Origin of the sequence: Thermaerobacter composti, assembly GCF_033582035.1 — a bacterium.
Classification (GTDB): domain Bacteria; phylum Bacillota; class Sulfobacillia; order Thermaerobacterales; family Thermaerobacteraceae; genus Thermaerobacter; species Thermaerobacter composti.
Genome location: NZ_CP132508.1, coordinates 1,038,087 through 1,960,832, shown reverse-complemented (window position 1 = coordinate 1,960,832; position 922,746 = coordinate 1,038,087). Strand labels below are relative to the sequence as shown.

At 74.6% G+C, this 922,746-nt stretch carries 762 protein-coding genes, 3 tRNA genes, 1 other RNA gene, 10 pseudogenes, 1 CRISPR repeat array and 4 riboswitches (2 of these 781 running past the window's edge); of the genes and pseudogenes, 428 read left to right on the top strand and 348 right to left on the bottom strand.

The genetic code is table 11. The annotated features are described in order from the left end of the window. The 3 genes from Q5761_RS07930 to Q5761_RS07920 form a co-directional block, all read left to right on the top strand. A protein-coding gene (locus tag Q5761_RS07930) for a helix-turn-helix transcriptional regulator (protein WP_318750160.1) crosses the window boundary here: on the top strand, positions 1 to 859 show its 3' portion. 203 nt of this gene lie to the left of the window's left edge; 859 of the gene's 1,062 nt are visible here — the last part of the coding sequence; the start codon falls outside the window, past its left edge; it ends in the stop codon at positions 857 to 859. Positions 860 to 1,108: 249 nt separating this feature from the next. Further along, positions 1,109 to 2,272 carry a CRISPR-associated endoribonuclease Cas6 gene (gene cas6 / locus Q5761_RS07925; protein ID WP_318750159.1) on the top strand — a complete coding sequence of 388 codons (1,164 nt, stop codon included), beginning with the start codon at positions 1,109 to 1,111 and terminating at the stop codon, positions 2,270 to 2,272. A gap of 81 nt (positions 2,273 to 2,353) precedes the next feature. Then, positions 2,354 to 2,650 carry a CRISPR-associated endonuclease Cas3'' gene (locus Q5761_RS07920; protein ID WP_318750158.1) on the top strand — a complete coding sequence of 99 codons (297 nt, stop codon included), beginning with the start codon at positions 2,354 to 2,356 and terminating at the stop codon, positions 2,648 to 2,650. Between the two features lie 192 nt (positions 2,651 to 2,842). Here Q5761_RS07920 and Q5761_RS07915 read toward each other — a convergent pair. Next, positions 2,843 to 2,974, bottom strand: a pseudogene (locus Q5761_RS07915) (transposase); the annotation flags it as partial. On the opposite strand from Q5761_RS07915, the pseudogene Q5761_RS07910 reads away from it, so the two are divergent. The 11 genes and pseudogenes from Q5761_RS07910 to Q5761_RS07860 all read left to right on the top strand — a co-directional run. Beyond that, positions 2,972 to 3,211 (top strand): annotated as a pseudogene (locus Q5761_RS07910) (transposase); the annotation flags it as partial. The pseudogenes Q5761_RS07915 and Q5761_RS07910 sit on opposite strands and share 3 nt — an antisense overlap. A gap of 174 nt (positions 3,212 to 3,385) precedes the next feature. After that, a complete protein-coding gene (cas10d, locus tag Q5761_RS07905; RefSeq protein ID WP_318750157.1) occupies positions 3,386 to 6,475 on the top strand; it encodes a type I-D CRISPR-associated protein Cas10d/Csc3 in 3,090 nt (1,029 codons plus the stop codon). 25 nt (positions 6,476 to 6,500) lie between these two features. Beyond that, the gene (gene cas7d / locus Q5761_RS07900; protein ID WP_318750156.1) at positions 6,501 to 7,571 is read left to right on the top strand and encodes a type I-D CRISPR-associated protein Cas7/Csc2; all 1,071 of its coding nucleotides are present in this window, start codon (positions 6,501 to 6,503) and stop codon (positions 7,569 to 7,571) included. A gap of 3 nt (positions 7,572 to 7,574) precedes the next feature. Then, positions 7,575 to 8,330 (top strand): type I-D CRISPR-associated protein Cas5/Csc1, encoded by a 756-nt coding sequence (gene cas5d / locus Q5761_RS07895; RefSeq protein ID WP_318750155.1) that lies wholly within the window; start codon positions 7,575 to 7,577, stop codon positions 8,328 to 8,330. Between the two features lie 10 nt (positions 8,331 to 8,340). Beyond that, a complete protein-coding gene (cas3, locus tag Q5761_RS07890) occupies positions 8,341 to 10,461 on the top strand; it encodes a type I-D CRISPR-associated helicase Cas3' (RefSeq protein WP_318750154.1) in 2,121 nt (706 codons plus the stop codon). Positions 10,462 to 10,473: 12 nt separating this feature from the next. Continuing rightward, positions 10,474 to 11,526: a CRISPR system precrRNA processing endoribonuclease RAMP protein Cas6 gene (cas6, locus tag Q5761_RS07885; RefSeq protein WP_318750153.1), complete on the top strand. Its 1,053-nt coding sequence runs from the start codon at positions 10,474 to 10,476 to the stop codon at positions 11,524 to 11,526. Then, complete coding sequence (gene cas4 / locus Q5761_RS07880; protein WP_318750152.1) at positions 11,486 to 12,160, top strand: CRISPR-associated protein Cas4; 675 nt, start codon at positions 11,486 to 11,488, stop codon at positions 12,158 to 12,160. The genes cas6 (Q5761_RS07885) and cas4 overlap by 41 nt, the downstream gene beginning before the upstream one ends. Continuing rightward, a complete protein-coding gene (gene cas1d / locus Q5761_RS07875; RefSeq protein WP_318750151.1) occupies positions 12,142 to 13,209 on the top strand; it encodes a type I-D CRISPR-associated endonuclease Cas1d in 1,068 nt (355 codons plus the stop codon). The genes cas4 and cas1d overlap by 19 nt, the downstream gene beginning before the upstream one ends. A gap of 15 nt (positions 13,210 to 13,224) precedes the next feature. Further along, a complete protein-coding gene (gene cas2, locus Q5761_RS07870) occupies positions 13,225 to 13,521 on the top strand; it encodes a CRISPR-associated endonuclease Cas2 (RefSeq protein WP_318750150.1) in 297 nt (98 codons plus the stop codon). A gap of 374 nt (positions 13,522 to 13,895) precedes the next feature. Then, positions 13,896 to 15,780: direct repeats of the CRISPR family, unit length 37 nt; unit sequence GTTGAAGAGCAAGGAATGCCGAGTGAGGCATTGAAAC. 482 nt (positions 15,781 to 16,262) lie between these two features. Further along, the gene (locus tag Q5761_RS07865; RefSeq protein ID WP_318750149.1) at positions 16,263 to 17,666 is read left to right on the top strand and encodes an IS1182 family transposase; all 1,404 of its coding nucleotides are present in this window, start codon (positions 16,263 to 16,265) and stop codon (positions 17,664 to 17,666) included. A 588-nt stretch (positions 17,667 to 18,254) separates the two neighbouring features. Continuing rightward, positions 18,255 to 19,808, top strand: a complete 1,554-nt coding sequence (locus Q5761_RS07860) for a VWA domain-containing protein (RefSeq protein WP_318750148.1) — start codon at positions 18,255 to 18,257, stop codon at positions 19,806 to 19,808. A 287-nt stretch (positions 19,809 to 20,095) separates the two neighbouring features. Here Q5761_RS07860 and Q5761_RS07855 read toward each other — a convergent pair whose 3' ends face one another. From Q5761_RS07855 to Q5761_RS07830, 6 genes are all read right to left on the bottom strand, one after another. Then, entirely contained in the window at positions 20,096 to 22,621 is a 2,526-nt protein-coding gene (locus Q5761_RS07855) for a beta-galactosidase (protein WP_318750147.1), read from the bottom strand. Between the two features lie 152 nt (positions 22,622 to 22,773). After that, on the bottom strand, positions 22,774 to 23,859 hold the full coding sequence (locus tag Q5761_RS07850; RefSeq protein WP_318750146.1) for a glycoside hydrolase family 130 protein: 1,086 nt from the start codon (positions 23,857 to 23,859) through the stop codon (positions 22,774 to 22,776). Between the two features lie 34 nt (positions 23,860 to 23,893). After that, positions 23,894 to 24,730: a carbohydrate ABC transporter permease gene (locus Q5761_RS07845; RefSeq protein ID WP_318750145.1), complete on the bottom strand. Its 837-nt coding sequence runs from the start codon at positions 24,728 to 24,730 to the stop codon at positions 23,894 to 23,896. Further along, a complete protein-coding gene (locus Q5761_RS07840; RefSeq protein WP_318750144.1) occupies positions 24,717 to 25,619 on the bottom strand; it encodes a sugar ABC transporter permease in 903 nt (300 codons plus the stop codon). The genes Q5761_RS07845 and Q5761_RS07840 overlap by 14 nt, the downstream gene beginning before the upstream one ends. Next, a complete protein-coding gene (locus tag Q5761_RS07835; RefSeq protein WP_318750143.1) occupies positions 25,616 to 26,959 on the bottom strand; it encodes an extracellular solute-binding protein in 1,344 nt (447 codons plus the stop codon). The genes Q5761_RS07840 and Q5761_RS07835 overlap by 4 nt, the downstream gene beginning before the upstream one ends. A gap of 178 nt (positions 26,960 to 27,137) precedes the next feature. Then, the gene (locus tag Q5761_RS07830) at positions 27,138 to 28,394 is read right to left on the bottom strand and encodes an ROK family transcriptional regulator (RefSeq protein WP_318750142.1); all 1,257 of its coding nucleotides are present in this window, start codon (positions 28,392 to 28,394) and stop codon (positions 27,138 to 27,140) included. 222 nt (positions 28,395 to 28,616) lie between these two features. Here Q5761_RS07830 and Q5761_RS07825 point away from each other — a divergent pair, with 222 nt between their 5' ends. The 3 genes from Q5761_RS07825 (at position 28,617) to Q5761_RS07815 (ending at position 32,565) form a co-directional block, all read left to right on the top strand. Beyond that, a complete protein-coding gene (locus Q5761_RS07825) occupies positions 28,617 to 29,501 on the top strand; it encodes a MoxR family ATPase (RefSeq protein WP_318750141.1) in 885 nt (294 codons plus the stop codon). A gap of 104 nt (positions 29,502 to 29,605) precedes the next feature. After that, on the top strand, positions 29,606 to 31,105 hold the full coding sequence (locus tag Q5761_RS07820) for an XdhC family protein (RefSeq protein WP_318750140.1): 1,500 nt from the start codon (positions 29,606 to 29,608) through the stop codon (positions 31,103 to 31,105). Beyond that, positions 31,102 to 32,565 (top strand): pseudouridine-5'-phosphate glycosidase, encoded by a 1,464-nt coding sequence (locus Q5761_RS07815; protein WP_318750139.1) that lies wholly within the window; start codon positions 31,102 to 31,104, stop codon positions 32,563 to 32,565. Before Q5761_RS07820 ends, Q5761_RS07815 begins: the two co-directional genes overlap by 4 nt. Positions 32,566 to 32,643: 78 nt before the next feature. On the opposite strand, the gene Q5761_RS07810 is transcribed toward Q5761_RS07815, so the two are convergent. The 8 genes from Q5761_RS07810 to Q5761_RS07775 all read right to left on the bottom strand — a co-directional run bounded on the left by Q5761_RS07810 (position 32,644) and on the right by Q5761_RS07775 (position 41,366). Then, positions 32,644 to 33,231 (bottom strand): hypothetical protein, encoded by a 588-nt coding sequence (locus tag Q5761_RS07810; protein WP_318750138.1) that lies wholly within the window; start codon positions 33,229 to 33,231, stop codon positions 32,644 to 32,646. A 25-nt stretch (positions 33,232 to 33,256) separates the two neighbouring features. Beyond that, positions 33,257 to 34,426 carry a DUF6114 domain-containing protein gene (locus Q5761_RS07805; protein ID WP_318750137.1) on the bottom strand — a complete coding sequence of 390 codons (1,170 nt, stop codon included), beginning with the start codon at positions 34,424 to 34,426 and terminating at the stop codon, positions 33,257 to 33,259. A gap of 336 nt (positions 34,427 to 34,762) precedes the next feature. Then, positions 34,763 to 36,568: an ABC1 kinase family protein gene (locus tag Q5761_RS07800; protein WP_318750136.1), complete on the bottom strand. Its 1,806-nt coding sequence runs from the start codon at positions 36,566 to 36,568 to the stop codon at positions 34,763 to 34,765. Positions 36,569 to 36,724: 156 nt separating this feature from the next. Next, on the bottom strand, positions 36,725 to 37,570 hold the full coding sequence (locus Q5761_RS07795) for a hypothetical protein (protein WP_318750135.1): 846 nt from the start codon (positions 37,568 to 37,570) through the stop codon (positions 36,725 to 36,727). Between the two features lie 249 nt (positions 37,571 to 37,819). Further along, positions 37,820 to 38,590 (bottom strand): DUF6114 domain-containing protein, encoded by a 771-nt coding sequence (locus Q5761_RS07790; protein ID WP_318750134.1) that lies wholly within the window; start codon positions 38,588 to 38,590, stop codon positions 37,820 to 37,822. Between the two features lie 315 nt (positions 38,591 to 38,905). Continuing rightward, positions 38,906 to 39,496, bottom strand: a complete 591-nt coding sequence (locus Q5761_RS07785) for a DUF6230 family protein (protein ID WP_318750133.1) — start codon at positions 39,494 to 39,496, stop codon at positions 38,906 to 38,908. A gap of 587 nt (positions 39,497 to 40,083) precedes the next feature. Then, entirely contained in the window at positions 40,084 to 40,644 is a 561-nt protein-coding gene (locus Q5761_RS07780; protein ID WP_318751632.1) for a PH domain-containing protein, read from the bottom strand. Beyond that, a complete protein-coding gene (locus Q5761_RS07775; protein ID WP_318750132.1) occupies positions 40,644 to 41,366 on the bottom strand; it encodes a nucleotidyltransferase family protein in 723 nt (240 codons plus the stop codon). The genes Q5761_RS07780 and Q5761_RS07775 overlap by 1 nt, the downstream gene beginning before the upstream one ends. Positions 41,367 to 41,491: 125 nt before the next feature. Here Q5761_RS07775 and Q5761_RS07770 point away from each other — a divergent pair, with 125 nt between their 5' ends. The 7 genes from Q5761_RS07770 (at position 41,492) to tnpB (Q5761_RS07740) (ending at position 49,864) form a co-directional block, all read left to right on the top strand. Then, positions 41,492 to 42,166, top strand: a complete 675-nt coding sequence (locus Q5761_RS07770; RefSeq protein ID WP_318750131.1) for a TetR/AcrR family transcriptional regulator — start codon at positions 41,492 to 41,494, stop codon at positions 42,164 to 42,166. Positions 42,167 to 42,341: 175 nt separating this feature from the next. Continuing rightward, positions 42,342 to 42,770, top strand: coding sequence for an SCP2 sterol-binding domain-containing protein (locus Q5761_RS07765; protein ID WP_318750130.1), 429 nt, complete (start codon positions 42,342 to 42,344; stop codon positions 42,768 to 42,770). Between the two features lie 283 nt (positions 42,771 to 43,053). Continuing rightward, positions 43,054 to 44,100 carry an alcohol dehydrogenase family protein gene (locus tag Q5761_RS07760; RefSeq protein ID WP_318750129.1) on the top strand — a complete coding sequence of 349 codons (1,047 nt, stop codon included), beginning with the start codon at positions 43,054 to 43,056 and terminating at the stop codon, positions 44,098 to 44,100. Between the two features lie 233 nt (positions 44,101 to 44,333). Next, the gene (locus Q5761_RS07755) at positions 44,334 to 45,461 is read left to right on the top strand and encodes a R2-like ligand-binding oxidase (protein WP_318750128.1); all 1,128 of its coding nucleotides are present in this window, start codon (positions 44,334 to 44,336) and stop codon (positions 45,459 to 45,461) included. Beyond that, positions 45,458 to 47,236: an aldehyde dehydrogenase family protein gene (locus Q5761_RS07750; protein ID WP_318750127.1), complete on the top strand. Its 1,779-nt coding sequence runs from the start codon at positions 45,458 to 45,460 to the stop codon at positions 47,234 to 47,236. Before Q5761_RS07755 ends, Q5761_RS07750 begins: the two co-directional genes overlap by 4 nt. A 139-nt stretch (positions 47,237 to 47,375) precedes the next feature. Next, positions 47,376 to 48,239, top strand: a complete 864-nt coding sequence (locus Q5761_RS07745) for a YhfC family glutamic-type intramembrane protease (protein WP_318750126.1) — start codon at positions 47,376 to 47,378, stop codon at positions 48,237 to 48,239. Positions 48,240 to 48,595: 356 nt separating this feature from the next. After that, positions 48,596 to 49,864, top strand: a complete 1,269-nt coding sequence (gene tnpB, locus Q5761_RS07740; RefSeq protein ID WP_318750125.1) for an IS607 family element RNA-guided endonuclease TnpB — start codon at positions 48,596 to 48,598, stop codon at positions 49,862 to 49,864. Here tnpB (Q5761_RS07740) and Q5761_RS07735 read toward each other — a convergent pair. Further along, entirely contained in the window at positions 49,851 to 51,533 is a 1,683-nt protein-coding gene (locus Q5761_RS07735) for a hypothetical protein (RefSeq protein ID WP_318751631.1), read from the bottom strand. The genes tnpB (Q5761_RS07740) and Q5761_RS07735 overlap by 14 nt on opposite strands. A gap of 350 nt (positions 51,534 to 51,883) precedes the next feature. Between Q5761_RS07735 and Q5761_RS07730 the strand changes: the two genes are divergently transcribed. Then, the gene (locus Q5761_RS07730; protein WP_318750124.1) at positions 51,884 to 52,567 is read left to right on the top strand and encodes a Crp/Fnr family transcriptional regulator; all 684 of its coding nucleotides are present in this window, start codon (positions 51,884 to 51,886) and stop codon (positions 52,565 to 52,567) included. 70 nt (positions 52,568 to 52,637) lie between these two features. Here Q5761_RS07730 and nirK read toward each other — a convergent pair whose 3' ends face one another. The 4 genes from nirK to Q5761_RS07710 all read right to left on the bottom strand — a co-directional run bounded on the left by nirK (position 52,638) and on the right by Q5761_RS07710 (position 57,030). Continuing rightward, positions 52,638 to 53,771 carry a copper-containing nitrite reductase gene (gene nirK / locus Q5761_RS07725; RefSeq protein WP_318750123.1) on the bottom strand — a complete coding sequence of 378 codons (1,134 nt, stop codon included), beginning with the start codon at positions 53,769 to 53,771 and terminating at the stop codon, positions 52,638 to 52,640. 536 nt (positions 53,772 to 54,307) lie between these two features. Further along, the gene (locus Q5761_RS07720; protein ID WP_243123391.1) at positions 54,308 to 54,574 is read right to left on the bottom strand and encodes an indolepyruvate ferredoxin oxidoreductase subunit alpha; all 267 of its coding nucleotides are present in this window, start codon (positions 54,572 to 54,574) and stop codon (positions 54,308 to 54,310) included. A gap of 124 nt (positions 54,575 to 54,698) precedes the next feature. Further along, a complete protein-coding gene (gene tnpB, locus Q5761_RS07715; RefSeq protein WP_318750122.1) occupies positions 54,699 to 55,967 on the bottom strand; it encodes an IS607 family element RNA-guided endonuclease TnpB in 1,269 nt (422 codons plus the stop codon). Between the two features lie 157 nt (positions 55,968 to 56,124). Further along, a complete protein-coding gene (locus Q5761_RS07710) occupies positions 56,125 to 57,030 on the bottom strand; it encodes a DUF2249 domain-containing protein (protein ID WP_318750121.1) in 906 nt (301 codons plus the stop codon). 260 nt (positions 57,031 to 57,290) lie between these two features. Between Q5761_RS07710 and Q5761_RS07705 the strand changes: the two genes are divergently transcribed. Both Q5761_RS07705 and Q5761_RS07700 read left to right on the top strand, forming a co-directional pair. After that, on the top strand, positions 57,291 to 57,773 hold the full coding sequence (locus tag Q5761_RS07705; RefSeq protein ID WP_318750120.1) for a CopD family protein: 483 nt from the start codon (positions 57,291 to 57,293) through the stop codon (positions 57,771 to 57,773). Between the two features lie 238 nt (positions 57,774 to 58,011). Beyond that, entirely contained in the window at positions 58,012 to 59,091 is a 1,080-nt protein-coding gene (locus tag Q5761_RS07700; protein WP_318750119.1) for a copper oxidase, read from the top strand. 324 nt (positions 59,092 to 59,415) lie between these two features. Here the strand turns inward: Q5761_RS07700 and Q5761_RS07695 are convergent, their stop codons facing one another. Together Q5761_RS07695 and Q5761_RS07690 are read right to left on the bottom strand one after the other, a co-directional pair. Next, complete coding sequence (locus tag Q5761_RS07695; protein ID WP_318750118.1) at positions 59,416 to 60,528, bottom strand: Mrp/NBP35 family ATP-binding protein; 1,113 nt, start codon at positions 60,526 to 60,528, stop codon at positions 59,416 to 59,418. Between the two features lie 228 nt (positions 60,529 to 60,756). Next, positions 60,757 to 61,278, bottom strand: a complete 522-nt coding sequence (locus Q5761_RS07690; protein ID WP_318750117.1) for a hypothetical protein — start codon at positions 61,276 to 61,278, stop codon at positions 60,757 to 60,759. Between the two features lie 299 nt (positions 61,279 to 61,577). Here Q5761_RS07690 and Q5761_RS07685 point away from each other — a divergent pair, with 299 nt between their 5' ends. Then, the gene (locus Q5761_RS07685) at positions 61,578 to 63,188 is read left to right on the top strand and encodes an IS200/IS605 family accessory protein TnpB-related protein (protein WP_318750116.1); all 1,611 of its coding nucleotides are present in this window, start codon (positions 61,578 to 61,580) and stop codon (positions 63,186 to 63,188) included. Positions 63,189 to 63,529: 341 nt separating this feature from the next. Here Q5761_RS07685 and Q5761_RS07680 read toward each other — a convergent pair whose 3' ends face one another. Together Q5761_RS07680 and Q5761_RS07675 are read right to left on the bottom strand one after the other, a co-directional pair. Continuing rightward, positions 63,530 to 64,084 carry a TQO small subunit DoxD gene (locus tag Q5761_RS07680; RefSeq protein ID WP_318750115.1) on the bottom strand — a complete coding sequence of 185 codons (555 nt, stop codon included), beginning with the start codon at positions 64,082 to 64,084 and terminating at the stop codon, positions 63,530 to 63,532. 345 nt (positions 64,085 to 64,429) lie between these two features. Further along, positions 64,430 to 65,734 carry a sulfurtransferase TusA family protein gene (locus Q5761_RS07675; RefSeq protein ID WP_318750114.1) on the bottom strand — a complete coding sequence of 435 codons (1,305 nt, stop codon included), beginning with the start codon at positions 65,732 to 65,734 and terminating at the stop codon, positions 64,430 to 64,432. Positions 65,735 to 66,025: 291 nt separating this feature from the next. On the opposite strand from Q5761_RS07675, the gene Q5761_RS07670 reads away from it, so the two are divergent. Then, positions 66,026 to 66,826, top strand: coding sequence for a DUF2249 domain-containing protein (locus Q5761_RS07670; RefSeq protein WP_135225694.1), 801 nt, complete (start codon positions 66,026 to 66,028; stop codon positions 66,824 to 66,826). A 186-nt stretch (positions 66,827 to 67,012) separates the two neighbouring features. Here the strand turns inward: Q5761_RS07670 and Q5761_RS07665 are convergent, their stop codons facing one another. Both Q5761_RS07665 and Q5761_RS07660 read right to left on the bottom strand, forming a co-directional pair. Continuing rightward, positions 67,013 to 67,330 carry a metal-sulfur cluster assembly factor gene (locus Q5761_RS07665; RefSeq protein WP_135225693.1) on the bottom strand — a complete coding sequence of 106 codons (318 nt, stop codon included), beginning with the start codon at positions 67,328 to 67,330 and terminating at the stop codon, positions 67,013 to 67,015. After that, the gene (locus Q5761_RS07660; protein WP_318750113.1) at positions 67,285 to 68,952 is read right to left on the bottom strand and encodes a hypothetical protein; all 1,668 of its coding nucleotides are present in this window, start codon (positions 68,950 to 68,952) and stop codon (positions 67,285 to 67,287) included. The genes Q5761_RS07665 and Q5761_RS07660 overlap by 46 nt, the downstream gene beginning before the upstream one ends. 644 nt (positions 68,953 to 69,596) lie before the next feature. Here Q5761_RS07660 and Q5761_RS07655 point away from each other — a divergent pair. The 3 genes from Q5761_RS07655 to Q5761_RS07645 all read left to right on the top strand — a co-directional run bounded on the left by Q5761_RS07655 (position 69,597) and on the right by Q5761_RS07645 (position 71,876). Next, entirely contained in the window at positions 69,597 to 69,974 is a 378-nt protein-coding gene (locus Q5761_RS07655; protein ID WP_135225692.1) for a PH domain-containing protein, read from the top strand. A 99-nt stretch (positions 69,975 to 70,073) separates the two neighbouring features. Then, a complete protein-coding gene (locus Q5761_RS07650; RefSeq protein WP_318750112.1) occupies positions 70,074 to 71,477 on the top strand; it encodes a transposase in 1,404 nt (467 codons plus the stop codon). A gap of 63 nt (positions 71,478 to 71,540) precedes the next feature. Beyond that, positions 71,541 to 71,876 carry an RDD family protein gene (locus Q5761_RS07645; protein WP_318751630.1) on the top strand — a complete coding sequence of 112 codons (336 nt, stop codon included), beginning with the start codon at positions 71,541 to 71,543 and terminating at the stop codon, positions 71,874 to 71,876. Here the strand turns inward: Q5761_RS07645 and Q5761_RS07640 are convergent, their stop codons facing one another. Together Q5761_RS07640 and Q5761_RS07635 are read right to left on the bottom strand one after the other, a co-directional pair. Then, on the bottom strand, positions 71,877 to 72,119 hold the full coding sequence (locus Q5761_RS07640) for a hypothetical protein (protein ID WP_318750111.1): 243 nt from the start codon (positions 72,117 to 72,119) through the stop codon (positions 71,877 to 71,879). 480 nt (positions 72,120 to 72,599) lie between these two features. Next, positions 72,600 to 73,829, bottom strand: a pseudogene (locus Q5761_RS07635) (IS256 family transposase). A gap of 215 nt (positions 73,830 to 74,044) precedes the next feature. Between Q5761_RS07635 and Q5761_RS07630 the strand changes: the two are divergent. From Q5761_RS07630 to Q5761_RS07565, 15 genes are all read left to right on the top strand, one after another. After that, entirely contained in the window at positions 74,045 to 74,806 is a 762-nt protein-coding gene (locus Q5761_RS07630) for a DeoR/GlpR family DNA-binding transcription regulator (RefSeq protein ID WP_318750110.1), read from the top strand. A 19-nt stretch (positions 74,807 to 74,825) separates the two neighbouring features. Further along, complete coding sequence (locus Q5761_RS07625; RefSeq protein WP_318750109.1) at positions 74,826 to 75,962, top strand: ABC transporter ATP-binding protein; 1,137 nt, start codon at positions 74,826 to 74,828, stop codon at positions 75,960 to 75,962. A 347-nt stretch (positions 75,963 to 76,309) separates the two neighbouring features. Further along, positions 76,310 to 77,224 (top strand): class II fructose-bisphosphate aldolase, encoded by a 915-nt coding sequence (locus Q5761_RS07620; protein WP_318750108.1) that lies wholly within the window; start codon positions 76,310 to 76,312, stop codon positions 77,222 to 77,224. Continuing rightward, positions 77,205 to 78,275, top strand: a complete 1,071-nt coding sequence (locus Q5761_RS07615) for a bifunctional phosphoglucose/phosphomannose isomerase (RefSeq protein ID WP_318750107.1) — start codon at positions 77,205 to 77,207, stop codon at positions 78,273 to 78,275. Before Q5761_RS07620 ends, Q5761_RS07615 begins: the two co-directional genes overlap by 20 nt. Positions 78,276 to 78,282: 7 nt before the next feature. Then, entirely contained in the window at positions 78,283 to 79,305 is a 1,023-nt protein-coding gene (gene pfkB, locus Q5761_RS12410; RefSeq protein ID WP_413084496.1) for a 1-phosphofructokinase, read from the top strand. Then, positions 79,244 to 80,212: an ROK family protein gene (locus Q5761_RS07610; protein WP_318750106.1), complete on the top strand. Its 969-nt coding sequence runs from the start codon at positions 79,244 to 79,246 to the stop codon at positions 80,210 to 80,212. Before pfkB ends, Q5761_RS07610 begins: the two co-directional genes overlap by 62 nt. A 92-nt stretch (positions 80,213 to 80,304) precedes the next feature. After that, entirely contained in the window at positions 80,305 to 81,579 is a 1,275-nt protein-coding gene (locus Q5761_RS07605; RefSeq protein ID WP_318750105.1) for a sugar ABC transporter substrate-binding protein, read from the top strand. An 87-nt stretch (positions 81,580 to 81,666) separates the two neighbouring features. Continuing rightward, positions 81,667 to 82,587 (top strand): sugar ABC transporter permease, encoded by a 921-nt coding sequence (locus tag Q5761_RS07600; RefSeq protein WP_318750104.1) that lies wholly within the window; start codon positions 81,667 to 81,669, stop codon positions 82,585 to 82,587. Continuing rightward, positions 82,587 to 83,417, top strand: coding sequence for a carbohydrate ABC transporter permease (locus Q5761_RS07595; protein ID WP_318750103.1), 831 nt, complete (start codon positions 82,587 to 82,589; stop codon positions 83,415 to 83,417). Before Q5761_RS07600 ends, Q5761_RS07595 begins: the two co-directional genes overlap by 1 nt. Further along, on the top strand, positions 83,414 to 85,057 hold the full coding sequence (locus tag Q5761_RS07590) for a glycosyl hydrolase 53 family protein (RefSeq protein WP_318750102.1): 1,644 nt from the start codon (positions 83,414 to 83,416) through the stop codon (positions 85,055 to 85,057). Before Q5761_RS07595 ends, Q5761_RS07590 begins: the two co-directional genes overlap by 4 nt. Positions 85,058 to 85,079: 22 nt before the next feature. Next, a complete protein-coding gene (locus Q5761_RS07585) occupies positions 85,080 to 87,128 on the top strand; it encodes a beta-galactosidase (RefSeq protein ID WP_318750101.1) in 2,049 nt (682 codons plus the stop codon). Between the two features lie 432 nt (positions 87,129 to 87,560). Beyond that, on the top strand, positions 87,561 to 87,809 hold the full coding sequence (locus Q5761_RS07580; protein ID WP_318750100.1) for a hypothetical protein: 249 nt from the start codon (positions 87,561 to 87,563) through the stop codon (positions 87,807 to 87,809). Positions 87,810 to 87,934: 125 nt separating this feature from the next. Continuing rightward, positions 87,935 to 89,167 (top strand): IS256 family transposase, encoded by a 1,233-nt coding sequence (locus tag Q5761_RS07575; RefSeq protein ID WP_318750099.1) that lies wholly within the window; start codon positions 87,935 to 87,937, stop codon positions 89,165 to 89,167. Positions 89,168 to 89,398: 231 nt separating this feature from the next. Then, positions 89,399 to 90,565, top strand: coding sequence for an IS110 family transposase (locus Q5761_RS07570; RefSeq protein WP_318750098.1), 1,167 nt, complete (start codon positions 89,399 to 89,401; stop codon positions 90,563 to 90,565). A gap of 81 nt (positions 90,566 to 90,646) precedes the next feature. Next, positions 90,647 to 91,006, top strand: coding sequence for a hypothetical protein (locus Q5761_RS07565; RefSeq protein WP_318750097.1), 360 nt, complete (start codon positions 90,647 to 90,649; stop codon positions 91,004 to 91,006). Positions 91,007 to 91,062: 56 nt separating this feature from the next. Here Q5761_RS07565 and Q5761_RS07560 read toward each other — a convergent pair whose 3' ends face one another. Then, on the bottom strand, positions 91,063 to 92,367 hold the full coding sequence (locus Q5761_RS07560; RefSeq protein ID WP_318750096.1) for an IS110 family transposase: 1,305 nt from the start codon (positions 92,365 to 92,367) through the stop codon (positions 91,063 to 91,065). Between the two features lie 157 nt (positions 92,368 to 92,524). Here Q5761_RS07560 and Q5761_RS07555 point away from each other — a divergent pair, with 157 nt between their 5' ends. The 4 genes from Q5761_RS07555 (at position 92,525) to Q5761_RS07540 (ending at position 97,207) form a co-directional block, all read left to right on the top strand. Next, entirely contained in the window at positions 92,525 to 93,016 is a 492-nt protein-coding gene (locus Q5761_RS07555; RefSeq protein WP_413084495.1) for a (2Fe-2S)-binding protein, read from the top strand. 3 nt (positions 93,017 to 93,019) lie between these two features. After that, entirely contained in the window at positions 93,020 to 95,365 is a 2,346-nt protein-coding gene (locus tag Q5761_RS07550) for an aerobic carbon-monoxide dehydrogenase large subunit (protein ID WP_318750095.1), read from the top strand. A gap of 104 nt (positions 95,366 to 95,469) precedes the next feature. Continuing rightward, positions 95,470 to 95,997: a carbon monoxide dehydrogenase subunit G gene (locus Q5761_RS07545; RefSeq protein WP_318750094.1), complete on the top strand. Its 528-nt coding sequence runs from the start codon at positions 95,470 to 95,472 to the stop codon at positions 95,995 to 95,997. Beyond that, positions 95,969 to 97,207, top strand: a complete 1,239-nt coding sequence (locus Q5761_RS07540) for an XdhC family protein (protein ID WP_318750093.1) — start codon at positions 95,969 to 95,971, stop codon at positions 97,205 to 97,207. Before Q5761_RS07545 ends, Q5761_RS07540 begins: the two co-directional genes overlap by 29 nt. Before the next feature lie 102 nt (positions 97,208 to 97,309). Here the strand turns inward: Q5761_RS07540 and Q5761_RS07535 are convergent, their stop codons facing one another. Genes Q5761_RS07535 through Q5761_RS07525 form a run of 3 tightly spaced genes read right to left on the bottom strand, consistent with a single transcriptional unit; the run spans position 97,310 to position 101,178 of the window. Continuing rightward, positions 97,310 to 97,741: a DUF2267 domain-containing protein gene (locus Q5761_RS07535; RefSeq protein ID WP_006903632.1), complete on the bottom strand. Its 432-nt coding sequence runs from the start codon at positions 97,739 to 97,741 to the stop codon at positions 97,310 to 97,312. A gap of 25 nt (positions 97,742 to 97,766) precedes the next feature. After that, the gene (locus Q5761_RS07530; protein ID WP_318750092.1) at positions 97,767 to 99,281 is read right to left on the bottom strand and encodes a 2-oxoacid:ferredoxin oxidoreductase subunit beta; all 1,515 of its coding nucleotides are present in this window, start codon (positions 99,279 to 99,281) and stop codon (positions 97,767 to 97,769) included. After that, a complete protein-coding gene (locus Q5761_RS07525; RefSeq protein WP_318750091.1) occupies positions 99,274 to 101,178 on the bottom strand; it encodes a 2-oxoacid:acceptor oxidoreductase subunit alpha in 1,905 nt (634 codons plus the stop codon). The genes Q5761_RS07530 and Q5761_RS07525 overlap by 8 nt, the downstream gene beginning before the upstream one ends. 391 nt (positions 101,179 to 101,569) lie before the next feature. Here Q5761_RS07525 and Q5761_RS07520 point away from each other — a divergent pair, with 391 nt between their 5' ends. From Q5761_RS07520 to Q5761_RS07510, 3 genes are all read left to right on the top strand, one after another. Next, on the top strand, positions 101,570 to 102,847 hold the full coding sequence (locus tag Q5761_RS07520) for an MFS transporter (RefSeq protein ID WP_318750090.1): 1,278 nt from the start codon (positions 101,570 to 101,572) through the stop codon (positions 102,845 to 102,847). A 400-nt stretch (positions 102,848 to 103,247) separates the two neighbouring features. Beyond that, the gene (locus Q5761_RS07515) at positions 103,248 to 104,048 is read left to right on the top strand and encodes an enoyl-CoA hydratase/isomerase family protein (RefSeq protein ID WP_318750089.1); all 801 of its coding nucleotides are present in this window, start codon (positions 103,248 to 103,250) and stop codon (positions 104,046 to 104,048) included. Positions 104,049 to 104,269: 221 nt separating this feature from the next. Beyond that, on the top strand, positions 104,270 to 105,646 hold the full coding sequence (locus Q5761_RS07510) for a uracil-xanthine permease family protein (protein WP_318750088.1): 1,377 nt from the start codon (positions 104,270 to 104,272) through the stop codon (positions 105,644 to 105,646). A 6-nt stretch (positions 105,647 to 105,652) separates the two neighbouring features. On the opposite strand, the gene Q5761_RS07505 is transcribed toward Q5761_RS07510, so the two are convergent. The 12 genes from Q5761_RS07505 to Q5761_RS07450 form a co-directional block, all read right to left on the bottom strand. Continuing rightward, positions 105,653 to 106,627, bottom strand: coding sequence for a dipeptide ABC transporter ATP-binding protein (locus Q5761_RS07505; RefSeq protein WP_318751629.1), 975 nt, complete (start codon positions 106,625 to 106,627; stop codon positions 105,653 to 105,655). 104 nt (positions 106,628 to 106,731) lie between these two features. Continuing rightward, a complete protein-coding gene (locus Q5761_RS07500; protein ID WP_318750087.1) occupies positions 106,732 to 107,856 on the bottom strand; it encodes an ABC transporter ATP-binding protein in 1,125 nt (374 codons plus the stop codon). A gap of 181 nt (positions 107,857 to 108,037) precedes the next feature. Then, complete coding sequence (locus tag Q5761_RS07495; protein WP_318750086.1) at positions 108,038 to 109,819, bottom strand: gamma-glutamyltransferase family protein; 1,782 nt, start codon at positions 109,817 to 109,819, stop codon at positions 108,038 to 108,040. A gap of 140 nt (positions 109,820 to 109,959) precedes the next feature. Continuing rightward, entirely contained in the window at positions 109,960 to 110,493 is a 534-nt protein-coding gene (locus tag Q5761_RS07490) for a chromate transporter (protein ID WP_243123384.1), read from the bottom strand. Between the two features lie 262 nt (positions 110,494 to 110,755). Beyond that, the gene (locus Q5761_RS07485) at positions 110,756 to 111,682 is read right to left on the bottom strand and encodes an ABC transporter permease (RefSeq protein ID WP_318750085.1); all 927 of its coding nucleotides are present in this window, start codon (positions 111,680 to 111,682) and stop codon (positions 110,756 to 110,758) included. After that, a complete protein-coding gene (locus Q5761_RS07480; RefSeq protein ID WP_318750084.1) occupies positions 111,679 to 112,638 on the bottom strand; it encodes an ABC transporter permease in 960 nt (319 codons plus the stop codon). The genes Q5761_RS07485 and Q5761_RS07480 overlap by 4 nt, the downstream gene beginning before the upstream one ends. A 349-nt stretch (positions 112,639 to 112,987) precedes the next feature. Then, positions 112,988 to 114,679: an ABC transporter substrate-binding protein gene (locus tag Q5761_RS07475; protein WP_318750083.1), complete on the bottom strand. Its 1,692-nt coding sequence runs from the start codon at positions 114,677 to 114,679 to the stop codon at positions 112,988 to 112,990. Next, positions 114,676 to 115,566, bottom strand: a complete 891-nt coding sequence (locus Q5761_RS07470; RefSeq protein ID WP_318750082.1) for an IclR family transcriptional regulator — start codon at positions 115,564 to 115,566, stop codon at positions 114,676 to 114,678. Before Q5761_RS07470 ends, Q5761_RS07475 begins: the two co-directional genes overlap by 4 nt. A 495-nt stretch (positions 115,567 to 116,061) precedes the next feature. Continuing rightward, positions 116,062 to 117,045: an NAD(P)H-quinone oxidoreductase gene (locus Q5761_RS07465; RefSeq protein ID WP_135225682.1), complete on the bottom strand. Its 984-nt coding sequence runs from the start codon at positions 117,043 to 117,045 to the stop codon at positions 116,062 to 116,064. Further along, positions 117,042 to 117,539 carry a hydroxyphenylacetyl-CoA thioesterase PaaI gene (gene paaI / locus Q5761_RS07460; protein WP_318750081.1) on the bottom strand — a complete coding sequence of 166 codons (498 nt, stop codon included), beginning with the start codon at positions 117,537 to 117,539 and terminating at the stop codon, positions 117,042 to 117,044. Before paaI ends, Q5761_RS07465 begins: the two co-directional genes overlap by 4 nt. A 188-nt stretch (positions 117,540 to 117,727) precedes the next feature. Continuing rightward, positions 117,728 to 119,053: a phenylacetate--CoA ligase gene (locus Q5761_RS07455; protein WP_318750080.1), complete on the bottom strand. Its 1,326-nt coding sequence runs from the start codon at positions 119,051 to 119,053 to the stop codon at positions 117,728 to 117,730. Positions 119,054 to 119,408: 355 nt separating this feature from the next. Continuing rightward, positions 119,409 to 120,161, bottom strand: a complete 753-nt coding sequence (locus Q5761_RS07450) for a molybdenum cofactor guanylyltransferase (protein WP_318750079.1) — start codon at positions 120,159 to 120,161, stop codon at positions 119,409 to 119,411. A 600-nt stretch (positions 120,162 to 120,761) separates the two neighbouring features. On the opposite strand from Q5761_RS07450, the gene fdhD reads away from it, so the two are divergent. From fdhD to trpA, 12 genes and pseudogenes are all read left to right on the top strand, one after another. Further along, positions 120,762 to 121,658 carry a formate dehydrogenase accessory sulfurtransferase FdhD gene (fdhD, locus tag Q5761_RS07445; protein ID WP_318750078.1) on the top strand — a complete coding sequence of 299 codons (897 nt, stop codon included), beginning with the start codon at positions 120,762 to 120,764 and terminating at the stop codon, positions 121,656 to 121,658. 75 nt (positions 121,659 to 121,733) lie between these two features. Beyond that, the gene (locus Q5761_RS07440; RefSeq protein WP_318750077.1) at positions 121,734 to 124,166 is read left to right on the top strand and encodes a molybdopterin-guanine dinucleotide biosynthesis protein MobB; all 2,433 of its coding nucleotides are present in this window, start codon (positions 121,734 to 121,736) and stop codon (positions 124,164 to 124,166) included. 105 nt (positions 124,167 to 124,271) lie between these two features. Next, on the top strand, positions 124,272 to 126,623 hold the full coding sequence (locus tag Q5761_RS07435) for an FdhF/YdeP family oxidoreductase (RefSeq protein WP_318750076.1): 2,352 nt from the start codon (positions 124,272 to 124,274) through the stop codon (positions 126,621 to 126,623). A gap of 337 nt (positions 126,624 to 126,960) precedes the next feature. Beyond that, a complete protein-coding gene (locus tag Q5761_RS07430; RefSeq protein ID WP_318750075.1) occupies positions 126,961 to 128,223 on the top strand; it encodes an OFA family MFS transporter in 1,263 nt (420 codons plus the stop codon). Between the two features lie 644 nt (positions 128,224 to 128,867). After that, on the top strand, positions 128,868 to 130,460 hold the full coding sequence (locus tag Q5761_RS07425) for a trypsin-like peptidase domain-containing protein (protein ID WP_318750074.1): 1,593 nt from the start codon (positions 128,868 to 128,870) through the stop codon (positions 130,458 to 130,460). Between the two features lie 943 nt (positions 130,461 to 131,403). Next, positions 131,404 to 133,122: an anthranilate synthase component I family protein gene (locus Q5761_RS07420; RefSeq protein WP_318750073.1), complete on the top strand. Its 1,719-nt coding sequence runs from the start codon at positions 131,404 to 131,406 to the stop codon at positions 133,120 to 133,122. Then, a pseudogene (locus Q5761_RS12405) lies at positions 133,119 to 133,688 on the top strand (anthranilate synthase component II); the annotation flags it as partial. The gene Q5761_RS07420 and the pseudogene Q5761_RS12405, both read left to right, overlap by 4 nt. 258 nt (positions 133,689 to 133,946) lie before the next feature. Then, positions 133,947 to 134,987 carry an anthranilate phosphoribosyltransferase gene (gene trpD / locus Q5761_RS12400; protein ID WP_413084593.1) on the top strand — a complete coding sequence of 347 codons (1,041 nt, stop codon included), beginning with the start codon at positions 133,947 to 133,949 and terminating at the stop codon, positions 134,985 to 134,987. After that, positions 134,984 to 135,907, top strand: coding sequence for an indole-3-glycerol-phosphate synthase (locus tag Q5761_RS07410; protein ID WP_318750071.1), 924 nt, complete (start codon positions 134,984 to 134,986; stop codon positions 135,905 to 135,907). Before trpD ends, Q5761_RS07410 begins: the two co-directional genes overlap by 4 nt. Continuing rightward, on the top strand, positions 135,904 to 136,761 hold the full coding sequence (locus Q5761_RS07405; RefSeq protein ID WP_318750070.1) for a phosphoribosylanthranilate isomerase: 858 nt from the start codon (positions 135,904 to 135,906) through the stop codon (positions 136,759 to 136,761). The genes Q5761_RS07410 and Q5761_RS07405 overlap by 4 nt, the downstream gene beginning before the upstream one ends. Positions 136,762 to 137,102: 341 nt before the next feature. Further along, a complete protein-coding gene (gene trpB, locus Q5761_RS07400) occupies positions 137,103 to 138,464 on the top strand; it encodes a tryptophan synthase subunit beta (protein WP_318750069.1) in 1,362 nt (453 codons plus the stop codon). Positions 138,465 to 138,568: 104 nt separating this feature from the next. After that, complete coding sequence (trpA, locus tag Q5761_RS07395; RefSeq protein WP_318750068.1) at positions 138,569 to 139,546, top strand: tryptophan synthase subunit alpha; 978 nt, start codon at positions 138,569 to 138,571, stop codon at positions 139,544 to 139,546. Between the two features lie 76 nt (positions 139,547 to 139,622). On the opposite strand, the gene Q5761_RS07390 is transcribed toward trpA, so the two are convergent. The 4 genes from Q5761_RS07390 to Q5761_RS07375 form a co-directional block, all read right to left on the bottom strand. Next, a complete protein-coding gene (locus Q5761_RS07390; RefSeq protein WP_318750067.1) occupies positions 139,623 to 139,988 on the bottom strand; it encodes a hypothetical protein in 366 nt (121 codons plus the stop codon). Between the two features lie 98 nt (positions 139,989 to 140,086). Beyond that, on the bottom strand, positions 140,087 to 141,298 hold the full coding sequence (locus Q5761_RS07385) for a DUF4097 family beta strand repeat-containing protein (RefSeq protein WP_318750066.1): 1,212 nt from the start codon (positions 141,296 to 141,298) through the stop codon (positions 140,087 to 140,089). Further along, the gene (locus Q5761_RS07380) at positions 141,295 to 141,786 is read right to left on the bottom strand and encodes a DUF2089 domain-containing protein (RefSeq protein WP_318750065.1); all 492 of its coding nucleotides are present in this window, start codon (positions 141,784 to 141,786) and stop codon (positions 141,295 to 141,297) included. Before Q5761_RS07380 ends, Q5761_RS07385 begins: the two co-directional genes overlap by 4 nt. Further along, the gene (locus Q5761_RS07375; RefSeq protein ID WP_318751628.1) at positions 141,783 to 143,273 is read right to left on the bottom strand and encodes an MFS transporter; all 1,491 of its coding nucleotides are present in this window, start codon (positions 143,271 to 143,273) and stop codon (positions 141,783 to 141,785) included. The genes Q5761_RS07380 and Q5761_RS07375 overlap by 4 nt, the downstream gene beginning before the upstream one ends. A 317-nt stretch (positions 143,274 to 143,590) precedes the next feature. Between Q5761_RS07375 and Q5761_RS07370 the strand changes: the two genes are divergently transcribed. After that, positions 143,591 to 144,547 carry a TIGR01777 family oxidoreductase gene (locus Q5761_RS07370; RefSeq protein WP_318750064.1) on the top strand — a complete coding sequence of 319 codons (957 nt, stop codon included), beginning with the start codon at positions 143,591 to 143,593 and terminating at the stop codon, positions 144,545 to 144,547. A gap of 71 nt (positions 144,548 to 144,618) precedes the next feature. Here the strand turns inward: Q5761_RS07370 and Q5761_RS07365 are convergent, their stop codons facing one another. The 4 genes and pseudogenes from Q5761_RS07365 to proC all read right to left on the bottom strand — a co-directional run bounded on the left by Q5761_RS07365 (position 144,619) and on the right by proC (position 148,580). Continuing rightward, a complete protein-coding gene (locus tag Q5761_RS07365) occupies positions 144,619 to 145,980 on the bottom strand; it encodes a class I SAM-dependent rRNA methyltransferase (protein ID WP_318750063.1) in 1,362 nt (453 codons plus the stop codon). Between the two features lie 343 nt (positions 145,981 to 146,323). Then, positions 146,324 to 146,800, bottom strand: a pseudogene (locus Q5761_RS07360) (PaaI family thioesterase); the annotation flags it as partial. Further along, positions 146,797 to 147,117: a 4a-hydroxytetrahydrobiopterin dehydratase gene (locus tag Q5761_RS07355; protein WP_318750062.1), complete on the bottom strand. Its 321-nt coding sequence runs from the start codon at positions 147,115 to 147,117 to the stop codon at positions 146,797 to 146,799. The gene Q5761_RS07355 and the pseudogene Q5761_RS07360, both read right to left, overlap by 4 nt. Positions 147,118 to 147,707: 590 nt before the next feature. Beyond that, complete coding sequence (gene proC / locus Q5761_RS07350) at positions 147,708 to 148,580, bottom strand: pyrroline-5-carboxylate reductase (protein WP_135225667.1); 873 nt, start codon at positions 148,578 to 148,580, stop codon at positions 147,708 to 147,710. Between the two features lie 824 nt (positions 148,581 to 149,404). Here proC and Q5761_RS07345 point away from each other — a divergent pair. From Q5761_RS07345 to erpA, 8 genes are all read left to right on the top strand, one after another. Further along, positions 149,405 to 150,514, top strand: a complete 1,110-nt coding sequence (locus tag Q5761_RS07345) for an amino acid ABC transporter substrate-binding protein (RefSeq protein WP_243123372.1) — start codon at positions 149,405 to 149,407, stop codon at positions 150,512 to 150,514. A 149-nt stretch (positions 150,515 to 150,663) separates the two neighbouring features. Beyond that, positions 150,664 to 151,842, top strand: a complete 1,179-nt coding sequence (locus tag Q5761_RS07340) for an amino acid ABC transporter permease (RefSeq protein WP_135225665.1) — start codon at positions 150,664 to 150,666, stop codon at positions 151,840 to 151,842. Then, complete coding sequence (locus tag Q5761_RS07335) at positions 151,843 to 152,949, top strand: amino acid ABC transporter permease (RefSeq protein ID WP_318750061.1); 1,107 nt, start codon at positions 151,843 to 151,845, stop codon at positions 152,947 to 152,949. Positions 152,950 to 153,296: 347 nt separating this feature from the next. Beyond that, complete coding sequence (locus Q5761_RS07330) at positions 153,297 to 154,025, top strand: amino acid ABC transporter ATP-binding protein (protein ID WP_318751627.1); 729 nt, start codon at positions 153,297 to 153,299, stop codon at positions 154,023 to 154,025. 297 nt (positions 154,026 to 154,322) lie between these two features. Next, entirely contained in the window at positions 154,323 to 155,537 is a 1,215-nt protein-coding gene (locus Q5761_RS07325) for an NAD(P)/FAD-dependent oxidoreductase (RefSeq protein ID WP_318750060.1), read from the top strand. Between the two features lie 408 nt (positions 155,538 to 155,945). Further along, positions 155,946 to 157,739 carry a 2-oxoacid:acceptor oxidoreductase subunit alpha gene (locus Q5761_RS07320; protein ID WP_318750059.1) on the top strand — a complete coding sequence of 598 codons (1,794 nt, stop codon included), beginning with the start codon at positions 155,946 to 155,948 and terminating at the stop codon, positions 157,737 to 157,739. Then, positions 157,732 to 158,592 carry a 2-oxoacid:ferredoxin oxidoreductase subunit beta gene (locus Q5761_RS07315; RefSeq protein ID WP_135225662.1) on the top strand — a complete coding sequence of 287 codons (861 nt, stop codon included), beginning with the start codon at positions 157,732 to 157,734 and terminating at the stop codon, positions 158,590 to 158,592. Before Q5761_RS07320 ends, Q5761_RS07315 begins: the two co-directional genes overlap by 8 nt. Positions 158,593 to 158,706: 114 nt before the next feature. Further along, on the top strand, positions 158,707 to 159,081 hold the full coding sequence (gene erpA, locus Q5761_RS07310) for an iron-sulfur cluster insertion protein ErpA (RefSeq protein WP_318750058.1): 375 nt from the start codon (positions 158,707 to 158,709) through the stop codon (positions 159,079 to 159,081). A 239-nt stretch (positions 159,082 to 159,320) separates the two neighbouring features. On the opposite strand, the gene cimA is transcribed toward erpA, so the two are convergent. The 3 genes from cimA to Q5761_RS07295 all read right to left on the bottom strand — a co-directional run bounded on the left by cimA (position 159,321) and on the right by Q5761_RS07295 (position 163,311). Beyond that, positions 159,321 to 161,465, bottom strand: a complete 2,145-nt coding sequence (gene cimA, locus Q5761_RS07305; RefSeq protein ID WP_318750057.1) for a citramalate synthase — start codon at positions 161,463 to 161,465, stop codon at positions 159,321 to 159,323. 830 nt (positions 161,466 to 162,295) lie between these two features. Next, complete coding sequence (locus Q5761_RS07300) at positions 162,296 to 162,754, bottom strand: DUF4395 domain-containing protein (protein ID WP_318750056.1); 459 nt, start codon at positions 162,752 to 162,754, stop codon at positions 162,296 to 162,298. Positions 162,755 to 162,945: 191 nt separating this feature from the next. Further along, on the bottom strand, positions 162,946 to 163,311 hold the full coding sequence (locus tag Q5761_RS07295; RefSeq protein WP_318750055.1) for an antibiotic biosynthesis monooxygenase: 366 nt from the start codon (positions 163,309 to 163,311) through the stop codon (positions 162,946 to 162,948). A gap of 436 nt (positions 163,312 to 163,747) precedes the next feature. On the opposite strand from Q5761_RS07295, the gene purE reads away from it, so the two are divergent. From purE to Q5761_RS07205, 18 genes are all read left to right on the top strand, one after another. Then, complete coding sequence (gene purE / locus Q5761_RS07290) at positions 163,748 to 164,647, top strand: 5-(carboxyamino)imidazole ribonucleotide mutase (RefSeq protein ID WP_318750054.1); 900 nt, start codon at positions 163,748 to 163,750, stop codon at positions 164,645 to 164,647. Next, positions 164,644 to 166,089, top strand: a complete 1,446-nt coding sequence (gene purB, locus Q5761_RS07285) for an adenylosuccinate lyase (protein ID WP_318750053.1) — start codon at positions 164,644 to 164,646, stop codon at positions 166,087 to 166,089. Before purE ends, purB begins: the two co-directional genes overlap by 4 nt. A gap of 190 nt (positions 166,090 to 166,279) precedes the next feature. Next, the gene (gene purC / locus Q5761_RS07280) at positions 166,280 to 167,014 is read left to right on the top strand and encodes a phosphoribosylaminoimidazolesuccinocarboxamide synthase (protein ID WP_318750052.1); all 735 of its coding nucleotides are present in this window, start codon (positions 166,280 to 166,282) and stop codon (positions 167,012 to 167,014) included. Then, entirely contained in the window at positions 167,011 to 167,595 is a 585-nt protein-coding gene (purS, locus tag Q5761_RS07275) for a phosphoribosylformylglycinamidine synthase subunit PurS (RefSeq protein ID WP_318750051.1), read from the top strand. Before purC ends, purS begins: the two co-directional genes overlap by 4 nt. A gap of 12 nt (positions 167,596 to 167,607) precedes the next feature. Beyond that, positions 167,608 to 168,696, top strand: a complete 1,089-nt coding sequence (purQ, locus tag Q5761_RS07270) for a phosphoribosylformylglycinamidine synthase I (RefSeq protein ID WP_318750050.1) — start codon at positions 167,608 to 167,610, stop codon at positions 168,694 to 168,696. Next, positions 168,686 to 171,421 (top strand): AIR synthase-related protein, encoded by a 2,736-nt coding sequence (locus Q5761_RS07265; protein WP_318750049.1) that lies wholly within the window; start codon positions 168,686 to 168,688, stop codon positions 171,419 to 171,421. The genes purQ and Q5761_RS07265 overlap by 11 nt, the downstream gene beginning before the upstream one ends. Beyond that, positions 171,319 to 172,815, top strand: coding sequence for an amidophosphoribosyltransferase (gene purF / locus Q5761_RS07260; RefSeq protein WP_318751626.1), 1,497 nt, complete (start codon positions 171,319 to 171,321; stop codon positions 172,813 to 172,815). The genes Q5761_RS07265 and purF overlap by 103 nt, the downstream gene beginning before the upstream one ends. Continuing rightward, positions 172,812 to 173,891 carry a phosphoribosylformylglycinamidine cyclo-ligase gene (purM, locus tag Q5761_RS07255; RefSeq protein ID WP_318750048.1) on the top strand — a complete coding sequence of 360 codons (1,080 nt, stop codon included), beginning with the start codon at positions 172,812 to 172,814 and terminating at the stop codon, positions 173,889 to 173,891. Before purF ends, purM begins: the two co-directional genes overlap by 4 nt. Positions 173,892 to 173,896: 5 nt before the next feature. Next, positions 173,897 to 174,784, top strand: coding sequence for a phosphoribosylglycinamide formyltransferase (purN, locus tag Q5761_RS07250; protein ID WP_318750047.1), 888 nt, complete (start codon positions 173,897 to 173,899; stop codon positions 174,782 to 174,784). After that, complete coding sequence (locus Q5761_RS07245; protein WP_318750046.1) at positions 174,781 to 176,715, top strand: bifunctional phosphoribosylaminoimidazolecarboxamide formyltransferase/IMP cyclohydrolase; 1,935 nt, start codon at positions 174,781 to 174,783, stop codon at positions 176,713 to 176,715. Before purN ends, Q5761_RS07245 begins: the two co-directional genes overlap by 4 nt. A gap of 222 nt (positions 176,716 to 176,937) precedes the next feature. Next, complete coding sequence (gene purD, locus Q5761_RS07240) at positions 176,938 to 178,236, top strand: phosphoribosylamine--glycine ligase (RefSeq protein WP_318750045.1); 1,299 nt, start codon at positions 176,938 to 176,940, stop codon at positions 178,234 to 178,236. 765 nt (positions 178,237 to 179,001) lie between these two features. Next, the gene (gene ribD, locus Q5761_RS07235) at positions 179,002 to 180,366 is read left to right on the top strand and encodes a bifunctional diaminohydroxyphosphoribosylaminopyrimidine deaminase/5-amino-6-(5-phosphoribosylamino)uracil reductase RibD (RefSeq protein WP_318750044.1); all 1,365 of its coding nucleotides are present in this window, start codon (positions 179,002 to 179,004) and stop codon (positions 180,364 to 180,366) included. A gap of 76 nt (positions 180,367 to 180,442) precedes the next feature. After that, positions 180,443 to 182,701 (top strand): 3,4-dihydroxy-2-butanone-4-phosphate synthase, encoded by a 2,259-nt coding sequence (gene ribB / locus Q5761_RS07230; RefSeq protein ID WP_318750043.1) that lies wholly within the window; start codon positions 180,443 to 180,445, stop codon positions 182,699 to 182,701. Then, positions 182,677 to 183,153, top strand: coding sequence for a 6,7-dimethyl-8-ribityllumazine synthase (gene ribH, locus Q5761_RS07225; RefSeq protein ID WP_318750042.1), 477 nt, complete (start codon positions 182,677 to 182,679; stop codon positions 183,151 to 183,153). Before ribB ends, ribH begins: the two co-directional genes overlap by 25 nt. Positions 183,154 to 183,488: 335 nt before the next feature. After that, positions 183,489 to 185,048 (top strand): spore germination protein, encoded by a 1,560-nt coding sequence (locus tag Q5761_RS07220; RefSeq protein ID WP_318750041.1) that lies wholly within the window; start codon positions 183,489 to 183,491, stop codon positions 185,046 to 185,048. Positions 185,049 to 185,157: 109 nt separating this feature from the next. Further along, positions 185,158 to 186,330: a GerAB/ArcD/ProY family transporter gene (locus Q5761_RS07215; protein WP_318750040.1), complete on the top strand. Its 1,173-nt coding sequence runs from the start codon at positions 185,158 to 185,160 to the stop codon at positions 186,328 to 186,330. Between the two features lie 5 nt (positions 186,331 to 186,335). Continuing rightward, on the top strand, positions 186,336 to 187,607 hold the full coding sequence (locus Q5761_RS07210; RefSeq protein WP_318750039.1) for a Ger(x)C family spore germination protein: 1,272 nt from the start codon (positions 186,336 to 186,338) through the stop codon (positions 187,605 to 187,607). Positions 187,608 to 187,766: 159 nt separating this feature from the next. Beyond that, the gene (locus Q5761_RS07205; RefSeq protein WP_318750038.1) at positions 187,767 to 188,006 is read left to right on the top strand and encodes a hypothetical protein; all 240 of its coding nucleotides are present in this window, start codon (positions 187,767 to 187,769) and stop codon (positions 188,004 to 188,006) included. A gap of 313 nt (positions 188,007 to 188,319) precedes the next feature. On the opposite strand, the gene Q5761_RS07200 is transcribed toward Q5761_RS07205, so the two are convergent. Next, on the bottom strand, positions 188,320 to 188,949 hold the full coding sequence (locus Q5761_RS07200; RefSeq protein WP_135225644.1) for a TetR/AcrR family transcriptional regulator: 630 nt from the start codon (positions 188,947 to 188,949) through the stop codon (positions 188,320 to 188,322). 242 nt (positions 188,950 to 189,191) lie between these two features. Here Q5761_RS07200 and Q5761_RS07195 point away from each other — a divergent pair, with 242 nt between their 5' ends. The 10 genes and pseudogenes from Q5761_RS07195 (at position 189,192) to Q5761_RS07155 (ending at position 199,605) form a co-directional block, all read left to right on the top strand. Further along, on the top strand, positions 189,192 to 190,037 hold the full coding sequence (locus Q5761_RS07195) for a polysaccharide deacetylase family protein (RefSeq protein ID WP_135225643.1): 846 nt from the start codon (positions 189,192 to 189,194) through the stop codon (positions 190,035 to 190,037). A 459-nt stretch (positions 190,038 to 190,496) separates the two neighbouring features. Next, positions 190,497 to 191,093: a hypothetical protein gene (locus Q5761_RS07190; protein WP_318750037.1), complete on the top strand. Its 597-nt coding sequence runs from the start codon at positions 190,497 to 190,499 to the stop codon at positions 191,091 to 191,093. A 356-nt stretch (positions 191,094 to 191,449) separates the two neighbouring features. After that, positions 191,450 to 191,875 carry a hypothetical protein gene (locus Q5761_RS07185; RefSeq protein ID WP_318750036.1) on the top strand — a complete coding sequence of 142 codons (426 nt, stop codon included), beginning with the start codon at positions 191,450 to 191,452 and terminating at the stop codon, positions 191,873 to 191,875. An 87-nt stretch (positions 191,876 to 191,962) separates the two neighbouring features. After that, a pseudogene (tnpA, locus tag Q5761_RS12395) lies at positions 191,963 to 192,453 on the top strand (IS200/IS605 family transposase). A 260-nt stretch (positions 192,454 to 192,713) separates the two neighbouring features. Next, on the top strand, positions 192,714 to 195,545 hold the full coding sequence (locus Q5761_RS07180; protein WP_318750035.1) for an FtsX-like permease family protein: 2,832 nt from the start codon (positions 192,714 to 192,716) through the stop codon (positions 195,543 to 195,545). Positions 195,546 to 195,664: 119 nt separating this feature from the next. Continuing rightward, positions 195,665 to 196,405: an ABC transporter ATP-binding protein gene (locus Q5761_RS07175; RefSeq protein ID WP_318750034.1), complete on the top strand. Its 741-nt coding sequence runs from the start codon at positions 195,665 to 195,667 to the stop codon at positions 196,403 to 196,405. Between the two features lie 180 nt (positions 196,406 to 196,585). After that, positions 196,586 to 197,668, top strand: a complete 1,083-nt coding sequence (gene moaA / locus Q5761_RS07170; protein ID WP_318750033.1) for a GTP 3',8-cyclase MoaA — start codon at positions 196,586 to 196,588, stop codon at positions 197,666 to 197,668. 48 nt (positions 197,669 to 197,716) lie between these two features. Beyond that, a complete protein-coding gene (locus tag Q5761_RS07165) occupies positions 197,717 to 198,295 on the top strand; it encodes an HD domain-containing protein (RefSeq protein WP_318750032.1) in 579 nt (192 codons plus the stop codon). Between the two features lie 151 nt (positions 198,296 to 198,446). Then, the gene (locus tag Q5761_RS07160) at positions 198,447 to 199,301 is read left to right on the top strand and encodes a cobalamin-binding protein (protein WP_318750031.1); all 855 of its coding nucleotides are present in this window, start codon (positions 198,447 to 198,449) and stop codon (positions 199,299 to 199,301) included. Then, positions 199,261 to 199,605, top strand: coding sequence for a hypothetical protein (locus tag Q5761_RS07155; protein WP_135225636.1), 345 nt, complete (start codon positions 199,261 to 199,263; stop codon positions 199,603 to 199,605). Before Q5761_RS07160 ends, Q5761_RS07155 begins: the two co-directional genes overlap by 41 nt. A 37-nt stretch (positions 199,606 to 199,642) precedes the next feature. Here Q5761_RS07155 and Q5761_RS07150 read toward each other — a convergent pair whose 3' ends face one another. Further along, complete coding sequence (locus tag Q5761_RS07150) at positions 199,643 to 201,607, bottom strand: hypothetical protein (protein ID WP_318750030.1); 1,965 nt, start codon at positions 201,605 to 201,607, stop codon at positions 199,643 to 199,645. 253 nt (positions 201,608 to 201,860) lie between these two features. On the opposite strand from Q5761_RS07150, the gene Q5761_RS07145 reads away from it, so the two are divergent. The 5 genes from Q5761_RS07145 to Q5761_RS07125 all read left to right on the top strand — a co-directional run bounded on the left by Q5761_RS07145 (position 201,861) and on the right by Q5761_RS07125 (position 208,381). After that, positions 201,861 to 202,661: an enoyl-CoA hydratase-related protein gene (locus Q5761_RS07145; RefSeq protein WP_318750029.1), complete on the top strand. Its 801-nt coding sequence runs from the start codon at positions 201,861 to 201,863 to the stop codon at positions 202,659 to 202,661. Between the two features lie 376 nt (positions 202,662 to 203,037). Next, positions 203,038 to 203,730, top strand: a complete 693-nt coding sequence (locus Q5761_RS07140; RefSeq protein WP_318750028.1) for a (2Fe-2S)-binding protein — start codon at positions 203,038 to 203,040, stop codon at positions 203,728 to 203,730. Next, a complete protein-coding gene (locus Q5761_RS07135; RefSeq protein ID WP_318750027.1) occupies positions 203,714 to 206,263 on the top strand; it encodes a xanthine dehydrogenase family protein molybdopterin-binding subunit in 2,550 nt (849 codons plus the stop codon). The genes Q5761_RS07140 and Q5761_RS07135 overlap by 17 nt, the downstream gene beginning before the upstream one ends. After that, positions 206,260 to 207,408 (top strand): FAD binding domain-containing protein, encoded by a 1,149-nt coding sequence (locus tag Q5761_RS07130; protein WP_243123356.1) that lies wholly within the window; start codon positions 206,260 to 206,262, stop codon positions 207,406 to 207,408. The genes Q5761_RS07135 and Q5761_RS07130 overlap by 4 nt, the downstream gene beginning before the upstream one ends. A gap of 58 nt (positions 207,409 to 207,466) precedes the next feature. After that, positions 207,467 to 208,381 carry an SDR family NAD(P)-dependent oxidoreductase gene (locus Q5761_RS07125; protein WP_135225632.1) on the top strand — a complete coding sequence of 305 codons (915 nt, stop codon included), beginning with the start codon at positions 207,467 to 207,469 and terminating at the stop codon, positions 208,379 to 208,381. On the opposite strand, the gene Q5761_RS07120 is transcribed toward Q5761_RS07125, so the two are convergent. Next, complete coding sequence (locus Q5761_RS07120; protein ID WP_318750026.1) at positions 208,303 to 210,381, bottom strand: glycerophosphodiester phosphodiesterase family protein; 2,079 nt, start codon at positions 210,379 to 210,381, stop codon at positions 208,303 to 208,305. The two genes, Q5761_RS07125 and Q5761_RS07120, sit on opposite strands and share 79 nt — an antisense overlap. A 292-nt stretch (positions 210,382 to 210,673) precedes the next feature. Between Q5761_RS07120 and Q5761_RS07115 the strand changes: the two genes are divergently transcribed. From Q5761_RS07115 to aceB, 6 genes are all read left to right on the top strand, one after another. Next, entirely contained in the window at positions 210,674 to 212,206 is a 1,533-nt protein-coding gene (locus tag Q5761_RS07115) for an FAD-binding oxidoreductase (RefSeq protein ID WP_243123353.1), read from the top strand. Continuing rightward, positions 212,203 to 213,507, top strand: coding sequence for an FAD-binding oxidoreductase (locus Q5761_RS07110; protein ID WP_318750025.1), 1,305 nt, complete (start codon positions 212,203 to 212,205; stop codon positions 213,505 to 213,507). Before Q5761_RS07115 ends, Q5761_RS07110 begins: the two co-directional genes overlap by 4 nt. Positions 213,508 to 213,585: 78 nt before the next feature. After that, on the top strand, positions 213,586 to 215,061 hold the full coding sequence (locus Q5761_RS07105; RefSeq protein ID WP_318750024.1) for a (Fe-S)-binding protein: 1,476 nt from the start codon (positions 213,586 to 213,588) through the stop codon (positions 215,059 to 215,061). A 181-nt stretch (positions 215,062 to 215,242) separates the two neighbouring features. Next, positions 215,243 to 216,655: an FAD-binding oxidoreductase gene (locus tag Q5761_RS07100; RefSeq protein ID WP_318750023.1), complete on the top strand. Its 1,413-nt coding sequence runs from the start codon at positions 215,243 to 215,245 to the stop codon at positions 216,653 to 216,655. 404 nt (positions 216,656 to 217,059) lie between these two features. Continuing rightward, positions 217,060 to 218,532: an Nramp family divalent metal transporter gene (locus tag Q5761_RS07095; RefSeq protein ID WP_135225628.1), complete on the top strand. Its 1,473-nt coding sequence runs from the start codon at positions 217,060 to 217,062 to the stop codon at positions 218,530 to 218,532. Positions 218,533 to 219,082: 550 nt separating this feature from the next. Then, positions 219,083 to 220,678 (top strand): malate synthase A, encoded by a 1,596-nt coding sequence (gene aceB, locus Q5761_RS07090; protein ID WP_318750022.1) that lies wholly within the window; start codon positions 219,083 to 219,085, stop codon positions 220,676 to 220,678. A gap of 173 nt (positions 220,679 to 220,851) precedes the next feature. Here aceB and Q5761_RS07085 read toward each other — a convergent pair whose 3' ends face one another. Next, complete coding sequence (locus Q5761_RS07085; RefSeq protein ID WP_318750021.1) at positions 220,852 to 221,781, bottom strand: thioredoxin; 930 nt, start codon at positions 221,779 to 221,781, stop codon at positions 220,852 to 220,854. Between the two features lie 148 nt (positions 221,782 to 221,929). On the opposite strand from Q5761_RS07085, the gene Q5761_RS07080 reads away from it, so the two are divergent. The 8 genes from Q5761_RS07080 to Q5761_RS07045 all read left to right on the top strand — a co-directional run bounded on the left by Q5761_RS07080 (position 221,930) and on the right by Q5761_RS07045 (position 229,241). Then, positions 221,930 to 222,370 carry a hypothetical protein gene (locus Q5761_RS07080; RefSeq protein ID WP_318750020.1) on the top strand — a complete coding sequence of 147 codons (441 nt, stop codon included), beginning with the start codon at positions 221,930 to 221,932 and terminating at the stop codon, positions 222,368 to 222,370. A gap of 161 nt (positions 222,371 to 222,531) precedes the next feature. Further along, positions 222,532 to 222,996, top strand: a complete 465-nt coding sequence (locus tag Q5761_RS07075; protein ID WP_318750019.1) for a CopD family protein — start codon at positions 222,532 to 222,534, stop codon at positions 222,994 to 222,996. A 541-nt stretch (positions 222,997 to 223,537) separates the two neighbouring features. Then, a complete protein-coding gene (gene folE / locus Q5761_RS07070; RefSeq protein ID WP_318750018.1) occupies positions 223,538 to 224,128 on the top strand; it encodes a GTP cyclohydrolase I FolE in 591 nt (196 codons plus the stop codon). 86 nt (positions 224,129 to 224,214) lie between these two features. Next, a complete protein-coding gene (locus Q5761_RS07065) occupies positions 224,215 to 226,023 on the top strand; it encodes a PLP-dependent aspartate aminotransferase family protein (RefSeq protein ID WP_318750017.1) in 1,809 nt (602 codons plus the stop codon). Between the two features lie 130 nt (positions 226,024 to 226,153). Further along, positions 226,154 to 226,759: a 30S ribosomal protein S4 gene (gene rpsD / locus Q5761_RS07060; RefSeq protein WP_135225622.1), complete on the top strand. Its 606-nt coding sequence runs from the start codon at positions 226,154 to 226,156 to the stop codon at positions 226,757 to 226,759. A 79-nt stretch (positions 226,760 to 226,838) separates the two neighbouring features. After that, positions 226,839 to 227,051 carry an acetyl-CoA carboxylase biotin carboxyl carrier protein subunit gene (locus Q5761_RS07055; RefSeq protein ID WP_135225621.1) on the top strand — a complete coding sequence of 71 codons (213 nt, stop codon included), beginning with the start codon at positions 226,839 to 226,841 and terminating at the stop codon, positions 227,049 to 227,051. Between the two features lie 58 nt (positions 227,052 to 227,109). Then, positions 227,110 to 228,651, top strand: a complete 1,542-nt coding sequence (locus Q5761_RS07050; RefSeq protein WP_318750016.1) for an acyl-CoA carboxylase subunit beta — start codon at positions 227,110 to 227,112, stop codon at positions 228,649 to 228,651. A gap of 194 nt (positions 228,652 to 228,845) precedes the next feature. After that, on the top strand, positions 228,846 to 229,241 hold the full coding sequence (locus Q5761_RS07045) for a response regulator (protein WP_318750015.1): 396 nt from the start codon (positions 228,846 to 228,848) through the stop codon (positions 229,239 to 229,241). A gap of 521 nt (positions 229,242 to 229,762) precedes the next feature. Here Q5761_RS07045 and Q5761_RS07040 read toward each other — a convergent pair. After that, positions 229,763 to 230,260, bottom strand: coding sequence for an SH3 domain-containing protein (locus Q5761_RS07040; RefSeq protein WP_318750014.1), 498 nt, complete (start codon positions 230,258 to 230,260; stop codon positions 229,763 to 229,765). A gap of 590 nt (positions 230,261 to 230,850) precedes the next feature. Here Q5761_RS07040 and Q5761_RS07035 point away from each other — a divergent pair. Continuing rightward, entirely contained in the window at positions 230,851 to 231,708 is an 858-nt protein-coding gene (locus Q5761_RS07035) for a LacI family DNA-binding transcriptional regulator (protein ID WP_135225617.1), read from the top strand. Positions 231,709 to 231,797: 89 nt separating this feature from the next. Here the strand turns inward: Q5761_RS07035 and Q5761_RS07030 are convergent, their stop codons facing one another. Next, a complete protein-coding gene (locus Q5761_RS07030) occupies positions 231,798 to 232,061 on the bottom strand; it encodes a DUF3243 domain-containing protein (RefSeq protein ID WP_135225616.1) in 264 nt (87 codons plus the stop codon). 162 nt (positions 232,062 to 232,223) lie between these two features. On the opposite strand from Q5761_RS07030, the gene yfmH reads away from it, so the two are divergent. From yfmH to Q5761_RS07000, 6 genes are all read left to right on the top strand, one after another. Beyond that, on the top strand, positions 232,224 to 233,522 hold the full coding sequence (yfmH, locus tag Q5761_RS07025; protein WP_318750013.1) for an EF-P 5-aminopentanol modification-associated protein YfmH: 1,299 nt from the start codon (positions 232,224 to 232,226) through the stop codon (positions 233,520 to 233,522). Continuing rightward, entirely contained in the window at positions 233,522 to 234,895 is a 1,374-nt protein-coding gene (gene yfmF, locus Q5761_RS07020) for an EF-P 5-aminopentanol modification-associated protein YfmF (RefSeq protein ID WP_318750012.1), read from the top strand. Before yfmH ends, yfmF begins: the two co-directional genes overlap by 1 nt. Positions 234,896 to 235,396: 501 nt before the next feature. Next, positions 235,397 to 235,864, top strand: coding sequence for a hypothetical protein (locus Q5761_RS07015; protein ID WP_318750011.1), 468 nt, complete (start codon positions 235,397 to 235,399; stop codon positions 235,862 to 235,864). A 394-nt stretch (positions 235,865 to 236,258) separates the two neighbouring features. After that, positions 236,259 to 236,645, top strand: a complete 387-nt coding sequence (locus Q5761_RS07010) for a twin-arginine translocase TatA/TatE family subunit (RefSeq protein ID WP_318750010.1) — start codon at positions 236,259 to 236,261, stop codon at positions 236,643 to 236,645. Positions 236,646 to 236,648: 3 nt separating this feature from the next. Beyond that, a complete protein-coding gene (tatC, locus tag Q5761_RS07005) occupies positions 236,649 to 237,446 on the top strand; it encodes a twin-arginine translocase subunit TatC (RefSeq protein WP_318750009.1) in 798 nt (265 codons plus the stop codon). Positions 237,447 to 237,533: 87 nt separating this feature from the next. After that, on the top strand, positions 237,534 to 237,989 hold the full coding sequence (locus Q5761_RS07000; RefSeq protein WP_318750008.1) for a hypothetical protein: 456 nt from the start codon (positions 237,534 to 237,536) through the stop codon (positions 237,987 to 237,989). A 64-nt stretch (positions 237,990 to 238,053) separates the two neighbouring features. Here the strand turns inward: Q5761_RS07000 and Q5761_RS06995 are convergent, their stop codons facing one another. Genes Q5761_RS06995 through Q5761_RS06985 form a run of 3 tightly spaced genes read right to left on the bottom strand, consistent with a single transcriptional unit; the run spans position 238,054 to position 240,969 of the window. Further along, on the bottom strand, positions 238,054 to 238,764 hold the full coding sequence (locus Q5761_RS06995) for a hypothetical protein (RefSeq protein ID WP_135225611.1): 711 nt from the start codon (positions 238,762 to 238,764) through the stop codon (positions 238,054 to 238,056). A gap of 54 nt (positions 238,765 to 238,818) precedes the next feature. Continuing rightward, the gene (locus Q5761_RS06990; RefSeq protein WP_318750007.1) at positions 238,819 to 240,315 is read right to left on the bottom strand and encodes a M20/M25/M40 family metallo-hydrolase; all 1,497 of its coding nucleotides are present in this window, start codon (positions 240,313 to 240,315) and stop codon (positions 238,819 to 238,821) included. 9 nt (positions 240,316 to 240,324) lie between these two features. After that, on the bottom strand, positions 240,325 to 240,969 hold the full coding sequence (locus tag Q5761_RS06985; RefSeq protein ID WP_243123345.1) for an NUDIX hydrolase: 645 nt from the start codon (positions 240,967 to 240,969) through the stop codon (positions 240,325 to 240,327). A gap of 420 nt (positions 240,970 to 241,389) precedes the next feature. Here Q5761_RS06985 and Q5761_RS06980 point away from each other — a divergent pair, with 420 nt between their 5' ends. The 5 genes from Q5761_RS06980 (at position 241,390) to yjjX (ending at position 246,012) form a co-directional block, all read left to right on the top strand. Further along, a complete protein-coding gene (locus tag Q5761_RS06980; RefSeq protein ID WP_318750006.1) occupies positions 241,390 to 242,175 on the top strand; it encodes an AzlC family ABC transporter permease in 786 nt (261 codons plus the stop codon). Next, complete coding sequence (locus Q5761_RS06975; RefSeq protein ID WP_318750005.1) at positions 242,142 to 242,465, top strand: AzlD domain-containing protein; 324 nt, start codon at positions 242,142 to 242,144, stop codon at positions 242,463 to 242,465. The genes Q5761_RS06980 and Q5761_RS06975 overlap by 34 nt, the downstream gene beginning before the upstream one ends. Positions 242,466 to 242,992: 527 nt before the next feature. Next, on the top strand, positions 242,993 to 244,102 hold the full coding sequence (locus Q5761_RS06970) for a HAMP domain-containing sensor histidine kinase (protein ID WP_318750004.1): 1,110 nt from the start codon (positions 242,993 to 242,995) through the stop codon (positions 244,100 to 244,102). Next, the gene (locus Q5761_RS06965; protein WP_318750003.1) at positions 244,095 to 245,048 is read left to right on the top strand and encodes a response regulator transcription factor; all 954 of its coding nucleotides are present in this window, start codon (positions 244,095 to 244,097) and stop codon (positions 245,046 to 245,048) included. Before Q5761_RS06970 ends, Q5761_RS06965 begins: the two co-directional genes overlap by 8 nt. Positions 245,049 to 245,379: 331 nt before the next feature. Beyond that, positions 245,380 to 246,012, top strand: a complete 633-nt coding sequence (gene yjjX / locus Q5761_RS06960; RefSeq protein ID WP_318750002.1) for an inosine/xanthosine triphosphatase — start codon at positions 245,380 to 245,382, stop codon at positions 246,010 to 246,012. Positions 246,013 to 246,373: 361 nt separating this feature from the next. Here yjjX and Q5761_RS06955 read toward each other — a convergent pair whose 3' ends face one another. From Q5761_RS06955 to Q5761_RS06945, 3 genes are all read right to left on the bottom strand, one after another. Further along, positions 246,374 to 246,949, bottom strand: a complete 576-nt coding sequence (locus Q5761_RS06955; RefSeq protein WP_318750001.1) for a DinB family protein — start codon at positions 246,947 to 246,949, stop codon at positions 246,374 to 246,376. A gap of 977 nt (positions 246,950 to 247,926) precedes the next feature. Next, entirely contained in the window at positions 247,927 to 248,805 is an 879-nt protein-coding gene (locus Q5761_RS06950; protein ID WP_318750000.1) for a 2-oxoacid:ferredoxin oxidoreductase subunit beta, read from the bottom strand. A 3-nt stretch (positions 248,806 to 248,808) separates the two neighbouring features. Beyond that, complete coding sequence (locus Q5761_RS06945; RefSeq protein WP_135225604.1) at positions 248,809 to 250,584, bottom strand: 2-oxoacid:acceptor oxidoreductase subunit alpha; 1,776 nt, start codon at positions 250,582 to 250,584, stop codon at positions 248,809 to 248,811. Positions 250,585 to 251,006: 422 nt separating this feature from the next. Here Q5761_RS06945 and Q5761_RS06940 point away from each other — a divergent pair, with 422 nt between their 5' ends. Further along, positions 251,007 to 251,267, top strand: a complete 261-nt coding sequence (locus Q5761_RS06940) for an alpha/beta-type small acid-soluble spore protein (RefSeq protein WP_135225603.1) — start codon at positions 251,007 to 251,009, stop codon at positions 251,265 to 251,267. Positions 251,268 to 251,341: 74 nt separating this feature from the next. Here Q5761_RS06940 and Q5761_RS06935 read toward each other — a convergent pair whose 3' ends face one another. The 4 genes from Q5761_RS06935 to bshA all read right to left on the bottom strand — a co-directional run bounded on the left by Q5761_RS06935 (position 251,342) and on the right by bshA (position 256,077). Then, positions 251,342 to 251,776, bottom strand: a complete 435-nt coding sequence (locus tag Q5761_RS06935; protein ID WP_135225602.1) for a methylglyoxal synthase — start codon at positions 251,774 to 251,776, stop codon at positions 251,342 to 251,344. Positions 251,777 to 252,318: 542 nt separating this feature from the next. Continuing rightward, positions 252,319 to 253,884: an oligosaccharide flippase family protein gene (locus Q5761_RS06930; RefSeq protein WP_318749999.1), complete on the bottom strand. Its 1,566-nt coding sequence runs from the start codon at positions 253,882 to 253,884 to the stop codon at positions 252,319 to 252,321. 248 nt (positions 253,885 to 254,132) lie between these two features. Next, complete coding sequence (locus Q5761_RS06925) at positions 254,133 to 254,495, bottom strand: S1 RNA-binding domain-containing protein (protein ID WP_135225600.1); 363 nt, start codon at positions 254,493 to 254,495, stop codon at positions 254,133 to 254,135. 31 nt (positions 254,496 to 254,526) lie between these two features. After that, complete coding sequence (gene bshA / locus Q5761_RS06920) at positions 254,527 to 256,077, bottom strand: N-acetyl-alpha-D-glucosaminyl L-malate synthase BshA (protein ID WP_318749998.1); 1,551 nt, start codon at positions 256,075 to 256,077, stop codon at positions 254,527 to 254,529. Between the two features lie 289 nt (positions 256,078 to 256,366). On the opposite strand from bshA, the gene Q5761_RS06915 reads away from it, so the two are divergent. The 7 genes from Q5761_RS06915 to Q5761_RS06885 all read left to right on the top strand — a co-directional run bounded on the left by Q5761_RS06915 (position 256,367) and on the right by Q5761_RS06885 (position 264,725). Continuing rightward, positions 256,367 to 257,716, top strand: a complete 1,350-nt coding sequence (locus Q5761_RS06915) for an ArgE/DapE family deacylase (protein WP_318749997.1) — start codon at positions 256,367 to 256,369, stop codon at positions 257,714 to 257,716. A 289-nt stretch (positions 257,717 to 258,005) separates the two neighbouring features. Next, positions 258,006 to 258,749 (top strand): diphthine--ammonia ligase, encoded by a 744-nt coding sequence (locus tag Q5761_RS06910; RefSeq protein ID WP_318749996.1) that lies wholly within the window; start codon positions 258,006 to 258,008, stop codon positions 258,747 to 258,749. 153 nt (positions 258,750 to 258,902) lie between these two features. Then, complete coding sequence (locus tag Q5761_RS06905) at positions 258,903 to 260,855, top strand: AarF/ABC1/UbiB kinase family protein (protein ID WP_318749995.1); 1,953 nt, start codon at positions 258,903 to 258,905, stop codon at positions 260,853 to 260,855. Positions 260,856 to 260,900: 45 nt separating this feature from the next. After that, entirely contained in the window at positions 260,901 to 261,152 is a 252-nt protein-coding gene (locus tag Q5761_RS06900) for a DUF1232 domain-containing protein (protein WP_135225597.1), read from the top strand. Positions 261,153 to 261,656: 504 nt separating this feature from the next. Continuing rightward, the gene (locus tag Q5761_RS06895; protein ID WP_135225596.1) at positions 261,657 to 262,238 is read left to right on the top strand and encodes a sulfite oxidase-like oxidoreductase; all 582 of its coding nucleotides are present in this window, start codon (positions 261,657 to 261,659) and stop codon (positions 262,236 to 262,238) included. Between the two features lie 224 nt (positions 262,239 to 262,462). Continuing rightward, on the top strand, positions 262,463 to 263,236 hold the full coding sequence (locus tag Q5761_RS06890) for a response regulator transcription factor (RefSeq protein WP_135225595.1): 774 nt from the start codon (positions 262,463 to 262,465) through the stop codon (positions 263,234 to 263,236). Between the two features lie 4 nt (positions 263,237 to 263,240). Beyond that, on the top strand, positions 263,241 to 264,725 hold the full coding sequence (locus Q5761_RS06885) for a HAMP domain-containing sensor histidine kinase (RefSeq protein WP_318749994.1): 1,485 nt from the start codon (positions 263,241 to 263,243) through the stop codon (positions 264,723 to 264,725). On the opposite strand, the gene Q5761_RS06880 is transcribed toward Q5761_RS06885, so the two are convergent. Together Q5761_RS06880 and Q5761_RS06875 are read right to left on the bottom strand one after the other, a co-directional pair. Continuing rightward, positions 264,709 to 265,041 (bottom strand): sulfurtransferase TusA family protein, encoded by a 333-nt coding sequence (locus Q5761_RS06880; RefSeq protein ID WP_135225593.1) that lies wholly within the window; start codon positions 265,039 to 265,041, stop codon positions 264,709 to 264,711. The genes Q5761_RS06885 and Q5761_RS06880 overlap by 17 nt on opposite strands. A 149-nt stretch (positions 265,042 to 265,190) precedes the next feature. Next, positions 265,191 to 266,372 carry a YeeE/YedE family protein gene (locus Q5761_RS06875; RefSeq protein WP_318749993.1) on the bottom strand — a complete coding sequence of 394 codons (1,182 nt, stop codon included), beginning with the start codon at positions 266,370 to 266,372 and terminating at the stop codon, positions 265,191 to 265,193. 429 nt (positions 266,373 to 266,801) lie between these two features. On the opposite strand from Q5761_RS06875, the gene Q5761_RS06870 reads away from it, so the two are divergent. The 3 genes from Q5761_RS06870 (at position 266,802) to Q5761_RS06860 (ending at position 270,842) form a co-directional block, all read left to right on the top strand. After that, on the top strand, positions 266,802 to 268,454 hold the full coding sequence (locus Q5761_RS06870; RefSeq protein ID WP_318749992.1) for a hypothetical protein: 1,653 nt from the start codon (positions 266,802 to 266,804) through the stop codon (positions 268,452 to 268,454). A gap of 155 nt (positions 268,455 to 268,609) precedes the next feature. Beyond that, on the top strand, positions 268,610 to 269,584 hold the full coding sequence (locus Q5761_RS06865; RefSeq protein WP_318749991.1) for a fumarylacetoacetate hydrolase family protein: 975 nt from the start codon (positions 268,610 to 268,612) through the stop codon (positions 269,582 to 269,584). 280 nt (positions 269,585 to 269,864) lie between these two features. After that, a complete protein-coding gene (locus Q5761_RS06860) occupies positions 269,865 to 270,842 on the top strand; it encodes a ketopantoate reductase family protein (protein WP_318749990.1) in 978 nt (325 codons plus the stop codon). Between the two features lie 146 nt (positions 270,843 to 270,988). Here Q5761_RS06860 and Q5761_RS06855 read toward each other — a convergent pair whose 3' ends face one another. From Q5761_RS06855 to Q5761_RS06845, 3 genes are all read right to left on the bottom strand, one after another. Continuing rightward, a complete protein-coding gene (locus Q5761_RS06855; RefSeq protein WP_318749989.1) occupies positions 270,989 to 272,944 on the bottom strand; it encodes an adenine deaminase C-terminal domain-containing protein in 1,956 nt (651 codons plus the stop codon). Between the two features lie 375 nt (positions 272,945 to 273,319). Next, positions 273,320 to 274,405, bottom strand: a complete 1,086-nt coding sequence (locus Q5761_RS06850) for an HAD hydrolase family protein (RefSeq protein ID WP_318749988.1) — start codon at positions 274,403 to 274,405, stop codon at positions 273,320 to 273,322. A 44-nt stretch (positions 274,406 to 274,449) separates the two neighbouring features. Next, positions 274,450 to 274,689 (bottom strand): aspartyl-phosphate phosphatase Spo0E family protein, encoded by a 240-nt coding sequence (locus tag Q5761_RS06845; RefSeq protein WP_167758914.1) that lies wholly within the window; start codon positions 274,687 to 274,689, stop codon positions 274,450 to 274,452. A gap of 727 nt (positions 274,690 to 275,416) precedes the next feature. Here Q5761_RS06845 and Q5761_RS06840 point away from each other — a divergent pair. The 10 genes from Q5761_RS06840 (at position 275,417) to Q5761_RS06795 (ending at position 288,907) form a co-directional block, all read left to right on the top strand. Beyond that, positions 275,417 to 275,887, top strand: a complete 471-nt coding sequence (locus Q5761_RS06840; RefSeq protein WP_318749987.1) for a pyruvoyl-dependent arginine decarboxylase — start codon at positions 275,417 to 275,419, stop codon at positions 275,885 to 275,887. A gap of 620 nt (positions 275,888 to 276,507) precedes the next feature. Next, positions 276,508 to 277,248: an N-acetylmuramoyl-L-alanine amidase gene (locus Q5761_RS06835; RefSeq protein WP_318749986.1), complete on the top strand. Its 741-nt coding sequence runs from the start codon at positions 276,508 to 276,510 to the stop codon at positions 277,246 to 277,248. Positions 277,249 to 277,631: 383 nt separating this feature from the next. Next, positions 277,632 to 278,333: a hypothetical protein gene (locus tag Q5761_RS06830; protein ID WP_318749985.1), complete on the top strand. Its 702-nt coding sequence runs from the start codon at positions 277,632 to 277,634 to the stop codon at positions 278,331 to 278,333. Then, positions 278,318 to 279,235 carry a coenzyme F420-0:L-glutamate ligase gene (locus tag Q5761_RS06825; RefSeq protein WP_318749984.1) on the top strand — a complete coding sequence of 306 codons (918 nt, stop codon included), beginning with the start codon at positions 278,318 to 278,320 and terminating at the stop codon, positions 279,233 to 279,235. Before Q5761_RS06830 ends, Q5761_RS06825 begins: the two co-directional genes overlap by 16 nt. Before the next feature lie 300 nt (positions 279,236 to 279,535). Continuing rightward, positions 279,536 to 281,188 carry a long-chain fatty acid--CoA ligase gene (locus Q5761_RS06820; protein ID WP_318749983.1) on the top strand — a complete coding sequence of 551 codons (1,653 nt, stop codon included), beginning with the start codon at positions 279,536 to 279,538 and terminating at the stop codon, positions 281,186 to 281,188. 386 nt (positions 281,189 to 281,574) lie between these two features. Continuing rightward, positions 281,575 to 283,224 carry a thiamine pyrophosphate-binding protein gene (locus Q5761_RS06815; RefSeq protein WP_413084488.1) on the top strand — a complete coding sequence of 550 codons (1,650 nt, stop codon included), beginning with the start codon at positions 281,575 to 281,577 and terminating at the stop codon, positions 283,222 to 283,224. A gap of 100 nt (positions 283,225 to 283,324) precedes the next feature. Beyond that, positions 283,325 to 284,101: an SDR family oxidoreductase gene (locus tag Q5761_RS06810; RefSeq protein ID WP_318749981.1), complete on the top strand. Its 777-nt coding sequence runs from the start codon at positions 283,325 to 283,327 to the stop codon at positions 284,099 to 284,101. A gap of 345 nt (positions 284,102 to 284,446) precedes the next feature. Continuing rightward, positions 284,447 to 284,566, top strand: a riboswitch (TPP riboswitch). A gap of 147 nt (positions 284,567 to 284,713) precedes the next feature. Continuing rightward, complete coding sequence (locus Q5761_RS06805; RefSeq protein WP_135225581.1) at positions 284,714 to 285,310, top strand: ECF transporter S component; 597 nt, start codon at positions 284,714 to 284,716, stop codon at positions 285,308 to 285,310. Between the two features lie 16 nt (positions 285,311 to 285,326). Further along, positions 285,327 to 288,128 carry an ATP-binding cassette domain-containing protein gene (locus Q5761_RS06800; RefSeq protein WP_318749980.1) on the top strand — a complete coding sequence of 934 codons (2,802 nt, stop codon included), beginning with the start codon at positions 285,327 to 285,329 and terminating at the stop codon, positions 288,126 to 288,128. A 110-nt stretch (positions 288,129 to 288,238) separates the two neighbouring features. Next, positions 288,239 to 288,907, top strand: coding sequence for a TenA family protein (locus tag Q5761_RS06795; protein WP_318749979.1), 669 nt, complete (start codon positions 288,239 to 288,241; stop codon positions 288,905 to 288,907). Between the two features lie 2 nt (positions 288,908 to 288,909). On the opposite strand, the gene Q5761_RS06790 is transcribed toward Q5761_RS06795, so the two are convergent. Then, complete coding sequence (locus tag Q5761_RS06790) at positions 288,910 to 289,989, bottom strand: metallophosphoesterase (RefSeq protein WP_318749978.1); 1,080 nt, start codon at positions 289,987 to 289,989, stop codon at positions 288,910 to 288,912. After that, positions 289,986 to 290,567: an MGMT family protein gene (locus tag Q5761_RS06785; protein ID WP_318749977.1), complete on the bottom strand. Its 582-nt coding sequence runs from the start codon at positions 290,565 to 290,567 to the stop codon at positions 289,986 to 289,988. Before Q5761_RS06785 ends, Q5761_RS06790 begins: the two co-directional genes overlap by 4 nt. A 242-nt stretch (positions 290,568 to 290,809) precedes the next feature. Between Q5761_RS06785 and Q5761_RS06780 the strand changes: the two genes are divergently transcribed. Then, positions 290,810 to 291,148: a hypothetical protein gene (locus Q5761_RS06780; RefSeq protein ID WP_318749976.1), complete on the top strand. Its 339-nt coding sequence runs from the start codon at positions 290,810 to 290,812 to the stop codon at positions 291,146 to 291,148. 126 nt (positions 291,149 to 291,274) lie between these two features. On the opposite strand, the gene Q5761_RS06775 is transcribed toward Q5761_RS06780, so the two are convergent. From Q5761_RS06775 to Q5761_RS06740, 8 genes are all read right to left on the bottom strand, one after another. Then, entirely contained in the window at positions 291,275 to 291,958 is a 684-nt protein-coding gene (locus tag Q5761_RS06775) for a TIGR00725 family protein (protein WP_318749975.1), read from the bottom strand. 460 nt (positions 291,959 to 292,418) lie between these two features. Beyond that, complete coding sequence (locus Q5761_RS06770) at positions 292,419 to 294,710, bottom strand: ABC transporter ATP-binding protein (RefSeq protein ID WP_318749974.1); 2,292 nt, start codon at positions 294,708 to 294,710, stop codon at positions 292,419 to 292,421. 340 nt (positions 294,711 to 295,050) lie between these two features. Further along, positions 295,051 to 296,811, bottom strand: a complete 1,761-nt coding sequence (locus Q5761_RS06765) for an ABC transporter ATP-binding protein (protein ID WP_318749973.1) — start codon at positions 296,809 to 296,811, stop codon at positions 295,051 to 295,053. A 461-nt stretch (positions 296,812 to 297,272) separates the two neighbouring features. Further along, positions 297,273 to 298,184, bottom strand: a complete 912-nt coding sequence (locus Q5761_RS06760; RefSeq protein ID WP_135225574.1) for an ABC transporter permease — start codon at positions 298,182 to 298,184, stop codon at positions 297,273 to 297,275. Further along, positions 298,171 to 299,373 carry an ABC transporter permease gene (locus tag Q5761_RS06755; protein ID WP_135225573.1) on the bottom strand — a complete coding sequence of 401 codons (1,203 nt, stop codon included), beginning with the start codon at positions 299,371 to 299,373 and terminating at the stop codon, positions 298,171 to 298,173. The genes Q5761_RS06760 and Q5761_RS06755 overlap by 14 nt, the downstream gene beginning before the upstream one ends. Further along, the gene (locus tag Q5761_RS06750; protein ID WP_135225572.1) at positions 299,370 to 300,899 is read right to left on the bottom strand and encodes an ABC transporter ATP-binding protein; all 1,530 of its coding nucleotides are present in this window, start codon (positions 300,897 to 300,899) and stop codon (positions 299,370 to 299,372) included. Before Q5761_RS06750 ends, Q5761_RS06755 begins: the two co-directional genes overlap by 4 nt. A 112-nt stretch (positions 300,900 to 301,011) precedes the next feature. Further along, a complete protein-coding gene (locus tag Q5761_RS06745; protein ID WP_318749972.1) occupies positions 301,012 to 302,088 on the bottom strand; it encodes a BMP family ABC transporter substrate-binding protein in 1,077 nt (358 codons plus the stop codon). A 355-nt stretch (positions 302,089 to 302,443) separates the two neighbouring features. Next, on the bottom strand, positions 302,444 to 303,118 hold the full coding sequence (locus Q5761_RS06740; protein WP_318749971.1) for a DNA-3-methyladenine glycosylase: 675 nt from the start codon (positions 303,116 to 303,118) through the stop codon (positions 302,444 to 302,446). A 307-nt stretch (positions 303,119 to 303,425) separates the two neighbouring features. Here Q5761_RS06740 and Q5761_RS06735 point away from each other — a divergent pair, with 307 nt between their 5' ends. Beyond that, entirely contained in the window at positions 303,426 to 304,637 is a 1,212-nt protein-coding gene (locus Q5761_RS06735) for an NADH-quinone oxidoreductase subunit D (protein ID WP_318749970.1), read from the top strand. A 433-nt stretch (positions 304,638 to 305,070) separates the two neighbouring features. Here the strand turns inward: Q5761_RS06735 and tnpB (Q5761_RS06730) are convergent, their stop codons facing one another. Beyond that, the gene (gene tnpB, locus Q5761_RS06730) at positions 305,071 to 306,339 is read right to left on the bottom strand and encodes an IS607 family element RNA-guided endonuclease TnpB (RefSeq protein ID WP_318749969.1); all 1,269 of its coding nucleotides are present in this window, start codon (positions 306,337 to 306,339) and stop codon (positions 305,071 to 305,073) included. Positions 306,340 to 306,641: 302 nt separating this feature from the next. Between tnpB (Q5761_RS06730) and Q5761_RS06725 the strand changes: the two genes are divergently transcribed. The 3 genes from Q5761_RS06725 (at position 306,642) to Q5761_RS06715 (ending at position 311,981) form a co-directional block, all read left to right on the top strand. Beyond that, positions 306,642 to 307,301: a helix-turn-helix domain-containing protein gene (locus tag Q5761_RS06725; RefSeq protein WP_318749968.1), complete on the top strand. Its 660-nt coding sequence runs from the start codon at positions 306,642 to 306,644 to the stop codon at positions 307,299 to 307,301. Beyond that, positions 307,298 to 308,749, top strand: a complete 1,452-nt coding sequence (locus Q5761_RS06720) for an efflux RND transporter periplasmic adaptor subunit (protein ID WP_135225567.1) — start codon at positions 307,298 to 307,300, stop codon at positions 308,747 to 308,749. The genes Q5761_RS06725 and Q5761_RS06720 overlap by 4 nt, the downstream gene beginning before the upstream one ends. Before the next feature lie 106 nt (positions 308,750 to 308,855). Further along, positions 308,856 to 311,981 carry an efflux RND transporter permease subunit gene (locus tag Q5761_RS06715; protein WP_318749967.1) on the top strand — a complete coding sequence of 1,042 codons (3,126 nt, stop codon included), beginning with the start codon at positions 308,856 to 308,858 and terminating at the stop codon, positions 311,979 to 311,981. Between the two features lie 254 nt (positions 311,982 to 312,235). On the opposite strand, the gene Q5761_RS06710 is transcribed toward Q5761_RS06715, so the two are convergent. Further along, positions 312,236 to 313,024, bottom strand: coding sequence for an enoyl-ACP reductase (locus Q5761_RS06710; protein ID WP_135225565.1), 789 nt, complete (start codon positions 313,022 to 313,024; stop codon positions 312,236 to 312,238). Between the two features lie 225 nt (positions 313,025 to 313,249). Next, on the bottom strand, positions 313,250 to 314,554 hold the full coding sequence (locus Q5761_RS06705) for a M24 family metallopeptidase (protein ID WP_318749966.1): 1,305 nt from the start codon (positions 314,552 to 314,554) through the stop codon (positions 313,250 to 313,252). A gap of 220 nt (positions 314,555 to 314,774) precedes the next feature. Between Q5761_RS06705 and Q5761_RS06700 the strand changes: the two genes are divergently transcribed. The 4 genes from Q5761_RS06700 (at position 314,775) to Q5761_RS06685 (ending at position 319,859) form a co-directional block, all read left to right on the top strand. Then, entirely contained in the window at positions 314,775 to 315,818 is a 1,044-nt protein-coding gene (locus tag Q5761_RS06700; protein WP_318749965.1) for an NADH:flavin oxidoreductase/NADH oxidase, read from the top strand. A gap of 245 nt (positions 315,819 to 316,063) precedes the next feature. After that, positions 316,064 to 316,212: riboswitch (cobalamin riboswitch) on the top strand. Between the two features lie 238 nt (positions 316,213 to 316,450). Next, positions 316,451 to 317,524, top strand: a complete 1,074-nt coding sequence (locus Q5761_RS06695; protein WP_135225562.1) for an ABC transporter substrate-binding protein — start codon at positions 316,451 to 316,453, stop codon at positions 317,522 to 317,524. Positions 317,525 to 317,640: 116 nt separating this feature from the next. Continuing rightward, the gene (locus Q5761_RS06690; protein WP_318749964.1) at positions 317,641 to 318,876 is read left to right on the top strand and encodes a FecCD family ABC transporter permease; all 1,236 of its coding nucleotides are present in this window, start codon (positions 317,641 to 317,643) and stop codon (positions 318,874 to 318,876) included. Positions 318,877 to 319,004: 128 nt separating this feature from the next. After that, the gene (locus Q5761_RS06685; protein WP_318749963.1) at positions 319,005 to 319,859 is read left to right on the top strand and encodes an ABC transporter ATP-binding protein; all 855 of its coding nucleotides are present in this window, start codon (positions 319,005 to 319,007) and stop codon (positions 319,857 to 319,859) included. A 179-nt stretch (positions 319,860 to 320,038) separates the two neighbouring features. Here the strand turns inward: Q5761_RS06685 and Q5761_RS06680 are convergent, their stop codons facing one another. The 5 genes from Q5761_RS06680 to Q5761_RS06660 all read right to left on the bottom strand — a co-directional run bounded on the left by Q5761_RS06680 (position 320,039) and on the right by Q5761_RS06660 (position 327,953). Next, positions 320,039 to 321,163, bottom strand: a complete 1,125-nt coding sequence (locus Q5761_RS06680) for a citrate synthase (RefSeq protein WP_318749962.1) — start codon at positions 321,161 to 321,163, stop codon at positions 320,039 to 320,041. A gap of 192 nt (positions 321,164 to 321,355) precedes the next feature. Continuing rightward, the gene (locus Q5761_RS06675; protein WP_243123327.1) at positions 321,356 to 322,642 is read right to left on the bottom strand and encodes an MFS transporter; all 1,287 of its coding nucleotides are present in this window, start codon (positions 322,640 to 322,642) and stop codon (positions 321,356 to 321,358) included. 698 nt (positions 322,643 to 323,340) lie between these two features. Beyond that, positions 323,341 to 324,423, bottom strand: a complete 1,083-nt coding sequence (locus Q5761_RS06670; protein ID WP_243123874.1) for a Ger(x)C family spore germination protein — start codon at positions 324,421 to 324,423, stop codon at positions 323,341 to 323,343. A gap of 263 nt (positions 324,424 to 324,686) precedes the next feature. Then, positions 324,687 to 325,874, bottom strand: coding sequence for a GerAB/ArcD/ProY family transporter (locus Q5761_RS06665; protein WP_243123326.1), 1,188 nt, complete (start codon positions 325,872 to 325,874; stop codon positions 324,687 to 324,689). Positions 325,875 to 326,012: 138 nt separating this feature from the next. Further along, positions 326,013 to 327,953 carry a spore germination protein gene (locus Q5761_RS06660; protein ID WP_243123324.1) on the bottom strand — a complete coding sequence of 647 codons (1,941 nt, stop codon included), beginning with the start codon at positions 327,951 to 327,953 and terminating at the stop codon, positions 326,013 to 326,015. A 671-nt stretch (positions 327,954 to 328,624) separates the two neighbouring features. On the opposite strand from Q5761_RS06660, the gene Q5761_RS06655 reads away from it, so the two are divergent. Further along, a complete protein-coding gene (locus Q5761_RS06655; RefSeq protein ID WP_135225557.1) occupies positions 328,625 to 329,593 on the top strand; it encodes a patatin-like phospholipase family protein in 969 nt (322 codons plus the stop codon). 190 nt (positions 329,594 to 329,783) lie between these two features. On the opposite strand, the gene Q5761_RS06650 is transcribed toward Q5761_RS06655, so the two are convergent. After that, positions 329,784 to 331,460, bottom strand: coding sequence for an acyl-CoA synthetase (locus Q5761_RS06650; RefSeq protein ID WP_243123323.1), 1,677 nt, complete (start codon positions 331,458 to 331,460; stop codon positions 329,784 to 329,786). A 426-nt stretch (positions 331,461 to 331,886) separates the two neighbouring features. On the opposite strand from Q5761_RS06650, the gene Q5761_RS06645 reads away from it, so the two are divergent. Together Q5761_RS06645 and Q5761_RS06640 are read left to right on the top strand one after the other, a co-directional pair. Beyond that, on the top strand, positions 331,887 to 333,221 hold the full coding sequence (locus Q5761_RS06645; RefSeq protein WP_135225556.1) for a Glu/Leu/Phe/Val family dehydrogenase: 1,335 nt from the start codon (positions 331,887 to 331,889) through the stop codon (positions 333,219 to 333,221). 77 nt (positions 333,222 to 333,298) lie between these two features. Then, a complete protein-coding gene (locus Q5761_RS06640; RefSeq protein WP_135225555.1) occupies positions 333,299 to 334,207 on the top strand; it encodes a MurR/RpiR family transcriptional regulator in 909 nt (302 codons plus the stop codon). Here Q5761_RS06640 and sfsA read toward each other — a convergent pair. From sfsA to Q5761_RS06625, 3 genes are all read right to left on the bottom strand, one after another. After that, positions 334,135 to 335,073 (bottom strand): DNA/RNA nuclease SfsA, encoded by a 939-nt coding sequence (sfsA, locus tag Q5761_RS06635; protein WP_243123321.1) that lies wholly within the window; start codon positions 335,071 to 335,073, stop codon positions 334,135 to 334,137. The genes Q5761_RS06640 and sfsA overlap by 73 nt on opposite strands. Further along, complete coding sequence (locus Q5761_RS06630; protein WP_135225554.1) at positions 335,070 to 336,245, bottom strand: biotin--[acetyl-CoA-carboxylase] ligase; 1,176 nt, start codon at positions 336,243 to 336,245, stop codon at positions 335,070 to 335,072. The genes sfsA and Q5761_RS06630 overlap by 4 nt, the downstream gene beginning before the upstream one ends. Positions 336,246 to 336,546: 301 nt before the next feature. Further along, positions 336,547 to 336,996, bottom strand: a complete 450-nt coding sequence (locus Q5761_RS06625; RefSeq protein ID WP_318749961.1) for a cupredoxin domain-containing protein — start codon at positions 336,994 to 336,996, stop codon at positions 336,547 to 336,549. A 372-nt stretch (positions 336,997 to 337,368) separates the two neighbouring features. Here Q5761_RS06625 and Q5761_RS06620 point away from each other — a divergent pair, with 372 nt between their 5' ends. Beyond that, the gene (locus Q5761_RS06620) at positions 337,369 to 338,292 is read left to right on the top strand and encodes a YgjP-like metallopeptidase domain-containing protein (RefSeq protein WP_318749960.1); all 924 of its coding nucleotides are present in this window, start codon (positions 337,369 to 337,371) and stop codon (positions 338,290 to 338,292) included. Between the two features lie 308 nt (positions 338,293 to 338,600). On the opposite strand, the gene Q5761_RS06615 is transcribed toward Q5761_RS06620, so the two are convergent. Further along, on the bottom strand, positions 338,601 to 339,611 hold the full coding sequence (locus tag Q5761_RS06615; protein ID WP_318749959.1) for a DUF1648 domain-containing protein: 1,011 nt from the start codon (positions 339,609 to 339,611) through the stop codon (positions 338,601 to 338,603). 288 nt (positions 339,612 to 339,899) lie between these two features. Between Q5761_RS06615 and Q5761_RS06610 the strand changes: the two genes are divergently transcribed. From Q5761_RS06610 to Q5761_RS06570, 9 genes are all read left to right on the top strand, one after another. Beyond that, the gene (locus Q5761_RS06610; protein WP_135225550.1) at positions 339,900 to 340,811 is read left to right on the top strand and encodes an ABC transporter ATP-binding protein; all 912 of its coding nucleotides are present in this window, start codon (positions 339,900 to 339,902) and stop codon (positions 340,809 to 340,811) included. After that, positions 340,808 to 343,216 carry a hypothetical protein gene (locus Q5761_RS06605; protein WP_135225549.1) on the top strand — a complete coding sequence of 803 codons (2,409 nt, stop codon included), beginning with the start codon at positions 340,808 to 340,810 and terminating at the stop codon, positions 343,214 to 343,216. The genes Q5761_RS06610 and Q5761_RS06605 overlap by 4 nt, the downstream gene beginning before the upstream one ends. After that, a complete protein-coding gene (locus tag Q5761_RS06600; RefSeq protein WP_167758913.1) occupies positions 343,213 to 343,932 on the top strand; it encodes a hypothetical protein in 720 nt (239 codons plus the stop codon). Before Q5761_RS06605 ends, Q5761_RS06600 begins: the two co-directional genes overlap by 4 nt. Next, complete coding sequence (locus Q5761_RS06595; protein ID WP_167758912.1) at positions 343,929 to 344,618, top strand: RNA polymerase sigma factor; 690 nt, start codon at positions 343,929 to 343,931, stop codon at positions 344,616 to 344,618. Before Q5761_RS06600 ends, Q5761_RS06595 begins: the two co-directional genes overlap by 4 nt. After that, complete coding sequence (locus Q5761_RS06590) at positions 344,615 to 345,544, top strand: hypothetical protein (RefSeq protein WP_135225547.1); 930 nt, start codon at positions 344,615 to 344,617, stop codon at positions 345,542 to 345,544. The genes Q5761_RS06595 and Q5761_RS06590 overlap by 4 nt, the downstream gene beginning before the upstream one ends. 93 nt (positions 345,545 to 345,637) lie before the next feature. Then, complete coding sequence (locus Q5761_RS06585) at positions 345,638 to 346,585, top strand: ABC transporter ATP-binding protein (protein WP_167758911.1); 948 nt, start codon at positions 345,638 to 345,640, stop codon at positions 346,583 to 346,585. 39 nt (positions 346,586 to 346,624) lie between these two features. Next, positions 346,625 to 346,743, top strand: a riboswitch (SAM riboswitch). Positions 346,744 to 346,837: 94 nt separating this feature from the next. Next, entirely contained in the window at positions 346,838 to 348,034 is a 1,197-nt protein-coding gene (gene metX, locus Q5761_RS06580) for a homoserine O-acetyltransferase MetX (RefSeq protein WP_135225545.1), read from the top strand. After that, positions 348,031 to 349,140, top strand: a complete 1,110-nt coding sequence (locus tag Q5761_RS06575; RefSeq protein ID WP_135225544.1) for a homoserine dehydrogenase — start codon at positions 348,031 to 348,033, stop codon at positions 349,138 to 349,140. Before metX ends, Q5761_RS06575 begins: the two co-directional genes overlap by 4 nt. Positions 349,141 to 349,245: 105 nt before the next feature. Then, positions 349,246 to 349,692 carry a hypothetical protein gene (locus Q5761_RS06570; protein ID WP_135225543.1) on the top strand — a complete coding sequence of 149 codons (447 nt, stop codon included), beginning with the start codon at positions 349,246 to 349,248 and terminating at the stop codon, positions 349,690 to 349,692. A gap of 636 nt (positions 349,693 to 350,328) precedes the next feature. On the opposite strand, the gene Q5761_RS06565 is transcribed toward Q5761_RS06570, so the two are convergent. Further along, positions 350,329 to 351,168: a hypothetical protein gene (locus Q5761_RS06565; RefSeq protein ID WP_135225542.1), complete on the bottom strand. Its 840-nt coding sequence runs from the start codon at positions 351,166 to 351,168 to the stop codon at positions 350,329 to 350,331. Between the two features lie 827 nt (positions 351,169 to 351,995). Here Q5761_RS06565 and Q5761_RS06560 point away from each other — a divergent pair. From Q5761_RS06560 to Q5761_RS06545, 4 genes are all read left to right on the top strand, one after another. Further along, positions 351,996 to 353,399 (top strand): D-alanyl-D-alanine carboxypeptidase family protein, encoded by a 1,404-nt coding sequence (locus Q5761_RS06560; protein ID WP_318749958.1) that lies wholly within the window; start codon positions 351,996 to 351,998, stop codon positions 353,397 to 353,399. Positions 353,400 to 353,797: 398 nt separating this feature from the next. Continuing rightward, complete coding sequence (locus Q5761_RS06555) at positions 353,798 to 354,145, top strand: alpha/beta-type small acid-soluble spore protein (RefSeq protein ID WP_135225541.1); 348 nt, start codon at positions 353,798 to 353,800, stop codon at positions 354,143 to 354,145. Between the two features lie 139 nt (positions 354,146 to 354,284). Continuing rightward, the gene (gene queG, locus Q5761_RS06550) at positions 354,285 to 355,799 is read left to right on the top strand and encodes a tRNA epoxyqueuosine(34) reductase QueG (RefSeq protein WP_318749957.1); all 1,515 of its coding nucleotides are present in this window, start codon (positions 354,285 to 354,287) and stop codon (positions 355,797 to 355,799) included. 433 nt (positions 355,800 to 356,232) lie between these two features. Continuing rightward, on the top strand, positions 356,233 to 356,775 hold the full coding sequence (locus Q5761_RS06545) for a hypothetical protein (RefSeq protein WP_243123319.1): 543 nt from the start codon (positions 356,233 to 356,235) through the stop codon (positions 356,773 to 356,775). A 652-nt stretch (positions 356,776 to 357,427) separates the two neighbouring features. Here Q5761_RS06545 and thiI read toward each other — a convergent pair. Further along, a complete protein-coding gene (thiI, locus tag Q5761_RS06540; RefSeq protein WP_318749956.1) occupies positions 357,428 to 358,771 on the bottom strand; it encodes a tRNA uracil 4-sulfurtransferase ThiI in 1,344 nt (447 codons plus the stop codon). Positions 358,772 to 359,072: 301 nt separating this feature from the next. Next, on the bottom strand, positions 359,073 to 360,272 hold the full coding sequence (locus Q5761_RS06535; RefSeq protein WP_135225539.1) for a cysteine desulfurase family protein: 1,200 nt from the start codon (positions 360,270 to 360,272) through the stop codon (positions 359,073 to 359,075). Positions 360,273 to 360,756: 484 nt separating this feature from the next. On the opposite strand from Q5761_RS06535, the gene Q5761_RS06530 reads away from it, so the two are divergent. From Q5761_RS06530 to Q5761_RS06400, 27 genes are all read left to right on the top strand, one after another. Next, entirely contained in the window at positions 360,757 to 362,481 is a 1,725-nt protein-coding gene (locus tag Q5761_RS06530; RefSeq protein WP_135225538.1) for an ABC transporter ATP-binding protein, read from the top strand. Next, complete coding sequence (locus Q5761_RS06525; protein ID WP_167758910.1) at positions 362,478 to 363,335, top strand: energy-coupling factor transporter transmembrane component T family protein; 858 nt, start codon at positions 362,478 to 362,480, stop codon at positions 363,333 to 363,335. The genes Q5761_RS06530 and Q5761_RS06525 overlap by 4 nt, the downstream gene beginning before the upstream one ends. 16 nt (positions 363,336 to 363,351) lie before the next feature. Further along, a complete protein-coding gene (locus Q5761_RS06520; protein WP_135225537.1) occupies positions 363,352 to 364,173 on the top strand; it encodes a QueT transporter family protein in 822 nt (273 codons plus the stop codon). Between the two features lie 175 nt (positions 364,174 to 364,348). Beyond that, entirely contained in the window at positions 364,349 to 364,939 is a 591-nt protein-coding gene (locus tag Q5761_RS06515) for a hypothetical protein (protein ID WP_135225536.1), read from the top strand. 40 nt (positions 364,940 to 364,979) lie between these two features. Beyond that, complete coding sequence (locus Q5761_RS06510) at positions 364,980 to 365,504, top strand: IreB family regulatory phosphoprotein (protein ID WP_318749955.1); 525 nt, start codon at positions 364,980 to 364,982, stop codon at positions 365,502 to 365,504. Between the two features lie 558 nt (positions 365,505 to 366,062). Further along, positions 366,063 to 366,623, top strand: coding sequence for a stage V sporulation T C-terminal domain-containing protein (locus Q5761_RS06505; RefSeq protein ID WP_135225534.1), 561 nt, complete (start codon positions 366,063 to 366,065; stop codon positions 366,621 to 366,623). A 486-nt stretch (positions 366,624 to 367,109) separates the two neighbouring features. Then, positions 367,110 to 368,486, top strand: a complete 1,377-nt coding sequence (locus Q5761_RS06500) for a PKD domain-containing protein (protein WP_318749954.1) — start codon at positions 367,110 to 367,112, stop codon at positions 368,484 to 368,486. Between the two features lie 196 nt (positions 368,487 to 368,682). Then, complete coding sequence (locus Q5761_RS06495) at positions 368,683 to 369,087, top strand: cytochrome c maturation protein CcmE (RefSeq protein WP_318749953.1); 405 nt, start codon at positions 368,683 to 368,685, stop codon at positions 369,085 to 369,087. 62 nt (positions 369,088 to 369,149) lie between these two features. Further along, positions 369,150 to 370,349, top strand: coding sequence for a hypothetical protein (locus Q5761_RS06490; RefSeq protein WP_318749952.1), 1,200 nt, complete (start codon positions 369,150 to 369,152; stop codon positions 370,347 to 370,349). Next, positions 370,346 to 372,148, top strand: a complete 1,803-nt coding sequence (gene ccmA, locus Q5761_RS06485) for a heme ABC exporter ATP-binding protein CcmA (RefSeq protein WP_318749951.1) — start codon at positions 370,346 to 370,348, stop codon at positions 372,146 to 372,148. Before Q5761_RS06490 ends, ccmA begins: the two co-directional genes overlap by 4 nt. 10 nt (positions 372,149 to 372,158) lie before the next feature. Continuing rightward, the gene (locus Q5761_RS06480; RefSeq protein WP_318749950.1) at positions 372,159 to 372,836 is read left to right on the top strand and encodes a cytochrome c biogenesis protein; all 678 of its coding nucleotides are present in this window, start codon (positions 372,159 to 372,161) and stop codon (positions 372,834 to 372,836) included. Positions 372,837 to 372,838: 2 nt separating this feature from the next. Then, the gene (locus Q5761_RS06475; RefSeq protein WP_135225529.1) at positions 372,839 to 373,033 is read left to right on the top strand and encodes a CcmD family protein; all 195 of its coding nucleotides are present in this window, start codon (positions 372,839 to 372,841) and stop codon (positions 373,031 to 373,033) included. A 54-nt stretch (positions 373,034 to 373,087) separates the two neighbouring features. Beyond that, a complete protein-coding gene (gene mdh / locus Q5761_RS06470; protein WP_135225528.1) occupies positions 373,088 to 374,017 on the top strand; it encodes a malate dehydrogenase in 930 nt (309 codons plus the stop codon). Between the two features lie 230 nt (positions 374,018 to 374,247). Then, the gene (locus Q5761_RS06465) at positions 374,248 to 375,507 is read left to right on the top strand and encodes an NADP-dependent malic enzyme (RefSeq protein ID WP_318751625.1); all 1,260 of its coding nucleotides are present in this window, start codon (positions 374,248 to 374,250) and stop codon (positions 375,505 to 375,507) included. A gap of 11 nt (positions 375,508 to 375,518) precedes the next feature. Continuing rightward, the gene (gene sucC, locus Q5761_RS06460) at positions 375,519 to 376,640 is read left to right on the top strand and encodes an ADP-forming succinate--CoA ligase subunit beta (RefSeq protein ID WP_135225527.1); all 1,122 of its coding nucleotides are present in this window, start codon (positions 375,519 to 375,521) and stop codon (positions 376,638 to 376,640) included. Next, positions 376,641 to 377,507, top strand: coding sequence for a succinate--CoA ligase subunit alpha (gene sucD / locus Q5761_RS06455; RefSeq protein ID WP_135225526.1), 867 nt, complete (start codon positions 376,641 to 376,643; stop codon positions 377,505 to 377,507). A gap of 93 nt (positions 377,508 to 377,600) precedes the next feature. Then, complete coding sequence (locus tag Q5761_RS06450; protein WP_318749949.1) at positions 377,601 to 378,365, top strand: class I SAM-dependent methyltransferase; 765 nt, start codon at positions 377,601 to 377,603, stop codon at positions 378,363 to 378,365. Between the two features lie 7 nt (positions 378,366 to 378,372). Beyond that, entirely contained in the window at positions 378,373 to 379,878 is a 1,506-nt protein-coding gene (gene hemA / locus Q5761_RS06445) for a glutamyl-tRNA reductase (RefSeq protein ID WP_318749948.1), read from the top strand. Positions 379,879 to 379,947: 69 nt separating this feature from the next. Next, positions 379,948 to 380,799, top strand: coding sequence for an inner membrane protein YpjD (locus tag Q5761_RS06440; protein ID WP_318749947.1), 852 nt, complete (start codon positions 379,948 to 379,950; stop codon positions 380,797 to 380,799). A 15-nt stretch (positions 380,800 to 380,814) separates the two neighbouring features. After that, positions 380,815 to 381,861, top strand: a complete 1,047-nt coding sequence (hemC, locus tag Q5761_RS06435) for a hydroxymethylbilane synthase (RefSeq protein WP_318749946.1) — start codon at positions 380,815 to 380,817, stop codon at positions 381,859 to 381,861. Positions 381,862 to 381,971: 110 nt separating this feature from the next. After that, positions 381,972 to 383,339 (top strand): uroporphyrinogen-III synthase, encoded by a 1,368-nt coding sequence (locus Q5761_RS06430; RefSeq protein ID WP_318749945.1) that lies wholly within the window; start codon positions 381,972 to 381,974, stop codon positions 383,337 to 383,339. 28 nt (positions 383,340 to 383,367) lie between these two features. Then, the gene (gene hemB / locus Q5761_RS06425; protein WP_318749944.1) at positions 383,368 to 384,342 is read left to right on the top strand and encodes a porphobilinogen synthase; all 975 of its coding nucleotides are present in this window, start codon (positions 383,368 to 383,370) and stop codon (positions 384,340 to 384,342) included. An 82-nt stretch (positions 384,343 to 384,424) separates the two neighbouring features. Then, positions 384,425 to 386,158: a methylmalonyl-CoA mutase family protein gene (locus Q5761_RS06420; RefSeq protein WP_318749943.1), complete on the top strand. Its 1,734-nt coding sequence runs from the start codon at positions 384,425 to 384,427 to the stop codon at positions 386,156 to 386,158. 83 nt (positions 386,159 to 386,241) lie between these two features. Further along, positions 386,242 to 386,691 carry a cobalamin B12-binding domain-containing protein gene (locus Q5761_RS06415; protein ID WP_135225519.1) on the top strand — a complete coding sequence of 150 codons (450 nt, stop codon included), beginning with the start codon at positions 386,242 to 386,244 and terminating at the stop codon, positions 386,689 to 386,691. Beyond that, positions 386,691 to 387,722 (top strand): methylmalonyl Co-A mutase-associated GTPase MeaB, encoded by a 1,032-nt coding sequence (meaB, locus tag Q5761_RS06410; protein WP_318751624.1) that lies wholly within the window; start codon positions 386,691 to 386,693, stop codon positions 387,720 to 387,722. The genes Q5761_RS06415 and meaB overlap by 1 nt, the downstream gene beginning before the upstream one ends. Positions 387,723 to 387,811: 89 nt before the next feature. Next, positions 387,812 to 389,002, top strand: a complete 1,191-nt coding sequence (locus tag Q5761_RS06405) for an acyl-CoA dehydrogenase (RefSeq protein WP_318749942.1) — start codon at positions 387,812 to 387,814, stop codon at positions 389,000 to 389,002. Between the two features lie 53 nt (positions 389,003 to 389,055). Next, the gene (locus Q5761_RS06400) at positions 389,056 to 389,721 is read left to right on the top strand and encodes a TetR family transcriptional regulator (RefSeq protein WP_318749941.1); all 666 of its coding nucleotides are present in this window, start codon (positions 389,056 to 389,058) and stop codon (positions 389,719 to 389,721) included. A 126-nt stretch (positions 389,722 to 389,847) separates the two neighbouring features. Here Q5761_RS06400 and Q5761_RS06395 read toward each other — a convergent pair whose 3' ends face one another. Beyond that, on the bottom strand, positions 389,848 to 390,534 hold the full coding sequence (locus Q5761_RS06395) for a helix-turn-helix transcriptional regulator (protein WP_318749940.1): 687 nt from the start codon (positions 390,532 to 390,534) through the stop codon (positions 389,848 to 389,850). A gap of 107 nt (positions 390,535 to 390,641) precedes the next feature. Here Q5761_RS06395 and Q5761_RS06390 point away from each other — a divergent pair, with 107 nt between their 5' ends. Continuing rightward, positions 390,642 to 391,463, top strand: coding sequence for an NUDIX hydrolase (locus Q5761_RS06390; RefSeq protein ID WP_318749939.1), 822 nt, complete (start codon positions 390,642 to 390,644; stop codon positions 391,461 to 391,463). Between the two features lie 254 nt (positions 391,464 to 391,717). Here Q5761_RS06390 and Q5761_RS06385 read toward each other — a convergent pair. Then, positions 391,718 to 391,795, bottom strand: a tRNA-Pro gene (locus tag Q5761_RS06385). 280 nt (positions 391,796 to 392,075) lie between these two features. Between Q5761_RS06385 and selB the strand changes: the two genes are divergently transcribed. Both selB and Q5761_RS06375 read left to right on the top strand, forming a co-directional pair. Continuing rightward, complete coding sequence (selB, locus tag Q5761_RS06380; protein ID WP_318749938.1) at positions 392,076 to 394,193, top strand: selenocysteine-specific translation elongation factor; 2,118 nt, start codon at positions 392,076 to 392,078, stop codon at positions 394,191 to 394,193. Between the two features lie 188 nt (positions 394,194 to 394,381). Further along, the gene (locus Q5761_RS06375) at positions 394,382 to 395,656 is read left to right on the top strand and encodes an MFS transporter (RefSeq protein WP_318749937.1); all 1,275 of its coding nucleotides are present in this window, start codon (positions 394,382 to 394,384) and stop codon (positions 395,654 to 395,656) included. 7 nt (positions 395,657 to 395,663) lie between these two features. Here the strand turns inward: Q5761_RS06375 and Q5761_RS06370 are convergent, their stop codons facing one another. Continuing rightward, the gene (locus Q5761_RS06370) at positions 395,664 to 396,104 is read right to left on the bottom strand and encodes a hypothetical protein (RefSeq protein ID WP_318749936.1); all 441 of its coding nucleotides are present in this window, start codon (positions 396,102 to 396,104) and stop codon (positions 395,664 to 395,666) included. 429 nt (positions 396,105 to 396,533) lie between these two features. Between Q5761_RS06370 and secD the strand changes: the two genes are divergently transcribed. The 22 genes and pseudogenes from secD to Q5761_RS06260 all read left to right on the top strand — a co-directional run bounded on the left by secD (position 396,534) and on the right by Q5761_RS06260 (position 425,599). Next, positions 396,534 to 397,781 carry a protein translocase subunit SecD gene (secD, locus tag Q5761_RS06365; RefSeq protein ID WP_318749935.1) on the top strand — a complete coding sequence of 416 codons (1,248 nt, stop codon included), beginning with the start codon at positions 396,534 to 396,536 and terminating at the stop codon, positions 397,779 to 397,781. Further along, positions 397,778 to 398,665: a protein translocase subunit SecF gene (gene secF, locus Q5761_RS06360; RefSeq protein WP_135225511.1), complete on the top strand. Its 888-nt coding sequence runs from the start codon at positions 397,778 to 397,780 to the stop codon at positions 398,663 to 398,665. The genes secD and secF overlap by 4 nt, the downstream gene beginning before the upstream one ends. Positions 398,666 to 399,008: 343 nt before the next feature. After that, positions 399,009 to 401,117, top strand: a complete 2,109-nt coding sequence (locus tag Q5761_RS06355) for an AAA family ATPase (RefSeq protein ID WP_318749934.1) — start codon at positions 399,009 to 399,011, stop codon at positions 401,115 to 401,117. Beyond that, positions 401,114 to 403,312: a VWA domain-containing protein gene (locus tag Q5761_RS06350; protein WP_318749933.1), complete on the top strand. Its 2,199-nt coding sequence runs from the start codon at positions 401,114 to 401,116 to the stop codon at positions 403,310 to 403,312. The genes Q5761_RS06355 and Q5761_RS06350 overlap by 4 nt, the downstream gene beginning before the upstream one ends. A gap of 197 nt (positions 403,313 to 403,509) precedes the next feature. Then, positions 403,510 to 405,789: a single-stranded-DNA-specific exonuclease RecJ gene (gene recJ, locus Q5761_RS06345; protein WP_135225509.1), complete on the top strand. Its 2,280-nt coding sequence runs from the start codon at positions 403,510 to 403,512 to the stop codon at positions 405,787 to 405,789. 52 nt (positions 405,790 to 405,841) lie between these two features. Next, the gene (locus tag Q5761_RS06340; RefSeq protein WP_318749932.1) at positions 405,842 to 408,049 is read left to right on the top strand and encodes a RelA/SpoT family protein; all 2,208 of its coding nucleotides are present in this window, start codon (positions 405,842 to 405,844) and stop codon (positions 408,047 to 408,049) included. A gap of 312 nt (positions 408,050 to 408,361) precedes the next feature. After that, complete coding sequence (gene dtd / locus Q5761_RS06335; protein ID WP_135225507.1) at positions 408,362 to 408,817, top strand: D-aminoacyl-tRNA deacylase; 456 nt, start codon at positions 408,362 to 408,364, stop codon at positions 408,815 to 408,817. A 320-nt stretch (positions 408,818 to 409,137) separates the two neighbouring features. Next, positions 409,138 to 410,556 carry a histidine--tRNA ligase gene (hisS, locus tag Q5761_RS06330; RefSeq protein WP_318749931.1) on the top strand — a complete coding sequence of 473 codons (1,419 nt, stop codon included), beginning with the start codon at positions 409,138 to 409,140 and terminating at the stop codon, positions 410,554 to 410,556. Between the two features lie 5 nt (positions 410,557 to 410,561). Continuing rightward, positions 410,562 to 412,400 carry an aspartate--tRNA ligase gene (gene aspS, locus Q5761_RS06325; RefSeq protein WP_318749930.1) on the top strand — a complete coding sequence of 613 codons (1,839 nt, stop codon included), beginning with the start codon at positions 410,562 to 410,564 and terminating at the stop codon, positions 412,398 to 412,400. 94 nt (positions 412,401 to 412,494) lie between these two features. Then, positions 412,495 to 412,682, top strand: a non-coding RNA gene (gene ssrS / locus Q5761_RS06320) — 6S RNA. A gap of 324 nt (positions 412,683 to 413,006) precedes the next feature. Beyond that, positions 413,007 to 413,336 carry a thioredoxin gene (trxA, locus tag Q5761_RS06315; RefSeq protein ID WP_135225504.1) on the top strand — a complete coding sequence of 110 codons (330 nt, stop codon included), beginning with the start codon at positions 413,007 to 413,009 and terminating at the stop codon, positions 413,334 to 413,336. Between the two features lie 473 nt (positions 413,337 to 413,809). Beyond that, complete coding sequence (locus Q5761_RS06310) at positions 413,810 to 414,850, top strand: GntG family PLP-dependent aldolase (RefSeq protein WP_318749929.1); 1,041 nt, start codon at positions 413,810 to 413,812, stop codon at positions 414,848 to 414,850. Between the two features lie 31 nt (positions 414,851 to 414,881). Then, a pseudogene (locus Q5761_RS06305) lies at positions 414,882 to 416,243 on the top strand (AAA family ATPase); the annotation flags it as partial. A 495-nt stretch (positions 416,244 to 416,738) separates the two neighbouring features. After that, the gene (locus Q5761_RS06300; RefSeq protein WP_318749928.1) at positions 416,739 to 417,377 is read left to right on the top strand and encodes a thymidine kinase; all 639 of its coding nucleotides are present in this window, start codon (positions 416,739 to 416,741) and stop codon (positions 417,375 to 417,377) included. A gap of 484 nt (positions 417,378 to 417,861) precedes the next feature. Continuing rightward, positions 417,862 to 418,602: a deoxyribose-phosphate aldolase gene (deoC, locus tag Q5761_RS06295; protein WP_318749927.1), complete on the top strand. Its 741-nt coding sequence runs from the start codon at positions 417,862 to 417,864 to the stop codon at positions 418,600 to 418,602. A gap of 185 nt (positions 418,603 to 418,787) precedes the next feature. Then, entirely contained in the window at positions 418,788 to 420,563 is a 1,776-nt protein-coding gene (locus Q5761_RS06290) for a pyrimidine-nucleoside phosphorylase (RefSeq protein WP_318749926.1), read from the top strand. Positions 420,564 to 420,768: 205 nt separating this feature from the next. Next, entirely contained in the window at positions 420,769 to 421,194 is a 426-nt protein-coding gene (locus Q5761_RS06285) for an RrF2 family transcriptional regulator (RefSeq protein WP_135225500.1), read from the top strand. A gap of 78 nt (positions 421,195 to 421,272) precedes the next feature. Continuing rightward, positions 421,273 to 422,442 (top strand): cysteine desulfurase family protein, encoded by a 1,170-nt coding sequence (locus tag Q5761_RS06280; protein ID WP_318749925.1) that lies wholly within the window; start codon positions 421,273 to 421,275, stop codon positions 422,440 to 422,442. A gap of 147 nt (positions 422,443 to 422,589) precedes the next feature. Further along, positions 422,590 to 423,801 carry a tRNA 2-thiouridine(34) synthase MnmA gene (gene mnmA / locus Q5761_RS06275; protein WP_243123309.1) on the top strand — a complete coding sequence of 404 codons (1,212 nt, stop codon included), beginning with the start codon at positions 422,590 to 422,592 and terminating at the stop codon, positions 423,799 to 423,801. Between the two features lie 65 nt (positions 423,802 to 423,866). Continuing rightward, positions 423,867 to 424,058, top strand: a complete 192-nt coding sequence (locus tag Q5761_RS06270) for a hypothetical protein (protein WP_135225498.1) — start codon at positions 423,867 to 423,869, stop codon at positions 424,056 to 424,058. A 4-nt stretch (positions 424,059 to 424,062) separates the two neighbouring features. Then, positions 424,063 to 424,275 (top strand): hypothetical protein, encoded by a 213-nt coding sequence (locus Q5761_RS06265; RefSeq protein ID WP_318749924.1) that lies wholly within the window; start codon positions 424,063 to 424,065, stop codon positions 424,273 to 424,275. Continuing rightward, complete coding sequence (locus tag Q5761_RS06260) at positions 424,265 to 425,599, top strand: AI-2E family transporter (protein ID WP_318749923.1); 1,335 nt, start codon at positions 424,265 to 424,267, stop codon at positions 425,597 to 425,599. Before Q5761_RS06265 ends, Q5761_RS06260 begins: the two co-directional genes overlap by 11 nt. Positions 425,600 to 425,610: 11 nt before the next feature. Here the strand turns inward: Q5761_RS06260 and Q5761_RS06255 are convergent, their stop codons facing one another. Continuing rightward, on the bottom strand, positions 425,611 to 426,096 hold the full coding sequence (locus Q5761_RS06255) for a thioesterase family protein (protein ID WP_243123307.1): 486 nt from the start codon (positions 426,094 to 426,096) through the stop codon (positions 425,611 to 425,613). A 225-nt stretch (positions 426,097 to 426,321) separates the two neighbouring features. On the opposite strand from Q5761_RS06255, the gene Q5761_RS06250 reads away from it, so the two are divergent. From Q5761_RS06250 to Q5761_RS06240, 3 genes are all read left to right on the top strand, one after another. After that, complete coding sequence (locus Q5761_RS06250) at positions 426,322 to 427,752, top strand: ISLre2 family transposase (RefSeq protein ID WP_318749922.1); 1,431 nt, start codon at positions 426,322 to 426,324, stop codon at positions 427,750 to 427,752. Between the two features lie 656 nt (positions 427,753 to 428,408). After that, positions 428,409 to 431,108 carry an alanine--tRNA ligase gene (gene alaS / locus Q5761_RS06245; protein ID WP_318749921.1) on the top strand — a complete coding sequence of 900 codons (2,700 nt, stop codon included), beginning with the start codon at positions 428,409 to 428,411 and terminating at the stop codon, positions 431,106 to 431,108. A gap of 149 nt (positions 431,109 to 431,257) precedes the next feature. Beyond that, positions 431,258 to 431,548: an IreB family regulatory phosphoprotein gene (locus Q5761_RS06240; protein ID WP_135226087.1), complete on the top strand. Its 291-nt coding sequence runs from the start codon at positions 431,258 to 431,260 to the stop codon at positions 431,546 to 431,548. Positions 431,549 to 431,821: 273 nt separating this feature from the next. Here the strand turns inward: Q5761_RS06240 and Q5761_RS06235 are convergent, their stop codons facing one another. Next, complete coding sequence (locus Q5761_RS06235) at positions 431,822 to 432,130, bottom strand: hypothetical protein (protein ID WP_135225496.1); 309 nt, start codon at positions 432,128 to 432,130, stop codon at positions 431,822 to 431,824. A gap of 117 nt (positions 432,131 to 432,247) precedes the next feature. On the opposite strand from Q5761_RS06235, the gene Q5761_RS06230 reads away from it, so the two are divergent. From Q5761_RS06230 to Q5761_RS06200, 7 genes are all read left to right on the top strand, one after another. Further along, a complete protein-coding gene (locus Q5761_RS06230; protein WP_135225495.1) occupies positions 432,248 to 432,943 on the top strand; it encodes a rhomboid family intramembrane serine protease in 696 nt (231 codons plus the stop codon). A 187-nt stretch (positions 432,944 to 433,130) separates the two neighbouring features. Continuing rightward, positions 433,131 to 434,126: a Holliday junction resolvase RuvX gene (ruvX, locus tag Q5761_RS06225; RefSeq protein ID WP_135225494.1), complete on the top strand. Its 996-nt coding sequence runs from the start codon at positions 433,131 to 433,133 to the stop codon at positions 434,124 to 434,126. A 78-nt stretch (positions 434,127 to 434,204) separates the two neighbouring features. Further along, positions 434,205 to 435,284 carry an endolytic transglycosylase MltG gene (gene mltG / locus Q5761_RS06220; RefSeq protein WP_318749920.1) on the top strand — a complete coding sequence of 360 codons (1,080 nt, stop codon included), beginning with the start codon at positions 434,205 to 434,207 and terminating at the stop codon, positions 435,282 to 435,284. Between the two features lie 333 nt (positions 435,285 to 435,617). Further along, positions 435,618 to 436,370 carry an RNA polymerase sporulation sigma factor SigK gene (gene sigK / locus Q5761_RS06215; RefSeq protein ID WP_135225492.1) on the top strand — a complete coding sequence of 251 codons (753 nt, stop codon included), beginning with the start codon at positions 435,618 to 435,620 and terminating at the stop codon, positions 436,368 to 436,370. Between the two features lie 203 nt (positions 436,371 to 436,573). Next, positions 436,574 to 437,092: a YqeG family HAD IIIA-type phosphatase gene (locus Q5761_RS06210; RefSeq protein ID WP_135225491.1), complete on the top strand. Its 519-nt coding sequence runs from the start codon at positions 436,574 to 436,576 to the stop codon at positions 437,090 to 437,092. Positions 437,093 to 437,585: 493 nt separating this feature from the next. Next, positions 437,586 to 438,845, top strand: coding sequence for a sensor histidine kinase (locus tag Q5761_RS06205; protein ID WP_318749919.1), 1,260 nt, complete (start codon positions 437,586 to 437,588; stop codon positions 438,843 to 438,845). Then, on the top strand, positions 438,820 to 439,476 hold the full coding sequence (locus Q5761_RS06200) for a response regulator (RefSeq protein ID WP_135225490.1): 657 nt from the start codon (positions 438,820 to 438,822) through the stop codon (positions 439,474 to 439,476). Before Q5761_RS06205 ends, Q5761_RS06200 begins: the two co-directional genes overlap by 26 nt. A 754-nt stretch (positions 439,477 to 440,230) precedes the next feature. On the opposite strand, the gene Q5761_RS06195 is transcribed toward Q5761_RS06200, so the two are convergent. Further along, positions 440,231 to 441,742, bottom strand: a complete 1,512-nt coding sequence (locus Q5761_RS06195; RefSeq protein ID WP_318751623.1) for an S-layer homology domain-containing protein — start codon at positions 441,740 to 441,742, stop codon at positions 440,231 to 440,233. A gap of 496 nt (positions 441,743 to 442,238) precedes the next feature. On the opposite strand from Q5761_RS06195, the gene cpaB reads away from it, so the two are divergent. The 6 genes from cpaB to Q5761_RS12390 all read left to right on the top strand — a co-directional run bounded on the left by cpaB (position 442,239) and on the right by Q5761_RS12390 (position 448,049). Further along, a complete protein-coding gene (gene cpaB, locus Q5761_RS06190) occupies positions 442,239 to 443,159 on the top strand; it encodes a Flp pilus assembly protein CpaB (RefSeq protein ID WP_318749918.1) in 921 nt (306 codons plus the stop codon). Continuing rightward, positions 443,156 to 444,544: a hypothetical protein gene (locus tag Q5761_RS06185; protein WP_318749917.1), complete on the top strand. Its 1,389-nt coding sequence runs from the start codon at positions 443,156 to 443,158 to the stop codon at positions 444,542 to 444,544. The genes cpaB and Q5761_RS06185 overlap by 4 nt, the downstream gene beginning before the upstream one ends. Continuing rightward, positions 444,534 to 445,805, top strand: a complete 1,272-nt coding sequence (locus tag Q5761_RS06180) for a CpaF family protein (RefSeq protein ID WP_318749916.1) — start codon at positions 444,534 to 444,536, stop codon at positions 445,803 to 445,805. Before Q5761_RS06185 ends, Q5761_RS06180 begins: the two co-directional genes overlap by 11 nt. A 232-nt stretch (positions 445,806 to 446,037) precedes the next feature. After that, on the top strand, positions 446,038 to 446,592 hold the full coding sequence (locus tag Q5761_RS06175) for a hypothetical protein (RefSeq protein WP_318749915.1): 555 nt from the start codon (positions 446,038 to 446,040) through the stop codon (positions 446,590 to 446,592). Next, positions 446,589 to 447,494 (top strand): type II secretion system F family protein, encoded by a 906-nt coding sequence (locus tag Q5761_RS06170; RefSeq protein WP_318749914.1) that lies wholly within the window; start codon positions 446,589 to 446,591, stop codon positions 447,492 to 447,494. The genes Q5761_RS06175 and Q5761_RS06170 overlap by 4 nt, the downstream gene beginning before the upstream one ends. A gap of 6 nt (positions 447,495 to 447,500) precedes the next feature. Continuing rightward, positions 447,501 to 448,049 carry an AbrB/MazE/SpoVT family DNA-binding domain-containing protein gene (locus Q5761_RS12390; RefSeq protein WP_413084483.1) on the top strand — a complete coding sequence of 183 codons (549 nt, stop codon included), beginning with the start codon at positions 447,501 to 447,503 and terminating at the stop codon, positions 448,047 to 448,049. Here the strand turns inward: Q5761_RS12390 and Q5761_RS06165 are convergent. From Q5761_RS06165 to Q5761_RS06150, 4 genes are all read right to left on the bottom strand, one after another. Then, positions 448,015 to 449,538: a recombinase family protein gene (locus Q5761_RS06165; protein WP_318751622.1), complete on the bottom strand. Its 1,524-nt coding sequence runs from the start codon at positions 449,536 to 449,538 to the stop codon at positions 448,015 to 448,017. The two genes, Q5761_RS12390 and Q5761_RS06165, sit on opposite strands and share 35 nt — an antisense overlap. Before the next feature lie 159 nt (positions 449,539 to 449,697). Further along, the gene (locus tag Q5761_RS06160; protein ID WP_318749913.1) at positions 449,698 to 450,453 is read right to left on the bottom strand and encodes a DUF3800 domain-containing protein; all 756 of its coding nucleotides are present in this window, start codon (positions 450,451 to 450,453) and stop codon (positions 449,698 to 449,700) included. A gap of 43 nt (positions 450,454 to 450,496) precedes the next feature. Next, complete coding sequence (locus tag Q5761_RS06155; RefSeq protein WP_318749912.1) at positions 450,497 to 450,928, bottom strand: DUF2511 domain-containing protein; 432 nt, start codon at positions 450,926 to 450,928, stop codon at positions 450,497 to 450,499. Positions 450,929 to 450,932: 4 nt separating this feature from the next. Beyond that, positions 450,933 to 451,841, bottom strand: a complete 909-nt coding sequence (locus tag Q5761_RS06150) for an XRE family transcriptional regulator (RefSeq protein WP_318749911.1) — start codon at positions 451,839 to 451,841, stop codon at positions 450,933 to 450,935. Between the two features lie 139 nt (positions 451,842 to 451,980). On the opposite strand from Q5761_RS06150, the gene Q5761_RS06145 reads away from it, so the two are divergent. The 47 genes from Q5761_RS06145 (at position 451,981) to Q5761_RS05915 (ending at position 487,299) form a co-directional block, all read left to right on the top strand. Next, entirely contained in the window at positions 451,981 to 452,217 is a 237-nt protein-coding gene (locus Q5761_RS06145) for a helix-turn-helix transcriptional regulator (RefSeq protein ID WP_318749910.1), read from the top strand. A 95-nt stretch (positions 452,218 to 452,312) separates the two neighbouring features. Beyond that, positions 452,313 to 452,552, top strand: coding sequence for a helix-turn-helix domain-containing protein (locus Q5761_RS06140; protein ID WP_318749909.1), 240 nt, complete (start codon positions 452,313 to 452,315; stop codon positions 452,550 to 452,552). A gap of 14 nt (positions 452,553 to 452,566) precedes the next feature. Next, positions 452,567 to 452,728 carry a hypothetical protein gene (locus tag Q5761_RS06135; protein ID WP_318749908.1) on the top strand — a complete coding sequence of 54 codons (162 nt, stop codon included), beginning with the start codon at positions 452,567 to 452,569 and terminating at the stop codon, positions 452,726 to 452,728. Between the two features lie 11 nt (positions 452,729 to 452,739). Further along, on the top strand, positions 452,740 to 452,910 hold the full coding sequence (locus Q5761_RS06130) for a hypothetical protein (RefSeq protein WP_318749907.1): 171 nt from the start codon (positions 452,740 to 452,742) through the stop codon (positions 452,908 to 452,910). Further along, positions 452,907 to 453,206 carry a hypothetical protein gene (locus Q5761_RS06125; RefSeq protein ID WP_318749906.1) on the top strand — a complete coding sequence of 100 codons (300 nt, stop codon included), beginning with the start codon at positions 452,907 to 452,909 and terminating at the stop codon, positions 453,204 to 453,206. Before Q5761_RS06130 ends, Q5761_RS06125 begins: the two co-directional genes overlap by 4 nt. 189 nt (positions 453,207 to 453,395) lie before the next feature. Next, positions 453,396 to 454,955: an AAA family ATPase gene (locus tag Q5761_RS06120; protein ID WP_318749905.1), complete on the top strand. Its 1,560-nt coding sequence runs from the start codon at positions 453,396 to 453,398 to the stop codon at positions 454,953 to 454,955. Further along, entirely contained in the window at positions 454,948 to 455,985 is a 1,038-nt protein-coding gene (gene bet / locus Q5761_RS06115) for a phage recombination protein Bet (protein WP_318749904.1), read from the top strand. The genes Q5761_RS06120 and bet overlap by 8 nt, the downstream gene beginning before the upstream one ends. Next, positions 455,982 to 456,182, top strand: coding sequence for a hypothetical protein (locus Q5761_RS06110; protein WP_318749903.1), 201 nt, complete (start codon positions 455,982 to 455,984; stop codon positions 456,180 to 456,182). The genes bet and Q5761_RS06110 overlap by 4 nt, the downstream gene beginning before the upstream one ends. Beyond that, positions 456,172 to 457,782: a DEAD/DEAH box helicase gene (locus tag Q5761_RS06105; RefSeq protein ID WP_318749902.1), complete on the top strand. Its 1,611-nt coding sequence runs from the start codon at positions 456,172 to 456,174 to the stop codon at positions 457,780 to 457,782. Before Q5761_RS06110 ends, Q5761_RS06105 begins: the two co-directional genes overlap by 11 nt. After that, on the top strand, positions 457,779 to 458,933 hold the full coding sequence (locus tag Q5761_RS06100) for a bifunctional DNA primase/polymerase (protein ID WP_318749901.1): 1,155 nt from the start codon (positions 457,779 to 457,781) through the stop codon (positions 458,931 to 458,933). Before Q5761_RS06105 ends, Q5761_RS06100 begins: the two co-directional genes overlap by 4 nt. After that, positions 458,933 to 460,573 (top strand): hypothetical protein, encoded by a 1,641-nt coding sequence (locus Q5761_RS06095; protein WP_318751574.1) that lies wholly within the window; start codon positions 458,933 to 458,935, stop codon positions 460,571 to 460,573. The genes Q5761_RS06100 and Q5761_RS06095 overlap by 1 nt, the downstream gene beginning before the upstream one ends. Position 460,574: 1 nt before the next feature. Next, on the top strand, positions 460,575 to 460,916 hold the full coding sequence (locus tag Q5761_RS06090; RefSeq protein WP_318751573.1) for a hypothetical protein: 342 nt from the start codon (positions 460,575 to 460,577) through the stop codon (positions 460,914 to 460,916). Positions 460,917 to 461,427: 511 nt separating this feature from the next. After that, positions 461,428 to 462,000: a hypothetical protein gene (locus tag Q5761_RS06085; RefSeq protein WP_318751572.1), complete on the top strand. Its 573-nt coding sequence runs from the start codon at positions 461,428 to 461,430 to the stop codon at positions 461,998 to 462,000. Continuing rightward, positions 461,997 to 462,137, top strand: a complete 141-nt coding sequence (locus Q5761_RS06080) for a hypothetical protein (protein WP_318751571.1) — start codon at positions 461,997 to 461,999, stop codon at positions 462,135 to 462,137. The genes Q5761_RS06085 and Q5761_RS06080 overlap by 4 nt, the downstream gene beginning before the upstream one ends. Positions 462,138 to 462,186: 49 nt before the next feature. Further along, on the top strand, positions 462,187 to 462,492 hold the full coding sequence (locus tag Q5761_RS06075) for an AbrB/MazE/SpoVT family DNA-binding domain-containing protein (RefSeq protein ID WP_318751570.1): 306 nt from the start codon (positions 462,187 to 462,189) through the stop codon (positions 462,490 to 462,492). 106 nt (positions 462,493 to 462,598) lie between these two features. Next, positions 462,599 to 462,955, top strand: a complete 357-nt coding sequence (locus Q5761_RS06070; RefSeq protein ID WP_318751569.1) for a hypothetical protein — start codon at positions 462,599 to 462,601, stop codon at positions 462,953 to 462,955. A 37-nt stretch (positions 462,956 to 462,992) separates the two neighbouring features. Beyond that, positions 462,993 to 463,481, top strand: a complete 489-nt coding sequence (locus Q5761_RS06065) for a hypothetical protein (protein WP_318751568.1) — start codon at positions 462,993 to 462,995, stop codon at positions 463,479 to 463,481. Continuing rightward, the gene (locus Q5761_RS06060) at positions 463,478 to 463,867 is read left to right on the top strand and encodes a single-stranded DNA-binding protein (protein WP_318751567.1); all 390 of its coding nucleotides are present in this window, start codon (positions 463,478 to 463,480) and stop codon (positions 463,865 to 463,867) included. Before Q5761_RS06065 ends, Q5761_RS06060 begins: the two co-directional genes overlap by 4 nt. Positions 463,868 to 463,899: 32 nt before the next feature. Further along, positions 463,900 to 464,121: a hypothetical protein gene (locus tag Q5761_RS06055; RefSeq protein ID WP_318751566.1), complete on the top strand. Its 222-nt coding sequence runs from the start codon at positions 463,900 to 463,902 to the stop codon at positions 464,119 to 464,121. After that, positions 464,105 to 464,296, top strand: a complete 192-nt coding sequence (locus Q5761_RS06050; protein ID WP_318751565.1) for a DUF2292 domain-containing protein — start codon at positions 464,105 to 464,107, stop codon at positions 464,294 to 464,296. The genes Q5761_RS06055 and Q5761_RS06050 overlap by 17 nt, the downstream gene beginning before the upstream one ends. Before the next feature lie 88 nt (positions 464,297 to 464,384). Beyond that, on the top strand, positions 464,385 to 464,852 hold the full coding sequence (locus Q5761_RS06045) for a sigma factor-like helix-turn-helix DNA-binding protein (RefSeq protein ID WP_318751564.1): 468 nt from the start codon (positions 464,385 to 464,387) through the stop codon (positions 464,850 to 464,852). Between the two features lie 644 nt (positions 464,853 to 465,496). After that, positions 465,497 to 465,988: a hypothetical protein gene (locus tag Q5761_RS06040; RefSeq protein WP_318751563.1), complete on the top strand. Its 492-nt coding sequence runs from the start codon at positions 465,497 to 465,499 to the stop codon at positions 465,986 to 465,988. After that, positions 465,969 to 467,306 (top strand): terminase large subunit domain-containing protein, encoded by a 1,338-nt coding sequence (locus Q5761_RS06035; RefSeq protein WP_318751562.1) that lies wholly within the window; start codon positions 465,969 to 465,971, stop codon positions 467,304 to 467,306. Before Q5761_RS06040 ends, Q5761_RS06035 begins: the two co-directional genes overlap by 20 nt. Next, positions 467,303 to 468,787 (top strand): phage portal protein, encoded by a 1,485-nt coding sequence (locus Q5761_RS06030; RefSeq protein WP_318751561.1) that lies wholly within the window; start codon positions 467,303 to 467,305, stop codon positions 468,785 to 468,787. The genes Q5761_RS06035 and Q5761_RS06030 overlap by 4 nt, the downstream gene beginning before the upstream one ends. A gap of 3 nt (positions 468,788 to 468,790) precedes the next feature. After that, positions 468,791 to 470,323, top strand: a complete 1,533-nt coding sequence (locus tag Q5761_RS06025) for a hypothetical protein (RefSeq protein ID WP_318751560.1) — start codon at positions 468,791 to 468,793, stop codon at positions 470,321 to 470,323. Beyond that, the gene (locus Q5761_RS06020; protein WP_318751559.1) at positions 470,293 to 470,628 is read left to right on the top strand and encodes a hypothetical protein; all 336 of its coding nucleotides are present in this window, start codon (positions 470,293 to 470,295) and stop codon (positions 470,626 to 470,628) included. Before Q5761_RS06025 ends, Q5761_RS06020 begins: the two co-directional genes overlap by 31 nt. 82 nt (positions 470,629 to 470,710) lie before the next feature. Then, on the top strand, positions 470,711 to 470,944 hold the full coding sequence (locus Q5761_RS06015; protein WP_318751558.1) for a hypothetical protein: 234 nt from the start codon (positions 470,711 to 470,713) through the stop codon (positions 470,942 to 470,944). Beyond that, on the top strand, positions 470,941 to 471,129 hold the full coding sequence (locus Q5761_RS06010) for a hypothetical protein (protein ID WP_318751557.1): 189 nt from the start codon (positions 470,941 to 470,943) through the stop codon (positions 471,127 to 471,129). Before Q5761_RS06015 ends, Q5761_RS06010 begins: the two co-directional genes overlap by 4 nt. A gap of 54 nt (positions 471,130 to 471,183) precedes the next feature. Beyond that, positions 471,184 to 472,722 carry a transcriptional regulator gene (locus Q5761_RS06005; RefSeq protein ID WP_318751556.1) on the top strand — a complete coding sequence of 513 codons (1,539 nt, stop codon included), beginning with the start codon at positions 471,184 to 471,186 and terminating at the stop codon, positions 472,720 to 472,722. Positions 472,723 to 472,739: 17 nt separating this feature from the next. After that, positions 472,740 to 473,087, top strand: a complete 348-nt coding sequence (locus tag Q5761_RS06000) for a DUF2190 family protein (RefSeq protein ID WP_318751555.1) — start codon at positions 472,740 to 472,742, stop codon at positions 473,085 to 473,087. A gap of 15 nt (positions 473,088 to 473,102) precedes the next feature. Then, entirely contained in the window at positions 473,103 to 474,152 is a 1,050-nt protein-coding gene (locus Q5761_RS05995) for a hypothetical protein (RefSeq protein WP_318751554.1), read from the top strand. A 285-nt stretch (positions 474,153 to 474,437) separates the two neighbouring features. After that, positions 474,438 to 474,806 (top strand): hypothetical protein, encoded by a 369-nt coding sequence (locus Q5761_RS05990; RefSeq protein WP_318751553.1) that lies wholly within the window; start codon positions 474,438 to 474,440, stop codon positions 474,804 to 474,806. Continuing rightward, a complete protein-coding gene (locus tag Q5761_RS05985) occupies positions 474,803 to 475,168 on the top strand; it encodes a hypothetical protein (protein ID WP_318751552.1) in 366 nt (121 codons plus the stop codon). Before Q5761_RS05990 ends, Q5761_RS05985 begins: the two co-directional genes overlap by 4 nt. Then, a complete protein-coding gene (locus Q5761_RS05980) occupies positions 475,168 to 475,506 on the top strand; it encodes a hypothetical protein (protein WP_318751551.1) in 339 nt (112 codons plus the stop codon). Before Q5761_RS05985 ends, Q5761_RS05980 begins: the two co-directional genes overlap by 1 nt. Before the next feature lie 62 nt (positions 475,507 to 475,568). Continuing rightward, the gene (locus tag Q5761_RS05975) at positions 475,569 to 475,973 is read left to right on the top strand and encodes a hypothetical protein (protein ID WP_318751550.1); all 405 of its coding nucleotides are present in this window, start codon (positions 475,569 to 475,571) and stop codon (positions 475,971 to 475,973) included. A gap of 6 nt (positions 475,974 to 475,979) precedes the next feature. Further along, complete coding sequence (locus tag Q5761_RS05970; RefSeq protein ID WP_318751549.1) at positions 475,980 to 476,585, top strand: hypothetical protein; 606 nt, start codon at positions 475,980 to 475,982, stop codon at positions 476,583 to 476,585. Between the two features lie 11 nt (positions 476,586 to 476,596). Beyond that, on the top strand, positions 476,597 to 477,004 hold the full coding sequence (locus Q5761_RS05965) for a hypothetical protein (RefSeq protein ID WP_318751548.1): 408 nt from the start codon (positions 476,597 to 476,599) through the stop codon (positions 477,002 to 477,004). Continuing rightward, the gene (locus Q5761_RS05960; RefSeq protein ID WP_318751547.1) at positions 476,991 to 477,191 is read left to right on the top strand and encodes a hypothetical protein; all 201 of its coding nucleotides are present in this window, start codon (positions 476,991 to 476,993) and stop codon (positions 477,189 to 477,191) included. The genes Q5761_RS05965 and Q5761_RS05960 overlap by 14 nt, the downstream gene beginning before the upstream one ends. Positions 477,192 to 477,206: 15 nt before the next feature. Then, positions 477,207 to 479,753 carry a phage tail tape measure protein gene (locus Q5761_RS05955; protein ID WP_318751546.1) on the top strand — a complete coding sequence of 849 codons (2,547 nt, stop codon included), beginning with the start codon at positions 477,207 to 477,209 and terminating at the stop codon, positions 479,751 to 479,753. Further along, complete coding sequence (locus tag Q5761_RS05950; protein WP_318751545.1) at positions 479,741 to 481,210, top strand: distal tail protein Dit; 1,470 nt, start codon at positions 479,741 to 479,743, stop codon at positions 481,208 to 481,210. Before Q5761_RS05955 ends, Q5761_RS05950 begins: the two co-directional genes overlap by 13 nt. Next, the gene (locus Q5761_RS05945) at positions 481,210 to 482,823 is read left to right on the top strand and encodes a phage tail spike protein (RefSeq protein WP_318751544.1); all 1,614 of its coding nucleotides are present in this window, start codon (positions 481,210 to 481,212) and stop codon (positions 482,821 to 482,823) included. The genes Q5761_RS05950 and Q5761_RS05945 overlap by 1 nt, the downstream gene beginning before the upstream one ends. Before the next feature lie 13 nt (positions 482,824 to 482,836). Further along, positions 482,837 to 483,031, top strand: a complete 195-nt coding sequence (locus tag Q5761_RS05940) for a hypothetical protein (RefSeq protein WP_318751543.1) — start codon at positions 482,837 to 482,839, stop codon at positions 483,029 to 483,031. Further along, positions 483,015 to 483,842 (top strand): hypothetical protein, encoded by an 828-nt coding sequence (locus Q5761_RS05935; protein WP_318751542.1) that lies wholly within the window; start codon positions 483,015 to 483,017, stop codon positions 483,840 to 483,842. The genes Q5761_RS05940 and Q5761_RS05935 overlap by 17 nt, the downstream gene beginning before the upstream one ends. A gap of 15 nt (positions 483,843 to 483,857) precedes the next feature. Then, a complete protein-coding gene (locus tag Q5761_RS05930; RefSeq protein ID WP_318751541.1) occupies positions 483,858 to 485,744 on the top strand; it encodes a hypothetical protein in 1,887 nt (628 codons plus the stop codon). 14 nt (positions 485,745 to 485,758) lie between these two features. Beyond that, a complete protein-coding gene (locus Q5761_RS05925; RefSeq protein WP_318751540.1) occupies positions 485,759 to 486,031 on the top strand; it encodes a hypothetical protein in 273 nt (90 codons plus the stop codon). A gap of 145 nt (positions 486,032 to 486,176) precedes the next feature. Further along, positions 486,177 to 486,617, top strand: a complete 441-nt coding sequence (locus Q5761_RS05920) for a phage holin family protein (protein WP_318751539.1) — start codon at positions 486,177 to 486,179, stop codon at positions 486,615 to 486,617. Next, on the top strand, positions 486,610 to 487,299 hold the full coding sequence (locus tag Q5761_RS05915; RefSeq protein ID WP_318751538.1) for an N-acetylmuramoyl-L-alanine amidase: 690 nt from the start codon (positions 486,610 to 486,612) through the stop codon (positions 487,297 to 487,299). Before Q5761_RS05920 ends, Q5761_RS05915 begins: the two co-directional genes overlap by 8 nt. Before the next feature lie 999 nt (positions 487,300 to 488,298). Here Q5761_RS05915 and Q5761_RS05910 read toward each other — a convergent pair. Continuing rightward, on the bottom strand, positions 488,299 to 488,934 hold the full coding sequence (locus tag Q5761_RS05910) for an SHOCT domain-containing protein (protein WP_318751537.1): 636 nt from the start codon (positions 488,932 to 488,934) through the stop codon (positions 488,299 to 488,301). A gap of 533 nt (positions 488,935 to 489,467) precedes the next feature. Between Q5761_RS05910 and Q5761_RS05905 the strand changes: the two genes are divergently transcribed. The 6 genes from Q5761_RS05905 to Q5761_RS05880 all read left to right on the top strand — a co-directional run bounded on the left by Q5761_RS05905 (position 489,468) and on the right by Q5761_RS05880 (position 495,685). Further along, positions 489,468 to 489,797, top strand: coding sequence for an S-layer homology domain-containing protein (locus Q5761_RS05905; protein WP_318751536.1), 330 nt, complete (start codon positions 489,468 to 489,470; stop codon positions 489,795 to 489,797). Between the two features lie 187 nt (positions 489,798 to 489,984). Next, positions 489,985 to 490,470, top strand: coding sequence for a MerR family transcriptional regulator (locus tag Q5761_RS05900; protein WP_318751535.1), 486 nt, complete (start codon positions 489,985 to 489,987; stop codon positions 490,468 to 490,470). Between the two features lie 685 nt (positions 490,471 to 491,155). After that, positions 491,156 to 491,539: a TadE/TadG family type IV pilus assembly protein gene (locus tag Q5761_RS05895; protein ID WP_243123301.1), complete on the top strand. Its 384-nt coding sequence runs from the start codon at positions 491,156 to 491,158 to the stop codon at positions 491,537 to 491,539. A gap of 233 nt (positions 491,540 to 491,772) precedes the next feature. Further along, positions 491,773 to 492,318, top strand: a complete 546-nt coding sequence (locus Q5761_RS05890; protein WP_318751534.1) for a pilus assembly protein TadG-related protein — start codon at positions 491,773 to 491,775, stop codon at positions 492,316 to 492,318. A gap of 898 nt (positions 492,319 to 493,216) precedes the next feature. Beyond that, positions 493,217 to 493,621, top strand: a complete 405-nt coding sequence (locus Q5761_RS05885) for a hypothetical protein (protein ID WP_243123299.1) — start codon at positions 493,217 to 493,219, stop codon at positions 493,619 to 493,621. Positions 493,622 to 494,476: 855 nt separating this feature from the next. Next, positions 494,477 to 495,685: a glycosyltransferase family 4 protein gene (locus Q5761_RS05880; protein WP_318751533.1), complete on the top strand. Its 1,209-nt coding sequence runs from the start codon at positions 494,477 to 494,479 to the stop codon at positions 495,683 to 495,685. A 7-nt stretch (positions 495,686 to 495,692) separates the two neighbouring features. On the opposite strand, the gene Q5761_RS05875 is transcribed toward Q5761_RS05880, so the two are convergent. Then, positions 495,693 to 496,262 carry a hypothetical protein gene (locus Q5761_RS05875; protein ID WP_318751532.1) on the bottom strand — a complete coding sequence of 190 codons (570 nt, stop codon included), beginning with the start codon at positions 496,260 to 496,262 and terminating at the stop codon, positions 495,693 to 495,695. 54 nt (positions 496,263 to 496,316) lie between these two features. Between Q5761_RS05875 and Q5761_RS05870 the strand changes: the two genes are divergently transcribed. The 88 genes and pseudogenes from Q5761_RS05870 (at position 496,317) to Q5761_RS05435 (ending at position 586,057) form a co-directional block, all read left to right on the top strand. Beyond that, entirely contained in the window at positions 496,317 to 496,811 is a 495-nt protein-coding gene (locus Q5761_RS05870) for an NUDIX domain-containing protein (RefSeq protein WP_135225483.1), read from the top strand. Between the two features lie 141 nt (positions 496,812 to 496,952). Continuing rightward, positions 496,953 to 498,068, top strand: coding sequence for a glycine cleavage system aminomethyltransferase GcvT (gcvT, locus tag Q5761_RS05865; RefSeq protein WP_318751531.1), 1,116 nt, complete (start codon positions 496,953 to 496,955; stop codon positions 498,066 to 498,068). A gap of 4 nt (positions 498,069 to 498,072) precedes the next feature. Beyond that, the gene (gene gcvH / locus Q5761_RS05860) at positions 498,073 to 498,456 is read left to right on the top strand and encodes a glycine cleavage system protein GcvH (RefSeq protein WP_135225481.1); all 384 of its coding nucleotides are present in this window, start codon (positions 498,073 to 498,075) and stop codon (positions 498,454 to 498,456) included. Positions 498,457 to 498,628: 172 nt separating this feature from the next. Next, positions 498,629 to 499,981, top strand: a complete 1,353-nt coding sequence (gene gcvPA, locus Q5761_RS05855; protein WP_318751621.1) for an aminomethyl-transferring glycine dehydrogenase subunit GcvPA — start codon at positions 498,629 to 498,631, stop codon at positions 499,979 to 499,981. After that, positions 499,978 to 501,759, top strand: a complete 1,782-nt coding sequence (gcvPB, locus tag Q5761_RS05850) for an aminomethyl-transferring glycine dehydrogenase subunit GcvPB (RefSeq protein ID WP_318751530.1) — start codon at positions 499,978 to 499,980, stop codon at positions 501,757 to 501,759. The genes gcvPA and gcvPB overlap by 4 nt, the downstream gene beginning before the upstream one ends. Positions 501,760 to 501,765: 6 nt before the next feature. Then, positions 501,766 to 502,392, top strand: coding sequence for an adenine phosphoribosyltransferase (locus Q5761_RS05845; protein ID WP_318751529.1), 627 nt, complete (start codon positions 501,766 to 501,768; stop codon positions 502,390 to 502,392). Positions 502,393 to 502,535: 143 nt separating this feature from the next. Further along, entirely contained in the window at positions 502,536 to 503,654 is a 1,119-nt protein-coding gene (locus Q5761_RS05840) for a M24 family metallopeptidase (RefSeq protein ID WP_135225479.1), read from the top strand. A 29-nt stretch (positions 503,655 to 503,683) separates the two neighbouring features. Beyond that, positions 503,684 to 504,244: an elongation factor P gene (gene efp, locus Q5761_RS05835; RefSeq protein WP_318751528.1), complete on the top strand. Its 561-nt coding sequence runs from the start codon at positions 503,684 to 503,686 to the stop codon at positions 504,242 to 504,244. Between the two features lie 234 nt (positions 504,245 to 504,478). Further along, on the top strand, positions 504,479 to 505,234 hold the full coding sequence (locus Q5761_RS05830; protein WP_135225477.1) for a CD1247 N-terminal domain-containing protein: 756 nt from the start codon (positions 504,479 to 504,481) through the stop codon (positions 505,232 to 505,234). Between the two features lie 245 nt (positions 505,235 to 505,479). Next, positions 505,480 to 506,625 (top strand): AAA family ATPase, encoded by a 1,146-nt coding sequence (locus tag Q5761_RS05825; RefSeq protein ID WP_318751527.1) that lies wholly within the window; start codon positions 505,480 to 505,482, stop codon positions 506,623 to 506,625. A 92-nt stretch (positions 506,626 to 506,717) separates the two neighbouring features. Further along, positions 506,718 to 507,233 (top strand): stage III sporulation protein AB, encoded by a 516-nt coding sequence (locus Q5761_RS05820; protein WP_135225476.1) that lies wholly within the window; start codon positions 506,718 to 506,720, stop codon positions 507,231 to 507,233. Between the two features lie 51 nt (positions 507,234 to 507,284). Next, positions 507,285 to 507,485, top strand: coding sequence for a stage III sporulation protein AC (gene spoIIIAC, locus Q5761_RS05815; protein ID WP_135225475.1), 201 nt, complete (start codon positions 507,285 to 507,287; stop codon positions 507,483 to 507,485). Between the two features lie 5 nt (positions 507,486 to 507,490). After that, positions 507,491 to 507,883, top strand: coding sequence for a stage III sporulation protein AD (gene spoIIIAD, locus Q5761_RS05810; RefSeq protein WP_135225474.1), 393 nt, complete (start codon positions 507,491 to 507,493; stop codon positions 507,881 to 507,883). Positions 507,884 to 508,031: 148 nt separating this feature from the next. Continuing rightward, complete coding sequence (spoIIIAE, locus tag Q5761_RS05805) at positions 508,032 to 509,444, top strand: stage III sporulation protein AE (RefSeq protein ID WP_318751526.1); 1,413 nt, start codon at positions 508,032 to 508,034, stop codon at positions 509,442 to 509,444. 10 nt (positions 509,445 to 509,454) lie between these two features. After that, positions 509,455 to 510,357 carry a stage III sporulation protein AF gene (locus Q5761_RS05800; RefSeq protein ID WP_318751525.1) on the top strand — a complete coding sequence of 301 codons (903 nt, stop codon included), beginning with the start codon at positions 509,455 to 509,457 and terminating at the stop codon, positions 510,355 to 510,357. Then, complete coding sequence (locus tag Q5761_RS05795; protein ID WP_318751524.1) at positions 510,338 to 510,973, top strand: stage III sporulation protein AG; 636 nt, start codon at positions 510,338 to 510,340, stop codon at positions 510,971 to 510,973. Before Q5761_RS05800 ends, Q5761_RS05795 begins: the two co-directional genes overlap by 20 nt. A gap of 67 nt (positions 510,974 to 511,040) precedes the next feature. Beyond that, positions 511,041 to 511,664 (top strand): SpoIIIAH-like family protein, encoded by a 624-nt coding sequence (locus tag Q5761_RS05790; RefSeq protein ID WP_135225472.1) that lies wholly within the window; start codon positions 511,041 to 511,043, stop codon positions 511,662 to 511,664. 110 nt (positions 511,665 to 511,774) lie between these two features. Next, the gene (locus tag Q5761_RS05785; RefSeq protein ID WP_135225471.1) at positions 511,775 to 512,182 is read left to right on the top strand and encodes an Asp23/Gls24 family envelope stress response protein; all 408 of its coding nucleotides are present in this window, start codon (positions 511,775 to 511,777) and stop codon (positions 512,180 to 512,182) included. A gap of 172 nt (positions 512,183 to 512,354) precedes the next feature. Next, on the top strand, positions 512,355 to 512,906 hold the full coding sequence (gene amaP / locus Q5761_RS05780; RefSeq protein WP_318751523.1) for an alkaline shock response membrane anchor protein AmaP: 552 nt from the start codon (positions 512,355 to 512,357) through the stop codon (positions 512,904 to 512,906). Between the two features lie 18 nt (positions 512,907 to 512,924). Next, positions 512,925 to 513,152: a DUF2273 domain-containing protein gene (locus Q5761_RS05775; RefSeq protein WP_318751522.1), complete on the top strand. Its 228-nt coding sequence runs from the start codon at positions 512,925 to 512,927 to the stop codon at positions 513,150 to 513,152. 212 nt (positions 513,153 to 513,364) lie between these two features. Then, positions 513,365 to 513,901, top strand: coding sequence for a transcription antitermination factor NusB (gene nusB / locus Q5761_RS05770; RefSeq protein ID WP_318751521.1), 537 nt, complete (start codon positions 513,365 to 513,367; stop codon positions 513,899 to 513,901). Between the two features lie 172 nt (positions 513,902 to 514,073). Next, complete coding sequence (gene folD / locus Q5761_RS05765) at positions 514,074 to 514,982, top strand: bifunctional methylenetetrahydrofolate dehydrogenase/methenyltetrahydrofolate cyclohydrolase FolD (protein WP_135226077.1); 909 nt, start codon at positions 514,074 to 514,076, stop codon at positions 514,980 to 514,982. Next, positions 514,979 to 516,316, top strand: coding sequence for an exodeoxyribonuclease VII large subunit (gene xseA / locus Q5761_RS05760; protein WP_318751520.1), 1,338 nt, complete (start codon positions 514,979 to 514,981; stop codon positions 516,314 to 516,316). The genes folD and xseA overlap by 4 nt, the downstream gene beginning before the upstream one ends. After that, a complete protein-coding gene (xseB, locus tag Q5761_RS05755) occupies positions 516,316 to 516,849 on the top strand; it encodes an exodeoxyribonuclease VII small subunit (protein WP_318751519.1) in 534 nt (177 codons plus the stop codon). Before xseA ends, xseB begins: the two co-directional genes overlap by 1 nt. Continuing rightward, the gene (locus tag Q5761_RS05750) at positions 516,846 to 517,769 is read left to right on the top strand and encodes a polyprenyl synthetase family protein (RefSeq protein ID WP_135225466.1); all 924 of its coding nucleotides are present in this window, start codon (positions 516,846 to 516,848) and stop codon (positions 517,767 to 517,769) included. The genes xseB and Q5761_RS05750 overlap by 4 nt, the downstream gene beginning before the upstream one ends. 1,043 nt (positions 517,770 to 518,812) lie before the next feature. Then, a complete protein-coding gene (locus Q5761_RS05745; protein WP_135225465.1) occupies positions 518,813 to 519,472 on the top strand; it encodes a hypothetical protein in 660 nt (219 codons plus the stop codon). A gap of 27 nt (positions 519,473 to 519,499) precedes the next feature. Then, positions 519,500 to 520,342: a TlyA family RNA methyltransferase gene (locus tag Q5761_RS05740; protein WP_243123293.1), complete on the top strand. Its 843-nt coding sequence runs from the start codon at positions 519,500 to 519,502 to the stop codon at positions 520,340 to 520,342. 168 nt (positions 520,343 to 520,510) lie between these two features. Next, on the top strand, positions 520,511 to 521,407 hold the full coding sequence (locus Q5761_RS05735) for a dihydrodipicolinate synthase family protein (protein ID WP_135225463.1): 897 nt from the start codon (positions 520,511 to 520,513) through the stop codon (positions 521,405 to 521,407). Between the two features lie 87 nt (positions 521,408 to 521,494). Then, positions 521,495 to 523,015, top strand: a complete 1,521-nt coding sequence (locus tag Q5761_RS05730) for a M20 family metallopeptidase (protein ID WP_318751518.1) — start codon at positions 521,495 to 521,497, stop codon at positions 523,013 to 523,015. Between the two features lie 401 nt (positions 523,016 to 523,416). After that, positions 523,417 to 524,349, top strand: a complete 933-nt coding sequence (locus tag Q5761_RS05725) for an NAD(+)/NADH kinase (protein ID WP_135225462.1) — start codon at positions 523,417 to 523,419, stop codon at positions 524,347 to 524,349. Continuing rightward, positions 524,346 to 524,792: an arginine repressor gene (argR, locus tag Q5761_RS05720; RefSeq protein WP_135225461.1), complete on the top strand. Its 447-nt coding sequence runs from the start codon at positions 524,346 to 524,348 to the stop codon at positions 524,790 to 524,792. The genes Q5761_RS05725 and argR overlap by 4 nt, the downstream gene beginning before the upstream one ends. Before the next feature lie 42 nt (positions 524,793 to 524,834). Then, entirely contained in the window at positions 524,835 to 526,565 is a 1,731-nt protein-coding gene (recN, locus tag Q5761_RS05715) for a DNA repair protein RecN (RefSeq protein ID WP_318751517.1), read from the top strand. A gap of 58 nt (positions 526,566 to 526,623) precedes the next feature. Further along, positions 526,624 to 528,258, top strand: a pseudogene (gene spoIVB / locus Q5761_RS05710) (SpoIVB peptidase); the annotation flags it as partial. A gap of 312 nt (positions 528,259 to 528,570) precedes the next feature. Beyond that, on the top strand, positions 528,571 to 529,383 hold the full coding sequence (spo0A, locus tag Q5761_RS05705; RefSeq protein ID WP_318751620.1) for a sporulation transcription factor Spo0A: 813 nt from the start codon (positions 528,571 to 528,573) through the stop codon (positions 529,381 to 529,383). Positions 529,384 to 529,698: 315 nt separating this feature from the next. Beyond that, positions 529,699 to 530,820, top strand: a complete 1,122-nt coding sequence (steA, locus tag Q5761_RS05700) for a putative cytokinetic ring protein SteA (protein WP_318751516.1) — start codon at positions 529,699 to 529,701, stop codon at positions 530,818 to 530,820. Between the two features lie 219 nt (positions 530,821 to 531,039). Then, entirely contained in the window at positions 531,040 to 531,912 is an 873-nt protein-coding gene (locus Q5761_RS05695) for a copper transporter (protein WP_318751515.1), read from the top strand. 128 nt (positions 531,913 to 532,040) lie between these two features. Next, positions 532,041 to 532,736: a glycosyltransferase family 2 protein gene (locus Q5761_RS05690; protein ID WP_318751514.1), complete on the top strand. Its 696-nt coding sequence runs from the start codon at positions 532,041 to 532,043 to the stop codon at positions 532,734 to 532,736. After that, complete coding sequence (locus Q5761_RS05685) at positions 532,733 to 533,761, top strand: hypothetical protein (protein WP_318751513.1); 1,029 nt, start codon at positions 532,733 to 532,735, stop codon at positions 533,759 to 533,761. Before Q5761_RS05690 ends, Q5761_RS05685 begins: the two co-directional genes overlap by 4 nt. A gap of 226 nt (positions 533,762 to 533,987) precedes the next feature. Then, a complete protein-coding gene (locus Q5761_RS05680) occupies positions 533,988 to 535,094 on the top strand; it encodes a Glu/Leu/Phe/Val dehydrogenase dimerization domain-containing protein (RefSeq protein WP_318751619.1) in 1,107 nt (368 codons plus the stop codon). 33 nt (positions 535,095 to 535,127) lie between these two features. After that, complete coding sequence (locus tag Q5761_RS05675; protein ID WP_318751512.1) at positions 535,128 to 536,201, top strand: Glu/Leu/Phe/Val dehydrogenase dimerization domain-containing protein; 1,074 nt, start codon at positions 535,128 to 535,130, stop codon at positions 536,199 to 536,201. A 152-nt stretch (positions 536,202 to 536,353) separates the two neighbouring features. Continuing rightward, on the top strand, positions 536,354 to 537,418 hold the full coding sequence (locus Q5761_RS05670) for a hypothetical protein (RefSeq protein ID WP_318751511.1): 1,065 nt from the start codon (positions 536,354 to 536,356) through the stop codon (positions 537,416 to 537,418). Between the two features lie 75 nt (positions 537,419 to 537,493). Next, on the top strand, positions 537,494 to 538,552 hold the full coding sequence (locus Q5761_RS05665) for a DUF3866 family protein (protein WP_318751510.1): 1,059 nt from the start codon (positions 537,494 to 537,496) through the stop codon (positions 538,550 to 538,552). A 560-nt stretch (positions 538,553 to 539,112) separates the two neighbouring features. Further along, a complete protein-coding gene (locus Q5761_RS05660) occupies positions 539,113 to 539,730 on the top strand; it encodes an NUDIX hydrolase (RefSeq protein WP_135225454.1) in 618 nt (205 codons plus the stop codon). A gap of 73 nt (positions 539,731 to 539,803) precedes the next feature. Continuing rightward, positions 539,804 to 540,484, top strand: coding sequence for a stage II sporulation protein M (locus Q5761_RS05655; RefSeq protein WP_318751509.1), 681 nt, complete (start codon positions 539,804 to 539,806; stop codon positions 540,482 to 540,484). A 68-nt stretch (positions 540,485 to 540,552) separates the two neighbouring features. Beyond that, positions 540,553 to 541,938: an alanine dehydrogenase gene (ald, locus tag Q5761_RS05650; RefSeq protein WP_371413465.1), complete on the top strand. Its 1,386-nt coding sequence runs from the start codon at positions 540,553 to 540,555 to the stop codon at positions 541,936 to 541,938. Positions 541,939 to 542,232: 294 nt separating this feature from the next. Further along, positions 542,233 to 543,240: a site-specific tyrosine recombinase XerD gene (gene xerD / locus Q5761_RS05645; protein WP_318751508.1), complete on the top strand. Its 1,008-nt coding sequence runs from the start codon at positions 542,233 to 542,235 to the stop codon at positions 543,238 to 543,240. A 1-nt stretch (position 543,241) separates the two neighbouring features. Beyond that, the gene (selA, locus tag Q5761_RS05640) at positions 543,242 to 544,738 is read left to right on the top strand and encodes an L-seryl-tRNA(Sec) selenium transferase (RefSeq protein ID WP_318751507.1); all 1,497 of its coding nucleotides are present in this window, start codon (positions 543,242 to 543,244) and stop codon (positions 544,736 to 544,738) included. A gap of 177 nt (positions 544,739 to 544,915) precedes the next feature. After that, positions 544,916 to 546,208: a D-alanyl-D-alanine carboxypeptidase family protein gene (locus Q5761_RS05635; RefSeq protein WP_135225450.1), complete on the top strand. Its 1,293-nt coding sequence runs from the start codon at positions 544,916 to 544,918 to the stop codon at positions 546,206 to 546,208. A 104-nt stretch (positions 546,209 to 546,312) separates the two neighbouring features. After that, positions 546,313 to 546,666, top strand: a complete 354-nt coding sequence (locus Q5761_RS05630; protein WP_135225449.1) for an anti-sigma factor antagonist — start codon at positions 546,313 to 546,315, stop codon at positions 546,664 to 546,666. A 101-nt stretch (positions 546,667 to 546,767) separates the two neighbouring features. Next, entirely contained in the window at positions 546,768 to 547,346 is a 579-nt protein-coding gene (gene spoIIAB, locus Q5761_RS05625) for an anti-sigma F factor (RefSeq protein WP_318751506.1), read from the top strand. A gap of 13 nt (positions 547,347 to 547,359) precedes the next feature. Continuing rightward, positions 547,360 to 548,163, top strand: coding sequence for a sigma-70 family RNA polymerase sigma factor (locus Q5761_RS05620; RefSeq protein ID WP_318751505.1), 804 nt, complete (start codon positions 547,360 to 547,362; stop codon positions 548,161 to 548,163). A gap of 114 nt (positions 548,164 to 548,277) precedes the next feature. Next, entirely contained in the window at positions 548,278 to 548,505 is a 228-nt protein-coding gene (locus Q5761_RS05615) for a dodecin family protein (RefSeq protein ID WP_413084584.1), read from the top strand. 30 nt (positions 548,506 to 548,535) lie between these two features. Next, positions 548,536 to 549,012 (top strand): SpoVA/SpoVAEb family sporulation membrane protein, encoded by a 477-nt coding sequence (locus tag Q5761_RS05610; RefSeq protein ID WP_135225445.1) that lies wholly within the window; start codon positions 548,536 to 548,538, stop codon positions 549,010 to 549,012. A 208-nt stretch (positions 549,013 to 549,220) separates the two neighbouring features. Beyond that, positions 549,221 to 550,567: a stage V sporulation protein AE gene (locus tag Q5761_RS05605; protein ID WP_318751504.1), complete on the top strand. Its 1,347-nt coding sequence runs from the start codon at positions 549,221 to 549,223 to the stop codon at positions 550,565 to 550,567. Further along, positions 550,564 to 550,917 carry a SpoVA/SpoVAEb family sporulation membrane protein gene (locus tag Q5761_RS05600; RefSeq protein WP_135225443.1) on the top strand — a complete coding sequence of 118 codons (354 nt, stop codon included), beginning with the start codon at positions 550,564 to 550,566 and terminating at the stop codon, positions 550,915 to 550,917. The genes Q5761_RS05605 and Q5761_RS05600 overlap by 4 nt, the downstream gene beginning before the upstream one ends. Positions 550,918 to 550,977: 60 nt before the next feature. Then, complete coding sequence (locus Q5761_RS05595; RefSeq protein ID WP_318751503.1) at positions 550,978 to 552,561, top strand: spore germination protein; 1,584 nt, start codon at positions 550,978 to 550,980, stop codon at positions 552,559 to 552,561. Between the two features lie 200 nt (positions 552,562 to 552,761). Next, positions 552,762 to 553,382, top strand: a complete 621-nt coding sequence (locus tag Q5761_RS05590) for a site-2 protease family protein (RefSeq protein WP_318751502.1) — start codon at positions 552,762 to 552,764, stop codon at positions 553,380 to 553,382. A 40-nt stretch (positions 553,383 to 553,422) separates the two neighbouring features. Next, positions 553,423 to 554,277, top strand: a complete 855-nt coding sequence (locus Q5761_RS05585) for a segregation and condensation protein A (protein WP_318751501.1) — start codon at positions 553,423 to 553,425, stop codon at positions 554,275 to 554,277. Positions 554,278 to 554,279: 2 nt separating this feature from the next. Further along, positions 554,280 to 554,876, top strand: coding sequence for an SMC-Scp complex subunit ScpB (gene scpB, locus Q5761_RS05580; protein WP_243123869.1), 597 nt, complete (start codon positions 554,280 to 554,282; stop codon positions 554,874 to 554,876). 99 nt (positions 554,877 to 554,975) lie between these two features. Next, on the top strand, positions 554,976 to 556,103 hold the full coding sequence (locus tag Q5761_RS05575) for an IS110 family transposase (protein ID WP_318750604.1): 1,128 nt from the start codon (positions 554,976 to 554,978) through the stop codon (positions 556,101 to 556,103). A 289-nt stretch (positions 556,104 to 556,392) separates the two neighbouring features. Then, positions 556,393 to 557,079 (top strand): hypothetical protein, encoded by a 687-nt coding sequence (locus Q5761_RS05570; protein ID WP_318751500.1) that lies wholly within the window; start codon positions 556,393 to 556,395, stop codon positions 557,077 to 557,079. 109 nt (positions 557,080 to 557,188) lie between these two features. After that, complete coding sequence (gene ytfJ / locus Q5761_RS05565; protein WP_318751499.1) at positions 557,189 to 557,809, top strand: GerW family sporulation protein; 621 nt, start codon at positions 557,189 to 557,191, stop codon at positions 557,807 to 557,809. Between the two features lie 119 nt (positions 557,810 to 557,928). After that, a complete protein-coding gene (locus tag Q5761_RS05560) occupies positions 557,929 to 559,008 on the top strand; it encodes a Ku protein (RefSeq protein WP_318751498.1) in 1,080 nt (359 codons plus the stop codon). Between the two features lie 85 nt (positions 559,009 to 559,093). After that, the gene (gene ligD / locus Q5761_RS05555) at positions 559,094 to 560,254 is read left to right on the top strand and encodes a non-homologous end-joining DNA ligase (protein WP_318751497.1); all 1,161 of its coding nucleotides are present in this window, start codon (positions 559,094 to 559,096) and stop codon (positions 560,252 to 560,254) included. Positions 560,255 to 560,427: 173 nt separating this feature from the next. Then, positions 560,428 to 561,375: a non-homologous end-joining DNA ligase gene (gene ligD, locus Q5761_RS05550; RefSeq protein WP_318751496.1), complete on the top strand. Its 948-nt coding sequence runs from the start codon at positions 560,428 to 560,430 to the stop codon at positions 561,373 to 561,375. Between the two features lie 70 nt (positions 561,376 to 561,445). After that, entirely contained in the window at positions 561,446 to 563,020 is a 1,575-nt protein-coding gene (locus Q5761_RS05545; RefSeq protein ID WP_318751495.1) for a DEAD/DEAH box helicase, read from the top strand. 414 nt (positions 563,021 to 563,434) lie between these two features. After that, on the top strand, positions 563,435 to 564,172 hold the full coding sequence (locus Q5761_RS05540; RefSeq protein WP_318751494.1) for a nucleoside recognition domain-containing protein: 738 nt from the start codon (positions 563,435 to 563,437) through the stop codon (positions 564,170 to 564,172). A 33-nt stretch (positions 564,173 to 564,205) separates the two neighbouring features. Continuing rightward, on the top strand, positions 564,206 to 564,742 hold the full coding sequence (locus tag Q5761_RS05535) for a spore maturation protein (protein WP_318751493.1): 537 nt from the start codon (positions 564,206 to 564,208) through the stop codon (positions 564,740 to 564,742). Between the two features lie 521 nt (positions 564,743 to 565,263). Beyond that, positions 565,264 to 565,725: a RidA family protein gene (locus Q5761_RS05530; RefSeq protein ID WP_318751492.1), complete on the top strand. Its 462-nt coding sequence runs from the start codon at positions 565,264 to 565,266 to the stop codon at positions 565,723 to 565,725. A 3-nt stretch (positions 565,726 to 565,728) separates the two neighbouring features. Continuing rightward, the gene (locus tag Q5761_RS05525; protein ID WP_135225429.1) at positions 565,729 to 566,547 is read left to right on the top strand and encodes a pseudouridine synthase; all 819 of its coding nucleotides are present in this window, start codon (positions 565,729 to 565,731) and stop codon (positions 566,545 to 566,547) included. Next, positions 566,531 to 567,598 (top strand): nicotinate phosphoribosyltransferase, encoded by a 1,068-nt coding sequence (locus Q5761_RS05520; protein WP_318751491.1) that lies wholly within the window; start codon positions 566,531 to 566,533, stop codon positions 567,596 to 567,598. Before Q5761_RS05525 ends, Q5761_RS05520 begins: the two co-directional genes overlap by 17 nt. A 174-nt stretch (positions 567,599 to 567,772) precedes the next feature. Then, a complete protein-coding gene (locus tag Q5761_RS05515; protein WP_318751490.1) occupies positions 567,773 to 569,203 on the top strand; it encodes an ISLre2 family transposase in 1,431 nt (476 codons plus the stop codon). 447 nt (positions 569,204 to 569,650) lie between these two features. Further along, entirely contained in the window at positions 569,651 to 570,553 is a 903-nt protein-coding gene (locus Q5761_RS05510; protein WP_318751489.1) for an electron transfer flavoprotein subunit beta/FixA family protein, read from the top strand. Positions 570,554 to 570,581: 28 nt separating this feature from the next. Then, a complete protein-coding gene (locus tag Q5761_RS05505) occupies positions 570,582 to 571,808 on the top strand; it encodes an electron transfer flavoprotein subunit alpha/FixB family protein (protein ID WP_318751488.1) in 1,227 nt (408 codons plus the stop codon). A gap of 13 nt (positions 571,809 to 571,821) precedes the next feature. Next, positions 571,822 to 573,120 (top strand): FAD-dependent oxidoreductase, encoded by a 1,299-nt coding sequence (locus Q5761_RS05500; protein ID WP_135225425.1) that lies wholly within the window; start codon positions 571,822 to 571,824, stop codon positions 573,118 to 573,120. A 92-nt stretch (positions 573,121 to 573,212) separates the two neighbouring features. Then, positions 573,213 to 573,494: a ferredoxin family protein gene (locus Q5761_RS05495; RefSeq protein WP_243123868.1), complete on the top strand. Its 282-nt coding sequence runs from the start codon at positions 573,213 to 573,215 to the stop codon at positions 573,492 to 573,494. Positions 573,495 to 573,541: 47 nt separating this feature from the next. Continuing rightward, positions 573,542 to 574,408 (top strand): hypothetical protein, encoded by an 867-nt coding sequence (locus Q5761_RS05490; protein ID WP_318751487.1) that lies wholly within the window; start codon positions 573,542 to 573,544, stop codon positions 574,406 to 574,408. Then, positions 574,405 to 574,767, top strand: coding sequence for a gamma-glutamylcyclotransferase family protein (locus Q5761_RS05485; RefSeq protein WP_318751486.1), 363 nt, complete (start codon positions 574,405 to 574,407; stop codon positions 574,765 to 574,767). The genes Q5761_RS05490 and Q5761_RS05485 overlap by 4 nt, the downstream gene beginning before the upstream one ends. A 214-nt stretch (positions 574,768 to 574,981) precedes the next feature. Beyond that, positions 574,982 to 575,764 (top strand): hypothetical protein, encoded by a 783-nt coding sequence (locus tag Q5761_RS05480; protein ID WP_318751485.1) that lies wholly within the window; start codon positions 574,982 to 574,984, stop codon positions 575,762 to 575,764. Between the two features lie 385 nt (positions 575,765 to 576,149). After that, entirely contained in the window at positions 576,150 to 576,818 is a 669-nt protein-coding gene (gene cmk / locus Q5761_RS05475) for a (d)CMP kinase (protein WP_318751484.1), read from the top strand. After that, positions 576,819 to 577,430, top strand: a complete 612-nt coding sequence (locus tag Q5761_RS05470; RefSeq protein ID WP_318751483.1) for a lysophospholipid acyltransferase family protein — start codon at positions 576,819 to 576,821, stop codon at positions 577,428 to 577,430. A 27-nt stretch (positions 577,431 to 577,457) separates the two neighbouring features. Then, complete coding sequence (gene rpsA, locus Q5761_RS05465) at positions 577,458 to 579,164, top strand: 30S ribosomal protein S1 (protein ID WP_318751482.1); 1,707 nt, start codon at positions 577,458 to 577,460, stop codon at positions 579,162 to 579,164. A 519-nt stretch (positions 579,165 to 579,683) separates the two neighbouring features. Next, positions 579,684 to 580,388, top strand: a complete 705-nt coding sequence (locus Q5761_RS05460; protein WP_318751481.1) for a hypothetical protein — start codon at positions 579,684 to 579,686, stop codon at positions 580,386 to 580,388. A 55-nt stretch (positions 580,389 to 580,443) separates the two neighbouring features. Then, the gene (gene der / locus Q5761_RS05455; protein WP_135225415.1) at positions 580,444 to 581,817 is read left to right on the top strand and encodes a ribosome biogenesis GTPase Der; all 1,374 of its coding nucleotides are present in this window, start codon (positions 580,444 to 580,446) and stop codon (positions 581,815 to 581,817) included. Between the two features lie 210 nt (positions 581,818 to 582,027). Beyond that, the gene (gene plsY / locus Q5761_RS05450; protein WP_318751480.1) at positions 582,028 to 582,648 is read left to right on the top strand and encodes a glycerol-3-phosphate 1-O-acyltransferase PlsY; all 621 of its coding nucleotides are present in this window, start codon (positions 582,028 to 582,030) and stop codon (positions 582,646 to 582,648) included. A gap of 3 nt (positions 582,649 to 582,651) precedes the next feature. Continuing rightward, positions 582,652 to 583,968 carry a ketopantoate reductase family protein gene (locus Q5761_RS05445; protein ID WP_318751479.1) on the top strand — a complete coding sequence of 439 codons (1,317 nt, stop codon included), beginning with the start codon at positions 582,652 to 582,654 and terminating at the stop codon, positions 583,966 to 583,968. Between the two features lie 230 nt (positions 583,969 to 584,198). Continuing rightward, on the top strand, positions 584,199 to 585,677 hold the full coding sequence (spoIVA, locus tag Q5761_RS05440; protein ID WP_135225413.1) for a stage IV sporulation protein A: 1,479 nt from the start codon (positions 584,199 to 584,201) through the stop codon (positions 585,675 to 585,677). A gap of 116 nt (positions 585,678 to 585,793) precedes the next feature. Beyond that, positions 585,794 to 586,057, top strand: a complete 264-nt coding sequence (locus tag Q5761_RS05435; RefSeq protein WP_135225412.1) for a hypothetical protein — start codon at positions 585,794 to 585,796, stop codon at positions 586,055 to 586,057. Between the two features lie 501 nt (positions 586,058 to 586,558). On the opposite strand, the gene Q5761_RS05430 is transcribed toward Q5761_RS05435, so the two are convergent. From Q5761_RS05430 to Q5761_RS05420, 3 genes are all read right to left on the bottom strand, one after another. Next, positions 586,559 to 587,020: a Mov34/MPN/PAD-1 family protein gene (locus Q5761_RS05430; RefSeq protein ID WP_135225411.1), complete on the bottom strand. Its 462-nt coding sequence runs from the start codon at positions 587,018 to 587,020 to the stop codon at positions 586,559 to 586,561. After that, positions 587,017 to 588,711, bottom strand: coding sequence for a molybdopterin-synthase adenylyltransferase MoeB (gene moeB / locus Q5761_RS05425; protein WP_318751478.1), 1,695 nt, complete (start codon positions 588,709 to 588,711; stop codon positions 587,017 to 587,019). Before moeB ends, Q5761_RS05430 begins: the two co-directional genes overlap by 4 nt. A 181-nt stretch (positions 588,712 to 588,892) precedes the next feature. Next, positions 588,893 to 588,967 (bottom strand) — tRNA-Pro (locus Q5761_RS05420). Between the two features lie 194 nt (positions 588,968 to 589,161). Here Q5761_RS05420 and Q5761_RS05415 point away from each other — a divergent pair. The 8 genes and pseudogenes from Q5761_RS05415 to Q5761_RS05380 all read left to right on the top strand — a co-directional run bounded on the left by Q5761_RS05415 (position 589,162) and on the right by Q5761_RS05380 (position 598,579). After that, positions 589,162 to 590,385, top strand: a complete 1,224-nt coding sequence (locus tag Q5761_RS05415; protein WP_318751477.1) for a glycosyltransferase — start codon at positions 589,162 to 589,164, stop codon at positions 590,383 to 590,385. 41 nt (positions 590,386 to 590,426) lie between these two features. Then, positions 590,427 to 593,003, top strand: a complete 2,577-nt coding sequence (locus tag Q5761_RS05410; RefSeq protein ID WP_318751476.1) for a hypothetical protein — start codon at positions 590,427 to 590,429, stop codon at positions 593,001 to 593,003. Positions 593,004 to 593,148: 145 nt separating this feature from the next. After that, complete coding sequence (gene speD / locus Q5761_RS05405) at positions 593,149 to 593,553, top strand: adenosylmethionine decarboxylase (protein WP_135225407.1); 405 nt, start codon at positions 593,149 to 593,151, stop codon at positions 593,551 to 593,553. Positions 593,554 to 593,708: 155 nt separating this feature from the next. Then, the gene (ndk, locus tag Q5761_RS05400; RefSeq protein ID WP_318751475.1) at positions 593,709 to 594,164 is read left to right on the top strand and encodes a nucleoside-diphosphate kinase; all 456 of its coding nucleotides are present in this window, start codon (positions 593,709 to 593,711) and stop codon (positions 594,162 to 594,164) included. Positions 594,165 to 594,335: 171 nt separating this feature from the next. After that, positions 594,336 to 594,659: pseudogene (locus Q5761_RS05395) on the top strand (MarR family winged helix-turn-helix transcriptional regulator); the annotation flags it as partial. 243 nt (positions 594,660 to 594,902) lie between these two features. Next, positions 594,903 to 595,727, top strand: a complete 825-nt coding sequence (gene mtnP / locus Q5761_RS05390) for an S-methyl-5'-thioadenosine phosphorylase (protein WP_318751617.1) — start codon at positions 594,903 to 594,905, stop codon at positions 595,725 to 595,727. Then, positions 595,724 to 597,001: an adenosylhomocysteinase gene (locus Q5761_RS05385; protein ID WP_318751474.1), complete on the top strand. Its 1,278-nt coding sequence runs from the start codon at positions 595,724 to 595,726 to the stop codon at positions 596,999 to 597,001. Before mtnP ends, Q5761_RS05385 begins: the two co-directional genes overlap by 4 nt. 240 nt (positions 597,002 to 597,241) lie before the next feature. Further along, positions 597,242 to 598,579 carry an amidohydrolase gene (locus Q5761_RS05380; RefSeq protein ID WP_318751473.1) on the top strand — a complete coding sequence of 446 codons (1,338 nt, stop codon included), beginning with the start codon at positions 597,242 to 597,244 and terminating at the stop codon, positions 598,577 to 598,579. Here Q5761_RS05380 and Q5761_RS05375 read toward each other — a convergent pair. Next, positions 598,576 to 599,541, bottom strand: coding sequence for a D-2-hydroxyacid dehydrogenase (locus tag Q5761_RS05375; protein ID WP_135225402.1), 966 nt, complete (start codon positions 599,539 to 599,541; stop codon positions 598,576 to 598,578). The genes Q5761_RS05380 and Q5761_RS05375 overlap by 4 nt on opposite strands. Before the next feature lie 215 nt (positions 599,542 to 599,756). Here Q5761_RS05375 and Q5761_RS05370 point away from each other — a divergent pair, with 215 nt between their 5' ends. From Q5761_RS05370 to Q5761_RS05350, 5 genes are all read left to right on the top strand, one after another. Then, positions 599,757 to 600,455 carry a histidine phosphatase family protein gene (locus Q5761_RS05370; protein ID WP_318751472.1) on the top strand — a complete coding sequence of 233 codons (699 nt, stop codon included), beginning with the start codon at positions 599,757 to 599,759 and terminating at the stop codon, positions 600,453 to 600,455. 225 nt (positions 600,456 to 600,680) lie between these two features. Further along, positions 600,681 to 601,493, top strand: coding sequence for a 5'/3'-nucleotidase SurE (gene surE / locus Q5761_RS05365; RefSeq protein ID WP_318751471.1), 813 nt, complete (start codon positions 600,681 to 600,683; stop codon positions 601,491 to 601,493). A gap of 718 nt (positions 601,494 to 602,211) precedes the next feature. After that, entirely contained in the window at positions 602,212 to 602,616 is a 405-nt protein-coding gene (locus Q5761_RS05360; RefSeq protein WP_318751470.1) for a TIGR04086 family membrane protein, read from the top strand. A gap of 23 nt (positions 602,617 to 602,639) precedes the next feature. Further along, the gene (locus tag Q5761_RS05355) at positions 602,640 to 604,019 is read left to right on the top strand and encodes a polysaccharide deacetylase family protein (RefSeq protein ID WP_318751469.1); all 1,380 of its coding nucleotides are present in this window, start codon (positions 602,640 to 602,642) and stop codon (positions 604,017 to 604,019) included. 165 nt (positions 604,020 to 604,184) lie between these two features. After that, on the top strand, positions 604,185 to 605,684 hold the full coding sequence (locus Q5761_RS05350) for an aldehyde dehydrogenase family protein (RefSeq protein ID WP_318751468.1): 1,500 nt from the start codon (positions 604,185 to 604,187) through the stop codon (positions 605,682 to 605,684). Between the two features lie 227 nt (positions 605,685 to 605,911). Here Q5761_RS05350 and Q5761_RS05345 read toward each other — a convergent pair whose 3' ends face one another. Together Q5761_RS05345 and Q5761_RS05340 are read right to left on the bottom strand one after the other, a co-directional pair. After that, positions 605,912 to 606,715 carry a metallophosphoesterase family protein gene (locus tag Q5761_RS05345; RefSeq protein WP_318751467.1) on the bottom strand — a complete coding sequence of 268 codons (804 nt, stop codon included), beginning with the start codon at positions 606,713 to 606,715 and terminating at the stop codon, positions 605,912 to 605,914. A 98-nt stretch (positions 606,716 to 606,813) separates the two neighbouring features. Continuing rightward, positions 606,814 to 608,250, bottom strand: a complete 1,437-nt coding sequence (locus Q5761_RS05340; protein WP_318751466.1) for an MFS transporter — start codon at positions 608,248 to 608,250, stop codon at positions 606,814 to 606,816. Positions 608,251 to 608,514: 264 nt separating this feature from the next. On the opposite strand from Q5761_RS05340, the gene Q5761_RS05335 reads away from it, so the two are divergent. Together Q5761_RS05335 and Q5761_RS05330 are read left to right on the top strand one after the other, a co-directional pair. Beyond that, positions 608,515 to 609,480 (top strand): zinc-dependent alcohol dehydrogenase family protein, encoded by a 966-nt coding sequence (locus tag Q5761_RS05335; RefSeq protein ID WP_207669859.1) that lies wholly within the window; start codon positions 608,515 to 608,517, stop codon positions 609,478 to 609,480. Positions 609,481 to 609,769: 289 nt separating this feature from the next. Next, on the top strand, positions 609,770 to 610,579 hold the full coding sequence (locus tag Q5761_RS05330) for an enoyl-CoA hydratase/isomerase family protein (protein ID WP_135225394.1): 810 nt from the start codon (positions 609,770 to 609,772) through the stop codon (positions 610,577 to 610,579). A 363-nt stretch (positions 610,580 to 610,942) separates the two neighbouring features. Here the strand turns inward: Q5761_RS05330 and Q5761_RS05325 are convergent, their stop codons facing one another. After that, the gene (locus Q5761_RS05325; RefSeq protein ID WP_318751465.1) at positions 610,943 to 611,590 is read right to left on the bottom strand and encodes a LysM peptidoglycan-binding domain-containing protein; all 648 of its coding nucleotides are present in this window, start codon (positions 611,588 to 611,590) and stop codon (positions 610,943 to 610,945) included. 463 nt (positions 611,591 to 612,053) lie between these two features. Between Q5761_RS05325 and lexA the strand changes: the two genes are divergently transcribed. Then, positions 612,054 to 612,668, top strand: a complete 615-nt coding sequence (lexA, locus tag Q5761_RS05320; protein ID WP_413084582.1) for a transcriptional repressor LexA — start codon at positions 612,054 to 612,056, stop codon at positions 612,666 to 612,668. Positions 612,669 to 612,927: 259 nt separating this feature from the next. Here lexA and Q5761_RS05315 read toward each other — a convergent pair whose 3' ends face one another. After that, on the bottom strand, positions 612,928 to 613,479 hold the full coding sequence (locus Q5761_RS05315) for a DUF456 domain-containing protein (protein WP_243123288.1): 552 nt from the start codon (positions 613,477 to 613,479) through the stop codon (positions 612,928 to 612,930). Between the two features lie 130 nt (positions 613,480 to 613,609). Further along, positions 613,610 to 615,076, bottom strand: a complete 1,467-nt coding sequence (hflX, locus tag Q5761_RS05310; protein ID WP_318751463.1) for a GTPase HflX — start codon at positions 615,074 to 615,076, stop codon at positions 613,610 to 613,612. Between the two features lie 361 nt (positions 615,077 to 615,437). Here hflX and Q5761_RS05305 point away from each other — a divergent pair, with 361 nt between their 5' ends. From Q5761_RS05305 to Q5761_RS05290, 4 genes are all read left to right on the top strand, one after another. Then, the gene (locus Q5761_RS05305) at positions 615,438 to 616,490 is read left to right on the top strand and encodes an AAA family ATPase (protein ID WP_318751462.1); all 1,053 of its coding nucleotides are present in this window, start codon (positions 615,438 to 615,440) and stop codon (positions 616,488 to 616,490) included. Next, complete coding sequence (locus tag Q5761_RS05300; protein WP_318751461.1) at positions 616,487 to 617,092, top strand: GTPase domain-containing protein; 606 nt, start codon at positions 616,487 to 616,489, stop codon at positions 617,090 to 617,092. The genes Q5761_RS05305 and Q5761_RS05300 overlap by 4 nt, the downstream gene beginning before the upstream one ends. A gap of 276 nt (positions 617,093 to 617,368) precedes the next feature. Next, positions 617,369 to 618,214 carry a hypothetical protein gene (locus Q5761_RS05295; RefSeq protein ID WP_318751460.1) on the top strand — a complete coding sequence of 282 codons (846 nt, stop codon included), beginning with the start codon at positions 617,369 to 617,371 and terminating at the stop codon, positions 618,212 to 618,214. Between the two features lie 4 nt (positions 618,215 to 618,218). After that, complete coding sequence (locus Q5761_RS05290) at positions 618,219 to 618,620, top strand: hypothetical protein (RefSeq protein ID WP_318751459.1); 402 nt, start codon at positions 618,219 to 618,221, stop codon at positions 618,618 to 618,620. Positions 618,621 to 619,004: 384 nt separating this feature from the next. Here Q5761_RS05290 and miaA read toward each other — a convergent pair whose 3' ends face one another. The 4 genes from miaA to miaB all read right to left on the bottom strand — a co-directional run bounded on the left by miaA (position 619,005) and on the right by miaB (position 626,943). After that, positions 619,005 to 619,958: a tRNA (adenosine(37)-N6)-dimethylallyltransferase MiaA gene (gene miaA / locus Q5761_RS05285; RefSeq protein ID WP_318751458.1), complete on the bottom strand. Its 954-nt coding sequence runs from the start codon at positions 619,956 to 619,958 to the stop codon at positions 619,005 to 619,007. 6 nt (positions 619,959 to 619,964) lie between these two features. Next, the gene (mutL, locus tag Q5761_RS05280; RefSeq protein WP_318751457.1) at positions 619,965 to 622,139 is read right to left on the bottom strand and encodes a DNA mismatch repair endonuclease MutL; all 2,175 of its coding nucleotides are present in this window, start codon (positions 622,137 to 622,139) and stop codon (positions 619,965 to 619,967) included. Further along, a complete protein-coding gene (mutS, locus tag Q5761_RS05275; protein WP_413084579.1) occupies positions 622,084 to 625,326 on the bottom strand; it encodes a DNA mismatch repair protein MutS in 3,243 nt (1,080 codons plus the stop codon). The genes mutL and mutS overlap by 56 nt, the downstream gene beginning before the upstream one ends. Before the next feature lie 63 nt (positions 625,327 to 625,389). Beyond that, positions 625,390 to 626,943 carry a tRNA (N6-isopentenyl adenosine(37)-C2)-methylthiotransferase MiaB gene (gene miaB, locus Q5761_RS05270; RefSeq protein ID WP_135225385.1) on the bottom strand — a complete coding sequence of 518 codons (1,554 nt, stop codon included), beginning with the start codon at positions 626,941 to 626,943 and terminating at the stop codon, positions 625,390 to 625,392. Positions 626,944 to 627,127: 184 nt separating this feature from the next. On the opposite strand from miaB, the gene Q5761_RS05265 reads away from it, so the two are divergent. Continuing rightward, on the top strand, positions 627,128 to 627,994 hold the full coding sequence (locus tag Q5761_RS05265; RefSeq protein ID WP_318751456.1) for a hypothetical protein: 867 nt from the start codon (positions 627,128 to 627,130) through the stop codon (positions 627,992 to 627,994). Here Q5761_RS05265 and Q5761_RS05260 read toward each other — a convergent pair. The 15 genes from Q5761_RS05260 to bshC all read right to left on the bottom strand — a co-directional run bounded on the left by Q5761_RS05260 (position 627,927) and on the right by bshC (position 645,917). After that, the gene (locus Q5761_RS05260; protein ID WP_135225384.1) at positions 627,927 to 628,256 is read right to left on the bottom strand and encodes a hypothetical protein; all 330 of its coding nucleotides are present in this window, start codon (positions 628,254 to 628,256) and stop codon (positions 627,927 to 627,929) included. The genes Q5761_RS05265 and Q5761_RS05260 overlap by 68 nt on opposite strands. Before the next feature lie 147 nt (positions 628,257 to 628,403). Then, positions 628,404 to 629,342 carry a PHP domain-containing protein gene (locus Q5761_RS05255; protein WP_318751455.1) on the bottom strand — a complete coding sequence of 313 codons (939 nt, stop codon included), beginning with the start codon at positions 629,340 to 629,342 and terminating at the stop codon, positions 628,404 to 628,406. Continuing rightward, a complete protein-coding gene (locus Q5761_RS05250; protein ID WP_318751454.1) occupies positions 629,339 to 631,027 on the bottom strand; it encodes a leucyl aminopeptidase in 1,689 nt (562 codons plus the stop codon). Before Q5761_RS05250 ends, Q5761_RS05255 begins: the two co-directional genes overlap by 4 nt. Before the next feature lie 180 nt (positions 631,028 to 631,207). Continuing rightward, positions 631,208 to 632,227: a dipeptidase gene (locus Q5761_RS05245; RefSeq protein WP_135225382.1), complete on the bottom strand. Its 1,020-nt coding sequence runs from the start codon at positions 632,225 to 632,227 to the stop codon at positions 631,208 to 631,210. A gap of 36 nt (positions 632,228 to 632,263) precedes the next feature. Further along, positions 632,264 to 633,052, bottom strand: coding sequence for a TIGR00282 family metallophosphoesterase (locus tag Q5761_RS05240; RefSeq protein ID WP_318751453.1), 789 nt, complete (start codon positions 633,050 to 633,052; stop codon positions 632,264 to 632,266). A gap of 135 nt (positions 633,053 to 633,187) precedes the next feature. After that, positions 633,188 to 634,735, bottom strand: coding sequence for a ribonuclease Y (gene rny, locus Q5761_RS05235; RefSeq protein WP_318751452.1), 1,548 nt, complete (start codon positions 634,733 to 634,735; stop codon positions 633,188 to 633,190). 270 nt (positions 634,736 to 635,005) lie between these two features. Then, positions 635,006 to 635,746, bottom strand: a complete 741-nt coding sequence (locus Q5761_RS05230) for a regulatory protein RecX (RefSeq protein ID WP_318751451.1) — start codon at positions 635,744 to 635,746, stop codon at positions 635,006 to 635,008. 13 nt (positions 635,747 to 635,759) lie between these two features. Then, positions 635,760 to 636,782, bottom strand: coding sequence for a recombinase RecA (recA, locus tag Q5761_RS05225; protein ID WP_167758902.1), 1,023 nt, complete (start codon positions 636,780 to 636,782; stop codon positions 635,760 to 635,762). 178 nt (positions 636,783 to 636,960) lie between these two features. Continuing rightward, a complete protein-coding gene (gene thpR / locus Q5761_RS05220) occupies positions 636,961 to 637,578 on the bottom strand; it encodes an RNA 2',3'-cyclic phosphodiesterase (RefSeq protein ID WP_318751450.1) in 618 nt (205 codons plus the stop codon). A gap of 78 nt (positions 637,579 to 637,656) precedes the next feature. After that, entirely contained in the window at positions 637,657 to 639,138 is a 1,482-nt protein-coding gene (locus tag Q5761_RS05215; protein ID WP_135225376.1) for a metallophosphoesterase family protein, read from the bottom strand. A gap of 379 nt (positions 639,139 to 639,517) precedes the next feature. Further along, a complete protein-coding gene (locus Q5761_RS05210; RefSeq protein WP_318751449.1) occupies positions 639,518 to 640,999 on the bottom strand; it encodes a competence/damage-inducible protein A in 1,482 nt (493 codons plus the stop codon). A gap of 27 nt (positions 641,000 to 641,026) precedes the next feature. Next, a complete protein-coding gene (locus Q5761_RS05205; RefSeq protein WP_318751448.1) occupies positions 641,027 to 642,688 on the bottom strand; it encodes an AAA family ATPase in 1,662 nt (553 codons plus the stop codon). After that, positions 642,685 to 643,221, bottom strand: a complete 537-nt coding sequence (locus Q5761_RS05200; RefSeq protein ID WP_318751447.1) for a hypothetical protein — start codon at positions 643,219 to 643,221, stop codon at positions 642,685 to 642,687. Before Q5761_RS05200 ends, Q5761_RS05205 begins: the two co-directional genes overlap by 4 nt. A 273-nt stretch (positions 643,222 to 643,494) precedes the next feature. Continuing rightward, entirely contained in the window at positions 643,495 to 644,202 is a 708-nt protein-coding gene (locus Q5761_RS05195) for an IMPACT family protein (RefSeq protein ID WP_318751446.1), read from the bottom strand. Beyond that, positions 644,199 to 645,917 carry a bacillithiol biosynthesis cysteine-adding enzyme BshC gene (gene bshC / locus Q5761_RS05190; protein WP_318751445.1) on the bottom strand — a complete coding sequence of 573 codons (1,719 nt, stop codon included), beginning with the start codon at positions 645,915 to 645,917 and terminating at the stop codon, positions 644,199 to 644,201. Before bshC ends, Q5761_RS05195 begins: the two co-directional genes overlap by 4 nt. A gap of 529 nt (positions 645,918 to 646,446) precedes the next feature. Here bshC and Q5761_RS05185 point away from each other — a divergent pair. Then, complete coding sequence (locus Q5761_RS05185) at positions 646,447 to 648,825, top strand: DEAD/DEAH box helicase (RefSeq protein ID WP_318751444.1); 2,379 nt, start codon at positions 646,447 to 646,449, stop codon at positions 648,823 to 648,825. Continuing rightward, positions 648,822 to 650,666, top strand: a complete 1,845-nt coding sequence (locus Q5761_RS05180) for a ribonuclease H-like domain-containing protein (RefSeq protein ID WP_318751443.1) — start codon at positions 648,822 to 648,824, stop codon at positions 650,664 to 650,666. The genes Q5761_RS05185 and Q5761_RS05180 overlap by 4 nt, the downstream gene beginning before the upstream one ends. Before the next feature lie 130 nt (positions 650,667 to 650,796). Here the strand turns inward: Q5761_RS05180 and Q5761_RS05175 are convergent, their stop codons facing one another. The 9 genes from Q5761_RS05175 to Q5761_RS05135 form a co-directional block, all read right to left on the bottom strand. After that, on the bottom strand, positions 650,797 to 651,684 hold the full coding sequence (locus Q5761_RS05175) for a polysaccharide deacetylase family protein (RefSeq protein WP_318751442.1): 888 nt from the start codon (positions 651,682 to 651,684) through the stop codon (positions 650,797 to 650,799). A gap of 97 nt (positions 651,685 to 651,781) precedes the next feature. Next, a complete protein-coding gene (locus Q5761_RS05170) occupies positions 651,782 to 653,293 on the bottom strand; it encodes a D-alanyl-D-alanine carboxypeptidase family protein (protein WP_318751615.1) in 1,512 nt (503 codons plus the stop codon). A 230-nt stretch (positions 653,294 to 653,523) separates the two neighbouring features. Continuing rightward, the gene (locus Q5761_RS05165; protein WP_318751441.1) at positions 653,524 to 654,657 is read right to left on the bottom strand and encodes a helix-turn-helix domain-containing protein; all 1,134 of its coding nucleotides are present in this window, start codon (positions 654,655 to 654,657) and stop codon (positions 653,524 to 653,526) included. 214 nt (positions 654,658 to 654,871) lie between these two features. Then, positions 654,872 to 656,164, bottom strand: coding sequence for an asparagine--tRNA ligase (gene asnS / locus Q5761_RS05160; RefSeq protein WP_318751440.1), 1,293 nt, complete (start codon positions 656,162 to 656,164; stop codon positions 654,872 to 654,874). A gap of 74 nt (positions 656,165 to 656,238) precedes the next feature. After that, on the bottom strand, positions 656,239 to 657,528 hold the full coding sequence (locus Q5761_RS05155) for a D-alanyl-D-alanine carboxypeptidase family protein (RefSeq protein WP_318751439.1): 1,290 nt from the start codon (positions 657,526 to 657,528) through the stop codon (positions 656,239 to 656,241). Positions 657,529 to 657,555: 27 nt separating this feature from the next. Then, the gene (locus Q5761_RS05150) at positions 657,556 to 658,506 is read right to left on the bottom strand and encodes a hydroxymethylglutaryl-CoA lyase (protein WP_318751438.1); all 951 of its coding nucleotides are present in this window, start codon (positions 658,504 to 658,506) and stop codon (positions 657,556 to 657,558) included. A 208-nt stretch (positions 658,507 to 658,714) separates the two neighbouring features. Next, positions 658,715 to 659,854, bottom strand: coding sequence for an acyl-CoA dehydrogenase family protein (locus Q5761_RS05145; RefSeq protein ID WP_135226062.1), 1,140 nt, complete (start codon positions 659,852 to 659,854; stop codon positions 658,715 to 658,717). A 180-nt stretch (positions 659,855 to 660,034) separates the two neighbouring features. Then, positions 660,035 to 661,444: a glycosyl hydrolase family 18 protein gene (locus Q5761_RS05140; RefSeq protein ID WP_318751437.1), complete on the bottom strand. Its 1,410-nt coding sequence runs from the start codon at positions 661,442 to 661,444 to the stop codon at positions 660,035 to 660,037. 254 nt (positions 661,445 to 661,698) lie between these two features. Then, complete coding sequence (locus tag Q5761_RS05135; RefSeq protein ID WP_318751614.1) at positions 661,699 to 662,541, bottom strand: SDH family Clp fold serine proteinase; 843 nt, start codon at positions 662,539 to 662,541, stop codon at positions 661,699 to 661,701. A 217-nt stretch (positions 662,542 to 662,758) separates the two neighbouring features. Here Q5761_RS05135 and Q5761_RS05130 point away from each other — a divergent pair, with 217 nt between their 5' ends. Both Q5761_RS05130 and Q5761_RS05125 read left to right on the top strand, forming a co-directional pair. After that, positions 662,759 to 663,592, top strand: coding sequence for a phosphosulfolactate synthase (locus Q5761_RS05130; protein WP_318751436.1), 834 nt, complete (start codon positions 662,759 to 662,761; stop codon positions 663,590 to 663,592). Positions 663,593 to 663,597: 5 nt separating this feature from the next. Further along, positions 663,598 to 664,782, top strand: a complete 1,185-nt coding sequence (locus Q5761_RS05125; RefSeq protein ID WP_318751435.1) for a hydroxyacid dehydrogenase — start codon at positions 663,598 to 663,600, stop codon at positions 664,780 to 664,782. 375 nt (positions 664,783 to 665,157) lie between these two features. Here Q5761_RS05125 and Q5761_RS05120 read toward each other — a convergent pair whose 3' ends face one another. From Q5761_RS05120 to Q5761_RS04740, 77 genes and pseudogenes are all read right to left on the bottom strand, one after another. Beyond that, positions 665,158 to 666,381 carry a glycosyl hydrolase family 18 protein gene (locus Q5761_RS05120; protein ID WP_318751434.1) on the bottom strand — a complete coding sequence of 408 codons (1,224 nt, stop codon included), beginning with the start codon at positions 666,379 to 666,381 and terminating at the stop codon, positions 665,158 to 665,160. A 180-nt stretch (positions 666,382 to 666,561) separates the two neighbouring features. Continuing rightward, positions 666,562 to 669,402, bottom strand: coding sequence for an FtsK/SpoIIIE family DNA translocase (locus Q5761_RS05115; RefSeq protein ID WP_318751433.1), 2,841 nt, complete (start codon positions 669,400 to 669,402; stop codon positions 666,562 to 666,564). 380 nt (positions 669,403 to 669,782) lie between these two features. Next, positions 669,783 to 670,637, bottom strand: a complete 855-nt coding sequence (locus Q5761_RS05110) for an undecaprenyl-diphosphate phosphatase (RefSeq protein WP_318751432.1) — start codon at positions 670,635 to 670,637, stop codon at positions 669,783 to 669,785. 56 nt (positions 670,638 to 670,693) lie between these two features. Continuing rightward, positions 670,694 to 670,915: a YlzJ-like family protein gene (locus Q5761_RS05105; RefSeq protein ID WP_135225358.1), complete on the bottom strand. Its 222-nt coding sequence runs from the start codon at positions 670,913 to 670,915 to the stop codon at positions 670,694 to 670,696. A 259-nt stretch (positions 670,916 to 671,174) separates the two neighbouring features. Further along, complete coding sequence (locus Q5761_RS12385; protein WP_413084576.1) at positions 671,175 to 672,275, bottom strand: ClpP family protease; 1,101 nt, start codon at positions 672,273 to 672,275, stop codon at positions 671,175 to 671,177. 152 nt (positions 672,276 to 672,427) lie between these two features. Continuing rightward, entirely contained in the window at positions 672,428 to 674,068 is a 1,641-nt protein-coding gene (locus Q5761_RS05095; RefSeq protein WP_135226060.1) for a ribonuclease J, read from the bottom strand. Positions 674,069 to 674,451: 383 nt separating this feature from the next. After that, on the bottom strand, positions 674,452 to 675,720 hold the full coding sequence (tnpB, locus tag Q5761_RS05090) for an IS607 family element RNA-guided endonuclease TnpB (protein WP_318751431.1): 1,269 nt from the start codon (positions 675,718 to 675,720) through the stop codon (positions 674,452 to 674,454). A gap of 317 nt (positions 675,721 to 676,037) precedes the next feature. Beyond that, positions 676,038 to 676,928, bottom strand: a complete 891-nt coding sequence (dapA, locus tag Q5761_RS05085; RefSeq protein ID WP_318751430.1) for a 4-hydroxy-tetrahydrodipicolinate synthase — start codon at positions 676,926 to 676,928, stop codon at positions 676,038 to 676,040. Between the two features lie 111 nt (positions 676,929 to 677,039). After that, positions 677,040 to 678,383, bottom strand: a complete 1,344-nt coding sequence (dapG, locus tag Q5761_RS05080) for an aspartate kinase (protein ID WP_318751429.1) — start codon at positions 678,381 to 678,383, stop codon at positions 677,040 to 677,042. Between the two features lie 196 nt (positions 678,384 to 678,579). Further along, positions 678,580 to 679,596, bottom strand: coding sequence for an aspartate-semialdehyde dehydrogenase (locus tag Q5761_RS05075; RefSeq protein ID WP_318751428.1), 1,017 nt, complete (start codon positions 679,594 to 679,596; stop codon positions 678,580 to 678,582). 27 nt (positions 679,597 to 679,623) lie between these two features. Continuing rightward, a complete protein-coding gene (locus Q5761_RS05070; protein WP_135225353.1) occupies positions 679,624 to 680,205 on the bottom strand; it encodes a dipicolinate synthase subunit B in 582 nt (193 codons plus the stop codon). Positions 680,206 to 680,515: 310 nt separating this feature from the next. Then, positions 680,516 to 681,508 carry an NAD(P)-dependent oxidoreductase gene (locus Q5761_RS05065; protein ID WP_318751427.1) on the bottom strand — a complete coding sequence of 331 codons (993 nt, stop codon included), beginning with the start codon at positions 681,506 to 681,508 and terminating at the stop codon, positions 680,516 to 680,518. Positions 681,509 to 681,513: 5 nt separating this feature from the next. After that, positions 681,514 to 682,305 carry a 4-hydroxy-tetrahydrodipicolinate reductase gene (gene dapB, locus Q5761_RS05060; protein ID WP_318751426.1) on the bottom strand — a complete coding sequence of 264 codons (792 nt, stop codon included), beginning with the start codon at positions 682,303 to 682,305 and terminating at the stop codon, positions 681,514 to 681,516. 239 nt (positions 682,306 to 682,544) lie between these two features. Then, positions 682,545 to 683,039 (bottom strand): DUF1269 domain-containing protein, encoded by a 495-nt coding sequence (locus Q5761_RS05055; protein ID WP_318751425.1) that lies wholly within the window; start codon positions 683,037 to 683,039, stop codon positions 682,545 to 682,547. A gap of 66 nt (positions 683,040 to 683,105) precedes the next feature. Further along, positions 683,106 to 683,390: a YlmC/YmxH family sporulation protein gene (locus tag Q5761_RS05050; protein ID WP_318751424.1), complete on the bottom strand. Its 285-nt coding sequence runs from the start codon at positions 683,388 to 683,390 to the stop codon at positions 683,106 to 683,108. 242 nt (positions 683,391 to 683,632) lie between these two features. Beyond that, on the bottom strand, positions 683,633 to 684,265 hold the full coding sequence (gene dut, locus Q5761_RS05045; protein ID WP_318751423.1) for a dUTP diphosphatase: 633 nt from the start codon (positions 684,263 to 684,265) through the stop codon (positions 683,633 to 683,635). Then, positions 684,262 to 685,554: a pitrilysin family protein gene (locus Q5761_RS05040; protein ID WP_318751422.1), complete on the bottom strand. Its 1,293-nt coding sequence runs from the start codon at positions 685,552 to 685,554 to the stop codon at positions 684,262 to 684,264. Before Q5761_RS05040 ends, dut begins: the two co-directional genes overlap by 4 nt. A gap of 155 nt (positions 685,555 to 685,709) precedes the next feature. Continuing rightward, the gene (locus Q5761_RS05035) at positions 685,710 to 687,959 is read right to left on the bottom strand and encodes a polyribonucleotide nucleotidyltransferase (RefSeq protein WP_318751421.1); all 2,250 of its coding nucleotides are present in this window, start codon (positions 687,957 to 687,959) and stop codon (positions 685,710 to 685,712) included. A gap of 69 nt (positions 687,960 to 688,028) precedes the next feature. Next, a complete protein-coding gene (gene rpsO / locus Q5761_RS05030; protein WP_135225347.1) occupies positions 688,029 to 688,298 on the bottom strand; it encodes a 30S ribosomal protein S15 in 270 nt (89 codons plus the stop codon). 346 nt (positions 688,299 to 688,644) lie between these two features. Then, complete coding sequence (locus Q5761_RS05025) at positions 688,645 to 689,613, bottom strand: bifunctional riboflavin kinase/FAD synthetase (RefSeq protein WP_318751420.1); 969 nt, start codon at positions 689,611 to 689,613, stop codon at positions 688,645 to 688,647. 10 nt (positions 689,614 to 689,623) lie between these two features. Continuing rightward, a complete protein-coding gene (truB, locus tag Q5761_RS05020; RefSeq protein WP_318751419.1) occupies positions 689,624 to 690,697 on the bottom strand; it encodes a tRNA pseudouridine(55) synthase TruB in 1,074 nt (357 codons plus the stop codon). Then, positions 690,694 to 691,992 carry a bifunctional oligoribonuclease/PAP phosphatase NrnA gene (locus Q5761_RS05015; RefSeq protein WP_318751418.1) on the bottom strand — a complete coding sequence of 433 codons (1,299 nt, stop codon included), beginning with the start codon at positions 691,990 to 691,992 and terminating at the stop codon, positions 690,694 to 690,696. The genes truB and Q5761_RS05015 overlap by 4 nt, the downstream gene beginning before the upstream one ends. Further along, a complete protein-coding gene (gene rbfA, locus Q5761_RS05010; RefSeq protein WP_243123280.1) occupies positions 691,982 to 692,500 on the bottom strand; it encodes a 30S ribosome-binding factor RbfA in 519 nt (172 codons plus the stop codon). Before rbfA ends, Q5761_RS05015 begins: the two co-directional genes overlap by 11 nt. A 313-nt stretch (positions 692,501 to 692,813) precedes the next feature. Continuing rightward, complete coding sequence (locus Q5761_RS05005; protein ID WP_318751417.1) at positions 692,814 to 693,101, bottom strand: DUF503 domain-containing protein; 288 nt, start codon at positions 693,099 to 693,101, stop codon at positions 692,814 to 692,816. A gap of 490 nt (positions 693,102 to 693,591) precedes the next feature. Next, a complete protein-coding gene (gene infB, locus Q5761_RS05000) occupies positions 693,592 to 695,562 on the bottom strand; it encodes a translation initiation factor IF-2 (protein WP_318751613.1) in 1,971 nt (656 codons plus the stop codon). A gap of 1,104 nt (positions 695,563 to 696,666) precedes the next feature. Further along, positions 696,667 to 696,711, bottom strand: a pseudogene (locus tag Q5761_RS04995) (hypothetical protein); the annotation flags it as partial. Between the two features lie 19 nt (positions 696,712 to 696,730). Continuing rightward, positions 696,731 to 697,108 (bottom strand): L7Ae/L30e/S12e/Gadd45 family ribosomal protein, encoded by a 378-nt coding sequence (locus tag Q5761_RS04990; RefSeq protein ID WP_318751416.1) that lies wholly within the window; start codon positions 697,106 to 697,108, stop codon positions 696,731 to 696,733. Next, positions 697,092 to 697,382 (bottom strand): RNase P modulator RnpM, encoded by a 291-nt coding sequence (gene rnpM / locus Q5761_RS04985; RefSeq protein WP_135225343.1) that lies wholly within the window; start codon positions 697,380 to 697,382, stop codon positions 697,092 to 697,094. Before rnpM ends, Q5761_RS04990 begins: the two co-directional genes overlap by 17 nt. A gap of 6 nt (positions 697,383 to 697,388) precedes the next feature. After that, positions 697,389 to 698,852 carry a transcription termination factor NusA gene (gene nusA / locus Q5761_RS04980; RefSeq protein ID WP_318751415.1) on the bottom strand — a complete coding sequence of 488 codons (1,464 nt, stop codon included), beginning with the start codon at positions 698,850 to 698,852 and terminating at the stop codon, positions 697,389 to 697,391. A gap of 269 nt (positions 698,853 to 699,121) precedes the next feature. Continuing rightward, entirely contained in the window at positions 699,122 to 699,583 is a 462-nt protein-coding gene (rimP, locus tag Q5761_RS04975) for a ribosome maturation factor RimP (RefSeq protein WP_135225341.1), read from the bottom strand. 439 nt (positions 699,584 to 700,022) lie between these two features. Next, positions 700,023 to 701,294 carry an MgtC/SapB family protein gene (locus Q5761_RS04970; RefSeq protein WP_318751414.1) on the bottom strand — a complete coding sequence of 424 codons (1,272 nt, stop codon included), beginning with the start codon at positions 701,292 to 701,294 and terminating at the stop codon, positions 700,023 to 700,025. A gap of 177 nt (positions 701,295 to 701,471) precedes the next feature. Then, the gene (locus Q5761_RS04965; protein WP_318751413.1) at positions 701,472 to 703,232 is read right to left on the bottom strand and encodes a proline--tRNA ligase; all 1,761 of its coding nucleotides are present in this window, start codon (positions 703,230 to 703,232) and stop codon (positions 701,472 to 701,474) included. A gap of 603 nt (positions 703,233 to 703,835) precedes the next feature. Next, positions 703,836 to 705,095 (bottom strand): flavodoxin-dependent (E)-4-hydroxy-3-methylbut-2-enyl-diphosphate synthase, encoded by a 1,260-nt coding sequence (gene ispG / locus Q5761_RS04960; RefSeq protein ID WP_318751412.1) that lies wholly within the window; start codon positions 705,093 to 705,095, stop codon positions 703,836 to 703,838. Positions 705,096 to 705,296: 201 nt separating this feature from the next. Next, on the bottom strand, positions 705,297 to 706,334 hold the full coding sequence (gene rseP, locus Q5761_RS04955; protein ID WP_318751411.1) for an RIP metalloprotease RseP: 1,038 nt from the start codon (positions 706,332 to 706,334) through the stop codon (positions 705,297 to 705,299). 468 nt (positions 706,335 to 706,802) lie between these two features. Next, complete coding sequence (locus tag Q5761_RS04950; protein WP_318751410.1) at positions 706,803 to 708,014, bottom strand: 1-deoxy-D-xylulose-5-phosphate reductoisomerase; 1,212 nt, start codon at positions 708,012 to 708,014, stop codon at positions 706,803 to 706,805. A 679-nt stretch (positions 708,015 to 708,693) separates the two neighbouring features. Further along, positions 708,694 to 709,602 (bottom strand): phosphatidate cytidylyltransferase, encoded by a 909-nt coding sequence (locus Q5761_RS04945; RefSeq protein ID WP_318751409.1) that lies wholly within the window; start codon positions 709,600 to 709,602, stop codon positions 708,694 to 708,696. Then, positions 709,596 to 710,756, bottom strand: a complete 1,161-nt coding sequence (locus Q5761_RS04940; protein WP_318751408.1) for an isoprenyl transferase — start codon at positions 710,754 to 710,756, stop codon at positions 709,596 to 709,598. The genes Q5761_RS04945 and Q5761_RS04940 overlap by 7 nt, the downstream gene beginning before the upstream one ends. A 121-nt stretch (positions 710,757 to 710,877) precedes the next feature. Continuing rightward, positions 710,878 to 711,444: a PASTA domain-containing protein gene (locus Q5761_RS04935; RefSeq protein WP_318751407.1), complete on the bottom strand. Its 567-nt coding sequence runs from the start codon at positions 711,442 to 711,444 to the stop codon at positions 710,878 to 710,880. Continuing rightward, positions 711,441 to 711,995: a ribosome recycling factor gene (frr, locus tag Q5761_RS04930; RefSeq protein WP_318751406.1), complete on the bottom strand. Its 555-nt coding sequence runs from the start codon at positions 711,993 to 711,995 to the stop codon at positions 711,441 to 711,443. Before frr ends, Q5761_RS04935 begins: the two co-directional genes overlap by 4 nt. Further along, entirely contained in the window at positions 711,992 to 712,714 is a 723-nt protein-coding gene (pyrH, locus tag Q5761_RS04925) for a UMP kinase (RefSeq protein WP_135225331.1), read from the bottom strand. Before pyrH ends, frr begins: the two co-directional genes overlap by 4 nt. A 303-nt stretch (positions 712,715 to 713,017) precedes the next feature. After that, positions 713,018 to 713,614 carry a translation elongation factor Ts gene (gene tsf, locus Q5761_RS04920; RefSeq protein ID WP_135225330.1) on the bottom strand — a complete coding sequence of 199 codons (597 nt, stop codon included), beginning with the start codon at positions 713,612 to 713,614 and terminating at the stop codon, positions 713,018 to 713,020. A 116-nt stretch (positions 713,615 to 713,730) separates the two neighbouring features. Next, positions 713,731 to 714,432, bottom strand: coding sequence for a 30S ribosomal protein S2 (gene rpsB / locus Q5761_RS04915; RefSeq protein ID WP_135225329.1), 702 nt, complete (start codon positions 714,430 to 714,432; stop codon positions 713,731 to 713,733). Positions 714,433 to 714,724: 292 nt separating this feature from the next. Then, positions 714,725 to 715,390 (bottom strand): hypothetical protein, encoded by a 666-nt coding sequence (locus Q5761_RS04910; protein WP_318751405.1) that lies wholly within the window; start codon positions 715,388 to 715,390, stop codon positions 714,725 to 714,727. 285 nt (positions 715,391 to 715,675) lie between these two features. Then, a complete protein-coding gene (locus tag Q5761_RS04905) occupies positions 715,676 to 716,173 on the bottom strand; it encodes a hypothetical protein (RefSeq protein ID WP_318751404.1) in 498 nt (165 codons plus the stop codon). Beyond that, entirely contained in the window at positions 716,170 to 716,955 is a 786-nt protein-coding gene (locus Q5761_RS04900; protein ID WP_135225326.1) for a FliA/WhiG family RNA polymerase sigma factor, read from the bottom strand. Before Q5761_RS04900 ends, Q5761_RS04905 begins: the two co-directional genes overlap by 4 nt. A 72-nt stretch (positions 716,956 to 717,027) precedes the next feature. Next, positions 717,028 to 717,690, bottom strand: coding sequence for a flagellar brake protein (locus Q5761_RS04895; RefSeq protein WP_135225325.1), 663 nt, complete (start codon positions 717,688 to 717,690; stop codon positions 717,028 to 717,030). 45 nt (positions 717,691 to 717,735) lie between these two features. Further along, a complete protein-coding gene (locus Q5761_RS04890; RefSeq protein ID WP_318751403.1) occupies positions 717,736 to 718,590 on the bottom strand; it encodes a P-loop NTPase in 855 nt (284 codons plus the stop codon). Next, complete coding sequence (locus Q5761_RS04885; RefSeq protein WP_318751402.1) at positions 718,562 to 719,875, bottom strand: hypothetical protein; 1,314 nt, start codon at positions 719,873 to 719,875, stop codon at positions 718,562 to 718,564. Before Q5761_RS04885 ends, Q5761_RS04890 begins: the two co-directional genes overlap by 29 nt. Then, a complete protein-coding gene (gene flhA, locus Q5761_RS04880) occupies positions 719,872 to 721,959 on the bottom strand; it encodes a flagellar biosynthesis protein FlhA (protein WP_318751401.1) in 2,088 nt (695 codons plus the stop codon). Before flhA ends, Q5761_RS04885 begins: the two co-directional genes overlap by 4 nt. A gap of 1 nt (position 721,960) precedes the next feature. After that, on the bottom strand, positions 721,961 to 723,241 hold the full coding sequence (locus Q5761_RS04875; protein ID WP_318751400.1) for an EscU/YscU/HrcU family type III secretion system export apparatus switch protein: 1,281 nt from the start codon (positions 723,239 to 723,241) through the stop codon (positions 721,961 to 721,963). A 107-nt stretch (positions 723,242 to 723,348) separates the two neighbouring features. After that, positions 723,349 to 724,146, bottom strand: coding sequence for a flagellar biosynthetic protein FliR (gene fliR, locus Q5761_RS04870; RefSeq protein WP_318751399.1), 798 nt, complete (start codon positions 724,144 to 724,146; stop codon positions 723,349 to 723,351). A gap of 172 nt (positions 724,147 to 724,318) precedes the next feature. Beyond that, positions 724,319 to 724,588, bottom strand: a complete 270-nt coding sequence (fliQ, locus tag Q5761_RS04865; RefSeq protein ID WP_135225321.1) for a flagellar biosynthesis protein FliQ — start codon at positions 724,586 to 724,588, stop codon at positions 724,319 to 724,321. Between the two features lie 58 nt (positions 724,589 to 724,646). Next, the gene (fliP, locus tag Q5761_RS04860) at positions 724,647 to 725,330 is read right to left on the bottom strand and encodes a flagellar type III secretion system pore protein FliP (RefSeq protein WP_135225320.1); all 684 of its coding nucleotides are present in this window, start codon (positions 725,328 to 725,330) and stop codon (positions 724,647 to 724,649) included. Then, entirely contained in the window at positions 725,327 to 725,587 is a 261-nt protein-coding gene (locus Q5761_RS04855; RefSeq protein WP_167758901.1) for a FliO/MopB family protein, read from the bottom strand. The genes fliP and Q5761_RS04855 overlap by 4 nt, the downstream gene beginning before the upstream one ends. Beyond that, positions 725,520 to 726,077 (bottom strand): response regulator, encoded by a 558-nt coding sequence (locus Q5761_RS04850; protein ID WP_318751398.1) that lies wholly within the window; start codon positions 726,075 to 726,077, stop codon positions 725,520 to 725,522. The genes Q5761_RS04855 and Q5761_RS04850 overlap by 68 nt, the downstream gene beginning before the upstream one ends. Positions 726,078 to 726,126: 49 nt before the next feature. Next, a complete protein-coding gene (gene fliN / locus Q5761_RS04845; protein WP_318751397.1) occupies positions 726,127 to 727,074 on the bottom strand; it encodes a flagellar motor switch protein FliN in 948 nt (315 codons plus the stop codon). Beyond that, complete coding sequence (gene fliM, locus Q5761_RS04840) at positions 727,031 to 728,002, bottom strand: flagellar motor switch protein FliM (protein ID WP_135225318.1); 972 nt, start codon at positions 728,000 to 728,002, stop codon at positions 727,031 to 727,033. The genes fliN and fliM overlap by 44 nt, the downstream gene beginning before the upstream one ends. A 20-nt stretch (positions 728,003 to 728,022) precedes the next feature. Continuing rightward, entirely contained in the window at positions 728,023 to 728,577 is a 555-nt protein-coding gene (gene fliL, locus Q5761_RS04835) for a flagellar basal body-associated FliL family protein (RefSeq protein WP_318751396.1), read from the bottom strand. Beyond that, positions 728,574 to 728,960, bottom strand: coding sequence for a flagellar FlbD family protein (locus Q5761_RS04830; RefSeq protein ID WP_318751395.1), 387 nt, complete (start codon positions 728,958 to 728,960; stop codon positions 728,574 to 728,576). The genes fliL and Q5761_RS04830 overlap by 4 nt, the downstream gene beginning before the upstream one ends. A 471-nt stretch (positions 728,961 to 729,431) precedes the next feature. Next, positions 729,432 to 730,301: a flagellar hook-basal body complex protein gene (locus Q5761_RS04825; RefSeq protein ID WP_318751394.1), complete on the bottom strand. Its 870-nt coding sequence runs from the start codon at positions 730,299 to 730,301 to the stop codon at positions 729,432 to 729,434. After that, positions 730,298 to 730,798 (bottom strand): flagellar hook capping FlgD N-terminal domain-containing protein, encoded by a 501-nt coding sequence (locus Q5761_RS04820; protein ID WP_318751393.1) that lies wholly within the window; start codon positions 730,796 to 730,798, stop codon positions 730,298 to 730,300. The genes Q5761_RS04825 and Q5761_RS04820 overlap by 4 nt, the downstream gene beginning before the upstream one ends. An 84-nt stretch (positions 730,799 to 730,882) precedes the next feature. Further along, a complete protein-coding gene (locus tag Q5761_RS04815) occupies positions 730,883 to 731,365 on the bottom strand; it encodes a flagellar hook-length control protein FliK (protein ID WP_318751392.1) in 483 nt (160 codons plus the stop codon). A 1,450-nt stretch (positions 731,366 to 732,815) separates the two neighbouring features. Beyond that, positions 732,816 to 733,280 carry a flagellar protein FliJ gene (locus tag Q5761_RS04810; RefSeq protein WP_318751391.1) on the bottom strand — a complete coding sequence of 155 codons (465 nt, stop codon included), beginning with the start codon at positions 733,278 to 733,280 and terminating at the stop codon, positions 732,816 to 732,818. Between the two features lie 125 nt (positions 733,281 to 733,405). Continuing rightward, the gene (locus tag Q5761_RS04805; RefSeq protein WP_413084592.1) at positions 733,406 to 734,764 is read right to left on the bottom strand and encodes a FliI/YscN family ATPase; all 1,359 of its coding nucleotides are present in this window, start codon (positions 734,762 to 734,764) and stop codon (positions 733,406 to 733,408) included. A gap of 224 nt (positions 734,765 to 734,988) precedes the next feature. Then, positions 734,989 to 736,272, bottom strand: coding sequence for a FliH/SctL family protein (locus Q5761_RS04800; RefSeq protein WP_318751390.1), 1,284 nt, complete (start codon positions 736,270 to 736,272; stop codon positions 734,989 to 734,991). Further along, entirely contained in the window at positions 736,256 to 737,251 is a 996-nt protein-coding gene (gene fliG / locus Q5761_RS04795) for a flagellar motor switch protein FliG (protein WP_318751611.1), read from the bottom strand. The genes Q5761_RS04800 and fliG overlap by 17 nt, the downstream gene beginning before the upstream one ends. 425 nt (positions 737,252 to 737,676) lie before the next feature. Then, positions 737,677 to 739,299, bottom strand: a complete 1,623-nt coding sequence (fliF, locus tag Q5761_RS04790) for a flagellar basal-body MS-ring/collar protein FliF (RefSeq protein WP_318751389.1) — start codon at positions 739,297 to 739,299, stop codon at positions 737,677 to 737,679. 170 nt (positions 739,300 to 739,469) lie between these two features. Continuing rightward, the gene (fliE, locus tag Q5761_RS04785) at positions 739,470 to 739,814 is read right to left on the bottom strand and encodes a flagellar hook-basal body complex protein FliE (RefSeq protein ID WP_318751388.1); all 345 of its coding nucleotides are present in this window, start codon (positions 739,812 to 739,814) and stop codon (positions 739,470 to 739,472) included. 39 nt (positions 739,815 to 739,853) lie between these two features. After that, positions 739,854 to 740,369: a flagellar basal body rod protein FlgC gene (gene flgC, locus Q5761_RS04780; protein WP_318751387.1), complete on the bottom strand. Its 516-nt coding sequence runs from the start codon at positions 740,367 to 740,369 to the stop codon at positions 739,854 to 739,856. Positions 740,370 to 740,373: 4 nt separating this feature from the next. Then, entirely contained in the window at positions 740,374 to 740,820 is a 447-nt protein-coding gene (gene flgB / locus Q5761_RS04775; protein WP_318751386.1) for a flagellar basal body rod protein FlgB, read from the bottom strand. A gap of 204 nt (positions 740,821 to 741,024) precedes the next feature. Further along, a riboswitch (cyclic di-GMP riboswitch) is annotated at positions 741,025 to 741,117 on the bottom strand. Positions 741,118 to 741,392: 275 nt separating this feature from the next. Then, positions 741,393 to 742,832, bottom strand: coding sequence for an ATP-dependent protease ATPase subunit HslU (hslU, locus tag Q5761_RS04770; RefSeq protein ID WP_318751385.1), 1,440 nt, complete (start codon positions 742,830 to 742,832; stop codon positions 741,393 to 741,395). A gap of 233 nt (positions 742,833 to 743,065) precedes the next feature. Further along, positions 743,066 to 743,614 carry an ATP-dependent protease subunit HslV gene (gene hslV, locus Q5761_RS04765; RefSeq protein WP_318751384.1) on the bottom strand — a complete coding sequence of 183 codons (549 nt, stop codon included), beginning with the start codon at positions 743,612 to 743,614 and terminating at the stop codon, positions 743,066 to 743,068. A 59-nt stretch (positions 743,615 to 743,673) separates the two neighbouring features. Further along, positions 743,674 to 744,681 carry a tyrosine recombinase gene (locus Q5761_RS04760; RefSeq protein ID WP_318751383.1) on the bottom strand — a complete coding sequence of 336 codons (1,008 nt, stop codon included), beginning with the start codon at positions 744,679 to 744,681 and terminating at the stop codon, positions 743,674 to 743,676. A gap of 4 nt (positions 744,682 to 744,685) precedes the next feature. Further along, on the bottom strand, positions 744,686 to 746,152 hold the full coding sequence (gene trmFO / locus Q5761_RS04755) for an FADH(2)-oxidizing methylenetetrahydrofolate--tRNA-(uracil(54)-C(5))-methyltransferase TrmFO (protein WP_318751382.1): 1,467 nt from the start codon (positions 746,150 to 746,152) through the stop codon (positions 744,686 to 744,688). Between the two features lie 2 nt (positions 746,153 to 746,154). Next, positions 746,155 to 748,293, bottom strand: a complete 2,139-nt coding sequence (gene topA, locus Q5761_RS04750; protein ID WP_413084591.1) for a type I DNA topoisomerase — start codon at positions 748,291 to 748,293, stop codon at positions 746,155 to 746,157. An 80-nt stretch (positions 748,294 to 748,373) separates the two neighbouring features. After that, positions 748,374 to 749,318 carry a DNA-processing protein DprA gene (dprA, locus tag Q5761_RS04745; protein WP_318751381.1) on the bottom strand — a complete coding sequence of 315 codons (945 nt, stop codon included), beginning with the start codon at positions 749,316 to 749,318 and terminating at the stop codon, positions 748,374 to 748,376. Between the two features lie 13 nt (positions 749,319 to 749,331). Next, positions 749,332 to 750,966, bottom strand: a complete 1,635-nt coding sequence (locus Q5761_RS04740; protein ID WP_318751380.1) for an ABC transporter substrate-binding protein — start codon at positions 750,964 to 750,966, stop codon at positions 749,332 to 749,334. Positions 750,967 to 751,733: 767 nt separating this feature from the next. Here Q5761_RS04740 and Q5761_RS04735 point away from each other — a divergent pair. Next, on the top strand, positions 751,734 to 753,305 hold the full coding sequence (locus tag Q5761_RS04735; RefSeq protein ID WP_318751379.1) for a YifB family Mg chelatase-like AAA ATPase: 1,572 nt from the start codon (positions 751,734 to 751,736) through the stop codon (positions 753,303 to 753,305). 274 nt (positions 753,306 to 753,579) lie between these two features. Here Q5761_RS04735 and Q5761_RS04730 read toward each other — a convergent pair whose 3' ends face one another. The 25 genes from Q5761_RS04730 to Q5761_RS04610 all read right to left on the bottom strand — a co-directional run bounded on the left by Q5761_RS04730 (position 753,580) and on the right by Q5761_RS04610 (position 776,326). Continuing rightward, a complete protein-coding gene (locus tag Q5761_RS04730; protein WP_318751378.1) occupies positions 753,580 to 754,002 on the bottom strand; it encodes a YraN family protein in 423 nt (140 codons plus the stop codon). Continuing rightward, positions 753,999 to 754,964 (bottom strand): ribonuclease HII, encoded by a 966-nt coding sequence (locus Q5761_RS04725; RefSeq protein ID WP_318751377.1) that lies wholly within the window; start codon positions 754,962 to 754,964, stop codon positions 753,999 to 754,001. The genes Q5761_RS04730 and Q5761_RS04725 overlap by 4 nt, the downstream gene beginning before the upstream one ends. Positions 754,965 to 755,198: 234 nt before the next feature. Beyond that, on the bottom strand, positions 755,199 to 756,182 hold the full coding sequence (locus Q5761_RS04720; protein ID WP_318751376.1) for a GTPase: 984 nt from the start codon (positions 756,180 to 756,182) through the stop codon (positions 755,199 to 755,201). A 25-nt stretch (positions 756,183 to 756,207) separates the two neighbouring features. Then, positions 756,208 to 756,738, bottom strand: a complete 531-nt coding sequence (gene lepB, locus Q5761_RS04715) for a signal peptidase I (RefSeq protein ID WP_135225301.1) — start codon at positions 756,736 to 756,738, stop codon at positions 756,208 to 756,210. A 155-nt stretch (positions 756,739 to 756,893) separates the two neighbouring features. After that, entirely contained in the window at positions 756,894 to 757,235 is a 342-nt protein-coding gene (gene rplS, locus Q5761_RS04710; RefSeq protein ID WP_135225300.1) for a 50S ribosomal protein L19, read from the bottom strand. Between the two features lie 217 nt (positions 757,236 to 757,452). Then, positions 757,453 to 758,235, bottom strand: a complete 783-nt coding sequence (gene trmD / locus Q5761_RS04705) for a tRNA (guanosine(37)-N1)-methyltransferase TrmD (protein ID WP_135225299.1) — start codon at positions 758,233 to 758,235, stop codon at positions 757,453 to 757,455. A 10-nt stretch (positions 758,236 to 758,245) separates the two neighbouring features. Then, complete coding sequence (rimM, locus tag Q5761_RS04700; protein ID WP_318751375.1) at positions 758,246 to 758,749, bottom strand: ribosome maturation factor RimM; 504 nt, start codon at positions 758,747 to 758,749, stop codon at positions 758,246 to 758,248. Next, positions 758,746 to 759,003: a KH domain-containing protein gene (locus Q5761_RS04695; protein WP_135225297.1), complete on the bottom strand. Its 258-nt coding sequence runs from the start codon at positions 759,001 to 759,003 to the stop codon at positions 758,746 to 758,748. Before Q5761_RS04695 ends, rimM begins: the two co-directional genes overlap by 4 nt. A gap of 101 nt (positions 759,004 to 759,104) precedes the next feature. Continuing rightward, positions 759,105 to 759,377, bottom strand: coding sequence for a 30S ribosomal protein S16 (gene rpsP, locus Q5761_RS04690; protein WP_135225296.1), 273 nt, complete (start codon positions 759,375 to 759,377; stop codon positions 759,105 to 759,107). A 139-nt stretch (positions 759,378 to 759,516) separates the two neighbouring features. Continuing rightward, entirely contained in the window at positions 759,517 to 760,854 is a 1,338-nt protein-coding gene (gene ffh, locus Q5761_RS04685) for a signal recognition particle protein (protein ID WP_318751374.1), read from the bottom strand. A 2-nt stretch (positions 760,855 to 760,856) separates the two neighbouring features. Continuing rightward, entirely contained in the window at positions 760,857 to 761,492 is a 636-nt protein-coding gene (locus tag Q5761_RS04680; RefSeq protein WP_318751373.1) for a YlxM family DNA-binding protein, read from the bottom strand. A 171-nt stretch (positions 761,493 to 761,663) separates the two neighbouring features. After that, on the bottom strand, positions 761,664 to 762,599 hold the full coding sequence (gene ftsY / locus Q5761_RS04675; protein ID WP_318751372.1) for a signal recognition particle-docking protein FtsY: 936 nt from the start codon (positions 762,597 to 762,599) through the stop codon (positions 761,664 to 761,666). A gap of 109 nt (positions 762,600 to 762,708) precedes the next feature. Then, positions 762,709 to 766,266, bottom strand: coding sequence for a chromosome segregation protein SMC (gene smc / locus Q5761_RS04670; RefSeq protein WP_318751371.1), 3,558 nt, complete (start codon positions 766,264 to 766,266; stop codon positions 762,709 to 762,711). Positions 766,267 to 766,385: 119 nt separating this feature from the next. Beyond that, a complete protein-coding gene (locus tag Q5761_RS04665; RefSeq protein ID WP_167758969.1) occupies positions 766,386 to 766,646 on the bottom strand; it encodes a stage V sporulation protein S in 261 nt (86 codons plus the stop codon). A 214-nt stretch (positions 766,647 to 766,860) separates the two neighbouring features. Beyond that, entirely contained in the window at positions 766,861 to 767,880 is a 1,020-nt protein-coding gene (rnc, locus tag Q5761_RS04660; RefSeq protein WP_318751370.1) for a ribonuclease III, read from the bottom strand. Further along, the gene (gene fabF, locus Q5761_RS04655) at positions 767,870 to 769,132 is read right to left on the bottom strand and encodes a beta-ketoacyl-ACP synthase II (RefSeq protein WP_318751369.1); all 1,263 of its coding nucleotides are present in this window, start codon (positions 769,130 to 769,132) and stop codon (positions 767,870 to 767,872) included. Before fabF ends, rnc begins: the two co-directional genes overlap by 11 nt. Before the next feature lie 84 nt (positions 769,133 to 769,216). Next, positions 769,217 to 769,456: an acyl carrier protein gene (acpP, locus tag Q5761_RS04650; protein ID WP_135225288.1), complete on the bottom strand. Its 240-nt coding sequence runs from the start codon at positions 769,454 to 769,456 to the stop codon at positions 769,217 to 769,219. A gap of 87 nt (positions 769,457 to 769,543) precedes the next feature. Beyond that, positions 769,544 to 770,293: a 3-oxoacyl-[acyl-carrier-protein] reductase gene (gene fabG / locus Q5761_RS04645; RefSeq protein ID WP_135225287.1), complete on the bottom strand. Its 750-nt coding sequence runs from the start codon at positions 770,291 to 770,293 to the stop codon at positions 769,544 to 769,546. Further along, on the bottom strand, positions 770,290 to 771,243 hold the full coding sequence (gene fabD, locus Q5761_RS04640) for an ACP S-malonyltransferase (RefSeq protein ID WP_318751368.1): 954 nt from the start codon (positions 771,241 to 771,243) through the stop codon (positions 770,290 to 770,292). Before fabD ends, fabG begins: the two co-directional genes overlap by 4 nt. Next, the gene (locus tag Q5761_RS04635; protein WP_318751367.1) at positions 771,240 to 772,505 is read right to left on the bottom strand and encodes a beta-ketoacyl-ACP synthase III; all 1,266 of its coding nucleotides are present in this window, start codon (positions 772,503 to 772,505) and stop codon (positions 771,240 to 771,242) included. Before Q5761_RS04635 ends, fabD begins: the two co-directional genes overlap by 4 nt. Next, positions 772,480 to 773,523: a phosphate acyltransferase PlsX gene (gene plsX, locus Q5761_RS04630; protein WP_318751366.1), complete on the bottom strand. Its 1,044-nt coding sequence runs from the start codon at positions 773,521 to 773,523 to the stop codon at positions 772,480 to 772,482. The genes Q5761_RS04635 and plsX overlap by 26 nt, the downstream gene beginning before the upstream one ends. Further along, on the bottom strand, positions 773,520 to 774,698 hold the full coding sequence (gene fapR / locus Q5761_RS04625) for a transcription factor FapR (RefSeq protein WP_318751365.1): 1,179 nt from the start codon (positions 774,696 to 774,698) through the stop codon (positions 773,520 to 773,522). Before fapR ends, plsX begins: the two co-directional genes overlap by 4 nt. Before the next feature lie 18 nt (positions 774,699 to 774,716). Then, positions 774,717 to 774,896 carry a 50S ribosomal protein L32 gene (gene rpmF, locus Q5761_RS04620; protein WP_135225284.1) on the bottom strand — a complete coding sequence of 60 codons (180 nt, stop codon included), beginning with the start codon at positions 774,894 to 774,896 and terminating at the stop codon, positions 774,717 to 774,719. Beyond that, positions 774,877 to 775,461 (bottom strand): YceD family protein, encoded by a 585-nt coding sequence (locus tag Q5761_RS04615; RefSeq protein WP_318751364.1) that lies wholly within the window; start codon positions 775,459 to 775,461, stop codon positions 774,877 to 774,879. The genes rpmF and Q5761_RS04615 overlap by 20 nt, the downstream gene beginning before the upstream one ends. A 154-nt stretch (positions 775,462 to 775,615) precedes the next feature. Beyond that, positions 775,616 to 776,326 carry a S16 family serine protease gene (locus tag Q5761_RS04610; RefSeq protein WP_243123268.1) on the bottom strand — a complete coding sequence of 237 codons (711 nt, stop codon included), beginning with the start codon at positions 776,324 to 776,326 and terminating at the stop codon, positions 775,616 to 775,618. 625 nt (positions 776,327 to 776,951) lie between these two features. Here Q5761_RS04610 and Q5761_RS04605 point away from each other — a divergent pair. Next, complete coding sequence (locus Q5761_RS04605; RefSeq protein WP_135225282.1) at positions 776,952 to 778,163, top strand: nucleoside recognition domain-containing protein; 1,212 nt, start codon at positions 776,952 to 776,954, stop codon at positions 778,161 to 778,163. A gap of 98 nt (positions 778,164 to 778,261) precedes the next feature. On the opposite strand, the gene Q5761_RS04600 is transcribed toward Q5761_RS04605, so the two are convergent. The 5 genes from Q5761_RS04600 to Q5761_RS04580 all read right to left on the bottom strand — a co-directional run bounded on the left by Q5761_RS04600 (position 778,262) and on the right by Q5761_RS04580 (position 782,325). Next, positions 778,262 to 778,861, bottom strand: a complete 600-nt coding sequence (locus Q5761_RS04600; RefSeq protein WP_318751363.1) for a hypothetical protein — start codon at positions 778,859 to 778,861, stop codon at positions 778,262 to 778,264. Further along, complete coding sequence (coaD, locus tag Q5761_RS04595) at positions 778,858 to 779,349, bottom strand: pantetheine-phosphate adenylyltransferase (RefSeq protein ID WP_318751362.1); 492 nt, start codon at positions 779,347 to 779,349, stop codon at positions 778,858 to 778,860. The genes Q5761_RS04600 and coaD overlap by 4 nt, the downstream gene beginning before the upstream one ends. Beyond that, positions 779,346 to 779,927, bottom strand: a complete 582-nt coding sequence (gene rsmD, locus Q5761_RS04590) for a 16S rRNA (guanine(966)-N(2))-methyltransferase RsmD (protein WP_135225279.1) — start codon at positions 779,925 to 779,927, stop codon at positions 779,346 to 779,348. The genes coaD and rsmD overlap by 4 nt, the downstream gene beginning before the upstream one ends. 251 nt (positions 779,928 to 780,178) lie before the next feature. Then, entirely contained in the window at positions 780,179 to 780,811 is a 633-nt protein-coding gene (locus Q5761_RS04585) for a spore coat protein (protein ID WP_135225278.1), read from the bottom strand. 101 nt (positions 780,812 to 780,912) lie between these two features. Then, positions 780,913 to 782,325 (bottom strand): MFS transporter, encoded by a 1,413-nt coding sequence (locus tag Q5761_RS04580; RefSeq protein ID WP_318751361.1) that lies wholly within the window; start codon positions 782,323 to 782,325, stop codon positions 780,913 to 780,915. Between the two features lie 751 nt (positions 782,326 to 783,076). Between Q5761_RS04580 and gpr the strand changes: the two genes are divergently transcribed. Both gpr and Q5761_RS04570 read left to right on the top strand, forming a co-directional pair. After that, entirely contained in the window at positions 783,077 to 784,324 is a 1,248-nt protein-coding gene (gene gpr / locus Q5761_RS04575; protein WP_243123265.1) for a GPR endopeptidase, read from the top strand. Between the two features lie 350 nt (positions 784,325 to 784,674). Continuing rightward, positions 784,675 to 786,018, top strand: coding sequence for an MFS transporter (locus Q5761_RS04570; RefSeq protein WP_318751360.1), 1,344 nt, complete (start codon positions 784,675 to 784,677; stop codon positions 786,016 to 786,018). Positions 786,019 to 786,302: 284 nt separating this feature from the next. Here Q5761_RS04570 and recG read toward each other — a convergent pair whose 3' ends face one another. Both recG and Q5761_RS04560 read right to left on the bottom strand, forming a co-directional pair. Further along, positions 786,303 to 788,984 (bottom strand): ATP-dependent DNA helicase RecG, encoded by a 2,682-nt coding sequence (gene recG, locus Q5761_RS04565; protein ID WP_318751359.1) that lies wholly within the window; start codon positions 788,982 to 788,984, stop codon positions 786,303 to 786,305. Between the two features lie 164 nt (positions 788,985 to 789,148). Then, the gene (locus Q5761_RS04560) at positions 789,149 to 789,679 is read right to left on the bottom strand and encodes an Asp23/Gls24 family envelope stress response protein (protein WP_318751358.1); all 531 of its coding nucleotides are present in this window, start codon (positions 789,677 to 789,679) and stop codon (positions 789,149 to 789,151) included. A 629-nt stretch (positions 789,680 to 790,308) separates the two neighbouring features. Here Q5761_RS04560 and rpmB point away from each other — a divergent pair. Next, positions 790,309 to 790,500 carry a 50S ribosomal protein L28 gene (gene rpmB / locus Q5761_RS04555; protein ID WP_135225274.1) on the top strand — a complete coding sequence of 64 codons (192 nt, stop codon included), beginning with the start codon at positions 790,309 to 790,311 and terminating at the stop codon, positions 790,498 to 790,500. 394 nt (positions 790,501 to 790,894) lie between these two features. Here the strand turns inward: rpmB and hslO are convergent, their stop codons facing one another. The 20 genes from hslO to Q5761_RS04455 all read right to left on the bottom strand — a co-directional run bounded on the left by hslO (position 790,895) and on the right by Q5761_RS04455 (position 817,624). Continuing rightward, positions 790,895 to 791,929 (bottom strand): Hsp33 family molecular chaperone HslO, encoded by a 1,035-nt coding sequence (gene hslO, locus Q5761_RS04550; protein ID WP_413084567.1) that lies wholly within the window; start codon positions 791,927 to 791,929, stop codon positions 790,895 to 790,897. A gap of 790 nt (positions 791,930 to 792,719) precedes the next feature. Then, positions 792,720 to 793,499, bottom strand: a complete 780-nt coding sequence (rpe, locus tag Q5761_RS04545) for a ribulose-phosphate 3-epimerase (protein ID WP_318751357.1) — start codon at positions 793,497 to 793,499, stop codon at positions 792,720 to 792,722. A 262-nt stretch (positions 793,500 to 793,761) separates the two neighbouring features. After that, positions 793,762 to 794,673 (bottom strand): ribosome small subunit-dependent GTPase A, encoded by a 912-nt coding sequence (gene rsgA / locus Q5761_RS04540; protein ID WP_135225273.1) that lies wholly within the window; start codon positions 794,671 to 794,673, stop codon positions 793,762 to 793,764. A gap of 98 nt (positions 794,674 to 794,771) precedes the next feature. Next, complete coding sequence (locus tag Q5761_RS04535; protein ID WP_318751356.1) at positions 794,772 to 797,504, bottom strand: protein kinase domain-containing protein; 2,733 nt, start codon at positions 797,502 to 797,504, stop codon at positions 794,772 to 794,774. Next, complete coding sequence (locus tag Q5761_RS04530) at positions 797,501 to 798,235, bottom strand: Stp1/IreP family PP2C-type Ser/Thr phosphatase (protein WP_318751355.1); 735 nt, start codon at positions 798,233 to 798,235, stop codon at positions 797,501 to 797,503. The genes Q5761_RS04535 and Q5761_RS04530 overlap by 4 nt, the downstream gene beginning before the upstream one ends. A 311-nt stretch (positions 798,236 to 798,546) precedes the next feature. Further along, the gene (gene rlmN, locus Q5761_RS04525; protein WP_318751354.1) at positions 798,547 to 799,752 is read right to left on the bottom strand and encodes a 23S rRNA (adenine(2503)-C(2))-methyltransferase RlmN; all 1,206 of its coding nucleotides are present in this window, start codon (positions 799,750 to 799,752) and stop codon (positions 798,547 to 798,549) included. 218 nt (positions 799,753 to 799,970) lie between these two features. After that, complete coding sequence (rsmB, locus tag Q5761_RS04520) at positions 799,971 to 801,362, bottom strand: 16S rRNA (cytosine(967)-C(5))-methyltransferase RsmB (protein ID WP_318751353.1); 1,392 nt, start codon at positions 801,360 to 801,362, stop codon at positions 799,971 to 799,973. Between the two features lie 421 nt (positions 801,363 to 801,783). Further along, entirely contained in the window at positions 801,784 to 802,467 is a 684-nt protein-coding gene (locus Q5761_RS04515) for a zinc metallopeptidase (RefSeq protein WP_318751608.1), read from the bottom strand. A gap of 304 nt (positions 802,468 to 802,771) precedes the next feature. Continuing rightward, the gene (gene fmt / locus Q5761_RS04510; protein ID WP_318751352.1) at positions 802,772 to 804,412 is read right to left on the bottom strand and encodes a methionyl-tRNA formyltransferase; all 1,641 of its coding nucleotides are present in this window, start codon (positions 804,410 to 804,412) and stop codon (positions 802,772 to 802,774) included. A 71-nt stretch (positions 804,413 to 804,483) separates the two neighbouring features. Beyond that, a complete protein-coding gene (gene priA / locus Q5761_RS04505) occupies positions 804,484 to 806,943 on the bottom strand; it encodes a primosomal protein N' (protein WP_318751351.1) in 2,460 nt (819 codons plus the stop codon). Beyond that, complete coding sequence (gene coaBC, locus Q5761_RS04500) at positions 806,940 to 808,343, bottom strand: bifunctional phosphopantothenoylcysteine decarboxylase/phosphopantothenate--cysteine ligase CoaBC (RefSeq protein WP_135225266.1); 1,404 nt, start codon at positions 808,341 to 808,343, stop codon at positions 806,940 to 806,942. The genes priA and coaBC overlap by 4 nt, the downstream gene beginning before the upstream one ends. A 1-nt stretch (position 808,344) precedes the next feature. Beyond that, positions 808,345 to 808,575 carry a DNA-directed RNA polymerase subunit omega gene (gene rpoZ / locus Q5761_RS04495; protein WP_135225265.1) on the bottom strand — a complete coding sequence of 77 codons (231 nt, stop codon included), beginning with the start codon at positions 808,573 to 808,575 and terminating at the stop codon, positions 808,345 to 808,347. A 259-nt stretch (positions 808,576 to 808,834) separates the two neighbouring features. Further along, on the bottom strand, positions 808,835 to 809,512 hold the full coding sequence (gene gmk / locus Q5761_RS04490; protein ID WP_135225264.1) for a guanylate kinase: 678 nt from the start codon (positions 809,510 to 809,512) through the stop codon (positions 808,835 to 808,837). An 8-nt stretch (positions 809,513 to 809,520) separates the two neighbouring features. After that, a complete protein-coding gene (gene remA / locus Q5761_RS04485) occupies positions 809,521 to 809,775 on the bottom strand; it encodes an extracellular matrix/biofilm regulator RemA (RefSeq protein WP_013495332.1) in 255 nt (84 codons plus the stop codon). A gap of 269 nt (positions 809,776 to 810,044) precedes the next feature. Next, positions 810,045 to 810,926 (bottom strand): YicC/YloC family endoribonuclease, encoded by an 882-nt coding sequence (locus tag Q5761_RS04480; protein ID WP_243123261.1) that lies wholly within the window; start codon positions 810,924 to 810,926, stop codon positions 810,045 to 810,047. Positions 810,927 to 811,000: 74 nt separating this feature from the next. After that, on the bottom strand, positions 811,001 to 811,765 hold the full coding sequence (locus tag Q5761_RS04475) for a DUF402 domain-containing protein (RefSeq protein WP_318751350.1): 765 nt from the start codon (positions 811,763 to 811,765) through the stop codon (positions 811,001 to 811,003). Between the two features lie 104 nt (positions 811,766 to 811,869). After that, the gene (locus Q5761_RS04470) at positions 811,870 to 813,039 is read right to left on the bottom strand and encodes an LL-diaminopimelate aminotransferase (RefSeq protein WP_135225261.1); all 1,170 of its coding nucleotides are present in this window, start codon (positions 813,037 to 813,039) and stop codon (positions 811,870 to 811,872) included. A 124-nt stretch (positions 813,040 to 813,163) separates the two neighbouring features. Continuing rightward, positions 813,164 to 814,030, bottom strand: coding sequence for a diaminopimelate epimerase (gene dapF / locus Q5761_RS04465; protein WP_167758964.1), 867 nt, complete (start codon positions 814,028 to 814,030; stop codon positions 813,164 to 813,166). Between the two features lie 574 nt (positions 814,031 to 814,604). Beyond that, positions 814,605 to 814,778, bottom strand: a complete 174-nt coding sequence (locus Q5761_RS04460) for a hypothetical protein (RefSeq protein ID WP_318751349.1) — start codon at positions 814,776 to 814,778, stop codon at positions 814,605 to 814,607. Between the two features lie 17 nt (positions 814,779 to 814,795). Further along, on the bottom strand, positions 814,796 to 817,624 hold the full coding sequence (locus Q5761_RS04455) for a cation-translocating P-type ATPase (protein WP_318751348.1): 2,829 nt from the start codon (positions 817,622 to 817,624) through the stop codon (positions 814,796 to 814,798). Positions 817,625 to 818,510: 886 nt separating this feature from the next. On the opposite strand from Q5761_RS04455, the gene Q5761_RS04450 reads away from it, so the two are divergent. Further along, positions 818,511 to 819,029, top strand: a complete 519-nt coding sequence (locus Q5761_RS04450) for a hypothetical protein (RefSeq protein ID WP_243123260.1) — start codon at positions 818,511 to 818,513, stop codon at positions 819,027 to 819,029. A 284-nt stretch (positions 819,030 to 819,313) separates the two neighbouring features. Here Q5761_RS04450 and Q5761_RS04445 read toward each other — a convergent pair whose 3' ends face one another. From Q5761_RS04445 to Q5761_RS04435, 3 genes are all read right to left on the bottom strand, one after another. Further along, complete coding sequence (locus Q5761_RS04445) at positions 819,314 to 820,999, bottom strand: methionine synthase (RefSeq protein ID WP_318751347.1); 1,686 nt, start codon at positions 820,997 to 820,999, stop codon at positions 819,314 to 819,316. A gap of 124 nt (positions 821,000 to 821,123) precedes the next feature. Next, a complete protein-coding gene (locus tag Q5761_RS04440) occupies positions 821,124 to 822,230 on the bottom strand; it encodes an NAD/NADP octopine/nopaline dehydrogenase family protein (protein WP_318751346.1) in 1,107 nt (368 codons plus the stop codon). A gap of 773 nt (positions 822,231 to 823,003) precedes the next feature. Then, positions 823,004 to 823,393 (bottom strand): hypothetical protein, encoded by a 390-nt coding sequence (locus Q5761_RS04435; protein WP_318751345.1) that lies wholly within the window; start codon positions 823,391 to 823,393, stop codon positions 823,004 to 823,006. Between the two features lie 1,603 nt (positions 823,394 to 824,996). Between Q5761_RS04435 and Q5761_RS04430 the strand changes: the two genes are divergently transcribed. Together Q5761_RS04430 and Q5761_RS04425 are read left to right on the top strand one after the other, a co-directional pair. Further along, positions 824,997 to 826,349 (top strand): hypothetical protein, encoded by a 1,353-nt coding sequence (locus tag Q5761_RS04430; protein WP_207669856.1) that lies wholly within the window; start codon positions 824,997 to 824,999, stop codon positions 826,347 to 826,349. Between the two features lie 299 nt (positions 826,350 to 826,648). Continuing rightward, complete coding sequence (locus Q5761_RS04425; protein ID WP_318751344.1) at positions 826,649 to 829,492, top strand: GNAT family N-acetyltransferase; 2,844 nt, start codon at positions 826,649 to 826,651, stop codon at positions 829,490 to 829,492. Between the two features lie 102 nt (positions 829,493 to 829,594). On the opposite strand, the gene Q5761_RS04420 is transcribed toward Q5761_RS04425, so the two are convergent. The 4 genes from Q5761_RS04420 to Q5761_RS04405 form a co-directional block, all read right to left on the bottom strand. Next, complete coding sequence (locus Q5761_RS04420) at positions 829,595 to 830,662, bottom strand: MBL fold metallo-hydrolase (RefSeq protein ID WP_318751343.1); 1,068 nt, start codon at positions 830,660 to 830,662, stop codon at positions 829,595 to 829,597. Positions 830,663 to 831,221: 559 nt separating this feature from the next. Then, positions 831,222 to 833,042 (bottom strand): acyl-CoA dehydrogenase family protein, encoded by a 1,821-nt coding sequence (locus Q5761_RS04415; RefSeq protein WP_318751342.1) that lies wholly within the window; start codon positions 833,040 to 833,042, stop codon positions 831,222 to 831,224. 412 nt (positions 833,043 to 833,454) lie between these two features. After that, positions 833,455 to 834,633 carry an acetyl-CoA C-acyltransferase gene (locus tag Q5761_RS04410; RefSeq protein ID WP_318751341.1) on the bottom strand — a complete coding sequence of 393 codons (1,179 nt, stop codon included), beginning with the start codon at positions 834,631 to 834,633 and terminating at the stop codon, positions 833,455 to 833,457. Positions 834,634 to 834,661: 28 nt separating this feature from the next. Continuing rightward, positions 834,662 to 837,064, bottom strand: a complete 2,403-nt coding sequence (locus tag Q5761_RS04405; RefSeq protein WP_318751340.1) for a 3-hydroxyacyl-CoA dehydrogenase/enoyl-CoA hydratase family protein — start codon at positions 837,062 to 837,064, stop codon at positions 834,662 to 834,664. Between the two features lie 638 nt (positions 837,065 to 837,702). On the opposite strand from Q5761_RS04405, the gene Q5761_RS04400 reads away from it, so the two are divergent. From Q5761_RS04400 to Q5761_RS04390, 3 genes are all read left to right on the top strand, one after another. Next, positions 837,703 to 838,998 (top strand): LacI family DNA-binding transcriptional regulator, encoded by a 1,296-nt coding sequence (locus Q5761_RS04400; protein WP_318751339.1) that lies wholly within the window; start codon positions 837,703 to 837,705, stop codon positions 838,996 to 838,998. Positions 838,999 to 839,377: 379 nt separating this feature from the next. After that, positions 839,378 to 841,504 carry an NFACT family protein gene (locus Q5761_RS04395; protein ID WP_318751338.1) on the top strand — a complete coding sequence of 709 codons (2,127 nt, stop codon included), beginning with the start codon at positions 839,378 to 839,380 and terminating at the stop codon, positions 841,502 to 841,504. Positions 841,505 to 841,642: 138 nt separating this feature from the next. After that, positions 841,643 to 842,953: a glycerate kinase gene (locus tag Q5761_RS04390; RefSeq protein ID WP_318751337.1), complete on the top strand. Its 1,311-nt coding sequence runs from the start codon at positions 841,643 to 841,645 to the stop codon at positions 842,951 to 842,953. Between the two features lie 19 nt (positions 842,954 to 842,972). Here the strand turns inward: Q5761_RS04390 and pyrR are convergent, their stop codons facing one another. From pyrR to tyrS, 53 genes are all read right to left on the bottom strand, one after another. Further along, a complete protein-coding gene (pyrR, locus tag Q5761_RS04385; protein WP_135225244.1) occupies positions 842,973 to 843,524 on the bottom strand; it encodes a bifunctional pyr operon transcriptional regulator/uracil phosphoribosyltransferase PyrR in 552 nt (183 codons plus the stop codon). A gap of 164 nt (positions 843,525 to 843,688) precedes the next feature. Further along, the gene (locus Q5761_RS04380; RefSeq protein ID WP_318751336.1) at positions 843,689 to 844,654 is read right to left on the bottom strand and encodes an RluA family pseudouridine synthase; all 966 of its coding nucleotides are present in this window, start codon (positions 844,652 to 844,654) and stop codon (positions 843,689 to 843,691) included. Between the two features lie 67 nt (positions 844,655 to 844,721). Next, positions 844,722 to 845,222: a signal peptidase II gene (lspA, locus tag Q5761_RS04375; RefSeq protein ID WP_318751335.1), complete on the bottom strand. Its 501-nt coding sequence runs from the start codon at positions 845,220 to 845,222 to the stop codon at positions 844,722 to 844,724. 260 nt (positions 845,223 to 845,482) lie between these two features. After that, positions 845,483 to 846,265: a TraR/DksA C4-type zinc finger protein gene (locus Q5761_RS04370; RefSeq protein WP_135225241.1), complete on the bottom strand. Its 783-nt coding sequence runs from the start codon at positions 846,263 to 846,265 to the stop codon at positions 845,483 to 845,485. Between the two features lie 218 nt (positions 846,266 to 846,483). Continuing rightward, on the bottom strand, positions 846,484 to 846,840 hold the full coding sequence (locus Q5761_RS04365; protein WP_243123257.1) for a DUF5665 domain-containing protein: 357 nt from the start codon (positions 846,838 to 846,840) through the stop codon (positions 846,484 to 846,486). A gap of 677 nt (positions 846,841 to 847,517) precedes the next feature. After that, positions 847,518 to 848,630, bottom strand: a complete 1,113-nt coding sequence (gene fbp, locus Q5761_RS04360; protein WP_318751334.1) for a fructose-1,6-bisphosphate aldolase/phosphatase — start codon at positions 848,628 to 848,630, stop codon at positions 847,518 to 847,520. A gap of 608 nt (positions 848,631 to 849,238) precedes the next feature. Beyond that, entirely contained in the window at positions 849,239 to 850,948 is a 1,710-nt protein-coding gene (locus tag Q5761_RS04355) for an amidohydrolase (protein ID WP_318751333.1), read from the bottom strand. A gap of 44 nt (positions 850,949 to 850,992) precedes the next feature. Next, the gene (locus tag Q5761_RS04350; RefSeq protein ID WP_318751332.1) at positions 850,993 to 851,874 is read right to left on the bottom strand and encodes an aspartate/glutamate racemase family protein; all 882 of its coding nucleotides are present in this window, start codon (positions 851,872 to 851,874) and stop codon (positions 850,993 to 850,995) included. 1,051 nt (positions 851,875 to 852,925) lie between these two features. Continuing rightward, the gene (ileS, locus tag Q5761_RS04345) at positions 852,926 to 855,904 is read right to left on the bottom strand and encodes an isoleucine--tRNA ligase (RefSeq protein WP_318751331.1); all 2,979 of its coding nucleotides are present in this window, start codon (positions 855,902 to 855,904) and stop codon (positions 852,926 to 852,928) included. Positions 855,905 to 856,475: 571 nt separating this feature from the next. After that, positions 856,476 to 857,936 carry an ISLre2 family transposase gene (locus Q5761_RS04340; RefSeq protein WP_135224670.1) on the bottom strand — a complete coding sequence of 487 codons (1,461 nt, stop codon included), beginning with the start codon at positions 857,934 to 857,936 and terminating at the stop codon, positions 856,476 to 856,478. Positions 857,937 to 858,083: 147 nt separating this feature from the next. Then, the gene (locus tag Q5761_RS04335) at positions 858,084 to 858,797 is read right to left on the bottom strand and encodes a DivIVA domain-containing protein (RefSeq protein ID WP_318751330.1); all 714 of its coding nucleotides are present in this window, start codon (positions 858,795 to 858,797) and stop codon (positions 858,084 to 858,086) included. 84 nt (positions 858,798 to 858,881) lie between these two features. Beyond that, positions 858,882 to 859,172 (bottom strand): YggT family protein, encoded by a 291-nt coding sequence (locus Q5761_RS04330; protein WP_318751329.1) that lies wholly within the window; start codon positions 859,170 to 859,172, stop codon positions 858,882 to 858,884. Positions 859,173 to 859,275: 103 nt separating this feature from the next. Then, positions 859,276 to 859,731 carry a cell division protein SepF gene (locus Q5761_RS04325; protein WP_318751328.1) on the bottom strand — a complete coding sequence of 152 codons (456 nt, stop codon included), beginning with the start codon at positions 859,729 to 859,731 and terminating at the stop codon, positions 859,276 to 859,278. A gap of 12 nt (positions 859,732 to 859,743) precedes the next feature. Continuing rightward, the gene (locus Q5761_RS04320; RefSeq protein WP_318751327.1) at positions 859,744 to 860,436 is read right to left on the bottom strand and encodes a YggS family pyridoxal phosphate-dependent enzyme; all 693 of its coding nucleotides are present in this window, start codon (positions 860,434 to 860,436) and stop codon (positions 859,744 to 859,746) included. A 550-nt stretch (positions 860,437 to 860,986) separates the two neighbouring features. Then, positions 860,987 to 861,901, bottom strand: coding sequence for a polyphenol oxidase family protein (locus Q5761_RS04315; RefSeq protein WP_243123254.1), 915 nt, complete (start codon positions 861,899 to 861,901; stop codon positions 860,987 to 860,989). Positions 861,902 to 861,982: 81 nt separating this feature from the next. Next, positions 861,983 to 862,279 carry a YlmC/YmxH family sporulation protein gene (locus Q5761_RS04310; protein WP_135225234.1) on the bottom strand — a complete coding sequence of 99 codons (297 nt, stop codon included), beginning with the start codon at positions 862,277 to 862,279 and terminating at the stop codon, positions 861,983 to 861,985. Between the two features lie 394 nt (positions 862,280 to 862,673). After that, positions 862,674 to 863,576 carry a stage II sporulation protein R gene (locus Q5761_RS04305; RefSeq protein WP_167758895.1) on the bottom strand — a complete coding sequence of 301 codons (903 nt, stop codon included), beginning with the start codon at positions 863,574 to 863,576 and terminating at the stop codon, positions 862,674 to 862,676. Between the two features lie 115 nt (positions 863,577 to 863,691). Continuing rightward, on the bottom strand, positions 863,692 to 864,462 hold the full coding sequence (gene sigG, locus Q5761_RS04300; protein WP_207669958.1) for an RNA polymerase sporulation sigma factor SigG: 771 nt from the start codon (positions 864,460 to 864,462) through the stop codon (positions 863,692 to 863,694). Positions 864,463 to 864,814: 352 nt separating this feature from the next. Next, entirely contained in the window at positions 864,815 to 865,153 is a 339-nt protein-coding gene (locus tag Q5761_RS04295; RefSeq protein ID WP_135225231.1) for a hypothetical protein, read from the bottom strand. Between the two features lie 114 nt (positions 865,154 to 865,267). Continuing rightward, positions 865,268 to 866,002 carry an RNA polymerase sporulation sigma factor SigE gene (sigE, locus tag Q5761_RS04290; protein WP_135225230.1) on the bottom strand — a complete coding sequence of 245 codons (735 nt, stop codon included), beginning with the start codon at positions 866,000 to 866,002 and terminating at the stop codon, positions 865,268 to 865,270. A gap of 29 nt (positions 866,003 to 866,031) precedes the next feature. Next, positions 866,032 to 867,396: a sigma-E processing peptidase SpoIIGA gene (locus Q5761_RS04285; protein ID WP_318751326.1), complete on the bottom strand. Its 1,365-nt coding sequence runs from the start codon at positions 867,394 to 867,396 to the stop codon at positions 866,032 to 866,034. Between the two features lie 233 nt (positions 867,397 to 867,629). After that, positions 867,630 to 868,691 carry a cell division protein FtsZ gene (gene ftsZ, locus Q5761_RS04280; RefSeq protein ID WP_135225229.1) on the bottom strand — a complete coding sequence of 354 codons (1,062 nt, stop codon included), beginning with the start codon at positions 868,689 to 868,691 and terminating at the stop codon, positions 867,630 to 867,632. 358 nt (positions 868,692 to 869,049) lie between these two features. After that, a complete protein-coding gene (locus tag Q5761_RS04275; RefSeq protein ID WP_318751325.1) occupies positions 869,050 to 869,964 on the bottom strand; it encodes a cell division protein FtsQ/DivIB in 915 nt (304 codons plus the stop codon). 229 nt (positions 869,965 to 870,193) lie between these two features. Next, positions 870,194 to 871,183, bottom strand: a complete 990-nt coding sequence (gene murB, locus Q5761_RS04270) for a UDP-N-acetylmuramate dehydrogenase (protein ID WP_318751324.1) — start codon at positions 871,181 to 871,183, stop codon at positions 870,194 to 870,196. Between the two features lie 191 nt (positions 871,184 to 871,374). Further along, the gene (gene murG, locus Q5761_RS04265; RefSeq protein ID WP_318751323.1) at positions 871,375 to 872,514 is read right to left on the bottom strand and encodes an undecaprenyldiphospho-muramoylpentapeptide beta-N-acetylglucosaminyltransferase; all 1,140 of its coding nucleotides are present in this window, start codon (positions 872,512 to 872,514) and stop codon (positions 871,375 to 871,377) included. Between the two features lie 41 nt (positions 872,515 to 872,555). Beyond that, entirely contained in the window at positions 872,556 to 873,749 is a 1,194-nt protein-coding gene (gene ftsW / locus Q5761_RS04260; RefSeq protein WP_413084565.1) for a putative lipid II flippase FtsW, read from the bottom strand. Continuing rightward, positions 873,746 to 874,741, bottom strand: coding sequence for a phospho-N-acetylmuramoyl-pentapeptide-transferase (mraY, locus tag Q5761_RS04255; RefSeq protein ID WP_318751322.1), 996 nt, complete (start codon positions 874,739 to 874,741; stop codon positions 873,746 to 873,748). The genes ftsW and mraY overlap by 4 nt, the downstream gene beginning before the upstream one ends. A 181-nt stretch (positions 874,742 to 874,922) precedes the next feature. Further along, positions 874,923 to 876,347 carry a UDP-N-acetylmuramoyl-tripeptide--D-alanyl-D-alanine ligase gene (locus Q5761_RS04250; RefSeq protein WP_318751321.1) on the bottom strand — a complete coding sequence of 475 codons (1,425 nt, stop codon included), beginning with the start codon at positions 876,345 to 876,347 and terminating at the stop codon, positions 874,923 to 874,925. 18 nt (positions 876,348 to 876,365) lie between these two features. Continuing rightward, complete coding sequence (locus Q5761_RS04245) at positions 876,366 to 877,967, bottom strand: UDP-N-acetylmuramoyl-L-alanyl-D-glutamate--2,6-diaminopimelate ligase (RefSeq protein ID WP_318751320.1); 1,602 nt, start codon at positions 877,965 to 877,967, stop codon at positions 876,366 to 876,368. Between the two features lie 246 nt (positions 877,968 to 878,213). Continuing rightward, on the bottom strand, positions 878,214 to 880,334 hold the full coding sequence (locus Q5761_RS04240) for a penicillin-binding transpeptidase domain-containing protein (protein WP_318751319.1): 2,121 nt from the start codon (positions 880,332 to 880,334) through the stop codon (positions 878,214 to 878,216). Between the two features lie 202 nt (positions 880,335 to 880,536). Next, positions 880,537 to 880,995, bottom strand: coding sequence for a hypothetical protein (locus tag Q5761_RS04235; protein WP_135225225.1), 459 nt, complete (start codon positions 880,993 to 880,995; stop codon positions 880,537 to 880,539). Between the two features lie 410 nt (positions 880,996 to 881,405). Next, positions 881,406 to 882,653, bottom strand: a complete 1,248-nt coding sequence (gene rsmH, locus Q5761_RS04230; protein ID WP_318751318.1) for a 16S rRNA (cytosine(1402)-N(4))-methyltransferase RsmH — start codon at positions 882,651 to 882,653, stop codon at positions 881,406 to 881,408. A 112-nt stretch (positions 882,654 to 882,765) separates the two neighbouring features. Continuing rightward, positions 882,766 to 883,197, bottom strand: coding sequence for a division/cell wall cluster transcriptional repressor MraZ (mraZ, locus tag Q5761_RS04225; protein WP_135225224.1), 432 nt, complete (start codon positions 883,195 to 883,197; stop codon positions 882,766 to 882,768). Positions 883,198 to 883,797: 600 nt separating this feature from the next. Beyond that, a tRNA-Ala gene (locus tag Q5761_RS04220) sits at positions 883,798 to 883,870 on the bottom strand. Between the two features lie 199 nt (positions 883,871 to 884,069). After that, entirely contained in the window at positions 884,070 to 884,834 is a 765-nt protein-coding gene (locus Q5761_RS04215) for a 5-formyltetrahydrofolate cyclo-ligase (protein ID WP_318751317.1), read from the bottom strand. A gap of 372 nt (positions 884,835 to 885,206) precedes the next feature. After that, entirely contained in the window at positions 885,207 to 886,094 is an 888-nt protein-coding gene (locus Q5761_RS04210) for an acetyl-CoA carboxylase biotin carboxyl carrier protein subunit (protein WP_318751316.1), read from the bottom strand. Positions 886,095 to 886,112: 18 nt separating this feature from the next. Further along, the gene (locus Q5761_RS04205; RefSeq protein ID WP_318751315.1) at positions 886,113 to 886,478 is read right to left on the bottom strand and encodes a hypothetical protein; all 366 of its coding nucleotides are present in this window, start codon (positions 886,476 to 886,478) and stop codon (positions 886,113 to 886,115) included. 224 nt (positions 886,479 to 886,702) lie between these two features. Beyond that, positions 886,703 to 888,247 (bottom strand): acyl-CoA carboxylase subunit beta, encoded by a 1,545-nt coding sequence (locus Q5761_RS04200; protein ID WP_318751606.1) that lies wholly within the window; start codon positions 888,245 to 888,247, stop codon positions 886,703 to 886,705. Between the two features lie 609 nt (positions 888,248 to 888,856). Further along, a complete protein-coding gene (locus tag Q5761_RS04195; RefSeq protein ID WP_413084564.1) occupies positions 888,857 to 890,521 on the bottom strand; it encodes a Glu/Leu/Phe/Val family dehydrogenase in 1,665 nt (554 codons plus the stop codon). A gap of 433 nt (positions 890,522 to 890,954) precedes the next feature. Next, positions 890,955 to 891,236: a preprotein translocase subunit YajC gene (gene yajC, locus Q5761_RS04190; protein WP_135225220.1), complete on the bottom strand. Its 282-nt coding sequence runs from the start codon at positions 891,234 to 891,236 to the stop codon at positions 890,955 to 890,957. 193 nt (positions 891,237 to 891,429) lie between these two features. Next, positions 891,430 to 892,605, bottom strand: a complete 1,176-nt coding sequence (tgt, locus tag Q5761_RS04185; RefSeq protein WP_318751314.1) for a tRNA guanosine(34) transglycosylase Tgt — start codon at positions 892,603 to 892,605, stop codon at positions 891,430 to 891,432. A gap of 283 nt (positions 892,606 to 892,888) precedes the next feature. Then, entirely contained in the window at positions 892,889 to 893,953 is a 1,065-nt protein-coding gene (queA, locus tag Q5761_RS04180) for a tRNA preQ1(34) S-adenosylmethionine ribosyltransferase-isomerase QueA (RefSeq protein WP_135225218.1), read from the bottom strand. A gap of 255 nt (positions 893,954 to 894,208) precedes the next feature. Further along, positions 894,209 to 895,930: an anti-sigma factor domain-containing protein gene (locus tag Q5761_RS04175; RefSeq protein ID WP_318751313.1), complete on the bottom strand. Its 1,722-nt coding sequence runs from the start codon at positions 895,928 to 895,930 to the stop codon at positions 894,209 to 894,211. A gap of 115 nt (positions 895,931 to 896,045) precedes the next feature. After that, positions 896,046 to 896,768: an RNA polymerase sigma factor SigI gene (sigI, locus tag Q5761_RS04170; protein ID WP_135225216.1), complete on the bottom strand. Its 723-nt coding sequence runs from the start codon at positions 896,766 to 896,768 to the stop codon at positions 896,046 to 896,048. Between the two features lie 362 nt (positions 896,769 to 897,130). Next, entirely contained in the window at positions 897,131 to 897,346 is a 216-nt protein-coding gene (locus tag Q5761_RS04165; RefSeq protein ID WP_167758892.1) for a DUF2905 domain-containing protein, read from the bottom strand. A 104-nt stretch (positions 897,347 to 897,450) separates the two neighbouring features. Next, positions 897,451 to 898,542, bottom strand: coding sequence for a Holliday junction branch migration DNA helicase RuvB (ruvB, locus tag Q5761_RS04160; protein WP_318751312.1), 1,092 nt, complete (start codon positions 898,540 to 898,542; stop codon positions 897,451 to 897,453). Next, on the bottom strand, positions 898,539 to 899,207 hold the full coding sequence (gene ruvA / locus Q5761_RS04155) for a Holliday junction branch migration protein RuvA (RefSeq protein ID WP_318751311.1): 669 nt from the start codon (positions 899,205 to 899,207) through the stop codon (positions 898,539 to 898,541). Before ruvA ends, ruvB begins: the two co-directional genes overlap by 4 nt. Beyond that, positions 899,204 to 899,830, bottom strand: a complete 627-nt coding sequence (gene ruvC / locus Q5761_RS04150; protein WP_135225212.1) for a crossover junction endodeoxyribonuclease RuvC — start codon at positions 899,828 to 899,830, stop codon at positions 899,204 to 899,206. Before ruvC ends, ruvA begins: the two co-directional genes overlap by 4 nt. A 355-nt stretch (positions 899,831 to 900,185) precedes the next feature. After that, positions 900,186 to 900,767 (bottom strand): hypothetical protein, encoded by a 582-nt coding sequence (locus tag Q5761_RS04145; protein WP_135225211.1) that lies wholly within the window; start codon positions 900,765 to 900,767, stop codon positions 900,186 to 900,188. Positions 900,768 to 900,934: 167 nt separating this feature from the next. Continuing rightward, positions 900,935 to 901,681, bottom strand: a complete 747-nt coding sequence (locus Q5761_RS04140; RefSeq protein WP_135225210.1) for a YebC/PmpR family DNA-binding transcriptional regulator — start codon at positions 901,679 to 901,681, stop codon at positions 900,935 to 900,937. Positions 901,682 to 902,009: 328 nt separating this feature from the next. Then, the gene (gene cysK / locus Q5761_RS04135; RefSeq protein WP_135225209.1) at positions 902,010 to 902,978 is read right to left on the bottom strand and encodes a cysteine synthase A; all 969 of its coding nucleotides are present in this window, start codon (positions 902,976 to 902,978) and stop codon (positions 902,010 to 902,012) included. Positions 902,979 to 903,170: 192 nt separating this feature from the next. After that, on the bottom strand, positions 903,171 to 903,875 hold the full coding sequence (yunB, locus tag Q5761_RS04130; RefSeq protein WP_318751310.1) for a sporulation protein YunB: 705 nt from the start codon (positions 903,873 to 903,875) through the stop codon (positions 903,171 to 903,173). 58 nt (positions 903,876 to 903,933) lie between these two features. After that, complete coding sequence (gene tyrS / locus Q5761_RS04125) at positions 903,934 to 905,172, bottom strand: tyrosine--tRNA ligase (RefSeq protein ID WP_318751309.1); 1,239 nt, start codon at positions 905,170 to 905,172, stop codon at positions 903,934 to 903,936. A 465-nt stretch (positions 905,173 to 905,637) separates the two neighbouring features. On the opposite strand from tyrS, the gene Q5761_RS04120 reads away from it, so the two are divergent. Further along, positions 905,638 to 908,910, top strand: coding sequence for a PBP1A family penicillin-binding protein (locus tag Q5761_RS04120; RefSeq protein ID WP_318751308.1), 3,273 nt, complete (start codon positions 905,638 to 905,640; stop codon positions 908,908 to 908,910). A gap of 321 nt (positions 908,911 to 909,231) precedes the next feature. On the opposite strand, the gene Q5761_RS04115 is transcribed toward Q5761_RS04120, so the two are convergent. The 5 genes from Q5761_RS04115 to pheS form a co-directional block, all read right to left on the bottom strand. Further along, positions 909,232 to 911,952, bottom strand: a complete 2,721-nt coding sequence (locus Q5761_RS04115; RefSeq protein ID WP_318751307.1) for an endonuclease MutS2 — start codon at positions 911,950 to 911,952, stop codon at positions 909,232 to 909,234. Positions 911,953 to 912,233: 281 nt separating this feature from the next. Beyond that, positions 912,234 to 914,315: a PHP domain-containing protein gene (locus Q5761_RS04110; protein ID WP_318751306.1), complete on the bottom strand. Its 2,082-nt coding sequence runs from the start codon at positions 914,313 to 914,315 to the stop codon at positions 912,234 to 912,236. After that, positions 914,312 to 914,767: a cell division protein ZapA gene (locus Q5761_RS04105; RefSeq protein ID WP_243123247.1), complete on the bottom strand. Its 456-nt coding sequence runs from the start codon at positions 914,765 to 914,767 to the stop codon at positions 914,312 to 914,314. The genes Q5761_RS04110 and Q5761_RS04105 overlap by 4 nt, the downstream gene beginning before the upstream one ends. Before the next feature lie 251 nt (positions 914,768 to 915,018). Next, entirely contained in the window at positions 915,019 to 917,574 is a 2,556-nt protein-coding gene (gene pheT, locus Q5761_RS04100; RefSeq protein ID WP_318751305.1) for a phenylalanine--tRNA ligase subunit beta, read from the bottom strand. 212 nt (positions 917,575 to 917,786) lie between these two features. Beyond that, the gene (gene pheS, locus Q5761_RS04095; RefSeq protein WP_318751304.1) at positions 917,787 to 918,827 is read right to left on the bottom strand and encodes a phenylalanine--tRNA ligase subunit alpha; all 1,041 of its coding nucleotides are present in this window, start codon (positions 918,825 to 918,827) and stop codon (positions 917,787 to 917,789) included. Positions 918,828 to 920,276: 1,449 nt separating this feature from the next. Here pheS and Q5761_RS04090 point away from each other — a divergent pair. Then, positions 920,277 to 920,552, top strand: a complete 276-nt coding sequence (locus Q5761_RS04090) for a zf-TFIIB domain-containing protein (RefSeq protein WP_135225202.1) — start codon at positions 920,277 to 920,279, stop codon at positions 920,550 to 920,552. 135 nt (positions 920,553 to 920,687) lie between these two features. On the opposite strand, the gene Q5761_RS04085 is transcribed toward Q5761_RS04090, so the two are convergent. The 3 genes from Q5761_RS04085 to Q5761_RS04075 form a co-directional block, all read right to left on the bottom strand. Then, a complete protein-coding gene (locus Q5761_RS04085) occupies positions 920,688 to 921,539 on the bottom strand; it encodes an RNA methyltransferase (protein WP_318751303.1) in 852 nt (283 codons plus the stop codon). A gap of 104 nt (positions 921,540 to 921,643) precedes the next feature. Next, on the bottom strand, positions 921,644 to 922,303 hold the full coding sequence (locus Q5761_RS04080; RefSeq protein WP_318751302.1) for a potassium channel family protein: 660 nt from the start codon (positions 922,301 to 922,303) through the stop codon (positions 921,644 to 921,646). Positions 922,304 to 922,533: 230 nt separating this feature from the next. After that, positions 922,534 to 922,746, bottom strand: the 3' portion of a protein-coding gene (locus tag Q5761_RS04075) for a TrkH family potassium uptake protein (protein WP_318751301.1). Its footprint extends 1,212 nt past the window's final position; the window shows 213 of its 1,425 coding nt (coding positions 1,213-1,425); the start codon falls outside the window, past its right edge; the stop codon is at positions 922,534 to 922,536.

The following is a 922,746-nucleotide window of genomic DNA, read 5'->3' as shown; positions in this document are numbered from 1 at the left end:
GTGGACGCCGACCTTCGCCGCGCGGGACATGCGCCTCGGCGCCGGCGAGGCGTTGGCCCTGGTGCTGGGGCTGCAAGCGCTGGAGTCGGTGCGCGCCCACGGGCTCGAGGAGCCGTTTCAGGCCCTCCTCGAGAAGCTTCCCCACCTCCTGCCCGAGCAGGTGACCGTCGATCTGGCCTCCCTGACGAGCCAGGTGTCCTTCTTCTTCGAGCCCGCCCGCGGGGATCCCCGCGCGGTCGGCCGGCGCCTGAACCGCCTGCGGGAGGCCATCTGGGCCCGCCGCGTGGTCCGACTGCGCTACTACACCGCCTCCCGCGACCAGGAGACGGTGCGCCTGGTCGAGCCCTACCACCTGCGCTACTACGACGGGGCGTGGTACGTGGCGGGCTACTGCCGGTGGCGGCGCGCCGTCCGGACCTTTGCGGTGGACCGCATCCGCGAGCTCGAGGTCCTCGAGGAGACCTTCCCTCCCCCGACCCCCGACCGCTTCTCCCCCGAGACGTACTTCGGCGAGGCGTGGCGGCTGCAGCGGGGTGCCGAGCGGCAGCAGGTGGTGGTGCGGTTCCGACCCGAGCAGGCCCGCTACATGCGGGGCCGCATCTGGCATCCCAGCCAGGAGTCCCGGGACGAGCCGGACGGGTCGCTGGTCCTCTCCTTCCGCGTCCTGGGGACCGACGAGATCATGCGCTGGCTGCTCCAGTTCGGCGCGAGCGCCCAGGTGCTCGCGCCGCCCTCGCTGCGGGAGGCCATCGCCGCCGAAGCCGAGGCGATGCTGGCCCAGTACCGGCGTGTCCATGCCGACCGCCGGGAGCCGCAGACGGAGGCCCATGGCGGACGCAGCCTGGACGCGGGTCGGTGACGGCCCCCCTGCAAGGTATTCGCACGATGACGTCCTCTGACAGGGTCCGGACGCTACGATGGAAGTGCCTGCGCCCCGGCGGACAGGGTCCGGGCTCTCCGGTGGAAGGGCCTGCGCCCCCGACGGCATCTGCGGCGGGCGTCGTCCCGCGGTTCCCGGGGTTACGGCGACTCAAGAGGGAGCGCCTGGCTCGAAACGGGGCCTGACGAAACGAATCCTGGACGATCCCCACGGGGGAGGGGGTCCCGCATGCGAGTGGTCTTCGATTTGCGGCCCGTGGCGGGGCAGCTGGTCCTGCCGCTGCACTACAACAGCATCCTGCAGGGCCTGGTCTACCACCTGCTGGCGGGCACGGAGGTGGCCGCGTTCCTCCACGACCAGGGCTTCACCCGTGGGGCCCGCCGCTACAAACTGTTCACCTTCTCCCGGTTGGAGGGGGCGTACGCCATCGAACGCACCCATCCGCATGAGGGTGGGACGAACCCGGCGTCGGCCGGTTCCTCCACGACCGCCAACCCCACGAACAAGGTCATCCGGTTCACGGGCCGGGTGCGCCTGACCTTGAGCTCGCCCTACGTGCCCGTGATCCACGCCGCGGCATCCCGGGCCCTGCAGCGCGGGGCGCTTCGCCTCGGCACCCAGGAGGTCGAGGTCGCGGCGGTGCACTGCGAGGAGCTGCCGCCCGTCACCCCGCCGCTGACCCTGCGGGCGCGGACGCCGATCACGGTGTACAGCACCGTCCACCGTCCCGACGGGAGTCGCTTCACCTACTTCTTCGAACCGCGCAGCGGCGAGTTCGAGCGGCTCGTGGCCGAGAACCTGGTCCGCAAGTGGGAGGCCTTCACCGGTCGGGCCTACGAGGGGGCGGGGGTGCAGATCCGCTGGCGCGGCCGGGCCCGCGGCCACGTGACCCGCTTTCGCCACGGGGTGATCAAGGGCTTCACCGGCCGGTTCCTCATCGACGGCGACCCCGCGCTCATCGCGCTGGGGCTCGAGGCGGGCTTCGGGTCGAAGAACGCGCAAGGCTTTGGCCTGTGCGATCCGGTCGTCACGCCGCAGGATGGACGCGGCGGCGGTTCGGCTCGGGCTGGGGAGCCGGGGAATGGGGCGGCCGCAGCTGCCGACCCGGACCATGGACCGGCCGAGGGCGGGGCGGCTCCACACGCCGCGGTCTCCGGTGGCCGCACAGCGGGGGAGGTGGAATCGGCGCGGCAGAGCCGGCAGGTGCCTGTGGACGCCACAGTCTCCAGTGACGGCGCAGCGCTGGAGGTGGAGCGGTGTGCTGATCGAGAACCTGGTTCGCCTGGGTCGACCCTTGCTGGCGCAGGCTCAGGAGGCACGTCAGACGCTGCTGGACATCACGGACGTGATGAGCCCCCAGGCGGTGGGGTTACCTCGGTGATCCGGGTGTAGGTTCATCAATAGTTCTGAGCAGCTCTGACCAGATGCGAGATTCACAGCGAACCACGGGGTACCGGCTGGGGGCGGTGGTCGATGGGGGCAACGTTGGATTTTTATGCCCATTCTCCTGGCCCTTCGGGTCGCTGGCATCCGCTTGTGGAGCATCTGGTGGCCGTCGCAGAGATGGCTCGTTCCTTTGCCGATGCCTTCGGAATGGGCGATGTGGCGTACCTCGTGGGGTTGCTGCACGACCTGGGGAAGTTCAACCCCGAGTTCCAACGGTATCTCCGAGGCGTCCAAGCGGGGAGGCCTGCTTCGCCCGTGCCCCATGCCGTCTGGGGAGCCTGCCTGCTCTATGGTCTAGTAACCCGTGTGAATAAAGCTGCATAAACCAGGCTGTTGGCGGTAGTTTGGACGAAAATGTCGAAATCCTCGAACGCCATGAACGCGAAGAAGTTTCGCGAGTTGCTCCAGCTGGCGCACCAAAGGGGGCGCGTCGGCGGCCTGATTCGTCGGGTCAGCCGCCACGATGACGTGGGTTTCCGCGTCCACGGTCACCCGCCTGCTGGGCCACGCAGACCACTGGACAAACAGCCGGGCCAGGGCCTCATGATGCCGGCGCCGGAAGTTCGCGAGCGTCCAGTGGTCGGGCTGCTGGTTCGCAGAAAGCACCCGGAAGCCCACGTCTTCATATACGGCTTGCTCCAGGCGCTGCAGCGCAACCTGCGCACAGTCCAAGGGTGCAAACGTTACAAACTGCGGCAGTGTTCCGTGGGACCCGCCATCGGACACATCAAAGAGGCGATGGGACTTCGGCAGTTCTTGCTCCGCGGGCTTTCGAAGGATCGCTTCGCGTGGCTCTTCACCTCGGCAGCCTTCAACCTCCTGAAGCTTTGGCGCCACGGGAAGCAAGCGATGGACCGCCGAGGGGAAGCCATGGCGACCTGCTGAAGCGAGGGGGGTTCTCCCCTCCGGCATGAGGCCCACACTGCGTCTTATCAAGGAGCAACAGCCGCGAGGGAGCCCGACATCGACGGCGATTACTAACACGCTATTCATTTCGAACCTGACAGCAGGTGTCAGGTCGGAGGTCTAGGCTCGGACCGAGAGGGGGCGTAGGCCTGGATGACGAGGGTCGCCGAGACCCTGCCGGATTACTTGGGTCAGGTCCTGCCCGCGATGTACCGCCGGGGCTACCACCTCCGCCTCGCGAAGGGAGGGCCCGACTACGCCCACCTGCCCGAGCAGTCCCTCCTCGTCCACGTGCTCAACGGCGTCTTCGGCCTCCTCCGCCTACTGGGCTGGCTAGAGCAGGCAGGAATCGCAATCCCGGGTCTGGACGAGGCGACGCTGCGGCGGGTGCTGGCGCTGTACACCATCCACGACGTGCACAAGCTGGGAGACCTCGAGCGCCTGGGTACCTCCGAGTTCAGCATCCCGCTGACCCGGCTCGCCGAGGAGTGGGAGGCGCTGGGGCTCGGCTCCTTCGCCGGGCCCGTCGACGAGCACTTGTTGCGGGCCGCCAACGTGAGCAAGCTCAGCCGCCACCAGGGCGACCTCCTGCTTGCCGGCCCCGGCGCAGGGCGGCAATGGCTGCTGGTCCGCATCGCCGATGCGATGGCCTCGTGCATCGATCCCAGGGAGGCGGCCTCTTCTCTCGGCGGGTACCTCAAAGCCCTGTCGCCGGAGGTCGCAACGGGGTGGCGGCTGTACTGGCACGAGCTGCGGGACGTGCGGGGGGTGCTCACCAACCTGATCCACGCGGCCGTGGCGGAGGAGGCGCGAGGCCTGGGCCTCTACCCCCTGCTCTTCTTCCCCACGGGGACCCTGTACGTGGGGCCCAAGGAGCAGCGCGACATCGCACGGACTCCGTTCGTGGAGTTCGTGGACTCGCTAGCGGAGCGGCTTTTGCGCCACGTGACGCCGCCTGAGGACAAGCAGAAGTCGGCCGCCGCAGAAGGGCTGCGTCGGGAGAAGTACGACTTCCAGCCCTACGTCTACGCCTTCGCGCGGGTAGAGGTGCTCTTGGAGATCGTGCTCGAGGAGACGCAGAGAACGAAGCCCGACCCGAAGGCGGTGCATGAGGACATCGAGAAGATCGGCAGGAAGAAGAGCGCACCCAAGGGATGGACCAGCGGGTTCGAGGGGCGCTTCCGGGTCTCCCGCGCGGAGTCGCGGGGCTTCAACGAGCGCTGGTCCCTCGCGCGCCGGTACCTGCTCTACCTGGACGCCATCCTCAAGGCGCTCGCGCCGGGCCTCGACCGCGTCGGCTGGTACGAGGAGACCTTCGATCTGCCGGCCGACGTGTCCTCGGCCCTGCGCGAGGACCTCCAGCTCTTCGAGAGCGGTGGCGTGGGCAAGCACGTGATCGTCCCGGCCTACCACTTCCTCAAGGGGAGCGCGTTCACCGCGCGGCCGGCCGAAGCCACGGACGTGCCGGAGGTGCTGCAGCGCCTGCACGAACGGGTCCTGGCCCGCCTCCCGCACGGGGAGCTGGAGGCCGGCCGCAGGGCGGTGGTGGAGCAGCTGGGCTTTGCCCCCGACCTGCGGGAGTACCTCGGCGAGCACCTCGTCCTCTCCTGGGTGCCGGAGGCCCGCTCTGCCAGCGATCCTATGCAGCACTATGCCGCACCCAAACGTAAGGGCCATAGCAGGCGTCTGTGTTCTCTTTGCAACCGAGTCAGCGAGCACGTGCAGCCGCTGCGTACCGACGTGCTCGGGGACTTCGGGCAGGTCTTCTCTAACCGGGTTCTACCCGCCCAGAGGGCACCGGAGGAGCCGCGGCCCTGGTGCCCGGTGTGCCACCTGGAGTTCATGCTGCGGCGGCTGGCGGGGCTCTCCCTCCCGGCCGGAGCCGACTACAGGGTCTCCTACCGCATCTACCTCTACTTGCTGCCCACGTACTCGTTCACGCCGGAGCACGCCGCGGTGCTGGGCCGGCTGCTGCGTCCGCTCCAGCAGGTCACCTCGCTGCCGGTGCGCGACTACGGCGAGGCCTCCCCGGGGCTGCCCCGGCTCTGGCTGGAGCGGAGAGCGCTCGACCCGGACTGGATGGACACGGTGGTGCAGGTTCTCGAGCGGGAGGCGGACCGCATCGCCCGGGGTGGGCCCTTCGGGGACCGGCTGCTGACCACCGGAGTGTTCACCCAGTCCAACTATCTCCTCGTTCCGTGGGAGCGGTCCGTCCGCCAGGGGGAGCGGGACGACGCGCGCATCCCCACCCGGACCGAGGCATGGGCCAAGGCCACCTTCGCGGCTGCGGTGATCGCGGCCCTCACGGGCAGCCGAGTATATGTCACCGAGCGCCCCTTCCTGCCGCTGTCCGATCCCGAGGCCCTCAAGCCCATTGTCACGCTCGACTCGCCGCCGCCGGCGGTGGCCAAGCTGCTGGGCAACGAGCAGGACCCGAAGCTCAGGTCCCAGGTCGAGAGCATCAGTCTCTTCGGCCGCGAGGGCGGCGGCCGCTCGGGCCTGGAGCGTGCCCTGGACCTGTGCGCGGCGCTCTGGCAGGTGACCTGCGACGTCCGGAGGGCCGGCGGCCCGCCGACCAAGGACAAGCACGTGGCCGAGCGGCTGGGCGCGCTGGTCGCCGAGCCGCTGGCCGGCGCCCGCTTCTACAAGGAGTACGCGAGGCTGAACGACGGCGCATCGCCGCCCCCGCCCCTGGCGAGGGCCTGCGAGGTGTTGCTGGATCACCTGGGAGGTGAGGCGATGGATCTGGTGTCCCGCATCGCCGAGAAGACGCTGGAGATCCGCCTGCCCTACCGCGAGTTCGGCCGGGGGAAGGTACACAACTACGAGCTCGTCTTTCGCGAGGCCATCCGCGCCATCCGGGAGGAGTTCGTCAAAATCCCGGAATTGCGGCGCCTGGCTCTGAGCGGCGGGGAGCCTCCGGCGGAGAGCCTGGCGGAGTTGAAGTGGCGTGCCGCAGGAAGGCTTTACAAAGCGATGGAGCGGCGCTGGGACACGAGGTACCGCGGCATCATCAGGCCGTGGGGAGGGGATCTGAACGCAAAGGTCTGGGAGCTCATCGAGCTGATCATCGATGAGGTCTACTTGCGTCAAGCAGAAGGTTCTTTCAGTCGCTTCACGCAACTCGAGAATGGCCTTGCGGATGGGGTGTACTATTACATCGATCGAGTCCTCCCCCAGAAGTGGGAGGAGTATACCCGGCTCAGGGCTGAACGCCAGGCACAAGCCGAGGTCGAGGCATAACTCTGCTCTAGGGGGTGGCAGAGCGATGAGCCTGTCCGGCATCGAGGCGTTGGAGGAGTATGCGGGCTTCTTCGCGCCCCAGATCCCGCGCGCACCCGAGGGCCGCTTCGCCAGCATCGTCCTGCTGCGGGAGACCAAGTCCTACGCCATCTTCACCACGGAGGGCGGCGAGCAGCAGGACACCGAGCGCACCCGCGCAGGCCTGCGCCGAAGCGAGCCGGCCGACCGCCTGGTGATGTTCAAGCGCAAGCAGGTGGCACCCGAGCGGCGCACCGGCAAGGCGCTCATGCGACAATACGGGGTGTTCCCCCACGCCTTTGTCAGGAAAGGGGGGGAGCTGATGGACGTGATCTACGGTGCCGAGGCGGTGGATGAAGCTCAGCGTACGAAGACGGTAAGCAAAGATGATGTAGTGGCGGACTGCTACCTCACAGAGGGCCTTTGCACCCATTGTCCCGACTGCCTCATTTACGGCTATGCGGCGGTGGAGGGAGAGGGTTCGCGCAAGTCCCGCGTGCTCACCGACTCGTGCTTCAGCGTGCGGCCGTACCCGTTGATCCAGAAGGGCATCAAGTTCAACGTGATCGACGAGCAGGAGCAGACCTCCGGTACGATCACGGAATTCGACCACACCATGCCCGAGATCTTCCTTCCGGCAATTGTGACCACCGTAGACTTGACCCTCGACGAGTTCGTCTACGTCATCTCCAACATCCTTCACACGACGAGGTATGGCAAGGAAGCATCTAGGCAGGGGTTCGTGAGGAATCATATCATGGCCATCGCCTTCTCCGACGTAGAGCTCTTCGCGAACCTTGAGCTCACTCAGGCATTCTACGACGCGTTTGTGGACGAGGGCATGGACCTGGCTACGCATCCCCTCTCGCGGCAGGATTTCGAGCGCCACCTACCCGCCGTGATCGAGCAGCTCAGCTCCGGGATTGCGGGACGCCTGCATTGGGTGACGGGCGAGAGGTTGGCGCAGATCCTGGACGAGGTCCGCGGCCTCGGCCGCGACGGGGAGCGTTTCGCCGCGTTCCTCAAGGGGCTCAACACCAGGTCCAGCGAGTTCGCCCTGGGCAAGGGTGCGGAGTGAGGCATGCAGGTCTTCCGGGCAGTGCTGGAGCTGCTGGACTACGTCTTCTTCGCCACGGTCGAGCGCGGCAAGGTGTACGAGACCGGCCGCTTCATCCACAACTACGCGCTGGCCTATGCCCTGCGCCTCGCGCGCTCGCCCTACGGATGCCTTGAGCAACGGCCAGACTACCCGCGAGAGCTCGCGGAGCTCAACGCGCGGGGCCTCTACCTCACGCCCGCCCATCCCATCCGGACGTCGTACCGCCTCAGCCAGTGGAACACCGTCCGCGAGGCGTACGGGTTCGGGAAGAAGCCCCAGTCCCTCGGCTACCCCGACTGGGGGTTCGCGCGCGTGCTCGCGCCGGGCAGCTCGTTCGAGTTCTACGTCCTCGCGGCCCGGCCGGACGCGTGGGCGGGACTGCCCTCTCTGCGGGCGCTGGGAGGGAGCGGGGTGGTCTACGTCCGCCTGGGCAAGTTCCTGGGCAAGGCGAGGGTGCGCTTTAGCCTGGCAGAGGAGGTGATGCAGCGGCGGGGCCCGTACACGGCTACGGTGCTGCGGGACCGGGCCGCGGCGGGCGAGGCCGCTTCAGGTCTGCTCCTCAACTGGCGCGACCTACCGGCGGAGCCCGTGTCGTGCACCATCTACCCCGCCACGCTGCCCACGAAGCTCATCGCCGATCCCCAGTTCCTCGACGGCGACCACTACGTGGCGCGGTTCGAGGGGCTGCAGGTGGTGCTGCCCGCTGGCATGCGCTTCCTCGCCCGTACGGGGACGTGAGCATCGCAGGGTGGTGAGCGGTCCAGTGGTGGAGGTCTCGATCCCCCCTGTCGCGTACGCGCAGGTCGAGGTGGACGATTGGCTCCCGGGCCTGAAGCCCTACGCGCACCAGTGGGAGGCCGACCGCCACGCCGTGGCCGCGCTGGAGGAGCGGACGTCGCTCTGCATCTTCCTCGTGACGCCCACCGGCAGCGGGAAGACCCTGGCGGCGTACGCGCCGAGCATCCGCCTGGGCGAGCCGGCCATCGGGATCTATCCCACCAACGAGCTGCTGGCCGACCAGGCGCGCGCCCTCGAACCCCACTACCGGCGGCAAGGGTCCCGGCCCGTCCTGCGCGTGGACAGCGATGCCCTGGAGCGGTGGCAGGTGGAGCTCGAGCTGGAGCGCCACGGCGAGACGCTGGAGACGCTACTCCACTGGGGCGGGGTGGTGCTCACCAATCCGGACATCCTCTTTCAGGTGGCGTTCGGCTTGTACCCGGGCCCGCGCCCCCTCGCCCAACGCCTGTGGAGCGTGCTCGGCGGGTACCGGCTGTTCCTCTTCGACGAGTTCCACCTCTACTCGGTCAAGCAGCGGGCCGAGGTCGCCTTCCTGGTGGGCGCCCTCCACGCGATCAAGCCGGACCTGGGGCGCGTGGTAGTGTTCGCTTCGGCCACGCCGGACCCCGACATCATGGCCATGCTGCGGGACCGGCTGGGCCTCCCGGTGCGGCTCATCGAGGCGGTGCCGGCGGAGGGGCCCCACGCCCGCTGCGCCGGCCAGGCGGTCACCCTCAGGGTGATGCCGGCGGAGCTCGAGCGTTGGCAGGTGCTGGACCAGCTCGAGGAGGCCCTGGACCAGCTGCGCGCCTTCCGCGCCCGCTACCCGGAGGCCCGCTTCCTCTTCATCCTCGACTCGGTGGCGGCAGCGGTGGCGGTAGCCCAGCGCCTGCGCAGCGAGCTCGGGCCCGACGAGGTGGGCGAGGCGCACGGGCTCAGCAGCCAGGCGATGCGGGCCGAGGCGCTGCTCCGGCGCGCCACGGTGGGCACGTCGACCATCGAGGTGGGCGTCGACTTCAAGGACGCCTTCGAGAAGGACTGCCTGGTCTTCGAGGCGCGGACGGCCAGCAGCTTCCTCCAGCGCCTGGGCCGCATCGGCCGCCACGAGAAGGGGAGGCCCATCCCCAACCTGGCCATCGCCCTCGTGCCCGGCTACGTCTACGAGTACCTCGCGGCCAAGCTGCCCCCCGGCGTCGAACTCGGCCGCGAGCCGCTGCGCGACCTGATCGAGGAGGCCTACCGCCGGCCGGAGGAGTTCGGGGGGTACCTCGGCCGGTACGGCTCGGTCCCCATGGCCGAGGCGATGCAGCTGGTGAGGAGCATGTTCCAGCCGGACGACCTGCCGCGCATCGAGGGCCGGCTGGGCGACGTGATCCGGGCGGTGACGGGGGATTCGCCGGGGAAGGCCATGTGCAAGCGCCGGCGGCTCGCCGAGGCAGGGGTGCTCGCCCCCCTGCTGACCTTCCGGGGAGCGGGGTTGGAGGCCGCGATCCTTGATGTGCGGGGAGAGGACCCGGGCTGCCCGGCCAAGCGCTACGACCTCATCTTCCTGTTGCGGCGCGGCGTCTTCGAGGAGCTGGACGAGCGCGCCTACCAAGCCGAGCTCGACCGGCTGGCGAGGGAGCACCCCGAGTGGGCCGCAGAGCTGGCCAGGGAGCGGCGCTTCGGCCGCCTGGTCCAGGCACGCGAGGACGACCTCCTGGGCGTGTGGGGCTACTTCCGGTTGACGGGGCTGCTCGCCGAGCCGCGGCGGGTCTGGTTCGAGATCCCCGAGGAGGAGCTGGCGGGCAAGAGGGGACAGGTGACCGTCCTCGAGGCGCTCGAGGTCCACACGGAGCCGGCCGTGCCCCTGCGGCTGCTCAACCGGACGCTGCGCCGCAAGCGGGTGGTCGCCTGGGTGATGGACGTGCACCCCGCGAGCGTCCGCCTCGGACGGGCCCTCCCGCCGCTCTTCGCGGTGTACGAGCTGCGGCCCCTCCGCCCTGGCGGAGGCGCGTACTCCCAGCCCTGGTGCATCGCGTTCAACCAGAACGCGTTCTTCCTGGACAGCCTCGCGTGGCGCCCGGGGCGCGGCGACGCGGTGATCGTCTAGGGGGTGACGTATGTGTCGGCGTGGGATCCGCTCGCGGCACGCGCCGCAAGCCCGCGGGAGGTGAGCTACCTGTACTCGTGCGTGGTGTTCCTCACCGCGGACGGGCCCGCGGTCTTGCCTGCCACGCAGGGGCACCATGCCCACGCTGCCTTCCTGGACATGGTGCGGGGGGTCGACCCCGGGCTGGCGGCGTGGCTCCACGACGCCCGCGGTCGCAAGCCCTTCACCATCGGCCCCCTGCGCGGACTGCCCCAACCACGGCGGGGGGAGATCCAAGTGCCGGCCGGCTGGACCTGCTGGCTGCGCTTCACCTTCCTGGCCCAGCCCGTGTTCGAGAGCTTCCGCTCCGCGCTCCTGCGCGGATCGGTGCAGCCGCGCCTGCGGCTCGGGAGCGGATCGTTCATGATCAGCGAGGTGCGCTACGGCCCGGGCAGCCATCGCTGGGCCGGGTGGACCACGGCGGAGGCGCTGGCGGCCCGCATGGGCCTGCCTGGCGCGCCGCCCGCACCGGCGCCCGCGGCGTCAGAGGAGCACGACCGGGAAGCGGCGGCCGACGACGCACCGGTCACCTTCTCCTTCGAGCTGGCCTCTCCCACCGCGTGGAGCCTCGGAGGAGAGCGAGGGAGGCGGGTCGAAGTCTTGCCGGCGCCGGCGCTTTTCTTCGGGAGCCTCGTCGCGTCCTGGAACGCCTGGTTCGGAGAGCGGCTCGGCCGCATCGACCCCACCCTACGCGAGTACGTGGCGCAGGCGGTCGTGGTCAGCCGCATGGAGCTGGCGACGCGCATGTACCGCTACCAGGAACACCTTCAGGTGGGTACGGTGGGTCGCATCACCTACCGGCTGCTCGACTCCCCGCGCGCGCCGGAGGCGAGGATCCTCGACGTCCTGGCCGACCTGGCCTTCTACTCGGGCGTCGGCTACCGCACCACGATGGGGATGGGCCAGGTCCGGCGGCTGGCCGATGAGGAAGGGATGCGCCGCGGCGAGGGGCACGGCGCGGGCGATCGGCAGGAGGTCGCGGGCGATGCCTCCCACGGAGCAGGGTGCCACGATGAACCCGCGTGACGGTACCGACTACCTTCCCATATCCATGCTCAACCAGTGGGCCTACTGCCCGCGCAGGTTCTACTACATGTACGTCCTGGGCGAGATGGAGCACAACGCGCCGGTGCTCGAGGGCATGCTGCAACACGAACGCGTCCATGCCGGCGGGGTGGAGAGCGAGGGTGAGGCGCGCGTGCACCGCAGGGTATACGTCTGGTCCGATCGCCTGAGGATCGCCGGCTTCGCCGACCTGGTCGAGGTGCGGGGCGGCGTGCTCCTGCCCGTGGAGTACAAGCACGGCCGCATGGGACGCTGGCTGAACGACCACATCCAGCTCTGCGCCCAGGCCATGTGCCTGGAGGAGCGCACGGGCCGGCCGGTGCCGCGCGGCGCCGTGTTCTACTGGGGATCTCGCCGACGCCAGGTGGTGGAGCTGGACGCCAAGCTACGCGCCCGCACCGAGGCGGCGATCGTCCAGGCGAGGGCGCTCGCCGAGTCAGGCGCGCTGCCGCCTCCGCTCACGCACCGGGCGAAGTGCCGCGACTGCAGCCTCGAGCCCGTCTGCCTGCCGCGCGAGGTGCGCCGGCTGCGCGAGGAGGCGGCGGGTCACGGCGGCGCGGGGGGAAGCTGTGAGCCATGGCGACGCTCTACGTAACGGAGCCGCGCTCGCTCGTGCGCAAGGACGGCGACACGCTGATCGTCGACGTGCCGGCCGACCGCCAGCGCGGGACCGAGAGGCGGTCCGTGCGCGTGCCGCTGATCAAGGTGGACCAGGTGGTCATCCACGGGGACAGCACGGTGACGGGGGCGGCGCTGGCCGCTCTGCTGGAGCAGAGGGCGGAGATCTGCTTCCTTAGCGCGGACGGGCGCTTCCGGGGTCGGCTGTCGCCGGAGTTCTCAAAGAACAGCGTCGTCCGCCTGGAGCAGTACCGCGCCCATGACGCCCCGGAGCGGGCGTTCCCTTTGGCGCGCTCCTTTGTATACGGGAAGCTGGCCAACATGCGGACCCTGCTGCTGCGCGCGAACCGGAAGCGTGAGGACGACAATGTGGCGGCAGCCGCAGCCACGTTGAAGGAGCTCATGGATCGGGTGGCCGCCCTGGAGCGGGACCCGTCTGCCGCCCCGCCGGACCCCTCGGCGCCCCAGGCCGGGACGGTGGAGGGGACCCTAATGGGCCTGGAGGGCGCCGGCACCGCGGCGTACTTCGGTGCGTTCGGCCGCCTGCTGGCGGGGGGCTGGAGCTTCGAGCGGCGCACGAAGAGGCCCCCGACGGACCCGGTGAACGCCCTGCTCAGCTACGGTTATGTGCTCCTCATGCACCAGGTGGCCGCGGCCGTCCAGCTGGTGGGCCTCGACCCCTATGTGGGGTACCTCCACGGTGCGGAGTACGGGAAACCAGCCCTGGCCTTCGACCTCATGGAAGAGTTTCGGCCGATCATTGTGGATTCGGTGGTGCTCACTGTGCTGAACAATGGCATGCTACAGCCCGACGACTTCAGCGAAGAGTTCGGAGCCTACAGGCTGACCGATAAGGGCCGCAGGATCTTCCTGCAGAAATTCGAAGAGCGGCTAGACACAGAGGTGCAGCATCCCATCTTCCGGTACAAGGCGACCTACCGGCGGTGCCTGGAGCTGCAGGCACGGCTCTTGGCCAAGGCCCTCACGGGCGACATCCCGCAGTACCGGCCCTTCCTGGTCCGGTGAGGAGAGGGGATCCACATGGCGGGCGGCAGGCCACCGGAGAGCTTCTACGTGATCGCGTACGACATCCCGGACGACCGGAGGCGCACCCGTATCCACAAGATCCTGCGCGGATTCGGCCGCTGGACCCAGTACAGCGTCTTCGAGTGTCACCTCACGGACAAGCAGCTGGTCCTGTTGAGGGCGCGCCTCCTCAGCCAGATCAAACCGGACGAGGACAGCCTCCGCATCTACCCTCTCTGTGCGTCCTGCCTGGGCAAGGTGGAGACGATCGGCTCCCCCAAGCCGGAGCCGGAGCGGATCTACCTCGCGTAGCGGTGGGGTGCGCCGAGTCCTCGTGATGCTCGGGCCGTCCCCATCGTTGGTCTTGTGGGGTGCACCGGCGAGCCCGGTCCGCGAGCGGCGAAGCGGTCCCCATTCTGCCGGAAGGCGCTCGCGGCACGGGCCGGGAGCTGGAACCCTTGCGGGAGAAGGCTCTTGCGGTGCAAGAGGCCGTGGCCGTCGCGCCAGAGCCCCTGCAGGGATGACCGGGGACCCCTGCGGGGAGCGCGGTGCTCGCGGTCTGGTCTGGGGTGGGGGAAGGGGATCGTGAGGCTCCGGATCGGATCGGCTAACGTGGGGCGCGTGACCGGCTGGCAGCGCAGGGTTTCGAGGCTGAGTGGGGAATACGTACCCAGCGGGCGCGAGCGGTTGAAGAGCAAGGAATGCCGAGTGAGGCATTGAAACTTGTACCGCCACTCGCCCGTCAGCGGGTCCCGCTCCAGTTGAAGAGCAAGGAATGCCGAGTGAGGCATTGAAACCCGACGATGGGGCGGCGTAAGTTCTGGCAGTTTCGCGTTGAAGAGCAAGGAATGCCGAGTGAGGCATTGAAACCTCCAGGTACTGCGCCAGGTCGTCGGCCTGCTCCGGGGTTGAAGAGCAAGGAATGCCGAGTGAGGCATTGAAACAAGTTATCGAGGACAGTCTCAGGCGCTACCTACCAGGTTGAAGAGCAAGGAATGCCGAGTGAGGCATTGAAACGGTAGAGGAGGAGCATCCGGCGAGGCCGGTCTAACCGGTTGAAGAGCAAGGAATGCCGAGTGAGGCATTGAAACCCGCGATGGCGATCCGGATCAAAAACGACCCCAAGGGTTGAAGAGCAAGGAATGCCGAGTGAGGCATTGAAACGGTAGAGGAGGAGCATCCGGCGAGGCCGGTCTAACCGGTTGAAGAGCAAGGAATGCCGAGTGAGGCATTGAAACCTCGTAGTAGACCACCCACCGCTCCGGCCGCTCTGCCAGTTGAAGAGCAAGGAATGCCGAGTGAGGCATTGAAACCGTAGATGTCTTCGCCCGTCCGGCCGCTCCCGCTCCGCGTTGAAGAGCAAGGAATGCCGAGTGAGGCATTGAAACGGGTACACGGCGGGAATGGTGGCCGTCAACTGGACGGGTTGAAGAGCAAGGAATGCCGAGTGAGGCATTGAAACTACCGGTGGGTCAAGGAGGGCCGATTGCCGTCTGTCCGTTGAAGAGCAAGGAATGCCGAGTGAGGCATTGAAACCGCCGTGTCGTGGACGACGATCCACTTGGGCGTTCGCGTTGAAGAGCAAGGAATGCCGAGTGAGGCATTGAAACTGGCCGGAGCCGGACCCTAACCGGCCCGTGATCGACCTGGTTGAAGAGCAAGGAATGCCGAGTGAGGCATTGAAACTACCGATTTCCCTGGTTGGCGCATGCGCGACGATCACGTTGAAGAGCAAGGAATGCCGAGTGAGGCATTGAAACGGAAAGATGGCGCGGCGGCGATTCCTTAACCTGCTACGTTGAAGAGCAAGGAATGCCGAGTGAGGCATTGAAACCCGCCAGACGAGCCCGAGTGACAAGCAGGCGATCACGTTGAAGAGCAAGGAATGCCGAGTGAGGCATTGAAACCAGATCTACGGTCGCCTGCTGGCCGAGCTTGTACTGGTTGAAGAGCAAGGAATGCCGAGTGAGGCATTGAAACATCGTAGTCCGTTTGGGTCAAGCCCAACGGGTCAATGCCGTTGAAGAGCAAGGAATGCCGAGTGAGGCATTGAAACCACGCCATACAGCCGGCCCACGGCCTTGTCGCCGAGGTTGAAGAGCAAGGAATGCCGAGTGAGGCATTGAAACGATTTCAGCGATCAACTCATCTTCAGCACAGTCGGAGGTTGAAGAGCAAGGAATGCCGAGTGAGGCATTGAAACTTGTGGTTGGTTCGCGACCACCACTCCACGAGCCGCCGAGTTGAAGAGCAAGGAATGCCGAGTGAGGCATTGAAACCTTTGACGGCGAAACGATCCTGGTGAAGTAGGGGGGAGTTGAAGAGCAAGGAATGCCGAGTGAGGCATTGAAACCAGCCACGTCGCCACCGTCTGGATGCCCGGTTCGAATTGAAGAGCAAGGAATGCCGAGTGAGGCATTGAAACCTCGAGGGGGATGTAGCGCCCCTCGGGGCTGGTCTTGTTGAAGAGCAAGGAATGCCGAGTGAGGCATTGAAACTTGCCCATGCCCATCTCGTCCGCCAGAATCCCCCGCGTTGAAGAGCAAGGAATGCCGAGTGAGGCATTGAAACGATGTGCGTGCTCATCGAAAAGTTGTCGGCATGATCGAAGTACAAGCCCCCAGTGGGCGGAAGGACAAGCTCAGCCGCCAGGGGAAGGTTCTTCCCAGACTCGTAGGCGGCCATTTGGCGGGGCGCAGGCAGGAGGGACGGCCGGCGGTGGTGTGGGCTTCGAGCTCGTAAAGTTGTCTGGGCGGCCCCCTCCTGCGAACCGCCTACATGGGCGCGGCTTCGGCCGACAGCCTGGACAGGTGAGTGCGCTGCGATCGCCGTCTGCGCCCCAAGAGCCCGGGAGAGGGGGAGCCACGCCGTGCCACGGTATTTCGGGCTGGACCTTCACAAACGGTACGTCCACGGCTGCGAATGGCAGGTGGACGCGCAAAAGGGAAGGCATTTGAGCCTGTTTCACGAACCCAGGTATTTCCGCAGGATTGCCCTCACGTGGGTTTAGGTGAAGCCATGGATTGGAATTCTCCGTCGCCCGAGGTGTCCCTATGGCCTACAACTTCCGCCCGGTGAACCGCGACCAACTGTACCTGCTCCCACCGAGCCTTCGCGACGGGCTGCCCGAGGACCACCTGGCCTGGTTCCTGATCGACGCCGTCGAGCCGATGGACCTGCGGGCGTTTCGGAGCAAGTACCGCGCCGACGGATGGGGCGGGGAGAGCTACGACCCCGCCATGATGGTGACGCTCCTGCTGTACGCCTACTGCGTCGGCGAGCGGTCCAGCCGGCGGATCGAGCGACTGTGCCTCGAGGACGTGGCCTTCCGGGTGATCACCGCCAACCAGAAGCCGGATCCCGTGACCATCGCCCGCTTCCGCCAGCGCCACGAGCGGGAACTGGCCGAGCTGTTCACGCAGGTGCTGCGGCTGTGCCGCGAGGCGGGGCTGGGGAAGGTCGGCGTGGTGGCACTGGACGGGACGAAAGTCAAGGCCAACGCCTCGCTGGCGGCCAACCGAACCTACGATGCGATTCGCCAGGAAGTGGAGAAGATGCTCCGGGAGGCGGAGGCCACGGACCGGGAAGAAGATGCGCGGTACGGCCCCGGGCGCCGTGGGGATGAGTTGCCGGAGGAACTGCGCTCCCGCCAGAGCCGGCTGGAGCGGCTGAAGGCGTGCAAGCGGCGGCTGGAGGACGAGGCGGCCCGGGAAGCCGCCCGGCAGCAGGCCCGCATCGACGAACGGAAGGCCCAGGAGCAGGCGACCGGCAAGAAGCGGCGGGGGCGGAAGCCGAAGGCGCCGGATCCCTCGGTGGATCCGGCGGCGAAGGCGAACGTCACGGACCCGGACAGCCGGATCATGAAGACCCGGCAGGGCTTTGTGCAAGGGTACAACGCCCAGGCGGTGGTGACCGAAGACCCGCTCATCGTGGCCGCGGCGGTGACGCAGGACGCCAACGACGTGGGCCAACTGCACCCGATGCTCCAGCAGGCGCAAGCCAACCTGCGGGCCGCGGGCGTGGACAAGCCCATCCGCGCCGTGGTGGCCGACGCGGGGTCCTGGAGCGAGGCGAACGTGAAGCAGGCACCGGCGGATGGGCCGGAACTGTTCCTGGCGACGAGTAAAGAGTGGAAGCAGCGCCAAGCCTGGAAGGATGCACCCCCTCCGCGAGGCCGCATCCCCAAGGGGCTGAGCCTGCGGGAGCGGATGGAACGCAAGCTGCGGACCCGGCGAGGGCAGGCGATCTACGCCAAGCGGAGCCAGACCGTGGAGCCCGTGTTCGGGCAGATCAAGACCGTGCGAGGCGCCGACCGGTTCCTCCGTCGGGGTCTGGCGGCGTGTGACAGCGAGTGGAAGCTGCTCTGCCTGACCCATAACTTGCTGAAGCTCTGGCGGAGGGTCAGGGAGCGATCCGCCACCTTGCCCTTTGAATGTACGGTGGCGGGCTTGGCGTAGAAGGGTAACGACCGGGCCGCCGGCCTACCCCGTCCTGACCGTCAGCCCACGGGACATGGCCGAATCGACCCGGTACGTTCCCCCAGTTCTGATCTCGTCAGGATCAGTGAAACAGGCTCCACACCCGGCCGAAAGGCCGGGTGAGGATTGAAACTCCTGGCTCGTGTGTGACAAATGCGGGTACAGAATCGTCACACCCGGCCGAAAGGCCGGGTGGGGATTGAAACTTGCCGCCCGTGGCCACCTCCACGTGGACCGTTTTTGGTCCCGTGCGCGAATTCTTGCACCTGGCGACAGGCTTGGTGCCGCCGGCTGACGGTAGATTGCCAGCATCCCGGCCTCGCCTTGCCCTGGCCCGGGCGCTGTGTGAGGATTGAAACGGGCGGGCTCGTGGTTGTGGTGCGGAGGCGGTGCCAAGGCTCCGGCACCGCCCGAGGGGCACCGCCGATCGTGAGGAGGGCAGGGCCATCGTACCAGGGGGTCGTGCCGCACCCGCGGCCCCCATCACAGGGTGCATCCGCAAAACGATGTAACGCCGCCGGTGCTCATGCGATGTACCCACGGTCCCTATCAGAGGCGCAGCACGGCATGGACACGCCAAACGGCCAAGACACGCCGACGAAGAACCTGCGCGACCACGTGATCCTCCTGGTCCGGCGCCTGCGGGCCATGGGGCTCCCCACCAGCCCGGCCGACGCCGTGAACGCGCTGGCAGCTCTGGAGCACGTGGACCTGGGCGACCCGGCCGAGGTGCGATCGGCCTTGCGCCTCGTCCTGGCCCGGCGGCCTGAAGACCTCCCTGTGCTGGAGCGGGAGCTGGATGCCTTCTTCTGGGGGGATCCGGTGCGCCAGCGGCTTCCCGGTTGGCTGGCCCGTCGGCGGCCTGCCGCGACGTCCGCCACCTCCGACCCCGTGGGGGACCGCCATCATGGGGATCCCGCGGACGACTCCCATCCTCCCGACCGCGACCCGCTGTCGGAGGCGGCGTCGGCGTCCTCGCGATCGTCTCCCGGGCATCCCGACGCCCGTTCCGACTCCCGTTCCGCGGCGGAGGCGGGCGACGAACCGGCCGGTGGGGACCCGGCGGGGCATCCGGACGATGGGACGGGACCGACGGCCGAGGCCGCCGGCTCCCGTGCCACCGACGGCGATCCCGACCACCCCCGCGCACCTGGTGCCGACAGCGTGCAGGATCTGGGCTTGCACCTGATCCTGGCGGTGCTGCCCGCGGCCGCGTCGGCGGGGGCCGGCACCGGCGTCGAGGCCGACGGTTCCTCCCACGGCAGCCGCGCCTGGCAGGCCCGGGCAGGGGGGAGCCCCGGCGGTTACAGCCCCCTCGCGGTGCTCACCCGGCGGGACGTGCAGCTGCTACACGACGAAGACCGCCGCCTGGTGATGGCGGCCGCCTCCCAACTGGGGCGGTGGCTCGCCACGCGGCCGTCGCGCCGGTTCGTCCGGGCACGGAAGGGCGCCATCGACGGCCGGCGGGCCCTGCGCGAGGCCGCGCGCAAGGCGGGCGACCTCTTCCAGTGGCCGCGCCGGCGGCGGCGTGCGGGCCGGCTGCGCCTCGTGGCCGTGCTGGACGTCTCGGGGTCCATGGACGTCTACAGCCAGCTCTTCCTGCACTTCCTCCACGGCCTGCAGCAGCAGGGGGGGCGGGTCGAGACCTTCGCCGTGGGGACGCGACTCACCCGCCTGACCACGGTCCTGCGCACGCCGCGACCCGAGGCGGCCATGGCGCGGGCGGCGGCCGTCACCGCGGACTGGTCGGGTGGAACGCGGCTGGGGGAGGGTTTGTGGAGGCTGGCGGATCGATATGGCCATCTCCTCGACCGGGACACCGTGCTGCTGGTGATCAGCGACGGGCTGGATCGGGGCGATCTCGGCCTGCTGGACCGGGCATTGCGAGCCTGCCGGCGGCGGGTGCGGGCCCTGATCTGGCTGAACCCGCTGGCGGGCGATCCCCGCTACGAGCCCCTCGCGCGCGGCATGCAGGTTGCGCTCCCGTATGTCGACGTGCTGGCGCCGGCCCACAGCCTCGAAAGCCTCGTGCAGCTATCCCAGGAGCTGCGGCGGCAGGCGTGGGCCGTGCACCGGCTTCGTCGGACGAACCGGCCCCGCGCCCGCCGCCTTCCCTCTTGAAAGGGCCCTCCTGAAAGGGAAGGCTCAAAGGGAAGGTTCCCGGTCTTTCACGGTGCCGCAGCAGCCCGGGCCCGGCCCCTCGCGGCACCGCCGTCCCCCAGGCCGGTTCTCTATCCGTGCCCCGTGCCCCCACGCCGCGGTACGGGAACCCGACGGCGCGGCCGCGGGACGTACCCGGTCCCCACCCGACGGCACGGCAGCCTGCCAGCCCACCCGGAGGATCGTACGGCCCCGAAGGATCGCACGGCGTCGCCGCCGCCCACGCCTCACAACGGCACCCCATCGCCTCACGAACGGGACGGGGCAGCCGCGGCGAGGGCGTCCCCAGCGATGCGGAACCCCCGCCACCCCCCGGGCTCCAGCCGCCAGGGCGGGGTCTGCCAGCGCGGTCGTCCGCGTTCCCGTGGACCCGTCGGGCGGCACGCCAGGACGCTACCGGTCTCGACGTCGATGAGCTCCGCCGGTCCTCGGCCCGACAAGGTCACGGTCACCGGTTCGGGGCGGTGATTGACCACCACCAGGTATCGGGCCGCCGGCGCCGCGGATGGATCCGGCACCGCCGAGGACGCCACCTGTCCTCCAGGGGATGGGATGATGCCCGGCGCCAGCGGGCCGGCCGGATTGGACTCGCCGACCTGGTGCCCACCGTCGACGGCGCCGGGGACCAGTACCCCCGTCTCCACGTCGGGATGGTCCGCCTCCCACTCCGGGACGATGCCGGCCAGCCCAGCGGCCAAGCGGTAGACCTGCTCGGGCCCCAGGGGACCGGTCCCGGGCCGCGAACGGGGGGAGCTCCGTCCCTCGGCATCTTTCACGCTCCCCCACGCCCCCCCGCCTTGCTGGAGGGACGTGGGGCCGCTCCCCACCTCGCCGCCTTCGCCCTGGGGCACGGCTGTGACCCCCGACGCCGATGCCGGCGCCACCCCAGCCGCCGGGGAGGCGATCGGCCAGGCGGCCGTCGTCGATCGTGCCGGCGCCGACGCCGATGCCCGCGGTACCCCGGCGGGGGAGGCCGATGCCGCCTGGCCCCCTGCCGCGGCGTCGGCCGGGCGCCCGGTCTCGGAGCCCGTTCCGCGGCCGGCGCCATATGCCCCCGGCATGCATGCCAGGATCCACTCCAGCGGATCGGTGACCAGCACCGCCCACCCCCGACCGTAGCGGTGGACGAACACGGCCGGTTCGTCCGAACTCGCCGGTTCGTCCCACGTCACGAGGTCGCGGTCGGCATCGCCGTCGCCGCCGGGGCGGACCGGTCGAATCCACCCCATCACGCGGGCGCCGGTGGGCGATGCCAGCAGCCGCTTGCGGGGAGCGGAACGCGCGGGCGGGACGAGCCGGGCCACGGGCCGGGCATCCCCGGCCCGTGGATCCGGCTCGAGGAGGGCGTCGGGATCGCAGGCCGCCGGGTGTAGGAGCAGCTCCCACGGCCCGGGTCCGTGGACCGCCTCCCGCGGATGGGCGTCGAGCACCGTGATCCCGAAGACGTCGTCCATGCCGGGCAAGGCAGCCCCATCGTAGGAGAGGTAGAGGGTGCCGCCGGCCTCCACCCAGCGGCGCAACCGGTTCCACGTCCGGTTGGAGAGACTGTTGCGCCGGGGTACGCAGGGCAGGATCAAGAGCCGGTAGGGGGTCCAGTCGTCGTCGGGACGAACCAGCGCCACCGGTAGGCCGGCCCGGCGGGCGAGGACGAAGGCGTTGAACAGCACGGCGAAGTTGCGTTCCGGCGTGATGTCGGGATCGGCGTTGTCGTAGTAGCGCTCGGGCAGCAGGATCGCCGCCGGGCGGGGAGCGGGCGTCAGATCGTCCGGCAGTCGCCGCAGCAACCGGGCGAAGCGGCCGAAGGCTTCCCCCGCGGGCTTGGGGCGCCCCTGGGCGTCCAGGATTCCGAAGGCCACCTCGTACGGCGTGCTGTCGTAAGGAAGCTCCTCCGCGCAGGCGAAGTCGAGGCCACACCAGGCCAGGGCGCCCAGGCTGCCGTGGAGGAGAAGGCTCGCCAGCACCGCGCTGACGTAGCGGCCGTGGAGCGTGGGCGACATCATCAGGGTCGTGCTGCCGAACTCCTCCGCCAGGGCGGGACGACGGGCCATGGCCGCCACGAGCCGGTCGCCGAAGGGGACCAGGAGGTTGGGCCGCACCGTGCCCGCGGGGTCCGGACACCAGGGGGAGTAGATGGGGTAGAGGTGCATGCACACGAAGTCGGCGGCCTCCGCGATGTCCTCCGGGCGGAGGCCGCAGTCGTCCGCCAGGGAGGTGACGTGGATGCCCAGGGTGACCGGGACGTGGGGCGTGTGCGCCTTGAGCTCGCGGTACAGGAGCCGGCACCACAGCCACCCGGCGTCCGGGGATGGGGGCCGCACGAAGATGTCCGGCTCGTTGGCCAGGTCCCACGCCCGCAGGGCCGGATGGTCGCCGATGGCCTCGGCCACCGCCTGGATCAGGCGGACCTGGGCCCGCAGCATGCCGGGATCCGTGTAGGGGCACCGACCCTGGCGCCAGGGAACGTCCCAGTTCTCGCCGCTCATGTGGCCGGTGAAGAAGGTGGGGATGACGCCCAGGCCGACGGCGTGGGCCAGGTCGCAGAACTGCCGCAGCCGTTCCAGGGCGACGGGATCGACGCGATCCTCCTCGGGCTGGAAGTGGGACCAGCGCAGGAAGAACCGGACCACCTGGCATCCCGTGTCCGCCAGGGCCCGCAGCTCGCGGTGCACGGCGTCGGCATCCCACCGCGCCCACATCGCCACGCCCTGGCGACTCGGCCAGTAGTTGACGCCCAGCAAGAAACGGCGGCCCAGGGGCTGACGCGAACCCTCCATGGCGTTCACCTCGACGGCCCACGGCTCCTCGGCCTCGGGCCTCGGGGGGATCCCACGGCTGCGGGGCCATCCCCCGTCCGCGGCCACCCCCGAAGCCCGGGGCCTGGCCTTCTTCGATCGACGGACGGCTGGGTCGCGGGACGACCCCGACCCTAGGTTGCGGGGGTGTAGGTGGCCACGCCGATGCGGGAGTCGGCCATGCCGTAGTACATGAACCAGGTGCCCCGGTGATGGACGAGGCCCTCCACGAACACCACGTGGTCCACCTGGCCGCGGATCTCGGCTTCCGTCTCGGGTTCCAGGAACGGCCGCTCCGAGCGCCACAGCAGCTTGCGCGGGTCCCGCAGGTCGAACAGGGCCTGGCCCGCGGCGTAGCGCACGTAGCCCGACCCGGCGGGACCGCCGTACGCCGGGGGTTCGGCGGCCGGGTCCCGGTCTCGGGCGGCACCGGCGCCGCCACCGGCGGCGGTGGAAGCCTGGAGCCCTCCGGCGCCACCGTCCCGGCGGACCAGGTGGGCCTCGGCCAGGCGGTGGGCGGCGTTGTAGATCAGCAGGATGCCCCGGTCCGTGACCAGCGGCGCCGGGCCGGGTTCGACCAGCAGGGTGTCGAAGTTCCCCGCCTCAGGCCGGACCCGGAGGACGGGCTCCGGTTCCGGCTCCCAGTGGAAGCCGTCCCGGGAGGTGGCGATCCAGATGGAGGTGTCGCCGAAGTACATGACGTAGCGGTCGCCGATCTTCTCCGGGCAGATGGCACCGGACTTGGACCACACCCGGCCGGTGTCGCCCTGCCAATCGGGGAACAAAACGCCGTGTTTCTCCCAGTGGATCAGGTCGGTGGAGGTGGCCAGGCACAGGCGCGCGGTGACCCCGTCGAAGGCGGTGTAGGTCAGGAAATACCGCCCCTCGATGCAGGTCAGCCTGGGGTCCTCGCAGCCCCCGGGGAGCTCGTAGGGCTCCGTCGGCTCCAGCACCGGATCGGGGTAGCGCTCGAAGTGGATGCCGTCGTCGCTGACGGCCAGGCCGATGCGGGACGTCCCGTTCCACTGGCCGGGGCCCGTGTGGTCTTCGGCCCGGTAGAGCAGATAGACCCGCCCGTCCTTCACCACCGCGGCCGGGTTGAAGACGTCCTTGGCCTCCCAGGTGGAGCCCCGCGGGGCCAGGATCGGGTTGCCCGGGTGCTTGGTGAAGGGGCCCAGGAGGTATGCGGTCGCCTGTCGCGGATCGGGCAGCCGAAGCACGCGGTCCAACCCCTTTCAAGCCCTTTCGCCAGGTTCAACGGAAGATGTAGGATACGCCGACCAGGAAGCGCCGGCTGAACACCAGGAATAGCACCACGATGGGCAACGTCAACAGCGCCGCGGCCGCGTAGAGGGGGCCGGGATAGGTCCCATACGGACCCTGCATGCTGGCCAACAAGACGTTCAGCGTCATCAGGTGCTCGTCCCGGACCGCCAGGAGGTCCCACAGCAGTTCGGCCCAGCGTTCCGTGAACACGAACAGGCCGAGGATGGTGGTCAGGCCACCGGTCAGGGGCGCGGCGATGCGCCACAGGATGGTCCACTCGCTGGCCCCGTCGGCGCGGGCCGCATCCAGCAGTTCCTCCGGAACCCGCATGAAGAAGTTGGTGTACATGAAGATGACCCACAGGTGGATGGCCTTCGGCAGGATCATCGCCAGGTACGTGTTGTACAGCCCGAGCGCGCGGATGATCAGGAAGGTGGGTACCAGGAGCAGGATGCCCGGGTAGAACATGTGAAACAGGAGGAAGTTGTACACGACTCGCGCGCCGCGGAAGCGGATCTTGGAGAGGGCGTAGCCGACCATCATCCCGCAGAGGAGACTGGTGGCGGTATCGGCCAGCGACACGACGATGCTGTTCAAGAAGGCGCGCAGCCACGGCCGCGGCAGGGACGCCTCGCCACCCTGCAGGAGCCACACGTAGGAGCGCAACGTCAACTCGGAGGGGATCCACCGGCGTTCCACCTGGTCCCATGGTGCCAGCGACTGCAGGAGGAGGTACGCATAGGGGAACACCGCCACCACCAGGGCCAGGGTGGCCGCGGCGTAGAGCAAGACCAGGGACAGCGCCCTGCGCCTAGGCCGGGTCATAGCGATTCCCCCACCTTTGCAGTGCCAACCGGACCAGCCCAATGGTCGCGAAGGTGGCGAGGGCCGAGAGGACGGCGACCGCGGAGGCGAACCCGGCGCGGAAGCTGGTGAACGCCTGATTGTAGATCTCCAGGTGCCACGTGTGGGTGGCGAGATCCGGCCCGCCCTTGGTCAGGATGTAGGGCTCCGTGAACACGCCGAAGGTGAGGGCGATGGCCAGGATGAGGACGGAGCTGACTGCGGGGTAGAGCATGGGCAGGGTGACGAAGCGGAATCGCTTCCACCCCGTCGCCCCGTCCAGCGCGGCGGCGTCGTACAGGTCGCGGGAGATGCCCCGGAGCCCCGCCAGCAGGATCAATCCGAAGTACCCGGAGAACTTCCAGGCGATCAGCAGGGCGATGATGACCAACGCCAGGATCGGGTCCTGAAGCCACGCGATGTCCAGATCCAGCCGCTGGCGCAGGGCGGCGTTGACCGGGCTGTTGTAGGCGACGATCCCCCGCACGACGAGGGCGACGGCCACGCCGCTGGCCAGGTACGGAAGGAAGTAGCCGACGGAGAAGAAGGCGGAGCCGCGCGGCATGCGATCGAGCAGGAGCGCAAGCCCCAGGGACCAGGCCAGCGCCACCGGGACGAACACCGCCATGAGGCGGTAGGTGTTGACGAAGGCGGCGTGCACCTGGGGGCTCTGGACCGCCTTGATGAAGTTCTCCAGGCCCACCCACTGCTTCACGGGGCTGATCAGGTTCCAGTCCGTCCACGCCAGCAACAGGGACCAGACCATCGGGAACAGGAAGAAGGTCGCGACGTAGGCGAGGTACGGGGCGACGAAGAGCCAGCCCCGTACCTCGCGGTGACGGCGGACCGATCCTCCACCAGCCCGGCTCACCGGATCGCCTCCTCGATGGCCCGTCTCAGGTCCTGCCACGCCTGCTCGGGGTTCTTCTGCCCCTGCACGACCGGCGCCAGCGCCTGCTCGCCGATGAGGCGGTGGAGTTCCTCGAAGTTGGGGTGCGCCATCGGCGGGACCGCCGTCGGCACGGCCTTGGCGTAGGCCTCCAGTCCGGGCGTCCGGGCGATGACGTCCTTGAAGGCGGGGTTCTCCGCCAGATCACCCCGGGCCGGCGGCATGTTGGTCGGTTCGAACCACTTCACGTCGTTCTCCGGGTTGCTGAAGACCCAGCGGATGAACTCCCACGCGGCCTGCTGCTCGGCCTCGCTGGCATGCCGGTAGATGACGACCCCCTTGGCGTCGGCGAAGGTCTTCGTGGCGGCACCGGCGGGCATCCCGTCGGGGACGGGCGGCGGCGTGAAGACCACCTGTTCACCCACCTTCAGGTCGGGATACTTCTCCTTCCAGTACGGCAGCGTCCAGGGGCCAATGGGTGCCCACACGGCGACCCCCGTCTCAAACGGGTCGGTGACGTCCCGGGTCAGGATGGCGTCCCGCTTGGCCAGCTCGCCGTAGAACCGCAGCACCTCCACGAAGGCCCGTTCGTCCGCCGCCAGCTGGTTGCCCTCGAGGAACGGCTTCCCGTCGCTGGCTGCGTAGTAGAGGGTGAAGGTGTCGAACCACCGTTCCCACCAGGCCTGGGGCTCGATCAGCACCTTGCGCGCCAGCAGGAACCTGTCCCCGTCGGTGGACCGCAGCTTCTCCGCCAGCTCCAGGATCTCGCCATACGTGCGCGGCGGTTCCTGGTAGCCGAGCTCCCTCAGGATGTCCATGCGCCAGCCGTACAGCATGGCGTTGCTGTAGATCGGCAGGATGTAGATGTGGCCATCGGCGAAGCGCCACCCCTCGATCAGGCCGTCCATCTTGCGCTGCTGGACGAGCTCCTCGAAGCCCGGGAGGGTGTCAAGGGGCACGATGGCGTCGTTGCTGGCGAGCTGCGCCCCGAATCCCGAGAAGACGTTCTCCGAGGCCGTGAGCTTCGTGCCGCTGGAGAGCGCCGTGAGGATCCCGGCTTCCGAGCTCGGGCTCTCGGGGATGGGAGCCACCTCGATCTTGACGTCGGGGTGTTCCGCCATGTATGCGTCGGCCATCTCCCGCCAGAACTTCTCCTGGGTGGGATTCGGCGCCGTCCAGAAGGTGATGGACACCTGTTGCGCGGCGTCTCCGGACGAGGTGCCGCCCGGTGCCGCTCCTTCCGGCTGGCTCGAGCACCCCGCGATCAGCAGGGCGAGCAGCACCACCAGGACCCGCAACGACCGGACGCGTACGCGGTGCACTTGCTCCACCTCCAGCCCGACAAGGCTTGTCCTCCAGGGAGGAACCTTCCGACGACGACGGTGCCAGACGACGTCCCCGCACGACGCCGGCACGCCCATGGCGCCGGGGTGCGCCCCGCGGACGGCTGCCGGGGTCCGGGGCGACCGCGCCCCTTGTGCCGCGATGGGGCGGGTGGACCTACGGATGGCTGCCCGGCTCCATCGCGGGCGGCTCGTCGGCTCCTGGGGCGAAGGACGCCGTGAACGGGGATTGGAACAGCCCCTGCAAGGCCAGCAGGGCGGCACCCCGAGCCACGTTCGCGCGGCCGAGCCGCGTCGTGGTGACCATCACCTCCCCCGTGCCGAAACGCCGACGCCGCAGTTCCCGCTGGGCGGCCGCGAGGAAGGACGGGCTTTGGACCGAACGGCCGCCCAGCACGATCACCTCGGGATGGAGCAGGTTGGCCAGGAGGGCGAGGCCTGCGCCGAGGGCGCGCCCGCCTCGATCCAGCACCGCGCGCGCCCGCGGGTCGCCGGCGGCCTCGGCGGCCACCAGGGCCGCGAAATCCTGCGCCGGCGCGGTGTCGTCTCCGCTGCGGCCCACCAGCCCCCGGTACCGGGCGACCATGGCATCCGTGGAGGCGATGGCCTCCACGCACCCCCGGCGGCCGCACGGGCAGCGGGGGCCCGATCGCTGCACGGGGCAGTGCCCCAGCTCGCCGGCACCTCCCGCGCCGCGGTAGAGCTGGCGCTGGAGCACGAGCCCTGCCCCGACCCCGGCATCGGCCAGGACGTACACCATGTTCCGGACGTGGGAGTGGCCGAGGACGAACTCGGCCAGGGCGCCGGCGTTGGCGTCGTTCTCGATCCAGACCGGGACCCGGAACCGTCGCTGCAGGAGTTGGCGCAGGGGGACGTACGACCACCCCCGGAAGTTGGGCGGCTGGATCACGGTGCCGGCGGCGGGATCCAGGGGCCCCGGGACGCCGACGCCGATCCCCGTCAGGCGGCGCGCGTCGATCCCGGCCTCGTCGAGGAGGGCGCCGGCCATGGCGGCCAGGTGGGCCACGTCTTCCTCGGCCGTCTCGCCGCGCGGCCGCTCGCTCTGGGCGCGCAGCTGCCCCTGCAGGTCGCTGAGGACCACGCGGATCTGGTCGCGACCCAGTTCCGCGCCGAGGACGAAGCCAGCCTCCGCGCGCAGACGCAGCTCCGTCGCGTGACGACCGCCCGTGGCCTGCTTCTTCCCCTCCACCACCAGTCCGTCGTGGATCAGCTGATCGACGAGGCGCGAGACCGTGGGGAGGGCGAGGCCCGCCTGCCGGGCCAGCTCGGACCGGGACATCGGCCGCTCCCGCAGCAGGGAGAGGATCAACGTCCGGTTGTGGAGGCGCAGCAGCTGCGGCCGCCCCGAGGGAGCTGGTGGGATCTGGCTCGGCGCGGACTTGCGCCGCCCCATGGTGGACCGACGCCCTCCCCCAGATCCTTAGTTACAGTTAATAAGTTATGGACGGGGCCCCGTTCTCCTGCTGGCCGGGGGATGCCAACGGGAATCGGGCCCCACGGGGGGAATCGGGTGCCCGGTGGCGAATGGCCTTCCGAGGGATCGCGGGCCGGCGCGGGACCACCCGGACCGAGGTGGCGCCGCGGCGCCGGCCGAAGGGCAGGAGGGGACGCGGGGGTGCACGAGGCCGTCCGAGACATCCTCACCAAGCTGGAAGAACGCGGCTACATCGCCGACCGCCCCATCGCCACGGCGATCCACCTGGCGATCCGCCTGGAGAAGCCCCTGCTCATCGAGGGCCACGCGGGCGTCGGCAAGACGGAGATCGCCCGGGTGATGGCCGACGTGCTGGGGACCGACCTGATCCGCCTGCAGTGCTACGAGGGGCTGGACGCGGCGGCGGCCCTGTACGAGTGGAACTACCCGCGGCAGCTCCTGCGCATCCGCATGCAGGAGGGCGACCGGCGGGACGTGGCCGAGCGGGAGGCGGAGATCTTCTCGCCGGAGTTCCTGCTGAAGCGGCCGCTGCTGGACGCCATCACCCGGGAGGACCGGGCGCCGGTGCTGCTCATCGACGAGGTGGACCGGGCCGACGAGGAGTTCGAAGCCTTCCTCCTTGAGGTCCTGGCGGACTTCCAGGTGACCATCCCGGAGCTGGGGACCATCCGGGCCCGCCACCGTCCGTTCGTCGTGCTGACGTCGAACCGGGTGCGGGAGCTCTCCGAGGCCCTGCGCCGCCGTTGTCTCTACCTCTGGATCGGCTATCCGGACTTCGCCAAGGAGACCCGCATCGTCGAGGCGCGGCTGCCCGGCATCAACCGGCGCCTCGCCGAACAGGTGGTCCGGTTCGTCCAGGCGTTGCGCACCATGGGCCTGAACAAGCCACCCGGTGTGGCGGAGACCCTGGACTGGGCCCGGGCCCTGGTGGCCCTGCACCGGGACGAGCTGGACGAGGAGACGGTGCAGGCGACCCTGGGGTGCGTCATCAAAGACGTGGAGGACGTCGAGCGCCTGGGCGGAGGGGAGCTGGAGCGGGTCCTGGCCGCGGTCCGCCGCGGCTGACGCGAGGATGGGAGCGGGGCCGCCGGGACGTTCGGCACGGCGAGGGCGGATCGCGGCGGCCCGCGACCGACGCCGGTGCGACGCGGAGCCGGGAGGGGGAAGCCATGGATGCGGTGACGGCCGCCATCGCCGCCGCCCTGGCCCAGCGCCGCGGGGGCGCGGTGGCCACCATCACGCGGACGCGGGGATCCACCTACCGGCGGGAGGGCGCCCGCATGTTCATCCCGGACGGGGGCGATCCGGTGGGCAGCCTGAGCGGCGGGTGCCTGGAGGGCGACGTGGTCGCCGTGGCGAGGGAGGTCATGGCCATCGGTCGCCCGCGCCGGGTGGCGTACGACATGACGGCCGACGACGACGCCCTGTGGGGGCTGGGGCTGGGCTGCAACGGGGCGGTCGAGGTGCTGATCGAGCCCCTGCAGCCCTGGCACGGGCAGCTGGTGGCCTGGCGGGCGGCGGGGGAGCGGTTGGCGGCGGTGATCCCGCTCCCGCCCCTCGAACCGCGGGACCCGGTGGGGGCGGCGGCGCCGCTGGGGGCGACGGAGCCCGGAACCCCTGGTGGGACGGCCGTCCCGGCCGGGGGTGGGGCGAACGCGTCCTGTGCGACGACGCCGCCGGGACCGGGCGGCGGATCGACCGTCGAGAGGCCGGCCGCTCCCGCCCGCCAACCCGCGGGCCGTGGGAGCGGCGAGGAGGCCCTCTCCCGCCAGCCGCCTCGTGACCCCACCGACGACCAGCCCGCCGGCGGACCCGTCACCAGGCCCACCAGCGAGCCGGCCGAAAGCGATGCGGCGAGGGCCCTCGCGGCGGAGGGCGGCGACGCCGACAGGGCCCGCGCGGAGGAGGGGGCGGCCCGGTCGGGCGCCCCGCTCGCCGGCGGCCCACCCCATCGGACGGCGCTGCCGCCCCGGGCGCTGGTGGTCCGGGACGGCTGCGTCGAGGGCTCCCTGGGCTCTGCCGAGCTCGATGACCTGGTGGTCCGCACGGCGCGGGAGTGGCTGGCGCGAGGGCGGACGGGGACGCTCTCCGTCGGCGGCGCCGGCGACTTCTTCATCGAAGCCGTGCTGCCGCCGCCCGTGCTGCTGATCTGCGGCGCGGGCCACGACGCCGTCCCGGTGGTCGAGGCGGCGGCCCCCCTCGGCTACGAGGTGGTGGTGGTCGACAGCCGGCCGGCCTTCGCGCGGCCGGATCGCTTCCCCCGGGCCCGGAGGGTGGTCCGCACGCACCCCGAGGATCTCCGGCGCCACGTCCACCTGGACGATCGCACCTTCGTCGTCATCATGACCCACAACTTCCTGCAGGACGCCGGCTTCCTCCAGGCGGTCCTGGGCAGCCCGGTGCGCTACATTGGTCTTCTGGGCCCGCGGCGGCGGGCGGAGCGCCTGCTGGCCGAGCTGCGCCAGCGCGGGGTGGTGCCCACGCCGGAGCAGCTGGACCGGATCCACGCGCCCGTGGGCCTCGACATCGGGGGGGAGACGCCGGAGGAGATCGCCTGCAGCCTGCTGGCCGAGGTGCAGGCGGTCCGCTACGGCCGGTCGGCCGGGTTCCTCCGCGACCGGCCGGGCCCGATCCACCCCCGGCCTGAGGAGGAGCGCACGCGAGGATGACGACCCCCCACTTCGAGCTGGGCGACGAGGTGCGCGACGCCCTCCGCCGGGACCGCCCGGTGGTGGCCTTGGAGTCCACCCTCGTCGCCCACGGGATGCCGTACCCGGCCAACCTGGAGACGGCGCTGGAGGTCGAGGACGCGATCCGCCGGGCGGGGGCGGTGCCGGCCACGGTGGCGGTGCTGGACGGGCGCCTGCGGGTGGGCCTGAGCCCCGCGGAACTCGAGCGGGTGGCCCGCAGCCCCGACCTGCCGAAGGCCACGATCCGCGATCTGCCGGTCCTCTGCGCCCTGGGGCGCAGCGCCGCCACCACGGTGGCGTCCACCGCCCAGGTGGCGGCGTGGGTGGGGATCGACGTCTTCGTGACCGGCGGCATCGGCGGCGTCCATCGCGGCTGGCAGGAGACCCTGGACGTCTCCGCCGACCTGCCGACCCTGGCCCGCCTCTCGCTGGTGGTGGTCTCCGCCGGCGCCAAGACGGTGCTGGACGTCGCCGCGACCCTGGAGTACCTGGAGACCCACGGCGTCACGGTCCTGGGGTACGGGACCGACGAGTTCCCTGGCTTCTACCTGCGCTCCACCGGCCTGCCGGTGGACGCCCGCATCGACTCGCCGGCGGAGGCGGCGGCCGTCCTGCGGGCTCGGCGCGCCCTGGGACTGCCCGGCGCCGTGCTGGTGGCGAACCCCATCCCGCCCGGCGACGCCCTGGACGACCGGGAGTTCGCCCGGTGGCTCGCCCAGGCCGAGGCCGACCGCGCCGCCCAGGGGATCAAGGGGAAGGCCGTGACGCCGTACCTCCTGGAGCGCCTCCATGCCCTGAGCGGCGGGCGGACGGTGGCGGCCAACCGTGCCCTGGTGCTCAACAACGCCCGCCTGGGAGCGGCCATCGCCCGCAGCCTGGCGGGTCTCTCGCCCGAGCCCGAAGACGAGGGTGGAGAGGACGGCCGCGGCCGCCGTGGCCGCGGCCCTCGGGCCGGAGCGATCCCGGGGCGGGCGCCGGAGGGCGCGGCGCGACCGGCGGCCGCCGGGGTTGGTTCCCGGGACGAACCGGCCCTCCGCCGGGCCCGGGGCGCAGCGGCCGCGGGACGGATCCAGGACGAGGGGCACCCCGGCCGGACCCGGGTCGGAGCAGCCCGCGGCGCGGCGCGCGACGAAGGCGGCGCCGACGGGGCAGAGGACGGAGCCGATGCCGGGAGGGCGCAGGACGGAGGGGGCACCGGCGGGGCCGGGCGCGGCGCGGCCGGGGACCCAGGGGAGTCGTCCGCCCGCGTGCCGGCCACCGACGGCTCGGCGCGTTCCCCGCAGACCGCCCCACCCGGCGCGGTGCGGGCGTGGGCCGGCGCGGGGGCGGTGGCTGCGTTCGTCCGCCGGTGGTGGGCGTTGGGGCAGGGGTCCGGTCGCGGCCCGGCGATGGGGGCGCCGGCGACCCCCGGGGGCGCGCCCCCCGCTCGCAGCCGTTGAGCGCTCTCCAGCCTGCCGTCGCCCCTCCCGGCGCCAGGGTGCCGCACCGTCCCCGCCGGGCCCCTGGGCGCCGCCCCCTCACGGGGCGGCGCCCAGGCGCTCGACGGCCCGGCGAAGGCGGGCCACCTCCTGCTCCAGGCGCTCCAGCCGCTCGAGCACCGCGGGATCGGTCGCGGCGGGGGCCGCCCGGGCCGCGTCCCGGCGTTCCCGCTGCCGCTCGGCCCGCCACCGCTGCACCCGTTCGTAGAGCAGCAGCAGGGAAGGGTCGCCGACCACGGCGTCGATGAAGGCGTCGGCGAAGGTCTCGCGGTACCCGGGGATGCCGTGGTCCTTGCCGTAGAGCAGGTGCTTCTCCACCAGCTTCGGGATCTGGGGGTTGTTGGGGCCGCCGCTCTGCCGGAAGAAGGCCTGGATGCGCTCCTCCATGGTCATGGGGCGGCCGTGGGTCGCCGACGGGGCGTCCGGCGACGGCTCTGACGGCTCTCCCTCGCCTCCGACCGGTCCCGGCGACGGGGAGCCGCTGGATCCCCGTCCCTCCGCCTCGGGCGCAGCGGGGACGGGGCGACGGGCGGCGCCCGTCGGGCGTTCTGTGGCGGGGTCCGCTCCCGCGGGCGCCCCATCCGTCCGCTCCCCGGCGGGGCGCGCCCTGCGTCGGAAGAGCGCCATCAGATCACCTCCTCCCACCCCTGGTTCATTGGAACCAGCGGCGCCAGTCGGCCCCTTCGTCGTCGGGGTCTGGATCGCTGCGGGTCGGCGGGTCCCAGAGCGCCTCGAGCGCCGCGGGGCCCGCGGACGGCTCGGCCGGCGACGGCGGCGCAGCCGGCGCCGGAGCCTCCGATCCGGCGCCCGCCGCCGAGGCCCCGGCGCCCACAGCCGAGGCCGTGGCGCCCGAGGAGCCGGGAGGGGTCGGGCCGTCCGCGGCAGGGGGCGATGTCGGCCGAACGGCGGGGTCAGAGACCCGGCCGCCGTTGGTCGGGCCCGACCCGGGGCCGCCGGGAGAGCCGGATCCCGGCCCGCCGGAGGCAAGGTCGGGCCCGGAGGCGTCCGGGGCGGGGCCGGACCCGGGGCTGCCCGAGGCAGGGCCCGACCCAGCGCTGCCCGACGCAGGGGCGGGGCCGGACCGGGGACCGCCTAGGGCGGGCCTGGATCCGGAACCGCTGGAGACGGTGCCGGATGCCGGGCCGTCCGGGGTCGAACCGGCTGACGCCGGGCCGCCCTGGGCGGGCGCCGGCGAGGCGGGAGCGGGTGCGAGGCCGCCCGGGGCGGGCGCCGGCGAGGCGGGAGCGGATGCCGGGTCACCCGGGGCGGGCGCCGGCGAGGCGGGAGCGGGTGCCGGGTCACCCAGGGCGGCCGCGGCCGGCGTGGGAGCGGATCCCGGGTCACCCGGGGCGGGCGCGGCCGGGGCCGTCGCCGCCTTCGGCTGCCAGGCCACCATCAGCGAGCCGCCCAGGATGCCCAGCAGGGTGCCGACGAAGAGGCCGCCGAGGGCGCCGAAGATCGAGACGATGGAGAACAGGATGACCAGGATGCCCAGGTAGGTGGAGGCGGAGGGGAGCAGGTAGCCCGCGACGGCCGTGGCGATGACGAGTCCGGAGAACAGATAGCCCAAGAAGATCAGCGTGTCGGGCAGGAACGCGAAGGGGAACAGGTGGAGCGGCATCCAGAGGATCGCCAGGCCGGCCAACAGGCTCAGGGTGGCTCCCCAGAAGGGGCGCTGGTTCTTCCACGCGCGGAATCCGCGGGACGGCGCGACGGCAAGCGCCTCCGCCGGGGAGCCGGTGGCCGCGCCTGGAGGGCTTCCCGCCAGCGCCGTTCGGGCCCCGCGGGCGGCGGGTGCCGCCGCCGTGACGCCCCCCGCCACGGCACCGCCTGGTGCGGCGCCCACAGATTCCAGGCCTGCGTGCTCGCCCCGCAGGGACCGGGGCCCGCTACCGGATGGTGCGGCACCGGCCCATGCCGGTCCGGCGTGCTCGCCTTCGAGGAACTCGGGCCCCGCACCGAAGGGCGCAGCGCCGTAGCGACCCGCCCCCTCGGGAGCGTCCGCCCGCCCATGCTCGGCGGGGCCCCCCGCCCCGCACCGCTCCACGGGACCCAGCGCCCTCCCGCGTGCCGCGGGACCCTCCGTCCTGGCACGGACGGCCGACGCCGTGGGTCGGCCGGCCTTGCCCTGTGGGGACATGGGCGTCACCCCTCTCGCTCAGGCCTTGTTCGACCGCAGGATCCGCCAGACGGTGTAGACCCCGACCCCCAGCGAGCCCCACAGCGCCACCGTCGTGACCGCAGCGAGGCCCGGGATGCGGTCCCAGGTGCCGCCGCCCAGGGCCGCCAGGAGGGCGGCGCCCAGGAAGAAGGTGCCGGCCAGCAGACCGAGGGTGGCGCGGTTGACCATGCGATCGAGGGCCCTCTGGGCCGGATCGCTCAGCCGCGCCTCCACGGGCACCTTGAAGTCGTTCCACGCCGCCCGCTCCAGGATCTTGTTCAGCCGCCGCGGCAGCGTGGCCACCAGCTCCGAGGCCTCGGCGATCCAGGCGGCGTTGGCCCGGTAGTTGAAGCGGCGGGCGAGGAGGCGCCGCAGGATCTGGACGTCGGCCGACTCCACGACCGTGTGGTAGCTGATCTCCGGGCAGAGCCAGCGGGCCGTCCCCTCCGCCGCGGACCAGCCCTTGGCCCAGAGGGAGAGGCCGGTGGGGATGCGACAGTGGTTGTCCATGGCGATGCGGATCTCTTCCACCAGCAGATGGCCCCAGTTGTGGGGCCCCGCCTGTTCCGTGTCGACGTAGCGGATGTAGAGCGAGCGCAGTTGGTCCTTGAGCCGGCCCACGTCGGTGTAGGGGGTGGGCTCGAAGACGTCCAGCATCACCTCGGCGGCGTCTTCCGCCTGATTGAGGCGGATGTGCAGGAGGTGCCGGAAGATCGCCTCGGTGTGGAGGGCGTCCATGCGCCCGACCATGCCCCAGTCGATGACGTAGACCTTCTTGCTGTGGCGGCAGACCATCAGGTTCGACCCGTGGGGGTCGGCATGGTAGCGACCGTTGAGGAACTCCTTGATGTAGAGGTGGGCCAGGTCGATCATGCGCTCGAAGCGCTCTTCGAAGGTGAAGAAGTCCACCGGGAAGTCCTTGATGTTCCAGCCGTCCACGTACTCGGTGACGAGCACCCGCCGCGTGGCCAGGTAGACCTCCGGCACCGCCAGGGTGCCGAACTCCTCCACCAGCTCGCGGCCTTCCCGGGTGTTGCGGGCTTCGATGCGCATGTCCAGCTCGCTCTGCACGCTGCTGTAGTAGTCGCGGATCAGGCCGGGGAGGTCGGACGAGGCGGCGACCGCCGGTGGGAGCAGCCGCTGCAGGCGCCGCGCCAGCCTGGCGATGTTGGCGATGTCCGTCTGGAACAGCTTGTCGACCAGCGGCCGGATCACCTTGACGGCGCAGCGGCGCCCGTCGCGAAGCTGCGCCCGGTAGACCTGGGCCAGGGAGGCCGAGCCGATGGGTTCGGGGTCGATCCAGGCGAAGGTCTGCAGCCCGTCGGGCAGCTCCTCGTCGAGGACGACGGCCAGGTACGGGAAGGGCATGGGCGGCACCCGGTCGAGCAGCTGCGCCAGCTCCGCGGTGATGGGGTCGGGCAGGAGCTCCTGCCGGGTCACCAGCACCTGTCCCAGTTTGATGAAGGTCGGGCCGAGCTCCTGGAAGGCCAGGCGCAGGCGGCGACCGATCTGGCGCAGGCGTCGGTCGGGGTCGCGGCGGGGATGGCGGCCGTGGGTGGCGTCGCCGGCCGATGGCGTGACGGCGCGCCGATCCTGCACCAGGTGCAGCAGGCCGTGGCGCGCCAGGGTCCGGATCACCGCCCGCAAGCGCCGGCGCGGCGTGATGCGGGCCTCCAGGGCGGCCAGCTCCCCTCGGATGCGCCGTTTCTCCTCCTCCCACCGCGGCGAGGACCACCAGGGCGCCGACAGGTCGAGCCGCCGGCCCGCCTGGGCGGGCGCCTCCCGCGGGGGTTGGGTGGCCATGACCATGGAACCCCCCCTAGCTGCCGGAACGGCCGCGTGGCCAACGCGGCCTACGCAGCGCCCCATTGGCAGAGGTTCTTCGCGGTTACGAAGGCGTTTACGACACTTGGACCCGGCACGTGCCGCCCGGGGCTCGGCCAGCTCTACCGCGGGTCGCTACTCGACTTCCGTTGAGAGGTGACCCTCCCCCACGGTGAGAACCAAGTTGGGAATGACGATCTTGTCGAAGCGGACTTGCATCTTGTGGGCGTTGACTTTCATGGTATCGGCTTCGAGGTTGACGAGACCGAGCAGGCCGGCGAGACGAATCAACAGATCGTTCTCGGGTTCGGTAGTCCAATAATCGGTGAGGGTGATGGGGACGATGCCAAGTGCCTTCGCTTTCAGTCGCTTGGCATAGAGTTCGGAAACGCGCACCTCCATCCAGCCCTCGACGCGCGCCGTATCCTCGGCGCCCTTGGCGGTTTCGATGCGGAGGTGAAACGGCATGCCGTCGTCAGTGGTGAGGTTCTTAAACAGGTTTAGGCCCCGCAATTCGACGTCGCGTAGCCGAATGCGGGCCTGGGGTGCCCGCTCCAGCTCTGCGGTGTCATCGAACTCTTTGTCAACGAAGAGGTTCGAGCCGGAAAGGTGACTCACCTCGATGACGAACCCCCCGACCGCGGGTTCCGACGGGAACGGTCCCGACGTCCTTTGCACGATGCCCCTGCCTTGGAAGTCCTCCTCCGCACCACTTCGTTCATCGATGTCCCGCGGCTTCTCGCCGGGACTCTCTGGCGTTCCGGGGGCTCCGCCGGGTTCGCCCGAAGGTGGGGGCGTTTCCGCCTCCGGATCGGCCGACTCACCTGGCTCACGGCCTGGGTCGGTGCTCGGATCACCGCCCCTCCCACTGCCGGACTCAGCGGTGCCAGGGGGAGGCTGGTCGCCGGTCGCCGGTGGAGCGGGCTGGTCGCCGGGACCCTCATCCGTTGTGCCTTCGTCGTCGGCGGGTGCGTCCGGCATGGTGGCGCCACTGGTGGAACCAGGCCCTTCTCCTCCAGGCTGCGTTACGGCGGGAGGTGCCGCAGGGTCGGAACCTCCAGGTTGCGAACTCCCTGCGTGGAGGCTCATGCTGGACAACACGGCCAACAAGCCGATCGCGATCAGAGAGGCCGCCAGCCACCTGCGAAGCATTCGCCGGAGGAGAGTGCGTGGGCCCGATGATGGCCGAAGATGGCGACGAACCAAAGGCTTCACCCCTTCTCGGCGGGTTCATCCGCTGGCCTCGTGGGACTGTTCTTCGGCGACGGGGGATTCGGCCGGTTCCTCGTCGTTGCCGAGAGCCGTCACCACACTGGTTGTCTCCTGTCCTCGGGGTATAGGCCGTGCGACGCCCAGGCCATGGGGCTGTCCCTCCCAGGAGGCGAACATCGCGCCGGCGAGGATACCAAGCAGGCCACCGACGAGCAGGCCACCGGTCGCACCAATAAAGGACAGGATGGATAGCCCGACCATGATGAGACCGGTGACCAAGGCGGATTTGGGGTAGATCACCGGCAGGCTGGCGGCAACCAGGATGGCGATGCCAATTACCGTGCCGGCCCAGAGGAGCCCACTTCCTGGAAGAAACAGCATGGGCGCCACCTGGACTCCAAACCACAGGACCAGGCCGCCGCTAATGAAGCCGAGCAGGCTGCCTAGAACGGGGCGGTACGGCTGGCGGCTGAGCGCGGCACCGGGGATGAGGCTGGCCGTCACCGCGAGAAGGGCTGGGAGCACCCAGTGCAGGCCCTCGCCCCACGGCGAGGTCGCACCGCCAACCCCTCGTGCGAGGAAGTGGCCCGCGACGGACCCGGCTGTACTGCATGCCAGGACGACCGCCAGTTCGCCGTGGTAACGGGTATACCACCCCGCACCCACCAGCCGGGCCTGAAACCAGGCGGCAAGCCCGCACCAGAGACCGCTCCACAGCAACCCGAGGGTGGCGGCCAGGGCTGGGGAGAGGTCGGTGCGAAGATGGTCAGCGAGAAACAGGCCAGGCACCAAGCAGGCCACAGCCAGAATGGCCGTGTCCCGCCGTCGAGGCGCCCCCTCTGGATGGGTCAACACATAGAGGAGTGCACCACCGCCTACGCCCCCGGCAACCAAGCCCCAGCTGAAGTCCCCCACAGGGCGTCGAAAGAGGAAGAGAGTGAATCCCATCCCTAGAACGGCACCACAAAGGGCACATTCCATGGCGGTTAAGATCCTCCGCCCCATGACGCTCCCCCTACCCCCCAAACCGAAGGAAGGCGTTGGTCATGGCGGCCGGTCGGGGCCGCCATGACCAACAGCCTTATCGACGGTTGGACTGGGTGGTCAGAAGTCGCCCCCCAGTTCCTGGTCGCCGTTGAAGAACCGGATCTTTAGCTTCATCCCAGGTAATGTAATGGAGTTCGTGGTGAGCAGATGGGTGTTGATGGCTGGCTGAACCAAGGTCATGGAGTCGGCGGATAGACCGATTTTCTTGAACACGTCACTGGAGAACGTCTCATCGATTTTCATGTTGTCGAATTCGGCCTGAGCAGCCTGCATCCCCGAAATGTTCATCGTCACACCATGCCCTACCACTCTGCCACTGGCTAAGATTTCGACCTTTGCCCGCAAGCTACCGATATTGAGGTCTTTAGAAAGATTGAGACCGTCGATTCGAACCTCATTGAGCTGGACGGCGCCCTGGGGCCAAAATTGCTGTTCGGACGTATCGCCGAGGGCCGGCGTCAACTTAAACACGTCGCCCTCGATGCGCTCTGCAGCGACGACGAAGCCACCGATGCCCGCGAGCGGGAACGCCGCAAAGATCGTTCCCGTAGCGAACAGTGTGGCAAGTACAACCGCCAAGGCGAGGTAGCCGGCGGCCGCGACCCCCAAGAACCGCTTCCTGTTCATCCACGCTGCAGTGGCAGTCATGGGACGCTCCCCCCTAATTCCGGGACACGCCGAAGTGCCCCACGCCTTTTTCTGAGTCGGCCGGAGGTTCGTTAGCGCTCCAATGGGGCTCTTTCAGCCAAGGATTGGGCGTGTGCTGTTTCTCCCGCTTTCACCTCCTTGAGGACGCCAGTGGCTGCACCCCCTTTCGCGGCGTCCAGGAGTCCGTTTCAAATGTGGAATAAGCCCTCGTTCAAGCACGGAACTCAGGGTCCAGTGGTGGCCGATATAGAGAAGACGGCGGACCCCACGGCGTCCCCATTGGGGGCGCTCACCATGGCCATCGCACCACCCTGGGACCGGAAGGGTACGGTACCGCGGTGCAAGATGGGAGAAGCACTGCAGTGACCACTGAGGGTGGCTGTGGCTCATTACTTAATAAACGTTTATTTATTGGGCTGCGCGTAACATTCGACGCCTTCCCACTTCATCCTTCCAGCACCTCGAAATTTTTTTGGGCTCCTAAGCCGGGGTGTGACACGGCTGGCGGATGATCATCTGGCCACCATGGGTGGTTGCCTTAGGGCTGGCGGCGGATGTGCGGCCGGTATCGTTTGGACTCGCGATCGTTACCTCCGCCGGTAGCGGCGAACCTCCTTGAGAACCCAACGCGGAGCATCTAGAGGGATACCATGCTCGTCCAACACCGCGAGCGCAGCCACCGGGTCGTGCGGGGTGATGATCATGGTCCCTCGCTCGGTGTGGAGGCGGATGGCAGGTCCCCGGTCCGTACTTCCCAAGAGCAACTGGCGTCCTAATCCGCTCAGGTAGACCCAACCGACCACGTATCCTGGCATGAAGGTTGCGACGAGCCGCAGTCCACCGCTCAGTTCCAGGTATTCCGCTTTCTGGACGGCTGTGTAAGGAAGTGACCGACGCCCGATCAGCGTTTGGACGACGAAACGGTCCGGACCAGCTAGGTACACCAACCGTGCACGAGCCAGGTAGTTGACGAACACAAGGAGCGGCGCACACGCGAAGAGCCAAGGGAAGTCGGTACCCCAGGCAGCGATTCCGAAGACCACAAGGAGTACGGCGGTCCACAAGCCCTCGTCCCGGGCAGGAGCCGGGGCAAGGGGCGTCCAGCCGGAGCCGGCCGTGTAGCCTGGCGAATAGGAGGGGGGTGGCATCACCGGCGCTCCCCCGAGGCTTGGTGGTGTTCCCCCGACTGCAGTCGCCTAGTAATTATGTAGTAATCTTCCCACGTGTCAATGTCCGTGATTACCTCCGGGCCCGGTGCCGGCCAGAACAGCATTCGCTCTCGATGGTGGTCTAGCAGGGGTTTGATGCCGTCGGTGACCGGGAAGGCCAAGGCTTCGGACAGCAGTGGCCGGCTGAGAAGCACCGGATGGCCTGGCTTGCCGTTCCACACGGGTCGTGCGCCGACCGGCACTGACGGAGCAGACTCCATTCCGGCTGCTCGGCACGCGACAGCGTTACGTGCTGCCTCCCGAAATGCCTCTACAAGGGCCGTCATCACGTTGGCTGAGACGAAGGGCTGGTCGCCGAGGACAACCAGGGTCACCTCGAGCGAGGGTTCGGTCTGCAAGAGTGCCCTGAGTCCCAGTCGGATGGAAACGCCCTGGCCACGCTCGGGCCAGGGGTTCACTACGGGATGCACCACCGGGTCAGGGTGACGAGGGATGCCTGCCGCGGCCACCGCCGGGTGCAGGACAACCACGATCGGCCCCAACCGTGCCTCCCGGGCGGATTGGATGCTCCACTCAACCAGAGGGCGATTGCCCAGGGGCAACAATTGTTTGAGCCGGCCCATGCGTGTAGCCTGTCCAGCCGCCAAGACGATGACCCCGGCGGGACCAGTTGCCACGGTTATCTTCACCTCTTCATGCATAACTTTTCGCGGGTGACCGAAAGGAAGTCGTCGTCTCATGGCGAAGAATGCAGAAAGCAACCTACTAAACGTTTAGTAAGAGCGCCAGGCTAGGATCTTCAACCCCAGTGAATGGGGGGACGACGTTGGCCCACAGCAAGATTCTGTCCCCGCAGCGGGAGACCATCCTTCAGCACGCGGCAAGCTTGTTCGCACGGCAGGGCTATCCCGCCACGACCATGCGGGATCTGGCCGCCGCCTTGGGAGTCACCCCTGCGGCCCTTTACTACCACTTTAACAACAAAGACCAGCTCCTGTTGGAAGTCATGTTGCACGGTATCCAGATGGTACACCGGCGGGTCGAGGCAGCCATGGCAGAGGGCGGCCCGGCCTTGGCTGAACGGATTTGGCTGGGGTTGCGTGCCCACCTGCTTGCGTGTTTGGAGAATCAGGACTTCGTTTCCGTGATCCTCCAGGAAAACCGCTACTTGAGTCCGGAGGCAGCAGCCCGGGTCGCCAAGGCGCAGGAAGACTACGAGAGGCTCTGGGATCGTACCTTGGAAGAGGGAGCCGCCGCCGGGTTGTTCCAGCCCGGGGTGGACTTACGGCTTTTGCGTCTCTTTGGCTTTGGTGCCATGAATTGGGTGACCGTCTGGTACCGTCGCGGGGGTCCATTGTCACCCGAGGCCATTGCCGACGCGTTCTTGCTCTACATGGCGAAGGGGGTGTTAAAACCGGAGGTCGCTCACATCCTGGTGAGCCAGGTCGCGGCAAAGGCTGGTTGTGCTGCGTGGAAAGGCTCCCTAGGCGAAAAGCGATGACGAGAAGCACGTTACCGTGCGCCTGATCAACGGCTGGCAATTGCCGGACGGCTGCGGGCCCATCCATTACCGTCCGAGCCACTTCCGCCGGGGAACCGGACGCACCAAGGCGCGATACGCTGTGGCGGATGGCAATAAGCGTCCACGTCTAGGACGACCGGAGGGGATCATGCGGATGGCATTCCAGGCCTTCACCGAGGAGTGGGCCAAGGCCTACAAGGAGCGCATCAACGCCAACGCCAACTATCGCGAGGCCTCCCGCACCTGGGAGTGGCCGCTGGCCTTCGTCCTCGAGGCCGATCCGTCCCTGGGCATCGAGGAGGAGCGGGCCATCATCCTCGACCTGTACAAGGGCGAGTGCCGCGATGCCCGGGTGGGGACGAAGGCGGACCTGGAGAACGTGCCCTACATCATCAGCGCCGACGCCTACACCTGGAAGCAGGTGATGGACGGCGAGCTGGATCCGCTGGCGGCCATGATGCGCGGCAAGCTCAAGATCCTCAAGGGCGACATGGGGGTGCTCTCGGGGTACGTCATCGCCGCCAAGGAGCTGGTCAACTCCGCCCAGCAGGTGGAGACGGAGTTCCCCGAGGGGGTGGCCTGAGGCCGCGGGATGCGGCGGTCCGTCGGCACCACGCGGCCGCCGGTGCCTGCGGCCGTCGGGCACCACGTGGCCGCCGGGCACGACGCGGCCGTCGGCACCATGCGGCCGTCGGGCACGACGCGGTCGTGCGGCCGGATCCGCCGGCGCGGTGCGGGCGGCATCCCGTCGGGTGGCGACGGGGTGCGGTCCAGCGGCCGGCGGCCGCGACGGGGGGCGGGCGCGAGATCGCGGCCGCGGCCCGGCGGGGCAGGAGGAGTTGCGGCCGAGCGAGGAGGGGCCTGAGATGAAGGCGGTCACGTACCGCGGCGTGGGCCAGGTGGCCCTCGAGGAGGTACCCGAGCCCGCGATCCAGCAGCCCGACGACGCCATCGTCAAGGTCACCCGCTGCGCCATCTGCGGCTCGGACCTGCACATCTACCACGGGCACATCCCCGGCATGGTGCCCGGTTTCGTCTGCGGCCACGAGTTCACCGGCGTGCTGGTGGAGGCCGGCCCCGCCGTCCGGGCCTTCCGGGCCGGCGACCGGGTGGTGGGGACCTTCCACACCGCCTGTGGCCACTGCGCCATGTGCCGCAAGGGCGCCTACAACCAGTGCCGGGAGTACGGCGTCTTCGGCTACGGCGTGGCCTTCGGCAACCTGGCCGGCTCCCAGGCCGAGTTCGTCCGGGTGCCCCACGCCGACGTCAACCTGCGGCCGATCCCCGAGGAACTGGGCGACGAACAGGCCCTGTTCTGCGGCGACATCCTGACGACGGCCTACGGCGCCGTCCGCAACGCCCACCTCCAGCCGGGCGAGACGGTGGCCGTCATCGGCTGCGGGCCCGTCGGCCTGATGGCCGTCCAGAGCGCCTTCGCCCAGGGAGCCGCACGGGTGCTGGCCATCGACCTCCTGCGGGACCGGGCGGAGCTGGCCGAGCGGCTGGGGGCCGTGCCCGTCGTGGCCAGCGAGACGAACCCCGTGGCCCAGGTCAACAAGCTGACGGGGGGTCTCGGGGCCGACGTGGTCATCGAGGCGGTGGGCGGGCCGAAGACCGTCGCCCTGGCCTTCGAGCTGGTGCGGGGCGGTGGGCGGATCGTCGCCGTGGGCGTCACCACCGTCGAGAGCTTCGCCTTCCCCCTGGCCACCAGCTTGACCCGGGACATCGCCTTCCGCATCGGCCTGGCCAACATCCACCGCGACATCGACGCCACCCTGGCCCTGGTGGCCGGCGGCCGGATCGACCCGGAGGTCATCATCAGCCACCGGCTGCCCCTGACCGAGGCGGTGGAGGGGTACCGCATGTTCGACAGCCGGGAGGCCACCAAGGTGGTGCTGATCCCCGACGCCTGAGGGGAGCGCCCGGTCCCGGGGCGGGCCGGGTGGCAGGCTGACCCGGATGGGCTCCAGGAGACGACCGAGGGCGGGTCCTCGATGCCGGTGCCGCGACAGGGCGCCGGGCGGTTCGGCGACCCGCGGCCTGCGACGGCTCTTCCGAGCCTTCGGGGGGTCCCTGGGGGTGGACCCTCGCCGGCGATCCGTCGGCCGGATCGCGGCGAGAACGACACGAGCGGGAGGGGATGCCCATGTCCGGTGCGGCGACGTCCGGAGCGGCGGGCGGGCGCCCGGGGACGGTGGAGGCGCGCCACGACGCCTTCGTCACCACCAGCGGCCGGGGCCTGAACCACGACCTGCCGCCCATGCGGCTCTACCACAAGGCGAAGCGGTTCGGCACCTGGGACCCGCGGTCCATCGACCTCAGCCAGGACAAGGAGGACTGGAAGCTCCTCAACGACGCCCAGAAAGACGCGCTGCTGCGCCTGGTCGCCCTGTTCGCCGCCGGGGAGGAGTCGGTCACCCTCGACCTGCTGCCCCTGATCATGGTCATCGCCCGCGAGGGCCGGCTGGAGGAGGAGATGTTTCTGACCACCTTCCTCTGGGAGGAGGCGAAGCACACCGAGTTCATGCGCCGGTTCCTTGACGAGGTGGCGGGGGTCGCGGGGGCGGACCTGCACCACTACCACACGCCGAGCTATCGCAAGATCTTCTACGAGGAGCTGCCCCGGGCGATGCACCGCCTGCTGGACGACCCGTCGCCGGCGGCCCAGGCGGAGGCGTCGGTGACCTACAACCTGATCGTCGAGGGCGTGCTGGCCGAGACGGGCTACTACGCCTTCTACCGGACCCTGCAGCGCCAGGGCGTCATGCCCGGGTTCATCCAGGGCATCCGCAACTTCCAGCGGGACGAATCCCGGCACCTGGCCTACGGCGTCTTCCTGCTGCAGCGGCTGGTGGCGGCGGACGACGCCATCTGGCACGTCATCGACCGCCGGCTCAACCACCTCTTGCCCTACGCCCTGGGCGTGACCCACGAGATCTACGCGGCCTACGGTGACCAGCACCCCTTCGAGGTGGACCAGAAGGAGTTCATCGACTACGCCATCAAGCAGTTCAGCCTGCGGGCCCGGCGGATCGAGCAGGCCCGGGGCAAGTCCCTGGCCGAGGTCTACCGACTGGCCGCCGACCAGGTGGAGGAGGCGACCCGCGATCCGGACGGACCCGGCGCGGCCGCCGGCGATCCGGCGGGGGGCCCGCCGGCCGCCACGGGGAGCCCCGCGGGGCCGGCGGCGACCACGGGAAGCGGCCCAGGACGAGCCGAGGCGCGGGCCCAAGGGGGCCCGGCTGCGGGCGGCGGAGGAGGGTCCGGCGCATGAGCTCTCGGGAGCGCGGGGGGCCGGTGCCGCCGGCGGGCGGCACCGGCCCCGAAGGCGCGGCGGCGTCGGCGAGGGGTGCGTCCGGGGGCGCTGCGGCCGGCGAGGTCGCGGCCAGGGGCCCCGGCACCGGGGGCGCTGCCGCCAGGACGTTCCGAGCGCACGCGGGGGTCCAGGCGGAGCCCGCACCCGCGTCCCCGGCCGCGGGTGCAGCCGCCGCCGACCCGCGGGCCGTACCGGGGGAGGCCGGCACCGCCGGGGCCGGCGGGCCGGGTTCGTCCCGGTCGCAGACCCTGGAGCTTCCCTTCGTGGCTCCAGCCCTGCGGCAGTGGCTGAGCTCGCCCAAGCCGCTCTTCATCGGCGGGCGGTGGCAGGAGCCCCGCTCGGGCCGCTACCTGACGGTGACCGACCCCGCGACGGGCGAGCCGCTGGCCGAGGTGGCCGAGGCGGGGGAGGAGGACGTGGACCTGGCCGTCCAGGCGGCCCGGCGGGCGCTGGAAGGCAGCTGGGGCAAGCTGCCCCCGGCGGAGCGCGGGCGGCTCCTCTGGAAGCTGGCCGACCTTGTGGAGGAGAACGCCCAGGAGTTCGCCCAGTTGGAGTCCCTCAACACCGGCAAGCCGGTCACGGAGACCACCATGGCCGACGTGCCCCTGGCCGTCGAGCACTTCCGCTACTTCGCCGGCTGGGCCACCAAGTGGACGGGGGAGACGCTGCCCGTGTCCTTCCCCGGCGAGTACCTGGCCTACACGCGACGGGAGCCGGTGGGGGTGGTGGGGGCCATCGTGCCCTGGAACTTCCCCCTGCTGATCGCCTCCTGGAAGCTGGCGCCGGCTCTGGCCGCGGGGAACACGGTGGTGCTCAAGCCCAGCGAGCTGACGCCCCTGACGGCCCTGCGGCTGGCGGAGCTGGTGCGCCAGGCCGGCTTCCCCCCGGGGACGGTCAACGTCCTGCCGGGCTACGGCGAGCCGGCCGGCCGGGCGCTGGTGGAGCATCCGGGGGTCGACAAGATCTCCTTCACCGGCTCACCGGCCGTCGGCCGCAAGATCATGACGGCGGCGGCCCGGGACTTCAAGCGGGTCACCCTGGAGCTGGGCGGCAAGTCCCCTAACATCGTCTTCCCGGACGCGGATCTGGACAGCGCCGTGGCCGGAGCGATGATGGGCATCTTCTTCAACCAGGGCGAGGTGTGCTGCGCCGGCTCTCGCCTGTTCGTCCACAAGGAGCACTTCGATCGGGTGGTCGGGGCCATCGCTGAGCGGGCGGGCCGCCTGCGCCAGGGGCCGGGCATCGACCCCATGACCCAGATGGGGCCCCTGATCAGCCGCACCCACATGGAGCGGGTGCTGGGCTACATCGAAAGGGGCCGCGCCGAGGGGGCGGAGCTTCTGGTGGGTGGCGAGCCGAACCCCGAGGCGGGGCCGGGCTATTTCGTCAAACCCACGGTGTTCCTGGGCCGGGACGACATGACCATCGCCCGGGAGGAGATCTTCGGGCCGGTCCTGACGGTGCTGCCCTTCGAGAGCCTGGACGAGGTGGTGCGCCGGGCCAACGACACGCCCTACGGGCTGGCGGCGGGGATCTGGACGCGGGACGTGGCCAAGGCTATCAAGGTGGCCCACCGCCTCAAGGCGGGGACGGTGTGGATCAACGGCTACAACCTGCTGGACGCCACCAGCCCCTGGGGCGGGTTCAAGCAGAGCGGCATCGGGCGGGAGATGGGGCGGTACGCCCTGGAGCACTACACCGAGGTGAAGAGCGTCTGGGTCAACCTGGGTTGACGGGTCGGGACCGCGGTTCGACGGGGTCGACCGGGGTGGAAGCGGTCCCGGCGGCTCGGGATGGGGTCGCGGAGGCTCCGCAGCCTCCGCCGCGTCGCGGAGGGATGGAGGTCCAAGGCGGTCCACGGGGGGTACCGCGGTGGACGATCGGCTGCGCGCGATCGCGCTGATGTACGGGCTGGCGGGGGCGGGGGCCATCCTGCTCCCCGCCGTCGTGTTCTGGCTGGGCCATCGCCGCTGGGGGTGGCGCGCCCGGGTGGCGCTGATCGGGGCTGCCACCTTCCTGGTCTTTCAAGGCCTGCTGCGCTTGCCGTGGCTGCCGGCCTTCAACGCCTGGGCCACGGCGCGATGGGGCGTGGCGGCCACGGCGCTGCTCGCCTCGCTGACGGCCGCCCTGTGGGAGGAGACGGGGCGGTACGTGGCCTACCGGCTGGTGGTGCGGCGGCCGCGGGCCGCCGATGCCGTGGCCATGGGCCTCGGCCACGGCGGCTTCGAGTCCGCGGTCCTGGTCGGGCTCAGCCTGCTGGCGACGGCGATCGCCCTGTGGCTGTTGCCGTGGGCCGAGGGCATGGGCGGCCCGGCCGGTGGGGACCGGCCTGGGGCGCCCTTCGGGTTGCCTCCCGAGGCGGCGGCCGGACTCCGCCAGGCCCGGGAGGCCGTCCTGGCGGGCGGGTTCGCGGCGCCCGCGCTGGCCTTCGTGGAACGGGTGGCGGCCCTGGCACTGCACGTGGGGCTCAGCGTGCTGGTGGCGGCCGCGTGGGTGCGCGGCCGGGCCATCCTGTGGGCGGCGGCGGTGGGCGTCCACTTCGCCGTCAATGCGGGCGCCGTGACGCTGGCCCAGTCCGGCCACGGCCTGCTGGCGGAGGGGGTGGCGCTGGTCCTGGCGGCGGGGTTCCTGTGGCGCGCCCTGCGCTGGGCCCCGGTATTGGATGCCGCGGTCGTCGGGGTAGAAGGTGCGTCCGTCGGGGTAGCAGGTGCCCACGGGCGAGCCGGGGGTGGGTGAGGGGCGGCGCCCGGGCGTCCGGATCGAAGGGAGGGCGGGAAGGCCGGGTGGGAGGCGAGAAGGCCGGGTGGGAGGCCGGAAGGCCGGGGGGAGGCGGGAAGGTCGGGTGGGGTCCCGACGGACCGCTCGAGCCGTGAAGCCGTGTCCGGACGGCCGTTCGATCGTCGCACGTCGCGGTCGGCTCAAGGCCGCTCGGCCTGCCGGTGGCCTGCGGGGTTGATAACAGCTAGTGCGTTTCCTATCGTTTCTCGTCCAATGTCATCAAATCTTCGCATCTCCTTCCCTCCTCGGCCGGCTCGTTGTCTGAGAACAGATGTTCTGGTACGATGTCCTTGGATGATCTTGGGGGCTTCCCCATGCGTGTGTTGCAGGCGTACCGCTTCGCCCTGGACCCCACACCCCGCCAGGAACGGGCGCTGGCCTCCCACGTGGGCGCCCGCCGCTTCGCCTTCAACTGGGGCCTCGCCCTGGTGAAGGAGCGCCTGGAAGCCCGCGCCCGGGGCGAGGATGTGGAGGTGCCCTGGACCCTCCCCGCCTTGCGGCGGGAGTGGAACCGGCAAAAGCACCGCGTCGCGCCCTGGTGGCGGGAGAACTCGAAGGAGGCCTATTCCTCCGGTCTGGACGGACTCGCCCGGGCCCTGCAGAACTGGTCGAAGAGCCGCCAGGGTGAACGCAAGGGCCGCCGGGTTGGATTCCCGCGTTTTCGGAAGAAGGGCCGAGGGCGGGAATCGGTGCGGTTCACCACCGGCGCGATCCGGGTGGACGACCAAAGCCACGTGGTCCTGCCCCGGATCGGGCGGGTGAAGACCCACGAGCCGACCACGGCCCTGCTCCGGCGCATCGAAGCGGGAACGGCCCGCATCCTGTCCGCCACGGTCGCCCGGGAAGGGGGCCGATGGTTCGTCAGCTTCACCTGCGAGGTGGAGCGGCAACCGGGCCGCCCCCGGTTCCCCGGGCGGGTGGTGGGCGTGGATGCGGGGGTGAAGCACCTGGCGGTCCTTTCGACGGGCGAGAAGTGGCCGAACCCTCGGTCCCTTGAAAAAGTCCTCCGAAAGATCACCCGGTCCAGCCGCGCCCTGGCCCGCCGGCAGAAGGGCAGCCGGGGGTGGCAAAAGGCCCGCCGCCGGCTGGCCCGGCTCCATGCGCGAGCCCGAAACCTCCGCCAGGATGCCCTTCACAAGCTGACCCACCACCTGGCGAGCACCTACGGTGTGGTGGTCGTCGAACAGCTGCACGTGGCGGGCATGCTGAAGAACCGGCGGCTGGCCCGGGTGCTGGCGGATGCGGCCCTGGCGGAAATCCGCCGCCAGCTCAGCTACAAGTGCCCCTGGCACGGGGCGGTCCTGGTCGAAGCGCCGCCCTTCTATCCCAGCAGCAAGCGTTGCTCGCGGTGCGGTGCGGTCAAGCCGTCGCTGCCGCTTTCGCAGCGCGTTTTCCGCTGTGAGGAATGCGGCTTCGTGCTTGACCGGGACGAAAACGCGGCCCGGAATCTCGCGGCCCTGGTGGCCGCCGTCGCCGGGAGTGGCCCGGAGACGAAAAACGCCCGTGGACGGGATGGAAGACCTGCCGCAAGGCAGGCGATCCCGGAGGAAGCGGGAAGCCGGCGCCGGCTCATCGCTGGGTAAGACCGGCACCGCCGATCCGCAAGGATCGGCTGCCTGAAAACAGATGACGATGTTTCAGGTAACGGATCCGCCAGCTCCTCCACAGCGTCACCACCAGCAGGACGACCGCCAGGGCACCGGCGGCGCCCGCCACGGCCATCGCCCCGGTGCTCCAGGCGGGTGCCCGCCCGTCCACCGTCTGGATCAGGCCCGGAGCCACCCGCAAGACGGCGGCCAGACCAGCCAGGGCGACGGCCGCCGCCACCAGGCCGGGGTCGCGCAGCCGCCCCCCGCCGAAGCCGGGCAGCATGGTGGGGGCCACCGCCATGATGAGCAGGGTCATGAAGCCGGCTCCGACGGCGTGCAGGGCGGCGTCGGCGGGCGGGGTCGCGGGGGTCAGGGGGATGCCGAGGCCGTCGAGTCCGCGGACGACGAGGACGGCGGCCGCCACCACCGCCCAGACGTAGGCCAAGAGGGCTGCCACCGCCGTCGGATCGCGCCACACCCGGTACCGACCCTTGTCTCCGGGGAACGAGAGCCGCCGCTCGAAGATCCGTACCGCGCCGGTGCCCAGAAGCAGGGCCGTTCCCCAGGCGAGGTCGGCCAGCGCCCCCCACGCGGGCGGCGCCCCTCGGCCGCCGACCAGCGCCATGGCGCCCGGGACGGCGTCGAGCACCGATGCCGCCCCGAAGGCTCCCGCCGCGGCACCCAGGAGCGGCACGCGAGCCGCTTGGACGCGGAAGAACAGGCCGAAGAGGCGGGCCGACATGGCCACCGAGGTGGCGCCGATGAAGCCGAACAAGGCCAGGCGCACCGCCGCGGCATCGACGGGAGCGGGCAGGGTGGCGGCCACGGCAGCACCGACGGCGGCACCCGGCATGCCGCCCCTCCCCGCGGCGACGGACCCATCCGGGACGGCCCCTCCCGCGTGACGGACGCCGGACCCCAGTCCGAAGCCGATGCCGGCCGGGGTCACGGTGGACAGCGCCGCCCCCGCCCACAGGGCCAGCGCCGCCAGGAGGCTGGCCGCGGCGACGGCGAACAGCGGGACCACCTGCCCGAAGGCCTTCTTCTGCCCGAGGGGGGGACCGGCTGCGAGACTGCGGGCCAGCAGGGTCAGCAGGCCGGCCGCTGCCACGAGCTCCAGGACCGCCCCGGCCGCCAGGATGCCCAGGCCCCCGGGCGCCGCGGCCGGCACCAGCGCGGCCAGCGCCTGTCCGCCGACGCGCATCCCCAGGCCGGCGGCCAGCGCGCCGAACCAGAGGGGCACCCGGTCGGGCTGCACCAGGGCACTCCCTCTCAGCCGCGGCAGGAACTGCAAGGCCACGCCAAGGATCAGGGCGCCGCCCCAGCCGACCAGCTGCGCGTGGCCGTGGGCTTGGGCCAGGGCGGGGTAGGCATGGACCCATGACCAGCCCCGCCACGCGGCGGCGGCCATCAGGCCGCCCAGGAGGAAGCCGGGCACCAACGCCGCGGCCACGGCCAGATCGAAGAACGGTCGCCACGGCCAGCGGCGGTCTGCCCGCGCGCGGGCCGCGGCGCCCTCCGTCGGTGCGGTTGGCCGGGGGCCGGGAGACCGTCGGCCGCCGGCGGCCGGCGTCCCGTCGGGTCGTTCGGCGCCGCGCCGGCCTGCAGCGGCTTGCTTTGCCTCCTCCCGCGATAGGGTGCTCCCCTCCGACTCCCGCGGCATCGTGCTCACCTCTGACGTCCTCGCCTCGCACCCTTGTGTCGCATCCATTGTGCCGCATCGGTCCTGGCTTGCAGTAGCCACGGTCACAGACCCCGTCCACGGGCGTCCCGGTCCGTCGGGGCGGCTCGACCCGGCTTCCCCGACGGACCCCCATCGCACCCGCCGGCCGAGGGCGTGGCCGGCGGTTCCAGCCGGTCCCCGCGGTGGCGATGCCATGACGGGTCAGCCGAACGTCGCGGTCCCCCTCGGCGTGCCCGGGTCTGTCGGTCGGTTCCTGCAGGGCGGATGGGGGAGGAACGCGGCTGCGGGGAGAAAACTCAGGGGACGGGAGGCTCCTCGGGAGGATCGCCATGGATCGTGTCGGTGCGCCGGCCGGCGGCGGCGCTTTCCGGTCCCGTGAGGCCGTGGTCACGGCCCTCCAGCGCATCCACCCCTTCGATCGGGTTCCAGCCGAGCTGGTCGCCAAGGTGGCGGAACACCTGCGCTGGCGCGCGTGCCGCAGCGGGGAGGTGCTGTTTCGCGAGGGGGAACCGGTGCAGGCCGTGTTCCTCCTCCGCAGCGGCCGTGTCAAGATCGTCACCGTAGACGACGACGGCCGCGAGTACATCATGCACCTCCTGGGACCTGGCGATCTCTTCCCCGCCGTCGGGCTGTTCACCGGCGGAGGCTATCCGGCCACGGCCGAGGTGATCCAGGACGGCGTCGTCGGGGTGGTCACCCGGGAGGCCATCCTTGGCCTGGTCCGCGAGCACGGCGACCTGGCCATGGCCCTCTTGGTGGCCCAGGAAGAGCGCATCCGCTACCTGCAGGACCGCATCCGCAGCCTGGTGTGGCGCGACCTGCGCACCCGCGTGCTGGAGGTGCTGGTCAAGCACATGGGCGACCAGCTGACCCATCAGGAGATCGCCGCGCTGGTGGGGGCCGCCCGCGAGAGCGTGAGCCGGGTGATCAGCGAGTTCAAGCGCCAGGGACTGATCACCAAGGACCCCAGCGGCCGCTGGCGGGTGCGCTCGCGGGACCGGGACGGGGGCTGAACGGCGCCGCCTGGGATCCGGCAGCACAAGCCGTCGAATCCCAGGTGGCGATTCGACCGAGGGCGATGCCTCAGTGGGTGTCCGGGCTGGTCGCCGGGGCGTCGAAGACCTCCGGGTTGGGATCGCCCTCCACCACGATCTGGGCCAGGGCGCCCTTGTCGATGGACCGGCTGATGGAGTGGTCCACCAGGGTGTAGGTGCCCGGGACGTCGACGGTGAACTCGACCCAGGCCGCGCCGCCCGCGGGGATCAGCGTGGTCTGCACGTTGTGCACCGCTTCCGTGGCGCCCTGGTCGTGGACGGCGTCGAAGACCTCGCCGATCACGTGGAAGCTGGAGATCAGGTTCGGGCCGCCGTTGCCGACGAAGATCCGGATCCGGTCGCCCACCTTGGCCTTCAGCGCCCGCTCCCCCGTCCAGTAGGCGCTGGCGCCGTTGAAGACCACGTAGTTGGGCTCCTCGTCCAGCAGGGCCTCATAGTCGTATCCGGCATGGCCCTTCTCGCCGTGCTTCAGGTCGGTGTAGATCTCGCCCTGGACGATGTAGAACTCCTTGTCGACGGGCGGCAGGCCACCTTCGGGCTCCACCAGGATCAGGCCGTACATCCCGTTGGCGATGTGGGTCGGGATGTGGGGCGACGCGCAGTGGTAGATGTACAGGCCCGGGTTGAGCGCCTTCCAGGTGAAGACCTTTTCCTCACCCGGCTTGACCTGGGTCGCCACCGCACCACCGCCCGGCCCGTTCACGGCGTGCAGGTCGATGGAGTGGATCTGGCCGCTTTGGGGCGAGTTCTTCAGGTGCAGCTCCACCGTGTCGCCGACCCGCACCCGCAGCATGGGCCCGGGCACCTGGCCGTTGAAGGTCCAGTAGGTGTAGGTGGTGCCGTCGGCCAGCTGGCCGTCCAGTTCCACCGCCTCCAGGTCGATGCGCACCGTCTTGGGCGGCCGCTTGCCGACCGGTTCCGGTACCGCCGTCGGATCGGCGGCCACCACCTTGGCATCGGCGCGAGCCGGTTCGACCTGCTGGGCCTGCTCCGTACCCGAACCGGACGAACCCGCCTGCCCCTGGTTGCTGTCGCCGGCGGTGCTGCTGCCGCAGGCCGTCACCGCCACCATGCTGAGAGCCAGAAGCAGCGCCAGCAATCCGCGCCTACGCCGCCTGCTCTGTGCCGGGAGGCCCTGGGGGCCGCTCACTGGACCTGCCATGGGAGGTCCCTCCCCTTTCGGAGGTCGCGCACCGCTCCGCCCCGCCGGAATCCGCACGCGGGTGGGCCGGGTCGCGTCGAGTCCGGAGCGCGGTGCGGTGCTCACTTCCGATGCTGGGGGAGGATCCTGAGTTTCGGCTGAGGCGGTCCTGACCGCACCCTGAGGATTCGTCGGCGCGGTGACTGCATCGGCCACCAGGGGCAGAAGGGGGTCGGGCCCGCCGCGCGGCGGCACCCAGCAGGCGCCGCGTCGAAAGCCGGGATTGCCAGCGGGGTCGCCGTGCCGTTCGTGGCCCTTTGACGACGCGCGGAGAACGCGCGCGGTCGCCCGGCGTCACGCCGGGCGACCGCGCGGGCCCACGCTCTACCGCCCGCCCGTCCCGCCAGAGGGCCACCACCGACCCGCAGGTACGCAGGACTGGGACGCAGGCGGGCCCTGCAGCCTCGATCCCGCTCGATCCCGTCGGGGGATGGCCCCCCAGGGACCGCCACGGGCCTTCACGGCCGACGGGTCGGCGGTGGGTCACGGGCGGTGGCTCACTGTTCGAAGAACCGCCGGTTCTTCTCGATGTAGTCCTTCCACTGCTCCGGCACCTCGTCCTCGTCGTAGATGGCCTCCACCGGGCACACGGCCGCGCAGGCGCTGCAGCCGATGCACTCGTCGGGGTTGATGTAGCACTGGTCTTCGCCCTCGTAGATGCAGTCGACGGGGCAGACCTCCATGCAAGACTTGTCCTTGACCCCGATGCAGGGTTCGCAGATCACGTAGATCACGATACTCACCTCCACCTCGATGATAGCCATGCCCTCGACCGCCGTCGGTGACGGACGTCACCGCCCCAGGTTCGGGCCGACTCGCGGACCCGTTACCTGAAACATCGTCATCTGTTTTCAGGCAGCCGATCCTTGCGGATCGGCGGTGCCGGTCTTACCCGGCCATGCGCCGGTGCCGGCTTCCCGCTTCCTGCGGGACCGCCTGCCTTGCGGCAGGTCTTCCATCCCGTCCACGGGCGTTTTTCGTCTCCGGGCCACTCCCGGCGACGGCGGCCACCAGGGCCGCGAGATTCCGCGCCGCGTTGTCGTCCCGGTCGAGCACGAGCCCGCATTCCTCGCAGCGGAAGATGCGCTGCGAAAGCGGGAGCGATGTTTTCACCGCGCCGCACCGGGAGCACCGCTTGCTGCTCGGGTAAAAGGGCGGTGCTTCGACCAGAACCGCCCCGTGCCAGGGGCACTTGTAGCGGAGCTGGCGGCGGATCGCCGCCAGGGCGGCATCGGCCAGCACCCGGGCGAGCCGCCGGTTCTTCAGCATGCCCGCCACGTGCAGCTGTTCGACGACCACCACGCCGTAGGTGCTCGCGAGGTGGTGCGTCAGCTTGTGAAGGGCATCCTGGCGGAGGTTTCGGGCTCGCGCATAGAGCCGGGCCAGCCGGCGGCGGGCCTGTTGCCACCCCCGGCTGCCCTTCTGGCGCCGGGCCAGGGCGCGATTCCACCGGGCGATCTTTCGGAGCGCCTTTTCAAGGGACCGGGGGTTCGGCCACTTCTCGCCCGTCGAAAGGACCGCCAGGTGCTGGACGCCCGCATCGACGCCGACGACTTTCCAGGGGAACCGGGGGCGGCCCGGTTGCCGCTCCACCTCGCAGGTGAAGCTGACGAACCATCGGCCCCCTTCCCGTGACACCGTGGCGGACAGGATGCGGGCCGTTCCCGCTTCGATGCGCCGGAGCAGGGCCGTAGTCCGCTCGTGGGTCTTCACCCGCCCGATCCGGGGCAGCACGACGTGGCTTTGGTCGTCCACCCGGATCGCGCCGGTGGTGAACCGCAGCGACTCCCGCCCCCGGCCCTTCTTCCGGAACCGGGGGAACCCCACCCGGTGGCCCTTGCGTTCACCCTGGCGGCTCTTGGACCAGTTCTGAAGGGCCCGGGCCAACCCGTCCAGCCCGGAGGCGTAGGCTTCCTTCGAGTTCGCCCGCCACCAGGGGGCGACGACGTGCTTTTGCCGGTTCCACTCCCGCCGCAAGGCGGCGAGGGTCCATGGCACTTCCACGTCTTCACCCCGGGCGCGGGCTTCCAGGCGCTCCTTCACCAGGGCGAGGCCCCAGTTGAAGGCGAAGCGGCGGGCGCCCACGTGGGAGGCCAGCGCCCGCTGCTGGCGGGGTGTGGGGTCCAGGGCGAAGCGGTACGCCTGCAACACACGCACGGGCAAGCCCCCCAAAATCATCCAAGGACAGCATACCAGAACATATGTTCCATGTTAAAGGGCGACCGAGGAACAGAGGGGAGGGAATGCGAAGATTTGATGACGTTGGGCGAGAAATGATAAGCAGCGCGTTAGCTGTTCTCAGCCCTCTCGGGCCCTAGGGGAGTCCACCAGGCCCTCCGGCACCTGGGGCGTCAGGCTGGCCGCCGCTTGCGACCTTGCCGATACGAACCCGCCAGGCCGCGGGACCGCGCTCCAGGTATTCCCATTCAAACCGCCCGGCGTGCTCCGCCGCGAACTGGTAGTAGAGCGGCTTCGGATCGTGGTCGTTGACCAGGATGAAGGCCTGGCCGGGTTCCAGGGCGTGGAACGTTGCGAAGATCACCGGGTGGCGCTGGGCCGGTGGGTAGCCGCGCACGTCGAGCTCGGGCGCCCCTTCCGGCGGATCCGTGGGCTTGGGCAAGTCCGTAGACGTCGTGCCGGCTCGCCCGACCCTCCCTACCGGTTCGCCCGACTCCGTCCCGTCCGTCCGTGCGGCCGGGTCCTGCCCCACCCTCTCCGGGTCGAGGGTTTGAGGGCAGCCGCCGTCAGCGGTGGCGCCGGGGGCCGCCAGGCGTCCCTCCATCCCTTGGAGGAGCCCCGCCAGGTCGACGGCCGGTTCTTCCAGGAGCATGGGCAAGAGCACGTCGTTCTCCTTGGCGACGTGACCCTTGAAGAGGGCGGCCAACGCCGCGGCCGCGGCCACGGCCTCGAGGGCATCGCGCGCGCCTTCGAGCCGCTCTAGGGCGGCGCGGATGGCGCCGTGCTCAGCGGTCAGGGCGGCCACCAGCGCCCGCCCCGCCGGTCGGCCCGTGGCCGCCACGTACAACGTCGCCTCCTCGGCAGCCGCGTGGCGCAGCACCTCCTCCCGGGCGTAGCGCGCCAGTTCGGCCAGGGCGGGGCGATACGGCTCGCCGTGGCGCACGGCGGCCATCAGTGCCTCCTGGCGCTGGTCCACGGCGAGCATCATGGCCTCGTGGTGGGCGCGGATGCGCGCAGCCGCGTCCGGATCCCGTGGGACCATGGGGCTCCCCCTCCTTCGACGGTGGCAACCGGCGCTTTGGGGCCAGCGTACGCTGGCCGGGCAGACGGGGCTGTGATGGCCGTCACAGCTGGGCCGGGGCGGCGTGGTACGGTAGCGTGGGTGAACAGCGTCGGGGCGGGGCTGGTCGGGCGCCGCACGCCAGGGCGGGCCGTGCGACCGCGCCCCGCCGTCCATCCGGGACCGAGACGTGCTGGGCACCAGAGCCGATGCGCTTCGTGCAGGGGGAGGGCGAACCGGGCATGCGGGGCTATGAGCTCGTGGTCTTCGTCCACGTCCTCGCGGCCATGGTCTGGGTCGGCGGCATCCTGTTCCTCAGCCTGGTGGTGGTGCCGGCGTCGCGCCGATACCCGGCCGACGTACGCGCCCGGCTCTTCGCCGACGTGGGGCGCCGCTTCCGCGTGGTGGGGTGGACCGCCCTGGCCATCCTGGCCGTCACGGGCGCCGTGCAGATGGCGGCTCGGGGAGCCACCCTGGCCAACGTGATGGACGGCAGCTTCTTTCAGACGCCATGGGGTCGGATCCTGGGCGCCAAGCTCCTCGCCGTGTCCCTGATGATGCTGCTCACCGCCATGCACGACTTCGTCGCCGGGCCGGCGGCTGAGCGGGCGGCCCGCGCCGGCGGCGATCCCGAGCGACTGCGCCGCAGGGCGGGCCGCCTGGCTCGGGTGACGGCCATTCTGGCCCTGATCGTCGTGTTCTTGGCGGTACAGCTCGTGCGGTAGTCCCCGAGCAGGGGGCCGCGACGCCTTGCGGCCACGGCCGACTGGCGGCCATGGCTCACGCCAGCACCCCGGGGCGGTGCCTTTGGCCGTCGCATCCGCTCGCCAGCGTCGATCCGCTGCCTCGGCACCCCCGGGACGCGGCTCCTCCGGCGTAGCCGCTTTCTCAGCTAGCCCTCAGGTTTCGCTCAACCGTCGCTCAGCTTGCTCTGCGACCATGGCACCGGGAGGTCGGTGCGCCATGACGCGGGGCAAGACGGACCGGAAGCGCAAGGCATGGTGGCTCCTGGCCGGGGCGGTGGTGGTCGGCCTGGTGGTCTGGGCGGTCGCCCCGCAGGTGGGCGCCCTCGGATCCGGCCAGGCGCCGGCCGCCCCGGCGAGGGGCGGTGCGTCGGCCGGAAGCGGGGACGCCGCGGGCACGGGGCAGACCGCGGCCGGCCACGGCTCCGGGAGCACGGCCGCGCCGGCGGACTACACGATCTACCCGGCGGGGACGGGCTCCGAGGGCCAGCAGCCACTGCCCGAGGGGCAGCAGTTGGCCAAGTACCGGGTGGAGGACGGCGTCAAGGTCTTCGAGCTGACGGCGCTGCCGGTCAAGTGGTCGGTGGGCGACAAGGAGTACGAGGGCTGGACCTTCAACGGGACGGTGCCCGGTCCCCAGATCCGAGTGAAGGAGGGCGACCGGGTCCGGATCATCGTGAAGAACCAGCTGCCCGAGCCCACGGTGGTCCATTGGCATGGGTTGGCGGTCCCCAACAAGATGGACGGCGTGCCCATGGTGACCCAGGACCCCATCCCGCCCGGCGGCCGGTTCGTCTACGAATTCGTGGCCAAGCCGGCGGGGACCCACATGTACCACACCCACTTCAACACGATGAAGCAGAAGGGCTTGGGCCTGTACGGGACGTTCATCGTCGAGCCCAAGGGGCCCGAACCCTGGAAGTACGACAAGGAATACAGCCTGATGATCGGCGACGGTCAGCTGGGGTACGTCATCAACGGCAAGTCCTTCCCCCACACGCCGGTCATCAAACTCAAGCTGGGTGAGACGGCGCGCTTCCGCCTCATGAACATCGGCGAGTTGGTGCACCCGATGCACCTGCACGGGGCCGACTTCACCATCATCGCCAAGGACGGCCAGCCGCTGCCCCAGCCGATCAAGGCGAACACCCTGGACATGATGCCCGGCGACACCTACGACGTGCTGGTGAACTTCGACCGTCCCGGAACGTGGGTCTGGCACTGCCACATCATCTCCCACGTCGAGGACTCGCACGGCAACATGCTGGGCCTGATCCAGGTGCTGCAGGTGGAGGAGTAGGGCGGTTCGGACGGGACTCTGAAGCTTGCCTCATGGCCTTCTGGCGAACCGCGGCGCCGGCCTGGATGGCCGGCGCCGTCGAAGTTCCGCGGCGTCAGCCTGGTCAATCCACAAACCGGTCAATCCACAAACCGGCGGAGGAACTGCGTCGGCGCTTCCACCGCACAGGCATTTGCCCGCAGGTCGGTCGCCCGACGAGAGGGCAACCCGGTACAGCACGGGCCGGGGGTGGTGGCCCCGGCCCGCGCGCGAGGTTGAACGGGAGCAGGGTCCTCCGTCCGACCCGAGCCGCCCACGCCCGCGGCCCGAGCCGTCGACGAGCCGTCAGCGGGAACGCCCGGCGGGACGCGCCGCGTCCTGCCGGTTCAACCCCAGTCGTGCGGCCACCGTTGCGGCCAGTTCCTCGTACGCGCGCCCCGCGGCCGATGCGGGCGGGAACAGGCCGTCGGTGCGAAGGCCCGGCGGCGGGGGTTCCATGGGGATGCGCGCCAGCACCTGCGTGCCCAGCGCCGCCGCCACGGCGTCGCCGCCTCCCCGGCCCAGCAGGTACTCGCGCCGCCCGCAGCCGCTGCACTCCCGGTACGCCATGTTCTCCACCACGCCCATCACCCGGTGGCCCATCTTCACGGCCATGGAGCCCGCGCGCTCGGCCACGCGGGCGGCGAAGGGGTCGGGGGTGGTGACGATGAGCACGTCCATGGGCGGGAACTGCTGCTGCACGTCCAGGGCCATGTCGCCCGTGCCCGGGGGCAGGTCCAGGACCACCACGTCGGGATGGTGCCACGCGGTGTCGAACAGGAACTGGCGCAGGGCCTTCCCCAGCATGGGCCCGCGCCACACCACCGGGCTGTTGTTCTGGACGAAGAAGTCCATGGACATCACGTCGACGCCGTGGCCGTGGCCGGGAATGACCTTGCGATTGTCGTCCAGGGCGGGCGACCGTTCCAGGCCGATCAAGGCGGGGACGCTGAAGCCGTAGATGTCGCAGTCCAGGATGGCCACCCGCAGGCCGCGCCGGGCCAGGGCCACCGCCAGGTTGACGCTGACGCTGGACTTGCCGACGCCGCCCTTGCCGCTGGCCACGGCCACGAAGCGGGCGCCCTGCAGGCCCTCGGGCAGCGTCCGGGTCGGGGCGTCGCCACCCCCAGGGGCGGGCGCGGCACCGGGCACCGTCACCCCCCGGGCGCGGGGGCGCGGCCGCGGGACGATGCGCACCGACGCGACCCCCGGCATCGCCAGCACCGCTTGCCGCAAGCGCTCCTGGGCGTCGGCCGGCGGCGAGCCGCCGTCCCAGTTCTCATCGATCAGGATCGCTACGTGGGCCCGCTCGCCGTGCATCTCGATGAGCACGTCCTGGATGCGGCCGTCCGCTAGGGGGTGGCTGCCGTCGTCCAGCCGCACCCGGACCAGCTGCTGCAACACGTCGCGCTTGTTCATGGGCCAGGTTCCTCCTGTTCGCAGGCCATGGGCCCGTCTGGTTCCAGCGTAGCGCCAGGGACGGGTGCGGTCGGTGATGGGGGTCACAGGGGAAGCTGGTCGAGCCGGTGAGGGCTAGCGGGCAAACCGCTCCTCCGGGGAGGGTGGAGACGCGAACGGTATCGGCGATTGCATCTTGCTGCTGACGACCCTTGGACGCCGGCGCCCCTTTGGGGCGGTACCGGCACGTCACAGCGAGGCGTCGTACGTGGTATTTTGCCTCATCAATTGCTCAAGGGGGAAGAACCGGCCACCCCAGTAGATGCCGCCCCGGAGGGCGGTGATCACCAGCGCCCGCGCCAAACCGTAGACCAGCACCACGGACCCGACGGGCAGGACGAGAAGACCGCGCCACAAGGGGGGCGGGTTTGCCAGCAGGTAGCCGGCCGCGATGGCGATGATCGCGGCGGCCGCCGTCCAGCGGATCCACCCGTCGCCGAAGAACAGCGCCGTCCATGGGAACAGGGTCGCCAGAGCCACGGCAGCCAGCCCGACCACCGCGATGTCCCAGCGGTAGTCCATCCCTGCAAGCGTGTTCTTCTCCATGCCGCGGAGCGCCTCTCCGAGCGTCTGGTACCAGGCGACGCGGATCCGTTCCCCGCCGACGAGCAGCTCCTGGGCGTAGCCGTGGCGTTTCACTTGCCGGCCCAGCTGCCGGTCGTCGTCCGGACGGAGCGCGATGGCACGATGGGTGCCGATGGCCTCGTACACCGCGCGCCGGATCAGGTTGAACGCACCGACGCCGACCCCGTGCCTGCATCTCGGGTCCCGGACCCGATGGGGTCTTTCCGAGGCGACGAACAGCAGGGTGAAGAGCCCCGGTCCGGTCCTCGGACCGGTCGTCCACGAGCACGATTTCGAGGTCGGGGTTCGTAGCTGCTTACCATTCCATCGTCATCTGTTATCAGCCGGAGGCGAACCTTTCGCATAACGGTTCCCCCCACTTCCGACCCGTCCCCCCTATTTGGCTTGCAGACGGAACATACGTTTGGTATCCTGGGAAAAGGAGGATGATCGGGCCGATGCAGGCGACCTTCCAGACGAAGATCCATGACCGGTCGGTTTACCCGGCCCTGGACGCCCTCGCCGCCCTGTACGGTCGCCTGCTGCGCCGGTTGTTCGTCGATCTCTACGTGCGGAAGCGTCCCCTTGTCGAATGCAAGCGGGAGTCCATTGCCCGCGACGGCATCACAGCCCGCTACTTCAACGCTCTGGCCACCGACCTGAAGGCCAAGGTGAAGGCGGCGGAGGAAGCCCATCGGCACCATCTGGCGCACCTGCGCGGGCAGATCCAATCCACCGAACGCGCCATCGCCAAGCTCCAGAAGCAGGCGAAAGCCTTGGCCTCGGGCAAGGGGCGCTGGGCGACCCTTTCGCCCCAAGAGCGGGCGGCGCGCCGGCGTCGGGTCCGGTTTCGGCTGCACCAGAAGAAGCGGCGGCTGGCGATGCTGCGCGCCCGCCTGGCAGCGGCAAAAGCCCGGACGGGATCGCCGCCGATTTGCTTTGGCTCGCGGCGTTTGTTCCACCGGCAGTTCCACCTGGAGGCGAATGGGTTCGCTTCCCACGACGCATGGCGCAAGGCATGGCGCGATGCCCGCAGCCAAAGCTTCTTCTGCCTCGGCTCCAAAGACGAGAGGAGCGGCAACCAGACGTGTTCGCTCTTGGGCGACCGCTTACGCCTTCGGTTGCCCAACGCCCTGGCCGGCCGCTTCGGGCGGCATGTTTGGCTGCAGGGCGTCCGTTTCCCCTATGGGCAGGATGTCATCCTGGCGGCCCTCGCGTCCGGGCAAGCGATTTCCTACCGCTTTGTCCGGAAGAACGGCGCCTGGTACGTCTTCGCCACCACCGAACGGCCCGCGGCCCCGATCACGACATCGCGGAGGGCGGGCGCCCTTGGTGCCGATCTGAATCCCGACCGGCTGGCCGTGGCGGAGGTCGACCGCTTCGGCAACCCGGTGGCGGCGCGCGACATCCGACTTCCGCTCCAAGGCAAGCGCCGGGAGCAGGTGAAGGCCATCCTGGGCGATGCGGTGGCGGACCTGGTGGCATGGGCCAAGGGCGCCGGCAAGCCCATCGTGGTGGAGCACCTGGACTTCCGGGAGAAGAAGACCCGTCTTCGAGAAGAGGACAAGCGATACGCCCGCAAGTTGTCCGCGTTTGCTTACGGCAAATTTTCCGCCCTGCTCATGGCCCGGGCCGCCCGGGAAGGCGTGGAGGTGCTCCGCGTCAACCCGGCCTTCACCAGCGTGATCGGCAAGGTCAAGTTCATGGCCCGGTACGGGCTGTCGCCCCACGCGGCCGCGGCGGTGGCGATCGCCCGCCGGGGCCTGGGTTTGGGCGAGCGCTTGCGCTCCGGAACCGCCCGCCCTCTACCCGCGAGGAATCGAGGGCGGCACGTCTGGAGCGATTGGCGGCGCATCGCCCCGTCGGTGCGCGGCCAGCGGGCGCACCAGCTCTATCAGCGGTCCTCCGAGGACGCCCCAGGTCGGGGGGAACCCCGATCCACCCGGGCACCGGCGGCCTCAAGGCCGCACGGCCCCGGGTGCGATGGTCTGGCTTGGGGTCCGGGGTGCGATCCCCCGGCGCGAATCGTCGGGAGCACCGTTCGCCCGGCGTCATAGGCGGATGCAATAAATGCCTATGTTTTGAGGAACGGTAGTCCTGCGCCATGAGGGAGCGAACGGCCGGTTCCAGATGGGCTTCCTCGTTGTGGGCCGGCACGACGATGGACACCCGTGGCCAGTGCGGGCGATGGCCGATGGGTGCGTCGCCCAGGCGCCGGATTCTCAGACGGGCGCCCAAGGCTTCGATGCACAGTGCCGCGCTCAACGTGCACGCGGCCAGGAGGAGCGCGACGAACAGCAATCTGACCAGCCTCCGCTCCCCCCGCCGGCAACCGCAGGGCAAGGGTCCCCGTGGGGCCACGGGCGCCGCGGTCGTCGACGCGGCGTGGTGGCCGCTCCTAGCGCCGGAAGGCGCGCCCCGGCTGCCACGGCGTCCCGAGAAGGGGGAGCAGCCACCGATCCAGACCGATCCATCCCGCCACCCGCCAGGCCAGTACCAGGGCGGTGGCGATGGCGAACATCACCGGGTTGCTGCTGGACGTGCCGGCCAGCATGAAGCTGAAGTTCATGAAGCTCCCGAAGAAGGCCGCAATCCCCGTGAGCATGCCGGCCAGCAGGGCGATGCCCACCAGCAGCTCCCCGTAGGCGACCAACTTGGCCCACGAGGCGGCGTTGGGCAAGACCACGTCGCGGAGGAAGCGGGCGTACCAGCCCGTCACCTCGGGGTGGGGACCCCCGGCGCGCTGCAGGGCACCCTGGATGAAACCCTGCAGGGCCGCGCCGGCCTGGGGACCTGTCCAGGCGGGATCACCCAGCTTGCCCAGGGCGGCCTGCAACCACTGCCACCCCAGCCACAGGCGGGGAACGAGCCACACCCAGCCCGCCCGGGGATGGGCCAACAGCCAGCGCACGGGCGCAGGCTCATGGATCTCGGGGAAAACGTCGCGTGCCATCGTCACCCTCCTGTCGGCGCGGCCGCCAGCATTACTGTGCACCCCAGCCCCCCGCCCTACGCTGGCTGGGCGTGCACTTCCGGAATGGGGCCGAGCCGACCCCGGGGCGCGGAAGCCCGCGCCCCCCACAGGAAGCCGGAGGCCGTCGAATCTAACCTAATCCACTGTGGGTGGCAAGGTGTTCCATGGCTTCATCATGCGGCACGGGGGGCACGGAGGCAACAGGGTAGCAGGCGGGCGCCCGGTTGGAGGCCGGCACGAGGCGGCAAGGCGGCGCCGCCCACCGGGGGGTCGGCGGGCGGCTGCTCGATCCATCAAACCCGCTTGCGGGACCCGGCACGGCGGTTACGCGCCGCGCTGGATGAGGAACCGGAAATACCGCCAGGGCCACATCCGGCGCCGCTCCCGGAACAGCAGCCGGTGCCCGTGGACCTCCAGCCACGCCGGAAGCTCCCACCACGAGATGGGATCGGAACTCAAAAGCTCCAGCACCTCGCCCGGCGCCATGGCCGCCAGGGCTTCTTCTACGTGGACGAACCCGGCGCACCCGGTGCCGCGCCGGTCCAGGCGCCGGACCGGGGCAGCCGCTACCGCGCCCTCCACGGTGGCCCCGGTGAGGCGTCCCGGATGATCGCGCCCGGGCGCTGGCTGGCCGCCCGGTGCCGTGCCGGCTGCCGGACCGGCCAGTTCCTCCAGGTCGCACATCCCCTTGATCGGCGAGCAGGCGCGCCAGAGCGGGCAGGTGATGAAGATGACGAACAGGACCGCCACCAGCCCCAGCTTGACCAGCGCCAGCTGGCCCACCCCGCTCCCCGTCCAGGCCAGCGGGTTCCAGCCGGCATAGGCGGCCGCCTGGGCGAAGCCGCTGACTAGCAGCAGCGGCAGGAAGATCCGAACCCGCTTGCGGAAGCGTTCCAGCTGGGTGGCCGAGGCGGCCACGGTGGCGAAGGCCAGTTCATCCCGGGCAGCAGGCACGGCGACGAAGATGTTCCACACGGCACCACCAAGCCAGAGGCCGAAGGCCCCCAGGTGGAGCACGCGCAAGGTCCAGGCCGGCCAGTAGGCCCCGAAGGTGAGGGCGGCATCCAGCACCGCCATGGTGATCAGCAGGGCGATGGCGGCAACCAACACCGCCAGGGCCTGGCGCCGGGCCTCCAGCGCTTCCCGATCAGGCCGGCTGAGCAGGGCCAGGGTGGCAGCCACCAGGGTGCCGTGCAGGGCAATCACCAGCAACCACAACCCAAGCCAGCCGCGGGTCGCAGCCACGGGACCCATCCAGGCCGCCCAGGCGCCCCCACCCATCAGGGCTGCGACGAGCGCGCCGGCTGCCAGGGGCCGGTAGTGCCGGGCCTGGGCGACGGCCAACCGCGCCACGGCCGCGGGCTGGGTGTCGCGGGGCACGACGAACCGGGACCACCACATGGTGCCACCGGCCAGAATTCCGAGGCCCACCAAACCCGACCAGCGGGGTAGGACCAACCACAGCGGCACGCCCTGCATCCGCAGGGTCAGGTAGACGCCGATCAGGGAGGCCAGGCCGATGACCGTGAGCGCCACCCGTGGCAACAGATAGCGGTTGACGTAGCGCCCCAGCAAAGCATCGTCCGTCTCCCCGGCGACGGGACCCGGGGACGCGGCAGGGCTTGCCATCCTGGCCTGGTGCGGCGGGACACCGTTGCCGGCGCCAGCCGGGGAACGTGCCGGCGCGGGAGCGGCGCCGCGGACCAGGACCGGGGAATCTGCGGCCTGCGTCGGAACCGGCATCGCTCGTCACCTCCGGGTTCCCTCCGCCTTTACGCTGCCCCAGCGGGAGCGGGCCGGGCTGTGACGGGGGTCACCGGACGCGGCAGGTGACGGGGGGCCGGGGAGGTGATGACCGTCACAGCCGGCGGGCCGTCCGGTCGGGCACCATCGCGATGAGGAGACGAGGAGGTGGGGGGCATGTTCTTCCGCAAGGGAAAGGGTGCCGGCCGGGGGCCCGCCGGCGAAGCCGCAGGACCGGCCGCCGGTGGCTTGCCGGCGGCCGGCGGGAGGCCCGAAACGGGCTTGCGGCTGCCGCCGGCCCCGGCAGAACCGGCCCTGACCCTGGACAACCGCGGGTTGCAGCCGCCGGAGCCCATGGTGCGGATCCTGTCGGCCCTGGACCAGCTTCAGCCGGGCCAGGTCCTGCAGGCCCACAACGACCGCAAGCCCATGTTCCTCCTGCCCCACTTGGACGAGCGCGGCTTTGCGTACGCCATGGCCGAACAGGACGACGGCACGGTGATCATCCGCATCTGGCGCTCCGAAGCGGCGCCTGCGCCGGACGGCGACGGCCTGGCGCCTGTGCCTGCTGAACCCGCCAGAGGAGCCCCGGCGACGGGTAGCCTATCCGCCGGCTCCGGCTCGGACGGAGGGCCTGTGGGGGGACGGGCGCAGCGGCCGCAACAGCAGGCAGGGGCGGCAGCGCAGGACGGGGAGCAGGTGAGTGTCCCCGGCAACCCGAGCGGGCAAGAAGCCGTGCAGGAAGCGGTGGAGCCCCTGGTCATGGACGTCCGGCCCTATTTCGCGCGGCGGCAGGAGCCGTTCCGGGACATCATGGCCAATGTGGCCCGCCTCAAGCCGGGCCAGCCCTTCGTGTTGATTGTGGGATTCGAGCCGGTGCCCCTGTATTGGGTCATGAAGCGAAAGGGCTTTCAGCACCGCGCCGAACGGGGGCCCGACGGCGCCTGGCGCGTCACTTTCTGGCGCCCCGAGCGTTAGGGGAACGACCGCAGCCTACCGACCAGAGGCGCATCTTGCCGTCGGACCGGTAGCAGCGCAACGGGCCGGGTCCTGGAATGGGAGCCCGGCCCGTTGGGCTCTTCCAGCGGCCGCGTGCAGGCGGGCGAACCGGGATGCAGGCTCCGGCGGCGCCATACGGGGTTGCCGGGGAAGGCAGGCGGCCGGTCAGCCTTCGATCAGCCCGAAGAAGCGCTTGGCACGGTCGCTCATCAGGTCGGGTGTCCAGGGCGGCGACCAGACCACCTGGACCTCCACGTCCTTCACCCCGGGAACCGCCAGCGCCCGTTCCCGCGTGCCTTCCTGCAGGTAGTTCGTCGCCGGACAGCCGGGTGTCGTCATGGTCATCACGATGTGGACCTTGCCGTCGTCGACGGTGATGCCGTAGATCAGCCCCAGGTCGACGATGTTGAACCCCAGTTCGGGGTCGATGACGTCCATCAACGCTTCCCGGATGTCATCCTCGGTGACCACGGGTTCGGCCACGCCGTCCACCTCCCTCCCGCCGGCCGGCTTGCGCCGGCCCGTTTCCCCACGGGTTGCCCAGGGAAGCCCTCGCCGGCGGCGGTTCGCGGGTCAGGTCGCGGGATCGTGCCCGCCGTACTCGCGCCGGTACGCCCCCTTTCCCCCAGCCAGGGCGGAGGAACCGGTGCCCCGTGGGGCCTGGGCTCGGCCCGCCGGGCGCGCCACAGCTCCAGCGCGATGGCCAGCGTGCTGGCCAGGGTGAGAGCGGTCATGGCCCGCCACAGGTCGTCCCAGCCGGCGAGTATCGCAACCGTCGCCACCGCCACCGCTGCGAAGTAGAGCCGGAACCAGGGCTGCGCCCGGCGCTCGTTCACCAGATCCTGGACGCGGACGGCCGGTCCCCGGCCGAGGCGCGGCCCGAACTTTTCGAGCCAGGTGAGAAAGGGCACGATCTTGTACAGCTGGGTCAGGCCAAGACCGGAAAGCCAGCCAAAGAGCAGCAGGTAGGCCAGCGCCGGTGTGACCGCAGCCAACCGGCCGGTCAGGGCGCCCGCGGCCAGCATCCCCATGGCCACGGCCAGCGCGCCGAAGGCCCAGGGAGCGCAGCGGGCGTTGAGTTCCAGCACCTTCCGCCGCCGCTGCCGGTAGAGGCGGCGCATGTCGCAGAGGTAGATCACCACCCCCACGCCGGCCGCGACCCATCCGGCGGTGGCCAGGCCGGAGAGCACCTGCGCCAGACCGGCCAGTCCTTCACCAGCGGCCCCGGTCCCTGCGGCCGTCCCGCCCGCCGTTCCCGCCAGCAGCAGGTGAGCCAGGCCGCCCAGCCAGGCCAGCAGCAGGCCTGTGGCGCTGAGGCGCAGGACCCAGCGGCCGGCGGGGCCGCGATCTTCCGGCGCCAGGGTGAACATGCTCAGCAGCTTGTAGGCGACGCCCATGGCTGTCAGGGTGAACCAGCCGCCGATGCCCGCAACCATGTGCAGGGGCAGGCCGCGCCCCAGCAGCCGGGCCACCAGGGGTGCGCCGAGGTGCCGGACCACGCCCTGGGGATGGGCCAGGATCCATGCCAGGAGTACGCCCAGGCCACCGGTCAGCAGCAGAAAGATCAGACCCACAGCGACAAAGCGTGCCGGCAGCACCAGCGGTCGGGCGCGCCAGAGGCCGATGGCCAGATTCACCGTGGCCACGGCGAAGCCGGTCAGCACCAGCGTGCCGCCCAGGGGCAGGGCGACGGCCAGCGGGCCGCCGCTCCCCGCCGGGGCGACGGCTTGCTGGGCCCCCACTGGCGGCGGGACCGTTCCGCTCACGCCGGTGCCGACCCCGGCCAGCGGGCCGCCGAACAGGGAAAGAAAGCCCACCACCATGCCCGCCAGACCCGATACCACGAGGCCCAGCGCCCAGGCCGCCGCCGTGTCGCTGGCCAGCGACCGCCCGGTGATGACGGGAACGAATTGCTGCAGGGCGCCAAGAATGAGCAGGCTGAGCCAGCCGATGGTCAGCAGGTGGACGGTGGCTAGCGTGGCCGGCGCGCTCAGGCCTGCGACGGGATAAGCCCAGCCCAGGGCTAGTACCACCTGAGCTGTCGCGAAGCAGGTCAGGGCGGCGGCGAAGTAGGGGAGGGTCCAGCGGGAGACGCGCACGCCCATGGGAATTGCCTCCCTTTCCTGTCTGGTGCGCCGGGTGCGGCTGTGGCGGCCCGGCGGCGCCAGGTCCGTCCCGGTTCGGATGTCGCCTTTAGACTAGGAGATCGCTCGGGGCCGGTGCCGTGATGGCCGTCACAAGAGGACATGCTGCCGAAGGGTGCCTCGACCGGGCCATTCCGAGCCCTGCCGGGGCGAGGTCCGGTGGGCCTTGGCTGCGGGGTATGGCGGCGGCGCGGGCGGCGCGCCGGGCGGTCAGCCGCCGTGCGGGTCCTCCTCGTCCGGGGCGTCCTCCAGGGGACCCCAGCGCAGGGCATCGAGCTCTTCCACTACGCCGTTCTCCCAGCGGACGACAGGCGGGGTTGGTGCGGACCGCCAGCACCAGACCGCGGAGAGGCAGCTCGGGGTGGGAAACGACCTGACCGGGCCGGATTCGCATGGGCACTCCTTCCCGGGGCGGGGCATGGCCGGTGGCGAGGGCAGACCCGTCCGGTGATGCGGGCATCTTGCCGGTCAAGCCCCGGCCCCTTGCCGTATACGCTTAATGTATAAGAAACGAACCCGGCTGTGCGGGACCGAGTCCGCAGCCGGTGCCGGCGGCGGGGCTGACGGGGCGCGGCCCGGGGCACGCCGTGGGGAGGGAGCCGCCCGTGAGCTGGATCGGCCGCATGATGGGCCACGCCGGGGAAGCCGACCTGGACCGGGTCCAGCAGGAATACCGCATCCTGCTGGCGGAGGGAGAGCGGATCGAGGCCGCGTACCAGGTGATCCGCGACCTCTTCATCTTCACCAACAAGCGCCTCATCCTGGTCGACAAGCAGGGACTGACCGGCAAGAAGGTGGAGTACCTGTCCATCCCGTACCGCAGCATCAACCGGTTCGCCGTCGAGACGGCGGGCCACCTGGATCTGGAGGCCGAGCTGAAGATCTGGCTGGCGGGTAGCCGGGAGCCGCTGGTCAAGACCTTCCACCGCGACCTGGACATCTACTACGTGCAGCGGCTCCTGGCGACCTACGTCCTTCGGTGAAGAGCCTGTTTCACGAACCCAGGTATTTCCACAGGATTGCACCCACGTGGGTTTAAGTGAGGCCATTGGTTCGCATTCGCCATCGCCCGAGGTGTCCCTATGGCCTACAACTTTCGCCCGGTGAACCGTGACCAACTGTACCTGCTCCCACCGAGCCTTCGCGACGGGCTGCCCGAGGACCACCTGGCCTGGTTTCTAATCGACGCCGTCGAGCAGATGGACCTGCGGGCGTTTCGGAGCAAGTACCGCGCCGACGGATGGGGCGGGGAGAGCGACGACCCCACCATGATGGTGACGCTCCTGCTGTACGCCTACTGCGTCGGCGAGCGGTCCAGCCGGCGGATCGAGCGGCTGTGCCTCGAGGACGTGGCCTTCCGGGTGATCACCGCCAACCAGAAGCCGGATCACGTGACCATTGCCCGCTTCCGCCAGCGCCACGAGCGGGAACTGGCCGAGCTGTTCACGCAGGTGCTGCGGCTGTGCCGCGAGGCGGGGCTGGGGAAGGTCGGCGTGGTGGCACTGGACGGGACGAAAGTCAAGGCCAACGCCTCGCTGGCGGCCAACCGAACCTACGATGCGATTCGCCAGGAAGTGGAGAAGATGCTCCGGGAGGCGGAGGCCACGGACCGGGAAGAAGATGAGCGGTACGGCTCCGGGCGTCGTGGGGACGCGTTGCCGGAGGAGCTGCGCCACCGTGCGAGCCGGCTGGAGCGGCTGAAGGCATGCAAGCGGCGGCTGGAGGACGAGGCGGCCCGGGAAGCCGCCCGGCAGCAGGCCCGCATCGAGGAGCGGAAGGCGCAGGAGCAGGCGACCGGCAAGAAGCGGCGGGGGCGCAAGCCGAAGGCGCCGGATCCCTCGGTGGATCCGGCGGCGAAGGCGAACGTCACGGACCCGGACAGCCGGATCATGAAGACCCGGCAGGGCTTTGTGCAAGGGTACAACGCCCAGGCGGTGGTGAGCGAAGACCAGCTCATCGTGGCCGCGGCGGTGACGCAGGACGCCAACGACGTCGGCCAACTGCACCCGATGCTCCAACAAGCGCAAGCCAACCTCCAGGCAGCAGGCGTGGACAAACCCATCCGGGCCGTGGTGGCCGACGCAGGGTACTGGAGCGAGGCGAACGTGAAGCAGGCGCCGGTCGAGGGGCCGGAACTTTTCCTGGCGACGAGCAAGGAGTGGAAGCAGCGCCAAGCCTGGAAGGATGCACCCCCTCCGCGAGGCCGCATCCCCAAGGGGCTGAGCCTGCGGGAGCGGATGGAACGCAAGCTGCGGACCCGGCGAGGACAGGCGATCTACGCCAAGCGCAGCCAGACCGTGGAGCCCGTGTTCGGGCAGATCAAGGCCGTGCGAGGCGCCGACCGGTTCCTCCGTCGGGGTCTGGCGGCGTGTGACAGCGAGTGGAAGCTGCTCTGCCTGACCCATAACTTGCTGAAGCTCTGGCGGAAGGTAACGAAGGGGTCCGCATCCTCACCCTTTGGTTGGATGGCGGCCGCGTTGGCGTAGAAGGGTAACGACCGGGCCGCCGGCCTACCCCGTCCTGACCGTCAGCCCACGGGACATGGCCGAATCGACCCGGTACGTTCCCCCAGTTCTGATCTCGTCAGGATCAGTGAAACAGGCTCTTTAGAGTCGTCATTATCGCAGGCCACGCTTGGGAAGCGAGCGCTCGGACTGCGTGTGACGGACGAGAAGGGCCAGTGCATTGGTTTTGGTCGTGCCACAGTTCGTCATTTCGGGCGTTTTCTCAACGCGTTCAGCTTCGGCATCGGCTATCTCAGCATCGCCTTCGAACCTCGGAAGCAGGGCTTCCATGACATGGTTGCCCGCACCGTTGTGTTGCGCACTGCGCCCGCGGCGCCGGCGACCACGCCCATCCCTGCTGGTTCCACGCCAACACTGTGATCACGCCTCGGAGGAGGGATTGCTGTGCCGGACACACAGGACCACGTGCCTCCCGCCATCCAACAGGTGGGGGGCCTTCATCTCGCCCTTGAAGTCCTCGATCAGGCGAGCCTTCTGCTCTTGCTCCAGCGGGTACCCCTGCAACTTCCATCCCGCCGGGGCGATCTGCGGGACCGCCTCTGGGAACGTGCGGTCCGCTCGCACCGCCTGTTGACCCGTCTCATCGCGGAGATCACCCGGCACTGGACCCGATCGCCGGGCCGGCCCGATCCGGCCACGGTCGTCGCAATGGTGCAACGCCGTCCCAAGCAAGGTCTTGCCCTGGGTCTTATGTGGGCCATGGGTCATGACCTTGACGATCCTGCCTGGGAAAGGGTTTGGGCAAAGTGGCTCAAGGACACGGCAGCGTGGCGCCAGCAAATGGCCCGGTACCCGCGATTCAATGCATCTGTGGAGGCGATGGAGCTTGCCGAGGAGCTGGTCCGCGAGGCCGAAGCCCGGGCCGAACGGGCCGAAGCCGAACGGGACCGGCTGCGCCAGGTCCTGCGGAGCATCGCCGAGGCGTGCCGGCAAATGGTGCGGGAATTCCGGGCGGAGCTTGATGCACTGCAGGCTGCAAACGATCAATTGGCTGGCTATAAACCGCTCGAGGGTTGCCGGATCTTGCTTTGGCCGTGTCCCGGCAAGTGGTGGAAAAGCGGCTCCCCCTCGGGTTCCATGGGCTTACCTCGCTGCAACGGCCAAGGCGCTCACCGAGTCACTCCCCAACGCGTCACCGCCCTTGAGCTTCGCCATCGACGCCTGGCTAAAGTACCGCCGCTGCACCAGCCACTTGTCCTGCTGCTCCTCCAGCAGCGCACCCAGCAGGCGCAGCACCGCCGCCACGTTCGGGAAGATGCCCACCACGTCGCACCGCCGCGCCAGCTCGCGGTTCAGCCGCTCCAGGACGTTCGTCGAGTGGATCCCCCGCCAGTGCTCCGGCGGGAAGTCCATGTAGGCCAAAACCTCCTCCGCTGCCTCCCGCAGCAGGCTCGCCACCTGGGGGAACCGCCGCTCCAAGTTTGCCGCCACCTGCTCCAGCTGCTGCCGAGCCGAGGCACGGTCCGGCTGGGCGAAGATGGTCCGTACCAGCGCTGCCACCATGGACTGGGCGTGCTTGGGCACCCGCGCCAGCAGGTTCCGCATGAAGTGCACCCGGCACCGCTGCCACGTGGCGCCTGCCAGCACCTCACCGATGGCTCGCGTGAGGCCCTCGTGGGCGTCCGAGATCACCAGCCGCACGCCCTTCAGCCCCCGGGCCACCAGGCGACGTAGGAAGTCCAGCCAGAACTCGTACGTCTCGGCCGCGCCCACGTCGAACCCCAGGACCTCCCGTTCCCCTGTCTCCCGCACACCCACGGCGATCACGGCCGCCATGTTCACCACCCGTCCGTCTTGCCGCACCTTCACCGCCTTGGCGTCCAGCCACACGTAGGGGTACTCGCCTTCCAGCGGCCGGTTCCGAAAGCGCTCCATGTGCTCGTCCAGCTCGGCGCAGATGCGGGAGACCTCGCTCTTGCTCAAGCCCCCGACGCCCAGCGCCTGGACCAGCTCGTCCAACTTGCGCGTGCTCACCCGTGCACGTAGGCCTCCTGCACCACGGCCAGCAAGGCCCGCTCCGCGCGCCGCCGCGGCTTCAAGAGGCTGGGGAAGTAGCTGCCGCGGCGTAACTTCGGGATCTGCAGCTCGATGGTGCCCACGCGCGTGTCCCAGCGCCGGGGGCGGTACCCGTTTCGGTACGTAATTGCGCGACGGGGTGCGCTCGTAGCGCTGGGCGCCGATGAGTTCGCTGACCTCGACCTCCATCAGCTGCTGGGCGAGCCAGCGCAGGCCCTCCCGCAGGGCGTCGACCTCGGGCTCGCCCTGGTACTGGCGCAGCAGTTCGAGAAGTGCCATCCTGAAGTCAGCGGTCACCGGTGGTCCGACCTCCCTTCGTGCTCGGGTTTGTCCAACCCGAAGGGAAGCCGCCGGTGACCGCTGCTGTCAACGGCCACCAGCCACGCCTAAACCCTAGCCGGAAAGTCCACCGCTACCCGGGACTTTAACCATGAATTTCGTCCTCGTACACGTTCGGCAGGAGGAGTTTTGATTTCGAAACCGAATACTAGCTCTTGGCAGGAGTGGTCGTAGTGTCGCGAAACGAGCGCGAACAGGCTATCCTCCAGCACTTGGGCACGTCACGGTATGCAACCGTGGCCGAATTGAGCGCTGTCCTGGGAGTTTCGGAAGTGACCGTTCGCCGTTACCTGGACAGGCTCGAAAACGAAGGCCTGGTTACGCGTACGCACGGAGGAGCCCTGCTTACCAGCAGCCTCATGGAGGAGCCTGAGATTGCTGCTAAGGAGGCGCTACAGGCTGAGGAGAAGCGGCGGATTGCCGAGGCAGCGGCCAGCATGATTGGAGATGGAGACGCTATTGCTCTTAACGCTGGCACAACCACCGCAGCGATTGCGCGGTTACTCCGTAACCGTAACGGTCTAACAGTAGTGACCAACTCGATGTCGGTGGTGAATGCGCTGGCTACATGCCCAGGAATCCGGCTCGTGGTTACTGGGGGACAACTCCGAGAACGATCCCTGGCTCTCGTGGGTCCCCTCGCGGTGCGGAGCCTGGAAGGGGTATACGTCAATAAAGTGTTTCTCGGGGTAAACGGTTTGTCCCTAAAATATGGCCTTACTACGCCAAACATGGACGAGGCCACAGTAAATCAAGCAATGTTACAGTCAGCACGGATGGCTATAGTGGTCGCAGATCATACGAAATTCGGGAAGGTTACTTTCTCCCGTATTGCAACTGTCCAGGACATAGATGTTGTCATCACAGATGACAAAGCGCCAGCTAAGGATGTGGAGCGTCTGCGATCCATGGGTAAGGAGGTAATTGTGGTATGAGACAGAGGAGGGGCCATCCGTGGCACGGGTCGAGTTGCGAGGGGTGACCAAGCGTTTCGGCCACACCGTCGCAGTGGACAACATCTCGCTGACCATCGAAGACGGCGAGTTTCTGGTGCTGGTGGGACCCTCGGGCTGCGGCAAGTCCACGCTCCTGCGGCTGATCGCGGGACTCGAGGACGTGACGGAGGGCGAGATCTACATCGATGACCGGCCCGTCAACGACGTCCCGCCCAAGGACCGGGACGTGGCCATGGTCTTCCAGAACTACGCCCTGTACCCCCACATGACCGTGTACGACAACATGGCCTTCGGCCTGCGCATGCGCAAGTTCCCGCGGGACGAGATCGATCGCCGCGTGCGCCAGGCGGCCGAAACCCTGGGACTGACCCACCTGCTAAAGCGGCGGCCCGCCCAGCTTTCCGGCGGCCAGCGCCAGCGTGTGGCCCTGGGCCGCGCCATCGTCCGCGACCCCAAGGTGTTCCTGATGGACGAACCCCTCTCCAACCTGGACGCCCAGCTGCGGGTGCAGATGCGCACCGAGCTCGCCCGCCTGCACCAGCGCCTCGGCACCACCACCATCTACGTCACCCACGACCAGGTGGAGGCCATGACCCTGGGCGACCGCATCGTCGTCATGCGGGACGGCAAGCTACAGCAGGTGGCCACGCCGCACCAGCTCTACGCCGAGCCGGCCAACGTCTTCGTCGCCACCTTCATCGGCTCGCCGCCCATGAACCTGGTGCGCGGGACGCTGCGGCGCGACGGGGAGGACATCTGGTTCGAGACCGACGAGGCCATCCGCTGCCCGATCCGCGGCGCGCTGGCCGAGTACGCGGCCGCCCACCTCGACGGCCAGGCGGGCCGGCCGGTGATCCTGGGCGTGCGGCCCGAGCATGTCATCACCGATCCCGAGCGCGTGCGTGACCTGCCGGAGGGGCGCCTGGAGGCAACGGTCGAGGTGGTGGAACCGCTGGGCGCCGAGACCTACCTGTACGTGAGCGCGGGTCCCCACAACCTGACCGTGCGCACCGACCCGCGGATGCAGGTGCGCGCCGGCGACCGGCTGCCCCTGGCGCTGGACGGCGGTCACCTGCACCTGTTCGACGCGGAGACCGAGCAGGCCATCCGGGCGCCGCCGGCCGTAACGGTGTGAGAACTGAGGCGACGTCGTAGGTTACGTGAACCCACGTGCTGCTCGCGGTTACGTCCACCTCTTTCCACATGTTCTGTTGCGCTATTAACCGGTGTTGAGCATGTATCTGATGTACTGGCGCAAGGGTTCTAGCCGTCGACCGATGAGCCTAGAATCGACCCAAGGACACGTGGGTCAACCTTTACTCCCTGAGGCAACATTGAGAATAGGTTGGGCGTCATGCCAAGTGCTGCTGGGGGCGGCGATCATCGAATTGCTCGGCACTAGTGCTTATAGCTTTCCAATTCAACTTCGTGGAAATCCGGTCGGTAAGAAATCCGACTATGTGGGTCGGGAGGAATTAATTCATGCCATTGGTCACGACGACATCTCTGTTGGCCGCAGCCTGCGAAGGGAAATACGCAGTGTTAGGGTGCAATGTCTACAACTTAGAGACAATACGAGCTGTAATTGAAGCGGCAGAAGAGGCTAATGCTCCAGTTATCTTGCAAACAACACCGGCGACAGTGCGGATCGCAGGAGCAGAAGAATTGGCCGCCGTTGTTAGGGAGTCAGCAACCAAGTCGCGAGTGCCCGTCGCACTACACCTGGATCATGGGAAAGATGAAGCAACCATATTGCAGTGTTTGCGTGCAGGCTATACGTCGGTGATGTACGATGGTTCGAGGTTGACCTTCGAGGAAAATATAGCGCGTACGAGACGTATTGTGGAGCTTGCTCATGCAGTCGGCGTGCCAGTGGAAGGGGAACTTGGACCAATTGGCGGCCGGGAGGAAGGGGGGATCGATGTACATCCCATTTATACCGATCCGGACGAAGCAGCTCGCTTTGTTAAGATAACCGGCGTTGATTCTTTGGCTGTGGCAATTGGTACGGTTCATGGACTCTACCAGGGTGAACCGCATCTAGATTTCGATCGACTCCGCCGTATTTACGAGCGGGTATCCGTGCCTCTCGTGCTTCACGGGGCGTCGGGCCTATCCGAGGCGTTAGTGCGACGAGCCGTGGCGAACGGCATCCGCAAGGTGAATGTGGGAACTGAGGTGAAGTTGCGGGCAGCTGAGGCGATTCGTAAGGTACTGGTTGACTCCAATGAGGTCGACCCACGCCGCTTCATGGAGGCAGCGAAGGAGGCCATCAAGGCTGTGGTCGCCGAGAAATTGGCTTGGTGTGGTTCGGTTAACCGCGCACCGGAGATGTGGCGATACCTCCACGAAGCGGATGGTTCGGAGGTGACGAAGCGTGCGGGTTCCGCTCGATGATGTATCCACATTGAAGCAGCTAGATGGATCTCGCGCGCTAGAAACGACTCGAGCGTATGCTTCCCAGTTCGCTGAAGGGTGGGCCCTCGGGCAGCGCTTTGTGCCGCCGCCGTTGCGGCGTCCGTTGCACGAGGTGGTGGTGCTTGCCACCGGTGGAGGCTCGGCGGCTAGCGTGCGCCTCCTCGAAGCCTATCTATGGGATGCATTGCCTGTACCACTCACACTAGTACAGGGTTACCGACTTCCTGCATACGTGGACGATGGATCACTGGTCATTGCTGTGTCTCACTCGGGTAATACAGAAGAAATTTTGACGACTTTTCGGGAGTCGAGGCGGCGTGGAGCGATGGTGGTGGCTGTTACAGCCGGCGGAAGGCTGAAGACGGAAGCTGAAGAAGCGGGGATACCTGTTTGTGTTATTCCTGGCGGCTTGATGCCGCGCATTGCTGTGGGGTATCTATTCTTCCCTCTCCTCGCCCTGCTGACCTATTGGGGACTAATTGATGATCGTTCGAACGAGGTCGAAGAAACAATTGCCTTGGTGCAGGAACTCGCGGAGCGGTATGCGCTGGAGGTGCCAACGCATCGCAATGAGGCTAAACAGATCGCGCTGGAACTAGAAGGGCGCATTCCGCTCATCTATGGATCAGATCCATTAACTGGTGCGGTGGCTTTGCGCTGGAAGAATCAATTGGCTGAGAATAGCAAGGTCATGGCCTTTGCCAATGTCATTCCGCACCTGCACCATGATGAAGCAGTGGGATGGGATGGGCCGAGTCACCTCCTACGGCAGTTTCATGTCACCATCCTCCGCGATGTGGAAGATGACTTGAGGACCACGCGTCGCCAGGAGATCTCCGCACAGATGCTACGCGACCGTGTTGGGGTAGTCCGCGTGGTCGAGAGCCAGGGACAAAGTCGGCTGGCGCGTCTATTTTCCCTGGTGTGTCTTGGCGACTGGGTGTCCCTTTACGCAGCGCTTCGCCAGGGTCTAGACCCAACACCTGTAGCGATCATTGACCTCCTCAAAGACAAGATGATACAGGAGTGACCGACTGGTGATTCTCACGGTTACCCTCAACCCCGCAATTGACAAGACATATACTTTACCAGGTTTTAAGCAGGGCAGTGTCTGGCGAGCGCAAGAGGTTCGTGCTCTTCCAGGCGGAAAGGGCCTCAATGTGACCCGGGTGTTGCGTACTATGGGTGTTCGCGTTCGGGCCACTGGTTTTTTGGCAGGTCACAATGGCCGTTGGGTTCAGTCAGCGCTGGAGGAGATGGAGATTGCTTCAGACTTCGTCTGGGTTGATGGAGAGACACGGCTGTGCCTAACCATCGTTGATCCTGACAATCGAATGATTACAGAGTTGCGCGAGTCGGGACCTACACTGAACGAGCATTACTTAGAGAAATTTCGTGCACACTTGGCGTCACTTCTCGATCAGTCCAAAGTTGTCGTCTTCTCTGGCAGTTTGCCACCAGGGCTACCGCTGGAAACGTACCGTGTCCTGGTAGACGACGTCAGGCGTGCGGGTAAGCGGACTGTGCTCGACACCAGTGGAGAGGCTTTTGCAACAGCGCTATGCGCACATCCCGACATTGTCAAGCCAAACCGTGCCGAGTTGGAAGCCTGGTGGGGGCGACCATGTAGTAGTGTGGCGGATGCATTAGGGGCAGCGCAGGAACTTCAACGGAAAACAGGTGGGTGGGCCGTGGTTTCACTGGGCGAGGATGGCGCTGTGCTTTGCTCCTCTCGTGGCGTGTGGCACGCTCCGGCACTGACCGTTAAGGCCGTTAATACCGTTGGGTGTGGAGACGCTATGGTTGCAGGTCTCGCAATGGCCTTAGTGGAGGATCGGGACGAAGAGGCAGCCTTGTGCTTGGCCACAGCCTTGGCAGCGTCCAACGCTGAGCACCCAGAAGGCGGTATCGTAGATCCCGCCGATGTAGAAGAATGGGCTAAGAAGGTAAGAGTGGCTTTCGTGGGTGGCAGGTCTGCCGGAGAAAGGGAAATGGACCATGGAACCACTGGTGATGGGGATCGATATTGGAGGAACCAATGTCGTGTTAGCAGCAGCTGATGCGAAGCGACATGTTGTGGCTGAACGGGTCATTCCGACGCGGGCAGTAGACGGACCCGACGGTGTTCTTGACCGAATCGCGCGAGAAGTCGAACGCCTCCTGACGGAGTTGCCTGGTCGATCTAGGTTGGCTGGCATCGGAGTAGGTGTGCCGGGACTGGTTTCAAGTACGCAAGGTCTATCGCGGATATCCCCAAACTTGGGTTGGCGCGACGTGAATGTTGCCGAGTACTTTCACCGGCGGTTTGGCGTTCCGACCTGGATTGATAACGACGTCCGTGTTGCAACATTGGGCGAGCACGTCTTTGGAGCTGGACGGGGATTGCGGAACTTCATCTGCGTCACTCTGGGCACGGGGGTCGGTGCAGGTATCGTCCTAGACGGCCAGCTCTATGTCGGTGTGACGGAGAGTGCCGGTGAAATTGGCCATCTCACCGTGGAGAAGGAGGGGTTGCCGTGTGGGTGCGGCAATCGGGGGTGTTTAGAGCAGTACGCATCCGGGCGAGCCATTGCTCGCCGCGCACAAGAGCGACTGCGTGAAGGTGTACGCTCTTCTCTTTGGACTCTGGTTGACGGTGCTGTTGATCGCGTGACGGCCAAGCACGTGGCGGCTGCGTTTGCCCAAGGTGACGATCTTGCCCGGGAAGTCCTAACAGAGGCTGCTGAGTACTTAGCTATCGGGTTGGCCGGAGCTATTCACTTGTTCAATCCCGAACGCATTATCGTCGGAGGAGGTGTGTCGCTCGCAGGTGAACCGTTTCTCGAGCTGGTGCGCCAGGCGGTAGGACGCCGCGTGTGGGAGGTTCCGCTAAGCGCGGTCTCCATTGTACGGGCAGAACTGGGGGATCGTTCCGGCGTCATGGGAGCGGCCGCCCTAGCGCTACGACGGTTGTCCGGTGCAGTGTGACCAAGGGCCGGCTTGGGAAGCGCCCGTGATCACGATTGGCGCGGTTTGTAACGAAGATGATGGCCTCAATTTCCCTAAAGGAGGGGAGACAGATGACAAGGCCCGCTATTTTGGTCCTTGCCGCGCTATGTATCTGTGCCCTGTTGATGACGGCGTGCGGGTCGGGTTCGGGGAACAACGGTACCACGGAAGCGATAACCATCAGGGTAGCTGCTTGGAACGACGCCGCGGACGCCCTCAAAGCAGCGGTCCCTGAGTTTAACAAGAAGTATCCAAACATCAAGGTAAATATCGAGTACGTAGATCCGGGCTATACAAAGATTATGCCGACATTGGCCTCAGGATCCAATGCACCGGACATCGTGCAGATACAAGAGCGAGATTTTCCGGCATTTCTTAAAAAGTTCCCGGGAGCGTTCGTCGACATCACCGACAGGATCCAGAACATCAAATCCGATTTCATTCCGTCAACCTGGGAGTCAGTGACTAAAGACGATAGGGTTTTCGGAGTGCCGTGGGACATCGGCCCTGTGGCCCTCTACTACCGCAAGGACATGTTTCAAGCAGCCGGCATTGATCCCGACTCTATCAACACATGGGACGACTTCATCGCCGCTGGCCGAAAACTGAAGGAGAAATTCCCGGATGTGGCGATGTGGGGCTACGGGGATAACGACTTTGACCCATTCGAGATGTTGTTTAGTCAGCTCGGCGGGAGTTACGTCACTTCAGATGGAAAAATCAATTTGCACTCCAAGGAAGCACAGGAAGCCCTAGCCATGCTTAAAAAGATGAAAGATGCTGGTATCTTGATGAACTTCAAGGACTGGAATGGTCAAATCACGGCTCTCAACAACAACAAGATGGCCACAGTCGTGTATCCGGTCTGGTATGCAGGAACCCTAATGCATGCGGTCAAGGATCAGTCGGGCAAGTGGGGAATCAGGCCGATGCCGGCATTCACAGAAGGCGGCAACCGTGCGGCAAACCTGGGCGGCTCCGTGCTTGCAATTACAAAGCAAAGCCGAAATGCGGACGCCGCATGGAAATTTATAGAGTACTGCCTTGCCACCATCGAAGGTCAAACCGTGATGCTTGAGTACGGCTTGTTCCCCGCTTATACACCGATATACGAGACTGATGCCTTCAAGAAGAACTTTGACTACTTCGGTATGCCAATCTATCCATTCTTTGCGGAGCTGGCAAAGAAGGTTCCTCCGATGAACCACGGGCCCATTATGCTGGATGCGACAAAGCCGCTGAAGGATATGCAGCAGGCAGTCCTGAACGGGACCGACCCTGCAGAAGCGACAAAGACGGCAGCACTGGCCATTTCCAGGGCTACCGGATTGCCGTTGAGTAACTAGACGCAGACACCCCGCGTGGCACGGTGGCGGACAGCGCGTTGTCCGCCACCGTGCCGACAACCTGGGGCACGGGGCAGGTGTATAGCCGTGGCTAAGTCGGTCCTCTACGTTCATCCGAAACCAACGAGAGCGTTGTTCCAACGCTCGCGTTTAGCCAAGCAGGCCGCTCCGTACCTGTTTTTATCACCGTTTGTTGTCATCTTCGCGATATTCCTGATCTACCCGATTGTTAAGTCGTTGTATTTGTCGTTCACCTCTGCCGAAGGCAGTGTCTCCAACTGGGTAGGTATAAGCAACTATCGAAACTTGTTGATGGACTACGCATTTTGGCAATCTCTATTGAACACGGCCATCATTCTTGGGGTCCAGGTGCCTGTGATGCTCTTTCTGGGATTGCTTTTGGCCGTGGCGCTTAATGCGAAATTCATCAAAGGTCTACCTTTCTTCCGACTTGCAGTGTTTCTTCCTGTGCTAATCGATGCAGTAACATACTCGATAGTATTCTCCTACATGTTTAACAAACAATATGGAATCTTAAATTACATCTTGGGTCTCGTTGGCATTTCGGGCATCGACTGGTTGCACTCGCCACTGTGGGCGCGCATCGCCATCATCATAGCCCTCACCTGGCGCTGGACCGGCTACAACGCCATCATACTTTTAGCCGGATTACAGTCCATCCCGGACAGCATCAACGAGGCGGCGGAGATGGACGGCGCGGGCCGGGTGGCTCGGTTCTTTCGCATAACCGTCCCTATGATCAAACCGATTCTTCTGTTCTGCGCCGTCGTGTCGACTATAGGTACCTTGCAATTGTTCACGGAGCCATATCTTTTGACCCATGGGGGTCCGGCAAACGCGACAATGACGCCTGTCATGTACATCTATCAATTCGCTTTTCAAAGTTTTCAGTTCGGCCATGCCTCGGCTGCCGCATATGTCTTGACGACCATTGTGGCCGTACTCAGTTATCTGCAGATCCGGATATCGAGGGCGGGGGAGTGGTGATGAGTCACACCAGCCTCAGCATTAAGATTGTCACCTATCTATGTTTGGTAGCATCGTCGCTTGTGTCGGTCTACCCGTTTTACTGGATGTTCATTGCTACCACACTGGACGATACTCAGATTTTCCGCGTGCCACCGCTACTAATGCCTGGTAGCCATTTTCTTGAAAATTTACGGGGGCTGGAGGCGAGTGGACCGTTTTGGAGGGTTTTGTGGAACACGTGTTTCATTGCGCTGGTGTTCGCTATTGTAACCGTCTATTTGTCGGCGATGGCGGGCTATGCGTTCGCCAAGTTTGAATTTGCGGGAAAGAACCTATTGTTCTCTATGGTTCTGTTGACGATGATGATCCCATTTCAGGTTACGCTGATACCTCTGTTTGAGATGATGACCGGCTTAGGATGGGTCAACCAACCCCAGGCGGTGATCCTGCCAGCGTTGGCCAACGCGTTTGGCGTATTTTTCATGCGTCAAAACATGTTGAACGTGCCAACTGAATTGGTTGAGGCCGCACGTATCGACGGGTGCGGGGAGGTAGGCATCTTTCATCGCATCATCCTTCCCACTGTGTACCCGCAACTGGCCGCGCTGGCCATTCTGAGTTTCGTGCAGCAATGGGGCAACTTCCTCTGGCCGTTGGTCATCCTGCAAGATCCGTCGAGTACTACGCTGCCGGTATTCCTGTCACTGCTGGTCGCGCCAGGGCAGGTGGTTGACTACGGGGAGGTGTTGACCGGGGCAGCCATCGGCATCCTGCCGATCCTCATTCTCTTTCTGATCTTCCAGAAATACTTCATCTCTGGAATTTATGGGGGGGCTGTGAAAGGATGAGGATAAAGTGTGGAGAGAGGGATCGATGGGTGGGCGTATGGGCGAGGGCAGGGCTGATCTTTACACTGTTGGTGTTCATCGGCTTGGGATTGGTCATCGGACCAACTTCGGCCTGGGCTGGTCGGGCATTGCATAAGCGTGGTGGCAACCCTGATCCGCACCCAAGAACCAGGCAGCTACTCGTCAACTTGGCGCTGAGCAGTTTTGTGTCGGCGTCGTCGTCGAGTCCTAACCAACCCGCGGTAAATGCCACGGATGGGGACGCAGCAACCTCTTGGTCACCGGGGCAAAACCGTGGCGAATTGATTGTCGACTTGCACCGCCCGCGTCACCTTGGAGGGATCGGCCTGACGTTGGGCAAGAACAGCGACGCGACCGTCTCCGTGGCGGTAGCGGACCGACCGGGTCATTGGCAGGTGGTGCCATCCCTACAGAAGCGTTCGCTCCCAGCGGGGCAGCCTGTGGCTTTTCCGCTCCCGAAGAACTTGGCGAACGCTCGATACGTGCGGCTGACGGTGATCGGATCTGACGGGAAAGTGCCGACGGTCGCAGAATTTCGCCTGTTCGGAGTCGATCGGCACACTCGGTCGATGGCGTTGGGAGCGGATCTCTCCTTCGAGCTAGAGGAAGAGCGGGTAGGCAATAAGTTCACTGATCTCGATGGTCAGGTTCTTCCCCCTCATCAGATCATGCGCCGCCACGGAGCCAACTATGCCCGCCTGCGTCTCTGGGTTGATCCACCTGGGGGCTACAACAACCTCGCCAGTGACTTGGCGATGGCGAAGGGCATCAAGGCTGCGGGTATGAAATTGCTATTGAACATTCACTACTCTGATTTCTGGGCGGACCCAGGTAAGCAGATTATCCCTCGTGCTTGGCAGGGGCAGGACCTTACTACCTTGGAACGGACAGTGGAGAACTATACCCGCCAGGTCATTGCCGCTTTTGCAGCGCAAGGTACACCGGTCGACATGGTGCAAATAGGGAATGAGATCACCAACGGCATCCTCTGGCCTTTGGGAAAGGTGGAGGGAAACCAGGGCTGGGACTCGTTCGTCGCTCTCCTGAAAGCGGGGATCCGAGGAGCAATTAAAGGGAGCCCACCGAACCATCGCCCGCGCATAATGTTGCATATTGACCAGGGTGGAAACAACAAGGTTTGCCGCAATTTCTTTGACCACATCATAGCGGAGGATGTTCCCTTTGACATCATCGGGCTTTCGTACTATCCGTTCTGGCATGGGTCGTTGAGCGACCTACGGCAGAACGTGAACGACCTGGCCACACGCTACGGCAAAGACATAATAATTGTAGAGACTCAGTACCCGTGGACGCTGGAAAACGGCGACGACACGCCCAACTTCGTTTGGACGGAGAGCCAATTGCCCGCTGGATACCCAGCGTCGCCCAGAGGACAAATCTCGTTTGTCAATGACCTGCTATCGATTCTGGCCCAAGTTCCAGGTGATCGCGGAGCCGGCATATTCTATTGGGAACCGGAGTGGATTCCGGGAGTTGGTTGGGAACCGGGAGCGGGGACGCCCAACGACAACCTGACGCTGTTTGATTTCCGCGGACGTGCCCTGCCGTCGATCAAGATCTATGGCAATCCGGTTGAGACCCTGCAGGTGAATGAATGATACAGAAAGGATGAGGGGATCGATGGAATGGAAGTACAAGGTGCCGCACATCCTATTCGGCGGAGATTACAATCCAGAACAGTGGTCCGAGGAAGTGTGGAAGGAAGATGTCCGCCTGATGAAACAGGCCGGGGTCAACATTGTCACCCTTGGTGTCTTTAGTTGGGCCTTACTGCAGCCGGGGCCGGATCGCTACGATTTCAATTGGATGGATCGGATTATCGATCTGCTGTGGAAACACGGTATCTATGTGAACCTGGCGACGCCAACGGCCTCTCCACCGGCCTGGATGGCCGTTCGGTATCCCGAGATGTTGCCGATGGACGAGAACGGCGTGCGGTATTCGCACGGATCGCGCCAACACTACTGCCCAAACAGCCGCGTCTACCGTGAGTACAGCGAACGTCTGGTACGGCGTCTCGCCGAACATTACAAGGACCACCCGGCACTAGCTATGTGGCACGTTCACAACGAGTACGGCTGCCACATCTCGCGCTGCTTCTGTCCGAATTGCGAAGCAGCCTTTCGAAAGTGGTTGCGACAGCGATACGGCCATATTGACGTGCTGAACGAGCGGTGGGGAACCGCATTCTGGGGCCAAACTTACTATGACTGGGACGAAATTCCCCTTCCACGCAATACACCGACGTATGCGAATCCCGCGCTACAGCTGGATTATGCGAGGTTCATGTCGGACAGCCTGCTCGCTTGCTACCTCGCGGAACGTCGGATCCTCAAACAAATCACGCCGGATGTGCCGGTGACGACTAATCTGATGGGCTTTTTCAAGCCGCTTGATTACTTCGCATGGGCAGAGCACATGGATTTGGTATCGTGGGACAGCTATCCCGAGCCGACCGCGGGTGTGCCTATACTGGCGGCGATGTCACACGATTTAATGCGCAGCCTAAAGAAAGGGCAACCCTTTATACTGATGGAACAAACGCCAAGTCAGGTTAATTGGCGGCCGCAGAACCCGCTGAAGCGGCCCGGCATCATGCGGCTGTGGAGCTACCAGACTCTGGCGCACGGAAGCGATGGCATCCTCTTCTTCCAGTGGCGGGCCTCACGAGCGGGTGCAGAAAAGTTCCACGGCGCAATGGTACCGCACGCGGGGGAAAAGACAAGGGTATACCGGGAAGTTGCACAGCTCGGTGCGGAATTGAAGCGGTTAGACGAAGTGTTAGGTAGCCGCATCATTGCAGAGGTAGCAATTGCCTTCGACTGGAGCAACTGGTGGGCGTTGGAGCTGGACTCCAAGCCCAGCCGGGACATCCGCTACCTAGATGAACTGCTCCGGTACTACCGGCCCCTCTTCGAGCGTAACATCGCCGTCGACTTCGTACCGCCTACGGCGGATTTGTCACGCTACAAACTGGTGCTGGCGCCCTCGCTGTATATGTTGACGGAAGATGCGGCGGCCAATCTGGCAGCGTTTGTGCGACGTGGAGGCTACCTGCTGACCACCTTCTTCTCGGGCATTGTCGACGAAAACGATCGCGTCTATCTCGGCGGCTATCCTGCGTTGTTGAAGGACGTACTGGGCATTTGGGTAGAGGAGTTCGATCCGTTTCTCCCCGGTCAAAGAGTGACGTGCCGGCGGACCGTGGTATCCCCGAAGCAATCAGCGATAGTACCAGAGCGGTTCACCGCCGACCTATGGGCCGACATCATCCACCTCGAGGGTGCGCAGGTCCTGGCCGAATTCGCGGAAGACTTTTATGCCGGTTACCCTGCCATAACCGTGCACCGATACGGTCGAGGACAAGCAGTGTACGTAGGAACACGGCCAGAGGACCCTGTCATCGCCGGTCTTCTGAAAGCCTTAACTGAAACCGCAGGTGTGAAGCCTGTACTCGAGGTTCCCTCCGGCGTCGAGGCGACCTGTCGGCGCACGCAAGCCGGGCGGTCCTACTGGTTCCTGCTCAACCATACCGAACAGACGCAGCGGATTTCTCTACCTAGAGCGCATGGGGTATATCGAAACTTGTTGACCAACGAGGTGGTGACTGACGAATTGGTTCTGGCGCCGCGCGACGTGGCCGTTCTGCGAACGGAAACAGCGGAGTGAACAGCGAGTGACCGAAACAGCGGCCGTTGCCCGGTCGATGGTGTGGCAGTCGGGAAATTCCCGGAATCTCGAGCACGAGCATCGAGATGAGGTGTTTGAGGAGGATCGATCACGAAAACAGACGGTCAGCGAACAGCGGAATGCGAACTGGGTCATGTGGTGAACCCACTGGCGTGTCCGCCCATTCGCAAGACCGTAACACTTCCCCCGCGGCCGAGGTGGAACGAAGCCCCCGGCCGCCTATTCTTGGTGGTGCCACGGCCCGAGTTTGACACTTCGAAGACACATGTCTTGACCGAAACCGCGCCACGGCGCGGTTTTTTGACGCTTCAGGCGCGGCACACACGGGAATCCTGTAGGCACACGAATTGCGATCCAATGCAGGATCACTAGGAATAGACGTCGTAATACGTAGGGATGTATATCCGTACCGTGCAGCGCAAAAATCGAGATGGCTCCATCGTCCGCTACGTCCAACTGGCCCACAACTTCCGGCATCCCCAAACGGGCCGGCCGCAAGCCAAGGTGCTGTGGTCCTTCGGCCGCGAAGAGGAAGTGGACCGCCAACAGCTCCAGCGGCTGATCCGCAGCATCGAACGCTTCCTCTCCCCCGAAGAGGCCCTCCAGCGCCAGGCGCAGGAGGGCGATGTCCCGCTGCGGTTTGTCGAGAGCCGGCGCTAGAGTCCCAGGTGGTAGTGTAAAAGTTCGGGGCCGGACCGGCCGGCCCTGGTGACCCTTGACAAAAGAGGTCACCGGTGGCTCCCCTTCGGGTTGGACAAGACCGCTTGAAGGGAGGGCAGCCACCGGTGACCGCTGACTTCAAGATGGCACTTCTCGAGCTTTTGCGCAAACACCAAGGCGAGCCCGAAGCCGATGCCTTGCGCGAAGGACTTCGCTGGCTGGCCCAAAAGCTCATGGAGCTTGAGGTGAGCGAGCTTGTGGGCGCCGAACGGTACGAGCGCACCGAAACGCGCAAGACCTACCGGAACGGGTATCGGGTCCGCCCCTGGGAGACCCGCCTCGGCTCCATCGAGCTGAAAATTCCCAAGCTCCGCAAGGGGTCCTACTTCCCCAGCCTGCTGGAGCGTCGCCGGCGCGCCGAGAAGGCCCTGGTGGCCGTCATTCAAGAGGCCTACGTCCACGGGGTGAGCACCCGGAAGGTCGACGAGCTGGTGCGGGCCCTGGGGCTGGATGGGGTCAGCAAGAGCGAGGTCTCTCGGCTCTGTGCCGAACTGGACGAGCGGATGGAGCGCTTTCGCAACCGCCCGTTGGAAGGCGAATACCCCTACCTCTGGCTCGACGCCAAGGCCATCAAGGTCCGCCAGGACGGCCGGGTGGTGAACATGGCCGCCGTAGTGGCCGTTGGGGTGAAGGCGAGCGGCGAGCGAGAGGTGCTGGGCTTCGACGTGGGGGCGGCGGAGACGTACGCGTTCTGGCAGGCCTTTCTGCGGAGCCTGGTGGCGCGGGGGCTGCGGAGCGTGCGGCTCGCCATCTCCGACGCCCACGAGGGCCTGAAGCGGGCCATTGCCGAGGTGCTGACGGGGGCGAGCTGGCAACGGTGCCGGGTCCACTTCATGCGCAACCTCCTGGCCCGGGTCCCCAAGCACGCCCAGCCGGCGGTGGCCGCCCAGGTCCGCAGCATCTTCGCCCAGCCGGACGCGGTCACGGCTCGGCAGCGGCTCCAGCAGGTGGCCGACGAGCTTGGCTCCCGGTACCCTCAGGTGGCGGCCTTCTTGCGGGATGCCGAGGACGACGTGTTGGCCTACATGGCCTTCCCGGCGGAACACTGGCGACGGATCCACTCGACCAATGTCCTGGAACGCCTGAACCGGGAACTGGCGCGACGGTGTGATGTCGTGGGGATCTTCCCGAACGTGGCTGCCGCGTTGCGACTCCTGGGCACCGTCCTCGAAGAGCAGCACGACGAGTGGATCGCCTCCCGAAAGGACTTCAGTCCCGAATCGATGGCGAAGCTTGCGCCAACGCCGGACCCGTCTGCGGAAAGGGACAACCTGGAGGAGATGGTGCAGGGTTCCTGACATCAACCAACTCGAAGCGGAGGCGGTCGCGGAGCGCAGAGCAGAGGGCGCGCCGTGTCCCGTCATGGGCTTGGAGCCCGACCTTCTTGTCTGGTCGGCCCCCTCTGCGCATCGCCCGCATGGGCACCGTGAGGCGTCCGGTCAGCCCGGAGAAGTGAATGCATGCGTACGCGGTCGAAGGAAAAACCGCCGTCTGCGCTCCGAGAATCACCCGGGCGGGAGGGGGTTCCCATGCCGCGCTACATCGGGCTTGATGTGCACAAGCGCTACGTGCACGCCTGCGAGTTCCGGCCCGATCGGCCCGAAGGGCAGCAAGAAAGGCATTTCCGGTTCCCCAACACGCCCGAGGCGTGGACGGCCTTGGTGGTCGAACTGGACCGCGAAGCGGTCGTCGCCCTCGAGGTCACCGGAAATGCCTTTGAGATCTACGATACCCTGGCGCCCCACGCTGGTAAAGTCCTGGTGGCCAACGCCGTGGAGCTGAAGCGCCTGGGTTCAGGGCGGCACACAGACCGCGTGGACGCCGCGCGGCTGGCGAAGATGGCGGCGCTGGGCATCGTACCTACCGTATGGGTTCCGCCCCAGCCCCTGCGGCAGGTGCGCCGGCTGCTGAAGACACGGGAACGACTGGACAGCCAGCGCCGGGCCCTGCTCAACCAGGCGCGGGCTGCCTTGAGCCGCCACGGGATCGCTGTCCCCCGGGGTGCCGACCCCGCGGTCCTCCTGGAGCGTATGGAGGGCGTACCGCTGCCGCCGGGCGAACGGCTGGCGGTGCAGGTCACGCTGGAGGCCGCACAGGTGCTGGAGGCGCAGGTGGAGGTGCTCACGGCGGAGATCGCCCGGCAGGTCGCGGAGGTGCCCGAGGTCCGGCTGCTGCTGACCGTCACGGGCGTGGGGCTGTTGACGGCGGCCACCGTCTGGGCCAAGTTGGGCGATCCCGGGCGGTTTCGTGGTCCCAAGCAGGTGGCGCGGTACGCGGGGCTCGACCCCTCGGTCGACCAATCGGGGGAACGGGACCGGCGAGGGCGCATCAGCCGCCACGGGGATCGGCTGCTGCGGCGGGCGCTTGTGGAGGCGGCTTGGAGCGTGGCCCGGCATGACCAGGGGGAGCTGGGCCGGTTCTACCGCCGCCTCGCAGCGAAGAAAGGGACCAAGAAGGCCCTTGTGGCGCTGGCACGCAAGCTCTTGATCGTGGCGTGGCGGATGCTGCAGACGGGCGAGCCGTACCGGGCGCAAAAGCCGGCCACAGTGCAACGCAAGCTGGTTGGCCTGCAGCGACTCGTGCGCCATCGACCTGCCGATGGGGAGGTGATCCGCCGGGCGATGCTTCGTAGCTGGGCTGAGGCAGGTCAGAGCACAGCCTTGCGCTCAGGAGAGAAGCTGCAGCGAGCTTCCTGAGTAGGGGTTCCGCCCGGCGAGGGCTTGACGTCCATCAGAAGTGACGGGACGTGATCGAGCCGGCCGTTGGGCGGCGGCTGGGTGCTGGACCGGCTGTGGCACGAGTTGGGCATCGCCCAGGCCATCCAGGAGGCGGTGGCCGACCGGCGCGTGCGCCTGCCGGTGGAACGCGCCCTCTTCGCCATGGTGGCCAACCGGGCGCTGGCACCGGCGAGCAAGCTGGCGACCTGGGAGTGGTTGCAGAAGGAGGTGGTCCTGCCGGGCACCGAAGGGGTGGAACTCCATCACCTCTACCGGGCTATGGACCTGCTGGTGGCGGCCGGCGAGGCGTTGCAGAAGGCCATCTACTGGAGCGTGGCGGACATCCTGCAACTGGAGGTCGACCTGCTGTTCCTTGGCGCTCTCTGTCAAGATCCGGCTCCTGTGGCGCTTGCAGCGTAGCCCAGCATCCCGTAGACTGGACCGGCCGGGGACCGGTAAGGCTTTGCCACGTTGCCTCAGGCAGCGCTGCCACCGGTTTCCGGCGCTACGTTTTGCTGGTTTTGCTGGTGCCGTCTCGCGATGGAGGCCTCGACCCGCGTTCGATCGTAGGGGATCTGATCGCGGAGCATGACGTAGATGATGTCCGACATCCGCCGTGCCACCCGTTTGATGGCCTCGATCTTCGACAGTCCACGTCGGCGGCAGCGCTCGTAATAGGCTTTGGCCAAAGGGTCGTGGCGCACTGCCGCAAAAGCTGTCAGCCACAGGGCGCGCTTGAGCCGGTGATTGCACGCACGACGAGCGCGGTGCTGCTCGCGACCGCCACTCTTGTGGGCCGCGGGGGCGGTGCCGTTGTACTTGGCGAAGGCGTGTCGGTTGCGAAAGCGGCGGATGTCCCCCACCTCACCCAGGATGGTGGCTGCCACAATCTCGCCGACGCCGGGTAGGGTCTCAAGCTGCTGGCCGGTGGCCGGGAGGAGTTGTTCCCGCAGCAGGCGGCGGAGCCGGAGCGTCCGCTCGTGGATCAGGAGCAGTTCCTGGCACAGCTGGCGAATCAGCTCGGCCTTCAATTCCAGCACGAGGGTGCAGGGCCGGCTCTGGAGCTCTGCGGTGGCGGTCAGGATTTGGGCGGCCCGCTGCTGGAGTTGCTCACGACGCCGGTGGCGTCGCACCGGTCCTGTTTTGCCGCCTGCCAACTCCTCGAGCACCTCGGCCAGCGCTTCGGGAGTGAACCCGCGCAGCATCTGCGGCACGGGGAAGCGGGCAAAGAACCGGAGCGCCCACGGCCGTCCGAGCTTGCCGAAGAACGTCTCGTAGGCGGGCAGATAGGTGTCGGACAACTGCCGGTGGAGCCGGTTGAGCGCTCGGGTCCGCTGCCGCGCCAAATCCTGCAACATACGGGCCGTTTCCCGGATGGATGTCGCCAAACGACTTGCTTCCGTGGCGTCGGGCAGGGTGTCGCCCCGGCGGAGCACCACGGCCGCGATCGCCCGCGCATCCACACGGTCATCCTTATCCTGGCCGTAGAAATCCTTCTGGCGATGCGTCCATAGGGGGTTGACAACCCGCACCGTCCGCCCACGCGCCTGCAAAGCTTCCACCAGAGCCTGGCCGTACCGGCGGTGATCCTCGACGCCGTAGACGATCCGGGCACGGTACTGACGGGCCAAGTGCGTGACCTTGTCATCAAGGCGCGCAAACGCCGACGGTTCGTTGGGAATGGCTTCGTCCAGCACCACCCGGTCTGGGTACAACACGGCCACGGCATGATGGGTCCGTTTCGCGGGGTCAATCCCCACCGCGAGGATCCGCTGTGCCACGGGCGTTCCCCTCCGCAAGAACTCGTGGTGCCCGGCCGGTGCGCTCAGGTATCAGCGTTGGGCGCAGCGCTCTCTCGTCACCAGCCGGGACGGTCGGGGAGGGTGGCCCGCACACAAAAGCCTTCACCCCAACGGGTGGGCACGACACGCACGAGCCTTGCCCTCCCCGCCGTTCCCTACGGCCGGGAAGAATTGGACTCCTTCTACCGGCCCACGCCATCTTGTCATACCTGACACGACCAGTTGCGGCGCGTGTACCGTGATCCTGGACGGGCGGCCCGTCAAGTCGTGCACGGTGTTCGCCGTGCAGGTGGACGGCAGCGAGATCATGACGGTGGAGGGCCTGGCCCAGGACGGCCAGCTCCACCCGCTGCAGAAGGGCTTCTGGGATCAGCACGGGCTCCAGTGCGGCTACTGCACGCCGGGCATGCTGATGACCGCCTACGCCCTGCTGCAGCGCAATCCGAACCCGACGGAGGAAGAGATCCGGTTCGCCATCTCCGGCAACCTGTGCCGGTGCACCGGGTACCAGAACATCGTCAAGGCCGTCCAGCAGGCCGCGGCGGAGCTCCGGGGGGAGACCCCGGCCGCTGCAGCTGGCGAGGACGTGGCTGTCGCCGCGGAGCCGCAGGCGCGAGGGGGGAACTGACCGATGGCGGTTGCCGAGCGCGTTCTTGGCCAGCCCGTAAAGCGGAAGGAGGACCCGCGCTTCATCCAGGGCGCCGGCCGCTATCTGGACGACATCGTGCTCCCGCGCATGCTCTACATGGCGATCGTGCGCAGCCCCTACGCCCACGCGCGGGTCAAGGCGGTCCCCAAGGAAGCGGCGCTGTCCGTTCCCGGGGTCGTCGCCGTGATCACCGGGGAGGACCTGGAGAAGGCCGGCCTGGCCTGGATGCCCACGCTGGCCGGCGACAAGCAGATGGTCCTGGCAGTGGGCAAGGTGCTCTTCCAGGGCCAGGAGGTGGCGGCCGTGGTCGCCGAGACCCGCGAGGCGGCCTTCGACGGCGCCCACGCCCTGGCGCAGGTGGTGGAATACGAGCCGCTGCCGGTGGTGGTCGACCCGTTCAAGGCCCTGGAGCCCGACGCGCCCATCCTGCGGGAGGACCGGGAGCAGAAGACCAACCATATCTGGCACTGGGAGGTCGGCGACCGCGACCGCACGGAACGCGCCTTCGCCGAGGCGGAGGTGGTGGTGCGGCAGGAGGTCTCCTACCCGCGTGTGCACCCCGCGCCGCTGGAGCCTTGCGGCTGCATCGCCGACTACAACAAGGCCACGGAGCGGCTGACCTTCTACGTCACCTCCCAGGCGCCCCATGCCCATCGCACGCTGCTGGCGCTGGTCTCCGGGTTGCCCGAGCACAAGATCCGGGTGATCTCGCCGGACGTGGGCGGCGGCTTTGGGAACAAGGTGCCGGTGTACTCCGGATACGTCTGCGCGGTGGTGGGCTCGTTGCAGCTGGGCCGGCCGGTCAAGTGGGTGGAGACGCGGACGGAGAACCTCCAGAGCACCCACTTCGCCCGCGACTTCCACATGACGTGCGAGATCGCCGCCGACCGCGACGGCAGGGTGAAGGCGCTGCGGGTCAAGACCATCGCCGACCACGGCGCCTTCGACGCCGCGGCCAACCCGTCCAAGTTCCCAGCCGGTCTCTTCAGCATCGTGACCGGGTCCTACGACTTCCCGACTGCCTTCGTCGAGGTGGACGCGGTCTACACCAACAAGGCGCCCGGCGGTGTCGCCTACCGCTGCTCCTTCCGGGTGACCGAGGCTTCGTACCTGATCGAGCGGACCATGGATGTCCTGGCCGACGAGCTGGGGATGGACCCGGTGGAGCTGCGCCTGAAGAACTTCATCCCGCCGGAGAAGTTCCCATACCCGTCGCCGCTGGGGTGGACCTATGACAGCGGCAACTACGCCGAGACGCTCAAGAAGGCGATGGACATCATCGGGTACTGGGATCTCCGCAAGGAGCAGGAAGAGAAGCGGAAGCGCGGCGAGCTGATGGGCATCGGCGTATCCACCTTTACGGAGATCGTCGGTGCCGGGCCGGCCCATACCTTCGACATCGCCGGCATCAAGATGTTCGACTCCTGTGAGATCCGCGTGCACCCCACGGGCAAGGTGCTGGTGCGGACCGGCGTGCGGCACCAGGGCCAGGGCCACGAGACCACCTTCGCCCAGATCGTCGCGGACGAACTGGGGATTCCCGTGGACGACGTCCTGGTGGAAGAAGGCGACACCGATACGGCACCTTACGGCCTGGGCACCTACGCGAGCCGCAGCACGCCGACGGCCGGCGCTGCCACGGCCATGGCGGCACGCCGCGTGCGGGACAAGGCACGGAAGATCGCCGCCCACGTGCTGGAGGCGTCCGAGGAGGACGTGGTCTGGGAGAACGGCCGCTTCCACGTGGCCGGCGCGCCCGGGCGGTCGGTGACCTTCCAGGAGGTGGCCTTCGCCGCTTACACCAACCCGCCCGAGGGACTGGAACCCGGCCTCGAGGCCGTCTACTACTACAACCCGCCCAACCTGACGTTCCCGAACGGCGCGTACATCTGTGTCGTGGACATCGACAAGGGCACCGGGCAGGTCAAGGTGCGCCGCTTCGTGGCGGTCGATGACTGTGGCACGGTCATCAACCCGATGGTGGTGGAAGGGCAGGTCCACGGCGGGCTGACCGAGGGCTTCGGCATCGCGTTCATGCAGGAGATCGTCTACGACGAGAACGGCAACAACCTGTCGAGCGATTTCTCCACCTACCTGCTGCCCACGGCCATGGAGACCCCCAAGTGGGAGACGGACCGCACGGTGACGCCGTCGCCCCACCATCCCATCGGCGCCAAGGGCGTTGGCGAGTCGCCCAACGTCGGCTCTCCGGCCGCCTTCGTCAACGCGGTGGTAGACGCCCTCTCCCACCTGGGCGTGCGCCACATCGACATGCCCATCACGCCGTGGAAGATCTGGAAGATCCTGCGCGAGCACGGGATCGAGTGAGGCGGGTTCGCGGAGGGCCGCCGGCAGGCCGGCCGGCGGCCCTCCGGGGCGGGCCCGTGTCCCGCCCCGCAGCCACATCATCCGTAGAGGGGGAAGAGACGGCATTGCACCTGCACTACGACGGTGAACTGACCATCGAGGCCCCGCAGGAGAAGGTCTGGGCGTTCATCAACAATCCCGGCCAGGTCGGTCACTGCCTGCCCGATCTGCAGGAACTGAACGTCAAAGATGACCGTCACTTCGATGCCGTGGTGCGCATCGGGGTCGGCCCCGTGCGCGGCCGGTTCAAGATGGAGGTGGAGCTGCAGCCGGAAGAGGCGCCACGCCGCGGCGGCCTGCGGCTCCGGGGGAGCGGTATGGGGAGCGGGCTCCAGTTGACCGCACGCATCGAGCTCGAACCCGCGGGGGAGGGCGCGACCCGCTTTCGCTGGGGAGCGGACGCGGATGTCAGCGGGCCGCTGGCCACGGTGGGCGGCCGGCTGCTGGACAACCAGGCCCGCAAGATCACCGAGCAGCTCTTCGCCACGATTCGGGCCAACCTGGAGGATCAGGCGGGTTCCGCCTCAACCGGCACGGGTGGCGCTGGCGGGGGGGCTGAATCCGGTGGAAGTGGGAACGGCGGGGCGACCTGACGCAGTTCTGGCCCGGGCGGCGGCGTTGCGGGCCCGGGGCTATTCCTTCGCCCTGGCTACGGTGATCCGGCGACGTCCCCCCGTTTCGTCCAGAGCGGGGGACAAGGCGCTGATCACCGCGGACGGTCGTATCGAGGGCTGGATCGGGGGCAGCTGCTCCGAGTCCATCGTCCGGCGGCAGGCGCTGGCGGCGCTGGCCGACGGGCAGCCGCGCCTCATCCAGATCCGTGTCGACGTACCGGCCGATGCCGCCACCGCCGAGGAGAGCGACGAGGGGCAGGAACCCGGAGCGGCCGGCGGGGAGGGGGACGCCCGGGTCGTCACCGTCGCCATGACCTGCCCCAGCGGCGGCGAGGTGGACGTATACATCGAGCCCTTCGTTCGGCCGCCCCAACTGATCGCGTGCGGCGATACGCCCCTCGCCTACGCTCTGGTGCAGATGGCCGCCATGGTGGGCTTCGAGCCCGTGCTGGTGTACGGCCGGGAGGCGCCGCCGGAAGCTGCCGTGCCCGGCGGGCGGGCCATCTCCGTGGATGCCCTGGAGGACTTCGAGCCGGTGCCGGAAGCGTACGCCGTCGTGGCGACGATGGGGCACTTCGACGAGGAGTGCCTGCAGCGCTGGCTCGCGGCCGGCGTTCCCTACGTGGCGCTGGTGGCCAGCCGCAAGCGGGCGGCGGCCGTCAAGGAGGTGCTGGCCGGGGCGGGCGTGCCGGCCGCCGATCTGGAGCGGGTCCGCAATCCGGCCGGCCTGGACCTGGGGGCCGTCACCCAGGAGGAAATCGCCGTCTCCATCCTGGCCGACATCATCCGGCAGCGGCGGGCCCGCTTGCGGGCCCACGCGGGGATGGTCGTCGGCGATGAGGTCGCTGCCAGACTCGGGGCCGAAGGTGCCGGTACGGCAGCGGGCGCCGCGGAGAGAGCCGCCGAGCAACCCGCGGCTTCCACGACCCACACGGCCTCCCGGCCCGTCTCGACCGGCGCTGCAACGCAGGTGGCTGCTGCAGCATCCGGGTCAAGGGCGGCGTCAGACGGGGCGGCAAAGGAGGCCGAACTTCCCGCCGTCGCTCGCGATCCGGTGTGCGGCATGGAGGTCGTGCCCGGGGAAACCCGCCACGTGGCCGAATACGAGGGGCGGCAGTATTACTTCTGTTGCCCCCATTGCAAGGCCACCTTCCTCAAGGATCCGGAGCGCTACGTCGAAAGCGCCTGATGGCAACCGCACGTGACGGCACAATCGCCCAACCGCCACGCCGGGACCTGTCGGCCGCCAAGGCCGACAGGTCCCGGCATTCTTGTTTGACTGGCAGGCCGCTCAGGCGCTGTCCCACCAGTCCCGGATCTCAGGAGGGAGGGCGGCTCGCACGGCCTGCTGGGTGCCCGCATCGAGCCGCTCCTTGAGGGTGGCGAAGACCGCCTGCATCCGGGTGGCGGCGTCGTCGTCCATGTACGCGGCCACCAGATCCAGGCCGCCCACCGTCTGGTCGTAGCCGTACTCGGTGTCCATGTGGTTGACCAGCGGCCCTACGAAGACCTGGCGGTCGATCAGCGGGTCCGGCCGGTCCGGTGCCCGTGCCAGTTCGGCCGCCAGCTCGGCCGGCAGGGCGGCCGCCAGGGCGCCCGCGGCTTGCCGCCCCAGCACTTGGGCCATGCTCTGCAGGGTCATGCGGGTGGCGGCCGCCGCCTCCTCAGACGATCCCATCCGCCCGCGCCGCTGTACCGCCTGGTAGATCTCCCGCGCATCCACGCCAAGGACGCCTCCTCCGAAGAACTCAGAAGAACTCGGCCTTGAGCCGCTCCAGCCCCTCCTCGCCCAGCTCGTCCAGCGGGCGTTCCACGATGGGTGGGTCTACGGGGAGCCCGGGCACCCGCTCCTCGTAGGGCTCCGACTTGTCGTTGCGCCAGAGGATGCCGATGGGGATGCGGTCGCCCCACTCGTTGCACTTCGCCCAGGCCGCCTCGGGGTCCGTGGGGTCGTGCCCCTCCTCCTCCACGGAATAGGCCCGCTCGGCGTACCAGTCGTAGGTGTTGAGCTTGTTGAAGGTCACGCAGGGCTGGAGCACGTCGATCAGGGCGTAGCCGCGGTGCCGGATGGCGGCGGCGATGATGTCCGCCAGCTGGTTGGGCTGGCCGGCGAACCCCCGGGCGATGAAGCTCGCCCCGGCGGCGAAGGCGACCCGCGTCGGCAGCACGGGGTCCTCGGGCGCGCCGGTGGGCGAGGTGGTGGTCTTGAAGCCGCGCTCGCTGGTGGGCGAGTACTGCCCCTTGGTCAGGGCGTAGATCTGGTTGTTCTCAATGATGTCCGTCAGGTTGATGTTCCGGCGCATGGCGTGCAGCCAGTGGTTGCCCCCGATGCCGTACCCGTCGCCGTCGCCGTGGACCACGATGACGTGCAGCCTGGGGTTGGCCAGCTTGATGCCCGTGGCCACCGCCAGGGGCCGGCCGTGGATGGTCATGAAGCCGTTGGCGTGGATGTAGTCGGGCAGCTTGCTGCCGCAGCCGATGCCGGAGACGATCATCACCTCGTGGGGCCAGATCTCGAGGTCCACCAGCGCCTTCTTCAGGGCGGTGAGGATGCCGAAGTCGCCGCAGCCCGGGCACCAGGTGGGCCGGTGGTCGCTGGCGTAGGCCTTGACAGTGAGCCGCTCCGCCCGGTCGGCCACGGCCGCGCGGGCGCCCGTGCGGGCTCCCCCCGCGGCAGCCCGCGCCCCGCCCAACCCGGTGCCGGTGCCCCCCGCCTCGCCGCCACGGAACGCGGCGGGCGGGACCTGGGCCGCCGGCCCGTCGCCCTCCCTCCCCTCTCCGGACGAACCGGCCCGCGCGAGGCCGTCGCCCCCGGCCCCGTCCTGGGCCGGCCGGCCGCCGAAGGCCGCGGCCGCACCGGATCCCGGGTGGGCGGCGTCCGCGCGCCCTGCGTCGGCCCGGCCCGGGCCGCCGGCCTCGGCACCGTCCGCCCCCATGGGCGGAGCCTCCCCCTCGCGGCCGGCTCCGCGGTCCGGGTCGACCCGCTGCGCCCTGCCCCAGCCGCCGCCGTGGGGCGAGGCCGGCCGCTTGACCGCCCCGTGGAACTCGTTGGCGGCCCCGGTGGCCGCGTTCGTCCCACCGGGCTTCCCAGGCCGGGCAGCGGGGCTTGTGCCGGCGGCCTCCCCAGCGCCGGGGGCTGCGCCGGTGACGCCCGTCCCCTCGGCGTGGGGGCCTGTGGGCTGGCCACCCTGTCCGGCCGAGACGGCCGGGGGCACGCCGGGGGCCATCCCGTGGCCCGTGCCCCGTTCCTGGTCTTCAGGCATGGACCGGCACCTCCCCTTCGATCTGGGTCAGGATCTCCTGGGGCGCGATGGGGCGTCCGTCGAACTTGTTCACCGTGGCGTGGACCTCGAACCCCGTCATCATGCGCAGCAGCCGGGCGAACTGGCTGGTGTAGTTCTGCTCAACGGCCACGGCCCGGCGGATCTTGGGCAGCTCGGCCAGGGTCCGCTCCACCGGGAAGGGCCAGAGGTCGGTGAAGTGCAGCAGGTTCAGGCGACCCCCCTCGCCCTTGTCCCGGTTGAACAGGTCCACCGCCTCCCGGCACGGCCCGTAGGTGGAGCCCCAGCAGATCAGCGTCAGGTCCGCGTCCTCGGGGCCGTACCAGGTGGGGCCGCGCATCTCCGCCTGGGCCGTGTCCAGCTTGCGCATGCGCTTCTCCATCTGCTGGCGGCGGTTGCGGATCTCCTCGCTGATGTGGCCTTCCTCGTCGTGCTCGTCGGTGGTGATGGCGTAGACCGCCTTGGGGTGGCCGGGGATGGCCCGCGGCGAGATGCCGTCGTCGGTGTCCTTGTAGCGCAGGTACGGGCCGTCCAGGCGGTCCAGCTGCTCGTGGGTCCAGGTGGTGGCGCGGTCGTGGCGGACGTCGTCCCACCGGAAGGCGTCGGGGTCCACCGACCGCAGGTGGCTCGACAAGAATTGATCGAGCAGCACGATCACCGGCGTCTGGTAGTGCTCGGCGAAGTTGAACGCCCGCACCGCCGTCTCGAAGCACTGGTCGACCGTTCCTGGCGCGAGCACGATGCGGGGGAACTCGCCCTGGGAGGCGTGGATGGCGAACAGCAGGTCGCCCTGCTCGGTCCGGGTGGGTAGCCCGGTCGAGGGACCGCCGCGCTGGGAGACCACCAGCACCACCGGCACCTCCACCATGCCCGCCATGCCCAGCGCCTCGACCATCAGGGAGAAGCCGCCGCCGGAGGTGGCGATCATGCTGCGGGCGCCGGCGTGGCCGGCGCCGATGGCCATGCAGATGGCGGCGATCTCGTCCTCGGCGTGCTTGGTGACGATGCCGAGTTCGTCCGCGTGGGCCACCATCCACTCGAACAGGCTGGTGCCGGGGGTCATGGGGTAGGCAGCGACGAACCGGCAGCCGGCCGCCACGGCGCCCAGGGCGAAGGCGTGGTTGCCGTGCAGCACCATGCGGCGCGGCCGGCCTCCCGGGTCGGGCAGGGTGTAGGGAAAGTCGCCCGCCGCGTCCCGGGCCAGCTTCCAGCCTTCCCGCACCACCTTGAGGTTGGCTTCCACCACCCGGTCGCCCTTGCTGGCGAAGTTCTCCTTGATGACCGATTCCAGGTACTCGATGTTGTAGTTCATCAGCCCTGCGGCGGCGCCCAGGGCGGCGGTGTTCATCATCACCTTGCTGCCGTGCTTTTTGGCGACCTCGGCCAGCGGCAGCGGCAGCGGCCGGACGTGGTGGCGGCGCAGCGCCTCGGCGTCCACGTGGCGGAAGCCCTCGTCGTAGATCACCGCCGCGTCGGGGGCCAGGTTGTCCAGGTGGATCTTGATGGTCTCCTCCGTCAGGGCGATGAGCACGTGGACGGGGTCGGCGTGGGAGTACAGCGGCCGGTCGGCGACGCGGATCTGGTAGAAGTTGTGGCCGCCGCGGATGCGCGAGCGGTAGTCCGTGATGCTGAAGACGTGCAGGCCGCTGCGGGCCAGCGCCTTGGTGAAGCCGGCCCCGCTGGACTCCACGCCCTGCCCGGCGTCGCCGCCGATGGTGAGGCTGAGGTCCAGCGCCCCCGGCACGGGGCGGTCCCCGCCGGGTGCGCCGCCCACGGCCGTGGCCAGGGCGGACGCCGGGGCACCGTCGTCCGCGGTTCCGCGCACCCCGCCATGGCGCGACGATCCCAGGGCTCGGGACCGGGCGTGGTCGGTGGACATGGGCAACCCTCCCCAATGCGTGGCATTGGTCAGGATGCCGAAACGGAGGGGGATTATACCCCGGCGCCCGCCGTGGCGCCGGCCGCGGCGTCGGCGGTGGCTCCACGACGTGCCGGTCGCGCCGCCGGTCCATCGCCTCCACGATCACCGCCTGCGCCCGGCTGTCGGCGGTGGCTCCACGACGTCCCGCTCGCGCCGCCGGGGCCGGGACCCCCGGCGACGGGACGGCGGCGGGCCGCCCGCCCGTTGGTCGGCGGGCCCCTTTGCACTACCATGGGGCTTGTGGCCACGGGCGGGGCCTGCGGCGCCCGGCGCTCCGCGCCGGGTGGGGGTGCCACCCGACGGGAAGCGGGCTGGCGCCGCCGTGGATCCGCGGGGAGAGGCGATGCGCATGCCGGGTGCCTTCTGGGCGTTGGCCGCCGGCCGGTTCGTCAGCGCGCTGGGCGACGGCTTCTTCTTTCCGTTCATCGCGATGTTCCTCCAGCAGGTGCACCGGCTGCCGCCGGAGCAGGTGGGCGTCATCATAAGCACCGCCGGGGTGGGCTCGCTGCTGGCGCGGCTCCCGGCGGGCTGGCTGACGGACCGGCTGGGGTTCAAGCCCGTAGTGGTCGGCGGGCTCGCGGGCGCCGGGTTGGCGGTGGTGGCGGCGGGGTGGGCGCCGAGCCCGTGGGCCTTCGCGCTCTGCTACGCGGCGATGAGCGCGATGGTGTGGGGGTCCTTCCCCGCCCTGCTGCACGGCGCGGCGCTGCTCGTGCCGCCCCGGCGGCGGGAAGAGGCCTACAGCATCTTGAACCTCTTGTCCAACGCCGCCATCGCCGTCGGGCCCGTGCTGGGCACCTACGTGGTGGACCGTGACATCCGGCTGATCTTCCTGCTGGACGGCGTCTCGTTCCTGGTGTTCGCGGCCGTGGTGGCGCGGTGGGTGCCGGCCCGGCGGGAAGGGGGGGCGGTCACGGCGGCACGGTCATCGGGTTCCGGGACGAACGCGGCCCCCCGCGGCGCCCCGCGCCCGACGGTGGGCCGCGGGGGGTGGGGCCGGCGGGCGCTGCGCTCGGTGGCGGGCTTCTTCCCGCCCCTGGGGTACCGGGCCTTCTGGCAGCTGGCGGTGGGCGCCCTGGCCATGAACCTGATCTACAGCCAGATGAGCTCCAGCCTGCCGCTGGACCTGCACCGGCGCTTCGGCGAGGTGCCCTGGTACGGCTGGCTGTGGACGCTGAACGGGGCGATGATCGCGACGCTGCAGTACCCGGTGACCCGCTGGGCGCAGCGGTACGACGCGCGGCCGCGCCGGGTGGCGGCAGCCCTGCTCTACGCGACGGCCGCCCTGATCATCCTGGGGGCGCGGCCCGTGGCGCCGTTCTTCTTCGCCTTCGTCGCCCTGACCGCCGGCGAGATCCTGTTCACCCCGCTGCTGCAGGCGAGCGTGGCCGCCATGGCACCGGCGGGGCAGGGGGGACGCTACCAGGCGGCCGCCAGCCTGCTGTTCGGCTTGGGTTGGACGCTGGGGCCGGCCGTGGGCGGGGCGCTCCTGGGCGCGGGCGGGCCGCGGCTGCTGTGGCCGACGATGGCCGCCCTCGGCCTGGCGGCCGCCGCGGTGTTCGGCCTGGGGGCGCTGGGCGCGGGGGGCCGCGCCCAGCGCCCCCAGGGCCAGGCGGTGGGGGCCGGCTGACGGGCCGGGGCGCCGCCCGCGGGCCGGGCCCGGCCCAAGGCCCGCGCGGGTCGCCCGGCGCCGGACGGCGCCGCGGCGACCCGCGGCGCCGGGCGGACCCGCGGCGCCAGGCGGACCCGCGGCGCCAGGCGGACCCGCGGCGCCGGGGCCGAAGGGGCGCTTCCCGCTCCCGCCCCGGCGGCGCCGCCGGGGCGGGAGCGGGAAGCGGCGAAGGACCGCCTGCCTCCGGCGGGGAATCCATCCCGGGAATCGACGGGGCACGCCCGTCCCGAGGCCGGAGGGACGTCCTGCCGCCGGGGCATCCGCCCCTGACGCCGGGGGAATCCATCCCGCGACCGGGGGCATCCGCCCCGTGACGCCGGCGGGGAGTCCCCCGCGGGGCCGGGGAGGGGGTGGGGCGATGGGCCATCTGCGGGTCGACGAGGACGGCGCCGTGGTGACCGTCACCATCGACCGTCCCGAACAGCACAACGCCATCGACTTCGCCACGTGGCGGGAGCTGGGGTCCATCCTGGACGACCTGGCCCACGAGGCCCGGCACTACGACGGCCTGCGGGTGGTGATCCTGCGGGGTGAGGGCGGGCGCGCCTTCTCGGCGGGATCGGACCTCAAGGAGTTCGCGACCATGACCATCGACGAGGTCCGGCGCTGCTTCCTCACCATGGAGCAGACCATCAGCAAGGTGGAGCACCTGCCGTATCCCGTCATCGCCGCCATCGGCGGCTACGCCCTGGGGTCCGCCTTCGAGCTGGCCTGCGCCTGCGACCTACAGGTGGCGTCGGAGCGCGCCCGGTTGGGGATGCCGGTGGCACGGCTGGGGATCATGCTCAGTCCGGAGTTCACCAAGCGGCTGGTGGCCCTCATGGGCCCCAACCAGGCCAAGGACCTGCTCTTCACCGGCCGGCTGCTGGGCGCCGCCGAGGCGCGGGCGCTGGGGTTGGTGACCCACGTGGTGCCCCACGACGAGGTCGACCCCTTCGCCCGGCGGCTGGCCGAGACCATCGCCGCGCTGTCGCCCTCGTCCATCCGGGCGGCCAAGCGGTCGGTGCTGCGCTCCCAGCCGGCGCCGCCGCCCGACCCGGCAGGCGAGCCGGTCCCGTACTACATCGACGAGGACGACTTCCGCGAGGGCGTCCGGGCCTTCCTCGAGAAGCGGCCCCCGCGCTTCCGGCGCCCGGCGCCGCCGCGAGCCGGCGACTGACGCCGGCCCTGCGGTGGAGGAAGACGCGGCGGCGGAGGAGGAAGGGGACGGGCCATCGCGAATGGCGCGGAGGGTGTGCGTCCGCAGGGGAGCAGGGCGGCGGGGCCGTCCGCGGGCCGCGTTCCCGGCGCCCGTGGCGCCGGGAACGCGGCCGGGCAGGGGACGCCCCGGCGCCGAAGGCCAGGGGCGGACCGGCAGCGACGACCGGGAGAATCGACCGGGTGACGCCAAGGGGGCTTGCCGTGGTGCAGGCGAATCGAGGCCGGGTGATGGGATACCTCCCCCAGGATCGTCCACCCCTGGGGGCCCTGGTGAGCCTCGGCTTCCAGCACGTCCTGACCATGTTCCCCGCTACCGTCCTGGTGGCCATCTTGACGGGGTTCGACGTCGGGGTGACGCTCTTCGCCTCGGGGCTGGCCACCATCGTGGCGGTGCTCGGTTCGCGGGGGCGCATCCCCCTGTACTACGGGGGCAGCTTCGCCTACATCGCGCCCGTCAAGACGGTGGCCGACGCCAGCTGGGGCGGCCTGCAGGTCGCCCAGGTGGGCGTGGTGGCCACCGGTGTGGTCAACGGGATCGTGGGCTGGCTGATCCAGCGGGCTGGCAAGGCGCGGCTCGACCGGATCCTGCCGCCCGCGGTCACGGGCGCCGTGGCCGTCGTCATCGGCATCGCCCTGGCCAAGACGGCCATGGACATGGCCTCCAAGCACTGGGGCATCGCGCTGGCCACCCTGGTGCTCACCATCCTGTTCTCCGTCTACCTCCAGGGACGCGGCCTGTGGGGCATGCTGCCGGTGCTGCTCGGGGCCGCCTGCGGGTATGCCCTGGCGGCGGCCATGGGCTACGTGGACCTCACCCCCGTCCGCGAGGCGCCCTGGTTCGCGGTGCCGCGGTTCCAGCTGCCGGCTTTCACCGCCCCCGGCGCGTGGCAGGCCGTGTTGGCCATCGCCCCCGTCGCCATCGCCACGATCCCCGAGAGCACGGCCCACCTCTACCAGATCAGCCTCTACGTGGACCGCCTGGCCGAGGAGATGCAGCGGCCGCCGCTTCGCATCAAGGAACTGATCGGCCTCAACCTGGTCCTCGACGGCCTGGCCGACGTGGTCCACGGGCTGCTGGGCGCCTCCTCGGGGACGAACTACGGCGAGAACAACAGCCTGATGGCCATCACGCGGAACTACTCGACGGCGGTGCTGGTGGCGGCCGGGGTCATCGCCATGGCCCTCGGCTTCTTCAGCAAGCTGGCCGCCCTGGTGGCCACCATCCCCGAGTTCGTCACCGGGGGGCTGGCCATCTACCTCTTCGGTGTCATCGGCATGCAGGGCATCGCGCTGATGATGGCCGAGCGGGTGAACCTGTTCGACCCGCGGCAGCTGGCCATCGGCGCGGTGATCCTGGTGATCGGGATCGGCGGCAACGCCTTCGAGGGCGGCAACATCCCCGTCGGGGGCGTGCGCCTCCCTGCCATCGCCACCGCCGCCGTGGCCGGCATCCTGCTGAATCTGCTGTTCCTCGCCCTCGACGGCCGGCGTGCCGGCGGGCGCGGGCCGGCCGGCGCCTCCTCCCGCCCCGCGCCCGCCTCCGCCGGCGACGACTGACTGCCGTCAGCTGGCCTGCCCCATCGCCTCCTCGGCGAAGTGGCACGCCACCCAGTGGCCGGGTCGGATGGGCCGCCAGGCCGGTTCCTCCCGTCGACACCGGTCCTGCGCCAGGGGGCAGCGGGTGTGGAAGCGGCAGCCGCTGGGCGGCCGGGCGGGGCTGGGGACGTCGCCCCGCAACACGATGCGCTCCCGCCGCCGCTCCGGATCGGGTTCCGGGATGGCCGACAGCAGCGCCTGCGTGTAGGGATGGGCGGGCCGGGCGTAGAGCTCGTCGGCGTCGGCCAGCTCCACCAGCCGCCCCAGGTACATGACGCCGACCCGGTCGCTGACGTGCCGCACCACGTTGAGGTCGTGGGCGATGAAGAGATAGGTCAGCCCGTACTCGCGCTGCAGCTCCATCAGGAGATTCAGGATCTGCGACTGGATGGACACGTCCAGGGCGCTGACCGGCTCGTCACAGACCACCAGCCGCGGGCGCAGGGCCAGGGCGCGGGCGATGCTCAGCCGCTGGCGCTGGCCGCCCGAGAACTCGTGGGGCAGCCGGCGGGCGTCCTGGGCCGTCAGGCCGACCCGTTCCAGCAGTTCGGCGACCCGGCGCTCCCGCTCCCGGCGGGGCACCCCGTGGACCACCAGCGGCTCCGCGACGATCTGGCCCGCCGTCATCCGCGGGTCCAGGGAGCCGAAGGGGTCCTGGAAGATGATCTGCATCTCCCGCCGCAACCGCCGCAGGACCCGGGCCGGGAGGCGGGTGATGTCCTGGCCGCGGTAGCGGACCCGGCCTCCGGTCGGCTCCACCAGGCGCAGGATGGTGCGCCCGGTGGTGGTCTTGCCGCAGCCGCTCTCGCCCACCAGCCCCAGCGTCTCGCCCTCGTACAGGTCGAAGGAGACGCCGTCCACGGCGCGGATGAACCCCTCGACCCGCCCGAAGACCCCGCGGCGGATGGGGTAGTACTTCTTCAGGTCGCGCACCTCGAGCAGCGGCGTCGACGAGCCCGACGCCCCCGCGGCCGCCGCCGCGGCCGGGGGTGGGGAGCCGCCGGGGTGGGCGGCCCGTCGCGCGGCCCCCAGGGCTGGGGCACGGGTCACGGCGCGGTCACCTCCTGGACCGACGGCGCGTGCAGCCAGCAGCGGGCGCCGTGGTCGGGCTCCAGCTGGACCCAGGGCGCCGGCTGGCTACGGCACACCGGCATGGCCTCGGGACACCGGGGGGCGAAGGGGCAGCCCGGCGGCCGCCGGGAGGGGTGGGGGACCGCCCCCTCGATGGCCGGCAGCGGCGCCTTGCGCGGCGTGTCCCGCCGGGGGATGGAGCGGAGCAGGCCCGCGGTGTAGGGGTGGCGCGGCCTCTTGAAGACTGCGCCCACGGGCCCCTCCTCCACCACCTCGCCGGCGTACATCACCACCACCCGGTCCGCCATCTCCGCCACCACCCCCAGGTCGTGGGTGATGAACAGGATGCTGGTCCCCAGCCGGTCGCGCAGCGCCCGCAAGAGGTCGAGGATCTGGGCCTGGATGGTCACGTCCAGCGCCGTCGTGGGCTCATCGGCGATCAAGAGGCGCGGCCGGCAGGCGACGGCCATGGCGATCATCACCCGCTGCCGCAGACCCCCCGAGAGTTCGTGGGGGAACTGGTCCATGCGCCGTTCGGGGTCGGCGATGCCCACCTGGCGGAAGGCCTCGAGGGCCAGGGCCCGGGCCTCGCGCCGGCTGCAGCGGCGGTGCACCCGGATGGCCTCGGCCACCTGCTCGCCGCAGGTGTAGACGGGGTTCAGGCTGCTCATCGGCTCCTGGAAGACCATGGCGATCCGGTTGCCCCGGATGCGCCGCATCGCTCGCTCGCCGGCCTGGGCCAGGTCCATGCCCTCGAACCGGATCCGCCCCCGACGGATCCGCGCCTGGGGTTCGGGAAGCAGGCGCATGATGGACAGGGCGGTGACGCTCTTGCCGCAGCCGCTCTCGCCGACCAGCGCCACCGTCTCGCCTTCCCGGATCTGGAAGGTGGCGCCGCGGACGGCGTCGAAGGGCCCGTCTTCGGTCTCGAAGCGGACCCAGAGGTCCTCGACGGCCAGCACCGGCGCCGGGGCACCGGCGCCGGGCGCCTCCGGCGCCGACCGCCCGGGAGCCCGGGCGGGAGCGTCGCGGCCGTGCGGAGCCGGTCCGCCGGGTTCGTCCCGCTCCGGCGCCAAGGTTTGGCCAGGCCGTTCCGTCACGCCGTCGCACCTCCTCCTCGTGGACCGGGGTCGCGCCCCCGGGTCTTGGGCCGGGGGCGCACCGTCCGCGTCTCCGCGGCCGGGTCGCGCCCTCCGCGTGGGGGCGCACCCGGCGCACCCTTCGAGTCTCGGAACGGGTCGCACCCTCCGGACGGAATTGCGGGTCACCGGAACCCGCGGTTCACAGCCCCAGGGCGACGCCGCCGTCCCGGGGGTCCGCCGCACCCTCGTAGACGCCGCGATCCAGCACGCGGATCAGCATGGCGGATCCCCCGGCCGCCCAGGGGCCGACGCCCCGCAGCACATGGCCCCGCCGCAGCAGCTCGGCGGCCGTCTCGGCCGGGAAGCGCGACTCCAGGCGCAGCTCGAGGGGCGCCTTGAGGCTGATGGGGTCGGTGCCGGGGAAGCTGGTCCAGCGCGGCGCCGCCACGGCGCGATAGGCGTCCATGCCGAAGTCCAGCACGTTGACCAGCACCTGCAGGTTCCACTGGGGCTGGCCGTCGCCGCCGGGCGTGTTGCCCACCAGCACCAGCTCACCGTCGCCCAGCCCGTCGCTGCCGGCGCCGCCATCGCCGGCCCGGGCGCCGGCGGAGGGGGTCGCGGGACCACCGCCCGCGGTTAGCGCGTCCGCCGCTCGGGATCCCGCCGTGGCCGGCGCCGGCGCCGGCGTGCCGTCGGCATCCGCCGCGGCCGGCGCCCGCGTGACCAGGTAGGTGTTCAGCGTGTGCATGGTGCGCTTGCCCGGCGCCAGGCCGTTGGGGTGCTCCTCGCTCAGGACGAACCCGCGCCCCGCGCGGTTGTTCAGCAGGATGCCGGTCCCCCGCGCCATGACGCCCGCCCCCCAGAGGGCGGAGATGCTGTGGATGAACGAGACCGCATTGCCCTCGGCGTCGACGACGACGAAGGAGGTGGTGTCGCCGTCCACCTCGCCGGCCGCGGGGGCGTTGTTGGCCCGCTCCAGGTCCAGATCCCGCCGGCGGCGGGCGGCGTACGCCTTGCTGAGCAAGCGGTCCACCGGCGCCTTGACGAAGCGCGGATCGCCCAGGTAGGCGTTGCGGTCCGCGAAGGCCAGCTTCTTGATCTCCACCAGCAGGTGGACCACGTCGGGATCGGTGGGCGACTTGCCGGCCAGGTCGAAGCCCTCCAGCAGGTTCAACATCTCCAGCAGGATCAGACCCTGGGACGGCGGCGCCGTCTCGAACACGCGATAGCCGCGGTAGGTGGTGACCAGCGGCCGGTAGACCTCGACCTCGAATGTGGCCATGTCCTCGGCCGTCAAGAGCCCGCCGGCGGCCCGGGAGGCGTCGCCGATGGCCCGGGCCAGCTCCCCCTTGTAGAAGGTCTCGGCGCCCCCGGCGAGGACCCGTTCGAAGCTGCGGGCCAGGTCGGGATTGCGCAAGATGGTGCCCGGTCGGGGCCGGGGGCCCGCCGCCAGGTAGACGGCTGCCGCCTCGGGATCCCGGGCCAACTTGTCCGCGCCGGCGGCGATGTTGGCCGCCAGGCGGGCATCGATGGGGAAGCCCTCCCGGGCGTAGCGGATGGCCGGCGCCCAGAGCTCCTCCAGGGGCCTGGAGCCGAAGCGGGCGTGCATCTCCAGGTAGACGCCGACGGCGCCGGGGACGGCGACGGACCACCAGCCCTCGAAGGGCATCTCCGTGTGGCCCGCTGCCCGGTATCGCTCCACGGTGGCGGCCATCGGCGCGGGGCCGCTGCCGTTGAAGGCCGTCACCGTCCGGGTGCGGGCGTCGTAGACCAGGGCGAAGGCGTCGCCCCCCAGGCCGCACATCTCGGGCATGGTGACGCTCGTCACCGCGGCCACGGCCAGCGCGGCGTCGACGGCATTGCCGCCGCGGGCGAGCACCGCCAGGCCCGCCGCGGTGGCCAGGGGCTGGCCCGTGGCCACCAGCCCGTTGCGGGCCCAGACGGGGCGTCCGGGATCCGACGTCAGCGCGGGATCGATCATGGCGCTCACCTCACGATGCGTGTTTCGACGGTGGGATCCGGGGAGGGGCCGGGGGGCACGGTGGCTCCGTCCCGCACCGCCACCCCGGGCGCCTCCTCCGTGCACCGCCGTCCCCGACGGTGCCCCAGCGGCAACCGGCGCTAGATCCGGAGCACCGCGCCGGTCACCAGGGCCAGCGCCACCACCAGCGCCGGGTTGACTCCCGCGAAGAGCAGCACGGCGCTGACGGCCCCGATGATCCAGGTGGCGGCGCCGGGGAAGGAGCGGGTGCCCAGATCCCACGCCACCTGGAGCATCAGCGCCACCGCCACGGGCTTGACGGCGTTGAGGGCCCCGGCCACCGCCGGCGAGTGCCGGTAGGCCTGGAACAGGCCCACCAGGGCGATCATGGCGATGGCGGTGGGCGCCACCGCGGCGGTGGTGGCCACCAGCAGGCCGAGGAGACCCGCGACCTTGAACCCGATGAAGGCGGCCAGCTTAGTGGCGATGGGCCCGGGCAGGGCGTTGCCCAAGGCCAGCGTCTCGGCGAAGCCGGGTTCGTCCATCCAGTGATACCGGTCGACCACCTGTTCCTTGATGAAGGGCACGACGCCGGGACCGCCGCCGAACCCCAGGAGGCCGCTCTGCCCGAAGGCCACGGCCAGCTGCCACAAGCGCTCCCACGACACCGGCACCCTCGTCCCTCCTTCCGAGCAGGACCGCCCCCCGGACGGACCCGGGCCGCGGGCGGACCTGGCATGCCCTCGGGCGGGCGGCCGCCGCCCCCCTCCGACGCCGGTTCCGGCCGTGCACGGCGACCCCGGCCCCCGGCGTGCGGGCGGCGCCCGCGGCCCGGCCGGCGGCCGCCGGCCGTCCCCACGCCGTGGCCCCGGCCGCCCTCGTGGGGCGCTGCGTCGGGGACGCCCGGCCGGCCCTGCCCCTGGCGCGGGCGGGGCGTCACGTGCGCAGGCGAGGGTCGAACAGGTCCCGCAGCCCGTCCCCCAGCAGGTTGAAGGCCAGCACGGTGACGAAGATGGCCAGTCCCGGCCAGTACGCCATCCACGGCGCGACGGCGAGATACCCCTGGGCGGTCCGCAGATCGTAGCCCCAGCTCGGGTTGGGCGGCTGGGTGCCCAGCCCGAGATAGCTCAGGCTGGCCTCGCTGATCACCGCCGACGCCAGGCTCAGCGTCGCCTGGACCAGCACGGGGCTCAGGATGTTGGGCAGGATGTGCCGTCCGATCTGCCAGAGGTGGCCGGCGCCCGCCGCCCGCCCCGCTTCGACGTATTCCAGCTCCCGCACCGCCAGCACCTGCCCCCGCACCAGGCGGATGAAGGTGGGGGCGAGGCTGATGCCGATGGCGATCATCGCGTTGCCGAAGCTCGGTCCCAGCACGGCGGCGATGGCCAGGGCCAGCACCAGCGAGGGAAAGGCCATCAGGGCGTCGGTCAGCCGCATGATGACCCACTCGTCCCAGAACCCGCGGAAGTAGCCCGCCACCAGGCCGATGGGCAGGCCGATGGCCAGGGCCAGCCCGACGGAGATCAGCCCGGCCAACAGCGAGACCCGCGCCCCGTAGATCAGGCGCGAGAGGATGTCCCGGCCCAGCTCGTCGGTCCCCAGCGGGTGGGCGACCGACGGGGGCTGCAGGACGGCGCCGTAGTCGGGCTCCTCGGGATCGTAGGGCGCCAGCACCGGCGCCAGGAGCGCCACCAGCCCGAGCAGCACCACGACCGCGGCCCCCAGGGTCGCCAGCCGGTGGCGGACGAACCGGCGCACCGTGCGGCGCCACCCCGGAGCGGGCGAGGTCCCGGCGGCGGGAGCGATCCCCTGGCCGCCGGGGTCGGGGACGGGGGTCGGCACCGGCTCCGGTTGCAGGCTCATGCCCGGCTCCCTCCCGTCACCTTGATGCGCGGATCCAGCCACGCGTAGAGGATGTCGACCACCAGGTTCACCGCCACCACCAGGCACGCCGCGACCAGGACCGCGCCCTTCAGCGTGATCAGGTCGCGGCTGAAGATGCTGTCGACGATCAGCCGCCCGAACCCCGGGATGACGAAGATCTGCTCGGTGATCACCAGTCCGCCCAGCAGGCCGGCCAGCTGCAGCCCGCTGACGGTCAGCACGGGGACCAGCGCGTTGCGGGCGGCATGGCGGACGATCACGCCCCAGCCGCCGAGGCCCTTGGCCCGGGCGGTGCGCACGTAGTCCAGCCGCAGCACCTCCAGCAGGCTGGACCGCATCATGCGCATCAGCACCGCCGACTCCCGCAGGCCCGTGACGACGATCGGCAGGATCATCGTCTTGAGGTTCTGCACCGGGTCGACGGTCAACGGCACGTAACCCGACGCGGGCAGCCAGTTCAATCGGACGGCGAAGAACAGGATGAGCATGAGCCCGAGCCAGAACTGGGGCACGGACAGGCCCGCCAGGGCGAGGACCGTGCCCGCGTGGTCGGCCACGGTGCCGCGGCGCGTGGCGGCCAGGATGCCCGCGGGGATGGCGACCAGGGCGGCCACCAGCATGGCGCCGACGGCCAGCTCCACCGTGGCCGGCAGCCGCTGGGCGATCAGCGTGGCCACGGGCGTGCCGTCCACCAGCGATCGGCCGAGGTCGCCCCGCAGTACGCCGGCCAGCCACGTCAGGTACTGGACGTGCAGCGGCCGATCGAGACCGTGGGCCCGGTTGAAGGCGGCCACGGCCTCGGGCGACGCCTCGGGGCCCAGGATGGCGCGCCCCGGGTTGCCCGGCACCACGTGGATCAGGATGAACACCAGCAGCGTGACCAGGATCAGCACGGGGATGCTGAGCAGCAGGCGGCGGACCACGAACTGCAGCAAGGGCTCACCTCCCCGCCGCCGGGCAGGGGCGGGAGGCCGTCCTCCCGCCCCCACCGGCCCGCGCGGTGCAGGGCGCCGGACCCCTTGGGGCCGGGGGGTCCGCCGCGGCTGCGGGCGGTCCCTCGCCGCCGCGGGCGGCCCCTTCGCCGCCGGCGACGATGCGGCGCTGCGGCGGGCATCCGGCGTCAGAGCCGGCGCTCCCGTCAACCGCCGCGCCGGCACCACCGCCATCGCCACCGCCGGCCCCACCACCGGCCCCGCCGCCGGCCTCACCGCCGGCCCCGCCGCCGGTCTCACCGCCGGCACCGGCGGCCCGGCGGGTCCGGTCGGTCCCCGCACCCCGCAGGCGTCACGGCGCCTTGGTCAGGTTCTCCGTGCGGATGATGCCGTCGGGGTAGTTCACGAACCCCTGCACCTTGGCGGAGTACGCCTTCACGTTCTTCGGGTAGTAGAGGTAGATGTAGGGCGCGTCGCGGTGGACCTGCTCCATGACCTGGCGGTAGAGCTCGACCCGCTGGTCCATGTCCAGGACCTGCCGCGCCCGATCCAGCAGCCGGTCCACCTCCGGGTTGCTGTAGCGGGAGTCATTCTGGCTGCCGTCGGTGTACAGCCACGGGTAGATGTTGCCGTCGGGATCCGGCCGGCCGCTCCAGCCCAGGGCGGCCGCCTGGAAGTTGCCGTTGTCGGTGTCGTCCAGCAGGCTGCCGAACTCCACCTGCTGGATCTCCATCTCGATGCCGGCGTCGGCCAGCATGTCCTTGATGACCTGGGCCACCTGCTGGGTGACGGGGCCGGTGGCCGTCTTCAGGGTGAAGCGGAACCCGTCGGGGTGGCCGCCCTGTTCCAGCGCCTTCTTCACCGCGTCCAGGTCGCGCTGGGGCGGCTCGCCGGACGCGGCCGCGGCCGGGCTGGACGGCGGGAAGGGGCCGTAGCCGGGATCCGCCGTCTCCTGGAACACCACCCGCACCAGGGTCGCCCGGTCGATGGCCAGGTCCACCGCCCGGCGCAGGTGGGGGTTGTCGAAGGGGGCCTGCTGGGTGTTGAGGTAGATGCCCTGGAACCCCAGGCCGGGTCCGATGTCGACCTTGAGGTTGGGGTTGGACCGCAGGTCGGCGAGGGCCTGGGCGGGCACGGTGTCGATGAGGTCCAGCTGGCCCGCCTTGAGGTTCACCACCTTGACGTTGTCGTCGGTGACGACCTTCCAGACGATCTTGTCGGCCTTGGGCAGGCCCTCCTTCCAGTAGTTCGGATTCTTCACCAGGACGATCTGGTCGCCCTTGATCCGGCTCTCGAACATGAAGGGGCCCGAACCCACCGGGTGCTGGGCGAACTGGTCGCCCTTCTCCTGGATCGCCTTGGGCGACGCGATCATGCCCGCCCGGTCCGTCAGGGTGTACAGCAGCGGGCTGTAGGGCTGCTTCAGCACGATGCGCACCGTGTAGTCGTCCACCTTCTCCACCCGCTCCACGGCGGAGAGCTCGCTGTAGCGGGCGGAGTCGGGATCGAGGTAGCGCTTGAGGTTGAAGACCACCGCGTCGGCGTCCACCGGCGTCCCGTCGTGGAAGGTGACGCCCTGCCGCAGCTTGATGGTGTACACCTTGCCGTCGTCCGAGATCTCCGGCAGCGACTCGGCGAGCTCGGGCACCACCTGGAGGTTCTCGTCGAGATCGTAGAGCTTGTCGAAGATGCTGTTCTGGACGTAGCGGTCCACCAGCGCGCTGGACATCGCCGGATCCAGGTTCGGCGGATCGGCGTTGATGCCGATGGTGATGGTGCCGCCGCCGGCCGCGCCCGTTCCTCCGGACGAACCGGCCGGTTGCGGGCCGCTGCCGCCGTCGCCGGTGGCGCCGCTGCCGCAGCCCGTCAGGAGCAGCAGGGCCGCCGCCACCAGGGCCAACCAGCGCCGGCCCCGGCCGGGCCGGCTGGGATCGCGGTGGGTGGCGACGAGGGTCCCGCGGCCCCTTTGCCCTCCCGCGGGGAGCCGCGGTGCCCGCGGTCCCATGGTCTCGGGTCCCTCCCTCCACGCCGTGGTCCGACTCATGGCGCCGTGACCTCCTCTCCCTCCTGGTGATCCACCTCGATGGCGGGGGCGGCGTCCCGGGGTTCGGTCTCCTTCGGCCGCGTCGGCGCAGCGGGCGGCCAGGGGGCGGGCCACGCGCCCCGCCACCCCAGGAGGCGGCTGAGTTCCCGGGCCGCCGCCTGCACCGCCGCCACCATCGCCCCCACCGGGCGCCGGCCCAGGCGCTGCCGCGGCCCGACGATGCTGACGGCGCCGATCACCTGGCCCAGCCCGTCGAAGACCGCGGCGCCGAAGGCCTGGATGTCCACCTCCACCTCCGAGTCGCTCTCCGCGTAGCCGCGCCGGCGGATCTGCTCGAGGTTGGCCAGGAGCTGGTCGCGGTCGGTGATGGTGCGCGGGCCGCGGCGCACGAAGTACGGCGACCGCAGGTAGGCGTCGATCTCCTCCGCCGGCATGTGGGCCAGGATCGGCTTGTTGGACGCCCCCGAGTGCAGGGAGGCGAACCGCCCGACCTCGGCCGCCATCCGCACCGGGTGGGGGCTGTCCACCTTGGCGGCGCAGACGCTGCGCCAGCCGGCCCGCAACATCAGCACCGACGTCTCGCCGCTGGCGTCCGTCATCCGCTGCAGCAGCGGCATCGCCAACCGGGCCACGTCGAGCCCCTGTTCGGCGATGCGCCCGGCGACCAGGAAGGCTGGCCCCAACCGATACCGCCGGGTGACGGGATCCTGCAACAGGTACCCGTGTTCCTGGAAGGTGGCCAGGATCTTCGACACCGTCCCCTTGGGGAGGCCGGTGGCCGCCGCCAGCTCGCCCACGCCCCACTCGGGGGCCGAGGCGGAGAACTGCTGGAGCAACCGCAGCGCCCGCCCCAGGGACTGGATGGTCGTGCGTCCCGCCGCCCTCACCTCCCATCGGGCTCCGTCCGGCGCTCGAACCGGCCGGGACCGGTGGCCGGCCGGGACCGGCTCCCGGCTCGCCGCTTCGGGACGCCCCCTGACCGACCCGGCATCCGGCCCGGCATCCGGCGCCTCCGGGCATCCCGCGGCGCGCCGGCTGCCGCCCGGCCACCCCGCCATGCCGCCGCCAGCACGGTGCCGCAGCCGGCCCGCCGCCGGGGTCCCCCCGGCCCGCACGGCCGCGGGGCCGGGGAGTCGTCGCCGCATGGCCGGCCCGCAGTTTCCTTATGCGAAACACCGTTTCTCTCCCGGGAGATTGACATCGCCTATTCGCGGCCTTCGCCAGGATTCCTGCCTGCTCGTCCGGATTTGGACACGAAAGAGAGGGCCCCCGGCGGGAACCGTCACGGGCTCGGATCCGCCGGGGGCTCCACCGATCCGCGAGCCATGGGGCCGATGGATGGCCGGGGTGGCCTGGCGTCGCGATGCCCCGTGCCCCGTCGCTCAATCGACCCGCAGCACGATCTTGCCGATGTTGAGGTTGCGCTCCATGTACCGGTGGGCCTCCCGCACCTGATCCCAGGGGAAGACCCGGTCGATCACCGGGCGGATCGCCCCGCGGGCCAGCTTGGGCAGCACCCGCACGGCGAATTCCCGGGTGAGCTGGACCTTGTACTCCAGGCTGCGGGAGCGCAGGGTGGTGCCCGTCACCTGCAGCCGTTTGCCCATCAGCCGTCGCAGGTCGAAACGGTCCACCACCCCGCCGCCCATGGTGGCGATCAGGACCAGCCGGCCGTCGGTCGCCAGGCACTCCAGGTTCTGCTCCCAGTAGGGCGCCCCGACGAAGTCGAGGATCAGGTCGACCCCGCGCTCGCCGACGGCCTCCCGCAGGGCGGGGGCGAAGGGGCCCAGCTTGTAGTTCAGCGCCACCTCCGCGCCCAGCTGGCGGCAGGCCTCGAGCTTCGCCTCGCTGCCGGCCGTCACCGCCACCCGGGCGCCCGCATCGCGGGCCAGCTGGATGGCGGCGGTGCCGACGCCGCTGGCGCCCGCGTGGATCAGCACCCACTCGCCCGCCCGCAGGCGCCCGATCCAGAAGAGGGTCTGGTAGGCAGTCAAGAAGGCCTCGGGGATGGCCGCGGCCTCCTCGAAGCTCAGGTTGGGGGGAACGGGCAGGGCCATGGCGGCCGGTACGGTGACGTACTGGGCGTAGCCGCCGCCGGGCAGCAGGGCGAAGACCCGATCCCCGACGCGCCACCCCTCGCATCCCTCGCCCAGCGCCGCCACCTCGCCCGCCGCCTCCAGGCCGAGCAGGGGGCTGGCGCCGGGCGGCGGGGGATAGAGCCCCCGCCGCTGCAGGATGTCGGCCCGATTGAGGGCCGTGGCCCGCACCCGGACCAGCAGCTCCCCCGGACCCGGGGCGGGGGTCGGCACCTCGCCGAGCACCAGGTTCTCCGCACCCCCCGGTTGCCGAACCAGCACGGCCTTCATCGTTGCGCCTCCCCGTCATCGCGCGAAGGTCCTGGGCGAGCCGCACCCGCTGGGCCGGCGTCGGCGCCAAGGGGGCCGGCGCCGGGGCCAAGCCGCGGTGGCGATCCGCCCCCGGGCTCTTCGCGAAAGACCCGGCCGTGCCCTGCGGCCACCAGGCGGCCGTCGGGATGGCGCCGCACCGCCAACCGGTACAGGGCCGTACGCCGTCCGCGATCCTCCTCCCACGCCTCGGCCACCAGCCGCTCGCCCGGCCGCGCGGGCGCCACGTAGTGCAGGCCCACGTGGAGGGCCACGGCCGGCACGCCGTGGCTGTTGGAGGCGGCGGCGTGGGCCGCATCGGCCAGCGTGAAGACCGCCCCGCCGTGCCCCACGCCGTGGAAGTTCGCCATGTCCGGACGAACCGTCATGGACAGCCGGGCATAGCCGGGCGCCAGGGCCTCGAGGTGGATGCCCAGCAGCCGGCAGAAGGGGTCGGCCGCGATCCGCTCCCGCACGGCCGCGGGGACCGCGGGCTCCCGCGTCTCCGCCGGGCCCGGCGCCCCCGTCCCCGCGCCGACCGGGCGGGGCTGGTGGGGTCCCGGCGCGTCGGGGGGCGCCTGACCCCCCGCGCGGGCCGGCCGCGGTGGCGGCTCCGGCGGCGGCCCGGGTGCCGAACCGTGGGGCCCACGACGGGGATCCGCGGTCACGGGCTCACCTGGCGGCGGTCGACCACCCGCACGGCCTTCCCCTCGCTGCGGGGAATGGAGCCGGGCGCCACCAGCCGCACGTCCACCTGGAGGCCCAGGGCCCCGCCGAGCACGTCGGCCACTCGCGCCTCCAGCCGGCGGGCGACCTCGGCCCCGGGGTCGAACCCGCCCCACGCGCCGGTCACCGCGGGCGCCGGCTCCACCCAGACCTCGATCCGGTCCAGCGCCCGGCCGCGGTCCACCACCAGCTGGTAGTGGGGCGCCAGCTCGGGGATCTTGAGCAGCTGGTACTCCACCTCCGAGGGGAAGACGTTGACGCCCCGCACCACCAGCATGTCGTCGACCCGCCCCTTGATGCGGCTCATGCGCACCAGGGTGCGCCCGCACCGGCACGGTTCGGGGTACAGGGCGGCGATGTCGCCGGTGCGGTAGCGGATCACGGGGAAGGCCTCCTTGGTGAGGGAGGTGAACACCAGTTCGCCGTACTGGCCGGGCGGCAGCGGCTCGCCGGTCTGGGGATCCACCACCTCGGGCAGGAAGTGGTCCTCGTTGATGTGCAGTCCGTCCTTCGCCTCGCGGCACTCGTTGGCGACGCCCGGCCCGATCACCTCGCTGAGCCCGTAGATGTCCACCGCGTCGATGCCCAGGCGCGCCTCCAGCTGCTGCCGCATCGACTCGGACCACGGCTCCGCCCCGAGGATCCCGTAGCGCAGGCTGGTGGACCGCGGGTCGATGCCGTGTTCGTCCATGGCATCGGCCAGGTTCAGGAGGTAGGAGGGGGTACAGGCGATGCCGTCGGGGCGCAGGTCCTGGATCAGCAGGATCTGCCGGGCCGTGTGGCCGCCGGAGGCCGGCACCACGGTGGCCCCGACCCGCTCGGCGCCGGCGTGCAGGCCGAGCCCGCCGGTGAAGAGCCCGTAGCCGTAGGCGTTGTGCAGGACGTGGCCCGGCTCGCCGCCCGCCATGCAGAAGCAGCCGGCCACGCACTCCGCCCACACCTCCAGGTCGTGGCGGGTGTAGCCGACCACCGTCGGCTTGCCGCGGGTCCCCGAGGAGGCGTGGATGCGGACCACGCGCTGGAGGGGCTCGGCGAACAGGCCGAAGGGATAGTGGTCCCGCAGGTCCTGCTTGGTCATGAAGGGGAGCCGGGCCAGGTCCTCCAGGTGGCGGAGGTCGTCGGGCGCGAGGCCCCGGTCCTCCATGCGCCGGCGGAAGAGGGGGACCCGGTGGTACGCCCGCTCCACGGTGGCGCGCAGGCGCTCCAGCTGCAGGCGCCGCAAGGTGTCCCGGGACGCCGTCTCCACATCCCGGTCCCAGATCATGGCGATCCCTCCCGTGACGCGGCCGCCCCCGCCGCGCGGGCTCGCGCGGCGGGCGGCGTATCCCCCGTCGGGGAATGTTCCGCGCGCCAAGCGGTCGAACCTCCCGGCGTGACAGCAGGCGTCCACCGCCTCGCGGGACGGGAGGTCGACGGGGACACGTCGCCGGGAGAGGCGGTCGAGGGGGCGCGCGGGCTGCGGCTCGGGCGGTCGGCGGGGACGCGCCACAGCGCGGTGCGGTCGAGGGGGGCGCGGGGGCTGTGCGTGGGCGGTCCGAGGGGATCTGCCGCCGGACGGGGAGGTCAAGGGGGCGCTCGGCGCCGCCTGCGGCGAAGGGAGCGGGCTCGGCCCGTCCCCGCTACCCTCCGGGGGAACCCGCGGGCCCGGGGGAGTCCGGGGGGAGCTGGCCGCGGCGCCAGGCCGCCCAGTCGGCGGGCGTGTTGAGGTTGACCAGGCAGCGGAGATCGGGGTCGATGGTGCGCAGCTCGGCTTCGTCCACCCACGCCACGCGCACCCCCGGAGCCGCCAGCAGGGCCCGGAGCGGGGGACGACCCTGCTCCAGCAGCGCCTCCGCCACGGGCGCCAGGCGGCGGGCGTAGACGGCCAGCAGGGGCTCCGGCCGGCCCCGGCGCAGGGGGACCACGGCGTCCACCGGGGTGCCCCGCCGCTCCGCCTCCAGCGCCCGCTGGACCAGGAAGCGGGCCACGGCCGGCGTCAGACCGGGCATGTCGCACGCGACCACCAGGCCGTAGGCATGGCGCATGGCCTCCAGCCCCGCATGGAGCCCCGCCAGGGGTCCGCGGCCGGGGAGACGGTCGAGCACCACGGGCAAGCCCAGGTGACGGTAGCGCCCCGGGGGCCGGTCGACCACCAGCACCTCGGCGCACGTGGTGGCGAGGGTGCGGGTCACGTGGAGCAGGAGGGGCCCTCTGGCCGTCGGCAGCAGCGCCTTGTCCCGCCCCATGCGCCGGCTCTCCCCGCCGGCGAGGACGAGGCCGGTGACGGGCAGGGCCCGGGCCGGCTGGGGCGCATCGCCCTCGGCGTCGGGCTGCGGTTCGGGTCGGGTGGCGGGCGGTTTCGCTCGGGAGGCCGGCACGGCGGCTCCCCCCATGCAGCGCAGGGCCTCCTGACGGCCATCGCCGCAGCCGGCGGCGGGCTGCGGGGGCGGGTCCGGCGGGGGACGAACAGCCTGCAGCCCTTGATTCGCCGCGGGCGTCTCGGCCTCCTGCGGGCTGCGCGGCGGCGGCGTCCGGAGGCTGCGGGGCGACCGCGGCATCCGCGGACGGTGCCCTGGGCCGTGGCGGCCCGTTCGTCCCGCGCCGGCGCTTGGCCAACCGAGGGGTTCCCCCGCGGCGTTCCGCAGCAGGGAGCGGGTGCGGCCGGCTACGGGCCAGGTCGCTCCGCGCGGCATCCGCCGGCTCGCGGAGGAACGGGACGCGGACGGATCCCCGCTTCCCCTTGGTGGGAATGGTTCGGCTTGGTAAACTTGTGGTGAGGGCGCCGTTCGCATCACCCCCGGTGAGGCCCCGGAGAGGGACCGCCGCCGCGACGGGACCCGGGAGCGGAGATCGCCGCCCCTCGGAGCGGAGATCCGCCCGGCCATCGGTGACGGGCGGCGGGGCGGCGGAGACGGCGGGCCGACGCGGGTGGCGGGTCCGGCTGCAGCGGGGCCGCCGGGGTGGCATTGGCGTGGCTGGGGGAGGGGAGTGGGGTGCAGGCGGTGCGGACCAGCACCGTCCGCCGGCGGGTGCAGCGCTGGCAGCAGGGCCGCGCCCGCTGGGCCGACGACGTGCTGGTGACGGAAGAGCCGCTGGAGATCCGCTTGCGGCCCGCGGGACGGGACGAACCGGTCCGCGTGGCCGTCACCATGCGCACGCCGGGCCACGACTTCGAACTGGCCGGCGGGTTCCTCTTCACCGAAGGCCTTCTCGACGACCCCCATCAGATCGCGGCCATCAGCTACTGCACCGACCCCGACGTCGACGGCGAGCAACAGTACAACATCGTCAACGTGTGGCTGCGGCCAGGCGTCCAGGTGGAACCTCGGACCCTGCAGCGCAACTTCTACACCACCTCGAGCTGCGGGGTGTGCGGCAAGGCGTCGCTGGAGGCGATCCACAGCCGGGGCGCGTGTGCCCTCCCCCAGCCGACGGGGCCGGTGCTGCGGCCGGAGGTCATCGCCTCACTGGGGGAGACCCTGCGGCGTCAGCAGGCGCTGTTCGACCGCACCGGCGGCCTGCACGCCGCGGCCCTGTTCGACCTGGAGGGACGCCTGCTGGCGCTGCGGGAGGACGTGGGCCGCCACAACGCCACCGACAAGCTGATCGGCCACTTCTTCCTGCAGGGCCGGACCCCGCTGACGGACACGATCCTCATGGTCAGCGGGCGGGCCAGCTTCGAGATCGTGCAGAAGGCGGTGGTGGCCGGCATCCCCGTGGTGGTGGCCGTCTCGGCCCCGTCCAGCCTGGCCTGCGACGCCGCCCGGGAGTTCGGCCTGACCCTGATCGGCTTCGCCCGCGGGGATCGCTTCAACGTCTACACCGGGGCCACACGGGTGGGCGACCCGGCGGCGGCCGCGGCGGCCGGGACGTCGGGATCGGGCGGGTAGCGGGCCAGCGCCTCGGGGACGGGGTTCGACACAACGATCGTCACGGGCGGCGGCGGGAAGGCGGGGTCACGGGCCATGGTCTCGCTGGAACAGGCCTTCGCCACGCTGATCCAGGCGGCGGGCCCCCTGGGCACCGAACGGGTGCCGGTGGTCCGGGCGGCCGGTCGGGTGGCGGCCGTCGACGTGACGGCCCCGGGGCCCGTGCCCGCGGCGCCGCGCGTCATGATGGACGGCTACGCCTGCCGGGCCGCGGACCTCGCGGGGGCGGGACCCGGCCGGCCCGTGCGCCTGCGCCTGACGGGGCGGCGCTGGGCGGGATCGGCACGGGAGGCGGCCGATGCCGCCGCTGCGGGCGGGACGGGAGGGGTCGGGCCGCGGGAGGCCTGGCAGGTCAGCACGGGGGCCCTGCTGCCGCCCGGGGCCGACGTGGTGGTCCCCACGGAACGGGCCCGGCGGGTCCGGGACGCCGCCGGGGAGTGGGTGGAGGTGGCGGTCCCCCTGCCCGCCGGGCGACACGTGGCGCCGCCGGGGGAAGACGTCCTGGCCGGCCAGCGGCTGGTGGCGGCGGGGGACCGGATCACCCCGCGGCGGGCGGGCCTGCTGGCGGCCGCCGGGATCGGCTGGGTGACCGTCTGGCGCCGTCCCCGCGTGCTCCTGCTCGCCACCGGGGACGAGCTGGTCCCCGCCGGCCGCGGATCGCCCGGGACGGACCCCGCGGCCGTCCCCAACAGCAACGCCCTGACGCTGGCCGCCGCCATCGCCTCCCTCGGGCTCGAGGTCGAGACGGGCGGCATCGTGCCGGACGAACCGGCCGCGCTGGCCGCGGCCCTGCGCCGGGCCGCGGCCAGCGGCGCCGACGTGGTGATCACCACCGGTGGCGTCTCGGTGGGGCCGCGGGACCGGGTGGCGCGCACGTGGCTCGACCTGGGCGCCCGCCGCCTGCTGGGGCGCATCGACGTCAAGCCGGGCGGCCCCTTCTTCGCGGGGCGGCTCGGCCCCGTGTGGGTGCTGGGCCTGCCCGGGAGCCCCGCCTCGTGCCTCGCCGCCTTCGAGGTCCTGGTGCGCCCCTTCCTCCTGCGGCTGGCGGGGCAGCGGACCATCGTGCGCCCGGCGGTCCGGGCCCGGCTGGCGGCGCCGTGGCCCAAGGCCGGGGACCGGCCGCGGCTGGTCTGGGCCCGTCTCGACCGCGCCGGGGGCGCCGTCGAACCCCTGGTCCCCTCCATGGGTCGCCTGGAGGCCGTGGCGGGCAGCGACGCGCTGCTGTACCACCCGGGCCGTGGCGCTGCGCCGCGGCCCGGCGAGGCGGTCTGGGCCCTCGACCTGGAGGCCTCCGAGGACCGGGCGTGGCCCGACTGGTTCGCCCCACCCGCGGTCCCGGCCGGGTGGGCACGCGAGGGCGCCGCGGTGCCGGGCTCCCGGGCCATGGGCGGGGGCGGGCCGGACCGACCCGGTGGGGACGGGGAACCGGACCCGGGGGAGGCGGCGAGGTCGCAACCGGGCGGGACCGCCGGGCCCGGGACAGCCGGGCCCGGGGAGGAAAGGTTGGGGCAGCCGGGCGCCGGCGCGCAGCCGGGTCCCGCTGACGCCGGGCGGCCGCCTGCTCCCAGGACCGGCGCCCCGCGGCCCGGCCCGCCCGTCGTGGCGGTGACGGGCCGCTCGGGCAGCGGCAAGACCCAGGCCGCGGCCGGGCTCATCGCCCAGCTGGCCCGGCAGGGGGTGCGGGTGCTGGCCGTCAAGCATGCCGCCCACGGCTTCGACCTCGACCGGCGGGGCAGCGACAGCCAGCGCCTGGCCGAGGCGGGGGCGGTGGCGGTGGCCCTGATCGGCCCCGAGGAGTCGGCCCTGCGGCTCTTGCGGCCGGCGGGCGACGCCGACGGCGGATGGGGTCCGGACCCTGCCGGGCCCGTGCCGGCCCGGGTGAGGCCGGCGGGGGCCGGGCCGCTCCCACCGGCCAGCACCGGCACCGCACGGGACGGCGGCACCGCGGGGGGCGACGGCGAGGCCGCGGAGGGGATGGCGCACCCCCGTGCCAGCGCAGCCCGACCGCCGGCGTCCGGGCTGAACCCGGCGGTGCCTGCCCCCGGCTGTCCGCACCCGGGCGACGCCGGGGCCTCGCAGCCCGACGCTCCCGGCAGCGGGGCCGGGACGGGCGGCATCGCCTGGACGGGCTGGGTGGATCGGCTCGTCGACGCCTGCCAGCACCTCCTGGGGGCCCGGCCCGACCTGGTCCTGGTGGAGGGTGGGGCGGGGGCCGGCTGGCCGGAGGTCGTGGTGGGCGAGGCCAAGGTGCCGCCGCGCGCAGAGGTGGTCGCCCGACTGCGCCCGGGCTTCGGTCCCCGGGAGCTGGAGGCGGCGGCCGCCGCCCTGGCGCGCTGGCTCGCGGCCGGGTCCGGAGGAGGGGGTGGGTCGCGGGGGGCCGAGCCGTTCCGCGAGGGGCCAAGGGGCGGCTGCGGCGAGGGGGGCGCGGACCGGGCGCCGCGGCCGACGGCCCCGGCGCCCAAGCCGTGACGGACGGAGGGACAGCAGGCGTCCAAAGGCCCTCCGGCGGCCGACGCGGCCGCCGGAGGGCCGGAGCCGGAGGCGCGGAAGAGGCGCGGAAAGGGAGGGAGCGGCATGGCCGCCGAACTGCAGCGGTCGACCGATGGGGCCTCGGGTCCGGCCGCCGGGCCCGGTGGGGGCGCGGCGCCGCGGCGGCGCCGGTTCGACCCGCGGCACTGGGCGGGGCTGCGACCGTACGGTCTGGGCGAGCAGCGGCCCAACCACTACAAGGAGATCCTGAAGACCATCTGGGAGAACCGCGACCAGCTGGGCTACGCCTGGCGCATCCTGCGGGACGGCTGCTGCGACGGCTGCTCGCTGGGCACCACGGGGATGCGCGACTGGACCATCGACGGCATCCACCTGTGCACCATCCGCCTGAAGATGCTGCGGCTCAACACCATGCCGGCGGTGGACCCGCGGATCCTGGAAGACCCGGGTGCCCTGCGCCGCGAGACCAGCCGCGAGCTGCGGGAGCTGGGCCGGCTGCCCTATCCCATGGTCTGGCGCAAGGGCGAGCCGGGCTACCGCCGGGTCTCGTGGGACGAGGTCCTGGACCTGGTGGCGGAGCGCATCCGGGCGACGGTGGCCCGCGATCCCGATCGCCTGTTCTTCTACATGACCTCGCGGGGCATGCCCAACGAGGCCTATTTCGCCTTCCAGAAGGTGGCACGGTTCCTGGGCACCAACAACATCGACAACGCCGCCCGCATCTGCCACGCGCCCAGCACCTCGGCCCTGGCCAAGACCATCGGCTACGGCGCCACCACGGTGTCATACAAGGACTGGATCGGCTGCGACCTGATCGTGTTGGTCGGGACGAACCTGGCCAACAACCAGCCCGTGACGACCAAGTACCTCTACGAGGCGAAGAAGGCCGGCACGCGAGTGGCCGTGGTCAACCCGTACAGGGAGGAGGGCCTGGAGCGCTACTGGGTCCCGTCCAGCGTGGAGAGCGCCCTCTTCGGCACCCGGATCATGGACGAGTTCTTCCAGATCAACCAGGGCGGCGACGTGGCCTTCTTCAACGGGGCGCTGAAGCACCTGATCGAGACGGACCGCCTCGATCACGCCTTCATCCGGGAGCACACCGCGGGCTTCGCGGAGCTGGCCGCCTTCCTGCGCGAGCTGTCGTGGGAGGAACTGGAGCGATCGGCCGGCGCGCCGGCGGCGGCGATGCGGCGGTTCGCCGAGCTCTACGCCTCCGCCCGCACCTCCATCACCGTCTGGAGCATGGGGGTGACCCAGCACCGGCACGGCACCCACAACGTGTTCGCCATCTCGAACCTCGCCCTGGCGCTGGGGCGCATCGGCAAGCCCCACTGCGGTCTGATGCCCATCCGCGGCCACTCGGGCGTCCAGGGCGGCGCGGAGATGGGGGCCGTGCCCAACACCTACGGCATGGGACGGCCGGTGGGCGATCCGGCGACGATGGCGGCGATGAAGGCCATCTGGGGCTTCGAGGTGCCGGCGAAGCCCGGCCTGACGGCGACCGCCGCCATCGACGCCATGTACCGCGGCGAGATCGACGTGCTGTACTCCGCCGGCGGCAACTTCCTCGAGACGCTGCCCGACCCGGCCTACGTGCGGGCGGCCCTGGAGCGGGTGCCGGTCAAGATCTTCCAGGACATCGTGATCAACCCGATGATGCTGCTCGAGCCCGGGGAGCTCAACGTGATCCTGCCCGCGGCGACGCGCTACGAGACGCCGGGCGGCGTCACCCAGACCTCCACCGAGCGGCGGGTGATCTTCAGCCCGGAGATCCCCGGCCGGCGCATCGGCGAGGCGCGGCCCGAGTGGGAGATCCCCGTGCGCATCGCCGAGCGGGTGGACCCCGAGCGGGCGCACCTGATCCGCTACGAGAACACCCACCAGATCCGGGAGGACATCGCCCGGACCGTCCCGCTGTACGACGGCATCCAGCACCTCAGGCGGAAGGGCGACCAGTTCCAGTGGGGCGGGCCGCTGCTCTGTGCGGGGAACCGCTTCAACACGCCCGACGGCAAGGCCCACTTCGTGGTGGCGCAACTGCCCGAGCAGGACGTGCCGGAGGGCAAGTTCCGCGTCGGCACGCGGCGGGGCAAGCAGTTCAACAGCATGGTGTGGGACGACGTCGACCCCCTGACCGGGGCGCGCCGGGACGACGTCTTCATCGCGCGGGAGGACGCCGAGCGCCTGGGGCTCAAGGACGGCGACCCGGTGCTGCTGCGCTCCGACCACGGCGAGTACCGGGGGCGGGTGCGGATCAGCCGCATCCGGCCGGGGAACCTGCAGGTCCACTGGCCGGAGGGGAACGTGCTGATCCCGACGGGGGTGTGCGACCCCTACTGCGGCGAGCCCGACTACAACGCCATCTGCGAGCTCATCCCGCTGCGGGAGCCGGCGACCGTGGCCGAGCCGGCCCACGGCGCGCCGGCGGCCCCGTGACGGGCCGCCGGCGCGCCGCGGCGGCCGGGGGCCCGGCGCCGCGGGTCCGGTGCAGGGCGGTGCGATTCCGTGGCCTCTCCCGCACCACGTCGGTCGCCATCGGCTGGAGGGCCCGGGGCCGGCTGCGGTTTCGGGGCGGGGTGGCGTTGGTCTCGCGACCGGGCGCGTCAACCCGGGGCCCCGCCGCGGGGCCAGCGGGGACCCGGTGGCGGTGGGCGCAGGCTCGGCACCTGCGGCCGTGGCGCCCGTGCCGGTGGACGGGGCCCGGCGCAGCGGGTCCCGGGGCGGGTGGGGACGCGGCCTTCGTCCCATGGGGGACGGGAGGGAGGGGTGTGCCATGGCGACGGCGGCGGACGAACGGGTGCCCAACCGCTGGGTCATGGTGGTGGCCGCCATCCTGATGCAGCTCTGCCTGGGCGCCGTATACGGATGGAGCGTCTACGTCCGACCGTTGATGGAGGCCTTCGGGTGGACCCGGTCCCAGGTGACCCTGGCCTTCACCCTGTCCATCGCCTTCCTCGGCGTGGGGACCATCATCGGCGGCCTGCTGATGGACCGGCGCGGGCCGCGGCTGGTGGCCACCGTGGCGGGCGTCGTCTACGGGTTGGGCTACACCCTGACGGGCACCGCCGACAGCCTGGGGGAGCTGTACCTCTGGTACGGGGTGGTCGGCGGCCTGGGCATGGGGATGGGCTACATCGTGCCGGTGGCGACCCTGGTCAAGTGGTTCCCCGACCTGCGCGGCTTGATCACCGGACTGGCGGTGGCCGGGTACGGCGCGGGGGCCCTGGTCATGAGCCCCTACGCCGCGGCGAGCCTCGAGACGCGGGGCATCGCCCCGACCTTCTTCACCCTGGGCCTGGTGTACCTGGTGGTCGTGGTGGCGGCCGCCCAGTTCTTCCGCAACCCGCCCGAGGGATGGGCGCCGCCGGGCTGGCAGCCCTCGGCGCGGCAGCAGGCCGCCCGGGCGTCCCGCGACTTCACGGTGCAGGAGGCGCTGCGCACCTGGCAGTTCTGGGTGCTGTTCGTCATCCTCTTCCTCAACGTCTCGGCCGGCATCATGATCATCTCCCAGGCGTCCCCCATGGGGCAGGAGCTCGTCGGCATGACGGAGACGCAGGCGGCGGCCGTCGTGGTCGGGACGATCTCGATCTTCAACGCCCTGGGCCGGATGTTCTGGGCGGCGCTCTCGGACTACATCGGTCGGCGGGCCGTGTTCCTCACCATGTTCGCGCTGCAGGCGGCGCTGTTCGCGCTCCTGCCCTCCCTCGAGACGCCCTGGCTCTTCGTCGCCGCCACCGCGCTGATCGCCCTCTGCTACGGCGGCGGCTTCGGCACGATGCCGTCCTGGAGCGCCGACTACTTCGGCCCGCGGTACGCGGGCAGCATCTACGGCATCATGCTGCTCGCGTGGGGTCTCGGCGCCATCCCGAGTCCGCTGATGATCGCCCGGGTGCGGGAGGTGACGGGTACCTACACCACCGCCCTGTACGTGATCGCCGTCACGATGCTGGTGGCGCTGCTGCTGCCGCTGGTGGCGCGACCGCCCGCCGCGGCGCGACGGGCGGCGGCGGGGACGGCGGCCGCGTCGGGGGACTGACGCCCGCGCCGCCCACGCCGCCCGCGCCGGGGGTCCGTGCGAGCGGGGGCGGCCCGGCCGTGCCGGGCCGCCCCCGCCGTCTGTCGCGCGGATCCCGGGCGGTGTCCCCGGGCGCCGTGGACCGACGGCCGTCCGCCTGGCTTCCGCCCGGCAGACGCCAGGGGTCGACGGCACGAGTTTACAGAACGTTTACAGGATCGCGACGCCTTCGTCACAGGCAACGAACCCCGCGGGGTTACAATGGACCCGGTACGGGACACGGCGCGAGGGCGTGGATGCCGACGCCGACGGCCGGGACCGCCGCGTCCCGGCCCCAGGGCGCCGGGCGCGGGGAGCGGCCGCGACGGCGGCCGGCGACTTCGCCCCGCCCGCGCCCCCACCGCGGATCGCCGACGCGAGGCGGATGGTGGAAGGGGTCGAAGGCCATGGGCAAGGACGACCGCATCGATGCGTCCGGTGGCGCCGGACCCTGCGCGGGCACTGAACCCTCCGCAGGCTCGGAGCCTTCCGCTGGCCTCGGGCCCTCGGCACGCCCTGGGCCCTCCGGGGACCCGCCCGGCGGACCCGCGGGGAGGGAGGGCCGATGGGATCGGGTCGCCCCGCGCCCGCGCCCGGCGTCCGACGGTCCGGACGGCGGGTGGGTGGTGTTCGAGCCCGCGCCCGGCAGCGGGCGCGGGCTCGCCCCAGTTGACGACCTCCATGACGATCCCGCGCCGGTCCCCGGCGGCGACGCCATCGGCGGGGGCGTCGTCCGCGCGGCCTCCGCGCAGGCGGCCCACGCCCCCGCAGGCCGCCGGGACGGCGGCCCGCTGCGGATGGCGGCCGCCGAGGGTCCCGCGGGAAGGGGGACCCCGTGGGCTCCACCGGCTTCACCGCCGGGCGCCGATCCGGCGGGGCCCACCGGCGCCGCCGGCGCCGGTCACCACGGCGGGGCTGCCGGTGGCGGCCCGGGGGGCGACGGACCGGGCGGGTACGGGCAGGACGGCGGCTACGGGGCCGCGTCCCCGGGCGGGCCCGCCGGCCCCGCGGGGCGGCATGCGTGGTGGTCGCGGCTGGCCACGGCCCTCTTGGGAGGGCTGCTGGGTGGCGGACTGGTCCTCTATGCGGTGACGGCGGGCCCCTTGGCGCTGGCGCCGGACCGCGGCGTGGGGACCGGCGGCTCGCCGACGGGGACGGGGAGGGAGGCCGCAGAGGCGCCGCCCAGCGCCTCGCCGCCCATCGCGGCCGGCGGCACCGTGGTCGACTTCTCCGCGGTCTACGAGCGGGTCGCCCCCTCCGTCGTCCGCGTGGTGCGCACGGCCCGGGGCATCAACCCCTGGCTCGGCATCGTGGAGGAGGAGAGCTCGGGGTCGGGGGTCGTGATCGACGAGCAGGGCCACGTGGTCACGAACTTCCACGTGGTGGAAGGTGCCTCCCAGCTCCTCGTCGTCCTCGACGACGGCACCCAGGTCGAGGCGCGCCTGGTGGCCCAGGACCCCAGCCACGACCTGGCGCTGTTGCAGGCGGACCTTCCCCCCGACCGGGTGCGACCAGCGCGGCTGGGCGACTCCGACGCCCTCAAGGTGGGCGAGCCGGTCATGGCGGTGGGCTACCCCTTCGGGCTGCCGAAGACGGCGACGACGGGCGTCATCAGCGGGCTGCACCGCAATTACCTGGAGGCGCCCAACGGCCGCATCATCCGCGAGGTGATCCAGACCGACGCGCCCATCAACCCCGGCAACTCCGGGGGAGCGCTGGTCAACGCCCGCGGCGAGGTGATCGGCATCAACACGGCGATCCTGTCGACCTCGCCGTCGCCCGGCTCCATCGGCATCGGCTTCGCGGTGCCGATCAACATCCTGAAGCGCGAGATGGACCTGTTCCTGGCCGGCGGGACGGTGCAGCACCCCTGGCTCGGCATCGGCGGCCTGGCCGTCGACCCCGACAGCCATCGCCAGCGCGGCCTGGCGGTCGACCACGGCGTGCAGGTGGTGGAGGTGGTGCCCGGCGGGCCGGCCGACCGGGCGGGGCTGCAGCCGGCGCGGTACGTTCGGGTGAACGGCGCGCTGGTCCCCATGGGCGGCGACGTCATCGTCGCCGTCGACGGACAGCCGGTGCGGGACGTCCCGGAACTGGTGGGATACCTCGACCAGAAGCGGGTGGGCGATCGGGTCACCCTCCACATCAACCGCGACGGCCGGGACCTGCAGGTGCCGGTGGTGTTGGGGGCGTTCCCCGACGAGCGGCGCGGTCCGTGAAGCCGGTGCACGGCAGGGCCGGGGAAGCGGCGCGATCCGCCGCCCGCCTGGTGGTCGCGGCCGGACCAGCGTTCGCCGCTCTGCCGTCATGCCCCGGGCAGGCGGTGCGAACTGCGGCCCCCTCGGCGGCCGCCGCGGGAGCAGCGTCCGCCGCGCCGGCGTCATGGCCGCGCCGGCGTCATGGCTCGGTGCGGCGGGCGATCCGCCGCCCGCTTCGCGGCGGCGGCCTAGGGTGCGGTTCGGTGGGCTCGCTGGTCGAAGCCCCGCCCCGCGAGCCCCCGGCCCCGCGAGCCCCCGCCCCGTTGACAGCGGTCGTATGCCGGCTTAGAATCCGTGGCAACAGCCCAACGCGGGAAAGGCGATGCGCGGGACGAGTAGGCGTGTACCGGCGGCCAGCGAGCCGGCGGCCCGGTTCGTCCGGGAGGGTGCGAGGCCGGTCCGCCAGAGGGCACGCTGAATGGACCCGCAAGCCGCAGGCCGAACGCCGTCCTCCGTCCGTCCCCCGGCCAGGGGGCACCAAGAGGGCTCCCACCCCGCGGGGGAGCCGACGGGGATCCCCGGTCCCGGGTTCAGCGGCGCGGATCCCGGGTCCAGCCGGGTCGAGGGAATCCCCAACCGATCGGGCGGGGTCGCGGGGCGCCCGGAGGGGACGGTGCGACGGCCAGTAGGCCCTGCCGGAGCCCCCACCGTGATCCGGGGGAGGGTATCGGCCTTGCGCCCGTACCCGAACGAGTGAGGCCCACCGGCCTAAGTCGGGTGGCACCGCGGAAGTCCCCCCTTTCGCCCCGAAGGCGAAGGGGTTTTTTGTTTGCGGCGGTGGGCCTAATTGGGGTGGCACCGCGGAACGGCGCCTTCCGTCCCCGGACGGAAGGCGCCGTGCGCTTCTTGCGGACGGTCCCACCCCGCCGCTGGCGGTGACGGAAGCCGAAGGGAGGCGGTCGCCATGCAGGGCGTCCTCGGTGCCATGGTCGTCGAGCTGGCCCTGGACCAGGAGACCCCCGTGACCCTGTTCCGGCGGCTGGCCGGCGACGGCCCCGGCTTCATCCTGGAGAGCCTCGGTGGCGGCGAGCGCTCCGGGCGGTTCTCCTACGTGGGGGCGATGCTGCTCCGGGAGCTGATCTGCACCGGAGCGGGCTCGGCCGTCTACCACCGGGACGAACCCGGCTCGGCGGTGGTGGACGTGGTGCCGGGCCCCGCCGACCCGTTCGCCGCCCTGCGCCGGTTCGTCCCCCGCCGGTCGCTGCGGGTGGGGCCCCGGTTCGCGGGCGGAGCGGTGGGGTACGTGGCCTACGATGCCGTGCGCTTCCTCGAGCGCCTGCCGGGTCGCCCGCCGGCGGAGCCGCTGTTGCCCGTGGCTCGGTTCATGGAGTGCGCCCTGCTGGCCGCCCTGGACCATCGGACCCACCGGCTGCGGCTGATCGCGCCGCTGCTGCCCGCGGCAGGCGATCCCCGCCGGGCCGCATCGCGCCGGCTGGAGGTCGCCCTGCAACGGCTCGCCGAGCCCCTGCCGCCGCGGTCGCCCCTGCTGCTGGGGGAGACCGGCGGCGGGGCCGGGGCCGGCGGCGGGTTCGGCCCTCGGCTGGCGGTGCGCAGCAACGTGGACCGGGACGCCTTCCTGGCCGCCGTCCGCCAGGCCCAGGCGTACATCCGCGCCGGCGACGTCTTCCAGGTGGTGCTGTCCCGGCGCCTGGAGTTCCCCTGGCCGGGCGGCCCGGGCGCTCCGTCGGACCTCGACCTCTACCGCGCCCTGCGGGTGGTCTCGCCGTCCCCCTACATGTTCTTCCTGCGGTTCGACCGGGAGACCACGCTGCTCGGGGCCTCCCCCGAGCTGCTGGTCCGGGTCGAGGGGCGGCGCGCCCTGACGCGGCCGCTGGCCGGGACCCGCCGCCGGGGGGCCACCGAGGCCGAGGATCGCGAGCTCGAGCGGGAGCTGGTGGCGGACCCGAAGGAGCGGGCGGAACACACCATGCTGGTCGACCTCGGCCGCAACGACCTGGGGCGGGTGTGCCGGCCGGGCACCGTGCGGGTGGAGCGCCTGATGTACGTCGAGCGCTACTCCCACGTGATGCACATGGCCTCGGACGTCACCGGCGAGCTGGCGGAGGGCCGCGACGCGGTGGATGCCCTGGCCGCCTGCTTCCCGGCCGGGACCCTGACCGGCGCGCCCAAGGTGCGGGCGATGGAGATCATCGACGAGCTGGAGCCCGTGGCGCGGGGACCGTACGGCGGCGCCGTGGGCTACCTGGGCTACGACGGCGACCTGGACATGTGCATCGCCATCCGCACCCTGGTCCTGCACCGCGGGCGGGGCCTGTTGCAGGTGGGCGCAGGCGTGGTGGCCGGCTCCCGGCCCGAGGCGGAGTGGGCGGAGACCGAGGCCAAGGCGCGGGCCGGCCTGCGCGCCCTGGAGGTGGCGCTGACGGGCCTGGCCGCCGCGCCGGCCGTCAGCGCGGGCGCGGCCGGCGGGGCCGGCGCCGAGGCCATCGCCCCGGATCCCGGCGCGACGCCGGGCGATGCCTGGGCGGCCCAGGTGGTGGAGCCGGGGGCGGGGACGCTCGAGGGACGCGCAAGCCGGGCGCCGGAGCCGGGCGGGGCCGCGCCCACGGCCGCGGCGGGTCCGACCCGGGCAGGGGCTTCCGGCGAGGGGGGGCGGACGGCGTGAAGGGACCCGGCGAGGGCCTGCGCGTGCTGGTGATCGACAACTACGACTCCTTCACCTACAACCTCGTCCAGCTCCTGGCCGAGCTGGGTGCGGAGGTCGAGGTCTTCCGCAACGACGCCATCGACGCCACCGGGGTCGAGGACCGCGATCCCGACGCCGTGGTGCTGTCCCCGGGCCCCTGCACCCCCGCGGAGGCGGGCTGCTCGGTGGAGGTCGTGCGGCGGCTGGACCCGGGACGGCCCCTGCTGGGCGTCTGCCTGGGCCACCAGGCCATCGCCGCCGCCCTGGGGGCCCGGGTGGTGCGGGGGCCCGAGCCCGTGCACGGCATGGCCTGGACGGTCTACCACGACGGGACGGGGGTGTTGGCCGGCCTCCCCTCGCCGCTGGAGGCGGGCCGGTACCACTCCCTGGTGGTGGAACGGGCCTCCCTGCCGCCCGAGCTCGAGATCTGCGCCTGGACCGAGGACGGGCTGGTCATGGGGATCCGCCACCGAAAGCGCCCGCTCTTCGGGCTGCAGTTCCACCCCGAGTCGGTGCTCACGCCCCTGGGGCGGCCCATCCTGGCGAGGTTCCTCAGCCTGGCCCGGGCGGTGCGGCTTGAGCGGCCGCGCCGCCGCGGAGGGCCGGGCACGCCGCCACGAGCCAAGGAGGGGATGCCCATGGAGACCATGCCATCGGTCGGCGAGGCCACGGGGCCGGGGTCGACGCCGCCGGGTCCCCCGGGCGGACCGCTGCCGGGTTCCGCAGGCGGACCGCCGCCGGCCTCCCCGGGCGGCCAGGCCCGGTCGGCTGCACCCGCGCCGTCGGCGCCCGCCCGCAACGCCTTGCAGGCGGCGCTGGCCAAGGTCCTCGCCGGGCGCGACCTGACCGCGGCCGAGGCCGAGGCCGCCATGGACGTCATCATGTCCGGTGCGGCGACGCCCGCCCAGGTGGCCGGCTACCTGGTCGCGTTGCGCATGAAGGGGGAGACCCCGGCGGAGATCGCCGGGTCGGCCCGCGCCATGCGGCGGCATGCCACGCCCGTCCGCACCCGCCGCCAGGGGGTCATGGACACCTGCGGCACCGGCGGGGACGGCCGGCACACCTTCAACATCTCCACGGTGGCCGCCGTCGTCGTCGCGGCGGCGGGCGTGCCCGTCGCCAAGCACGGCAACCGCTCCGTCTCCAGCCGCTGCGGCAGCGCCGACGTGCTGGAGGCCCTGGGGGTGCGGCTCGACCTCGATGCCGCGGCCCTGGGACGGTGCCTGGACGAGGTGGGCATCGCCTTCCTCTTCGCGCCGCGCCTGCACGGGGCCATGCGCCACGCCGCCGGGCCGCGGCGGGAGCTGGGGGTGCGGACCATCTTCAACCTGCTCGGTCCCCTGACGAACCCGGCCGGCGCCCGCTACCAGCTGCTCGGGGTCTACGCCGCGGAACTGGTGGAGCCGGTGGCGCGGGTGCTGGTGGACCTCGGCGTGGAGCGGGCCCTGGTGGTCCACGGGGCCCCCGGCCTGGACGAGATGTCCGTCTGCGGCCCGACGGTGGTGGCCCGGGTGGAAGGCGGCTCGGTGACCCTGGGACGGGTCGAGCCGGCCGACGCCGGCCTGCCGGTCTACCCGCTGGAGGCCATCGCCGGCGGGGACCCCGCGCACAACGCCGCCATCGCCCGCCAGGTCCTGGAGGGACGGCCCGGCGCCTACCGGGATGCGGTGTTGCTCAACGCCGCCGGGGCGCTGCTGGCGGCCGGCCGGGTGGCGGACCTGCGGGAGGGGGTGGCGGTGGCGGCCCGCACCATCGACAGCGGGGCGGCCCTGGCCAAGCTGCAGGCATGGGTGCGGCGGACGCAGGAGCTGGCGCCGGAGGCGGCGGGGGAGGTGGCAGGATGACCGGGCGGGCCCACGGGTCGCTGCGGACGGGAGCCGCCGGCGCGGCCGGAGCGGCGGCGGGAGGCGCCGGACGGATCGCCGCGGGTGCCCACGGGGCGGGCCGGCTGGCGGCCATCGTCGCCAGCGTGCAGCGGCGCCTGGCCGAGCGCCAGGCCCGCCGGCCGGAGGCGGCGCTGGAGCGGGCCGTGGAGCAGGTCCTGGCCCGCGAGCCGCGGCGCAGCCTGACGGCGGTGTTGCAGGGCGGACGCCGCCGGCCCACGCCGCCGGTCATCGCCGAGATCAAGCGGGCCTCCCCCGCCGCCGGGCGGCTGGCCCCCGCCGGCGGGGGCCGGTTCGACCCGGTGCGCCAGGCGCGGGCCTACGTGGCCGGCGGCGCGGTGGCCCTGAGCGTCGTGACCGAGCCCGACCACTTCCACGGCGACGCGGCGGACCTGGGCCGGGTGCGGCCGCTGGGGCGGCCGGTGCTGCAGAAGGACTTCGTCCTCAGCCGATACCAGCTCCTGGAGGCCGTGTTGGCGGGGGCGGACGCGGTGCTGCTGATCGCCCGCATCGTGCCGCGGCGGGAGCTGGGGCGGCTGGTGCGGTCGGCCGAGGAGCTGGGCCTCGACCCGCTGGTGGAGGTCAACGACCGCCGGGACGTGGAGGCGGCCCTGGCCGCCGGGGCGCGGCTGATCGGCGTGAACCACCGCGACCTGGACACCTTCGCCATCGATCCCGGCCGGTTCGCCGCCCTGGCGCCCCTCCTGCCCCCGGAGGTGGTGCGGGTGGCGGCCAGCGGCATCGGCACCCCGCAGCGGGCCATGGAGCTCCATGCCCTCGGCGCCGATGCGGTCCTGGTCGGGGAGGCGCTGATGCGCAGCGGCGACCCCGCCCGCTGGTTGCGCGAACTGACGGCGGCCGGAGGGGGTGCGGCGCGGTGACGCCGCTGGGAGAGGGCACGCCCGGCCGCCCCGCGGACGCGGGCCCCGTGTGGATCAAGATCTGCGGCATCCGCGACGCCGAGGCCGCGTTCGCGGCGGTCGAGGCGGGTGCCGATGCCCTCGGCTTCGTCTTCGCGCCGAGTCCCCGGCGGATCGACCCCGACGGCGCGGCGCGGATCGTCGCGGCGGTGCGCGGCAGGGTGGCGAGGGGAGACGGGGATGGGGGCGCGCGGGCTCCGGCGAGCGTGGGCGTGTTCGTCGACGCGCCGGTGACCGAGATGGTGGCCGTCGCGCGCCACGTCGGCCTCACCCACATCCAGCTGCACGGGGATGAGCCGGAGTCGGTGGTGGCGGCCTTGCAGGAACGGGGGTTTGGCGTCATCCGGGCCGTGCCCGTCCCGCGGCCAGGGGTCGCGGACCATGGCACCGCCGCGCCGCTTCCGGCCCTCGCCCTGACCACCCGCGCCGACCGGGTCCTGGTGGACGCCGCCGCGCCCGGCCGCCGCGGCGGGACGGGACGGCTCGCCGACTGGGCGGCGGCGGCGCGCCTCGCCCGCCGCCGTCCGGTGATCCTGGCCGGGGGCCTCGATCCGGGCAACGTCGCCGAGGCGATCCGCGTCGTACGGCCCTGGGGGGTCGACGTCTCCAGCGGCGTCGAGCGGGCCCGGGGCGTCAAGGATCCCGAGCGGATCGCCCGCTTCGTCGCGGCGGCGCGGGCGGCGGCGCCCCGGACGGGGGGAGGCGTCGCGGCGGGATCGGGGGCATCCCGGGACGGATCGCTTGCCGGCGGGGTCGGGGCGGGTCCGCGGGCGCGAGGCGGGGATGCCTGCGTCCCCCCGCCCGCGGGCGGGTGAGCGCGTGGGGGCCCCGCGGGACGTCGCTCCGCGGGGTGCGGCGGGAGGCAGGCGAGGTCGGCGAACCGCGAGCCGCGGTACCTCCGGCGCATCGACCAGCGCATCGACCGGCGCATCGACCCATTGGCCCGGCGCACCTGGCGTGTCGCTGGCGCGTCCCCGGGCCGAGGAACCGGATGCCGCGGGATGCCAGGCGCATCGACGGGGGCGCGCCGGGGCCCGGGCGGTGGACGGGGCCCGCGGCGCCAAGCGACGGGATCCGGCGGCGGGCCGGACGCGCGCCGCGGCGGCCGGCGGGGCGTTGACGCCGCGGCGGTCCGACAGGGAGCGAGGGAGAGGCCATGGCGAGGCAAGACGTGGAGACGCGGGGGCGGTCGCCGGTGGGCCAGGCGGCGAGGACGGTCCCCGGCGGCCCGGGAGCGCAGGGGGGCGATGCGCCCACTGGCGCCGCCGTCCCCGACGCGCGGGGCTACTTCGGCCCCTTCGGGGGCCGGTTCGTCCCGGAGACGGTGATCCCGGCCCTCGAGGAGCTGGCGCAGGCCTACGAGGAGGCGATGGCCGATCCCGCCTTCCGCGCGGAGCTGGACGGGTATTTGCGCGAGTTCTGCGGCCGGCCCACCCCCCTCTACCGGGCGGATCGGCTGGCGGCGGCCTGCGGCAACCCGCACGTCCGCGTCTACCTCAAGCGGGAGGACCTCAACCACACCGGCGCCCACAAGATCAACAACGCCCTGGGCCAGGCGCTGCTGGCCCGGCGCATGGGCAAGCGGCGGGTGATCGCCGAGACGGGGGCCGGGCAGCACGGCGTGGCCACGGCCACCGCGGCGGCGGTGCTGGGCCTGGAGTGCGAGGTCTTCATGGGCGCGGAGGACATGCGGCGGCAACGGCTCAACGTCTACCGCATGGAGCTCCTCGGCGCCCGGGTGCGGGCGGTGACGGCCGGGACCGGCACGCTGAAGGACGCCACCAACGAGGCGATCCGCCACTGGGTGACCCACGTGCGCACGACCCATTACATCATCGGCTCGGTGGTGGGTCCCCACCCCTACCCGCGCATGGTCCGGGACTTCCAGGCGGTGATCGGCCGGGAGGCGCGGGCCCAGGTCCTGGAGCGGGAGGGCCGCCTGCCCGACGTGCTGGTGGCGTGCGTGGGCGGGGGCAGCAACGCCATGGGCCTGTTCCATCCCTTCGTGGACGATGCGACGGTGGCCATGATCGGCGTCGAGGCGGCGGGCGAGGGCCTGAGCAGCGAGCGCCACGCCGCCTCGCTGACGGCGGGCCGTCCGGGCATCCTGCACGGCGCCCTGAGCTACCTCCTGCAGGACGAGGACGGGCAGGTGCAGCCGGCCCACTCGGTCTCCGCCGGTCTCGACTATCCCGGCGTGGGGCCCGAGCACGCCTACCTCAAGACGACCGGCCGGGCGCGGTACGAGGCGGTGACGGACGAGGAGGCGCTGGCGGCCTTCGAGCTGCTATGCCGGACCGAGGGGATCGTCCCGGCCCTGGAGAGCGCCCACGCCATCGCCTACCTGCGGCGGCTGCTGCCCGAGCTGCCGGCCGGCAGCGTGGTGGTGGTGTGCCTGTCGGGGCGAGGCGACAAGGACGTGGCCGAGGTGGCGCGGCTGCGGGGCCGCGCGGCCGACCCCGAGCCCGCGGGGCCCCCGGCGCCCACGGCGCCTACGGGAAGGGAGGAAGGCCGGTGAACCCAGCAAATCCCTGGCCCCCCACAGCCGTCGGAGCATCCGGGAGAGCCGCCGCCGGCGCCCCCGCCGGGGTGGGGGGCGCCAGCCCCGGAGCACCAAGGTCCTTGCGCCCCGAGGCCCCTGCCGGAGCAGCCACCCCCGCGGCAGGGGACGCCGACGCGGTCGCCGGCGGCGCCGGGGCAGCCGGTACGGCGCCTGCCTCCTCCGCGTCCACCGGTGCCGGGGTGGCCGAGCCCAACAACCGCCTCGACCATGCCCTGGCCCGGGCCCGGGCCGAGGGCCGGGCCGCCCTGATCGTGTACGTCACCGCGGGGCACCCGGACCTTCACGCCACGCGCCGGCTGGTCCCCGCCCTGTTCGAGGCCGGCGCCGACGTGGTCGAGCTGGGCATGCCCTTTTCCGATCCCCTGGCCGACGGCCCCACCATCCAGCGGTCGACCCAGCATGCCCTGGCGCAGGGGGTCCGGCTCCCGGACGTCCTGGACCTGGTGCGGGGCCTGCGGACGGACGGCGTGGCAGGTGCCGTGGTGTTGTTGAGCTATGCCAATCCCTTGCTGGCCCGCGGCCTGCTGGACGAACCGGCCCCCCTGGCGACGGCGGGCTTCGACGGCGTCATCGTCCCCGACCTGCCGCTGGTGGAACGAGGGCCGGTGGAGGCGGCGTTTCGGGCGGCCGGCCTGCACCTGATCCCCATGGTGGCCCCGACCAGCTCGCCCCAGCACGTGCGCCGGGCCGTCGCAGGCCGCGGTGGGTTCGTCTACTGCGTCTCGGTGACAGGCGTCACCGGTGCGCGGAAGGACCTGCCCGCGGAGCTCCCCAGGTGGCTGGACCGCGTCCGGGCGGCGGGGCAGCGGCCGGTGGTCGTCGGCTTCGGCGTCTCGGGACCGGACCAGGTCCGGGCGCTGGCCGCCCACGCCGACGGGGTCATCGTGGGATCGGCGCTGGTGGAGCGCATCGAGGAGGCGGCGCGGATCACCGATGCGGACGCACCCGACGGGGACCACCGCACCCGCGCCGTGGTGGACGCGGCGACCGCCTTCATCGCAACCCTGCGGCGGGCCGTCGCCGGCGACCGCGCCTGAGCCGGGTGGCGCCGCGCCGGCGGGCCGGCGCCGCGTCCGCGGCCGGTGACCCGGCGGCGGGTGCTCCGGATCGCGGTCAACCCTGGCCGTCCCCCTCCGGCTCGATGACCGCCGTCTCCCAGGCCTCCGGGTCTTCGATCAGCGCCTGGGCCACCCGGTGGAGGACGTGGCCCAGCTCCGTCCAGCGGTCGGCGGCGTTCTTCCCCAAGGGAAAGATGGAGGCGTTGCCCTCGCGGTCCCAGCTCACCAGCACCGACGCCGTGTCGCCCCCGGGGACCGCCGGCAGGGCGTAGCCGGCGCCCCGCAAGAGCGACAGCACGATGCCGAACCAGAGGGTGGCGCTGACGGGCCGCAGGGTCCCCTGGGTGGGGGTGCGGGCGGCACCGGGGACGTACCCGTAGTGCCAGGTGGTGCTCGCCGGGTCGAACATCAGCACGTGCACGGGACGCACCTCCCGGCGCCCCACCGTCGCCGGTGGGCGCGCGTGGGCTCGGCCCCCCGTTGGGGCGCCGGTTCCAACGTGCCCACGGGCTTCCAGGGCTATGCATGGGGAGGGGAGCCATGGTCGGCGGGGCCTCCGGCGTCCCGGGGGGACTCCGGACGGTCCGGCGGCGCTTCGGGGCCCCCGGCCCCCGGGCCTTGCCCCGGGGCCGGCGCTCCGCCGGACGATTCCAGGACCCGGAGCCAGTGGTCGGCCTCTTGCACCGTCAACTCGCCGCGGGCCAGGGCCTCCAGCACCTGGCGCGGGTGGCGATAGGGTGCGGCCATGCTCCCGGCGGGTCGTCCCGTGCCGGCGTCTTCGCCCTGGGGGGCACCGGGCCCACCGTCCCCCTCCCCGCGGCTCTCCCCGGCCGGCCCCCCGCCGCCTTCGACAGCCCGCTCCGAACCTCCCGGGGTGGCCGCGGGGGACGGGTGCTGGGCAACGGAGCCCTGCCCCCAGGGCTGGGCGCCGTAACCCACCACGCGGATGGTGCCCGCTCCCGTGGTGACCTCGATGGCCCCGTCCCCGGGGCCCAGGGCGTCGACGACCCGCTGGCCCAGCCCTCCCCGCCGCCCCACGTGGATGCCGCCGGGCAGGTGGATCGTCCCGGCGCCGGTCTGCAGCTCCACGCGCCCGCCGCGCACGCCGGTCAGGTCGAGGATCACGTCGCCGAACCCGGACCGGGCCTGGACGCGGGCGGACCCCTGGTTGCGGGGCCGGAGGTCGACGGACCCGGCGCCGGTGCTCACCTCGGCCTGCACCGCGATCTCCGCGTCCAGGTGCACGTCGCCTGCGCCGGTGCGGATACGTAGCCGGTCCAGGCGTCCACCGCGGACCGTCACCTCGCCGGCCCCGGTCTGCACGTCCAACTCCCCTCGCTGAGCCATGAGCGTGACGTCCCCGGCTCCCGTGCGGATGCGCCAGCGGCCGCGACAGCCCGAAGCCCGCAGGTCGCCGGCCCGCAGGTGGAGATCGGCCTCCACGTCCAGATCCCGCAGGTCCAGATCCCCCGTGCAGCGCACCACCAGCACCTCGACGGCGGGGGGCAGGGTCAGGGTCAACGTCTCGGCGGGTCCGATCCAGCCGGCCCAGCGGCGGGGGTGGGGGGTCCGCAGGACCAGGCCGTCGCCCTCGCGCCGGGCCACGAGGGTGGCCGGCCCGTCCCAGGCCAGGGGGTGACCGGGACGGACCCGAACCGCCAGCCGCCCGCCGTGGATCTCCACCCGGCGGATGCCCTCCACCGGCCAGGAGCCGGTCGTCTGCGCCATCATCGCGGTTCCTCCCCCCCGTCCGGGCGGCCGGGGACGGGTCCCGCCCCCCGGGGCGAGGGACCGGCCTCCCCGGAAGCCACCCGGCTCAAGAGCACCAGCGCCTCGTCGACCGTCAGCTCGCCCCGGCGCACCCGCTCCAAGATGGCTTGCCGCGTTCCTCCGCGCGGGGAGGCGCCGTCGGACGAACCGGCCCCGCCCTCGCCGCCGGACGCCGCGGCGGGGCCGCCGAGGACGGCGATGACCTCGTCGAGCTTCTTGCGCACCGTCGGGTACGACACGCCCAGCAGCCGTTCCATCTCCCGCAGGTTGCCGGCCGCCCGCAGGAACAGCAGGGCGAAGCGCCGCTGCTCCGGGTCCAGCCGATCGAACGGGCTCAGGCGGTAGCGGGAGCGGATCTGGGTCTCGCAGGCCGGGCAGGCCACCTCCCGGACCTCCAGGTCGTGGCCGCAATGGGGACAGCGGGCGGGCACCTCGAAGGGGGGCGTCACCCCAGGCTCACCTCCCCGGTGGCTTGCGGCGCCGTACCCCGGCCTCCAGAACCGGTGCGGTCCAGCAGGGTGCGCATCGCGGGCGCCCGCCACCAGGCGGCGGCCAGGGCGAGCACTGTCAGGGCGGTCGTCGCCGCGAAGACGGCGGGGACGGGCACGCGATCGGCCAGGATGCCGCCGGCCATCTGCCCCACGGGCTGCAGGATCATGGCGACGGTATACAGCAGGCCGAACACCCGCCCGCGCAGCTCCGGGGCCACGGCCTCCTGCAGCATGGTCGTCGCGGCCACGTTGACCAGGGCGTTGGTCACGCCGAAGATCCAGCCGGCGACGAGGCTGACGCCCAGCCAGCGACAGGAGCCGATGACGGTACCCAGGACCGCCTGCAGGACGGCCAGCTGCACCCACGCCCGGGACCGCCGTGGCACCCGGCCGGCTCCCGCCAGCACCCCGCCGGTCACGGCGCCGACGGCGAAGGACGCCTCGAGCCAGCCCAGCGCCTCCGGCCCCCCGCGGAGCACCCTCTGCACGACCACGGGGATCAGGACGAAGGACGCGCTGAAGGCCAGGTTGAGCACCGAGACCAGGATGAAGAAGGGCCCGAGGTCGGGCCGCCCGAAGACGGCCGTCCATCCCTCCCGGAACTGGGCGGCGAAGGTGCGGCCGCCGGCGGGGCCGCCGCCGGTCGCCCCGGCCGGGCTCGCCTTGGTGGAGGGGGCCTTCCAGGCGAGGGCGCCCGCCGCCACGATGGCCCCGGCGGAGACGACGTAGGAGACGGCGTCCACCAGGGCGGCCCAGCCCGGATGCCGGCTGGCCAGGACGCCGCCCACGGCGGGGCCGGCGATCCGCCCGATGCTCTCGCCCGTGGCCACCAGGCCGTTGGCCGCCGCCAGCTGCGACGCCGGCACCAGTTCCGGCCAGATGGCGCTGCTCAGGGGCATGAACAGCGCCAACCCCGCCGCATCCAGGGCCAGCAGGGCGAGTACCGTCGGGATCGTCGCCCGGCCGGTGAAGAGCAGGACGGCCAGGGCGGCCATCACCAGCCCGCGGCCGATCTCCAGCGCCAGGAAGAACCGGCCCCGATGCCAGCGGTCGACGAGGACGCCGGCCGGCAGCCCCACCACGGCCATGACCAGGGTGACCACCGCATTGGCGCCGGCCATCCACCGGGCGGAGCCGGAGCTCTCCAGGATCCACCACTGGATGGCCATCATGCTGGCCATGCCCCCGGCCACGGACACGATCCGGGCCAGCCAGAGGACGACGAAGGGCCGATGGCGCCAGAGGGAGGGGGCGGCCGGGCCTGGGCCTGCCGGGCCTTGGGGGCGCGGAGGGCTCGGCGGGGGCGGCGGGGTCGGTGCGGGCGGTGGGGTCGGTGGGGGCGGCGTCGCCGGGACCTCCCCGCATGGCGCCCCCGCATGGGGAGGGCGCTCGTAGCGGGTCGGCGTGGCAACGGCGGGCGCGTCCGCCGGTGCGGGCGCGCCCATACGCGCGTGCGTGGGGGTGTCGGTCACAGGGCTTCCTCCTCGCGGGCATGGGCTTACGCGACAATCGTGAACTCTATATTTAATGATGTCAAGATACAAATTAGAAATCTTAATTATCGCCGTGGAATGGTGACGGGACTGGGCGATTCCGCGGGTGGTTCGGCCTCACGCGCACGACGCAGGGGGCCAGGGCAGGGGCTTTTGGCCCCGCGGCGAACCCCCAGCACGAACCGCCGACGAACCACCCATGACGGGGCGTCGCCGACGGCGGCCCCGCGGGCGGTGGCGGGGGGACGGGTTCGAGGAGGGGACGAAGGGTGCGGGTGGTGATCGCGGGCGGGACGGGCCTGATCGGGTCGGCCCTGGCCCGTCGGCTCCAGCGGGAAGGACGCGAGGTGATCGTGCTGACCCGGTCGGCGGCGGCCTCGGGGGTCGCCGGGGGTGGCGGGGCCGGGGTGGGCGACGGCCGGTTGCGGCACGTCGCCTGGACGGCGGCCCCGGTGGGCCCCGGCGAGCCCCGGCCGCCCTGGTGGGAGGCCGTCGCCGGCGCCGCGGCCGTGGTCAACCTGGCGGGTGCGTCCATCGCCGCCGGGCGGTGGACCCCGCGCCAGAAGCAGCGGATCCGCGAGAGCCGCCTGCAGGCCACCCGCGCCCTGGTGCAGGCCATCGAGGCCGCGGAGCCCCGGCCGGCGGTGCTGGTCAGCGGATCGGCGGTGGGCTACTACGGGCCCCGGGGCGACGAGGTGGTCGACGAGGCGACCCCGGCCGGGGACGACTTCTTGAGCCGCGTCTGCGTCGCCTGGGAGGCCGAGGCCCGCAAGGCCGCGGTCGCCGGCGTACGGGTGGCCCTGGTGCGCACGGGGCTGGTGCTGGCGCGGGAGGGTGGCGCCCTGCCGCGGCTGGTCCTCCCCTTCCGGCTGGGCGCCGGCGGGCCGCTGGGCAGCGGCCGGCAGTGGATGCCCTGGATCCACCTGGACGACCTGGTGGCCCTGCTGGTCTTCCTCATCGAGCGGCCGGGCCTGGAGGGCCCCTTCAACGGCACGGCCCCCAACCCCGTGAGGAACCGGGACTTCGCCCGCAGCCTCGGCCGGGTGCTGGGCCGGCCGTCCTGGTTGCCAGCGCCGGCCTTCGCCCTGCGCCTGGCACTGGGCGAGATGGCCGATGCCCTGCTCCTCAGCGGCCAGCGGGCGGTGCCGCGGCGCGCCCAGCAGGCGGGCTTCCGCTTCCGGTTCCCCGAGGTCGAACCGGCCCTGCGCGACCTTCTCGCCCGCTAGGCGCACCCGGGTCGCCCGCTAGGCGCCCCGGGCCGGTCCGGGATCCGCGGCGCCAAGGCCGGCGGACGGCCTCACCAGACCTCGAGCACGTAGCACTTGAGGTAGTCGCTCTCGCCGGCTCCCAGCAACACCGGGTGGTCCGGTGCGGCTCCCCGCCGCTCGAGGATCCGCACCCGGCGCCCCACGTCCCGCGCCGCATCGAGCAGCATCGCTTCGAACAGGTCGCGGGTCATGGGGTAGGAGCACGAGCAGGTCACCAGGATGCCCCCGGGCGGCAGCATCTTCATGGCCCGCAGGTTGATCTCCTTGTACCCGCGGTAGGCACCCGGCAGGGCCTGGCGGTTCTTGGCGAAGGCCGGCGGGTCGAGGACGACCACGTCGTAGCGATCGCCGTCGGCCGCCCGCGCCCGCAGGAAGTCGAAGGCGTTGGCGTGGTGGAAGGACACCGGGGCCTCGGGGTCGGCCGCGGCGAAGGGGGCGTCGCCCGGTCCGCGTCCAGCCCGGGTGGCGTCGGCCCCACCGCCCTCGCCGGACCCGGGGGACGCAGCCGCCGCCCCCCGGTCCCGCAGCATCCGGCGCACCCGTTCCACGTTGGTGCGGGCCAGGGCCAGGGCCCCCTCGTGGGCGTCCACCGCCACCACCTCCCGCGCCCCGTAGGCCAGGGCATGGCACGCGAAGGCGCCCGTGTGACAGAAGACGTCCAGCACCCGGGCGCCCGCCGCGTACCGCCGCAGGGCGGCCCGGTTGTCCCGCTGGTCGAGGAAGTGCCCGGTCTTGTGGCCCTCGGCCACGTCGACCACCAGGGGCAGGCCGTTCTCGCGGATCGTCACCCGCGGGTCGAAGCGACCGTGGAGGAAGCCGGTCTTCTGGGGCAGGCCCTCCAGCTCCCGCACCGGCACGTCGTTGCGCTCGTAGATCCCGCGGGGGGCCTCCAGCTCGGCCAGGAGGTCGACGAGCACCGGCTGCCACCGATCGATCCCCAGCGCCAGCGTCTGCACCACCAGCACGTCGGCGAACCGGTCGACGATCAGCCCGGGCAGGAGATCCGCCTCGGCGAAGACCAGCCGGAAGCTGTCGGTGTCGGGGTGCGCGGCCTCGAGGCGACGGCGCAGGGCGAGGGCCCGCTCCAGCCGTCCCCGGAAGAAGGCCCGGTCGATGGGTTCGTCGGGGTCCGTCGTCAGCAAGCGCACGAAGATCATCGAGCGCGGGTTGATGTAACCCTTGCCGACGAACCGGCCCCTGGCGTCGACCACCCGGACCACGTCGCCGGGGTCGTACGCGTCGTCGCTGACCGTGTAGACGTCGGTGCGGTAGACCCAGAGGCGGCCTCGCCGCAGGGGCGCCTCGCGCCCCGGCTTGAGCCGCACCTCGGTGCGACGTTCCCGCGGGAGATCCGGTGCCGCGGGTGGGGTGGTACGGGTCGACGACGACAAGGGCAACCCCTCCGTGGGGCGCGACCGGTGGCGCGCCGGCTGCCGCCACCGGTCTCACCGCCTCATGGGTTCGTCGGATGGGGCCCGACGTCGGGGGACGCGGGCGGGACGGCGGCGCGGGTCGGGCCGCGGGGGCCGGGTCCCCTCGGCTCGCCGCCGGGACCGCCGCCGGCCCTGCGCGCGGGCGGCTGGGCGTGCCGGGTGGCCGGTTCGTCCCCAGGCCGCCGCTGCAGGGCGTAGCTGCCCTGGGCCGTGGCCACCATGCGCCCGCGCTCGTCCCAGAGTCAGCCTGGGCGAAGGCGATGCGGCCACCGAGGCGCAGCACCCGCCCCTCGGCGCGGACGCTGCCGGTGGCCGGTTCGAGGAAGCGGATCGAGAGCTCGATGGTGCCGCCGATGCGGTCACCGCGCGGCAACGCCGACAGGATGGCGTTGCTCATGGCGCCGTCCACCAGCGTGGCCAGGGCGCCCCCGTGGACGTTGCCGAACCGGTTGCCCACCTCGGGCCGGGCGGGCAGCACGAGCACGGCGCGACCCTCCGCGGCGGCCACCACCCGGATGCCCACGTGCCGGCGGAAGGGGATGGCGTCGTCGGGGTGTTCGGCGGCCGGCGCCGTCGGCCCGGCGGCGGCCGGCACCGTCGGCCCGGCGGCGACCGGCGCCGTCGGCCCGGCCACGTCCTCCCGTGGGGACGCCGGGGCGGCCCGCCGCGCCGGTGCCCCTGCCGACCCGGGCGTCCCCTCGGCGGCGATGGAGGGGGGCGCCCCATTCCCGCCCCCGGCGCCCGGGGCCGCGTCCCGACGGTCCCGCCAGGCCCTCATGGGGCGGACGCCGCCTCCCCGGCCCCCCGCCAGCGGGCGGTGTGCCGGTCGATGGCCGCCGCCAGCTCGAAGTCCCGGTCCGTCAGCCCGCCGGCGCTGTGGGTGGTCAGGGTCAGGGTGACCTGACGATAGCGGATGTCCACGTCGGGGTGGTGGTTCATCCCCTCCGCCAGGGCGGCCACCGCGTTGACGAAGAAGACGGCATCGCGGAAGGTCGCCAGCCGGTAGGTGCGCCGGATCGCGTCGCCGGTGCGCTCCCATCCCGGCAGCGCCGCCAGCCGCTGTCGGATCGCCGCTTCGTCCAGCCGCTGGACCATCCTCCTGCCTCCTCGCCGGGTCCCGTCTCCTTCTCCCCCGAGGGGACCGTCCCCTCATCCGCCGTGGCGGCGACGGGTGGGCCGGCGCCGGCCGGCCCGCCCTCCCTCCAGACCGCGGCCCCGCTCCCCCAGGCCTACAGGGGTGCGACCCGCCTCCGTTCCACCGCGAACGGGCGGACTCCACCGCGGAGCGGACGGGCTCCACCGCGGAGCGGGCGGGCTCCACCGCGGATCGTGTGGGCCCCACAGCGGATTGGGCGGGCGGTCACCCCCATGTCCAGCCGACGCGGGGAGACCGCCTCGCTTCTCCCGGGGGAGGGCGGCCCCGCCACGTCCGACCGCCGGGGGTGCGATGGGCCTGGAGCCCTCGCGGACCGCCCCTCGCGCTCCCCCTCATGGTACACCAAGGTGGCCCCCGGTGGCGGCCCCACACCGCCCTCCACCAAGGGACCCGGCTGGCGGCCCGCCGGAGCCTGGCGACGGGGGGCGCCCGCCGGCAGGGGCCGCCGTGGGGGAGGGGGTGACGGGGCGGGAGCAGGGGGCAGGGGCCTCCGTGCCCCGGGGTCGCGCGCCGTCCAGCCGACGGGAGGTTAGCTCCCCATGGCGGCGGCGCGCGCCCTCGCGTGGTCGGGACCGTCGTCGGCGACCAGGGCGGCCAGCTCCGCCGAGCGGGCGGCGGCGCGGTTCACCGCGCGGCGGACCGCCGCGGGCATGGCCATCTCCTCCAGGACGGCGATGGCCGCCGCGGTGGTCCCGTTGGGCGAGGTCACCTGGCGGCGCAGCTCGGCGGGCGAGAGGCCGGTGTGCCGCAACATGCTCCCGGCCCCGACCACCGTCCCCACCGCCAGGTCCCGGGCGACCCCGTCGGGCAGGCCCAGGTCGCGGGCGGCCTCCAGCATGGCCTCGACCAGCAGGTACACATAGGCCGGTCCGCTGCCGCTGAGAGCGGTCACGGCGTCGAAGGCCTCCTCCCCGACCTCCACCGTGGTGCCCACCTGGTCGAACAGCCACCGCACCCGGTCGAAGGCGGCGGGGCTGCAGGTGGGGGCGGCGCAAAGGGCGGTGACCGCCTGCCGCAACCGGCTGGCGGTGTTGGGCATGGCCCGCACCAGGTGGGGCTGGCCGGGCAGGCGCCGCGCCATGGCCTCCAGCCGGATGCCCGCGGCCACCGAGACCACGGCGACCTCGGCCCCCAGATGGGGTGCCACCTGCTCCAGCGCTGTGGCCATGTCGACCGGCTTGACGGCCATCACCACGACCTGCGCCCCCTGGAGGACCGCCGCCTTGTCCCGGGCCGTCCGCACGCCGTAGCGGTCGGCCAGCTCGGCCAGGCGCTGGTCGTTGCGCCGGTTGGTCACCGCGATGGCCTGGGGCGCCAGCCCCGCCTCGATCCACCCGGCGATCAGGCACTCGGCCATCTTGCCCGCTCCGATCAGCGCCACGGTCGTATCGGACTGGGCCACCGATCGCCACCTCCTCGCAGCGAAACCCGTCCCTGGGGCCGATCCGGCGCAGGGAAGGAAAAACCCCCGCCGGGCAAGGGCGGGGGTACCGCGGTACCACCTTGCTTCACCGGATCGCAGCGGGCAGCGGGCCAGGGCGTGCGGGCCGCCCCGCCGCGACCGGTCTCGAGGGACGCGCCCCTGGGCGCGTCCCCTTGCCCGCGTAACGGGCGGGCGCCGGTGCGGTTCGGGCCGTGCGCACCGGGGTCGGCGGGCGTCGGGTTAGACGCCCCACCGCCGAACTCGCTGCGGCCGTTGCCGCACGGCTCGGGGGTGGGTCGGGGCGGGGACCGGGCCGGCCCTCCCAGCCGCCGGGGCCGGCTCTCTGCACCGGACCGGGGCCGCCCCTGGGCCCCCTCATCGCCGTCGTCGATGGGCTGTTTTCGCTTATTTATACACGGCGGCCGCCTCCCATACAAGACCGGATCCGTGGCCGCGACCCCCGCGCAACCGGATCCGTGGCCACGACCCCGGCCGGAGACGGCGGGATCCGAGACCCCGCGCGGCACGACCGGGACCGCCCGCGCGGCGCGACCCGGACCGCCGTCGTGGCACGGCCGGGACCGCCCGGGTGCACGACGGGGGGATCCGCGAGGGGGACCGCCCGGGCGCACGACGGGGGATCCGCGACCGCGACCGCCCCGGCGCACGACGGGGACGCCCCGCGGACGGCAGGGTTCGCCGATTCGCTGGCGAAACGCTAGAGTCGTCGCCGAATCCCGGCGATGGCGGGCCGCGGCGTGACCCCCGGCCCGCGGATTCCGCGACGTCCCAGCTCTCTGGGGGTGGTCTTTTTGTCGTTTCGACGCGTGCGGCGGTTCGCGGCGGCGCTGGTGGCCACCGTGGCGGTGGTGGCCACGGCGTGTTCCAGCGGCGGCTCGCAACCGGCCGGTTCCTCCGGAGCGGGTGGAGCCGGGGGCGGTGGCGAGGGCTCGCAGGCCGGCCAGAGCCGGCTGCAGGTGGTCTTGCAGCGGGGCAAGCTGATCTGCGGCGTCAACGGGCAGCTGCCCGGTTTCAGCTACCTCGACCCGAGCGGGAAGATGACCGGCTTCGACGCCGACTTCTGCCGGGCCATCGCGGCCGCGCTGTTCGACGACCCCGAGGCCGTCGAGTTCCGGCCCCTGAGCGCCCAGGAGCGGTTCACCGCCGTCCAGTCCGGCGAGGTGGACGTCCTGATGCGGAACACCACCTGGACCCTGGGGCGCGACACCGTCAACGGCATGGAGTTCGCCCCGACCACCTTCTACGACGGGGGCGGCATCATGGTCCGCAAGGACCGCAACGTCAAGGACCTCAAGGACCTGGACGGCGCCACCATCTGCGTCCTGAGCGGGACCACCAACGAGATGGTGCTGACCGATCGGATGCGGGCGCTGGGCGCCAGCTTCACGCCGAAGACCTTCGAGGACGTCGACCAGCTCTACGCGACCTACGAATCCGGCGGCTGCGACGCCGTCACCAGCGACAAGTCGCAGCTGGCCGGCCGGCGGGCGACCCTGTCGAACCCCGACGAGCACGTGATCCTCGACGAGACGCTGTCCAAGGAACCCCTGGGGCCGGCCGTCAAGAACAACGACTCGGCGTGGTTCGACGTGGTCAAGTGGGTGGTCTTCGCCACGATCCAGGCGGAGGAGTTCGGCATCACCTCCCAGAACGTCGACGAGTTCAAGAACAGCGACAACCCCGACATCCGCCGCTTCCTCGGGGTGGAGGGCGAGCTCGGCAAGGGGCTCGGCCTCAGCAACGACTTCGCCTACCGCGTGATCAAGCACGTGGGCAACTACGGGGAGATCTACGACCGCAACCTGGGTCCGAACACGCCGTTCAAGCTGGAGCGCGGGCTCAACGAACTCTGGACCAACGGCGGCCTGCTGTACGCGCCGCCCTTCCGGTGATCCCGGCCGCCGGCGCCTGACGAGGGCACGGACGCGGCGCCGCGCGGTCCCCGAGGGTCGCGCCATCCCCGAGGGTCCCGGAGGGCCGGATGTCCTGGGCGGCGGGGGAACCGGGCGGTTCCCCCGCCGCATCCGAAGGAGGGGGGTCCATGGCGACGAGGCCCACCCGACCGGTGCGGGCCGGGGTGGGCGACATCCGCCGGCGACGGCTGCTGATCCAGGCTGCGGTGGTGGCGGCCGTCGTCGTGGTGGGGGCCTACCTGGCCGGCAACGTCCAGCGGAATCTCCAGCAGCTGGGCATCACCCCGGGATTCGACTTCCTCCGGCATCCCGCCTCCTTCGCCATCGGCGAGACGTCCATCCCGTACCAGGCCTCGGACCCGTACGGGCGGGCCTTCCTGGCCGGCCTGGTCAACACCCTGCGCGTCTCGGTGCTGGGGGTGGTGCTGGCCACCGTCCTGGGGGTGACGGCCGGCCTGGCCCGCCTGTCCGCCAATGGGCTGGTGCGCCTGATGGCAGGCCTTTACGTGGAGGTCGTCCGCAACACCCCGCTGTTGCTCCAGCTCTTCTTCTGGTACGGGGCCATCGTCTACACCCTGCCGCCGGCGGCGCAGGCCGTGGCCCTGCCGGGCCCGGTGTTCCTGATGAACCGCGGGGTGGTGGTGCCCGCACCGCGACCCGGGCCCGGCTTCGGCGCCGCCCTGGCCCTGGTGGCGGCCGGCCTCATCGCAGCGGCGGTGGCGTACCGCACCCTGCTGCGGCGGCGGGTGGAGGAGGGCCGGGAGACCCGGCCGGGCCTGGTGGCGGTGGCGCTGGTGGCGGCCTCGCTGCTGGCCGCCGTCGTCCTGGCCCCCGGCCAGCCCGTGGTCCTGGACCGGCCGCAGCTGGCGCGGTTCAACTTCCAGGGCGGCCTGGTGCTCTCGGCGGAGTTCTGCGCCTTGCTGCTGGCCCTGGTCATCTACACCGGGGCCTTCATCGCCGAGGTGGTGCGGGGCGGCGTCCTGGCGGTGCCGCGGGGACAGTGGGAGGCGGCCCGGGCCCTGGGCCTGCCGCCCCTGCTGGTGCAGCGGCTGGTGGTCTTCCCCCAGGCGCTGCGCATCATCATTCCGCCCCTGACGAGCCAGTACCTCAACCTGATCAAGAACTCGAGCCTGGCCATGGCCGTCGCCTTCCCCGACCTGCTCAACGTCAGCAGCACCATCGTCAACCAGACCGGCCGCACCCTGGAGGTCCTGCTGATGGTGGGGGCCACGTACCTGGCCTTCAGCCTGCTGACGTCGCTGCTGATGAACCTGTACAACCGCTCGCTGCGGCGGGGGGTGGCGTGAATGGACGAACCGGCGCTGCGCGCGGCCTCCGTGGAGGCCATGCCGGCCGCCGGCGAGGCCGCGCCCCTGGCGTCCCCGCCGTCCCAGGCGCCGTGGCCGCGGCGGCTGGCCGCGTGGATCCGCGCCAACCTGCTGGCCACCTGGTACCACGGCGTGTTGACGGCGGCGTCCCTGGCGATCCTCATCGCCGCCGCGCGGGCCGTGGTGGCGTGGGCCGTCGGCCGCGCCCAGTGGGCCGTGGTCCGGGACAACCTGCTGCTGCTCCTGGTGGGCGCCTATCCCCGCGAACAGCTGTGGCGGGTGGGGGTGGCCCTCGGGGTGTTGGCGCTGCTGGTCGTGCTCAGCGGCCTCGCCTGGGTGGGCCCGACGCGCTGGCGGCGCTGGCAGATGGGGGTGGTGGGGGCGTGGGTGGTCCTGGTGCCGGCCGCCGTGGCCCTGGTCCTGTCCGTGCCGCGCACGGGTGGCGCGGGCACGGGCTACGGCCTGGTGCTCACCCTGGTGCTGGCCGTCGCCGGCATCACGCTGTCCTTCCCCCTGGGCGTGGCGCTGGCCCTGGGTCGGGTGAGCTCGCTGCCGGTGATCCGCGTCCTCGCCATCGCCTACATCGAGCTGGTGCGCGGCACGCCGCTGATGGTCGTCCTGTTCTTCTCCATGACCGCCCTGCCCCTCTTCCTGCCGCCCTCGGTGCGGCCGGACCTGGTCACGCGGGCGGCGGCGGGGCTCGTGCTCTTCACCGCCGCCTACGTGGCCGAGGCCGTGCGGGGGGGCCTGCAAGGGGTGCCGCGGGGCCAGATCGAGGCCGCCCAGGCGCTGGGATTGACCGGCTCGCAGGCGATGTTCCTCGTCGTCCTGCCCCAGGCGCTGCGGGCGGTGATCCCCGCCCTGGTCGGCCAGTTCATCAGCCTCTTCAAGGACACGTCGCTGGTGGCGGTCTGGGGCCTCTTGGAGTTCGTCGGGGTGGCCCAGAGCGTGCTCTCGAACCCGGCCTACCTGGGCCGCCACGTGGAGGTGTACGCCTTCGTGGCGGCGGTGTACTGGGTCTTCTGCTACGGCATGTCCCTGGCCAGCCGGCGCCTGGAGCGACGGCTGGGCCTGGGCGAGCGGTGACGGAGGGCCGCCGGACCGCCGGACGGACCCGGTGCGGACGAACCGGCCCCAGCGGGATGCCGTGTTCGTCCACCCGGTCGGGGTCCCGCCGCCCCCCAAGGGCTGGGGGGCCGCGGCGACGGAGCACCGCGGGGCTCGGACGGGTCGACGGTGGATCCGGTGGCCGGGGCGGCGGTGGGGGCGGGGCGGAGGGCGGGCACGGCGGGCATCGGGGAACGGAGGTGCGACCGTTGGCAAGGACCGGGATGACAGGGGCGGGGTCGGCGACCCCCGGATCCGACGGGCCGCGCGGGCGCGAGCCGACGGGTCCCGGCCCGGGGACCGGGGCCGCCGTGGCCGCGCCGCCCATGGTCATCTGCGAGGACGTGCACAAGTGGTTCGGTTCCGTCCACGTGCTCAAGGGCATCAGCCTCCAGGTGCGCCAGGGCGAAGTGGTGGTGATCATGGGTCCCTCGGGCTCGGGCAAGTCGACCTTCATCCGCACCATCAACGCCCTCGAGCCCATCCAGCGCGGCCGCATCGTGGTCGACGGCATCGAGCTCGGCCCCGACCCGCGTCGCATCGAGGCCGTGCGGCGGGAGGTGGGGATGGTCTTCCAACAGTTCAACCTGTTCCCCCACCTGACGGCGCTGCAGAACGTCACCCTGGGGCCCGTGTGGGTCCGCCGCTGGCCGCGGCGCCGGGCGGAGGAGCTGGCCCTGGAGCTCCTGGCCCGGGTGGGCCTCGCCGAGCACGCCCACAAGTACCCCGCCCAGCTCTCGGGCGGCCAGCAGCAGCGGGTGGCCATCGCCCGCGCCCTGGCGATGCAGCCCAAGGTGATGCTCTTCGACGAGCCCACCTCGGCGCTGGACCCGGAGATGATCAAGGAGGTCCTCGACGTGATGCGCGAGCTGGCCGCCTCGGGCATGACGATGCTGGTGGTGACCCACGAGGTGGGCTTCGCCCGGGAGGTGGCGGACCGCATCGTCTTCCTGGACGAGGGCATGGTGCTCGAGGAGGCGCCGCCCGACCGCTTCTTCCGCGAGCCGGTCCACGAGCGGGCACGGCGGTTCCTCTCGCAGATCCTGCATCCCTGAGGGCGGCCGGGACCGCGCCGGCCGGACCGCCTTCCTGCCGGCGACGACGGCACGGCCGGGTGGCCGGACGGGCGGCGGACCCCGCTCGGGCGGTGTGCCCCGCCGGTGGTCTGTCGCCGGGGGCGGCGACGGACCGGGCCAGGAGGGGGCGGACCGGGCCGGGGCTGACCGCGCCGGTCGGCATCTTGGGACGGGCGGCTGGTTGCGCCCCCCACCGCGGACCAACATAATGGATGTGGCATTCGCCCGCGGCGGGCCGCCCCGGGCGGGCGCCGGGGGCGGCGAGGAGGAGCGTCGATGGCCGACTCGAAGCGCTACGTCATCGTGGGCAACGGCGTGGCGGGCACCACGGCCGCCGAGACGTTGCGGAGGCTGGATCCCCACGGCCGGGTCACCCTCCTGGCGGCGGAGCCCTACCCGCTCTACAACCGGGTCTCCCTGCCCCACTACCTCAAGGGCACCGTCTCCGAGGACAAGGTCTTCATGCGCTCCGTCGAGCAGCATGCCCAGCGGGGCATCGACCTGCGGCTCGCGACGCGGGTCGTCGCCGTCCACCCCGACGAGCGCGTGGTGGTGACGGACTCCGGCGAGGAGCTCCCGTACGACAGGCTGCTGGTGGCCACCGGCGGCCGCCCCCGGCACCTGCCGGCGCCGGGCGCCGACACCCCCGGCGTCTACTACTTCCAGACCCTCGACGACACGCGGGCCATGGTGGAGCGGCTGGCCACGGCCCGGCGGGCCGTGGTGGTCGGGGGGAGCTTCATCGCCTACGAGCTGGCGGAGGGCTTCCGGCGACGGGGCCTGGAGGTGGTGTGGCTGATCCGCGGGCCGCGGTGGCTGCGCCGCATCCTGGACGAGGACGGCGGCCGGTTGGTCGACCGGCTGGCCCGCGAGCACGGGGTGGAGATCCTCTACGGCGAGGAGGTCGCCGCGGTCCACGCCGCCCACGGCACCGTCAAGGCGGTCACCACCACCGGCGGGCAGACCATCGAGGCCGACATGGTGGGCTGCGGCCTGGGCCTGGACTACCATACGGAGCTTTTGGCGGGCACCGCCGTGGAGATCCAGGGCGGGGTGGTGACCGACGAGTACCTGCAGACCAACGTCCCCGACATCTTCGCCGCCGGCGACGTGGCCCGCTTCTTCGACGTGTTCATCGGCCGGCACAACCAGATGGGCACGTGGAACAACGCCATGATGCACGGGCGGGTGGCGGCGGCCAACATGGCGGGCGCCCGGCGCCCCTACCGCGAGGTGCCCGTCTACTCCAGCGGCCTGTTCGACTCGAAGATCACGGCCATCGGCGCGACGCCGGAGAACCACCCGGAGGTGGAGGCCGTCTCCCACGTGGACTGGGAGAGCCGCCAGTACCAGCGCCTGTTCTTCCTCGAGGGGCGCCTGGTGGGCGCCGTGCTCATCGGCGACCTGCGCGCCCGGAAGAAGATCGTGGAGATGATCACCCAGGGGGCGACGGTGGACGACCCCAACCGCTTGATCCTGTCCTTGACCTGACGCGCCTGATATCGGCCGCACCCGCCGGGCGGTGGACGAACCGGCCCGGCACGGAGGAGCCCGCGAGGCGCGGGACGAACCGGCCAGGCGATGGCGAGGCGATGGCGGGGCCCGGTGCGAACCGGGCCCCGCGTCTTCGTGCAAGGCGGGTGCCCCCGATCCTGCACCGCGTGCCGCCCCCTGCAAGTCCCATGCCCGCCGCCTTGCGACCGGGACCGGGCGGGAGGGGCTGCCGGGCGCGGGTGCCTCCCGCCCGGCCGGTTCGTCCTGGGGGAGGGGGTGGCGCCAGCGGACGGTTTGGGGTGGTGAACGGCATCGAAACGTCGGCGAACTGCCTGCCGGCGGCAGGAGCCGATGGCGTCATCGCCAACTGCTGTATACTGACGGTAGGGAAAAGGGGTGAGGGCCGTGGCCAAGGAGCTGCAGCGTCCTGCAACGGGCGCTCCCAAGACCTTGATGGGCGAGTTCAACTGGAAGGTGGGCGGCCAGCAGGGCGAGGGCATCGACAGCACGGGCGAGATCGTGTCCCAGACGCTGAATCGGCTGGGGTACTACGTCTACCAGTACCGGCACTTCATGTCGCTGATCAAGGGCGGCCACACCAACTACAAGGTGCGGGCCGCCGACCACCTGATCCGCCATCACGGCGACGAGCTGCACATCCTCATCGCCTTCGACCAGAAGACCATCGACCACAACCTGCACGAGCTGGTGCGGGACGGCGTCATCGTCTACGACGACGCCTTCAAGGCCCGGGTCCCCGCCGAGCGGCAGGTGCGGGTCTACGGCGTGCCGCTGACGAGGATCGCCCGCGAGCTCGGCAACCCGATCATGAAGAACATGGTCGCCGTGGGCGTGACGGCGGCGCTGGTGGGCCTGCCGGTGGAGGAGTTCCGGCCGACCATCGAGGCCCGCTTCGGGGCCAAGGGCGACCAGGTGGTGGAGCTCAACATGGAGGCGCTGCGCCGCGGCTTCGAGTACGGCGCCCGGGAGATCGGCCAGGTGGCCACCCTGCCCCGGCGGCCCGAGGTGCGGCGGCGCCTGTTCATCTCCGGCAACGAGGCCTTGGCCTTCGGCGCCCTGGCGGCCGGCTGCCGGTTCCTGGCGGCCTACCCGATCACGCCGGCCACGGAGATCATGTACTGGTTCCTCAAGAACTTCCCCAAGTACGGCGGCGTGGTGGTCCAGGCCGAGGACGAGATCGCCGCGGTGAACATGGCCATCGGCGCCAACTACGCCGGCGTGCGGGCCATGACCTCGACCTCGGGCCCGGGCATCTCCCTGATGCAGGAGGCCGTGGGCCTGGCGGGCATGTCCGAGACGCCGCTGGTGGTGGTGGACGTGATGCGGGGCGGCCCGTCCACCGGCCTGCCGACGAAGACAGAACAGAGCGACCTCAACGAGCTCATCTTCGGCACCCATGGCGAGATCCCGCGCATCGTCCTCACCCCGGCGACGGTGGAGGATTGCTTCTACATGGCGGTGGAGGCCTTCAACCTGGCGGAGCGCTACCAGTGCCCCGTGTACCTGGTGAGCGACCTCTCCCTCGGCATGTCGCGCCAGTCCATCGACGGGCTGGACTACAGCCGGGTGCGCATCGACCGCGGCGCGCTCATCAGCCAGGAGGAGCTCGACGCCATGGAGCGGGGCGCCTACAAGCGGTACCTGGTGACCGAGTCGGGCATCTCGCCCCGCAGCCTGCCCGGCATGCGCAACGGCCGCTTCGTCGCCCTGGGCAACGAGCACGACGAGGCGGGCACCGAGGAGATCGAGGACACCTCCACCCGCGAGATCCAGATGAAGAAGCGCATGCGCAAGCTGGACGGCCTGGATCTCAGCGACTACGTGGACTACTACGGGGACGAACCGGCCGACCGGGTCGACCTCCTGGTGGTGGGCTGGGGCTCCACCATCGGCCGCATCCAGGAGGCCGTCGCGCGCCTGGAGGCCGACGGCTACAAGGTCGGCCACCTGCACCTGCGGGCGCTCTATCCGTTCCCCAAGGAGAAGGTCCGGCGCTACCTGGCGCCCGCGCCCAGGGTGCTGGTGGTGGAGAACAACTACACCGGCCAGCTGGCGGGCTATCTGCAGCGGGAAGTGGGCTTCCACGAGAAGCTCCACGGCTGCCGCAAGTTCAACGGCGACCCGTTCCTGGCCAGCGAGATCTACTCCCGGGCACGCGAGGTGTTGCTCCATGGCTAAGGTGGCGGACTTCAAGGCGGCTCGGCCCACGTGGTGCCCGGGCTGCGGCGACTTCGGCGTCCTCAACGCCCTGACGCGGGCGGTCGCCGACCTGGGGCTCGAGCCGGAGGAGGTCGTGGTGGTCTCGGGCATCGGCTGCTCGGGCAAGATCTCCCAGTACTTCGGCAGCTACGGCTTCCACGGGATCCACGGGCGGGCGCTGCCCATCGCCCAAGGCGTCAAGCTAGCCAATCGCGAGCTGACGGTGATCGCCGCGGGCGGCGACGGCGACGGCTACGGCATCGGCCTCAGCCACGTGATCCACGCCATCCGACGCAACGTGGACCTGACCTACATCGTCATGGACAACCACATCTACGGGCTGACCACGGGCCAGCTGGCGCCGACCAGCGACAAGGGCATGAAGACCAAGACGTCGCCCTACGGCTCGGTGGAGGAGCCCGTGCGGCCGCTGGAGCTGGCCCTGGGCCAGGGTTGCGGCTTCGTCGCCCAGGCCTTCTCCGGCGAGATCCACCACATGGCCGAGGTCTTCAAGAAGGCCATCCAGCACAAGGGCTTCTCCCTGGTCAACGTGTTCAGCCCGTGCGTGACCTTCAACAAGCTGAACACCTACGACTACTTCAAGGAGCGCCTCGTCAACCTGGACGAGGACCCGGACTACGACCGGCACGACCGGCAGGCGGCGCTGCGCAAGGTGATGGAGACCGGCGGCATGGTGATCGGCGTGATCTACGAGGCCGACAAGCCCACCTACGAGGAGCAACTGCCCGGCTTCCCCGAGGAGGGCCTGGCGCGTCGGCCGCTGGAGCTGCAGCCGGACGACTACGAGGCGCTGGAGGCCCAGTTCGTCTGAGGCCCCGGGTTTCGTGGCCGCCGGCGAGCGGCGGGCCGGAGCTGTGCTATGCTGGAAGGGAAGGCGGGGCGGGGCCGGCAACCGGCCCCGCCCCGCCGCCCGGGAGGTGACACCGTGATCACGCTGACGCCGGAAGCGGCCAGCAAGGTCAAGGAGCTCCTGGCCGAGCGCCAGCGGGACGACCTGGCCCTGCGGGTGTTCGTCCAGCCCGGCGGGTGCAGCGGCTTCAGCTACGGCCTGGCCTTCGACTCGCAGCGCAACGACGACGACCAGGTGATCGAGCAGGACGGCATCCGCGTGGTGGTCGACGCGATGAGCGCCCGCTTCCTCAAGGGCGCCCGCATCGACTACGTGGAGTCCCTGTCGGGCTCGGGGTTCACGATCCACAACCCCAACGCCGTCCAGACCTGTGGGTGCGGCCAGTCCTTCCGCACCCGGGACGAGGCCGGCCAGCCCCGCTCCTGCGACGAGACGGGCGCCGCGGTCTGACGCGGCGCCCGCCTCGTCCTGGCGGGAGGGCGGCCGGCGGCGGCCTGCCGCGGCGGAGCGCGGCGCCCGGGCGCGGGGGTGGTGTCGGCGTCACAGCCCCTCCGTGGGGCCGCCCAGCGGCGACCAGCGGCGTCCCGCCGGCCTGGGCCGCGAGCGTCGGCGTCACAGCCCCTCCGTGGGGCCGCCCAGCGGGGCTCGCCGTCGGCTGCACGCCCGTCGGGGCGGCTCGCCCGTCGCCGTTACGCCGGCCGCCCCGCCGCGCCCGGGGTCGGGCCGCTCGCCCGCCCCGGCGAACCGGCGGCGTCGGACCCGTAGCTTTCAGCGGCCGTAGGGCGCGGGTCAGCAAGGTGCGAGGGCCCGGCGCCCGATGCCGTAGGCGACGCGACGTGCAGACCGGCGGGCGGCGCACCTTCTAGAGCGTTGGGCGGTGCGCCGCCCCGATCGGCGGGCTGCGGCGCGTCCGAACCCTCGCGACCGACGGCCGGTGCGGGATCCGGACCGGCGGGCGGTGCGTCGTCGAGATTGGTGGACTGGGTGGCATCCGGGCCCGCCGATGGCGCGCCGTCGGGACCGACGGGCGATGCGGCGTGCGGATCCAGGGCCGGTGCGGCGTCGGGAGCGGCAGGCGGCGCCGCGGCCGCATGCAACCCCAGCAGGTAGCAGCACAGGCCGTCGGCCAGGGCCTGGCACGACGCCTCGACGATGTTGGTCGAGACGCCGACGGTGCCCCACCGCGCCTGCCCGTCGGTGCACTCCACCAGCACCCGCACCCGGGCGCCGGTGCCGGCGTCGCCCTCGAGCACCCGCACCTTGTAGTCCACCAGCCGGACCCGCCCCAGGTTCGGGTAGGCCTCGCCCAGCGCCTTGCGCAGGGCGGCGTCCAGGGCGTTGACCGGGCCGTTGCCCTCCGCCGCGGTGTGGATGACCCGGCCCCCGACCCGGACCTTGACGGTCGCCTCCGCCCGCGAGCCGACGCCGGATTCGTGGGCGGCGGTCACGCGGTAGGCTTCGACGACGAAGGGGATCCCGGCCGCGACACCTGCCGTCGCCGCCTGCCGGCGGTCCCGGGTGTCGCGCCCGGGGGGCGCGGCGGGGTCCGCACCCGACCCCTTCCCCGGTGCGCCGGGGCGGTCGGGCGGTGCTCCCCCGTCGGCATCCGGCCCGGAGCCGGGAGGGACGATCCCTTCGGCGGCGCCGGGGCGTCCGACGGCCTGCCGCGCCTCCGGCACCCCCTGGCGCGCCTCCCAGGCCAGCAGGGCCAGGGTGCCCTCCGCCCCTTCGAACTGGTACCCCTGGTTCTCGAGCTCCTTGATCCGTTCCAGCAGACGGGCGAGAGCCGGTTCGTCCAGGTCGGAGCCCAGCACGTAGCGGAGGTTGGCGCGGCCGCTCAGCTCGGAGACCAGGACCCGGCGCCCGTTGCCCACCCGCGCGGGCTCCACGTGCTCGTAGAGGGCCGGTTCCTTGAGGAGGGCGGAGACGTGGATGCCCGCCTTGTGGGTGAAGGCGTTGGCGCCCACGTAGGGTGCCTCCTCGCGATGGGGCAGGTTGGCCACCTCGCTGACGAACCGGCTCAGGGCCGTGAGGCCGGCCAGGGCGCCGGGCGGCAGGCAGCGGCGGCCCATCTTGAGCTCCAGGTTGGCGGCGACGGTGAGCAGGTTGGCGTTGCCGCAGCGCTCGCCGTAGCCGTTGACGGTGCCCTGGACCATCCGGCACCCCGCCGCCACGGCGGCCAGGGAGTTGGCTACGGCGAGGCCGGCGTCGTCGTGGCAGTGGATGCCCAGGGGCGCGCGCACACCGGCGGCCGCGGCCCGCACCGCCCGGGCGATGGCCTCGGGCAGGCTGCCGCCGTTGGTGTCGCACAGCACCAGCCAGTCGGCGCCGGCGGCGTCGGCCGCCGCGAGGACCGCCAGCGCGTAGTCCGGGTTGGCGGCGAAGCCGTCGAAGAAGTGCTCGGCGTCGAAGATCACCTCGCGGCCGTGCTCCTTGAGGAACGCCACCGTCTCCCGGACCATGGCCAGGTTCTCCGCGAGGGTGGTGCCCAGGGCGACGGTGACGTGCCGGTCCCAGGCCTTGCCGACCACGCAGACCGCCGGCGTGGCCGCGTCCAGGGCGGCGGTCAGGGCCGGGTCGTCCTGGACGCGCCGGCCGGGGCGACGGGTGCTGGTGAAGGCGACGAGCCGGGCCCGTTCCAGGGGCTGGTCCTGCAGGGCCCGGAAGAAGGCGGCATCCTTGGGGTTCGACCCGGGCCAGCCGCCCTCCACGTAGGGGATGCCGAAGGCGTCCAGCCTGCGCGCCAGCCGCACCTTGTCGGCCAGGGTCAGGTGGATCCCCGCGCGCTGGGTGCCGTCGCGCAGGGTCGTGTCATAGAGGATGACGTCGCCCATGGGGCTCACCTCCGGGGGGTCGGAAATGGAAAAGCCCCCGTCCCGAGGGACGGGGGCTTCGTCGCCTTCCGCGGTACCACCCTCATTGACCCTCGCCGCCGTGCCTGCGACCCCGGGCTGGGAAGGGTGCCGGCGCGACGGGATGGTCCCCTCGCCGGGCACGGCTCGCCGCCCGGGCCCTCGGCCGGCGGCCCTAGCCGCCGCGAAGCCGAGAAGCCGACCCCGCGAACCCGTCCGGACGAACCGGCGAGGCCGGCGGCCGGTCGGGCCGGCCCCCGGTTCCGGGGTCCGACGGTCGACGAGCGATGCCCTGTCTCGCTAACGGGAGAACCCGGCCGCGTCTACTGGGGCACGGCCCGGCCGCCGGCGACGGCCCGACCCGGGAAGCGTCGAAGCGTGCGGAGCCTCCCCGGCGGCCGGGCCGGGTCGCGGGGCCTACGTGCCCGTTCGGGCGGCGGCGGGCCGGGGGGACGCCGGCCATGCGGCCATCCCTGCCCGACCGGGGAGGGGATCTTCCCGCGGCACCGCCGGACGGGACTCGCAGCGCCAGGTCCCGCTCTCTGGCCGGCCGGTGGCCGGGTACTCGTCCTCCCCGACGCCGTTGGTCCAGATGGGGGCCGTGGGTGGCCCGTGTCAGGTGGCAAGGCGCCTCTCGGGCGCCGGGTCGGCGGCTTCGACTCCGCCGCGGTTTGCCGACTACTATGGGCGGTTTCGGCTCCGCTGTCAAGTCCTGCCCGATCGGGCGAGTCACCATCGTGTGGCCCGGGTCACGCTCGCCGGTTGGCCCGGGTCACGCTCGGCGGGGTGGCCCGGGCCACGGTCGGCGTCCCTCACGCCACCGGCGTCGAGCCGGGCCGGCGGATCCACCCGCGTCGGACCAGCTGGTAGTAGATCGTGCAGCCCAGGCAGAAGCCCCGGGTGGCGATGAAGGCCACCGCCGCCACGGCCAGCAGCGCGCCCCATCCCACCACGGCGCCCCACCGGGGCCACACGGGATCCAGCAGGTACAGGCCGGCGGCGCCGATGGCGAAGAAGAGGGCGGCCAGGCTCTGGTTGAACCGCTGCACGTGCGGGTCCTCCCGCTCGGCGTCCGCCAGCCGGCGGGCCACCAGGGGCCGGGCCAGGCGGAACACCAGGTGGGCGCGTGGTCCGAACAGCAGCGGCAGCAGCAGGACCGCCAGGCCGATCAGGGCGCCGGCGCGGAACTGGAAGGCGAAGCTGAGCACGGCCGTCAGGATGATGAAGGCCTGGTTCGCGCGGACCAGCGGCACCGGGATGCCGTCGCCCACGGGCGATCCCTCCTCGGGGGCGGGCCGAGGGCGGCACGGCGGCCTGGGATTCCCATCGGCCCGTTGTCCCGTTGTCCTGAAATCCCCATCGGTTTACTTGCTATTTGCCTCATCCCGATTATGGGGGCGCCCCGGGCGACGGTCAACGGCCAACGGCGGCCGGGCTCGGAGGCGGGCTGCCGGCCGCGGCCTCAGGCCTGGCGCAGCACCTCGTACATCACCAGCTCGCTGCGCGCACCGGCGGAGGCCGACGGGTCGCGGTGGGCGTGCTGGAAGTGGGGGCTGCGCCGCCACGCCTCGAAGGCCTCGCGGGACGCCCACCGGGTGACCACCAGGTACTCGGCCCGGCGGGGTTCCCCGGTCGGCCCGGCGTCGGGCGCCGCGGCGGTCGGATCGGCCTGCCCGGGGTGGCCGGCGGGCGCAGCGGGCTGCCGCCGCCAGAACTCGAAGCCCAGGCAGCCGGGCACATCCTTCATGGCAGGGGCGCGCGCGAAGGCCTCCTCGAGGCGTCGCTCGCTCCCGGGCTCCGGCCAGATGCGGTTGATCACGACGAGCATGAGCGTGCCTCCCTCCGCGATCCCTTCCGGGCGGGCCGCCGTCGGCGGCCTGCCCTCGGCGGACCCGGGGCCCTGGGCGGGCCCTCGGCCCAGGGGCCGCCAATCCCAGGGTTCCTCTTCCGATGGCCCGCTCCTCCCCGGCGGGCGGGGTGGGAAGGTGAATCCGAACATTCTTCGCGAATCCTGGGGATTGACATTCGATACTGGTGCCGATGAAATCGTAAGTGACAAGAAAACGTGTTGTAGAGGACGAACGTTTTTCGCGTCCCCCGCGACGCGACCCTGCGGCGGCGATCCCCGGCCGCCGGCATCGGCGGGCCCGAGGTCCCGCGCCCGGCGGGCGGGGGGAGGGGGACCCGATCGCCAACAGGTCGCCGCGCGGTCGCCACGAGATCGCCACGAGATCGGCACGAGATCGCCACGAGGAGGGACGGCCGTGGCAGCCGAAGCGACGCCGAACCCACCGACCCAGGACGCCGAGTCCGGCGGCCGCATCCCCCGGGTCGGCATCCTCATGGGCAGCGACTCCGACCTCCCCATCCTCCGCCAGGCCTTCGAGGTGCTGAACGACCTGGGCATCCCCTTCGAAGCCACCGTGGCCTCCGCCCACCGCACGCCCGACCGGGTCGCCCGCTACGCCGCCTCGGCGGCCGACCGGGGCCTGGAGGTGCTGATCGCCGCCGCGGGCAGCGCCGCCCACCTGGCGGGCGTGGTGGCCGCCCACACGCTGCTGCCGGTCATCGGCGTGCCGCTGCAGGGCGGGGCGGCGGGGGGGCTCGATGCCCTGTTGGCGACCGCCCAGATGCCGCGCGGCGTGCCCGTCGCCACCGTGGCCCTGGACGGTGCGGCCAACGCCGCCCTGCTGGCCGCCCGCATCCTGGCGCTCAAGGATCCCGGCCTGCGGGAGCGGCTGGCGGCCTACCGCCGGCGGATGCAGGCGCGGGTCGCGGAGGCCGATCGGCGGCTCCAGGCGGAGCTGGCCCAGATCCCGGCGGCCGTGACGCCGCCCGGCGATCCCGCCGCCTGGCAGGCCGACGGTGTGCCGACCGCGGCACCGCCCGCGGACGCCGCCCCGACCGCGGCCGGCATCGGGACGGTCCACGCCGCGCACCCGGCCGGGGCGGCCGCTGACCGGCCGGCATCGCCCGGGGGCGTGGCCGGTTCGTCCGCCGCAGGGGCCCGCGGGCCGGGTCGCGGTGCCGCTCCAGGGGCAGCCGGCGCGACCGGGCGGCACGGTGAGGCGCCCGTCGCGTCCGGGCGGGCGGGGGAGGCAGCGGTCGCGACCGGGCAGGAGGGCGAGGCGCCCGCCGCGACCGGGCGGGCGGTGGCCCCATGATCGAGCGCTACACGCGGCCCGCCATGGGCCGCCTGTGGACCCTGGAGCACAAGTACGCCACCTGGCTCGAGGTCGAGCTCCTGGCCCTGGAGGCGTGGGAGGAGCTCGGCACCGTGCCCCGGGGAACCGCCGCCCGCATCCGCCAGCGGGCCCGCATCGACGTGGAGCGCATCCTGGCCATCGAGCGCCGGGTCCACCACGACGTCATCGCCTTCACCACCGCCATCGCCGAGCAGGTGGGCGACGACGCCCGCTGGGTCCACTACGGGCTGACCTCCTCCGACGTGGTGGACACCGCCCTGGCGGTCAACCTGGTCCAGGCCGTCGACCTGCTGCTCGCCGAGGTGCGCACCCTGCGGGAGGTCGTGGGGGAGCAGGCCCGCCGCCACAAGGACACGGTGATGGTCGGTCGCACCCACGGCGTCCACGCCGAGCCCATCACCTTCGGCGTCAAGCTGGCCCTCTGGTACGCCGAGCTGGGCCGCGGCCTGGAGCGGCTGGCCCGGGCGCGGCGGGCCGTGGCGGTGGGCAAGGTCTCCGGCGCCGTCGGCACCTTCGCCCACGTGGACCCGCGGGTGGAGGCCTACGTCTGCCGCCGGCTCGGCCTCGAGCCGGAGACGGTCTCCAGCCAGATCGTCGCCCGCGACCGGCACGCCGAGCTGCTGGCCGCCCTGGCGATCCTGGCCGGCACCTACGACAAGATGGCCATAGAGATCCGCCACCTCCAGCGGACCGAGGTGCGCGAGGTGGAAGAACCCTTCCGCGCCGGCCAGAAGGGCTCGTCGGCGATGCCCCACAAGCGCAACCCCGAGAAGTGCGAGCGCATCTCCGGCCTGGCCCGGGTGATCCGCGGCTACCTGGTCAGCGCCCTGGAGAACCAGGCCCTCTGGCACGAACGGGACATCTCCCACTCCTCCGTGGAGCGCATCGTCCTGCCCGACGCCCTGATCCTGGCCGACTACATGACCGCGCTGCTGACCGAGATCGTCCGGGACCTCCACGTCTACCCCGCGGCCATGGCCGCCAATCTGGAGCGGACGGGCGGCCTGATCTTCTCGCAGCGGGTGCTCCTGGCGCTGGTCGAACGCGGCCTGCGCCGCGAGGAGGCCTACGCCCTGGTCCAGGAGCTGGCCATGCGCGGCTGGCAGGGGGAGCGGCCCTTCCGCCAGCTGGTGGCGGAGGACCCGCGGGTGCGGGCGGTGCTGTCCCCGTCGGAGATCGAGGCCCTGTTCGATCCCAAGCCGTACCTGCGCCACGTGGACTTCATCTTCCGCCGGGCGGGACTCTTGCCGGACGGGGGCGGCGGGGCCGCCCCGCGACCCGGCGGCGCCGGGGCGACCGGCGGCGCGGCCACGGGCCCGGGCGGGGAGGCGGCCGCCGGCGACGGTCCCGGCCAGGGGCCGGCGGGCGGCGACGGCGGGGGTGCCACGGGCGACGGGTGATGCCGGTTCGACCGCCCGGTCGCGCCCCGGGCCGGACCGCTGCCCCGGCCGGCCCGGCCGCGTCGGCCCACGCCGCCCGCCCACGTCGCCCGGTGGCGTGCGCCGGCGACCGAGGACGCGGTCCAGCGGATGCCGCGGCATCGGATGCAGCGGCCGGCTGCGGCCGGCCGCCCACAGGGAGGGGAGCACCATGGCGTTGCCGCAGGCGCAGATCCCCCCGCGGGGCGAGCGCCTCTACGAGGGCAAGGCGAAGGTCGTCTACGCCACCGCGGACCCGGGTCTGGTGCGCATCTACTTCAAGGACGACGCCACCGCCTTCGACGGCCGCAAGCGCGGCACCATCGGCGAGAAGGGGCGCCTCAACGCCCGCATCGCCGCCCACCTGTTCCGGGTGGTGGAGGCGGGCGGCGTCCCCACCCACCTGGTGGCGGTGGCCGGGGAGCAGGAGCTGCTGGCCCGGCGGGTCGCGATCATTCCCCTCGAGGTGGTGGTGCGCAACGTCGTCGCCGGCAGCCTGGCCCGCCGCCTGGGGCTCGCCCCGGGGCAGGTCCTGGAGGAGCCGGTCCTCGAGCTCTACTACAAGCGGGACGATCTGGGCGACCCCTTGATCAACCGCGCCCACGTGCGCCTGCTGGGGATCGCCACCGCGGAGGAGCTGGACCGGATCGAGGCACTGGCCCTGGCCGTGAACCGCATCCTGCGGCCCTACCTGGCCGAGCGCGACCTGATCCTGGTCGACTTCAAGCTGGAGTTCGGGCGCAGCGGCGACGACATCCTGCTGGCCGACGAGATCTCGCCCGACACCTGCCGGCTCTGGGACCGGTCGACGGGCGAACCCCTGGACAAGGACCGCTTCCGCCACGACCTGGGCGGCGTCGCGGACGCCTACGCCGAAGTGTGGCGGCGCCTGGAGGCGAGGGGATGAGCGGGTCTGGAGCCCGGGCGCGGACCCGGCTGGCGGCGAGGGCGGAGGGGGTCCCGGTGGAGCCGGGGCGGCCGGGGAGGGGGATCCCGCCCGCCGGCGCCGCCCGAGGCGGCGAGGCGGGCGCCGGTGCGGGGGAGGCCACGCGGGGGGACGGCGCCACATCGCCCACTGGCCCCGGCCGGTTCTTCCGCGCGGTGGTGGAGGTGGACCTGCGCCCCGGCTCCCTGGACGCCCAGGGGGAGGCGGTGCGGTCGGCGCTCTGGGCCATGGGCTTCGGCGAAGTGGCCGCAGTGCGCGTGGGCAAGCGGATCGAGCTCGACCTGACGGCGCCCACGGCCGCAGCGGCGGAGGCCCGGGTGCGGACGATGGCGGAGCGGCTGCTGGCGAACCCCGTGCTGGAGGTCTTCCGGGTGCGGGTGGAACCGGCCACCGCTCGACCCGCGGCGACGCCCGGGCCGGCCGGCGCGGCGGGGGCGGCGGGGCCGACGCCCGGCCCCGTCCCGGCGGCGCCGGCTGCGCCGGGCAGGGGGCGCGGGCGGGCCGGCCCGCGGCGGCGGGCGAGGGGTGCAGCCGGCGGGTGAGGGGGATCCTGCGTGCGCCTGGCGGTGGTGCGGTTCCCGGGCTCCAACTGTGAGGTCGACGTGGCCACCGTGCTGGCCCGGGACCTGGGCCGGCGGGTGGAGATCGTGGACCATCGCCGGCGGGACCTGCGGGCCTTCGCCGGGGTGGTGCTGCCCGGGGGCTTCGCCTTCGGCGACTACCTGCGGCCCGGGGCCCTGGCCGCCCGCACGCCCGTGATGGAGGCAGTGCGGGCCTTCGCCGCGGCCGGCGGGCCGGTGCTCGGCATCTGCAACGGATTCCAGATCCTGTGCGAGGCCGGCCTGCTGCCGGGCGCCCTGCGGCCCAACCGGCAGCTCCGGTTCCAGTGCCGGCCGGTGTGGGTGCGCATCGAGGGGCCCTCGGCCCTGACGGCGGGGCTCCCTCCCGGCCGGGTCGTCCGCCTGGAGATCGCCCACGGCGAGGGGGCCTACGTCGGGGAGGAACCGGACGGCCGGCTGGTGCCGGGCCGCGGTGCGCGGGTGATCCTGCGCTACGTTGACGGCGCGGGACGGCCGGTCCCCGCGGCCAACCCCAACGGCTCGGTGGCCAACATAGCGGGCATCTGCAACGCGACGGGCAACGTGGTCGGCCTCATGCCCCATCCCGAGCGGCGGCCGGCGGAGGCGCCGGGCGGCGCGGCGGGGAGGCCGGCCCGAACCCGTCGCGCCGGCGGCGGACCCGCGGAGGGGGACGGACCGGCCTCGCGTTCCGCGGTGGCGGGGAGCGGCGCCTGCGACGGGCTCGCGCTCCTCGCCGCCTGGGCCGAACAGGCCGAGGTCTGGTGGACCCTCCGGCGGTCGGCTCGGGCCGCGGAGCCCCGGCGGTCGGGTCGGGCGGCGGGGGCCCGGTGCTCGGGTCGGGTGGAGGGGCTCCAGTGGTCGGGTCGGGAGGCGGGGGGCCGGCGGTCGGATCGGGCGGCAGGGGGTCGCGCCCCGGCCCGCCCCCAAGGGCGATCCGCGCCGACCGGGGCGGCGCCCCGGGTTCCGTCGGGACCGCCGCTGCCGCCGCGGGCGCTGGACGGCCCCGGGGGCGACGGGAGGGGTCGGGGGCGGCGGGAAGGGGGTGGAGACCGTGGGCGCTAGGACCGAGGGACGCCCCGGCCCCCGCGATCCCGATCCCCTGGATCGCTGCGATGCCCTGGCGATGGAGGGCGCCGTCGGCCGTCCCTGGGAGGCGGTGGGGCTGACCGCGGCCGAGTACCGGCGGGCCTGCGCCTTGCTGGGACGGCAGCCGAACCCGGTGGAGCTCGGGCTGATCGGCGTCCTCTGGTCGGAACACTGCGCCTACAAGCACTCCAGGCCGCTCCTCGGCCGCCTGCCCACCCGCGGTCCCCAGGTGCTGCTGGGGCCCGGCGAGAACGCGGGCGCCGTCGGCCTGGGCGACGGCACGGCGGTGGTCTTCCGCATCGAGTCCCACAACCACCCGTCCTTCGTCGAGCCCTTCCAGGGGGCCGCCACCGGGGTGGGGGGCATCCTGCGGGACGTGCTGGCCGCCGGGGCCCGGCCGGTGGCGCTGATGGACTTCCTCTGCTTCGCCGACCCCGCGGACGACGCCGCGCGGCGGCTGATCCGGGGGGTGGTGGCGGGCATCGCCGCCTACGGCAACTGCACCGGCGTGCCCGTGGTCGGGGGCCGGCTGCTCTTCGAGCCGGGGTACCGGACGAACCCGCTGGTCAACGTCCTCTGCGTGGGCGTCGCCCCCGCCCACCGGCTGCTGCGGGGCGTGGCGGCCGGACCCGGGGCGCGGCTCGTGTTGATCGGCCCCCCGACCGGCCGCGACGGCGTCCATGGGGCGACCTTCGCCTCGGCGGGCCTGGGCGGGGACGGGGACGACCGCCGTCCCGCGGTGCAGGTGGGCGATCCCCTGGCCGGCAAGGTGCTGATCGAGGCGTGCCTGGCGATGGTCGAAGCCGGGCTGGTGGCGGCCCTGCAGGATTTGGGCGCCGGCGGCCTCGGTGCGGCGGCGGCCGAGCTGGCGGCCCGGGCGGGGTGCGGCGCGACCCTCACCCTGGACCGGGTGCCCCTCCGGGAGCCGGACCTGCCCGCCGACGTGATCCTGCTGGCCGAATCCCAGGAGCGCATGCTGGCGGTGGTCGAACCGGCCCGCGTGGCCCGGGTCCGCCGCATCGCCCGCCGGTGGGGCTTGCCGGCGGTGACGGTCGGCCGGCTGGAGGGGCATGGGCGCCTGCGGGTCCGGCACCGGGGCCGGCGGGTGGCCGACGTCCCCGTCGACCTGTTGACCCGGCGCGCCCCGGTGTACGGGCCGCGGGAGGTGATGGCGACGCCGGGCGGGTCCGCCGGAGCGGCGGAGAGGGCCGACGGCCCGGCGGCGGGCGCCGTCGCCCCGGTCGCCGCCGATGGCGAGGCCTCCCCCGGGGCCACCGCGGCCCGGGGCCTCTCCCCCGCTGGCCATCGCCCGTTGCCGGCGGTCGGCCGAGGGTTGCCGGGGGACCCTGGCGGCTCGCCGGTGAACCATCGGCGCGGGCCCTTCGGGTCCCGGCCCGGGTCCCCGGCGTCGCCGGAGGACCGGCCGCGGGAGGGGCCGCCCACCCGGCTGGAAGGGGAAGGCTCCGCCCCGATCCCCGACCTGGCGGACGCCGCGGCGCTCGGCGCCGCCCTGCGGCGGTTGCTGGCCTCTCCGGCCGTCGCCGCCAAGGGCTGGGTGTACACCCAGTTCGACCACCTGGTCGGCGGCCGCACCCGGCTCCGACCGGGGGCCGGCCCGGCGGCGGTGCTGGAGGTCCCCGGCAGCGACCGGTTGCTGGCGGTGGCCATGGCGGGGACGGGACGGCAGGCGGCCGTCGACCCCTACCGGGGCGCGGCCCTGGCGGTGGCCGAGGCGGCCCTGCGGGTGAGCTGCGTCGGTGGGCGGCCCCTGGGGCTGACCAACGGCCTCAACCTGGGCGATCCCCGGCGGCCCGCGGTCTACGGCCAGCTGGCCGGCCTGATCGACGGCCTGGCGGCCGCGTGCCGGGCCCTCGACCTGCCGGTCACCGGCGGCAACGTCAGCCTGTACAACGAGACGGCGGGTCGGGACATCGACCCGACGGTGGCGGTGGGGGTGGTGGGGGCGATCCCGCCGCCGGGCCGCTGGGCCTGCGGCTTCTTCCCCGAGCCCGGCCTGGCCGTGGCCCTGCTGGGCTCGCTGGCCGGTCACCTGGCCGGCAGCGAATACCACAAGCGGTGTCACGGCCGGGTCGAGGGTCCGCTGCCCGAGGTCCCCTGGAGGCTCCAGCGCCGGCTCCAGCAGCTGCTGCAGGAGGCGGTGGCCCAGGGGTGGGTGGTGGCGGCGCGGCCCGTCGGGCGAGGGGGCCTGCTGGTCGCCCTGGCGAAGATGGCGTTCCCCGGCGGCCCGATCCCCCCAGGGGGCGACGGCGGCGCCACGGCCCTGGGCGTCGCGGTCACCCTCCCCGATCGGGATGGGGAGCCCGCCGCCGGTCGGTGGGATGCGGTGTTCTTCGGCGAGGGCCCGGCCCGCGCCCTGGCGGCCGTGGATCCGGCAGCCCTGGAGGCGCTGGCGCGCCGGGCGGCGGAGCTCGGCGTCCCGTGCCGGCTGCTGGGCACGGTGACCGGGCCGGGAGGGCGGCTCACGGTGCGGGCGGGCGGCCGCACCTGGCTGGACGACCCCGTGGCGGAGCTCTGGACGGTGTGGGAGGGGGCGCTGCCATGCCTTCTGGACGAACCGGCCCGCGGGAGGCATGCGGCATCATCGGCATCTGGGGCCATCCCGAGGCGGTGGCCTGGACCGTCCGGGGGCTCCATGCCCTGCAGCACCGCGGGCAGGAGAGCGCCGGCGTCGCCGCCCTGACCCCGGACGGGCGCCTCGTGGTCCGGAAGGCGGCGGGCCTGGTGGGGACGGTCTTCCCCGATCCCCGGCATCACCCCTGGTGCCCGCCGGGCGCGGCGGCCGCCATCGGGCACGTGCGCTACGCCACCGCCGGCGACCCCGGGCCCGGGAACGCCCAGCCCCTGGTCTTCCCCGGGGTGGCGGCGGGCGGTCTCGATGCCTTCGCCCTGGCCCACAACGGCCAGCTGGCCGGCGGCGTCCGCTGGCGCCAGGTGCTGGCTCGGCGCGGCGTGACCCTGGCGACCACCGCCGACAGCGAGATCATCGGCCACGTGGCCGCGCGGCTGGCCGGGCTCGGCCGCGCGGGGGGGCCCGCCCGCCCGGGGACGCCCGCGGGGGAGGCGACCGGCGCCGACCAGGGCCCGCCCCTCCCACCCCTGGCCCTGCTCCGCGCCCTGGCGGCGGTGCGGGGCGCCTTCGCCGTGGTCGTCCTTACGCCCCGGGGGCTGCTGGCGGCGCGGGATCCCTGGGGCATCCGCCCCCTGGTGCTGGGACGGGTCGGCGACGCCTGGGCCGTGGCGTCGGAGAGCTGCGCCCTGGAGACGGCGGGCGGCCGGGTCGAGGGCGAGGTGCCGCCGGGGCAGTGGATCTGGATCACCGACGGGCGCGACCTCGCGCGGGGCCCCCTGCCCGGGCGGGCCGCCCGCGGCGGCGCGCGCGAGGCCTTCTGCCTGTTCGAGTACATCTACTTCGCCCGGCCCGACAGCCGCTTCGGCGGGCGCAGCGTCTACGCCGTCCGCAAGGAGCTGGGGCGGCGCCTCGCCCTGCTGCATCCCGCCCCCGCCGACGTGGTGGTCGGGGTGCCGGACTCGAGCCTGCCCGCCGCGGCCGGCTACGCCGAGGCGGCCGGCCTGCCCCACGAGCTCGGGCTGGTGAAGAACCGGTACGCGGGCCGGACCTTCATCCGTCCCGACGCGCGGTCCCGGGAGGAGGCGGTGCGGCTGAAGCTGCGACCCGTGCCCGACGTCGTGGCGGGCCGCCGGGTGGTGCTGGTGGACGATTCCCTGGTGCGGGGCACCACCGCCCGCTGGCTCGTGGCCGCCCTGCGGGAGGCGGGGGCCCGGGAGGTCCACCTACGCATCACGGCCCCGCCCTACCGCTTCCCGTGTCACTTCGGCGTCGACACCAACACGCCCGGGGAACTCCTGGCCGCCGGCCGGTCGCCGGAGGCGGTGGGCCGGGCCCTCGGCGCCGACTCCCTGGCGTTCCTCTCGCTGGAGCAGGTGGTGGCCGCCACGGGGCGGCCCGCGGCCAACCTCTGCCTCGGCTGCTTCACCGGCGCCTATCCGCTGGACCCGGGCGGCAAGGACCGACGCCGGCCGGTGGCCAGGGGATCCGGGAGGGGTGCACCGTGACGGACCGGCACGCCGGGCAGGGGAGGGACGCCCTGACCTACCGGGGCGCCGGCGTGGACCTGGACGCGGCGGAGGCCGTCGTCGGCCGCATCGCCCGCGAGGCAGCCCGGGCCCGCCGGGCCGAGGTGGTGGGCGGCCTGGGCGGCTTCGCCGGGTTCTTCCGGTGGGAGGGGCAGGTCCTGCTGGCGGCGACCTGCGACGGCGTCGGCACCAAGCTGGCGGTGGCCCTGGAGTGCGACGCCCTGGAGGCCATCGGCCGCGACCTGGTGGCGATGAACGTCAACGACCTGCTGGTCCACGGGGCGGAGCCCCTCTTCTTCCTCGACTACGTGGCCGTGGAGCGGCTCGACGCGGAACGGGTGGCGAGGGTGGTGCGGGGCATGGCCGACGCGTGCCGCGAGGTCGGTTGTGCCCTGCTGGGCGGCGAGACGGCGGCGATGCCGGGGCTGCTTCCGCCGGGCGGCATGGAGCTGGCGGGCTTCGCCGTCGGATGGGTGGCCGCGGACCGCCTCGTCGACGGGCGCAGGGTCCAGCCGGGCGACGCGATCCTGGGGCTGCCCGCCTCGGGTCCCCACAGCAACGGGTTCTCCCTGATCCGGCAGGTGGTGGCGGCCGCCGGCGCCCGCTGGGACGACCCGCTGCCCGGGACGGGCCGCACCCTGGCCGAGGCGGCGCTGGTGCCGACCCGGATCTACGCCGCCGCGGTCCGGCGGCTGCTGGCGGAGTTCGACGTGCGCGCCATGGCCCACATCACGGGTGGCGGGCTGCCGGGCAACGTGCCGCGCACGCTGCCGGAGGGGTGCCGGGCCGTCATCCACTGGGGGCGCTGGGCGGTCCCGCCCCTCTTCCGGTGGATCCAGCGCCGCGGCCCCGTGGCCTGGGGCGAGATGGCGCGGGTGTTCAACCTGGGCATCGGGTTCACGGTGGTGGTGCCCCAGGCCCAGGCGCCGGCGGCGGCCCGCGCGGCGGCCGCGGTGCTGGGCGAGGAGGTGCCCGTGATCGGGCGGATCGCGGCCGGGCCGCGGGGCGTCACCTTCGATCCGCCACCGGGCGCGGATCCGGTCGCCGGGGGATGAGGGGCTTGGCGCCTGCCGACGCGTGCCGGATCGTCGTGCTGGCCTCGGGCGCCGGGACGAACCTGCAGGCGCTGCTGGACGCCGAGCGGCGGGGGCGCCTGGGCGGCCGCATCGTGGCGGTCCTGTCGGATCGTCCCGGGGCGGGGGCGCTGGACCGGGCCCGGGCGGCGGGCAAGCCGGCGGTGCTGATCCGGCCCGACGGCGGGATGGCGGCCGCGGACCGGGCCGGTTCGTCCGGAAGGGGAGCGCCGATCCAGGCCCAGGCCGGCGGCCGGGTCCGGCCCGGCGGCCCGCGGGCGCCCGGCGAGACCGGGGGGCGGACCGACGCCCGCGGCGGTGGCACCGGGGGGCGGCGGGACGGCGGCCCATCCGGCGCCGTCGGGGACCGGTCGGCCTGGGACCGGGCGATCCTCGCCGAGCTGGGGCGCTGGCGCCCGGATCTGGTGGTGCTGGCGGGATTCATGCGCATCCTGGGGCCGGCCGTCGTCGCGGCGTACCGGAACCGCATCCTCAACGTCCACCCCTCGCTGCTGCCGGCCTTCCCGGGCAAGGACGCCCCGCAGCAGGCCCTGGCGCACGGGGTCAAGGTCACGGGGTGCACCGTCCACTTCGTGGACGAGGGGGTGGACACCGGGCCCATCCTGCTCCAAGCCCCCGTGCCCGTGCTGGAGGGCGACGACGCCGCGACCCTGCACCGCCGCATCCAGGCGGTGGAGCACCGCCTCTACCCGGCGGCCGTGCGGCTGGTCGCCACGGGACGGGTCCGGGTCGAGGGACGGCGGGTGCGGCTCCTGGGGCCCGCGGGGCGGCCGTGGCGGGAGGCCGGGGCGCAGGGGCCGGATGGCCGTGGAAGGCCACCTTGGAAGGCCGGCGATGGAGGTCGATGGCGTTGATCCGAGGGACGCGCACCACGGAAGGGGCCCATCGGGGCGTGGCGGCCGGGACGGCCGAGACGGGGGACCGGCCCGGCCCCGCCGCCGGGGCCCCGGGGGCCAGGGCGGCTGCGGCGCGCCGGCCCCGGGCCCTGCTCAGCGTCGCCGACAAGACGGGCATCGTCGCGTTCGCCCGGGTGCTGCACGAACGGGGATGGGATCTGGTCTCCACGGGGGGCACGGCCCGGGCGCTGGCGGCGGCCGGCCTGCCGGTGATCCCCGTGGCGCAGGTGACGGGGTTCCCCGAGCTGCTGGACGGCCGGGTCAAGACCCTGCACCCGGCCATCCACGCGGGCATCCTGGCCCGGCGCCACCGCCCGGACGACATGGCCGCCCTCGAGGACCACGGGATCGTCCCCGTCGACCTGGTGGCGGTCAACCTGTACCCCTTCGCCGAAGCCGCCGCCACCGGGGCGGCCGGCGAGGCGCTGCGGGAACAGATCGACATCGGCGGGCCGGCCCTGATCCGGGCGGCGGCGAAGAACTGGCCCGACGTCGTCGTGCTGGTGGATCCCGCCGACTACCCCCGGGTGGCGGAAGCCCTCGGGCGGGCGGACGGCGTGCCCAGCGCCCTGCGGCGGGTGCTGGCGGTGAAGGCGTTCCGCCACACCGCCTTCTACGACGCCTTGATCGCGACCGTCCTGGCCGGCGAGGGCGAGGCCCGGGACGAGGCGGGGTGGCCCGACCCGCTGGTCCTGCCCTTGCGGCTCGAGGCCGTGCTGCGGTACGGGGAGAACCCTCACCAGCGCGCGGCGCTCTACCGGCTGGCGGTCCCGGAGCCGGCCGCCGTCGACGCCCCGGCCGGCTCCGACGACGGTGCCCGCGCGGACGGGGCGCCCGCGGAGGGCCAAGCGGCGCCCGACCCGTCCGGTGCCGGCCCCGGCGGTGCGCCCGCGGAGGAGCAGGCGCCGGCCGGCGCCGTCTCCGGGGCGGGTCACGTGCGACCGCCCGCGGCCCTGCGGGCGGCTCCCGCCGGCGCCCCGCCCGGGCGGACCGCCGACCACCGGCCGCCGGCGGCCGGGTTCGTCCAGCACCAGGGCAAGCCGATGTCGTACAACAACTGGCTCGACGCCCTGGCGGCCTGGCGGGCGGTGCAGGAGTTCGATCGGCCGGCGGCGGTGGCGGTCAAGCACGCCACCCCCTGCGGCGTCGGCGCCGCGCCGACCCCCGCGGAGGCCTTCCGGCGGGCGCGGGATGCCGATCCGGAGTCGATCTTCGGCGGGATCGTCGCCTTCAACCGGCCCCTGGATACCGCGACGGCCGAGGTGCTGGCCGAGGTCTTCCTCGAGGTGGTGGTGGCGCCGGCCGTCCCCTCCGAGGCGCTGGCGATCCTGGCGCGGCGCAGGAACCTGCGGGTGCTGGCGGCGGACGGAGGCGGGGTGCCGGTCGGGACGCCGTCGGGGTCGGGGGTGGCGGCGTGGGAGGTGCGCGGCGGCGGTCCCCTCTGGCTGATCCAGGAGGCGGACCCCCCGATCCCGCGGGACGTCCGCGCCACGTGGCGGCCGGTGACCCGGGCGGTGCCCACCGCCGCCCAATGGGAGGCCCTGGACTTCGCCTGGCGGGCCGTCAAGGCGTGCCGGTCCAACGCCATCGTGGTGGCGGCCGCCCACCCGGAGGGCGGCTGGCAGACCCTGGGCATCGGCGCCGGCCAGACCAGCCGCGTCCGGGCGGTGGAACAGGCGCTGGCGCAGGCGGGCACGGGGGCGAGGGGGGCGGTGCTGGCCTCCGACGGCTTCTTCCCCTTCCCCGATGCGGTGGAGCGGGCGGCGGCCGCCGGGATCGCCGCCATCGTCCAGCCGGGCGGCTCGGTGCGGGACCGCGAGGTGATCGCCGCCGCCGACGCCGCGGGCATCGCCATGGTGTTCACCGGCCGGCGCCACTTCCGGCACTGAGGCCGCCCCTTCCGGCACGGAGGCGGCCGCCGCCGGCCCCGGGCCCGCCGGCCCGGGGCCGGCGTGGGGCCGGCGCTGGAAGAGGCACCCCGGCACCGGCAGCCGGGCCCGGCGCGGGAAGGGCCACCCCTGGCACCGGCAGCCGGGCCCGGCGCGGCAGGAGCGAGCATCGCGGCACCGGCGGCCCAGGCGGTGCCGGAATGAGAATTGGGGGGCGTTGCGATGCGCGTCGCCATCGTCGGCAGCGGTGGGCGGGAGCACGCCCTGGCCCGGGCGCTGCTCCGCAGCCCCCGGGTCCAGCGCGTGCTGGCGCTCCCGGGCAGCGACGGCATGGCCGCGTCGGGGGTCGAATGCCTAGGCGGCGATCCGCTGGACCTGGACGACGCGGTGCGCCGGCTGGCTGCCCGGAGGGTGGACCTGGTGGTGGTGGGCCCCGAGGCCCCGCTGGTGGCCGGGCTCGCCGACCGGCTGGAGGCGGCGGGCATCGCCGTCTTCGGACCGCGGCAGGCGGCCGCCCGCATCGAGGGCAGCAAGGCCTTCGCCAAGGCCTTCATGGCCCGGCACGGCATCCCCACCGCGGCCGGGCGCGTCTTCGACGACCCGGCGGAGGCCGAGGACTTCCTGCGGCGCAACCCCGGACCGTGGGTGGTCAAGGCCGACGGGCTGGCGGCGGGCAAGGGTGTGTTCGTCTGCGCCGACGCGGCGGCGGCGCGGGCCGCCGTCCACCGCCTGATGCGCCAGGGCGCCCTGGGGACGGCCGGTCGGCGGGTGGTCATCGAGGAGCGGCTGGAGGGCCGGGAGGTCTCGGTGCTGGCGATCACCGACGGCGAACGGGTGCACCCGCTGGCGCCGGCCCGGGACTACAAGCGCCTCGCGGACGGCGATCGCGGACCCAACACGGGCGGCATGGGCGCCTTCTCGCCGGTGCCCGACGTGACGTCGGAGCTTCTGGACCAGATCCGCCGGCGCATCCTCGAGCCCGCGGTGGCGGGCCTGGCGGCGGAGGGCCGTCCCTTCCGCGGCGTGCTGTACGCCGGGCTGATGCTGACCGCCGCGGGGCCCCAGGTGCTGGAGTTCAACTGCCGCTGGGGCGATCCCGAGGCTCAGGTGCTGATCCCGCGGCTGGCCACGGACCTGGCCGCCCTGTGCTGGGAGGTGGCGACGGGCCGCCTGCCCGCCGCGGCCCCCACGTGGTGGCCCGACGCGGCGGTGTGCGTCGTGCTGGCGGCCCCGGGATACCCGGACGAACCGGCCCGCGGCCTGCCCATCACCGGCCTCGAGGAGGCGGCGGCGCTGCCGGGGGTGTGGATCGACCACGCGGGAACGCGGCGGGAGGGGGGCCGCTGGGTGACGGCCGGCGGCCGCGTGGTCGGCGTCACGGCCCGCGGGCCCACCCTGGCGGAGGCGCGCCGCCGGGCCTACGAGGCGGTGGCCCGCATCGACTTCCCGGGTCGCCAGTTCCGCCGCGACATCACCCTCGACGTGCCGGGCCCGGACGGGCCGACCGCCGCGAGGGGCTAGACGCCGGCATCCGCCGGCTCGCCGGCAGCGGCCGGCGTCTCGGGAGGGACCGCGCCGCGAAGGGCCCGCCGGTCGAGGCCGGGCTCCGGCTGCCGGGCTGGGCCGGCTCGGGCCGCCGGGCTTCACCGGCTCCCGCCATCCCGCCATCGCGATCGAGGACGGGGGGCGGGGTCGGCAGGAGTTCGGCGGTCGGCCGCGAACAGCATTGAAGCAGACGTTTGTGAACGGCGTCACAATCCCAGAGGTCGTTGGCCAGTCCGTGTCTCCTTCGGGGCAGGGTGAGGTGACCGGGGACCGGCATGCGGTCGGTTCCCCGGGGCACCAATTCCCGACCGGCGGTGATGCGTGGCGCCCGTGGCGCCACGACGAGCCCGCGAGCCGCCGGGCGGCGCGGTCGACGCCGCCCGGGGCAGGAGCCGGTGCGATCCCGGCGCCGACGGTATAGTCCGGACGGGAGAAGGAGGCAGGGGCCGCGGCTGTCCGCGTCGCTCGGCCAGTCGAGGACCCGCCTGCGTCCCGCCCCGGTGGTGCCCGGGGCGGTTTCCGTCTTGGTGGTGCCGCGGGGTTTCTTCCGTCTTGGTGGTGCCCGGGCGGTTCTCGGCGTCGCCGGGTGCCGGCATGCGCGCGTGTCCAAGGAGGGGCCGCCGCCCGGCGGCGGGCGCCCCGCGCCCGGCGGCGGGCGTCCCGGCAGCACCCTCCCTCCCCGTCTCCCCACCCTTGCCCCGCCCGGTGCATGCCGCATCCGCTGCGAGGGAGTTGAGGTCCATGGATGTGCCCCTTGCCGCCGCCGCCGGCGGGAACGGCGAGCCGCCGGCGGACGGCGGGACGGCCGGCGTGCCGGCCGGCGCGGCGGCCCGCCCGCAGGCCTGGACGCCCGCCGACCGGGCGTTCATGCGGCGGGCGCTGGAGCTGGCGGCCCGAGCCCGCGGCCGGACCCATCCGAACCCGATGGTCGGGGCCGTGGTCGTCCGCGAGGGGACGGTGGTCGGCGAGGGCTTCCACCGGCGGGCGGGTGCGCCCCACGCCGAGGTGGAGGCGCTGCGCATGGCCGGGCCCCAGGCGCGGGGGGCCACCCTCTACGTGACCTTGGAGCCGTGCTGCCACCACGGCCGCACCCCGCCGTGCACCGACGCCCTCATCGCGGCCGGCCTGCGCCGGGTGGTGGTGGCCATGCCCGACCCGGACCCGCGGGTCGCCGGCAAGGGCATAGCGGTCCTGGCCGCCGCCGGCATCGACGTGGCCGTGGGCTTGGAAGAGGCCGCGGCCCGGCGGCTGAACGAGGCGTACATCGTCCACCGCCGGCTGGGTCGACCGATGGTCACCGCCAAGTATGCGATGACGCTGGACGGGCGGATCGCCACCGTCCGCGGCGACAGCCGCTGGGTGAGCGGGGCCCGGGCCCGCCGGTGGGTCCACCGCCTGCGGGACCGCGTCGACGCCATCCTGGTCGGCGTGGGCACGGTCCTCGCCGACGACCCGCAGCTCACCGTCCGGCTGCATCCGGGCGGCCGCGACCCGATCCGCATCGTCCTCGACAGCCATGCCCGCACGCCCCCCACCGCCCGGGTGGTCCAGGTGGTCCGCCGCTCGCCGGCTCCGACCTGGGTGGCCGTCACCCCGGCCGCCCCGGCCCAGCGGGTCCGGCGCCTCGAAGTCGCCGGCGCCCGCATCCTGACCATCCCCGCCGGCCCCGACGGCCGCGTGTCCCTGCCCCACCTGCTACGAACGCTGGCCGCCGAGGGCATCGTCCACCTGCTGGTCGAGGGCGGCGCCACGGTTCACGGTGCCTTCTTCGGCGCGGAGCTGGTGGACCGCGTGGTGGCCCTGGTGGCACCCAAGCTGGTCGGCGGCGAGGCCGCCCCCGGGCCTATCGGCGGGCAGGGCGTGGACCGGATGGACGAGGCGCCGGTCCTGACGCGGGTGTCCGCCCGCCGGCTGGGGCGAGATTGGCTGGTCGGCGGTTACCTCAACGACCCCGTGACCCTGGAGGACCGCGCCGCGCCCGGACCGGGAGCGGCGCCGCCGGGCTCCGCCGTCCACCCCGCGCCGGCGGGACCGGCGCGAGGCCCCGGGGTCCCTGCGCCGGCCGGGGGCCCGGCGGGCCCGGCCGGAGGCGGCCGCCCACGCTGAGGGGCGTGGCGGGGTGCGGGCCGGATCCGACGGATGGACGCCCGGTGCGGGTCGAGACCCGGAGGAGGTGGACCGGATGTTCACGGGCATCGTCGCCGGGACCGGTCGGTGCGTCGCGGTGCGCAGGGTCGACGGCGGCGTCGAGCTCGAGGTCGAGGCGCCGTTTCTCGACGGCGCCCGCCCGGGGGACAGCGTGGCGGTCAATGGGGTGTGCCTCACGGTGACGGCGGCCGACGGCGGGCGGCTCACCTTTACGGCGGTGTCCGAAACCCTGCGGCGGACGACCCTGGGCGATCTGCGGGCGGGCGACGTGGTCAACCTCGAACCCGCCCTGCGCTGGGGAGAGCCGGTGGGCGGCCATCTGGTCCACGGCCACGTCGACGGGACGGGCACGGTGCGCGCCGTCGCCCGGCACGGTGGCGAGGTGCGGATGGCGGTGGAGGCGCCGGAGGCGCTGGTGCCCTTTCTCGCGCCCAAGGGCTCGGTGGCGGTGGACGGGGTCAGCCTGACCGTCGTCTCCGTCGAGGGGAACCGGTTCACCGTCGCCCTGATCCCCCACACCCTGGAGCGCACCACCCTGGGGCGGCGGCGGGTGGGGGACCGAGTGAACCTTGAGGTCGACGGCCTGGCCCGTTATCTCATGCGGTGGCATGCGGTGAGCGCCGGCGCCGGCGGCGCCGGCCCGCGGGGGCGCGGGACCGGGGGCGCGGAGGACGACGCGGCGCCGGACGGCCACGGGGCGGCCGGCCCCGGCCCGTGCTCGAGCGCGACGCCCGACGGCGCGGGCGCCGGCGATCCCGTGGCCCGGGTGGAGGCGGCCCTGACGGCGCTGCGGGCGGGCGGCATGGCGGTGGTGCTCGACGACGCCGACCGGGAGGGCGAGGGCGACCTGGTGGTGGCCGCCCAGCACGCCACCCCGGCCCACGTCAACTTCATGCTGCAGTGGGGGCGGGGGCTGATCTGCGCCGCCATGGCGGAGGCACGCTGCCAGGCCCTGGATCTCCCCCTGATGGTAAATCCGCCCGGCGATCCCATGGGGACGCCCTTCACCGTCTCGGTCGACGCGCGGCAGGGCGTCACCACCGGCATCTCCGCCGCCGACCGGGCGCGGACGCTGCGGGTCCTGGCCGATCCGGCCAGCCGACCGGGGGACCTGGTCCGTCCGGGTCACGTGTTCCCCTTGCGGGCGCGGCCGTGGGGCGTCCTCCAGCGGCGCGGCCACACCGAGGCCGCCGTCGACCTGATGCGGTTGGCCGGACTCGAGCCCGTGGCGGCGATCTGCGAGATCCTGGGGCCCGACGGCGAGGCGGCCAGGCCGGACGCCATCGTCGCGTGGGCTGCCTACCACGGCTTGCCGTGGGTGCGGGTGTCCGACGTGCTCGCCTACCGCGTGCGGCGGGAGCGCCTGGTGCGGCCGGTGGCCGCCACCCGCCTGCCCACCCCGTACGGCCCGTTCCGGCTGCTGGCCTTCGAGTACGGCCCCAGCGGCGCCGTCCACCTCGCCCTGACCCTCGGGTGGGAGGGCCCGATCCCGTCCCAGGACCCGGAGGGCGCCGGGGGTCTCCCTGCGCCGGACGGGCGCTCCGGGGCCATGACCCCGGGCGGCGCACCGGCGCCATCGGATCCGGCGCCGCGCCCTGCCGGCACCGACCCGGCGCCCGTCCTGGTCCGGTTGCACAGCCAGTGCCTCACCGGTGACGTCTTCGGGTCGCTGCGCTGCGACTGCGGCGACCAGCTGCAGGCGGCGTTGGCGGCCATCGCCCGCGAGGGCCGGGGCGTGCTGGTGTACCTCCAACAGGAGGGACGGGGCGTGGGCCTGGTGGCCAAGCTTCAGGCCTACCAGCTGCAAGACGGGGGCCTGGACACGGTGGAGGCCAACCAGGCCCTGGGCCTGCCCGTCGATGCGCGGGACTACGCCGCGGCGGCTCAGATCCTCCGCGCCCTGGGCGTCGAGGCCGTCCGCCTGCTGACCAACAACCCGGACAAGCTGGCGCAGCTGGAACGCTACGGCATCCGGGTGGTGGAGCGGGTGCCGCTGCCGCCGGTGTGGCGTCGGGAGAACCGCCGCTACCTGCTGGCGAAGCGCCGCCGGTTGGGGCACTGGATCGGCGGACCGGACGAACCGGCCGGGGAACCCGGGCCGGAGGACCCCGAGCAGCGCCTGTTCCCGGCCGCACCGGGGGCCCCCTTCGAGGAGGCGGCGCCGACCGTCCAGGTCGACCTGCACGCCGGCACCGGCGCGGGTGCCCCGGACGCGGCCGGGGTGGCGCGGGCCGCGGAAGGCGCTGCGGAGAGCGGAGGGGAGGAGCCATGGCGGTCTACGAGGGAAGGCTGAACCCTGGCGGGATCCGTCTGGCGCTGGTGGTGGCACGGTACAACCGCCCCATCACGGAGGCCCTTCTGACGGGCGCCCAGGAGGCGCTGCGCCGCCACGGCGTGCCGGCCGAGGCCGTGGACGTGGTCTGGGTGCCCGGCTCCTTCGAGCTGCCGGTGACGGCCCGCCGCCTGGCGGCGACCCGGCGCTACCACGCGATCGTCGCCCTGGGGGCGGTGCTCAAGGGGGAGACGGCCCACTTCGAATACGTGGCCGGTGCCGCGGCCCAGGGGTTGATGCAGGCGGGCCTCGCCACCGGCGTGCCGGTGATCTTCGGGGTGCTCACCTGCGAGACCCTGGAGCAGGCCCTCGACCGCACGGGGTTGCGGGCGGGCGACCGGGGGGCCGAGGCGGCGCTGGCCGCCCTGGAGATGGCCAACCTGTTCCGCGAGCTGCCCGAGGGGCCCGCATGAGGCCTGGCCTGGCGTGCCGTGCCCTGCTCGTGGCCGACCGGGCGCCCGGGGTTCCGGGCCGGGCGCGAGCCGTCCCGGACCGGGCACCCGTGGACGGCCGGGGGTGATGCGGTCCACCTGGGAGGTTGGCACCCGATCCGGACCCGATCCCCCGTCCCGCCGCGGTGCCGGGGACGCGCGATGGCGCGGACCGGCGAAGCGCGGACCGGCTGCGGCCTCAGGGCGGAGGCGTCGGACCCCGGCAACCCCGAGCGTCGCTCCCTGGCGGGCTGGGCCGGAATGGGGCCGCTGCCACCGGCGCATGCTGATGGCATGCCGGGGGGTGGCGGTGTCCGGTGACCGAGGCGCGCCGGCGGGCCCAGGTGGCCCAGCAGGTTCAGGAACTGGAGCGGCTCTCCTCCGCTCTGGCGGAGCGGCTCGGGGACCTGGTCCAGGAGCTGCGATCGTCCGCCCGGGCCGGCATGACCGGGGGCTTCACCGGTTCGGTGGCCGTGGACGTGGAGCGGCTGCGGGCGGCCCTCTACCACACGGCCGACCTGAACGTGCGGTTCTTCCGGCGGCGGGGGCGGCAGGTGGCCGCGCTGCTCTTCCTGGAGCCCCTGGTGGACACCCAGCGGCTCAAGGGCCTGGTGGAAGACCTGGACCAGTACCTGCGCCAGGGGCCGCGCAAGGTGGCGCCCGACCCCACCTGGTGGCGCTTCAGCGACGAGGCCGAGGCCCTGCCCGGGCTCGACGAGACGGTGACCCGCCTGCTGACGGGGCACGCCGTGCTCTGCCTGGAGGGCTTCGCCCAGGTGTGGGTCTTCGAGGTGCGGCTGTTCCGCCAGCGGGCCGTGGAGGAGCCGGCCGCCGAGCGGTTGGTCCGCGGACCGCGGGACGGGTTCGTCGAGAACACGGAGGTCAACGTCGGCCTGGTGCGGCAGCGGCTGGTCACGCCCAAGCTGGTGGTGCGCGTCTACCGCCTCGGGGACGTGGCGCGAACCCGGGTGAGCTTGCTCTATTTGGAGGGCATCGCCCCGGTGCCGCTGATCGCCGAGGTGGAACGCCGGCTGGCCCGGGTGCGCAGCGACTCGTTGCTGGACACCGGCCAGCTCGAGCAGTGGCTGGAAGACCGCCCCCACTCCCCGTTCCCCCAGCTCATGGAGACCGAGCGCCCGGATCGGGTGGTGGCCAACCTCCTGGCGGGCCGCTTCGCCCTCTTCGTCGACGGCAGCCCCTTCGCCCTGGTCGGTCCCGCGCTGTTCAACCAGCTGTACCAGTCGCCGGAGGACTACTACCAGCGCTGGCTGATCTCCACCCTGATCCGCCTGATCCGCCTGCTGGCCATGGCGCTGGCGCTGCTGATGCCGGCGCTGTACATCGCCTTCGTGTCCTTCCACCCCGAGATGATCCCCACGCCCCTGGCGGTGCTGCTGGCCGCCATGCGGGGCGGCGTGCCCTTCCCCGCCATCGGCGAGGCGCTGCTCCTGGAGACGGCGGTGGAGATCCTGCGCGAGGCGAGCATCCGGTTGCCCGGCCCCATCGGGCCCGCCATCAGCATCGTCGGCGGCCTGATCATCGGCGAGATGACCGTCTCCGCCGGTCTCGTCAGCCCGGCCATGGTCATCGTCGTCGCCGTCACCACCATCGGCTCCTTCGCCGCGCCCACCTACAGCGCTGCCATCGCCCTGCGCATCCTGCGGTACCCGCTGATGCTGGCGGCCTCGGTGTTCGGGCTCTACGGCGTGGTCATCGGGCTGCTCCTGATCGTGGTCCACCTGGCGGATCTGGAGTCCTTCGGCATCCCCTACCTGTATCCGTACACCCCGCCGCGGTCGCTGCGGGAGCTGCGGGACACGCTGATCCGGGCGCCCCTGCCCGCGGTCCAGCGCGGCGAGGGGGCGACGCGGCCGTAGCGGGTCCGGCCGGGGGCCGGTTCGTCCGGGGCGGGAGGCGGCCGGGGGTGGCCCGGCCGAAGGGCGCACGGCGCCCCGGCGGGCCGGCGGAGGACGAGGGGAGGCGGCGATGCGCACGGATCAGGCCGTCACCGTACGCGGCGCCTTGACGGTGGTGGTCAACATCGTCATCGGCGTCGGCATCCTGACGCTCCCTCGCGAGGTGGCCGCCAAGGCGGGTCCCAACAGCGTCCTCGCCACGCTGCTGGGCGCCGTGCCCGTGGCCGTGGCGCTGGCCGCCCTCAACGCCCTGGCGCCGTGGATGCGGCGGCAGCGCCTGGAGCGTGGCCTCGAGGGGCTCATCGGGCGCGGCGCGACGCGCGTGCTGCTGGGCGGCTACTTCGTCTTCTACCTCGCGTTCGCGGCGGTGATCGCCCGGGCCTTCGCCGAGGTGGTCAACGCCAACGTGCTGCGCAATACCCCGGTGGAGGCCATCCTGCTGCCCATGCTGCTGGCCGCGGTGTACCTGGTCCATCACCGCACCGTCACCATCATGCGGGCCATCGAGCTGACCTTCCCCGTGCTCCTGGTGACCCTGGTGGTGCTGGCCCTGGCCACCATGGGGCGCGCCAACGTGATCTACGTCCGCCCCCAGCTGGGGCTGGGGCTGGGATCGGTGCTGGGAGGCATGGCCGACTCGCTCTTCGCCTACTCGGGGTACGGCATCTACCTGTTCCTCCTGCCGGAGCTGGAAGACCGGCCGCGCCGCCGCCTGCCCTGGCTGGCGGCGGGTACGGTGGGGCTGATCTACAGCATGGTGGTCTTCTCCGCGGTGGCCACCTTCGGCACCGTGGAGGTCCAGCGGATCACCTGGCCGACCATCGAACTGGTGAAGGTCACCCAGATCCCGGGGCGGGTGCTGGAGCGCCTCGAGTCGGCGTTCCTGGCGGTCTGGGTGACGGCGGTTTTCACCACCGTCGGGCCCGGCCTGTTCGCCGCGGCCAAGGCGCTCCAGGCACTCCTGGGGCTCGAGGAGCACCGCGCGCTGGCGCCCATGGCCCTGCCCGTCCTCTACGTGGTGGCGCTGCTGCCGCCCAACTTCGCCGCCGTGGCCCAGGTGCTGATGGTCCTCGGTTGGGCCAGCCTGGTCCTGGAGATCGCCGCGCCCCTGGTGTTGTGGACGGTGGCCGCCTTGCGCGGGTGGCGCCACCGATCCGCGCCGGCACCACGAACCCGGCCCGCCGTCCCGAACCTCCGCGGCGCCGCCCCCGTCCGGCCGGGTCCCGGCGGCCGCGGGGTGTGAAGGCCGTGGCCCGCCGACGGCCCCGGGGGCGGGCCGACGCGCCGCCCCGCCAGCCGGTACCGGTGGCGGCCCGGCGGACCGCGCCGGGTCCGGGCGGGCCTGGCGGGGGGAGGATCGTCGGTCGGCTGGCCGCCGCGTGGCTCGTCGCCGTCGCCCTGCTGGTGGGGGGCTGCTGGGACGCGCGGGATGTCGAGGATCGGGCCATCGTGCTCGGCGTCGGGCTCGATCGGGCGCCGGGCGGCCGCATCCTGCTCAGCCTCGAGGTGACCGTGCCCGGCGGCACCGCCGCCCGCCCCGGGATCAGCGGCAACCAACCCGGTCAGCGCGGGCCGGCGGCGGGGGAGACCAAGGTGGTGCTGACCGGCACCGGCGACACCGTCCACGAGGCCCTGGCCGCCATGCGCGACGGGGCCCGCTTCGACATCTTCCTGGGTCACGTGCGGGTGGTGCTGGTGGGGGAGGACCTGGCCCGTCAGGGTGTGCTCCAGCACCTGGAGATGTTGGTGCAGAACCCGGAGATCCGCCGGCTGATCCCGCTGGCGGTGGTGGAGGGGCGGGCCCACGACGTCCTCACGATGACCATGGCCCAGGACAGCACGGCCGCCTTCTACCTCAGCCAGATGATCGACGACCTGGTTCGCACCGGCCGCGCCCCCAACGTCGACCTCTCCCGGTTCCTCACCGACGTCTCCGAGCCGGGGATCGATCCCGTGGTGTCCGTGCTGGGGCGCGGGCGCGGCACGGAGGCCGGCATCGCGTTGCAGGGCCTCGGCGTGTTCCAGGACGACCGGATGCGGGCCGTGCTGCGGCCGCCCGACGCGTGGTACCTGATGTGGGCCATGGGCAGCCCGCGGCGCACGACGCTGTTCGTACCCATCCGCGAGGCGGTGGCCGGCGGCCTGATCCTGGACATCTTCCACGTGGACTCGCGCCTGCGCATCGCCGGGCCGGCAGGGGCCCGGCAGGCGACGTTGCGACTCCTCATCGAGGGTCGGGTGGCCGAGCACCGGGCCGGCGGGGTCGATCTCAGCGACCCGGCCACCATGCACCGCATCCAGACCCGGACCCAGCGGGACCTAGGCAGGCGGGTCGACGCGGTGGTCCGGCAGGCGCGCCGCCTGCGCGCCGACCCCCTCGGCGTCGGGCGCGCGCTGCGGGTGGCCGAGCCGTCCCTGTGGCGACGCCCGGAGCCCGTGCTCCGGCAGGCCGCGGAGGCGCTCCCGCTACGGGTCGAGGTGGTGGTCCGGGTCCGGCGGACGGGGCTGACCATCCGGTAGGCGGGCCGCCGAGGATAGCCGCCGGCCCGTGGGGACGAGCGGGACCAGCACCCCGCGGACCCCGGACCGGGCGCCGAGCCCCGGATCGGGTGACGCCCGGGGCGCTTCCGGCCTGGATGCTGGCCGCAGCGCCCCGGGTCGGCAGGAAGGGGTGGACCGGTGACGCCGTGGATGGCGACGATGGCGCTGGTGGCGGAGGTCGCCGAGCCGGTGACGGCCGCCATCTTCCTGGTCTGCGGCCTGTTCCTCCTGGAGGTGGAGGCCCGGTCCCCGGCGCTGGACCCGGGCTGCCGCCGCCTGGCCCGCGGGGTGGGATGGGCCTACGTGGGGGTGGCGGCGATCATCGCCGCGTTGCTGCTGCTGGGGATCGTGCCGTGGGGCGTCGCCCGCTCCGGGTAGGCGTCCGTCGCTGGGGGACGCCGCGGCGGCGCCCGTCAAGGGGCCGCCCCGGCGAGGGTCGGGGCGCCGGGCGGCCCCGCTCCACCGCCCGCCGGCGCCGCGTCGATCCGCAGAGCGGCCAGGGGGCGATGGACCCGCTCCCGGACGACCGTGAGGCCTTGACCCGAAGGCCGGTGCCGGCGCGGGGCGCCGGCACCGGCTCGCACGGCCGCGGGCCCGCCGGCTTACGGGCCCCGACCCTGCGCCTCCCAGGGCGCGGGCCCGGCGGCTTGAGGGTGCCGACCCGGCGCCTCGCGGGGCGCCGACCCGGCGGTCAGCGCGGCGGCGGCCAGGCCGCCCCCAGGCCGCGGAGGCAGAAGGCGACCAGGGGTTCGACGGCCTCCTCGAGCCGGGCCGGGACCTCCGCCTGCAGCCAGCTGATCACCACCTCGTACAGCGCCCCGATCAGCGCGCGGGCGCTCAGGTCCGCCCGCTGGGGGGGCAGCAGCCCCTCGGCGATGGCCTCGGCGATGTCCTCGGCCACCAGGTCCCACAGCTCCCGATGGATGCGGGCCAGCAGCTCGTCGAAGAGGGGGTGGGCCCCCGGCGCCCGGACCAGCGCGATGTGGGCCAGGTTGCGGTGGGCGCCGAACACCTGCAGGGCGGCGCGGATCGAGGCCGCCAGCTTGTCCAGCTTGGTGCGCTTGCCCGCCCGGGCCGCCACCACCTCCGCCAGGACGCGGCCGTAGAGCCGCTCGATCAGGGCGGCGCACGACTGCTCCTTGTTGGCGAAGTACAGGTAGAAGGTGCCCGTGGCGACCCCGGCTCGCTCGACGATGTCCTTGACGGTGGTCTGGTGGTAGCCGCGGGTGGCGAACTCCTCCGCGGCCGCCGTCAGCAGCTGCTCGTAGCGTTCCTGCAGGCGGGGGTCGTCGCGCCCCGCCAGCGGCGGTTGCCTCCCCATCGCCTCGCTCCCCGGCCAGCCGTCCTGCTCCCGCCCATTCCGTCGCACGGCTGCGGTGGCGCCATCCGCGCCGGTCCCGCCCGCGGCACCGGCGACGACCCCGACGCGATCGGCGCGGAGGCGGTTGGGCCGCAACGCGTTCATTCTAGCATGGCCCGGCGTGGCGGCACATAGGCATGAAGGGACGCCTCCCGGGGTGCCGCGACCGCCCCGGGAGCGAAGGCCCCGGAGGGGGAACCGCCGTGTATCGGGATGAACGCCGCTGGTTCGCCGGCGGCCTCCTGACCGGCCTGTTCGTCCTGATCCTGGCGCTTCGGGTGGCGGCTCCCACCCCCGCCGACGAGATGGTCTCCCCCGCGGGCCCCGCGCCGCTGGTGCCGCGCTTCGCCGTCACCGACCCGCGGGCGCCGGCCAAGAAGAAGCTGCCCATCTACAGCGTCGAGACCGACCGCAAGCGCATCGCCATCTCCTTCGACGCCACCTGGGGGGCCGACAAGACGCCGAAGCTGCTGGAGATCCTGCGCCGGCACCACGTCAAGACCACCTTCTTCCTGGTCAGCATGTGGATCCGCAAGTACCCCGAGGAGACCCGCATGATCGCCCGGGAGGGGCACGAGATCGGGCTGCACTCCGCGACCCATCCCGACTTCCGCACCCTCTCCGACGCCGAGATCCGGCGCGAGCTGGAGGACAACCTGCGCGCCGTGCGCGAGACCACGGGCTTCGAGGCCCGGCTGTTCCGTCCGCCCTTCGGCGCCTACGACGACCGGGTGATCACCGTGGTCGAGGCCATGGGGCTCATCCCCGTCCAGTGGGACGTGGACTCCCTCGACTGGATGGACGTCACGCCGCAGCAGATCGTCCACCGCGTGACGCGGCTGGTGCGGCCCGGATCCATCGTGCTCTTCCACAACAACGCGGAGTCGACGCCCGCCGCCCTGCCGGAGATCTTGCGCCGGCTGCAGGCCGAGGGGTACGAGATCGTCCCCGTCTCGCAGCTCCTGCACAAGGGGCCCTACTACATCGATCACACCGGGCGCCAGATCCCCACCGGCCCGCCGCGTCTGGCTCCTCGCCCCGGGCGATAGGGCTCCCCTCCCTCAGTGCTGCGGCGGGAGGCGTCCCCCGACGGCTGCCGAATGTGAAGAGTTACGAAATCTTGAATCCGAAGCGGCTCCGTCGAGACGACCCTTGGAGGGCCGAACCCGCGAAGCGGCCGGGGTTCTGGTATTCGAGGGAAGGGGGTGAATCGGGTAAGCCTGTTCGCGCGTCTCGGCTCGCTACTTGTGGGCGACGCCGTAGTGCCCAGCTACCCCATCTGTAGCAGCGTCCGACTGTGTGACCGTTGGTGTGACTCGTTGACACGGTATGGCTGCGTCCGGTACTGCATAGCCGTACTGGCGAGGTCTGCTGCGAAAAATGTGGTTATGGCTGTCTGTCGCGCTGCTAACCTCCTCGGAAGAAACGGAAAGCGGGGGCGGGGTTGATGGTCGTTCCCCGCCCTCGGTCTTTACACCATGGTCGGGCTGCTGTACGGGGCCGGGGCCATGGAGGCCTGGCGAACAGCGGCATGGGTGTGGCTGGTCCCGGTGGGGTTGGGGGCGCTAGCGGGGTTCCTCAGCGCCGTGGTGGAGCTGCGGTCCTGGGGCTGGCAGGCGCTGGCGGGGGTCGAGGCCCGGCAGGTGCTGTGGGGTGGGCGGGCCCTCCGCTGGACCTCGCTCGCCGTGGCCCTCGCGGCGTTCGGGACCATTCTGGTCCTGACCGTACCGAGAGCTTTTGCAGAGTGGAGACACCGCGCCGCCGCGGGCGCACTCACCGCGGATACCGCTCAACCTGAAGGGAAGGTCGTGCAGGACATCATCGCCCGGCTGGAGGCGCAGGCGGAAGCCGCATCGGAAGGAGATCTCGCAGGTTTTCTGGATACCGTCGATCCCGATGCGCCGGCGTACCGAATGGTCAAACGACACTGGTTCGAGGACTTGCAACTCTGGAAGCAGGCGCACCCACGGAGCCGGGTGAACATGGAGCCGCAGGACGTGACGTTGCTCGGGGAGCGCTCTGCGCTTGTCACGGTGCGTGTTAGGTGGTGGACCCCGAGGAACCGGGGGCCTCACAGGTTTATTTGGTCGGCACGGTCTGGGTGAAGCGGGACGACCGCTGGTATGAGCACGGGCTCAACCTGGAGGCCCTTGAGCATGCCGGAGTGGTGGTCTGGCACCACGAGCGGATCCCGCAGGAATCTGCCCAAGAGGCCGCGAGGGCTGCGGGGCGGGTCGCGACAAGGCTGAAACGGGAACTACAGCCGACCCCATCTCCTCCGCTGGTTCTGGAATGGCACGCGACACCGGACCACCTGCACCGGTTGCTAGGCCCTAACCTGGGAACCAAACGCGGCATCCCACCGTGGGTGGAGTATGGCGAGCCGTTGCGGGTCGCGGGAAACCACATTCCCTCAGAGGAGCTTCTGGCCTACCTACTGGGCCAGAAGGCTGCGATGGACATGAGCCACAACCACGCCTCCGAGTGGTTGCGGGAGGGAGTAGGGCGGTACGTGGCGGACCGGCTCACCGGCCGGGACCTGGCAGCTCTCGTTTCGAGCCTGCGGGAGGCGGGCGGACCGCTGCCGCTGCCCGATCTGCCCCGCTATCAGAACGGCCTAGACCTGCCGCCCGAGCAATGGAACCGGGTGGCGGACACGGCGGCGCTGCTGGTGGCCTACTTGGAAGAGGAGCAGGGGCGGGGGACGCTGGCCCGGGTGCTTGAGGCTCTGGCGCGGCAGCCGGCGGACCCGCGCATGACCGGCCCGGCGACCTTTGACGAGCGCAGCAGGGCCACCATCGAGGCCATCGAAGAGGTGACGGGGAAGTCTTGGGCTGAACTTGACCAAGCGTTCCACAGTTGGCTCTACCGTGACAAAGGTCACTAGGTATCACGCGTGAAGTCTGTCGTTTTTTGTCGAAAAGTTCTTGTCACCTTGTGGCAGGATTTCCCGTATTCGTGGTGAAGAGTTTTTCTGCCAAAGCTGAGGGCGCAAAACCGATGGAGATTCAAATCGAACCGCAATGTAGCGTATTCCTGCCAAAATCATGTCGTGTGGTGCCCGACGTACCGTTGGCGGGTTCTGGTTGATGGAGTCGATGATCGCCTGAAAGCCATCCTCCGCGAAGTGGCCGTGAACGACAGGATGACATTACCGCGATGGAAGTCATGCCAGATCATGTTAACCTCCCTGCCGAAGTGGATCCTCAGTTCGGAATTCATCGGCTGGTGCGGCTCATGAAGGAGCGGTCGTCGCGCATTTACCGATGGACGCGGTGGAAGGGAAGTCCAACCATGCCGGCATCCGTTGGCGGGACGGGGCGGTCGAGGGGAAGGGACTTGTCCTCCCCGCCATCATTGATCTGCGCGATCCCGGCGTGGCCCATGCCCTCGGTTGCCGGCTGCAGTTCGTCCGGCTGGTGCGCCGCAAGTTCGCCAACGGCGACCGGTTTTATGTCCAGTTGATCTGTGAGGGCCTTCCGTATGCCCCAACAGCGGATTGGCGAGGGAGTGGTTGGGCCGGATATGGGCCCGTCCACCGTCGCGGTGGTGGGCGAAGACGACGCCCTTCTCGAGCCGTTCTGCGAGGGCGTGGTGCGCCAACACCATGCGATCCGGCGGCATCAGCGGAAGATCGACCGTGCTGGGGCGCCGCGTTGGCAAGGTGGGGGTTGGGCGCGCCCCCACCTTTGCCCATTGATTGGTTAACGGTGATCGGGGGTTGAATGATGGCCTGGCGATTCTGGAGCGGGCGGCGGGACCGGCTGGCGCTGGCGATGATCGGGGCGCTGGTGTTGGGGGTGGGCCTCTCGGTCATCGCCCTGTTGTCCGGTTCCGTGATGGGGACCGTGGTCGAGGTGTACTCCGAGTCGGCCCGCGCTCCTTATGACATCCTGGTGTACGCGCCCCGAGCGAACGGTGAACCGCTGCCGGACCTCCTGCCCCCCAATGACCTCTTGAACCTCACACCGGGCATCGGTCCCGAACAGGTCGAAGCGATCCGGCACATTCCGGGCGTCGCGCTGGCGGCGCCCCTGGCGGTGGTGGGATTCATCGAGCTGGGGCCGGGCAAGTTCTTCCCCCGGTATGATCCGGAGGGGCCGGTATCGCCACCGCGCCGGTGGCCGCCGGGGGTCTACCGGGTGACGGAAACGGTCCGTTCCGACCGGGCTGGATTGAATGAGTCCTTTTCCCGGACGACGTGGGTGGCGGCGAGCGACAACGGCGTGCTGCCGGTGGGGGCTCCAGACGGGATCAGCGACTACTACGCCGCTGGGATTCCGCCGGATTGGGATTCGCTCCAGCCAGCGTACGCCGTGGCGCCCGCACCGGTCTTGCTGGTAGGGGTCGATCCCGGGGCGGAAGCGGCGTTGCTCGGCATGGACCAGGCGATCACGGAAGGTCGCTATTTTGCTCCTTCGGATGCGGTCCGCAGCGAAGACCGCCTGGCCATTCCGATCGAGGAAGTGAAGGAGACGAACCTGCGATTCGACGATCCGAATCTCCTGCAAGAGCTGGCCCAGTTGCGCAAGGTGCGGGTCGGTCAAGATTTCTACATCCCGGTTCTCGTCAATACCCGGGCCTTGGATGGCGTCCGGGCCGAATTCGTGGTCGAACGGATGGGCCCCGAGGGGCGACCGGTCGACGTCGCCTTCCGGGTGGTCCATGAGGGGCTCGACATCATCCGCGCGAGTCTGGGGGCGGGTTGGCAGGACGACGACATGACCTACTGGCGAGAGGGGTATGTCCGGTGGCGCGGTCTACTGGGCCGGACAACCTTGCTGCCCTACGACGATACCGTCAGCCCCTTTCCCTCCCGCTGGCCCCGGGCGGTCCGTCTGCGGAGCCTGGACGCCACACCATTAAGCGAGGCGTGGGATTCCTCAAGGATTGTCAACGCTTACTATGAACGGAACTATTTTTCCCTGCGGCAAGCCCGATTCATTGAGGTCGATCCCCGCATCACGGACACCCGCAAAGCCTCCTTCGGGCGCGTCTACCGCTCCTTTCAACTCCCGCACCGGTCGGCCGCAGCCATCTTCCCAGAGGTCGTCGGCTACTTCGACCCCCAGCGGCTGGCGGTCAGCAAAGACGCAAAGGGCCGGCCGCTGGAGACCTACCGCCCGGCCGAGGCGACCCTGGTGCTCGATCCCCAGGGGCGGCCGGTCAATCCCCCACAGACGGTCCAGGGCGGGCTCACCCCCACCGACTTTCTGACCTCCCCGCCGGTGTTTGTCACCACCCTGGAGGCGGCCCTGAAGATCGAGGGCGAGGACGCCATCAACGCCGTGCGGGTCAAGATCGAGGGCAGCGAGCAGATCTCCCCCGAGACCATCGCCCGGGCGCGGGACATCGCGCGGACGATCGAGGAGCAGACGGGCCTGGTGGCCCGGGTCACCATGGGAGCGGCCCCGGCCCGGGTGCTAATCGAGGTGCCGGAGTCCAACGGTCACCCGGCCCTGGGCTGGGTGGAAGACGTGTGGCTCGACCTGTCGGGTGCGGTGACGGCGGTGGAGCAGGCGGAGTTTGGCCACGGGGCCTTCGTGGTGGTGGCGCTGGTGGTGGGGTTGCTGTATGCGGTCGCCACGGCCCTGACGGGGGTCACCGCCCGGCGGCGGGAGCTGGGGGTGGCGGCAGCGGTGGGTTGGCCGGGGCGGGCGCTTGGGCGGCTGGCGGTGGGAGAACAGGCGCTGCTCGGTGGCGCGGTGGGGCTGATGGCGGCGCTGGCGGCGGCGATGGGGGGGCTGCCCGCGGGCGCGGTGGGCTTGATCCTGCTGGCGGGGCCGGTGCTGTACCTGCCGGCCATGGTGGCGGCGGGGTGGGCGGTGCGGGATGTGGCGCCCGGGGAGGCGTTGCGGTGGGGGGACGTGGCGCCGGGGCGGCGGGTGCTGCCGGGCAGTGGGATCGTGCCGCTGGCGGTGGCGAGCCTGTTCGGGCGGCCGGGGCGGACGCTCTTGACGGGGCTCGCCGTGGCCCTGCCGACGGGCCTGATCCTGCTCTTGAGTCACATCGCCCTGCACCTGCGGGGGGTGCTGTACACGACCATCACGGGCGAATACGCGGCGCTGAAGGTCGGGCCGATCCAGTACGCCATCGGGGTGGTGGCGCTGGCGGTGGCGGCGGTGACGGCCTTTGATCTGATCCGCCAGAACGCCATCGACCACCGGGCGGAGCGGGCGCTGCTGCACGCGCTGGGGTGGCCGCGGGGGTGGATCGGGCGGCTGATGGTGGCGGAGGGAGCGCTGCTGGGGCTTTTGGCGGGCGTGGCAGGCGACCTGCTGGGGATGGGCGTGGTCGGGCTATTGTATGGGACCGGCGGCCTGCAAGCCTGGCGGACGGCGCTGTGGGTGTGGCTGGTGCCGGTGGGGCTCGGGGCGCTGACGGGGTGGCTCAGTGCCCTGGTGGAACTGCGATCGTGGGGCTGGCAGGCGCTGGCGGGGGTGGAGGCCGGACAGGTGCTGCCGGACGGGCGGTGGTGGCGGTGGGCGTTTTGGGCCGGCGTGCTGGCGCTTCTGGGAGCCGCCGTGGCGCTGATCGCAGCAGGCGGCATCCGGTGATGCGGTGCGCACCGCGCGGCGTCGCCGGCAACCTCGCGACGGGAATCCGGGTCCGGGGACGGCGCAGGACCGGCTCCTCGCGACCGGTCGGAATCGGAATGGGGAAAGGAGCCGTCGATGTGAACGACCGAACGGGCTTGGCACCTGGGGTGGGCCGCGACGGGAACCCGCAGGGGCCCGCAGGCGAAAAGGCGCTGGTGGTGGAGGGGCTCACCAAGTCCTACCGCATCGGTGACACCCAGGTCGACGTCCTCAAGGGGGTGGACCTGGTCCTCGAGCGGGGGGAGAAGGTGGCCCTGGTGGGCCATTCCGGGTCGGGCAAGTCCACGCTCCTCTCCATCATCGCCGGGCTGCAGCCACCCGACGAGGGGCGGGTGAGCGCCGCCGGCGTCGACGTGACCGCGACGCGGCCTGCCGATCTGGCACGGTTCCGGTTCCAGCACGTCGGGTTCGTGTTCCAGCAATACCACCTGATCCCGACCCTGACCGCGCTCGAGAACGTCATGCTGCCCTGCGTGCCCTGGAAGGTGGACTACGATCCCCGGGAACGGGCCCGGGAGCTGCTCGAGCTGGTCGGGTTGGGCCACCGCTTGAACCACCTGCCCGCCCAACTCTCCGGCGGGGAACAGCAGCGGGTCTGCATCGCCCGGGCCCTGATCAACCACCCCACGCTGCTGTTGGCCGACGAGCCGACCGGGAACCTGGACGAGGATTCCGAACGCGACGTGATGCGCCTCATCCACGACCTGGCGGATCGCTTCGGCATGACCGTCCTGTTCGTCACTCATGACCTCGGCCTGGCCAGGGCCTTCCAGCGGGTGGTCCGCCTGAAGGGAGGGGTTGTCGTCCCGGAGGCGTGAACGCCCCCTCCGGTGGGACGCGACCGGTGCAGGTCGGACGGATCTTGGGTGGACGCGGAGCCGGCGGGAGCCGGTTGACAGGAACCGCCCCCATGGTCTCCGAATGGAAGGGACGGAGCGGTCGGGGGCCGGATCCCTCACCGGACGAACCCGGCCCCGTACCCGCCTGGGGGTGAGCCCATGACACTGGGGGGGCCTGAACCGGCCGCCGCGGCGGTGCGGACGGTGGTCAGCCGGGCGACGGACCCGGCGCCGCCGGGGATGCCCACCACCGGCCCGCTGGTCGACCGGTTCGGCCGGGTGGTGCGGAAGCTGCGCATCTCGCTGACGGACCGGTGCAACTTCCGCTGCGTGTACTGCATGCCGGAGGGCGACATCCCCTGGATCCCGAGCGAGGAGATCCTGACCTTCGACGAGATCCAGCGGGTCGTGCGCCTCTGCGCCGCCATGGGGGTGGAGAAGATCCGCCTGACGGGCGGCGAGCCGTTGCTGCGGCCCGGCGTCGAGGAGCTGGTCGCCCGCCTGGTGCGGATCCCGGGGATCCGGTCCGTCAGCATGACGACCAACGGGTTCCTCCTGCCCCAGAAGGCGGCGGCGCTCAAGGCGGCGGGCCTGAGCGGCATCAACATCAGCCTGGACTCCCTGGACCGGGACCGGTTTCGCCAGCTCACGCGGCGGGACGAGCTCGATCGCGTCCTGGAGGGCATCGCCGCGGCCGCCGCCGCGGGCCTCGAGCCGATCAAGATCAACGCGGTGGTGATGCGCGGGATCAACGACGGCGAGGTGGAGACCTTCCTGCGCTGGGCCCGGGAACAGCCCGTGGAGCTCACCGTGCGGTTCATCGAGTTCATGCCCCTGGACGGTTCCAACGTGTGGACCCGGGAGCTGGTCTACACCGCCGCCGAGATCCTCGAACAGGCGCAGCGCATCGCACCCGTGGAGCCGGTGAACAACGACCCCGCCGACCCCGCCCGCCTCTACCGCTTCGCCGACGGGCGGGGCACCTTCGGCATCATCGCCTCGGTGACCCAGCCCTTCTGCGCCAGTTGCGACCGCATCCGCCTGACGGCCGACGGCAAGATCCGCAACTGCCTGTTCGCCGTCGAGGAGTTCGACCTGCGCGAGCTGCTGCGCGGCGGGGCCGACGACGCGACCCTGGCGGCGGCCATCCGCCGGGCCGTCTGGGTCAAGTGGCGCGGGCATCTGATCGATCAGAAGGGGTTCGTCAAGCCCCCGCGGGCGATGTACGCCATCGGCGGCTAGCCCCCAACCCTCCTTCGCGCTATGCTGGTTGGCAATGGAGGGATGGCGATGGCCGAGTCGACGCAGCAGACCTTCGATCGGCAGGCTGCCTGGGAGCTCTTGACCGAGTACACCAAGTCCCCCCACCTGATCAAACACGCCCTGGGGGTGGAGGCGGCCATGCGCTACTACGCCCGCCTCTACGGCGAAGACGAGGAGAAGTGGGGCATCACCGGCCTGCTCCACGACCTGGACTACGACCGATACCCGTCCCTCGAGGACCACCCCTTCCGCGGTGCCGAGATCCTGCGCGAGCGGGGCTGGCCCGAGGAGATCATCCGGGCGATCCTGTCCCACGGCGACCACACCGGCGTGCCGCGCCAGACGCGCATGGAGAAGGCGCTGTACGCCGTGGACGAGCTGGTGGGCTTCGTCATCGCCTGCGCCCTGGTGCGCCCCAACGGGCTGGCCGACCTGACGGTCAAGTCGGTGAAGAAGAAGTTCAAGGACAAGGCCTTCGCCCGCGGTGTGAACCGCGAGGACGTGATCCGCGGCGCCGAGGACCTCGGCGTGCCGCTGGATCAGCACATCGCCAACGTCATCGAGGCGCTGCGGGGCATCGCCCCCCAGCTGGAGCTGGCCGGATGAGGGGAGCCGGCCCGCGGCCGGGCGGCGCCACGGCCGGCGCGGGCGGCGGGACGGAGGGGCTGGGGCGGTTCGGCGGTGCCGGCATGGGCGGGGAGCCCGAGGCGCCGGCCCGCAGCGCCAGCGGCCGGCCGACGGCGGGGGAGGGGTGCGCATGCGCATCGTGTCGCTGGCGCCGAGCAACACCGAGATCGCCTTCGCCCTGGGCCTCGGTCCCCAGGTGGTGGGGGTCGACGACCACTCCGACTACCCGCCCGAGGTGGCGCAGCTGCCGCGGGTCGGTCCCGACCTGACCATCGACGTGGACCGGGTGGCGGCCCTGAAGCCCGATCTGGTCCTCGCCTCCCTGAGCGTCCCCGGCATGGAGCGGAACGTCGAGGCCCTGCGCCGCCGCGGCCTCCCCCACCTGGTGTTGGATCCCCGGCGATGGCCGGAGGTCCTGGCCTCGATCCAGGCGGTGGCCGACGCGACCGGCTGCGGCCCGCGGGGCCGGCGCCTGGTGCGCCAGCTGGAGGAACGGGCCGCGGCCGTCCGCCGCCGCATGGCGGCCCTGGTCGCTCGCCGCGGGCGCCCGTGGCGGCTGTTCCTGGAGTGGTGGCCGCGGCCGCTGATCACGCCGGGTCGGCACAGCTGGTTCACCGACATGGCCGCGATGGTGGGCGGGGAGAATATCTTCGCCGACCTCGACCGCACCAGCGGGGTCGTCGACCCCGGCGCGGTGTTGGAGCGGGAGCCCGACGCGATCCTGCTCTGCTGGTGCGGGACCCTGCAAGGGCACATGGATCCCCGGCGGGTGGCGGCGCGCGCCGGGTGGGAGCGACTCGGGGCCGTGCGGCAGGGGCGGGTGGTGCCGCTGCCCGAGGCCCTGTTCGGCCGGCCCGGCCCGCGGCTGGTGGAGGGGCTCGAGCGGCTGGCCGCCATCCTGACCGGGTTCTTCCGCGCGGAGGTCGGGGAAGGAGCGGCAGACCATGGAACCGCAGGAAGTGCAGCTCTCCCATCCGGCCCGTGACCCGGCATCGGCGACGGTGGTCGCGGAGGTGCGGCGGGTCGCGCCCGACGTGTCCGCGCTGGGGGATCGCCTGCGCTTCACCGGCGACCTGGTGGCGCGGATCGAACCCTTCACCCGGCCCGGGCGGGTGGAGATCTACCACTGCCCCGAGGGCTGGCTCTTGTACTGCTACGACTCCGCCAAGGACAACTGGGCATGCGCCGGGCCGACCCTGGAGCAGATGATCGGCCGGCTGGAGGAAGAGAGCCTGGCCCACCTGGTGCGGGCGGGCCTCGAGCGGAGCGGGCACCTGGCGCCGCGGTGAGCGGAGCGGATCGCCGGCAGCCAGGGGTCGCCGGCCGTCATGCCTTGGCGTTGCGGTCCCCGCGGCCGCTCCTGCGCCGCCGGCCCAGGAGGACCGCCGCTGCCACCGCCGCCACCGGCGCGAAGATCAGCACGACCTCCACCAGCAGCCGTGCCATCTCCACGAGACCGATCCAGAGTACGCCCTGGCGAGCCATGATCACCGGGATCAGGGCCAGGAGCGCGAAGTACGCGAGGCCGGCGTAGCGGAAGATGGCGTTGGCACGCCGCCGGGCCTGCTCCCGGAGCGCGTCGTCCGGTTCGTCGCCCTCGGCGCCGCGCCGGCCTCCTGGGCCGTCGGCGGGCGAGCGGCCGCCCGTGCCCGTCGACCCCTGCCGGGTCCCGCCGGCGGCGTCGACGCCGCCGGCGGGCGAGTCGGCGTTGGCCCCGTGAGTGGGGCCGTGTTCGATCCCGTCGGCTCCGAAGGCGGCGGACGGCGGATCGTCGGGGCCGCCGCCCGGCCCGCTGCCCGGCGTCCCCCGAGTCCCGGCGGCCGCCAGCGCAGCCTCCAGTTCGTGCGGGGTCAGCCGCCACACCGCGGCCGGTTCCTCCAACAGGCCCCGGGCGGTCAGGGCGCGGCCGGCCCCCAGCACCGCCCGGCGCCACCAGGAGCGCAGGACCAGCATGTGGTAGCCCATCTCCGCGGCCGCCCGGCCGGTGGCCTCGGCCAGCCGGTGCGTCGCCGCCACGCGCCCGCGGTCCAGGGGGCGGCGCTCCAGGTGGCGGGCGATGGCCGCCTCGAGGGCCTGCTGGCGCCTGCGGGCGTTGATCTCGTCGGCGATGGGGCTGAGGCGGCGGTCGTGGAAGAACCGGGCCAGCAGGGCCAGCACCGGCTCGGGGTCCTCGGCCCAGGTCGGCGCCGCCAGCTCGGCGGCCGGCCAGGCCACGTAGCCGTAACGCTCGAGGAACTGGTGCCAGAGCGCGAAGAAGGGCGCAGGGTGCGCGACCTGCGTCGGGGACGCGGCGGCCGAGCGGTCGAGCCCTGGCCGGACCCCGGCGGCGAGGCGGGAGAGGCGCGGATGATAGGGTGGCTCCGTGAAGACGGCGGTCACCGCCGCGTCTTCCCGCCCGCGGGCGGCCAGGTGCCAGAGGCGCTGGGGGATCTCGGCGACCACCCCCGGCACGGGGACCAGGTCGGCGGCCCGCGGCGACCCCGGCAGGCGGAAGGCGTCAAGCAACGCCTCCAGCTGCCAGAAACTCAAGGTGGCCAACGCTTCCAGCCGCAGCATGCGGTCGAGGTGGGTCAGCCAGATCTCCCGGCAGCGTTCCAGCACCCGCCGCCACTCCCGGGCGGTCGCGGGATCGCTGGGGTCCTGGCGCTCGAGGGGGATCACCCGCAGCCGCAGCTCGCCGGCGTCGGCCAGCAGGGTGCGGGGGCCGGCCTCATCCCACCAGCGCACCAGCGTTGCCGCCTGGCGGCCCGCCGTCCAGCCGTGGCGGGCGGCCCGCCAGGTCAAGACCCCCGGTGCACGGCCCACCGGGTGCGGGCGGCCGAGCAGCCGGCCGTGTTCGTCCACGGCTAGGTCGACACCGTCGCTGGGCAGGGAGAGGTCCCGGCTGATGCGGGCGGTGAGCGGGGGCAACGTCTCCTGCCACAGGGCGGCGGAGTAGGGCGTCAGGGGCCGCGGCGACAGACCCTCCTCGGTGCGCCAGGGGCTCGACTGGCCGGCTGCGGGCTCGAGCCAGGTGCGGGGGAGGAAGGTCCACGGTGCCCGCGGGCCCGTCCCCGGTGGCATCGTCGGGCGACGGGCGGCGCCGGCTGCGGCGGTCCCGGTGGACGGCGTGCCCGGGGCACCCGCGCCGTCGTCGGTCGAACCGGCCCGCGTCCCGACCTCCCCGAAGAGGGCCTCGAGGAAGGGGGCCCCACCGGGCGCGGCGCCATCGGACGTCGCCTCCGGCGGGAGGCCGGCGGCGCCCGGTGCGGGGTTTGCTGGTGCGTTGCGCTCGCGCTTGCCGGTGCTCACGGGTCGTTCCTCCCCGCATGGGTGGGACGGGGCGCGCCTTGGCCGCGACCCCCGGCGGCCCGCGCCGAGGGACGCCGGCCGACCGGGCGCGCCGGACGCCGCTGGAGGGCGTGGGAGCCCCGGCGTAAGGCGCCTTGCTCATGATAGCAGAACGGGCGCCGGCGAGCCGCGGTCCGTTCCGCCGAGGGGCGACGGAGGCGTACGCAGGGAACCGGTTCTTCCCAGGCGAATGAAGGGGCGGAGGTGAGCCGCCTTGACCGCGACGGGGGATGGGCGGAGCCGCAGCGACGGATACCTGCTGGTCGAGACCGACGGGCCGGTCGGAATCGTCCGGCTCAACCGGCCCAAGGTGCTGAACGCCCTGTGCCGGGCGCTGATCGAGGAGCTGGCCGACGCCCTGAGCGCCTTCGACCGCGATCCCGCCATCCGCTGCATGGTGCTGACGGGCAACGAGCGCGCCTTCGCCGCCGGCGCCGACATCGCCGAGATGGCGGACAAGGGCCTGGCGGAGGTGACGGGCGACGACCTGCTGGGGACCTGGCAGCGCCTCTGGCGCATCCGCAAGCCCGTCATCGCCGCGGTCCAGGGCTACTGCCTCGGCGGTGGGTTCGAGCTGGCCATGGGCTGCGACCTGATCGTGGCGGGGGAGTCGGCCCAGTTCGGCCAGCCGGAGATCAAGATCGGCGTGATGCCGGGCGCCGGGGGTACCCAGCGGCTGACGCGGGTGGCGGGCAAGTACAAGGCGATGGAGGCCATCCTCACGGGACGCATGATCCCGGCCCGGGAGGCGGAGGCCTGGGGTCTGGTGACCAAGGTGGTGCCCGACGAGCAGTGCCTTCCCGAGGCCCTGCGCCTGGCCCACGCCATCGCCGGGATGCCGCCCCTGGCCGTGCAGATGGCCAAGGCGGCCGTGCTGCAGGCCTACGAGACGCCGCTGGGCGCCGGGCTGGAGTTCGAGCGGCGGCTGTTCTACAGCCTCTTCGCGACGGAGGACCAGAAGGAGGGCATGCAGGCCTTCCTGGAGAAGCGCGCCCCCCAGTGGAAGGGGCGGTAGCCGGCGGCGCAGGGGCGGTAGGCGGCGGCCCGGTCCGCGGGGCGGGCCGAGGCCGCCCCGCGGACCGGGCCGGGCATCCTCTGGCGGACGCCGAGGTGGCGGCGCTGCGGGCGATTGATGCCGATTGCGTCCGCGCCCGAGACGCCGGGGCAGGCCCGCGGGGAAAAGGCGCGCGTCGCGGCGGCGCGCCGCGGGGCGGCGGGCCGGCAGGCGGCCTGGGGCAGGGGGCGAGGGCCCGGCCCGCGATGGGCCGCCTGCCCCAGGCGTCGCGGCGGGCGGGCCGCCCCGCCGCAGGGTCGCGAGCCGCCGAGCGGGGCCGGGACCGACGGCCGGCCCGCGGGATGGGACGGCGGCGATGGGGAGGCGATGGCCTACGTTGCGCGACGAGGAGCGACGGATCGACGGCCGGCCCGACGGACCGGGGGCGGAAGGCGGGGGACCGCGGCGGGCGGGCGGCCGCAGCCCCCAGGGCGCCGTTCCGGGGCTGCCGGCGACGGCCTTCCACCCGTCGGTGGCGGTCCGGCTCGAGGTCAACGGCGAGACCTGGGTGGGCGAGGTGCCCGCCACGGAGACCCTGGCCACGTTCCTCCGGGACCGCCTGGGGCTGACCGGGACCAAGATCGGCTGCGAGGAGGGCAACTGCGGCGCCTGCAGCGTGATCCTCGACGGAGCGCTGGTCTACAGCTGTCTCGTGCTGGCGGCGGCCTGCGACGGCGGGCGGGTCGAGACGGTGGAGGGACTGGCGCGGGAGGACCGGCTCCACCCCGTGCAGGAGGCGTTCGTCGCCGAGGACGCCCTGCAGTGCGGCTTCTGCACGCCGGGTCAGATCATGGCGGTCAAGGCGCTGCTGGACCGGGAGCCCCGGCCGACCCCCGAGCAGGTGCAGGCGGCCCTGGCGGGCAACCTTTGCCGCTGCGGCGCCTACCCGCGCATCGTCAAGGCGGCCCTCCGGGCGGCGGCGACGATGGCGGGTGGGGCGGAGACGGCGGCGAGCCGCCGCGGGGACGACGGCTCCGCGGACGGCGCCACCGACGGGGAAGGGGGGACGCGGGGTGCCCCGGCTCGTTAAGACCCGGTTCGAGTTCGAGGGCCGGGTCCAGGAGCGGTACGTCGTGGTGGAAGACGATCCCGCCGGCCCCCTGCCCGATGGGGCCGCGCTGCGCTACGTCGGCCGGCCCCAGACCCGGGTCGACGCCTGGGAGAAGGTGACGGGACGGGCGCGCTACACCCACGACGTGCGCCTGCCCGGCATGGTCCACGCGGTGATCGTGCGCAGCCCCTACCCCCACGCCCGCATCCGCGCCATCCGCACGGAGCGCGCCCTGGCCATCCCCGGGGTGCTGGCGGTGCTGACCCACGAGAACTGCCCGCCCATCCCCTGGGGCCGGGAGGGCGACCGCGTCCTCAACCCGGTGGTGCGGTACCACGGCGACGAGGTGGCGGTGGTGGCGGCGCGGGACCTGGCCACGGCCCGCGCCGCGGCGGCGGCCCTCGAGGTGGAGTACGATCCGCTGCCCTTCGTGGTCGACCTGGAGGAGGCGATGAAGCCCGACGCGCCGCCGGTTCGTCCGCAGGGCAACGTGCGCTGGGACCGCGCGGCTCGCTACAGCCGCGGCGACGTGGAGGCCGGCCTGCGCCAGGCGGCGGTGGTGGTCGAGGGCACCTTCCGCACCCCGGTGCAGCTGCACAACTGCATGGAGACCCATGGCAGCGTGGTGGACTGGCAGCCCGACAAGGTGACCATCTACGACTCGACCCAGCACATCTTCGGGGTGCGGGACCGGTTCGCCCAGCTGTTCGGCCTGCCCGTCCACCGGGTGCGGGTGGTCAAGGAGCACATGGGCGGCGGGTTCGGCAGCAAGAACGGCTTGCACAAGTACACGGTGCTGGCCGGCATCCTCAGCCGCCAGCTGGGCCGGCCGGTGCGGTGCGTGCTGGACCGCGAGGAGGAGAACCTGGCGGCGGGCAACCGCCACAGCACCCTGCAGCGCCTCAAGCTGGGCGCCACCGCCGACGGCCGGCTGGTGGCCATCGACCTGGAGGCCTACGCGGCGGTGGGGGCGATGGGCAGCCCGGGGGCCATCGGCGGCCCGGCCCGGCAGCTGTATGCCTGCCCCAACGTGCGCACCGTGGAGGTGCCCGTCCACACCAACACGGGACCGGCGTCGGCCTTCCGCGCCCCCGGGTACGTGGAGGGCACCGTGGCCCTGGAGGTGCTGATGGACGAGCTGGCCCGGCGCCTCGACCTGGATCCCATCGAGCTGCGCCTGCGGAACCACACCGACGTCGACCCCACCAGCGGTCGGCCCTACTCCTCCAAGGGGCTGCGGAAGGCGTACGCCCTGGGCGCGGCCATGGCGGGATGGGAGGCGAAGCGGCGCCGGCCGCCGCTGGGTCCCTCGGCGGCGGAGGGGACCGGGGCGGACGAACCGGCCCCGGGGCCGGGGCGTGGCGGCGCCGGCGCGGCCGCGGCGGGCAGGGCGCTCGCCGCGCCGGACCGGGGCGAGCGGGCCGACGGGTTCGCAGGGGGCGGCCCCGCGACGCCGGCGGCGGCTTCGGTCCGCGCGGGAGCCCGCCGGCCGAAGCTGCGCGGCATCGGCATGGCCAGCCAGATCTGGGGCGGCGCCGGCGGGCCGCCGGCCCAGGCGGAGGTGCGCATCCACCCCGACGGCACGGTCACCGTGGTGACGGCCAGCCAGGACATCGGCACCGGCACCCGCACGGTGCTGGCGCAGATCGCCGCCGAGGAGCTGGGCGTGCCCATCGAGCGGGTGCGGGTGCTCCTGGGCGACACCGACGGCGGGCCCTACGCGCCCATCAGTGCCGGCAGCATGACGGTGCCGTCCGTGGGCCCGGCGGTGCGCTCCGCGGCCGCCGACGCGGCGCGGCAGGTCGTGGAGCTGGCGGCGGGGCTGCTGGAGGCCGACCCCCGCGACCTGGAGCTGGTTCCTCCGGGACGGGTGCAGGTCCGGGGCGCCCCGGACCGCGGCGTCGACCTGGCGGAGCTCGGCAAGACCCTGGGGCAGTACGTGATCACCGGCCGGGGGAGCCGCGGTCCCAACCCCGACGAGTACGCCATCCACACCTTTGGCGCCCAGTTCGCCGAGATCGAGGTGGACCCCGCCACCGGCGAGGTGCGGGTCCTGGACCTGTGGGCGGTCCACGACATCGGGCGGGTGGTCAACCCCCTGACGGCCACGGCCCAGATGGAGGGCGGCATGATCCAGGGCCTGGGCTTCGCCCTGTTCGAGGAGCGGGTCGTCGACCCCGTCAGCGGCCGGGTGCTCAACGCGAACCTGGAGAACTACCGGGTGCCCACCGTGGCCGACGTCCCGCGGCTGCACGTGGCCTTCACCGACGACCCCGACCCCCACGGCAACAACCTGGGCGTCAAGGGGGCGGGCGAGCCGCCCATCATCCCCACGGCGGCGGCCATCGCCAACGCCTTCTACCACGCGACGGGCATCCCCGTACGGGAGCTGCCCCTGACCCGGGCGCGGGTGCTGGAGCTGCTCCGGCGGCACGGCATCGGGCCCGACGGGCGCCGGCGACCCCGACGCCCGGCGGACGGCGGCGCGGCTGGAGGAGGTGAGGGCCGGTGAGGGCGGAACGGGGCTCGGAGCGGGGGACGGCCACGGAGGCGGACCGGATGGCGGCTGCCGAGCACGGCGTCCCGCCGGATCCGTCGGGGACGGCCGCCGGCGCCCCGGCCTACGCGCGGGCGCGAACCCTGGAGGAGGCCCTGGCCGTCCTCGCCGGGGGTCCGGCGGCGACGGGGGACCCGCGGCCCGTGGTGCTGGCGGGCGGCACCGACCTCCTGACCCTGTGGCGACGGCATCGGCGCCAGCCGTCGCGCCTGCTGGACATCGGGCGCCTCGACGCCCTCCAGGGCATGGGGCCGGACGCCGAAGGCGGGTGGCGCATCGGCGCCCTGGTCACCCTCTCGGAGCTGGCGCGCGCCGGCGCCCTGCCGCCCGCGTACCAGGCGCTGGCGGAAGCCGCGGCGGCCTCGGCGACGCCGGCCCTGCGCAACCGGGCGACCTTGGGCGGCAACCTCGAGCAGCGGGTGCGCTGCTGGCACTACCGCAGCGGGTTGCCGTGCCGCTTCGCCGGCGACGACCACTGCAGCTGCGCGGCGCCCGAGGCGGCGGCGCCCTTCCAGGCCATCTTCGGCCACGGCCCGGGGGAGCCCGGGGAGGGCTGCGGGGCCGTCCATCCCTCGGATCCCGCCGTCGCCCTGACGGCGCTGGGGGCGGAGGTAGAGCTGGCCCGGTGGGAAGCGGGGCGCATCACGCGGCGCCGCGTGCCGGTGGACGCCTACTTCACCGGCCGGCCGACGGCCGGGGCGCCGGGTCTGACCGTCCGCCGGCCCGACGAGTTGGTGACGGCCGTGGTCCTGCCACCGCTTGCCGAGCCCTCCGCCAGCACGTACCGCAAGGTCATGGATCGGCGGGTGTGGCAGTTCGCGCTGGTCAGCCTCGCGGCCTGGGTCCGTTGGGCGCCGGGTCCCGTGGTGGGGGCGGTGCGGCTGGCGCTGGGCGGCGTCGCCCTGAAGCCCTGGCGCCTCGAGGCCGTCGAGGCGTGGCTGCGGGGGCGCGCCCTCGACGGGGCGACGGCCTGGGAGGCCGGGGAGCGGGCCGTGGAAGGGGCCCGGCCGCTGGCCGGAAGCGGGTTCAAGGTGGAGCTGGTGCGGTCGCTGGTGGCCGACACGCTCCAGGACCTGGCGGACCGCGCCGCCACCACCTAGGGACCTCGGATGGACCCGGGGCGCGGGGCCCGCCGGTGCGGCACGGGAGGGATGGGGGGTGCCCACGGTCCTGATCACCGGCGCCAGCAGCGGCATCGGCCGGGCCACCGCCCTGGCCCTGGCCCAGCGGGGCTGGCGGGTCCTGGCGGGCGTGCGCCGGGAGGCCGACGGCCGCGCCCTGCGGCAGGCCGCCGGGCCGGCGGTCGAACCGGTCCTGCTGGACGTGACGAACCCGGCCCACGTGCGGGCCGCGGCCGAGGCGGTGGATCGATGGACGGGGGCGGCCGGGCTGCAGGGGCTGGTGAACAACGCCGGCATCGCCGCCGCCGGGCCGGTGGAGCTCGTCCCCGAGGCGGTGTGGCGCCACCAGCTGGAGGTCAACGTGGTGGGCGTGGTGGCCGTCACGCGGGCGCTGCTGCCGGCCCTGCGCCGCGGGCGGGGGCGCCTCGTGCTCATGGGCTCCGTCGCCGGCCTGGTCGCCCTGCCCTTCATGGGTCCCTACGCGGCCTCCAAGTTCGCCCTGGAGGCCTTGGCCGACGCGCTGCGCATCGAGCTGGCCCCCTGGCGCATCCAGGTGTGCCTCATCGAGCCGGCGGCGGTGGCCACGCCCATCTGGGCCCGCTCGGTGGAGGTCGCCCGGCGCTCCCTGCTCCCGCCGCCACCGGATGCGGCCCCCGTCTACCAGGCCGCGGTGGCGGCCATGACCCGGGTCGCCGAGCGCAACGCCCGGCGGGGTCTGGCGCCCGAGGTGGTGGCCGAGGCCGTGGTCCACGCCCTCACGGCGCGGCGGCCGCGGTCCCGCTACCTGGTGGCGCCGCCGGGCCACGCCCGGCAGATCCGCCTCCTGCGCTGGCTGCCCACGGGCCTGCGGGATCGGCTGGTGGGGGCCACGGTTCAGCGGCTGCTTGCGCGGTCGCGGACGGCGCCGACCGGCGCGAAGGCGGTGGAGCCCACGGAGCCTGGATCCGGGTGAAGCCCCGGCCGCGGCCGGCGCCCCCCGGCGGGCGCACGGCCGGCGTCCGCGGCCCCGCCCGCGCCCGGGGGCCCGAACAGGTGGGACCGCACCGCCAGGGCCAGGTCCGGCCGGTCCGTCACGATCCCGTCGGCCCCGGCGAGGAAGAGCTGCTCCATCTTGCGGGGGTCGTTGACCGTCCAGGCGTGGACCTCCAGCCCGCGGTTGTGGGCGAGACGGACGAGTCCCGCCGCGAAGACCTTGAGGGGGCCGTGGTACTCGGGCACCTGCAACGCCACCCCCGGCGGCCGCAGGAAGGGCGTCAGGCCGAGCCGCTGCGCCACCACGAACCGCAGCGCCTCCCCGCTGGCGAGGCTGGTGGGCACCTCGGGCGCCACCGCGCGGAAGTGGCGCAGGGTGCGGTCGTGGAAGGAGGCCACCATCACGCGCCGGGTGGCGCCGTGCTCCCGGAGCGTGCGGGCCACGTCCTCGGCCAGCCGGGGATCGTCGTCCTTGAGCTCGATCAGCAGCCGCTGGCGGGGCAGCGCCGCGAGGACCTCCTCCAGGGTGGGGATCCTCAGCCCCCGGCCGCGGTAGGGGTAGGTGCGGCCGCCGTCGGGCGTCCAGCGGTACCCGGCATCCAGGGCCTTCACCTGCTCCAGCGTCATGGCGTGGACGTCGCCGGAGCCGTCGGTGGTCCGGTCGACGGTCTCGTCGTGGAGCACCACCAGGGCGCCGTCGGCGATGCGGTGGACGTCCAGCTCCACCCAGTCCGCGCCCAGCGCCGCGGCGTACCGGAAGCTGGCCAGCGTGTTCTCGGGGCGCCGATCCCCGCCCCGGTGGGCGATGACCAGCGGCAGCGGCCGGTCGGGGGACGGCCCGGCCATCGGGCCGAACGCCTCCCGGGGCACCGGCGGCCGGGCGAGGACGCTGCCCACCACCGCGGCGGCCAGCAATCCGAGGGCGAGCCGCCCCAGCCGCTGAGCCGGTCGCCCGCCGGCCGGCCCGCCGCCGCGCATCGGGCGGCCCGACGCGCCGAGGAGCCCGACCGGATCGGCGCCCTCCGACCCGGCCGGCCCGGCGCCGGTGGGAGCATCGCCCGGCCCCGCCGCCGGGCTCCCTGCGGCCGCGGTCCGCGCCGACGGGCCCGCCAGCCCCAGGCGGTGGAAACACCAGGGCGCCCCGGCGGTCACCCAGAGGCCCAGCAAGGCGTAGCCGGGGAGTTCCGGCAGCCCGTTGGGGATCAGCGCCCCGTGGAGGGCATAGAGGGCGGCGAAGCCGGCCATGCCCACCACCCACCGGGCGATGGCCACCCGCGCCGGCGCCGGGGTGCGCAGGGGGAAGGCCGCGAAGGCGTCGAGGTCGCCGGCCAGGAACCCCATGAGGAAGCCCAGGGTCTGGTAGGCGACGGACTCGCCGCAGAGCGGCAGGAGCAGCAGGGGGACCACCACGGTCGCCACCCGCTTGCGGCGGCGCGGCCAGGCCCCGCCCAGGCCGCGCCGGAACCCCCAGCGGAAGGCGGCCATCACGGCCGCCCCGATGGCCAGTCCGCCCAGGGTGTCCCCCAGGTAGTGGACGCCCAGATAGGGCCGCGAGAAGGCGATCAGGGCGATCAGCACCGGCGCCAGCGCGCGCCACCAGCGGGCGCGGTACTCGAGCCACAGGTAGCCGAACAACGTCATGGCGCCCTGGGCGTGGCCGGAGGGGAAGCCCGGGCTCGTCTCCCGCACCAGCACGCGCACCCCGTCGAAGAGGGCCGAGGGCCGCGGCAGGTTGGCCAGCTCCTTGAGGAACCCGTTGAGCCACATCGACGCGAGGAAGAGGAAGGCCAGCTGGTGGCCGCGCCGCCGGTCCAGGCACCAGTACACGAAGGGCAGGACCAGCATGTAGAAGTACTCGCTGCCCAGGTACGTGAAAAGCTGGGCCACCGCATCGAGGCCGGGCGTCGCCACCTGCTGGAGCACCCGGATGCCGTCGCCGTCGAACACGGCACCGCCCCCGTTCCGCCGCGGCCAGGCCACGGCACCGCCTCCGTCTCCCGCGCCGGTGCCGGATCGCCGTCGCTGATTTCGCGGCCCCACGACCCCGTTCCTACCGGCGCCGCAGGGCCGCGTTCGTCCGCCAGGGCTGTTGCCCGGACCGCCCTGGGGCCACCGACCGGCCGCCGCGCGGCGCGGCGGCACCAGCCGAGCGCCGCGGCGGCACCAGGAACTCGGTCGATCACAAGGAATAAGAATCCCTAAAGCGAGACGCCACCGATTGCGAATCCCCCCAAAGGCGGACGGCGAGACGACGAACCCCGGAGCGGGGGCGATGGCCATGGAGGCGGGGCGGACGGCGGCCTTCCTCGCCGCACTGCGGCGACTCTACCCGCCGGGGGCGATGCATACGGACCCGGCCCAGCTGGCGGCCTACGAGTGCGACGGGTTGACGGTCTTCCGGGCCCGGCCGCTGGCGGTGGTGCTGCCCACGTCCCGGGAGCAGGTGGCGGCGACGGTGCGGCTGTGCCGGGAGCACGGCGTGCCCTTCGTCGCCCGGGGCAGCGGCACCAGCCTCTCCGGAGCCGCGGTGCCCGTACCCGGCGGGATCGTCATCGCCCTGAACCGCATGAACCGCATCCTGCACCTGGATCCTGACCAGCGGCTGGCGGTGGTCGAACCTGGCGTGGTGAACCTGCAGATCAGCAAGGCGGCCGCCCCCTACGGGCTCTACTACGCGCCCGACCCCTCGAGCCAGGTGATCTGCACCATCGGGGGCAACGTGTCGTTCAACTCCGGTGGCGCCCACTGCCTGAAGTACGGGATGACCGCGAACCACGTGCTCGGCATGAAGGTCGTGCTGGCCACGGGCGAGACGGTGGAGGTGGGCGGTGCGAGCCTCGACGTGGCGGGCCCGGACCTGCCGGGGCTCTTCACGGGCGCCGAGGGCCAGTTCGGGGTGGTGGTCGAGGTGACCGTCCGGCTGCTGCCCCGCCCGGAGGCGGTGCGGACCGTGCTGGCGGCCTACCAGCGCCTGGAGCAGGCGGGGGACGCCGTCAGCGCGGTGGTGGCCGCGGGGCTCCTGCCGGCGGCCATGGAGATCATGGATCGCCTGGCCATCGAGGCCGCCGAGGCCGCCGTCGGCGCCGGCTACCCGCGGGACGCGGGCGCGGTGTTGATCGTCGAGCTCGACGGGCCGCGGGACGAGGTGGAGGCCGACCTCCGGCGCCTGATGGCGGTCATCGAGGGCTCGGGGCCCCAGGCGGTCCGCCTCGCCCGGGACGAGGCCGAGCGCATGCGCCTGTGGAAGGGGCGCAAGAGCGCCTTCTCCGCCGTCGGCCACATCAGCCTCGGCTACCTGGTCCAGGACGGCGTGGTGCCCCGGACCCGGCTGGGGGAGGCCCTGGCCCGCATCCAGGCGCTGGCGGCGCGGCACGGCCTGCGGGTGGCCAACGTCTTCCACGCCGGCGACGGCAACCTCCACCCGCTGATCCTCCTGGACGACCGCTCGCCGGAGACGGTGGAGCGGGCGGAGGAGCTGGCCGCCGCCATCATCGAGGCCTGCATCGAGCTGGGGGGATCCATCACCGGCGAGCACGGCGTGGGGCTGGAGAAGCGCCGCTTCCTCCCGCGGCTGTTCGATCCCGTGACCCTGGACCTGATGCGTCGCATCCGCCGCGCCTTCGATCCCGACGAGCTGGCGAACCCGGGGAAGGTCTTCCCGGACGAACCGGCGCCGGCACGGGGCACTGCTGCCGGCCCGGCGCCGCGCGACGAGGCGTCCCGGGGACCGGCGGAGGGCGGCCGCGGGGCCGGGCCGGGCGATCCGGTGGCGGCGGCCGGCGGGCGCAGGGGGGAGCGACGGTGACCGCCGCCGGGCGGCCCGACGGGGGGCCGGAGCGGGCGGCCGTCGTCCGGCCCGCCTCCCTCGAGGAGCTGGCCCGCCTGGTGCGCGAGGCCCGCCGGGTGCTGCCCCGGGGTGGCGGCACCAAGGTGCGGTCCTGGGAGGCGGCGCCGGCGCCGCCGGCCGGCGGGGGGCGGGACGCCGCGAACCCCTGGGCCGCGGATGACGTCCTGGTCCTGGACACCACCGGCCTGGCGGGGGTGGTGGAGTACGACCCGGCGGAGTTCACGGTGACGGTCCGCGCCGGGACGCCCGTCGCCGCCCTGGAGGCCCTGCTGGCCGAGCACGGGCAATACCTGCCCTTCGACCCGCTGTTGGTCGACGCCGGCGCCACCGTGGGCGGCACCGTGGCCATGGGGGTCTCGGGGGCCTGCCGGCTGCGGTACGGTGGCGTCCGCGACTTCGTGCTGGGGGTCACCTGCGTCGACGGCGAGGGGCGGGTGGTGCGCGCGGGGGGACGGGTGGTGAAGAACGCCGCCGGGTACGACCTGCCCAAGTTCCTCTGCGGCAGCATGGGTCGGTTCGCCGTGCTGGCCGAGCTGACTTTCAAGGTCTTCCCCCGCCCCGAGGAGTTCCTCACCGTGGTCCTGGCCTGTCCCGACGTCGCCGAGGCCGCCACCGCCCTGCGGGCCCTCTACCGCTCGCCGCTGGAGCCCCACGCCCTCGAGGTCGCGGCGCCCGGCGTCCTCGACGGGCTCCTCCCGGCGGAGGTCGCCCCCGCGGCGCCCACCGAGCCGGCGGGGTCGGCCTACCTGCTCCTGGTCCGGATCGGCGGTCCCGCGACCATCCTCCGCGGCTGGGCCGATCGGGTGATCGAATGCGTGCGCGAGGCCACCGGTCGCCCCCCGGCGGCCGAGGTGCTGGCGGGTGCAGCGGAGCGCCGGCTCTGGACCGCCCTGCGGGAGCTGGCGTGGGCGGGGAGGCGGGATGCGGGCCGGGCGGACGGGGGCCCCCTGCTGCGGCTCTACAGCCGGCCGGCCCTGATGCCCGAGCTGGACGCGCTGCTCGACCGCCACGGCGCCCGGCGCCTGCACAGCCAGGCGGCCACGGCGGCGTGGGTCCTCTTCCCGGACGAACCGGCCTGGGAGGCGTTGCTGCCGGCCCTGCGAGCGGCGGCGGTGCCGGCCCTGCTCTGGGCGGGCAGCGGCCCGTGGCCCGGCGGGTACCTGGTGCCGCCCGCCGGCACCGCGGTGGCTCAGGCCCTCAAGCGGGTCTTCGATCCCCACGGCCGCCTGCCGCCCCTTCCGTGGGAGGAGGGCGTCTGAGCCCCGCGCCGGTGGGCCCGATCCCCGACGCGGCCGCGACGGCACGGCGACGACGGGAACGGGGGAGGGGGCTGACCCGTGCAGCACCAGATCCCGGTGGACCGCCTGGGGCCCGCCGGCCCCGCCATGGCCGCGGCGGTCGATGCCTGCGTCCACTGCGGCTTCTGCCTGAGCGCCTGCCCCACGTACCTGCTGCTGGGCGAGGAGATGGACTCGCCCCGCGGGCGCATCTACCTGATGAAGGAGGCGCTGGAGGGGCGCATCCCCGTGGGCGGCAGCGTGGCCGCCCACGTGGACCGCTGTCTGGGCTGCCTCGCCTGCGTCTCTGCGTGCCCCTCCGGGGTCCGCTACGGCGAGCTGCTGACCCCCTTCCGGGCCCTGCGCGAGGCGCAGGCCCCCCGGCCGCGGACGGAGCGGTGGCTGCGGTTCGCCCTGCTGGCCACGCTGACCGATCCCCGGAGGTTCCGCCGCGCGGTGCGGCTGGCGGCGGCCGTCGGGCCCCGTCTCCGGGGCGCCCTGGGGCGGCTGGCGGCCGAGCCCCGGGGGTCCGCGGCCGCCGTCGCCGGTGACTCGCCGACGGCCGGCGCCGCCGATGGGACGGCCGCCGCCGGGGGTGCGGGCGGCGAAGCGGCGGGCTCGCCAGTCGCCCCCGGATCGGTCGATCGCGCGGCGGGGTTCGCCCCGGCGGTGGCCGCCGCGGGAGCGGCCGAGGCTTCCAGCCCGCTCCGGCGGCTGTTGCGGCAGCTGGTGGCGTTGCTGGAGCTGGCGCCACCCCGGGTGCCTCCGCCCGACCCGCTGCCCCGCGTCATCCCCGCCCGCGGCCGTCGCCGGGCCCGCGTCGCCCTGCTCGTCGGGTGCGTCCAGCAGGTCCTGGCGCCGCGGATCAACCGCGCCACCGCCCAGGTGCTGGCGGCCAACGGCGTCGAGGTGGTGGTGCCGCCGGTCCAGGGCTGCTGCGGGGCCCTGCCCCTGCACGCCGGCGACCTGGAGCGGGCGCGGCGCCTGGCCGCCCGCAACCTCCGCGCCTTTCCCGCGGACGTGGACGCCGTGGTGGTCAACGCCGCCGGCTGCGGTTCGGCGATGCGGGAGTACGGCCACCTCTTCGCCGGGCACCCGGCGGAGGAGCGCGCGCGGGCCCTGGCCGCCCGGGTGCGGGACGTGGCCGAGTTCCTGGACGAACTGGGCCCCCGCGCACCGGGGCCGCTGCCGGCACCCCGCCGCGTCGCCTACCACGACGCCTGCCACCTGGCCCACGGCCAGGGGGTTCGGGAGGCGCCCCGGCGGCTGCTGGCCGCCATCCCGAACCTGGAGCTGGTGGAGCTGGACGAGCCCGACCTCTGCTGCGGATCGGCGGGCACCTACAACCTGGAGCATCCCGACCTGGCCCGGCGGCTGCAGGCGCGCAAGGTGGCCAGCATCCGCCGCAGCGGCGCCCAGGCGGTGGCCACGGGCAACATCGGCTGCCTGGTGCAGATCCGGCAGGGGCTGGAACGGGAGGGCCTGTCGCTGCCCGTCGTCCACACGGTGGAGGTCTTGGCCGAGGCCTACGGCTGAGGCGGCCGGCGGGTCCCGCGGATCCAGGGACGCCGGGCCTCACCAGGGCGCCCCGCGGCGACTCCGGGGGCGACGGCGCCGGGTGGGGAGCGGCTCGCCGGCGTACCGTCGCCATGCGGGCGCTGCGCAAGGATCGGTCCAGGCCGGAAGGGCCGGGCCGTCGATGGAGGGAGGGAGGGGGGTGCCGGCACCGTCGCTGAACCGGCCGACGCCGACGCAACTCGACGAGCTGCGATCGCTGCTGGGCGACCCCCGCAAGGTGGGCACCGGGCAGGCGGTGCGCGAGCACCACAGCCACGACTTCAGCTACCACCGGCCTCGCCTGCCCGATGCGGTGGTCTACCCCGAGTCGACCGACGACGTGCGGGCGGTCCTGGAATGGGCGGCGCGGCACCGGGTGCCCGTGGTGCCCTTCGGCGTGGGCAGCAGCCTCGAGGGGCACACGGTGCCCCTGGCGGGCGGGATCAGCCTCGACATGACCCGCATGGACGCCATCCTCGAGGTCCGCCCCGAGGACTTCCTGGTGCGGGTGCAGCCGGGCGTGACGCGCTCGCGGCTCAACCAGCGTCTGGCCCGCGAGGGCCTGTTCTTCCCGGTCGATCCCGGCGCCGACGCCACCATCGGCGGCATGATCGCCAACAACGCCAGCGGCACCAACGCCGTGCGCTACGGCGCCATGAAGCACCAGGTGCTGGGGCTCGAGGTGGTCCTCGCCGGGGGCCGGGTGATCCGCACGGGCAGCCGCGCGGTGAAGTCGTCGGCCGGGTACAACCTGACCGCGCTCTTCGTCGGGTCCGAGGGCACGCTGGGGGTGGTGACCGAGGCCATCCTGCGCATCTACCCGTTGCCCGAGTTCGTCCTGGCCGCCCGGGCCAGCTTCCCCAGCGTGGAGGCGGCGGCGCGGGTGGCGGTGGCCCTGATCCGCGCCGGCGTGCCCGTCGCCCGCGTGGAGCTGGTCGATGCCCCGACGATCCGGGCGGTCAACGCGTACAAGGGCACGCGGTATCCCGAGCGGCCCACCCTGTTCCTCGAGTTCGCCGGGACCGAGGCCGCGGTGCGCGAGGAGGTGGCCCTGGCCCAGGAGCTGGCCGCCCTGGAAGAGGGCGTGGACTTCGCCTTCGAGACCGAGCCGGCCGCCCGGGAGCGGCTGTGGGAGGCGCGGCACCAGGCGGCGCTGGCCATCGCCGCCGCGGCTCCCGGTCGCCGCATGATGGCCACGGACGTCTGCGTGCCCCTCTCCCAGCTGCCGGCGGCCGTCGCCTTCGCCCGCCGGGTGGCGGAGGAACACGGCCTCGAGGCCGCCATCCTGGGGCACGTGGGCGACGGCAACTACCACGTGACCTTCATGGTCGACCCCGACGATCCGGCCGAGGTCCGGCGGGCCGAGGCGGTCAACGAGCGCATCGTCCGCGATGCCCTGGCCCGGGGCGGCACCTGCACCGGCGAGCACGGCGTCGGCATGGGCAAGGTCAAGTACCTGGAAGCGGAGCACGGGGCGGAGGCGGTGGAGCTGATGCGCGCCCTCAAGGCGGTGCTGGATCCCCTGGGGATCCTCAATCCGGGGAAGGTGGTGGGGACGCCGGTCCCGTCATAAGGGTGATGGGGGCGGGTCAGATCGTCGGGCGAGGGAGGGGCGAGCCGCCGGGGGCGGGTTCGCCCCCGAAGGAGGGGAGGGGGGATGGCGCGCCGGGGCGGCGGCGCGGGGGGCGTCGCGTCGGACCGGGGCGGGATCCGACGCGGAGGGCGGAGGAGTCGGCCCGCCGGGCGCCCGCCGCAGGGTGCGGCGAGGAGCCCGGCGCGGGCGGGATGGACGCCCCGGCCCGCCGGTCGCAGGGGGGTGGACCGGTGGTCGGGGGCGGTGGCATGCGCACCGGGTTGGCGGATCGCTGGCGGGGCCGGGACGCCCGCCCCCGCTGGCGGTGGGTGCCCGGGGCATGCGGAGCGGCGACTGGAGGGTTGCCGGCGGGGGTGGACGCTCCGCGACGGGAGGGGTGAACCGTGGCGAAGGCCGTGCGCACCGTGCCCATGGGGTTCGGCCCGGCCATGGAGGTGGGCGAGCTTCCAGCGCCGCCTCCCTTCACCCTGCGCAACTTCCTCGGGATGGTCGGCGTCAGCGCCATCCTGATCAGCATCTCCATCGGCAGCGGCGAGTGGCTGCTGGGGCCGCGGACGGTGATCCAGTACGGCCCGGCCCTGCTGTGGATCGTCACCGTGGCCACCGTGCTGCAGACGATCTTCAACCTGGAGTGCCAGCGCTACACCCTGGCCACCGGCGAGTCGGTCATCCCCGGCCTGATGCGCCTGTGGCCCGGCCGGTGGTTCTGGGGACCGGTCTGGGCGCTGATCTGCATCCTCTCGGTGTCCCCGGGGTGGGCCGCCTCGTCGGCCACGGCGCTGGCCGCCCTGCACCTGGGGCGCCTGCCCGCGGACGCCGATCGCGGGCTGGTCCTGGTCTACGGCATCCTGGCGATGCTGCTGGTCATGCTGGTGGTCGCCTTCGGGACGCGGGTCGAGCGGACCCTGACGCGGGTCTCGACCTTCGCCGTGGTCTTCATCTTCGCCAGCCTGATCGTCCTCGACCTCTGGCTCGTGCCCTGGGAGTGGTGGGGCCGCGTCGCCGCCGGGTTCTTCCAGTTCGGGTTCCTGCCCTCGGGCGAGGGCGGCCGCGTGGACTGGGCCCTGATCGGCGGGTTCGCCGGCTACGCGGCCACCGGCGGCGTGCTCAACATGGCGGCCTCCAACTGGATGCGCGACCGCGGCTGGGGCATGGGCGGCCAGGTGGGGTACATCCCCGCCCTGATCGGCGGCCGCAAGGTGCAGGTCTCGACCACCGGGAAGATCTTCGACCTGACCGCCGAGAGCCTGGCGCGGTTCCGCGAATGGCTCCGGTACAGCCGGTGGGAGCAGTGGACGCTGTACCTCGGCGGTTGCCTGCTGGGCATGTACCTGTGCGTGCTGCTGGCCGTGGGCCTGATCGCGCCGGGGACGCCGTTGAAGGGCACCTACGACGTGGCGGCCATCCAGGCCGAGGCGGTCTCCCGCTTCCTGGGCGGTCTCGGCTGGGTCTGGGTGCTGCTCATCGGCTTCTGGGTCCTGTGGGGGACCCAGCTCAGCGCCACCGACGCCGTGGTGCGGCACCTCACCGACCTGGTCTGGTCGCTGGGATTGGGGCGCTGGACGCGGGACGACATCCGCGTGGTCTACTACCTCATCATGGCCGTGGTCACGGTCTGGCTGGCCTTCTTGTTCGCCTACAACCCCCTGACCCTGGTGCTGCTGGTGGCCAACATGGCCGGCGTGGCCTTCGTGGTCGGGGGGCTGACGCTGCTGTGGCTCAACACCCGGATCCTGCCGCCGGAGCTGCGGCCGGGATGGCTCGCGCGCCTGGGCCTGGTGGCGCTCTCGCTCTTCTATGCCTTCTTCGTCTACCAGACGGCGCAGCAGGTCCTGGGCCAGCTGTGGCGGGCGTGACGTCGGCACCGAGCCGGTGCGGGCCCGACCGACGCCCGGCAGGGGCACCGGGGGAGGGGGCTTTACGTCAGTAGCGCTTCAGGGCCCACCGCGGCATCGGCCGCGGCGGAAGAACCGGCCAGGGGGCCCGGCGACGCCGATCGCCGGGCCCTCGCCGCGGGCGGCGGGACGGGGCGCAGGGCTGGGGGCCCCGACGCCAGGGGCGCGGAGGGACCGGCCGCAGCGGCCTTGTCGGGACGGGTTCCGCTCACGGCGCCGGCGAGGTCGTCCACCCCCCGAGACCGGCGGCTGGCCGCCTCCGGCAGGGACGGCGGGACGGGCGGCGAAGGCCGAGGGCGGGGCGGCCGCGGGGGATCGCCGTGCGCAACGCGCGCCGGGCGGCGGGCGACGGTGGCCGGCGGCGCCTGGCGGCGCCCGGCCCCAGGGGCGGCGGCCCCGTCGCCCCGTGGGCCCGGCGGGCTCGGCGTGCACCAGGGGGATGCGCTGCGGGGGACGGCTGCGGCCGGTGGAGAGGTGACCGGCGGCGGCCCAGCGACGGGGAGGGATGGGCATGGCGGCCCTGGACGGCATCGAGGTGCGGGGACCGCTGCGGGAACGGTACGACCAGGTCCTGACGCCGGAGGCGCTGGCCTTCGTGGCCCGCCTGCACCGGGAGTTCAACCCGGTGCGCGAGCGGCTGCTCCAGCGGCGGGCCGAGCGGCAGCAGGAGCTGGCGGCGGGGGCCCGCCCGGACTTCCTGGCCTCCACCCGTGCCATCCGGGAGGGGGATTGGCGCGTGGCCCCGGTCCCGCGGGACCTGCAGGACCGTCGCGTGGAGATCACCGGCCCCGTGGACCGGAAGATGATGATCAACGCGCTGAACTCCGGGGCGCGGGTGTTCATGGCCGACTTCGAGGACGCCAACACCCCCACGTGGGACAACTGCATCCAGGGCCAGATCAACCTGATCGACGCGGTGGCGGGCACCATCGAGTACACCAGCCCGGACGGCCGCCACTATCGCCTCGGGGAGCGGGTGGCCACCCTGGTGGTGCGGCCGCGGGGCTGGCACCTGGTGGAGAAGCACGTGCTGGTGGACGGCGAGCCCGTGTCGGCGAGCCTCTTCGACTTCGGCCTCTACTTCTTCCACAACGCCCACCGTCTGCTGGAGAAGGGCTCCGGGCCGTACTTCTACCTCCCGAAGCTGGAGAGCCACCTGGAGGCGCGGCTCTGGAACGACGTGTTCAACCTGGCCCAGGACGCGCTGGGCATCCCGCGGGGCTCCATCAAGGCCACGGTGCTGGTGGAGACGATCCTGGCCGCCTTCGAGATGGACGAGATCCTCTACGAGCTGCGGGACCACGCCGCGGGGCTCAACGCCGGGCGCTGGGACTACATCTTCAGCGTGATCAAGAAGTTCCGGCACGATCCCGCTTTCCTCTTGCCGGACCGCGCCCAGGTGACGATGACCGTGCCCTTCATGCGGGCCTACACCGAGCTGCTGGTCAAGACCTGCCACAGGCGGGGGGCCCATGCCATCGGCGGCATGGCCGCGTTCATCCCCAGCCGGAAGGATCCGAAGGTCAACGAGGTGGCGCTGGCCAAGGTGCGGGAGGACAAGGTCCGCGAGGCGGGGGACGGCTTCGACGGTACCTGGGTGGCCCACCCCGACCTGGTGCCCGTGGCGATGGAGGTCTTCGACGGCGTCCTGGGCGAGCGGCCCAACCAGGTGGACCGCCAGCGGGACGACGTCCAGGTCACGGCCCGCGACCTGCTGGACGTGCGGGTGCCCGGCGGGCGCATCACCGAGGCCGGCTTGCGCAACAACGTCAGCGTCGGCATCCAGTACCTGGCCTCGTGGCTGCGGGGCAACGGGGCCGCCGCCATCTTCAACCTGATGGAGGACGCCGCCACGGCCGAGATCGCCCGCGCCCAGGTCTGGCAGTGGACGTATCACGGTGCCCGCTTGGACGGGGGGCCCACGGTGACCGCCGACCTGGTCCGGCGGATCGCCGACGAGGAGATGGAGGCCATCCGGCAGGCGGTGGGCGACGACTTCTTCCGCACCGGCCGCTTCGACGAGGCCCGGGAGCTGTTCGAGCTGGTGGCCCTCAGCCGGGACTTCATCGAGTTCCTGACGATCCCGGCCTACGAGCGCATCGACTGAGCCGCCGTGGGGCGTGGGCTGGGGGATGCGGCGGTGCACGCCAAGGGGCGGGCCGGGGTGCGAGGCGGCCGGGAGGAACGCGGCGGGGCGGGGGCGAGGATCGGCGGATCCTCGCCCCCGCCCCGCCGTCGCCTGCGCCGGGTCGTCGCCGCCGGGCGGCGACGACCCGGCGCCTACGAGGACCGGTCCTCGTCGGCCGGCGGCTCGCCGCCGCCCTGGGCAGCCTCGGGCGCCGCTCCAGTCCCCTGGCCTGCGCCCTCGGCCTTCGCGCCCGGGGCGGCCGCCTGCCGGCGCTCCGGGGCCGCGGCCGCACCCTCGGTGGACGTGGCCTTCGGGGCGGTGGAGGGGGGCGCCGCGGGCCGGTCCGTGGACCCGCCTGCGGCGGCGGTGCCGGCGCTGGCCGCCTGCCGCTGGGCCCGCTCGGCCTTGAGCCGCGCCGCCTTCTCCAGCGCCGCTTGCACGCGGGCGTCCTTCGCGGCCCCACCGGCCGCGGCGGCCTTCGCCCCCGCCCCCGGGCCGCCACCGGGCGCCTCCGGCCGCGCGCCCGCCCCGTCGCCCGAAGCCGCTCGCTGCTTGGCCCGCTCCGCCTTCAGCCGTGCCGCCTTCTCCAGGGCGGCCTTGACCTTGGCGTCCCGGTCGTCGGCCGCCCCGGCGCCGCCGGGGGCGTCGGATTCGTCCGTGGGTACCGAGGTCTTGACGTCTTCGACGAACTTGGCCAGGAAGACGTCCAGCTGGCGGCGGACGTTGTCGGTGATCAGGTCGGGATGGGAGTTGACGATCAGCGGCTTCATCGTCGTGATCAGCTTGCCGTTGCGGAAGAGGGCCACGCCCGGCACGTGGGCGAGGTCATAGGTCTGGTTGATGGCACGGCGCCGGTGGTACTCGTCGATCAGGTCCCGGTACTCGTCGACGTTGATCCGGACCAGCTTGACGTCGGGGTGCCGCTGGGCCTGCTCCACCAGCGCCTGCGTGAAGAACCGGGTATCCTTGCCCGGTCGCCAGAGCTCCACGAGGACCTGGCCCCTGTGCTGCAGGACCTCCTGCTCGAACCGGTCGCGGGGGACCTCCTGGGGCCGCGGGAGGGTCGGCGTCGCTGTGGCCATCGCCCTGCACGCTCCTTCGTCGTGGACGATCGACACGGTTGCCAGGAAACATTGTACTACAGGGTAGGCGGGTCACGCCGGCCGGGGCCGCCGGCGGGTGCCGTCGGGCACCGCCGGCGGCCCCGGCCGCGGGGGGAGGTGGCGATCCGTGCGCGTGACCATCACCCCGGCCGCCGCGGCCTACGCCGCCCGCGAACTGAAGCGGCGGCCGGAGCTCGACCGCACCCTGACCGTGGAGGCGTTCCTGGTCGCCGGTTGCTGCTCGCCCAACCTGCCTCCGGAGGTGCGCCTGGGCCCGCCGCCCGAGGGCGGGTTTCGCGCGGTGACGGTGCCCCTGGCCGGCCCCGCCGTCGCCGCTGCGGACGGGGCGGCGACGGCGCCGGCAACGGACGCACAGCCCGACATGGCCACGGTGGAGGTCTACCTCGACCCCCTGGTGGAGGACTTCGTGCGCGACTGGTACGGCGAGGCGGACCGTGAGCAGGCGGAACGCGCCGTCCTGTGCATCGACCTGGTGCGGTACGGCGACCGCGAGGAGCTGACCGTCCGCCCTTGGCCGCCACGGCCTGGCACCGCACCGGCGTCATGACCGGCGCGCCCGGGCGGGCGGCCGCGCCGCCCGCCCGGGCGCGCCCGGTGAGCCCTCGGCTCGGCGGAACGGGCGGTTCTGCGGTGCAGCCCGGGGCTGCGCGGCATGGGACGTTCTTCCCCCTGGCGGCCCCACGTAGGGTACGCAGGGGGTGTGCCGCCGTGGCGCGGACCTGGTGGGTCTGGGTCCACGACCTGGGAGCCGTCCTCTGGCTGGGCAGCGTGTTCTACCAGCTCCTGGTGGTGGTACCCGTGCTGGCCGGCCAGCCGCCCCTCTTGCGGCGCCGGCTGTGGCTGCAGCTGATCGGGCGCTTCCACGGCCTGGCCGCCCTGGCGGCCGTCGCCGTGGTCGTCACCGGCATCGCGCGGCTCCTGGCCTTGCCCTGGCCGCTGGCACGACTCCCCGCCACCCTCTACGGGCGCCTGCTGCTGGCCAAGATGGCGGGCGCCGCCGGCATGCTGCTCACCGGCGGCGCCATCGCCTTCGGGGTGACGGCGATGCTCCGCGACCCGCGGGGCATGGACCGCTTCCCGGCGGCCGCCCGCTGGCTGGTGGGGCTGTTGATGCTGGAGGCGGCGCTGGGCACCCTGGTGCTGTGGTGCGTCGCCCGCATCCACGGCGGGTGAGCCGGGCCGAGGGGGCCGGCCGCCCTGCCGGGAGCCGCGCCCAGCCTGGCCGCCCTGCGGGAGCCGCGGCCGCCTGGCCGCTCTGCCGGGAGCCGCGCCCAGCCTGGCCACCCTGCCGGTAGCCGCGCCAGCCCGGCCGCCCCCGCCGGGAGACGCGCCAGCCTGGCCGCCCCCGCCGGCAGTGGCGCCCAGCCCGGCCGCGGCCGCGTCCGCCCCGGCCGAGTCCCGCGGGATCCGCCGGGCGAGCCGCGTGCCGCACCGCCTCCGGCCTCCAGGACCCGGACCGTGGCGGCCTTCCACCCGCAGCGCATCCCCGTCCCGTACCCATCGGCGCGACCGGGGGCCGGTTGGCGAGCCCCCCTTCGGCTACAATGGGGGCGTACCGCGCGGCCGCCCGGACGAGCCGGCTGGACGACCCCGCCGGGCAAGCCGGACGGGCCGCTGGACGCGGGCCACCGGCCGGACCCGCGGAGCCTGCCGGCTTCCGCCGCGGGCGGCCCGGCGCCGCCGGCCGGTGATCCTACCGGAAAGGAGACGCCCCATGCCGCGACGCGCCGAGGAGTTCGACCTGGAACGGATCCAGCGGGCCGTTCTCGAGATCCTGGAGGCGGTGGGGGAGGACCCCACCCGCGAGGGTCTGGTGGACACCCCCCGGCGGGTGGCGGAGGCCTACCAAGAGCTCTTCAGCGGCCTGGGCCGCGACCCCGCCGACGAGCTCACCGTGTTCTTCGAGACGGACCACGACGAGGTGGTGCTGGTCAAGGACATCCCCTTCTACTCGATGTGCGAGCACCACCTCCTGCCCTTCCACGGACGGGCCCACGTTGCCTACCTGCCGCGCAACGGCCGCATCACGGGGCTCAGCAAGCTGGCCCGCGCCGTGGAGGTCGCCTCGCGCCGACCCCAGCTCCAGGAGCGCCTGACCTGCCAGATCGCCGACGCCATCGAGGCGCGGCTGAACCCCCGGGGCGTGGTGGTGGTGATCGAGGCGGAGCACCTCTGCATGACCATGCGCGGAATCCAGAAGCCCGGGTCCTATGCGGTGACCTCGGCGGTGCGGGGCCTGTTTCGCGAGAACGTGGCCAGCCGGCACGAGGTGTTCGCCCTCATCCGCAGCGACCTGCGGCCCTAGCCGCCGTCGCGGGCCCAGGCCGGCCTGCGGCAGGAGTCCGCCGCCCCATGGGGAACCGCATTGGTCGACCAGGAGGAGGGATCCCCGTGACCGACCGCCGTGACCCCTTCCGCGAGTACTCCATCGAGACCCTGGCGGTGCACGCGGGCCAGGCGCCCGACCCCGCCACCGGCTCGCGGGCGGTGCCGCTCTACCAGACCACCTCGTTCGTGTTCCAGGACACCGACCACGCCGCCCAGCTCTTCAACCTGGACGAACCCGGCAACATCTACACGCGCATCAGCAACCCGACCACCGAGGTCTTCGAGAAGCGCATGGCCTATCTCGAGGGCGGCGTGGCGGCCGTGGCCACCGCCAGCGGCCAGGCGGCGACGACGCTGGCCATCACCAACATCACCCGGGCGGGCGAGGAGGTGGTGGCCTCCTCGAGCCTCTACGGCGGCACCTACCAGCTGTTCGCCAACACCTTCAAGGACCTCGGGATCACGGTGCGCTTCGTCGACCCGTCGGACCCGGAGAACTTTCGCCGGGCCATCAACGAGCGCACCCGCTGCATCTACGCCGAGATCATCGGCAACCCGAAGCTGGACGTGCTGGACGTGGAGGCGGTGGCGCGCATCGCCCACGAGCACGGCATCCCGCTGATCGTCGACAACACCTTCGCGACGCCCTACCTGTGCCGGCCCTTCGAGTGGGGGGCCGACATCGTGGTCCACTCGGCCACCAAGTGGATCGGCGGCCACGGCACCTCCATCGGCGGCGTGGTGGTGGACTCCGGCCGCTTCGACTGGGGCAACGGCAAGTTCCCGCGGCTGGTGGAACCGGATCCGGGCTACCACGGCATCTCCTACTGGAACGACTTCGGCACCCTGGCCTACGTCACCAAGCTGCGCGTGCACATGATGCGCGACGTGGGCGCCTGCCTGAGCCCCTTCAACGCCTGGCTCTTCCTGCAGGGGCTGGAGACGCTGCACGTGCGCATGGACCGCCACTGCGAGAACGCGCTGGCCCTGGCGCTGTGGCTCAAGGAGCACCCCGCGGTGGAGTGGGTGGCCTACCCCGGCCTGCCCGACCACCCGTCCCATCACCTGGCCCAGAAGTACCTGCGCCCGGGACGCTTCGGCGCGATGATCGTCTTCGGCGTCAAGGGGGGTCTGGAGGCCGGGCGCAAGGTGATCGACAACGTGGCGCTGTGGTCGCACCTGGCCAACGTGGGCGACACCAAGTCGCTGATCATCCACCCGGCCTCGACCACCCACCAGCAGCTGACGCCGGAGCAGCGCCGGGCGGCGGGCGTGTCCGACGACATGATCCGGCTGTCGGTGGGCATCGAGGGGCTCGCCGACCTCCAGGCCGACCTGGACCGCGCCCTGCGGCTGGCGGCCGGCCTGCCGTCGGCGGACGGGGCCGTCGCCGACGGCGTGGCCGTGCCCCGCCTCAACGACGAGGCGGTGATCCGGGAGGTGGTCGGTCGCTCGCAGGTGGACGAACCCGGCGGCCCGCGGCCGCGGGTGGTGGCCGTGGTCGGCCTGTCGTCCGATCCGGGGCGGCCCAGCTACCGCGTGGCCCGGAAGCTGCAGCGCATGGGCTACAAGGTGGTGCCCGTCAACCCGCGGGCCACGGAGATCCTGGGGGAGCGGGCCTATCCGGACCTGGCGTCGGTGCCCGGGCCGGTGGACGTGGTGGTGGTGTTCCGGGCGCCGGAGCACGCGCCGGCGGTGGCGCGGGAGGCCGTCGCCCGCGGCGCGCGGGTCCTCTGGCTGCAGGAGGGCGTGGTCAGCCCCGAGGCGGCGCGCATCGCGGCCGAGGGCGGCCTGGCGGTGGTGATGAACCGCTGCATCTACAAGGAGGCCCAGCGCTGGCGGGGCCACGTGGCCACCTTCCGCGGCGCGTGAGAGGCCGCCGCGGGTCGGGATGGCGAGCGGCGCCCGCCGCGGCGGCCGGGTTCGTCCCGGTGCCTCTTCCCTCGCCGGGGCGATGGGTTAAAATAGCGCTTGGCTGCTGGCATCTCGGGAGGTCGGTTGGATGGCACGTTACACGGGCCCGAAGCACGCCATGTGCCGGCGCGTGGGCCGACCGCTCTGCGGGTCGCCCAAGTGCCCCGCGCTGAAGCGGCCCTACCCGCCCGGCCAGCACGGGCCGGGCCGGCGGCAGAAGCTCAGCGAGTACGGCCGCCGCTTGCTGGAGAAGCAGAAGCTTCGCTTCATGTACGGGGTGCTGGAGCGCCAGTTCCGGCGCTACTTCGAGCGCGCCCAGCGGGCCAAGGGGAACACCGGGGAGCGGCTCCTGCAGCTCCTGGAGACGCGGTTGGACAACCTGGTCTACCGCATGGGCTTCGCGCCCACCATCTGGTCCGCGCGGCAGCTGGTGGTCCACGGGCACATCCAGGTGAACGGGCGGAAGGTCGATCGCCCGTCGTACCAGGTCCGGCCGGGCGACGTGATCGCCGTGCGGGAGAAGAGCCGGCGCATCCCGCTGATCCAGGAGAGCCTGGAGAACGCCCAGCGGGCGCCGGACTACGTCAGCGTGGAGCCCGAGAAGTTCCAGGGCACGCTGCTCCGGGTCCCCAGCCGCGAGGAGATCCCCGTCGACGTCGAGGAGTCGCTGATCGTCGAGTTCTACTCGCGCTGAGCGGGGCGAGGCCGGTGCCGAGGCACCGGCCCTTTGTCTTTTTGACGCCGGGTTCGACGCCGTGCGGGAGGGAGCGACGGTGCAGATCCAGGCGGAGATGGCCGGGATCGTCCAGGAGGTGCTGGTCCGCGAGGGGCAGGCGGTGGAGGCCGGTCAGGACGTGGTGATCCTGGAGTCGATGAAGATGCAGATCCCCGTGACGAGCCCGGCGGGCGGGACCGTGCGGAGCGTGCGGGTGAAGCCCGGGGACTTCGTCAACCAGGGGGACGTGCTGATCGAGCTCGAGACCTGACGGCCGCGCCGCGGGAGGGGCGGGGGAGCCGGCCCGGCAAGTCGCGGGAGGGGAGTCCATGAGCCGTGGGACCGGGGATCTGGACCGGCAGCTCCTGGAGCGCCTGGAGGCCGTCCGGCGGGGCGGGCCGGAGCGCTACCACCAGCGGAACCGGGAGCAGGGCAAGCTGTTCGCCCGGGTGCGGCTCGAGCGGCTGCTGGACCCGGGCAGCTTCGTCGAAGACGGCACCCTGGCCAACGCGTTGGCGGAGGAGCTGCCCGCCGACGGCGTGATCACGGGCCTGGGGCGCATCGGCGGTCGGCCGGTGGCCGTCATGGCCAACGACTCCACGGTCAAGGCGGGCTCGTGGGGCGCCCGCACGGTGGAGAAGATCCTGCGCATCCAGGAACAGGCCCTGCGCCGGCGCATCCCGATGCTGTACCTGGTGGACAGCGCCGGGGCGCGGATCACCGACCAGGTGGAGATGTTCCCTGGGCGCCGGGGCGCGGGGCGCATCTTCTACAACCAGGTGCGCATGTCGGGCGTGGTGCCCCAGGTGTGCCTGCTCTTCGGCCCGTCGGCGGCGGGCGGCGCGTACATCCCGGCCTTCTGCGACGTGGTCATCATGGTCGAGGGCAACGCCAGCATGTACCTGGGCTCGCCGCGCATGGCGGAGATGGTGATCGGCGAGCGGGTCACGCTGGAGGAGATGGGCGGCGCGCGGATGCACTGCACCGTCTCCGGCTGCGGCGACGTGCTGGTGGCCAGCGAGGACGAGGCCATCGCCGCGGCGCGCACCTACCTCTCGTACTTCCCCAGCCACTGGGAGGAGCGGCCGCCCCGCGGGGAGCCGCGACCGCCGGCCCCCGGGCCGGCGGTGGAGGAGATCGTCCCCGCCGACGCCAACGTCCCCTTCGACATGTACCGCTTGATCGAGCGGCTGGTGGACGAAGGCTCCTTCTTCGAGATCAAGCGCCTCTTCGCCCCGGAGATCATCACCGGCCTGGCCCGCATCGAGGGCCGGGTCGTCGGCGTGGTGGCGAACCAGCCGCGGGTGCGGGGCGGGGTGCTGTTCGTCGACTCGGCGGACAAGGCGGCGCGGTTCATCTGGCTGTGCAACGCCTTCAACATCCCGCTGCTGTTCCTGGCCGACGTCCCGGGGTTCATGATCGGCTCGGCGGTGGAGCGCCAGGGCATCATCCGCCATGGCGCCAAGATGATCGCCGCCGTGGCCGAGGCCGAGGTGCCGAAGATCTCCGTGATCGTGCGCAAGGCGTACGGCGCCGGCCTCTACGCCATGGCCGGGCCGGCCTTCGAGCCCGACGCCTGCCTGGCGCTGCCCACGGCGCAGATCGCCGTGATGGGACCCGAGGCGGCGGTCAACGCCGTCTACTACAACCACATCGCCAGGCTGGAAGGCGAGGAGCGCCGGCGCTTCGTCGAGGAGAAGCGGCGGGAGTACGCGCGGGACATCGACATCTACCGCATGGCGTCGGACCTGGTGGTCGACGAGGTGGTCCCCGCCGGTCGGCTGCGGGAGGAACTGGCCCGGCGCTTCGCCCTCTACGAGAACCGCCGCCGGGAGTGGCCGGCCCGGCACTGTCCCGTCCACCCGGTCTGACGCGTCGGCGGCGCGCCCGGCCGGGGTGTCGAAACCTGTCTTTCGCTCGACATCGGCAGGAATCGCCAGCAGGCGACGGTATCCCAAGAGTGTATGGACGAAGCCGTTCCCGGCCCGAGGAGCGGAGGTGGACGGGCCCGGCGGCAGGCCGTGACCGTCATTCCCACGGTGGGCCGGGTGGGGAGGGTGAGGGGGTGCCATCGGAGCGAAAGTCGGTCGGGCGCCGCGTCCTGGTCGCGGACGACGTGGCCGCGGTGCGAGCCTTCCTGCAGCTGGCCCTGACGGAGCAGGGCTACGAGGTGGTCCTGGCCGCCGACGGCGGGACCGCGTTGCAGCTGGCGCGGGAGATGCGGCCCGATGTGATCCTGCTGGACTGGGTCATGCCGCGGATGAACGGCGCCCAGGTGCTGCGGGCCCTGCGGCGCGATCCGCAGCTGCGGCAGGTGCCCGTCATCCTGATGACGGGGAGCGTGGGCGTGGACGAGATCACCTCGGAGTTCGGGGTGCGCTGGGTTTTGGAGAAGCCCTTCGGCATCGACGACCTGTTCGTGACCCTGGAGGATGCCCTGGCCGCCGCCGAGCCGGCCTGAGCCGGGGCTCGCCCCGGGGCCATGGCGCCCGGGGCGGCACAGGGCCCACCGCGGGGGCGGTGGCGGGCGGACGGCCCGCCACCGCCCCCGCCGCCTTTCGGGCGGTCCCCGCGTCCCGGCGCCTCCGCTGATGCGGTCGAAGGACCGGTCGCCCCGCCCCCGCCGCCGTACGGGCCGTCCCGGCCCCTCCCCCGGGGCCGGGGCCGAGGCGAGGGGGGTCGTGGGTCCTGCCGCCGGAAAGGGGATCGCGGCCTCCTGGCGAGGCCGCGGGCCATGGGCTGCGGCGGGATGCGGTTCGCCGTGGGGGGCCGGGTCGTGGGCCGGTCGGGTCAGGCGACGGTCCCGAGGCGACGGGCGGGGAGGACGCCCTGCAGGGTCGGGCCGGGTTCGTCCGACGGGGCGGGTGGGGCGACCGCGCCCGGCACCGCGGCCGGTGGCGGCGGGGCACGGGCCTCTGACCCCTCGAGCTCGCCCGGGCGCGGCGGCGCGCCCGGATCGGGCGGCCGCCCGCACCGGTGGCGTCAGCGCTGCAGGTAGCGGGCGTCGACCCAGCCCTCATAGGTGCGCCCGTTGGCCTGGTAGCGCACCCGGGCCCACCCGTTCTGCTCTTCCAGCACCTGGACGGTGCTCCCCTGGGCCAGGGTGCCGATCCGGGTGGAGTCCTGGGTCGGCTCGGCGCGCACGTTGAGGTACTGGGTGGTGACCGTCGCCGTCTGGCCGGCGCTGGCCTGGGGCTCGGCCGGTTCCTCCGTCTGGCCCTGGCTGTCCTGCGGCTCGCCGGTGGCCGGCTGCTGGTCGCCGGCGGCCTGGTCGTCCCAGCCGGCCGCCAGCTGGCCGTCTCCCGCCAGGGCGGCGGAGATCTCGGCCTGCTGGGCCTCCAGCTGGGTCATGCGGACCATCAGGTCGTCGACGGCGGTCATCGTCTGCTGGACGTTGTTGAGCCAGCCCCCCACGCTGTAGGCCATGAAGGCCACCACCAGGACGGCGACCACGACCCAGAGGCGATTGAGTCGCTCCATACCCGCACCCTCCTCTCGTGGTACCAGGAATATGGGGGGCTGTCAGCGATTATTCCGCCCGTCCAGGGTTGCGGTCGGGTCGTTGTCCCCTGCGTGCGCCGTGGGCTAACCTGGGGCTGATGGCGTGGACGTCCGCCGGCGCGGGCCAGGACGCTGCGGGCGTGAAGGCGAAGCCGCGGACCGGGGCCGTCCGGCGCCGCCCGGCGGAGCCTGGAGGGACGCCGCGGCGCGAGGGTTGCCTCGGTCCGGGGGCTATGGGGCGAGGGGCGGGATGGCCGCCGACAGGGGCCGGGCAGCCCCTGGGCCGGTCGGTGGGGAACGGTGCGGCCAGCCCGGCGCGCAGACCCGTCCGGCGTGAGGGTCAGCCCCGGCGGGCGCACGAGCCCGGACCGCATGCCCGTCCGCATGCGGTCCGGCCTGGCGTGCGGTCCAGCCCCGGCGGGCGCACGCACCCGGCCCGCGTGCCCGTCCGGCATGCGGTCCGGCCCGGCTTGCGGACGAGCCCGGCGTGCGGAGGAGGCCGGCGTGCGGGCTACGGCCTGTCCCGCCCGGACGGTGGCGCGGCGAGGGGAGCGAGGGAGGGTTGCGCGGTGCGGAGCGCAGCGGCCGCCGCCGGGACGGCGGTCCATCTGGTCACGCCGTGCCTTGCGGGCGAGGAGGAGGGGTTGCCGGAGGCGCTGGTCGCCGCCCTGGCACGGCAGGGGTGGCGCGTCGCCGTCTGGCCCGTGGCGGATGACGCGGCCCAGCAGCTGGCTTGTCTTCGCGCTTTGCCGATGGACGAGCCGGTGCTCCTGGTGCCGGCCCGGGACGCCGGCCCCGACCTGGCGGCCGCGGTCGCCCAGCGCGTGGCCGTGGCGGCGGGCCGCCCGCTTCCCGGGAGTCGTCTGGACACCTGGCTGGTGGAGAACTACCGGGCGGGCTATCTGGCCGGCAAGCACCTGGTCAACCTCCGGCACCAGGAGGTGGCCTACCTGGGCCCGGCGGGCGCCTCGCCAGCCGCGGCCGAGCGGCTCCGGGGGTTCCGGCAGGCTCTGCGCCACAACGGGCGGGAGCTGCCAGCCCAGCGGGTCGCGGAGGTGCTGCCCGACGCGGACGCCGTGGCCGCCGCCTTGCGCCGGTGGTGGTCGGACGAACCCGCCCCCACCGCTCTCTTCGCCGCCTCGCCGCAGCTGGCGGCCTGGGCGCTGGCGGCGCTGGAGGAGATGGGTCGGCGGGTGCCGGACGACGTCGCCCTGGTCGGCTACGGCGATGGACCCCTGGCCCGAGCCCTGCGGCCGCGGCTGACGGCCGTGGTCCCGCCGCTGGACGAACTGGCCCGCCAGGCGGCCGCAACGCTGGCGGAACGAGCGCGATCCGCCCAGCGGGCCGGCGAGAGGCGGGCCGAGCCGGTGCGCTTGGCCCCGCGGCTGATCATCCGGCAGTCCTGCGGGATGCGGGCTGCCGGCTGACGGCGGACCCGGGGCCGTGGCACGGCAAGATGCGATGGGCCCGAGCGGCGCCCGGGCCACGCCGCGGCCGGCGCGCCGGCGGCCGGCCCTCAGCCGCTGACCCGGGGCTGGCGCTCGACCAGCTTGACCAGCGAGCTGGCGATGGCCTCCTGCTCCTGGGCGTTGGCGACCTGCCACATCTCCTTCAGGAGACGCTGCTCCGGCGTCCGCGGCGCCACCTCCTGGGCCAGCCAGTCGCCGATCTGTTGCGCGCGCGCCTTGATGTCCTGTTGGGACATGCCGGCCTGCTTGGCCGCCTGGATGCGCTGGGCGAGCTCCTGGGTGAACTGCTGGAACTGGTCGGTCACCGGCATGGAGACCCCTCCTTTGGTCTGGTCGGCTGCCGTCGCGGGGGCGGTGGTCGCCTCCCGCCGGCGCGGGCCGCGATGCGGGTCGTCCTCGGCCGGGCGTAGTATCCACGGCCGCAGGCGGCGGTATTCTGAACCTCGGAGACGCCGAAGGGGGGCGGAACGGCGGTGAACGTGGTGGAGCGACAGGTCCCCGGCCTCGACGAGCGGCTGTTCGAGGCGCGGGTCGCCCCGGGCGCGGAGGTGGTGGTGATCCGCAAGCCCGGCTTCCGCAAGAAGTATGCCACCTACGCCACCCGCTACGGCAGCATCGACCGCGTGCTGCGGGATCCGGCCACCGGGCGGGAGGTCGAGGTGCCGCCCGGCGCGGCCCACTTCCTGGAGCACAAGCTGTTCGACAAGCCCGAGGGCAGCGTGTTGGAGCGGTTCGCCCAGCTGGGCGCCAGCATGAACGCCTACACCGGCCCCTTCTACACGGTGTACCTCTTCTCCGTCGTGGAGCCCTTCGAGGCATGCCTGGAGCTGCTGCTGGACTACGTCCAGGACCCGCGCTTCACGCCGGAGAGCGTGGCCAAGGAGCAGGGGATCATCGGTCAGGAGATCGCCACGGCCCGCGACCACCCGCTCATCCGGCTCCACTACGACTTCCTGGAGGCGATGTACCGCCGCCACCCCGTCCGCGACTGGATCCTGGGCTCGCCCGAGTCCATCGCCACCCTGACGCCCGAGCTCTTGGAGGCCATCCATCGGGCCGCCTACCATCCCGCCAACATGACCGTCTGCGTCGTCGGCGACGTGGACCCCCAGGGGGTCGTGGCCATGGTCGCCGAGGACCTCGGGCGGCGAGGCATCCCGCCGCGACCGCGACCGGAGCGGCGCCTGCCGGCGGAGGGCCCGGACCTGGCGCGCCCGCAGACGGCGCGGCGGATGGGCGTCTCGCGCCCTTACGTCCAGTGGGGGATCAAATTCGGTCCCTTCCCGCCCGACGAGGGCGGCCTGCGGGCGGCGGTCCTCGGCGACCTGGTGGCCGAGGCGCTGTTCGGGCGGCTGACGCCGTGGTACGAGGAGCAGTACCGGCGCCAGGTGATCACCGACCGGTACTGGTACGGCCTGTCCGTGGTCCCCGGCGCCGCCCACTGGGAGGTGGGCGGGGAGACCGCCGACCCGGATGCCTTCGCCAACGCCTGCGAGGCGCGCTTGGGCGAGGCCTTGAGCCACGGCATCGACCCGGATCTCTTCGAGGCGGTCCGGCGCAAGGCCATGGGCGAGTTCCTGGCGCTGCTGGACTCGCCGGAGGAACTGGCCCACGGCTTCCTGGCGGATCGCTTCCTGGGGTGGGACCTCTACCGGCGCCTCACCATCCTCGACGAACTGGACGCCGACGCCGCCACCCGCTGGCTGCGGGAGCACGCCGACCCCCGGCGGACGGTGCGGGCGGCGGTGCTGCCCCAGGAGGAGGTGGCCTGATGGGCGCGTCCCAGGGACGGACCGCCGGCTTCACCCGGCACGAGCTCCCCGGCCTGCGCGTGCACGTGCGCCCCGATCCGCGCTTCAAGCGGGTCACGGCGGTGCTGGCGTGGCAGATGCCCCTGGCTGCCGAGACCGCCAGCCCCTTCGCCCTGCTGCCCCGGCTGCTGCGCCGCGGGACCCGGCGCCATCCCGACCTGCCGTCGCTGGAACGGGCGCTGGCCGACCTGTACGGAGCCCATCTGGGCGTCGGCGTCGAGAAGATGGGCGACCGGCACCTGGCCACCCTGACGTTGACGTGGCCGGCGGGCCGGTTCGTCCCGGGAGCCGCGGGGCCCGGCGAGGCCCTGGCCCGCCGCGCCCTCGGGCTGTTGCTGGAGGTCTTCGCGGAGCCGTACCTGGAGGGAGAGGGCTTCCCCGCCCAGCGGGTGGAGGAGGAGCGCACGGCGCAGATCCAGCGTATCCGCGCCCTGGTCAACGACAAGGCGTCCTACGCCCTCCGCCACTGCGTGGAGCACCTGTGTGCGGGCGAGCCGTACGGCATCAGCGAACTGGGCGATCCCGACCGCCTGGCGACCCTGGACGGCGAGGACCTGGTGCGGCTCCATCGGCGGGTGCGGGCGGTGGCGCCCCTGGACCTGTTGGTCACCGGTCCGGTAGAGCCCGGGGCCGTCGTCGAGGCCGTGGCGGAGGCCTGGGCGGCCCGGGGCGGCGGGCCCCGCGAGGTGCTGGAGCTGCCGCCGCCGGTGATCCGGGGGCCGCGACCCGAGCCGCGCCGCGTGGAGGAGACCCTGCCCATGGAGCAGGGGTGGCTGGTGCTGGGGTTGCGCGCGCCCATCGGCTTCGACCACCCGCTGCGGCCGGCGCTGGAGATGTACAACGGCATCCTGGGCGGGTTCGTCCACTCGAAGCTGTTCATGAACGTGCGGGAACGGGCCAGCCTGGCCTACTCCGCCTGGTCGCGGCTGGTGCGGGGCAAGGGGCTCATCCTGGCCATGGCCGGCATCGACCCCCGGCGGCGAGCCGACGCCGAGGCCATCATGCTGCGGCAGATCGACGACATGGCGGCGGGACGGATCGACGACCGGGAGCTGGAGGCCACCCGTCGCTCCCTGGTCAACGGCCTGCGCTCCGACCAGGACCAGCCGGCGGCCGTGATCCGCACCGCCCTGGAGTCGTTGGTCTACGGCCACGACGAGGACCCCGAGGCGGCCATCGCCAGGCTGCACGAGGTCGGGCGGGACGAGGTCCGGCAGGTGGCGCAGCAGGTGGGCCTCGATACCGTGTACTTCCTACACGGCGGGACCCCGGCGGCCGACGGCGGCGCCGGGCGCGGGGGGGACCGGGCCGCCGGTGGCGACGGCGGACGCTGAGCCGGGATGCGGATCTCCGCCGGTGGCGATGCCGGACGATGAGCCGGGACCCGGGGTCTCCGGTGGCGATGGCGGACGGTGAGCCGGGGGACCGGGCTCCCGGTGGCGACGCCGGACGGTGAGCTGCGACCCGGGCCGGCGGCGAGCCGCCATCCCAGGGGTGGCGGGCGGAGCCTTCGCAGCGGGCTGCGGAAGACGCCGTCGTGGGACGGCACGGCGGTGGGCCGCCCCGGCGGACGAACCGGCCCTAGCCCGGCGGGTCGACGCGCCCGGCCGACCTCGGGGGCGGGTGCGCGCGACCCCGGCGGTCCGGGGATGGTCTCCGGGCCGGCACGCCGAGAGGGCGGACGGCCGGTGGCCTTCCGCGAGCGCACGCCCGCATCGCCGGCACCAGGCGATGCAGGGATCCGGAGGGCGGGTGCAGGGCGGTGCCAGCGACCCGGTTCACGGGGGTGGGGCGGTGCGAACGATCCGGCTCACCGGCGCAGGGAGGTGCGACGGGTGGTGATCGACGCGCAGGGTCAGCACCCGGCCCGCCGGGACCCGGGTCGGGGTGGGGGCGTGCCGGATCGGGCAGGGTCCGGCGCCGCGCCGGCCGACGCCCCGGAGGGCCCGCCGGCTACGCCCGGGTCGCGGCGGTCGGGCGCCGGCACCCGTTGGCTGCGGTGGTTGGCGCCGGTGGGGGCCGCGGGGGCGCTGGCGATCCTGACGACGGCCGTCGTGGCCCTGGCGCCCGGTCCCTTCCGGCGGGAGACCCTGGGCCGGGCGCTGGCCGTCGAGGTGATCGCCGTGCTCCTGGCGGCGCTCAACTACTCCGGCTTCCTGTGGGGCCGTCGGACCTTCTTCGAGCTGGTCACCGCCCAGCCCCAGCCCCCGCCCGAGGAGCTGGCCCGGCGCGACGTCCTCTTCGTGCAGCTGATCCTGGGCGGGGCGACGCTGTTCGCCCTCTGGCTCTGGCTGGGCGGATGAGCGGGCCCTGCGGCCCATGCGCGGGGGCCGACACCCCGGCGTGCGAGCCCTGCGATGCAGCGATACAATAGCGGCGAAGCCGGCGGGGGAGCGGCGAACGCGGCGAAGCCGGCCGGGAAGGGGCGAAGCCGGTGGGGAAGCCGGATCGCGGTGCGGCCACACCGCGCGGCACGGCGGGGCACGGCGCAAGGCCGGGCGCGGCGGGCCGCGGCCCGCGATGCCCTCAGGTCCCGGGGTCGGGCGCTGCGGCCGTCGCGACGGCGCGGCCCCAGCCGGGCGCCACGGCGGGGACAGGGGGCCGGGATGCGGGTCGCGGCACCGGCGGACGAGGCGGCGCCCCGTCCGCCGGCGGGCGCCCTTCCCGCCGGGGGCGGACGCGAGGAGGTGCCGTCCATTGGGTTCGGTCGGTCTGCCGGAGATCCTGTTGATCGCAGCGGTGGCCCTGGTCATCTTCGGGCCGGCGCGGTTGCCCGAGGTGGGGCGGGCGGTGGGGCGGGCCATGCGCGAGTTTCGGTCGGCCATGCGCGGCATCGACGAGGACGAACCGGCGGCAACGGGGGGGCCGTCGGCCCGTGGGCGGGGGGTGCGGCGGGACGACCCGGCCCTTGACCTGCAAGACGGTGCCGGGGAGCGCGATGCGGCTGGGGGGAGCGCAGCGACGCCCCGGGGCGGCGAGGTGGCAGGGGCCGGTGCTGCGGCCGCGCAGGGCGGGAACGCGGGGGCGTCCGGCGTCGCGCCCGCGGAGGATCGGGGGGAGCGGCGGCAGGGGTCGGCCGGTTGAAGCATGGGCCACCGACCTGGGGAGGCGGAGACCGGGGGCGGCGGCGTCTGGCCGTCCCTGGTCGGCCACCTGAGCGAGCTCCGGTTGCGCCTCATCTACTCCGCCCTGGCGATCGCCGGCGGGACGGCCATCGGGTTCGTCTACGCCCGCCCGGTGCTGGGGTGGTTGATCGAGCGCGGGCCCGACGTGCGGCTGGTGGCGCTGGCACCGGCGGAGGCGTTCCTGGTGACCCTGCGCATCGCCGTCCTCCTGGGCGTGGGGCTGGCGTCCCCGGTGGTGATCTACCAGGCGCTGCGCTTCGTGTGGCCGGGGCTCACCGAGACGGAGCGGCGCTACGTCCGCTGGTACGCGCTGCCGGCCCTGGTCCTGTTCGCGGCGGGCATCGCCTTCGGCCTGCTGGTGGCGGTGCCGCTGGCCCTGGACTTTCTCCTGGGGTTCAACGCCGGGCCGATCCAGCGCACCGTGTCGGTGCAGGCCTACGTGGACTTCGTCACCGGGCTGGTCTGGTCCTTCGGGTTCCTCTTCGAGCTGCCGGTGGCGGTGGCGCTGCTGACCGAGATCGGGCTCTTGACGCCTCCCTTCATGGTGCACCTGCGCAGGTACGCGCTGCTGGCCGCCCTGGTGATCGCCGCGTTCCTCACCCCCACCACCGATCTGGTGACCCAGCTGCTCTTCGCGGTGCCGCTGATCGTCCTCTACGAGGCCGGCTACGGCCTCTGCTGGCTGCTCCACCGGCGCCGCGCCCGCGCATCGGCGGAGCGGGCCGGCCAGGCAAGCCCCCGGGCCGAGGGGGATCCGTGACGACGCCGGGGCCATCATCGGCGCCGGCGTGGGGCACGGTCGCGGCTAGCGTCGTGCACCGTCGCGGCAAAGGAGGCAGGAGGACCTGTGGACGGACGGACCGAGGACCAGGGCCCAAGGCCCCCGCGCGACGGCGGGGTCGACCGGCCGCGGGCGCGGGAGGGCGGGTCCGCGGAGGGAGCCCCTCAGGACCCTGCGGCCCACGACCGAGGTGGCGACGGCGGGCGCCGGCCGGAACGGGAGCCGGCGGCGGCCGGGACTCGCATCGCCGACGCCGGCGCGCTCATGGACCTCTACTACGAGGTCTCCATGGAGGGCGTCGATCTGCGGCGGTTCCTCGACCGGCTCGACGCCGGCGAGTGGGGCCCGGTGGATCCCGAGGTGGTGGTGGAGTTCCTCCGGGAGCTGCAGGCCGTGATCTTGAGCAACATCGAGGTCAAGGCCACGGAGGGACCCCACTACGCCGAGCGCCGGGACGAGGTGATCGCCGAGACCCAGCGCGAGTTCGAGGAGCTGATCGGCCGGTATCTCGACCGGACCTGAGGCCGCCGGCCGACCACGGCCCGAAGGGCGGGGCCCCGGGCGGGCGGGGTCGGCGCCGCGCGTGTCAGCGCCCGAGCCGCAGCTCGCCGACCCCGCGGGTGTCACCCGGTCCCAGGGGCGGAAGCCACGTCACGGTGCCGAAGCGCGCCAGTTCGTCCGGCTCGAGCCGGCCGTCCCGGGCCGCCCGCTGGTATTCCGCCCGGGTGAGGGTCACCGCCGCCACCATCTGCTCGCCGGCGCGGGTGGTGGGGTAGGTGGCGCCAACCGACACCGCCTGCCACTTGCGGTACTCCGGCCGCGCGAAGACCACGTCCGCGATGCGACGGCAGTCTTCGAGGATGCCGGCCTTCAGCGCCGCCTTGGTGGGAGCCCGGTTGGCGCGCAGGGTCACCAGCAGGGTGGTGCTGGCCGCCTGGGAACCGCGGTGGTCCTCCGGACCCTGCTGGACGAAGACCTTGCGGTTCTCCCCCCGGTTGGAGGGAGTCACCGCGGCCTGCAGGTCGGCACTGAGCACCGGCCCCGCGTCCCAGCGCGGCTTGGTGAACACCGCGGCGCCGCCCGCGGCGTTGGGCTCCCACCCGATCCACACCGCCAGCGACAGGATGGCCAGGGAGAGGGCTGCCACCAGCCACCCGGCGCCGCGGCTGCGCAGGCGGAACAGGCTGCTGCGGCCGGTGACGATGGCCGTCACCCCCGCCACCATCCCCGCCAGGGCGACCAGCCCCAGGATCCCGAGCACCACGTAGGGAACCGGTTCGAGGAGGAACCGCGTCACCGGGAAGGCCTCCTCCCGGGCGGCCTTCGGCCGCGGCCGCCCGTGGGCTCGGCCCTATTGTTCCCCCGGCCGTCCCCGTCCCACGCGGGGCGGCGACGCCGCCTCGCGCCCATCGGGGCCGCCGGGCGGCGAGGGGGCGCCCGGATCTGGCGACGGTTGGCGCGCGTCGGGGTTGGGGAACGGCGACGGGCTGGCCGCGTCGCTCGCCGGCGGCTCGCGCCCGCGGGCGTCGCCGGGCACCGGGGTGTCCGGGCGGCGGGGGCGCGGACCCGTGGGCCGGTGGGCGGCGGGGCGGCCGGGTCCCACGACGCCGTGGATGGCCTCCACCCAGCGGACGGTGGCCAGCAGGGCCAGCAGGGCGAGGCGCAGGCCCCGGTCGAGCCCCGCCCGGTCGATGTACTCGTCCACGGTGTGGGCCCCGTCGCCGTGCCGGACGCCGAAGGTGACGGCCGGGATCCCCCGGCTCAGGGGGAGGTTGGCGTCGGTGCTGGCCGGCAGGTCGTGGGCCGGCACGCCGCTGGCGCGCATGGCCGCCCGCACCAGCTCCACCAGCGGGTGGTCCGCGGGGAGGGCCCCTTGCGGGCGGTCGCCGATCACCTCCACCGTGAGCGCCGTCCCCTCGTCCTCGGCGGCGGCCTGGAGGGCGTGGCGGATCGCCCGCTCCAGTTCCGCCAGCGCCCCGCCGTCCTCGGAGCGCAGGTCCAGCTCCAGGCGGCAGGTGGCGGCGATGGCGTTGACCGACGTCCCGCCCTCGATGCGCCCTGCGTTCCAGGTGGTGCGCGGCGCCGCCGGCACCGGCAGGTCGGCCAGCCGAGCCAAGGCCCGGCCGGCGGCGACGATGGCGCTGGGCTGCCCGAAGTCCTTCCAGCTGTGGCCACCCGGGCCGGTGAAGGTCACCCGCAGACGCCGGCTGCCCACCCCGCGGTAGCACAGCATGCCCAGCCCGCCGTCCAGCACCAGCATGGCCGCCGGCGGGACGGCGCAGCCGTCCAGGAAGGCCCGCATCCCGCGGAGGTTGCCGAGGCCCTCCTCGCCGGTGTTGAAGAGCCACACCACCGGCACCCGGGGCGCCCACCCCGCCGTGCCCAGTGCCTCGGCCAGGAGCAGGAGGCACGCCACGGACGTCGAGTTGTCGCCGATGCCGGGGGCGTAGAGGCGGCGTCCCTGACGGCGGACGGTCAGCGGCGTGCCCGCGGGGAAGACCGTGTCCAGGTGGGCGGAGATGACCACCGGTGGCGGGGCGCCGAGCGCGGGCGCCGGCGCGGGAGGCGGCCAGGGGGCCCACACGTTGCCCGCCGGGTCCCGGTGCACGGCCAGGCCCAGCGCCTCGAGGCGCTGCGCCACGTAGCGGGCCCGCGGCTCCTCGCCGAAGGGGGGCGCCGGCACCTGGGTCACGGTGACGATCTCCTCGACATAGCGGTCCAGGTGGCGGCGCAGGAAGCGCCACGCCTCCCGCCACACGGCGTCGCGCAGCACCGCCCGCACCAGCTCGGCGGGTGCGGGGAGGGAGGGCGCGGTGGCGCGGTTCGATGGCGGCGAGGAGGGGGACACCGGCAGCCATCACGCTCCCGGGGGGTCGGCGAGGCAGCCACTCTGGGCCAGGGCCGCCAGGGTCGCGTCGGTGAGGGCCACCCGGTAGCGGAAGAGGCCGCGGCCGGTGGCCAACATGCGCTGGCGGATGGGGCCCGCCAGTTCCTCCACGGTGACGAAGCGCGCCTCGGCGATCTCCCGGCGGTCCTGGGGATCCAGTCGCGTCGAGGCGGTGCGGGCCACGAAGACGTGGCTGACCCAGTCTTCCCACTGCTCGCCGCACGTGAAGCGAGCGCGGACGCGCAGGAGGTAGCACGTCGGTTCGATGTCCAGCCCGGTCTCCTCCCACGCCTCGCGGCGCAGGCCGTCGAGCAACGGCTCGCCCGGGCGTGCGCCGCCGCTGGGCGCCCGGTAGACGCCTGGGGGGAAGGACGGCTTGCGGATGGCGGCCACGCGTCCCGCGGGATCGAAGGCGAAGAAGGTCAGATCGTGATGCCGGCCGCGCCGCGTGCTGGATCGCACCAGCGCCAGCTCCTCCGGCCCCACCTCGCCCTGCCATGCCATGGTACGGGGGCGGCCGAGACGGGCCTCCACGGCGGCCAGTTCCTCCGCGGGGAAGTCGGGGCACTCCACCATCGCCGCTCCCCTCTCCCGGGACGCCCATGGCGCGTCCATGCGGGCTCCGCTTGCGGCTTCGCTTCCAGTATAGCATCCATCACCCGGTGACTCCGTCGCGAGGCGGCCGAGGCTCGCCCGGGGCGTCGCCATGGGACCGTCCCTGCCGACGGCACCGGACTTCGGGGTCGGGACACGGCGGCGAGGCGCTGCTTCGCGGCCCCCGCCCCGGCGAGGGGCGGTGGACGAACCGGCCCGCCCGGGCGGGTGGTGGGCACGGGTCCGGCTGCGGCCCGCATCGCCACCCGGGGAGCCGATGGACCCGGGCACCTCCGGCGGGGCGGCATCGGCCGGGCCCGCCGGGCCGGTGTCGCAGCCTGGTGGGGCCGGTGTCGCAGCCTAGCGGGAGGAAGGGCCGGACGGGCGTGGTATCCCTATCCCATGCGTAGCGAACTTGGGCGAGTGGAGCGTCGAGCCGCCATGGAGCGGGGGGCGGAGCGGAGCGAGGGACGACCGGGGGCGTGGAGCGCCCTGCGCCGGCCGGCATGGGCTGAGGCCGAGGCGACGCGCGCCTTTGCCCGGGGTCTCTGGGCGGGCCTCCCCATCGTGGCCGGCTATCTCCCCATCGGCCTTGCCTTCGGCGTGGTGGCGGTGCAGGCAGGCCTGACGCCGGCCGAGGCGCTGGCCATGTCGCTGGTGGTCTTCGCCGGGTCTGCGCAATTCGCCGCCGCGGGCATGGTGGCGGCGGGGGCGGCCCCTGCGGCCCTGGTGGCCACCACCTTCTTGATCAACCTGCGGCACGTGCTGTTCGGCGCCGCCCTGGCCCCGCGCCTGGGTGAGCGACGCTGGGGGCGGCTGGCCGTGGCGGCCTTCGGTCTCACCGACGAGGTGTTCGCCGTCGCCCAGGCCACGCTGGACCGGGTCCCGCGGCCCTGGCCTTACCTGATGGGCCTCGAGGTGGCGGCATACGGTTCCTGGTGTGCGGCGTCGTGGCTGGGCGCGGCGATCGGCGGCGCCCTGGAGGGGCTGGGCGCCTGGGGACTCGACTATGCGCTCCCAGCCATGTTCCTGGCCCTGATCGCGCTCCAGCTGGGTGACCGAGCCGGGCGCGGCCTGGTGGTGGCCGCGGTGGCGGCCGGCGTGTCCCTGGCCGTGGGCGCCCTGGGCTGGACCCACTGGCGCGTCCTGGCGGCGGCGCTGGTCGGCAGTGCGGTGGGGGTGGGGATGGAACGGTGCGCGAGTCGCTGCTCGGGGCCTTCCTCCTGATGGGGCTCGTCACGTACCTGCCGCGGTGCCTGCCGCTGCTCGGGCTCAGCCGGGTCCGGCTCCCGCGCGCCGTCGAAGGCGCCCTGCGCTACGTGGGGATCGCGGTCATGGCGGCGCTGGTCGCCCCGGACCTGGCCAGCACCTGGGGTCAGCCGCCGGCGGGCCTCGGGCCGCGGCTGGCGGCCGCCCTGCCTGCGGCGGTGGTGGCCCTGGCGACCCGCAGCATGGCGCTGACGGTGGTGGTGGGCGTCGTGACCTATGCGGCCCTGCTGCGGGGCGTCGGCGGGTGACGGCCGGGAGACCGCCCGGGCGCTGGGCGGCCGGCGGGCAGGGGGCGGGAGGCTTCGCGGCTCCGGCGCCGTCGAGGCCGTCGGGCACCCCGCCGGCGGCGGGGGCGGTGCGCGCCCGGTTCGGTGGTCGTCAGCCGCTGGTGGTGTCGGGGGCGCTTCAGGGAGCGGCCCGTACCGGGCGTTGCCGTGACGACGGCCCGTACCGGCCTTTGCCTTGAAGGACCGCGCGGCCGGCCGTATGCTGGCGGTGGCGGGATCTGCGTCGGACGTGGGGCCGCGGTCCGGCAGGATCGGATCGGCCGCGGCTCGCCGGCCCGGAGCCCGGTGCGACGGAGGGGCCGGGGCGGCGAGGGAGGCCGGAGGCCGGCGCCACCGCGCGCCGTCGCGCCATCGGTTGGGGACCGGGGGCGACCGGGGGGGCATCCGATGCCGGCCGGCGACCGGACGGGGGGCACCCGGCCCCGGGCCCGATGGACGGAGGGTGCGCCGGCGCGTATCATGGCCCCGCCATGGGCGAGGCTGCGCGGATGCGCTGGATCTATGCCATCCACAACCGGCTGAACATCTTTCAGAAGGTGCTCATCGCCAACGCGGTGTTGCTGGTGGTCACGGGCGTGGGCGCCGCGGCCCTGGCCGTCCACGTTCGCCAGCTCCCGCTGGTCCAACGATGGCTCCAGGACCAGGCCTTGACGGTGGTGATCATGGTCTTCCTGGCCGTCGGGCTGGCGGTGAGCCTGGGCATCAACTGGGTCATCCTGCGGGTGGCCTTCCTCCCCCTGTTCCGCCTGCGCGAGATCATGGACGACGTCCGCGCCGGCCAGTTCCACGCTCGGGCGCCGGCCATCGTCGGCGACCCCGACGTGGCGGCCATGGGCGCGATCTTCAACGAGATGCTGGACCGGCTGGACGACTACCGCCGGGCGACGGCGTCCCAGGTGTTGCGCGCCCTGGAGGACGAGCGCAAGCGCATCGCCCGCGAGCTGCACGACCAGACCAGCCAAGTGCTGACCTCGCTGCTGATCCACCTGGACCTGCTTCGGGAGCGGCTGGGGGATCAGGCGCCCGAGGACGTCACCCGCAAGCTGGAGTTCATCCGCCGGTTGACCAGCGACACCCTGGAGGAGATCCGCCGGCTGACCTTCGACCTCCGGCCGACCATCCTCGACGACCTCGGCCTGGTGCCGGCGGTCCGTTGGTACGTGCAGAACGTGCTGGAACCGGCGGGCATCGACGTCGAGCTGGTGGCCGACGGCTTCGACGGTCGGCTGCGGGACGAGATCGAGACCGCCCTCTTCCGCATCATCCAGGAGGCGCTGACCAACATCCTCAAGCACTCCCGCGCCACCCGGGCCCAGGTGCTGCTGCGCCGGGAGCCCGGCGGCGTCTCCGCCGAGGTCCGCGACAACGGCGTCGGGTTCAACCCGCGGCAGGTGGTCCCCGGCGTGGGCCCCGACCCCGGGCGGGGTCTGGGCCTCTTCGGCATGCGGGAGCGGGCCGCCCTGGTGGGAGGCCGCATGGAGCTGCACTCTCGGCCCGGCCAGGGGACGCGGCTGCGGGTGTGGATCCCACTGGACGGCGCCACGGAGGCGACGGAAGAGGGCACCAGCAGGGAGGAGGCGGCCATGGGTCATGCCTGAGATCAACGGGAGCGGGCGCGGGGGGCTCCGCGGGGACGTTGACATGTCGCGGACGAACGCGGCGGCGCCGCGGACGCCGGGGGCCGCCGCCGCACTGGCGGCGTCGGCTGGCGCGGCGGCCGGTCCCGGTGGGCGCCCGAGGTCGCCGGGCGATGGCGCCGGCGCTGCGGACCGTCCGCGGACACAGGTCGCCCAGGCCGCGGCGGGGGGTGCCGCCGGCCCCGCCTCCGGGGGGACGTCACCCGCCGCGGGAGGGAGCGGGGGCGAGGGAGGCGGGCCGCGCCCCATCCGGGTGCTGGTCGCCGACGACCACGCCATCCTGCGGGACGGCATCCGCACCCTGCTCGAGGCCCAGCCGGACATCGCGGTGGTCGGCGAGGCCGCCGACGGCCGGGAGGCGGTGGAGCTCGCTCGCCGCCTCCGGCCGGACGTGGTGCTGCTGGACATCGGCATGCCGGGCATGAACGGCATCGAGGCGACCCGGGCCATCCTCAAGGAGCGACCGGAGACCCGCGTCCTGATCCTCTCCATGCACGACAACGAGGAGTACATCTTCCCGATCCTGGAGGCGGGCGCGGCGGGTTACGTGCTCAAGCGCTCGGCGGCGACGGAGCTGGTCTCGGCGCTGCGGGCGGTGGTGCAGGGGCACACCATCCTCCACCCCGACGTCGCCGCCAAGGTGGTCAGCGGCGCCGGCCGCCGACCGAAGGAGGCTCCCACCGGCCGACCGCGCCGCGTCGACGGCCTGACCGAACGGGAGACCGAGGTGCTGACGCTCATCGCCCAGGGACTGACGAACCAGGAGATCGCCGACCGGCTCTTCATCAGCATCAAGACCGTCCAGGCCCACCGCTCCAACATCATGGAGAAGCTGGACCTGCATGACGCGGTGGAGCTGACCAAGTACGCCATCCGCCACGGGTTGATCTCCCTGGATGACGACTGACCCGGTGCGGCGGGGGGCCGTGAAGGACGCCGGGGGTCGGAGGGCGCCTGGGGGCGGCCGATGGTCGGCTGCGGTGGGCGGGCGTGCGGCAGCGGGACCCTCCGGCAGCGGGACCCTCCGGACCGCCTCGAGGCCGACGGGGAACGCGCGGCCACCATCCGCCATGCGCCAGGGGCCCGGTGCGGCGGGGTCCGGCACCCCAAGCGACGCCGGCGCGGCCAGGGCGGGCGGGACCCGCGCCATGGTGGCTCCGGTCCGGGCCGCCGCCAGCGCCCCAGGGGATGCCCGCGCACCCAGGGCCGGAGCAGCCCAAGCGTGGGAGGGATCGCCCTTGGACGAACCGGCCGCACCGCGCCGGGTGGTGGTGGGGTCGACGAACCCCACCAAGGTGGAGGCCGTGCGGCGGATCGTGCAGGCGGCGTGGCCGGGGACGCAGGTCGTCGCCCGCGCGGTGCCCAGCGGGGTCGCGGCCCAGCCCGTGGGCGCCGCCGAGACCGAGGCCGGGGCGCGGCAGCGGGCGCGCAACGCCCTGGCGGCCGAGCCCGACGCCGACCTGGCCATCGGCCTGGAGGGCGGGGTGGACCGGGAGGGCTACCTGCTCAGCGCCGGCTGCGCCCGCGACCGGAACGGCCACGAGAGCGTGGCGTGGAGCTTGCGCATGCCGTTGCCGCCGCCGGTGGTCCGGGGTGTCCTGGCGGGGGAGGAGCTGGGGCCGCTGCTGGAGCGGCTCAGCGGACAGCCCGGCATCGGCCGCGGCCCGGGCGCCGTGGGGCTGTTCACCCGCGGGCTGATCGACCGCACCCAGCTGTGGGCGATGGCCGTGGCCGGTGCCCTGGCCCCCTGGTTGACCCCGCAATGGGCCTGGTTCGCCGGCGGGGCGGGGCCCGCCGGCGAACCCCGCCCCGGCGGGCCGCAAGCGCACCGGGCAGCGCGCGGCGACCCTGGGGAGCCGCGGGCCCAGTAGGGCCGCGCCGCCGGGTTGCGCGGCGCGATGCCCGTCGCGACGCCGGACGTCCGGGGAGAGGCGGGCGGCGTAAGGCTGCCGGGCCGGAACCCGTGCCGGCCCGGGGCACACCAGGGGATGGGGCCTGGCGCGCAGCGCTGGCGCGCTCCGGGTCGGCGGAGCGCGGTGCCGTGGCACGCCGCCCATTCCCGGCGGGGAGCATGCTGGGGAAGGCGAGAACCGGCGCGCGCACCCCGGGGCCCTGGGGGTGCCCGCTGTGTGCTGCGCATCGTCGAGGGCCGGGGCGGCGACCGTGGCGCGCACCCCGGGGGCCTGGGGCCGCACCCCGGGGGCCTGGGGCGGCGACCGCCCTGGGCCATGCCTACCGCGCGGGACGATCCCGCTGCCCTGGGCCGGCCTCGGCCCAGGGCCGTGCGATGCGCTCCAGCTGGCGGGCGTGGACGTTCTCGTGCAGGCCCACGAAGTGGACCCACTGGGCGGCGTTGAAGGGCCAGCCGTAGAGGGGGTGGGGTTCGATCACCCGCTCCACGTCATACCGGGGGAGGTCCCGGAGGATCGCCTCCAGCCGCTGCCTGGAGGCGGCCAGCTCCTCCGCCACCTCCTGCTCGTCCCAGCGTCCGCGGGGCTCGGCCCAGACGGGGGCGGTGTAGGTCTTGCCCTCGGCGTCGAGCATGACCGGCCGGGCGTCGACCCACCGGATGGGCAGGCCGCGGCTCATGCGCCCCTCGCGGCGCGCCCGCTCCAGCATCCGCTCCAGGAGATCGCCGCAGAAGCGCTCCGTCAGCACGAGGTGCTCCAGGTTGTCCAGCACCGACCAGCGATCGGGAGCCGGCCGCCACCTCCAGAGCTCCCGCGGCACCCTGTCGGCCAGCCCGAGGACCTTGCGTCGCGCGTGGTCGAGGTAGCTCTGGAGGTCGTCCAGGGTGTGGACCGGCATGGCCGGCACCTCCCTCGCCCGGGCCGCGGCGGCCGCGCCCCGGGCGAGCCACGGTTCGCGTCGGCGCGCGGCGCGCGTGCTGCGCCCCGATGCGGTTCGACGGGGCGCCCCTCGTCCCTGCGGTCCGCTCGTATTGTACCCGACGGACGGGCGCCATGCCTCCGGGCGGCGGCGAACCGCGAGGGCGGCGCCGCGAGGCGTCGGAGGGCCGACGTGGACGGCCGGTCAACCCCGGGGACGGCCCGCCGGCCGCGGTGGGCGGCCTCGTCGAGCGATGCCGGCGGGCGGCCGCGGTCGGCGCCTCGTCGGCCCCGTGGACGGCCCGTGGAGAGGTGCCAGACGGCGGCCGCCCACATGGGCGGGGGTCCCGGTCGCCGCGGCGACCGGGACCCCCGCGCGGCCGACGCGGCGACGGTCGCCCCGCGGGGCGACCGTCGCCGCGGGGTGCTCACCGCCTGTCGCAGCCCCTGTTGGTACCGACCCGTCCGTCCCGGTGCCGGGCGCCTCGTCGCCGTCTCCGGGGCGCGGCCAAGTGGACGGGCCCGTCCCGTGGGCTTGCTCGACGCCGCAGACGTCCCCGCCGACCTGGCCGTGTCCCGCGGGCCCGGTCGACGTCCCGGACGTCGCGGCCGACCTGGCCGTGCCCCTCCCGTGGGCTTCGGCGACGGCCCGGGCCTTCGGGCGTGCTGGCCCTCCCGGACCGCCGGCCGTCCGGGTCCTGGGCCGCGCGCGCCCGGAGCCCTTCGTGGAGGCCCCGGGCCCTCGCGGCCGTCCCGGCCGCGGTTCGTGCCCCGCGCTCCGTCCCCTCCCCGGCGCTTCGGGACCCTGCGCGTCGCGGGCCGCGCGTCACCGCCGTCCCGCGCGCTCCGCAGCCGTCCGACCGCTGGACCGCCGCTGGACAGGCGTCGTCAACGCCCCGGACCCGCCGCCGCGCTCCGTGGCCAGATCGCGCGGGACCGCCGCCGGCCGGGCCGCGCTCACGCGAACTCCTTCAGGATCGCCCGCCAGTGCTCCGGCTCGTACTCCAGCCGAGCGTGGACCAGCGGCTCCTCGGCGTAGCCCGGCAACAGATCCTGGTAGGTGGGCTGGCTGTCGTCGATGTAGATGCGCCCGATCACCAGCTCGTCGTACTTGCGCACCGTGTCCACGGCCAGGTCGTAGTTGCGCGGGTCGTAGTCCGGGTCCTCGTCCAGGTTGACCAGGTTCTCCTTGTAGAAGTCGTAGGTGTTCACCTTGTTGTAGGTGACGCACGGGCTGATGCAGTTCACCAGCGAGAAGCCCTTGTGCTGGATGGCCTCGGCGATGATCTCCGCCATGTGGTCCGGGTAGGACGAGAAGGCCTGGGCCAGGTAGGTGACCCCCGCCGCCAGCGCCAGCTGCAGCGGCTTGACGGGGCGATCGGCGGTCCCCGCCGGGGACGAGGTGGTCTTGAACCCCTGGGCGCTGGTGGGCGAGAACTGCCCCTTGGTCAGCCCGTAGATGTGGTTGTCCATCACGATGTAGGTGATGTCGATGTTCCGGCGCACCGCGTGGATGAAGTGGTTCAGCCCGATGCCGTAGCCGTCGCCGTCGCCGCCGGCTGCGATCACCGTCAGGTTGCGGTTGGCCAGCTTGATGCCCATGGCCACGGGCATGGTGCGCCCGTGGACCGTGTGGACGCTGTAGGAGCGGAAGTAGTCGCCGATCTTGCCCGAGCAGCCGATGCCCGCCACCAGGACCACGTTCTCCGGCGCCAGGTTCAGCTTTGCGGCGGCTTCCTGCAGGGCGCGCAGCACGCCGAAGTCGCCGCAGCCGGGGCACCACCACGGTGCCGCGTTGGTCCGGTAGTCCTTGGGCGTACGGACGACCGTCGCCATCGCTCATCCGACCTCCTTGGCCGCGGTGGCCAGGGGCGAGACCGCCTCCAGGACCGGCTCGACGATCTCACCCGGGAGGAAGAGGGTGCCGTCGTACTTGTTGATGGTCCGCAGCCGCGCCTTGTCCGCGCTGTCCACGTGCTGGCGGATCAGCGCCGCCAGCTGGCCGAGGGCGTTGTTCTCCGCCACGAAGACGTGCTTCGCGCGGCCGAGCAGGTCCGCCACCGCCGCCACGGGGAACGGCGCCAGCAGGCGGATGTGGGCGTGACCGACCGACAGCCCCTGCGCGCCCAGCGCCTCCCGCGCCTCGCGCAGGGCTCCGTAGCTGGCGCCCCAGCCCACCAGCAGCACGTCGGGGTGCTCGGGCCCTTCGTAGCGCACGGTCTCGATCCCGTTCACCGCGGCGAACTTGCGCAGGCGCTTCTGCATCATCCGCACCCGATTGCCGCGGTCTTCCGTGATGTGGCCGGTCTCGTCGTGTTCCAGGCCCGTCGCCAGGTGCAGGCCTCCGGGCATGCCGGGCAGCGACCGGGGCGAGATGCCGGTCTCGGTGAACCGGTAGCGCTTGAAGTCGCCGCCGTCCCAGTTGAGGTCGTCGGGCACGGCGATCTCGCCGCGATCGATGCGCACCCGGCTGAAGTCGATGTCGTCGACCGTCTGCTTGCTCAACCCCAGCGCCAGGTCCATGGCCAGGACCACCGGCGTCTGGTAGCGATCCGCCAGGTTGAACGCGTCGACGGCGGCGTAGAAGCAGTCCTCGATGGTCACCGGCGCCAGCACGATCCGCGGCAGGTCGCCGTGGGAGCCCATCACCATCTCGAACAGGTCCGACTGCTCGTGCTTGGTGGGCATGCCCGTGCTCGGACCTGCGCGCTGGACGTTGACGATGACGCACGGCGCCTCGATCATGCCGGCGTAGCCGATGGCCTCCTGCATCAGGGAGAAGCCCGGCCCCGACGTGGAGGTCATGGCGCGCACGCCGGCGTAGCCCGCGCCGATCACCGTGCTGATGGCCGCGATCTCGTCCTCCGCCTGGACGACGACACCGCCGTACTGGGGCAGCTTCTTCACCATCCAGTGCATGATCTCGGAGGCGGGGGTGATCGGGTAGGCCGCCACCAGACGGCAGCCTGCCACCAGGGCGCCGAAGGCCGCCGCCTCGTCGCCGGTCATGAGGTACCGCCGCCGGCCGTCGGCCGGACCCAGGCGCAGGCGGTCGCCCGTCTCGCCCAGCGCGGCCAGGGCCGCCTCGTAGCCGCGGCGCAACGCGGCCTTGTTGGCCTCGACCAGCTTGCCGCCCTTTCCGGCGAAGCGCTCGTCGACGACGGGCTCGATGTCCTCGACGGCAAGGCCGAGGAGCGCCGCCGAGACGCCGACGCCGACCATGTTCTTCATGATGGGGTTCCCTAGCTCGCGGGCCAGCTCGAGCATCGGGACCTCCACCAGACGGACGTCCCGGACGCCCGGCGGCAGCTTGCCGCGGCCGCCCTTGCCGTTAAAGACGACGACGCCTCCCCGGGCCATCTCACCGGCGAGGCGATTGATGGTATCCTGGTCGAAGGCGACGAGGACGTCGATCTGGGGGGCGATGCCGTAGACCGGCCGCTGCGCGATGCGAACGCGATAGTTGGTGTGACCGCCTTTGATCCGGGACCCGAAGGTCCGATAACCGAAGATATGATAGCCGAGGCGGTTCAGCGCCGACGCCAGGATCTCGCCCGTCGTGTCGATGCCCTCGCCCTGCTGGCCGCCTACCACCCAGGTGAGCTCATTGCTCACGGACGCTGCCTCCTTAGCGGGATTCGGCGGAAGCCGCCCTTCGCGCTTCGTCGCAAAGGTATTGTACTATAGCCCCTTGGCAACCGCCCATGCAACTTTGCAGGGCAGCGCAACGATTCCTGCAGGTTTTCCACACCCTTCCAACCATCGCGGAGCGAAGGCTTCGCCGCACCCGCGGCCTCGCGCCTCGCCTGCACGCCCGCCTGCATGCCTGCATGTCCCAGGGCGGCCGTCGCGCGCCGGCGGCGTCGCCGGTTCGTCCTCGTCGCTGCGCGCGGTGGGGCCCGTCACGAAGTGGGCGGGGGGACCGGATGCCGGCGCAGGACCCTGAGCTTGGCAGCATGAAGGCGGTGGGGCGTCCTCATGCTATGACTGCCTCGGGCAACGACGGCCCTCTAGGAAGCCGCGAAGGAGGTGCGACGATGGCCCAGGGTCAGCAGCGGAACCGCGCCCTGTTCCGCGGTGCGGAGCCGGCGCTGGACCGCTTCAAGTATGAGGTGGCGCAGGAGCTCGGCATTCAGGTTCCCCAGGACGGCTACTGGGGTGACATGCCCACCCGTCTGACGGGCGCCGTGGGCGGTCACATGGTGCGGCGGATGATCGCGCTGGCCGAGCAACAGCTGGCGCAGCAGGGCACCCTGCCGCCGGTGAGCCAGCAGATCCCCGGCCAGCAGACCCGGTAACGGGGAACCTGACGGCGACCGGCGCCGGCCGCAGGTCGTGACCGCACGGCCTGGGCCCGACGGCCGGACTCGACTCAGGACACCCCGAGGCGGGGGCTTCGGTCCCCGCCTCCTTGCCGTTGTTCGTCGGCACGGGCCGCGCTCATCCGCGCGAGGTGAGCCATGACCGCCTCGGCCGTGCCCAGGTTCGTCGCGATGGGCAGGTTGTGGACGTCGCAGAGGCGGAGCAGCGCGGAGACGTCGGGCTCGTGGGGATGGGCCGTCAGGGGGTCGCGCAGGAAGAAGACCACGTCGATGCGGCCGGCGGCGATCTCGCTCCCGATCTGCTGGTCGCCGCCCAGGGGCCCCGACAGGAAGCAGTGGACCGGCAGGCCCGTGGCCTCGGCGACCATGCGCCCCGTGGTTCCTGTGGCCACCAGCTCGTGCTGGGCCAGGACGTCCCGATAGCGGCGGACGAACTCCAGCAGCTCCGGCTTCTTCTTGTCGTGGGCGATCAGCGCCACGCGCACGCCCTTCACCCCCGGTAGCGGTGTTGGCGGTCCCCACCACCTGGAACCACCGCCGTTAAGTTCGCCATCGGTCGACCGGATCCATGCCCTGCGGCAGGGCCGGGGGTGCACGTCCGGATCCTCACGAGCCCCGAGGGCCCGGCGTGGCGTGAGGGCGACCTCGGCGTCCCCGTGGCGGTGAAGATGGCCTCGCGCACCCTGGTGCACGGGGGCCCCTTGTCACGTGGGGGAGCGATCCCTTCGCGCCCCGCAAGGCGATGCGCTCCGCGGCCGCACCCGGCCGGTGGCGAGGCCCGCCGCCCCCCGCCCCCCGTCCGGCCCCTCAGGACACCGTCGGGTCCCGGGGCCTCCCAGTCGCGCGCGACGGGGTTCCGCGGAGCGCGTCCCGGTCGCCCCGCGCGCGTCCTGGTTACGCGGAGCCCGTCCCGGTCGCCCGGCGCGCGACCTGGTGCCGCGCAGCGCCTCCCGGTCGCCCGGCGCGCGTCCGCGTCACCCAGGCGGGCGACGCCCCCCGGGCCCAGGCGGTCGGCGTCCCTCCGGGGTCACGCCCGCACGGGGGGCCGCCCCGGTCGGGCGGGGGCCGCAGCGACCCAGGCGATGGCCGCCACCGCCAGGGCAGCCGCCGTCCAGGTGAGGAGGCGGCCGGGCAGCGCCGCGCCCAGCAGCGGACCGACGCCGTCGAGGATGCCCAGGGCGGCCACGCCGGCGCAGGCGGGGAGCACGATCCAACCGACCAGGTCCGGCCGCGTCCCCGTGCGCCACAGGGCACAGGCCAGGTTGCCGCATCCCGCCACGGCCACGTCGGCCACCAGGGACAGGCACACCACCCGTACCGCCGCCTCGGGGTCCATCGCCGGCCGGATGCCCCCCGCGATCACCGCCACGCGCACGGCCGCCGAGGTCAGGTCGACCAGCATGGGCTCCAGCGGCCGGCCGAGGCCGCGCATCACCGCCGCCGCCACCTGGTCGGTGTAGAGTAGCAGCGCCGCCGGTGCCACCCAGTGGATCAGGTGGCCGGCGCCGGGGTAGTCGCCGCCCACGGCCCCTGGGAAGAGCAGGGCCGCCAGGGTCGCGCCCTCCCGGTGGAAGAGCACGGCAGCCAGCACCCCGAGGTGCAGCGCCACGGCCACCGCGCGCCGCACCTGCTGGCGCAGGCGCGCGGGATCGGTCTCCGCCTGGGCGACGGCGGGGACGATGGCGGCGGCCAGGGCGCCGCTGAAGACGGTGGGGAGCAGCAGCAGGGGCGCGGCCAGGCTCCCCAGCTCGCCGTAGACCGCCAGCGCCTGGTCGAGGGTGAGGCCCACCTGGACCAGCCGGGTGGGCACCAGGGTCGCCTCCACCAGCCGTCCCGCCGAGAGGAGGATGCGTTCCACGGTGGCAGGGGCTGCGAGACCCAGCACCTCTCCTAGGCGCGGGGGCCCGTCGGCGGCCGGTCCTCGCGGGGTCGCGGAGGCGGCCGCGTCGGGAGCCGTCGGGCGCGGGCGGGTGGCCGGGGCGCGCACCGCCTGGTGGGCGAGGGCGGTGGCGAGGAAGCCCACCGCCTCCCCGGCCACCAGGAGGCCGACCAGGAACCCCAGGGGTGACCAGGGGAGGACGAACCCGGGGCGGACCGCCAGGAAGAGGGCGCCGACCCGCACCAGCTGCTCCACCAGCTGGGCCACCACGATCCATGCGGCGCGGCCGTCGCCCAGGAACTGGCCGCGCAGCACCGCCGAGGCCGCGGCCAGGGCGACGGCCGGCAGGAAGAGCGCCAGGGGGACGGCCCGGCGCGCCTCGTCCCAGCCGGGGCCGGGCGGCGTCCAGCCGGTCCCGAGCAGCACCAGGGCCGGCACGGCCACGCCGAGCACCGCCAGCGTCGCCGTGCGGGCGATGACCCGCGGCAGCAGCGGGTGGCCCGCGCTGCGCGCGGTGACCCGGGCCACCGCGTCGGGCAGCCCTGCGACCACGGGGGTCAGGAGGGAGAAGTAGAGGGACATGGCCAACTGGAAGAGGCCCAGCCGGGCGGGATCCAGGAGGCGCGCAAGCAGCAGGCGGTAGAGGAGCCCCAGCGAGCGGTTGGCCAGGTTGCCGGCCGTCAGCCAGAGGGTGGAGCCCAGGATGCCGCCCATGCCGATCCCGTCCCCTCTTCACGCCACCATGGCTATGCGGCGGGGGACGGGCTCAAAACCCGGCGAACCCATCGGACCGCGGGGGCCCGGCCCGCCGGGCCCGGCCGGTCGCGGGACGGGGACGGGGGCGGCCACCGCATACGCCGCTGCCGCGCTGGAGCCGTCGGCGCGCCTCCGCGCAGCGACGTGGGGCGTGAAAACAAAGGGGCCGCCGGCGCCATGGCCGGTGGCCCGGGGTGCGGGTGGGCCTACCAGCGCTCCAGGCGGGCATCCCGGAGCTTCTTCTCGGACTGCTTGAGGAAGTCCGCCAACTTCCGCTCGAAGTCGCGATTGTCGCGCCGCGGCCGGCGCCCGCCGTCGGGGGGTGCCGGCTGGGTCGCCTTGATGGACAGGGCGATCTTGTTGTTGGCCTCGTCGATGCGCAGGATCTTCACCTTCACCGTGTCGCCCACCGACAGGTGGTCGCTGACGTTCTCGACCCACCCGTGGGCGACCTCCGAGATGTGGACCAGGCCGGTCCGCCCATCGGGCAGCTTGACGAAGGCACCGAATCCGGTGATCCCGTCCACCGTGCCCTCGACGATGTCGCCGACCGTGTATGCTTCCGCCATGCCACGCCTCCTAGCTACCAGGATGGTGCTATTATCTCACATCGCGGCCCGGAACAGAAGGGGTGTCCGTCCCTGCGGCGACCCTCCCCGGCGAGGGGGCGCCGTCCCCCGGGGAAGGGGCGGTGCCCCCCGGCCCCGGGGTGGCGTTCGCGGGCGCGGTGGCGAGCAGGCGGCGATAGAGCGCCTCGTACCGCGGGACGATGGCCTCCGCCGCGAACCGGCGCCGGGCCGTCTCGGCGGCCGCCCGGGCGAAGGCGGCGTGCCGGTCGGGATCCCGCAGCAGCTCGAGGGCGCAGCGCGCCATGCCTTCCACGTCGCCCGGCGGCAGCAGATAGCCGGTCCTGCCGTGTTCGACCACCTCGGGCAGCCCGCCGGTGCGGGCGGCGACGACGGGCACGCCGCAGGCCATGGCCTCAAGGGCCGCGAGGCCGAAGGCCTCCTGCCGCGACGGCAGCAGGAACAGGTCGGCGGCCGCCAGCAGCCGCGCCACGTCGGCGTGTTCGCCCAGGAAGCGCACGCGGTCGGCGATGCCCAGCTGGCGCGCCATGTGGGCGCAGCGGTCGACGTCGGGACCGTGGCCCACCAGCAGGAGCCGCGCCGGCACCTCCCGGCAGACCCGGGCGAAGACCGCGATCACCGTGGGGGCGTCCTTGGCCGGGCGGAAGTTGGACACGTGGACCAGGACCCGTTCGCCCGGCTCGGCCAGGCCGCGACGCAGGGCCGGGTCGTCCCGGTGGAGGGGCGGGTGGAAGACCGCGGGATCCACGAAGTTGGGGATCACCTCCAGCGGCCGCTCCACCCGGAAGGCGGCCAGCGTCGCCTCCCGCAGGTGGTGGGAGACCACCGTCACCGCGTCGGACCGGTTGATGCTGAACTCGACGATGCGCTGGAAGGAGGGGTGGGTGCCCAGCAGCGTGATGTCCGTGCCGTGCAGCGTCGTCACCACCCGCAGGGGGCGGCCGGGGCCCAGCATGGCCCGCGCCAGGTACGCGGCGGTGGCGTGGGGGATCGCGTAGTGGACGTGGAGCAGGTCCAACCCCCACGTCTCGGCCACGGCGGCCATCTGGTTCGCCAGGGCCAGGTCGTAGGGCGGGTAGGTGAAGAGCGGGTACGACGGCACCTCCACCGGGTGGAAGTGGATCCCGGGCCGCGTCAGGTCCAGGCGGAAGGGTACGTCGTGGCTGATGAAGTGCACCTGGTGGCCGCGGGCGGCCAGCTGGTGGCCGAGTTCGGTGGCCACCACGCCGCTGCCCCCCGAGGAGGGGTAGCAGCTGATGCCGATCCGCAGGGGACGGCGGTCGGCCGCGACCCCTGCCGGGCCGTGGGCCGGGGCGGGCCCCGCCCCTGGGCCGGGTTCTTCCGGACGAACCGGCCCGGCCGCGTCCCCCGCCGGGTCGACCGGCGCGACTCCAGGCGGGCAGGCGGCGGCGGACGTCCCGCGCCCGGGGCCGAAGGGCTGGCGGACGTCGAGCACGGCGTCCGCGAGAGCGTTATCGTGGATGGCGAGGTGATCGGGGATGGCGGGCGCCGCCAGCCCCTCGTCCCAGGCTGGCAGCCCGCGGCGGGCCGGCGCGGTGCGCACGGGCGTCCTCCTCTCCGTGGGACCGGGCCCCGCGGGCGGGGGCCACCGCCGCCCCGGCGCGGGGGCGGCCCGGGATGCGCCTCCGGGTCCCGCGATCCGCGGTCCCCATTGTAGCAGTCTCCGCGGCGCAGCAGGCGCCGCTGCCCATGTCCCCGAACGGCGAGCCGCAGCGCGGTCGCCACCGGTAGCAGCCTCCGCTGCGCAGCACCGCCGCTGCAGCCGTCTCCCGCAGCCCGCCGCGGCCCGCGTCCCGGCGGCTGCGGAGCCGTGGAACGGAGAGGTGAGGTCCATGCCGACCAGCGGGTTCCCGCCGGCCAGGGGCATCCCGCCGGCGGTGCCCCAGCCCTGCGGCGAGGGCACCGGCGGCGCAGGGCCCACGGAGGTAGCCGGCGACGGGCCGACCGCAGGATCGGGGAGACCCCCGGCGGCCGGCGGTGGGCCAACCGACGGCCTGGCCGCCCTGGTCCCGCGACTGGCCGCGGCCCTTCCCCGGGAGGCGGTGGTCGACCTGGCCCGCGACCTGATCCGCGCCGTCACGGTCAACCCGCCGGGCCGCGAGGCCCGGGCGGCCGCCGTGGCGATCCCGTGGCTGGAGCGCCACGGCTTCGCGGTGACCACCTACGAACCGCGGCCGGGTCGGGTCAACGTGATCGCCCGCCGCCCCGGTGCGGAGCCGGGACCGACCCTGCTGTGGTGCGGGCACCTGGACGTGGTGGCGGCCGGCGACCCCAGCGCCTGGCCCCACCCGCCCTTCGCGGCGGTCCTCGACGGCGGGCGCCTCTACGGCCGCGGGGCGGTGGACATGAAGGGACCGGTCGCCGCGGCCCTGGGCGCCGCCGCTGCCCTGGCCCGACTGGGTGGCCCGCGGCGGGGCACCCTGGTCCTGGCGTTGGTCGCCGACGAGGAGGCCATGGGTCGCCACGGGGCGGGCTGGCTCGCCCGCCGTGGCCTGCTGCGGGCGGACGGGGCCATCGTGGGCGAGCCGACCCGCCTGCACCTGGTCCGGGCCCAGCGGGGCGCGGCGTGGATCCACCTGCGACTCCGGGGGCGGCCGGCCCACGCGGCGACGCCGCACCTGGGCGCCAGCGCCGTGGCCGCGGCCGCCCGCCTGGTGCTGGCCCTCGAGGAGCACGTGGGGGACGTCTTCCACCCGCTCCTGGGGCCGCCCACTGCCGTCGTCGGGCGCATCCGCGGCGGCGACAGCCCGAACCGGGTGCCGGAGCGGTGTGACCTGGTGGTCGACCGGCGGGCGGTGCCGGGCGAGACGGAGGAGGGGGTGCGCCGGGAGGTGGAGGCGCTGATCGGCGAGGTGCTGCGGCGGCATCCGGGCGTGACCGCCACCATCACCCGCTGGCGCTGGGCGGAGCCCGCGGAGACGCCGGAGGACGCCGCCGTGGTCCAGGTGGTGCGGGCGGCGGTTCGCGCGGTGACGGGTCAGGACCCCCCGGAGGCCGGCACGGTGGCGGTGACCGACATGCGCTACCTGGTGCGCGCGGGCATTCCCACGGTGATCTTCGGTCCGGGCCGCCCGGACCTGGCCCACGCCCCGGGCGAGTTCATCCCGGTGGAGGAGCTGGCCGAGGGCGCCCTCCTCTACGCCGTCGCCTTTGCGGGGTGGCTGGGCGTCGCCGGGGCGTAGCCCACCGCGCCTCCCGGGTGCCCCAGGCGAGGACGCCCCATCCCCCGACGGACCGGGCCCTGCCCGATGGGAGGGCCGGCCCTCGCGCACCGTGCCTGCCGGGTCGCCGGGACGAAGGGAGGTGGGCCGAATGGACCACGCGGAGGTGGGCCGAGGGGACCAGGCCGCGCCCTCTGCGGTCGCGGAGGAACGAGGAGGCCGGCGTGGGCAGGCCGCCGCTCCCCGGCAGCGCTGGGATGCCGGGAGGGGGCCTGCGACCGGGCAGGAAGGCGGTGGGCGTCCAGGCGGGATGGCCCATGGGCGCGGGCCGGGCCGCCATCCGCAAGGGGCGGGCGCTGCGCCGGCCGACCCGGCGGGGCGCCGCCGCGTTCCTCCCGTGGCCCTGAGCTGGAGCGGGGGCAAGGACTCCACCCTGGCCCTGGCCCGCCTGGCGGCCGACCCGCGGGTGCGGGTGGCGGGGCTGCTGGCCACCTTCAACGAGACCAACGGCCGCATCAGCATGCACGGCGTGCGCCGGGAGCTGATCGCGGCCCAGGCCCGTTCCCTGGGCCTCCCCCTGTGGGAGGTGCCGCTGCCCCAGCCCTGCTCCAACGCCGAGTACGAGCGCCGCATGGCGCGGACGCTGGCGGAGCTGGCGCGCCGCGGCATCGGTGCGGTGGCCTTCGGGGACCTCTACCTGGCGGACGTCCGTGCCTATCGGGAGCAGCAGATGGCCCGGGCCGGCCTCCGCCCGCTCTTCCCCCTGTGGGGGGAGGATCCCGCGGCCCTGGCCCTGGGGGCGGTGGCGGCGGGCCTGCGCGCCGTGGTGGTCTGCGTCGACCCGCGCCACCTGGGGCCGGAGTGGCTGGGGCGGGAGTACGACCGCCAGTTCCTCGCCGACCTGCCCCGTGGGGTCGACCCGTGCGGCGAACGGGGCGAGTTCCACACCTTCGTCTACGACGGCCCCGGCTTCGGCCGGCCCGTCGCCTTCCGCCGGGGCCGGCGGGTGTGGCGCGACGGCTTCTGGTACCTGGACCTGGTCCCGGCGGGCTGAGGCCCGCCGGAGGCCGGCGCCGTCGGCTCCCGGACCGCCCGGCCGTTTACAATGGTCCCGGGGTGACAGCCTCACCCAGAGGTGCAGGCTCTCCCATGGGCGCGGGCGCGGAGCGCCGCGCGGAGCGCCGCGCGGGGGGAAGGGGGGATCGGCGTGGCGGCCACGGGCCGTTATCACCGTTACCAGCGGTTGCGTCACCTGCGGCGATACCGCGAGATCGCCACCGTCCTGGCGCGCCACGGCCTGACGGCGCTGGTGGAACAGGCGGGCCTGCCGCGCCTCGGCCGGCCGCGACCGTGGGGATGGCTCAGCCGACGTCGTCCCGGGCCGAGCGGCGCCCCTCCCCTGGAGATGCCCGCCCACCCGACGCGGGACGCCGCCGCTGGCGGGCGGGACCCTGCAGGGGCTGCCCAGGCGCTGGGTTCCGCCGCGGGTGAGGGGCCCGCGGCCGGCGGCCCGGTCGAGAGCGGCGCCGCCGGGGCAGCGGGTGGCCCGGGCGGCCGGTCGTCGCAGCTGGCGGCAGCGCCGTCCCCGCCCCCCGGTGGGCCGCCTCCCGGCCCTCGGGCCGGTCCCGCTGCCTGGGATCGGGAGCGCAACCTGGGCCTCCATCTGCGGCGGGCGCTGGAGGAGCTCGGGCCCACCTTCGTCAAGCTCGGCCAGGTGCTCAGCACCCGCCCCGACCTCGTGCCGCCGGACGTGTTGCGGGAGCTGGAGCGGTTGCAGGACCGGGTGCCGCCGTTCCCCTACGAGGAGGCGGCGGCCCAGATCGAGCGGGAGCTGGGCCGGCCGATCCACCAGCTCTTCGCCCGGTTCGAGCCGCGCCCGCTGGCGGCCGCGTCCATCGGCCAGGTCCACGCGGCCCAGCTGCCCGACGGCCGCCCGGTGGTGGTGAAGGTTCAGCGGCCCGGGATCCGCCGCACCATCGAGGCGGACCTGGCGCTGCTCATGGACCTGGCGGACCTGGCCGAGCGTTACAGCCCCTGGGCGGCGTTCTACCCGTTCCGCGACATCGCCGCCGAGCTGGCGGCGAGCCTGCGGGCGGAGCTGGACTTCGTGGGCGAGGGCCGCAATGCCCAGCGCCTGGCCCGGGCCCTGGCGGGCCGGCCCGACGTGCGCATCCCCGCGGTGATCTGGGAGTACACCACGCCCCGGGTGCTGACCCTGGAGCGCCTCGAGGGGACCAAGCTGCTGGAGCTGGACGCCTTGTCGCCCGACGCGGCCCGTCGCGTGGCGCGGACCGTGGTGGACGCCGTGCTCGACCCCCTCTTCCGGACCGGCTTCTTCCACGCCGACCCGCACCCCGGGAACATCCTCTTGCTACCTGGCGGTCGCATCGGGCTCGTCGACTTCGGCGTCGCCGGTCAGCTGGACCGCACCACCCGGCGCCAGCTGGCGGCGGCGGTGGTGGCCCTGTGGCGCAGGGACGCGGGGGCGCTGCTGGCGGCCGTCGAGGGGGTGGCGACCATCCCGCCCGACGCCGACCGGCGTCGGCTGCGCCGGGATCTGGAGCTGTTGCTGGACCGGTACCTGGACGTACCGGTGGGCCAGCTGGACCTGGCCGAGCTGCTGCCGGTGTTCTTCGACCTCTTGCGGCGGCACCGCGTGCGCGTGCCCGCCGATCTCGCCCTGGTGGGCAAGACCCTGCTGTCCCTGCAAGGGGTCGTGCGGGCCATCGATCCTGCGCTGTCGGTCCTCGATCTCGCGCGCCCCCTGGGTCGACGCCTCCTGCGCCAGTATCTCTCGCCCGCGGAGGTGGGCCGGCGCTGGCTGGACCGGTGGGAGGAACGGGCCGAGCCCCTGCTGGACCTGCCCGTCCAGCTCCACGCCCTGCTGGCCGCAGCCCGGGCGGGCCGCCCCGTCTTCAAGGTCGAGGTGGTGGAACGCGCGGAGCTGCACCAGGGCCTGAGCCGGCTCGTTAACCGGCTGGCCTTCAGCGTGCTCCTGCTTTCCTTTACGATTCTGATGGCGGCGCTGGTGGTGGCGGGGGCGCTGCTGGGTCGGAGCGAACCCGTCCTGCGGTTCCCCTTCCTGGAGGTGGGCGTCGGGCTCCTGGCCCTCGCCACGGCGGCGCTGCTGTGGGCCATCGTACGGTCCGGGCGCCTGTGAGGGTCCCAGGGGCGCAGGGGCCCGGGCCGAAAGGGGCTTGCGGCCGTGGCGAGGGCATGGAGGCGGCGCCCGCGACCCGGGTGGCGGGACTGGCTTGAGGTCATCCGGTTCCTGCGGGATCCCCGGGCGGGGACGGGACCGCGGCTGGTGGCGTTGCTGGCGGCCCTGTACCTGCTGTGGCCGGCGGATCTGCTGCCGGGGCTGCCACCGCTGTCCTGGCTGGACGACGCCGCCGCGGTCTGGATCGCCTACCAGGTCCTCCGGCACCAGCTGCAGAGGGCGCGGCGCCGCGACTAGGCCGCCGCCGGTTCGTCCGGCAGGCGGCGGGGGACGTGGCGGAAGGGCCCGCCGCGGCGACCGACGCCTTGGATGCCGGTGGCGTTCCCGGCCCGGAGCGGCCGATCGTTCCCGGACTGGAGCGGCCGATCGCCGCGTCGGATGCGACGGGCGCCGGCCCTGCCGCGATCCCCCCGGCCGCGGGTGCGGGTGGGTGCGGACGGCCCGGCCCGGGCGGGCCGGGGGAGACTAACCAGCGGGCGCAGGGCTCCCGCGGACCCGAAGGGGTCCGTCCCGCCGAACCATGCGGCCGTACGAGGCAGCCGCCCGAGGCCCGGGACCCGCAGGGGACCATGCCGCCCGACCCCGGCGGTGCGCCGAGGCAGCGCCCCGGGACGGGGTCCGGCGCGGGAGGGGACCCGGCCGGCGTCCACCGGGCGGCAGGGCACGGCCACCATCGCCAGGTGTCGGGGCCGTGCGTCCCAGGGGGTTTCAGGGGCCGGGGCGGTCGAGGAGGTGGTGAGCATGGCGGAGGCCTCGCTGCGCCAACGGATCCCGCCGGGCCAGGTGGTGACCGAAAAGTTCCCCGTGCTGCACACGGGGGTCGTGCCCCGCTACCGCGACGACCTGAGCGACTGGAGCTTCCGCGTCTTCGGCGAGGTGGAGCGGCCGCTGACGCTGACATGGGAGGCGTTTCGCCGACTGCCGACGCGGGAGGTGGTGGTGGACATCCACTGCGTAACCCGCTGGAGCAAGCTGGGGACGCGGTGGCGCGGCGTCCCGGCGGCCCGGGTGCTCGAGGAGGCCGGCGTTCGCCCGGAGGCCCGGTTCGTCCTGGTGCACGCCGATCCCGACTACACCACCAACATCCCGCTGGACGACCTGTATCGCGACGACGTGCTCCTGGCCTTCGAGTACGAAGGGAAGCCCCTCACACCCGAGCACGGCTACCCCGTGCGGCTCCTGGTCCCGCACCGCTACTTCTGGAAGAGCGCCAAGTGGGTGCGCGGCTTCGAGCTTTTGCGGGAAGACCGGCCCGGCTACTGGGAGGTCCGCGGCTACCACGACGAGGCCGATCCGTGGAAGGAGCAGCGCTATCGGCTCTGACCGGCCGGTGTGCCGGGATGAACCCGGCCCCGCGTCCGCGGGGCGCGGCGGGCGCGCGACGCTCCCCGTCGCCGGCGCCGGGTGCGGGGGATCCCATCGGCCTCGCGGGAGCGGCTGCCCCGGCCCTTCCGCTCGCCCCGCCGCGGGCCGGGGCGCATCGGGCGGCGGGCGGCGCCGCGGAGGGGGTGGGGCGGCGCCCGCGAGCCGGGAGAGGGGGCGCGGGGGTGGCGGCGGAGCGCATCCTGGTGGTCGACGACGAGCCGGGCATTCGGGAGATCTGCCGGCTCTACCTGGAACGCGAAGGGTTCGCCGTGCGGGAGGCGGCCAGCCTGGCGGGCGCCCGCGCCGCCTTGCGCAGCGAGGCCCCGGCGCTGGTGGTGCTCGACCTGATGCTCCCCGACGGCGACGGCCTCGACCTCTGCCGCGAGCTGGTGGAACAGGGCGTGCCCGTCGTGTGCTTGACCGCCCGGGCCGAGGAGACCGACCGCGTGCTGGGCCTGGAGCTGGGCGCCGACGACTACGTGACGAAGCCCTTCAGCCCGCGGGAGCTGGTGGCCCGGGTGCGGGCGGTGCTCCGCCGCGCCGCCCGGGGACCGCGGTCGCCGGTGCCGGCGGTGGTCCGCTTCGGCCCGTGCGCCGTCGACCTGGCGGCGCGGCGGGTGCGGGTCGACGGTCGCGAGGTGCCCCTCACCCCCAAGGAGTTCGACCTCCTCGCCCTCCTGGTCACCCATCCCCACCGCGTGTTCACCCGCCAGCAGCTCCTCGAGCGGGTCTGGGACTTCGCCTACGCCGGCGACACGCGTACCGTCGACGTCCACGTCCAGCGGCTGCGCCGGAAGATCGAGCCCGATCCCCAGCGGCCGCGCTACCTGAAGACGGTGTGGAGCGTCGGCTACCGGTTCGACCCCGAGGGGGAGGCGGGTGCGCCCGGTCCAGGACGCCCCGGTGAGGCGACAGGGCCGGGATCGCCCAGGGCGGGGACGAGGCCCGGGAGGTGAGGCGGTGCGGCTGGCCTGGCGGCTGGGGGTGATCTACGCCGCCATCCTCGCGGTGGTGGCACTGCTGCTCCTGGTGGGCGCGCCGAGGGTGGCCGAGCAGGCCATGGTCCACGCCCTCGGTCCGGTGCTGCTGCGGCAGGCCCGCAGCGTGGTGGCCCTCCTGGACGTGCAGGCCTTCCCCGGCCGCCCGGCCACCTACCTGGCCGACCTGGCCGCCGTCCGCCTCTCGCGCCTGTACGTGGACGGGGAGGTCCTGGTGGTCGACCCGGCCGGCGAGATCCGGTGGAACTCCGCCACCTTGACGGGCGATCTCCGCGGGTGGCGGCTGGCCCCCGAGGTGATCTCGGGCATCCGCGTGCCGGGCTACGGCGTGCGGGAGGTCCTCGCCAACGTGCCGGCCGTGGTCGCCGTGGCGCCGATCCCGACCCCGGGCGGGGAGGGCACCCTCGGAGCCGTGGTGGTCTTCCGCCCCCTGCGGGAACTGGTGGGGGTCCGCCGCCAGCTGGGCACCTGGATCGTGCTGGGGACCGGGGTGGCGGTGGCCGTGGCCCTGGCGGCGGGATGGGCCGTGGGATACCGGCTGGTGCGCCGGCTCGCGGCCATCCAGGAGGCCGCGGCGGCGCTGGCCGCGGGCAACCTCTCCCGACGCCTGGAGGTCGCCGGCCGTGACGAGGTCGCCGGTCTGGCGGCCGGATTCAACCACATGGCCGAGCGCATCGAGGCCCTGGTCGAGGAGCTGCGCCGGTCCCAGGCCCTCCGGCGCGCCATGCTGGCGACCATCTCCCACGAGCTGCGCACCCCGGTGACCGTGATCCGCGGGCTGGGCGAGGCGTTGCGCGACGGGGTGGTCGCGCCCGGGCCCGACGCGGCGCGCCACGCCGGCCAGATCGTGGCCGAGGCCGAGCGCCTGGGCCGGCTGATCGACGACCTGTTCCAGCTGGCGCAGATCGAGACGGGCCAGCTCGACCTGCGGCTGGCGCGCTTCGCGGTCGGCCCGTGGCTCCAGGAGCGGGAGACCGCCCTGGCGGCGCTGGTGCGGGAGCGCGGCGCCCGCTGGACGGCCCGCATCGACCCCTCCCTCGCGGGCGTGGGGCTGGAGGCCGACCCCCACCGCCTGGCCCAGGTGCTGGGCAACCTGGTGGACAACGCCGCCCGCCACGCCGGTCCGGGCGGCCACGTGACCCTGACGGCCACGGCCGTCCCCGAGGGCGTGCGGGTCGAGGTGGCCGACGACGGCCCCGGCATCGACCCCGCCGACGTGCCGCGGGTGTTCGAGCCCTTCTACCGGGGCCGCGAGGCGGCCCGCAGCCGGGGAGCGGGCCTCGGACTCAGCATCGTCCGCGCCCTGGTGGAGGCCCACGGCGGACGGGTCGGCGTTGCCTCGGCGCCGGGCAGGGGTGCGCGCTTCTGGTTCGTCCTGCCTCGGGCGGGCGGCCCCGCCGTCCCGGCGGCCGGGGCACCGGGCCGCGCTGTCAACGGCGGCGGATGAGGATGCGGTACAGCCCCGGCTCCTTCTCCTCGATCCGCAAGACCTCGCCGAGGCCGGAGCGCTCGACGGCGGCGGGCACGGTGTGGGTGGAGATGGTGTGATCCGTCAGCTCGGCCAGCACCTGGCCCGGGGTCATGGCGGCCAGCGCCTCGAGGGCCGCGTCCACCGGGTAGGGGCAGATCTCGCCCGTGACGTCGATCTCGCGGTCCACCGCGATGGGGGCGTCCCCACCCACCCGGTCGACCAGGTTGGCGCCGCTGAGGGCCGCCAGGCGCTGGCGAGCCTGCTCCAGATTGGGGCGCTTGAACAGGGCCATGGTCGGTCATCCTCCTCTCCGTTCCGCCTCGCATCCGGAGCATCCGGAAGCGCTCGGGTCGCTGGGAGACCGCCAGCGGCGGGCGGCGACGCGCGCCGGGCAGGCCGCCGGCCGGCGCCTGCCTTCGTCGGACGAACCCGGCCGCCGGCTCACGACACCGCCGAGGGCGAGGCCGTCGCGGCGCCTTCGGCGGGCGTGGACGCCGGTTCGACCCCGCACGACCGCACCGCCGCGGCCTGCCGCAGGTGGGCCACCTTCCACGCGGCGTAGATGCCGGCCGCGATGCCCACCGTGGCCAGCAGGCTGTGCAGGGACAGGGCGGGCAGGCCGCTCAGGAGGTTGCCGACGTTGCACCCCGGCGTCAGGCGCGAGGCGAACGCCAGCAGGAAGCCGCCCGCCAGCGCGTTGGGAAGCCGGCGCAGCCGGGGCCGGCGCCAGCGGAAGGTGCCGTTGAGTCGCGCCGAGAGGGCGGCACCGGCGATGATGCCGACGATCAGCAGCTCCTCGGGCCCCGGCACCAGCCCGGGGTAGTCGCGGAACAGGTTGGCCACATAGGGGTTGGCGGCGACGCGGGCCGGGTCGTCCAGCGCCCCCCAGGCCACCGCCACGAGCCGGGTCTCCGGGCCGGTGATCCCCCAAATGGTCCAGAGGCTGAACTGCAGGGTGGACACGAGGCCCAGCAAGAGCCCCACCGCCCGGGTGTCCCAGGACCGCAGCCGCAGCAGCGCCGCCGGACCCTGCCGGAAGAACGCGGCCGTCCCCGCCACGGCGCGGCCGATGGACGCCGGACCCGCCACCACCGCGATGGCCGCCAGCAGCACCGCCACCGCCAGCGCCGCGGTGATCAGCGGCGGCCACGGCAGCAGGCGATAGAGGGTCACCGGTCCGGTGATGGCGAGCGGCTCGAAGAAGTGCGGCGCGAGCACGTCGGGGAAGAGGCGCAGGAAGGCGTAGTAGCCCGCCCCCATGCCCGCCAGGGTCAGCCAGAACTGGCCGTATCCCATGCCCGCCCGATACAGCGTCCCCGAGGCACACCCCCCCGCGATGTACATGGCGACGCCGAACAGGAAGCCGCCCAGCAGACTGTTCCAACCGACGGGCGGCACCCAGAGCCGGTCGGGCGTCGCCCATCCCGCGGTCATCGCCAGGCCCCACCCGAGGGTGGTGACGACCACGGCCACGAGGATGCCCTGCAGGACGCGGGTGTGGCGGAAGGCGTACAGATCGCGGAACGCCGAGGTGAAGCAGAAGTCGCCGCGCTGCAGCAGAAAGCCGTAGACCACGCCGAAGGCGGCACCCAGGGCCAGCAGAGTCGACCAGCCGAGCTGCATGGTTGCGCCTCCCCGTTGCCGATTCAACCGCGATTGTACCCGTGAGGCCACGTGGGGTCAACGAAGCCGATAGACAAAGTAAGCATTCGGGGCCGGCGGGGCCGGCAGGGCCGGCGACGGGGACCGCCGGCGGGGCCGGATCCGCCGCGGCGGGATCCCCCCGGCGGAAGACGATCGCCTCGCCCTCGGGACCTCGAGCGGGCCTCCCCGAGCGGGGCCCCCCATATTCGGGTGTGGGACCCCCAAACCTGGCGCGGATCGATCCGAAGATCTGGCTGGACGGGAACGGGGGCGCTGGACGGGAACGGGGGCGGGGCCTGCATGGCCCCCTTGGACGGCCAGCGCAGGTGGGCCCCTCGTCGGAGGCCGCCGCGGCGAGGGGCCCCGGTCCGCCCGTTCCCGGAGCAGACCGTGGCAGGAGGTGATGATGTGCCACGATGGCACGGTGTGAGGCCGGCCTGCCGGTGGCTGGCCACGCTCCTGCTCGGCGCCGTGATCGCCTCGGCCGCGGTGCCGGGGGTCGCCCTGGCGAGTACGGCGGAGCCGGGTGGGAACGGCGGTGAACCGGCGTGGGTGGTCGCCGTCGGGCACTACGTCCGAACGGCGGTGGAACGGGTGCGGCTCTGGGCGAGCCGCGACCCGGCGACCGAGGCCGCCCTGGCCGCGGGGTTCGCCGCCGCACGGGCGGAGGCGATGGCGGGCTTGGGGCCGGACTCGGCGTGGTTCCAGCGCCTGGCGGACGAGGTCGTCGCCTACCTGCGGCTGGCCCAGGCGAAACTGGTGGAGGCCGCGGCCAACGGGGCCGACACGGCCCGCGCGGTCCAGGCCCTCGAGGCGGCGGTCGCCCGCGTCGCTCAGCTGCCCGAGCGCGTCGGCGCGGCCGCGGGCGAGTCGCCCAGCGGGACGGACGCGACCCCGCCCGCTGCCGCAGGGCCGGAAGCGGACGGCACGGCGGGGTGGGCCGCGGCCGGCGCGGGGACCGGGACCGCGGCGGCCCCGGGGGCGGTCTCCCCCGTGAGCGATCGGGCCGACGGCCAGCCGGCCCCGGCCGAGGGGGACGAAGGGGCCGTGGACGCCGGCGCGGCCGCCCCCGAGGACGGCGCCGTGTCTGCGGGCGGGGCCGAGGGGGATCGCTCCGGGAGCGCCTTGGACGAGGCGCTGGAGGCGGCGGCCGAGGCCCAGCTGGTGGCGGGCTCCGTGGCGATGATGGAGCCCGAGGCGATCGCCGCCCTGCGGGAGCAGGGTTACGGCTACGGCCAGATCGCCCTGCTCTATGCCGTCGCCCAGGCCGTGCGGCTGGCGAAGGGCGAGGCGCTGACGGCCATGGACGTCGCCACCCAGCTGGCCGCCCTTGACGCGGACGGCGCCGCCGCGCCGGAGCCGGACCCGTCGGCCTCCCTGCCGGCCGCCGAGGGTGCGGCCCCGCTGCCGGACAGCGGCGCGGCGCCGGGAACGGGCGGCGAAGCGAGCCAAGGTGCGGGGGACGGGTCGGTCGCCGGCACGGCAGGGATGACGGCGGCCGGCGGCGCGGCCACCGCGATCGCCGCGGACACCGGCGAGGAGGAGGGGACGACGGCTCGCCTCGAGGCCTTCGGCCGTCGGTTGAACCAGCTCCTGGCCCTGTACGGCATCGAGCGCCGGGACCTCAAGCCCGGCCGGTGGATCGCCGCGGCCCATCGCGGCCAACCCGAGGACGACGGATCCGACCCGGCCGGATCGGACGCCACGCCGGACGCGGTGGCGCCGCGGGCCGACGAACCGGCCGGCGGCTCCGCGACGCCCGCGCAGCCCGCGGCCGCCGGCACCCCGAGCCGGGGCGCCGCGGTGAACTACGGGACGGCATCGCGGAAGGCGCCCGCCGGGGACGCCGGAGCGGCTGCCCCGGCCCCCCGGACCTCCGGGGCCGGGCGGGACGACCACGCGTCGCCGCGGCTGGCCCCCGACGACGGGGACCGACGGCCGGAACGGCCGACGCCGGGCGTGCGGGGCACGGCCCACGGCAAGGACCGGGCGGGCGAAGCCCGCGGGCAGGGGCGCGGCGCTCGGGCGGCCGCCGGCGCCACCGGACGGCCGCAGCGGTAGCGCTTCCGGCCAGCGGGCGAACCGGCCCAAGCGGCGAGGCGGGGTGCTCTCGGCGCGGGCACCCCGCCTCGCCGCTTGCAGGATCGTCGCCGGCCGCCGGGAATTCCCTAGCGTCACCTGCTGCGCCGATGCGACGCCGACGGGAGGGATGCCGGTTGCGGTTCGTCCGGTTCGAACGAGCGGGTCGGATCGCCCTGGGTCTGGCCGATGTGGATGAGCGCGGCCGTCTGCGGCGGGTGCTGGACCTGGCCGCCGCCCGGGCCCGGTGGGGCGGGCCGGAGGTCCCCGCCGACATGGTCGCCTGGATCGCCCTGGGCGAGCAGGCGGTGGCGGCCGCCCGGGAGTGGTGGCAGCGGGCCCAGGCGGCGGGGGACGATGCGGCTTTGCCGGGCGGCGAGGGCGCCGACGGCCGCGAGCCGGCCGCCCGCCCGCTCTGGCACCCGGCGGAGGCGGTGCGCCTGCTGGCCCCCATCGCCCGGCCGCCCAAGGACGTCATGGCCATCGGGCTGAACTACCGCGACCACGTCTTCGAGATCAGCGGTCGCGACATCCCGAGGTACCCGGTGGTCTTCAGCAAGGCGGCGTCGTCCATCGCGGGTCCCGGCGACCCGATCTACACCCACCCCGGCGTGACGGAGGCGGTCGACTACGAGGGCGAGCTGGCGGTGGTCATCGGGCGGCGGGGTCGCGCCATCCCCCCCGAGCGGGCACGGGAACACGTCTTCGGGTACATGGTGCTGAACGACGTGACGGCCCGCGACCTCCAGCGCCGCACGAGCCAGTGGCACCTGGGCAAGAGCCTCGACACCTTCTGCCCCACCGGCCCGTACCTGGTGCACCGGGACGCCGTGGGCTGGCCCGTCGAGCTGGACGTGCGGACCTGGGTGAACGGTGAGCTCCGCCAGGAGGCCAACACGCGCCAGCTGATCTTCGACATCCCCGCGCTGATCGCCACGTTGTCGGCGGGCATCACCTTGGAGCCCGGGGATATCATCGCCACCGGGACCCCTGGCGGCGTCGGCATGGGCTTCGACCCGCCGCGCCTCCTCCGGCCCGGCGACGTGGTGGAGATCGAGATCACCAGCCTGGGACGGCTGCGCAATCCGGTGGTCGACCGGCTGCCTGCGTGATCGGACGGCGCCGGCCGGGTCGGGGACCGCGGCCCCGCCGGGGGAGGGGCCGTCGCCCGCGGCGGTCGTCAGGGCGGTCGTCCCCCGGTCGGCGGGCGGGACCCGTATCCCGTGCGAATGGCGATGGTGCCGAAGCGGCGGCCGTCCCGACGGTCGGCGGGCCAGTCCGACGCCGTCCCGGGGTCCGGCCGGTCGCCACGGAGGGGAGGGCCGACGCCGTCCCGGGTGCGGCCGGTCGCCACGGCGGGGAGGGCCATGCTCCGCGTATGGGGGTGAGATCGTGCGCATCGCCGTGATCGGCGCCGGTGGCGTCGGCGGCTACTTCGGCGCCTTGCTGGCGCGAGCCGCCGAGTGGGCGGAACCCGGGTCCGCGCTGCACGAGGCGCGGGTGGGGTTCCTCGCCCGGGGACGCCACCTGCGGGTCATGCGCCGCGACGGACTGACGGTGGAGAGCGTCCACGGCCGGTTCAGCATCCGCCCCGTGGCCAGCGACCGGGGGGTGCGGCTGGCGGAGGAACTGGCCGTGGCGCCCGGTCAGGGCGCCGACCTCGTGCTGCTGGCGGTCAAGGCCTACAGCCTGGAGGGCGCGCTGGACGAGATGGAGCCCCTGGTCGGGGCCGACACGGCGATCCTGCCGCTGATGAACGGCGTGGACCACCTGGAGGTGCTGGAGCGCCGCTTCGGTCGCGAGCGGGTGTTGGGCGGCCTGTGCCACATCGAGACGGCCCTGGTGGAGCCGGGCCGGATCCGGCAGACCAGCCCGCGGCGGGACATCACCTTCGGGGAGCTGGACGGCCGCGTCACCCCCCGGGTCGAGCGCATCGCCGCCGCCTTCGCCGCCGCCGGCATCCCGCACCGCATCTCCACCCAGATCGTCGCCGACATGTGGATGAAGCTGATCTTCATCTCGGCCATGGGGGGCATGACGGCCGTCGCCAACCGGCCGCTGGGCGCGGTGCTGGGCGATCCCGACGGACGCCAGGTCTACGAGCGGATGGTCCGGGAGGCGGTGGCGGTGGCGCGGGCAGCCGGGGTCGACCTGCCGGCGGACGCCTTCGAACAGGTCATGGCGACCACGATGGGGATGGACCCCGCGATGACCTCGTCGATGCAGCGGGACCTGGCCGCGCGGCGACCCGTGGAGGTCGACGCCCTGTGCGGGACCGTGGTGCGCTACGGGCAGCGCCACGGCGTGGACACGCCCTGCCAGCAGGCGGTCACGGCGGCCATCCGTCTGCGGGCCGGCGCGGACGCGTGAGGGGCCGCCCGGTCGCCGCGGCTGCGCCCCTCGCGGACCGCGAGCCGCGCGACGCCCCTCGCGGCCCGCGGGGCGAGGCGCTGCGCCGGCGGGTGCGAGCCACCCGGCCCGGCCAGCCGGCGTGAGGTCGCGCCGGGAGGGTCGCCTCACACGGATCCTGGCGGGGTCGCCGCCGTCACGGCCGGTGCCAGGAGGCGGTGGCCCTTGACGTCCCAGAGGCCGGCGGGCGTCAACCGAGGTCCCGGCAGGTGATCGGCGGAGAGGAAGAGCAGGCTGTAGATGGCGTCGTGGTAGGGGTAGCCGCGCTCGCGCAGGAGGGCCTCGAGCTCGCGGCAGCGGCGGGCCAGCTGGGGCATGTCGAGGTCGGAGAGGAACCCGCCCAGCGGCAAGGGGAGGTGGAAGAGCACCCGCGTCCCCTCCACGAGGACGATGCCGCCGCCGGCGGCGCCGGCCGCAGCCCGCACCATGGCCTCCGGGCGGCGGCCGAGGACCAGCATCCCCCCGGCCATGGTGTAGGTGGAGGCTAGCCCTTCGATCCCGCTCCCGAACCCCGCCACCAGGGCGCGGGTCACCCGCCCGCCGGTGGGCGCGAAGAGCAGGGCGGCGAGCAGGTCGTCCTCCGCTCGCAGCACCGGCATCCCCTCGGCGTCGACCTCGACCTCGCGCGTCTCCCACCGCGTGATCACGGCGTCGACCAGGCGGATCACGGGCAGGGGCACGCGCCGCCCGCGGTGGCCCGCGCCCGCGAACCGCAACGCCTCCCGCACCGCCTCGGCGCCGACGGCGACGCGGCGGGCGCCCAGGCCCAGCGCGTCCCAGTCCAGGGGGGCCGGTTCGTCCACCAAGCGCCCCTCTTGGGCCACCGGCCGTCCGTCGATCCACACCGCCAGGGGGACGGGGTCCTCCGGATGCTGGAGCACGTTGACGTCCGCCAGGCGGCCGGGGGCGATGGCGCCCAGGTATCGGTCCAGGCCGAGGTACGTGGCGGGGTTGATCGTCGCCATGCGGTAGGCCTGATCCGGCTCCAGCCCCGCCTCCATGGCGACCCGCAGGGCCAGGTCGAGGAAGCCCCGTTCCACCATGGCCGGGGTGGGACCGTCGGTGGTCAGCGCCAGGCGATGGCCGTAGCCCTGGGCGAAGGCCTCCCGCGCCGCGGCGATCAGGGCGGGCAGATCGGGTCGCAGCGAGCTGTGGCGCAGGATGGCGAAGAGCCCGAGGCGCACGCGGGCGAGCACCTCGTCGGCGCGGATGCTCTCGTGGCAGTCGCCCACCCCGGCGGCGGCCAGGGCGGCCAGGGTGCGGTGGGACGCCCCGGGGGCGTGACCGTCGACGGCCAGGCCGCACTGGAGGCCGGCGGCGAGCACGGCGGGGAGGGGCGCCTCCCGGCGCAGGGTGTCCGCCCACCGGGTCCACTCGAAGATCTCCACGATCCGGGGATGCTGCAGGAGGGCGATGCCCTCGGCGGCCGTCATGCCGTACGCGGCGGCGAAGTCCGGGTCCTCCAGGTCGGAGCGGGCCGGCCCACCTGGCGCCGGGGTGACGGACTGGGGCGCCACCCGCAGTCCCCAGAGGTCGCGGACCGGCGCGACGAGCCCGGCGTCCAGGACGGCGGGGAACCGCCGGCCCAGCATCTGCCCGAGCAGCAGCGTATCGCTGACCAGCGTGGTGGTCCCGCGCGGGGCGATGGCGGCCCCCAGGGCCCGCGGCGAGTACAGCTGGAAGGGGTGGGCGTGGATCTCCAGGTAGCCGGGCACCAGGTAGCGACCGCGGCAGTCGACCACCCGGGTGTCGGGGCCGACGGTCGGCCGATCCGGACCCACGTAGGCGATGCGGGCTCCCGCCACCCACACCTCGGCCGGTTCCCACCGGCCGGTGTAGACGTTGAGCACCGTACCGCCCCGAAACCACACGTCGGGCGGTCGCCGGCCCATCGCCACGCGCACCGCCAGCTCCCGGGCAGCGGCCGTCTCGTGCCGCCAATCCCGGGCCCCCGCGGCCCGGGCGGCGGACGCGAGGCACGCCCGCCCCGGCCCCGCCTCGGTCACGACATCGCCGGCGGGGGATGGGGCGGAGCTGCGGGATCCACGGTCGGGGATGCGCACGCCGCGGCCTCCTTTCCTGCCGCGAGGGGGCGGCCCGTGCCGGCACGGGCCGCCCCCTCGCAGCCCTAGTCCCGGCGCCCTGCCGGCGTCGTGCCTGGCCGCCCCGGTCCCGGCGCCCTGCCGGCGCCGGGCCTGACCGACTCCTGTCGGCCGGGTCGCCAGGCGGCCGGGGGCCGGGCTGCAGGGCAGCGGACGAGCGGCCGCGGACCGCTGCGCCGTCACCGATCCATGTCGAACCCGACGGGCAGCGGTTCCGCTCGGGGGACGAGCCGCACCGGGCCGGGCAGCCGCGGGCTGGGCCGGACGACCGGCGCGCCTCCGGGCCGGCGCGGTCCCGGCGCAGCCCGCAGCTGCCCCCGCGACCGCACCCTCGCCTCACCGGGCCTGCCGCCGGCTCACCACCGCCTCGAGGAAGCGGGCCACGCCGTCGTCGGCGTGATGGCCGATGATCAGTCGGGCCGCCGCCCGGACCTCCGGCTGCGCGTTGGCCATCGCCACGCCGAGCCCCGCCCACCGGATCATGCCCAGGTCGTTCTCCCCGTCGCCGATGGCGATCACCGCCTCCCGCGGCACGCCCAGCACGCGGCAAAGGTCCGCCAGGGCGGCCTCCTTGGTGGCGTCCGGGCGGACGATCTCCAGGAGGCCGGGCAGGGTGGCGACGCAGCAGGCGTCCAGGTCCGCGAGGCCCCGTTCCACCGCCGGCCGCACCCGCGCCGCCCGCTGGGCGTCCGTGGCCAGCACCACCTTGTAGACCGGCCGACCCCGCGGCCCCCCGGCGGGGGTGGCGGGATCCGCCGCCCCCGCCGCCCCCGCCGCAAGCCCTGCCGGCCCGTGGCGCGGATCCGCCGGCGGTTGGGCCGGAGCCGCGGGTCCCCCGGCTGGATCGGACACCGGGCCGGGTTCGTCCGCCGTGAGGCCGTCGGAGGCCACGGGCGTGAGGCCGTCGGGATCGACGGGGATGGGGGTCTCGTTGAGGTGGGCCAGGCGGTCGCGCCAGGCGCTGGGGCGGTCGGTGACGATGCCGTCGGCACCGTAGAGGAACGGGATGAGGTCCAGCTCCCGCGCCAACCGCAGCACGCGCTGGACCGCCGCCGGATCCAGCGGGCGTTCCCGCAGGGGGCGGCCGGCCGTGGGCCATGCGGTCAGGGCTCCACCGCAGACGATGACCGGACGGCTCAGCCCGGCGCGGAGCCACACCCCCATGGCGGCCGGCAGGGCGCGACCCGTGACGATGACCGGGTGGAGGCCCGCGCGCTCGGCAGCGGCCAGCGCCCGCAGCCCCTGCGGGCTGACCCGGCCATCGGGACCCGCGGCCGTCCCGTCCAGGTCGACGGCCACCAGCCGAAAGGCCTCCCAGTCGATGCGGTCCAGGGCCGCGGGGCCGGGGGCAGCGTCCCCGCGGTCCGGGAGGTCGGGTCGTTCCCGTCTCGCTTCCGCCCGGGGGATGTCGTGGTGGTCCATGTCCTGGATTTTATCACGAGGCATCACGAGGCGGTGGCGAGGCATCACGAGGCGGTGGTCGCGGGGCCGGGGTGCGGCGCCTCGCCGCCGCGGTGGGCCCGGTACCAGCCGACGATCAGGGCATCCAGCCGCCGGCTGAGATCCAGCACCGCGGGATCGCTGCAGCCGTGGCGGCGGGCCATGCGGTAGAGCATCCGGCGCAGACGTTCGATCTCCACCTGGGCGGCCCGGTGCGCGACCGGGTCGACGTCGACGGACCGGCGGGCAGGTTGCGGGGACGGCATGACCGTCCACCTCCGGTGGGAAGCGGCAGGATCCATCCGGGCGGACCCGGTCCCTCCCCCGGACGACGGGTCGCCCCGCCCTCCCCTCGGGGCGACCCGGGTCCGGGGGGCCGACCGGTGGTGCAGGCCGCTGATGGGCTGTCCCTTCTTGGGAGATCGTGTCGCTCCTTGTTGACAAGCTGTGGGCAAGTGTCGATTCCTGGGGATAACAGCGGGGTCCATTGGGGATAAGCCCGCTCTTCCTGGGGATGAGCCGGCCGCCGGTTGTGGACGAACCGGCTTGGCGACCCCGCGATCCCCCCGCGGAGCCGCCACGTCGCCACGGAGCCGCGAAGCCACCACGGCGGGACCTCCCACCCGTCCGGTGCCCCGGGCGGCCGTGCACCCCCCGGGCGACCCGGCCATAGCATGGGCCGAGAGATGCCCTGGTCTCGCACCGGGTCGTCGGCCTACGCGGCCCGCGCGGCCGCTGCGCCGGAGGAGGGCCGCGGCCGGGAAGGCGACGGGCGGCGGTCCCCGCCGGGTCGGCCACGGTTGGGGCCCACCTGCCCGGGGGCTCCGTGGCGTCCGCGGCCGCCTGGGGGCTGGCGCCCGACGCCGGCGTCGGGATCGGGCCGGAAGGATCCCGGGCCCCGGGCCCCGGGTCCCGGCACCGCGGGGCGGACGCCGGCGGGGGCGGGGGCCGCGACGGTGCCCGGTGCGGCGGATGAACGGCCGGGAGGTGCCCATGGTGTTGCCCATTCCCAACCGGTTCGCCCTGGTGACGGGCCGGGCCGAGGGCGAGACCCCGCTGACGGCCTTCGATGCGGCGCTGCTGGATGCCGGGGTGGCCAACGTCAACCTGGTCAAGGTCTCCAGCATCCTCCCGCCGGGTGCCCAGCCGCTGGAGCGGCTGGCGCTACCCCCCGGGGCGCTGGTGCCCATCGCCTACGGTCGGCTGGTGTCCGCCGAGCCCGGCACGCGCATCGCCGCGGCCGTCGCCGTGGGACGGGACGAACCCGGCCGCTTCGGCATGATCATGGAGCACACCGCATATGCCAGTGCCAGCGAGGTGAAAGCCACCATCCGCCGCATGGTGGAGGAGAGCTTCGCCGTTCGTGGGGGGCGCCCGCGGGAGATCCTGGTGCGCTCCGTGGAGCACGTGGTCGCGCGGTGCGGGTGCGTCTTCGCCGGTTGCGTCCTCTGGTACGGGGCCTAGGCGTCGCCCGGCCGGCGGGGCCCCGGGGGCGGGACCTACCGCCCCCGGGGCCCCCGCCGGGGACGCCGGCACCGCCTCTCACGGCACGGCCACCGCCGAGCCCGGCCGCCGGCGGCTCGGCCGGCCCGGCGCGATCGACCCGGGTGCCCGCGGCCGGCGGGACAGGCCGGAGGGCCGCGGCGACCGCCGAGCGGGGCCGGCGCCGGGGAGGATCGGCCGGGGACGGCGCGCCGGCGGGGGCCGGCCGGCGGCGGGCGCCAGCCGCCCGGAGCGCCCCGGGCCGAGGGCCGCCGCCGGCCGCCGTAAGCCGTCCGCCGCGGGCAGGGCCACGCCCAGGCCGACGGCCACCGCCATCGCCCACAGGCCGGCCGACGGGAGGCCGGCCCGGCGATGCCGGTTCACCCGCGCATCGCCCGCCGCCCCGGGCCCGGGCTCCCGGGGGCGCACGCCCCCGCTGGGAGGAGGCAGCCTTGCACCGCGGCGACCTTGGCGGGGTACGGCGCGTCGGGGCGCCGCCCGCCTGGAGCGCCCAGGCGGGCGGCGCCCCATGGCGCACCGGGCTGGGCTGCCCGGCATGGGGAAGTCTGCTCTCCCGCCGCCGGGAGGGCCCGGACCGGGGGGTGCGAGCGGGGCCGGCGCCCGGGGCGGGCGTGGGCGCCCCACGGCGCTCGGGCCGGGGTGGCCGCCCGTGGGCCCCGGGGCTCGTCCTCGCCCTCCTCGCCCTGTTGGCCCTCGCCCGGGTGGCGGGGATGGCCGCCTCGCCCGCGCGGGGTCCCCTGGCCGGCACCCTGATCGTGGTCGACCCCGGCCACGGTGGCGTCGACCGCGGCGCCTGCCACCTGCCGTCCAACACCGTCGAGAGCGAGATCACCCTGGCCTTCTCCTTCCTGCTGCGCGACCTGTTGCGCGAGCAGGGGGCGCGGGTGCTGCTCACCCGGACCCGCGACGAGGACCTCGACCTCGATCCCCGCATCGAGATCGCCAACGCCAACCGGGCCGACTACTTCCTCAGCATCCACGTCAACTGGTTCCCCGATCCCTCCTGCTTCGGCGCCCAGACCTTCTACTTCCCCGGTCGGGAGGAGAGCCGGCGGCTGGCCCTCCTCGTCCAGGACGAGCTCAAGAAGGTCGATCCGGCCAACTTCCGGGAGATCCAGACCGGGCGGTACCGGGTGCTGCGGCTGACCCGCATGCCCGGCGTGCTGGTGGAGCTCGGCTTCGTCGACAGCCCCCACGACCGCGCCTTCCTCCACGACCCCGAGCGGCGCCGCCAGCTGGCGGAGGCCATCGTCCGCGGCGTCATCCGCCATCGACGGGGCGAGGTGGGCCCCGAGCCCGCGCCGGATCTCCGCGACCGGTAGGGGACCGCGACCCGCCGGGGTGCCGGCCCGGCGGGTCGGCCCGCCCCGGCACGCGCGGCCGGTGCGGGGCGCCGGCGGCGGGGCACCCCCGGGGGCCGCTTCCCGCGGGACCCCGCCCCGCCGCCGTTCGGCGCGGGTGACGGCCCCGGACACCCTCACCGCCCCCGCGGGTCCGTCCCGGACCCTGGGGGGAGGGGTGCCCCGGCCGGGGCCCTCCCGTCGTGCCGCGGGCCTGCGGCTCGGGCGCCGGTGCCGGCGTGACGGCCCCCGGCCCCGGCGCATATGGTGCGGATGCGCCGCGCCGGGGCAACGGTCCCGCCACTCGAGGGCGCCCGTCCCGCCGGGACGGTGGATCGCCGAGCGCGGCGCAGGGAGGGAGCCCCTTGCGCTGGCTGGCATGGGTCCTGGCCGGCCTGGCTGCGGCCCCGGCGGGCCTCGCGGCCTACCTGCGGCGGCAGGGGGACGCCGACGTGCGCTGCGAGGCAGGGGCCGTGGAGGTCCTGGGCATCCAGCGGCGACCCGGCTGCTGGCTGGTCCGCTTCCGCCTGCCCATGGTGAACCGCGGGCGGCAGAAGGGCATGCTCTACGAGATCCTGATCCGGCCGGAGTTCCTGGGCCGCTGGGCGGCCCCGCTGCGGTGGTCCGTCGCCCTCTTCTGGCCGGGCGTGCAGGAGACGGGGTACTGGAGTGCCGCCCTGCTCGAGCCCGCCCAGCTGGTCCCCCTGGAGGTGGAGCTGGCGGCCTTCGGGCCCGACGACGTCATCGACCGGCTGTCCCAGCTGGAGGAGCTCGGCCTGGTGGTCCGCCACGGGTGCATCGGGCGCACGCCCCTGCGGTGGGTGCTGACCGAGGTGCGCCTGCCCCTGGCCGCGGCCCGTCCCGGCCAGGCCGCGGCCGCGGGCCTGCGGCGCAGGCCGACGGCCGGTGGGCGGGCGTTGGCCGCCCGCCCACCGGCCGGCATCGTCACCGGGCGATCCGCGACCGCCGGCCCGATCGCCGCCGCCGGCGGCCGCGCCGCGGGCCCGCCCCGCCCGGCGGCGGCCCGCGGTGGCGAGGGGAGGGGTCGACCGTGGCCCCGGGTTTGAGGGTCCGGCGCCGTCTGGCGCCCGCTGCCGCCCGCAGGCCGGGTTCGTCCCCCTCGGCCGGCCGGGGCGCAGGGGCCGGCGCCGGCGACCGGCCCCGCTTCGCGGTCGAGGTGATCCGCACCGAGATCATCACCCCCGCCCACGACCTCGCCGAGGTGGTGACCCGCTACACCCGGGGCCGGCTGCAGCCCGGCGACGTGGTGGCGGTCTCGACCAAGATCGTGTCCATCACCCAGGGCCGCCTGGTGCGGCCGGAGCAGCTGCGCCCGGGGATCCTGGCCCGCCTGGTGTCGCGGTTCATCGACCAGGAGGGGAGCTGTTCGTCGCCCCACTCCCTCCAGGCGGTGATCGAGCACACCGGGCGGTGGCGGGTGGGCCTGGCCTTCCTGGTCGGCGGGATCAGCCGGGTCCTGTTGCGCCGCAGCGGCGACTTCTATCGCATCGCGGGGTACTACGCCCGGGTCATCGACGACGTCATGGGCACGCTGCCGCCCTTCGACAAGCACATCGTCCTGCCGCCGGCCGACCCCGACGGGGTCGCCCACCGTCTCGCGCGGGCGCTGGGCCCCGGGATCGGCGTCTGCATCGTGGACGCCAACGACCTCGGCCGGGCGGAGGTGGTGGGGGCGAGCCCGGGGGTCGACCGCCAGGCGGTGGTCGAGGTGATGCGCGCCAACCCCTGGGGCAACACGGACCAGCAGGCGCCGCTGGCCATCCTGCGCCCCCGGCCGGACGAACCCGGCCGTGCGGACGAGGGCCGTCCCGCGGACGAACCCCCCTCGGCGGGCGAACCGCCGCCCGCCGATGGACGCGGCCCTGCGGGCGAACCCCGCCCCGAGGGCGAGACCGACCGGGCGGACGAACCCCGCACGGCGGGAGCCAGGCCGTCGCCGCGTCCGTAGTGCGCCCGTCGCGGGGTCGGACGCTCGCCGGGGCCCTGGGGCCGCCGTCCGCGGCTGCGGCGTGCCCGCGGCGGCCCTCGGCTGCGGGGGCCGAGGGGGCACCACGGGGCGGCGCCGGCCGGCGCGGTCCAGGGGCCTCTACGCGACCGCCCTCGGCCCCGGGGCCGGGGGCCGGTTCGTCCGACGGGCACGAGGCCGCGGAGGAACCCGCCTCACCGAGACAGGGTTCCACCCGGCTGCGGCGAATCTCGCCATGGAGCCTTCCGGGTGGGGCGTCGCACCGCGAGAGGGGGAGCGAACATGGCGGAACGGCCGTGGCTCAAGCACTACCCGGCCAACGTGCCGGCCCATCTCGACTACCCCGAGGTACCGCTTCACGAGCTCGTGGCCCAGCGGGCGCGGGAGCACCCCGACCTCCCCGCCCTGCGGTACTACATGGTGCGCATGACCTATGGGGAGCTGTGGGCGCGGGTCAACCGGTGCGCCGCGGCCCTGGCGGCCCTGGGGGTGGCCAAGGGGGATCGGGTGGCGCTCATGCTGCCCAACTGCCCCCAGTACGTGATCGCCTACTACGCCACCCTGCGCCTCGGCGCCATCGTCGCCCAGGTGAACCCGCTCTACACGCCGCGGGAGCTGACCCATCTGATCGGGGACAGCGGCGCGAAGGTCCTGATCGTGGCGGATGCCGTGTACCCGACGGTCCAGGCCGCCCTGGGGGACCTGCGGCTGGAGCACATCCTGGTGGCGCGGCTGCTGGGCAACGTGCAGCCGGGGCCGGAGGCCAAGTCCTTCGAAGACCTGCTGGCCGGCGCCGCCGGCGAGCCGCCGGCGGTGGCCATCGACCCCTGGGACGACGTGGCCGTCCTGCAGTACACCGGCGGCACCACCGGCCGCTCCAAGGGCGCCATGCTGACCCACTTCAACCTGGTGGCCAACGTGGTCCAGACCCAGCACTGGTTCCCGGCCGAGGAGCGGATGAAGGTCGGTGAGGGCCGCATCCTGACGATCCTGCCCCTCTTCCACTCCTACGGCATGACGGTGTGCATGAACTACGGCCTCGCCTCGGGGTACGAGCTCATCCTGGTGCCGCGCTTCGAGCTGTCCGAGGTCATGGAGATCATCCGGGCGACCCGGCCCCACTTCTTCCCCGGCGTGCCCACGATGTACGTGGCGGTCAACAACTACCCCAACGCCGAGGAGTACGGGGTCGGCTCCATCGAGTTCTGCAACTCCGGGGGCGCGGCGATGCCGCTGGAGGTCATGAACGCCTTCGAGCGGCGGTTCGGTGCCCGGGTCGTCGAGGGGTACGGGTTGTCCGAGGCATCGCCGGTCACCCACTCCAACCCGGTCCGCGGCCTGCGCAAGCCGGGGAGCATCGGCATCCCCTACCCGGATACCGACGCCGAGATCGTCGACGTGGAGACGGGCACCCGGGTGCTGGGGCCGGGGGAGGTGGGCGAGCTGCGGATTCGCGGCCCCCAGGTGATGAAGGGCTACTGGAACCGGCCCGAGGAGACGGCGGAGACCCTGCGGGACGGGTGGCTCTACACCGGCGACATCGCCAAGATGGACGAGGACGGGTACTTCTACATCGTCGATCGCAAGAAGGACATGATCATCGCCTCGGGGTACAACGTCTACCCGCGCGAGGTGGAGGAGGTGCTCTACGAGCACCCGGCCGTGGCCGAGTGCTGCGTGGCCGGTGTCCCCGATCCCTACCGCGGCGAGACGGTGAAGGCGTACATCGTCCCCAGGCCGGGCCGCTCCGTCACCGCCGACGAGATCATCGCCTTCTGCCGCGAGCGGCTGGCGGCCTACAAGGTGCCCAAGCTCGTCGAGTTCCGCAGGGAGCTGCCCAAGACGGCGGTGGGCAAGGTTCTGCGACGGGTGCTGGTGGAGGAGGAGAAGGCCCGCCTGGCCTCCGGCGGCGGCCCATCGGAGGCGAGGGCCTAGCGAGGCACGGGGATCCGCGCCAGGGCGACCACGGCGCCGGCAGCGGCGGCGTCAGGCGCCGGCGGCTGTCGACGGCGGCTGTCGACGGCGGCCGGCGGCAGGAGCGAGGTCGCCCGGGGCGGGCCGAGACCGCCACCCGCTCTAGCCGCAGGGCGACGCCGCCTGAGGCCATGACGGGTCGGCATGATCGGCCGCCGCGTCGACCGACCGGTTGGTCGCCGCGGGATGCGCGGGTGCCGGCCGCACCAGGGTGCGCGGTTTCGGTCGCACCGGGATGGCGGGTCCGCCCGCGGGCCCCGGTCCGCCGCATCGATGCCGGGCCCTTGCGATGCCGGCAGCGGGCCACGAGGCTTGCGATGCCGGCATCGGACCACGATGTCGGGGGGATGGCCGTGGCCCACGTGCATGCCGGGCGCGTCGTCGCCCGGGCCCTGGCCCGGGAGGGCGTCCGGGCTCTGTTCACCCTCTGCGGTGGCCACATCATGCCCATCTACGACGGCTGCCTGGACGAAGGCATCCGGGTGGTCGACGTCCGCCACGAGCAGGCGGCGGTCTACGCCGCCGACGCCTACGCCCGCATCACGCGCCGACCCGGCGTCGCCGCCGTCACCGCCGGTCCCGGGGTGATGAACGCCGTCACCGCCATCGCCAACGCCCACCGCGCCCAGTCGCCGGTGGTGATCCTCGGGGGCCAGGGGCCCCTCGAGCACGCGGGCCGCGGCAGCCTCCAGGAGATGGACCACCTGGGGGTGGTGCGGCCCATCACCAAGTGGGCGGTGCAGGTCCAGGATCCCAAGCGGCTGCCGGAGGTCCTCAACCTGGCGTTCCGGCGCAGCCTCCACGGCGTCCCCGGCCCCGTGTACGTGGAGATCCCGCTGGACGTGATCTTCGCCCAGGTGGACCTGGACGCCGTGCGTTTCCCCGCCCCGGTCCCCGACCGCCCGCGCCTGCCAGCCGACGCCGGGGAGGTGGAGCGGGCGGCGGCCCTGCTGCGCCGTGCCCGGCGACCGGTGGCGCTGGTGGGCAGCCAGGTCCACTGGTCCCCCGATCCCCGGGCGGTGGCGCGGTTCGCGGAGTCGGGTCAGGTCCCGGTGTTCACCAACGGCATGGCCCGCGGCGTGCTGGGACCGGGGGATGCGGGGTTCTTCCAGCTCTGCCGCAAGGAGGCCCTGGCCGACGCCGATGTGGTCCTGGTGGCGGGGACGCCCCTGGACTTCCGTGTCGACTACGGCAGGGCGATCCACGGCGAGGCCCGGTTGATCCAGATCGACCTCGATCCCGGCGAGCTCGGCCGCAATCGGGACGTGGAGGTCGGCCTGGTCGGCGATGCGGGCACGGTGTTGGATCAGCTGCTGGAAGCCGGCCTCGATCCGGAGGAACCGGCCGAGCGCCGACGGTGGCTGGACCGCCTGCGCGAGGCGGAGGAGCGGAGGGCCGCCCGGATGCGGCCCGGGCTGACCAGCGACGCGGTCCCGGTCGACCCCCTGCGGCTGTGCGCCGAGATCGACGCCGCCCTGCCGCCGGGGGCCACGGTGATCGGCGACGGCGGCGACTTCGTCGGCACGGCGGCCAAGGTGGTGCGGCCGCGGCGATACCCCGCCGGCTGGCTGGACCCCGGCCCGCTGGGGACCTTGGGGGTCGGGATGGGCTTCGCCCTGGCGGCCCGGGTCCTGCGGCCCGACGAGCCGGTGGTGGTCCTGCTGGGCGACGGCGCCGCCGGCCTGGATCTGCTCGAGTACGAGGCGGCGGTGCGGCAGGACCTGCCCTTCGTCGCCGTGGTGGGCAACGACGCCGCGTGGACCCAGATCCGCCGACTGCAGGTCCAGCTCTTCGGCGCCGACCGGGCCGTGGCCACCGCCCTGAGCTACGCCCGCTACGACCAGGTGGTGGCCGCCCTCGGCGGCCACGGCGAGTGGGTCGAGCGGCCGGACGACGTCCGCCCGGCCCTGGAACGGGCCCTGGCCGCGGGCAAGCCGGCCCTGGTCAACGTGAAGATGGGGGCCTCGGACTTCCGGGCTGGGGCCATCGCGGTGTGAGGTGCCGCTGCGGGCCGGCCGCCGGACGCGGACCGGCCGCCGGCGAACCGGCCCGCGGTCGACGGGGCCGGGCCGGCGCTCGCAACGGGGAGGTCCACCCATGGGCGTGCTCGACCGTTTCCGCCTCGACGGCAAGGTGGCGCTGGTGACGGGGGGCAGCCGCGGCCTGGGCCTGCAGATCGCCCAGGGGCTGGGGGAGGCGGGCGCCGCCGTCGCCATCACCGCCCGCAAGGAAGAGGGCCTGCGCGAGGCGGAGGAGCGGCTGCGCGGCCAGGGCATCCGCTGCCTGGCCGTGCGCTGCGACGTCACGGACTACGAGCAGGTGGTCGCGGCGGTCCGCCGGGTGGTGGACGCCTTCGGCGGTCTGGACATCCTGGTCAACAACGCCGGCGCCACCTGGGGCGCCCCCCTCTTCGACATCCCCCTGGAGGCCTGGGACAAGGTGATCCGCACCAACCTGCACGGCACCTTCTACATGAGCCGCGAGGCCGCGCGGGTGATGATCCAGCAGGGCCGCGGTGGCCGGATCATCAACGTCGCCTCCATCGCGGGGCTGCGGGGCAGCGATCCCCGGGTGATGCAGACCCTGCCCTACAACACGGCGAAGGCCGGCGTCATCAACTTCACCCGCGACCTGGCGGCCAAGCTGGCGGAGCACGGGATCACGGTGAACTGCATCGCCCCGGGGTTCTTCCCGACGAAGATGACCCGGGGCATCCTGGCCCAGTACGGGTCGGTGATCGAGCAGTCCGTGCCGCTCCGGCGCCTGGGTGGCGAGCGGGACCTGCAGGGAGCGGCGCTGCTCTTCGCCTCCGAAGCGGGGTTGTACATCACCGGGCAGGTGCTGGCCGTCGATGGCGGGATGACCGCGGTCTGAGGCCTGCCGGTGGTGCGTCGACGCCGGGCCCTTGCGGTCCCCGGCCGGGGTGGGGGGCGTCGCGTGGGGTGCGTCGGGTGCGGTGGGAACCAGCGGCACCAGGGGCTTGAGGGGTGGCGGCGGCCGCGGGCGGGGCTGCTGGGGTCCCATCGCGTGGCGCGAACCCCTCGGCCAGAACGCGGGCTGCGGGGGGCGGCCGCGGGCGGGGCCGGCGGCGCGGGCGTGGCGCGGGGCCACCCGCCGGCAGCGGGACCGCCCGGCGGGCTCCAGGTCAAGCCGTGCGGGCGCCCGGCGTTGACGGCGGTGGACCGCGCGGCCTATGATCGAGGTGACAATCCAACGGGATGTCGGTACCGGGGGTGCCCGCTACGGGCTGAGAAGCGCGGCAGCCGCAGGCTGCAGGGGCGCTACCCTTCGGACTCGATCCGGGTAATACCGGCGTGAGGAAGGTACCGCATGGCCGCCTGGACGGCATGACGAGCACCACCTCCTGCCGGAGGTGGTTTTTCGTTCCTCGGCGTCCTCCGGCGACCCACGGCGCCTTGCCGCCCTGCCGCCGGCCGTCCCGCGAGCCCCCGGTCCCGCACCGCTACGGCGAAGGGGGCGTTGCGCATGGCCGGTTCGTCCCGCCGATTGCAGTTCCGCGAGATCGTCATGTTGGCCTTCGTGGCCGCGGCCTGTTCCGTCCTGTACATCAACGCCTGGGCGCTGTGGGACGTGGCCCGGGCGGTCCATCCGGTGGTGGCGGAGCTCACCTACGGCGTCTGGTTCATCGCCAGCACGGTGGCGGCCTACATCATCCAGAAGCCCGGCGTCGCCTTCTGGGCGGAGCTCCTGGCCGCGGCCGGGGAACTGGCGCTGGGCAGCCCCGACGTGCTGTGGGTGCTGCTCTACGGCGGATTGCAGGGACTCGGCGCGGAGGTGGCCCTGGCCGCGTTCCGCTATCGCCGGTTCGACCTGCCCGCCCTGGCGCTGGCCGGCGCCCTGGCGGCGGTGGGCAGCCTGCCCCTCGACGCCCTGACGGGCTACTTCACCGGGATGCGCGCCGGAACCCTGGTGGCCGCTGCGGCGGTGCGGCTCCTGAGCGGCGCCGTGGTCGCCGGCCTGCTGGGCAAGGTGCTGGTCGACGGCTTGGTGCGGACCGGGGCCCTGAATGCCTATGCGGTGGTGCGCGGCCGGCAGGATCAGGGCCCCGGCGTGGCCGGATGAGGCGAGGTGCCAGCCGATGCCGTGGGACGATGCGGCGCGCTCGACCGCATGCGGGGTCGGCCCATCCCGCGCCACGGCCGCGGTGGAGCCGTCCTCGTCCGCCGGCCGGCGGCCCGCCGGCCGGGTAGGCGGGGAGGGCGCGGCAGGGGTCGACCCGGCGGGGGTGGCCCCGGCGGCGTCCTGCCGTGGGCTGAGCGTCCGCTACCCCGATCGACGGGAGCCGGCCCTGCGGGACGTGACGCTGGCCATCCCGGCGGGGCAGCGCGTGTTGCTGCTGGGGCCCAGCGGCTCGGGGAAGAGCACCCTGGCCCTGGCGCTGGGCGGCCTCATCCCGTCGGTGATCGAGGCCCGGGTCACGGGCGAGCTGCACCCGGCGCGGCGGGCGGGCGTGCTGTTCCAGGACCCCGAGGCCCAGTTCTGCATGTTCACCGTGGATGAAGAGGTCGCCTTCGGCCTCGAGAACCGCTGCGTGCCGCCCGCCGAGATGCCGGCGCGGGTGGCGCAGGCCCTCGCGGCGGCGGGGCTGGACCTTCCCTTCGGTCACCCCATCCAGGCCCTCTCCGGGGGCCAGAAGCAGCGGTTGGCCCTGGCGGCGGTGCTGGTCCTGGAGCCGGACCTCCTCGTGCTGGACGAGCCCACCGCGCAGCTGGACCCTGCGGGCCGGGCCCTGGTGCTGGAGACCCTCCAGCGGCTCCCGCGCCGGCACACGGTCCTCGTGATCGAGCACGACCTGGACGGCGTGGTGGACTGGGTCGACCGCGTCGTCCTCCTGGCCCCGGGCGGACGTCTGCTGGCCGACGGCGAGCCCGCGGTGGTCTTCCGGCGACATCGGGCGGAGATCGAGGCCTACGGCATCTGGCGGCCGCGCAGCTGGGGGCCCTTCTGGCGGCCGGTGGTCACGGGGGCCACGGGCTGGCGCGAGGCGCCGCCGGCCCGGGGCGACGGCGCCCGGGTCCCCCCGCCGTCGGCGGACCGGTCCACCGCCCGGGGGACGGGGACGCCGGCGCCCACCGCCGGGGAGGGGGTGCGGCGGGCGGAGGAGCGGCCCCGGGCGGCGGCGGAAAAGGGCACGGAGACGGTGGCAGAGGGGCGAGCGGGGGCGGCGGGCGCGGCGTGGGCGCCGGGGCGGGGCGCTCCCCTGGTTCGCTTCGAGGCCGCGGCTGCCGCCCACGGCCGTCGGGTGGTCTGGCAGGACGTCAGTCTCACCATCGCCGCCGGCGAGTGGGTTGTCGTGCTGGGGGCCAACGGAGCGGGCAAGTCCACCTTCCTCCAGGTGGCGGCGGGGCTCCATCCGCCCGCCAGGGGACGGGTGGTCCACGCGCCAGAGCTCACGGGTGGCCGCGGCGAGGCCGCGCGGGTGGGGTTCGTCTTCCAGAACCCCGAGCACCAGTTCGTCACCGAGTCGGTCTACGAGGAGGTGGCCCTGGCTGGCCGGCTGGCGGGCCTGCCCGAGGCGGAGCTGCGCAACCGGGTGGAGGCGCTGCTGGCGCGGTTCGAGTTGGCGGACCTGGCCCGGGCGCACCCCTACACCCTCTCCCAGGGGCAGAAGCGGCGGCTCAGCGTGGCCAGTATGCTGGTGGTGCCGCGACCCGTCCTCTTCCTGGACGAGCCCACCTTCGGCCAGGATGCCCGGACGGCGGCGGCCCTGGTGGAGGAACTGGTGCGGCTCCACCGGCAGGGGACGACGCTGGTCATGGCCACCCACGACCTGGAGCTGGCGGGGGCGGTGGCGACGCGGCTGCTGGTCTTCGGCAACGGCCGTCTCCTCTACGACGGGCCGCCCGCGCCCCTGCTGGACGACCCGGCCCGCCTGGCGGCGGTCGGCCTCGTGGCGCCTGCCCCCCAGGGACGCGCCCTGCCGGCTTCGGCGGCGAATCCGGCGGCGGACGGCATCGCGGTCGCCGGCGCGCCCCCGCTGCGGGCTGCGCCGTCTGGGGGGCGAGCGAGGCCGGCGGGGTCCGCGGGAGCGGACGGCGGGGCGAAGGGGAGGTCCGCGGTCGCGGTCGGGCAGGGAGGACCCCAGGGCATCGCCCGCGGAAGCCCTGCACCCGCGCCCACCCGGCGGGAGGACCGCACCCCCTGGGTCGGCCGGGTCCACCCGGTGTGGAAGCTGGGCGCCCACCTGGTCCTGGCGGGGGTGGTGCTCGCCACCGACGACCCGGCGACGCTGGCCGCCCTGCTGGCGGTCCCCGTGGTCCTCGGACTTTTGGGCGGGGGCATCGGGGTCCGCCAGTGGCTGGTCGCCATGGCGCCCTTCGCGGTGGTCGCCGCCACGCGCGTGTGGACGCTGGGCGCCTTCGGGGAGGGCCAGCGCGTGGTGGCCCAGGTGCTGTGGTACCGTTTCACGGCCGAGGGGCTGCACCACGGGCTGGTGGTGGGACTCCGCCTGCTGGGGGTCGGAGCGCTGGGGGTGTTGTACGTCCGGACCACCGGCCTGGCGGATTTGGTGCTGGGCCTCGTGCAGCAGGGCGGGCTCAGCCCCCGCTGGGCCTACGGGCTCCTGGCCGCCCTGCGCTTCGTCCCCCTCTTCCAGGACGAACTGGCCCGGGTGCGGAAGGCTTACCGCGTCCGCGGGCTCGCCGGCCGGGGGCTGCGGGGTCGGCTGGAGGCCACCTACCGGTACAGCCTGGCGCTCCTGGTCCATGCGGTGCGGGCGGCGGAGGCGGTGGCCGTGGCGCTCCAGGCCCGCGGCTTCGACGGGAGCCGAAGGCGCACGTTCTATCGGACGCTGACGGCCGGCTGGCGGGAAGCCGGGTATGCCGGCCTCCTGCTGGGCCTGGCCGCCGTCGTGCTGCTCGCGTCGGCGCACCTGCGCTAGCGTCGCGGGACCGGTCCGGCGGTCGGACCGGCAGCCGGTCCGGCGGTCGGGCGGCCGTGGAGCCCGCAGGCGGGCAACTCCGCCGAGGAAGGCGACGGGAGGGATCCGCGATGCATCCGGGGACGGCCCATCCCCCGGCGTCGGGGGACGGCGGCGGGACGGGGTTGGCCGCGCAGCTCTGGCGGCAGAACCTGGACGTGGCGCGACGGTGCCTCGAGCACCCCTTCGTCCAGGGCCTGGGACGGGGCGACCTACCCCGGGACCGCTTCGCCTGGTACGTCGGGCAGGACGCCAACTTCCTCGAGGCCTTCGCCCGCGCCTACGCCCTCGCCCTGGCCAAGGCGCCTGACCTGGAGACCATGACGGCCCTGCGCGACCTCCTGGAGGGGGTGCTGGACGAGCTCCGCCTGCACCAGGGTTACGCCGCGCGATGGGGGGTCGACCTGCGGCCGGCCCCGGCCCTGGCCACGCGGGCGTACACCGGCTTCGTCCTGGACGTGGCGTGGTCGCGGCCGCTGGGGGCCATCGCCGCGGCCATGACCCCGTGCATGCGCCTGTACGCCTACCTGGGGCGCTCGCTGGCCGATCGGGTGGCACCCGACAATCCGTATCGCGAGTGGGTGACCACCTACGGGAGCCCTGCCTTCGAAGGGCTGGCCCGGCGCCTGGAGGCCCTGCTGGACCGCTGGCACCCCGGCGTCGAGGACGTGGCCGCCCTGTATCGGACGGCCATGGAGCTCGAGTTCGCCTTCTTCGATGCGGCCTGGCGGGCGGCCTGACGTCAGGCCAGTTCGACCAGCACCACCTCGGGGCGGCACAGCAGGCGCACCCACGGCTTCGGCGTCCCCAGGCCGGTGGCGATGTACCACCAGGTGCCCCCGATGTCGAACCAGCCGCGGTCGTAGCGGGGCAGCCAACCCTGGCCGGGGATCCACAGGGCGCCGACGAGGGGCAGCCGGACCTGCCCCCCGTGGGTGTGTCCCGCCAGCACCAGGCGCACGCGGCGGGCCGCCGCCTCTTGGCGGAGCCGGGCGGCAGGGGCGTGGGCCAGCACCACGGCCGGCAGGTCACGGGGCGCGCCGGCCAGGGCCCGGTCCAGCCGATCCCGGCCCGTGTGGGGGTCGTCGACCCCGGCGAGGAAGACGGCCACGGCACCGCTGCGGAGCACCACCCCGCGGTTGACCAGCACCCGGATGCCCGCCGCCTCCAGCTCGCGTCGCAGCGCGGGCCAGCCGTAGAGGTGGTCGTGGTTGCCGGGCACCAGGTACACCGGCCAGCGCCGGGCGAGGGTGGCCAGGAGGTCGACGCCGCGCCGGGCCGGGAGGTGGGGGCCCTCGGCGAGGTCGCCGGTGACGACCACGGCATCGGGATCCCAGGCGGCGACCTGGTCGAGCAGCGCTCCCTCGTCGACGCGATAGAGGGGCGCGTGCAGGTCCGTCAGGTGGACCAGCCGGAGGCCGCGGCGGACGGGGCGGCCTCCGCGCGCCGCGGGCAGCGGCCGCGGCGGCCCGCCCGCCAGCGGCAGCCGAAACGCCCGGCGTCGCAGCCAGACCGGTTCCACCAACAGGGCCCAGCCCAGAACCAGCATCGCGACGCCTGCCAGGAACGCGACCGGCGGTGCAAGGGTCGGGTCGGCGGCCGGCGACCCGGCGCCGGCCGCCGCGGGCGATGGCGCCCCGCCCGGCAGCGACGTCGCCGCCACGGTCGCCAGGCCCAGGGCGGCGACGGCCGTCCCCGGGCGCCGGGCTGCCCCGCGGACGCCCAGGCGCCGCCCGCTCCCGCGGCGGCCTGCGGTGGGCGCCTGGCTGCCGGCGGGCGGCCCCCCGCCGGTCCGGGGACGCCGGGCCGCGGGACCCCTCACGCCGCCCCGTCCCTCCCCGGCGCCCCCGGGGAGGGACGGGGCGGCCAGGCCCCTTCGAGGCGCAGGAGCCGCTCCTTGATCGCCGGACCGCCACCGGAGTACTGGCCGAGGCGGCCGTCGGCACGCACTACCCGGTGGCAGGGGATCAGGAGGGCGACGGGGTTGGCCGCTACGGCGTTGCCCACGGCGCGGGCGGCCCCCGGTCGCCCGAGGGCCCGGGCGATGGCGGCGTAGGTGCGCACCTGACCGCGCGGGATGCGGCGGACCTGGTCCAGCACCGCCCGGGCGAAGGGGCTGAGGCCGGCGGCCTCCAGGTCGACGGGGACCTGGACGTCGGCGCCGGCGAACCATGCGTCCAGCAGCGCCTGGAACGCCGCCCGCCGCGTATCGTCGCGGCGTGGCGCCTCCGCCCCGTCCCCGTCCGGTCCGGGGGAGCTCGGCGCCCGTCGCCCCGGTCGGGCGCCGGTCAACGGGGCCTCCCCGTCCAGCCGCTCGAGCCCGCAGACGCCCCGCGGGGTCCAGGTGATGCGCACCGGGCCGACGGGCGTGTCGACCACCGTGAAGTGCCGGGTCGCCATCGGGTGGCAGCTCCCTCCTCGACCCATCCCGACGCAGACCTCCTCGCGTCGCGGTGCCAGCCTCCGTCACCTCGCCCTTGGCCTCGCCTGGCGGGCCGCCGACCCCGGCCGCCCGTCCCCCCACGGTCACCCCGGGGATGCCGTCGCGGCGGGGTGGCGCAGCAGGAGAGCGCCTCCAGGGGACGAACCCCTCGCCAGGTGCGGCCCGGGGGCCGCCACGCGCGGCCGGGGAGGTGCGCTCGATGTTCGACACCATCCTGCACCGCCTGTTCGGCTGGGGCAGCATCCTGGAGGCGTCGTCCCTGCGGGACGACGAGCCCTTCTTCCGCGCCCAGTACTATGCGGTCTACCGGTTCCTCCACCGCAACGACATGACCATCGTCGAGGACCGGGACCGCAACTGCTTCCTCTGGGAGGGCGGACCGGAGCTCCGCCGGATCGGGATGGAGGAACTCGGCCGCTTGCTGCAGGCCGGGGCCATCCTGCCGATGTCCGAGCCGCAGCCGCTCCCCGGCCTGTACGCCCACCTGCGTCCGATCTACAACCCGATGCGGCGGAGCTTCGAGTTCCGGCGGCGTTGAGCGTCCCCCACCGGGACCCCACTGCGACGCGCCGGCGGCTGCGTCGCAGCTGCGGGACGGTGCCCTCCGGCACGCCGGGACGGCCCCGTCCTCCGCCGCCTCGGCGGCGCCACCGCGGCGCCGCCGTCAGGCCGGCGTCACCACATCGCCGGCGCCGCCGCCCGCCTCGCCGAGCCCCCGCCAGCGGGCCGGCCCCGGGAAGTGGCGCTGGCGAAACTGGCGGGCCAGGGCCACCGCCCGGCCGGCCGCCTGCTCGGGGGTGGTGGCGAACTCGATGGCCACGGTGCGTCGCCCGTCCAGGTACCGCCCCTCCACCAGGACCTGGCGGATCCGATCGGACCAGCCGCCGCTGCCGGCCAGGATTACCACCGGCCGCCCGTTGAGGTAGGCCGCCGACAGCTCCCCCAGGGTCCCGTTGCCGCCTCCCATCATGACCACGCTGTCGGCGGCGTGGATCAGCACCATGCTGCGCCATTCCATCCCGAGGCCCGTGGTCAGCGGCACGTGAAGCCAGGCGTTGCTCTCGCGGGGGTCGTCCCCGGGCAGGATGCCCACGGTGAGGCCGCCGGCCTCCCACGCGCCCTGGCAGACCGCGGCCATGACGCCGTCGCGGCCCCCGGTGAGCACGACGGCGCCCTGCCGGGCCAGGGCGGCACCCACCGCCCGCGCGGCGTCCCGCAGGCTGGGTGGGATGGCCCCGGAGTCCCCGATGACCGCCACCCGCAGGGGCGGGCCGTCCAGGGGTGCGGGGGCAGCCGGCCGCACCGCCGTCGCGATGGGATCGTGGTTCTGCCGGTAGTCGCCGCGCACGGCCATCCCTCCCTGCTGGGACAGGGTGTGCCGGATTGCGTCCGGCGGTGCCGGGCGTCGCCGTCCCGGCCGGCGGCCGGGGGCGGTTCGCGGATCCCCATCGGCTTTGCCGCGCTCGATCTCGGCCTGGGTCGCCCGGCGGCCGTCCACCCGGTTCGCGGATCGCCATAGGCTTTGCCACGGGCTGCGTGCCCTCCTGCCTTGCCGGCAGGGCGTCCGCATGGGGCGGCTGTTCCCCCGATCCCGCCGGCGCCCCGGACGGCGGGGCCGTCGCCCGTCCCACCCATCCCGCCGGCAGGCTGCCGCTGGCCGCTGGACCTCGTTCGTCCGGGGTTCCCGGACGGTGGCACGGTTCCCGCCGTCCTCGGCGGCGTCCTCGCGCCGGCCGACCCGGCCTTGGCGGGAACGGCGTCCCGCCGACGGACGGGGGAGGCCACGGACAGCATGTCGGGATGCGTCCTCAGGCGTCGGGACTGCCGCCCGCCGCCCGACGGCCCGCGGGGCGGCGGACCGCCTCGCCGCGCCCGTCGCCGGCCGTGCCCCCGGTGGCCGGAAGGCCCTCGTGCTCCCCATGCTGGAGCAGCCAGAGCCGGTGGTACAGCCCGCCCCGGGCCAGCAGCTCCTGGTGGGTGCCCACCTCGCGGATGCGACCGCGGTGGAGCACGATGATGCGGTCGGCGTGCTGGATCGTCGACAACCGGTGGGCGACGATCAGCGTGGTGCGCCCGCGGGTCAGCTGCCGCAGGGCCTCCTGGATCAGCTGCTCCGTCTCCGTGTCGATGCTGGCCGTCGCCTCGTCCAGCACCAGGATGGCGGGATCGTAGGCGAGGGCGCGGGCGAAGGCCAGCAGCTGCCGCTGGCCCGCCGACAAGGTGGCGCCGCGCTCCGTCACGGGCTCGTCGTACCCGCGCGGCAGCTTGCGGATGAACTCGTCGGCGCGGGTCAGGCGGGCGGCCCGTTCCACGTCCGCGTCGGAGATGGTGGGGTTCCACAGCCGGATGTTGTCGCGGATGGTGCCCGTGAAGAGGAACACGTCCTGCTGCACCACCGCGATGTGCCGCCGCAGCTCCTCCTGGGGCCACTCCCGCACGTCGATGCCGTCCACCCGGACCGCCCCGCGCTGGACGTCGTAGAACCGCACCAGGAGGTTCAGGATCGAGGTCTTGCCGGCGCCGGTGTGGCCCACGAAGGCCACCGTCTCGCCGGGTTCGACCCGGAAGGAGACGTCCCGCAGCACCCACTCCTCGTCGCGGTAGGCGAACCAGACGCCATCGAACTCCACGGCCCCCTGCACCCGCGCCGGGACCCGCGGTCGCGGCGGATCGACCACCGCGGGCGGGGTGTCCAGCACGCCGAAGATGCGCTCGGCCGATGCCATGGCGGATTGCAGGATGTTGAACTTCTCCGCCAGCTCCGTGATCGGCCGGAAGAACCGCTGGACGTACTGGATGAACGCCACCAGGACGCCCAGGGGCAGCTCCCGTCCCAGCACCTGGGCGCCGCCGTAAGCCATGACCAGCGCCAGGGCCAGGGACGAGAGGAAGTCGATCACCGGCCGGAAGACGGCGAAGACCGTGACGTGGCGCAGGCTCGCCTGGAGATAGGCATGGTTGATCGCCTCGAACTCGGCGAACTGCTCGCGCTCGCGCCGGAACACCTGGATGATGCGCATGCCGGCGATGTTCTCGGAGAGGAAGGCGTTGATGCGGGCCAGCCGCACCCGCATCTGCCGGTAGGCGGCGCGGGCCTGGGTGCGGAAGACCGCGGCGGCCAGCGCCACCAGCGGCAGCACGGCGAAGGCCACCAGGGCCAGCCGGGCGTTGTACGCCAGCATGATGCCGGCGATCCCCACCAGGACGAACAGGTCCCGGAAGAGGTTGACCACCACGCTGGTGTACATCTCGTTCAGGGTCTCGACGTCGTTGGTCACCCGGGTGACCAGCCGGCCCACGGGGTGGCGGTCGAAGAAGGCCAGGGACATGCGCTGCAGGTGGCCGAACACCTCGGCGCGGATGTGGGCGACGATGCGCTGGGCCGTGCGCTGCAGCAGGTACCCCTGGGCGTAGGCCAGCCCGAAGGCGGCGGCCGCCAGGGCCAGGTACAGCCCCGCCAGGCGCACCACCGCGGCCCGTTCCGGCTGGCGGAGCTCGTGCAGCTCCGCCCGGCTGAGGAGGCGGGCCGGCAGGAGGCGCGCCGCGCCGCCCTCGGCGGCGCCGGGCGTCGAGACGGTGCCGTCGGGCGCGCCCGCACCGCCAGATGGCGCGGGATCCGCCGTCCGGGGGACCACCAGCACCGTGGCGCCGTGGCGGCTTGACACCCGCAGCTGGCTCGCCGGGGCGGTGACCGGTTCGTCCCCCACCAGGACCAGGTAGTGCTGGCCGTCGGCGGCCGCCAGGACCTGGTAGCGGGCCGCCGCCCGCTGCGCGGGCGGCAGGAAGTCGGCGGGCAGCCGGTCTTCCCGCAGGAAGAACCGGCCCTCGAAGGCCACCGCCTCCCGGCGCAGCCGGGCGGGAAGGCGCTCCATCGCCGCCGGGCTCAGGGCGATCCGGGGGCGGTCGGCCGCCCGCAGGTGGTGGTCGATGGCGGTCCGGATGAGCAACGGACCCGCCAGATCCGCCGCCGTCACCAGCAGCAGCATGAGGATGCTGAGCAGGATCCACCCCAGGTGGGGACGGGCATAGCCCAACAGGCGCCGCATCAGGCGGCCGTCGTAGAGCTTGCCGAGGTGCTCCTCCTCGCGGTATTCGTCCATGGGCCTCGATGGTTCCCCTTCCCTGATGCCTGCGGACCGAGGGTCCGTTCCGCCCAGGCGGGCCCCGGTCCGCGGTCCCGGCCGGCCCCGCCGCGGTCCCCGGGCCTGGTGGGTCCCCCGGCGACCCGCGGTCCTGCCGGCTCCCCCTGGGATTCGCGGTCCGTGCGGCCCTCGCCGCGATCCGTCGCGGCGGGCCGCGCCCCGGCGGCCGGCGAGCCGGTCACGACCGGCAGGCCATCCCGGCCGGCGGCCGTGCGATCCTGCCGGCGCCGACGGCCGCCCCGCACCGCGGGCCGGCCCCTAGGGCTGCGGCGCGGGGCGGAGGATGCGGCCACCGGGCCTATTCGGCGGCGATCTGCTCCTCCAGCCGCTGGCGCCGGTAGAGGCGGTAGTACTCTCCGCGCCGCGCCAGCAGCTCCTCGTGGGTTCCCCGTTCGACGACGCGGCCGCCGTCGAGGACCAGGATCTCGTCGGCGTGCTGGACGGTGGAGACCCGGTGGGAGATCAGGATCGTGGTGCGCCGGGCCATGATCTCCCGCAGGCGTGCGAGGATGCGCGCCTCCGTCTGGCTGTCGACCGCCGAGAGGCAGTCGTCGAGGATCAGGATCGGCGGATCCTTGAGCAGGGCCCGGGCGATCCCGATGCGCTGACGCTGGCCGCCGGAGAGGGTGACGCCCCGCTCGCCGACGGGCGTGTCGAAGCCCTTCGGGAACCGGCGGATGTCCTCCTCGACCTGGGCATCCCGGGCGGCGGCCACGACGGCCTCCCGGCTCCAGTCGCCGGGGGCGAAGGCGATGTTCTCGGCGATGGTCTTGGAGAAGAGGAAGTGGTCCTGGGGCACGTAGCCGATGTCGCGCCGCAGCACCGCCAGGGGGATCTCTCGCACGTCGACGCCGTCGATGAACACCGTGCCCGCCGGCGGGTCGTACACCCGCACCAGCAGGTTGGCCAGGGTGCTCTTGCCCGACCCGGTGCGACCGATCAGGGCCAGCGTCCGGCCCGGCTCCACCGTCACCGTCAGATCCTCCAGGGCCGGCGGCAGGTCCGGTCGGTAACGGAAGGTGAGGTTTCGCACCTCGATCCGCCCCCGCAGGCGGCGGACCGGGGCGGGCCTCGGCGGATCGGTGATCTCCGGCCTCTCGGCGAGGATGGCGTCGATCCGCTCCATGGACGCGGCCCCGCGCTCCAGCAGGTTCACCACCCATCCGATGGCCAGCATCGGCCACACCAGCATGCCGAGGTAGCTGACGAAGGCGACGAAGTCGCCCAAGCTGATCACGCCGTCGAGGACCAGCGAACCGCCGTACCCGAGGACGATGACGAACCCCAGGGCGGTGAGGAACTCGATCAGCGGGTCGAAGGCGGCATCCACGCGATGGAGGTGCAGGTTGGCCTCCAGGTAGCGCCGGTTGACGCGGGCGAACGCCTGCTCCTCCGCCTGCGTCCGGGAGAACGCCTTGACCACCCGGATCCCGGAGAGGTTCTCCTGGACGCGGTCGGTCAGGTCGCTGAAGATGTCCTGCACGCGCCGGAAGCGGGCGTGGATCGCGCGGCCGAGCCCCCAGGAGGAGAGGGCCAGGAGGGGCAGCGGCAGGAGCCCCAGCAGGGTGAGCCGCCAGTCGATGGTCAGCAGCATCACCGCCAGGGTGCCGGTGCTCATCAGCAGCGAATCGGCCAGCATCAGCACGCCGGGCCCCAGCGCCATGCGCACCGCCTGCAGGTCGTTGGTGGCGTGGGCCATCAGATCGCCCGTCTTGTGGTGGTTGAAGTAGTTGGCCGACAGCGTCAGCAGGTGGCCGAACAGCCGCGCCCGCATCGCCTGCTCGATGCGCCAGGAGGTGCCGAAGACGTAGATCCGCCAGAGGTACCGGAAGATGCCCACCCCGACGGCGAGGCCGACCACCAGGGCGGCGTGACGCACCGCGCCGGGCAGGTCGAGGGCGCCGCGGTCGAGGGCGTCGGTGAAGGCGCCCACCAGGCGCGGGATGGCCAGCTGGAGCGCATCGGTGGCCATCAGCGCGCCGATGCCCAGGGCGTACCGGTGCCAGTAGGGGCGGATCAGGCGGATCAGGAAGGCCGTGCGCTTGCCCAAGGGGTCCATCCTTTCCGGTTGCCCCGTCTCCCGAGGGGTGCGCCACGGGCCCTGCCGGCGAAGCCGGCCGGTCCGGCGGCGCCCGCCAACGCCGGCCGAGCGCCCGAACGCCGGCGGCAAAGACTAAGTATAGCACAGCAGGGCCTCCGGCCCCGGGGGCGTCTCGCCGGAGGGGGCGCGGTCTGCCCCCGGGGCGGTCCTCGCGCTGGAGCCGGCTCGATCCGCGCCGCGGCCCGGCGGCCGGGGGACCCGGCGGCGCCACACCGCGGCGACCCCCGGATCCGGCCGCGCCCGCGCGAAACCCTATGGGTGAGCGGCCGGGACCGGCGGGGCCGATGCGCCCGGTCTCCCGGCTGCGATGGTCCACCCCCCAGGGTACTCCCCCTGTCTCGCGCGGAGGGGACCGCCACCGGCGGTCCCCTCCGCGCGTGGGCGGGGCGGGCCCGAGGCGCCAGGCATCGTCGCACCGCTCAGTCGTCGTCGCGGCTGTAGTGGGTCCCCACCGCCGCCGGCGGCGTGGAGCGGCGCACGACCCCGGCCAGCACCAGCAGCGTGACCACGTACGGCACCATCTCGAGGAACTGGTAGGGGATCGCCACGTTGGCCTGGATCGACAGCGCCTCCGCGGCGCCGAACAGGAGGGAGGCCAGGGCGGCGCCCGCGGGCGTCCAGTTGCCGAAGATCATCGCCGCCAGCGCCACGTAGCCCCGGCCCTGGGTCATGCCCTCCACGTAGACGTGGTTCAGCTCCACCACCAGGTACGATCCCGCCAGGCCCGCCATCATGCCGCTGAGGATCACGCCCGCCATCCGCAGGGACTCCACGTTGACCCCCAGGGTGTCGGCCGCCAGCGGGTTCTCGCCGCAGGCGCGCAGCCGCAGCCCGAAGGGCGTGCGCTGCTGGACGTACCAGGCCCCGAGGACCAGGAGGAAGCCGACGACCACCAGCGGCGAGACCTGGCCCAGGTAGGGGACCTGCAGCGGCGGCAGGCCCTCGACCCGCCCCGACGTGGTGGCGGTGCCGAAGGCCTGGTAGCTGCCGATGCGGACCAGGCCGGCGGCCAGCAGGTTGACGGCCACCCCGCTGACGATGTGGTCCACGCGGAAGCGCACCGCCGCCAGGGCATGCACCAGCGCCAACAGGCCCCCGGCCGCGATCCCCGCGGCGATGCCGGCCGCCGGACCCCACGCGGTGCCGGCCCAGGCCGAGGCGAAGGCGCCGCCGAGCATCATGCCCTCGAGCCCGATGTTGACGACCCCGCCCAGCTCGGTGAAGGTGGCGCCCACGCTGGTGATCAGGACGGGGAGGCTGAGGCGCAGGGTGCCGGCCAGGAGGGTCAGCAGGCCGGCCAGCAGGGCGGCGGTCCCGTCAGGCGCCGGCATGGTCTCCCCCCTCCCCCAGCGCCGGCGGCGCCGCCGACCGGGGCGGTGCCGGTTCGTCCGGATCCACCGCCTCCCGACGGCCCGGGGCACCGGCCAGGGTGCGGGCCCGCTCCCAGCGACGCAGCCAGCGTCCCCACGCGGCGGCGACGACGAGCATCGTCAGGATGATCGTGCCCTCCATCACCGTGACCACCTCCCGCGGCACCCCCGCCAGCGCCTGGACGCCGAGGCCGCCCCGCTGCAGGAAGGCGAAGAGGAAGGACGCCAGGATGACGCCGGCGGGGTGGTTGGCGCCGACCAGGGCCACGGCGATGCCGGTGAAGCCGTAGCCGCGGGGGAAGTCGATGTCCAGGTATCCGAAGTACCCGAGGAGGTCGGACAGCCCGATCAACCCGGCCAGGGCGCCGCTCAGGAGGAACGCCCTGCGCAGGGTGGCCTCCACCGGGATGCCGGCGGCCCGGGCGGCCTCGGGGTTGAGCCCCACCGCGCGGATCTCGAAGCCGAGGGGCGTGCGCCACAGCAGCAGGTACAAGCCGCCCGCCACCGCCAGGGCGACGGGGAAGAACCAGTCCAGCGCCACGGAGGGACGCAGGTGGATCCCCAGGGCCTCGGCCAGCCCGTGGATGCGCGGGATCCGGGCGCCGGGTGCGATCTCGGGCATGCGCACCCGCGGCGTGCTGCCGCCCTGGACGGGATCTCGGAAGACGTCGCCGATGAGCCACAGGAGCAGCGAGGCGGCGACGAAGTTCAGCATGATGGTGCTGATCACCTCGTGGACGCCCCGCCGCACGCGGAGCTCGGCGGGCAGCCACGCCCACAGGACGCCGCCCGCCATGCCCGCCAGGACCGTCAGGGGCAGGTGGACCGCCGGCGGCAGGCCGGCCAGGTACACCCCGGTGAGCGACGCCGTGAAGGCCCCCATCAGGTACTGGCCCTCGACGCCGATGTTGAACAGGCCGGCGCGGAAGCTGGTGGCCACGGCCAGGCCGGCGAAGATCAGGGGGGTCATGCGCGAGAGCACCCCCGCGAGGCTGTCCGCGCTCGCCAGGTTGTAGCGCAGCATGACCGTCAGGGCCTCCAGCGGGTCGCCGCCCGTGACTCGGACGACCACGGCCCCGATCAGCCCCGCCACGGCCACCGCCACCGCGGGCACCGCGACGGACAGCGAGGCCCGGACCCAGGGGTTCACGCCGTCTCACCCCCCGCCAGCATCAGGCGCCCGAGCCGCTCGGGGGTCACCTCGTCCCGCGGGACATCGCCCACCAGGCGCCCCCGGACCAGCACGCCGATGCGGTCGGCCAACGCCAGGATCTCCTCCAGGTCCGCGGAGATCAGCAGGATGCCCAGGCCTCGGGCCCGGGCGGCCAGGAGCTGACCCCAGACGAACTCGATGGCGCCCACGTCCAGGCCGCGGGTGGGCTGGGCGGCCACGACCAGCCGGGGTCCGCGCTCCAGCTCCCGGGCGAGCACCAGCTTCTGCTGGTTGCCACCGGAGAGGGCCGCGACGGGGACATCCAGGGAGGGCGTCCGCACGTCGTACGCGGCGACCAGGCGGGCGACCTGGGCCCGGATGGCCGCGGGCCGATACAGCGGGCCGCGCCGCCAGCGGGGATCGCGATGGCTGCCCAGCAGGGCGTTCTCCCACAGGGTCATGGGCAGCACCAGGGCCTGCCGCTGACGGTCCTCGGGGATCACCGCCAGTCCGGCCGCGCGCCGTCGCGCCACGCTCCAGCCGGCCGCGTCGTGGCCGAAGAGCCGGAGCCGGCCGCCGTCCACAGGGCGCAGACCCGCCACCACCTGCACCAGCTCGGCCTGGCCGTTGCCCTCGACGCCGGCGACGGCGTAGATCTCGCCCGCGCGGACCGTCAGGCTCACCCCGTCGAGTACGGCCCGCCCGCCCTCGCGGCAGGTGACCCCCTCCAGGGCCAGCGGCGGCGCCGGTTCGTCCTGCCGGGCCGGCTCGGGCCGCTGGACGCGGAACAGCACCGGCCGGCCGACCATCATCTCGGCCAGCTGCGCCTTGGTGGCGGCGCGGGCCTCCACGGTGCCGACCACGCGGCCGCGCCGCAGCACCGTGATGCGGTCGGCGATGGCCAGCACCTCATCCAGCTTGTGGCTGATGAAGAGGACGGTCGCGCCCTGCTGGCGCAGCGCCCGCAGGTGGCGGAAGAGCTCCTCCACCTCCTGGGGCGCCAGCACCGCCGTCGGCTCGTCCAGGATCAGCAGGCGGGCGCCGCGGTAGAGCACCTTGAGGATCTCCACCCGCTGCTGCTGGCCGACGGAGAGGTCGGCCACCCGCGCGTCGGGGTCGACGTCGAGCCGGTAGCGCCGGGCCAGGGCCTCCACCCGGGCGCGGGCGGTCGCCAGGTCGAGCCGGGCCCGGCCCCCGGGCTCGCTGCCCAGCACCACGTTCTCGGTCACGGTGAAGCGGGGGATGAGCATGAAGTGCTGGTGGACCATGCCGATGCCCAGCTGGGCGGCGTGCCGCGGGCCGCGCAGGCGGACCGGGCGGCCCTCCAGCCGGATCTCGCCGGCGTCGGGCGAATGGAGGCCGGCCAGGATCTTCATCAGCGTGGACTTGCCGGCGCCGTTCTCGCCGACGATGGCGTGGATCTCGCCGCGGCGCACGGCGAAGCTGATGTCGTCGTTGGCCACCAGGCCGGGGAATCGCTTGGTGATGTGGCGCACTTCCACCATCCACTCGGCGTCCGCCACCCCTGCACCTCCCCGCGCTGCCCTTGCCGTGGGTCGCCGGGCACGGGCAGGGGACGGCCGTCGCGCCGTCCCCTGCCCGTGCCTGCGCCCGTTGCCCCGCCCGGGTCCGGGCTCAGACGTCGCCGGGTCGCTCGGGCACCTGGATCTGTCCTTCCAGGATCTTCTGCTTGATCTCGTCCAGCTGGGCGGTGATGTCCTCGATCATCGGCCGGTTCTTGTCGTTGAGGGCGTAGCCCACGCCGCCCTCCTTGAGCCCGTACTGGCGCAGCCCCGGCTGGAAGTCGCCCTCGACGACGGAGCGGATCACGTCGAGGACGGCGACGTCGACACGCTTGACCATCGACGTCAAGATCACGTCGGCGTAGTCCGGCGCCGTCAGCGACTGGTCGGCGTCGACGCCGATGGCCAGCTTGCCCTCCTGCTTGACGGCCTCGAACACGCCCTTGCCCGTGGCGCCCGCCGCGTGGTAGATCACGTCGGCGCCCTGCCGGATCTGGGCCAGGGCCAGCTCGCGCCCCTTGGTCGGGTTGCTGAAGGCCTCGCCGGTGGTGCCGGCGTAGTCGACCAGCACCTGCACGTCGGGATTGACGTACTTCGCCCCCGCCCGGTAGCCGGCCTCGAAGCGCTCGATCAGCGCGCTCTTCATCCCGCCGACGAAGCCGATCTTGCTCGTCCGCGTCTTCAACGCCGCCGCCGCCCCGACGAGGAACGAGCCCTCGGCCTCCTTGAAGGTCAGGCAGGCCACGTTGTCCAGGGGCTCCTCGGGGCAGGAGTCGACGATGGCGAACTTCACGTCGGGGTACTCCTTGGCGACGGTGGTGATGGGATCGGTGAAGAGCAGCCCCACGCCGATCACCAGGTCGTAGCCCTGGTGGGCGAAGGTCCGCAGCAGGTCCTCCCGGTTCTGGCCGCCGGCGTCGGGTTCGGCGTCCTGGACCTCGACGCGGTCGCCGAACTCCTCCTTGGCCTGCTCGAGGCCCGCGTAGGCCATGTCGTTGAAGGATTGGTCGCCCCGGCCGCCGACGTCGTAGACGAGCCCCACGCGGATCCGGGGCTGCTCCGCTTCCCCGGTGCCCTGTTCGCCCTGCGACGGGCCGTCGCCGCCTCCGCCGCCGCACGCGGCGAGCACCAGCGCTCCGGCCAGCAGCAAGGCGAGCCCTGCGGTCCGACCCTGCGGTCGTCTGCGCATGCCCAAACCCCCTACGCAACCTTGGCTGTGCCCTGGGCGGACGTGCCGCGGCCGGGGTTCGTCGAACCAGGGCCTGACCGCCGGGGTTCGTCGAACCAGGGCCCGACCACGGCCCCCGCGCCGACTGGCCATCGCACCCCGCCTGCCGGCCGCCCGACCCGAGGCGCAGACCATGGACAGGTTCCGCGCCGGCGGACCGACTCCTGCCGGCGCCCCGGCCTGCGGCCCCAGAACATCCTGGACGCGACGGCGGCTGGTCGCCATGGGGAGCGATGGGGGCGGCGGGAGCGGGGGATGCGCCGCGGCCCGGGCCGCGGCGGGCCCTCCCGGGTCGTGAGGAGCGGGGGCCGACCGGCTACGGTCGCGACACGTGGGGGTTGCCCTCGATCCAGAACCGCCAGGGTACGCGCCTCCACTCGCCGGCGTAGTCGATGTTGATCCGCGGGCCCCGGGCGACGGTCCCGACGGGGAAGGGCGGGTTGGGCCGGTGCAGCCGCAGGGGGGATGCGGGGTCGAAGAGGGGGAGCCCGTACTGGGCGCGGGTGATCCCCAGCGCCTGGCAGAGCCGGCCGGGGCCGCCCGTCAGGACCCGCGGGGGTAGGCGGCGGGGGTCGCCGGCCTGGCGGCGCCGACGGGCCATCAGCGCCAGGCCCCGGCGGGGCTCCAGCGCGCGCACCAGGACCGCGTGGGGCTGACCGGGCTCGGCGGCGACGACGTTGAAGCAGAAGTGCATGCCGTAGATCGAGAAGACGTAGGCGTGGCCCCCTGGCCCGAACATCACCTCGGTGCGGGCGGTGCGTCGTCCACCGTAGGAGTGGGCGCCCTTGTCCTCCGGCCCCGCGTACGCCTCCACCTCGACGATGATGCCGCTGGCCAACCCCTGGGGCGTCTCGTGGACCAGCTCGAGGCCGAGGAGCGCGGGGGCCAGCTCCGGGGCCGGTCGGCGGAAGAACGCGGCCTCGACCACCGGCCCCAGGGGGACGGCGGCCAGGGGGTCGGCGGCGTCGGCGGTCGGGACGTCGGCGGTCACGGGCGCACCCTCCCCGAGCCGGGGACCCGGCGTTGCGGGTCCCGGGGGACTTGCGGGTCCTGGGGTCTTGCGGGCCCGGGGGGTCGGGGGAGCCCCCAGCCGCCCGGGTCCCGCCCCACGGGCACCAGTCTAGCGCATCCAGCCCGCGGCGGGCCGGACCGCCCGGCCGCCGCCCTGCGCCGCCCGGCATGGCCGCCAGGCGGCCGGGAAAGGCTAACGGCCGGACCCGGCCCGATGCCAGGGCGCCATGGCGGGGGGCGGGGGGGGGCCCCCCGGCCCTCGCCTGCCAGGGAGGGAGGCCACCGCGATGCCGCAGGGCAGACCAGGGGGCTCCGGCAGCACCATCCTCGCCCGCGACCCCGCGTACACCGCGGCCCTGCCCGATCCGCGGGGCGACGCCAGCCTCGAGCTCCGCTACCTGGACGACGAGGGCCGCCACATGGTCCTCAGCATGGGACCCCAGCACCCCAGCACCCACGGCGTCCTGCGGGTGGTGCTGACGCTGGAGGGGGAGACCGTCGTCCACGCCGAGCCCGACATCGGCTTCATGCACCGCAACTGGGAGAAGCAGGCCGAGTACCGGACGTACGCGATGAACGTCCCCTTCGCCGATCGCAACGACTACCTGGCGCCGTTCCACAATGAGCAGCTGATCTGCGAGGCCATCGAGCGGCTGGTGGGCGTCGAGGTGCCCGAGCGGGCGCGGTGGCTGCGGCTCGCCCTGTGCGAGATGGAACGCATCGCCAGCCACGTCCTCTGGATCGGCACCATGGGCCTGGATCTCGGCGCGGTCACCCCCTTCCTCTACGCGTGGCGCGACCGGGAGATGTACTACATGCTGGTCCAGCAGCTCTCGGGCGGCCGGCTCTTCCCCCAGTTCATGCGCATCGGGGGGCTGCGCAACGACGTCCCCGACGGCTGGGTGGAGGCCGCCCTCCGGTGGCTGGACCACATGGAGCGCCAGGCGTGGCCGGAGTACGTCGACCTGCTCTTCGCCAACGAGTTCTACGTGCGCCGCACCCGGGGCGTGGGCGTCATCACCCCGCAGCAGGCCGTGGCCTGGCAGGCCAGCGGGCCCGTCCTGCGCGGCTGTGGCGTCGCCCGCGACCTGCGCACCCAGGACCGCGGCGTCCCCTACGACGAGCTGGGCTTCCGCCCCGTGGTGGCCGAGGGCGGGGACGTCTACGCGCGCAACCAGGTGCGGGTCGAGGAGGTGCGGGCCAGCATCCGCCTGGCCCGGGAGGCGCTGCACCGGCTGCCGGACGGGCCCGTCATCGCCAAGCTCCCGCGGGCCCTGCGCCCGGTGGGCGAGGTCTACCACGAGGTCGAGTCGCCGCGCGGCATCATCGGCCTCTACCTGGCGGCCAGCGGCGACGTGATGCCCTACCGCGCCCACTGGCGATCGCCCTGCTTCGTGCACCTGCAATTGCTGCCGTTGATGGCGCGCGGCCACCTGGTGGCGGACATGACGGCCATCATCGGCAGCCTCGACATCGTCCTGTGCGAGGTCGACCGCTAGCGCGCCCCCGCCCTCGGCACGCGGCCCGAGCCCGCCGCCCGGCCCCGCACCGGGCCTCGCGCCGGGTCCTGGGCCGCCGCGGGCCCGCGCCCCTGGGCCCCGGGGGCCGGGGAGGGTCGGGCCTTGGCGCTCTCGGTGGGTCGGGGGCCTGAGGCTCCGGTCGAGCGGGTCGCCAGCCCTGCTCCAGCGGCCCCGGCGCGAAGAGGCCACAGCGGGGCCTTCCCCCGCAAGGTCCGGCGGGCCGGCTCGAGGCCCGTCGCCCTCGGCCCGCCAGCCTCCCGTCCCCGCCTCCCCGGGGACGGACGAACCGGCCTCCGGGGCAGGCCCTCCGGGGGCAGCCGGCGCCGGCGGTCATCGACTCGACCCAGGCCGTTACCTGAAACATCGTCATCTGTTTCAGGCAGCCGATCCTTGCGGATCGGCGGTGCCGGTCTTACCCAGCGATGCGCCGGTGCCGGCTTCCCGCTTCCTCCGGGACCGCCTGCCTTGCGGCAGGTCTTCCATCCCGTCCACGGGCGTTTTTCGTCTCCGGGCCACTCCCGGCGACGGCGGCCGCCAGGGCCGCGAGATTCCGGGCCGCGTTTTCGTCCCGGTCGAGCACGAAGCCGCATTCCTCGCAGCGGAAGATGCGCTCCGAAAGCGGCAGCGACAGCTTGACCGCACCGCACAGCGAGCAACGCTTGCTGCTGGGATAGAACAGCGGCGCTTCGACCAGGACCGCCCCGTACCAGGGGCACTTGTAGCGGAGCTGGCGGCGGATCTCCGCCAGGGCCGCATCGGCCAGCACCCGGGCGAGCCGCCGGTTCTTCAACATACCCGCCATGTGCAGCTGTTCGACGACCACCACACCGTAGGTGCTCGCCAGGTGGTGGGTCAGCTTGTGAAGGGCATCCTGGCGGAGGTTCCGGACCCGCGCATGGAGCCGGGCCAGCCGGCGGCGGGCCTTGTGCCACCCCCGGCTGCCCCTCTGACGCCGGGCCAGGGCGCGGCTGGACCGGGCGATCTTCCGGAGCACTTTTTCAAGGGACCGGGGGTTCGGCCACTTCTCACCCGTCGAAAGGACCGCCAGGTGCTTCACCCCCGCGTCCACGCCCACCACCCGCCCGGGGAACCGGGGGCGGCCCGGTTGCCGCTCCACCTCGCAGGTGAAGCTGACGAACCACCGGCCCCCCTCCTGGGCGACCGTGGCGGACAGGATGCGGGCCGTTCCCGCTTCGATGCGCCAGCGCAGGGCCGTAGTCGGCTCGTGGGTCTTCACCCGCCCGATCCGGGGCAGCACGACGTGGCTCTTGTCGTCCACCCGGATCGCGCCGGTGGTGAACCGCACCGACTCCCGGCCCCGGCCCTTTTTCCGGAACCGGGGGAACCCCACCCGGCGGCCCTTGCGTTCGCCCTGGCGGCTCTTCGACCAGTTCTGCAGGGCCCGGGCGAGTCCGTCCAGACCGGAGGAGTAGGCTTCCTTCGAGTTCTCCCGCCACCAGGGGGCGACGAGGTGCTTTTGCCGGTTCCACTCCCGCCGCAAGGCGGCGAGGGTCCATGGCACTTCCACGTCTTCACCCCGGGCGCGGGCTTCCAGGCGCTCCTTCACCAGCGCCAGACCCCAGTTGAAGGCGAAGCGGCGGGCGCCCACGTGGGAGGCCAACGCCCGTTCCTGGCGGGGTGTGGGGTCTAGGGCGAAGCGGTACGCCTGCAACACACGCATGGGGAAGCCCCCAAGATCATCCAAGGACATCGTACCAGAACATCTGTTCTCAGACAACGAGCCGGCCGAGGAGGGAAGGGGATGCGAAGATTTGATGATATTGGACGAGAAAGATAAGAAACGCACTAGCTGTTCTCAACCCTCGCCTGACCCACCGCCCACCGCCTGGCGGCCGGCGTCCCCCCCTTGACGGCGGGGCGGCGGATCCGTACGCTGGGTCCGTCGAGATGACCCGGGTCAGATCATGACCGCGGTCATTCCCGGGAGAAGCACCGCCGATCCCCGCGGGGGAGGGGATCCCGTTGAGCCTGCGCCAGCACCAGCGGGAGGCCGTGCGCCAGGCCCTGCTGCGGGAGGGCATGCGGCTGCTGGCCGCCCAGGGCTTCGCCGCCACCACGGTGGACCAGATCGCCAGCGCCGCCGGGGTCGCCAAGGGGACCTTCTACAACTACTTCGCCACCAAGGAGGACCTGGCCCTGGCCGCCCTCCCGCCGCGCCTGGAGGCCCTGCGTCGCGAGCTGGCCGGGGCGGAGGGGCTCCCCCTGCGCGCCGCGCTCCACCGCCTGCTCACCCGCCTGGCGGAGTGGACGCAACAGATCCACCCCGACGTGATCTGGCTGTGGTGCATCGAGAACCTGCGGCGGGGCGGGGCCGAGCGGGCCTCCCAGCTGCTCCACCGCCTGGTGACCGACCTCTGCGCCCGCGGCCAGCGGCGGGGCGAGATCACGGACCGGCGGCCGGCGGAGGAGGTGGCGCTGGACATCGAGGGGATCGTGCTGGCGCGGCTGGCCGCCTGGTACCACAGCGGGGCGCCGCCGGGCCTGCTGCCACGGCTCCTGGCGGCCGTCGACACCTACCTGGCCGGGGCGAGGGCCGGCGACCCGGCGGGCGATGCCGAGCGGACGGGCGCCGGCGCCTCGCGCCGGACGGAGGCCATGGGAAAGGAGACCGGAGGGCGATGACCGCGCACCACGCGTCCCCAACCCTGCGCCGTCGGGGGAACCTGGCGGCGGCCCTGGTGATCGCCGCCCTGGTGCTGGGCGCCTGCGGGACCCGGGCGGGGAACGGCGCGGCCGGCACGGGCGGATCCGAACCGCCCGCGGCGGTGCCCGTGGAGGTGGCCGAGGCCGTCCCCGGGACCCTGGCCCAGCCGGTGGAGCTGCCCGGCCGGGTGCGGGCCCGGGCCGAGGTGCCGGTCCGGCCCCAGGTGGCGGGGCCGATCACCGCCGTCCACGTCGAGGTGGGCCAACGGGTGCGCAAGGGCCAGGTGTTGGTGGAGCTCGACGCCGCCGCGGCCGAGGCCCAGGTGCGCCAGGCCGAGGCGGCCCTGGCCGCCGCCCGGGCCGCCGTCCGCCAGGCGGAGCAAGGCGCGGAGGGGCAGCGACTGCAGGCCGACGCCGAATACCGCCAGGCGCAGCTCGCCCACCAGGGCGCGGCCGCCCAGCTGGACGGGGCGCGGCAGGCGCTGGCGGCGTTGGAGCGGCAGTGGCAGGCCCTGGGCTGTGACGGCGCCGGCGGGGCCGCCCCGGGGACACCCACGGCGCCCCCGGCCGGCGCAGCGGCCGCGGGCGGCGCGCCGGCCGGCGCACCCGGCGCGGCCGGGCCCCACGGCGCCGCGACGGGGTGCGGCCAGCTGGCCGCATCCCTGGCCGAGGCGCGGGCGGCGGTGCGGCAAGCCGAGTTCGACCTGGAGGCGGCCAAGGTCCGCCTCGACGCGGCCCGTCGCGCCCGCGAGCTGGCGCGCCGCGGCGATCCCGCCGCCGCGGCCCGGGCGCAGGTCGACCAGGCGGAGGCCGCCCTGGCCCTGGCCCGCCAGCAGCTGGAGCGGACCCGGGTCACGGCGCCCGTCGACGGCGTGGTGGCGGCGGTGGCGGCGGAGGTGGGCACCCTCGCCTCCCCCCAGGCCCCGGAGCCGCTGGTGATCCTGGTGGACCCCGGCCCGGTGCAGGTGGCGGCCGAGCTGCCGGTCGGCCTCTACGACGCGGTGGACGACGGCGCCAGGGTCGAGGTGGTCGTGGGCCAGCAGACCTGGCCGGGCCGGGTGCGCAGCAAGACGCGGGTCCCCGACGCCCGCACCGGCGCCTACACCCTGACCGTCGACCTGGAACCGGCCAGCGGCGCCCGGTGGCCCGCCCCCGGGCAGCCCGCCACCGTGCGGCTGTCCATGGAGGGCGGCACCCGCGGCCTGCTGATCCCCGTCGACGCGCTGCAGGAGGGGGACGAACCCGGCCGCGGCACGGTCTTCGTCGTCGAGGGGGGTCGCGCCGAGCGGCGCGAGGTGCGGTACGGGACCGTCACCGCCGAACGGGCCCTGATCCTGGAGGGGCTGCAGCCCGGGGAGCGGGTGATCACCCGCGGCGCCGACGGCCTCGCCGGCGGCGAGCGGGTGCGGGTGGTGCCGCCCTCGTGAGCCGGCCGGCCGACGCCGGCGACGTCGTCGCCGGCGTCGGCCGGCGCCCGCCCCAGGCGCCGGATGCCCGCGGCGCCGCCAAGCCGCGACGAAAGGACGGTCGCCTTTGAGCATCGCACGCTTCTCCGTGCACCGGCCGGTGTTCGTCTCGGTCCTGGTCATCGCCCTGGTCCTGCTGGGCGCCTTCCTGCTGCCGGCCATGCCCGTCGACCTGTTGCCCCAGTTCGAGCTGCCGGTGGTGGTGGTCGCCACCTCGTACCCGGGCGCGGCCCCGGCCGAGCTGGAGGCGCGGGTGGTGGAGCCCCTGGAGCAGGCGGTCAGCACCGTCAACGGGGTCAAGGGCGTGCGATCCATCGCCCAGCCCGGATCCGCCCTGGTGATCCTGGAACTGGACTGGGGCGTCGACCTGGACTTCACGGTCCTCGAGGTGCAGAAGCGGATCGACGCCGTTCGCGGCGTGCTGCCGGAGGACGCCGACAGCCCCCGCGTCCTGACGCTGGATCCGGCCGCCGCCCCCGTGGTCACCGTGGGCGTCACCGGCGACCTGCCCGCCGGCCAGCTGCAGGCGCTGGCGGAAGACCGCATCGCCCCCGCCCTGGAGCAGGTGGACGGGGTGGCCTCGGTGGCCGTGGTCGGCGTCCGCCAGCGGGAGGTCCGGGTGCGGTTGGATCCCGCCCGGCTCGAGGCCTACGGGCTCAACCCCGCCCTGGTGGCGCGCGCCCTGGGGGGCGGTGCCGCGCTGGTGACGGCGGGCGCCGTCGACCGCGGCCGCGCGGAGCTGGCGGTGCGCCTCGACGCGCAGTACACCAGCGCCCGCGACGTGGCCGCGGCCGTGATCCCGACGCCCGGCGGGGCCGCGGTGCGGCTGGCCGACGTCGCCCAGGTCGAGGAGGCCCTGGCCGATCCGACGCAGCTGGCCTACCTGGATGGCAAGCCGGTGGTGCAGCTCCAGGTCCTCAAGGCCACCGACGGCAACACCCTGGCGGTCTCCCGCGGGGTGGAGCGGGCGCTGGAGCGGCTGGCCCCGCAGCTGCCGCCCGGCGTGGAGCTGCGCCCCATCCTCGACCAGGGGGACTTCATCGAGGAGTCGGTGCGCACCGTCGCCGAGCACGGGCTGCTGGGCGCCGTCATCGCCGTGACCGTGCTCTACCTGTTCCTGGGCAACGGCCGGACCACCTTGGTGGTCGGCCTGATGCTGCCCGTGTCGGTGATCGGCTCCTTCGCCATGCTGGCCGCCGCCGGCCAGACGCTGAACATCGTCTCCCTCGGCGGCCTGCTGATCGGCATCGGGTCGCTGGTGGACTTCGCCATCGTCGTCATCGAGAGCATCCACCGCTATCGCCTCCGCGGCACGCCGCCCGCCGTGGGGGCCGAGCAGGGGACGGCCGAGGTAGCCGCAGCGGTCACAGCGTCCGCCATCGCCCAGGGAGCGGTGTTCTTCCCCATGTTGTTGATCGGCGGCCTGGCGGCCGAGCTGTTCACGCCCCTGGCGCTGGCCGTGATCTTCTCTCATGCCGCCGCCCTCTTCGGGGCCGTGACCTTCGTGCCGATGCTGGCTGCCCGGGTGCTGGGGGCCCACTACGAGCCCGTGGGCTTCCTGCGCGGCTTCCACCGGGCCATCGAACGGATGGAGGCGGCCTACCGCCGGCTGCTGGCGGCCAGCTTGCGCCGCCGCGGCCTGGTCATGGCGGTGGCCCTGGCGGCGTTCGCGGCGAGCCTGGTCGGGGCGCCGCAGCTCGGCTCGGAGTTCCTCCCCCAGGCGGACAGCGGCGAGATCCAGGTCGCCGTCCGCACCCCGCCGGGGACGCGCCTGGAGGAGACGGCCGCGGTCGCGCGGCGGGTCGAGGAGCGGTTGCTGGCCGTGCCGGAGGTCGACCGGGTGGTGACCACCGTCGGCGCCACCGGTGGCGCCTTCAGCACCGCGGCGGCCGCAGGCAACGAGGCGACGGTGGTGGCGGTGCTGGTGCCCGTCGAGCAGCGGGATCGCTCGGTGTTCGACGTGCTGAGGGCGGTGCGGGCGGACCTCGACGCGATCCCCGGCGCCGAGATCCAGGCCACGGTGCAGTCGTCGGTCATGGGCGCCGGCTTGAGCCAGCTGGAGATCCAGATCGCGGGCGACGACCCCGACGTCCTGGCCCGGGTCGCCGACCAGGTGGTGGAAAGGGTCCGCCGGGTGCCCGGCGTGGCCGGCGCCGAGAGCAGCCTGCGGGAGACCCGACCCGAGGTGGTGATCCGCCCCGACCGCGACGCCCTGGCACGGGCCGGGCTCTCCGTCCAGGAGGTGGAGGTGGCGCTGCGCGCGGCGCTGGGGGGCATGACGGTGGCCCGGGTGCGCACGGGGCAAGACCAGTGGGACGTGCGCCTGATGCTGGCCGACGAGGCGCAGGCGCGCTACGGCTCCCTGGAGCACCTGCCGCTGCGCTCGGCGACGGGGCAGGTGGTGCGCCTGGGCGACGTGGCCGCGGTGACCGAGGAACGGGCGCCCCTGGCCATCACCCGGCAGGACGGTCGCCGCCAGGTGACGGTGGCGGTCCACCTGGACGGGAGCCGACCGCTGGGGGTGGTCTCCGCGGACCTCCGGCGCGAGCTGGCCACCATGGACTGGCCGGGGGGCATGACGTGGGAGGTCGCCGGCGAGGCCGAGCAGATGGCCGAGACCTTCCGCTCGCTGGGGCTCTCCATCGTGCTCGCGGTGCTCCTGGTCTACCTGATCATGGCGGCCCAGTTCGAGTCCTTCTTCCACCCGCTGGTGATCCTGTTCTGCCTGCCGCCCACGGTGGTGGGCGCCGTGGCCGGCCTGGCGGTGCACCGGCTCCCCATCGGCGTCACCGCGCTGCTGGGCTTCTTGATGCTGGTGGGCGTGGTGATGAACAACGCCATCGTCCTGGTGGACTACACCAACGTGTTGCGGCGACGCGGCCTCGCCCGGGACGCCGCCCTGCTGGAGGCGGGCCCCGTGCGCCTGCGGCCGATCCTGATGACCATGCTGACCACCAACCTGGGGCTGGTGCCCTTCGCCTACCTGCCCGGGGCCTCGTCGGAGCTGCTGCGGCCGCTGGCGGTGGTGGTGATCTACGGGCTCTTGCTCTCCACCCTGGTCACCCTGGTGCTGGTGCCGGTGGCCTACAGCCTGCTGGACGACGGCTTGCGCCGGCTGGGCCGGTTCGTCCGGCGCGGGCGGCCACGGGAGGCTGCGGCACCGGGGACCGGCCTGGCCCAGGCGGGGCGATAGGGGCGCCGGGAGCCGGCAGCGGCGGCGACAACCGGCACGGGCCAGCCAAGCCGGCCACCCACGTCGTCGCGGCCCCGGCCTCGGCCCGGGGTCGCCCGAACGCCGGCGGCCGGTGGAGCTGGGCCCACCGGCCGCCAAGGGACGGGCTGCGGCGCCGACGGGCCCCGGCGCGCCGAGCTCCCGCCCGGGCGTCGGCGGGCGCCGTCCCGCCGCCCCTGCCCGTCCGTCCCGCCTCACGCGCCCGTCCGTCCCCCTCACACGCCCATCACGTTGTACCCCGCGTCGACGAACAGCACCTCGCCGGTGATGCTGGCCGCCAGGTCGCTGGCCAGGAACAGCGCGGCGTGGGCGACGTCCTCCTGGGTGACGTTGCGCCGCAGGGCCGAGCGTTCCGCGTGGGTCTTGATGAAGTCCGTCAGGTTGCGCACGCCGCGGGCGGCCAGGGTGTTGATGGGGCCGGCGGAGATGGCGTTGACCCGGATGCCGGCCGGACCCAGGTCCGCCGCCAGGTAGCGGACGCACGCCTCCAGCGCCGCCTTGGCGACGCCCATCACGTTGTAGTTGGGCACCGCCTTCTGGGCGCCGTAGTAGGTCATGGTCAGGATGGAGCCGCCCTCCTTCATCAGCGGCCGCGCCGCCCGGGCCAGCGCCACCAGCGAGTAGGCGCTCACGTCGAGGGCGATGCGGAAGTCCTCGCGCGTGGTCTCCACGAAGGGGTTCTCCAGGGCCTGCTTGGGAGCGTAGGCCAAGCTGTGGACCAGCACGTCCAGCCGGTCCCAGTGCCGGGCCACGGTGGCGAAGGCCGCGTCGATCTGCGGGTCGAACGCGACGTCGCACTCCAGGAGCAGGGGCGGGCGCCGGAGCTCGGGAACCAGCTTCTGGACCCGCTCGCCCAGCCGCTGGTCCTGGTAGGCGATGGCCAGCTCCGCCCCCGCCGCATCCAGGGCGCGGGCGATGGCCCAGGCGATGCTGTGCTTGTTGGCCACCCCGAAGACCAGGGCCCGCTTGCCTTCCAGGAGGCCGGCGGGAACCGTCGTCGCCACGGAATCGTCACCCTTTCCCGTCGCTGTGGAAGCCCAGCCGATGGCGTTCCCGTCGCGGCGGCGGCCAAGGTCGAACCGACGGTCCAAGGGCCGGCCGAACCGACCACCGTCGCCGCCGGGGGCTCGCCGAACCCCGCGGGCGGACCCCCTCGGGCTGGGGGCGCTCGGGCGCTCGGCGGCGGCAGGCGCTGGGTGCGCGGCCGGCCGGGCGGCCGTCGGTCCCCTTCACGAGCCGGCGGCCGCCGCCCCCGGCGATCCGCCCGCGCGGGGGCGTCGCGGCGTCCGCGTCAGGATGCGGGGCCCCGCGGCCTCGACCACCACCATCTCCTCGATGCTGTAGCCGTCCAGCCCTGGCACGCGCAGGGCCGGCTCGATGCAGAGGACCATCCCCGCCTCCAGGCGATCGTCCACCCCGGGCATCAGCAGCGGCTCCTCCACAGTCTCGAGGCCGATGCCGTGGCCGAGCAGCGGCGCCAGGTGGCCGGCGAGCCCGAAGGACGCGGCCGCCTCTTCCGCCGCCGCCAGCAGGGCCGCCACCGGGGTGCCGGGCCGGCACCGCGCGAGGACCGCCTCCAGGCAGGCCGCGGTGGCGGCGGCCAGCCGCTCCAGCTCGGGATGAACCGGCTCGAGCAGCGCGGTGCGCAGCACGTCGAACTGGTAGCCCTGGCAGGCGCCGATGATGTCGAAGGCGACCGCCTCGCCCGGCTGTACCCGCCGGTCCGTGGCCTGGGGCCAGCGGAAGCTCAGCAGGGACCAGGCGCCGGCGTGCACCCGGAAGTAGCGTACGAAGTCGGCGCCGGCGGCCAGCGCGGCCGCGGTCCCCGCGGCGCCCAGCTGCTGCTCCGAGAGGCCGGGGCGCAGGACCTCGAGGGCCGCGGCCAGCCCCACATCGGCCACCGCCGCGGCCCGGGCGAGCAGCTCCTGTTCCTCCGGGTCCTTGACGCGGCGCGCCCGGCGAACCAGTGCGTCGGCGGGGACCCACTCCACGCCCGGCAGGGCCTGGGCGGCCGCCCGGAAGGCGGCCCAGGACCACAGGTCCGTCCCCGCGACGCCGATGCGGCCTGCGGTGAGCCCCAGGCGCTGGATCCACGTGCGGAGGGCCGTGGGATGGGCGGGGGTGAGATCGACCCGGTCTGCCACCACCGTCTCGGGACGGGCCGCGTCGGCGATGAGGACCACCGGGCCGCGGCGCGGCACCAGCAGGAGCGACTGCCCCCAGCCCTCGTACCCCGGGACCGCCGCCGCCGTGGGGGCGGGGGCGTGGTGGCCGCAGAGGAAGGCCACGTCCCCGCCGCGTTCGTAGAAGGCACGGCCCACCGCCAGCACCGCATCGAGGCCCGCGGCCGCGGCGGCGGCCCGCAGCGCGTCCTGCCGCCGTCGGTAGGTGGCCTCGGGCAGGACCGGCCGGTCGATCCCGGGGCCCCGGGCCCCGCGGGGCAGGTAGGGCGCCGGGGCGGCGGGCGCCGGACCGGCGGCGTCGCCCGAGGGAGGTTCCGGGGCGGTTCCCGGTTCGTCCGACACCGGCGACACCTCGCTTCCGTCCCCCTACTTTGGCCGTCGGCCGCGGATTCCCTCCCGGGCCCCTTCCGGCCACCGCGCCGGGCCGGTGACGGCGGCCGCACCGCCGGCGGCCGCCGGCCCCCGGTGCCGCCGGCGCGCAGCCTCGGGGCCCCGGTGGAGCCGCCCCGAACGCCGGGGGTTGAGGCCGACCCGCGGCGGGCCGATAATGGCCCCGTCGAGGTGAGGAGCCATGGCGGGCTTGTTCGATCCCATCACCTTCCGCGGGCTGACCCTGCGCAACCGCATCGTCATGTCCCCGATGTGCCAGTACAGCGCCGGCACCGACGCCCGGGCCAACGACTGGCACTTCGTGCACTACGGGACCCGGGCGGTCGGCGGCGTCGGGCTGATCGTGGTCGAGGCCACGGCCGTCGAGGGCCGCGGGCGCATCAGCGAGGCCGATCTCGGCCTCTACCGCGACGACCACGTCGAACCCCTCCGGCGGATCGTCGACTTCTGCCACGCCCAGGGGGTGCCCGTCGGCATCCAGCTCGCCCATGCCGGCCGCAAGGCGTGGTCCCCGAACAAGGGGGTGGGGCCGGAGCCGGCGGTGGCGCCGTCGGCGATCCCCTTCGCCCCGGACTGGCCCGTGCCGCGCGCCCTGGGGATCGAGGAGATCCCGGCCATCGTCGACGCCTTCGCGGCGGCCGCCCGCCGGGCGCTGCAGGCCGGGTTCGACCTCATCGAGATCCACGCCGCCCACGGCTACCTCTTGAACCAGTTCCTCTCCCCGCTGAGCAACCGGCGGACCGACGGGTACGGGGGCGACCTCCGCGGCCGCATGCGCCTGCTGCTGGAGGTGGTCGAGGCGGTGCGGGCGGTCTGGCCCTCCGACCGGCCCCTCTGGGTGCGGCTCTCGGCCGTGGACTGGGCGCCCGGGGGCGTCACCCTGGACGACACCGTCGCCGTTGCGTCCGCCCTCAAGGAGCGGGGCGTCGACCTGGTGGACTGCAGCTCCGGTGGGGTGGTGCCGCCTCCCGAACCCATCCCCCAGGGGCCCGGCTACCAGGCCGCCTTCGCGGCCGAGGTGCGCCGCCGGGTGGGCATCGCCACCGGGGCCGTCGGGCTGATCACCGAGCCCGCCCAGGCGGACCACGTGATCCGCTCGGGCCAGGCCGACGTCGTCCTGCTGGCGCGCCAGTTGCTGAGGGAGCCCTACTGGCCGCTGCGGGCGGCGCGGGAGCTCGGGGCCGAGATCGCCTGGCCCCGCCAGTACCTGCGGGCGCGCCGGTAGCCGACGCCCGCGTTGGGCCGAGCCGGGGGCGCCCGCGGCCGCGGCCACGCCGGGGCGCGGGTGGGCCCCCGCCCGTCCCGCGTCCGGAAGGGCGCGTCACCGCCGCCCATCCGCGGCGACCGGCCGCTACCTCGTGCCCCCGCGATGGGGTAGAATGGGTGCGGACAACCGAATCCCGTGGCGGTCCAGGTGCCCCGTCCCGCGGCGGCCCAGGGTGCGGCGCGACGCGGCCGCGGGCGAGGGAGAATAGGGAAGTCCGGTGCGAATCCGGCGCGGTCCCGCCACTGTGACCGGGGAGCCGGCGCCCCTCGTGCGCCACTGCGGCCCGCTGCCCCAGCGGGCAGGGCTGCGGGAAGGCCGGGCGCCCGGCGGTGATCCGGGAGCCAGGAGACCTGCCTGGACCGAGTACGTACGCCTTCGGCGGAAAGGAGGTACGTACCGGGTGCGCCCACGTGCGGGGACGTCGCCCCGGCCTGCTCTGACGCCAAGGCCGGGGCTTTTCGTTTGAGCAGGGAGCCGTTGGCGGAGGGATCCGTCCGCCCGCCGCCGAGGGGCGCGGGCGACCCGGGTGCGGCCGGGTCGGCGCCCCGGGCGGGTGCCGACGGAGACGGGGACGAGGGGAGAGGGACCGGATGATGGCACGGTTCGTACGAGGGCTCTGGGCGGGACGAACGCGGCGAGGCGGCGGGCCGCGACGCGGTGGGGCCCTGGTGGCGCTGCTCCTGCTGGTCGCCCTGCTGGTGACCGCCTGCGGCGGTGGCGGCGGGGCGACGCCGGACGGCGCAGGGGCCGGCGGCTCCGGGGCCGGTTCGTCCCCGGCCGCTGCCGGCGAGGGGCAGGCGTCGACGGAGCAGGCGCCGCGGACGAGCTACCCCTACACCCTCACCGACGACGCCGGGCGGCAGGTGACCCTGGAGCGGCGGCCCGAGCGCATCGTCTCGCTGGCGCCGAGCAACACCGAGATCCTCTTCGCCATCGGCGCCGGGGACCGGGTGGTGGGGGTCGACTCCTTCAGCGACTACCCCGCGGAGGTCCAGGAGCTGCCCAAGGTCGGGGGCCTGACGGACACCAACTACGAGCAGATCGTGGCCCTGGAGCCGGACCTGGCCCTGACCATCGGCGGGACCGAGGAGCAGGTCGCGAAGCTGGAGGAGCTCGACATCCCGGTGGTGGTCATCCAGCCGGCCACCCTGGACGACGTGCTGGACCGCATCCTGCGCATCGGCGAGCTGGTGGACGCCCAGGCGGGCGCGCGCCGGGTGGTGGAGGACATGCGGTCCCGCATCGAGGCGGTGCGCCAGCGCGTGGCGGACATCCCGGAGGACCAGCGGGTGCGCGTGTTCTACGAGGTCTGGAACGACCCGCTGATGACCGTGGGGCCGGGCGGGTTCATCCACGACGTCATCGTGGCCGCCGGCGGCATCAACGTCGCCAAGGGGACCGGTCAGCCCTGGCCCCAGATCAGCCTTGAGGAGGTCGTGCGGCAGGACCCCCGGGTCATCGTGGTGCCGGCCTCGCTCAAGACCTCCTACGAGGAGCTCAAGGCCAAGCGCCGCCGCGGGTGGGAGGGCATCACCGCGGTCGAGCAGGGCCGCGTGTACGCCATCGACGACGCGGTGATCAGCCGGCCGGGGCCGCGCCTGGTCGAGGGGCTGGAGCAGCTGGCTCGCTGGTTCTACCCCGACCGCTTCCAGGGAGGCGAGTGACGGCCGAGGACGCGCCAGGGGGGTGCCGGCCGCGCCGGTGGGGTCCGGTGGGGGCGGGGGGCATGCGGCTTCAGGGGAGAAGGCAGCGGCCCCTGGGCCGGGCCGCACGATCGGCGATGCCGCAGGGCGGGGCGAGGGCCGAGGCCGACGGGACGGGTCCTGGACGAGGGCCGGGAGGGCCGGGTCCGGCCCGCCTGCCGGGCGCGGGGCGCCCTCCCGGCCGGGGGGCCGGCGTCTTCGCCGGCCTGGCCCTGGCCTTGGTGGTCTCGCTGCTGCTGGCGACGGGGCTCGGGGCCGTCGCGGTGCCGCCGGCCGAGGTGGTGCGCGTGCTGCTGGACGCGGCGGCCCGCGCCCTCGCGGGGGACGCGGGCGGGGAGGTGGCCCCGGCGGCACGGATCCTGGTGGACATCCGGCTGCCGCGGGTGCTCCTGGCGGCCCTTGTCGGGGCGTCCCTGGCCGCCGCGGGCAGCGCCTTCCAAACCCTCTTCCGCAATCCCATGGCGGACCCCTACGTGCTGGGCGTCTCCAGCGGCGGCGCGCTGGGCGCGGCCCTCGCCTACCTGGTGCTCCTCGGGCTGTCCACCGGCGCGGCGGGCGCGGCGGAGGGGCCGCCCGGCGGCGCGGCCGGGCCGGCGGCCGGAGGGCTCGGCGGCGTGGCGGGCGCGCTGGTGCGGATCATCGGCTTCGGGCTGGTCCCCGCCGGCGCCTTCGTCGGCGCCCTGGGTGCGGTGGTGGCGGTCAGCCGCCTGGCCCGGGTCGGCGGCCGCCTGGCCGTCGGCACCCTGCTGCTGGCCGGGGTGGCGGTGGCGTCGCTGCTGGGCGCGCTGGTGTCCTTGCTGGTCTTCCTCAGCGGCGAGCGATTGCGACCCATCGTGTTCTGGCTGCTGGGCAGCCTGTCGGGCGCGGGCTGGCGGGACGTGGAGGCCCTGGCCGTGGCGGCGGCGCTGGGCCTCGGGATCCTGGCCAGCCAGGTGCGGGCGCTCAACGCCCTCTGGCTCGGCGAGGAACCCGCCCACCACCTGGGGGTCGACGTGGAGGCGGTGAAGCGGCGCCTGCTGGTGGCCGGTTCGCTGCTGGCCGCCACGGCGGTCAGCGTCAGCGGCGTCATCGGCTTCGTGGGGCTGATCGTCCCCCATGCGGTGCGGCTGATGGTGGGCGCCGACCACCGGCGGCTGTTGCCCGGCGCCGTCCTGGCCGGGGCGACGGTGATGATCCTGTGCGACACCGTGGCGCGGCTGGCCCTGGCGCCGGCCGAGCTGCCGGTGGGCGTCGTGACGGCCCTGGCCGGGGCGCCCTGGTTCCTCTGGCTGCTGCGGCGCCATGCCGCGGGACGGGACGTGGGACTGGGATGAGGGAGGGTCGCGTCCGGGCCGCGGTGAGGGGGCGCGGGGCGGGGCTCGCGGCGACCTGCGCTCCGCCGGACGGGCCGGGACGGCGGGCCGGTGCCGGCGACGGTCCCCGAGGGTGGGGAGGTGGGCGGATGGGATTCGCCCTGGAGGTGCGGGGCGTGCGCGTCGGCTACGCGGCGACCCCGGTGCTGGACGGGGTGACCCTGGAGGTCGGTGCCGGGGAGTGGTTGGCGGTGGCCGGCCCCAACGGGTCGGGCAAGACCACGCTGCTGCGCACCCTCTCGGGCTACCTCCGCCCCCAGGCGGGGTGGGTGCGCCTGGAGGGCACGGACCTGGCGGCGTGGCGGCCGACCGCCCGGGCGCGACGGCTGGCCGTGGCCGGCGTGGAGTCGGGGCCGGGGTCCGGGCTCACCGTGGCGGAGTACGTGGCGCTGGGGCGGACGCCGCACCTGGAGGGGCTCTGGGGCTGGGAGGGACCCCGGGACCGCGAGGCGGTGGCCCGCGCGCTGGCCTGGGTCGGACTCGCCGACCAGGCCCATCGGCCCCTGGACGTGCTGAGCGCCGGCCAGCGGCAGAAGGCGCTCCTGGCCCGCGCGCTGGCCCAGGAGCCGGCGGTGCTGCTGCTGGACGAGCCGACCAACCACCTGGATCTGCGCCACCAGGTGGAGATCATGGACCTCTTGGATGGCCTTCGCCGCCGCCTGGGCCTGACGCTGGTCGCCGTCCTCCACGACCTCAACCTGGCCGCCCTCTACTGCCAGCGCCTGGTACTCATGGAGGCCGGCCGGGTGGTGGCGGCGGGGCCGCCGGCCCAGGTGATGCGGCCCGACGTGCTCGGCCGGGTCTACGGTTGCCCGGTGCTGGTGGTGCCCCATCCGCGCCTCGGCGTGCCCCAGGTGGCGCTGCTCCCGGGCGGGTCGTCGGGGCCGGGAGCCGGCTCGTCCCCTGCGGAGCGGGCGGACGAACCGGCGGCGGCCGGCGCCTGAGGGACGACGCGCCCGCGGGAAACGCGGCGGCGGATGCGGGCGGCCTGGCGGCCGCCCGCATCCGCCGCAGTGGATCGTCCCCCGCCGCGATCCGCCGCCCTGCCGCCCCCCGCGGCCTCCCGTGCGGTGCGGGGAGGCGCGCCCCGCGGGGAGGGCGGCCGGTCGCCCGGGCCCGCGGCTCAGCGCCGTTCCAGCGGGACCCAGGGCCGATGGGTGGGGCCCGTGTACTCGGCGCGCGGTCGGATCAGCCGGTTGTTGGCGTACTGCTCGAGGACGTGGGCCGTCCACCCGGAGATCCGGCTGACGGCGAAGATCGGCGTGTACAGCTCGAAGGGGATCCCCATCACGTAGTAGGTGGAGGCGCTGTAGAAGTCCACGTTGGGATGGAGCCCCTTCTCCGCCGCCACCGCCCGCTCCACCGCCTGGGAGATCTCGAACCAGCGCAGCTCCCCGGCCGCCTCCGCCACCTTGCGCGAGAGCCGGCGCAGGATGGTGGCCCGCGGGTCCTCGGTCTTGTAGACCCGGTGCCCGAAGCCCATGATGCGGCGCCGCTGGGCCAGGGCCTGCTTCACCCACGCCTCGGCCCGCTCGGGCGAGCCGATCTCCAGCAGGGTGCGCATGACCTGCTCGTTGGCTCCCCCGTGGAGGGGACCCTTGAGGGCGCCCAAGGCGGCGGTGATGGCCGAGTACATGTCGGACAGGGTGGCTGCCACCACCCGGGCCGCGAAGGTCGAGGCGTTGAGCTCGTGGTCGGCGTGGAGCACCAGGGCGACGTTCATGACCTCCGCGTGCAGCGGGCTGGGTTCCTCCCCCCGCAACATGTAGAGGAAGTTGGCCGCCAGGGACAGGTCGCGCCGGGGTGCCACCGGCTCCTTGCCCTGGCGCACCCGCTCGATGGCGGCCACCAGGGTGGGGAACTGGGCCACCAGGCGCGTCGCCCGGCGCAGGTTGGCCTCGCGGGACTGGTCGTCCTGCTCGGGATCCAGCGTGCCGAGGAACGAGACCGCGGTGCGCAGGGCCGCCATCGGGTGGGTGGCCGGCGGGATGTGCCGGATCAGCTCCAGCACCTGGCCGGGCAGCGCCTGCTGCGAGCGCAACTGCTGGACGAAGGCGTCCAGCTCCGCCCGGTTCGGCAGCCGGCCGTGCCACAGCAGGTACACCACCTCTTCGAAGGTGGCGTGCTCCGCCAGGTCGCGGACGTCGTAGCCGCGGTAGAGGAGGCGGCCCTCCTTGCCGTCGATGAAGCAGATCTCCGACGTGCCCGCCACCACGTCTTCCAAGCCGGCGGGGTTCGGTTGGGTCATGCCACATCCCCTTCCTGCCGCGAAGTCGGACATCGGTTTCCGGCGGCGCCGCGTGGGGACACCGGACCGGGCCGTCCGCCCGCCGTCCCGCGGACGCGGCGGTGACGATGGTCCCGTCCGCCCGGCCCCGTCGGGCCAATTTCGGTTTTGCGGGGCGGCAGTCCTCCCCTGCCTAGTCTCCCGCCCGCCCCCTCAGTCTCCCGCGCGGTGGACGGGCGGTCGCGCCCCGCGGCCCTCCAGGGGGCCGCCGCCGGCGAGGTCCTCGTCGGCGCCGGACGGAGAGGCCGCGCCGGCCAGCCGGTCGGCGTCGTCCAGCCCGTGGCGCCAGCGCAGGGAGAGGAGGGCGGCCGCCAGGAGCAGGACCCCGGCGGCGTGGAACGCGGGACCCAGGCCGACCCAATCCGCCACCGGCCCGAAGAGCAGCGGGCTCGTCAGCTCCGCCAGCCGGTTGCCCGTCAGACGCACCCCCATGGCCAGGCCGCGCTCCGCGGTGGGGACGGAGTTGGCCGCCGCCAGCATGCTGAGGGGCATCGTCAGCCCGGTGGCGATCCCCAGCAGGGCGGCGGCCACGGTCAGCGACGCCACGTCGCGCAGGAGCGGTGTGACGCCGAGGGCCGCCGCCCCGGCGACCATGGCCAGGAACAGCACGCGGAAGCGACCGCCCGCCCACGCGACCAGGGGCCGCATGTAGGCGCGGACGGCCAGGGCCGTGACCGCGCGCACCGCCAGCAGCATCCCCAGGGTGGACGTGCTGAACCCCAAGACCTGGGTGACGTACACCGCGTAGAACGACTGGTTGACGCCCAGGGAGAAGATCAACGAGAAGGCGGCCAGGATGGCCAGCCGCATCTCGGGCAGGGCCAGCAGCTCGCGGGCCCGGCCCGCCTGGGTGCGCAGGTCCATGGGGGCCGCGGCCGCCGGCGGCGCGTACACGCGCCGCGCCAGCAGGACGCCGGCCAGGCAGAGCGCCGCCGCCACGGCGAAGGTGGCCCGGAAGCCGACCCGATCCGCCAGCAGTCCGCCCCCCAGGGGACCGACCAGCTGGCCGGCGGAGGTGGCGGTGGTGAACCAGGCCAGCTGCTGCTCGCGCTCCCGGGGCTCGCCCAGGCTGGTGACCAGGGTCTGGGTGCAGACCACCAGGAGCATCTGGGACATGCCCGCCACCAGGGCGGCTGCTACCAGCCAGGGCAGCGCGGGACTGGCCGCGGCCACCAGGAGCCCTGCCGCCAGGCCGGCCGCTCCCGCCACCAGCAAGGGCCGCTCGCCCCAGCGACCCACCAGGCCGCCCACCGGCATGGAGAGGAACAGGGGCACGAGGGCATACGTCCCGGCCACCACCCCGAGCCCCGTGGCGCCGGCTCCCAGTTCTCGGGCGGCGAACACCGAGAACAGCGGCCGCGACATGGTGACCACGGCGAAGGTCAGGGCGGCCAGGACGTTGACCCGCCAGAGGGTGTCGCGCAGCTGCCGGCGGGTCAAGGGGGGCCGCCCCTCCCAGGACCCGGGCCGCCGCGCTGGGAGACCGGCACGGCCCGAGGCCCGCGCCGGCGCCACCGGCGGTGCGCCCCCGCTGGCTCCTTCGGCGGCGTCCGGCTGCGCCGCCCCGACGCCGGCCTCCCCGCGGTGGGTTGTCCACGACCCGCGCCGCTCCATGGCGATCGCGCTCCTCCGGTGTCGACCTCACCCGGTCCGAGGGCTGCGTGCGTACCCGACGGGCGCGGCGCGCCGCCGACCCGCCCGACGGCCAGCGCACCGGCGGGTCGACCTGCCGAGGACGCCGACGGGCGCGGCGGGCCGCCGACTGCCTCCGACCCCTCACCGCCCGCGCCCGGCGCCAGTCGAGCCTGACCCCGATGTCGCCGCACCGTCTGGCCGACGCCGCCACGCCCGACCACGGCGACGGCGACGTCCCACCGGGGCGGTCCGCGGGCGGCCACCGATCCTTCGGGGAACGAACCAATTCCGATACCGGCATAGCACATCGGCCCCGCCCGGGAAAGGTGGGCGGAGGCGGCAGGTGCGATGCAGGGGCACGGCGGGCCGACCCGGGCGTCCGGCTGCCCGGGCGTCCGGCTGACCCGTGGGGTGCCCGAGGTCCGACCGAGCCGGGCAAAGAGGTCCGACCGAGCCGGGCAAAGAGGTCCGACCGAGCCGGGCCAATCGGGGGGCTTCAGTGGTCAGTGGAACGCGCCGCCCCGGCTGATGTTGACCCGGACTTGGACGTCCACCTCGGCGCGGGGCCACTGGCTGTGCCAGGGCTGCCGGGCGAAGGCATCCGGGTGGGCGATCCGCCACCGCTCCCCGAAGCCCCACGGGTCGGCGCCCAGGCGCTGCAGCCGGTCGATCAGCCGCCGGACGGACCGGGTCAGGGCCGTGGTGGCGTGACGCTCGAAGAGGCGGTGATGGGGGCCCGAGAAGCCGTGGGCCTCCATCAGGATGGCGTTCACCTCGACGTCGAAGCGGAAGCGGGGGGAGCCGTCCGCCGCCGGCGAGAGGGGCACGATGTCGGCGCAGACGCCCAGCGGACGGAGGCTGATGCTGCGGCCCCGCCCCATGGGGACTTGCCAGGCGGTGTTGCGGGCGTCGCGGGTCAGCGCCAGCAGGCGCGTCTCCTCGGCGCTCAGGACGCCCACCATGCGCTGGCCGCGGAAGACGGCGGCCCGGGCCACGCGCATCTGGCCCTCGGGGCCCCCCTCCACCAGCGGCACCACCGCGTCCCGCCCCGGGTTGAGGGTCGTCACCCACAGCCGCCAGTAGGGCAGCCCCAGCACCCCTGCGGGTTTGCTGCGGGCACGCAACACGTCGTCCAGGTAGAACTCGGGGAAGGTCTGCTGCGGCGGCTTGATGGTCATCACCCGCTTGGGATCGCCCCGGCCGACCACGAACCACGCCGCGCGGGGGATGTCGGTGTCGTTCATGAGGAACTCCAGCAGGGGGCCGATGCCCCGGCGGGCCAGCCGGTCGCTGACGCCGACCACCATGAGCTGCCCCAGGAACAGATCCCGGCTGGTGACGTCGCGCAGCGCCGCCAGGGTCTCCGTCGCCGTGTGCCCGCGGGTCTCCAGGACCACGTAGGCCGGCTCCTCCGGTTGGGGTCCGATGGCGGTGCCGCCCGAGGGCACCAGGGCGCGGGGATCGGGGACGGTGGCCAGCATCCGCCAGCCGCCGCCGGGTGCCAGGTCGAAGACCAGGCCGAGCACCACGGTCCGCCGGTCGATCTCCTCCAGGTCCCAGCAACCCGCGAGGAGGAACGCGGCCAGCAGGAGCAGGGCCGCCGCCCGCCGGCGCGCCGCCCGCCGGCCACGGACCCGGCCCGCCAGGCCGTCGGGGTCGACCTCCGCCCGGCAAGGCGTCGGCGGCGGGGCCGCCCCCGCACGGGCCGCGGCCCCGCCCCGCCCGCCAGGCCGCCTGGGCCCGGGCCTCAGCAGCAGGCCTCCCCCGGGGCGGTCCCAGGCCGGCGCCCTGCGGCCACCGGACCTCCAAGGGGCTCCCTGAGATGGCCGGCCACCCCCGGGATGGGGCCTCATGGCGGCGCCACCCCCAGGCGCCGCAGGCGGGCCACCGCCCACAGCAGCAAGGGGTAGGCCGCCGCGGCGTACAGGCCGCCGTAGACCACGACGCGCCGCAGGGCGTCCATCTGGGACTGGTCCTGGGGCCAGAGGCCCACGGCCAGCGCGCCCACGGCCAGGGCCGGCAGGAGGTAGGGCATCGCCCGGGGACCCAGACCCAGCCACACCGGCAGCCCGATGTAGTCGGTGACGAAGTACACGGCGCTGGAGACGAACAGCACGACCTGGTAGACCACCAGGCCGGGCAGGCCGAGTTCCTCGAGCAGCGCCAGCGGCACCTGGACGATGCGCAAGGCCTCCAGCGTCGGCCACCCCATCAGCGCCACCGCCCGGGGGCTGAACGTGGCCAGGGTCGCGGCGGTGACCGCCACCTTGAAGGCCGCCACCCCGAGGTAGACGCCCACCACGGTGCGCACCTGGCGCCGGGGATCGCGCACCGTCGCCAGCTGGACCGTCAGGTGCTTGATTGGGATGAAGGGCGCGAACCCCGCGGTGGGGGCGGCGGCGAGGACGGTCGCCGGCACCGGCCACAGCGGCAGGAGGTGCAGGGGATCCACATTGCGCAGAGACAAGAGGAACATGGTCCCGGCTGCGGCCAACACCGGCACCAGGAGCATCTGCGCCAGCCGGTTCAACGCCAGCGGCCCCAGGCCCACCACCAGCACGATCCCCGCCACCACCAGGGTCGCGATGGCCCACGACGGCGTCCGCGGGAGGAGGTAGGTCTGCACCACGTCGACGAACTGGCGCAGGAAGTAGCCGAGGAAGAGGAGGCTGTACGACAGCAAGGCACCGTTGGCTGCGAAGGCTACCGGGCGCGGGAGGATCGCACCTGCGTACTGGTAGACCGTCTGGCCCGGAAACCGTGCGGCCAGGTCGAGGATCGCGAGGACGACGACCAAGCCCAATAGGGCACCGAGGACTTGTGCAAGCCACCCGAAGCGATCGGCGGCTCGGGCGAGCCACATCGGGCCATCCAGGAGGGAGAACTGGAACAGGGTGAAGAATAGGAGGGCGGCCAGGCCGCGCGAGGACATCCACATGCCGTGGTGCTTGGCCGACGGCCGGGCACGGCGCGGGGCGCCGGCTCGGACCGGCGGCCGGATGGGCTGCCCATCCCGCTCGCGTTGCCTGCGCGGCACCAGTCGAGCACACCTCCTCTGCGATCCTCCACCCCTGGGACCAGGAAAGGGTGTCAAACGGGTCTTGCGGTACGGGACCTACGGGAGCACCGTCAGCCGCCTGCCCTGCCTGCCGCGAGGCCGCGCCCCCGCATGGGGTCAGGGACGCTGGGAGGCGTCCTTCTCCCAGTGCGGCGGGCGCAGGGCCGCACTGAGGAGCCGACGTGGCCGTAAGGGACCGAAGGGCGTGGTGTACGGTGCGCCAGCCGATTCGGCGGCGGCCAGGTGTGCCGCGATCAGCAGGAGACCGGCCATCAGCCCCGTCAGGCCAAAGGTGGAGCTGAGGCCGATCAAGACGAACTTCAGGATGCGCCACGTCAACCCCAGGAAGTAGTTGGGGATGGCAAAGGACGCGATCCCCGTGCCTGCCGTCACCACGATGACGATCCCGGAGACGAACCCGGCCTGGGCGGCGGCGGTGCCCAGCACGACGCCGCCTGCGATGCCCACCGTCTGCCCGACCGCCGCGGGCAGGCGGAGGCCGCCCTCGCGGAACAGCTCGAAGAGCAGCTCCATCACCACCAGCTCGACCGCGGCGGGCATCGGTGCCCCTTGGCGGATCCCGGCGGTGGCCAGGGCCAGCTTCGTGGGGACGAGTTCGGGGTGGAACCCCACCAATGCGATGTAAAGCCCCGGGAAGGCCAGCGAGATGAATAGGCCCACCACCCGTAGCAAGCGGACGGCGGAGCCCTGCCAGAAGTTGACGTAATATTCGTCTGGGCTTTGATACAGCTCGTTCAGAGAGGTGGGGAGGAACAGGCCGAAGGGGCTGCGATCGACCAGGACCACGACGCGGCCCTCCAGCAGCGCCGCGGCCACCTTGTCGGTGCGCTCGGTGGCCTGTACCAACGGGAAGATCGACCCTTTCCGCCCCGTGAGGTACTCCTCGATGGTGCCGCTCTCGATGACGGCGTCGGCGTCGATGCTCTGCAGGCGCTCCCACACCTCGTCCACCAGGGCCTGGGGCGCCACGTCCTCGATGTAGACCATGGCCACCGGTGTGCGGGTCCGGCGGCCCAGCTTGAGCTTCCGCACCCGCAGGGAGGGGTCGCGGATCCAGCGGCGGATCAGGGCCAGGTTGTCCGACAGGGTCTCCACCAGGCCCTCCCGCGGCCCGCGGATGGTGCGCTCGGACTCGGGCTCGTCGGGCTGACGCTTGGGCCAGCCCTCGGCGCCGAAGGTCAGGATGTCCGGGACGCCCGCCACCACCAGGGCCGCCTTGCCCTCCACCACGGCCTGGGCCGCGCGGCGGTAGGAGCGGGTGCGGCGCACCTCGGTGGCGATGGTGATGGACTGGCGCAGCTCCCGGGCCAGCCGGGCCGCCGGGGTCGGCGGCCCGGCTGGCCCGCGGGCCGCCCCGGCCGCGCCGCCACGGGGGCGCCCGGGCCGGCGGGCCGGGGGACGCCATCCCGGCGCCCGCGATGCCGACGGCTCGGCCGCCGCGGGGTCGGCAGCCCCCGCAGGGGGCCGGGCGGCCGCCCCGCGGACGGCGGCCAGGCGCTGCAGGGGTTCCAGCACGGCCTCGCTGACGAACTTGGGGTCGACGACGCCGTCGGCGTAGACCACCAGCCCCGCCAACGGCCCGAAGCGGAACGGCCGGTAAATGATGTCATCGCTGGGACCGATGTAGTAGGCGAGCTGTCGACGGGCATGGCGCAGGTCGTCGCGGGTGGCGGCACGGGGATGCCGCGTGGCCCCGGGCGCCCCCCGGGCATGGTCCAGCAGCGCGTCGATGGCGGCCAGGGTGCGGCGGGTGTGGCGCCGCAGCAGCTTGAGGGCGCGAGGGGACGCCGGGTCGGACCGGGTCGGGGGCGCGTCCCGCCGCGGCGCGGCGGCCGGGTCCGGCGGTCGCGTCATGTTGGCCACGGCCCACCAGCCCGCCGGGCCGTCGAACCGGATCTCCCCGGCGGTGGCAGGGAAGGGGCGCCGTCGCCCGGACCCCTCGCCGGTTCCGCCGCGACGGGCGCGGGCCGCGGACGAGGACCCCTCGCCCGGGTCGCGGCGGCCGAGCCGCGTGCGCAACGCCGACCAGAGCCCCAACGCGGTCACCTCCTGGCCGTGGGTTAGCTTTTCCGGCCCGTGGGCCGTTCACCCGGCCCGCGGGCCGGCGGGCCGGGTTCGCCCCCCGGCCGGCGGGCATGGGCCGACCGGCGGAGGCGCGATCCCTGCGGTGCCGTGCACCGGCGGGGGCGGTGCCGGCAGCGGGGATCCCGGCGGCGGTGGCGTGGACCAGCGGGGAGCGGTCCGGACGGCGGCCTGCACCGGCAGGGGCGATCCCGGCGGCCGGCTGGACCGGCGGGGGCGGTCCCTGCGGCGGCGCGCACCGGCGGGAGCGCGGTCCCGGTGGCGGCCTGCCCCATCGGGGGTGATCCCGGCGGCGTGCACCGCGGGTGGCGGGCGTCCGCGGCGGCCTGCACCTGCGGGGGCGATCCTGGCGGCGGCCTGCATCGGTGGAGGCGGGGTCCGTCGGCGGCCCGGGACTGGACTGCGCGCGTGCCCCCGGCGGCCTGGGGCTGGACTGCACGAGCGCGCCCGCGGTGGCCCGAGGCTGGACGGCGCGAGCGCTCCTGCGGTGGCCTGCACCGGTGGGGTCACCGGCTCGGCCGGCTCCGGCATAGGGTGGCCCAGGGGTCCCGCCCCCCGTCGCGGTGCCGCGGTCGCGACGGCGGCGGGACGGGTGGGAGCGCAGCGCGACGCGAGGGGGGTTGCCCGTGAATGCCGATGCCGTCCTCTCCGGGGGCGGGGTGCGGGTCATCGCCCTGGTGGGGGCGTTGGAGGTGGCCGAGGAGCGCGGCTATCGCTGGGTCAACCTGGGCGGGACCTCCGCCGGCGCCATCGTCGCCGCCCTGCGGGCTGCGGGCTACACGCCGGCGGAGATGCGCCAGCTGATGGAGACCGTCGACTTCCGCCGGTTCCGCGACCGGGACGCCCTGGACCGCATCCCGCTGGCCGGCGGCCTGCTGAGCCTGCTCTTGGAGAACGGGATCTACGAGGGCAAGGCGCTGGAGGCGTGGCTGGAGGACCTGCTGGCGCGCAAGGGGGTCCGGGTCTTCCGCGACCTGGAGCTGCCGCCCGCCCTGGCCGGCGAGGACCCGCGCTTCCGCTACCGCCTCCAGGTGGTGGCGGCGGACGTCACCCGCCGGCGCATGGTGGTGCTGCCGCGGGACCTCCCCGCGTACGGGCTCGAGCCCGGCGACTTCCCCGTGGCCCGGGCCGTGCGCATGAGCGCGGCGCTGCCCTACTTCTACGAGCCGGTCCCGCTGGTCTACCCGACGCCGACGGGACCGGCGACCAGCCTGCTGGTGGACGGCGGGCTGGTGGCCAACTTCCCGGTGTGGCTGTTCGACGTGGAGGGCGTGCCGCCCTGGCCGACCTTCGGCTTTCGCCTCGCCGACCCGGTCGACCAGGCCGTGCCCTTCGACGGACCCCTCGGCTACCTGGTGGCGCTGATCAGCACCGCCCTGGAGGCCCGGGAGGAGCTGGCCAACGCCCACACGGCCGCCCGCACCATCGCGGTCCCCACCCTGGGGGTGCGGACCACCGACTTCGAGCTGGACCTGACCACGCGGCGCCGGCTCTACGAGGCCGGCCGGGAGGCGGCCACCCGGTTCTTCCGGCGGTGGGACTTCGGGCGGTACAAGCAGGCGTTCCGGGGCCAGGCCGGGCCGCTGGCCGTCTGAGGGGGACGCCGATGGGCCGAGGCCGGGGGCCGGTTCGTCCGGACGAACCGGCCCCCGGCCCGGGACACGGCATCGGGCGAAGGGCCGCGGCGGCGGGCGCCCACGACCCGCCGCCGCGGCCCCCGGCGACAGCGGTCCCCACGCGGCGTCCTGCCCGGGGAGGGGCGCACAGGGGAGCGGGCCGGCCGCCCTAGCCCTGCGCGCCGGGCTCGTCCGCGGGCTGGCCCGCCCTCGCAGGGCCGCCGGCCGCCGCCTGCGCCTTGCGCCGGCGCTCCCGCTCCCGGAGTTCGACCCGGCGGATCTTGCCGGAGATGGTCTTGGGCAGGTCGGGCACGAACTCGATCTCGCGCGGGTACTTGTAGGGGGCGGTGGCCCGCTTGACGTGCTCCTGCAGCTCGACGGCCAGGGCGTCGCTGGGCTCGTAGCCGGGCGCCAGGACGACGAAGGCCTTGACGATGCTGCCCCGCACGGGATCGGGGCTGGCCACCACGGCCGCCTCGGCCACCGCGGGGTGCTCGACCAGGGCGCTCTCCACCTCGAAGGGGCCGATGCGGTAGCCGGCGCTGATGATCACGTCGTCGGCCCGGCCCACGAACCAGAAGTAGCCGTCCTCGTCGACGATGCCGCGGTCGCCGGTGATGTACCACGGCCCCACGCGCCGCGCCGCGGTGCCCTCGGGGTCCTTCCAGTACTCGCGGAAGAGGCCCACCGGGCGCTCGGGCTCCACCCGGATGGCGATGTCGCCCTCCCGCCCCGGCGGCAGCACCCGACCCTGCTCGTCGACGATGGCCACCTCGGCGTGGGGGGCCGGCGTGCCCATGGAACCCGGCTTGACCGGCAGGCCGGGCCAGTTGGCGACCATGCAGACCGTCTCCGTCTGGCCGTACCCGTCGCGGATGGTGACGCCCGTCGCCTCCCGCCAGGTGTGGATGACCTCGGGGTTCAGGGGTTCGCCGGCGGAGACGCACGAACGCAGGCTCGAGAGGTCGTACCGGTCCAGGGGCTCCAGCACCAGGAGCCGGTAGACGGTGGGCGGCGCGCAGAGGCTGGTGGGCCGGTGCCGCTGGATCAGGGCCAGGGTGCGCTGCGGGTCGAACTTCCCCGGCTTGCGGTCCACCATCACCGCGGCCCCCGCCACCCACGGGCCGCACAGGCTGGACCAGGCCGCCTTGGCCCAACCGGTGTCGGATACGTTCCAGTGCAGATCCCCGGGCTTGAGGTCGCACCACAGCTCGCCCGTCACGCGATGGCCGAGGGGGTAGCTGTGGTCGTGCAGCACCATCTTCGGATACCCGGTCGTGCCCGAGGTGAAGTAGATCAACATGGGATCGTCGGCCCGGGTGACCTCGCCCTCGTCGGCCGGCGCGGCGGCCACCGCCTCCTCGTAGCCGATCCAGCCCGGCCGCGTCCCGCCCACCACGATGCCCACCCGCAGGGACGGGCACTGGTCGCGGACCGCGTCGACGCGGGCGGCCCCCTCGGCGTCGGTGATCACCGCCACCGCCTCGGTACGCTGGATGCGGTAGAGCAGGTCGCGGGCGGTCAGCAGGGTGGTGCCCGGCGCGGGGATGGCGCCCAGGCGGATGAGCCCCAGCATGACCTCCCACCACGCCACCTCCCGGCCGAGCACGACCACCACCCGGTCCCCCCGGCCCACGCCCAGGGACCGTAACAGGCCCGCCACCCGGCGCGAGCGCTGGGCGAAGTGGCGGAAGGTGAAGGGGTGACCGGTGCCGTCGTCGTCGACCCAGAGCATGGCGCGGCGGTCGGCGTCCTGGGCCCAGCGGTCCACGGTGTCGCGGGCGAAGTTGTACCGCTCGGGCACCTCGATGCGCAGGCTCCCCATGGCCGCATCCCCCTCGCGCATGGATTCCGCTCCCTGGTTCGGCGGCCCGGACGCGATCTCCTGGCCGCCGCCGGCGGGCTCGCGGGAGATCGATCCGCCGTCGTGACGGCGATCCTGCAACGACGTATAATGCTGGACGGAAGACTTGCTCCACGTTGCTGCCCGTACGAACCGGTCTGCAGGCCACCGGCATACCGGTGGTGTCGAGGGCAGCGGTTCCCACCACGGCTTGGGCGGGTGGCGGGCCGCAACGGGGGCGCTTCCCGTCGACCGGAGGGCGGCGGGGATGGCGACGGGGTGCGGCGGTGGTCGGGCGCCAGCTGGCTTCGCCCGGGTAGGGCCGGGCGAGGGCGGTCGACGCCGACGGGACCCGTCGCGCAGGCCCGGGCTCCCCGCCGGCGCCCTGGCCGGTCGAGGCCCGACGCCCGCGAGGGGGAACGACGCGCCATGCCGGAGGCGAACCACTCGCCCCTTCGGGCTGCCCAGCGCCAGCTGGCCGCCGTCGTCGACCGGCTGGGACTGGGTCCCGACGTCTACGAGCTGCTCAAGGAGCCGGCCCGCGTGATCGAGGTCTCCATCCCGGTGCGGATGGACAACGGCCGGCTCAAGCTGTTCAAGGGCTACCGCGCCCAGCATTGCGACGTCCTGGGTCCCACCAAGGGAGGCATCCGCTTCCACCCCCGCGTCGACCTGGACGAGATCAAGGCGCTGGCCATCTGGATGACCTGCAAGTGTGCGCTCCTCGGTCTGCCCTATGGCGGTGCCAAGGGGGGCGTGGTCTGCGACCCCCGGGAGCTGTCCCGCCGCGAGCTGGAGGAACTCAGCCGCGGCTACATCCGGGCGCTGGCCGGGTTCATCGGGCCGGACCGCGACATCCCGGCGCCGGACGTCAACACGTCCGACCAGGTCATGGGCTGGATGCTGGACGAGTTCTCCCGCCTCACCGGCCATCCGAACCCGGCGGTGATCACCGGCAAGCCCGTGGTGCTGGGCGGCTCCCGCGGGCGCGGGGAGGCCACGGGCCGGGGCGTGGTCATCGTCATCCGCGAGGCTGCGCGCGTCCTGGGGCTGGACATGCACCGCATGACCGCCGCCATCCAGGGGTTCGGCAAGGTGGGCAGCTGGGTGGCCCGCCACCTGCACCGCGCCGGCACGCGCGTGGTGGCGGTGGTGGACGCCTATGGCGGCGTGTACAACCCCGACGGGCTCGACGTCGAGGCCCTGTTCGCCTACGGACGCCAGAACGGCACGGTGCGCGGCTTCCCGGGCGGCCAGCCCATCGACAACGAGGCCCTCTTCCGCCTGCCGGTGGACGTGCTGGTCCCCGCGGCCCTGGAGAACGTGATCACCGAGGAGAACGCGCCCCACATCCGGGCCCGCATCGTGGCGGAGGGCGCCAACGGCCCCACCACCCCGGAAGCCGACGAGATCCTCTACCGGCGCGGCGTGTTCGTCCTGCCCGACATCCTGGCCAACGCCGGCGGCGTGACGGTCTCGTACTTCGAATGGGTCCAGAACCTGATGCAGTACTACTGGTCGGAGGAACAGGTGGTCCGCCAGCTGGAGCGGCTGATGGTGGGCGCGTTCAAGGCGGTGTACCGCTGCCACGTGGAGGAGTCGGTGCCGATGCGGCTGGCCGCCTACATGGTGGCCGTCGACCGGTTGGCCGAGGCGATGATCGCCCGCGGCTGGGTTCCCGCCACCGACTACCACCACGTGCCGCAGCCGGAGCCGGCGGAGGCCGCCGTCGACGTCTTCGGCGAGCCGGCGGCGTCGGTGTAAGGTCGGGGGAGGGGACGGACGGGAATCGGGCGGGGCCGGCCCGCTCCGGGCCGGCCCCGCCGCGTTGGGAGGCGGTCATGGCAAGCTTTGCCGAACGGCTGCGCAAGCAGGCTGGCCGGTTGAGCCGAGCCCAGCGCCAGCTGGCCGAGTTCATCCTGCAGAACGAGCCCCGGGCGGCCTTCATGACGGCGGCGCGGCTGGGGGCGGCCGTGGGCGTCAGCGAGTCCACGGTGGTGCGGTTCGCCATCGCCCTGGGCTACAGTGGCTACCCCGAGCTGCAGCGGGACCTGCAGGAGGAGCTGCGGGCCCGCCTCTCGGCCGCCGATCGCCTCGTGCTGGCGGAGGAACGCGGCGAACGGGCCGAGACCATCCTCGACACCGTGTTGCGCACCGACATGGAGAACATCCGGGCGGCCCTGGCCTCCCTGCCGCGGGACCGCTTCGGCGAGGCGGTGACCGCGCTGCAGGGGGCCCGGACGATCTACGTGGTCGGCCACCGCAGCGCCGCCGCCCTGGCCCACTACCTGGGCTACTACCTGCAGCTGATGCTGCGCAACGCCCGCACCCTCACCCAGGCGGGCACGGTGCTGGAGGAGCTGATGGCCGTCGGACCCGAGGACGTGGTGGTGGGCATCACCTTCCCGCGGTACGCCCGGGCGACGGCCGACGCCTTCCGCCTGGCGGCCCGGCGGGGTGCCCGCACCATCCTGATCACCGACAGCGTGGTCTCGCCGCTGGTGGAAGACGCCCGCATCGTCCTCCCCGCGCGGTCGGAGTCGCCGTCCTTCGCCGACTCGCTGGTGGCGCCCCTGAGCCTGATCAACGCCCTGATCACGGCGGTGGCCCTGGCCCAGCCCGACCGGGTCCGGGCGGCCTTGCGGGAACTCGAGGACATCTGGGACCGTCAGGGCACCTATCTCAAGGAGGAACGCCGCTCCGACCGCATCGCCGCACCGGGCGACGCCGAGGGCGAGGGGTCGCCCTGAACGACCGGCGCGGTGAGCACCGGGATGGCGTCGAGCACCGCGATGGCCGCCGGGGTCACGCGGCAGCGGTAGGCGTAGGCCTCGACGCCGGCCGCCCGGGCCCGGGCCAGGGCGGCGGCGAAGGCCGGATCGGCCGTGGAGTGGGGGGCGAGGCGCACCGCGTCGTCCCGCTGGACGAACCAGACCACCGCCGCCCGCCAGCCCTGGCGGACGGCGGCCGCCATCGCGTCGAGGTGCCGGCTGCCGCGGGCGGTGGGTGCGTCGGGGAAGAGGGCGGTGCCGCCCTCCACCAGGTTGCAGGACTTGGTCTCCACCAGGCAGGGCGGGGCGGGCGGGTCCGCGTCCTCGAGGCGGAAGTCCAGGCGGCCGCGGCCCCAGGGGACCTCCGCCTGCCAACGGCGGTAGGCGGCGAAGGGCGGCAGGGCGCGGGCGCGCAGGGCCGCGAGGAAGAGCCGGTTCGGCATGCGGGCGTCCACGGAGACCCAGCGGCCGCGGTAGGCGACGAGGAGGAGCTCGCCGGCCGTGCGCCGGTGCGGGTCGCCGGCCGCCAGCCGGGCGAGGCCGCGGGTGCCCGGTGCGAGCAGTTCGGCCATGCGGCCCGAATTGGGCAGGTGCAGGCGCAGCGGCCGGTCCCGGTCCGCGCCGTCGCGGCCCCCCACCGCCTCGGAGGCGGCCGGCGCGCCGGTCCCGCCGGCCGGCGGGACCGGCGCGGGAGCGCGGTCGGGCACCTCCGCCTCCGGCAGGGCGGCGACGGCGAAGCGGTTCAGCCGGCCGAGGACGATCACCGGCACCAGCGGCTGGGGCCAGGCCACCGTCACCGGCGCCGGGGGCGACGATGCCGACACCCCCGGCTGCCCGCCGGTCACGGCGCCCCGTCCCCCCGCGGCGCACCCGGCGAGGTCGCGGTGCTGCCGCCCGCGCCCTCCGCGGGCCGCACGCCCGCGGCCTCCGCCGGCCGCACGCCCGCCTCCGCGGGCCGCGCGCCCGCCTCCACGGGCCGCACGCCTGCGGCCTCCGCGGGCCGCAGGCGCTGGACGTCCCCCGCCAGCACCCGCCGACGCCGGCCGTCGGCCTGCTCGACCACCAGGGCGCCGTCGGCGGCGACGTCCAGGGCGATGCCCACCACCTCGCCGGTCGGCAGCGTGACGCGGACGGGCTCGCCGAGCCAGGCGGCCCGGGCGCGCCAGGCGGCCAGCACGGGCTCGGCCCCCTCCTGGTGCAGCTGCCCGTACCGCGCTTCGAGGCGCTCGAGGATGGCCTCGGCCAGGTCGTTGCGGCTGACGGGTCGCGGCGCCTCCCGGGCGAGCCACGTGAGACGGCCCTCCAGCTCGGCGGGCACGGGCTCCCCCTCGACGTCCAGGTTGACGCCGATGCCCGCCACCACGTACTCCGCCCCGTCGGGGTGGGCGACGCTCTCCAGCAGGATGCCCGCGACCTTGCGGTTGTCGATCAGCACGTCGTTGGGCCACTTCAGGGCCACCGGGCGCTCCGCCTGGCCTTCCACGGCCTCGGCGACGGCAGCGGCCGCGGCGAGGGTGAGCAGGGACAGTCGCTCCGGGGGCAGGGTCGGCCGCAGGATCACCGACATCCACAGCCCGCCCAGCGGGCTCCACCACCACCGGCGCAACCGGCCGCGCCCGGCCCGCTGGCGCCCGGCCAGGACCACCGTGCCCTCCGCGGCGCCCGCCTCCGCCAGGCGGCGGGCCACGTCGTTGGTCGACCCGACCTCCTCCAGCCAGTGGACGGTGTGCCCGAGGCGGCAGCCCAGGCGCCGGGCCTCCAGCAGCTCCGGGACGAACCGGTGGGCCGTCATCCGCGACGCGGCCTGGGGATCGAGGGTGTAGCCCCGATGGGGCCGGGCGGCGATGGGCCAACCCAGCCGGCGCAGGGCCTCGATGTGCTTCCAGAGCGCGGTGCGGGTCACCCCCAGGGATTCCGCCAGGGCCGCGCCGGAGACGGGCCGGCCGCCGGCGGCCAGCAGGGCGGCCAGGACGCGGGTGCGGGCCCGGGCCTGGGACAGGGGCTCGGCAGCGTGCATGGGCGTTCCTCCCGGGAACACCATACCACGCTGCGGCGTCGCCTGGCTCGTCCCCGCCGCCTGCGCAAGGGGCCGGCCATGGCGACGCTCCGCGCAGCCCCGCCCCCTCCGGCGCGCCCGCGGGTCCTCGCCGCGGGGCCCGGCCGCTGCGGGACGACCATCCCCGGGCCTCCTTCGGACCTCGCTCCCCGCCCGGCCCGCCACGTACCGCTTCCCGGGTCGCAGCACCGCCGCGTCGGCGGCCTCCCGCGGCCGGGTCCGCCGGCCCGGCGAGGCGCCGGCCGGCCCGGGGCGCCCGTTCTCACCGCGTCCCCTCGACGGGGTGCACCACCAGCACGCCGCGCATCCCCTTCTCGTAGTGGCCGGGCATGTGGCAGGCGAGCTCGAACCGGCCTGGACGGTCGGCGTTGAAGATCAGGCGCACGCGGGTGCCGGGCCGCAGCCCCGCCACCTCGAGGCCGTAGCCCGCGATCTCCAGCTCGTGCTCCTCCCGACCGGCGTTGATGAGGGTCAGGCGCAAGCGCGTGCCCTGCCGGGCCTCGATGACCGCCGGCTCGTAGGCGTATTCGGTCAGGCGGATGACGCGATCGGCCACGGGTCGGCCGGACATCGCGGCGACGCCCGCCACGGCTCCTCGCTCCCCCCGCTCCGCAGGGCGGGCGCGCAGTCCCAGGGCGCCGGCCAGCAGGGCGGCCGAGACCAGCAGGGCGAGGACCGAGCGGGCGGCCGCACCGGGGGACCCCTCGGACACGGTGGCACCTCCCGGGGACGGACGGCGGGCGGCTCCACGACCGTCGACCGCGATTTCCCCGGCGCTCCCCGCCCGCCCCATCCCGCGACCAATGTATGCCACCGCCGTCCCGTCCCATGCGCCGGGTCCGGGGGCGTCGGCTCCCGCGAGCCGACGCCCCCGGACCCGCGTCGTTCGTCCGCACCGGCGGCTGCGGCGTCCTCCCGGGCCCGCGGGCCCCCCGGGCAGCCGGTTGTCCACAAGGAGGGGAGAGGCAGGGCGCGAACCAGGGGACCGAGGCGATGGCCGACGGCGCCGCCGCCTGCCCGGGCGGGGTGCCCGCGGGCCGGGTGGGGCGCCCCGCCCGGCCCGGGCAAGGGGGCGATCCAGGGGATGGAGGCTTCCCAGCGGGACCGACGGTGCGGTGGCAGGCCCCGGCGGGAGGGCGACGGGCCGCCGGGGGAGGGCGACGGGCTGCGGCGGCAGGGGGTCGACCCGCTCCCGCCCTACACGGTGCGGGTCAGTGCCCGGGCCCGACGGGTGCGCCTGGTGATGTCCCCCGCCGAGGGCCTGGTGGTCGTGGTGCCGCGAGGCTTTGCCCTGCCGCGGATCCCCCAGGTGGTGGCCGAGCATGCGGCCTGGATCCGGCGGGCGCGGCGTCGGCTCGAGCAGCAGGCGCGGCGCGCCGGGGCCCTGCCCGACACGGCCCTCGACGCGGACGACGGCCTGCCGCGCTGGCTGCTGCTGCGAGCCCTGGGCGAGGCTTGGGCGGTGGGCGTGGACGCCGCCCGCGGACGGCCGGCCGCGACGGACGGGCTCGCCGACGCCCGGTCGGTGCCGGCCGGCCTGACGCTGGCCGGCCAGGTCTGGATCCCGGCACCCCTGGTGCGCCGGGGGCCGGTGGGGTGGGCCCCGTTCCTGCGGCGCTGGCTGGCCGGTCGGGCGCGGGCGGGCCTCCTGCCCTGGCTGGAGCGGCTGGCGCGGGAACGCGGGTTCCGGCTGGCCGGTTCGTCCGTCGGATGTCCCAAGACCCGGTGGGGGAGCTGCTCGGCCGCGGGCCACGTGCGGCTCAGCCTCAAGCTGCTGTTCCTGCCGCCGGAGCTGGTGGAGCACGTGCTGATCCACGAACTCTGCCACACGGTGCACCTCCACCACGGACCGGCCTTCTGGCGGCTGGTCCACCGCCACGACCCCCGGGCCGCCGAGCACCGGCGCCGACTGCGCGGCGCGTGGAGCTACGTGCCCGGGTGGCTGCGGCCCGCCCGGTCCATCGGGCCCTCGGCGGCCGACCGGGGAATGGGGCGACCTCTCCCCTAGGCGTGGCCGCGGCCGCGGGACGGGCGCGCCGGCAGGGCGCCGCCCTGCGCCATGGGCCGGCCCGGGGGAGGCGGTGGATCGATCCGCCGCGCAGCACCAGGGCATGGATCCGTCCGAGGGCACCCAGCGGTGGCTCAGCCGGCGGGCGCCCCGTCTCCCTGGGGGACGTGCGCGGGGAACGGGATGACCCGGCGAGGGGATGCGTCCCGGTGCTGGACCCGTCGTCGGAATGGCGGCCGGCCGCCGCTTCAGGCAAGCCTCGCGGGGGCAGCTGGTGGCGTGCACTCCAGCCTCCGCGGGCCGGGATGTCACTGCCTCTGGACCCGCTTGGTCACGGCGTAGGAGACGGCCGCCGAGACGGCTACGACCGCCGCCACGATGACGATGAGGGCCACCAGCGGGTTCCAGCCGGCCACTCCCATGGCTGCGAGCAGCACCCCGCCGGCCACCCACACCAGGGAGCTCAACCGGTGCGTCTCCGCCCACACCCGCCTGTCGGAGAGCGTCCTCGACGTGCGGATCCCGATCCACGGGTTCGGCGGAACGAAGGGCATGGTAAGGCCCACCAGCACCATCATCGTGCCGACGGCCAGGGCGGTGGATCGGTCGGGTGCCCATCCCCACTCCTGCACGATCCAGATGGGAGCCCACGAGGCCAGCGCCAGCAGGGCCAGGAGCACCAAGCTCCAGAACAGGGTCTGGCGTCCTCGACGGGGCTGGCCTACCGCCGGGGATCGACGCCCGGCGGTCCCCGAAGTTCCGCCCTTGCCCCCGGTGCCCTGCCCGTAGCCGGGTTCCGGACCCGACAGGCCGTAGGCCAGACCGACCGCCAGCATGAAGGGCGGCAAGATCAACGCGACTGGCAGGAGCCAATCGGCCAGCCTCGCTTGGCGTCCAAGGCCGATGAGCACCGTCTCCAGCGCGAGGAAGCCGAGGAGTACGACCACGAAGGCCTTCATACCCCGCAACATGCCGCGTATCGACGTGGCCACGCGCTGCGCATTGGTTTCCGTGATCTCCCCAGGCCAGTTGATGGTTCCGCGGGGTACCAGGAGGATGAGCAGCGTCATCCCGACCCAGATGGCCAGCTGGACGCCCACCAGGAGGAACAGCGAGCGACGCGGGCCGTAGGCGTCGGGTTCGCCGCCGAGGCCGAAGTGGGTGGGGATCTGGTCGGGTAGGTGGGACCACGCCACCAGAACAACGGCCCAGGTGGCCGCCATCGCCAGAAAGGCTAACCCCTCCAGCAACCACTCCCACGGGCCCGGGGGCTTCCTGAAGGCCTCCTTGAGGAGTTGGGCTTGGGACTTTGGGTCCACGGGACCGATCCCCTCCCATGGGGGTTCCCTCACCCAGCGTCCGGCTTCGTGCGACGGGTTCCGTGAAAGCCAGCGAACCCCATGGACAACGTAACATGGGCAATCCAACAGCGAAATCGTAGATCACGCCGCGTCGTCCCCCCCATTCCCGGTCGGACGCGCCGTTCTCCCACCGCGGTGCCGACCCCCGGGGCCCTGCCCCCTTGTCTCGTTTGAACCGATGGGTGCCCCGTCTCGTCCTTGGAACGGTCCGATGATTCGGCAGGTGCGGCGGAGGGAGGTGCGTCCATGGCCGGTGAGCCAGGGACTGGAGGCGTCGTGGTCGAGGCGAGAGGGCTGGCGAAACGCTTCGGCCGGGTCACCGCGCTGGAGAAGGTGGACCTCACCATCGGGCCGGGGATCTTCGGCCTGCTGGGACCCAACGGGGCCGGGAAGACCACCCTGCTGCGCATCCTGGCCACGGTGCTCGATCCCAGCGAGGGCACCCTCGCCATCGCCGGTCACCGCCTGCCCCGTGGAAAGGAGGCCGTACGCCGGCTCCTGGGGTACGTCCCCCAGGAGTTCGCCGTCTATCGCCGGTTGACGGGACGGGAGTTCCTGGACTACGTGGCCCTCTTGCGCGGCCTCGAGGATCCTGCGGTGCGGCGGCGGCGCGTCCAGGAGGTGCTGGAACGGGTCAACCTGCTGGACGCGGCCCACCGCCTCTGCGGCACCTATTCCGGCGGCATGCGCCGGCGCCTGGCCGTCGCCCAGGCGTTGCTGGCCGACCCTCCCTTCCTCGTGGTGGACGAACCGACGGCCGGCCTCGATCCGGAGGAACACCTGCGGTTCCTGGACCTGCTGGCGGAGCTCGGCCGGACCCGGACCATCGTGTTCTCCACCCACGTGGTGGCCGACGTGGCCGCCACCTGCAGCCGGCTGGCGGTGCTGAGGGAGGGCCGGCTCCTGTTTGCCGGCTCCGCCGCGGAGCTGGTGTCCCGGGTGCGGGGCCGCGTATGGGAAGTCCGGGCGTCGGAGACGGAGCTGCAGCGGCTTCCGGGCGAGATGGCGGTGGTCAAGGTCCGGCCCGCGGGCGCAGGCGTGGCCGCCCGGGTGGTGGCCGGACAGAATCCCGGCGGCCTTGGCGTTCCCGCCGAACCGACGCTGGAGGACGCCTACGTGGGGCTGGTGTCCGGTGTCTTGGCGGAGGGTGAGGGATGAGGGGATCCGCAGCGGCGCCGACGATCCATCCGGGCGGCCGACGCTGGCGCCGCTTCCTGGCTCTGGCGGGGAAGGAGCTCTGCCTCTGGTTGCGCAGCGGCGGCTTCTGGCTGGCGCTGGCCGCCATGCATCTCTGGGGGTTGCCCTTGAGAGCGCCCGTCCCGCCGATCCTGACCAGCCAGGACGTGTCCTGGCAACTGCTGAGGGACGGCCTGTCCTTTGGCGGCCTCATCGTCCTCTTCGCCTCCGCGGCGGCCATGGGGCGTGACCGGGGATCCCAGGATAGGGAGTGGGTGGACAGTCTGCCCGTCTCCAACGCGGAGTGGGTGACGGCCCGTTGGCTGGGTGGCCTTCTCGCCTGGGGTCTGGCCGGCCTGGAGCTCTTCGTGGTGGCGACGCTCTTCCAGGCGGCGCAGGGAGACGCCCCGGTGCAGGCCGCGATATTGGCCACCTTTTACGGGGGCCACTTCCTGCCGGGCGTCAGCCTGCTCCACACCCTCGGTACCCTGCTGGGCGCCTTGCCCCTGTCCTCCCTGCTGACCTATGGACTCGTGCCCGTTCTGTGGGCGTTGACGGCCATGCCCACATCGCCGGTGACGTCGTACCTGCCGGCCGCGGCGGCGGCCCTGCCGGCGGGCGTACCCCCGCGAGGGATCTTCCTGCAGCCGTCGGCGGTCAGCGGGCTCTATCCCTACGAGCCGCTGAACTTCTGGCGCCGCTTCGTCCAGTTGGATCTCGCCGTGCTGGGGCTCGTGCTGGCCGCCCTGACCTACCACCCGCGCCGGGAGGCGGGGACTGCCGGCTTGCCGCGCCGCCGGTGGATGCTGGCCGGAGCCGCGGGTCTGCTTCTCCTGGCTGCGGGCCTCGCGGGCCGCGCGTATCTGGACTGGCAACAGGTGATCGGGCCAGGCTTCCGGAACGTGCCGCAGCCCGCCCAGGCTCAGGCAGCCGGGGGTCAACAGGGAGCGCCCGCCGCGGACCGTGCCCCCGTGGTGGCGGAGCACCTCACGCTCCAGGTCCAGCTGGAGGAGGACCGCTCCCGCTACCGGGCGCAGGCCGACGTGCTCGTCCGCAATGTTGGCGCGGCACCGCTCCGGTCCATCCCGGTCCACCTCGGACCGACCTGCGTCGTGGAAGGAGCGGCGCCCAGGGCCACGTCCCCGGATCCGGTTCGCCCCCTGGCCGGCAGCCGAACGGAGCTCATCCCGCCGGCTCCCCTGGCCCCGGGCGAGACCTTCGGCGGCCGGGTCCGCTACACCTGTCACTACCGGCCGGACCGCCCATGGCGGCTCACCCCAGGCGGCCCGCCGGTCCTGGAGCACCTCTACTACCCGGATCTCGCCGCTCCGCCCGACGGCACCCGGTGGGACGTGACGGTCACCATGCCTGCCGGCTTCACGGTGATCGGCAACGTGCCGTCCGTCGCGGAGGCGGTGGCTCCCGGCGGGCGCCGGAAGGTGCAGCTGGCAGGTCGGGCAGGGGAATTGCGGATCTTCGGGGCGACCTATGTCCGCAGGAAGCACGGCTCCTTCCAAGGTTACGCCCACCCGTACCACGTCCGCGCGCTGGACCCGCTGCTGGAGGCGGTCGCCCAGCGCGTCGACCACCATCGCCGTTGGCTCGGTCCCCCGCGGTGGCACCCCGATCTCACACCCCGGCCGGTGGTGGTGGAGGTGCCCGAGCCCTTCGTGGTGCCCGGTGTGCTGGTCGTCCGGGAGCACGAGCTGTTGTCGTTCGCGTCGGCGGATCGGGGGACGGACGATCCTGGCCGCCAGCGGCTGGCCGACGCCCTAGCCTTGGCCCTTAGGTGGGGAGGCGACGGCCAGCTGGGTGCCGCCCCGCTGGCGGAATCGGTCCGGGTGGTCTCGGGTCCAGGCGGCCGTACGCGGGTGGTCTTCACGTCGGTGGAGCTGGGGACGGTCCAGTTCCTCAACGTCCGGTATCACATGGTCCAGGCTCGAGACCCCCGTGCCATCCGGGCCAAGGCGTTGGCCTTGGTGCAGGAGGCGGCGGAGGGGACGCCGCGGTCCGGGCCGTTCCCCGATGTGCGAGACCGCGTGCGGCAGGGTCTGGACGTGGTGGATCCGGTGGCTGCGACCGTGTTCCTCACCCTGGACGAGGTCGCCGCCCGCGTGGGCGAAGACGCGGCGCGCCGGATCGTGGGGGCGGTCCATCGCCACTTCGTCGAGGCCGGTCTGGCCGCCCTGCGGACGGTGCGGGAGCCCGCCGGGCCCGAGGCCGATCCGGGACCTGCGCTGGCGAATGCGTTGCAGAGCCGGATCGAGCGCTTCCTGCAGGCCGTGGAGGCGTTGCCGGGGGCCGAGGCCATCACCGCCAAGGCACGGGAACGCTTGAGCCGGAGCGTCGCACCCGGTCGGCTCCATGGGGAGGAGGAGCGGCGGTGATCGGTTCGCGAAGTCCTTCGCGGCCCTACCGCCGCCGCTGGTTCTACGAACTGCGGGTGGCCGTGGACCGGGATGTGCCGGTGCTCGTCGTCCTGAGCTGGGCCACCTGGACGGCGGTCCTCGCCTGGCGGGAGCGCAACGGGCCGTTGACGGCCCCTTTCGTCCTGGGTGGGATGGAACTCGTTCTCCCGCTGCTGGGCGCCGCCATCACGGCGACGGTGACCGGCCGCGACTGGGAGGAGGGCACCATCCCGTGGCGGCTCTCGCTGCCCGGGGGCGCCACGCGGCTGCTGCTCGTGCGCACGATCACGGCCGGTGTCGTCTGGCTGGTGGCGGTGGGGGCCTGGGCGGCAACGGCCGCCGCGACTTGGCACCCGGCCCACCCGGCGGCGGTCGCGCCGGCGGGGATTCGCTGGCAAGCGTCGGACGTGCTGGTGCTGCTGGTGCCACCGGCCCTGTGGCTGGCCGCGCTGAGCCTGGCGGGGACGTTGCTGGGACGGGCGAGCCTATGGGGGATCATGGCGGCCAGCGCCTTCTGGCTTGCCGACCTGGCCTCCAGCGGCACGCTGGTCGACCCGCTGAGCGTCCTGTACCTGCGTGCGGGACCGCTGGCGCTGGACTACGCGGCCAACCGCCGATGGCTGGTCGGGGGTGCCGTGGCGGTGGCGGTCCTTACCTCGCTGGGCTTCCGCAGAGAGGAGCGCTGGCTGCGGTGACGCGAGAAGCGCAGCCCACGGACGGGGAGCTCTGGCGGCAACTGCAGGAAGGGAGCCAAAGCTCGCTGGAGGCGCTGGTCCGCCGCTATCACGGGCCGCTCTGGGCCTACGCCTGGCGGTGCACCCGGGACTACCACGCCGCCCAGGACCTGGTGCAGGAGACCTTCGTGACGCTCCTGGAGAAGGGGCATACGGTGCAGCAGCCCGGTGCGCTGAAGCAGTGGCTCTTCCGCGTGCTGACCCGGCGCATCCTCGATTGGCAAAAGGCCGCCTGCCGGCGGGAGGTGGCGGGGGGCGACACCGGCATCCCGTCGGCCGAGTCCGAGGCGCCGCGGGGACGGGTCATCTCCCTCGCCGAGGTCCTGGAGGGCAAGGAACAGCGCCAGCGGGTCTGGGTGGCACTCCAAGAGCTGCCGCCCGCCCAGCGCGCCGTGATCGTCCTGCGCTTCTACCATGACCTGTCGCTGCCGGAGATCGCGGACATCCTGGGTACGCCGGTGGGCACCGTCAAGTCGCGGCTGCACTACGGCCTGCGGGCCCTGCACGCCCGGCTGCAGGGAGCCGCCCCGGCCGGCCGGCCCGATCGACCCCACCGGAGGCCGTCGGAGACGGGCGGGCGAGGCCGAGCGGCGGGAGATGGCCGGCGCTCCCGGACCGGTTGGCGCGAGGGGGTCGGGCCGCGATGAGCGACCGGCTGCGGGATCGGACCGTCGATGGCGAGCAGATCCGGCGCCTGCGGGACGCCATCGTCGCAGAGCTGGGCGACGTCCCCGGGGGGTTGTCCCCGGAGCAGCTGGAGACCGTGCTGGCCTGGCTGGCGCAGGACGCGGTCCCCCATCCCACGCCGGCCATGACGGAGCGGCTGCTGGACAGCCTTCGCCCCGTCCTGGCCCACGGGGACCGCCCGCGCTTCCGCCGGCGCCTGGTGGCCACCGGTGGCTCGGGCATGCCCGGCGCGATGGGCCTCTTGGCCGTCCTGCGCCCGCAGGTCACGTTGCTGGGGCGGTCCTTCTGGCTCGGCTCGGCCGCCCTCGCGGCCACCTTGCTGCTGGTGGCCGCGGCGCGCCAGTCCGTGCCGTTCTTCCTCTGGGTGGCACCCCTGCTGGCCGTGGGCGGGGTGGCGGTGGCGTTCCGGGGGTCGGGCACCGGCCTGGGGGAGGCGGAACGGGCCTGTCCCGTGGATCCGCTGGCCTTGGCGTTGGGCCGGTTCGTCCTGGTGACCCTCTACGACGCGATCCTCCTGGCGCTGGCGACCCTGGCGTTGCACCTGGGGGGACCGGCCGCTGCCGGTGGCGTCCACATCGCGGCCCTGCTGTTGGCCTGGCTGGCCCCGTTCCTGTTCCTGGGCACGGTGGCCTTCGTCCTGTCCCTGCGCTGGGGCGGGGTGACCGGCCCGGCGGCGGCCATGACCCTCTGGGCCGCGATGGTCTGGCGGCAGCTGGCGCCGCCGGGCGCGGGGAGCGGGCTGGTGTGGGCCCTGGCGGCGCCGCCGGGAACGGGCGCCTGGTGGCAGGGCAAGGTCCTGCTGCTGGCCGTCACGGCGGTCGTCTGGGCGTTCCTTTGGGTGCGGACGGGGGCGCGTCCTGCCACCACCCCCGCGCCAAGGGACTGACGGTGTCCACTCCCGCCCAACCGGGCTGAAGGATCGCCATCGCCGACGGAAAGGCATCGGGGCTGGTGGCCCCCGACCCGGGAGCTGGGTGGCGTGTACCTGGAAGCGATCCGGCTGGAGAAGCGCTACGGATGGCGGCCGGTGCTGCGGAACGTCAGCCTGGGCGCAGGCCCCGGCATCCTGGCCGTGGTGGGGCCCAACGGCGCGGGCAAGACCACCCTGCTGCGCGTCCTCGCGGGCGTCCTTCCGCCCTCCCGCGGCTGCGTGCGCTGGCAGGGGCGGGAGATCGCGGACGACCCTGCTGCCTACCGGTGGCAGATGGGGTACAAGCCCCAGGACCTGAGCGTGTATCCCGGCCAGACGGTGGCGGCGGCCCTGCGCTACCTCGCCCGGCTCAAGGGGATCCCGGACGCCCTGGTGGACGAGCGGGTCACCGAAGTGGCCGAGGAGTGGGGTCTGGCCTCCGTCGCCTCCCGTCCGCTGGCGACCCTCTCCCGCGGCTGGCGCCAGCGCTTCTTCCTGGCCCAGGCGCTGCTCGCCGACCCCGACATCCTGATCCTGGACGAACCGGCGGTGGCCCTCGACGAATGCGGCCGCCAGCAGCTGTTTCGCCGCCTCCGCCTGCTGGCGCGGGAGCGGGTCGTGATCGTGGGCGGGCACGGGTTGCGGGAGCTGACGGAGGTCGCCGACCGCGTGCTGGTCTTGAAGCGGGGCACCGTGCGGTTCCTGGGGACGCCGAGTCAACTGGCGGCCTGGGCGGCGGGCTGGGTCTGGGAGCTCTGCCTGCCCCCCGGCGATCCCGCCCTCGAGCGGTTGCGCCGCCGGTTCGTCGTGACCGGCCGGCGGGACGAACCGGCCCGGGCCGGCCAGGGTCGCCTGCAGGTGTTGCGGCTCCTGGCCCGGCGACGTCCCCATCCCGCGGCGGCACCGGTGGAGCCGGGGCCGGTGGAGGGGTACCTCCGCTGCATTGCGGACGAACCGGATCGGCCCGGGGTGCCGAGGAGGCTCCAGGTGATTGACCCGCCCGGGCGCCCGTGGTAGCATCACTTTCAACAGTCATGACAACCGAGCGCGTCTGCTCTCTTATCCAGAGTGGCGGAGGGACTGGCCCAATGAAGCCCGGCAACCGCCGGCCGTGCCTTGGCGGCCGGTAAGGTGCCAATTCCTGCAGGATCCGCACGGGTCCTGAGAGATGAGAGGGCGCCGGAGATCCTTTCGGCCCTTCCCTCTCGGGAGGGGTATTTGTTATCCGGAACCCCTTCAGGGAGCGGGCGCGGGAGGGAGGGGGACGCGGTGATTCCCTGTCGCGGCCGATTGGAGGTGGGTCCGCTGCCGCTGGAACAGGGCGGCAGCCTGCCCCGGGTCGAGCTGGCCTTCGAGACCTGGGGCCGGTGGGATCCCCAGCGGAAGAACGCCATCCTCGTCTGTCACGCCCTCACCGGGGACGCCCACGTCGCCGCCCACGACCCGCAGGATCGACCGGGGTGGTGGGAGGCGGCCGTGGGACCCGGACGCCCCATCGACACCCGTCGCTGGTTCGTCCTCTGCAGCAACGTCCTCGGCAGCTGCTACGGCTCGACGGGCCCGAGCAGCCCGGTGGACCCGAAGGTGCCGGAGGCGCGCTGGGGCGGTCGCTTCCCGACCGTCACGGTGCGGGACATGGTCCACGCCCAGCGCCGGCTGCTGGATGCCCTGGGCATCGATCGCCTGGCCCTGGTGGTCGGCGGTTCGCTGGGGGGCATGCAGGCCCTGGAGTGGGCGGTTTCGTACCCGGACCGGGTCGACGCCGTGGCCGTGCTGGCGGCACCGCCCGCCTCGTCGCCCCACGCCATCGCCTGGAACGAGGCGCAGCGCCAGGCGATCTTCGCCGATCCCGCGTGGCAGGGCGGCGACTACCCGCCCGAGCGGCCGCCCCGGCGCGGGCTGGCCCTGGCCCGGATGATCGCCATGGCCACCTATCGGGGCCGGGACGAGTGGGCGGCCCGCTTCGGCCGCGACGCGGTGCCGCCGGACGACGACCCGGTGGCGGCGCGGATCGGCCTCTACGCCACCGCGCCCCGCAACGAGGCGGAGCGCTTCCGCTTCCAGATCGAGAGCTACCTGCACTACCAGGGGGAGAAGCTGGTGCGCCGGTTCGACGCCGCCAGCTACGTGACGTTGACCCGGGCCATGGACCTGCACGACGTGGGCCGCGACCGCGGGGGGCTGGACCAGGCCGTGGCCCGCGTGCGGGGACGCGTCTACGTGCTCAGCATCGCCTCGGACCTGCTGTACCCGGTGGAGGAGCAGCGCCGGCTGGTGCGCGCGCTGCGGCGGGCCGGCAAGGACGTCACCTGGCACGTGTGGCGGGCGCCCTGGGGCCACGACAGCTTCCTGGTGGACGCCGCGGGCGTCGCCCAGCGGGTCATGGACTGGTTGGACGAACCCGGCCAGGACGCCGCCGGTCTCGAAGAGGGGGCGGCCGTGGCCGTGGGGGAGGGGCGCCCGTGAAGGGACCGACGGTGGCCCTGCTGGGGCTGGGGACGGTCGGGAGCGCCGTGGCGCGGCGGCTGCTCAGCCCACCCCCGTGGCTGGTGGCGCGCCTCGGCGGCGTGCCGCGGCTGAAGTGGGTGCTGGTCCGCCACCCGGAGAAGCCGCGAGCGATCCGGGTCGACCGCTCCCTGCTGACCACCGATCCCGAGCGGGTGCTGCGCGATCCCGAGGTGGACGTGGTCATCGAGCTGATCGGCGGGGTCGAGCCGGCCCGCCGGTACGTGAGCCGCGCCCTGGAGGCCGGCCGCCCGGTGATCACGGCCAACAAGGCGCTGCTGGCCGAATCCCTGGCGGAGCTGGCCGCCCTGGCCCGGCGCCGAGGGGTGGAGCTGGCCTTCGAGGGCGCCGTGGCCGGGGGCGTGCCCATCATCCGCCCGCTGCTGCGGTGCCTGGCGGCCAACCGCGTACGGCGCCTGCGGGCGGTGCTCAACGGGACCTGCAACTACGTGCTGACCCGGGTGGCGCAGGGGGCCACCCTGGAGGCGGCGGTGCGGGCGGCCCAGGAGGCGGGCTATGCCGAGGCGGACCCGAGCGACGACCTGTCCGGCCGCGACGCGGCCCGCAAGCTGGCGATCCTGGCGATGCTGGTGACGGGCGAAGCCGTGGACTGGAACCGCGTCCGCCGCACCGGCCTGGACGATCCGGCCTTCCGGCGGGCCCTGGAGGCGACGGCGTCCGGCGCCCAGAGTCGGTCCCGTTGGCGGTTGGTCGCCACCGCCGACTGGCGGGGAGCGGTGCCGAGCCTCACCGTCCAACCGGAGCTGCTGCCCCCCGACGACCCGCTGCTGCAGGCCGCCGGGGTCGAGAACATGATCCTGATCGAAGCGGATCCCGTGGGCACGGTCCGATTCGCCGGCCCGGGGGCCGGCGGCGACGCCACCGCCAGCGCCGTGCTGGCCGACCTCATCGCCGTCTGGCGGGGCGACCGCCTACCCTTGCCCGACCTGAATCGGGGCGCGCTGGACCGCGTGGGGATCGCGGCCGCGCCCGAGGGGCCGCCGGTAGCGGCTGCGGCGGGCGAGGGGCACGGCGCGGTGGCAGGATCCCGCGGCGGCAGCGGTTAAACTGAAGGTGACGGACGGGTGCGGGACGGGTGGCGCCGGTCGGGCGGCGGGGCGGCCGGCGCGGTGCCGTCCGCGATCCGCCGGGTTGCGCCAGGGGGGAGCGCCATGGGCCCCAGGCATCTCGCCCAGTGCTATCGGTGCCGTCGCACCTTCGAGGCCGAGCACCGGGGGGCCCGGTACTGCCCGGAGTGCGAGCGGGAGCAGCGGCGCCGCTTTCGGGTGCTGCCGGGCGGCCGCGATCCTCGATACGGCCGGCTGGTGATCGAGCCGCGACCTGCGAGCCGGGGCACGGCCGGGAGGCGGTCGACGCGGGGTCCCGTCTGGCTGCGGGCCGGTGGGCGGCGCGGCGCATGGCCGTGGGGCGGGCGGTGGGGCCGCGACTGGCGCTGGCGGCGCTGGCACCAGCCGCTGCGGCTGCTGGCCGTGGTCGCCGCCGCCAGCGCCGCCCGCGTCGTCTGGGATCAGATGGCCGCCGGCCCGGCGCCCGTGGAGTGGCTGGTCTACCTGGTGGGCGCGGCATGGATCTGGAACCGCCGTGACGAGGCCGCCTGACGATAGCCCCGGCCGCCGGGGGCTGCAGCCGCGTCGGGGCGAGCGCCGCGCATCCGGGGGCAGGCGGGCGGGTCGTGCATCGGCGGGTCGGTGGGTGGGCTCGGCGGGTCCGTGCTCCCGGGCCCATCCCGCCGATGGGTGGCGGTCGGTTCGCCGCCGCCGCGGGGGCGGGGCGCTGTGGGGGGAGGAGGGGCGCCATGGCGGACCCGGACGCCGCCGGCGGCGGGTCCCGGTTCCTCGGTGACCTCCTGGTGTGGGCGAAGGCGGCTTGGCAGCACCCAACCGGCTTGGCAGTGCCCGACCGGCTTTCCAGCGCCCAACCGGCCTTGGCAGCGCCTAACCAGCGGCGGGCGCGATGGTGGTTGAGGCGGCCCCGGGGGCGGCCGTGCATCGCCTTGCCCGAGGCTGGTGCGGCCAAGGGGCGGGCTAGGCCTTGCCGGGGGAGGGGCCTTGACGGGGGCGGGCGCCGCCGCGGGTCGGTCGAGGCCTTATCCTAGGCCTTGTCGGGGGATGGGCGCCGCCCATGGCCGATCGGGGCGTGGCCCGGGATCGGGGCCTTGCCTGGGATCGGTATGCTGCAGTGGAGGGGCGGGCTGGACCTTGCCCGGGAGCAGCCTGGCACGGCCGAGGGGCCGGTTAGCGCCCGGCGGATCCCCCGCCGCCCTCGGCGCCGGGGCGCGCCGGGCGTCGGCGCTGGACCGGGTGGGGGCGGCCGTCGCCGGAGCCCCGGGGGCCGCCGCCGGAGCCGGGTTCCACCTCGACCGTCAATCCCACCTGGCGCAGCTTCTCCGCCAGCTCGCGCCGCGTTCCGCGCAGGCGGATGCGCTGGGGCGCCAGGGCGCGCAACAGGCCGACGGCCAGGTCCTCCCGCTCCAGCTGGACGCGGGGATCCAGGTGGCCCTGCAGGAACTCGCGGTACAGGGGCGGGCCGTCGGGCTCGCGGATCACCAGCCGCGCACCGACGCCCTCGACCCACAGCTCCCGCGGCCCTTCGCCCGGGCGCAGGGCGCCCAGGTATTGACGCAACGCCCGCTCCAGCCACAGCTGTTGCAGGCCCGTCCGCGCCAGTTCGGCCACCAACGCGCGCAGGAACCGCTCCCCCCGGAAGCGCAGCCAGCCCAGGATGCTGAGCCGGCGGTGTTGCACCAGTTCGGGCAACAGCAGGGCCGCCGTGCCGCGGGCCAGGGGCGGCTGCTCCAGCAGGGGCAGGCTCTGCCGCCACACCGTCAGGCGATCGTCCGGGTCGACGGTGCCGTAGCGCGCGTCCAGGTGCTCCAGGAGCATCTCCGGGAGCAACACCGTGTGGAGGAACCGGGACGCCGCCTGGGCCGCCGGATGGGGCACGAAGTCCGTCAGGAACACCCAGCGCTGGCGGGAACGGAACACCGTGTAGACCAGACGCTCCTGATCCAGCACGCGTTGGAACTCCGTGGGATGGGTCTCGACCGAGATGGCCAGCTGTCCCTGCCCGCCCATGGGGCCAACCTCCCGCGACGGGACCCGGACCCCTGGCGGCGTCATGGGGTCCGAGGCCGCGGCCCGAACCCCGCCGGCGTGGGGGATCCGGGGTCGGCGCCCGGACCCGTGGCAGGCGGGACGGGATCCGGGCCGGTTATCCCTTAGTCTATGCGGGCCGGCCCGTCGCTTCCTGCCAGCCCCTGGCGAAGCCGGACGAATCGCTAGCCGCCGGGTCCCGTGGCTGCCACCCGGGCGTCCGGCCCGGGAGCCCGCCCCGGGAGCCCGCCCGCGCCGGAGGACCGGCGTTGCCCGAGCCCCCGCCATCGGTCCCTCTCCTCGCGCCGCTGCCTCGGGGTACCTCGAGCGCCCCCACGGGATCTCGAGCACGCCATCGCCCCGCGGCGGGCGGGGGCGCGCGCTGCGCCGGCGGGTCCGGCGCGCCGGCGCTCGCCACGTCGATGGTGCCGTTGCGCAGCAGGAACCCGCGGCCCGTCCGCCCAACCATCCCGCGGATGGGCCGCCCCATGGGGCGCCCGGTGCCGGGTTCGCCGAAGCGTGTCGAAGGATGCGCCGGAGCGCGGCGAAGGGTGGGCCGGATCACGACGGCTCGCCGGGCAGCGGATGGGCGCGATTCGCCGAAGGAGGTGTCGTGGGAGGTGCCGGGTCGAAGCCACCGGCGCCGGCGGATCCCGATCGGGGGGAGGGCCGGGATCCGCCCGCGCCGGTCGTCGGGTGCGGGCAGGGGCGGGCGCCGCGCGACCTGGACGGGTTCCGGTCGCAGCCGCGGCGCAGGACGGGAGGGGGACCCCGGGAAGGGACCGTGGCGGCTGGGGGTGTGGGCCCTGGTGGTCGCGCTGGCGCTGGCGCCCTTGGTCGCGGCGTTGCCGGGGGGTACCCCGGTGGCGCAGGGGGCTGGGGCGCCGGGCCGCGGTCAAGCTGGGGCCGCGGCGGCGGCCGCGGCGACGGTCCAGGGGACCGAAGCGGGCGGCTCGACCGGCCGTGCGGAGACGGCGGCGGCGCCATCGTCCGCCGTCCCCGCGCCCCCGCCCCAGGACGCGCGGGCGGCGATCCTGGTCGACGGGGCGACGGGACAGGTTCTCTACGCGCGGAACGCCGACGTGGCGATGCCCATGGCCAGCACGACGAAGATCATGACCGCGCTGCTGGCCATCGAGCGGGGCGACCTCGAGCAGGAGATCGTCACGGGGGAGCGCGCCTTCGGGGTCGAGGGCTCGAGCCTGTACCTGGCCCTGGGGGAGCGCCGCACGCTGGAGGAGCTGCTCTACGGGCTGATGCTGCGTTCGGCCAACGACGCCGCCGTCGCCATCGCCGAGGGCCTGGCGGGGTCGGTGGAGACGTTCGTCGGGTGGATGAACCAGCGGGCGTGGGATCTGGGGCTTCGGCACACCCGCTTCGCCGACCCCCACGGCCTGTCCAGCCGTGATCACTACACGTCGGCCCGGGATCTGGCCACCCTGGCCCGCGTGGCCATGGCCAACCCCACCTTCCGCCGGATCGTCGGCACCCGCGAGTACCGCATGCCCTGGCCGGAGAAGCGGGCCGAGCGCGTGCTGCAGAACCACAATCGCTTCCTCTGGCGCTACGAGGGCGCCACCGGGGTCAAGAACGGCTACACCCGCGCAGCCCGCGGCGCCCTGGTGGCCTCGGCGCGGCGGGACGGCGTCGAGCTGATCGGCGTGCTCCTGGGCGCCCACCCGACCGGCATGTACCGCGACATGGCCCGCCTGATGGACTGGGGCTTCGCCCACTTCGAGCCGCTCCAGCTGGTCCGGGGTGGGGAGACGGTGGGCAGCGTCCCGGTGGACGGCGGCCGGCGGGACCGGGTGCCCGTGGTGGCTGCCTACGGATCGCGGTGGCTGGTGCCGCGGGACGAACCGGCTCCGGCGGTGGAGCGTGCGGTGCAGCTCGCGGAGCCCCTGCGAGCGCCGCTGGCGGCGGGGACGCGGGTGGGCACGCTAGTGGTGCGGGTGGACGATCAGGTGGTGGACCGCATCCCACTGCTCAGCGGCGCCTCCGTCGCCGCCGCTCCCGCCTGGGCGGCGGCGCGGCACGCGCTGGCGGGGTGGGCGGAACCGGCGCTCCTGGCCGTGGCGGCGGTGCTGGGGCTCTTGGTCGGCGTGCGCTGGCGCCGGCACGTGATGGCGCGACGTCGCTGGCGCCGGCGGGTGGCCGCCTTCGACCCGATGATGTGGTATGCCTTCCGTCCCCGCGACCCAGGGGCGGACTAGAAGGGCTGGCGGAGGCCGGGCGCGCACGGCGCGCGACGCGAACCGGCGCTGCGCCGCGGCGAAGGACGGGCTGCGGACGGGCCGGGCGGTGGTCTCCCCGCGCGACGGCGAGCCGGGCGGGGCGAGGGTGGGGCCGGGTGAGTCGAGGCGGGGAGAGGGTGGCACCGCGGCGCGCGTCGCGGGGAGAGGGCGCCGCCACCGCGCGCGACGGCAGCGAACGGGCGCGAGGGGACGACGAGTAGGGGCGGCCGGCCCGAGGGGAGTGGGGGGGCGGCGACGCCCAGGCCGGCCGCCCCGCCCAACGGCACCAGATATCGCGGGCATCGCCGCGCCGAGGGCTCCCAAACTAGGGATGGCCCGTCTTTCGCGGCCGAAACCGATGCCGAGGTGGTGCCCGCATGGCCAGACGACGTGGCGCCGGCCGCCTGGTGGTCCCCGGGGCCGAGCCCGGTCTGGACCGCTTGAAGTTGGAGGTCGCCCAGGAGCTCGGGCTGGTGCCGGCGGGGGCGATCTCGCCCCGCGCCTACGACGAGGCCCTGGACCGGCAGAAGTGGGAGGTGGCCGAGGAGCTCGGCCTGGCCGACCGCATCCGCCGGGTGGGCTGGGGCGAGATGACGACCCGGGATTGTGGCGCCATCGGCGGCCGCCTGGGCGGCCGCTTGGGCGGCCAGATGGTCCGCCGGATGATCGCCCTGGCCGAGCAGCAGCTGGCGGGCGACCTCCCCACGGCCGGTCCCCGCTGGTAGGTCGGCACCCCAGTCGGTAGGCGGTACAATGGGAGAAAGACGGGGTCGGGGCGGCGACCCGGGTGGGTGGCCGCCCTTTTGTGCGCGACGGCTGGGGCGATCATGGACTTGCGATGGTCGTGGGGGGGGCCGGTGCACCGTGGCGGACGCGCAGGCCACCGCCCAGTCGAGGGCGGCGCTGAAGACGGCCCTGCTGGCGGAGGCTCGGCGCCTCGGCTTCGTGGCGGCGGGCGTCGCCGCCGCCGCGCCCCTGCTCGACCTCGAGGCCCTGTTGCGCTGGCGGCAGGAACGGGGCATGGCCACTCCCTGGGAAGACCCCGACCCCGCGCGCCGCGCCGATCCAGCCACGTTGCTCCCCGGGGCGCGCTCGGTGGTGGCGGTCGCCATGGCGTACGACCCGCCCGGCCGCCGGACGGCGTCACGTCCCGCGTCCGCCCAGGATCGTGCGGCCGGTGGCGGGGATCGTGCGGCCGGTGGCGGGACGGGACGCCGCCGCGACGGGCGGGCCGCGGGGGGATCACGGGATGGCGGGGACGGCGGTCCGCCCTTGCGCGGGTACGTGGCGGCGGCCGGCCGGACCCGCTCGTACCAGCACGTCATGCGTCAGCGGCTGGAGGCGCTGGGGCGCTGGCTCGAGGCCCGGGTCCCGGGGTGCCGCTGGGCGGTGCAGGTCGACACCGGACCCGTGGTCGACCGAGCCTGGGCGGAGCGGGCCGGCCTGGGCTGGGTGGGGAAGAACGCCTGCCTGATCGTGCCCGGCCGGGGTTCCTGGGTGTTCCTCGGCGAGTTGGTGACGGACGTCGCCTTGCCCCCCGATCAGCCCGTGGCCGACGCCTGTGGGGACTGCGACCTGTGCCTGCGGGCGTGCCCGACCCAGGCCTTCATCGGGCCGCGCCAGCTGGATCCGCGGCGGTGCGTCTCGTTCCTCAGCCAGAAACCGGGCATGCTGGCACCGGACGAACGGGCCGCCCTGGGCCAGAGCCTCTACGGTTGCGACGCCTGCCAGGTGGTCTGCCCCTACAATCGGTCTGCAGGCCCCGGTCACCCGGCGCTGCGGCCCGACGACACGGCACCGGCGGGAGGCGCGGGGAACGGGACGACCTCGGTCCCGGCCGCGCCGGTGCCGTCCGGCGCGCCGACCCAGGCGCGGACGGGAGGCGCCGGTGGTGGGCGGGCGCCGACAGCGGAGGCGGCCGCAGGCCCCGAGCTCGACGCCTCCCGTCGTGCCGGGGACCCGGCCCCGGACGATGGGCCGCCCGATGCGACGGGCCGGCCCGACCTGGTGGCGCTGCTGCGGATGGGGCGGGCGGAGTTCCGCCGGCGCTACCGCTCGCTGACCGGGGCGTGGCGCGGTCGCAAGACGTGGCAGCGGAATGCGCTGGTCGCCCTCGGGAATCGGGGACCGGCGGCCCGTTCGGCCGTGCCGGCCCTGGTCAGGGTGCTGCGGGACGATCCCCGGCCGGACCTGCGGGCCCTGGCGGCGTGGGCCCTGGGCCGGATCGGCGGCGAGTGCGCGCAGCGGGCACTGGCCGAGGCGCGAGCGCGCGAGGACGACCCCGCGGTGCGGGCGGCCATCGCCGATGCCCTGCGCCCGGCCCCGGGCGCAGGACGTGGTGGCGGCCGTGCCGAAGCCTATGGAGCGCAGGCCTTTTGACCGGAACCGGGCCGAGGGCATGCCCGGGTGGCCCCTGGGCCCCGGCGCGGGCGACGGGACGACCCGAGGGGCGACGCCCGCGGCGGCCGCCTCCACCGGCGGTTTTGGGGGCAGACCCCTCGGTCACCCTGCGCGCGGCCGGGCAGCCGCCGGGTCGGTCCCGCCGGCGGCGGGGCGGCCGCTGACGGCCTCCGCCCGGTGATGCCGGCCGGGGCTCGAAGGGAGCCCGGCCGGTCGAAAGAGGGGCGTCATGGCCGGGGGCGTCGTCGCCGGGGACCGCGGGGGCTGCGGGACCCGCGACGTCCGGGGCCCGGCGTCCGGCGCGGTGCCCGACGGGGCCGGCATGGATGCGGCGGATACCCGGGGGCATTGCCGGAACAGGTTATTTCCGACAGGGCACGGCCCGGGCGAGAGGGCCCGTGGGAAGGTGGTGATGACGGCCGTGCGGGTGTTCGTCAACAACCATCCGGTGGACGTCTATCCCGGCGCCAGCGTGCGCCATGCACTGCTCCGCTATTCTGAGACCGTCTACCAGGACGCGGTGGCCGGCAAGCTGGTGGTCACCGATCGGCATGGGAACCGGCTGGGCCTCGGGGGCGCCCTGGAAGAGGGGCTGCGGCTGACGGTGGAGGGTCCCGGCGGGTACCGCCCGGGGCCGGCCCGACCCGCCGCCACCCAGGAGGTGGCCGGGGGGCAGGTCGACGGGCGGCCGCCGGCGGCGTCCACCAACGGCCTGGTGCTCACGGAGGCCCGGCCCGGCGGCCGGGCCCCGGCCGGGGGCCCGGCCGCCGGGCCGGCGGGCGCCGCGGAGGCGGCGGCTGCCGCCAACGGGGTGCATCCCGCCGGCCGCGGCGACGGCCGGCGCCGTCGCCGCGGCCGGCGGCGGGGCCGGCGCGGCCGCCCGCGAGCCCACCCGGAGGTCGGCAAGGGCGGCCGCGCCACCGAGGCCGGCGGCTCGGCGAACGGCACGGGCTAGAAAGCCCGTCGCAGGAGGATGCCGCGAGGCGCGGGCCGATCCCCAGGCGCCGCTGTCGAGTCCCGAGGCGCCAAGGGCGGCAGGGACGGCGTGGCCACATCGTAGGGCCAGGCGTAGGGCGGGCGGGCCGGGGTCCAGCCGACCCCGGCCCGCCCGCCCTTCCCGCCCACCCAAGGTTCCGCCCGCCCTTCCCGCCTACGGTTCCGCCCGAACCCTGACCCTGACGCTGGCTCCCGCCGCCCTGGCCCTTGCCCCTGATCCTGTCCCAACCCCGACCCGCGTCTCGTCCGGCGTCCTGCCCTTGCCCCCGGTCCTGCCCCCACCCTGACCTTCTTCTCCTCCGTCGCCCTGTCCTGGCCCCCCTGCGCCCGCACCTGGTTGGTCCTGGCCGCGCCTTGTCCCTGGCGTGGCGCGTCCCTGTCCCTGCCCCTGCACGCTCCCCGCTGGTCGGGCCCAGTCCCCGCCCGAGATGGGCCCGCGGCGCGGGGGAAGGGGGTGGGCGGCGATGGCGCCGGTTCGGCCGAACCTGGATCCGTTCCCCGTCCGCGATCCCGCCCCGGATCCCTCGCTGCCCCCGTCCCGGTCCCTGCCCCGGCCCTGGGCTGCCCTGGCCCTGACTTGGCCAGCCCCAGACCCGTCCCAGCCCCCCCTGCTAGGCCAAGGCCCCGGCGGCCGGTTCGACCACCAGCCGCTCGCTGCGCTCCAACGCCTCCGCCAGAAGCGGCTCCCAGTCACGCACGGCCTCCGCGGCCTCCGCCTGCTCGGGACGGGGCCGCGTGGCCGGATGGGCCGGGACGAACAGCGTGCAGCAGTCCTCGTAGGGCAGGATCGAGATCTCGTACGTGCCGATGGCCCGCGCGCGGTCGACGATCTCCGCCTTGTCCATGCCGATCAGCGGGCGCAGGACCGGCAACGTGGTCACCGCCGCGATGGTGCGGATGCTCTCCAGGGTCTGGCTGGCCACCTGACCCAGGCTCTCGCCCGTCACCAGCGCCAGAGCCCGCTCGCGGGCGGCGATGCGCTCGGCGATGCGGAACATCATGCGGCGCATCAGGGTGATGGTCAACTCGGGCGGGCACTCCAGCTGGATGGCCCGCTGCACCTCGGTGAAGTGGACGACCCAGAGCGGCAGCGGGCCGCCCCACCGCGCCAGCACCCGGGTCACGTCGACCACCTTCTCCCGCGCCCGCTCGCTGGTGAACGGGGGGCTGTGGAAGTGGACGGGGATGACGGACAGGCCGCGCTTCATCGCCATCCAGACCGCCACCGGGCTGTCGATCCCGCCGGACAGGAGGGCGCACGCCCGACCCGTCACGCCCACCGGCAGACCCCCCGGGCCGGGGACCGACCGGGCGTAGACGTAGGCCCCATCGTGGCGGACCTCGACGTGGACGGTGATCTGGGGCCGCTGGACGTCCACCCGGAGCTCGGGGTGGGCAGCCAACAGGCGGCTCCCCAGTTCGCGGTTGATCTCGATGGACGTCAGGGGGAACCGCTTGTTGGACCGTCGCGCCTCGACCTTGAAGGTCACGGGGGCGTGGGCCGCTGCGGGGCCTCCCCCGGTGGCGGGGGCCGGGGCACCGCCCGCCGTCATGGACGCGGAGAGCGCGGCGGTGCCGCCTTCCCGATCGCCCGCGGCAAGCCCCGGTGGGCCTGCGGGACCGGGCGGGGTGCCGGCCCGCGTCGCGTCCGCCAGGGCGTCCTCCAGCACCCGTCGGGCGACTTCGCCGATGGCCTCCAGGTCCAGAGGCGCGCGCTCCGCCGGCGAGACGGCGACGACGCCGAACACCCGCTGCAGCGCCTCGAGCAGGGGCGCGGGATCGAGGTCGGCCGGCGGTTCGACCCAGACCCGTCCCGGCGTGCGGTAGACCGTTACCTCGGGCCACGGCGCCAGGGCGCGCCGGATCTGGCGCACCAGGGCCTGCTCGAACCGGGGCCGGTTGCGGCCCTTGAGACCGATCTCGCCGTACCGGATCAAAAGCACGCGCTGGTTCAAGGTCCGCCTCCTCACGGATTCGTCGTCTGCCCCCCCGGTCGCCCCGCCTCTCCGGGCGGCGAACCGGACCGGCGGCGCGCCCGCCGCGACGGCGCACCGGACGGCCCAGGCCGTCCCCGCCGCCCCCTCGCCGGCGGGCCGGACCCGGCAGGCGCAGCCCCGCGTGCAGCCGGCCCCGGGCCTGGCCCCGCGGCCCCGCCCGCTGCGGTCCCCGGCGGCGCCTTCCCCGGTCGCCTCCCGGCCGCCGAAGGACGGGGCCGGTGCCCCAGCACGCCGCGGGCCCCGGGGGCGTCGGGGACCGTCAGCGCCGGCCGCGGACGGCGGCCACGGCCCGGACCTCCGCCGCCGCCTCCTTCAGGGCGGCGACGAACCGTTCCACGTCCTCCTCCGTGGTCTCGCGGCTGAGGCTGATGCGCAGGGCGGAGTCCAGCCGCTCGGGGGGGAGTCCCAGCGCCTGCAGGACGTGACTGGGGGCCGTGCGCCGGGACGTGCACGCCGAGCCCGTCGAGACGTACACCCCCCGCTGCGCCAGGGCGTGGACCAGCACCTCGCCCCGTGCCCCCACCACGGAGAGGTTGACGATGTGGGGCGCGCCCTCGTCCGGATCGGGACCGTTGACGTACACGTCGGGGATCTCGGCCTGCACCCGCTGGACCAGCCGCAGCTTGAGCGCGTGCATCCGGCGGCTCAGCTCCGGCTGTTCGGCGAGGATCAGCCGCGCCGCCACGCCGAATCCCGCGATGCCGGGGACGTTGTGGGTCCCGGGGCGCAGGCCGCCCTCCTGCTCGCCGCCCACCAGCAGGGGCTGGATGCGGACGCCGCGCCGCACGTAGAGGGCACCCGTGCCCTTGGGACCATGGATCTTGTGGGCGCTGACGGTGACGAGGTCCACACCCCATGCCCTGGGCTTCACGGGCAGCTTGCCGAAGGCCTGGACCGCGTCGACGTGGACCAGCACGTCGGGCCGTCGGGCCCGCACCGCCCGGACGATGTCGGCGACGGGCTGGATCGACCCGATCTCGTTGTTGACCAGCATGATGCTGACCAGGACGGTGTCGTCGGCGACCGCCGCGGCGACCCGTTCCGGGTCCACGCGGCCCTGCCGGTCCACGGGCACGATGGTGACGCGATGGCCTTCCGCCTCCAGCCGGCGCGCCGTGCTCAGGATCGACGAGTGCTCGATGGCCGTGGTCACCAGGTGCCGCCCGCGGCGGGCGTAGGCGGCCAGGACGCCCCGCAGCGCCCAGTTGTTGGCCTCGGTGCCGCCGGAGGTGAAGTAGAGGTCGTCGGCGGGCACCTCCAGGGCCGCTGCCAGCACGGAGCGGGCCTCCTTGACCAGCCGCTCCGCCTCGAGGCCGGCGGTGTGGATCGACGCGGGGTTGCCGAACCGCTCCTGGAGGGCGGTGACGACGGCGTCGACCACCTCGGGCCGCGCCCGGGTGGTGGCGGCGTTGTCCAGGTACACGGGCCGACGGGCGTCCCCTTCGGTTGCGGTGGCCATGGGAACCCTCCTTGCCGCCAGGGCGGCACGACCTGGGCGCCCCCTGCCAGCAGTTGTATTATATCGACCCGCCTCCCGTGGGCCACGCCGCGCTCCTCGGGACGAACCGGCCGACCCGCCGGGGTCGGCCGGCCTCGACACCCGGCCGGGGTCCCCGGGCGGGGCGGGCCGGCCCCGTCGCGGCCTTCGGGGCCGCCGTTGACGGCGCGCAGGCCCCGCGCTATGCTCGGGTCCAAATCCACACTAACACGATCAAATTGGACACATTTCGCGGATGGGACGGCATCTCGCACTTGTGGAACGCAGGATCGAATATTATTTTGACAATTGTCTCAAAAAGTTCGGCATTTCTCCCGTTGACTCCCTTCACGGGAGGGTATTCATTCATAGATGGGGGCGATCGAGGGGCCGGCATCGCCGACCTCCCGGCGTCCCCAGGGATCCGCCGGACGACGCGGACGGCCGGACGGGGGCGGTCATCCGAATGGCGGCAGCCACCGCTCAGCTGCGGGGTGTGACGTTCACCTATCGGGGCCAGAGCCGGCCGGCGCTGGTCGACGTCGACCTCGGGTTGCGTCCCGGTGAGTTCACCGTCGTCCTCGGTGCCAGCGGCGCCGGCAAGTCCACCCTCTGCTACTGCCTCAACGGCCTGGTGCCCCACTTCTTCCGTGGCGAGATGCGCGGGGAGGTGCGGATCGACGGCGTCTCCACCCGTCGCCGGCGGGTCTGCGAGTGGGCGGAAGACGTCGGCTTCGTCTTCCAGGACTTCGAAGGACAGCTGTTCGCAACGAGTGTGGCCCTGGAAGTCGCCTTCGGACCCGAGAGCTTCTGCGTGCCGGCCGCGGAGCTCCGCCGGCGGGTGGCGGAAGCCCTGGAGGCGGTCGGGCTGGCCGGCTACGAGGACCGGGAGCCGGCGAGCCTGTCCGGCGGGCAGAAGCAGCGACTCGCCGTCGCGGCCGCCCTCGCCCTGCAGCCGCGGCTGCTGGTGATGGACGAACCCATCACGGACCTGGACCCGGTGGGCAAGCAGGAGGTGCTGGCCGTGGCGCGGCGCCTGCGGGCGGGCGACGTGACGGTGCTGGTGGCCGAACACGAGGTGGAGCAGGCGCTCACCGCCGATCGCGTCGTCGTGCTGCAGGAGGGGCGCGTGGTGGCCGACGGACCGCCCGACCAGGTGCTCACCCGGGCCGCGTGGCTCGAGGGGATGGGGGTGCAACCGCCGGGCGCCGCCGTCCTGCTGGAACGGCTCGGGCTGCGCCCCGAGCTGGACGAACGGGCCGCGGTGGAGGCGCTCACCGCGGCAGGCTGGTGCGTGGAGCCGGAGGCCCTGGAGCGTCTCCGGCAGCGGGACGCGGAGCGCGCCAGCCGCTACGGTCCCGTCATCCTCGAGGTGCGCGATCTCGAGCATCGCTACCCGGGCGGCCGCACGGCCCTGCGCGGCGTGAACCTCACCGTGCGGGCGGGGGAGTTCGTGGCCGTCGTCGGCCCCAATGGCAGCGGCAAGACCACCCTGGTCAAGCACCTGGCCGGTCTGTTGCGACCGACGGCCGGCGAGGTGCGGGTGGCCGGTTCGTCCGTCGCGCAGCGCAGCCTGCGGGAGCTCTCGCGCACGGTCGGCTACGTGTTCCAGAACCCCGATCACCAGCTCTTCGCGGAGACGGTCTTCGACGAGGTGGCCTTCGGGCTGCGCAACCAGGGACTGTCCGAGCGCGAGGTGCGGACGCGCGTGGCCGAGGCCCTGGCGGCCGTCGGGCTCGAGGGCCGCGAGGGCGACGACCCCTTCCGCATGACCCGCGGCGAGCGCCAGCGGGTGGCGGTGGCCTCGGTGTTGGCCCTGCGCCCGCCCGTCTTGATCCTGGACGAACCGACCACCGGCCTGGATCACCTGGAGCGGGAGCGGATGATGGACCTGGTCCAGCGCCTCAACGACGCCGGGCACACGGTGATCATGGTCACCCACGCCATGGACGTGGTGGCCCGCTACGCGCACCGCACGGTGGTGGTCCAGGACGGGCGCATCCTCCTGGACGGCCCGACCCGCGCGGTCCTCGCCCGGGAGGCGGAGCTGGGCCGCGCCGACCTGCGGCCCCCCCAGCTGGTGCGGATGGCCAACCGATTGGGCGTCCCCCTGCTGACGGTGGACGAGTGGATGCTCGCCCTGCGCCCGCGCGGCCCGCGGCCGGCCGCCCAGGAGGTGGGCAACCGGTGAGCCCGTACCTGTACGTGCCCGGCGACAGCCTGCTGCACCGGCTCGACCCGCGGACGAAGCTGCTGGCGCTGGTGGCCGTGTTGCTCGTGGCCGTGGCCGCGGCCAGCCCGGGTGTGCTGGCGGGCCTGCTCGTCCTGCTGCTGGGGCTCGCCGTGGCCTCGCGGACGGGGCCCGCCCTGCGGCGCGTGCGCTTCCTGGCCGTCACCGTGCTGCTCTTCCCGCCGGTCCTCTGGTCCCTCGTCGGCGTCGGCCGCGCGGACGGGTGGGGGGCCGGCGCGGGTGAGGCCGGGCTCTTCGGGTTGGCCGCCGGCCTCCGGCTCTGCAGCATGGTGATCGCGTCCGCCCTCTTCCTGGCGACGACCCGCAACGAGGAGCTGGTCGCCGGCCTGCTCCGTTGGGGTCTGCCGTACCCCTTCGCCTTCGCGCTGTCGGCGGCCCTGCGCCTGGTCCCCACCTTCGTGGCCTCCGCCGTGGCGGTCGCCGAGGCGCAGCGGGCCCGCGGCCACGACCTGGACGCCGGCAACCCGCTGCAGCGGATGCGCAAGCACCTCCCGCTGGTCGTGCCCTGCTGGCGGGTTCGCTGCGGTCGACCAACCAGCTCGCCATGGCCTTGGAGGCCCGCGGCTTCGGGGCGCGGCCGCGGCGCACCCAGTACCTGGAGCTGCGCTACCGCCCGGCCGACTGGGTCGGCACCGTCCTCTCGCTGGTGGCGATCCTGGCGGCGCTCTATGGGCTCGTCGGGGGCGGCAGTCCGCTGGACTGAGGGGCGCCCCCAAGACCGAGAGGGGCCGGGAACCGGCGGCGACCCAGCGGCCCAGCCCGTTCCCCGGCCGGAAGGAGGGCGATGGCGGTGAGGGAACTGGTCACCATGTGGCGGCACTCGCGGATGATCGCCTTGACGGCGCGGCGCTCTCCGCCGGCCTCTACGCGGCCGTGCTCATCCCCTTCAAGCCCTTCCCGCTGATCCCCGGCATCACCGAGATCCGGGTGGCCCAGGTGTTGCCGCCCGTCCTCTCGCTGCTCTTCGGCCCCGCGGCGGCGTGGGGGACCGCCGTGGGCAACCTGATCGGGGACATGGTGGGCGGCACCTTCGGTCCCGGCAGTCTGTTCGGGTTCGTCGGCAACTTCTTCCTCGGACTCATCCCGTGGGCCCTCTGGGGCTGGCTCGGCCCCCTCAGCAGCCGGGAAGAGCCCACCATGCGCAATCCCCGGCAGGTGGTGGAGTTCATCGTGCTGACCCTGATCAGCGCCATCGCCTGCGCCACGGTCATCGCCTGGGGCCTGGAGGTCCTCCGCCTCCTGCCCTTCGCGGTCCTGGGGAACGTGATCACCCTCAACAACTTCCTCTTCCCGGCGGTGCTGGGCCCGGTGCTGCTGCGCTTCCTCTACGAGCGCGTCAAGCGGTGGGGGCTGCTCTGGACGGACGTCCTGCCGGAGGAGGACCTGTCCCGGGGGCGGGGCTTCCTCGGGGCCGCGCTCGCCGTCGTCGGCGCGCTGGGCGCCTTCGTCGTGGGGAATGCCGTCTCCCTCGGCGTGCTGGACGTGCCGGCCTTTGGCGCCGGCGCCGCCAGCGCGGGGGACCCGCGGCTCGTCGGCAACCCCCTGCTGCTGTGGGGCTGCGCGCCCTTCCTCGTGCTGCTGGCGCTGCTCCCCCTCGCCGGGAGGCCCTGGCGGCCCCCGGCGGGCCGTTGACGCGCGGGTCCCGGGAGGGCACGGGGTCCACGGCCCGCGGCGCGGCCTGCCGCTTCCAGGCCTAGCTGCCCCCATCCGCGCTGATCTATTATAGTTGGTTGATGGAGCCCGGGGCGGGGCGCCGCCCGGGGCTTCGTGCCTTGGGGAGTCGCCAACTCGGGAAGGGGCACCGCCGATGTTGCGCTACGAGGATTTGTGCGACGTGCTGTTCGACGCGGCGGAGGCGGCCGGTCTCGAGATCCGGCGCGTCGAGCATCACGTGGAGACGCAGACCATGGACCGCCACTGCCTTTTCGTGTGCGTCCCCGAAGGGGACGAGCCGCCGCACCGGGTCCGGGCGGAGATCAGCTTCACCTGGGACTCGGTGCTGACGGCGGAGACGGTCTACGGGGGCAGTTGCGGGCTGTATCATGCAGAGGAGGACGACTGCACCCACAAGGAGACGGAGCCGGACCTGACGGTCGACGTCGAGATCCGCTACGTGTTCGACGTGCCGTCGGCCGAGCAGGTCCCGCCGCTGGCCAACTCGATCAAGCAGATCCTGTTCGAGAACATCGAGCACGACAACATCCCGGAGGTCAAGTTCGTCATCTCCGTGCTGCCCGACGGCCGGGTGGCGGTGCACGAGGCGTACGCCGTCTACGTGTGGCAGGTCGACTGCAGCGACGAACCCGACGTGGAGCCGATGTTCGCGGAGGTCCACAAGATCATGGACGCGCTGATCGCCTCCGGGTACTTCCCCAAGTCGGGCGAGATGCTGCTCTGACCCTCGGGGACGCGGAGGAACCGGCGGGAGGCGTGCCGTGATGAAGCGCGACGAGGGCGGCTGCCAGGCCGCCCCGGGCCGGGGCGACGGGTCCGGTCGACCGGCCGCCGACGGTGCCGGCGGCGCTCCGGGCGCCGGCGGGCAAGGGCCCGGTCGCGGGGGTGAGGGCGCCGACCAGCACGCGGCGGCGCGTGAGCCGTGGGGCCCGGGGTCGACGGCGCGGAGCCCGTTGGAGACGCGGCCGCCGGGGCACCGGTCGCGCGACCTGGACGCCGCCCATCCGCCGACGCCGGTGGAGGGGACCCGGCAGCTGCCGGTCCTGCCCCTGGCCGCCGCGGCGGAGCTGGACGCGGAGGAGCGGCGGATCCTCGAGGCGATCCTGGCCGCGCTTCGCGAACGGGGCTACGACCCGGCGCGCCAGTTGGCCCACTTCCTGGTGACGGGCGAGCCGGCCTACATCACCGCCCATCGCGGGGCGCGGGTCCTGGCCCAGCGGCTCGACCGCATCCGCGTGGTCGAGGCGCTGGTCCGAGCCTACCTGGGGCCCGCCGCGGCCGTCGACTGAGGGGCAGCCGGCGGCCACCGGGCCGCCCACGGCGGCCCGCGGCGCGCGGGCGGACCGCCGCCCGTGCCAGCAGTTTCCGGTTTGGCGTCCGACCCGCCGGGACAACGTATGGACGGCGAGGGTCACGGGTTCCCATCCCAACGGGTGCCGAGGCGCTCGTGACCCCGCCCAGGGGAGGCGGCTCCGCCGCCTCCTCTGCATTTGGTGCACCGCCTACCATCCCTGGTGGCTCGAATAGGCGCCGCGCGCGCCACTGCATACTAACGGCACCGGTGCCGGCTCCCCTTCGCGGGTGCCCGGACCGCCGTTCGCGCAGGGCACCGGTCCCGGCCGGTCGCCGGGTTCCTGGGACGTCGCGCGCCGCCGCAGGATGCACCGCCGGTGTGCGCTGCCGCCGGATGGGCCGCCGGCGGGACGCCGGCGCGACGGGCGGGTGCGGACCGGCTGGCGCGACCATGGTGGAACTGCCACGGTTGCACGGGATGCGCCGCGGACGCGCAACGCGGACCGGGCCCCCGGCCGGGGTCGTCCACACCACGGGGCAGAAGAGGTGACGTCATGAAGGCCACTGGGGTGGTGCGGCGCATCGACGACCTGGGGCGGATCGTCATCCCCATCGAGATCCGCCGCAGCATGAACATCCGCGATGGGGACCCCCTGGAGATCTTCGTCGACAAGGGCGGCGAGGTCATCCTCAAGAAGTACTCGGCCATCGCCGATCTCGAGGACATGGTCCGCGGCATCGCCGAATCCCTGGCCGAGGCCTCGGGTCTGATCGCCATGGTGACTGACCGCGACCAGGTGGTGACCGTGGCCGGCGCCCCGCCCAAGGAGTTCGTGGGCAAGCCCATCGGATCGGTGGTCTACCAGGCCATGGATCAGCGGCAGATCCTGCACTTCACCGCCGACCGGCACCGGCACCCGGGCCCCTTGGTGGGCGCCGACGACGACAAGCCCTGTCCCTTCGCCAGCGAGGTCATCGCCCCCATCGTGGTGGGCGGCGACCCCGTGGGGACGGTGATCATCGCCTCGCGGGAGGCGGGGCGGGACACCGGCACCCTGGAGCTCAAGCTGGCGGAGACGGCGGCCGGGTTCGTCGCCCGCCATCTCGAGGAGTGAACGACCTCTCGCCATCCCCTCCGGACCGCGATCCCCTCGCCCCTCCCCCGCCGGCGGTGAGGGGATCGCCGCTCCCGCAAGGCGCCTGCGACCTGTTCTCAACCCCTGCCTGCGCAGCCCCAAGCGATGCCCGCGACTCGCCGGAGGGAGCGCCGGCGATCCCGGCGAGCACCCCCCGGCGGCTTCGGCGGCGCCGGGCCTCCGGCGAGGACCCCGAGGACGGCCCTCCGGGATCGATCTATAGACTGGATATTCCATTTCATGGATTGTATCTGGTATGATTTGGGTCGACCGATGCGGGACGGGTGCCGCGGGGGTGGGCCGACCCCCAGGGCCACCCCTCCCGCGGGAGCCGACCCGGGGGTGGTGGGGATGCGCACCGCGGGCGCGGACCCCGCGCGAGGCGTTGCCAGGCTCCGCGTCCTGGCCATGATCGCCGGCCTCGCCGGCCTCCTCGACCTCGGCGGTCCGCGGGCAGGGCCGACCATGTCCGCGGTGGTCGCGGCCGGCGCGGTCCCGGCCCTGGCTGCCGGGGGCACCGGGGAGCGCACCGCCGTCGACGCGACCGCCGCGGGGTTCGCGGTGCCGGCTGGACAGCGGACGGCGGTGTCGACGACCGGTCGTTGGCGCCTGGAGATCGGGACGGTTGGGGGAGAGCCGCCGGCGGCCGCCTGGGCCGCCGGCCGCGACGCCGCCGGCAACTGGTACCGGCTGCCCGGGCGCCGGGAGGGTTCGCTGTGGGTCTTCACCGTTCCGGCCGATCCGCCGTTGACGGAGGTGCGCTTCGGCGGCGAGGGAGGCGATGCCGGACCCATCGGCCAACCGGACGAACCCGCCGCGGGGCGGCCTGCCGGCGAGGCCGGTGGCGACACCACCGCCTCCAACCCGGGGGCCCTGACGTGGCGCGTCGTGTGGGAAGACGGCGACGCAGCGGGGCCACCGGCCGGCGGGGTCCCCGTAGGCCGCGGGCTCCCGCCACCGCCCAACTGGGTGCCGGGCGCGGACCCGTTGGGGGACGAGCCGGGGGCGGCGCTCGGAGGGTTGCTGCAGCCACCCGACGCGGTGGAGCGTCCGCGGTGGAGCCCGCCCGCGCCGGACGGCGCGGGGCGCGGCGGGCGGGGGGGCGGGAACGCCGCACGCTCGCGGCGCGAGCCGCCGCCGCTGCCCTCGGCGACCCACGGGGTCGTCCAGTTGCCCCCGGGGATCCCGGCCATCGAGGTGACGTTGCCGACCCGTCGCACCACCCACTGGCAGCCCCTCGAGCGCGGGCACGTCCTCTGGCGGTGGGACTTCGGCGACGGGACGCAGTGGGTCGACCCGAACCCGAACCACGCCATCGTCCAGCAACCCCATCGCTTCCCCGGCGCCGGGAGCTACGCGGTGGAGGCCATCTCCTACGACGGGACGGGGCGTCCCCTGATCCGCTACCGTTGGCACGTGACGGTGCCACCCGCCGACGCCGCCGCCCGGGCCGTGGGGGCGGCGATCCCCGGCCTGGCCGACGACGCGGTCCTGGCCGCCGCCCAGGAGCTGGCGCGGTGGCGGCTCTTCCCGGCGGCCGCTCCCGAGGCGCCGCGGGTCCAGCTGGCGCTGGAGGGTCCCCGCCGCTGGGTGGTCGGGCGGCCGGCGACCTATCGTCTCCGCGCCGAGATCCAGAACCCGCCCTTCACGGAACGGGTGGAGGTGGACTACGATCCGGGGCCCGTCTTCTCCGTGCGCTGGCGGCGACCGGGCACCTTCGCCGTGGACGGCGCCGTCCGGGTCCGGGTCCACTACCGGATCCACGGCCGGGCCCTGGCCCTGAGCCATGTCTACCGCGTGACCGAGACCGTCCAGGTCCACGCCCTGCACCTGGAGGAATGAGGGCGCCGGGGACGGTCGTGAACGGGTACGGGGCGCCGAGACCGCGTCCGACACGGCCCCAGCTGGCCGCAAGGCTGCGCTCCCGGGACGCCCGGACCAAGCCGGCGGCTCGGGTGACCGACCGGTTGTTTCGCAGACGGCGGCTGGGGCTATAATCGGGTGGCCGTGGCAAGACCTGTCGAGGGCGGTGACGGCGGTGTCCGCGCGCGTGAAGGTGGGGCTGGCCGTGCTGGTGGTCCTGGCCGGCATCGCCTACCTCTCGCTAATGGGCTTTCAGAGCGCGAAGACGTACTACCTGTCCGTCGATCAAGCCCTGGGGCGCGCCGACCAGCTGGAGGGGCGGTTCGTCCGGGTGCACGGCCGGGTCGCACCCGGTACGGTGGCCTGGTCCGTCCACGACGTCACCCTGGCCTTCGCGATGGCCGGCGACTCGGGCCGTCCGCTCCCCGTGGTCTACAAGGGCGTCAAGCCGGATCTCCTGCAGGACGGCGTCGACGTGGTGGTCGAGGGACGCCTCGAGGGGGACACGCTGGTGGCCGATCGCGTCATGGTGATGTGCCCGTCCAAGTACGAGGCGGCGCGTGCCGAGGCGGCCCGATGACCGGCGGGATCGGGGTTCGCCCTGCTCCCCCCTGGGGCCGCGGGGCACCGGGCGGGCGGGGGATGGGACGGCGCAGCCGGCCGCGGGACGCCGCCGGCCGCCGGTGGCAGCGGGCGCTGGCGGCGGTGGTCCTCGGCGCGTGCATCCTGGCGGGGTCGCCGGCCCCCGCCGGGGCCCAGGGGTCGGACGGCGGGGCGGCGCCATGGGAGCGGATCACCCTGGTGCTGCGGCCCGACCCGGAGGGGCGGGGGATGGCCGTCTTGTTCCTCGCCCGGTGGCGCGGAGGCGCGGAGGGCGGCCATGCGGCGGGCGGCAGCGGCGGAGGTCCCACCGCCGGCACGGGCTCCGGGACGTCGTCCCGCCCGTCGGCGCCACCGACCGCGCCGGGACCGCGCATCCTGCCGGCAATCGCTGGAGGCCAGCCCGCGGAGCCGTTGCCGGAGGGCCTCCGGTGGGAGGACGGCCGCCTCGTCGATCCGGCGCCGTCCCGCCGCGAGGGAGCGCGGGACTATGCCTACGTCCTCTTGGCGGACCCGGAGGGCACCCCGGGCCACCTGGAGCTGGTGTTGCCTGCGCCCGTCGAGCGGCTGGTGGTCCTGACGGTGGCGGATCAGCTGGAGGTCCGGGGTGAGGGCATGCGCCCGGCGGGCACCGTGGCGGGGGATGCGGTGGGCCTGCCCGGCATGGACCTGGCGGCCTTCGCCGCCGGGCCGCTCCCCGCGGGGGGCTACCGGCTGACCCTTGCCCCCCCGGGCGCGGCGGCGCCAGGGGGCGGCGGGCCTCCCGGCCTTCGCCCGGCGCCCGGTCCCGGCCGGCAGGTTGCCCCTTGGGCGCTAGGGTTCGGGGCCGTGCTGCTGGCCGCCGGGGGGGTCGCCGCGGTCCGTTGGATGCGGAGCCCCGGCCGGTGGGAGCGCCGGCGCCGGGCCCTGATCCAGGCCATCGTGGAGCTGGACCGTGCCCATGCCCAGGGCGAGATCCCGACCGGTGCGTACGAGGCGGAGCGGCGCCGGCTGGTGGCGGCGGCGGTGGTCGCCACCCGGCGCTGGTGGGCGGCATCGGGACGGGGCGCGGCGGACCGTTCGGCCGCGGAAGGGGGCGGCCCCCGCGCGGACCGGTGGACGGAGGTGCGGCGCCCGGCGGAGGGTCGGGCGTCGGCCGCGGCCCATGGCGCCGGCGGCGGCCGCTCCGCCGGGGGGCCGACCGCCGTCCTCGACCGCCGGGACGATGCGCGAGGGGACGCACGGGAGGTGACCCCGGGGTGAGGTCGCCGTCGCCTGCGGCCCAGCTGGCGGCCCGGGGGCGGCGGGTCGGTCGGGCGGGCGGGCGCCTCGGCGAGCCGGCTCGAGCTCTGGTGCCCGCCGGGAGCGCCGCGGAGGGGGCTTCCCGTGGCGGTGCCCTGGAGCTGCGGGGACTCGCGCGGCGGTTCGGGGAGCAGGTGGTCTTCCGCGACGTGAGCTGGCGGGTGGGCCCCGGCGAGATCGGCGTGGTGATGGGGCCGAACGGCTCCGGCAAGACCACCCTCCTCCGGGTGGTGGCCGGTCTGCTCCTGCCCGACGGCGGGGAGGTGTGGGTGGCCGGACGCGCCGCATCCCCGTCGGCCCCGGCGGGGCGGCACCTGATCGGGTACGTGGGGCACCGCCCCCTGAGCCATCCCGACCTGTCGGCCCTGGAGAACCTGGTCTTCTTCGGACGGCTGTACGGCATCGAGGCCGCCGCCGCCCGGCGGCGGGCGGCGGCCCTGCTGGAGCGGCTGGGGCTCGACGCGGTCGCCCATCGGCCGGCGGGGTGGCTCTCCCGGGGGCTGGCCCAGCGCCTGGAGGTGGCCCGGTGCCTGATGCACCGGCCGATCCTCTGGTTGTGGGACGAGCCCTTCACCGGCCTGGACGCCGGCGCGGCCCGCCTCTTGGAGGGGTTGCTGCAGGAGCACCGCGCGTCGGGCGGGACCGCCGTGGTCGTCCTCCACGACGTGGACCGCGCCGCCCGCCTGGCCGATCGGGTCTTGCTGCTGGGCGGCGGCCGCGGCCGAGCGGCCGCGGCGACGTCGGTGGACTGGTCGGCGCTGGAGGGGTGGCTGGAGGCAGGGGGGGCGTCGGCGGACGTCGGCCCGGAAGGGGGCTCGAGGGCGGGCGGTGCCGCCGAAGGGCCGCCACCCTGCCGCCGGGCGCGCGGCCAGGCCGACGAGATCGGGGGAAGGGCGGCGGCCGCGGGTGCGGAGGTCGACGAGCCGGTCGCCGCGGGGGACCCCGCCGCCCCAGAGGCGGGGGGTAGGGGGGCGGCGCGGGCGGCCCGGCGCCCGGGTGGACCGGTCCCTCCCGCCGGGTCGCGGGCGGATCCGGCCCCCGCGGAAGGGCCAGGGCCCGTCCCGGGGGTCCCGTGGCCTTCGGTGCGAGCCGCGTGGGGCGCCGTGGCGGCCCTGATGGGCCGCGACTGGCGCCAGGAGTGGCGGCGCCGGGAGGGCCTGCTCGGGCTGGCGACCTTCGTCCTGCTGGTGGGCCTGTCCCTGGCCTTCGCCCTCGATCCCAACCGCAACCGGCTGTCGCCCCTCATGGGGGGCCTGTTGTGGGTGGCCTTCTACTTCGCCGCGGTGCTGCTGTTCGGCCGCAGCTTCGCCCAGGAGGCCGACCGCGGCACGCTGGAGGGGTTGCTGCTGGCGCCGGTGGACCGCAGCCTGCTCTACCTGGCCCGGGTCGCCTCCCAGGGGGCGCAGCTGCTGCTCTTGGAGCTGGCGCTGGTGCCCGTCGTCCTCGCCTGGCTGGGGTACCAGGGGGCGCCCCACTGGGCCGGGTTCGTCCTGGCCATGGGGCTGGGGACGGCGGGCTTGGCGGCCGTCGGCACGCTCCTGGGTGCGTTGACCGCCTCGGTGCGGGGGCGCGAGGCGCTGCTGCCGGTGCTGCTCTTCCCCCTGACCGCCCCGGTGCTCCTGGGGGCGGTCCAGGCGGCCGGGGCGGCCCTGGCGGGGTCTCCCGAACAGGCGGCCCTTTGGTTTCGAGGGCTGGCGGTGTATGATACCATGTTCCTGGTCGCCGGCGCCCTGCTGTTCGACTATGTGGTAGCCCGCTAGGAGGCGAGCCATGTCACGCCGGGCGGCAGGCTTCCTGCTGATCACCTACGCGGCCCTGGTCGGGGCGCTGTACATGGCCCTTCGCTACGCACCCCCCGAACGGGTGATGGGCAACGTCCACCGCATCTTCTACTTCCACGTGGCGACGGCATGGGTGGGCTTCCTGGCCTTCGCCCTCGTCTTCGTCGCCTCCCTCGCGTACCTGAGGCGGCCCCAGGCGCGGTGGGACCGGCTGGCCGCGGCGGCCGCCGAGCTGGGGGTGCTCTTCACCACCATCACCCTGGTGATGGGTTCGCTGTGGGCCCGGGCGGTGTGGGGCGTGTGGTGGACCTGGGACCCCAAGCTGACCACCACGCTGATCCTCTGGTTCCTGTACGTGGGCTACCTGCTGATCCGGGCGGCGGTGGACGAACCGGCGAGCCGGGGCCGGTACGCGGCGGTGCTGGGGATCGCGGGCTTCCTCAACGTGCCCATCGTGTACATGTCGTCGGTGTGGTGGACCTCCATCCACCCCGTCCTGCGCCAGGGCGGGGATATGCGCCTCGACCCCGCCATGCGCCTGGCGCTGCAGTCCGCCGTCCTCGCCTTCACCCTGCTGTTCTTCCTCCTGTTGAGCCAGCGGGTGCGCATCGGCCGCTTGGCCGAGGAGATCCACCGGCGGGCGCGGGCCCAGACCGAGGAGGGCTAGGCGTGCCACCGATCACCCCCGAACTCGACCAACGGCTGCTGATCTATTTGTTTTGGGCCTACACGGCGGCCCTGGCGCTGCTCTTCGCCTACGTGGGGCGCCTCATGCGCAAGGTGGGGGAGCTGGAGCGGGAGCTGGGCCGCCAGCGCGCCGCCGGCCGCGGGCCGGGTCCGCGCCCGCCGGGCGTCGGCTCGTGACGGGTGGGACCACCGGCCCACCGGCGAAGTCCATCGACGGAGGGGGAGGCTAGGTTGAGGCGACCCAAGGTCAGCATCATCGGGGCGGGCAACACCGGTGCCGCCCTGGCCCACTGGCTGGCCACCAAGCAGGTGGCCGACATCGTCCTGGTCGATGTGGTCGAGGGCATGCCGCAGGGCAAGGCGCTGGACCTGATGCAGGCGGCCCCGGTGGAGGGCTTCGACACGATCCTGACCGGCTCCAACGACTACGCCGACATCGCCGGGTCCGCGGTGGTGGTCATCACCGCCGGCGCCGCCCGCAAGCCCGGCATGAGCCGCGACGACCTGGTCAACGTCAACACCGGCATCGTCCGCGACATCGCCGCCCAGGTGGCCCGCTACGCGCCCGATGCCTACCTGATCGTGTTGACGAACCCGCTGGACGTCATGTGCTACGTGGCCTACAAGGTCACCGGCTTCCCCAAGCATCGCGTGATGGGCCAGTCCGGCATCCTGGACTCCGCCCGCTTCCGCACCTTCATCGCCCTGGAGCTGGGCGTCTCCTTCGAGGACGTCCACGCCCTGGTGCTGGGCGGCCACGGCGACTCCATGGTGCCGCTGCCGCGCTACACCCACGTCGGCGGCATCCCGATCACGCAGCTGCTGCCGCCGGAGAAGATCGACGAGCTGGTCCGGCGGACCCGGGACGGCGGGGCCGAGATCGTCCGCCTGCTGAAGACGGGCTCGGCCTTCTTCGCCCCGGGGGCGGCGATGGCGGAGATGGTCGAGGCGATCCTGCGCGACCGGAAGCGGGTGCTGCCGGTCTCGGCCTATCTCGAGGGAGAATATGGCGAGTCGGGCATCTTCATGGGCGTGCCCGTGGTGCTCGGCGGCCAGGGCATCGAACGGATCCTGGAGATCGAGCTCACCGACGAGGAGCGGGCGGCCTTCGCCCGTTCGGCGGCGGACGTCCGCGAGACCTTGGCCAAGCTGGACCTCTGAGGGAGGAGGCGTGCCCCCGCCCCGGCCCGCCGGGCGCGACCCGGCGGGCCGGGGCGGGGCGGTGGAGGAGGCGATGCCACGCGGTGGCCGGAGCGGGTGAGCATCACGACGAGACCCGCGGCGTGCCGCAGGCTGGCGCATCCGGCGACCGCGGCGAGGGGCCGGCCGGCGTCGGCGCCGGGCGGTGGGCCGGTGCCGACCCCGCGGACGAGGCGGCGCGGGACGACGCCCTGCGCGCCGAGGCCGTCGCCCTGCACCGGCGGGCCCGCGGCAAGATCGAGATCGCCAGCAAGGTGCCCCTGCGGGACAGCCGCGACCTGAGCCTGGCCTACACCCCCGGCGTGGCCGAGCCGTGCCGGCTGATCGCCGCCGACCCCGACGAGGCCTTCGAGCTCACCGCCCGCGGCAACCTGGTGGCCGTGGTGTCCGACGGCTCCGCCGTCCTGGGCCTCGGCGACATCGGTCCGGCGGCCGCCCTGCCCGTGATGGAGGGCAAGGCGATCCTCTTCAAGCTGTACGCGGCCGTCGACGCGGTGCCGCTGTGCATCGAGGCCCGCGAGGTGGGCCGGATCGTCGAGGTGGTCCGCGCCCTGGCGCCGAGCTTCGGCGGCATCAACCTGGAGGACATCGCCGCCCCCCGCTGCTTCGAGGTGGAGGCGCGGCTGCGGGCCGAGCTGGACATCCCGGTGTTCCACGACGACCAGCACGGGACGGCCATCGTCACCGCGGCGGCGCTGATCAACGCCCTGCGGGTGGTGGGCAAGGAGCTGGACCGCGTGCGCATCGTGGTCAACGGGGCGGGCGCCGCGGGCATCGCCACCAGCCAGTTGCTGCTGGATCTGGGCGCCCGCGACCTGGTGCTGTGCGACAGCCGCGGCGCCCTCTACCCCGGCCGGCCCTACGGGATGAACCCGTACAAGCAGCGGATCGCGGAGCGCAGCAACCCCGCCGGCCGCAAGGGGCAGCTGGCCGACGTGATGGAGGGGGCCGACGTGTTCATCGGCCTCTCCCGGGCCGGGGCGGTCACGCCCAGCATGGTGCGCAGCATGGCGCCTGACGCCATCGTCATGGCGATGGCCAACCCGACGCCGGAGATCTTCCCCGACGCGGCGGCGGCCGCGGGGGCGCGGGTGGTCTGCACGGGGCGCTCGGACTTCCCCAACCAGATCAACAACGTGCTGGCCTTCCCCGGCGTGTTCCGCGGCGCCCTGGACGTGCGGGCCCGGGAGGTCAACAAGGCGATGAAGCTGGCGGCGGCGCGGGCCATCGCCGATCTGGTCGAACCGGACCGGCTCGCGCCGGACTACATCATCCCCGCGGCCGGCGACCCCCGGGTGGCCCCGGCGGTGGCCGCCGCGGTGGCCGCGGCGGCCACCGCCAGCGGCGTGGCCCGGCGCCCCCGGGATCCCGCCGAGGTGGGGCGCGCGACGGCCCGCCGGGTCGAGGCGGTGCGCGCCCGCCTGGCCGGTTCGTCCAATACCGCCCAGTGAGGTGAGCGTCGTTGAAGTTCTTCGAGTACATGGCCAAGGAGGTCTTCCGGGCGCGGGGCATCCCCACGCCGCGGGGCCGGGTGGCGGCCTCCCCCGACGAGGCGGCCGCGGTGGCCGCGGAGATCGGCGGGCCGGTGGCCGTCAAGTCGCAGGTCCTGGCCGGAGGGCGCGGCAAGGCCGGCGGCATCCGGTTCGCCGACACGCCCGCCGCGGCCCGCGAGGTGGCGGCCGGGCTGCTCGGCCAGGAGGTGCGGGGCCACCGCGTCGAGCGGGTGCTGGTCGAGGAGAAGCTGTCCATCGACCGCGAGCTGTACCTGGGCATCGCCGTGGACACCGGCCGCAAGGCACCGCTGGTCATCGCGTCGCTGCACGGCGGCGTGAACATCGAGGAGGTCCCGGAGAAGGACATCGTCAAGCGGCCCGTGGACATCACCCTGGGGGTGTACCCCTACTTCGCCCGCGGCATCGCCCGGCGGCTCGGGCTCGAGGGTGCCGTCGCCCGCCAGTTCGTCGAGATCCTGACGCGGCTGTACGGGATCTTCCGCGACTACGACGCCGAGCTGGTAGAGATCAACCCCCTGGTGATCGCCGGCGACCGGCTGATCGCCGCCGACGGCCGGCTCAACGTCGACGACGACGCCCGGTTCCGCCACCCGGACCTGCCCGAGGTCAGCGAGGCCACGGAGCTGGAGCGGCGGGTGCGGGAGATCGGGCTCTCCTACGTGGAGCTGGACGGTGACATCGCCGTCATGGCCAACGGCGCCGGCATCACCATGGCGACCATCGACGTGCTGGCCGAGTACGGCGGGCGGGCGATGAACTTCCTCGACGCCGGCGGCGGCGCGGCGGTGGAGCCCATGGCCAAGGCCATGGCGGTGCTGGTGTCCACGAGGCCCAAGGTCATCTTCGTCAACATCTTCGGCGGCATCACGCGCTGCGACGACGTGGCCAACGCCATCGTCACCGTCAAGGAGCAGCAGGGCATCCCGGTGCCGCTGGTGGTGCGGCTGGTGGGCACCAACGAGGACAAGGGCGTGGCGATCCTCCGGGAGCACGGCATCGAGGCCTTCCGGGACATGGGCGAGGCCGCCCGCAAGGCGGTCGAGCTGGCCCGGCGGGGAGGGGAGCGGTAGATGGCGATCCTGATCGACGAGCGCACCCGGGTGGTGGTGCAGGGCATCACCGGCCACCAGGGCAGCTTCCACACCGGCCAGATGCTGGACTACGGCACCCGCGTGGTGGCGGGCGTCTCGCCGGGCAAGGAGGGCCAGGAGGTCCGGGGCGTGCCCGTGTACGACACGGTGGAGGCGGCGGTGGAGAAGCACGGGGCCACCGCCTCGGTGGTCTTCGTGCCCGCGCCCTTCGCCAAGGACGCGGTCCTGGAGGCGCTGGACGCCGGGATCAAGCTGGTGGTGGTGATCACCGAGCACGTGCCGCTGCACGACGCCATGGAGATCATGGCGCGGGCCCGGCTCAAGGGCGCCACGGTGGTCGGCCCCAACACCTTCGGGGTGATCTCGCCCGGCAAGTCCAAGATCGGGATCATGCCCAATGCCATCTACACTCCCGGCCGGGTGGGCATCGTCGCCCGCAGTGGTACCCTTTCCTACGAGATCGCCGCCTCCCTCTCCCACGCCGGGTTCGGTCAGTCCACCGTGGTCGGCATGGGCGGCGACCGGGTGGTGGGGCTCTCCTTCATCGACGTGCTGAAGCTGTTCGAGCAGGACAAGGAGACGGAGGCGGTGGTCCTGGTGGGCGAGATCGGCGGCACCGCGGAGGAGGAGGCCGCCGAGTACATCAAGGGCATGTCCAAGCCCGTGGTCGCCTACCTGGCCGGCAAGCACGCACCGCCCGGCAAGCGCATGGGGCACGCGGGGGCCATCATCGAGCGGGGCCGGGGGACCTACCAGAGCAAGGTCGAGGCCCTGGAGGCGGCGGGGGCCCGGGTCGCCGCGCTGCCCTGGCAGGTGGCCGACCTGGTGCGCGAGGTCCTGCGCTAGCGCGGCCCCATGAGACGGGCCCGGGCCGAGCCGGCGCGGGAGGGTGCCGGTCGTCCCGGCGCGGGACGCACCACCCAGGAGGAAGGGACCGCCATGGGGGCTTTCGGCGCCGCCCCGGGACCAGGGACGGAGAAGGCCGCCTACATCCGCCAGCTCTTCGACACCATCGCGCCCGGCTACGACCGGATGAACCGGCTCATGACCCTGGGCCAGTGGCGGTACTGGAAGTGGCGGCTGGCCCGGCGCCTGGAGGAGCTGCCCCTGGAGGGGGCCCGGGTGCTGGACGTGGCCTGCGGCACCGGGGAGATCACCGCCCTCTTGGCGCGCCGGGTGGGGCCGTCGGGGCACGTGACCGGGCTGGACTTCTCGCCGGGCATGCTGGCCGTCGCCCGTCGCCGCCTGGAGGAGGCGGGCCTCGCGGCTCGGGTCCGGCTGGTGCAGGGCGACGCCCTGGCCATGCCCTTCCCGGACGGTGGCTTCGACCTGGTGACCATGGGGTTCGCGCTGCGCAACGTGGCCGACCTGGACCGCGCCCTGGCGGAGATGGTCCGGGTCGCGCGGCCGGGGGGACGGGTGCTGCTGCTCGAGCTCTCCCACAGCCCGTGGCCCTGGGTGCGGGTGCCCTTCCGCTGGTACTTCGAGCGGGTGGTGCCGGCCATGGGGCGATGGGCGGCCCGCCGCTGGCGGGGGCCGGGACCGGCCCCCTACGCGTGGCTGCCCCAGTCGGTGCGGGGCTTCCCGGGGGCGGAGGAGCTCGCCGCCCGCATGGCGGCGGCGGGCCTGGAGGGCGTGCGGTTCTGGCGGATGTCGGCAGGCATCGTCTGCCTCCACGAGGGGCGGCGGCCCGCGGGGACGTGAGGGTCCGATGGGCGTGATTCTCGTCGGGATGAACCACCGCACGGCCCCGGTCGCCGTGCGGGAACGGCTGGCGGTCGACGCGGAGGCGGCCACGGCCGCGCTGCGGGAGCTGGTGGCCCGCCCGGCCGTGGACGAGGTGGTGCTCCTCTCCACCTGCAACCGGGTGGAGGTCTACGCCGCGGCGGAGCACCACGGCCAGGGGATCCGCCAGGTGCAGGAGACCCTGGCCCGCTGGGCGGGCATGGAGCGCGAGCAGCTGGAGGCCTACCTCTACCTGCGGGAAGACGCGGCCGCCGCCCGCCACCTGTTCCGCGTCGCGGCGGGCCTGGACTCCATGGTGCTCGGGGAGAGCCAGATCCTGGGTCAGGTGCGGGACGCCTACCACGCGGCCGCGTCCGCCGGCACCTGTGGCAAGGTGCTGCACGGCCTGTTCCAGCAGGCCCTGGCGGCGGGCAAGCGGGCGCGCACGGAGACGGCCATCGGTCAGCACGCGGTGTCCGTCAGCTACGTCGCCGTCGAGCTGGCCCGCAAGGTGTTCGGCAAGCTGGAGGGGCGGGCCGTCCTGCTGGTGGGTGCGGGGGAGACGGCGGAGCTGGCCGCCCGCAGCCTGGCGGAGGACGGCGGCTGCCGGCTGGTGGTGGCGAACCGGACCGTGGAGCGCGGTCGGCAGCTGGCCGCGGCCTATGGAGGACGGGCGCTGCCCTTGGAGCGGCTGGCCGAGGCCCTGGTCGAGTGCGACGTGGTGATCGCCTCCACCGGATCCGCCCGCCCGCTGATCACCGCCGCCATGGTGCGGGAGGCCATGCGGCGCCGGCGGGGTCGCCCCCTCCTGCTGGTGGACATCGCCGTGCCGCGGGACGTCGAGGCGGCGGCCGGACGCTTGGACGGCGTCTTCCTCTACGACATCGACGACCTGGAGGCGGTGGTGGAGGCGAACCTCCGGCTGCGGCGGGAGGAGGCGAGCCGGGTCGAGGCGATGCTGGACGAAGAGGTGCGCCAGTTCGAGGGGTGGCTGCAGAGCTTGAACGTGGTTCCGCTGATCCGCTCGCTGCGGGAGAAGGCCGAGGCCATGCGCCGCCAGGAGCTGGAACGGGCGCTGCGCAAGCTGCCCCATCTCTCCGAGCGCGACCGCCAGGTGATCGACGGCCTCACCCGGCTGATCGTCAACAAGCTGCTCAACGATCCGATGGTGCGCCTGAAGGAGGCGGTGGCGGGCGGCCGCGGCCCGGTGTACCTGGAGGAGGCCTTCACCGAGCTGTTCGCCCTGGACGAACCGGCGCCCCGCGGCCGCCGCGGGGCGGGCACCCACGCCCCCGCCGCCGGCGACGGCCAAGCCCCGCCGCGGGCCGGCGGGGAGGCGGACGCCGCGGGGGACGCACCGGATGGGCCCCTGCCGGCGGATGGCCCCCACCGGATGGCCCCGGCGGGCGGCGAGGCCCCGGATCCCCGGTGGCCGCGGTCGGGCGCCCGCGCGGCCGCCGGCGGCGCGGACGCGCGGATCGGACGGCCGTGATCCGGCGGGGGCTGGTCCGCGACGGGCGGCAGGTGAGAGCCGGTGCAGGGCTGGCTGGGATGGGCATACGTGGCCGTGACCCTCGGCTACCTGGCCGCCGCAGGCGGGTACGCCTGGGCGCTGGGCAGCCTGGCGCGGGATGCCGCGGCGCGCTGGCTGGCCCGCGTCACGTGGGCGGTGCACACCGGCCTCCTGGCCGTCGCGGTGGCGACCGGCCACGTCCCCTTCCTGAGCCCGCAGGGGTCGGTGTTCTTCCTCGGCTGGGGATGGGTGCTCAATGGGCTCGTGCTGGAGTCCCTGCTGGGGCTGCGGGCCCTGGGGGCCTTCATGCTGCCGCCCGTGGTGGCGTTGCTCGTGCTGGTGGCGGCCGTCGGCGGGCCGGGGAGGGCCGGCGCGGTGGCGGCGGCCGATGAAGGCCTGCCCGCGGCGTCGGCGGCGGCCGTCGCCGGGGTCGGGGGTGGGGACCCCTTCGGCGCACCCTGGATCTGGCTCCACGCCATCATCGCCCTCTTGAGCTATTGCGCCTTCGGCCTCGCCTCGGCGCTGGCGGCCATGTACCTCCTCCAGGAGCGCCAGCTGCGGAGCAAGGTCTTCAGCCGCCTCTACCGCCACCTCCCCGCCCTGGAGGAGATGGACCGCGCCTGCTGGTGGCTGATCGGCAGCGGCTTCGCCCTGCTCACCCTGGCGCTGGCCAGCGGGACCCTCTCGGCCGGGCAGCTGTGGGACGACCGCTGGGCCAGCGACGGCAAGGTGATCGCCAGCCTGGCCGCCTGGCTGTTCTACGGTCTGCTCCTGACCCTGCGCGCCGTGGCGGGGTGGCGGGGGCGCCGACTGGCGTACCTTTCGCTGGTCGGCTTCGCCGTCATCCTCTTCAACTACCTGGTGGTGGGGCCGCACTGGTCGACCCGCCACGTCTTCTGAGGGGGAGGGATGAGCGTGGCCGCCAGGGTGGTGCGCATCGGCACCCGCTCCAGCGCGCTGGCCCGGCTCCAGGCGGAGCGGGTGGCGCAGCGCCTCCGCCGGCACCACCCCCACCTGGCGGTGGAGCTGGTCCCCATCACCACCCAGGGGGATCGGGACCGGGCACGGCCCCTCTACGCCCTCGAGACGGCGGGCGCCTTCGTCAAGGAGCTGGAGCAGGCCCTGCGCGACGGGCGCATCGACTTGGCCGTCCACAGCGCCAAGGACGTGCCCACGCGCCTGCCCGAGGGGCTGGAGCTGGCCGCCTTCCCGGAGCGCGAGGACCCCGGCGATGCCCTGGTGCTGCCGGCCGCGGCCGACCCGTCCCGGGCGGCCGCGCCGGCGACCGAGCCGGGACCGGACGGCGGCGTGACGGCGAAGGGGGAGGGGGGGCCGATCGGGCCGCTGGATCGCCTTCCGCCGGGTGCCCGGGTGGGGACCAGCAGCCTGCGCCGTCAGGCGTGGCTCCGCGCCCGACGGCCCGACCTGGCGGTCGAACCGGCCCGCGGGAACCTGGACACGCGGTTGCGACGCCTGGACGGGGGCGCGTGGGACGCCTTGCTGGTGGCCGCCGCCGGGCTGCGACGCCTGGGCCTGGGCCATCGGATCAGCGCACCCGTCCCGCCGTCGGTGCTCCTGCCGGCGCCGGGCCAGGGGGCGCTGGCCGTCGAGATCCGCCGGGACGACGCGGCGACCCGTCGGCTGGTGGCGGTGCTCGACCGCCCTGAGGTGGCGCTGGCGGTGCGGGCGGAGCGGGCCTTCCTGGCCGAGCTGGGCGGCACCTGCCGGGTGCCGCTGGGGGCCTGGGGGCGGGTCGAGGGATCCCGCCTGCGCCTGCGGGGCATGGTGGCCGGACGGGACGGGTCGCCCTGGCTGGAGGACGAGGTGGTGGGCCCGGCGCAGGACCCCGAGGCCGTCGGCCGGGCGCTGGCCGAGCGGCTGGTGGCCCAGGGGGCGCGGACCGTGCTGGCGGCGGCGGGTGGGGGCGAGGCCGCCGGGGACGGCGACGGCCGGCGACCCTGAGCGGTCGGTCGGGGCGGGGCGGGCGGTGCGCCGCCATGCCGGCATCGGCCGGCCGAGGCGCGGCAGAGCCGGGCGGGGCCGGCGAGGGCCGGGACCGGGGAGGTGGGCGCATGCCGGGCGACCAGGGCGCGGAGACCCCTTGGGGACGCGGTGCTGCGGACGGCGGCCACCGGGGTGCGGCCGGCGCCGCCGAAGGGGTCGCCGCGCCCGGCCGGGCCGCCGTCGGCGAGCTCTGGGGCCTGCCCGGATGGGTCTACGTGGTGGAGGCGGGGCCCGGCGACCCCGGCCTGCTCACCGTCCGCGGCAGCGAGCTGCTCCGAGCCGCCGAGGTCGTGGTGGCGGATGCCGGCCTGGAGGCGGCGCTCCAGCGGTGGGCTTCGCCCACCGCCGCCCTCTGGCTCGTCACGCCGCCAGCGGGAGCGGAGGCGGCGCCGGGACGACCTCCCTGGGCCGGCCGGCTGCCGGTGGCCGGCCGGCTCGAGCCGGATCGCGTCGCGGGGCGCCTGGCCCGCTGGGCGCGGGCCGGACTGCGGGTCGTCCGGCTGGTCCGCGGTCGGTCGTGCCGGGACGAGGGGACGGCCCTGGCCGCGGCAGGGGTCGGCGTGATCCCGGTACCGGGGGTGCCGACGGGCGGCGGGTCCGCGGACGGACGCCAGCCGGCGCCGCCGCTGGCGGGATGGCGCGTCGCGGTCACCCGGGCGGCCGAGCAGGCCGGCGATCTGGCGGAGCTCGTCGGCCGCCTGGGCGGCGAGGCGCTGGAGCTCCCACTGATCGCCGTGGAGCCGGCCCCCGGCGAGGCGGAGCTCGACGCGGAGCTGGACGACCCCGGCGGCAGCTGGTGGGTCTTCACCAGCCAGAACGGCGTGGCCGCCCTGGCCCGGCGGTTGCGGGCGCGGGGGGGCGACGCGCGGGCGCTGGCCGGTGCCCGGGTCGCCGTGGTCGGCGAGGCGACGCGGGGTGCCCTGGAGGGGGCGGTGGGGATTCGGGCCGACCTGGTCCCGTCCGCGTTCACCGGTGCCCGTCTCTGGAAGGAACTGGCCCGTCGCGTCCAGCCCGGCCAGCGGGTGGTGTGGCCGCGGGGTGACCGGGCCGCGGTGGCGGCGGCCCGCCCGGTGGTGGAGGCCGGGGCCGTGCTGCGCGCGCCGGTGGTCTACCGCACGGTGCTGCGACGGCAGGAGGCGGCGGCCCTGCTGGAGCTCGTGCGCGCCGGGCGCGTCGACGCGGTCACCCTGGCCAGCCCCTCGGCCTGCGAGGCCCTGGCGGAGGCGGCGGGGCCCGAAGGGCTCGGCCGGTTCTTCCCGCATCGGGAACCGGCGGGACCCGGCGGCCGGCGCCCGCTGGTGGTCTGCATCGGTCCCCGCACCGCCCAGCGGGCGGCGGCCCTCGGCCTGCCCGTCGACCGGGTGCCGTCCCGGTTCACCGCGGAAGGATTGGTCGCGGCCCTTCTCGAAGGACTAGAGGCTGGCGGGGGTTCGTAGGCCCCCGTCGCGCTCGAGGTGAAAAGCCATGGCCTTTCCGGTGCATCGCCCGCGGCGGCTGCGGTCGAGCCCGGCGGTGCGCAGCCTGGTGCGGGAGACGGATCTGACCGTCGACCGCCTGATCTACCCGCTGTTCGTGGTCCCGGGCCGGGACGTGGTGGAGCCGGTGCCGTCCATGCCCGGGGTCGAGCACCGGTCCGTCGACCGCGCGGTGGAGCGGGCCCGGGAGGTCTTCGCGCTGGGGATCCGCGCCGTGCTGCTCTTCGGTCTGCCGCGGGCGAAGGACGAACGCGGCAGCGAGGCGGCGGCGCCGGACGGCGCCGTGCAGCAGGCCGTCCGGGCGATCAAGGACGCGCTGCCGGACCTGCTGGTCATCACCGACGTGTGCCTGTGCGCCTACACCAGCCACGGGCACTGCGGCATCCTCACCGCCGATGGTCGCATCGACAACGATGCGACCCTGGAGCAGCTCGCCCAGGTGGCCCTCTCCCATGCCCGCGCCGGCGCCGACTGGGTCGCCCCGTCGGACATGATGGACGGCCGGGTGGGGGCGATCCGTCGGGCGCTGGACGAGGACGGCTTCCAGGAGACGGCGATCCTGTCCTATGCCGTCAAGTACGCGTCCGCCTTCTACGGCCCGTTCCGGGAGGCGGCCCACTCCGCCCCCGCCTTCGGCGACCGGCGCACCCACCAGATGGACCCCGCCAACGTGCGCGAGGCCCTGCGGGAGGTGGCCCTGGACCTGGAGGAGGGGGCCGACCTGGTGATGGTCAAGCCGGCCCTGGCCTACCTGGACGTGATCCGCGCCGTCCGCGACCGGTTCCCGGTGCCGGTGGTGGCGTACAATGTCAGTGGCGAGTACAGCCTGGTCAAGGCGGCCGCGCGGCAGGGCTGGGTGGACGAGCAGGCGGTGGTGCTGGAGGCGTTGACGGCCATGCGGCGGGCGGGGGCGGACGCCATCATCACCTACCACGCGCCGGAGGTGGCGCGCTGGCTGGGTTGAGCGAAGGCCGGCGGCCGACCGCGGTTGGGGGCGCGGAGAGGGGCGCGGGTCGGTGTTCGCCGAGGGAGAGGGGTGAACCGGGATGGCAGACCGGATCGTCACGGGGGCGGAGGCGGCCTCCGACCGTCCCCGCGCGGCGGGCGGCCAGGGCGCCGCGGGCCGCACCGGGGGCACGGCCGAAGGGCCGGGCCCCGCGGGGGCGGCCGGCGCGGGCGGGACGGGTCGGGAGCGGCGCCCGCGGTTCGAGACGCTCTCGGGGATCGCGGTCAAGCGTTGCTACGGCCCGGAGGACGTGCCCGCCATCGACGACGAGCGACGGCTGGGTCGTCCCGGCCAGTGGCCCTACACCCGCGGCATCCACGAGACCATGTACCGGGGCCGGCTGTGGACCATGCGCCAGTTCGCCGGCTTCGGGACGGCCGAGCAGACCAACCAGCGGTTCAAGTACCTCCTCAAGGAGGGCCAGACGGGCCTCAGCGTCGCCTTCGACTTCCCCACGCTGCTGGGCTACGACTCGGACCACCCCATGTCCGACGGCGAGGTCGGCAAGCTCGGCGTGGCCATCGACACCCTGGCCGACATGGAGATCCTGTTCGACGGGATCCCGCTGGACCAGGTGTCCACCTCCATGACCATCAACGGACCGGCGGCGATGATCTTCGCCATGTACCTGGCCGCCGCGGAGAAGCAGGGCGTGCCCTTCGACCGGCTGCGGGGCACGATCCAGAACGACATCCTCAAGGAGTACATCGCGCAGAACACGTACATCTTCCCGCCGCGCCCGTCGATGCGCATCATCACCGACATCTTCGCCTTCTGCGCCGACCACGTGCCCCAGTGGAACACGGTGAGCATCTCCGGCTACCACATCCGGGAGGCCGGCGCCACGGCGGTCCAGGAGCTGGCGTTCACCCTGGCCAACGGGTTCGAGTACGTGCGGGCCGGCATCGAGGCGGGGCTCGACGTGGATCGCTTCGCGCCGCGGCTCTCCTTCTTCTTCAACGTCCACAACGACTTCTTCGAGGAGATCGCCAAGCTGCGGGCGGCGCGGCGCATCTGGGCCGTCGAGATGCGAGAGCGCTTCGGGGCCAAGGACCCGCGCTCGTGGAAGATGCGCTTCCACTGCCAGACGGCGGGGTGCACGCTGACGGCCCAGCAGCCGGAGATCAACATCGTCCGGGTGACGCTGCAGGCGCTGGCGGCGGTGCTGGGCGGGACCCAGTCGCTGCACACCAACTCCTTCGACGAGGCGCTGGCCCTGCCGACGGAGAAGGCGGTGCGCATCGCCCTGCGCACCCAGCAGATCATCGCCGAGGAGAGCGGGGTGACCCACACCGTCGACCCGCTGGGCGGCTCCTACTACGTGGAGTGGCTGACCGACGAGATGGAGCGCCGGGCGCGCGAGTACTTCCGGCGCATCGACGAGCTGGGCGGCGTGATCCCCGCCATCGAGGCCGGGTTCTTCCACAGGGAGATCGCCGACGCCTCCTACCGGTACCAGCGGCAGGTGGAGGCGGGCGAGATCACGGTGGTGGGCGTCAACAAGTACGTCCTGGCGGAGGAGGAGCAGCCGGAGATCCTGCGGGTCCCCGACGAGGTCCAGGAGCACCAGGTCCAGCGGCTGCGGGACATCCGCCGCACCCGGGACAACCGGCGGGTCAGCCAGGCCCTGCGCGACCTCAAGGCGGCGGCGCGCAGCGGCGAGAACCTGATGCCGCGCCTGCTGGAGTGCGCCCGCGCCTATGCCACCCTGGGCGAGATGTGCGACACGCTGCGGGAGGTCTTCGGGGAGTACCGCGATCGGGCGATCTTCTAGCCCGAGGGGGGCGGTCCGTCCGCGGCGCGGGGCGGCGCCGAGGCCGGCTCGGGTCGTGATCGCAGGAGCGAGGCGGAGACGCCATGGAGACGCAACCGGTGACCACCGGCGAGGTGCCGGCGAGCCAGCGGATCCGCGTGCTGGTGGCCAAGCCGGGCATGGACCGGCATGACCGCGGCGCCAAGGTCATCGCCCGGGCGTATCGCGACGCCGGCATGGAGGTGATCTACACGGGCCTCCACCAGTCGCCGGCCCAGATCGCCCGGGCGGCCCTGGAGGAAGACGTGGACGTGGTGGCGCTGAGCATCCTCTCGGGCGCCCACAATACCGTGATCCCCCGCGTGTGCCAGGCGCTGCGGGAGGTGGGCCTGGACGACGTGGTCGTGCTGGTGGGCGGCGTGATCCCGCCGGAGGACGTCCCCGGGCTGCTCGCGGCCGGCGTCACGCGGGTCTTCGGGCCGGGCTCGAGCACCGAGGAGATCGTCGCCTACACGCGCGAGCAGGTGCGCAAGCGCCGGGGGGACCGGGCGTGATGCGCGCGTCCGGCCCCGAGGAACTGGCCCGCGGCGTGTTGGCGGGGGATCGCAGGGCGCTGGCCCGCGCCATCACGTGGGTGGAGAACCGCCGGCCGGGGGCGAGCGAGCTCCTGCGCCGCATCTACCCCGAGACCGGCCGCGCCCACGTGGTCGGGCTGACCGGGGCGCCGGGCGTCGGCAAGAGCACCCTGGCGGCTGCCCTGGCCCGCCACCTGCGCAGCGCGGGGCAGCGGGTGGGCCTCGTCGCCGTCGACCCGTCCAGCCCCTTCACCGGCGGCGCCCTCCTGGGCGACCGCATCCGCTTCAGCCAGGGGGCGGTGGACGACGGCGTCTTCTTCCGCAGCCTGGCCTCCCGCGGCCAGGTGGGCGGCCTCGCCCGGGCCACGGGGGACGTGATCCACCTATTGGACGCCGCCGGCATGGACGTGGTGCTGGTGGAGACGGTGGGGGCCGGCCAGTCCGAGGTGGCGATCATGCGGCACGCCCACACCGTGGTGGTGGTGCTGGCCCCGGGGCTGGGCGACGACGTCCAGGCGGCCAAGGCCGGGATCCTGGAGGTCGCCGACGTCCTGGTGGTCAACAAGGCCGACCAGCCGGGGGCGAGCCGCACGGTGCAGGAGCTGCGGCAGATGCTGGAGCTGGGGGCGCCGCGGGATCCCGGCTGGCGGCCGCCGGTCGTGGAGACGGTGGCCGCCGACGGGCGGGGCGTGGCGGCGCTGGCGGATGCCGTCGCCCGCCACCGGCAGCACCTGACGGAGAGCCCGGCGGGCGCGCAGCGGGATCGCTGGCGGGCCGAGGAGGCGCTGCGCCAGGAACTGCTGGCCCTGGTCGCCGAGCGGCTCCACGGCACGGCGGCGTGGGCGGCGGCCGCCGACGCCGTGGCCGGCCGCCGGGTGACGCCGGCCGAGGCCGCCGCACGCCTGCTGGATGCCTTGCGGGACGAGCGCGGCCCGAGGGACGGGCACCCGGCGGAGGGTGGTGGCGGCCGGGCCGCCGTCGAGGCGCGCGGCGGGGCGGCGGGCGGCTGACGGACCGCGGGGACGGCCGAGCCGACGCCGCCGCGTGGTGGCGATGGGCGTCGCGGGCGATGCGAGCCTGGCGTCGAGGAGGGCGGGCGATGGCGACACCTCCGTGGCTGCTGGATCCGACCTACGAGGAGATCCGCCGCGCGGTGCGCGAGTTCGCCCAGCGCGAGCTGGCGCCGCGGGCGGCCGCCTACGACGCGTCCGGCGAGTTCCCGTGGGAGAACGTCCGCCGGCTGGCGGAGCACGGCTACCTGGGGATGATGATCCCCGAGGAGTACGGCGGCGGGGGCATGGACACGCTGGCCCACGCCATCTGCCTGGAAGAGGTGGCCCGGGCGTGTGCCGCCACGGCCGTGGTCATGGACGTGCACAACAGCCTGGTCGGCGAGCTGATCAACCGCTGGGCCAGCGCGGCGATGAAGGCCCGTTGGCTCCCGGTCCTGGCCCGGGGGGACCGGCTGGGGGCCTTCTGCCTGACGGAGCCCGACGCCGGCTCCGACGCCGCCGCCTTGAAGACCACGGCCGTCCGCGACGGCGACCACTACGTGCTCCACGGACGCAAGACCTTCATCTCCAACGGCGGCGTGGCGGAGATCTACGTGGTGTTCGCGGTGACCGACCCGGCCGCCGGCTCCCGCGGCATCAGCGCCTTCCTGGTGGAGAAGGGCACCCCCGGCCTCTCCTTCGGGAAGCCGTTCAAGAAGATGGGCATCCGCGCCTCCGCCACCACCGACGTGATCCTCGAGGGGGTGAGGGTGCCCGCCGAGAACCTGATCGGCCAGGAGGGGCAGGGGTACAAGATCGCCCTGGCCACCCTGGACAACGGCCGGGTCGGCATCGGCGCCCAGGCCGTGGGCATCGCCCAGGCCGCCCTCGACCGCGCCGTGGCCTATGCTAGCCAGCGCAAGCAATTCGGCCGGCCCATCGCCAGCTTCCAGGGCATCCAGTTCAAGCTGGCCGACATGGCCACGGCGATCGAGGCCGCGCGCCTCTTGGTCTACCGGGCGGCCGTGCTCTACGACCAGAGCGTGCGCACCGGCCGGCGCGCCAGCAAGGAGATCGCCATGGCGAAGCTGTTCGCCTCGGAGGTGGCCATGCGGGTCACCACCGAGGCGGTCCAGATCCACGGCGGCTACGGCTACCTGCAGGACTTCGAGGTCGAGCGCCTGATGCGGGACGCCAAGATCACCCAGATCTACGAGGGGACGTCCGAGGTGCAGCGCATGGTGATCGCCCGCGCCCTGCTGGCCGAAGCCGGCCAGGCGGTGGAAGCGGCGGTATGAGGGGCGGGGCCTCGGAGGCGTCCACCCGGGGCGGGCGGGGACGGCCTGGTCCCATGGCTGCACCGACGGTGAACCCGGGTCACCGGCGCGGTGCCGTCCGTACGCCGGTGGCCGCCCGGATCCGCGAGGCCGCGGCGGAGCTCTTCGCCCGCCAGGGGTTTCGCGGCACCGGCCTGCGCCAGGTGGCGGCGGCCGCCGGGGTGGCCGTGGGGACCGTCTATGCCCATTACCGGGACAAGGCGGCGTTGTTGCGCTCGGTGGCGGAAGAACAGGCCGCCGTCATCGGCCGTCGGCTGGCGCCCGTCCACCTGACGCCCGGGCGCCCGGCGGCGGAGCGGTGGGCGGCCTTTCGCGACGTGCTGCGCGATGCGCTCCCCTGGCTCGCCTGCGAGGCGGAGGCCGGCGCGGCCGTGGCGCGCGGAGCGGGCCAGCGGGGGGAAGACCGGCAGGGTCCCGTCACGGCCGCCCTTCACCAGGGACTGGCGCGCCTCCTGGTGGAAGGGGCCCGTCGCGGCGAGGTGGAGCTGCCGCACCTGCGGCCGGACGCGGGCCGGCCGGCGCTGCCGGGGGCAGCGGTGGAGGCGGCGGCGGGTGACGCCGCGGCGGCCGTGCTGGCGGCCGCCTTGGGCCTGTGGGAACGCGGTCGCGCGGACGATCTCGACTGGCTGTGGTGGGGCCTCGCCGCCCGCAGCCCGCGGCAGCACGAGGGGACGCGGTGACGCGGCCGGCGGAGCTCCCCGGGCTGCGATCCGCAGCGGTGGCGTCCCGCGGGATCCGCAGGCGCGGGGTAGCCGCCGTTCGGCGGGCGCCGCCGGCCCGAGTCGCCCCTGCGACCTGCGGGCGGATCAGAGGCCCCGGGTCATCCCGGTGAGGACCTGGTGCAGCACCCAGTAGTCGGTCGGGGTGAAGGGACGGCGCCCATGCCAGGTGATGGCGGCCAGCGATCGGATGTCCGCCTCGGAGACCTCGGGATGCTCCTGCCAGAAGACCCGCAGCGCCCAGGGCAGGGTCTCGGGATCGAGGGCGCCGGGGCCCGGGGTCGGCTGGGACCCGGCGGGCTGGGGACGGGGCGTCGCGGCGCGTGCAGGCTGCGGCTGGCGGTAGGTGGCGGACGTCCCGCGGACGACGCCGGCAGAACCCGGGGGCTCGGCGGACGCAGCGGCGAGGGCGATGGCGTCCTCCGGCGGCGGCTGGGGGCTGGCTCCGCCGCTCCCCGGTGTCGGGCGATTGGCGCCGCCCTCGGCGGCGGGCGCGGCGGGTACGGTTGGCGCGGGGCCTGACGGAGCAGAGGCCACGGCGGCGGCAGGCGCCGGGGGCGCCGCCGGCCCGACGGCCGCCGGTCCGACCAGATCGGCCAGTCCGACGCCAAGGGCTGCCGCGACGCGGAGGACCACGTCCACCGAGGGCTTCCGGGCGGGGTCGTTCTCCAGCTGGGAGAGGTAGGCCTTCGACACCCCCGAGCGGCGTGCCAGGTCGCGCAGGCTGATGCCCCGCTGCCGGCGCAGCTCCCGGATCCGCTTGCCAACCTCCACCGGGCTCACCTCGGCGGTTGCCAGCCGGCAGGCTCGTCTAACATTATACCATGAGGTCCATCCATCCTTTGGATCGCCAACCAGCCGCGGGTAGGAGGGGATCGACGATGATCGAGCGCCATGCCGCCGGCGGCGTGGTGTACCGGCGCGCCGGGACCCCGGCCTGGCCGATCGCCGCGGGATCGGCGGCCTCGGACCCGGACGCGGCCTCCAGAGGGGACGAACCCGGCGGATCCGGCCCCGCCGTCGAGGTCTTGATGATCCTGGACGCCTACGGGCACTGGGCGCTGCCCAAGGGCGGCATCGAGCCAGGGGAGACGCCGGAGGCCGCAGCCCTGCGCGAGATCCGGGAGGAGACGGGGATCGTCGGCGCCATCGAGGCGCCGCTCCCCTCGGTGCGGTACCGGTTCCGCGACGGCGAGGAGGAGGTGGAGAAGACCGTCCACTACTTCCTCGTCCGCGCGCTGAACGGGGGATTGCGGGTCCAGCGCGAGGAGCTGCGGGACGCGGCGTGGCTGTCGCTAGACGAGGCGATCCGGCGCTGCACCTACGAGAACCTGGTGCCGACGCTGGAGGCGGCGCGGCAGGCCATCGCGGCGCAGCGGACCGCCGCCGAGGGGGCACGGGACGCCGCTGCGGCCCAGGAGGGCGCCGCGTCGGGCGCGGCGGAGGCCGCGCCGGACCGGGCGACGGGCGAGCCGACCGGCGGCTCGGGGGCGGCCGGGGATGATGCGGCGGAAGGCGACGGTGCCGATGCGCCGGCCCCGGCACCGGCGGTCGCCGCCGATGCGGCCGCGCCGGGCGGCAGGGAAGGCCGGGCAGCCGACGCTTCGCCGGCGGACGACCGGTCGCCCGCGGACCCCGGGGGGAGCAGCGGGCAGGCGACGGCGGAGACCGATGCCTCCACCGCCCCGGCCCCTCCGCGCTGAGGAGCCGCGCAGCGACGACCGCCGCGCCACCGGCGGGGGCGGCGCCGGCCGGCCGGCTCGGCGAACGGCCGCTGGCGCCGCGGCGGGGCGCAACCCCCCAGGACGGGACGGCCCGACCGGCACCGCGCGATGCGGTGCCGGTCGGGCCGTCCCGTCGTCACCCAATTCTGCGACTTGCGACATCAACGGCCTCGCGGGGGTCGGACCCGCGAGGCCCTGCGGCGGTGCCGGTGGGACGCGTCCACCGGCGCACGTGGTCGGGCCGGCCGGATTTGAACCGGCGACCTCCACGTCCCGAACGTGGCGCGCTAACCAAGCTGCGCTACGGCCCGCAGCGATGGCGAACCAACACCGTCTTGACGCCCCGGCGCGCACGGCTGGGACGATCGCGGCCCCCGCCGCCGGGACGCCGCCGGCCGCGACGCCCCGCGGCCCCGCCGGCGGAGCGGGAGGCAGCCCCGCAGCGGCCGACGGTCGAGGCGCGCGAACCGCAACTGGCATTATAGTGGCGGGGATGCGCCCTGTCAACGAAACGGGGTGGGCCGTCCGGGCACGGGCGTGCCATGCGCAGGGGCGCGCCATGGGGCAGGAGGCGACGGAGGCGATGGTGCGATGAACGGGCCGAGCGACAGCGCGTCCCCCGGCGCGGGGAAGGGCGGCGGGATGACCGCGCCCCGGTCTGGTGCCGCCGCCGGGGAGGCCGGCACTACGGCGGCCTCCGCGCCCGCGGGTCCGCCGCCCCTGGTGATCGGCACCGCGGGCCACGTGGACCACGGCAAGACCACCCTGGTCCGCGCCCTGACCGGCGTCGACACCGACCGCCTGCAGGAGGAGAAGCGGCGCGGCATCTCCATCGACCTGGGCTTCGCGCCCTTCCGCCTGCCCAGCGGCCGCCCGGCCGCCATCGTCGACGTCCCCGGCCACGAGCGGTTCGTCCACAACATGGCCGCCGGCGTCCACGGGATGGACCTGGTGCTGCTGGTGGTCGCGGCGGACGAGGGCGTGATGCCGCAGACCGTCGAGCACCTGGACATCCTGCAGCTGCTGGGCGTCCGGCACGGCCTGGTGGTGCTGACCAAGGTGGATCTGGTGGACGACCCGGCATGGCTCGACCTCGTGGAGGAGGACGTGCGGGCCCACCTCCGGGACACCCTCCTCGCCGAGGCGCCGGTGGTCCGGGTGGCGCCGCCGACGGGCCAGGGCCTCGATCGGCTGCTGACGGCCCTGGAGGACGCGGCGCGACGGGTGCCGGGCCGGGATGCCGACGGCCTCCTGCGGCTGCCCATCGATCGCGCCTTCACCCTCCCCGGCTTCGGTCCCGTGGTCACCGGGACCCTGGTGGCAGGGAGGGTGCGGGTCGGCGACCGGGTCGAGGTGCAGCCCGGAGGGATGACCGCGCGCATCCGGCACCTCCAGGTCCACGGTCGCGAGGTGGAGGAGGCCGTGGCCGGTCAGCGGGTGGCGGCCAACCTGGTCGGCGTGGACCATCAGGCGCTGCACCGCGGGCAGGTCCTGGTTCGTCCCGGCACCCTGGAGGCCACCCGGTGGCTGGCGGTACGCCTCCAGTGGCTGCCCCGCGCGCCCTGGCCCCTGCGCCACCAGGAGCGGGTGCGGGTCCATGCCGGCGCCGCCGAGGTGCTGGGCCGCGTGCGCCTCTTGGAGCCGGTGCGTCCCTGGCAGCCGGGCGAGGCGGGCTGGGCGCTGATCCGCCTGGAGGAACCCCTGGTCGTCGCGCCCGGCGACCGGTTCGTCGTGCGCACCTACTCGCCGGCCCGCACCGCCGGGGGCGGCGTCGTGGCCGACGTGGGCCGGGTCTGGTCGCGGCGCCACGCGCCGGGCCGGTGGCTGGCCGCCTTCCTCGCCGACGACCCGGCCGACGGCTTGACGGCCCGCCTGGAGCGGGCCGGGCTGCCGCGCCCCGCCACCGCCCTGGCCCGGGAGCTGGGTCAGCCCATGCGGCGCATCGAGCAGGCCCTCGCCCGCGCCGAGGCGGCGGGGCGCGTCCGCTCCTTGCCCGGCGGCCACTGGGTGGCCGCGCCCGCGGCCGAGGCCCTGGCCCGGCAGGCGCGCGCCACCCTGGAGCGTCACCACCAGGAACGCCCGCTGGAGGCCGGCATGAGCCGCGACGCCCTGCTGCATGCCCTCTGGCGTGCAGCCCGGGGCGCCGCGGATGCGCGGACTGGCGACCGGCCCGTGCCGGAGGCCGAGGCGAGGGCGGGGCTGCAGGCGCTCTTGGAGACGTGGATCGCCGCCGGCGTGCTGGCCGCCGACGACGACCGGCTGCGGCTGCCCGATTGGGAACCCGGCGGGACGGCCGCCGACCGCCAGCACCTCGAGCGGCTCGCCGCCGTCTATCGGCAGGGCGGGCTGGCTCCGCCGGCCAGCGCCGAGGAGGCCGCGGCGACGGCCGGCGTCCCCGTCGCCGACGCGCTGGGGCTGCTGAGCATCCTGGAGCGGCAGGGTCGGGTGGTGCGCGTGGACACCGGCTTGTGGTTCACGCCCGAGGCGCTGGTCGACGCCTGGCGGCGCCTGGTGGCGCTGGAGCGGCAGGTCGGGCCCTTCACCGTCGCCCAGGCGCGGGACGCGCTGGGCGTGACGCGCAAGTGGGCGCTGCCCCTCCTGGAGTACTTCGACCGCCGCCGCTGGACGCGGCGCGAGGGCGACCTGCGACGGGTGGTCGGCGGCCCTGACGATGAGCCCGGAGATGAAGATGCGACCCGATCCAGGTAGGAAGTCCCTGGGTCGACATCGAATGGCAACGGTGCCGCCGACCCAGAGGAACCGAGTGCCAGGACCCGCGCGGAGAGACGGGCGGCGGCCCTTCGGCGGAGGAAGGAGCGTCGGCCTTGGGTCGTGGAGGGGAGGCGCCCCGTGGCCGCGCGCCGCGCGGCGACGCCGGCGAGCCCGCTGCGAACGCTGTGAAGTCCTACGGGTTCTTCGAGCTGCTGCAGCGGTTCGAAGCCTACCGGCGGTACTGGTTGGCGATGGCGGTGTCCTGGGCGGGCGACCGGCTCAACGCCGTCGCGCTGGCCACCCTGGTGCTGGACCGCTTCCCCCAGCAGCCCATGGCCATCGGCCTCGTCCTGATGGCCCAGCACCTGCCCCAGGCGGTGCTGGGGCTTTTGGCCGGCGCGCTGGCCGATCGCTGGCCGCGGCGCACGGTGATGGTGGTCAGCGACCTGGTCCGCGCCGTGGCCGTGCTGCTGGTGCCGTGGGCGACGGAGCTCTGGCAGGTGTACCTGGCGGCCCTCGTGGTGGGTACCGCCAGCACCTTCTTCTTCCCGGCGTGGCGCAGCACGCTGCCGGCGGTGGTGAGCCGCGATGCCCTGCTGGAGGCCAACGCCTACCACTCGGCGACCCGCTCCTTCATCGACATCCTGGCCCCGGTGGGCGCCACCGCGCTGATCGCCGCCGGGCGCGCCCTGCATCCGGTGCTGTACATGGCGCCGGCCTTCTGGCTGGACGCGCTCTCCTACCTGGTCTCGGCCTGGCAGCTGGCCCACCTGCCCCTGGACGAGGCTGCCCTGGGAGGCCTGCGGCCCGCGACCCGCGGCCTGGCCGGGGTGGGCAGGGACGTGCTGGCCGGCCTTCGCTACCACCGGCAGAACCGCACGGTGTGGGCCCTCCTCCTGCTGATGGGCAGCTTCGCGTGGGGCGCCAACGGCGCCAACGCCCTGTTGCAGAAGGCCGTCCCCATGCTGCTGGGGGTGCCGCCCGAGCGGTGGGGCGTGCTGTTGGCCGCCATGGGCGTCGGCATGATCGCGGGGAACGCCGTCGTCGCCCGCCGGGGCAAGGTCTGGCCCCGCCACGTCGTCATCGGCGTGGGGTACCTGGGTGCCTGGCTGGCCCTGGTGATCCTCGCCGGGACGCGGGACTTCACCGTCGCGTTGGCGACCTACGTGCTGATGGGCGTCAGCAATGCCGCCTTCCTCGCCCCCCAGGTGGCCTGGGTCCAGGAGGCCACCGATCCCGCCTACCTCGGGCGCGTGGAGGCGACCCGCAATGCGGTGATCTACGTCGGGATGACGGTCAGCCCCTTGCTGGCGGGGTGGCTGGAGCAGGCCCTGGGGTCCCTCCCGGGCGCCATGGGAGCGATCTCGGTGCTGTTCCTGGTCCCCGCCGTGCTGTCCTTCACCCATCCCGCCCTGCGCCGGCCGGCGTCCGCGGCGGCGCGGGCGACGACCGGCGCCTGATGGGTGCCTACACCCGTCCGCCGTGGCGGCGCACGATGGCGGCTGCCCGCTGCCGACTCTGGCCGTCGGCCAGCGGCACCACCATCAGGTACGGCATGGCGCCGACCAGTTCGTCGTCGGCGAGCCCGCTGACGGTGGGGTCCATGGCCGCCAGCGCGCGGCGGTCGCGATCCATGGCGCCGGTCAGGGTCTTGGGCATCGGTTGGTCCGTCAGGTCGCCGCGTTCTTCCCGCACCGGTTCCAGCCGGTCGATCTGCACGTCCCGGTAGCCGGCGGCCTTCAGGGCCTCCGCGGCCCGCTGGGCGCCGTCCACGTCCCGAAAGGTGGCGAACAGGGCCGGTTGCTGGAACGAAGGCTGGCGCCCGGCGGGGGCGGCCGGCGCGGACGACGCCCGGCGGGCCGGCCCGGGGGACGGTCCGCGTCCCTCCCGATCCTCCTGCGGTGGCATGGGTGGTCCACCTCCTCGCCCCGACGATCTCTCCCCGGACGGCCGCCGCGGCGGGTCGGCGCCCGGGCCTGGAGGGCGGTTCCCGCGCCGCGGCCGTTGTCCGTCCTCAGTGTGTCCCCTGACGGCGCCGGCCTCGCACCGGCCCGGACGGCCGGAGGGCGGGTGCGCCCTCCCGGAGCCACCGCTGCAGTCGGCCAGGGGCCTCGCACCGGCCCAGACGGCCGGCGGGAGGGTGCGCCGCGGCCTCCCCCCACGGCCCACGGCCCGGTGGTATAATCGCCTTCGGGTTCCGCGCCCCAGGGTGCGGGGACGGTCGCACCGTCAACGGCGGACGGCGGGACGCGGCCACCGGTGGGTGCCGGCCGGGGCCGCTCTTTTTTGAGCCCTTGTGGCGGACGGGAACCGTCGAGGAGGAGGAGGGGCGGCGGCATGCGCGGGCGCCGCAGGACGCGGGCGGTGCTGACCCTGATCCTCAGCCTGGCGCTTTTGGGGGGCATCGCCGCCTGGACGCTCTTGGACTTTCGGCTGCAGGACCGCATCAACCGCGGCCTCGACCTGGCCGGAGGGGTGCGGGTGGTCCTCCAGGGGGTGGACAAGCCCGGCAACCCGGTGACGCGGGAGAAGATCGACGACGCGGTGGAGATCATCCGCAACCGTGTAGACGCCCTGGGCGTGGCCGAGCCGGTGATCCAGCGGCAGGGCGAGGACCGCATCGTGGTCGAGCTGGCCGGCGTGGACGATCCGCAGGAGGCCATCGAGACCATCGGGCGCACGGCGCGCCTGGAGTTCCGCGGCCCCGACGGCAGCGTGGTGGTGACCGGCGACCAGCTGGTGGCCGGGGGCATTCAGGTGGCGGCCGACCAGGCTGGTCGCCCCGTGGTCCAGCTGCAGTTCAACGCCGAGGGGACCGAAACGTTCGCCGAGGCGACGCGAAAGTTCTTCGGCCAGCCCATCTTCATCGTGCTGGACGAGCAGGTGATCTCGGCGCCCGAGGTTCATGCCGTGATCACCAACGGCCGGGCGGAGATCACCGGCATCCCCACCTTCGAGGAGGCCCAGCGCCTGGCCGTGGCCCTGCGCTACGGCGCCCTGCCGGTGGACCTGCAGATCGTCGAGAACCGCACCGTCTCGGCGACGCTGGGGGCCGATTCGCTGGCGCGCAGCGTCCAGGCGCTGGTGGTCGGCGCCGCTGCGGTGGCCGGCTTCATGGTGGTCGTCTACCGGATCCCGGGGTTCTGGGCCGTGGTGGCCCTGGGCGTCTACCTCTTGCTGACCGCCGCGGCCCTCTACGGTCTCGACGCCACGCTGACCCTGCCCGGCATCGCCGGGTTCGTCATGTCGGTCGGCATGGCGGTGGACGCCAACGTGCTGATCTACGAGCGCATCAAGGACGAGCTCAGGGCGGGCAAGACCATCCGGGCGGCCCTGGAGGCGGGGTTCCGTAACGCCTTCTCCGCGATCCTGGACTCCAACCTGACCACCCTGATCGCGGCCGCCGTGCTCTACGGCCTGGGCACCGGCCCGGTGCGAGGCTTCGCCGTCACCCTGGCCGTCGGCGTGGTCGCCAGCATGTTCACCGCCATCACCCTGACCCGGTTCTTCCTGCGGAACCTGCTGGACGCGGAGCTCTTCCGGCAGCCCAGCCGGCTGTTCGGCGTGCGGGGTGGGGCGCGGTGAAGGGGTTCTCGTTCGTCCGCACCCGGGGCGTGGCCTTCGCCCTCAGCCTGCTCCTGCTGGCGGCGGGCATGATCGCCTGGGCCGTGCGCGGCCTCAACTACAACGTGGAGTTCACCGGCGGCGCCGCCTGGACCCTGCGCTTCGAGCGGACCGTGACCGCGGGCGCGGTGCGGTCCGTCCTGGCGGAGCAGGGCGTGGAGGACGCCGTCGTCCAGCTCAGCGAGGGCGACCGGGTGGCGCTGCTGCGCACGCCCGCCGTGGACCAGGCCACCCAGCAGCGGGTCCTCCGCGCCCTGGAGGAGCGGCTCGGCCCGGTCCGGCTCGAGCAGTTCGACAGCATCAGCCCCGCCATCGGCCGGGAGATCCGCGAGAGGGGCATCCTGGCCCTGGCCCTGGCCACGGTGGGGATGGTCGTCTACATGACGATCCGGTTCGAGTTCTGGTTCGCCGTGGCGGCCATCCTGGCCATGCTGCACGACGTCTTCATGGTGGTCGGCCTGTTCGCCCTGCTGCAGTGGCAGGTGGACTCGTCCTTCATCGCGGCGCTGCTGACCGTGTTCGGCTACTCCATCAACGACACCGTGGTGGTGTTCGACCGCATCCGCGAGAACCTGCGCCTGCGCCGCAAGGAGCCCCTGGACCAGCTGGTGGACCGCTCCATCCGGCAGGTGCTGCGTCGCTCGCTGCTGACCGGCACCACGACCCTGCTCGCCCTGGCGGCGGTCTTCGCCTTCGGCGGCGAGACGATCCGCGCCTTCGCCGGCGCGCTGTTCTTCGGCATCCTCTTCGGGACCTACTCCTCGATCTTCGTCGCCAGCCCCCTCTGGTACGTGCTGCGCCAGCGGGCCGCCCGGCGGCGCGCGGCGGCGCGGGCGGTGGACTGAAGGAGCACCCCCATCCCACGGGGACGGAAGAACCCGGCTGCCACCGGGCCCTGGGCCCGGTGGTTTTTTTGCGAGGGGGGCGGCCAGACTAACCTGCGCCGCCGGTTCTCCGGGCGGGCTCGCTCGCGGGGCCTCCGGCGACGGGGATCCGGACGGAGGATGCGGGTCCGCGGCGGGATGGCGGCCCGGGGCGGGGCCCCGCCGCGATGCGCGCCGGGGCCCGCGGCGCCCGGCCCGGGACGCTCCGGCGGGCCATGGGATGGCGACCGCCGGGCGGGCTCGCGGCGCGGCGGCCGGGCGGACCGGCCCCGGGGGCGGTCAATCCGGGCGGGGGTGGGGCCGCATGCAGGAGTACGGGTCGCTGATCCGGCACGAGGGGAACCGCCAGCTCTTCGAGGCCGTGGAGATGTCCATCATCGCCCAGCTCTGGGGCGAGCCGCTGCACCTGCATGCCGAGGGGGTGCGGGGGACCGGCAAGACCACCATCCTCCGCGCCGCGCGCCGCATCCTGCCGCGCATCCAGCGGATCCGCGGTTGCCCGTACAACTGCGATCCGCGCGCCCCCCACTGCCCCCTGCACGCCCACTGGGACCCCGAGCGGATCGCCGCCCACGGCACCGAGTGGATCCCGATGCCCTTCCGCGAGATCTCGCCGTCGGCCAAGGTGGGCACCGTCATCGGCAGCCTGGACCTGGCCCGGTTGACCGACGGCCAGCGGCCCGAGGCGGCGCTGCTGCCGGGCACCCTGGCCCAGGCGCACCGCGGCATCGTGCTGGTGGACGAGATCAACCGCCTGGCCGACGTGGCCCCGGAGCTGGCGGACTGCCTGCTGGACGTGATGGGCACCAAGCCCGGGCGGCTGCAGATCGAGGAGACGGGCCTGCCCCCGGTGGAGATCCCCGTGCGGGTGGCGGTGTGGGCGGCCTCCAACCCCGACGAGGAGCCGGGGCCGCTGGAGGAGATCCGCCGCCAGCTGTCGGACCGCTTCGACCTGGTGCTGGACGTGCGCCGCCCGGGCGAACCGTGGCTGGTCAAGCGCATCCTCCTCCTCGGCGAAGCCCGGGCCCGGGCGGCGGCGGAGGCCGCGGTCCCGCTGCCGGCCCCCGCCGCCGACGGGCCGTCGGCCGGGGCTGCCAGCGGATGCCCGACGGGGGCGCCGCCGCCCGGGCCCGGGGGCGCGCGCCCGGGGGACCAGCGGTCGCCCGGCGCCGGTCTCGCGCGACCGGCGGGCGTGACGGCGACCGCCGCCGCCTTGGGCGACGGCGGCGACCCCGCGGGGGGGCCGGCGGTCGCGGAGGCCGCCGGGGCAGGAGCGGGCGACGACCGGCCGGCGGGGCGGGCCGGGGCGACGGGCGCTGCGCCGGCACCGGGGGGTGACGGGCGGACGGACCGCGTGGCGGCCGCGGATGCCCGAGCCCTGCCGGGACCGCATGGTCGACCGGGAGGCGTGCCGGCCGAGGACGCCGGGCCGGCGGACGGGCGCGGGGGCCCGCTCGAGAAGCCGCCGGCCACGGAGACGGGGTCCGGGGACGGGGCCGACAGGTGGGACCGGCGCTGGTGGGAGGCGGCCCGGCGGCGGCCTCAGTTCCCGGAGCCCCTGCTGGAGCTGCTGGCCGAGGTCTACGTCCAGTTCCGCCTGGAGAGCCTGCGCGCCCTGGAGGCGTGGCGCCACGCGGCCGCCCTCTACGCCGCCCGCGCGGGCCGGCGCCGGGTGCGGCGGGAGGATCTCCTGGAGGTGGCGCCCGCCGTCCTCCGCCACCGCGTGGAGGCCGGGGCGCTGGGGGAGGTCTTGGAGTTCCTGAGCCGCGACAGCAGCGGCGGGGCCGGCGCCCCGGGCGCCGACGATGCGGTCGGGGCGCCGGCCACCGGCGAGCCGGCGACCTGGCCCACCGGGGCCGCCGGATGGGGTGCCGTCCCCGGCGGCGGGGCCGTGACGTCGGCCGGGGCGGCCGGCGTTCCGGGTCCAGGCCATGCCGCGGCGCAGCCTGCGGCACGGTCCGCGGCGGGCCGCTCCGGGGAGCCGGCGGGCCCGGATGGGGGGACGGCCGGGGTGTGGGGCCGGCTGCGGGACATGCTGGTCCGGGCCGCCCGGCCGGCGGCCGGCGGCCCGGGCCGCGCCACCCCGGGGTGCACCGGCTCGGCCGCGGGTCCCGCCGGCGGCGGGACCCGCGGCGAGGGCTCGGCCCCCCCGGGGCCCGTGGGCCCCGGGGGGGCCGGTTCCGCCCTGGTCGGCCCGGGCCCGGCCGGCACCGCCTCGCCCGCCACGGCCGAGGCCGGCGCGGGCCCGTGGCGGCCGGGCGCCGACGGCACCCCCATGGGCACGGACCCGCTCCGGTCGGGCGCCGGGACCGCGCGTCCCGGCGCCCGGCCGGGGACCACCCCGCCCCGCCGCGCCCGGCCGCTGCTCGAGCTGACGCGGGACCGGGCCCTCCGGTCCTGGGGCCCCCAGTGACCCCGGGGATCGCGGGCATCGAACGCCTCACCGAGCGGCTGGGCCGGCAGGCCGACCTGACCGCGCGCCTCCTCGAGTCGCTGGCCCGGGGCGCGGCGGGCATCGGCGAGGCCGCCGTCGCCAGCACCTGCGTGCACCTGCTGGTGGTGGGCCGCCCGGGCGTCGTCCAGGTGCTGCGGGATGCCGACGCGGGCCGGGTCTTCTACGGGCGGTCCCGCCCCGGCCAGGTGCTCCACGTGGACGTCTTCCACGCCGACGGCGAGGTGGACCACCGCCTGGTGGCGCGCAACCTGGCCCGCGCCGCCCGGATCTTCGCCCGCGATGCCGGCGCCCACCGCGTGGCGGGCCTGCCGGTGGAACGCATCCCCGATCTCGTCGACCTGCAGACGGGCACCGGCGGCGGCCGCGCCTCCGGCTCCCTGATCTACGGCCGGCGGCTCTCCCTGCGCCTGGCCCACCGCAACCACGTCCACCTGGCCATCGGCCTCCCCCGCGCCCTGTGGGGCTTTGCGATCTACGCCGTGGCCGCCGCCGAGGAGGCGGTCCTCGCCGCCGGCCTGGAGCTGCGCCGCGTCGAGACGGTGGAGGTGGTGGCCGGGCGAGGCGGTGCCCCCCTGGACCTCAGCGACTACGAGACCGCCTCGGACTCGCTGCTAAGGGAGGACGGGCGGCCGGGTGCCACCCCGGGCGGCCGGCCCGGTGCGGCCGGGGGCGAGCCCGGTACCGCCGGTCGCCCCGGGCCTGCCGGGGGCGGCGCCGACGGCCATGCCCCCGGCTCCGGGGAGCTGGGGCGGGGCCCGATGGGACGGGGGGTCGACCCCGACGCCGCCGGGCTGGAGATCGATGCGCGGCAGGGGATCGCAAGCCGCCTGGGCCTTGGCCGCCGGCGCTCGGGGCCGGTGCTGCCCCCGCCCCATCCCGTGGATCCCGTGGGGGAGGGCTTCGGGGTCCGCAGCGGGGAGGTGTCGCGGCCGGCGCCCCGCCGGGGCGGCCACGCCGAACCCGAGGGCCCCGCGCCCGCTGCCGCACCCGCTGCCGGTTCGTCCGCTGGGGACCCCGAGGGGGCGGCCGACGCCGACGGGATGGGCGACCTGCCGGCCGCGGGCGCAGGGGAGGCCGTCCGGCACCAGCTGCTGGCCCGCTCGCTGGGGTGGCTGCGCGAGACGGGCATCGACCTGGCGGCGGCGCTGCTGGAGCGCCTGGAGCGAGGCGCGGCATGGCGCGACCTGCAGCTGCCCGGCGCCAGCTACGAGGAGCTGCGCCGCTGGCTGAACCAACTCCGAGAGGCGGGGTTGGTGGAGCAGGAGGGGGAGCAGTACCGGTTGACCGCCCGGGGCCGGCAGCTGCTGGGCCTGCTCCTGGACGAGCCGGCCGCCGTGCGCACCGCCTTGCGGCGGCTGTTGCGCGTCCGTCCGACGCGACCGGATGCGCGGCCGGGCCACGGCCGGGTGACGGTCTACGACGACGAGCGCGGCCGCCACGTCCGGCGCCGCGCGGTGCGCCCCTGGCAACCGGGTGCCGGGGGCGACGGGCTGGCCGTGGCCGAGTCCGTGCTGGCCGCCCTGGTGCGGGGCGGGCTCCCGCTGCGGCTCCAGGCCTGCGATCTGCGCCTCCACCGCCGCGTGCGCCGGCATCCCGTGGACGTGGGCCTGGTGCTGGATGCCAGCGCCAGCATGGCGGGCAGCCGCATCCGGGCGGCCAAGGACCTGGCGCACCAGCTCCTGGTCACCACCCGCGACCGGGTGGCGGTGATCACCTTCCAGGAGCGCATGGTCCAGGTCCAGGTCCCGCTGACCCGCAACACCGTCCGCGTCGAGCGGGGACTCGGCCAGATCCAGCCCTACGGGTTGACCCCCCTGGCCCAGGGTCTGGAGGTGGCCGCCAGCTACCTGCGCCAGGTCCGGGCCCGCAACCCGCTGTTGGTGCTGATCACCGACGGCATCCCGACGGTGCCCTACCGGACCGCCAACCCGCTGGAGGACGCCGTCCAGGTCGCGCGCCAGCTGGGGCAGGGGCGGTTCGGTCGCATTGCCTTCACCTGCATCGGCCTGCAGCCCAACGAGCGGTATCTCCGGGAACTGGTCGGGGCGGCGGGCGGTCGGCTGTACGTGGTGGACGAGCTGGAGCGCGACACCCTGGTCTCCATCGTCCACCGCGAGCGGGCCCAGCGCAAGGAGCGCGTCCGCGGCGTCTAGCAGTGGCGACCAGCGCTGCCGCGACGCAGGAAACCCCCTCCCCCTGTCGAAGGCCTCCACCCTGTGGAGGCGATGGACGTGTCGGGACCCCACGAATCGGCACCCGGTGCGCACGGCCGGGTGCCGTCTCGCGCCGGACCCCGGGGCCTGGGGGACGGGATCCGGTGGCGGCAGGGCAGGCGGGGGGGATCCGTGGGATGAGGCCGCCGCTCCTGGGCCGGCGGTGGCGGGTGCGCCCGGCGTCGGCGCAGGCGGCGGCCCGGCTGGCCCAGGCCCTGGGCATCACGCCCCTCACGGCGCGGGTTCTGGCCGCCCGGGGCTTCGCCGACGCGTCCCAGGCCCGGCAGCTGCTCCAGGGCGGCCCGCCGCTGCGGGACCCCTTCCGGCTGCCGGACATGGAGGCGGCGGTGGATCGCATCCGCCGCGCCCTGGCCCGCGGCGAGGGCATCCTCGTCGTCGGCGACTACGACGCCGACGGCGTCGCGGCGGCCGCCTTGCTGTACCGCGGCCTGCGACGCCTCGAGCCGGCGGCCCGGGTCGAGGTCTACATCCCCGACCGGCTGCGGGAGGGCTATGGCGTGCCCGGCGGCGCCCTGGACGTCGCGGACGCCGTCGGTGCCACGCTGCTGATCACCGTGGACAACGGCATCGCCGCCCACGGTCCCCTGGCGGAGGCGCGGCGCCGGGGCATCGACACCATCGTCACCGATCACCACCAGGTGCAGGGCGACCTGCCGCCGGCGCTGGCGGTGGTCAACCCCCATCGTCCGGACAGCGAGTATCCCTGGCGGGGCCTGTGTGGCACAGGCGTGGTGTTCAAGCTGCTCCAGGCGCTGGTGGGGGACGAACCGGCCCCGTCCGAATGGTGGCAGCTGGCCGCCGTGGCCACGGTGGCCGACGTGGTGCCCCTCCAGGACGAGAACCGCACCCTGGTCCAGCGGGGACTGGAGGAACTGGCCGCCAGCCCCCTGCCCGGCCTGGCGGCGCTGGCCGAGGCGGCGGGGCTCTCCGACACCCGCCTGGACGCCCACGGCGTGGCCTTCATCCTGGCGCCGCGGCTCAACGCCGCCGGTCGCATGGGATCGGCGTCCCAGGCCTTCGAGCTGCTGGCCACCGACTCGAGGACCCGCGCCCGCGCCCTGGCGCTAGCCGTCGAGCAGCTGAACCGGCTGCGCCGCCAGCAGGAGGAGCTGGCCCTCGGCCAGGCCCTGGCCCGGCTGGAGCGGGGGGAGGGGCTGATCGGCGGCGAGGTCATCGCCCTGGCCGACCCCCGCTGGCACCAGGGCGTCCTGGGCATCGTGGCGTCGCGGCTGGTGGACGTCTTCCACCGGCCTGCGCTGGTGGGTCGCCGCGAGGGGGATCGCATCACCGGTTCGGGCCGCAGCATCGCCGGGTTCCACCTGTTCCGGGCGCTCGAGGCGTGCGCCGAGCTCTTCGACCGGTTCGGCGGCCACGCCCAGGCGGCCGGCTTCACCCTGCCCGCGGCGCGATGGGGCGATCTCGGCCAGCGACTGGCGGCGGAGGCCCGCGCCCACCTGGCGCCGGAGGACCGGGTGCCGCTGCTGGAGGTGGACGCCGTGGCGCGCCCGGACGAGGTGACCGTGGCCGCCGTCCGCGAGCTGGAGCGATTGGCCCCCTTCGGCGAGGGCCATCCCGAGCCGGTGATCGCCCTGGTGGACCTCGGACCCGTGGCGGCGCGCCCCGTGGGCGAGGAGGGCGAGCACCTGCGCCTGGAGTGGGCAGGCGGATCCGCGGTGGCCTTCGGACTCGGTGCCCTGGCCGAGCGCGTCCGGCGGGTGGGGCGGGTGGAGGTGGCCGTCCGCCCGCGGGTCGGCACCTTCCGCGGGGAGGAACGGGTCGACCTACACGTCGCCGATGTGCGGCCGGCCGCGGCCCAGCGCGCGGCCTGGCTGGCCGCGGAGGTGGAGCGCCGCCGCCGTTGGACGGCGGAGCTCTACCCGGATCGCGGGATGCTGACCCGCGTGTACGCGGCGCTGGAGCGGGTGGCGGCGACAGGCGGCGGTGCGGCGGGGGGCCGTGGGAGGGGGCCGGTGGGCGGGCCCGTGGTCCCCGGCGACCTGGCGGCCGTGGTGGATGCCCTGGCCCGCCACCTGCCGGGGTGGCCCCGGCATACGGTGCGCGCGGCGGTGGAGATCCTGCGCGAGGCGGGCGTGCTGACGCCCGTGGACGCCAGCGAGCGGGCCTGGGCGCTGGCCCCGCGGGGCCGGCGCGCCTTCGACCTCAACCACAGCCCGCGCTACCGCACAGGGATGGCCCGCCGCCGCCTGCTGGACGGGGTGGCGGCGGCCCTGGCGGCGGGCCGCTGGGCCGAGGCGGAGCGCGGGCTGGCCCATCCCCTGGCCTTGCCCCTGCCGCCGAGCTACAATGAAGTGATAAGACGCCGCAGCGGAGACGCCGGCGCCGGGACCCGGCCCGGCCCCGCGGGGGGCACCGCCGCCGGCACGGCCGGCGGCTGAGAGGCGGGCCCCCGACGGCAACGAGCGCACGCGGGAAGGGGGTGTCTGGCCCGTGGCGGTGGAGCTGCAGCCATCCATCACGCCCGATGCCCTGTTGGAGCGGGCGGGGCGCTACCTGGGCGCGGAGGAGCTGGAGTGGCTGCGCCGCGCCTTCGAGTTCAGCAAGGCGGCCCATCACGGCCAGAAGCGCGCCTCGGGTCAGGACTTCATCGAGCACCCCCTGGCCGTGGCGCTGATCCTGGCCGATCTGGAGCTCGACGCCGCCACCCTGGTGGCCGCCCTGCTCCACGACACGGTGGAGGACACGCCCGTGACCCTGGAGCAGGTGGAGCGGGAGTTCGGGCCGGAGGTGGCGCTGCTGGTCGACGGGGTGACCAAGCTCAACCGGATCGAGTGGCGCACCCGCCTGGAGGAACAGGCGGAGAACCTGCGCAAGATGTTCCTCGCCATGGCGCGGGACATCCGCGTCGTGCTGATCAAGCTCGCCGACCGGCTGCACAACATGCGGACGCTGTCGGTGGTGCCGCGGGAGAAGCAGATCGCCAAGTCCCGCGAGACCCTGGAGATCTTCGCGCCGCTGGCCCACCGGCTGGGGATGTCCCAGATCCAGTGCGAGCTGGAGGACCTGGCGCTGCGCTATCTGGAGCCCGAGCGCTACCGGGAGCTGGCGGAGCGCATCCCGCGCAAGCGGGCCGAGCGCGAGGCGCTGGCCCAGGTGATCATCGCCACCTTGAAGGCGCGCCTGGCCGAGGCCGGCATCCGGGCGGACATCCAGGGAAGGGCGAAGCACTTCTACAGCATCTACCGCAAGATGTACGAGCAGGGCAAGGACCTGTCCCAGATCTACGACCTCATCGCCGTGCGGGTCATCGTCGACACGGTGAAGGACTGCTACGGGGCCCTGGGCGTGGTCCACACCATCTGGCGGCCGCTGCCCGGCCGCTTCAAGGACTACATCGCCACGCCGAAGTCCAACATGTACCAGTCCCTGCACACCACGGTCATCGGCCCCCAGGGCGAGCCCTTCGAGATCCAGATCCGCACGTGGGACATGCACCGCACCGCCGAGTACGGCATCGCCGCCCACTGGCGGTACAAGGAGCGGGGCCGCACCGACAAGGACTTCGACGCCAAGCTGGCCTGGCTGCGCCAGATCCTGGAGTGGCAGAACGACCTGGGCGACGCCCGGGAGTTCATGGAGTCGCTAAAGATCGACGTCTTCTCCGACGAGGTCTTCGTCTTCACGCCCAAGGGGGACGTGATCGACCTGCCGGCGGGTTCGACGCCGGTGGACTTCGCCTATCGCATCCACACCGAGATCGGCCATCACTGCGTGGGCGCCAAGGTCAACGGCCGCATCGTGCCCCTGGACTATCGGCTGAAGAACGGCGACATCGTCGAGATCCTGACGAACAAGCAATCCGGCGGCCCCTCCGCCGACTGGCTGCAGTTCGTCCGCACCTCCACGGCCCGCAGCCGCATCCGCCAGTGGCTCAAGAAGCAGCGGCGGGACGAGAACCTGGAGCGCGGGCGCCTCATGCTGGAGCACGAGCTCAGGGCCCACGGCCTGCCCGTGCGGGAGGTCTGGCGTAAGGACTGGCTGGACGAGGTGGCCGGCCGGTACAACCTGCCCGACGGCGAGGAGCTGTTGGTCGCCATCGGCTACGGCGGCGTGGCGGCCGGCCAGGTGGCGGGCCGGTTGCGGGAGCTCTACCGGCGGCAGCAGGCCCGCGACGCGGCGGAGGGCGGGGCGGCGCCGCCGGATCCGGCGGCGGAGGACGCGGACCGACGCGGTGGCACGCCCGCGGCCCGGGCCGGCGTGCGGGTGGACGGCCTCGACCACGTCCTGGTCCGGTTCTCCCGCTGCTGCAATCCCGTGCCCGGGGACCCCATCGTCGGATACGTGACCCGAGGGCGAGGGGTCTCGATCCACCGGGCCGATTGCACTATGCTCAAGGCGAGCCCGGAGGCCGACCGGCGGCTGATCGACGTCAGCTGGGACCAGGTGGCCGGGCAGGCGTTCCCGGTGGCGGTCGAGATCTCCTGCTACGACCGGGTCGGCCTGCTCTCGGACATCACCGCGGTGGTGGCCGACACCCGCCGCAACATCCTGGCCGCCCGGACGCGCACCCACAAGGACGGGACCGCCACCATCGACCTGGTGGTGGAGGTCCAGAACCTGGAGCAGTTCGACCAGCTGCGGCGCCAGCTGGAACGGGTCCGGGACGTGATCCGGGTGGAGCGGGTGGCCAGCCGGTAGCCCTGCGCGTCCCGTCCGGCCGGGGTCGCCGCCGGCGGATGGCCGGGGGCGGGACGGCGGGCGGATCGGGCAGCAGGGCGCCGGGCCGCCGTGCCGGGCGGTGGCGGCCCGGGCCGGGGGCGCGGATCGGTCGGCGGTAGGGGCGGCGGGAGCCGCGGGCCGCGCCGGTCGCCCTCCGGCGCAAGGCGAGGGCCGGGCGATGCCGCGACGCGAGCCGCCCGAGGCGGGCGGGCCCGCGGGGCGGCACGGCCGCGGCCGGCGGGGCGGCGGGGACGGCGAGGGAAGGCATCCGGTGCGGGACGGAGGTCGGGCATGCGGGCCGTGATCCAGCGGGTGGCCCGGGCGTCGGTGCGCACCGCCGGGCAAGCCCCTCGCACCATCGGTCGAGGGGTTGTTGTTTTGCTCGGGGTGGAGCGGGGCGACGGGCCGGCGGACGTGGAGTGGATGGCGGAGAAGATCGCCCACCTGCGGATCTTCCCCGGGGAGGGCGATGCCGCCGGGCGGCACTTCGAGCGCTCGGTCCGCGAGGTGGCGGGCGCGGTGCTGCTGATCTCCCAGTTCACCCTGCTGGGCGACTGTCGCCGGGGCCGGCGGCCCTCCTTCACCGCCGCGGCGCCGCCTGCGGAGGCCGAGCCGCTCTACGAGGCGGTGGCGGCGGCCCTGGCCGCGCGGGGGCTGGCCGTCCAGACGGGCTGGTTCGGGGCGGACATGCAGGTGGAACTGGTCAACGACGGGCCCGTCACCCTCTGGCTGGACAGTCGGGGCTAGGCCGGGGCGGGGCGCCCCCTGCCGCGGGCCGGCAGGACGCTTCGGCGCTTCCGCCCGCGGGGTGGACGGCAGCCGGCGCCCCGGGCGTGGCCCGGGCGCGGGGCGCGGACGGCACCCCGGGCAGGCCCCGGGGCGGTGGCGGGAGCGGCGGCGCCGCCGGACCGCGCCGGTTCGTCCGCCGGTCGCCGGATCGCCGCGGTGCCGACCGCCCGGCTCCGCGCGGGGCGCCGGGGGCGTGCCGGCGCCGGCTCGCCGACGACCCCGCCGGTTCCGGCTGCCAGGTGACCCGGGACAAGCCGTCGAGGTGGGGAGGGAAGGCCTTGGAGCGCGTCCAGCGTCCCCGCGGGACGTACGACGTCACCCCCCTGGAGGCGCCGCGCTGGCAGGCCCTCGAGGCCCGGATCCGCGACGTGGCGCGGCGGTTCGGCTTCGGGGAGCTGCGGACGCCGGTCCTGGAGGCGCGGGAGCTCTTCCAGCGCACCGTGGGGGAGACCACGGACATCGTTCAGAAGGAGATGTACGTGCTGACGCCGCCGGGCAGCGATCGGCAGCTGGTGCTGCGGCCCGAGGGGACGGCGGCCGCCGTGCGCGCGTACCTGGAGAACGGGCTCCACAACGGTCCCCAACCGGTGAAGCTCTACTACATCCAGCCGATGTTCCGCCACGAGCGGCCCCAGGCGGGGCGGTACCGCCAGCACGTCCAGTTCGGGGTGGAGGTCTTCGGTGCCGGCGAGGCGACGGCCGACGCGGAGATCATCGCGCTGGCCGTGACCCTCTTCGCCGAGCTCGGCCTGGAGGGGCTGGCGGTGCACCTCAATAGCATCGGTTGCCCCGTCTGTCGCCCCCGCTACCGGCAGGCGCTGCTGGAGTACTATCGCCCGCGGGCGGCGCGACTGTGCGCCGACTGCCGCGCCCGGCTGGAGTCCAACCCCCTGCGGCTGCTGGACTGCAAGGTGCCGGAGGACCAGCCCCACAAGGCGGGCGCGCCGCGGACGGTGGACTACCTGTGCGAGGCCTGCCGGGCCCACTTCGAGGCGCTCCAGGGTGCGCTGGACGCCCTGGGCATCGCATACCGACTGGACCCCGGCCTGGTGCGGGGGCTGGACTACTACACCCGCACCGTCTTCGAGATCCGCTACGGCGGCCTGGGGGCCCAGGACACCGTCTGCGGCGGCGGTCGCTACGACGGCTTGATCGAGCTCCTGGGGGGACCGCCGACGCCGGGGGTGGGATTCGGCATGGGCCTCGAGCGCCTGCTGCTCACGCTGGAGGCGGTGGGGCGTCTGCCGGGGACGCCGCCGGCGCTGGACGCCTACGTGGCCGTGACGGGGGCCGTGCCGCGGACCCGGGCGCTGCGCCTGGTGCAGGACCTGCGGCGCGCGGGTCTGGGCGTCGACATGGATCACGTGGGGCGGAGCCTCAAGGCCCAGCTGCGGGCGGCGGGGCGGCTGGGGGCGCGCCACGTGGTGATCCTGGGGGATGCGGAGTGGGCCGCGGGCCAGGCCATGGTCCGGCACATGGCCAGCGGGACCCAGCGGCAGGTCGCCCTGGCGGAGCTGGCCGGATTCCTGCAGGCGGCGTCGGGGGCAGGCGGCGCGGAGGCCGCGGCTGCGTCCCCGGTCGCCTCCCGGGGGTCGTCCGGCCGCGGGGCGACGGGGGACGCCCCGCCGGCGGCCGCCGGCCGCCGGGATGCGGCCGCGGGGACCGGCAGCGGCGCGGCGGAGGTGGAGGGGGAATGAGCGGCATGGCGGAGGCAACCCGGGCCGGAGGGGCTCCGGCGCCGAGCCTGCGCCCGTGGCGCCAGGGCGCCACGGGGCGTGACCTGGGCTGCGGCGAGGTCCGGCCCGAGCACGTGGGCCGCACCCTGGCGGTGGCGGGGTGGGTCCACCGGGTGCGGGACCTGGGCGGCATGAAGTTCGTCGAGATCCGGGACCGCACCGGTCGGCTCCAGCTGGTGATCAATCGGGCCGAGGCGCCCGAGGCGGTGGTGCGCGCCGCCGAGGCGCTGCGCGCCGAGTTCGTCGTCGCCGCGCGCGGTCCCGTGCGCCGACGGGCGCCGGAGGCGGTGAACCCGCGTCTGGCCACGGGGGAGGTCGAACTGGTGCCGGAAGAGCTCCGGATCCTGGCCCCGAGCAAGACGCCCCCCTTCGCGCTGGACGCGGCCGGCGACGTGGACGAGACCCTGCGCCTGCGCTATCGCTACCTGGACCTGCGCCGACCGGAGATGTTCCACAACCTCTGGGTCCGCCACCGGGCCTACCAGGTGGTGCGGCGGTACTTCGACCGGCTGGGCTTCCTCGAGGTGGAGACGCCGATGCTCACCCGCAGCACGCCCGAGGGGGCCCGGGACTACCTGGTGCCCAGCCGGCTGTACCCCGGCCGCTTCTACGCCCTGCCCCAGTCCCCCCAGCTCTTCAAGCAGCTCTTGATGGTGGGCGGGATCGAGCGCTACTTCCAGATCGTGCGCTGCTTCCGCGACGAGGACCTGCGGGCCGACCGGCAGCCGGAGTTCACCCAGATCGACGTGGAGATGAGCTTCGTCGACGTGGACGACGTGCTGGCCGTGGCGGAGGGCATGATGGCCGAGCTGTGGCGGGAGCTGCTGGGTGTGGACGTGCCGCTGCCCCTGCCGCGGCTGTCCTACGCGGAGGCCATGGACCGGTACGGCACGGACAAGCCCGACCTGCGCTACGAACCCGCCATTGCCGACGTCAGCGACGTCTTTGCCGAAACCGGGTTCCGCGCCTTTCGGGCGGTCCTCGACGCCGGCGGCGCGGTGCGGGCCCTGCGGGCACCGGGCGGTGCGACGCTGTCGCGGCGGGAGCTGGACGGGCTGGACGAGGCCGCCCGGGCGGCCGGGGCCGCGGGGGTGGCGTGGGTCGCGGTGCCCCAGGCCGATCCCGCCAGCTGGCGCGGGCCGGTGGTGAAGTTCTTCACGTCGGAGGAGCGGACGGCCCTGGCCGAGCGGCTGGGCGTCCGGGCGGGCGACCTGCTGCTGCTGTGCGCCGATCAGCCGGAGCGCGCGTCGGTGGCGCTAGGCAGGCTGCGCCTCGACCTGGCCGAGCGCCTCGGCTGGCCCCGGCGCCGACCGTGGGCGATGGCGTGGGTGGTCGACTTCCCGCTGCTGGAGTGGGACGAGGACGAGGGACGCTACGTGGCGCGCCACCATCCCTTCACCGCGCCCCGGGACGACGACCTGGACCGTCTGGAGACGGACCCGGCGGCGGTGCGGGCCAAGGCCTACGACCTGGTGGTCAACGGCGTCGAGGTCGGCGGCGGCAGCATCCGCATCCACCGGCGGGACGTCCAGGAACGGGTGTTCCGTGCCATCGCCCTGCCGCCGGAGAAGGCCCGCGAGCGGTTCGGCTTCCTCCTGGAGGCCTTCGAGTACGGCCCGCCTCCCCACGGCGGCATCGCCTTCGGTTTCGACCGCCTGATCATGCTGGCGGTCGGCACGTCCAACATCCGCGACGTGATCGCCTTTCCCAAGACGGCGCGCGCCGTCGACCCGCTGACGGGCGCCCCGGCCGAGGTCGACCCCGGGCAGCTGGCAGAGCTGCATCTGCGGGTCCAGGCGCGGTAACGCCGGCGCGTCCCGGTGGAAACCCCCGGTCGGGCGGCGTTGAAGGCCGCCGCCGGGCCATGCTAGGATGGAGTCGGTCCGAGCGGAGCCGCATGGCACCCTGCGGTGCGCGTGGCGTGCCGAAGGTCTTGATCCAACACCGAGAGCAAGGGAGCCCGGCTCTCCGCGGCCTGCGTCCATGCCCCCACGGTCAGGGGACGGGCAAGACGGTCGTGGGAGGGCACCCACCTGTGGGGGAAGGGGTTCAAAGACTCTCGCCGCCACGGCACACGCGGGTGTCGTGTTTTTGTTTGCCCGGAGGGTTCCCCGGCCGGCTCGGGGGTCGGTGGCTTGTTGGGCGGCCGGCCGGGGGTGGTTTATGATGGAGGCGTACCCCGCGGTTGGGGACGCGCCGGGCCCCGCCGGATGGGGCGGACCGGGCCCCGGGCCGCGGGACGGTGGGCCGCGGGGCGCGGCGAGCCGGGTCCCTGGCCCGGCCCGGCGCCGCCGAGGGCCCGCCTGCGGGGGCGACGTCCCCGCGCGGCCGGACGGACCTGGCCGGCCGGTGGCGGGGGTGCCGCCAAGCCGGCGTGCCCCAGCCGAACCGAGGACAAGGGAGGCGTGGCCATGGCAGCGGGAGTCGTGGAGCTCACCGCCGACCGCTTCGATGCCGAGGTGCTGCAGTCGGACAAGCCGGTGCTGGTGGACTTCTGGGCCCCGTGGTGCGGTCCGTGCCGGATGATCGCGCCCATCGTCGAGGAGATCGCCCAGGAGTACGCCGACCGGCTGAAGGTGACCAAGCTGAACGTGGACGATCACGGCGCCATCGCGGGCCGCTACGGGGTGATGTCCATCCCGACCCTGATCGTCTTCAAGGGCGGGGAGCCCGTGGTCCGCATCGTCGGCTTCCGGCCCAAGGAGGAGCTGGAGCAGGAGATCCGGAAGGCCATCGGCTGAGGCGAGGGGAGGGGGCGGGGCTGCGGCCGGTGGGCCGCAGCCCCGCCCCCTCTAGGGATGCGGCGTTGCATCCGTGGGGGCCGCGGAGGAGGGAGCGCCCGTGGGACCGGAGGAGGTCGGGGCGGTCGGGGCGCCGCCGGCGGGCGGAGGCCGCAAGGCGGCCGCGGGCGACCCCGCGCCGGAGGGGGGTGCGGGCGGGAGGGCAGCCCACGGCAGCCGCGCCCGCGCCCCGGGGGGGCTCGGCGGGGCGGCTGCTGGCGCCGACCGCCACCCCGCCGCCGCGCCCGTCCCGGCCTGCCCCGCCTGCGGTGCGGACCTCCGGCGGCGGCCGTGGGGGTGGATCTGTCCCCGCTGCGGCTTTCACCCGACGTGAGGGGACGACTGTTGACCGCCCGGGAGGCGGTCCCGATCCATCGCCCCGGTTCGATCGAGGGGGCGCAGGAGCAGCGGACGGCGAGGAGGCGACGCGCTCCGTGGCGGAGGTCATCGACTTTCGCAGCGACACCGTGACCCAGCCCACGCCCGCCATGCGCCGCGCCATGGCCGCGGCGGAGGTCGGCGACGACGTCTACGGCGAGGATCCCACGGTGCGGCGGCTCGAGGAGGTGGCCGCCGAGCGGCTGGGCAAGGAGGCGGGCCTGTTCTTCCCCAGCGGGACCATGGCCAACCAGGCGGCGGTGCTCGCCCACACGCGGCGGGGCGACGAGGTCCTGCTGGAGGAGGAGTCCCACATCTACTACTACGAGGTGGGGGGCGTCGCCCTCTGGGCCGCGTGTCAGGTGCGGCCGCTGCCCTCGCGGCGCGGGGTGCTGGACCCCGCGGTGGTGGAGGCGGCGATCCGACCCGCCAACATCCACTTCCCCCCGCCGCGGCTGCTGTGCCTGGAGAACACCCACAACCGGTGGGGCGGCACGGTGATGACCGCCGAGCAGACGGCCGCGCTGGCGGAGGTGGCCCACCGGCACGGCCTCAAGGTCCACCTGGACGGGGCTCGCATCTTCAATGCCGCGGTGGCCCTGGGCGTCCCGGCCGACCGCCTGGCCGCGCCGGCCGACTCGGTGATGTTCAGCCTCTCCAAGGGGCTGGGCTGCCCGGTGGGTTCGCTGCTGGTCGGGGACCGGGACTTCATCGCCGAGGCCCGGCGCTATCGCAAGGCCCTGGGCGGCGGCATGCGCCAGGCCGGGATCCTGGCGGCGGCCGGCCTGGTGGCGCTGGACGAGATGATCGACCGGCTCGCCGACGACCACGCCCTGGCCCGCCGCCTGGCCGAGGGGCTGGCGAACCTGCCCGGCGTGCACGTGGACCTGGAGGCGGTGCAGACCAACATCGTGATGGCCGACGTCGCGGCCACCGGACGGACGGCCTACGAGCTGGCGGGAGCCCTGGCCGCGGCCGGGGTCAAGGTGAACGCCGTCGACGCCCGGCGCCTGCGCTGGGTGACCCACAAGGACGTGGGACCGGCGGATGCGGACCGGGCGCTGGCGATCTTCCACCGCATCCTGACCGAGGGCTGAGCGGGCCCGGAAGAGGGGGAGCCCGACCACCTTGGCGCGCAGGAAGCATCCCGGCGGATCGGCGCACCCGGAGACCCCACGCGACGACCTGTTCACCCGCGCGGCGGAGGAGCGGGCCCGCCGCCAGGCGCCCCTGGCGGAGCGCATGCGTCCGCGCACCCTGGACGAGTTCGTCGGCCAGGAGCACCTGGTGGGTCCGGGACGCCTGCTGCGGCGCGCCATCGAGGCCGACCGCCTGGGCTCCATCATCCTGTGGGGACCGCCGGGATCGGGCAAGACCACCCTGGCGCGGATCATCGCCCGCACCACCCGCGCCCACTTCGAGCCGCTCAACGCCGTGACGGCGGGTGTGGCCGACCTGCGCCGGGTGATCGAGGAGGCCCGGGAGCGCCAGGCCGTGGAGGGTCGGTCCACGGTCCTGTTCGTGGACGAGGTGCACCGCTGGAACCGCGCCCAGCAGGACGCCCTGCTGCCCCACCTGGAGAGCGGTCTGGTGTCCCTGATCGGCGCCACCACGGAGAACCCGTACTTCGCCTGCGTGCCGCCCCTGGTCTCGCGGGCGCGGATCTTCCGCCTCGAGCCCCTCTCCGACGACGACGTCCGGCGGCTGCTGCGGCGGGCCCTGGAGGACCGGGAGCGCGGCCTCGGCATGTACCGCGTCGAGGTGGAACCCGCCGCCCTGGAGCACCTGGTGCGGGTGGCGGGCGGCGACGCCCGGACGGCCCTGAACGCCCTGGAGCTGGCCGTGCTGACCACCCCGCCCGATGCCGACGGCGTCCGCCGCATCACCCTGTCCGTGGCCGAGGAGTCCATCCAGCGGCGCGCCCTGGCCTACGACCCCACCGGCGACGAGCACTACGACCACATGTCCGCCTTGATCAAGAGCATCCGCGGCTCGGACCCCGACGCCGCCGTCTACTGGCTGGCGCGGATGCTCTACGCCGGCGAGGACCCGCGCACCATCGTCCGCCGGCTGCTGGTCCACGCGGCGGAGGACGTGGGGCTGGCCGACCCGCGGGCGCTGCAGGTGGCGGCGGCGGCTGCCACCGCCGTCGAGCAGGTCGGCATGCCCGAGGCCCGCATCCCCCTGGCGGAGGCCGTGCTCTACTTGGCCACCGCGCCCAAGAGCAACGCCGTGATCAAGGCCATCGACGCCGCCTGGAAGGCGGTGGAGGAGCAGGCGATCCGCGGGGTGCCCCGCCACCTGCGGGATGCCCACTACCGGGGGGCGCGGACCCTGGGTCACGGGCAGGGCTACCGGTATCCCCACGACTATCCCGGCCACTTCGTGCGCCAGCAGTACCTCCCCGACGAGCTCCTGGGGGCCCGCTTCTACGAGCCCAGCGACCAGGGCTACGAGGGACGGCTGGCCGCCGTGATCGAGGCGCGCCGGGGACCGACCGGCCGGTTCCCCGCAGCGCGCGATCCAGCCCGCGGGGGACGTACGGCCGCGCCGGAGGAACCCGGCCCCGCCGACGGCCCGTCGGCGGCCGTCGCACCCCCGTCCGGGGACCGCCGCCGGGACCGCGGGCCCAGCCGGGGGGCGGGTGCCGGCGACCCGGAGGCGCCGTCCGCGGCCGGCGGCGCGGAGACGTCCTCCCGGGGTGGCGACGCAAGGCCGTCCGGGACCGGCGAGGCGGTGGCGTTCGGGGCTGCCGGGGCCGAGGTGCCCGGAACCGGCGGGGCGGAGGCGGCCGGCGACCGCGACGCCGCGGCGCCGCCCGCCACCGGCGCCGCGGGAACCCTGCCCGCGGCCCGCGACGCAGGAACCGCGGCGGCGGCTCGGGACGCAGGAACGGCGTCGGCGGCTCGCGAAGAGTAGGCCCGAGCCTCCGCGCCGCCCGCCGCGCGCCGGCGCGGCGGGCGGCGCGGGGCAGCGGAGGACGCCATGGCTGGTTACCTCGAAGTGATCACCGGCGGCATGTTCTCCGGCAAGACGGAGGAGCTCCTGCGCCGGGTGCGGCGGGCCCGCATCGCCCGGCGGCGGGTGCTGCTCTGCAAGCCGGATCTCGACCACCGCTACCGGCGGGACGCCGTGGCCTCCCACGACGGTCGCGACCTGGAGGCGTACGTGGTGCCCGCGCACCGGCCGGAAGAGGTGCTGAGACTGGCCCGGGCCGCGGCGGTCGACGTGGTCGCCATCGACGAGGCCCAGTTCTTCGCGCCAGGGATCGTCCCGACCGTGCTGGAGCTGGTGGAAGCGGGGTTGCGGGTCATCGTCTCCGGCCTGGACATGGACTTCGCCCGCCGCCCCTTCGGCCCCATGCCCGAGCTGATGGCCCTGGCCGACGAGGTGGTCAAGCTCAAGGCCATCTGCGTGGTCTGCGGCGAACCGGCCACCTTCACCCAGCGGCTGATCGGCGGCCGGCCCGCCGCCCCTGACGACCCGGTGATCCTGATCGGCGGGAAGGAGACGTACGAGCCCCGCTGCCGCCGCCATCACCAGCTGGCGCCGGTCCAGGGGTCGACCGGTCATTCCGTCGACCCGGATCCGACCTCGGGGCGTCCGTCGCCGGCCAAGGCGTGAGGCGCGGCCCGGGCCGGCCCGTCGCGGCAGGGGGCGCCAAGCCGGTCCTGGGGTGCCGCAGGCCGGGGGGCCGGGGCTCCGGCCGCGCGGGGCTGGTGCAAGCGGCGCCACGTCGCCGCGGTCGAGCCGCCGGCGCTCTTGGGGGCTCCAGCGGGCGCTCTCGGAGACTCCATCAGGGCGGGGCCAGCGTCCGCCGCGCCGGCCCGACCGGTGCGGCGACCTCCGCTCCGGGCCCAAGCGGAGGGCGGGGGTGCCCGAGCCGCGGGGACGCCCGTGGGGACGCCCTCGCTGGGTCCCGCGCTGGGGGACGAACCGGGGAGGCCAGCCGGGGCGCGATCCGCCCGGCGATGGCGCCTGGCGCGACGCGGGGTCGCTGGGCGTCCGTGGCGAATCGGCGGGCCGCCGCGACCCCGCGGCGGTGCCCGTCGCAGCCCCGGCCGCCGGCGCGCCCGCTCGCCCAAGGACCCAAGGAGGGAGACCGCCGATGACCGGTGCTTCCCGGAACCCTTCGCCCGTGCCGGACCCTGCGCCCGTCCCCGCCCGCCCCGCCCCGAGCCGGCGGCAGCTGGCGGCGATCATCGACCACACGCTGCTGAAGCCGGAGGCGACCCCCGAGCAGATCGAGCGGCTCTGTCGCGAGGCGGTGGAACACGGCTTCGCCGCCGTCTGCGTCAACCCGGTCTACGTGCCCCTGGCCGCGGAGCTCCTGGCGGACGCGGACCCCGTGGTCTGCACGGTGATCGACTTCCCCCTGGGCGCCGGCGCCGCGGCGGACAAGGCGCGCCAGGCCGAGGCGGCCCTGGCCGCGGGGGCGCGCGAGCTCGACGTGGTCCAGCCCATCGGCCTGCTCAAGGCGGGCCGCCACCGCGAGGTGGTCGACCACCTGCACGGGGTGGTGGCCGCAGCGCGGACAGCCGGCGCGCTGGTCAAGGTGATCCTCGAGACGGGGCTCCTCACCCCGGAGGAGATCGACCTCGCCTGCCGGCTGGCGGTGGAGGCCGGGGCCCAGTTCGTCAAGACCGCCACGGGCTTCGGGCCCGGCGGCGCCACCGAGGAGGCGGTGCGCCGCATGCGGGCGGCCGTGGGGCCCGACGTGGGCGTCAAGGCGGCGGGCGGCATCCGCGACTACGCCACCGCCTGCCGCATGGTGGCGGCGGGGGCCAACCGCATCGGGGCCAGCGCCAGCCTGGCCATCCTGGCCGGGGCGCCGGACGAACCGGCCTGAGCCCCGCCGCAGCCAGGCGGCGGCGGTGGGCCGTGGGGCTGCCGGCGCCGCCGTCGGCCGTGGGGTTGCCGCCGGGCGGCGGCCGCCGGGGAGGGGCGACCGCGGCGGGCGCCATGGGGCGGACCGGCGCGGCCGGTGCCCGGCGGCCGGCCCGCGGGGCCCCGGACGGCGAGGAGGCGGACCGCGTGCGGGCGTACGACCTGATCCAGAAGAAGCGGGACGGCGGCGTCCTGACCCGCGAGGAGATCGAGTGGTGGGTCGAGGGCGTCGCCCGGCGCACCATCCCCGACGAGCAGGTGGCGGCCTGGGCCATGGCCGTGTTCTTCCGCGGCATGGACGCCCGCGAGACGGCGGACCTCACCCGGGCCATGGCCTTCTCGGGCGAGACGGTGGACCTGCGCGACATCCCGGGCATCAAGGTCGACAAGCACAGCACCGGCGGCGTGGGCGACACGACCACCCTGGTGGTGGCGCCCCTGGTGGCGGCCGCCGGCGTCCCCGTCGCCAAGCTCTCCGGTCGCGGCCTCGGGCACACCGGGGGAACCCTGGACAAGCTGGAGTCCTTCCCCGGGTTCCGCGTCGAGCTGGGCCGCGACGAGTTCATCCGCCAGGTGCGATCCATCGGGATCGCCGTCGCCGGCCAGACCGCGGACCTGGTCCCTGCGGACAAGCGCCTCTACGCCCTGCGGGACGTCACGGCCACCGTGGACAGCATCCCGCTGATCGCCGCCAGCATCATGTCGAAGAAGATCGCCGGCGGCGCGGACGCCATCGTCCTCGACGTCAAGGTCGGCTCGGGCGCCCTGATGCGGACCCTGGACCGGGCGCTGGAGCTGGCCCATCTCATGGTCCGGATCGGCCGCCAGCTGGGGCGGCGGGTGGTGGCGCTGGTGACGGACATGAACCAGCCCCTGGGGCGCGCCGTGGGCAACGCCCTCGAGGTGCGGGAGGCCATCGCCACCCTCCAGGGCCGTGGTCCCGCCGCGCTGACCGAGCTGTGCCTCACCCTGGGCGGGTACATGGTGTGGCTGGGGGGCAAGGCGCCCGATCCCGACGCCGGCCGCCGGCTGGTGGCCCAGCGCCTCGAGGCCGGGGACGGGCTGGCCATGTTGCGGCGACTGGTCGCCGCCCAGGGCGGCGACCCCCGCGCCGTCGACGACCCGGAACGCCTGCCGCGGGCGCGTCACCGGGAGGCCTTCGCGGCGCCGCGGGCGGGCTACCTGACGGCCATGGACGCCGCGGCGGTGGGCGCCGCGGCCATGGTGCTGGGCGCTGGCCGGGCCCGCAAGGACGATCCCATCGACCCGGCGGTGGGGTTGGTGATGTGCAAGCGCCTGGGCGACCGGGTGGAGGCGGGGGAGCCGCTCGTGGAGCTGCACGTCAACGACCGGGCGCGGCTGCCGGCGGCGCTGGAACGGCTGCAGGCCGCCTTCACCCTGGCGGACGAACCGGCGTCGCCGCCGCCGCTGATCCACGCCGTGGTCGGCGTGGAGGGCACGGGCGCGGCGGGATCGGTGACCGGCGCGGCGAGCACCGCTTCCGTGGCGCCCGCCGCCACCCCAGCCGGACCGGCTCCGCTCCCGGCGGGCTGGGGGCATCTGGTGGAGTTGGCGCGGGCCGCGCGGGAGACGGCCCTCGCGCCCTTCTCCCGGTACCGGGTGGGGGCGGCGCTGGAGGCCGCCGACGGCCGGGTCTTCACCGGCGGGAACGTCGAGAGCGCCAGCTTCGGGCTCACCATGTGCGCCGAGCGGGTGGCGCTGTTCAAGGCCCTCTCCGAGGGCCAGCGCCGCTTCACGCGGCTCGTGGTGGCCGCCGACGGGCCGGAGCGGCCCTTCCCGTGCGGCGCGTGCCGCCAGCTCCTCTTCGAGTACGCCCCGGCGCTGGAGGTGTGGGTGGACGGCGAACCCGCGCCGCTCCCCATCACGGCGCTGCTGCCGCACGGGTTCCGCCTGGAGCGGTGAAGGCGTCGTCCGCGCCGCGGGCCCGGGGGCGGCCGCCGGGTACTGGCGGCCGTTGCTTTGACACCGTGCGGGCGCCGTGCTAGCATGGCGTCGGAATTCCCAGTAGGCCAGTGGGAATTGGAACGCCCGGCCGGACGAACCGGCCGGGCTCGTCCTGTCCCTGATGGCGGTCGCCGCCGACGGCGGCGTTCGGTGAGGGTGGGCCATGCAACTGTCGACACGGGGTCGCTACGGCGTGCGCGCGATGTACGAACTGGCGCGCCGGTACGGCCAGGGTCCCGTCCCCCTGCGCGAGGTGGCCGAGGCGCAGCAGCTGCCGGAGAACTACCTCGAACAGCTGATGGCGCCCCTGCGCAAGGGCGGCCTGGTCCAGAGCGTGCGCGGCGCGCAGGGGGGCTACGTGCTGGCCCGGGAGCCGCAGAAGATCACGGTGGCGGACGTCGTCCGCCTGCTGGACGGGCCCATCGGCCCGGAGACGGACCGCGAGGCCACGGGCAGCCCGTCGGTGGCCGACCCGGTCTGGGAGGCGGTGCGGGAGGCCATCACCCGGGTGCTGGAGGGCACGACCCTGGAGGATCTGGTGCGCCAGGCGGAGGAGCGCAGCCGTGGTGGATACATGTTCTACATCTGATGATCGGCTGAGCGGCATCGGAACGGCTGATCGGCGTCGGATCGGCGGGAACCCGACGGCGGGAAGGAGGTGGTGGCGATGGCGGGACGCGTCTACCTGGACCACGCGGCGACCACCCCGCTGCGGCCCGAGGTCCGGCAGCGCATGGTCGAGGTGCTGGGCGAGGCGTGGGGCAACCCCTCCAGCCTCCACGCCGAGGGGCGCGCCGCGCGCGCCGTGGTCGACCAGGCCCGCGTCCAGGTGGCCGAGCTCTTGGGCTGCCGACCGCGGGAGGTGGTCTTCACCTCGGGCGGGACCGAGGCCGACAACCTGGCCCTGAAGGGCGTCGCCCTGGCCCACCGGGACCGCGGGCGCCACATCGTCACCACCGCCGTGGAGCACCCCGCGGTGCTCGAGGCGTGCGCCGCCCTGGAACGGCAAGGCTTCGAGGTGACCCGCGTGCCGGTCGACGGCGACGGCCGCGTCGACCCTGAGCGGGTGCTGGCGGCGCTGCGGCCCGACACCATCCTGGTCTCGGTGATGCTGGTCAACAACGAGGTGGGCACGATCCAGCCGGTCGCCGAGATCGCGGCCGCGGCGCGGGCGCGCGGCGTGCTGGTCCACACCGACGCGGTGCAGGCGGCAGGCGTGCTGCTCCTGGACGTCGAGGCGCTGGGCGTCGACCTGCTGAGCCTGTCGGCCCACAAGATCGGCGGGCCCAAGGGGGCGGGGGCCCTGTACGTTCGCGCGGGGACGCAGCTGTTGCCCCTCCTGGACGGCGGCGGTCAGGAGCGCCGCCTGCGGTCGGGGACGGAGAACACGGCGGCCATCGCGGGCTTCGGCGTGGCGGCCGAGCTGGCCGCCAGGGAGTGCAGGGATCGGGCCGCGCGCCTGGCGCGCCTGCAGCGGCGTCTGGAGGAGGGCATCCGGGCCCGCATCCCCGACGCCCGCATCCACGGGGCGGGCGCACCGCGGGCGCCCCACATCACCAACGTGGGCCTGCCGGGCGTGACGGCGGACACCGTGTTGATCCAGCTGGACCTGGAGGGCATCGCCGCGTCCAGCGGCTCGGCCTGCAGCGCGGGGACGCCCGAGCCGTCCCACGTGCTCCAGGCCATGGGTCTCGCCGCGGACGAAGCCTTCGGAGCGGTTCGCTTCTCCCTCGGCGACGGCAACTCCGAGGCGGACGTCGACCGGGTGCTGGAGGTCCTGCCCCGGGTGGTGGAACGGGCCCGGCGAGCCCAGGCGCTGGGGCTGGCCGGCGCCTGAGGCTGGCATCGGCCGGGCCGGCGTCGGTGGTGCGCCCGCCGTGGTGCCCATGGGCGGGTCGCCGATGTTGGCGTTGTGCCCGTCGTGGTGCCTACGGGCGGGGCCGAGGAGGACCAGGTCCCGGCGGGTCGGAAAGGAGGTGGCGACGTGGCCAGGGGCGGCAAGGGCCGGGTCCTGGCGGCCATGAGCGGCGGGGTGGACAGCTCCGTCATGGCCGCCCTGCTTCGGGATGAAGGCTACGAGGTCATCGGGGTGACCATGCAGACGTGGCCCGCCATGGCCGCCGAGGACGAGGCGCGCTACGGCGGCTGCTGCTCCCTCGGCGCCATCGAGGATGCGAGGCGGGTCGCGGAGCGGCTCGGCATCCCGTACTACGTGATGAACCTGCGCCAGGACTTCGAGCAGAAGGTGATCGACTACTTCGTCGAGGAGTACGTGCGGGGGCGCACGCCGAACCCCTGCATCGCCTGCAACCGCTACATCAAGTTCGACGAGTTCCTCCGGCGGGCCGAGGCCCTGGGGTGCGATTACGTCGCCACCGGTCACTACGCCATCGTGGAGTACGACGAGGCGGTGGGCCGGTTCGTCCTGCGCAAGTCGGCCGACCGCCGCAAGGATCAGACGTACGTGCTGTACACCTTCACCCAGGAGCAGCTGGCGCGGACCCTCCTGCCCATCGGGCGCTTCACGAAGAGCGACGTCCGTCGCCTGGCGGAGGCGTACGGCCTGGTCACGGCGCGCAAGCCGGAGAGCCAGGAGATCTGCTTCGTCCAGGACGGCGACCACCGCCGGTTCCTGGAGGAACGGGCGGGGGACCGCATCCGGCCCGGCCCGATCTACGACACGCGGGGCCGCCGCATCGGCACCCACCGCGGCCTGGCGTACTACACCGTGGGGCAGCGGCGCGGCCTGGGCATCCGCAGCGATCGCCCGATGTACGTGGTGCGCATCCTGCCGGAGAAGAACGCCCTCATCGTCGGGCCGGACACGGCAACCTACGCCCGCGGGCTGCGGGCGGTGGACGTCAACTGGGTGTCCTGGCCCGGGCTGGACGGGGAGGCGCGCGTCACCGCCAAGGTGCGCTACAAGTCGCCCGAGGCCCCGGCGGTGGTGCGACCGGCGGCCGGCCGCGCGGACGCGGTGGAGGTCTGGTTCGACGAGCCGCAGCGGGCGATCACGCCGGGCCAGGCGGTGGTCCTCTACGACGGGGACCGCGTGGCCGGTGGCGGCGTGATCGCCGAGGTGCTGGATCCCGTGGCCCCGGAGGACCTGGTCGACGACCCCGAGGCGGGGCCGAGGCTCCCCCAAGGGGACGGGGGCGACGCGGCGGTCGCCGTGGGTGCCGGCGCCGGTGGCTGATGGCCCCCGCATGGAGCTGGGCCCGCCCGCGCAGATTAAGGGCGACCTCGAGGAGGGACGGGTCCATGCGCTGTCCGGTTTGCGGGGGCAATGCCACGGGCCGCATCGGCCAGAACGAGTGGTATTGTTGGGACTGCTGCATCGAGTTCCAGGAGTTGGGTCCGGGCCAGGTCGACTGCTTCCTGCTGGATTCCGAGGGCAACCGCGTGCGGCTGGCGGCCGACGCCGAGGCTGCGTCCGCCCCGGTGGAGGGGTGACGCCATGGGCCGCCGCTTCTGGGTCGGCGTGGTGCTCGGCGGTTTGGCCGTGGCGGTCCTGGAAAGGGCGGGCCTGCGCCCCGGCCGCTGGCTGACCTGGGCGGGCCGACGGGGTCGGCACTGGGTGGTCCACGAGGGGCCGCGGCGAGCCCGGCAGCTGATGGGCTGGATGCGGCCCCGGGTCCGAGGGTGGCTGGGACGCCGGGGTGCGCGGTGACCGGCGCATGGGTGCCGTCCCCTGGCGCGGCGTCGCGCGGGCCCTGGCCGCGGCCGCGGCGGTGCTGGTCCTCCTGCACCTGTTGCGGGGCACCTGGCCGCCCTTCGTCCTGGCCCTGGTCCTGACCTACCTCCTGGCACCGGCGGTCGACTTCCTGGAGGCCTACGGGCTCCGCCGGACGAGCGCCATCCTCTTGCTGTACCTCCTGATCACCCTGGCGACCGCGGTGGCGGTGGTCTACCTGATCCCCGGCTTCCTGGACGAGCTGAACCGCCTGGGCCGCCAGCTGCCCGACTACGCCCGCCAGCTGCGCGCGCTGGTGGAGGGCGTGCGCCAGGATGCCGCCCGGGCCACCCTGCCGGCTACCGTGCGGCAGGCGCTTCTGGCCCAGATCGACCGCGGCGAGGCGTGGGTGACCGCCCGCCTGGAGGGCTGGACCGAGGGCCTCGTCCAGGGTCTCCTGGGCGCGGCGCCCCTGCTGCTGGCGCCTGTGCTGGCGTTCTACCTGCTGGCCGATCTCCCCCGGTTGCGCGGGTGGGCGCAGGAACGCCTCGGTCGCGGTCGTCGCCGCCGCTGGCTCGAGCTGTTGCGGGCCGTGGACCACGTGATCGGCGGGTTCATCCGCGGCCAGCTGCTAGTGGCTGGCTTCGTCGGGCTGATGGTCGCGGTGGCGGCCGCCCTCTTCGGCCTGCGCTTCGCGGCGGTCCTGGGCGTGCTGGCGGCGCTGGCCGACCTGATCCCGTACTTCGGTCCCATCGTGGGCGCCCTTCCGGTGCTGGCCATGGCGGCGCTGGAGTCGCCGGCCACGGTGATCCGGGTCGCCGTGGCCCTGGTGGTGATCCAGTGGGTCGAGAACAGCCTCTTGGCGCCGCGCATCCTGGGGCGCCGGGTGGGCGTCCACCCCGTGGTGGTGATCGCGGCGCTGCTGGTGGCGGGCCACCACTTCGGACTGCCCGGGCTGCTCTTCGCCGTGCCCGTGGCCGGTCTGGTCCATGTCCTGTTGGCGTGGGCGTGGCCCGAGGGATTCGGTGGTCTCGAACGGGTGGTGGGGCCCGGTCCCGGCCGCCGCCTCGGCCCAGGGCGCGCGGCGACCGGCGGGGACCGCACCGTGGGCACGCTACCCAGGGGGCGACGGCCAGGCGGGGACGGGCCCCCGGCCGCCCGCCCCGCGGCGGTCCCGGCGGGGCCCGGCGCGACGACCGGGCGCCCGGGGGCTGCGCCCCCAGCGGCCCGGGCCGTCACCGGGGTCGGCGTACGGGGCACCGGCGGAAGGTCCCCGCAGGACGACCCCGTCGGCGCCGCCCGGCGGGCGCCCACCCGGTAGGCGACGGTCGCCTAGCCGCCCGTCGCCTGCGGGCCGCGGACCGCCCCCCCGTCGGTGCCGCCCGTCCCCAGGCGGCGCTGCAGCTCGGCGATGCGGCGCCGGAAGGCGGCCCGGTCGAGCACCACCTGGACCTGCCGGCCCTCGGCGATCTTCTCCAGGTCGTTGTAGGCCTCGACGCGACACACCACCCGGTTGCCCTCGACCGCCTCCAGCACCGCCACCGCCCTCACCCGCGCGCCCACCGGCGTCGGCGCCAGGTGGCGGACCTCCACGGCGTAGCCCACCCCCTCCTCGTGGGGCTCCAGGAACGGTTCCAGGACCCGGCGGGCGGCGTGTTCCAGATGGTGGACCAGCGCCCAGGTGGAATAGAGGGGGTGGATGACGCGACCGTCGAAGGCGGCCTGCATGCCGGCGTCGACGACGGCCTTCACCTCGGCCCGCAGGCCGGGCACGAATCCGGGCTTCACCCGCATCACCTCGGCGATCCCGTTCGCCACCGGTCGACGAGCCCCTGCCCGCCCGCTGTCGCGTCCCCTCCGGCGCGCCGCGAGGGCGGCGCCGGGACCGCCGCGGCCGCCGGCCCCGGCGCCCGCCGGGCCGGGACGACCCGGTCCGTGTAACGTTTCGGTAGGTGAGGGTCGAGGCAAATAGAAAAGGCCTCACCCGGAGGCTGTCCCTGCATCGGGACGGCTTCCCCAGCGGCAGTCGGAGGGTGAGGCCCCATGCTCAGCATACACGCTGTGCGCGAACTTTTCCTCCAGACATTGCGGGAACTGGCGGAGCTGGTGACGGAGGACCGATCGTTTGGCGAACTGGAGGAAGCCGTTCAGCGGCTCAGCGGCCGGCTGACACTGCGGCTGCTGGAGTGGGTGTTGGCCGGGATCGATGAGCGACTGATGCAGGAGCGGGACCCGAGCCGATATGAGTGCCTGGATACGCGGGAGCGGGTCCTGGACACGCCGCTGGGCGAGTTGCAGGTGAAGCGACGTTACTACCGGGACCGGGCGACGGGCCAGGGTGTGTTCTTGCTGGATGAAGCACTGGGCTTGGAATCGCGGCGGCGACTGTCGCCGCGGCTGGAAGCGCTGTGCCGGCGGCTCGCGACGGAGATGCCGTATCACCGAGCGGCGGCGGTCCTGCGGGAGTTGACGGCGGGGCAGGCACCGGCGCGGGCGATGACGGTGTGGCGGGCGTCCCAACGGGCGGGGCGCCGGTTGAAGGAGGCGGCGGAGCGGCTACGGCGGTCGGTGTTCGTGGAGGGCCAGGTGCCGGAAGGCCGGCGCCGGAGTGCGCAGCTGCATGCCGAAGCGGACGAGGTTTATCTGCGGGGTCGAGGGCAACCGGTGGTGTTGAAGCTGGGGGTCGAGTACGAAGGCAAGCAAGCCGTGGGTTCGAACCGGCAAGCGCTGCGGGAGCGGCGGGTCGTGGCGGGGGTGATGCCGGGGACGGCCTTTTGGGAGCAGGCGAGCGCCTATTGGGGGACGCACTGGGATCTGAGCGCGGTCCAGGCTTGTTACCTCGGAGGCGATGGGGCGCATTGGGTCAAGCAGGGGTTGCAGTACTTCCCCCGCGCGTGTTACCGGCTGGATCCGTTCCACCTGCGGAGAGCCCTCCGGGAGGCGTTATCGCCTTCCGAGGAGACGTACGCCCAGGTGTGCCGGGCCATCGAAGCGGGGGATTGGGCGGGCGTGGAGTCGGCGCTTCGCCAGGCGCTACGGGGGCGGCGTGGTCCGGCGCGGGAGCGCTTGTTGCGGCTGCGCGGCTACTTGCGGGAGCACTGGGACGGGATTGTGGCTTCTGGGGAAGCGCCGCGGCTGGGGGCGATCGAAGCAGAAGTCTTTCACGTCCTTGCACGACGGATGAAACGGCATGGGGCGTGTTGGAGTGAACGCGGCGCCGACCACTTGGCGCGGCTCTTGAGCGAACGCGTGGACCCCCACTGGCGCGCGGTCCTCGGCGGCCGGCCCCTGCAGATTTCGCCCGGCGTGCGGCAGGCGACACGCCAGGCCGTTCAGCGCGTGATGCGCCAGCTCGAGGAGGACCCAGCCCGTTGGCTGCGTGCCCGCATCCCAGCGCTCACCGGGCCGCATGCGACCAAACCCTGGGTTCAGGTGCTGCGCGACCTGGCCCATGTCCACGCACCGGTGGCTTGACAGCCGATTCACCGCTGGGGGCACCCACCGGAACGTGACACGGACGACGACCCGGCGCGAGTTGACGGGCCCCGGTGGACATGGGAAAATGCGGGTGATTCCATCGGGACCATGGGGACCGGCCGCTGGCCGTCGGGCCGGTCCCAGGCGATGACGGGACCAAGCCGCCTTCCCGCCCCCCAGAGAGGGAGCCCCCGGCTGCGAGGCTCTCGGGCGGTGGCGTGCAGGCCCTCCCGGAGCCGGTGCACCAAGGGAGGTCGCCAAGGGCCCGACCCACGCCGCCCTGGATCCCAGGGACGGGGACCCCAGGGAAGGGGCGTCCCCGACGCCGGGCCGACGGCGGCCCTCCCCAAGTGCACCCGGCGGCGCGCCGTTACCGCGCGGGTCGGCGGTGCCCCGCCGCCGGGGCGACCCCCGCCGACCCATGGAGGCCCCGCCCGCGAGGGCGGGGTGAAGCTCGGGTGGTACCGCGGCTTGGCCCGCCCCGGCCCTTGGCCGGTGGCGGTTTTTCTTTCGCGCGCGCCGGATCGCGCCGGTCCCGGGCGGGCCTGCGCCGCGCCGTCGGGCCGGGCGGTTCGCGGCGGTGTCCCGGGCCGGGGCGGGGCGGCGCGGTCGGAGCGTCGGATTGGGCGAGCCAACCCCAAGGAGGTGGCGAGATGGTGGCTGCGAGCCTGCCGGGGATGCCGGCGGCGGAGATCCGGGAGCGCTTCCTGCGGTTCTTCGAGCGCCACGGCCACACCATCGTGCCGAGTTCGTCCCTCATCCCGAAGGACGACCCCACCCTGCTCTTCACCAACGCCGGCATGGTCCAGTTCAAGGACGTGTTCACGGGCAAGGAGAAGGTGCCCTACAAGCGGGCGACCACGGCGCAGAAGTGCATGCGCGCCGGCGGCAAGCACAACGACCTGGAGAACGTGGGCAAGACCGCCCGCCACCACACCTTCTTCGAGATGCTGGGCAACTTCTCGTTCGGCGACTACTTCAAGCGCGACGCCATCCGCTTCGCCTGGACCTTCCTGACGGAGGAGCTCGGCCTGCCCAGGGACCGCCTCTGGGCCACCATCTACCGGGACGACGACGAGGCCTTCCGTCTGTGGCAGGAGGTCACGGGTATCCCGGCCCACCGCATCGTCCGCCTGGGGGAGAAGGACAACTTCTGGGCCATGGGCGACACCGGCCCCTGCGGGCCGTGCAGCGAGATCGTGTACGACCGGGGCGAGGAGTTCCGCTGCGATGCCGAGGTCTGCGGCATCGGCGCCTGCGACTGCGACCGCTGGCTGGAGATCTGGAACCTGGTCTTCATGCAGTTCAACCGCGACGAGAGCGGCCGTCTCGAACCCCTGCCGCGGCCCTCCATCGACACGGGGATGGGCCTCGAGCGCATCGCGTCGGTGATGCAGGGCGTGCCCTCCAACTTCGACACCGACCTGTTCCGGCCGCTGATCCGAGCCACCGAGGAGCTGACCGGGCGACGGTACGAGGACGGCGAGCGCGGGTTCCCCTTCCGGGTCATCGCCGACCACGCCCGGGCCTGCACCTTCCTGATCGCCGACGGCGTGCTGCCCAGCAACGAGGGTCGGGGCCACGTCTTGCGCCGCATCCTGCGGCGGGCCGTCCGCTTCGGTCGCATCCTGGGGTTGCGGGAGCCCTTCCTCCACCGGTTGGTGGACACGGTGGGCGAGGTGATGGGCGACGCCTACCCCGAGGTGCGCCAGCGGGGCGAGTACGTCGCCCGCGTGATCCGGGCGGAGGAGGAGCGGTTCTTCCGCACGCTGGACCAGGGCATGGAGATCCTGGCCGAGCTGATCGAACGGGCGCGGCGGCGGGGCGACGGCGTGATCCGCGGCGAGGAGGCCTTCGTGCTGTACGACACCTACGGCTTCCCCCTCGACCTGACGGAGGACGCCGCCGAGGAGGCCGGCCTGCGGGTCGACCGCGAGGGCTTCGAGCGGGCCATGGCCGTCCAGCGGGAGCGGGCCCGGGCGGCCCGGGAGGTCGAGGCGGACTGGGACCCCGGCTCGCCCCTGGCCCAGGCCCTGGCGGACGAACCGGCCACGACCTTCACCGGCTACGAGCGATTGGAGGACGAGGGGACGGTGCGGCTGCTGGTGAAGGACGAGGAGCCGGTGGAGCGCGCCCGTGCCGGCGAGGAGGTGGGCGTGATCCTCGACCGCACGCCCTTCTACGCCGAGCGGGGCGGACAGGTGGGCGACACCGGCTGGCTGGAGGCGGCCGGCGCACGCCTGCAGGTGGTCGACACCCAGCCGCTGCCCGGGGGCCGGATCCTCCACAAGGCCCGCGTCACCGAGGGGACGTTGACCGTGGGCGACCGGGTCCGGGCCCGGGTCGACGGCGCCCGCCGCGCGGCCATCATGCGCAACCACACCGCGACCCACCTGCTCCACGCGGCCCTGAAGCGGGTGCTGGGCGACCACGTCAACCAGGCGGGTTCGCTGGTGGCGCCGGACCGGCTGCGGTTCGACTTCACCCACTTCGAGGCACCGACGCCGGATCAGCTCCGGGCCATCGAGGACGAGGTCAATCGGGTGATCCTGGCCGCCGTCCCCGTGCGCTGGTACTGGACCAGCCTGGAGGAGGCGCTGGAGGCGGGTGCCATCGCCCTCTTCGGGGAAAAGTACGGCCGCGAGGTGCGGGTGGTCCAGATCGGCGACTACAGCCTCGAGCTCTGCGGCGGCACCCACGTGGCGTCCACCAGCGACATCGGGCTCTTCAAGCTCACCGGCGAGGGAAGCGTGGCGGCGGGCGTGCGGCGCGTCGAGGCGGTGACCGGCTGGTCGAGCCTGGCCTATCTGCGCCAGCGGGAAGACCTGCTCCAGCGGCTGGCGGCCACCCTGCGGGCACCGGTGGACGATTTGCCCGCTCGCCTGGAGGCGCTGGTGGAGGCCCACCGCGACCTGGAGCGCCAGGTGCACCGGCTGCAGGGTCGCCTGGCGCGCCAGGCGGCCGACCGGCTGCTGGCGGAGGCGCCGGCGGTGGCAGGGGTGCGGGTGATCGTGGGCGAACTCCCCGTGGACGACCCCGAGGTCTTGCGAGAGACCGCCGACTACCTGCGCCAGCGCGCCGGGGAGGCTGCGGTGCTGTTGGGGGCGCGGTCGGGCGACCGGGCTCTGTTGGTGGCCGCCTTGACGCCGGGCGCCCAGCAGCGCGGGCTCCACGCGGGTCGCCTGGTCGGTGAGGTCGCCCGCCGGGTGGGCGGCGGCGGTGGCGGCCGCCCCGATCTGGCCCAGGCCGGCGGCCGCGAGCCCGGCCGCCTGGCGGAGGCCCTCGAGCAGGGTCGCCGGTCGTGGCTGGAGCAACTGGGCGCGGCGGGCGTGGCGGCACGCGGCCAGGGCTAACGGTCCGCGGGCCGCTCGGCGCCGCCCGGAGCCCAGGGAGCCGTGGAGCGGAGGCGAGAGGTGTGCACCAAGGAGCGGAGCCGGTGCCGCCGGTGGCCGGCCGCGGACCGGGACCGGACCGGAGGCCCGTCGCCGACGCCGAGCCGACGATGTACGGCGGGGCAGCCCCCTTGCCGGCGACGCCCGCGGGGGAGGGCGGGGATGCGCCGCCGGATGCCGCGGCGGTGCTGGCCGCGGTCTACGAGGCCCTCGAGGAGCGGGGCTACGATCCGGTGCGACAGCTGGCCGGATACCTGCTCTCGGGCGATCCCGCGTACATCACCAGCCACCGGGGGGCGCGGGCGCTGGTGGTCCGGGTGGAGCGCGATCAGCTGCTGGCCGAGCTGGTCCGGGCCTACGTGGCGGCCCTGCGGGGCGGGACCCGGCGCCGCGAGGCCTAGGGCGGCTCGCCCAGGTCGCCCCCTGCGGCGGCCGCTGCCCCGGCGGCCGATGAGGGGTGCGGGCCCCGGGCTCCGATGAACGGCTGCGCGGCGTGCCCGGGCGGCTGCGCGCATCGCCGCATCCCGCCGCATCCGTTTCGAAAAGAACGGTCGGCCGTGGCGCGCGCCGACCGTGCGCCACATCCCCGGCGTGTCGGCCGCCAAGGCGCTCGCGGCCCGACGCCGGCGGGAAGCGGCTGCCCGAGCTGGCGCCGCCCCGGCCTCCCCGCTCTCTTACCGGAGGTGAGCCACCCGCGACAGGTCGTGGCCGAACCAAGTGCCAAAGAGGAAGCCGACCACGAAGGCGGTGGCGGCGACGACCAGCCAGAGGCGCCGCAGGCCGGCGAGGTAGGCGAGTTCGGCCTTGAGGCGAGCCCAGAGCCCTCGCCGCGCCGGGGGCTCCGGCACGAGGATGGCACCCTGGGCGACGGTTCCTCCGCCGCGGGGTCCGAAGACCCGGACCGCTCCCGGGCGACCGGGGTCGCGCCGGCGTCGCAGCCGGGGCGGGCGGGAACGCGGCGACGGCACCATCGGCTGGGTCATCACCGATCACCCCGCTTCCAAACCGCCGATGCTCCGTCGACTCCGCGCCGGCAGCGGCCGCCGGGGTGGGCACCCCGCCGGTGGGGTGCCGGCGAGAGAGCTGGAAAGGAGCACGCCATGATCCCGTTGCGCGACACCATCCGCTCCCGGCGCTTTCCCTGGATCACGGTACTGCTCATCGCCCTCAATGTCTATGTGTTCTTCGTCCAATGGACCACGGGGCCGACGCCCGAGGCCGGCATCGCCGCCCTGGCCCAACGGTACGGGGTGGTGCCGGCGGCCATCCCGCCCCTGGGGATGCTGCCGCAGGTGGGCATCGCCCCTTACCTGCCCCTGGTGACCGCCATGTTCCTCCACGGCAGCCTGCTCCACCTGCTGGGCAACATGCTCTTCCTCTGGGTGTTCGGCGACAACGTGGAGGACCGCCTCGGACGCGGCCGGTTCTTGGTCTTCTACCTCCTGACGGGCGTGGTGGGGAACTACGTCCACGTGCTGGCCAACCCCTCATCGACCATCCCCACCATCGGGGCTAGCGGGGCCGTCGCCGGCGTGTTGGGCGCCTATTTCCTGGCGTTCCCCCGGTCGCGGATCATCACCTTGATCTTTCTGTTTATCTTCATTACCGTAGCAGAAGTGCCCGCCTGGGTCTTCCTGCTGGTCTGGTTCGGCCTGCAGGTGCTGAACGGCCTGGCGGCGCTGGGCGCGCCCAACGTCAGCCTGGTGGCCTGGTGGGCGCACATCGCCGGGTTCGTCGCCGGCGCGGCGGCCCTGCTGTTGCTGTCGCCCCGGCGGCGCGAGCCGCGCTGGCTTTGAGCGACGCCGCCACGCCAGGGACGCGACTCGGTGGCCGCAGGGGGAGGCGGAGGCCCCCCGCCAGGGTGGGCCGAGCGCCTGGCCAGGGTGGGCGCCGATCCCGCGGCCGGGGCGGACGCTGGTCCCGCGGTCAGGGCGTGGCGACGCGATGGCGGCTCGGTCGGCGCGGAGGAGGCTGGAGGAGGTCGTGCGCTGGCTCGGCCTGGATCTCGGCGAACGGGTGATCGGGGTGGCGATCAGCGACCCGGAGGGGATCGTGGCGCGCCCGCTGACCAGCCTGCGCCGCCGCTCCGACGCCGAGAACGCGGCCCAGGTCGCCGCCTTGGTCCGCAAGTACGACGTGCACGGCGTCGTGGTCGGCTGGCCGCGCCGCCTCGACGGTCGACGGGGTCCGGAGGCGCACGCCGCCGAGCGGTTCGCCGACGCCCTGCGGCAAGCGGGCGTGCCCCGGGTAACCCTATGGGACGAGCGGCTGTCCACCGTCGAGGCGGAGCGGGTGCTGATCGCGGCCGACGTGTCCCGGCGTCGGCGCAAGCAGGTGATCGACCGCATGGCGGCGACCATCATCCTACAGGGGTTCTTGGAGGCGGCCCGCAGGCGACGGCCCGACGGTAGCGAATCTCCCCGCGAAGGGCGCGGGCGTGGGGCCCGCCCCGGCGACCCCCGACGGCGGGGAGCTGCGGAGAAAGGTGGTGGGGCAGGCATGGATCTGCCGGAGGAGCGCCGGATCGTCACCTTCCGGGACGAGAACGGCGAGGAGCAGCAGTTCGTGGTCATCGACCTGGTGGAGCTGGACGACCGCAAGTACGCCATCGTCGCCGATCCCGACGACGAGGAGGAGGCCTTCATCTTCCGCCTGCTGCACGAGGACGACGGCACCCCGGTCCTGGTGGAGATCGAGGACGACGACGAGTGGGACGCCGTGGCGGAGGCCTGGGAGGACATGGTCGCCGAGGAGGAGGACGAGGCGTACGCCGACGAGCTGCTCGGCCCCGACGACGAGGAGTGGGAGGAGGCCGAGTGGAGCGACGAGGACCTGGCGGACGACGAGCTGGATGACGAGGACGAAGAGGGCGGCGACCTGGAGGCGCTGGACGACGCAGGGCTGGACGAGGAGGACGAGGGCGAGGATCCGGATCGGGGGGACGAGGGCGCCGGTGGCCCCCGGCGCGGCAGCCGGTAGGCCCGGGGGCGCGCCGGCGAAGGGCTGCGTCCGGGGCCGTGGTGCCGGCCAACCGGCGGGAGGTGGGGAGGGCCAGCGGTGGAGCGCTTCGGGCGGCGGGGAGTGGGGCTGGTGGCGGCCGCGACCCTCGTCCTGCTGGCAGGCGCCGCAGGGTGGGCATACCGTGCCTATCTCCATGCCCTGGAACCGCCCCGACCCGGTTCGTCCGAGGCGGTGGTGGTACGCATCCCCCAGGGTGCCTCGACGGCGGAGATCGCGGAGCTCTTGCACCGCCGCGGGCTGATCCGGCACCCGCTGGCCTTCCGGCTGCTGGCCCGCGCGCAGGGGCGGGACGGCCGGCTCAAGGCGGGGGTCTACCGGCTGAGCCCGGGCATGGCGGCGAGGGCCGTGTTGGACAAGCTGGCGCGAGGCGAGGTGCTGACCGCCCGCTTCACCATCCCCGAGGGCTGGACCGTGGAGCAGATCGTCGACCACCTGGTCACCCGGGGGCTGGTGGAGCGCGCGGCCTTCCGCGCGGCACTGGACCGCGCAGCCGCCACTTGGCCCTATCTGCCGCGGGATCGGGAGGTGCGGGCCGCGCTCCAGGAGCCCCTGGAGGGCTACCTCTTCCCCGACACGTACCGGGTGCCCGTGGACGAACGCGGCCGCGTCGCCGATCCGGACCAGGTGGTGCGGATGATGCTGGACCGCTTCCAGGAGGTCTTCGGTCCGGAGGAACAGGCCGAGGCCCAGCGCCAGGGGCTCACGGTCCACCAGGTGGTCACCCTGGCGTCCATCGTGGAACGCGAAGCCCGGGTGGCGGAGGAGCGCCCGCTGATCGCGGCCGTGTACCGCAACCGCCTGGAACGCGGGATGTCGCTGGACGCCGACCCGACGGTGCTCTACGCCCTGGGGCGGACCTCGGGGCCGTTGACCGCCCGCGACCTCCAGGTGGCTTCGCCCTACAACACCTACCGCCACCCGGGCCTGCCCCCCGGTCCCATCGGGTCCCCGGGCCGGGCGTCCCTGGAGGCCGTCCTGCACCCCGCGGACGTCGACTACCTGTACTTCGTGCTCAGCCCGGACGGATCGGGCCGTCACCGCTTCGCGCGCACCCTGGCGGAGCACGAGCGCAACGTCCAGGCCTATCGCCAGTCCCTGGAGGAGCGGGGCGGCTGAGGTCCGGGCGGATCGCCGGCCCTGGGGAGGCAGCGGGTCGCCGAGGGTGCGGATGCGCCGACGGCGCCGGCGGCAGGCGGCCCCAGGGGGTCGTGGCCGGGACCCTCACCGCCGGCGGCCGCCCACCCGGCCTTCCGCGCATGCCCAATCTCCGCGATCACGCCCAATGGCGCACCGGGACAGGTACGGCGCGGGGCCGCGGTGCATACCGTGGCAGTGCCCCTCGTGCTGGCCGGTTCGTCCGCAGGCGATCCGGCGGGCCGCAGGGGGCGCGGTGCCGGGCACACGGCGGCGGATGCCCGGCTCGCCACCCGTTGGCAAGGAGGCGCTGCCATGGGACCCGGATGGCTGCTGCTCCTTGGGGCGGCCCTGGTGCGCGGTCTGCTCTACTTGATCGGTTATCTTCAGACGGGCCGCAGCTTTCCCCAGCCCCTCACGCCGGAGGAAGAGGCCCACTACCTGGAGCGCATGCGACGCGGTGACGCCCGCGCCCGCGAGGTGCTGATCGAGCGCAACCTGCGCCTGGTGGCCCACATCGCCAAGAAGTTCGACGACACCGGCGAGGACCCGGAGGACCTGATCAGCATCGGCACCGTCGGACTGATCAAGGGCGTCGACTCCTTCGACCCGAGCAAGGGCACGCGCCTCGCCACCTACGCCGCCCGCTGCATCGAGAACGAGATCCTCATGCACCTGCGCGCGACCCGGCGCAACCGGCGGGAGGTGTTCCTGCAGAGCCCCATCGGCGTCGACCGCGAGGGCAACGAGGTGACCCTGATGGACATGTTGCCGGCGGAGGACGACGCCGTGGAGGACGCCGTGGGCCGCCGCCTGCTGGCCGGACGCATCCGGGACGCGGTGCGGGAGCTGGGCCCCCGGGAGCGGCGGGTGCTGGAGCTGCGCTTCGGGCTCGACGGCCAGCGCCGCTACACCCAGCGGGAGGTGGCGAGGGTCCTGGGCATCTCGCGCTCCTACGTCTCGCGCATCGAGAAGCGGGCGGTGCGCTGGTTGACCCGCCGCGTGCTGGACGAACCCGGCCCGCGGCGGGACGGCGGTGCGTCCAGCCCGAACGCGGAGGACGACTGAGCGGTCGCCCCCCAACACCGGCCCCCTCGGCGCCGTCCACCACCGGGCCACACACCGGCGCCGCATGCTCGTCCGCAGGCGGGATCGCCCCGGCGCCGTGGGCCCCGCCCGTCCGCCCCTTCCGCCCGGTGGCGGACCGGCTGGGCGCGCCGTTTCAGGCGTGCCGTATAATGGGTCCGGAGAACCGGAAAGGAGCCCAGGGCGTGCGGCGGTTGTGGCGGCTGCTGACTCCCGATCTGGTCGTCCCATCCATCTATGCCATCCGCTGGGACGACCTGCGCGGCCGGGGCGTGCGGGGTCTGATCCTCGACCTCGACAACACCCTGGCGCGGCGGGACCAGCCGCTGCCCGACGAGAACCTCCGCCGCTGGCTGGACCAGGCGCGGGCCCAGGGGTTCGTCGCCTGCATCCTCTCCAACAACCTCGAGGCGCGGGTGCAGCTCTTCGCCCGGGCCTGCGGGGTCCCGGCGGTGCACGCGGCCACCAAGCCCCGCCGCCGCGCCTTCCTGCGTGCCCTCGAGACCCTCGGGGTCGAACCGGCCCACGCCGCCGTCATCGGCGACCAGATCTTCACCGACGTCCTCGGCGGCAACCGCCTCGGCATGGTGACCGTCCTGGTGACGCCGCTTCCCGGCAAGGAATTCATCGGCACCCGCCTGGTGCGGCGCGTCGAGCGCTGGGTGCTCCGGCACCTGGCCCAGCGCGGCGTGCTGCGGTCCTAGCCCCACCGGCCGACGCAGTGTGGGCGTCCGTCGACCGTGGCGGGGCGGAGGTCCGCCGGCGGGCGCGCTGCGGGCGCCTACCGGGCATCGCGCTGCGGGAGCCCCTGGCCCGGCGCGATGCGGACCCTGCCGGCCATGGCGCTGCGAAAGCCCTCGGCCGGTGCGACGCGGACGCGCGCGGGCCATGGGGCTGCGGACGCCCACCGGCCGGTGCGACGCGGACGCGCGCGGCCCATGGGGCTGCGGACGTCCACCGGCCGGTGCGATGCGGACGCCCGCGGGCCATGGCGGTGCGGACGCGCACCGGCCGGCGCGCTGCGGACGCCTACCGGCCATGGCGCTGAGGGCGCCCGCGGCGCCTCGCGCGCCGCGTCCCGCCGATGCGGGCGGCCGGCCAATCCCATCGTCGGGATGCGGCCGATCCCCGGCGCCCCGGTGACGGTCCGGCGTCGTCCGCGTCTGCACGTCTGGCCGTCCCCCGCCGATAACCCGGATGGACGGATTGACGGCGGGGCCGGCTCCCCTCCTGGGGCTGGCGCGCCCGTTGGCGGTGGTGCGGGTGGAGGCGGTGGCAGCGGCGTCCCTCGGCCCCCTCGATCCCCTGGCCCTCGACCGCATCCTGCGCGAGATCCTGGCCGCCGTGGAGCGCGGCCGCGAACAGGTCCTCGCCGTCGCGGAGCACGCGCGCCAGGAGCACCGCGACGCCGCACGCGAGCTGGATGCGGTGCGGGAGCAGTTGGCGACCCTGATCGAACGGGTGGACCAGCTGGGCCGCCGCCAGCAGCAGGCGCGCCTGCGATTGGTGGAGATCTCGCGCCACTTCCATCGCTTCGGCGAGGAGGCCTATCGCCAGGCGTACGAGGAGGCCCTGCGCCTCCACGAGGACTGGGTCCGGGCCCAGGAGCGGGAGGCCCAGCTGCGCCAGCGGCGCGACGAGCTGGAGCGGCGCCTGCGCCGCCTGGAGGCGACGGTGCGGCGAGCCGACGAGGTGGGGGAGCACGTCCGCCTCGCCGCCGAGCTGCTCTCCGGGAACCTGGGGCGCCTGGTGGGGCAGGCGGCGGACCTGCAGCGACGCCTGCAGGTGGGGTTGATGCTGCTGCGCGCCCAGGAGGAGGAACGCCGCCGCCTGGCGCGGGACATCCACGACGGCCCCGCCCAGATGCTGGCCCAGGTGGCGCTCCGCGCCGAGGTCTGCCAGCGCCTGCTGGCGGACGACCCGGACCGGGCCCGGCAGGAGCTGGAGCGCCTCAAGGCGCTGACCCGCGAGAGCCTCCACGACGTCCGCAAGATCATCTTCGACCTGCGGCCCATGGTCCTGGACGACCTCGGCCTGGTGCCCGCCCTGCGCCAGTACGCGGCGGGGTTCGTCGACAGGACGGGCCTGCCGGTGGAGCTGGTCACGCGGGGCGCCATCCGGCGCCTCGACCCCGCCGTGGAGATCGCGGTCTACCGCGTGGTGCAAGAGGCGTTGAACAACGTCTGGAAGCATGCCGGCGCCACCCAGGCGGTGGTGCGGCTGGAGCTCGCGCCGCGGCGGCTGTGGGCCGAGGTGAGCGACGACGGCCGCGGCTTCGACCCCACCGCCGCGCGCCCAGCGGACCGCTTCGGCCTCGCCAACATGGCGGAGCGCCTCGCGATGGTGGGCGGACGCCTGGAGATCCACAGCCGTCCCGGCCAGGGGACGCGGGTACGCCTGGACATCCCGCTGGGGAGGGAGGGAGGCGGCCATGCCGATTCGGGTCCTGATCGTTGACGACCACGCGCTGCTCCGCGAGGGCCTGCGGCAGGTGCTCCAGCTGGAGCCGGACATCGAGGTGGTGGGGGAGGCCGGCAGCGGCGGCGAGGCCGTGCGCCGCGCGGCCCAGCTTCGGCCCGACCTGGTCGTCATGGACATCAACCTGCCCGACATGTCGGGGATCGAGGCCACGCGACAGATCCGCTCGGCCGCGCCGTCGACCCAGGTCCTGGTGCTGACCATCCACGATCAGGAGGAGTACCTGCTGGAGGCCATCGCTGCCGGCGCCAGCGGCTTCGTGCTCAAGGACGTGGAGCCGCGGGCGCTGGTCGAGGCGGTGCGCCTCTGCTGCCGGGGCGAGGGCTACGTGCACCCGACCCTTTCGGCGCGCGTGCTGCAGCTGGGAACCCGCCGCCGCGAGCGGTGGACCCCCCTGGGCGGGGGCATCCCCGAGCCCCTCACCCGCCGCGAGTTCGAGGTCCTGCAGCTGGTGGCGGAGGGCGTCTCCAACCGGGAGATCGGCCAGCGTCTGTTCATCAGCGAGAAGACGGTCAAGAACCACATCACCTCGATCTTCCGCAAGCTGGGCGTCAGCGACCGCACCCAGGCGGTGATCCACGCGATCCGGGAGGGCTGGGTCAAGGTCTAGGCGCCGGGGATCGGGGCAAGGGCAAGGCCGAGTCGCCGGGGGATTTGGTCGAGGGGGAGACCCCGGGGAGGGCATACGCCCCGCTGGGGCCCTGGAGACGGGACCGGGTGGCACGGTGGTACGGCGACCGGCCGCGAACGGCGGCCGATCGCCGCCGGGCTGGGGGCGGTCGCCAGGTGGCCCGATGGGGTTGCCGTGGCGATCGGCGCTCCCGTGGGCGACGGCGCCCGTGGCCCACCGGAGCTTCCGCGGGCGACGGCGCCCGTGGCCCACCGGAGCTTCCGCGGGCGACGGCGCCCGTGGCTCCCCAGGGCTTCCCTGGGCGAGGGCGCCTGTGCCCCGCCGGTGGCCGCCGCAGGCCACGGAACCCGTGCCCCGCCGGTGGCGCCTGGGCCTATCCCCTTCCTACCCAGGGGTTCCCGCCAAGGCCAAGGGGTTTCCACGAAGGGGCTGCAGGGGCGGCGGGGTGCGGCCGCGGGGCCGCACCTCGCCGCCCCTCCACCGTTCAACACCCGTGCAGCGTCCGCCTCACTGCACCATGGTCGACCCCTGACCACCGGATTATGTTCCCCAGGCCGCCTTGCGCCTGCGCCTTGCACGTCGCCTGGCGCCGTGGTGTGCCATGGCTCGGTGTACGGGGGCGGCCGCCGTGCCGGTTGCAGCGACGCCGGCGGGTGGCGACCCCGGCGGGGTCGCCACCCGCCGGCGGGCCCGATCCTCGGGGCAACCCCGTGGCCGCTTCGGTCCAGCCAGATCAATGGGTCAGGTGGAACACGGGCTCGCGATTCGCCGCCCCCTCGGCCACGGCCAGGTCCAGATGCGCGACGGCGCGTCGGTCGCGCCGACGGGCTTCCAGCTCGAGGGGCAAGGATGAGCCCGGAGCGGCATCGGGAGGAACCTGCCACCGGGCGGTCCACCGTCCATCTCCGACCTCCCGCAACGGGATCGAGGGCTGGTTCGGCGGGTGGAGGGTGACGACGTCGGTCGTGGCCGGCACCGTCGCGGTGACCGTCACCGGCTCTCCCGGCCGGGCCGGGTTCGGCGCCACCGCGCCCTGGATCCACAGCGGGGGCAGGACGTCCACGTAGACCGTCTCCCGCCGTACGGTCTCCGGAAAGGCCGCGACCACCACCAGGGCCTGGCTCCCCGGCTCGGTGTCCTCCGGCACCGTCCAGCCCGCCTCCCAGGTCCCCGGGGCGGTGCGCGCCATCGGGGTCGGCGCCGTGTCCCCCGGAAGATGCACGACGACGCGCACCACGGGCCCCTCTGTCAGCGCCTGGATGTGGACCGGTTCGCCGGCCTCCACCACGGCCGGCGACGCGGTGGCCACCAACCGGTGGTAGACCACCTCGAGGGGTTCGACGGCGGAGGTGAAGCGCGTGCCCTGGCGGGCCACCAGCTCGCCACGCAGGAGATAGAGTCCGGCGGGTACCGGGCGGCCCCCCTCGTCCCGGCCGTCCCAGTCCCAGCTGGCGGGAAGCCGCTGCCCGGACCAGGTGCGCACCGGCTGACCGTCGGGCGTCAGGACCTGGACCTCCCAGCCGGTCTGGTTGCGGTTCAGCAGCGCGCGGGCGCCGAGGCGGGTCCGGTCTTGGACGTGGTCGCCGTCGGGCGAGAAGGAGGGCGGATCGGCGCCGACCCGCAGCAGCGCGGACTTGTAGATCAGGGTCGCTCCCTCGGCGCGAGTCAGCGAGCGGTCCGGCCGGAGGAAGCCGTCGCCATATCCCACGACGATGGCCAAGTCGACGGCCGCCGCCACGGCCCGGCGCAGGGCGGGGCGAATCCGGTCGGCGTCCCGGTAGGCGCCGAGCAGGGCCTCGATCCGGCTCTCCGGCATGCGCTCGGCATACCAGGTCAGCTCCAGGGCGTGGACGAGCATCGCCACCGCCTCGTCGCGACGGACGACGTCGCCGGGCCGGAAGGGTCGGCCGGGTTCGTCCGGGAAGAGGCCGGCCCGCGCGCCGGCCTGCACCCACGGGTAGGCGTCGAGATCGCCACCCGCGCGGTAACCGGGTGGCACGTCGGGGTAGACGGGCGGACCGGTGGTGTCGGGCGCCAGTCCCATGACCTTGGCCAGCAGCACGGCGAACTGGGCGCGTTCCATATACGCGTTGGGGAGGAAGTAGGTCTGCGGCCGGCCGAGGGCGTCGGGACGGCTGTAGCCGTCGGTGACGCCCTCCTCCCAGAGGACGCGGATCTCGTCGGCGGCCCAGTGGCCGTCCAGGTCGACGTACCACGAGCCGGCGGCCTGGGCCGGCACGGACATCAAGACGAGACCGGCCAGGACGACGGCCAGCCGGGACCGCCCCCTGGGCCGCCCGCCGATTCCCCACCGCCCCGCTCGCCGACGGCCCGGAGCCCGTGGACGGCCGCCATCGCCGCCGGACGGGGCGGTATGCGGCCGCGCCGGTGCCGGGGCTGCTCCATCGCCAGCGGTGGGCGCCAGCGGTGGCGTCCACCGGCAGGTCGACGGATCGGCCCGCGCCGACGGGGCTGGTCCCGCCTCGCCGCGGCTGCCGTCCCCGGACCCGCGGGCCGCGACGCTTCCTGCGAACTCCTTCTCCGCGCCTTGCCGGGCCTCCCTCGCTGCAGCCTGCTGGGCCGCCGTCGTCCCGTGATCCTCCTGGATCCCCGTTCCCTGCACGGTGACCCACCTCCAGCTCAAGGATACCAGTAAAATATTGTAATGGAAAGAGTTGACTTTCCTAGGACCCTGTGCTACGGTGGGTCGTGGAATCCATTATATGGAAGGAGGTGGCCCGGTGGCCCGGCTGTCGTGGCGGTCGGCGATCAGCCTCGCTGTGGCGTTGCTGGCCGGAGCCAGCGCGTACGTCCTCTACGTGGACGCCACCGCGTCCTCACCGGTGGTGGTGGCCACCCGCCCCCTCCAGGCGCCCGTACCCCTGGAGGCCCAGATGGTGGCGGTCACGCAGATGCCCGCCGTCGCCGTGCACCCCAAGGCCGTCACCGACCCGGCCACCGTGGTGGGCAAGGTGTTGCGCCGCGACGTGGAAGCCGGCGAGCCCCTGCTCCTCACGGACGTCGCGCCCGGTGAGGGTGCGGGCCTCTCCCTCTACCTCCAGGGGGACCAGCACGCCTTCTTCGTGCCGGCCCGGCTGGAAGAAGGGCTGGGTGGCGCCGTGCAGCCGGGTGACCGCGTCGACGTGATCTTCGTCGGCGGTCAAGGATCCGGCGCCGTAGCCCGGACCCTGCTGGAGAACCTGCCGGTCCTTCAGGTCCGGGACGAGGAAGGCCGCCGCTGGGAGGAGGATCGGCCGCTGGGGGTGCTGCTGGCGGTCTCGGCCGACCAGGCCGAGCGGCTGGCCTACGCCCTCACCTACGGGCGCGTCTACCTGGCCCTGGCATCGGCCACGGGTGGCGAGGGAGGGAGCGGCGGCATCACCTGGGACAACCTCTTCCTGCGTCGCCCCACCGCGGTGCCGGCGCCCGGCACCGCGGGGCCTCCGCCTGTCGACGAGCCCGGGGCGTCGCCGCAGGGGACGGAGGGCCCTGGGACCGGCGCGACCGGGGGAGACGTCGGTCCGGAGCCCGGCGGCGAGGCGAACGTCGACACCGGCTCGGCACCGGCGGAGACGTCGTCCGGCGCGGATGTGCCGGCGGGTTCGGCGCCGATCCCGCTGGTGGACCCAGCCTGGGTGGGCGAGGGGGAGGATGCCCCGTGACCGGGGAGCCCAAGACCTGGTGGTATGGCGTGGGGTTGCGTCCCGAGCAGATCGAACGGCTTGCCCGTCGTCCGGGCTGGGCGCCCGCCGGTCTGGCCCGGACGGCCGACGCGGTCACCGATCCCCGTGGACCGGTGGACTTGTGGCTGGTCCAGGCCGGGGACCTGGCGGATGCCCTGCGCAGCGGGCGCATCATCCGCGAACGGCACGGGCAGGGGGACCTGTATCTGCTGGCCCCGCCCGGCGCACCGCTGGACGTCTGGCAGGCGGCGGCTGCGGCCCTCCTCGGTGTCGAGCCGGGCGTGCGGGTTGTGGCTTCCCTGGATGCGATCCCCGATGCCGACGGCCGGGAGGAACCGGCCTTGGCGCCCGGACCGCCCGGCCTGGGCGGCCCGCCGCCCGCGGTCGCGGCACCGCCCGACGGGGTGGCGATCCCGCGGCCCCAGGCGACGGACCCGACGACGGCCGGGCGGCGGGCGGGGTCGATTCCGCGCGACCAACGGGAGGCGGTGCCTCCACCCCCACGCCGCGATCCCGTTGCCGCCCGCGGCGGGCTCCTCGTGATGGTCGGCGGAGCCAAGGGAGGGGCGGGTCGGACCTGGCTGGCGTGCGAACTGGCCGTGACGGCGGCCGTGCACGGCTTGCGTTGCGGGCTGGTGGACGCCCATTGGACGGCGGCGGACGCGGCTGTGGCGCTGGACCTACCTCCGGGGCCAACGGTGCTCGATTTGCAGCCCTTGCTGGACGGCGACGACGAAGGGTGGCTCGACCAGTGGCTCGTGCACCCGCGGTCGGGGCTGCGGGTGCTGGCCGGTCCGCCGCGTCCGGACCTGGCGGGACTCATCGAGCCCCCCACCCTCCCTCGCCTGTTGCGACGGGCGGCCACCGCCTTCGACGTGGTGGTGGTGGACTTGCCGCCGACTCCTGCGTTCCCCACCGGCCCGTGGCCGGAGGGATCCCCCGGCGTCCTCCTGGCGGTGACGACCCCGGAGCCCGGGGCCCTGCGGCGGACCCGCCTCTGGATCGAGGCGCTCGGTGCCCACGGCGTCCCGGGGAGCGAATGGGCCGTGGTCGTCAATCGCTGGCGCGGGGCTGACGCCATGCGGGCGGAGACGGAGAAGTACCTGGCCGGGCCGGTGATCGCCTGGGTTCCGGACGACCCCGAGGCGGTGCAGCGGGCCGCGGCCGACGGCTTGCCGCTTGGCCTGGCCCAACCCGGCCATCCGGCCGCCGAGGCCGTCACCGCGCTCCTCGGGAGGATCCTGGGCACCCCGCTCCGTCCCCAGCGTCAGGGTGTCCTGCGACGCCTGTGGCACCGCTGGCGGGCCGACGTACGGACGCCGGCGGATGGGGGCCGCCGGGGGGTGGGCTTCCATGCGGGCTGAGATCGCCCCTCCGGGGCCGTGGAACGACCGGCGCTTCCTGGAGCTCGTCGAGGCGGTGCGCGAGCGGCTGCTGCGGGAACGCCCCCAGCTGCTCCGCCAACCGCCGGGACCGGAATTGCGCCAACGGCTGGAGGCGTTCGTGACCCAGGTCCTCGCCCGTCCGGGCGTGGCGGCGGGAACGGTGCCCGCCCCGGGTCTCGTCCAGGCGATCTGCGCCGAGATGGTCGGGCTTGGACCTATCGATGCCCTGCTGGGTGACGACGCCGTCACCGAGATCATGGTCAACGGTCCCGAACGCGTGTTCGTCGAGCGGGAGGGCCGTATCCAGCCCTACCCTGCCCGCTTCCGCGACGCGGACCACCTGATCGAGACGATCAACCGCATCGTCGCACCCTTGGGACGGCGGGTCGACCCCGCCCACCCCTTCGTCGACGCCCGCTTGCCATCGGGGGATCGCATCCACGCCATCGTACCCCCCTTGGCCGTCGACGGGCCGGTGCTGACGGTTCGCCGCTTCCACCGTCGTCGCCCGTCCCTGGACGACCTGGTGCGGCTGGGGACGCTCACCGCCGACGCGGCGGAGTTCCTGGCGGCCGCCGTCCGCTCCCGGCGGAACGTGCTGATCTCCGGGGCGACCAGCTCCGGGAAGACGACCACGTTGATCGCCCTTCTCCGGGCCGCCACCCATCCGTGGGAGCGGGTGATCACCCTGGAGGAGGCGGCGGAGATCGACCTCGGTCCCGATCGCCACGTGGTGCGCCTCGAGGCCCGGCCGGCCGGGGTGGACGGTCAGGGCGCCGTGCCCCTTCGCACCTTGCTGCGCAACGCCCTCCGCATGCGTCCGGACCGCCTGGTGGTGGGCGAGGTCCGGGGCGAGGAGGCCGCCGACCTCCTGCAGGCGCTGAACACCGGTCACCTGGGATCGGTGTGTACCATCCACGCCAACGGCACCCTGGACGCCCTGCGCCGCCTCGAGCAGCTGGTGTTGCTGGCCGGGGAGAACTGGGCGCCCTCGCTGGTGCGGGAGCAGGTCAGCCGGGCCATCCACCTGGTGGTCCACCAGGAACGGGTTCGAAGTGGCCGCCGGGTGGTGACCGAGATCGCGGCAGTGCGGCCGGGGGGCCGGGTGGAGCCGGTCCCGCTCCAGCCCCACCCCGACGCCGAACGGTGGCGCCGGGACCCGACGCGTGCGGCGTCGACGGGACGGCTCGCGACGGAAGGCGAGGGACGTGCCGATGCCTGGACTGCCGACATCCGTTGAGGCGGCGACGGCCTTCGCCCTGGCCGTGACGGTGGCCGTCGGCGTGGCCGCCTCGGCCTTGCCGGACCCTCCGCCGTGGCGGCGGCCAGGTGGCATCCAGCGCGGCACCGGGCACCGGCGACGTCCCGGGCTAGGTGGACGCCTCGGGGGGCCGTGGTACCGGCTGGGGATCGCGCTATCGCACGCACCGAGCGGGCCGCACCGGCCGGCCACGGCGAAGGCGGTGGACGCGATGGCGGATGCCCTGGAAGGGGTCCTGGTGACCGTGATCGCCCAGCTCCAGGCAGGGCGACCCCTGCGCCAGGCCTGGCTCGAGGCCGCCCGGGAGGTGCCGGCGCCGGTGCTCGAACCGGCGAAGGGTGCGTTCGTCGCCGCCCTGGGAGCCGGCCTCCCCTTGGAGGAAGCCCTGGGCATGTGGTACGCCCGCAGCGGTCTCCGCGCCCTCCGGCGCTGCCAGGCGGTGGCCGCGGCCCACCGACGGACGGGCGGCGATGCCACCGGTCCGATCCTGGCCGTCATCCAGGGCTTGCGGGAGCAGCGGCTGGCTTGGGCGGACGTGGCGGCGCGGACGGCGGAAGCCCGCCTTTCGGCACGGCTCCTGGCCGGCCTGCCGGTGGTGGTCACGGCGTACGCGCTGGCGCTGGATCCAGCCTTCCTGCGACCCCTGTGGGACGACCCGATCGGACGCTGGGGGTTGGCCTACGCCGTCGCCTCGTGGCTCACGGGCATCCACCTCTTGCGCCGGTTGGCCGGCTCGTTGACCGGCGACGGGGAGGGGTCCCCGTGACGGGATGGCTCGTGGCCGTGTTGGTCGCCATGTCGGCCGGGGCGGCGGCGGGGTGGGCGGTTCACCGGGGACCGGGCGTGCTGCCCGCCGGGGTGCGGTGGCTGCGAACCCGCATCGATGGCCGTGGCCTCCCCCGTCCGGCCCGACCGGCCTGGGCCTCGTGGATCGAGCGGTGGCCGTGGCCCGCCCGTCCGCCTGCGGATGTCGACCTCGTGCTGCTCGTGCGGCGCGCCGGCTGGCACCGGATCGTCGGAGACGACGGCCTGGGGTGGATTTGCCGCGCGCTGGGCGTCGCCGCATGGACGGGAGCCGCGAGTGGGGCCTGCCTGGCCGTGGTCGTGGCGGCGACGACCGGGTTTCGCCATGCCGGGTGGTGGCTGCTGCCCGGGGTGGGATTCCTGGCTGGTCGGCGCGTCTTCCTGGCGTGCCTCGAGGCGGCCGGCCGGCGACGAGCGGCGCGGGTTCGCGCGGGGTTGCCCGGTTGGTTGGAAGACGTCGCCCTGGCCGCTCGCGGGGGCCTGAGCCTGCGACAGGCCGTCGAGGTGGCCAACGACGTCGGCCACGGTCCCCTGGTGGACGACGCCCGCGAGGCCTTCGCCCGCGTGCGGGCCGGCGAGCCGCTGCGCCGGCCACTCCAGGAGCTGGCACGGCTGTACCCCGACCCCGCGGTGACCGTCGCCTTGCGGACGTTGGTCGAGGCAGAGGCCCGGGGCTTGCCGCTCGCCCAGACCCTGGACGACCAGATCCGCCTGATGCGAGCCTTGGCGGCTCGCCGGCTCCAGCGCCAGGCCGACGGACTGCCCTTCTGGCTGACGGTCGTCACCATGGGGCTGCTCTTGCCGCCGGTCCTGATCGTCGTCCTGCTGCCCAACGTGCTGCAGTTCCTGCGCCTCTACCGCTGAGCGGCCATGGGCGGTCCCGCGGACCCAGCCGGTGTCGCCCGGAGCCCAGCCGATGGACTCGGACCGAACCCGGTGCCGTCCGTGGGGGCCGCCCGGACCGCCAGCGCCGGGGAAGGGGGTGAGATCCCAGGAACGCCCGTCGCGGGGCCGGCAACCGGCGGGTTGGCTGACGTTGGGTGTGCCTCGGAGACGCCCGCGGGAGGCGGTTCGACCTCGGGCCGAGGCACGGACCCACCGACTGGCAAGGAGGCGGAAGCGGTGGTATGGACGGTACTGCGCATGGTGGCCGCGGGTGTGGGCCGCGCACCCCGGCTGCGCCGCTGGCTGGCACCGCTGGCGGAGCAGCGGGGGGCGGCCTCCGCAGAGTACGCGCTGGCGTACTCGGGTAACCTTAGAATCCTTGCCCACCGCCGCTGTGTGGACGAACTCGGCCGGGTGGTACTCCCGGCTGAAAGCCGGGTGCGGCTCGGCCTTGGCGAGGGTTCCACGGTGGAGATCGTCGATGTACCAGAGGGGCTTCTCATTCGGCCGTTAAGGGGTAAAGCTCAACCTTGATCTCCTTCGGCGCATTGCCTTGCCGCGGCATCACGATCACGCGGCGGACGAACAGGCGGACCAGCTCCCGTAACTCGTCCGGGTCGGCGTGATCGAGGACCTCGTCGACGTGGGCGAGGAGGGAGGCGAGCTCCTCGCGGCTCACCGGCGGGCGCTGGGATTGGGCCCGGGCCTCGAGGCGGTCGATCTCCTGCTGGAGCCGGCGCTGCTCGTCGGCGAGCTCCCGTAGGCGGTCGAGCAGCGCGTCCTCGAGGTCCGGCGCCCGCTCGATCGTGGTAATCAGGTTCTGTTGGCGCCGCCGCAGCGCTGCAAGTTCGGCTCGCAGCTGGCGCAGGCGGCGCTGGTCTTCATCCTCGGGCTCCACCTTCGTCGGCAGGGCCGCTGCCACCTCCTGGGGCGCCAGGGCGAGCTGGCGGATCCGGTTCAGCACTTCCGCCTCGACCCGCTCCTTGCGGATGCCCCAGTTGCGGCACGTGCGGAGGCGGCCTTCCATCGTGCCACCCTGTTTGCACACGTAATAGGCGTACCGACCGGTTCGGGTGGTCCGTTTGGGCTGCTTGCGGCCCCGGGGCTTGTTGCTCTGGCTGAACCCCCACATCGGCGAGCCGCAGGCGCCGCAGTAGATGAGCCCGCTCAGGATGTACGGGGAGGTCCGGCCCCGAGGACCGTAGACCTGGCGCTTCTTGAAGAGTTCCTGGACCTGGTGCCAGCGGCCGGGCTCGATGATGGCCTCGTGCCGGCCAGGAAGAAGGGTACCGTTGAGAGTCGTGTATCCCGCATAGATCGGGTTCTTGAGAATCCAGCGCACGCGGTCGGCCAGGCTCGCCACGCTGAGGTGCCCAAACTCGCGCTGCAACACGTCAGCGGGCAGTTCGGGAACGCCCTCCTTGAGGGCCATGGCGATCCGCATGGAGCCCACGCCGCGGAGGTACTGGTCGTAGATCCAGCGGACGATGGCGGCTTCGCGCTCGTCGACCTGCCAGACCGCGCCGTCGCCTGGGATCACGTAGCCCAGGGCCTTCGGGCGACCGTGGATGTAGCCGGCCTTGATCCGCTGATGGATGCCCTGCGTTACCCGCTCCCGGATCAGCTCGCGCTCGAACTCGGCGAACACAGCCAGCATCTGGAGGAAAGCCCGACCCGCCGCGTGGCTGGTGTCGAAGGGCTCGGTGACCGACCGGAACGCGCACCCGTGGCGGTCGAACTCGTCGATGAGCTGGGCCAGGTGGGAAACGCGGCGGGAAAGGCGGTCCACCTTCCAGACGAGGACGAGATTGACCCGGCCGGCCCGCACGTCTTCGCGGAGGCGGGCAAGCTGGGGGCGGTCCAGGGTCGCGCCTGAGTGGCCTTCGTCGGCGTAGATACCAGCCACGTCCCAGCTCTGTGAGCGGCAGAAAGCGAGGAGGCGGTCCCGCTGGGCGGCGATGGAATGACCCTCTCGGGCTTGTTCGTCGGTACTTACCCGGGTATATAATGCCACCCGAACCATTGTGGGCAAGGCCACCTTGGGACGATTTGGGGGAAGCAGGGACTTGACCTTGAGGCGGCAGTAGGCTACGCTGTCGCCGGAGCCACCAGTATCGAATACTCCGACTGACGTCGGAGGTGCCCGCTCGCAGCGGGAGTAGGTACTGGGGCTCAGTTCTTTTTAGCCAGTCTCTGTACGCCGCCTTGGTGGTTCCAACCTGAAATGCCAAACGCTGTAGAACGTATGACTTCCCATGTCCACATCCAGTCTCGGCAAACCAAAGCCCCGCGCAAGTGCTTGAGCAAGTTTTACCTTAGCTCGCCTAGCATCCGGTTTATTGTCTCGTTTATTCGCATGATATGCTACCGCGCCTGTTAAGATATCCGTAATCTGTAACAATAACACCTCTTTGCATGATCGGGCAACGATTGACTTAACAGGTTCGTAGGACCAGTAGGTCACTAAGTGCTGATTTAGATACCATTTCAATTCTTCCAGTCTATCTGCTTTCCTATTATGCCGCCGATCCATAGTCACATAGAATACCGCGCCTTTGTGGCGAATCATCCGCCATTTAAGTAAGTTAAAAAAGAACTTGTAGTATCCCAATTCGTCATCGCCTGCATTGTATGTATCGTGATCAAACTTTGTCGTATCAAGTGTCATTGCGTGGTACTCCAGCATTCCCACTCGCCCTCGTTTCGCAATCAATAGCGCAGATTGCTCATACTCGCTAAAATATTTGTCAGAAACCTTCTCCCATTTCATGGTCGCATTAGCTAGCTGAGTTCCTCGAATCCCCCTAAAGGCCTGTTCAAGTTTCGTGCGAGCATCCTCCTCAACAAACAGCGCCCCAAGGACCATGTACCTAGCAGCGGTTTGACTACTCTCGTCACAGTAGACATACATTCGACGCGCTGGCGTTGACGCATCCACACTATCACCTCATCATTATGTACGCGATTGCTGTCGGAATAGGCTATTCGCATAATGTAAGTCCACGTTGAATAAGGGGGCCGATGTCTTTTTTAGTGCCCGCGATATCACCATCAGCCCAGATTGGATCGATAGGCGGTAAACCACGACTCTTTGCGGTCCCATTCACCGCATAATCGACACCGTCGTGGTGGAAGATCACGGCCTGCTGGTCGCAGCGAAGGTAACCGCTGTCGACCGTGAGAGGCCATTCTTCGCCAAGATCCTCAGCCGAAATCCGCGTACCCAATGCTTCGTCGTGGGAGGAAGAAGCCGTTTCGTTTTGGCCCGGCTCCTGGTTGGCCGGCGTAGTGGTCTGCGTTGCATTACCCGTCGATGGATCCCCCGAACAGCCGGCCAGGAGGAAAAGAACAAGCACTCCTAACGCGGCAAGGACATTTCGGCTCTTCATCGCTAACAAAGGGATCACCCCCACTCCACTACACGTCCCGCGCCGCCGCCGGCTCGAACGTCACCTGCACGACCCGCCCCACGATCCGTACTTCCTCCGGCCGGAGTACCACGGGAGGGTAGGCGGGGTTGTCCGCGGTCAGGACCACGTGCTCCCCGGCCTTGCGGACCCGGCGGAGGACCGCCTCGTCCTCGCCGGGGAGGAAGACCACGGCAACCTGCCCGTCCTCCACCTCCGGCTGGACGCGAACCAGCACCCGGTACCCCTCGCGGATCGGGGCGGGGCCGCCGTCCATGCAGTCGCCCCGGACGACAAGAAAGAAGTATGTACCGCCCCGGACGTCGTCCTCGGCCATCCACTCGTAGCCTTCGATGTGCTCGGTGGGCGGCATCGACTCACCTGCATGGACCCGGCCTACCACCGGGACCGGTACGAGCCGAACCGGAACCCCCTCCACGCCCGGCGGCAGTTCGCGGGGGCGCTGGGCAGCCCCGCCGGAGGCGGGCGGCTCCGGCTCTCCCAATAGATAGGAAACCGGAACCCGGTACAACTTGGCAAGTTGGACCAGGACGTCGGGGTCCGGCCTACGGGTGCCGGATTCCCAGCTTGAGACCGCTTGCTGCGTCACGTTGAGCTTGCTGGCGACCTCCTGTTGGGATAGGCCTGCGCGTGCTCGGGCCCTTCGGAGGCGAGCTGACAACCCTGCAAGGGCCGGGGGACTCCACGTACCGCCGTCATCTTCGTAAAGCTCGCGGATGGTGACGCCCAGCGCCGCAGCAAGGCGCCGGAGCGTTTCGCTGTTGGGGATCCGCTTGCCCCGTTCAATCAGCGAAATGGCGCTGTTCGACACGCCAGAGCGTGCCTCCAACTGGCGCAGGCTCCAGCCGCGGGCCTCCCGTAGCCGGCGAATCTTTTCCCCAATCGACCGAGGATCCATCGTCGTCCTCACGCTTGCTATTGTTAGCATCCGCTTCCCGCCCTCCTCCCCGCTTGCTCGAAAAACCGCTTGCAGTCGTTAGCGAATGGCTCTATAATGCTGACAGAAGTCAGCACCGCTCACGAGGGAGGGGGGATCCGTGATCAGGGCCCGCACGCAACGCCTCGTTGAAGCCCGTGTCAAGGCCGGCTTCAGCCAACGAGCTTTCGCCCGGTTCGTTGGGGTCAGTAGCGGCTACATGAGCCAAATCGAGCTCGGGCGGCGGAACGTAAGCCCCGCCGTGGCCAAGCGGATCTGCGAGGCCCTCGGCGTCGGCTTTGACGAGCTCTTCGAGCTGGACGTGGAGGACCGTAGCACGGCGCGAGACTCCGCGTGACGCCCGGCCTCGCGACGATGGTATGACAACCCAGGTCTGCCACGTATCAAGTTCGTCCATGTTTGGATCCCCGCGGAAAGGGGGTGTCGCCTGCGGTGACGGTGGGAGAGGGTCTCCGGCTCGCCCGGGTCTTCCGGCGCATGACGCTGACCCGGGCCAGCCTGGAGCTCGGCGTGGCGCCGGCCACCCTGAGCAAGTACGAGCGGGGCGTGCTGGACGTCCCGCCCGAGGTGCTCGCGGCGGCGGTGCGTCTCTACGGGCGCCTGCCCTGGATGGCGGAGGCCCTTGAGCAACATCCCGTGGTCCGGCTGTACCTGGACCTTCGTGCCGCGTGAGGGGGAGGGGAGGGATGCCGGGAGAGGAGCGGGTGGTGCTCCATCCGCCGGACGACTGGATCCGCCGCTACGTGGCAATCGCCTTGCCGATCGTCCGGCGCATCCTGGCCCAGAACGAGGAGACCAGACCAGTGGCCACAAGCCGGCCGCACGACGACGAGCAGGCCAGCGCGTGAGGGGGTTTCCCATGAAGGAACGCAGACGTCCGTTGGTCATCGAGATCTGCGGCAAGCGGTACCGCTGGCGTGGCTTCGGGCGGCGACGCGGACGCCCCCCGGCCCCAGCCCCAGGGAAGGTCATCTGGCTTGAGGCCTATCGCCGGCGGTCGGCTGCGCCGCAGCCGGAGGGAGCGGCATGAACGTGGCAACGACGACCCCGCGGTGCCCATTCTGCGGTCGTGGCGCCGACACCCTGCGGCTGACGCACCGGCCCCAGGTTGGTGCCGTGGGCTTTCACCTCGCGGTGGAGTGCACCGGGTGCCAGGAGACCTTCCGGATCGCTTGGCGTGGCCGCCACGCCGACGAGCCCCTGCTCGCCTTTGCCTATCGCGCGGGGATGCCGGTGGCGGCGATTCGGAAGATGCTCCGGTGGCGCGACCTGGCCCTGGCCGCCTACTTCGACCCGGACCTGGATGGCGGGGCGGGGAGGCGGTGAGGCCGGTGGGGTCTTGGGACCACGGTGAGGAGGTCCTGGAAGAGACGTCGCCCGCTGGGTTGGGGACCGGAGCGGGCGACAGGAGCAAGACGCAACGGGCGGAGGCCGTTTCGATTCCTGATAGGCACCCTGCCAACGATGCCTAACGACCTCCGCCCCCATTATCGCCGAGGACAAGGGGGCTCGACAATGCGGATCCTTGCGGTTTCCATGGCGGGCTTCCGCCACCACGGCGAGCCCGTCACCTTCGACACCGACGCCGACCGCGTCGAGGTCACGGGTGACAACGCGACGGGCAAGACGACCCTGGCGGAGGCCATCGTCTTCGGCCTCTACGGCACGAACCTCGAGGGCAGCCCGCGGGTGGACAACCTGCTCCACCCGCGGGCCAAGGAGATGACCGTGGCGGTCCGGTTCCTCGGCGGCGACGGCCGCGAGCACGAGGTCGTCCGGACCCGCACCCGTCGCGGCAGCGAGATTCGGCTCGACGGCCGCAAGGTCTCGCAGGTGGACGTGGAAGTCGCGGCGGCGCCCGCACGGTACTTCCTGCCCGCGTTCTGGCCGACGGCCATCGCGGGGTGGCCGGACCGGGAGGCCCGGGAGTTCTTCGCGTCCCTCGTCCCGCCACCGCAGCCGGAGGCGGTCCTTGAGGCCCTGGGGCCGGCCTATGCGGAGCTCCTGGTCGGCCTCAACCTGCGTGACCCCGACGGAACCGGTAAGAAGCTCCGCCAGGAGATGCGGGACGCGGAACAGCAGATCGAGCGGGCCCGCGGCCAGTTGGACGTCCTGGAGCAGCAGGCGGAGGAGCCGCTCCCGGAGGTGACCGAGCCGGACCGCTCGGCCGAACTTGAGCGGCTCGTGGCCGAGTACGAGGCCCTGGCCGCTCCCGACACGGCCCCGCTTGAGGCCGAAGCCCGGCGCCTCGCGGAAGAGATTGCCCGGGCCAAGGCGGAACTCGCGGCCCTCCAGGCACAAATGGAAGACCCCGCCGAGGTCGTCCGCACGTGCCCGACCTGCGACCAGCCGCTGCCGGAGGAGCGGCTGAGGCAGGTGCTGGCCGCCATCGAGCGGCGGAACGCGGAGCGGAAGGCCAAGATCGACGCCGTCATCCGCCGGGGGCGCGAGGCCCGGGCCCGGCTCAAGCAACTTGAGGTCCAGCTTGAGCGGCTGCGGGCGGGTGCCCTTGAGGCGAAGCGGCGGGACCTCGCCCGCCAGATCGACGCGCTCCGGCAGCAGCAGCAGGTGTACCGCCTTCAGGCCGACCGGCGGGCGCTGGCCGAGCGGCGCCGGGCTGAGGCGCGCCAGGCCATCGACCGGACCCGCCAGGCCATCGCGGACCTGGAGGAGCAGATCCGGCGCAACCGTCACGTGGCCGACGCCCTGGCGGCTTACGTCGCCAAGCGGGCCGAACTGCAGGTGGCGGCCCTGCAGCAGCATCTCCAGCGTGCCTCGATCCAGCTCTTCGACGTCGTGAAGTCGACCGGCGAACTCCGGCCCGTCTTCCGGCTTTGCTGGGACGGCCGGCCGTATGCGGTTTTGTCGACCTCCGAACGGATCCGCTGCGGGCTCGAGGTCGCGGGGCTCATCCGGACCGTCACGGGGCTTCCGATCCCCGTGTTCGTGGACAACGCGGAAAGCATCACGAACCTGGAGCCGCCCGCTGGGGTGCAGGTGTTCGTCGCCCGGGTCGTGCCGGGCAGCCCCCTGGCGGTCCGGCCGGTGCGGGAGGGGGCTGTGAACCATGTCTGAGACCGCGGCGGTGCAGGTGGCCGGCCAGGGGAACGGGGCCCTGGCCCATGGCGGGTGGACCCGGGAGCAGATCGAGCTCATCAAGCGCACCATCGCCCGTGGGGCCACCGACGACGAACTCAAGCTGTTCCTCTGGACGGCACAGCGGATGGGCCTCGATCCGTTCGCCCGCCAAATCTCGTTCCACAAGCGCCGGCAGCGGCGTCCGGACGGCTCCTACGAGGACGTGGCCGTCATCCTCGTCACCATCGACGGTTATCGGGCGGCGGCCGACCGGACGGGCAAGTATGCGGGCCAGCTCGGCCCCTACTGGTGCGGAAAGGACGGGCAGTGGACCGACGTGTGGCTGACCGCCGAGCCGCCCATGGCCTCCCGGGTTGGCGTCCTGCGGTCGGATTTCAAGGAACCCGTGTGGGCCGTCGCCCGGTTCGACGCCTACTGCCAGCGAGACCGGAACGGCCAGCCGGCGGGGCAGTGGCGGACGATGCCGGAGGTCATGCTCGCCAAGTGCGCCGAGGCCTTGGCTCTGCGGAAGGCCTTCCCGCAGGCCCTGGGTGGCGTGTACACGGTCGACGAGATGGCGCAGGCCGACAACCCGCCCACGGACGTCGTCGACGTCCCGACCGCGTCGCAAGCTCAGGCGGTGCCGGCCCGCTCCGCGGCGGATGCGGGGGCCGCCAACGGCAGCAGCCCGCGGCGGAACGGGACCGCCCAGCCGGTCACCCGGGCCCAGGCCCAGCGGATCAAGCAGCTCCTCGAGGCGCTCGGCTGGAGCGAGGCCGACGCACGGGCGCAGGCCGAGGCCCGCTACGGGGTTACGAGCGTGCGCCAGATGACTCGGGAACAGGCCGACGACTTCATCAGCTTCTTGGAGGACTACCTGTTCGGCGCGGATCAGGATGAAGACGACGAGGAGGACGTGCCGGAGCCGGATGAGGTCGAGGAGCTGACCGACCAGCACAAGCGCGAGACCATCAAGCGCATGATGGGCCTCGACCAGGGCGGGGCCGCGGAAGGTGAGGGGCCGTGAGGCCCCTCACCCGCCCCCGGTCCGAGCGGCTGCAGGACCTCGGGGTCGGGCTCGTGCTCCTGGGCGGGTCCGCCGCCGACAGCCGCGCCGTGTGGATCCCGGTCGGCATCGTCGTCACCGGCATCGCCGTGCTCGCCTGGGCCCAGCGAGCCCGGAACCGGGAGGCCGCCGAGGGGGGGGAGGACCGTGCCCCTTGAGCTGCGCCCCTACCAGCGGGAGGCGATCGACGCCTTCTGGGCGGCCCACCGCGAGGAGGGCGTCCGCCGTGGGATCATCAACCTGCCGACCGGCACGGGCAAGACGATCACGGCCCTGACGGCCGCCCGGGAGCGGGGCGGGCGCACCCTCTGGCTGGCCCACCGGGACGAGCTGATCGAGCAGCCCCGCCGGGCCATCGCCGCGGTCTGGCCGGAGGCCGAGACCGGCGTCGTCAAGGCGGAACAGGACGAGCCGGACGCCCAGGTCGTCTTCGCCAGCGTGCAGACCGCCTGCCGGCCCCAGCGGCTGGCCCGGCTTCGGGGCTTCGACTTCGTCGTGGTCGACGAGGCCCACCACGCCACGGCCCCGTCCTATGTCCGGGTGCTCCGCGGCGTCCGGTGCTTTGCCGACGACGGGCCCCCCACCCTGGGGCTGACGGCGACGGTCGAGCGGGGCGACCAGAAGGCCCTGGGGGCGGTCTTCGAGCGGATCGTCTACCAGCTGCAGCTGCTCGAGGCGATCCAGCGGGGTTATCTGGTCGACCTCCGCCCCCTGCGGATCATGCTGAACGTCAACCTGGACGCCGTGCACACCGTGAGCGGCGACTTCCACCAGGGCGAACTGGATGCCGCCCTTCTCAAAGCCGGCGTGGCCGAGGCGGTGGCCGACGCCTATGTGCGGCACGGCGAGGGACGGAAGGCGATCGTCTTCACCGTCAGCGTCGACCAGGCCAGGCGGACCGCCGAGGCCCTGCAGCGCCGGGGCGTGGCTGCCGAGTGGATCTCGGGCGACCTGCCCATCGACGAGCGGCGGGCCATCCTACACCGGCTCCACACCGGCGAGACGCGGGTCGTTTGCAACTGCGCCGTGCTGACGGAAGGCTTCGACGAGCCGAGCGTCAGCTGCGTCGTGGTGGCCCGACCGACCAAGAGCAAAACCCTGTACCTCCAGATGATCGGCCGCGGGACCCGGCTGCACCCCGGCAAGGAGGACTGCCTCGTCATCGACGTGGCCGGCGCCACCGAGCGCCACACGCTGATCCAGGCCCCGGCCCTCTTCGGCCTGCCGGCCGACGCGGAGCTCGAGGGCCGGACGATCACGGAGGCCCTGCAGGACAACGCCCTGATGGACGCCATGGAGGCCCGCACGGGGAGCACGGAGCTGGCGACCCTCCGCTCGCTGCTCCGCCCCGACTGGCAGCAGTTCCACAAGCGCGTCCGGTGGCTGAAGGTCGACGACGGCCTCTACTGCCTGCCCGCCGGCGAGGCCGGCAACCTCGCCCTGATCGAGGTGGGGCCCGAGCAGTGGGTCGTCGAGCTCGTGCCCCGCGACCGGCGGCTGCCCGTCGAGCGGCTGACGCCCCAGCCCGTCTGGCAAGAGCTCGCCCAAGGCCTGGCCGAGGACTACGTCCGCCGCGCCGAGGCCGTGGGGCTCGTCCTCGCCACGGCGTCCTGGCGCCTTCGGCCGGCCTCCGAGAAGCAGCTGGCCGCCCTGCGGCGGTGGGGGATCGAGCCCCGGCCGGGCATGACGGCGGGCGAGGCCTCGGACGAACTCACCATGGCCGCCATCCGGGCGCGCTACCGGAGGCGAGCGTCATGACGCAGAGCCCGTTGCAGACGGCCTTGGCCTACGCCGAGCTGGGTCTTGCGGTGATCCCGCTGTGCGGCCCCGGCTGCCGTCACCCGCGGTGCAAGTCGCCGGGCAAGCGGCCCTACGACCTGCTCGCCCGGCGCCACATGGAGGGCTGGCAGCATCGCGGAGTACCGTCGCCGGAGGAGATCGAGCGGTGGCTCAAGGCGCCGGGCGCCGAGCGGGCGAACATCGGCTGTCTCACCGGCCGGGTCTCGGGCATCGTCGCCGTCGACGTCGACGGCCCGGCCGGGGAGGCCCTTCTCACCCGGCTGGCCGGGACGGACCTGCCCGCGACGTGGACCTACCGCACCGGGCGGGAGAACGGCGGGCGGCGGCTCGTCTTCCGCTATCCCGAATCCGGCCGGATCCCGTCCCGGCTCATTGAAGCGGGGGGCGGCACCGTCGAGATCCTCTCCGACGGCCGGCAGATGGTCCTGCCGCCTTCCGTCCACCCGTCCGGCCGGGTCTACGCCTGGCTCCCCGGGCGGGACCCGTGGGCGTTCGGCCCCCCGGCACCTGCACCCCGGTGGCTGTTGGAACTCGCGGAAGGCGGAGGCGAGGGACACCGGCGGACGCCGGAGGAATGGGCCCGGATCATCCGCGAGGGGGCGGAGCCGGGGGCCCGTCACCCGACCCTGACGCAGCTGGCCGGCCACCTGCTCGGCAAGCGCGTGGACCCGGCGGTGACGGTGGAGCTCCTGCAGGCCTGGAACGAGGCCCGCTGCCGGCCGCCCAAGCCACGCGAGGAAGTCGAGCGCATTGTCCGCGACCTCTGGATGAAGGACCAGGCCAAGCCGCGCCCGGCGGCCGACAAGCCGCAGGGGGCGGCGGGCCGGAAGGCTTGGAACGACATCGCCCGGCTGATCGACTGGGGTGCCTTTTGGGCGGACTACACCGGCCAGCGAGTGCCGCCCGGCATCGGCCGGTTGGCCACGTCCTGCCCGTTTTGTGGAGCCGCGGGGGGCTTCGAGCTGCACCTCGACACGGGAGCGTTCCGGTGCGGGGGCTGCCACATCTGGGGGCATGGGCTCGATCTGGCGCGTCACCTCTGCCGGGCCCCGACGCACCGGGCGCTCGCGATCCTGGATCACTACACCCGTAAGGAGGTCCCGGCTTGATGGCAGGCGGCAGGCTGGTGGAGCTTGCGAAGAGCCGGGGCCTCCTCCGCGGCTCCATTCCGGACGGGGGCAAGCGCCCGGTCATCGTCGTCAATGACCGAGAGCTCCGCGACAAGCGGGCCGAGGCCTTGGCGGCGCTTCAGGCCATCAACGACCCGCCGTTCCTGTTCGTCCGGGGCGCCGTCCTGACCCGGTTTCGCACCACCGAGACGGGGGCTCCGATGCTGGAGATCGTGACCGAGCCGGCCCTTCGCGGCCACCTGGCCGACGCCGCCGACTGGCGCCGGGAGCGGACCGACGCCCGGGGCAACGTGCGCTACGAGATCGTCTCCCCGCCCCGCGACGTCGTCGAGGACATCCTCTCGCAGGCCGAACTTCCCTTCCCGCCGATCCGCGGGATCGTGGAGGCCCCGGTCTTCGGCAAGACCGGCCGGCTGGTCACCGAGCCCGGCTACAACCCGGACGCCTGGCTGTGGTACCACAAGGCGCCCGGGCTGGAGGTCCCGGCCGTACCCGAAAAGCCCAGCCGGGACGACGTCGAGCGGGCGAAAGCGTTGCTCCTTGAGGACCTCATGGGCGATTTCCCGTTCGTCGACGAGGCGAGCCGGGCCCATGCTCTGTGCGCCCTGCTCTTGCCGTTCGTGCGGGAGATGATCGACGGGCCCACGCCGCTTCACTTGATCGACAAGCCCGCGCCGGGGTCCGGAGGCAGTCTTTTGGCCGACGCGATCACGATCCCGGCCACGGGCCGGCCGGCGCACGTGATGACGGAAAGCCGCGACGAGGAGGAGTGGCGCAAGCGGATCACGTCCGCCCTGATCGACGCCCCGACCTTCGTCATGATCGACAACATCCGCCGGCGCCTGGACTCCTCGGCGCTGGCTGCGGCCCTGACGGCCTCCATCTGGACGGACCGGACCCTCGGGCGAAACCGGATGGTCCTGCTGCCCGTTCGGGTCGTCTGGCTTGGCACCGGCAACAACGTCGCCGCCAGCAACGAGATCGCCCGCCGGACCTGCTGGATTCGCCTGGACCCGAAGGTCGACCAGCCCTGGCGCCGGACCGGCTTCCGCCACCCCGACCTGCGCGGCTGGGCCCAGGCCAATCGCGGGCAGCTCATCTGGGCCGCGTTGGTCCTCGTCCAGGCATGGATCGCCGCCGGGCGGCCCCAGGGCGGCCAGACCCTGGGCAACTTCGAGGCCTGGGCCCGGACGATGGGCGGCATCCTCGACGTCATCGGCGTGCCCGGGTTCCTCGGCAACCTCGATCAGTTCTACGCCCAGGCCGACGAGGAGATGGCCGAATGGCGCGCTTTCGTCCACCGGTGGTGGGACGCCTTTGGTCCCGTGCCGGTTCGTGTGGAGCAGCTGTGGCAGTTGGCCGTGGACCATGAGCTGATCCCGGCCGTGCTCGGCGACAAGGGGGAGCGGTCCCAGCGGATCCGGCTGGGCAAGGCCCTCGCCCGAATGCGGGAGCGGATCATCGGCGACTTCCGGATCGCCCCCATGCCCCGCGACGGGCACCTCAACCAGGCGGTGTACTGCCTCCAGAAGGTCGAAGCCGGCGAACGGGCCGGGACGGACGACGATGCCGACGCGTTTGACGACGACGAGGCCGGTGACGACGTGGAGGTGTTCTGACGTGGACGGCGACGCCCGCACCGTCCTGCGCGACTTAACCCGACGAGGGTTCCGGCTTCGGGTCGACGGCGATCGCCTCTTGATCGCCCCGGCCAGCCGGCTCACGGACGAGGACCGGCTGCGGGTCCGGCAGCATCGTGAGGCCATCGTGGCGATGTTGCGGGGTGAGAAGGCCCCGCCGCCGTGGCGGGGCATCGACGCCCGCCAGCCGGCCTGGGGGTGGATCGCCCTCCGGGATCCTGCCTCGGGCCGTTGGTACGAAATCCGCTGGCGCGACGCACCCCAGTGGCTCAAGGACCGTGCCACCGGCGACCGCACCGGTTCGCACAAGGAGGCCGGCTAAATGACGGATTTCGTCACCCAAAACGTCCCAATTCGGCCGTGGTCTAGACCAGTTGGGCCCCTTTTCGGGGTCCAGCCAGGGTTGCGGAAGTTGAGTTATCCACATCCGCATACGGCGGAATGGTCAAGAAACCATGGTCACGCAAGGCCCCGTTGGCTGTGGATAACTACCCGACGAAAAGCACTTCCGCAAAACTTCCGCAAAGGGGGTGGGCACCGAGAAAGCAAGTATCGACGCGGTGTTCTTGGGTCCGAAATCGTTCATGCGGAAGTTGCAGGATGTTTTTTTGAGAGAAAGCGCGTGCGCGCGCGCGCGCGCGTAGAGAGCATCAATGCATATGTGGAACGTTATGCAGAACATCCGCAACTTCCGCAACATCCGCAAACCCGCATGAGACAAGGCTTTCTGGACTGCGGAAGTTGTGCGGAAGTTGCTCAACTTCCGCAACCTAGGCTAGCCGAGGACAGTGTGTAGCCGGTGCGGCTACGTCAAGGTGGGAGGCGGAGAGTCGATGCGACACGACGTCAACCCCCGTGTTCTGTTCCCCGCAGAGTGGGAACAGCGGTGGCGGGAACTCGTTGCTGACGGCCAGGTGGACCAGGCCGTCTTCGAGCTGGTTGACCGCCATACCCACGTTCCGCTTGACGCTGTTCAGGAGAAGCTGGCGGGTGTCATCAAGGTCGACGGCCCGTTCGTATTCGAGGTGGAGCCCAACATCATTGTCTGGGCCGGGATGAGCCGGGACTTCGCGGCCATCATCCAGCGGCTCCTCAACGCGCCGAAGCCGCGGCCCTTCGAAAAGGGGTTCCGACTTCACGTAAGGCGGATCAGCGCCGATGCCTACGCAATTCGGCAACTGGCATTGCCGTTGGTAACGGTCCTGCGGAAACCCCGGGCAACTCCCCATTGGTATCCCATGATCTTGTGTCACAGCCGCGATGTGCCGACCCAAGAGCGGCGGCTGATCCTTCGGGAAGACGCATCGCTGACACGGTTTGTCGTGCGCCGGAATCCCGGCGAACTTCACGACGTCTGGCGGGGGCACGTTCCCCCTGAGACCGTCCTGGGAGGGCAAGCAACATGAACGAATTCGGGCGGGCACTCAAAGCGGCGGTGTGGGTTTGGATCGCGGCCCAGGTCCTGGCCCTGGGCGCGGTGGTGTGGCTTGGGTGGCAGCTCTGGCGGCTGTACATCGACCTGGCCCGGCTGCTCGCGTTCTAGCGAGGCGGCGGGCCCGGCCAGAACCCAAAAGGAGAGGTGGATCCTCATCATGCGAGCGACCGGCATCGTGCGGCGCATCGACGAGTTGGGCCGGCTGGTGCTTCCCGCCCAACTGCGGCGGAACCTCGGTATCACGCCAGGCAGCTATGTGGCGTTCGCCGTCGACGAGGGCGGTTCGATCATCCTCCAGCCGGTCCAGGACGCGACCCTCGACCCGAAGATCCGGGCCATCGAGTATGCCCTCAACGCCATCGACGAGGTGCTGGCGGAACCGAACCTCGACGTCGACTGGCACGACGTGCGGAACGTCCTGGCCGAGGCCATCGGGGAGGTTCCGCTCCGTGGCCGGGGCTAAGGGCGGCCGGCGCCCCGTCACACCCGGTCTTTCGGCCGGGTGAGGATTGAAACTGCCCGGATTGCCACGCGGCGTCTGACGCCGAAGCGGACGAGGAGGGATGAACGTGGCACCAAGGGGAGGCCGTCGCCCCCGGGAGAAGGGCATCCGGGCCGAGCGAGAGCTGGCCCGGATGCTCGGGGGCCGGCGGGTGCCCCTGTCCGGGGCCGCCGGTGGCGCCTTCCGCGGGGACGTCCAGGCGCTGGGGCTGACCTGGCAGGCCAAGGTCGAAGCGACCGGTTTCCGACGACTATACAAGTGGCTTGAGGGACACGACGCGCTGGGGCTCAAGGCCGACCGGAGGGAGTGGCTCGTCGTCATGCCGCTATACACGTTCCTTGCCATCCTTGAGGACGTCCGGGCCGGTCGAGAGCCCCGCCAGGACCAGGAGGGGAAGGGCGATGGCACGGCGCGGGCTGGCTGAGCGCGTGGGGATCCCGGAGGGGCCGTCTGTCGGCATCTTGGACGGCACCGCTCTGGCGCCCGCCGACCGGGACAAGGAACTGCAGCGGCGGTGGGAGGAGCGCATCCAACAGGAGTCCGGGGAGACAACGTCCTACTTCGACCCGGCCGCGTTTGAGTGGGTCCACCGGGACCAGATCTATGCGACCGAGCGCAGCCTCGTCCGGATCGACAAGAACGGGATCTCTGTGACCGTGGGCACCGAGGACGAGGAAGCCATGGCGCTGCTCGGAGCCCGTGTCGAAGTCGGCTTTGCCAAGGCGGCCATGGCGATTCGGGCCAGCACCCGCCCCGACGCCTATAAGCTGGCCCGCCACCACGGGTCGGTACGCCGGGGAACGATACGGAGCCCTAAACTCGCCCGAGCGGCCGCGGCGCGGGGGTTTGGCCCCGGGACGTTGTTAGAAGCCCGCTGGGACTCCCGGAGCAAGATGCTGGTGGGGCTCAAGCCGCGGCACGTGAAGGGAGAGGAGCGGGCGGTTGAATGAACACCGTAATTCTCATCGGCCGGCTCACCCGCGACCCGGAATCCAGTACGGCCGGAGGGTACGCCCGGTGCCGGTTTACGCTGGCGGTGGAACGGCCGTACACGAACCAGCAGGGCGATCGGGAGGCCGACTTCATCGACATCGTCACGTGGCGGCAGCTCGCGGAGGTCTGCGGCAAGCACCTGGCCAAGGGTCGGTTGGTGGCCGTCCGCGGCCGGCTGCAGGTTCGGTCCTACGAGACCGAGGACGGCAGCCGCCGGCGGGTGGCGGAGGTCGTGGCCGAGGACGTCCGGTTCCTCGACAAGCCGAGGGACCGGCAGGGCGAGTCGGAACAGCCTTCGACGGCCGACTTGGGCGAGATCGACGACGACGAGGTCCCGTTCTGAGGGGAGAGGATTCTGAGGGGAGAGGATGTGGAATGCGAGTGTGGCGCCCGTGGCGGGATCTCCAGCCCGGCGACGTCTTTCAGCCCCTGGCGAGGGTGGTCAAGGTCCGCAAGGGGCGCCCGACGGTGATCGAGATCGAAGGAGAGCGTTACGTGATGATGCCGCGCAGCATGTACCTGGGGCCGGCGCCGGATGGGAGGGGGCGGGGCGTCGCGCCCGGAGAGGGGGACACAAGGGATGACCGAAAGCCGTGATGAACACGTGGCGGCCCCGACGAACCGCCGGGCCGCCGAGGAGCGGGCCCGGCTTGAGGCCTTGACCCGCGTCGAGGTGGCCTTACGGAATCTGCGGTACGGGCGGGTCGTCGTCACGGTCCAGGACGGCCGCCCGGTGCTCGTCGAAGTGGTCGAACAAGAGAAGATCGCCTGACGGGGACCGGCTGACGGAGCGACCGAGGCCGGCCTGACCCGGAGAGATCCGGGCGGGCCGGCCTTCTTCGTGCGGGGGTGATACCGGGGTGCGCCCACACCTGCAGGACCTCATCGCCGAGTACCGGGAGAGCCTGCGCCTGGCGCGGCGAGCCTGGCGGCTAGCGGAGTCGCCCGGAGACCGTGAGGTAATCGGGGGCATGATCCGCGACCTGCAGTGGACCATCACGTACATGGAGACGGGCTACCCGCCCCCGGAGCGCTGGGGGCCGTACCCGCGGGTCGTACCCGTCGACCCGGCGCTGCTGGACCGGGTCCGGGCGGTCTACTGCGAGTTCACCGATCGCGGCCTGGGGGAGCGGGCGGCCATGCGCTCGGCCCTCTGGAACGAGCTCAATCGCTTGAGCCCCATGGAGCGGGAGGTCTTCGTGCTCGTGGTCGGCGAGGCGTTCTCGGAGCGGGAAGTGGCCCGGATGCTTAAGCTCTCGCGACGTACCGTTAGGACGTTGCTCCAACGCGCCCGTCAGAAACTCGTAGTCGATTCCCTTGCGATGTAGTGAGGGCTAGGTGAACTACGATTGTTGTTCGCGCATGCGATTGACCAGCTGTCGCCAACGCCGCGACTTTTGGAGCTTCTCTACTTCCCGAAGTCCTGCATCAGTCAGACGGTACAGAGCCCTTCTTTCCCAAACGATGAGCCCTTTGTCCTGGAGGCGATAGAATGCCTGGTCTAGCTGTTGTCCTCGTTCGGTAGATTCGACATCCACGAGAGGCCGGCGCGAAACGCGGTGCAAAAGGACGCCGTAGTGGCGATCTAGGGTGGGATGGCTGTAAATGGCGCAACCGTCGCCTCGGATGCCCAGAGCCAAGAGGACCTCGGCCTCCTCGGGCGATAACGTAGGCGACGACTCTGACCGTTTGGCTAGGTAGGACTCTATGCGCCGGATTCCGAGTCGTCCGAGCTCGGTGAGAACGCCGCCGATAACCATCAAAGACACTTGCTCGACCCACTTGTCCATGGCACTTCAGCCCCCCAGAAAAACTTACCAAACATTGGGGTGGGTGCATGGATCAATTGAACCCCACCAGCCCGCTGTAACTTTGTCGCCCACGCCGCGGCTATGTAGTGGAGGGGCTGTTAGGCTGATCACCCTGATCAGCTGATCAGCTACCCGATCACCTGGGCGGGAGGTGACCGCCTATGCCGGCGGGATACTCCTCCCGGTGCAAGATCTGCAATCACCCGCGCCGCGCCGCGATCGAGCAGTGGCACCTGGACGGCGCGAGCTTCCGGGAGATCCAGCGCCGGCTGGAGGGGACCGTCTCGTTCGCTGCCGTCCGGAACCACTTCGTTGAGCACTTCAATGTCCGGGAGGAAGCCTTCCTCCAGTGGGAGGCCAGCCAGCAGCAACTCGAGCAGGCTGGCGCGAAGCGCGTGTCCGACATCCAGCTCATCGACCAGGTCATCGAGCGGAGCGCCAAGCTTAATGCCGCCGCGGCCAGCCGGATCCAGGAGTACATGGAGCGGAACGAGAAGCCGCCGAAGGCGCTGGTCGATCTCTACGGTGTCACGGCCGCCGAGCTCCGCCAGCACGCCAAGGCGAAGCAGGAGCTGCTGGGCGAGACCCCGGCCGACGATTTGGCCGAGGTGCTGATGCGGCTGGTGGGCGAGGATGATCCTGCTGACCCATGAGCAGCGACAGCGGCTGGAGCGGGTCATGGACCGGGCCCGGCGGGACCGGGCGTACTTCGCCAAGGTCTTCTTCGGGCTCGACCTCTCGCCCAAGCAGGTGCAGGCCCTCGAGCTCGGCGGGCGGGTTCAGGTGAAGGTGGCCGGCCGGCGCTTCGGCAAGTCCACCATCACCCTGGTGGACGTCGTGCACCAGCTCGTCACGCACCGCCGGCACGTCTGGTACGTGACCGCGCCGTCCATCGACCAGGCCAAGATCTACTTCACCGAGCTCGAGCAGCGGGCGGGGCAGAACCCGCTCCTGGCCCGGCTGCTCAAGGGACCGATCAAGTGGAGCCCCTTCCCGGAGGCGACGTTCATCACCGGCTCGCAGCTGCTCGGACGGTCGACGGCCCGCGATGGCGTCTACCTCCGTGGCAAGGGCGCCAACGGCGTCGCCATCACGGAGGCGGCCTTCGTCAAGGACAAGGTGTACCAGGACGTGATCCGGGCCATGGTCTTGGACCGCAAGGGCAGCCTGCGCCTCGAGACGACGCCGAACGGGATGAACTACGTCTACACGCTCTACCAGCAGGGCCTCGAGGACCCGACGGGTTACTACCGCAGCTTCCATGCCACGATCTACGACAACCCGCGGATCGACGCGGACGACATCGAGCGCACTCGTCGCGAGGTGCCGGAGTTGGTCTGGCGGACCGAGTTCCTGGCCGAATTCGTGGAGGACAACACGGCCGTCTTCCCCTGGTCGCTGCTCGTGGAGCTGTTCGACGACTACGCCCCGGCGAGCGGGCCCAAGAACGGTCACCGCTACACCATCGGCGTCGACCTGGCGAAGTACCAGGACTACACCGTGATCCTCGTCCTGGACGTCACGAAGCCGCCCTACCGGCTGGCGGAGTGGCACCGCTACCAGGGTCGCCTGTACGCCGACGTGATCGCCCACGTCAACGAGCTGCAGGCGAAGTACAACGCCCGGGTGTTGCTCGACGCCACCGGCGTGGGCGAGCCCGTGGCGGAGCAGATCCGGAATTGCGAAGCCTTCGTCTTCAGCGAGCGGGCCCGGGCCGAGCTGGTCAGCAACCTGGTCGTCCTGGCCCAGCAGAAGAAGCTGCGACTGCCGGCGTCGTGGACCGCGTTGCGAGACGAGCTGCGGTACTTCCGGAACGTGCGGCACGGCCAGCGGGTGAAGCCCGAGGCCACGGGCGGCTATCACGACGACACCGTGATGGCCCTGGCCCTCGCCTGCTGGCCGCTCAAGGCGGGCCGGGAACCGCTCCCGGAATCCGTCCGGAGCCTCTTCAGGGGGGCGTCGCTGGTATGAGCAGGCTTTCGATTCTCCGGCGCCGCCCCTCGTGGTGGCGCCGGTTGCTCGGCGGCGAGATCAGCATCCTACGGGCTGGTGGGTTCGTCGCGTCGCCATACTTCACGCCGTACACGCTCGATTCCAGCCGGGTCGACTACGGCCTGGCGCGGGCTTTGTACCGCAACACCGACGACCGGTACAAGCTCGGCGCGGGGTTCTGCCGCCCGATCATCAACACGACGGCCGGCTTCATGGGAACACCGCACTTCACCCATCCGGATCCGGACGCCGACCAGGCTCTCGAGGCGGTCTTTAGCCGGTGGACGGGCAAGGTGTTCCGGATCAACCGCAACGCCCTTCGGGACGGGGACGTGTTTGCCAGGATCCTACGGGTCGCCCCCCGGTTCGGACGGGGCGAAGGGGACTGGGAGCTACGCCTGATCCCACCCGAGTGGGTCACGCCGGTGGTCGACCCCATCACCGGGGGCTGGCAGCAGCTCATCATCCGCTACCCGGGCGTGGTGACCGACGACCGGGGCCAGGTGATCCAGCGGTACACCGTGACCGAGATCCTGACGCCCAAGACCCGGACCATCGAAGCCGACAGCCGGGCCCCGGCCGACGTCCAGGCGCAGAACACGACGGAGCCGAACCCCTGGGGGTTCATCCCGGTCGTGCACTTCAAGAACGAGGCGGAGGAGACCGAGCTTTACGGTGCCTCGGACCTTGAGCCGGTGGAGCCCTTCGTCAAGGCGTACCACGATGTCATGCTGTTTGCGGTTCAGGGGTCGCGGCTGTTCTCCCGGCCCAAGGCGAAGTTCAAGCTCAAGGACGTCCAGCGGTTCCTGAGCGACAACTTCTCCGCGGAGGAGGTCCGCTCGGGCCGGCTGCGGTTCGCGGACAAGGAGATCTTCCTGCTGCAAGAGGGCGACGACGCGGCCTTCATCACCGCGGACAGCGGCCTTGAGGGCATCACCACGCTGTTGAAGTTCCTGTTCTTCTGCATCGTCGACGTGTCCGAGACGCCGGAGTTCGCCTTCGGCACCGCGGTCAGCAGCAGCAAGGCCTCCGTCAGCGAGCAGATGGTGCCCCTGGCCCGCAAGATCCGCCGGAAGCGGGGCCAGTTCGAGGAGCCGTACGGCGAGCTGGCGTCCATGTTCCTGGCGATGTGGTCCACGATCGAGGGCCGCAAGCTTGATACCTACCAGGCGGACATCGGCTGGGAGGAGATCAGCCCCAGGGACGACTCGGAAGTCGCAACCACGGTCAAGACGCTCGTCGAGGGCCTGGCCCAGGCGGTCGAGAGCGGCCTGATGTCGCAGGACGCCGCGGCCGAGTTCCTGCGCGAGTTCGTCCCGACGATGCTCCCCTGGGTGGACCCCGACGCCGACGACGACGAGCGCCGGCGGGTGACCCGGACGATGCTGCTCCTGCGCCGGCTGGAGGACGGTCAGGGACTCGACGCGGCCGGCGGCTCCGACGAGGACGAGGAGTTGTAAGCGGTGGCCGTCCTCAGCGGCGGGGATTGGCGTCGGGGCTTGCCGGACCCCGAATGGCGGGCGTACATCCTCCGGGCCCGCGAGCGGTTCTTGAAGGGGGAGGCCGCAACGACGGCCGAGGTCCGGCGGCTCTACCGCCGGGTGGCCCGGCAGGTCCGCCGGGACCTTGAGGCCGTGGCGTCGGGCACCTTGCAGCAGCATCACCTGCGGGCCCTGGAGCGCCTGCTGGACCGCCGGGCGCGGGAACTCAACGACCAGCTGCTGAAGGCGATCACGGCAGGGATTGAGCTCTCCGTCCGCGAAGCCACCCGCGGGGCCGAGCAACTGGCCCTGGACGTGCTTTCGCCGGTTTACGAACCGCCGGCCGTCCGGCGCATGTTTGCCGCGATCAACGAGCGGGCCGTGTTGGCTCTGCTCAGCCGGACCCGTGGCGACGGCTTGCGGCTGTCCAACCGCGTTTGGCGGATTGCCGAGCGAGCGCGGAACGCGGTCCGGCGCATCGTCGAGGACGGCGTCACGCGGGGCCAGGATGCTCGGGTTCTGGCCCGGCAGGTGCAGCGATACCTGCAGCCCGGAGTGCGGACCGCCCTGAAGCCGGAAACACGCCGCCGCCTGCGGGTGCCGAAGGATCTCTCCATGGAAGCCTTGCGGCTGGCGGTGACCGAGGTCAACACCGCGTTCCACGAGGGCACGATCCTGGCGCAGCGGGCGATCCCGTCCTATCTCGGGGTGTACTGGCGGCTCTCGGCGAGCCACCCCGTGCCCGACGTCTGCGACCGTTACGCGGCAAACAACGGCAACGGGTTCTGGCCGAAGGGCGAAGAGCCCGAACGGCCCCACCCGTGGTGCAGGTGCGTCGTGGTGCCCGCGCACGAAGATCCCGATGCGTTCGTCCAGCGTCTTCGGGCATGGCTGCGGGACCCGCAGAGCCAGCCGGACCTGGAGGCGTGGTACACTGGAGTCCGGGAGTTTCTTCCGCGACCGCCCCTGATCACGGGTGGGAGTGGTGGGGGCCGGCTGCTGGATCTTCTGATCGACCAGATCATCAGCGGCCAGCGGCTCGTCACGAGCACCACGATCGGCTTCCTTCGGCAGGAAGCCGCGCAAGCGGGGTTCAACACCGCCCCCGCGGAGCGAGCTGGTGGGCGTCTTGCAGGATTGCAGTGGCAGGGACGCATCATTCGAAGCCACGACCTCTTGCCGTCTGACGCAGCGCACTATCTCCGGCACGTGGTGGTGCAACAGGAATGGCCGCCGGGGACAAGTCTCGATGAGTACGTCGACGACTTGCGGGCGGTTATTCTGGACCCAGGGTCAGGCGTCTTCGTGAACGTGTATGGAGGCGTGTTCCGGCAGCTTGGCTTCGTCGGCCGGTCCCGCAAGCAGGGGCCGGAAGGGGCGCCGTGGACGATCGTTGAATATCGTGCGGGATTTGGCCATTGGGTGACGGGCTACCAGTCGACGTGGAACAAGATCGTCCAAAACCCGCAAAGGAGTGCTCTCCAATGGCTGAAGAAGCCGAGCGGATCGCCCTGAGAAACTTGCGGGGATGGCTCGACGAACTTGAGATGAATGCTGCGGACTGGGAGACCCTTCATCCCGTGACACAGTACGCCTTCGTCGTCGAATGGCATGACCAGTTCCTTGCGGATGTGGAGGATCTCGTTCGGGCCTACCGGGAGGGCCGTCTGACCACCGGCGAACGGCGGGTGTTCGAACAGAACATGAATCGCCTGGCCTCGTTGAAAGACAAGGCCTTGGCTATTGACCTGGCGTGGCCCGAGTGGCTCGACGAGTTTTTGACCGGCTACCTGCAGCAGGCCGCAGCGGCTGGCGACTGACCGCCCACGAGGCGGAAGACAGGCTACACCAAGCACCAGGCGCCGGGGCCCATCCCGGCGCCTTCGTTTCGGAGGTGGGAACGTGCGGGGCCTGCCGGGCGACGTGTTGCCGAAGGGCATGGAGCCACCGCCGGTGCCCTCGGGCCAGGAGCCGCTGACGCTCGCGGAGATGAACTACGCCGGCATGATCCGCGAGGCCCTGGCGACCCTACCGTTCGGCGTGAAGCTGCATTCCTGCGAGGTTCGGGAGCGGGCCGGGACGGACCCGGAGGTTCTGCTGCATCTGACGGTCCACCGGAGGGGGGAGGCCCCATGAGCGGACACATCCGCCAGTACAGCCCGCAGAGCCAAACCTGGGTGCCGCGGGGCGTGGACGGCAAGTTTGCACCCAAGGTCTTCCCGCAGCCGCAGCCGACGCAGCAGCCGACCCTGCGGATCCACCCGGAGCGCAGCGCCGACCCGCCCAAGGTGTTGTCGCAGACCACCAGGACATACCGCTAGCCGCCGGCCAGTTCGCGCCGGCGGTTTTCGCTTGGTCGGAAAGGGGGTGAGGCCATGGCGCTGCGGATCGCCCGTGACAGGACCAGCAACCGGCCCTGGGGCGACGTGGATAAGTCGGCGATCTGGCAGCGGCTGAAGCGGGCCCTCCAGGAGCAGGAGGAAGGCGCCGCGGCGGCCGTGCGCGAGATGTACGCCGTCGTCAAGGCGGAGGTGAACGCCGACCTGACGCAGGCCGACTGCTGGGGGCCGCACCACGAGATCCAGGGAGACACGCTGGTGCTCAACCGCAACGGCGTGATCGCCGCGGCTCAGGCGCTCGCCGGTGCCCGGGCGGAGCCGAACCTAACGCCCGAGCAGCGCCGGACCGCGGCCCGGCACCTCCTCCGGCACTACCGGGAACTCGAGTTGGAGCCGCCAGAGTCCTTGCGCGAAGCGGCCGGGCAGGGTGCCGAGGGGGAAACGGTCCGCCTGTCGGCGATGGTGTCGGGGGAAATCCGGGTTGAGGACGTGCCGCTGGCGCCTTGGGTGGACCTGGAGGCCCTGAAGGCGGGCGACCCGGACCCGCTCGAAGTCGTCGTCGAGATCCCGGCGGGCCGCTCGAAGCGCGGCTGGGTCTACACGCCCCAAGCCTTGCAGCAGATCGTTGGCGAGGTCATGAGCCAGGGGCTGCCGGGCTTCCTGGGGCATCAGAAGCCGGAGGACGTCGACCACGAGTTCCCCGAGCCGGTGACGCACTGGGTGGGGGCCCTCTGGCGTGACGGCAAGGCCTACATCCGCGGCGTGATCGACCCCGCGGCGGACAAGCTCAAGCGGTGGCTTCGGGCCAAGGCGGTGCGAACCGTCAGCATCTTCGGCGTACCCACCCTGCGGCAGGTGGGCGGGGAGACGCACGTCGTGGACTACAAGCCGCTGAGCATCGACTGGACGCCGTTGGGGCGGGCCGGGATGCCGACGGCCGTGGTCGCCATGGGCGAGATGGACGCGATCACGGCGCCGGCGGTGCAGCCGGCGGAGCCAAAGGAAGGAGGCAACGGCATGGGTGTTCAGGATCTGCTGGCGGAGCTGCGGAAGCATCGGCCCTCTGTGGCCCAGATCGCCGGGGAGATGGGCTGGAAGGCCGAGGACGTGGTCCGCGAGCTCGGCGTGAAGCTGGAGGACGTGGCACCGGTCCTGGCCGGCGAGCAGTGGTCGAGGCTGCAGGCGGCCGAGAAGGCCGTTGGCGAGATGGCCCGGCTGGTCGGGATGGAAGGGGCCGACCCTGACCGGGTTGTGAAACGGGTCCAGCAGGCACTCGAGGCGGAGCAGGCCGCCCGTCAGGCTCAGCGGGAGCAGCTGCTCGAGAAGGTGGTAGGCGAGATGGTTCCGCTCCAGGCGGCCCGCCCGCTGGTACGCCGGCTCGTGGAGCCCCGCCTTGACGAGAACGCCGACGAAGCCGCGATCCGCAAGGCCGTCGGTGAGATGCTCCAACAGGACGATGTCCGCCAGGCCCTTGAGGCCGGATTCGCCGGGTGGGTACCGCCGAATGTACCAGGCCCCGACGGGGGCGGCCGACCGCCGCGTAACGGGCTCGTGGTTCGGCGGGTTCGGATCTGACGGGAGGGGAGCCATCCATGGCGCGCAAGGTCAGCGACGGCCGTTCGGTCAAGGTGACGGTGCCTGCCGGCACCGGGACGGTGCAGGCCAACACGTTCGCCGAGGTGGCCGGATTCTTCGGCCTGGCGGTCAACACCGCTGCCGAGGGCGAGCAGGTGGTCCTGCTCATCGAGCAGGCCGAGTACGAGACCTCGCAGATCAACGCGGCGGACGCCTTCGCCGTGGGCGACGCCGTGTACTGGGACGCCGCGAACAAGGTCTTGACGACCAGCGACGGAGCCGGTGCGAACCGGCGCGTCGGTCGTGTGACGCAGGCGAAGGACGCGAACAACGTGATCTGGTTCGTCTTCGAGCCGCTGGCCTGATGGAGGGGAGAACCGATGGCCTACCAGGTGATCAGCCTTGAGACGCTGCGGGCCGAGCGCCGGAGGCAGACCGTCGAGGAGCAGGTGCCGTACATCGCGCCCGGCGGGCGGCTCGAGCACGTGACGAAGCGGATCGTCCACGGCGAGATGGAGGTCTACGACCTCGAACGGCCCGTCGGCGAGATGATCACCACGGCGAGCGGCCTGACGCAGCTCGTCCAGAAGGTCGTCCTCGACCTGGAACTCGGCCGCGAGCAGGTGCCGCTCCTCTACACGCCGATCTACCGGCGCCGGGAGAACCGGAACTTCCCGCAGCACATCGAGATCCGGCCCTTCGTCGGTGCCCGGGTGGTGTTCCTCGAGCACCTCGAAGGGGAGGAAGTCAAGTTCGGCGACATGAAGGTCGGCCCGGCGGCCACGGTACCGATCGTGACCTACGCGGCCGGCTTCGAGTGGACGGAGGATGTCGTCGAGTACTCGCAGGACTGGTCGGTCGCCGAGCTCTCGCGGGCGATGGGGGAGGCGTACAACGCGCTCCTCAACCACCTGCACCTCGGCCCGATCGTGAGTTACAACTACCCCGCGAAGAACAAGACGGCGGCGTCCACGGAGGGGAACACCTACCTCGAGAAGCTCCGGAACACGATCATCCAGGGGCTCAAGGACGCCTCGCAGGACAAGGACGCCGACACGGGATCCCCGCGCCGGCCGACGGTGCTCTTGGCCCACTCCAGCCGGCAGTGGGACATCGAGCAGGCCCTGCAGCGGCAGCAGATCGGCGGGACCATCTACCCGCAGATCAGCCAGATCAACACGCTCATCTTCTACGACGGGTACTCCGTGACGGTGGGCGAGAAGACCTACGCCTACCCCGGCGTCGACCCGGGCAAGGCGTACCTCATCGACCCCAGCCGCTACTTCGTCGAGCTCGTCAAGCACGACCTGATCGTCGATGCCGGCCAGGCGGACGTCAAGCGCCTGATCCAGGGTGCCATCGTTGGGCGGGCCCGGCGCGGCGTGGTCTGCTCGCCGGAGAAGGCGGTGCAGGAACTGGCGCTGCCCTAGGGTAGAGGCCTGGGCAAAGCGACGCCGGGCGTGAGGGGGATGTGAAGATGGCAAAGGCCACGACCGCCCGCTGCGCTGACTGCGCCCATTACCCGTGGGCGCCCGGTGCCGAACCCGACCTTCTACCGGCCCACCCCTGCCACCCGGCACTCCCCTGGCAGCGGTGGACGGGAGCCACGCGGGACATGAAACGGGACTGCCCGCACTTCCGGCCGGCCAGGCCCGGATCGGACCGGGCGGCACGGCGGTCGCGCAGCGTGGTGGAGGGCAGCGAGGTGACGCGCCGTGACGCCGGCGCCTGAGCTGCGGGCCAAACTGCGACGCCTGATCGACGAGGTCATCCCGCTCGGCGGTTCGGACCAGAACACGCGGTTCACCGACGAGGAGCTTGACGAGGTCCTGGAGGCCGCCGGCTCCATCGAGGAAGCCGCGGCCGAGTGCTGGGAGCGGAAGGCGGCGCGGGCGATGTCGGAGCGCGGAGGCCTTGAGGAGTCCCGCGCAGGCGACGAGACGCACCGGTTCGTCTCGTTGAAGGAGTACCGCGACCACTGCCTGGCGATGGCCGAGCGGTTCCGGGCCCGGGCGCCGCAGGTCGGTTCCCGCCTGCTGGCCTTTGAGCCGCCGGACGTGCTGGGGACGGGGGCGATCCAATGAGCACGCTGAAGGCCCTGCGGGGCGCCCACGCCCGGCTGATCGCCGAGAACCCGGTGCAGGTGACGGTGACGCGCACCACCTCCACGCGGAAGGAAACGGGGGGACGGTCCAAGCAGGAGACCGTCCTCCCGGCTTTTACGGGCCGACTCGTGCCGCGGAACCTTCAGCCGGAGGCGACGCAGACCGAGGCGGGCACCCAGCGGGTGTTCGACTGGCTGCTTTTGGCCCCGCACGACGCCGACCTCAAAGCGACCGACCGGCTCGAGGCGGACGGGCGGACGTTCCGCGTGGTGCGGGTCATCGAGCGGAAGCTGGGCGGCGAGGTCTTCGCCAAGCAGGCGACGCTGGAGGAGGTCCAGTGATGCCCGAGGGGCTGGGGCGGGTCCTCCGCAACCTCGACGCATGGCATTTGCGCCAGCGGGCGGCGACCATCGCCCTGGCGCAAAACTGGGCCGGCCGCATGGAAGCCCACATGAAGCGCGAGGCGCCCTGGGAAGACCGGACGGGCAACGCGCGGAACGGCCTGTTCGCCGGCGCCAGCTTCGATGGGCACACCGTCCGCATCCGGCTGGGACACACCGTCCACTACGGCGTCTATCTCGAACTCGCCAACGAGGGCCGCTACGCGATCATCGGCCCGACACGGCGCAAGTTCGAGGCCGACCTCAAGCGGTCCTTCGAGGAGCTGTGGCGAGGATAGGCTGTCGCGGCGCTACACGCGAGCGCAAGGCCGGGTGGGGATCGGAACGAGGAGTGGAAGGCATGATCCGCCGGGCCGTGATCGCCCGTCTCCGCGACAACGTGCCGAGCCTGCAGGGGCGCGTCTACCAGGCGTTCCTGGTCGACGCCCGAAAGGAGCCGCGACCCTATGCCACGGTCAAGATCGTGCCGGGCACGGCCAGTACGCGGATCAGCTATGCCGGCCACGACGAGATCGAGGTCAGGGTCTACGGAGACATGACGGACTGGACCGAGCTCGACGCGGTGGTCGAGGAAGTGATCCGGGCGCTCAACGGCCGCGACGTCGAGGACCCCGAGACGGGCCAACGATACGAAGTGGCCTGGATCCCGGGCGTGAACGACTTTACCGATGTCGGCCGGCCGGGAGAACAGCTCATGGCCCGCCTGGTTCGGTTCCGGGCTGCGTCGCTGTATGAGAGGGGGTAACGTTGTATGCCGACGCTTCCGCAGGCCAAGACGGGGTATCTCAAGGGCGTTCGCGGGCTTGTCCTGACCCCGCTCAACCCGGACGGTTCGATGCCCGCGAGCCCCACGCGGCACGGCATCAAGACGGCGCAGAGCGCGTCGGTCGAGCCGGAAACCGTCGAGGGCGAGTCCGGGGAACTTCGTGGGGGCGACCGGGTCCTCGCCCGGTTCGAGGAGCACGACGTGGTGGTCGGAGTCAACATCACCCTGACCGATGCCCGGATGGACGCGCAGGCCGCCCAGATCATCGCCGGCGGGCAGCTGCTCACGCAAGACGACGGGGCGGGCAATCAGCAGGTCATCGGCTACGTGGCGCCCACCATCGAGGAGCAGGCCCAGCGGACGCCGTTCCAGGCCGAACTGTACGTGGCGAACTTCAACAAGTCCGGCGGCGTGGACGGGTTCATCAAGTACACCTTCCCCTTCTGCATCGGCTACGCTCCGTCCATCGAACACCAGGACCAGGAGTGGGGGACCCCGGAGTTCGAGATCCGGGCCCGCGAGAACCCGGCCACGGGCGAGTCCTACTGCCGGTGGGAGTTCGTCGAGCAGCTGCCGGCGGAGCTGCAGTGAGGTGAACCCGCATGGATGAGGACCGGGTCATCACGCTGGAGGAGATCCGGCAGCGGGCCCGTGGGGAGATCGTCGACCTGCCAGACTGGGATGGGCAGGGCACGATCCGGGTGCGCCTCCGCAAGGTCGACCTGACGCCCGTGATCCTGCAGCACAACTTCCTGCCGAACGCGCTGAAGGTGAAGGTGCAGGAGGCCTTCGAGGGCAAGCCCCCGCGGCCGGCTCCGGCGCCGGAGGTGGACCTCGACTTGCACAAGCTCATGCCGGCCCTCGACGCCATTGCGAAGGAGGCCCTGGTCGAGCCGACCTACGAGCAGATCACCGAGATCCTGCCACTGACGTTGACGCAGAAGCTCGCCATCCTGGAGTGGGTGACGAAGGACCTCAAGGCGCTGGAGTCCTTTCGTGGAGAATCCTGACGCCTTCGTCGAGCTGGTGGCGACGGCCAAGGCCTTCGGGCTGCGGCCGTCGTCGCTTCTTTCCGGCCTGTCCGGCTACGAGGCCTACTGTTTCGACGTGGCCGCGGCCCTGGCCCTCGCCTACCTCGAGCAGGGCAAGCAACCGGCGGTCGACGCCCGCGTCTGGCTGGGCGGGCCGCGCTCCTGAAAGGGGGGCCTTGGCGTGGCGGAAAACCTCGGCAGTATCTATTCGGAGATCCGCCTGCGGCTCGACCGCTTGCAGACGGACATCGCCAAGGCCAAGGCCCAGCTGCAAGCCGCCGGGGGCGTTATCGACAACCTGGCGAACGAGACGGCCACCAAGTTCCAGGACCGGATGAAGAACGTCTCGGACACGATCCGGGACGTCGGCATGGGGATGACCGGCGCCGGCCTGGCGATCGCTGGCGGGCTTGGTCTGGCGATCCGCACCACGGCCAACTTCGACAAGGAGATGAGCCGGGTCAAGGCGCTGGCGGGCGCCACCGACGCCGAGTTCCAGCGTCTCCGGCAGACGGCTATCGACCTCGGCGCGAAGACGGTCTACAGCGCCAGCGAGGCCGCCCAGGGCATGACCGTGCTGGCCGCGGCGGGGTTCAATACGAACCAGATCATCGACGCGATGCCCGGCCTACTGAATGCGGCCGCTGCGAGCGGCGAGGACTTCGCGGCGGTCACCGACATCATGGTCGCCGCGATGAGCGGATTCGGCCTTCAGGCGAAGGACATGACGCACATTGCCGACGTCCTCGCTGCGGCGGCCAACGCCTCGTCGATCTCCATCAGCGACCTCGGCTACACGTTCAAGTACGTCGCCCCGGTGGCCCGCTCGGCGGGGCAGAGCCTCGAGCAGATGGCGGCCGCGGCGGCCATCCTGGGGAACGCCGGCATCAAGGCGGACCAGGCCGGGACGACGCTCCGCATGGCCCTGATCCGCCTCGCGAAGCCGCCGAAGGAAGCCAAGAAGTGGCTGGACCGGCTAGGCATCTCCGTGACCGATGCACAGGGGCGGATGCTGCCGCTAAGCCAGATCATCGCCCAGCTGTCCACGAAGTTCCGCGGCTTGAGCCAGGAGCAGCAGCTGGCGGCTGCGTCGGCCATCTTCGGGGCCGAGGCGATGAGCGGCATGATGGCCCTGATCAAGGCCGGGCCGGAGCCGCTTGAGCAACTGACCCGCGAGTTCCAGAAGGCCGACGGCACGGCGCAGCACATGGCCGAGACGATGATGGACAACCTCCCGGGGGCCGTCGAGCAGCTCATGGGCGCCCTGGAGAGTGCGGCCATCAACATCGGCGACCATCTCGTCCCCACCGTGCAGCGGCTGACCGGGCTCGTGACGGGGCTTGTCGAGCGATTCAACGCGCTGCCGGCCCCCTTGCAGCGCCTTATCGCCATCAGCGGTGCCGCCGCGGCCGGGCTCCTCCTTCTGGTCGGCCCCATGCTGATGCTCCTCGCCGCCCTGCCGTCCATTGCAGCCGGCTGGACCGCCATGTCGACGGCGATCGGCGGCGTGCTGCCGGTTTTGGCCCCCATTGCGGGCGTCTTGATGGGGCTCGTCGGGATCGCCTTCCTCCTCTACAAGGCCTGGCAGACGAACTTCGGCGGGATCCGGGACCTCACGCTGCAGCTGTGGTCGCAGGTGGTGGCCAAGTTCCGCGAGGCCTGGGCAGTGATCGCACCCACGGTGGCCAGCCTCGTGAGCTACATCACCGAGCGGTGGCGGGCGATCCAGCCGGCCCTCCAGCCGGTGATGCAGTGGCTCGAAGCAATCTTCCGCTTCGTGTTCGAGACCATCGCGAGCACGGTGCGGTACTACCTGTCGGCCGCCGTCAACATCATCACCGGCGTCGTGAGGGCTATCACCGGCATCATCAAGTTCTTCGCGGCCATCCTCACGGGCGACTGGCGCGGCGCCTGGGAGGCGGTCAAGCAGATCGTCAGCGGCGCCCTACAGGCCTTGTGGGGCTTCTTCCAGCTCTGGATCGTCGGGCGAATTACGGGTCTGCTGGGCCAGTACCTGGGCCAGTGGATCGGGCGGTTCCAGGGCTTCGCGTCCAACACGCTGGGTACGATCCGGAACTGGGCATCTAACATCCTCGGCCGAATCGCCAGCTGGGGCACCGGCGTCACCAGCCGCGTCGCCGGCGCCATGTCCAGCATGGCCGGCACCGTCGGCCGGTGGCTGGGTCGCATCGTGGCGGACTTCGGCCGGTTTGTCTGGAACTCGATCAGCCGCGTGGCCAGCCTGGGCAGCCGGCTCTACAACATCGGCCGGCAGATCGTCCAGGGCCTGTGGCGCGGCATCGCCAGCCTGGGCGGCTGGTTGAAGAACCAGGTCACCGGCTGGGCGAAGCGCGTGGTGCCAGGGCCTATTGCGGACCTTCTCGGGATCCGTTCGCCGTCCAGGCTCATGATCGAGTACGGTGAGAGCATTGCCGAGGGCCTTGCGCAGGGCCTCCGCCGGGCCAGCGACCTTGTGCGGGTCGCGAGCGATCATCTCGCTGGCTTGACCGTGATGGCCATGCCTGCCCCAGCCCTTCATACCGGCGTTGCGACCGCGGCCGCCGGTGTTCGTAGGCAGACGGTGAATCAGAACGCGCCCTTCGTGGTGATCGAGAACCTGACGGTGCGGAATGATCGCGACCTACGGGACTTCCGGCGCATGATGGAGGAGATGCAGCGCGAGTACACGCGCGCGCTGCGTGCGGAGGGGATGCTATGGCCGTCGTGACGGGGATCAGCCCGGCCAACGCGCCGGGCTTCACGTTTGACGGAGTTCACTCCAGCACATTCGACGTGTACCTGCTCCGCTCCCCGTTCCCCCTGCTGCCAGAGACGGCTGATCGGCATCAGGAGGTGCCGGGCCGTCACGGTGTGTGGGACTACGGCTTCCGGTTCGAGGGGCGGAAAATCGAGCTGGAGTGCTTCGTCATCGCCAGCTCGGAGGCGGACCTACGTGCCAAGGTTCGCGCCATTGCCGCCTGGCTGGACCCCTCCAAGGGGGAGCGGGAGCTGGTGCTGGACACCGAGTCGGATAAGACGTACATGGCCCGCGTGTCCGGCTCCATCGACGTGGACATGGTGGCCCGTCATGGCCGGTTCACCATCCCCTTCTTCGCCTCGGACCCCTTCGCCTATGGGCCAGAACGCACGCTGGCGATCAACGGGGAGACCATCGTCACCGCTCAGGGGACGGCGGAGGCGTGGCCGGTGATTACGGTCAACGTCCAGGCGCCCATCACGTACCTGCTGGTTGCGACCCCGGACAAGTACGTGCTGCTGGGGCGCCCCGAGGGCGTCGAGGAGACCCCGGTCCCGAAGGAGCAGAAGGTGCTCGTGGACGGGCTGGACACGACGACCGGCTGGATCGGCGCTACGCAGGTGGACGGCGGGGCGGTGACCGGCTCCCTTGTCAGCACCGGTACCCATTTCGAGCCGTCGTCCTACGGCTCCGGTTCGGGCTGGCACGGCCCGGCCCTGAAAAAAAGCGTGGCTGGCGGCCCGATTCAGGACTTTCGGGTCACGGTGTTCGTGCAGCTCTCCAACAGCAAGCAGAGCGTGGGCCGAGCTGAGCTGTACCTGCTCGATGTCAACAACGCCATCTTCGGGAAGATCGCGCTCAAGGACACGCACTCCGGGGTCAAGGACATGTGGGGCGAGGCCCGGGCTGGCGCCCTGTCGGGCGGGTATTACTTCGTCCAGCCCACCCACGGCGCGAAGGCCGGGGTCTGGAACGACTTCGACGGTCTCATCCGCATCGGGCGGATCGGCAACAGGTGGCACGCCTATTTCGCCATGGTGGACAAGACCACGGGCAAGCACCACACCCGTCTGTACCGGGAATGGGTCGACAGCATGAACCAGTACATGAACCCACTCGCCCAGGTGCAGCTACATGCGGGCGCCTATAGCACCCATCAGCCCATGACCGTCCGCTTTTGGACGGTGGTCGTCGAGAAGATCAACCCCTTGGGCACGGCAGAGGTGCCGTACATCGCCGACGCGGGGGACATCATCGAGATCGACTGCGAGCGCCATGCGGTGTACCTGAACGGTGAACCACGTCTCGACCTGCTGGACCCCGGCAGCGAGTTCTTTAGCCTTCAGCCGGGGCAGCCGGTCGCCATTGGCGTGGCCCCGGAAGGGGCAGTCAGCGTACAGCTCTCGTACCGAGAGCGGTGGTTGTGATGCAGGTGATGGTTCTCGACCGCTACGAAACCGTGAGGGCCGTCCTGGGCGACGGCCCTTCTGCTTGCCCGTTGCTGGAGGACACGTACAAGGAGACGCTGGAGAACGCGGCCGTCACCTATGAGTTCGCCGTGCCCGCGGACCACCCCGATGCCCAGGCCATCGAGCCGGAAGGGTATGTCCTGCTCAAGGACCTGGACGGCAACCTCCTGCAGCTCCGCATCAAGATCGTCGAGGACGACGTGGACGCGGAGGAGGGGCGGCGGATTCGCAGGGTTACCTGCGAGAACGCTGCCTTGGAGCTGAACGGGGCCATTGTCCGGCCGCAGACCTGGACGTGGATCACGGCCGAGCAGGCCCTGACGAACGCCCTGGCGGGCACCCGGTGGCAGCCGGGCGTGGTGGAGTGGGCGGGCCTCAAGACCATCCAAATCGAGGAGTACCAGACGGTCACGGCCACGCTCCACCAGATCGCCTCCGAGTTCGGCGGTGAGCTGCGCTGGCGGGTTGAATGGAGGGACGGCCGCATCGTGGGCCGCTACGTTGACATGCTGAAGCGGCGGGGCCGCGTGACGGGGAAGCGATTCGAGTACCGACAGGACATCCGGGGCCTCAAGCGCGTGGAGGACACGACCGAGCTGGTCACGGCGATGATCGGCCTCGGAAAGAGCGACGACAAGGGACAGCGGCTGACCTTTGCCAGCGTGGAGTGGTCCCGGTCCAAGGGCGACCCCGTGGACAAGCCCTTGGGCCAGGACTGGGTGGGCGACCCGGATGCCTTGGAGCGGTGGGGCCTGCCCGGTGGCCGCCACTTGTTCGGTGTGTTCGAGGACTCGGAGGAGGACAACCCCGAAGAGCTGCTGCAAAAAACTTGGGACGCCCTGCAGCAGCGCATTCAGGGGCGCTTCACCTACGAGGTGGAGGTGGCGGTCCTGGAGCACATTGCAGGGCTGGAGCACGAGGCCGTCCGGCTCGGAGACACGGTGACGATCCACGATGCCAGCGTGGACCCGCCGATGGCCCTCGAGGCCCGGGTCATCGAGATTGAACGGAGCTACACCGACCCGAGCCGCGACAAGGTGACCCTGGGGCAGTACCGGCAGCTTGTCATCACGCTGCCCAAGGTTGTGGCGGAGCTGCAGAAGCGCCTCAACGCGAAGCAGGGTGAGTGGGACGCCAAACAGGCCTCGGTCCACCAGGGGCCGACCCCGCCCGATAACCCCGCCGACGGGCAGCTCTGGCTTGATACGTCGCAGACGCCCAACGTCTGGCGGCGGTGGGATGGCCCGGGCAACCAGTGGGTGCGAGCCACGCCGACGGAGGCGGCGGAGGTGAAGGCCGAAACGCCCGAGGGCGCCCAGCAGAAGGCCGATCAGGCGAGGGAGGATGCCAAGCAGGCGGTAGCCTCCGGCGAGGTGCCACTGCCAGTTGGTGCCCTGGTCGGGCAAATCACCTCGGAGCAAATCGCCAATGCGGTCATCCTGGCCCAGCACCTGGCCCAGCAGGTAATTCAGGGCCAGCACATCGCGCCCGGCGCCATCACGGGTGACAAGCTCGCCATCGGTTCCATCACGGAAAACAAAATGCGCTGGAGCACCCACCTGCTCTACTGAGGGGGATCAGGGGGTGTGGTGGCTCGTGCAGCGGAAGAAGGTCGGCACCTGCGCGTACTGCGGTGAAGACCTGTATACCGGAGAGGAAGCCCGCCAGCTTGTGGCGGGCTTCGTCCACGAGCGGTGCTGGGAGCGGTACGTAGCGGAGATCGTGCCCAACCAGCGGGTTCGGCTGAAGGAGGTCCCACAGGATGGCAGCGGCGAGTAAGACGACCGCCCGGCGGCGAGCCGCCACGGCGGAGGAGGTCCGCCAGATCGTCCGGGAGGTCCTTCAGGATGAACTTCAGTCCCTGCTGAAGGACATCAGCTACCGGATTCAGGTCCTGGCGAACGAGGCCGCCAACGCGGGACGGGTGTCTTCGCACCACCTGAACCTGAGCCAGCACATCCTGGACGGCTACACCTTCACGAATAACAGCCCGTCGGCAGGCTACGTGTCGTGGGCGGACTGTCACGTCGTCTACAAGGGGACGGACTACACCATCACCGACGGCAACACGAACAAGAAGTACATCTACTGGACCCTGACCACGCCGACCCAGTTTCAGACGAGCGACACGAAGCCCACGCTGGGGCCGGATGACGTGCTGGTGGGGATCAACGACAACGGGACCTTCAACCTGATGATGGCCCCGGGGAAGATGATCCACGGCGCGGGCGTGGTGGGCGGCTCGATCAGCGGGAGCGAGATTGCCAGCGCAGCCATTGCAGCCTCGCACATCCTGGATGGCGCTGTGACCGGGGTCAAGATTGCCTCCGGCGCGGTCGGAAGTACGCAGCTTGCCAACGGTGCGGTGACAAGCACGAAGATCGCCAACGGAGCGGTCGGCAACTCCCAACTGGCAACCAACGCGGTGGCGTCCGGGAACATCCAGAACGGCGCGGTGACCGGCAGCAAGATCGCGTCCGGTGCCGTGGGGAGCACCCAGCTTGCCGACGGCGCCGTGACCGGGCCGAAGATCGGTGCAGGCGCGGTGGCGACGAACAAGCTGAACCTGGCGACCCACCTGCTCTACTAAGGGGGATTCGCCGACATGCCGATGCAGGTGTTCGACAACGATCCCCAGCCCGGCTACATCCGCTGGGCTGGGGTTCATATTGTCTACAAGGGTGTGGACTACGCCGTTCAAGATGGCTACACGAACAAGAAGTACGTGTGGTGGGACTACGACTACCCGAACGTCTTCCAGACTTCGGACACCTACCCGACGGGCCTGACCGACGACGACGTGATTGTGTTCCTGAACAAGAACGGTATCCACCTGACCGTTCCCACCACGACGGTAGTGGACGGCTCGCTGATCGTCCCTGAGTCGATCCTGGCGAACGCCATTGCCGCGAACACGATCACAGGGGACAAGCTTGTTGCCGGGGCGATCTCTGGCCGGGAAATTGCAGCCGACGCAGTGGGTGCAGCCGCTATTGCGGCTGGGGCCGTTTTGGCCGAACACATTGCTGCGGACGCCGTGACATCGACGCACATCCTCGCCGGATCGATCCTCGCTGAACACATCGCGGCGAATGCGATTCAGACGAACCACATCGCCACAGGCGCTGTGACCGCCCAGAAGATCGCCGCCGGGTCCATCACGACGAGCCACATCTCGACGAGTGGGCTGGACGCCTCGGTGATTAAGACCGGCACGATGCTCTTCAACCGCGTCCGGGGCGGCACGGCGGAACTCGGTGGGAGCGGGAACGGGAATGGCCTGCTGATCGTGCGGGATGCGTCGGGCAACGAGAGGGCACGGCTCGATAATGCGGGCGTCACGGTAGTCGACGCGAATTTCCTTCTGCGCGAAAGCCGATCGAACACGCTTCAGTCCATCGTTGCCACGACGAACCTTGTGAACGACCATAGCTTTGAGATGATCCCGCGCAAGGGTAATGCCGATGCGTATCAGACATTTGAAGTCGACGAGACGTATTTGGGTAACATCTACTGGTGGCAACCGTTGCCAAGCCCGAACAAGACTGTGAACCCTCGGGTCCTTTCGACGTATGGCACAGACGCCCCGCAGATGGCGCTCTTCGATTTCCAGGCCGTCGTTGTGAGGGGAACCAACCAGTATATCTGGAGGCAGTACGTACCGATCGACCACGCGGCTGGTCTGGCGGGGCCGTACACCGTTTCAGCCCATTGTGCTGCTTATGGCGCAACCACAACCAACACGACGGTCTACGTCGATGTTTATGCTGTAGACGCCACGTTTTCTCATATTGCACTGCTTGGATGGGCGACAATCCCAATCACGGCGAGCGAGAAGTTTAAGTGGAGGCGTGGTTTTACAACGTTCCGCAATCTCCCGTCTGGGACGAGTTTCCTTGAGATTCAGATCTATAGCAGCAACGATGTGCCGGTCCTGTGTGACGGCGTGCAGCTCGTGGTGGCCCCATACCCCGTGGTCTATGATCCTGAATCGGCCCTGTGGCGTCATGCCCGGAACCTGGCCGGGTACGTGAACGTCGAAGCGGTTGATATCCCACCGTCCGTCCGTCTTCAGCGACTTAATGGCCAGAGTATTCCAACAAGTACTGTCACGCCAATCGTCTGGGAAGGCCGTCAACCTGGGTATAATTCGGCAGGTATGTGGAACCCCAACCAATCCGACAAGAGCCAGATTTACATCCCTAGCGGCGGTAAGTACATGATCGTTGCAAACATTCGGTGGGAAACCAACACCAACGGGTTCCGCATGGTGGGGATTTACAAGAGAGATGGAAGCCCCATTGCGAAGACCCAGGTCTCTGCGGCCTATTCAGGAAACAGCGCCACCACGTCTTTGCAAGTCAGCACGATCTACAATTTCAACCCTGGCGACTGGTTCCAAATCATGGCCTGGCAGAACAGTGGCAGCACGCTCAACATTTCCCCCGAAGGTGAGGCAACGCACGTTACGGTCTACAAGATTGGGGCGTAAGGAGGCTTGACCCCATGGCTTATGTCCGCCTCGATGCTGGGGGTGGAGGCGGGGGATCGACCCGCCGCCGGACCCCTTCGCGTTCGACGATCCGGTACGTCGACACGATCCCCGAGGACATCGCCGCCATCGACGGCCTAGCCCGGAAGGTGGCGATGCTGCTGCTGGTGGGCGTGGCGCACCTGGCCGACCTGGCAGCGTATGAGTATGGGGCGAAGGGGGTGGCGCTGTGGCGCGGGGGCCTTGAGGACCCGCAGCTTTGGACCATGCTGGTCCGCCACGCCTAAACCGGTAGGCGGTGTACCCGAAGATGGGGGTTGAGGCCTCCAACTCCCCCAAGCGTACCCCCCATCCCTGGAGCGGAGGTCTTCCCGGGATCGCCAGCGGCGGTCCCGGTTTTCTTTTGCCGGAGCCGGAAAGGAGGGGTGCCAGGTGAACGAGACGGGCTTCAAGGGGGCCATCACCCTGGTGGGGACCATGGGGACCTACCTGCTGGGGGGCTGGGACACGGTGCTGGAAGTCTTGCTGATCGTGACCGCACTCGATGTGCTGATGGGCCTCCTGGCAGCTGCGGTGAACCGCGACCTGGACTCGCGGGAGATGTGGCGGGGTGGCGTCCGAAAGGTCGGGATGTTCGCCATCATCGCCCTGGCCGCGCAGCTTGACCGCGTGATGCCGATCGGGGAGGCGCTGTTTCAGACCACGGACCCCGTGCTGCGAACGGCGACGGTCTGGTTCTTCCTCGCCCACGAGGGCCTGTCGGTCATCGAGAACGCCGGGAAGGCCGGCCTCCCGGTCCCGGAGGGGCTCCAGGTCTTCCTGCGCCAGCTGAAAGAACGCGGTGGCGCGAAGGAGGGATACCCCGATGCCTAAGGTCTACCTGAGCCCGTCGGTCCAGGAGCACAACGTGGGTGTGGGCGATTACGGCACTGAGGAGCAGCGGATGCAGGTCATCGGCGCACTGGTCGAGACCTACCTGCGGGCCAACGGTTTCGACGTGCGGCGCAACCGGCCGGAGATGAGCCTGAAGGACATCATCATCGACAGCAACCGCTACCAGCCGGACGCGCACGTGGCGATTCACTCCAACGCCGGGGGCGGGGAAGGAACGGAGGCTTGGTATTACCCTGGCTCGGAGCAGGGCAGGAAACTGGCCCAGGCCGTTTATGACGAGGTGGCCCCCCTGAGCCCCGGCAAGGACCGGGGCCTGAAAACGTCTTCGGTCTTTGCAGAGCTGCGGAGCACCGTCGCGCCGGCCGTAATCCTTGAGGTCGGCTTCCACGACAACCCGGCGGACGCAGCCTGGATCATGTCCCAGCCCCGGCAGATTGCCAAGGCCATCGCCCGCGGCATCTGCCGCTACTTCGGCAAGGCATTCAAGGATCCGGACACTCCGGCACCAGCGAAGCCTGGAGGGGGGTCTGGGACTCCCGGGAAGGGGGTGGTCTACCGGGTTCAAATCGGGGCGTTCAAGAACCGGGCGAATGCGGAAGCGCTGGCGGCAAAGGCCCGCAAGGCGGGCTTCGAGGTGTGGATTGATGCGGTGCAAAGCTAAGCACACAGGATGTGCCGGGGCGGCACCTGGGCTGCTGGTCCAGATGCCGCCCCGTGTTTCTTTTCCCCCTAGACGCCGATTCGTGGGACAGCGTAGAGCAGAAGGAGCCCTAGCTGACCGGATCCTCCTTCTTCTGGTTTAGGACCCTTTGCTTCGCGGCAATGCGTGGCGGTAAAATGGTAGCCCAAGTAGTAGGCAGGATGGCTAACGACCGTCCGTGCACCACAGGGTAAGTCTTCGCGGCCCTACCCTGTGGCTTTTATTGTGATTGCTCGGATTGTTCTGGCGGAGGCGGTTCGAGGCCGCACTCTGACTGGAGCATATACACGAGTTCGTTCAGCATCGCCCGGATGTGCTTGTAGTCCTGGAGGCTAATACCGTAACTTTGCGCTCTTGTTCTGGCGATGTGTTGCATAAGGGGATTGTGCGAGAGATCGTCGAAGAACACGATGTCTGCGAATCGGAGATATGACCGAAGCTCACCCACGAGTGCCCAGGCGTCGGCACAACGCTGGGCATGGACGTACTGGTTGTGGAGCCATAAGATCGACGTAACGGCGAGGACAAGGAGCAGGACCGTCGTGGCAGCCTCTCTCACTTTGGTCATTGCTGCAACCCCCCTTGAACCAGCATGGTGTCGGGATTTCCGGCACGATCAGTCTGATAGAAGGGGCTATTGCCATGGGTTCGGCGCATTCGGTCGACCCCATAACCTGCCGAGCCTTCGGTTGGCCACATCACTGACGGGAAGAAATGCAGCCAGGCGATTGCCTCCACGGGTATTGAGAACGAAAGGGGGCCGCCCGTCCGAGCGGCCGCCTTCCAGGTTCAAAGGAAAACTAACCCTGATCCAGACCAAAGGTCATGGCTTCCGAAATCCACATGAGTGCAGCGAAAGCGATGCCTCCTCCTACTCCCAGCGAGACCAGGGAAAGCACGGTGTAGAGGGTCACGATCAGCGAGAAGAGCTTGGACCTCATTCCCGCCATTGCCACCGCCTCATGGTCCCAAGAGCTGTTTCTTCTTTGCCTCGAATTCATCCCGCGTCAGGAAGCCCCGTTCCACGAGGTCGGCCAGTTTCGCCAGCTCGTCCGCCGTGCTCGTCGTGGCCGTTGGATGGGGCATTGGTGCAGCCTGCTCTCGGTACTGCTCGATCAATTCCTTTGCTCGGAGGAACGCTTCTTCCTGGTCCTTGGTGAACATCACGGTGTTTTCGTCTTTCGCGGCGTCGAAGATACTATAGCTCTTGCTCTCGGTGCTACCGGAGTACGCAATCTGGAGGTAACCGCTGAAGACCGTTCCCGCCCGCTTTAGCTGGACGGCTGTAATACTTTTGATCGCGATTTCCTTGTTGCCGCGATGGCCCTGCAAAATCCCGCGGCGGACGATCACCACCTTCTTCGGAGTGACAACCAACTCGCCATTAGCGCCGACCGCCCGGAATGCGCCCTCTGGGTCGATGCCGAGTGCCGCAATGGCCGCCTTCTCACGTTCTTCCTGCTTCCGGCGTTCCTCCTCCTCCCGCTCACGCTTCTTTCGTTCGTGCTCGGCCTGCCGGCGTCGACCTTCCTCCTCTAGATCCTTGAGGTACTTGCCGACCTTTTGCAGAAAACCGGGTCCGCTCGTACTTGCCAACCGTGCCACCCCCACGTGTTGTGCGGATCCGGCGGGCTGGTAGACTGAGGGAAGCGCCCAGCCTCGTTCCAGTTCTGATGATAGCCCAGCGGCTCCATCGCAGGCACCTAGTCGCTTTCAATGGCCTACTCGTCGTCCTTACCCTGCGTCTGGGGCCCGCACCCCGGCGACGGCGGGCCGTCGAGCCGGCTTCATGGCGTCGCCTCCCCAGAATGGCGTAACATGGCATGTTTTACCACGGCCGCCACTCCCGCCACTGGCCGGGTCGTTACAATCATGTTACGGTGCGCTGGCCCGATCGTCGCTAAGGCCCAATCGCCCGATGGCGGGCGGGGAACCCTACGCCGGGGGAAACGGCCGAACCACAGGGCACCCCACCCCCCAAGGCCGGCGCAACCTGTGCCGGCCTTGTCTCTGCAAGTGGGTAGAGCCATGAGGGAATGGCCCCCCGTTGAGCGTTCCGACAAGATCGGTTTCATGCCCACCCGCAGCAGCCCGTTATTCCTAGCCGCTGGTGAGATGCCGCTGGTGAGATGTCCGTTGCCCGAGGCGTGGTGGAGCGGGCCGGGTTGGCGTGGTGGGCGGTTGGGCCGGCGGCGGTACCGAAGTCGGCCTCGAAACCCGGCCCCGCGGCAGTGTCCCAGCCGGCACCCAATTCGGTCCCGTTCCCCGACATGCTGGCGGATCACCGCGCAGCCGGGGACATCCTCTGGGCGCCGCGGGCGGGCGCGGTCCGTGGGTTTGAGGATGGTACCTTCCGACCGAGCGAGCCCCTGACCCGGGCGGACGGGGTCGTGATGATCCGGCGGGCCGTGGAGTGGGTCGTGCGGGAGATCCAGCGGGCGCTGGACGCGAATGGGTAACACCTCGGATCGGTTGCTGTTCGAGGTTTGGTCACGGGCACGTTCCTTACCACTTAAATGAGCATGCGTTTGCGTTGGTGGGCAGGTCATACGGCCTGCCCCCTTTATCTTTCTGGATGCTTGTCTAATACACTCGACTAGGCTATAATGCCAAACGGAGCCAGCTTCCTGGGAGGAGGGGAGTGGGGTGCCGCGAGTGATCGTCGGTTTCTCGGGCCCGCAGGCGGCGAAGATCACCGGGGTCAACTACAAGACCCTGGACTACTGGGCTCGGACCGGGCTGATAAAGCCGTCGATCCGGGACGCCAGCGGGACCGGGACTCGACGAATCTACTCACTGATCGACCTGGTGGCCCTGAAAACCGTTTCGATTCTCAGAGAAAGGGGGCTGAGCCTGCAAAAGCTGCGGCGGGCTGTTGAGAGGTTGCGAGAGCTGGCTCCGGACGGCGTTACCAATAGCGAGGTTCTTGCCCGGCACTATCTCGTTACGGACGGAAACGATGTCTACGTCGTCGAATCGCCGGATGTTCTGTTGAGCCTGCTCCAGGGCGGGCAGCTTGTGCTGGCGCTCTGGCTTGGCAAGATGGCCAGCAACATCATCGAAGCCGCGAAGAGAGAAACACCTGCGATCGGAAACATGGACCAACTCGAAACCATCGCCAAGGCGGGGTGACGGCCATGGGGCAGACACGATACGGGGCCCCTTGCCGGGGCCCATAAGGTGGCAACCGCTACCTGATCGGCCGGCGGTGCCCGTACGATGGGGCTTTGCAGAAATCTGCAAGTTGGCAGCCCCATTGTACGGCGGCCGATGGGCCCTGGCAAGGGTCGAACCTCGCAACGGAGGTGAGGCCCTATGGGCCCGAAGCGTACTGACAAGGACGTCCGCCGGCCGGCGGACGAAGGAGAGATTATCTTCCGACCCTGGTTCCGCACGCGGAACGGTCGGATTGTGCGGGCCAGCGAGTACGGGAAGAAGTGCTGGCCCATCCGCATTCGCCGTAAGCGCAGCTAAGGACCAACGGACCGAGCCTAGCGCCGGGGCTCGGTCTGTTGTTTTCCCTTTTCGCTATAGATCCATGCATTCCCCCCACCGGTGCGTGCGTAGGTTGCCCTAATCGTAAGGTTTGGTTGGCCTGGTGGACATCCGGCCCGAGTGGGGGGGCTTCAGAGATGGAGGCGGAGTCCGGGCCGCTTCTAAAGTAACCGGAGTACGCACTTCTACTCGCCCTCGTGGTCATCGTGTTGATCACGGCCTTGACGGACCTCGGCGACGTCATTCGCACGCGGCTGAGCGAGATCTCCTCGGCCCTCGAGGAGGCGGGCAACTGAGCCGACCTCGTGCCCAGCGTGGGGCGGTGGCGGCGGAGTTCGCCCTGGTCGCGGGCCTGCTGGCGCTCCTGGTGTTCGGGTTCTTCGACCTGGCGGTGATCCTGAACCGCCAGATCGTCCTCGTCCAGGCCGCGCGGGAAGGCGTGCGGCGCGCCGTCGTGGAGGGCGGCGACACCGCGGAGGTCCGGCAGGTGATCGCGCGCCAGTTGCAGGCCGGTGGCCTCGACCCGGCGACGGTGGACGTGCGCATCGAACCCCGGCGACCGGCCTACGGAAGCGTCCTGAGCGTGCGACTGGGAACGGTGGTACGACCGGTGACGCCGGTGGTGCGGCCGTTCCTGCGCGACGGGATCCATCTGCAGATCGAGATGCACGGGCGCAACGAACGGCTGCGCCCACCGGACGCGTGACGGGCGGGCCACAGGGACGAGGGGCGGGACGAGGGCGCCCGCGGCGGTGACCGGGGCGGGGCGACGTCGAGGCACCACCCGCGCCCCTGCCCGTCGCCGCCGCGCGCCCTCCTCCCGGCGCGCCGCCTCCGCTCCCGTGCCCCAGCAGGGGTCGGGAACGGACACCTCGGACCCCGGCGGCGGTCCTGCGACCGCGCGAAGGGAGCGGATTGGCGAAGGGAGCGGGTTGAGCGGTGGAGGAACACGGGAGTCGGCGGGGTGCTGCCCGCGGCAGGGCGGTGGCAGAGGAGCAGCGGTTGCAGCGGGGTGCGGTCGCCGCGACCTTCCTGCTGTTGCTACCGGTGATGATCGCCGCAGTGGGACTGGTCCTCGACGGGAGTCGGCTGATCCTCGTGCGGGCCCAAGCCCAGGCCGTGGCGGACATGGCGAGCCTGGCCGCGGTCCAGGAGATCGACGAACAGGCCTTTGCCCGGGGCGAGCCCTTGCTGCGCACCGCGGCAGCCGAAGCCACCGCTCGACGATGGCTTGAGGACGGGCTGCGGCGCGCCTTCGGCGAGGCCATGGCCACCCAGAGCACGATCGACGTGGTGGTGATCAACGCGTCGGCCTCCGCGCCCCGTCGCCATCCGTGGTCGGGGCGCCGCCTCACCGAACCGACAGTGGCCGTCCGCGTCCTGGTGCCGGTGAGGCTCGGCTGGATCCCGGGCCCATCCCCGGTTTCGGTCCGCGTGGCCGCCGACGCCAGCGTGGCGATCCAGCCGACGGCGGACGCCCGGTGATCCTTCGCGTGGACCACCGCTCGCCTCCCCCTTCGCATTTCCTTCGCACCCCGCCCGCATCCGATCCGACACTCTCACCGCGTTCGCGTTACGGCCCGCTGGCGGTACGGACACGGGGAGATCCGCACGTGCACCGGCTTCATCCACCGGCTTACCCACCCGTGGTGGGTCGTCCCCTGCGCATCGGAATGAAGCCCATCGGTCGATGACCTTAGATTGAATGACCGACTTAGGATGCACGATGGAACCACGCACTTGGTTAGGATGCACGATGGAAACATGCCCTTAGGATGAATGATGGAAGCATGCTTCGCATGATGGGCGTCGACATGGTTCTACACAGGATCGTCCATCGCAAGGACGTGCCCTTCATTCAACGGGTTTCCCTGATCACCCCTGTCGGCTTTGCAGATTCACCTCACGATGCATCGGCCTTGTCTACCATTTTCGTCATCATGCGGTCGCCGCCGGCTGCCGCGGGTCCAGTGGGTCATCCCAGGCTGTCGCACGTCACGTCGGGGCGCAGCTTCATCCCGCCGACTGCTCCGGCGTCTTCTCCGCGTTGTGCGCGGGCCAGGACCCGCGGATCGCCGCGCTGTACCCATCCGAGCATCCATTGGGGCCATTCTTCATGGGTATCCGTGGGCATCGCCGTGGTCCCGGAGCTTCCCGCGATCCGTCGACGTCCCGGCGAGGGCATGGCGATCGTCCCCGGGCCATCCATGCGACTTCGGTGGCAGGGCGTAGGCAACGGCGCGTGCATACAGCCAGCCGGAGGCGTTGACAAGCCATGGGCAGCGGGAAGTGCATCCGCGATGGCCAAGAAAGATACGAGGGGACTCTTGTTCTCGATGAAATGGACGTATAATATACACGGTGAATATCCGAGAGGAGCGTGATGACGGTGGCGATCGAGTGGATTCGCAAGCGAGTGGTTCGCGAAGCGCGTTCGTCCGGTGCACTGGCCGTGAACATCCTGCCCAACGCCGTGAGCCTATCCGCTGCGCTCCGGCAGGAGCTGATGTCGGAGAACGGGAAGAAGCCGGGAGTCTACGTGCTGTTCGGCGTGCAGGGGCGCAAGCTGGCCCTGGTGAAGGCCAGCCCCGACGATCCCGACGCGTGGTACATCAATCCCAAGACGGGTCGCACGCATAACAAGCGACTACTGGCCTTGCTGGCGGAGAAGGGGTTCGGCCAGGGCCGGTACGTCATGGAGTGGAACAACCGCGCCAAGTGCTACCTCTCCGTGGAGAGGGTCGCCATCACGCCGCGCCGGCGGCGCGTGGAGAAGGCCACGGCCTGATCCACCGTCACGCGGTGCGGCCGCCCGAGGCCGCCCCGTGGGGTGGCATCGCCGCGGCGGCCGCCGAGGTTGCGGCGGCCGCGCCCCCTGGGCGCGGGGCAGGCCGCAACGCGCCACCTGCGCCCGCCGGGACGCCGTCGGCGGGGATCGATGCGAGGGGAGCACCGGGTCCGGCATCCAGGGTGCTCCCCTCGTCGTGTCGTGCGGAATCCGTCCACGGCAGGACCGGGCCCTCGCGCTGGCGTCGGCCGGTTCCTCCGGCGCGGGGTGCCTCGGGTTCCCTGCGGCCGTCGGGCCCAGGACCTGTGCTATGCTGGTCGTGGCCGTGGCCCGAAGCCGGCGGGGGTCGCTTCCCCGGCGCTCGGGTCGCGCCGCGAGACGTCTCGGGACTGCAAGCACAGCGGGGCCCTCCTGGGGCCTGGGCCGGAGCGGGGCCGTTCCCGGGCTGCTGTCGAGGCGAGGGTCGCCCCGCGAGGGCAGCCGGGGCGAATCCGTCCCGGGCTGCCGTGGAGGCGCCGCCGGCTCGACGGGTGCAATCGAGGCGGGGCCCTTCGCGGGGTGCCCGCACGGCAGGAGCCGTCGCGGGGTTGCAGCCGAGGCAGCGGCCGTACCTGCGGCGCGGGGCGGCTTCGGCGATCGCCTGCGCCCACGACTCGCGTTGCAGCCGAGGCAGCGGCCGTACCTGCGGTGCGGGGCAGACGTCGTTCGCGACCCCGATCGCAAGAGGGCCGGCTGCAGCAGCCGAGACCGCGGCCGTACCTGCGGGGCGGCGGCCGTCGGGGTGGCCGGATCGCGGCCCGGCCCCGGGGCCGGCAGCCCGGCCCCGGAGCCGGCAGGGGAGGTGGCGGTCCACCGGTGCGGATCGGGATGTTCAGCGACAGCTACACCCCCTACATCAGCGGGGTCGTCCGGTCGATCCAGACGCTGCGCCGGGGCATGGAGCAGGCCGGGCACGAGGTCTACGTCTTCGGGCCCCGCTACCCCACGGGCCTGGGAGCCGATCCCGATCCCGCCGAGGAGGCGCGGGTCGTCCGCTTTCCGTCCGTGGCCGCACCCCTCTACCCGGCGTTTCGCATCCCTCTCCCGCGTCGGGCGCAGGTCCGGGAGGCGGTGGCACGGCTGCACCTGGACGTCCTGCACACCCACACGCCGTTCGTCATGGGGCGCATGGCCCTGCAGGCGGCTCGCTCCCTGGGCCTGCCGCTCTGCTTCACGTTCCACACCCGGTACGACGTCTACCTGCGCCACTATGCCCCGGGCGCCGGGGCCGTGCTGGTGCCGGCGCTCAACGCCTACGTACGCCGCTTCTGCGACGCCTGCGACCTGGTGATCGCGCCGACCCGGGCCATCGCCCGGAAGATCGAGGAGCTGGGCGTCCGCTCGCCGGTGGAGGTGGTGCCCACCGGGGTGCCGGTGGACCGCTTCGCCGCCGGCGACCCGGCGGAGCGCCGCCGGACCCGGCTCCAGCTGGGCCTGGGGCCGGAGGACGTCGTGCTGCTCTACACCGGCCGCCTCAGCCGCGAGAAGAACCTGCCCCTCCTCCTCGAGGCCTTCCGCCGCCTGGCCGCGGCCGTGCCCTCGGTGCGGCTGGTCCTGGTCGGCGACGGTCCCCTGCGGGAGACGCTGCAGCGATCGGTGGCCGACTGGGGGCTGTCCGGACGCGTCCGGCTGACGGGTGCCGTCGCACCCGATCGCATCGCCGCCTTCTATCGCGCCGCGGACCTCTACGTCTTCCCCTCGGTGACCGAGACCCAGGGCCTGGTGGTGGTGGAGGCCATGGCGGCCGGCCTCCCGGTGGTGGCCGTGGCCAGCGAGGTCTCCGAGGAGGTGCTGGGCGAAGGCCGGGCCGGCCTGGTGGTCGCCCCTTCGGCGGACGAACTGGCCCGCGCCTGCCGCCGGCTGGTGGAGGACGACGCCCTGCGCCGGGAGATGGGACGGGCCGCCCAGCAGGCGGCCCGTGGGTACGACAGCGACCAGGTCCTCAAGCGGATCCTCGGGTTGTACGAGGCGTTGCGGGTCCGGTCCGCCCGTCCCCGTCCCGCGGTCCGCGGGCACGTCCCGTAGCCCGGGCTCACCCCTCGTCGCCGGGCAGCGACTGCTTGAGCCGCTGCAGCTCGCGGCCCAGCTCCTCCACCTCGCGCCGGGCCAGGTCGAGGAGGAACTCCAGCTCCTCGCGGCGCGAGGGATCGCCTTGCTCCAGCTGCCGGCGACACTCGTTGTAGATGTCCAGCGCCTGGTCGACCCGCGCCCGCAGCTCCTCCAGCCGCTCCCGGGGATCGGGGGGCGCAGGGGGCTCCGCCGGCGCCAACACGGCCTCGAGCCAGGCCGGTCGCGGACCGATGTCGAGGGCCAGGTAGATGTCCGTATCCCGCTCGGCGAGGACGGAGATGAGGATCACGGGATCGGGCACCTCGGCCGTGCCCACCCAGGCCCGGAACCAGCGCCCCGTCCAGATGCGGGCATGGGGGGTCGCCAGCAGGATGCGGGCGGCCTGGGGGTCGGCCTGGTCCGGGTTCGCGACGAAGTGGAGGCGCTGCAGGCGCGCGGCGAGGAACCCCAGGAGCATGAACAGCCCGGGATGTTGCGGCAGCAGGCGCGAAAGCTGCATCAGGGCGACCATCTTCTCCCGTTGCCGCTCCATCTCCCTCGCCTCCTGCCATAAGTGTACACCCAGAGGTGGAAAGGGGGGCCGGGCATGACGGGAGCCGTACCGCCGGCGGAGATCGAGTGCCTCACCCTCCACGGCCAGCGTCGCCGCTATCCGGCCCGCCAGGTGCGGTTCCGGCCTGCGGTCTACGGGGTCGCCGTCGACGGCGGCCGGGTCCTGCTGGGACGGTCGGCCTTCACCGGCCGCCTGGACATCCCCGGCGGCGCGGTGGAGCCGTGGGAGTCCCTGGAAGAAGCCCTGCGCCGCGAGTTCCGCGAGGAGACGGGGGTGGAACCGGAGCCGATCGAGCTCTTCCACTTCACGGAGAACTTCTTCGCCTTCTTCGACCGCCCGTTCCACTCCCTGCGGTTCTACTTCCTGGTGCGGGTGCCGCCGGATGCGGTCTTCACGCCGCAGCCCGGCGAGGTGACCGAGGTCCGCTGGGTGGATCCGACCGCCGTGCCTCCCGAGGCCTTCGCGCCGGGCGACCGCGACATCGTCCTCAAGGCCCTGGCCCGGGCCCAGCGGCTCGACCCCCGCTGAGGGCGGCCGGCGGCAGGGAAAGGCGGCCGCGGCTGTCGAATGGCTGTCGGGCTCCGGCGCCGCGGCATCCGATGGCGGCCGGCCCGGACCGCCCGGTCCGGCGCCGGTTGCGGCCGCGCGCCGACGGAAGGAGGCGTGCCGTTGAGCCACCCGAGCAGCGCCGCAGGCTTGCGCCGCACCCCGCTCTACGAGGAGCACCGGGCGCTGGGGGCCCGCATGGTCCCCTTCGCCGGCTGGGAGATGCCGTTGCAATACGCCGGCATCGTCGAGGAGCACCGGGCGGTCCGCCAGGCGGCCGGCCTCTTCGACGTCAGCCACATGGGGGAGATCGAGGTCGCCGGCCCCGGGGCCCGGGACGCGCTGCAGCGCCTCGTCACCAACGACGTGGAGCGGCTGGTGCCCGGCCGCGCCCTCTACACGGTGATGTGCACCCCGGAGGGCGGCATCGTCGACGACCTGCTGGTCTACCAGCTGGGCGAGGAGCGCTACATGCTGGTGGTCAACGCGGCCAACACCGAGCGCGACCTGGCCTGGGTCCGCGAACATGCGGGCGGGCCGGGGGTCACCGTGACCGACCGCACCCAGGAGACGGCGCTGCTGGCCCTGCAGGGACCGCGGGCGCAGGCCATCCTCGCGCGGGTGACCGACGACGTCGACCTCGATGCGCTGCGTCCATTCCACTTCGTCGGCGGCTGGGAGGGCATGATCTCCCGCACCGGCTACACCGGCGAGGACGGCTTCGAGCTGTTCCTCAGCTGGGACGCCGCGGTCACCGTCTGGCGCGGGATCCTGGCCGCCGGCGAGCCCGAGAGGCTGGTCCCGGCGGGGCTGGGCGCCCGGGACACGCTGCGCCTTGAGGCCTGCCTCCCCCTCTACGGGCAGGAGCTCGACCTGGACACGACGCCGCTTGAGGCGGGGCTGGAGTTTGTCGTCAAATGGGACAAGGGACCGTTCCTGGGCCGCGAGGCCTTGCTGCGGCAGCGCCAGCAGGGCCTGCGCAAGCGGCTGGTGGGCCTGCGGCTCGTGGAACCCGGCGTGGCCCGCACGGGCTACCGGGTCCTGGACGAACGCGGCGAGCCGGTGGGGCGCGTGACCAGCGGCACCGTGGCCCCGACGCTGGGGGCCAGCGTGGCCCTCGCCTACGTGCCGCCCGCCCTGGCCCGGGTCGGGCAGCGGCTGGCGGTGGAGATCCGCGGGAGAGCGGTCGCGGCCCAGGTGGTGGAGACGCCCTTCTATCGCCGGCGGCGGGGAGGTTGAGGACGTGGCCCACGAGGTGCCCGACGGCCTGTACTACACGGAGGAGCACGAGTGGCTGCGGGTGGAAGGCGAGCAGGGCGTCGTGGGGATCACCGCCTACGCCCAGGACCAGCTGGGGGACGTGGTCTTCGTCGAGCTTCCCCAGGTGGGGGCGGAGTACCGCGCGGGCGAGGCCTTCGGGGTGGTGGAGTCGGTGAAGACCGTCTCCGACGTGTACATGCCCGTCTCGGCGCGGGTGCTGGCGGTCAACGGCGAGCTGGCGGACCACCCCGAGCTGGTCAACCAGGACCCCTACGGTCGGGGCTGGCTCGTCCGGATCCAGATCCTGAATCGGGACGAACTGGCCGGCCTGCTGGACGCGGCGGCCTATCGGCAGCGCACCGGCTGATCCGGCCCCGGGTGGCGGCCGGGCCGACCCCGGCCGCCACCCGGGGCCGGCACCGGGCCGGGGCGGCCGGCAGCGGGCCCGTCCCCGGCCGGATGCCCGCGGCGACGGCGCAGAACCGGCTGGGCCGGTCCGGCGTCGCGGCCGCGGGCCACGAAGGCAGGGAAGGGTGAGCATGGCCATCGACTACATCCCCCACACCGACGAGGACCGGGAGGCGATGCTGGCCGCCCTCGGCATCGCGTCGGTGGACGAGCTCTTTCGGGACATCCCGCCCGAGCTGCGCCTCGGGCGGCCCCTGGACCTCCCGCCGGCGCTGACGGAGCCGGAGCTGGTGGCGCACCTGGAGGCGCTGGCGGCGGCGAACCCGGGGGCCACCAAGGTCTGCTTCCTCGGCGGTGGCGTCTACGACCACTTCATCCCCTCGGTCGTGCCCTACCTGGCGGGGCGCGGCGAGTTCGCCACGGCGTACACCCCCTACCAGCCGGAGGTAAGCCAGGGGACGCTGCGGGCGATCTTCGAATTCCAGACGATGATCGCCGAGCTGACCGGCCTCGACGTGGCCAACGCCTCCATGTACGACGGCGCGACGGCCCTGGCGGAGGCCGCCTTCATGGCGGTGAACATCGCCCGCCGCGAGCGCATCGTAGTCCTGGGCGGCGTCCATCCCGAGGCGCGGCAGGTGCTCCAGACCTACGCCGCCGGCCAGGCTCTGCCCGTCACCGTGGTGCCGGTGGACCCGGAGCAGGGGACCACGGACCTGGCGGCGCTGGATCGCGTGCTGGCGGCGGGCGACGTCGCCTGCGTGCTGATCCAGCAGCCCAACTTCTACGGCTGCCTGGAGCCGGCGCCGGAGATCGCCCGCCGGGCGAAGGGGGCGGGGGCGATGGTGGTGGTCAGCGCCGACCCCGTCAGCCTCGGATTGCTGGAGGCGCCGGGCCGGTACGGCGCCGACATCGTGGTCGGCGACGGCCAGTCCCTCGGGTTGCCCATGGCGTACGGAGGGCCGCACTTCGGCTTCTTCGCCTGCCGGGCCGAGTACGTCCGCCGGCTGCCCGGGCGCATCGTCGGTCGGACCGTGGATCGCCGCGGGCGGGAGGGCTACGTCCTGACGCTGCAGACCCGGGAGCAGCACATCCGGCGCGACCGCGCCACGTCGAACATCTGTACGAACCACAGCCTGATGGCCCTGGCGGCCACCATCCACCTGGCGGCCCTGGGCCCACGGGGACTGCGCCAGCTCGCCGAGCTCTGCCTGCACAAGGCCCACTACCTGGCGGAGCGGATCGAGGCGCTGCCCGGCTTCCGGCGGGTCTTTCGCGCGCCCTTCTTCAAGGAGTTCGTCGTCGCCTGCCAGCGGCCGGGCTTCGATCCCGCGGCCGCCGCGCTGGACGCCGGCTACCTGGTGGGGCCGGACCTGGGCCGCTGGGAGCCCGCGCGCCGCGGCCAGCTGCTGGTGGCGGTGACGGAGCGCCGCACGCGCGCCGAGATGGACGGCCTGGTGGCGGCGTGGGGGGTGAGGGCATGAGCACGGGACCCACGACGGGTCAGCCGGCGGAGGGGCCGGTTCCGGGCGCTGGGGGCGCGGTGCCGCCGGGGGCGCAAGGGGCCGAGGGCGTCCCGGCGGGCCCGCAGGCCAAACCGCCCGTTCCGTCGGCGCAGGGCGCCGACCGGGCGGTCCCAGGCGGTGGGCAGGGCGAGCCCGCCGACGGGGGTGGGGTGTCGCGGCCGGCGGCGGCCCAGGCGGGTGCGGCCGCCGCGACGACCCCCCGGGCCGCGGGCGCCGCCGGCCCCTCCGGCGACGCGGGGACGGACGAGCCGACGCCGGTGGGCACGGAGCCCGAGCCCCTGATCTTCGCCTACAGCCGGCCCGGTCGGGGCGGCATGCGCTGGCCCGCGCCGGACGTGCCGGTTCGTCCGGTGGAGGAGCGGGTGCCGGCGGAGCTGCTGCGTCGGGATCCGCCCCGCCTGCCCGAGGTGGCGGAGGTGGACCTGGTCCGCCACTACACGCGGCTCAGCCAGATGAACCACGCGGTGGACACGGGCTTCTACCCGCTGGGCTCGTGCACGATGAAGTACAACCCCAAGGTCGCCGAGCGGGTGGCGGCCCTGCCGGGCTTCGCCGACCTGCACCCGTACGTGCCCGACGAACTGGCCCAGGGGGCGCTGCGCCTGATGTACGAGCTGGAGCGCGCCCTCTGCGAGATCGGCGGCATGGCACGGGCGACGCTGCAGCCGGCGGCCGGCGCCCACGGCGAGCTGACGGGCATCCTCCTGATCCGCGCCTACCACCGTGCCCGCGGGCAAGGGCACCGGCACAAGGTGATCGTGCCCGACTCGGCCCACGGGACGAACCCGGCCACGGCGGCGATGGCCGGCTACCAGGTGGTGGAGGTGCCGTCGGACGCCCGGGGCGGCGTCGACCTCCGGGCCCTGGAGGCCGTCCTCGACGACGACGTGGCCGCCCTGATGCTGACCAATCCCAACACCCTGGGGCTCTTCGACGAGAACATCCACCGCATCGCCGAGCTGGTCCATGAGGCAGGCGGGCTGCTCTACTACGACGGGGCCAACGCCAACGCCATCCTGGGCATCTCCCGGCCAGGGGACATGGGCTTCGACGTTGTCCACTTCAACCTCCACAAGACCTTCGCCACGCCCCACGGCGGCGGCGGCCCGGGCTCGGGGCCCGTGGGCGTCAAGGAGGAGCTGGTGCCCTTCCTCCCGGCGCCGCTGGTAGAGCGGGATCCGGCCACGGGCCGGTTCTACCTGGATCACGACCGGCCCCAGGCCATCGGGCGGATGCGCTCCTTCTACGGCAACTTCGCCGTCCTCGTCCGCGCCTATGCGTACATCCGGGCGCTGGGCGCCGAGGGGCTGCGCCGGGTCAGCGAGGACGCGGTGCTGAACGCCAACTACGTGATGCGCCAGCTGGCCGGTCTCTACCGACTGCCCTACGACCGCACCTGCATGCACGAGTTCGTCCTCTCGGCGTCCAACCTGCGGGAGCGCACCGGCATCCGCGCCCTGGACGTGGCCAAGCGGCTCCTGGACTTCGGCATCCACCCGCCGACCATCTACTTCCCGCTGATCGTCGAGGAGGCGCTGATGATCGAGCCGACGGAGACGGAGAGCAAGGAGACCCTGGACCGGTTCGTGGCGGTGATGCGGCGCATCGCCCGCGAGGCCGAGGAGGAGCCCGAGGTGGTCCGCCAGGCACCCCACACCACCCCGGTCGGCCGCTTGGACGAGGCGCTGGCCGCCCGGCGGCCGGTGCTGCGGTGGCGCCCGGAGGGGGAGGATTGAGGGATCGTGGCGGCGGAGACGATGGAGCCGGCGGGGCCGGCGCCCGCGGAGGGCGGAGCGGTCGCGGGCTGCGCGGCCGACGGCGCCCTGGCGGGGCGTGGTGCGACCCAGGGGGCCGGCGAGGCGCTGCGGCGTTGGGTGCGCCGGGTCCCGGACCATCCCGTGCCGGGCGTGACCTTCCTCGACATCACGCCGCTGCTCGGCCACGGGCCCGCCTTCCGGCAGGCGGTGGACGCCCTGGCCGCGGCCGTCGCCGGGCTGGAGTTCGACCGCATCCTGGCCATCGAGGCCCGGGGCTTCCTCCTCGGGGCGCCGCTGGCGGTGCAGCTGGGCAAGGGCTTCGTCCCGGCGCGCAAGCCGGGCAAGCTCCCCTTGACGGTGGTCCGGCAGGCGTACGAGCTGGAGTACGGACAGGCGGCCATCGAGGTGCACCGGGACGCCATCGCGCCCGGGGATCGGGTGCTGATCGTGGACGACGTGCTGGCCACGGGCGGCACCAGCGCCGCCGCGGCGGCGCTGGTGGAACGGCTGGGCGGCCGCGTCGCGGGCTTCGCCTACCTGATCGAGATCGCGGCCCTCGACGGTCGTCGGCGGCTGGGCGACCGGCCGGTGCGGGTCGTGCTGCGCGCCTAGCGGCACCGCGGCGGGGGCGCGGGCGACCCGCCGCGCGGAGGACGGTCGCCGCCGGGCCGCCCCGGACGCCGACGGGCGCCCGGGGCGGCCCGGCCCGGCCGAGACCGGCGCGAAGCGACGAAGCGACGAAGAGAGGAGCGGCGATGGCCTTGACGGTCACCGTGGAGCGGGCCGCCCCGACGGCCCGGCGCCTCGAGCGCCTGCGTCAGCGCATGGCCGCCGAGGGGCTCGACGCCCTGTGGGTCGCGGCCCCCGCGAACCGGCGCTATCTGAGCGGCTTCTCCGGCAGCTCGGGGTGGCTGCTGATCACCTCGCAGGTGGCGGAGCTGTGGACGGACTTCCGCTACCTCGAGCAGGCGGCCCAGGAGGCCCCTGGCTTCGCCGTGGTGCGGCACGAGCCCCAGCTCTACCCCCACCTGGCGCGGCGCCTCGAGGAGCTGGGGGTCCGCCGGCTGGGCTTCGAGGCCGAGCACGTGCGGTACGGGGAGTGGCAGCGGATGCGGGCGGCGCTGCCGGAGTCCGTCGAGCTGGTGGGGATCGGCGGTTGGGTCGAACAGCTGCGCCGCATCAAGGACGCGGCCGAACGGGCGGCCATCCGCGAGGCGGCGCGGATCGCCGACGAGGCGCTGCTGGAGGTGCTGGCTGGGCTGCGGCCGGGGTTGACGGAACGCGAGGTGGCGCTCCGGCTGGAGTTCGCCATGCGCCGGCGCGGCGCCGCGGCGGCGGCCTTCGACCTGATCGTGGTCTCCGGCCCCCGCTCCGCCCTGCCCCACGGCCAGCCGGGGCCCCATCCCATCGAGGCCGGGCAGTTCGTCACCCTGGACTACGGGGCGGTGGTCGACGGCTACTGCTCCGACTGCACGCGCACCGTGGTGGTGGGGCGCGCCACGCCCCGCCACCGGGAGGTCTACGCGGTGGTGCTGGAGGCCCAGCGACGCGCCCTGGCGGCGATCCGGCCGGGCGTCACCGGCGCCGAGGTCGACCGGGCGGCGCGCCAGGTGATCGAGGAGGCCGGCTACGGCGACCGCTTCGGGCACGCCACCGGCCACGGCGTCGGCCTGGAGGTCCACGAGGGGCCGCGCCTCTCGGCCCTGGCCGAGGAGGAGCGGCTGGAGCCGGGGATGGTGGTGACGGTGGAGCCCGGCATCTACATCCCCGGCTGGGGCGGGGTCCGCATCGAGGACCTGGTGGTGGTGACCGACGACGGCGCCGAGGTCCTGACCCGGGTCAGCAAGGAGCTGCTGGAGATCGGCGGGGCCTGACGGGCCCGCCGGGAAGGGAGGCGAGGGTCGTGATCCAGGCGGGTGACTTCAAGAACGGCATGGCCGTGGTCATCGACGGACAGGTGCACCAGGTGCTGGAGTTCCAGCACGTCAAGCCCGGACGCGGCCAGGCCTTCGTGCGCGCCAAGATCAAGAACCTGGAGACGGGGGCGACGGTCAACCGCACCTTCCGCCCCGACGAGCGCTTCCCCCTGGCCCACATCGAGAAGCGGGACATGCAGTACCTCTACGAGGCCGACGGCCAGTACTTCTTCATGGACACCGAGACCTACGACCAGGTGGGGCTGGCGAGCGAGCAGCTCGGGGACGCCGTCCGGTTCCTCAAGGAGGGCATGGTCGTCAAGGTCCTGAAGACGGGCGACAAGACCCTGGGCATCGAGCTGCCGACGGCGGTGGACCTGAAGGTCGTGGAGACCGAACCCGGCGTCCGCGGCGACACCGCGCAGGGCGGGTCCAAGCCCGCGAAGCTCGAGACCGGCGCCGTGGTGCAGGTGCCGCTCTTCGTCGACACCGGCGACGTGATCCGGGTGGACACCCGCACCGGCGAGTACGTGGAGCGGGTCTCCTGACCGGGGAGCCCGTCTCCTGAGCGGCGCCGGCGTCCCGGGTTGCGCGACGGCGGCAGGGGACTGGCCACCCGCCGGGGCTGCGGGGTTCGGGCCGCCCGGGGTTGCGGGGTTCGGCCGTCGGCCCCGCGAGGACGAACCGGCCGGGGGACCGGCGCGAGTACCGCGCCGGTCCCCCGGGCACATTTCTAGGCAGGTGCCCAGGGGCGCTGGGACGCCGCGAAGGGGGGCGAAGCCATGGGCCAGTTGCGCCAGCGCGTGGCGTACGTCAGCGGCCTGGCGGCGGGGCTGGAGGTGGCCGGCCAGACGGCCGAGGGACGGGTGTTGGCCGGCATCCTCGAGGTGCTCGACGCCATGGCCGAGGAGATGGAGCGGCTGGACCGCCGGCTGGGCGAGCTGGGCGAGTACCTGGGCGAGCTCGACCAGGACCTGTTCGACCTGGAGGAGGCGGTGGGGGGCGAGGAGGCCGGCGCCGAAGGCGACTGGGGTGCGGCGGCGCCGAAGGGGACCGTCCGCGACCCCAGCGGGGACGAGGAGCCGACGCCCGCGGACTTCGAGGGGGCCGTGGTGTTCGACTCCGGCATCCCGACCCGGTCGACGGCCCCGGCGGGTGACGCCGGCCGCGGGGGCGAGGCCGAGGCCGCCGGGAGCCCCGGCCGGGCGGGCGGCGAGGAGCTGGTGGACGGCCTGTTGCTGGAGTGTCCCCGCTGCGGCACCGCCTACGCCGTGGCCCGCGACGAGCTGGAATTCGACCGGGAGCCCGAGGAGGGCGAGCAGGAGTTCGAGTGGGTCTGTCCCAACTGCGGCGAGGTGGTCCACGACTTCCTCCCCGACGCCGCCCCCGACGACCAGGACGAGCCGCTGACCGCGAGCGCCGGGGGCGAGGCGACCCACCCCGCCGGCGACGGCGCGGATCCACCGTCGGGCGGGACGCGGGCGGCCGCAGGCGGCGCGGCCGCCGGCACGGCGTCGGCGCCCGTCGCCCCCTTCTGACCGCTCCCTCCCCGCCGCCACCGGGCTGCCGTCGAGCCCGGACGCGCAAGAGCCGACGAACAGCGGGCCCGGCGCGCGGGGCGAAGGCCCCCGCGCCGGGCCCGCGTATCGGGCCGGACGCCCGCAGGCGTCCGGCCTGCTTGCTTGCGGCCGGCGGCTTCGTTCCACCGGCGGCGCCGTTGGGGGTGTTAAAGCGGTCAAGCCCCTCATATACCTGGGAACGAGGTTGGACAGGGGGCGAGCCGATGACCGTCCACGCCGACGACGGCCTTCCGCGACGGGGAGCGCCCTCCCGGACCGCGCCCGTCCGGCCCGCCGCGCACCCGGCGCACCCGCAGCCCGGGTCGACCGCTGCGCCGGACCGGGCGGTGGCGGGCGAGGGGGGCGACGATCCGTGGACGGTCCTGGAGCGGTCCCTCGCCCCCAGCCTCGCCCAGCGCCTGGCGCGGGTGGATGCCGCCCTTCGCGACCGGATCGACGAGATCCGGGTCATGACGGGGCAACCCCTGTGGCTGCTGCTGGCCGACGGCGAGGGCTTCGTGGACGCCGGGGGCCGCCTGGTGGGCGATCCGCACCGGGCCCCGGCGGTGACGACGAGGGAGGTGGCGGCATGCCTCGAGCGCATGACGGCCAGTTCCTGGTACGCCGTGCAGGAGCAGGCGCGCCAGGGCTTCCTCAGCCTGCCGGGGGGCCACCGGGTCGGCCTCGCCGGCGAGGTGCAGGTGGACGCCGGTCGCGTCGAGCGCTTCCGTCGGGTCTGGGGTCTCGTGATCCGCCGCGCCCGCTGCGTCGAAGGCTGCGCGCTCCCCCTGCTCCCCTGGCTGGTGGAACCCGGCCGCACCGGTCCCCGGCTGACCAGCGCGCTGCTGCTCGGGCCGCCCGCCAGCGGCAAGACCACGGTCCTGCGCGACCTGGCCCGCCTGGCCAGCCGGGGCGTCCCGGGACGGTTGGCGGCCCACCGCGTGGCGGTGATCGACGAACGCGGCGAACTGGCCGGCGGCGGTGCCTTCGATCTCGGGCCGCGAACGGCTGTGCTCGCCCACTGCCCCAAGGAGACGGGGATCGGTCTCGCCTTGCGGGCCCTCTCGCCGGAGGTCCTGATCACGGACGAACTGGGCGGCCCCGGGGACGCGGCGGCGGTGGCCGAGGCTGTGCACGCCGGGGTGACGGTGGTGGCCACGGCCCACGCTCGCGATCCGGAGGACCTGTGGGGGCGCCGGCAGCTGCGCGCCCTGGCCCTGGCCGGGGCCTTTCGGCGGCTGGTGGTGCTGGAGCGCAGGCCGCGGCCGGCCACGCCGGTGGCCGTCTACCGCCGCGACGGCCCGGCCCGCTGGAGCCGGCTGCCGCTGGGGACGGGCGGGATCGCGCCCCCGGTCGCCAGGCCGCCGTGATTCGCATCCCGGGGAGCGGTCGGCCGCCGGGGCCCCGGGGATGGACGGTCCAGCCGCCGCGGGTGACGGCCCTCGCGCGGAGGTGGGACGCCGTGGGGTGGGTTGGCTTCGGCCTGGTGCTCCTCGCCTCGTCGGCCTGGGGCTGGCTGCGCGCCGCGGAGCTGGCGCGACGCCCGACGGCGTTGCGGATCCTGCGTTCCGCCCTCCAGGCCCTGGAAAGCGAGATCGCCTTCGGCGCGGCACCGCTCCCCGAGGCGTTCGCCCGCATCGCGCGGTTCTACCCCGATCCCGCCGCGGTCCTCTTCGCGACGGCGGCGGCGGCCCTGGACCCGCCCCGCTCCCTGGGAGCCGCCGCGGCCTGGGAGGAGGCCCTGGCGGCCGCGGCCCGGTCCGCCGCGCTGGGCGCCGACGACGTGGCGGTGTTGCGGGCGCTGGGCCCCTACCTGGGGGCCACCGACCGGGACGACCAGGTCCGCCACCTGCGGCTGGCCATGGCGCGCCTCGAGGCCGCGGAGGCGGCGGCCCGCGACCTGGACCAGCGCTGGGGACGCCTGTACCGGTACGGCGGGGTGCTGGTCGGGGCCTTCATCGGGCTGCTGCTGCTGTAGCGCCGTCATCGGGCCCCGCCGAGCGGGGCGCGGCAGGGAGGAGGCCTGGCGGTGATCGACCCCAACCTGATCCTGCGCCTGGCCGGCATCGGCATCATCGTCACGGTGGTCTACACCCTGCTCAAGACCGCCGGACGCGAGGAGTACGCCTTCACCGTGCTCCTGGCCGGCCTGGCGGTGGTGCTGTGGATGACGGTCCAGGTCATCGTCGAGCTCTTCGAGACCATCCAGAGCCTCTTCGATCTGGGCTGAGAGCCATGACGATCGCCCAGGTGGTCGGCATCGCCCTGGTGGCCAGCGTGCTGCTCGTGCTCCTGCGGCAGGCGCGGCCCGAATGGGCGCTGCTGCTGAGCATCGTCACCGCCGTGGCCGTGTTCCTCCTGCTGGTGGACGACATCGCCGCCATCATCCGCGTCCTGCAGGAGGTGGCGGACCGGGCCGACCTGGACGCCCGCTACACCGCCACCCTGCTGAAGATCGTCGGCGTCGCGTACCTGGCCGAGTTCGGGGCGCAGCTGTGCCGCGACGCGGGCGAGTCCGCCCTGGCGGCCAAGGTGGAGCTGGCGGGCAAGGTGGTCATCCTGCTGCTGGCGGTGCCCATCCTCATGGCGGTGCTGGAGCTGTTGATCGGGCTGCTGCCGGCGGCGTGATCCAGGGGGAGGTGGAGTGCGGGTGGGCCGGCTGCGGGTTGGCGCGGGGTGCCGGGAGGGGGGCCCGTCCCGATGCCGGCAGGGAGGCGCGGGACGGGGGGGACGCGCGGGCCGCGGCCGGCTCCGGGCCGCCGGCCGGGGGCTCCTGGTGCTGCTCGCCGTGCTGTCCGTGCTCCTCGCCGGCGCCGCCTCTGCCGCCGCCCGCGCGCTCACCCAGGCGGCGGCCATCCCCTCGCTGCCCCGCGCCGACGGGCCGCTGGCGGGAGGAGCCGCGCCCCCGCCAGCCGGCCCCTTCCCCGGGGCCGGCATGCCCGCGCCGGCGGCCGGATCCGATCCCGCCCACCGGCTCGCGCCGACGGCGTCGCCCGCCCCCGCGCCTGGCGGCGGCCCGGGAACCGGCGGCGGGGCGCCCGCGTCCGGGGATCCTGGGGGGCCGTCCGCGGAGGGGGTGCCGGGGGCCGCCGACCTGGACGAACTGGCCCGCCGCCAGTGGGAGGCGACGGAGGGCGCCGCCGGCTTCCTCGAGGCCCTCGAGCGCGTCCGCCAGCAGGTCGGGGACGCGGTGCCGGGGCTGGATTGGGAGCACACCCTCGAGGCCCTGCGCCAGGGCCGCCTGCCCTGGGATGCCGGCGACCTGCTGGGCGCCCTGGTGCGGGTCCTGGCCGGCGAGGTGGCGACCAACAGCGGCCTCTTGTTGCGCCTGCTGGTGTTGGCGGTGCTGCTGGCGGTGCTCCAGGCCATCGAGAACGCCTTCGACAACGAGGCGGTGGCGCGGACGGCCTATGCCGTGACCTACCTGGCCCTGATCGCCCTGGCGCTGGTGAGCTTCCGGGACGCCCTGGCCATCAGCCAGAAGGCCATCCAGGGGCTGGTGGACTTCCTGCTGGCGAGCCTGCCCGTGCTGCTGACGTTGATGGCCAGCACGGGGGCCCTGGCGACGGCGGGGATCCTGCATCCGCTGGTGGTGGCCACCGCCCAGTCCACCAGCGTGGTCATCGGCCAGGGGGTGCTGCCCCTGATCTTCCTGGCGGCCGTGGTGGACATCGCCGGCCACTTCCCCGTCGGGTCCAGCCTGTCGGGTCTCTCCCGCCTGCTGCGCCAGGCGGCCCTGCTCGTCCTCGGGCTGGCGGGCACCGTCTTCCTCGCCGTGGTGGCGATCCAGGGGGCCGCGGGAACCGTGGCCGACGGCATCGCCCTGCGCACGGCCAAGTACCTGGTGGGCGCCTTCGTCCCCGTCGTGGGCGGGATGCTGGCCGACTCGGTGGAGCTGGTGGTCACCTCGTCGATGCTCCTCAAGAACGCCGTCAACCTGCTGGGGATGTTGGCCGTCTTCGCCCTGGTCGCCCTGCCGCTGCTGAAGCTGGTGGCCCTGGTCTTCGTCTACCGGTTGGTGGCCGCGGCCATCCAGCCGGTGGGACCCGGCCACGTCACCGCCGCCCTGCAGTCCATGGGCGATCACCTGGTCCTGGTGGGCGCGGCGACGGCGGTGGTCGGGCTGATGTTCTTCGTCGTGCTGGCGGTGATGCTGGCGGCCGGCAACGCGGCCGTGATGATGCGCTAGGAGGACGGGCATGGGCGCCCTGAGCGAGTGGATCCGCCAGGTGATCCTGGTCCTGATCCTCACCGGCGTGGTGGAACTGGCCCTGCCGGCGGGCACGATGCGGCGCTACGTCCAGGTGGTGCTGGGGCTGCTGGTCCTGCTGGCCATCATCCGGCCCGTCCTGGCGTGGCTGGGCGGGGAGCCGGCGACCCTGGTCCCCGCGTGGGAGCGGATCCTGGAGCAGGCCGGCGCGGGCGCCGCCCCCCTCGCCGACGGCGTCCCGGGGACACCCCCGCGGGTGGACGCGGACCACCTCGCGGCGGCCCAGGACCGCACCCGCAGCCTGGCCCTCGACCTCCACCGCCAGCGGCTGGTGACGCTGATCCGCGAGGCGGTGCGCACCGCCACGGGCCTGGAGCCGCTGGCCATCGACCTCGACCTGGTGACGGACCCGGCATCGCCCCGGTGGGGAGCGGTCCTCGGGCTGACCCTCCACCTGCCCGCGTGGTCCGCGGTGGACCAGGACCCGCAGGTCCCGGCGGCGCCCCAGGGTGGGTTGCCGCGGCCGGAAGGGGGGAGCGGGCCGTCGGCGGCGGCCCCGGGCCCCGGGGGCGCGGCGGCCGGATCCCCCCGCGACGGCGCCGACCCGGAGGACGGGGAGGGGGCCCTGCCGGGTGCCATCCGCCCGGTCGAACCGGTCCGGGTGGGGCCCATCGGGCCCGGTCGAGACGCCGCCGCGGGGGCGGAGGGAGCGGGGACGGGCCTGGGCTCTGCGGCGGGAGGCCGGGTCGTCCCCTTGGGCGAGGCCGCGCGCCGGTCGCTGGCGGCCCGGGTCCGCCAGGCCCTGGCCGCCCGCCTCGACCTCGCCCCGGCGGCGGTGCGGGTGGTCTGGGTCGAAGCCGTGGAGGGAGGTGATGCCGGTGCCACACCGTGAGGGCGGGCGGGCCGGCCTGGCCCTGACCCTGGACTGGCGCGATCCCCGGCGACGCCAGCAGCTGCTCCTCGTGGCCGCGCTGGTCCTGGGGGTCGGGCTCCTGGTGGCGGGGCAGCTGGGCTCCCACGCCCGGCCCCCGGGGTCGGCGGGGACGTCCTCCCGCAGCCCGGCCGCTCCCGCCACGGCGGCGGCCGTGGATCCCCTGGAGCCGATGGCCGCCCAGCTGGCCGCCCGGCTGGAGGCCATCCTCTCCCAGGTCCGCGGTGCGGGCCGGGTGCAGGTCGAGGTCCACCTGGCCCGCGGGCCGCGGTACCAGTACGCGTCCAATCGGGTCTCCACCGAGCGGCGTACCGAGGAACAGGACGCCGGGGGCGGCCGCCGGACCATCACCGAGCAGCGGGATGAGCGCCAGCTGCTCCTGGGAGGGGGGGACGAGGAGGGCCTGATCAGCCAAGTCGACGCGGTGGAGATCGCCGGGGTCCTGGTGGTGGCCCAGGGCGCTGCCGACCCCGGCGTACGGGCCGCCCTGACCCAGGCGGTGGCCACGTATCTGCACCTGCCGCTGCACCGCGTCATGGTGCTGGCCGGAACGCCCGCGGACGGGTCGCGACCGTGAGCCGCGGGTGCGACAACCGGCGGCGGTGCCCGTAGGCACCGACCGCCGACCACGGGGAGGTCCCAGCATGAGCAAAGTCCAGGCCGGTTCGCCGGCACGCTTCCTGGTCTTCCTGTTGGTGGTGGCGGTGGTCTTCGCGTACATCGCCGCCAAGTGGGACGACTTCAACCACCAGAGCGCCCTCTACGAGGGAAGCGCGGGCGGCGTCGACCTCGGTCAGCAGGGCGGCGCCGCGGTGGGCCTCGAGGGCAGCGAGGCGGGATCCAGCCCGTCGTCCGAGGGCGCGGCCACGGGCGAGGGCACCGCCCAGCTCCCCGGCGAGGCCACCCCCGATCTGGAGGGCGGCAGCTTCGCCGAACTGCGGGTGCAGCGGACGGCGATCTACGACCGCCAGATCGAGCAGCTCCAGGCCATCGCCAACGACCCCGACGCCAGCGCCAGCGCCCGCGAGCAGGCGCAGCAGGCGCTGGTCCAGCTGACCCAGCGGCAGGGGGTCGAGCAGCAGATCGAGCAGCTGATCCGCAGCAAGGGCTACGAGGACGCCGTGGTGTTCGTCTACGACCAGGCGGCGATCGTGGTGGTCAAGGCCGACCGCTTCGCCCAGGCCGACGCGGCACGGATCGCCGACATCGTCCGCCAGGTGACCGGCATCGGCTACGAGGGGATCCGCATCGTCACGCGCAACGGCTGAGGGGCGCCGCGGCAACCGCGGCGGCTGGCCGCGGTTGCCGCGGCCACTGTATAATGTCACCGTCGCGGCGGTCCCCCGGGGCCGGCCCGCCCGGTGCGGGAGGTGGCGTCATGGACGAGCAGGCCGAGTTCCTCCCCCTCCCGGGGGAGGACGAGGGCGGTCACATCCGCATCGCCAGCGAGGTGGTCAGCGTCATCGCCGGGATCGCCGCCATGGAGATCGACGGCGTCGCCGGCATGGCCAGTGGAGGCCTGGTGGGCGGCCTCTCGGAGATGCTGGGGTGGAAGAACCTCGGCAAGGGCGTCAAGGTCGAGGTCGGCGAACGGGAGTGCACCATCGACCTGTTCATGATCGTCCGCTACGGCGTCCGCATCCCCCAGGTGGCCGAGCGGGTGCAGGACAACGTCAAGCGTGCCGTCGAGACCATGACCGGCCTGCGGGTGCGCAGCGTGAACATCCACATCCAGGGGGTGGCGTTCCCGGAGGCGCAGCGGGAGGCGGAGGCCCGGGCCAAGTAGCGACCGGCCCCGGATTCGCGCCGGGCCGGCCCGGTGGCGCCGGCGCCCGGCCGCGGACGCCCCTCCCGGCCGGGGGTCGTCGACGGGCGCCGCGAAGCGGCGCCCGGGGCAGCCGGGGCGGTGCCGGTGACGCCCGGGAGCGTCCCGCCTGGAAGGCGGAAGGGGGCACGCCATGGCCCCTTGGCTTGCGGTGTTGGCGGTCTTGAACTCGGCGGTCCTGGCCATGGTAGGCCTCGCCGCGGTCGCCGCGGTGGTGGGGGGACTCCTCCTGCCCGCAGCGGGTTGGCTCCCCTGGCTCCCGTGGGCGACGGCCGTCGCGCCCCCCGCCCGGTGGTACGTCGCCGGCGTTGGGCTCGCGTTCGTCCTGAGCGGAGCGCACGTCGTCTACCACGCCCTGCGCCCGCGGCCCCGCGACGCCCTCTCGGCGGCCACCGAGCTCGGCGAGGTGCGCACCGCCCTGGCCGCGGTGGAGGAGCTGGCCCGGCGCAGCGGGCTGCAGGTCGGGGGCGTCCGGGACGTGCGACCCCGGGTGCGGGCGGACCGGGACGGCGTGCGGCTGTGGGTGCGGGCCGAGGTGTTGCCGGACCACCCCATCCCCGAGGTGGCCCCCCAGCTGCAGGCGCGGCTCCGGGAGACGGTGGAGGCCGTGGTCGGCGCCCGGGTGAAGGAGGTCCGGGTGGTGGTGGAACGCTTCGCCGGCGAGCGTCCCCGCCGGGCGGAGTGACCGGGAGGCGGTGGGGCCGTGGAGGAGGGCCGCGGGTTCTGGCGGCGTCATGCCGGGAAGGTCGTCGGCGCAGGGGCCGGATTCCTCCTGGCCCTCCTGGTCAAGTGGTTGGGCCTCGGGTGGACCTTGCTGGGCCTCGCCCTGGCGTGGGTCGGTTACCGGCTGGGCGCCCGTGTCGACGAGGGCGACGGGGACTGGGCCGAGCTCTGGGACCGTTGGGCCGGTCGCTGGAGCCGCCGGGCGTAGGGGCGGGCGCGCAGGGCTGCGGTGCCCGGTCGCGGTCGGCGCGGCGCGGTCCGGCGACAGGGGACGTGGACGGCCGTGGACGGCCGGCCGCAGAGCCGGCGCCAGGGGGTTGGCCGGGGGATCGGAGCGGGACGGTCGGGTGCCGGGGACCGCGGGAGCCGTCCAAGGGGCGGCGGGTAGGGACGGTCCCTGGCCGGAGGTGATTGCAGGCGTTGGACCGGCGCAGCGGCGGACGGTCGGGAGGACCGCGACGGCGGGCGCGCGAGATCGCCTTGCAGGCGCTGTTCCAGTGGGAGGCGGCGGGCAACCCGCTGGAGACGGGGCTGGAGTGGGCGGCGACGGAGTACGATCCGGGCGAGGAGGTCTTGGCCTTCGCCGCGGAACTGGCGCGGGGCGTGACCCGTCACCGGCTGGACATCGACGGGCTGATCGCCCGCTACGCCCGCGACTGGGACCTGGACCGCCTGGCCCGGGTGGACCGCAACATCCTGCGATTGGGCATCTACGAACTGTTGTACGCCGGCCGACCCGACGTCCCGCCCCCCGTGGCGATCAACGAGGCCGTCGAGCTGGCGAAGCGGTACAGCAGCGAGGACGCCGCCCGCTTCGTCAACGGCATCCTCGGCCAGTTGGCGCGGGACCGCGGGCTGGCCGAGGGCGATGCCGGGGCAGGGGATCCCGCGGAGGCGCAGCCGGCCGGGCCGCCGGTCCCCGCGCCCGGGGCGGAGGGCGGCTCCACCGAACCCTGAAGGGCGGCGGGAGCGGCACCGGGGGCGACCGGCCGCGGCAGGGCTGGGGGAGCCGCATGGAGGCGACCCGTCGCAGGGCCGCGCCGACGGGCATGAGCCGACCACGGGCGCGCGGAGTCGGGCTACCCCTAGGCCCGTCGGCACCGGCGGGGCGAAGGGGAGGGAGGCGCCGCTGGGCGAGGACAAGCTGTGGGAGGGCAGGTCGCTGGCGGCCCGGATCCGTGTCGAGGTCGCGGCCCGCGCCGCCCGCTTCCGCCGACGGATGGGGCGCCCGCCCGGCCTGGCGGCGGTGCTGGTCGGGGACGACCCCGCCTCCTTCGTCTACGTGCGCAACAAGGCCCGGGCCTGCCGGGAGGCCGGGCTCTACTCGGAGGTGCACCACCTGCCCGCCACCGCGACCCAGGCGCAGGTGGTCGCCCTGGTCCGCCGCCTGAATGCGCGGCCCGACGTGGACGGCATCCTGATCCAGTGGCCGGTGCCGGCGGGGATCGACTACGAGGCGGTGGTGGCCGAGATCGACCCGGCCCGGGACGTGGATGGCTTCCACCCCGTCAACGCGGGAGCCCTCTGGCGGGGGCGGCCGCGGCTCGTCCCCTGTACGCCCCTGGGCGTCTTGGCGCTGTTGCGCGCCTACGGCGTCACGCCGGCCGGCCGCCATGCGGTGGTGGTCGGGCGGAGCCCCATCGTCGGTCGGCCGATGGCCGGGTTGCTACTGCTCCAGGACGCCACGGTGACCGTCTGCCATTCGCGGACGCCCGAGCTCGGGCGCATCGCGCGGCAGGCGGACATCCTCGTGGTGGCCGCGGGACGCCCGGGCCTGATCGGCGCGGACCACGTCGCCCCCGGCGCCGCGGTGGTGGACGTGGGCATCAACCGGCAGGGCGGCCGCCTGACCGGCGACGTGCGCCGCGCGGAGGTCCTGCCGGTGGCCGCCGGCGTGACCCCGGTACCGGGCGGGGTGGGACCCATGACGGTGGCGATGCTGCTGGTCAATACCGTCGAGGCGGCGTGGGCGCGCGCCGAGGGCCGGCCGCCGGACAGCCTGGCGGCGTGCCCGCCGCTGCGGGAGGCGACGGCGTGAGGGCACCGGGTCCAGCGCCCCGCGGGGAGCGGCGACCGCAGGGCGTCCCCCCGTACCTGGGATCGGCGTGGGAAGGGGCCCCGACCGGCGCGGTCCTCACCGTGTCGGAGCTGACCGCCCGCATCCGCCAGCGCCTGGAGGGCGACCTCCGCCTGCGGCGGGTCTGGGTGCGGGGCGAGATCAACAGCTGCCGGCGCCACTCCTCGGGGCACCTCTACTTCACGCTCCAGGACGAGGCCGCGACCTTGCGCTGCGTGATGTTCCGCGGGGCCGCGGCCCGTTTGGCCTTCACGCCCGAGGACGGGCTGGAGGTGGTGGCCGCCGGCCGCGTCGGCGTCTACGGACCGGCCGGCACGTATCAGCTCTACGTCGAGGCCCTGGAGCCGGCTGGCCTCGGCGCCCTCTTCCTGGCCCTCGAGCAGCGCCGGCGGCGGCTGGCCCGGGAGGGGCTGTTCGACCCGGAGCGCAAGCGCCCGCTGCCGCCCTTCCCCCGCTGCCTCGGCGTGGTCACCTCGGCCGACGGCGCGGCGCTGCGGGACATCCTCCAGGTCGCCCTGCGCCGCAACCCGCGGCTGCGCGTGGTGGTGGCGCCCGTGCCCGTCCAGGGCGAGGGTGCCGCCCAGGCCATCGCGGCCGCCATCGCCCGATTCAACCGCTGGGGCGGGGCCGACGTGCTGATCGTCGGCCGCGGTGGCGGCGCCCGGGAGGACCTCTGGACGTTCAATGATGAGATCGTGGTCCGGGCGGTGGCGTCCAGCCGCATCCCCGTGGTCTCGGCGGTGGGTCACGAGATCGACGTCACCCTCTGCGACCTGGCGGCCGACGCGCGCGCCCCGACGCCGTCGGCGGCGGCCGCCATGGTGGTGCCGGAGCTGGGACCCGTGCAGGCGCGGCTGGCCGAGCTCGCCCACCGCCTGGAGACCGCGATGCGGCGGCGGCTGGAGCGGGCGCGGCGGCGGCTGGACGAACTGGCCCGGCGGCCCGGGTTGCGCCACCCGGCGCAGCAGCTGGAGGACCGGCGCAGACGGCTGCGGCAGATCGAAGGCGCGCTGCGCCGCGCCATGGCCTGGCGGCTCCATGGCGAGCGGCGGCGGCTGGAGGCCCTGGCGGGCAGGCTCGAGTCCCTGAGCCCGCTGGCTGTGCTGCGACGCGGCTACAGCATCACGCGCGACGCGACGGGTCGGGTGCTCACCGACGCCGCGGACCTCCGGCCGGGTCACCGGGTGGAGGTGCTGCTGGCGCGGGGCCGGCTGGAGGCGGAGGTGCGGCGCGTCGACCCGGAGGGCGGGGCGACGGCGATCCTGGACGGTCTTCGCCCAGGGGAGGACGGGTGATGGTTCCCGAAGAGCCTCGCGGGCTGGAAGAGGAAGCGGCCCCCGCCGCGCCGCGTTCGGCAGCGCGGAGCGAGGACGAACCGGCCGGGCCGCGTGCCCGCCCAGGGGGCGCCGCGGGGGACGGCGGCGCAGCCGGTTCATTCCCGCCAGACGGCGGAGCCGGTTCGTCGCCATCCGGTGATGGGGGTCGGGACGAAGGGGTCTCGCGACCCGCCGTCGGGGGCGGCGACGCCGCCGGGGTGGCCCCCGACGGGGCGCCGCGGCGGGGTGCGGCCATGGCGCCGGAGCCGTCCTTCGAGGCGATGCTCGCCGAGCTGGAGGCCGTCGTCCGCCAGCTGGAGTCGGAGGAGGCCGACCTGGATCGGGCCCTGGCCCTCTTCCAGCGCGGCATCGAGCTGGTGCGCCGGTGTCACCGCCGCCTGGAGGCCATGGAGCGGCAGGTCCAGTGGCTGCTGGAGGACGCCACGGGCGCGGTCCGCCTGGTGCCCGCCCCGGAACTCGACCCGGCGGCGGAAGGGGGCGACAACCGGTGACGGACCCGGGGGCCGCCGCCGAGCCATGGCGGGCGGAGGTGGACGCCCTGGCGGCACGGGCCCGCCAGGCCCTGGAGGCGGTGCTGCCGCCGCCGGAGGTCCCGCCCGCCCGGATCCATGAGGCCATGCGCTACAGCGCCCTGGCGGGCGGCAAGCTGTTGCGCCCGGTCCTGGTGATGGCCGCCGCGCGCTGCGTCGGCGGACCCGCGGCGCTGACGCCGGCCGTGGAGCGCGCCGCCGCCGCCGTCGAGCTGGTGCACACGTATTCGCTGATCCACGACGACCTGCCGGCCATGGACGACGACGCCATGCGCCGCGGTCAGCCGGCCAACCACGTGGTCTTCGGCGAGGCGATGGCGATCCTGGCCGGCGACGCCTTGCTGACCCTGGCCTTCGAGGTGCTGGCGGACCTGCCGCGGTGGGGCGTCGACCCGGCGGTGGCGGTGCAGGTGGCGGCGGAGCTGGCGCGGGCCGCGGGGACCCAGGGGCTGATCGGCGGCCAGGTGGACGACCTGGCCGCCACCCGCGGCGCGCCGGTGGACCTGGCGACGCTGCGGTCGATCCACCGCCGCAAGACCGGGGCCCTGTTCTGCGCCTGCGTGCGCATCGGCGCCCGACTGGGCGGAGCCGACGCCGCCGCCCTGGAGGCCCTGACGGCCTACGCCACCGCCTTCGGCGAGGCCTTCCAGATCGTGGACGACATCCTGGACGTCACCGGGGACGAGGCGGAGCTGGGCAAGCCGGTGGGCAGCGACGCGCGCCGGGGCAAGGTGACGGTCCCCGGGCTGGTGGGGCTGGAGGCCGCGCGCCGGATGGCCGCCGAGGCCACGGAGCGGGCCGTGGCCAGCCTGCAGCCCCTTGGCCAGCGGGCGGCCGTCCTGGCCTGGCTTGCCCGGAGCCTCCTGCAGCGGCGGCGCTGACGCCCGCAGGCCGGCGGAGCAGGGCGCGCCGAGGCCGAGGCGCGGATCCCCACCGACGCCGTCACCGACGTCCCGCTACCGATGCGCCGGTCCTGGAAGGAGATGGCGGAGCCGGTGGCGAAGGGACTTGCGGCGGCGGGCCGCGGCGGCTATGCTGGTCCCCTCGGCCGCGCCGGCGGGCGTGGCACCGGCCACATGCCGCCGGTTGCGCTACAATGGAGCATGGCCGGCTCCCCTGGATCGCCGCCCTGGGGCGGGCCCCCCGTGGGTGCACGACGCGAGCCGGGGCCGTCGACCGGTGGGTGGGGGTCGGCCGGGACGATCCGGGATCGGCACCGAGACCTTCGACCCCACGCACGGGGGTCGAGTTGGGTTTTCGGCCGCGGGTGGCGCAGTATCCTAGTCGGCACCCGCGCTTCTGAAGGCGGGCCTAAAAATCCGCCATATGGGCACAGCGATGAAGTTCCTGGTGGCGGCTGCCGACGCCCCGTCGGGGGTCGCTGCTGGGAGTTAAGGGGTCGGGGCGATCTGCAAGGGCATGCAGGCGTGGACCCTGACCCCGCGGAGGCCCATGGTCGTGGCAGACGGGCGACCGGGCTGCTACGACGTGGGGTACGAACCTGCATGCGGGATGACCGTGTGCAGCGTAGCCCGCCCTGCGTGGGCAGGGTGGAGGTGGCACCGCGGCCGGCCGCGCCGGAGGGCCCCCGGCCGGCCGGCTTGCCCTGAAACCCTGCCTGCTAAACGGGCTAGGAAGCGCGGGGACCGTCGGGGAAAACCCCTAGGCTGTTTCCCGTTCGGGAAGGTCCGCTGGGGATTACAGTGCGCGCTAAGTGGCAATCTAGCCCTGCCGACGGCGACGCGGCAGGCTGGCCGTGCGAGGGGAAACCGCCGGGCCGGCGACGGCCCGGTCGGCCAGCGGGAAATCCTGCTAGACCTCAAGCCGCAACGTTTACTCAGCGGGCCGCCACTCGCGGCGCTTTTGCTTTTCCGCGGCCCCGCGCGGACCTCGCGGGCCCGCGCCGCGCGCTGGAGGGATGGGCTTGACGCGTGCGCAGGCCTCACGGTACGCCCCGGCATGGCGGCGGGGCGTGGGGCTTGGCTTGTTGACCTTCACCGTCGCCCTGGTCACCTCCCCCCTCTCCGAGTCGGCCGTGCGCGCCCTCAACCTGCCGCTGGCCGTCCTCATCGTGGCGGTCATCGTCGCCGTGGGCGTGTTCTTCGACATCATCGGCGTGGCCGCGGCAGCGGCGGACGAGGCACCCTTCCACGCCATGGCGGCCAAGCGCCGGGCCGGTGCCCGGGCCGCCCTGGGCCTGGTGCGCAACGCGGACCGCGTGGCCGCCTTCGCCAACGACGTGGTCGGCGACGTGGCCGGCACCCTCGCCGGCGCCGCGGGCGCGGCCGTGGCCGTGCGGCTGGGGGAGTGGCTGGACGGACGCGGCACCCACCTGGTGGTGACGCCGCTGGTCCTGGCGCTGGTGGCCGGTCTCATGGTGGGGGCCAAGGCGGCGGGCAAGGGCTTCGCCCTGCGGGAACACCGGCGGATCCTGCTGGCTCTCGGCCGCGCCCTCGAGGCCGTGGAGGGATGGACGCACCTGCGCCTGTACCCGGCATTGCGCCGCCACCGGCGGCGGGCACGGGCCGCCACCGGCGCCCGCGGTCGCGCGATGCGCCGCGTTCGTCCGTCGGGGAGGGGGTGAGGGATCCTGCCCCGAGAACGCCTCGACGTGCTGCTGGTCCAGCGAGGCTGGTTCGACAGCCGCAGCCGCGCGCGGGCGGCCATCCTGGCGGGCCGGGTGCGGGTGGACGGCCAGGTGGTCGACAAGGCCGGCACCCGGGTGGACCCCTCCGCCCAGGTGGAGGTGGTGGGCGATCCCATCCCGTATGTGAGCCGCGGCGGCCTCAAGCTGGAGCACGCGATCCGCGCCTTCGACCTGGCCCCTGCGGTGCGCGGCGCCGTCTGCGCCGACATCGGCGCCTCCACCGGCGGGTTCACCGACTGCCTACTGCAGCACGGCGCGCGGCGGGTCTACGCCATCGACGTGGGCTACGGCCAGCTGGCCTGGCGCCTCCGCCAAGATCCCCGGGTCGTGGTGATGGAGCGGGTCAACGCCCGGTATCTCACCCCCGGCGATCTGCCCGAGCGGGTCGACCTCGTCACGGTCGACGTCTCCTTCATCTCCCTGCGCCTGATCCTCCCCCCGGCGCGGGACCTCCTCGTGCCGGGGGGCGGCGTCGTCGCCCTGATCAAGCCCCAGTTCGAGGCAGGGCCGGCCGAGGTGGGCAAGGGTGGGGTGGTCCGGGACCCGAGGGTGCACCGCCGGGTGCTCGCCGAGGTGACGGCGGCGGCGGACGAACTCGGCCTTGTGCTCCTCGACCTCACGGCCTCGCCGATCCGCGGCGCCGACGGCAACCGGGAGTTCCTGGCCCTCTGGCGCAGCCCGCGGGCGGCCGACCGGGTGGGCCAGGCGGCCGGCGGCGATGGAAGTCCGGTGGCCGCGGTGCTGCGGGACCGGCCGGCGCTGGCTGGCGAGGCCCGCCGCCGCTGCATCGACGGCGTGGTGTCCTGAGGGGACCCGTCTCCGTGGACCGCCGGTGCCCGGGCGCGCCACGGCCGCCACGGCCGGAACCCGCGGCGCGGACGCAGGGACCGGCGGCGCCGGGATGGAAGAGATGCCCCCGGAGGCCGCGCGCGGCTGCGCCGGCAGCCCGCGGGGCGCGGGTCAGGAGGTGGGACGGTGAGCCTCGATCTCTCGGGCATCTGGGCGCCGCTGGTGACGCCCTTCACCGCCGACGAGGAGGTCGACCTGGAGGCGCTGGCGTTCAACGTGGAGCTCTACGGGCAGACGCCGCTGCGCGGGTACGTGGCCCTGGGGACCACCGGCGAGTTCGTCCACCTGAGCGATGACGAACGGGGTCGGGTCATCGAGACGGTGGTGCGGGCGGCCCGCGGCGACCACCGCCCGGTGATGGCGGGGGTCGGCGGCCACGCCACGCGCGTGGCGGTCGAACAGGCGCGGCGGGCGGCCGACGCCGGGGCCCAGGCGCTGCTGGTCTGGCCACCCTTCTACTACAAGGCACAGATGGACGCTGAGGCCCTGGTGGACTACTTCACGGCGGTGGCCGACGCCTCGCCCGTGCCGGTGATCCTCTACCACATCCCCCAGAACACCGGCGTCGCCCTCTCGCCCGCCGTCGTGGGCGAGCTGGCGGCCCACCCGAGGATCGCCGGCATCAAGGACAGCTCGGGCCAGCCGTCCCAGACCATCGCCTTCCTGCGGGAGGGCGGCCCCGGCTTCGCGGTCTTCGTCGGGTCGACCACGGCGCTGCTGGCCGGTTTGGCGGCGGGGGCCGCCGGGGGCATCCTGGCGACGGCCAACGTCGCCCCCTACGAGTGCTGCGAGGTCTACGAGCACGGGCGCGCGGGGCGCTGGACGGAGGCGGCCGAGGTCTACCGCCGGGTGGCGGCGGTGGACGAGCTGCTCTCCCGGCTCGGGCTGGGTGCGATGAAGGCCGCCCTGGAGATGCTGGGATACCGCGGGGGCTACCCACGCCGGCCCCTGGTCCGCCCCGACGAGGCGGAGCTCGACCGGTTGCGGTTGCTCCTGCGGGAGCAGCGCTTGCTGGGCTGTTGAGCTGCAGCGGGAGGCCGGACGGCCGCGGCTGGCCGGATCCCAGCCCACCCTGCGACGGGCCCCGGCGGCGGAGCGGGTGAGCGACCCATGGTACCGGACATCGCCTCCACGAACGACCCCATGGACGATCCCATGGACGATCCCTCCAGCGCGGACCGCGGCGAGGGGGCCCGCGGGGCGGCGCCCGAGGCGGCCGGCGGGGAGGCGTCGCCGGCGGCGGCCGCAGCCCCGTGGCTCGCCCGGTGGCTGGACGGCCGCCGCGAGGCGATGGTCCGCCTGCTGGAGGCGTTGGTGAACCGCGACTCGCCCAGCGACCACAAGCCCTCGTTGGATGAGGTGGCGACCTTCCTCGAAGGCGAGCTGACCCGACGGGGAGCCTGGGTCGAGCGCGTGCGGCAGCGCGAGGCCGGTGACCACCTGATCGCCCGTTTCTTCCCCGCAGAGGGCGCGGACCCCGCCGGCGGCCGCGACCCCGCCGCGACCCGCGACCCCGGCGGCGCCGCCGCGGCCGGGGACCCCGACGACGGGACGGCGGCCGGCCGCCAGCAGGAGCCGGCAGCCGGTCGCCGGGGGGTGCTGCTCCTCGGCCACTACGACACGGTGTGGCCGCCGGGCGAGGCAGCCCGCCGCCCGTTCCGCCGGGAGGGGGCGCGGGGCTACGGTCCCGGCGCCTTCGACATGAAGGGCGGGATCGTCATCGCCCTGGCGGCCTTGGACGCCCTGGCCGCGCTGGCCAGGGCGCAGGCGGCGCGGGCGACTGCGGCCGGGGCGGCGGAGGCCGGGTCGGCCGGGGCGGCCGGCGGGACGGCCGTCGTCCTCCCGCCGGTGACGCTGCTGCTGACCGCCGACGAGGAGACGGGCAGCCGGACCTCCCGGGCGCTGATCGAGGCGCTGGCCCGCCAGCACCAGGCGGTGCTGGTGCTGGAGCCGGCGGCCGGGGACCGCCTGAAGACGGCGCGCAAGGGGGTGGGCGACTTCCGCCTGGTCGTCGAGGGGCGGGAGGCCCATGCGGGCAACGACCCCGGACGCGGCGTCAGCGCGGTGGAGGAATTGGCGCGGCAGGTGCTGCGGCTCCACGCCCTGACCGATCCCGGACGCGGCACGACGGTGAACGTCGGCGTGGTGCGGGGCGGGCTGCGTCCCAACGTGGTGGCCGGGCGGGCGGAGGCTGCGGTGGACGTGCGCGTGCCCTCCATGGCGGAGGCGCGGCGGCTGGAGGAGCTCTTCCGGCGCTGGGAGCCGGTCCACCCGGCCGCCCGCGTGCGGCTGCTGGGATCGTTCAGCCGACCGCCGATGGAGTTCACCCCCGCCAACCGGGCTCTCTTCCGTCGCGCCAAGGCGGTCGGGAGCTGGCTGGGCATGACCGTGGAGGGCGCGGCCGTGGGCGGCGCCAGCGACGGCAACTTCACCTCGGCGCTGGGGATCCCCACCCTGGACGGGCTGGGCGCCGTCGGCGACGGGGCCCATGCGCCGGACGAACACGTGGACCTGGACGCCCTCCCGCGCCGGGCGGCGCTGCTGGCGGCGCTGGTGCTCGATCTCGGGGTACGGCCGCTGGACGATCCGTCCGGCGACCCGGGCGGCGACGGGAAGGCCGTCGCGCCGTGAAGGCGCGCCGTCGAGGCGGGGGATCGGATCGGGGGATGCGCCCGCGACCCGGCGCTCGGCGGTGTCGCCACCCGGCCGCGCCGGCCGATGGCGGCCTGTGAGCCGACCGGTGGCGCTGGGCGTCGCCGACCGGTGGGTGGGCCTCGGCGGCGGCTTGGCCGGGCAGGGGCGCGAAGACGAAAATAGAGGCGGCCGTCCGCGCGGCGCCCGACGGCCCGTCCCGACCGGGCCGCCGCGCCTCGTCGCGCGGCGGCCCCTGCGGACCCCGCGGGGCGGGGAGTCCCCGGGACGCGCGGGCGGGTGCCGTGTCCGAGCCCGGTGGGAACGTCGCCCAGTGGGGGCGGTGGGCGCCGACGGGAGCGGCTTGTGGGGACGGGTGGCGCAGACGGGAACGGGTGACGATGGGATACCATGGAGATCGCCAGGGGACGAACCCGGCCGCCGAGGGGTCGGCGGTGGAGGCGCCGGGGCCCGGCGCCGGCGGGACGCAGGCCGCCGGCGGCGAACCCGTGGAGTGGGTGGCGGTGGTGGCCACCAAGCCGAGCGGGCAGGCGCTGGCCCGGCAGCTGGTCCCCTGGCTCGACCGCCGGGGCGTCCGGGTCGTCGACCTCAGTGCGGCCGAGGGCCCGCCGCGCCCCCCCGGCCGGTGGCCGCGGGGGCGCGGCCTGGGCCTTTCGCTGGGCGGCGACGGCACCCTGTTGCGGGCGGCGCGCCTGGTGCCGGCGGAGGTGCCGCTCCTCGGGGTGAACCTGGGCCGCGTCGGCTTCCTGACGGAGCTCGGACCCGCGGAGGTCTGGGACGTGCTGCCCGACGTGCTGCGTGGCCGGTTCGTCCTGGACGAGCGGCGCGTCCTCGAGGGGATGGTGGACGGCGAGGCGCTCTGGGCCGTCAACGACCTGGTGGTGCGCAGCGGTGCGACGGCCCGCCTGCTGCGGCTGCGCGTCCGGGTGGACGACCAGCTGGCGGCGGAGGTCGCCGGCGACGGCATCGTCGTGGCGACGGCGACGGGGTCCACCGCCTACGCGCTGGCGGCCGGCGGGCCCGCCGTCCCGCCGGACCTGGAGTGCCTGGTGGTGGTCCCCCTGAGCGCCTTCACCCTCGCCGTGCGGCCCTTCCTCCTGGCGCCGCAGCGCCACGTGGCGGTGGAGCTGCTGGACGGCGAGGCGGCGGTCACCGCCGACGGCCAGGAGACGCGGCCGCTGTCGGCCGGGGGCGTCCTCCGCGCCGGCCTCGGCCGGCGCAGGCTGCGCCTGGTGCGGCGTCACCCCTGGCCCTTCTACGAGGTCATGCGGGCCAAGCTGTTCACCCCGCCCGAAGGAGGGGGGCGCCGGTGAAGTCCAAGCGGCAGCGCCTGATCCTGGAGATCATCCAGGCGCGGCCCATCGAGACCCAGGAGGAGCTGGTGCGCGAGCTGGAGCGCCGCGGCATGCCGGCGACCCAGGCGACGGTCTCGCGGGACATCAAGGAGCTCGGCCTGATCAAGACACCCACCGGCGACGGCCGATACTGCTATGCCCTGCCCGACGCCGCGCCCGGGGGCCGGGAGCGGCTGCGGCGCCTGTTCCGCGAGTCCCTGCTGGACATCGACACCAGCGAGAACCTGGTGGTGGTCAAGACGCTGCGGGGCACGGCGGCGGCGGCGGGGGAGGCCATCGACCAGCTGGGCTGGCCGGAGATCGTCGGCACCGTGGCCGGCGACAACACCGTCCTGGTCGTGGTGCGGTCGCGGGAGGTCGCTCCCCTGGTGGCCGACCGCTTCCGCGAGCTGGCCCGGTGAGCGGTGGTGGCGCTGCGAACGCGAGAGCAGGGGGGCAACCGGGTGCTGGCGGAACTGGTGATCGAGAACATCGCCCTGATCGACGAGGCCCGCGTGGCGTTCGGCCCGGGCCTGAACCTGCTCACGGGCGAGACCGGCGCCGGCAAGTCCATCCTCATCGACGCGCTGGGGCTGGCCCTGGGGGAGCGGGCCAGCCCGGACCGGGTGCGGGAAGGGGCGACGGCGGGCCGGGTGGATGCGGTGTTCGTCCTCGACCCCGGTCCGCCGGCTGGGCTGCAGGCGCTCCTGGCCGCGGCCGGGCTGGAGCCCGACGAGGACGGGCGGCTGATCCTGAGCCGGGAGATCACCCGGGCCGGCCGCAGCGCGGCCCGCATCAACGGGCGGCCGGTGACCACCGCCCTGCTGCGCCGGGTGGGGGCGCACCTGGTCGAGATCCACGGCCAGGGCGACAACCAGGCGCTGCTCGATCCGGAGCAGCAGCTGGAGTGGCTGGACGCCCTGGCGGGAGCGGACGTGGCCCGCCTGCGGGCGCAGCTGGCCGAGCGCGTCGCCGCCCTGCGCCAGGTGGGCGCGCGCCTGCAGGCGCTGGTGGCGGATCCTCGCCAGCGCGAGCGGGAGCTGGACCTGCTGCGCTTCCAGCGCGACGAGATCGACGGCGCGCGGCTGACGCCCGGCGAGGAGGAGGAGCTGACCGCCCGGCGGCGTCTGCTGGCGGGGGCCGAGCGCCTCGCCCAGCAGCTTGGCGCGGCGTACGAGGAGCTCTACGCCGCCGGCTCGTCGGCGGCAGACCGGTTGGCCACCGCCGCCCGGGCGCTGGAGGAGGCGGCGGCCGTCGACCCCAGCCTGCAGGACCTGGCCCGGCGGGTGCGCGGGTTGGAGTACGAGGTGGAGGAGGCCGCCCGCGACGTGCGGGCCCGCGCCGACACGGTGGAACACGATCCGGCGGCCCTCGCCCAGGTGGAGGAGCGGCTAGCCCAGCTGCAGGACCTCAAGCGCAAGTACGGCGAGACGGTGGAGGAGATCCTGGCGTACCGGGAGCAGGTGGCGCAGCGCATCGCCGAGCTCGAAGACGCCGCGCAACGGGCGGCGGCGCTGGAGGCCGAGCGACGGCGGCTGTTGGAGGAGTGCGGCCGGCTGGCGCGCCGCCTGCACGAGGCCCGTCGCCGGGCGGCGGAACGGTTGGCCCGGGAGCTCCGCCCCATCCTGGCGAGCCTCGGCATGCCCGGCGCCGGCCTCTCCGTCGCCTTCCGCACCGTGCCCGACCCCGACGGCGTGCCGTGGGAGGACGGGTCGGTCCGCCTCACCGAGCGGGGCGTCGATCGGGTGGAGTTCCTCCTGGCCGCCAATCCGGGCGAGCCGCCGCGGCCGCTGGCCCGGGCGGCGTCGGGCGGCGAGCGCTCGCGGGTCATGTTGGCGCTCCGCAGCCTGCACGTGGCCGCAGGGGACGTGCCCACCGTCGTCTTCGACGAGGTCGACGCCGGCGTGGGCGGCGAGACGGCGTGGGCCGTCGGCCAGCGCCTGGCGCGGCTGGCGGAGCACCGCCAGGTGTTGTGCGTCACCCACCTGGCCCCCATCAGCGCGCTGGCGGATCGGCACCTGGCCGTGCACAAGGAGACCCGCGGCGGCCGCACCCGCACCCGCATCCGACCACTGACGGGCGAAGAGCGGCTGCGCGAGCTGGCGCGCATGCTGGGTACCGGCGTCGGCGAACAGGGGACCGACGCCGCGCGGCTGTTGCTCGAACGCGCCCGCGCCATGCGGCGCGCGGGCTAGGGCGTGCCCGCCGCCCTGACGCCGGGGTCGCGCGGCGACGCCGCCGTCGTCCCGCACCATGCGGCGCGACGGCGCGGGCCTGCCCGGGGCCCTTCATCGCTCCCTCCCGTCCCTCCGCCATCCCCATCCTGTCGCCGGCGGCACCCATCGCCGGCCGGGCTGCGCGTGGCTCCGCGCCCGGCCCGGGGGTGGCAGCGCGGGCGGTTGGCTGCCACGCCTTGAAGCCTTTCTGCAACATCCCGCGACCCGAAGGTCCCGAAACTACCCCTGGGCGGGCACCCGGGCGAGGGGTCGTCCGCGGACGAGGGCCCGCGCGCCCGCCGCTCGCCGCCGCCCCTTGACAAGCCGGCGCCATGCGGCCATGGCGGTCCGGGCCGCCGGGGTCGAGCCGGCGGGATCGGCCCGGCGGGACCGGAGCGCTGGGGGAGGAGCCCGGCCGCGCGCGGGGACGGGGTCCCTCCACGCGAAGGAGGGGATGCCCGTGGATCCAGCGCGTGCCCGGAGGGCCAAGGTCCGGGCCGGGACCCTCGCGCTCCTGGCCGCCTCGACCCTGGTGCTGCTGGTCCGCTGGCAGGTGGCGATTCCCGACCGCGTGCGGCTCGCGCCCGAGGCGGTCCGGCGGCTCGGACCGGGTCTGCCGGTGCCCGTGGCGGTGCGGACGGACCCGCCCGGCGTGATCGAGGTCGACGGGCAGGGAGAGGGGACGGCCCGGTTGCCCCTGAGCCTGGCGGCCCGTCGCCCCGGCGTGGCGCGCGTGGAGCTCAGCCTCTTCGGCTGGATGCCCCTGCGCCCCGTCACGGTGGAGGTGGTCCCCCGGGTCGAGGTGATCCCCGGCGGCCAGGCGGTGGGGGTGATGGTTCGCGCCCGCGGGGTCCTGGTGGTCGACTACGCGCCGGTGCCGCTGGACGACGGGCGCACGGCGGACCCGGCCCGCCAGGCGGGGATCGAGCCCGGCGACCTGATCCTCCGCATCAACGGCGAAGCCGTGGACAGCGACGCGGAGGCCGTTGCGCTGATCGACGCGGCCGGTCGGCAGGGGAAGCCGGTGGAGCTGGAGGTCCAACGGGGCCAGCGGGTGTTCCGCCGCAGTCTGCAGCCGGTGTACAACCGGGACCAGCAGCGGTACGCCATCGGCGTGTGGGTGCGCGACCGGGCGGCGGGGGTCGGGACCCTCACCTTCTACGATCCGGCCAGCGGTCGCTACGCGGCCCTCGGCCACGGGGTGGCGGACCCGGAGACCCGGGTGGCGCTGCCGGTGGAGTCGGGCCAGATCCTACCCGCCCGGATCACCGCCGTCGAGCCGTCGCGCCGAGGCCACCCCGGCGAGAAGATCGGGGTGGTGGCGCCGGGGGCCCCGGCCCTGGGCACCATCGAGCGCAACACGCCGGTGGGCATCACGGGACGGCTCCTGGTCGAACCGCGCCCCGGCCCCTGGCCCCGGCCCGTGCCGGTGGCCACGGCCTCCGAGGTGCGGCCCGGACCCGCCCAGATCGTGACGGTGGTGGAGGGGGAGAGGCCCGAGGTCTTCGATGTCGAGATCCAGCGGGTGACGGCGTCCGGCGACGGGCGCGACCTGGTGATCCGGGTGACCGATCCCGGGCTGCTGGCCCGGACCGGCGGGATCGTCCAGGGCATGAGCGGCAGCCCGATCCTCCAGGACGGCCGGTTGGTGGGCGCGGTGACCCACGTGTTCGTGAACGACGCCACCCGCGGCTACGGCGTCCTGGCGGAGCGCATGGTGGAGGCGGCCGGGCTGGTCGAACCGGCGTCCGCCGCCGCGGGATCCCATGGCGGCCGGGGCCCCTCAGGGCCCCGGCCGCGGCGTTCCCCCGAAACCCTGGGCCTCCGGCGAAGCCTATTCCCAGGATGCCGCATCGCGGCGAATCCATGCCGTCCGCGTGTCGGAATGCGTCGACGAGTTTTCCTGGCGGAACGGCAGGAGTTGTCATCGGGCCCGCCAAAGACGATGGGGGATCCCCGGGGAGCAAAGGAGGCATCTAAGCGCATGGTGCAGGCCGCAGGCGCCGTTGCCGAGCCCGTCCCCGCCGCCTCGGCGACTTCGATCCGCGTCCTCATCGCCGACGACAACCGGGAGTTCTGCGAGCTCCTGGCCGCCTACCTGGAGAAGCAGGGCGACATGGAGCTCGTGGGGGTCGCCCACGACGGCCAGGAGGTGATCGAGCGCATCCAGGCCGTCCAGCCCGACGTGGTCCTGTTGGATGTGATCATGCCGCACCTGGACGGCATCGGCGTGCTGGAGACCCTGGCCGCCATGGACCTGCCGCGCCGCCCACGGGTGGTGATGCTGACCGCCTTCGGCCAGGAGGCCGTCAGCCGCCGGGTGGCCGAGCTCGGCGCCAGCTACTTCGTGCTCAAGCCCTTCGACCTGGAGGTGCTGGCCGAGCGCATCCGCCAGGTGGCCGGCTCGCCCGCCCGCCCTGCCCGCCGTAGCCCCCTCAGCGCGCGCGATCGCAACCTGGAGGTGGAGGTGACGAACCTGCTCCACCAGATCGGCATCCCCGCCCACATCAAGGGCTACCTCTACCTGCGGGAGGCGATCCTGCGCGTCGTCCACCGGGTGGAGCTCCTGGGGGCGGTGACCAAGGAGCTCTACCCCTCCATCGCCCTGAAGTACGACACCACGCCGAGCCGCGTGGAGCGGGCGATCCGCCATGCCATCGAGGTGGCGTGGAACCGCGGCAACCTGGAGGTGGTCCATCGCCTGTTCGGCCACACGGTCCACGCGGACCGCGGCAAGCCCACCAACTCCGAGTTCATCGCCATGGTGGCGGACCGCCTGCGCATGGACATGAAGTAGCCCCAGGAGGCAGGCAGGGCTCCGCGGGGACAGGAAGGCACGGCGGTCCGGGAAGGCGACAGGGCGGCGGCCGGCAGGCCGCCCCGAGGCCCCCCGGCGCGCGGTCGGCGCGCCGGGGGGCCTCGCGCTTCGGGGCGGGCCGCTGGTCGTCCATCGTCTGGCGCGTAGCCTTCCGCGGATTTGGAAATCTTCTCATCCGGAGGCGGAACCGCCGTCCGGTCCGAGGCGGAACCGCCGCTCGGCCCGGGGCCCCGCCCGGCGGTTCGTCCGCCGGCCGGAGCGGCCCGGCGCCCCGGGCGGCGGAGGGGTGGGAGCGTGCGCGTGACCGGCACGGCGCGGGTCGACCGCCGCACCAAGCGGCTGGTGCGGCGCCTGCGTCCGGGCGACATCGCCGTGGTGGCCCATCGCGACATGGACGAGGTGGCGGCGCGCTCGCTGATCGACGCGGGCGTCCGCGCGGTGCTCAACGCGGACGAGACCCTGTCGGGTCGCTATCCCGCCGCGGGTGCGGCCTGCCTGCTGGAGGCCGGCATCCCGGTGGTGGACGGGCTGGGCGAGGCCCTGCTCGCGCAGGTACAGGACGGGGACCCCCTCTGGGTCGAGGACGGCGCGGTGGGGTGCGGCGAGCGCGTCATCGCCTGCGGCACGCCCCTCACGCGCCAGCGGCTGGAGGAGCGGCTGGCCGCCGCCCAGGCCAACCTGGACCGCGAGCTGGCCCGGTTCCTGGAGAACACCCTGGAGTGGGCCCGGCGGGAACGGGATCTGATCCTGGATCGCTGGGAGCCGCCGCCGCTGCGCACCCGCATGGCGGGCCGGCCCGTCCTGCTGGTGGCGCGGGGGCCGTCGTACCGGGACGACCTGGCCGCCATCCGACCGTACATCGACGAGGTGCGGCCGGTGCTGGTGGGCATCGACGGCGGCGCCGACGCCCTCCTGGCCGAGGGGTACCGGCCGGACCTGATCATCGGCGACATGGACAGCGTCTCCGACCGGGCGCTGGCCTGCGGCGCCGAGCTGGTGGTCCACGCCTACCCCGACGGTCGGGCGCCGGGCGAGGCGCGGCTGCGCGCCCTCGGTCTGCCGGCGGTGCGCTTCGCGGCCCCCGGGACCAGCGAGGACGCGGCGATGCTCTTGGCCTACCAGGCGGGGGCGGACCTGCTGGTGGCCGTCGGCTCCCACACGAACCTGGTGGACTTCCTGGACAAGGGGCGCCCCGGCATGGCCAGCACCCTGCTGGTGCGGCTCAAGGTCGGCACCCGCCTGGTGGACGCCAAGGGCGTCAGCCGCCTGTATCGGTCGCGCGTGACGGGGCGCCACCTGGTCCACCTGCTGGTGGCCGCCCTGGTGCCCGTGGCGGCCGTGGTCGCCGCATCCCCCTGGCTGCGCACGTGGGTGGAGCTGCTGTGGCTGCACGCGCGGGTGGCCCTGGGGTGGTGAGCCGCCGCGGTCCCGGGGTCGTCGTCGGGCGCAGAGCGCTCCGCACCCCGCCGCGATGGCCGTCGCCACAGCTTGCGGTGACGCGGCGGCCCCCGGCCGGAGAGCGCGCCGCACCCACGGCAGCCGACGGGCGGTGCCGCCGCCCAAGGGACCCCGGCAGCCGACGGGCGGTGCCGCCGCCCAAGGGACCCCGGCAGCCGGCAGCGAGGAGGCGTGGTCGTGGGACGCGCAGGCCCCCTCGGGCTTCGCTATCATCTGGTGACCCTGGTGGCGGTGTTCCTCGCCCTGGGCGTCGGCATCCTCATCGGCGCGGGGTTGCTCGACGACCGCACCCTGCTGGAGCGCCAGCAGGCCCTGATCCGGGCCCTGCAACGGGACTTCGCCACCCTGCGCCAGGACACCGCCCACCTGCGCAGCGAGAACCGGCGGCTCAGCGCCGAGCTGGCCCGCTACGGCCAGGCCCAGCAGGCCCTGGCCTCGCTGGCGGTCGAGGGGCGCCTCAGCGGCCGACGGGTGGCCGTGGTCGTGCTCGGCGACCCCGATGCCCCCCTGGCCCGGGACGCCGCCCGCCTGTTGCAGGCGGCGGCGGCGCGACCCGGGCCGCGGCTCGCCGTCGACCCCGGCCTGGCCCGGCTGTCCGGCCCCTGGCCGGAGGTGGCGGCCGCCGCCCTGGGGATGCCCGGCGCCGATCCGGGACGTCTGGCGCAGGGCGTGGCCCAGGCGCTGGTGGCGGCCCTGACGCTCCCCGCGGGGGCGGACGCCCCCGCCGGGGTGGAGGGCCTGGCCGCGGTGGGCGGGCTGACCTGGCAGCCGGCGCCGGGGGACGGGCCGCCCCGGCCCGACGCGGTGATCCTGATCCACGCCGCCGGCGGAGGGTCGGAGGCGATCCTGGCCCCCCTGCTGGACGCCCTGGAGGGCGCCGGGCTGACCGTGGTCGGCCTCGCCCCGCCCAGATCCGGCCGGACGGAAGCCTACGCCCGGACGGGCGTGCCGCTGGTGGAAGCCGGCTCGGCCGCCGATCAGGTCACCCTGATCCTCACCCTGGCGGGCCAGGGGGAGCGGCTCCAGGGGCTGGAGGGCGACGGGTCGTGAGGCCCGCGGACGGCCGGCGCGGCGCTCCGAGGGCGCCCGCCAGCCCAGGCGGGCGGCCATCCGCCGCGGGCGCCGGCGCCCGCCGGGTGCCCGCCGGCGGGCCGACCGCCGCCGGCGGTCGGCCGGCGGTGGAGGCCGTGATCCCGGCCCACAACGAGGCGGCGACCGTGGCCGCCACGGTCCGCGCCCTGGCGGCGTGCCCTCACCTGGGTCGCATCTGGGTGGTGGACGACGGCTCGACGGACGGCACGGCCGCCGCCGCCCGCGCCGCGGGCGCCGAGGTGGTCCGCCTGCCGCGGCGGGGCGGCAAGGCCCGCGCCCTGCTGGCGGGGGCGACCCACACCACGGCGCCGTGGCTGCTGTTCGCCGACGCGGACCTGGGCGGCTCCGCCGGCCAGCTGGCGCGGCTGGTGGACCTCGCCCTGGCGGGTCGCGGCGACATGCTGATCGCCGCGCCGCCCCGCCGCCCCGGCCGCCGGGGGTTCGGCGCCGCCGTCGGCCTCGCCCGCTGGGGCGTGGAACGCCTGGCGGGGCGGCGCCTGGAGGCTCCCCTCTCGGGCCAGCGCGTCTTGCGGCGCGACGTGCTGGCCTGCCTCGATCCCGTGCCCCCGGGCTGGGGCATCGAGGTGGCCCTCACCGTGGCCGCGCTGCGCGCGGGTCTCGAGGTGGTCGAGGTCCCCCTGGCCATCGAGCACCGCGTCACCGGATGGCACCTCGCCGACCTGGCCCACCGTGGTCGACAGCTGGGCCACATCGCCTGGACCCTGGCCGCCTACGCGCGTCGCCGCGAGGCGGGGACGCCTTGGGGGGTGGCGGCGCGGTGACCGCGGGCGGCGTGGCGGTGCTGGCGGTGGCGGTGGCGGCGGCGACGGCGGCGCTGGCGGCCGCCGTCGCCCCGCGGCTGGCGCAGGCGGGGCTGGTCCGGTCCAACTACCGCGGCGCTCCGGTGACCACCGGCCTTGGCGTCGCCCTGGTGGCGGGGCCGCTGGTGACCGCCGCCCTGGGCGCGTGGCTCTCCCCGGCGGCGCCGGCAACCTCCCTGGCCGTCGGCCCCCCGCCCCTCGCCGTGGCGTGGACCCCGGCGGCGCCCGGCGCGGCGGGCCCGGCGGGCGGTGCGGGCGGCCTGTCCGCGGAAGCGGCCCCGGCGCACCGGGACGTCCCGCCGCCCGCAGGCCCGGCGGGCGGCCTGCCGCCCGGCCTGGCGCACCTCTTCGGCCCCGCGCCGACGCTCCTCGGCCTGGTGGCCGCCACGACCCTGGTCGGCCTGATCGACGACCTCTGGGACGAACCGGTCCGCGGTTGGCGCGGCCACCTGGGGGCTGGGCGCGGGTGGACCGGCGGCCGGCTGAAGCTGTTGGCCGTCCCCCTGCTGGCGTGGGTTCTCGTGCCGACCCGGGGGTGGGTGCCTCGCCTCCTGGCGGCGGCCCTGGTCGCGGCGGCCGCCAACGGCATGAACCTCCTGGATCGACGGCCGGGACGCGCCCTCAAGGCGTTCTTCACGGCGTGGCTCCTCATGGCCGCCGCCCTCCCCCCCGGGGCGCTGGCGCTCCTGCCCCTGGCCCTAGCCGCCCTGGTGCTGCTGGGGCCCGACCTGGAGGAGCGGGCCATGCTGGGCGACGCCGGCAGCAACGCTCTGGGGGCCGCCCTGGGCTGGGCCCTGGTCGCCTTCGCCCCACCCGTCGCCCACGGCCTCGCCCTGGCGGGGCTCGTGGTCCTGCACGCCATCGCCGAGTTCCTCCCCTTGAGCCGGCTCATCGACGCGGTCGGTCCGCTGCGCTGGCTCGACCGCCTCGGCACCCGTCCCCACGCCGCCGCGCCCCGACAGGGATCGCCCTGGGCGAAGGAGTAATTCTGCCAGGGTGGCGCCTGCAACCAGGGACGAACCGGCTGGGCGACGGCGGGACTGCAACGCGGCGGCGTCGGCCTCTGCTCACAGGTGCCCGCGTCCACGGACGAACCGGCTGGGCCACGGCAGTTGCAGGTCCCGGCCGGGCCCGGCGCCGCGGGCCCGCTCCCGCGCCGGGGGCCGGGTCCCGGCGAACCGCCGCGGTGGGAGACGTCACGGGGGGATGCGCGTGTCCATCTTCGCGGCCATGGCGGCCGGCGGCCACCGCCAGCTGGTGTTCTGCCACGATCCGGCGGCGGGGCTGAGGGCCCTCGTGGCCATCCACGACATCACCCTGGGGCCGGGGCTGGGCGGCTGCCGCATGTGGCCGTACGCCACCGAGGCCGAGGCGGTGGCCGATGCCCTCCGGCTCAGCCAGGGGATGACGGCCAAGTCCGCCCTGGCGGGGGTGAACTACGGCGGGGCCAAGGTGGTGATCTGGGGAGACCCCAACCGGGACAAGAGCGAGGTCCTCTTCCGCGCGCTGGGCCGGTTCGTCCACAGCCTGGGCGGCATGGTGGTCACGGGCACCGATGCGGGGACGAACCCGGAGGACTTCGTCGCCGCGCGCCAGGAGACGCCCTACCTGGTCGGCCTGCCGCCGGCCTACGGGGGCAGCGGCGACAGCTCGGAGACCACCGCCTACGGGGTCTTCGTCGGCATCCAGGCCTGCCTCGAGGAGGTGTACGGCGACGGCGACCTCAAGGGCCGCCGGGTCGCGGTCCAGGGGTGCGGCAAGGTGGGCAGCAAGCTGGTCCGGCGGCTGGTCGAGGCCGGTGCCGAGGTGGCGGTGGCCGACGTCGATGCCGCCCGGAGCCGGGCGGTGGCCCGCCGGTACGGCGCGCGGGTGGTGGACCCCGAGGCCATCTACGACGAGCCGTGCGACGTCTTCGCCCCCTGCGCCCTGGGCGGGGTGATCAACGACGCCACCGTCCCCCGCCTGCGCTGCCGCGTGGTCGCGGGGGCGGCCAACAACCAGCTGGCGGAGCCGCGCCACGCGGCGGCCCTCCAGGACCGCGGGATCCTCTACGCGCCGGACTACGTGATCAACGCCGGGGGGCTCATCCAGGTGGCCGACGAGCTGGACGGCTTCGACCGCGACCGGGTGATGCGCCGGACGGCCGCCATCGGCCCCATGCTGCGGGCCATCTTCCGCGTGGCGCGGGAGCGGTCCATCACCACGCTGGAGGCCGCCGAGTGGATGGTGCGCCGGCGGCTGGCCGGGGTGGCGGCCCTGCGCACCGTCTACCGTCCGCAGGGTGGCGGCCCGGCGAACCCGCGGCCGGGCGGCGCCTGACCCGTGCCCTTCCCGGGAGGGGGAGCGAGAGCCTTGGTCTTCGCGAAGATGGAGGCCATGGGCCACGAGCAGGTGGTCTTCTGCTACGACCGCGCCACCGGGCTCAAGGCCATCATCGCGATCCACGACACCACCCTGGGCCCGGCCCTCGGGGGTTGCCGCATGTGGCCGTACGCGTCGGAGGAGGAGGCCCTGGTCGACGCCCTGCGCCTGGCCCGCGGCATGACCTACAAGCACGCCGCCATGGGCCTGAACTTCGGCGGCGGCAAGAGCGTGATCATCGGCGATCCCCGGCGGGACAAGTCGGAGATGCTCTTCCGCGCCTTCGGCCAGTTCGTCGACTCGCTGGGCGGCCGGTACATCACCGCCGAGGACGTGGGCACCGCCGCCGAGGACATGGCGTACGTCGCCATGGAGACCCGCCACGTGGTGGGCCTCCCCGGCCGCAGCGGCGACCCCTCGCCCGCCACCGCCTACGGCGTGTTCCGCGGCATGAAGGCGTGCCTGGGCGAGGCCTTCGGCGACGAGTCCTTCCAGGGCCGGGTGGTGGCGATCCAGGGGCTGGGGCACGTGGGCGCCCAGCTGGCCCGGCTGCTCCACGAGGCCGGCGCCCGCCTGGTGGTGACCGACATCGACCCCGAGCGGGCGCAACGGGTCGCCGCGGAGTTCGGCGCCCAGGTGGTGCCGCCCGACGCCATCTACGACGTGGAGTGCGACGTCTTCGCCCCCTGCGCCCTGGGGGCGATCCTCAACGACGACACCATCCCGCGGCTGCGCTGCCGGATCGTCGCCGGCTCCGCCAACAACCAGCTGGCCGAGCCCCGGCACGGGGAGGAGCTGGCGCGGCGGGGGATCCTCTACGCGCCCGACTACGTGATCAACGGCGGCGGCGTCATCCACGTGGCCGACGAGTACGGGCCGGGCGGCTATGACCGCGACCGGGCCTTCGCCCGCGTGGCGACGATCTACGACAAGGTCAAGGCGATCCTGGCCATGGCCCGGGAGCAGGGGATCACCACGGCGGAGGCCGCCGACCGGCTGGCGGAGCAGCGGATCCGTGCCATCGCCCAGCTGCGCCGCCTGCACATGCCGTCCCGGTCGCCGTAGGCGGCGCCGTCGAGGGCATGGCCCATCCGGCGTCCCGGGCGGGGCGCGGGGTCCGCCGACCACAGGACAGCGGAGGGGGCGGTCCGGGACGCCCCGGACCTGCACCCGTCCCGGAGGTCCGCAGACCACAGGACAGCGGAGGGAGCGTGGGGATGGCGACGGAACCACCGACGCGGGCTGCCGCCCGGACGGACGGCCCGCGACCGAGCCTGGGCGGCCGCGACCGGGGTGGGCGTGCCGCCGTCCGGCCCGCCGTTCGGCGGTCCGACATCGAGGATCTGCTCTCGCGCTTGCCGGGCGTCCTGGCGGTGCGGCTGGCGGTCAACGACTGGGGGGCCATCGAGGCCGTCCACGTGCTGGCCACCGTGGACCGCGGGGCGAAGCAGATCGTCCGCGACATCGAGAGCGCGTTGCAGGCCCGCTTCGGCCTGCGCCTGGACCACAAGAAGGTCAGCGTGGCCCAGGTCCGCGGCCTCGGCCCGTTGCGCGACCCGGTGCGGCCCGAGTTGGCCGGGTTCGTCAGCCAGACCGACGCCGTCACCGGCAAGACCCACATCGAGGTGACCTTCCGCGATCCGCGGGACGAGGCCGCCCGCTGGCAGGGCGCGGCCACCGGGGGCTCGCGCCGCAAGCAGCAGGCCCACACCGCCCTGACGGCCGTGCTGGAGGCCCTGCGGCCGCTGCTGCTGGCCCCCGAGCGCGAGCTGGAGCTGGTGGACTGCGAGCTGGTGACGGTGGGCGGACAGGAGCTGCTGGTGGGGCTCTTCGCCCTCCCGAACCTTCGCACCGGGGAGCCCACGTGGCTGGCCGGCGCGGCCCCCGCAGGCGATGAGCTCGTCGAGGCCGCGGCCCGGGTCTTCCTCGAGGTCTACGAACAGCTGATCGAGCTGCGGGACCGCCGGGTGCGCCAGTCCCCCGTCTACCGGCTGCTGGAGCTGGGCCGCAAGATGCGGGCCCAGATGGCGGCGGAACGGGCGGCGGCCCTGGGGGTGCACGCCGAGGGTCAGGGCGGTGCGGCGGGGACGGGCGCCGGGAGCGGCGCCGGCGCGGCCGCCGGGACGCCGGACGAGGGTCGCGGGGACGGCGGGACCGGGGACGAGGCCCTCGACCTGGAGGCCGGCCAGGAGGCGGCGGTGGCGGCCGACGAGGACGGCGGCGACCCGGAGGTGCAGCTGGGCGAGGCGCCCGGTTCCGGCGGGGACGGGTCGGAGCGGTAGCCGTCGGGTCCGCCGACGGGGCGCGGGCCGCCGCGCAGGGTGCACGCCCGGGCGCGGCGCGGGGAGGTGGACCGGGTGCTCCACGCCCGCTGGGGTCGGGTCGAGCGGGTCCTGGCGGTCGCCGGCGGCCGCCAGGAGCTGCTGGTCCAGGTGGACGGCGAGTGGCGGCGGGCCGTGGCCTACCCCGACCTGGTGGGCACGGCGGCCCCGGGCGACCGCGTGTGGCTCAACACCACCGCCGTCGACCTCGGCCTCGGGACGGGTGGATGGGATCTCGTCATCGCCATCCCCGGCCGCCGACCGCCGCCGGGCCGGGGCGAGGCGATGAAGCTTCGCTACACCCCGCTGCAGGTGCGGGTGCCGGCGGCGGAGGAGGCGCTGGCGCCGCTGCCCGCCGGCCTCGCCGGCATGCCGGTGGTCGCGGTGGAGCTCCACAGCCAGCTGGCGCCGGTGCTCGCCGGCTGGCGTTGGGCCGGCGGCGGGCCGGCCGCGGCCTACGTGATGACCGACGGCGGCGCCCTGCCGGCGGCCGTGAGCCGCCTGGTGGCGCGCTTGCGGGCCCGGGGCTGGGTACAGCGAGTGATCACCGCCGGCCAGGCCTTCGGCGGGGACGACGAGGCGGTCCACCTGGCCTCCGCCCTGCTGGTCGCCCGCGCCCGCGGGGCCGCCATGGCGGTGGTCGGGATGGGTCCCGGCATCCTGGGGACGGGCGAGCCCCTGGGCCACTCGGGCGTGGACCAGGCGTGGGCGCTGACCCTGGCCCACGCCCTGGGAGGGCGTCCCGTCCTGGTGCCCCGCCTCAGCACCGCCGACCGGCGCCCCCGGCACCGCGGGCTGAGCCACCACACCGCGGGCGTGATGGGGGTGCTCGCCGTCCCGGCCTGGCTCGCCCTGCCGCGGCCGTTGCCGGAGGCCGCGGCCGACGCCCTGGGTCGGCTGGCGGCGGCGGCGACGGTGCTGCCGGTGGAGGTGTCCACCGCCGCCGCCTGGCGCTGGTGGTGCCGGGAGGGGCCGGAGACGGCCAGCATGGGCCGCGGGGCGGAGGACGACCCGCCCCTCTTCCAGGCCGCCCTGGCCGCGGGCATCCTGGCGGCGGTGCTGGCGTCCCGGCCGACGGCGCCCGGCGAAGGATAGCGCGCCGGGGGCGCAGTCGGAGCGCGCGGGGGCGTCGGGATGCGTGGGGGCGGCAGGGCGCGCCGGGGCGGCCAGGCCGCGTCGGCCGGTCCGGGTCGGGACGCCCCGGGGGTACCGGGGAGCAAGGGGGGCGGCGGATCGGCGTGGGCGCGGCCGGGTCGGGTCGCGCCGGCCGGGACACGCCGGGGATACCGGGGTGCACCGGGGCGGCGGATCGGCGTGGGGGTAGCCGGGGCGCGCCGGGGTGGCCGCGGCGCGTCGGCGGGTCCGGGGAGCACTTGGGCAGCCGGCACGTGCCGAGGCGGACGGGACGCCTTGCGCCCGCGGGTGGGCCCTGGGACGGCCGGGACGCATCGGCGCGGCCGGGGGCATCTGGGGAGCCGGGGGGTCGTGGGGGGCCCGGGGCGCCCAGCGCCCCGGGCCCCCCACGCGGTGGCGGGGTGCCGCAGGCGTCGCCGGGGTGGACCGTCCGGCGGAGGGGGCGCGGCGGGGCGGGGAGCCCTCGCCCGGGAGGGGCCCCCGGGCGGGGTCTCCCGCACCACGACGGAAGGAGATGGCGCATGGAGAGGCCGCTGCACACGGAGACGGTGTGGACCGGTCGGGTCTTCGACCTCCGGCGGGCGACGGTGCGCCTGGAGGACGGTCGCGAGGCCCAGCGGGAGTGGGTCGAACACCCGGGCAGCGTGGTGATCGCCGCCGTCACCGCGGCCCGCGAGGTGCTGCTGGTCCGGCAGTACCGGCTGCCGGCCGGCCGGGAGCTCTGGGAGCTCCCGGCCGGCCGGCGGGAGCCCGGCGAGGACCCCCTCGCCGGCGCCCGGCGGGAGCTGGAGGAGGAGACGGGGTACCGGGCCCGCACGTGGCGGCTGCTGGCGCGCTGCTTCGCCTCCCCGGGCTACACCAGCGAGCACAAGTGGCTCTTCTTGGCCCAGGACCTGGAGCGCGGCGCCCGCCACCCCGATCCGGACGAGGCCATCGCCGTGCGGGCCGTGCCCCTGGCGGAGGCCATGGCCATGGCCGAGCGGGGGGAGATCCTGGACGCCAAGACCCTGCTGGGGCTCCTGATTCTCGAGCGCGGCGGGCTGCTCGACGAACACGGCGGGCCACTCGACGAAGGCGGCGGGCTGCTCGACGAACGCGGCGGTCCGCCGGGCCACATGGACGGGCCCACCCGCGCATAGGGTGGTACGGACGGGCGGCGGACGCCGACGACCGCCATGGCCGCCCGCGGACCGCGGGGAGGACGCCCCCTCCATGCTGGAATATCTGCGCCGCGCCCTGATGGCCGCCGTCCGCCAGCACCAGGCCGCGCTGGTCCTGGCCGCGGTCGTCCTCACGGCGGGGATCGTCACCGGGGCCCTGCAGGTGGCCCGGCTCGATCCCGCCCAGCAGGCCCAGGTGGGACAATACCTGGACTACCTGATGGCCACCGCCCCCGGCGCCGCGGGGCCGCCCCCGGAGGCCGCGGCGGGGGCCGGCGACCTGGCGGCACCGGGGGCCGGCGCGGCACCCTGGCCAACGATCCTGGGCGGCAACCTGCGCCAGGTGGCGGTCGCCTGGGCGGCGGGTTTCCTGGTCCTCGGACTGCCCGTCGCCCTGGGCGTGCTCTTCCTGCATGGCTACAGCCTGGGCTTCGCGGTGGCGGCCATGACCGCCCACTGGCAGTGGCGCGGCCTCCTGGTGGCCTTGGCCGCCGTCTTCCCCCCCAACCTGCTGCAGCTCCCCGCCCTGGCCCTGGTGGCCGCGGCCGCCACCCGCCTGGCCGTCCAGGTGGCCGCCAGCCGGGTCCGGCGCGATCTGCCCGCGCTGGCCTCGCCGTGGTCGCCGTACCTCGCCCTCGGGGTGCTGGCGACCCTCCTCGCCCTCGGCGCCGCCTGGGTCGAGGTCGCCGTGGCGCCGGCGCTGCTCGGCCTGACCCGGCGCTTGGTCTTCTAGTCTTCTAGCCGCCCCGCCGACTGGTCACACCGCACGGCCGACGGCCATCCCGTGCCCGCGCTGTCGCCTTGCCGGTAGCCCCTGGGTGTGCTACCATCGCGTCGCAGTCCGGCGGCGGAAGGGCCCCGCCGGGCCGGTCCCGCACCGCCGCGTCGGGGACCGCGGCGCCAGGGCCGCCGGAACCGCCGACCGGATCGGGCCGGGTTCGTCCGACGCCGGCACGGCCCGTCGCCCACGGGACCGGGGTTCGGGGGCCGAGGCGCCGGCCCGCGGCCCGACCGCAACGGGGAGGCGTAGCTGGCATGGCCGTCATCGGCGTGCCGCGGGAGATCAAGCGCCACGAGAACCGGGTGGCCCTGACCCCCGCGGGAACCCACGCGCTGGTCCAGGCGGGCCACACCGTGCTGATCGAGCGGGGGGCGGGCGAGGGCAGCGGCTTCCGCGACGAGGATTACGCCGACGCCGGGGCCCAGCTGGTGCCCCACCCCGAGGCCGTCTGGGAGGCCGCCGATCTCGTCCTCAAGGTCAAGGAGCCCTTGCCCGAGGAGTATCGCTTCTTCCGCCCGGGGCTGACGCTCTTCACGTACCTCCACCTGGCCGCCGACGAGGCCCTGACCCGGGCGCTGCTGGACCGCGGGGTGACGGCCATCGCGTACGAGACCGTCCAGCGTGCCGACGGCTCCCTGCCGCTGCTGACGCCCATGAGCGAGGTGGCCGGCCGCATGGCGCCCCAGGTGGGGGCCCACTTCCTCGAGCGGGCCCACGGCGGTCGCGGCGTGCTGCTGGGCGGGGTCCCCGGCGTCCCGCCGGCGGACGTGGTGATCATCGGCGGCGGCACCGTCGGCCGGAACGCGGCCCGCATCGCCCTGGGCCTCGGCGCCCGCGTCACGGTGCTGGACGTCCGGCCCGAGGTCCTGCGCTGGTTCGACGACGTCTACGGCGGCCGGATCACCACCCTGATGTCCAACGAGTACAACATCGCCCACGCGGTGCGGCGGGCCGACCTCTTGATCGGCGCCGTGCTGATCCCCGGCGCCCGGGCGCCGCGGCTGGTCAGCGAGGCGATGGTCCGGTCGATGAAGCCGGGGTCGGTGATCGTCGACGTCGCCGTCGACCAGGGCGGCTCCATCGCCACCATCGACCGGGTGACCACCCACGACGCGCCCACCTACGAGCGGCACGGCGTCGTCCACTACGCCGTGGCCAACATGCCGGGCGCCGTCCCCCGGACGTCGACCCTGGCCCTGACCAATGCCACCCTGCCCTACGTGCTGGACCTCGCCCGCCTGGGGGTGGAGGAGGCCGTGCGCCGCGACCCTGCCCTGGCCCGCGGCGTCAACGCCTACCGCGGTCGCCTGACCCACCGGGCCGTGGCGGAGGCCCACCGCCTGCCCTACACACCCCTGGAGGAAGCGGGCCTCGAGGCGCACCCGGGTGCCGCCGGCGGGCGGTAGGGGTCGGGCTCGGGGGGGCCCCGGGGGGCGGGAGCCCTGGGCCGCGGCGGACAGGGGGCCTGGGCGGCGGCCGCGCCGCCCAGGCCCGGGCCGAAGCGGTGGATGCGGGCGATCCCTCGCCGCCCCGGCCATGGGGATGCGCCAGGCGCGTCGCCCCGGGCGTCCGGTGCCCAGGCGCCCCGGGGATCGAGGGGCGCGCCGGCCGATCCCCCGCGTCGGGCGATGCCGGGGCGATCGGACGGCCCCCGACCCCGGTGGCCCATGCCATCGCAGCAGGCGGGGGGAGGGCGTCCCATGGCGGGACGAGGCGAGGCTGCCGCGGCCGAGCCGCCCGCCGCCGTGTGGGCGGCGGCCATGGCGGAGTACTTGGAGATCCTGCGGGTCGAACGCGGCCTGGCGGCCCATACCCTGGAGGCGTACCGCCGCGACCTGGGCGACTTCGCCGTCTTCGCGGTCGGGCACGGGGCGGACCCGGGGGCCGTGACCCGCAGCCTGGTGATGGCCTACCTGCAGCGCCTGCACCAGGCCGGGCGGGCGCGGGCCACCGTGGCCCGGCGGCTGGCCGCGTTGCGCGGGTTCTTCGCCTACCTGGTCCGGGAGGGGCGGATCGCCCGCGACCCCGTCGAGGGCATGACCTCGCCGCGAGCCGGCCGCCCGCTGCCGCGGGTGATGTCGGTGGAGGAGGTCGAGCGCCTGCTGGAGCTGCCGCGACCGGCCTCGCCCGCCGGGCTGCGCGACCGCGCGGTGCTGGAGCTCCTCTACGCCGCGGGCTTGCGGGTGTCGGAGCTGGTGGGGCTCGACCTGGACGACCTGCTCCTGGACCACGGCCTCGTGCGCTGCCGCGGCAAGGGCGGCAAGGAGCGCGTGGTCCCCGTGGGCGCGCCGGCGGTGGAGGCCGTCCGCGTCTACCTGGAACGCGGCCGCCCCCGGCTCTGCCGCCGCCCCGACCAGCGGGCCCTCTTCCTCAACCACCGCGGCGGGCGCCTGAGCCGCCAGTGGGTGTGGCGGCTCTTGCGGCGAGCCGCGCGCCAGGCGGGCGTGAGCCGGGCCGTGAGCCCCCACACCCTGCGCCACTCCTTCGCCACCCACCTCCTGGCGGGCGGCGCCGACCTGCGGGCGGTGCAGGAACTGCTCGGCCACGCCAGCATCACCACCACGCAGATCTACACCCATCTGACCCGCCACCACCTGCTGGAGGCCTACCTCAGGGCCCACCCGCGGCTGGCGGGGCCGCCGGCGACCCCGCCTGAGGCCGGAACGGCGGCCGCGGGGCCCGGGGCCGGCCCGGAGGGAGGAGGCTGACGTGCCGAGCCCGCACGACCGCGAGACGGCGAGCGCCACCGAGGCGGACCGCCGGCCGGCGGCGGCCTCGACCCTGCGCACCCTGCCGGCGGTCCACCGCCTGCTGGCCCATCCGGCCGTCCAGGAGGCCGCCCGCGGGGCGGGGGCGGCGTGGGCCGCCGAGTCCGCCCGCCGGGTCCTGGACGAGGAGCGCCGGCGCCGCCTGGAGGGCGCGCCCCCGCGTGCCCTCGACCAGCTGGCGGCCGCCACGGCGGCCCGCGTCGCCGCCGTGGCCCGACCCTCGCTGCGGCGCGTGATCAACGCCACCGGCGTCGTCCTCCACACCAACCTGGGCCGGGCTCCCCTGCCGGCGGAGGCGGTGGCGTCGGTCGCGGAGGTGGCGGGGGCCTACTCCACCCTGGAGTACGACCTGGCCACCGGCGGCCGCGGCTCGCGCCTCGACCACGTCCGCAGCCTGCTGCGGCGCGTCACCGGGGCGGAGGACGCCCTGGTGGTCAACAACAACGCCGCCGCGGTGTACCTGGTCCTGGCCGTCCTCGCGGCCGGGCGCGAGGTGGTGGTCTCCCGCGGCCAGCTGGTGGAGATCGGCGGGTCCTTCCGCATCCCCGAGATCCTGGCGGCCAGCGGCGCCCGCCTGGTGGAGGTGGGCACGACCAACAAGACCCGGCTGGCCGACTACGAGGCGGCCATCGGGCCCGAGACCGCCCTGCTGCTGCGGGTCCACACCAGCAACTACCGCATCGTCGGCTTCACCGCCAGCGTCCCCCTGGAGGACCTGGTGGCCCTGGGCCGGCGCCATGGCCTCCCCGTGGTGGACGACGTCGGCAGCGGCCTGTTGTTCCCGCCGCCCGCCGGCCCCGGGCGTCCCCTGGCCGGCGAGCCGTCGGTCCAGGCCAGTCTGGCGGCCGGCGCCGATCTGGTCACCTTCAGCGGGGACAAGCTGCTGGGCGGGCCGCAGGCCGGCATCATCGTCGGCCGGGCGGAGCTGGTGGCCCGCCTCCGCCGCCACCCCCTCATGCGCGCCCTGCGCTGCGACAAGCTGGTGCTGGCCGCCCTCGAGGCCACCCTGCGGCTCTACCTGGATCCGGCGGAGGCGTACCGGCGCGTCCCGGTGCTGGCCATGCTGTCCCGATCGCCGGACGAACTGGCCCGCGTCGCCCGGCGCCTGGCGGCCCGCCTGCGCCGAGCCCTGGGCCCGCGAGCGCGGGTGACGGTGGCGCCGGGCGACTCCCAGGCCGGCGGCGGCAGCCTGCCGGAGGTCCCATGGCCCACCACCCTGGTCGGCCTGACGGTCCCGGGGGTGGCCGTGGCGGACCTGGCCGCGGCGCTGCGCCAGGGCGAGCCGCCGGTGATCGGCCGGATCCATGACGACGTGCTCTGGCTCGACCCCCGCACCCTCCTGCCCGGCGACGATCGGGAGCTGGTCCGGGCCGCCGCCCGGGCGGTGGACCGCCTGACCGACGCGGCCCGGGGCGATCCGGCGCCCGCCGCCCCCTGACCCCCGCCCTCAGGGGCAGCCGGAGCCGCCGGGCCGCCGGCGCCCGCCCCGCGTCCCCCGCGCGCTCGGGCTGCGGCGCCCGCCACCGTCGGGCGCGGCGGCCGGCGCATAGGGACCTTCCCCCGGGAAAGCCTACCTCCCGTCAGAACCGCGAACCACCGCGAGGGGGGATGAGGGGTGCCCGTGCTGCGCCCGCGGCCTGCGCCGCCCCGGGGCCCGTACGGCGACGGGCGGGGGGATCGGGGCTGGCGAGCCGCCGCCCGCATGGCCGCGACCCTCCTGCTGGCGATGGCCCTGGTCGGCGCGCCGGTCCCACCGGTGGCGGCAGCGACGGCGCCGGACCCTGGCGAGGGACCGCATCCCGACACCGAGAGGCCGGGCGGCAGCCCAGGCTTCCCCACCCGCTCGGCGGCGCTGCTGGTGATGGACGCCGCCAGCGGCCAGGTGCTCTGGGCGAAGAACGCCGACCAGCCGCGCCACCCGGCCAGCATCAGCAAGCTGATGACCCTGCTCCTGACCCTGGAGGCGATCCAGGCGGGGCAGATCCGCCTCCAGGACCAGGTGACCGTCAGCCCGCGGGCGGAGGGGACGCCGGGCAGCACCGCCTTCCTCGAGGCGGGCGAGCGCATCACCGTGGAGGACCTGATCAAGGCCGTGGCGGTGGCCTCGGCCAACGACGCCTGTGTCGCCCTGGCGGAGTACATCAGCGGCGACGTGGGCCGGTTCGTCCAGCGGATGAACCAGCGGGCGCGCGAGCTCGGGCTCACCCAGAGCCGCTTCGTCGACCCCCACGGCTTGACCGACCGGCCCGGCAACCGCATGAGCGCCCGCGACATCGCCGTCCTCAGCCGGTACCTGGTGAACCACCACCCCGAGATCCTGCGCTACACCTCGATCTGGGAGGACTGGTTGCGCAAGGGGACCGATCGCGAGTTCTGGCTCACCAACACCAACAAGCTGGTGGCCTGGTACGACGGCGTCGACGGCCTGAAGACCGGGCTCACCGAGGAGTCGGGTCCGTCCGTCGTGGTCACCGCGCGCAAGGGCGACGACCGGTTCATCGTCGTCGTGCTCGGCGCGCCCGAGAGCGACACCCGCTGGCGGGAGGCCAGCCGGCTGCTGGACTGGGCGTTCGCCTCCTTCGACTCCGTGCCCATCGCCCAACCGGGCCAGGCGCTGCGGACGGTGCGGGTGGCCGAGGGCCGGCGCCTGGGGGTCCCGGTGACCGTCCGGGAGGTCTTCGGCGTCACGGTGCCGCGGGGCGAGGCCGGCCGGGTGCGCTGGACGGTGGAGGTGGCCGAGCCCGTGCCGGCGCCGGTGGCGGAGGGGCAGCCGGTGGGGCGCGTCGTCGCCCGGGCCGGCGACCGGACCCTCGCCACGGCGCCCGTGGTGGCGGCGCAGGCGGTGGGACGGGCGGGCCCGCCCGCGCTCTGGGCACGGCTGTTCGGGTGGACCTGGCCGATGCGCTGATGGACGCATGGGGAACGCGCCGCCGGGTGCGGCAGGGACCGCCGGCCCGGCGGCGAACCCTTGTGGGGGGAGACGGGGAGAGAGGGCGATAGGAGGCGTTGCCGTTGCACGTCGCACTCCGGTGGACGGGACGCACCCTGATCGCCCGCCTGGCCGGGGACCTGGACGAGCATGGCGCCGAGGTCTTCCGGCAGGAGATCGAGCGCGCCCTCCGTCGGCGCGCCTACGACCATCTGGTGGTCAACCTCCAGGAGGTCCGCTTCATCGACAGCTCGGGCCTGGGAGCCCTGCTGGGGCGCTACCGTCGCGCCCGGGAGGACGGCGCCCGGGTCAGTGTGGCGGGAGCGCCGCCGCATGTGCGGGCGGTGCTGCAGCTGGCCGGCATCCCGCAGTGGATCCCCCTCTACGAGGACGAGGCCGCCGCCCTGGGCGCGCCGGGGGAGGTGGGGCGCCGATGAGCCGCGCCGAGCCCGGTCGTCCCCTGACGGCGGTCCCCCACCCATCCCCATCGAACCGGCCGGCCGGACCGCCGGGTCCCGCCGAGGAGGGGACGGGCCCCATGGGTGACCGCGCCGCCGAACCCCGCTGGCTCGAGCTGCGCCTGCCCAGCCGGCCGGAGAACGTCGGCGTGGCGCGGGTGGCCGTGGCCGCCTTCGCCGCCCAGCTGCCCTTCACCCTGAGCGAGCTCGAGGAGATCAAGGTGGCGGTGTCGGAGGCGGTGACCAACGCCGTGGTCCACGGCTACGGCCACGGCCGGGGCGTCGTCACCATCCGCGCCGGTCACGACGGGCGGCGCCTGTGGGTCGAGGTCGCCGACAGCGGGCGCGGCATCGCGGACATCGAGCAGGCGCGTCAGCCCGCCTTCTCCACCGACCCCGAGCGCATGGGCATGGGCTTCGCCTTCATGGAGGCCTTCATGGACCAGGTCGACGTGGAGTCGGCGCCGGGCGCCGGCACCACGGTGCGCCTCTACAAGCGGCCTCGCCCCAAGGAGCAGGCCTCCTCCCCGGACGAACCGGCGGCCGGGGACCCGGCGGCCGGCGCCCCCAACGGCGGGGCCCCGCCCTCGTCCCAGCTGGAGGCCGCCGCCGGCCGCGGCGACGGCTCCGGGTCGGCCGACGCCGGCGCCGCCCGCTGAGGGGGCGCGGGCGGTGGAAGCGGAGCTGTGGGCGCGGGCGCGCCAGGGCGACGCCGAAGCCCGGGAGCGCCTGGTCGCCCTGCACATGCCCCTGGTGCGACACGTGGCGCGCCGGTTCGCAGGCCTGGGCCACGACCTGGACGACCTGGTCCAGGCGGGGACCGTGGGCCTGCTGCAGGCCATCGACGGCTTCGACCCGGACCGCGGCTACCAGTTCTCCACCTACGCCGTGCCGGCCATCCTCGGCGAGATCCGCCGCTGGCTGCGCGCCAACGATCCGGCCGGGCTGACCCGCGCGATGCGGGCGCGGGTCACGGCGATCCGCCGCGCGGCGGAGGCCATGGAACAGGAGCTGGGTCACCGTCCCACCGCCGCGGCGGTGGCGGCGCGGCTGGGCTGCGACGTGGCCGACGTCGCCTTCGCCCTGGAGGCGGCGCAGGGCCCCCTGTCCCTGGACGAGCCCCTGGGCGCCGATCCCGACGCCGCCGCCCGCGGCCAGCGGCTGGCGGCACCCGCCGAGCCGGACTGGGGCGACCGGGTGGCGGTGCGCGCCGCCCTGGCCCAGTTGCCGCCGCGCCTGCGCACGGTCCTGACGCTGCGCTTCTTCCGCGACTTGACCCAGGCGGAGGTGGCCGCCGCCCTGGGGATCTCCCAGCCCCAGGTCTCGCGCCTGGAGAAGGCGGGCCTGGCGCACCTGCGCCGGCTGCTGGCGGCCGGCGAGGACGTCGGGGCCGCGGCCGTCCCATCGCGCCCGGCGGCGTCGCGCCCGGGCGCCGGGGCAGCGCCCGGGCGCGACGCCGGGCCCGCCCCGGCATAGCGGCCGCGGCCCCCGGGAAGGCTAGCAGCGGAATCCCGGACCCAACGGCGCAGGCCCGGCGCCGCCCGGCGGGCTCGTCCCCCGTGGCGGTCCCGTGGGCGCCAACGGAGGAGGATGGACGTGGCGGACGTGGTCAAGGTCATCGAGCTGGTCGGCGAGTCCACCAAGGACTGGACGGATGCGGTCAACAACGCCGTGGCGGAGGCGTGCCGCACGCTGGACCACGTCTCCGGCGTCGAGGTGTGCAACCTGACGGCCAACGTCGACAACGGCCGCGTCGTGGAGTGGAAGGCCAACGTCAAGGTGGCCTTCAAGGTCGACAACAGCCGGCGCGGCGTCTGACGCGCCGCGCCGGCTCCGCGGGGAAGACCCATGGCCAAGGCGAGCCAGCAGCAGACCCAGGAATACCAGCAGGCCGTCCGCCGCATCCTGCCCCCCAAGCCCATCGCTCGCAATGCGCTGATGGCCTTCCTCGTCGGCGGGACCATCTGCACCGCCGGCCAGGTGGTGCTCAACCTGTTGAAGAACGCCGGCCTCCCCGCCACGGAGGCCACCGCCTGGACGGCGGCGGTGTTCATCCTGATCGGCCTCCTGCTCACGGGCATGGGGGTCTACGACGACCTGGGCCGGATCGGCGGCATGGGCGCCTTCCTGCCCATCACCGGCTTCGCCAACTCCATCGGCTCGGCGGCGATGGAGTTCAAGCGGGAGGGATGGGTGCTGGGCCTCGGCGCGCGCATCTTCCAGATCGCGGGTCCGGTGATCGTCTACGGGATCGCCGCGGCCACGGTGGTGGCCGGGCTGGCCACCTGGCTGGGCGGCGCCCGGGCGACCCTGGGGGCCCCCTAGGCGCCGCGGGGACGAATCGGGACCGCCCGGGCGCTGCGCCACCGGCCCGGCCGACCCCGCGGCCCGGCGCGGCCGCGGGGTCGGCCGCGCGGCCGCGGCGGTGGGGAGCCCGGATCGCCCCGGGGCGGTGGGAAAGCGGGCCCCGGGGCGGCGGAGAGGTCGGGTCGCCCGCGGTGATCCGGGTCCGGAAGGCAAGGGGGACCGATCCATGGCATCGCTGACCGCCGTCGCCAACCTGCTGGAGAAGGGGCGCGGCCCGCGCCCCGGCGCGGCCCCCCGGCACCAGGACCGCCGCACCGGACAGCAGACCCTGGTCTTTCCCAGCCGCCCCCGCATCCTGGCCGCCGCCGCGGTGGCCGGCCCCAAGGAGGCCCAGGGCCCCCTGGGGGCCTACTGGGATCGGACCTATCCCGACCGCCTGCTGGGCCAGCGGTCCTGGGAGCACGCGGAGCGGCGCATGTGCCTGGACGCGGCGGTCCTGGCCCTGGAGAAGGCGGGGCTGGAGCCGGCGGACATCGACCTCCATCTGGCCGGCGACCTGATGAACCAGTTGACGTGCGCCAATTTCACCGCGGCCGAGCTGGACATCCCCTTCCTCGGCCTCTTCGCGGCCTGCGCCACGTGGGCCGCCGCCCTGGGCCTCGGCGCGGCCTTGGCCGACGCCGGCTACGCCGGGCGGGTGCTGTGCACCACGTCGAGCCACCACGACGCCGCCGAACGGCAGTATCGCTTCCCGACGGAGCTCGGCAACCAGCGGCCCGCCACCGCGCAGTGGACGGCCACCGGCGCGGCGGCGGCCGTCCTGGCGGCCACCCCGGGCCCTGGCCCCGGCGACGGGCCGGCGGAGCGGCGGGCGACGGCAGGCCGTGCGAGCCCTCGGCCGGCCGCCGGGCAGGCCGGCCGGCCACCAGCCGCGGACGCCGCGGCGGATCGGCCCGCCCGCGGCCGCCCCGGGCGCTGGGTGAGCGTCACCCATGCCACCTTCGGCCGGGTCATCGACATGGGCCTGACCGACCCCTTCGACATGGGATCGGCCATGGCACCGGCCGCGGCCGACACCATCCGCCAGCACCTGGCGGACACCGGCCGGCGTCCCGGCGACTACGACCTGATCGTCACCGGCGACCTGGCCCGTTACGGCCACCGGCTGTTGGTGGAACTGCTGCGCGAACAGGGGTACGACGCCGAGGGCGTGCTGGCCGACTGCGGCATCATGCTCTACGACGCGTCCCAGGGCGTCTACGCGGGAGGCAGCGGCACGGCCTGTTCCGGCATGGTGACCGCGGGGTACCTGCTCCGGCGCATGCAGCAGGGCGACCTGCGCCGGGTGCTGCTGGTGTGCACCGGCTGCCTGCACAGCACCACGACCTACAAGCAGGGGGACACCCTCCCTACCGTCGCCCACGCGGTGGCGCTGGAGGTCGAGGACGCCGCGCCCGCCGACGGTCGCCCCGTCGCGGGCGACGGCCGCGGCACCCCGGCCGGCGGCACCGCCCCCGGCGCCCCCGCCCGGGACCCGTCGGGCGAGGCCGCTTCGAGGGGGAACGGATCGTGAGCTATCTCCTGGCGTTCGTCGTCGGGGGCCTTCTCTGCACCCTGGCCCAGCTGGTGCTGGACCTGACGCCGCCGCGCTTCACCCAGGGGCACGTGATGGTGCTGTTCGTCGTCCTGGGCGCCGTGGCCGGCGGGCTGGGCCTCTACCGGCCGCTGGTGGAACTGGCGGGCGCCGGGGCGACCATCCCGCTGCCGGGTTTCGGGTTCGCGCTGGTCGAGGGCGCCCTCCAGGGGGCGAGCCGGGGCCTGGGCGGCATCCTGGCCGGCGGCCTCGGCGCGACGGCCCTCGGCCTGACGGTGGCCATCCTCGGCGGCCTCCTGACGGCCCTGCTGTTCAACCCGAAGGGGTAACCGACGCGCCAGACGAAGCCGGCGGCGGCCGGGGAACGCACGCGAGGGGAGGGCGGAGCCATGCGGGAAGGGGCCGGTTCGTCCGCACCGGAACCCGCCGGGGCGGCCGGGGCGATCCGCGCGGCCGTCCACCACGGGGAGTCCAGGCACCCGATCCGACGGGAGCTGGAGGCGAACCTGGCGTACCTGCGGCGGGTGCTGGGCGCGGGCGAGAGCTTCGACGTCCTGATCAAGCCCTCCCGGTTCGCCGGCCGCGATGCCGTGCTGATCGGCATCGACGGCCTCGTCAAGACCGACGTGCTGCTGCGCATCATGCAGGCGCTGGCGGTCTTCGAACCCGACCCCTCGGCCCGGGAGGACGACCGCCTGTGGTTCACCCAGGTGTTCGTCGAGGGCATCGGCTACCTGGAGGTGGATCCGGCCCAGACCCTGGACGACGTGGTGGAGAAGGTGCTGATGGGACCCGTGGCGCTGCTGGTCGATGGCGTCGATCGCGCCTACCTGATCGACGTCCGCACCTATCCCAGCCGGGGCATCGCGGAGCCGGCCCTGGAGAAGGTGCTGCGCGGCCCCCACGACGGGTTCACCGAGACGCTGGTCTACAATACCGCCCTGATCCGGCGGCGGCTGCGGGATCCGCAGTTCCGGGCGGAGGTCGTCCACGTCGGCCGACGCTCGCGCACCGACGTCGCCCTGGTCTACCTGAAGGACGTGGCGGACCCCGGGCTGGTGGAGGCGGTGCGCCAGCGGCTGCAGCGGGTCGAGACCGACGCCATCCCCATGGCCGAGTCCGCCGTGGTGGAGCACCTGGTCGGGCCCCGGCGCTGGTGGAACCCGTTCCCGCTGGTGCGCTTCACCGAGCGGCCCGACGTGGCCGCGGTCCACCTGATCGAAGGGCACGTCCTGATCCTGGTGGACACCAGCCCGTCGGCCATCATCCTGCCCACCACCCTGTTCCACCACCTGCAGCACGCCGAGGAGTTCCACGAGAACGCCACCGTGGGCACCTGGGTGCGGCTGATCCGCTACGCCGGGGTGCTGCTGGCGTGGTTCGGGCCCGCCCTGTGGGTCGCCCTGGTCCTGGACAAGGACCGCCTGACCGGGCTGCCCCGGGACTGGCTGGCCATCCTGGGCCCGCGGAAGCCAGCGGGCATCGACCTGGAGTGGCAGTTCATCCTCGGCGAGGTCGGCATCGAGCTCATCCGCCTGGCCCTGATCCACACGCCCGAAGCCCTCTCCACCTCCCTCGGCATCATCGGCGCCGTCCTCATCGGCCAGCTGGCCGTGCAGGTGGGCCTGTTCACCAACGAGGCCATCCTCTACATCGCGCTGGCGGCGCTGGGCACCTTCGCCACGCCGAGCGTCGAGCTGGCCCAGGCCTTCCGCCTGTTGCGGGTGGGGCTGCTGATCCTGGCGGGGACGCTGGGCGTCCCGGGGTTCTTGCTGGGCATCCTGGCGTCCTTCGTCCTCCTGCTCAGCACGCGGTCCTTCGGCGTGCCCTACCTGTGGCCGCTGGTGCCCTTCGACGGCCGGGCGCTGGTCCGCATGCTGCTGCGCCAGCCGATGACGGTGCGGGTCGCCCGCGAGCGCACCTTCCCCCGCCCGGTGGAGGGGGGCGAGGCGGGCGGCCCCCAGCCGGCGTGACCGGATGGCGCCCGGGCACCGGCGACCCGCGACCTTGACCCCCGGCGCGGCCCTTGGCTAGACTCGAGCCAGACTGCCGGGCCGGCCGGGCGGTGCCGTCGATGCGAAGGGCGCGCTTCGCCCCAGTGCGGGCCGGCCGCGGCCGCCGCGCGCCGGCGGGGGCCGCGCCTGGGGCCGGTCCGGAGCGGGGAGCGTTGCCCGTGTCGGGCCTGTTCGACCCCTTGGGACTCCTGATCGCCGCGCCGGGCCTGCTCCTGGCGCTGGTGCTGCATGAGTACGCCCACGCCCGCGTGGCCCACCACCTGGGCGATCCGACGCCCCGGGCGGCCGGACGCCTGACCCTCGATCCCCTGGCCCACCTGGATCCCATCGGCACCCTGCTGCTGGTGCTCTTCGGCTTCGGCTGGGCGAAGCCCGTGCCCGTGAACCCGTGGCACTTCCGCAACCCCCTGGCCGGCATGGCGCTGGTGGCGGCGGCCGGTCCGGCGACCAATCTCGCCCTGGCGTTCGCGACCTTCGTCATCGCGGACCTCTGGGAGCCGACGGGACTGGTCGGGGTGGCGGTGCGGTACGTCGCCATCATCAACGTCTACCTAGCGGTGTTCAACCTCATCCCCATCCCGCCGCTGGACGGCTCCCGGGTCCTGCGCGCGCTCCTGGGGCGCAGCGGCGGCTGGCTCGATGCGCTGGAGTCCTACGGATGGCTGTTGCTCATGCTGCTGTTGGTGACCCACACCCTGGATCTGGTGCTCCACCCGTTGGCCGCCCTGGTGATGGACGGCCTGGCGGGCCTGGCCGCGGCCGTGGCGGGAGGCCGGTGAGCGGCCCGGGCGGAGGCCCGGGCGGCGGGGAGGAGTCGGCATGGCGTACACCGTACGGCTCGACCGGTTCGAGGGGCCGCTGGACCTGCTGCTGCAGCTGATCGAGAGGCAGGAGATCGACATCCACGACATCCCCATCGCCCGCATCACCGAGCAGTACCTGGAGCACCTGGAGGCCATGCGCCGGCTGGACCTGGAGGTGACCAGCGAGTTCGTCGTGCTGGCCGCCCAGCTCATCGAGATCAAGGCGCGGATGCTGCTGCCGCCGGAGCCGCGCGCCCAGGAGGAGGAGGCCGCCGAGGAGCCGGACCCGCGCGAGGAGCTGGTGCGCCGGCTGCTGGAGTACCGCCGGTACAAGGAGGCCGCCCGCTATCTGAGCCAGCTGGCGGAGCAGCACGGCGGACGCTATCCGCGGCTGGCCGAGGCCATCGAACCGCTGGCCGGCGAGCTGAGCGGCCTCGAGGGGGTGACCCTGGAGGACCTGGTCCGCGCCTTCGCCACCGTGCTCGCCGCCGCGCGCGAGACGCCCGAGGTGGTGGTGGAGCCGGAGGAGGTGACGGTGGCCCAGCAGATGGACGCCATCCTGCGGCTGCTGGCCGCCACCGCGGGCCCCGTCACCTTTCGCGCCTGCTTCTCCGGCCGCGCCACCCGGCTGGAGGTGGTGGTCACCTTCCTGGCCCTGCTGGAGCTGATCCGCCAGGGGCGGGTGCGGGTGCGGCAGGACCGCGCCTTCGGCGAGATCGTGCTCTACCCCGCCGAGGGCGTCCGGGCCGAGCCCGCGGGCGGGGAGGAGCGGGGCGGACGGCGCGGTGCCGGCGCGGAGCGGGAGAACGGCGGCGAAACCGGCGCGGCCCCGGCGGCGGAGGAGGCGGCCCCAGGGGGGACGCCGGCTTGACGGTGGAACCGATCCGGGGCGCCGTGGAGGCCCTGCTCTTCGTCGCCGGCGAGCCGCTCTCCGTGGCCCGCATGGCCCGCATCCTGGGCGTCGGCGAAGGGGTGGTGCGGGAGGCGCTGGCCGAGCTGGCCGAGGCCTGCCGGGCGCCTGGGCGCGGGATCGAACTGGTCGAGGTGGCCGGCGGCTGGCAGCTGGTGACCCGGCGGGAGTACCGGCGCGCGGTGGAGGAGCTCCTGCAGCCGCGGCGCCAGGCGCTCTCGCGCGCAGCCCTGGAGACGCTGGCCATCGTCGCCTACCGCCAGCCGGTGACCCGGGCGGAGATCGAGGCCATCCGCGGCGTCCAGTCGGAGGCCGGCCTGCGGACGCTGCTGGAGCGCGGGCTGATCCGCGAGGTCGGCCGCAAGGACGCGCCCGGCCGCCCGATCCTGTACGGGACCACGCCCCTCTTCCTGCAGATGTTCGGCCTCAAGGACCTGAGCGAGCTGCCGCCCCCCAGCGCCTTCGTCCCGCCGGACGCGCCGTCGCTGGACGAACGCGGCGCGACGCCGGGGACCCCGCCCGATGGGGGGACGTCCACGCCCGGCCCTGGGGCATCCTAGTCACAATGAACGAGGCCGGCCCCGTTTCGCAGGTGCGTGGGTTACGCTGGACGTGCCTGCGTCCCAGGCGCAGAGCCACATGCGAAAGGGGCCGGTGGTATGAAGAATATCACGAAATTCGTGGGTCTGGACGTCCACCGGGACACGATCGCGGTCGGAGTGGCGGACCGCGAGGGCGGTCGCGGGCGGTACTGGGGTACCATCCCGCACCGCCCGGAAGCCGTGCGCAGGTTGATGGAGCAGCTGGGGCCCAAGGAGCGGCTCTTGGTCTGCTACGAGGCAGGGCCCACCGGATACGGGCTCCAGCGCTTGCTGGCCTCCCTGGGGATCGAGTGCATCGTGGTGGCCCCGGCGCTGACGCCCACGCGCCCCGGGGACCGGGTCAAGACCGACCGCCGGGATGCTGTGCGTCTGGCGGAGCTGCTGCGGGCCGGCGAACTGGCTCCGGTGTGGGTGCCCGGCGAGGAGGACGAGGCGCTGCGCGACCTGGTGCGGGCGCGGGAGGATGCCAAGCAGGACCTTTTGCGTGCACGCCACCGGCTGAGCAAGTTCTTGCTCCGGCACGGGATCCGGCCGCCGCAGGGGGTGCGCCGGTGGTCGGGCCGGTATCGGGAGTGGCTGGAGGGGCTGGAGCTGGGGCAACCGGTCCTGCAGCGGGTGTTGCGGGAGTACGTCCACGCCATCGATGAGATCGAGGAGCGCCTTAAGCGCCTGGAAGCGGAGATCCACGAGCAGGCCACGGCCAGCGTGCACGCGCCGGTGATTCAGGCTCTGCAGGCGTTGCGCGGGGTGGGCGAGGTGGTGGCGGTGACGGCGGTGGCCGAGGTCGGGTCGTTCTTACGCTTTGCCCGGGCGCGGCAGTTGATGGCGTACGCGGGGATCGTGCCCAGCGAGTATTCCAGCGGGGCACGCCGCAGGCGCGGTGCGATCACCAAGACGGGCAACGCGCACCTGCGCCGGGTGCTGGTGGAGGCGGCGTGGTCCTACCGCCACCCGCCGGCGCTCAAGGCGAAGATTCGGCAGCGCTACGAGGGGCAACCGCCAGAGGTGCAGCGGATGGCGTGGAAGGCGCAGGAGCGCCTGTGCCGCCGCTACCGGCGCATGATCGCGCGGGGCAAGCCGCACGCCGTCGCGGTGACCGCCGTCGCTCGCGAATTGCTGGGCTTCATGTGGGCGATTGCTTGTTGGGTAGAGAGGCAGCAGCAGGACGACCAGACCGTTGCGTGAGGGTCTACCAGCGTAAGGAGTGGGGGTGAAGGCAGTTTTGCGGTAGGCGGGTTGAATTCCGGGACCGGTACGGGGGAACCCTCGACGGTCGCTATGCGGCAGGCACGGCCTCGTCGACCCGCGCTCCTAGTCTGAGGCAGCCCCCGACGGATGGCGTGGGATGCGGTAACCAACCCGCGGATATCAGCGTGCCAACCGTCGGAAGCATACCCGGGACTCACCCGACTACCGCAGCTGTTGCGGACGGGGCTTGACGGCCTCGTTCATATCAGCGGCCGGAGGTGCTCCCATGGGCCGCTCCGGGCTGGCCGCCGCCACCCTTGCCCTCGCCCTGGCCATCGCCGTGCGCTGGATCCTGCACCGGCCCCTCCTGCCCTTGCGACTGCGGGTCCGCTGGCGCGGTCGGCGGTTGACGGCAGCGCTCATGGTCGGCTGGCCGCGCCTCGCCTACCGCGCCTGGATCACCGGCCGGCTCCCCGGCCCCCTGCGGCGCCGGCACTCGGTGCACCTGCCCGGGGTCGGCCCCCTTCGGCCACCCGCCCGGGACGGGCGACGGCGGGGGACGCGGATCCTCCACCTGAGGCCGGCGCCGGGCGCGGCGGCCGCCGGCGGGCCGGCCGCGAGCCACCCGTGGCGACGGCTCCTGGCCGGGGACCGCTGGGAGATCCGGCGCCTCTCCCTGCGCATCGTGGCGGGCGTCGTCGACGCCGCGGCCACGGCTTGGCTGGCCGGCAGCCTCTGGGCGCTGACCGGCGCCGCCGCGGCCGTCGCCGGGCGTCGCGCCACCGGCCCCGTCGACGTTCGGGTCGAACCGGCCTTTGGCCGGCACGCCTGGGCCCTGGAGCTGGAGTGCATCGCCCGCCTGCCGCTTTGGGAGACTATGAGCGCCGCCTGGTCGCTCCGCTCCCGGAGGCCGCCGGCGGCCCCCGCTGCCGGCCCGCGCCGGGGGCCGCGGAGGCCGGGCGCGCAACCTTGACGGCCGCACGGCCTTGACGGCCCCACGGCCCACCCGCCACCGGCGGGGCCCGCGGGGACCGGCGGGGTCGGATGCGCAGGCGGCGCTGCAGGGCAGGGGGGTCGAGGGGTTGGGCGAGCATCCCATCCAGGGCTTGATGCACACGGCGATGGAGAGCCTCAAGCAGATGGTGGACGTCAACACCGTCGTCGGCGACGCGGTGGAGGCCAAGGACGGCACGGTCATCGTGCCCGTCTCCCGCGTCTCCGTCGGCTTCGTCGCCGGTGGCGGCGAGTACGGCCGGGAGCCGCGGCGCACCGAGGCGGGCGACGCCGCCTGGCCCTTCGCGGGTGGCAGCGGGGCGGGGGTGAGCGTCCAGCCGGTGGGATTCCTCGTGGTGGGACAGGGTCGGGTGCGGCTGCTCCCGGTGGCCGAGGGCGCCTTCCTGGACCGCATCATCGACGCGGCCCCGGAGGTCCTGGATCGGGTCCGCCGTTTCTGGTCGGGACGAGACGGGACGGTCCCGGGCGGAGCCTCCGCCCCGGGCGGCCGCACGGCGGCCGGCGCCGGGGCGTCGGGGTCGCCCGCCGTGCCGGCGGCGCCGCTCGCCGGGGCGCAGGGCGAGCGGCCCGGCCCCGGCACCGGCGCCATGGGATCCCGGGCGCGCCCCGGGGACGCCGCCACGCGCCCCCTGGAGCGAACCGGCTGGTCGGCGGGCGCGGTGGGGGACGAGTCGCCGCCCCTGGACTAGCCGCCGCTGGCGCCGGAGGGCGCCGGGCTGCCAGGCGTCGGGCCGGGCGGTGAGGGCACCGGCAGAGGCCGGGGATGGATGCCGGCCGGGGTCGGGGCGCGGGGAAGGGGAGATGGCCGGTGCGCAGCCTCTGGCGGGGCGTGATCAGCTTCGGCCTCGTCAACATCCCCGTGCGCATGTACCTGGCGGTGGAGGAGAAGGCGGTCCGCTTCCGCCAGCTGCACCAGCGGTGCGGGACGCCCATCCGCTACCGCCGCTGGTGCCCCCGCTGCGACGTGGAGGTGGCCGCGGAGGAGCTGGCGCGGGGGTACGAGTACGCCCCCGACCGGTTCGTCCTGATCACCGACGAGGACCTGGCCCGCCTGCCCCTGCCCACCGCCCGGGCCATCGAGATCCTGGACTTCGTCCAGGGCGAGGCCATCGACCCGATCTACTTCCAGCGCACGTACTACCTCGAGCCCGCCGAGGGCGGCGGCAAGGCCTACCGCCTGCTGCGCCGGGCCATGGACCTGCGGGGCCGCGTGGCCATCGCCAAGGTCGCCCTGCGGAACAAGGAGACCCTGGCCTGCCTGCGCACCTTCCGCCAGCGGGCGCTGGCCCTGGTGGCCATGGCCTATCCCGACGAGATCCGGCCGCTGGAGGCGCTGCCGGCCTTCGCCGCCCTGGACCCCCCGGAGACGTCGGTGCCGGCGGGGGCGGACGTCGCGCCCGGCGGCGCGCGGGCACCGGGGCCGGAGGGCCCGGCCGACGGGGGACCGGCCCCCGCGCCGGATGGGCCCGGGCGGCCACCCGCCGTGACCGCTGCGGGTTCCGCCCCCCTGCGTCCCGACGGCTGGCCCGGCGCCGCCCCGAGCGGCCCGCCGCCGGATGGCGTCGCCATCGATGGGACGGCCGCCGGGCGGCCGGGGGAGGCCGACGGGCGCCCGGCCTCCCCCACCGGCGGGGACGGGGCGGTGGACGACCGCGAGCTCGAGCTGGCGCTGCACCTGATCGACCGGCTGACGACCCGCTTCGATCCCGACCGCTACCGCGACCGGTACCGGGAGGCCCTGTTGACGGTGGTCCAGCGCAAGCTTCAGGGGCAGGAGGCGGTGGTGGCGCCGCCCGAGCCGGCCCCGGTGGTCGACCTCATGGAGGCGCTGCGGGCGAGCCTGGAGCAGCTGGAGGACCGCCGGGGCGCGGGCGCCCCGGTCCGCTGAGGTTCGCCCCGGCCCGGCGGCCGGCGTCGCCCGCCGGGCCGTCGGGCCGGACGTGCCGCCGGGCCGCGCCAGAGGGGGGCTGGCCGTGGCGGGCGGAGGGCCGCCCATCCCGCGGACGTGGCACGAGCTCTGGTGCCCGGGCCGGCTGCCGCCCATGCTGGCCCGCCGGGCCCCCGCGCCCTTCTCCTCGCCGGCCTACCGCTTCGAGGTCAAGTGGGACGGGTATCGCTGCCTGGCCTTCGCCGACCCCGTCCTGGGACGCACCTTCCTCCAGTCCCGCCACGGCCACGACCTGGCGCCGCGATTCCCCGAGCTGGCCGGCCTCCACCGCCTGCTGCCGGCGGCCGCGGTCTTGGACGGGGAGATCGTCGCCCTGGTGGCCGGGCGGCCCTCCTTCGCCGCCCTCCAACGGCGGGCCGCCGGGGTGCGCGCGGCGGCCGGCGCGGCCCGCGACCGGTCCGCCGCCATCGCCCCGGTGGTGCTCGTCCTCTTCGACCTCCTCGGACTAGCCGGCGAGGTCTGGCTTCGCCGCCCGCTGGCCGACCGCGTCCACCGCCTGGAGCGCCTCTTCCCCCAGGGGTCGGCGCCCGGCGTCGCCCTCTCCCGCGGCGTCGAGGGCCAGGGCGAGGCGTTGTTCGCCCGCGTCCGCGACCAGGGGCTGGAGGGCGTGGTGGCCAAGCGCCTGGACAGCCCCTATTTGCCGGGATGGCGCACCGACCACTGGCAGAAGATCAAGGCGGAACGGGAGCTGGAGGCGGTGGTGGGCGGGGTGGTGCCCGGAGGCCGGGCGGCCGGGGTGGGGACGCTGCTCCTGGGGCTCTACGGTCCGGACGGGGCGCTGCACTACGTGGGCGACGTCAGCACGGGCCTCGGCGGCGAGGCGATCCGCCACCTGCTGGGACGCCTCCGCCCGCGAGCCACCTGCCCCTTCGCCACGGTGCCGGCGCGCGCCCGTCACCGGCCGGTGGTCTGGGTCGAGCCCAGCCTGGTGTGCGAGGTGGCCTACCTGCACTGGACGCCCCAGGGGCACCTGCGGCACCCCGTCTTCCGGCGCTGGCGCGACGACCGGGCGCCGCGGGACTGCCGGCTGCCCGCCGACGCGGGTCACCCGGCCGCGGGCCGCGACCCGGACGGTCCTGGCGACGGCCCCCTTGGGCGAGAGCAAGGCCTCCCCGGAGGGAGCCCCCGCGGGCGCGGGGAGGACCTCCCCGGAGGGAACCCCCGCGAGCGAGGAGAGGACGGCTGACGCCGGCCCCAGCGCCCCCGCGGCGGCATCCCCGGGCCGGAGGCGGGGGTGACGGCGTCCCCTTCCCAGCCCCGGCCCGCCCGCGGCGGGCCGCGCCGGGCGGCGCCGAGGCGGTCGCCGGCTCGGGGTATGGCGTGCGGCCCGCGGCCGGGAGGCGGGGGAGGGCCGATCCCATGCCGGGAGAACGGCTGCGGGTGCAGGTGGCCGGTCGAACGCTGGAGCTCTCCCACCTGGACCGGCTGCTCTGGGCCGACGCCGGGCTGACCAAGGCGGATCTGATCGACTACTGGGTGCGCGTGGCGCCGTATCTCCTGCCGCACCTGCGCGACCGGCCGCTGGTCTGTACCCGCTACCCCGACGGGGCCCAGGCCCCGGGGTTCTACCAGAAGGACGCGCCGCCCGGGACGCCGCCGTGGGTACGCACCTGGCCCTACCGAACCCGGGAGGGCCGCACCATCCGGTTCCTCCTGGCGGACGAACCGGCCACCCTGGCGTGGCTGGGCCAGCAGGCGGCCATCGAGATCCATCCGTGGCTGTCCACCATCGGGCACCCCGACCGTCCGGACTGGGTGGTCTTCGACCTGGACCCCGGCCCCGGGGCCACCTTCGCCATGGCCGTCGAGGTGGGGCGCCTGGTCCGCCACGTGCTGGCCGCCCTGGACCTGGACGCCTATGCGAAGACGTCGGGGGCCACGGGCCTGCACGTGTTCGTCCCGGTCATCCCGGAGCATCCTTATCCCGTGGTCACCGCGTTCGCACGGCGGGTGGCGGCGGTGGTCCAGCGGCTGCGGCCCGACCTGGTCACCACCGTGCGGGCGGTGGCCCGGCGACCCCCGGCCACGGTCTACCTGGACGTGCTGCAGAACGGCAAGGGCAAGACGCTGGTCACGGTCTATGGTCCCCGGCCACGGCCCGGTGCGCCGGTGTCCATGCCGGTGACGTGGGAGGAGCTGGAGCGCGGCGTCGAGCCCGCCGCCTGGAACCTGCGCACGGCGCCGGCGCGGTTGCGCGCCGTGGGCGATCTCTGGGCGCGGGCCGCGGCCAGCCGCCGCTCCCTGACCCCGGCCTGCCGCCGGCTCGGCCTGGACGTGGGAGCGGACCGGCTGCCCAGCCCCGTGTAGGCCGCGGACGCTCGGTGCCGGCGGCTTGGGGACCCGGGTCGGGACCCGGCCCGCGGAGGAGGTGACGGGCATGGCCCTCGCCTGCTGGCCGGAGCTGCGACGGCTCTGGGAGCGCCGGGGCGTGCACTACCTGGGATACCAGATCGAGGCCGCCCGGCGCGCGGTGGAGGACCTGGGGGGCCGGGCCATCCTGGCCGACGAGGTCGGCCTCGGCAAGACCATCGAAGCCGGGCTGGTCACCCGCGAGCTCATGGCGCGCCACGGCATCCGCCGCGTGCTGGTGCTGGTTCCCACGCCGCTGGTCAGCCAGTGGGCCGCGGAGTTCCGGGACAAGTTCGCCCTGCCCCTGGCCGTCAACCCCCGGGGAGCGGCCCTCCAGCGCGCCGAGCGGATCGTGACCTCCCTCGACCTGGCCAAGCGGGACGAGCAGCGCCGCATCCTCCAGGCGCGCACCTGGGACCTGGTGATCGTGGACGAGGCCCACAAGCTGAAGAATCGCAACACCCAGGCCCACGCCTTCGTCCGCGGGCTCGCGACCCGCTACCTGCTGCTGCTCTCCGCCACCCCTCTGCAAAACGACCTGACGGAGCTCTACAGCCTGGTGAGCCTGGTGCGGCCGGACCTCTTCGGATCCTACAGCGAGTTCTGGCGCAACTTCCTCCTGGACAAGCGGACCCCCAAGGACCCGCAGCAGCTCAAGCAGGTGCTGGCCCGGGTGATGATCCGCAACCGGCGGGCCGAGCTGGACCTGCCCTTCCCGGCCCGGGAGGTGGAGCTGGTCGGGCTGGATCCCTTCCCCGAGGAGCGCGAGCTCTACGAGGCCGTCCTGCGGGCGGTGCGCGAGGAGTACGCCGAGCGCCGGCTGTACCACGGCACGGTGCTCCCGCTGCTCACCCTGCAGCGCGAGGTCTGCTCCAGCTCCCACGCCCTGCGCGCCACCCTGGAACGGCTGGCGGGCAGCGAGGGGTGGCAGTCGCTGGCCTGGACCCGCGTGCGCGAGCTGGCCCGCCAGGTGGACGAGAACCACAAGGCCCAGATGCTGGAGCGGCTGATCCACCGGCTGGACGAGCCGGTGGTGGTCTTCACCGAGTTCCGCGCCACCCAGGACTACCTGGCCCGGCGCCTGCGCCGCGCGGGGATCGAGACCGTGGTCTACCACGGGGCCATGGGGGCGGCGGAGCGGGACGCCGCCACGGCCCGCTTCCGCAGGGGGGCCAGGGTGCTGATCAGCACCGAGTGCGGCGGGCAGGGGGTCAACCTGCAGTTCTGCCGCAACGTGGTCAACTACGACCTGCCCTGGAACCCCATGCGGGTCGAGCAGCGCATCGGCCGCGTCCACCGCCTGGGACAGCAGGCGGAGTCCGTGCGGGTCTTCAACCTCTACGCCCGCCGCACCATCGAGGAGTACATCCTGCGCCTCCTGGACGAGAAGATCAACCTGTTCCGCCAGGTGATCGGCGAGATCGACCTGATCCTGCGCAGCCTGGACCGGGAGAAGTCCATCGAGGCGCGCATCGCCGAGATCACCCTCTCCTCCCGGGACGACGCCGAGATGGCGGCGCGGTTCGAACGCTTCGGCAACGAGCTGGCGGCCTTCATGGAACGGGTGCGCCGGCGCACCCTGGCCTGGATGGGCTCCGGTTAGGGGGACGAACCGGCCCGACGGGCCGCCCCGCCGCGCCAGGCCGTAGCCCTCCCCGCCCCGGGCGGGAGCCCGGGGGCCGGCGCCGCGGTAAGGGCCGTGCGGCGCCTGGTGACGGTAGCGAAGCGACGATCCGCCCGCCGGTCGCCGGGCGACGATCCCCGCCCCGGTCGCGGGCTGACGGTCCGCGTCCGTGCCTGCGAGGCCGCCGGCCGCCCGTCCAGAGGGGCCCCGCGTCGCGGCGCGACGGGCCCCCGCGGCGCGGCACGACGGTCGGTGCCGCCGTGCCGCATGCCCGTCGTGCGGCAGCGCTGGCGGGCGGGATGGGCCCGCCCCCGGCCGCATAGGGATTGACGGGGGTCCGGAGCCCGGCCGCGCCAGCCGCCGGACCCGCGGGCGACGGGGGAGGGGACCGGCGTGCTCGACCTGATCTGGCTGGGGCTGCTGATCGTGGGGATGGCCGTGGCCGCCGCCACGGGGCGCGTCGAGCAGGTCACCGAGGCCGTCATGGCCTCGGCGCAGCTGGCGGTGGAGACGGTCATCGGCTTCCTCGGCGTCACCTCCCTGTGGCTCGGCCTGATGAAGATCGCCGAGGAAGCCGGCCTGGTGGCGGCGGTGGCCCGCGGGCTCCAACCCCTGATGCGCCGGATCTTCCCGACCATCCCGCCGGGGGATCCCGCCCTGGGGGCCGTGGTGATGAGCGTCAGCGCGAACCTGCTGGGCGTCGGGCCGGCGGCCACGCCCCTGGGGCTCAAGGCGATGCAAGAGCTGCAGCGCATCAACCCGCACAAGCACGCCGCCTCCGACGCCATGGTGACCTTCCTGGCGCTGACCACCTCGGGCGTCACCCTGGTGCCGGCCACCGTCATCGCCGTGCGGGCGGCGGCGGGATCGGCCAATCCCGCCGAGATCGTGGGGCCCACGCTGCTCGCCAGCACCGTGGCCACCGTGACCGCCCTGGCGGCCGATCGGCTCCTGCGGCCCCTGGCCCCCGTGCCGCCCCCGCCGCCCGGTGCGGACACCGCGGACGCCCCGCACCCGGGGGCCGTGGACGGGGCCGCGGGAGCCTCCGGGCCCGGCGGTGACGCCCCGCGCCGCTGCGACGCGTCGCCGGCCGCCCCGCCGCCGGACCCGTCCGGCCCGGGCCCCGCCTGACCGGGGGAGGGGGCGCCGGAGGGGGCGCGATCCGTGGTCTGGGACCTGGTCCAGCTCCTCTCGACCTGGTCGATCCCGGCCCTCCTGGTGGGGATCCCCGTCTACGGGTTCCTCCGCGGCGTCCGGGTCTACGACGCCTTCGTCGAGGGGGCCAAGGACGGCTTCCGGATCGGGGTGCAGATCATCCCCTATCTGGTGGCGATCCTGGCGGCCATCACCGCCTTCCGCGAGTCGGGCGCCATGGCGCTGCTGGTCCACCTGGCCGAACCCGTCCTGCGCCCCCTGGGCATGCCGGGGGAGGTCCTCCCCCTCGCCCTGGTCCGGCCCCTCTCCGGGGGCGGCGCCTTCGGCCTGATGGCCGACCTGGTGCGCCAGCACGGGCCGGACTCGTACATCGGCCGGCTCGCCACCGTCATGCAGGGGAGCACCGACACCACCTTCTACATCCTCACCGTCTACTTCGGGTCCGTGGGCATCCGCGCCTCGCGCCACGCCCTGCCCGTCGGCCTGATCGCCGATGCCGTCGGCATCCTGACCTCGGTGCTGCTGGTCCGCGCCCTCTTCGGCTGACGGCCGGGGGACGCGGGCGCCGACCGGCGGAGGCGCGCCCCGGCGGCCGGCGGGGCCGCACGACGCGCTCCTGCAGACGGCGTGGGGGCTTCCTCCGCCCGGGGCCCCGCGCCGCGTCCCTCCCCACGGCGCCGCAGGCCGCGTGCCTCCCCACGGCGTCCCGCGCCGCGTCCCTCCCCCGGTACCGCGGGCCGCGTCGCTCCGGCCGGCGCCCCGAAACGCATCCCTCCCCACGGCGCCGCCGGCTGCGTTCCTCCCCACGGCGTTGCGGGCCGGGCTCCTCCGGCCGACGCCGCGGGCTGCGTCCCTCCGCGCGGGACCGCGGGCGGGGTTCTCCGGGCCGACGGCGCACGCCACATCCCTCCGCCCGGGACCGCAGCCCGGCCGGGCCTGGCGAGACCCCCCGCCTGCCCACCGAGCCGGCCGGCGCCATCCCGCCCCCGGTGGCGCCCGTCGGCGCCCGTGGACGGGTCTGGCAGGGGAGGCCAATATAGAGGGGAGGAGGGGAAGGAGGGGGTCCGTTGTCCTTCGAACGCCGCTTGGAGGAACTCGGCCTCGAGCTTCCGCCCGTGGCGCCGCCGGTGGCCGCCTACGTGCCCGGCGTGCTGGAGGACGGGTGGCTCTACGTGTCGGGACAGCTGCCCCTGCGGGAGGGGCAGGTGCTCTACCGCGGCAAGGTGGGCCGTGACATCACGCCGGACGACGGCTACGCCGCCGCGCGCCTCTGCGCCCTGAACGCCCTGGCCGTGGTGCGGGCGGTCGCCGGCTCGCTGGATCGCGTGGTGCGCGTGGTCAAGGTCGTCGGGTTCGTCAACAGCGCCCCCGGCTTCACCGGGCAGCCGCAGGTGGTCAACGGCGCCTCGGAGCTGCTCGGGCAGGTGTTCGGCGAGCGCGGACGCCACGCGCGCTCAGCGGTGGGGGTGGCGGAGCTGCCCCTGGATGCCGCCGTCGAGGTGGAGGCCGTCTTCCGCGTGGAGGTCTGACCGGTGCCCGCCGAGCGACTGCAGAAGCTGCTGTCCCGCGCCGGGATCGCCTCCCGGCGGCGGGCGGAGGCGTGGATCGCCGCCGGCCGCGTCACCGTCAACGGCCGGCCCGCCGTGCTGGGGACGCGGGCGGACCCGGAGCGGGACGTGATCGCCATCGACGGGCGCCCTCTGGGCGATCTGCCCCGGCGCCTGGCCCGCAAGCGGTACGTGCTCTTCCACAAGCCGCGGGGCATGGTGACCACGCTGCGCGATCCCCAGGGGCGTCCCAGCGTGGGCGACTTCTGCCGCCGGGTGGGGCTCGCGGGTCTGCATCCGGTGGGCCGGCTGGACGTCGACAGCGAGGGCCTGCTGCTGCTCACCGACGACGGCGAGCTGACCTTCGCCCTGACCCACCCGCGCCACGAGGTGGACAAGGTCTACCACGTGCTGGTGCGCGGCCCGCTGGAGGCCCGGCGCCTGCGCCGGCTGCGGGACGGGGTGCTGCTGGACGACGGGCCGGCCCGCGCCCGGGCCGCCCGCATCCTGCGCCGGCGCCCCGGGGGCGGGTGGGTCGAGGTGGTGTTGCGGGAGGGCCGCAAGCGCCAGGTCCGGCGCATGTGCCGGGCGGTGGGCTGGGACGTGGTGCGGCTGGTGCGGGTGGCCGTGGGACCGTTGCGATTGGGCCGCCTGGCGCCGGGCCGCTGGCGGCCGTTGACCCGTGCCGAGGTCCGGGCCCTGCGGGAGGCGGCGGGCCTGTCGGCGGACGGGGACGAACCGGCCCCGGCCCCAAGGGGCGGCCGGGACGAGGGAGGCGTGGGCGACCATGGCATCGGCCGGTGAACCCGAGGCCCCGGCGACGCAGGGCCGCGTCGACTCCTTCGCGACGCTGGATGCGGTGCGCCCCGGCCCGAGGCGGCTGCACTCGGCGACCCACGAGGAGATCCGGCGCGGTGCGACCACCGACGTCTACTTCGTCAAGACCTACGAGGTGCTCCGCCACCTGGGGGCCCTGGACACGCCGGTGACGGCGGACGTCTTCGCCAACCGGGCGGGGATCCTCTGCGGCGTGGAGGAGGTCCTGGAGCTTCTCCGCGGGCTGCCGGTGGCGGTCTGGGCCGCCGACGAGGGGCAACCGGTGGAGGCCGGCCAGGTGGTGCTGCGCATCCAGGGACCGTACGGCGCCTTCGGCCTGTACGAGACGGCGCTGCTCGGCATGCTCGCCTCGGCCACCGGGTGGGCTACGGCCGCCCGGCAGGTGAAGGAGGCGGCTGGGGAGACGCCGGTGATCTGCTTCGGCGCCCGGCACGTCCACCCCGCCGTGGCGCCGGTCATGGAGCGGGCCGCCGTGGTCGGCGGCATGGACGGCGCCAGCTGCATCCTGGGCGCCCGGCTGGCGGGACGGGACCCCGTGGGCACGCTGCCCCACGCGGTGATGCTGATCGTCGGCGACACGCTGACGGTGGCCGAGGCGGCGGACCGGGTGTTCCCGCCCCAGGAGGGTCGGGTGGTGCTGGTGGACACCTTCCAGGACGAGGCGGTGGAAGCCGTGCGGGTGGCGGCGGCCATGGGCCGTCGGCTGGCGGCGGTGCGGCTCGACACGCCGTCGGAGCGGGGCGGCGTCACCCCCGGCCTGGTCCGCGAGGTCAAGGCCCGGCTCGCCCAGGCCGGCTTCGGACACGTCAAGGTGTTCGTGTCGGGCGGCATCACCCCCGAGCGCATCCCGCCGCTGAAGGCCGCGGGCGCCGATGCCTTCGGCGTCGGCAGCTACGTCGCCGCCGCGCCGCCGGTGGACATGACCATGGACATCAAAGAGGTGGCCGGCCGGCCGGTCGCCAAGCGCGGGCGCATCCCCGGCGCGCCCGCGGATCCGCGCCTGCGCCGTCGCCTGTAGGCGCGACGCCAGGCCGGCGGCGCGAAACCGGCGGGTCCCCGCGCCGATCCACGGCGAAGACGGTCCGTGTAACGTTTCGGTAGGTGAGGGTCGAGGCAAATAGAAAAGGCCTCACCCGGAGGCTGTCCCTGCATCGGGACGGCTTCCCCAGCGGCAGTCGGAGGGTGAGGCCCCATGCTCAGCATACACGCTGTGCGCGAACTTTTCCTCCAGACATTGCGGGAACTGGCGGAGCTGGTGACGGAGGACCGATCGTTTGGCGAACTGGAGGAAGCCGTTCAGCGGCTCAGCGGCCGGCTGACACTGCGGCTGCTGGAGTGGGTGTTGGCCGGGATCGATGAGCGACTGATGCAGGAGCGGGACCCGAGCCGATATGAGTGCCTGGATACGCGGGAGCGGGTCCTGGACACGCCGCTGGGCGAGTTGCAGGTGAAGCGACGTTACTACCGGGACCGGGCGACGGGCCAGGGTGTGTTCTTGCTGGATGAAGCGCTGGGCTTGGAATCGCGGCGGCGACTGTCGCCGCGGCTGGAAGCGCTGTGCCGGCGGCTCGCGACGGAGATGCCGTATCACCGAGCGGCGGCGGTCCTGCGGGAGTTGACGGCGGGGCAGGCACCGGCGCGGGCGATGACGGTGTGGCGGGCGTCCCAACGGGCGGGGCGCCGGTTGAAGGAGGCGGCGGAGCGGCTGCGGCGGTCGGTGTTCGTGGAGGGCCAGGTGCCGGAAGGCCGGCGCCGGAGCGTCGAGCTGCATGCCGAAGCGGACGAGGTTTATCTGCGGGGTCGAGGGCAACCGGTGGTGTTGAAGCTGGGGGTCGCGTACGAAGGCAAGCAAGCCGTGGGTTCGAACCGGCAAGCGCTGCGGGAGCGGCGGGTCGTGGCGGGGGTGATGCCGGGGACGGCCTTTTGGGAGCAGGCGAGCGCCTATTGGGGGACGCACTGGGATCTGAGCGCGGTCCAGGCTTGTTACCTCGGAGGCGATGGGGCGCATTGGGTCAAGCAGGGGTTGCAGTACTTCCCCCGCGCGTGTTACCGGCTGGATCCGTTCCACCTGCGGAGAGCCCTCCGGGAGGCGTTATCGCCTTCCGAGGAGACGTACGCCCAGGTGTGCCGGGCCATCGAAGCGGGGGATTGGGCGGGCGTGGAGTCGGCGCTTCGCCAGGCGCTACGGGGGCGGCGTGGTCCGGCGCGGGAGCGCTTGTTGCGGCTGCGCGGCTACTTGCGGGAGCACGGGGACGGGATTGTGGCTTCTGGGGAAGCGCCGCGGCTGGGGGCGATCGAAGCAGAAGTCTTTCACGTCCTTGCACGACGGATGAAACGGCATGGGGCGCGTTGGAGTGAACGCGGCGCCGACCACTTGGCGCGGCTCTTGAGCGAACGCGTGGACCCCCACTGGCGCGCGGTCCTCGGCGGCCGGCCCCTGCAGATTTCGCCCGGCGTGCGGCAGGCGACACGCCAGGCCGTTCAGCGCGTGATGCGCCAGCTCGAGGAGGACCCAGCCCGTTGGCTGCGTGCCCGCATCCCAGCGCTCACCGGGCCGCATGCGACCAAACCCTGGGTTCAGGTGCTGCGCGACCTGGCCCATGTCCACGCACCGGTGGCTTGACAGCCGATTCACCGCTGGGGGCACCCACCGGAACGTGACACGGACGCGAAGACGGGATCGCATTGAAACCCACCGCGAAGAGGCATACAGTGTGATTGAGGGTGGCGAGCCAACGGATCGCACGTCGTGGCGAACGAGGCGAACCGACGGGTATCGCACGTTGTGGCAAACCAAGGCAAACGAAGTTGCACGGTGAAGGCTTCGTCGGCACGATGGCGAACCCCTCTGGGGACGGAGCCGCGGGCGGCGGCGCGGGTCCCTCGGCGGTGACGGAGGAGTAATCTCTAGGCCAACATGTGAACCGCATCACAAAGTAGGCCGGCCGTCCCCACCGGGGGGCCGCGCTGCGCGGCGGCCCCCGCCGTCCGGGCGGACCCGGCCAGCCCGCAGGCCGCGCCGCGCGGATGGGAGACGGCGCAGCACCGGGCGGGAAAGGGCGGTGGGAGCATGCACGTGGTGGTCTGCCTCAAGCAGGTGCCCGACAGCTCCGAGATGCGCATCAACCCCAAGACGGGCACCCTGGTGCGCCAGGGCGTGACCTCGATCATCAACCCCTACGACGTCCACGCCCTGGAGGCGGCCCTGCAGATCAAGGACCAGTTCGGCGGCGAGGTGACGGTGGTCAGCATGGGCCCCCCCTTCTTCGAGCAGTCGCTCAAGGAGGCGGTGGCGGTGGGGGCCGACCGCACCATCCTGGTCAGCGACCGGGCGATGGCCGGGGCGGACACCTTCGCCACCAGCCGGGTCCTCGCCGAGGCCATCCGGCGCATCGAACGCGAGTTCGGGCCCGTGGACCTGATCTGCTGCGGCCGGCAGACCATCGACGGCGACACGGGGCAGGTCGGGCCGGGGATCGCCGCGCGCCTGGACATCCCGGTGCTGACCTACGTGATCCGCATCCGGGAGGTCAACCCCCAGGGGCGCTACATCGTGGTCGAGCGCAAGGTGGAGGGCGGCCGCCAGGTGGTGCGCTCGACGCTGCCCGCCCTGCTGACCGTCGAGAAGGAGCTCAACGAGCTGCGCTACGCCTCCCTGCCCGGCATGCTGCGGGCGGCGCGGCACAAGCCCATCGTCTGGAACCGCGAGACCCTGGGGCTCGACCGCACCGAGGTGGGGCTGCTGGGGTCGCCCACCATCGTGGCGAAGTCCTTCACCCCGCCGGAGCGGAAGCGGAACACGGTGATGATCGACGGCAGCGACCCGCGGCGGGCCGCCCGGGAGCTGGCCGACCGGCTGCTGGCGCACCCCACCTTCCGCAAGGCGGTGTTGGAGAGCCGACGCGCCGCCGCCATGGCGGCGGCCATGGCCCAGGGGGCGGGTGGCGCGGCCGGTTCGACCGGCGATCGCTGAGCGCCGTTGGAGGGAGGGGAGGAGGACGGTGAGCGAGGGAGCCATGGCGAAGCAGGCCCCGGCCGCCGCCCCGGCGGCCGGCGGGCGCGGCGGCGCGGCGGGCGCCGCACCCGCCGCGGCCCAGCGGCGGTCCGCGGCGGCGCCGGGACCCGGCGGGACGCCGGATCTGGAGGCCTACCGCGGCGTCGGGATCTTCATCGAGCAGCACGGCGGCCAGGCGGCGCCCGTCGCCTGGGAGCTGGCGGGCATCGGTCGGGTGCTGGCCGACAAGCTGGGGGTCGAGCTCATCGGCTTCGTCGCCGGTCACCAGGTGGAGGCCGTCGCCCGGGAGGCGGTGGAGCGCGGCTGCGACCGGGTGATCCTGATGGATCATCCGGCGCTGGCGGTCTACCGCAACGAGGCCTACTCCCGGGTGCTGACGCCGGCGATCCGCCAGGTGAAGCCGGAGATCTTCCTGCTGGGCGCCACCAGCACGGGCCGCGACCTGGCGGGCACCATCGCCACCACGCTGCAGACCGGGCTGACGGCGGACTGCACCCAGCTCGACGTGGACCCCGAAACGAGGCTGCTGGACGCGATCCGGCCGGCGTTCCTCGAGAAGCAGCTGGCGGTGATCCTCTGCAAGAAGCACCGGCCCCAGATGGCCACGGTGCGGCCGAAGATGATGGAGCCCGCGCCGCGCCAGCCCGGGCGGAGCGGCGAGATCGTCCGCTTCCCCGTGGACCTGGACGAACGCAGCCTGCGCACCCAGGTGCTGGGCGTGATCGACGAGCCCGACCCCCAGGCCCAGCTGGAGCGGGCCGACGTGGTGGTGGCCGGCGGCCGCGGCTTCCAGGATCCGAAGAACCTCAAGCTGCTCTTCGACTTCGCCGAGGTGGTCGGCGGCGTCGTCGGGGCGTCCCGCGCCATCGTCGACGCCGGCTGGATCGGCCGGGAGCACCAGGTGGGCCAGACGGGCCTGACCGTGCGGCCCAAGGTGTACTTCGCCTTCGGCATCTCCGGGGCCATCCAGCACACCGTGGGCATGCAGAACGCGGAGCTGATCGTCGCGGTCAACAAGGACCCCCAGGCGCCGATCTTCAAGGTAGCCGACTTCGGCGTGGTCGGCGACCTGTTCCAGATCCTCCCCGCGCTGCAGGAGGAGCTGGCACGCCGGCTGGATCAGCTGGCGGACGATGCTTCGGCGTCGGCGGGCGCGGCCGGAGGCGGCGAGGCCCAGGAAGGCGCGGCCGCGGCGGCCCGGGCGGGCGCCTGACGGAGGGATGGCTGTGGCAGAGCGCTTCGACGTGGTGATCGTCGGCGCCGGCCCGGCGGGCCTGTCGGCCGGCCTGGTCCTGGCCCGGGGCGGCGCCAACGTGCTGATCCTGGAGCGGGGGGAGTACCCCGGCTCCAAGAACGTGATGGGCGGCGTGCTCTACCGGCACCAGCTGGACGAGCTGCTGCCGGGATTCTGGCGCGAGGCGCCCATCGAGCGCACCATCGTGGAGCAGAACTACTGGCTGCTCACGCCGGACGCGGCGGTCACCTTCGGCTACCGCACGCCGCGCTGGGCCGACGACCCGCCCAACAACTTCACGGTGCTGCGGGCCAAGTTCGACCCCTGGTTCGCGAAGAAGGTGGAGGAGGCCGGGGCGACCCTGATCACCCGGACCACGGTGGTCGACCTGATCCACGACGACCGCGGCCGCGTGGTCGGGGTCGTGGCGGGCCGGCCCGAGGGCGAGGTCTACGCCGACGTGGTCATCCTGGCCGAGGGGGTCAACAACCTGCTGACCCAGAAGGCGGGCCTCCACGACGACTGGGCGATGGACGAGGCGGCCCTGGCGGTCAAGGAGGTCATCGAGCTGCCGCGGGAGAAGATCGAGGACCGCTTCGGCCTGGAGCCCGGCCAGGGTGCCACGGTGGAGATGCTGGGCGACGCCACCGCCGGCATGCTGGGGATGGCGTTCCTGTACACCAACAAGGAGTCGCTCTCCTTCGGGGTCGGGGTGCTGGTCAAGCACCTGGTCTACAGCGGCATGAACCCCAACGACCTGTTGGAGCGGCTCAAGCAGCACCCCAAGGTGCGCAAGCTGATCGAGGGCGGCAAGGTGATCGAGTACTCCGCCAAGCTGATCCCCGAGGGCGGCTACAAGGCGATCCCGCGCCTGTTCAAGGACGGGTTGATGGTGGTGGGCGACGCCGCCGGCCTGACCAACGCGATCCACCGCGAGGGCTCGAACCTGGCGATGACCTCGGGGCGCATCGCCGGCGAGGTCGCCCTGGAGGCCCTGGCGGAGGGCGACACCTCGAGCCGGGTGCTGTGCCGCTACCAGCAGCGGCTCGAGGAGACGTACGTGCTCAAGGACCTGCGGAAGTACAACCACGCCAACGAGTTCTTCGACGCCAACCCCCAGTTCCTGCGGGACTATCCCGAGCTGTTGAGCCAGGTGATGCGCGAGTTCTTCACCGTCGACAGCACGCCGAAGTGGGACAAGCAGGCGAAGATCGTCCGGATGGTGCGCCAGCAGCGGCCGCTCTGGCGCATCGCCTACGACCTGTACGCCATGTGGAGGGCGATCGGATGAGCGCACGGGCTGCGGCCGCCGTCGCGGCGGCCCCCAAGGCGGTCGACGCGCAGGCGGGCGAGGGCGCCCAGGCTTCGGGCGGCGCCAAGCCCATGAGCATCCAGGACAAACTCTACCTGGACCGGTTCAACGCCGACAAGCAGTCGCACCTGTTCATCATCGACCCGGACGTGTGCCTGACCAAGTGCCCGGAGCAGTACTGCACCAAGTTCTGCCCGGCCCACGTCTACGAGTGGGATCCCGAGGCCCAGAAGATCCTGGTGGGGTACGAGGGCTGCGTCGAGTGCGGCACCTGCCGCATCGGCTGCCCCTTCCGCAACATCAAGTGGCTCAACCCGCGGGGCGGCTACGGCGTGCAGTACCGCCAGGGCTGAGCCGGCGGGCCGGCGCCGGGATCCGGGCCGATACGGGGGGTTGAGCCATGGCCATCGCCAGGGCGGAGCTGGTCCGCCGGGCGCGGGATGTGGCCCAGCGGATCTTGGGGGAGTGGCTGGAGCCGCAGGCGGGCGCTTCGCCCGCCGCCACGGCCCAGGCGGCGGCCGGCGCCGCCTGGGCCGTGGCCCTGGCCGGTTCCGGGGCCACCGGCTACCGCGACCGGGTCTCGCGCCTCGACCTGGTGGCCGTCGGTCCGGGCTCGGCCGTCGCGCGGCTGCGCCACCGCCTGCCGCCCCACGGCGACCCGACGGGTCCGGGGTCCTTCCACCGGCTGCCCGGCTGGGCGGGCGGCGGTCACCTGGCCCTGTTGAGCTGGGACGAACTGGCCGAGGCGGCTGCCCGGCCCTCCGAGGCGGCGGTGGTGCTGCTCGGCGCCGCGGAGCCGGTGCTGGATCCCGGCGGCCGGCTGGCGGCGGCGCTGGCGCCGCTGCGCCAGCTGCCGCCGGCATGGTACCGCCAGCAGGTGCGGCGGCGCTACCGCGCCCTGCGGCGGCGCACCGCCTCGATGGCGTGGAACTTGCGCCGTGGCCAGGCGTTCGCCTTCCTGGCCGGGTTCGTCCAGTGGCTCGAGCACTTCCTCCTCCTGTGCCGCTACGCCGACGGGCAGCCCCCCGTGGATCGGAAGTGGCTCCTGCAGGCGGCCATGCGCACCTCCCTGGGGCGGCAGTGCCGCGCCGACCTCTACGCGCTCTTCTCCAGCCTGGGGCAGGTCGCCACCCTGGGAGGAAGCTACGACCCGAAGGAGAACCGGCTCTACGGGACCATCGCCCGGCTCCACGGCCAACTGGCCGATGCCCTGCGCCAGCGCGGGCTGTTGGAGGAGCGGGAGGAGACCAGGGAGGAGACCCCGTGAAGCTGTTCGCCTACGGGACGTTGCGCCGCCGCGGGCGCATCGAGGCGCTGGTCGGTCGCCGGCTGCAGCCTCCCATGCCCGCCGTGCTGGAGGGCTATCGCCTCTACGACACGGGCCGCGGATACCCCGTGATCCTGCCGGCCCCCGGCCATCGGGTCCACGGCGTGCTGTGGACCATCCAGGGGTCGGATCTCGGCCACCTGGACCACTACGAGGGGGCTGACGAGGATCCGCCGTACTACTTCCGCCGGACCGTGACCGTGCAGACGGCCGAGGGCCCGGTGGACGCCGCCGTCTACGTCGGCAACCCCGCGGTGTTCGACCGGCTGATCCCCCTGGAAGCCGCCGGGTGGGAGTGAGGACGGCACCGGCACCTCGCCGCCCGCCAGCCCGGGCCCCGCGCCGTCCCGAACCCGTACCGCTCGCACCGCGCCGGGGCGCCCCGTCCCCGACCGGCTGCGTGCCCCCATCCGAGCCGCACTCCGAGCCGCACAAGGATGCTCACCCGCACGCATAGACTCCCCCGGAGGCCGGCGCGGCGGAACCGCCCGCGGCCTCCGGGGAGGTGGCCCGATGGGTTCCGGACAGCCGCCCCGGCCCGTGCCGTCGCGGCCGCGGTTCACCCCCTCGCCGTCGGGACGGCGGCCGCCGACCGACGCCGCCCGGGCCGCCCCGAACGAAGCGCCGCCCGCCGGGGGCGGCCCTGGGGCGCGCATCGGGCCGCCGTGGCTCGCAACCGTGGAAGAGGTCCTCACCCGCGCGGTGGTGGCGGGCCTGGTGGCACTGGTGGTGGTCCAGTCGCTGATGGCGGGGCGCGGTCCCCTGGCCTACGAGACCTACGGTCGCGTCCTCGAGGATTGGGGCTACCGGTCCGGCATGCCCGCCGCCTGGCGAGACGCCACGCCCGCCGGGGTGCCCACCGGTTCCTCCGCAACCCCGGGCGCCACCATGCCCGGGGCGTCGCCGCCGACCGAGGCGCCGCGATCCCCCGGGGTCCTGGGCGCCGCGGAGGAGCGGGGCGCCAGCCGCCCAGCGCCGGCCGGGGCGACCGCCGACCGGGCGAACCCGACCGCAAGCCGGACGCCGTCGGCCCAAGCCCTCCTGACCTTCGGCAACCGGGGGCCCTCGTCCGTCGCGGTGGTCCTCAACGGGGTCGAGCTGGCCCGGCTGGTGCCGGGCGACAGGCGGCCGGTGGTGGTCCGCCCGGGCGACCGCCTGGCCTTGCGGGCCGAGGCCGGTGGCGCGGAGGTGGTGCTCACCCACGCCAGCGGCCCGCTGGCCGCGCCGACCCCGGGTTCAACGTGGCGGGTGGGACCGCAGGGCACGGCGGTCCGGCTGGCATGGCGGGCGCCGTAGCCGGCGGGCGCCCGCGATCGGCCGCGCCGGCCGGCCGCCGCGCGGGCTCCCGCCGGGACCCCGCCCGCGGCCCCCGCGGCCATCCGCCGGGACCGGGCCATGCCGGAGCGCCCGGGCAGGCCCGCACCGGCGGGCGCCGGGACCGGGCCGGTCGGTCCCGGCGGTCGCGGGGCCGCCGGCACGCGGGGCCGGCGCCGCACCGATCCATGGTATAATTGCGGGCGATTGGAACGGCGGCGCCGACCGTCGCCGCGCACCGCGGGCGGCGGGCCCTGGCGCGCCCCACCGCCGCCGGGCGGCCGCGCGGACGGCCCCTGCCGCGGTCGGGCGGACCGCACAAGGAATCCAGCGGGCGCTGTCGAACAACCGGAGGGAACCGATCTCGTTGAAGCGCGTGATCGCCATCGACGGGCCGGCCGGTGCGGGGAAGAGCACCGTCGCCCGGCGGGTCGCCACAGCCCTGGGTTACCTGTACGTGGACACCGGCGCCATGTACCGCGCCATGACGCTGAAGGTCCTGCGCCACGGCATCGACCCGGCGGACCGGCAGCGGGTGGCGCAGCTGGCTCGAGAAACGGACATCGCGCTGGCAACGGGGCCCGAGGGGGCCCCGCAGGTTGTTCTCGACGGGGTCGACGTCACCGCCCAGCTGCGGGAGCCCAGCGTCGACCAGGCGGTGTCGGCCGTGGCGGCGATCCCCGAGGTCCGGCAGCGGCTCCTCGAGGTGCAGCGGGCGCTGGCACGACGGGGCCGGGTCGTCCTGGAGGGTCGCGACACCGGCACCCACGTGGCGCCCGACGCGGACCTGAAGGTCTACCTCACCGCGTCGCCGGAGGAACGGGCCCGCCGGCGGTACCGCGAGCTGGTGGCCGCGGGGCACAGGGTGACCCTGGAAGAGGTGGCGGAGGCCCTGCGCCAGCGGGACCGGCAGGACATGACGCGACCCGCGGCGCCGCTCAAGAGGGCCGCCGACGCCATCGAGATCGACACCACCGGCCGCACCGTGGAGGCGGTGGTGGAGGAGATCCTGCGGTACTGCCGGGAGGGCGACTAGGTGCTGTACGCGTTGGGGAAGGCGCTGTTCTGGGTGCTGTTCGCCCTGGGATGCCGCTGGGAGGTGGGCGGGCGGGAGCACGTCCCCCCCGACGGCCCGCTGCTGGTGATCGCCAACCACCTCAGCTGGCTGGACCCGCCGCTGGTGGGCACCGTCTTGCCGCGGAAGGTGCACTTTATGGCCAAGCACGAGCTCTTCCGAAACCCGCTGGGGGCGTGGGTGCTGCGGCGCCTGGGCGCCTTCCCCGTGCGCCGCGGGCAGCCCGACCGGTGGGCGCTGCGCCATGCCCTGGACCTGCTGGACCGGGGCGCCGTGGTGGGGTTGTTCCCGGAGGGCAGCCGCAGCCGGGGTCGGCTCGGGCCCTTCGAGCCCGGTGCCGCCCTGCTGGCCATCAAATCGGGCGCGCCGGTGCTCCCCGTGGCCATCGCCGGCCCGTATCGCCCGGGCCGGCGGGTGCGGGTGCGCATCGGCGTCCCCTTCCGGGTCGAGGGGAGCGGGGGGGAGGGGTCCATCGACGCGGTGGCGCACAGGATGCGCGAGGCCGTCGCGGCGCTGCTGGCCGAGGATCCCGCGGCGGGAGAGCCGGCGCGGCGCCGCGTCCCTGCAGGGTAAGCCGTGCGAAGGGGGTCGTGTCGAGGCATGGACGAGATCCGCGATCCGCAGGCGGCCAACCGGGACGACGACGCTCCCGGTGCCGTGCCGCGACAGGAGGTGAGCCCGGCCGCGCCGGACCAGCCGCTGGGCCCCGCGGCGGCCGAAGCCGCCGCGGGGGCGACGGAGGCCTTGGCGCAGCTGCAACAGGAGGCCGAGGAGTCCGCCGAGGCCGCGGTGGAACGCGAGACCGGCGTCGCCGAGACGGAGGGGGCCGACCGGCCGGCCGGGCAGCCCGCGGGTGAAGCGGGCACCGCGGGGTCCGCCGAGGCCGCCGCCGGGGAGGGATCCCGCCCCGCGGCGGAGGGCGGCGACGCCGCCGGGGAGTCGGGTCCCGCCGGCCCGGATGGGTCCGCATCCGGACCCGGGGCCAAGGGGACCGCAACGCCGGAGGACGCCGGGCGTCGCCCGGAGGCCGGCGGCGCCGGGGCCAGCGAGGCCGCGGCCCCCGCATCCGCCGGGGCGGGCGAGGGCCGGGGGGCCATGGACGAGCAACTGGCGCCCACGCGCCTCAGCCGCGGCCAGATGGTGACGGGCACGGTGGTCCAGGTGGCCGACGACCACGTCCTGGTGGACGTGGGCCACAAGTCGGACGGCACGATCCCCCGCCACGAGCTGCGGCTGCTGGGAGGCAAGCGACCGGACGAGGTGTACCACGTCGGCCAGCAGATCCCCGTGGTGGTGCTGGGCTTCACGGACAAGGGGGAGGGCGGCTTGCTGCTCTCCCACCGGCGGGCCGTGGAGCGGGAGGCGTGGGAGTCCCTGCGGCGCGCCTACGAAGCGGGTGAGCCCGTCGAGGTGCCGGTGGTGGAGCAGGTGAAGGGCGGCCTGGTGTGCGACGCCGGCGTCCGCGCCTTCATGCCGGCCTCCCACGTGGAGCGGGGCTACGTGGCCGACCTCAGCCCCTACGTGGGCACCACCGTGCGGGCGAAGATCATCGAGCTGGACCGCAACAAGCGGCGGGTGATCCTCTCGCGCAAGCAGCTGCTGGAGGAGGAGGCGCGCCGTCGGGCCGAGGAGACCCTGGCCAGCCTGGAGGAGGGGCAGGTGCGGACCGGGGTGGTCAAGGGCCTGACGGACTTCGGCGCCTTCGTCGACCTGGGGGGCGTCGACGGTCTGCTCCACGTCTCGGAGATGCACTGGGGCCGCATCGACCACCCCCGCGACCTGCTGAAGGAAGGGGACACCATCCAGGTCAAGGTCCTGCGGGTGGACCGCGAGCGCGGCCGCATCTCCCTCAGCCTCAAGGAGCTCATGCCCGATCCGTGGGACGACGCGGAGCGCAAGTACCCGGTCGGCTCGCGGGTCCGCGGCACCGTGGTACGTCTGGTCCCCTTCGGCGCCTTCGTGCGGCTGGAACCCGGGGTGGAGGGGCTGGTCCACATCTCCCAGCTGGCCGACCACCGGGTGGAGTCGCCGGAGGAGGTGGTCCAGGAGGGCCAGGAGGTGGAGGTCCGGGTGCTGCGGGTCCAGCCCCAGGAGCGGCGGATCAGCCTGAGCATGCGGACGCCCCCGGAGGCCCGCCGGCCGCGGGGCGAGCGGGCCCGTCGCGGACCGGAGCGCCCGCTGCCCCGGTCGGACGAACCCGGCCCCGCGTCGGAGGGCGGCGGCATCACCATCGGCGAGATGTTCGGCGAGCTGTTGGAGGAGACCCGCGACCGGTTGACGGGCGACGAGGCGGCGGACCGGGCCTGACGCCGCTCCGAGAGTCGGCAGGCGGCGCGGGCGCCGGGGCGCCAGCGGGACGTGCCGATGCCGGTGGGGCGGCGGCCGGGCTCGCGCCCGGCCGCCGCCCCACCGGGCGGGGAAGCCACCGCGTCAGTGGAGGGGGCGCGCCCGGGTGGGCGCGCCCCCTCCGCTGACCGGACATCCCCCGATGCTGCCGTGCGCCCGTGCGGTCCCTGCGCAACCCCGTGCGGTCCCGCGCAGCATGGCGGATCCCCCGGCCGACGTGGCGGCTTCCGCTGGCCGGTGGCGCCTCCCTGCCGGTCTCCCCGCGGCCGGCTGCGTGCCGGGCCGGCCAGGGCGCCGTCCAGCGCGCTTGCTCGCCCGCGTGGCTCGTCCGCCAAGAGGCCTTTGTGCATGGGGCCCTGCGGTTGTTGGGCCTTGAGGGCGTCCGCATCAGCCAGGCCTTCCGCTCCGTCCTCCCCGGCCCCGGTGGGCGGCGGCACTCTTCACCCCGACCCTGGGGAACCCTAGGCCGGGGTGGTGGCGGTGACCGGGACCTGGCTGATCGCGATGACCGTGGCCCTCCTGGCCCTCGACGCCGTTCCCTGTGCGCGGCGGCTGGGGGTGCCGCCGGGTCGCCTGGCGCTGTGGGGTGGGGCGTGGCTTGTGGCCAGCATCCCCCTCTGGCCCGTCGGCGAGAGCGGCGGGCTGGCCGTCAGCCCCGGCGGCGCCGGTCTGCCCCTGGTCGGCGCCGCCCTGTGGTTCGCCGGCCTGGCGCCGTCCCTGCGGCTCCGGGCCGCGGCGAGCCTCGTGGCGACCACGTCCCTCGCCTATGCCCTCCTGCAGGGCTTGCCGGGCAGCGCGCCGCCGTGGCTCTCGCCCGCCTGGGCGGCCGGCGTGGTCACCGGCGTCGCAGCCTCCCTGGCGCCCCTGGCACCCCCTGCGGGCCTCGTGCTGGCCACCGCCGGCATGGTGCTCGCCCAGGGGCTGTGGGCCGGCGCCGCCACCGCAGGCGGCGGGTTGAACGGGTCCCCCTTGCCGCTGGCGTTCACCGTCGCCGGCGGCCCAGGGTACGACGCCATCGCCGCCAGCGCCTTGACGGCCGCCCTGATGGCCCTTCTCGGCGGTGACGGCGCTTCCACGGGAGCCGGCGGTCGGGGAAGGGGGGGCGGGCATCCGGCAGACGACGGGGGCAACCCGGCCGGCGACGGGCCGTCGACCGTCCCGGGGCCACGGACCGGGTCGCGTTGACGCTGGCACGGCGGCGCTGGCATCATGGGGGCGGGCGGGGAGGGGATCCGCCGCCGTGAAACCGGTCGTGGCCATCGTCGGACGGCCCAACGTGGGCAAGTCGACCCTGTTCAACCGGATCATCGAGCGCCGGCTGGCCATCGAGGACGACGTCCCCGGCGTCACCCGCGACCGCCTCTACGCCGACACCGACTGGGCGGGACGCGCCTTCACCCTGGTGGACACCGGCGGCCTGGCCGAGGGGGACGACCCGCTGACCGTCCAGGTCCGGCGCCAGGTGGAGGCCGCGGTGCGCGAGGCCGATGTCCTCGTGATGGTGGTGGACGGCCAGGCGGGGGTCACCCCCGCGGACGAGGACGTGGCGCGCCTCCTGCGCCAGGCCAACAAGCCCACCATCCTGGCGGTCAACAAGGTGGACGACCCCCGCTGGGACGGGGTGCAGTACGACTTCTTCCGCCTGGGGTTGGGCGAGCCCATCCCCGTGGCGGCGGGACCCGGCCGCAACGTGGGCGACCTGCTGGACGCGGTGGTGCGGGCGCTGCCCAATCCCGCGCCGGCGGCCGGAGGCGGGCAGGCCGAGGCCGACGGCGGGGCCTGGGGCGAGCCCGCCGAGATCGCCGTGGCCATCGTCGGCCGCCCCAACGTGGGCAAGTCGTCGCTGCTCAACCGGCTGCTGGGGGAGGAGCGCGTGGTGGTCAGCGAGATCCCCGGCACCACGCGGGACGCGGTGGACGTGGTGTGGCGCCACGGGGAGCGCACCTTCCGCTTCATCGACACGGCGGGGCTGCGGCGCAGGAGTCGCATCAAGGAGGACGTGGAGTTCTACAGCACCGTCCGGACGCGGCGGGCGCTGGCCCGCGCCGACGTGGCGTGCGTGGTCCTGGACGCCCGCGATCCCGCCACCGAACAGGACAAGCGCATCGCCGGCATGGCCCTGGAGGAGGGCAAGGCGTGCGTCCTGGCGGTGAACAAGTGGGACCTGGTGACCAAGGGGCCCGACACCGCCGACCGGTACCGCGAGGCCCTGTCCCGGGAGTACGACTTCCTGCCGTTCGCGCCCATCGTCTTCCTGTCGGCGGCCACCGGGCAGCGCCTGGACCGGCTGGTGGATTGGATCGGGCGCGTGGCCGACAACCACCGGCGCCAGGTCCCGCAGCCGGTGCTGCGCAAGGTGGTGGACGACGCCCTGGTGGTCCACCAGCCGCCTTCCGCCAGGGGGCGCCGGCTGCGGATCCACGACATCCGCCAGGTGGCGACCCGACCGCCCACCATCCTCTTCGTGGTCAGCGACCCGGACGCCGTCCACTTCTCCTTCCAGCGGTTCCTGGAGAACGTCCTCCGCCAGGCCTTCGACTTCACCGGCACGCCCCTGCGCCTGGTGTTCCGATCCCCGGGCAAGGGCAAGGGGAGGGACAGGGACGAGGAGTAGCGGGGACGAGGGTCCCGGCCGGCCGTGCCGCCGCCGGCGGCCGGGACGGGTCGGCATGGCCCCCGACGGTCGTCCCCGGCCCCCGGCGGCGGAAGCTGCCGGCGACTTCACGGCGGATCGCCCGCGGCGCCCCCCGACCGTCCCGCGGCGCCGTCCGCCGATCCCGGCGCCGGGTGGGGCCATGGCCCGGGAGCGGGAGAGGAGCGCGAGATGGCAATGCCATGGCTGGGCGTCGCAGGCTTGGTCCTGCTGGGCTACCTCCTGGGTTCCATCCCCTTTGGCCTCTGGCTGGTCCGAGCCGTCCGGGGCGTGGACATCCGCCGCTATGGCAGCGGCAACATCGGCACCACCAACGTCTTACGGGTCGCTGGACCGCGCCTGGCGGCGGCGGTCCTCCTGGCCGACGCGGCCAAGGGGGCGCTGCCGGTGATGCTGGCCCGCGCCGTCGGCCCCGGCGAGGTCGCGGCCGTGCTGGCCGGCGTGGCGGCCATGGCCGGCCACAGCTGGTCCATCTGGCTCGCTGGTCACGGCGGCAAGGGGGTCGCCACGGGCCTGGGCGTGTTGCTGGGCCTCGACGTCCGGGTCGCCCTGGCGGCCTTCGCCGTCTGGCTGGCCGTGGTGGCGGCCAGCCGCTACTCCTCCCTCGGCTCGATGGCGGCCGCCGTCAGCGTACCCCTCTGGATGGCCCTCTGGCATGCGCCGCCTGCCCACCTGGCCTTCGGCGTGACGGCCGCCCTGGTGGTCCTCGTCCGGCACCGGTCCAACGTGGGGCGGCTGCTCCGCGGGGAGGAGCTGCCCATCACCCTGCGCATCGACCCCCGGAGGGAGTAGGGGATGCGGGTGGTGGTGGTCGGGGCAGGGGCCATCGGGTGTCTGCTGGGCGGCCTGCTGGCCGCCGGGGGACACCAGGTGGTCCTGGTCGGACGACCCTGGCGGCTGGAGGCCGTGGCGCGCGGTGGACTGGTGCTCGACCCGCCACCCTGGGCCGCGCCCCAGCGGCACCGCTCCGGCACGGCGCCAGGGGAGAAGGCCCGCGACCGCTCCGGGGCGGCCCCCATCCCCACCCGCCCCGGGGGAGAAGGCGATGGCGGCGGGGGAACGAGCCACGGCTCCGGCACGGCACGGCGGGAACCCGACGACCAGCGCCCGCTGCCGGTCGCGGTGGTGGCGTCGGTCGGCGAGGCCACGGCGGGTTCGGCGCCCGACGCCGTTTTGGTGACGGTCAAGATGCCCGCCCTCGACGCGGCCCTGGCCCAGGTGGCGGCCGCGTGGCCGGGGCCGGATCGCGGCCCGTCCCCCCTGGTGATCACCTTCCAGAACGGGATCGGCGCGGAGGAGCGGGCGGTCGCCCGGCTGGGTGCCGGGCGCGTCATCGCGGGCATCGTCACCCTCAGCGCGGCGCTGGAAGGCCACCGGGTGCGCATCTTCAACGCCGGCCGGGGCGGCATCGGCCTGGCGCCGGTCACGGGAACCGGCCCCGCCAGCACCGCCGGCGAGGCGGACGGCGGGCCCCGCCGGTTCCACCCCGCCGGGCGGGCGGGCGATGCCCCCAGCCGGACCGCCGCGCTGACGTTCCGCGGCCTGGCGTCCCAGTGGCAGGCGACACTGGCCGTGCCCGTGGTCACGGCCCCGGATGCGGCGACCCTGAAGTGGTCCAAGCTGCTGCTCAACCTGGTGGGGAACGCCGTCGGCGCCTTGCTACAGTGGGGGGTGGACCGGGTCTTCCAGGACCCGGTGGCCGCGGCCGTCGAGCACCGCAGCCTGCGGGAGGCCGTCGCGGTGGCCGGGCGGGTGGCGCCTGCCCTGGTGGACCTCCCCGGCTACCCGGTGCGCCTCTTCGCGCGGCTGACCCGCTGGCTCCCCACCCCCGTCTTCCGCCGCACCGTGGGACCGCAGGCGGCGGGGGGGCGTGGGGGGAAGCTTCCGTCCGTCGCCCTGGATGTGGCCGCCGGCCGGCACCCCACCGAGATCCAGGCGCTGCACGGCGCGGTGGCGCGGGCGGCGGAGACCCTCGCCCTCGAGGCGCCGGTCTGCGCGACCCTGGCGCGTCTGGTCGACGAGGCCGCCGCGGACCCGGCGCGGCGGGCGTGGTTCCGCGACCGGCCGGATCGTCTGCTGGCCGCCCTCAGGGACGCGGGCGCCTGGGGGTGAGCCACGAGGGGATCCGCCACCTGCCGGGCGCCGTGGGGGCCCCTGCCACCCCGCCCTTCTCGCCCGGCACCGCCCAACCGGCCGACGGGCGCATGCCGGTTCGTCCCACCGCGCGACATATCCCCCCCGACCCCTCATATACATGGTACTGGCCTCGGACAGGGGCTGGCCGCTGGCCGACCGACCAGCCGGAGCCGCGGGCACGGCGGCGGGATCGGGAGGGAAGGCGCGTGGAGCGTTACGACATCTTCCAGGACATCGCCGAGCGCACCGGCGGCGACCTCTACATTGGCGTGGTCGGTCCGGTGCGGGCGGGGAAGTCCACCTTCGTGAAGAAGTTCGTGGAGCTGCTGGTCCTGCCCAACATCGCCAACGAGCACGACCGGCAGCGCACCCAGGACGCGATCCCCCAGAGCGGGGCCGGCCGCACCATCATGACCGCGGAGCCCAAGTTCATCCCCGACGAAGCCGTGGAGATCCAGGTCAAAGAGGGCCTGACGGTGCGCGTCCGCCTGGTGGACTCGGTGGGCTTCCCCGTGCCCGGTGCCATCGGCTACACCGAGGCCGACGGGCCCCGCATGGTCACCACCCCCTGGTTCGAGGAGGACATCCCCTTCGAGGAGGCGGCGGTGGTCGGAACGCGCAAGATCATCACCGAGCACTCCACCCTGGGCGTCGTGGTGACCACCGACGGCAGCTTCGGCGAGATCCCGCGGGAGAACTTCGTCGAGGCCGAGCAGCAGGTGATCCGCGAGCTCAAGGAGCTGGGCAAGCCCTTCGTGGTGCTGCTCAACACCGCCGACCCCCTCTCGCCCGAGACCGCCCAGCTGGCGGAGACCCTGGCCTTCGACTACGACGTCCAGGTGATCCCCATCGCCCTGAACCGCGTGGGCGAGCGGGACCTTTTGGTGGTGCTGGAGCAGCTGCTGCTGGAGTTCCCCGTCCGCGAGCTGGTGGTGCGGCTGCCGGCCTGGGTGGAGGAGCTGGATGCGGACTTCTGGCTGCGGCGCCACTACGCCGACGCCATCCAGGCCACGGTCCAGAACGTGGAACGCCTGCGGGACGTGGAGCGGGCCATCGCCCAGCTGGCCGAGTACCAGCACGTGGAGAAGGTGCAGCTGGAGGAGCTCGACCTGGGCACGGGGGTGGCCACCGTCGACGTGGCCGTGCCGGAGGAGCTGTTCTGGCAGGTGCTGGGCGAGATCGGCGGCATGGAGATCCGCGGCAAGGAGGCGCTGGTGCGGCTGATCCGCGACCTCAGCAAGGCGAAGGCGGTGTACGACCGCATCGGCCGCAGCCTGGAGGAGGCCGACGAGCGCGGCTACGCGGTGGTCCTGCCCGCCCTGGACGACCTGGTGTTCGAGGAGCCCGAGCTGGTGCGCAAGGGCGGCCAGTTCGGCGTCCGCCTGCGGGCCAGCGCCCCGACCCTGCACCTGTTCCGCACCGTGGTCAGCACCGAGGTGGCGCCGATGATCGGTTCGGAGAAGCAGTCGCAGCAGCTGGTCAACTACCTGATGGAGAAGTTCGAGGACGACCCGCGCAAGATCTGGGAGTCCGACATCTTCGGCAAGTCCCTGGACGAGCTGCTCAAGGAAGGCATCGAGGACAAGATCCGCTCGATGCCCGAGCACGCCCAGGCCAAGATCCGCGAGGCCCTGGAGCGCATCGCCAACGAGGGCAGCGGCAACCTGATCTGCATCATCATCTGAGGCCGCTCTTGAGGCCGCTCTTCCCGGTCGACCGGTCCGCCCGTCCCGCGACGGGCGCCATCGGCGCGCACCGCCGACCGTGGCCGCCGCCGTCGGGTCCCGGGTGGGGAAGGGGGATGGAGCGGGTGGATCCCGACACCACCGGCATCGTGGTGGCCGTGCCCCTGATCGCCGGACTGGTCGAGCTCCTCAAGCGCCAGGGCATGCCCACCCGGTGGGCGCCCCCGGTGGCGCTGCTCTTGGGCACCGCCCTCGCCATCGGCTACGCCCTGGCCGGTCAGAGCCTGTGGTTCGAGGCCCTGATCCAGGGGCTGGCGCTGGGGCTCGGCAGCATGGGCCTCTACAGCGGCGTCAAGTACTACCGCCGGCCCGAAGGCTAGCAGCCGCTTACGACCGCCGGCCCGCAGGTTCGCAGCCACGCCCCGCCCCACGCCGACGGGGACCCGCCGCTGCCGGCCCCGGCCGACGGGCCCCCGCCCCTGCCGACGCGATCCGATGGGCCACCACCGGCGCCGACTCCAGCCGCCGGCGCCCCCGCGCGGCCCCGTGGATCCGGCGCCCCCCTCCGGAGCGCCCGGCGAGGCCGCCCTGGCGCGGCTCGCTCGTCCCGCGTCCGTCCCCCGCCGCCCCGCCCGGCGAACGCGGCGGCACCGATCCGCTTCCCTCGCCGCCCCACGGCGACGGGGGCGACATGCCCCAGCCCGGCCCGTCCCCGGGCGGCGCACCATCGAGGCCCCGGTGCCCGGTCCGCCCACCGGCGGCGGAAGACCGCGCCGGCGGTGCGGGCGGGTTTCCGGCGCGGGCAGCCGGGGACGCGCGGTCCGAGCCCAGCCCGCCCGGGCTCGGCGGCTCCCCCGTCCCAGCGATCCGCCCCGGGTCGCTCAGCCCGCCTCGACCACCACGGGGTGCTCCGCGATCTGCCCCTCCACGATGCGGAAGGCGCGCAGCACCGGGGGATCCGTGGCCAGCGACGCGATCAGGTAGTAGGCCTCGGGGTAGTAGGCGTAGCGCACGTCGGTGGGCGAGGGGTAGGCAGCCGAGTGGGGATGGCTGTGGAAGATCCCCCACAGCTCCTCGCCGCGCTCCTCCATCGTGGTGAAGATGCGCAGCTGGTCCTCCGGGTCCACGGTGTAGCGCACCGGCGACCGCTCGGCGTTGCGCGCGGGGTAGAACGCGACCGGGCGGCCGCCGCGCCCGCCCACGATGCCGCACGCCTCCAGCGGGGCCTCGGCCCGCGCGTGGGCGAGCATCGCCTCCACCAGCGACCGGGGAAGAACCAGCGGGGGCGGGGCCTCGTCGCCCCGCCCCGGGACGATGCCGGCGCCCACCGGTCCCCGACTCACCGCCCGGACCCCGCCTCGACGGGCAGCCGGTAGTTGCGCCAGGCGATCATCCCGCCCTTGAGGTTGTAGACGGCCGGGAAGCCCGCTTCGTGGAGGAACTCGGCCGCCAGGCGGCTGCGCTCGCCCACCTCGCACACCATCAGCAGCGGCCGCTCGGGATCGATCTCCTCGAGCCGCGCACCCAGCTGGGCCAGCGGCACCAGGCGCGCGCCCGGGATGTGGTCGCGCTCGTACTCCCACGGGTCGCGCACGTCGATGATCTGGACCTGGCCCCCCTCGATGAGACGGCGCGCCTCGACGGGCTCGAGCTCCGCCGGCCCCTGCCCGGCGTCGGGGAGCGCCTCCGTCGCAGCAGGCGCGGCGGGCGCGGCCGCCCCACCCCCGGGCCCGGACCCGGACCGATCCGCCGCGGCGCCGCGTTCGTCCCGTCCGGCACGCCCCGATACCCCGGCGTTGGCTTCCGTCGCGGGCGCCGCCCCGGCCGGCGCCGGCGTCCCCGGCGCCGCAGCCGGCCGGCCTGTCGCCACGCCGTCGCGGGCCTCGGTGCCCGCGGCGGGGCGGCCCGCCGGCGTCACCCGGCCGTTGGCGCGGCTCTGGGCGCTGCCCGGCAGCGGCACCCCGCAGAAGGCCTCGTAGTCGATCAGGTGCGTGATGGTCGGGTTGTCGCCGCAGACCGGGCAGTTGGGGTTGCGCTGCCAGTGCAGGATCTGGTAGCTGGCGCTGAGGGCGTCGTAGATCAGCAGCTTCTCCGCCAGCGTCTCGCCGATGCCGAGGAGGATCTTGATCGCCTCCAGCGCCTGCAGGGTGCCCATGTGACCGGCCAACGCCCCGAGCACCCCGGCCTCCGCGCAGCTCGGCACCATCCCCGGCGGCGGCGGCGACGGGAACAGGCACCGGTAGCAGCCGCGCCCGGGCAGGAAGACCGTGGCCTGCGCCTCGAAGCGCAGGATGCTGGCGTCGACCAGCGGCTTGCCCAGCAGCACGCAGGCGTCGTTGACCAGGTAGCGCGTGGCGAAGTTGTCGCTGCCGTTGATCACCACGTCGTAGTCCTTGAGGATCTCCAGGGCGTTCTCCGCGTTGAGGAACGTGCGGTGCTCGATCACCCGGACGTCGGGGTTGAGGTCCTCCAGGTGGCGACGCGCCGCCTGGGTCTTGGGCCGACCCTGGTCGTGGTCGAAGTAGAGGATCTGGCGATGGAGGTTGGAGACGTCCACCCGGTCGCCGTCGATGATGCCGATGGTGCCGACCCCCGCGGCCGCCAGGTAGATGGCCGCCGGCGAGCCCAGGGCGCCGGCGCCGACGATGGCGACCTTGCTGTCCAGCAGCTTGCGCTGGCCCTCGACGCCGACCTCGGGCAGGCGCACGTGGCGCGAGTAGCGCTCCATCTGCTGCTCGGTGAGCAGCGGCGCCGGGGACCCGCCATCGGAGCCGCCGGCCATGGCGGGGATCAGCGCCACCTCGTCGCCGTCGGCCAGCGGCGTCTCCGCCCCCTGCAAGGTGCGGATCTCGCGCTTGTTGACGTACACGTTGAGGTGATGGGCGATCTGATCGCCCTCGAACAGGCGCGGGCGCAGGTCGGGATACCGCTGCGCCAGGGTCTCCAAGAGCTCCTTCACGGTGGCCGCCTCGAGCCGCAGGCGGGCCTCGCCGGTGATGGAGCGGTACGGCGTCGGGATGTAGACCTCGACCACGGGCAACACCTCTTTTTCATCGAAACGCGATCTCATCGACTACTATACAAGGAATTGTGCGGCCGAGGGAATCCCGCCCGGGGGCGACGGGCGGCAAGGACCGCCGCGGGCCGCCACCCGCGGGCCCCGCGGGTCACCGGGAGCGAAAACCCCGCGGGTCCGCACCCGCGGGGTTCGTCGGTCGGGCTGCCCGGATTTGAACCGGGGACCTCTACCACCCCAAGGTAGCGCGCTAACCAAGCTGCGCCACAGCCCGTCGCAGACTCGAGGCCATTCTAGCACGGCCCCCCGCATCCCGCAACACGCGCCGCCCCTGCGGCACCCGGCGGGCCCGTCCGCGGCGTCCCACGGCCCCGGGGAACCCGCACCGCCACCGGTGCCGGGCACGAGCTCGGCCGGGGTATAGCGCCCGCGGGGCGGGGCAATCTTCTGGCAGGGAGGTCCAGCTCCATGCCGGTCGATGGCGCTGCGGACGAACCGGCCGTCCCGCCGGGCCCCGTGTGGTGGCTGGTGGGGCCTGCCGCCGGCGGCCTGCGCACCTACGTGGAGACCGTCGGCCGTCACCTGGCGGCCGTGGGCGTCGACTGGGCCGTGGTCCCCCTGGTCGGCGCCCCGCGGCTCCAGCCCGCCGGCGGGGTCGAGGCCGACACCCCAGGGAACCTCTGGGCGGCGCATCGCGGCGGTCCCGCCGGAGCCCCCGACCCCTGGCCGGCGGTGCGGGCGCTGGCGGAGACCGTCGTCGGCCTGCGCCGCCTGGCCCGGGGCCGGCCGCCGCGCCTCCTCCACGCCCACGGCCTGCGGGCCGCGGTGGTGGCGACCCTGGCCCTGCCGCACACGCCGCTGGTCGTCACCCTGCACACCTTCCCGCGCGGGTGGTGGCAGCGCCAGGCGGCCCGCTGGGTCGCCCGGCGCAGTCGCGCGGTGGTGGCCGTGTCCCGCTCCCTGGCCACGTGGGCGGCGGCGCACGGCATCGCCGCCGCGGCCCCCGGAAGGCCGCCCCAGGTCCACGTGCTGAGGCCGCCCCTGGCGCGGCCCGGGCGGGCCGCGCTCCCGCGGCGGCGCGCCCGGCGAATCCTGGGACTCCCAGAGCTGGGTCCGGTGGTCGGCACCGTCGCCCGGCTGAGCCGTGAGAAGGGCGTCGACGTGCTCCTGCGGGCCGTGGCCCTGGTCCACCACGCGGGCCACCCGGTCAGCTGCGTCGTGGTCGGCTCCGGCCCGGACGAACCCGGCCTGCGGCGGCTGGCCCGCCGCCTCGGCATCGAGCCCTGGGTGCGCTGGGCCGGACCGAGGGAGGGGGCGGCTCGCCTGCTGCGCGCCATCGACGTCTACGTCCAGCCGTCGCGCCACGAGGCCTACGGACTCGCGGTGGCGGAGGCCATGGCCGCCGCGCGTCCCGTGGTGGCCAGCCGCACCGGCGGGCTGGTGGAGCTGATCCGCGACGGCGTGGACGGACGCCTGGTGCCCCCGGGCGATGCCCACGCCCTGGCCCGCGTGCTGCTCGGCTTGCTGCGGGACGAGCGCGCCCGCCAGCGGCTGGCGCGGGCCGCGGTGGCCCGCGCCAGCCGCTGGCCGGACGGGGCCCAGGTGGCCCGCCAACACGTGCAGCTCTACGCCGAGGTGGCCCCGGGGGCGGTTGCGCCCGCGCCGCGGCGCGGGCGCAACCGCCGGGCGTGAGGCGCCTCCCCCCGGGCCCAGGGCGCAAGGGGGTCGACGCGGTGCGGGCGACGCGGACCGAAGGGACCCGGGCCCACGCCACCGGCCCGAAGACCCTCGCCGTGGCGGCCGTGGCCCTCGCGCTGGTGGCGGCGACGGTGGCGGCGGGCCACGGCCTGGCGGCCGCTCTGGGGGGCGCCGGTCGCCTGGCGATCGGCGAGGGGAGACCGTGGGTCGCCCCCGCGGACCCGCCCGGCGTGCCGTCCCCCCGACGGACGGTGACGGTGGTGGCCGCACCCGGCCTCGACCTGGACCTGCTCCGCCAGCTGGCCGCCGCGGACCCCACCTGGCGCGAGCTCCTGCGCAACGCCGCTGTCGGCCTGATGACGTCCCACACCGGCGGCTACTACGGTCGCGAAGCCGGCTACCTGACCCTGGGAGCGGGCGCGCGGGCCGTCAGCGGTCCCACCGCCGGCTGGGTCCTGCCCGGGGACCAGGTGCTGGAACCCGGGACGGCCGCGGGCCTGTTCGACCGGTGGTGGCCGCCCCGGGAGGCGCCGTGGCCGGGTGCGGCGATCCCGGCCGCCCGCGCCGGCGACGCGGGCGCGGCGCGGACCGCCGGGGCCGCCGACGACGGGCTGGTCCCGGTGGTCCACTGGGGGTGGCAGGCCCTCCGGCGGGCCAACGAGGACCTGGACCACCCCGTCCCCTTGGGTTCCCTGGCCACGGCGCTCCACCGCGCCGGCATGGCGGTGGCCGTGCTGGGCAACGCCGACCTGCCGGGGGGCCCGTGGGCCGTCGCCCGCCGGGGCGCCGTCCTCATCGCGGCCGACCAGCGGGGATGGGTGGACCTGGGCCTGATCGACGGGCGCTCCCTGGAACCCGACGCCTCCTTCCCGGGGGGCTGGCGCACGCGCTGGGAGGCGGTGCTGACGGGGTGGGCGGCGGCGCGACGCCACGCGTCGCTGATCGTCATCGAGGCCGGCGACCTGGGCCGCCTCGAAGACCTGGCCCCCACCCTGACGCCGGAGGGACTGGAGGCGGCGCGCCGGTCCGCGGGCGCGCGCCTGGGGCGAGCCCTGGCCGCCCTCCAGGCGGCCCTGGGCCCGGAGGATCGACTGGTGCTGCTCAACCCCGCGCCCCGTGACGAGGCGCGGGCCGCGGGGGAGACCCTCCTGCCGGTGGCGACGTGGGGGGCGGGGCCGGGCCTGCTGACGAGCCCCTCGACGCGCCGGGCCGGTCTGGTGGTCAACACCGACGTGGCGCCGTCCATCGCGGCCCACCTGGGGGCACCGCCCCACCCGGCCTGGGTGGGCCGGCCGTGGGCGGTGGTGCCCCCCGGCGACGGCCCGGCGGCAGCCTCCGCCGGGTCCCCCGGCGGCGCTCTGGACGCCCTCGACCGGCTCGATCTGGCCATGGTGGCCAACTACCAGCGGCGCGCCGCGTTCATCCGCCTGTTCGTCGGCGCCGGCCTCGTCCTGTGCGCGGGACCCCTGGTGGCCCTCTGGCGGCGCAGCCGGCGGCTGGAGCGCTGGTCCCGCTGGCTGCTGGCCCTGGCGGCCTTTCCCCTGGCCAACCTGTTGCTGCCGGCCTGGCCGACGGGACCGGGGTGGTCCTGGTGGTCGGGGGCGCCGTCGGTGGTCCTGGCCGCCGGGCTGGCGTTGGCCGCGGCCGCCGCCGCACGGCGCCTGACGGCGAACCCCGTGGCGGCCTTCGGGGCCGTGGGCGCGTGGACGGTGGCCGTCGTCGTCGCCGACCTCCTGGCGGGGGGATGGTTGGCGCAGCTCACGCCCTTCGGGTACTCGCCCATCGGCGGCGCCCGCTACTACGGCCTCGGCAACGAGTACATGGGCGTGCTGATCGGTGCCGCCGCGGTGGCCGCGGCGGCCTGGGCCGAAGGCCGGCGCCGCCAGCACGGGGGGAGGGAGGCGGGCGGCGGGACGGCCCCGGCGCCGCCGGAGCCGTCCCGCCGCGGCCTCGCAGCCGGGGGCACCGCCGCGGCTTCCCGGGCCGTTCCCCTCAGCCTGGCGGCGGTGGCGCTGCTGCTGGCCGATCCGCGGCAGGGCAGCAACTTCGGCGGCGCCCTGTCGGCCGCCGTCGCCGCCTGCGGTCCAACCCTGGCCGCGAGCCTGGCGGCCCACCGGTCCCTGCGGCGGCGGGCGGGAGCGGTGTTGGTCCTCCTGGCCGTGCCCGTCGGCGTGGGCCTGCTGATGGCGCTGCTGGATCGACAGATGGGCATGGGGGCGAGTCACGTCCTGACCACGTGGGAGCAGGTGCGGGGCGTGGGACCGGAGGCGCTGGCGGACGTGGTGGCCCGCAAGGTGGCGATGAACCTGCGGCTGATGCGCTACACCAACTGGAGCTACCTATTTGTCATGCTGGTCTTCGTCTACGCCTTCGTCATCTATCGCCGCGCCGCCGTGATCCGACGGCTGGAGCGCAGGGTACCCGAGGCGGTGCGCGGCCTGGCGGCGGTGGGGGCGGGTAGCCTGGCCGCCCTGGTGCTGAACGACAGCGGGATCGTGGCCGCCGCCACCACCCTGGTCTACGGGGCAACCCTGCTCCTCGCCCTGGTGGCGGGGGAGGCGGGGGCCGACCCGCCGGGACGGGGCCCGGTCGAACCGGCTCCCCGTTGTTGACACGGCGGGGCAGGTTGCTACAATGAATCCTGGTTCTCGCGGGACCAGCCGGGGAATCCGCTTTTGTGCTTTTGGATTCCCAAATCTGACGCCGTCTGGCGGCGGAAAGGTTGTGAAACTCGGTCACGAAAAGGGGGCGAGGCGCATGCGGGCGCTTGGGCGGCACATCCTGGCCGAGGCCTACGATTGCGACCCGGCGGTGCTGGACGACGTGAACCTGGTGGAGTCGATCATGGTTGAGGCGGCGCTGGCCGCCGGGGCCGAGATTCGTCAGGTCGCCTTCCACAAGTTCGCCCCCCAGGGCGTCAGTGGGGTCGTGGTGATCTCCGAGTCCCACCTGACGATCCACACGTGGCCGGAGTTGGGCTACGCCGCCATCGACGTCTTCACCTGCGGCGACCACGTCGACCCGTGGGACGCGTGCCACTACATCTTCGAGCACCTGCGGGCGGGCCGCGTCGCGGCGACGGAGACCCAGCGCGGCATCCTGGACGAGCACGACACCCCGAAGCTGCAGCCGGTGGCCCTGCGCCGGGATGCCGCCGGTTGACTGGTGACGGGCGGACCCCGGCCGGGGCGGCGGAAGTGCGGTTCGACCGCACTTCTTTTTTTGCGTCCGGGCCGCCCGGCGCCGCACCGCCCCGGGGTCTTGCATCGCGCCGGCAGCGGACGGGGGCGACCGACGCGAGCGAAGGAGGATGCCCTGTGGAGCGTACCTTCGTGATGGTCAAGCCCGACGGCGTGCAGCGCGGCCTGGTGGGCGAGATCATCGCACGCCTCGAGCGCAAGGGCCTCAAGCTGGTGGCGCTGAAGATGGTGCGGGTCAGCGAGGAGCTGGCGCGCCGCCACTACGCCGCCCATGAGGGCAAGCCGTTCTTCCCGGGCCTGATCCGCTTCATCACCTCGGCGCCGGTGGTGGCCATGGTCTGGGAGGGCCGCGAGGCGGTGGCCGTGGTGCGCAACCTCCTCGGACCCACCGACGGCGCCAAGGCGGCGCCGGGCACCATCCGCGGCGACCTGGCCAACGACATCGGCTTCAACCTGGTGCACGGCAGCGACTCCGTCGAGAGCGCCCGACGGGAGATCGACCTCTGGTTCCGGCAGGATGAGCTGCTGGACTGGGAAAATCATAGGGAAGCCTGGCTGTACGACCGCGGCTGAGATCCCCGACCGCAGGGCAGGCGAGACCGGACGGGGGCTGGGCCACCGGCGGCGCCGCCGCCGGCGCGGCCGCCAGGGCCGCACCCGCGCCGGTGGGACCGGTGGCGCCCTCGCGCAGCGCGGCGCACGCCCCGCCCCAACGGCCCCGGTCCGGCGGCACGGAGGCCACCCATGACCCGAAGGGACGAGGGACGCGGCGACGGACTGGTCGCGGCCGCCGAGCAGCACCTGCGGGCGGTGGCCACGCTGGTCCGGCATCACGGCCGCGCCATCTTGGAGCGCTTCGACATCACCCCGCCCCAGTTCGACGCCCTCCTGGTCCTGATGCGCCACCCGGACCTGACCATGGGGGAGCTCTGCCAGCACCTCTATCTCGCCTCCAGCACGGTCACCGATCTGGTGGACCGCCTGGAGCGGCAGCAACTGGTCCAGCGGGTGCGCGACCCCGACGACCGGCGGGTGATCCGGCTGCGCCTGCTGCCCCGCGCCCGCGAGCTGATGGACGCGGTGCTGGAGGCGCGCCGCGCCTACCTGGCGCGGGTCCTGGCCCACCTGGAGCCGGCGGATCGGCAGGGGCTGCTGCGCTCGCTGGAGCGCCTGGTCGAGGCCATGCGCCGGGAGGGTGGGGGGCCGCCGGCGGCGACCGGCCCGGCGGTGGGCGCCGGCGGAGAGGCGGCGGGCAGCACCACCGGAGCCTCGGCTCCGACCGGCGACGGTGGCGAAGGGAGGAACCGGTCCGTGCGCTTGGCCATCATCGGCGGGACGGGGGTCTACGACCCCGCGATCCTCGAGGACGTGCGGGAGGAGACGGTGGTGACGCCCTACGGCCGCGCGACGGTCCGCATCGGGACCTTCCGCGGCCTGGAGGTGGTGTTCCTGGCCCGGCACGGCGCCGGGCACACGGTGCCACCCCACCGGATCAACTACCGCGCCAACATCTACGCCCTGGCCGCCCTGGGGGTACGACGGGTCGTGGCCACGGCGGCCGTGGGCTCCCTGCGCCGGGCGCTGGCCCCCGGGCACTTCGTGTTGGTGGACCAGTTCCTGGACTTCACGAAGAACCGGGTCGCCACGTTCTTCGAGGGGGGCGAGCAGGGGGTCGTCCACGTCGACGTCACCGAGCCCTACTGCCCGGAGATCCGGGCCCGTCTCGCCGAGGCGGGTGCGGCCCTGGGCCTGGCGGTCACCAACGGCGGCGTGTACGTGTGCACCGAGGGCCCCCGCTTCGAGACGCCCGCCGAGATCCGCATGTTCGAGCGTCTGGGGGGCGACGTGGTGGGCATGACCAGCGTGCCCGAGGTGGTGCTGGCGCGGGAGGCCGGGCTGTGCTACGCCACGGTGGCCATGGTCACCAACTACGCCGCGGGCATGGCGGGCCAGCCGCTGACCCATGAGGAGGTGCTGGAGGTCATGGCGGCCAACGGCGCCAACCTGCGGCGGCTGATCCTCGAGGCCCTGCCCGGGCTGGCGGCCGCGCCCACCTGCCGCTGCGCGGCCACGCCGGCCCCGCTGCGCATCCCCGCGGCCCAGGGCCCCCACCCGTCGGGGGAGCCGCAGTCGTGACGGCCGCCGCCAGCCCGCCGCCCAGCCGGATCCGCGACCCCGGCCGCGCCGCATCCGGCTGGCAGAAGATCCGGTGGGTCGAACCGCACATGCCCGTGGTGGCCGCCCTCGAGCGGCGGCTGGCCGAACGCGGGAGCCTGCGCGGGCGCCGGATCGCCATCTGCCTGCACCTGGAGGCCAAGACGGCGCGGATGGCCCTGGCCCTGCACCGCGCGGGGGCGCAGGTGGCGATCTGCGGCTCCAACCCGCTCTCGACCCAGGACGACGTGGCCGCCGCCCTGGCCGAGGCGGGGGTGGCGGTCTACGCCTGGCACGGCGCCACCCCCGCGGAGTACGCGGCCTTCCTCGACGACGCCGTCGCCTTCGGGCCGCACCTGGTCCTGGACGACGGCGGCGACCTGGTGGCGCACCTGCACACCCGTCACCGGGACCGCCTCGGCTCCGTCCGGGGCGGCACCGAGGAGACCACCACCGGCGTCCTGCGCCTGCAGGCCATGGCGCGGGACGGCGTCCTGGCCTTCCCCATGGTGGCCACCAATGACGCGCGCATGAAGCAGCGCTTCGACAACCGCTACGGCACGGGCCAGTCGGTCTGGGACGGCATCATGCGGCTGACGAACCTGGTGGTGGCGGGGAAGACCGTCGTGGTCTGCGGCTACGGCTGGTGCGGCAAGGGCGTGGCCGAGCGGGCCCGCGGCCTCGGGGCGCGGGTGATCGTCTGCGAGGTCGACCCGATCCGGGCCAACGAGGCCCTGATGGACGGCCACCAGGTGATGCCGTCCACGGAGGCCGCGGCCCTCGGCGACGTGTTCGTCACCGTCACCGGTTGCCGCGACGTCCTTGTGGCCGAGCACTTCCGCCGCATGAAGGACGGCGCCCTCCTGGCCAACGCGGGCCACTTCGACGTGGAGATCCGCAAGCCCGATCTCGAGGCGCTGGCGCGACGCGTCGAGGAGGGGCGACCCGGCGTCCGCACCTACGTCCTCGACGACGGGCGGCGGCTGCACCTCCTGGCCGACGGGCGGCTGGTCAACCTGGCGGGCGGCGACGGGCACCCCGCGGAGATCATGGACCTCTCCTTCGGCCTCCAGCTGCTGGCCCTGGAGTGGGTCGACCGCGAGGCGGACCGGCTGGGTCCGGGGGTCCATCCGTTGCCGGAGGCGCTGGACCGCGAGGTGGCATCGCTCCACCTCGAGGCGCGCGGCATCCGGATCGACCGGCTCCGTCCGGAGCAGGTGGCCTATCTCGCCAGCTGGCGGGAGGGGACGGCCTGAGGGCCGGATCGACGGGACCCCGCGACCCGCGCCCCGCCGGCCGCCCAGGCCGATCCGGCGTATCCGCGGGGGCGGGAGCGGCTCCGCCGACGTCCGGGGCGGGACCGCGAGGCGGCGCCGAACCACGCCGGAAGGTCCGGCCGCCGCCCGCCGGGGGGTCGGGGACGGCGCAGGGGGGACGCGGGGTTCCGCATCCGGCGCGGACGGACCCGGGGAGGAGGGAGGAGGGAGGAGGCGGCGATGCCGTCACGGGTGCTGATCGAAGGGGGTTGGGTGTTCGCCGGCGAGGGCGACGGCCCCTTCCAGGTGGTGGAAGACGGCGTGGTGGCCGTCGAGGGCGAGCGCATCGCCTACGTGGGCCCGCGGGACGGGCTCGATCCCGCCTGGGAGCCCACCCGCCGCATCGACGCCCGCGACAAGGCCGTGCTGCCCGGCCTGGTCAACGCCCACACCCACCACGCCATGTCGCTGTTGCGCGGCTACGCCGACGACGTGCCCCTCATGCCCTGGCTCGAACGGCACATCTGGCCGGCCGAGGCCCACCTGACGGGGGACGACGTCTACTGGGGGACGCTCCTGGCCATCGCCGAGTCGCTGCTGGCGGGGGTCACCACCTTCGCCGACATGTACTTCTTCATGGATCGGGTGGCCCAGGCGGTGGTGGAGACCGGGGTCCGGGCCCACCTCTCCCGGGGCTTGATCGGCGTGGCCCCCGGCGCCGACCAGGCCCTGGCCGAGGGCAAGGCGTTGGTGGCGGCGTTCCAGGGGGCCGGCGACGGCCGCATCCGCTGCGCCCTGGCGCCCCACGCCCCCTACACCTGCCCACCGCCCTTCCTCGCCCGGGTGCTCGAGGCGGCGGCCGCCCTGGGCTGTCCCATCCACACCCACCTGGCGGAGACGCGGGCCGAGGTGGAGCAGATCCGCGCCCAGTACGGCAAGAGCCCCATCCGCCACTTCGCCGACCTGGGCGTCTTCCAGCACCCGACCCTGGCCGCCCACTGCGTGCACGTGGACGCGGACGACATCGCGATCCTCGCGGAACACGGCGTGGCGGTGGCCCACAACCCGATCTCCAACTGCAAGCTGGCCAGCGGCATCGCGCCGGTGCCCGACCTCTTGGCCGCCGGCGTGACGGTCGGCCTGGCCTCCGACGGCGCCGCCAGCACGAACCACCTGGACCTCTTCGAGGAGATGCGGCTGGCGGCCAGCCTGCAGAAGGTGAGCCGCTACGACGCCACCGTCCTGCCGGCGTGGCAGGTCCTGCGCATGGCCACGGTGGGCGGGGCCCGCGCCCTGGGCTTCGACCGCCTGGGCTGCCTGGCGCCCGGCTATCTGGCGGACATCGTCGTCCTCGACCTGCGGGCGCCGCACCTGCGCCCGCGCCACGACCTGACCAGCCTGGTGGTCTACTCCGCCAAGGCGTCGGACGTGGACACCGTCCTGGTCCACGGCAAGGTGCTGGTGGACGGCGGGGAGCTGCTCACCGTGGACCTGGAACGGGTCGAGCACGAGGTGGAGGAGCGAGCTCGACGCCTGGCGCGGCTGGCCCGGGGTGGGGCCGCGGACGGGACGCCCTAGTAGCCCCGTTCCTTGTCGACCACGTTGCGCAGCGGTTCACCGCGGACGAACCGGCCCAGGTTGTCGAGGAACAGCTCCAGCGCCGCGCCGGTGTAGTCGCGCATGGCGCCCGCGTTGTGGGGCGTGATGAGCACGTTGTCCAGGGTCCACAGCGGGTGGTCGGGCGGAAGCGGCTCCTCCGCGAAGACGTCCAGGCCGGCGCCCGCGATGCGCCGCTGGCGCAAGGCCTCGAGCAGGGCCTGTTCGTCCACCACGGCGCCGCGGGCGACGTTGATCAGGAAGGCGTCGGACCGCATCGCCGCCAGTTCCTCCCGGCCGATCAGGTGGCGGGTCTCCGGCGTCAGCGCCGCGCTGACCACCACCCAGTGGGCCGGGGCCAAGATGCGGCGGAGGTCGGCGGGCCCGACCACCGCCTCGATGCCCTCCTCCGGCGCGGGGTGGCGCCGGCAGGCGAGGACCCGCATGCCGAACACCCGGGCCCGGCGCGCCACCTCGCGGCCGATGGCGCCCAGGCCGACGACGGCCACGGTCTCGCCGGCCAACTCGCGCATGGGGAGACGGCGCCACTCCCGGCGCCGCTGCTGGTCGAGGTAGGCCGGCAGCCGACGGGCCCAGGCGAGCATGAACATGAAGACGTGGTCGGCGATGGTGGCGGCGTGCATACCCCGGGCGTTGGTCAGCACCACGGGGTGCCAGCGGAGCTCCGGCACCGCCCCGAGCATCGCGTCGACCCCGGCGTAGGCACACTGGATCCAGCGGAGACGTCGGGCGGCGGCCAGGCGGGCGCCGGTCAGCTCGCGCCCGAAGAGGAAGGCCACCTCGGCGCGGGCGAAGGCCTCGTCCAGCTGTTCCGGACGAACCCGGCCGGGCAAGAGGTGCAGCCGTACCCCCGGCGCCGCCGCCTGGACGCGCGCCGCCTGTTCCGGCGAGAGGGGGACGGTGCAGAGGATCTCCAGGGCCATGGGGCTCGACCTCCTCCTCCCTGGGGATTCCTTGGCGGGCGCGACCTTCCTCTCGGACCCCGCCCCGCCGCCCGCGAACGGCGCCGGCGCCGACGCTCCCTGGCGGCACCGCCCTCGGAGGCCCCGCCGGCGCCCGCACCGGCGGGTCGCCCCGCGCCGGCGGGCTCGCGCCGTTGGTCGGCGTCTCCTCGCCCGAGGAGGGGCGGGAGGGTGCGATGGGCATCACCGTCTATCTGATCCGGCACGGCGAGACGACGTGGAACCGGGCCGGCCTCTACCAGGGCCAGCGGGACGTGGCCCTGTCGGCCCGGGGGCGACAGCAGGCGCGCCAGCTGGCGCGGCGCTTCGCCCGCACCCCCCTGGACCTCGTGCTCACCAGCGACCTCCGCCGCGCGCTTGAGACGGCCCGCGCCCTGGCGGCGAGCCGCCGGCCGCCGGTGCCGCTGGAGGCCGATGGCCGCCTACGCGAGATGTCCTTCGGCCAGTGGGAGGGGCTGCCGCTGGCGACGATCCGCGCCCGCTTCGGCGACGACTACGCCGCGTACCGGGCGGACCCGGCGGAGGGACGGCCCACGGGCGGGGAGACCTTCCGGGAGCTGGGCGAGCGCGCGTGGGCGGCCGTCGCCGAGCGGCTCGCCCGGCCCGGGCTCCGCCAGCTGGCCGTGGTGGCCCATGGCGGGACGGTCAAGGCCCTGCTCTGCCGGCTGCTGGACCTGCCGCTGACCCTGCGCCCGCGCCTGCTCATCGACAACGCCAGCGTCACCGCCGTCGAGCTGCGGGGGGGTCGACCGCCGCTGCTGCGCTACCTCAACGACACCTGCCACCTGCGACACCCCGGTTCCCGGCGCGCCCGGGGACCCGGTGCCGGCGGCACCCGCCCCGCCGCCGAGCCCGGGCAGCAGGGGCCCGGATGACGAGGCCGGGCGGCCCACCCCCGGCGGGCCTGCGCCCCGGCCAGGGGACGGCGTCCGCCGACGACCGCATCAGTCCCCTTCGGCTCGGACCACGCCGCCCCAGGGCCTGCGATGGGCCGGTGCGATGTGGTACCATGGCGGATACCGGCGATCGCCGGCGCGGGGGATGGCGGCGTCGGCGGGCCGGCGCGCGACGGGAGCCCGAGAGGCTGGGAGGCACCAGCGTTGCGGGTACTACTGGTCAACGACGACGGCGTCTACAGCCGGGGGATCCAGGCGCTGCGCGCCATCCTCGAGGAGCGGACGGACTGGGAGGTCTACGTGGTCGCACCCGACCGCCAGCGCAGCGCGTCGGGGCACGCCATCACGCTCCACAAGCCCCTGTACCTGGACCCCGTGGACATCCCGGGGGCCCGCTCGCCGGTCTACGCGGTCAACGGGACGCCGGCCGATTGCACGAAGCTTGGCCTCCTGGCGGTCCTCCCCGGTCCGTGCGACCTGGTGATCTCCGGCATCAACCGCGGCGGCAACCTCGGCTTCGACGTGCTGTACTCGGGCACCGTGTCGGCGGCCATCGAGGGCGTGATCATGGGCGTGCCCGCCATCGCCGTCAGCCTGGCCGCCTGGGACGACCCGGACTACGGCCCTGCCGCCGCCTTCACGGCGCACCTGGCCGCGATGGTGGCCAAGAAGGGGCTCCCGCGCGGCGTCCTGCTCAACGTCAACGTCCCGCCCCTGCCGACGACCCAGATGGCGGGCGTGGCGCTGACGGTGCTGAGCCGGCGCAGCTATCACGACCGCTTCGAGAAGCGGGTGGACCCCCGCGGTCGGCCGTACTACTGGTTGGCCGGCGAGCCCGTGGAGGAGCCGCTCTCCGTCGAGACCGACGTCGGCGCCGTCCGCGCCGGCTACGTGTCCATCACGCCCCTGCAGCTCCAGCTCACGGACCGCCGGACCCTGGCCCACCTGGAAGGCTGGATGGAGGAGCTGGAGGCCGGCCTCGGCGGTCGCACGGGCACGCCCGCCCGTCGCGCGTGAGCGGCGCTTGCGCGCGGGGGCGGGCTGCGCGCGGGTCGGAGGGCGACGGGCCCGCACCGGTCATGTCCAAAGGGCGTCCGGGGACCGGGCGGCATCGGCGGGCGCTGCCCCGCGCGCAGGGCCGGTTGGCGCTCCCCGGGCGGGCCGGAGGCCGGGCCGCTGCGCACGGGCCGGTGGCCGGCGCGACGCGCCCGGGCCGGTGGCGGCTCCCCGTCCACGGGCCGGGGCGTTCCCCCGCGCGGGCCGGTGCCCGGGCCGCCGCGCCCGGCGCGCCGGCGGCGGACCGAGAGGCTCCGACCCGCGGCCGGCGCCTGGACGGGGAGGCTATGTGCCGGGCCCCTGGCCCCGGCGGCGGACCGAGAGGCTTCGACCCGCGGCCGCCTTGCCGGCCGGTTTTTTCTAGGCTAGCGGCAGATGCCTCCGGCCACGCTACGAACGGGTCTCGATCGGGGTGGCACCGGCAGGGTCCAGCACCCTGACCGGTCCGCCGGATCGGGACCACGGACCCCGTCGTCGCGGTCGTACGCCGATCGCCCCATGCCTCCGATCCCCCGGGCCACGGCCTGGCCGGGCCGGCGCGTTCGCGCCGGCCCGGCCCTTGATCCGCCGTTCTACATCGATCCCCGCCGCCATATCCATTGTCCGTAGGGATCGCACCCCGTCGGCAGCCGTCTCGGCGAGGCCGTCGGCACCCGTCCCGGCGAGGGGGGATCGGATCGTGCAGGGAGCCGACGTCAAGGAGCGGTACCGGACGCCCCCGCCCTTCGACGCCCGCGCGCCGGCCGTCGGCGCCGCCGTCGCCCTGGTGCTGGTGCTGCTGGCGTCGGGCGTCCTGGCCCTGGCGGTGTACCTCACCGCGCTGCACGAATACCAGCTCGAAGCCCTGCTCTACTACCTGGGGACGGGGGCCACCGCCGCCGGCGGCCTGGTGGCCGCGCGCTGGGCGGACCACAAGGGGTGGCTCCACGGCGGCGCGGCCGGCCTGCTCTACGTGCTGGTCGGCAGCGTCCTCGGGCACTGGCTGTTCCCGGGGGACGCATCACCGCTGGCACACCTGGGACCGCGCATGGTGCTGGGATTCGTCCTCGGCGCCATCGGCGGCGTGGTCGGCATGCTGCTGTGACGGCGATGGGAGGCCAGCCGGGCGTGATCACCCGTCGTTCCGCACCGTCGTCGCCCGGCGCCGCCCAGCCACCCCGGGCCCGAGCGTCCCGCGCGGGGGCCGCGTCGGGCACGGCCTCCGACCTGAGGGAGCCTGCGCCATCGGCGGCGGACTGTCCCACCGTCGCCCGGCGGGCGGGCGCGCCCCGGCCCGGTGGGCCGCGGCGCGCCGAGCCCTGGATCCCCGTGGTGGTCGCCTTCCTGATCGCGGCCGCGGCCGGGTGGGGCGCCGGTCAGCTGTGGCGGGAGGTGTCCGCCACGCCCCTGGACGTCACCGCCCTGGCGGCCGGCCGGGGCACCGAGGCCCGGGACGCCCACGCCCCGGCGCCATCGGCCGCGGCCGGCCGGCGTCCCGACGCGGTGCTGGCGGCGCAGCCGACGGTCCACGTGGTCCAGCGGGGGGAGACCCTCTACCGCATCGCGCGCCGCTACGGGGTCAGCGTGCAGGAGCTGGCGCGGCTCAACGGGCTGGACGACCCGGCGCGCATCCGCGCCGGCCAGCGGTTGCGGATCCCGGCCCGCGCGCCCGGGGCGGGCGGCGACCCGCCCGACGGCGGGGCCGGTTCGTCCGGATCGCGAGCCGGCGGCCCCGGCGGCGGCCCGATCACGAACCCGCAGGCGACCGCGGGAGACCGCACCGAAGCGGGCGCCTCCGGGCGCGGATCGGCATCCGGTGGGGCGGGGGACGCCGCCCGGCGCCGGGGAGCGGCGGACCGCGCCGGCGGCGGGATCGTGGCGGTGACCTTCAACGACGGCCCGGATCCGGCCACCTGGCCCGCCCTGCTGGACGCCCTGGACGCCGCGGGGGCGAAGGCCACCTTCTTCCTCGAGGGCGCCAAGATGGAGCAGCATCCCCAGCTGGTCCAGGAACTGGCCCGCCGCGGCCACCAGGTGGAGAACCACGGGTGGAGCCATCGCAGCCCGCAGGAGCTGGGCGCGGCGGCCACCCGTGCCGAGATCCGGCGCACGGCCGCCCTGATCGCCCGGTTGACGGGCCGGCGCTCGCTGTACTACCGACCCCCGGGCGCGCTGCGGGGGGCGGACGTCTTCCGCTGGGCCCACGCCGAGGACCACCAGGTGCTGCTGTGGACGAACATCGGCGCCCAGGACGTGCCCCCCCAGCCGCCCGACCAACTGGCGGCCCGGGTGGCGGCGAGCGCCTACAACGGCGCCATCCTGATGCTCCACGCCACCCAGCCGGGCACGGTGCAGGCGTTGCCCGAACTGCTGCAGCGCCTGGCCGCCCGGGGGCTGCGACCGGTGACGGTGGACGAACTCCTCGCGGCCCTGGCGGCCTCCGCGGAGCCGGCAGGACGGGCCGCCCATGGGGCGGCTGGAGGTGCGGCGGGAGCGGGCGGAACGTGAGACCCAGGACGGCCCCCGCCGGTTCCCAGCGCAGGGGCCGCGCGGGCCGGTCCCCGCGCCGGCCCGCGCGGCCCCGCGAGCCGGCCGCGGCGCGACACCCCACCCGCCCCCGCCGCAGGATCGCCCCCCGCCGGCCGCGAACTCTGGCCCTAAGGGGGGAGCGGCGTGACCGTCTACCGGAACTACATCAACGGCCGCTGGACCGAGCCGCGCTCGGGCCGGTACGTGGACAACGTCAACCCCGCCACGGGCGAGGTGCTGGGCCGGGCCGCGGTGGGCACCGAGGAGGACGTGGCGGAGGCCGTCGCCGCCGCCAAGGCGGCCTTCGCCAGGTGGCGCAAGGTGCCCGCCCCGCGCCGGGCGGAGATCCTCTACCGGGTGGGCGAGCTCTTGCGCGAGCGCAAGGAGGAGCTGGCGCGCAAGATGACCCAGGAGATGGGCAAGGTGCTGCCCGAAGCCCGCGGCGACGTGCAGGAAGGCATCGACATGGCGTACTACATGGCGGGCGAGGGCCGGCGCCTCCTGGGCTACACCACGCCGGCGGAGATGCCGGACAAGTTCGCCATGGCGGTGCGGGAGCCCATCGGGGTGGTGGCGGCCATCACCCCGTGGAACTTCCCCATGGCGATCCCCACCTGGAAGATCATGCCCGCCCTGGTGGCCGGCAACACCGTGGTCTTCAAGCCGGCCACCGACACGCCCTGGATGGCCTACGAGCTGGTGCGGATCTTCGAGGAGGCGGGCCTGCCGCCCGGCGTGCTCAACCTGGTCTACGGCCCCGGGGAGACGGTGGGCGAGGCCCTGTTGCGCCACCCCGACGTGCACCTGATCTCCTTCACCGGGTCGGTGGAGTCGGGCCGGCACGTCAACCAGGTCGCCGGCGCCCAGCTGAAGCGGGTCCACCTGGAACTGGGTGGGAAGAACGCGGTCATCGTCATGGACGACGCCGACCTGGACCTGGTGGAGCAGGCCGTGACCTGGAGCGCCTTCGGCACCACCGGCCAGCGCTGCACCGCCACGAGCCGACTCCTGGTCCACGAGGCGGTCTACGACCAGGTGGTCGAGCGGCTGGCCGCCCGGGCGGCCAAGCTGCGCCTCGGCAACGGGCTCGACCCGCAGACCGACGTGGGACCGCTGATCAACGGGCGCGCCTTGGAGAAGGTGGCCTACTACGTCGACGTGGGCCAGGAGGAAGGCGCGCGGCTGGTGGTGGGCGGCCGGCCGGCGACCGAGGGGGAGCTGGCGCGGGGCTTCTTCTTCCAGCCGACGATCTTCGCCGACGTCACGCCCGACATGCGCATCGCCAACGAGGAGATCTTCGGCCCCGTGCTGGCGATCATCAAGGTCCGCAGCCTGGAGGAGGCCATCGCGATCAACAACGGCGTCCAGTACGGCCTCTCCAGCGCGATCTTCACCCGCGACGTGCGCAACGCCTTCGTCGCCATGCGCGACCTGGCCACGGGCATCTGCTACGTCAACCACGGCACCATCGGCGCCGAGATCCACCTGCCCTTCGGCGGCATGCGGGCGACGGGCAACGGCCACCGGGAGGCGGGCCTGGCCGCGCTGGAGGTCTACACCGAGTGGAAGGCGATCTACGTCGACTTCAGCGGCCGCCTGCAGCGGGCCCAGATCGACGAGGTCAAGATCGAGGACATCGGCTAGGCAGGCTAGGAAGCGCGCCGGCTCGCGGACCCGCCCGGGGCATCGCAGCGGACCGGGCCCGGCCCCGGAGCGGGGCCGGGCCCGGTCCGGGCAGGATCCGGTGCCGGTCCGGGCACGGGTCCGGCCACGGTTCGGCGCGATCCGGGCAGGGTCCCGGCACGATCCGGCCCCGATATTGGGAAAGATCCCGCGCCGACGCCCCGGGCCGCAGCAGCCGCGCCCACCCCTCAGCGGGGTGGGCGCGGCTGCTGGCGCGCCTGGCGGAGCTGCTCGGGGAAGAGGGGGTTGTGCTCCGCGAGCCCGGCCCGCCGGTGGGCGGCCACCGCCGCCTCGAGGTCGTACGGGACGCGGATCAGCGCGATGTCCAGGGCGGGCGGGCGGCCCGTGGGTCGCACCGTGGGTCGCACCTCGATGAGGGAGTAGGCGGCGCGGGGATCCTCGTCGAAGGGCATGCCCACGCTGCCGGGGCCGACCATCCACCGCCCGTCCTGGCGCCAGGCCAGCTGCCGGTGATGGTGCCCGAAGAGCACCAGGTCGGCCGTGACCCCTGCCAACGGTCCCTCCGCCTCCGGGTCGGGCGCGCCACCCGGCCCGGCCCCGGCGGCACCGCCGGTTCCTCCACCGGCGCCGTTCCAGGGCAGCAGCGGCTCCTCGTCCGAGCGGGGCGAGCCGTGGACCAGCAGGACGCGCAGCCCCTCCCACTCCACCTCGAGGCGCTCGGGTCGCTCCCCCAGCCACGCCAGCCGTTCGGGTCCCAGCATCTCGCGCCACGGCCGCAGGAAGGCGTCGGCCTCCGCCGGCGACAGGTTGGGCACGCCACCCCCGCGGGCCAGGTATCGGTCGGTGTTCCCGCGCACCGTGGGGATGGCCCGCTCCCGCAGCCGGTCGACGCACCGGGCCGCGTCCGGCCCCTGCAGGGCCACGTCGCCGAGGCAGTACACCGCGTCGACCCCGCGGCCGTCGATGTCGGCCAGCACCGCGTCCAGGGCGGCCCCGTTGCCGTGGATGTCGCTGATCACCGCCACCTTCACCGCGTTCCACCTCCTGGGTGTGCCGTCGACCTGGGGGCTCGGCGCTCCGGATCGCCGCGGGCCGCTGCGGGCAGCGCTGACGGTGCCCCATCCATGCCTCAGGCCACGGCCACCGGCGGTCGGTGCCCCCTCAGGGCGCGGGCGAGGCCGCGGATCGCGCCGAGGCCGAGGATCTGCAGGCAGCCCGCCAGGCCCCAGGCCACCGCGTAGTGGCCGGCGGCGTCGACCACGCGGCCGAACAGCGGCGGGGCCAGCATGGTGAAGACGTACAGCACCGTCATGCTCATGCCCAGCGCCGGCGCCGACCGCCGCCCGGCGCACTCCGCCACCACGGTGGTGTAGAGCCCGTTCCAGCCCAGGCAACCGAAGCCGCCGAGGGCCGCCAGGACCACCATCGCCCCTGCCGCCGCGGCACCCCCCTCCGGGCGTCCCACCAGCGCCACGAGGGCGAGCAGGGTGGCGACCACCAGCCCCGTCCAGGCCGCCCCGGCCATGGGCCGCGTCCGCTCCCCCGCGAACCGCCGATCCGACGCCCATCCCCAGGCGAGCCGCCCCAGCATCCCGCCCAGGTGGACCACCAGCAGGAGCCGCCCCGCCGCCCCCGGCGACCAGCGGAAGACGTCCTCCATGAAGAGGGGGAGGTAGCCCGTCAGGCAGAACTGGACGGCCGCCAGGAGACACGCGGCGAGGGTCACCCACACCAGGGGCGCCTGCCGGAGGAACCACCCGACCAGGGCCCTCCCGCCGGCGTCCGCCGGCTGCCGCTGGCTCCGGCCGCCGCCCGTCCCGCCGGCGGTGGGCACGCCGGCGTCCGCCGTGGCCCCGCGGGTGGCGCCGGGTTCGTCCCGGGGAAGAACCAGCCCGACCAGCACCCCGCTGGCCGCACAGGCCAGGGCGGCCATCAGGAGCGCGGCCCGCCAGCCCCACCCGCTCGCCAGGCCGGGGAGCAGCAATGCGGCTGCGAACCCGCCCGCCGGCAGGCCCGCCTGGCGGATGCCCATGGCCAGGCCGCGCTCGCGGACGGGAAACCAGCCGACGACGGCGTGGCTGCCCGCCACCTGGCTGGACGGGAAGCCGGTCCCCGCCAGGACCAACAGAGCCAGCAGCGCGCCCAGGCCGCGGCCCGCCAGGGCTGCGGCCGCGGTGACCACCCCCGTCAGGACCGCCCCGGCGGCCATGACCCGCCGTTCGCCATAGCGATCGGTCAGCCGGCCGGTCAGGTAGAAGGTGAGCAGGGCGCCCAGGTCGAAGGCGCCGAGGACCATCCCCGTGGTGGACAGGGAGAGCCCCAGGTCGGCCCGGACGAAGGGAGCCACCACGGGGATGCCGAACCGCACGGCGGTGAGCCCCGCCTGCTGGAGGGTGGCCAGGGCGAGAAGCAGCCAGCGATTGCGTGGAGCCCCCGGTGCGTCGGGCCTGCCATCGGCCGGTCCGGCCCGGCGCCCCGATCGCCGCTGGGGCCGGCGGTCGAGCCCGGCGCCGGGTTCGCCGCCGGTGCCGCCGGTCCGCGGGGGTCCGCCGGTCTTCGTAGCCATCGCCCCTTTCCGCCCTGGGATTTCCTCAGGGGGAGGGCCTGCTCCTGCCAGGGCTCGGCGGGCGGTGGCCATCCCTTGACGACGCTGCCGGCGATGGGATACGCGGTGGGAGGGGCCCATCGCCGGGGAACCGGGGCGTGGGCCGCGGGATGGGCCGGGCCAGGCCTCCGGCGACGGGTGGGGCACGATCCTCCGGGTCGTCCGCCCCCCTCGTCCGGGCCTCAAGGCGTCGGCAACCCGGAGAGCGGAGCAGGGGGGAAGATCATGGCCGCTACCATGAAGGCGATGTTCATCCGTTCCTTCGGCGGGCCCGAGGTCTTCGAGGAACGGGAGGTGCCGATCCCGGAGCCGGGACCGGGAGAGGTCCTGGTCGAGGTCCATGCCTCCTCGGTCAACCCCGTGGACTACAAGATCCGGCGCAACGGCACGTGGGCAGGCGTCCAGCCGCCGGCCATCATCGGCTACGACGTCTCCGGGGTCGTGGCGGCCGTGGGTCCCGGCGTGACGGACTTCAAGGAGGGCGACGAGGTCTACTACACGCCGGAGATCTTCGGCGGGCGGCCGGGGAGCTACGCGCAATACCACGTGGCCCGGCAGGAGATCGTCGCCCGCAAGCCGGAGAACCTGTCCCACACGGAAGCGGCGGCGGTGCCGCTGGCCGGCGGCACGGCGTGGGATGCCCTGATCACCCGCGGCGGGCTGCGGGTCGGGGAGACCGTGTTGATCCACGGTGCCGCCGGCGGGGTGGGCCACTTCGCCGTGCAGATCGCCAAGGCCGCGGGCGCCTTCGTCTACGCCACGGCCCGGGCCGAGAACATGGAGTTCGTCCGGTCCCTCGGGGCCGATCGCGTCATCGACTACCGCAACCAGGACTTCGTCGAGGTCGTCCAAAGGGAGACGAACGGCCGGGGCGTCGACCTGGTGCTGGATACGGTGGGCGGCGACGTGTTGGGCCGGAGCTTCGAGGTCACCCGGCCCCACGGCCGCGTGGTGAGCATCCTGGGCGGGCAGGTCAACCTGGGCCCGGCCTACTTCCGGAACCTGACGATCCACGGCCTCTTCCTCGAGCGGGCCCGGTACAAGCTGGACGCACTGCGGACCCTGATCGAGGGCGGCCAATTGCGCCCCGCCCTGGACGGCGTCCTGCCCCTCGAGGAGGTGGCCGAGGCCCATCGCCGGCTGGAGGAGGGGGGCGTTCGCGGCAAGATCGTCCTGCGGGTGCGCCCCTGAGCCCCCTGGGACGTCGCGGGACGGACGTGCGAGGGCACCAGCCGGCGTTTCCGCGACCGTGATCCGTGAGGGGGCCCGCGGGCCGCAAGCGAGACTCCGAGCCCATTCGCGGGGCGACGGCGGGGAGGAGCCGGGCATCGCGAGGTCGAGGGGGATGGGAGGAGTTCGGCCACCGGGTGGCCGAACTCCTCCCCGTCCTTTTTCCTATCGTGGCGACTTGCCGGGTCGACGGCTCGCGTGCGGCGCCGACGGCATTCGGCGGACGAACGGGCGGGGAGGGGAAGGGTCCATGTCGGCGTGGTGGGCGCGGTATGGACGGCTGCGGCTGGCCTGGGCGGAGCCCGGGATCCTCGAGGTGGTGCTCGAGCGGCCGGAGACCCTCAATTCGGTCGATGCCGAAACCCATTCGGAGCTGACCCGGATCTGGCGCGACCTGGACGAAGACCCCGCGGTGCGCGTGGTCCTGGTCCGGGGTGCCGGGAAGGCCTTTTCTGCCGGCGGCGACTTCCGCCTCGTGGAGGCCATCATCCAGGACCCGAAGACGCGGGTGCGGGTGTGGAAGGAGGCCCGCGACCTGGTCTACAACGTGATCGACTGCTCCAAGCCCATCGTCTCCGCCATCGAGGGCCCGGCGGTGGGCGCGGGTCTTGCCGTGGCGCTGCTCGCCGACATCTCCGTCGCGGCCCGCAGCGCCCGGCTGCTGGACGGCCACGTCCGCCTGGGCGTGGCCGCGGGCGACCACGCCGCCATCATCTGGCCGCTGCTGATCGGCATGGCCAAGGCCAAGTACCACCTGCTCCTCAACGAACCGCTGACGGGGGAGCAGGCCGAACGCATGGGCCTGGTGTCGCTCTGTGTCGACGACGGGCAGGCCCGGGAGGCCGCCCTGTCCATCGCCCGACGTCTGGCCGAGGGCAGCCCGACGGCCCTCCGCTGGACCAAGTACGCGCTCAACAACTGGTTGCGGTGGGCCGGCCCGATCTTCGACACGTCCACAGCCCTGGAGTTCTTGGGCTTCACGCTGCCGGACGCCGAAGAAGGGCTGGCCTCGCTGCGCGCCAAGCGGCCGCCGCGGTTCGGATCCGAGTCGCCGCTGTAGGGGGTCGCCGCTGTAACGTTGGCTCCCCGCGCCGCGGCGCCGCGCGGATCCAACGCCGGTGGCCAAGGCCAGCGGCTCCGGCTTGCCAGCTTGGCGAGGCTGATGAACAGCGCCGGCCGGTCGGCTGGGTGGCGGGTGCCCTCGAAGGCCCACGACCCAGGGCGGCCGTGCGCGAGGAGGTCGGCTCGCCACGCGTTAGTTAACATAATGCTACTTATGCGAACTTAGGGCTGCGCACTTTGGGGACCGCTGCGGATTCACGGGCGGACCGCTGCCCGCCAACGGTGCACGGCGGCCGACGGCGGCCGGCGGCAGCGGCCGGCGGCCGGCGGCTGCCACCGGCCGCCGGCTTCGATCCGGCGGTCAGCGGCCGACCCAGTCGGCCGGCACCGTCAGCACCATCCCCGGCCGCAGCGCCGCCGTGGACAGGCCGCTGGCCTCCATGATCGCCGCCACGCCCTCGCGGGGATCGCGACCCGGTCGGCCGAGCCGTTGCGCCACCTCCCACAGGGTGTCCCCGGGACGAACCACCACCTGCACGGCCCCGTCACCGTCCACGCGATCCACCGCCCCCAGGCCGCGAACCGGCGAGGCCGCGGCCTCGTCACCGCCTGCTGCGGCTCCCTCAGCCGCGATGCCGGCAGCCAGGTCCATCCGGGACGCGGGCCCCGCGTCTCGGGCGAGTCGGGCCGCCGCCATCGGCGTCGGCACCGGCGCCGTGCTGGACGGCTCGCTCTCCCGCCCCAGCGCCCCGAGCAGCAGGAGGATCAGCACCAGGCCGACCATCGCCGGGCGCCGCGTCGCCCGCCAGCGGTACCGACGCCGCCGTACCGCCGGCGCTTGCATGGCGCGCCGGCGAAGGCGGTCGACGCCTTCCCCGCCACCGCCGGGGCCGAAGGCCTCGACGGTGGCGGTCGGCGCCGCGTTCGTCCGCATCCCCCGGCCCTCCGAACGGACCGACCCCCGGGTCACCGGGTCCGCCCACCGCACCTGCGCCCGACCCACCAGCATGCCGTCCCCTCCCTCGACCGAACACCCGTTTTGCCGATGCCCCCATGATAGGGAACGTGTGTTCCCTCGTCAAGCCTCCTCTCGCCACGCCCTGGAGGGGAGGCCGCCGGCCGGCGGGTAGGCAGCGCGGACCATGGCGGCTGGGCGACGCGACGGGCGCAGGGTGCAGCAACGCGACGGGCGCAGCAGGAATCGAGCCGGGCGTAGGAGGAATCGGGTCGGCGGCCACGAATACCCGGATGGAACGCCTGTTTGCAGAACCTATATTCGGCCCGCTGGTCGGCCCGCAAGCGGCCCCCGACGTCCCCCGACGGGCCGGCCCGGCTCCGGGGGACCAGCCGTGCGGGGCGGTCGGGGGCACCGAGGAGGCGGCCCGGCCCTGGCGAGGACCCATGGGGCCCGTGGCGAGGGCCCTCGCTGGGATCCGGCTCCCGGCCGACGCGACGGATGGCCATGGCAGGAGGTGCCGGCGTTGGAGGAACTCACCCGCCGTCAGCGGGAGATCCTGGAGTTCATCAAGGCGTCCGTGCGCGAGCGCGGATACCCGCCGTCGGTGCGCGAGATCGGCGAGGCGGTCGGCTTGAAGAGCACCTCGACGGTCCACACCTATCTCGCCCAACTGGAGCGCAAGGGCTACATCCGACGAGATCCCACGAAGCCGCGGGCCATCGAGGTGCGCGGCGAGGCCGGCGTGCGCACGCGCACCGTGGCGGTGCCCCTGGTCGGTCAGGTGACGGCGGGTCGGCCGATCCTCGCGGTGGAGAACATCGAGGACGTCCTCCCCCTCCCCTCCGACCTCCTGCCGGAAGGCGAGGTCTTCGCCCTTCGCATCCGCGGCGACAGCATGATCGGTGCCGGCATCCTGGACGGGGACTACGTGATCGTGCGCCGCCAGGACACCGCCGAGAACGGCGACATCGTCGTCGCGTTGCTGGACGACGAGGCGACGGTCAAGCGCTTCTACCGCGAACGCGACGGCATCCGGCTGCAGCCGGAGAATCCGGCGATGGAGCCCATCCGGGTCCGCGACGTCCGCGTCCTGGGAAAGGTGGTGGCGCTGCTCCGCCGGATGGCATGAGCCGAGCCCGTGGAGCCCCTGCTCGGCCGACGGGTGCGGTCGGGGACGGGTCCCGGCTGGGACAGGGCGCGGTCGGGGACCGGGCTCGGGCGCTGCGGGGGTGGGCTTGGCGCAAGCGGCGTCTTGACTTGCCCCCTTGCCGGCCTGACTTGCCACCTTGCCGGCCAACGGCGCCCTTCTCGGCCTATGGCGCCCGCCGCTCCGCCGCGGTGCGTACGGTTTCCGGCACGCCCTTCAGAATCCGAACGCGCGTCCACCTTCAGAACACGCGCGTCCAGAAGTAGATCGCCATCGCCAGCCCGATGCCCAGCTCCAGCAGCAAGCCCACCAGCAGGCCCACCACCGTGGTCCAGCCCGCGGCCAGCGCCTGCTGCCACGTACGGCCGCTCAGCAGCTCCCCCAGGACCGCCCCGGCCAGCGGGCCGAGGACGATGCCCCAGGGCGGGAAGGTGACGCCCCCGACGAGGCCCCCCAGAATGGCGGCCCAGAAGGCGGCTCGGCTGGCACCCCGCCGCCGGGCGGCGGCGGGGCCGAGGCCGTACTCCAGGGCCATCCCCGCCACGGTGGCGACGAGCATGACGCCCAAAGCCGTCGCGGAGATGACGCGAAAGCCCGTCGCGACGGCGTAGCCGGCGATGGAGACGAACACCAGCGGCAGGCCGGGCAGCACGGGGACCAGCGTACCCAGCAGGCCCACCACGATGCCCAGCGAGGCCAGGGCGCCCAGCCACCAGGGCGCCCCGCCGGGATCCGCCCCGATCGCCGCCGCGAACCAGCCCGCTTCCCCCGGCCGCATGGACGTCGCTCCCACCGGGCCGCCTCCCTTCAGCCGTGCGCCCGTGGCGCCCGTCGCGTTCGGGCCGGCGCCGCCGGGCGTCCATCGGGCCGACGCAGCCGGATGTCCCCCGCGGTGCGCTCGCCCGGCGGCCCCGACGCCCGCGTCACGAGGAGGCCTCCGCCCCGGCCGCGGCGCCGGCGGCGGTGCCGGCGGCGGTTACGAGGCGGCAGCCGGACCGCTCCAGCCGACCCACCTCCGCCTCCGGGAGGAGCGCCGTCACCGCCCACCCGTCGGGGCCGGGTTCCTCCGCCAGGACGGAGCCGGCGGCGTGGATGCGCGCCCTCAGATCCGGGCGACGGTAGGGCACCCACACCGTCACGCGCCGCCGTCCCCGCTCGAGGAGGGCGGCCACCGCCGCGGCCAGGGCCTCCAGCCCCTCGCCGGTGCGCGCGGACAGGCGCACCGCACCGGCATCCCGGCCGGCCCCCGGCGCCCCCCGGCCGTCGCCACCCACGGGACCGTCGGCGGGTGGCCGGTTCGCCTCGGGTCCCCAGCCCGGCACCCGGTCCATCTTGTTCATCACCAGGAGCCGGGGTTGCCGCGCGCCGAGGTCGTCGAGGATGGCCTCCACCGTCTCCACGTCCACCGGCCAGCGGGGCTGGGAGGCGTCGACCACGTGGAGCAGGAGGTCGGCGTCCAGCACCTCTTCCAGCGTGGCGCGGAAGGCGGCGATCAGCTGCGGCGGCAGGTCGTGGATGAACCCGACGGTGTCCGCCACCAGGACGGGACCCACGCCGGGCCAGACGACCCGCCGCACCGTGGGATCCAGGGTGTCGAACAGGCGATCCCGGCCCGCCGTCACGGGGCCGGCGGCCTCTCCGAAGCGCCGCACCAGGGCGGCGTGCAGCGTGGTCTTGCCGGCGTTGGTGTAGCCGACCAGGGCCACCACCGGGATCCCCGCCCGCCGGCGCCCCCGGCGTTGCACGGCGCGGTGGCGACGCACCTCGGACAGCATGCGCCGCAGCTCGGCGATGCGCCGGCGGATGCGCCGCCGGTCCACCTCGAGGCGGGTCTCGCCGGGACCGCGGGTCCCGATGCCGCCGCCCAGCCGGGACAGCGCCTCGCCCATGCCCACCAGGCGCGGCAGCAGGTACTGGAGCTGAGCCAGCTCGACCTGCAGCTGCCCCTCGCGGGTGCGGGCGCGGGCGGCGAAGATGTCCAGGATCAACTGGGTCCGGTCGATCACCTTGCCGCCGATGGCCCGCTCCAGGTTGCGCTGCTGCGCCGGGGTCAGGTTGCGGTCGAAGATGATCACGTCGGCCTCCAGCCGGCGTCGCGCCTCGGCCACCTCCTGGACCTTGCCGGGGCCGATCAGGGTGGCGGGGTCCGGTCGACCGCGGCGCTGTCGGATCTCCCCCACCACCTCCGCGCCGGCCGACCGGGCCAGCTCGCGCAGTTCCTCCATCCGCTCGTCGAAGGACAGCCGTCCCCCTCGCCCCCAGGCGACGCCGACCAGCAAGGCGCGCTCGGGGCCGCGGCGCTCCTGGGCCGTTCGGGGGTCCTGGGGCCCGGCCGCCGCCGCGGCCGACGCCGCAGGAACGGCCGACGTCGCAGGCGCGCCCGGCGCCATGGGCTCTCTGGCCTCCTCACCGGCGGATTCCATCGGCTCGCGTCCTCGTCCCATGGGCCACCTCCCGGCGGCGGGCATGCGGGACCGCCCAGGGCGCGGCCGCGTTCGTCCCGCTGGCGGGCTGGCGGCGCCTCGCGGCCCTCGCCGGGCCGCATCGCCTCCCGGCGCCCGGCGCCGGCACCTCGGCGTGCCGCCGCCCGGCCCCGTGCCGCGGACCGCGGGCCGCGTCCCATCGCCATTCTACCACCGCCCCCGCGGACCCTCCCGCGGCGGCCCGTCGCCCGCCGCGCCCCCGGCGCCGTCCCGCACCGGTGGGCCTGCCGGGGAATAGACTGGAACGATGCCGGCCGGAGGTGGTTCCATGGAACGCGTCGTGCTCCCCCACCCCTCCCGGGACGGACGGATGCCACCGCGCCGGGACGGACAGCTGCCGCGGCGGCCGCCGCAACCGTCGTCGCCCGACGAGGTCCTGCGCTGGATCGAGGAGGGGCGCATCGCGCCGCCCCAGGCGGTGGACTACCTGCATCGGCTCGAGCGGGAACCGGCGCCGCCGGTCACCGAGGACGAACGGCAGCGCGAGCGGGAGATCGAGGCGGCCCTGGCCGACCTGGACGCCCTCATCGGCCTCCATCACGTCAAGCGGGTGATCCGGGAGATCCGCGCCTACGTCACGGTGCGCGAGCGCCGCTCCCGGGTCGGCCTGATCAACGAACCCCTGACGCTGCATATGGTCTTTACCGGCAACCCCGGCACCGGCAAGACCACCGTGGCCCGGATCCTGGCCCGACTGCTCCGGGCCCTGGGCGTCCTGGAGAGGGGCCACCTGGTGGAGGTGGAACGGGCGGATCTGGTGGGCGAGTACATCGGCCACACGGCGCAGAAGACCCGCCACGTCATCCACCAGGCCCTGGGCGGGGTGCTGTTCATCGACGAGGCCTACTCCCTGGCCCGGGGCGGCGAGAAGGACTTCGGCAAGGAGGCCATCGACACCCTGGTCAAGCAGATGGAGGATCACCGGCAGCGCCTGGTGGTGATCCTGGCGGGGTACCGGCAGGAGATGGCCTGGTTCCTCCAGACCAACCCGGGCCTCCGCTCCCGATTCCCCATCCACCTGACCTTCCCGGACTACACGGTGGAGGAGCTGGTGGCCATCGCCCACCAGATGGCGGGGCAGCGCCAGTACGTGCTGGATGCCGGCGCGGAGCAGCGCCTGCGGGAGATCCTGCTCGCCCTGCCGCCCGGCTTCGGCGAGCGCTCGGGCAACGCCCGCACCGTGCGCAACCTGATCGAACGGGCCATCCGGCGGCAGGCGGTGCGGCTGCTGGAGCGCCCCGGCGCCGGGCGGGAAGAGCTCATGCGCCTGACCGCGGCGGACTTCGACCCGGCCCCCGGCCGCGGGGAGGGGTGGCCGTGAGGACGGCCCTGATCATCGGTCAGGCCAACGCCGGCAAGACCCTCTTCCTGCTGAACTTCGCGCGCTATCTCGGGGTCGAGCGGGCGGAGATGACGGTGCAGGCGGCGGAAGGCGGGACTTTCACCCGGCCCTGCCACGTGGAGCGCGACCGGCCGCTGCTGGTGGGGGACGAGCCCCACACCACCCGCGGCCTGCAGTCGCTGGCGGTGTCGCTGCCCGCCCGCAAGCGGGCCCGGGTCGTCGTGCTGACGGACTCCACAGGGCTGGTGGACGGCATCGACGAGGACCGGCACGTGCGCCTCGCGGTGGCGCAGACCCTCCGGGCGCTGCGCCTGGCGGACGCGGTCCTGCACGTGGTCGACGCCGACCGCGTCGGACGCCAGGGGCGGGCGGCCATCGCCCAGGTGGAGGTCCAGATCGCCCGCTACCTGCCCCTGCGGGCGCCCTACGCCGTCCTGGCCAACAAGATGGACCTGCCCGCGGCCGCGGCGGGCCTCGTCACCATCCGCCGGGTCTTCCACGGGCGGCCCGTGTTCCCCATCTCGGCGCTGAAGCGGACGGGGTTCCGCGAGGTGCGGCGGTTCGTGGCCCGGTACGTGTGAGGACGCGGCCCGCACCCCGGGCCGCCTTCGGGCGCCGCCGGCCGGGAGGGCTGCGGCCGGCCCCGGCCGGGAGGGCTGCGGGGGAGTCGGGCGGCGCGAGGCGGCGACGGTCCGGGGCGCCCCCGCCCGGCACCCGGTGACTGCCGCCCGGCCCCGGTCACCGGGCACGGGCGCGGGACGGCGGTCGCGGCGGGTTGCGGAGGGCGGCGGGGCGCCCCGTCCCTCCGCAGGAGGGTCGGGGCGCGGGGAGGGTGGGGGCATGGCGGGGGTGGGGACATGACGGCCGAGCTCGGGCGGTGGCTCGCATCGGGGTGGTTGCCGCCGGGGGCGCCTCCCGTGGCCGCCCGGGTGCTGGCCGTCGTCGCCACGGGGATCGCGGTCAAGCTGATGGACGACGTCCTCGACCAGCAGGAGGACGCCGTGACGGGGCAGCCGAACGTCGCGGTCCCCCTCGGCGGCTCCGCGGTCGCGTACGCCCTCGCCGCCTTCGCCCTGGCCGCCGCCCTCTCGCCGCGGGACGCCCTGTCGCTGTTCTGGGCCAGCTACGCCTGGGGCATGGCCCACGGGGCCGGCCAGCGGCTCCCCCTCGGCCTGCGGGCGTGGCAGGAGACGGCCCTGGCGGTGGCGCTGGCGGTCCTGACGGCAGGTGTGCCTGACGCCCTGGCCGCTCTGGCCCTGATCGGCGCGGTGCAGCTGCTGGACGACTGGGTCGACCTGCGCCGCGAGGGGGCCGGATCGCCGGGCGCCCTGGGCGCGGCGGCGGGCGGGGGGCCGGGACGGCGGGCCGCGGCGGTCCGGCCCGGGTTGCCCGGCTCGCCCGGGGTCGGGGCCGCGGCGGGGCCGCGGCGCAACTGGGCCGTCCGCCTGGGCCCCGGCGAAGCCCTCTTGACCGCCCTCGCCCTGGGGTGGCTGGCCGCGACCTGGGATCCCGTGCGGGCCGCCGCCACGGGCGCCGTGGCCCTGGCCGCCGGCCTGCTGGGGCGGCGGGGCGGCCCCGGGCGGGCCGGGCCGGACGCCCCGGGAGCTGCCCCGCGCGGGGTCGCGGAGCCTGAGCCCGCACCCCAGGGCGCCGCCGCACCCGTCGCCGACCCCGGCGCACCGGGCCATCGTCCGGAGGGGTGAGACCATGGCCGGATGGGTCGCCGCGGGCATGGCCGCCGCCCCGCGGCCGGCGGGCCCGGAGGGGCCCACGGCATGGGCGGCGGCCGTCGGCGCCCTGCTCTTCGCCGTGGCCCTCGGCTACGCCGTCGGCCGGCGGCGGGGCCGTCGGGAAGGATACCGCCTGGGACGGGCGGAGGCCCCCCTCCTCCTGCGCGCCGAGGCCCTGGTCCGCGGCGCCTGCCCCGTCTGCGACGGCGACCCCGCGGCCGCGGCGGCCGGCGGTGACGGGCGCCCACGGGGGGACAAGGTCGCCCCGCAGCGCGGAGCTCCGGGGCCGCGGGCGCCGGCGCGGCGTGCGGGCGGCCGGGCGGCGCCGGATCCCGCGGATCCCGAGCCCGATGGGCCCGGCGGCCCGGTTCGCCCATGACGTCGGGGTCGCGCCGGGCCCCCGCCCGACCCGCCCACCCCCGGTCGGCGCCACCCTCGGGCCTCGGCGCCGGCCACCGCGGACGCCAGGCCGCCTCGAGGCCGCGGGCCGCTGCGCCCTCGCCACGCTCGGGCACGGGAACGCCGAGCCGCTGTACGCCCGGCCGGTTCGGGACCGCAGACCGCCCCGCCCTCGCCAGGCTGGAGCACGGCCAAGGCGCTGGACGCCCGGCCCCATCGAGACCACGGACCACTTGGCGGCCGGCGTCGCCCGCGGCCCCCGGCCCCCAGCCGCGGGCGCGCCGCCGGGGCGGCGCGCCGCCGTCACCCTCCCCTCGCACCACGGAAGGGACCGACTACCGGGTGCGGACGGTGGGCTCCACCGTCACCCTCCCCCCCGCTCCCCCCGCACCTCCTCGGCGATGGCCCGCGCGATGGCGGGCAGCGACCACTGGGAGCGGTGGAACCAGCGCACGCCCGGCAGCTGGTGGCGAAACCAGGTCCACTGGCGCTTGGCGTAGCGACGGGTGTTGCGGATCAGCCGCCGGCGCGCCTCGGCGAGGTCGTACTCGCCCCGGAGGTACCCGACGATCTCCTTGTAGCCCAGCGCCTGCATGGCCGGCAGCTCGGGCCCGTAGCCCGCCGCCAGCAGCCGCCGGACCTCGTCCACGAGCCCCCGGGCCAGCTGCCGGTCGACCCGGGCGGCGATGGCGCGGTACACCCGCTGCCGGTGGTCGGTCAGGCCGTACAGCCGGGCGTCGAAGGCCGGCGACGCGCGCCGGGACGGGACGAAACGGCTCGGCGGCTGGCCCGTCTGATGCCAGATCTCCAGCGCCCGCACCAGGCGCTTGCGGTCATGGGGGTGGATCGCCGCCGCCCGCTGGGGGTCGACGGCCGCCAGCTGCCGGTGCAGGGCCTCGGGCCCCAGCCGCTCGTAGGCCTCCTCCAGCCGCCGGCGCAGCGCCGGATCGGGACGAACCGGCTGGAACTCGTACCCCAAGAGCAGGGCGGTCACGTAGTACCCCGTGCCGCCCACCAGCACGGGGAAGCGCCCCCGGCTGCGGATGTCCGCGATGGCGGCCGCGGCGTCCCGCCGGAAGTCGGCCACGCTGTAGGGTTCGTCCGGGTCGCGGATGTCGATCAGGTGGTGGGGGATCCGGCGCCGCACCGCCGGGTCCACCTTGTCGGTGCCGATGTCGAGACCGCGATACACCTGGGCGGAGTCGGCCGACACCACCTCCACCGGCAGCAGCTCAGCCAGCAGCAGCGAGAGCTCCGTCTTCCCGACGGCCGTCGGCCCGACGATGACGATCAGGGGCGGTGCCGGCGAGGGGTCCACGCCGGATCACCCTCCGCCGCGGCGGCCGAAGCGGCGCTCCAGCTCCTCGACGCCGAGGCGGATCACCGTCGGCCGCCCGTGGGGGCACGCATATGGTTGCCGGCAGGCGGCCAGGTCGGCCAGCAGCTGGGCCATCTCCCGGGGATGGAGCCGGTCCCCCGCCTTGATGGCCGCCTTGCACGCGGCCAGGATGCGGGCGGCGCGCTCGGTGTCGAGGGCCGTCAGGGAGGCGGGGGTGCCCGCCGACCCGGGCGTCGCCCCCGCGCCGTCCCCCGCGCCGTCCGTCGACGACGCCCGCACCCGCCCCCGGGCTGCCCCCGCCCCCGGATCCGGCGGCGGCCCATGATCCCGACCCGCGACGGCGCCGTCCCCCTCGCCCAGCACCGCCTCGGTCAAGAGGCGGGAGAGGAGATCGCTCAGCAGGGCCGCCGTCGGCCGGTCGGCCAGCGCCGCCGGCACGGCGCGGACCGCGACGGCGTGCGGGCCGAAGGGCTCGACGCGGAACCCCAGCCTCGCCACGGCGGCGGCGTGCTCCACCAGCAGGGCGGCCTCCGACGGCGGCAGGTCGACCACCACGGGCACCGCCAGCACCTGCGCCGGCACGCCGCCCGGCGCGTCGCCCTCCCGGAGGAAGCGCTCGAAGTAGATGCGCTCGTGGGCCGCGTGCTGGTCCACCAGGTAGAGGCCGTCGGGACCCGCGCAGGCCAGGTAGGTGCCCACCACCTGCCCCAGGGGCTGGAGGTGCCGCAGGAGGTCGCGGCCGTCGGCGACCGCCCGTCCGGCGGGCCACGGCCCCGTGGCCGCCGGCGCCGTCGCCTCGCCGGGTGGGGCGGGGCCGCCGGCACCGGGGGCCCCGTGGCGGCCAAAGACCTCGACCCATGCCGCCACCGGAGCCGGCGTCCCGTAGGGGCCGGGCCCCTCGGCGGCCGCGGCCGCCGACTGCCACGGCGGGTCGGCGCCCCGCCCGGGAGCGCGCCCGGCCTGCGGCCCCGCGGGGCCGCAGGCCGGGAGGGCCTGGCCGTCCCCCGCCCCGCCGCCCGCCTCCCCGCCCGCGGCGGCCGCCCCGCTGGCCCCGGCCCAGGTGGCGCCGCGGACGAACCGCGGGGCGCCGGGCCGCCCGGCCCCGGCGCCGGGGCGGGGCGGCCCGGCCCGCTCGGCCTCCCGTCCCCATCCGGCGCCAGGTCGCAGCAGGTCGCGGTCCGCCAGCGCCTCGCGGACCGCCTCGTAGAGGAGGCCGGCCACCGCGCGCTCCCGGGCGAGGCGGACCTCCAGCTTGGCCGGGTGGACGTTGACGTCGACCTCCTCGCCGGGTACGGCGACCTCGATCACGGCCACGGGATGCCGGCGGGCCGGCAGCAGGTGCCGGTAGGCGTTCTCCAGGCTGAAGCGCAGGCTCGCCACCTGCACGGGCCGGCGGTTGACGCTGATGAACTGCCACGCCCGGCTGGCCCGCGCCACCCGCGGCGCCCCCACGTACCCCTCCACCCGGTACCCGTCGCGTCGGCCGGCCACGGGGATCAGGGCCGCCGCCACGTCGGGCCCGAAGCACTCCAGCACCGCGACGGCGCGGTCGCCGCTGCCGGAGGTCTGCAGCACCGGACGGCCGTCGTGCCAGAGTTCGAAGCGCACCTCCGGTCGGGCCAGGGCGTGGGCGGTGACCACGTCGGCGATGCGGCCGAACTCCGCCGCCAGCCCCTTGAGGTGCTTGCGGCGGGCCGGGGTGTTGAAGAAGAGGTCCCGCACCGTCACGCGGGTGCCCGGCGGGCTGGCCCAGGGGCCGACGCTGCGCCGCGTCCCCCCCTCCACCACCACGCGGCAGCCGGCGTCGGCGTCGGCGGCCCGGGTCAGCAGCTCGACGCGGGCGACGGAGGCGATGGCGGCCAGGGCCTCCCCGCGGAAGCCCAGGGTGCCGGCGTGTACCAGGTCGTCGAGGCGGGTGATCTTGCTGGTCGCGTGGCGCTCCAGGGCCAGGACCGCGTCCTCGGGATCCATGCCGCAGCCGTCGTCGGCCACCACGATGGACCGCAGTCCGCCCGCCTCGACGGCGACGCGGATCCTGCGGGCGCCGGCGTCCAGGCTGTTCTCCACCAGCTCCTTGACCACCGAGGCGGGCCGCTCGACCACCTCACCGGCCGCGATCTGGTCGATCACCTGCGGATCCAGCCGCCGTATCCTGCCCATGGGCTCCCTCCTGGCCGGCAGCGCTGCCGGCGTCCTCGGCGGACCGCGTCCACCGCTCGCGGCGGAGGCGCCGCTGCCACGCGTACAGCAGGTTCATGGCGTCGAGGGGCGTCATGCGGTTAAGGTCGAGGCTCGCCAACCGATGGAGCCAGGCCCGGGCCAGGGCCAGCTCGCCGGCCGCCTCCCAGCCCTCGCCGGCGCCGGCCGGCGCCGCCGCCGAGGGGCTCCCCGCCCTGCCGGCGGCCGCCATGCCGGCGGCGGCCGCCGATCCTGGCCCCTCCGCGGTGCGGCCGGCGGCCGCTGGTTCGTCTGACGCGGGTTCGACGGCGGCCGCGGCCTCGCCCCGCGGCGCGGCGCCCGCAGCCGCGGGGGTCCGCCCGGCGCCCTCCCCTTGGCCGCCCGCCTCCGCGGACCGGCCTCCCGCCTCCGCCAACCCGCCTCCCGTCTCCGCGGCGCGTAACGCCGCGCCCGCCACGGGGGAGGCCATCAGGTCCGCCAGCGACAGCTGGCGCGGCCCGGCGCGGCGGTCCAGCTCGGCCAGGATCGCCTTGGCCCGCTCGACGATCTCCACCGGCAGCCCCGCCAGGCGCGCCACGTTGATGCCGTAGCTGCGATCGGCCCCGCCCGGCACGATGCGCCACAGGAACCGCACCGAGTCCCCGTCCTCCACCACGCGGGCGTGGTAGTTGCGGATGCCCCGTCGGGTGGCCGCCAGGCCCGTCAGCTCGTGGTAGTGGGTCGAGACCAGGGTGCGGGCGCCGATGCGGTCGTGGATGTACTCGATCACCGCCCGGGCGATGGCGATGCCGTCGAAGGTGCTGGTGCCGCGGCCGATCTCGTCCAGCAGGATCAGGCTGCGCGGCGTGGCGTTGTGCACGGCCAGCGCCGTCTCCGCCACCTCGACCATGAAGGTCGACTGGCCCGACGCCAAATCGTCGCTGGCCCCGACGCGGCAGAAGATCCGGTCCACCAGGCCGATCTCCGCCTCCGCCGCGGGGACGAAGCTGCCCATCTGGGCCATGATCACGATCAGCGCCACCTGGCGCAGGTAGGTGCTCTTCCCCGCCATGTTGGGGCCGGTGATGAGCATGACCCGCTCCTCGCGGCCGTCCAGGTCGATGTCGTTGGGGACGAACCGGCCCTCCAGCACCCGGTCCAGCACGGGGTGGCGGCCCGCCTTGATGCGCAGCCGGCGGTCGGCGGCGATCTGCGGCCGCACGTAGTCGTAGCGGGCGGCCGCCTCGGCCAGGGAGGCCAGCACGTCCAGCTCCGCCAGGGCGTCGGCCACCGCCTGCAGCCGCGGGATGGCCGCGGCCACCGCCTGCCGCAGCTCCAGGAAGAGGCGGTGCTCCAGGGCGGCCAGGCGCTCCTCGGCGCCCAGGACCTTGCTCTCCATGGCCTTGAGCTCCGGGGTGACGAACCGCTCGGCGCCGGCCAGGGTCTGGCGCCGCTCGTAGTCCGGGGGCACCAGGTGGCGGTTGGCCCGGGTGACCTCGATGTAGTACCCGAAGACCTTGTTGAACCCGACCTTGAGGGACTTGATGCCCGTCCGCTCCCGCTCCCGCGCCTCCAGGGCGGCGATCCAGTCGCGCCCCTCCCGCATGGCCCGGCGCAGCTCGTCGACCTCGGGGTGGAAGCCGTCGCGGATCAGGCCGCCCTCGGTCACGGTCGTCGGCGGATCGTCCACCAGGGCCGCCCGCAGCCGCCGGGCCAGCGCCGCCAGGTCGGGATCGAGGCCCGCCCTGACCGCCTCGAGACGGCCGGCCCGCCGTCCCCGCAGCGCCCCATCGAGCCGCCCGGCCAGCTCCGGCAGCCGCTCCAGGGAGCGGGCGATGCCCAACAGGTCCCGCGCGTTGGCCTGCTGATAGCCGACGCGGCCCAGCAGCCGCGGCAGGTCCTGCACCCCGGCCAACAGGCGCCGGACGTCGCTGCGCAGGAACGGGTCGGCCACCAACGCCTCCACGGCATCGAGCCGTGCCTCGATGGCCTGGCGGTCGACCAGCGGCCGCTCGACCCACTGCTTGAGCAGGCGGCGGCCCATGGCGGTCTCCGTCAGGTCGAGCACGTCGAGCAGCGTGCCCTGCCGCGATCCGTCCCGCAGCCGCCGGACCAGCTCCAGGTTGCGACGGCTGTTGGCGTCGATGGCCAGCCACTGGTCGAGGGGGTCGGTGCGCAGACGCCGGAGGTGCTCCAGGTCGACCTTCTGGGTCTCGCGGAGATAGGCGAGCAGCCCGCCGCCCGCCGCCACCGCCGCCGGGCCCGTGGCGGCGCGGGCCTGGTCGACCGCCGCCCGGCCGAAGCGGTCCGCCAGCACCGCCTCGGCGTCCCGCACCCGCCAGGGGCCGGCGGGCAAGCGGCTCAAGGCGCAGCCCCGCTCCCGCAGCGCCCGCTCGAGACGGGCCGCGCCGGGACCCTCGAAGCCGGGACCCAGCAGGCACTCCGCCGCCTGCAGCCGCGCCAGCTCGTCCAGGGCGAGGCGGACCGCCTGGGGACCCTCCAACTGGGCGATGACGAACTCGCCGGTGGACACGTCGGCATAGGCCAGCCCCAGCACCGGTGGGCCGTCGGGCCCGTCGCCGGCCGCCGCCGGGGTCGCGGGGACGCCGGCGGCGGGCGCCGGCGTGGTGGTCCACCGCGAGTCGGCACCGGGATCCTGCGGCCGGCCGGGGGAGGAGCCGCGGTGCGGCGCCGCCGTGCCGGGCTCCCCGCCCTCCCCCCCACCGCCTGGCCACCGGCTGCGCCCGCTGCCGCGGCCGCCCTCGGGCACCGCCAGGGCCGCCACGTAGCGCCCCTCCTCCGGGCCGCTGGCGGTCCAGAGGGTGCCCGGGGTGACCACCCGGACCACTTCCCGGCGCACCAGCCCCCGGGCCAGGCGCGGGTCCTCCACCTGTTCGCAGATGGCCACGCGGTAGCCGGCCTCCACCAGCCGGGCCAGGTACTGGTCGGCGGCGTGGCAGGGCACCCCACACATCGGCACCCGCTCGCCCTTGGCCGTCTCCCGCGAGGTCAGGGTGATGTCCAGGATCCGGGCCGCCAGCCGGGCGTCGTCGCCGAACATCTCGTAGAAGTCGCCCAGCCGGAAGAAGAGGATGCAGTCCGGGTAGCGCTCCTTCCACTGCCGGTATTGCCGCATCATCGGCGTCTCGCGGCCCGGCTTGTCCCGCTGCGTCGCATCCCCTTGCGCCATCGGCGTCAGCCTGCCACCCCCCGCCCTGGGACCGACGTCCCGACGCGGTCCCGCACCCCGCCGTCAGGCGCCCTGCGCCACGGCGACGTAGGGCGCGAACTGGCCGTGCCGACCGATCTCCGGCGCGTCGTCGGGCAGCAGCTCCACCACCCGCCCCTCGAGGGTGAAGGTCTGGGCACGGGTGATCGCCACCCGGGCGAACCGGCCGGCCCAGGCCGCATCCCCGGGGACCAGGACCAGCTTGTTGGTCCGCGTCCGGGCGCTGAGGACCTGCGGATTCTTCTTGCTCGGCCCGTCGATCAGGACGACGGCCTGCTGGCCGACCAGCCGCTGGTTCTTCCGCAGGTTGATGGCGTACTGGACCTCCATCAGCCGCTCCAGCCGCTCCTGCTTGACCTCCCGCGGCAGCTGGGGCCAGCGGGCGGCCGGCGTGCCCTCCCGCGGCGAGTAGATGAAGGTGAAGGCGTTGTCGAACTCCACCTGCCGCACCAGGTCCAGGGTCTGCTGGAAGTCCTCCTCGGTCTCCTTCGGGAAACCGACGATGATGTCCGTGGTGATGCAGGCGTCGGGCACCGCGGTACGGATCCTCTCGATCAGCCGCAGGTAGTACTCCCGGGTGTAGCGCCGGTTCATCCAGCGCAGGACGTGGTTGGACCCCGACTGCACGGGCAGGTGGAAGTGCTCGGTCACCTTGTCGGATTCCGCGATGGTCCGGATGAGCTTGTCCGTGAAGTCCCGCGGGTGGGAGGTGGTGTAGCGGATCCAGCGGATCCCCGGCACCCGGTCGAGCCGCGCCAGGAGGTCCGCGAAGTCGAAGCCGATGCCCAGGTCCTTGCCGTAGGAGTTGACGTTCTGACCCAGCAGGGTGACCTCCTTGTACCCCTCCGCGGCCAGGTACTCCACCTCGGCGATCACGTCCTCCGGGCGACGGCTGCGCTCGCGGCCGCGGGTGGTGGGCACGATGCAGAAGGTGCAGAACTTGTCGCACCCGTAGATGATATTGACCCACGCCTTCACGCCACCGGCGCGGCGCGAGGGCAGGTGCTCCACCACCCCCTCGGCCGCCTGCCAGACGTCCACCACCATGCCCTCTTCCCGCCGCACCCGCTCGATCAGCTGGGGCAGCTGGTGGACGTTGTGGGTGCCGAAGACCAAGTCCACGTGGGGGTAGTACCGCTGGATGCGGCGGATGGTGGCCTCCTCCTGCGCCATGCAGCCGCACAGCCCGAGGATCATCTCCGGGTTCTTCTGCTTGAACGCCTTGAGGTAGCCGATGGTGCCGAAGACCTTCTCCTCCGCCGTCTCGCGCACGGCGCAGGTGTTGAGCAGCACCAGGTCCGCCTCGTCCAGCAGCCCCGCCGGGACCATGCCCATCTCTTCTAATTGCCCGGCCAGGATCTCGCTGTCCCGCTCGTTCATCTGGCAGCCCCAGGTCAGGATCTTGTACGCCGGCCGGGGCTTGCCGAAGATGGACTCCGCCAGCGTGCGGCCGTCGGGCAGGCGCCAGACGCCCTGCTCGTCGCGGTATGCGCCGTAGCGGGCGGCCCACTGGGCCTGCAGGGCGCGGTAGTCGAGGGCCCGCGCCGACGGCCCGGGCATCAGGGGCAGGGTCTCCATGGCTCGCTTCCTCCTTCGGTCCTCTGTTGATTATGGACGCTGGGCCGCGGGCCGGGCAATGCGGACGCTCCGGCCGGGGGCACGGGGCCGGCCAGCCCTCGCGCCCAGGGCACCGCGGCGCCGGGACCCGCGTGCCCCGGCGCGGCGGCGGGAAACCTAGGGCGTAGACCGATGGGAAGCCCCGGTGGAGGTGATGGTCGTGGACCGGGACGAACCGGCCGGCGGCACCGCCGGCCCCGATCCGGCGGCCGGCGGGGAGGGCGACCCCCGCGCGGGTGCGTCGGCCGGGGCGACGGATCGGCCGGAGGCGGTGGACGAGGGGATCGGGGCGGGTGGGGAATCCCCATGGGTTGCGGGCCCAGCGGCGACGGCAGGCCATGGCGCGGTGGCGGCCGCGGGCGCCGGGACCGGCGGCGACGGGGCGACCACGGGTGCCGCCGGGGCGCGGGTGGCCGATCCGCCGGCGGGGGATGCGCGTGGAACGGCCGCCTCCGCTGCAGGCGGGGTCCCGGCGGATGCCGCTGCGGCCGGCCACGGGGCCGCGCCCTGGGCTACCGGCGAGGCGCCTGGCGCCGGGGCCCCCTCCAGGGCCACCGGCGAGGCCGCTGGCCAGGGGGCAGCATCCTGGGCCACCGGCGAGGCGGCTGGCCACGGAGCCCCATCCCGGGCCGCCGGCGAGGCCGCTGGGCCCGGGGCCGCATCCTGGGCCACCGGTGGACCGGCCGCCCCGGGGGCCGTCCCGCCCTGGCAAGCGGCGCTGGCGTCCCTCAGCCACCGACCGCCCTACGCGTGTCCGCGTTGCACCGGCAACCGGGCCTCCTTCGACTTGGCCTGGCCGGTGCTCTGGTCGGTCCGCAAGGATCCCCACACCGGCCAGGTGGAGCAGTGGCGGTCGGGCCCCACCCTGGCGACGGCCGCCGACGGCGGTCCCGAGCTGACGGTGCGCTGCGAGCTCTGCGGCTTCACGGGACCCGAGTCGATGTTCACGGCGGCGGCGCGCCGCCTGCCTCCGCCGCCGCCCTTCCCACCAGCACCCGGCGCCGCCGGATGAACGCCAGCAGGCGCTGGCGCTGCCGCTCCAGCTCGTCCACCCGCCGGCGCAGGCGGTCGACCTCCGCCTCGTAGTACGCCTGCTGGGTGGCCAGCAGCTCCAGCAGCACCCGACGGCTGCGCCGCAGCGTCACGACCCGGCGCTCCAGGAGCAGGACCCGATACTGCCACTCGCTGGTCGCCGCACCGGCCGCCCCGACCCGCCCGGCGGCGGACGGGGACGACCCCCGGGAGCGGTCGGACCATCGGGCGGAACGGCTCATCGAGCTTGACCCCCCCTGCGGGGAGGTCTATGCATCCGCGCCCCAGCCCATGCGGGGGCGGGACGGCCGCGGCGCGGGGACGCGCCGCCGGCCCGGGCCCCGCCGACCGGCGCCACGGCCGCGCGCCCCTCCCCCGGTCCCCGCGCCTCAACGGGCCGAGCGCTCCCGCAGCCGCTCCACCCACTCCACCGGGATGCGCACGCGCCCGATCAGCGCCGGCTGCCCGGGCTGGGGGCCGTGGCAATCCGACCCGCCCGTCGGCAGCAGGTCGAGTTCCCGCGCCCGCCGAAGGAAGGCGGCCGCCTGCTCCGGCGAGTGCTTGGTGTGGTAGACCTCCACGCCCGCCAGGCCGTGGCGCTGCCAGACGGGCCACAGGGCGTGCAACCGCTCCGGGAGCAGGCCCGGGTGGGCCAGCACGGGAACGCCGCCCGCCGCGCGGATGGCGGCGATGGCCGCCTCGGGTGCCAGCGGCGCCCGGGGCACGTAGCCCGGCTTGCCGGGCGTCAGGTACCGCTCGAAGGCCTCCGCGACCGTGGCCACCACGCCGGCCTCGACCAGCGCCCGCGCCACGTGGGGCCGGCCCACGGCACCCCCGCGGGCCAGGGCCCGGATCCGCCCCTCGTCGAGGACGATGCCCACCTGGGCCAATCGCTCCAGGATGCGTGCCAGGCGCCGCTCCCGCGATGCCCGCCGCTGGGCGAGCAGTTCCACCAGGGGCGGGTCGTCCTCCTTGACCCAGTACCCCAGCACGTGCACGCCCACCCGGCGGCTACCCAGGTCCACGTCGGTGCTGAGCTCCACCCCGGGGACCAGGCCGATCCCCGCGGCCCGCGCCGCCGCCCGGGCCGCGGGCAGGCCGGCCAGGGTGTCGTGATCGGTGATGCCCACGTACTCCAGGCCGGCCCGGCGGGCCATCTGGATCCGCTCCTCCGGCGTCACCGTGCCGTCGGAGGCGGTGGTGTGGGTGTGCAGGTCGGCGCCACCCTCCCGGGCAGCGGCCTCGCCGGATCCGTCCACCCGCGGGCCCGGCCGTCCGGGGCCGACGTCCCCCCCGGGCCCGTCGGCGAGCCCGCGGCCCTCCGTCACGACCGTCCCCCCGCCGCCAGGTTGCGGGCCAGCTCCACCAGGGTGCGCACGCCGTAGCCGGTGGCGCCCTTGCCGTGATCGCCCTCCACCTGGTCCGACCAGGCGACGCCGGCGATGTCCAGGTGCGCCCAGGGCGTCTCGCCGGCGAAGGCCGCCAGGAACAGGGCGGCCAGGATGGAGCCCGCCGCCCGGCCCCCCGTGTTGCGCAGGTCGGCGTACTCGCTGCGCAGCCGGCGGCGGTAGGCGGCCACCAGCGGCAGGCGCCAGAGGGGTTCGCCGGCTGCGTCCGCCGCCCGCAGGACCCGCGCCGCCCAGGCGTCGTCGTTGGCGAAGAGGCCCGCCACGTGGTCGCCGAGGGCGATGACCATGGCGCCCGTCAGGGTCGCCAGGTCGACCAGCCGCCGCGCGCCGCGCTGGCGGGCGTAGGCCATGGCGTCGGCCAGGATCAGCCGGCCCTCGGCGTCGGTGTTGTTGACCTCCACCGTGGTGCCGTCGTAGGTGGTGATCACGTCGCCGGGCTTGAAGGCGCGCCCGCCGGGCATGTTCTCCACCGCCGCCACCACGCCCAGCAGCCGCGCCGGCAGGCGCAGCCGCGCCACCGCGTCGAGGGCGCCGATCACCGCGGCGGCGCCCATCATGTCGAACTTCATGTCCTCCATGCCCTCGCGCGGCTTGAGGGAGATGCCGCCGGTGTCGAAGGTGACGCCCTTGCCGATGAAGGCCGCGTCCGGCGGCTCCGACGCATCGCGACCCGGCCCCACGTAGTCGATGGCCACCAGCCGGGGCGGCTGGGCGCTGCCCTGGCCGACGGCCAGGATGGCGCCGAATCCCTGCTGGCGCAACGCGTCCTCGTCCAGCACGGTGACCTGGATGCCCGGGAGGTCTTCGAGCTCCAGGGCCGCCGCGGCGAGGCGGGCCGGCGTCAGGTCGTTGGCCGGCCGGTTGCCCAGCTGCCGGGCGACCATCACCGCCTCGGCCACCACGCGGCCCTCCTCGAGCCCGCGCTCCAGGGCCGCCTGCTGGGCGTCGGTGCGGTCGATCAGCCAGAGGCGCTCCACGCCGCGTTCGTCCGTCGGATCCTGGGCGGAGCCGGAACCCAGCGGCTCGCCGCCGCGCCGCCCGGTGGGGTCGACGGCCGCGCCCAGCAGGCCCGGCGCCCCCGCCTCCGCCGGCGTGCCCGCCGCCCCGTCCCCCGGCGCGGCACCGGGTGCCCGGCGGCCCGGGCTGCGTTCGCGGCGGTAGCGGTAGAGGCCCAGCAGCGCCCCCTCCACGGTGGCCAGCGCCGCCAACTGCGGCGCCAGGCCCCCGATCCCGGCGCCGTGGGCGATGGTAGCCACCTCGCGGCAGCCGTGGCGCCGGGCGGCGCGCAGCGCCGCGGCCGACGCCGTGCGGGCCGCCGCCCGCCCGAACCCCTCCCGCGGTCCCAGGCCGGCCACGATCACCCAGCGGGCGGGCAGCCGGCCCAGCGTGGGCAGCACCAGCGCCTCGCCCAGGCGGCCGCGCAGGGCACCCGCCGCGATGGCGTCGCGGATCGCCCCGCCCAGGGCCTGGTCCACCGCGCCGGTGGCGCCCCCGGGAACGCGCACCCCCTCGAACAGATTGACCACGACGGCGTCGGCGTCCACCTCGGTCACCGACGCCACGCGAAAGGCCACTGTGGGAAGCTCTACGCCAGCGCGCGCCAATGCGATCCCTCCCCTGTTCCGCGCCCCGGCCCGGCCCCCTCCCCCGGCTCCGGCCGGGCCTGGCCCGTGCCGCCGCCCGGCCCCGCGGGCCGGTGCCGCCCGCCCCGCGCCGCGGGGGTCGCCGCATGGGCAAGCCTGCGGCCCAGGGCCTGCCCCGGCGCTCCCGGCACCCGGCTGCCGTCACAGCCCGGGCCCTCCGACGTCGGGCTCCTCCGGCGCGGGATAGGCCGGCTCCCCCGCGGACCACACCTGGCGGAAGACCCGCAGGAAGTTCTCGGCGAGGACCAGCCGCAGGTGGTCTTCCTTCCAGTTGCGGCGCAGCAGCGCCTCGATCAGGTTGGGCAGCCGGGTGACGTCCTCCAGGCCCTGGGGCGTCTCCCCGATGCCGTCGAAGTCCGACCCGAGGCCGACGTGCTCGGGCCCCACCAGCGAGGCCACGTGTTCGATGTGTCGAACCACGTCGTCCACCGTGGCCGGACCGTCCGCCCGCAGGAAACGGGCGTAGAAGTTCATGCCCATGACGCCCCCCTGGGCGGCCAGGGCTCGGATCTGGTCGTCGCTGAGGTTCCGCGGGTGGGGGCACAGGGCGCGGCAGTTGGAGTGGGAGGCCACCACCGGCTGGCGGGAGACCGCGAGGACGTCGTAGAAGCCGGCGTCGGAGAGGTGGCTGACGTCGACCACCATCCCCAGGCGGTTCATCTCCCGCACCACCGCCACGCCCCGCTGCGAGAGCCCGCCGCCGCTGCGGCCGTCGCCGGCGCCGTCCGCCAGGTCGTTGCGCTCGTTCCAGGTCAGGCCGACCAGCCGCACCCCCAGCCGGTGGAGCAGCCGCAGCACGCCCAGACGCCCGTGGAGGACCTCGCCGCCCTCGATGCCGACGACCGCGGCCACCTTGCCGGCGGCCAGGGTCCGCTGGAGGTCGTCCACGCCCGTGACCACCGCGATGCGGTCGGCGTTGCGGGCCACCTCCGCCAGGAAGGCGTCGTAGAGCTCCATGAAGCGGACCAGGGCCGCGTGGGGCTTGTAGGCCGGCTCGATCCAGTGGGCGAAGACCTGCACCCCCACCCCCGCCTCCTCCAGGCGGGGCAGGTCCACGTGGCCTTCGGGCGACCGCTCGCCCAGCCGGCGCCGGCCGGCGGCCAGATCCAGCACGGTGTCCACGTGAGCGTCGACGATGGGGCCGTAGGGCGTGTACGGCATCCCGTTCCCTCGCCTCCCATCCCACCCGCGCCGCCCCTAGCCGGGGTCTTCGACGCGGATGCGCTCGATGGCCCTGGCCTTGCCGGTGTCCCGGTCGACGTCGACGATGACGCCGCAGAGCACCCGGGGGCCGCGGGCCACCTCGAGGCGCACGTGGAGCTGGGTGCGCAGCCGCCGGATGACCCCGTCGGGCTCGAAGCCGATGATCGAGTCCCGCGGACCCGTCATGCCCACGTCGGTGATGGCGGCCGTCCCGCCCGGCAGGACCCGCTCGTCCGCCGTGGGGGTGTGGGTGTGGGTCCCGACCACCGCGGACACCCGGCCGTCCAGGTACCAGGCCAGGGCCTGCTTCTCCGAGGTGGCGTCGCCGTGGACGTCCACCAGGATCGCCGCGGCCTGGCCCGCCAGGCCGGTCAGGGCGCGGTCGGCGGCCACGAAGGGGTCGTCCAGCAGGCTGTCGGCGAAGACCCGTCCCATCAGGCAGAGGACGGCCACCCGACACCCGCTGCGGCCCTCCGCCACCACCGCCCCCTGCCCCGGCGGCTCACCCGGCCAGTTCAGCGGGCGCAGGACCCGCGGATTGCGCTCCAGGTAGGGCAGGATCTCCTTGCGGTCGGCCCAGTGGTTGCCCAGGGTGATGACGTCCGCGCCCGCGGCGAAGAGCTCGTCGGCGGTCTCGGGGGTGAGACCCCACCCGCCGGCGGCGTTCTCGCCGTTGACCACCGTCAGCTCGATGCCGTGTTGCTCGATGAGGCTCTCTAGGTGGTCCCGCAGCATCCGGCGCCCCGCCCGGCCCACCACGTCGCCGATGAACAGCAGCCGCACGCCCCAGCCCCCTCGGGGGGAATGCCACGGCGCGCCGGGACGGCGGGCGGGGGCCCGCCGTCCCGGCGCGCCTGCGCACCCCATGCCGGCCCGCGGGGGTGCCGCGGCCGCCGGCCGCGGCACCCCCGCCCGTGGCTACCGCGCGTACTCGGTCACCCTCGTCTCCCGGATCAGCGTCACCTTGATCTGGCCCGGGTACTGGAGCTCCCGCTCGATGCGCTTGGCGATCTGCCGCGCCAGGAGGTACGCCTCGGCGTCGTCCACCTGGTCGGGGTGGACCATGATGCGCACCTCGCGCCCCGCCTGGATGGCGTAGGCCTTCGCCACCCCGGGGAAGCTGGAGGCGATCTCCTCCAGCTGGCGCAGCCGGCGGATGTACGCCTCCAGGGTCTCGCGCCGCGCCCCGGGTCGCGCCGCCGACAGCGCGTCGGCGGCGGTGACGATGACCGCCTCGATGGTCTTCGCCTCGAAGTCCCCGTGGTGGCAGGACATGGCATGGATGACCTCTTCCGACTCATGATACTTCTGCAGGATCTCCATGCCAATGGTGAGGTGGGTGCCCTCCATCTCGTGGTCCAGCGCCTTGCCGATGTCGTGCAGGAGCCCGGCGCGCCGCGCCACGTTGACGTCGGCGCCCAGCTCGTACGCCATCAGGGCGCAGAGGTGGGCCACCTCGATGGAGTGCTGGAGGATGTTCTGGCCGTAGCTGGTCCGGAAGGCCAACCGGCCCAGCAGCTTGACCAGCTCCGGGTGCAGGTTGTGCACGCCCACCTCGTAGCAGGCGCGCTCGCCCTCCTGGCGGATGCGCTCCTCCATCTCCTCCACGGCCTTGGCGTACATCTCCTCGATCTTCGCCGGGTGGATGCGCCCGTCGGCGATCAGCTTCTCCAGCGTCATGCGGGCGATCTCCCGGCGGATCGGGTCGAAGCAGGAGATCACCACCGCCTCCGGCGTGTCGTCGATGATCAGGTCGACCCCCGTCAGGGCCTCGAAGTGCCGGATGTTGCGCCCCTCGCGGCCGATGATGCGGCCCTTCATCTCGTCCCCGGGCAGCTCGACCACCGACACGGTGAGCTCGGGGACGTACTCCGCCGCCAGGCGCTGGACCGCGTTGGCGATGATCTCCCGCGCCCGGCGGTCCGCCTCGGCGCGGGCCTCCTCCTCCATCTGCCGGATCATCACCGCCAGGTCGTGGCGCATCTCCTCCCGGACCTGGCTCATGAGCAGCTCCCGCGCCTCGTCGCGGCTCATGCCGGCGGTGCGCTCCAGCTCCGTCATCTGCCGCAGGCGCAGCTCCTCCACCAGCTCTTCGGCCCGGTCCAGGTCGCGCTCACGGGCCCGCATCAGCTCCTCCCGCTCGTCCAGCTGGCGCGCCCGTCGTTCCAGCGCCTCCTCCCGTTGCAGCAGGCGCCGCTCCAGTTGCTGCAGCTCTTGCCGCCGCTCCCGGCTCTCCCGTTCGAAGTCCGTGCGCAGCCTGTGGACCTCTTCCTTCGCCTCCAGCAGGGCCTCGCGCTTGCGCGCCTCGCCCTCCTTCCGGCCCTCTTCGATCAGCTGTCGGGCCAGGGCCTCGGCGGAGCCGATGCGGCTCTCCGCCACCACCTTGCGGACCAGGTAGCCGGCCAGCCCGGCGATCACGAGGGTCGCGAGGAGGATGAGGACGAAGACGCCTGTCGGAACGACCATCTCCTTCACTCCCTCGGCCCGCGGTCGACGCGCCCGCCGGCCCCCTAACAAAAAAGCCGAGTGCAGGGACCCGGCTCGGCGCGCTGACCACTGTGACCCGCGCCCCACGCCCCTCGGGCGTCGGGACGGGGACCGGCGACCGGATTGTCATGACACCCAGATTTCGCCGCGTTTTCATGATTTTGCGCCGGATATCATCGGATTACGCAATTGTGGCCGCGTTTTCGAGAGATCCCGATAATTCATTCTAGGGGTTGCAAGAAACCCCTGTCAAGGGAACGGCCGCCGCGGCCCGTCCCCCGCCGACGCGGGGCGGCCGGGCTCGCCGTCCTCCTCGGCCAGCCGTCGGACGATCGCCTCGGCCACCTCCGCCCCGAAGCCCCGCCCCACCAGGAATCGGTAGAGCCGGGCGGCGGCCCGCTGCCGCGCGCCCCCGCGCCCCTCGGGACGGCCCGCGGGACCGGCGGATGCAGGCCGATCGCCGACCGGGCCGTCAGGCCCCTCGCCGGCCCCCTCCTCGCCGTCGGCGCTGCCGGCGGCGTCGACGACCCCCCTCCGCTCCCGGCCGTCACCCCCAGGGGATGGCGCGACGAACCGGGCCCAGCGCCGCCGCGCCAGCTCCCACGCCACCTCCCGCTCGACCTCGGCCGGCCACGTGGCCTCCAGGGCGTCGCGCACCACCGCCTCGGGGACCCCGCGCCGCAACAGCTCGTCACGCAGCCGCCGGGGTCCGACATGGCGAACCCGGGCCGCTTCCGCGGCCTCCAGCGCGAGGCGACGGTCGTCCACGTAGCCCCAGGCCCGCAGCTGGGCCAGGACCTGGTCTACCATCGCCTCCGTCACCCCGTGGCGCCGCAGGTGCTGGCGCACCTCCCACTCGCTGCGGGCCCGCACCGCGAGCCAGCGGAGGGCCGTCGCCACAGCCCGTCGGACGGCTTCGTCGGTCCTCGCCCCGGCGTCCCCCGGGGTGGCGTCGCGCCCGGTGGGTCCGCCCCCGCGGCCCTCGACCATGGCCGGGTCCCGGCTACTCCTCTTCGCTGGCGGTGGCCGCCCGGATGCCGCCCAGGCTCAGGAGCTCGCGCACCCGCTGCTCGATGGCGTCGGCCACCTCCGGGTGCTGGACCAGGTACTCGCGGGCGTTCTCTCGACCCTGGCCGATCCGGGTGTCGCCGTAGGAGTACCAGGCGCCGGACTTCTCGATGATCCCGTGCTGGGTGGCGATGTCCAGCAGGTCGCCCTCGCGGGAGATCCCCTTGCCGTAGATGAGGTCGAACTCCGCCTGCCGGAAGGGCGGCGCCACCTTGTTCTTCACCACCTTGGCCCGCGCGCGGATGCCGATCATCTCGCCGCCCTGCTTCAACGTCTCCACCCGCCGCACGTCCAGCCGCACGGAGGCATAGAACTTCAACGCCCGGCCCCCGGGGGTCACCTCCGGGTTGCCGAACATCACGCCGACCTTCTCCCGGATCTGGTTGATGAAGATCAGGCAGGTGCGCGACTTGGCGATGGCCCCGGTCAGCTTCCGCAGCGCCTGGGACATCAGCCGTGCCTGCAGGCCCACGTGGGCGTCGCCCATCTCCCCCTCGATCTCCGCCCTCGGCACCAGCGCGGCGACGGAGTCGATGACGATGACGTCCACGGCACCGCTCCGCACCAGGGCTTCGGCGATCTCCAGGGCCTGCTCGCCGGTGTCGGGCTGCGAGATCAGCAGGTTGTCCACGTCCACGCCCAGGTTCTCGGCATAGACGGGGTCGAGGGCGTGCTCCGCGTCGATGAAGGCCGCCACGCCCCCCGCCCGTTGCGCCGAGGCCACGACGTGGAGGGCGACGGTGGTCTTGCCCGACGCCTCGGGACCGAAGATCTCGACGATGCGGCCCCGGGGCATGCCGCCCACGCCCAGCGCGATGTCCAGGGCCAGCGACCCCGTGGGGATGACCTCGACGTTGAGGCGCGACGACGCCTCCCCCATCCGCATGATGGAGCCCTTGCCGAACTGCTTCTCGATCTGGCTGAGGGCCATCTCCAGGGCCCGTTCCCGCTCGATCATGGACCTCGCCTCCATGCCCGGCCGCGCCGCTCTCCCGGCCCCGACCGCGACTTCGCCCCCGCTCCCGGGGCTGGTCTCCCGTGCCTTGACGGTCTGGTTGAAAATTCCAACGGTCACCTTACCGCGGAACCGTGCGGACGTCAATCCCGCGACGCCGGCGGTCGCGGGCGAGCGCCCCTCAGCGTCCCAGGCGCCAGCGGTGCAGGGGCGTGTAGACGGGACCGCCCGGTCGCAGCCGGCTGCGGAAGAGCACCAGCTCCCGCACCGGCAGCCGACCCCAGAGCCGTTCCCGCGCGGCGACCGCGTGGGGCCATCGCGTCAGGTCGATCCAGCTCGCCCGCACCCGCGCCAGGGTGACATGGGCGGTGAAGGGGTGGCTCAACGGGTCGAGGTCCGGCGCCACCGCCAGGAGCTCGCGCTCCAGACCCGCCGCCATCCCCGCCAGCTCCGTGGCCCCGGTCGCCACCCCCGCCCAGAGCGTGCGGGTCCGTTCGGCGCTGGGGAATCCGCCGACGCCGCGGATCTCCACCTCCACCGGCGCCGCGGCCCCCGCCACCCGCGCCCCTGCCGCCACCAGGGCGGGCATCTCCGCCGCCGGACGTTCGCCGAGGAAGCGCAGGGTGATGTGCAGGTGGTCGGGCTCCACCCACTTCAGCCCCGGTCGCTCCCGACGTCCGACCGCCATCCACGCCCGCAGCGCACCGGCCGCCGTACCCGTCACCGGCACGGCGATGAAGAGCCGCCAGCGCTCGTCGGACGCGGCGCCGGTCCTTCCCTCGCGTCGGTCTCCCGTCATACCGAACAATAGTTTGACATGACCGCGGGGAATCCTGCGACGACTCCGCTCCGGCCGGTTCGTCCCCGTCGAGGCGCCTCATCGCCCCTCGGATCCGCTGGCGGGGATCTCCTCCAGGGGGAAGGGCGGGCGCTCCCGCTCGGACACCGCCGCGTCGGGCTTCCCGTCCACCACGTGGCGCTGCAGGGTGAGCCCCGTGGAGGTGAGGCGGAAGACCTCCACCGCGTCCACCGTGACCGGTCGCCAGCCCGCCCCGTCGGGCGCGGGCAGCAACGTCAGGAGCAGGAGGCCGTACGGGATCTCCTGGGGCGCCATGAGGCCGCGCAACCCGGCGGCGCCCGTCGAACCGGGGTTGAGGAACAGGCCCTGCGGCGTCTCCTCGACGCGCTGGACGTGGGTGTGGCCGCTCACCACCACGGGGGCGCGGCCCAGAAAGCGGCGGGCCACGGCGGGGTTGTGGACCACCACCAGGTCGGGCCGGCGCGGGGCGCCCTCGAGCAGGGAGGCCAGGGCCTGGCGCTGGGCCGCGATCTCCTCGGGACTCCCCATGGCGGGCGAGGCGCGCCAGCTGGCCGGATCGCGGCTCGTGGCCACCAGCAGCCCGCCGGGCAGGGTGACGAGGCCGTCCCCCAGCACCTGTACCCCCGTCGCGGCCTGCAGCGCGGCCAGGGAGGCGGGCGAGTCGTGGTTGCCGGGGACCACGTAGTAGGGCACGTCCAGCTCCGCCAGCTCCGCCACCAGCCGGGCCTCCGGCGCCGTGCCCCAGTCGGCCACGTCGCCGGCGTCCAGCACCAGGTCGGGCCGGAAGGCGGCGGCCATCTCCCGGATCAGGCGCACGCCGGCCGGGTTGTTGTGCAGGTCGGCGACGATCAGCACGCGCAGGCCCTCGTCCCGGGGAACCGCCGCGCCCTGGGTGCCGATGCCGCGATACAGGTCGTGGAGCCGGCCCACCAGCACCTCCATCTGCTCGCTGAAGGCCGCCACGGTGGCCGGCGTGCGGGTGAAGACGTCCAGGAGCCACGGCGCGGCGCTGATGGCGCCGCTGTACTCGGCGTGGCGGAAGGCGCCGGGGTCGTAGGTCGCGTGGGTCGCGGTCACCAGGCCACCGCCGGTGACCAAGCCCAGGGCCGCCGCGGCCATCGCCCGCCGCCACCGCCGACCGAGGAGCGCGCCGGCGGCGGCACCCCCCGCCACCGCCAGCAGCACCAGCCGCAGGGCATACCGCCGCGCCACGCCCTGCACCTGGCGGCGCAGGCCGGCCACCAGCCCGTGGGCACCCCGGCGGTCCAGCACCCGTGAGAGCGCCTCGACGTCGACGGTGTCCAGCCGCACCGCCAGGGCGAGGGGCGCGCGGTGGGTGACGGCGCGCACCCGGCCCAGCGGCGGCACGGCCACCTCGGTGAGCCCGCGCCAGGACGGCCGCACGGCGAGGGTCACCTCGAAGGGCCCCAGGCCCACCCGGGCGCCCGATCCCGCGACCATGGCCAGGTACGCGGCGAGGACGGCCGCCACCCCCAGCGCCGCGCGCCGGGGCCACGGCCGGCCGCCGGACGTCGCCATCCCCGTCTCCCTCCCGCAAGGGCCGGTTCGTCCGCGCCGGGGCGGCGGGGGGTGGGGCCACCCTGATGCCGCCGTCCCGTCTCGCGATCCCCACCTTACCGTTGCCCTTGACGGGGGGACGCCCCGCGGCGGGGCCCCTGGCACATGGCGGCAAGCCTCGGCGCCCACGGCCGCCGGGGCTTGCCACCACGGACCCTGGCCACCGCGCCGGCCGTACCGGACCCCGCCCACCGCGCCGGCCGCGCCCGCGCCCGGGCCCCTGCGCCGGCCGGACCCGATCCCGGGCCCTGCCGCGTAGGGCGCGGGGCGGCGACGGCCGCGCCTCGGCGCCGGGACGGCCGCCCGGGGCCCCGGGATTCGGCCGGTCTGGGCTGCGCGGTCAGCGGCCCCGGGCGGAGGGTCCGGCGCGCACCAACGCGCGGTAGAGCAGGAGCAGCGCCGCTTGCGCCGTCCGGGTCTTGACCGCCTGCCGGTCCCCGGCCCAGCGGTGGCGCTCGACCCGGGTGCCGCCCGGCCCGTCCACCGCCACGTAGACCGTTCCCACGGGCTTCTCCGGCGTCCCTCCCCCCGGGCCGGCGATGCCCGTGGTGGCCACGCCCCAGTCGGCGCCGAAGAACCGGCGGACCCCCGTCGCCATGGCGCGGGCCACCGGCTCGCTGACCGCACCGAACCGCGTCAGGTCGTGGGGGCTGACGCCCAGCGCCTGCACCTTGGCCTGGTTGGCGTAGGCGACCACGCCGGCCAGCACGTAGGCGGAGCTGCCGGGTACGTCGGTCAGCCGGTCGGCGACGCGTCCACCGGTGCAGGACTCGGCCACGGCGACGGTCTCGCCGCGCTCCCGCAGCAGGCGGCCCACCGCCTGCTCGAGGGTCTCCTCGTCCTGCCCGTAGACGTGCTCGCCCAGGCGGCGCCGGATCTCGGCGGTCAGCGCGTCCAGCTGCCGCAGCGCCTCGGGTTCTCGCAGCACCCGGGGCTCGCGGCCGCCGGCGCCGCCCCCAGCCGCCGCCGGCCCGCCGCCCGGCGCCGGCGCGGCCCACGTCCCCGGCGCACCCGCGCCGTCCCCGGCCCCGCCGCGGTCGGCATCCGCCCGTCCGTCCGACGCAGCGCCCGGCCCCTGCCGGTGGGCGGGGACGCTCCTTCCGGGTGCGGCCGCCGCCCCCTCGGCCGACGCCACCTTGACCGCCAGGCGCAGGTGGACCTCGCCGTCCTTGGCGTAGGTGGCCAGGGTCACCGGTCCCTGGCCGGCGATGAGATCCGCCAGGCGGTGCTCCACCTCGCTCTCGCCCAGGCCGGCCACCCGCAGCACCCGCCGCAGCAGGCGCACCCCGCCCGCGGACCGGGACCACCGCTGCAGGAACGGCACCAGCGGTCCGTCCACCATGGGCCGCAACTCCCGCGGCGGTCCCGGCAGGGCCACGAACCAGCGGCCCGGCGCCCACTCCAGCACGAATCCGGGGGCCGTGCCGTGGGCGTTGGGCAGCACGTGGCTGCCGGCGGGGAAGAGGGCTTGCTTGCGGTTGCCCGGGGCCATCGGCCGGCCCCGGGCGGCGAAATACCGCTCGATGCCGGCCAGGACCGCGGGATCCAGCACCAGGGGCCGTCCCGCCACGCGGGCGATGGCCTCCCGGGTCAGGTCGTCGCCCGTCGGACCCAGGCCTCCGGTGACGATGACGATGCCCGCCCGGTCGGCGGCCTGGCGCAGGGCCGCCTCCAGGCGGGCTAGGTTGTCCCCCACCGTGACGTGGTGGTAGACGTCGATGCCGTAGGCCGCGAGCCGCTGGGAGAGGAAGGCGGCATGGGTGTTGACCGTCTCGCCCAGCAGGAGCTCGGTACCGACGCAGACGATCTCGGCGTTGACCATGCTTTTGCGCTCCCGTGCCCGCGCTCCTCAGTCGCCCGCGGTGTCGCGCGGCGCCTGGCGCCGGCCGCGGGAACCCGGTTCGTCCGCCACGCCGGAACCGCCGCCGTCGCGATCCCCGGACCCTTGGCCGCCGGCGGTCGCCCCCTCGCCCCGCCCGCGGCCGGAAGGTCCGTCCCCCGCGGCCGGCTCGGCCGACGCATGGGGCAGGGGCGGCAGCCCCACCAGGCGCCGGAACTCCGCCGAGGTCAGCCGCTCCCGTTCCAGCAGCCGCTCGGCCGCCGCCCGCAGCCCGTCGCTGAACTCGCCCAGCAGCGCCCGGGCCCGCTGCTCCTGCCGGCGCAACACGCGGCTCACCGCCCGGTGGAGGGCGGCGGGGGGCAGCACGTCCCGCGCCACCACCCCCAGCGGCGTCATGCCGTCTTCCACCATGCGCCGGGCCAGCTCGACGGCCTGCTGGAAGTCGGCGCTGGCGCCGGTGCTCGGCCGCCCGAGCAGCAGGCGCTCCGCCTGGGAACCGGCCAGGGCGATGCAGATCGTGTCCTCCATCTGGTCCTGGGTCTGGAGGAACCGGTCCTCGTCGGGTCGCTGGCGCACGTACCCCAGGGCCTGCCCCCGCGAGGTGATGGTGACGCTGGCCACCGAACCCGGGCGGAGGATCTCCGCCACCAGCGCGTGCCCGCACTCGTGGACGGCGATGCGCCGGCGCTCCTCCTCCCCGGGCCGCCGATCCAGCCGCTCGCCCATCATCACCTTCTCGATGGCCTCGCGCAGGTGCTCCATGGCGATGGCGGGGGCGCCGGCCCGCATGGCGAGGATCGCCGCTTCGTTGCACACGCTCTCCAGGTGGGCACCGGAGAAGCCGAAGGTCTCCTGGGCGACCTGCCCGAGGTCCACGTCAGACGCCAGCGGCTTGCCGCGCATGTGGATGCGCAGGATCTGCTCGCGCGCCTCGCGATCGGGCAGCTCCACCCGCACGATGCGGTCGAAGCGGCCGGGCCGCAGGAGGGCGTCGTCCATCAGGTCGGGCCGGTTCGTCGCCGCCATGACCAGGACCTGGACGTCGTCCTCGGGCCGGATGCCGTCGAGCTCCACCAGCAGCTGGTTGAGGGTCTGGTCGTACTCCAGGTGGGACGTGTGGCGGCCGCGCTTGCCGGCCAGCACCTCGATCTCGTCGATGAACAGGATGGCGCTCTGCTTGCCCTGCCGGCGCGCCAGGCGCCGGACCTCGGCGAACACCTCGCGCACCCGCTGGGCGCCGACGCCCGCGTATACCTCGACGAAGGCCGATCCCGAGGTGGCGAGGAAGGCGGAGTCCGTGTAGGTGGCCGCCGCCTTCGCCAGCAGGGTCTTGCCGGTGCCGGGCGGGCCCGCCAGTAGGATACCCTTGATGGGGCGGATGCCGAAGCGCTGGGCCTCCTTGGGCCGACGCAGGAACTCCAGGGCCTCCTTGAGCTCCTGCTTGGCGGCCGCCTGGCCGCCGATGTCGTCGAAGGTGACGCCGGTGGCCTCCACCGCATGGGCCACCGGACCGCGGCCTGTCCCGGGCAGCAGGCCCATCCGGAACACGTAGAGCACAAGCCCCGCCAGCAGCAGCAGGGGCAGCCACTGGCCCACCGGCAGGCGCAGGAGCAGGAACGCCGCCACGCCCAGGCCGGCCCCCAGGGCGATCTCACGCCACCGCTCCCTCACCGGCCGGTCACCTCCTGCGGGGGCCGCAAGGGCATGACGGCGTACAGCACGCCATCGCCGCGCGCCAGCTCGAGATAGAGGAACTCGGCGTCCACGTACAGCCGAGCCCGGTCGAGCCCCAGCCGCCGACCGGCGGCCGCGACCTGCTGGGCCGCCCGGGCGTAGTCGCCGCGGCTGCGACCCTCCTCGACGAAATAGCTGACCTCGTAGAAGGCCTTCTCCAGCTCGGGTGTCCGCCGGTCCACCAGCTCCAGCTCGTAGCGGCCCGGCCCCAGGTGGCGGTCGGCCCGCTCCCGCAAGGCCTGGTAGGTGGCCGGCAACAGGTCGACCGCCCCCAGCTGGACCCGGACCCGCCACCGTCCGTCCTCCCGCTGGACCTGCACGGCGGTAACGCCGGGGACCGTCTCCAGCGCGCGCTCCAGCGGCGCCGCCTTGGCCTGCTCCTGGTACAGCACGTTGGCGAACAGCAGCACCCCCAGGGTCAGCGCGGCGGTGACGGCCACCCAGCGGATCTGCAACGGCTTTCCAAACATGGCTTCGACCTCGTCGTCCGTCGGCCGCCTCGAGACGCTCCTCGGCGCCCGCACCAAGCCCTTCGAACGCTATTCAGTCCGCATGAACCAGCGGGTGCTGCGCCGACGGGGGGTACGTCGCAGACGGCAATGGTGAAGCAAGCCCTTTCCAAGCAGGTTCATTATAGCACCCCTCAGCGCGCGCCCGGAGCCAGGGCCTTCCGGCCCCTCGCGGCCCAGGCCTCGGCGGGATGGCACCCCTCCCGGCTGCCTGGCCGGCCTCGCCGCCCGCCCTCAGCCGACGGCATCCGCCGCACGATACTCCCACGGACCGGGTTCCCAGCGCGCGGCCCCCGCGGAACGGTCGGCCACCTCGGTCGCCAGGGCGGCGACCTGGTCCTCGGGCACCCAGAGCTCCAGCGTCACGTGCACGCCGAATCCCTCGGCCAGGACCCGGACTCCCCGCCCTTGGAGCCACGCCCGCAGCGGCCCGTAGGTCGCATAGGGTGCGACCACGCGCCCTCGCCGCCCGCGGCGGAAGGTCACCAGCCCGGCCTCCCGCAGCCCCGCTGCACAGGCGTCGGCGTACGCCCGCACCAGCCCTGCGGCCCCCAACTTGGTCCCGCCGAAGTAGCGGGCGACGAGGACCGCCACCTGCACCACGCCCTGGCGCTCCAGGACCTCGAGGACCGGACGCCCCGCCGTGCCCGGCGGCTCGCCGCCGTCGCTGCACCAGCGCTCCTCGCCGCGGAACCCAGCCACGAAGGCGGAGACGTGGTGCGTCGCCCGGGGGTGGAGGGCTCGCGCCGCCTCCAGCCATGCCCGGGCTTCGGCGACCCCGTCCACCGGCGCCACGTGGGCGACGAAACGCGACCGTCGGATCGCCAGCCCGACCTCGGCCTCGCGGCGCACCGAGCGGAAGGCGGACGGGCCGCCGGCCGGCGCCGGCCACACCGGCCGCGCGGACGACGCGCCTCCCGCCGGGCGGCCCCGGATGCTCACCCCACCGCCGGCCTCCCCGCATCCACCGGAGCTCGGTGGGCTTCCGGCCCCCGGGGCTCGGCCGCCAGGGACGGGGCGGGCGGATCGAGGAAGACCAGCTGGTGGCCGCCGGGGCCGGCTGCGCGCAGCAGCGTGCGCAGCCAGCGCTCCCCGAACCGCAGGAGGTAGGGGAAGACGTTGTGCACCCGCTCCTGGGGTTGGCCCAGGGGCCGCAGGCTGCCCTCCAGCCAGTCCAGGTCCCGCATCACCTCCCGGTGCCGGCGCCGGTGGTGCTGCCACGTCTTGTGGTGCAGGTAGTCCACCTGCATCAGGATGCGACCCAGGTTCTCCTGGCCGAGGGCGCGCAGCTCCGGCCGCACCCGCTCCAGGTCGTCCAGCAGGTCCGCGTAGAGCGCCTTGATCCGTTGCCGCAGCTCGGCGAAGCGGGCGTCGATGCCCAGGGGGTCGAGCCCCTCCAGGACCCGCCGGCGCAGCCCTGCCGGATCCTGGAGCACCTCCCCCACCGTGGCCCGGTAGCGCTGGAGCCGGTCCACCGCCGCGGGCTCGACCAGCGTGAAGCCGGGGCGGGGCAACAGCACCGGCATCTCCAGCCCGAAAAGGGGGTACACGTCGCGCAGCTGCGCCAGGTACTGGGCCTCACCCGGCCCGACGACGAAGCCCACCACGGGCAGCAGCCAGTCCTGGACCAGCGGGCGCAGCACCACGTTCGGGCTGAAGGCCTCCGGCCGGGACTCCAGCTCCCGCGCCAGCTCCGCCGGGGAGAACGCCACGCGCCCCTGCCGATCACGGAACCGGCCTCCTTGCCAGAGCAGCGCCGCCCGCCGCCGGCCGTCGAAGTAGAACAGGTTGGCGTGGGCCGGGTCCACGTCCAGGGCGGGCGGGTAGCCGCGCCGCCGCAGGCGCGCCGCCGCCGCGGCGAGCTCGCGGTGGATCGCCTCCCGCCGCACCACGGCCCGCTGCAACAGCGGCCGGCTCAGCCGGCGGAGCGTGGGGTCCATGGGGTCCAGCAGCACCAGCCCGTCGCGGCCGAACAGCCGGGCCATGAGACGGCCGACCCACTGGCCCAGGGTCGCCGCCCGCTGGCGGGCGTCCTCCAGCACCTCCAGGGCGGGATGATCGGCGGGCACGCCGGCGAGGCGCGCCACCTCGGCCACCAGCGCCCGGGCGGCGGGCGGCAGCGGCAGGGTGCCCACGGGCGGCTGCCCGCCGGCGACGGCAGCCGGGAGGGGCAGCGCCAGGCGATGCAGGCGGCCGCGTTCGTCCAGCACGTGGAGCTGGTTGCACTCCGCCAGGTCGTGGTCCTCGGTCGCCAACCAGAAGACCGGGATCACCGGGCGCCCGAGGGCGGCCTCGATCTGGCGCGCCCAGCGCAGGATGCCCACGGCCTTGTAGACCGTGTAGAGCGGGCCCGTGGCCAGGCCCGGCTGCTGACCGCCCACCACCACCAGGGCCCGCGGGTCGGCCAGCCGGCGGGCGACCTCCAACGCCGGCTCGTCGGCATCCAGGGACGCGTTGTAGGCCACCAGCGCCTGGGCGACCACCTCCCGCGGGGGCTGGTGGGGCGACCGCGCCAGCGCCTCGGCGCGGCGCGCGAAGGCCGTCTCGTCGGACGGATCGTAGTTGAAGAACGACTGCACGCGGGCGAAGTCGCGCTGGTAGTGGACGAAGAACTCCGGATAGACCCACTCCAGCCGTTCCAAGGACTGGATCTGCACCGGGCGGTCCCTTCCCCTCGTCGGTGGCGTCGGTCCCCGTCCGCCGGGGCGCCCTGGTCCATCGCCGCACCCCGGTGGGATTTCGCCGGCGGCCGGGGGATGCCTCCCCCGGCCGCCAGGCGGGGAGACCCCGCGGGTGACGGCACGGCCGGCGGCGGACCGGCACGCCGCGCCGCCGTCGGGACCCCGGGCCGCGCCTACGGCCGGGCACGGGCGCGGAACCACGCCCAGGCGGCGTCCCCGAATCCGCCGTTCGCCGCGGCCCGCGTCGCGGCCCGGCTCCACGCGCTCGCCGCGGCCCGCGTCGCGGCCCGGCTCCACGCGCTCGCCGCAGCCCGCCTCGCTGCCCGGCTGCGCGCCCTCAGGGCAGCCCGACCGCTGCCCGTTCCCGCGCGCTCGCCGGCGCCCCACCGCGGCGGCCCGGGCGGCGGGCCCGGCGGCACCCCCGGGGCCTGGGCCGCCGGCGACCCCGCGCCCGGCAGGGATGCCCCCGCCGGCAGCGAACGGGTATTCGCTGGAGGTGGCCCCCGTGCCCTTGACCTTGAGCCAGGTGCTGGAGCAGCTGCGCACCGACCCCGCCTGGGTGGCGGGCATCCAGGCCTGGGAGGTGGAACCGGCCCAACCGGGCCGCTTCGCGCCCCCGCCGCCTGCCCTCGATGGGCGCCTCGTCCACTGGCTGCGGCGGCGGGGGATCGACCGGCTCTACAGCCACCAGGCGGAGGCGGTGGCGGCCAGCCTGGCGGGGGACGACGTGGTGGTGGTCACCCCGACGGCGTCGGGCAAGACCCTCTGCTACACCCTGCCCGTGCTGCAGCGCATGTTGGAGCGGCCGTCGTCCCGCGCGCTCTTCCTCTTCCCCACCAAGGCGCTGGCCCAGGACCAGTACGCCGCCCTTCAGCAGGCCATCGACGAGCTCGGCCTCGACCTCAAGGCGTACACCTACGATGGGGACACGCCGGAGGCGGCGCGCCGGGCGATCCGGGCCGCCGGACAGGTGGTGATCACCAACCCCGACATGCTGCACGCGGGCATCCTCCCCTACCATACACGCTGGGTCAACCTGTTCGAGAACCTGGAGTACGTGGTGGTCGACGAGCTCCACCACTACCGCGGCGTCTTCGGCAGCCACGTGGCCAACGTCCTGCGCCGCCTCTTCCGGATCTGCGCCTTCTACGGGTCGCGCCCGCGGGTGGTGGCGTGCTCCGCCACCATCGCGAACCCGGGCGAGCACGCCCGGCGTCTCCTGGGGCGGCCGGTGCGGGTGATCGCCGAGAGCGGCGCGCCCCGGGCCGAGCGGCACCTGATCGTCTACAACCCGCCGGTGGTCAACGCCCAGCTGGGCATCCGGCGGGGGGTGCTGCAGGAGGCGCGGCGCTGGGCGGAGCGGTTCTTGAAGAACGGCATCCCGACCATCGTCTTCGCCCGCACCCGGCTGGCGGTGGAGGTCCTCCTGACCTACCTGCGGCACGCCATGGGCGACCGGTCCGAACGGGTGCGGGGGTATCGCGGCGGCTACCTGCCCAACCAGCGCCGGGAGATCGAGCGCGGGTTGCGCTCGGGGGAGGTGCTGGGGGTGGTGGCGACCAACGCCCTGGAGCTGGGCATCGACATCGGCTCCCTGCAGGCCGCGGTCCTGGCGGGCTACCCCGGCAGCGTGGCCAGCTTCTGGCAACAGGCCGGCCGCGCCGGGCGGCGCCAGGAGGCTGCCGTGGCGGTGCTGGTCGCCTCCTCGAGCCCCCTCGACCAGTACATCGCCCGTCACCCGCGCTTTTTGCTGGAGCAGCCGGTGGAGGCCGCGTTCATCCACCCGGACAACCTGTACATCCTGGTCAGCCACATCCAGTGCGCCGCCTTCGAGCTGCCCTTCCGGGCGGGGGAGCGCTTCGGCGACCAGCCGGTGGACGACGTGCTGACCTTCCTGGAGGAGCAGGGCCTGGTGCACCGCTCCGGCGACCGGTGGCACTGGATCAGCGACACCTTCCCCGCCCACGAGATCAGCCTGCGGTCGGCGGCGGAGGAGAACGTGGTGATCATCGACACCAGCCGCGGCGCCCGGGTGATCGGCGAGGTCGACCGCTTCTCGGCGCCCCTGCTGGTCCACGAGCAGGCGATCTACATCCACGAGGGCGAGCAGTACCAGGTGGAGCGGCTGGACTTCGCCGAGAACAAGGCCTACGTGCGACCGGTGCGGGTGGACTACTACACCGACGCCCACCTGGCCGTGGACCTGAAGGTGCTGGACTGCTTCGCCAGCCGGCCGGTGCCCGGCGGCGAGGCGTCCCGGGGCGAGGTGGCGGTGATCGCCCGGGCGACGCTGTTCAAGAAGATCAAGCTCTTCACCCACGAGAACGTGGGCTGGGGCCGGATCCACCTCCCCGAGCTGGAGATGCACACCACCGCCTGCTGGGTCACCCTGGCGGACGAACCGGCGGGGATGGAGCCCGCGGTGCTGCAGGCGGGCCTGCAGGGGCTGGCGTATCTGCTGGGTCACCTGGCCCCGCTCTATTTGCTCTGCGACCGCCGCGACCTGGGCACGGTGGCGCAGCTGCGCTCGCCCTTCACCGGCCGGCCGACGCTGTTCCTCTACGATGCCTATCCCGGCGGCGTCGGCCTGGCGGAGAAGGCGTACGACATCCTGCCCTTGCTCTGGCAGGCGGCGGCGGAGGCGGTGGCGGCCTGCCCCTGCGAGGCCGGGTGCCCGGCCTGCACGGGGCCGGAGACGGAGAGCGGCCCGGGGGCGAAGGCGGCGGCCCGGCGGCTGCTGGCCCTGCTGGCCCCGCCGCAGGCCATGGCGCCGCCGGCCGGACGACGATGGGCCGCGCTGCCGTCACCCCCGGCGGCGGGCTCCCTCCCGGCCCCGCTCCCGCCGGGCCCCGGCGCCGTCCGCGGCGAGGGGGAGCGGCGATGAGCCGGCTCGAGGAGCTCCGCGCGCTCCACGCCCAGGGACGACTGGTGCTCAAGGCCCGCGGCCGGCCGGAGGCCGGCTCGCGGGGCGGGGCGCCCCCGGCGACCGGGTCGGCGCCCGGGGGATCCGGTCCGGCGAGCTGCACGCCCGTGACAGCGAGCCCGGCAGCCGGGGCCACCCTCGCCGCCGGGGCCGGGCCCGTCCCGGTCCCAGGGGGTGCCGCGGACGGGACCGCCCCAGGGGGACCGCCTGCCGCCGACGGCCCCGGCCATCCCTTCACGCCCTCGCCGACGCCCGCGGGGACCGCCTGGTGCTGGCGCACGGTCTACCCGGCCGCCTTCGCTCACGGGAGCGGGACCCCGGCCACGTGGTATCGCGACCTCCGCCGCTCCCTGGCCGTGCTGGCCGCGGTGGCGGGACCCGTCCGCAGCCGGCAGCCAGCGCCCGCCGCGGTGGAGCAGCTCCTCTTCCTCGACCTGGAGACCACCGGCCTGGCGGTGGGCGCCGGCCACCGCCCCTTCCTCGCGGGGTTGGCCTGGTTCGACGCCGGCGGGGCGGGGACCGGCGACCGGGGGGGAGAGCCGCGGGGCGCCGGCACGCCGGGCGGGGGGCCGGGGAGCCCCGGGGCCGCGGAGGATCAGGCCGTCGCCGAGGCGGTCGGGCCGGTGCTGGTCGTCGAGCAGTACCTGGTGCCGGACCTGGAGCCCGAGACGGAGCGGGCCTGGCTGGCCGCCATCGCGCGCCGGCTGGCCGAGCACCCGTGGCTGGTCACCTTCAACGGCCGCGGCTTCGACTGGCCCATGCTGGAGACGCGCTGGCACTGGCACCGGCGGACGGCACCGGCACCCGCCGGCCACCTCGACCTGCTCTACCCGGCCCGCCGGCTGTGGGCCGGGCCGGCGCAGCGGGTGAACCTGCGGGCGCTGGAGAGCCGGCTGCTGGGCGTCCAGCGCCAGGGCGACGTCCAGGGCGCCGAGATCCCGGAGCGCTTCGCCCGCTTCCTGCGTCGACGGGAGGGCCCGCACCCCGAGGCGCCGATGCCCCCTCCCCCGAACCCTGCGGGGACGACCGGCGCCTCCGGACGGCCGCGGGACGGCGCGCCGGATCCCGCCCGGCGCGGGCCCGTCCCGGCGGCGGGGGACGGGGCGGCGGAGACCCTGGACCCCTTGCTTCCCGTCCTGCGCCACAACCTGGTGGACCTGCTCTCGCTGGTGGGCATCGCCGCGTGGCTCGGCGGCTGGCTGCTGGCCGGGCCGCCCGGTGCGCGCCGCTGGGATGAGGCCCTGGCCGCCGGGCGGGAGTGGGAGCGCATCGACCCCGACGTGGCGACGCGGTGGTACGAGCGCGCCCTGGTCCTGGCCCGCGGCCGCGGGGCGGTGGCGGCGGTGGCCCGCCGGCTGGTCCCCCTCTACCGCCGGCAACGGCGCTGGGGCGATGCCGTCGCCGTGCAGGCCGCCCTGTGCGACGCCCACCACCCGCTGGCACCGGTGGAGCCATGGCTCGACCTGGCGGAGCTGTGGCTGCGGGCAGGGCAGCGCCAGCGGGCGGCCGCCTGCCTGGATCAGGCCGAGCGGCTGTGGGAGCGGCGAAGGCGGCTGCCCGTGGCCGGGACGCCCCGGCCGCCGGAGGTGGCCGCCCTGGCGCAGGACGCCGCCACCGCTCGGGGCCGGGACGGCGCCCCCCCGCCGGCGGCGCCGGCGGCTTTCCCGCCGCCGCCGGCGGCCCGGGCCGCGCCGAGCCGGGACGCCCGGAGCACAGCCCCCTCCCGGGTGGAACGGCGCATCGCCCACCTGCGCCAGCGGCTGACCGCAGGGCCCGACGGCACCCAGGCGCGAGCCCTCTAGCCCGCCCGCGCCGCCCGGGCGCACCGACCCCGTCGAGGCGTCCGCACCGGGCTCGTACCCGCGGGGCTCCTCTCCCCCCTGGCGCACCGGCTTGCCCTCCCGGGCGGAGCCCGCCGACCGCCGACGCGCCTCACCACCGCGGCCGTGACGGCCCCTCGGGGGCCGGCGGCGCCAGCAGCCGATGGAGGGCGACGGGCTCGAGGCCGCGGGCGGCCAGGGCGTCCAGCACGCGGGGCAGGGCCCGCGGCGTCTGCCGGGCGAAGTCGCTGGCCTGGAGGAGCAGGACGTCGCCGGGCTGCGCCGCCTGGGCGCGATAGACCACGTAGTCCACACCGGGATTCATCCAATCCTGGAGGTCCAGGGTCCACAGCACCGCGCGCAGCGACCCGCCGGCGGCAGAGCCCGGCCCGGCGCCGCCGTCCGGCGCGTCGGCGCCGGCACCGCCGGTCCGGTCCCGTTCCCCCGCCCATAGGCCCACCAGGGCCGGCCGGACGAACCGGACGGGCCTCCCCGTCAGACGGGCCAGCGCCGCCGCCGCGCGCTCCCACCGCCCCGCCTCCGCGGACCGCCCGGCATCCGCCGCGCCGCCCGTCGGGCCCCGGGGCTCCGAGGCCCGGCGCAGGGTCCCGGCCGGTGGCTCGCGCAGGCCGACCTCGTGGCCCTCGTCGATCATCCGCCGCACCAGCTCGCGGTGCCCCTGGGCCCACGGAAGGGTGACGAAGAAGGTGGCGGGCACGCGGCGCCAGGCCAGCACGTCCAGCACCTGGACCACCACCGCGTCGCCCTCCAGCACGTCGAAGGTCAGGGCGACCCCTCTGCCGCCCGGCGCCCCGGCGCCCGGGCCCGGCGCCGGGGCGCCGCTGGTCGGCCGAACCGGATCGCCGCTGGCGCGGGCCGCCGGCGCCACCGGCTCGCCCCGCTGCCACGGCAGGGCGGCCCGGCCCAGCGCCAGCACCGCGACTAGGCCCCCCAAGACGACCAGCCAGACCCGCGCCGACCGGCCCAGGGTGACGAACACCCTCTCCCCTCCCAGCGCCCGCCCGCCCCGCAAGGCCGCCGACCCCGTCCCCGTCCCCCGCCGGCAACCAAGGACGGAGGCCCGCAGCCCGACCCCCTCACCAGGGCAGCGCGCGCCGCCACCAGGGCGCCAGGGGGACCGCCGCGGCCGCCACCAGGGGCTGGGATGCCAGGGTCACCCCATCCAGCTCCAGGCGCGCGGTGCCCACCCGCTGACCCGCCGCCACCGGCGCCGCCACCGCCCGGGCCACCTCCACCACCCGGCGGACCCGGGGCGCCACCGCGGGCGGCACCAGCGCACCGAGATCCCCCGCCAACTGGGCCTCGACGGCGGCGACCATGCCGTCGCGCACCGGCACCCGGCCCAGGACCTCGCCCTGCCGACCGCCCGCCACCGGTGCGAAGGCGCGGAAGCCCCACTCCAGCAGGCGCTGGCTGTCGGCCCAGCGGTCGCCGGAGTCCAGCACGACGGCGATCAGGCGGCGCCCGTCCCGCTCCCCGGAGCTGACCAGGCACGGTCCCGCCGGGCCGGTCGTGCCGGTCTTCACGCCGCGAACCCACTCGTGGTACCAGAGGAGGCGGTTGGTGGAGCTCAGGACCCGCACCCAGTCCCCGTCCCCCCGGCAGAGGACCTTCTCCGGCTGGCAGACCAGGCGCGCGAAGTACTGGTTGGCCAGGGCGTAGCGGGTCATCGCCGCCAGGTCGTAGGCCGTGCTGTAGTGGCCGGGGTCGTGCAGCCCGTGGGGGTTGGTGAAGTGGGTATCCCGCAGGCCCAGGCGCAGGACCGTCTCGTTCATCAGGCGCGCGAAGGCGGCCTCGCTGCCGGCGATGTGCTCGGCGATGGCGACGGCGGCATCGTTGCCCGACTCCAGCATCAGCCCCCAGAGCAACTCGCGCAGCGTGTAGCGCTCCCCGGGCTCGAGGTCCATGGTGGACCCCTCGGTCGCCGCCGCGTGGGCGCTGACCGTCACCACGTCGTCCAGGCTGCCGTACTCCAGGGCGACGATGGCCGTCAGGATCTTGGTGGTGCTGGCCGGCGGCCGGCGCTGGTGGGCGTTGTGGGCGTAGAGCACCTGGCCGCTGGCGGCGTCGACCACGATGGCGGCCGCCGCATCCGGGGCCGGCGGCGGCTTCACCCGGTGGCGCCAGAGCGGCGCCACGCCCTCGGGCACGCGCTCCGGGGCGATGAAGGCCGCGGCGGCGGACCCCTCGAGCGCGCCCGCACCCACGGCAGGGCGCCAGGCCCCGGTTCCCGGCCGCGCGGGGTCGGACGAACCGGCGCCCCCGGGTTCCGTTGCCGCAGATCCCGGCGCGCCCTGCCGGGCGGGCACGGCGGCACCCCGCCCCGAGCCCGGCGGCCCCGCCGCCCCGGGCCCGCCGCCACCGGCCGCGGGCCCGGTTGGCGGGGCCAAGGCCGGTTCCACGGGGGCGACGGCCGGGTGACCCGGCCACAGGGTCGCGGCCCCGGCACCCCGCGGCGGGGCGGCGGATGCACCGCCCAGCAGGACCGCGGTCAGCAGCAGGACGGCCAACCCCTGCCGCAGCGTGCGCCGCCGAGGGCTCCACCCTGACGGGTCGCGATGCCCGTCGCGGATCGCGGCGTGTCGCATCACGGGGCGGTCCCTCCCCCGCCAGCCTCCGCCCCATGGGTATGGCGGATCGCCGCGCCGTAGACCGGCGCAGGGCGCAGCGCGCACCCTCGACCGGCACGCGCACGCGGACGCGGCCGGGGTCGCCGCCCCCGGCGGACTGGCGGTCCGGCGTCCCCCGGGCCGCCGCGACCGCCGTGAAGCCCCGCCGGCTCGCGGCCCGAGCCGCCGGACTGCGGCCCGGGCCCGCCTCAGGACGCCCCGGCTGCGGCGCCGGGCTCGAGGTGCAGGTTGAGCGGCGATTCCTCCGGGGGAACCTCCAGGTCCGCCGTCTCCACCCGCAGGGCCAGACCGCGCGGATAGCCGACGCGGATGTCCAACCCCTGGCCCAGCTCGACCTGCTGCCGGTCGCCGCGCTGCATCAGCCGCTCGAAGACCACCCGTCCCTCGGCATCGCGCACCCGCACCCAGACGCGGTCGGTCGCCTCCAGGGTCACGGTCAGGGGCGAGCCGTCGGCACCCGCCGCCGGGCCCGCGGGGCCGCCGGCGATGGTGTAGTAGACGTCGTCGCCCTCGCGACGCACCGTCACCTGGGGCACCCGGGGCTCCTCGGCCGGCGACCCCGGCGCCGCCCCGCCCTCCCCGGCGGTCTCGCCCCCGCCCTCGCCACCCGGGACGGCGGGCTGGGTGCCCGGTGCCGACCCCGCCGGGCCGGAGCCGGCCGGCGGTCGCCCCGCCTCAGGCGCCGACGGCGCCCCGGCGATGTAGAGGCCCGCGCCGACCAGCAGCAGGAGACCGAGCAGCGCCATCCCCCAGCGCGCCCAGGGACCGACGCGCCGTCGGGCCGTGCCGCCGAACGCCTCGGCCCCGCGCCGCCATCGCCGGCCCGAGCGCGGCAGCGGCCCGACCAGGGGCGGAGGCGTCCAGGGCTCCGGCACCTGCGGCCCCCTCTCCGGTGGCGGCACCCGGCCCGCCGGGGCCCCGCCGCCCGCGTCCGTCGCCACCCGCCCCTCGCCCGCCGCGCGGCGCGACGGGGCAGCGTCCGCTCCATCGCGGTCCCCGTCGTCCCCGATGGTCGGGACCGACGCCCCCTCGCCGGCGGGGGCGGCACCCGCCCCGTCGGCCGCGGCGCCGGCCGCGGACTGCGCCCGCTTCCACCGGCTGTACGCCTGGGCCAGCTCCATGCCGTCGAGCCCCACCAGCTTGGCGTACGCCCGGATGAAGCCGCGGGTGTACACCTCCGGGGGCAGCTGGGCGTCGTCACCCCGCTCCAGGGCCTCCAGGTACTTGCGCCGGATCTTCGTCGCCACCTGGACGTCGTGCAGGGTCAGTCCCTTGCGCTCCCGGGCCTCCCGCAAACGCCGCCCGATCTCCTCCAGGGTCACCCCATCACCCCCGTGCCCGCGCCTGCCATCCCCCCGCGCGGCGGCCGTCGCGCCCCGCGCCCCCCACCCCCGGCTCCGGTCACCCGGACCCTGCCCGCGGTGCCCCCATCCCGTGGTCCGGCGGCCGCCCGCCGTCGCCCCGGGCCCCGCCCGGCCGCCCGGGAGCCGGCCGCCGCCCGCCGCCGGCCGGACGACGCCCGGCCCGGGCGCGTCGTCAGGGGTAGAGCCGGTTCAGCAGCCGCGGGAAGGGGATCGCCTCGCGCACGTGTTCGAGCCCGCAGATCCAGGCCACGGTGCGCTCGATCCCCAGGCCGAACCCCGCATGGGGCACCGATCCGTAGCGGCGCAGGTCGATGTACCAGGCCAACGCCTCCCGGCTCAGGCCGTGTTCGTCGATCCGTCGCAAGAGGAGGTCGAGGTCGCTGATGCGCTGGCTGCCGCCGATGATCTCGCCATAGCCATCGGGCGCCAGCAGGTCGGCGCACAGGGCCACCTCGGGCCGGTCGGGGTCCGGTTCCATGTAGAAGGCCTTGACCCGCGTCGGGAACCGCTCGACGAAGACCGGTCGCCCGAAGTGCCGGCTCAGCGCCGTCTCGTGGGGGGCGCCGAAGTCCTCGCCCCAGGGCAGGGTCAGGCCGTGTTCGTCCAGGATGCGCAGGGCCTCGTCGTAGGCGATGCGCGCGAAGGGCCCCTCGACCTGCCGCCGCAGGTGCTCGGGATCGCGCCCCAGCGTCTCCAGCTCGCGGGGACAGCGCTCCAGCACCCCGAGCACCAGCCGGCGCACCAGCCGCTCCTGCAGGGCCACGTTGTCCTCGTGGGTGAAGAAGGCGGCCTCGGGCTCCAGCATCCAGAACTCCAGGAGATGGCGCCGCGTCTTGGACGGCTCGGCGCGGAAGGTGGGCCCGAGGCAGTAGACCTTCCCCAGCGCCATGCACGCGGCCTCCATGTACAGCTGGCCGCTCTGGGAGAGATAGGCCTTCTCCCCGAAGTAGTCGGTCTCGAACAGGTTCGTCGTGCCCTCCGGGGCCGACGGCGTCAGGATCGGCGCGTCGACCCGGACGAACCCCTCCTGGGCCAGGATCTCGGCGGCCAGCGCCATGACCGCCGCCCGCACCCGCAGGATGGCGTTCTGGCGCGGCGTGCGGATCCACAGGTGGCGGTGGTCCATCAGGAAGTCCACGCCGTGCTCCTTGAGCTTGATCGGGTAGTCCTCGGCCACGTGGACCGGCTCGAGGTCGGTGACCTCGATCTCGTAGCCGCCCGGGGCGCGCCGGTCCGCCCGCACCCGCCCGCGCACCCGGCAGGACGACTCCTGGGTCAGCCGTTCGAACACCGCCAGGCCCTGGTCGCCCACCCGATCGCGGCTGAGGACGCACTGGATGACGCCCGTGCCGTCGCGCAGCAGCAGGAAGGCGATGCGCCCGCTGGATCGGCGGTTGTAGACCCAGCCGGCCAGTTCCACCGCCTCGCCCTCGTGCTGGCCGACCTCGGCCACCGTCACCGTCACGTCGATCCCTCCACCCTTGCCCATCCTGCCGTCGAGCCCGGGCGCCGCGCCGCCCCGCGCCGATCCCCGACGCCTCAGGCGAACAGGTCGCGGAAGAGCAGCCGCACGCTGTCCCAGAACACGCGGAAGAGCCCGCCCCGCGGGACGGCCTCCGCCGTCACCAGCGGCACCGTGCGCAGCACCCGGCCGCGGGCGTCCTCGATGGTCAGGGTCCCGACCCGCGCCCCCTGCGCCAGCGGCGCCACCAGCGGGTCGCGAAGCTCGACCCGGGTGCGCACCTCGCCGGCCTCGGTCTTCGGCACCGTCACCACCGGCGGCGCCGCCGGCTCCACGGTGACCCGAGGGCGGGCCCCCTTGTACACCGGCACCATCTGGCGGCCCTCCTCGCCGAAGGCGACGCGGGTGTTGGTGAACTGCTGGAAGCCGTAGTCCAGCAGCCGCTGGGCCTCGCGGACCCGCAGCGCGTCGCTGGCCGCACCCAGCACGACGGCGACCAGCCGGCGCTCGCCCTCCTTGGCGGTGGCGACCACGTGGAAGCCCGCCGCGGCGAGGTGCCCCGTCTTCAGCCCGTCGACCCGCCGATCGCGGAAGAGCAGCCGGTTGTAGTTGGGCTGCGGCGCGAAGTCCTTCCACGTGAAGGTCTTCTGGCTGGTGTACTCGAGGATCTCGGGGTGCGCCGCGAGCACGTGCAGGGCCAGTCGGGCCATGTCCCGCGCGGTGACGTGCTGCTCCCCGCCCGGCAGGCCGTGGCTGTTGCTGAAGCGCGACGCCTGCAGGCCGATCTCCGCGGCGTGCCGGTTCATCATCGTGACGAAGGCCTGCTCGCTGCCGGCCACCGCCTCCGCCAGCACCAGGGAGGCGTCGTTGCCCGAGGCCACCGCGACGCCGCGGATCAGGTCCTCGATGCGGACCCGCTCCCCCACCCGCAGGAACATGGCCGAGGGCCCGCCGATGCCCGCCTGCACCGAGAGCCGCCACGCCGCCTCGCTGACCGTCACCTCCTGGTCCAGGGCGATCTTGCCCTGCTCCAGGGCGTGGAAGACCAGGTCGAGGGTCATGATCTTCGCCAGGCTGGCCGGCAGCACGCGCCGGTCGGGGTCCTGGGCGTAGAGCTCCTGGCCGGTGACGGCGTCGACCAGCAGGGCCGACCGCGCCTGGATCCGGAGATCGGCCGGGGCCGCGGCGTCGGCGGCCGGCGCCCCCTCCTGCGCCGCCGCCTGCGGCCCTGCCGGCCCCCCGGCCAGCGGCACCGTCAGCACGAGGACGAGTCCCAGCACCGCCAGGAGACCCTGCCGCCTCGCCCGCCGGCGCCGCGCCGCGGCGCCGGCCCGCCGCCGATGCGGGTGCCCGCCGTCGAACCCCATGGGAATCCCCTCGCCTCCTTCGCCAAGCTAACCCCCTTGGGGCCCTGCGGCCTCCCGCGCCCGCACCGCCCGCACCAGGTCGCTGCGCTTGCCCGCCTTGAGGACGAAGCCGGGCAGCTCCCGTCCGATCAGCTCCTGGGCCAGACGAGCCGCCGCCAGCAATCGATCCAGGTCGACCCCCGTGGCGATCCCCATCTCCTCGAGCATGTGGACCAGGTCCTCGGTGGCCACGTTGCCCGTGGCCCCCGGCGCGTAGGGACACCCCCCCAGCCCGCCCACCGCCCCGTCGTAGACGGTGACGCCCGCCTGCAATCCCGCCACCACGTTGGCCAGGGCCGCCCCGCGGGTGTTGTGGAAGTGCAGCCCCAGCTCCAGGTCCGGAAAGCGCCCGCGCAGGCGGGTGCACAGGCGGTACACCTGGGCGGGGTTCGCCATGCCGGTGGTGTCGCCCAGGTAGACGGCCACCGCCCCCAGGTCGCGGTAGGCCGCCACGATGCGCTCCACCCGTTCCTCCGGCACGTCCCCCTCGTATGGGCAGCCGAAGGCCGTGACCACGTAGCCCGTGAGCCGGACGCCGGCCGCCGCCACCCGCTCGGCCACCGGGACGAACCCGGCCAGGGACTCGGCGATGGTGCGCCGCACGTTGTGCCGGTTGTGGGTCTCGCTGGCCGAGACGAACAGGGTCACCTCGTCGACCCCGCAGGCCAGGGCGCGCTCGGCGCCCCGCAGATTGGGGACCAGGGCGCTGTACACCACGCCGGGTCGCCGTCGGATGCGGGCCATCACCGCCTCGGCGTCCGCCAGCTGGGGGATCGCCCCCGGGTGGACGAAGGAGGTCACCTCGATGCGCCGGAACCCCGCCTCCGTCAGCGCGTCGATCAGGCGCACCTTCGCGTCGGTGGACAGCACGCGCTCCTCGGCCTGGAGCCCGTCGCGAGGCCCGACCTCGCGCACCGTCACCCGCTCCGGCCATCGCACCGCCCATCCCCTCCCCCTGGACCCGTCCGCTCGTCGCCGTGCGGGAGCCGTCCGCCCCAGGCGCCCGCGAAGGGGCCACGGCGAAGGCGGCCATCGCCCCGGCGACCCCGGGCGGGGCGCCCGGTCCCCACCCCATCGGTCCCGCGGCCGGCACCCGCGGTCCGGCGGGCGCCATCGGAGCCCGGCGGGGCAGCCCCGCCACGCCGCCTCAGCACCCCAGCTCGCGGGCGATCACCAGGCGCTGGATCTCAGAGGTCCCCTCGCCGATCTCCATCAGCTTGGCGTCCCGCAGGTACCGCTCCACCGGGTAGTCGCGCACGTACCCCGCCCCGCCGTGGATCTGGATGGCCTCGAGGGCCGCCCGCACCGCCAGCTCCGACGCGAACAGCTTCGCCATCGCCGCCTCCCGGCGGTACGGCCGGCCCCGATCCCGCAGCCAGGCCGCCCGGTAGACCAGCCAGCGCGCCGCCTCCAGCTCCGTCGCCATGTCGGCCAGCTTGAACTGGATCGCCTGGAACTTGCTGATGGGCTGCCCGAACTGGCGACGGTAGCGGGCGTATTCCAGCGCCGCGTCGAGGCACGCCTGGGCGATGCCCACCGACAGGGCGCCGATGCCGATGCGGCCGCCGTCCAGGGTGCGCAGGAACTGCTCGTGGCCCTTGCCCCGCTCCCCCACCAGGTGGTCCAGCGGCACGCGGCAGCCGTCGAAGACCAGCTCGGCGGTGTCCGAGGCGTGAAGCCCCATCTTCTCGTACCGGCGCGCGACCCGCCAACCCGGCGCCCCCCGGGGGACCAGGATGTTGCTGATCCCCTCCCGGCCGCGATCCGGGTCGGTCACCGCCGCGACCACCACGTAGTCGGCGCGGCTGCCGTTGGTGATGAACGCCTTGGTGCCGTGGAGCACCCACGCGCCGTCGTCCTCCACCGCCCGGGTGCGGATGGCGGCGGTGTTGGAGCCGGCCTCCGGCTCCGTCAGGCCGAAGGCGGCCACGTACTCCCCCCGCAGGGCCGGGGCCAGCCAGCGCCGCTTCTGCTCCTCGCTGCCGAACAGGTACAGCGGGGTGCAACCCAGGGACACGTGGGCCGCCACCGTCAGGGCCGTGGCGGCGCAGCCGCGGGCGATCTCCTCGATGGCGATGGCGAAGGCGACCGTGTCGCCGCCCGATCCACCGACCTCCTCGGGGAAGGGCAGGCCCAGCACCCCCAGCTCGCCCAGCTCCCGGAACTGGTCGGCGGGGAAGGCCCCCGTGCGATCGCGCTCCGCCGCCCCCGGCGCCACCCGGCGCGCCACGTAGTCCCGGACCATCTCCCGCACCAGGCGCTGCTGCTCCGACAGCTCGAAGTCCAACGGCGCCACCCCCGTGCGCATCCGCAACGCGCCGAGCGGGCCCCCGAGGGCCCGCCGCCGCGCGTGAACCCATAGCTAGTTTCGGAAGCGGCCGGAGGTGTCCTGCCGATGCCGCGCCGGTCGCGGCACCCGTCGGCACTGGCGCCGGGGCGCGGGGCGCCGCGCGGACTGGCGTCCGCGTCAGCGGCCGGCGCCGCTCCGGCGCGGGCCGTAGGCCCGCTCGATGACGTTCCAGAAGGCGTCGTCCTCGTAGCCCAGGCGCCAGATGGCGATGCCGCCCAGGCTGTACTTGCGGACCATGTCCAGGCGCTGCTGGAGGACCCGTTCGTCCAGGTACCAGATCTCCCGCGGCTGTCCGTCCTCGCCGGTGTAGGTGAAGTGCGGGTTCTGGCTCGCGCGATCCCACCGGGGCCGGATGCCGTGGCGGTCGAGGATGCGCCTGACCTGCCAGAGGGGGACGGGCGTCGAGTGGGCCTCGTTGCCCGGCCCCGCCCCGGCGGGCCAGTCGTAGCCGTAGGCGCCCACGCCCAGCAGGATCTTCCCGCCCGGGATCCCCGCGTCCAACATCTCCTTGAGGTTGGCCTCGACCCAGCCCGCCGGCGACACCGGGCCGGGCTGGCTGCCCAGGTAGTGGCGGTCGTAGGCCATCAGGATCACCTGGTCGGCGTGCTGGGCGAAGACCCGCCAGTTGTGCCCCCCGTGGACCGACGGGTCCACGTCCACCTTGGGGAACGCCGCGATGTCCAGCCGCTTGTCGGTGGGCAGCGCCCGGTCCAGTTCCCGGATGAAGGCGGACATCAGGGGCTCCGCCTCCGGCGGCAGCAGCTCGAAGTCGATGTTGACGCCGTCGTAACCGCGCTGGCGCACCTCGGCCACGATGGCCTGCACCGCCCGGGACCGGGCGGCGGGATCCACGAGGAACCCGGCCTCGTTGCCGCCGCTCTGCAGCAGGTTGAAGAGCGGGATCATGCGGATGCCGTGCTGGCGGGCGAAGTCGATGACCTCCTGGCGGATCTCCTGGGGCCACAGGCTGCCGTCGGAGCGGATCGAGTACCAGAAGGGGCTGATGCTGTCCAGGAGATCCGGCCGCTTCCGGACCGAGGGGAAGGAGTCGCCGAAGATTGGCGACCACCCGTTCTCGAAGAAGCCCAGGACCTCCGGCCGCATCAGCCCGGCCGGCTTGCGCAGGGGCGGCTGCCCCTGGGGCGATCCCCCGCCGGGCAGCGTCGCGAGGATCAGAAGGAGGATGCCCACGGCCACGGCGCCCACCTGCCAGCGCCGGTCCGTGCGCAGCCGCTGGGCGATGCCGCGCCAGCCGCCCAGCGCCTGCCACCCCTGGCCGGCGCCGGCGGCCGTGCGGCGCCACCAGCCCTGGAGCACCCGTCCGACCCCGGCTCCGGCCGCCGGCGGCCGGCGGCCGCCGGGTGCGGCGCCGGCCGGCTCCGCCTCGCCGCCGGTACGCCGCGGATCCGCGGCACCGTCCGCCTCCCGCCGCGGATCCGTGGGACCGGCCGCCTCCCGCCGCGGATCCGCGGGACCGGCCGCCTGCGGCGGCCCGGCTCCCCGGCCCGGGCCGTCGGGGCCGTCCATCGCACCGCCCCTCGGAGGCCGCGGGTGGGCTCCCGGATCCGCATCCGCGCCCGCCCCGGGCCGGGCGCCCGCGCCGCCCGGCCTGGCGCCGGGCGGTCCGCCGGTTCGTCCCTCGCGATCGCCAGGTCCTTCCGTCCTCACGCCATCGCCTCCCCATCCAGGATCGGTCCCCGCCCGGCGAAGCCTCCGCCGGCCCGCGGCCGGAGCCTGGCACCCGCCCCTCGGGCGTCAGCCGGTGATCCGCCCGCCGGGCGTCAGCGGGTGTGGCGCTCGGCGTAGGGCACCGGCACGAACTGCACCGAGGGCCGGCGCCCGTCGGGCTGGGGATAGAGCTCCATCAGCCGGTAGACCAGGTCGGGCAGCTCGCAGCGCACCTCCAGCCCCAGGGCGCGCAGCTCGTCGCACCCGATGGGGAAGTCGTGGGTCCAGCGCCCCTCCGTCAGCGCCTCGGCGATGCGGCGCGCGTCCTCCTCGGGCAGGCGGTCCTGGAGCAGGCGGTACACCGTCTGGCGGACCTGGGCGATGGCCTTCTGCGCCACGTCGCCCAGCACCAGCGTCCGGTCGTCCACCTTCTCGGGGCCCTTCTGCCGGATGGCGGCCAGGATGCTGGCCGCGGGGTAGCCGCCCAGCTGGGGGTCCACCGGGCCCACCACGGCGTTCTCGTCCATCCAGATCTCGTCGGCCGCCAAGGCGATCAGCGTGCCGCCGCTCATGGCGTAGTGGGGCACCATCACGGTGACGCGGCCGCGATGGCGGCGGATCGCCTCGGCGATCTGCTCCGCCGCCAGGACCAGGCCCCCCGGCGTGTGGACGATCAGGTCGATGGGCATGTTGGGCGGCGTGTAGCGGATGGCGCGCAGCACCTGCTCGGAGTCGTCCACGGTGATGTACCGGGTGAGGGGGATGCCGAGGAAGCTCAGGGACTCCTGGCGGTGGATCAGGGTGATCACCCGCGAGCCCCGCTCCCGCTCCAGCTGCCGGATCACCTGCAGCCGCCGGTCGGTCACCCGCCGCTGGCGGAGCAGGGGCAACACCGTCCAGAGGACGAGCACGATCCAGAACAGGTTGCTGAGCAGCGCACCCCACGTGGCGTCCAAGGGCGTCACCGGCCGGCCGCCTCCGGCCCGCCGCCCGTAGTGTGCGCGCGAGCCCCCGCTTCTAACGGCCGATCCGCCGCCGGAGGGCCGAGCCGTCCCCGGGCGGTCGAGCCGCCCGCGGCCCCCGGTCACCGTCCGGGCCCGAGGCCCATAGGATGGCGTGGCAAGGGCCGCGGCCGCCCGGGACGGCGGCCCGGACGGTGGAGGAGGATGCCCCATGAGCCTGCCCGAGCCCTGGCACCATGCGGTCTCCCCGCCCCTCCCGGGGCGACCGCCCAAGCCCCGGCAGCGGGGCCTGACCATGATCCTGGACAAGGGCCTCGGCCCCGCCGCCACCGCCGACCTGCTGGCGGTGGCCGCCCCCTGCATCGACTACTGGAAGCTGGCCTTCGGGACCCCGGCCTGCTACCCTCCGGCGGTGCTCCAGGAGAAGGTGCGGCGGATCCGGGACGCGGGGATCGCCGTCTACCCCGGCGGCACCTTCCTCGAGGTCGCGCTGGCCCAGGGCCGGTTCGCCGCCTTCGTCGCGGCCGCGCGGGCGGTCGGCTTCACCCACGTGGAGGTCTCCGACGGCACCGTCGACATGCCGCCGGCGGTGCGGCGCGCGGTGATCCGCGCCCTGCGGGCCGAGGGATTCGGCGTCGTCAGCGAGGTGGGCAAGAAGCACCCCGCCGACCGCGTCTCCACCCTGCGCCTGCACCAGCAGGTGCTGGACGACCTCGAAGCCGGCGTCGAGAAGGTGGTGGTCGAGGCGCGCGAATCCGGCAAGGGCATCGTGATCTACGACGAACACGGCCGGATCGACGAGGAGGAGTTGGAGGCGCTGGTGGGAGGGCTACCCGATCCCTACGTGTTGATCTTTGAGGCGCCCCACGTCCAGCAGCAGCAGGATCTGATCCTGCGCTTCGGCCCCGCGGTCAACCTGGGCAACGTCCAGCCCGCCGACGTGCTGGCCCTGGAGGCCCTGCGCCACGGCCTGCGCGGCGACACCCTGCGCGCGGCCCTGCTCGGTCGACCCGACCTGCGGACCGTGCGCTTCCCCCAGGGGTGAGGGCGATGGCCCAGGGGCCGCTTCCTCGGGACGAACGCGGCCGGGCGGCCCAGGGGCACCCGCCCCCGCCGACGGTGGCGACGGGTCGGCCACCTGCCGAGCCCGGGCGCCCGGTGGTCCTGGTGGCCGAGTTCTGCCCACCCGAGGGGCTGCGCGCCCTCGAAGCGGGGGGCTGCCGGGTCGTCTACGCGCCCGACGGGCCGCGGGAGCCCGGCCGGCTGCGGCGGCTGGTGCGCTCGGCCGACGCGCTGCTGGTCCGCAACCAGGTGCGGGTGGACGAGGAGCTCCTGGCCGGGGCGCCGCGCCTCAAGGTGGTGGGACGGCTCGGCACCGGCCTGGACAACGTGGACGGCGCGGCGGCGGCGCGGCGGGGGGTGGCGGTGGTCTACGCACCGGGGGCCAACGCCCGCGCCGTGGCCGAGTTCGTCCTCGCCCAGATGCTGGCCCTGGCCCGCCGGCTGCCGGAAGCGGCCGCCATGGGCGCCTCCGGCACCTGGCTGCGCCCGGCGCTGGTGGGGGAGGAGCTGGCCCACCGCACCGTGGGCATCCTGGGGCTGGGTCGCATCGGGCAGGCCCTGGTGCCGCTCCTGCGCCCGCTGGTGGCGGCGGTCGCCACCCACCACCCGCGGCGCGGTCCCGAGGACCCCGGGTGGCGGCGCCTGGGCGTGCGGTGGATGCCGCTGGACGACCTGCTGGCCTGGGCCGACTACCTGGTGGTGCTGCTGCCCCTGCGGCCGGAGACCCGCGGGCTGCTGGACGCCGCGCGCCTGCGCCGGCTCAAGCGGGGTGCGCGGCTGGTGGTGACGGGGCGCGGCGGCGTGGTGGACGAGAGGGCCCTGGCCGGGCTGCTGCGCGAGGGCCACCTGGCCGGCGCCGCCCTGGACGTGCGGGCGCTGGAGCCGCCGGGCCCGTGCGATCCCCTGCGCGGGCTGCCCGGGGTGGTCCTGACGCCCCACGTCGCCGGCCTGACGGCGGAGGCGCAGACGCGCGTCGCGACCCAGGTGGCCGCCGACGTGCTGCGGGTCCTGCGCGGCCAGCCGCCGCGGCATGCGGCCGTCCTGCCCAGCCCGCCGGGCCCGGCCCCCTCCCCCGGCGCGTCGGCGGTCCGGGGCCGTGGCGCCACCGCCGCCGACGCCGCAGCCCCGGCCGCCACGCCCGGCACCTTGCCGCCCCGTCCGCCCGCTCGCTAGAATGGGAGCGAACCTCGCAGACAGGAGGCCGACCATGGTCGCCGTGCTCTCCTTCCTGAGCAACTGGGTCCTGCCCTGGGTCTTCGTGTTCTTCGTGGGCTACTGGCTGTGGAGCGTCACGCGACCGCCCAAGCGGGCGTGGTAGGAGCCCCGGCGGGCCCTGGACGCGGTGCCGCGCCTGGGGCCGGGGGCTGGCTGGCAGGCGGGGGGCCGGAATGGGGCCCGGCGCGCCGGGTCCCGGCGCCCCGGTGCCCTGCGCGCCCTGTCGCGCGGCCCCGCCGTCCTGGGGTCGGGGGACGAGGGCGTCCCCCGACCCCAGGGCGCCGTCGGCGACCCCGCGGCGCCGGGCGGGCAAGGTCCAGGGCCGCGGGGACCTCAGCCGCCGTCCGGCACGTTGCCGGGATGGCCCTCCTGCACGTCGCCGGCGTCCCCTTCGGGGTCCTGGTTCTCACTCTCCCGCTGGCGGTTGCGGTCCGGCGTCATGTCCATGCCCGTGCGACCCGTCTCGCGCAGGAGCATGCGCCAGTAGGGCGCGTCCTCGTACCCCAGCCGCCAGATGGCCACGCCGTAGAGGTCGTGGCGCCGGGCGAGGCGCACCTTCCGCGCCACCGACACCTCGTCCTCGTACCAGACGGTGTGACGGACGCCGCGTTCGTCCACGTAGGTGAAGTGGGGGATGCCGTCGTCGTCCCGCTGCACCCGGATGTCGTGCCGGCGCGCCAGCGTGCGCACCTCCCGCAGGGAGACCGGCACCGCCCGCTCGGCGCCCTCCGCCCAGTCGTAGCCGTAGGCGGGGATGCCGAGCCAGATCTTGTCGGCGGGCACGCCGTCCTCCCGCGCGGCGGCGATCACCTCCCCGACCCAGTCCAGGGGCGCCACCGGCCCCGGCCGGGTCATCTCGCCATGCCGGTCGTAGGCCATCAGGACCAGCCGCGCGTACTGCGCCAGCCCCTTGTAGCTGTAGGCGTCCTTGCTGTGCTGCGTGGCGTCCTCCTGGTGGCGGTGCGGGATCACCGAGACGGTGATGGCCTTGTCATCCGGCAACGCCTGGCGCAGCTCGCGCACGAAGGTGGTCAGCTCCTGGCGACTCTGGGGCTTCAGCAGTTGGAAGTCGATCTGCACGCCGCCGTAGCCGTGGCGCCGCACCAGCTGGACGATGTTGTCCACGGCGCGGCGCCGCGCCGCGGCATCGGTCAGGAAGGCGTCCGTGCCCTGGTAGTTGTTGAACAGCGGCATCAGCTTGATGTTCTCGCGGGCGGCGAAGTCGCGGAGGTCGCGGTCGCTGCGGTCGACCACGGAGCCGTCGGCGCGGACGCTGTACCAGAAGGGCGACAGGTACTCGATGTGGTCCCGGTAGCGGCGCAGGGTGGCGAGGATGTCCTCGCCGCGGGCCTCCTCGGTCTCGTCGTAGAAGCCGAGGATGAAGAGCTGCCCGGGGACCTTGGCCCGCGGCGCCTGCTTGGCCGGCAGCTGGAGGTTGTCGTTGGAGCGGTCGGAGCCCGGCTTGGCCGTCGGGCCCCGGTCGCCCGCCAGGGCCGCCCAGAGGCCGGCGGCCACCACCACCGCCACCAGGACCCAGACCCACGTGCGGTTGCGCACCCTCCCTCACCTCGCTTTCCGGCCGTAGTATGGCCGCCCCGCCCGGCCGCGGGCGGCTCGCGGGGCCGGCAGGTTTGCGCAGGGTTGGGACGGTGCGCCGCGCGTTCGCAGGATGACGGGCGCCGCGCGCCCGCCGATGGACCGCCGGCAGGAGGCCGCCGGCAGGAGGCCACACGCCGCCTACGGGGCGCCGGCGCCGGGCGCCGAGGGCGGCGCCGGCGGCAGCCCGCCGTCGCCGTGGCGGCGGCGGAACTCCTCCCAGGTGATCAGCACGTCCCGCGGCTTGGCCCCCTGATGCGGGCCGATGTAGCCGCGTTCCTCCATCATGTCGATCAGCCGCCCGGCCCGGGTGTAGCCCACCCGCAGGCGCCGCTGGATCAGGGACACGGAGGCCTGCCCCGCCTCCAGCACCACCCGCACCGCCTGGGGGAACAGGTCGTCGTCCTCGGCGGCGGCCGGGCCCTCGCTGGCCTCCACCTCCGCGCGCATCACCTCGGGGTCGTAGTCGGGCCGGGCCTGGCGGCGCAGGAAGGCCAGCACCGCCTCCAGGTCCTTCTCCGAGATGTAGGCGCCCTGGACGCGCACGGGCTTGGTGGCCCCCACGGGCAGGAAGAGCATGTCGCCGCGGCCCACCAGCTTCTCCGCCCCGGCCCCGTCCAGGATCACCCGCGAGTCCGTCTGGGACGAGACGGCGAAGGCGATGCGCGAGGGGATGTTGGCCTTGATGACGCCCGTGATCACGTCCACCGACGGGCGCTGCGTCGCCACCACCAGGTGGATGCCGGCCGCCCGCGCCATCTGGGCCAGGCGCTGGATGGCGTCCTCCACCTCCACCGGGGCCACCATCATGAGATCCGCCAGCTCGTCGATGACCACCACCATGAGGGGCAGGGGCGGCTCCCCCTGCTGCAGGGCGCGCAGGTTGTAGCGGCTGACGTCCCGCACCCCGGTCTTGGCGAAGCGCTCGTAGCGCTGCTCCATCTCCCGGACCGCCCACTGCAGGGCGCCCGCCGCCTTGCGCGCGTCGGTGATCACCGGCGCGATCAGGTGGGGGATGCCGTCGTAGGCGCTGAGCTCCACCACCTTGGGGTCGATGAGCAGGAGCTTGACCTCGTCGGGCCGCGCCTTGAAGAGCAGGCTGGTGATCAGCGCGTTGATGCAGACGCTCTTGCCCGACCCCGTGGCGCCGGCGATCAGCAGGTGGACCAGCTTGTCCAGCGAGGTGACCACCGGCTGGCCGGCGATGTCCTGTCCCAGGGCGACCGTCAGCTTCGAGCGGGAGCGGGCGAACTCCGGCGTCTCCAGCACGTCCCGGAGCTGCACCGCCACCACCTCCCGGTTGGGCACCTCGATGCCGACGGCCGCCTTGCCGGGGATGGGCGCCTCGATGCGGACGTCGGGCACCGCCAGGCTCAGGGCGATGTCGCTGGCCAGCGCCTGGATCTTGCTGACCTTCACCCCGCGGGCCGGCTCGACCTCGAAGCGGGTGACGGCCGGGCCCACCGCCACGTCGACGATGCGCGCCTGCACGCCGAAGCTGGCCAGGGTATCCTGGAGCGTCGCCGCCTTCTCCAGGATCTCCCGCTGGCGGCGCGCGGCGGACCCCTGCCGGCCGCGGCTGAGCAGCTCCAGCGGGGGCAGCCGGTAGGTCGGCGAGGGCGCCATCGGGCCCGCCGGGGACGCCGGGGCGCCGGGCCCGTCGCTCGCTCCCCCGCGCCCTGCGGCCGCGCGGCCGCCCTGCGCGGCGCCGGATCGCGCGGACGCCCCCTCGGCGGACGAACCGGCCCGCGGCCCGAGGTCAGCCCCTTCCGCACCCGCATCCGCGGCTGGGGAAGGGGCGGCCCCGGCGGCAGGCTCCCCAGGGGGCGCCGCGCCCGCCGCCCGGGGGGTGCCGGGCCCGTGGGCGGCCCCCTGAGCGTGGAGCGAGTGGGGGCCGTGGGCCTGCATCGGGGCATGGCGCCCCTCCTCGGCCAAAGCGGTCCGGGCCGGGCTTCCCAGCGGGGCCGCCGGGGCGCCCGCCCCGGCGGCCCCGGCGGACGGCTCCTCGGCCTCGGCGGGCTCCTCCCCGGGGCTCGGGCCGTCCCGGCCGCCGTCCTGGAGGGCGCGCTCCACCAGGCGCTGGAGCCCCGGCAGCCCCAGGGCCCCGTCGCCGTCGGCCCCGGCCTCGCGCCAGAGAGCCCGCCCGTCGGGCGCGGGGCCGGGGGTGGCCGCGCCCTCCCGGGCGCGGCCACCCCACCACCGCCGCCACCAGGGCCGGCCCCTGGTGCCCGCCTCCGCCCCGCCTCGGGCCTCGCCGCTCGGGTCGGCCCCGGCGTCCGGGCCGGTTCCCCCTCGGCCGCCGCCCGCGCCCGCCGACGTCACCGGTGCGGCGGGCCCGCCGCCTGCCGCCGTGGACGCCGCCGCGGTCGACGCCGCGCTGCCGGCGGCGGGTTCGTCCGCCTCGGCGGCCAGGAACGTCTCCCCTGCCCACCGACGCAGTCGCCGGGCGGCCGCCGCCACGCCGCGGCCTCCGGCGGCGGCCATGGCGGCCAGCGGGATGCCGCTGATGAGCCGCACGGCCAGCACGCCCAGCGCCACCCATGCCACCAGCGCGCCCGTGACCCCGAAGGCGCGAGCCAGCGCCCAACCCGCCACCGTGCCCACCAGACCGCCGCCGGTGCGAAAACAGGTGGCCGACCAGAGATCGGGGCACGGACGGGCCGCCGCCACGGCCACCAGGACCACCGCCAGCACGAGGCCGGCCTGGCGGGGGCGGGTGCGGGACGCCGGGGTGCCCAGCAGGGCCTCGACGGCGCGCACGGCCATCAGCGGCGGCAGCACCCACGCCGCCCGCCCCAGCACCCACCGCAGGCCGGCGGCCAGCTGCGTGCCGACGACCCCGCCCGCCCCGGGACCCTCGGCCAGCGCCAGCGCCGCCGCCGCGGCCGCCACCAGCAGGACGATGCCCGCCACCTCCGACCGCAGGCGGGCGGAGTCCGGCCGCGCCGGCGCCCTGCGATGCCCCACCTTGCGCCGGGCCACCGTCCGTCCCTCCTCGAAGAACTCCCATTCGGCCGGGAACGCCGATCTCCTGGGGCTCGGCCGCCAGCGAGGGCCCGGGAACCGCCGGTCCCGAGCCCCCGGACCCTGTGCCCATCGCCCTGGGCGGGACGCACGGCCGCCCGGCCCCGCCGCCTCGAGGTCCCCCGATCGGCGCTGCGGACATGCCAACGGGCGGCGCTGTGCCCCCGCCGACGCGGCGCGCCCGGCTGCGGTGCGCTCCCGATCTCCGGACCCGCCGACCGCGTCTCCCGACCCGCCGACCGCGCCGCCCAGGCCGCCGCGCCGAGCAGCGCCGAGACCGCCACCAGCCCCCCTGCGCACCGCGGCCGACGCCGCCGCCCGTGCCCCCGCGACCCCGCCTACGCGCCGCGCCATCCCTGGTAGAGCAAGAGGAGGATGGCAACCGTCCACAGGTAGTATGCAAACCATGCCAGCCGTCCCGCCACCAGCCAGCGCAGCAGCCAGCGGATGGCGGCGTAGCCCGTCACCGCCGCCGTCACGGCGCCGGCCAGCAGGGCCGCCCAACCGTCGACCGTGGCCACGGCCGCCACCTCCGGCATCTGGAGCAAGGCGGCGCCGGCGATGGCCGGCACCGACAGCAGGAAGGACAGGCGGGCGGCCTCCTCCCGCTGGAGGCCGCGCAGCAGCCCGCCTACCAGCGTGCTCCCCGAACGGGAGATGCCGGGCAAGAGGGCGAGGGCCTGGAACAGGCCGACTACCAGGGCGTCCAGCGGCGTCGCCCGCTCCAGGGGCCGACCGGAGGGCGACCGTCGGGCCGCCCACCACAGCAGGCAGCCCGTCACGATCCAGCACACCGCCACCGTGGTCGGCGCGTCGAAGGCCGCCGCGATGGCATCCTCCAGCGCGAGCCCCGCCACGGCCGCGGGGACCGTCCCGACGACCACCAGCCAGCCCAGGCGCGTGGCGGGATCCATGGCCGTCCAACCGCTCCCGTCGGTGCCCCGGGGGGAGCCCCAGAGCCCACCGCCGCTGCGGAGGAACCCGGCCGCCGCGGCCCAGAGGTCGGTACCGTAGACCGCCAGCACCGCCGCCAGGGTCCCCAGGTGGACGAACACCTCGAAGGTCAGGCCGGGACGGCTGACGCCCAGGAGGTCCTCGGCCACCGCCAGGTGGCCGCTGCTGGAGACCGGCAGGAACTCCGTGAGGCCTTGTACCACGCCGAGCAGGATCGCCTTCCCCAGGGACAGCTCCACGCCGACTCCTCCTCACCACGGCACTTCCCCCATTGTAACGGCCGGGGGCCCCGCCGTCAGCGGGGCCCCCACCACCACAGGCGCCGTCCCGGCTGGAAGGCCGGGTCGAGGAAGTCGTCGGGATTGCCGGAGAGCAACCGCACGATGCGGCCGCCCCAGGGCGAGTCCGGCTCCACCAGGACCGTGCGGCCGTCGAGATCCACCTCCACCGGCTCCGGGCGGGGGCGGTCCCACCCTTCCAGGACCTGGTGCAGCGGGACGATGGTGTAGAGCAGCACGGCGACCCTCCTTTCCTCGTTCGGGGCCCCGTCGCGTCCGTCGCCGCGGCGGACCTGCCCCACCGGCGGCCGCGGCGGAGCCGGAGAATGAGGGTGCCGCCGCCGACTCAGCCTACCGGGTGAGGGCGTCGTTGCCGGGGCCCGGGTCCGCGGTCCGGCCCGCTGGGGCCGCCGCGGGCCCACCCCTTGCGGCCGATGCGCGGCGCCGCGCGGACCCCCGGATGCCTGGGTCCCGGCCGCGGTCGCCGCCGCGGCGCCCTCAGCGGACGCCGCGGGGATCGCCGGCCGAGCCCTCCGCCGGGCCGATCGTGGACCCGCGGGGTCCGGCCGCGGGGAGGCGCCCGCCGGTGCCACCGGCGGCAACGCCCGGCGCCCCCGGCACCGGCCCTCCTCGCCCCCAGCCGGCCGGAGGCGCCGCGGGGACCGTCCCCGGCGGCACCGGATCCGGCACCCCCAGACCGGGTGCACCCCCCGCTCCCGGGGCGGGGGCCGCACCGGCCCCGAGGCCCGCCGCGGGCGGCGCGCCCGCGGTCCACGGCGCCCCCGGGCCGTCGGCCGTGGTCATCCGGCGCGCCTGGTGCTCCGCGATCAGCCGGTTCAGGCGCTGAACGGCCTGCGCCAGGCCGCCCACCTCGTCGATCAGCCCCTCGCGCACCGCGTCCTCCCCGACCAGCACGGTGCCGATGTCCCGCGCCAGCTCCCCGGTGCGGAACATCAGCTCGCGAAACCGGTCGCGGCTGATGCGGGAGTTCTCGACGACGAAGCGGATGATGCGCTCCTGCATCTTGTCCAGGTACTCGTAGCTCTGGGGCACGCCGATGACGAGGCCGGTCAGCCGGATCGGGTGGATGGTCATCGTGGCCGTCGGCGCGATGAAGCTGACGTCCGCCGCCACCGCGATGGGGACGCCGATGGAGTGGCCGCCGCCCAGGACGATGGAGACCTTGGGCTTCGACAGCGAACGGATCAACTCGGCCAGGGCGAGGCCGGCCTCCACGTCGCCGCCCACGGTGTTGAGGATCACCAGCAGCCCCTTGATGGCGGGATTCTGCTCCACCGCCACCAGCTGGGGGATGATGTGCTCGTACTTGGTGGTCTTGTTCTGGGCGGGCAGCTGGAGGTGGCCCTCCACCTGGCCGACGATGGTGAGGACGTGGATGTCGGGGGGCGACTGGGGCACGCGGTCCGTCCCCATCTCCTTGATGTTGGCCGCCGCCTGCACCATGGCGGGCGGGCTCGGGGCACGCGCCCCGTCGCCCTCGGGTCGTTCCGGACGAACCGGCGCCGGCGTCGGCGTGTACGGCACGGTGGTGGGCGGCCCCGGCTGGGTCGCCCGGCTCTGCGGGTCCCGTGCGGGCAAGGGTATCCCTCCCTCCTCGCGCCTAGTATGGCCGCCCCGACGGGCGCGCCAACGCCGCGGGCCCGGCGCCGCTGCGCCGCCACCGCCGCGGCGGGCCGTCGGCGCGAGGGGGAGGGACGAGGGCGGCAGGCCTTCCGGCCTGCCGCCCGTCGCTACACCTCCAACACGATGGGCAGGATCACCGGACGTCGGCCCGTGCGCTCGTAGAGGAACTTGCCCAGGGCGTCGCGCACCGCCGCCTTGATGTTCGACCACTCGGTGATGTCCTGCTCGTCGATCCCGTTCAGCGCCTTGACCGCCCGCTCCCGGGCCTCGGCCAGCAGGTCCTCCGACTCGCGCATGTACACGAAGCCGCGGGTGATCAGGTCGGGGCCCGAGATCACCTTGCGCTGCTCGCGGTGCAGCACCATGGCGACGATCAGCACGCCGTCCTGGGCCAGCTGCCGCCGGTCGCGCAGGACCACGTTGCCGACGTCGCCGACCCCCAGGCCGTCGACCATCACCGCGCCGGCCGCCACCCGACCGCGGATGCGCGCGCTCGCGGCCGTGACCTCGAAGACCGTGCCGTTCTCGCCGATGAGGATGTTCCCATCGGGGATCCCCACGGACCGGGCCAGCTCGGCGTTGTGCAGGAGGTGCCGGTACTCGCCGTGGACCGGGATGAAGAACCGCGGCCGCGTCAGGTTGAGCATCAGCCGCAGCTCCTCCCGCGACCCGTGGCCCGAGACGTGCACGCCGGCGTGGGGGCCGTAGATCACGTGGCAGCCGCGCCGGAACAGGTTGTCGATGGTGCGCTGCACCAGCTTCTCGTTGCCCGGGATCGGGTTGGCGGCGATGACCACCGTGTCCCCCTGCATCAGCTCCAGGCGGCGCAGCTCGCCCGTCGCCGCCCGGGCCAGGGCCGACAGGGGCTCGCCCTGGCTGCCGGTCATCAGCACCACGACCCGCTCGGGCGCGAGGTCGCCGATCTTGTCCGCCGGGGTCAGGACGCCGCCGCTGTCCCGCAGGTACCCCAGCTTCATCGCCACCTCGACGGCGTTCTCCATGCTGCGCCCGATGACCGCCAGGCGCCGCTTGAACTGGGCCGCCAGGTCGAACACCTGCTGCAGCCGGTGCAGGTGGCTGGCGAAGCTGGCGATCAGGATGCGCCCCCGCGCCTGGCGGAACACGTCGGCCAGCGCCTCGCCCACCTGGCGCTCCGACCCCGTCACCCCGGGCCGCTCGGCGTTGGTGCTGTCCATCATCAGCACGTGGACGCCCTCGGCGCCGTAGGCCGCCAGCCGGTGGTAGTCCGCCGCCCGCCCGTCGATGGGCGTCTGGTCGAACTTGAAGTCGCCGGTGTGGATGAACAGGCCCACCGGCGTGCGGATGGCGAACCCGACGGAGTCCGGGATGCTGTGGTTGACCAGGAACGGCTCCACCGTGAAGGCGCCGGCCTTGACCCGCTCCCCGGGGCGGATGGCCCGCGACCGGGGCGGCAGCGCTCGCTTCTCCTCCTCGAGCTTGCGCTCCACCAGGCCCAGGGTGAGGCGCGTGGCGTAGATGGGCGCCTGGACCTCCTTGAGCAGGTAGGGGATCCCGCCGATGTGGTCCTCGTGCCCGTGGGTCAGGAAGATGCCGCGAAGCTTCTGGCGTCGCTCGACGAGATAGGTGTAGTCCGGGATCACGACGTCCACGCCGGGCATGTCGTCGCCGGGGAAGGCCAGTCCCGCGTCGATGACGATCAGGTCCTGCTCCGTCTCCAAGACCAGCATGTTCTTGCCGATCTCGCCCAGGCCGCCCAGCGGCACGATCGTGACCGCGGATCCCTTACCCTGTGCCGCGATCCCCGTCCACCTCCTTCTCCTTCGGGGGCGGGGGCACGCGCGTCCCAGGACGGCCGGCCGGGGCGATGCAGGCCGCTCCGCCTGGGAGGAGGAACCCGGCGCCCGCCGGCGGGCGCCGGTTCGCGACGCGAGGCCGCCGGCCTCGCGTCCGCCCGCCCCCATGCCCCGCCCCCGCCTGCGCGGCGGCCCGCAGGACGGGCGGCGGGGCGCCTTCGGCACACAAAGAAATGCCCCCGCGCCACGGCGCGGTGGCATCCCGAACCCGAATCCGCTGCCGCTATTATATCCGTTACCTGAAACATCGTCATCTGTTTCAGGCAGCCGATCCTTGCGGATCGGCGGTGCCGGTCTTACCCAGCGATGAGCCGGCGCCGGCTTCCCGCTTCCTCCGGGATCGCCTGCCTTGCGGCAGGTCTTCCATCCCGTCCACGGGCGTTTTGCGTCTCCGGGCCACTCCCGGCGACGGCGGCCACCAGGGCCGCGAGATTCCGCGCCGCGTTTTCGTCCCGGTCGAGCACGAGCCCGCATTCCTCACAGCGGAAGGTGCGCTGCGAAAGCGGCAGCGACGGCTTGACCGAACCGCACCGCGAGCAACGCTTGCTGCTGGGATAGAAGGGCGGCGCTTCGACCAGAACCGCCCCGTGCCAGGGGCACTTGTAGCGGAGCTGGCGGCGGATCGCCGCCAGGGCGGAATCGGCCAGCACCCGGGCGAGCCGCCGGTTCTTCATCATGCCCGCCACGTGCAGCTGTTCGACGACCACCACGCCGTAGGTGCTCGCCAGGTGGTGGGTCAGCTTGTGAAGGGCATCCTGGCGGAGGTTCCGGGCCCGCGCATGGAGCCGGGCTAGCCGGCGGCGGGCCTTGTGCCACCCCCGGCTGCCCCTCTGACGCCGGGCCAGGGCGCGGCTGGACCGGGCGATCTTTCGGAGCGCCTTTTCAAGGGACCGGGGGTTCGGCCACTTCTCGCCCGTCGAAAGGACCGCCAGGTGCTGGACGCCCGCATCGACGCCGACGACTTTCCAGGGGAACCGGGGCCGGCCCGGCGGCCGCTCCACCTCGCAGGTGAAGCTGACGAACCACCGGCCCCCCTCCTGGGCGACCGTGGCGGACAGGATGCGGGCCGTTCCCGCTTCGATGCGCCGGCGCAGGGCCGTAGTCGGCTCGTGGGTCTTCACCCGCCCGATCCGGGGCAGCACGACGTGGCTCTTGTCGTCCACCCGGATCGCGCCGGTGGTGAACCGCACCGACTCCCGGCCCCGGCCCTTCTTCCGGAACCGGGGGAACCCCACCCGGCGGCCCTTGCGTTCACCCTGGCGGCTCTTGGACCAGTTCTGCAGGGCCCGGGCGAGTCCGTCCAGACCGGAGGAATAGGCCTCCTTCGAGTTCTCCCGCCACCAGGGGGCGACGACGTGCTTTTGCCGGTTCCACTCCCGCCGCAAGGCGGGGAGGGTCCAGGGCACCTCCACCTCCTCGCCCCGGGCGCGGGCTTCCAGGCGCTCCTTTACCAGGGCCAAGCCCCAGTTGAAGGCGAAGCGGCGGGCGCCCACGTGGGAGGCCAACGCCCGTTCCTGGCGGGGTGTGGGGTCGAGGGCGAAGCGGTACGCCTGCAACACACGCATGGGGAAGCCCCCAAGATCATCCAAGGACATCGTACCAGAACATCTGTTCTCAGACAACGAGCCGGCCGAGGAGGGAAGGGGATGCGAAGATTTGATGACATTGGACGAGAAACGATAAGAAACGCACTAGCTGTTCTCAACCCCCCGCGGCGGCTGGTGCCAGCGCCCCGGGGTGAGGCGCGCCGCGGCCCTTCCGCCACCCCCGCGCCCCCTGCACCCCGGATGGCACCGGCCGCCCTCGGCGCCGCCAGGCCCCGACGCCCGCGAGGCCGGCGGCGCGGATCGGCCGCGCCGGGTCCACCGCCATCAGGCGGGCATCAGGCGGACACCAGCTCCAGCTCGGCCAGCAGGGCCCGCAGCCGATGGGCCATCTCCTCCGGCATCGCCACCAGGGGCGGCCGGAAGCCGCCGGCGTCGAAGCCCACCCACCGCAGGGCGGTCTTCACGGGGATCGGGTTGGCCGTCCAGAAGAGCGCCTTGAACAGCGGCAGCAGCCGCAGGTGGATCTGCGCCGCCTCCTCGACCCGGCCGGCCCGGAAGGCGTCCACCAGGCGGCGCAGCTCCCCCGCCACCAGGTGGGAGGCGACGCTGACCACGCCATCGCCGCCCACGGCCAGCACCGGGAGCAGCAGGCTGTCATCGCCCGCGTAGACCCGGAAGGGACGGGGCAGCAGCCTGCGCACCTCGCCCACCTGATCCAGGTCGCCGCTGGCCTCCTTGACGGCCACCACGTTGGGCGCCTGCTCCACCAGCCGGGCCAGGGTGGCGGGTTCGAGGTTGCACGCCGTCCGGCCCGGCACGTTGTAGATCATCACCGGCAGGGTGGTCGCCTCCGCCACCGCCCGGAAGTGGGCCAGCAGGCCCGCCTGGGGCGGCTTGTTGTAGTACGGCGTGACCAGCATCACCCCGTGGGCGCCCTGGGCCTCCGCCGCGCGGGTCAGGCGGATCGACGCGGCCGTGTCGTTGGTGCCCGTCCCCATCCAGACGAACACCCGGTCCCCCACCGCATCCAGCACCGCCGCCAGCAGGGCCGCCCGCTCGTCGTCGGTCAAGGTCGGCGACTCCCCGGTGGTGCCCGCCACGACGATGCCGTCCGAGCCCGCCTCCACCAGCCGTCGCGCCAGCTCCCCCGCCCGCGCGGCATCCAGGCGACCGTCGTCGTCGAAGGGCGTCACCATGGCGGTGATCACCGAGCCGTAGTCGGGCATCGCGGATCCCCCCTCCTCCGTCCGCCCCGTCCGTCGCACAGCTGCCTCCGGCCACGCCCACGGCGCGGCCGACCGCCCGCCATCCCCGTCCCGCCTCCCACCGCCGGCGCCTCACGGGGCGCCGGGCCGGTTCGTCCCCGCCAGGCGGGCCGAGCCCTCGGTCGCGCCCGCCGGTGCGCCGACCCCGGCATCCCGGGGCGCCCGCTCGGGCCCGTCGAGCACCGGCGCCAGCTGGCCGAGGCCGAAGTGCTGGTGCAGGGCCCGCACGGCGCGGCCCAGGTCGTCCCCGTCCACCAGGCAGGAGATGGTCATGTGGGAGTCCACCGTCAGCAGGATCGACACCCCCGCCGCCTTGAGGGCCTCCACCACCCGCGCCATGACGCCCGGGACGCCGTGCATGCCGGCCCCCACCACCGTCACCTTGGCGCAACCGCGGCGCAGCTCCGGCTTCAAGCCCAGGGCCTCCAGCGCCTCCCGCGCCTCGTCGGCGCGGTCGTCCCGGACCACGAACGCCTTCCGCCGGGGGGAGACGTTGATCATGTCGACGCTGATGCCGCGGTCCGCCAGGGCGCGGAACAGCCGCACGTTGAGGGACTGGTCGTCGTCCGCCGCCGTATCGAGGGTGATCTGGGTCAGGCCGGGGATGTGGGTGATGCCGGTGACGGCTCGCGGCTGGCGCAGGTCGGGCCAGACCTGGTCCACCTCCCAGTGCCGCGTGACCAGCGTGCCCGGGTCGTCGGTGAAGGTGTTGCGGATCCGCAGGGGCACGTTGCCCCGCATCGCCAGCTCCACGGCCCGCGGGTGGACGACCCGGGCGCCCTCGTGGGCCATCTGGACGATCTCGTCGTAGGTGGCGGTGCTCAGGGTGCGCGCCTCGGGCACCAGGCGGGGGTCGGCGGTCTTGACGCCGTCCACGTCGGTGTAGATCTCCACCACCTCGGCGCGCAGGGCGACCCCCAGCGCCGCGGCGGTGGTGTCGCTGCCGCCGCGGCCCAGGGTGGTGATGTCGCGGCCGTCTTCCGTCACCCCCTGGAACCCCGCCACCACCGGCACCTGGCCGCGCTCCAGCTGCCGGCGCAGGGGCGCGGGATCGACCCGCAGGATGCGGGCATCACCGAACTGGGCATCGGTGACGATCCCGGCCTGGCCCCCGGTCAGCGCGACCGCCTGGACCCCCCGGGCGCGCAGCTCCTGGGCGAAGACCACCGCCGCGATGATCTCCCCGCAGGCCATCAGCAGGTCCTGCTCGCGGGCCGGGATCCGCGGGTGCACGGCCCGCGCCAGGTCCACCAGGGTGTCCGTGGCGTACGGGTCCCCCCGCCGCCCCATGGCCGAGACCACCACCACCGGCTGCATCCCGTCCTGGACGGCGGCGATCACGTGGCGCGCGGCCGCCGCTCGCTCCCGGCTCCCGCGCAGCGAGGTGCCGCCGAACTTCTGCACGACGATGCGCACGGTCTCCTCGTCCTCCGAATCGTCCCCCGAAGGCGTCCTGCGGGGTCGATCCACCCCGCGGCCGGCCCGTCGCCCGGCCGGCCGCCCGTCACGCCGCCCCTCGGCGACGGCACGGGAGCGGCCCGCGCCGCGGCCCGGCGACCGGTGCCGGCCCGGCCACGGCCGGTTCGACCGACCGGACCATGCTGCGCCCGCCTCAGCGGGCGCGGGCCTTCGCGCCCACCAGCGCCTCGGCGATCTGCACCGCGTTGGTGGCCGCTCCCTTGCGCAGGTTGTCGGCCACGATCCACAGCCAGAAGGCCCGGGGCGTGGTGGGGTCGCGGCGGATGCGACCGACGAACACCTCGTCCCGGCCCGCCACCGCCAAGGGCGTCGGGTACACCCCCGCCTGTGGATCGTCCTCCACCACCACGCCCGGGGCCGCGGCCAGGACGCGACGCAGCTCCTCCACCGTCGCCTCGTCCCGGGTCTGGATCCACACCGCCTCGCTGTGGCCGACCCGTACGGGGACCCGGACGGCGGTGGCCGTCACCGGCAGGTCGTCCCGCTCCAGGATCTTGCGGGTCTCCCGCACCAGCTTCCATTCCTCCAGCGTGAAGCCCTCCGCCTCGAACCGGTCGCAGTGGGGCAGGACGTTGAAGGCGATGGGCTTGGGGTAGACCTGCGGCGGGTGGGCGCGGCCCTCGACGCCGGCCCGCACCTCGGCCTCCAGCTCGTCCAGCGCCGCCGCTCCCGTCCCCGAGACGGCCTGGTAGGTGGCGACCACGACCCGCTCCAGGCCGAAGCGGTCCAAGATGGGCTTCAGCGCGACCACCAGCTGGATGGTCGAGCAGTTGGGGCTCGCGATCAGGTTGCGGTGGTGCGCCAGGGCGTGCCCGTTGACCTCCGGCACCACCAGCGGCACCGCCGGGTCCATGCGGAAGGCGTTGGACTTGTCGATCACCACGGTGCCCGCCCGCGCCGCCTCGGGTGCCAGCTGGCGGCTGACCTCGCCGCTGGCGGCGAAGAAGGCGATGTCCACCCCCGCAAGGGCCGCCACCGAGGCCTCGCCCACCGCCCAGGACGAACCGGCGAAGCGCACGCGCCGGCCCGCCGACCGGGAGGTGGCCAGCGGCCGCAACTCGTCCACCGGGAAGCGGCGTTCTTCCAGGACCTGCAGCAACCGTTGCCCCACCAGCCCCGTGGCCCCCACCACGGCAACGCGGTAACCCATCGCCCGTCCCGACCTCCTGTCCGTGCCTCAAGGTGTGACAAGCAGCGGTTGCAGCTGCCGTCCCTCCAGGGCGGCCGCCACCGCCTGGGGCAGCAGATCGAAGCGCGCCGTCAGAGAGTTCGGCTTCTCGTCCGGATTATCCTGGCCGAAGGGGACGAAGTAGACGTGCTTCGCGTTCAGCAGCGTGGCCAGGTTCCGGGCGTTGAGCCCGAGGCCGTCGTTGGTCGAGATGGCGAGCACCACCGGCCGCTGGTTGCGCAGCTGCGCCTTGGCCGCCATGAGGACCGCCGAGTCGCTGAACCCGTTGGCCAGCTTGGCCAGCGTGGTCCCCGTGCAGGGCGCGACGACCAGCACGTCCAGCAGCCGCTTGGGACCGATGGGCTCGACCTCGGGGATCGTCCGCCACGGCGCGCGGCCGGTGATGGCCTCCAGCCGCCGGATCCACCCCTCCGGCGTCCCGTGGCGCGTGGCCACGGTGGCCACGGAGTGGGAGACGATGGGGTAGACGTCGGCCCCTGCGGCCACGAAGCGCTCCACCCACCCGAGGACGGTGTCCAGGTTGTGGTGGGACGCGCACAGCGCGAAACCCACGCGCCGCCCCCTCAGCACCGCCGATCCCTCCCGCCGCCGGGCCGCGCGGGGCCCTTGCCGGGCGGGCGTCCGGCCCGCCCGCAGGGCGCCCGGCCGCTCATCGGCACAATATGGCGCCGGCCCCCGGCGGGTCACCGGGAGGGGGCGGATTCGGGCGCGTCCGCGTCAGGTTTCCTGACGGCGCGGATCCGCGCCCACGGCTCGGACCGCGGCCGGCGCCGGCGGGCGCGCGGCGTCGGCCGGAGGGGCGCGCGGACGTGGATCGGCGTCCAGATGCGCGGGCATGGACCGGCATCGGGGGGCCCGGCGGCGGGCCGAGGCCACGGGCTCACGCGGGGCGCGGGCTCCCGCCGGCGGTCTCGCCGGGGACGCCCTGCGCGAGCCGCTCCACGCAGTCGGCCAGGATGCGACCCGCCGTCACGGGGAAGAACCGGGCCGGCAGGCCGAGCTCCAGGTGGGCCCGGACCCCCCGGCGGCGCGCCGCGGCCCAGTCCACGCCGCCGGGATGGGAGGCGATGTCGACGACCAGCGCCCCCGGCCGCAGGGCGGCCAGCTCCGCGTCGCCCAAGAGGAGGGCCGGCACGGTGTTGAAGACCAGCTCGACCGCCGCCAGCACCTCCACCAAGCGCGCCGGCGGCACCGCCACCGCGCCGGTCGCCGCCGCCTCACGGCGCGCCTCCTCGCGGCGGGCGACCACCGTCACCGGGCAGCCGAAGCCCTGGAGCAGCCGCACCAGGGCGCGACCGCAGCGGCCGTAGCCCAGGACCGCCGCCGGCCGCCCGCCCACCACCTGGCGGTCCAGCTGCTGGGCCCGCAGGACGGCGCCCTCCGCCGTCGGCCAGGCGTTGGCCTCGGCGAAGGCGGCGTCGGCCAGGATGTCGTAGCACCGGCCGCCGGCCGCGGCCACCGCCGCCTGGATCGCCGGTCCCGGCCGGCCGCCGACGTAGAGCACGCCCCGCGCCAGCGGCCAGGCGCCGGGCTCGAGCCAGCGGGCGCCCGCCGTCGCCAGCTGGCCGGCGGTGGGCGGGCCCGTCACCGGCCCCACCACCACCGCCGCGCCGTCCAGGGCGGCGGGGTCGGCCCCACCCGGCAGCCCGTCTACCGGCTGTCCCCAGACCCGCACGGGCCAGCCGCGTTGGGCCAGGTGGCGGGCACAGGCCACCTGCCGCTCGTCGGTGGTGACCACCGCGACGACCCTGCGCTCCGCCGCGTCGGCGGCCCTGCCGGGGTGGGCGGCCGGCGCCGGGCCGCCCACCCCGGCCCCGCGGGTCGCCGGGCCGCCGGCGAGCCCGCCCGGGCTCGCCGGCGGCCCACCGGCCACCGGCCTCACCCCCGCCGGCGGCGAGCCGGGGCCGTCCGCCCCGGCTCGCCGCCGCCCTCCGCGGACAACGCCACCAGCTCCTCCAGGTCGTAGACCACGCGCCCGGCCAGCTCGCGCACGTGCCGCACGGCCAGGAGCACGCCCGGCACGAAGGACTCCCGGCTCAAGCTGTCGTGGGCCAGGGTGAGCACCTCGCCGCGCCCGCCGAAGACCACCCGATGGTGGGCCACCAGCCCGGGCAGCCGCACGCTGTGGATGGGCACCTCCCGACCGGCCACCGCCGCGAGCCGCTGGCGGAGGCGCAGGGCGGTGCCCGACGGCCGGTCGCGCTTGCGATCGTGGTGCAGTTCGACGATCTCGGCGTCGGGCAGGAGCTCCGCCGCCAGGGCGGCGAACTGGGCGAGGAGCATTGCGCCGATGGAGAAGTTGGCGATGACGGCGGCCCCCAGCCGCCGCTGGCGGCAGGCGTCCTCCAGGGCGACCAGCGCCTCCTGGGAGAGCCCGGTGGTGCCCACCACGGGGGCGATGCCGTGTTCGACCGCGATGCGCAGGTGGTGCTCCGCCACGGGAGCGACCGTGAAGTCGACCAGCACGTCGGCGGCCGTCCGGTCCAGCACGGCCGCCAGGTCGGTGTCCAGCGGCACCCCCGTCGGGCCGGCCCCCACCTCCACGCCCACGTCGGGCGCCGCGTGGGCGGCCACCGCGCCCACCACCTGGATGTCGGCCTCGGCCAGGAGCCCCCGGGTGATGGCGCTGCCCGTCTTGCCGGTGGCGCCGCACACGATGACGCGGACCATGCCCCATCCCTCCGCGGCCGCCGACCCGTCCGGCCGGCGGCGGGAGGCACGCCGCGCCTCCCCGCCAGGGGCGCCGCGACGCCGGCCCGGTGCGGCGGCTCGGGTCCCAATCTCTTCGATTATAACGCCTGCGACGCCCCGCAAAGGCCCCGCGGCGCTCCGGGCGGGACCCGGAGCGCCGCGGGCGAGCCGGCGGCCCCCGCCGCTGCGGCGACGGGGCGGAGGGGGCGATGGTCGGTTCAGCGCGTCGCGGGATGGGTCTTGACGTCGGCCGCCCCGTGCTGGCGCAGCACCTGGGCGACCTCGTTGACCTGGGCGTCCTGGCAGCGCACGGCGCACAGGGTCCGGCCCTGGCGGACCTTGTTCTCGAACTCGCGCGCGTCCGCCTCCGGGATGCCCCAGTCCATCAGGCCGCCGGCCAGGCCGCCCGCCGCAGCGCCCGACAGGGTCGCCGCCAGCGGGCCGGCCGCCACCAGGGGACCGATCCCGGGGATGGCCAGGGCGCCGGCCGACGCCAACAGGCCCGCCCCGGCGCCGATGCCCGCACCCCAGGCGGTGCCCTCGCTCAGCGACTGGTTGGCGAAGGACGCCTCGCCCTGGCGGGCGCCCTCACCGCCCTCGCGCCGGGAGACCAGGGAGACCTCCTGCTCCTCGACCCCCCGCGCCTTGAGGGCCTCCACCGCCGCCTCGGCCTGCTGCCGGGTGGCGAAGGACCCGATGACCGTCTTGGCCAAGCGTGCTACCCCCTTCCGGTGCCCGCTGCCGGGCACCCGGTGGTAGCCTGCACCCGGCCTGCGGCCCTAATGCGCCCCCGCGCCGCCCGCCCCGCCCTCCGACGGGGCGGGCGGCGCGGGCGGCAGTTCGACCAGGACCAGGTCGTCCCCGATGCGGCGGATGGCCGACCAGGGCACCGCCAGGATCCGCCGGCCGCCGCGCCAGAAGGGGCGGGGCGGCCCGGCCAGCCGCAGTTCCAGCACCTGGCCCGTCGCCGGGTCGAAGACCAGGTCGGCATCGGCCACGCGACCCAGCCGGCGGGCGTGGGTGATGTCGATGATCTCCTTGCCGGCCAGCTGGCTCCAGCGCATGCCGATCCCATCCCCGTCGCCCGCCCGGCCCGGCGCCGCCCGCCGCCGCCTACCGCCGCCGGCCACCGCCAGCCGGCCGCGCCGCCCCGGAGCGGACGCCCGCGGAGCCGCGCGCGACCGCCGCCGGCTCGACGGCCGGCCGCACGGGCCCGCGGGGTGCGGACGCGCGTCCCGCCGGCCGCCGCGCCGCCCTGCGGCGCCCGCGCCACCGGGCGCCGGCGCCGACGCGGCCGCGGCGGCGACTACCGCCCGGTGCTGCCGAAGCCGCCCTCGCCGCGGGCGGTCGGCGGCAGCGCCGAGACCTCGACGAACCGGGCCCGGGCCACCGGCGCCACCACCAGCTGGGCGATGCGGTCGCCGGGCTCCACCCGCACCGTCTCCCTGCCCAGGTTGACCAGCAGCACCTGGATCTCCCCGCGGTAGTCGGCGTCGATGGTGCCCGGCGCGTTGAGCACCGTCAGCCCGTGGCGCGCCGCCAGCCCGCTGCGCGGCCGCACCTGGGCCTCGAAGCCCGGCGGCAGGGCGATGGCGATCCCGGTGGGGATGCGGCAGGTCCCTCCCGGCGGCACCTCCACCGGCGCATCCAGCGCGGCCGCGAGATCGCACCCGGCGGCCAGCTCGGTGGCGTAGACCGGCAGTCGCGCCCGCGGGTGGAGCCGCCGCACGGCCACCGTCACGGCAGCACCACCTGTCGGGGCGTCCGCGGCGCCGGCCGCGGTCGCCACGCCGGCCGCCTCCCGGCCCGCCGGCGGCACCCCGCCGGCCGTCATGGGAGCCGGCGCGGCCCCCGGGGGCGGGCCCGCCGCCTGGGGGCCGCCCTCCCCGTCGACGCCGCCCGGCGCCGCGCCTCGGGGCCGCCCCTCGCGTCGGCTCATGCCAGCCCCTCCCTCAGGGCCATGGATGGGGCCGGCCCGGTCCCCGCCACAGCCCATCGCTCGGGGTCCAGCAGGCGCTCCGCCGCCGCCACCACCTGGTCGGCGGTCACCGCCTCGATGCGCGCCACCACTTCCTCCACCGTCACCACGCGGCCCAGCATCAACAGGGTGCGCCCGAGCCGGTTCATCCGCTGGCCCGTGCTCTCCAGCCCCATGAGCAGGTTCGCCTTGATCTGATCCCGCGTCCGGGCCAGTTCGTCCGCCGTCACCCCTTCCCGCCGCACCTTGCGGCACTCCTGCCCGATCAGCTCCAGGACGCGCGCGGCCGTCTCCGGGCTGGTGGCGGCGTAGATGCCGAAGAGCCCCGTGTCGGAGTAGCCGCCGTGGAAGGTGTAGACCGAATAGGCCAGGCCGTGGTCCTCCCGGATCACCTGGAAGAGCCGGGAGCTGGACGTCCCGCCCAGGATGTTGGTCAACACCAGTTCGGGGTAGAGGTCGTCGCTGCCGTAGGCGGCGGCGGGCGCCGCGACGCACAGGTGGACCTGTTCGATGGGCTTCTGGCGCCACGCCTCGGCGCGCTGCGGCGCCGGGGGCCGCGGGCGGGTGGGCGCACCGGTCCGCCGCCAGCCCGCGAACCAGCGCTCCACCTCCTCCAGCACCCGCCCGTGCTCGACGTGGCCGGCCACGGCGATCACCGTGCGACCCGGCTCGTAGTGCTGACGCCAGAAGTCCACCAGCGCCGCGCGGTCGACGGCGGCCACGGTCGACTCCCAGCCGATCACCGGTCGACCCAGGGGATGGCCCGGCCACAGGGTCTGGACCACCAGGTCCTGGACCACGTCCTCGGGATCGTCCTCGTACATCTTGATCTCTTCCAGGATCACCCGCTTCTCCCGCTCCAGGTCCGCGGGGTCGAACCGGGAGCGGAGGAGCATGTCGGCCAGCACCTCCATGGCCAGGCCGAAGTGCTCGTCGAGCACGCGGATGTAGAAGGAGGTGTCCTCCTTGGAGGTATATGCGTTGATCTGACCGCCCACCCGGTCGACCACCTCGGCCAGCTCCCGGGCGGTGCGGGTCTCGGTGCCCTTGAAGGTCATGTGTTCCAGCAGGTGGGCGATGCCCGCCCGCTCGTCCGGTTCGTCCCGGGAACCGGTGCGGAACCACACGCCCACGGTGACGGAGCGGACGCCCGGCACCGTCTCGCTCACCACCCGCAGCCCGCTGGGCAGCGTGGTGACGCGGTACTGCGTGGACACCGTGCCCGCCGTCATCCCTCGCGCCCCCTCCATGCCAAGCCCTCCTTGCCGCGTGGCCGCGGCCGGCAACGAAAAAGCTTCCCGTCAAGGGAAGCTTCACCCATCGCCCCGAGAGGCCTCCCGCCGTCTGGCCTCCGCCCCCGCCCGCCACCACTCGCCGGCGGCGCCGGGCCCGGCCCATCCCGCGCCTAGCGGCGCCGTCGCCCGCGGGGACCCGGCCCGCCGGGTCGCCCGTTGTGGCCCGCGGGCCCGCGGCGGCCACCGCCGACCGGCACGGGCTGATCGAAGTCGTGGGCCCGGGGTCCGCTCAACTGCTCCATGTGCCGCTTCTCCGGCTGCTCCGCCAGCGCGTCCTTGCGGGAGAGGTTGACCCGCCCGAGGTCGTCGATCTCCACGACCTTGACCAGGACGGTGTCCCCGGGGCGCACCATGTCCTCCACCCTGGGCACCCGCTGCGGCGCCAGCCGGGAGACGTGCACGAGCCCTTCCTTCCCCGGCAGGATCTCGACGAAGGCGCCGAAGCTCATGAGCCGCGTCACCTTGCCCAGGTAGACGCTGCCCACCTCCACGTCGGCGACGATCTGCTCGATCCACTCCTTGGCCTTCTGGCCGCCCTGCTGGGTCTGGGCGGAGATGTAGACCTTGCCGTCGTCCTCGATGTCGATCTTGACGCCGCACTCGTCGGCGATGCGGTTGACGATGCGGCCGCCGGGCCCGATGACCTCGCGGATCTTCTCCACCGGGATCTGCATGATGATGATCCGCGGCGCGTAGGGCGACAGCTCGGGCCGCGGCTTGTCGATGACCGCCAGCATCTTCTCCAGGATGTGGAGCCGCCCGACCCGCGCCTGCTCCAGGGCCTTCTCCAGCACCGCGCGGTCGACGCCGGCGATCTTGATGTCCATCTGGATCGCCGTGACGCCCTCGCGGGTGCCGGCGACCTTGAAGTCCATGTCGCCCAGCTGGTCCTCGATGCCCTGGATGTCCGTCAGCACGACGAAGCGGTCGCCTTCCTTGATCAGGCCCATGGCCACGCCGGCCACCGGCGCCTTGATCGGCACGCCGGCGTCCATCAGCGCCAGGGTGCTGCCGCAGGTGCTGGCCATGGAGGTGGAGCCGTTGGAGCTGAGCACCTCGGAGACCAGCCGGATGGTGTAGGGGAACTCCAACTCGTCGGGAAGAACCGGCACCAGTGCCCGCTCCGCCAACGCGCCGTGGCCGATCTCCCGCCGGCTCGGGGCCCGCAGCGGCGCCACCTCGCCGGTGCTGTAGGGCGGGAAGTTGTAGTGGTGCATGTATCGCTTGAACTCCTCGATCTGGCCCAGGGTGTCCAGCATCTGCCGGTCCCCGGGGGCGCCCAGGGAGGCGACGGTCAGCACCTGGGTCTGCCCGCGCTGGAAGAGGCCCGAGCCGTGGGCCCGCGGCAACAGGCCGACCTCCACGTGGATGGGTCGGATCTCATCAGGCCGGCGGCCGTCGGGGCGGATCCCCTCCTCCAGGATCTGCCGCCGCACGATCTCCTTGAGCACATCGTCCAGCACGTGCTTGATGTCCATCTCGCCCTCGGGGAACTCGGCCAGCAGCTCCTCCAGGGCGGCCTTCTTGACCTCCTCCACCGCCTGCTCGCGGGCCTGCTTGTCCGGGTGGTTGATGGCCGCCCGCAGGCGCTCGGCGTACCGCGTGCGCACCGCCACGGCGATGGCCGGATCGGGCTCGTAGAGCGGCGGCTGCGCCTTGGGCTTGCCGCACTGGGCGATGATGGCCTCCTGGAACGCCACCAGGCGCTGGATCTCCTCGTGGCCGCGGAAGATGGCGTCGAGGATGGTGGCCTCCGGCACCTGGTGGGCGCCGGCCTCCACCATGTTGATGGCGTCCCGGGTCCCGGCCACCGTCAGGTCCAGCCGGCTGTGCTCCCGCTGGGCGGCGGTGGGATTGATCACCAGCTCCCCGTCCAGCAGCCCGACCTCCACGGCCCCCACGGGGCCGTTCCAGGGGATGTCGGAGATGCCCAGCGCCACCGACGCGCCGATGATGCCGGCGATCTCCGGCGAGCAGTCGTCGTCGTAGGACAGGGTGGTGACGATGATCTGCACCTCGTTGCGGTACCCCTTGGGGAACAGGGGCCGCAGCGGCCGGTCCGTCAGCCGCCCCGAGAGGATGGCGCGCTCGCTGGGCTTGCCCTCGCGGCGGAAGAAGGAGCCCGGGATGCGCCCGGCCGCGTACAGCCGCTCCTCCCAGTCCACCCGCAGCGGGAAGAAGTCGATGCCCTGGCGCGGCTCCTTGGAGGCCGTCGCCGTGGCCAGGATCACCGTATCGCCGTAGCGCACCAGGGCGCTGCCGTTGGCCTGCTGGGCCAGCTGCCCGATCTCCACCACCAGCGGGCGGCCGGCCAGCTCGGTGCGGAAGACCTTCTTGACCTCCGTTGCGTGGCTCTCCATCGCCTGCCTTCTGGCCCTCCCTCCCGACAAAGGCGAGAGCGGGCGGCGCGCCCGCTCTCGCCGACGAACTCAGCGCCGCAGGCCCAGGCGTGTGATCAGGGCCTGGTACCGCTCGGCGTCGCGACGCTTCAGGTACTGCAGCAGGCGACGCCGCTTCCCCACCATCTTGAGCAGGCCGCGGCGCGAGTGGTGGTCCTTCTTGTGGCGGCGCAGGTGCTCGGTCAGCTCGTTGATCCGCTCGGTCAGGATCGCCACCTGGACCTCCGGCGAGCCGGTGTCCTGCTCGTGCTGCGCGAACTCCCTGATCAGCTGCTGCTTGCGCTCCTGGCTCAGCGCCATCGCGGCTCCTCCTTCAAAGGGCCCCGGCATCCCCGCCCGGCCACGCCGCCGCCGGAGGAACGGCCGGCCTCGCCGGGGGATCGCCGCCGCAGGCCCGATCCGAGTCCGACCGCCCCGCCCAGGGCCGCAGGACGGTCGCGCCCGCCTCCAGGTCGAAACGATTGTAACAGCGGTCCGGCGCCGTTGGCAAACGGGGCCGGCACCCACGGGCGCGCCCGCCCATCCGCCGCCCGCTGACCGGGATCGCGGGGCCGCGCCGGTCCCGCCACGGACCGGGGTCGCGGGGGCGCGCCGGCCCGCCCGCCGCCCACCGGGACCGCGGGACGCGCCGCCCGGCGCGGGCCCGCTAGTCGCCCGGCGTCGCCGTGCCCAGCAGCGGGTCCGCCGTCGGCGGCTCCTGCAGGATCTGGCGGGCGGCGGCCACGTCGCGACGGATCTGCTCCGCCAGCTGTGCAGGCCCCGCGAAGCGCCGCTCCTCCCGCAGCCGGCGCACGAAGCCCACCCGGATCCGCTGCCCGTAGAGCGGGACGGCCACGTCCAGCAGGTGGACCTCCAGGCGCAGCTCGCCGCCGCCGAAGGTCGGCCGGCGCCCCAAGTTCGCCACCCCGCGATGCAGCGCCCCGCCCACCCGCACCCACACGGCGTAGACCCCCGGGGCCGGCAGGGCCAGCCCCGCCGGCACCTCCAGGTTCGCCGTGGGGAATCCCAGGCTGGCGCCGCGCCCCGCGCCCCGGATCACCCGGCCCGTCACCGAGTAGAGGCGGTCCAGCCCCTGGGCGGCGGCCTCCACCTCGCCCATCTCCAGGGCGCCGCGGATCCAGCTGCTGGAGACGGCCTGACGGCCGATGCGCACCGGCGGCACCACATGGGTCCAGAAGCCCCACCGCCGGCCCCACCGCTCCAGGTCGGCGGGGGTGCCGGCGCCGTCGCGGCCGAAGCGGAAGTTGTACCCGACGAACACCGCCCGCGCCTGGAGGCGGCCCGCCAGCACGTCGCGGGTGAACGCCTCGGCGGTGGTGCGCGCCAGGTGCCGGTCGAACCGCGCCACCAGGGCGCGATCCACGCCCAGGGCCGCGAACAGGGCCAGCCGGTCCTCCAGCGTGCCGAGGAGCGGCGGCAGGCGCTGGGGGGCCAGCACGGCCAGCGGGTGCGGGTCGAAGGTCAGCGCCACCGCCACGGCGTGCTGGGCGCGGGCGGCGGCGACGGCACCGCGCAGCAGGGCCTGGTGACCCCGGTGCACCCCGTCGAAGGTGCCGATGGCGACGCACGTCGGCCCCGACGGCGACCAGTTCTCGATGCCGTGGACGATCTCCATGCCCTCTCCCCTAGTCTCGTCGCGCGGACGAACCGGCCGCGCCGCCCAGCACCCGCTCGGGGATCGCCCGCCAGCCGGCGTCCTCGCGCTCCAGCCGGGCCACGGCCAGCAAGCGGCCGCCCCCGTCCAGCAAGCGCACCCGCCCGCCCGGGGCCCCTGCCCTGGCGGCCGGGGCCCCGGCGTCGCCCGCCGCCACGGCCGCCAGGACGGACCGGTCGGCCGGTTCGTCCCAGGGGTGGGGGCGGGGCCGCGGCCGGCCGCCGTGGGCCACCCGCCGGGCGTCGGTGTCGTCCAGCACCCAGGCGGGCAGGAAGGCCAGGGCTCGCGCGGGCGGCAACACGAGGCGGCGTCCCTCGCCCGCCGCCAGGGCCCGGCCCAGGTCTTCCAGGGTGACGGCGTCCGCCAGCGCGAAGGGCCCCTGGGCGGTCCGGATCAGAGCCGCCAGCGTGGCCGGCCGGCCCAGGTCGGCACCCAGGTCCCGGGCCAGGGCGCGCACGTAGGTGCCCTTGCTGCAGACCACATCCACCAGCAGGCGCGGGAAGGGGCCCGGCCACCAGGCCCGGAGCTCCAGGCGGTGGATGGTCACCGGTCGGGGCGGGAGCGCCACCGACCGGCCCTGGCGATGGCGCCGGTAGGCCCGCTCCCCCTGCTGGTGGACCGCCGACACCGCCGGCGGCACCTGCAGCTGCGGTCCCCGGCGGCGGTCCAGCGCCGCCCGCAGGCGGCCCTCGTCGAGGCCCGGGTCCGCAGCCGGCGCCGGCCGCCGGTCCGTCAGCCGTCCCTCGCTGTCGTGGCTGTCCGTGCCCACGCCGAGCCAGATCTCGGCGCGGTACGCCTTGACGGCGTCGCTCAGGTACTCGGCGAGCCGCGTGGCCGTCCCCAGGCACACCACCAGCACGCCGGCGGCGGCGGGGTCCAGGGTCCCCGCGTGGCCGACGCGGCGGATCCCGAAGAGCCGCCGGCACGCGTCCACCACGTCGTGGGAGGTCATGCCCGGCGGCTTGAGCACCGGGACGATCCCCTCGATCGGCGTCGCGGCACGGGGGCGCCGGACGCCGCCCGCCGCTCCGCGCCCGGCGGTCACGGCCGCTCCTCCCGCCCGGCGACCCCGCCGCGGCCGGCGTCGGGCGCCGGACCGCCGGATGCGGCCCGTTCCTCCAGATGGCGCACCACGTCCCGCAGCACCTGCACCCGCACCTTGTCCAGGGGACCCGGCAGGGTGCACCCCGCCGCCCGGGCGTGCCCCCCGCCGCCGAAGCGGGCGGCCAGCTGGCTGACGTCCACCTCGTGGCTCGAGCGCCAGCTGACGCGCACCCGCCCGTCGGGCTCCTCGACGAAGAGCAGGGCGACCTCGACGCCGGCCAGGGAGCGCGGGTAGTTGACGAAGCCCTCGGTGTCGCCGCGCTGGGCGCCGACCCTGTCCATCATGGCGCGGGAGACGGTCATCCAGGCCAGGCGACCCCCGGCCCCCACCTCCAGCGTCCCCAGCGCCTCCCGCAGCAGCCGCAGCACGCGCAGCGGCCGCTGCTCGAAGACCGACTGGGCCACCCGCTGGGGCTCGACGCCCAGCTCCAGCAGCCGCGCCGCCAGCCGCAGCGTCTCGGGCCGGGTGTTCTCGTACTGGAACGAGCCGGTGTCCGTCAGGATCGCCGTGTAGATCCCGTACGCCATGGCGGCGTCCAGGGGCACCCCCAGCGCGTCGATCAGGCGCGCGGTGATCTCCCCCACCGCGGCCGCCGAGGGTTCGATGTAGTTGACGTCGCCGTACCGGCGGTTGGAGGGGTGGTGGTCCACGTTGATGATCCGGCCGATGCGCTCGATGGCCGACCGCGCCGGGCCGACGCGGTCCAGGTCGGCACAGTCGAGCAGGATGGCCGCGTCGTACTGCGACCAGTCCTCCTCCACCTCGTTCCACAGGCGGAAGCGGTCGCCGCCGGGCAGGAATCGGTAGGCCTCCCCGGGCAGGTCCGCCCCCACCCAGATCGTCCGCTTGCCCAGCCGCTCCAGGGCGAGTCCCAGGGCGAGGGTGGAACCGATGCTGTCGCCGTCGGGCGAGAGGTGGAGGAAGAGGGCGAACCGGCGCCCGGCCCGGAGGGCCGCCACCACCTGGGCGAACCCGCCGTTCCCCGGCGGGACGTCGGCACCGCCCCCGCCCTCGCCAGCCGCGGCCGCGGCGCCCGCCCCGGCCGCCGTCACCGGCCGCTCCCCTGGAGGGGGCACGGCAGCCGGCGACGGGGTGTGGGGATCGGGGCGGCCGCCGACCGGGTGGCGCCCGACGACCGCCTCCGGGCCGCCCTCGCCGGCCGGGCCGGCCGACCCGCCCGACGCCGTCCCGCGAGCCCCCTCCGGTCCCATGGCGCCTCCCCGGTCACCGACCATCCGCCTGCCCCCTCGGTCCCTCGCCACCGCCGTCCGCCCCACCGGCCCCGGCGCCGGACCCCGCCGACGTCGCCTCGCGGTCCCCTTCCGCCCCGCCCGCACCGCCCGCGGGACCCGCCGGGGCCGTTCCGGCCTCCTGGGCCCGAATCTGGCGCAGGAGCTGGGCGATGCGCACGCTGTAGGCGGCCGACTCGTCGAGGCGGAAGTCCAGCTCGGGCACGTGGCGCAGCCGGACGGCGCGGCCCAGCTCCGAGCGGATGAACCCGCGCGCCCGCTCGAGGCCCTCCATGGCCCGCTGGCGGGCCGCATCGTCGCCGATGACGCTGATGCGGACCTTGGCGTGACGGAGGTCGGGGGAGAGCTCGACGCCGGTCACGCCCACCATGCCCACCCGTGGATCCTTGACGCGACGCAGGATCTCCGCCAGCGCCTCCTGGATGGCATCGGCGATCCGTTCGCGGCGCTTCACCGACACGCCCATCACCTGCCCCCGCATGGTCCGCCGCACCCCACCGCCGCCTTCCCCGGCGCCGGGTCCCAGGATGCGGCCGGGACGCGGCAGCCCGGATGACCGTGCGGGCCTCGCGGCCGCGGCCCCCTCCCGCCCCGGGCGACAAGGCCGCGCCCGCCGGCCGCGGGAGGGGACGGCCCGCCCGCGCCGGGGGGCGCTGCGCCGGCCCCGCAGCCCCCCGCGGCTAGGGCCTCCCCGACCGCGCCCCGTGCTCGGCGCTTCCCGCGGCCGGTCCCCCGCGCCCCAGCCCTCCCCCGCGGCCGGCGCGGGATCGACATCCCGCGGGGCGAGAGGGTCCCGCGGCACCCCGTCAGAGGATCTCCCTGTCGACCTCCAGCAGCTCGATGTCCGATCGGGTCTCCAGCCAGCGGAGGCACTCCTCCAGGATGGCCTCACAGCGGCGGGCCTCGCTGCTGACGCAGGCGAAGGCGACCTCCGCCCGTTGCCACGCCTCCTGGGAGCCGACCTCCGCCACCGCCAGGGCGTACCGCTGGCGCAGCCTGTCCAGGATGCTGCGGAGCACCCGCCGCTTGTCCTTCAGGGAGGTGCTGCCGGGAACCGCCAGCGTCACCCGGCAGAGTCCAACGAAGGCTGGCATGCCGCCACCTCCCGGCCCGCCGTCTCGGCGGGGTCACGCGCCGGTCGACCGGGACCATGGCGGGCGCCGTGCGCCGGCCATGGGGGGCCCCGCGTGCCGCGGCCGCGGCACGCGGGGTGCCGCGACCCGTGGGCCGGGCGCGCGCCCGAGGGCGTCGGGCCCCCCTAGGCTGGGCTTCCGGGCGTCCCGCCATCGGCTAGCGTCCCGGGCCTCGCGCGGCCATGCCCCCTGGCCCCGGTCGCTCCAGGGCACCCCGCCCCGGCGGCCCAGGGGCGCCTGCGCACCCTGCGGCCCGGGCCCGGGCGCTCGCGGGGCGCCGCCAGGACGCCTCGCTGGCCTCGACACCGGGGCGGCGCCGTCCCGCGCCGGCGCTGCCCCGGCCGGCCCCGGGGCACCGGGCCGCCGGGGCGGGCGGCCCGTCCCGGCGCCGCGCCTTCCGGTGGCATCCCGGGAAGCAGATCCGTGTTCTCGCCGCCCGCCCGGGCGCGCCTCAGAGGGCGCGGGCCACCTCCTGCTCCTGGAAGACCTCCAGCACGTCGCCCTCCTTGATGTCGTTGAACCGCTCGATGCCGACGCCGCACTCGTACCCCTGGGCGACCTCGCGCACGTCGTCCTTGAACCGCTTCAGGGAGGCGATGCGCCCCTCGTAGATCACGGTGCCGTCGCGGATGACCCGCACCCGCGCGTTGCGGGCGATCTTGCCGTCGGTGACGTAGCACCCCGCCACCGTGCCCACGCCCGGCACCTTGAAGGTGGCCCGCACCTCCGCCTGGCCGACGACAACCTCGCGCACCTCGGGCTTGAGCAGGCCCTGCAACGCCTTCTTCACGTCGTCCAGGAGCTCGTAGATCACCCGGTACGTCCGGATCTCCACGTTCTCCCGGTCCGCCGCCCGCCGCGCGTTGGCGTCGGGGCGCACGTTGAACCCGATGACGATCGCCCGCGAGGCCGCCGCCAGCATCACGTCGGACTCGCTGATGGCGCCGAGGCCCGTGTGCAGCACCCGCACGTAGGCCTCGTCGGTGGAGAGGCGCTCCAGGGCGGGCACCAGGGCGTCCAGCGACCCCTGCACGTCGGCCTTGACCACCAACCGCAGCTCCCGCTCGCCCGCCTCCCCGGCCGCCTGCTGGGCGAACTGCTCCAGGGTCAGGCCGCGGGCCGCCCGCAGCTCCTCCTGCCGCCGCTCCTCCTGGCGCCGTTCGGCGATCTCCCGGGCCTCGCGCTCGTCGGCCACCACCTCCAGGCGGTCGCCGGCCTCGGGCACCTCCGAGGCGCCCAGCACCTCGACGGGCGTGGAGGGGCCGGCCTCCTGGAGCGGGCGGCCGCGGTCGTCGAACAGGGCGCGCACCCGGCCGTAGGTCGTCCCGCAGACGAAGGCGTCCCCCACCCGCAGGGTCCCGTTCTGCACCAGGACCGTGGCCACCGGCCCCCGGCCGCGCTCCAGCTTGGCCTCGATCACCGTGCCGCGCGCGGGTCGGTTGGGGTTGGCCTTCAGCTCCTGCAGCTCCGCCACCAGCAGGATCATCTCCAGCAGCTCCTGGATCCCCTGGCCGGTGTGGGCGGAGACCTCGACCATGACGGTGTCGCCGCCCCACTCCTCCGGCACCAGGTTGAACTCCGTCAGCTGCTGGCGCACGCGCTCGGGGTTGGCCTCCGGCTTGTCGACCTTGGTGATGGCCACCACGATGGGCACGCCCGCCGCCCGGGCGTGGTTGATGGCCTCCACCGTCTGGGGCATGACGCCGTCGTCCGCCGCCACCACCAGCACCGCGATGTCCGTCACCTGGGCGCCCCGGGCGCGCAGGGCGGTGAACGCCTCGTGGCCCGGCGTGTCGAGGAAGACGATCTTCTTGTCGCCGACCTCCACCACCGAGGCGCCGATGTGCTGGGTGATGCCGCCCGCCTCCTGGTCGGTGACCCGCGTCTGGCGGATCCGGTCGAGCAACGAGGTCTTGCCGTGGTCGACGTGGCCCAGCACCGTGACCACCGGCCAGCGCGGCTGGAGCTGGGACGCGTCGTCCTCCTCCGCCGCCGGCTCGGGCTTCTTGGCCAGCTCGGGCTCGGGCTCCTGGATCTTGACGGTGAAGCCGAACTTCTCCGCCACCTTGGCCGCCACCGAGGCGTCGATCTCCTGGTTGATCGCGGCCATGACCCCCATGCCGATCAGGGTCTGGATCACCTGGGCCGGGGGGACGCCCAGGAGTTCGGCGAAGGCCCCCACGGTGACGGCGCCGGTCAGCGTGACCTCACCGCCCACCCGCGAGCCGTGCCGGATCTCGTGGGTGGCCTGCTCCTGGGCGCGACGGCGCCGGCGCTCCTCCTTGCGGCCGCCGAAGAGCTTGCCCTCGTCGTCCTCGTCCAGGAAGTCCCGCTCGTCGCGGACGTACTCCTTCTCCTTGCGCTTGCCGCCCCGCCGGGCCGGACCCCCGCCGGGACGGCCGGCCCCGGGCCGCCCTGCCATGCCGGGACGCCCCGCAGGCCGCGGCGGGGCGAAGCCCCCACCGGGCCGCCCGCCCCCCGGCCGCGGCCCGCCGCCGGGGCGTCCAGCCCCCGGCCGCGGGCCCGCCCCGGCGCGGCCGGCGCCGGGGCGGGCCCCCGCGCCGCCGGCCGGGCGGGGCCCCCCGGCCCCGCCCGGCCGGCCCTGGCCCTGTCCCGCGGGCCGGCCCTGCCCCTGGGGCTGGCCGGCGCCCCGGCCGTCCGGCCGGCCGCCGCCGGCCGGACGGCCGTCCCCGGGGCGACCGGGCCGCGGGGCGGCCCGGTCGCCCCGGCGCTCCTCACGCCGCGGCGTGCCGGACGCCCCCGCACCGCCACCACCGGCCGCAGCCGGCCCGCCACGGCCCGCCGGCGCCGGGGCACCCTGGCCGCCCCGGGCGCCGGCCCCGGCCGGGGCGCTCCGCCCGGGCGCGCCGGGCGCCGGCGCGCCCGGGCGCGCGCCACCCGCCGCCCCCGGGGCCTGGGGTCCCTGGGGGGCGGGGGCGCCAGCCGGCCGCGCCCCCGCCGCCCCCGGCGCCGGGCGCGGGGCGGCGCCGGCCTCGCCGGTGCGACCGGCCTGCTTCCCCGTACCCGCACCGTTGGCCGCCGTCGCGGGGCCCCCGGCGGGACCGCGGCGGGCACCATCGCCCGCGCCCATCGCGGGGCGGGCCACCGATCCGCCCGGGCGGTCCGTCGCCGCGGACCGCCCGGGGGCCCCGTTGGTCGGCGCCGCCGGTCGTGGGCTCCCGGCGCCGGCGGCCCCGGCCTTCGGTCCTTGACCGGCGCGGGCCCCGGCCGCCGCCGACCCGCCGGCCGCGGGCCGGCCGGTCGCCGCCGCTCCCGGGCCGCCAGACGCCCCGGCGCGCCCCGGCTCCCGCCCACCGCCCGACGGCGTGGTCCGGGCGCCCGCGACGTCGCCGCCCCCGCGGGCGCCGTCCCGTCCCCCCGCGCCACCGGCCGACCGCGAGGCGGCACCGCCGGTCGGACCCGATCCACCCGACTGCCCCGCGGGCCCGGAGTCGCCGCGCAGAATCTGGGTGATCCGGCGCGCCACCTGGTCGTTGATCGTACTCATGTGGTTCTGGATGTCGATGTTCAGCTCGTCGTGCAGGATGCGCAGGATCTCCTTGCTCTGCACACCCAGCTTGCGAGCCAGCTCATAGATGCGGATGCTTCGCGACAAACGGCTCACCCCCAAATTCTGCGCCCGTTCCTCCGGTCCCCGCGGGCAGCCGCTCCCGCAGGGCGGCGGCCAGCCCCTTGTCCGTCACCGCCAGCACGGCGCACTGGGAGCGCCCCAGCGCCGCACCGAGCTCGGCCTTGCGGCCCCAGACGACCATCGGCACCGCCTCCCGGCTGGTGAGGTGGGCGAACCGCCGTCGGCAGGCGGCGCCGGCGTCCTCCGCCACCAGCACCAGGGCCGCCCGGCCGCGCTGCAGGGCGAAGCGCACGGCGTGGTCGCCGGCGGCCAGCTGCCCCGCCCGCCGGGCGAGGCCCAGCAGCCCCATGGGGTCGCCCTTAACCGCCACCGGCATCCGCCTCCGCCACCAGCGCCGCGAGCTGGCGCCGCAACGCCTCCACCGTGGCCGGGTCCACCTCGGTCTTGAGGGCGCGGCCCAGCTCCCGCGCCTTGAGGGCGCGTTCGAGGCACCGAGGATCGGGACACAGGTAGGCGCCGCGGCCCGCCTTGCGCCCGGTTGGGTCGAAGAGCACCTCCCCCTCGGGGGTGCGCACCACCCGCAGGAGCTCGCGCTTGGGCCGGATCGTCCGGCAGCCGATGCAGGTCCGCTGCGGCACGTGTCGGGGCACGGCGCCTCACCTCGCTCCTCGCTGGTCGGCCTCGACGTCCCCGTCCGCGTCCTCGCCGGGTTCGTCGGCGCCGCCCTCGCCGGCGGCGTCCCCCTCCTCCGGCGCATCCGCCGCGGCCGGCGCCCGGCCTGCGGCGTCGCCGCCGCGGGCCGCCTCCTCCTCGGTCGCCGTCGCCGCGGCGTCCTCCCCGGCGCCGTCCTCGTCCTCCGCGGTCCCATCCCGAGCCGCGTCCTCAGCCGCGCCGGCCGGTTCGTCCGCCCACGGATCCCAGGCGTCGGCCGCGGCCTCGGCCTCCTCCCGCGCGCGGTCCAGGGCGCCGGGAGCGAACAGGTCGTCCAGGTCGTCGCCGGCGTCCCCGGCGGCGTCGCCGCCCTCATCCCGCGCGACGCCGGCCAACACCGCGTCGATGTCCCACTCGTCGGCCCGGGCCAGCAGCTCCTGCGCCTGCGACTCGGCATGGATGTCGATCTTCCAGCCCGTCAGCCGGGCCGCGAGGCGCGCGTTCTGCCCTTCCTTGCCGATGGCCAGGGACAGCTGGTGGTCGGGCACGATGACCCGCGCCACCCGGGTCTCCGGCTCCAGGATCACCCGCGTCACCTTGGCCGGCGAGAGGGCGTTGGCCACGAACTGCTCCGGCTCCTCCGCCCAGCGGATCACGTCGATGCGCTCGCCCCGAAGCTCCGCCACCACCGCCTGGACGCGGATGCCGCGCGGGCCGACGCAGGCGCCCACCGGGTCCACCCGCTCGTCGCGGGTGTCGACGGCCACCTTGGCCCGCACGCCGGGCTCCCGCACCGCCTCCTTGATCTCGACGATGCCGTCGTGGATCTCCGGCACCTCCAGCTCGAACAGCCGCTTGAGCAGGTTGGGGTGGGTGCGGGAGATCAGGATCTGCGGGCCCTTGGGCGTCTTCCGCACCTCGACGATGTAGACCTTGATGCGGTCGCCGGGGCGATACCGCTCGCCGGGGATCTGCTCCGACGGGAACAGCACCGTCTCCGTGCGCCCCAGGTCGACCAGCACGTTGCGCCCCTGCACCCGCTGGACCACGCCGGTGACGATGTCACCCTCGCGGGCGATGAACTCCTCGTAGATCAGGTCGCGCTCGGCCTCCCGGATGCGCTGGAGGACCACCTGCTTGGCGGTCTGGGCGGCGATGCGCCCGAACGCCCGCGGCGTCACCTCCTGCTCCACCACGTCGCCCACCTGGTACCGCGGGTCGATCTCCCGGGCTTCGGCCAGGCTGATCTGGGTCGCGGGGTCCTCCACCTGCTCCACCACCTCGCGGCGCGCCACCACCCGGATCTCGCCCGTCTCCCGGTCGATGCGCACCGCCACGTTCTGGGCGGTGCCGAAGTGGCGACGAAAGGCGGCCACCAGCGCCGCTTCGATGGCCTCGAGCAGCGTGTCCTTGTCGATGCCCCGCTGTCGCTCCAGATCCTCCAGCGCCTCGATGAACTCCACATTCATGGGCGGCCAGGCGCCTCCTTTCCCCTGACACCGGACCCCCTGCCCTGGCGAGGGACCCCCGCCGAGACCCCACCCGGTGGGACGAACCGGCCGCGCTCGGGCCCAGGCCCACGGGGCGCCGCTGGTCAACCCGCCGAGAGCCCACGCGGCGGGACGAACCGGCCACGCCGTGCGGGTCACCGCCCCGCGGCCGAGCCCTGCCGCGCCACCGCGGCCACAGCCCGTGGGCGGCCGCCGCGGGTTCGTCCGCCGCCACCGTCCGGTGCCCGTCAGATCCGGACGTGCAGGCGGGCCTTGGCGACCGCGTCCCGGGGGATGCGGTGGGAGCCCTCCGCGTCGGTGACCACGACGGCGCCGTCCTCCAACCCCTCCAGCCGGCCCAGGAAGTGGCGCCGGCCCTCCACCGGCCGGTAGGTGGTCACCTCCACCTCCCGGCCGCGGAACCAGGCGAACTCCCGGTCGTTGCGCAGCGTGCGGTCGAGGCCGGGGGACATGACCTCCACGACCACGTCCTCGTCGAGCCCTGCCACACCCTCCAGCACCGGGTCGAGGGCCTCGCTGAAGGCGGCGCACTCGTCCATGGTCACGCCACCCGGCCGATCCACCACGCACCGCAGGAACCAGCGGCGCCCCTCGCGCTGGTACTCCACGTCCAGGAGCACCAGCCCCCGGGCCTCCGCCAGGGGCGCGGCCACGGCCTCCACGGCCGCCTCGACCTTGCGATTGCTCACCGTGTCGCCTCCCCGAGGGCATCGTCCCTGGCGCGCCGACGCGACATCGCCCCCAAACGATCGAAAAGAGTGGGCGCGGGACCCACTCTTCCGGGACCATCGCTGGTTGGCGGCATCGCCCGGCGGGGCGCCCCGCCGGGTCCCCAACGGCCGCCCGGCCACCGCGGCCGGGCACACCTGCCCAGAAGCAAGACCAGCGCCCCGGGGGCGCTACCTTGGCCTGAGTATAGCACAGCGCCCAGGACCCGGCAAGGAACCGTCGGTCGCCGCGTGACGGGCGGGCACGGCCCCGCGCGCTTCAGGAGGCGATCGGATCCCGCGGCTCGCCGCCGACCGAACCGCCGGTCCGGCCCCCGCCGACGGCGCGGGACGCAAGCCCCCCTCCCGCGGCGCCGGGCGCGGGGTCAGATCCCCCGCTGCGCCCACCGCCGGCGGACGCCTAGCGGCCGAGGCCGCTGCTTTGGAGGAACAGCGGGTTGAGGGCCAGGCCCACCCCGCCCGCCACAACCATCCCCACGATGGTGTGGAGGATCCGGCGGCCGAGGGCCGTTCCCCGCGCCCCCTGGTGGACGATGGGTACGAGGATCACGGCGCTGGCCAGGGAGGCCAGCACCGTGCCGTAGGCGGCCTGGACCGGGTCGATCCGCCCCTGTGCGGCCAGGTTGGCGGCAGTGGCCGCGCTGGAGGCGCTGGAGACCAGCCCGCCGAGGAAGCTCACCACGTAGAAGCCCGCACTGCCCAGGTGGCGCTGGCCCAGGGTGGCGACGACGTTGAGGACCAGGAACACCATGCCGAACTCCAGCGCCGCCCGCAGCGAAAAGGGGGACGAGAGGCGCACGGCCGGGACCCCTTCGCCGGCCGCGACCCGGGCGCGCCACGCCAGGGCGAGGGCCACCGCCAGCATCAGCCCCACCGGCAACAGGCCGTAGGGCAGCGCCGTCGGGGCGAACAGCCCGAGGATCAGCCCGTTGCGGACGAACATCGCCGCCTTGGCCAGCATCACCCCCCGGAAGGCGAAGGGCTCCAGGGCGGGGCTCTCCCCCACCTTGATCGCCATCTCGGCCACCGTGGCGGTGCTGTTGACCAGGCCGCCGAGGAAGCCCGTGTAGCTGACCCCCCGGGCCCCGTAGACGCGGAGCAGCACGTAGTTGGCGAAGCCGATGGCGGAGATCAGCACCACCATCAGCCACACCCGGCGCAGGTCGAACAGGCCCCATGGGTCCACGGGCTCCCGCGGCAACACGGGCAGGATGACGAAGGTGATCACGCCCAGGTAGATGGCGGCGTGGAGCTCGTCCCGGGAGATCAGCTCGGTCCAGCCCACCAGCTCCTCCTTCCACGCCAGCAGCAACAGCATCAGGATGGTGGCCGCCACCGGGGTGAAGATCTGCCCCCGCCCGACCAGGATGCCGTTGAGGGCGGTGAGCAGCAGGGCCACCGAGGTGGTGATCTCCACGCTCTCCTGCGCCCGCAGGTTCTGCCAGCTGTTGATCAGCACCAGCAGGGCGGTGAACCCCAGCACCGCCAGCATGAAGGGCAGCCGGTACGGTGGATCCGCCGAGGCGGCCAGCGTCCCCGCCAGCGCGGTGAAGGCGAAGGTGCGCATGCCCAGCTCCTTGCCCGCCCGGTGCCGCTCGAGGCCCACCAGCAGGCCCAGGGCCAGGGACAGCGCCAGGTTCTGCAGATCCAGCAGCGTCGCCTCCGGCCGCATCGGCCGCCCCTCCTCCCCGGGGAACCCGGTGCGCCCCGCTGGCCGTCGGCCCCGGTGCCGGGCGCCACGGATCGACCGCCCGCCCCCGGGGCGTGCCGGGCGCGGCCCCTCGGGCACCCCGGACCGGTGGGCGGGCGGGGGCCGGCTGGCCGGCGCGGGATCCCGCGGTCGCGAGGCTCACCGCTTGCCCAGGGAGCCGTCGCGCCGGTTCAACTCGTCTAAGGCCGCCCGGACGCGCCGCGCCACCTCAGCGGCCGCCTGCTCCACCGGCACCGGGTCGGCCTGGCCGGTGGCCCGGTCGACGATCTCCACCTTGCCCTCGGCCAGGCCGCGCGGCCCCACCGTCACCCGCAGGGGGAACCCCACCAGGTCGGCATCGTTGAACTTCACGCCCGGCCGCTCGTCCCGGTCGTCCAGCACGGCCTCCACGCCGGCCTCCTGCAGCGCGCCGTAGACGCGGTCGGCCGCCTCGCGCTGGTCGGCTTCGGCATAGTTGACCGGCACCACCACCGCGTGGAAGGGGGCGACGGACATGGGCCAGATGATCCCCCTCTCGTCGTGGTGCTGCTCGATCACCGCCGCCACCGTACGGGTGACGCCGATGCCGTAGCAGCCCATCACCATCGGCCGCTCCCGGCCCTCGGCGTCCTTGAAGGTGCAGTGGAGCGCCTCGCTGTACTTCGTCCACAGCTTGAAGATCTGGCCCACCTCGATGCCCCGGGCGGAGGCCATCGGCGCGCCGCACTCGGGGCAGGCGTCGCCCGGCCCGACCAGCCGCAGATCCGTCACGCGGTCCGGGGTGAAATCCCGTCCCGGGTTGACGTTGAAGTAGTGGTAGCCCTCTTCGTTGGCGCCGCAGACGGTGTTGCGCAGCGCCATGACCTCCTCGTCGGCCAGGACGGGCACCCCCTTGAGCCCCACGGGACCCGCCGAGCCCGTGGGCACGCCCGCCACCTCCAGGACCTCGGCGCGGTCGGCCATCCGCACCGCCAGCGCCCCCATGGCGTTCTTCAGCTTGACCTCGTTGAGCTCGCGGTCACCGCGCACCAGCGCCGCCACCAGCTGGGGCTTGCGTCCCTCGTAGATCGCCCAGTAGAAGAGGATCTTGATCTGCCGCGCGGGCGGGATGCCCTCCGCCTCGGCCAGCTGGGCGATGGTGCGCACCCCAGGCGTCGGCCGCTTCTCCAAGGGCCGCGGGGGCTCCTCGACCGGCGGGGCCAGCCGGTTCGTCGCCTTCTCCACGTTGGCGGCGTAGCCGCACGCATCGCAGTATACGATCAGCGCCTCGCCGTAGTCCGCCAGGGCCATGAACTCGTGGGTGCCCGAGCCGCCGATGGCGCCCGGGTCGGCCGCCACCACCCGGAAGACCAGGCCGCAGCGACTGAAGATGCGCCGGTAGGCGTCGTCCATGGCCCGATAGCTGCGTTCCAACCCCTCGGCGTCGACGTCAAAGGAGTAGGCATCCTTCATCACGAACTCCCGGGCCCGCATGACGCCGAAGCGCGGCCGGATCTCGTCCCGGTACTTGTTCTGGATCTGGTAGAGCAGCAGGGGCAGCTGCCGGTAGGAGCTCACCGTGGCCCGCACGAGGTCGGTGATGATCTCCTCGTGGGTCGGGCCGAGGCAGTACTCCCGGCCGTGACGGTCCTTGAGCCGCCACATCTCCTCGCCGTACTCCGCCCACCGCCCCGTCTCCCGCCACAGCTCGGCCGGCTGGACGATGGGCAGCCCCACCTCGAGCCCACCCTTGCGGTCCATCTCCTCCCGCACGATGGCCTCCACCTTGGCCACCGCCCGCCGCCCGAGGGGCAGCCACTCGTAGATGCCCGCCGTCACCCTGCGGATCAGCCCCGCCCGCAGCATCAGGCGGTGGCTGGCGATCTCCGCCTCCGCCGGGTCGTCCCGCAGGGTCGGGATCAGCAGCCGGCTCCACCGCATGGCTTCCGCCTCCCGTCGCACCCGTGGGCTGATGGAAAGCGTGAAAAAAGCCTTTCGCCCGCTGCGGACGAAAGGCTGGCCCGCGCCACCCCCCGGGCGGCCGCCCGCCGCCGGTACCGGGCGACGGTGCGCTGCCCCGCGCCAGGGGGCGTGTCCTGCCACCTTTCTCCTCTTATTCCTACCATGTCCCGGGGGGCCGAACAAGATGCGCCGCCCCTGGGCCATGCCGCCCCGGCCCCCGCGGCCCCCGTCGCGGGGCCGACAACCCGGTCGACGCCCCCGGCGGCCGCGCCGGCGCTCCGCCGTCCCTCGCTCCGACCTCCCTCGGCCCGGGCGGCCTGGCACCCCCGCCGGGTGGCACCCCCGCCCGGTCGCATGACGGGAGGCCTCCCGGGCCGGCTCGCATGGCGGCCCGCCGTGTGCGCCGGCTCGTTCGGCGGGCGCCCCCCGGGCCGGCTCGCATGGCGGCCCGCGCCGACCCTGAGCCCCGGCTCGCCTGGCGGGCGCCCTCCCGGGCCCACGCGCCCGCCCGCCCCCCGGTTGGCCCGGCCCACCGGCTTGCCCGGCGGGCGACCGCCCGCACCCGCCGACCCTTGGGGCGCCCTACGCGCCGGTGCGGCGTCCTGCCCCGGCCCCGCCCCGCCCGCCGAAGCGGCGGGCCACGTAGTCCTCGAGGATCTCCAGGAAGCGGGGCACCACGTCGTCGCCGCGCAGGGTGGTGTACTTCTCGCCGTCGACGTAGACCGGGGCGGTGGGCTCCTCGAAGGTGCCGGGCAGGGAGATGCCGATGTCGGCGTGCCGGCTCTCGCCCGGTCCGTTGACGACGCAGCCCATCACCGCCACCTTGAGCTCCTCCACGCCGGGGTACCGCTGGCGCCACTCGGGCATGCGCCGCTGGATGTAGGCCTGCACCTCCCGCGCCATCGCCTGGAAGAAGGTGCTGGCGGTGCGGCCGCACCCGGGACAGGAGCTGACCTGGGGCATGAAGGAGCGGAGCCCCAGGGACTGGAGGATCTGCTGGGCGACCCGCACCTCCTCCGCCCGATCGCCGCCGGGCGTGGGCGTCAGCGACACCCGGATCGTGTCGCCGATCCCCTCCTGCAGGAGCACCGCGAGCCCGGCCGTGCTGGCGACGATGCCCTTCATCCCCATGCCGGCCTCGGTCAGGCCGAGGTGCAGCGGGTAGTCGCACCGCGCCGCCAGCTCGCGGTACACGGCGATCAGGTCCTGGACCTCGGAGACCTTGGCGCTGAGGACGATGCGGTCGTGGGGCATGCCCAGCTCCTCCGCCAGCCGCGCCGACCGCAGGGCGCTCTCCACCATGGCCTCGAGGACCACCTCCCGGGCGCTGCGCGGCTGGGGCCGGCGGGCGTTGGCGTCCATCAGCTCGGTGAGCAGCTGCTGGTCCAATGAACCCCAGTTCACACCGATGCGAACCGGCTTGTCGTACTTCAGCGCCGCCTCGATGATCTGGGCGAAGTTGCGGTCCCGCTGGCGGGTGCCCACGTTGCCCGGGTTGATGCGGTACTTGTCCAGGGCCCGGGCGCACTCGGGGAAGCGGGTCAGGAGCACGTGGCCGTTGTAGTGGAAGTCGCCCACCAGCGGGGTCGAGAACCCGGCGGCCCGCACCCGCTCGACGATGCGGGGCACCGCCGCCGCGGCCTCCTCGTGGTTGACGGTGATCCGCACGATCTCGCTGCCCGCCCGCGCCAGCTCGATCACCTGGTTCGCCGTGGCCTCCACGTCGGCGGTGTCCGTGTTGGTCATCGACTGGACCACCACGGGATGGTCGCCACCGATGGGCACGGGCCCCACCCACACGGTGGGCGTCTTGCGGCGTGGCTTGGGGCCGATCTGCATCATGGGCTCCTTCCTCCGCCCCGGCGGCGCCGCACCGGAATCCACCCCGTCCCCCTGCCGGCTTCCCCCGCAACCTCTTCGCTGCCGGCGGATGCCGGCCCCGGGCGGCGCCGGACCCACCCCGCGGCCCGTTGCGCCCGGTCAGGAGTCGCCGCACCCCCCGACGCGCACGCGCCGGCGCGTCGCCGCCCGTCCCTGCCCCGGTCACGACGCCCCCAGGCGCACCAGGTCGCGGTACGTGATCACGATGGCCAGGAGCATCAGGAGCGCGAAGCCCAGGAAGTGGATCAGGTTCTCCTGTTCCGGGTCCACCGGCCGCCCCCGCACCGCCTCGACGGCCAGGAACAGCAGGCGACCGCCGTCCAGGGCGGGGACGGGCAGGAGGTTGACCAGGGCCAGGTTGGCGGACAGCACCGCGGCCAGCAGCACCACCTGGCTCAGCCCCACCTGGGCGGCTTCGCCGATCTGCTGCCCGATGCCCACGGGCCCGATGACGTCGAACCCGCCGCGGCCGGTGGCCATGTGCACCAGGGCGAGGACGAACCCGGCCGCCACGCGGTACGTCGCCTCGGCCCCCTGGACCAGGGCCTGCAGGACCCCCGTCCGCATGGTCTCCAGTTGGGGCCGGATCCCCACGACGCCGACCCCCGGGCGCTGGGGATCGGGTCGGGGGGTGACGCGCACGGTGAGCACGCGGTCGCCCCGCTGGACGGTGAGCTCCACGGCGCGGCCCCCCGCCGCCTGGATGGCCGCCACCACCTGTTCCCAGGACGCGATGCGGCGACCGTCGATGGTGAGGATCCGGTCCCCCGGCTGCAGCCCGGCCTCGGCGGCGGGGTATCCGGCCACCACCTCGCCGACCACGGGTCGGGCGACGGGCACGCCGATGACCGCGAAGACCAGGGTGAAGAGCACCACCGCCAGGACCACGTTCATGACCGGTCCCGCGGCGATGATCCGAAACCGATCGCCCAGGGGGCGCCCGAGGAACCGGCGTTCCGGAGGGACCCGCTCGAGCCCCTCCTCCTCGGGCTGCATCCCCGCCATGCGGACGAACCCGCCCAGCGGCAGCAGCCGCAGGCTGTACTCCGTCTCGCCGCGCCGGACGAAGGCCAGCCGGGGACCGAAGCCCAGGGAGAACTCGTGCACCAGCACGCCGCTGCGCTTGGCCGCCCAGAAGTGGCCGAGCTCGTGGATCACGATGAGCAGCGCGAAGACGGTCACCGTCCAAAGGAGCGCCACCGACCCACCACCTGCCTGGTCTGCCGGCCCCGCCACGGCGGACGCCGCAGGCACCGCCTGCGGCGTCCGGTCCCGCGCGGCCTCGCGGGCCCGGCCCGAAGCCGTCCCCACCGGCCCGGGCGCGGGGCGCCACACCTTGCCGCGGGATCCGCCCGGATGCCCGCGGATCGCCCGCTGCGGCCGGCCGGGCCCCGGACCCTGTTCCCGGCGGATCGCCCGGGGCGGCGGGCGGGCGCCGTCCGGCTCCCACCGGCTCGCCCCGCGGGGCGGACCGGCCACCGCCCCGGTTCCCGCGCGGTCGCCCGCTGGACGGCCGCCCCCGGCCCACAGCCCGGCCCATGGCCCCTGCGCGGCGGGCGGGCCGCCGCGCCGCCGCCCGCTGGCGCACCTCGAGCCGCCCCGCGGCTCCGCCGGCTCGCACCGACGCCGTCGGGTCCGCGGGCGTCCCGCACCCCCGACGCCGCGCCGTCACGCCGGCGGCGATGCCGCGCCCCCGGGTCCCACGGCCGTTCGCGGCGGCCCCGCCATCTGGGCTCGAGCTTCCTCCCGCGCCCAGGCGTCGGCCTCCAGCACGTCGTCGAGACCCGTCACCGGTCGCGCCCGGTGCCGGTCCAGCACCGCCGCGACGGTCTCCGCGATCCCCGGGAAGGGCAGCCGGCCGGCCAGGAAGGCCGCGACGGCCTCCTCGTTGGCGGCGTTGAGCACGGCCGGCGCCGTCCCCCCGGTCTCCAGGGCGCGGTACGCCAGCGCGAGGCACGGGAAGGTGCGGGTGTCGGGTTCCTCAAAGGTCAGCTTGCCCACGGCGGCCAGATCCAAGCGATCCACCAGCCGGGGCCCACGTTCAGGATAGCACAGGGCGTACTGGATCGGCTGGCGCATGTCCGGCCGCGCCAGCACCGCCACCATGGCGCCGTCCCGCAGTTCCACCAGCCCGTGGACCACGCTCTGGGGATGGACCACCACCCCGATGCGGGACGCGGGCAGGCCGAAGAGCCAGTGCGCCTCGATGACCTCCAGCCCCTTGTTCATCAGGGTGGCGCAGTCGACGCTGATCTTGGCGCCCATGGACCAGTTGGGGTGGCGCACGGCCTGCTCGGGGGTCACGTCCCGCAGGGCCTCGGGGCGCCAGCCGCGGAAGGGACCGCCCGAGGCCGTCAGGATCAGGCGCTCCACCTCCGCGGGTGACCGCCCCGCGAGGCACTGGAACAGGGCGGAGTGCTCGCTGTCCACCGGCAACAGGCGAACACCGGCGGCCGCCGCCTGGGCCGTCACCAGGGCACCCGCGGCCACCAGGGACTCCTTGTTGGCCAGGGCGACGTCCCGCCCGGCCCGCAGGGCGGCCAGGGTGGGGCGCAGGCCCGCGGCCCCGGTGATGGCCACCAGCACCCGCTCGGCACCGGGCCACGTGGCCAGTTCCTCCGCGGAGCCCGGGCCCACCAGGACCCGGACGCCCTCCCGCTCCAGGGCCGGCCGCCAGGCCCGGCCGGCGTCGGGATCCTCCAGGGCCACGGCCTCCGGCCGCAGCCGTCGCACCTGCTCCAGCAGCCGCCGGCCGTCCCGGGCGGCACCCAGGGCCACCGCCCGCAGCCGCTCCGGCATGCCGGCGATGACCTCCACCGCCTGCCGTCCGATGGACCCCGTACTGCCCAGGATGACGACCCCCATCGGTCCCTCGCCCATCGCCGTCCTCCGCCTCCTTCGGGGCGCCCGCGGAGCCGCCCGCCCCGACCCCCCGCGCGGCACCGCCCGGGGCCCGGATGTCGCCGGCCGGTCGCGCCGGCGGCGCGATGACGGCCCATCCGCACGGCACCGACGGCGCCGCGACGCCCCGGGACCTGGACGCACCGCGGAACGCCAGCGCCTCGTCCGTACGGCCGCGGCCACGGCCCCCGGCCGCAGCCGGCGCACCGGCACGGCCTGCCGCCGTCCTAGGCGTCCGCTCCAGGGCGGGTCCCGAGGCCCGCTCGGCGTCGGGATCCTCGTCCCAACGGACACCCCGGACGCCCCGACGGTACCCCGAGCGGCCGCCGGGCCGCCGGGGTCCCCTGGACCGTAGGAAGGCCACGGCGTGGCTCGCACCCCACCCCGAGCGCCCCGTGTACCGCCCCAGCCATCCCGGCCGCTACGGCCGCCACGCCCCACCGTCGCGTCCACGGTATCCCGGCGCACCCTTTGCCGCCCCGGCCATCCCGGCACGCCATCACGTCCACGGCGCCCCCGGCGCCCCATGTGCCGCCCCGCCCGCCACGACGCGGCGCCGCCCCCTGGATCAGGGCCCCAGGATCGGCAATCCGGACCGCCCGGCCCCGCCCATCCCCCCGCCGCCGGCCTCCGCCCGCGTCCGCCGCCCCCGCCGGCCCTAGCGCCACGGCCGCATCCAGGCGGCGAACAGCACCAGCGCCGGCAGCAGGCTGTCGATCCGATCCAGCATGCCGCCGTGCCCGGGCAAGAGGGAGCCCGAGTCCTTGCGGCCTGCGCGCCGCTTCCACCACGACTCCCAGAGGTCGCCCAGCTGCCCCGCCACCGCCGTCCCGGCGGCCGCCGGCAGCAGCTCCAAGGCGGAGCGGTCGAGCAGGCCCGCCAGAAGGGCCGCCGCCACCAGGGCGCCGGCCAGGCCGCCCGCCGCGCCCTCCCAGGTCTTCCCGGGGGAGATCCGCGGCGCCAGCGGCCGCCGCCCCCATGCCCGTCCGACGAAGAAGGCCGCGGTGTCCTGGACCCACAGGATGATCAGCGGCACCAGCAGCCACGCCGGCCCGGCCTGCCGGAGCCAGAGGGCGCACGCCAGGGGGATCCCGACCCACGCGGCCACCCCCGCCGCCACCACCCCGCCTCGCAGCGAGGCCGCCGGCCCGCCTCCCAGCAGGCCCGCCGACATGCCTCCCAGCGGGCCCGGCGCCCCGCCTCCCAGCGGGCCCGCCGACGAGCCCGCCCCGGCGGTGGTGGGGGCGGCGGCGGCCGCCCCCACCACCGCCGCGGCCAGCGGCGCTGCTGCCATGGCCGCCGCGGGCGGCCATGGCAGCAGCGCCAGGGCGCCCATCGGCAGGATCCCCGCCACAGCGCCCACCGCCCGCAGCCGGCGCCACCCGGCCCGGCTGGCCTTCGCCCCGCCCGCCCAAGCCATGGCCTCCGCCAGCAGCCCGGCGGCCTCCCAGCCGGCCAGCAGGCCCACCGCCCCGAGGACCGACGTCAGGGCGCCACCGCCCCACCAGACGGCGGCGAGGACCGGCGGGAGCAGGACGGCGGCGGTGGCCAGACGCGCCGTCAGCATCGTCCCTCGGTTCCGGCCTCGCCGCCGGGCCGGCGACCCCCGCCCGGCGCGGCCGGGGGCTGGCCGCCGCCCGTCGTCGCCGGGGCACGGGTTGCGCCGCGTCCCGCCCCGGTTCCCGCCCCGTCACCCGGGGCGCCGTCGGCCCACGGCCAGCCGCCGGTGTCGCCCCCCGGCGACACCGCCTGGGGCGGGGCGGCGCGGGGGTCGGCGCCGCCCCGCCCCAGGAGCCGCCCCGGGGCGTCCGCGGGCCCGCATCCTGCAGGGTCCTCGCGTCCGCCGTCGGTCCCTCCCGCGCCCTGCCCGGCGTCGGCGGGCGGCCGGAGCCGGGGTGGGCCTGGAGGCGAGGATCCCGGCGCCTCCCCCGGCGCCATGGCACCCCCCGGGCGGCCGGCACCCGGCCCCAGTCCCCCGAAGCGGCGCTCCCGGTGGGCGTAGGCCTCGATGGCCTCCACCAGGTGGACGGGGCGGAAGTCGGGCCAGGCAATGGGGGTGAACCAGAGCTCGCTGTAGGCGATCTGCCAGAGCAGGAAGTTGGAGATCCGCCACTCACCGCTGGGGCGGATCACCAGGTCGGGGTCCGGCAGGTCGGCGGTCTGCAGGTGGGCGGCCAGCATCGCCTCGTCGATGGCCTGGGGGTCGATCTCCCCGCGCGCCGCCTTGGCGGCCAGCCGCCGCGCCGCTCGCGCCAGCTCCCAGCGCGCCCCGTAGTTCAGGGCCAGGACCAGGATCATGCGGCCATTGGACCGGGTGGTCTCGACGGCGCGCAGCACCTCCCGCCGCGGCGTCGGCGGCAGCCCCTCGGGGTCGCCGATGACCCGGATCTGCACGCCGTTGCGGTCGAGCTCGTCGAGGTCCCGGCGGATGTGCTCCACCAACAGGCCCATCAGGGCCCGGACCTCCGCGGGCGGCCGCCGCCAGTTCTCGGTGGAGAAGGCGTAGAGGGTCAGCACCTCGAGCCCGATGTCGCCGGCGAAGCGCACGATCACCCGCACGCTCTCGACCCCGGCCCGGTGCCCGGCCACCCGCGGCCAGCCCCGGCGCTGGGCCCACCGCCCGTTGCCGTCCATGATGATGGCCACATGCCGGGGCATCCGCCCCATGGCCCGGACCCGCTCGACGCGGCGCAGCAGCTCCGCCTCTTCCGGTGGCGGCACGGACGGGCCTCGCTGCGTGACGGGATCGGTCACCGGCTTCCTCCCCTTCACCCGAAGGTCGACCCGGCGGCCCCGACCCCCGGACCCGCCGCCCGGTCGCCTCCCGGCCCGCCGGGACGCCTCACGGCCCCTCGGACCCGCCGCCCTCTCCGGCGGTGGGCGGCCCCCAGCTGGCCCGCGCCGCCTCCCCCAGGGCCCCCTCCAGGTCGGCCCGCGGCAGCGGCGGCAGGGGGAAGGCGGCCACCACGAGCCGCACCGTCCGCGGTCCCTCGGCGTTCCCGCCGTCCGTCCCCGCCGCGGGCGCCCCGTCGTCCGTCTCCCCGCCGCGGGGCACCGCTCCGCCGCCCCCCACCGCCGCGGCGCCGGCCCCCTCGGCCCCCCTGGAGGCCGGGCGCCCCGCGCCGCCAGCGCCGGCGGTCCTGGGGGGAGCACCCCCGTCCCGCCGGCCGGATCCGGCCCGACCGTCCGGACCGGGCGATCCCGCGTCGGGATCGCCGGCCCCAGCCCGCGCCCACTCCGCCCGCACCACCCGCCAGAGGGTGGCGCGCGGCCCGACCTGGCGGGCTCGGCGCCGGGCCGGTTCGTCCGGGGCGGCGGTGACCGTCACCTGGACGACGAGGCCTGCCCCCTCCAGACGCCGGCGCGCCTCCGCCAGGGGCAGGCCGACCAGCTCGCCGAGCTCCCTCACACCTCGCGGATCTCCTTCTCCTTGCCGGCCAGGAGCTCGTCGATGCGGGCGATGGCCCGGTCCGTCAGCTCCTGGACCCGCTCCTGGGCCCGCCGGATCTCGTCCTCGGAGAACCCCTCGTCCTCCAGCTCCTCCAGGTCCTCGTTGGCCTGACGGCGGATGTTGCGGACGGCCACGCGCTCCTCCTCGGCCATCTTGCGCACCCGCTTGACCAGCTCGTTGCGGGTCTCCTCCGTCAGGGGCGGCAGCACGATGCGGATGACCTGGCCGTCGCTGGAGGGGTTGACGCCGAGGTCCGACTTGGCGATGGCCTTCTCGATCTCCCCCATCACGCTCTTGTCCCAGGGCTGCACCACCAGCATCCGCGGCTCCGGCGCGGTGATGGTCGCCAGCTGTTGCAGGGGCGTCGGCGTGCCGTAGTAGTCCACGCGGATCTTCTCCAGCAGCGCGGGCGTGGCGCGACCCGCACGGACCGTGGCCAGCTCCCGCCGGAAGTTCTCCACCCGGGCCTCCATGCGTTCCCGGGCCTCGCGGAGGATGTCCTCGATCACCGGGGATCCCCCCTGACGTAGGTGCCGATGTTCTCGCCCAGCACGGCCCGCCGGATGTTCCCGGGGACGCTGAGGTCGAACACCCGGATGGGGATGTTGTTCTCCATGCAGAGCGACGTGGCCGTGGAGTCCATGACCCGCAGACCGCGGTTGAGCATCTCCAGGTAGTCGATCTCGTCGATCTTCCGGGCGTTGGGGTCCAGGCGCGGATCGGCGTCGTAGACGCCGTCCTCCTTGGTCGCCTTGAAGAAGATCTCCGCCTCGATCTCCGCCGCCCGCAGCGCCGCCGTGGTGTCGGTGGAGAAGTACGGATTGCCGGTGCCGGCGGCGAAGATCACCACCCGCCCCTTCTCCAGGTGGCGGATCGCCCGTCGCCGGATGTACGGCTCGGCCACCTCCTTCATCTCGATGGCCGTCTGCACCCGGGTGTCGACGCCGTGCTTCTCCAGCGCGTCCTGCAGCGCCAGGGCGTTGATCACCGTCGCCAACATGCCCATGTAGTCCGACGTCGCCCGGTCGATGCCCTTGGCGCTGCCCTGCACGCCGCGCCAGATGTTGCCGCCGCCGACAACGATGGCCACCTGGACGCCCAGGTCGACCACCTCCCGCACCTGGCGGGCGATGGAGTCGACCACCTCGGGGTCGATGCCGTACCCGCCGCCGGCCAGCATCTCCCCCGAGAGCTTCAGCATGATCCGCCGGTAGCGGGGCCGCGGCATCCCGTTGTCGCCCCGGCCGGCGGCCTCGGCCGGGGCCGGACCGGCCCCCACCGCCCCGCGAGCGGGCGTCCCCACCGCGGCCGGGCGCCCAGCGCCGCAGCCGCCGGCTACCCCCCCGACCGGTGCACCCGCAGGGGCCGGCACCTCGCCCGACGGAGGCGCGCCGCGGCCTCCTCCGCGACCCGCCGTCCGGGCTTCCGCCGCCGGCCCGGGACCGCCTCGGCTGCGGGCTCGACCTCCCTCGGTCCCGCCATGCTCCACGCTCCCCGCCCCCCGTGCCACGGCCCAGCCTGGGGCGGCCCCTCAGGCGCCGCCCAGCTCGAAGCGCGCGAAGCGCCGCACGCGGATGTTCTCGCCCAGCTTGGCGATGGCCTGCTTGATCAGGTCGCCCACGGTGATCGAGTCGTCGCGGATGTAGGGCTGCTCCTCCAGGCAGACCTGGCTGAAGAACTTGTCCAGGCGCCCCTCGACGATGCGATCGACGATGTGGGCGGGCTTGCCCTCGGCCTCCGCCTGGCGCCGCAACAGCTCACGCTCCCGCTCCACCACCTCGGCGGGCACGTCCTCCCGCCGGACGTACTGCGGCGCCGTGGCCGCCACCTGCATGGCCAGCTCGTGGACCAGCTGCCGGAAGTCGTCGGTGGCGGCGACGAAGTCCGTCTCGCAGTTCACCTCGATGAGGACGCCGATGCGGCCCTGGCCGTGGATGTAGGCGTGGACCAGACCCTCCGCCGTGGCGCGACCGGCCTTCTTGGCGGCGGCCGCCATGCCCCACTCGCGCAGCAACAGTGCGGCCTTCTCCATGTCGCCGCCGGCCTCTTCGAGGGCCCGCTTGCAGTCCATCATGCCGGCGCCGGTGCGCGCCCGCAGCTCCGCGACCTGTTTCGCGCTGACCGCCATGGATGGCCTCCTTCCTCGCTCCCTTCCCGTCGCCCCCTCGGGCCGGGGTCGCGGCGCCCGCCCTGGGCGGCCGCGGCCGCTCCACCGCGCCGTGCCCCAGCCGACGCCGGTGCGGCTCAGGCCTCCACCACCTGCACGCCCTGCTTGCCCTCCAGCACGGCGTCGGCGATCTTGCTGGTGATCAGCCGCACGGCGCGGATGGCGTCGTCGTTGCCGGGAATCACGTAGTCGATCTCCTCGGGGTCGCAGTTGGTGTCGACGATGGCTACCACGGGGATGCCCAGCTTGCGCGCCTCGGTGACGGCGATCTTCTCCTTGCGGGGGTCGACCACGTAGATGGCGTCGGGCAGATCCTTCATGCCCTTGATGCCGCCCAGGTACTTCTGGAGCTTGGCCTTCTCCCGCAGCAGCCGCGCCACTTCCTTCTTGGGCAGCCGCTCGAAGTGGCCCTCCGCCTCCATCTGCTCCAGTTCCACCAGGCGGTCGATGCGCTTGCGGATGGTGACGAAGTTGGTCAGGGTGCCGCCCAGCCAGCGCTCGTTGATGTAGAACTCCCCGCAGCGGGTGGCCTCCTCGGCGATGGCGTCGCGCGCCTGCTTCTTGGTGCCCACGAACAGGATGCGGCCGCCCTGGGCGACCAGCTCCCGCACGAAGTTGTACGCCTCGTCCAGCAGGCGCACGGTCTTCTGCAGGTCGATGATGTAGATCCCGTTGCGCTCCATGAAGATGTAGGGGCGCATCTTGGGATTCCACCGGCGGGTCTGATGGCCGAAGTGCACGCCAGCCTCCAGCAGCTGCTTCATGGCCACGACCGGCACCGGCCCCACCTCCTTCGGTTGCTCCTCCGCCCCCTTCACCGGGCCGCGGGACCGGCGCGCCCGCTGCCCCGCGTCCGGCACCGCCGCGGCCCCTCCGGAGGCGTGCGACGTACCCGCCGCCCACGGGCGAGGGACCCGGCCGCTGTGGGCCCCCTCCGCCCGTTTCCGGGCGCGAGCCGTTCGGTAGTATATCACAGGGCTTCCGGGGCGCCAACGCGAGGCGCCCGCGGGCGGCGCGGGCGCCCGGGTCGAGGACGGCCCGGGGCGCCGCCGCTCCGCGGCGCCCGCGGTCTCACCGCAGGTGGGGCGCGACGAAGCGCTGGGGATCCCAAGGATGGGATGTCGCGGCGGGTTGGGGTGCGCCGCCCGCACCGGACCCCGCCGGGGCGGGGCGCGACAGGGCGGCGCCGAAGGCGGGTTGCGTGCCGGTCTCGAGGCGGATGTAGACGGGGATCGCCAGGGGCAGGCGGTCCACCGGTCGGACGGGCACCGGCTGGAGGGCGAGCCGCGCAGCCAGCCCGTCCACCAGGTCGCGGCCCAGCCGCCGGCTCCACGGCGCGGACCAGGTGGCCAGCTGCCCGGGGTCCAGCTGGGCCTGCAGCTGGCGGGCCAGTTCGTCCCGGAGGTGACCCTCTAGGGCGGCGGCCGCATCGGGGGGGAGTTCGAGGCGAACGCCGTACACCGTGATGCCGGCCTCCCGCAGGCGGGCGGCCAGCTCGGCGGCGACGGCGGCCGGCAGCCGCTGCTGCAGCGCGGCGATCACCGCGGGCAGCTGCTGGCGCAGGGTCTCCTCCACCGCGGCCTCGGCGGCCGCCGCCAGGGGAGCGGCTGCGACCTCCACGGTCACGCCGCGGTGCACCAGCCGCTGCACCCCCGCGCCGGCCAACAGGGCCGCCACCAGCAGCCCGCAGGCGAACCCGAGCCAGAAGCCCCGCACCGCCTCACCCCCGTCTGGCATAGTATGCCAGCCTCGTCCCGCCCTATGCGGCGACGTCCAAGCCGGGAGCGCCGTGGGGCGGAAGGCGGTCGTTCGGGCGCCGCGGACGGGGGTGCCGGGGCGCGGGACGCCGACGGGCGGGGCCCTGGCGGGCAGGGCGCCGACGGGCGGGGGACGGGCGGGCGGAGCGTCGGCGGGCGCGGTGCCGGCGGGTCGGGCGTCGCTGCGAGCACCGGTGCGGCGCGCCCAGGCGTCCATGATCAGGGTGCGGGTGCGGGTGCGCTACCGACGGGTCGGGCGTCGGCGCTAGACCGTCCGATCCAGTCGCTGGCCCTTGAGGGCGATCCCCTCCGGCACCAGCCGGGAGCCTGCCCAACCGCCGCGGGGGTCGGGCCCGGATGCGGGGGTGCGCCCGGGCGCCGGGGAGCCCGTCTCGCCGGCCGGCCCGGTCCGACCGCCGCCTCGGGGTGGGGGTGGCTGCCGACGGCGGCGCCCGCGCGGGTCCTCCGGGTCGGGGTGCGAGCCGCCGCGCCGGTGGCCCCGGCGATCCCGCCCGGAGGGCGGCACCTCGGCGCCCTCCTCCCCCTGGCCAGGGTCGTTCCCCGCCCGCCGGCCGGTGCGGCCGCCGGGCGAAGCCGCCGTCAGGTCGCCCACCCGCTGCTGGCGCCGGGCTTCCCCGAGCAGGGCCGCGAAGCGCTGGGCCTGTTCCTCCCCGCGGACCGTCTCCGCCCCCAGGCGCTGGAGTCGGTGGGCCGCCGTCGCCGACTGCAGGAGGTGGGGTCCGTCGACGCCGCCGACGCTCATGGACCGCGTCCCTCCTCGACCCGCAGCCGCGCCCGCAGGCGCAGGATCGCCCGGGTGTGCAGCTGGGAGACCCGCGAGGGGCTGACCCCCATCACCGCGGCGATCTCCTTGACCGTCAAGCCTTCATAATAATACAGCGTCACCACCAGCCGCTCCCGCTCGGGGAGCCCCCTCAGGGCGTCGGCCAGGCGCCGGCGCAGGTCGGTCAGCGTGGCCGCCTCCAGGGGGTCCGCGGCGTCCGGATCCGCCAGCCGGTCCAGCACCGCCGCGGGGTCGTCGGCGTCGCTGGGCAGCACGTCGTCCAGCGACACCACCGTGGTCCGGGCCAGGTCCTGGAGCAGGTCCGCGAACTCCTCCGTCGTCAGGCCCAGCTCCGCCGCCACCTCGGCGTCCTCCGCGGGCCGCCCCAGCCGGCTCTCGAGGCGGCGGTAGCACGCCTCGACCTCCCGGGCCCGGCGGCGCAGACCCTGGGGGACCCAGTCCATGGCCCGCAGCCCGTCCAGCATCGCACCGCGGATGCGCGTGTAGGCGTAGGTCTCGAACTTCACCCCGCGGGCGGGGTCGTACCGCTGGATCGCCTCGATCAGGCCGAAGACGCCGTACCCGATCAGGTCGTCCATCTCCACCTGCGGCGGCAGGTGGACGATCATCCGCCCGGCCAGGTACTTGACCAGCGGCAGGTGCTCCCGGATCAGCGCCTCCCAGCTCTCCGGATCCGCCGTCGCCCGGTAGCGGCGCCACAGCTCCGCCCGATCAGGCCGCTGCTTCAGCTCTGCGGACACCCTCCGTCCCCCCTCCGCCTCTCGCCTCTCGCCCGATCCGGCCCTCCTCCCCGGCCCGTCCCGCCGCCGGTGCTACCCCAGCAGGCGGCGGCGCCGCGCCTGCTCGTTGAGGATGAAGCCGGCGATGCGGTCCTGCAGGCGTCCGTCGATCTCGACGAAGGCCAGCCCGACGGCCGGCGGGGCACCCGGTTCGACCCGCACCACCCGGGCCGTGGCCCGCACCACCCAGCCGGGGAACCCCATCTCGACCCGGAGATGCTCCCCCACCGCCGGGGCCTTGGGCACCGCCACCCGCGCGCCGCCGCCGCTGACGTCCAGGGTGTGCCCGCTCAGGACCTCCGGCGGATCGCCCTCCCGCTCCAGGCGCACCGGCAGGCGTACGTCGAGACGCACCCAGTGGCGACGTTGCACCCGTTCGACCCGCGCTGGCGGGGCCAGGTGCAGCTCGGGCTCGGGCTCCACGCGAGCCTCCACCACCACGGTGACGAACCCGTACACCCCGCGATCCGACCCGCGATCCCGCGGATCCCGGTAGACCACCTTCACCGCCTGGCCCGGCCGCGGGACCACCCAGCGATGGCGGGCCATGGGCAGCGCCAGGACGATCCCGCTGGGCCCCGACGCCAGCACGTGGGTCCGGTAGGGACCCGCCCCGACGCCCGCAGGCGGCTCGTCCACGAAGGCGATCTCCACCGGCTGGTTGACCTCCAAGGGCAACGGCTCCACGTCCCCCATCCCCCCGTCCCCCTCCCGGCCGCGCGGCGCCGGCGGCGGCCGGCGCTAATCGCCCGGCGCCGAGGCCGCCCGCAGCGGGCGCCGGGGCCACAGGCGGGTCAGGTACGCCAAGAGGCCGCCCGTCGCCGGCGCCGGGGCTCCCAGGAGGCGCCGCGCCATGGCGGCGACGGCCCGGGCGGCCGGGCTGTGGGGTGCGGCCAGCAGCAGCGGGACCTGCCGCTGGACCGCCCGGCGCAACTGGGGATCGAAGGGCACGGTGCCCAGGCACCGGGGCTCGACCCCCAGGAACCGTCGGCAGACCGCGGCCAGCCGTGCGAAGGCCCGCTCGCCCTCGGCGGCCCCCTGCACCTGGTTGACCGCCACCCACACCTGGGGAGCCTGGGCCGGGTCCCGGCCCGCCACCAGCTTGATCACCGCATAGGCGTCGGCCAGGGCCGTGGGCTCGGGCGTGGTGACCACCAGCACCTCCCGCGCCGCCAGCAGCTGGGGCCGCACCGCGCCCCCCACGCCCGCCCCGCCGTCGATCACCACCAGATCCCACCCGTAGCGGGCCACCTGGGCAAGCACGTGACGCCAGCGCAGGCCGTCGATGGGGGGCAGTTCGAGCATGCCGTGGCCGCCGGCGAGCAGGTCGACGCCGCCCGGGCCGGGCACCACCGCCTCGGCCAGGCTCGCCCGACCCGCCAGGACGTCGCCCAGGTGCCGGGGGGCGCTGACACCGGCCAGGATCTCGGCGTTCCCCAGCCCCACGTCGGCGTCCAGCAGCAGCACCCGCCGCTCCAGCTGCCGGGCGGCGATGGCCAGGTTCAGGCTCAGGTTGCTCTTCCCGACCCCGCCCTTGCCGCTGGCCACCAGGAGCGTGCGCGATCGCTCAGCCAACCCGGTCGGCGTCGTGGCCATGCAGGCCCCCTCCTCCTCGGTGCCGGCGCCGGGCGTGGGCCAGCCACGGCCCCAGCGCCTCTGGGGTGCCCGGCACCAGGTCCTCGGGCACGCGCTGGCCCAGTCCCACCCGGGCCAGGGGCAATCCCCACCCCGCGGCTCGGGCCAGGGCGGCCGCGGGATCCAGGCACTCGTCCAGCTTGGTGAGCACCAGGTCCGTCGCCCCCAGCCGGCGCCCGGCGGCGACCACCGCCGCCGCCTCCGCCGGCGCCAGGGTCGCCGGGACCACCAGCAGCACCCGGTCGGGCCGGGCCGCGGCGACCACGGCGGCCAGCTCGGCGGCCACCTCCGGCAGCAGCAGGTTGCGGCCCGCGGTGTCCACCAGGGCGCGCACCCCGCCCTCGCCCCCCGCCACCTGGGCGTCGGCCTGCTCGCCCTCCGCGGCACCGCCGTGCTCGCCTTGCCGGTTCGCCCAGGCGGCCACCTCGCCGGGGGCGTACGCCACCTCCAGCGGCAGGCCGAGCAGCTCGGCGTAGGACGCCAGCGCCCGGGTGGCGCCCAGCCGATAGGTGTCCGCCGCCAGCAGGGCGACCTCGCGCCCCTCGTCCAGCACCGCCCGGGCCGCCAGGTTCACCACCACCGTGGTCTTGCCCGCGCCCGTGGGCCCGACCACCACCACCGTCCCGGCCAGCGGCGGGGCGGGCGGCGGCAGGACCGGCGACGCGGCCCTCGTCCCTGCGGGGGCCGGGGCCTGCCCGCGCGGGCCGGCGGCGCGCCCCGCGGCCGCCGGCGACGGGAGCAGGGGACCCTCGCCCACCGTCACATCCAGCCGCCGCGCCCGGCCGTCCGGCAGCGCAGCAGGCAGAGCACCCTGCGGCGACGGGGCCGCGACCGCCGCTGGGGCCCCGGCCGCCGCGGGCCGGGCCGGTGGCGCCCCCGCCGCCCCTCCGCGCCCTCGGTCTCCCCCTTCGCCGGACTGCACCGCCGCGGCCGGTTCGTCCCAACCGCCGGCGTCCCCGCCGGCGGCGACGTTGGGCGGCCGCCCCACCCCACCGGCGGCCGGACGGCCCGCACCGAACCCGGCGGCGGCAGCCCGATCCCACCCGGCGGAGAGTCCGGCCCGGGGCCCGTCCCCGTCCCAGGCCGCCGTCACCTCGACCCACCGGCGGCCGCGCCCCAGCCATCCCAGGAGCCCCCGACCGCGCACCGCCCGGGACTGCAGGATCACCGCGTCGCGCCCCATCTCCGCCCGCACCAGTTCGAGGGCCGTGCGCATGTCCGGCGCCCGGAAGCGCTTGATCCTCACGGGCGGATCACCCCCACGGTCTCCACCTGGAGGTGGGGCACCAGCTCGTTATAGGAGACGACCACCAGCTGCGGCACCGCCGCCTCCAGCAGCCGGTAGAGGTGGAGCCGGATCACCGGGGCACAGAGCACCACCGGCTCGACCCCCTGCGCGGCCACCCGCCGGACCTCCGCCTGGGCGGCCCGCAGCAGGCGGCCGAGCCAGTCGGCGGGCACGGCCGGCGGGCCGCCGGCGGGGGTCTGCTGCAGGGCGTCGCGGATCACCTGCTCGGCCGCGGGGTCCAGGGCCAGCACCCGCAGCCGGCCGTCCCGCACGGGCAGCGACTCGGAGATCTGGGCCGCCAGCCGGTGCCGGACGAACTCGGTCAAGAGGTCGGTGTCGCGGGTGACGGGGGCCTGGTCCGCCAAGGCCTCGCCGATGGTCACCAGGTCGCGGATGGCCACGCCCTCCCGGAGCAGGTTCTGCAGCACCTTCTGGATCTCGCCCAGGCCCAGGTGCTGCTGCAGCTCGTCCACCAGGGCCGGCGCCACCTGGCGCAGCCCGTCCAGGAGCTGGCGCACGTCCTGACGGGTCAGCAGCCGGTGGGCGTTCTGGCGCAGCAACTCGGACAGGTGGGTCGCCAGCACCGAGGCCGGGTCGACCACGGTGTAGCCCGCCAGCTCGGCCCGCTCCCGGCTGTCGGCGGGGATCCACAGGGCCGGCAGGCCGAAGGCCGGTTCCGTCGTCTCGATCCCCTCCACGGTCTCCGTCTCCACGCCCGTGGCCATGGCCAGGTAGTGGTCGGGGAGCAGCCGGCCGCGCCCCGCCTCGGCACCGCGCAGGCGGATCACGTAGGTGTGGCTGTCCAGCATCACGTTGTCCCGCACCCGGACCAGCGGGATCACCACCCCCAGGTCCTGCGCCATCTGCCGCCGGATGGCGGCGATGCGCGCCAGCAGATCGCCGCCCCGCGACTCGTCGGCCAGCCCCAGCAACCCGTAGCCCAGCTCGATCTCGATGGGGTCGACAGGCGCGGCGGTCACCGGCTCCGGCTCGCTGCGGGCCGCGGCCGCCTCCTGGCGGGCGCGCGCGGCCTCCTCCTCGGCCCGGCGTCGCGCCTGGAGCTGCAGGCCCCGGGCTCCCGCCGCCGCCACCGCGGCCAGGACGAAGAAGGGCACCTTGGGCAGGCCCGGCACCAGGGCGAGGAGCACCAGGAAGATCGCGGCGACCCCCAGCACCCGCGGGTTGGAGAACACCTGCCGGCGCAGGTCGCCGCCCAGGTGGTCCTCGCCGGCCGCCCGCGTCACCACGATGCCCGTGGCGGTGGCGAGGAGCAGGGCGGGGATCTGGGAGACCAGCCCGTCACCGACGGTGAGCAGCGCGTAGGTCTGGAGGGCCTCGGCCGCCGGCCTCCCGTCCCGCAGCACCCCGATCAGCACCCCGCCGATCAGGTTGATGGCGGTGATGACCAGGCCCGCGATGGCGTCCCCCTTGACGAACTTGCTGGCGCCGTCCATGGCGCCATAGAAGTCCGCCTCGCGGGCCACCCGCTGCCTGCGGGCGCGGGCCTCCTGCTCGTCGATCAGCCCGGCCGACAGGTCGGCGTCGATGCTCATCTGCTTGCCGGGCAGCGCGTCCAGGGTGAAGCGGGCCGCCACCTCCGCCACCCGCTCCGCGCCGCGGGTGATGACGACGAACTGGATCACCACGAGGATCAGGAACACCACCAGGCCGACCACCAGGTCGCCGCCGACCACGAAGTGGCCGAACTGCCGGATGATCGCCCCCGCGTCGCCCTGGAGCAGGATGAGCCGGGTGGAGGAGACGTTGAGCGCCAGCCGGAACAGGGTGGCCAGCAGCAGGAGCGAGGGGAAGACGGCGATCTCCAGCGGCTCCTGGGTGTACATGGTCATCAGGAGCACGACCAGGGCGAAGGTCAGGTTGGCGGCGATCAGCACGTCCAGCAGGGCGGTGGGCAGCGGGACGACCATCATCACCACGATGATCACCACGAAGGCCGCCACCACCGCGTCGGCCGACCCGGCCAGCCAGCGGCCCGCCGTCGCCAGGCCCGACGCCCTCCCCCCCGTCAGGGGACGCGCCATGCTACCTCACCTCCCCCGTACCGGGACGAACCGGCCCCGCCGGGGCGCCGGGACGCCCCGGCCCCGCGGGGGTCCCGCGGCCCCGGGCCCCGGCGCGGCCACCACCGCTGGGGGTGCCGGGCCGTCCCCCGTCTCCCCCGGCGCCGCGGGCCGCGCGGGGGGCATCGGCCCGGGGCGCAGGGCCATGGGCCGGCGCCAGGTCCGCGGCGGAACGGCCCTTGAGCCGCCACACGAAGGCCAGCACCTCGGCCACCGCTACGTAGAGCGCCGGGGGGATCTCCCGGCCGACGTCGACGGACCGGTACAGGGCCCGGGCCAGGACCGGTTCTTCCATCACGGGCACGTCGTGGGCCTCCGCCACCGCCCGGATGCGCAGGGCCAGGACGCCCAGGCCCTTGGCCACCACCACCGGCGCCCCCATGCGGGCCGGGTCGTACCGCAGCGCCACGGCCACGTGGGTCGGGTTGGTCACCACCACGTCGGCCCGGGGAACCTCTTGCAGCATCCGCCGCCGCGCCAGCTGGCGCTGCCGCTGCCGGATCCGCTGGCGCACCACCGGATCGCCCTCGGCCTCCTTCTGGTCCTGCTTCCACTCCTGGACCGTCATCCGCAGGGAGCGCTGGTGCTCCCACCACTGGTAAGCGTAGTCGGCCAGGGCCACCACCAGGTAGGCCAGGCTCCCCCGCCACAGCAGGTCGTGGATCGCCCGGGCGGCGGCGGGAACCAGGGTCTCGGCGGGGGCACCGGTGGCCACCAGCAGCGAGCCCGCGGTCCGGGCGAGGGCCGGGCCCAGGACCGCCGCGAGGACCACCAGCTTCAGGGGCGCCTTGGCCAGCTCCACCAGCGCCCGCCGGGAGAACAGCCGCCCGAGGCCGGCCCACGGGCTCAGGCGCTCCCACCGCGGCGCCACCAGCGCCGGCTGGAAGAGGCCCTGGGCTTGGAGGAGCCCGGCCGCTGCGGCCGCCACCCAGGCGACCAGCAGCAGGGGGGCCGCGGCGCCCACCGTCGCCACCAGCGCCGTCCGCCCCAGGGCCACGGCGTCGGCCACCGTCCAGGCCTCGGCGGCGCCCACCGGCGGCGCGCCCCACAGCTGCCGGGCGAGGGCGGCCATGGGCCGCGACGATGCGGGCACCAGGACCCCGGTCAGGGCCGCCACCGCCACCAGCAGCAGCGCCGCCGTCAGGTCGGTGCTGCGGGCCCCCTCGCCCCGCCGTCGCGCCTCCCGCAGCCGCCGGGGTGAGGGGGGCAGCACCCGCTCGCCGGCGAACAGCTGGAGATCCATCGCCCGCCGCGGCGAAGCCGCCGGCGGCCGTCCTGACCTCCCGGGCCGCACGCCGGCGACCGGCCGGCGGTCCGTCGCGCGCATCGGCCGCGAGCCCTGTGTCGCCGTCACGGGCCCATCGCCTCCAACAGCCGCGCCAGGGCGTCGGCCATGGGGTGCACCAGGTCCGCCATCGCCCCGCCCAGCGCCGGTAGGCCCACCAGCAGGGTGACCAGCGCCACCGCCACCTGGATCGGCAACCCGGTGATGAACACGTTCAGCTGCGGCACCGCCCGGGACACCAGGCCCAGGGCCACCATCACCGCCACCAGCACCGCCAGCAGGGGCAGGCTGAGGGCCAGGCCCGTGGCGAACATCCACCCCGCCATCCCGATCAGCACCGGCGCCCCGCCGGCCAGCCCCACCCCGCCGGGGGGCACGTGCCGATAGCTCTCGGCCAGGGCGCGGATCACCACGTGGTGCCCCTCGGTGGCGAGGAGCAACACCCACATCAGCAGGTAGAGGAAGTGACCCAGGATCGGCAGCGACTGGCTGGAGACGGGGTCGAACACGCCGGAAACGCCGAAGCCGGTGACCAGGTCCAGCAGCTGACCGGCCAGCTGGACGGCGGCGAAGACCAGCGCCGTCACCAGCCCCAGGGCGAGGCCGACCGCCACCTCGGCCAGCAGGGCGCCGGCGTAGCCGAGCACCGAGGCGGGCGGCTCGGCCGGCGGCATGACGGGGTACACCACCAGGGCCAGCAGCACCGTCAGCAGCGCCCGGGCCGGCGCGGGGACGAGCCCGCCGCCGAAGGCGGGGGAGGCCACCACCAGGGCGCTGGTCCGCCCCAGGCAGAGGAGGAACCGATGGAGCTCGTTGGTGGCGATGCTGGCGAGGTCCACCTGGGCCACCTCCACGCCGAGCATCCTCCGACCCGCGGGCGGCCGCCCCGGGCGGGCGGCCGGCCCGGCCGACGCCAGGGTCCTGCGCGCGCCCGTCCCCAGGGCGTCGTCCGCGTCGAGATCGACCCCCGTCGGAGCCGACCCACCCCGTCGGCCGGGGCGGGGCGACCCGTCGGGGACGCCGGGGCGAGGGGCGCTATCCCAGCACCCCGGGGATGGACTGGTAGAGCTGGACCGTGTACCGCACCAGGGTGGTCAGCATCCACGGCCCGAACAGCAGCAGCGCTGCGGCCGCCGCCAGGATCTTGGGGACGAAGACCAGGGTCTGCTCGGTCACCTGGGTCGCCGCCTGGAGGATGCTGATGGCGACGCCGACCAGGACCGTCAGCCCGAGCACGGGAGCCGCCACCAGAAGGCCGGTCCACAGCGCTTCCCGTCCCACCGTCAGCACCGTCGCGTCCGTCATCGAACACCGCCTCCCGTCCGCACCGGGGCCCACCGGGCTCCGGCCCGCCCCGCGGCCCCTAGCCGCCCGCGCCGAAGGAGGCCAGCAGCGAGCGGACCACCAGGTTCCACCCGTCCACCAGGACGAAGAGCAGGATCTTGAACGGCAGGGAGACCAGCATGGGCGGGACCATCAGCATGCCCATGGACATCAGGGTGCTGGCGACCACCATGTCGATGACCAGGAACGGCACGTACAGCATGAACCCGATCTGAAAGGCCGTCTTCAGCTCGCTGATGGCGAAGGCCGGGATCAACACGTACGTCGGCACCTGGTCGCGGGAGGCCACCGGCCCCTGGCCCGAGAGCTCGAGGAACAGGGCCAGGTCCCGCTCCCGGGTGTAGCGGAACATGAACTCCCGCACCGGCTGCTGCGCCCGCTGCAGCGCCTCCACCTGGCCGATCTGCCCGTCCCGGTAGGGGATCCAGGCCTGCTGGTAGACCTCCTGCCACACCGGGGCCATGATGAACACCGTCAGGAACAACGCCAGCCCCACCAGCACCTGGTTGGGCGGCGCCTGGGGCGTGCCCAGCGCGCTGCGGAGGAAGGAGAGGGCGACCACGATGCGGGTGAAGCCCGTCATCAGGACCAGGATCGCCGGGGCCAGGGACAGCACGGTCAGCAGCAGCAGGATCTGGAGGGCGACCCCCAGCCCCTCGGGGCCGGCCGCCGGCTGCAGCGTGACGTCGATCCGGGGGATCATGCCGGCTCGTCCCCCCCGGCCGGGCGCCGGTCCAGCAGGCTCACGCCCCGATCGGTGACCCCCAGCAGCAGGTCGTCCCCGCGCCAGCGCACCACGCACAGGAGCCGACGCCCGCCCAGCGGCACCACCGCCCGGATCTCCAGGCCGTCCGGGCCCGGCCGCGGCCGCAGCCAGCGACCCAGGGCGCGACTACCCCAGGCGGCCACCGCGATGACCAGCAGCGAGGCGAGAAGGAACTGGATCAGACTGGTCCACAAGGCTCCCCCGTCCCCCCGGTCTCCCCGCCGTCCCCGTCCCTTCGCCCTCGGCCGCGGGCCGCCGCCCGCGGCCGAGGGCCGGCCCAGGCCCCGACCCGCCGCCGGAGGTGGGGGTCGGCCGCCCCGTGGCGCCCGCCCGCGCCAGGGCGGCCGCCACGGCCGCCTGCAACCGCTCTGGGCGCCAGGGCTTCGCCACCACGTCGACCGCCCCCGCCCCCCTGTAGGTGAGGACCGCGGCACGGGTGGTCAGGGCGCTGCAGACCACCAGCGCCGCCCCGGGATGGATCGCCCGTAGCCGCCGCAGCCAGGCCCCCGCCCGTGACCCGTGGGGCGCCGGTTCGACCACCACGACCCGGGCCCGGGCCAGCGCCTCGGAAAGCGCTTCCGGGTCCTCCTCGCCGGTGAGCTCGACCACCGCGCACCCCAGCGGGGCCAGCTGGTCCCGGACCTGACGTCGCGCGTAGGCCGCGGGATCGATGACGACCACCACCGGCCGGCGCGGCGGCCCGGCGGCCGCGGCCGGCGGCGAGGGGCGGCGGTCACCGCAGCCGGCGCAGGCGCTCCCCGGGGCTGACGATGTCGGTGATGCGGATGCCGAAGTTCTCATCGATCACCACCACCTCGCCCCGGGCGATCAGCCGGCCGTTGACCAGGAGATCCACGGGCTCGCCGGCCAGGCGATCCAGCTCGACCACGGTCCCGGGGGCCATCTCCAACAGTTCCCGCACGGTCCGCTGGGTCTGGCCGAGCTCCACCGTGATCTGCAGGGGCACGTCCAGCAGGAGGTCCAGCGTCCCCCGCGGCGCGGCCGAACGCCCCGCGCCACCGAGCCCCGCAGCCGCCTCGCCGGGGCCGGCGGCCGGCGAGAAGGGTTCGAAGGCCGCCTCCGCCGCCTCGCCCGCGCCCGCCTCCCAGGAGGTCGCCGCTGGCTCCGCGGCCGCGGCCGACTCCGCGGCCGCCACCCGCGGGGACCGGCCGTGCCCGCCCGCGGCCGCGGCCGCGGCGTGGGACGGGCGACCGGCACCGGGTCCGACGGCGGTCCCCGTCCCTCCTGCCGGACCCCCGCCCGGACCGCCGGCGTCGGCCGGCGGGCCCTGGGATGCCCGGGCCTCAGCCCCCCCGGCGGCGGCGCCGGCTCGGCCGGCGCCGCCGCCGGAGCCCGCCTCCTCGCCGGTTGGGGCGTCGTCACCCCCCGACGCTGCGCCGCCCGCGGCGGTCCCCGGCGAAGCGTCGGCGTCCCCGGTCCCCGCCTCGACAAGGGCCCCGGCGCCCGGCCCAGACGGGGCTGGAGCCCCTGCGGCCGGCGCACCCTCGGCTGCACTGCCCGCTCCCGGGCGCGGCGCCTGCTGGCCGGGCCCGGGGTCGGTCCCGCCGGCCGGTCCGCTCGCAGCCGTCGTCGCGGCCTCCGGGCCGCCCTCCTCGGCCAGGCTGCGGAGCAAGGCGTCAATCTCCTCCTGCGACAACATCTCCCACTCGCCCGTGCCCATCGCCCTGTTGCGCCTCCTCTGCCACCCGTTCCACCACCCGGACGGCCAGCCTCGGGCCGGCCCGGCCCGGCAGGCCGCGGAACTTGGGCCGGCCGGCGACGACCACGTCGACGAGCCCGTCGGCCGGTGTGTCCAACCGGAGCACGTGCCCCGGCTCCAGGGCGAGCAGCTCCCGGACCGTCAACCGGGTCCGCCCCAGCACCACGCTGACCGGCAGCGGCACCTGCCGGAGCCCCTCGGCCCACCGGTCCCGGGAGGCGGCGTGGCTGCGCGTGCCCCTGGCGTAGTACTGGTGGACCGCCAACCGCGGCAGCACCGGCTCCAGCAGCGGATAGGGCAGGCACAGGCGCCAGGCGCCCTCCTGCTGGCCGAAGCGGACGGCCATCACCACCCGCACGGCGATCTCGTTGGGTGCCTGGATCTGGACGAACAGCGGGTTGGCCGCCACCGTCACCAGCTCGCCCTGGACCTGGGCCAGCTGCGCCCACCCCTCGGCCACCGCCTCCAGCAGCCCCTGCAGGATCATCCGCATGACCACCGTCTCGATCTCCGTCAGGCCGCGGCCCGTCGCGGTGCCGGTCCCGGGTCCACCGAAGAGCCGGTCGACCATGGGGAAGGCGATGGACGGCTCGATGTCCATCACGGCGCTGCTCTCCAGGGGCGGCAGGCTGAACACCGCCAGCACCGTGGGGTTGGGGAGGTCCGCGATGAACTCGCCGTAGGTGGTCTCCTCGACCTCCAGCACGCGCACCTCGACCACCGTGCGCAGCTGGCCCGAGAGGAAGCCCGTGGCCAGGCGCGCCACGTTCTCGTGGACCATGGCCAGGGTGCGCAGCTGTTCCTTGGAGAACTTGTCGGGACGGCGGAAGTCGTAGATCCGGATCACCGGCGACCGCCGCCCGGCCCTCCGCCCCGTCCCCTGGGTCACCGCTGGCCCTCCTCCCCGCCTCACTGGACGATGAGATCGGTGATCAGGACCTCACGGATCGGCAGGCCCAGCCCTCCCACGCCGGCGCCCGGGCCGGCCGCCGCCCCGGCCTCGGCCCCCGGGGATCCGGCCGCGGCCGCCCCGCCCCTGGCAGGGGACGCCGCGGCCGACGTCCCGTCGGACGCCGGGACCTGACCCTGGCCGGGCACGGCCCCGTCCGCCGGATCCGCCAGGGCGTGCCAGACGGCCTGCCGCAGGCGGTCCATGCCGGCCGTCCCCGCCAGGTCGGGGGCGGTCATCCCCCGCAGGACCCGATACACCTGGTGCCGGACGTCGGCCATCCGGCCGTGCTCCAGCTCCTCCGCCGCCTCCGGTCCGGCCACGCGGAGCACCAGGGTCACCTGGACCACCCGCCCGTCCCGCAGATTGGTGGTGAAGGGCTCCAGGGAGACGTCCACGGGGACGGGCTCCGCGGGCTTCGCCGCACCCTGCCGGGCCATGGCCCACCACGTCCCCGCCGCCGCCACGGCGGCGGCGACGACGACCACCAGCGCCGTCCTGATCCTGCCTCTCACGCACCGTCACCGTCCTCGCACCCACGGGTGCACCGCTCCGCCCCGCCCGGGCCCCGGGCCGCCTTCGGCGCGAGCGGGGAACCCTCCACCGGCTCGGGGGATGGCGGGCCGTTGGCACCCTCCGCGCCGCCACGGCGCCCCGCCCCGCCGAGCCCCGACCCCGCCCGGCGGAGACGGGCGGCGGCCACGAACCGTCCCCCGCCGACGGCCACCCGCCGGCGATACGCGACCACCCGCCGCACCACCTCCGCCACCGACTCCCGCACCACCAGCCGCCGGCCGGTGGACAGGGTGATGACGGTGTCGGGCGTCGCCTCCAAGAGCTCGATGAGCTCGGCGTTGACCACCAGCTCCCGTCCGTCGAGACGGGTCACCCGGACCACCGGACCGCCCCTCCTCCCCGACCCGTGCCGCAGCCTTGCCGGTGCCCGGCGCGGGCCGCGGCGCCGCGGCCGGCCGCCGGCGGCCTCGCCGGCCATCCGCACCGGGGGACGGGATTCCGCCACCCGCGCCGGGGACGGGGCTCCGCCACCCCCACCGGGGGACGGGGTTCCGCCGGCCGCACCAGGCGACCGGATTTCGCCAGCCGCACCCGACGACGGGGCCCCCGCCCCACCCAGAGGGCCGGGCTCCTCCCTCCTGCTCCCCCGCGCCGCCCGTCGGCTGGGACGGGTCCGCGATGCCTCCCGCGATGCCTGCGCCCGCAGCGGGGGTGGCATCCGGCGCGTCGGCGAACCCGGCCGGCCGGCTGCGCCGCCCGGCCGGGTTCGGCCGCCCGGGGGCCGTCGGGCCCGTCCACTGCGGCCTGGGTCCGGGCAGCGGGGCGCCCGAGCCCCCGGGGCCCGCCGCGGGGATCACCGCTTGAGGTTGACCAGCTCCTGCAGCATCTCGTCGGAGGTGGTGATCACCCGCGAGTTGGCCTGGAAGCCGCGCTGGGTGACGATCATGTCGACGAACTCCCGGGAGAGGTCGACGTTGGACATCTCCAGGGCCCCCGCCTGGACGGTGCCCCGGCCGCCGGTGCCTGGTGCCCCCACGTCGGGCACCCCCGAGTTGTTGGACTCGCGGTAGAGGTGGCCGTCGCGCAGCAGGCCGCTGGGGTTGGCGAAGGTGGCCAGGGCGATCTGGGCGATGGGTCGGGTGCTGCCGTCGGCGAAGGTGCCGGTGATGACGCCCGCGGTGTCGATGCTGAAGGAGACCACGACGTCCCGGGGCTCCGTCGCGGGGTCCGCATCGGGGTCGAGGACCCGGATGGGACCCAGGTTGGTGGCGTCCCGCGTCGGTGGTAGGTTGCCACCGGTATCCTGCCACCCCAGCACCAAGAGGCCGTCGCCGCTGACCAGGTACCCCTGGGCGTCCAGGCGGAAGTCGCCCGCCCGGGTGTAGACCTCGGCGCCGGTGGCATCCTGGAGGACGAAGAACCCGTCCCCCTGGATGGCCAGGTCGGTGTTGACCCCCGTGACCTGCGGGTTGCCCGGCTGGTGTACCACGTCGATTCCGCTCAGGGTGGTGCCCAGCCCGATCTGGATCGGGTTGGTCCCGCCGCGCACGGGAGGGGTGGGGGCCGCCGCCCCGCGCAAGGTCTGGCTGAAGAGCTCCTTGAAGGTCACGCGGGAGGCCTTGAAGCCCACGGTGTTCACGTTGGCGATGTTGTTGCCGATGACGTCCATCCGGAGCTGGTGGTTCTGCAGCCCCGAGATGGCGGCGTACAGCGAGCGCATCATGGCGCCTCACCCTCCTTCGTGGGGTCGGCCTGGGGGACTAGGCGCAGTGCCAGCACGTCGGCCCAGGCCAGCGGCTCGCCGTCCAGCAGCAGCCCCGGCGCGGCGGGGTCGAGGCGGACCCCCGTGACCGTCCCGGTCCGCTCGCCGTCGGCGGTGGTCACCGCCACCGCCCGGCCGAGCAGCGGCAGCGCGGCCAGGCCGGAGACCGCCGCCCGCAGGGCGCGGGTCTCCTCCAGCTGGGTGAGCTGGGCCAGCTGCGCCACGAAGGCCGTGTCCTGCATGGGCTGGAGCGGATCCTGATAGCGCAGCTGCGCGGCCAGGAGCCGGAAGAAGGCGTCCGGATCGAGACCACTGGGACCGGCCGCCCGTCTCGCGGCGTCGCCGGAGCGCAAGTCCGTGGTCGTCGCGGCGGTGCGGACGGGGGATCCGGAGGATCCCTCGCCGGTCCATGCCGCAGCGGGGGCGGCGGCCCAGTTGGCGACCAGGGTCGACACCATCGCCACCTCCTCTCGTCGTCCGCGTCGTCGTCCACGTCGGGGCCGGCAAGGCCTCCGCCGTCGCCGGCCCGCGCTCCGGTGCGGTCAGATCCGCACGTCCAGGCGGATGGACCCGGCGACGCCGCCCAGCGCGTCGCGGGGGAGCGCTCGGGGGCCGCTCGCCCCGACGGGGGGGTCCGCCCGGCCGATCGACGGCACGCCGTCCTGGTGCCATCCGCCCTGGCCGCCCGTCCTGCCCGCGCCGGTCCGCCCCGCCTCGTCGCCCGCCGCGCCGAGGCCCACGTCCAGGCTGGCCAGCGGGTAGCCGCGGGCCGCCAAGGCCTGCCGCAGCTCGTCCGCATGCCGGTTGACCAGCACCAGGGCGTCGGGGTTGAAGACGGTGATGCGGGCGGCCAGCCCGCCGGCGTCGCCGGCCACCTCCACGTGCAGCGGCCCCAGGTGGGCGGGCGTCAGGTGGAGCCGGAGCACGTGCCGCTCCCCGCTCCGGTGCCACTCCAGCCCTTCGATCCAGCGGGCCACGGCCTGCGCCCACCGGCCGGCGTCGACGGCGGCACCGGGGCCCGGCATCCCCCCCGCGTCCGCGCCGGGCGCCACGCTCGAGACCCCGCCGGTCGGGGCGGCCGCGGAGGAACCGTCGCCCCCCGGTCGGAGGAACCCGGCCGCGTCCTGCGCGGCCTCCGCCGGGTGGGTGCCGGACGGCGCCGGCGCGACGGACCCGCCCCCCGGATCGCCGCCGGCCGGGACGCCGCCATGGCCCTGGGATGGCGAGGGTCCCGCCCCGCCCGCCCCGCGAGCCGGGTCCCCTCCTCCGCCAGGCAAGGACCCCGGCATGCCCTTCCTCCCGACCGCCTTCGGCCCGCCGGCATCGCCCCCGGCAGAACCGGCGGGGCCGGCGCCCTCCCGGGCGGAGGACCTCCCATCCACGGCGGGCTCGGAGGGCAGGGAGCCCTCCCCGGCGGGTGGACGCCCACCGTCGCCCGGGCCGCCTGCAGCGGCTTCGCCGGCGGCATCCGCGGGCGACCCCGACCCGGTAGCGGCCCCGGCCGGGCCGCCGGTCGCCTCCCCGCCCGCCCCAGGCGCTCCGACCGCCGGCATCGCGCGGTCGGCCTCGACCCGCCCCGGGGCCGTGCCGCCCGCGCGGTCGGCGACGCCAGGGGCGCCCGGGTCCTGCCCAGCACCCGACGACGGGCTGCCGACGCCGACGGCGGCGTCCCCCGCCGCACCCGGGATCGGGCGGCCGGCACCGGCTCCGGCGGAGGCCGGCGCACCACCGCCCCCCGGGCCGGCGGTGACCGCCGGGCTCCCGCCCGCCTCCGGGACCGGGGGCAGCGGCCCGCCGGAGGTCCCCAGGCCCTCGCGCCCCGACCCGCCGGCACCCGCCCTCCCCGGCGTCCCCTCCGCACCCGCGGCGCCAGCCCCCGGCGCGGGCGGCGCCCCGCCCGGCGCGGAGGGGCCGCCGACGGCGCCGTCCTCGCCGCCGGTCGGGGTCGAGCCCGCCGGTCGTCGCTCGTCCGGCGACACCGCGTCCGGCCTCCCGGGTCCGCCCCCAGGCGCAGCCCCATCCTCGCCGCCCGGCCCGGGGGCTCGGTCGACCGGAGGGCTCGACGGGGCCGCCGCACGCCCGTCGACCGCCGACGCCGGGCGCCCCTCCTGGCCGGGGCCCGTCGCCGGCCCCGTCCCGGGGGCCGTCGCCCCGCCCGGCGCGGCGGCCCAGCCGACCCAGCCGTCCGCCGCCCGCGATCCGGCGGCCGCGGCCCGGGACGGGCCGGAGCCGGCCTCGCGGTCGTCCGGGTCCAACCCCTTGCGCCGGCGATCCGGCGGTCCCGCGGCACTGGTCGGCTCCGCCGCCTCCTCGGCCCGCCGCGTCCGGGCGCGCAGGAGATCGAGGAACGCCCCCCCTTCACCGCGGGCTCCGAGACCCGCCGCCCGCCCAGGGGCGGGATCGGGTGCCCCCCGCCGCGTCACGGCCCTCGCCGCGGCGGGCCCCAGGATCGGACCGCTCGCGGCACCGATCCCCTCAGCGCCAGCCGCCGCCATGCGGACCCCTCCCCCCGGCCACCCGCCCGGCGACCTCGTCGACCCGGGCCTGTTCCCGCCGCAGCGCCTCCAGGCGTTGCCGCTCGCGGTAGCGCTGGTAGAGCCGCTGATAGGCCTGTTCTTCCTGCCGGGCGTTCAGCGCCTCGCGCTGGCGGGTGGCCGCCTCCTGGGCCAGCACCCGGGCCCGGCCGTGGGCCGCCTCGGTGCGCCGACCCAGGGCCTCGACCTCTCGCCACCGGGCGGCCATCTCCACCGCCGGGAGGGAGGCCCCCACCGTCGCCAGGGCGCCCGCCGCCCGCCGGCGCTCGGCCTCCATCCGGCTCGCCTCCCGGCGCGCCTCCTCCGCCCGCGCCTGCCACCGGCTCCACTCGGCGAGCCGCGCCAGGGCCTGCAGCCGCCGGACGTCCCACACCCGTCGCAACCGAAAGGGCTCGCGCTCGGCCATCGCCATCCCCTCCCCCCGTCTCCCCGATCCGGCGCCAGGGCCATCCCCCTGGCCCCGTCGCCCATGCGGGACGGAGCGGCGAACGCACCCGCACCCCAGCCGCCCGCGCCGCGCCGCTCCGCTCCTCACGCCGTCGCCCGTGCCCGCGGGTCGGCCCTCGCCTCGTCCTCGCCCTCGGGTGCACCGCCCGCCACCTGGTGCAGCCGCGCCACCGCCTCTGGGAAGTCTGACGCCTCGTCGCGCCCCTGGCTCAGGAAGGCGCGGATGGCCGCCATGCGCTCCAGGGCCCGGTCGACGTCGGGGTTGCTGCCCCGCTGGTAGGCGCCGATCTCCACCAGATCGCGGGCCTCGCGGTAGGCGCCGAGCCATCGCCGCAGGCGCTGGGCGGCGGCCCAGTGGGCCGGTTCGACCAGCTCCGGCATCAGCCGGCTGACGCTGGCCAGCACGTCCACCGCCGGGAACTGCCCCTCCTCGGCCAGCTGGCGCGAGAGCACGATGTGGCCGTCCAGGGTGCCGCGCACGGCGTCGGCGATGGGCTCGGTGAAGTCGTCGCCGTCCACCAGCACGGTGTAGAAGCCGGTGATGCTGCCGCGCGGCCCCGTGCCGGCCCGCTCCAACAGGCGCGGCAGGGCGGCGAACACCGACGGCGGGTAGCCGCGGGTCGCCGGCGGCTCGCCCACGGCCAGCCCCACCTCCCGCAGCGCCATGGCGTAGCGGGTGACGGAGTCCATCACCAGCAGCACGTGGCAGCCCCGGTCGCGGAAGAACTCGGCGATGGCGGTGGCCACCTGGGCCGCCTTGATCCGCACCAGCGCGGGCCGGTCGGCGGTGGCCGCCACCACCACCGTGCGCCGGCGGGCGCCGGCCAGGTGGTGGTCGACGAAGTCCCGCACCTCGCGGTTGCGCTCCCCGATCAGGGCGACCACCACCACGTCGGCGGCGGTGTGGCGGGTCATCATCGCCAGCAGCGTGCTCTTGCCGACGCCGCTGCCGGCGAAGATGCCCACCCGCTGGCCGCGCCCGCAGGTGAGCAGGGCGTCGATGGCCCGCACGCCCACCGGGAGCGGCTCCCGAATGGGGCGCCGGCTCAGGGGCGGCGGCGGATCGGCCTCGGCGGGATACCAAGCCTCGGCGGCCACCGGCCCCAGGCCGTCCAACGGGCGGCCCAACCCGTCCAGCACCCGCCCCAGCAGCCCCTCGCCGACGCCCACCACGAAGCCGCGCCCCGTGGCCTCGACCCGGTTGCCCGGCCGGATGGCGCGGGCGTCGCCCAGGGGCATCAGCAGGGTCCGGGGACCCCGGAACCCCACCACCTCGGCGGGCACCGGCGACAACCCCTGCCGGTGGATCCAGCAGAGCTCGCCCAGGGAGCTCACCGGTCCCCGCGCCTCCACCGCCAGGCCCACCACCTCTTCCACCCACCCCTGGGACGGCCGCGGCTCGCTGGCGGCCACCAGGGCCTGGAGCCGCCCCCAGTCCAGCAGCGCCGGCGGGTGGCCGCCGCCGTGGGCGGTGGCGGGCACGGTCCGGTCCGCGGGACCGCTCGCCCGGGGGGCGGCGGGCCCGGTCCGGTCCGCGGGGCTGGCCACCCGGGGGGCGGTGGGCTCGGTCCGGCCCGCGGGGCTGGCCGCCCGGGGGGCAGCGGGCTCGGTCCGGTCCGCGGGGCTGGCCCCTCGGGGGGCGGCGGGCTCCCCCGTCGCCGCGGCCTTCACGCCGGATCCCTCCCCTCCGCCCCACCGGGGGTCCGGGCCGCGGCTGGCGGCACCGCGGCGGGCCGGATGGCCGCTCCCGCGGCACTCGCCCCCACGGGCCCGGGACCGCCCCCAGGGGCCGCCGCCTCATGCGGGGAGGCCGCACCGGATCCCGGCTCCTGCGCCTCGCCGCCCGCGCCGAGCCCCGTCAGGCCGCCCCCCTCCACCGGGGGGACCGCACCCAGCCCCTGCTCCCGCAGCACCCGGCCCAACCGGTCCACCTGGGCCGCCACCCGCCCGTCGACCTGCCCGCGGGGGCTCTCGACGCGGAAGTCCCCCGGGGCCAGGGTGAGATCGCCCACCAGCTCCACCCCGGGCGCCAGCGGCGCCGTGCCCTCCAGTTGCGCCAGGCTCTCGGGGTGGAGCAGCACCCGGGCCCCCTCGGCACCCAGGCGGGCGAGGGCCTCCTCCACCTGGGCCCGCAGGGCGGTCGGATCCGCCGCCAGCTGCTGGCCCGCCACCCGCCGCGCGATGGCCAGCGCCAGCTCCAGCAGGGGCTCCGCCGAGGCGGCCAGCAGCCGCCGGTACCGGGCCTCGAGGTCGCGGCGCTGCGAGGCGACCTGTTCCTCCAGCCGGCGTTGGGCCGCCTCCCACCGGGCCCGGCCCTCGGCCTCGCCGCGGGCAAAGCCCTCCTGCCAGGCCCGCCGGCGCAGATCGTCCGCCTCCCGGCGGGCCCGTTCCAGGTGGGCCGTCGCCGTCCGGCGGGCCCGCTCAAGCCACCGGCGCGCCCGCCGTCGGGCCCGCGCCCCGTCCCCCGCAGGCACCGCCGCGGCCCACCCCGCCACCTCCGCCCCGCGCGCGACGGGCGCCGCCGGGCTGTCCCATCCGCGCCCGCCAGGGGACGGGCCTTGCCCCCGTGGAGCGGCGTCCCCGACGGGCGCGAGGTCCGCCCTCCGGTCCCCGACCCCGTCTTCGGCGGCCACCGGCGCCGGCGTCCAGGGCTGGGCCCGCCCCCGGGTCCCCGCGCCCGGCGCCTCCGCGCCCCGGCCGTCGCCCCCACCCGCCGCGACCGTCCCGGCCGCGGCCCGGCGCCCCGAGGGGGAGCGACGGCCGCCGCCGGCGGCCAGAACACCGGGCGTCCACGGCCGGGCGACCTCCACCCGGGACGATCCGGCCGGCCCGCGGCCGCCTACGGCCGTCCCCTCGCCTCCATCCCCGCCGCCCGCAGCCCCTGGCGCCGCGGGCCGGCGCAGGGCGGTCGCGGCGGCGGCGCCGCGTTCCACCTCAGACCACGACCTCATCCTGGCCACCCCGCGCGATGACGATCTCGCCCTCTTCCTCCAGGCGCCGGATGATGTTGACGATCTTCTGCTGGGCCTCTTCCACGTCGCGGAGGCGCACGGGCCCGAGATAGGACAGGTTCTCCTGGAGGATCTCCACGGCCCGCTGCGACAGGTTGCGGAAGATCTTCTGCTTGACCTCCTCGCTGACGGCCTTGAGGGCCAGCGGCAGGTCCTCGTTGAGGTCCACCTCACGCAGCACCCGCTGGAGCGAGCGGTCGTCCAGGAGGACGATGTCCTCGAAGACGAACATGCGCTTCTTGATCTCCTCGGCCAGCTCGGGATCGGTGACCTCCAGGACCTCCATGATGCTCCGCTCGGTGCCGCGGTCCACGTTGTTCAGCACCTGGACCACCGCCTGCAGCCCGCCGGCGGCGGTGCCCTCGTCCGCCAGGACCGACGAGAGCTTGCGCTCCAGCACCCGCTCCACCTCGCGGATCAGCTCGGGCGAGGTGCGCTCCATCAGGGCCAAGCGGCGCGCCACGTCGGCCCGGCGCTCCGGCGGCAGGCCGCTCAAGACCACGGCCGCCTGCTCGGGGTGCAGGTAGGCGAGGATCAGGGCGATGGTCTGCGGGTGCTCCTGCTGGATGAAGTTGAGGATCTGCATCGGGTCGGCGCGCCGCACGAACTCGAAGGGGCGCACCTGGAGCGTGGCGGTCAGCCGGTTGAGCACCTCCGCCGCCCGCTGGTGGCCCAGCGCCTGCACCAGGAGCTGGCGGGCGTAGTCGATGCCGCCCTGGGCGACGTAGGCGTGGGCCAGGGCGAGGTCACGGCACTCCTCCAGCACCGCCTGCCGCTGCTCCGGCGAGACCCGGTCCGTGTTGGCGATCTCCAGGGTCAGCTGCTCGATCTCGTCTTCCCGCAGGTACCGGAACACGCGGGCGGCCAGCTCCGGCCCCAGGGAGATCATCAGGATCGCCGCCTTGCGGCGAGGCGGGATGTCGGCCCCTGGCGGGCGCGGAGCGGATGCTGCGGACGAACCGGCCGCCGCGGGCGCGACCCCGCCGGCGGACCCGCCGCGGGCGGGTCCGCCGGCGGCGGGCTGCGCCGGGGCCGGGGCGGCGCCCGCCGCCCCGGCCCCGGCGGGGGCGCTGCCGCGTCGCCCGGCCGGGCCCCCGGCGGGGGGCCCGGCCGGGCGACGCCCTCCGGCCCCAAGGCGACCGCTGCCCTCGGCCCCGGACGCCGAGCCCAGCGTCCCCCTGCGGCCCGGCGCCGGCCCAGCCGCCGTACCCGTCGCTCCGCTGCCCATCTCCCGTGGCACCGTCTCCTGTGGAAGCGCCAAGGCCCGTCGCCTCCCCCGTCCCTACCCCGCCGCCCGGGTCGCGGCCGGTGCCCATCGGCCCGCGGCACCCGTCGGCGGCCCGGCTAATTGGCCGACCGCTCCGCCAGCCAGCTGCGGATCACCTGGGCGACGTGCTCCGGCTGGTTCTTCACCAGCTCGCTGACCTGCTCGTAGACCGCGGCGTCCGCCATGCGCCCGTCGGCCCAGGCCGGGACCCCATCGGCGCCGCCGGCCCGCGCCGCCGGCAACCCGTGGAGCGGCAGCCCGTCCTGTCCAGGGACCGCCGTGCCGGCCCCCTCCACCAGGTCCTCGGCCTCCTCGCGGGCGCGGCGGACGGCCCGCCGGCGCCAGGCCACGACCAGGGCCGCCACCGCCAGGGCCGCCAGCAGGCCGGCGCCCGCCCAGAGGGCCCACCGTCGCGCCGCCTCGCGGGCCTGCCGCTCCGCCTCGAGCGACTGCTGCAGCCGGTCGGCCACCGTCGTGTCGAAGGGCATCCCGACGACCTCCACCTGGTCCTGCCGCTGCGGGTCGCTGCCGATGGCGGCCGCCACCACCTGCCGGAGGGCGGCCTGCCGCTCCGGCGTCAGCTGCCCGTTGACCACCACCGCCACCGAGAGGCGCTGCACCGCCCCCGGCGCCACCTGGAGCCGGTCGATCACCTCGTTGACCTCGTAGTTGGCCGTCCGCTCCGTGCGCTGGTACTCGCCCTCGCCCCCGACCAGCTGGGGATAGGTGGGGATGTTGGCGTCGCCGGGCACGCCGCCCGGGACCCCCTGACCCGTGAAGGTCTCCTCCAGCTCCTGGATGGACCGCAGCAGGCCCTCGCCGCCGTCGGCCGGCGGCTCGAACAGGTGCCGCTCGATCACCTGCTGGTCGAAGTTCAGCTCGGCGTTCACCCGGGCCACCACGTTGCCCGGTCCCAGCACCTGTTCCAGCAGGGTCTGGAGCCGGTGTTGCAGGTCCGCCTCGAACTGGCGCTCGACCTCCAGGCGGTCGTCGGCGCGGGCGGTGTCGGTTCCCTCCGCCGGACCGACCTCGGCCGAGAGCAGGCGGCCGGTCGCGTCGACGACGGTCACGTCCTCGGGCTTCAAGCCCTCCACCGCCGAGGCCACCAGGTGCATGATGGAGCGCACCTGCTCGGGCCCGAGGTCGGCGCCGGGCTTGAGCTGCACCAGGACCGCGGCGCTGGGCGGCCGACGCTCGGCGACGAAGGGGGTGTCGTCCGGCAGGACCAGGTGGACCCGCGCGGCCTCGACGCCCTCCAGCCGGCCGATGGTCCGCGCCAGCTCGCCCTGGAGGCCCCGCAGGTACTGCACCTGCCGCTCGAACTCCGTGGCCCCCATGGGCATCCGCTCCATCAACTCCAGGCCCACCGTGCCCTCCCGCGGCAGGCCCTGGGCGGCCAGCTCCAGGCGCAGCCGGTCCACCTCGGCGGCGGGCACCAGCACGGCCCGGCCGCCCTCCGCGAGCTGGTAGGGCACCCCCTGCTCCTCCAGCTGGCCGACGATGGCGGCCGCGTCGGAGGGATCGAGCCGGGTGAAGAGCGGCTCCCATCGCGGTTGACCGCGGCCCGCCAGGGCCAGCGCCAGCAGGCCCGCCAGCGCCAACCCCGCCGCCGCCACCACGGTCCAACGAGCCGCGGGCCGCAGCTGCCGGAACCAGCCCAGGAACTGTTGGGGAAGCTGCCGCAGTTGCGTCACCGGCATCGGGCCCTCCGCCGCCTCCTTCCCGTCGCCCTCGCCGCGCGCGGGCTATGCGGCCGCCCTCGCCGCCGCTCGCCGTCGGCGGCGGGCACGGCGGACCTGCTGCAGGTGGGCATCTGGGCGATGCGGCCGTCTCGCCGCCGGTCGCCGCCGGCCAGGGTCGCGGGCCGCCGTCAGATGGGCATCCGCATGATCTCCTGGTACGCCTCCAGCGCCTTGTTGCGCAGCTGCACGGCGAGCTCGACGGCCAGCCGCGCCTTCTCGCTGGCCACCATGACCGCGGACAGGTCGTCGACCTGGCCCGTCACCAGCCGCTGGGCCATGGCATCGGCTTCGGCCACCGTCCCCTCCAGTTGGGCCAGGGCCCGCGCCAGCTCCCGCAAGAAGCGGGGACCGTCGCCGGCGGCCGTCTCGGCGCCGCCTGCCGGCGTCCCTGCGGCACCGCCGGCCGGCGCCAGGCCCTCCGCGACGGACGGCGCCCCCACGCCGCCCGCCCATCCCACGCCCCATGGGCTCATGGATCATCCCTCCTGCTCTGCATCCAGCCCGCGTGCCGCCTAGCCCCGGCCCAGCTCCAGGGCCCGCAGGGCCAGGGTGCGAGCCGCGCTGAAGACGGCCACGTTCGCCTCGTAGGCCCGGGTGGCCGCCAGCAGATTCACCATCTCCATCAGCGGATCCACGTTGGGGTAGGCGACGTACCCGTCGGGCCCGGCGTCGGGATGCCCCGGGTCGAACACCAGCCGCGGCGGGGAGGGATCGGCGACCACCGCCGTCACCTGCACGCCCGCCGGGCCGAGGCCGCCGCCCCAGGGGCCGGTTCCTCCCGTCCCCCGCGGCGCGACGCCGGCGGCGCCCCGGGCCAGGGGACCCGCCGCCACCCGCTCCCGCAGCACCTCGGCGAAGGGTCGCACCCGCTCCTGGAAGACCGGCACCAGGCGCCGGTACGGCCCGCCGCCGGGGGCCCGGGTGGTGTCCACGTTGGCCAGGTTGTTGGCGATCAGGTCCAGCCGCAGCCGCTGGGCCGTCATGCCGCTGGCCGCGATGGCGAGGGTGCCGAAGAGGCCGTCGCCCATGGCGCTACCGCCTCCCCTCGGCGATGACCGTGCGCAACAAGGCGATGCGATCGGAGAGCTGCCGGATCAGCGCCTGGTAGTGCAGACCGGTCTCCGCGAGGCGCGCCATCTCGGCGTCGAGGTCGACGTTGTTGCCGTCGTTGCGCAGGGCCGTCCCCGTCTCGCGGTACACCGCCTGCCAGAGCGCGCCGACGGGTCCCCGGCCCGGCTGGTGCGCGGGGTGGGTGGCGGCCAGGGGCAACGGGCCTCGGCCCGCCGCCTGCAAGCCGTCCGCCCTGCCGGCGCCCCTCCCCGACGCCTCCAAGGCCAGCGCCAGCGCCCGGTCGAAAGCCACGTCGTAGCGCTTGTAGCCAGGGGTCTCGGCGTTGGCCACGTTCTGCGCCAGCAGGCGCTGACGGAGGGCCAGCACCTCCAGCGCCGCCGCCAGCCGGTCGTCGATGGCGCCCCACATGGGCCCACCCCCTCCGCTGCGAACACCGCCCGGTCCGGGAGCACCGGGCGCCTGCGCCGGGCACCGGGCACCCGCGCCGGCCCGGGTCGCCGCCGGCCCGCCCGGCGGACCGGCCGGGCTTGGGCTCCGAAAAGACGAGCCGCCCGCGGCGCAACCGGCACCACGGGCGGCCCACGACGGCGGGGACAGAACCACCACGCGGCGTTCGGCAGTCCGGCCGTCATAGTCCCGCCGGGGCGGGACCGTAGACCCGTGACTTTGCGAGCCTGCCTTTCGGCAGGGGTGCCTTTGTCGCTGCCGCGGGGGGCGGGCCGTCGCCAGGCTCCGACCGCTCCTGGAGCCCGGCGGGGGCACAAGGCCTCGCCCGCCCCCGAAGTTTATAGATTTGTCTATCCCTGTCGACCCGAGCTGGTCGACATGATTCTCCACACCACTGGTCATTCCTGCTATCGGCGACAAAAAATTTGGGACCCCGGTCCTGGATTTGGGTCCCTCTCTCGACACGGTTCGCCTTTCCAGCCGCGGTCTCCTTGGTGCGGGCGGCCGCCCGGCGGGCCGCGGCGGTCCCCGGGTCAGAGGATGTACCGGCTCAGGTCCTGGTCCTGCAGCACCCCCTCCAACCGCTGGCGGACGAAGGCGCCGTCGACCACCACCTTGCCCTGGAGGGCGTCGGGCGCGTCGAAGGCCAGGGGCTCCAGGACGCGCTCCAGCAGCGTGTGCAGGCGACGGGCACCGATGTTCTCCGCCTGCTCGTTGGCGCGGGCGGCCATGGCCGCCAGTTCGTCCACCGCGTCCGGCGTGAACTCCAGCTCGACCCCGTCGGTCGCCAGCAGCGCCTGGTACTGGCGCAGCAGGGCGTTGTCCGGTTCCGTGAGGATGCGCTTGAAGTCCTCACGGGTCAGGGGCTGCAGCTCCACCCGGATGGGAAACCGGCCCTGCAGCTCCGGGATCAGGTCCGAGGGCTTGGCGACGTGGAACGCGCCCGCAGCGATGAAGAGGATGTGGTCCGTCCGCACCGGGCCGTGGCGGGTCATCACCGTCGAGCCCTCGACGATGGGCAGGATGTCGCGCTGGACGCCCTCCCGGGAGACGTCGGGCCCGTGGCCCCGTTCCCGGCCGGCGATCTTGTCGATCTCGTCGATGAACACGATGCCCGCCTGCTCGGTGCGGCGGATGGCCTCGGCCACCACCTGGTCCATGTCGATGAGCTTCTGGGCCTCCTCCTGGGCCAGCACCTCCCGGGCCTCCCGCACCGGCAGCCGGCGCCGCCGCTTGCGCCGGGGGAGCCAGTCCTTGAGCAGGTCCTGGACGTTGAGGGTCACCTCTTCCAGGCCGGGCCCGCCCAGGATGTCCACCATCGGCGGCGCCTGGTCCTCGACCTCGATCTCCACCACCTGGTCCTCCAGCTGGCCGTCGCGCAGCCGCGCCGCCACCTCCTGCCGGCGCCGGCGCCAGTCCTCCTCCTCTTCCGGGCGCGGCGGCTCGCTGGGCTGGGGCGTGCCCCCGAGGGGCCCCAGCAGCATCTCCCACGGCGAGGAGAAGCGCGGGTGCCGCCGGCGGGGCGGCGGCACCAGCACGTCCAGCAACCGCTCGTCGGCGGCCGCCCGCGCCCGGTCCTGGACGGTGGCCATCCGCTCCGCCTTCACCATGCGGATGGCCGTCTCCACCAGGTCGCGGATGATGGACTCCACGTCGCGCCCGACGTAGCCCACCTCGGTGAACTTCGTCGCCTCGACCTTGATGAAGGGCGCACCCGTCAGACGCGCCAGGCGGCGGGCGATCTCGGTCTTGCCCACCCCCGTCGGGCCGATCATCAGGATGTTCTTCGGCGCCACCTCGTCCCGCAGGTGGGGCGGGAGCTGCTGGCGGCGCCAGCGGTTGCGCAGCGCGATGGCCACGGCGCGCTTGGCCGCGGCCTGGCCCACGATGTACCGGTCGAGCTCCGCCACGATCTGGCGCGGCGTCAACCGATCGGGCTCCCATGCCGCACCCGGTGCGGCCGCCTGATGCACGGCGGGCGTCCCTCCTCCGGTGCCGATGGCCGGTCCCGACCCCTGGCGGCCGCCGCACCCTGCCCCTGGCGCCCTGCGGCGCCGGAGCGCTCCCCGATGCCGCGCCATGGGGCCTCGAGAACGGCCGACCCCAGAACGGGGCGGCCTCCTTGGATCCCGCACCCCGCTCCCCCCGCCTCGTGGACCTCCCCGCGGACGCGGCCTTGCGCCGTCGGGAGGAGGAGCGCGGGGGCCTAGAGCTCCTCCACGATCAGCTGGTCGTTGGTGTACACGCAGAGCTCGGCGGCGATGCGCATCGCCTCGCGACAGATGGACGGCGCGTCGAGTGCGGTGTGCCGGACCAGCGCCCGGGCGGCCGCCAGGGCGAAGGCCGCGCCCGAGCCCACCGCGACGATACCGTCGTCGGGCTCGAGCACCTCGCCCGAGCCGGAGACCAGCAGGAGGTGCTCGGCATCGGCCACCACCATGAGGGCCTCGAGTCGTCGCAGCATCCGGTCGGTGCGCCAGTCCTTGGCCAGCTCCACCGCCGCGCGCACCAGCTGCCCGGCGTGCTCCTCCAACTTGCCCTCGAACCGTTCCAGCAGGGCCACGGCATCGGCCACGCTGCCGGCGAATCCCGCCAGCACCCGGCCGTGGTAGAGCCGACGAACCTTGCGGGCCCGATGCTTCATCACCATGTGCTGCTCCAAGGTGACCTGGCCGTCGCCGGCCATGGCCACCTTGCCGCCGCGGCGCACCGCCAGGATGGTGGTGCCGTGGAACGACCCGGAGCGTCCCACCATGCCACCGATTCCTCCCCGGCCGACAGGGCCTCCGCCGCCCTCGCTGGGACCGCGCCGTCTCACGGCGGCGGACGGTGACCGGCCCCTGGCGGCTCCCGCCGCCGCGCCCGGGGGTGGGCCTGCTGGTAGACGGCCCACAGGCGCGCGCGCGAGACGTGGGTGTAGACCTGGGTCGCCACCAGGCTGGCGTGGCCCAGGAGCTCCTGGACGGTGCGCAGCCCCGCCCCCCCGTCCAGCAGGTGGGTGGCGAAGGTATGGCGCAGCAGGTGGGGATGGGCGCGCAACCGCGCCACCGCCGCGCCGGCCTTGCGCACCACGGCCTGGATGCCCCGGGGGGACAGCCGCCCGCCCCAGCGGTTGAGGAACACCGCCCGCCGGTCCTGGGGCGGACACGGTCGTCGGCGACGGGCCGCCTCCAGCTGCGGTCGCCCCTCCTCGACGTACGCCCGCAAGGCCGCGGCCACGGGTCCCACCAGGGGGACGATCCGCTCCTTGCCCCCCTTGCCGTACACCCGAAGCCAGCCGCCGTCCCAGTCCACGTCGTCCAGATCGAGCCCGCTCAGCTCCCCGACGCGGAGACCGCACCCGTAGAGCAGCTCGAGGAGCGCCCGATCGCGCAGGGCGGCCGGCCCGCTGCCGCCCCCTGCAGCTGCCAGCAGGGCCCGGACCTCCTCGGGGGTGTAGACCCGCGGCAGTCGCCGGCGCACCCGCGGCGTGCCCAGGCGCGCCGCGGGGCTCGTGGCGACCCACCCCTCCCGCACGGCGTACCGAAACAACCCCCGCACCGCCGCCAGCTTGCGCGCCACGGAGGAGCGCGCCAGGCCGCGTTCCTCCAGGTGGACGAGCCAGCGGCGCAGGTCGCGGCTGGTGACGCGGGACAGGGACGCGGCGTCCACCGGCGGCGCCAGGCCCAAGAAGTCGAGCCACCCGGCCAGGTCCGCGGCGTAGGCCTCCAGGGTCCGCACCGCCAGACCCCGCTCCAGGCGCAGGTGGTCGAGATAGGCGGCGACGACGTCGGCCGGGCACCCGCCGGCTCCGGCCGGCGGCCGGCCCCCGGCGCCGCTCACGATCTCACCGCCCCGGCACGGGCGTCGGCGTCTCCGCGGCCCGGGTCGACGCCCGCCCTGGGGCCACCGGCGCCTCCCTCCCCGCGGGCGTCGCGGGCGCCCGGGCGCCCGCCGCGGAACCCGCAGGCCCACCGCCGGCGATCACCGGCGCCGTCTCCGGCAGACGGGCGGGGGCGAACCCCTCCAGCGCCTTCAGCGCCCGCTCGGCCATGAGCAACCTGCGCCGCCGCGGGTCACGGACCCGCCGCGGGAGGGGCGGCAACAGCCCGAAGGCGATGTTCATCGGCTGGAAGTGGTCGGGGTGCGCCTCGGTGATGTAGCGCGTCAGCGCGCCGTGGGCCGTCTCCGGCGGGAAGGCCACGGGCTCCTCCCCCCGGACGAGCCGGGCGGCGTTGATGCCCGCCACGATGCCGGTGGCCGCCGACTCGATGTAGCCCTCGACGCCCGTGATCTGCCCAGCGAAGAACAGGTCCGGCCGCTTGCGCGTCTGCATCGTCGGCTTGAGGATCTTGGGCGAGCAGATGAAGGTGTTGCGGTGCATGACGCCGTAGCGGGCGAACTCCGCGTTCTCCAGCCCGGGGATCATGCGGAAGACCCGCTTCTGCTCGCCCCACTTGAGGCTGGTCTGGAATCCCACCAGGTTGTACAGCGTCCCGTAGCGGTTGTCCCGCCGCAGTTGGACCACCGCGTAGGGCTCCTTGCCCGTGCGCGGGTCGACCAGGCCCACCGGCTTCAGCGGCCCGTAGCGCAGGGTGTCCGGGCCGCGCCGGGCCATCTCCTCGATGGGCAGGCAGCCCTCGAAGAACAGGCCCCGCTCGAAGTCGTGGGGCACGTGCCGCTCCGCCTCGACCAGGGCCTGCCAGAACGCCTCGTATTGCTCCCGGGTCATCGGGCTGTTGAGGTAGTCGTCGCCGCTGCCCTTGCCGTAGCGCGAGGCCCGGAAGAGCTTCGACAGGTCCAGGGACTCGTAGGTGACGATCGGCGCCGCCGCGTCGAAGAAGGCCAAGTACTCCTCCCCCGTGAAGCTGCGGATCCACCGGGACAGCGCGTCGGACGTCAGCGGCCCGGTGGCGATGATCACCGGCCCGTCCGCGGGCGGCTCCGTCACCTCTTCCCGGATCACCTCGATCAGCGGATGACTCAGGATCGCCTCCGTCACGCGCCGGGAGAACTCCTCCCGGTCGACGGCCAGGGCGCTTCCCGCCGGGATCGCGCTGGCATCGGCCGCCTGCATGATCAGGCTGCCGAGGCGGCGCATCTCTTCCTTTAATAGTCCGGGCGCCTGGTCCAGCTGGGCCCCGCGCAGGGAGTTGCTGCACACCAGCTCGGCCAGGTTCCCCGTGTGGTGGGCCGGCGTCGACTTCACCGGCCGCATCTCGTAGAGGCGGACGGGAATGCCCCGGCGAGCCACCTGCCAGGCCGCCTCGCTTCCCGCCAGCCCACCGCCGATCACCGTCACGCGGTTCGCCATCCTCACCGCCTCCCCGCCCCGGCACCGGCGCCGGCGGTCTCGCCCGCGGCCTCCCGCTGGTAGCCGCACTCCGGGTTCGCGCACACCAGCCGCACCCCCTGGCGGGAGCGCTTCTCCGCCAGGAAGGTGCCGCACTCCGGGCAGGTCTCCGCCGTCGGCCGGTCCCAGGTGGTGAAGTCGCAGTCCGGATAGTTGCTGCAGCCGTAGAAGACCCGCCCCTTGCGCGAGCGCCGTTGCACCAGCTCGCCGCCGCAGCGCGGGCAGCGGGCGCCGGTCTTCTCCACCAGCGGCTTGGTGTTGCGGCACTCGGGGAACCCCGGACAGGCCAGGAAGCGGCCGTATCGCCCGTGCTTGATCACCATCCGCCGCCCGCACTTCTCGCAGACCTCGTCGGTCTCCTCGACCGGCAGCGCCACCCGCTGGATCTGCTGCTCCGCCCGGCTCAGCGTCTCGCTGAAGGGACCGTAAAACGCGCGCACCACGTCTTCCCAGTCCCGCTCGCCTTCCTCGATCCGGTCCAGGTCCGCCTCCATGCGGGCGGTGAACTCCACGTCGACGATGTCCGGGAAGTACTCCTTGAGCAGGGCCGTGACCACCCGCCCCAGCTCCGTGGGGCGGAAGCGACGGTCTTCCTTGACCACGTAGCCCCGCTCCTGGATGGTCTCGATGATCGGCGCATAGGTGCTGGGGCGACCGATGCCCTTCTCCTCCAGCGCCCGCACCAGCATCGCCTCGGTGTAGCGCGGCGGCGGCTGGGTGAAGTGCTGCTCCGGCCGCAGCGCCCGCACCCGCAGGACGTCCCCCTCGGCCAGCTCGGGCAGCATGCGGTCCCCCTCGTCGCCGTCCCCCTCGGCGCCCTCGTCCCGCCCCTCGACGTAGAGGCGCATGAACCCCGGGAACTTGACGGTCGAACCCGTCGCCCGGAAGCGATGCGGCCCGGCGCCGATCTCGACGGTCACCGTGTCCAGCACGGCCGGCGCCATCTGGCTGGCGACGAACCGCTCCCAGATCAGCCGATACAGCTTGTACTGGTCGGGCGTCAAGTCGTCCTTGATCGCGTCGGGTTCCCGCGCCACCGACGTCGGCCGGATCGCCTCGTGGGCGTCCTGGGCCTGTGCCTGGCGCCGACCCGCCTGTTTGCGGGGGGACGAGAACTCCGCTCCGAAGCGCGCGGCGATGTACGCCGCGGCCTCGTCCAGGGCCTGGTCGGCGATGCGCGTGGAGTCGGTGCGGATGTAGGTGACCAGACCCACCGCGCCCTCGCCGCGCAACTCGATGCCCTCGTACAGCTCCTGGGCGATGCGCATCGTGCGCCGCACGGAGAAACCCAGCTTGCGCGACGCCTCCTGCTGCAGGGTCGAGGTGGTGAAGGGGGGCGCCGGGTTGCGGCGCCGCTCCTTGCGCTCGACGCCGAGGACGACGAAGGCGCGCCCCTCCAGATCGGCCAGCAGGCGGTCCACCGCCTCCCGACTCGGCAGCTCCCGCTTGCCGTCGGCGTCGCCGTGGTAACGGGCCGTGAACACCTCGCCGCCGGCCTGGCGCTCCAATTCGGCGTCCAGCGTCCAGTACTCCTGGGGCGTGAAGGCCTCGATCTCTTCCTCGCGGTCGACGATCAGGCGCACCGCCACCGACTGGACGCGGCCCGCCGAGAGGCCCCGCCGCACCTTGCGCCAGAGCAGGGGGCTGAGCTTGTAGCCCACCAACCGGTCGAGGACGCGCCGGGCCTGCTGGGCGTCGACCAGGTTGCCGTCGATGGGCCGCGGCTCCTGCAACGCGCGCCGCACGGCGTCGCGGGTGATCTCGTGGAAGACGATGCGGCAGGGCGAGTCCTCCGGGATGTCCAGCAGCTGGCACAGGTGCCAGGAGATGGCCTCGCCCTCCCGGTCCGGGTCGGTGGCCAGCAGCACCCGATCGGCCTGGCGCGCCTGCTGCCGCAGGCGCTCGATCAGCTTGCCCTTGCCCCGGATCGTGATGTAGTGGGGCGTGAAGTGATCGTCGATGTCGACCCCCAGCTGGCTCTTGGGGAGGTCGCGCACGTGGCCCATGGAGGCCTCGACGGCGTAGTCGCGCCCCACGAACTTCTTGATGGTCCTGGCCTTGGCCGGCGACTCGACGATGATCAGCGTCTTGGGCAATGGCATCACGCTCCGGCGCCTCGGCGCGTTGCACCCTAGTGTAGCACTGCCGGACGCCGCCGGGCAACGCGGGGTGGAAGATCCTGCTAGACCCCGCCCAGCCCGTGGTCCCCCAGCACCGCGGCCACGTCGGTCCACGTGGCCACGGGCGGAGCCCCGGCCCGCAAGAGCTCCATGATGCCCTCCCCCTGCCGCCGGGTCACCGGTCCCGGCACCGCCATGACCGCGCGCCCCGCCGCCAGCGCCAGATCGGCGGTCACCAGCGCGCCGCTCCTGGGCGCCGCCTCGACGACCACCACCCCGTCGACCAGGCCCGCCAGGATGCGATTGCGCTCCGGGAAGCGGAAGGCCTCGGCCGGGGTGCCGGGCGGATACTCGGCGACGAGCCACCCCGTCGCCGCCAGCCGCTCCGCCAGCGGGCGGTGCTCCTCCGGATAGACCCGATCCGGGCCGTGGCCGAGGACGGCCACCGACCGCCCGCCGGCGGCCAGGGCACCGCGATGGGCGGCGGCGTCGATGCCGACGGCGAGGCCCGACACCACCACCCAGCCGGCCGCCGCCATGTCGCCGGCCAGCCGATGGGCGAGCTGGACCCCGTACGGAGAGGCGCGGCGGGACCCCACCACCGCCACCCAGGGCACGTCCTCGGCGGGGGCCCGACCCCGGTAGTAGAGGATGAGCGGCGGATCCGGGATGGTGCGCAGGCGCCGCGGGTAGGCCGGTTCGTCCCAGGCGACCCAGTCCACCCCCGCCGCCGCCACGCGGCGGGCCAGCCGCTCCGGGTCGATCCGGTCCCGGGCCGCGGCGGCGCGGAGCAGGACCTCCCGCGGCGCCACGGCGGCAGCCAGCCACTCCTGCGCCGGCGCCCGCCAGGCCGCCGCCGGCCCGCCCAGGGCCGCGGCCAGCCGCCGCGCGCGCTGGCGCCCCAAACCGGGCAAGGCGAGCAGGGCCATCCACGCCCGGCCGGCGTCCATGCTGGGGATCCCCCCTCCTCCAGGGGCGAGGTTGTCCTGCGGGATGCGACGCCTCAAGCGGCGGCTCCCCTCAGCGGGCGTCGTCGGCCGCGGGTGCGAAGGAGACGGCCCACAGGTCGGCCCCCTGGGGGAAGGGGGACGGGACGAAGCCGCGCACCCGGGGCTGCACCGCCCACACCACCACGGGGTGGTAGAGCGGCAGGCCGAAGCCGGCATCCAGCAACCGGGCCTCGAGGCGCGCGGCGGCCTCCGCCCGCTCCCGGCCCCGGGCGGGGAGGAAGGCGGCCAGCGCCTGGTGTACCGGGCGGTCCCGTCCTCGGAGGACGGCTCCCCGCTGCCCGCCGGCGCCCATCGCCCGATCCGCGGCCGCCTCCACCCAGGGCAGCAGGAGGGCCTCGGCGTCGGGATACTCCGCCCACGTCGCCCGGGGCGCCAGGTGGTACGGGGCGTCCCTGCCGTCCAGCGGCGGGAAGTCGGCCTGGGCGACGGTGGTGACGTCCAGCTCCAGGCCGACCCGCCCCAACAGGTAGTCGAGGCGACCGGCCACGGCCGACCAGAAGAGATCGCCCGGTTGCAGCCAGCGGAGTTCGGCCCCGGGCTGGACGCCGGCCGCGTGCAGCAGCGCCCGCGCCTGTTGCGCGCGGTAGGCGGGCAGGTGGGGTGCGGGCCGGGCTCCCGCCATGCCGGGCGGGATCCACCCCTCGGCCAGCCGGTAGCCGCCGGGGGCGAGACCCGCTACCAGGGTCTCCCGGTCGACGGCATACGCCAGCGCCCGGCGCACCGCCGGGTGGGTCAGCGGCGGCCGGCCGGCGTTGAGCTCGATCCAGACCGTGGCGGGCAGCTCCAGGCGCCACTGGGGTCCGGCCCACCCGAGGGCGGCCAGCTCGCGAACCTCGTGGGGCAGCAGGCGCACCGCGGTCAGCCGCCCGGCTGCGAAGGCGGCCAGGGTCTGTCGGCGGGATCCCCCGACCACCAGCTCCACGGCGTCCAGGTAGGGCCGGCCGCGATAGTGGCCGGCGTACGCCTCCAGCCGGATCGCCGCCTCGGTCCGCGCCGCCAGCCGGAAGGGCCCGGTGCCCACCGCCGGGAACGCCCCGCTCCCGCTGCCTGCCACGGTCTCGGCATCGACGATGGCCGCACCGGGCGTCGCCAGCCGATACAGGAACGCCGGCCGCGGACCCACCAGGCGGATCTCCACCCGGTCGGCACCGAGGGCCCGCAGCCCGGTGATGGCGGATGCCCGCCCCTGCCGGTAGGCCTCGGCGCCCACCACGCCCTCCAACACCCATTGGCGCGGCGCGGGCTTTCGGGGGTCGGCCAGGCGCTGGAGGCTGAAGACGACGTCCGCGGCGGTCAGCGGTCGACCGTTGTGGAACCGCACGCCCGGCCGCAGCCAGAACACGTAGCGCGTGCCGCCGTCGCGGACCTCCCAGCGGCGCGCCAGCCCCGGGTGGAGACGACCGTCGGGCCCGAGGCGCACCAGGCCGTCGTAGAGCAGGGCGGCGATGCGCACCTCGGCTTCGCTGCTGGCCCGGGCCGGATCCAGGGACGCCGGGGGCACGGGGATGGGCTCGACCCATGTGCCGCCGGGGCGGCCGGGCGGCCGCCGCTCCGTCGCCTCCGGGGCTCCCACGGCCCACCAGCCGAGGACGACGGCACCGACGAGCGCCGCCGCCAGCGTGATCCGCCACCGCCCCGGCGCCATGGCCGTCACCTCCGCCGCCGGGGGATGTATACGTGGCGTCCCCGCGGTCCATGCCCGCACCCCAGCCCGCCGGCCGGCCGGCGCACCCTCGCGGCCCGTGCCGCGGCGGACGGATCGCGGACTTTGGAGCCCTGGGGCCCCACGAGTCCGGCTGGCACCCCCCTGGTCCCGCCGCGTCCCGGTGGCCGGCTCGCCCCGCGAGCCCATGGACCCAGGACACGGCCCCGACGGGGCCAGCCCTGTGTCCCGCGGCGCGGCCGCCGCCCGGGTTGACAACGATATCCTATAATCCATATATTACCATACAGCAGCGCATGTCAAGCCCCTGAACCCGGACCGCGGGCGGGCCGGTTCCTCCGACGCGGGACGTCCCCGGCACGTCCGGCCTGCCCGGCGGGCACCACGCCGCCGCTGGGACCACCCTGGCGGCGGATCGAGGGCGCCATCGCCGCCTCGGCGCGTCGGCGCCGCCCCCGGCCCCACAGCCAGGCCCGGACCGCGAGGGCGTCCCGCCGCCGGCTCCGCCCCAGGCGGGCTCTCGGTCCAGGCCCGGCTCGCGCGGCAGGAGGCGAAGCATCGTGACACCACCGGAGAACGGCAACCCTCGGGGACCCATGCCATGCCGCAACGGATCCCCGCCCCGGAGCCCACGGGGCGAGCCGGGGGGCTGGCCGGCGTCCGGCGCATCCCCCGCCGGCCGCCCCACCCCGTCCCCGGGCGGCGGGCGGTCGGATCCCGGGCACGTTGCCGAGCGGCGCCCCGAGGCCGTGCTGCCCACCGCCCCGTGGCGGTCGGTGGCGGGAACCGGATCGGCCGTCGTCGGCCTGGCCTGCTCGGGTCCCCGCGGCGTCGCCGTGTTGGTGGAGACCGTGGTCGACCGCGGCCTGCCCCTCTTCGTGGTGGTCGGGCTGGCGTCGACGGCCGTCCGGGAGGCGCGAGAGCGGGTGCGGGCCGCCATCCGGGCCGCCGGGCGCACCTTCCCCCTGCAGCGGATCACCGTCAGCCTGAGCCCGGCCGACCTGCCCAAGGAGGGCACGTCCCTCGACCTGCCCGTCGCCCTGGGGTTGCTGGCGGCCAGCGGCCAGGCGCCGCACCTACCCCCGGGCTGGGCGGCCTTCGGCGAACTGGGCCTCGACGGGTCGGTGCGCCCCGTCCGCGGCGCGCTCCCCATGGCCGTGGCCGCCCGCCAGGCTGGGGTTACCCACCTGGTCTGCCCGGCCGGCAACGCCCGCGAGGTGGCCCTGCTGCCCGGCATCCGCCCGCTGCCGGTGCGGCGGCTCGCCGAGCTCCTGGATCGCCTCGCGCGCGACGATCCCTGGGATCCGCCAACCGCGACCGCGGGCGACGCGGCACCGGTTCGTCCGCCGGCGGCGCCGGACCTGGCCACCGTCCAGGGTCAGCCCTGGGCCCGCAAGGCCCTGGAGCTGGCGGCCGCCGGCGGGCATCACATCCTGCTGATGGGACCGCCCGGCGCGGGCAAGACCCTGCTGGCCTCGTGCCTCCCGGGCCTGCTGCCCCCCCTGGATCCCGACGAGGCCCTGGAGGTGACGGCGCTGCACTCGCTGGCGGGACAGCTTCCTGCGGGGGCGGGGCTCATCACCTGGCCGCCCTTGCGGGCGCCCCATCACGCCACCCCCGTGGCCGCCCTGGTGGGGGGCGGCAAGGTACCGCGGCCGGGCGAGGTCAGCCTGGCCCATCGGGGCGTCCTGCTGCTGGACGAACTGGCCGAGTTCCGGAGGGAGACCCTGGAGGCGCTCCGGGAGCCCCTGGAGACGGGCTCGGTGACCGTGGCCCGCCTCGCCGGCGTGGAGCGCTTCCCCGCCGCCTTCCAGCTGGTGGCCAGCGCCAACCCCTGCCCCTGCGGTCGCCCCGGCGGCCGCTGCCGCTGCTCGGACCGGCAGGTGGCGCGCTACCGGCAGGCCCTCTCGGGGCCGCTCCTGGATCGCATCGACCTGCAGGTGCGGGTGGAGCGGGCCGCGATCCCACCCATGGCACCCGGCCGTCAGGAGACCTCCGCGGCGGTCCGCCAGCGGGTGACCGCGGCCCGCCGCATGCAGGCGGAGCGGTTCGCCCGCCTCGACCTGGCCCGCCCGGACGGGGTGGGCCCGGTGAACCGGTGGCTGCAACCCGGCGACGCGCAGCGCTGGGCACCGCTGACGGCGCCGGCCCGGCGGCTGCTCGAGGCCCTCTACCGCGACGGCGAGGTGGGCCTCAGCGGCCGTGGCGTGATCAAGCTGCTGCGGGTGGCACGGACGGCGGCGGACCTGGCGGGCCGCGACGCCATCACGGTGGACGACGTGGAGCTGGCGGCCCAGTTCCGCTTCGGGCCGGAGTGGTGACCGCCCGGGCGGGCCTCGCGGATCGTCGCCGAGCCTCCAGGTGCGCGGTTTCGCTTCCGGCCGGCGGGGCGACCGCCCAGGACTGCGCCGGTGCCCGGCGTCCGGCTCGCCCACCTCGGTGTAGTCGCGCCGGCTGTGGACCGACCGCCCAAGGCTGCGCCGGCGCCCGGCGTCCGGCCCCCGATGCCTCCCCGTCCCGGCGATCGCTGCCGTGGGGCCGATGCCGTGGACGGGGTCCGGACCGCGGCGCTTCCCGCCGGCGGCCTCGTCGCGGCTAGCGCTGGGCCCCGCCCTCCAGCCGGCGGTACACGGCCACCCTCGGCGCGACCGCCCCTGCCGGCTCGTCGGCGGTCGCGGGCCAGGTCACCGTCACCAGGTCGATCCGCCACGGCGCGTCCGGCAGGCCGGCCTGCGCCAGGAACCACTGCCCCACCCGCACCAGGCGGCGGAACTTGCGGACGTCGACGGACTGGGCGGCGGGGCCGAAACGGTCACTCCGCCTCCCGCGCACCTCCACGACCACCCACTCGCCCCCCTGCCGGCAGATCAGGTCGGCCTCGCCCCCCGGGCAGCGGACGTTGCGGGCCACCACGCGATAGCCCAGCGCCTCCAGGTGACGGGCGGCCAGCTCTTCCGACCGGCGGCCCAGCTCCCACCGGCCGTCCCGTTCCCGGCGGCGCGGCGGCCTGTCCCTCATGGGACACGCCCCTCCCCCTGCCGCGGGCCAGGACCCGGGCTCCCATCCGCCTCGCCGTCCCGCCCGGGCCGCTGCGCCGCGTCCAGGCCCGCCAGGAAGCGGCGCCGGTGCTCCGGGCACGGACCGTGCCGGAGCAGGGCCCGACGGTGCTCGCCGGTGGCGTAGCCCTTGTTGCGCGCGAAGCCGTACCAGGGGTAGAGGGGATCCAGCCGCCGCATCCACGCGTCCCGGAACACCTTGGCCAGCACCGAGGCGGCGGCGATGGCGGCCAGCCGCGCATCGCCGTCCACCACGGCCTCCACCGGGTACCCCAGGTCCCCGGGCGGGCGCCCGTCGACCAGCACCCGCTGGGGGACGACCCGCAGGCGGTCCAGGGCGCGCCGCATGGCCAGGCGGGTGGCGGCCGCGACGTTGAGCGCATCGACCTCCGCCGGGGTCGCCACGCCCACCGCCCAGTCCACGGCCTGCTCGCGGACGGCGGCGGCCAGAGCTTCCCTGGCCGCGGGGGTGAGCCGCTTGGAGTCGTCGAGGCCGGGCAGGAAGGCGCCATCGGGAAGGATGACCGCCGCCGCCACCACGGGCCCGGCCAGGCAGCCCCGCCCCACCTCGTCCACGCCGGCCACCGGCACGCCGCCCGCTCGCTGCCGCTGCGCCTCGGCCAGCTGCGCCCACCGCGACCGGGCCGCCTGCCACCGCTCCCAGCGGCGCCGGGCCCGGGCCGCGAGCCGCCGGGCCCCGACCCGGCGATCGGCCTCCAGGGTCTGGATCCACGCGGGCAGCTGATCCGGGGCGACGACCGTCACCGCCTCCTCCAGCTCCGCCAGCGGCCGCGCCGCCAGCGGCAACCCCCGCCCGTCCTCCGGGCCCACGCCGACCGCCCGCCCCGCCGGGCAGGGCCGGTCCGCCGGATCCGCCCGGCCATGCGCCCCGCCCCCGGGCGGCAGGGGTGCCCGACCCGCCATGACGGCTGCCTCCCTCCGCGTGCCCCGTCCCGTTCCGAGGCCGACCGACGATCCCCAGCGTCCGGCCCGATGCGCCGCCCCGATGCCCCACGGGGCCATGCGCCGGTGCACACGCCGGCGGGCTGTCGACGCCACCGGACCCTCCCCACCCCCGGCTCCCGGGAAGCGGCAGCCCGAGCCGCGGGCCGGCGTAGCGAGCCCCGACCGCGAGCCTACCGGCGACGTCCCGCAGGGCTATTCGCTGGATGAAACTGGATCTCCTGCCCCGGAGCCGGGTTCGTCCGCCGGCGACGGCCCCGCCACGGCGTCGGGGCGCTCGAGGGAGAACCGGCCCAGCTCCCCGGCGCGGAAGGCTGCCACGAAGACCGCCGCGGCCCGGTGCAGGTCGGGGCGGCCGCCCGGCCCCAACAGACCGCGGCGCCGCGCCAGCTGCTCCAGCACCGCCTCCACCGCAGGCCGTCCCCGCGGGCGGGCGGTCCCGCGGCGCCCTGCCGCCGCTCCCGCCGCCGGGACCGCGCCCGCGGACCGGTCGGGGTCGTCGTCGGCCGGGCGCACCGCCGCGCGCGCGGCGGTGGCCCAGCGGTCGAGGGCCGCCTGGAAGGCGGGGTGGTCGCCGAGGCGCTCGATGAGGAACGCGGCCACCTCCTCGGCCCCCGCCACCTCGGGTCCGACCAGGCCCAGGGCGCCCAACACCAGGCGGCGGGTCCCACCCAGGCGCGGCGGCAGCACCCCGGGCGTGTCCAGCAGCCAGAACGCGCCCACGTCCACCCACTGGCGGCCCCGCGTCACCCCGGGCTGGGCCCCGACCCGGGCTCGCCGGCGGCCGGCCAGGCCGTTGAGCAGGGTCGACTTGCCCACGTTGGGCAGGCCGACCACGATGACCCGCGGTTTGAAGGCCGCCGGCGCCTGGGCCAGCCGCCGTCGCAGCCGGCTCACCAGGCGCGGGTCGGCGGGCCCCTCGCCGACCAGGGGCTCGAGACCCCGCCCGCGCCACCAGTCCATCCACGCCCGGGTGACCTGGGGGTCCGCCAGGTCGCCCCGCGACAGCACCAGCAGGTGCAGGCGGTCGCCCACCAGCTCCGCCAGCTGGGGGGATCGCGAGGTGAAGGGGGCCCGCGCGTCGGCCACCTCGACCACGGCGTCGACCTGCGCCAGATACCGCCGCACCTGGCGCAGCGCCCGGGCCATGTGCCCCTTGAGCGCCCCGCCCTCGCCCACTGCGCCTCCCTCCCCGCGGCGGCCATCAGGGGCCTTGCGGATGCGGCACCAGCCCGATCTCCGCCGGCGGCCAGTAGACGAACCACGCCCGGCCGATGATGTCGCGGATCGGCACCGTCCAGCCGCTGCGGCTGTCGTCGGAGTGGGGCCGGTTGTCACCCAGGACGAACACGTGTCCCGGCGGCACCGTCACCGGCGGGTAGAAGTCCGGCGCCCGCTCCGCCACGTAGGGTTCCGCCAGCGGCCGCCCGTCCACGTAGACCCGACCCTCCCGGATCTCGACGGTCTCGCCCGGCAGGCCGATGACGCGCTTGACGAAGTCCCGGCTGGGGTCCAGGGGGTAGCGGAAGACCACGACGTCGAAGCGCCGGGGCGCGCGCCAGCGGTAGGTCAACTTGTCCACCAGCAGCCGCTCGCCGTCGTGGAGGACGGGTTCCATGGAGACGCCGTCGACCACGAAGGACTCGACCACGAAGGCCCGGATGGCCAAGGCCAGCACCAGCGCCACCAGCAAGGTCTGCAGGACCTCCCGGGCGGCGCTCCCCCGAGCCGCCACCGCCGCGGTCCCTCCTCTCCTCCCTGCGCCATGAAGGCGTCGCGGGGCGTCGCCCTCCCCATACGTCCCCATCAAAGAAAGAACGTCCCCATAAAGAAAGAGGACTGGGGACCCAGTCCTCGGACGAACCGGCCGCCGTGGCGACCGCCCACGCGTCACCGCTTCTCCTTGATGCGCGCCGCCTTGCCCCGCCGCTGGCGCAGGTAGTTCAGCCGGGCCCGCCGCACCTTGCCGCGCCGGGTGACCTCGATGCGCGCGATGGCCGGCGAGTGCAAGGGGAACACCCGCTCGACCCCGACGCCGGAGGCGATGCGCCGCACGGTGAAGGTCTCGTCCAGCCCCCCTCCGCGACGGGCGATCACCGTCCCCTCGAAGACCTGGATGCGCTCCCGGCCGCCCTCCTTGACCTTCAGGTGGACGCGGACCGTGTCGCCGGGGCCGAAGTCCGGCACGTCGGTCTTCATGTACTCCTGCTGGATGCTCTTCAAGAGGTCCATGCCCTTCCGCTCCTTCTGCGCCGCGGGATGCCGCCGCTCACACGGCGGGATTATACCACAGCGCCGGGCGGTGGGACGCCCGGCCGTGGGACGCCGAGGCCGCGGGGCTGCGGCCGGCGGCCTCCGCCCCGGTGGCGCCGGGCCGGGCTCGGCGTCGAGCGCGGGGATCGGGACGGGCGGCGACCGGTCCCGCGTCCCCTCGGCACCCACCGCCGACCTAGGCCGACCCGTCGGGGGCGCCGGACCGCACCGACCCCCGCCGCGCCCGCACCTGCTCGAGGAAGCGCCGGTCCTCGGGGGTCAGGGGCGCCCGCTCCAGCAGGTCCGGCCGTCGCTCCAGGGTCCGCAGCAGGGCCTGCTGCCGCCGCCAGCGGGCGATGGCGCCGTGGTCGCCGCTGAGCAGGATCTCCGGCACCGCCATCCCCCGGTAGACCCGGGGCCGGGTGTAGTGCGGGCCCTCCAACAGCCCGCTGGTGAAGGAGTCCTGCTCGGCCGCCCCCTCCGCCAGCACCCCGGGCAGCAGCCGCACCACCGCGTCGATCAGCACCAGCGCGGCCAGCTCGCCGCCCGTGAGGACGTAGTCGCCGATGGAGATCTCGTCGGTGACCAGCGCCTGCCGCACCCGCTCGTCGACGCCCTCGTAGTGGCCGCACAGCAGCACCAGCCAGTGGCGCCGCGCCAGGTCGGCCGCCACCGCTTGGGTCAGGGTCCGCCCCTGCGGCGCCAGCAGGATGAACTCCACGCCGGGACCGCGGCTGCGCGCCCCCCCGGGTCCCAACAGGTCGTCCACCGCCCGGAAGATGGGTTCCGGCTTGAGGACCATGCCCGGCCCGCCGCCGAAGGGCCGATCGTCGGCGACGTGGTGCCGGCCCTCCGCCCAGTCCCGCAGGTTGTGGACGAACAGGCGCACCACGCCCCGCTCCCGGGCCTTGCGCATCATGCTGGTCTCCAGCGGGGCGCGGACCATCTCCGGGAACAGGGTGAGCACGTCGATGCGCACGCCGTCCCTCCTAGTCCAGCAACCCCGGCAGGTCGCCCAGCACCAGCCGGCCCGCCGCCAGGTCGATCTCGGCCACGGCCTGCCGGATCGCCGGGACCAGGACCTCCCGGCCGTCGTCGGCGTCCACCACGATGACGTCGTTGGCCGGGTAGCGCAGCACGTCGCGCACCCGGCCGACGGGACGGCCCGCCGGGTCGAGCACCCGCAGCCCCACCAGCTGGAACACGTAGTACCGGCCCTCGGGCAGCGGGGGTACCCGGTCTTCGGGGACCTGGAGCCGACCGCCCCGCAGGGCCTCGGCCGCGGTCCGATCGGGACAGCCGGCCAGCTTGACCCGCCAGAACCGCCCATGGGGGCGGGCCCACTCCACGGTGTCCGGCCGGGCGGGACCGCCGCCGGGCGGCGCCACCCACACCTCCAGGCCCGGCCGCAGGCGCTCGGGGTCGTCGCTCAGCAGGTCGACCTTGACCTCGCCCCGGATGCCCCACGGCGCCAGGATGGCCGCCAGGGTCACCGGTCGGCCGTCGCCCGCCCGCCCCCGTCCAGGATCTCCACCTCGACCCGCTTGCCCATGCGGGCGCCCACGGCCCGGGCCACGGTGCGGATGGCGCGGGCGATGCGCCCCTGCTTGCCGATGATCTTGCCCACGTCCTCCGGCGCGACCCGCACCTCGAGGATCACCGTCTGCTCTCCCGCCACCTCGTTGACCCGGACCTGATCCGGGTGGTCCACCAGCGAGCGGGCGAGGAACTCCACCAGCTCCTTCATCCTGCGTCACCTCGATCGCCTCCCGGGTCGAGCCCGCACCGCCCCCACCCCCACGGCTCGGCCCCGCCCTGGCCGCCGCACCCACCCGTCGCCCCCGGCGCTCAGGCGCCCGCGCGCTGCTTCTGCCACTTCTCCAGCACGCCGGTCCGCTGGAGCAGCACCCGCACGATGTCCGTGGGCTGGGCGCCCTTTCGCAGCCACTCGATGGCCTTCTCCTCGTCGATCTTGATGGTCGCCGGGTCGGTGGTGGGATTGTAGTATCCGATCTCGTCGACGAACCGGCCGTCCCGCGGGGAGCGGGCGTCCGCCACCACCACCCGGTAGAACGGGTTGTTCTTCGCACCCATCCGGCGCAGCCGCATGCGCAGCGCCACCGCTCCTCACCTCGCCATCCCGTGGATTGACGCCGCCACCGGCATCCCGCCCGGCCCCGGTCGCCGGCGGCCCACCGCGACCCGGGACCGCGCCGACCCGGCCCGGCGTCCCGCCCGCCGCCGGACCGGGTTCGACCCCCTAGCGGAGGAAGGGGAGGTTGCCCAGCCCCCGCCGGCCCCGGCGGGCGGCCCCGGCCATCTGCTTCATCAGCCGCTGGGTCTCCGCGAACTGCTTGAGCAGCCGGTTCACGTCCTGCACCCGCGTGCCGCTGCCCCGGGCGATGCGCCGCCGCCGGCTGGCGTTGATGATCTCCGGGTGGCGGCGTTCCTCCGGCGTCATGGACTGGATGATCGCCTCGATGCGGCGCAGCTCGTCCTCGTCCACCCTGATGCCCTGGAGCCGTCCCGCCAGGCCCGGGATCATGGCCAGCAGCTGGTCCAGCGGCCCCATCTTGCGCACCTGGCGCAGCTGCTCGAGGAAGTCCTCCAGGTCGAAGGTCTGCTCCCGCAGCTTGCGCTCCAGGCGCTGGGCCTGCTGGGCGTCGAAGGCCGCCTGGGCCTTCTCGATCAGCGACAGCACGTCGCCCATGCCCAGGATGCGGGAGGCCATCCGCTCGGGGTGGAAGGGCTCCAGCTGGTCCACCCGCTCGCCGAGCCCGACGAACTTGATGGGCCGACCGGTCACCGCCCGCACGGACAGCGCGGCGCCGCCGCGGGCGTCGCCGTCCAGCTTGGTGAGGATCACCCCGTCGATGCCCAGGCGCTGGTGGAAGGCGGTCGCCACGTTGACGGCGTCCTGCCCCGTCATCGCGTCGACCACCAGCAGCGTCTCCCGCGGCGCCACCGCCTGACGGATGCGCTCCAGCTCGGCCATCAGCGCGTCGTCCACGTGGAGCCGCCCCGCGGTGTCGAGGATGACCACGTCCCGGCCGCGGCGGCGGCCCTCGGCCACGCCCTCGCGGGCGATCGCCACCGGGTCGCGGTCGGTGCCCGGCGCGTAGACCGGCACCTGGATCTGCTGTCCCAGGGTGACCAGCTGCTCCACGGCGGCGGGCCGGTAGACGTCGGCGGCCACCAGCAGCGGCTGACGCCCCTGACGAACCAGCAGGCGGGCCAGCTTGGCGGCCGTGGTCGTCTTGCCGGAGCCCTGCAGCCCGACGAGCATCACCGGCACCGGCGGCTCGCCGCCCAGGTCCAGCCGGGCGTGCTGACCGCCCATGAGGCGGGTCAGCTCCTCGTGGACGATCTTGATCACCTGCTGGGCCGGCGTGAGGCTCTCCAGGACCTCCTGGCCCACGGCGCGCTCCCGCACCCGGCCGATGAAGTCCTTGACCACCCTGTAGTGGACGTCGGCCTCCAGCAGGGCGAGGCGGACCTCCCGGAGCGCCGCCTCTACATCGGCCTCCGAGAGCCTGCCCTTGCCGCGCAGCCGCCGGAACACCGCCTGCAGCTTCTCCGCCAGCCCTTCGAAGGCCATGCTCACACCCCACCTGCCGGCAGGTCGTCGCGCAGGGCCGCCACCACCCGTCGGGCTTGTTCCAGCAGGGCGCCCGCCTCGACGAGGGCCGTGGGGCCGGGTTCGTGGGCGACCTGGGCGAGCCGCTGGGCCGCCGCGGCCAGCAGGCCCTCCAGCCGGTCGAGCCGCCGCGCGGCACGCTTGCGCCACGCCCCCAGCCCCAGGGCCCCCTCCGCCTGCTCGAGCACGGCCTCCCCGCGACGCAACAGGTCGTGGACCGCCTGGCGGGAGATGCCCAGGTGCTCCGCCACCTCGCCCAGGGACAGGTCCTGCCAGTGGTAGAGCTCGAAGGCGTCCTGCTGCCGCGCCGTCAAGAGTCCCCGGTAGAGGTCGTAGAGGCGGTGGAGCCGCACGGTCCGCTCCAGGGGGCTGACGTCGGCGTCCCGGCGCGACGCGGCCCGGACCCCCCGGTGGGAGGCGGCGCCGGCCTCGGCAGCCCGCTGCCCGCGGCGCGCCCGCGAACGGTCGGGCCGCCCGCTCCGGTCCCGCCGCCCGCCCCCGCGGCGTGCGCCCCCTTCACCGGGCACGAGCCGCTCCCCCGGGTCCATGGCCGCGCCGGAGGAACCGGCGTCCCCTCCATGCCCTGGACCTCGCTCCACGGTGCCACGCCCCCGCGCCGCAGCCCGGCCATCTTTGACCGGCGTCGGCCGGCGCCCATGGTACGTCACGGGGTGCCCCATGTCAAGCAAAGCAGCTTGACAGTCGACCCCCGGGGCGCCGTCCGCCGACGGGGGTCCCGTCGCGCCGGCCCGCCTCCGCCGCCCGTCCCGTCAGGCGCCGGACCCGCCGGGACCGGGCTCGAACAGCGCCTGGGTGAACTCGGCGGCGTCGAAGGGAGCCAGGTCGTCGGCGTCCTCCCCGGTCCCCACCCACTTGACGGGCAGCCCCAGCTGGTCGGCGATGGCCACCACCATGCCGCCGCGGGCCGTGCCATCCAGCTTCGTCAACACGATGCCGGTGACGCCCACCGCCTCGGTGAAGTGCCGGGCCTGGGCCAGGGCGTTCTGCCCGGTGGTGGCGTCCAGGACCAGCAGCACCTCGTGGGGGGCGGTGGGATCCAGCCGCCTGAGCACCCGCACCGTCTTGCGGAGCTCCTCCATCAGGTTGACCCGCGTGTGCAGGCGCCCCGCCGTGTCGATCAGCAGCACGTCGGCTCCCCGGGCTCGGGCGGCCTGCAGGGCGTCGAAGGCCACCGCCGCCGGGTCTGCGCCCGGGTGCTGGCGCACCAGCTCGGCACCCACCCGGCGGCACCAGCGTTCCAGCTGCTCGATGGCGGCGGCGCGGAAGGTGTCGGCCGCCCCCACCACCACCCGCCGCCCCTCCTGGCGATAGCGGGCGGCCAGCTTGCCGACGGTGGTGGTCTTCCCGCTGCCGTTGACGCCCACCACCAGGACCACCAGCGGTCCCTCGCGGCCTGCCGGCGAGGCGGGCGGTGCCGCCACCCCCTCCAGCAGGGCCCGCATCTCCTCCGCCAGGAGGCGCGGCACGGCCTCGGCGTCGCGCACCCCCTCGGCCCGGATGCGCTCCCGCAGCCGCTCCAGCAGCCGCTGGGTGGTGGCCACGCCCACGTCGGCGGTGATCAACGCGGCCTCCAGCTCTTCGAAGAGGGACTCGTCCACGGCGGCGCCCTGCACCACGGCCCGGATGCGGCCGGCCAGCTGCTCCCGGGTCCGGGCGAGGCCCGCCTTGAGCCTGCTCCAGATCATCGATCCTCGTCCTCTCCAGGCCTCCGGCGCTCCCGCACCGGGGGCGGGCGGCCCCGGGTCCGCCCGCCCCCGGCGATGCGCCCGTCCCGGTGGCGGCCGCGGCCGCCGGTCAGGCGCCCGCGGCCGCCACCTCCGCCAGGCGTACCGACACCACCCGGGAGACGCCGGACTCCGGCATGGTCACCCCGTAGAGGGCGTCCGCCACGGCCATCGTGCCCTTCTGGTGCGTGATGACGATGAACTGGGTACCGCGGAACCGGCGCAGGTAGCGGGCGAACCGCTCCACGTTGCGGTCGTCCAGGGCGGCGTCGATCTCGTCCAGCAGCACGAAGGGCGTCGGCTTGACGCGCAGCAGGGCGAAGAGCAGGGCGATGGCCGTCAGCGCCCGCTCGCCGCCGGAGAGCAGGGACAGGTGCTGCAGCCGCTTGCCCGGCGGCTGGGCCACCACCTGCACCCCCGCCTCCAGGACGTCGCCGTCGCCCAGGACCAGGTCGGCGTGGCCGCCGCCGAACAGGTCGCGGAACACCTGGCGGAACTCGACCCGCAGGCGCTCGTAGGTGACGCGGAAGAGCCGCTCCATCTCCCGGTCCATCTCCGCCAGGACGGCCTGCAGGGCCTCCCGGGCCCGCCGCAGGTCGTCGTACTGGCGCTCCAGGAAGGCGTAGCGCTGGCAGAGCCGCTCGTGCTCCTCCACCGCGGCCAGGTTGACCTCGCCCAGGGCCGCCATGCGCCGGCGCAGCTCCTGGACGCGGCGCTGGCCCTCCTCCCAACCCGGGGGCGCCTCCGCGGGGAGCTCGGCGATGCCGTAGTCCTCCGCCAGCCGCGCCACCAGGCGGTCCCGCTCGCTCTCCAGCCGCGCCGCCTCGACCTCCAGCTGACGCAACCCGTCGACCAGCCGGTCCAGCTCGGCGCGGGCGGACGCCGCCTCGTCCTCGACGGCGTCGAGCTCCGCCGCCAGCCGGCCGCGCTCGCCTTGCAGCCGCGCCAGCGCCTCGCGGCAGGCGGTCACCCGGGCGGTGGCCTGGTCGGCCGCGGCCTCGAGGCGCCTCCGCTCGGCCGCGAGCCGGGCTCGTTCCTCGGCGAGCCGCTGGGCCTCCGCCTCGAGCCGGTCCGCGTCCGCCTCCAGGTGGGCCAGGGTCTCCCGCGCCCGCTGGGCCTGTTCGGCCAGCAGCCGGCCCTCCCGGCCGAGGCTCTCGCAGCGGGCCGCCGCCTGGGCCCGTTCCGCGGCGGCCGCGTCCCGCCGGGCCCGGGCGGCCCGCACCGCTTCCTCCGCCTTGGCGACGGCCTCGGCCGCCGCGCGCACCCGGGCCTCGGCGGCCTCCACCCCCTCTCCCGCCGGCCCCTCGTCCGCCGTCGCCGCCAGGGCCAGCTCCTCCAGCTCCGCCTGCACGTCGGCCGCCGACGCGGCCACGCGCTGGCGCTGCTGGGCCGCCGCCTGGCGCTGCTGCTCGGCGCGGGCCCGGGCCACGGCGCACCGGTGCCGGCGCTGCCGGGCCTCCTCCACCGCCGCGGCCGCCCGGGCCGCCGCCTGGTCCGCCGCGCGGCGGCGGTCCTCGGCCCGGGCCACGGCGGTGCGCAGCGCCCGCACCCGCTCCCGCAGGGCCTCCACCTGGCGCCGCCGCGCCAGCAACCCGGCCGCCTCCCCTCGCCGCCCCTCCCGGCCGCCGGTCATCGCGCCGCCGGGGTGGACGACGTCGCCGTCCAGGGTGACGATCCGGTATCGGTAGCCGCTGGCCGCCGCCAGGCGCCGGGCCGCCGGCAGGTCGTCGGCGATGAGGATCCGACCCAGCAGGTTGGCCAGGGCGGGGCGCAACGCCGGATCGCAGCGCACGGCGTCGATGGCCCAGGCCACGGCGCCGGGCTGGCGGTCCAGGTGGCGGTCCCGCTCGGCGGGCGCCGCCGGTCGGATGGTGTCCAGCGGCAGGAAGGTGGCCCGGCCGGCCCGGGCCCGCTTCAGCGCCTCGATGGCCGCCTCGGCCTCGGCGGCGGTGCGGGTGATCAGGTGCTGCAGCGCCGGCCCCAGGGCCACCTCGATGGCCCGCTCCAGCCGCGGCTCCACCTGGATCAGCTCCGCGACGGCACCGATCACGCCGGCGTAGGCCGGATCGCCCGCGTCCCGCCCGGCCAGCACGGCGCGGACGCCGGCGAAGAAGCCCTCGTGGTCCCGCTCCATCTCCTCGAGGAGCTGCAGGCGCGAGGCGGCCTCGCCCAGCTGCTGGCGCAGCCGCTGCACCTCCCGGGCCGCCTCCCTGCCCTCCTCCTGGGCGGCGGCCAGGGCGCGCCGGGCGCTCTCCTCCTCGTGGGCCGCCGCGGCCGCCTCTCCGGCGAGCCGGTCCAGCGCGGCGGCGGCGGACGCCTCCTCCTCCGCGAGGCGCCGCACCTCGGCCTCGAGGGCCGCCAGCCGCTCCCGGAGCCGCTCGGCCCGGGCGGCCGCCTGCGCCCGCTCCCGCTGCCGCGCCAGCTGCTCGTTGCGCAGCCGGCTCAGCTCCTGCAGGGCGTCGAGATGGGCCTGCCGGGCGTCCAGCAGCCTGGCCTCGGCGTCCTCCACCTCGCGGGACGCGGCCTCCTGGGCCGCTCGGGCGGCCTCCTCCGCCCGGCGGGCGGCGGCCAGCTCGGCCGCCAGCGCCTGGTGGCGGCGCACGGCCTGCTCCGCCGCGGCCGCCTGGGCTCGCCGCTGGGCGGCCCGTTCCTCCCGCTGGCGGGCCAGCTGCTCCGCCTGCGCCTCCAGGTGCGCCGCCCGCTCCTCCAGCACGGCGAGACGCGTGCGCACGCCCTCCAGGCCGCGCTCGGCCTCGGCCAGCGCCGCCCGCGCCGCCTCGAGCCGCTCCTCGCGGGCCCGCGCCTCCGCCCGCAGCCCCTCCCGCCGCGCCTCGGCCCCCTCCAGCCGACGGCGGGCCGCCGCCACCTGGGCCCGCACCGCCTCCACGCGCCGGGCGTGGTCGTCCAGCCGCCGCTGCACCGCCACCGCCTGGGCGGTGAGCATGCGGGCCTCCAGCTGCACCAGCTCGTCCCGCCACTGCCGGTAGAGGTGGGCCCGCTTGGCCTGTTCGGTCAGGCCCTCCAGCCGGTCCTCCAGCTCGCGGAGGATGTCGCCCAGTCGCTCCAGCCGCCGCTCGGCCTCCTCCAGCCGCCGCAGGGCCTCCTTCTTCCGCATCTTGAACCGAACGATGCCCGCCGCCTCCTCCAGGAGGCCGCGCCGGTCCTCGTCCCGGGCGCTGAGGATCTCGTCGATCTTGCCCTGGCCCACCACGGAGTAGGCTTCCCGGCCGATGGCGGTGTCGTAGAGCAGTTCCTGGACGTCCCGCAGGCGCACCCGCTGGCCGTTGAGCAGGTAGTCGCTGCCCCCCGCCCGGTCGACCCGTCGCGCCACCGTCACCTCGCTGTAGTCGATGGGCAGCGCGCCGTCCTCGTTGTCCAGGACCAGCACCACCTCCGCCAGGCCGACGCCCTTGCGGGTGGCGGTGCCGGCGAAGATCACGTCCTCCATCTTGCTGCCCCGCAGCTGGCGGGCGCTCTGCTCGCCCAGCACCCAGCGGACGGCGTCGACCAGGTTGCTCTTGCCGCTGCCGTTCGGTCCGACGATGGCGGTGATGCCCGGTGCGAACTCCAGCCGGGTGCGGTCCGCGAAGGACTTGAACCCGTAGAGCTCCAGCCGCTTGAGGTACATGGTCGCCTCCCCGTCCGGCCCGCCGCGGGACGACAGAAAAAAACCTGCCGTGGCACCAGGTCCAACGGGCAGGTCACGGGGACGAACCCGGCCCCCTGGGCCCGGGGCGCCGGGCGCGGTCAACGGGGCTCGACGATGAACTTGATGGCCGTGCGCTGCTGGCCGTCGATCTCGATGTCGGTGAAGGCGGGGATCACCACCAGGTCGATCCCGTTGGGCGCCACGTAGCCTCGGGTGATGGCGATGGCCTTCACCGCCTGGTTGACGGCGCCGGCCCCGATGGCCTGGACCTCGGCGGCACCGTCCTCGCGCAGGACCGCCGCCAGCGCCCCGGCCACCGCCTTGGGGCGCGAGTTGGCCGAGACCCTGAGCACCTGCACCACGGCGACTCCTCCCCCAGCGAGAGCCATGGATCCGACGGTCGCGTCCGCAGCGGTGGCGACGCCCTCGACCCGCCGCGCGGGCGGGCGAGCTTTGCCGGGATGTTTCGGCGGCGGGCGGCGCGGTTCCTCCCGCCCGGCCGGACGGTCCCCGCGGTCCTGGGGCCGCCGTCGCCGGCCCCGGCGCCGCGGACCGCGGTGCCGCCGCCGGCCCCTAGGCCTCGCCGGCCCTCGCCCCGTCGGGCGGTGCCGCCCCGTCCGGCGGCGTGCCATGCGAGCCCTTCGGCGCGGCGTGGGCGGATCCGTCCGGCGCCGGGGCGCCCGAGCCCCCCGCGCCTCCGCCTTCGGGGGCTCCCGCCGGCCCGGCGCTCGTCGCCGCCGGTTCGCCGAGCCCCGCCAGGGCGATGCGAGCCGCCTCCCGCTCCGCCACCTTCTTGCTGCGGCCGACGGCCTGGCCCAGCGGGCGGCCACCGACCCGCACCTCCACGGTGTAGCGCGGGTCGTGTTCCGGACCGGCGGTGTCGATCACCCGGTAGCTCGGCTCGCCCAGGCCGAGGCGGCGGGAAAGCTCTTGCAGCGCCGTCTTCGGATCGTCGCAGGCGCCGGACCGGGCCGCCAGGCGGCGGATGTCGTCGCCCAAGGTGCGCAGGACGAAGGCCCGCGCACCCTCCAGCCCCTCCTGGAGGTACACCGCCGCTACCATCGCCTCGAAGGCGTCGGCCAGGATCGACGGCCGCTGCCGCCCGCCGGTGGCCTCCTCGCCCCGTCCCAGGCGCAAGAGCTCCCCCAGGCCCAGCCGGCGCGCCGCCTCCGCCAGGGTCTCGGCCCGCACCGTGGCGGCGCGCAGCTTGCTCAGCTCCCCCTCGGGCCGCTCCGGGTAGCTGCGGAAGATGTGGTCGGTGACGCAGAGGTTGAGGACGGCGTCCCCCAGGAACTCCAGGCGCTCGTTGTCGGCGCCGGCGGTGTCCGGGTGCTCCGCCCGGTAGGAGGCATGGGTCAGGGCCTCCAGGAACAGCGCGGGGTCGGCGGGGACGACCCCCGTCAGCGCCGCCACCCGCTGCAGCCAGCCGGGCTCGCCGGCCCGGGGTGGCCGCGGGTCGCTCTCGCCGCCTGCCGGCAGCGGCCGGTCCGGCCCCGCCGGCAGGCCACCGGCCGGGTTCGTCCCGCTCCGGCCTTCCCCCTCGTCGGGCCCTGCCGGCTCCGGCCCGTCCGCCCACCGCCCCTCACGCGCCACGGTCCTCCGCCCCCGCGTCGTAGCGCCGGAAGGCCAGGCACGCGTTCTGGCCGCCGAAGCCGAAGGAGTTGGACAGGGCCACGCGGATGGCCCGGGGGCGCGCCCGATGGGGCACGTAGTCCAGGTCGCACTCGGGGTCGGGGTCGTCCAGGTTGATGGTGGGGGGCAGCACGCCGTCGCGCAGCGCCAGCACCGTCAGGATGGCCTCCACGGCCCCGGCGGCGCCCAGCAGGTGGCCGGTCATCGACTTGGTCGAGCTGACCGCCAGCCGGTAGGCGTGATCGCCGAAGACCCGCTTGATCGCCAGGGTCTCCGCCACGTCGCCCTGGGGCGTCGAGGTCCCGTGGGCGTTGATGTAGTCCACGTCCGTGGGGTCGATCCCGGCATCGGCCAGGGCGGCCTCCATGGCCCGGGCGCCCCCTTCGCCCCCCGGGGCGGGCTGGGTGATGTGGTGGGCGTCGGCGGTGCTGCCGTAGCCGATGATCTCGGCATAGATCCGCGCGCCCCGCCGCCGGGCGTGCTCCAGGGTCTCGAGGATCAGCGCCCCGGCGCCCTCGGCCATGACGAACCCGTCCCGTCCCCGATCGAAGGGGCGCGAGGCCGCCTCCGGCCGGTCGTTGCGCGTCGACAGCGCCTTCATGGCGCAGAAGCCCGCCAGCCCCAGCGGGACGATGGCCGCCTCGGAGCCGCCGGTGATCATCACGTCGGCCTGGCCCCGCTGCAGGATCCGGAAGGCCTCGCCGATGGCGTGGGCCGACGCGGCGCACGCCGTGACCACGGTGGTGTTCGGACCCCGGGCACGGTAGCGGATGGCCACCTGGCCGGCGGCCATGTTGGCGATCATCATCGGGATGAAGAAGGGGCTGACGCGGTCGGGACCGCGCTCGGCCATGACGGCCGCCTGCTCGACGAAGGTCTCGATGCCGCCGATGCCCGTGCCCATGACCACGCCGAGGCGGTCGCCGTCCAGGGACGCCGGGTCCAGGCCGGCGTCCTGGAGGGCCATGGCCACGGTCGCCATGGCGAACTGGGTGAAGCGGTCCATGCGCCGCGCTTCCTTGCGGTCGATGAAGGCGGTGGGGTCGAAGCCGGGCACCTCGCCGGCAATCTGGGACGGGAAGGGCGAGGGGTCGAACCGGCTGATGCGCCGGATCCCCGAGCGGCCTGCCAGGATCCCTTCCCAGAGGGCGTCGACGCCGACGCCCAGGGGCGTGACGGCCCCGACACCGGTGATCACCACGCGGTGCCGCATGGAGGGTGCTCCACTCCTTTCCGGCCGGGGCGCCCCGCCGGGGGCGGGGCGCCCCGGCCGCCGCGGGGGCGGTCGCCGGCGCGGTCACTTGTGGGACTCGATGTACTGGACCGCGTCCCCCACGGTGGCGATCTTCTCCGCGTCCTCGTCGGGGATCTCGAGGTCGAACTCCTCCTCCAGCGCCATGATCAGCTCGACGATGTCCAGGGAGTCGGCCCCCAGGTCCTCGATGAAGCGCGCCTCGGGGGTGACGCTGGCCTCATCCACCCCCAGCTGCTCCACGATGATCGCCTTGACCCGCTGGAAAAGGGCCTCGTCCGCCATGGTGCCACCTCCTTTCCCTCGCCGCGGCGACCGGCCGCGCCGGGGGCGCATCCGCTCGGGGCCGACGGCCGGGGACGCCCGGCCGCCTCAGCCCAGGGACAGGCCGCCGTCGACCACCAGCACCTGGCCGGTGATGTAGGCGGCCCCGTCGGAGGCCAGAAAAACGGCGGCGTGAGCCACGTCTTCCGGCGTGCCCAGCCGCCCCAGGGCGATGCGGCGGGCGAGGGCGTCCCGGTGCTCCGGCGCCAGCTCGCCCGTCATGTCGGTGGCGATCAGGCCCGGGGCGATGGCGTTGACGGTGATGCCGCGGGACCCCAGCTCCCGGGCCAGGGCCTTGGTCAGCCCCACGACCCCCGCCTTGGCCGCCACGTAATTGGCCTGGCCGGCGTTGCCGGTCAGGCCCACCACCGACGCGATGTTGATGATCCGCCCCGAGCGCTGTCGCAGCATCACCCGCGCCGCCGCCTTGCAGGTGAAGAACAGGCTGCGCAGGTTGGTGTCCAGCACCTCGTCCCACTGCTCCGGCCGCATCCGCAGGATCAGGCTGTCCCGCGTGATGCCGGCGTTGTTGACCAGGATGTCCAGGCGCCCGCCGAAGGCCTCGGCGGCCTGCTCCACCAGGCGCGTGGCCTGCTCACCGTCGGCCACGTCGGCCTGGATGGCCACGGCCTCGCCCCCGCGGTCGCGGATCCCGGCCACCACCTCCTCGGCGGCGGCCGCCGAGGAGCGGTAGTTGACGGCCACCCGCGCCCCCGCCGCGGCCAGGGCCTCCGCGATGGCCCGGCCGATGCCGCGGGAGCCGCCGGTGACCAGCGCCACCCGGCGATCAAGGATCATGCTAGCAGACCCCCTTCCGGCCGGGCAACCAGCGCCAGGATCTCCTCCACGGTGCCGGCGGGCACCGCCTCGAGGGACCGGTCGATGCGGCGGGCGAAGCCCGTCAGGGTCTTGCCCGGCCCCATCTCCACCAGGCGGGTGATGCCCTCGGCCTGCATGCGCCGCACCGACTGCTCCCAGCGCACCGGCCGGTGGACCTGCTGCACCAAGAGCTCCCGGATGCGCTCGGGATCCGTCACCGGCTCGGCGGTCACGTTGGCGACCACCGGGATCCGGGCCGGGCGCAGGGGCACCTGGGCCAGCACCTCGGCCAGCCGCTGGGCCGCCGGCTCCATCAGGCGGCAGTGGAAGGGGGCGCTGACGGGAAGCAGCACCGCCTTGCGGGCGCCTGCGGTCCGGGCCCGCACGATGGCGGCCTCCACCGCGGCGCGATGGCCCGCCACCACGATCTGGCCGGGGCAATTGTAGTTGGCCGGCTCCACCACCCCGGCGCCCTCCGCCACCACCTGGCGGCAGAGGTCTTCCACCGCCCGCGCCTCCAGGCCCAGGATGGCCGCCATGGCGCCCTCCCCCGGGGGGACGGCCTCCTGCATGAACCGCCCTCGCAGCCGCACCACCCGCGCGGCATCGCCCAGCTCCAGCACGCCCGCCACCACCAGGGCGCCGTACTCGCCCAGGGACAGCCCCGCCGCCGCGGCGGGCTCCAGGCCCCGCGCCGCCAGCACCCGCCAGCAGGCGACCCCGACGGCCAGCAGGGCGGGCTGCTGGAACTCGGTCAGCTGCAGGCGCTCCTCCGGCCCCTCGAAGCACAGCCGGGCCACGTCGAAGCCGGCCGCCGCCGACGCCTCCTCGAACACCCGGCGCGCCTCCGGGAAGCGCTCGTACAGGTCCCGGCCCATCCCCACGTACTGGGCGCCCTGGCCGGGGAAGACCACGGCCGTCTTGCTCACCGGGCGTCGCCCCCTCCCGCCGCCCGCGGGGGCGCTCCCCGGCCCGGCGGGCCGGGGAGCGCCCCCGGCTCGCCCGGGCCCGCCGGCGGCGTCGCGGCCCCGGCCGGCGACGCCGCCGGGTCGGCCGCCGCGGCCGCCAGCCGCGCCCGTCCGTCCCGGCGCGCCCGCCCCTCCGCCGCCTGGCGGCGGATCCACTCCGGCAGCCCGTAGCGCGGCCGCTGGCCCGGCATCTCCAGCGGCCGCGGGGCCTGCCGGTCGTAGCCCCAGCGGACCACCGCCGCACCCCAGGTCAGGCCGCCGCCGAAGGCGACCAAGAGCACCGTCTGGCCGGCGCGGATGCGCCCGGTGGAGAGCGCCTCGTCCAGGGCCACCGGGATGGAGGCGGCGGAGGTGTTCCCGTAGCGGTCGATGTTCACCACCACCCGCTCCAGCGGCAGGTCGAAGCGGCGGGCCGACGACTCGATGATCCGGTAGTTGGCCTGGTGGGGCACGTAGAGGTCGACGTCGTCGAAGCCGAGGCCCGCCTGGGCCAGGGCCGCCTGGGCGGCGTCCCCCATGGTCTTGACGGCGAACTTGAAGACCTCGCGCCCGTTCATCTGGACGTAGTGGAGCCCCCGGGCCACGGTCTCCGCCGAGGGGGGCAGGCGGGAGCCGCCGGCGGGCTGCTTGAGCAGGTCGCCGCCGGAGCCGTCGGCGCCGAGGTACAGCCCCAGGATCCCCTCCCCGGGCGGCGCCGGCCGCAGCACCGCGGCCCCCGCGCCGTCGCCCAGCAACACGCAGGTGCGCCGGTCGCTCCAGTCCAGGATCTTGGACAGGGTCTCGGCGCCGACCACCAGCACGGTGTCGTACAGGCCGGCGGCGATGAACTGGGCGCCCGCCGCCAGCGCGTACACGAAGCCGGAGCAGGCGGCCTCCAGGTCGAATCCGGCCGCCCGCACCGCCCCCAGCCGGTCCTGCAGCAGGCAAGCCGTGGAGGGGAAGGGCATGTCCGGCGTCACGGTGGCGACGATGATGAGATCCACCTGGTCGGGGCGCACCCCCGCCTCTTCCAGGGCCCGGCGCGCCGCCACCTCGGCCAGGTCGGAGGTGGCGATCTCCGGGTCGGCGACCCGCCGCTCGCGGATCCCCGTGCGGGTGCGGATCCACTCGTCGTCGGTCTCGACCACCTGCGCCAGGTCGTCGTTGGTGACCACCGCCGGCGGCACGCAGCCGCCGATGCCGGCGATGGTCACCCCTCTACCGGCCGCGACCAAGGGCTTCACCGTCCTCCTTGCCGATGGACTCGCCGATGCGGTGCAGGAGGCGTCCCTGGCACGCCCGCACCGCCGCCCCGATGCCGTTGGCGATGGCCCGCGGGTCCGACGAGCCGTGGCACTTGAACACCAGGCCGTCAAGGCCCAGGAAGAGCGCCGCCCCGTACTCCCCGTAGTCCAGCTGCCGCCGCACGCGCCGCAGCACGGGGCGCAGGAGCCCCGCGGCCAGCCGCGCCAGGGGGCGGCGCGCCACCTCGGCCTTGAGCAGCTTCCAGCAGGCTTCCCCGACCCCCTCCATGGCCTTGAGGGCGACGTTGCCGGTGAAGCCGTCGCAGACCACCACGTCCGCCGGCCCCGCGAAGAGCTCGCGGGCCTCCACGTTGCCGGCGAAGTCCAGGCCGCTGCGGGCCAGGCGCTCGTGGGCCTCGCGGTAGAGCCGATTCCCCTTCCCCGCCTCGCTGCCGATGTTGAGCAGGGCCACCCGCGGCGCCGGTCGACCCAGTACCTCCCGGGCATAGACGACCCCCATCACCGCGTAGTGGACCAGCTGTTCGGCATCGGCCTCGGCGCTGGCGCCCAGATCCAGCATCAGGAACCCTCGGCCGTCCAGGGTCGGCAACACCGCGGCCAGGGCGGGGCGCGCGATGCCCGGCAGGGTGCCCAAGAGCAGCTTGCCCGCCGCCATCAGGGCCCCGGTGCTGCCGGCGGAGACGAAGGCGTCGGCCTCCCCGTCGCGCACGAGGCGGATGCCCACGACGATGGAGGAGTCCGGCTTGCGCCGCAGCGCCGCCACGGGCGGGTCACCCGGCTCGATCACCTGCGAGGCGGGGACGATCCGGCCGGGGACGCGGGAGCCCCCGACCTGCCGACGAAGCTCGGCCGCCACCTGCGCCTCCGGCCCGACCCAGAGGATCTCCACCGGCCACCGGCGCATCGCCTCGAGCCCGCCGGCCACCGGCGCCCCCGGGGCCCGATCGCCGCCCATGACGTCCACCGCCACCCGCCAGCGGCCGGCCCGCCCGCTCACGGCCGCCCGCCTCCCCCGCCCGGGTCCGCCGCTCGCCCCGACGGCAGGGCCCGCCGGGGCGAGGCCGGTTCCTCCGGACGGTCCCGAGCCGGGTCGGCGTCGGCGGAGCCCCGGACCCCCCATGCGCCTCCTCCGCCCGGCGGCGTGGCGCAGGCGGGAGGGGCCGCCTCCAGCGCCTGGACGACGAACTTGCCGCGGAACACCACGTCGTCCCCGGCCCGGGTCTGCACCAGGACGACCGGCGCGCCGTCGGCGCGGCGATGCCGCAGGACCACGGCCTTGGCCACCAGGCGCTGGCCGACCTGGACGGGCCGCTTGTACTTGACGTTGGCCACCGAGGTGAAGGCCAGCTCGGCGTCGACCACCGCCAGCGCCAGGGAGTCGGCCTGCGCGAGGATGTACTGGCTGCGCACCATGCGGGTCCGGGCGAAGGCCATCTCGGGGGTGGTCTGGAGGATGGAGATGCCGAAGCGGCCGAGCTCCAGGTCGACCAGCTCACCCACGATCTCGCGCAGCGGCAGGGCCCGCACGCGGCCGTGGACGCGCTCGGCCACGGCGCGGACCCGCTCCCGGACGGCGGGGATGCCGAGGCGCATGCGGTCCAGCCGGATCGTGGCGACGCTGACCCGAAACCGGTCGGCCAGCTCCTCGTCCGTGAGGAAGGGGTTCTCCTGCAGCACCTGCACCAGCCGCGCCTGGCGAATGGCCCGGGAGTCCCGACCCCTCGGCCGCGGATCGCGGCCGCCGGTGCCGCCGCGGGCATCCGCCCCGCCGCCGCCGTGGTCCGCGCCCTCGGAGCGGGGTCCGGGAGGCTGCGGGACCGGATGCGACGGCGGCGGCGCCTCCGCCGGATCGGGAGCCGGCGCCGTCGGGCCGTGATTTCGCACCAGGTGATAACCTCCGGTACTAGGAGTTCGCCCTATGACCGGACCCAAACTAAGGCCAGTATACGGGAGGCCGGGGACGGTGCCAAGGCGGGAAATCCCTGCCAGCCCCCTCGCCCCCCGCCGTCGGCGCCGCCCGGTGCCCCTTGAGGCGACCGGAGGGGGCAAGCCCGCGGCGGAGCCGATCCGGCACCGGGTCGGCCGCCCCAGAACGAACGAGGCCCGGCCACAGGCCGGGCGTCGCCTCCTCGTCGTCGCCGGGGCCCCGCCCTCGCCGCCGGGGCCCCCCATGGCACGGGCGCTCCGCGGTCAATCCTCCTGCTTCACCGCCACCCGTCCGCGGTAGTAGCCGCAGTTCGGGCAGACGCGGTGCGGCCGCTTGGGCTGGTGGCACTGCGGGCACTCCACCAGCGCCGGGGCCGTCAGCTTCCAGTGGGTCCGCCGCTTGTCCCGGCGGGACTTGGACGTCTTATGCTTGGGAACCGCCATGCTCGGCCTCCTCTCCCCTGCCGTGCTGGCGCAGCCACAGGTCCAGGACCGCCAGCCGCGGATCCACGTCCTCGTCGGCGCAGTCGCACGGCCCTTCGTTCAGGTTCTTGCCGCACCGAGGGCATAGCCCGCGGCATCCCAGCCGACACAGGTGCTTCCAGGGCATCGCCAGCAACAGGCTCTGGCGGATCCCCTCCCGCAGGTCCACGCGGTGCTCGTCGTAGTAGGCGACCCGCGTCTCCCCCGCGTCGTCGGGCTCGGCGTCGGGGTCGGCGTCGACCGGACGCGGTCGGTACTCCTCCTCGTACCGGGTCCGCAGATCGGTCTCGAAGGGCTCCAGGCACCGGTCGCAGGTCAGCCGCGCCCGCGCGGCCAGATCGGCCTCCAGCCAGATCCGCCCCTCGCCGGTGTGGGTCAGGCGGTACTGCAGGCGCACCGGGCCCCGCGCCCCGATGTCGCCGCCGGGCACCGGGATCGGCTCGATGGCGGTCACCACCGTGCCCCGGGCCTGAAGCCCGCGCTGCCGGGTCAACGGCTCGACGTCGATGACCAACGGGTCGTCCATGGTCTCCCTTCCCTCGCCGCACCAGGCGACGCGCGCACCATGAGGGTGCGCGACGCGACCGGCCACGCGATGGTTCGCTACGCAACGCGATCATTATAGGGAGGCCGCGGCGGCCGTGTCAAAAAGGCCCGCCCGCACCCCGCGCCGTCCGGCCCTACCCGCAGGGCGGCCCCTGCCCCCCATGGCGACACAGCCACGCCACCGCCTCCGCCAGGCTGGCCACCGGCACCACCCGGAGACCGGGGGATCCGGCCGGCCCCGGCCCCGCCGACCGACGGGGCGGCGGCGAGGCCTGCTCGTCCGCGTCGGCCTCCGCAGGGACGAACAGGACGTCCAGGCCGGCCGCGGCGGCCGCCGCCCGCTTCTGGGCGAGGCCCTCGACGGGTCCCACCCGCCCCGCGGCGGAGATCGTCCCGGTGGCGCCCACCCGCCAGCCGCCGGCCAGCCGGCCCGGGGTCAGGGCGTCCACGGCGGCCAGGCCCAGGGCGAGGCCCCCCGAGGGACCCGCCACATCCCGCGGCAACCCGAAGCGCAGCGCCGGCGGGGGCCGGATCCCCAGCAGGGACGCCGCAGCCCGCACGGCGGCCTCCTGGCTGGCGGCCAGGGCGCGCCGCTGGACGGCCTTCACCTCCGCCTGCGTCCGCCCGCCCAGGGCGCCGGCGGGGACCAGGGCCTGGTGCCGGTTCGTCAGCACCGACCAGGCGTCTCCCAATCGGGCCGGGCGTGCCGCCACGGTGACCATCCAATAGGATGTGGCCGTGGGCGAGCGACCCGGTGCGACCGCGACCCGCACCGGGATGGCGCGGCCCGGCTCGATCAGCAGCCAGGGAACGGGAAGCCGCGCCGCCAGCGCCCCCAACGCCACCGCCGCGACCACCGGGGCCAGCCCGCGGGCCCGACGCAGGTCTCGCCGCCCCGCATCGCCCGCTGGCCGTGCGGGGCCGCTCCGCCGAGGGGACCTCGCCGCCTCGCCCGGTGGCCCTACGGCGCCGCTCGGCCGGGCGGGCCGTCCCGCCTCCCCCGCGCCGCCCCGCGGGCGCGCCGCCGCGTGGCCCCTCGCCTGGCGGTGAAGCAGGCCCACCCGCATCACGCCCCGTCGCGTCATCGGCGCCGGGCGTGACCCGCTGGCCGGCGGTCAGGCCCGTCCACCCGCATCGCGCCCCGCCTCCTCCTCGGCGCGTCCCGCTGCGCGCATCGGCTCGCCGCGCCGCCCCCACCGGCCCGGCCGATCCGGTCCCGCGCCGCCACGGGGCCCGCCGCCCCCGCCCGCCGCAGGCCCCGCCTATCGCGGGCGCACGGCACCGCCTCCGGCGCCGACCCGACGGCCGGGTCTACCGCCCCCACCGCGTCCATATACATGCTGGTGCGTCCCGCCCCGAACCATGCCGCCAGAGCCGGCGGCCGTCCCGGGGCCGGGCGCGCGGCGCGGTGGCCGATCCTGGGGCGGCTTCCCGGCGGGCCCGCCCCAGGATCGGCGCGGGGGAGTGCCCGTGCGCGAGTCGCCCTTGACCCACCTGCTGGTGGCAGCCGTGGTGGTCCTGGTGGTCGCCATGGTGGTCTACCCCGAGACCGCCTTCTCCGCCGCCGTGGCCGGCCTGAAGGTGTGGTGGGACGTGGTCTTCCCCGCCCTGCTGCCCTTCTTCATCGGCGCCCAGATCCTGATGGCCCTCGGCGTCGTCCACTTCATGGGCGTGCTGATGGAGCCCTTCATGCGGCCGCTCTTCAACGTCCCCGGCGCCGGCGCCTTCGTGGTCGCGGTAGGGCTGGCCAGCGGCTATCCCCTGGGCGCCGTGATCACCAGCCGCATGCGCAAGGACGGCCTGCTGAGCAAGACCGAGGCCGAGCGCCTCATGAGCTTCAGCAACACCGCGGACCCGCTCTTCATGGCGGGCGCCGTCGCCGTGGGCATGTTCGGCACCGCCGCGGTGGCCGGCCCCATCATGGCGGCCCACTACGTCGGGGCGCTGCTGACGGGTCTCGCCCTGCGCTTCTGGCGGGCGGGGCAGGATCGCAGCGAGGCGCTGGGCGGGCCCGAGGGCTGGATCCTCGCCCGGGCGTGGCACGCCATGGTGGCGGCCCGCCGGGCTGACGCCCGACCCTTCGGCCAGGTCCTGGGCGACGCCGTTCGCGACTCCATCAACACCCTGCTGCTGGTGGGCGGCCTGATCATCTTGATGTCCGTGGTCATCCAGGTGCTGGACCGGGCCGGCGTCCTCCCCGCCCTGGGCGGTCTCTTCCTGCTGGTCCTCCACCCCCTGGGCCTCGATCCCTCGCTGACCCGGTCGCTGATCAGCGGGCTCTTCGAGCTGACCCTGGGGACCCAGGCCGCCGCTCAGGCGCTCGCGCCGCTGACGGACCGCCTGATCGTGGCGGGCGCCGTCATCGCCTGGAGCGGCCTGTCGGTCCACGCCCAGGTGGCCGCCATCATCCAGGGGACGGACCTGCACATCGGGCCGTACATCGCGGCACGGCTCCTCCACGCCGTGGCCGCCGGCGCCGCCACCGCCCTCTGGCTCGCCTGGTTCCCCCCGGCGATGCCGACCCTCGTCCCGGCCCTGGCCTGGGCCGCCCCGGGCCCCACCGCCTGGCTGGGGCGCCTTGGCGCGGCGATGGTCCAGTTCCTCGGTGCCGTCGGCGGGCTGGCCGTGCTGGCCGCCCTGGTCCACCTGGTGCGCTCCCGCCCGCCCGCCGGCTCCCGCTGAGCTCGCGGCCCCGGCGTCGCCCCGCCCCTGCTCCGCCGGGGGGCGGCCTGAGGCCGCACGCCGGCCACCCCCCGCCGCCGGCCTCGCCCCCAGCCCGTTCAACCGCGGGCCGGTTCGTCCCACCGCGGATCCTCGCGCCCCTCGGCGGCCGGCTCCTCCGCCTCGCGGGCGGGCGCCGCCTCCTGGCCGGCCTCGTCCCCCCGGACGCGACCGGCCGCTCGCAGGGTCGCCTCCAGCTCCTGACGGCCCTCGGCCACGGTGTCCAGCGCCTTGCGCAGGATGCCCTCCAGCCGATCCAGCACGTCGGCCGCATAGGCGTTGGCGGACGCCCGCAGCTCCCGGGCCCGCGCCTCCGCCTGCGCCACGATGCGGCGAGCCTGCTCCTCGGCCTTGCGGGTGATCTCCGACTCCCGCGCCAGGCGCTCCACGTAGGTCTCCGTCTGGCGCACCATGGACTCGGCCTCCGCCCGGGCCTGCTGCAGCAGCCGCTCCCGGTCGGCCAGGAGCCGGCGCGCCCGCTCCACCTCCTCCGGGACCAGCCGCCGCAGGTGATCGAGGAACGAGTAGACGTCGTCCTCGTCCAGGATGACCTTGCTGGTCAGGGGGAGGCGGCTGGCCTGGTGGACGAACTGCTCGAAGTCGCGGATCAGCACGTACAGATCCCGTTCCGGGGCGGGCTCGTTGCCGGCCACCGTCATCGCCTCCTCCGCTCGGCGGCCCGGGCGGCGAGGGCCGGCCGCACCACGTCGGGCACCAGGCCGGCGGGATCGACCCCGTAACGGGCCAGCTCCTTGACGATGCTGGAACTCAGGTAGGCGTTCTCCGGCCGCGTCATCATGAACAGGGTCTCCAGCTCGCCCGCCAGGTGCTTGTTGATCTGGGCCATCTGGAACTCGTACTCGAAGTCGGAGACGGCGCGCAGACCCTTGACGATCACCCGCGCCCCGTGGCGCCGGGCGTATTCCACCAGCAGGCCGTCGTAGGCGTCGACGGTCACGTTGGGCAGGTGCGCCGTGGCCTGACGGGCCAGCTCCACCCGTTCCTCGGGCGTGAACCAGGGCTGCTTCGCGGAGTTGACGAAGACCGTCACCAGGACCTTGTCGAAGAGTCGGCTGGCGCGCTCGATGATGTCCAGGTGACCGTTGGTGATGGGGTCGAAGCTGCCGGGGCACAGGGCGACGGTCATGGGGTCTCTCCCTTCCCCTCCACGACGGGGCGGTAGAAGCTCAGCGCCGTGTCGCCGTAGCGCCGAGCGTCGACCTTCACCAGGCCGCCCGCGCGGTCGGGCAGCGACTCCCGCGGGTCGTGCTCCACCACCATCCAGCCGCCGGCGGTGACCAGCCCCCGCTGGCCCACCGCCGCCACGACCCGCGGGGCCAGCCCCTGGCGGTACGGCGGGTCGGCCACGACCAGGTCGAAGGTCCGCGAGCCGCCCGCAAGTTTCGCAACGGCGGCCAGGGCATCCTGCCGCCAGACGACGGCGCTCCCCCCCGGGGCGAGCCCGAGGTCCCGCAGGTTCTGCGCAAGCACCCTGGCGACCCGCGGGTCGGCCTCCACCAGCAGGGCCTCGCGCGCCCCGCGGCTGAGCGCCTCGATGGCGAGGCTGCCGGTCCCGGCGAAGAGGTCGAGCACCCGTGCCCCCTCCACCGACGCCCCCAGGATGTTGAACAGCGCCTGGCGCACCCGGTCCGTCGTCGGACGAACCTGCCGACCGGGGGGCACCCGCAGGACCCGCCCTCGCCAGCGGCCGCCGGTTACCCGCATACACCAGGCCTCCCTGGAATTTCCACAGGGGATCCCGTCGGTGGCGTGCATACCGCCGGTCCGGCTCCCCCATATTATCGACTGCAAGAGCTGCGGAGGCCAATCCGTCACGGATCCTCCCCAAGGCTCTTCCTCCGGTTTCTCCTCTCCCGGCAGGCGGCGGGGACGCGCCAGCGCCCCGCCGCCTGCTTTGTGGGCGGCGGCGGGCGCCGGCGTCGTCGGTGGCGGCGACGCCAGAGCGGCGGCGGGCGTCAGCGCCCGCCGCCGGGCACGGCAGGAACGGTCCCGCCCGGTGCGGGGGCCCCCGCGTACCCGCCCGGGAAGCCCTGGGCGACCTGTCGCGCCATCGCGGCCGGGGCCGCGGGCACGGCGTACCAGTTCCGCTCCTGCAGGTACTGGAACAGCTCGAAGGCCATCTCGGCGTGATCCCGTGCGATGTCCAGCAGCGTGCGCCGGACCTCGGGGTGGGCCGCCTCCAGCGCCGTCCACGTGGCGGTGAGGCAGGCGTGCTTGTTCATCTCCAGGCACCCGAGGGCCAGGGCGCGGTCGCCGACCCGGCGCCCCGGGGCCGGCGCCGGGCGGTAGGGCTCGAAGGCCTGGAAGCCCTGGGTGAGGTCCGGGGCCGCCGGCGCGCCGCCGGTTCGACCGTCCCCGCTGGCGCGGTAGTCGCCTTGCGGGAGCTGCGGGGATCCCTGGCCCCGGGCCCGGTCCAGCAGCCACTGGAGCTGGCCGTAGTGGCGCCGGTACACCTGGCCGTGCCGCTCGAGGATCTGGCGGAGGCGGTCGTCCTGGGCCATGGCCTGCTCGGCCTCGGCTCGCTCGATCAGGGCGGCGTGGGCATTGAGCAGTTCCGGCAGGTTGAGGAGCTCCTTCTGGCTCAGCAAGGCTTTCCCCTCCAATTCGGAAAGGCCCTCCGCCCGTCCAGGGCGGGAAGGGGCCCGAGGTCGGTCGCCGTCACGACGTGAAGACCGGGGGCGAACCCGCTTCAGGGCGCCGGGCTCGTCCCCTCGCGTCGGGAGAGGGTGCTGCGCACCCGGCTCCACGGTCCCAGGGGGATCGGCCCGCTCCCACCTCCTTTCGCCGCCGCACCGGCCCGCCGCCCCGGGGCCTGCGGCTGGGATCCCGGCCCCGGCGCGACCGCGCCCAGGTGGGGCCGGGCCGCTCGGGCGTCGGCTCCGGGGCGGCGAAGGGATGGGAGGAGCACGTCCTGGCGCAGGAGGGCGACCACCAGGGCCAAGACCCCCGCCACGGCTGCGGCGCTGCCCAGGTAGACGACACCGCGCCCCGCGCCCAGCAGGAGCCCGAAGGCCGGCGGCCCCAGGGCGGCCCCGAAGAACCGCACCGTCCCGTAGAGCGCCGTGACGCCCCCCCGTTCGGCCGTCTCCACCGCGCCGGTGATCAGGGTGTTGATGGCCGGCAGCGTGAGGCCGTACCCGAGCCCCATGACGCTGATGGCCGCGACCCACGGCCCCAGGGCCCGCGCCCAGAACAGCGCCGCCGTACCTCCCGTCAGGAGGGCCAGCCCGGTGACGACCACCGCCTTGAGGTGGCGGGCCAACCGCCCCTGGAGGACGATGCCCGTCAGGTAGGCCGTGACCGTGGCCACCGCCACCGGGATCGCCACCACCAGGCCCTTGGCGAAGCCGCGGATGCCGAAGGGACGCTCCAGCAGGTCCGAGTAGACGCTGAGCAGCCCGAAGAGCATGAACAGGGCGGTGAAGCCGACCAGGAAGCAGACCGCCAGGGAGACCCCCTTGGCCCGGAAGATGCCGCCGATGCGCCGCAGGTAGGGGCCCGGCGCCGGGGCCTGGGGCCGACGGTTGGGCTCGGGGACCAAGAGCCACAGGCCCAGGGCGGCGAGGGCCGCCAGCGCCGGGTAGGCGAAGAACGGCGCATACCAGCTGACCAGGGCCAGGGCCGAGCCCAGGATGGGGCTGGCGATCTTCCCCAGGCCGTTGCTGGCCTCCATGATGCCCATGGCCCGCGGCCGCGCGTCCCCGGTGAACATGTCGCCGGCGGCGGCCAGGGCCACCTGGTACATGCCCCCGGCCGACAGCCCCTGGAGCACGCGCCCGGCCAGGATCCATCCGTAGGGATCCTGGGCGAGGAGCGGGGCGAGGCCGGCGATCAGCCCCCCCAGTCCGAACCCCAACAGCCCCGGGATCATCACCGGCTTGCGTCCCCAGCGGTCCGAGAGATACCCCCCGATGGGGATGAACAGGCCGGCCGGCACCGAGAACGCGGTGATGACCAGGCCGATCTGGAACAGGTTGCGGTCCATGGCCGCGCCCATGGCGGGGAGCACGGGGATCAGCATGGAATTGCTCAGCACCATCACGAAGGGCACGCTGCAGAGCACCGCAAAGGCCAGACCCGTGGGGTCGCGGCGGCGCGGCACCGGTGTCACCTCCGTCCCCCGGCTCGGCCGCTGGCTCGGCCGCTGGTCGGCTCGGCCGTTCGCCGACGCGGCCGCCGGCCGGCCCTGGCGCCCGCGGGCCCGGCCGTCGCCCGACGCCGCGGTGGGGGTGAAGCCCTGCCGACGCGGCGGGGGCGGGGCCTTGCCGGCGCCCGCGGCGAGGCGGGCAACCGCCGTCGCGGCAGCCGCGGCGGTGCGGGCGCGGCCGTCCCGGCCCCCGCGGTCCCACCCGGGGTTCCCGGGGTGCGGCGGCTCGGCCGCAGCCACCGGGCCGGCGCCGGCTCGGCGCCGGTTCCACCGCCCGCCTTGCCCCGGGTCCCGTCGGCTCGGCCAACCCCGGTGGCCCCGCCGTCCGCCTGTGGCGTGGGCCCGCCGTCCGCCTGTGGCGTGGGCCCGCCATCTGCCTGTGGCGTGGGCCCGCCATCTGCCTGCGTCATGGGCCCGCCGCCCGCCCGGGCGCAGGGGGTGGCCATGGCGATCCGCCCCCGGCTGTCCGTGGCTCCGCCGGGCCGGCGGTCAACGGGCATAGTCTGCCCGCCGCCCCGCGGCCACGGCGCGGTACCCTCTGGCACGGCCACCAGCGGCCGTCGGGCGCAGCGGGCCCCCGTCCCGACGGGCCCCCGATGAGCCTCGGCAGCGTTGCGGCGCGCCGAACCAGGCCCCGCCGCATCCCCGGGACTAGCGGCGCGGCGGCGGGGAGACGTTAAGAGCACGAGGACGGAGGGATCGCCCGTTGGCAGGATCGCGCAACGACGGGAGCACGCCCCCCGGCGGGCGGGGATGGCGGGGGGCGGCCCGCGGCACCGGGGGCCGTCGCGCCGGCGGGCGGCCCCCGACGGCACGCCTCCCGCTGCGGCCCCCGGCCTCCGCGCCGGCCGGCGGCGGCCCGCCGCCCGGCGCGACCACCGAGGCCGCGGTCCACCGGGTCGCCGGACCCGCCCGCGACGGCGGGCCGCGGGGCCACGGCGCGGGCGCCGCGCCCCCGCCCGATCCCGCCGGCGCCGCCACCGGCGCCGGCGGGATCGGTGCGGCGCCGGGTCTCGTGCGCACCGATCTGGCCCTCGAGGCCATCGGCGCCTCCCAGCCGATGCCCGGCGTGCGCGTGGAGGAGGAGCGCGGCCAGGGCTACGTGGTCACCCGCGTCACCGTCACCACGCCCGAGGCCGCCCAGAGACTGGGCAAGCCGCCGGGCCGGTACGTGACCATCGAGTCGCCGGGCTTCCGCAAGCGCGACCGCCAGCTCCAGGAGCGGGTGGCCAACGTGCTGGCCCGCGAGCTGGGGGCCATGCTGCCCGACCGGCCGGACGCGTCCTTCTTCGTCGTCGGGCTCGGCAACTGGAATGCCACCCCCGATTCCCTGGGACCCGAGGTGGTGCACCGGCTGCTGGTCACCCGCCACCTGCAGGACTACGTGCCCGCCGACCTCAAGGGCGGGCTGCGGTCGGTGGCCGCCCTGGCGCCGGGCGTCCTCGGGCTGACGGGCATCGAGACCGGCGACGTGATCCGCGGGATCGTCCAGCAGATCCGCCCGGACGTGGTGATCGCCGTGGACGCCCTGGCCGCGCGGAACATCGAGCGCATCATGACCACGATCCAGATCGCCGACACCGGCATCCACCCCGGCTCCGGCGTGGGCAACCATCGCGCCGCCGTCACCCGCGAGACCCTGGGGATCCCCGTGGTGGCCATCGGCGTGCCCACGGTGGTCCACGCCCACACCATCGCCTACGACACCCTGGACGCCCTGACGCGATCCCTGCAGGAGCAGTCGGCGCTGTTCCGCACCCTGGGGCAGATGCCGGAGGCCGACAAGCGCCGCCTGATCGAAGAGGTGCTGGGACCCGCCGTCGGCGACCTGATGGTGACGCCCAAGGAGATCGACGTGTTCGTGGAGGAGATGGCCACCGTGGTGGCCAGCGGCCTCAACGCCGCCCTGCACCCGCGTCTGGACGAGATCGACCTCTCGCCCGTCTTCACCTGATCCCCGACCCCGGGTGCCGGCCGCCCCCACCCCTGGGCGCGGGCCGGTTCGTCCGCCGTCGGCGGCCTGGGGCGCCGGCCGCCCGGGCCGGCCCAACGGGGCGCCGCCCATGCCCGCCGGCTGCCGACAGCCGCCTCCATCCCGCCGGTCGCGGTCCAGGGCCCGCCTCGCGCCGGTGGCGGCGTCCGCTGCGGGCGCCGGTCCAGGCCGTGGGAGCCGGGGCTCGCCGACCGGCGCCCCACGCCGGCGCCCCACGCCGCCGGCCCACGCCGGCGGTCCGCGACGCCGCGGCGGCAGGAAGGGGCGCCCCGCCGGGCGAACCAGGGCGGGGTTGGGCGGAGGTGGCCCCGTTGCCCGTCGGCGTCTACGTCGTTGCCCTCGTCGCCTGGCTCTACTTCGTCGCCCTGGACATGCTGGCCACCGGTCTGCCCCTGGCCCTGGCGGCGGCGGGGGCGGGCGAGGGCTGGATCGGCCTCCTGGCCGGCTGGATGGGCCTGGCGGCCATGATCCAGCGGCCGTTCCTGGCCGCGTGGGGGGACCGCCACGGCCACGGGCGCCTGCTGGTGGCCAGCCTCGCTGCCGCGGTGGCCGGCGCCGTGCTCTTCGCCGTGCGCCCGGAGCCGGGCGCCCAGCTCCTGGCCCGCACCCTCCAGGGCACGTCCCTGGCGGGGCTGGTGGTGGCCAGCCAGGCCCTGATGGCGGCCCTGGCGCCGGTCCCGCGGCGTGGCCGGGCCCTGGCCCTCCAGGGCCTGGCCGACACCGGCGGCGTGCTGGTCGGCACGAACCTGGGGGAGTGGGCCTGGCATCATCTCGGACGAACCGGCCTCTTCGCCGGTGCGGCGGCCGCGGCCGGCGTCGCCCTGGGGCTGGCGGTGGCCGGTCGTCGTGCGGTCATGCCCAGCGCAGGCGGCGGGCCCGCCGGCACGGGCCCGGCCCGGGCCGCGGTTGGTCCCGGTGCGGCCGCCGGTGCGCGGCCCGCCCCGCGGCCGCGAACGGCGCTGGCGGCCGCCCGCCCCCGCGCCCGGCGGGGTGGGGAAGCCGGCTGTCGGCAGCCGGCGGCGCGGCCTGGGGTCCTGCCGCTGCCGTCCGCCTTCCTGCTCCTCGGCGCCCTGATCGGAGCGATCTTCGGGACGGCGCTCAACCTGACGGCGCTCCATGCCCAGGCCGCGGGGTTTCGCGCCGGCGGATGGCTGGCGGTCTTCGCTCTGGTGGCCATGGCGGCGCGCTACGCGGCGGGCACGGCCATCGACCGCGCCGGCGGGGGGACGGCGGGCGCTTCGGCGCCAGGGATGGCGGGTGCGGTCCGCCCGGCCCGGCGGCTGCTGGCGCCGGCCTTCGGCCTGATGGCGGCGGGCGAGGCCCTGCTGGCCGCGGCGTCCGGCGGCCCTGCCGGCTACGGCGTCTACGCCGCCGCCGTGGTCGTCGCCGCCGGCTACGGCATCGCCCACACCGCCCTGGTGGCGGCCGCCGTGGGCGGCGCCCCGCCTGGCCGGCGCGGGACCGCCGCGGGCTGGTTGGCCAACGCCATCGACCTCGGGGTGGGCGCAGGTCTCGCTGCCCTGGGCTGGGTGCTGGAGCGGTGGTCGTTCCCCCTGATGTACGGCGCCCTGGCAGGGGCCGCGGGGCTGGGCGCGGTCCTGGGTCTTGCCACCCGGGGTGACCGGCTGCGGCCGGAGGCCGGCGCCCGGCCATAGCCGCCGGGCCGCCGCCCGGCTCGGCCGTCGGGACGCGCCGCCGCGCAGGGGCCCCGCAAGGGCAGTCCCGCGGTTCGTCCCCCGCCGAGGGGCTTTCGCGGATGCCCACCGGGGGCGGGAAGCCGCAACGGCATCGCCACGCGATTCGTCCCCGCCCCAGGGCCGGGCCCCCCGCAGGCCGCCCGGGCGCCGCAGCCGGGGTCGTCGCCGGGTCGCGGGCCAACGGCCCCGGGGCCGGGACGGACGCTCCCGGAGCCCCACCGGCTGGGGCGGCAGCGTCCCGCCTAGCTCCACATCGCCCGCGCCTGGGTCAGGAAGGCGCCGTACCGGTCCATGACCTCGCGCCGCAGGGCCTGGTGGTCGGGCTGCCGGAGGTCGGGGTCCTGCTCCAGCAGCCGCCGCGCCACCTGGCGGGCCTGGCGGAGGAGCTGCGCGTCCCGCACGGGGTCCGCGATGCGCAGCGCGGGTAGTCCGTGCTGGCGGGTGCCGAAGAAGTCCCCGGGGCCCCGCAGCTGGAGGTCGAACTCGGCGATCTCGAAGCCGCTCTGGGTGCGGCACAGCGCCTCCAGCCGCATGCGCCCCTCCGGCGTGGCCGGGTCGGCCACCAGGATGCACAGCGACTCCTTGGTGCCGCGGCCGACGCGGCCGCGCAGCTGGTGCAGCTGGGCGAGGCCGAAGCGGTCCGCCCCCTCGACGATCATCACCGTCGCGTTGGGCACGTCGACCCCGACCTCGATCACCGTGGTCGCCACCAGGACGTCCAGGGCGTGCCGCTCGAAGGCCGCCATGACCCGCTCCTTCTCCGCCCCGGGCATGCGGCCGTGCAGGATCCCCACCCGCAGCTTCGGGTAGTGGCGGGCGACGAACTCCGCCCAGGTGGTCACCGCCTTCTGCTCCGCGTCGCCGGCGCCGTCGGCCGGTTCGTCCACCAGGGGACAGACCACGTACCCCTGCTCGCCGGCGGCCACCCGGGCCGCCAGGAGGTCGTACGCCCGGCGCCGCTGCCGTCCCCGCAGCCACAGCGTCCGCACGGGCCGCCGGCCCGGGGGGAGCTGGTCGATCACCGAGACGTCCAGATCGCCGTAGAGCGTCAGCGCCAGGGTCCGGGGGATCGGCGTCGCCGTCATGACCAGCAGGTCCGGCACCTGGCCCTTGCCCTGCAGCAGGGCGCGCTGGCGCACGCCGAAGCGGTGCTGCTCGTCGATGATGACCAGGCTCAGGTCGTGGAACCGCACCTCGTCCTGGATCAGGGCGTGGGTGCCCACCACCACCGGCCAGCGACCGCTGGCGAGGCCCGCCAGCACCCGCTCGCGGTCGCCGGCGGGCAGGCTGCCCACCAGCGACACCACCGGGATGCCCACCGGGGCCAGCAGCTGCTGCAGGCGGCGCGCGTGCTGCTCCGCCAGGATCTCCGTGGGGGCCATCAGCGCCGCCTGGCCGCCGCTCTCCACCGCCTTGACCATCGCCCAGGCGGCGACGACGGTCTTCCCCGAGCCCACGTCCCCCTGGACCAGGCGGCGCATGGGCCGAGGCGCCTCCATGTCGGCGCGGATCTCGTCCAGCACCCGGCGCTGGGCGGCGGTCAGCTCGAAGGGCAGGCTGGCGAGGAAGCGGGCGACCCGCGGCCCGTCGGGTCGGTGGGCCCGCCCCGGTTCCTGCTGCTGCTGGCTGCGCACCCGGGCCAGGGCCACCTGCATGACGAACCACTCCTCGAAGGCCAGGCGCCGGCGGGCCGCCTGCCAGGCGGCGGCGTCCGGGGGGAAGTGGATGTGGCGCAGGGCGGTGGCGCGGTCGACCAGCCCCAGCTCCTGGCGCACGGCGGCGGGCAGGATCTCGTCCACCTGGTCGGCCAGGGCGCCCACGACCCGCCAGGCCAGCTGCCGCAACCAGCGCTGGTTCACGCCCTCGGTGGCCGGGTAGATCGGCACGATGCGGGCCGTGTGGACCGGCTCGTCGGTCGCGCCCTCCAGCACCTCCACCTCGGGGTGCTCCATCTGCAGGCCGCGGTAGCCGGCGTCGACCCGCCCGCTCAGCAGCACCGTCCGGCCCGGCACCAGCTGCTGGAGGCGGTACGGCTGGTTGAAGAACACCGCGTCCAGCCGCCCGCTGCCGTCGCTGACGGTGACGCGGACCACCGTCCGCCCCGTGCGGGTCGGCACCCGCTGGGCGTCGAGCACCACGGCCTGCACGGTGGCCACCTCCCCCGGCACCAGGCGGACGATGGGCTTCCAGACCGAGCGGTCCTCGTAGCGGCGGGGCAGGTGCCAGAGCAGGTCGCCCGCCGTGGACAGGCCGAGCCGGGCGAGGCGCTGCGCCTGACGGCGGCCGACGCCGGGCAGGCGGCCGAGCGGCGTGGTCAGGGTGACGGACCATGGCTCCACCCTCCCCCGCCCCGGAGCGGGACCGGCGCCCGCGTCCCCGCCCGCCACCGCTCCGCCGCCGTCGCGGCTCGCCAGGCGCGAGGGAGCGGAGCCACCGTTCGCCCCGCCCATGGCCCGCGCCGCGGGGACCGGGCGGTGGTCCCCGGCGTCGCGGGCCGGCGGGAGGTGGCGGGCGGCGTCCGCCACCAGGGCGAGGGCGCGGGCCACCCGCTCCTTGCGGAGGGCGGGCGCCAGGTGGGCGAAGTCGTGGAAGAGCCGGTACGCCTCGCGCAGCGGGCCGCGCCGGGCGGGGGGCAGGGTGCGGGCGACCGCCTCCAGGGCCCGCCGCACCCCCGCGGCCGCCTCGTCCGCCGGCAAGGCCGGGGGCAGGTCGCCCGCCGCCTGCAGCGCCTGGATCAGACGCCGCCAGCCGCCGTCCGGCTCTCCGCCCAGATCCCCCCGCACCCCGGCGCCGGCGGGCGCGCTCCCCGCCGGCGCCGCCTGCCCCACGTCGCCGTGGGGACGCGGATCCCGCCCCGCCGGCGTCCCGCGGGTCGGGGGCCGGGACGATGCCCTCCCTGGATCGCGCGCCCTGGGCTCATCCATGGCCTCACCTGCGTCACGCCGGTACCCAGCGCCTCGCAAGGGCGCGACGGCACGGGGGGTGCCGGTGATCCGCCGCTGCCGCCCGGCTCAAGCGGCGGGCCTTCGATCGGCTGCGGTCGCGGTGGCGCGTTGCGCGTTGCGCGTTGCGCGTGGCGCGTTGCGCGTCATCCGCCGGTGTCGCCCGGCTCGGACGGGTCGGCGGGGTGCGCCCCGCCCGGGGCCGCCGTCCCGGGCGCAGGGGGCCGCGTTGCGACGCCCTCCCCCGGCGCCTCCGGAACGCCCGCGCCGGCGCGGGGCGCGCCGGCGCGGGCAGCGCCGGTTCCTCCGCCGCCCGGCGCACCGCCGGCCGGGACCCGCACGCCGGCGACGTGCACGTGCACGCGCACCCGTTGCTCGCCCACCGCGCGGCGCACCGCCTCCCCCACGCGCCGCATCACCGTGCGTGCCACCTCCTGGATCGGGACCCCGTAGGTGACCACGATGCGCACGGTGACGTCGATGGCCTGGTCGTCGGCGACGGTCACCTCGACGCCGCGACCCCGGTCCTCGCCCAGCAGGCCCGCCAGCCCCTGGCGCCACCCCCGCGGCACCGTGCCCGCCACGCCGGGGCAGTCGGCCAGCGCCGCACCGGCGATCCCCGCCACGACCTCCTCGCTGATGGCGATCCGCCCGTGGTCCGTAGGATACTCCAGCACGTCCAGCCCCCGCTTTCGCCCGGTCTCGGCTTGCTGCGGCGCGGCGGGGCACCCCGCCGCCGGAAGCCGCCTCCCTCCAGGTTCCCTTCGCCCTCCCCGCCCTGGGGTCCTCGTCCCCCCCCCCCACGGCGCCCGGGCGTCGAAACCGTCACCTGAAGCGCCGCTTCGCTTCAGGCAGTCGATGGTCGAAGGTCGGCAGTGCCGGTCTTGCCCGGCGATGCGCCGACGCCAGGTTCCCGCTGCGTCCGGGAGGGCCTTCCAGGCAGCTCTTCCGTCCGCCCCGTCGCCGCCGGTCCGCCCCGTTGGCGGCACCCGACCGACGGCCCTGGGGCGCGGCGGACCCTTCCTTGTCGCCCGCAGGGGCCTGTGGTAGAATCGGCGCCGTGATCTGCACCCCTCGGCGGCCGCCCCGGCGTCCATCGGGGCGCCGGTCCGTCCCGTGGGTCGCGGCGGGTCATGCCCCGGGGTGGTCCCGACCCTCCGCGGCGGCCCGCGGCGACCGCGCTCCCCGGCCATCGGGCGGGAAGCCGCGGATTCCGAGCGGATCCCCGGCCGTGGGAGGCTGGCGCCAGGACGGGGCGGGGACCGCGTCCCTGCCGGCAGCCCCGGGAGTGGGAGGAATCGTCACCATGGCTCGTCGCTGTGCCATCTGCGGCAAGGGCGTCGACTTCGGGAACCAGGTGAGCCACTCCAATCGCAAGTCGCGGCGCATCTGGCTCCCCAACCTGCAGCGGGTGCGCGCCGTGACCCCCCAGGGCGTGCGCCGGATCCGCGTCTGCACCACGTGCCTGAAGTCCGGCCGCGTGGTCCGGGCCCTGTGAACGGCGAAGCGCCGTCGGACCGCCGGGCTGCAGCGCGTCCACGCGCCCACCGGCCGGCGCTCCGACCGCCAGCGCGACGGCGAGCAGGGGTCGGCTAGGTCGCCGACCCCTCTCTGCTTCGGTCCGTCGGGTGCTGGCCGCGGCGGCCGCGGGAGCGCCGACCGGGCGCCACGCATCCTGGCCCGGTGCCGTCTCGGTCTGCCGGGGGCCGGTCAGGGCCGCCGGCCCCTTCCCTCCGCGCCGGTTCCACCGGTCTCCGTTCGCCGCGGTCGCCGCCGGGCAGGGGTGCCGCCGGCGGGCCGCGGCCGACGGACGGTGGCGGCAGCCCGCACACCCCCGCCCCTGGGCTGCGAAGCGGCGCTCCAGCCGACCGGTCCCCTCGGACGCCCCGAGGTCACCCGCCCGCGCCGGGCGTGCCCCCAAGGCCGCGGCCCTCTCGGGCGCGGACCAGGAGCGCGTCCAGTTCCGCGGCCGACACCCGATAGACGGTTCCGCAGAAGTGGCAGCGCAACTCGGCGCCCCCGTCCTCGCGGAGCATCGCCTCCAGCTGCTCCGGCCCCAGGCTGAGCAAGGCCCGCTCGACCCGCTGGCGGTCGCACCGGCAGCGGAAGGCCAGGGGCTGGCGGCCGAGGATGCGCGGGGCCAGTCCCTCCAGGCCCCGTTCCACCATGGCCTCCGGCGTCAACCCGGCATCGATCAGCCGGCTGATGCCTTCCAGTTGCCGGATGTTCCCCTCCAGCCGCCGGATCCAGTCGTCCGGATGACCCGGCAGCAGCTGGAGCAGGAAGCCTCCCGCCGCCTGCACATCCCCTGCGGGGTTGACCAGGACGCCCACGCCCACCACCGAGGGCGTCTGGTCCGAGCGGACCAGGAAGGCGGTGAGGTCGTCCCCGATCTCCCCCGACACCAGCGGCACGCTGCCGGTGTAGGGCGTGCCCAGGCCGAGATCCCGCGTGACGTGCAGGAACCCGGGCAGGCCGACGGCTCCCCCCACGTCCAGCTTGCCGTCGGGGCGCAGGGGCAGGTCGACGTGGGGGTTGCGCACGTAGCCCCGCACCGACCCATCGGTCTCGCCCACGGCGAGGATCACGCCCAAGGGGCCGCTCCCCGTCACGCGCACGGTGACGCTGGCGTCGTCCTTGAGCTGGGCCGCCAGGAGGGCCGTGCCGGTCAGGACGCGGCCCAGGGCGGCCGTCGCCGTCGGCCACGTGTCGTGGCGCCGCCGGGCCTCCTCCACCAGGTTCGTCGTCCGGCAGGCAAAGGCGCGGACCCGGCCGTCGCCGGCCACGGCGCGGACCAGGTAGTCGCCCGCGGGGTCCGGCCGTCCGCCGTCCCCCTGGGACGGGCCCGGTTCCTGCGTTGCGCCCCCGCCTCGGCTCGCTTCCCGTGCCCCCCGCCCGTGGGACGGGGTCGGGCCCGCGTCCGGCACCGCCCCGCGGTCCGGTGCCGCACCGCCGTGGTCTCGTGATGGCCCGCGTCGCGTCTGTGGGCGGTCTGCCGACGTCATGGCGCACCATCCCGGCCGGAGCCGTCCCGTTCCCGCGGCCCCGGCCGCCCCTGGGCCGCCGGCCCGTCGCCGTCCACCGATGGACGGCTCCCCGACCGTCGTCGGGGCTTCGGGCCGACGTCACCTATGGTGCCATCCCCGCGCAGACCGGGCAACGTGGTCGGCGCGATGGGGCGCGGCGCGGTGGGCGGGTCGGCCGAGCCGCAGGGCGTGGCGGGCGGGGCCGCGCCGTCGCCCGACACGGGCGGGTCCGCCCGCATGGCTGCAGCCCGGGCGGGGCCGCGCCTCGGTCCGACACGCGCGGGTCCGCCCGCATGGCTGCAGTCCAGGTTGGGCCGCGCCGCGGTCCGACGCGGCCCGACGGCGCCCGGCGGCGCCCTGGCCGCGAGGCGCGTCGCCGTCGCGGCCGGGGCGCCGCCGGCATCGCAGGCCTCAGGATCGCCCGCCGCGGCGGCGGAACAGGCGGCCCAGCAGGGCGGGCAAGCGCACGACGATGACCCGCACGGCCACGGTCGATCCCTCCCGGTGCGAGCCCCCTCGGGGTCCCGCCCCAGGCTATGGCCCGGCCGGCCGGCCGGTGCCTGGCCCAAGGGCCGGCGCCCCGTCACCCGCCTCACCGCGGCGCGGGGCGCCGGTGCCCACCCCCCCTCACGGGCGGGTCGCCCGTCGCCGCGATCCGCCCGCCGCAGCCTCCGTTCGGGACCGCCCCGCCTCAGGGCCGGGTCGATGCGCTCGTCGCCACGGCTTGCCGCAGGCGGGCGAGGTTCGCCTCCACCGGCGCCCGCTGGTTGAAGACGGCCGATCCGGCGACCAGCAAGTCGGCCCCTGCCGCCGCCGCCAACGGCGCCGTCTTGGGGTCGATGCCGCCATCGACCTCCAGCCACGGGCGCGGCCCCGCCGCGGGCAACATCGCCCGCAGGGCCCGGAGCTTGTCGAGGGCCAGCGGGAGGAACGCCTGCCCGGCGAAGCCCGGGTTCACGCTCATCACCAGCACCAGGTCGACCTCGGCCAAGAGCGGCTCCACGGCGGTCGCCGGCGTCCCCGGGTTCAGGGCCACCCCGGCCCGGCACCCCAGGGCGCGGATCATCTGCAGCGCCCGGTGCACGTGGGGCGTGGCCTCGACGTGGACGGTGACCACGTCGGCCCCGGCCTCCGCCACCGCCGGCAAGAGGGCCTCGGGGAGCTCCACCATGAGGTGCACGTCCAGGGGCAGGGACGTCAATCGTCGCACCGCCGCGATGATCGGCGGTCCGAAGGTGAGGTTGGGCACGAAGTGGCCGTCCATCACGTCCAGGTGCAGGCCGGCGGCGCCCGCCGCCTCGGCGGCCCGGACCTGCTCCGCCAGCCGGGCGAAGTCGGCCGAGAGCAGGGACGGCAGCACCACGGGTCCCGCTCCCGGCGCGGGCCACGCCAGCGGACGGGCGACCGGGCTTCCCGCCTGCGCCCCCTCCCTGTCGTCGCCGGGGTCGCCCGCGCCGGCGGTCCCGTCCACCGCAGGCCGCCCCCCGCCGTCCCCGGCCCGGCGATCCGGGCCCGACCTCGGCGGCCCCTCCTGCCCCTGCCGTCTCGGCATGGTCAACCTCCCGTCCCTCCCGCGCCGGCGCTGCCCGGCCGGCGGCGCGAATTCCACCGGCCGGCCTGGCACCAGAGCGCCCCCGCGCCCCGGCGGGCACCGCTCCGGGTGCCCTGCCGACCCCGGCGCCGCCGGCAGCGGCCACCCCATGGCCCGCAGGCGGCATCCGACCGGCCCCGCCTCACCGGTATCGCTCGGCGAGCCGCTCCTCCACCTCGGCCAGCAGGACCAGATAGTTCTGGTAGCGCCACGGCGCGATGCGCCCCTGGTCCCGGGCCGCCCGCACCGCACAGCCCGGCTCGCTGCGATGCAGGCACCCGCGGAAGCGGCAGTCCGGCGCCTCCCGGCGGATCTCCGGCCAGAGGTCGCCCAGCTCCTCGGGTTCCAGGTCCGGCAGGTCCAGCCGGCTGAAGCCCGGCGTGTCGGCGACCCACCCGCCCAGGGCCAGGGGCAGCAGCTGCACCGACCGGGTGGTGTGCCGCCCCCGGCCCAGCTTGCGACTGATCTCGCCCGTGGCCAGCCGCAGCCCCGGCTGCAGGGCGTTGAGCAGGGTCGACTTCCCCACGCCGCTGGGTCCCGCCAGGACGGTGACGCCCTCCCGCAGGGCGTCGGCCACCCCCTCCAGACCCCATCCCCTGGGCGCTGCCACCAGGTGCACCGGGTAGCCCGCCAGCCGGTAGCCTTCCACCAGGCGGGCGAGCGGTTCCGGCAGGGGCCGGTCGGGCGCGTCCACCACCAGGTCCAACTTGGTCAGGCAGAGGACCACGGACAGCTCCAGCGCCTCCGCCTGGACCAGCACGCGATCCATCAGGATGGGCACCGGATCGGGGTGCTGGAGGGACTGGACCAGCAGCACCCGGTCCACGTTGGCGATGGGCGGCCGCACCAGCCGGTTGCGACGCGGAAGAACCCGCTCGATGGCGGCGCCGCCCGGCTGGAGCGCGACCTCCACGCGGTCGCCGGTGAGCACCTCGCCCACCTCGCGGCGCAGCCGCCCCCGCAGCGCGCAGAGGCACACCTCGCCGTCGTCGAGACGCACCTCGTACAGGTTGGTCTGCGCCTTGGTCACGATCCCCGTCCGCAGCGCCGTCATGGGCTTCCCGCGTCACCTCCCCCGTGCCTCCCACGACGCCCGTCCCCGGGCGGCTGGTCCACCGTTCTACGAAGCCGGCCCCTCCCGGCGCCCCCTCGTCAGCCGTCGTCCCCGCCGCCGTCCGGGGTCCCCTCGCCGTCCACCGGTTCGCCGGCGCCGGGGGCCGGTTCGTCCGACGTCCTGTCCCGCCCCTTCCCCTTGCCCCCCGACGGCTCCAGGGGTCGACGCTCGACCAGCTGGCCGTCCACGTAGATCAGGGCCTGGGCGCGGTCGCCCTGCCAGCTGACCGGCACCTCGATCCCCTGCCCCCCCTGGACGGTCCCGTCGTACACGGTCCGGCGGCCGGCGGCGTCCTCCACGTCCACCCGCAGCCGGTGCGAGCCGGATCCTTCGATGCGCACGTCCAACGTCGCCTGGTGCGTCGCGCCGGCCTTCCCCTTGCCGGGCGGCGCGGGCGCCGGGCCCTTGCTGACCACCAGGTCGACCCGGCTGCCCCGTTCCACCGACGCCGCGGCCGCGGGATCCTGGCCGATCACCGTCCCCGCCGGGTACGGGCTGTGCCGCTCCTGGACGGCGCCCGCCACCAGGCCGACCGCCCGCAGCTCGTCCTGCGCCCCCGCCACGGTCAGGCCGAACAGCGACGGGACCACCACCGGCCGCGACTCGGGTCCGCGGGAGACGGTGAGGTAGACGGTCATGCCGGCCTGGATGGGGCTGCCGGGACCGGGATCCTGGTCCACCACCACGCCCTCGGGCTCGTCGGCGTGCTCGTAGCGGACCTCGACCACCAGGCCGGCGTTCTCCAGGCGCAGCCGGGCATCCCGCTCGGCCAGCCCGCGGACGTCGGGGACGGAGAGCCACTGCGGCCCCTTGGAGACCACCAGCTCCACCGTCTGCCCCATGCGGACCCGCGCGCCGCCCTCCGGCCGCTGGGCGATGACGGTGTTGACCTCACTGTTATCGTAGCGCTCCTCGACGATCTGCCACTGCAACCCTGCCTGCTCCAGGCGGCTCTGGGCCTCGATCAGGGGCAGGCCCTCCACCGCGGGCACCGTGACCACCGGCGGCTGCAACCAGCGGCGGACCGCCGCCCCCGCGACCAGGGTCCCGGCCAGCAGGAGGAACACGGCCAACGCCACGCGCAGGGCCCGGCGCCGGCGGGCGCCGGGCCCTGCGGGGACCGTGGCTCCGACGCCCGGGGCAGCCCCGGGAGCGGGCTCACCGGGCCGGGGTCGGGGACCGGGATGCGCGGCCGCCCCGTCGGCCAGCGCCCCCGCCGCCCGCAGGCCCTCTCCCGCCCTCCCCGCGGCGCCGGGCGCCGGACGGCCGCCGGTGCCGGTTCCCGGGCCGGCCCGGGCCGCCGGGCGCAGACCGCGGCCCCGCCCCTTGGCCCGTCCCTCCCGCGGGCCGGGGGCCGCGGGACCTGGGCCGGCCACCCGCGACCCCGCGCCGGACGTTGGCCGTGCCTCCCCGGGGGCTGCGCCCCCGGACTGGGGCGCCGCGAGCCAGGAGGCTCCGTCGGCCGCTGCGACCGCGGCCCCCGCCGCATCCGGGCGGGGGCCGCGGCGCACGGCGCCCGACGCCCGGCGACCCGCCGCCGCTTCCGCCCGCCCGCCGCCTGCCACCCCATCCCGGCGGCCGTCCCCGGCCCGCGGGTCGATGGCGCCAGCACCGGCGCCGGGGCCGGGGCGCAGGCCCTGGGCGTCGCCGCCGTCCCCGCTCCCTGGGCCGCCGTCGCCCCGGCTCGGGCCACCGCCGTCCCCCTGGCCGGGGCCGCGGGACCTGGCGTCGGTGCCGCCGGCGGCGCCCCCCCCCTGGCGGCCTTCCGCCGCCGGCGGGGCGCCCGTGCGGCCGTCGAGGTCCGGCCCGCTCTCGCCACCCTGCTCCCGTCCAGGCCCCCCCGCGGACCGCGCCGGTCGGGCGGCCTCCCCCCCTCGGGAGCCGGCCCCTCGTGGGGGGCCGGCCACCAGGGTGTCCTGCACCGCCTGCCGAGCCAGCGCCGTCACCGGGCGCCCCGCCAGGAAGCGCTCCAGATCGGCCCGCATGGCGGCCGCCGAGGGGTACCGGCAGTCGGGGTTCTTCTCCAGCGCCTTGAGCACGATGGCCTCCAGGGCGCGGGGTACCGCGGGGTTGAGGGCGGACGGCAGCGGCGGCTGCTGGCCCAGGTGCTGCATGGCCACGGCCACCGGGCTGTCCCCGTCGAAGGGCAACCGGCCGGTGAGCATCTCGAAGAGGATCACGCCGACGGCGTAGAGGTCGGACCGCTCGGTGGCCGGCATGCCCTTCGCCTGTTCGGGCGCGAAGTACTGGGCGGTGCCCACCATCGCGCCCTGGTCCACCACCGTGGTCGTGGTGCCGCTGGCCCGGGCGATGCCGAAGTCCGTCACCATGACGCGGGCGTCGGGCGTGATCAGGATGTTCTGCGGCTTCACGTCGCGGTGGATCACGCCGTGCTGGTGGGCGTGCTCCAGCACCGCCAGCACGCGGCCGGCGATGCCCGCGGCCTCGGCCGGCGGCAGCGGGGCCTTCTCGCGGATGTACTGCTTGAGGGTGATCCCGTCGACGTACTCCAGGACCAGGAAAGGGTGGCCGCCGTCCTCGCCCACGTCGCGCACCGCCACCACCCCGGGGTGGGAGAGGCGGCGCACGGCCTCGGCCTCCCGCCGCAAGCGGCGCAGGAAGGCGCCGTCGGCGACGTACTCCGCCCGCAGCGCCTTGACGGCCACCGTCTCGCCGGTGACCTGGTCCGTCGCCTTGTAGACCACCGCCATGCCGCCGCCGCCCAGCAGGCCGGTCACCCGATACCGCCCCGCCAGCACGGTGCCGATCACGGGGCCTCACCGTCCCACCAGGCCAGCACGGCGGTGATGTTGTCGCCGCCGCCGGCGGCCAGGGCGGCCTGGATCAGGGCGTCGACCCGGGCCACCACGTCGCCCGGTCCGCCCGCGGCGAGCAGGTCGGCCAGCATGGCGTCGGGGAGCGCCTCGCTGAGGCCGTCGCTGCAGAGGAGCAACAGATCCGAGGGCTCGAGCTGGACCGTGGTCTCATCCACGGGCACCGAGGCGTCGGTGCCGATGGCCCGCGTGAGCAGGTTGCGCTGGGGGTGGCGACGAGCCTCCTGCTCCGTCAGCGCACCGCTGCGGACGAACTCCTCCACCAGCGAGTGGTCGCGGGTGAGGCGGGCGAGGTAGCCCTGCCGCAGCAGGTAGGCCCGCGAGTCGCCGACGTGGCAGAGCTCGACGGCGCCGCCGCGGCCGATGACCGCCGCCGTCAGCGTGGTCCCCATGCCGCTGAGGCCCGGATCGCCCGCCTGGCGCCGGAAGACCTCCTCGTTGGCCGCCAGCACCGCGTCGGCGAGGGCGGCGCCGGCGACGACCCGCTCCCGCAGGGTGCGCAGGGCCAGCCAGCTGGCCACCTCCCCGGCACGATGGCCCCCCATGCCGTCGGCGACGGCGACCAGCCAGCCGTCGTCGCCCGGCAGGGCTTCGGCCAGGTAGGCGTCTTCGTTGTTCTCCCGCACCCACCCGGGGTGGGTGCGGGCGGCCAGGCGCAACACCGGCATGCCCTCTTCCTCCGTGCGCCGCGGAGGCCGGCGGGCCTGCCCCGGGCCATCCCCTCACCCGGCGATGTCCGGACAGGCCACCGGCCCGAGGCGTCGCGGGACCCGGCCGCCGCCGCTCCCGGCGACGGCCCCCGCGGCCGCGCGACGCCCCGCACCGCATCCCTCAGGCGCGAGCATCCCGACGGCTTGAGGATTCGGCGCGAGCGCCCGTCTCCCTCGCGCCCCTCGCGCACCGGTGGATCGCGACGGCCCCCGCCGGCCCCCCGCCGCGCCCCCGCCAGGCTGGGCAGCGCCGGCGCCGCCGCCGTCCCTCAGCTCGACCCGTCTCCCGCCGCCGCCAGCGCCCGCCGGCGCAGCTGGCCGCAGGCCGCCTCGATCCGCCGCCCCAGCTGCCGCCGCACCGTCACGTTGACCCCGCGCCGGCGCAGGGCGGCGGCGAAGGCCTCGACCCGTTGGGGCGACGGCGCCTTGAACGGTCGCTCGCTGACGGGGTTCCACGGGATCAGGTTCACGTGCACGGGACCCCCAAGGCCCGCCAACACGTCGGCCACCTCCGCGGCGTGCTCCGGGCGGTCGTTGACGTCCTCGATCAACACGTATTCGAAGGTGATGCGCCGTCCCGTCCGCTGGACGTACTCGCGACACGCGTCCATCAGCTCGGCCATGGGCCAGCGGCGGTTGACCGGCATCAGCCAGCTGCGCAGCGCGTCGTTGGGCGCGTGGAGGGACACCGCCAGCGTGATGGGCAGGCCCTCCTCGGCCAGCCGGCGGATCTGGGGCACCAGCCCCGAGGTCGAGACCGTCATGTGCCGATAGCTGATCCCCGCGCCCTTGGGGTGGTGGGCGATCCGCAGGAAGCGGAGGGTGGCATCCAGGTTCTGCAGCGGCTCGCCGATGCCCATGACCACCAGGTGGCTCACCCGCTCCCCCTGGACGGCCAGGTGGCGGTTGACCACCAACAGCTGGCCGGCCATCTCCGCCGCGCTCAGGTTGCGCACCAGTCCGCCCAGGGTCGACGCGCAGAACCGGCACCCCATGGCGCAGCCCACCTGGCTGGAGACGCAGAGGCTGAGGCCGTACCGGTAGCGCATCAGCACGGTCTCGATCAGCTGCCCGTCGGCCAGCTCCAACAGGTACTTGCGGGTGCCATCCTCCGGGTCGACCTGGACGGCTCGCACCTCCGGGACCACCGGGTCGCCCAGGGCGGCGAGGCGCCGCCGCAGCGCCTTGGGCAGGTCGGTCATCGCCGCGAAGCGCGTCACGCCGCGCCGGTGCATCCAGGTGAAGATCTGCTGGCCGCGGTACGACGGCTCGCCCCACGTCGCCAGCGCTGCGGCCAGTTCCTCCGGCAGCAGGCCGACCCACTGGCGGGTGGGCACGGGCAGGAGGTCGGGCGTCGCGTCCCGCCCCGCCGGGCCGGACCCGGCGGCGTCCCCAGGGGCGCCTGCCGCCACCGGACCGGCCGCCGCCGGTTCGCCGCCCGTCGCCGGGACCGTCGTGGAGTCCGCCGCGACCATCCGTGGCCCCCTACTCTCCGCCATGGCACCTCACCTCGCCCGCCCCGGCAGCGACGCGGGCGGGGCCCCGCCCGGTGCCGCTCCCCCTCGCCGGGCCGGCCCTCGCCCGGGCATCGGCTGCCGGGCCCCGCCCCGGCATCGTCCCCCGGGCCGCCAAGGCCGCCGGGCCGCCCGGCCCCGGGCTTCGACTGCCGGGCCGCCCGGACCGGGGCTTCGGCTCACCGCACCCGCCGCAGCCGCGCGATGAAGAACCCGTCGACCCCGTGGCGATGGGGCCAGAGCTGGATCCAGCCTCGCTCGGTGCCGGGTTCGTCCTGAAGCGGCGCCGGCAGCCAGGGCCGCAGGTCCTCGGCGACCAGGGCGCCGCCCGCCTCCGCCAGGAACGCCTCGACGACCTGCTGGTTCTCCTCGGGCTCCGTGGTGCACGTGCTGTAGACCAGCACGCCCCCCGGCCGGAGGCAGGCCGCCGCGGCCCGCAACAGCTCCCGCTGCAGCCGGGCCAGGGCCTCCACGTCCCCCGGCGCCTTGCGCCAGCGCAGGTCGGGTCGCCGGGCGATGACGCCCAGGCCGGTACACGGCACGTCGGCCAGGACCCGGTCGGCTCGCCCGCCCAGCCGCTCGGGCAACCGGCGCCCGTCCAACGCCAGGCGCTCGATGCATCGCAGGCCCAGCCGCCGGGCCGCCTCGCCCACCTTGGCCAGCCGGCGCCGATCGACGTCGCAGGCCACCACCCGGCCGCGGTCGCCCATGCGCTCGGCGATGTGGGTGGACTTGCCGCCCGGGGCGGCGGCCACGTCCACCACCAGCTCCCCCGGCTGGGGGTCGAGGACGTGCACCGCCAGCATGGAGCTCTCGTCCTGCCACGTCAAGGCCCCCTCCCGGAAGGCCTCGAGCTCCGCCGGCTGCACGCCGTGGCCGATGCGCAGGGCCTCGGGGACGAACCGGCCCGGCTCCACCGGCACCCCCCGGTCGGCCAGGGCGGCGGCCACCGCCTGGGGCTCGGCGCGCAGCCGGTTGACGCGGGCCGACAGCGGGGGGACCCGGTTGTTGGCCGCCAGCAGCCGCTCGGTCTCCTCCGGCCCCAGCCGGGCCAGCCAGCGGTCCACCAGCCACCGCGGGTGGGCATGGACCAGGGCCAGGTGGCCCGCCAGGTCCCGCTCCCGCGGCGGCACGGCCGCGTGGGGGAAGCCGCGGCGGCCGGCGGCGCGCAGGACGGCATTGACGTACCCGGCGGCATAGGCCGGGCCGTGGCGGCGCACCAGCCGGACGGACTCGTCCACGGCGGCGTGGGCGGGGATGCGGTCCAGGTACCAGAGCTGGTAGGCGCCCAGCCGCAGGGCGACCCGCACCGGCGGGTCCAGGCGCTCCGGCGCCCGGCGGGAGAAGTGCGCCAGGGCCCAGTCCAGCGTCCCCTGGCGCCGGGCCACGCCGTAGGCCAGCTCGGTGGCCAGCGCCCGCTCGCGGGCGGAGAGCGCGGCCCGACGCAGGACCCTGGTCAGGGCCTGGTCCACGTAGACCGACCCCGTCTCCGCGGCCAGGAGCGCCTGGAAGGCCGCGTCGCGGCCGCTGACGGCGCCGCCGCTCCGCGGCGTGCGGGGGCGCGCCGGCACCCTCGCACCCCCCGGCGTGCGGGGGCGCGCCGCGTCGCCTGCGCGTGGGGCCACGGGAGCGCGCCCCGGGTCACCGGCGCCCGTCGCCACGCCGGCGCGGACCGGGGCCCCCGCCGCGCCCGGCGCCCCCTGGCGCCCCACGCCGCCTGCACCCGCCGGCACGGGAGGCCGCGCCGGCGCACCCTCCCCGGCCCGTGCCGCGGCGTCCTTTGCCGTGCCGCCGCCCACGGCGGCGCGGTGGGCGCCGGTGGGCACCGGTGGCCGTGCGGCCGGCGGCGCCGCGCCGGGGGGCGCGCCCGACGAGGGGCCACCGGTGCCGCCGCCCGGCTCCCCCCGCGTCCCGTCGCCCCCTGCGCCCTCCACGTCGAGGGGGCGCCCCGCCGGCGCCCCCCGCTGGCCGTCACCCGCTGCGATCATCGCCTCACTCCCGGCGCCCGCGCAGGGCCAGCAGGTAGAGCAGCTGCATCACCGCCATCACCATGGCCGCCACGTAGGTCAGCGCGGCCGCCTGCAGCACCGCCCGGGCGCCCCGCACCTCCTCCCCGCGGAGGTAGCCGCCGCCGGCCAGGGCCGCCAGCGCGCGGCTGGAGGCGTTGAACTCCACGGGCAGGGTGATCACCTGGAACAGCACCGCCAGGCTGAACAACAGGATGCCCAGGTCGACCAGCGACGTCAGGTTCAGGATGAGTCCTAGGAAGAACAGCGGAAACGCCAGCTGCGAGCCGAACTGGGTGGCGGGGATGATGGCGTTGCGCAGGCCGAGCCACACGTACCCCGTGGCGTGTTGGATCGCATGGCCGACCTCGTGGGCGGCAATCCCCTGGGCCGCCACGGTGGAGCCGTAGTAGACGCCCTCCGACAGGCGCACCACCTTGCTGCGCGGGTCGTAGTGGTCGGTCAGCCGCCCGCCGATGGGCTCGACCCGCACGTCGTCGATCCCCGCCTGGCGCAGCAGCTGCCGCGCCACCTCCGCCCCGGTGAGGCCGTTGGCCGCCCGCACCCGGGCGTAGGTGGCGTAGGCCGACGAGACCTTGCTCTGCGCCCACAGCGCCAGCAGCAGGGCCGGCCCGACGAACAGCATGTACAGGGGGTCGAAGACGAACACGTCCACGCCCTCCTTTCGGAAACCAAGTCAACCTGCGCTCCCGCCGGCGGCGGCGAGGGCACCGCTCGCCGCCGGCGTCCCGGCCCGCTCACGCCCTGGCGCCCGGACCGGGTGGGGCGTCGACCCCGGCGCCCGGGCTCCGCTCGGCACGGCGCGCCGCGAGCCCCACCGCGCCGCCCCCCGCCAAGCCGGGCCCGTCGACCGCCCACCGCCCGAGGCCGGGTCTCCGCCGCCGGGACCGCAGCCCGGCCGACCCCAGATCCCCGGCGGAGGGGAGGTCCGGCGCAGCATCCCGGCCGCGACCCTAGCGGCCGCGGGCCTCCACGGCCTCGACGCCCGGGCCGTGGGGCGCCGGGCCGGCGGACGCCGCATCGGACGAACCGGCCTCCGCCGGGGCGAGCAAGCGCTCGCCCACGGCCAAGCGGTAGCCGTTGACCATCTCCCGGGGCGTCAGGGGCCGCCGGCCCGCCGGCTGCAGGCGGCGGATCCACACCGGTTCGTCCAGGCACTGCACGGCCACGGCCTCGGGCCGCACGGCCACGATGGTCCCCGGCGGCGGTGCCGGTGGATCCGCCGACGCCGCCCCTCCCTGCCCGCCGCGGGGCTCCGGCCCCCGGTCGCCTCCGGCCCCGGTCGCCTTGGCCCCGTCGGCCCCCGGCGCGGCCGCCCGGGGTGGCGTCACGGTGGCGCCAAACAGCTTGAGGATCCGACCGCGCCAGAGGGTGCGGGCGCCCGGCCGCGGATCCAAGGCGCGGATCCGCCGGGCCACCTCGACGGCGGGCCGGTTCCAGTCCACCCACTCCTCCTCGGGCCGCAACCTGGGCGCCGACGTCGCCTGCGCCGGGTCCTGGGGACGGCGCGGCGCCTTGCCCTCGGCCACCAGGCGCAGGGTCTCGCCCAGGAGCTCGGCACCCGCCCGGGCCAGACGGTCGTGGAGCTGGCCCGCCGTGATCGCCTCGTCCAGCGGGACCTCCCGCTGGAGGATGATGTCGCCCGTGTCCAGGCCCTCGTCCATCCACATGGTGCTGACGCCGGTCACCCGGTCGCCGGCCAGGATCGCCCGCTGGATCGGTGCCGCTCCGCGGTGGCGGGGGAGCAGGGAGGCGTGGAGGTTGATGGCCCCCAGCCGCGGCACCGCCAGCACCGCGGGCGGCAGGATCTTGCCGTAGGCGACCACCACCAGCAGGTCGGGCCGCCACGCCTCCAGCTGCGCGACCACCGCCTCGTCCAGCCGCTCGGGCTGCAGCACGGGCAGGTCGTGCGCCTGGGCCACCACCTTGACCGGCGGCGCCGCCGGCGCCAGCCCCCGACCCTGGGGGCGGTCCGGCTGGGTGACCACGCCGACCACCCGCACCTGCCGCCGCAGGAGTTCCTCCAGGCTGGGCACGGCGAAGGCCGGGGTGCCCATGAAGACCACCCGCAGCTCGCTCTCCGGCGGCAGCTCCACCACCTTGCGGGCGCGGTCGGTGATCAGCACGCCGTCCAGGTGGTCGATCTCGTGCTGCAGGCACCGGGCCAGCAGGCCCTCCGCCTCCACCCAGACGCGGCGACCGCGCCGATCGAGGCCGGTCACCTGGACGGACGTGGGCCGCTCCACCTCCGCCAGGATGCGCGGCAGCGAGAGGCAGCCCTCGTAGCCGGCCTCCGTCGCCTCGCCCCGGCGCACGATCTCGGGGTTGATCAGCTCGATCAGCCCGTCGCCGACGTCGACCACGATGATGCGCTTGGAGACGCCGACCTGCGGGGCCGCCAGGCCGATCCCGTCGGCGGCGTACATGGTGGCCGCCATGCGGTCCAGCAGCCGCCGGATCTCCCGCGTCACCTTGGGGACCGGCTGGGCCGGCGTCCGCAACACCGGTTGGTCCGCGCCCTTGACGATGGGCAGCGGCTCGGCCTGCGGTCGCCGGTCCCCGCGCCGCCCCTGCCGCCGCGGGCCCTCGGCCATCGGCATCCCTCCCATCCAACTTCGATTTTACCTGTTCCCAGGGCCCGCACGACCGGCGGGGACGCGCCGGGCTATAGCATGCTGAAGGGATCCACGTCCAGCTGGACCTGCACGTCCCGCGGCCACGCCTCGCGCAGCCGCTCCATCACCGCCCGGGTGGCGGCCCGCAGGGCCGCGCCGTCGACGGCCCGGGCCAGGACGTGCCAGCGCCAGCGACCGCGCAACCGCTCGATGGGCGCCGGGGCCGCGGGGGTGACCCGTGCCCCCGGCACCGCCGCCTCGTCCACCGCCCGCCGCCACGCGGCCGCCAGCCGGCTGGCCGCCTGTTCCACCGGCGCCCGTTCGGGCCCGGCCACCACCGCGCGGATCAGATGCCCGAAGGGCGGAAACCCTAGCTCGCGGCGCTCCGCGGCCTCCAGGCGGTACATCGCCCGGTAGTCGTGGCGCGCCACCGCCTGGAGGCAGGGATGGTCGGGGCTGTAGGTCTGGATCAGCACCAGGCCGCGCCGGGGCCCGCGCCCCGCTCGGCCCGCCACCTGCTCCAACAGCTGGAACGTGCGCTCCTGCCGTCGGAAGTCGGGCATGTGCAGCGCGGTGTCGGCTGACACCACGCCGACCAGGGTCACGCCGGGGACGTCCCAGCCCTTGGCGATCATCTGGGTGCCGATCAAGATGTCGATCTGCCCCGCGGCGAACCGCCGGTAGATGGCCTCGTGGGTGCCGCGCCGGGCGGTGACGTCCGCGTCCATGCGCTGGATGCGGGCGCCGGGGAAGAGGCGCCGGGCGGCCTCCTCCACCTTCTGGGTGCCGAGCCCGAAGGGGTGAAGGGCCACGCCCCCGCAGCGGGGGCACAGCGCCGGCGGCACCTGGCGGTGGTCGCAGTAGTGGCACCGGCAGACCCGCCGCCCCGAGGCCAGCTGATGCACGGTCAGCGTGACGTCGCAGTGGGGACAGCGCAGGACGAACCCGCACTCCCGGCAGAGGAGCACGGTGTGGTAGCCGCGGCGGTTGAGGAAGAGCAGCACCTGCTCGCCCGCGGCCAGCCGCTGCCGCAGCAGGTCCACGAGGCGGCGGCTGAAGAGGGCGCGATGCCCCAGCCCGAACTCCCGCCGCATGTCCACGATCTCCACCGCGGGCAGGGGGCGCTCGCCGATGCGCCGCCCCAGCTCCAGCAGCCCCAGTTCGCCCTCCAGGGCCCGGTGGTACGTCTCGACCGCGGGGGTGGCGCTGCCCAGGATCACCATCGCCCCCTCCAGCCGCGCCCGGGCCAGGGCCACCTCCCGCGCGTGGTACCGCGGCGCCTCCTCCTGCTTGTAGCTGGTCTCGTGCTCCTCGTCCACCACGATCAGGCCGAGGTTGGGCACGGGGGCGAAGACCGCGGAGCGCGCCCCCACCACCACCGGCTTGCGCCCGGCGCGGATGGCCCGCCAGGTGGCGAGCCGCTGGGCCGGGGTCATGGCGCTGTGCAGCACCGCCACCCGCGAGCCGAAGCGGGCCCGGAAGCGCGCCACGGTCTGCGGCGTCAGGGCGATCTCCGGCACCAGGCAGATGGCGCCGCGGCCCCGGGCCAGCGCCGCGGCGATGGCCCGCAGGTAGATCTCCGTCTTGCCGCTGCCGGTGACGCCGTGCAGGAGGAAGGCCGCGGGCTCGGGCGCCGGCCCGCCGCGGGCCGCGCCGGGGCCGGTTCCCCGGCCGCGGCGGGCGGCGACGCCCCCGCCGGACGGCGGGGCGTCGCCGGCCGCCGCGTCGCCCAGCACGGCCGCCAGGGCCGCCTCCAGGCGGCGCCAGGCCGCCGCCTGCTCCGGCGTCAGAGCCGGCGGCCGCGCCGCCGGCTCTGACGCCGCGGCCGGTTCGTCCGGCTCCGGCTCGCGCTCCTCCACGGCGACCCACCCCTTGCGGGCCAGCGCCTTGACCGCCTCTGGGCCCGCCCCGGCGGCCGCCAGCAGCGGCCCCTGGGGCACCGCGGCGGGAGCCGCCTGGGCGAGGCGCTCCAGCACCGCGGCCTGCCGCGGCGCCCGCCGGGCCAGGGTCTCGGCCCGATGGCGGGCCTCCGCCGGGTCCAGCAGCAGGCGCACCCAACGGCGGGGCGCCAGGCGCACCCGATCGCCGCGCGCCCCGGGGGGCAACATGGCGCGCAGCGCCTGGACGAACAGGCAGAGGTAGCGGTCCTCCATCCAGCGGGCGAGATCGATGAGGGCGGGGGTCAGGACGGGGACGGGATCGCGCAGGGCGGCGATGGGGCGCAGGCGCTCAGGCGGCACGCCCGGCTGCTCGGTGAAGCCCACCACGGTCCCCTCCACCCGACGGGGGCCGAAGGGCACGGTCACCCGGTGTCCCACCTCCAGCCGGTCCCGGAGTCCCGGAGGCACGAGGAAGTGGAACACGCGGTCCACGTCGGGGGCGACGATGTCGACCACCACCTCCGCCACGGGAGGACACCGGCCGTCGGCGGCCGTCCCCCCGGCGCCGGACGGCGCGGACCCGGCGGCGATGGCCGCCGGGTCCGATCCCCCCGTCCGCGGCGTGGTCACGACCCTGCGCCTCCCCTCGCGGTCCCGCCGCCGGATCCGCGGGACTTGGCCATCGGTGGCGCCGACGGCGCCGCGCCCCGCCCCGCGGCGACGTCCCGCCGCTCCCCGTCCCGCGACGGCTCGCCGGCCTCCGTCCCGGTGCGGTCGCCGGCGTCGGCCTCCCGCCGGACGCGTGGCCAAGGCAGCCGGTCCAGGATGGCGTCGGCCACCTGGCGCTTCGGCATGGGCGGCAGCGCCTCGTGGCGACCGTCGCGGTAGACCAGGGTGACGATGTTGGTGTCGACCTCGAACCCGGCGCCGGGCTGGGTCACGTCGTTGAGGACGATCAGATCCAGGTTCTTCTCCCGGATCTTGCGGTTGGCGTTCTCCAGCAGGTCCTGGGTCTCGGCGGCGAACCCGACCAGCACCTGGCCCGGCGCCTTGCGGCGCCCCAGCTCCTTGAGGATGTCGGGCGTCGGCTCCAGCTCCACCACCGGCGCCCCCGCCTCCTTCTTGATCTTGTGGGCCGCCGGGCGAGCCGGCCGGAAGTCGGCGACGGCCGCCGCCTTGATGACCGCGTCGGCCGCCGGCGCGTGGCGCAGCACCGCCTCCAGCATCTGGGCCGCCGTCTCCACCCGGATTACCTGCACCCCGGCGGGGTCGGGGAGGTGGACGGGACCGGTCACCAGGACCACCCGGGCGCCGCGGTCGCGGGCCGCCTCGGCCAGGGCGAAGCCCATCTTGCCGGACGAGCGGTTGCTCAGGAAGCGGATGGGGTCCAGGGGCTCCCGCGTCGGACCGGCGGTGACCAGCACCGTCCGGCCCTCCAGGTCGCGACGCGCCGCCAACAGGGCCTCGGCCCGCGCGACGATGGCGGCCGGCTCGGGCATGCGCCCGACCCCGGCGTACCCCTCCGCCAACGGGCCGTGCTCCGGATCCATGACCCGGTATCCCCACGCCCGCAGCCGCGCCACGTTGGCCTGGACCGCCGGGTGCGCCCACATGTGGCTGTTCATCGCCGGCGCCAGCAGCACCGGCACCCGCAGGCCGGTGGCCAGGATCACCGTGGTGAGGAGGTCGCCGGCCATCCCCGCCGCCAGCTGGCCCAGCAGGTGCGCGGTGGCCGGCGCCACGATCACCAGGTCGGCCTCGTCGGCCAGGCGCACGTGCTCCACGCCGCGTCGCGGCGTCCAGAGGTCGTCGGCGGTGTAGACCGGCTCATGGGTGAGGGCGGCGAAGGTCAAGGGCGTGACGAAGCGGGCGGCCCCGGCGGTCAGGATCGTCACCACCCGGGCCCCCCGCTCCTGCAGACGGCGGGCCAGCTCTGCCGCCTTGTAGGCGGCGATCCCGCCCGACACCCCGAGGATCACCCGCCGCTCGGCCAGGGGGCTGGCGTGCGGCGTCCCCTCCCCCGGCGCCATCTCACTTGATGCCCGCCTTGCCCGGCACGTAGGAGAGCTTGCCCGCCGCCAGCTCCTCCAGGGCCACCGTGACCGGCTTGGCCGCCTGGGACTCGACCACCGGCTCCGCGCCGTCCACCAGCTGACGGGCACGCCGCGCGGCCAGGACGACCAGGGTGTACTTGCTGTCCACCTTCTCCAGCAACTCGTCCAGGGTGACCCGGGGAGACTCGCCCCGCTTCTGACGCTCCATCGCCCCTTCGTCCCCCTTTCCCTCTCCCGCCCCGGACCGGCCGCTGCCCGAGCGGTCCCGGGACGCGGTGACGGCCTCGTGCACCGGACTGCCGGCCGCGGAGCCGGCCCTTGCCCGACCCCCCGCGGCCCCCCTTGGCCGACGGACCCGCCCACGACGGCAGGCATGCCCGCAGCTCCACCCGCCGCCCGTGGCCCGCGTCGGCCGCCCGGGCCAGGTTGCGGGCGGCTGACCGACCGCTGCCCCGCACCACGGCCCGCTAGCCGCCGATGCGCCCGCCCGCCCGCACCTGCTCCACCAGGTGCCGCTGCCGGCGGGCCCGCAGCTTCTCGGCCCGGATGATGGCCAGGATGTCGTCGGCGGCCCGGTCCGGGTCGTCGTTGACCACCACGTAGTCGTACCGGTCGACGCAGGCCATCTCCATGTCGGCGCTGGCCAGCCGCTGGCGCCTGGCCTCCGGGGATTCGGTGCCCCGCCGTTCCAGCCGCCGCTTGAGCTCCGCCAGCGACGGCGGCATCGCAAAGATATACACCGCCTCGGGGTAAATGTCCATCAGCTTGAGGGCGCCCTGGACGTCCTTCTCGCAGATCACGTCGCGGCCCTCGCGGAGCCAGGTCTCCATGGGCTCCCGGGGCGTGCCGTAGTAGTTGCCGTAGACCCGCGCCCACTCCACCAGCTCGCCGGCCTCCACCAGCCGCTGGAACTCCTCGGGCGTCACGAAGTGGTAGTCCACGCCGTCCACCTCGTGGGGCCGCCGCGGCCGGGTGGTCACCGAGACGGCGTAGAGCAGATCGGGCAGGCGCTGCTGCAGCCGTTCACGGATCGTGCCCTTGCCGGCCCCCGAGGGTGCGGAGAGGACGATCATCAAGCCCGGCCAGGGATCGCCGTCGCTGCGGCGCCGGCCGGTCCGGGCGGCATCCCTTCGGCCCGCTTCCATGGCCTCCCTCACTCGCCCTCACGCGCGCTGAGCAGGCGATGGGCCACCGTCTCGGGCTGGACGGCCGACAGGATGATGTGGTTGCTGTCGGCGATGATCACCGCCCGCGTCCGTCGCCCGTAGGTCGCGTCGATGAGCCGCCCGTCGTCGCGCGCCTCGCTGACCATGCGCTTGATGGGCGCGGACTCCGGGCTGACGATGGCGACGATGCGATGGGCCGAGACGATGTTGCCGAAGCCGATGTTGACCAGCTTGATGTCCATGGACGAACCGTCCCTTCCCTTCCCGCCCGCCTTGCGACCGGGTCTCCTGACCCTCGTGGGTCTCCCGACCCTCGTGCTGCCGATGTGGGTCTCCCGACCCTCGTGCTTCGCTCCGGCCTCCGCCGCGCCGCACCGCGCGGCACCGCCGCCCTGGGCGACCGCGACCGGCCGCCCCACCCGCCGCGCATCGCCCCCTCGGGCGGACCCGGCCCCTTCGGACGAACCCGGCCCCCCGGGGCCGGTGTCCCGGCCATGCCCCCGCTCCCCCGTCACTCCACGTTCTGCACCTGCTCCCGCATCTTCTCCAGCTCGGCCTTCACGTCGACCACCCGACCCGCGATCTCCAGGTCCCCGGCCTTGGCCCCGATGGTGGTGATCTCGCGGTGCATCTCCTGCAGCAGGAACTCCAGGCGCCGTCCCACCGGACCGCCCCCCGCCAGCAGCGCCCGGAACTGACGGCAGTGGCTGCGCAGCCGGACGCACTCCTCGCTGATGTCGCTGCGCTCGGCCATCAACGCCACCTCGGCGGCGATCCGCTGGGGGTCGACGGCCTGGAGGCCCCACTCCTCGAGCCGGGCCTGCAGTCGCCGGTGATAGGCCTCCACCACCGCCGGCGCCCGCCCCGCGATGGCCTCCACCTGGCGCTCCACCCGGGCGGCGCGTTCTTCCAGGTCGCGGGTGAGGACGCGGCCCTCGGCCTCGCGCATGGCGACCACCTGTCCCAGCGCCTCGGCCAGGGCCGGCTCCAGGTCGCCCCACAGGGCATCCACGTCGTCCTCGGCATGCTCCACCCGCAGGATGTCGGGGAGGCCGAGCAGCATGTCGACGTCGATGCTGCCCGGCAGGCGCAAGGACCGCCGCAGCTCCTTCAACGCCTCATAATACGCGTGCGCCAGTTCCCTGTCAACGTGAATCGCCCTGACGGGCGATGTCAGGCGATCCACGCGCACGGACACGTCGACACGCCCGCGTTCGATGTGCTGCGCCACCGCACGCCGGATCCTCTCTTCGAGGCCGGCGTACTCCCGCGGGAGTCGCACGGCCACGTCGAGAAAGCGGTGGTTGACCGTGCGGACCTCCACCCCCAGCCGGTACTGCCCCGATTGGGCGCTGGCGCGCCCAAACCCCGTCATGCTGCGGACCACGCCCATCCTCCCCGCTACGGTGTGCTCCCGAGCCGGCCGCCGCGGGCGCGGGGGCGCCGTCCCGCGCGGCGGCCGGTCCCCTAGCCCGGGGCCCGCTCCCGGCCCGCCGTCCCAGGCTGGCGGTGGTCCGCACCAGGCGCCACCGGGACCGTCCCGGCCCCGTCGAGGGCCCGTTCCAGATCGTCCCACGGGACGAGCCCGGCCACGAAGGCCTGCGCGTCCCTCGCCAACCGGACGGCCAGGCGGCGCGCGGCGGCGATCCACGCGGCCCGGTCGACCGTCCCCGTGGCCTCGTCAGGCCCGGCGCCAGCGCTTCGCGCCGGGCCGCCCGCCCCGGCGTCTGGACCGGCGCCCGCCGTCGCGGACCCGCACCGCGCAGTCCCGCGGCCCCGGCCGCCCAGGCCGAGCAGGTGCCGGAACTCGGCGCGATCCAGCCACCGCCACCGGCCGTCCGGCAACACCACCGCGTCCAGCACCCCGTCCACGTACACGAGCCGCGGCCTGCCGGCGCCCGCCGGCGGGCGCCGGCAGGCCGCCGTCCCCGCCTCCCCCAACCGGGCCGGCGTCGCCAGGTTCACGTAGTATCCCTTGAGCCGCCGGGCGCCGCGCCGCAGGCGGCCCGCGGGCTCTGGCGCCGCCACCCGGAAGACGTTGTACCACCGGTCGGCCCAGTACACCTCGAGCAGGCGGTCGCCGGGCGCGAAGGTCAGGGGACCCGCCTGGGTGGGCCTGCGGGTCCAGATCGCGGCCACGCACCACCAACCCGGCCCCTCGACCATCACGCCCTGCCAGGTGGCCTTGAGACCCCCCGTGGCGAGCCGAGCCTCGACCTCCACCTCGGTCACGGGCCGGCTCGGACCGCCGGCCGCGGGGCCTGCGCACGGCGGACGCGCCATGGCCATCCCGTCCCCGGCGAAACGAGGCCCTGCTGGCACCGCACCCGATCCCCTCAGGCCAGCACGCGCTGCAAGCGTTCCATGGCCTCGGCCAGGCGGTCGTCGGGGACCGTGAGCGAGATGCGGAAGTACCCCGCCCCGTGATCGCCGTAGGCTGAACCCGGCGAGACCACGACGCCCGCCTCCTTGAGCAGGAACGTCGCGAACTCCCCGTCGCTGGCGAAGCGCTGCGGCACCCGGGCCCAGACGTAGAAGGTGGCCCGCGGCCGCGAGGCCTGGATGCCCGCGGCGGCCAGGGCGTCCAGCACCAACCGCCGCCGCCGGTCGTAGAGCTCCGCCAGCCGCTGGAACCAGGTGGGCGGCGTCTCCTCCAGGGCCACGATGGCCGCCTCCTGGATCGCGGTGAACTGACCGGAGTCGGTGTTGGTCTTCAGCGTGGCCAGCGGCCGCAGGAGGTCGGCACGTCCCACGGCGAAGCCGATGCGCCAGCCCGTCATGTTGTAGGGCTTGGACAGGCTGTGGAACTCCAGGGCCACATCGCGGGCGCCGTCGACCTGGAGGATGCTGGGGGCGCGGTAACCCGGCTCGCCCACCTCGCTGTAGGCCGCGTCCTGGACCACCAGCACGTCGTGGGCGCGGGCGAACTCCACCACCCGGCGGTAGAAGGCCTCGTCCGCCACGGCCCCGGTGGGGTTGTTCGGGTAGTTGAGGAAGAGGAGCTTGGCCCGTCGCGCCACGTCGGCGGGGACGCGATCCAGGTCGGGCAGCCAGCCGCGTTCCTCCTGAAGGGGCACGACGTACGGCTCGCCCCCCGCCAGCAGGGTGTGGGCCTTGTACACCGGGTAGCCGGGGTCCGGCACCAGCACCACGTCGCCGGGGTCCACGTAGGCCCAGATCAGGTGCGCCAGGCCCTCCTTGGAGCCGATCAGGGCCAGCACCTCGCCCTCGGGATCCAGCTCGACGCCGAAGCGGCGGCGGAACCAGCGGGCCACCGCCTCGCGGAACCGTCGCGAACCGGCGTAGCTCGGGTAGGGATGGTTGGCCGGGTCCGCCGCCGCCCGCTGCAGGGCCGCGACGATGTGGGGGGGCGTGGGCTGATCGGGATCGCCGATGCCGAGGCTGATCACGTCGACGCCGCGGGCCGCGGCCTCGGCCTGCATGCGGTCCAGTTCGGCGAAGAGATAGGGGGGGATGCGCTCGAGCCGTCGCGCCGGCCGCACCATGGGCTCCACCTCCTGCGCCTGGTTGCCGGGGACCCGGAGCGGTCCAGGCCCCGCCGCGGATCTCGGCCGGCCCCGGCCGTGCCGGCGTGGGCGCAGCCGGGGCACCGCCAGCCGGCCGCTGGCCTCAGTGGGGGTCGTAGGTGATCTCCGCGACGTAGGCCGCGGGCCCCGTCATGGACACGTGTCCGTCCTCCTCCCAGCGGATCTCCAGCGGCCCGCCGGGCAGCTCCACGGTCACCTGGCGGCCCGTGCGGCCGGTCACCGCCCCGGCCACCGCCACGGCACAGGCCCCGGTGCCGCACGCCAGGGTCGGCCCCGAGCCCCGCTCCCACACCCGCACCCGGACGCGCGAGGGGCCGAGCACCTGGGCGAAGTGGGTGTTCACCCGCTGGGGGAAGGCGGGGTGGTGCTCGAAGGCCGGACCCAGCCGCTGGAGATCGACGGCGTCGACGTCGTCGACGAAGACCACGCAGTGGGGGTTGCCCATAGAGACCGCGGTCACGATGAACTCCTCCGCCGAGCCGGCGCCCGTCGCCACCCGGAGGGGCACCTCGACGGCCCGCTCCGTGGCCGGACCCGCCATGGGGATCGCCCCCCGCTCGAGGCGCGGCACCCCCATGTCCACCGTGACCGCCTCCACCCGGCCGTCCACCAGGTGGAGCCGCGGCCGGATGGCCCCTGCCTTGGTCTCCACGACGAACTCGGTGTCGCGGGTGTAGCCGCGGTCGAACACCAGCCGCGCCAGGCAGCGGATGCCGTTGCCGCACATCTCGCCCTCGGACCCGTCGGCGTTGAAGATCCGCATGCGGAACTGGGCCTCGCGGTCCCGCGGCGGCAGGACCAGGATCAACCCGTCGCTGCCGATGCCGAAGTTGCGGTCGCTGACGGCCCGGGCCAGTTCGGGCAGGACCTCGTCGGGGGGGACCGGTCCGGCCATCCCGTCGAGGAACAGGTAGCTGTTGCCCAGGCCGTGCATCTTGGTCAGCCGCACCGGGCCTGCCGCCTTCACGGCGGCCACCTCCTCCGGTTTTTGGAAAGAAAAAGGCGGCCGCAGGCACCGCCCCGGAGGCCGCGACCCCCACCCGCTGGTGCACCGTCCCCGCCGGCTCCCGGGGATGCCGCCCGGGGTTCCTCCGCTGCCCGCCCCACCCCGTGGACGGGGTCGCCGCGGGAAGGGCGGGGATCACCTGGGCGGCTCCCGGCGTCGGCACGTCCACCCCGACGCCGGAGCCACCGCCCGGCGACGTGCGGGCGCCCCCGGGGCTCCCGGGGACGCACCGAGCGCCGGCAGGGACGTCGGTCCCCACAGGCCTCCGGTGGCTCGCGGCCCCGGCCGGGAGCGGCCGGGGCCGCGGCGCGGTCGCGCAAGACTCATGTTAGCATACTCTGCCGCCGGTACCACGAATCCTGCCGCGGTGGACGCGCCCGTCCCAGATCGTCGCCCCACGGCTCCCCTGGGCCCGTCAGCGCCCGGACCGGCCCGCGCCGGCCCCGGGCGCATGGTCCCGGGCGACACCCCCGGCGGAGTCCTCCCAGTCCGTGCGGGTTCGTCGAGCTTCCCCAACTCATGCGGGTTCGTCCGGCTGGAAGCGCACGCCGTGAACCACCGCCAGCGTCAACCAGGCGACGAAGAAGATGAGGACGCCGAGGGGCACGTGGTACGCCCGGAGCTCGACATGGCGATTCGAGGCCAGTCCGAGCCGCAACGGCCCATGGGTGGGCCGCCGGCCGGTCCGCACCCCGCGGTGCCCCCGGGTCAGGTCCTGCGCACCTCAGCCCCCACGGACGACGGCAACCCGCCCAGCAGATGCCGCCGCACCAGCAACGGGACCCACGGCAAGAGGACCCCGCCCAGCACCGTCACCCAGTCGCCGGGCCGCAGGGGCACCGTGTAGAAGGAACGGGCCAGCGGCTCCCAGTAGATCACCGCCAGCAGGACCGCCACCGACGACGCCACCGCCGCCACCAGGGCGGGGTTGGCGGACAGGGGCACGTCGAAGGCCGACCGCCGCTCCGAGCGGCAGTCGAAGACGTGCAGCATCTGGCTCAGGACGAGGCCCGCCAGGGCCATGGTCCGGCCGCGCTCCAGGTCGCCGCCCGCCCAGCCGAGGACGAACAGGGCCAGCGTCGTCAGCCCGATGACCACCCCGCGCACCACGATCCGCCGCCCCAGGCCCCCGGCGAAGAGGCTCTCCTGCGGGTGGCGCGGGGGCCGGTTCATCACGTCGGGTTCCGCCGGTTCCAGGCCCAGGGCCACCGCGGGCAGACCGTCGGTGACCAGGTTGACCAGCAGGATGTGGATGGGCCGCAGGGGCAGCGGCAGGCCCACCAGCAGGGCCAGGAACATCACCAGGATCTCCCCGGTGTTGCAGGCCAGCAGATACCGGATGAACTTGCGGATGTTGTCGTAGATGGCCCGCCCCTGCTCGATGGCTGCCACGATGGAGGCGAAGTTGTCGTCGGTGAGGATCATGTCCGCCGCCTCGCGGGTGACGTCGGTGCCCGTGCGGCCCATGGCGATGCCGATGTGGGCCTCCTTGAGGGCGGGGGCGTCGTTGACGCCGTCCCCCGTCATCCCCACCACCTCGCCCCGGCGCTTCAGGGCGCGGACGATCCGCAGCTTGTGCTCGGGCGCCACCCGCGCGAAGACGCTGACCTCGGCCACCCTGCGGGCCAGCTGCTCGTCGTCCAGGGCCTCCAGCTCCCGGCCCTCCACCACCGGGTCGCCCTCCCGCAGCAGCCCGAGCTCGCGGCCGATGGCGGCGGCCGTGCGGGGGTGGTCGCCGGTGACCATCACGGGCCGGATCCCCGCCTGGCGGCAGCGCACGATGGCCGCGGGGACCTCGGCGCGCGGCGGGTCCATCAGGCCGATCAGCCCCACCAGCACCAGGTCCCGCTCCACGATCCCCTCGTCCTCCGGGTCGCGGCCCGGCTCCAGCGGCCGGACCGCCACGGCCAGCACCCGCAGCGCCTGCTCGGCCATGGCCGCCGCGGCGGCCGCCATGCGCCGACGGTCGGCCTCGGCCAGCGGGGCCGGCCGATCACCCCGCCAGACGAACCGGCACCGCGCCAGGATCACCTCGGGGGCGCCCTTGACGTAGCCGGTGGGGCGGCCGCGTTCGTCCAGACAGACCACGGCCATGCGGCGGCGCTCCGCGGTGAAGGGGTGCTCCGCCAGGCGGGGACGCTCCCGCTGCAGGCGGCGGGCGTCGATCCCTCCCGCCCAGGCGGCCTTGACCAGGCCGACCTCCGTGGGATCGCCGACCGGGTCGTCGGTGGCGGAGACGGGCACCGCGTTGTTGCACAGGGCCACGGCCTCGAGGAGCCGCCGGAGCTCGCCGGCGGCGCCGGCCCGCGGAGCCCGCGGCGGATCCCACCCACCGGGACCGGGTGCCCGGCCGCGGCCCGGGCTTTCCAACCCTGGCGTGGGCCGCCAGGGCTCCCCCTCCCCGCTCCGCTCGAAGACGCCGCTGGCCGTCACCGCGCGCCGGGCGGTCATGCGGTTCTCCGTCAACGTCCCCGTCTTGTCCGAGCAGATCACGGTGGCACAGCCCAGGGTCTCCACCGCCGGCAGACGGCGGATGATGGCGTGGGCCTGGACCATCCGCTGGACGCCGAGGGCCAGGACGATGGTGACCACCGCCGGCAGCCCCTCGGGCACGGCGGCGACGGCGAGGCTGACCCCGGCGAGGAACATCGGGGCCAGGCCCTGCCCCTGGATCACCCCCAACGCCACCACCACCGCGCAGACCGCCAGGGCGGCGGTGACCAGCACCCGACCCAGGTGGGCCAGGCGCCGCTGCAGCGGGGTCGGCTCCGTCTCCGCGGTCTGCAGGAGGTCGGCGATGCGCCCCATCTCGGTGGCCATGCCGGTCGCCACCACCACCGCGCGGGCGCGGCCGCGGGACACGGTGGTCCCCTGGTAGACCATGGTCGTCCGCTCCGCCAGGGGCGCGTCGGGCGGGCACGCGGCGGCGGCCGACTTGGCGACGGGCCGGGACTCGCCCGTCAGGGCCGCCTCTTCCACCGCCAGGCTGTGGCTCTCGAGGAGGCGCGCGTCGGCGGGGACGCGGTCGCCGGCCTCGAGCAGGATCAGATCGCCCGGGACCAGGTCGGAGGCCGGCACCACGCGGCGCTGACCGTCGCGGACCACGCGGGCCTGGGGCGCCGCCAGCGCCTTGAGGGCCTCCAGGGCCTGCTCGGCCCTGTGCTCGTGCAGGAACCCCAGGAGGGCGTTGACGATCACGATGGCCACGATGGTGACGGCGTCCGCCCGCTCGCCCAGGGCGGCGGACAGCGCCGCCGCCCCCACCAGGACCAGGACCAGGACGTCCTGGAACTGGACGGCCAGCTTGCGCCAGAGGGGATCCCGCCGCGCGGGGCGAAGCCGATTGGGGCCGTACCGCTGCAGCCGGCGGTCGGCCTCGGCGGGGGTGAGCCCTCGCCCCCCGTCGCTGGCCAGCGCCTCCAGGCAGCGATCGGCCGGCCAGGCGTGCCAGGGCGGCGCCTCCCCCCGCGACCCGGCGGCGGGGCCGGAGCGAGCCTGCGAGCCGTGGGCGGAAGGGCGATGCGGCCAACGTACCACGCCTCTCGCCTCCTGCGGACCCGGGGTCGTCGTCGGCGCCGGGGGCGCCGGAGCCGGGGCGCAGCCCCGCGCGGGACCGGGTGGCGGCGGCTGCGTGCGGGCATGCGCGGCATGCGCGGCATGGAGCGGACCGCTCCTGCTCCTGCCCAAGCCACGGCCCGGCGCGGCCGGCGGGAGCCGCCGGCCGCGCCGGGCCGTGTACCCCGGTCGCCCACCATGCCTATGCCGCCCCTCCGGGGCCTATGCGCCGTTCCTAGGCCGGGGGCGCATCAGGACCGCCTGGGACGCCGGGCGAAAGCGCTCGCGACGACTCGCGCCGGGGGATCGCACCCCGGACCCCAAGCCAGACCGTGGCACCCGGAGCCCGGCGGCCTTCCGGCCGCCGGCGCCTGTGGGGGATCGGCGTCCGCCCCGACCCGGGGCGTCCTCGGCGGACCGTGGCGGACGGCGCATCGAGCCGGTGCGCGAGCCCACACGCCAGCGTCCCGCGCCCCGCCGCGGCGATGGCGCCCCGTCGGGGCCATGGACCGCCATGGCTCCAGACGCGCGTCGGGGACCCGCAGGGGTCCCCCGCGGCTGGGCATTGGGCGCCGGGCGCCATCGGCGACGGGCGACGCCGACGGCCCGCGCCGACGACCCGCGCCGCGGGGGATGGCTTCCGCCCGGCCGGGGCGGCGGCCCGACCGGGGCTTGGCGCCGGCGGGCGCCCGTGCCCGGCCGCTGGGCCGGCCGGGTACGGGCGCCGGTCGCCGTCGGCCTCGGTCGGGCAGGCCCGGACCGGGAACCGGCTTGCGGAGGGAGGCGTCCAACGGGTAGCAAGAGGGTAGGCGCCCGCCCGGGCACCGACCCGCGGGGACGGGGCGCCGGACGGAGGGATCGGGTGAGGATGGGACGCGGGCATCGGCGCATGGTGGCGTTGTTCCTGGCAGTCGCCGTGGTGGCGGGGCTGGGCGGCTGCGCCGCCCTCGGCACCGGCGGCCCGGCGGTCAGCGGCCCCGGTGGTGCGCCGGCCGGGGACGGCCAGGGCGCTGCGCCCCCCAGGGGAAGCGACGCCGGGACAGGGGGCGGCGCGGAGGTGGAGGGCGTGACGCTCACGGCCGACAAGGCGCGGTATCGGCCCGGTGAGCCCATGGCGCTGACCGTGCACAACGGGACGTCGGACGAGATCCAGTTGACCGGTGCCCTGGGCGGTCTCAAGGGATGGCGGGTCACCGCGGCAGGCCGACAGCCCTGGGACCACGGGATGGCGGAGACGACGGCCCTGGTGCCGGTCCGGGCCGGTCAGTCCGTGCGCCTCGGTCCCGTGCCCGCCCCGGCGGAACCCGGCCGGTACGTCCTCGAGGTCCGCTTCTTCCATCGAGGGGGAGGCCCCGCCACCGTCGCCGTCGAGGTGGAGGTCGAGTAGGCCCCTGGCGGCCGCGGTCCAGCGACGGGTCGGGTGCCCGGCCCCGTCGCCGCCAGGGGGAGGCCGGGTCGGCGCCCCCAGGCACCCCGCGGCGAGCCCAGCAAGCCTCCTGGCGCTTTTGCCATTGCGGCGCGGCGTCCATGTCGACGACGCAGACCGACCCCTGCGTGGCAGCCCCCCGGAAGCGGCTGTCATTCGGTGCGACCCTGCGAGCGTCCACCGCCCGCGACCCGACGCGCGCCCGCGCCAGGGCGCCGCCCTGCGGCGTCCCCCCGCCGAGCGCATCACGCCGGCGGCGGGGGCGCCGGGGCGCCGGACATCGCCCGCTCGTAATCCGCGAACACCCGGGCGATGCGCTCCTCCTCCCGCAGCGGCCGGCCGGTGGCCGGGTCCACCGCCACGCAGGCCCCGCCCACCATGCGCGTCCGCACCTTCCCGCGGGCCGCCTTGTTGCCCATGAGGTGCGGCGCATCCAGCAGCCCCATCTCCACCGCCAGCTTGAGCGTCGCCGGGTCCGTCCACGGATCGCCCGTCCCCTCCGGCGCCACGGACCGGATCGCCTCCAGCAGCTGCCGCGCCTCCTGGACCAGCTGGTTCTTCCGCTCCTGGATGTCGGGGTCGCGCAGCATGTCGGGCAGGCCGTGGACCGCGTTGCGGATGGCCTGCTCCGCGATGCGGCAGGAGGCGATGACGTCCTCGGCCGTGGCGGCGTGACTCGCCTCGGTGTAGGCCACCACGTGCACGATGTGGGGCTGGAGGGCCATCTGGACCGTCACCGAGGAGGCGATCTGCCCCTTGGCCCGGTCCAGGTCCGCCGGGTAGCTGGACAATCCCGTGCGCGTCTCGCGCAGCACGCGGAACCGGGCGCCTTCGAGCTCGCCCACGAGCTCCAGCTTGGCCAGCATCTTGGCCAGGTCCATCTTGAACGACGTGCCCGGCGGGTTGTTGAACATCAGCTGCTGGACGTAGGTGCGCACGCCGCACCGGTAGGCGTTGTACGCCGCCAGGAAGGCCGCGGCCACGGCGACGGTGTCCGGCGCGTCCCGCAGGCTCCAGTGGTGGGATTCGTTCATCTCCACCGGGATGCCGTGGCGCGCATGCCAGCGCATCAGTTCCTGCGCCTCGGCGATGGACTCGTCCAATGGCCGCCGGCTGCGCCCGTCCAGCTGGCTGTACCAGAAGAGCGGCACCGCGCACCAGGCGTTGTTGATGGTCTCCTTCAGCATCGCCGCCCACTTCAGGGTGTCGCGGGTGCCGCTGTAGCAGCGCATCAGCGGGTAGTTGCCCCGCCGCGACGCCTGGTAGATGGCCCGCAGGTCGTCGGGGGTGCGGACCGGCACGCCCCCGGCGCCGTGTTCGTCCGGGTCCATCTCCTCGGGGCGGAAGAAGTGCTCCTGGGCGTTCTGGTCGGTACCCAGGGAGATCACGTCCAGGCAACGGGCCTCGGCGATGGCCTCCACGCCCCGGATGGTCGCCTCCACCGACGGCAAACCGAAGTGGTGGCGCAGGATGGGGTACGGGTGCTTGAACTCGATGCGCCCCACCAGGGTCTGCGGGTAGTCGACCTCGTCCTGGCGGGTCGGGCCGCCCCGCAGGTAGGCGATGATCTCGTCGACGGTGGTGTCGGCGTCGAACACCGCCTCGAACAGGCCGAGGCGTCGGGCGTAGTCGCAGACGGCGCCGACGCCGCCGAAGATGAAGCGCTTGTGGGCGAGGCCCATGCGCTCGGCCTTGTCCTTGAGCTCCGCCAGCACCCGGGCGCCGGTCTCCGGCGTCAGGCGGTAGCCCACGGCGATGATGTCGGGATCGTCCTCGAGGGCGGCGCCCAAGAGCTCGTCGACGGGCACCGCGGGCCCGAGGCAGAAGGTCGCGTAGCCCTGGGCCTCCGCCAGATGGAGGAAGTTGACCACGCCGGCCACGTGGACGCAATCGCCCACCGCCGCGCCCAGGATCTTCGGCTTGCGGCCCATGGACCTCACCTCCAGGGAAGCGATGACGCCCTCGGCCCGCGTTGCGGGGCCGGGCGACGGGACGATGGCTCCGGGTCGCGGCTGACGACGGGACGATGGCTCCGGTTCGCGACGCCCGCGAACCTCACACCACCAGGGCCTCGTCGAGCTCGCCCAGGGTGACCCAGCGGCGGATCTGCTCGGCGCTCATGCCGCGGAGTCCCATGTGCCCCAGGGTGCGCCCCGTGCGCCAGAAGTCCGTGCCCCGGAGGGCGCCGGCCAGGTGGATGACGCCGTCCATGACCGGGGTCGGGACGCCCAGGCGCCGCCCGAGGGCGGCCATGGGCACCAGGCTGGCGGGGACGTCCTCGTCCAGATAGCGATGGGCCAGGGTCGCGGGCGCCGCGATGCCCCGGTAGGTGGGATTGCCCTGGACGGCTTCGTAGAGATCGTGCCCCTGGGCCCCATAGGTCTCGGCCAGCCACTGGCGGGCGGTGCGCAGCTGCAGGCCAAGGGCGGACGCCACCGCCAGCCGCTCGGCGTCCAGCGCCTCGACGACCCGGGCCACCGCCGGCGTGATGCCCTGGCGGTAGTACTCGAAGGGCTCGCCGGCCTCCACCCGCCCCGCGTTGAGGAGCAGCGGCGCCGGATGGAACACCGCGCCGACGTTGTCCAGGCTGGTCTCCAGGACGCTCTCGGCCGCGCTGAACAGCGGCAGCACCTCCCGCAGGACCGCCAGGAGCTCGGCGTTGCGCACCGCGGGCAGCGCCGCCGCCCGCACCCGGTGCTTGAACCCGTAGATCCGCACCCGCGCGGGTCCCGTCACCCGGCTGGCGAAGAGCAGGGTCTGCGCCTCGCCGACCAGCACGTCGGCCCGGTTCCCCGCGGCGCGCAAGGCCGCGTGGAACTCCAGCGCTCCGCCCGTTCGTCCCGGGTGCAGGACCACCACCTGCCCGTCGCCGAGGAAGGGCGCGCACCAGGCGGCCACCTGGCGGTGGGCGGTGGCGGGGACCACGACCATGACCAGCCGGAAGCGCCGCAACTCGGGGCCGACGGTGCAGGCGACGCGTTCCACCGGCCCGAAGCCCCGGACCTCGCCCTCGAGGTGGATGCCGCGTTGCGCCGCGATGGGCTCCAGGGCCGCCGCCGAGCGGTTGTAGAGCGTGACCCGGAACCCCAGCAGGCCTAGATAGGCGGCCATCGCCTGGCCGCCGTGGCCCGCTCCGATGACGGCCACGCGTCGCGTGCGCATGGGACGCCCTCCCTTCCCCGAGCCCAAGGGGGAGCCCCAGGGGAGCCCCAGACCCCACGACGGGCGCTGGACCACGACCTCTACCACCGGAGCCTGCACGACGCCTGGCGAGGGGGCCTCGACGCCGCCCGGACGCCCGGCGGGTTCGACCGGTGCGAGCCCAAGGCGGGTTCGACCGGCAGGACCCCACAACGGGTTCGACCGACGGGAGCCCACGGCGGGAGCCCTCGGCGGGTTCGACGACGGGTGGCCGCGATGGGTGCGGCGGCAGGTGCCCCAGCCCACGGGAAGAACCTGCGGTGGGACCTAGACCCGCTCGGAGCCCTGCCCGGCCCTGGGGTGCGACGCCCAGCCCGAAGACGTCGCCGGTCGACCGACGCCGACCATCGACCGGCCGCGCGACCCGGGCGCCTGGTAGACACCCGTCATGCCTGACGGCCTACCTTGCGGGGATGACCGCCGGCCCCGGCGCGGTGGGGGGTCAGACGGACCAAGGCTGGGAACGGACCACGCGATCGGCCGGCGCCCGGCTGTCGACCCGTCCCTGGCTGGAGCGGACGGGTTGGCCCGCGCTCGTCGCGGAGCCGATGGCGGGAATCCCGAAGCATGGAAACCACGAATGTAGTCTATGGGACGCGGTGGCCCTCTGTCAAGGGAGGAACCGGCCGGCCCAGCCGGCCGGCCGCTGCGCCGCCCCCGAGGGGGCTGCATCGGGCTCGAAGGGGGGCTCGCCGGGCGACACGGGACCAGAAGGGGTGGCCCGCCCCGCGCCGTCATCCCCCGCCGCCACGGGCCGATGGCGGGTGCTCGGTATGGCCCTCGGGGACGGTGCCGCCGGCGCGACGGGACATGGCGGCCTGCAGGCGACCGACCACGCGGGGTGTCGCCCCCTGACCCTGGCCCTGCTGGCGGCCATCCGCCTCCGCATCCCCCGGGCCGCCGCTTCCCCCGCGGTGGCCCCCCTGGGCCGCGGCGCGGCCGGAACCGGCACCCTGGTCGCCCTGATCGCGGCCGCGATCGGCGCCGGTCCACTGGGCGGTGGCGGCCAGCAGCTGTTCCATCTGCTGGGCGATGGCCTGGCTCTCGCTGATCACCTGGCGGAGCTTGCGGAGGTTGTTCTCCATGTCCTGGCGCAGCTGCAGGTGGGCGCTGATCAGCGTCATGGCCGGGTTCTCGCCCCCGGCCCCGGCCGGCGCCGCCGCCCCCCGGGGATGGCCAGCCGACGGGTCGCCACCGGCGTCGCCTCGGAGAGCCGAGGGCTGCACCGCCGGGCCCACCCCTGCGGCCGACGGCGGCCCCGGCGGGACCGTTGAACCGGTGCCGGCCGGCCTCCCCATCCCGCCGCCCGGCCACGGCCAGGATTCCACGGCGACCGGTGGCATCCAAGGCGGACCGGGGAAGGCGGGCGGGGTCCCGCCCAGCAGGGCGGGCGCGCCCGCCGGCCACCCGGGCCAGGGGACGGTCCAGCCCGGGATCCCGGCCGGGGTCCAGGGCGGCACGGCGGCCCCGGAAGGGGCCGGCCGCTCCCGACCCTGGGCCGCGGAAGGGCCTTCTCCTGCCGGCGCCACACCGGCCTGGCTACGGCCCCGCTCCCGGCCCCCGCGGCTCGACCTCCGCGACCCCGCCTGGGGTGCCGTTCCGGCCGCCGTGGCCCCACCGCCCGCGGCGTCGCCGGCCTCGGGCCTCGGGCTCGCTGCGTCGTCGCCCGACCGCCCGGGACCGCCCGGCGTCTGCTCCCGGCGTGGAGCACCCTCGGCATGGGATGGTCCAGGGGCATGGGACGGTCCAGCACCCTGGGCAACGGACGGCCACGCCGGCCATGCCGCCCCCCAAGGGATGGGGATCGCCCCCGCTCCCGGTGGGATGCCCGGTCCCACCGCTCCCAGGGGGAACGGGCCCATCCAAGCCGGCATGCCGACCGGCGGCAGCCCGGTCGCCTCCGCTCCGACCCCGTCCGCGGGGCGCCCTCCCGCCGACGTCGCGTCGTCCCGTCCTGCGCCCATCCCGGCTGCGCCCATGGTCCCGCCCCCCGCTCCTTCGCCGATCGGTCGGTGTCCCGTGCCGGCTCCGGCGAGGCCCGCCGGCGGAGCTTCGCCGCCGGCCGCCGTGGCGCCATCCCCCATCGCCCGGGTCCACCGCGCCAACCAGCGGCGCGCCTCCACCAGGGGGGCGGCGTCCCGAGGCTGCCCGCGACCGGCCGTGGAGCTGTCGTCGCCCCCCTGGGAGGACCGAGCCCCCACCGCGCCGGCGCCGCGCAAGGTGCCGGCGGCGAGCCGCGGGCTCCCCGGGGAACGGCGTCCCGCCCCTTCGCCCACCGACCCCGACCGCGGGCTCGCCCGCCCAGCGCCGTGGCCGGCGTCGGCGCCGGGGCCGGCCATGGTCCCGCCCGGCAGCGCACCCCTGGGGCCGGCGGGCCCCCTGGCCGCGGGGTCGGCCGTCGCCGCGGCACGCCGCCCGGCGGCCCCATCCGCCGAAGGGGTAGGCGCCGCGCCAGCCCCCGTTCCCTGCACCTTGCGCAAGGTCACCCTGCGCGCCACGGACCGCCCTCCCGTCGCCTCTCGCGGGTAGTCTGCCCGCCCGCCGCGGCCCGTAGCCGGCCGCACCCGTGGGGACTCGCGCCGACGGCTCCTCGCATCCGGCGGCGGCTGGCGCGGATGCCCGATGCCCACATCCGCCGCCCCCTCCCCGCATACCCATGGGACGGGCGGGACGGCCGCGCCGCCCGCCGTGCGCCGCAGTCGGGGCGCAGGCTGGGGAGGACGGGCGATGATCGGTGGCGGCGGGACACCGCCGGGGACGATCCCGCCGGCCGGGGTCGGCCGCGCCGTCGGCGGCCTCGGACCGGGGCGCGGAGCGGGGCTGGGGCTGGTGGCCCTGGGGATGCTGCTCCTCCTCGCCTGGCTGCTGGCCCGGCCGCCGGGAGCCCCCCTGGCGTCGCCTGCCCTGTCCGTGCGCACCGCGACCCTCGCCTTCGCCTGGCCCGAGTACCGGGCACGGACGGCCCTCACCGCCGACGAGCGCCGGGAGCTGGTCCGCGCCCTCCGTCGCGTCCGCCCCGCCGGCCGCGGCACCGTCTCGGCGCCGCCCGGCCCGCACTTCGCCTACTGGCGGCTGGAGTGGACCGACGCCGCCGGGCGTCGGCACGAAATCTTGATCTCCCGCGAAGGCCGGTTCTTCCAGACGGACCGGGGCCACCTGGATCGGACCGAGGCGCTGTGGGCGGTCCTCGCGCCCGCCACCCGTCGCCTGGCGGACGCCTTCTTCGGCGAACCCCTGCCGTGGCCCCAGGTGGATCGCCTGTGGCCATGGGATGCGGTGGCGTCGCTGCGCGACCTCGAGACCGGGCGGACCCTCCGCGTGGTCCGCTACGGGGGCTATCAGCACGCCGACGCGGAACCGCTGACGCGCCAGGACACGGCCGTCCTGCGGTCCCTGTTCGGCGGCGCCTGGAGCTGGCGCCGGCGGGCGGTGGTCCTGGAGGTGGGCGGCCGGCGGGTGGCGGCCTCGATCAACGGCATGCCCCATGGGGAGGACATCGTGGCCGGAAACGACTTCGACGGCCACTTCTGCGTCCACACCCTGGCCGCCACCACCCACGCCAGCGACCGCGTCGACCCCGGCCACCACCTGATGGTACTCAAGAGCAGCGGCCAACTGGTGGATGCGCTGCGCTCGGCACCACCCCACGCGGTGGCGTCGTGGTTGTCCATCGCCCTGGCCAACGGCGACGCCGCCACCGCCGCCCACATGGTCACCGACCCCCGCGATCCCGCCTGGACGACCCTGGCTCGACGCCTGACCACCCTGCTGGCGTTCGTCAAGGTCGAGCGGGCGACCACCCTGGCGGTCCAGGGTCCCCGGGCCCGGGTGCGCCTGCAGGGCACGGCCTACTACGCCAGCGAGCCTCCTGCGGCCCCGTTCGACCTGACCTGGACGATGATCCGCCAGGACGGGTTCTGGACCGTCGCCGCCGACGACGTCGCCGACCTCTTGCCGTCGCCCCATCCCTCGGGCCGCCCCGCGCCGGCACCCCCGTCCCCTTCCCCCGCCGATCCCGCGGCGGATGCGGGTCTCCCCACCGCCTGGCAAGGGTGCGCCCCCGGCGCGTCGCCGCGGTGACCCGGCGCGCCACCCCGCCATCGGCCCGACGGGGGCGGAGATCGTGCCGCCGCGGCGGCGAGCCGGCCGCCCCGTCGGCGGCGGGATCGACCGGGAGGGCGACGCGGGCACCCTGCGACAGAACCCGTGGCTCCGCCGAAGCCCACGGCCCCGATTCGGGAATCTTCAAGGGGGATGGCCGTCCCCGGGCAGGAAGCGGGCGATCCGCCCGGAAAGAAGAGAGCGCCGGCGGCCGGAGTACGGTCCCACCGGTTCCACCCCCCGGGCGAGGTCCCACGCCGGCAAGGAGGTCGACGGGCATGCGCAGCGACCCTGGCGATCCCCGGAGCCGCCCCGCCCAGCCCGGCGCAGCGAGCGCCGGGGCCGCGTTGACGCCGGCGTCCGGCACCACCCGACCCCGTCCGGCCCTGGCCTCGCTCCCCACCCTCTACCCCGCCCCCATCCCCCAGGAGGGGCTCGAGGCGGGCCGCGTGCTGCTCCGCGACGGCACGGCCGCCACCCTGCGGCCCGCGCGGGAGGCCGACCGGCCGCTGGTGGGCGAGTTCCTCCAGCGGGTCTCGGACCTCTCCCTGATGCGGCGCTTCTTCGCCGGCGCCTCGCGGGAGGCCGCGGTGGAGGCGCTGCTCCAGGTCGGGCCGCCCGCCGAGCGATACACCCTGCTGGTGCAGGTGGGTGACCCCGACCATCCGCGCATCGTGGCCAGCGGCACGTACGTCCGCGACCGGGCGGAACCCGACACCGCCGAGGTCGCCTTCCTGGTGGAAGACGCCTACCAGGGCCGCGGCCTGGGCACCCTGCTCCTCGAAAGGCTGGCCCTGATCGCCGCCCGCCACGGCATCCGCCGGTTCGTCGCCTGGACCCAGCCCGACAACCGCCGCATGCTGGAGGTCTTGCGGGCCAGCGGCTTCGAGGCCCACCAGCACCACCGGGACGGCTACGTGGTGGTCAGCCTGGACGTCCAGCCCAGTCCCGAGAGCGTGGCGCGCAGCGAGATGCGGGACCGCATCGCCACCGTGGCGTCGCTGCGACCCCTCTTCCGCCCCCGGGGCGTGGCGGTGGTGGGGGCCTCCCGCGATCCCGGCAGCATCGGCTACCGCATCCTCGAGGCGCTGGTGATGAACCGGTTCCAGGGCCCGGTCTATCCCGTCAACCCGCGGGCGGAGGTGGTCGGGTCGATCCCCGCCTACCGCTCGGTGCTGGACGTCCCGGGTCCGGTGGACCTGGCGGTGGTGGCGGTGCCGCGGGAGGCGGTGCTGGACGTGGTCGACCAGTGTGGCGCCAAGGGCGTGCGGGCGCTGGTGGTGGTCACGGCCGGCTTCGCCGAGACGGGTCCCGAGGGCCGGGCGCTGCAGGAGCGCCTGGTGGCCAAGGTGCGCGGCTACGGGATGCGCATGGTGGGCCCCAACTGCCTCGGCCTGATCAACACCGCCCCCGACGTGCGGATGAACGCCAGCTTCTCCCCGGTCTTCCCGCCCCACGGACGGGTGGCCATGTCCTCGCAGAGCGGTGCGCTGGGGCTCGCCATCCTGGAGTACGCCCGCGACCTCGGTCTCGGGCTGTCGAGCTTCGTCAGCGTCGGCAACAAGGCGGACGTGTCGGGGAACGATCTCATCCAGTACTGGGAGGACGACGAGGACACGGACCTGATCCTGCTCTACCTGGAGTCCTTCGGCAACCCCCGCCGCTTCGCGCGGCTGGCCCGCCGCGTGGGCCGCAAGAAGCCGATCCTGGCGGTGAAGGCGGGCCGCACCGCCGCGGGGACCCGGGCCGCGGGCTCCCACACCGCCGCCCTGGCCGCCAGCGACGTGGCGGTGGAGGCGCTGTTCCGGCAGGCCGGGGTGATCCGCGCCGACACGCTGGAGGACATGTTCGACATCGCCGCGCTGCTGGCGAACCAACCCCTCCCCGCCGGACCGCGGGTGGCCATCGTCACCAACGCGGGGGGACCGGGCATCCTGGCCACCGACGCCCTGGCCTCGGCGGGACTGGAGGTGCCGGAGCCCTCCCCCGCGACCCGCGAGGCCCTGCGCCGATTCCTCCCGCCGGCGGCGAGCGTGGCCAACCCCATCGACATGGTCGCCTCCGCCACCGCCGAGCAGTACCGCGAGACCCTGCGGGTGGTGCTCCGCGACCCCGGCTTCGACGCGGTGCTGGTGATCTTCATCCCCGTGGGCCTGGCCGACGTCGACGCCGTCGCCGCCGCGGTGCGGGAGGCGGTGGCCGAGGCCCGACGGGCGGGCCATCGCAAGCCCGTGGTCGCGTGCTTCATGAGCGCCCGCGGCCTGCGCCAGCCCCTGGCCGTGGGGGACGAGCGCATCCCCTCCTACCGGTTCCCCGAATCCGCCGCCCGGGCCCTGGCCAAGGCGTACGAGTACGCCCGCTGGCGCCAGCGCCCGCTGGGCCGGATCCCCGCCCATCCCGACCTGGACGTCGACCGGGCCCGCGACCTGTGCCGCGCGGCCCTCGGGCGGGGCGGGGGGTGGCTGTCGGCCCAGGAGGTGGACGGGCTGCTGGAGGCCTTCGGCCTGCCCCGGGTGCGCAGCCGGTTCGTCCGGGACGAAGAGGCGGCCGTGGCGGCCGCGGCCGACCTCGGCTACCCCGTGGCGGTGAAGATGGCCTCGCGCACCCTGGTGCACAAGACCGAGTGGGACGGGGTCCAGCTGCACCTCGCGGACGCGGCGGCGGTGCGCGCCGCCTGCCGCGGCATCGTCCGCCGGCTGGAGGCCGCCGGCCGCAGGGAGGAGCTGGACGGCTTCGTGGTCCAGCCCATGGTGCCGGCCGGCACCGAGCTGGTGGTCGGGGTGACCCAGGATCCCCTCTTCGGCCCGCTGGTGGCCTTCGGCCTCGGCGGGATCCACGTGGAGGTCCTCAAGGACGTGGTCTTCCGCATCACGCCGCTGACCGACGTGGACGCGGCGGAGATGATCCGCAGCATCCGGGGCTATCGCCTCCTGGAGGGCTACCGGGGCCACCCGCCGGCCGACCTGGAGGCGATCCAGGACGTGCTGCTGCGCGTCTCGCGGCTGGTGGAGGAGGTGCCGGAGATCGCCGAGCTCGACATCAACCCGCTGATGGCCTACGAGCCGGGGCGGGGCTGCTTGATCGTCGACGCCCGCGTCCGGGTGGAGGAACCCGGCCGGTAGGCCGATGCCTGCGCCAGGACCGGGCGTCAGCGGGGGACCGCCTCGCGATCGGGGCCGCACGGCTGCCGGCGCCGCGCACCCTCTGCGGCCGGCGGCCGCCGCCTATCCGGCCCCGCCCGCCGCCGTCACCATGAGGACGCCGCTGCCCCCGGGTTCCGGCCGGCAGCGCACCCAGCCCTCGCTCTCCATCCACGCCACGTGGCCCTGGACCTCGGAGAGGGCCAGCAGCAGGTGCCCCGCATCGCCCGACCCGAACAGATCGACGGCCAGCCGGTACAGGGTCGACCGGCCGCCCCGGGCGGCCAGCGCGTCGCGGATCTGCCGGGCCCGTCGTTCCATGTCCGCGAGGCGACGCTCGATCAGCTCCCGGTGGCCACCGAAGGGGTCGCCGTGGCCCGGCAGGCAGCGCCGGGCCGGCAGCGGCCGCACCCGGCGCAGTGACCGGCGATAGTCCACCAGGCTGCGGGGCGGCTCGGGCCGGAGGGGCCGGCCGCGTTCGTCCAGGGGCGCCGGCTCCAGCAAGGCGTTGGAGGAGATCGTCGGAAGCAGGTGGTCGCTGCTGATGAGCAGGCCGTCCCGCTCCCGGTAGAGACACAGCTGGGACTGGGCGTGGCCCGGCGTGTGGAGCACCAGCCAGGGGTCGTCGCCCATGGTCAGCTCGTCGCCGTCCTCCAGCCACCGGGCGACCGGCACCGCGGGCTCGGCGGCCATCAGCGCCGCAAGCCCCTGGAGCAGGCCGCCCGCCACGTCCGCCGGGACCCCCGCCGAGCGCACGAATCCCTGGAAGAACCGGACCCGCTCCGGGTCGTCACCGCCGCGGAAGTGTCGCGCCCCCCAGCGATGGCCTACCACCGCGGGCCGGCGCGTCCCCGGCCAGTGGCGCAAGAGGCCCATGTGGTCGGCGTGGGTGTGGGTGATCACGACCTGGGCGATGTCGTCCCAGCCGAGGCCCGCGGCCGCCAGCCCCGCCTCCAGCGCCTCCCGACCGCGCCGCCCGCCCGGCCCCACGTCGACCAGGGTCGGCACCCGGCCCAGGATGAGGTAGACGTTGACGACGCCGACCGCGAAGGGGGTGGGCACGGGGATGCGGAGCACGCCCTCGTCCACGGGGTGGACGCCAGCGGGCACCCCCGTGACCGACGCGTCGACGCCTCTGCCCGGCGTTGCCATGGCCATGCCTCCTCGTCGAAGCGGCAGCCGGCGCGGCCGCCGATGGGGTCGCCGCTGCAGCGGCCTTGGAGGGGGGCGCGGCGTGGTCGCGGGAGGCGCCCCGTCCTCCCGTCCCCGGCAGCTGGGGCGCGGGGGCGGCGGACCCCGCTCTCCCGGGGCCCGGGCGCCCATGGGGTGCCGTCGGTCTCGGGACCGGCGGGGGTTGCCGCCGCTGCCGTCGATGGCGCAGGGGGTCCCGCGGCACCGGGCCGCGGAGGAAGGGGGACGGGCGGGAGCCAGGGCTCCCGCCCGTCCCCCTTCCCCCCCCCTCGCCCCCGGCCCCTGCTGTCGAAGGGCCGCCGGGAGGGCGCCCAGGGGTGCGGAGGGCGCCGACCGGCCTCCCGCATCCCGCCGCGACCGGGCGCCCGGGCGCATCGGGAGCCCGCGCCCGGGGCGCCAGGGGGCGGTGGCCCCGCGTGCAGGGCGCCCTGGCGCCTCGGACCCCGCGTGCCGCGGCGCCCTGGCGCCTCGGACCCCGCGTGCCGCGGCGCCCGCCCGAGCCGGCGCCGTCGTCCCGGATTCAGCGGTCGCCCAGCGGGTAGCCGCCGGCCTCCAGGACGGCCCGGGCCACCTGCCGGCCCAGGGCCACCTGGTTCACCGGCTCGCGCCGTAGCAGGCGCCGGACGATGCCCAGCTGCACCTGCAGGGCGTCGCCGCGCTCGATGGCCGCCAGGGCATTGCGGGCGACGATCTCCACCCGGTCCAGGCTCCCGGCCACGAAGAGCCGCGCCAGGTCGGCGTGGATGCCGGTCCCGCCCGCCTTGAGGGCCCGCAGCACCGCGCTCTCCATGGCGTACAGCTCGATGCACAGGTCGGCGATGGCCGCCAGCAGCTCCTGCTCGTGTTCGAGCTGCTGCATGTACCGCTGCACCGCCAGGCCCGCCACCATCAACGTCAGCCGTCGCGCGTTGGCGATCAGGGCCTGTTCGTCCGCCAAGGGACCCGACGCCGCCTCCCCGGCCGGCCCAAGGGGCGACAACTCCGCCAGCTCCTTCTGGACCCGACCGAGGGCCTGCATCAGCGGGAGCTTGCCCTTCAGGGTCCGCCGCATCAGCTCGCGGGGGATCAGCAGGCGGTTGATCTCGTTGGTCCCCTCGAAGATCCGGTTGATGCGGGCATCGCGGTAGGCCCGCTCCACCTCGTACTCCTGCATGTAGCCGTAGCCGCCGTGGATCTGGACGGCCTCGTCGACCACGAAGTCCAAGGTCTCGGAGCCGAAGACCTTGTTGATCGAGGCCTCCACGGCGTACTCGGAGATGGCGGCGATGGCCTGCCGGCCCGCGTCGGGGGCGTCGCCGTCGATGGCGCTCAGGCTGGCGTCGAAGGCCCCCGCCGTGCGATAGACCATGGCCTCCAGGGCGTAGGTGCGGGCGGCCATGGCGGCCAGCTTCTGCTGGATCAGCGGGAAGTCGGCGATGGGCCGCCCGAACTGCTTGCGGCCCTGGGCGTACTGGGTGGAGACGGCGATGAGCTCCTTGCAGGCCCCCAGGTTCCCGGCGGCCAGCTTCCACCGGCCGATGTTCAGGATGTTGAAGGCGATGTGATGGCCCTTGCCCACCTCGCCGAGCACGTTCTCGACGGGCACCGGCACGTCGTTCAGGTAGAGCGTCCGCGTGGACGAGCCCTTGATGCCCATCTTGCGCACTTCCTCCGACACCGCGACGCCGGGGAAGTCGCGCTCGACGATGAAGGCCGTCATCTTCTCGCCGTCGACCTTGGCGTAGACGACGAAGACGTGGGCGAAGCCCGAGTTGGTGATCCACTGCTTCTGGCCGCTCAGGACGTAGTGCTTGCCGTCGGGCGACAGCACCGCCCGCGTCTTGCCGCCCAGGGCGTCGGAGCCGGCGTCGGGCTCCGTCAGCGCATAGGCGGCGATCCACTCGCCGGTGGCCAGCTTGGGCAGGTAGCGCCGCTTCTGCTCGGGGGTCCCGAAGTAGACGATGGGCAGCGTGCCGATGCCGGTGTGGGCGCCGAAGGTCACCCCGAAGGAACCCGCCGGCGCCAGCCGCTCCACCACCAGGGTGGCCGTCGCCTTGTCGAGGCCGAGCCCCTCGTACTCCGTGGGGATCTCCACCGCCAGCAGGCCGAGCTCCCCCGCGCGCCGCAGCAGGGCCACCGAGTGCTCGTGCCGGCCGTGCTCGAGCTCGTCGATCAGCGGGCGCACTTCCTTGAGGGCGAAGTCGCGGGCCACCTGGCCGATCATCTTCTGCTCCTCGGTCAGGTCCTCCGCGGTGAACACCTCCGCCGGCGCGGTACCCTCGATCAGGAACCCGGCACCCACCGGCCGCTTGCGGGCGGGGGCTTCGGGCTCGCGCGCCGGCACGGGCTGCGCATCGGCCATGGTCCTCCCCTCCTTCGAGCATCCTGCGGTCGAGCATCCTCCGGTCCCGCCGGCGGCTCCGGTCCCGGCGGCGGACGATCCGGCCGGATCCGCCGGTCGGACCCGCACCCGCCGCCGCGGGGCCGCCCGGCCCCGCGGCGGCGCCGGCACCCCGGGGCCTCCGCCGCCCCCCGGCCCGTGCCGTGGCGGCGCGCCGGTCGCGCACGCCGTCGAGCCGGCATCCCCCGGTCTCCGCCGGCACGCCGGCCCCTGCCGGGACGGGGTTCCGCCGGCACGCCGGGGCCTCCCGGGCCGGTCCGCCCCGGCACCCCTGGCGGCCCCGGACGGCCCCCGGCGGACCACCCCGCCCTGGCCTCCCCGGGGTGGCACCCCACGCGGGATGCGGGGCGACGGCCCGCCGGGGATGGCACCATCAGCTGGCGAACTCGAAGACGCCCGCCGCCCCCATGCCACCGCCGATGCACATGGTGACCACGCCATAGCGCGCCTGGCGTCGGGCGGCCTCGTGCATCAGGGTGACGACCTGGCGGGCCCCGGTGCACCCCAGGGGGTGGCCCAGGGCGATGGCCCCCCCGTTGACGTTGACCCGCGCGGGGTCCAGCTCCAACTCCCGCACCACCTGCACCACCTGGGCGGCGAAGGCCTCGTTCAGCTCGATCAGGTCCACGTCCTCCAGCCGCACGCCGGCCATCTTCAGCGCCTTGGGCACCGCCACCACCGGGCCGACGCCCATGATGTCGGGGTCGACTCCGCCGACGGCGAAGCTGCGGAAGACCGCCCTGACGGGGAGCCCGCGTCGCGCGGCCTCCTCCGCGGCCATGACGATCACCGCCGCGGCGCCGTCGTTGGTCGGCGAGGAGTTGCCCGCCGTCACCGTGCCGTCGCGCCGGAACACGGGCTTCAGCTGGGCCAGCTTCTCCAGCGAGGTGTCCCGCCGCACGCACTCGTCGGTGTCGAAGGTGAAGGTCTCCTCGATGCGCTTGCCGCCTTCCACCCGCACCCGCCGGACGGGGACGGGTACGATCTCCTCCTTGAACCGGCCCGCGTCGATGGCCGCGGCGGCCTTGCGGTGGCTCTCCAGCGCCCAGCGGTCCTGGTCCTCGCGGCTGACGCCGAAGCGCCGCGCCACCTCTTCCGCCGTGTGGCCCATCCCCATGTAGACCTGGGGGTACTCGGCCACCAGGGTCGGGTTGAGGGACGGGTTGTGCCCCATCATCGGTACCCGGCTCATGGTCTCGACGCCGCCGGCGATGACGATGTCCGCCCCGCCCACCATCACCCGCTCCGCCGCGATGGCGATGGCCTGAAGGCCCGACGAGCAGAACCGGTTGACGGTGAAGCCCGGCACGTTGGTCGGCAACCCCGCCCGGATGGCCGCGATGCGGGCGATGTTCAACCCCTGCTCGCCCTCGGGCAGCGCGCAACCGAGGATCACGTCGTCGATCTCGCCCGGTTCGATGCCCGGCGCCCGTTCCAGCACCGCCTTGATCACCAGGGCGGCCAGGTCGTCCGCCCGCATGTCCTTGAGCGCGCCCTTCTGGGCGCGGCCGATGGGCGTCCGGACGCCCGCCACGATCACCGCTTCGCGCATGGGACTCACCTCGCTCCCCGGGGTGGGGCTAGTTGCGCAGGGGCTTGCCCGTCTTGAGCAGGTGCTGCATCCGCGCCTGGGTCTTGGGCTCGCCCACCAGGCTGAGGAACGCCTCCCGCTCCAGGTCCAGCAGGTATTCCTCGTCCACCTCGGTGCCGGGCGGCACGTCCCCGCCCGCCAGCACGTGGGCCAGCTTGCGGGCGATCTTCAGGTCGTGCTCGCTGGCGTAGCCGCTCCAGTGCATGCTGGTGGCGGCCAGCTCCAGCAGGGCCCGGCCGCTGTCGCCAACCACCGGGATGCGCCGCCGCACCGGCGGCCGGTACCCTGCGTCGTCGAGGGCCAGCACCATCTGCTTGGCCTCGTAGACCAGGTGGTCCGGGTTCGGCACGATGCGGTCGGTGGCGCGGAAGAAGCCGAGCTGGCGCGCCTCGGCCGCCGACGTGGCCACCCGCGCCGTGGCGATCAGCTCGAACACCCGGTTGACCAGCACCTGGAGGTTGACCCGGCCGGTCAGGTCCGTGGTCGCCGGCCCCGGCGTCTGGGCGTACTTGCCCGAGAACACCTCCGGCACGTTCTCGATGGCGCGCAGCAGCATCTCCTTGGTGCCGCCGCCGCCTGGGATCACCCCGGCCCCCACCTCCACCAGGCCGATGTAGGTCTCCGCCGAGGCGACCACCCGGTCGCCGTGCAGCGCCACCTCGCAGCCCCCACCCACGGTGATGCCGTAGGGCGCCACCACCACGGGCCGGGCGGCGTACTTGAGCCTCATGTTGGCGGCCTGGAACCGGCGCACCATGGCGTCGATCTCGTCCCACTCGCCCATCTGGGCCGCCAGCAGGATGAGCATCAGGTTGGCGCCGACGGAGAAGTTGGGCCTGACGTGGCTGGAGATCACCAGGCCGCGCCAGTTGGCCTCCACCTCGGCCACGGCCTTCTCCACCATCTGGATGAAGTCGGGGCCGATGGCCTGCTTGGGCCCGTGGAAGTCCAGCAGCAGCACCTCGTCGCCCAGATCGACCAGGGTCGCCCCGGTGTTGCGGTCGACCACCCGGTTCCGCTTCAAGAGCAGGGGCACGTCGATGGCGCGCGGGTCCGCCTCCACCGGGACGTACTCGCCGCCCGCCGCCAAGGCCAGCGTGCGGCCGTCCTCCTCCACATAGAACCGGCCCGGCCCGTCCTTGATGGCCGCGACCAGCCAGCCGGGCAGGGTCTCGCCGTCCCGCTCCATGCGTTCCAGGACCGCCGCCGCGCCCAGGGCATCCCAGAGCTCGAAGGGCCCCGCGTTCCAGCCAAAGCCCCACTTGATGGCGCGGTCGACGCTGGCCACGTCGTCCGCGATCTCCCCCAACTTGTTGGCGGCGTAGGCCAGCGTGCGTCGGGTGATCTCCCAGGCGAAGCGGCCCGCCACGTCGTCCGCCGCCAGCAGGGTCTTGATCCGCTGCAGCGGGTCTTCGATGGCGCGCACCGCCTGCAGCGACGGCGCCTCGAGCCGCCGTCGCGGACGGTACTCCATGGTGGCGGGGTCGAGCACCAGGATCTCCCGACCGCCGTCGGGCCGCGGGACCCGCTTGTAGAAGCCCTGACCGGCCTTCTCGCCCGTCCAGCCCCGCTCCACCAGCTGCCGCATGAACTCGGGCAGGGTGAAGGCGGCCTGTTCCTCCGGGTCCCGGACGGCGGTCCGGGTGTTGTCGGCCACGTCCTTCATGACGTCGATGCCGACCACGTCCAGGGTGCGGAAGGTGGCGCTCTTGGGCCGCCCCATGTTCTCCCCGGTGATCTCGTCGACCTCGTCGGGGCCGAGGCCGAACTCCTGCATCGCCCGCACCGTCACCATGAGCCCGTAGCAGCCGATGCGGTTGGCGATGAAGTTGGGCGTGTCCTTGGCGACCACGACCCCCTTGCCCAGCACGCGGGTGGCGAAGTCGCGCATGGCGGCGACCACCTGGGGGTCCGTCTCGGGCGTCGGGATCAGCTCCAGCAGGTGCAGGTAGCGCGGCGGGTTGAAGAAGTGGGTGCCGAGGAACCGGCGCCGCGCCGCCTCCGGCAGCGCGCTGGCGATGGCGGCGATGGAGAGCCCGGACGTGTTGGTACTGTAGATGCCGTCGGGCCGCAGGTAGGGGGCCACGCGCGCCCAGAGCTGCTGCTTGATGGGCAGCTGCTCGAGCACCGCCTCGACCACCCACTCGGCGTCGCGCAGGCGCTCGAGGTCGCCCGCGTCCTGGAAGGACCCGGGGGCGATCAGGTCCAGCACGTCCCGGGTGTAGATCGGCGAGGGCTTGAGCTCCGTCAGCCGTCGCTTGGCCTTCTCCACCAGCTCGGTACTGAGGTCGAACAGGTCCACGGGAATGCCCTGGTTGGCCAGGTGGGCGGCGATCTGGGAGCCCATGGTGCCCGCTCCCAGCACCGCGACCCGGCGAAAGACGTGCGGCATCGCGTCCCCTCCCATCGTGGTCCGGCCGCCCGCGCCGGCCGACGCCGGCCGACCGCCGCCGCTGCCGTGGGCCGGGCCGTCGGCGCGACGTCCACCGGGGTGCGGTTCGCCGCGGGATGGGCGCCGCCAGCGGCCCGTCACCCGGACGGGTGCCGTCGCACACGCCTGCCCGCGCAGCATTGGTCCAGGATGCGGGGCCCGTCACCCGGACGGGCCGTCGCACCCCGTCACCCGGACGGGAGCCGCCGGCCCGGCCCCTGGGCCATCCACCGCGTCCCGGGCGCCGCCCAGCCGGTGCCGCGGAGCGGACCCGGCACCCGGCCCCGACGGGTGGCGCCCCATCCGCCGTCGCGCCCGCCGTGCACCGGATGTCCCGGGGTCGACCGACCGGTCGGTCGAGTCACGGGAGGACTTCGACGGTCTCGCCCAAATCCCTTCGCGGCAGCGACCGCAGATTGGAGGTCCGGCCGGCAGGAATCGCACCGCCGGTGGCGAAGCGTCTGATCGAAATCGTTTTCGCCCCGATCTTCGCCCGGCGGACGGGGCCGACGGCCGGCCGCGAGCGGCTGGCCTCCAACGGACGCAATCGCCGCCCGCCGGAGCAAGGGACGGGACGTGGGGAAGGGGGATCGGGCGGGGTGGCGACCATCCGCGACGTGGCCCAGGCCGCGGGCGTGTCGGTGGCCACGGTCTCCCGGGCCCTCAACGGCTACCCCGACGTGAGCGACGAGACGCGCCGGCGCATCGTGGAGCTGGCCCGCCGACTGAACTACCGGCCCAGCGCGGCGGCGCGCACCCTGGTGACCCGGCGCAGCTACCTGATCGGCGTGTGCCTGTTCCACCACCCTTCCCAACCCGCGCTGACCCACCCCTTCTTCCAGAAGGTGATCGTCGGCTTCCACCGGTTGGTGGAGGCGCAGGGCTACGACATCCTGCTCTTCGCCCACGCCGACGCCCAGCCGGAGGGCACGGGCGCGGCGGCGGGTCCGGACCCCGGACCGGCGCCCGTGCCCGGCGGAGGCGCGCCGCCCGGCACCCAGGCCTTGGATCGACGGCCCGACCGGCTCGCCGGGGCGGGGCCCCGCCCGACGGTCCCGGCCCCGCCCGCCGCCCCCGCCCATGGGGCCGACGCCCCGTCGGCCGCCGGTCCGCCGGCCCGGGCGCCGCGCCCTGGAGCCGGCGGGGCCCGCGGTCCCGCCCGCGGGGGAAGCCGCGGCTCTTACCTCAAGCGCTGCCAGCAGCATCGGGTCGACGGTGTGGTGCTCATGGGCACCGATCCCGACGCCCCGGGGATCCGCGAGCTGGCGGGCTCGGGCCTGCCGTGCATGGCCGTCGACCTCGACCTCGTCGGACCGCGGGCGGGGTACGTGATGTCGGACAACGTGGGGGGCGCGGCCCTGGCCGTCCGACACCTCTTCTCCCTCGGCCACCGGCGCATCGCCATCATCAACGGCGAGTTCAACACCCGGCCGGGCCGCGACCGGTTCATCGGCTACCGCCAGGAGCTGGCGCGGCTCGGGCTGCCCTACCGGATGGAGTACGTCACCCAGGGCGACTTCTACTTCGACAGCGGCTACCGGGCGATGGAACGCCTCCTGTCCTTGCCCGAGCCGCCGACGGCGGTCTTCGCCACCAGCGACCTCATGGCCATGGGCGCCATCAAGGCCGCCCAGGAACGGGGTCTCCGCATCGGCCGCGACCTGGCGGTGGTAGGCTTCGACGACATCGACCTGGCCGCCCTGGTCCACCCCGCCCTGACCACCGTCGCCCAGGACATGGAGGGTTTGGGCGTCGCCGCCGCCCGCGCCTTGCTGCGCCTGATCGACGACCCGGCGGCCGCGCCGCCCGCCATCACCTTGCCGGTCCGGCTCGTGGTGCGCCAGTCGTGCGGCGCCCCGGCCGCGTCCGGCAATCCCACGGCTCCGCAGGCCTGAGGCGCCCGGGACCCGGAAGGAGCGAGCCGCGTGCCCAAGACCAGCGCCCTCTGGTACCGGGAGGTGATCGCCCGCAACGGGCCGGACGCCTCCGTCCCGAGCCCTGGCGGGCAGGCCGAGCCCAGGCGAGCTCCGCGTCGGCCGTCCGGTCCGCCGGCATGAGCCGCCCGGCCGGAGCGCGGCACCCGGCGGTCCTGGGGTTGCGCCGCCCGCGGCCGGCGGAACCCTCGGTCGCCGCCGGGTGAGATGGGCGAGGAGGGCCCCGGCCCGGCGGTGCCGACGGGGATGGCAGGTCTCCCCTCGGCGGCCGGCCGGGTTATAGTGGGAACGGGCCCCGCCGCACCCGGTGCCGCGGGGTCCGGCGCAGGGAGGGACGCCCGTGAACGGGCTCGTCTTGGCGGCCGTCCTGAAGGAGCTCGGCGAGCTGCTCCCCGCCCGGGTGGAGCGGGTGTACCAGCCGGAGGCGCACGTCCTGGTCCTGCGGCTGTACGCGGGCCGGACGGTGCACCTGCTGATCGGCGCCGATCCCCACCTGCCGCGCCTTCACCTGACCCCGCGCCCGCCGGCCAACCCCCCGTCGCCGCCGGCCTTCTGCATGCTGTTGCGCAAGCACCTCGAGGGATCGCGCCTGGTGGCCGCGCGCCAGGGGCCGGACTTCGACCGGTGGGTCCGGTTGGACTTCGCCGCCCCCGGGCCGGACGAACCGGCCCGGCGCCGGCACCTGGCCGTCGAACTCCTGGACCGGCGGGCCAACGCGATCCTGGTGGACGGGGAGGGCCGCATCCTCGACGCGCTGCGGCGGCTTCCGGCCGGCGCCGGCGGCCGCAGCCTGCTTCCCGGCAGCGCCTACGAGCCGCCCCCGGCCCCCACGCCCCTGCCCGACGGCGACCCCGAGACCCTGGGGCGCCGTTGGCTCGAGGCCCTGGCCGAGGCGGACGCCGATGCCGACGCCGCCCGCGGCCCCGCGGAGGGGCAGGGCCGGTCCCGCCCGCGGCCGGCCTGGCGCCGCCTGCTGGAACAGGTGCCGGCCCTGGGGCGCGAGCTGGCCCGGGAGGCGCTGCAGCGGGCCGGCATCGATCCGGACGCCCCCGGTGCCGTCGCCGCGGGCACGGCGGACGGCGGACAGGAGGACCACCGGGAGCCGAGCGTCGGCCAGGGGACCGGCGCCAGCGCCCGGCCGCCGGCGGCCGCCGACCGGCGGGCCGCGGCCCTGGGCGAGGCGGTCCTCGGCTGGCTCGACGCTGCGCGCCGGGGCCGCTTCGATCCGGTGGTGGTGCGGGACGCCGCCGGACGGGCGGTGGCCCTTGCGGCCTTCCCGGTGTCGCCGCCCCCCGGGGGCCGGGTGGAGCGGGACGGGGACGGCCGCGTCTCGGCGCTGTGCGACCGGTTCTACCGCGAGCGCCGGGAGGAGCTGGCCCGCCAGCGGCTCCGACGCGAGCTGGAGCAGCTGGTGCGGGAGGCGCTGGATCGCGCCCGCCGCCGCCTGCAGGCACGGGAGGGCGACCTGGCCCGGGCCGAGGAGGCCGAGCCCTACCGCCTCTACGGCGAGCTCCTCACCGCCTTCGCAGCCCAGGTGCCGCGGGGCGCCCGTCAGGTGGAGCTGCCCAACTACTACGATCCGGAGGGGGGGACGGTGGTCATCCCCCTCGATCCCGCCCTGAGCCCGCAGGAGAACGCCCAGCGCTACTTCCGCCGCTACCAGAAGGCCAAGCGCGGCCGCCAGCAGGCCGCCGAGCTCGTCGCGGCGGCCCGCGAGGAGGTGGCGTACCTGGAGTCGGTGGAGCACGCGCTGGCCGAGGCGACGAGCGTCGGCGACCTCGAGGCCACCGCCGCCGAGCTGGCCGAGCAGGGCTATGCGCCGGCCTTCGCCCACCTGGCCGGCCGGGGCGCCCCCGCCGGGGGCGCCCCGGCCGGGGGCGGGGCCGGCAGCCGGGTTCCCGACGGATCCCGGGCCGGAGCCGGCGGCCCGGCCGCCCGGGCCCGGCGGACCGGCGGCGAGGGGGACGGGTTCCTCCGCTACCGCGGGCCCGGCGGCGAGCTCATCCTGGCCGGGCGCAACAACCGGCAGAACGACGCCCTGGTCACCCGCGTCGCCAACCCGTGGGACATCTGGTTGCACGCCCGGGAGGTGCCGGGCTCGCACGTCCTCCTGCGCCTACCCCACCGGGAAGCGGCGCCGTCCCCCGCGGCCCTGGAGGCGGCGGCCCGCGTCGCCGCCTACCACAGCAAGGCCCGGTGGTCGGGCCGCGTGGCGGTGGACTACACCGAGGCGCGGCACGTGCGCAAGCCCAAGGGCGCGCGGCCCGGGTTCGTCCGCTACGAGCACGCCCGCACCCTCTTCGTGGCCCCCGACCCGCAGGGCCTGCCGCCCCGCATCGAGGCGCTGGCGGCCGGGGGCGACGCGTCGGGGCAGCCGCCCCAGCGGCCGGGGGCCCGCGGCGGGGCGGCTCGCAGTGCGCATGGCGGAGGCGCCGTTCCGGGAGCGGCCGAGGGGGCCCAGGCGTAGGGCCGCCGCCGGGATCCCCGCCCGGTGCCTCCAGCCCGCCGCGCCGCCCTCGGCCGGTGGCGGGGTCGATGCCGCCGCTCCGCGCCCTGCGTCGCGCCGCGGGGGCCGCCCCGCCGGCACCCCAGGGAGGGACGACCCGTGCACCCGCCATCCGATCCCCGTCAGGCCGAGGCTCCGCTCCCCCACCCGCGGCCGCGGGCCCCAGAGGACCCCCGGCTCCCGCCGCCGCGACCGGACGCCGGTTCGTCCGGCCGGGGCCCCGGGCCGTCCCCGCCGCCGCTGCGGGTGCTGGTGGCGCCCGATTCCTTCAAGGGAAGCCTGACGGCGCCGGAGGCGGCGTCCGCCATGGCCCGCGGCGTCCGCCGCGGCTGGCCGGGCGCCGCCGTGGTCGCCCTTCCCCTGGCCGACGGCGGCGAGGGGACCGCCGCCGCCCTGGTCCAGGCCACCGGCGGGCGCTGGTTCGTCCGGCGGGTGACGGGGCCACTGGGGGAGCCGGTGGACGCCCGCTGGGCGCTGCTGGGGGACGGGCGGACGGCGGTCATCGAGATGGCCGCCGCCTCGGGCCTGCTCCTGGTGCCGCCCGACCGGCGGCGCCCGCTGGAGGCCACGACCTTCGGCACCGGGGAGCTCATCCGCGACGCCCTGGATCACGGCTGCCGCAGGCTGCTGGTGGCCATCGGCGGCAGCGCCACCACCGACGGGGGGACGGGCATGCTGGCGGCCCTGGGCGCGCGCTTCCTGGATGCGGCGGGCGCGCCGCTGCCACCGGGGGGCGGCCCGTTGCGGCGCCTGGCCCGCATCGACCTGGGCGGGCTCGACCCCCGGCTCGCGGAGACGGCGATCGAGGTCGCCTGCGACGTCGACAACCCGCTCACCGGGCCGCGGGGCGCGGCCCGGGTCTACGCGCCCCAGAAGGGCGCCACGCCGGAGCAGGTGGAGATCCTGGAGGCCGGCCTCGTGCGCCTGGCCGACGTGGCCGCCCGCACCCTGGGCCGTGACCTGCGGGACGAACCCGGCGCCGGGGCCGCCGGCGGCCTGGGGTTCGCGCTCCTCGCCTTCCTCGGCGCCCGGCTGCGCCCGGGCGCGGAACTGGTGATGGACGCCGTGGGGTTCGACCGCCACCTGGAGTGGGCGGATCTGGTGCTGACGGGGGAGGGGCGCACCGACGCCCAGACCCTGGCGGGCAAGCTGGTCGCCCGGGTCGCCGACCGGTGCCGTGCCCGGGGGCGGCCGGTGGTGGTGATCTCCGGCGCCGTCGACCCGGCGGTCGAGCCCGCCTTGCGCCAGCGCGGGGTCGCCGCCCTGCTGGCGGCGACCCCGGCGCCCATGCCGCCGGATCAGGCGATGGCTCGGGCGGCGGTCCACCTCGAGGCCGCTGCCACCACGGCCCTGCGGCTCCTGCACCTGGGGACGCGGTTCGGGCCGGGACCCCGCCCGCGGGGCGGTTGAGGGGCGGGGCGACGGCGCCTCACGGCTGCTCCATGATCCAGACCTCGTCGACGCCGTCCACCTCCTCGAGGCGGCACTCGATCACCTCGCGCCGGGAGGTGGGGACGTTCTTGCCCACGTAGTCCGCCCGGATCGGGATCTCCCGATGCCCTCGGTCCACCAGCACCGCCAGCTGCACCGTCTGCGGCCGGCCCAGGTCGACCAGCGCGTCCAGGGCCGCCCGCACCGTGCGCCCGGTGTAGAGGACGTCGTCGCAGAGGACGATGTGCTTCCCCTCGATGGGGAAGGGCACGTCGGTGTTGTTCACCCGCGGCTGTTCGCTGAGGCGGGAGAGGTCGTCGCGATAGAGGGTGATGTCCAGGACGCCCACGGGCAGCTCCTGGCCCTCGAACTCCTTGATGTAGCGCGCGAGGCGCTGGGCGATGGGCACGCCGCGGCGCCGGATGCCGACGAAGGCCACCTGGTCCAGGTCGCGGTTGCGCTCCACGATCTCGTGGGCGATGCGCACCAGCGCCCGGCGCAGCGCCTCCTTGTCCATGATCCGCGCCTTCGCCTTGAGTCCTCCCGCCATGGGCTTCCCTCCCCGTCCGATGCCGTCCCGCGCGGGCCGACGGACCGCCCCCCGCATCCCGGCGGACGCCGCCCTGCCCTCGTGCCTCGTCTCCCCCGGGGGCCGCCGCCATCCGCCCCGCGCCGGCCCGGCCGCCACCGTCCCCCAGGCCGGCTCCGCCGCCCTCAGCCCCTGGCCCCGGACCGCGCCCGTTCCAGCGCCCGGGCGAAGTCGGCGGGTGGCGGCACGGTGAAGTCCAGGAGCCGGCCGTCCCGCGGGTGGGGGAAGGTCAGGCGCGCCGCGTGCAGCGCCTGCCCCTCGAGTCCCAGCTCGCCCTGCGCCTGCCGGCCCCCGTAGACGGGATCCCCCGCCACCGGCAATCCGATGAAGGCCAGGTGGACCCGGATCTGGTGGGTCCGCCCCGTCTCCAGCCAGCAGCGCAACAGGGTGTAGCGGCCGGCGCGCTCCACCACCTGGAAGTGGGTGCGCGCCGCCCGTCCGCCCTCCGGCCGGACCGCCATCCGCTTGCGATCCACCGGGTGGCGGCCGATGGGCGCGTCGATGGTGCCCTCGCGGACCTCGGGCCAGCCCCGGACCAGGGCCAGGTATTCCCGGCGCACCTTGCGCTCCTTGAGCAGCCGCACCAGCTCCCGGTACGCCAGGGGACTGCGGGCCACCACCAGGAGACCCGTGGTGTCGCGGTCCAGGCGGTGGACGATCCCGGGCCGCCCGGGGCCGCCGACCCCCTCCATCTCCGGATAGCGGGCCAAGAGTGCGTTGACCAGGGTGCCCTGGGAGTGCCCCGGCGCCGGATGGACCACCCAGCCGCGCGGCTTGTTCAACACCACCACGTCGCCATCCTCGTACACCACGTCCAGCGGCAGCGGCTCCGGCGCCACGCCGCTGGGCTCCGGCGGCGGCAGCTCCACCACCACCTCCTCGCCGGGCTCCAGCCGGCGGCTTGGCCGCGCCGGCCGCCCGTTGACCCGGACCCGGTGGCGACGGATCAGCCGCTGGATGGCCGAACGGGTCAGCTCCAGGGACTCCTGGCGAGCCAGGAACACGTCGAGGCGCTCCCCGGCCGCCGAGGCCGGCACGACGAACACCGCGGTGTGCGCCGCGCGCCCGGCGACGGGCGGGTCGTCCGCCATACGCCCTCCGTTCCCCCTCCCCATCTGCCGGATCCCCGCCGGCGCCGGCGGTCGACGGCGGCCGGCATCAGCGGGGACCGCGCCCCCCGGGGGGCTGGGTCGGTCGCTGGGCCGCCACCGGCTCCGCCCCCCGCAGGAGCCACAGGACGAGCAGGGCGGTCCCCGTGACGATGGCGGCGTCGGCGACGTTGAAGACCGGCCACCGGTGCAACGGCCAGAACTCGAGGTCCACGAAGTCGACGACGTAGCCCCAGCGCAGCCGGTCCACCAGGTTGCCCACGGCACCCCCCAACTGCAGGCCGAGGGCGAGCCGGACCCCTCCGGCTCGCCCCGGCACGCGCGGCAGCCAATAGAGGATGACGGCGATGACGATCGCCGCCACGACGACGAAGAACGTCGTCTGGTTCTGGAACAGGCCAAAGGCCGCGCCCCGGTTCTCCACGTAGGTCCAGCGCACCAGGCCCGGCAGGGCGGGCACGCTGCCGTGGGGCGCGACGTGCGCCAGGGCCCAGGCCTTCGCCGCCTGGTCGGCCGCCAGCACCAGCAAGGCGGTGACGACGGATCGCAAGCCCTTGCCTCCCGTACGGTCGCCAGGGATGCAGCGCGTCCCTCCCCTCTCATTCCCTACGACGGGCCCCGTCCCTGCCGCAACGGAGCCGGCCACGCCCCCCCGGCGCGCCCCGGACCGCGGCTCGTCTCCGGACGGGCCGCCCGCCACCGCCGCGCCGGCGCCGGGCGTGCGCCAAGGCCCCGGCGCCGTTCTGCAGGCAGGCCCGACGGGCGGGACGGGCCAGGGCACGGCGCGCCCCCCTCGCGCCGCCGCGCGGGTCAGCGCCCCTCCCCGCCGCCGGCCGCGTCCCCATCCGCCGACCGCCGGCGGCGGTCCGGGGACCGCCCCGGGGCCGCGTCGAAGTCGCCGTCGCCCCCGGTGTTCCTGCGCCGGTGCTCCTTGACGGCCTCCTGGGCCACGGCGACGTCCTCCGCCGACTCGAAGCGCAGGTCCAGCAACCGGTCGGTGTGCTCGACCAGGCCGCCGTCGTCGCCGGCGTCTTCGTAGACGTCGGGGTAGGTGGCGGGCTCCCCCACGTCCTGGGGCGTATCGGAACTGCCGTACTGGGCCACCGACTGCCAGGCGTCCTCCCCGTCGAAGTCGACCTCGTCGGTGTCGTCGCGCCAGGATCGGGCAAAGGGCGGGCTCAGCAGCGCCTCCTCCACCGGGCGGGCGGTGCCGCGCACCCTCTTCTCCCGTTCCGCCATGGCCTCGGCGCACGCCTCGCAATAGGGCGTGGCGGGCAGCGCCTCCAGCCGCTCCCGCGGGATCGGCCGTCCGCACCGCTGGCAGTAGCCGTAGGTCCCCTCCTCCAGCCGGGCCAGGGCGGCGTCGATGTCGTGCAGGGCCCGCTGGACGTCCCGCCGCCGGGCCACGTCCTTGGCCCGTTCGAAGGTCTCCGTGCCCACGTCGCCGGGATGGTTGTCGTAGGTGGAGAGCTCGCCGACGGACTCCCGCAGGGAGAGCCGGCCGATGTCGCTGTCGAACCGCAGATCGGCGGCGATGCGCCGCCGCTCCGCCAGCAGGCGCTGCCGGAAGTGCTCACGGACTTCGGGTCGCATGGACCATCCCTCCTCGGGGCCGCTCGCCGCCGCATCGCCCGTCGCCCCCCTGGCGGGTCCCCTCCGTGGACGAACCGGCCTGCCGGAGGGGCGGCCCCCCGCGCCCGGGCCGGCGGCACCGCGCCAGCGCGCCAGCCGGTGCGCCGCGCGGCGGACCCCCACCCGCGCGCCGGCCCCCGCGGCGACCGGGCTGGCCGGGGCCGGCCCGTCTCGCTCGGTCAGGGTCCCGGGGCACCGCCCCCGGCGGGCGGGGTGCCGTCGAGCTCGGTGCGCACGATGCGCAACAGGTCGGCGATCAGGCTGCCCAGATAGGGCAGGTTGAGCTCCACCGCCCGCTGCAGGGCGAGGAGCACCAGCGCCCCCAACAGGGTGAACCCCACCGCCGCCCCCAGGCCGCGGGCCACCCCGGCCAGGAAGTTCATCCAGAAGAGCCGTCCCGGGTCGTGGAAGAGGGCCAGGTACTCGCCGATGCTGATGCGCTGCCACCGCCAGCTGAGCTCGTCCAGGCGGTGGAGGATCCCGGCCAGCAGCGTCCGCGGCGGAGGGCGCCGCTGCCCGGCGGGGACCCCTGGCATCCCGACCCGGGGCGGCGAGCGTCGGTGCCCAGCGCCCAACCCCGGCATCCCGACCCGCGCCGGGGGCGCCGGCGACCACCGGCACCCCGGCATGGCTCCCGTCCCGTCACGCCGCACCCCCTGATCCGGCCGCCAGGCGGGGCGCCCGCCCGGGCCCGGACGCCGCCACGACCCAGCCAGCCGCTCCACCGCGGCGCGGCCCGTCGGCGCCCGCTCCCACGCGATGCGGGGCGCGCCCCCCGGACGCCGGTCGCCGCGGCGCTCCGGCCTGCCCAACCGGTCCACCTCCCGCTGCCCCGGCGCGGGCACCGCGCCGGCCGCCCCTGGGCGCCGGTGGTCGTAGCCTGTCCCGCCGCGGGACGCGCCACGCAGCGCGACCGCCCCGGGCCAAGCGCGGCGGGGGCGGCCGCATGGTGCATGCGGCCGCCCCCGCCGACGGGCGCCCCGCACGGCGCGGCCCCGTCCCCCGCGGGGACGGGGCCGCGCCCGGGCTCCCCACCGCTTTGCCATGGCCGTCGCGCGCCGTCGCGCCGGGCCCGGGGCCGTCGCGCCGCGCGCCGACGGCCCCCTCCCCAGAGATCCACACACGGCACAGCCTGAGCGAGCCCTGCAGAGGCTCGCGCCGCGCGGCGACGGCCCCCGGCGCCAGGGGTCGGGCGCGCAGCCCGACCGCCGGGCTAGTCCCGGGACGCCTCCACGCGGAACTCCGCATCCAGCCGCTTGAGGCGCGCGGTGATGCCGCCGTACTCCAGCTCCGAGAAGGGGAGCATCGCCGGCTGGAAGAAGCCCTGCTGCCGCATGCCCAGGGCCTTGGCCACGATGCGGTGCCGGATGGGCTCCCACACGGGGTCGGCGAAGAGGTCCACGGGTCCCGTGAGCTTGCCGTCGCGCAAGGAGAAGCCCAGGGCCGCCACCATGGGATGGCAGAAGAAGGTGCTGGCCGGCGTGTTCACCGGCACCGGCAGCAGCGGCAGGTTGTGGCTCCCCCGGGTGTCCCCCGCCACGAAGGCGCCCAGGGCGAAGGGCGGACCGAACTCCTCGGTGGCGGGGAAGATCTTCTGCACCCGCACGATGGCCACCGGGTCGTCCTTGCCCACGTAGCGGCCGGCGATCTGGCGCAGGCGCGTGGTGCTGACGGCCACGGCCTGTTCGTCCGGATACTTCCGCGACCAGATGCCGGCGATGACGTACCGGTGGGTGTCCCGCAGGAGGGCCGCGATGTCGTAGAGCCGCTCGGGCGCGTCCAGGGTGATCAGCCGGTCGCCCTCGGTGTGCTCGACGTCCATGATGACGAACCGGAAGCCGGCGTGGAGCTCCTCGGAGAGCAGCAGGCCCGGCGAGTACATGGGGTCGGCGAAGGCCAGGTACAGGGGCAGGTTGAAGGCGCCGGGCTCCGTCTTGTCGGCGGCCAGGATCATCAGCGCCTCGTTGGGCCGCTCCCGCAAGGCGAGCTCGGCCACCTGCGGACCCAGGCCGCGCACGTTGCCCGAGAAGGCGTCCTTCAACAGGTCCTGCCCGGCGCCGTAGAGGCCCTGCCGCTTGGCGACCTCGGTCCCCGCCTGGAAGGCCTCCCACGCCACGCGGTGGATCGCCTCGTCGCCCGGCGGCCGCTGGTGGGTCATCAGGATGGAGATGTCGTCGCCGCAGAAGAAGACCCGGGCGTCCAGTAGGAGGCCGCCCCTCTCGGCCTCGACCCGCTGGCGCACGGCGTCCAGGAGCTCGTCGCTGGGGCGGGTGTGGCCGCCCACGCTCCCCACGTCGGCCTTGATGACGCTCACCGTGACGTCCATCGCAAACCCCCCGTCACGCCGCGGGAGCGCGCCGGCCGGCGACGGGACCGCCGGGCCCCGTGCGCAGGTCCCGTCCCCCACGCCCGGCGGGGCCGAGGCCCCCTCCCACCCTCCCGACGGTGCGCGGGTGTTGTCCGCCGCACCGGGCGGTGCGCAGGTCCCGTCCCCCAGGCGCGCGGGATGCCCGCCCCCGGCCGCCGGCGGCATCACGGCGGCCGGTCGCTGCACCGACGCCCTGGGCCCGGCCGCGGCGCCCGCCGTCCCGAGCCCGAGGCCGGCAAGGGCCAGGGCGAGGGGCCGCCCTGCGGCCGGCAGAGCGCTACCCGCGACGAATCTTGCAAGAGGCGCTCACGATGGACCCATTTCCACGAAGGCCGGACGATTCCTACACAGCGAGGGGCTTCAGCGGGCCGTCGCCGCCGGGGCCCCGGGCCGTCGCCGCCGGGGTCCCCGGGCCGTGGCCGCCAGCGCCCCGCTGTACCCCCGCCAGGGGCTGGGACGCCCCGGTGCGGCTGCGGAGCGGCGAGCCCCAGGGCGGCCGCTCGCCCGGGCGGCGGCCGGTCGTTGGGCCGGCCCTGGGGCCCGAGCCCCCGAGGCCGTGGCGGACCTCACCGCCTGCGGAAGACGGGCGCGCCGCCCACGTACGTGGCCAGCACGGGGATGGACCGCAGCTCCCCCGGCGCGACCCGCCACGGGTCGGCCCCCAGGACCACCGCGTCCGCCGCCGCACCCGGCAAGAGGCTGCCCCAGAGCCCCTCCGCGAGGGCGCCGTAGGCGGCCCCCGCGGTGTAGGCCTTCAGCGCCTCGCCGACGCCGAGGCGCTGCTCGGGGTGCCAGCCCCCCGGCGGATGGCCCGCCAGGTCGTCCCGCGTGATGGCCGCCTGCACGCCCTCCAGGGGAGGCAACGGCTCGATGGGGGCGTCGGAGCCCGCCGAGACCGGCACGCCGGCATCGATCAGGCTGCGCCAGGCATAGGCGTACCGGCACCGCTCGGGTCCCAGCCGCTCCTCCACGAAGGCCAGGTCCGACGCCAGGAAGCGCGGCTGGATCTCGGCCACCACCCCGGCGGCCGCCAGTCGCCGCGGGTGCTCCGGCGCCATGACCTGCACGTGGATCAGCCGGTGGCGACCCGGCCCGCCCCGGCCCCGGGCCGCGGCCACCGCCTCCAGGGCCACGTCGATGGCCCGGTCGCCGATGCAGTGGATCGCCACCTGGTATCCGGCGGCAGCCGCCTCGGCCACGCGGGCGGCCAGTTCCTCCGGGGGGTGGCGAAGGAGGCCCCGCTCCGCCCCGTCGCCGTCGTGGTAGGGCTCCCGCAGCGCCGCCGTGCGGCCGCCCAGCGACCCGTCGGCGAAGAACTTGATCGAGCCCATGCGCAGCCACTCGTCGCCGTGGCCCGAGGGGCCCCACCGCCGGGCGTCGCCGAACGCCGCCCAGCCCACGTCCAGGGCTACCCGCAGCGGCCGCCCGCGGCGGCGGGCGGCGGCGTACAGCGCCACCACGTCCCCCAGCTCCCCGGGGCGGTGGACGTCGTGGCTGTGGACGGCGGTGATCCCGGCCGCATGGGCGGTCCGGATCACCTCCCGAAGTCCCGCCAGCCGCTCCTCGAACCCCGGCTCGGGCCGGGCCGCCGCCACCCGGTCGATGGCGGTCTCCTCCAGCAAGCCCGTCAGCTCGCCGGTCTCGGGATTCCGGACGAACCGGCCACCCGGCGGGTCGGGCGTCTCCCGGTGCACGCCGGCCGCGGCCAGGGCGGCGCCGTTGGCCACGGCCACGTGCCGGCACACCCGCCGCAGGAGGACGGGGTGCTCCGGGGCCGCCCGGTCGAGCAAGGCCCGCCCCGGCCACGTCGGCGGGTCGAACCGGCTCTGATCCCAGCCGTAGCCCTCGATCCACGTGCCCGGCGGCAGCTCCGCGGCCCGTCGGGCCACGCGGCGGGCCAGTTCGTCCAGCGAGTCCACGTCCCGCAGGTCGAGCTGCGCCGCCGCCGCGGCGCACCAGAGCAGGTGGCAGTGGCCGTCGACGAAACCCGGCAGCAGCACCGCCTCCCGGGGCAGGACCTCCACCTCCGCCCGCGGCCCCGCCGCGTCCCGCACGGCGGCCTCGCTCCCCAGGGCGGCCACGCGGCCGTCGCGGAAGAGCACCGCCTCCGCCGGGGCGACGGGCGCGCCCGGCGCCGGGACGATGCGGCCGACCAGCACGAGGCCGGCCGCCGGGGGTCCGTCGCCGCCGCACGCCGCCGCGACGGAGGTGGGCACGCTGTCGTCCATGGGGTCGGGCGCCGCGGAACCATGGGGTGGGGAGGCTGGCGTGGCCATCGCGATCCGCGTCACCTCCTGGACGGGATGGCCATGCCCCCGGCTCAGCGACGGCCCGCCTCCACCGGCGTCCCCAGGACCCGGGCGAGGGCGGCCCGCGCCAGGATCTCCGCCGGATCGACCCACGGCACGGGGAAGTCGCCGGGCCGCAGGACCAGGGGCAGCTCCGTGCAGCCGGCGATCAGCACCCGGGCGCCGCGCTCCACCAGGTGGGCACCGGCCTCGAGCAACCGCCGGCGCGCCGGGGCGTACACCCCGGCCTTGATGCCGTCGGGACCGAAGATCGCCCGGGTCACCCGTGCCTGGTAGGGCGGATCGGGCACCACGACCTCGAGGCCCACTCGCGCCAGCGCTTCGTGGTAGAGGCCACTCTGCACCGTCAATTCCGTGGCCAGCAAGCCCACGGGCCCGCCAGCGGCCAGCCCGGCCGCGGGGTCGCCGCCGGGCGCCAGGGCCCGCGCGACCTCCCGCATGATGTGCAGGATCGGGACCGGGCTCGCCTCCTGGAGCCGGTCGAAGTACACGTGGGCGGTGTTGCAGGGGATCAGGATCACGCGCGCCCCCAAGGCGACCAGCCCCTGGATCCCCGCCACCATGGCCGGCACGGGGTCCGGGCCGCAGCCGCGCAGGTAGGCGGTGCGGTCGGGGATCTTCGGGTTGCTGTCGATGACCACCCGCACGTGGTCCTGGTCCACCCGGGCCGGCGTGGCGCGGACGATCTTGGCGAACAGGTCGACGGTCGCCTCGGGCCCCATGCCCCCCAGGATGCCGATGGCCGGCCCGCCCGCGCCCGCAAGGGCGGCCGCGGTGGCGCGGGCGGCGTAGTCCGCTTCGATGCGACCCGAACCGTCCCGACGAACCGGCCGGGAGGCCGCCGCGGACGGGGCGCCGGGTGGAGACGGCACGGCCGGCGGGGCTGCGGGCACGGGCGCGGTGCCCTCCGGCCGGGGCCCGCCCCTCCCGCCCCCCGGCCCGGGACGCAGGCGACCGTCCCCGTGAGCCCCCGGGCGCCAGCCCGCTGGGCGGTGAGACCGTCCGTTCCGGCTTACGTCCGTCGACATTCGACCTTTGCGCCTCCCGCGGGTTCGCGCCGACCGGCGGACGCCGAGCGGATTCGGCGACCGGCACCACGCCGACGGCTGGCCGGCTACGGACCGGTGGCTCGCCGCGCCGCGGCGGGGACCGCAGCCGGCGGGCGGCCCGCCGCCGTGTCCGGCCGGCGGCGGGCATCCGGGCGCAGCCAGCCGCCGTCCGAGGCGCGCCGCCGGCCTTGGTCGCACGGCGGCACAATGAGCTCAGCGTTCGACGGCTTCGGCCCGGCTCCTGCCCGGCTCACGACCGGGGGCGCCCTGCGGGGGCGCCGCCCCGCCGGCGCCCCCGCAGGGCGGCACGCGACCGGGGCGTACCCACCGGGCCCGCGTCGGCCACGATGCCACCCCTATTTGCATCCCAGGGAATTGCCTCCCAGGGCGGGGCGCAAGCCGGGCGGTACCCCGGAGGGCGCCGGGCGAAACCGGGCGGGCCCGGGCAGGCGGGGCGCAACCCGGGCGGTACCGCGCAGGACACCGCGCCAGGGGGGTGCCCGGCAGGGCGGTGCGCAACCGGCGCGTCGGTCCGCCGGGCGACGGGCGACCAGGGCGGGGCCCCGCATGGCCGGGCGCAACCCTCGCCACCCCACCCGGCGCCCGGGCAACCCGGGTGGCGCCCCCTCGGGGCGCCGCGCAACCGGGGCGGCGGTGCGGGTGGCGCCGCTGCGCGGCGGGCGGTGCGGGTCCGTGCCACAGCGCCCTCGCGCTCGGGGATGGCGCGCCGGTCCCCGCACCCACGGTGTATGCACGGGGGGCGGGACAGGTGCCCACACCGGGCACCTGTCCCGCCCCCGAGGGGCAGTCGCCACCCGCAAGGGTGCGCCGGGGTCGGCCCGCCGACCCCGGCCCGGCGCGCCGACCCCGGCGAGCCCGCCGGCCGCTGCGGGCTTCAGGCTCCGGCGGTGCGGTCCGTCCCGGGCGTCGCCTGGAGCCGGCGCACCACCTGGGCGCAGCGGGGACAGAGGTCGGGGTGGTCGCCGTCGTCCCCGACGCCGGGGACGTGGCGCCAGCAGCGGGCACAACGCGCCAGGGACGACCGCGCCACCCGGACGGTCAGGCCGTCGACCCGCGCCTCGACGGAGCCGCCGCCGGCCGTCCCTGCCACCTCCGGCTGGGCCCCGGCGGCAGGCCCGGTCCCGGTCCCCTCGGCCGCCGCGTCCCGCGCCGGGTCGGCGGGCACCCCGCCACCGTCCCGCACCGCGGCGGCCCCCCCCAGCGCCCCCGGCACCGCGGACGCCGCCGCGGGCTCGGTCCCGCGGCCATGGCCGGGTTCGACCACCACCTCGGCCACCAGGAACAGCTCCGGCAGCTCGGGCATGTGCCGCTCCAGCACCCGGGCCTGCTCGCCGGTCGCCCCCGCGATCACCACCCGGGCCTCCGCCGGCACCTCGATCACCTTGTCCTGGCGGGCCTGTTCGAGGACGCGATAGACCGCCTCCCGTACCCGCAGCAGCGTCTCGTACCGGTGCAGCAGCGCCTCGTCGCGCCAGGCGGGCTGGGGGTCGGGCATCAGGGCCAGGTGCACGCTCTCCGGCTCGCCCTCCCCTCGCGGCAGGTGTCCCCACACCTCGTCCGCCGTGTGGCAGAGCACCGGCGCCAGCAGCAGGGTCAGGGTGCGCGCCAGCTGGTAGAGCACCGTCTGGGCCGCCCGCCGCTCGGGGGCCGCCGGCCAGGAGGCGTAGAGCCGGTCCTTGAGCACGTCCAGGTAGAACGCGCTGAGATCGGTGACGCAGAAGTTGTGGATCGCGTGGTAGACCAGCTGGTACTGGTACTCGTCGTACGCCCGGCGCACCCGCTCCGTCACCTGGGCGAGCCGCGCCAGCGCCCAGCGGTCGAGCTCGGGCAGCTCGCCGTAGGCCACGGCGTCCCGGCCCGGGTCGAAGTCGCCCAGGTTCGCCAGGAGAAAGCGCAGGGTGTTGCGGATCTTCCGGTAGACCTCGGCCATCTGCTTGAGGATGTCCTCCGAGATCCGCACGTCGCCCCGGTAGTCCGACGAGACCGCCCACAGGCGCAGCACGTCGGCCCCGTAGCGCCGGATCACGTCGTTGGGGTCGACCACGTTGCCCAGGGACTTGGACATCTTGCGGCCCTCGCCGTCCACCACGAAGCCGTGGGTCAGCACGGCCCGGTAGGGCGCCTGGCCGCGGGTGGCCACCGCCGTCAGCAGCGACGACTGGAACCAGCCCCGGTGCTGGTCGGATCCCTCCAGGTAGAGGTCCGCGGGCCAGGTCAGCTCCTCCCGCGTCTCGAGCACCGCGGCGTGGCTCGACCCGGAGTCGAACCACACGTCCATGATGTCGGTCTCCTTGCGGAACCCCTGCCGGCTGCCGCAGTGGGGGCAGGCGAAGCCCTCGGGCAGGATCTCCGCCGCCTCCCGCTGGAACCAGGCGTTGGAGCCCTCCCGCCGGAAGAGGTCCGCCACCGCGCGGATGCTCGCTTCCGTGATCACCGGCTCCTGGCAGGCCTCGCAGTAGAAGACCGGGATCGGCACGCCCCAGGCGCGCTGGCGGGAGATGCACCAGTCGCCGCGGTCGGCCACCATGTTGCGGATGCGCTCCCGACCCCACTCCGGGATCCAGCGCACTCGATCGATGGCCTCCAGGGCCTGCCGGCGGAAGCCCTCCACCGAGGCGAACCACTGGGTGGTGGCGCGGAAGATCACCGGCTGGCGGCAACGCCAGCAGTGGGCGTACTGGTGCCGGATGGTGCCCTCGGCCAAAAGCGCCCCCGCGTCGTCCAGGGCGCGCACGATGTGGGGGTTCGCATCGGCGTAGAACAGGCCCGCGAAGGGCCCGGCCTCCTGGGTGAAGCGGCCGCGGTCGTCCACCGGGCTCAGCACGGGCAGGCCGTAGCGGCGACCGACCTCGAAGTCCTCCTGGCCGTGGCCCGGCGCCGTGTGGACCAACCCCGTGCCCTCCTCCATGCTGACGTGCTCGGCCAGCACCACCGGCGAGGTGCGGTCGAACAGGGGGTGGCGGTAGGTGACGCCCGCGAGGTCGGCCCCGGTCCAGGGGCCCGAGCGGCCGCGTTCCTCCAGCTGGGCGGCCTGGAGCACCCGCTCCACGAGGGGCTCGGCCACCACCAGCGGCCCACGGTCGGTCTCGACCGCCACGTAGCGGGCCTCGGGGTGGACCGCGATGGCCAGGTTGGCCGGGATCGTCCAGGGCGTGGTGGTCCAGATCACCAGCCGGGCGCCGTCCGGCAGGCGGCCGCGGCCGTCCACCACGGGAAAGGCGACGTAGATGGAGGGCGACGTCTTCTCCCGGTACTCGATCTCCGCCTCCGCCAGCGCCGTCTCGTCCACGGGACACCAGTACACGGAGTAGAGGCTGCGGTAGATGTAGCCGCGCCGCGCCATCTCGCCGAAGACCTCGATCTGCTTGGCCTCGTACTCGGGATCCAGGGTGAGGTAGGGCCGCTCCCAGTCGCCCAGCACGCCCAGGCGGCGGAACTGCTGGCGCTGCCGGTTCATCTGCTCCAGGGCGTAGTCGCGGCAGCGGTTCCGCAACTCGACGGGCGAGATGGCGCGCCGGTCGACGCCCAGCACCTCCAGGGCACGGCGCTCGATGGGCAGGCCGTGGGTGTCCCAACCCGGGACGTAGGGCGCGTCGTAGCCCACCATGGAGGCGTACCGCACCACCACGTCCTTGAGGATCTTGTTGAGGGCCGTGCCCACGTGGATGTCGCCGTTGGCGTAGGGCGGGCCGTCGTGCAGGACGAACCGCGGCCGCCCGCGGCGGGCCTCGCGCAGCCGCCGGTAGAGGTCCATCGCGTCCCAGCGGCGCTGGATCTCGGGCTCCCGCCGGGGCAGGTTGGCCCGCATGGGGAAGTCGGTCTTGGGCAGGTTGAGCGTCTCGCGGTAGTCCATGCTCCCCCTCCTCGCGAAGTCGGCAACAACGAAAAACCCCTTCGCCAAAGGGCGAAGGGGGCTCCCTCGCGGTACCACCTTTGTTCCCGGGCAAGCTCGCCGCGGCCGCGGCGGCTCGTCACGGCCGCCCGCGGCGCCAGGGCCACGTCGCCGTCGGTTCCCCGGTCGCGGGTCCGGTACCAGCCGAAGGCCCGGGCACTCTGCGGCCCGCTAACGGGGGCCAGGCGGCCCAGCCTACTGCGCGCCCCGCGCTGCCTCCATCCGTGGCTCCCGCAGGCCGCGGGGCGGGTTCGGTGGGCGGCTCGGGGGGGATCTTCGGGCGGCCACCGGCGCCCGGGCTCGCAGCCGACGGCCCGGGCTCTCTGCAGCCGGCATCGCGACCGGCCCTACTCGCCCCGTCATCGCCGTGCTCGACCATTGACCATTGGCGGGGGCGCCGCCCCTGGGGCCGCGGCGCCCAGCCTGTCGGATTACGGCAAATTGTAGGGACGCGGCGGCGGCCCGTCAAGGGAGGGGCGCCTGGGGACTGCATCAAGCTTCGGTAGGTGGATCCCCCCGACCCATGTTCCGGTCACGCCACAGAAAGGCCGGCCAGATGCCGCAGCGCCTTCACCCACTCGCGGTCCGCATGGGGTCCGTAGAGCGCCGGGATCCGCACCCGCAGCCACTGGGCGACATCCTCCACGTCGCTCCGGCTCAGGCGCTGCCCGAACAGCCGGCCTTGCGGGGTCGGGGCCACCGGTGGCGCCTGGCGGCGCTGCCAGACCGGACGCGCGTAGCGATCGAGCTCCCCGTTCGCTCGAGCCGCCAACAGCCGGGCCAGGTGCCGAGCCCCTCGCTCGCTCCACGCGGCCCCGCGCCGCTTCATTCGCCGGGCCAGCACGTGGTAGTTCTCCGCCTCGATCGCACCGAGCCGCCGCGCGTTCGCGTCGGCCACGATGCCGTCCCAGTGGTTCTTCAAGTACTGCTTCAGTTCTTGGACGCGGTCGCGCGCTTCACCCCGCGCCCGCCGGCGAGCCGCATCCAGGATCGTCTCCACCTCGCGCCACGGCTTCCCCTCGGCCAGGGCCGCCGCCAGCTGCCGGTGGGCTTCCGCGTCGTGCTGCAGTCCCCGCCGCATGGCCCGTTTCAGGTGGAACGGATCGAGGCGATACGAAGCCTGTGGGAGGTACTCAAGGGCCTTGCGGATCCACGGCGCCCCGTCCCCACCCACCGTGCACTGTTCCACCCGGGCCCAGTCCCACTCCGCCGCAAAGGCCGCCAGCGCCTCCTCGATGGACGCCGTCCCTTCGCCCACGGCCACGTGCACCCGCCGGTTCTTCAGCACCGTCCGCCCCCGCGCGTCCGTCGCCTTGCCCTCATACGCCAGCGCATGCATCAGCGCAATCCGCTCTTTCTGCCCATCCGGCCCGCGCCGCCGGCCCCGCACCAACAGCTCGTCAAACTCCAAGTCGACGGCGGCCGCCGGCCGGCTCCCGGGCGGGATCTCGCCCCGCTCAAACACCGCCTCCCGCTGCGCCTTCGCCGCTTCGTCCGCTCGGGCCCCGGCCGCCTGCACATCCGCCCACAAGGCCATGGCGCTCAGCCGCACGGCCCCGCAGCTCACCCGCTCCAGCCAGTCCGCTGCCGCCGCAAACGGCACTTGGGTGCACAGCTGAATCCCGAACTCCTGCACCAGCGGCGAGTATCGCTGCCGCGGCGCCAGCCCGAGCACTTCATCCAGCAAGAACCGCCGTGCGCCGCTCGGCCGCTCCTGGTAATACCGTCGTTCCCACTGGATCTCACCCACCCACGTGATCAGGCTCCGCGGTTGCTGATTGACGCACTTCAGTTGCCGCCGGTCCCGCTGCTCCATCAGCTGCCGGTCCAGCGCCTCCAAAGCCGTGACCAACAGTTGCCGCGCGGCCTCCTGCGCCCCTCGGACCACGGCCACCTCCAGCGCTCGAAAGTCCGGAGCCTCCCACAGGGCCTTTTCCACAACCCGAGCAAGCTGCAGGGTGATCTCCCCGATGCGGCGAATCACGTCCTTCATGGAGAGGCCTCACCTCCATCCTTGGCCAGAAGGATCGGCTGTCCCGTTTGGGACAACCTGGTGAGGTCTCTCCTTCGCTTTTCCCCCACCAGCACCTACCGAAACTTTAGACAGTCCGCCTGGGCCCGTCGAGGGAGGGACGCCTGGCTAGAGGCCGGCGGTCCTTTCGCGGCCCGCCGCCACCTCCCGGGCTGCACCCCACTGCGCCGGGGGACGAGCCGGCCCGGGCTCGCGCCCCCCCTCCTGCCCGCCGGCGCCGGGGCGGGCCGGCCCCCGGGCGCCGACGCCGCGGTGGACCGTCGCCCCGGCGTCGGCCACCAGGGCGGCCGGTTCGTCCGCCGCGTCCCGGCCCGGGGCGGCACCGGCGTCGCCCTCCGAGACCGCCGCCGCGGCATCGGCCTCGTCACCCCCCGCCAGCCCCGGTTCCTCGTCGAGGAGCTGCAGGTGGGCCATCAGCATGGCCCGCATCCGCGCCCGCGCGACCTTCATGTTGTTGAGCAGCTCCTGGTAGCGGCGCTCCATCTCCTCCGCCTTCGCCCGGGCCGCTTGCACGATCTGCTCGGCCTCCAGCCGCGCCTGGTTGATCAGCAGCTCCGCCTGCCGCTGGGCGCTGGCCTTGACCTCCTCCGCCGTCTCCTGGGCGACCACCAGGGTGTTGTGGAGCGTGTCCTCCAGCTGCCGGTACTGCTCCAGCTTGGCGTTCAGCGCGTCCACCTGCTCGCGCAGGGCGGCGTTGTCCCGCAGCACCTGGTCGAACTCCCGGCCCACCTGCTCGAGGAACTCGTCCACCTGGGTCTCGTTGTAACCGCGGAAGGAGCGGGAGAACTGCTTGTTGTGGATGTCCAGCGGCCTGAGGGCCATCCTCCCACCTCCCGGGATCGGTGCCGTCCCGCCCCTGGGGCGGGATGCCGGCTCGCCCGGCGCCGGCGACGGGTGGCGCCGCCGTCACGCCACCGCCAGAAGCAGCCGCACCAGCAGGGTCTCCACCAGCCGGATCAGCAAGAGGGCGACCAGCGGCGACAGGTCCAACGGCCCGGTGGCGGGCATCACCCGCCGGATCGGGGCCAGGATCGGCTCCGTCAGTTGGACCAGTACACGATAGACATCGTGAAACGTGCGGTTGTAGTTACCCTGGACGAACCACGACATGATCACGCGGATCAGCAGCAGCCAGAAGAACGCCGTGGCGAGGCCGTGGATCACCCGGACGAGGAACGTCACGATCCAGTCGGTCAACGCCCACCCTCCCTGCGCCGCCCATCGGGCTCCGCCCCACCGGCCGCCGCGCCATGCCGCCGGCACCGCCCCGCCGGGTCGGCCGCCGTTCCCTCGCCGCCCCTCAGTCGCGGCTGAGGAAGTCCGGACGGTCGACCACGGTCTCCACGTTCTGCGGGGCGAAGAACACGACGCCGTTGGCGATGCGGTACATCTCCCCGTTGAGGGCGTAGATGGTGCCGCTCAAGAAGTTGAGGATGCGCTGCGCCGTCTCCTTGTCGGTGTCCTCGAGGTTGAGGATCAGCGGCCGCCGGTTCTTCAGGTGCTCGGCGATGTCCTGGACCTCGTCGAAGGACCGGGGGCGGGCGATGACCACCCGTTGGGAGCGGGGACCGGAGGCCAGGGGCACCAGCTGCCCCGGCCGGCCGGCGGCCCCCTCCGGCCGCTCCCGCGAGGGGCGACCGTCCCGGCGTCGCGTCGTGGTCGTGCCGTCTTGCGGTTCCTCGGCCGCGGCGGCCTCGACCACCTCCTCCTCGACCTCGAAGCCGATCAGGGAGAGCAGCCGGTCCATCCACCCCATCGCGACTCCTCCTCATCCGCGCTCGCCGAAGATGGCCCGGCCGATGCGTACGATGGTCGCACCCTCTTCCACCGCCACCTCGAAGTCGTCGGTCATGCCCATGGACAGGTGGCGCATCTCGATGCCCGGGAGGTCGCGGCACCGCTCGGCGGCCTCCTCCAAGAGCTGCCGCAGCCGACGGAAGACCGGCCGCACCTCTTCCGGGTTATCGGCCCGCGGCGCCACGGTCATCAGGCCGACCACCCGCAGGCCGGGGCGACCCGCCACCTGCTGGAGAAAGGGGATGACCTTCTCCGGCGGCAAGCCCGCCTTGGTGGCCTCCCCCGCCACGTTGACCTCCACCAGACACGGCAACACCCGGCCGCAGCGGCTGGCACGCCGGTCGACCTCCTGGGCCAGGGCCACGCGGTCCAGGGAGTGGAGCAGATGACAGTGCCGGACGATGTACTTCACCTTGTTGGTCTGCAGCCGCCCCACGAAGTGCCAGTGGACGTCGTCGCCGAAGGCCGGGAACTTGTCCCGCGCCTCCTGGGCGCGGTTCTCCCCGAAGTGTCGGATCCCGGCGGCGTACGCCTCGCGCATCGCGGCGACGGGCACCGACTTGCTCACCGCCACCAGCGTGACCGCCCCGGGATCCCGCCCCGCCCGCGCCGCCGCGGCGGCGATGCGCTCCCGCACGGCGGCCACCCGTTCGGCTATGCTCATCGGCGTCGTCGCTCCCCGGACGGAGCCGGCGGCCGCTGCCCCCGGCGCCGCGGTGCGCCACGGCCCCGGCGGGACCCGCAGGTGTCCCGCCAACCGCGCCGTTCGACCCGCCGTCGACGCCGGCGGCGGGCCATCCGGCGCCGGCGCCCGGAGCCCCCCCGTGACCCGGGAGGAGCCCGGCGTCCCGGGCCGCCGGCCCTTCCAGTGTAGCAGGGCGATTCCATACCGGCGGGGGCGACTCCTGCCCGTTTCGGCGGTTCCGTACGTCGGGACGGCCCTCCCGCTCCCACCCCGCGGGCACACCTCCGGGAGAGCGCCGCCGGGGCCGTCGCAGGCGTCAGGAGGAAGCTTCGCGGGTCGTGCGGATCGTCCAGGTCTTGCGGATCGGCGGGTCGTGCAGGTCGTGCGGATCGCCGGGCGTCGAGCTGCGCCCGAGCGCCGTCGCGCCGGCCGGGAGGGGGCCGACGCCCGCCCGGCGCGGCGGGGCCGGCCCCGCCGCGCCGGGCGGCCGCGACCGGTGGGGACGGCTGCCTGCGGCGCCCGACGGGAATCAGCCACCCGGCCGGATACCCGGCCGGATGCCGATCAGGCCGGCCATGCGGCCCGTTCGACCGCCGCTGGCCCGGTGGGAGAAGAAGGACGCGGTGTCGCAGGCCGTGCACAGCGCCGCGACGGCGATGCGTCGGGGGTCGAGGCCCGCCTCCACCAGCAGTCGCCGGTTCGTCTCCCAGAGGTCCCAGTGCCGGTAGCCGGCGCCCCGGGGCGACGGCGCGAGGACCTCCTCCGCCCACGGCAGCCGGCGCGCGAGCCGCTGGAGGACGGGTTCGTCCACCTCGAAGCAGCAGGGGCCGATGGAGGGACCGATCAGGGCGTTGAGACGGTGAGTGCCCACGCCCATGGCCCTCGCCAGGGTGCGGGCCGCCGCCGGCGCCACCCCGGCCAGGGTGCCGCGCCAGCCGGCATGGGCCAGGGCCACCCCGCGACGCGGTCCGGGTGCCGCCCCGGCCCCATCCCGCGGGGCGACACCGGCCGTCGCGGGGGAGGGCTCCGCCTCGCCCCACAGGAAGACGGGGACGCAGTCGGCAAAGGTGGCCCACAGCAGGACGCCGGGGTCCGTGGTCACCAGCGCGTCGGCCGCGGGCGCCTCCCCCGGGGGCCACGGCGCCTCGGCGCGGACCACGCTCACGTCGGCGCCGTGGACCATGCGCGGCATGGCCACCCACCGCCAGCCGGGACCGGCCGCCTCCAGCACGCGCTGGCGGTTGGCCTCCACCCGGGCCGGTTCGTCCCCGGTGGACCGACCCAGGTTGAGCTCCGCCCAGGGTCCCTCGCTCACGCCGCCCCGGCGGGTGGTGAAGGCCAGGAAGAGCCACGGCGGGGCCTGGGGAAGAACCAGCCACTCCAAACCCGCCACCGACTCCCGGCGCATGGGCGGGGAGGCGTCCCGTGGGAGCGCGGCGGTCACCGGCCTCCCTCCCCTGGGGCCGACCCCTCGCAGCCCGCGGGGCCCGCAGGTCCCCCGGCCCGGGCCACGGGAGGACGGCGCCTATCCCGTCTTTGCCTCCACCCCTTCGCTTCCCGCGACCGCGGCTCCTTCCATGTCGACGAACCCCGGCACGTTGACCAGGATCACGTCCTGACCGAAGCGGACGATCTGCTCCCACGGGATCACGTAGTCGCGGTCGCGGCCGAAGAGGCCGAACCACCGGGCCGGCCCGGGCACGATGATGGCCTGGATGCGCCCGGTCTGGAGGTCGATCTCCACGTCCCCCACCCAGCCCAGCCGGCGCCCGTCCACGATGTTGATCACGTCGCGGGTGCGCAGGTCGGAGGTCTTGAGCACGGCCGTTCACCTCCGCAGCCCATGGCGGCGTCCGCTTCAGGATATGCGGGGACCGGGACGGGGGCCCCGCAGGGGTCGGGCACGGGCCCCCAGGATGGCAGGGGGCGGTGCCCCGGGGTCGCCCCGCGGGACCATGGGGCGAGCCCCGCAGAGCCGCGGGGCTCGCGGCCCGCGGCGCCAGGGGGTTCGCAGGCTGCGGGGACGGGGGCTCGCAGGTCCCGGGGGGCCACGGGGTTCGCAGGCCGCGGGACCGGGGATCTCGCGGGTCGCGCTCGCAGGTCGCGAGATCGGGGGCCGTAGGCTGCGGAACCTGCGGCGCGCAGGTCACAGGACCTTCCGCCCGGGCGGCACGCAGGGAACAGGACCTTCCGCCGGGGGCCGCGGCACCTGGGGACTAGCGGGCCGCCGCGCGCTGCCAGGCGGCCAGCGACGCCCACCAGCTGCCGACGCTGCCCCGCCACCACTCCAGGAGGAACCAGCGGGTCTCCGGCGGCCTCCCCGCCCCCGCGGGGTCGACCGCGGCGGTGTCGGCCGTGCCCGCCGCGGTCCCGTCGGGCGCGGCGTAGGCCCCGCCGGCCAGGGCCTGGGGGGTCGCGCTGGCGGCTTCGCCCCCGCTTCCCGGGACCGGGGTGGCGAGCCTGGCGGACGTCCCCGAAGCGCCGGCGGCGACGGCCCCCAGCGGCTCGACGGCCGTCGCCGGGTCCGCGCCGGCGCCGGCGGGACCGCCGTCCCCCACCCGGCACAGCCCGGGGAACAAGACGCACCAGAAGTTGTGACCCCGTCCGCTGCCCAGCACCACCCGGACGGCGGGATAGGTGCCGGCCGGGTAGACGAAACCGCCCAGTTCGCGGCGGTCGAAGGCGAAGGATCCGATCTCGACCCGCGCGCCATACGACAAGCCGGCCTGGCGGACCACCGCCTCGGCGCGGCCCTCCAGCTGGGGGGCCATCGCGGCCACCCGCTGGAGGACCTCTTCCGGCGTGCGCACCCCGGCGGCGGCCGCGGTCACCAGCGGAAGGAGGGCGTCGCGCACCTGGAGCTTGACCGCCTGGTCCCGGGCGGCATCGCTGTGGGCGACGACGTGGAGCCGGACGATGGGCGGTACCGGCGGCGACGCGGCCGGTTCCACCGCCGGTGTGTGACCGGCCGCCCGCGGGCCCAGGGTGACCGCAACGAAGAGGGCGAGGGCCAGCCACCCTGCGACCCGGAGCCAGCGGCCCACCCCCGGCTGCGGGCGCGCACCGGTCCGGCCGGCCGTCAGGGGGCGGCGCGCGGCCGCCGGCTGGCCGTGGTGCACCCCGTCCCCGTTCGCCGCCGCGCCGGTCGCGACCGGGCCGATCCCCGCCCGCGGGTCGCGGCGCGGGATTCGTGGGGCTTTCCGTGGAGCTCGCGCGTCCATGCCTCTCGCCCTTTCACATGTACTTGCGCATGCGCTGGAGGGCGGCCTTCTCCAGTCGCGAGACCTGCGCCTGGGAGATGCCGATCTCGTTGGCGACCTCCATCTGGGTCTTGCCCTGGTAGAAGCGCTTGGTGATGATCAACTGCTCGCGCTCGTCCAGGCGGGACATGGCCTCGCGAACCGCGATGCTCTCCAGCCACTGCTCGTCGCGCTGCTTGTCGTCGCTGACCTGGTCGACCACGTAGATGGGGTCGCCGCCGTCCTGGTAGATCGGCTCGAACAGGGAGACGGGATCCTGGATGGCGTCCAGGGCGTGGACGACCTCCTCCCGCGGGAGCCCGAGCTCCCGGGCGATCTCCTCCAGGGTCGGCTCCCGACCGTGCCGGTGGGTCAGCTGATCCCGCACCTGGAGCGCCTTGTACGCCACGTCCCGCAGGGAGCGGCTGACGCGGATCGGGGTGTTGTCCCGCAGGTAGCGGCGGATCTCGCCGATGATCATGGGCACCGCATAGGTGGAGAAGCGCACGTTCTGGTCGAGATCGAAATTGTCGATGGCCTTCATCAAGCCGATGCATCCCACTTGAAACAGGTCGTCAACGGGTTCGCCGCGATGATTGAAGCGTTGAATGACACTGAGGACGAGGCGCAGGTTGCCCTGGACCAGTTGCTGCCGCGCCTCCTGATCGCCCTGGCGCATGCGCTGAAACAGCGTCCGCATCTGTTCGTTCGTCAGCACCGGGAGTTCGGCGGTATTCACCCCACAGATCTCAACCTTGTTGATCATGCGGCTCATGGGAACGTGGCTCCCTCCCGCCCGCCGGCCCGTGGCCATCGGCGGCAGGCCATGTGCGCGCAGCCGAGCTCGTCCTGCAACGGGGAGTATGCGCGGCGCTGGGAGGGGTTATGCACCGGCGACGCCGGCATCATTCGTCATAACTTTCCCCGGCGCGTTGCGGGGCATGCATTGGAGAGCGCCGTGATGACGGCATGCTTTGGGGAGGACGATCAACATCGAGTCCTATCATTGAGAGGTCTCAATCGATCAACCTTCATCGAATTGACACGAAGAGCCCCGCAGCGTAGGCTGCGGGGCTCTGTGCAAACCTGCGGGGCCCTTTACAAACCCATGTTGAGATTCAGCTGATCGCTTCCTGGATCTTCTCCCGCAAGGCGTCCAGCTCATCCTGGGTCGCATCGTCCACCTCACACCAGGTGGCCAGGGGGCACTGCCACTGCTGGTAGTCCAGGAGCCCGAAGGCCACCTCCAGCTGCCGCCGCGTCAGGGCTGGAGCCTCTGCGGCCTCCATGGCGGCGTCGAGGACGTCGACCAGTTCCTCCAGCTCCTGCGGGTCGACCGCCGGTTCGACCTCGACGGCGTGGATGTCGCAGCCGAAGCCAGCGAAGTCGGCAACGTTCCGCAAGAGGGCCATCTCCCGCCCGGACAGCGCCACCGTGACCGCCGGTGTCCCTGGCATCGGGACCACCTCCCGGTTCCAGGATGCACCGGCCGCGACGGGCCGCCTGTGACCGCCGTCACCGATTTGATATGAACAGGATCCCCCCGGATGGCGGGCCCTCGCCTCCCCCAGCTACTCCATCTTCCGGATCTCCCGGCGCAAGCGGTTGATGATGCGCTTCTCCAGGCGCGAGATGTACGATTGCGAGATGCCCAGGTGGTCGGCCACCTGCTTCTGGGTGCGCTCGATGCCGTCCACCAGGCCGAATCGCAGCTCCATGATCAGCCGCTCCCGCGGGCTGAGGCGCGCCAGGGCCCGGTAGAGCAGCTGGCGGTCCACCTTGGCCTCCAGGTCGCGATAGATCACGTCGCCGTCCGTGGCCGGGATCACGTCCGAGAGCAAGAGCTCGTTGCCCTCCCAGTCCACGTTGAGCGGCTCGTCCAGGGAGACCTCGTACCGCGTGCGGCTGGTGCGCCGCAGGTGCATGAGGATCTCGTTCTCGATGCACTTGGAGGCGTACGTGGCCAGCTTGATCCGCTTGGACGGATCGAAGGTGTTCACGGCCTTGATCAGACCGATGGTCCCGATGGAGACCAGGTCCTCGAGGGGGATGCCGGTGTTGTCGAACTTGCGCGCGATGTAGACCACCAGGCGCAGGTTGCGCTCGATCAGGGTGTGACGGGCGGCGGGGTCGTCGTCGTCCAGGCGGTCCAGCAGCAGCTCCTCCTCGTCGGCCGTGAGCGGCGGGGGCAGGGCCTGGCTGCCCCCGAGGTAGTGCACGGGCAGCCGCGCCACGCCCGAGCGCAGCAACCACCGCAGGATGGCCAGCCGCACGGACCACTTCAACCGGAGCCAGTGATGCCGCATCGTCTGCAGCGCCTCCCCTCCCGACAGGTCTAGGACACCCGTGACGACGCGGGACCCGCGGCGTCGGGCGCCTCCAAGAGCGCGGTGGGTAGAAGGGCCACGTAGTGCTGATCCCCGGTGAAGCGGCCGGGGAAGACCGCCACCACCGCGGGGCCCAGGGCCCGCCAGCGCTCCCCGGGCCGGACCCCGGCCGCGGACCGGCCGGGGTCCGGGACCGGGCTGCGCTCTCCGCCCGCCGGGCAGCGCGCCGCCGTCGTCGATGCCGCCGGCGCGCCCGGCACCCCGGTGGCGTCCGCGCCAGCCCGACCCTGGCCGGATTCCGCGGGCGCAGGTGGCGCCGCGGCATCCGTCCCCGCACCGCCAGGCCGCGCCGCGTCGAGCACAACGGGATCGCCTTCGCGGCCGGGATCCGGCTCGCTGACCGCGGCGGCCACCTCCGTGGAAGGAAGCGCCACCTCCCCGGTCTCGGCCCCGGCCGTCGACCCGGACGAACCCGCCGGCGCGCGGTGCCCTCCCCGCTCCGCGGCACCCCCCCGCCCCGCCTGCGGCCACGGGGGATCCGCCAACCGAGGCCTCGCGCCGGCTGCTGGCCGGCCGCCCTCCTCGGGCCCCCTGCCGCCCACCGGCTCCGGCCACCGCACCCAGAGGGCGTCGGGGCGGAACCCGGCCAGGAACCCCCGCTCCCGGCCGATGGAGGCGAAGGGGACGATGCGCAGGCGCTCGGCCCAGCCGGCGGCCACGGCCGCGCGCGCCCAGGCGGCGATGTCGTCGTCGGCGGCCACGGCCTGGCGCAGGGCCGGCGGGAGGAGCGGGGCCACGGCCTGTTCCTCCACCACGACCACCGCCAGGCCCGTCAGGGGATCCCGCAGCTGGTTGCCGGTGTCCACCAGGGCGGGCAGGTCCACCGCCCGCCCCTCGCAGGCCACCCGCAAGGTGACGTACAGCGGTCCCGGCAGCGAGCGACGGCGCCACGCCTGGAAGAAGAACCGGCCCGCGGCCACGGCCGCCCCGACCGCGGGCACCAGGGCGACGACGGGGGCACCGGCGGGCAGGCCGCGGCCGGCCACCAGCGAGAGGACCGCCAGCGCACCGCCGGCGACGAAGCAGGCCAGCCCGTAGAACCACGCGGCCAGGGCCAGCAACCGCCGGGGCGCCACCGGCCAGAAGGCCAGCAGCAGCATGGCGGTCGAGGCGAGCACGATGCCCGGCAGGCGGCTCCAGGGTCCGTCGGGGGCCAGGGCGACGAGGCAGGCGAAGGCGGTCCCCCAGGCCGTGGCCAGGAGCAGGCGCCCCCGGCTGGTGCGCGCCTGGGTCGCCTGGGCCGTGGCGGCCAGGAGGGCGTAGTCGACGACCGCATTGACCAGGACGAAGAGGTCCAGGTAGACGTACGGCACGGGCGTCGCCCCCGCTGCGCCATCGCCACGATCCCATGCCTATGCCCGTCGCCGGGATGGTAGAACCACGCGACGACCGCCGGCGGCCCGGCCGCCGGCGGTCTGATTATACGGCCCGCGCTGGGGGAAACATGTCGACCCGTGCCTGCGGGAAGGGTGGAGGGCTGTCGAGGCGGCGTCCTGCGCGGGCCGCGGGGCCCGCGCAGGACGCCGCCGCGCCCGGCCCGCCCGGCCTAGCGCGCCGAGCGCGGCCGTCGGCGCAGGAAGTGGGGGATGTCCAGGTCGTCGCCGGTGAACGGCTTGATGGGCAGGTCGTCCAGCTCGGCGGGCGGCGCCGCGGGCTTCGGATCGAAGCCCGTGGCGATCACCGTCACGCGGATCTCGTCCTCCAGCGACTCGTCGATCACCGCCCCGAAGATGATGTTGGCGTCGGGATCGGCCGCCTGGGCGATGATCTCCGCAGCCTCGTTGACCTCGTACAGGCCCAGGTCGGTGCCGCCGGTGATGCTGAGCAGCACCCCCTTGGCCCCTTCGATGGAGGCCTCCAGCAGCGGGCTCGAGATGGCCGCGCGGGCGGCGTCCACGGCGCGGGTCTCGCCCCGCCCCACGCCGATGCCCATCAGGGCAGAGCCGGTGTTCATCATGATGGTGCGCACGTCGGCGAAGTCCAGGTTGATCAGCCCCGGCACCGCGATCAGGTCGGAGATCCCCTGGACGCCCTGCCGGAGCACGTCGTCCGCCACCCGGAAGGCCTGGAGGATCGAGGTCTTCTTGTCCACCACCTGCAGCAGGCGGTCGTTGGGGATGGTGATCAGGGTGTCCACCTTGGCCTTGAGGTTGTTGATGCCCATCTCCGCCTGGGCCGCCCGCTTGCGCCCCTCGAAGGAGAAGGGCCGGGTCACCACCCCCACCGTGAGCGCCCCGACCTCGGTGGCGATCTCGGCGATGACCGGCGAGGCACCGGTCCCGGTGCCGCCGCCCATGCCGGCGGTGATGAAGACCATGTCCGCGCCCTTGAGGCGCTCCTTGATCTCCTCGCGGCTCTCCTCCGCCGCCTTCTTGCCGATCTCCGGGTCGGCGCCCGCCCCCAGGCCGCGGGTCACCTCCCTGCCGATCTGGATCTTCTCCGACGCCAGCGAGGTGGACAGCGCCTGGGCGTCGGTGTTCACCGCCAGGAATTCGACGCCCCGCAGCCCCGCCTCGATCATGCGGTTGACGGCGTTGTTCCCGCCGCCGCCCACCCCGACCACCTTGATCACGGCAAAGGGTTGGTTCTCCATGTCGAACTCGAGCACGGTCCAAAACCTCCCCGGTGCCGGAGACCCCGGCACCCTCCCGGATCGCCCGGTGTCCGCGGGGTTCGCGATACCGGGACGAGGGTTTGACGGCAGACGAGCCAGAGCCCGCGGATCCCTTGGAACTTCAACGTACAGTTCCACGCCCCCACGGCGTTCCCTGCCCGTCCTGCGGCCATCCGCCGGTGCGGCCCGTCCGCACCCAAGGGCCGAACCCCCGAATCCGTGGGGCCGCCCCGGCGACAGGGCCACGCGCCGCGCCCCGTCGCGGCCGACGGCCTCGGAGCGGGCCGCCCGCCGGCGACGCCGGCTCCGCGGGCGCGGGTCGGCGGCGGGCGGGAGGGCGGACGGATGAGGATCAGCCCCCTCCGCCCTCCCGGGCCGGCGGCCCCAGGACCGGCCGGTCCGGGTCCGTCACGTCGATGTAGGCCGGCCGCGCCGCCGCGTCCCGGTCCACGGCGGCGAGCACGGCGGTCAGCGCCCGCACCTTGGCGGACGGCGCCACGTCCGAGCGACCCCAGTGGACGCGGATCCCGCTGACCAGCTGCACCTCCAGCAGGCCCCCCGGCCGGGCCACGAGGCGCACCACGGGCTCGGGCAACGGGGCGGCCTCCAGGGCGGCCGCCACCGCCGCCGCCTGGGCCAGGGGATCCGGGACGAACCGGCCCGGCTCCCAGGCGATCGGCGGCACGGCGCTCCGGGCGTCCCCCGCCGAGGGCGCGTCCCACACCAGCACCGGGACGGCGTCGGCGCCATCCCCGGCTCCGGCCCCGTCGCCGCCCTCGGTCGGCGGCGCGCCGGCCCGCCCGCCGCCCCCGGCCGCCGGCGCGGCCGGGCGCGGCGGCTCGCCCCGGCCCGACGCGAGGATGCGTCCCTGGGCATCCAACTCCGCCCACCGCGGGCCGTCCCGGTCGACCAGCACGGCCACCGTCGCCCGCTCCCGCAACTCGATCACGAGCCCGCGGGGCCACTCCCTCCGGACCACGGCGCCCGCCACGCGGGGATGGGCCTCCAGGCGTCGAGCCACGGCATTGGGGTCGACGCGCCAGATCAGCGTGCCGGGAGGGATGCCGGCGAGTTCCCGCACGGTGGCCGGATCCAGCCGTTGGTAGCCCCGGATGCGCAGGTGGTCCAGGACGAAGTAGGGTGAGCTCATGAACAGGTAGAGGCCGAGGAGCAGCGCCGCCACGCCCACCCCCGCGACCAGGCGCCGCGCCCGCAGCCGGCGCCGGCGCACCTCCAGGGCCCAACGGCTCGTCCCCTCGGGAACCACGCTCCTCCCTCCCACCCCGCGCCCCGGACGGCGGACGTCGACGCACCCGGACCGGAGGCGGCCCGCCGCGGCGCTTCGGAGCCAGCCGGGGTCACCGGCCCGCCCCCGGGGGCCGGCGCCCCCCATCCCGGGCCGGCCTCTCGCGATGGTCCGTTGCGGGGGCGAGCGCCGTGGCCCCTTGAGGCAACCCGCGCGGCGCGCCCGCAGGGCGACCGAGCGCCCCGCCGGATCAGGCCTGGTTCGGGTCGGACGAACCGGCCGGGGCCACCGGGTCCGGCGGCCAGCGCCGGGCGAGGGAGCCCAGCAGGCGGACCTCCGGCTCCAGGACCACCCCGAAGCGGTCGCGGACGCACCGCCAGGCGGTGGTCATCAGCGCCAGCACGTCCTCGGCGGTCGCCCCGCCCAGGTTGATGATGAAGTTCGCGTGCTGGTCGCTGATCTGCGCCCGTCCATGGCGCAGCCCCTTCAGCCCGCACGCCTCGATCAGCCGGCCCGAGGCGTCCCCGGGCGGGTTCTTGAACACGCTCCCGCAATTGGGGTAGCGCAGCGGCTGGGTGCGCTGGCGGTACGCCGTGTACCGGCGGATGGCCGCCGCGATGGCCTGCCGGTCGCCGGGTGCCAGCACGAGCCGGGCGGCGACCACGGGCACGCCCTCGACCTGCATCCGGCTCGAGCGATAGGTGAACCCGCACCGCTCCCGGGGCCAGACGGCCAGCCGCCCGCCGGGCTCCACCACCCGGACCCAGTCCACCACCTGACCGATGGTGCCGTCGCGGGTCCCGGCGTTCATCACCAGGGCGCCGCCCACCGTACCGGGAATCCCGGCGCACGGCTCCAGGCCCTGGTACCCGCGGCGGGCCGCCTCGTGGACCAGACGGGCCAGCACGGTCCCCGCCCCCACCACCACCCCGCAGCGTCCCTGCGGGTCGGGATCCTCCCAACGGATGCCGTCGAGCCCGACCCGGACCACCAGCCCCCGCAGGCCTTCGTCGGGGACGAGCACGTTGCTCCCGCCGCCCAGCAGGGTGACGGGCACGCCGTGGTCCCGGGCCCAGGCCAGGGCGCGGGCCAGGTCTTCCTCGTCGACCGGTTCCACCAGCACGTCGGCGGGCCCACCGATGCGGAAGGTGGTGTAGCGCGCCAGGGGCTCGCCGATCCGCACCGGTCCCTTGACCCGTGACTGCAGCTCGCGCGCCATGGTCTCCCGGTCCACCGCCATCGACTCCTGTGCAGGCCCTTCCCGTGCCGCCGCCCGACCCGGCCCGGCGGCCCGGCCCGCGGCCGCCTTCGCGGCCGCCTTGACCCCGGCGGCCCCTTGGGCCGAAGGGGCGGGCCCCGTTGGCTCGCAGACGGGCCGGACCCGGTGCCCTGTCCCGGCCGGCGGCTCGCCCGCCCCGGCCCCGGCCGCCCCTAGCCCCCCTGGACCGACACCGGCGCCCCGACGGCGTCCAGGATCCGGTCGACGATGGCGCCGGTGGCGTCGGGGCGCCCCAGCTGGCGGCTCGCCCGGGCCATGGCCGCAAGCCGCGCCGGATCCGCCAACAGCTCCCGCACCAGCGCCACCAGCCGGGCGCCGGTCAGCTCGCCGTCGGGGATCACCACCGCCGCGCCGGCCCGCGCCAGCACCCGGGCGTTCTCGTCCTGCTCGTGGTGGGCTACGTGGGGCGACGGGACCAGGATCGCCGGCAGCCCCCGGGCGGTGATCTCCGCCAGGGTGGTGGCCCCCGCGCGACCGACGTACAGGTCCGCCGCCGCGTAGGCGGTCGGCATGTCGTCGATGTAGGGGAACAGCCGCACCCGCCGCGCCGGCTGGCTGCCGGCGGCCGCCAGCCGGCGCTCCAGCCGCATCCGCAGCTCCCCGTGATAGCGCTCGCCGGAGGCCCAGAGCAACACGCCCTCGGGCCAGCCGGCCATGGCCACCGCCAGCTCCAGGGCCGCCCGGTTGATCCGCTCCGCCCCGCGGCTGCCCCCCGTCACCAACACCACCGGCTCCGTGGCGCCGATGCCCAGCCGCGCCCGGGCCTCGTCCCTGCGCACCGTCAGGATCTCGGGGCGCACGGGATTGCCCGTGACCACCACCGGCGTCCCCGGTGGGAAGAACCGGCCCGCCTCCGCGAAGGGCACGCAGACCGCCCGCGCCCAGCGCGCCAGCAGCCGGTTCGTCGCACCGGGGACGGCGTTCTGCTCCTGGATGACCAGGGGGATGCCGCGGCGCACCGCCGCCAGCGCCACCGGCGCGGCCACGTAGCCGCCGGTCCCCACCACCACGTGGGGCCGGAAGCGGGCCAGGATGCGATCCGCCTGCCACAGGCCGCGCATCAGGGCGACGAGGCCGGCCAGCACCTCCCGCGGCGCCTTGCGCATCAGCCCCCGGGCGCTGACGGTGGCGAAGGACAGCCCGGCCCGCGGCACGATGCGGCTCTCCAGGCCCTCCCGGGTCCCCACGTAGAGCAGTTCGCACCCCGGCACCCGACGTCTGAGCTCGGCGGCGATGGCCAGGGCCGGGTAGATGTGACCGCCGGTTCCTCCCCCGGTCAAGAGGACGCGCACGCCTGCCTCCCCCCGTCGCCGACCGCCCCGGCCCCGGTTGCCTACTGGGGGCAGTGCCGGGACACGTTGATCAGGATCCCGATGGCCGCCAGCGTCACCACCAGCGACGAGCCGCCGTAGCTCAAGAGGGGCAGGGTGATGCCGGTGATGGGCAGCGTCGCCGTCACCACCCCGATGTTGACCACCACCTGGATGGCGATGATCGACGTGATCCCCGCCGCCAGCAACGCCCCGAAGGTGTCCGGGGCCGTGGCCGCCGTGCGGAAGCCGCGCCAGATCAGCACCGCGTAGAGCGCCAGGACGGTCAGCGTCCCCAGCAGGCCGAGTTCCTCCCCCAGCACGGCCAAGATGAAGTCCGTGTGCTGCTCCGGCAGGTACCAGATCTTCTGGCGGCTGAGGCCGAAGCCCAGGCCGAACCATCCGCCCGAGCCCAGGGCCAGCAGCCCCTGGATCAGGTGGTACCCCGTGCCCTGGGGGTCGGCCCACGGGTCGAGGAAGGCGGTGATGCGCCTCCAGCGGTACTCGGACTGGGTGATGGCGACGATCAGCGCCGGCACCGCCAGGGCCCCCAGGGCCAGGAGGTGCTGGATGCGCGCCCCGGCCAGGAAGGCCATCAGCACCGCCATGCCGCCGATGGCCACCGTGGTGCCCAGGTCGGGCTGGAGCATGATCAGGCCGGAGACCGTGGCCACCACTAGCAGCCACGGTCCCAGGCCGCGGCGGAAGTCCCGCACCTGGGGCCCGACGCGGGTGAAGTGATCGGCGAAGAAGATGCACAGCGCGAACTTGGCCCACTCCGACGGCTGGAAGCTGAAGAAGCCGAAGTCGATCCAGCGCTCGGCGCCCCCCCGCGCGGCGCCGATCAGCAGCACCGCCACCAGCAGCACCAGCGTGGAGTAGAGCGCCGGTCGCGCCATCTGGCGCCAATGGCGGTACTCGATGTGGGAGAAGAGCCACATCACCGGCACGCCCACCAGGGCCCAGAGCAGCTGCCGCTTCAGGAAGTAGAAGGGATCGCCGGCGTCGTCCATCGCCTTGGCGAAGCTGGCGCTGAAGACCATGGCGATCCCCAACGCCAGCAGGATCACGGTCACGGCGAAGATCGTGCGATCCATCTCCCGGGACCGGCCGAAGGGGCGCGGCGCGCCCGGCGCCGCGGCGCCCGCCCCGTGCGGGGGCGCGGGCCGCCACGGGCCCCGCCGGCGATGGGGTCCCGGCACGCCGGCCGCGGTCATCCCGGAAACCCTCCCAGGGCCAGCAAACCTGCCAGGGCGAAACCCAGGCCGGCCGCCCAGAACCGGTAGACCACCTGGGCCTCGCTCCAGCCGCCCAGCTCGAAGTGATGGTGGAGCGGGCTCATGCGCAACACCCGCCGCCCGGTCAGCCGGAAGCTCAACACCTGGACGATCACCGACAGCGTCTCCAGCACGAACAGCATCCCCGCCACCGGCAGGACCAGCTCGGTCCCGGTCAGGACGGCCAGGCCGCCCAGGGCGGCGCCCAGGGCCAGGGACCCGGTATCGCCCATGAACACCCGCGCCGGGTGCAGGTTGAACCAGAGGAACCCGGCCAGGGCCGCGCCCAAGGATACGATGAAGATCGCCAGGTCATACCGGCCGGAGCGGGCGGCCGCGTAGAAGAATACGGAGAGGGCGATCAAGGTGGAACCCGCCGCCAGGCCGTCGAGGCCGTCGGTCATGTTGACGGCGTTGGCGCTGGCCACCACCGCCAGCACCGCCAGGGGGTAGTACCACACCCCCAGGTCCCACCACCCGCCCCCGAAGGGCATCCAGACGGCGGTGCCCCGGCCCAGCCACGCTTGGGCCAGGTACACCAGCAGGGCGGCCGCCAGGGTCTGCCAGGCCAGCTTGGCCCGCGCCCGCAAGCCCAGGGAGCGACGCAGGGCGACCTTGAGGTAGTCGTCCACCCCGCCGACGACGCCGAAGGCGACGGTCACGCCCAGCACCAGCGCCGTCGCCGGCGTCGGCGGAGCCAGCCAGGCGGTCACCAACAGGGTCGGAAGCAGGAAGATCACCCCGCCCATGGTCGGGGTGCCCTGCTTGACCCGGTGCCGGGCTGGGCCCTGCTCGCGCACGGTCTGGCCGAACCGCAGTCGGCTGAGCCAGGGGATGATCACGGGCCCCAGGACCAGGCTGAGTCCCGCCGCCAGCACCGCCGCCAGTCCCAGGCGGGCCAGCGCCGGGACGGGCCAGAGGTCGATGGTCATGCAGCGCCCGTTCCTTTCCGCGCCAAGCTTTCCCGTTCACCCTTCTCGTCGGGACGCCGCCCGGGACCGTCCATCCCCCACGACCGCACCGCGGCGGCCCCCGACCCCCGGGGCCGGCCGCCCCGGCGGGGTTCGGCACGGGCCGTCCGCGCCCCGGTCCCGCGCACCGTTGGGGGGCCGTTCACCGTTCGGCCGGGGACGAACCGGCCGCGGCCGCCCGCGCCAGCAGGGCCTCGACGACCTGTTCCATCGCCATGCCCCGCGAGCCCTTGATCAGGATGGCATCGCCGGGTCGCAGCCAGCCCTCCAGGGCGGCCACCAGGGCGGCCTTGTCGGCGTACGCCGCCACCGCGCCGCGGTCCCCCCCGGCCCGCCGCCATCCCTCCACCAGCTGGGGCGCCCACCGTCCCACCGCCAGGAGCACGTCGACGGTGCGCGCCGCCACCGCGCCCGTCTGCCGGTGGCCCTCTTCGGCCCACTCCCCCAGCTCGTACATGTCCCCCAGGATCGCCACGGCCCGGCGCTGGCCCGCGATCTGCCGCAACGCCTCGAGCGCCGCCCGGGTCGAGGTGGGTGACGCATTGTAGCAATCGATGAAGAGGGTCCACGACCCGACCTGGCGGATCTCGTTGCGCATCGCCGCGGGTCGTGCCTGGGCGAGGCCCGCGGCGATGGTGGCCGCATCGAGCCCCAGGGCGACGCCGACGGCCGCCGCGGCGAGGGCGCAGGTGACGCCGGCCGGGCCCGGCACCGCCAGCTCCACCGTCGCCCCGTCGCCGCCGCGGATCGCCAGGCGGAAGCGACTCCCCGCCGCTCCCCGATGCTCGACGGCGACGGCGCGGACGTCGGCATCGCCCTGGCCGAAGGTGAGCACCCGGGCGCGGGTGCGGGACGCCATGGCCCGCACCCGGGGATCGTCGGCATTGAGCACCGCGACGCCATGGGCGGGCAGGGCCTCCACCAGCTCGCCCTTGGCCTGGGCGATCCGTTCCAGGCTGCCGAGGAGCTCAAGGTGCGACTCCCCCACCACCGTCACCACGCCCACCTCGGGTGCGGCGATGGCCGCCAGGCGGGCGATCTCGCCGAGCCCACGCATGGCCATCTCCAGCACGGCCACCTGGTGGTGGTCCTCCAGATCGAGCAGGGTGAGGGGCAGGCCGATGTCGGTGTTGTAGTTGCCGGCCGTCTTGAGCACCTGGAAGCGCTGGCCCAGGACCGCCGCGGCCATCTCCTTGGTGGTGGTCTTGCCCACGCTGCCCGTGATCCCCACCACCCGCAGGTCCGGACGCCGCCGCCGAACCCAGCGGGCCAGGTCCGCCAGGGCCTGGCGGGTATCCGCGACCTCCACCACGGCGGCCCCCGCCGGCACCCCCCCGGGCAGGACCTGGCCCAGGGGGCGGGCGATCACGGCGCCGCGCGCCCCGGCCGCCAGGGCCTGCCCGACGAACCGGTGGCCGTCCACCCGCTGGCCGGGCAAGGCGAAGAACAGGTCGCCGGGCCGCACCCGGCGGCTGTCCACGGTGCCGCCGGTCACCGCCACGGAGGGGTCGCCCGCCACCAGGCGCCCGCCCGTGGCGGCCGCCACCTCCGCCATGCTCAGGCGCACGCCCTCACCCCCCTGCCGTCACCGGAGACCGCCCCCGGCTGAGCCGCCGGTCGGCGTCCCCCCGCCGTCGCCGCCGGGGGTACCGGACCCGCGGGCCGCCCCGGCGGACCGGTCACCGCCCCCGCGATAGCCCATGGCCTCCAGGGCCGCCGCCGCCACCTGCCGGTCATCGAAGGGGATGGTCCGGTCCGCGAAGATCTGGTAGTCCTCGTGGCCCTTGCCGGCGATGACCACCACGTCGCCCGGCCGGGCCAGCTCCAGGGCGCGCCGGATGGCGGCGGCCCGCTCCGTCACGCGCTCGTAGGCGGCGCCCGCCACCTGACGGACACCCGCCTCGATGTCGTCGAGGATCGCCTCCGGGTCCTCGCTGCGCGGGTTGTCCGAGGTCAGGACGGTGTAGTCCGCCAGGCGGGCGGCGATGGCCCCCATCTGGGGGCGCTTGCCCCTGTCCCGGTCGCCGCCGCAGCCGAAGACGCAGATCACCCGGCCCCGCCCCGCCAGCTCGCGGACGGTGGTGAGCACGTTCTCCAGCCCATCGGGGGTGTGGGCGTAGTCCACCAGGACCGCGAAGGGCTGGCCGCGGTCGATGCGCTCCAGCCGCCCCGGCACCGCGGGCAGGCTCTCGAGGCCCCGCGCGATGGTGGCGGGGTCGATGCCCAGGGCCAGGCCCGCGCCGGCCGCCGCCAGGGCGTTGTAGACGTTGAACCGGCCCGTCAACCGCAGCCGGACCGGCACCTCCCCCGCCCGGGTGACCAGGACGAAGCGGACACCGCCCGGCTCCACCTGGACGTCGCGGGCGGAGAGGTCCGCCGGCTGGCGGATGCCGTAGGTGATCACCGGCGCGCTGCTGCGGGCCGCCATGAAGGGCCCCCACGGATCGTCGGCGTTGATCACCGCCGCCTTGGGTCCGAGCTTGTCGGTGCCCGGGATCTCGTTGCGCCCCAGCCGCGCGAAGAGCCGCGCCTTGGCGGCGGCGTAGTCCTCCATCGAGGCGTGGAAGTCCAGGTGGTCCTGGGTCAGGTTGGTGAAGACGCCCACGTCGAAGGCGCACCCGGCGACGCGGTGCAGCGCCAGGGCGTGGGACGAGACCTCCATCACCACGTGGGTCAGGCCGGCGTCCCGCATCTGGGCCAGCAGCCGCTGCAGGTCGGCGGCCTCCGGCGTGGTGCGCTCCACCGGGAGGGAGCGCCCGCCGATGATGTTGTGGACGGTGCCGATGAGGCCGGTGGGATGGCCGGCGGCCTCCAGCACCCAGCGCACCAGGTGCGTGGTGGTGGTCTTGCCGTTGGTACCCGTCACCCCGACCAGCACCAGCCGCGCGCTGGGATGGCCGTAGAAGGCCGCCGCCAGCAACCCCAGGGCCAGCCGGCTGGAGGGCACCTGCACGTAGGGGACCCCGTGCTCCGCCGGCGCCCGCTCCCCCACCACCGCCGCCGCCCCGCGGGCCACCGCCTCGGGGATGAAGGAGTGGCCGTCGTAACGGAGGCCGCGGATGGCCACGAAGAGGAACCCCGGTTCCACCCGGCGCGAATCGTAGGCGATGCCGCGGATGGGTCGGTCCGTGGGGCCCGTGACGGTCTTCTCGGGGAGGACGGCGACGAGATCCTTGAGATTCACCATCGGCCTAGCTCCTTGCCATCCAGGGTCCGGGCGCCGGCGGTCCCCCGACGGACGAACCGGCCCGCCGCCGGCGCCGCATCGAAGTATAGCAACTGACTTGGCCCGTGACACCCCTTGCGGCGGCCCCGGGACACCCCTTGCCGCGGCGCGGCCGCGGCGTAACACCCCGCCGCGGCCGGGCGGGAGGCCCGGATGCCGGACCGCATCGGCTGCCGGACGCCGGCCTGGGGCGCAGGACGGGGTCTCTCACCGGCGCGCCGGCTCCTGCAGGGTCACGGTCACCGTGGAGCCGATGGGCACCCGCCGTCCGGCAGGCGGGTCCTGGCGGGCGACCACACCGGCCCGATCCCCGCGCACCTGCATCTGCAGCCCGGCCGCGGCCAGCCGCTGGGCGGCCTGCTCGTAGGTGAGCCCCCGCAGGTCGGGGACGGTGACCCGTCCCTCGTCGTCCTGGCGCGCCGCCGTCTCGGTGTAGAGGATGATCGTGCTCCCCTCCTCCAGCTGCGCGCCGGCAGCGGGGAACTGCCCCACCACCCGGGGGCCGCCGCCCTCGAAGGCCACCTGGAACCCGGCCGCCTGGGCCCGGTCCCGCGCCTCGTCCCGCGTCAGGTTCATCAGGTTGGGCACCGTCCGCAGGCGCCGGGATTCGGCCCGCTCCTCCCGGGTCGGCGGGACCCCCAGGTACCGCAGCGCGTCGCGGGCCACCGCCTGGAAGACGGGGGCCGCCACGTAGCCGCCGTAGTAGATCCCCGCGGGTTCGTCGATGGACACCACGATGACCAGCCGCGGATCGTCCACCGGCACCAGGCCGGCGAAGGAGCCGATGTACTTCTGGACGACCCGGCCGCCCTCCACCTTGTTGGCCGTCCCCGTCTTGCCGCCCACCTCGTAGCCCGGGACCTGGGCCCGCCGGCCCGTTCCCTGCTCGACCACGCCCCGCATCAGCTCGCGGATGATCCGCGCGGTCTCCGGCTTGATCACCTGTCGGCGCTCGGCGGGCTGGACCTCCTCCACCACGTGGCCCTCGGCGTCCAGCCACGCCTGGGCCAGGTGCGGCGTCTGCCAGACGCCATCGTTGGCCACCGCCGCCACCGCCGCCGCCATCTGGATCGGCGTGGCGGTCAGCGTCTGCCCGAAGCCCATGATCGCCAGGTCTAGGGGGGAGGCTTCGTCCATCGCCGGCACGATGCCGGGGGTCTCGCCCGGCAGGTCGATGCCCGTCAGTCGCCCGATGTGGAACCGCTCGAGGTACCGGTAGAAGAGCGGCTTGCCCAGGGCCAGGGCCATCTTGCCGAACACCACGTTGGACGAGTGGGCGAAGCCCTCGCGGAAGGGCACCGACCCGAGCCCCGCCTGGTTCCAGTTGGTGATCGTCTGGCCCCCCACCGACAGGAAGCCGGGGTCGTCCACGATGGTGTCGGGTGTCACCTTGCCCGCGTCCACCGCGGCCGCCCCGGTGATGACCTTGAAGATCGACCCCGGCGGGAAGGCGTCGGCCACCGGCTTGATGCGCCAGTTCCGTCGGGGGAAGTCGGCGAAGCGATTGGGGTCGTAGGTGGGCCGCGAGGCCAGGGCCAGGATCCCGCCGGTGCGCGGATCCATCACCACGATGACGCCGCCCTTGGCGCCGTGCTGGGTGACCGCCCGCTCCAGCTCCCGCTCGGCGATGTACTGGATGGTCTCGTCGATGGTCAGGCGCAGGGTCAGCCCGGGCACGGGCCGCTCGTAGTGCGCCTGCACCGTCGGCAGCCGGATCGGCCGGCCCAGGGCGTCGTACTCGGTGGCGATGTAGCCGTCCTTGCCGGCCAGCTTCGCATCGTAGTAGGCCTCGATGCCCTCCAGGCCCTGGTTGTCCACCCCGGCGAATCCCAGCACGTGGGCGGCCAGCTCGCCCTTCGGGTAGAAGCGGCGCGCCTCCTGGGTGATGTGGACGCCCGGGATGTCCAGCTGGCGCACCGCCCGGGACTCGGCGTCCGTCACCCGCCGCTTGACGTACCAGAAGGCGTGGGGCACCGTCAGCCGCTGGTAGACGTCCTCGGGGTCCATGTCGAGGACCCGGGCCAGCTGGCGGGCCGCCTCCTCGATGTCCACCAGCCCCTTGCGGGCGGCCGCCTGCAGCTCCGCCGGGGCGACGTAGACGGTGTCCACGTCGGTGCTGGTGGCCAGGACCCGCCCGTTCCGATCGACGATGTCGCCCCGCCGGGCCTGGACGGGCACCTGCCAGAGGCGCATGTCCAGCGCCTTCTGGCGGAGCGCCTCGCCGCGCACCACCTGGATGGTGACGAGCCGGCCTGCCAGCACCGCCAGCGCCAGGGAGAAGGCGAGGAACACCACGAGGATCCGCCGTCGCAGCCCGATCCCGGGCATACGAACGGCCGGACCGCCTGGCGCCGTCCGGCCCATCCGTCACCGCCTCCCGTGCCCGCCCGCGGGTCGATCCCCGCCCGCATGCGCCGCCCTTTGGCGTGGCCCTTTGGCGTGCCCGTCCCCGCCCCTCTGGCGCGCCCGTCCCCGCGCCTTTGGCGCGCCCGTCCCCGCCCCTCTGGCGCGCCCCTCCCCGCGCCGCCCGTCAGCCGCCGAAGACCCGCTGCCAGATGCGGCCCAGCCAGACCAGGGGACCGCCCGCCGTTCCGCCCGACCCCACGGCCGGCTCCCCCGGCTCGCCCTCGGCGCCCGCGGGAGCCAGCGCCACCACCGCCTCCCGCACCGCACCCGCCTGGCCGTCCCCGGCGGCGGTGCCGCCGCCGGGCGCCTGCCCGCCGCTGGCGGTCCCACGCCCGCGGGTTGCCTCCGGGACGCGCACCGTGCGCAACGCGTCCGGCGCCTCGTAGCCGCGGGCCCGGGCAGCGGCCTCGAGGCGCGCCAGGGAGTCGCGCTGGGCCACCTCCAGGGCCAGGTGCTGGTTGGCCCGCTCCAGGCGCGCCACCTCCTGCTGGCGCTGGAGGATGGCCCGGTTCATCCCGTAGAGGGCCGCCCAGCGGGCGATCACCAGTACCGCCAGGGCGAAGAGCACAGCCACCGTCGCCACCAGGCGCGCCTCCGGGCGCAGCCTCAGGCGGCGGCGGATGCGCTGGCGACGGACGACCCCCGGGCGGCGTCGCGGATCGGGATGGCCCGCCGCCCCCGGCCCCGCAGGGGCCGCGGTGGGTCGCCACCGCGGCGCGACGGCGGCACCTCCGGCTCGTACCATAGTCCTATTCGCCCCCGTTTCCCGCTATGTCGTGGCCCTGGCGCCGGGCGACCGCGCCCGCGCGGTTGACGCCGGCCGCCGGGTGCGTGCCCGCCGGCGGTGACCTGGATCGGCGGACCCGGGCGACTCCTAGCCCTCTCCGATGGCGGCCGGGTCCAGACGCCGGGCGCCCGCCGACGGCGACGGCGCCCCGGGACGGCACCCCCGCCCGGTTCGCAGGCGCTCCCACCGGCGGCGGACCCCGGGCGTCACCGGGTGGCGTCGCAGGGCGACGCCCTCGCCCCGGCGCCGGTGCGGGGCTCTCCGCCCGCGGGCGCCGGACCCGCCGCCAGGCGCTGGAGGGCGCGCAGCTTGGCGCTGCGTGACCGGGGATTGCGGCGGACCTCCTCCTCCCCGGGCGTCACCGGCTTGCGGGTGAGGAGGCGGAAGCCCTCCCCGGCGGCCAGGTCGCGAAAGGCCCGCTTCACCGCCCGGTCCTCCAGGGAGTGGAAGGCGATGACCACCAGCCGCCCCCCCGGCCGGAGCCGCTGGGCCGCCGCGCGCAGGAATCCCTCCAGCCCCCGCAGCTCGTCGTTGACGGCGATCCGCAGCGCCTGGAAGGTCCGGCGCGCGGGATGGCCGCCCCGCCGCCGGGCGCGGGCCGGGATGGCCGCCTTGACGATCTCCACCAGCTCGGTGGTGGTGGTGATGGGCCGCCGCCGGCGCGCCTCCACGATGAAGTCCGCGATGCGGCCGGCCCAGCGCTCCTCGCCGTACTCGGCCAACCAGCGGGCCAGCTGGTCGCGGCTGGCGGTGTTGACCAGGTCCGCCGCCGTCAGCGGCTGGCCCGGATCCATGCGCATGTCCAGCGGCCCCTCCTCCTGGTAGCTGAAGCCGCGGGAGGGATCGTCCAGCTGCATCGACGAGACGCCCAGGTCCAGCAGGATGCCGTCCACGCGGTCCCAGCCCAGGGACGCCAGGTGCCGCTCGAGGTCGCGAAAGTCGCCGTGAACCAGGTGCACCCGGTCGCCGAAGGGCGCCAGGCGCCGCCGTGCCACGGCCAGGGCCTGGGGATCGCGGTCGATGGCCAGCAGCTGGGCGTCGCCGCCCACCGCCGCGAGCAGGGCGGCCGCGTGGCCGCCGCCTCCCACCGTCCCGTCGACGTAGCGGCCGCCGCGGCGCGGCGCCAGGAAGGCCAGCGCCGCCTCCAGGAGCACCGGCTGGTGGGGCGCCAGCCCCTGCGCAGCCCCGTCCTGCCCCCAACCGCCACCCGCCTCGTGCCCCTGCGCGGCACCGGCCTGCTGGGCACCGCCACCCGCTGCGTCGCCGGCAGGGGGACGGCCGGCAGAGGGTCGGCGGACCGGCGCCGCGCCTCCCCCTCCAGCGGCCGCGTCCGTCCCGCCCCCGCTGCGGGGGGCCCGGCCGGGCGCGCCCCCATCGCTACCCGCTCCGCCCCCTCCGTCGTCCTGGTGGGGCGCCGTGGGTTCGGCTGCGGCCGACCGGATTCGTCCGCCCATGGCCTCGCCCCTCGGTCCGTGCTGATGGCTGGCTCCGCCCTTACGCGCGGCGAATCGGGCTGCGTCCGCCCAGGGCCTCGCCCCTTGGTCCGCGGCCGGGCGAACGCCGGCGTCAGATGCCCAGGTCGACGATCTGCTCGGCGATCCGGGAGTAGGCCTCGGAGGCCTCCTCCACGTAGCGTGTCCACCGCTCCACCGCCCAGATCTCCACCCGGTTGCCGACGCCGATCCACACCGCCTCGCGGTCGATCCCCGCGTACGCCCGCAGCGCCGGCGGCACCAGGATCCGCCCCTGCTTGTCCGGCACGCACTCGCTGGCCCCCGACAGCAGCAGCCGCACGAAGGCGCGGGCGCTGGACTGGGCCAGCGGCAGGGCGCGCAGCTTCGCCTCGAGCCGCTGCCACTCCGCCGGCGGGAAGACGAAGAGGCACTGGTCGAGGCCGCGGGTGACGACCAGGGGCTCGCCCAGCGCGTCGCGCAGCTTGGCCGGGACGAACAGGCGCCCCTTGTCGTCCAGCGCGTGCCGGTACTCGCCGATCAGCATGCCCGCCCCTCGCTTCCCCGCCCCGCCCTTGCCGCCCGGCAGGCCACTGCTCCCGTGGCGGCGTCCGCGACGACACCCGCCGCCCGCCCGACCGCGATGGGTGCCCCACTCTTCCCCACGTTACCCCACTTCGAACCACTGGCACCGGTTATTCGGGGCGGCCGGGTCAACTCCTGCCCCCGCGGGTCCCAAACTTCTGACGCGTGCCGACGCACCGGCGCTGACGGGTGGGCCAGCCGGCAGCCGCCGCGGCGACCGCCGCGCTTCCGCAGGACGTGCGCGAGCCGAGGGCGCGCGAAGGGGGACAGGCGCTGGAGCCATCGGCCGGCGCCGACGGCCCGCGGCCTTGGGGTCACCACGAGGCCTCGCCAAGGATGGGGGTGAGGATGTTTCGCGGGGCGGCGTGGCGTGCGAAGCGGAGGATCCCGGGCGCCGTCGCGGGACGACGGTCGGGGGGATGGGTCGCGAGGACCCCGGCGGGATGGGTCGCGACGATCCCCAGGAGCGGCCGGGTCGCGGGACGCCGACCCCGGGGACCGGGTCCTACGACGCCGAACGCGCCGCCGGAACCGGCGGCGCGTTCGGCTGACGAGCGGGCGGTGGAGCGGATGGGACTCGAACCCACGACCTCTGCGATGCGAACGCAGCGCTCTCCCAACTGAGCTACCGCCCCGTCGACAACCTCGATTCTAGCGGCCGGCGCCGGCGCCGTCAACCGACTCGCCTGCGGGTCCTGGACGCGCCCGCGGGTCGTGGTCCGGCGCCGCCCGCAGCGGCCTCGACACCGCGCCCGTGCCCGGCCGCTCCCGGGCCTGCGGAGGCCCGCCGCGGAGGCCGGCCGCTGCGCGGCGCGCACGCCACCCGGCGACGCGTCAGCGGATGCCCCACCACGGTCCGTGGACCCCGTCCTCGGTCACGATCAGATCCATGCGCCGGTCGTGGGGATCCCGGGGCAGGCGGTCCACCACCATCCGGGCCGGGGCCACGGCCACGCGCCACGCCGCCGGGCATCGCGCCAGGAAGCGGTCGTAGTAGCCGCCACCCCGCCCGAGGCGCCATCCCTGGCGGTCGAAGGCCAGCCCGGGCACCACCACCACCGTGTCCGGCCCGGGGACCCAGCGCGGGGCATCGTCCGAGGGCTGTCGGAGGCGCCAGGGCCCCATCCGCCCGGGGGCGGGGACCAGCTCGTCCCAGGAGCCCACGCGCCGGGCCTCCATGCGGCCGCCCGCCGGCTCGATCCAGGGAAGGAGGACGGCGATGCCCCGCCGGCGTGCCCACTCCAGCAGGGGCGAGACGTCGACCTCCGTCGGCATGGGGGCATAGAGCATCAGGCCGCGGACCTCCCTCGGCAGGCCGCCGAGGTCGCCCCATGGGGGCCCACCGGCCCCCGCACGCGCCGTCGCCCCCTGGGCCGCCTGCTCCAGCAGCGTCCGGAGGCGCCGGCAGATGGCGGCAGAGATCGCCCCCAGCGCGGCGGGCGAGAGCTCCCGCCACGCGGCGCGCATGCGTCGGCGCCAGCGCGCCTTCTCCGCCACGGCGGGCGGGGTCCGGCGGGACGGGTCGTCATCCGCCGGCGGGGCTTCCCGCCGGGGCGCTGCACCCCATCGCCGCGCCGTGTCCTCGACCTCCTGCGCCATGGCCTCGCCCCCCTGCGCCACGGATCGGCGCCCGCCCCGCACCCGTCGGCGGCGGGGATCGCCACCCCCTCAGCAGCTCCATCACCGCCACCGCCGCGCCGATCGACGCCGCCCGGCCCATCGCCGTCCCAGCGCCCCCAGCGGCTCCACCGCCGCTGCCAAGTGTCGGCCGGCACCCGGCTGAAGCCCGCACCAACGCCCCCTCGGCAGCCCCGCCGCCACGGCCCCGGTCGGCCCCCGCCTGGGCCCCGGCCACGGGTTCCTCGGTGGTCCCGCTCCTCCGCTTCGGCCCTGCGCCGCCTCCCCACGGGCCCGGAACACCGCCCCGTCGGCGGCCGGGACACCCCGGGTCCAGGGCGCCGCGGGACGTCCTCAGCCTTCCGGCTCGATCCAGGCCACCACGTCGCCCTGGTCGAGGGTCTGCCCCTTCGTCCGGGGAACGGCGGCCACGCACCCCGCGCAGGGGGCCGTCAGCTCGTTCTCCATCTTCATCGCCTCGAGGATGGCCACCACCTGCCCCGCCTCGACCCGGTCGCCCGGCCGGACCCGCACCTCCAGCAGGACCCCCGGCAGGGGCGCCGCCACCGCCACGCCCTGGCCCTCCCCCGCCGCCTCGGTCGCGCGGGTCGCGCCGGCTGCGGCGAGACCGCCTTCCGCGGCCCGCCGCGCCCCTTCCTCCACCGACCCGTCCACGGCGGGCCCCGACGGCGTCGACGGCGCGCCGCCTGCCGGGCGCCCCGGCGCGGGCGCGGCACCGGCCGGTGCCGCGCCCGCGCCGACGGCGGCCTCCGCGTCCGTGCCCGCGGCGCCGTCGGGCCCGGCTTGGGACGCCGCAGCCGGGCTGGCGCCGGGGCCGGGGCCGGCGGCCCCGCCGGCCCCGGCCCCGGCGACGGGCGCAGCCGCACCCCCGGCCGCCTCCCCGGCGCCCGGCGCCCACCCCGGGCCGGGCACCCATCCGGTGCCCGGCCCGGGGTGGGCCGCCACCGGCGGCCCCGGCCACGACCAGGGGATGGCGGGCCACGGCCACGGGCCGGATGCCCCCGCCCCCGAGGCCGGCGCCGGGTACGACGGCGGCGCCGCCGGCACCGCGCCCGGTCCGCCCCCCGCGGTGCCCGCGGGCGCCGCCATCCCGCCGCCAGGGACCCCGGCTCCGCCCGCCGGCACCGCGCCGGCCGCGTTCAGCCCCGGCGCCGCCGGGTCCACCGGTTCGACCCACACGTCGAAGACCCAGCCGTTGACCGTCACCCGATACCGCTTCATCCCCTGGTCCTCCCGTCTTCATCCCCTGGTCCGCCCGTCGTCGACGTCGAATCCTCCGCCGCGGGCCCGGAGCCGACCCGCGGCGGCCCATGGGCGCGCTCCCATCGCGGCCCGCGCCGCCAGCAGCTCCTGCCGACCCGCCAGCACCCACGGCGACGGGTGGCGCCCGGCGGGGGGCACCGCGGCACCCGCCCTCGCCGCGCGCAGACCGGCGGAGGCTGCGCCGCCGGCGAGGTTCACCGGGCCGGTCGGCCCCCCCACCGGCAGGGATGCCCCGCCGTCCGCCCCAGGCCCCACCGGCTGGATCCAGCGCACCCGGACCGGCTCCCCGGTCGCCGCCTCGATGGCAGCGGCGACGGCCGCCACCACGGTCCATGGCACCATGACCGCGCCCGCCTCCCTCGACGAACCGCCATCCCCCACGGCGCCCCTGGGGCCCTCCCGCTCGGCCCCCGGGGCCGGCCACCCGCGCCGCCCCAGACGGCGCCCGTCCCGCCGCGGCCCGCACCCCGCGCCCTGCAGGCGGATGGGGCCGCCGGCGCGCCGCCGGGGTACGGACCAGCCGGCTCCGGCGCGCACCCCCCGAACGCCCGGGCCTGCAAGGGGGCCTACAAGGGGATGTTGCCGTGCTTCTTCGCCGGCCGCTGCTCCCGCTTGCCGACCAGGCTGGCCAGCGCCGCCGCGACCCGCAGCCGCGTGGTCGCGGGCTCGATCACGTCGTCCACGTAGCCGCGGGCCGCCGCCACGTAGGGGCTCGCGAACACCTCGCGGTACTCGCGGACCTTGGCGGCGCGCACGGCGGCCGGGTTGTCCGCCTCCGCGATCTCCCGCCGGAAGACGATGTTGCACGCCCCCTCCGGTCCCATTACCGCGATCTCCGCGGTCGGCCAGGCGAAGGCATAGTCCGCGCCCAAGCCGCGGCAGCACATGGCGATGTAGGCGCCGCCGTACGCCTTGCGCAGCACGACGGAGATCTTCGGCACCGTCGCCTCGGCATAGGCGTAGAGCACCTTGGCGCCGTGACGGATGATGCCGCCGTGCTCCTGGGCGCGCCCCGGGAGGTAGCCCGGCGTGTCGACGAAGGTCAGCAGCGGGATGTTGAAGGCGTCGCAAAACCGCACGAAGCGGGCGATCTTGTCCGACGAGTCGATGTCGAGACACCCGGCCAGCACCCGCGGCTGGTTGGCCACCACCCCCACCACCTGCCCCGCCAGGCGGGCGAAGCCGACCACCGCGCTCTGCGCGAAGCGCTGGTGGACCTCCAGGAAGCTGCCGCGGTCCACCACCGCCTCGATCACCCGGCGCACGTCGTAGGGCTTGTTGGGGTCGGTGGGAACCGCCCGTTCCAGCTCGGGAGCGAGCCGGTCCGGGGGGTCGCCGGTGTCCTCCAGCGGCGGGTCCTCCAGGTTGTTGGAGGGCAGGTAGCCGAGGAGCCGACGGATCAGGCCGAGGCACTCCCGCTCGTCCCGGGCGTAGAAGTGCGCCACGCCGCTGCGGGCGGTGTGGGTCGCGGCGCCGCCCAGCTCCTCGAAGCTGATGGTCTCGCCGGTCACCGCCTTGATCACGTCGGGACCGGTGATGAACATCTGGCTCGTGCCCTCGACCATGAAGACGAAGTCGGTGATGGCCGGCGAGTACACGGCGCCGCCGGCGCACGGCCCCATGATCACCGAGATCTGGGGGATCACGCCCGAGGCCCAGGTGTTCCGGGCGAAGATCTTGGCGAACCCGTCCAGGGAGGCCACGCCCTCCTGGATCCGGGCGCCGCCGGAGTCGTTGATGCCGATCAGGGGGGAGCCGGTCTCGAGGGCCAGGTCCATCACCTTGCAGATCTTGGCGGCGTGCATCTCGCCCAGGGTCCCGCCGATCACGGTGAAGTCCTGGGCGAAGACGTACACCAGCCGGCCGTCGATCCGGCCGAAGCCGGTGATCACGCCATCGCCCGGCGCCTCCTTGCCCTCCATGCCGAACTCCCGCGCCCGGTGCTGGACGAACAGGCCGATCTCCTGGAAGCTGCCGGGGTCGAGCAGGAGCGCCAGGCGTTCGCGGGCGGTGAGCTTGCCCTTCGCCCGCTGCTGGGCGATGCGCTCGGGGCCGCCGCCGAGCTCCAGGCGCTGGCGGCGCGACCGCAGCTCCGCCACCTTGGCGGCCATGGGGGCGGCCGCTGGCGGCGTCCCGCCCCGCTCGCCGGGTCCCGGGCTCGGGGCGCCGGCCCCACCCGGCCCGCCGGCCGGGGGCCGGTCGCCGGCCGCGGCGGTCGGCCCCCGGCCCCCGGCCGCGGCGTCCGGCGGCAGGCCACCGGCCTGCGACGCGCCGGCTCCGGCGCTCGCCGCCCCCTGCGGCGACGGGGGCGGGTCGCCCGCCGGCCGTCCCGTCCCACCCCGCCAGCGACAGCCCCCGCCCTCGCCCCCACCGGGTCCACCGGTGGCGGACGCGCCGGCCGCAGCGCCCGCCTCCGGGCGCGCCGCATCCCCTTCGTCCCGGACGGCACGGCGCCGGCCTTCGCGGCCGGCGGCCCGCTCCGCCCGTCGATCCCGGGTTCCCTCACCCGTTCCCTCGCCGAAGCCGATCATGTCCTGGTTCCTCCGGTCCCTTCCCGTCCCGCCGGACGCCGCGCGGGGCCGCGAGCGCGCCGGGAGCTCCGCCCCGCCCCGGCATCTCCGCCCGCGGCGTCCCGGCGCGGGGCTGCGCGGCCCGGCCCCGAGGCGGTCCCGCCCCGCGCGGCCTTCGCCGCGCAGCCGGCCGGGCACGCCCCCGGACCGCTACGAGCGGAAGCTGCTGTCGGTGCGGTGGATCCAGCCGCGCACCTGCATGGCCTCCGTCACCCGCGCCACCGCCACGGTGTAGGCCGCCAGGCGCAGATCCCGGGTGCGGAGCCGCTGAGCCGCCTCCCACACGCGGCGGAAGGCGCGGACCATGCGCTCCTCCAAGCGCCGGTTGACCTCCTCCTCCGACCAGGTCCAGTGGCACTGGTTCTGGACCCACTCGAAGTAGCTGACGGTCACGCCCCCGGCGTTGGTCAGGATGTCGGGCAGCACCACCACACCGCGTTCCACCAGGGTCTGGTGCGCGTCGGGCGTGGTGGGCCCGTTGGCGATCTCGCCCACCAGGCGCGCCTGGATGCGGTGGGCGTTGGCGGCGGTGATCTGGTTCTCCAGCGCGGCCGGCAACAGGATATCACAAGGCAGCGTGAGCAACTCCGCGTTGTCGATGCCGCGGGCCCCGGGGAAGCCGGCGACGCTGCCGGTGGTCTCCTTGTGCGCCGCCACGGCCGCCGGGTCCAGGCCGCGTTCGTCCAGGATGCCGCCCCGGGAATCGCTGACGGCGATCACCCGCACGCCCAGCTGGTGCAGCAGCCGGTGCGCCACGCTGCCCGCGTTGCCGTAGCCCTGGATGGCCGCGGTGGCGCGGCGCAGGTCGAGCCCGAGGGCGGCTGCCGCCTCCCGCACCACCGTCACCGCCCCCCGCGCCGTCGCCTCCCGGCGACCCAACGAGCCCCCGATGACCAGGGGTTTGCCGGTGACGACGGCGAAGGCGTTCTGCTGGCGGATCTGGCTGAACTCGTCGGCGATCCACGCCATGACCTGGGCCGTGGTGTAGACGTCGGGGGCGGGGATGTCCTTCTCCTCGCCCATGACCTGGGCCATGGCCTGGATGTAGCCGCGGCTGAGCCCCTCCAGTTCCCGCGCGGACATGCGCTTGGGGTCGCACACCACCCCGCCCTTGCCCCCGCCGAAGGGGACCTGCAGCAGGGCGCACTTGAGCGTCATCCACATGGAGAGGGCCTTGACCTCGTCGGGGGTGACCTGGGGATGGAAGCGGATCCCGCCCTTGGTGGGACCCAGGGCGTCGTTGTGCTGGGACCGGTACCCGACGAAGACCTCCGTGCGGCCGTCGTCCATGCGGACGGGGATGGCCACCTCGACGAAGCGGAGCGGCCGGGCCAGGATGCGGTACACCGCCGGGTCGAGCCCCAGGGCCTCACAGGCCCGGGCGAGCTCCCGCTTGGCCACCTCGTAGGGGTTCGGCAGGTCGGCCGCCGCCTCCCCCGTCGCCCCGGGGTCGCCTTGCGAGCCCCGCCGCGCCACCCGTTCCCGCTCCCCCTCGGTCGGCTCCGTCGCCGACGCGTCCTCCGCTGCGGCCGGGGGCTCGGGCTCCCGCGGCGGGGCCGGCCGGGCCGGCCCCGCCGGCGGGCTCGGCACCGTCGTCACCGTGGGGGTCAGCGGCGCCCCCGCCTCCAGGGAGGCGGCTCCCGGGGCCGGCTGCGGCACGCCGTCCCGGCCGCCGTCCGGTCGGGACGGCGGCCGGGACGCGGGCGGGATCGCCGGCGGCTGTCCCGCTGGGGCGTCGGGCCGCCCCGTCGCACCCCGAAGCCGCCCCGCCACGTCGGGCGGCCGCTCCACCGCATCCGGGGGCCGCCCCCCCACGGCGGGCGGCCGCCCCGCCGCATCCGGGGACGGCTCCGCCGTAGCCGGCAGCCGCCCCGCCGCAGCCGGGGACCGCTCCGCCGCAGCCGGCGGACGCACCGTCGCTGCCCGAAGCCGCCCCGCCGCAGCGGGCGAGCCTCCCGTTGCGGCCTGGGCCGGCCCCGCCGGCCCAGGCCGCCCGGCCGGTCGGGACCGGCCCTCCCGCCCATGGCCCTCGCCGCCCCGCCCGTTCCCGTCGCCTTGGCTCTGCCCGCGATGCACGGTCACCGTGAGGCCCCCTTCCGCTGCGTTGCGGCTGCGGCAGGCCCCCACGGCCCCTCCCCGTCTCCCCCTCCCGGCCGCCGGCCCGGCCCTGGGGTGCGTGCGCAGGCTCCCGCCGGTCCGAGCCCGCGGCCCGCCCCCGGGCCGCGGGCTCGGACCGGGCGCAGGACGGCTAGTCGTCCTGCCCCAGGACCCGGGCCACCGCGTCGCGACTGAGGCGGATCTCCACCTTGTCGGCGATGCGCAGGCGCACCGTGTCTTCGTCCACCCGCGTCAGGGTGCCGAAGATGCCGCCGATGGTGACCACCTTGTCGCCCACCTTGAGGCGCGCCAGCATCTCCCGTCTGCGCCGCTGCTGCTGTTGCTGCGGCCGGATCAGCATGAACCACATCAGGCCGAAGAACAGCGCGAAGATCAGCAGGTTGACCAGCAGGGCGTTCTCCTGTTCCGGCACGGCGCCACCTCGCCTCCCCGCAAAGTGTACCCTACACCGGTTCGCGGGCCGCCGGCGGCCTCCTCCCGGCTCGTCGCGCCCCGTCGGCCGAGGCGGTCCCCCGCGCTCCCGGCGCCCGAGCCGCCGCGGCGCGGGCCCCTGGCCGGGCCGGGTTCGTCCGGACGAACCGGCCGCCTCCGCCGGGGGTCGCCGCCTACGCCCCCGGCAGCGTCGCCGGCTCCGGCGGGCGGAAGCCCAGGGCTGCCCCCTCCCCTGCGTAGAAGGCGGCGCGGAACTCCGGCAGCCGGTCCGCGCGCACCGCCTGACGCAATCGCTCCATGAAGCGGTGGAGGTAGCGCAGGTTGTGGATCGTCGTCAGGCGCATGCCCAGGGTCTCGTTGACCTTGAGCAGGTGGCGGATGTAGGCGCGGGTGAAGTGACGGCAGGCGTAGCAGTCGCACGCCGGGTCCAGCGGGCGGAAGTCGCGGGCGAAAGCGGCGTTGCGCACGGTCAGCCTGCCCTCCGAGGTGAAGACGGTGCCGTGCCGGGCCATGCGGGTCGGCAGCACGCAGTCCATCATGTCGATGCCCCGCCACACCGCCTCCAGGATCAGATCGGGCGTGCCCACGCCCATCAGGTACCGCGGCCGGTCCGCCGGCAACAGCGGGACCACGGCCTCGAGCACGGCCACCGTCAGGCCCGCCGGCTCCCCGACGCTCAGCCCGCCCACGGCGTAACCCGGCAGGTCCAGTTCCACCAGCGCCTCCGCCGACCGGCGCCGCAGGTCGGCGTAGACGCCGCCCTGGACGATGCCGAACAGCGCCTGCCGGTCGGGCCGGCCCTCCTCCCGCCAGGCGCGGTGGCAGCGCCGAGCCCAGCGGGTGGTGCGCTCGACGCTGGCCGCCACGGCGTCGTACGGGGCCGGGAAGGCCAGGCACTCGTCGAAGCACATGATGATGTCCGCCCCCAGGTCCCGCTGCACCGCCATGGACAGCTCCGGCGTAAAGAGGTGCTCCGACCCGTCCAGGTGGGAGCGGAAGCGCACGCCGTCGGCCGTGACCTCCCGCAGGGAGGCCAGGCTGAACACCTGGAAGCCGCCGCTGTCGGTCAGGATCGGCCCCTCCCAGGCCATGAAGCGGTGCAGGCCCCCGGCGGCCGCCACGACCGCGGAGCCCGGCCGCAGATAGAGGTGGTAGGTGTTGCTCAGGATGATCTGCGCCCCCACCGCCCGCAGCTCGTGGGGGCTCAAGGTCTTCACCGCGGCCTGGGTGCCGACGGGCATGAACACCGGCGTCTCCACCGTGCCGTGGGGGGTCGCGAGCCGGCCGGTGCGGGCCTGGCTGTGGGCCTCCCGGTGCTCGATGGTGAACCACCCGTGCCAACCGCTCAAGGACCGTCCGCCTCCCTGCCGACGCCAGGTTCTCCCGCCGCAGCCTGCCGCCCGTTCCCACCCCGGGGGATCGGCGCGGGCCCGGCCGGCGCCGGGAAAGCCCTCCACGCGCCTCGGTGCCCCGAGGGGCGCCGGATCGCCCCGTTGCCCGGAAGGGGGTCTGGACCGGTGCCGCCGGCGCCGGCTGCCCCTCCCCCGAGGGGCGTCGGATCGTCCCGTCGCCCCGAGCGGGCGCCCGGGCGGCGGCCCCGGCCGCCGGGGCCGCCGCCACCGGGCCCGGCGGCTACGCGGGCTCCCCGGCGTGCGGGGCCACGCCCGGCAGGATCAGCATCGCGTCGCCGAAGCTGAAGAACCGGTACCGCCGGGCCACCGCCTCCCGGTACGCGGCCAGGGTCCGCTCCTTGCCCAGCAGCGCGGCCACCAGCATGATCAGGGTCGACCGCGGCAGGTGGAAGTTGGTGATCAGGCCGTCGATGGCCTTGAACCGGTACCCGGGGTAGATGAACAGGTCGGTCCACCCGCTGCCCGGCCGGACGGTGCCGTCGTCGGCGGCCACGGTCTCCAGGGTGCGGGTGACGGTGGTGCCCACCGCCACCACCCGGCCGCCCTGGGCGCGGGTGGCGTTGATCGCCGCGGCGGTCGCCGGTTCGACCCGGTAGAACTCGGCGTGCATCCGGTGTTCCTCCACGCGGTCCACTGTCACCGGGCGGAAGGTGCCCACGCCCACGTGGAGGGTCAGGTAGGCGATCCGGACGCCCTGGGCCTCGAGCCGGGCCAGGAGCTCGGGGGTGAAGTGCAGCCCCGCGGTGGGCGCGGCGACCGAACCCTCCTCCCGGGCATAGACCGTCTGGTAGCGCTCCGGGTCGTCCAGCTCCTTGCGGATGTAGGGCGGGAGGGGGACGCGGCCCAGCCGCTGCAGGGTCTCGTCCACCGTCTCCCCGGACGGCGGCTCGAGGCGGATCACCCGCTCGCCGCCGTCCCGCACCTCCTCCACGTGGACCCGGAGGGGGCGGTCGTCGCCGCAGATCGCCACCGTCCCCGCCCGCAACCGGCGCCCCGGCCGGCCCAGGGCCAGCCACCGGCCGTCGCCCAGGGGGTCGAGGAGCAGGAACTCCACCTGCCCGCCCGTGGCGCGGCGGCCGAAGAGGCGCGCCGGCCGCACCCGGGTGTCGTTGAGGACCAGGCAATCGCCCGGCCGCAAGAAGCGGGGCAGGTCGCGGAAACGGGCGTGGATCCATCGCCCACTGTCGCGGTCGACCACCATCAGGCGCGAGGCGTCCCGCTCGGGCAGCGGCTCCTGGGCGATGAGCTCGGGCGGCAGGTCGTAGTCGAACTCGTCGACCCGCATCGCGCCTGCAGCGCCTCCCTCGCACGCCGCCACGGGGATCACGAAGGCCATTATGGCACAACGGACGCAACGAGGCCCCGGGGCTTCGCCCTGGGGCCGTGGCGTCGGGGAGGCGTCGGGCCGGCCGTCCGGGAGGGGGAGGCGTCGGGCCGGCCGTCCGGGACCGCTGCGCGGCGCGGGGCCGCCCCCCCGCCCCGGGGATGGAGCCCCGCCCGGAGCGGGCGGAGCGTCCCAGGCGCGGGCCAGGGGCCCTGGCTAGCGGCAGAGCAGCGGCTCCTTGATGCTCCCGAAGAGGCGGCCCAACGGGCCGTGGTCTTGCTCCGAACACGTCCACAGGTCCTCGAGGAGCTCGCCCAGGTCGAGCCGCCCGGCGTCGGCCTGCCGGCGCGAGCGGTCGTCCCGCTCCCTGCGCCCCTCCGTCCCCGCGCCTTCGTTCCCCCGGTGGTGCCGCTCGGGCGCACGGGGAGACGGTGACGCGGCCTCCTGGCGCCGGGCGGGCTCGCCCGCACCCTGCCCGGACCGTCCGCCCGCGGGGTCGGTCCGGCGGCGGCCATCGGCCTCCCGCCCGCCGCCATCGCGGGGGCCGCCGGAGGCCCGGCCGCCGCGCCGGTCCTGGCGCCGGTCGTCCGTGTCATCCCGCCGGTCCGCGGAGGGCCGGCGGACCGCCGGCGGCGCCGGCTGCACCGTCCCCTGGGCCGACCGGTCGTCGGCCAGCCGTTGCGCGCGGCCCTGCTCGCCGCGGCCCCGACCGCCGCCGTCCCCGCCGTCCGCCGTGCCGCGCCCCCTCTCGGCGGGCCCCGGGCGGCCCGCCACCACCCCCGGCCCGCGGGTCCCTTCGGCGCCGCCCTGGCCGCGCCCCGCCCCCTCCGTGGCCGGGCGCGACGGCGACCCGGCCTCCGCCGGGATGGGGCGGAGCAGCAGAAGTCCCCGCACGATGCCGTCGATCTGCCGGCCGAGCAGGTCGACCAGCTGCAGCCCGATCACCGGGGACGGGAGCGCGCCGTCCCCCGCTCCGGCCGCGGCGGGCCCCCGCGATCCGCCCTGCGCTGCGGAGTCGGCGGCCGCCCCGCGGCCCGACGGGGATGCGGGCCGACCCTGCCCCGGCACCCGGCGGGAGCCAGGGCCCGGGGCGGCGGCGCCGCCCGCGGTCGCCGCCCCGTCCGCCACGACCCCTGGGCTCGGTGCCGCCGACCACGCCCGGTGCAACTGCTCCGGCGGCAGGTCGGCCAGCTCCGCCAACGCCCGCCGGACCGCCTCCGGACCCTCCCCGCCGGCCTGGACGCCGCCGATCTGCTGGATCCGGGCGCCGAGCAGCGCCGCGACCTGGAACAGCGACATCCCGGTCCGCCGGGCCAGCTGGGCGAGGCGCACCCCCACCTCCGGATCCTCGACGGCGATGACGGCGGCAGCCGCGGGCTCGGTGCCCCGATCCAGCAGCCGCGCCGTGCCCCATTGGGCGCGCCCCACCGCCTGCCGCACCGCCGGCGGCAGCCCGAGCCCCTCCGCCAACGGAGCGGCGGCGATGACCACCACGCCGGGCTGCATCCCCGGCTGCCCCAGGGCCCGCTCGATCAGCCCCACGATGGCCCGGTCCACCGGCACCCCGGCCCACGCCACGGGCTCCACCAGCGCCACCGCCTCGCGCGTGAGGGGCTCAACGCCCAGCACCACCGCCCACGCATCGGTCACCAGGCCCACCCGGGCGGGGTCCAGGTCCACCGTGACGTACCCGGCCGGCTGGGCGGCCGCCGGGGTGACCAGGAAGCCGCTGAAGACGCCGACCAGCAGCGCCGCGGCCGCCGACCAGACGATCAGCCGCCGCCAGGGCGACCGGCGGGCGGGCACCGGGTCGAGGACCACCTCCTGCCCCACCTGCCATCGGCGACCGCGCAGGGGCACGCGCAGGAACTCGCCGCCCTCCCGCAGGACGACGGCGCTGTCCCCGTCGATCTCCAGCACCACCGCCTTGGCCCCCATCGGCCCTGCCCGCCTCCCCCGACCGGCTGGATCGCGGCGCCCCGCCCCGTTACTCCCTACGCAGCGGAAGCACCCGCTGCGGGGGTGGTTCTCCCGTCGCTTCGCGGATTCCCGCTCATGCCACGTACTCCTGCAGGTATACATAGTCGCCCATGAGGATCAGGGCAACGGCCACGATGTACTTGCGCTGTCGCTCCAGGGTCTTGCGGGAGGCCTGCACCAGGGGGTCGGCCGCCAGCTCCCGCAGGGGCAGGGTGCGGTTCTTGAGGAGGGCTTCCCGGTAGGCGGGAACCGTGGCCAGGCGCCGGGCGACCTGGATCGCCCGGTCGCGGGCGTCCTTGTGCTTCGGACAGCTCTCCACGAGGTCGCTGAACCGGATGCCGAACTGGGCCAGCTCCTGCTGCAGCCGCAGGATCTCCTGACGCCGCTCCCAGGCCTCCTCCGCCAGGGCATGGCGGTCCAGGGCCGCCTGGATGTCCACCTGGTTGACGGGATGGCCGTCCTCGTCCTCCGTCTCCAGATCGCTGAAGGGGACCGCCACCCGGGTCGCGGTCTGCTTGCGGAAGTGATCGATGAGCCGGCGCTTGATCACCGTCTCGGCGAAGGCGATGAAGTTGTTGCCCCGGCGGGCGTCGAAGCGATCGATGGCCTCGTTGAAGGCCAGGAGCCCGATGCTGATCTCCTCGTCCTGGCCGGGGTGCAGGTAGCGGCCGCAGACGCGGGACGCCACCTTGAGGACGAAGGGAGTGTACGCCCGGATCAGCTCGTTGCGGGCGTCGTCGTCCCCCGCCTTGGCCGCGACGATCAGCTGGTCCGTCCCCAGGGGGCTGGCACCCATGGCTCCACCCCGTCGGCTGGCTCCCCTCCGGGGCGGCCGGGTCCTTCCCGCTCCTGCCGCCCCATGCCCGCACGGCGTCCGCCTCGGCCGCCCCGCGCTCCCCCCGCCCCCTCACCCGCTGCACCGACCCGGCAGGCCGTCCCGCGCGGCCGGCGGACCCGCGCCGTCCCCGCCGCGCAGGCGCCCGCGCATCCGCCAGGGGCACCTCCGGACGGTGGCGTGGCGCGCCGGCGGCGCCACCGCCGGCAACCGCCCCGGAGACGACGCCACCGCCCCCGACCGCCCCCGAGGCGACGCCACCGCCGGATGCTGCCCGGGACCGGCCGCCGGCGGCTGACGCCTCCCGATCAGGCCATCGCCCGCTACCGCCCCCGGAACAGCAGGTTCAGCACCAGGGTCAGGAGCAAGCTCAGGACCAGCGAGCTGGCGAGGGGGAAGAAGAAGGTGAAGTTGCCGCGCCGGATGACGATGTCCCCCGGCAGGCCGCCGAAGCCCACGCGCCCGGCCAGCCACAGCACCAGGCCGAAGGCGGCGAGCCCGAGCCCCATGATCACCAGCCAGCGTCCGATCTCGCTCATCCCCACCGTCCTCACCCGTCCTCGACCCGCGGGTCCAAGGCGGGCGAGGGGCTGCCCCCTCGCCCGCCTTCTCGAACGAAGTTTACAACATTGTGACGAAATCTTTACAGACCCGCCAGCCGCTGCTGTGGATCCGCCGCGGCCCCGGCTCCCGACGAACCGGCCGCGCCGGCCGCGGTCCCCTCCTCGAGGCTGGGGGGCACCGGCAATCCCAGGTGCTCGTACGCGCGACGCGCCAGCACCCGCCCGCGCGGCGTCCGCTGGAGGAATCCCATCTGCATCAGATACGGCTCGTAGACGTCCTCGATGGTCTCCGGCTCCTCGCCGATGGCCGCCGCCAGGGTCTCCAGGCCGACCGGCCCGCCGCCGTAGTGCTCCGCCATCACCGTCAGCAGCCGCCGGTCCGCGCGATCGAGCCCCAGCGGGTCGACCTCCATCAGGTCCAGGCCCGCCCGGGCCACCTCGGCGGTGATCACGCCGTCGGCCCGCACCTGGGCGTAGTCGCGCAGCCGCCGCAGCAGCCGGTTGGCGACCCGCGGCGTGCCGCGCGCCCGCCGGGCCACCTCCTCGGCCCCCTCGGGATCGATGGGTACGCCGAGGATCCGCGCCGAACGCAGGACGATCTGGACCAGCTCCTCCGGGCGGTAGTACTCGAGGCGCAGGAGCACCCCGAACCGGTCGCGCAGCGGTCCCGTGAGCCGACCCGCCCGGGTGGTCGCCCCCACCAGGGTGAAGCGGGGCAGGTCGATGCGCAGCGAGCGCGCCGCCGGCCCCTTGCCGATGATCAGGTCGAGGGCGAAGTCCTCCATGGCGGGGTAGAGGACCTCCTCGACCGGCCGGGGCAACCGGTGGATCTCGTCGATGAACAGCACGTCCCGGTCGTTGAGGTTGGTCAGCAGCGCGGCCAGGTCCCCGGCCCGCTCGATGGCCGGTCCCGAGGTCATGCGAAAGCCCACGCCCAGCTCGCGGGCGATCACGTGGGCCAGCGACGTCTTGCCCAAGCCCGGCGGCCCGTAGAGAAGCACGTGATCCAGCGCGTCGCCGCGCTCCCGCGCCGCCTGGATGTAGATCGCCAGCCTCTCCTTGACCGCCTCCTGGCCGGGGAAGTCGGCCAGGGACTGGGGCCGCAGGCCCGCCTCGAGGGGCGCATCCCCGGGCTGCAGCCGGCTGGAGACCACCCGTTCCTCTTCGATCATCGGCCCGCACCTCCCGCCGCGCGGGCGCCGCCCAGCACCCGCAGCGCCGCCCGCACCCACGCGGCCGCGGGGGCGTCCGGTTCGACCTCAGCGGCGGCCGCGGCCAGGGCGCCCTCCGCTTCGACACGGGTGTAGCCCAGGGCCTCCAGCGCCGCCATCGCATCGGCCCGGGGGGACTGCTCGCCCCCCAGCGGTCCCGGGCCAGGACGACCGACGGGTTCTGCGCCCGGCGAGGCGCCCCCGCCCGCGCCTGCGGCCGCGGGCTCCCCCAGCCGGTCGCGCAGCTCCATCACCATGCGCCGCGCCAGCTTCGGCCCGACCCCGGGCGCCCGGGTCAAGGGCGCCGGATCCTGCAGCACCGCGGCCCGTCGCAGCTCCTCCGGCGTGAGCACCGAGAGCACCGCCAGCGCGACCCGGGGGCCCACCCCGCTGACGGCCAGGAGGGCGTCGAAGGCCGCCTGTTCGTCCGCGGTGGCGAACCCGTAGAGCGCCCATTGCTCCTCCCGCACCACGAGCCGGGTGAGGAGCCGAACGGGCTCGCCCACCCCAGGGAGCCGCCGCTGGGTCTGGCGGGAGACGGCCACGCGAAAGCCGACCCCGCCCACGTCGATCCACACCTCGTCGCCGGCCACGGCCGCCAGCCGGCCGCGCAGGAAGGCGATCACGCGCCGACCCCCCCGCCGCCGGCCGACGGCCGCCCGCCCGGGGCCGTGGCGCCCCCTCCCTCCCCGCCGCCGGCCGGCCGCACCGCCCCGGCCACCGCCGCGGCACCCGGCGCCCAGGCGGGCTCCGTCGCCGCCCCACCCCCCGCCCAGGCCGACGTCCGGGCGTGGAGGCAGCAGACCGCCACCGCCAGCGCATCCGCCGCGTCGTCGGGTACCGGCGGACGGGCCATGCCGAGCAGCGCCTGGACCATGCGCTGGACCTGGTCCTTGGCCGCGCGGCCGTAGCCGACCACCGCCTGCTTCACCTCATGGGGCGCGTACTCGTACACGGGAAGGCCGGCCTGGGCCGCGGCCAGCAGGGCGACGCCCCGGGCCTGGCCCACGTGCAGGGCGCTGGACCGGTTCTTCTGGAGGAACAGGCGCTCCACCGCCATGGCGTGGGGCCGGTGCCGGCGGATCAGCTCCCCGAGATCGCGGTGGATGGCCGCCAGCCGCAGCGCCGCCGGCTGGCCCGCCGGCGTCCGGATCACGCCGTACGCGACGGGGACCAGCGTCGTGCCGGAGACCGCCACGATCCCGAAGCCCATGGTGGCCGTCCCCGGGTCGATGCCCAGCACCCGCACCGCCATCCCTCCCGTCCAACCTGGGTTCTTCGACGGGGGGACGACGCTTCCTTGCGGTTGCCAGGGTGGCCGCCAGCGGTCCGGGACGTGGGATGAGGCAGCGCCTTCCGGGGGTGAGGCGCGCCTTCCGGGGGTGAGCCGGTGCACAGGGAAGCAGGGGACGAAGCAGGCTTCCCCGTCGACCCGGGCCCGCGACGGCCGCCGACGGCCCCGGCCGCGCGGCCGTGCGCCACGCCGTGCGGCACTCGTGACGTCGCGAGGCGCTCCAGACGTCGTGGGGCGCTCCAGACGCCGTGGGGCTCTCCCGCGCGGGCCATGGGCTCGCGGCGCGAGCCGCTCCAGCGCGCGGCCTGCGCTAGGGCGTGAGGCTCTCCAGGACGTGCCAGGCCTCCCCGTCGCCTTCGACCACCAGCCCCTGTTCCAGGCGCCGGCGATCCCCGGGGAGCAGGCGCTCGGCGGGAAGGTCGGTGAGCAGGCGCAACGGCCCGAGGTCCCGCCCCTGGCGCCCGGGCCGGCCGTAGAAGACGGCCACGTGTCCCTGGTGGAGGCGGACGGTGCGGTACCGCAACCAGGCGGCAGGCGGACACGGACCCGGCCGCTGGCGCTCGAGCACGATGCGATCCGGCGTGGCCTGCGCCAGCCGCCACGTGTCCCGGCTGCGCAGGAGGTCCGACAGGCGCCAGCCGGTCTCCACCGGCGTGGGCGGCCGCTCGGTCTCCAGCACCGCCTCGCCGCAGGCGGGGTAGCGCGTGCGCTCGACCAGCCGGGTGTCCGGCGTCAGGGTCAGGTTCACCAGCGGGGACGCCCGCCGGCGCGACGGCGTCCCGCCTTGGCCGCGGTCCGCCGCGTCCTGGCGCCACCAGTAGGCGCCGACCCCGACCCCGGCCAGGATGGCCGCCGCCAACAGCGTCGCCGCCACGGCATGCCTCCGCGCCATCGCCGCGGGCCGCCTCCCCAGCCGCTCCGCATCCGCCGTCGCGGGCGGTCTTCCGCGGCCCAGGATGCCCCGCAGTACACGCGCCTATGCGCCGCCGGACGGCCTCCCCGTGCAGCGCCGCGCCGGTCGCGTCCCCTCCGCGAAGGTCAGGGCGCCGCCCGCCGAGGTCAGGACTCCACCAGCATCTCGTCGGGCAGCTCGAAGTTGCCGTAGATCTCCTGGACGTCGTCGTGGTCCTCCAGCGCGTCCAAGAGGCGCAGGAGCTGCTCCGCCTCCTTGCCCTCGACCTTGACCTCGGTCTTGGGCACCATGCGCAGCGCCGCGTCCTCGATGGGCACGCCGGCCTTCTCCAGCGCCTCCCGCACCCGGTGGAGGTCGTCGGGGTCGGTGTAGATCGTGTAGAAGCCGTCGTCCTGCTTGAGGTCCTCCGCCCCCGCCTCCACCGCCAGCAACAGCAGGTCGTCCTCGCCGGGCGCCCCCTGGGTCGGCACGGTGATGACGCCCTTGCGGTCGAACATCCATGCCACGCACCCGCTCTCGCCCAGGTTGCCCCCATGCTTGGCGAAGATGTGCCGGATCTCGCTGGCGCTGCGGTTGCGGTTGTCCGTCAGGATCTCCAGCATCAGGGCCACGCCGCCCGGGCCGTAGCCCTCGTAGATCAGCTCCTCGTAGGCGTCGGCCTCGGACTGGCCCAGGCCGCGCTTGATCGCGCGCTCGATGTTCTCCGCGGGCATGCTGAACTGCCGGGCCCGCTCCAGGGCCAGCCGCAGGCGCGGGTTGGCGTCGGGGTCGCCGCCGCCCTGGCGCACGGCGGTGATGATCTCCCGCGAGAGCTTGGAGAAGATCTTCCCCTTCTTGGCATCCTGGCGAGCCTTGCGGTGCTTTCGGTTCGCCCACTTGGAATGCCCTGCCATGCCTCCATCCTCCCGCAGACCGTCACCACGTTGCCACCGCCACCACGTTCCGAATCCTTTCCGTGTGACCGCGATGGTTCCGTCCGTCCTGCCGAGGTCGCATCGTCCGGTCCGGCCCGCCGGTCGCACCCCGTATCGGGCCGGCGACCGGGCAACCCTGGGGCAGCGGCGTGGGGCGCCGGCCCTGCAGCGCGTCGGCCGCCGCCGGATCCCGGCCCGCGATCCGACCGCGGCCCGCACGCCGACCGCGGGCCGCGCCTGCCCCACGCCGCGCCCGTTCGCCGCGCCCTATTGTAGCACGGCCGCCCCCAGGCGCCCGGGACGGCCCTCACCCGCCCTCGTCCCGCACGAAGGCGGCCAGGTCCTCCATCATCGACAGGTAGCGCTCGCCCGTGTCGGGCATCACCGCCAGCACCCGGCGGCCGGGGCCCAGCTCCCGCGCCACCTGGCGCGCCGCCCAGGCCGCGGCCCCGGACGAGATCCCCAGCAAGAGCCCCTCCTCCCGCGCCAGTCGCCGCATCATGACCACCGCGTCCTCGTCGCGCACCGGGATCACCCGGTCGATCACCGCCCGGTTCAGCACCCGCGGGACGAACCCGGCCCCGATGCCCTGGATCCGGTGCGGACCCGGCTCGCCGCCCGAGAGCACGGCCGAGTAGGCCGGTTCGACCGCCACCACCAGGCATCCCGGCAGGCGCTCCTTGAGCACCTCCCCGACACCCGTCAGCGTCCCGCCGGTGCCCACCCCGGCGACGAAGGCGTCTAGCCGCCCCTCCATCTGCTCGAGGATCTCCTCGGCGGTGGTCCGGCGGTGGACCTCGGGGTTGGCGGGGTTGTCGAACTGCATCGGCATGAAATACGTAGGGTGTTCGGCCACCAGCTCCTCCGCCTTGCGGATGGCGCCGGCCATCCCGTCGGCGCCCGGCGTCAGCACCAGCTCGGCGCCGTAGGCGCGCAGCAGGGCCCGCCGCTCCAGGGACATCGTCTCGGGCATGACCAGGATCAACCGGTAGCCCTTGACCGCCGCCACCATCGCCAGGCCGATGCCGGTGTTGCCGCTGGTGGGCTCCACGATGGTGTACCCCGGCTTGAGCCGTCCCTCCCGCTCGGCGGCCTCGATCATGCTGAGGGCGATGCGGTCCTTGACGGAACCGGCGGGGTTGTAGGACTCCAGCTTGACCCAGACCTCGGCGGCGTCGCGCGGGATCACGCGGTTCAGGCGCACCACCGGCGTGCCGCCGATCAGCTGCAGCACGTCGCTCGCCACCCGTCCGGCCTGCACCTTCGCGTCGGCCAATGCCGCGACCTCCCATGGGCAGAGTGGCGTCCCGGTCGCCGGCGCCGGGACCGGCGGGAAGGGCGCTCGGCCGCCTTCCCGGCCAGCGCACGCCTCCCCGCCGCCTCCAGCATACCAGGAGGGGGAGGGACGCGACCGCCCGGGGCGCAGCCGCCCCGCGCCCGGCGGAGGCCGACGGGGGAGCGGCGGGGGTCACGAGCCGGGGGCCGCGCCCGCCCCGCCGCCGGCCCCGGGCGCCGTCCCCGGCCACGGCGCGATCCAGGGCGGCACCTCGCCGGGGATCACCGTCTCCACCAGCGGCACCGGCACCTGGACGGGGACGGTGTCGCCGTAGAGGGGGATGACGACCCGCACGGCGGTGCGGATCACCAGGACCACGCGATGCCGGACCTGGTTGATCCCGGCGCCGTCGAACCGGCTCTCCACGTCCACGTCGACGCGACCGAGGGGGAGGATGCGGACGTCGATGGCCGGGCCTCGCCCGGCCAACAGCTCGGTGCCCAGGAACGCCCCCAGCGGGATCGCCACGGGGTCGTCGCGCAGGGCGTCCAGCCGGTCCTGGACCGCGCGCATGACCCGGGCCTGGATGTCCACGATCAGCGGCGTGTTGACCTGGACGAACACGGGGCGGCCGCCGTCGTACTGGACCCGCACCACGTCATCGGGCCGGTAACGGCCCGCGACCTCCGCCTCCACGGCGGCGGCGATCGCCTCCACCGCCCGGATCTCGGCCTCCCGGCGGGCGGCGGCCATCAGGGCGGGGGCCAGGGCCCGCTCCACCGCCCACACCATCCACAAGCCACCCAGGACCGCCACCACCAGGAGCGTCCACCGGCCGGGGCGGATCCGCGGCGACCAGCCCCACCCCCGCCGGTTCCTCCGGCGCACGTAGGCCACGGGCGTCACCATCCCGGGACCGGCGCCAACCGGCGCGACACGCGGTCCCGGGCTATGTCTATGCGCCGCCGGGCAGGCGCAGCCTTGCGAACCGCCGCTTGCCCACCTGCAGCACGGCGCCGTCGGCGGGGGCCAGCGCCGCGTGGGGGTCGGTGATGCGCCGGCCGTCCAGGCGCACCGCCCCCTGCTCGATCAGCCGGCGCGCCTCGCTGTTGGAGGGCGCCATCCCGGCCACCCGCAACAGGCGCACGGCGTCGAGCCGCGGGGCGGGCAGGGTGACCTCGGGCATCGCGGCGGGCAGCTCGTGGCGGCTGAACACGCGGAGGAACTCCTCCTGGGCCGCGTCGGCTGCTGCCTTCCCGTGGTACATGCGCACCAGGGCGTGGGCCAGCCGCAGCTTCGCGTCCCGGGGGTTGACGGTCCCCTCCGCCATGCCCCGCTCCAGGCGACGGATCTCGTCCATGTCCAGGTCGGTGGCCAGGACCATGTACTTGACGATCAGCGGGTCGGGGATGGACATGGTCTTGCCGAACATCTCGCCCGGCGGCTCGGCGATGCCGATGTAGTTCCCCAGCGACTTGGACATCTTGTCCCTGCCGTCGGTGCCCTCTAGCAGCGGCATGAGCAGCGCCACCTGGGGCTCCTGGCCGTACTCGCGCTGGATCTCGCGGCCCACCAGCAGGTTGAACTTCTGGTCGGTGCCGCCCAGCTCCACGTCGGCCCGCACGGCCACCGAGTCGTAGGCCTGCGCCAAGGGGTAGAGGAACTCGTGGATCGCGATGGGCCGCCCCTCCCGGTAGCGCTGGGCGAAGTCGTCCCGCTCCAGCATGCGCGCCACCGTGTACTTGGCGGCCAGGCGCACCACGTCGGCGAAGGTCATGGCCCCCAGCCACCGGTCGTTGAAGGTCAGCTCGGTGCGCTCCATGTCCAGGATGCGGCCCAGCTGCTCGGCGTACGTCCGCGCGTTCTCCCGCACCTGCTCCTCCGTCAGCTGGGGGCGGGTCACCGACTTGCCCGTGGGGTCGCCGATGCGTCCGGTGAAGTCGCCGATGATCAGCACCACCTGGTGGCCCAGGTCCTGGAACTGGCGCAGCTTGCGCAGGACCACGGTGTGCCCCAGGTGCAGGTCGGGTGCCGTGGGGTCGAGGCCGAGCTTGACCCGGAGCGGACGCCCGGTGCGGACGGAACGCTCGAGCTTCCGCAGCAGCTCGTCCTCGGTGACGATCTCCGCCGCCCCGCGCCGCAGCACCTCCAGCTGCTCGCGGGGCGAGAGGGCCGTCTCGGCGCGTCGGGCCATGGCCTTCCCCCGTACCCCTTCCTTCCCGCTGGGATTCCTTCCCCGCGTCCGCCGCGTCGCCGCGTCCCGGGCAGGGTCAAAGAGGCGGACCCGCGCGGCCCCAAGCCGCGCTCCGCCGACCCGCCGCCCCGCCGGCCGGGCGGCGCCCCAGCCCCGACCCCCTGGGCGCGGGGCCGCGACCCGGGGGGACAGGGGACACGGCGGCGACGGGACGACCCCGGCGCCCCAGCCGGCGCGGCGCTGGCACGAACGTAATATAACCGGTACGGACTGACAAGGCGAGCCGGGCGGGGACCGGCGCCGCCCCGGAGGGGCGGAGGGCGGCCGGGCCCGCCCCGGCCCCGCAACATCGCCATGGTATAATCGGCAGGACGAACCGGCCCCCGCCGGTCGCCGGCCTGCCCCGGTGGCCGAGGGGGCGGACGCGGGGCCCGGAGGAGAGCATCCGGAGGGGGAGGGACCTGCGTGGCCGGTTATCCCCATGGGTCGGGGGCCGGCGGCCGTGGCCCCCGGCGACGCAACCCCTGGTGGCGGCGCGTGCGCTGGATGCGGCTGTTCCTGTTCCTGGTGTTCCTCTTCGGCATCAGCGGCACCATGCTGGCGGCCGGGTTCATGGTGGGCGCGGTGCGCGCCATGGGCCCCATCACCGCCCTGCGGCCCCAGGTGGCGCAGACCTCCTTCATCTACGACCGCCACGGCGAGCTGCTGACGGAGATCCAGGGCCCCGAGAACCGCATCGTCGTGCCGCTGGAGCGGATCCCCGAGCACGTGCGCAACGCCTTCATCGCCATCGAGGACGAGCGGTTCTACGAGCACTTCGGGGTCGACCCCATCGGCATCGCCCGCGCGGTGATCAACAACCTGCGCGGGGGTCACCTGCAGGGGGCCAGCACCATCACCCAGCAGCTGGCCCGGAGCGCCTTCCTGACCCAGGAGCGCACCTGGCGGCGGAAGATCCAGGAGGCGATCCTGGCCATCGAGCTGGAGCGCCGGTTCACCAAGGACGAGATCCTGGAGATGTACCTGAACCAGATCTACTTCGGCAACGGCGCCTACGGCATCCAGGCGGCCTCCTACACCTACTTCGGCAAGCCCGTCGAGGAGCTCACCATCGCCGAGGCCGCGGTGCTGGCCGGGATCCCCAAGAACCCGTCGGCCTACCCGCCGCCGCCCATCCCCGACCCCGGGGAGGAGCCGTCCAAGGAAGACCGCGAGCGTGCCGAGCACGGGCGCTGGAAGGAGCGCCAGCGCCTGGTGCTGGCCAAGATGCGGCAGCTCGGCTACATCACCGAGGAGCAGTACCAAGCGGCCCTCGAGGAGGACGTCCTGGCCAACCGGCCCAAGGTGAACACCCAGAGTCCGCGCCCCGACCAGGACGTGTTCGGTCACGTGGTGGACTACATCATCGAGGAGACGGAGCGGGTCCTGGCGGAGCAGCTGCGCGCGACCCACGGCCTGGACGCGGCGGCAGCCCAGGCGCGCGCGCGCGAGTTGCTCTACCAAGGCGGCCTGCGCATCTATTCCACCGTCGACCCGGAGCTGCAGCGGGCCGCCTACCGCGCCCAGCAGGAGCACCTGCGAGCCCTGGGCTACCCGATGCCGACCCCCGACGATCCCAACCGCGGACCGCAGGCGGCGGCGGTGCTGATCGACGTGGAGAATGCCCAGATCGTGGCCATGGTCGGCGGCCGCTCCTACGAGAAGCCGTTGGGGGGCCGGGACTGGAACTTCGCCGAGGACAGCCGACGGGGCCTGGGCTCCGCCACCAAGCCCCTCACGGCCTACGGCCCCGCGTTGGCCGCCGGCTACACGCCCGCCACGGCGGTGGACGACGTGGCGGTGGCGGTCCCCTCGGGCGGCGGCACCCACGTGATCGCCAACTTCGAACCGCGCTACTTCGGCTACACCCCCTTCCGCTTCGGACTGAAGCGGTCGATCAACACCGTCGCCGTCCGGGCGGTGCAGCTGGTCGGCGTGGACCAGGCGTGGGAGTTCGGCCGGCGCCTGGGGCTCCCGCTGGTCGACCGCGACCGGGACGTGGCGCCGCTGGCCCTGGGCAGCTTCACCGAAGGCGTCTCGCCCCTCCAGGTCGCCGACGCCTACGCCACCCTGGCCCGCGGCGGAGTGCGGGAGCCGGCCTACATCGTCGCGGAGATCCGTGACGCCCAGGGTCGGGTCCTGTACCGCCACCAGAGCCAGAAGGAGGCGGTCGTGGACGAACGGGTCGCCTACCTGCTGGCGGACATGATGCGGGAGGTCATGGAGCCCCACCGGTTCCCCACCGACAGCCGCCTGTACCGGCCGTCCACCGGCACCGGCTACAGCGTGCACAACAACTACTTCCGGCGCCCGGCGGCCGGCAAGACCGGCACCAACGACGATCGCGACGTCTGGTTCGTCGGCTTCACGCCCCAGTACGCGGCGGCCGTCTGGGTCGGGTATGCCGTGCCGGACAAAGAGACCGGCCGCCTGCCCGCCAACGCCTCGGGGGCGCGGGTGCCCGGTCCCATCTGGGGGCGCATCATGGCCGCCGCCCACCAGGGCAAGCCCGTGCGCTGGTTCGACCCGCCGGACGGCATCGTGACCGCCACGGTGTGCGCCAACACCGGGCTGCTGCCGGGCCCCCACTGCCCCGAGGACATGCGATACCGCGAGGTCTTCGCCGCGGGGACCCAGCCCACCCAGGCCGAGGACCTGTGGGTGACCCTGCCGGTGTGCGCGGAGAACCCCGAGCTGGTCTACGCCCCGGGCTGCGCGTGCACGCCGACGGAGAAGGCGTTCTTCAACCGGCCCCGGGCCGAGGTCCCGACGGGCTACCCGCAGCCGCGGGACTACGCCCTCCGGCCTCCGGATCCGACCAAGGCGTCGTGCACCACGGCGCCCGCCTTCCAGCGGGACAGGGCCCCCAACGAGATCTGGCTCACCCCCGAGGGCCCCGTGCCGGGCGAGCTCGCGGTGACCGGGGAGCCGGGCGGCACGGCGACCATCCGCATCACCGACGTGGCCGGCCGTGACCACCGGGTGACGGTCCCCCTGCCCGATCGCCAGATCCAGGTCGCCGCCTCGCAGAGCGTCGAGGTGCCGCTGACGCTGCCGGCCGAACCCGGCGACCACGAGTTCCGCGTCACCGCCACCTCCGCCGCACCCGACGGCGGCACCACGACCATGGTGGTCCGCCTACGGGTCACCGTCCGCGGCGCCGAAGCCGAGCCGGGCGGCGAGCAGGGCGAGCCAGGGGCCGGCGACGACGAAGGCGGCCGAGGCCGCGGACCGGGCGGCGGAGGCGGAGGCGTCGCCGCCACGGTGACCGTGAGGCTGGCGGGTCCGGCGACGCAGCTGCTGGCGCCGGGCGGTCCGCTGCGGGTCACGGCGGGTCAGGCCGTGCAACTGGTGATCGCCGACGGCCTCGGCCAACCCCACGAGGGCGTCCGGGTCTCCATCAACGGGCGCCCCGCCCCGGGCGGGGGCGGCCGGATCGACGTGCCGGCCGGGCAGCAGGTCACCCTCACCCTGACCTTCCGTCAGCCCGGCCGCTACCAGGTGGAGATCGACCACGACGACCACCAGGAGAGCGCCCGCGTCGTCGTCGAGGCGGTCCCGGCCCAGGGCGAGGGCGATGACGGCGGGGACGGCGACGATGAGGCGGCCGGCGGCCAGGCCGTCCTGCCCTTGGGACCGGGCGCGTGGCGGGTCGATTGGGACCGCTGGTGGGCGGGCCTCACGCGCCGGGCCGCCTGAGGGTCGCATCCCCCGGCGGATCCGCGGCCACGGGGGACCGGCATCCACCCACCGGAGGATCGGCGTCCCGGGAGACGACGATGGCTGGAGGGGGCCGGCGGTGCGCCGGCCCCCTCCTTCTACGGACCGGCCGTCCACGGCGCCCCGTCGTCCACGGCGCAGGACCCGGGGCGGACCCTGGTGGCCGGGCGGCCGCCGGCCCTTCGGCGCCGGTGCGGGTGCCGACGGGACGTGCCTGGGCCCTGGCGCCTCCACCCGCGCGGCGCGGCCGGCGTCCGGCCGAGACAGGGAGGCCCCGCGGGCTGGGGCGCGACGGCACGGTCACGCCGAGCCGTCCTTGAGCATCACCACTGTGGCGCCCGCACCGCCTTCGTTGGGCGCGCCCAGCCGGAACGAGGCCACGGCGGGGTGCTTGCGCAGGAAGTCGTGCACGGCCCGGCGCAAGGCCCCGGTCCCCTTGCCGTGGACGATCCGCACCTGGGGCGCCCCCGCCAGGAGGGCGTCGTCCAGGTACTTGTCCAACCGGGCCAGCGCCTCGTCCACCGTCAGCTGGCGCAGGTGGATCTCCGGCTGGAACTCCCGGAGCTTGGCCTGCATCAGCCGGGCCCGCTGCAGGGCGCCGGTGACGTCGTCCGCACCCGCCGCCGGCCGCTGGCGTTCCCGCTCCCGGCGGCCCTTGGCCGCGGCGCCGGCGGGGCCCCGACCGGGGCCGTCCCCCGTCCCTGCCCCCGCGGCGGCCGCCGCACCCGGGGCGGCCGCCGCGGCCGGTTCGTCCAGCAGCCGCAGGTCCGCGAGGGGCACCCGCATCCGCAGGATGCCCGCCTGCACGGTCACCGGCTCGTCCGGGTCGTCCGGAACCTCGAGGACCTCGGCCGGCTGCCGCAGGCTCAAGACCTCCACCCGGGCCCCCGGCCGCAGCCCCGCCGCCAGCCGGGCCGCGGCCCCCGCCCGCGCCTGGCGGCGGGCCTCCTGGACTTGACGGTGCACGGCCTGGGCGCGTCCCTCCAGGACGCCCAGGGTCTGCCGGCTTTGTTCCAGGGCCGCGCGGGCCTCGGCGAGGGCCTGGGCCGCCGCGGCCTCCCACCCGTCGCCGGTAGTGCTGTCGCCGTCCACCGCAGCCGGACCGCGCCCCCCGTCGAGGGCCCCCGCGTCGGCGTCCCCATCCCCGTCACCGGGCGGCGCGGGGCGCAGGACGCCGGACCGCAGCGCCCGGCGCCGCTCCTCCAGCTCCGCCAGGGCCGCCTCGAGCCGGCCCATGGCCGCCCGCAGCTGCGCCACCAGCCCCTCCGTCTGGCGCCGGGCCTCCCGCACCGCCGCGCCCATCTCCTGCTCGAGCGCCTCCAGGCGCGCCCGGTGCTCCTGGCGCTGCGCCTCGAGCTCGCGGAGGCGCTCCTGGCGGAGCGCCTCCGCCTCCCGCCGCCTGGCCTCGGCCTCCGCCCGCAACGCCGCGGTCTCCCGGCGGTCCGCCTCCATGGCGGCGATGAGCTCCTCGACCCGGTGGGCTCCCGCCCCCATGACCTGCCGCGCCCGCTCGAGGATCGGCTCGGGCAGGCCCAGGCGCCGGGCGATGGCCAGGGCCATGCTCTTGCCGGGTAGGCCGATCCACAGGCGGTAGGTGGGCCGCAGGGTCTCGGGATCGAACTCGACGCTGGCGTTCTCCACCCCGGGCTGCTGGTAGGCGTAGGCCTTGAGGGCGCTGTAGTGGGTGGTGGCCACCACCAGGCAGCCGCGGTCGCGGAAGTGCTCGAGCAGGGCGATGGCCAGGGCCGCGCCCTCGTCGGGATCGGTGCCGGCCCCGATCTCGTCCAGCAGCACCAGCGCACCCGGACGGGCCGCACGCGCGAACCCGACGATGGCGCTCATGTGGGACGAGAAGGTGCTCAGGCTCTGCTCGATGCTCTGCTCGTCGCCCACGTCGCAGAAGATCTGGGGGAACACCCCCAGGGCGCTGCCGGGCGCCGCGGGGATGTGGAGCCCCGCCTGGTGCATCAGGGCGAGCAACCCCACGGTCTTCAGGGTCACCGTCTTGCCACCGGTATTGGGCCCGGTGATCACCAGGGCGTCGAACCCGGTCCCCTCGCCGAGCCACACGTCGATGGGCACCGCGCCCGGCCCGAGCAGCGGGTGGCGCGCCCGCTTGAGGTCGACCCGCGGCCGGTCCAGGGTCTCGGGCCGCTCGGCCCGCATGACCAAGGCCAGCCGGCCCCGGGCGAAGATGGCGTCCAGCTCCGCCAGCTCCTCCAACGTCGCGGCCAGCTCGTCGCCCACCGCCGCCACCCGGCGGGTGAGCTCGGCCAGGATGCGCTCCACCTCCTCCTGCTCCTCGGCCTCCGCCTCCCGCAGGCGGTTGCCGAGTTCGACCACCGCCATGGGCTCGATGAACAGCGTGGCGCCGCTGGCCGACTGGTCGTGGACCACGCCGGGCACCTGCGCCCGGGCCTCGGCCTTCACCGGCAGGACGAACCGGCCCCGCCGCTGGGTGACCAGCGGCTCCTGCAGCGCGGCGGCCCACTGCGGGGAGCGCACCATCGCCTCCAACCGCTGCCGGATGGCCGCCTCGAGATCCGCCAGTCGTCGGCGCAGGCTCGCCAGGCGCGGGCTGGCCTCGTCGCGCACGCGGCCGTCGTCGCCGATGGCCGCTGCCACGGCTTCCTCCAGTTCGGGCTGGGGCACCAGGCGAGCGGCTCGGGCAGCCAGCCGCGGGCAGGCGTTCTCGCGGTTGAGCAAGAAGGCCCGCAGCCGCCGGGCGCCCCGCGCCGTCGCCGCCACCGCCAGGAGTTCGTCGGGGGCCAGGGTGCCGCCCTTGGCCGCCCGCTGGAGGGAGCGGCGAATGTCGGCCAGGCCGCCCAGGGGCACCTCGCCTTCCCGCTCCAGCAGGCGGGCGGCCTCTTCCGTCTCCGCCTGCCGCTCGCGCACGGCGTCGGGATCGGTCAGGGGCTCGAGGGCGCGGCAACGCTCGGCCCCCAAAGAAAAACTGGCCTGGGCGGCCAGACGTTCCAGGATCTTCCCGTACTCCAGCCGATCGAGACTGCGTGGATCCATCTCGGTCTCCCCGGGCGGCGTCCGTGGCGTGCGGCGGACCCGTCGCCCCGCGCTCCACCGCCCCCTACCGAACCATAGTCCAGCGACCCGCGGGCTGGCAATCCGCCGGGCCCGCCGCGCGCCCCCAACCGCATGGGAACCGGACGGCGCGCGGTCCGGCGCGCCCCTCCCCTCGGCGCCGGTCGACACCCGCCGCCCTCGTCTCGCATCCTCGTCCCATGTCGCCAAATCGTCGGACGTCCTTCTCCCCTCGGCCGGCCCGTTGCCTGAGGACCCACGGGCTACGGTCGCCCCCCTCCCGCCCCGGGGCCGGCCCCGTGGCCGCCGCCGGCGGCATCCGCCCGCGGCCGCGGTCGACTCCCCTTGGGGGCGGTCAGCCAGCGGAACAGGGCCTCGGGCTCCAGCCCGTTGAGCACCTGCCCGGGTCCGATCTGACCGCGTCGCGCCACCTTCACCCCGAGCACCACCTGGGCGAGCTGCTCGGCGGCATGGGCATCGGTGTCGATCACCAGCCATGTCCCGGCCTCCGCCGCCCGGCGGGCCCAGGCGGCCGGCAGGTCCAGGCGCTCCGGTGAGGCGTTGATCTCCAGGGCGGTGCCCGTCCGCGCCGCCGCCTGGATCACGGCCTCCAGGTCGACCGCGTACGGGTCGCGCAGGCCGAGGCGGCGTCCCGTGGGGTGGGCGATGATGTCCACATGGGGGTGCTCCACCGCCGCCAGCAGGCGCTCGGTCATGGCCTGCCGGTCCAGGTGCAGGTGGGTGTGGACCGAGGCCACCACCACGTCCAGCCGGGCCAGGATCTCATCGGGGTAGTCCAGGCGCCCGTCCTTGAGGATGTCCACCTCCGCGCCCTTGAGGATGCGGAAGCCGGCCCCCTCCTCGGCCAGGGCGGCGTTGAGGGCGTCGATCTCCGCCCACTGGGCCTCCAGCTCCGCGACCTCCAGCCCGTGGGCCACCTTGAGCGAGCGGCTATGGTCGCAGATGGCCAGGTAGCGGTACCCGCGGGCCCGGGCGGCCGCGGCCATCTCGGCGATGGAGGCCGCCCCGTCGCTCCAGCGGCTGTGGACGTGCAGGTCCCCCCGCAGGTGGCCCACCGTCACCAGCTCCGGGAGCCGACCCGCCTCGGCCCACCCGATCTCGCCCGCGCCCTCCCGCAGCTCGGGCGGGATGGGCAGAAGGCCCAGGAGCCGATACAACGCCGCCTCGTCGTCCGTCGTCCCCTCCCGCGCTGCGCCGGCGGATGCGGGGCGGCCGCCGCCGGGCCGGACGGGACCGGCCGCCGCCGGGGCCGCGAGCTTCCCCGCAGCCGACGGCCACAGCCCGGCCGGCTCCAGCCGCCAACCCCGTCGCGCCGCTCGCTCCCTCAGCTGGGCCCAGTGGGTCGCGCTGCCCGTGGCGTAGAGCAAGGCCGTCGCCCGGGCGGCCGGATGCGCCACCCACACCCGAACCGGCCAGCCGCGCGCGGCCACGCCGTCGACCACCGGCAGGGAGCCCTGGCCTCCCGCGCCCGGGGCGGCCTCCCCCGCCTCCGCCGCCCCCGATGGCGGGGTGCGGTGGGGCGCCGGGCGTCCGTCCGCGGCGGTCTCGGATCGGCCCGAGCTGGGGGCTGCGGCGGCGTCGTCCCCGCCGCCCGCCGTCGCCCCGCCGCCCTGCAGCCACCGGCCGACGGCGCGGACGGCGGCCGCCGGCTCGTCGGCGAGCACCACGACTTCGACGGCCTCCACCTGCTCCACGCCGCGGCGCGCCTCCCCCGCCGGCAGGACCTCCCTCACCCCCGGCAGGGCGGCCAGTTCCTCCGCCAGCGCCTCCGCGGCCGCCAGCGCCTCGCCCAGGGTCAGGCGGCGGCCTTCCCGCTCGAGGTGCGCCAGCGCCTCCCGCAGCCGGCGGGCCCGCGCCTCGCCGAAACCCGGCAGGGCGGCCACCCGACCGTCCTCCAGGGCCTCCCGCAGCGACGCGACGGAGTCGATCCCCAGCTCGTGGTACAGGCGGCCGGCGGTGCGCGGGCCGAGACCGGGGATGGCCAGCAGGGCCTGGACGCCCGCCGGCACCCGGGCCCGCAACTCGTCGAGGAGGCGCGTGGAACCGGTGGCGTAGAAGTCGCGGATCTTGGCGGCGATGGCGGGGCCGATGCCGGGCAGGGCCTGCAGGCGGTCGCCCTCCAGGTACTCGCGCAGGTCGTCCCGCAGGGCGGAGACGGTGCGGGCCGCGCGGCGATAGGCGCCGGCCTTGCGCGCCTCCGTGCCGTCGATCTCCAGGAGGTCGGCGATCTCCTCCAGCAGGGCGGCGACCCGCTTGTTGGTCATCGGGGGATGGGCCGGAGGCGTCGTCTCGCCGGGCGCGTCGCCCGGGACCGCGGGGGTCACCGACCATCCCCGCCGAAGGGCGTGGCGTTGGGCGGCAGGCCCGCAGACCCCCCGGCGGAGGCTCCATCGGCCGGCGTCGTGCCGCGGGCGGTCCCGCCGCCCCCGCCCGCCGCCCCCGCTGCGCCTGTGCCGCCCGGGCGGCCGTTGAGCTCGCGCTTGCGGCGGTCCCACTCGCGCTCGAGCATGCCGAGCACGCGCTGGTACTGGTCTTCCAGCTTGCTGAGCTCGTCGGCCAGGTTGATGGCAGCCAGGACGGCGATGCGGGTGATGCCCAGCCGGGGGTGGCGCTTGGCGATCTCGTTCATCCGCCGGTCGACCATGTCCGCCAGGCGCTCCATGTACTCCGGGCGGGCGTCCCCGCGCAGGACGTACTCCTCCCCGAAGATCTTGACCGTCACCCGGTGGATCGTCCCCTCGCCCTCCCGGCTGCCGGCCGGTGGCACGTCACGCATGTCCGGGCCCCTCCCGCGATAGTGCTTCGGGCATCGACCGCGGTTTCCTCCCCCCATCTTGCTGCCGGCGCGATCCGACCTCGGGCGATCCGCCCTGCCCGGATGCGGCGATACGGCGCCCCCGGCCGTCGGAGGCGCCGCCTGCCCCGGTGCGCTGCGCCTCGACGAGGAGGGGCGCATCGGGGACACCGGCCGGGCCGGCCTCGAGCCCCGCCCCGTCGTGGGCTCCGCCCCGGCGCAGGCCCCGACGCCTACGAGCGCAACGTCAGCCCCATGCCGGCCAGCGCCTCCCGCACCCGTTGGTGCACCCGGTCGACCTCGGCGTCGGTCAGGGTGCGGTCGGCCGCTCGATAGACCAGGGCGAAGGCGAGGCTCACCTGGCCCTCCGGCACCGGCTTGCCGGTGTACCGGTCGAACAGGCGCACCGCCTCCAAGAGCGGCCCCGCCGCCTGTCGGATGCGGCCGGCGATGGTGGCCGCGGGCAGGTCGCCGGGCGCCAACACGGCGATGTCGCGGCGGATCGCGGGGAACCGGGGGATGGGCCGGTAGGTCGGCACCGGACGGACCGCCGGCAAGAGCGCCTCCAGATCCAGTTCGGCCGCCACCGGTCGCTCCCCCAGATCCCACGCCGCCGCGACCCGGGGATGCAGCTCGCCCAGCCAGCCCACCCGGCGCCCGTCCACCTCGAGGACCGCCGCCCGTCCCGGGTGCAGCCAGGGCTCGTCCGTCCGCTCCCAGCCCACGGCGGCCGCATCGACCCCCAGTTGCTCCAGCAGCGTCTCGACGACGCCCTTCACGGTGAAGAAGTCCACCGGTCGCCCGGGCTCCGCCCAGTGCAAGCCGCCCAGCTCGCCGTAGCCCGCCACGCCGATGCGCACCGGCTCCTCGGGCAGGTCGGCCAGGGGCAGCGCCTCGGGGACGAACACGGCCCCCACCTCGTACACCAGGGCCCCCGGCTGCTGCCGCCGGGCGTTGTAGGCCAAGACGTCCAGCAGCCCGGGCAGGAGGGTGGTGCGCAGCAGGCTGTGTTCCTCCGCCAACGGATGCAGCAGGGGGATGGCCCGGCGCCACGGGTGGTCCGGCGGCAGCCGCAGGGCATCCCACGCCTGGGGGCGGGTGAAGGCCCAGCTGACCACCTCCTGGGCACCGGCCTGCGCCAGCGCCTCCCGGGCCTGCCAGGTCAGGCGCAGCCGGGGGGAGACCTCGTCGCCGGCCGGCCGACCGGCGGGCAGCTCCGCCGGGATGCGGTCGAGCCCGTAGACCCGGCCCACTTCCTCGGCCAGGTCGACCTCGCCCTCGATATCGGTACGATAGGAAGGGACATCCACCGCCCCCGCCGCCGCATCGACCCGGAAGCCGAGCCGCTGCAGGCTCCCGGCCAGCGTCGCGTCGTCCAGGTCGACCCCCAGCCACTGGCGCAGGCGCTGGGGACGCCAGGGCAGCCGCCGCGGCGGGAAGCGCCGGGTGCGGACGACGGCGGCACCGGGCAGCGGCCGCCCCGCGCCCACCGCCGCCAGCAGGGCCATGGCCCGGGCCGACGCCCGCTCCACCGCGGCCGGGTCCACCCCCTTCTCGAACCGCTGGGCCGCCTCGCTGAGCAGGCCGTGGCGGCGGGCCGTGACCCGCACCCGGCGCGGGTCGAACCAGGCGGACTCCAGCAGGACGACCCGCGTGGCGGGGGTGATGGCGGAGTTGGCGCCGCCCATCACCCCGGCCAGGCCGATGGCGCGGCGGGCGTCGGCGATGACCAGGTCGCGGGGCTCGAGGACCCGCTCCCGCCCGTCCAGGGTGACCAGGACCTCGCCCGCCATCGCCGACCGCACGACCACCGTGCGGTCGGCGATGGCGTCGCCGTCGAAGGCGTGCAGCGGCTGGCCCAGCTCCAGCATGACGTAGTTGGTCACGTCCACGATGCGGTCGATGGGGCGCATCCCCGCGGCCACCAGGCGCCGCCGCACCCACAGGGGCGAGCCGCCGGCCCGCACGTCCACCAGCACCCGGGCGACGTAGAGCCCGCACCCCTCCGGATCGGCGACCCGCACCCGGACGGGCCACGGGCCGCCCAGGGCGGCCTCGGCCGGGGCCGCGGCACCGGGGGCGTCCGTCACCGGTTGCGACGAGCCGGGGGCCGGTTCGTCGGTCCGTCCCGTCCCCGGTCCTGACGGCTCCTCCTCCCCCGGGCCGCCGGCGCCGTGCTCCCCGGGGTATCGCCACCGGCGCCCGGTGGCGGCCGCCAGCTCCCGGGCCACGCCCAGGATGCTCTGGCAGTGGCTGGCGTAGTTGGGGGTCAGGCTGAGCTCCAGGACCTCGTCCCGCCAGCCGAGCCACTCGGCCAGGTCCGTGCCCGCGGACGGCACCGCCGCCGGGTCGCCGGCCAGCGCCGCCAGGTCCGCCAGCCCCTCGCGGTCGGCGGGCTGATCCCCCAGGCCGAGCTCGGCCAGGGAGCACATCATGCCCTGGGACGCCAGGCCGCGCACCTCGCGCACGCCGATGGTCGTCCCGTCCGGCAGGACGGCGCCCGGCAGGGCCATGGCCACCGCCATCCCGGGCCGGGCGTTGGGCGCGCCCGTCACCACCGTCAGCCGTCCGGCGCGCGGGCCCGCGTCGACCCGACACACCTTGAGGTCGGCGGCCTCGGGGTGGGGTTCGACCGCCTCGATCCGCGCGGCCACCACCCCCGTCGCACCCGGAGCCACCGTCGCCACGGCCTCCACCTCGAGCCCCAGGTTCGTCAGCAGCTCGGCGACGGTGCGGGCGTCCTCCTCCAGCTCGATGCACTCCCGCAGCCACTGGATCGGCACGCGCACGCTGCTGCTCCTCCCCTTCTGCGTCCCCCGGCGGCGTCGAGGATGCGCCCCCGGGCCGGACCCCTTGCGCCCCCCGGCCCGGCCCCCCGTCGCCGGGCCCGGCGGGTCCCCCGACCCCGCCGCTCAGGTGGACCCGCGTCCGGCCAACGGCCAACGAGCCCCGTCGCCGGGCCCGGCGGGTCCCCCGACCCCGCCCCCGTCCCTCCGGCGCCTCACCGGAACTGGGCCAGGAAGCGCAGGTCGTTCTGGAAGAACAGGCGCAGGTCGTCGATGTCGTACTTGATCATGGCGATGCGCTCGACGCCCATGCCGAAGGCGAAGCCCGAGACCTGCTCGGGATCGTAGCCGCCGGCCCGCAGCACCGCGGGGTGCACCAGACCCGAGCCGAGGATCTCGATCCACCCGGTGCCGCCGCAGGTCCGGCACCCCCTCCCACCGCACAGCGGGCAGGACACGTCCATCTCGGCGCTGGGCTCGGTGAAGGGGAAGTAGCTCGGGCGGAACCGGTAGCGGGTGTCCGGGCCGAACATCCGGCGGGCGAACTCCGCCAGGGTGCCCTTGAGGTGGGCGAAGCCGATGCCGCGGTCCACCAACAGCCCTTCCACCTGGTGGAACATCGGCGAGTGGGTGGCGTCGTCATCCCGGCGGTAGACCCGGCCCGGTGCGATGATCCGCACCGGCAGCCGCGGCGCCTTGGCCTCCATGTACCGCACCTGGACGGGGGAGGTGTGGGTCCTGAGCAGGATGTCGCCCGCCAGGTAGAAGGTGTCGTGCATGTCCCGCGCGGGATGGTCGGGCGGGATGTTGAGCGCCTCGAAGTTGTAGTAGTCCCGCTCCACCTCCGGCCCCTCCGCGACGGTGAACCCCAGCCCGCGGAAGATCTCGATGATCTCCATCTCCACGCGGCGCAGCGGGTGGCGGCGCCCACGCCACACCGGTCGACCGGGCAGCGTGACGTCGATCCGCTCGGCCTCCAGGCGACGCGCCTCCTCCTGGGCCGCCAGCGCCTGCCGGCGCCGGGCCAGGGCCGCCTCCACCGCCTCCCGGGCGGCGTTGGCCCGCTGGCCGAAGGCGGGACGCAGCTCGGGGGGCAGGCTGCCCGTCTGCCGGAGCAGCTGGCTGATGCGTCCCTTCTTGCCGAGCCACTCCACCCGCAGTCGCTCGAGTTCGGCCAGGTCGTGGGCCGCGGCGATGGCGGCCTCCGCCTGGCGCTGGAGGTCGGCGATGGAGGCGAGGGCCTGTCCCTCCCTCACCGCTTCGGAAGACCCCTGACTCACCGGCTGGTCACCCTCTCCATGCCGTGGCACCCTTCGCTTCGCCCTGGCTCGATGCCCTGGGAACAAAAAACGCCGCCCCGTCCGGGGGCGGACTGGATGCCGCGGTACCACCCTGGTTCGCGCCGGCCTCGCGGTCCGGCGCCTCGGCGGGTCGGGCCCTGGGGCCGACCCCGGGGCGCTAACGGGCCCCGCCCGGAACGGCCTACTGCGGACGAACCGGCCCCCGCCCGACCTCAGGCGCCGCCAGGCGTCGCCCCGGCGGCGGGTCGGACCGCGTTGCCGGTCGTCCGGTTCAGCCGCCGGCTCCCGGGGGAACTTCGCCCGGCCGTGCCCTGGGCGGGCTTGCAGCCGCGACCCGCCCTCTCTGGAGGGTCCTGCCGGGGTACTCGCCCGGTCATCGCCCGCATCCTTCGCGCTTCGCCCTGCGTCCTTCGCGCTACCGCGCTCGCGAGCCTCCGCGCCTCGCGCCGGCGAGCCCCGGCCATCCTGGGGTCGGTCGGTCAGCGGGAGCGGTCGGTCCGCGCCGTCTCGCCACCGTCGCCGGCCTGCCGACCCCATCGTGTCGTGGCGGCGGCTTGCAGCGCATCGTGTCGTGGCGGCGGCTTGCAGCGCTCCGGTCGCCCGAGCCTCGCGATCGCGCTCGGTGGGCGTGATCGCGCTCGGTGGGCTCGCTGGGGATGGGTCCGCAGGGCTGACGCTGGCGCCGATGGTCCCCGCCGCGGGAGGGGCCGGGTGCCGTCCGCCCCGGACCCACGGCGATGACCCCTGGCGGTGCCGGGACCGCGGGGCGCCCGAGTTGGAGCCGACGTCCCCGCCGGGGTTCCCCGGCAGCTGCTCCCAGGCCGGCGCCGCCCCTGTCACCTTGATCGCTCCCCGCTGGCCGCGCCCCGATTTTCGCCGCGCACGGTGCGGGGGCGGTCCACGGCGCATGCTGCGGGGCAGTCCGCGGCGCGCGGTGCGGCCGCCCGCCGCCCGGCCCTCGGCGGCGCCCCGGCACGGTCGCCGCCCTCGCCGACTCCGTCGAGGGAGCCGGCTCGACGGGGCCGGCGTCCCTCGCTGCTGGCGCCCCCCCGTCCGGCTCACCCGGCGCCTCAGCCATCGGCACCCAACAGCAGCCGGTACAGCAGAAAGGCCACCACCGAGCCCGTGCGCTCGAACAGCTGCCAGAAGACGTCGGCCGTCAGCGGACCCATCGCGGCACCTCTCCCTGCCTGGCGGCCGCCTGCCAGTGTGGCGGCATTATAGCACGGGCCCCTGCGCACCCACAACCGGCGCGGCGACGGTCCCTTGCACGCCGCCGCCCCCGTCCGGGCGGCGGCGCCCGCCGCAGGCCGGCATCCTTGCGGTGGCCCGCCGCCGCATGGCACCACCGGCTGGCGGCCCCTCCGCGGCTGGGTTACCATCGCGGAGGAGGTGAGGCCGCCCATGCGCTGCCCGCTGTGCGACGTGCCCATGAAGGAGGTCGACCGCCGCGGCGTGCTCATCGACGTCTGCCCGGAGTGCCGCGGCGTGTGGCTCGACCGGGGCGAGCTCGAGAAGCTGCTGGCCGGCGCCGAGCGCTGGGAGGAAGAGGATTTCCGGCACCGCGGCGATCCCCGCTACGAGTCGCCGTACCCGCACCACCCGTACGGCCGCAAGCGCCGGAAGCACTTCCTGGACGACCTCTTCGACTTCGACCTGCCGTTCTTCGGCGACGACTGACCCGCCGCCCGCGGCGGCCCCTCGCCCGCCGCGGGCGAAGGCCGCGCCCCGACCCCGCTCCCGCGCCCTGGACGGGCGGCCGCCCCCAGGGTCGCACGGGCGCAGCGGCACGACGGGCGGGCGATCCCGCTGCGCTCAGTCTCCCTCGGTAGCACGGGTCGCGGCGGCGGACCGCAGGGCCCGTTGCCGGGCCGCCTCATAGAGCAGGATGGTGCCGGCCATGGCCACGTTGAGCGAACCGATGCCCCCCGCCAGGGGGATCGCCACCCGGCCCGTGGCGTGGCCGGCGACCTCCGGGCTCACCCCGCTCCCCTCGTTGCCCACGACCAGCAGGACGGGCTGGCGCCAGTCCACGTCCCAGCAGGCGGTGGACCCCTCCGCCTCGGCCAGCCACACCTGGAGCCCCGCCGCCCGGGCGGATGCGGCGGCCTCCGCCGCCGCATCCGCCCGGGCCAGGGGCAGCCGCAGGCACGCCCCCGCCGAGGCCCGCACGGCCCGGGGGTGGTAGGGGTCCACCGTCCCCGGCACCAGCACCGCGCCCGCAGCCCCGAGCCCCTCCGCGGCCCGCAGCAGCGTGCCCAGGTTGCCGGGATCCTGGACGCCGTCGAGCAAGAGCACCAGCGGCAGGTGCGCCGTCTCCACCCGGCCCCACCACGCCCGCCCGACGGGGGCGGGTTCGTCCACCGCCACCTCGGCCACGATCCCCTGGGGGGTCTCCGTCGTCGCCACCGCCTCCAGCAGCCGATCCGGGACCTCGGCCAGCTCCGTGCCGGCTGCGGCGAGGGCCCGGAGCAGCGCCGCGCCGGCCGGTGAGGCGGCGAACGCCTCCGTGTAGACCGCCTGGCGCACCGTCCGCCCGGCGGCCAGCGCCTCTTCCACGAACCGCCGCCCCTCGACCAGGGTGGCGCCCAGCCGCCGCCGGTGGCGTCGGTCCTGCAGCTTGCGGAGCCGCTTGATGCGCGGGTTCTGGGGCGAGGTGATGCGCATGGCCGACGACCCGTCCCCTCCTCCCGGGAGCCCCGGACCCGCCGGCGCGGGTGCGCCCCCCGCCGTGGCGCCTCGACGCCGGGGCCGAGGCTCCGATGCGAGGCTCAGATGCCGAGTTCCTCCTGCATGCGGCGGATGTCGGCGTTGGAGCCGATGACCACCACCACATCCCGCGCCTCGATGACGGCCGACGCGCCGGGGGAGACGACGACGTCGTCCCCGCGCCGGATGGCGATCACCGTCACCCGGAACCGGTTGCGCAGCCGCAGCTGCTCCAGGCTCTTGCCCACCATGTCGCCGCCGGCCTGGAGCTCGACGACGCTGACGTCGGGCGAGACCTCGATGTAGTCCAGGAAGTGCGCCGACACCATGCGCTGGGCGACCCGCGTCCCCATGTCCCGCTCGGGGAAGACCACCCGGTCGGCGCCGATGCGCTGCAGCACCCGCCCGTGGTGTTCGCTGACCGCCTTGGCCACCACCCGGCGCACGCCTATCTCCTTGAGCATCAGCGTAACCAGCACGCTGGCCTCCACGTCGCCGATGGCCACCACCACCACGTCGAAGTTGCGCAGCCCCAGGGACCGCAGCACCTCTTCGTCCGTCGCATCGGCAGCGACCACGTGGGTCGCGTGCGGGACCATCTCCTGCACGATCTCCTCGTCGACGTCGACGCCCAGCACGCTGAAGCCCATGTCGTACAGGGTGGTCGCCACCGCGCGACCGAACCGGCCGAGGCCGATGACGGCGAACTCACGGACGGGCATGGTGCCCCTCCCTCCCCCTTGGCGCGCCGGCGACCGGCACCGTCCCCGGGGCCGGCCGCCGCCCGGGCTCCTTCCGCGGCGGTCCGCCCACCCCCCGGCCCTCGGTCCCCGCTCCGCCGCGGTCCCGCGCGGCGTCCCCACCGCGGTCCCCCGCGCGCGTCGCCGGCGCCCGCTCCCAACCCCGCCGACCCGGCGGGACCCCGCCGGGTCGCGGCCTCCGCCCCTCTCCCTCAGCCGACCAGCACCCGCTCCTCGGGGTAGCGCAGCACCCGGGGCCGCCGGCCGCGGCGGGTGAGGGCCACGGCCAGGGTGAGCGGCCCGACCCGGCCCGCATACATGGTCAGCAAGATCAGGACCTTCCCCACGGGCGTCAACTCCGGCGTGATGCCGAGGCTGAGGCCCACGGTGCCGAAGGCGGAGACGACCTCGAAGACCGTGGCCTC

Bases quoted from the DNA above. Each gene is read 5' to 3' on its own strand.
- cas6 (WP_318750159.1), top strand. From the start codon at position 1,109: ATGCGAGTGGTCTTCGATTTGCGGCCCGTGGCGGGGCAGCTGGTCCTG.
- Q5761_RS07920 (WP_318750158.1), top strand. From the start codon at position 2,354: ATGGGGGCAACGTTGGATTTTTATGCCCATTCTCCTGGCCCTTCGGGT.
- cas10d (WP_318750157.1), top strand. From the start codon at position 3,386: ATGACGAGGGTCGCCGAGACCCTGCCGGATTACTTGGGTCAGGTCCTG.
- cas7d (WP_318750156.1), top strand. From the start codon at position 6,501: ATGAGCCTGTCCGGCATCGAGGCGTTGGAGGAGTATGCGGGCTTCTTC.
- cas5d (WP_318750155.1), top strand. From the start codon at position 7,575: ATGCAGGTCTTCCGGGCAGTGCTGGAGCTGCTGGACTACGTCTTCTTC.
- cas4 (WP_318750152.1), top strand. From the start codon at position 11,486: ATGCCTCCCACGGAGCAGGGTGCCACGATGAACCCGCGTGACGGTACC.
- cas1d (WP_318750151.1), top strand. From the start codon at position 12,142: ATGGCGACGCTCTACGTAACGGAGCCGCGCTCGCTCGTGCGCAAGGAC.
- cas2 (WP_318750150.1), top strand. From the start codon at position 13,225: ATGGCGGGCGGCAGGCCACCGGAGAGCTTCTACGTGATCGCGTACGAC.
- Q5761_RS07865 (WP_318750149.1), top strand. From the start codon at position 16,263: ATGGCCTACAACTTCCGCCCGGTGAACCGCGACCAACTGTACCTGCTC.
- Q5761_RS07860 (WP_318750148.1), top strand. From the start codon at position 18,255: ATGGACACGCCAAACGGCCAAGACACGCCGACGAAGAACCTGCGCGAC.
- Q5761_RS07855 (WP_318750147.1), bottom strand. From the start codon at position 22,621: ATGGAGGGTTCGCGTCAGCCCCTGGGCCGCCGTTTCTTGCTGGGCGTC.
- Q5761_RS07845 (WP_318750145.1), bottom strand. From the start codon at position 24,730: ATGACCCGGCCTAGGCGCAGGGCGCTGTCCCTGGTCTTGCTCTACGCC.
- Q5761_RS07830 (WP_318750142.1), bottom strand. From the start codon at position 28,394: ATGGGGCGGCGCAAGTCCGCGCCGAGCCAGATCCCACCAGCTCCCTCG.
- Q5761_RS07820 (WP_318750140.1), top strand. From the start codon at position 29,606: ATGGATGCGGTGACGGCCGCCATCGCCGCCGCCCTGGCCCAGCGCCGC.
- Q5761_RS07815 (WP_318750139.1), top strand. From the start codon at position 31,102: ATGACGACCCCCCACTTCGAGCTGGGCGACGAGGTGCGCGACGCCCTC.
- Q5761_RS07810 (WP_318750138.1), bottom strand. From the start codon at position 33,231: ATGGCGCTCTTCCGACGCAGGGCGCGCCCCGCCGGGGAGCGGACGGAT.
- Q5761_RS07800 (WP_318750136.1), bottom strand. From the start codon at position 36,568: ATGGCCACCCAACCCCCGCGGGAGGCGCCCGCCCAGGCGGGCCGGCGG.
- Q5761_RS07795 (WP_318750135.1), bottom strand. From the start codon at position 37,570: ATGCCGGACGCACCCGCCGACGACGAAGGCACAACGGATGAGGGTCCC.
- Q5761_RS07785 (WP_318750133.1), bottom strand. From the start codon at position 39,496: ATGACTGCCACTGCAGCGTGGATGAACAGGAAGCGGTTCTTGGGGGTC.
- Q5761_RS07780 (WP_318751632.1), bottom strand. From the start codon at position 40,644: ATGCCACCCCCCTCCTATTCGCCAGGCTACACGGCCGGCTCCGGCTGG.
- Q5761_RS07775 (WP_318750132.1), bottom strand. From the start codon at position 41,366: ATGCATGAAGAGGTGAAGATAACCGTGGCAACTGGTCCCGCCGGGGTC.
- Q5761_RS07765 (WP_318750130.1), top strand. From the start codon at position 42,342: ATGGCATTCCAGGCCTTCACCGAGGAGTGGGCCAAGGCCTACAAGGAG.
- Q5761_RS07760 (WP_318750129.1), top strand. From the start codon at position 43,054: ATGAAGGCGGTCACGTACCGCGGCGTGGGCCAGGTGGCCCTCGAGGAG.
- Q5761_RS07755 (WP_318750128.1), top strand. From the start codon at position 44,334: ATGTCCGGTGCGGCGACGTCCGGAGCGGCGGGCGGGCGCCCGGGGACG.
- Q5761_RS07750 (WP_318750127.1), top strand. From the start codon at position 45,458: ATGAGCTCTCGGGAGCGCGGGGGGCCGGTGCCGCCGGCGGGCGGCACC.
- tnpB (WP_318750125.1), top strand. From the start codon at position 48,596: ATGCGTGTGTTGCAGGCGTACCGCTTCGCCCTGGACCCCACACCCCGC.
- Q5761_RS07735 (WP_318751631.1), bottom strand. From the start codon at position 51,533: ATGCCGCGGGAGTCGGAGGGGAGCACCCTATCGCGGGAGGAGGCAAAG.
- Q5761_RS07730 (WP_318750124.1), top strand. From the start codon at position 51,884: ATGGATCGTGTCGGTGCGCCGGCCGGCGGCGGCGCTTTCCGGTCCCGT.
- nirK (WP_318750123.1), bottom strand. From the start codon at position 53,771: ATGGCAGGTCCAGTGAGCGGCCCCCAGGGCCTCCCGGCACAGAGCAGG.
- Q5761_RS07720 (WP_243123391.1), bottom strand. From the start codon at position 54,574: ATGGCTATCATCGAGGTGGAGGTGAGTATCGTGATCTACGTGATCTGC.
- Q5761_RS07710 (WP_318750121.1), bottom strand. From the start codon at position 57,030: ATGGTCCCACGGGATCCGGACGCGGCTGCGCGCATCCGCGCCCACCAC.
- Q5761_RS07705 (WP_318750120.1), top strand. From the start codon at position 57,291: ATGCGGGGCTATGAGCTCGTGGTCTTCGTCCACGTCCTCGCGGCCATG.
- Q5761_RS07700 (WP_318750119.1), top strand. From the start codon at position 58,012: ATGACGCGGGGCAAGACGGACCGGAAGCGCAAGGCATGGTGGCTCCTG.
- Q5761_RS07695 (WP_318750118.1), bottom strand. From the start codon at position 60,528: ATGAACAAGCGCGACGTGTTGCAGCAGCTGGTCCGGGTGCGGCTGGAC.
- Q5761_RS07685 (WP_318750116.1), top strand. From the start codon at position 61,578: ATGATCGGGCCGATGCAGGCGACCTTCCAGACGAAGATCCATGACCGG.
- Q5761_RS07680 (WP_318750115.1), bottom strand. From the start codon at position 64,084: ATGGCACGCGACGTTTTCCCCGAGATCCATGAGCCTGCGCCCGTGCGC.
- Q5761_RS07675 (WP_318750114.1), bottom strand. From the start codon at position 65,734: ATGGCAAGCCCTGCCGCGTCCCCGGGTCCCGTCGCCGGGGAGACGGAC.
- Q5761_RS07670 (WP_135225694.1), top strand. From the start codon at position 66,026: ATGTTCTTCCGCAAGGGAAAGGGTGCCGGCCGGGGGCCCGCCGGCGAA.
- Q5761_RS07660 (WP_318750113.1), bottom strand. From the start codon at position 68,952: ATGGGCGTGCGCGTCTCCCGCTGGACCCTCCCCTACTTCGCCGCCGCC.
- Q5761_RS07650 (WP_318750112.1), top strand. From the start codon at position 70,074: ATGGCCTACAACTTTCGCCCGGTGAACCGTGACCAACTGTACCTGCTC.
- Q5761_RS07620 (WP_318750108.1), top strand. From the start codon at position 76,310: ATGCCATTGGTCACGACGACATCTCTGTTGGCCGCAGCCTGCGAAGGG.
- Q5761_RS07610 (WP_318750106.1), top strand. From the start codon at position 79,244: ATGGAACCACTGGTGATGGGGATCGATATTGGAGGAACCAATGTCGTG.
- Q5761_RS07605 (WP_318750105.1), top strand. From the start codon at position 80,305: ATGACAAGGCCCGCTATTTTGGTCCTTGCCGCGCTATGTATCTGTGCC.
- Q5761_RS07595 (WP_318750103.1), top strand. From the start codon at position 82,587: ATGAGTCACACCAGCCTCAGCATTAAGATTGTCACCTATCTATGTTTG.
- Q5761_RS07590 (WP_318750102.1), top strand. From the start codon at position 83,414: ATGAGGATAAAGTGTGGAGAGAGGGATCGATGGGTGGGCGTATGGGCG.
- Q5761_RS07585 (WP_318750101.1), top strand. From the start codon at position 85,080: ATGGAATGGAAGTACAAGGTGCCGCACATCCTATTCGGCGGAGATTAC.
- Q5761_RS07570 (WP_318750098.1), top strand. From the start codon at position 89,399: ATGCCGCGCTACATCGGGCTTGATGTGCACAAGCGCTACGTGCACGCC.
- Q5761_RS07550 (WP_318750095.1), top strand. From the start codon at position 93,020: ATGGCGGTTGCCGAGCGCGTTCTTGGCCAGCCCGTAAAGCGGAAGGAG.
- Q5761_RS07530 (WP_318750092.1), bottom strand. From the start codon at position 99,281: ATGCCTGAAGACCAGGAACGGGGCACGGGCCACGGGATGGCCCCCGGC.
- Q5761_RS07525 (WP_318750091.1), bottom strand. From the start codon at position 101,178: ATGTCCACCGACCACGCCCGGTCCCGAGCCCTGGGATCGTCGCGCCAT.
- Q5761_RS07520 (WP_318750090.1), top strand. From the start codon at position 101,570: ATGCCGGGTGCCTTCTGGGCGTTGGCCGCCGGCCGGTTCGTCAGCGCG.
- Q5761_RS07515 (WP_318750089.1), top strand. From the start codon at position 103,248: ATGGGCCATCTGCGGGTCGACGAGGACGGCGCCGTGGTGACCGTCACC.
- Q5761_RS07495 (WP_318750086.1), bottom strand. From the start codon at position 109,819: ATGATCGATCCCGCGCTGACGTCGGATCCCGGACGCCCCGTCTGGGCC.
- Q5761_RS07485 (WP_318750085.1), bottom strand. From the start codon at position 111,682: ATGAGCCTGCAACCGGAGCCGGTGCCGACCCCCGTCCCCGACCCCGGC.
- Q5761_RS07475 (WP_318750083.1), bottom strand. From the start codon at position 114,679: ATGAGTCGGACCACGGCGTGGAGGGAGGGACCCGAGACCATGGGACCG.
- Q5761_RS07465 (WP_135225682.1), bottom strand. From the start codon at position 117,045: ATGAAGGCCGTGCTGGTTCGGCAACCGGGGGGTGCGGAGAACCTGGTG.
- Q5761_RS07455 (WP_318750080.1), bottom strand. From the start codon at position 119,053: ATGATCTGGGACCGGGATGTGGAGACGGCGTCCCGGGACACCTTGCGG.
- Q5761_RS07450 (WP_318750079.1), bottom strand. From the start codon at position 120,161: ATGGGGGGAGCCGCCGTGCCGGCCTCCCGAGCGAAACCGCCCGCCACC.
- Q5761_RS07440 (WP_318750077.1), top strand. From the start codon at position 121,734: ATGGTCTCGCTGGAACAGGCCTTCGCCACGCTGATCCAGGCGGCGGGC.
- Q5761_RS07435 (WP_318750076.1), top strand. From the start codon at position 124,272: ATGGCCGCCGAACTGCAGCGGTCGACCGATGGGGCCTCGGGTCCGGCC.
- Q5761_RS07430 (WP_318750075.1), top strand. From the start codon at position 126,961: ATGGCGACGGCGGCGGACGAACGGGTGCCCAACCGCTGGGTCATGGTG.
- Q5761_RS07420 (WP_318750073.1), top strand. From the start codon at position 131,404: ATGCAGGGCGTCCTCGGTGCCATGGTCGTCGAGCTGGCCCTGGACCAG.
- Q5761_RS07410 (WP_318750071.1), top strand. From the start codon at position 134,984: ATGACCGGGCGGGCCCACGGGTCGCTGCGGACGGGAGCCGCCGGCGCG.
- trpB (WP_318750069.1), top strand. From the start codon at position 137,103: ATGGCGAGGCAAGACGTGGAGACGCGGGGGCGGTCGCCGGTGGGCCAG.
- Q5761_RS07385 (WP_318750066.1), bottom strand. From the start codon at position 141,298: ATGATGGCGCAGACGACCGGCTCCTGGCCGGTGGAGGGCATCCGCCGG.
- Q5761_RS07375 (WP_318751628.1), bottom strand. From the start codon at position 143,273: ATGGGCGCGCCCGCACCGGCGGACGCGCCCGCCGTTGCCACGCCGACC.
- Q5761_RS07355 (WP_318750062.1), bottom strand. From the start codon at position 147,117: ATGGTCCAGCGGCTGGACGAAGCGGCGATCCGACAGCGGCTGGCGGCG.
- Q5761_RS07340 (WP_135225665.1), top strand. From the start codon at position 150,664: ATGGCGACGAGGCCCACCCGACCGGTGCGGGCCGGGGTGGGCGACATC.
- Q5761_RS07335 (WP_318750061.1), top strand. From the start codon at position 151,843: ATGGACGAACCGGCGCTGCGCGCGGCCTCCGTGGAGGCCATGCCGGCC.
- Q5761_RS07330 (WP_318751627.1), top strand. From the start codon at position 153,297: ATGGTCATCTGCGAGGACGTGCACAAGTGGTTCGGTTCCGTCCACGTG.
- Q5761_RS07325 (WP_318750060.1), top strand. From the start codon at position 154,323: ATGGCCGACTCGAAGCGCTACGTCATCGTGGGCAACGGCGTGGCGGGC.
- Q5761_RS07315 (WP_135225662.1), top strand. From the start codon at position 157,732: ATGGCTAAGGTGGCGGACTTCAAGGCGGCTCGGCCCACGTGGTGCCCG.
- cimA (WP_318750057.1), bottom strand. From the start codon at position 161,465: ATGGGCGACGTCATCCTCTATGACACGACCCTGCGCGACGGCACCCAG.
- Q5761_RS07295 (WP_318750055.1), bottom strand. From the start codon at position 163,311: ATGCTCGTCGTGATCAACCGCATCTGGCCGGAGCCCGGGAGCGAGCGA.
- purB (WP_318750053.1), top strand. From the start codon at position 164,644: ATGATCGAGCGCTACACGCGGCCCGCCATGGGCCGCCTGTGGACCCTG.
- purC (WP_318750052.1), top strand. From the start codon at position 166,280: ATGGCGTTGCCGCAGGCGCAGATCCCCCCGCGGGGCGAGCGCCTCTAC.
- purS (WP_318750051.1), top strand. From the start codon at position 167,011: ATGAGCGGGTCTGGAGCCCGGGCGCGGACCCGGCTGGCGGCGAGGGCG.
- purD (WP_318750045.1), top strand. From the start codon at position 176,938: ATGCGCGTCGCCATCGTCGGCAGCGGTGGGCGGGAGCACGCCCTGGCC.
- ribD (WP_318750044.1), top strand. From the start codon at position 179,002: ATGGATGTGCCCCTTGCCGCCGCCGCCGGCGGGAACGGCGAGCCGCCG.
- ribB (WP_318750043.1), top strand. From the start codon at position 180,443: ATGTTCACGGGCATCGTCGCCGGGACCGGTCGGTGCGTCGCGGTGCGC.
- ribH (WP_318750042.1), top strand. From the start codon at position 182,677: ATGGCGGTCTACGAGGGAAGGCTGAACCCTGGCGGGATCCGTCTGGCG.
- Q5761_RS07215 (WP_318750040.1), top strand. From the start codon at position 185,158: ATGCGCACGGATCAGGCCGTCACCGTACGCGGCGCCTTGACGGTGGTG.
- Q5761_RS07200 (WP_135225644.1), bottom strand. From the start codon at position 188,949: ATGGGGAGGCAACCGCCGCTGGCGGGGCGCGACGACCCCCGCCTGCAG.
- Q5761_RS07190 (WP_318750037.1), top strand. From the start codon at position 190,497: ATGGAGGCCTGGCGAACAGCGGCATGGGTGTGGCTGGTCCCGGTGGGG.
- Q5761_RS07185 (WP_318750036.1), top strand. From the start codon at position 191,450: ATGAGCCACAACCACGCCTCCGAGTGGTTGCGGGAGGGAGTAGGGCGG.
- Q5761_RS07180 (WP_318750035.1), top strand. From the start codon at position 192,714: ATGATGGCCTGGCGATTCTGGAGCGGGCGGCGGGACCGGCTGGCGCTG.
- moaA (WP_318750033.1), top strand. From the start codon at position 196,586: ATGACACTGGGGGGGCCTGAACCGGCCGCCGCGGCGGTGCGGACGGTG.
- Q5761_RS07165 (WP_318750032.1), top strand. From the start codon at position 197,717: ATGGCCGAGTCGACGCAGCAGACCTTCGATCGGCAGGCTGCCTGGGAG.
- Q5761_RS07160 (WP_318750031.1), top strand. From the start codon at position 198,447: ATGCGCATCGTGTCGCTGGCGCCGAGCAACACCGAGATCGCCTTCGCC.
- Q5761_RS07155 (WP_135225636.1), top strand. From the start codon at position 199,261: ATGGAACCGCAGGAAGTGCAGCTCTCCCATCCGGCCCGTGACCCGGCA.
- Q5761_RS07115 (WP_243123353.1), top strand. From the start codon at position 210,674: ATGGCCATGGAGGCGGGGCGGACGGCGGCCTTCCTCGCCGCACTGCGG.
- aceB (WP_318750022.1), top strand. From the start codon at position 219,083: ATGGCGGCCCTGGACGGCATCGAGGTGCGGGGACCGCTGCGGGAACGG.
- Q5761_RS07085 (WP_318750021.1), bottom strand. From the start codon at position 221,781: ATGGCCACAGCGACGCCGACCCTCCCGCGGCCCCAGGAGGTCCCCCGC.
- folE (WP_318750018.1), top strand. From the start codon at position 223,538: ATGCCGCGACGCGCCGAGGAGTTCGACCTGGAACGGATCCAGCGGGCC.
- rpsD (WP_135225622.1), top strand. From the start codon at position 226,154: ATGGCACGTTACACGGGCCCGAAGCACGCCATGTGCCGGCGCGTGGGC.
- Q5761_RS07050 (WP_318750016.1), top strand. From the start codon at position 227,110: ATGAGCCGTGGGACCGGGGATCTGGACCGGCAGCTCCTGGAGCGCCTG.
- Q5761_RS07040 (WP_318750014.1), bottom strand. From the start codon at position 230,260: ATGGAGCGACTCAATCGCCTCTGGGTCGTGGTCGCCGTCCTGGTGGTG.
- Q5761_RS07030 (WP_135225616.1), bottom strand. From the start codon at position 232,061: ATGCCGGTGACCGACCAGTTCCAGCAGTTCACCCAGGAGCTCGCCCAG.
- yfmF (WP_318750012.1), top strand. From the start codon at position 233,522: ATGGGCGCGTCCCAGGGACGGACCGCCGGCTTCACCCGGCACGAGCTC.
- tatC (WP_318750009.1), top strand. From the start codon at position 236,649: ATGGGCCACCGACCTGGGGAGGCGGAGACCGGGGGCGGCGGCGTCTGG.
- Q5761_RS06985 (WP_243123345.1), bottom strand. From the start codon at position 240,969: ATGGACGCGCCATGGGCGTCCCGGGAGAGGGGAGCGGCGATGGTGGAG.
- Q5761_RS06980 (WP_318750006.1), top strand. From the start codon at position 241,390: ATGGAGCGGGGGGCGGAGCGGAGCGAGGGACGACCGGGGGCGTGGAGC.
- Q5761_RS06970 (WP_318750004.1), top strand. From the start codon at position 242,993: ATGCGCTGGATCTATGCCATCCACAACCGGCTGAACATCTTTCAGAAG.
- Q5761_RS06965 (WP_318750003.1), top strand. From the start codon at position 244,095: ATGCCTGAGATCAACGGGAGCGGGCGCGGGGGGCTCCGCGGGGACGTT.
- Q5761_RS06955 (WP_318750001.1), bottom strand. From the start codon at position 246,949: ATGCCGGTCCACACCCTGGACGACCTCCAGAGCTACCTCGACCACGCG.
- Q5761_RS06950 (WP_318750000.1), bottom strand. From the start codon at position 248,805: ATGGCGACGGTCGTCCGTACGCCCAAGGACTACCGGACCAACGCGGCA.
- Q5761_RS06940 (WP_135225603.1), top strand. From the start codon at position 251,007: ATGGCCCAGGGTCAGCAGCGGAACCGCGCCCTGTTCCGCGGTGCGGAG.
- Q5761_RS06930 (WP_318749999.1), bottom strand. From the start codon at position 253,884: ATGGGCGGCATCCTGGGCTCCACCCTCTGGCTGACGGCCGGCAACCTG.
- Q5761_RS06925 (WP_135225600.1), bottom strand. From the start codon at position 254,495: ATGGCGGAAGCATACACGGTCGGCGACATCGTCGAGGGCACGGTGGAC.
- Q5761_RS06915 (WP_318749997.1), top strand. From the start codon at position 256,367: ATGCCGACCAGCGGGTTCCCGCCGGCCAGGGGCATCCCGCCGGCGGTG.
- Q5761_RS06910 (WP_318749996.1), top strand. From the start codon at position 258,006: ATGGCCCATGGGCGCGGGCCGGGCCGCCATCCGCAAGGGGCGGGCGCT.
- Q5761_RS06895 (WP_135225596.1), top strand. From the start codon at position 261,657: ATGGCGGAGGCCTCGCTGCGCCAACGGATCCCGCCGGGCCAGGTGGTG.
- Q5761_RS06880 (WP_135225593.1), bottom strand. From the start codon at position 265,041: ATGGCCCTGTTCAAGCGCCCCAATCTGGAGCAGGCTCGCCAGCGCCTG.
- Q5761_RS06875 (WP_318749993.1), bottom strand. From the start codon at position 266,372: ATGCAGCTCGGCTGGTCGACTCTGCTGGCCCTGGGTGCCGCCTTCGGC.
- Q5761_RS06850 (WP_318749988.1), bottom strand. From the start codon at position 274,405: ATGGACCACCACGACATCCCCCGGGCGGAAGCGAGACGGGAACGACCC.
- Q5761_RS06845 (WP_167758914.1), bottom strand. From the start codon at position 274,689: ATGCCGTCCCCGCAACCTGCCCGCCGGTCCGTCGACGTCGACCCGGTC.
- Q5761_RS06840 (WP_318749987.1), top strand. From the start codon at position 275,417: ATGGTGTTGCCCATTCCCAACCGGTTCGCCCTGGTGACGGGCCGGGCC.
- Q5761_RS06820 (WP_318749983.1), top strand. From the start codon at position 279,536: ATGGCGGAACGGCCGTGGCTCAAGCACTACCCGGCCAACGTGCCGGCC.
- Q5761_RS06815 (WP_413084488.1), top strand. From the start codon at position 281,575: ATGGCCGTGGCCCACGTGCATGCCGGGCGCGTCGTCGCCCGGGCCCTG.
- Q5761_RS06810 (WP_318749981.1), top strand. From the start codon at position 283,325: ATGGGCGTGCTCGACCGTTTCCGCCTCGACGGCAAGGTGGCGCTGGTG.
- Q5761_RS06805 (WP_135225581.1), top strand. From the start codon at position 284,714: ATGGCCGGTTCGTCCCGCCGATTGCAGTTCCGCGAGATCGTCATGTTG.
- Q5761_RS06800 (WP_318749980.1), top strand. From the start codon at position 285,327: ATGCCGTGGGACGATGCGGCGCGCTCGACCGCATGCGGGGTCGGCCCA.
- Q5761_RS06795 (WP_318749979.1), top strand. From the start codon at position 288,239: ATGCATCCGGGGACGGCCCATCCCCCGGCGTCGGGGGACGGCGGCGGG.
- Q5761_RS06785 (WP_318749977.1), bottom strand. From the start codon at position 290,567: ATGGCGACCCGGCACTTCACGGTGGTCGACACGCCCGTCGGCCCGGTG.
- Q5761_RS06780 (WP_318749976.1), top strand. From the start codon at position 290,810: ATGTTCGACACCATCCTGCACCGCCTGTTCGGCTGGGGCAGCATCCTG.
- Q5761_RS06770 (WP_318749974.1), bottom strand. From the start codon at position 294,710: ATGGACGAATACCGCGAGGAGGAGCACCTCGGCAAGCTCTACGACGGC.
- Q5761_RS06765 (WP_318749973.1), bottom strand. From the start codon at position 296,811: ATGGACCCCTTGGGCAAGCGCACGGCCTTCCTGATCCGCCTGATCCGC.
- Q5761_RS06760 (WP_135225574.1), bottom strand. From the start codon at position 298,184: ATGCCGGCGCCTGACGGGACCGCCGCCCTGCTGGCCGGCCTGCTGACC.
- Q5761_RS06745 (WP_318749972.1), bottom strand. From the start codon at position 302,088: ATGCGCAGACGACCGCAGGGTCGGACCGCAGGGCTCGCCTTGCTGCTG.
- Q5761_RS06735 (WP_318749970.1), top strand. From the start codon at position 303,426: ATGCCGCAGGGCAGACCAGGGGGCTCCGGCAGCACCATCCTCGCCCGC.
- tnpB (WP_318749969.1), bottom strand. From the start codon at position 306,339: ATGCGTGTGTTGCAGGCGTACCGCTTCGCCCTAGACCCCACACCCCGC.
- Q5761_RS06720 (WP_135225567.1), top strand. From the start codon at position 307,298: ATGACCGCGCACCACGCGTCCCCAACCCTGCGCCGTCGGGGGAACCTG.
- Q5761_RS06700 (WP_318749965.1), top strand. From the start codon at position 314,775: ATGGCGGGCTTGTTCGATCCCATCACCTTCCGCGGGCTGACCCTGCGC.
- Q5761_RS06695 (WP_135225562.1), top strand. From the start codon at position 316,451: ATGATGGCACGGTTCGTACGAGGGCTCTGGGCGGGACGAACGCGGCGA.
- Q5761_RS06690 (WP_318749964.1), top strand. From the start codon at position 317,641: ATGCCGCAGGGCGGGGCGAGGGCCGAGGCCGACGGGACGGGTCCTGGA.
- Q5761_RS06685 (WP_318749963.1), top strand. From the start codon at position 319,005: ATGGGATTCGCCCTGGAGGTGCGGGGCGTGCGCGTCGGCTACGCGGCG.
- Q5761_RS06680 (WP_318749962.1), bottom strand. From the start codon at position 321,163: ATGACCCAACCGAACCCCGCCGGCTTGGAAGACGTGGTGGCGGGCACG.
- Q5761_RS06650 (WP_243123323.1), bottom strand. From the start codon at position 331,460: ATGCGCGAGGGGGATGCGGCCATGGGGAGCCTGCGCATCGAGGTGCCC.
- Q5761_RS06645 (WP_135225556.1), top strand. From the start codon at position 331,887: ATGCCGGAGGCGAACCACTCGCCCCTTCGGGCTGCCCAGCGCCAGCTG.
- Q5761_RS06640 (WP_135225555.1), top strand. From the start codon at position 333,299: ATGGCAAGCTTTGCCGAACGGCTGCGCAAGCAGGCTGGCCGGTTGAGC.
- Q5761_RS06630 (WP_135225554.1), bottom strand. From the start codon at position 336,245: ATGCACGCTGCCGAGCCCCTGTCCCAGGCCCGGGCCCGCACCCGCGTC.
- Q5761_RS06620 (WP_318749960.1), top strand. From the start codon at position 337,369: ATGGAGGCTTCCCAGCGGGACCGACGGTGCGGTGGCAGGCCCCGGCGG.
- Q5761_RS06610 (WP_135225550.1), top strand. From the start codon at position 339,900: ATGGCCGGTGAGCCAGGGACTGGAGGCGTCGTGGTCGAGGCGAGAGGG.
- Q5761_RS06605 (WP_135225549.1), top strand. From the start codon at position 340,808: ATGAGGGGATCCGCAGCGGCGCCGACGATCCATCCGGGCGGCCGACGC.
- Q5761_RS06590 (WP_135225547.1), top strand. From the start codon at position 344,615: ATGAGCGACCGGCTGCGGGATCGGACCGTCGATGGCGAGCAGATCCGG.
- Q5761_RS06570 (WP_135225543.1), top strand. From the start codon at position 349,246: ATGGGCCCCAGGCATCTCGCCCAGTGCTATCGGTGCCGTCGCACCTTC.
- Q5761_RS06565 (WP_135225542.1), bottom strand. From the start codon at position 351,168: ATGGGCGGGCAGGGACAGCTGGCCATCTCGGTCGAGACCCATCCCACG.
- Q5761_RS06555 (WP_135225541.1), top strand. From the start codon at position 353,798: ATGGCCAGACGACGTGGCGCCGGCCGCCTGGTGGTCCCCGGGGCCGAG.
- Q5761_RS06545 (WP_243123319.1), top strand. From the start codon at position 356,233: ATGACGGCCGTGCGGGTGTTCGTCAACAACCATCCGGTGGACGTCTAT.
- Q5761_RS06535 (WP_135225539.1), bottom strand. From the start codon at position 360,272: ATGGCCACCGCAACCGAAGGGGACGCCCGTCGGCCCGTGTACCTGGAC.
- Q5761_RS06530 (WP_135225538.1), top strand. From the start codon at position 360,757: ATGGCGGCAGCCACCGCTCAGCTGCGGGGTGTGACGTTCACCTATCGG.
- Q5761_RS06515 (WP_135225536.1), top strand. From the start codon at position 364,349: ATGTTGCGCTACGAGGATTTGTGCGACGTGCTGTTCGACGCGGCGGAG.
- Q5761_RS06510 (WP_318749955.1), top strand. From the start codon at position 364,980: ATGAAGCGCGACGAGGGCGGCTGCCAGGCCGCCCCGGGCCGGGGCGAC.
- Q5761_RS06505 (WP_135225534.1), top strand. From the start codon at position 366,063: ATGAAGGCCACTGGGGTGGTGCGGCGCATCGACGACCTGGGGCGGATC.
- Q5761_RS06500 (WP_318749954.1), top strand. From the start codon at position 367,110: ATGTCCGCGGTGGTCGCGGCCGGCGCGGTCCCGGCCCTGGCTGCCGGG.
- Q5761_RS06490 (WP_318749952.1), top strand. From the start codon at position 369,150: ATGGGACGGCGCAGCCGGCCGCGGGACGCCGCCGGCCGCCGGTGGCAG.
- Q5761_RS06480 (WP_318749950.1), top strand. From the start codon at position 372,159: ATGTCACGCCGGGCGGCAGGCTTCCTGCTGATCACCTACGCGGCCCTG.
- sucD (WP_135225526.1), top strand. From the start codon at position 376,641: ATGGCGATCCTGATCGACGAGCGCACCCGGGTGGTGGTGCAGGGCATC.
- Q5761_RS06450 (WP_318749949.1), top strand. From the start codon at position 377,601: ATGGGGGCTTTCGGCGCCGCCCCGGGACCAGGGACGGAGAAGGCCGCC.
- hemA (WP_318749948.1), top strand. From the start codon at position 378,373: ATGGGCGTGATTCTCGTCGGGATGAACCACCGCACGGCCCCGGTCGCC.
- Q5761_RS06430 (WP_318749945.1), top strand. From the start codon at position 381,972: ATGCCGGGCGACCAGGGCGCGGAGACCCCTTGGGGACGCGGTGCTGCG.
- hemB (WP_318749944.1), top strand. From the start codon at position 383,368: ATGGCCTTTCCGGTGCATCGCCCGCGGCGGCTGCGGTCGAGCCCGGCG.
- Q5761_RS06420 (WP_318749943.1), top strand. From the start codon at position 384,425: ATGGCAGACCGGATCGTCACGGGGGCGGAGGCGGCCTCCGACCGTCCC.
- Q5761_RS06415 (WP_135225519.1), top strand. From the start codon at position 386,242: ATGGAGACGCAACCGGTGACCACCGGCGAGGTGCCGGCGAGCCAGCGG.
- meaB (WP_318751624.1), top strand. From the start codon at position 386,691: ATGCGCGCGTCCGGCCCCGAGGAACTGGCCCGCGGCGTGTTGGCGGGG.
- Q5761_RS06405 (WP_318749942.1), top strand. From the start codon at position 387,812: ATGGCGACACCTCCGTGGCTGCTGGATCCGACCTACGAGGAGATCCGC.
- Q5761_RS06400 (WP_318749941.1), top strand. From the start codon at position 389,056: ATGGCTGCACCGACGGTGAACCCGGGTCACCGGCGCGGTGCCGTCCGT.
- Q5761_RS06390 (WP_318749939.1), top strand. From the start codon at position 390,642: ATGATCGAGCGCCATGCCGCCGGCGGCGTGGTGTACCGGCGCGCCGGG.
- selB (WP_318749938.1), top strand. From the start codon at position 392,076: ATGAACGGGCCGAGCGACAGCGCGTCCCCCGGCGCGGGGAAGGGCGGC.
- Q5761_RS06370 (WP_318749936.1), bottom strand. From the start codon at position 396,104: ATGCCACCGCAGGAGGATCGGGAGGGACGCGGACCGTCCCCCGGGCCG.
- secD (WP_318749935.1), top strand. From the start codon at position 396,534: ATGCGCGGGCGCCGCAGGACGCGGGCGGTGCTGACCCTGATCCTCAGC.
- Q5761_RS06355 (WP_318749934.1), top strand. From the start codon at position 399,009: ATGCAGGAGTACGGGTCGCTGATCCGGCACGAGGGGAACCGCCAGCTC.
- recJ (WP_135225509.1), top strand. From the start codon at position 403,510: ATGAGGCCGCCGCTCCTGGGCCGGCGGTGGCGGGTGCGCCCGGCGTCG.
- dtd (WP_135225507.1), top strand. From the start codon at position 408,362: ATGCGGGCCGTGATCCAGCGGGTGGCCCGGGCGTCGGTGCGCACCGCC.
- aspS (WP_318749930.1), top strand. From the start codon at position 410,562: ATGGCGGAGGCAACCCGGGCCGGAGGGGCTCCGGCGCCGAGCCTGCGC.
- trxA (WP_135225504.1), top strand. From the start codon at position 413,007: ATGGCAGCGGGAGTCGTGGAGCTCACCGCCGACCGCTTCGATGCCGAG.
- Q5761_RS06300 (WP_318749928.1), top strand. From the start codon at position 416,739: ATGGCTGGTTACCTCGAAGTGATCACCGGCGGCATGTTCTCCGGCAAG.
- deoC (WP_318749927.1), top strand. From the start codon at position 417,862: ATGACCGGTGCTTCCCGGAACCCTTCGCCCGTGCCGGACCCTGCGCCC.
- Q5761_RS06285 (WP_135225500.1), top strand. From the start codon at position 420,769: ATGCAACTGTCGACACGGGGTCGCTACGGCGTGCGCGCGATGTACGAA.
- Q5761_RS06280 (WP_318749925.1), top strand. From the start codon at position 421,273: ATGGCGGGACGCGTCTACCTGGACCACGCGGCGACCACCCCGCTGCGG.
- Q5761_RS06270 (WP_135225498.1), top strand. From the start codon at position 423,867: ATGCGCTGTCCGGTTTGCGGGGGCAATGCCACGGGCCGCATCGGCCAG.
- Q5761_RS06265 (WP_318749924.1), top strand. From the start codon at position 424,063: ATGGGCCGCCGCTTCTGGGTCGGCGTGGTGCTCGGCGGTTTGGCCGTG.
- Q5761_RS06250 (WP_318749922.1), top strand. From the start codon at position 426,322: ATGCTCAGCATACACGCTGTGCGCGAACTTTTCCTCCAGACATTGCGG.
- alaS (WP_318749921.1), top strand. From the start codon at position 428,409: ATGGTGGCTGCGAGCCTGCCGGGGATGCCGGCGGCGGAGATCCGGGAG.
- Q5761_RS06240 (WP_135226087.1), top strand. From the start codon at position 431,258: ATGTACGGCGGGGCAGCCCCCTTGCCGGCGACGCCCGCGGGGGAGGGC.
- Q5761_RS06235 (WP_135225496.1), bottom strand. From the start codon at position 432,130: ATGACCCAGCCGATGGTGCCGTCGCCGCGTTCCCGCCCGCCCCGGCTG.
- Q5761_RS06230 (WP_135225495.1), top strand. From the start codon at position 432,248: ATGATCCCGTTGCGCGACACCATCCGCTCCCGGCGCTTTCCCTGGATC.
- sigK (WP_135225492.1), top strand. From the start codon at position 435,618: ATGGGACCCGGATGGCTGCTGCTCCTTGGGGCGGCCCTGGTGCGCGGT.
- Q5761_RS06205 (WP_318749919.1), top strand. From the start codon at position 437,586: ATGGACGGATTGACGGCGGGGCCGGCTCCCCTCCTGGGGCTGGCGCGC.
- Q5761_RS06200 (WP_135225490.1), top strand. From the start codon at position 438,820: ATGCCGATTCGGGTCCTGATCGTTGACGACCACGCGCTGCTCCGCGAG.
- Q5761_RS06195 (WP_318751623.1), bottom strand. From the start codon at position 441,742: ATGTCCGTGCCGGCCCAGGCCGCCGGCTCGTGGTACGTCGACCTGGAC.
- Q5761_RS06180 (WP_318749916.1), top strand. From the start codon at position 444,534: ATGCGGGCTGAGATCGCCCCTCCGGGGCCGTGGAACGACCGGCGCTTC.
- Q5761_RS06175 (WP_318749915.1), top strand. From the start codon at position 446,038: ATGGCGGATGCCCTGGAAGGGGTCCTGGTGACCGTGATCGCCCAGCTC.
- Q5761_RS12390 (WP_413084483.1), top strand. From the start codon at position 447,501: ATGGGCGGTCCCGCGGACCCAGCCGGTGTCGCCCGGAGCCCAGCCGAT.
- Q5761_RS06165 (WP_318751622.1), bottom strand. From the start codon at position 449,538: ATGGTTCGGGTGGCATTATATACCCGGGTAAGTACCGACGAACAAGCC.
- Q5761_RS06150 (WP_318749911.1), bottom strand. From the start codon at position 451,841: ATGGATCCTCGGTCGATTGGGGAAAAGATTCGCCGGCTACGGGAGGCC.
- Q5761_RS06135 (WP_318749908.1), top strand. From the start codon at position 452,567: ATGCCGGGAGAGGAGCGGGTGGTGCTCCATCCGCCGGACGACTGGATC.
- Q5761_RS06130 (WP_318749907.1), top strand. From the start codon at position 452,740: ATGAAGGAACGCAGACGTCCGTTGGTCATCGAGATCTGCGGCAAGCGG.
- Q5761_RS06125 (WP_318749906.1), top strand. From the start codon at position 452,907: ATGAACGTGGCAACGACGACCCCGCGGTGCCCATTCTGCGGTCGTGGC.
- Q5761_RS06120 (WP_318749905.1), top strand. From the start codon at position 453,396: ATGCGGATCCTTGCGGTTTCCATGGCGGGCTTCCGCCACCACGGCGAG.
- bet (WP_318749904.1), top strand. From the start codon at position 454,948: ATGTCTGAGACCGCGGCGGTGCAGGTGGCCGGCCAGGGGAACGGGGCC.
- Q5761_RS06100 (WP_318749901.1), top strand. From the start codon at position 457,779: ATGACGCAGAGCCCGTTGCAGACGGCCTTGGCCTACGCCGAGCTGGGT.
- Q5761_RS06095 (WP_318751574.1), top strand. From the start codon at position 458,933: ATGGCAGGCGGCAGGCTGGTGGAGCTTGCGAAGAGCCGGGGCCTCCTC.
- Q5761_RS06085 (WP_318751572.1), top strand. From the start codon at position 461,428: ATGCGACACGACGTCAACCCCCGTGTTCTGTTCCCCGCAGAGTGGGAA.
- Q5761_RS06080 (WP_318751571.1), top strand. From the start codon at position 461,997: ATGAACGAATTCGGGCGGGCACTCAAAGCGGCGGTGTGGGTTTGGATC.
- Q5761_RS06075 (WP_318751570.1), top strand. From the start codon at position 462,187: ATGCGAGCGACCGGCATCGTGCGGCGCATCGACGAGTTGGGCCGGCTG.
- Q5761_RS06060 (WP_318751567.1), top strand. From the start codon at position 463,478: ATGAACACCGTAATTCTCATCGGCCGGCTCACCCGCGACCCGGAATCC.
- Q5761_RS06055 (WP_318751566.1), top strand. From the start codon at position 463,900: ATGCGAGTGTGGCGCCCGTGGCGGGATCTCCAGCCCGGCGACGTCTTT.
- Q5761_RS06050 (WP_318751565.1), top strand. From the start codon at position 464,105: ATGACCGAAAGCCGTGATGAACACGTGGCGGCCCCGACGAACCGCCGG.
- Q5761_RS06040 (WP_318751563.1), top strand. From the start codon at position 465,497: ATGCCGGCGGGATACTCCTCCCGGTGCAAGATCTGCAATCACCCGCGC.
- Q5761_RS06035 (WP_318751562.1), top strand. From the start codon at position 465,969: ATGATCCTGCTGACCCATGAGCAGCGACAGCGGCTGGAGCGGGTCATG.
- Q5761_RS06030 (WP_318751561.1), top strand. From the start codon at position 467,303: ATGAGCAGGCTTTCGATTCTCCGGCGCCGCCCCTCGTGGTGGCGCCGG.
- Q5761_RS06020 (WP_318751559.1), top strand. From the start codon at position 470,293: ATGGCTGAAGAAGCCGAGCGGATCGCCCTGAGAAACTTGCGGGGATGG.
- Q5761_RS06010 (WP_318751557.1), top strand. From the start codon at position 470,941: ATGAGCGGACACATCCGCCAGTACAGCCCGCAGAGCCAAACCTGGGTG.
- Q5761_RS06005 (WP_318751556.1), top strand. From the start codon at position 471,184: ATGGCGCTGCGGATCGCCCGTGACAGGACCAGCAACCGGCCCTGGGGC.
- Q5761_RS06000 (WP_318751555.1), top strand. From the start codon at position 472,740: ATGGCGCGCAAGGTCAGCGACGGCCGTTCGGTCAAGGTGACGGTGCCT.
- Q5761_RS05995 (WP_318751554.1), top strand. From the start codon at position 473,103: ATGGCCTACCAGGTGATCAGCCTTGAGACGCTGCGGGCCGAGCGCCGG.
- Q5761_RS05985 (WP_318751552.1), top strand. From the start codon at position 474,803: ATGAGCACGCTGAAGGCCCTGCGGGGCGCCCACGCCCGGCTGATCGCC.
- Q5761_RS05980 (WP_318751551.1), top strand. From the start codon at position 475,168: ATGCCCGAGGGGCTGGGGCGGGTCCTCCGCAACCTCGACGCATGGCAT.
- Q5761_RS05975 (WP_318751550.1), top strand. From the start codon at position 475,569: ATGATCCGCCGGGCCGTGATCGCCCGTCTCCGCGACAACGTGCCGAGC.
- Q5761_RS05970 (WP_318751549.1), top strand. From the start codon at position 475,980: ATGCCGACGCTTCCGCAGGCCAAGACGGGGTATCTCAAGGGCGTTCGC.
- Q5761_RS05965 (WP_318751548.1), top strand. From the start codon at position 476,597: ATGGATGAGGACCGGGTCATCACGCTGGAGGAGATCCGGCAGCGGGCC.
- Q5761_RS05950 (WP_318751545.1), top strand. From the start codon at position 479,741: ATGGCCGTCGTGACGGGGATCAGCCCGGCCAACGCGCCGGGCTTCACG.
- Q5761_RS05945 (WP_318751544.1), top strand. From the start codon at position 481,210: ATGCAGGTGATGGTTCTCGACCGCTACGAAACCGTGAGGGCCGTCCTG.
- Q5761_RS05935 (WP_318751542.1), top strand. From the start codon at position 483,015: ATGGCAGCGGCGAGTAAGACGACCGCCCGGCGGCGAGCCGCCACGGCG.
- Q5761_RS05930 (WP_318751541.1), top strand. From the start codon at position 483,858: ATGCCGATGCAGGTGTTCGACAACGATCCCCAGCCCGGCTACATCCGC.
- Q5761_RS05925 (WP_318751540.1), top strand. From the start codon at position 485,759: ATGGCTTATGTCCGCCTCGATGCTGGGGGTGGAGGCGGGGGATCGACC.
- Q5761_RS05915 (WP_318751538.1), top strand. From the start codon at position 486,610: ATGCCTAAGGTCTACCTGAGCCCGTCGGTCCAGGAGCACAACGTGGGT.
- Q5761_RS05905 (WP_318751536.1), top strand. From the start codon at position 489,468: ATGTCCGTTGCCCGAGGCGTGGTGGAGCGGGCCGGGTTGGCGTGGTGG.
- Q5761_RS05885 (WP_243123299.1), top strand. From the start codon at position 493,217: ATGACGGTGGCGATCGAGTGGATTCGCAAGCGAGTGGTTCGCGAAGCG.
- Q5761_RS05875 (WP_318751532.1), bottom strand. From the start codon at position 496,262: ATGGAGCGGCAACGGGAGAAGATGGTCGCCCTGATGCAGCTTTCGCGC.
- Q5761_RS05870 (WP_135225483.1), top strand. From the start codon at position 496,317: ATGACGGGAGCCGTACCGCCGGCGGAGATCGAGTGCCTCACCCTCCAC.
- gcvPA (WP_318751621.1), top strand. From the start codon at position 498,629: ATGGCCATCGACTACATCCCCCACACCGACGAGGACCGGGAGGCGATG.
- gcvPB (WP_318751530.1), top strand. From the start codon at position 499,978: ATGAGCACGGGACCCACGACGGGTCAGCCGGCGGAGGGGCCGGTTCCG.
- Q5761_RS05840 (WP_135225479.1), top strand. From the start codon at position 502,536: ATGGCCTTGACGGTCACCGTGGAGCGGGCCGCCCCGACGGCCCGGCGC.
- Q5761_RS05830 (WP_135225477.1), top strand. From the start codon at position 504,479: ATGGGCCAGTTGCGCCAGCGCGTGGCGTACGTCAGCGGCCTGGCGGCG.
- Q5761_RS05825 (WP_318751527.1), top strand. From the start codon at position 505,480: ATGACCGTCCACGCCGACGACGGCCTTCCGCGACGGGGAGCGCCCTCC.
- spoIIIAD (WP_135225474.1), top strand. From the start codon at position 507,491: ATGACGATCGCCCAGGTGGTCGGCATCGCCCTGGTGGCCAGCGTGCTG.
- Q5761_RS05800 (WP_318751525.1), top strand. From the start codon at position 509,455: ATGGGCGCCCTGAGCGAGTGGATCCGCCAGGTGATCCTGGTCCTGATC.
- Q5761_RS05795 (WP_318751524.1), top strand. From the start codon at position 510,338: ATGCCGGTGCCACACCGTGAGGGCGGGCGGGCCGGCCTGGCCCTGACC.
- Q5761_RS05790 (WP_135225472.1), top strand. From the start codon at position 511,041: ATGAGCAAAGTCCAGGCCGGTTCGCCGGCACGCTTCCTGGTCTTCCTG.
- Q5761_RS05785 (WP_135225471.1), top strand. From the start codon at position 511,775: ATGGACGAGCAGGCCGAGTTCCTCCCCCTCCCGGGGGAGGACGAGGGC.
- amaP (WP_318751523.1), top strand. From the start codon at position 512,355: ATGGCCCCTTGGCTTGCGGTGTTGGCGGTCTTGAACTCGGCGGTCCTG.
- xseB (WP_318751519.1), top strand. From the start codon at position 516,316: ATGGTTCCCGAAGAGCCTCGCGGGCTGGAAGAGGAAGCGGCCCCCGCC.
- Q5761_RS05730 (WP_318751518.1), top strand. From the start codon at position 521,495: ATGGTACCGGACATCGCCTCCACGAACGACCCCATGGACGATCCCATG.
- Q5761_RS05725 (WP_135225462.1), top strand. From the start codon at position 523,417: ATGGGATACCATGGAGATCGCCAGGGGACGAACCCGGCCGCCGAGGGG.
- spo0A (WP_318751620.1), top strand. From the start codon at position 528,571: ATGGTGCAGGCCGCAGGCGCCGTTGCCGAGCCCGTCCCCGCCGCCTCG.
- Q5761_RS05670 (WP_318751511.1), top strand. From the start codon at position 536,354: ATGGCGACGGAACCACCGACGCGGGCTGCCGCCCGGACGGACGGCCCG.
- Q5761_RS05660 (WP_135225454.1), top strand. From the start codon at position 539,113: ATGGAGAGGCCGCTGCACACGGAGACGGTGTGGACCGGTCGGGTCTTC.
- Q5761_RS05655 (WP_318751509.1), top strand. From the start codon at position 539,804: ATGCTGGAATATCTGCGCCGCGCCCTGATGGCCGCCGTCCGCCAGCAC.
- xerD (WP_318751508.1), top strand. From the start codon at position 542,233: ATGGCGGGACGAGGCGAGGCTGCCGCGGCCGAGCCGCCCGCCGCCGTG.
- spoIIAB (WP_318751506.1), top strand. From the start codon at position 546,768: ATGGGTGACCGCGCCGCCGAACCCCGCTGGCTCGAGCTGCGCCTGCCC.
- Q5761_RS05615 (WP_413084584.1), top strand. From the start codon at position 548,278: ATGGACGTGGCGGACGTGGTCAAGGTCATCGAGCTGGTCGGCGAGTCC.
- Q5761_RS05610 (WP_135225445.1), top strand. From the start codon at position 548,536: ATGGCCAAGGCGAGCCAGCAGCAGACCCAGGAATACCAGCAGGCCGTC.
- Q5761_RS05605 (WP_318751504.1), top strand. From the start codon at position 549,221: ATGGCATCGCTGACCGCCGTCGCCAACCTGCTGGAGAAGGGGCGCGGC.
- Q5761_RS05595 (WP_318751503.1), top strand. From the start codon at position 550,978: ATGCGGGAAGGGGCCGGTTCGTCCGCACCGGAACCCGCCGGGGCGGCC.
- Q5761_RS05585 (WP_318751501.1), top strand. From the start codon at position 553,423: ATGGCGTACACCGTACGGCTCGACCGGTTCGAGGGGCCGCTGGACCTG.
- Q5761_RS05575 (WP_318750604.1), top strand. From the start codon at position 554,976: ATGAAGAATATCACGAAATTCGTGGGTCTGGACGTCCACCGGGACACG.
- Q5761_RS05570 (WP_318751500.1), top strand. From the start codon at position 556,393: ATGGGCCGCTCCGGGCTGGCCGCCGCCACCCTTGCCCTCGCCCTGGCC.
- ligD (WP_318751496.1), top strand. From the start codon at position 560,428: ATGCCGGGAGAACGGCTGCGGGTGCAGGTGGCCGGTCGAACGCTGGAG.
- Q5761_RS05545 (WP_318751495.1), top strand. From the start codon at position 561,446: ATGGCCCTCGCCTGCTGGCCGGAGCTGCGACGGCTCTGGGAGCGCCGG.
- Q5761_RS05520 (WP_318751491.1), top strand. From the start codon at position 566,531: ATGGCATCGGCCGGTGAACCCGAGGCCCCGGCGACGCAGGGCCGCGTC.
- Q5761_RS05515 (WP_318751490.1), top strand. From the start codon at position 567,773: ATGCTCAGCATACACGCTGTGCGCGAACTTTTCCTCCAGACATTGCGG.
- Q5761_RS05510 (WP_318751489.1), top strand. From the start codon at position 569,651: ATGCACGTGGTGGTCTGCCTCAAGCAGGTGCCCGACAGCTCCGAGATG.
- Q5761_RS05495 (WP_243123868.1), top strand. From the start codon at position 573,213: ATGAGCATCCAGGACAAACTCTACCTGGACCGGTTCAACGCCGACAAG.
- Q5761_RS05490 (WP_318751487.1), top strand. From the start codon at position 573,542: ATGGCCATCGCCAGGGCGGAGCTGGTCCGCCGGGCGCGGGATGTGGCC.
- Q5761_RS05480 (WP_318751485.1), top strand. From the start codon at position 574,982: ATGGGTTCCGGACAGCCGCCCCGGCCCGTGCCGTCGCGGCCGCGGTTC.
- rpsA (WP_318751482.1), top strand. From the start codon at position 577,458: ATGGACGAGATCCGCGATCCGCAGGCGGCCAACCGGGACGACGACGCT.
- plsY (WP_318751480.1), top strand. From the start codon at position 582,028: ATGGCAATGCCATGGCTGGGCGTCGCAGGCTTGGTCCTGCTGGGCTAC.
- Q5761_RS05445 (WP_318751479.1), top strand. From the start codon at position 582,652: ATGCGGGTGGTGGTGGTCGGGGCAGGGGCCATCGGGTGTCTGCTGGGC.
- Q5761_RS05435 (WP_135225412.1), top strand. From the start codon at position 585,794: ATGGAGCGGGTGGATCCCGACACCACCGGCATCGTGGTGGCCGTGCCC.
- Q5761_RS05415 (WP_318751477.1), top strand. From the start codon at position 589,162: ATGCCGGTCGATGGCGCTGCGGACGAACCGGCCGTCCCGCCGGGCCCC.
- speD (WP_135225407.1), top strand. From the start codon at position 593,149: ATGCGGGCGCTTGGGCGGCACATCCTGGCCGAGGCCTACGATTGCGAC.
- Q5761_RS05380 (WP_318751473.1), top strand. From the start codon at position 597,242: ATGCCGTCACGGGTGCTGATCGAAGGGGGTTGGGTGTTCGCCGGCGAG.
- Q5761_RS05375 (WP_135225402.1), bottom strand. From the start codon at position 599,541: ATGGCCCTGGAGATCCTCTGCACCGTCCCCCTCTCGCCGGAACAGGCG.
- Q5761_RS05370 (WP_318751472.1), top strand. From the start codon at position 599,757: ATGGGCATCACCGTCTATCTGATCCGGCACGGCGAGACGACGTGGAAC.
- Q5761_RS05340 (WP_318751466.1), bottom strand. From the start codon at position 608,250: ATGGCTACGAAGACCGGCGGACCCCCGCGGACCGGCGGCACCGGCGGC.
- Q5761_RS05335 (WP_207669859.1), top strand. From the start codon at position 608,515: ATGGCCGCTACCATGAAGGCGATGTTCATCCGTTCCTTCGGCGGGCCC.
- Q5761_RS05330 (WP_135225394.1), top strand. From the start codon at position 609,770: ATGTCGGCGTGGTGGGCGCGGTATGGACGGCTGCGGCTGGCCTGGGCG.
- Q5761_RS05325 (WP_318751465.1), bottom strand. From the start codon at position 611,590: ATGCTGGTGGGTCGGGCGCAGGTGCGGTGGGCGGACCCGGTGACCCGG.
- hflX (WP_318751463.1), bottom strand. From the start codon at position 615,076: ATGGCGCCGGGCGCGCCTGCGACGTCGGCCGTTCCTGCGGCGTCGGCC.
- Q5761_RS05305 (WP_318751462.1), top strand. From the start codon at position 615,438: ATGGAACGCGTCGTGCTCCCCCACCCCTCCCGGGACGGACGGATGCCA.
- Q5761_RS05295 (WP_318751460.1), top strand. From the start codon at position 617,369: ATGACGGCCGAGCTCGGGCGGTGGCTCGCATCGGGGTGGTTGCCGCCG.
- Q5761_RS05290 (WP_318751459.1), top strand. From the start codon at position 618,219: ATGGCCGGATGGGTCGCCGCGGGCATGGCCGCCGCCCCGCGGCCGGCG.
- mutL (WP_318751457.1), bottom strand. From the start codon at position 622,139: ATGGGCAGGATACGGCGGCTGGATCCGCAGGTGATCGACCAGATCGCG.
- mutS (WP_413084579.1), bottom strand. From the start codon at position 625,326: ATGGCGCAAGGGGATGCGACGCAGCGGGACAAGCCGGGCCGCGAGACG.
- miaB (WP_135225385.1), bottom strand. From the start codon at position 626,943: ATGGAGACCCTGCCCCTGATGCCCGGGCCGTCGGCGCGGGCCCTCGAC.
- Q5761_RS05260 (WP_135225384.1), bottom strand. From the start codon at position 628,256: ATGAGCCGTTCCGCCCGATGGTCCGACCGCTCCCGGGGGTCGTCCCCG.
- Q5761_RS05245 (WP_135225382.1), bottom strand. From the start codon at position 632,227: ATGCCGTACACGCCCTACGGCCCCATCGTCGACGCTCACGTGGACACC.
- rny (WP_318751452.1), bottom strand. From the start codon at position 634,735: ATGGTCGTTCCGACAGGCGTCTTCGTCCTCATCCTCCTCGCGACCCTC.
- Q5761_RS05230 (WP_318751451.1), bottom strand. From the start codon at position 635,746: ATGGTCGAGGGCCGCGGGGGCGGACCCACCGGGCGCGACGCCACCCCG.
- recA (WP_167758902.1), bottom strand. From the start codon at position 636,782: ATGATCGAGCGGGAACGGGCCCTGGAGATGGCCCTCAGCCAGATCGAG.
- thpR (WP_318751450.1), bottom strand. From the start codon at position 637,578: ATGACGGGAGACCGACGCGAGGGAAGGACCGGCGCCGCGTCCGACGAG.
- Q5761_RS05215 (WP_135225376.1), bottom strand. From the start codon at position 639,138: ATGGCGACGTCCGGCGGCCGGCCGTGGCCCCGGCGCGCGGCGCTGGGG.
- Q5761_RS05210 (WP_318751449.1), bottom strand. From the start codon at position 640,999: ATGGTCAACGCCGAGATCGTCTGCGTCGGTACCGAGCTCCTGCTGGGC.
- Q5761_RS05200 (WP_318751447.1), bottom strand. From the start codon at position 643,221: ATGTTTGGAAAGCCGTTGCAGATCCGCTGGGTGGCCGTCACCGCCGCG.
- Q5761_RS05180 (WP_318751443.1), top strand. From the start codon at position 648,822: ATGAGCCGGCTCGAGGAGCTCCGCGCGCTCCACGCCCAGGGACGACTG.
- Q5761_RS05170 (WP_318751615.1), bottom strand. From the start codon at position 653,293: ATGCGACACGCCGCGATCCGCGACGGGCATCGCGACCCGTCAGGGTGG.
- Q5761_RS05155 (WP_318751439.1), bottom strand. From the start codon at position 657,528: ATGGGGTTCGACGGCGGGCACCCGCATCGGCGGCGGGCCGGCGCCGCG.
- Q5761_RS05140 (WP_318751437.1), bottom strand. From the start codon at position 661,444: ATGGACGGCCCCGACGGCCCGGGCCGGGGAGCCGGGCCGCCGCAGGCG.
- Q5761_RS05130 (WP_318751436.1), top strand. From the start codon at position 662,759: ATGAGCCTGCCCGAGCCCTGGCACCATGCGGTCTCCCCGCCCCTCCCG.
- Q5761_RS05125 (WP_318751435.1), top strand. From the start codon at position 663,598: ATGGCCCAGGGGCCGCTTCCTCGGGACGAACGCGGCCGGGCGGCCCAG.
- tnpB (WP_318751431.1), bottom strand. From the start codon at position 675,720: ATGCGTGTGTTGCAGGCGTACCGCTTCGCCCTCGACCCCACACCCCGC.
- dapA (WP_318751430.1), bottom strand. From the start codon at position 676,928: ATGCCCGACTACGGCTCGGTGATCACCGCCATGGTGACGCCCTTCGAC.
- Q5761_RS05075 (WP_318751428.1), bottom strand. From the start codon at position 679,596: ATGGGTTACCGCGTTGCCGTGGTGGGGGCCACGGGGCTGGTGGGGCAA.
- dapB (WP_318751426.1), bottom strand. From the start codon at position 682,305: ATGGTCCGCGTCATCGTGTGCGGCGCCACCGGCAAGACGGGCAGCGCC.
- Q5761_RS05050 (WP_318751424.1), bottom strand. From the start codon at position 683,390: ATGCGCTGGAGCCAGCTGGCCGGCAAGGAGATCATCGACATCACCCAC.
- dut (WP_318751423.1), bottom strand. From the start codon at position 684,265: ATGAGCCGACGCGAGGGGCGGCCCCGAGGCGCGGCGCCGGGCGGCGTC.
- Q5761_RS05040 (WP_318751422.1), bottom strand. From the start codon at position 685,554: ATGGAGGGGGCGCGAGGGATGACGGCGGGCACGGTGTCCACGCAGTAC.
- Q5761_RS05035 (WP_318751421.1), bottom strand. From the start codon at position 687,959: ATGGAGAGCCACGCAACGGAGGTCAAGAAGGTCTTCCGCACCGAGCTG.
- rpsO (WP_135225347.1), bottom strand. From the start codon at position 688,298: ATGGCGCTGAGCCAGGAGCGCAAGCAGCAGCTGATCAGGGAGTTCGCG.
- Q5761_RS05025 (WP_318751420.1), bottom strand. From the start codon at position 689,613: ATGGAGATCGTCCACGGCATCGAGAACTGGTCGCCGTCGGGGCCGACG.
- Q5761_RS05015 (WP_318751418.1), bottom strand. From the start codon at position 691,992: ATGGTCGGTGACCGGGGAGGCGCCATGGGACCGGAGGGGGCTCGCGGG.
- Q5761_RS05005 (WP_318751417.1), bottom strand. From the start codon at position 693,101: ATGCCAGCCTTCGTTGGACTCTGCCGGGTGACGCTGGCGGTTCCCGGC.
- infB (WP_318751613.1), bottom strand. From the start codon at position 695,562: ATGGCAGGGCGGCCCGGGGCCGGCCGTCCCGGCGGGGGTCCGGCCCGG.
- Q5761_RS04990 (WP_318751416.1), bottom strand. From the start codon at position 697,108: ATGCCGGTGGCGGTTAAGGGCGACCCCATGGGGCTGCTGGGCCTCGCC.
- nusA (WP_318751415.1), bottom strand. From the start codon at position 698,852: ATGAATGTGGAGTTCATCGAGGCGCTGGAGGATCTGGAGCGACAGCGG.
- Q5761_RS04970 (WP_318751414.1), bottom strand. From the start codon at position 701,294: ATGCGGCCGGAGGCGACGCTGCTGGATCTGCAGAACCTGGCGCTGTCC.
- Q5761_RS04965 (WP_318751413.1), bottom strand. From the start codon at position 703,232: ATGCGGTGGAGCCGGCTGCTGATCCCGACCCTGCGGGACGACCCGGCG.
- ispG (WP_318751412.1), bottom strand. From the start codon at position 705,095: ATGATGCAGATCGGCCCCAAGCCACGCCGCAAGACGCCCACCGTGTGG.
- Q5761_RS04950 (WP_318751410.1), bottom strand. From the start codon at position 708,014: ATGGGCGAGGGACCGATGGGGGTCGTCATCCTGGGCAGTACGGGGTCC.
- Q5761_RS04945 (WP_318751409.1), bottom strand. From the start codon at position 709,602: ATGCTGACGGCGCGTCTGGCCACCGCCGCCGTCCTGCTCCCGCCGGTC.
- pyrH (WP_135225331.1), bottom strand. From the start codon at position 712,714: ATGCCGCGGCCCCGCTACCGGCGGATCATGCTGAAGCTCTCGGGGGAG.
- tsf (WP_135225330.1), bottom strand. From the start codon at position 713,614: ATGGCGGTCAGCGCGAAACAGGTCGCGGAGCTGCGGGCGCGCACCGGC.
- Q5761_RS04910 (WP_318751405.1), bottom strand. From the start codon at position 715,390: ATGCCAGACGGGGGTGAGGCGGTGCGGGGCTTCTGGCTCGGGTTCGCC.
- Q5761_RS04905 (WP_318751404.1), bottom strand. From the start codon at position 716,173: ATGAGCGTCGGCGGCGTCGACGGACCCCACCTCCTGCAGTCGGCGACG.
- Q5761_RS04895 (WP_135225325.1), bottom strand. From the start codon at position 717,690: ATGGGGGACGTGGAGCCGTTGCCCTTGGAGGTCAACCAGCCGGTGGAG.
- Q5761_RS04890 (WP_318751403.1), bottom strand. From the start codon at position 718,590: ATGGCCACGACGCCGACCGGGTTGGCTGAGCGATCGCGCACGCTCCTG.
- flhA (WP_318751401.1), bottom strand. From the start codon at position 721,959: ATGGCGCGTCCCCTGACGGGGGGGAGGGCGTCGGGCCTGGCGACGGCG.
- Q5761_RS04875 (WP_318751400.1), bottom strand. From the start codon at position 723,241: ATGGATCTCCAGCTGTTCGCCGGCGAGCGGGTGCTGCCCCCCTCACCC.
- fliR (WP_318751399.1), bottom strand. From the start codon at position 724,146: ATGCTCGGCGTGGAGGTGGCCCAGGTGGACCTCGCCAGCATCGCCACC.
- fliQ (WP_135225321.1), bottom strand. From the start codon at position 724,588: ATGACGGACGCGACGGTGCTGACGGTGGGACGGGAAGCGCTGTGGACC.
- fliP (WP_135225320.1), bottom strand. From the start codon at position 725,330: ATGATCCCCCGGATCGACGTCACGCTGCAGCCGGCGGCCGGCCCCGAG.
- fliN (WP_318751397.1), bottom strand. From the start codon at position 727,074: ATGGGCACGGGCGAGTGGGAGATGTTGTCGCAGGAGGAGATTGACGCC.
- Q5761_RS04825 (WP_318751394.1), bottom strand. From the start codon at position 730,301: ATGATGCGCTCGCTGTACGCCGCCATCTCGGGGCTGCAGAACCACCAG.
- Q5761_RS04820 (WP_318751393.1), bottom strand. From the start codon at position 730,798: ATGGTGTCGACCCTGGTCGCCAACTGGGCCGCCGCCCCCGCTGCGGCA.
- Q5761_RS04815 (WP_318751392.1), bottom strand. From the start codon at position 731,365: ATGCCGGGCCCCGGTGCCGCCGTCGACGCCGGCCGGTGGGCGCAGGCC.
- Q5761_RS04810 (WP_318751391.1), bottom strand. From the start codon at position 733,280: ATGGCCGAGCGCGAGCCCTTTCGGTTGCGACGGGTGTGGGACGTCCGG.
- Q5761_RS04800 (WP_318751390.1), bottom strand. From the start codon at position 736,272: ATGAGGTCGTGGTCTGAGGTGGAACGCGGCGCCGCCGCCGCGACCGCC.
- fliF (WP_318751389.1), bottom strand. From the start codon at position 739,299: ATGCCGGTGACGCAACTGCGGCAGCTTCCCCAACAGTTCCTGGGCTGG.
- fliE (WP_318751388.1), bottom strand. From the start codon at position 739,814: ATGAGCCCATGGGGCGTGGGATGGGCGGGCGGCGTGGGGGCGCCGTCC.
- flgC (WP_318751387.1), bottom strand. From the start codon at position 740,369: ATGGGCGACGGCCTCTTCGGCACCCTCGCCATCGCGGCCAGCGGCATG.
- flgB (WP_318751386.1), bottom strand. From the start codon at position 740,820: ATGTGGGGCGCCATCGACGACCGGCTGGCGGCGGCGCTGGAGGTGCTG.
- hslV (WP_318751384.1), bottom strand. From the start codon at position 743,614: ATGGTGGGACGCTCCGGGTCGTTCCACGGCACCACCATCCTGGCGGTG.
- trmFO (WP_318751382.1), bottom strand. From the start codon at position 746,152: ATGGCGAACCGCGTGACGGTGATCGGCGGTGGGCTGGCGGGAAGCGAG.
- topA (WP_413084591.1), bottom strand. From the start codon at position 748,293: ATGCCATTGCCCAAGACGCTGATCATCGTCGAGTCGCCGGCCAAGGCC.
- Q5761_RS04740 (WP_318751380.1), bottom strand. From the start codon at position 750,966: ATGGCGCCGGGGCGGTGGCGGATCACGCTGGCGGCGGCGCTCGTCGGT.
- Q5761_RS04730 (WP_318751378.1), bottom strand. From the start codon at position 754,002: ATGAGGGACAGGCCGCCGCGCCGCCGGGAACGGGACGGCCGGTGGGAG.
- Q5761_RS04725 (WP_318751377.1), bottom strand. From the start codon at position 754,964: ATGGCGGGTCGGGCACCCCTGCCGCCCGGGGGCGGGGCGCATGGCCGG.
- rplS (WP_135225300.1), bottom strand. From the start codon at position 757,235: ATGGACCTCTTGAAGAGCATCCAGCAGGAGTACATGAAGACCGACGTG.
- Q5761_RS04695 (WP_135225297.1), bottom strand. From the start codon at position 759,003: ATGAAGGAGCTGGTGGAGTTCCTCGCCCGCTCGCTGGTGGACCACCCG.
- ffh (WP_318751374.1), bottom strand. From the start codon at position 760,854: ATGGCCTTCGAAGGGCTGGCGGAGAAGCTGCAGGCGGTGTTCCGGCGG.
- ftsY (WP_318751372.1), bottom strand. From the start codon at position 762,599: ATGATCTGGAGCAGGCTCAAGGCGGGCCTCGCCCGGACCCGGGAGCAG.
- smc (WP_318751371.1), bottom strand. From the start codon at position 766,266: ATGTACCTCAAGCGGCTGGAGCTCTACGGGTTCAAGTCCTTCGCGGAC.
- fabF (WP_318751369.1), bottom strand. From the start codon at position 769,132: ATGCGGCACCGCGTGGTGATCACCGGTGTCGGGGCCGTCACGCCCCTG.
- acpP (WP_135225288.1), bottom strand. From the start codon at position 769,456: ATGGCGGACGAGGCCCTTTTCCAGCGGGTCAAGGCGATCATCGTGGAG.
- fabG (WP_135225287.1), bottom strand. From the start codon at position 770,293: ATGATCCTTGATCGCCGGGTGGCGCTGGTCACCGGCGGCTCCCGCGGC.
- fapR (WP_318751365.1), bottom strand. From the start codon at position 774,698: ATGGGGGGCCCCGGCGGCGAGGGCGGGGCCCCGGCGACGACGAGGAGG.
- rpmF (WP_135225284.1), bottom strand. From the start codon at position 774,896: ATGGCGGTTCCCAAGCATAAGACGTCCAAGTCCCGCCGGGACAAGCGG.
- Q5761_RS04615 (WP_318751364.1), bottom strand. From the start codon at position 775,461: ATGGACGACCCGTTGGTCATCGACGTCGAGCCGTTGACCCGGCAGCGC.
- Q5761_RS04600 (WP_318751363.1), bottom strand. From the start codon at position 778,861: ATGACGGTGGCCGGCAACGAGCCCGCCCCGGAACGGGATCTGTACGTG.
- coaD (WP_318751362.1), bottom strand. From the start codon at position 779,349: ATGACCGTCGCCCTGTGCCCCGGCAGCTTCGACCCCATCACCAACGGT.
- rsmD (WP_135225279.1), bottom strand. From the start codon at position 779,927: ATGCGGGTAACCGGCGGCCGCTGGCGAGGGCGGGTCCTGCGGGTGCCC.
- recG (WP_318751359.1), bottom strand. From the start codon at position 788,984: ATGGATGAGCCCAGGGCGCGCGATCCAGGGAGGGCATCGTCCCGGCCC.
- rpmB (WP_135225274.1), top strand. From the start codon at position 790,309: ATGGCTCGTCGCTGTGCCATCTGCGGCAAGGGCGTCGACTTCGGGAAC.
- rsgA (WP_135225273.1), bottom strand. From the start codon at position 794,673: ATGACGGCGCTGCGGACGGGGATCGTGACCAAGGCGCAGACCAACCTG.
- Q5761_RS04530 (WP_318751355.1), bottom strand. From the start codon at position 798,235: ATGCCGGTGTTGCGCCTGGCCGCCCGCACCCACCCCGGGTGGGTGCGG.
- rlmN (WP_318751354.1), bottom strand. From the start codon at position 799,752: ATGGTCGCGGCGGACTCCACGACGGTCCCGGCGACGGGCGGCGAACCG.
- fmt (WP_318751352.1), bottom strand. From the start codon at position 804,412: ATGGCCGAGGGCCCGCGGCGGCAGGGGCGGCGCGGGGACCGGCGACCG.
- coaBC (WP_135225266.1), bottom strand. From the start codon at position 808,343: ATGGCGCCGGGGGAGGGGACGCCGCACGCCAGCCCCCTGGCCGAGCGG.
- rpoZ (WP_135225265.1), bottom strand. From the start codon at position 808,575: ATGGAGCGTCAGAAGCGGGGCGAGTCTCCCCGGGTCACCCTGGACGAG.
- gmk (WP_135225264.1), bottom strand. From the start codon at position 809,512: ATGGAAGCGGGCCGAAGGGATGCCGCCCGGACCGGCCGGCGCCGCAGC.
- remA (WP_013495332.1), bottom strand. From the start codon at position 809,775: ATGGACATCAAGCTGGTCAACATCGGCTTCGGCAACATCGTCTCGGCC.
- Q5761_RS04480 (WP_243123261.1), bottom strand. From the start codon at position 810,926: ATGGGCGTGGTCCGCAGCATGACGGGGTTTGGGCGCGCCAGCGCCCAA.
- Q5761_RS04470 (WP_135225261.1), bottom strand. From the start codon at position 813,039: ATGGTGCGGCCGGCGCGACGGCTCGAGCGCATCCCCCCCTATCTCTTC.
- Q5761_RS04450 (WP_243123260.1), top strand. From the start codon at position 818,511: ATGGGACGCGGGCATCGGCGCATGGTGGCGTTGTTCCTGGCAGTCGCC.
- Q5761_RS04445 (WP_318751347.1), bottom strand. From the start codon at position 820,999: ATGGGCCGCAAGCCGAAGATCCTGGGCGCGGCGGTGGGCGATTGCGTC.
- Q5761_RS04440 (WP_318751346.1), bottom strand. From the start codon at position 822,230: ATGCGCACGCGACGCGTGGCCGTCATCGGAGCGGGCCACGGCGGCCAG.
- Q5761_RS04435 (WP_318751345.1), bottom strand. From the start codon at position 823,393: ATGACGCTGATCAGCGCCCACCTGCAGCTGCGCCAGGACATGGAGAAC.
- Q5761_RS04430 (WP_207669856.1), top strand. From the start codon at position 824,997: ATGATCGGTGGCGGCGGGACACCGCCGGGGACGATCCCGCCGGCCGGG.
- Q5761_RS04425 (WP_318751344.1), top strand. From the start codon at position 826,649: ATGCGCAGCGACCCTGGCGATCCCCGGAGCCGCCCCGCCCAGCCCGGC.
- Q5761_RS04420 (WP_318751343.1), bottom strand. From the start codon at position 830,662: ATGGCAACGCCGGGCAGAGGCGTCGACGCGTCGGTCACGGGGGTGCCC.
- Q5761_RS04415 (WP_318751342.1), bottom strand. From the start codon at position 833,042: ATGGCCGATGCGCAGCCCGTGCCGGCGCGCGAGCCCGAAGCCCCCGCC.
- Q5761_RS04410 (WP_318751341.1), bottom strand. From the start codon at position 834,633: ATGCGCGAAGCGGTGATCGTGGCGGGCGTCCGGACGCCCATCGGCCGC.
- Q5761_RS04405 (WP_318751340.1), bottom strand. From the start codon at position 837,064: ATGCCGCACGTCTTTCGCCGGGTCGCGGTGCTGGGAGCGGGCACCATG.
- pyrR (WP_135225244.1), bottom strand. From the start codon at position 843,524: ATGGCGGGAGGACTCAAGGCGAAGGCGCGGATCATGGACAAGGAGGCG.
- Q5761_RS04380 (WP_318751336.1), bottom strand. From the start codon at position 844,654: ATGGCGGACGACCCGCCCGTCGCCGGGCGCGCGGCGCACACCGCGGTG.
- Q5761_RS04370 (WP_135225241.1), bottom strand. From the start codon at position 846,265: ATGCGACCCGAAGTCCGTGAGCACTTCCGGCAGCGCCTGCTGGCGGAG.
- Q5761_RS04365 (WP_243123257.1), bottom strand. From the start codon at position 846,840: ATGCCAGGGGTCCCCGCCGGGCAGCGGCGCCCTCCGCCGCGGACGCTG.
- fbp (WP_318751334.1), bottom strand. From the start codon at position 848,630: ATGGACGTCACGGTGAGCGTCATCAAGGCCGACGTGGGGAGCGTGGGC.
- Q5761_RS04355 (WP_318751333.1), bottom strand. From the start codon at position 850,948: ATGGCCACGCCAGCCTCCCCACCCCATGGTTCCGCGGCGCCCGACCCC.
- ileS (WP_318751331.1), bottom strand. From the start codon at position 855,904: ATGGACTACCGCGAGACGCTCAACCTGCCCAAGACCGACTTCCCCATG.
- Q5761_RS04340 (WP_135224670.1), bottom strand. From the start codon at position 857,936: ATGAAGGACGTGATTCGCCGCATCGGGGAGATCACCCTGCAGCTTGCT.
- Q5761_RS04335 (WP_318751330.1), bottom strand. From the start codon at position 858,797: ATGGCCCTCAGGCCGCTGGACATCCACAACAAGCAGTTCTCCCGCTCC.
- Q5761_RS04325 (WP_318751328.1), bottom strand. From the start codon at position 859,731: ATGGGGTGGATGGACCGGCTGCTCTCCCTGATCGGCTTCGAGGTCGAG.
- Q5761_RS04320 (WP_318751327.1), bottom strand. From the start codon at position 860,436: ATGAGCATAGCCGAACGGGTGGCCGCCGTGCGGGAGCGCATCGCCGCC.
- sigG (WP_207669958.1), bottom strand. From the start codon at position 864,462: ATGATCAACAAGGTTGAGATCTGTGGGGTGAATACCGCCGAACTCCCG.
- Q5761_RS04295 (WP_135225231.1), bottom strand. From the start codon at position 865,153: ATGCCAGGGACACCGGCGGTCACGGTGGCGCTGTCCGGGCGGGAGATG.
- sigE (WP_135225230.1), bottom strand. From the start codon at position 866,002: ATGCGGCATCACTGGCTCCGGTTGAAGTGGTCCGTGCGGCTGGCCATC.
- murB (WP_318751324.1), bottom strand. From the start codon at position 871,183: ATGGCGGTGGACCGGGAGACCATGGCGCGCGAGCTGCAGTCACGGGTC.
- ftsW (WP_413084565.1), bottom strand. From the start codon at position 873,749: ATGACCGCGGCCGGCGTGCCGGGACCCCATCGCCGGCGGGGCCCGTGG.
- mraY (WP_318751322.1), bottom strand. From the start codon at position 874,741: ATGACCATCGACCTCTGGCCCGTCCCGGCGCTGGCCCGCCTGGGACTG.
- Q5761_RS04245 (WP_318751320.1), bottom strand. From the start codon at position 877,967: ATGGTGAATCTCAAGGATCTCGTCGCCGTCCTCCCCGAGAAGACCGTC.
- Q5761_RS04240 (WP_318751319.1), bottom strand. From the start codon at position 880,334: ATGCCCGGGATCGGGCTGCGACGGCGGATCCTCGTGGTGTTCCTCGCC.
- rsmH (WP_318751318.1), bottom strand. From the start codon at position 882,653: ATGGGCGGACGAATCCGGTCGGCCGCAGCCGAACCCACGGCGCCCCAC.
- mraZ (WP_135225224.1), bottom strand. From the start codon at position 883,197: ATGCTGATCGGCGAGTACCGGCACGCGCTGGACGACAAGGGGCGCCTG.
- Q5761_RS04215 (WP_318751317.1), bottom strand. From the start codon at position 884,834: ATGGCGCAGGAGGTCGAGGACACGGCGCGGCGATGGGGTGCAGCGCCC.
- Q5761_RS04210 (WP_318751316.1), bottom strand. From the start codon at position 886,094: ATGAAGCGGTATCGGGTGACGGTCAACGGCTGGGTCTTCGACGTGTGG.
- Q5761_RS04205 (WP_318751315.1), bottom strand. From the start codon at position 886,478: ATGGTGCCATGGACCGTGGTGGCGGCCGTCGCCGCTGCCATCGAGGCG.
- Q5761_RS04200 (WP_318751606.1), bottom strand. From the start codon at position 888,247: ATGGCCGCCAAGGTGGCGGAGCTGCGGTCGCGCCGCCAGCGCCTGGAG.
- queA (WP_135225218.1), bottom strand. From the start codon at position 893,953: ATGCGGGTCGACGAGTTCGACTACGACCTGCCGCCCGAGCTCATCGCC.
- Q5761_RS04175 (WP_318751313.1), bottom strand. From the start codon at position 895,930: ATGGGGGCCAAGGCGGTGGTGCTGGAGATCGACGGGGACAGCGCCGTC.
- sigI (WP_135225216.1), bottom strand. From the start codon at position 896,768: ATGGGTGCCAGCCCCCTGGGGACGGACCAGCTGATCGTCGCGGCCAAG.
- Q5761_RS04165 (WP_167758892.1), bottom strand. From the start codon at position 897,346: ATGAGCGAGATCGGACGCTGGCTGGTGATCATGGGGCTCGGGCTCGCC.
- ruvB (WP_318751312.1), bottom strand. From the start codon at position 898,542: ATGATCGAAGAGGAACGGGTGGTCTCCAGCCGGCTGCAGCCCGGGGAT.
- Q5761_RS04145 (WP_135225211.1), bottom strand. From the start codon at position 900,767: ATGGCGCGGAGGCATGCCGTGGCGGCGACGCTGTTGGCGGCGGCCATC.
- Q5761_RS04140 (WP_135225210.1), bottom strand. From the start codon at position 901,681: ATGGCAGGGCATTCCAAGTGGGCGAACCGAAAGCACCGCAAGGCTCGC.
- tyrS (WP_318751309.1), bottom strand. From the start codon at position 905,172: ATGGCCCGACGCGCCGAGACGGCCCTCTCGCCCCGCGAGCAGCTGGAG.
- Q5761_RS04115 (WP_318751307.1), bottom strand. From the start codon at position 911,952: ATGGATCCACGCAGTCTCGATCGGCTGGAGTACGGGAAGATCCTGGAA.
- Q5761_RS04105 (WP_243123247.1), bottom strand. From the start codon at position 914,767: ATGCGTGACGTGCCACCGGCCGGCAGCCGGGAGGGCGAGGGGACGATC.
- Q5761_RS04090 (WP_135225202.1), top strand. From the start codon at position 920,277: ATGCGCTGCCCGCTGTGCGACGTGCCCATGAAGGAGGTCGACCGCCGC.
- Q5761_RS04085 (WP_318751303.1), bottom strand. From the start codon at position 921,539: ATGCGCATCACCTCGCCCCAGAACCCGCGCATCAAGCGGCTCCGCAAG.
- Q5761_RS04080 (WP_318751302.1), bottom strand. From the start codon at position 922,303: ATGCCCGTCCGTGAGTTCGCCGTCATCGGCCTCGGCCGGTTCGGTCGC.